The organism is Pantoea eucrina (assembly GCF_020079945.1).
GTDB classification, from domain to species: Bacteria; Pseudomonadota; Gammaproteobacteria; order Enterobacterales; family Enterobacteriaceae; genus Pantoea; species Pantoea eucrina.
This window is the reverse complement of sequence record NZ_CP083448.1, coordinates 1-922746: the sequence shown is the minus strand read 5'-3', so window position 1 is coordinate 922746 and position 922746 is coordinate 1. Positions and strand designations below refer to the sequence as shown.

806 protein-coding genes, 25 tRNA genes, 9 rRNA genes, 1 other RNA gene, 13 pseudogenes, 3 riboswitches and 2 other annotated features (1 of these 859 only partly in view) are annotated in these 922746 nt (G+C 56.6%); of the genes and pseudogenes, 322 read left to right on the top strand and 532 right to left on the bottom strand.

The features are described from left to right. On the top strand, nucleotides 1–368 hold the 3' portion of the coding sequence (locus tag LAC65_RS04265) for an iron-containing alcohol dehydrogenase (protein ID WP_039383104.1). The gene continues 778 nt to the left of window position 1, outside the view; 368 of the gene's 1146 nt are visible here — the last part of the coding sequence; its start codon lies beyond the left edge, outside the window; its stop codon occupies nucleotides 366–368. 19 nt (nucleotides 369–387) lie between these two features. Here LAC65_RS04265 and LAC65_RS04260 read toward each other — a convergent pair whose 3' ends face one another. The 3 genes from LAC65_RS04260 to LAC65_RS04250 all read right to left on the bottom strand — a co-directional run bounded on the left by LAC65_RS04260 (nucleotide 388) and on the right by LAC65_RS04250 (nucleotide 2554). Continuing rightward, the gene (locus LAC65_RS04260; protein WP_039383102.1) at nucleotides 388–1212 is read right to left on the bottom strand and encodes a Cof-type HAD-IIB family hydrolase; all 825 of its coding nucleotides are present in this window, start codon (nucleotides 1210–1212) and stop codon (nucleotides 388–390) included. 103 nt (nucleotides 1213–1315) lie between these two features. Continuing rightward, the gene (locus LAC65_RS04255; RefSeq protein WP_039383099.1) at nucleotides 1316–1735 is read right to left on the bottom strand and encodes an RcnB family protein; all 420 of its coding nucleotides are present in this window, start codon (nucleotides 1733–1735) and stop codon (nucleotides 1316–1318) included. 588 nt (nucleotides 1736–2323) lie between these two features. Beyond that, nucleotides 2324–2554, bottom strand: coding sequence for a DUF1272 domain-containing protein (locus tag LAC65_RS04250; RefSeq protein WP_039383097.1), 231 nt, complete (start codon nucleotides 2552–2554; stop codon nucleotides 2324–2326). A 131-nt stretch (nucleotides 2555–2685) separates the two neighbouring features. Here LAC65_RS04250 and LAC65_RS04245 point away from each other — a divergent pair, with 131 nt between their 5' ends. Then, a complete protein-coding gene (locus LAC65_RS04245) occupies nucleotides 2686–3789 on the top strand; it encodes an AI-2E family transporter (protein ID WP_039383094.1) in 1104 nt (367 codons plus the stop codon). 299 nt (nucleotides 3790–4088) lie between these two features. Here the strand turns inward: LAC65_RS04245 and LAC65_RS18275 are convergent. The 7 genes and pseudogenes from LAC65_RS18275 to LAC65_RS04205 form a co-directional block, all read right to left on the bottom strand. Next, nucleotides 4089–4584, bottom strand: a pseudogene (locus LAC65_RS18275) (VENN motif pre-toxin domain-containing protein); the annotation flags it as partial. 27 nt (nucleotides 4585–4611) lie between these two features. Beyond that, entirely contained in the window at nucleotides 4612–5022 is a 411-nt protein-coding gene (locus LAC65_RS04240) for a hypothetical protein (protein WP_144380274.1), read from the bottom strand. A 10-nt stretch (nucleotides 5023–5032) separates the two neighbouring features. Further along, entirely contained in the window at nucleotides 5033–5992 is a 960-nt protein-coding gene (locus tag LAC65_RS04235) for a VENN motif pre-toxin domain-containing protein (RefSeq protein ID WP_052246476.1), read from the bottom strand. A gap of 598 nt (nucleotides 5993–6590) precedes the next feature. After that, nucleotides 6591–6833, bottom strand: coding sequence for a hypothetical protein (locus LAC65_RS04230; RefSeq protein ID WP_082032649.1), 243 nt, complete (start codon nucleotides 6831–6833; stop codon nucleotides 6591–6593). Beyond that, a pseudogene (locus LAC65_RS04220) lies at nucleotides 6833–7693 on the bottom strand (VENN motif pre-toxin domain-containing protein); the annotation flags it as partial. The pseudogene LAC65_RS04220 and the gene LAC65_RS04230, both read right to left, overlap by 1 nt. Before the next feature lie 290 nt (nucleotides 7694–7983). Beyond that, nucleotides 7984–9365: pseudogene (locus tag LAC65_RS04215) on the bottom strand (VENN motif pre-toxin domain-containing protein); the annotation flags it as partial. 803 nt (nucleotides 9366–10168) lie between these two features. Further along, nucleotides 10169–10399: a hypothetical protein gene (locus tag LAC65_RS04205; RefSeq protein WP_039383088.1), complete on the bottom strand. Its 231-nt coding sequence runs from the start codon at nucleotides 10397–10399 to the stop codon at nucleotides 10169–10171. A gap of 142 nt (nucleotides 10400–10541) precedes the next feature. On the opposite strand from LAC65_RS04205, the gene LAC65_RS04200 reads away from it, so the two are divergent. Further along, nucleotides 10542–11239 (top strand): IS1 family transposase gene (locus tag LAC65_RS04200; RefSeq protein WP_223429336.1). Its coding sequence is split into 2 segments (ribosomal slippage): nucleotides 10542–10791 and nucleotides 10791–11239, totalling 699 coding nucleotides; the frame shifts between segments, so codons are not numbered across the junction. Nucleotides 11240–11784: 545 nt separating this feature from the next. Here LAC65_RS04200 and LAC65_RS18270 read toward each other — a convergent pair. Further along, nucleotides 11785–12228 (bottom strand): annotated as a pseudogene (locus LAC65_RS18270) (VENN motif pre-toxin domain-containing protein); the annotation flags it as partial. Between the two features lie 293 nt (nucleotides 12229–12521). Here LAC65_RS18270 and LAC65_RS18230 point away from each other — a divergent pair. Beyond that, nucleotides 12522–12611, top strand: a complete 90-nt coding sequence (locus LAC65_RS18230) for a SymE family type I addiction module toxin (RefSeq protein WP_314429234.1) — start codon at nucleotides 12522–12524, stop codon at nucleotides 12609–12611. Nucleotides 12612–12660: 49 nt separating this feature from the next. Here the strand turns inward: LAC65_RS18230 and LAC65_RS04185 are convergent, their stop codons facing one another. The 6 genes from LAC65_RS04185 to LAC65_RS04155 form a co-directional block, all read right to left on the bottom strand. Further along, a complete protein-coding gene (locus LAC65_RS04185) occupies nucleotides 12661–12975 on the bottom strand; it encodes a hypothetical protein (protein ID WP_039383083.1) in 315 nt (104 codons plus the stop codon). Further along, on the bottom strand, nucleotides 12972–21533 hold the full coding sequence (locus tag LAC65_RS04180) for a two-partner secretion domain-containing protein (RefSeq protein ID WP_224144836.1): 8562 nt from the start codon (nucleotides 21531–21533) through the stop codon (nucleotides 12972–12974). Before LAC65_RS04180 ends, LAC65_RS04185 begins: the two co-directional genes overlap by 4 nt. 12 nt (nucleotides 21534–21545) lie before the next feature. Then, entirely contained in the window at nucleotides 21546–22073 is a 528-nt protein-coding gene (locus LAC65_RS04175; protein ID WP_203025514.1) for a toxin-activating lysine-acyltransferase, read from the bottom strand. A gap of 2 nt (nucleotides 22074–22075) precedes the next feature. Beyond that, nucleotides 22076–23767: a ShlB/FhaC/HecB family hemolysin secretion/activation protein gene (locus LAC65_RS04170; protein WP_082032648.1), complete on the bottom strand. Its 1692-nt coding sequence runs from the start codon at nucleotides 23765–23767 to the stop codon at nucleotides 22076–22078. Nucleotides 23768–24319: 552 nt separating this feature from the next. Continuing rightward, nucleotides 24320–24396: transfer RNA gene (locus LAC65_RS04160), tRNA-Arg, on the bottom strand. Between the two features lie 95 nt (nucleotides 24397–24491). Beyond that, a complete protein-coding gene (locus LAC65_RS04155; RefSeq protein ID WP_039383074.1) occupies nucleotides 24492–24995 on the bottom strand; it encodes a DUF1198 family protein in 504 nt (167 codons plus the stop codon). Between the two features lie 175 nt (nucleotides 24996–25170). Between LAC65_RS04155 and folD the strand changes: the two genes are divergently transcribed. Then, nucleotides 25171–26037, top strand: coding sequence for a bifunctional methylenetetrahydrofolate dehydrogenase/methenyltetrahydrofolate cyclohydrolase FolD (folD, locus tag LAC65_RS04150; protein ID WP_039383072.1), 867 nt, complete (start codon nucleotides 25171–25173; stop codon nucleotides 26035–26037). Continuing rightward, nucleotides 26037–26249 (top strand): ribosome-associated protein YbcJ, encoded by a 213-nt coding sequence (gene ybcJ / locus LAC65_RS04145; protein WP_039383070.1) that lies wholly within the window; start codon nucleotides 26037–26039, stop codon nucleotides 26247–26249. The genes folD and ybcJ overlap by 1 nt, the downstream gene beginning before the upstream one ends. Nucleotides 26250–26282: 33 nt before the next feature. Here ybcJ and cysS read toward each other — a convergent pair whose 3' ends face one another. Continuing rightward, complete coding sequence (gene cysS / locus LAC65_RS04140) at nucleotides 26283–27668, bottom strand: cysteine--tRNA ligase (protein ID WP_039383068.1); 1386 nt, start codon at nucleotides 27666–27668, stop codon at nucleotides 26283–26285. 215 nt (nucleotides 27669–27883) lie between these two features. Between cysS and ppiB the strand changes: the two genes are divergently transcribed. The 4 genes from ppiB (at nucleotide 27884) to purK (ending at nucleotide 30796) form a co-directional block, all read left to right on the top strand. Next, nucleotides 27884–28378: a peptidylprolyl isomerase B gene (ppiB, locus tag LAC65_RS04135; protein ID WP_039383066.1), complete on the top strand. Its 495-nt coding sequence runs from the start codon at nucleotides 27884–27886 to the stop codon at nucleotides 28376–28378. Continuing rightward, nucleotides 28378–29094, top strand: a complete 717-nt coding sequence (locus tag LAC65_RS04130) for a UDP-2,3-diacylglucosamine diphosphatase (RefSeq protein ID WP_039383063.1) — start codon at nucleotides 28378–28380, stop codon at nucleotides 29092–29094. Before ppiB ends, LAC65_RS04130 begins: the two co-directional genes overlap by 1 nt. A 131-nt stretch (nucleotides 29095–29225) precedes the next feature. After that, the gene (purE, locus tag LAC65_RS04125; protein ID WP_039383061.1) at nucleotides 29226–29735 is read left to right on the top strand and encodes a 5-(carboxyamino)imidazole ribonucleotide mutase; all 510 of its coding nucleotides are present in this window, start codon (nucleotides 29226–29228) and stop codon (nucleotides 29733–29735) included. After that, on the top strand, nucleotides 29732–30796 hold the full coding sequence (gene purK, locus LAC65_RS04120; RefSeq protein WP_039383059.1) for a 5-(carboxyamino)imidazole ribonucleotide synthase: 1065 nt from the start codon (nucleotides 29732–29734) through the stop codon (nucleotides 30794–30796). Before purE ends, purK begins: the two co-directional genes overlap by 4 nt. A 36-nt stretch (nucleotides 30797–30832) precedes the next feature. On the opposite strand, the gene ybbP is transcribed toward purK, so the two are convergent. Further along, on the bottom strand, nucleotides 30833–33250 hold the full coding sequence (ybbP, locus tag LAC65_RS04115) for a putative ABC transporter permease subunit YbbP (RefSeq protein WP_039383056.1): 2418 nt from the start codon (nucleotides 33248–33250) through the stop codon (nucleotides 30833–30835). Then, nucleotides 33247–33933 carry a putative ABC transporter ATP-binding protein YbbA gene (ybbA, locus tag LAC65_RS04110; protein WP_039383054.1) on the bottom strand — a complete coding sequence of 229 codons (687 nt, stop codon included), beginning with the start codon at nucleotides 33931–33933 and terminating at the stop codon, nucleotides 33247–33249. Before ybbA ends, ybbP begins: the two co-directional genes overlap by 4 nt. On the opposite strand from ybbA, the gene tesA reads away from it, so the two are divergent. The 5 genes from tesA (at nucleotide 33901) to LAC65_RS04085 (ending at nucleotide 37697) form a co-directional block, all read left to right on the top strand. Continuing rightward, a complete protein-coding gene (gene tesA / locus LAC65_RS04105) occupies nucleotides 33901–34533 on the top strand; it encodes a multifunctional acyl-CoA thioesterase I/protease I/lysophospholipase L1 (RefSeq protein WP_139803627.1) in 633 nt (210 codons plus the stop codon). The two genes, ybbA and tesA, sit on opposite strands and share 33 nt — an antisense overlap. 25 nt (nucleotides 34534–34558) lie before the next feature. Further along, on the top strand, nucleotides 34559–35332 hold the full coding sequence (locus LAC65_RS04100) for an SDR family oxidoreductase (RefSeq protein WP_039383050.1): 774 nt from the start codon (nucleotides 34559–34561) through the stop codon (nucleotides 35330–35332). A gap of 79 nt (nucleotides 35333–35411) precedes the next feature. Continuing rightward, a complete protein-coding gene (locus LAC65_RS04095; protein ID WP_039383047.1) occupies nucleotides 35412–36266 on the top strand; it encodes a co-chaperone YbbN in 855 nt (284 codons plus the stop codon). 58 nt (nucleotides 36267–36324) lie between these two features. Continuing rightward, nucleotides 36325–37239 carry an SPFH domain-containing protein gene (locus LAC65_RS04090; RefSeq protein ID WP_039383046.1) on the top strand — a complete coding sequence of 305 codons (915 nt, stop codon included), beginning with the start codon at nucleotides 36325–36327 and terminating at the stop codon, nucleotides 37237–37239. Further along, entirely contained in the window at nucleotides 37239–37697 is a 459-nt protein-coding gene (locus LAC65_RS04085) for an NfeD family protein (RefSeq protein WP_039383045.1), read from the top strand. The genes LAC65_RS04090 and LAC65_RS04085 overlap by 1 nt, the downstream gene beginning before the upstream one ends. Here LAC65_RS04085 and cueR read toward each other — a convergent pair. Continuing rightward, a complete protein-coding gene (gene cueR / locus LAC65_RS04080; protein WP_039383044.1) occupies nucleotides 37673–38089 on the bottom strand; it encodes a Cu(I)-responsive transcriptional regulator in 417 nt (138 codons plus the stop codon). The two genes, LAC65_RS04085 and cueR, sit on opposite strands and share 25 nt — an antisense overlap. Nucleotides 38090–38183: 94 nt before the next feature. On the opposite strand from cueR, the gene copA reads away from it, so the two are divergent. The 3 genes from copA to ybaK all read left to right on the top strand — a co-directional run bounded on the left by copA (nucleotide 38184) and on the right by ybaK (nucleotide 42259). Next, entirely contained in the window at nucleotides 38184–40691 is a 2508-nt protein-coding gene (copA, locus tag LAC65_RS04075) for a copper-exporting P-type ATPase CopA (RefSeq protein WP_039383042.1), read from the top strand. Between the two features lie 71 nt (nucleotides 40692–40762). Continuing rightward, complete coding sequence (locus LAC65_RS04070) at nucleotides 40763–41572, top strand: TraB/GumN family protein (protein WP_039383039.1); 810 nt, start codon at nucleotides 40763–40765, stop codon at nucleotides 41570–41572. A gap of 207 nt (nucleotides 41573–41779) precedes the next feature. Next, entirely contained in the window at nucleotides 41780–42259 is a 480-nt protein-coding gene (gene ybaK, locus LAC65_RS04065) for a Cys-tRNA(Pro)/Cys-tRNA(Cys) deacylase YbaK (protein WP_039383036.1), read from the top strand. Here ybaK and LAC65_RS04060 read toward each other — a convergent pair. Beyond that, nucleotides 42256–43128, bottom strand: a complete 873-nt coding sequence (locus tag LAC65_RS04060; protein WP_039383034.1) for a LysR family transcriptional regulator — start codon at nucleotides 43126–43128, stop codon at nucleotides 42256–42258. The two genes, ybaK and LAC65_RS04060, sit on opposite strands and share 4 nt — an antisense overlap. 90 nt (nucleotides 43129–43218) lie before the next feature. Between LAC65_RS04060 and LAC65_RS04055 the strand changes: the two genes are divergently transcribed. After that, nucleotides 43219–43650 (top strand): multidrug/biocide efflux PACE transporter, encoded by a 432-nt coding sequence (locus LAC65_RS04055; RefSeq protein ID WP_039383032.1) that lies wholly within the window; start codon nucleotides 43219–43221, stop codon nucleotides 43648–43650. Nucleotides 43651–43697: 47 nt separating this feature from the next. Here the strand turns inward: LAC65_RS04055 and ushA are convergent, their stop codons facing one another. Next, nucleotides 43698–45446 (bottom strand): bifunctional UDP-sugar hydrolase/5'-nucleotidase UshA, encoded by a 1749-nt coding sequence (gene ushA / locus LAC65_RS04050; RefSeq protein WP_411828834.1) that lies wholly within the window; start codon nucleotides 45444–45446, stop codon nucleotides 43698–43700. A gap of 354 nt (nucleotides 45447–45800) precedes the next feature. On the opposite strand from ushA, the gene ybaL reads away from it, so the two are divergent. Beyond that, the gene (ybaL, locus tag LAC65_RS04045) at nucleotides 45801–47489 is read left to right on the top strand and encodes a YbaL family putative K(+) efflux transporter (protein WP_039383029.1); all 1689 of its coding nucleotides are present in this window, start codon (nucleotides 45801–45803) and stop codon (nucleotides 47487–47489) included. 53 nt (nucleotides 47490–47542) lie between these two features. Here ybaL and LAC65_RS04040 read toward each other — a convergent pair whose 3' ends face one another. From LAC65_RS04040 to LAC65_RS04025, 4 genes are all read right to left on the bottom strand, one after another. Continuing rightward, nucleotides 47543–48844, bottom strand: a complete 1302-nt coding sequence (locus tag LAC65_RS04040) for an inosine/guanosine kinase (RefSeq protein WP_039383027.1) — start codon at nucleotides 48842–48844, stop codon at nucleotides 47543–47545. Between the two features lie 61 nt (nucleotides 48845–48905). Continuing rightward, nucleotides 48906–49865 (bottom strand): ferrochelatase, encoded by a 960-nt coding sequence (hemH, locus tag LAC65_RS04035; protein ID WP_039383026.1) that lies wholly within the window; start codon nucleotides 49863–49865, stop codon nucleotides 48906–48908. A gap of 114 nt (nucleotides 49866–49979) precedes the next feature. Continuing rightward, nucleotides 49980–50624: an adenylate kinase gene (gene adk, locus LAC65_RS04030; protein WP_039383025.1), complete on the bottom strand. Its 645-nt coding sequence runs from the start codon at nucleotides 50622–50624 to the stop codon at nucleotides 49980–49982. A 151-nt stretch (nucleotides 50625–50775) separates the two neighbouring features. Further along, nucleotides 50776–51597 carry a DUF6024 family protein gene (locus LAC65_RS04025; RefSeq protein ID WP_039383023.1) on the bottom strand — a complete coding sequence of 274 codons (822 nt, stop codon included), beginning with the start codon at nucleotides 51595–51597 and terminating at the stop codon, nucleotides 50776–50778. Between the two features lie 185 nt (nucleotides 51598–51782). Between LAC65_RS04025 and LAC65_RS04020 the strand changes: the two genes are divergently transcribed. Beyond that, nucleotides 51783–52652, top strand: a complete 870-nt coding sequence (locus LAC65_RS04020; RefSeq protein ID WP_039383021.1) for a LysR substrate-binding domain-containing protein — start codon at nucleotides 51783–51785, stop codon at nucleotides 52650–52652. Between the two features lie 65 nt (nucleotides 52653–52717). Here the strand turns inward: LAC65_RS04020 and htpG are convergent, their stop codons facing one another. The 6 genes from htpG to LAC65_RS03990 all read right to left on the bottom strand — a co-directional run bounded on the left by htpG (nucleotide 52718) and on the right by LAC65_RS03990 (nucleotide 58965). Then, on the bottom strand, nucleotides 52718–54592 hold the full coding sequence (htpG, locus tag LAC65_RS04015; RefSeq protein WP_039383020.1) for a molecular chaperone HtpG: 1875 nt from the start codon (nucleotides 54590–54592) through the stop codon (nucleotides 52718–52720). A 100-nt stretch (nucleotides 54593–54692) separates the two neighbouring features. Continuing rightward, nucleotides 54693–55298 (bottom strand): recombination mediator RecR, encoded by a 606-nt coding sequence (gene recR / locus LAC65_RS04010; RefSeq protein ID WP_039383019.1) that lies wholly within the window; start codon nucleotides 55296–55298, stop codon nucleotides 54693–54695. Then, nucleotides 55298–55627 (bottom strand): YbaB/EbfC family nucleoid-associated protein, encoded by a 330-nt coding sequence (locus LAC65_RS04005; RefSeq protein ID WP_031377860.1) that lies wholly within the window; start codon nucleotides 55625–55627, stop codon nucleotides 55298–55300. The genes recR and LAC65_RS04005 overlap by 1 nt, the downstream gene beginning before the upstream one ends. 50 nt (nucleotides 55628–55677) lie before the next feature. Continuing rightward, nucleotides 55678–57657, bottom strand: a complete 1980-nt coding sequence (gene dnaX, locus LAC65_RS04000; protein WP_203025511.1) for a DNA polymerase III subunit gamma/tau — start codon at nucleotides 57655–57657, stop codon at nucleotides 55678–55680. After that, nucleotides 56272–56333: a sequence feature (DnaX frameshifting element), on the bottom strand. It overlaps the preceding gene by 62 nt. A gap of 225 nt (nucleotides 57658–57882) precedes the next feature. Beyond that, a complete protein-coding gene (gene apt, locus LAC65_RS03995) occupies nucleotides 57883–58434 on the bottom strand; it encodes an adenine phosphoribosyltransferase (protein ID WP_039383017.1) in 552 nt (183 codons plus the stop codon). Nucleotides 58435–58587: 153 nt separating this feature from the next. Next, entirely contained in the window at nucleotides 58588–58965 is a 378-nt protein-coding gene (locus LAC65_RS03990; protein ID WP_039383014.1) for a DUF454 family protein, read from the bottom strand. A 52-nt stretch (nucleotides 58966–59017) separates the two neighbouring features. On the opposite strand from LAC65_RS03990, the gene priC reads away from it, so the two are divergent. From priC to rsmS, 3 genes are read left to right on the top strand one after another with little or no spacing between them, the layout of a single operon-like run. Further along, nucleotides 59018–59530 carry a primosomal replication protein PriC gene (gene priC / locus LAC65_RS03985; RefSeq protein WP_039383013.1) on the top strand — a complete coding sequence of 171 codons (513 nt, stop codon included), beginning with the start codon at nucleotides 59018–59020 and terminating at the stop codon, nucleotides 59528–59530. A 44-nt stretch (nucleotides 59531–59574) separates the two neighbouring features. Beyond that, nucleotides 59575–59820, top strand: coding sequence for a GlsB/YeaQ/YmgE family stress response membrane protein (locus LAC65_RS03980; RefSeq protein WP_039383012.1), 246 nt, complete (start codon nucleotides 59575–59577; stop codon nucleotides 59818–59820). 8 nt (nucleotides 59821–59828) lie between these two features. Then, nucleotides 59829–59984 (top strand): pleiotropic regulatory protein RsmS, encoded by a 156-nt coding sequence (gene rsmS, locus LAC65_RS03975; protein WP_071882909.1) that lies wholly within the window; start codon nucleotides 59829–59831, stop codon nucleotides 59982–59984. On the opposite strand, the gene acrR is transcribed toward rsmS, so the two are convergent. After that, nucleotides 59981–60616, bottom strand: a complete 636-nt coding sequence (gene acrR, locus LAC65_RS03970) for a multidrug efflux transporter transcriptional repressor AcrR (protein ID WP_224144835.1) — start codon at nucleotides 60614–60616, stop codon at nucleotides 59981–59983. The two genes, rsmS and acrR, sit on opposite strands and share 4 nt — an antisense overlap. A 143-nt stretch (nucleotides 60617–60759) precedes the next feature. On the opposite strand from acrR, the gene LAC65_RS03965 reads away from it, so the two are divergent. From LAC65_RS03965 to ykgO, 4 genes are all read left to right on the top strand, one after another. Next, the gene (locus tag LAC65_RS03965; protein WP_039383010.1) at nucleotides 60760–61956 is read left to right on the top strand and encodes an efflux RND transporter periplasmic adaptor subunit; all 1197 of its coding nucleotides are present in this window, start codon (nucleotides 60760–60762) and stop codon (nucleotides 61954–61956) included. A 16-nt stretch (nucleotides 61957–61972) separates the two neighbouring features. Beyond that, nucleotides 61973–65125 carry a multidrug efflux RND transporter permease subunit AcrB gene (locus tag LAC65_RS03960; protein ID WP_039383009.1) on the top strand — a complete coding sequence of 1051 codons (3153 nt, stop codon included), beginning with the start codon at nucleotides 61973–61975 and terminating at the stop codon, nucleotides 65123–65125. Nucleotides 65126–65248: 123 nt separating this feature from the next. After that, nucleotides 65249–65506: a type B 50S ribosomal protein L31 gene (locus LAC65_RS03955; protein WP_039383008.1), complete on the top strand. Its 258-nt coding sequence runs from the start codon at nucleotides 65249–65251 to the stop codon at nucleotides 65504–65506. 12 nt (nucleotides 65507–65518) lie between these two features. Then, nucleotides 65519–65659, top strand: a complete 141-nt coding sequence (ykgO, locus tag LAC65_RS03950; protein WP_071668939.1) for a type B 50S ribosomal protein L36 — start codon at nucleotides 65519–65521, stop codon at nucleotides 65657–65659. Between the two features lie 40 nt (nucleotides 65660–65699). Here ykgO and LAC65_RS03945 read toward each other — a convergent pair whose 3' ends face one another. Genes LAC65_RS03945 through LAC65_RS03935 form a run of 3 tightly spaced genes read right to left on the bottom strand, consistent with a single transcriptional unit; the run spans nucleotide 65700 to nucleotide 68077 of the window. Continuing rightward, a complete protein-coding gene (locus LAC65_RS03945; RefSeq protein WP_224144834.1) occupies nucleotides 65700–66578 on the bottom strand; it encodes a metal ABC transporter substrate-binding protein in 879 nt (292 codons plus the stop codon). A gap of 21 nt (nucleotides 66579–66599) precedes the next feature. Continuing rightward, on the bottom strand, nucleotides 66600–67439 hold the full coding sequence (locus tag LAC65_RS03940) for a metal ABC transporter permease (protein WP_039383006.1): 840 nt from the start codon (nucleotides 67437–67439) through the stop codon (nucleotides 66600–66602). Continuing rightward, entirely contained in the window at nucleotides 67436–68077 is a 642-nt protein-coding gene (locus LAC65_RS03935) for a metal ABC transporter ATP-binding protein (protein WP_039383005.1), read from the bottom strand. Before LAC65_RS03935 ends, LAC65_RS03940 begins: the two co-directional genes overlap by 4 nt. A 317-nt stretch (nucleotides 68078–68394) precedes the next feature. Between LAC65_RS03935 and LAC65_RS03930 the strand changes: the two genes are divergently transcribed. The 3 genes from LAC65_RS03930 (at nucleotide 68395) to LAC65_RS03920 (ending at nucleotide 69514) form a co-directional block, all read left to right on the top strand. Next, nucleotides 68395–68748 carry a hypothetical protein gene (locus LAC65_RS03930; RefSeq protein ID WP_039385744.1) on the top strand — a complete coding sequence of 118 codons (354 nt, stop codon included), beginning with the start codon at nucleotides 68395–68397 and terminating at the stop codon, nucleotides 68746–68748. A 145-nt stretch (nucleotides 68749–68893) separates the two neighbouring features. Beyond that, nucleotides 68894–69271, top strand: a complete 378-nt coding sequence (gene tomB, locus LAC65_RS03925; protein ID WP_039383003.1) for an Hha toxicity modulator TomB — start codon at nucleotides 68894–68896, stop codon at nucleotides 69269–69271. Nucleotides 69272–69295: 24 nt separating this feature from the next. Beyond that, the gene (locus tag LAC65_RS03920; protein WP_039383002.1) at nucleotides 69296–69514 is read left to right on the top strand and encodes an HHA domain-containing protein; all 219 of its coding nucleotides are present in this window, start codon (nucleotides 69296–69298) and stop codon (nucleotides 69512–69514) included. Between the two features lie 103 nt (nucleotides 69515–69617). Here the strand turns inward: LAC65_RS03920 and ffs are convergent. Further along, an RNA gene (ffs, locus tag LAC65_RS03915) (signal recognition particle sRNA small type) lies at nucleotides 69618–69714 on the bottom strand. A 157-nt stretch (nucleotides 69715–69871) separates the two neighbouring features. Between ffs and LAC65_RS03910 the strand changes: the two genes are divergently transcribed. After that, nucleotides 69872–70183 carry an MGMT family protein gene (locus tag LAC65_RS03910; protein ID WP_039383001.1) on the top strand — a complete coding sequence of 104 codons (312 nt, stop codon included), beginning with the start codon at nucleotides 69872–69874 and terminating at the stop codon, nucleotides 70181–70183. A 36-nt stretch (nucleotides 70184–70219) separates the two neighbouring features. Here LAC65_RS03910 and LAC65_RS03905 read toward each other — a convergent pair whose 3' ends face one another. Then, a complete protein-coding gene (locus LAC65_RS03905) occupies nucleotides 70220–70777 on the bottom strand; it encodes a YbaY family lipoprotein (RefSeq protein ID WP_224144833.1) in 558 nt (185 codons plus the stop codon). 203 nt (nucleotides 70778–70980) lie between these two features. On the opposite strand from LAC65_RS03905, the gene tesB reads away from it, so the two are divergent. After that, nucleotides 70981–71844, top strand: a complete 864-nt coding sequence (tesB, locus tag LAC65_RS03900) for an acyl-CoA thioesterase II (RefSeq protein ID WP_039382999.1) — start codon at nucleotides 70981–70983, stop codon at nucleotides 71842–71844. A 41-nt stretch (nucleotides 71845–71885) separates the two neighbouring features. On the opposite strand, the gene amtB is transcribed toward tesB, so the two are convergent. From amtB to LAC65_RS03875, 5 genes are all read right to left on the bottom strand, one after another. Next, entirely contained in the window at nucleotides 71886–73175 is a 1290-nt protein-coding gene (gene amtB, locus LAC65_RS03895; protein ID WP_039385741.1) for an ammonium transporter AmtB, read from the bottom strand. A gap of 32 nt (nucleotides 73176–73207) precedes the next feature. Then, complete coding sequence (gene glnK / locus LAC65_RS03890) at nucleotides 73208–73546, bottom strand: P-II family nitrogen regulator (RefSeq protein WP_003850469.1); 339 nt, start codon at nucleotides 73544–73546, stop codon at nucleotides 73208–73210. Nucleotides 73547–73778: 232 nt separating this feature from the next. After that, complete coding sequence (locus tag LAC65_RS03885; protein ID WP_039382998.1) at nucleotides 73779–75542, bottom strand: SmdB family multidrug efflux ABC transporter permease/ATP-binding protein; 1764 nt, start codon at nucleotides 75540–75542, stop codon at nucleotides 73779–73781. Next, entirely contained in the window at nucleotides 75535–77319 is a 1785-nt protein-coding gene (locus LAC65_RS03880; RefSeq protein WP_039382997.1) for a SmdA family multidrug ABC transporter permease/ATP-binding protein, read from the bottom strand. Before LAC65_RS03880 ends, LAC65_RS03885 begins: the two co-directional genes overlap by 8 nt. Before the next feature lie 22 nt (nucleotides 77320–77341). Further along, nucleotides 77342–77803, bottom strand: a complete 462-nt coding sequence (locus LAC65_RS03875) for an Lrp/AsnC family transcriptional regulator (RefSeq protein ID WP_039382996.1) — start codon at nucleotides 77801–77803, stop codon at nucleotides 77342–77344. 115 nt (nucleotides 77804–77918) lie between these two features. Here LAC65_RS03875 and LAC65_RS03870 point away from each other — a divergent pair, with 115 nt between their 5' ends. Continuing rightward, nucleotides 77919–78953: a PLP-dependent cysteine synthase family protein gene (locus tag LAC65_RS03870; protein ID WP_039382995.1), complete on the top strand. Its 1035-nt coding sequence runs from the start codon at nucleotides 77919–77921 to the stop codon at nucleotides 78951–78953. Between the two features lie 35 nt (nucleotides 78954–78988). On the opposite strand, the gene cof is transcribed toward LAC65_RS03870, so the two are convergent. Then, on the bottom strand, nucleotides 78989–79810 hold the full coding sequence (gene cof / locus LAC65_RS03865) for an HMP-PP phosphatase (protein ID WP_039382994.1): 822 nt from the start codon (nucleotides 79808–79810) through the stop codon (nucleotides 78989–78991). 92 nt (nucleotides 79811–79902) lie between these two features. On the opposite strand from cof, the gene LAC65_RS03860 reads away from it, so the two are divergent. Beyond that, nucleotides 79903–81612 carry an SgrR family transcriptional regulator gene (locus LAC65_RS03860; RefSeq protein ID WP_224144832.1) on the top strand — a complete coding sequence of 570 codons (1710 nt, stop codon included), beginning with the start codon at nucleotides 79903–79905 and terminating at the stop codon, nucleotides 81610–81612. Nucleotides 81613–81638: 26 nt separating this feature from the next. Continuing rightward, complete coding sequence (gene queC / locus LAC65_RS03855; protein ID WP_039382992.1) at nucleotides 81639–82334, top strand: 7-cyano-7-deazaguanine synthase QueC; 696 nt, start codon at nucleotides 81639–81641, stop codon at nucleotides 82332–82334. 42 nt (nucleotides 82335–82376) lie between these two features. Here queC and LAC65_RS03850 read toward each other — a convergent pair whose 3' ends face one another. From LAC65_RS03850 to bolA, 9 genes are all read right to left on the bottom strand, one after another. After that, nucleotides 82377–82781, bottom strand: a complete 405-nt coding sequence (locus LAC65_RS03850) for an acyl-CoA thioesterase (protein ID WP_039382991.1) — start codon at nucleotides 82779–82781, stop codon at nucleotides 82377–82379. A gap of 101 nt (nucleotides 82782–82882) precedes the next feature. Beyond that, on the bottom strand, nucleotides 82883–83209 hold the full coding sequence (locus LAC65_RS03845; protein ID WP_039382990.1) for a helix-hairpin-helix domain-containing protein: 327 nt from the start codon (nucleotides 83207–83209) through the stop codon (nucleotides 82883–82885). A gap of 139 nt (nucleotides 83210–83348) precedes the next feature. Beyond that, nucleotides 83349–85217, bottom strand: a complete 1869-nt coding sequence (gene ppiD, locus LAC65_RS03840; protein ID WP_039385739.1) for a peptidylprolyl isomerase — start codon at nucleotides 85215–85217, stop codon at nucleotides 83349–83351. A 236-nt stretch (nucleotides 85218–85453) separates the two neighbouring features. After that, complete coding sequence (gene hupB / locus LAC65_RS03835) at nucleotides 85454–85726, bottom strand: nucleoid-associated protein HU-beta (RefSeq protein ID WP_039382989.1); 273 nt, start codon at nucleotides 85724–85726, stop codon at nucleotides 85454–85456. A 211-nt stretch (nucleotides 85727–85937) separates the two neighbouring features. After that, nucleotides 85938–88292, bottom strand: a complete 2355-nt coding sequence (gene lon, locus LAC65_RS03830) for an endopeptidase La (RefSeq protein ID WP_039382988.1) — start codon at nucleotides 88290–88292, stop codon at nucleotides 85938–85940. A 189-nt stretch (nucleotides 88293–88481) separates the two neighbouring features. Continuing rightward, a complete protein-coding gene (clpX, locus tag LAC65_RS03825) occupies nucleotides 88482–89753 on the bottom strand; it encodes an ATP-dependent protease ATP-binding subunit ClpX (protein ID WP_039382987.1) in 1272 nt (423 codons plus the stop codon). Between the two features lie 129 nt (nucleotides 89754–89882). Then, nucleotides 89883–90506, bottom strand: a complete 624-nt coding sequence (clpP, locus tag LAC65_RS03820; RefSeq protein WP_010616837.1) for an ATP-dependent Clp endopeptidase proteolytic subunit ClpP — start codon at nucleotides 90504–90506, stop codon at nucleotides 89883–89885. 335 nt (nucleotides 90507–90841) lie between these two features. Continuing rightward, complete coding sequence (gene tig, locus LAC65_RS03815; RefSeq protein ID WP_039382986.1) at nucleotides 90842–92146, bottom strand: trigger factor; 1305 nt, start codon at nucleotides 92144–92146, stop codon at nucleotides 90842–90844. Nucleotides 92147–92447: 301 nt separating this feature from the next. After that, a complete protein-coding gene (gene bolA / locus LAC65_RS03810) occupies nucleotides 92448–92762 on the bottom strand; it encodes a transcriptional regulator BolA (protein WP_039382985.1) in 315 nt (104 codons plus the stop codon). Nucleotides 92763–93027: 265 nt separating this feature from the next. On the opposite strand from bolA, the gene LAC65_RS03805 reads away from it, so the two are divergent. The 8 genes from LAC65_RS03805 to LAC65_RS03770 all read left to right on the top strand — a co-directional run bounded on the left by LAC65_RS03805 (nucleotide 93028) and on the right by LAC65_RS03770 (nucleotide 101907). After that, complete coding sequence (locus LAC65_RS03805) at nucleotides 93028–93606, top strand: lipoprotein (RefSeq protein ID WP_039382984.1); 579 nt, start codon at nucleotides 93028–93030, stop codon at nucleotides 93604–93606. A 55-nt stretch (nucleotides 93607–93661) separates the two neighbouring features. Beyond that, the gene (gene ampG, locus LAC65_RS03800; RefSeq protein WP_039382983.1) at nucleotides 93662–95149 is read left to right on the top strand and encodes a muropeptide MFS transporter AmpG; all 1488 of its coding nucleotides are present in this window, start codon (nucleotides 93662–93664) and stop codon (nucleotides 95147–95149) included. A gap of 436 nt (nucleotides 95150–95585) precedes the next feature. Further along, nucleotides 95586–96509 carry a cytochrome o ubiquinol oxidase subunit II gene (cyoA, locus tag LAC65_RS03795; RefSeq protein WP_039382982.1) on the top strand — a complete coding sequence of 308 codons (924 nt, stop codon included), beginning with the start codon at nucleotides 95586–95588 and terminating at the stop codon, nucleotides 96507–96509. A 4-nt stretch (nucleotides 96510–96513) separates the two neighbouring features. After that, on the top strand, nucleotides 96514–98496 hold the full coding sequence (gene cyoB, locus LAC65_RS03790; RefSeq protein WP_039382981.1) for a cytochrome o ubiquinol oxidase subunit I: 1983 nt from the start codon (nucleotides 96514–96516) through the stop codon (nucleotides 98494–98496). Then, the gene (locus LAC65_RS03785; RefSeq protein ID WP_039382980.1) at nucleotides 98496–99110 is read left to right on the top strand and encodes a cytochrome o ubiquinol oxidase subunit III; all 615 of its coding nucleotides are present in this window, start codon (nucleotides 98496–98498) and stop codon (nucleotides 99108–99110) included. Before cyoB ends, LAC65_RS03785 begins: the two co-directional genes overlap by 1 nt. Next, on the top strand, nucleotides 99110–99439 hold the full coding sequence (locus LAC65_RS03780; protein ID WP_039382979.1) for a cytochrome o ubiquinol oxidase subunit IV: 330 nt from the start codon (nucleotides 99110–99112) through the stop codon (nucleotides 99437–99439). Before LAC65_RS03785 ends, LAC65_RS03780 begins: the two co-directional genes overlap by 1 nt. A 13-nt stretch (nucleotides 99440–99452) precedes the next feature. Continuing rightward, complete coding sequence (gene cyoE, locus LAC65_RS03775) at nucleotides 99453–100340, top strand: heme o synthase (protein ID WP_039382978.1); 888 nt, start codon at nucleotides 99453–99455, stop codon at nucleotides 100338–100340. Nucleotides 100341–100542: 202 nt separating this feature from the next. Further along, nucleotides 100543–101907 carry an MFS transporter gene (locus LAC65_RS03770; RefSeq protein WP_039382977.1) on the top strand — a complete coding sequence of 455 codons (1365 nt, stop codon included), beginning with the start codon at nucleotides 100543–100545 and terminating at the stop codon, nucleotides 101905–101907. A 98-nt stretch (nucleotides 101908–102005) separates the two neighbouring features. Here LAC65_RS03770 and LAC65_RS03765 read toward each other — a convergent pair whose 3' ends face one another. Beyond that, a complete protein-coding gene (locus LAC65_RS03765; RefSeq protein ID WP_039382976.1) occupies nucleotides 102006–102497 on the bottom strand; it encodes a YajQ family cyclic di-GMP-binding protein in 492 nt (163 codons plus the stop codon). A 124-nt stretch (nucleotides 102498–102621) separates the two neighbouring features. Between LAC65_RS03765 and panE the strand changes: the two genes are divergently transcribed. Together panE and yajL are read left to right on the top strand one after the other, a co-directional pair. Next, complete coding sequence (gene panE, locus LAC65_RS03760) at nucleotides 102622–103542, top strand: 2-dehydropantoate 2-reductase (protein WP_039382975.1); 921 nt, start codon at nucleotides 102622–102624, stop codon at nucleotides 103540–103542. Then, a complete protein-coding gene (yajL, locus tag LAC65_RS03755; protein WP_039382974.1) occupies nucleotides 103496–104107 on the top strand; it encodes a protein deglycase YajL in 612 nt (203 codons plus the stop codon). Before panE ends, yajL begins: the two co-directional genes overlap by 47 nt. 212 nt (nucleotides 104108–104319) lie before the next feature. Here the strand turns inward: yajL and thiI are convergent, their stop codons facing one another. Next, nucleotides 104320–105768: a tRNA uracil 4-sulfurtransferase ThiI gene (gene thiI, locus LAC65_RS03750; RefSeq protein ID WP_039382973.1), complete on the bottom strand. Its 1449-nt coding sequence runs from the start codon at nucleotides 105766–105768 to the stop codon at nucleotides 104320–104322. A 234-nt stretch (nucleotides 105769–106002) separates the two neighbouring features. Here thiI and xseB point away from each other — a divergent pair, with 234 nt between their 5' ends. The 4 genes from xseB to LAC65_RS03730 all read left to right on the top strand — a co-directional run bounded on the left by xseB (nucleotide 106003) and on the right by LAC65_RS03730 (nucleotide 110072). Further along, entirely contained in the window at nucleotides 106003–106245 is a 243-nt protein-coding gene (xseB, locus tag LAC65_RS03745) for an exodeoxyribonuclease VII small subunit (RefSeq protein WP_039382972.1), read from the top strand. Beyond that, on the top strand, nucleotides 106245–107144 hold the full coding sequence (gene ispA / locus LAC65_RS03740) for a (2E,6E)-farnesyl diphosphate synthase (RefSeq protein ID WP_039382971.1): 900 nt from the start codon (nucleotides 106245–106247) through the stop codon (nucleotides 107142–107144). The genes xseB and ispA overlap by 1 nt, the downstream gene beginning before the upstream one ends. Nucleotides 107145–107163: 19 nt before the next feature. Next, a complete protein-coding gene (gene dxs / locus LAC65_RS03735) occupies nucleotides 107164–109029 on the top strand; it encodes a 1-deoxy-D-xylulose-5-phosphate synthase (RefSeq protein ID WP_039382970.1) in 1866 nt (621 codons plus the stop codon). 68 nt (nucleotides 109030–109097) lie between these two features. After that, nucleotides 109098–110072 (top strand): aldo/keto reductase, encoded by a 975-nt coding sequence (locus LAC65_RS03730; protein WP_039382969.1) that lies wholly within the window; start codon nucleotides 109098–109100, stop codon nucleotides 110070–110072. 239 nt (nucleotides 110073–110311) lie between these two features. Here LAC65_RS03730 and pgpA read toward each other — a convergent pair whose 3' ends face one another. The 6 genes from pgpA to nrdR all read right to left on the bottom strand — a co-directional run bounded on the left by pgpA (nucleotide 110312) and on the right by nrdR (nucleotide 114373). Continuing rightward, nucleotides 110312–110803, bottom strand: coding sequence for a phosphatidylglycerophosphatase A (gene pgpA, locus LAC65_RS03725; RefSeq protein ID WP_039382968.1), 492 nt, complete (start codon nucleotides 110801–110803; stop codon nucleotides 110312–110314). Then, entirely contained in the window at nucleotides 110790–111767 is a 978-nt protein-coding gene (thiL, locus tag LAC65_RS03720; protein WP_039382967.1) for a thiamine-phosphate kinase, read from the bottom strand. The genes pgpA and thiL overlap by 14 nt, the downstream gene beginning before the upstream one ends. A 45-nt stretch (nucleotides 111768–111812) precedes the next feature. Beyond that, complete coding sequence (gene nusB, locus LAC65_RS03715) at nucleotides 111813–112232, bottom strand: transcription antitermination factor NusB (RefSeq protein ID WP_039382966.1); 420 nt, start codon at nucleotides 112230–112232, stop codon at nucleotides 111813–111815. Between the two features lie 19 nt (nucleotides 112233–112251). Further along, nucleotides 112252–112722 (bottom strand): 6,7-dimethyl-8-ribityllumazine synthase, encoded by a 471-nt coding sequence (ribH, locus tag LAC65_RS03710; RefSeq protein WP_039382965.1) that lies wholly within the window; start codon nucleotides 112720–112722, stop codon nucleotides 112252–112254. A gap of 94 nt (nucleotides 112723–112816) precedes the next feature. Continuing rightward, nucleotides 112817–113920: a bifunctional diaminohydroxyphosphoribosylaminopyrimidine deaminase/5-amino-6-(5-phosphoribosylamino)uracil reductase RibD gene (gene ribD, locus LAC65_RS03705; RefSeq protein ID WP_039382964.1), complete on the bottom strand. Its 1104-nt coding sequence runs from the start codon at nucleotides 113918–113920 to the stop codon at nucleotides 112817–112819. A 3-nt stretch (nucleotides 113921–113923) separates the two neighbouring features. Next, complete coding sequence (gene nrdR, locus LAC65_RS03700; protein WP_039382963.1) at nucleotides 113924–114373, bottom strand: transcriptional regulator NrdR; 450 nt, start codon at nucleotides 114371–114373, stop codon at nucleotides 113924–113926. Between the two features lie 172 nt (nucleotides 114374–114545). Here nrdR and lysM point away from each other — a divergent pair, with 172 nt between their 5' ends. Both lysM and LAC65_RS03690 read left to right on the top strand, forming a co-directional pair. Beyond that, nucleotides 114546–114983: a peptidoglycan-binding protein LysM gene (gene lysM / locus LAC65_RS03695; RefSeq protein WP_039382962.1), complete on the top strand. Its 438-nt coding sequence runs from the start codon at nucleotides 114546–114548 to the stop codon at nucleotides 114981–114983. A gap of 15 nt (nucleotides 114984–114998) precedes the next feature. Further along, on the top strand, nucleotides 114999–115550 hold the full coding sequence (locus LAC65_RS03690; protein ID WP_039382961.1) for a SadB/YajI family lipoprotein: 552 nt from the start codon (nucleotides 114999–115001) through the stop codon (nucleotides 115548–115550). 49 nt (nucleotides 115551–115599) lie between these two features. Here LAC65_RS03690 and secF read toward each other — a convergent pair whose 3' ends face one another. The 5 genes from secF to queA all read right to left on the bottom strand — a co-directional run bounded on the left by secF (nucleotide 115600) and on the right by queA (nucleotide 121085). Then, nucleotides 115600–116568 (bottom strand): protein translocase subunit SecF, encoded by a 969-nt coding sequence (gene secF / locus LAC65_RS03685; RefSeq protein ID WP_065649969.1) that lies wholly within the window; start codon nucleotides 116566–116568, stop codon nucleotides 115600–115602. 10 nt (nucleotides 116569–116578) lie between these two features. Continuing rightward, nucleotides 116579–118426, bottom strand: a complete 1848-nt coding sequence (secD, locus tag LAC65_RS03680; RefSeq protein ID WP_071668617.1) for a protein translocase subunit SecD — start codon at nucleotides 118424–118426, stop codon at nucleotides 116579–116581. Nucleotides 118427–118451: 25 nt separating this feature from the next. After that, a complete protein-coding gene (yajC, locus tag LAC65_RS03675; RefSeq protein WP_039382958.1) occupies nucleotides 118452–118784 on the bottom strand; it encodes a preprotein translocase subunit YajC in 333 nt (110 codons plus the stop codon). 25 nt (nucleotides 118785–118809) lie between these two features. Further along, nucleotides 118810–119934, bottom strand: a complete 1125-nt coding sequence (gene tgt, locus LAC65_RS03670; protein ID WP_039385736.1) for a tRNA guanosine(34) transglycosylase Tgt — start codon at nucleotides 119932–119934, stop codon at nucleotides 118810–118812. Between the two features lie 71 nt (nucleotides 119935–120005). Continuing rightward, a complete protein-coding gene (queA, locus tag LAC65_RS03665; protein WP_039382957.1) occupies nucleotides 120006–121085 on the bottom strand; it encodes a tRNA preQ1(34) S-adenosylmethionine ribosyltransferase-isomerase QueA in 1080 nt (359 codons plus the stop codon). Between the two features lie 102 nt (nucleotides 121086–121187). Here queA and LAC65_RS03660 point away from each other — a divergent pair, with 102 nt between their 5' ends. From LAC65_RS03660 to LAC65_RS03650, 3 genes are all read left to right on the top strand, one after another. Continuing rightward, entirely contained in the window at nucleotides 121188–121769 is a 582-nt protein-coding gene (locus LAC65_RS03660; RefSeq protein ID WP_039382956.1) for an ACP phosphodiesterase, read from the top strand. 162 nt (nucleotides 121770–121931) lie between these two features. Then, nucleotides 121932–122738, top strand: coding sequence for an inositol monophosphatase family protein (locus LAC65_RS03655; RefSeq protein WP_039382955.1), 807 nt, complete (start codon nucleotides 121932–121934; stop codon nucleotides 122736–122738). Continuing rightward, nucleotides 122735–123964 (top strand): histidine-type phosphatase, encoded by a 1230-nt coding sequence (locus LAC65_RS03650; protein ID WP_039382954.1) that lies wholly within the window; start codon nucleotides 122735–122737, stop codon nucleotides 123962–123964. Before LAC65_RS03655 ends, LAC65_RS03650 begins: the two co-directional genes overlap by 4 nt. 284 nt (nucleotides 123965–124248) lie before the next feature. Here the strand turns inward: LAC65_RS03650 and proY are convergent, their stop codons facing one another. From proY to phoB, 6 genes are all read right to left on the bottom strand, one after another. Beyond that, complete coding sequence (gene proY, locus LAC65_RS03645; RefSeq protein WP_039382953.1) at nucleotides 124249–125604, bottom strand: proline-specific permease ProY; 1356 nt, start codon at nucleotides 125602–125604, stop codon at nucleotides 124249–124251. A 69-nt stretch (nucleotides 125605–125673) separates the two neighbouring features. Then, a complete protein-coding gene (gene brnQ, locus LAC65_RS03640; RefSeq protein ID WP_039382952.1) occupies nucleotides 125674–126993 on the bottom strand; it encodes a branched-chain amino acid transport system II carrier protein in 1320 nt (439 codons plus the stop codon). 401 nt (nucleotides 126994–127394) lie between these two features. Further along, complete coding sequence (locus tag LAC65_RS03635; protein WP_039382951.1) at nucleotides 127395–128501, bottom strand: cobalamin-independent methionine synthase II family protein; 1107 nt, start codon at nucleotides 128499–128501, stop codon at nucleotides 127395–127397. Nucleotides 128502–128670: 169 nt separating this feature from the next. Beyond that, on the bottom strand, nucleotides 128671–129594 hold the full coding sequence (locus LAC65_RS03630; RefSeq protein WP_411828828.1) for a PstS family phosphate ABC transporter substrate-binding protein: 924 nt from the start codon (nucleotides 129592–129594) through the stop codon (nucleotides 128671–128673). A gap of 65 nt (nucleotides 129595–129659) precedes the next feature. Next, nucleotides 129660–130970, bottom strand: coding sequence for a phosphate regulon sensor histidine kinase PhoR (phoR, locus tag LAC65_RS03625; RefSeq protein ID WP_039382950.1), 1311 nt, complete (start codon nucleotides 130968–130970; stop codon nucleotides 129660–129662). A 15-nt stretch (nucleotides 130971–130985) separates the two neighbouring features. Beyond that, complete coding sequence (gene phoB, locus LAC65_RS03620) at nucleotides 130986–131675, bottom strand: phosphate response regulator transcription factor PhoB (RefSeq protein ID WP_039382949.1); 690 nt, start codon at nucleotides 131673–131675, stop codon at nucleotides 130986–130988. A 192-nt stretch (nucleotides 131676–131867) separates the two neighbouring features. Here phoB and sbcD point away from each other — a divergent pair, with 192 nt between their 5' ends. The 3 genes from sbcD to LAC65_RS03605 all read left to right on the top strand — a co-directional run bounded on the left by sbcD (nucleotide 131868) and on the right by LAC65_RS03605 (nucleotide 137252). Continuing rightward, complete coding sequence (gene sbcD / locus LAC65_RS03615) at nucleotides 131868–133085, top strand: exonuclease subunit SbcD (protein WP_039382948.1); 1218 nt, start codon at nucleotides 131868–131870, stop codon at nucleotides 133083–133085. Further along, on the top strand, nucleotides 133082–136759 hold the full coding sequence (locus tag LAC65_RS03610) for an AAA family ATPase (protein WP_039382947.1): 3678 nt from the start codon (nucleotides 133082–133084) through the stop codon (nucleotides 136757–136759). The genes sbcD and LAC65_RS03610 overlap by 4 nt, the downstream gene beginning before the upstream one ends. A gap of 103 nt (nucleotides 136760–136862) precedes the next feature. Next, entirely contained in the window at nucleotides 136863–137252 is a 390-nt protein-coding gene (locus tag LAC65_RS03605) for a cell envelope integrity TolA C-terminal domain-containing protein (RefSeq protein ID WP_082032647.1), read from the top strand. Here the strand turns inward: LAC65_RS03605 and mak are convergent. Next, the gene (gene mak, locus LAC65_RS03600; protein ID WP_039382946.1) at nucleotides 137247–138170 is read right to left on the bottom strand and encodes a fructokinase; all 924 of its coding nucleotides are present in this window, start codon (nucleotides 138168–138170) and stop codon (nucleotides 137247–137249) included. The two genes, LAC65_RS03605 and mak, sit on opposite strands and share 6 nt — an antisense overlap. A 147-nt stretch (nucleotides 138171–138317) precedes the next feature. Here mak and rdgC point away from each other — a divergent pair, with 147 nt between their 5' ends. Then, nucleotides 138318–139229, top strand: coding sequence for a recombination-associated protein RdgC (gene rdgC / locus LAC65_RS03595; protein ID WP_039382945.1), 912 nt, complete (start codon nucleotides 138318–138320; stop codon nucleotides 139227–139229). 56 nt (nucleotides 139230–139285) lie between these two features. Here the strand turns inward: rdgC and ppnP are convergent, their stop codons facing one another. The 3 genes from ppnP to aroL all read right to left on the bottom strand — a co-directional run bounded on the left by ppnP (nucleotide 139286) and on the right by aroL (nucleotide 140541). Further along, the gene (ppnP, locus tag LAC65_RS03590; RefSeq protein ID WP_039382944.1) at nucleotides 139286–139570 is read right to left on the bottom strand and encodes a pyrimidine/purine nucleoside phosphorylase; all 285 of its coding nucleotides are present in this window, start codon (nucleotides 139568–139570) and stop codon (nucleotides 139286–139288) included. A 143-nt stretch (nucleotides 139571–139713) separates the two neighbouring features. Continuing rightward, on the bottom strand, nucleotides 139714–139905 hold the full coding sequence (locus LAC65_RS03585; protein WP_039382943.1) for a YaiA family protein: 192 nt from the start codon (nucleotides 139903–139905) through the stop codon (nucleotides 139714–139716). Nucleotides 139906–140016: 111 nt separating this feature from the next. Then, nucleotides 140017–140541 carry a shikimate kinase AroL gene (aroL, locus tag LAC65_RS03580; RefSeq protein WP_039382942.1) on the bottom strand — a complete coding sequence of 175 codons (525 nt, stop codon included), beginning with the start codon at nucleotides 140539–140541 and terminating at the stop codon, nucleotides 140017–140019. Between the two features lie 283 nt (nucleotides 140542–140824). On the opposite strand from aroL, the gene LAC65_RS03575 reads away from it, so the two are divergent. After that, nucleotides 140825–141487 carry a DUF2076 domain-containing protein gene (locus LAC65_RS03575; RefSeq protein WP_039382941.1) on the top strand — a complete coding sequence of 221 codons (663 nt, stop codon included), beginning with the start codon at nucleotides 140825–140827 and terminating at the stop codon, nucleotides 141485–141487. Here the strand turns inward: LAC65_RS03575 and LAC65_RS03570 are convergent, their stop codons facing one another. Then, on the bottom strand, nucleotides 141488–141931 hold the full coding sequence (locus tag LAC65_RS03570) for a YaiI/YqxD family protein (RefSeq protein ID WP_039382940.1): 444 nt from the start codon (nucleotides 141929–141931) through the stop codon (nucleotides 141488–141490). 142 nt (nucleotides 141932–142073) lie between these two features. Between LAC65_RS03570 and proC the strand changes: the two genes are divergently transcribed. Further along, nucleotides 142074–142886, top strand: coding sequence for a pyrroline-5-carboxylate reductase (gene proC / locus LAC65_RS03565; protein WP_039382939.1), 813 nt, complete (start codon nucleotides 142074–142076; stop codon nucleotides 142884–142886). A 68-nt stretch (nucleotides 142887–142954) separates the two neighbouring features. Here the strand turns inward: proC and LAC65_RS03560 are convergent, their stop codons facing one another. The 3 genes from LAC65_RS03560 to iraP form a co-directional block, all read right to left on the bottom strand. Then, nucleotides 142955–144481, bottom strand: coding sequence for an FAD-dependent oxidoreductase (locus LAC65_RS03560; RefSeq protein WP_039382938.1), 1527 nt, complete (start codon nucleotides 144479–144481; stop codon nucleotides 142955–142957). Nucleotides 144482–144615: 134 nt separating this feature from the next. After that, on the bottom strand, nucleotides 144616–144924 hold the full coding sequence (locus tag LAC65_RS03555) for a PsiF family protein (protein WP_039382937.1): 309 nt from the start codon (nucleotides 144922–144924) through the stop codon (nucleotides 144616–144618). A gap of 79 nt (nucleotides 144925–145003) precedes the next feature. After that, a complete protein-coding gene (iraP, locus tag LAC65_RS03550; RefSeq protein WP_039382936.1) occupies nucleotides 145004–145258 on the bottom strand; it encodes an anti-adapter protein IraP in 255 nt (84 codons plus the stop codon). 254 nt (nucleotides 145259–145512) lie between these two features. Between iraP and LAC65_RS03545 the strand changes: the two genes are divergently transcribed. Together LAC65_RS03545 and LAC65_RS03540 are read left to right on the top strand one after the other, a co-directional pair. Continuing rightward, entirely contained in the window at nucleotides 145513–148605 is a 3093-nt protein-coding gene (locus LAC65_RS03545) for a beta-galactosidase (RefSeq protein WP_224144831.1), read from the top strand. Between the two features lie 152 nt (nucleotides 148606–148757). Further along, a complete protein-coding gene (locus tag LAC65_RS03540) occupies nucleotides 148758–149009 on the top strand; it encodes a biofilm development regulator YmgB/AriR family protein (RefSeq protein WP_039382934.1) in 252 nt (83 codons plus the stop codon). Between the two features lie 8 nt (nucleotides 149010–149017). Here LAC65_RS03540 and LAC65_RS03535 read toward each other — a convergent pair whose 3' ends face one another. Both LAC65_RS03535 and LAC65_RS03530 read right to left on the bottom strand, forming a co-directional pair. Then, a complete protein-coding gene (locus LAC65_RS03535; RefSeq protein ID WP_039385730.1) occupies nucleotides 149018–149332 on the bottom strand; it encodes a hypothetical protein in 315 nt (104 codons plus the stop codon). Between the two features lie 169 nt (nucleotides 149333–149501). After that, complete coding sequence (locus LAC65_RS03530; RefSeq protein WP_039382933.1) at nucleotides 149502–149801, bottom strand: I78 family peptidase inhibitor; 300 nt, start codon at nucleotides 149799–149801, stop codon at nucleotides 149502–149504. Nucleotides 149802–150233: 432 nt separating this feature from the next. Between LAC65_RS03530 and LAC65_RS03525 the strand changes: the two genes are divergently transcribed. Together LAC65_RS03525 and LAC65_RS03520 are read left to right on the top strand one after the other, a co-directional pair. Then, nucleotides 150234–150881, top strand: coding sequence for a CPBP family intramembrane glutamic endopeptidase (locus LAC65_RS03525; RefSeq protein WP_039382931.1), 648 nt, complete (start codon nucleotides 150234–150236; stop codon nucleotides 150879–150881). 91 nt (nucleotides 150882–150972) lie between these two features. Continuing rightward, nucleotides 150973–151995: a LacI family DNA-binding transcriptional regulator gene (locus tag LAC65_RS03520; RefSeq protein WP_039382930.1), complete on the top strand. Its 1023-nt coding sequence runs from the start codon at nucleotides 150973–150975 to the stop codon at nucleotides 151993–151995. Here LAC65_RS03520 and LAC65_RS03515 read toward each other — a convergent pair. From LAC65_RS03515 to LAC65_RS03495, 5 genes are all read right to left on the bottom strand, one after another. Then, nucleotides 151989–153428, bottom strand: a complete 1440-nt coding sequence (locus LAC65_RS03515) for a glycoside hydrolase family 1 protein (protein ID WP_039382929.1) — start codon at nucleotides 153426–153428, stop codon at nucleotides 151989–151991. The genes LAC65_RS03520 and LAC65_RS03515 overlap by 7 nt on opposite strands. A gap of 9 nt (nucleotides 153429–153437) precedes the next feature. Continuing rightward, entirely contained in the window at nucleotides 153438–153755 is a 318-nt protein-coding gene (locus LAC65_RS03510; RefSeq protein WP_039382928.1) for a PTS lactose/cellobiose transporter subunit IIA, read from the bottom strand. After that, nucleotides 153755–155071, bottom strand: a complete 1317-nt coding sequence (locus tag LAC65_RS03505; protein WP_039382927.1) for a PTS sugar transporter subunit IIC — start codon at nucleotides 155069–155071, stop codon at nucleotides 153755–153757. Before LAC65_RS03505 ends, LAC65_RS03510 begins: the two co-directional genes overlap by 1 nt. 88 nt (nucleotides 155072–155159) lie before the next feature. Next, nucleotides 155160–155468, bottom strand: coding sequence for a PTS sugar transporter subunit IIB (locus LAC65_RS03500; RefSeq protein ID WP_039382926.1), 309 nt, complete (start codon nucleotides 155466–155468; stop codon nucleotides 155160–155162). A 246-nt stretch (nucleotides 155469–155714) separates the two neighbouring features. Continuing rightward, nucleotides 155715–155897, bottom strand: a complete 183-nt coding sequence (locus LAC65_RS03495) for a hypothetical protein (protein WP_039382925.1) — start codon at nucleotides 155895–155897, stop codon at nucleotides 155715–155717. A gap of 213 nt (nucleotides 155898–156110) precedes the next feature. Between LAC65_RS03495 and LAC65_RS03490 the strand changes: the two genes are divergently transcribed. Continuing rightward, complete coding sequence (locus tag LAC65_RS03490) at nucleotides 156111–156281, top strand: hypothetical protein (protein ID WP_166713742.1); 171 nt, start codon at nucleotides 156111–156113, stop codon at nucleotides 156279–156281. Here the strand turns inward: LAC65_RS03490 and LAC65_RS18265 are convergent. Then, nucleotides 156244–156354: a hypothetical protein gene (locus tag LAC65_RS18265; RefSeq protein WP_411828847.1), complete on the bottom strand. Its 111-nt coding sequence runs from the start codon at nucleotides 156352–156354 to the stop codon at nucleotides 156244–156246. The two genes, LAC65_RS03490 and LAC65_RS18265, sit on opposite strands and share 38 nt — an antisense overlap. 38 nt (nucleotides 156355–156392) lie before the next feature. On the opposite strand from LAC65_RS18265, the gene LAC65_RS03485 reads away from it, so the two are divergent. Beyond that, nucleotides 156393–156632, top strand: a complete 240-nt coding sequence (locus LAC65_RS03485; protein WP_039382924.1) for a hypothetical protein — start codon at nucleotides 156393–156395, stop codon at nucleotides 156630–156632. A 64-nt stretch (nucleotides 156633–156696) separates the two neighbouring features. On the opposite strand, the gene LAC65_RS03480 is transcribed toward LAC65_RS03485, so the two are convergent. The 5 genes from LAC65_RS03480 to LAC65_RS03460 form a co-directional block, all read right to left on the bottom strand. Continuing rightward, complete coding sequence (locus LAC65_RS03480; protein ID WP_039382923.1) at nucleotides 156697–157125, bottom strand: OsmC family protein; 429 nt, start codon at nucleotides 157123–157125, stop codon at nucleotides 156697–156699. 60 nt (nucleotides 157126–157185) lie between these two features. Then, nucleotides 157186–158376 carry an FMN-dependent L-lactate dehydrogenase LldD gene (gene lldD / locus LAC65_RS03475; protein WP_039382922.1) on the bottom strand — a complete coding sequence of 397 codons (1191 nt, stop codon included), beginning with the start codon at nucleotides 158374–158376 and terminating at the stop codon, nucleotides 157186–157188. Next, a complete protein-coding gene (lldR, locus tag LAC65_RS03470) occupies nucleotides 158376–159140 on the bottom strand; it encodes a transcriptional regulator LldR (protein WP_223810701.1) in 765 nt (254 codons plus the stop codon). The genes lldD and lldR overlap by 1 nt, the downstream gene beginning before the upstream one ends. Further along, nucleotides 159137–160786, bottom strand: coding sequence for an L-lactate permease (gene lldP / locus LAC65_RS03465; protein WP_039382920.1), 1650 nt, complete (start codon nucleotides 160784–160786; stop codon nucleotides 159137–159139). The genes lldR and lldP overlap by 4 nt, the downstream gene beginning before the upstream one ends. A 217-nt stretch (nucleotides 160787–161003) precedes the next feature. Next, nucleotides 161004–162170, bottom strand: coding sequence for a cyanate transporter (locus LAC65_RS03460; protein ID WP_039382919.1), 1167 nt, complete (start codon nucleotides 162168–162170; stop codon nucleotides 161004–161006). A gap of 87 nt (nucleotides 162171–162257) precedes the next feature. On the opposite strand from LAC65_RS03460, the gene LAC65_RS03455 reads away from it, so the two are divergent. Together LAC65_RS03455 and LAC65_RS03450 are read left to right on the top strand one after the other, a co-directional pair. After that, nucleotides 162258–163118, top strand: coding sequence for a LysR family transcriptional regulator (locus LAC65_RS03455; RefSeq protein ID WP_039382918.1), 861 nt, complete (start codon nucleotides 162258–162260; stop codon nucleotides 163116–163118). Nucleotides 163119–163207: 89 nt separating this feature from the next. Beyond that, nucleotides 163208–164585: pseudogene (locus tag LAC65_RS03450) on the top strand (amidohydrolase). Nucleotides 164586–165426: 841 nt separating this feature from the next. Here the strand turns inward: LAC65_RS03450 and LAC65_RS03445 are convergent. After that, on the bottom strand, nucleotides 165427–165624 hold the full coding sequence (locus LAC65_RS03445; protein WP_039382914.1) for a hypothetical protein: 198 nt from the start codon (nucleotides 165622–165624) through the stop codon (nucleotides 165427–165429). Nucleotides 165625–165994: 370 nt separating this feature from the next. Here LAC65_RS03445 and dbpA point away from each other — a divergent pair, with 370 nt between their 5' ends. The 3 genes from dbpA (at nucleotide 165995) to LAC65_RS03430 (ending at nucleotide 170345) form a co-directional block, all read left to right on the top strand. Next, a complete protein-coding gene (gene dbpA, locus LAC65_RS03440; protein ID WP_039382913.1) occupies nucleotides 165995–167374 on the top strand; it encodes an ATP-dependent RNA helicase DbpA in 1380 nt (459 codons plus the stop codon). Nucleotides 167375–167515: 141 nt separating this feature from the next. Continuing rightward, the gene (locus tag LAC65_RS03435) at nucleotides 167516–168478 is read left to right on the top strand and encodes a chemotaxis protein (protein WP_039382912.1); all 963 of its coding nucleotides are present in this window, start codon (nucleotides 167516–167518) and stop codon (nucleotides 168476–168478) included. 310 nt (nucleotides 168479–168788) lie between these two features. Further along, nucleotides 168789–170345, top strand: coding sequence for a methyl-accepting chemotaxis protein (locus LAC65_RS03430; protein ID WP_039382910.1), 1557 nt, complete (start codon nucleotides 168789–168791; stop codon nucleotides 170343–170345). 41 nt (nucleotides 170346–170386) lie between these two features. On the opposite strand, the pseudogene LAC65_RS03425 reads toward LAC65_RS03430, so the two are convergent. From LAC65_RS03425 to LAC65_RS03410, 4 genes and pseudogenes are all read right to left on the bottom strand, one after another. Then, a pseudogene (locus LAC65_RS03425) lies at nucleotides 170387–171669 on the bottom strand (HAAAP family serine/threonine permease). A gap of 351 nt (nucleotides 171670–172020) precedes the next feature. Next, a complete protein-coding gene (locus tag LAC65_RS03420) occupies nucleotides 172021–173016 on the bottom strand; it encodes a glycosyltransferase family 2 protein (protein ID WP_039382907.1) in 996 nt (331 codons plus the stop codon). Continuing rightward, a complete protein-coding gene (locus LAC65_RS03415; protein WP_039382905.1) occupies nucleotides 173013–174320 on the bottom strand; it encodes a flippase in 1308 nt (435 codons plus the stop codon). The genes LAC65_RS03420 and LAC65_RS03415 overlap by 4 nt, the downstream gene beginning before the upstream one ends. Nucleotides 174321–174331: 11 nt before the next feature. After that, nucleotides 174332–175312 (bottom strand): glycosyltransferase family 2 protein, encoded by a 981-nt coding sequence (locus tag LAC65_RS03410; protein ID WP_039382903.1) that lies wholly within the window; start codon nucleotides 175310–175312, stop codon nucleotides 174332–174334. 900 nt (nucleotides 175313–176212) lie between these two features. Between LAC65_RS03410 and LAC65_RS03405 the strand changes: the two genes are divergently transcribed. Beyond that, a complete protein-coding gene (locus LAC65_RS03405; RefSeq protein ID WP_039382900.1) occupies nucleotides 176213–178111 on the top strand; it encodes a flagellin N-terminal helical domain-containing protein in 1899 nt (632 codons plus the stop codon). Between the two features lie 16 nt (nucleotides 178112–178127). On the opposite strand, the gene LAC65_RS03400 is transcribed toward LAC65_RS03405, so the two are convergent. Next, on the bottom strand, nucleotides 178128–178337 hold the full coding sequence (locus tag LAC65_RS03400) for a hypothetical protein (protein ID WP_039382899.1): 210 nt from the start codon (nucleotides 178335–178337) through the stop codon (nucleotides 178128–178130). A gap of 292 nt (nucleotides 178338–178629) precedes the next feature. On the opposite strand from LAC65_RS03400, the gene LAC65_RS03395 reads away from it, so the two are divergent. Further along, complete coding sequence (locus LAC65_RS03395; RefSeq protein ID WP_148810970.1) at nucleotides 178630–180003, top strand: tyrosine-type recombinase/integrase; 1374 nt, start codon at nucleotides 178630–178632, stop codon at nucleotides 180001–180003. 151 nt (nucleotides 180004–180154) lie between these two features. After that, a complete protein-coding gene (locus LAC65_RS03390) occupies nucleotides 180155–181123 on the top strand; it encodes an IS5-like element IS903B family transposase (RefSeq protein WP_000654812.1) in 969 nt (322 codons plus the stop codon). A gap of 41 nt (nucleotides 181124–181164) precedes the next feature. Here the strand turns inward: LAC65_RS03390 and LAC65_RS03385 are convergent, their stop codons facing one another. Continuing rightward, nucleotides 181165–181338: a hypothetical protein gene (locus LAC65_RS03385; RefSeq protein ID WP_224144830.1), complete on the bottom strand. Its 174-nt coding sequence runs from the start codon at nucleotides 181336–181338 to the stop codon at nucleotides 181165–181167. Between the two features lie 319 nt (nucleotides 181339–181657). Between LAC65_RS03385 and LAC65_RS03380 the strand changes: the two genes are divergently transcribed. From LAC65_RS03380 to LAC65_RS03350, 7 genes and pseudogenes are all read left to right on the top strand, one after another. Continuing rightward, a complete protein-coding gene (locus tag LAC65_RS03380) occupies nucleotides 181658–182347 on the top strand; it encodes a hypothetical protein (protein ID WP_224144829.1) in 690 nt (229 codons plus the stop codon). A 223-nt stretch (nucleotides 182348–182570) separates the two neighbouring features. Continuing rightward, a complete protein-coding gene (locus LAC65_RS03375) occupies nucleotides 182571–183017 on the top strand; it encodes an antirestriction protein (RefSeq protein ID WP_224144828.1) in 447 nt (148 codons plus the stop codon). 10 nt (nucleotides 183018–183027) lie between these two features. Further along, complete coding sequence (gene radC / locus LAC65_RS03370) at nucleotides 183028–183504, top strand: RadC family protein (protein ID WP_148810981.1); 477 nt, start codon at nucleotides 183028–183030, stop codon at nucleotides 183502–183504. Between the two features lie 13 nt (nucleotides 183505–183517). After that, nucleotides 183518–183844, top strand: a complete 327-nt coding sequence (locus LAC65_RS03365) for a type IV toxin-antitoxin system YeeU family antitoxin (RefSeq protein ID WP_148810982.1) — start codon at nucleotides 183518–183520, stop codon at nucleotides 183842–183844. A gap of 24 nt (nucleotides 183845–183868) precedes the next feature. Then, nucleotides 183869–184231, top strand: coding sequence for a TA system toxin CbtA family protein (locus LAC65_RS03360; RefSeq protein ID WP_148810983.1), 363 nt, complete (start codon nucleotides 183869–183871; stop codon nucleotides 184229–184231). A gap of 91 nt (nucleotides 184232–184322) precedes the next feature. Next, nucleotides 184323–184623: pseudogene (locus LAC65_RS03355) on the top strand (DUF4942 domain-containing protein); the annotation flags it as partial. 94 nt (nucleotides 184624–184717) lie between these two features. After that, on the top strand, nucleotides 184718–186247 hold the full coding sequence (locus tag LAC65_RS03350; protein WP_224144827.1) for an Eco57I restriction-modification methylase domain-containing protein: 1530 nt from the start codon (nucleotides 184718–184720) through the stop codon (nucleotides 186245–186247). 49 nt (nucleotides 186248–186296) lie between these two features. On the opposite strand, the gene LAC65_RS03345 is transcribed toward LAC65_RS03350, so the two are convergent. The 10 genes from LAC65_RS03345 to proB form a co-directional block, all read right to left on the bottom strand. Then, entirely contained in the window at nucleotides 186297–187298 is a 1002-nt protein-coding gene (locus tag LAC65_RS03345; protein WP_224144826.1) for a BsuBI/PstI family type II restriction endonuclease, read from the bottom strand. Nucleotides 187299–187559: 261 nt separating this feature from the next. Next, nucleotides 187560–187634 (bottom strand) — tRNA-Thr (locus LAC65_RS03340). Nucleotides 187635–187787: 153 nt separating this feature from the next. Beyond that, the gene (locus tag LAC65_RS03335; RefSeq protein ID WP_039382897.1) at nucleotides 187788–189533 is read right to left on the bottom strand and encodes an amylovoran biosynthesis protein AmsF; all 1746 of its coding nucleotides are present in this window, start codon (nucleotides 189531–189533) and stop codon (nucleotides 187788–187790) included. Nucleotides 189534–189738: 205 nt separating this feature from the next. Next, nucleotides 189739–190032, bottom strand: coding sequence for a hypothetical protein (locus LAC65_RS03330; RefSeq protein WP_039382893.1), 294 nt, complete (start codon nucleotides 190030–190032; stop codon nucleotides 189739–189741). Next, complete coding sequence (locus LAC65_RS03325; protein WP_175540454.1) at nucleotides 190029–190373, bottom strand: DUF7940 domain-containing protein; 345 nt, start codon at nucleotides 190371–190373, stop codon at nucleotides 190029–190031. Before LAC65_RS03325 ends, LAC65_RS03330 begins: the two co-directional genes overlap by 4 nt. 2 nt (nucleotides 190374–190375) lie before the next feature. Further along, the gene (locus LAC65_RS03320) at nucleotides 190376–190843 is read right to left on the bottom strand and encodes a glycoside hydrolase family protein (protein WP_039382888.1); all 468 of its coding nucleotides are present in this window, start codon (nucleotides 190841–190843) and stop codon (nucleotides 190376–190378) included. Between the two features lie 176 nt (nucleotides 190844–191019). Beyond that, nucleotides 191020–191298 (bottom strand): transcriptional antitermination N peptide, encoded by a 279-nt coding sequence (locus tag LAC65_RS03315; RefSeq protein ID WP_071668492.1) that lies wholly within the window; start codon nucleotides 191296–191298, stop codon nucleotides 191020–191022. 413 nt (nucleotides 191299–191711) lie between these two features. Beyond that, complete coding sequence (locus tag LAC65_RS03310; RefSeq protein WP_039382885.1) at nucleotides 191712–192443, bottom strand: LexA family transcriptional regulator; 732 nt, start codon at nucleotides 192441–192443, stop codon at nucleotides 191712–191714. Between the two features lie 352 nt (nucleotides 192444–192795). Further along, a complete protein-coding gene (gene proA / locus LAC65_RS03305) occupies nucleotides 192796–194049 on the bottom strand; it encodes a glutamate-5-semialdehyde dehydrogenase (protein ID WP_039382883.1) in 1254 nt (417 codons plus the stop codon). 10 nt (nucleotides 194050–194059) lie between these two features. Beyond that, complete coding sequence (proB, locus tag LAC65_RS03300) at nucleotides 194060–195163, bottom strand: glutamate 5-kinase (RefSeq protein WP_039382881.1); 1104 nt, start codon at nucleotides 195161–195163, stop codon at nucleotides 194060–194062. A 244-nt stretch (nucleotides 195164–195407) separates the two neighbouring features. Between proB and ompC the strand changes: the two genes are divergently transcribed. Next, on the top strand, nucleotides 195408–196502 hold the full coding sequence (ompC, locus tag LAC65_RS03295; RefSeq protein WP_039382879.1) for a porin OmpC: 1095 nt from the start codon (nucleotides 195408–195410) through the stop codon (nucleotides 196500–196502). 67 nt (nucleotides 196503–196569) lie between these two features. Here the strand turns inward: ompC and crl are convergent, their stop codons facing one another. From crl to gpt, 3 genes are all read right to left on the bottom strand, one after another. Continuing rightward, nucleotides 196570–196971, bottom strand: a complete 402-nt coding sequence (gene crl / locus LAC65_RS03290; RefSeq protein ID WP_039382877.1) for a sigma factor-binding protein Crl — start codon at nucleotides 196969–196971, stop codon at nucleotides 196570–196572. A gap of 109 nt (nucleotides 196972–197080) precedes the next feature. Then, nucleotides 197081–198328 (bottom strand): esterase FrsA, encoded by a 1248-nt coding sequence (gene frsA / locus LAC65_RS03285; protein ID WP_224144825.1) that lies wholly within the window; start codon nucleotides 198326–198328, stop codon nucleotides 197081–197083. A 121-nt stretch (nucleotides 198329–198449) separates the two neighbouring features. Next, nucleotides 198450–198908 (bottom strand): xanthine phosphoribosyltransferase, encoded by a 459-nt coding sequence (gene gpt / locus LAC65_RS03280; RefSeq protein WP_007887137.1) that lies wholly within the window; start codon nucleotides 198906–198908, stop codon nucleotides 198450–198452. A 253-nt stretch (nucleotides 198909–199161) separates the two neighbouring features. Here gpt and pepD point away from each other — a divergent pair, with 253 nt between their 5' ends. Beyond that, entirely contained in the window at nucleotides 199162–200622 is a 1461-nt protein-coding gene (gene pepD / locus LAC65_RS03275; protein ID WP_039382873.1) for a beta-Ala-His dipeptidase, read from the top strand. A 41-nt stretch (nucleotides 200623–200663) separates the two neighbouring features. Here pepD and dinB read toward each other — a convergent pair whose 3' ends face one another. Continuing rightward, on the bottom strand, nucleotides 200664–201719 hold the full coding sequence (gene dinB, locus LAC65_RS03270) for a DNA polymerase IV (protein ID WP_224144824.1): 1056 nt from the start codon (nucleotides 201717–201719) through the stop codon (nucleotides 200664–200666). 244 nt (nucleotides 201720–201963) lie between these two features. Here dinB and dpaA point away from each other — a divergent pair, with 244 nt between their 5' ends. Then, nucleotides 201964–202707, top strand: a complete 744-nt coding sequence (dpaA, locus tag LAC65_RS03265; RefSeq protein WP_039382866.1) for a peptidoglycan meso-diaminopimelic acid protein amidase — start codon at nucleotides 201964–201966, stop codon at nucleotides 202705–202707. Here the strand turns inward: dpaA and LAC65_RS03260 are convergent. Together LAC65_RS03260 and lpcA are read right to left on the bottom strand one after the other, a co-directional pair. Beyond that, nucleotides 202678–203445, bottom strand: a complete 768-nt coding sequence (locus LAC65_RS03260; protein WP_039382863.1) for a class II glutamine amidotransferase — start codon at nucleotides 203443–203445, stop codon at nucleotides 202678–202680. The two genes, dpaA and LAC65_RS03260, sit on opposite strands and share 30 nt — an antisense overlap. Before the next feature lie 48 nt (nucleotides 203446–203493). Further along, complete coding sequence (gene lpcA / locus LAC65_RS03255) at nucleotides 203494–204072, bottom strand: D-sedoheptulose 7-phosphate isomerase (protein WP_039382859.1); 579 nt, start codon at nucleotides 204070–204072, stop codon at nucleotides 203494–203496. Nucleotides 204073–204314: 242 nt separating this feature from the next. On the opposite strand from lpcA, the gene fadE reads away from it, so the two are divergent. Then, nucleotides 204315–206759: an acyl-CoA dehydrogenase FadE gene (fadE, locus tag LAC65_RS03250; protein ID WP_039382855.1), complete on the top strand. Its 2445-nt coding sequence runs from the start codon at nucleotides 204315–204317 to the stop codon at nucleotides 206757–206759. Between the two features lie 60 nt (nucleotides 206760–206819). Here the strand turns inward: fadE and LAC65_RS03245 are convergent, their stop codons facing one another. Then, complete coding sequence (locus LAC65_RS03245; RefSeq protein ID WP_052246470.1) at nucleotides 206820–207515, bottom strand: hypothetical protein; 696 nt, start codon at nucleotides 207513–207515, stop codon at nucleotides 206820–206822. A 127-nt stretch (nucleotides 207516–207642) separates the two neighbouring features. On the opposite strand from LAC65_RS03245, the gene LAC65_RS03240 reads away from it, so the two are divergent. From LAC65_RS03240 to LAC65_RS03230, 3 genes are all read left to right on the top strand, one after another. After that, a complete protein-coding gene (locus LAC65_RS03240) occupies nucleotides 207643–208803 on the top strand; it encodes a pyridoxal phosphate-dependent aminotransferase (protein WP_039382853.1) in 1161 nt (386 codons plus the stop codon). Further along, a complete protein-coding gene (locus LAC65_RS03235) occupies nucleotides 208791–209561 on the top strand; it encodes an amidohydrolase (RefSeq protein WP_144380266.1) in 771 nt (256 codons plus the stop codon). Before LAC65_RS03240 ends, LAC65_RS03235 begins: the two co-directional genes overlap by 13 nt. A gap of 276 nt (nucleotides 209562–209837) precedes the next feature. Then, entirely contained in the window at nucleotides 209838–210968 is a 1131-nt protein-coding gene (locus LAC65_RS03230) for a polysaccharide export protein (RefSeq protein WP_052246469.1), read from the top strand. A gap of 85 nt (nucleotides 210969–211053) precedes the next feature. On the opposite strand, the gene LAC65_RS03225 is transcribed toward LAC65_RS03230, so the two are convergent. The 4 genes from LAC65_RS03225 to LAC65_RS03210 all read right to left on the bottom strand — a co-directional run bounded on the left by LAC65_RS03225 (nucleotide 211054) and on the right by LAC65_RS03210 (nucleotide 216643). Continuing rightward, nucleotides 211054–212163, bottom strand: coding sequence for an SDR family oxidoreductase (locus LAC65_RS03225; protein ID WP_039382849.1), 1110 nt, complete (start codon nucleotides 212161–212163; stop codon nucleotides 211054–211056). A gap of 161 nt (nucleotides 212164–212324) precedes the next feature. After that, nucleotides 212325–212894, bottom strand: coding sequence for a GNAT family N-acetyltransferase (locus tag LAC65_RS03220; protein WP_039382847.1), 570 nt, complete (start codon nucleotides 212892–212894; stop codon nucleotides 212325–212327). 65 nt (nucleotides 212895–212959) lie between these two features. Next, nucleotides 212960–216052 carry a multidrug efflux RND transporter permease subunit gene (locus tag LAC65_RS03215; RefSeq protein ID WP_039382846.1) on the bottom strand — a complete coding sequence of 1031 codons (3093 nt, stop codon included), beginning with the start codon at nucleotides 216050–216052 and terminating at the stop codon, nucleotides 212960–212962. Nucleotides 216053–216214: 162 nt separating this feature from the next. Continuing rightward, complete coding sequence (locus tag LAC65_RS03210) at nucleotides 216215–216643, bottom strand: hypothetical protein (protein WP_052246468.1); 429 nt, start codon at nucleotides 216641–216643, stop codon at nucleotides 216215–216217. Between the two features lie 292 nt (nucleotides 216644–216935). Here LAC65_RS03210 and LAC65_RS03205 point away from each other — a divergent pair, with 292 nt between their 5' ends. Together LAC65_RS03205 and LAC65_RS03200 are read left to right on the top strand one after the other, a co-directional pair. Next, entirely contained in the window at nucleotides 216936–217640 is a 705-nt protein-coding gene (locus LAC65_RS03205; RefSeq protein ID WP_039382845.1) for a response regulator, read from the top strand. Further along, the gene (locus LAC65_RS03200) at nucleotides 217637–218707 is read left to right on the top strand and encodes an ATP-binding protein (RefSeq protein ID WP_071668483.1); all 1071 of its coding nucleotides are present in this window, start codon (nucleotides 217637–217639) and stop codon (nucleotides 218705–218707) included. Before LAC65_RS03205 ends, LAC65_RS03200 begins: the two co-directional genes overlap by 4 nt. Nucleotides 218708–218807: 100 nt before the next feature. Here LAC65_RS03200 and katG read toward each other — a convergent pair whose 3' ends face one another. From katG to hpxU, 10 genes are all read right to left on the bottom strand, one after another. Beyond that, nucleotides 218808–221009 (bottom strand): catalase/peroxidase HPI, encoded by a 2202-nt coding sequence (gene katG / locus LAC65_RS03195; RefSeq protein WP_039382843.1) that lies wholly within the window; start codon nucleotides 221007–221009, stop codon nucleotides 218808–218810. Nucleotides 221010–221154: 145 nt separating this feature from the next. Next, nucleotides 221155–221490: a hydroxyisourate hydrolase gene (uraH, locus tag LAC65_RS03190; protein WP_039382842.1), complete on the bottom strand. Its 336-nt coding sequence runs from the start codon at nucleotides 221488–221490 to the stop codon at nucleotides 221155–221157. Then, nucleotides 221487–221981, bottom strand: coding sequence for a 2-oxo-4-hydroxy-4-carboxy-5-ureidoimidazoline decarboxylase (uraD, locus tag LAC65_RS03185; RefSeq protein ID WP_039382840.1), 495 nt, complete (start codon nucleotides 221979–221981; stop codon nucleotides 221487–221489). Before uraD ends, uraH begins: the two co-directional genes overlap by 4 nt. A 10-nt stretch (nucleotides 221982–221991) precedes the next feature. Then, nucleotides 221992–223242 carry an allantoate amidohydrolase gene (hpxK, locus tag LAC65_RS03180; RefSeq protein ID WP_039382838.1) on the bottom strand — a complete coding sequence of 417 codons (1251 nt, stop codon included), beginning with the start codon at nucleotides 223240–223242 and terminating at the stop codon, nucleotides 221992–221994. Then, nucleotides 223239–224474 carry a pyridoxal-phosphate-dependent aminotransferase family protein gene (locus LAC65_RS03175; RefSeq protein ID WP_039382836.1) on the bottom strand — a complete coding sequence of 412 codons (1236 nt, stop codon included), beginning with the start codon at nucleotides 224472–224474 and terminating at the stop codon, nucleotides 223239–223241. Before LAC65_RS03175 ends, hpxK begins: the two co-directional genes overlap by 4 nt. Nucleotides 224475–224497: 23 nt before the next feature. Further along, complete coding sequence (locus tag LAC65_RS03170; RefSeq protein WP_039382834.1) at nucleotides 224498–225229, bottom strand: amino acid ABC transporter ATP-binding protein; 732 nt, start codon at nucleotides 225227–225229, stop codon at nucleotides 224498–224500. Beyond that, complete coding sequence (locus LAC65_RS03165; RefSeq protein ID WP_039382833.1) at nucleotides 225210–225866, bottom strand: amino acid ABC transporter permease; 657 nt, start codon at nucleotides 225864–225866, stop codon at nucleotides 225210–225212. Before LAC65_RS03165 ends, LAC65_RS03170 begins: the two co-directional genes overlap by 20 nt. Then, nucleotides 225863–226528 carry an amino acid ABC transporter permease gene (locus LAC65_RS03160; protein WP_039382832.1) on the bottom strand — a complete coding sequence of 222 codons (666 nt, stop codon included), beginning with the start codon at nucleotides 226526–226528 and terminating at the stop codon, nucleotides 225863–225865. The genes LAC65_RS03165 and LAC65_RS03160 overlap by 4 nt, the downstream gene beginning before the upstream one ends. Nucleotides 226529–226531: 3 nt before the next feature. Continuing rightward, nucleotides 226532–227317, bottom strand: a complete 786-nt coding sequence (locus LAC65_RS03155) for a transporter substrate-binding domain-containing protein (protein ID WP_039382831.1) — start codon at nucleotides 227315–227317, stop codon at nucleotides 226532–226534. 193 nt (nucleotides 227318–227510) lie between these two features. Next, nucleotides 227511–228350: a MurR/RpiR family transcriptional regulator HpxU gene (gene hpxU / locus LAC65_RS03150; RefSeq protein ID WP_039382830.1), complete on the bottom strand. Its 840-nt coding sequence runs from the start codon at nucleotides 228348–228350 to the stop codon at nucleotides 227511–227513. A 169-nt stretch (nucleotides 228351–228519) separates the two neighbouring features. Between hpxU and LAC65_RS03145 the strand changes: the two genes are divergently transcribed. From LAC65_RS03145 to hpxZ, 4 genes are read left to right on the top strand one after another with little or no spacing between them, the layout of a single operon-like run. Beyond that, nucleotides 228520–230106 (top strand): gamma-glutamyltransferase family protein, encoded by a 1587-nt coding sequence (locus LAC65_RS03145; protein ID WP_039385720.1) that lies wholly within the window; start codon nucleotides 228520–228522, stop codon nucleotides 230104–230106. 12 nt (nucleotides 230107–230118) lie between these two features. Beyond that, complete coding sequence (hpxX, locus tag LAC65_RS03140; protein ID WP_039382827.1) at nucleotides 230119–230310, top strand: oxalurate catabolism protein HpxX; 192 nt, start codon at nucleotides 230119–230121, stop codon at nucleotides 230308–230310. Continuing rightward, nucleotides 230301–231698: an AtzE family amidohydrolase gene (locus LAC65_RS03135; protein WP_039382825.1), complete on the top strand. Its 1398-nt coding sequence runs from the start codon at nucleotides 230301–230303 to the stop codon at nucleotides 231696–231698. Before hpxX ends, LAC65_RS03135 begins: the two co-directional genes overlap by 10 nt. A 2-nt stretch (nucleotides 231699–231700) precedes the next feature. Further along, a complete protein-coding gene (hpxZ, locus tag LAC65_RS03130) occupies nucleotides 231701–232087 on the top strand; it encodes an oxalurate catabolism protein HpxZ (RefSeq protein ID WP_039382822.1) in 387 nt (128 codons plus the stop codon). A gap of 36 nt (nucleotides 232088–232123) precedes the next feature. Here hpxZ and puuE read toward each other — a convergent pair whose 3' ends face one another. The 3 genes from puuE to LAC65_RS03115 are packed head-to-tail and all read right to left on the bottom strand — an operon-like array spanning nucleotide 232124 to nucleotide 234563. Then, the gene (gene puuE, locus LAC65_RS03125) at nucleotides 232124–233077 is read right to left on the bottom strand and encodes an allantoinase PuuE (protein WP_039382819.1); all 954 of its coding nucleotides are present in this window, start codon (nucleotides 233075–233077) and stop codon (nucleotides 232124–232126) included. A gap of 35 nt (nucleotides 233078–233112) precedes the next feature. Further along, nucleotides 233113–233844 (bottom strand): allantoin racemase, encoded by a 732-nt coding sequence (gene hpxA / locus LAC65_RS03120; protein WP_039382816.1) that lies wholly within the window; start codon nucleotides 233842–233844, stop codon nucleotides 233113–233115. Further along, a complete protein-coding gene (locus LAC65_RS03115) occupies nucleotides 233841–234563 on the bottom strand; it encodes a GntR family transcriptional regulator (protein WP_039382814.1) in 723 nt (240 codons plus the stop codon). Before LAC65_RS03115 ends, hpxA begins: the two co-directional genes overlap by 4 nt. A gap of 146 nt (nucleotides 234564–234709) precedes the next feature. On the opposite strand from LAC65_RS03115, the gene LAC65_RS03110 reads away from it, so the two are divergent. Then, nucleotides 234710–236203, top strand: coding sequence for an NCS1 family nucleobase:cation symporter-1 (locus tag LAC65_RS03110; protein WP_039382812.1), 1494 nt, complete (start codon nucleotides 234710–234712; stop codon nucleotides 236201–236203). Between the two features lie 63 nt (nucleotides 236204–236266). On the opposite strand, the gene LAC65_RS03105 is transcribed toward LAC65_RS03110, so the two are convergent. Together LAC65_RS03105 and dnaQ are read right to left on the bottom strand one after the other, a co-directional pair. Continuing rightward, nucleotides 236267–236343, bottom strand: a tRNA-Asp gene (locus LAC65_RS03105). Between the two features lie 133 nt (nucleotides 236344–236476). Next, nucleotides 236477–237208: a DNA polymerase III subunit epsilon gene (gene dnaQ, locus LAC65_RS03100; protein ID WP_039382808.1), complete on the bottom strand. Its 732-nt coding sequence runs from the start codon at nucleotides 237206–237208 to the stop codon at nucleotides 236477–236479. 53 nt (nucleotides 237209–237261) lie between these two features. Between dnaQ and rnhA the strand changes: the two genes are divergently transcribed. Further along, complete coding sequence (gene rnhA / locus LAC65_RS03095) at nucleotides 237262–237729, top strand: ribonuclease HI (RefSeq protein ID WP_039382805.1); 468 nt, start codon at nucleotides 237262–237264, stop codon at nucleotides 237727–237729. Here the strand turns inward: rnhA and LAC65_RS03090 are convergent. After that, nucleotides 237714–238448, bottom strand: coding sequence for a class I SAM-dependent methyltransferase (locus LAC65_RS03090; RefSeq protein WP_039382802.1), 735 nt, complete (start codon nucleotides 238446–238448; stop codon nucleotides 237714–237716). The genes rnhA and LAC65_RS03090 overlap by 16 nt on opposite strands. 39 nt (nucleotides 238449–238487) lie before the next feature. On the opposite strand from LAC65_RS03090, the gene gloB reads away from it, so the two are divergent. Beyond that, on the top strand, nucleotides 238488–239243 hold the full coding sequence (gene gloB / locus LAC65_RS03085; RefSeq protein WP_203025754.1) for a hydroxyacylglutathione hydrolase: 756 nt from the start codon (nucleotides 238488–238490) through the stop codon (nucleotides 239241–239243). Between the two features lie 71 nt (nucleotides 239244–239314). After that, a complete protein-coding gene (gene mltD / locus LAC65_RS03080) occupies nucleotides 239315–240694 on the top strand; it encodes a murein transglycosylase D (RefSeq protein WP_039382798.1) in 1380 nt (459 codons plus the stop codon). A 102-nt stretch (nucleotides 240695–240796) separates the two neighbouring features. On the opposite strand, the gene LAC65_RS03075 is transcribed toward mltD, so the two are convergent. The 8 genes from LAC65_RS03075 to gmhB form a co-directional block, all read right to left on the bottom strand. Further along, on the bottom strand, nucleotides 240797–241597 hold the full coding sequence (locus LAC65_RS03075; RefSeq protein WP_039382795.1) for an endonuclease/exonuclease/phosphatase family protein: 801 nt from the start codon (nucleotides 241595–241597) through the stop codon (nucleotides 240797–240799). A 180-nt stretch (nucleotides 241598–241777) separates the two neighbouring features. Further along, nucleotides 241778–241854, bottom strand: a tRNA-Asp gene (locus LAC65_RS03070). Between the two features lie 101 nt (nucleotides 241855–241955). After that, a 5S ribosomal RNA gene (gene rrf / locus LAC65_RS03065) occupies nucleotides 241956–242071 on the bottom strand. A gap of 64 nt (nucleotides 242072–242135) precedes the next feature. After that, a 23S ribosomal RNA gene (locus tag LAC65_RS03060) occupies nucleotides 242136–245041 on the bottom strand. A gap of 201 nt (nucleotides 245042–245242) precedes the next feature. After that, nucleotides 245243–245318, bottom strand: a tRNA-Ala gene (locus LAC65_RS03055). 107 nt (nucleotides 245319–245425) lie between these two features. Then, nucleotides 245426–245502 (bottom strand) — tRNA-Ile (locus LAC65_RS03050). A 74-nt stretch (nucleotides 245503–245576) separates the two neighbouring features. After that, nucleotides 245577–247119 (bottom strand): 16S ribosomal RNA (locus tag LAC65_RS03045). Together the 16S, 23S and 5S rRNA genes with 3 tRNA genes alongside form the textbook arrangement of a ribosomal RNA operon. Before the next feature lie 406 nt (nucleotides 247120–247525). Next, nucleotides 247526–248086, bottom strand: a complete 561-nt coding sequence (gmhB, locus tag LAC65_RS03040) for a D-glycero-beta-D-manno-heptose 1,7-bisphosphate 7-phosphatase (protein ID WP_039382792.1) — start codon at nucleotides 248084–248086, stop codon at nucleotides 247526–247528. A gap of 187 nt (nucleotides 248087–248273) precedes the next feature. On the opposite strand from gmhB, the gene metN reads away from it, so the two are divergent. The 6 genes from metN to proS all read left to right on the top strand — a co-directional run bounded on the left by metN (nucleotide 248274) and on the right by proS (nucleotide 253842). Further along, the gene (gene metN, locus LAC65_RS03035) at nucleotides 248274–249305 is read left to right on the top strand and encodes a methionine ABC transporter ATP-binding protein MetN (protein WP_039382790.1); all 1032 of its coding nucleotides are present in this window, start codon (nucleotides 248274–248276) and stop codon (nucleotides 249303–249305) included. Then, a complete protein-coding gene (locus LAC65_RS03030; RefSeq protein ID WP_039382787.1) occupies nucleotides 249298–249951 on the top strand; it encodes a methionine ABC transporter permease MetI in 654 nt (217 codons plus the stop codon). Before metN ends, LAC65_RS03030 begins: the two co-directional genes overlap by 8 nt. A gap of 37 nt (nucleotides 249952–249988) precedes the next feature. Beyond that, the gene (locus tag LAC65_RS03025; RefSeq protein ID WP_224144823.1) at nucleotides 249989–250804 is read left to right on the top strand and encodes a MetQ/NlpA family lipoprotein; all 816 of its coding nucleotides are present in this window, start codon (nucleotides 249989–249991) and stop codon (nucleotides 250802–250804) included. A gap of 127 nt (nucleotides 250805–250931) precedes the next feature. Continuing rightward, nucleotides 250932–251333 carry an Rcs stress response system protein RcsF gene (gene rcsF / locus LAC65_RS03020; RefSeq protein WP_039382781.1) on the top strand — a complete coding sequence of 134 codons (402 nt, stop codon included), beginning with the start codon at nucleotides 250932–250934 and terminating at the stop codon, nucleotides 251331–251333. Next, nucleotides 251330–252034 (top strand): tRNA (N6-threonylcarbamoyladenosine(37)-N6)-methyltransferase TrmO, encoded by a 705-nt coding sequence (gene tsaA, locus LAC65_RS03015; RefSeq protein WP_039382778.1) that lies wholly within the window; start codon nucleotides 251330–251332, stop codon nucleotides 252032–252034. The genes rcsF and tsaA overlap by 4 nt, the downstream gene beginning before the upstream one ends. A gap of 89 nt (nucleotides 252035–252123) precedes the next feature. Then, nucleotides 252124–253842, top strand: coding sequence for a proline--tRNA ligase (gene proS, locus LAC65_RS03010; protein ID WP_039382774.1), 1719 nt, complete (start codon nucleotides 252124–252126; stop codon nucleotides 253840–253842). Between the two features lie 29 nt (nucleotides 253843–253871). Here proS and arfB read toward each other — a convergent pair whose 3' ends face one another. Then, entirely contained in the window at nucleotides 253872–254282 is a 411-nt protein-coding gene (arfB, locus tag LAC65_RS03005; RefSeq protein ID WP_039382771.1) for an alternative ribosome rescue aminoacyl-tRNA hydrolase ArfB, read from the bottom strand. Between the two features lie 216 nt (nucleotides 254283–254498). Between arfB and LAC65_RS03000 the strand changes: the two genes are divergently transcribed. Together LAC65_RS03000 and rof are read left to right on the top strand one after the other, a co-directional pair. Next, on the top strand, nucleotides 254499–254699 hold the full coding sequence (locus LAC65_RS03000) for a YaeP family protein (protein WP_071669043.1): 201 nt from the start codon (nucleotides 254499–254501) through the stop codon (nucleotides 254697–254699). Continuing rightward, entirely contained in the window at nucleotides 254686–254949 is a 264-nt protein-coding gene (rof, locus tag LAC65_RS02995) for a Rho-binding antiterminator (RefSeq protein WP_039382769.1), read from the top strand. Before LAC65_RS03000 ends, rof begins: the two co-directional genes overlap by 14 nt. Nucleotides 254950–254984: 35 nt before the next feature. Here rof and LAC65_RS02990 read toward each other — a convergent pair whose 3' ends face one another. From LAC65_RS02990 to rpsB, 21 genes are all read right to left on the bottom strand, one after another. Continuing rightward, a complete protein-coding gene (locus LAC65_RS02990) occupies nucleotides 254985–255293 on the bottom strand; it encodes a c-type cytochrome (RefSeq protein ID WP_039382766.1) in 309 nt (102 codons plus the stop codon). Beyond that, nucleotides 255290–256606 carry a tRNA lysidine(34) synthetase TilS gene (gene tilS / locus LAC65_RS02985; protein WP_039382764.1) on the bottom strand — a complete coding sequence of 439 codons (1317 nt, stop codon included), beginning with the start codon at nucleotides 256604–256606 and terminating at the stop codon, nucleotides 255290–255292. The genes LAC65_RS02990 and tilS overlap by 4 nt, the downstream gene beginning before the upstream one ends. A gap of 54 nt (nucleotides 256607–256660) precedes the next feature. Next, nucleotides 256661–257050 carry a VOC family protein gene (locus LAC65_RS02980; RefSeq protein ID WP_039382762.1) on the bottom strand — a complete coding sequence of 130 codons (390 nt, stop codon included), beginning with the start codon at nucleotides 257048–257050 and terminating at the stop codon, nucleotides 256661–256663. Between the two features lie 76 nt (nucleotides 257051–257126). After that, on the bottom strand, nucleotides 257127–259277 hold the full coding sequence (locus tag LAC65_RS02975) for a lysine decarboxylase LdcC (RefSeq protein ID WP_039382758.1): 2151 nt from the start codon (nucleotides 259275–259277) through the stop codon (nucleotides 257127–257129). A 243-nt stretch (nucleotides 259278–259520) separates the two neighbouring features. After that, entirely contained in the window at nucleotides 259521–260480 is a 960-nt protein-coding gene (accA, locus tag LAC65_RS02970; protein ID WP_039382756.1) for an acetyl-CoA carboxylase carboxyl transferase subunit alpha, read from the bottom strand. 12 nt (nucleotides 260481–260492) lie between these two features. Then, a complete protein-coding gene (dnaE, locus tag LAC65_RS02965; protein ID WP_039382753.1) occupies nucleotides 260493–263975 on the bottom strand; it encodes a DNA polymerase III subunit alpha in 3483 nt (1160 codons plus the stop codon). Between the two features lie 29 nt (nucleotides 263976–264004). After that, the gene (gene rnhB / locus LAC65_RS02960) at nucleotides 264005–264634 is read right to left on the bottom strand and encodes a ribonuclease HII (protein ID WP_039382751.1); all 630 of its coding nucleotides are present in this window, start codon (nucleotides 264632–264634) and stop codon (nucleotides 264005–264007) included. Continuing rightward, nucleotides 264627–265775, bottom strand: a complete 1149-nt coding sequence (gene lpxB / locus LAC65_RS02955; RefSeq protein WP_039382748.1) for a lipid-A-disaccharide synthase — start codon at nucleotides 265773–265775, stop codon at nucleotides 264627–264629. Before lpxB ends, rnhB begins: the two co-directional genes overlap by 8 nt. 3 nt (nucleotides 265776–265778) lie before the next feature. Then, nucleotides 265779–266567: an acyl-ACP--UDP-N-acetylglucosamine O-acyltransferase gene (gene lpxA / locus LAC65_RS02950; RefSeq protein WP_039382744.1), complete on the bottom strand. Its 789-nt coding sequence runs from the start codon at nucleotides 266565–266567 to the stop codon at nucleotides 265779–265781. Between the two features lie 3 nt (nucleotides 266568–266570). Beyond that, nucleotides 266571–267026 carry a 3-hydroxyacyl-ACP dehydratase FabZ gene (gene fabZ, locus LAC65_RS02945; protein WP_007893924.1) on the bottom strand — a complete coding sequence of 152 codons (456 nt, stop codon included), beginning with the start codon at nucleotides 267024–267026 and terminating at the stop codon, nucleotides 266571–266573. A gap of 189 nt (nucleotides 267027–267215) precedes the next feature. After that, nucleotides 267216–268241, bottom strand: coding sequence for a UDP-3-O-(3-hydroxymyristoyl)glucosamine N-acyltransferase (lpxD, locus tag LAC65_RS02940; RefSeq protein ID WP_039382740.1), 1026 nt, complete (start codon nucleotides 268239–268241; stop codon nucleotides 267216–267218). Nucleotides 268242–268244: 3 nt separating this feature from the next. Further along, nucleotides 268245–268742, bottom strand: coding sequence for a molecular chaperone Skp (gene skp / locus LAC65_RS02935; RefSeq protein ID WP_039382739.1), 498 nt, complete (start codon nucleotides 268740–268742; stop codon nucleotides 268245–268247). A 111-nt stretch (nucleotides 268743–268853) separates the two neighbouring features. Continuing rightward, on the bottom strand, nucleotides 268854–271265 hold the full coding sequence (gene bamA, locus LAC65_RS02930; RefSeq protein WP_039382738.1) for an outer membrane protein assembly factor BamA: 2412 nt from the start codon (nucleotides 271263–271265) through the stop codon (nucleotides 268854–268856). 51 nt (nucleotides 271266–271316) lie between these two features. Then, a complete protein-coding gene (gene rseP / locus LAC65_RS02925) occupies nucleotides 271317–272666 on the bottom strand; it encodes a sigma E protease regulator RseP (RefSeq protein WP_039382736.1) in 1350 nt (449 codons plus the stop codon). An 11-nt stretch (nucleotides 272667–272677) separates the two neighbouring features. Continuing rightward, nucleotides 272678–273535: a phosphatidate cytidylyltransferase gene (cdsA, locus tag LAC65_RS02920; protein WP_039382735.1), complete on the bottom strand. Its 858-nt coding sequence runs from the start codon at nucleotides 273533–273535 to the stop codon at nucleotides 272678–272680. An 18-nt stretch (nucleotides 273536–273553) separates the two neighbouring features. Next, nucleotides 273554–274306, bottom strand: a complete 753-nt coding sequence (ispU, locus tag LAC65_RS02915) for a (2E,6E)-farnesyl-diphosphate-specific ditrans,polycis-undecaprenyl-diphosphate synthase (RefSeq protein ID WP_039382733.1) — start codon at nucleotides 274304–274306, stop codon at nucleotides 273554–273556. Between the two features lie 161 nt (nucleotides 274307–274467). Continuing rightward, complete coding sequence (ispC, locus tag LAC65_RS02910; RefSeq protein WP_175540480.1) at nucleotides 274468–275670, bottom strand: 1-deoxy-D-xylulose-5-phosphate reductoisomerase; 1203 nt, start codon at nucleotides 275668–275670, stop codon at nucleotides 274468–274470. Nucleotides 275671–275835: 165 nt separating this feature from the next. Then, nucleotides 275836–276393 (bottom strand): ribosome recycling factor, encoded by a 558-nt coding sequence (gene frr, locus LAC65_RS02905; RefSeq protein ID WP_039385717.1) that lies wholly within the window; start codon nucleotides 276391–276393, stop codon nucleotides 275836–275838. A gap of 189 nt (nucleotides 276394–276582) precedes the next feature. Further along, nucleotides 276583–277308, bottom strand: a complete 726-nt coding sequence (gene pyrH, locus LAC65_RS02900) for a UMP kinase (RefSeq protein ID WP_039382729.1) — start codon at nucleotides 277306–277308, stop codon at nucleotides 276583–276585. A 153-nt stretch (nucleotides 277309–277461) separates the two neighbouring features. Further along, entirely contained in the window at nucleotides 277462–278313 is an 852-nt protein-coding gene (gene tsf, locus LAC65_RS02895; protein WP_039382726.1) for a translation elongation factor Ts, read from the bottom strand. Nucleotides 278314–278497: 184 nt separating this feature from the next. Next, nucleotides 278498–279223: a 30S ribosomal protein S2 gene (rpsB, locus tag LAC65_RS02890; RefSeq protein ID WP_039382724.1), complete on the bottom strand. Its 726-nt coding sequence runs from the start codon at nucleotides 279221–279223 to the stop codon at nucleotides 278498–278500. 320 nt (nucleotides 279224–279543) lie between these two features. On the opposite strand from rpsB, the gene map reads away from it, so the two are divergent. The 4 genes from map to LAC65_RS02870 all read left to right on the top strand — a co-directional run bounded on the left by map (nucleotide 279544) and on the right by LAC65_RS02870 (nucleotide 284629). Further along, the gene (gene map / locus LAC65_RS02885) at nucleotides 279544–280335 is read left to right on the top strand and encodes a type I methionyl aminopeptidase (protein WP_039382722.1); all 792 of its coding nucleotides are present in this window, start codon (nucleotides 279544–279546) and stop codon (nucleotides 280333–280335) included. A gap of 65 nt (nucleotides 280336–280400) precedes the next feature. After that, nucleotides 280401–283058 carry a bifunctional uridylyltransferase/uridylyl-removing protein GlnD gene (gene glnD, locus LAC65_RS02880; RefSeq protein ID WP_039382720.1) on the top strand — a complete coding sequence of 886 codons (2658 nt, stop codon included), beginning with the start codon at nucleotides 280401–280403 and terminating at the stop codon, nucleotides 283056–283058. A gap of 74 nt (nucleotides 283059–283132) precedes the next feature. Beyond that, on the top strand, nucleotides 283133–283957 hold the full coding sequence (gene dapD, locus LAC65_RS02875; protein ID WP_039382717.1) for a 2,3,4,5-tetrahydropyridine-2,6-dicarboxylate N-succinyltransferase: 825 nt from the start codon (nucleotides 283133–283135) through the stop codon (nucleotides 283955–283957). A gap of 279 nt (nucleotides 283958–284236) precedes the next feature. Continuing rightward, nucleotides 284237–284629: a DUF3461 family protein gene (locus LAC65_RS02870; RefSeq protein WP_039382714.1), complete on the top strand. Its 393-nt coding sequence runs from the start codon at nucleotides 284237–284239 to the stop codon at nucleotides 284627–284629. A gap of 42 nt (nucleotides 284630–284671) precedes the next feature. On the opposite strand, the gene LAC65_RS02865 is transcribed toward LAC65_RS02870, so the two are convergent. The 3 genes from LAC65_RS02865 to dgt all read right to left on the bottom strand — a co-directional run bounded on the left by LAC65_RS02865 (nucleotide 284672) and on the right by dgt (nucleotide 289058). Continuing rightward, on the bottom strand, nucleotides 284672–285829 hold the full coding sequence (locus LAC65_RS02865; RefSeq protein ID WP_071669051.1) for a CdaR family transcriptional regulator: 1158 nt from the start codon (nucleotides 285827–285829) through the stop codon (nucleotides 284672–284674). Between the two features lie 160 nt (nucleotides 285830–285989). Then, nucleotides 285990–287429 carry a serine endoprotease DegP gene (gene degP / locus LAC65_RS02860; protein ID WP_039382707.1) on the bottom strand — a complete coding sequence of 480 codons (1440 nt, stop codon included), beginning with the start codon at nucleotides 287427–287429 and terminating at the stop codon, nucleotides 285990–285992. 135 nt (nucleotides 287430–287564) lie between these two features. Next, nucleotides 287565–289058: a dGTPase gene (gene dgt, locus LAC65_RS02855; protein ID WP_039382705.1), complete on the bottom strand. Its 1494-nt coding sequence runs from the start codon at nucleotides 289056–289058 to the stop codon at nucleotides 287565–287567. A gap of 96 nt (nucleotides 289059–289154) precedes the next feature. Here dgt and mtnN point away from each other — a divergent pair, with 96 nt between their 5' ends. From mtnN to LAC65_RS02840, 3 genes are all read left to right on the top strand, one after another. Beyond that, nucleotides 289155–289853, top strand: coding sequence for a 5'-methylthioadenosine/S-adenosylhomocysteine nucleosidase (gene mtnN / locus LAC65_RS02850; RefSeq protein ID WP_039382702.1), 699 nt, complete (start codon nucleotides 289155–289157; stop codon nucleotides 289851–289853). Beyond that, nucleotides 289846–290640, top strand: a complete 795-nt coding sequence (btuF, locus tag LAC65_RS02845; protein WP_039382699.1) for a vitamin B12 ABC transporter substrate-binding protein BtuF — start codon at nucleotides 289846–289848, stop codon at nucleotides 290638–290640. Before mtnN ends, btuF begins: the two co-directional genes overlap by 8 nt. A 118-nt stretch (nucleotides 290641–290758) precedes the next feature. Beyond that, the gene (locus LAC65_RS02840; protein WP_039382696.1) at nucleotides 290759–291010 is read left to right on the top strand and encodes a hypothetical protein; all 252 of its coding nucleotides are present in this window, start codon (nucleotides 290759–290761) and stop codon (nucleotides 291008–291010) included. 32 nt (nucleotides 291011–291042) lie between these two features. Here LAC65_RS02840 and erpA read toward each other — a convergent pair whose 3' ends face one another. After that, entirely contained in the window at nucleotides 291043–291390 is a 348-nt protein-coding gene (erpA, locus tag LAC65_RS02835) for an iron-sulfur cluster insertion protein ErpA (protein ID WP_039382693.1), read from the bottom strand. Between the two features lie 231 nt (nucleotides 291391–291621). Between erpA and hemL the strand changes: the two genes are divergently transcribed. Beyond that, nucleotides 291622–292902 carry a glutamate-1-semialdehyde 2,1-aminomutase gene (hemL, locus tag LAC65_RS02830; RefSeq protein WP_224144822.1) on the top strand — a complete coding sequence of 427 codons (1281 nt, stop codon included), beginning with the start codon at nucleotides 291622–291624 and terminating at the stop codon, nucleotides 292900–292902. Between the two features lie 81 nt (nucleotides 292903–292983). Here the strand turns inward: hemL and fhuB are convergent, their stop codons facing one another. The 6 genes from fhuB to hrpB all read right to left on the bottom strand — a co-directional run bounded on the left by fhuB (nucleotide 292984) and on the right by hrpB (nucleotide 304210). Then, a complete protein-coding gene (fhuB, locus tag LAC65_RS02825; RefSeq protein WP_039382686.1) occupies nucleotides 292984–294960 on the bottom strand; it encodes a Fe(3+)-hydroxamate ABC transporter permease FhuB in 1977 nt (658 codons plus the stop codon). Further along, entirely contained in the window at nucleotides 294960–295838 is an 879-nt protein-coding gene (gene fhuD, locus LAC65_RS02820) for a Fe(3+)-hydroxamate ABC transporter substrate-binding protein FhuD (RefSeq protein WP_071669056.1), read from the bottom strand. The genes fhuB and fhuD overlap by 1 nt, the downstream gene beginning before the upstream one ends. 9 nt (nucleotides 295839–295847) lie before the next feature. Continuing rightward, entirely contained in the window at nucleotides 295848–296642 is a 795-nt protein-coding gene (gene fhuC, locus LAC65_RS02815) for a Fe3+-hydroxamate ABC transporter ATP-binding protein FhuC (RefSeq protein WP_039382680.1), read from the bottom strand. Nucleotides 296643–296685: 43 nt separating this feature from the next. After that, entirely contained in the window at nucleotides 296686–298881 is a 2196-nt protein-coding gene (gene fhuA, locus LAC65_RS02810; protein ID WP_039382677.1) for a ferrichrome porin FhuA, read from the bottom strand. 210 nt (nucleotides 298882–299091) lie between these two features. Next, nucleotides 299092–301635 carry a bifunctional glycosyl transferase/transpeptidase gene (gene mrcB, locus LAC65_RS02805; RefSeq protein ID WP_039382675.1) on the bottom strand — a complete coding sequence of 848 codons (2544 nt, stop codon included), beginning with the start codon at nucleotides 301633–301635 and terminating at the stop codon, nucleotides 299092–299094. Between the two features lie 97 nt (nucleotides 301636–301732). Continuing rightward, nucleotides 301733–304210, bottom strand: coding sequence for an ATP-dependent helicase HrpB (gene hrpB / locus LAC65_RS02800; RefSeq protein ID WP_039382673.1), 2478 nt, complete (start codon nucleotides 304208–304210; stop codon nucleotides 301733–301735). 36 nt (nucleotides 304211–304246) lie between these two features. Here hrpB and thpR point away from each other — a divergent pair, with 36 nt between their 5' ends. The 9 genes from thpR (at nucleotide 304247) to panD (ending at nucleotide 311318) form a co-directional block, all read left to right on the top strand. After that, a complete protein-coding gene (thpR, locus tag LAC65_RS02795; RefSeq protein ID WP_039382671.1) occupies nucleotides 304247–304777 on the top strand; it encodes an RNA 2',3'-cyclic phosphodiesterase in 531 nt (176 codons plus the stop codon). Nucleotides 304778–304786: 9 nt separating this feature from the next. After that, entirely contained in the window at nucleotides 304787–305506 is a 720-nt protein-coding gene (gene sfsA, locus LAC65_RS02790; protein WP_039382667.1) for a DNA/RNA nuclease SfsA, read from the top strand. A gap of 240 nt (nucleotides 305507–305746) precedes the next feature. Beyond that, complete coding sequence (gene dksA / locus LAC65_RS02785) at nucleotides 305747–306202, top strand: RNA polymerase-binding protein DksA (protein WP_039382663.1); 456 nt, start codon at nucleotides 305747–305749, stop codon at nucleotides 306200–306202. 85 nt (nucleotides 306203–306287) lie between these two features. Continuing rightward, the gene (gluQRS, locus tag LAC65_RS02780) at nucleotides 306288–307211 is read left to right on the top strand and encodes a tRNA glutamyl-Q(34) synthetase GluQRS (protein ID WP_039382659.1); all 924 of its coding nucleotides are present in this window, start codon (nucleotides 306288–306290) and stop codon (nucleotides 307209–307211) included. A 40-nt stretch (nucleotides 307212–307251) separates the two neighbouring features. Beyond that, the gene (gene pcnB / locus LAC65_RS02775; RefSeq protein ID WP_211279566.1) at nucleotides 307252–308673 is read left to right on the top strand and encodes a polynucleotide adenylyltransferase PcnB; all 1422 of its coding nucleotides are present in this window, start codon (nucleotides 307252–307254) and stop codon (nucleotides 308671–308673) included. Next, a complete protein-coding gene (folK, locus tag LAC65_RS02770) occupies nucleotides 308670–309155 on the top strand; it encodes a 2-amino-4-hydroxy-6-hydroxymethyldihydropteridine diphosphokinase (protein WP_039382657.1) in 486 nt (161 codons plus the stop codon). Before pcnB ends, folK begins: the two co-directional genes overlap by 4 nt. Before the next feature lie 81 nt (nucleotides 309156–309236). Continuing rightward, the gene (panB, locus tag LAC65_RS02765) at nucleotides 309237–310031 is read left to right on the top strand and encodes a 3-methyl-2-oxobutanoate hydroxymethyltransferase (protein WP_039382654.1); all 795 of its coding nucleotides are present in this window, start codon (nucleotides 309237–309239) and stop codon (nucleotides 310029–310031) included. A 15-nt stretch (nucleotides 310032–310046) separates the two neighbouring features. Further along, complete coding sequence (gene panC, locus LAC65_RS02760) at nucleotides 310047–310901, top strand: pantoate--beta-alanine ligase (protein WP_039382651.1); 855 nt, start codon at nucleotides 310047–310049, stop codon at nucleotides 310899–310901. Between the two features lie 36 nt (nucleotides 310902–310937). Next, entirely contained in the window at nucleotides 310938–311318 is a 381-nt protein-coding gene (gene panD, locus LAC65_RS02755) for an aspartate 1-decarboxylase (RefSeq protein ID WP_039382649.1), read from the top strand. An 83-nt stretch (nucleotides 311319–311401) separates the two neighbouring features. Here the strand turns inward: panD and LAC65_RS02750 are convergent, their stop codons facing one another. From LAC65_RS02750 to hpt, 3 genes are all read right to left on the bottom strand, one after another. Then, nucleotides 311402–312172 (bottom strand): ABC transporter permease, encoded by a 771-nt coding sequence (locus tag LAC65_RS02750; protein WP_039382646.1) that lies wholly within the window; start codon nucleotides 312170–312172, stop codon nucleotides 311402–311404. Further along, a complete protein-coding gene (locus LAC65_RS02745; protein WP_039382642.1) occupies nucleotides 312169–313095 on the bottom strand; it encodes an ABC transporter ATP-binding protein in 927 nt (308 codons plus the stop codon). The genes LAC65_RS02750 and LAC65_RS02745 overlap by 4 nt, the downstream gene beginning before the upstream one ends. A gap of 235 nt (nucleotides 313096–313330) precedes the next feature. After that, complete coding sequence (hpt, locus tag LAC65_RS02740) at nucleotides 313331–313867, bottom strand: hypoxanthine phosphoribosyltransferase (protein ID WP_039382640.1); 537 nt, start codon at nucleotides 313865–313867, stop codon at nucleotides 313331–313333. Nucleotides 313868–314034: 167 nt separating this feature from the next. Here hpt and LAC65_RS02735 point away from each other — a divergent pair, with 167 nt between their 5' ends. Continuing rightward, nucleotides 314035–315327, top strand: a complete 1293-nt coding sequence (locus tag LAC65_RS02735) for a cystathionine gamma-synthase family protein (RefSeq protein WP_039382638.1) — start codon at nucleotides 314035–314037, stop codon at nucleotides 315325–315327. Between the two features lie 43 nt (nucleotides 315328–315370). Here the strand turns inward: LAC65_RS02735 and cueO are convergent, their stop codons facing one another. Next, nucleotides 315371–316969, bottom strand: coding sequence for a multicopper oxidase CueO (gene cueO / locus LAC65_RS02730; protein WP_039382636.1), 1599 nt, complete (start codon nucleotides 316967–316969; stop codon nucleotides 315371–315373). Between the two features lie 166 nt (nucleotides 316970–317135). On the opposite strand from cueO, the gene LAC65_RS02725 reads away from it, so the two are divergent. Beyond that, nucleotides 317136–317483, top strand: a complete 348-nt coding sequence (locus tag LAC65_RS02725) for a YacC family pilotin-like protein (protein WP_039382635.1) — start codon at nucleotides 317136–317138, stop codon at nucleotides 317481–317483. A gap of 24 nt (nucleotides 317484–317507) precedes the next feature. Here LAC65_RS02725 and yacL read toward each other — a convergent pair whose 3' ends face one another. The 6 genes from yacL to pdhR form a co-directional block, all read right to left on the bottom strand. Further along, nucleotides 317508–317870, bottom strand: coding sequence for a protein YacL (gene yacL / locus LAC65_RS02720; RefSeq protein ID WP_039382633.1), 363 nt, complete (start codon nucleotides 317868–317870; stop codon nucleotides 317508–317510). Nucleotides 317871–318039: 169 nt separating this feature from the next. Further along, nucleotides 318040–320637 carry a bifunctional aconitate hydratase 2/2-methylisocitrate dehydratase gene (gene acnB, locus LAC65_RS02715; RefSeq protein ID WP_104085531.1) on the bottom strand — a complete coding sequence of 866 codons (2598 nt, stop codon included), beginning with the start codon at nucleotides 320635–320637 and terminating at the stop codon, nucleotides 318040–318042. 335 nt (nucleotides 320638–320972) lie between these two features. Beyond that, nucleotides 320973–322397, bottom strand: coding sequence for a dihydrolipoyl dehydrogenase (gene lpdA / locus LAC65_RS02710; protein ID WP_039385712.1), 1425 nt, complete (start codon nucleotides 322395–322397; stop codon nucleotides 320973–320975). Between the two features lie 173 nt (nucleotides 322398–322570). Beyond that, nucleotides 322571–324469 carry a pyruvate dehydrogenase complex dihydrolipoyllysine-residue acetyltransferase gene (gene aceF / locus LAC65_RS02705; protein ID WP_039382629.1) on the bottom strand — a complete coding sequence of 633 codons (1899 nt, stop codon included), beginning with the start codon at nucleotides 324467–324469 and terminating at the stop codon, nucleotides 322571–322573. Nucleotides 324470–324482: 13 nt separating this feature from the next. Next, nucleotides 324483–327158: a pyruvate dehydrogenase (acetyl-transferring), homodimeric type gene (aceE, locus tag LAC65_RS02700; RefSeq protein ID WP_039382627.1), complete on the bottom strand. Its 2676-nt coding sequence runs from the start codon at nucleotides 327156–327158 to the stop codon at nucleotides 324483–324485. A gap of 126 nt (nucleotides 327159–327284) precedes the next feature. Continuing rightward, the gene (gene pdhR / locus LAC65_RS02695; protein WP_039382625.1) at nucleotides 327285–328049 is read right to left on the bottom strand and encodes a pyruvate dehydrogenase complex transcriptional repressor PdhR; all 765 of its coding nucleotides are present in this window, start codon (nucleotides 328047–328049) and stop codon (nucleotides 327285–327287) included. A gap of 523 nt (nucleotides 328050–328572) precedes the next feature. On the opposite strand from pdhR, the gene aroP reads away from it, so the two are divergent. From aroP to LAC65_RS02680, 3 genes are all read left to right on the top strand, one after another. Beyond that, the gene (aroP, locus tag LAC65_RS02690; protein ID WP_039382624.1) at nucleotides 328573–329928 is read left to right on the top strand and encodes an aromatic amino acid transporter AroP; all 1356 of its coding nucleotides are present in this window, start codon (nucleotides 328573–328575) and stop codon (nucleotides 329926–329928) included. A 160-nt stretch (nucleotides 329929–330088) separates the two neighbouring features. Further along, nucleotides 330089–331495, top strand: a complete 1407-nt coding sequence (locus tag LAC65_RS02685; protein WP_039382621.1) for a glycoside-pentoside-hexuronide (GPH):cation symporter — start codon at nucleotides 330089–330091, stop codon at nucleotides 331493–331495. Continuing rightward, complete coding sequence (locus tag LAC65_RS02680) at nucleotides 331492–332445, top strand: glycoside hydrolase family 43 protein (protein WP_039382619.1); 954 nt, start codon at nucleotides 331492–331494, stop codon at nucleotides 332443–332445. Before LAC65_RS02685 ends, LAC65_RS02680 begins: the two co-directional genes overlap by 4 nt. Here the strand turns inward: LAC65_RS02680 and ampE are convergent. Together ampE and ampD are read right to left on the bottom strand one after the other, a co-directional pair. After that, nucleotides 332427–333272, bottom strand: a complete 846-nt coding sequence (gene ampE / locus LAC65_RS02675; RefSeq protein ID WP_039382616.1) for a beta-lactamase regulator AmpE — start codon at nucleotides 333270–333272, stop codon at nucleotides 332427–332429. The two genes, LAC65_RS02680 and ampE, sit on opposite strands and share 19 nt — an antisense overlap. Nucleotides 333273–333288: 16 nt before the next feature. Next, nucleotides 333289–333840, bottom strand: a complete 552-nt coding sequence (gene ampD, locus LAC65_RS02670) for a 1,6-anhydro-N-acetylmuramyl-L-alanine amidase AmpD (RefSeq protein WP_039382614.1) — start codon at nucleotides 333838–333840, stop codon at nucleotides 333289–333291. A 305-nt stretch (nucleotides 333841–334145) separates the two neighbouring features. Here ampD and ppdD point away from each other — a divergent pair, with 305 nt between their 5' ends. The 3 genes from ppdD to hofC are packed head-to-tail and all read left to right on the top strand — an operon-like array spanning nucleotide 334146 to nucleotide 337171. Next, nucleotides 334146–334595, top strand: coding sequence for a prepilin peptidase-dependent pilin (gene ppdD, locus LAC65_RS02665; RefSeq protein WP_039382612.1), 450 nt, complete (start codon nucleotides 334146–334148; stop codon nucleotides 334593–334595). Then, nucleotides 334588–335976 carry a type II secretion system protein GspE gene (gene gspE, locus LAC65_RS02660; RefSeq protein WP_039382610.1) on the top strand — a complete coding sequence of 463 codons (1389 nt, stop codon included), beginning with the start codon at nucleotides 334588–334590 and terminating at the stop codon, nucleotides 335974–335976. Before ppdD ends, gspE begins: the two co-directional genes overlap by 8 nt. Next, nucleotides 335969–337171, top strand: coding sequence for a protein transport protein HofC (gene hofC, locus LAC65_RS02655; RefSeq protein ID WP_039382608.1), 1203 nt, complete (start codon nucleotides 335969–335971; stop codon nucleotides 337169–337171). The genes gspE and hofC overlap by 8 nt, the downstream gene beginning before the upstream one ends. 29 nt (nucleotides 337172–337200) lie before the next feature. Here the strand turns inward: hofC and LAC65_RS02650 are convergent, their stop codons facing one another. Continuing rightward, the gene (locus tag LAC65_RS02650) at nucleotides 337201–338241 is read right to left on the bottom strand and encodes a GMP reductase (protein ID WP_039382606.1); all 1041 of its coding nucleotides are present in this window, start codon (nucleotides 338239–338241) and stop codon (nucleotides 337201–337203) included. A gap of 218 nt (nucleotides 338242–338459) precedes the next feature. Between LAC65_RS02650 and coaE the strand changes: the two genes are divergently transcribed. From coaE to yacG, 3 genes are read left to right on the top strand one after another with little or no spacing between them, the layout of a single operon-like run. Further along, complete coding sequence (gene coaE / locus LAC65_RS02645) at nucleotides 338460–339068, top strand: dephospho-CoA kinase (protein WP_039382604.1); 609 nt, start codon at nucleotides 338460–338462, stop codon at nucleotides 339066–339068. Between the two features lie 4 nt (nucleotides 339069–339072). Further along, nucleotides 339073–339816, top strand: a complete 744-nt coding sequence (zapD, locus tag LAC65_RS02640; protein WP_039382603.1) for a cell division protein ZapD — start codon at nucleotides 339073–339075, stop codon at nucleotides 339814–339816. Nucleotides 339817–339824: 8 nt separating this feature from the next. Beyond that, complete coding sequence (yacG, locus tag LAC65_RS02635) at nucleotides 339825–340022, top strand: DNA gyrase inhibitor YacG (protein ID WP_039382601.1); 198 nt, start codon at nucleotides 339825–339827, stop codon at nucleotides 340020–340022. A gap of 26 nt (nucleotides 340023–340048) precedes the next feature. Here yacG and mutT read toward each other — a convergent pair whose 3' ends face one another. The 22 genes from mutT to ilvI all read right to left on the bottom strand — a co-directional run bounded on the left by mutT (nucleotide 340049) and on the right by ilvI (nucleotide 365824). Next, nucleotides 340049–340444: an 8-oxo-dGTP diphosphatase MutT gene (gene mutT / locus LAC65_RS02630; RefSeq protein ID WP_039382599.1), complete on the bottom strand. Its 396-nt coding sequence runs from the start codon at nucleotides 340442–340444 to the stop codon at nucleotides 340049–340051. Between the two features lie 125 nt (nucleotides 340445–340569). After that, nucleotides 340570–343275, bottom strand: coding sequence for a preprotein translocase subunit SecA (gene secA / locus LAC65_RS02625; protein ID WP_071669073.1), 2706 nt, complete (start codon nucleotides 343273–343275; stop codon nucleotides 340570–340572). 71 nt (nucleotides 343276–343346) lie between these two features. Then, complete coding sequence (gene secM, locus LAC65_RS02620; RefSeq protein ID WP_039382596.1) at nucleotides 343347–343847, bottom strand: secA translation cis-regulator SecM; 501 nt, start codon at nucleotides 343845–343847, stop codon at nucleotides 343347–343349. A gap of 267 nt (nucleotides 343848–344114) precedes the next feature. After that, nucleotides 344115–345032 (bottom strand): UDP-3-O-acyl-N-acetylglucosamine deacetylase, encoded by a 918-nt coding sequence (lpxC, locus tag LAC65_RS02615; protein ID WP_039382593.1) that lies wholly within the window; start codon nucleotides 345030–345032, stop codon nucleotides 344115–344117. 100 nt (nucleotides 345033–345132) lie between these two features. Continuing rightward, the gene (gene ftsZ / locus LAC65_RS02610) at nucleotides 345133–346287 is read right to left on the bottom strand and encodes a cell division protein FtsZ (RefSeq protein ID WP_039382590.1); all 1155 of its coding nucleotides are present in this window, start codon (nucleotides 346285–346287) and stop codon (nucleotides 345133–345135) included. A 72-nt stretch (nucleotides 346288–346359) separates the two neighbouring features. Then, the gene (gene ftsA, locus LAC65_RS02605) at nucleotides 346360–347616 is read right to left on the bottom strand and encodes a cell division protein FtsA (RefSeq protein WP_039382588.1); all 1257 of its coding nucleotides are present in this window, start codon (nucleotides 347614–347616) and stop codon (nucleotides 346360–346362) included. After that, a complete protein-coding gene (ftsQ, locus tag LAC65_RS02600) occupies nucleotides 347616–348452 on the bottom strand; it encodes a cell division protein FtsQ (protein ID WP_071669074.1) in 837 nt (278 codons plus the stop codon). The genes ftsA and ftsQ overlap by 1 nt, the downstream gene beginning before the upstream one ends. 1 nt (nucleotide 348453) lies before the next feature. Next, on the bottom strand, nucleotides 348454–349374 hold the full coding sequence (locus LAC65_RS02595; protein ID WP_039382584.1) for a D-alanine--D-alanine ligase: 921 nt from the start codon (nucleotides 349372–349374) through the stop codon (nucleotides 348454–348456). Further along, nucleotides 349367–350842, bottom strand: coding sequence for a UDP-N-acetylmuramate--L-alanine ligase (gene murC / locus LAC65_RS02590; RefSeq protein ID WP_039382582.1), 1476 nt, complete (start codon nucleotides 350840–350842; stop codon nucleotides 349367–349369). The genes LAC65_RS02595 and murC overlap by 8 nt, the downstream gene beginning before the upstream one ends. 70 nt (nucleotides 350843–350912) lie before the next feature. Beyond that, nucleotides 350913–351971 carry an undecaprenyldiphospho-muramoylpentapeptide beta-N-acetylglucosaminyltransferase gene (murG, locus tag LAC65_RS02585; RefSeq protein ID WP_039382580.1) on the bottom strand — a complete coding sequence of 353 codons (1059 nt, stop codon included), beginning with the start codon at nucleotides 351969–351971 and terminating at the stop codon, nucleotides 350913–350915. After that, a complete protein-coding gene (gene ftsW / locus LAC65_RS02580) occupies nucleotides 351968–353182 on the bottom strand; it encodes a cell division protein FtsW (protein ID WP_039382578.1) in 1215 nt (404 codons plus the stop codon). Before ftsW ends, murG begins: the two co-directional genes overlap by 4 nt. After that, nucleotides 353182–354498 (bottom strand): UDP-N-acetylmuramoyl-L-alanine--D-glutamate ligase, encoded by a 1317-nt coding sequence (murD, locus tag LAC65_RS02575; protein ID WP_039382576.1) that lies wholly within the window; start codon nucleotides 354496–354498, stop codon nucleotides 353182–353184. The genes ftsW and murD overlap by 1 nt, the downstream gene beginning before the upstream one ends. Before the next feature lie 2 nt (nucleotides 354499–354500). Next, nucleotides 354501–355583, bottom strand: a complete 1083-nt coding sequence (gene mraY, locus LAC65_RS02570; protein WP_039382574.1) for a phospho-N-acetylmuramoyl-pentapeptide-transferase — start codon at nucleotides 355581–355583, stop codon at nucleotides 354501–354503. Next, a complete protein-coding gene (gene murF / locus LAC65_RS02565; protein ID WP_039382572.1) occupies nucleotides 355577–356938 on the bottom strand; it encodes a UDP-N-acetylmuramoyl-tripeptide--D-alanyl-D-alanine ligase in 1362 nt (453 codons plus the stop codon). Before murF ends, mraY begins: the two co-directional genes overlap by 7 nt. Beyond that, entirely contained in the window at nucleotides 356935–358422 is a 1488-nt protein-coding gene (murE, locus tag LAC65_RS02560) for a UDP-N-acetylmuramoyl-L-alanyl-D-glutamate--2,6-diaminopimelate ligase (RefSeq protein WP_039382570.1), read from the bottom strand. The genes murF and murE overlap by 4 nt, the downstream gene beginning before the upstream one ends. Then, nucleotides 358409–360175 carry a peptidoglycan glycosyltransferase FtsI gene (locus LAC65_RS02555; RefSeq protein ID WP_039382568.1) on the bottom strand — a complete coding sequence of 589 codons (1767 nt, stop codon included), beginning with the start codon at nucleotides 360173–360175 and terminating at the stop codon, nucleotides 358409–358411. Before LAC65_RS02555 ends, murE begins: the two co-directional genes overlap by 14 nt. 16 nt (nucleotides 360176–360191) lie before the next feature. Beyond that, a complete protein-coding gene (gene ftsL, locus LAC65_RS02550; RefSeq protein WP_039382567.1) occupies nucleotides 360192–360512 on the bottom strand; it encodes a cell division protein FtsL in 321 nt (106 codons plus the stop codon). Beyond that, a complete protein-coding gene (gene rsmH / locus LAC65_RS02545) occupies nucleotides 360509–361450 on the bottom strand; it encodes a 16S rRNA (cytosine(1402)-N(4))-methyltransferase RsmH (protein ID WP_039382565.1) in 942 nt (313 codons plus the stop codon). The genes ftsL and rsmH overlap by 4 nt, the downstream gene beginning before the upstream one ends. Before the next feature lie 2 nt (nucleotides 361451–361452). Next, nucleotides 361453–361911: a division/cell wall cluster transcriptional repressor MraZ gene (gene mraZ, locus LAC65_RS02540; RefSeq protein ID WP_039382563.1), complete on the bottom strand. Its 459-nt coding sequence runs from the start codon at nucleotides 361909–361911 to the stop codon at nucleotides 361453–361455. Between the two features lie 486 nt (nucleotides 361912–362397). After that, a complete protein-coding gene (cra, locus tag LAC65_RS02535; RefSeq protein WP_039382560.1) occupies nucleotides 362398–363408 on the bottom strand; it encodes a catabolite repressor/activator in 1011 nt (336 codons plus the stop codon). 197 nt (nucleotides 363409–363605) lie between these two features. Beyond that, the gene (gene ilvN / locus LAC65_RS02530; RefSeq protein ID WP_039382558.1) at nucleotides 363606–364097 is read right to left on the bottom strand and encodes an acetolactate synthase small subunit; all 492 of its coding nucleotides are present in this window, start codon (nucleotides 364095–364097) and stop codon (nucleotides 363606–363608) included. A gap of 2 nt (nucleotides 364098–364099) precedes the next feature. Further along, nucleotides 364100–365824, bottom strand: a complete 1725-nt coding sequence (gene ilvI, locus LAC65_RS02525; RefSeq protein ID WP_039382556.1) for an acetolactate synthase 3 large subunit — start codon at nucleotides 365822–365824, stop codon at nucleotides 364100–364102. Nucleotides 365825–366557: 733 nt separating this feature from the next. On the opposite strand from ilvI, the gene leuL reads away from it, so the two are divergent. From leuL to leuD, 5 genes are all read left to right on the top strand, one after another. Further along, nucleotides 366558–366641, top strand: a complete 84-nt coding sequence (gene leuL / locus LAC65_RS18255) for a leu operon leader peptide (protein ID WP_108569992.1) — start codon at nucleotides 366558–366560, stop codon at nucleotides 366639–366641. A gap of 92 nt (nucleotides 366642–366733) precedes the next feature. Further along, nucleotides 366734–368296 (top strand): 2-isopropylmalate synthase, encoded by a 1563-nt coding sequence (leuA, locus tag LAC65_RS02515; protein WP_039382552.1) that lies wholly within the window; start codon nucleotides 366734–366736, stop codon nucleotides 368294–368296. Between the two features lie 2 nt (nucleotides 368297–368298). After that, the gene (gene leuB, locus LAC65_RS02510) at nucleotides 368299–369390 is read left to right on the top strand and encodes a 3-isopropylmalate dehydrogenase (protein ID WP_039382550.1); all 1092 of its coding nucleotides are present in this window, start codon (nucleotides 368299–368301) and stop codon (nucleotides 369388–369390) included. A gap of 2 nt (nucleotides 369391–369392) precedes the next feature. Next, entirely contained in the window at nucleotides 369393–370799 is a 1407-nt protein-coding gene (leuC, locus tag LAC65_RS02505; RefSeq protein ID WP_039382549.1) for a 3-isopropylmalate dehydratase large subunit, read from the top strand. A 3-nt stretch (nucleotides 370800–370802) separates the two neighbouring features. Then, the gene (leuD, locus tag LAC65_RS02500; RefSeq protein WP_039382547.1) at nucleotides 370803–371408 is read left to right on the top strand and encodes a 3-isopropylmalate dehydratase small subunit; all 606 of its coding nucleotides are present in this window, start codon (nucleotides 370803–370805) and stop codon (nucleotides 371406–371408) included. 35 nt (nucleotides 371409–371443) lie between these two features. On the opposite strand, the gene LAC65_RS02495 is transcribed toward leuD, so the two are convergent. Next, the gene (locus LAC65_RS02495; protein WP_039382545.1) at nucleotides 371444–372649 is read right to left on the bottom strand and encodes an MFS transporter; all 1206 of its coding nucleotides are present in this window, start codon (nucleotides 372647–372649) and stop codon (nucleotides 371444–371446) included. A gap of 256 nt (nucleotides 372650–372905) precedes the next feature. Here LAC65_RS02495 and sgrR point away from each other — a divergent pair, with 256 nt between their 5' ends. The 4 genes from sgrR (at nucleotide 372906) to thiQ (ending at nucleotide 378002) form a co-directional block, all read left to right on the top strand. Next, nucleotides 372906–374567: an HTH-type transcriptional regulator SgrR gene (gene sgrR / locus LAC65_RS02490; protein WP_039382543.1), complete on the top strand. Its 1662-nt coding sequence runs from the start codon at nucleotides 372906–372908 to the stop codon at nucleotides 374565–374567. 35 nt (nucleotides 374568–374602) lie between these two features. Further along, a riboswitch (TPP riboswitch) is annotated at nucleotides 374603–374698 on the top strand. A gap of 46 nt (nucleotides 374699–374744) precedes the next feature. After that, the gene (gene thiB, locus LAC65_RS02485) at nucleotides 374745–375731 is read left to right on the top strand and encodes a thiamine ABC transporter substrate binding subunit (RefSeq protein WP_039382540.1); all 987 of its coding nucleotides are present in this window, start codon (nucleotides 374745–374747) and stop codon (nucleotides 375729–375731) included. Further along, nucleotides 375707–377317, top strand: a complete 1611-nt coding sequence (gene thiP, locus LAC65_RS02480) for a thiamine/thiamine pyrophosphate ABC transporter permease ThiP (protein ID WP_071882925.1) — start codon at nucleotides 375707–375709, stop codon at nucleotides 377315–377317. Before thiB ends, thiP begins: the two co-directional genes overlap by 25 nt. Continuing rightward, nucleotides 377301–378002, top strand: coding sequence for a thiamine ABC transporter ATP-binding protein ThiQ (thiQ, locus tag LAC65_RS02475; protein ID WP_039382537.1), 702 nt, complete (start codon nucleotides 377301–377303; stop codon nucleotides 378000–378002). The genes thiP and thiQ overlap by 17 nt, the downstream gene beginning before the upstream one ends. Here the strand turns inward: thiQ and LAC65_RS02470 are convergent. Further along, complete coding sequence (locus tag LAC65_RS02470) at nucleotides 377999–378760, bottom strand: DedA family protein (RefSeq protein ID WP_039382534.1); 762 nt, start codon at nucleotides 378758–378760, stop codon at nucleotides 377999–378001. The two genes, thiQ and LAC65_RS02470, sit on opposite strands and share 4 nt — an antisense overlap. Nucleotides 378761–378903: 143 nt before the next feature. On the opposite strand from LAC65_RS02470, the gene polB reads away from it, so the two are divergent. From polB to rluA, 3 genes are all read left to right on the top strand, one after another. Continuing rightward, nucleotides 378904–381264: a DNA polymerase II gene (polB, locus tag LAC65_RS02465; protein WP_039382532.1), complete on the top strand. Its 2361-nt coding sequence runs from the start codon at nucleotides 378904–378906 to the stop codon at nucleotides 381262–381264. A 149-nt stretch (nucleotides 381265–381413) separates the two neighbouring features. Beyond that, nucleotides 381414–384320, top strand: a complete 2907-nt coding sequence (gene rapA / locus LAC65_RS02460) for an RNA polymerase-associated protein RapA (RefSeq protein WP_039382530.1) — start codon at nucleotides 381414–381416, stop codon at nucleotides 384318–384320. A gap of 15 nt (nucleotides 384321–384335) precedes the next feature. Then, nucleotides 384336–384995, top strand: coding sequence for a bifunctional tRNA pseudouridine(32) synthase/23S rRNA pseudouridine(746) synthase RluA (rluA, locus tag LAC65_RS02455; protein ID WP_039382528.1), 660 nt, complete (start codon nucleotides 384336–384338; stop codon nucleotides 384993–384995). Nucleotides 384996–385043: 48 nt separating this feature from the next. Here the strand turns inward: rluA and djlA are convergent, their stop codons facing one another. Further along, nucleotides 385044–385853 carry a co-chaperone DjlA gene (gene djlA, locus LAC65_RS02450; protein WP_039382525.1) on the bottom strand — a complete coding sequence of 270 codons (810 nt, stop codon included), beginning with the start codon at nucleotides 385851–385853 and terminating at the stop codon, nucleotides 385044–385046. A 182-nt stretch (nucleotides 385854–386035) separates the two neighbouring features. Between djlA and lptD the strand changes: the two genes are divergently transcribed. The 6 genes from lptD to apaH are packed head-to-tail and all read left to right on the top strand — an operon-like array spanning nucleotide 386036 to nucleotide 392867. Next, nucleotides 386036–388420, top strand: a complete 2385-nt coding sequence (gene lptD, locus LAC65_RS02445; RefSeq protein ID WP_052246515.1) for an LPS assembly protein LptD — start codon at nucleotides 386036–386038, stop codon at nucleotides 388418–388420. 54 nt (nucleotides 388421–388474) lie between these two features. Then, nucleotides 388475–389764: a peptidylprolyl isomerase SurA gene (gene surA, locus LAC65_RS02440; protein ID WP_039382522.1), complete on the top strand. Its 1290-nt coding sequence runs from the start codon at nucleotides 388475–388477 to the stop codon at nucleotides 389762–389764. Beyond that, nucleotides 389754–390749: a 4-hydroxythreonine-4-phosphate dehydrogenase PdxA gene (pdxA, locus tag LAC65_RS02435; RefSeq protein WP_039382520.1), complete on the top strand. Its 996-nt coding sequence runs from the start codon at nucleotides 389754–389756 to the stop codon at nucleotides 390747–390749. Before surA ends, pdxA begins: the two co-directional genes overlap by 11 nt. Then, the gene (gene rsmA, locus LAC65_RS02430; RefSeq protein ID WP_039382519.1) at nucleotides 390742–391566 is read left to right on the top strand and encodes a 16S rRNA (adenine(1518)-N(6)/adenine(1519)-N(6))-dimethyltransferase RsmA; all 825 of its coding nucleotides are present in this window, start codon (nucleotides 390742–390744) and stop codon (nucleotides 391564–391566) included. Before pdxA ends, rsmA begins: the two co-directional genes overlap by 8 nt. Before the next feature lie 4 nt (nucleotides 391567–391570). Then, a complete protein-coding gene (apaG, locus tag LAC65_RS02425) occupies nucleotides 391571–391948 on the top strand; it encodes a Co2+/Mg2+ efflux protein ApaG (protein ID WP_039382517.1) in 378 nt (125 codons plus the stop codon). Nucleotides 391949–391997: 49 nt separating this feature from the next. After that, entirely contained in the window at nucleotides 391998–392867 is an 870-nt protein-coding gene (apaH, locus tag LAC65_RS02420) for a bis(5'-nucleosyl)-tetraphosphatase (symmetrical) ApaH (RefSeq protein ID WP_203025565.1), read from the top strand. Nucleotides 392868–392936: 69 nt separating this feature from the next. Here the strand turns inward: apaH and folA are convergent, their stop codons facing one another. The 10 genes from folA to ribF all read right to left on the bottom strand — a co-directional run bounded on the left by folA (nucleotide 392937) and on the right by ribF (nucleotide 406709). Continuing rightward, nucleotides 392937–393419, bottom strand: coding sequence for a type 3 dihydrofolate reductase (gene folA / locus LAC65_RS02415; RefSeq protein ID WP_039382513.1), 483 nt, complete (start codon nucleotides 393417–393419; stop codon nucleotides 392937–392939). A gap of 270 nt (nucleotides 393420–393689) precedes the next feature. Beyond that, nucleotides 393690–394832, bottom strand: coding sequence for a porin (locus tag LAC65_RS02410; protein ID WP_039382510.1), 1143 nt, complete (start codon nucleotides 394830–394832; stop codon nucleotides 393690–393692). A 226-nt stretch (nucleotides 394833–395058) separates the two neighbouring features. Beyond that, nucleotides 395059–398286 (bottom strand): carbamoyl-phosphate synthase large subunit, encoded by a 3228-nt coding sequence (carB, locus tag LAC65_RS02405; RefSeq protein WP_039382507.1) that lies wholly within the window; start codon nucleotides 398284–398286, stop codon nucleotides 395059–395061. 13 nt (nucleotides 398287–398299) lie between these two features. After that, entirely contained in the window at nucleotides 398300–399448 is a 1149-nt protein-coding gene (gene carA, locus LAC65_RS02400) for a glutamine-hydrolyzing carbamoyl-phosphate synthase small subunit (RefSeq protein WP_039382504.1), read from the bottom strand. A 466-nt stretch (nucleotides 399449–399914) separates the two neighbouring features. Further along, on the bottom strand, nucleotides 399915–400730 hold the full coding sequence (gene dapB / locus LAC65_RS02395) for a 4-hydroxy-tetrahydrodipicolinate reductase (protein WP_039382502.1): 816 nt from the start codon (nucleotides 400728–400730) through the stop codon (nucleotides 399915–399917). A 222-nt stretch (nucleotides 400731–400952) separates the two neighbouring features. Further along, complete coding sequence (ispH, locus tag LAC65_RS02390) at nucleotides 400953–401906, bottom strand: 4-hydroxy-3-methylbut-2-enyl diphosphate reductase (protein WP_039382499.1); 954 nt, start codon at nucleotides 401904–401906, stop codon at nucleotides 400953–400955. Next, nucleotides 401887–402357, bottom strand: coding sequence for an FKBP-type peptidyl-prolyl cis-trans isomerase (fkpB, locus tag LAC65_RS02385; protein WP_039382497.1), 471 nt, complete (start codon nucleotides 402355–402357; stop codon nucleotides 401887–401889). The genes ispH and fkpB overlap by 20 nt, the downstream gene beginning before the upstream one ends. Nucleotides 402358–402426: 69 nt before the next feature. Beyond that, complete coding sequence (gene lspA / locus LAC65_RS02380; protein ID WP_039382492.1) at nucleotides 402427–402924, bottom strand: signal peptidase II; 498 nt, start codon at nucleotides 402922–402924, stop codon at nucleotides 402427–402429. Continuing rightward, entirely contained in the window at nucleotides 402924–405743 is a 2820-nt protein-coding gene (ileS, locus tag LAC65_RS02375) for an isoleucine--tRNA ligase (RefSeq protein ID WP_039382490.1), read from the bottom strand. Before ileS ends, lspA begins: the two co-directional genes overlap by 1 nt. 27 nt (nucleotides 405744–405770) lie before the next feature. Next, a complete protein-coding gene (gene ribF, locus LAC65_RS02370) occupies nucleotides 405771–406709 on the bottom strand; it encodes a bifunctional riboflavin kinase/FAD synthetase (protein WP_039382487.1) in 939 nt (312 codons plus the stop codon). A 319-nt stretch (nucleotides 406710–407028) separates the two neighbouring features. Here ribF and rpsT point away from each other — a divergent pair, with 319 nt between their 5' ends. Beyond that, nucleotides 407029–407292, top strand: coding sequence for a 30S ribosomal protein S20 (gene rpsT, locus LAC65_RS02365; RefSeq protein ID WP_039382484.1), 264 nt, complete (start codon nucleotides 407029–407031; stop codon nucleotides 407290–407292). Between the two features lie 116 nt (nucleotides 407293–407408). On the opposite strand, the gene nhaA is transcribed toward rpsT, so the two are convergent. The 3 genes from nhaA to dnaK all read right to left on the bottom strand — a co-directional run bounded on the left by nhaA (nucleotide 407409) and on the right by dnaK (nucleotide 411890). After that, nucleotides 407409–408587 (bottom strand): Na+/H+ antiporter NhaA, encoded by a 1179-nt coding sequence (gene nhaA / locus LAC65_RS02360; protein ID WP_039382481.1) that lies wholly within the window; start codon nucleotides 408585–408587, stop codon nucleotides 407409–407411. 150 nt (nucleotides 408588–408737) lie between these two features. Then, on the bottom strand, nucleotides 408738–409877 hold the full coding sequence (gene dnaJ / locus LAC65_RS02355) for a molecular chaperone DnaJ (protein WP_071669092.1): 1140 nt from the start codon (nucleotides 409875–409877) through the stop codon (nucleotides 408738–408740). 102 nt (nucleotides 409878–409979) lie between these two features. Next, a complete protein-coding gene (gene dnaK, locus LAC65_RS02350; RefSeq protein ID WP_039382477.1) occupies nucleotides 409980–411890 on the bottom strand; it encodes a molecular chaperone DnaK in 1911 nt (636 codons plus the stop codon). 50 nt (nucleotides 411891–411940) lie between these two features. On the opposite strand from dnaK, the gene LAC65_RS02345 reads away from it, so the two are divergent. After that, complete coding sequence (locus tag LAC65_RS02345; protein WP_139239684.1) at nucleotides 411941–412162, top strand: hypothetical protein; 222 nt, start codon at nucleotides 411941–411943, stop codon at nucleotides 412160–412162. Here LAC65_RS02345 and LAC65_RS02340 read toward each other — a convergent pair. The 3 genes from LAC65_RS02340 to tal form a co-directional block, all read right to left on the bottom strand. Beyond that, on the bottom strand, nucleotides 412154–413455 hold the full coding sequence (locus tag LAC65_RS02340) for an MFS transporter (RefSeq protein WP_039382476.1): 1302 nt from the start codon (nucleotides 413453–413455) through the stop codon (nucleotides 412154–412156). The genes LAC65_RS02345 and LAC65_RS02340 overlap by 9 nt on opposite strands. A gap of 105 nt (nucleotides 413456–413560) precedes the next feature. Further along, the gene (gene mog, locus LAC65_RS02335; RefSeq protein ID WP_039382474.1) at nucleotides 413561–414148 is read right to left on the bottom strand and encodes a molybdopterin adenylyltransferase; all 588 of its coding nucleotides are present in this window, start codon (nucleotides 414146–414148) and stop codon (nucleotides 413561–413563) included. Nucleotides 414149–414271: 123 nt separating this feature from the next. After that, nucleotides 414272–415225: a transaldolase gene (gene tal, locus LAC65_RS02330; RefSeq protein ID WP_039382472.1), complete on the bottom strand. Its 954-nt coding sequence runs from the start codon at nucleotides 415223–415225 to the stop codon at nucleotides 414272–414274. A 214-nt stretch (nucleotides 415226–415439) separates the two neighbouring features. Here tal and yaaA point away from each other — a divergent pair, with 214 nt between their 5' ends. Beyond that, complete coding sequence (gene yaaA / locus LAC65_RS02325; protein ID WP_039382468.1) at nucleotides 415440–416216, top strand: peroxide stress protein YaaA; 777 nt, start codon at nucleotides 415440–415442, stop codon at nucleotides 416214–416216. A 243-nt stretch (nucleotides 416217–416459) separates the two neighbouring features. On the opposite strand, the gene thrC is transcribed toward yaaA, so the two are convergent. The 5 genes from thrC to LAC65_RS02300 all read right to left on the bottom strand — a co-directional run bounded on the left by thrC (nucleotide 416460) and on the right by LAC65_RS02300 (nucleotide 422187). Then, nucleotides 416460–417743: a threonine synthase gene (gene thrC / locus LAC65_RS02320; RefSeq protein ID WP_039382467.1), complete on the bottom strand. Its 1284-nt coding sequence runs from the start codon at nucleotides 417741–417743 to the stop codon at nucleotides 416460–416462. 3 nt (nucleotides 417744–417746) lie between these two features. After that, on the bottom strand, nucleotides 417747–418676 hold the full coding sequence (thrB, locus tag LAC65_RS02315; protein WP_039385707.1) for a homoserine kinase: 930 nt from the start codon (nucleotides 418674–418676) through the stop codon (nucleotides 417747–417749). A 2-nt stretch (nucleotides 418677–418678) separates the two neighbouring features. Beyond that, nucleotides 418679–421141, bottom strand: coding sequence for a bifunctional aspartate kinase/homoserine dehydrogenase I (gene thrA, locus LAC65_RS02310; protein ID WP_039382465.1), 2463 nt, complete (start codon nucleotides 421139–421141; stop codon nucleotides 418679–418681). Between the two features lie 26 nt (nucleotides 421142–421167). Beyond that, nucleotides 421168–421290, bottom strand: a sequence feature (Thr leader region). After that, nucleotides 421226–421297: a thr operon leader peptide gene (gene thrL, locus LAC65_RS18250; RefSeq protein WP_071669149.1), complete on the bottom strand. Its 72-nt coding sequence runs from the start codon at nucleotides 421295–421297 to the stop codon at nucleotides 421226–421228. (Overlaps the previous feature by 65 nt.) A 185-nt stretch (nucleotides 421298–421482) precedes the next feature. Next, nucleotides 421483–422187: a tRNA/rRNA methyltransferase gene (locus tag LAC65_RS02300; protein WP_039382463.1), complete on the bottom strand. Its 705-nt coding sequence runs from the start codon at nucleotides 422185–422187 to the stop codon at nucleotides 421483–421485. Between the two features lie 599 nt (nucleotides 422188–422786). Between LAC65_RS02300 and arcA the strand changes: the two genes are divergently transcribed. Beyond that, a complete protein-coding gene (gene arcA / locus LAC65_RS02295) occupies nucleotides 422787–423503 on the top strand; it encodes a two-component system response regulator ArcA (protein ID WP_039382461.1) in 717 nt (238 codons plus the stop codon). A 46-nt stretch (nucleotides 423504–423549) separates the two neighbouring features. Here the strand turns inward: arcA and creA are convergent, their stop codons facing one another. Then, nucleotides 423550–424023, bottom strand: coding sequence for a protein CreA (gene creA / locus LAC65_RS02290; RefSeq protein ID WP_039382459.1), 474 nt, complete (start codon nucleotides 424021–424023; stop codon nucleotides 423550–423552). A 194-nt stretch (nucleotides 424024–424217) separates the two neighbouring features. On the opposite strand from creA, the gene robA reads away from it, so the two are divergent. After that, nucleotides 424218–425099 (top strand): MDR efflux pump AcrAB transcriptional activator RobA, encoded by an 882-nt coding sequence (gene robA, locus LAC65_RS02285; protein WP_039382458.1) that lies wholly within the window; start codon nucleotides 424218–424220, stop codon nucleotides 425097–425099. A 311-nt stretch (nucleotides 425100–425410) separates the two neighbouring features. Here robA and gpmB read toward each other — a convergent pair whose 3' ends face one another. Then, on the bottom strand, nucleotides 425411–426064 hold the full coding sequence (gpmB, locus tag LAC65_RS02280) for a 2,3-diphosphoglycerate-dependent phosphoglycerate mutase GpmB (protein ID WP_039382453.1): 654 nt from the start codon (nucleotides 426062–426064) through the stop codon (nucleotides 425411–425413). A 51-nt stretch (nucleotides 426065–426115) separates the two neighbouring features. On the opposite strand from gpmB, the gene yjjX reads away from it, so the two are divergent. Beyond that, nucleotides 426116–426634: an inosine/xanthosine triphosphatase gene (gene yjjX / locus LAC65_RS02275; protein WP_039382451.1), complete on the top strand. Its 519-nt coding sequence runs from the start codon at nucleotides 426116–426118 to the stop codon at nucleotides 426632–426634. Here yjjX and trpR read toward each other — a convergent pair. Together trpR and sltY are read right to left on the bottom strand one after the other, a co-directional pair. Further along, complete coding sequence (gene trpR / locus LAC65_RS02270; protein WP_039382449.1) at nucleotides 426609–426932, bottom strand: trp operon repressor; 324 nt, start codon at nucleotides 426930–426932, stop codon at nucleotides 426609–426611. The genes yjjX and trpR overlap by 26 nt on opposite strands. A 43-nt stretch (nucleotides 426933–426975) precedes the next feature. Further along, nucleotides 426976–428895: a murein transglycosylase gene (gene sltY, locus LAC65_RS02265; RefSeq protein ID WP_039382447.1), complete on the bottom strand. Its 1920-nt coding sequence runs from the start codon at nucleotides 428893–428895 to the stop codon at nucleotides 426976–426978. A 297-nt stretch (nucleotides 428896–429192) separates the two neighbouring features. Here sltY and deoR point away from each other — a divergent pair, with 297 nt between their 5' ends. Together deoR and ettA are read left to right on the top strand one after the other, a co-directional pair. Continuing rightward, nucleotides 429193–429957, top strand: a complete 765-nt coding sequence (gene deoR / locus LAC65_RS02260) for a DNA-binding transcriptional repressor DeoR (RefSeq protein WP_039382445.1) — start codon at nucleotides 429193–429195, stop codon at nucleotides 429955–429957. Between the two features lie 153 nt (nucleotides 429958–430110). Continuing rightward, entirely contained in the window at nucleotides 430111–431778 is a 1668-nt protein-coding gene (gene ettA, locus LAC65_RS02255; RefSeq protein ID WP_071669101.1) for an energy-dependent translational throttle protein EttA, read from the top strand. A 52-nt stretch (nucleotides 431779–431830) separates the two neighbouring features. Here the strand turns inward: ettA and nadR are convergent, their stop codons facing one another. From nadR to serB, 3 genes are all read right to left on the bottom strand, one after another. Beyond that, nucleotides 431831–433057 (bottom strand): multifunctional transcriptional regulator/nicotinamide-nucleotide adenylyltransferase/ribosylnicotinamide kinase NadR, encoded by a 1227-nt coding sequence (gene nadR / locus LAC65_RS02250; RefSeq protein ID WP_039382440.1) that lies wholly within the window; start codon nucleotides 433055–433057, stop codon nucleotides 431831–431833. 106 nt (nucleotides 433058–433163) lie between these two features. Next, nucleotides 433164–434546: a DNA repair protein RadA gene (radA, locus tag LAC65_RS02245; protein WP_039382437.1), complete on the bottom strand. Its 1383-nt coding sequence runs from the start codon at nucleotides 434544–434546 to the stop codon at nucleotides 433164–433166. A 13-nt stretch (nucleotides 434547–434559) separates the two neighbouring features. Next, complete coding sequence (gene serB, locus LAC65_RS02240; protein WP_039382434.1) at nucleotides 434560–435537, bottom strand: phosphoserine phosphatase; 978 nt, start codon at nucleotides 435535–435537, stop codon at nucleotides 434560–434562. Between the two features lie 107 nt (nucleotides 435538–435644). Here serB and LAC65_RS02235 point away from each other — a divergent pair, with 107 nt between their 5' ends. Continuing rightward, on the top strand, nucleotides 435645–436316 hold the full coding sequence (locus LAC65_RS02235; protein ID WP_039385704.1) for a YtjB family periplasmic protein: 672 nt from the start codon (nucleotides 435645–435647) through the stop codon (nucleotides 436314–436316). Nucleotides 436317–436404: 88 nt separating this feature from the next. Here LAC65_RS02235 and yjjG read toward each other — a convergent pair whose 3' ends face one another. From yjjG to LAC65_RS02220, 3 genes are read right to left on the bottom strand one after another with little or no spacing between them, the layout of a single operon-like run. After that, nucleotides 436405–437085: a pyrimidine 5'-nucleotidase gene (yjjG, locus tag LAC65_RS02230; protein ID WP_039382431.1), complete on the bottom strand. Its 681-nt coding sequence runs from the start codon at nucleotides 437083–437085 to the stop codon at nucleotides 436405–436407. 19 nt (nucleotides 437086–437104) lie between these two features. After that, nucleotides 437105–437545 carry a ribosomal protein S18-alanine N-acetyltransferase gene (gene rimI, locus LAC65_RS02225; protein WP_039382428.1) on the bottom strand — a complete coding sequence of 147 codons (441 nt, stop codon included), beginning with the start codon at nucleotides 437543–437545 and terminating at the stop codon, nucleotides 437105–437107. Continuing rightward, a complete protein-coding gene (locus LAC65_RS02220; protein ID WP_039382425.1) occupies nucleotides 437517–437927 on the bottom strand; it encodes a DNA polymerase III subunit psi in 411 nt (136 codons plus the stop codon). The genes rimI and LAC65_RS02220 overlap by 29 nt, the downstream gene beginning before the upstream one ends. A gap of 106 nt (nucleotides 437928–438033) precedes the next feature. On the opposite strand from LAC65_RS02220, the gene rsmC reads away from it, so the two are divergent. From rsmC to LAC65_RS02200, 4 genes are all read left to right on the top strand, one after another. Beyond that, nucleotides 438034–439065, top strand: a complete 1032-nt coding sequence (rsmC, locus tag LAC65_RS02215) for a 16S rRNA (guanine(1207)-N(2))-methyltransferase RsmC (RefSeq protein WP_039382423.1) — start codon at nucleotides 438034–438036, stop codon at nucleotides 439063–439065. 133 nt (nucleotides 439066–439198) lie between these two features. Further along, a tRNA-Leu gene (locus tag LAC65_RS02210) sits at nucleotides 439199–439285 on the top strand. Nucleotides 439286–439316: 31 nt separating this feature from the next. After that, nucleotides 439317–439403, top strand: a tRNA-Leu gene (locus LAC65_RS02205). A gap of 27 nt (nucleotides 439404–439430) precedes the next feature. Then, nucleotides 439431–439517: transfer RNA gene (locus LAC65_RS02200), tRNA-Leu, on the top strand. 90 nt (nucleotides 439518–439607) lie between these two features. On the opposite strand, the gene LAC65_RS02195 is transcribed toward LAC65_RS02200, so the two are convergent. Then, nucleotides 439608–439892 carry a DUF1435 domain-containing protein gene (locus tag LAC65_RS02195; protein ID WP_039385702.1) on the bottom strand — a complete coding sequence of 95 codons (285 nt, stop codon included), beginning with the start codon at nucleotides 439890–439892 and terminating at the stop codon, nucleotides 439608–439610. 216 nt (nucleotides 439893–440108) lie between these two features. On the opposite strand from LAC65_RS02195, the gene LAC65_RS02190 reads away from it, so the two are divergent. The 3 genes from LAC65_RS02190 to LAC65_RS02180 all read left to right on the top strand — a co-directional run bounded on the left by LAC65_RS02190 (nucleotide 440109) and on the right by LAC65_RS02180 (nucleotide 442661). Next, nucleotides 440109–441203, top strand: a complete 1095-nt coding sequence (locus LAC65_RS02190) for a GGDEF domain-containing protein (protein WP_039382421.1) — start codon at nucleotides 440109–440111, stop codon at nucleotides 441201–441203. A gap of 107 nt (nucleotides 441204–441310) precedes the next feature. Then, entirely contained in the window at nucleotides 441311–442105 is a 795-nt protein-coding gene (fhuF, locus tag LAC65_RS02185; protein ID WP_039382419.1) for a siderophore-iron reductase FhuF, read from the top strand. Between the two features lie 91 nt (nucleotides 442106–442196). After that, on the top strand, nucleotides 442197–442661 hold the full coding sequence (locus LAC65_RS02180; protein ID WP_039382417.1) for a YbaK/EbsC family protein: 465 nt from the start codon (nucleotides 442197–442199) through the stop codon (nucleotides 442659–442661). A 35-nt stretch (nucleotides 442662–442696) separates the two neighbouring features. Here the strand turns inward: LAC65_RS02180 and LAC65_RS02175 are convergent, their stop codons facing one another. The 4 genes from LAC65_RS02175 to LAC65_RS02160 all read right to left on the bottom strand — a co-directional run bounded on the left by LAC65_RS02175 (nucleotide 442697) and on the right by LAC65_RS02160 (nucleotide 447642). Beyond that, nucleotides 442697–443686: a nucleoside hydrolase gene (locus LAC65_RS02175; RefSeq protein WP_039382415.1), complete on the bottom strand. Its 990-nt coding sequence runs from the start codon at nucleotides 443684–443686 to the stop codon at nucleotides 442697–442699. Between the two features lie 21 nt (nucleotides 443687–443707). After that, a complete protein-coding gene (locus tag LAC65_RS02170) occupies nucleotides 443708–444721 on the bottom strand; it encodes a LacI family DNA-binding transcriptional regulator (RefSeq protein WP_039385699.1) in 1014 nt (337 codons plus the stop codon). A gap of 76 nt (nucleotides 444722–444797) precedes the next feature. Further along, the gene (locus LAC65_RS02165) at nucleotides 444798–446186 is read right to left on the bottom strand and encodes an MFS transporter (RefSeq protein WP_039382413.1); all 1389 of its coding nucleotides are present in this window, start codon (nucleotides 446184–446186) and stop codon (nucleotides 444798–444800) included. A 505-nt stretch (nucleotides 446187–446691) separates the two neighbouring features. Then, nucleotides 446692–447642: a beta-propeller fold lactonase family protein gene (locus LAC65_RS02160; protein WP_039382410.1), complete on the bottom strand. Its 951-nt coding sequence runs from the start codon at nucleotides 447640–447642 to the stop codon at nucleotides 446692–446694. A gap of 415 nt (nucleotides 447643–448057) precedes the next feature. Between LAC65_RS02160 and LAC65_RS02155 the strand changes: the two genes are divergently transcribed. Then, complete coding sequence (locus LAC65_RS02155) at nucleotides 448058–449077, top strand: glycosyltransferase family 32 protein (RefSeq protein ID WP_039382407.1); 1020 nt, start codon at nucleotides 448058–448060, stop codon at nucleotides 449075–449077. Here LAC65_RS02155 and LAC65_RS02150 read toward each other — a convergent pair. After that, nucleotides 449051–449962 (bottom strand): LysR family transcriptional regulator, encoded by a 912-nt coding sequence (locus LAC65_RS02150; protein ID WP_104085563.1) that lies wholly within the window; start codon nucleotides 449960–449962, stop codon nucleotides 449051–449053. The genes LAC65_RS02155 and LAC65_RS02150 overlap by 27 nt on opposite strands. A gap of 127 nt (nucleotides 449963–450089) precedes the next feature. Between LAC65_RS02150 and LAC65_RS02145 the strand changes: the two genes are divergently transcribed. Both LAC65_RS02145 and opgB read left to right on the top strand, forming a co-directional pair. After that, the gene (locus tag LAC65_RS02145; RefSeq protein WP_039382404.1) at nucleotides 450090–450479 is read left to right on the top strand and encodes a tautomerase family protein; all 390 of its coding nucleotides are present in this window, start codon (nucleotides 450090–450092) and stop codon (nucleotides 450477–450479) included. Between the two features lie 192 nt (nucleotides 450480–450671). Then, entirely contained in the window at nucleotides 450672–452960 is a 2289-nt protein-coding gene (gene opgB / locus LAC65_RS02140) for a phosphatidylglycerol--membrane-oligosaccharide glycerophosphotransferase (protein WP_039382402.1), read from the top strand. A gap of 138 nt (nucleotides 452961–453098) precedes the next feature. Here the strand turns inward: opgB and LAC65_RS02135 are convergent, their stop codons facing one another. Further along, nucleotides 453099–453596 carry an RcnB family protein gene (locus tag LAC65_RS02135; protein WP_039382400.1) on the bottom strand — a complete coding sequence of 166 codons (498 nt, stop codon included), beginning with the start codon at nucleotides 453594–453596 and terminating at the stop codon, nucleotides 453099–453101. A gap of 226 nt (nucleotides 453597–453822) precedes the next feature. Between LAC65_RS02135 and LAC65_RS02130 the strand changes: the two genes are divergently transcribed. Continuing rightward, the gene (locus LAC65_RS02130) at nucleotides 453823–454503 is read left to right on the top strand and encodes a YecA/YgfB family protein (RefSeq protein ID WP_039382398.1); all 681 of its coding nucleotides are present in this window, start codon (nucleotides 453823–453825) and stop codon (nucleotides 454501–454503) included. Nucleotides 454504–454819: 316 nt separating this feature from the next. On the opposite strand, the gene LAC65_RS02125 is transcribed toward LAC65_RS02130, so the two are convergent. The 3 genes and pseudogenes from LAC65_RS02125 to LAC65_RS02115 all read right to left on the bottom strand — a co-directional run. Continuing rightward, nucleotides 454820–455866 carry a DUF1176 domain-containing protein gene (locus LAC65_RS02125; protein WP_039382395.1) on the bottom strand — a complete coding sequence of 349 codons (1047 nt, stop codon included), beginning with the start codon at nucleotides 455864–455866 and terminating at the stop codon, nucleotides 454820–454822. 110 nt (nucleotides 455867–455976) lie between these two features. Then, entirely contained in the window at nucleotides 455977–456354 is a 378-nt protein-coding gene (locus tag LAC65_RS02120) for a DUF1090 domain-containing protein (RefSeq protein WP_039382393.1), read from the bottom strand. 418 nt (nucleotides 456355–456772) lie between these two features. Then, a pseudogene (locus LAC65_RS02115) lies at nucleotides 456773–456967 on the bottom strand (integrase core domain-containing protein); the annotation flags it as partial. Between the two features lie 55 nt (nucleotides 456968–457022). Between LAC65_RS02115 and LAC65_RS02110 the strand changes: the two are divergent. Next, a protein-coding gene (locus LAC65_RS02110; protein ID WP_223429336.1) for an IS1 family transposase occupies nucleotides 457023–457720 on the top strand; the annotation gives its coding sequence in 2 pieces (ribosomal slippage) (nucleotides 457023–457272 and nucleotides 457272–457720; 699 coding nt in all). A gap of 74 nt (nucleotides 457721–457794) precedes the next feature. Continuing rightward, entirely contained in the window at nucleotides 457795–458760 is a 966-nt protein-coding gene (locus tag LAC65_RS02105) for a hypothetical protein (protein WP_224144821.1), read from the top strand. 208 nt (nucleotides 458761–458968) lie between these two features. Here LAC65_RS02105 and LAC65_RS02100 read toward each other — a convergent pair whose 3' ends face one another. The 5 genes from LAC65_RS02100 to LAC65_RS02080 all read right to left on the bottom strand — a co-directional run bounded on the left by LAC65_RS02100 (nucleotide 458969) and on the right by LAC65_RS02080 (nucleotide 468995). Then, complete coding sequence (locus LAC65_RS02100; RefSeq protein WP_224144820.1) at nucleotides 458969–460219, bottom strand: GIY-YIG nuclease family protein; 1251 nt, start codon at nucleotides 460217–460219, stop codon at nucleotides 458969–458971. Between the two features lies 1 nt (nucleotide 460220). Next, nucleotides 460221–462233: a DEAD/DEAH box helicase gene (locus LAC65_RS02095; RefSeq protein ID WP_224144819.1), complete on the bottom strand. Its 2013-nt coding sequence runs from the start codon at nucleotides 462231–462233 to the stop codon at nucleotides 460221–460223. A gap of 53 nt (nucleotides 462234–462286) precedes the next feature. Beyond that, the gene (locus tag LAC65_RS02090) at nucleotides 462287–464959 is read right to left on the bottom strand and encodes a DNA methyltransferase (protein WP_224144818.1); all 2673 of its coding nucleotides are present in this window, start codon (nucleotides 464957–464959) and stop codon (nucleotides 462287–462289) included. 195 nt (nucleotides 464960–465154) lie between these two features. After that, complete coding sequence (locus LAC65_RS02085; protein ID WP_224144817.1) at nucleotides 465155–467092, bottom strand: ATP-binding protein; 1938 nt, start codon at nucleotides 467090–467092, stop codon at nucleotides 465155–465157. Further along, nucleotides 467085–468995, bottom strand: coding sequence for a DUF262 domain-containing protein (locus tag LAC65_RS02080; RefSeq protein ID WP_039385695.1), 1911 nt, complete (start codon nucleotides 468993–468995; stop codon nucleotides 467085–467087). Before LAC65_RS02080 ends, LAC65_RS02085 begins: the two co-directional genes overlap by 8 nt. 310 nt (nucleotides 468996–469305) lie before the next feature. Between LAC65_RS02080 and LAC65_RS02075 the strand changes: the two genes are divergently transcribed. Next, nucleotides 469306–470510, top strand: a protein-coding gene (locus tag LAC65_RS02075; RefSeq protein ID WP_144380260.1) for an IS3 family transposase whose coding sequence is annotated in 2 segments (ribosomal slippage) — nucleotides 469306–469624 and nucleotides 469624–470510 — 1206 coding nt in all. Because the reading frame shifts where the segments join, the coding sequence is not laid out codon by codon here. Between the two features lie 28 nt (nucleotides 470511–470538). Here LAC65_RS02075 and LAC65_RS02070 read toward each other — a convergent pair. Further along, nucleotides 470539–471746: pseudogene (locus tag LAC65_RS02070) on the bottom strand (tyrosine-type recombinase/integrase). Between the two features lie 359 nt (nucleotides 471747–472105). On the opposite strand from LAC65_RS02070, the gene LAC65_RS02065 reads away from it, so the two are divergent. Both LAC65_RS02065 and LAC65_RS02060 read left to right on the top strand, forming a co-directional pair. Beyond that, a complete protein-coding gene (locus LAC65_RS02065) occupies nucleotides 472106–473338 on the top strand; it encodes a site-specific integrase (protein ID WP_224144816.1) in 1233 nt (410 codons plus the stop codon). A gap of 242 nt (nucleotides 473339–473580) precedes the next feature. Next, complete coding sequence (locus LAC65_RS02060) at nucleotides 473581–474504, top strand: STM4504/CBY_0614 family protein (RefSeq protein ID WP_224144815.1); 924 nt, start codon at nucleotides 473581–473583, stop codon at nucleotides 474502–474504. 221 nt (nucleotides 474505–474725) lie between these two features. Here the strand turns inward: LAC65_RS02060 and LAC65_RS02055 are convergent, their stop codons facing one another. The 6 genes from LAC65_RS02055 to intI1 form a co-directional block, all read right to left on the bottom strand. Continuing rightward, nucleotides 474726–476948, bottom strand: coding sequence for a tape measure protein (locus LAC65_RS02055; protein ID WP_224144814.1), 2223 nt, complete (start codon nucleotides 476946–476948; stop codon nucleotides 474726–474728). Nucleotides 476949–477022: 74 nt separating this feature from the next. Further along, complete coding sequence (locus LAC65_RS02050; protein WP_224144813.1) at nucleotides 477023–477814, bottom strand: hypothetical protein; 792 nt, start codon at nucleotides 477812–477814, stop codon at nucleotides 477023–477025. After that, nucleotides 477814–478107 carry a hypothetical protein gene (locus LAC65_RS02045; RefSeq protein WP_224144812.1) on the bottom strand — a complete coding sequence of 98 codons (294 nt, stop codon included), beginning with the start codon at nucleotides 478105–478107 and terminating at the stop codon, nucleotides 477814–477816. Before LAC65_RS02045 ends, LAC65_RS02050 begins: the two co-directional genes overlap by 1 nt. After that, nucleotides 478107–478454, bottom strand: coding sequence for a hypothetical protein (locus tag LAC65_RS02040; RefSeq protein ID WP_224144811.1), 348 nt, complete (start codon nucleotides 478452–478454; stop codon nucleotides 478107–478109). Before LAC65_RS02040 ends, LAC65_RS02045 begins: the two co-directional genes overlap by 1 nt. 876 nt (nucleotides 478455–479330) lie before the next feature. Then, the gene (locus LAC65_RS02035) at nucleotides 479331–479894 is read right to left on the bottom strand and encodes a recombinase family protein (protein WP_224144810.1); all 564 of its coding nucleotides are present in this window, start codon (nucleotides 479892–479894) and stop codon (nucleotides 479331–479333) included. A gap of 307 nt (nucleotides 479895–480201) precedes the next feature. Next, nucleotides 480202–481215, bottom strand: a complete 1014-nt coding sequence (gene intI1, locus LAC65_RS02030; RefSeq protein WP_000845048.1) for a class 1 integron integrase IntI1 — start codon at nucleotides 481213–481215, stop codon at nucleotides 480202–480204. Nucleotides 481216–481360: 145 nt separating this feature from the next. Here intI1 and aadA1 point away from each other — a divergent pair, with 145 nt between their 5' ends. The 4 genes and pseudogenes from aadA1 to LAC65_RS02010 all read left to right on the top strand — a co-directional run. Then, nucleotides 481361–482152, top strand: a complete 792-nt coding sequence (gene aadA1 / locus LAC65_RS02025; RefSeq protein WP_001206316.1) for an ANT(3'')-Ia family aminoglycoside nucleotidyltransferase AadA1 — start codon at nucleotides 481361–481363, stop codon at nucleotides 482150–482152. Between the two features lie 163 nt (nucleotides 482153–482315). Further along, nucleotides 482316–482663 carry a quaternary ammonium compound efflux SMR transporter QacE delta 1 gene (locus LAC65_RS02020; RefSeq protein WP_000679427.1) on the top strand — a complete coding sequence of 116 codons (348 nt, stop codon included), beginning with the start codon at nucleotides 482316–482318 and terminating at the stop codon, nucleotides 482661–482663. After that, on the top strand, nucleotides 482657–483496 hold the full coding sequence (gene sul1, locus LAC65_RS02015) for a sulfonamide-resistant dihydropteroate synthase Sul1 (RefSeq protein WP_000259031.1): 840 nt from the start codon (nucleotides 482657–482659) through the stop codon (nucleotides 483494–483496). Before LAC65_RS02020 ends, sul1 begins: the two co-directional genes overlap by 7 nt. 127 nt (nucleotides 483497–483623) lie before the next feature. Further along, nucleotides 483624–483860, top strand: a pseudogene (locus tag LAC65_RS02010) (GNAT family N-acetyltransferase); the annotation flags it as partial. A 117-nt stretch (nucleotides 483861–483977) separates the two neighbouring features. Here the strand turns inward: LAC65_RS02010 and merR are convergent. After that, nucleotides 483978–484412 (bottom strand): Hg(II)-responsive transcriptional regulator, encoded by a 435-nt coding sequence (gene merR / locus LAC65_RS02005; RefSeq protein ID WP_000429838.1) that lies wholly within the window; start codon nucleotides 484410–484412, stop codon nucleotides 483978–483980. Between the two features lie 71 nt (nucleotides 484413–484483). On the opposite strand from merR, the gene merT reads away from it, so the two are divergent. The 6 genes from merT to merE are packed head-to-tail and all read left to right on the top strand — an operon-like array spanning nucleotide 484484 to nucleotide 487631. Beyond that, on the top strand, nucleotides 484484–484834 hold the full coding sequence (gene merT, locus LAC65_RS02000) for a mercuric ion transporter MerT (RefSeq protein ID WP_032454987.1): 351 nt from the start codon (nucleotides 484484–484486) through the stop codon (nucleotides 484832–484834). Nucleotides 484835–484849: 15 nt separating this feature from the next. Then, a complete protein-coding gene (gene merP / locus LAC65_RS01995) occupies nucleotides 484850–485125 on the top strand; it encodes a mercury resistance system periplasmic binding protein MerP (protein WP_000735441.1) in 276 nt (91 codons plus the stop codon). 2 nt (nucleotides 485126–485127) lie between these two features. Continuing rightward, nucleotides 485128–485373 carry a mercury resistance system transport protein MerF gene (gene merF, locus LAC65_RS01990; RefSeq protein WP_000654684.1) on the top strand — a complete coding sequence of 82 codons (246 nt, stop codon included), beginning with the start codon at nucleotides 485128–485130 and terminating at the stop codon, nucleotides 485371–485373. Further along, nucleotides 485370–487016: a mercury(II) reductase gene (gene merA, locus LAC65_RS01985; RefSeq protein WP_000136268.1), complete on the top strand. Its 1647-nt coding sequence runs from the start codon at nucleotides 485370–485372 to the stop codon at nucleotides 487014–487016. The genes merF and merA overlap by 4 nt, the downstream gene beginning before the upstream one ends. 16 nt (nucleotides 487017–487032) lie before the next feature. Then, nucleotides 487033–487398: a mercury resistance co-regulator MerD gene (merD, locus tag LAC65_RS01980; RefSeq protein WP_003465059.1), complete on the top strand. Its 366-nt coding sequence runs from the start codon at nucleotides 487033–487035 to the stop codon at nucleotides 487396–487398. Then, nucleotides 487395–487631 carry a broad-spectrum mercury transporter MerE gene (gene merE, locus LAC65_RS01975; protein ID WP_001087809.1) on the top strand — a complete coding sequence of 79 codons (237 nt, stop codon included), beginning with the start codon at nucleotides 487395–487397 and terminating at the stop codon, nucleotides 487629–487631. The genes merD and merE overlap by 4 nt, the downstream gene beginning before the upstream one ends. 52 nt (nucleotides 487632–487683) lie before the next feature. Here merE and LAC65_RS01970 read toward each other — a convergent pair whose 3' ends face one another. The 6 genes from LAC65_RS01970 to LAC65_RS01945 form a co-directional block, all read right to left on the bottom strand. Then, nucleotides 487684–488298 carry a recombinase family protein gene (locus tag LAC65_RS01970; RefSeq protein WP_000904941.1) on the bottom strand — a complete coding sequence of 205 codons (615 nt, stop codon included), beginning with the start codon at nucleotides 488296–488298 and terminating at the stop codon, nucleotides 487684–487686. Nucleotides 488299–488358: 60 nt separating this feature from the next. Beyond that, on the bottom strand, nucleotides 488359–489576 hold the full coding sequence (locus tag LAC65_RS01965; protein WP_000801210.1) for a TniQ family protein: 1218 nt from the start codon (nucleotides 489574–489576) through the stop codon (nucleotides 488359–488361). After that, complete coding sequence (locus LAC65_RS01960) at nucleotides 489573–490481, bottom strand: TniB family NTP-binding protein (RefSeq protein ID WP_000393453.1); 909 nt, start codon at nucleotides 490479–490481, stop codon at nucleotides 489573–489575. The genes LAC65_RS01965 and LAC65_RS01960 overlap by 4 nt, the downstream gene beginning before the upstream one ends. 2 nt (nucleotides 490482–490483) lie before the next feature. Next, complete coding sequence (locus LAC65_RS01955; RefSeq protein ID WP_010791757.1) at nucleotides 490484–492166, bottom strand: Mu transposase C-terminal domain-containing protein; 1683 nt, start codon at nucleotides 492164–492166, stop codon at nucleotides 490484–490486. Nucleotides 492167–492344: 178 nt separating this feature from the next. Then, a complete protein-coding gene (locus LAC65_RS01950; protein ID WP_224144809.1) occupies nucleotides 492345–492701 on the bottom strand; it encodes a hypothetical protein in 357 nt (118 codons plus the stop codon). Nucleotides 492702–493839: 1138 nt separating this feature from the next. Next, the gene (locus tag LAC65_RS01945) at nucleotides 493840–494664 is read right to left on the bottom strand and encodes a hypothetical protein (RefSeq protein ID WP_224144808.1); all 825 of its coding nucleotides are present in this window, start codon (nucleotides 494662–494664) and stop codon (nucleotides 493840–493842) included. Between the two features lie 715 nt (nucleotides 494665–495379). On the opposite strand from LAC65_RS01945, the gene LAC65_RS01940 reads away from it, so the two are divergent. Continuing rightward, nucleotides 495380–496294 carry a hypothetical protein gene (locus tag LAC65_RS01940; RefSeq protein ID WP_224144807.1) on the top strand — a complete coding sequence of 305 codons (915 nt, stop codon included), beginning with the start codon at nucleotides 495380–495382 and terminating at the stop codon, nucleotides 496292–496294. A 506-nt stretch (nucleotides 496295–496800) separates the two neighbouring features. Here the strand turns inward: LAC65_RS01940 and LAC65_RS01935 are convergent. After that, nucleotides 496801–496885 (bottom strand) — tRNA-Leu (locus LAC65_RS01935). Nucleotides 496886–497115: 230 nt separating this feature from the next. Between LAC65_RS01935 and LAC65_RS01930 the strand changes: the two genes are divergently transcribed. The 3 genes from LAC65_RS01930 to LAC65_RS01920 all read left to right on the top strand — a co-directional run bounded on the left by LAC65_RS01930 (nucleotide 497116) and on the right by LAC65_RS01920 (nucleotide 499158). Further along, a complete protein-coding gene (locus tag LAC65_RS01930; RefSeq protein WP_411828835.1) occupies nucleotides 497116–497640 on the top strand; it encodes a YjjA family protein in 525 nt (174 codons plus the stop codon). A gap of 149 nt (nucleotides 497641–497789) precedes the next feature. Then, nucleotides 497790–498425, top strand: coding sequence for a hypothetical protein (locus LAC65_RS01925; RefSeq protein ID WP_039382357.1), 636 nt, complete (start codon nucleotides 497790–497792; stop codon nucleotides 498423–498425). Nucleotides 498426–498480: 55 nt separating this feature from the next. Then, the gene (locus LAC65_RS01920) at nucleotides 498481–499158 is read left to right on the top strand and encodes a MarC family NAAT transporter (RefSeq protein WP_039385688.1); all 678 of its coding nucleotides are present in this window, start codon (nucleotides 498481–498483) and stop codon (nucleotides 499156–499158) included. Between the two features lie 731 nt (nucleotides 499159–499889). Here the strand turns inward: LAC65_RS01920 and LAC65_RS01915 are convergent. Genes LAC65_RS01915 through LAC65_RS01905 form a run of 3 tightly spaced genes read right to left on the bottom strand, consistent with a single transcriptional unit; the run spans nucleotide 499890 to nucleotide 503673 of the window. After that, nucleotides 499890–501134, bottom strand: coding sequence for a c-type cytochrome (locus LAC65_RS01915; protein ID WP_224144806.1), 1245 nt, complete (start codon nucleotides 501132–501134; stop codon nucleotides 499890–499892). A 4-nt stretch (nucleotides 501135–501138) separates the two neighbouring features. Continuing rightward, on the bottom strand, nucleotides 501139–502908 hold the full coding sequence (locus LAC65_RS01910) for a GMC family oxidoreductase (RefSeq protein ID WP_039382349.1): 1770 nt from the start codon (nucleotides 502906–502908) through the stop codon (nucleotides 501139–501141). Nucleotides 502909–502941: 33 nt separating this feature from the next. Next, nucleotides 502942–503673: a gluconate 2-dehydrogenase subunit 3 family protein gene (locus tag LAC65_RS01905; RefSeq protein WP_039382348.1), complete on the bottom strand. Its 732-nt coding sequence runs from the start codon at nucleotides 503671–503673 to the stop codon at nucleotides 502942–502944. 534 nt (nucleotides 503674–504207) lie between these two features. Here LAC65_RS01905 and LAC65_RS01900 point away from each other — a divergent pair. The 3 genes from LAC65_RS01900 (at nucleotide 504208) to LAC65_RS01890 (ending at nucleotide 508704) form a co-directional block, all read left to right on the top strand. After that, nucleotides 504208–505779: an ABC transporter substrate-binding protein gene (locus LAC65_RS01900; protein ID WP_039382342.1), complete on the top strand. Its 1572-nt coding sequence runs from the start codon at nucleotides 504208–504210 to the stop codon at nucleotides 505777–505779. A gap of 121 nt (nucleotides 505780–505900) precedes the next feature. Next, nucleotides 505901–507403, top strand: coding sequence for a helicase HerA-like C-terminal domain-containing protein (locus tag LAC65_RS01895; protein WP_039382339.1), 1503 nt, complete (start codon nucleotides 505901–505903; stop codon nucleotides 507401–507403). Between the two features lie 23 nt (nucleotides 507404–507426). After that, nucleotides 507427–508704 (top strand): DUF445 domain-containing protein, encoded by a 1278-nt coding sequence (locus LAC65_RS01890; protein WP_039382337.1) that lies wholly within the window; start codon nucleotides 507427–507429, stop codon nucleotides 508702–508704. A gap of 126 nt (nucleotides 508705–508830) precedes the next feature. On the opposite strand, the gene lptG is transcribed toward LAC65_RS01890, so the two are convergent. Then, nucleotides 508831–509907, bottom strand: a complete 1077-nt coding sequence (gene lptG, locus LAC65_RS01885; protein WP_039382335.1) for an LPS export ABC transporter permease LptG — start codon at nucleotides 509905–509907, stop codon at nucleotides 508831–508833. Beyond that, complete coding sequence (gene lptF / locus LAC65_RS01880) at nucleotides 509907–511007, bottom strand: LPS export ABC transporter permease LptF (RefSeq protein ID WP_039382331.1); 1101 nt, start codon at nucleotides 511005–511007, stop codon at nucleotides 509907–509909. Before lptF ends, lptG begins: the two co-directional genes overlap by 1 nt. A 265-nt stretch (nucleotides 511008–511272) precedes the next feature. Here lptF and pepA point away from each other — a divergent pair, with 265 nt between their 5' ends. The 4 genes from pepA to LAC65_RS01860 all read left to right on the top strand — a co-directional run bounded on the left by pepA (nucleotide 511273) and on the right by LAC65_RS01860 (nucleotide 517032). After that, the gene (gene pepA / locus LAC65_RS01875; RefSeq protein WP_039382329.1) at nucleotides 511273–512784 is read left to right on the top strand and encodes a leucyl aminopeptidase; all 1512 of its coding nucleotides are present in this window, start codon (nucleotides 511273–511275) and stop codon (nucleotides 512782–512784) included. Nucleotides 512785–513138: 354 nt separating this feature from the next. Further along, nucleotides 513139–513597 carry a DNA polymerase III subunit chi gene (locus LAC65_RS01870; RefSeq protein ID WP_039382327.1) on the top strand — a complete coding sequence of 153 codons (459 nt, stop codon included), beginning with the start codon at nucleotides 513139–513141 and terminating at the stop codon, nucleotides 513595–513597. A 5-nt stretch (nucleotides 513598–513602) separates the two neighbouring features. Beyond that, nucleotides 513603–516458, top strand: coding sequence for a valine--tRNA ligase (locus tag LAC65_RS01865; RefSeq protein ID WP_039382324.1), 2856 nt, complete (start codon nucleotides 513603–513605; stop codon nucleotides 516456–516458). Nucleotides 516459–516525: 67 nt separating this feature from the next. Next, on the top strand, nucleotides 516526–517032 hold the full coding sequence (locus tag LAC65_RS01860) for a GNAT family N-acetyltransferase (protein ID WP_039382322.1): 507 nt from the start codon (nucleotides 516526–516528) through the stop codon (nucleotides 517030–517032). A gap of 10 nt (nucleotides 517033–517042) precedes the next feature. On the opposite strand, the gene miaE is transcribed toward LAC65_RS01860, so the two are convergent. Then, nucleotides 517043–517804 (bottom strand): tRNA isopentenyl-2-thiomethyl-A-37 hydroxylase MiaE, encoded by a 762-nt coding sequence (gene miaE / locus LAC65_RS01855; RefSeq protein WP_039382319.1) that lies wholly within the window; start codon nucleotides 517802–517804, stop codon nucleotides 517043–517045. A 55-nt stretch (nucleotides 517805–517859) separates the two neighbouring features. Continuing rightward, nucleotides 517860–518285, bottom strand: a complete 426-nt coding sequence (gene rraB, locus LAC65_RS01850) for a ribonuclease E inhibitor RraB (protein WP_039382316.1) — start codon at nucleotides 518283–518285, stop codon at nucleotides 517860–517862. Nucleotides 518286–518448: 163 nt separating this feature from the next. Here rraB and argF point away from each other — a divergent pair, with 163 nt between their 5' ends. The 7 genes from argF (at nucleotide 518449) to LAC65_RS01815 (ending at nucleotide 524950) form a co-directional block, all read left to right on the top strand. Next, on the top strand, nucleotides 518449–519456 hold the full coding sequence (gene argF, locus LAC65_RS01845; RefSeq protein WP_039382314.1) for an ornithine carbamoyltransferase: 1008 nt from the start codon (nucleotides 518449–518451) through the stop codon (nucleotides 519454–519456). 229 nt (nucleotides 519457–519685) lie between these two features. Further along, on the top strand, nucleotides 519686–520621 hold the full coding sequence (gene pyrB / locus LAC65_RS01840; protein ID WP_039382311.1) for an aspartate carbamoyltransferase: 936 nt from the start codon (nucleotides 519686–519688) through the stop codon (nucleotides 520619–520621). Nucleotides 520622–520634: 13 nt separating this feature from the next. After that, on the top strand, nucleotides 520635–521099 hold the full coding sequence (gene pyrI, locus LAC65_RS01835; protein ID WP_039382309.1) for an aspartate carbamoyltransferase regulatory subunit: 465 nt from the start codon (nucleotides 520635–520637) through the stop codon (nucleotides 521097–521099). An 80-nt stretch (nucleotides 521100–521179) separates the two neighbouring features. Beyond that, nucleotides 521180–521566, top strand: coding sequence for a 2-iminobutanoate/2-iminopropanoate deaminase (gene ridA, locus LAC65_RS01830; RefSeq protein WP_039382308.1), 387 nt, complete (start codon nucleotides 521180–521182; stop codon nucleotides 521564–521566). A 142-nt stretch (nucleotides 521567–521708) separates the two neighbouring features. Further along, complete coding sequence (gene nrdD / locus LAC65_RS01825) at nucleotides 521709–523847, top strand: anaerobic ribonucleoside-triphosphate reductase (RefSeq protein ID WP_039382305.1); 2139 nt, start codon at nucleotides 521709–521711, stop codon at nucleotides 523845–523847. Then, the gene (gene nrdG / locus LAC65_RS01820) at nucleotides 523844–524362 is read left to right on the top strand and encodes an anaerobic ribonucleoside-triphosphate reductase-activating protein (RefSeq protein WP_052246465.1); all 519 of its coding nucleotides are present in this window, start codon (nucleotides 523844–523846) and stop codon (nucleotides 524360–524362) included. The genes nrdD and nrdG overlap by 4 nt, the downstream gene beginning before the upstream one ends. Nucleotides 524363–524428: 66 nt before the next feature. Continuing rightward, nucleotides 524429–524950 (top strand): type 1 glutamine amidotransferase domain-containing protein, encoded by a 522-nt coding sequence (locus LAC65_RS01815; RefSeq protein ID WP_039382303.1) that lies wholly within the window; start codon nucleotides 524429–524431, stop codon nucleotides 524948–524950. A 117-nt stretch (nucleotides 524951–525067) separates the two neighbouring features. Here LAC65_RS01815 and LAC65_RS01810 read toward each other — a convergent pair whose 3' ends face one another. Further along, nucleotides 525068–525490 (bottom strand): YhbP family protein, encoded by a 423-nt coding sequence (locus tag LAC65_RS01810; RefSeq protein WP_039382301.1) that lies wholly within the window; start codon nucleotides 525488–525490, stop codon nucleotides 525068–525070. A 74-nt stretch (nucleotides 525491–525564) separates the two neighbouring features. Between LAC65_RS01810 and LAC65_RS01805 the strand changes: the two genes are divergently transcribed. Continuing rightward, a complete protein-coding gene (locus LAC65_RS01805; RefSeq protein ID WP_039382299.1) occupies nucleotides 525565–525852 on the top strand; it encodes a GIY-YIG nuclease family protein in 288 nt (95 codons plus the stop codon). On the opposite strand, the gene LAC65_RS01800 is transcribed toward LAC65_RS01805, so the two are convergent. Further along, the gene (locus LAC65_RS01800) at nucleotides 525836–526342 is read right to left on the bottom strand and encodes a GNAT family N-acetyltransferase (RefSeq protein WP_039382296.1); all 507 of its coding nucleotides are present in this window, start codon (nucleotides 526340–526342) and stop codon (nucleotides 525836–525838) included. The two genes, LAC65_RS01805 and LAC65_RS01800, sit on opposite strands and share 17 nt — an antisense overlap. A gap of 55 nt (nucleotides 526343–526397) precedes the next feature. Continuing rightward, nucleotides 526398–526623, bottom strand: a pseudogene (locus LAC65_RS18245) (ubiquinone anaerobic biosynthesis accessory factor UbiT); the annotation flags it as partial. Between the two features lie 338 nt (nucleotides 526624–526961). Between LAC65_RS18245 and LAC65_RS01795 the strand changes: the two are divergent. Further along, nucleotides 526962–527972 (top strand): luciferase-like monooxygenase, encoded by a 1011-nt coding sequence (locus tag LAC65_RS01795; RefSeq protein WP_039382294.1) that lies wholly within the window; start codon nucleotides 526962–526964, stop codon nucleotides 527970–527972. Nucleotides 527973–528041: 69 nt separating this feature from the next. On the opposite strand, the gene LAC65_RS01790 is transcribed toward LAC65_RS01795, so the two are convergent. From LAC65_RS01790 to rlmE, 17 genes are all read right to left on the bottom strand, one after another. Further along, nucleotides 528042–529943 (bottom strand): DEAD/DEAH family ATP-dependent RNA helicase, encoded by a 1902-nt coding sequence (locus LAC65_RS01790; RefSeq protein WP_039382292.1) that lies wholly within the window; start codon nucleotides 529941–529943, stop codon nucleotides 528042–528044. A gap of 16 nt (nucleotides 529944–529959) precedes the next feature. Further along, complete coding sequence (gene yrbN / locus LAC65_RS18240) at nucleotides 529960–530010, bottom strand: protein YrbN (protein ID WP_223300471.1); 51 nt, start codon at nucleotides 530008–530010, stop codon at nucleotides 529960–529962. A gap of 111 nt (nucleotides 530011–530121) precedes the next feature. Continuing rightward, nucleotides 530122–531006 (bottom strand): lipoprotein NlpI, encoded by an 885-nt coding sequence (gene nlpI / locus LAC65_RS01780; protein WP_224144805.1) that lies wholly within the window; start codon nucleotides 531004–531006, stop codon nucleotides 530122–530124. Nucleotides 531007–531191: 185 nt separating this feature from the next. Further along, nucleotides 531192–533324 (bottom strand): polyribonucleotide nucleotidyltransferase, encoded by a 2133-nt coding sequence (pnp, locus tag LAC65_RS01775; protein WP_039382288.1) that lies wholly within the window; start codon nucleotides 533322–533324, stop codon nucleotides 531192–531194. 307 nt (nucleotides 533325–533631) lie between these two features. Further along, on the bottom strand, nucleotides 533632–533901 hold the full coding sequence (gene rpsO, locus LAC65_RS01770; RefSeq protein ID WP_010615981.1) for a 30S ribosomal protein S15: 270 nt from the start codon (nucleotides 533899–533901) through the stop codon (nucleotides 533632–533634). Between the two features lie 134 nt (nucleotides 533902–534035). Beyond that, the gene (gene truB / locus LAC65_RS01765; protein WP_039382285.1) at nucleotides 534036–534980 is read right to left on the bottom strand and encodes a tRNA pseudouridine(55) synthase TruB; all 945 of its coding nucleotides are present in this window, start codon (nucleotides 534978–534980) and stop codon (nucleotides 534036–534038) included. Next, nucleotides 534980–535387 carry a 30S ribosome-binding factor RbfA gene (gene rbfA, locus LAC65_RS01760; protein ID WP_039382283.1) on the bottom strand — a complete coding sequence of 136 codons (408 nt, stop codon included), beginning with the start codon at nucleotides 535385–535387 and terminating at the stop codon, nucleotides 534980–534982. The genes truB and rbfA overlap by 1 nt, the downstream gene beginning before the upstream one ends. 66 nt (nucleotides 535388–535453) lie before the next feature. Then, nucleotides 535454–538150, bottom strand: a complete 2697-nt coding sequence (gene infB, locus LAC65_RS01755) for a translation initiation factor IF-2 (protein WP_039382280.1) — start codon at nucleotides 538148–538150, stop codon at nucleotides 535454–535456. Nucleotides 538151–538167: 17 nt separating this feature from the next. Beyond that, complete coding sequence (gene nusA / locus LAC65_RS01750) at nucleotides 538168–539655, bottom strand: transcription termination factor NusA (RefSeq protein WP_039382278.1); 1488 nt, start codon at nucleotides 539653–539655, stop codon at nucleotides 538168–538170. 24 nt (nucleotides 539656–539679) lie between these two features. Then, complete coding sequence (gene rimP, locus LAC65_RS01745) at nucleotides 539680–540132, bottom strand: ribosome maturation factor RimP (RefSeq protein WP_039382276.1); 453 nt, start codon at nucleotides 540130–540132, stop codon at nucleotides 539680–539682. Nucleotides 540133–540345: 213 nt separating this feature from the next. Next, nucleotides 540346–540422, bottom strand: a tRNA-Met gene (locus tag LAC65_RS01740). Between the two features lie 59 nt (nucleotides 540423–540481). Next, a tRNA-Leu gene (locus tag LAC65_RS01735) sits at nucleotides 540482–540568 on the bottom strand. Nucleotides 540569–540621: 53 nt separating this feature from the next. Continuing rightward, nucleotides 540622–540957: a preprotein translocase subunit SecG gene (gene secG, locus LAC65_RS01730; RefSeq protein ID WP_039382274.1), complete on the bottom strand. Its 336-nt coding sequence runs from the start codon at nucleotides 540955–540957 to the stop codon at nucleotides 540622–540624. 216 nt (nucleotides 540958–541173) lie between these two features. Continuing rightward, nucleotides 541174–542508 carry a phosphoglucosamine mutase gene (gene glmM / locus LAC65_RS01725; protein ID WP_039382272.1) on the bottom strand — a complete coding sequence of 445 codons (1335 nt, stop codon included), beginning with the start codon at nucleotides 542506–542508 and terminating at the stop codon, nucleotides 541174–541176. Nucleotides 542509–542513: 5 nt separating this feature from the next. After that, complete coding sequence (folP, locus tag LAC65_RS01720) at nucleotides 542514–543347, bottom strand: dihydropteroate synthase (protein WP_039382270.1); 834 nt, start codon at nucleotides 543345–543347, stop codon at nucleotides 542514–542516. Nucleotides 543348–543429: 82 nt separating this feature from the next. After that, nucleotides 543430–545358: an ATP-dependent zinc metalloprotease FtsH gene (gene ftsH / locus LAC65_RS01715; RefSeq protein ID WP_039382268.1), complete on the bottom strand. Its 1929-nt coding sequence runs from the start codon at nucleotides 545356–545358 to the stop codon at nucleotides 543430–543432. Between the two features lie 173 nt (nucleotides 545359–545531). Further along, nucleotides 545532–546161 (bottom strand): 23S rRNA (uridine(2552)-2'-O)-methyltransferase RlmE, encoded by a 630-nt coding sequence (gene rlmE, locus LAC65_RS01710; RefSeq protein WP_039382266.1) that lies wholly within the window; start codon nucleotides 546159–546161, stop codon nucleotides 545532–545534. A 126-nt stretch (nucleotides 546162–546287) separates the two neighbouring features. Between rlmE and yhbY the strand changes: the two genes are divergently transcribed. Further along, nucleotides 546288–546581 (top strand): ribosome assembly RNA-binding protein YhbY, encoded by a 294-nt coding sequence (gene yhbY / locus LAC65_RS01705; RefSeq protein ID WP_039382264.1) that lies wholly within the window; start codon nucleotides 546288–546290, stop codon nucleotides 546579–546581. 121 nt (nucleotides 546582–546702) lie between these two features. Here yhbY and greA read toward each other — a convergent pair whose 3' ends face one another. After that, complete coding sequence (gene greA, locus LAC65_RS01700) at nucleotides 546703–547179, bottom strand: transcription elongation factor GreA (RefSeq protein ID WP_039382260.1); 477 nt, start codon at nucleotides 547177–547179, stop codon at nucleotides 546703–546705. A gap of 246 nt (nucleotides 547180–547425) precedes the next feature. On the opposite strand from greA, the gene dacB reads away from it, so the two are divergent. From dacB to pmrB, 3 genes are read left to right on the top strand one after another with little or no spacing between them, the layout of a single operon-like run. Beyond that, nucleotides 547426–548859 carry a serine-type D-Ala-D-Ala carboxypeptidase gene (dacB, locus tag LAC65_RS01695; RefSeq protein ID WP_039382258.1) on the top strand — a complete coding sequence of 478 codons (1434 nt, stop codon included), beginning with the start codon at nucleotides 547426–547428 and terminating at the stop codon, nucleotides 548857–548859. Further along, nucleotides 548859–549521 carry a two-component system response regulator PmrA gene (gene pmrA / locus LAC65_RS01690; protein ID WP_039382256.1) on the top strand — a complete coding sequence of 221 codons (663 nt, stop codon included), beginning with the start codon at nucleotides 548859–548861 and terminating at the stop codon, nucleotides 549519–549521. Before dacB ends, pmrA begins: the two co-directional genes overlap by 1 nt. Next, the gene (gene pmrB / locus LAC65_RS01685; protein ID WP_039382254.1) at nucleotides 549518–550579 is read left to right on the top strand and encodes a two-component system sensor histidine kinase PmrB; all 1062 of its coding nucleotides are present in this window, start codon (nucleotides 549518–549520) and stop codon (nucleotides 550577–550579) included. The genes pmrA and pmrB overlap by 4 nt, the downstream gene beginning before the upstream one ends. 45 nt (nucleotides 550580–550624) lie before the next feature. Here pmrB and cgtA read toward each other — a convergent pair whose 3' ends face one another. The 3 genes from cgtA to rplU all read right to left on the bottom strand — a co-directional run bounded on the left by cgtA (nucleotide 550625) and on the right by rplU (nucleotide 552633). Further along, the gene (gene cgtA, locus LAC65_RS01680; RefSeq protein WP_039382251.1) at nucleotides 550625–551800 is read right to left on the bottom strand and encodes an Obg family GTPase CgtA; all 1176 of its coding nucleotides are present in this window, start codon (nucleotides 551798–551800) and stop codon (nucleotides 550625–550627) included. A gap of 248 nt (nucleotides 551801–552048) precedes the next feature. After that, the gene (gene rpmA / locus LAC65_RS01675) at nucleotides 552049–552306 is read right to left on the bottom strand and encodes a 50S ribosomal protein L27 (protein WP_039382249.1); all 258 of its coding nucleotides are present in this window, start codon (nucleotides 552304–552306) and stop codon (nucleotides 552049–552051) included. A 15-nt stretch (nucleotides 552307–552321) separates the two neighbouring features. Beyond that, a complete protein-coding gene (gene rplU, locus LAC65_RS01670) occupies nucleotides 552322–552633 on the bottom strand; it encodes a 50S ribosomal protein L21 (protein ID WP_039382246.1) in 312 nt (103 codons plus the stop codon). A gap of 254 nt (nucleotides 552634–552887) precedes the next feature. Here rplU and ispB point away from each other — a divergent pair, with 254 nt between their 5' ends. Both ispB and LAC65_RS01660 read left to right on the top strand, forming a co-directional pair. Then, nucleotides 552888–553859, top strand: a complete 972-nt coding sequence (gene ispB, locus LAC65_RS01665; protein ID WP_039382243.1) for an octaprenyl diphosphate synthase — start codon at nucleotides 552888–552890, stop codon at nucleotides 553857–553859. Nucleotides 553860–554085: 226 nt separating this feature from the next. After that, a pseudogene (locus tag LAC65_RS01660) lies at nucleotides 554086–554346 on the top strand (helix-turn-helix domain-containing protein); the annotation flags it as partial. Between the two features lie 87 nt (nucleotides 554347–554433). Here the strand turns inward: LAC65_RS01660 and murA are convergent. From murA to mlaF, 7 genes are all read right to left on the bottom strand, one after another. Next, nucleotides 554434–555693: a UDP-N-acetylglucosamine 1-carboxyvinyltransferase gene (murA, locus tag LAC65_RS01655; RefSeq protein WP_039382238.1), complete on the bottom strand. Its 1260-nt coding sequence runs from the start codon at nucleotides 555691–555693 to the stop codon at nucleotides 554434–554436. A 46-nt stretch (nucleotides 555694–555739) separates the two neighbouring features. Beyond that, nucleotides 555740–555997, bottom strand: a complete 258-nt coding sequence (gene ibaG / locus LAC65_RS01650) for a BolA family iron metabolism protein IbaG (protein WP_039382236.1) — start codon at nucleotides 555995–555997, stop codon at nucleotides 555740–555742. Between the two features lie 114 nt (nucleotides 555998–556111). Then, nucleotides 556112–556417: a lipid asymmetry maintenance protein MlaB gene (gene mlaB / locus LAC65_RS01645; RefSeq protein ID WP_039382234.1), complete on the bottom strand. Its 306-nt coding sequence runs from the start codon at nucleotides 556415–556417 to the stop codon at nucleotides 556112–556114. Then, on the bottom strand, nucleotides 556417–557055 hold the full coding sequence (mlaC, locus tag LAC65_RS01640; RefSeq protein ID WP_039382232.1) for a phospholipid-binding protein MlaC: 639 nt from the start codon (nucleotides 557053–557055) through the stop codon (nucleotides 556417–556419). The genes mlaB and mlaC overlap by 1 nt, the downstream gene beginning before the upstream one ends. Nucleotides 557056–557074: 19 nt before the next feature. Next, nucleotides 557075–557608 carry an outer membrane lipid asymmetry maintenance protein MlaD gene (gene mlaD, locus LAC65_RS01635; RefSeq protein WP_039382230.1) on the bottom strand — a complete coding sequence of 178 codons (534 nt, stop codon included), beginning with the start codon at nucleotides 557606–557608 and terminating at the stop codon, nucleotides 557075–557077. 4 nt (nucleotides 557609–557612) lie between these two features. After that, nucleotides 557613–558395 (bottom strand): lipid asymmetry maintenance ABC transporter permease subunit MlaE, encoded by a 783-nt coding sequence (mlaE, locus tag LAC65_RS01630; protein WP_039382227.1) that lies wholly within the window; start codon nucleotides 558393–558395, stop codon nucleotides 557613–557615. Nucleotides 558396–558399: 4 nt separating this feature from the next. Continuing rightward, nucleotides 558400–559215 carry a phospholipid ABC transporter ATP-binding protein MlaF gene (mlaF, locus tag LAC65_RS01625; protein WP_039382224.1) on the bottom strand — a complete coding sequence of 272 codons (816 nt, stop codon included), beginning with the start codon at nucleotides 559213–559215 and terminating at the stop codon, nucleotides 558400–558402. Nucleotides 559216–559441: 226 nt separating this feature from the next. Between mlaF and LAC65_RS01620 the strand changes: the two genes are divergently transcribed. From LAC65_RS01620 to npr, 11 genes are all read left to right on the top strand, one after another. Beyond that, entirely contained in the window at nucleotides 559442–560425 is a 984-nt protein-coding gene (locus LAC65_RS01620) for a calcium/sodium antiporter (RefSeq protein ID WP_039382222.1), read from the top strand. 12 nt (nucleotides 560426–560437) lie between these two features. After that, complete coding sequence (gene kdsD, locus LAC65_RS01615) at nucleotides 560438–561418, top strand: arabinose-5-phosphate isomerase KdsD (RefSeq protein WP_039382218.1); 981 nt, start codon at nucleotides 560438–560440, stop codon at nucleotides 561416–561418. A 13-nt stretch (nucleotides 561419–561431) separates the two neighbouring features. Further along, entirely contained in the window at nucleotides 561432–561998 is a 567-nt protein-coding gene (kdsC, locus tag LAC65_RS01610) for a 3-deoxy-manno-octulosonate-8-phosphatase KdsC (protein ID WP_039382215.1), read from the top strand. After that, the gene (gene lptC, locus LAC65_RS01605) at nucleotides 561995–562567 is read left to right on the top strand and encodes an LPS export ABC transporter periplasmic protein LptC (RefSeq protein WP_065650292.1); all 573 of its coding nucleotides are present in this window, start codon (nucleotides 561995–561997) and stop codon (nucleotides 562565–562567) included. The genes kdsC and lptC overlap by 4 nt, the downstream gene beginning before the upstream one ends. After that, nucleotides 562542–563096, top strand: a complete 555-nt coding sequence (gene lptA, locus LAC65_RS01600) for a lipopolysaccharide ABC transporter substrate-binding protein LptA (RefSeq protein WP_039382207.1) — start codon at nucleotides 562542–562544, stop codon at nucleotides 563094–563096. The genes lptC and lptA overlap by 26 nt, the downstream gene beginning before the upstream one ends. A 3-nt stretch (nucleotides 563097–563099) precedes the next feature. Then, nucleotides 563100–563825 carry an LPS export ABC transporter ATP-binding protein gene (gene lptB, locus LAC65_RS01595; RefSeq protein WP_039382204.1) on the top strand — a complete coding sequence of 242 codons (726 nt, stop codon included), beginning with the start codon at nucleotides 563100–563102 and terminating at the stop codon, nucleotides 563823–563825. A 48-nt stretch (nucleotides 563826–563873) separates the two neighbouring features. Beyond that, complete coding sequence (gene rpoN, locus LAC65_RS01590) at nucleotides 563874–565307, top strand: RNA polymerase factor sigma-54 (RefSeq protein ID WP_039382200.1); 1434 nt, start codon at nucleotides 563874–563876, stop codon at nucleotides 565305–565307. 21 nt (nucleotides 565308–565328) lie between these two features. Then, complete coding sequence (gene hpf / locus LAC65_RS01585; protein ID WP_039382198.1) at nucleotides 565329–565616, top strand: ribosome hibernation promoting factor; 288 nt, start codon at nucleotides 565329–565331, stop codon at nucleotides 565614–565616. 137 nt (nucleotides 565617–565753) lie between these two features. Further along, entirely contained in the window at nucleotides 565754–566236 is a 483-nt protein-coding gene (gene ptsN / locus LAC65_RS01580) for a PTS IIA-like nitrogen regulatory protein PtsN (RefSeq protein ID WP_039382195.1), read from the top strand. A 53-nt stretch (nucleotides 566237–566289) separates the two neighbouring features. After that, nucleotides 566290–567144: an RNase adapter RapZ gene (rapZ, locus tag LAC65_RS01575; protein WP_039382191.1), complete on the top strand. Its 855-nt coding sequence runs from the start codon at nucleotides 566290–566292 to the stop codon at nucleotides 567142–567144. Continuing rightward, the gene (gene npr, locus LAC65_RS01570) at nucleotides 567141–567413 is read left to right on the top strand and encodes a PTS phosphocarrier protein NPr (RefSeq protein WP_039382188.1); all 273 of its coding nucleotides are present in this window, start codon (nucleotides 567141–567143) and stop codon (nucleotides 567411–567413) included. Before rapZ ends, npr begins: the two co-directional genes overlap by 4 nt. A gap of 5 nt (nucleotides 567414–567418) precedes the next feature. Here the strand turns inward: npr and mtgA are convergent, their stop codons facing one another. Further along, nucleotides 567419–568096 carry a monofunctional biosynthetic peptidoglycan transglycosylase gene (mtgA, locus tag LAC65_RS01565; protein ID WP_370513617.1) on the bottom strand — a complete coding sequence of 226 codons (678 nt, stop codon included), beginning with the start codon at nucleotides 568094–568096 and terminating at the stop codon, nucleotides 567419–567421. Between the two features lie 929 nt (nucleotides 568097–569025). After that, nucleotides 569026–571368 carry an aerobic respiration two-component sensor histidine kinase ArcB gene (gene arcB / locus LAC65_RS01560; protein WP_039382181.1) on the bottom strand — a complete coding sequence of 781 codons (2343 nt, stop codon included), beginning with the start codon at nucleotides 571366–571368 and terminating at the stop codon, nucleotides 569026–569028. 887 nt (nucleotides 571369–572255) lie between these two features. Between arcB and LAC65_RS01555 the strand changes: the two genes are divergently transcribed. After that, nucleotides 572256–577787 (top strand): glutamate synthase-related protein, encoded by a 5532-nt coding sequence (locus LAC65_RS01555; RefSeq protein ID WP_039382177.1) that lies wholly within the window; start codon nucleotides 572256–572258, stop codon nucleotides 577785–577787. Between the two features lie 64 nt (nucleotides 577788–577851). Beyond that, complete coding sequence (locus tag LAC65_RS01550) at nucleotides 577852–579606, top strand: sulfite reductase subunit alpha (RefSeq protein WP_039382173.1); 1755 nt, start codon at nucleotides 577852–577854, stop codon at nucleotides 579604–579606. Nucleotides 579607–579658: 52 nt separating this feature from the next. Here LAC65_RS01550 and sspB read toward each other — a convergent pair whose 3' ends face one another. From sspB to zapE, 5 genes are all read right to left on the bottom strand, one after another. Then, nucleotides 579659–580144, bottom strand: a complete 486-nt coding sequence (gene sspB, locus LAC65_RS01545) for a ClpXP protease specificity-enhancing factor (RefSeq protein WP_039382169.1) — start codon at nucleotides 580142–580144, stop codon at nucleotides 579659–579661. A gap of 2 nt (nucleotides 580145–580146) precedes the next feature. After that, nucleotides 580147–580788: a stringent starvation protein SspA gene (sspA, locus tag LAC65_RS01540; protein ID WP_039382163.1), complete on the bottom strand. Its 642-nt coding sequence runs from the start codon at nucleotides 580786–580788 to the stop codon at nucleotides 580147–580149. A 327-nt stretch (nucleotides 580789–581115) separates the two neighbouring features. Beyond that, a complete protein-coding gene (rpsI, locus tag LAC65_RS01535) occupies nucleotides 581116–581508 on the bottom strand; it encodes a 30S ribosomal protein S9 (RefSeq protein ID WP_039382160.1) in 393 nt (130 codons plus the stop codon). Between the two features lie 15 nt (nucleotides 581509–581523). Further along, on the bottom strand, nucleotides 581524–581952 hold the full coding sequence (gene rplM / locus LAC65_RS01530; RefSeq protein ID WP_039382157.1) for a 50S ribosomal protein L13: 429 nt from the start codon (nucleotides 581950–581952) through the stop codon (nucleotides 581524–581526). Nucleotides 581953–582190: 238 nt separating this feature from the next. Then, the gene (gene zapE / locus LAC65_RS01525; protein WP_039382155.1) at nucleotides 582191–583318 is read right to left on the bottom strand and encodes a cell division protein ZapE; all 1128 of its coding nucleotides are present in this window, start codon (nucleotides 583316–583318) and stop codon (nucleotides 582191–582193) included. Nucleotides 583319–583507: 189 nt separating this feature from the next. Here zapE and zapG point away from each other — a divergent pair, with 189 nt between their 5' ends. From zapG to degS, 3 genes are all read left to right on the top strand, one after another. Continuing rightward, nucleotides 583508–583918, top strand: a complete 411-nt coding sequence (gene zapG / locus LAC65_RS01520) for a Z-ring associated protein ZapG (RefSeq protein ID WP_039382152.1) — start codon at nucleotides 583508–583510, stop codon at nucleotides 583916–583918. Nucleotides 583919–584027: 109 nt separating this feature from the next. After that, nucleotides 584028–585398, top strand: coding sequence for a serine endoprotease DegQ (gene degQ, locus LAC65_RS01515; protein ID WP_039382149.1), 1371 nt, complete (start codon nucleotides 584028–584030; stop codon nucleotides 585396–585398). Between the two features lie 86 nt (nucleotides 585399–585484). Continuing rightward, the gene (gene degS / locus LAC65_RS01510; protein ID WP_039382147.1) at nucleotides 585485–586564 is read left to right on the top strand and encodes an outer membrane-stress sensor serine endopeptidase DegS; all 1080 of its coding nucleotides are present in this window, start codon (nucleotides 585485–585487) and stop codon (nucleotides 586562–586564) included. A 39-nt stretch (nucleotides 586565–586603) separates the two neighbouring features. Here the strand turns inward: degS and epmA are convergent, their stop codons facing one another. From epmA to efp, 3 genes are all read right to left on the bottom strand, one after another. Beyond that, nucleotides 586604–587581, bottom strand: coding sequence for an elongation factor P--(R)-beta-lysine ligase (gene epmA / locus LAC65_RS01505; RefSeq protein ID WP_039382145.1), 978 nt, complete (start codon nucleotides 587579–587581; stop codon nucleotides 586604–586606). A gap of 136 nt (nucleotides 587582–587717) precedes the next feature. Beyond that, nucleotides 587718–587852 (bottom strand): entericidin A/B family lipoprotein, encoded by a 135-nt coding sequence (locus LAC65_RS01500; protein WP_039382142.1) that lies wholly within the window; start codon nucleotides 587850–587852, stop codon nucleotides 587718–587720. A gap of 163 nt (nucleotides 587853–588015) precedes the next feature. Further along, nucleotides 588016–588582 carry an elongation factor P gene (efp, locus tag LAC65_RS01495; protein ID WP_039382139.1) on the bottom strand — a complete coding sequence of 189 codons (567 nt, stop codon included), beginning with the start codon at nucleotides 588580–588582 and terminating at the stop codon, nucleotides 588016–588018. Nucleotides 588583–588622: 40 nt separating this feature from the next. Between efp and epmB the strand changes: the two genes are divergently transcribed. Continuing rightward, nucleotides 588623–589651 (top strand): EF-P beta-lysylation protein EpmB, encoded by a 1029-nt coding sequence (epmB, locus tag LAC65_RS01490; RefSeq protein ID WP_039382136.1) that lies wholly within the window; start codon nucleotides 588623–588625, stop codon nucleotides 589649–589651. Between the two features lie 178 nt (nucleotides 589652–589829). Here epmB and LAC65_RS01485 read toward each other — a convergent pair whose 3' ends face one another. The 4 genes from LAC65_RS01485 to LAC65_RS01470 all read right to left on the bottom strand — a co-directional run bounded on the left by LAC65_RS01485 (nucleotide 589830) and on the right by LAC65_RS01470 (nucleotide 593012). Then, entirely contained in the window at nucleotides 589830–590177 is a 348-nt protein-coding gene (locus tag LAC65_RS01485; RefSeq protein WP_039385686.1) for a DUF4156 domain-containing protein, read from the bottom strand. Between the two features lie 198 nt (nucleotides 590178–590375). Next, entirely contained in the window at nucleotides 590376–592025 is a 1650-nt protein-coding gene (gene groL / locus LAC65_RS01480; RefSeq protein WP_039382134.1) for a chaperonin GroEL, read from the bottom strand. Between the two features lie 46 nt (nucleotides 592026–592071). Further along, on the bottom strand, nucleotides 592072–592365 hold the full coding sequence (locus tag LAC65_RS01475; protein ID WP_039382130.1) for a co-chaperone GroES: 294 nt from the start codon (nucleotides 592363–592365) through the stop codon (nucleotides 592072–592074). A gap of 194 nt (nucleotides 592366–592559) precedes the next feature. Further along, nucleotides 592560–593012 carry an FxsA family protein gene (locus tag LAC65_RS01470; protein ID WP_039382127.1) on the bottom strand — a complete coding sequence of 151 codons (453 nt, stop codon included), beginning with the start codon at nucleotides 593010–593012 and terminating at the stop codon, nucleotides 592560–592562. Nucleotides 593013–593388: 376 nt separating this feature from the next. Between LAC65_RS01470 and aspA the strand changes: the two genes are divergently transcribed. The 6 genes from aspA (at nucleotide 593389) to LAC65_RS01440 (ending at nucleotide 599964) form a co-directional block, all read left to right on the top strand. After that, complete coding sequence (gene aspA / locus LAC65_RS01465; RefSeq protein WP_039382126.1) at nucleotides 593389–594825, top strand: aspartate ammonia-lyase; 1437 nt, start codon at nucleotides 593389–593391, stop codon at nucleotides 594823–594825. Nucleotides 594826–594940: 115 nt separating this feature from the next. Beyond that, entirely contained in the window at nucleotides 594941–596242 is a 1302-nt protein-coding gene (locus tag LAC65_RS01460) for an anaerobic C4-dicarboxylate transporter (protein WP_039382125.1), read from the top strand. An 82-nt stretch (nucleotides 596243–596324) separates the two neighbouring features. After that, nucleotides 596325–598010, top strand: a complete 1686-nt coding sequence (locus tag LAC65_RS01455; protein WP_039382122.1) for a protein-disulfide reductase DsbD — start codon at nucleotides 596325–596327, stop codon at nucleotides 598008–598010. A gap of 64 nt (nucleotides 598011–598074) precedes the next feature. After that, nucleotides 598075–598653: a division control transcriptional repressor DicD gene (dicD, locus tag LAC65_RS01450; RefSeq protein ID WP_039382120.1), complete on the top strand. Its 579-nt coding sequence runs from the start codon at nucleotides 598075–598077 to the stop codon at nucleotides 598651–598653. 106 nt (nucleotides 598654–598759) lie between these two features. After that, a tRNA-Phe gene (locus LAC65_RS01445) sits at nucleotides 598760–598835 on the top strand. Between the two features lie 244 nt (nucleotides 598836–599079). Continuing rightward, complete coding sequence (locus LAC65_RS01440; protein WP_039382117.1) at nucleotides 599080–599964, top strand: sugar phosphate isomerase/epimerase family protein; 885 nt, start codon at nucleotides 599080–599082, stop codon at nucleotides 599962–599964. Nucleotides 599965–600018: 54 nt separating this feature from the next. On the opposite strand, the gene LAC65_RS01435 is transcribed toward LAC65_RS01440, so the two are convergent. Next, nucleotides 600019–600189: a hypothetical protein gene (locus LAC65_RS01435; protein ID WP_158249869.1), complete on the bottom strand. Its 171-nt coding sequence runs from the start codon at nucleotides 600187–600189 to the stop codon at nucleotides 600019–600021. 4 nt (nucleotides 600190–600193) lie between these two features. Between LAC65_RS01435 and LAC65_RS01430 the strand changes: the two genes are divergently transcribed. From LAC65_RS01430 to LAC65_RS01420, 3 genes are all read left to right on the top strand, one after another. Next, nucleotides 600194–601213 carry a LacI family DNA-binding transcriptional regulator gene (locus LAC65_RS01430; RefSeq protein WP_039382113.1) on the top strand — a complete coding sequence of 340 codons (1020 nt, stop codon included), beginning with the start codon at nucleotides 600194–600196 and terminating at the stop codon, nucleotides 601211–601213. Between the two features lie 101 nt (nucleotides 601214–601314). Then, nucleotides 601315–602196: a glutathione-dependent disulfide-bond oxidoreductase gene (gene yghU / locus LAC65_RS01425; RefSeq protein ID WP_039382110.1), complete on the top strand. Its 882-nt coding sequence runs from the start codon at nucleotides 601315–601317 to the stop codon at nucleotides 602194–602196. Further along, entirely contained in the window at nucleotides 602196–602486 is a 291-nt protein-coding gene (locus tag LAC65_RS01420) for a DUF1330 domain-containing protein (RefSeq protein WP_039382107.1), read from the top strand. Before yghU ends, LAC65_RS01420 begins: the two co-directional genes overlap by 1 nt. A 76-nt stretch (nucleotides 602487–602562) precedes the next feature. Here the strand turns inward: LAC65_RS01420 and LAC65_RS01415 are convergent, their stop codons facing one another. Continuing rightward, nucleotides 602563–603804 carry an MFS transporter gene (locus LAC65_RS01415; RefSeq protein WP_039382105.1) on the bottom strand — a complete coding sequence of 414 codons (1242 nt, stop codon included), beginning with the start codon at nucleotides 603802–603804 and terminating at the stop codon, nucleotides 602563–602565. A gap of 418 nt (nucleotides 603805–604222) precedes the next feature. Between LAC65_RS01415 and LAC65_RS01410 the strand changes: the two genes are divergently transcribed. Together LAC65_RS01410 and LAC65_RS01405 are read left to right on the top strand one after the other, a co-directional pair. After that, nucleotides 604223–604816 carry a hypothetical protein gene (locus tag LAC65_RS01410; RefSeq protein ID WP_039382101.1) on the top strand — a complete coding sequence of 198 codons (594 nt, stop codon included), beginning with the start codon at nucleotides 604223–604225 and terminating at the stop codon, nucleotides 604814–604816. 289 nt (nucleotides 604817–605105) lie between these two features. Then, nucleotides 605106–607484: a glucose/quinate/shikimate family membrane-bound PQQ-dependent dehydrogenase gene (locus tag LAC65_RS01405; RefSeq protein WP_039385685.1), complete on the top strand. Its 2379-nt coding sequence runs from the start codon at nucleotides 605106–605108 to the stop codon at nucleotides 607482–607484. Nucleotides 607485–607532: 48 nt separating this feature from the next. Here the strand turns inward: LAC65_RS01405 and LAC65_RS01400 are convergent, their stop codons facing one another. The 3 genes from LAC65_RS01400 to LAC65_RS01390 all read right to left on the bottom strand — a co-directional run bounded on the left by LAC65_RS01400 (nucleotide 607533) and on the right by LAC65_RS01390 (nucleotide 610206). After that, nucleotides 607533–608753, bottom strand: a complete 1221-nt coding sequence (locus LAC65_RS01400) for an MFS transporter (RefSeq protein ID WP_039382099.1) — start codon at nucleotides 608751–608753, stop codon at nucleotides 607533–607535. 108 nt (nucleotides 608754–608861) lie between these two features. Then, on the bottom strand, nucleotides 608862–609752 hold the full coding sequence (locus tag LAC65_RS01395; RefSeq protein WP_039382098.1) for a LysR family transcriptional regulator: 891 nt from the start codon (nucleotides 609750–609752) through the stop codon (nucleotides 608862–608864). Between the two features lie 85 nt (nucleotides 609753–609837). After that, entirely contained in the window at nucleotides 609838–610206 is a 369-nt protein-coding gene (locus LAC65_RS01390; protein ID WP_039382095.1) for a helix-turn-helix domain-containing protein, read from the bottom strand. A gap of 177 nt (nucleotides 610207–610383) precedes the next feature. Between LAC65_RS01390 and LAC65_RS01385 the strand changes: the two genes are divergently transcribed. Beyond that, nucleotides 610384–611043 (top strand): response regulator, encoded by a 660-nt coding sequence (locus tag LAC65_RS01385; RefSeq protein ID WP_039382093.1) that lies wholly within the window; start codon nucleotides 610384–610386, stop codon nucleotides 611041–611043. Beyond that, complete coding sequence (locus LAC65_RS01380; protein ID WP_039382088.1) at nucleotides 611040–612398, top strand: sensor histidine kinase; 1359 nt, start codon at nucleotides 611040–611042, stop codon at nucleotides 612396–612398. The genes LAC65_RS01385 and LAC65_RS01380 overlap by 4 nt, the downstream gene beginning before the upstream one ends. Nucleotides 612399–612665: 267 nt before the next feature. On the opposite strand, the gene LAC65_RS01375 is transcribed toward LAC65_RS01380, so the two are convergent. Then, entirely contained in the window at nucleotides 612666–612947 is a 282-nt protein-coding gene (locus LAC65_RS01375) for a hypothetical protein (protein WP_039382087.1), read from the bottom strand. Between the two features lie 704 nt (nucleotides 612948–613651). Here LAC65_RS01375 and LAC65_RS01370 point away from each other — a divergent pair. After that, nucleotides 613652–614515, top strand: coding sequence for a nucleoside-specific channel-forming protein Tsx (locus tag LAC65_RS01370; RefSeq protein ID WP_039382084.1), 864 nt, complete (start codon nucleotides 613652–613654; stop codon nucleotides 614513–614515). 54 nt (nucleotides 614516–614569) lie between these two features. Here the strand turns inward: LAC65_RS01370 and yjdN are convergent, their stop codons facing one another. The 4 genes from yjdN to LAC65_RS01350 form a co-directional block, all read right to left on the bottom strand. Then, a complete protein-coding gene (yjdN, locus tag LAC65_RS01365; RefSeq protein ID WP_039382083.1) occupies nucleotides 614570–615007 on the bottom strand; it encodes a VOC family metalloprotein YjdN in 438 nt (145 codons plus the stop codon). Between the two features lie 162 nt (nucleotides 615008–615169). Beyond that, nucleotides 615170–616486: a c-type cytochrome gene (locus LAC65_RS01360; RefSeq protein WP_039382082.1), complete on the bottom strand. Its 1317-nt coding sequence runs from the start codon at nucleotides 616484–616486 to the stop codon at nucleotides 615170–615172. Nucleotides 616487–616497: 11 nt separating this feature from the next. Then, nucleotides 616498–618282 (bottom strand): GMC family oxidoreductase, encoded by a 1785-nt coding sequence (locus tag LAC65_RS01355; protein WP_071668433.1) that lies wholly within the window; start codon nucleotides 618280–618282, stop codon nucleotides 616498–616500. A 2-nt stretch (nucleotides 618283–618284) separates the two neighbouring features. Further along, nucleotides 618285–619016, bottom strand: a complete 732-nt coding sequence (locus LAC65_RS01350) for a gluconate 2-dehydrogenase subunit 3 family protein (protein WP_071668434.1) — start codon at nucleotides 619014–619016, stop codon at nucleotides 618285–618287. Between the two features lie 296 nt (nucleotides 619017–619312). Here LAC65_RS01350 and sbmA point away from each other — a divergent pair, with 296 nt between their 5' ends. Next, on the top strand, nucleotides 619313–620563 hold the full coding sequence (gene sbmA, locus LAC65_RS01345) for a peptide antibiotic transporter SbmA (RefSeq protein WP_039382072.1): 1251 nt from the start codon (nucleotides 619313–619315) through the stop codon (nucleotides 620561–620563). A 75-nt stretch (nucleotides 620564–620638) separates the two neighbouring features. Here the strand turns inward: sbmA and LAC65_RS01340 are convergent, their stop codons facing one another. Together LAC65_RS01340 and LAC65_RS01335 are read right to left on the bottom strand one after the other, a co-directional pair. Further along, nucleotides 620639–622279, bottom strand: coding sequence for a dihydroxyacetone kinase subunit DhaK (locus LAC65_RS01340; protein ID WP_039382069.1), 1641 nt, complete (start codon nucleotides 622277–622279; stop codon nucleotides 620639–620641). 131 nt (nucleotides 622280–622410) lie between these two features. Then, nucleotides 622411–623598, bottom strand: a complete 1188-nt coding sequence (locus LAC65_RS01335; protein WP_224144804.1) for an MFS transporter — start codon at nucleotides 623596–623598, stop codon at nucleotides 622411–622413. A gap of 105 nt (nucleotides 623599–623703) precedes the next feature. On the opposite strand from LAC65_RS01335, the gene LAC65_RS01330 reads away from it, so the two are divergent. Then, complete coding sequence (locus LAC65_RS01330; protein ID WP_039382062.1) at nucleotides 623704–624660, top strand: AraC family transcriptional regulator; 957 nt, start codon at nucleotides 623704–623706, stop codon at nucleotides 624658–624660. Nucleotides 624661–624663: 3 nt separating this feature from the next. Here the strand turns inward: LAC65_RS01330 and LAC65_RS01325 are convergent, their stop codons facing one another. From LAC65_RS01325 to gltP, 4 genes are all read right to left on the bottom strand, one after another. Then, on the bottom strand, nucleotides 624664–626208 hold the full coding sequence (locus LAC65_RS01325; protein WP_039382060.1) for a methyl-accepting chemotaxis protein: 1545 nt from the start codon (nucleotides 626206–626208) through the stop codon (nucleotides 624664–624666). A gap of 247 nt (nucleotides 626209–626455) precedes the next feature. Then, nucleotides 626456–627889, bottom strand: a complete 1434-nt coding sequence (murP, locus tag LAC65_RS01320; RefSeq protein WP_203025530.1) for a PTS N-acetylmuramic acid transporter subunit IIBC — start codon at nucleotides 627887–627889, stop codon at nucleotides 626456–626458. Continuing rightward, nucleotides 627889–628800 carry an N-acetylmuramic acid 6-phosphate etherase gene (murQ, locus tag LAC65_RS01315; protein WP_039382055.1) on the bottom strand — a complete coding sequence of 304 codons (912 nt, stop codon included), beginning with the start codon at nucleotides 628798–628800 and terminating at the stop codon, nucleotides 627889–627891. Before murQ ends, murP begins: the two co-directional genes overlap by 1 nt. 151 nt (nucleotides 628801–628951) lie before the next feature. Then, nucleotides 628952–630253 (bottom strand): glutamate/aspartate:proton symporter GltP, encoded by a 1302-nt coding sequence (gene gltP, locus LAC65_RS01310; RefSeq protein ID WP_039382052.1) that lies wholly within the window; start codon nucleotides 630251–630253, stop codon nucleotides 628952–628954. A gap of 579 nt (nucleotides 630254–630832) precedes the next feature. On the opposite strand from gltP, the gene acs reads away from it, so the two are divergent. The 3 genes from acs to LAC65_RS01295 all read left to right on the top strand — a co-directional run bounded on the left by acs (nucleotide 630833) and on the right by LAC65_RS01295 (nucleotide 634940). Then, nucleotides 630833–632788, top strand: coding sequence for an acetate--CoA ligase (acs, locus tag LAC65_RS01305; protein WP_071668441.1), 1956 nt, complete (start codon nucleotides 630833–630835; stop codon nucleotides 632786–632788). 173 nt (nucleotides 632789–632961) lie between these two features. Beyond that, nucleotides 632962–633291 carry a DUF485 domain-containing protein gene (locus LAC65_RS01300; protein WP_039382048.1) on the top strand — a complete coding sequence of 110 codons (330 nt, stop codon included), beginning with the start codon at nucleotides 632962–632964 and terminating at the stop codon, nucleotides 633289–633291. Further along, on the top strand, nucleotides 633288–634940 hold the full coding sequence (locus tag LAC65_RS01295; RefSeq protein ID WP_094111308.1) for a cation acetate symporter: 1653 nt from the start codon (nucleotides 633288–633290) through the stop codon (nucleotides 634938–634940). The genes LAC65_RS01300 and LAC65_RS01295 overlap by 4 nt, the downstream gene beginning before the upstream one ends. 486 nt (nucleotides 634941–635426) lie before the next feature. Here the strand turns inward: LAC65_RS01295 and LAC65_RS01290 are convergent, their stop codons facing one another. From LAC65_RS01290 to LAC65_RS01280, 3 genes are all read right to left on the bottom strand, one after another. Beyond that, nucleotides 635427–635972, bottom strand: a complete 546-nt coding sequence (locus LAC65_RS01290) for a YfaZ family outer membrane protein (protein ID WP_039382044.1) — start codon at nucleotides 635970–635972, stop codon at nucleotides 635427–635429. 130 nt (nucleotides 635973–636102) lie between these two features. Next, complete coding sequence (locus tag LAC65_RS01285) at nucleotides 636103–636798, bottom strand: LrgB family protein (RefSeq protein WP_039382041.1); 696 nt, start codon at nucleotides 636796–636798, stop codon at nucleotides 636103–636105. After that, complete coding sequence (locus LAC65_RS01280) at nucleotides 636791–637213, bottom strand: CidA/LrgA family protein (protein WP_039382038.1); 423 nt, start codon at nucleotides 637211–637213, stop codon at nucleotides 636791–636793. Before LAC65_RS01280 ends, LAC65_RS01285 begins: the two co-directional genes overlap by 8 nt. Nucleotides 637214–637315: 102 nt before the next feature. On the opposite strand from LAC65_RS01280, the gene LAC65_RS01275 reads away from it, so the two are divergent. After that, nucleotides 637316–638218 carry a LysR family transcriptional regulator gene (locus tag LAC65_RS01275; protein ID WP_039382036.1) on the top strand — a complete coding sequence of 301 codons (903 nt, stop codon included), beginning with the start codon at nucleotides 637316–637318 and terminating at the stop codon, nucleotides 638216–638218. 23 nt (nucleotides 638219–638241) lie between these two features. Here the strand turns inward: LAC65_RS01275 and LAC65_RS01270 are convergent, their stop codons facing one another. The 4 genes from LAC65_RS01270 to soxR form a co-directional block, all read right to left on the bottom strand. Next, entirely contained in the window at nucleotides 638242–639891 is a 1650-nt protein-coding gene (locus LAC65_RS01270; RefSeq protein ID WP_039382034.1) for a Na+/H+ antiporter, read from the bottom strand. Nucleotides 639892–640032: 141 nt separating this feature from the next. Continuing rightward, nucleotides 640033–641382: an NCS2 family permease gene (locus tag LAC65_RS01265; RefSeq protein WP_039382031.1), complete on the bottom strand. Its 1350-nt coding sequence runs from the start codon at nucleotides 641380–641382 to the stop codon at nucleotides 640033–640035. 283 nt (nucleotides 641383–641665) lie between these two features. Continuing rightward, nucleotides 641666–642331 carry a glutathione S-transferase family protein gene (locus LAC65_RS01260; protein ID WP_039385684.1) on the bottom strand — a complete coding sequence of 222 codons (666 nt, stop codon included), beginning with the start codon at nucleotides 642329–642331 and terminating at the stop codon, nucleotides 641666–641668. A 43-nt stretch (nucleotides 642332–642374) separates the two neighbouring features. After that, the gene (soxR, locus tag LAC65_RS01255; RefSeq protein WP_039382028.1) at nucleotides 642375–642854 is read right to left on the bottom strand and encodes a redox-sensitive transcriptional activator SoxR; all 480 of its coding nucleotides are present in this window, start codon (nucleotides 642852–642854) and stop codon (nucleotides 642375–642377) included. Between the two features lie 96 nt (nucleotides 642855–642950). On the opposite strand from soxR, the gene soxS reads away from it, so the two are divergent. Both soxS and LAC65_RS01245 read left to right on the top strand, forming a co-directional pair. Beyond that, nucleotides 642951–643379 (top strand): superoxide response transcriptional regulator SoxS, encoded by a 429-nt coding sequence (soxS, locus tag LAC65_RS01250; RefSeq protein WP_039382026.1) that lies wholly within the window; start codon nucleotides 642951–642953, stop codon nucleotides 643377–643379. 217 nt (nucleotides 643380–643596) lie between these two features. Then, the gene (locus tag LAC65_RS01245) at nucleotides 643597–643878 is read left to right on the top strand and encodes a YjcB family protein (protein ID WP_039382023.1); all 282 of its coding nucleotides are present in this window, start codon (nucleotides 643597–643599) and stop codon (nucleotides 643876–643878) included. A gap of 52 nt (nucleotides 643879–643930) precedes the next feature. Here LAC65_RS01245 and LAC65_RS01240 read toward each other — a convergent pair whose 3' ends face one another. Together LAC65_RS01240 and LAC65_RS01235 are read right to left on the bottom strand one after the other, a co-directional pair. Next, a complete protein-coding gene (locus LAC65_RS01240; protein ID WP_039382021.1) occupies nucleotides 643931–644881 on the bottom strand; it encodes an ATP-grasp fold amidoligase family protein in 951 nt (316 codons plus the stop codon). A gap of 8 nt (nucleotides 644882–644889) precedes the next feature. Then, nucleotides 644890–646146, bottom strand: coding sequence for an MATE family efflux transporter (locus LAC65_RS01235; protein WP_039382019.1), 1257 nt, complete (start codon nucleotides 646144–646146; stop codon nucleotides 644890–644892). A gap of 527 nt (nucleotides 646147–646673) precedes the next feature. Here LAC65_RS01235 and LAC65_RS01230 point away from each other — a divergent pair. Next, nucleotides 646674–647069 carry a transposase gene (locus LAC65_RS01230; RefSeq protein WP_039382017.1) on the top strand — a complete coding sequence of 132 codons (396 nt, stop codon included), beginning with the start codon at nucleotides 646674–646676 and terminating at the stop codon, nucleotides 647067–647069. A 1089-nt stretch (nucleotides 647070–648158) separates the two neighbouring features. Here LAC65_RS01230 and LAC65_RS01225 read toward each other — a convergent pair. The 3 genes from LAC65_RS01225 to LAC65_RS01215 all read right to left on the bottom strand — a co-directional run bounded on the left by LAC65_RS01225 (nucleotide 648159) and on the right by LAC65_RS01215 (nucleotide 651040). Next, the gene (locus LAC65_RS01225) at nucleotides 648159–648866 is read right to left on the bottom strand and encodes a hypothetical protein (protein ID WP_224144803.1); all 708 of its coding nucleotides are present in this window, start codon (nucleotides 648864–648866) and stop codon (nucleotides 648159–648161) included. 182 nt (nucleotides 648867–649048) lie between these two features. Next, complete coding sequence (locus tag LAC65_RS01220) at nucleotides 649049–650164, bottom strand: type IV toxin-antitoxin system AbiEi family antitoxin (protein ID WP_039382012.1); 1116 nt, start codon at nucleotides 650162–650164, stop codon at nucleotides 649049–649051. A gap of 315 nt (nucleotides 650165–650479) precedes the next feature. Continuing rightward, nucleotides 650480–651040, bottom strand: a complete 561-nt coding sequence (locus tag LAC65_RS01215; protein WP_039382009.1) for a single-stranded DNA-binding protein — start codon at nucleotides 651038–651040, stop codon at nucleotides 650480–650482. 226 nt (nucleotides 651041–651266) lie between these two features. Between LAC65_RS01215 and uvrA the strand changes: the two genes are divergently transcribed. Next, nucleotides 651267–654095: an excinuclease ABC subunit UvrA gene (gene uvrA, locus LAC65_RS01210; RefSeq protein WP_039382007.1), complete on the top strand. Its 2829-nt coding sequence runs from the start codon at nucleotides 651267–651269 to the stop codon at nucleotides 654093–654095. 258 nt (nucleotides 654096–654353) lie between these two features. Continuing rightward, a complete protein-coding gene (locus LAC65_RS01205) occupies nucleotides 654354–655418 on the top strand; it encodes an NAD(P)-dependent alcohol dehydrogenase (RefSeq protein WP_039382002.1) in 1065 nt (354 codons plus the stop codon). Nucleotides 655419–655422: 4 nt separating this feature from the next. Here the strand turns inward: LAC65_RS01205 and LAC65_RS01200 are convergent, their stop codons facing one another. The 6 genes from LAC65_RS01200 to dnaB form a co-directional block, all read right to left on the bottom strand. Then, complete coding sequence (locus LAC65_RS01200) at nucleotides 655423–655773, bottom strand: MmcQ/YjbR family DNA-binding protein (RefSeq protein ID WP_039381999.1); 351 nt, start codon at nucleotides 655771–655773, stop codon at nucleotides 655423–655425. Nucleotides 655774–655776: 3 nt separating this feature from the next. Continuing rightward, the gene (locus LAC65_RS01195; protein ID WP_039381997.1) at nucleotides 655777–656193 is read right to left on the bottom strand and encodes a secondary thiamine-phosphate synthase enzyme YjbQ; all 417 of its coding nucleotides are present in this window, start codon (nucleotides 656191–656193) and stop codon (nucleotides 655777–655779) included. A 150-nt stretch (nucleotides 656194–656343) separates the two neighbouring features. Next, nucleotides 656344–657537, bottom strand: a complete 1194-nt coding sequence (locus tag LAC65_RS01190) for an amino acid aminotransferase (RefSeq protein ID WP_203025531.1) — start codon at nucleotides 657535–657537, stop codon at nucleotides 656344–656346. Between the two features lie 47 nt (nucleotides 657538–657584). After that, on the bottom strand, nucleotides 657585–658199 hold the full coding sequence (locus LAC65_RS01185; RefSeq protein ID WP_039381991.1) for a YitT family protein: 615 nt from the start codon (nucleotides 658197–658199) through the stop codon (nucleotides 657585–657587). Between the two features lie 228 nt (nucleotides 658200–658427). Then, the gene (locus LAC65_RS01180) at nucleotides 658428–658919 is read right to left on the bottom strand and encodes an Lrp/AsnC family transcriptional regulator (protein WP_224144802.1); all 492 of its coding nucleotides are present in this window, start codon (nucleotides 658917–658919) and stop codon (nucleotides 658428–658430) included. Between the two features lie 128 nt (nucleotides 658920–659047). Further along, complete coding sequence (dnaB, locus tag LAC65_RS01175) at nucleotides 659048–660454, bottom strand: replicative DNA helicase (RefSeq protein WP_039381986.1); 1407 nt, start codon at nucleotides 660452–660454, stop codon at nucleotides 659048–659050. A 73-nt stretch (nucleotides 660455–660527) separates the two neighbouring features. On the opposite strand from dnaB, the gene LAC65_RS01170 reads away from it, so the two are divergent. Further along, nucleotides 660528–661511, top strand: a complete 984-nt coding sequence (locus LAC65_RS01170; protein ID WP_039381983.1) for a quinone oxidoreductase — start codon at nucleotides 660528–660530, stop codon at nucleotides 661509–661511. A 180-nt stretch (nucleotides 661512–661691) separates the two neighbouring features. Here the strand turns inward: LAC65_RS01170 and pspG are convergent, their stop codons facing one another. The 3 genes from pspG to LAC65_RS01155 all read right to left on the bottom strand — a co-directional run bounded on the left by pspG (nucleotide 661692) and on the right by LAC65_RS01155 (nucleotide 664484). Next, nucleotides 661692–661922 carry an envelope stress response protein PspG gene (pspG, locus tag LAC65_RS01165; protein ID WP_052246514.1) on the bottom strand — a complete coding sequence of 77 codons (231 nt, stop codon included), beginning with the start codon at nucleotides 661920–661922 and terminating at the stop codon, nucleotides 661692–661694. Between the two features lie 213 nt (nucleotides 661923–662135). Beyond that, nucleotides 662136–663131, bottom strand: a complete 996-nt coding sequence (gene dusA, locus LAC65_RS01160) for a tRNA dihydrouridine(20/20a) synthase DusA (protein WP_071668450.1) — start codon at nucleotides 663129–663131, stop codon at nucleotides 662136–662138. Between the two features lie 90 nt (nucleotides 663132–663221). After that, complete coding sequence (locus LAC65_RS01155; protein WP_166714333.1) at nucleotides 663222–664484, bottom strand: conjugal transfer protein TraF; 1263 nt, start codon at nucleotides 664482–664484, stop codon at nucleotides 663222–663224. Nucleotides 664485–664872: 388 nt separating this feature from the next. On the opposite strand from LAC65_RS01155, the gene zur reads away from it, so the two are divergent. Beyond that, a complete protein-coding gene (zur, locus tag LAC65_RS01150; protein WP_039381974.1) occupies nucleotides 664873–665394 on the top strand; it encodes a zinc uptake transcriptional repressor Zur in 522 nt (173 codons plus the stop codon). 50 nt (nucleotides 665395–665444) lie between these two features. Here zur and LAC65_RS01145 read toward each other — a convergent pair whose 3' ends face one another. From LAC65_RS01145 to LAC65_RS01130, 4 genes are all read right to left on the bottom strand, one after another. Then, nucleotides 665445–665657, bottom strand: coding sequence for a CsbD family protein (locus LAC65_RS01145; RefSeq protein WP_039381972.1), 213 nt, complete (start codon nucleotides 665655–665657; stop codon nucleotides 665445–665447). Nucleotides 665658–665802: 145 nt separating this feature from the next. After that, entirely contained in the window at nucleotides 665803–667125 is a 1323-nt protein-coding gene (dinF, locus tag LAC65_RS01140; RefSeq protein WP_039381969.1) for an MATE family efflux transporter DinF, read from the bottom strand. 129 nt (nucleotides 667126–667254) lie between these two features. Then, nucleotides 667255–667869, bottom strand: coding sequence for a transcriptional repressor LexA (gene lexA, locus LAC65_RS01135; protein WP_039381966.1), 615 nt, complete (start codon nucleotides 667867–667869; stop codon nucleotides 667255–667257). A gap of 105 nt (nucleotides 667870–667974) precedes the next feature. Continuing rightward, nucleotides 667975–668343, bottom strand: coding sequence for a diacylglycerol kinase (locus LAC65_RS01130; protein ID WP_039381963.1), 369 nt, complete (start codon nucleotides 668341–668343; stop codon nucleotides 667975–667977). 127 nt (nucleotides 668344–668470) lie between these two features. Here LAC65_RS01130 and plsB point away from each other — a divergent pair, with 127 nt between their 5' ends. Then, the gene (gene plsB / locus LAC65_RS01125; RefSeq protein ID WP_039381961.1) at nucleotides 668471–670894 is read left to right on the top strand and encodes a glycerol-3-phosphate 1-O-acyltransferase PlsB; all 2424 of its coding nucleotides are present in this window, start codon (nucleotides 668471–668473) and stop codon (nucleotides 670892–670894) included. 35 nt (nucleotides 670895–670929) lie between these two features. On the opposite strand, the gene ubiA is transcribed toward plsB, so the two are convergent. The 3 genes from ubiA to psiE form a co-directional block, all read right to left on the bottom strand. Beyond that, nucleotides 670930–671823: a 4-hydroxybenzoate octaprenyltransferase gene (gene ubiA / locus LAC65_RS01120; protein ID WP_211049635.1), complete on the bottom strand. Its 894-nt coding sequence runs from the start codon at nucleotides 671821–671823 to the stop codon at nucleotides 670930–670932. After that, nucleotides 671820–672335 carry a chorismate lyase gene (ubiC, locus tag LAC65_RS01115; RefSeq protein ID WP_039381957.1) on the bottom strand — a complete coding sequence of 172 codons (516 nt, stop codon included), beginning with the start codon at nucleotides 672333–672335 and terminating at the stop codon, nucleotides 671820–671822. The genes ubiA and ubiC overlap by 4 nt, the downstream gene beginning before the upstream one ends. Before the next feature lie 88 nt (nucleotides 672336–672423). After that, nucleotides 672424–672834 carry a phosphate-starvation-inducible protein PsiE gene (gene psiE / locus LAC65_RS01110; RefSeq protein WP_039381954.1) on the bottom strand — a complete coding sequence of 137 codons (411 nt, stop codon included), beginning with the start codon at nucleotides 672832–672834 and terminating at the stop codon, nucleotides 672424–672426. A gap of 285 nt (nucleotides 672835–673119) precedes the next feature. On the opposite strand from psiE, the gene LAC65_RS01105 reads away from it, so the two are divergent. Beyond that, nucleotides 673120–674745 (top strand): Na/Pi cotransporter family protein, encoded by a 1626-nt coding sequence (locus LAC65_RS01105; protein WP_039381952.1) that lies wholly within the window; start codon nucleotides 673120–673122, stop codon nucleotides 674743–674745. 835 nt (nucleotides 674746–675580) lie between these two features. Here the strand turns inward: LAC65_RS01105 and gntU are convergent. The 4 genes from gntU to ggt form a co-directional block, all read right to left on the bottom strand. Further along, nucleotides 675581–676921: a gluconate transporter gene (gntU, locus tag LAC65_RS01100; protein WP_039381950.1), complete on the bottom strand. Its 1341-nt coding sequence runs from the start codon at nucleotides 676919–676921 to the stop codon at nucleotides 675581–675583. Further along, complete coding sequence (gene gntK, locus LAC65_RS01095; RefSeq protein ID WP_039381948.1) at nucleotides 676921–677460, bottom strand: gluconokinase; 540 nt, start codon at nucleotides 677458–677460, stop codon at nucleotides 676921–676923. The genes gntU and gntK overlap by 1 nt, the downstream gene beginning before the upstream one ends. Before the next feature lie 141 nt (nucleotides 677461–677601). After that, entirely contained in the window at nucleotides 677602–678597 is a 996-nt protein-coding gene (gene gntR, locus LAC65_RS01090) for a gluconate operon transcriptional repressor GntR (protein ID WP_039381945.1), read from the bottom strand. 160 nt (nucleotides 678598–678757) lie between these two features. After that, nucleotides 678758–680509 (bottom strand): gamma-glutamyltransferase, encoded by a 1752-nt coding sequence (gene ggt, locus LAC65_RS01085; protein WP_039381943.1) that lies wholly within the window; start codon nucleotides 680507–680509, stop codon nucleotides 678758–678760. 201 nt (nucleotides 680510–680710) lie between these two features. Here ggt and LAC65_RS01080 point away from each other — a divergent pair, with 201 nt between their 5' ends. Beyond that, nucleotides 680711–681007, top strand: a complete 297-nt coding sequence (locus tag LAC65_RS01080) for a DUF2756 domain-containing protein (protein WP_039381941.1) — start codon at nucleotides 680711–680713, stop codon at nucleotides 681005–681007. Here the strand turns inward: LAC65_RS01080 and ugpQ are convergent. The 10 genes from ugpQ to LAC65_RS01030 all read right to left on the bottom strand — a co-directional run bounded on the left by ugpQ (nucleotide 681004) and on the right by LAC65_RS01030 (nucleotide 691099). Continuing rightward, a complete protein-coding gene (gene ugpQ / locus LAC65_RS01075; protein WP_039381939.1) occupies nucleotides 681004–681747 on the bottom strand; it encodes a glycerophosphodiester phosphodiesterase in 744 nt (247 codons plus the stop codon). The genes LAC65_RS01080 and ugpQ overlap by 4 nt on opposite strands. Next, a complete protein-coding gene (locus tag LAC65_RS01070; RefSeq protein WP_039381936.1) occupies nucleotides 681744–682817 on the bottom strand; it encodes a sn-glycerol-3-phosphate import ATP-binding protein UgpC in 1074 nt (357 codons plus the stop codon). Before LAC65_RS01070 ends, ugpQ begins: the two co-directional genes overlap by 4 nt. Continuing rightward, a complete protein-coding gene (gene ugpE / locus LAC65_RS01065) occupies nucleotides 682818–683660 on the bottom strand; it encodes a sn-glycerol-3-phosphate ABC transporter permease UgpE (RefSeq protein WP_039381934.1) in 843 nt (280 codons plus the stop codon). Further along, entirely contained in the window at nucleotides 683657–684547 is an 891-nt protein-coding gene (gene ugpA, locus LAC65_RS01060) for a sn-glycerol-3-phosphate ABC transporter permease UgpA (protein WP_039381930.1), read from the bottom strand. The genes ugpE and ugpA overlap by 4 nt, the downstream gene beginning before the upstream one ends. A 55-nt stretch (nucleotides 684548–684602) precedes the next feature. Next, nucleotides 684603–685919 carry a sn-glycerol-3-phosphate ABC transporter substrate-binding protein UgpB gene (gene ugpB, locus LAC65_RS01055; protein WP_039381928.1) on the bottom strand — a complete coding sequence of 439 codons (1317 nt, stop codon included), beginning with the start codon at nucleotides 685917–685919 and terminating at the stop codon, nucleotides 684603–684605. Between the two features lie 223 nt (nucleotides 685920–686142). Then, the gene (livF, locus tag LAC65_RS01050; RefSeq protein ID WP_039381926.1) at nucleotides 686143–686856 is read right to left on the bottom strand and encodes a high-affinity branched-chain amino acid ABC transporter ATP-binding protein LivF; all 714 of its coding nucleotides are present in this window, start codon (nucleotides 686854–686856) and stop codon (nucleotides 686143–686145) included. Nucleotide 686857: 1 nt separating this feature from the next. After that, nucleotides 686858–687625 carry a high-affinity branched-chain amino acid ABC transporter ATP-binding protein LivG gene (gene livG / locus LAC65_RS01045; protein WP_039381923.1) on the bottom strand — a complete coding sequence of 256 codons (768 nt, stop codon included), beginning with the start codon at nucleotides 687623–687625 and terminating at the stop codon, nucleotides 686858–686860. After that, entirely contained in the window at nucleotides 687622–688893 is a 1272-nt protein-coding gene (locus LAC65_RS01040; RefSeq protein ID WP_039381921.1) for a high-affinity branched-chain amino acid ABC transporter permease LivM, read from the bottom strand. The genes livG and LAC65_RS01040 overlap by 4 nt, the downstream gene beginning before the upstream one ends. Next, nucleotides 688890–689816: a high-affinity branched-chain amino acid ABC transporter permease LivH gene (gene livH, locus LAC65_RS01035; protein WP_039381919.1), complete on the bottom strand. Its 927-nt coding sequence runs from the start codon at nucleotides 689814–689816 to the stop codon at nucleotides 688890–688892. The genes LAC65_RS01040 and livH overlap by 4 nt, the downstream gene beginning before the upstream one ends. A gap of 155 nt (nucleotides 689817–689971) precedes the next feature. Next, nucleotides 689972–691099, bottom strand: coding sequence for a branched-chain amino acid ABC transporter substrate-binding protein (locus LAC65_RS01030; protein WP_071668459.1), 1128 nt, complete (start codon nucleotides 691097–691099; stop codon nucleotides 689972–689974). 401 nt (nucleotides 691100–691500) lie between these two features. Here LAC65_RS01030 and panM point away from each other — a divergent pair, with 401 nt between their 5' ends. Then, on the top strand, nucleotides 691501–691896 hold the full coding sequence (panM, locus tag LAC65_RS01025; protein WP_039381914.1) for an aspartate 1-decarboxylase autocleavage activator PanM: 396 nt from the start codon (nucleotides 691501–691503) through the stop codon (nucleotides 691894–691896). A 71-nt stretch (nucleotides 691897–691967) separates the two neighbouring features. Here panM and rpoH read toward each other — a convergent pair whose 3' ends face one another. From rpoH to ftsY, 4 genes are all read right to left on the bottom strand, one after another. Next, nucleotides 691968–692825, bottom strand: coding sequence for an RNA polymerase sigma factor RpoH (rpoH, locus tag LAC65_RS01020; protein ID WP_039381911.1), 858 nt, complete (start codon nucleotides 692823–692825; stop codon nucleotides 691968–691970). Between the two features lie 240 nt (nucleotides 692826–693065). Continuing rightward, nucleotides 693066–694061, bottom strand: a complete 996-nt coding sequence (gene ftsX, locus LAC65_RS01015; RefSeq protein ID WP_039381910.1) for a permease-like cell division protein FtsX — start codon at nucleotides 694059–694061, stop codon at nucleotides 693066–693068. Next, nucleotides 694051–694719, bottom strand: coding sequence for a cell division ATP-binding protein FtsE (gene ftsE, locus LAC65_RS01010; protein ID WP_039385683.1), 669 nt, complete (start codon nucleotides 694717–694719; stop codon nucleotides 694051–694053). Before ftsE ends, ftsX begins: the two co-directional genes overlap by 11 nt. A gap of 5 nt (nucleotides 694720–694724) precedes the next feature. Further along, nucleotides 694725–696275 carry a signal recognition particle-docking protein FtsY gene (gene ftsY / locus LAC65_RS01005; RefSeq protein ID WP_039381907.1) on the bottom strand — a complete coding sequence of 517 codons (1551 nt, stop codon included), beginning with the start codon at nucleotides 696273–696275 and terminating at the stop codon, nucleotides 694725–694727. A gap of 228 nt (nucleotides 696276–696503) precedes the next feature. Between ftsY and rsmD the strand changes: the two genes are divergently transcribed. Together rsmD and LAC65_RS00995 are read left to right on the top strand one after the other, a co-directional pair. Next, nucleotides 696504–697103: a 16S rRNA (guanine(966)-N(2))-methyltransferase gene (gene rsmD, locus LAC65_RS01000; protein WP_039381905.1), complete on the top strand. Its 600-nt coding sequence runs from the start codon at nucleotides 696504–696506 to the stop codon at nucleotides 697101–697103. Further along, nucleotides 697093–697362 (top strand): DUF1145 family protein, encoded by a 270-nt coding sequence (locus LAC65_RS00995; protein WP_039331733.1) that lies wholly within the window; start codon nucleotides 697093–697095, stop codon nucleotides 697360–697362. The genes rsmD and LAC65_RS00995 overlap by 11 nt, the downstream gene beginning before the upstream one ends. A 39-nt stretch (nucleotides 697363–697401) precedes the next feature. Here the strand turns inward: LAC65_RS00995 and LAC65_RS00990 are convergent, their stop codons facing one another. Beyond that, nucleotides 697402–697758 carry a DUF2500 domain-containing protein gene (locus tag LAC65_RS00990; protein WP_039381903.1) on the bottom strand — a complete coding sequence of 119 codons (357 nt, stop codon included), beginning with the start codon at nucleotides 697756–697758 and terminating at the stop codon, nucleotides 697402–697404. A gap of 159 nt (nucleotides 697759–697917) precedes the next feature. Between LAC65_RS00990 and LAC65_RS00985 the strand changes: the two genes are divergently transcribed. Both LAC65_RS00985 and LAC65_RS00980 read left to right on the top strand, forming a co-directional pair. Next, nucleotides 697918–698547 carry a lysoplasmalogenase gene (locus LAC65_RS00985; RefSeq protein ID WP_039381901.1) on the top strand — a complete coding sequence of 210 codons (630 nt, stop codon included), beginning with the start codon at nucleotides 697918–697920 and terminating at the stop codon, nucleotides 698545–698547. 92 nt (nucleotides 698548–698639) lie between these two features. Beyond that, a complete protein-coding gene (locus LAC65_RS00980; protein ID WP_039381898.1) occupies nucleotides 698640–700922 on the top strand; it encodes a zinc/cadmium/mercury/lead-transporting ATPase in 2283 nt (760 codons plus the stop codon). On the opposite strand, the gene tusA is transcribed toward LAC65_RS00980, so the two are convergent. Next, complete coding sequence (tusA, locus tag LAC65_RS00975; protein WP_039381895.1) at nucleotides 700900–701151, bottom strand: sulfurtransferase TusA; 252 nt, start codon at nucleotides 701149–701151, stop codon at nucleotides 700900–700902. The two genes, LAC65_RS00980 and tusA, sit on opposite strands and share 23 nt — an antisense overlap. A gap of 249 nt (nucleotides 701152–701400) precedes the next feature. Here tusA and LAC65_RS00970 point away from each other — a divergent pair, with 249 nt between their 5' ends. Then, nucleotides 701401–702066 (top strand): 7-cyano-7-deazaguanine/7-aminomethyl-7-deazaguanine transporter, encoded by a 666-nt coding sequence (locus LAC65_RS00970; protein WP_224144801.1) that lies wholly within the window; start codon nucleotides 701401–701403, stop codon nucleotides 702064–702066. Nucleotides 702067–702179: 113 nt separating this feature from the next. Continuing rightward, complete coding sequence (locus LAC65_RS00965; protein WP_039381890.1) at nucleotides 702180–702734, top strand: DcrB family lipoprotein; 555 nt, start codon at nucleotides 702180–702182, stop codon at nucleotides 702732–702734. Nucleotides 702735–702804: 70 nt separating this feature from the next. On the opposite strand, the gene glgP is transcribed toward LAC65_RS00965, so the two are convergent. The 6 genes from glgP to asd all read right to left on the bottom strand — a co-directional run bounded on the left by glgP (nucleotide 702805) and on the right by asd (nucleotide 713706). Beyond that, nucleotides 702805–705252, bottom strand: coding sequence for a glycogen phosphorylase (gene glgP, locus LAC65_RS00960; RefSeq protein WP_039381888.1), 2448 nt, complete (start codon nucleotides 705250–705252; stop codon nucleotides 702805–702807). A 22-nt stretch (nucleotides 705253–705274) separates the two neighbouring features. After that, complete coding sequence (gene glgA / locus LAC65_RS00955) at nucleotides 705275–706708, bottom strand: glycogen synthase GlgA (RefSeq protein ID WP_039381887.1); 1434 nt, start codon at nucleotides 706706–706708, stop codon at nucleotides 705275–705277. Nucleotides 706709–706773: 65 nt separating this feature from the next. Further along, on the bottom strand, nucleotides 706774–708066 hold the full coding sequence (gene glgC / locus LAC65_RS00950) for a glucose-1-phosphate adenylyltransferase (protein WP_039381886.1): 1293 nt from the start codon (nucleotides 708064–708066) through the stop codon (nucleotides 706774–706776). 10 nt (nucleotides 708067–708076) lie between these two features. Further along, nucleotides 708077–710056 (bottom strand): glycogen debranching protein GlgX, encoded by a 1980-nt coding sequence (gene glgX / locus LAC65_RS00945; protein ID WP_039381885.1) that lies wholly within the window; start codon nucleotides 710054–710056, stop codon nucleotides 708077–708079. Continuing rightward, a complete protein-coding gene (gene glgB / locus LAC65_RS00940; protein WP_039381884.1) occupies nucleotides 710056–712242 on the bottom strand; it encodes a 1,4-alpha-glucan branching enzyme in 2187 nt (728 codons plus the stop codon). Before glgB ends, glgX begins: the two co-directional genes overlap by 1 nt. A 354-nt stretch (nucleotides 712243–712596) precedes the next feature. Next, on the bottom strand, nucleotides 712597–713706 hold the full coding sequence (asd, locus tag LAC65_RS00935; RefSeq protein ID WP_039381882.1) for an aspartate-semialdehyde dehydrogenase: 1110 nt from the start codon (nucleotides 713704–713706) through the stop codon (nucleotides 712597–712599). 220 nt (nucleotides 713707–713926) lie between these two features. Between asd and LAC65_RS00930 the strand changes: the two genes are divergently transcribed. Beyond that, nucleotides 713927–714520: a YhgN family NAAT transporter gene (locus LAC65_RS00930; RefSeq protein WP_039381881.1), complete on the top strand. Its 594-nt coding sequence runs from the start codon at nucleotides 713927–713929 to the stop codon at nucleotides 714518–714520. Between the two features lie 46 nt (nucleotides 714521–714566). Here LAC65_RS00930 and panS read toward each other — a convergent pair whose 3' ends face one another. Together panS and lysC are read right to left on the bottom strand one after the other, a co-directional pair. Continuing rightward, nucleotides 714567–715487: a ketopantoate/pantoate/pantothenate transporter PanS gene (panS, locus tag LAC65_RS00925; protein ID WP_039381880.1), complete on the bottom strand. Its 921-nt coding sequence runs from the start codon at nucleotides 715485–715487 to the stop codon at nucleotides 714567–714569. Nucleotides 715488–715783: 296 nt separating this feature from the next. Continuing rightward, nucleotides 715784–717139, bottom strand: a complete 1356-nt coding sequence (lysC, locus tag LAC65_RS00920; protein ID WP_039381879.1) for a lysine-sensitive aspartokinase 3 — start codon at nucleotides 717137–717139, stop codon at nucleotides 715784–715786. Nucleotides 717140–717251: 112 nt separating this feature from the next. Then, a riboswitch (Lysine riboswitch) is annotated at nucleotides 717252–717446 on the bottom strand. Between the two features lie 453 nt (nucleotides 717447–717899). Here lysC and pgi point away from each other — a divergent pair. The 6 genes from pgi to iclR all read left to right on the top strand — a co-directional run bounded on the left by pgi (nucleotide 717900) and on the right by iclR (nucleotide 724880). Further along, nucleotides 717900–719546 (top strand): glucose-6-phosphate isomerase, encoded by a 1647-nt coding sequence (gene pgi / locus LAC65_RS00915; RefSeq protein ID WP_039381878.1) that lies wholly within the window; start codon nucleotides 717900–717902, stop codon nucleotides 719544–719546. 506 nt (nucleotides 719547–720052) lie between these two features. Continuing rightward, on the top strand, nucleotides 720053–720307 hold the full coding sequence (gene yjbE, locus LAC65_RS00910; protein WP_039381876.1) for an exopolysaccharide production protein YjbE: 255 nt from the start codon (nucleotides 720053–720055) through the stop codon (nucleotides 720305–720307). A 75-nt stretch (nucleotides 720308–720382) separates the two neighbouring features. Beyond that, nucleotides 720383–721030 (top strand): YjbF family lipoprotein, encoded by a 648-nt coding sequence (locus LAC65_RS00905; protein ID WP_039381874.1) that lies wholly within the window; start codon nucleotides 720383–720385, stop codon nucleotides 721028–721030. Further along, complete coding sequence (locus tag LAC65_RS00900; RefSeq protein WP_039381872.1) at nucleotides 721027–721764, top strand: capsule biosynthesis GfcC family protein; 738 nt, start codon at nucleotides 721027–721029, stop codon at nucleotides 721762–721764. The genes LAC65_RS00905 and LAC65_RS00900 overlap by 4 nt, the downstream gene beginning before the upstream one ends. Next, on the top strand, nucleotides 721764–723854 hold the full coding sequence (locus LAC65_RS00895; RefSeq protein WP_039381870.1) for a YjbH domain-containing protein: 2091 nt from the start codon (nucleotides 721764–721766) through the stop codon (nucleotides 723852–723854). The genes LAC65_RS00900 and LAC65_RS00895 overlap by 1 nt, the downstream gene beginning before the upstream one ends. 192 nt (nucleotides 723855–724046) lie before the next feature. Further along, entirely contained in the window at nucleotides 724047–724880 is an 834-nt protein-coding gene (iclR, locus tag LAC65_RS00890; protein WP_039381868.1) for a glyoxylate bypass operon transcriptional repressor IclR, read from the top strand. Here the strand turns inward: iclR and aceK are convergent. The 9 genes from aceK to LAC65_RS00845 all read right to left on the bottom strand — a co-directional run bounded on the left by aceK (nucleotide 724877) and on the right by LAC65_RS00845 (nucleotide 736293). After that, nucleotides 724877–726613, bottom strand: a complete 1737-nt coding sequence (gene aceK / locus LAC65_RS00885; protein WP_039381865.1) for a bifunctional isocitrate dehydrogenase kinase/phosphatase — start codon at nucleotides 726611–726613, stop codon at nucleotides 724877–724879. The genes iclR and aceK overlap by 4 nt on opposite strands. A 67-nt stretch (nucleotides 726614–726680) precedes the next feature. Continuing rightward, entirely contained in the window at nucleotides 726681–727982 is a 1302-nt protein-coding gene (gene aceA, locus LAC65_RS00880; RefSeq protein WP_039381861.1) for an isocitrate lyase, read from the bottom strand. Between the two features lie 17 nt (nucleotides 727983–727999). Next, the gene (gene aceB, locus LAC65_RS00875; RefSeq protein WP_039381859.1) at nucleotides 728000–729598 is read right to left on the bottom strand and encodes a malate synthase A; all 1599 of its coding nucleotides are present in this window, start codon (nucleotides 729596–729598) and stop codon (nucleotides 728000–728002) included. A 260-nt stretch (nucleotides 729599–729858) separates the two neighbouring features. After that, nucleotides 729859–730788, bottom strand: a complete 930-nt coding sequence (metA, locus tag LAC65_RS00870) for a homoserine O-acetyltransferase MetA (RefSeq protein WP_039381857.1) — start codon at nucleotides 730786–730788, stop codon at nucleotides 729859–729861. Between the two features lie 319 nt (nucleotides 730789–731107). Next, nucleotides 731108–731223 (bottom strand): 5S ribosomal RNA (gene rrf / locus LAC65_RS00865). Between the two features lie 63 nt (nucleotides 731224–731286). Next, nucleotides 731287–734192: ribosomal RNA gene (locus LAC65_RS00860) — 23S ribosomal RNA — on the bottom strand. A 194-nt stretch (nucleotides 734193–734386) separates the two neighbouring features. Continuing rightward, a tRNA-Ala gene (locus LAC65_RS00855) sits at nucleotides 734387–734462 on the bottom strand. Between the two features lie 139 nt (nucleotides 734463–734601). After that, nucleotides 734602–734678: transfer RNA gene (locus LAC65_RS00850), tRNA-Ile, on the bottom strand. Between the two features lie 72 nt (nucleotides 734679–734750). Then, a 16S ribosomal RNA gene (locus LAC65_RS00845) occupies nucleotides 734751–736293 on the bottom strand. Between the two features lie 627 nt (nucleotides 736294–736920). On the opposite strand from LAC65_RS00845, the gene purH reads away from it, so the two are divergent. Both purH and purD read left to right on the top strand, forming a co-directional pair. Further along, nucleotides 736921–738510: a bifunctional phosphoribosylaminoimidazolecarboxamide formyltransferase/IMP cyclohydrolase gene (gene purH, locus LAC65_RS00840; protein WP_039381855.1), complete on the top strand. Its 1590-nt coding sequence runs from the start codon at nucleotides 736921–736923 to the stop codon at nucleotides 738508–738510. Nucleotides 738511–738527: 17 nt separating this feature from the next. Then, nucleotides 738528–739805, top strand: a complete 1278-nt coding sequence (purD, locus tag LAC65_RS00835; protein WP_039381853.1) for a phosphoribosylamine--glycine ligase — start codon at nucleotides 738528–738530, stop codon at nucleotides 739803–739805. Between the two features lie 34 nt (nucleotides 739806–739839). Here purD and LAC65_RS00830 read toward each other — a convergent pair whose 3' ends face one another. The 6 genes from LAC65_RS00830 to nudC all read right to left on the bottom strand — a co-directional run bounded on the left by LAC65_RS00830 (nucleotide 739840) and on the right by nudC (nucleotide 744242). Then, on the bottom strand, nucleotides 739840–740508 hold the full coding sequence (locus tag LAC65_RS00830; protein WP_039381851.1) for a DUF1481 domain-containing protein: 669 nt from the start codon (nucleotides 740506–740508) through the stop codon (nucleotides 739840–739842). A 68-nt stretch (nucleotides 740509–740576) separates the two neighbouring features. Beyond that, entirely contained in the window at nucleotides 740577–740849 is a 273-nt protein-coding gene (gene hupA, locus LAC65_RS00825; RefSeq protein WP_006121511.1) for a nucleoid-associated protein HU-alpha, read from the bottom strand. 188 nt (nucleotides 740850–741037) lie between these two features. After that, a complete protein-coding gene (locus LAC65_RS00820) occupies nucleotides 741038–741628 on the bottom strand; it encodes a YjaG family protein (RefSeq protein ID WP_039381849.1) in 591 nt (196 codons plus the stop codon). Between the two features lie 62 nt (nucleotides 741629–741690). After that, the gene (nfi, locus tag LAC65_RS00815) at nucleotides 741691–742359 is read right to left on the bottom strand and encodes a deoxyribonuclease V (protein ID WP_039381847.1); all 669 of its coding nucleotides are present in this window, start codon (nucleotides 742357–742359) and stop codon (nucleotides 741691–741693) included. Between the two features lie 2 nt (nucleotides 742360–742361). Further along, entirely contained in the window at nucleotides 742362–743429 is a 1068-nt protein-coding gene (gene hemE / locus LAC65_RS00810) for a uroporphyrinogen decarboxylase (RefSeq protein WP_039381845.1), read from the bottom strand. A 39-nt stretch (nucleotides 743430–743468) separates the two neighbouring features. After that, a complete protein-coding gene (gene nudC, locus LAC65_RS00805; RefSeq protein ID WP_039381843.1) occupies nucleotides 743469–744242 on the bottom strand; it encodes an NAD(+) diphosphatase in 774 nt (257 codons plus the stop codon). Nucleotides 744243–744328: 86 nt separating this feature from the next. Between nudC and LAC65_RS00800 the strand changes: the two genes are divergently transcribed. From LAC65_RS00800 to thiE, 3 genes are all read left to right on the top strand, one after another. Continuing rightward, complete coding sequence (locus LAC65_RS00800; RefSeq protein ID WP_039381841.1) at nucleotides 744329–744835, top strand: Rsd/AlgQ family anti-sigma factor; 507 nt, start codon at nucleotides 744329–744331, stop codon at nucleotides 744833–744835. A 78-nt stretch (nucleotides 744836–744913) separates the two neighbouring features. Continuing rightward, a riboswitch (TPP riboswitch) is annotated at nucleotides 744914–745014 on the top strand. Nucleotides 745015–745105: 91 nt separating this feature from the next. Further along, complete coding sequence (thiC, locus tag LAC65_RS00795) at nucleotides 745106–747040, top strand: phosphomethylpyrimidine synthase ThiC (protein ID WP_039381840.1); 1935 nt, start codon at nucleotides 745106–745108, stop codon at nucleotides 747038–747040. Further along, nucleotides 747037–747681, top strand: a complete 645-nt coding sequence (gene thiE, locus LAC65_RS00790) for a thiamine phosphate synthase (protein WP_039381839.1) — start codon at nucleotides 747037–747039, stop codon at nucleotides 747679–747681. The genes thiC and thiE overlap by 4 nt, the downstream gene beginning before the upstream one ends. Before the next feature lie 162 nt (nucleotides 747682–747843). Here thiE and LAC65_RS00785 read toward each other — a convergent pair whose 3' ends face one another. Beyond that, nucleotides 747844–749301: an aminotransferase-like domain-containing protein gene (locus LAC65_RS00785; protein ID WP_039381838.1), complete on the bottom strand. Its 1458-nt coding sequence runs from the start codon at nucleotides 749299–749301 to the stop codon at nucleotides 747844–747846. A gap of 176 nt (nucleotides 749302–749477) precedes the next feature. Between LAC65_RS00785 and LAC65_RS00780 the strand changes: the two genes are divergently transcribed. Continuing rightward, complete coding sequence (locus LAC65_RS00780) at nucleotides 749478–749666, top strand: DUF1127 domain-containing protein (protein WP_039381837.1); 189 nt, start codon at nucleotides 749478–749480, stop codon at nucleotides 749664–749666. A gap of 60 nt (nucleotides 749667–749726) precedes the next feature. Here the strand turns inward: LAC65_RS00780 and rpoC are convergent, their stop codons facing one another. The 13 genes from rpoC to LAC65_RS00715 all read right to left on the bottom strand — a co-directional run bounded on the left by rpoC (nucleotide 749727) and on the right by LAC65_RS00715 (nucleotide 763908). Further along, the gene (gene rpoC, locus LAC65_RS00775; RefSeq protein ID WP_039381836.1) at nucleotides 749727–753950 is read right to left on the bottom strand and encodes a DNA-directed RNA polymerase subunit beta'; all 4224 of its coding nucleotides are present in this window, start codon (nucleotides 753948–753950) and stop codon (nucleotides 749727–749729) included. Nucleotides 753951–754028: 78 nt separating this feature from the next. Next, nucleotides 754029–758057: a DNA-directed RNA polymerase subunit beta gene (gene rpoB, locus LAC65_RS00770; protein ID WP_039381834.1), complete on the bottom strand. Its 4029-nt coding sequence runs from the start codon at nucleotides 758055–758057 to the stop codon at nucleotides 754029–754031. A 326-nt stretch (nucleotides 758058–758383) separates the two neighbouring features. After that, nucleotides 758384–758746 carry a 50S ribosomal protein L7/L12 gene (gene rplL, locus LAC65_RS00765; protein WP_009092660.1) on the bottom strand — a complete coding sequence of 121 codons (363 nt, stop codon included), beginning with the start codon at nucleotides 758744–758746 and terminating at the stop codon, nucleotides 758384–758386. 66 nt (nucleotides 758747–758812) lie between these two features. Then, on the bottom strand, nucleotides 758813–759310 hold the full coding sequence (rplJ, locus tag LAC65_RS00760; RefSeq protein ID WP_039381830.1) for a 50S ribosomal protein L10: 498 nt from the start codon (nucleotides 759308–759310) through the stop codon (nucleotides 758813–758815). A gap of 350 nt (nucleotides 759311–759660) precedes the next feature. Continuing rightward, nucleotides 759661–760365: a 50S ribosomal protein L1 gene (gene rplA, locus LAC65_RS00755; RefSeq protein ID WP_039381829.1), complete on the bottom strand. Its 705-nt coding sequence runs from the start codon at nucleotides 760363–760365 to the stop codon at nucleotides 759661–759663. A gap of 3 nt (nucleotides 760366–760368) precedes the next feature. Continuing rightward, on the bottom strand, nucleotides 760369–760797 hold the full coding sequence (rplK, locus tag LAC65_RS00750) for a 50S ribosomal protein L11 (RefSeq protein ID WP_013507401.1): 429 nt from the start codon (nucleotides 760795–760797) through the stop codon (nucleotides 760369–760371). Between the two features lie 146 nt (nucleotides 760798–760943). Beyond that, a complete protein-coding gene (gene nusG, locus LAC65_RS00745) occupies nucleotides 760944–761489 on the bottom strand; it encodes a transcription termination/antitermination protein NusG (protein WP_039381825.1) in 546 nt (181 codons plus the stop codon). A gap of 1 nt (nucleotide 761490) precedes the next feature. Next, complete coding sequence (secE, locus tag LAC65_RS00740) at nucleotides 761491–761874, bottom strand: preprotein translocase subunit SecE (protein WP_039381824.1); 384 nt, start codon at nucleotides 761872–761874, stop codon at nucleotides 761491–761493. Between the two features lie 230 nt (nucleotides 761875–762104). Next, on the bottom strand, nucleotides 762105–763289 hold the full coding sequence (tuf, locus tag LAC65_RS00735; protein WP_039380832.1) for an elongation factor Tu: 1185 nt from the start codon (nucleotides 763287–763289) through the stop codon (nucleotides 762105–762107). A 106-nt stretch (nucleotides 763290–763395) separates the two neighbouring features. Further along, nucleotides 763396–763471: transfer RNA gene (locus LAC65_RS00730), tRNA-Thr, on the bottom strand. Between the two features lie 5 nt (nucleotides 763472–763476). Further along, nucleotides 763477–763551 (bottom strand) — tRNA-Gly (locus LAC65_RS00725). Between the two features lie 189 nt (nucleotides 763552–763740). Beyond that, nucleotides 763741–763825: transfer RNA gene (locus tag LAC65_RS00720), tRNA-Tyr, on the bottom strand. A gap of 7 nt (nucleotides 763826–763832) precedes the next feature. Further along, a tRNA-Thr gene (locus tag LAC65_RS00715) sits at nucleotides 763833–763908 on the bottom strand. 451 nt (nucleotides 763909–764359) lie between these two features. On the opposite strand from LAC65_RS00715, the gene coaA reads away from it, so the two are divergent. Continuing rightward, nucleotides 764360–765310 carry a type I pantothenate kinase gene (coaA, locus tag LAC65_RS00710; RefSeq protein WP_039385682.1) on the top strand — a complete coding sequence of 317 codons (951 nt, stop codon included), beginning with the start codon at nucleotides 764360–764362 and terminating at the stop codon, nucleotides 765308–765310. A 44-nt stretch (nucleotides 765311–765354) separates the two neighbouring features. Here the strand turns inward: coaA and birA are convergent, their stop codons facing one another. From birA to pepQ, 10 genes are all read right to left on the bottom strand, one after another. Then, nucleotides 765355–766320: a bifunctional biotin--[acetyl-CoA-carboxylase] ligase/biotin operon repressor BirA gene (gene birA, locus LAC65_RS00705; RefSeq protein WP_224144800.1), complete on the bottom strand. Its 966-nt coding sequence runs from the start codon at nucleotides 766318–766320 to the stop codon at nucleotides 765355–765357. Next, nucleotides 766317–767354, bottom strand: coding sequence for a UDP-N-acetylmuramate dehydrogenase (gene murB, locus LAC65_RS00700; protein WP_039381822.1), 1038 nt, complete (start codon nucleotides 767352–767354; stop codon nucleotides 766317–766319). Before murB ends, birA begins: the two co-directional genes overlap by 4 nt. Before the next feature lie 150 nt (nucleotides 767355–767504). Continuing rightward, nucleotides 767505–767620 (bottom strand): 5S ribosomal RNA (gene rrf / locus LAC65_RS00695). Between the two features lie 64 nt (nucleotides 767621–767684). After that, nucleotides 767685–770590, bottom strand: a 23S ribosomal RNA gene (locus LAC65_RS00690). Between the two features lie 212 nt (nucleotides 770591–770802). Further along, nucleotides 770803–770878: transfer RNA gene (locus tag LAC65_RS00685), tRNA-Glu, on the bottom strand. An 84-nt stretch (nucleotides 770879–770962) separates the two neighbouring features. Next, nucleotides 770963–772505, bottom strand: a 16S ribosomal RNA gene (locus LAC65_RS00680). A gap of 410 nt (nucleotides 772506–772915) precedes the next feature. Then, complete coding sequence (hemG, locus tag LAC65_RS00675; RefSeq protein ID WP_039381821.1) at nucleotides 772916–773452, bottom strand: menaquinone-dependent protoporphyrinogen IX dehydrogenase; 537 nt, start codon at nucleotides 773450–773452, stop codon at nucleotides 772916–772918. An 18-nt stretch (nucleotides 773453–773470) separates the two neighbouring features. Further along, nucleotides 773471–774922, bottom strand: coding sequence for a Trk system potassium transporter TrkH (trkH, locus tag LAC65_RS00670; protein ID WP_039381820.1), 1452 nt, complete (start codon nucleotides 774920–774922; stop codon nucleotides 773471–773473). Nucleotides 774923–774939: 17 nt separating this feature from the next. Next, a complete protein-coding gene (locus LAC65_RS00665) occupies nucleotides 774940–775557 on the bottom strand; it encodes an IMPACT family protein (RefSeq protein ID WP_039381819.1) in 618 nt (205 codons plus the stop codon). Then, complete coding sequence (pepQ, locus tag LAC65_RS00660; RefSeq protein ID WP_039381818.1) at nucleotides 775557–776888, bottom strand: Xaa-Pro dipeptidase; 1332 nt, start codon at nucleotides 776886–776888, stop codon at nucleotides 775557–775559. Before pepQ ends, LAC65_RS00665 begins: the two co-directional genes overlap by 1 nt. A gap of 186 nt (nucleotides 776889–777074) precedes the next feature. Between pepQ and fadB the strand changes: the two genes are divergently transcribed. After that, nucleotides 777075–779258, top strand: coding sequence for a fatty acid oxidation complex subunit alpha FadB (gene fadB / locus LAC65_RS00655; RefSeq protein WP_203025573.1), 2184 nt, complete (start codon nucleotides 777075–777077; stop codon nucleotides 779256–779258). A 9-nt stretch (nucleotides 779259–779267) separates the two neighbouring features. Further along, a complete protein-coding gene (fadA, locus tag LAC65_RS00650) occupies nucleotides 779268–780431 on the top strand; it encodes an acetyl-CoA C-acyltransferase FadA (protein ID WP_039381816.1) in 1164 nt (387 codons plus the stop codon). Between the two features lie 63 nt (nucleotides 780432–780494). Here fadA and fre read toward each other — a convergent pair whose 3' ends face one another. Together fre and ubiD are read right to left on the bottom strand one after the other, a co-directional pair. Continuing rightward, the gene (gene fre, locus LAC65_RS00645; RefSeq protein WP_039381815.1) at nucleotides 780495–781196 is read right to left on the bottom strand and encodes an NAD(P)H-flavin reductase; all 702 of its coding nucleotides are present in this window, start codon (nucleotides 781194–781196) and stop codon (nucleotides 780495–780497) included. Between the two features lie 31 nt (nucleotides 781197–781227). After that, the gene (gene ubiD / locus LAC65_RS00640) at nucleotides 781228–782712 is read right to left on the bottom strand and encodes a 4-hydroxy-3-polyprenylbenzoate decarboxylase (protein WP_039381814.1); all 1485 of its coding nucleotides are present in this window, start codon (nucleotides 782710–782712) and stop codon (nucleotides 781228–781230) included. Between the two features lie 236 nt (nucleotides 782713–782948). Between ubiD and rfaH the strand changes: the two genes are divergently transcribed. Beyond that, complete coding sequence (gene rfaH / locus LAC65_RS00635) at nucleotides 782949–783437, top strand: transcription/translation regulatory transformer protein RfaH (RefSeq protein WP_039381813.1); 489 nt, start codon at nucleotides 782949–782951, stop codon at nucleotides 783435–783437. Here the strand turns inward: rfaH and tatD are convergent. The 10 genes from tatD to udp form a co-directional block, all read right to left on the bottom strand. Next, nucleotides 783434–784216 (bottom strand): 3'-5' ssDNA/RNA exonuclease TatD, encoded by a 783-nt coding sequence (gene tatD / locus LAC65_RS00630; RefSeq protein ID WP_039381811.1) that lies wholly within the window; start codon nucleotides 784214–784216, stop codon nucleotides 783434–783436. The genes rfaH and tatD overlap by 4 nt on opposite strands. A gap of 90 nt (nucleotides 784217–784306) precedes the next feature. Beyond that, the gene (tatC, locus tag LAC65_RS00625) at nucleotides 784307–785053 is read right to left on the bottom strand and encodes a Sec-independent protein translocase subunit TatC (protein WP_039381808.1); all 747 of its coding nucleotides are present in this window, start codon (nucleotides 785051–785053) and stop codon (nucleotides 784307–784309) included. A gap of 2 nt (nucleotides 785054–785055) precedes the next feature. Then, a complete protein-coding gene (gene tatB / locus LAC65_RS00620; protein ID WP_039381806.1) occupies nucleotides 785056–785565 on the bottom strand; it encodes a Sec-independent protein translocase protein TatB in 510 nt (169 codons plus the stop codon). A 9-nt stretch (nucleotides 785566–785574) separates the two neighbouring features. Beyond that, the gene (gene tatA, locus LAC65_RS00615) at nucleotides 785575–785820 is read right to left on the bottom strand and encodes a twin-arginine translocase TatA/TatE family subunit (protein ID WP_039381803.1); all 246 of its coding nucleotides are present in this window, start codon (nucleotides 785818–785820) and stop codon (nucleotides 785575–785577) included. Nucleotides 785821–785924: 104 nt separating this feature from the next. Then, nucleotides 785925–787562, bottom strand: coding sequence for a ubiquinone biosynthesis regulatory protein kinase UbiB (ubiB, locus tag LAC65_RS00610; RefSeq protein WP_039381801.1), 1638 nt, complete (start codon nucleotides 787560–787562; stop codon nucleotides 785925–785927). After that, nucleotides 787559–788164 carry a ubiquinone biosynthesis protein UbiJ gene (ubiJ, locus tag LAC65_RS00605; protein ID WP_039381799.1) on the bottom strand — a complete coding sequence of 202 codons (606 nt, stop codon included), beginning with the start codon at nucleotides 788162–788164 and terminating at the stop codon, nucleotides 787559–787561. The genes ubiB and ubiJ overlap by 4 nt, the downstream gene beginning before the upstream one ends. Before the next feature lie 6 nt (nucleotides 788165–788170). After that, nucleotides 788171–788929, bottom strand: a complete 759-nt coding sequence (ubiE, locus tag LAC65_RS00600; RefSeq protein WP_039381797.1) for a bifunctional demethylmenaquinone methyltransferase/2-methoxy-6-polyprenyl-1,4-benzoquinol methylase UbiE — start codon at nucleotides 788927–788929, stop codon at nucleotides 788171–788173. Nucleotides 788930–789003: 74 nt separating this feature from the next. Next, nucleotides 789004–790491 carry a DNA recombination protein RmuC gene (gene rmuC, locus LAC65_RS00595; RefSeq protein WP_039381795.1) on the bottom strand — a complete coding sequence of 496 codons (1488 nt, stop codon included), beginning with the start codon at nucleotides 790489–790491 and terminating at the stop codon, nucleotides 789004–789006. 91 nt (nucleotides 790492–790582) lie between these two features. Next, nucleotides 790583–791854, bottom strand: a complete 1272-nt coding sequence (locus tag LAC65_RS00590; protein ID WP_039381793.1) for a tetratricopeptide repeat protein — start codon at nucleotides 791852–791854, stop codon at nucleotides 790583–790585. A gap of 99 nt (nucleotides 791855–791953) precedes the next feature. Then, entirely contained in the window at nucleotides 791954–792715 is a 762-nt protein-coding gene (gene udp, locus LAC65_RS00585) for a uridine phosphorylase (protein WP_039381790.1), read from the bottom strand. 300 nt (nucleotides 792716–793015) lie between these two features. Here udp and LAC65_RS00580 point away from each other — a divergent pair, with 300 nt between their 5' ends. The 3 genes from LAC65_RS00580 (at nucleotide 793016) to LAC65_RS00570 (ending at nucleotide 795545) form a co-directional block, all read left to right on the top strand. Continuing rightward, nucleotides 793016–793852 (top strand): dienelactone hydrolase family protein, encoded by an 837-nt coding sequence (locus tag LAC65_RS00580; RefSeq protein WP_039381787.1) that lies wholly within the window; start codon nucleotides 793016–793018, stop codon nucleotides 793850–793852. A gap of 181 nt (nucleotides 793853–794033) precedes the next feature. Beyond that, on the top strand, nucleotides 794034–794969 hold the full coding sequence (gene metR / locus LAC65_RS00575; RefSeq protein WP_039381784.1) for an HTH-type transcriptional regulator MetR: 936 nt from the start codon (nucleotides 794034–794036) through the stop codon (nucleotides 794967–794969). A 93-nt stretch (nucleotides 794970–795062) separates the two neighbouring features. Beyond that, nucleotides 795063–795545, top strand: coding sequence for a YehS family protein (locus LAC65_RS00570; protein WP_039381782.1), 483 nt, complete (start codon nucleotides 795063–795065; stop codon nucleotides 795543–795545). Between the two features lie 38 nt (nucleotides 795546–795583). Here the strand turns inward: LAC65_RS00570 and LAC65_RS00565 are convergent, their stop codons facing one another. Beyond that, nucleotides 795584–796444 (bottom strand): carboxylate/amino acid/amine transporter, encoded by an 861-nt coding sequence (locus tag LAC65_RS00565; RefSeq protein ID WP_039385681.1) that lies wholly within the window; start codon nucleotides 796442–796444, stop codon nucleotides 795584–795586. 402 nt (nucleotides 796445–796846) lie between these two features. On the opposite strand from LAC65_RS00565, the gene glpT reads away from it, so the two are divergent. Then, on the top strand, nucleotides 796847–798187 hold the full coding sequence (glpT, locus tag LAC65_RS00560) for a glycerol-3-phosphate transporter (RefSeq protein ID WP_039381779.1): 1341 nt from the start codon (nucleotides 796847–796849) through the stop codon (nucleotides 798185–798187). Nucleotides 798188–798220: 33 nt separating this feature from the next. Here glpT and yigL read toward each other — a convergent pair whose 3' ends face one another. Continuing rightward, nucleotides 798221–799021: a sugar/pyridoxal phosphate phosphatase YigL gene (gene yigL / locus LAC65_RS00555; RefSeq protein WP_039381776.1), complete on the bottom strand. Its 801-nt coding sequence runs from the start codon at nucleotides 799019–799021 to the stop codon at nucleotides 798221–798223. Between the two features lie 32 nt (nucleotides 799022–799053). After that, nucleotides 799054–800049: a lysophospholipase L2 gene (gene pldB / locus LAC65_RS00550; RefSeq protein ID WP_039381774.1), complete on the bottom strand. Its 996-nt coding sequence runs from the start codon at nucleotides 800047–800049 to the stop codon at nucleotides 799054–799056. A 104-nt stretch (nucleotides 800050–800153) separates the two neighbouring features. On the opposite strand from pldB, the gene rhtB reads away from it, so the two are divergent. Further along, nucleotides 800154–800777, top strand: coding sequence for a homoserine/homoserine lactone efflux protein (gene rhtB / locus LAC65_RS00545; protein ID WP_039381773.1), 624 nt, complete (start codon nucleotides 800154–800156; stop codon nucleotides 800775–800777). A 62-nt stretch (nucleotides 800778–800839) separates the two neighbouring features. Here the strand turns inward: rhtB and rhtC are convergent, their stop codons facing one another. The 3 genes from rhtC to pldA are packed head-to-tail and all read right to left on the bottom strand — an operon-like array spanning nucleotide 800840 to nucleotide 804200. Beyond that, complete coding sequence (gene rhtC, locus LAC65_RS00540) at nucleotides 800840–801463, bottom strand: threonine export protein RhtC (RefSeq protein ID WP_039381772.1); 624 nt, start codon at nucleotides 801461–801463, stop codon at nucleotides 800840–800842. A 12-nt stretch (nucleotides 801464–801475) separates the two neighbouring features. Beyond that, nucleotides 801476–803302: an ATP-dependent DNA helicase RecQ gene (recQ, locus tag LAC65_RS00535; protein ID WP_039381770.1), complete on the bottom strand. Its 1827-nt coding sequence runs from the start codon at nucleotides 803300–803302 to the stop codon at nucleotides 801476–801478. Between the two features lie 19 nt (nucleotides 803303–803321). After that, the gene (pldA, locus tag LAC65_RS00530; RefSeq protein WP_224144799.1) at nucleotides 803322–804200 is read right to left on the bottom strand and encodes a phospholipase A; all 879 of its coding nucleotides are present in this window, start codon (nucleotides 804198–804200) and stop codon (nucleotides 803322–803324) included. 166 nt (nucleotides 804201–804366) lie between these two features. Here pldA and LAC65_RS00525 point away from each other — a divergent pair, with 166 nt between their 5' ends. Together LAC65_RS00525 and rarD are read left to right on the top strand one after the other, a co-directional pair. Further along, complete coding sequence (locus tag LAC65_RS00525) at nucleotides 804367–804837, top strand: thioesterase family protein (RefSeq protein WP_039381765.1); 471 nt, start codon at nucleotides 804367–804369, stop codon at nucleotides 804835–804837. A gap of 41 nt (nucleotides 804838–804878) precedes the next feature. Further along, nucleotides 804879–805778: an EamA family transporter RarD gene (gene rarD, locus LAC65_RS00520; protein WP_039381763.1), complete on the top strand. Its 900-nt coding sequence runs from the start codon at nucleotides 804879–804881 to the stop codon at nucleotides 805776–805778. Here rarD and LAC65_RS00515 read toward each other — a convergent pair. The 10 genes from LAC65_RS00515 to LAC65_RS00475 form a co-directional block, all read right to left on the bottom strand. Next, entirely contained in the window at nucleotides 805749–806801 is a 1053-nt protein-coding gene (locus LAC65_RS00515; protein ID WP_039381762.1) for an AbrB family transcriptional regulator, read from the bottom strand. The genes rarD and LAC65_RS00515 overlap by 30 nt on opposite strands. 213 nt (nucleotides 806802–807014) lie before the next feature. Further along, complete coding sequence (gene corA / locus LAC65_RS00510) at nucleotides 807015–807968, bottom strand: magnesium/cobalt transporter CorA (protein ID WP_039381760.1); 954 nt, start codon at nucleotides 807966–807968, stop codon at nucleotides 807015–807017. A gap of 186 nt (nucleotides 807969–808154) precedes the next feature. Next, nucleotides 808155–808208: a YsgD/CorL family protein gene (gene ysgD, locus LAC65_RS18235; protein ID WP_349919670.1), complete on the bottom strand. Its 54-nt coding sequence runs from the start codon at nucleotides 808206–808208 to the stop codon at nucleotides 808155–808157. A gap of 75 nt (nucleotides 808209–808283) precedes the next feature. Next, nucleotides 808284–810446 carry a DNA helicase II gene (gene uvrD / locus LAC65_RS00505; RefSeq protein WP_039385680.1) on the bottom strand — a complete coding sequence of 721 codons (2163 nt, stop codon included), beginning with the start codon at nucleotides 810444–810446 and terminating at the stop codon, nucleotides 808284–808286. 166 nt (nucleotides 810447–810612) lie between these two features. Then, nucleotides 810613–811329 (bottom strand): 5-amino-6-(5-phospho-D-ribitylamino)uracil phosphatase YigB, encoded by a 717-nt coding sequence (gene yigB / locus LAC65_RS00500; RefSeq protein ID WP_039381757.1) that lies wholly within the window; start codon nucleotides 811327–811329, stop codon nucleotides 810613–810615. Next, a complete protein-coding gene (gene xerC, locus LAC65_RS00495; RefSeq protein WP_224144798.1) occupies nucleotides 811326–812228 on the bottom strand; it encodes a tyrosine recombinase XerC in 903 nt (300 codons plus the stop codon). The genes yigB and xerC overlap by 4 nt, the downstream gene beginning before the upstream one ends. Then, a complete protein-coding gene (locus tag LAC65_RS00490; RefSeq protein ID WP_039381751.1) occupies nucleotides 812225–812929 on the bottom strand; it encodes a DUF484 domain-containing protein in 705 nt (234 codons plus the stop codon). The genes xerC and LAC65_RS00490 overlap by 4 nt, the downstream gene beginning before the upstream one ends. After that, nucleotides 812926–813750, bottom strand: a complete 825-nt coding sequence (dapF, locus tag LAC65_RS00485) for a diaminopimelate epimerase (RefSeq protein ID WP_039385679.1) — start codon at nucleotides 813748–813750, stop codon at nucleotides 812926–812928. Before dapF ends, LAC65_RS00490 begins: the two co-directional genes overlap by 4 nt. Before the next feature lie 29 nt (nucleotides 813751–813779). After that, nucleotides 813780–813983 carry an LPS translocon maturation chaperone LptM gene (gene lptM / locus LAC65_RS00480; protein WP_039381747.1) on the bottom strand — a complete coding sequence of 68 codons (204 nt, stop codon included), beginning with the start codon at nucleotides 813981–813983 and terminating at the stop codon, nucleotides 813780–813782. A 112-nt stretch (nucleotides 813984–814095) separates the two neighbouring features. After that, entirely contained in the window at nucleotides 814096–816654 is a 2559-nt protein-coding gene (locus tag LAC65_RS00475) for a class I adenylate cyclase (protein ID WP_224144797.1), read from the bottom strand. Between the two features lie 308 nt (nucleotides 816655–816962). On the opposite strand from LAC65_RS00475, the gene hemC reads away from it, so the two are divergent. Genes hemC through hemY form a run of 4 tightly spaced genes read left to right on the top strand, consistent with a single transcriptional unit; the run spans nucleotide 816963 to nucleotide 820994 of the window. Next, nucleotides 816963–817904, top strand: coding sequence for a hydroxymethylbilane synthase (gene hemC, locus LAC65_RS00470; protein WP_039385678.1), 942 nt, complete (start codon nucleotides 816963–816965; stop codon nucleotides 817902–817904). Continuing rightward, nucleotides 817901–818641 (top strand): uroporphyrinogen-III synthase, encoded by a 741-nt coding sequence (hemD, locus tag LAC65_RS00465; RefSeq protein WP_039381741.1) that lies wholly within the window; start codon nucleotides 817901–817903, stop codon nucleotides 818639–818641. The genes hemC and hemD overlap by 4 nt, the downstream gene beginning before the upstream one ends. 23 nt (nucleotides 818642–818664) lie before the next feature. Then, nucleotides 818665–819795 carry a uroporphyrinogen-III C-methyltransferase gene (gene hemX / locus LAC65_RS00460; RefSeq protein ID WP_039381739.1) on the top strand — a complete coding sequence of 377 codons (1131 nt, stop codon included), beginning with the start codon at nucleotides 818665–818667 and terminating at the stop codon, nucleotides 819793–819795. Between the two features lie 2 nt (nucleotides 819796–819797). Continuing rightward, entirely contained in the window at nucleotides 819798–820994 is a 1197-nt protein-coding gene (hemY, locus tag LAC65_RS00455; RefSeq protein WP_039381735.1) for a protoheme IX biogenesis protein HemY, read from the top strand. A gap of 650 nt (nucleotides 820995–821644) precedes the next feature. Here hemY and LAC65_RS00450 read toward each other — a convergent pair. The 18 genes from LAC65_RS00450 to trxA all read right to left on the bottom strand — a co-directional run bounded on the left by LAC65_RS00450 (nucleotide 821645) and on the right by trxA (nucleotide 837230). After that, nucleotides 821645–821721: transfer RNA gene (locus tag LAC65_RS00450), tRNA-Pro, on the bottom strand. 37 nt (nucleotides 821722–821758) lie between these two features. Then, nucleotides 821759–821845, bottom strand: a tRNA-Leu gene (locus tag LAC65_RS00445). Nucleotides 821846–821861: 16 nt separating this feature from the next. Next, nucleotides 821862–821937 (bottom strand) — tRNA-His (locus LAC65_RS00440). A 90-nt stretch (nucleotides 821938–822027) separates the two neighbouring features. Beyond that, nucleotides 822028–822104: transfer RNA gene (locus tag LAC65_RS00435), tRNA-Arg, on the bottom strand. Nucleotides 822105–822262: 158 nt separating this feature from the next. Continuing rightward, entirely contained in the window at nucleotides 822263–823006 is a 744-nt protein-coding gene (gene wecG, locus LAC65_RS00430) for a lipopolysaccharide N-acetylmannosaminouronosyltransferase (protein WP_200889502.1), read from the bottom strand. A gap of 19 nt (nucleotides 823007–823025) precedes the next feature. Next, nucleotides 823026–824369, bottom strand: coding sequence for an ECA oligosaccharide polymerase (gene wzyE / locus LAC65_RS00425; RefSeq protein ID WP_039381732.1), 1344 nt, complete (start codon nucleotides 824367–824369; stop codon nucleotides 823026–823028). Then, nucleotides 824366–825436, bottom strand: coding sequence for a TDP-N-acetylfucosamine:lipid II N-acetylfucosaminyltransferase (gene wecF, locus LAC65_RS00420; RefSeq protein WP_039381728.1), 1071 nt, complete (start codon nucleotides 825434–825436; stop codon nucleotides 824366–824368). The genes wzyE and wecF overlap by 4 nt, the downstream gene beginning before the upstream one ends. After that, nucleotides 825433–826686, bottom strand: coding sequence for a lipid III flippase WzxE (gene wzxE / locus LAC65_RS00415; RefSeq protein ID WP_039381724.1), 1254 nt, complete (start codon nucleotides 826684–826686; stop codon nucleotides 825433–825435). Before wzxE ends, wecF begins: the two co-directional genes overlap by 4 nt. Further along, a complete protein-coding gene (gene rffA, locus LAC65_RS00410) occupies nucleotides 826686–827816 on the bottom strand; it encodes a dTDP-4-amino-4,6-dideoxygalactose transaminase (protein ID WP_039381722.1) in 1131 nt (376 codons plus the stop codon). Before rffA ends, wzxE begins: the two co-directional genes overlap by 1 nt. After that, nucleotides 827813–828511, bottom strand: coding sequence for a dTDP-4-amino-4,6-dideoxy-D-galactose acyltransferase (gene rffC, locus LAC65_RS00405; RefSeq protein WP_039381720.1), 699 nt, complete (start codon nucleotides 828509–828511; stop codon nucleotides 827813–827815). The genes rffA and rffC overlap by 4 nt, the downstream gene beginning before the upstream one ends. Then, a complete protein-coding gene (gene rfbA, locus LAC65_RS00400) occupies nucleotides 828489–829370 on the bottom strand; it encodes a glucose-1-phosphate thymidylyltransferase RfbA (protein WP_039381718.1) in 882 nt (293 codons plus the stop codon). The genes rffC and rfbA overlap by 23 nt, the downstream gene beginning before the upstream one ends. A gap of 22 nt (nucleotides 829371–829392) precedes the next feature. Further along, complete coding sequence (rfbB, locus tag LAC65_RS00395; protein WP_039381715.1) at nucleotides 829393–830469, bottom strand: dTDP-glucose 4,6-dehydratase; 1077 nt, start codon at nucleotides 830467–830469, stop codon at nucleotides 829393–829395. Continuing rightward, nucleotides 830466–831725, bottom strand: a complete 1260-nt coding sequence (gene wecC / locus LAC65_RS00390; protein WP_039381713.1) for a UDP-N-acetyl-D-mannosamine dehydrogenase — start codon at nucleotides 831723–831725, stop codon at nucleotides 830466–830468. The genes rfbB and wecC overlap by 4 nt, the downstream gene beginning before the upstream one ends. 2 nt (nucleotides 831726–831727) lie before the next feature. Further along, entirely contained in the window at nucleotides 831728–832852 is a 1125-nt protein-coding gene (gene wecB / locus LAC65_RS00385; protein WP_039385676.1) for a non-hydrolyzing UDP-N-acetylglucosamine 2-epimerase, read from the bottom strand. 10 nt (nucleotides 832853–832862) lie between these two features. Next, nucleotides 832863–833909: an ECA polysaccharide chain length modulation protein gene (gene wzzE, locus LAC65_RS00380; protein ID WP_039381710.1), complete on the bottom strand. Its 1047-nt coding sequence runs from the start codon at nucleotides 833907–833909 to the stop codon at nucleotides 832863–832865. A gap of 33 nt (nucleotides 833910–833942) precedes the next feature. Continuing rightward, entirely contained in the window at nucleotides 833943–835019 is a 1077-nt protein-coding gene (gene wecA, locus LAC65_RS00375) for a UDP-N-acetylglucosamine--undecaprenyl-phosphate N-acetylglucosaminephosphotransferase (RefSeq protein ID WP_071668220.1), read from the bottom strand. Nucleotides 835020–835293: 274 nt separating this feature from the next. Next, entirely contained in the window at nucleotides 835294–836553 is a 1260-nt protein-coding gene (gene rho / locus LAC65_RS00370; protein WP_039381703.1) for a transcription termination factor Rho, read from the bottom strand. 344 nt (nucleotides 836554–836897) lie between these two features. After that, nucleotides 836898–837230: a thioredoxin TrxA gene (trxA, locus tag LAC65_RS00365; protein ID WP_039381699.1), complete on the bottom strand. Its 333-nt coding sequence runs from the start codon at nucleotides 837228–837230 to the stop codon at nucleotides 836898–836900. A 116-nt stretch (nucleotides 837231–837346) separates the two neighbouring features. Here trxA and rhlB point away from each other — a divergent pair, with 116 nt between their 5' ends. Continuing rightward, nucleotides 837347–838642 carry an ATP-dependent RNA helicase RhlB gene (rhlB, locus tag LAC65_RS00360; RefSeq protein WP_039381696.1) on the top strand — a complete coding sequence of 432 codons (1296 nt, stop codon included), beginning with the start codon at nucleotides 837347–837349 and terminating at the stop codon, nucleotides 838640–838642. Between the two features lie 6 nt (nucleotides 838643–838648). Continuing rightward, complete coding sequence (ppx, locus tag LAC65_RS00355) at nucleotides 838649–840133, top strand: exopolyphosphatase (RefSeq protein ID WP_039381693.1); 1485 nt, start codon at nucleotides 838649–838651, stop codon at nucleotides 840131–840133. A gap of 17 nt (nucleotides 840134–840150) precedes the next feature. On the opposite strand, the gene rep is transcribed toward ppx, so the two are convergent. Then, nucleotides 840151–842169 (bottom strand): DNA helicase Rep, encoded by a 2019-nt coding sequence (gene rep / locus LAC65_RS00350; RefSeq protein ID WP_039385675.1) that lies wholly within the window; start codon nucleotides 842167–842169, stop codon nucleotides 840151–840153. Nucleotides 842170–842320: 151 nt separating this feature from the next. Here rep and ppiC point away from each other — a divergent pair, with 151 nt between their 5' ends. Continuing rightward, nucleotides 842321–842602, top strand: a complete 282-nt coding sequence (ppiC, locus tag LAC65_RS00345; protein WP_039381691.1) for a peptidylprolyl isomerase PpiC — start codon at nucleotides 842321–842323, stop codon at nucleotides 842600–842602. On the opposite strand, the gene LAC65_RS00340 is transcribed toward ppiC, so the two are convergent. Together LAC65_RS00340 and pdeH are read right to left on the bottom strand one after the other, a co-directional pair. After that, the gene (locus LAC65_RS00340; protein WP_039381687.1) at nucleotides 842603–844663 is read right to left on the bottom strand and encodes an AsmA family protein; all 2061 of its coding nucleotides are present in this window, start codon (nucleotides 844661–844663) and stop codon (nucleotides 842603–842605) included. A 59-nt stretch (nucleotides 844664–844722) separates the two neighbouring features. Beyond that, a complete protein-coding gene (pdeH, locus tag LAC65_RS00335) occupies nucleotides 844723–845493 on the bottom strand; it encodes a cyclic-guanylate-specific phosphodiesterase (RefSeq protein ID WP_039381683.1) in 771 nt (256 codons plus the stop codon). Nucleotides 845494–846068: 575 nt separating this feature from the next. Here pdeH and LAC65_RS00330 point away from each other — a divergent pair. Continuing rightward, entirely contained in the window at nucleotides 846069–846941 is an 873-nt protein-coding gene (locus LAC65_RS00330) for an alpha/beta hydrolase (RefSeq protein WP_039381681.1), read from the top strand. A gap of 41 nt (nucleotides 846942–846982) precedes the next feature. Here LAC65_RS00330 and LAC65_RS00325 read toward each other — a convergent pair whose 3' ends face one another. The 20 genes and pseudogenes from LAC65_RS00325 to LAC65_RS00230 all read right to left on the bottom strand — a co-directional run bounded on the left by LAC65_RS00325 (nucleotide 846983) and on the right by LAC65_RS00230 (nucleotide 874688). Next, the gene (locus LAC65_RS00325; protein WP_039381678.1) at nucleotides 846983–848473 is read right to left on the bottom strand and encodes a M16 family metallopeptidase; all 1491 of its coding nucleotides are present in this window, start codon (nucleotides 848471–848473) and stop codon (nucleotides 846983–846985) included. 245 nt (nucleotides 848474–848718) lie between these two features. Further along, complete coding sequence (locus LAC65_RS00320; protein WP_039385674.1) at nucleotides 848719–849999, bottom strand: dicarboxylate/amino acid:cation symporter; 1281 nt, start codon at nucleotides 849997–849999, stop codon at nucleotides 848719–848721. A 233-nt stretch (nucleotides 850000–850232) separates the two neighbouring features. Beyond that, nucleotides 850233–852242 carry a biofilm formation regulator HmsP gene (gene hmsP / locus LAC65_RS00315; protein WP_200889506.1) on the bottom strand — a complete coding sequence of 670 codons (2010 nt, stop codon included), beginning with the start codon at nucleotides 852240–852242 and terminating at the stop codon, nucleotides 850233–850235. Nucleotides 852243–852447: 205 nt separating this feature from the next. Beyond that, nucleotides 852448–853452, bottom strand: coding sequence for a family 8 glycosyl hydrolase (locus LAC65_RS00310; protein WP_039381672.1), 1005 nt, complete (start codon nucleotides 853450–853452; stop codon nucleotides 852448–852450). Between the two features lie 9 nt (nucleotides 853453–853461). Continuing rightward, nucleotides 853462–853908, bottom strand: a complete 447-nt coding sequence (gene bcsD, locus LAC65_RS00305) for a cellulose biosynthesis protein BcsD (RefSeq protein ID WP_039381668.1) — start codon at nucleotides 853906–853908, stop codon at nucleotides 853462–853464. Then, complete coding sequence (locus LAC65_RS00300; protein WP_039381665.1) at nucleotides 853908–857708, bottom strand: cellulose biosynthesis protein BcsC; 3801 nt, start codon at nucleotides 857706–857708, stop codon at nucleotides 853908–853910. Before LAC65_RS00300 ends, bcsD begins: the two co-directional genes overlap by 1 nt. An 11-nt stretch (nucleotides 857709–857719) precedes the next feature. After that, nucleotides 857720–860176, bottom strand: a pseudogene (gene bcsB, locus LAC65_RS00295) (cellulose biosynthesis cyclic di-GMP-binding regulatory protein BcsB). After that, nucleotides 860173–862278 carry a UDP-forming cellulose synthase catalytic subunit gene (gene bcsA / locus LAC65_RS00290; RefSeq protein ID WP_052246463.1) on the bottom strand — a complete coding sequence of 702 codons (2106 nt, stop codon included), beginning with the start codon at nucleotides 862276–862278 and terminating at the stop codon, nucleotides 860173–860175. Before bcsA ends, bcsB begins: the two are co-directional and overlap by 4 nt. A gap of 66 nt (nucleotides 862279–862344) precedes the next feature. Continuing rightward, a protein-coding gene (locus tag LAC65_RS00285) for an IS1 family transposase (protein WP_223429336.1) occupies nucleotides 862345–863042 on the bottom strand; the annotation gives its coding sequence in 2 pieces (ribosomal slippage) (nucleotides 862345–862793 and nucleotides 862793–863042; 699 coding nt in all). A 66-nt stretch (nucleotides 863043–863108) separates the two neighbouring features. Next, entirely contained in the window at nucleotides 863109–863909 is an 801-nt protein-coding gene (bcsQ, locus tag LAC65_RS00280; RefSeq protein WP_071668229.1) for a cellulose biosynthesis protein BcsQ, read from the bottom strand. Further along, entirely contained in the window at nucleotides 863900–864514 is a 615-nt protein-coding gene (gene bcsO / locus LAC65_RS00275) for a cellulose biosynthesis protein BcsO (RefSeq protein ID WP_039381657.1), read from the bottom strand. Before bcsO ends, bcsQ begins: the two co-directional genes overlap by 10 nt. Before the next feature lie 474 nt (nucleotides 864515–864988). Continuing rightward, nucleotides 864989–865999, bottom strand: a complete 1011-nt coding sequence (gene dppF, locus LAC65_RS00270; protein WP_039381655.1) for a dipeptide ABC transporter ATP-binding subunit DppF — start codon at nucleotides 865997–865999, stop codon at nucleotides 864989–864991. Further along, nucleotides 865989–866975: a dipeptide ABC transporter ATP-binding protein gene (gene dppD, locus LAC65_RS00265; protein WP_039381653.1), complete on the bottom strand. Its 987-nt coding sequence runs from the start codon at nucleotides 866973–866975 to the stop codon at nucleotides 865989–865991. The genes dppF and dppD overlap by 11 nt, the downstream gene beginning before the upstream one ends. 12 nt (nucleotides 866976–866987) lie before the next feature. Then, nucleotides 866988–867890 carry a dipeptide ABC transporter permease DppC gene (gene dppC / locus LAC65_RS00260; RefSeq protein WP_039381650.1) on the bottom strand — a complete coding sequence of 301 codons (903 nt, stop codon included), beginning with the start codon at nucleotides 867888–867890 and terminating at the stop codon, nucleotides 866988–866990. Nucleotides 867891–867899: 9 nt separating this feature from the next. Then, nucleotides 867900–868919 carry a dipeptide ABC transporter permease DppB gene (dppB, locus tag LAC65_RS00255; RefSeq protein WP_039381648.1) on the bottom strand — a complete coding sequence of 340 codons (1020 nt, stop codon included), beginning with the start codon at nucleotides 868917–868919 and terminating at the stop codon, nucleotides 867900–867902. Between the two features lie 200 nt (nucleotides 868920–869119). After that, entirely contained in the window at nucleotides 869120–870730 is a 1611-nt protein-coding gene (dppA, locus tag LAC65_RS00250; RefSeq protein WP_039381644.1) for a dipeptide ABC transporter periplasmic-binding protein DppA, read from the bottom strand. Between the two features lie 840 nt (nucleotides 870731–871570). Continuing rightward, a tRNA-Pro gene (locus LAC65_RS00245) sits at nucleotides 871571–871647 on the bottom strand. Nucleotides 871648–871769: 122 nt separating this feature from the next. Continuing rightward, on the bottom strand, nucleotides 871770–873461 hold the full coding sequence (gene eptB / locus LAC65_RS00240) for a kdo(2)-lipid A phosphoethanolamine 7''-transferase (RefSeq protein ID WP_039381642.1): 1692 nt from the start codon (nucleotides 873459–873461) through the stop codon (nucleotides 871770–871772). A 260-nt stretch (nucleotides 873462–873721) separates the two neighbouring features. Next, nucleotides 873722–874150 (bottom strand): organic hydroperoxide resistance protein, encoded by a 429-nt coding sequence (locus tag LAC65_RS00235; protein ID WP_039381640.1) that lies wholly within the window; start codon nucleotides 874148–874150, stop codon nucleotides 873722–873724. A 73-nt stretch (nucleotides 874151–874223) separates the two neighbouring features. Beyond that, complete coding sequence (locus tag LAC65_RS00230) at nucleotides 874224–874688, bottom strand: MarR family winged helix-turn-helix transcriptional regulator (protein WP_039381637.1); 465 nt, start codon at nucleotides 874686–874688, stop codon at nucleotides 874224–874226. A gap of 60 nt (nucleotides 874689–874748) precedes the next feature. On the opposite strand from LAC65_RS00230, the gene LAC65_RS00225 reads away from it, so the two are divergent. Further along, on the top strand, nucleotides 874749–875342 hold the full coding sequence (locus LAC65_RS00225; protein WP_039381635.1) for an HD domain-containing protein: 594 nt from the start codon (nucleotides 874749–874751) through the stop codon (nucleotides 875340–875342). 41 nt (nucleotides 875343–875383) lie between these two features. Here LAC65_RS00225 and LAC65_RS00220 read toward each other — a convergent pair whose 3' ends face one another. Beyond that, a complete protein-coding gene (locus tag LAC65_RS00220) occupies nucleotides 875384–875680 on the bottom strand; it encodes an HTH-type transcriptional regulator (protein WP_039381633.1) in 297 nt (98 codons plus the stop codon). 698 nt (nucleotides 875681–876378) lie between these two features. On the opposite strand from LAC65_RS00220, the gene LAC65_RS00215 reads away from it, so the two are divergent. The 5 genes from LAC65_RS00215 to LAC65_RS00195 all read left to right on the top strand — a co-directional run bounded on the left by LAC65_RS00215 (nucleotide 876379) and on the right by LAC65_RS00195 (nucleotide 881764). Continuing rightward, complete coding sequence (locus tag LAC65_RS00215; RefSeq protein WP_039381631.1) at nucleotides 876379–877095, top strand: DUF3053 domain-containing protein; 717 nt, start codon at nucleotides 876379–876381, stop codon at nucleotides 877093–877095. Nucleotides 877096–877526: 431 nt separating this feature from the next. Beyond that, on the top strand, nucleotides 877527–879461 hold the full coding sequence (locus LAC65_RS00210; RefSeq protein ID WP_039381628.1) for a PTS mannitol transporter subunit IICBA: 1935 nt from the start codon (nucleotides 877527–877529) through the stop codon (nucleotides 879459–879461). Between the two features lie 93 nt (nucleotides 879462–879554). Beyond that, a complete protein-coding gene (mtlD, locus tag LAC65_RS00205) occupies nucleotides 879555–880703 on the top strand; it encodes a mannitol-1-phosphate 5-dehydrogenase (RefSeq protein WP_039381626.1) in 1149 nt (382 codons plus the stop codon). A 63-nt stretch (nucleotides 880704–880766) separates the two neighbouring features. Then, nucleotides 880767–881312 (top strand): mannitol operon repressor MtlR, encoded by a 546-nt coding sequence (mtlR, locus tag LAC65_RS00200; protein ID WP_175540444.1) that lies wholly within the window; start codon nucleotides 880767–880769, stop codon nucleotides 881310–881312. Nucleotides 881313–881401: 89 nt separating this feature from the next. Then, nucleotides 881402–881764, top strand: a complete 363-nt coding sequence (locus tag LAC65_RS00195) for a YibL family ribosome-associated protein (protein WP_039381624.1) — start codon at nucleotides 881402–881404, stop codon at nucleotides 881762–881764. Nucleotides 881765–881770: 6 nt separating this feature from the next. Here the strand turns inward: LAC65_RS00195 and LAC65_RS00190 are convergent, their stop codons facing one another. The 3 genes from LAC65_RS00190 to fdhD form a co-directional block, all read right to left on the bottom strand. Continuing rightward, a complete protein-coding gene (locus LAC65_RS00190) occupies nucleotides 881771–882733 on the bottom strand; it encodes a VirK/YbjX family protein (RefSeq protein ID WP_039381622.1) in 963 nt (320 codons plus the stop codon). Nucleotides 882734–882917: 184 nt separating this feature from the next. Beyond that, a complete protein-coding gene (gene sodA / locus LAC65_RS00185; RefSeq protein WP_039381619.1) occupies nucleotides 882918–883535 on the bottom strand; it encodes a superoxide dismutase [Mn] in 618 nt (205 codons plus the stop codon). 149 nt (nucleotides 883536–883684) lie between these two features. Further along, nucleotides 883685–884476, bottom strand: coding sequence for a formate dehydrogenase accessory sulfurtransferase FdhD (gene fdhD, locus LAC65_RS00180; protein WP_039381616.1), 792 nt, complete (start codon nucleotides 884474–884476; stop codon nucleotides 883685–883687). Between the two features lie 332 nt (nucleotides 884477–884808). On the opposite strand from fdhD, the gene fdhE reads away from it, so the two are divergent. Together fdhE and LAC65_RS00170 are read left to right on the top strand one after the other, a co-directional pair. Then, nucleotides 884809–885735, top strand: a complete 927-nt coding sequence (gene fdhE / locus LAC65_RS00175) for a formate dehydrogenase accessory protein FdhE (RefSeq protein ID WP_039381614.1) — start codon at nucleotides 884809–884811, stop codon at nucleotides 885733–885735. A gap of 48 nt (nucleotides 885736–885783) precedes the next feature. Further along, a complete protein-coding gene (locus tag LAC65_RS00170; protein WP_039381611.1) occupies nucleotides 885784–886395 on the top strand; it encodes a glutathione S-transferase in 612 nt (203 codons plus the stop codon). Nucleotides 886396–886452: 57 nt separating this feature from the next. Here the strand turns inward: LAC65_RS00170 and glyS are convergent, their stop codons facing one another. Together glyS and glyQ are read right to left on the bottom strand one after the other, a co-directional pair. Further along, entirely contained in the window at nucleotides 886453–888522 is a 2070-nt protein-coding gene (gene glyS, locus LAC65_RS00165) for a glycine--tRNA ligase subunit beta (RefSeq protein ID WP_039381608.1), read from the bottom strand. 9 nt (nucleotides 888523–888531) lie between these two features. Next, entirely contained in the window at nucleotides 888532–889443 is a 912-nt protein-coding gene (glyQ, locus tag LAC65_RS00160) for a glycine--tRNA ligase subunit alpha (RefSeq protein WP_039381606.1), read from the bottom strand. 203 nt (nucleotides 889444–889646) lie between these two features. Here glyQ and LAC65_RS00155 point away from each other — a divergent pair, with 203 nt between their 5' ends. Beyond that, entirely contained in the window at nucleotides 889647–890642 is a 996-nt protein-coding gene (locus LAC65_RS00155; RefSeq protein WP_039381604.1) for an acyltransferase, read from the top strand. Between the two features lie 43 nt (nucleotides 890643–890685). Here LAC65_RS00155 and LAC65_RS00150 read toward each other — a convergent pair whose 3' ends face one another. After that, the gene (locus tag LAC65_RS00150) at nucleotides 890686–891429 is read right to left on the bottom strand and encodes an alpha/beta hydrolase (protein ID WP_338045677.1); all 744 of its coding nucleotides are present in this window, start codon (nucleotides 891427–891429) and stop codon (nucleotides 890686–890688) included. 463 nt (nucleotides 891430–891892) lie between these two features. Between LAC65_RS00150 and LAC65_RS00145 the strand changes: the two genes are divergently transcribed. After that, complete coding sequence (locus LAC65_RS00145; RefSeq protein ID WP_224144796.1) at nucleotides 891893–892996, top strand: EpsG family protein; 1104 nt, start codon at nucleotides 891893–891895, stop codon at nucleotides 892994–892996. Nucleotides 892997–893238: 242 nt separating this feature from the next. After that, complete coding sequence (locus LAC65_RS00140; protein ID WP_039381595.1) at nucleotides 893239–894276, top strand: acyltransferase family protein; 1038 nt, start codon at nucleotides 893239–893241, stop codon at nucleotides 894274–894276. 65 nt (nucleotides 894277–894341) lie between these two features. Here LAC65_RS00140 and LAC65_RS00135 read toward each other — a convergent pair whose 3' ends face one another. The 4 genes from LAC65_RS00135 to LAC65_RS00120 form a co-directional block, all read right to left on the bottom strand. Then, complete coding sequence (locus LAC65_RS00135) at nucleotides 894342–895475, bottom strand: ROK family transcriptional regulator (RefSeq protein WP_039381593.1); 1134 nt, start codon at nucleotides 895473–895475, stop codon at nucleotides 894342–894344. Between the two features lie 93 nt (nucleotides 895476–895568). Beyond that, entirely contained in the window at nucleotides 895569–896309 is a 741-nt protein-coding gene (dnaC, locus tag LAC65_RS00130; protein WP_071668239.1) for a replicative helicase loader DnaC, read from the bottom strand. Beyond that, nucleotides 896309–896845, bottom strand: coding sequence for a primosomal protein DnaT (gene dnaT, locus LAC65_RS00125; protein WP_039381566.1), 537 nt, complete (start codon nucleotides 896843–896845; stop codon nucleotides 896309–896311). The genes dnaC and dnaT overlap by 1 nt, the downstream gene beginning before the upstream one ends. A gap of 100 nt (nucleotides 896846–896945) precedes the next feature. Further along, nucleotides 896946–897608, bottom strand: a complete 663-nt coding sequence (locus LAC65_RS00120) for a hypothetical protein (protein ID WP_039381563.1) — start codon at nucleotides 897606–897608, stop codon at nucleotides 896946–896948. 128 nt (nucleotides 897609–897736) lie between these two features. On the opposite strand from LAC65_RS00120, the gene LAC65_RS00115 reads away from it, so the two are divergent. The 10 genes from LAC65_RS00115 to LAC65_RS00070 all read left to right on the top strand — a co-directional run bounded on the left by LAC65_RS00115 (nucleotide 897737) and on the right by LAC65_RS00070 (nucleotide 907870). Further along, complete coding sequence (locus tag LAC65_RS00115; RefSeq protein WP_039381560.1) at nucleotides 897737–898297, top strand: DNA-3-methyladenine glycosylase I; 561 nt, start codon at nucleotides 897737–897739, stop codon at nucleotides 898295–898297. 108 nt (nucleotides 898298–898405) lie between these two features. After that, nucleotides 898406–899068, top strand: a complete 663-nt coding sequence (locus LAC65_RS00110; protein WP_039381558.1) for an OmpA family lipoprotein — start codon at nucleotides 898406–898408, stop codon at nucleotides 899066–899068. A 154-nt stretch (nucleotides 899069–899222) separates the two neighbouring features. Beyond that, complete coding sequence (locus tag LAC65_RS00105; protein WP_039381555.1) at nucleotides 899223–900218, top strand: LacI family DNA-binding transcriptional regulator; 996 nt, start codon at nucleotides 899223–899225, stop codon at nucleotides 900216–900218. A gap of 61 nt (nucleotides 900219–900279) precedes the next feature. Then, nucleotides 900280–901305 (top strand): LacI family DNA-binding transcriptional regulator, encoded by a 1026-nt coding sequence (locus tag LAC65_RS00100; protein ID WP_039381552.1) that lies wholly within the window; start codon nucleotides 900280–900282, stop codon nucleotides 901303–901305. Nucleotides 901306–901432: 127 nt separating this feature from the next. After that, the gene (locus tag LAC65_RS00095; RefSeq protein ID WP_039381548.1) at nucleotides 901433–902179 is read left to right on the top strand and encodes a sugar phosphate isomerase/epimerase family protein; all 747 of its coding nucleotides are present in this window, start codon (nucleotides 901433–901435) and stop codon (nucleotides 902177–902179) included. A 10-nt stretch (nucleotides 902180–902189) separates the two neighbouring features. Beyond that, nucleotides 902190–903137 carry a sugar kinase gene (locus LAC65_RS00090; protein WP_071668244.1) on the top strand — a complete coding sequence of 316 codons (948 nt, stop codon included), beginning with the start codon at nucleotides 902190–902192 and terminating at the stop codon, nucleotides 903135–903137. 93 nt (nucleotides 903138–903230) lie between these two features. Further along, the gene (locus tag LAC65_RS00085; protein WP_039381542.1) at nucleotides 903231–904511 is read left to right on the top strand and encodes an MFS transporter; all 1281 of its coding nucleotides are present in this window, start codon (nucleotides 903231–903233) and stop codon (nucleotides 904509–904511) included. Between the two features lie 67 nt (nucleotides 904512–904578). Continuing rightward, nucleotides 904579–905553, top strand: a complete 975-nt coding sequence (ghrB, locus tag LAC65_RS00080) for a glyoxylate/hydroxypyruvate reductase GhrB (RefSeq protein WP_039381539.1) — start codon at nucleotides 904579–904581, stop codon at nucleotides 905551–905553. Nucleotides 905554–905637: 84 nt separating this feature from the next. Then, the gene (locus LAC65_RS00075; protein WP_039381536.1) at nucleotides 905638–906924 is read left to right on the top strand and encodes a valine--pyruvate transaminase; all 1287 of its coding nucleotides are present in this window, start codon (nucleotides 905638–905640) and stop codon (nucleotides 906922–906924) included. A 40-nt stretch (nucleotides 906925–906964) separates the two neighbouring features. Continuing rightward, nucleotides 906965–907870, top strand: a complete 906-nt coding sequence (locus tag LAC65_RS00070; RefSeq protein WP_039381533.1) for an EamA family transporter — start codon at nucleotides 906965–906967, stop codon at nucleotides 907868–907870. Nucleotides 907871–907926: 56 nt separating this feature from the next. On the opposite strand, the gene ibpA is transcribed toward LAC65_RS00070, so the two are convergent. Next, complete coding sequence (ibpA, locus tag LAC65_RS00065; protein ID WP_039381531.1) at nucleotides 907927–908343, bottom strand: small heat shock chaperone IbpA; 417 nt, start codon at nucleotides 908341–908343, stop codon at nucleotides 907927–907929. 287 nt (nucleotides 908344–908630) lie between these two features. Here ibpA and LAC65_RS00060 point away from each other — a divergent pair, with 287 nt between their 5' ends. Then, on the top strand, nucleotides 908631–908987 hold the full coding sequence (locus LAC65_RS00060) for a YceK/YidQ family lipoprotein (RefSeq protein WP_223811800.1): 357 nt from the start codon (nucleotides 908631–908633) through the stop codon (nucleotides 908985–908987). Here LAC65_RS00060 and LAC65_RS00055 read toward each other — a convergent pair. The 11 genes from LAC65_RS00055 to dnaA all read right to left on the bottom strand — a co-directional run bounded on the left by LAC65_RS00055 (nucleotide 908956) and on the right by dnaA (nucleotide 922746). Beyond that, complete coding sequence (locus LAC65_RS00055) at nucleotides 908956–910227, bottom strand: YidR family protein (RefSeq protein ID WP_039381525.1); 1272 nt, start codon at nucleotides 910225–910227, stop codon at nucleotides 908956–908958. The genes LAC65_RS00060 and LAC65_RS00055 overlap by 32 nt on opposite strands. Nucleotides 910228–910328: 101 nt before the next feature. After that, entirely contained in the window at nucleotides 910329–911621 is a 1293-nt protein-coding gene (locus tag LAC65_RS00050; RefSeq protein ID WP_039381522.1) for an MFS transporter, read from the bottom strand. A gap of 243 nt (nucleotides 911622–911864) precedes the next feature. Further along, nucleotides 911865–913013, bottom strand: a complete 1149-nt coding sequence (gene dgoD, locus LAC65_RS00045) for a galactonate dehydratase (protein WP_039381519.1) — start codon at nucleotides 913011–913013, stop codon at nucleotides 911865–911867. Further along, nucleotides 913010–913627, bottom strand: a complete 618-nt coding sequence (locus LAC65_RS00040; protein WP_039381515.1) for a 2-dehydro-3-deoxy-6-phosphogalactonate aldolase — start codon at nucleotides 913625–913627, stop codon at nucleotides 913010–913012. The genes dgoD and LAC65_RS00040 overlap by 4 nt, the downstream gene beginning before the upstream one ends. Next, the gene (locus LAC65_RS00035; RefSeq protein ID WP_039381512.1) at nucleotides 913611–914489 is read right to left on the bottom strand and encodes a 2-dehydro-3-deoxygalactonokinase; all 879 of its coding nucleotides are present in this window, start codon (nucleotides 914487–914489) and stop codon (nucleotides 913611–913613) included. The genes LAC65_RS00040 and LAC65_RS00035 overlap by 17 nt, the downstream gene beginning before the upstream one ends. Beyond that, on the bottom strand, nucleotides 914486–915184 hold the full coding sequence (locus LAC65_RS00030) for a FadR/GntR family transcriptional regulator (RefSeq protein ID WP_039381509.1): 699 nt from the start codon (nucleotides 915182–915184) through the stop codon (nucleotides 914486–914488). The genes LAC65_RS00035 and LAC65_RS00030 overlap by 4 nt, the downstream gene beginning before the upstream one ends. 361 nt (nucleotides 915185–915545) lie before the next feature. Beyond that, nucleotides 915546–916355: a sugar-phosphatase gene (gene yidA / locus LAC65_RS00025; RefSeq protein WP_039381505.1), complete on the bottom strand. Its 810-nt coding sequence runs from the start codon at nucleotides 916353–916355 to the stop codon at nucleotides 915546–915548. A 194-nt stretch (nucleotides 916356–916549) separates the two neighbouring features. Beyond that, the gene (gene gyrB, locus LAC65_RS00020) at nucleotides 916550–918958 is read right to left on the bottom strand and encodes a DNA topoisomerase (ATP-hydrolyzing) subunit B (protein WP_039381501.1); all 2409 of its coding nucleotides are present in this window, start codon (nucleotides 918956–918958) and stop codon (nucleotides 916550–916552) included. 17 nt (nucleotides 918959–918975) lie between these two features. Next, nucleotides 918976–920064 carry a DNA replication/repair protein RecF gene (gene recF / locus LAC65_RS00015; RefSeq protein WP_039381497.1) on the bottom strand — a complete coding sequence of 363 codons (1089 nt, stop codon included), beginning with the start codon at nucleotides 920062–920064 and terminating at the stop codon, nucleotides 918976–918978. Nucleotides 920065–920236: 172 nt separating this feature from the next. Then, nucleotides 920237–921337 (bottom strand): DNA polymerase III subunit beta, encoded by a 1101-nt coding sequence (dnaN, locus tag LAC65_RS00010; protein ID WP_039381494.1) that lies wholly within the window; start codon nucleotides 921335–921337, stop codon nucleotides 920237–920239. A 5-nt stretch (nucleotides 921338–921342) separates the two neighbouring features. After that, complete coding sequence (gene dnaA, locus LAC65_RS00005; protein ID WP_039381492.1) at nucleotides 921343–922746, bottom strand: chromosomal replication initiator protein DnaA; 1404 nt, start codon at nucleotides 922744–922746, stop codon at nucleotides 921343–921345.

Here is a 922746-nt window from a genome sequence, read left to right as displayed (position 1 = left end):
GCCTGGGCGTGATCCATGGCATCGCAGGCGAGTTGGGGGCGATCAAAGCGATTCACCATGGTGAAGCCTGCGGCCGCCTGCTGTTTCCGTTTCTGGATCAGCTGGCAGAAAGCGACCACCCTGAACAGCAGCGCCTGATGAGCATGTTTGCGGCGCAGCTGATGCCCGGCGCCTCCGCGCCTGCCCCGCTGGCGCTGAAAGCCTGGCTGCAGCAGCACGCTATTGTGCCGTTCTGGCAGGAGGGACCTGCGCTCTCTGCCACAGAGGTGGACTGGATTGTCGCACGCGCCAACAGTAAAAATAGCTGGGTAACCTATAACAGCGCGCAGATGACCGACATGCTTGTTCAGGCGTGGCGCGTTCTCTGATCCTGCCGGCGCGCTCTGCTCAGGCGAACGGGCCCTCACCGGCCAGCATCTGCTCGATGACCTGCAGCACGCCAGCATGATTATTATCCGCGGTGACATAGCGCGCCGCGGCTTTCACCCGCGCCGGCGCGTTCTGCATCGCAAAGCTAAATCCCGACTGCGCCAGCATTTCCAGATCGTTGCCACCATCGCCGAATGCCAGGACTTCGCTGCTCTCAATCCCCCAGCGCTGCTGCAGCAGAAGCAGTCCGTTGGCCTTGTGGAGGCCAGGCACAATCAAATCCACTGAGCCGTGGCCGCTGGAGGTGGCCGCAGCCGATCCCTGGTGCAGTCGCTCAATGTCTGCCATTAAAACCGGCACATAGTCATCAGAGAGGTTCAGGGCAAATTTAAACAATCGATCGTCGGCAATCTCATCCAGCGTCTCAATGGGCCGCAGGCGGTGGCAATAATGCCGCATCTTCTGCAGCCACTGCGCGTCCGCACCGGTAAAGTAGTAGGCGCTGTTGCGACCACAGATAAGAAAGCGCAGGCCGGGATAGTTACCCTGCTGCAGCGTATCCAGCACGGCGTGCACCGCCTCACGGCTGAACGCGCCGCAGAAAAGCTCTTCTTCACTGTCGAGGATCCACGCACCGTTCTCCGCAACAAACGCGATCTCATGGGCCATTTCCGGAAAAAAGGATTTCAGCTGGTAATACTGATTGCCGCTGGCGACGACAAACCGGATACCGCGCTGTTTCATCATTTGGTAGCAGGCCATGAACCGCGACCGGTCATACTGCTTACGGTCATCCAGAAAGGTGCCATCCATATCCACTGCTACCATTTTTACTGCGGCCATCATCACTCCTTAGCACATGCGTATTAGCGGTAGCTCACAGAATAGCCTGGCAAAGGGGGAAAGCAGAAGCGGAGCGGGAGGCGTGGTTCCTCCCGGCAAGAGATTAATCGAAGGCGCCGTTGAGTAATATGGCGGTGATGATGCCGGTTGCAGCCGCTACCAGCACATAATTACCGTCGATAAAGGCCCAGTGCTCACCGCGCGGCGGTGCGGTGAGGCCGCGATCGCGCCAGTTATCCACGCGGTATCCGGCACCGCGATAGGCGGGTGGCATCGGCTGGCCGCGCCGGAACTCATGCCCCTGCCAGGCAAAGCGGTCAGCGTGATGATGCCCTTCCGGCCCGCCCCGCTCGCCGCGACGCTCATCACCCGGTCCACGGCGATCGGCTTCCCGCCCGGATGCGTGCTGGCTTTCATGTGTATTCCAGCGGGGACCGCCAGGATCTTCTGCCTGACTCAGCGCAGAAAATAGCGTGCTGCATGCAATAAGGGTAATAGCGATCTGCGTTTTAATTTTTTTCATCATGGTCTCCATCACAGCAGCAATAAGTGCGCTGCCGGCAGAGACTATTAACCAGTCACGCAGCAAATAATAGTTCTTTCATTCTTAAAAACCTCATTATTACAGTAAATTACACTGCCTTAGCGCTTTCTTAACGAAGATGTCCGGCCGGATACAAATAAGTACCGCAGAGAAAAAAACATAAAAAAACCCGACCGCAGGGATCGGGTAAATAAAAATGTTTCATTATTCAGAAACAGGGAAACCCTGCAAATCAGAGGGTAAAACTGAAGCACACAACGCCACATCACCAGCATTGCGCGCGCAGAATAACACTTCACCGCTAAAACAATAAATAAAATTAATCGGATTTAGGAATATTACTTAACGCTGCCAGGCAGATTAACGCTGCTTATAAATAAGGTCAGTGCTCTGACCTCACGCCAGTGACGGAATTAAAATCTTATAAAAAACATAAAATTAAAATAATTACCTTTTGGGGCTGGCAACAGGAAAATAACTGCCCTTTCTGATCTCTGGTTTCACTGCGGATAACATTATAAGTAGCACAATTAATTATCTGCTGGTCACTCATTGCGCGCGCCGGAATTACGGCTGCCGGATGTGCCGCAGCAGAGAAGCCGGATGCCGCGCCAGCGCTGCGGCAGGTCGTATCGGGCGACGGACCAGTTCGCCGCTGCAGTTCGGACAGCGCTGCAGCAGAACATGCTCAGCGCAGGTTGCGCAGAATGTGCATTCAAATGAGCAGATACGTGCCTCCGCGCTTTCCGGCGGTAAATCGGTATCGCACCACTCACAGTTAGGTCGCAGTTCAAGCATAGGATGCTCCGGTTTAGCGCAGGCTCAGGACAGATTTTTATCCGTTACTGCATTCAATCATGTGAAACAGATTACATTCTGCGCCAGCCGTTCTATAGTTCTTTCGCTACGTTTATTTGCGAGGCTATGGAATGCGTGTTAAAGGCTTAAATATCGGTTTCTTTATTCTTATCCTGGCGATTGTCACCATCGCCTTTTTTGATGTGCTGTCACCTTATTTCTCTGCCATTCTCTGGGCGGCTATCCTGGCGGTGATTTTTGCCCCGCTGAAGGTGCTGCTGCGGCGTAAAATGGGCGACCGTAACGGGCTTGCCTCTTTTGTCACGCTGATGATTATCTGTCTGATTGTATTTACGCCGCTGGCGATCATCACCTCATCGCTGGTGGTGGAGATCAATACCGTTTACGTCAAGCTGCAGAATAATTCAGCGCAGTTTCCGACAGTGTTTGCTGAGCTGCTGCAGCATCTGCCGGGCTGGGCGCAGCGCTATCTGGCCGACCACGATCTCAACAACTCTGCCCAGATTCAGCAAAAGCTCTCTGAGTTCGCGCTGAAAGGTGGTCAGTATATGGCGGGCAGCGTGCTGCTGATTGGTAAAGGCACGTTTACCTTTACCGTGAGCTTTGGCGTGATGCTCTATTTACTGTTCTTCCTGCTGAAAGATGGTGCCTGGCTGGTGGGGCTAATCCTCGAAGCGCTGCCGCTCTCCACCTATGTGAAGCATCATCTGCTGATGAAGTTTGCTGCGGTGTCGCGCGCGACGGTGAAAGGAACCGTGGTAGTGGCAATTGTTCAGGGTGTACTGGGCGGCTTTGCTTTCTGGATCACTGACATCGACGGCAGCCTGCTGTGGGGTGCGCTGATGGCGTTTCTGTCGCTTATCCCGGCGGTCGGATCCGCCATCGTCTGGGTACCGGCAGCGATCTTTTTCTTTGCCACCGGCGCGCTGTGGAAAGGCCTCTTCCTGGTCGGCTTCTTTGTGGTGATTGTCGGCCTGGTAGATAACATTCTGCGCCCGCTGCTGGTGGGCAAAGACACCAAGATGCCGGACTATATGATCCTGATCGCCACGCTGGGCGGCATGGAAATCTACGGCATCAACGGCTTTGTGATTGGCCCGCTGATTGCCGCTCTGTTCATCGCCTGCTGGAATCTCCTCTCCGGTCGCGATAACCGCGATAACGCCGAAGAGATTGATGAAGAGTTTATTGAAGAGGGCAAAACGCACGAGTAGCGCTATGCGCTGAGCTGACTAAAACACCGCCTGCGGGCGGTGTTTTTATGACGGCGGCTGCGAACAAAGTAAATCTTATAACAGATCCAGACTCTGGCCCGATTTCTGCTGGCGCAAACTGCCGGATAAGCCAGTACCAGGGCTGATACTCTTTCAGATGTTGAAGGCTGTTCAGCCGCCGCGTTCCCCACTGCCTTCACTGCCACACTCTTCAGCCCAGACCCACCAGCCAGAGATGCAACGATAGCCTTTTCCGGCCAGCGCGGCCGGTTCCGTCTCGCCCGCTATCTACCCGCGAGACCCGCCGCGTAAGCCGTCACCGCCCCCACCACCGCGTGCGCCATCAGGTTCGCCTGCACGTTTACCGAACCGTCCGCGTTCAGCGTCTGTTTATGAATAACCTCTGCCAGGTACGGTGCCGCCGCGCCCGTTACCGCCTGCGCCAGGCTGCCCCCCCGCCAGGCCCTGTACCGCCGCCGTCGCCGCCTGAATGCCCTGCTGAAGGGCGCTGCCCGTGCCGAAAGGCGCCGCGGCGGTTTTATAAGCCTGCTCCGCTATCTCCCCGGCGGAGGGGGTCAGGTTGCCCTTGCCGGCCAGCGCTGCCTTCGCGGCCTGAAGCGCGGCCGGGTCCCTCTTCGCCCTCTCGCCCGCTATCTGCCCCTCCGTGCGCGTGATGTCCGCCGCCTGGTTGCCGATTTCACCTATGAGCTGCGCCGCCTGCAGCCGGTTCTGCTCCCTCTCTTTATCGAATATCGGCGACAGCGTCTGGTTCGCGTGCGCGGCGTCGCGGCTCAGCCCATCCGGGCAGGGATAAGATAAATTTCAGCAGCTTAGCTTATATGTATAAAACTTTATTAATTCGTCCGCATCTCTTTCCATAATGCCAATATAATGTTTATAAGATCTTATTAATTCTAAATAACCACAAATAGCATTAATGCCAAACGCTTCGTGCAAATCAGTATAACCCTCTACTCTTTCTGTCATGACAACTCCCCAACCTACTGGCAATGTATCATCTAACATATTGAAAATATTTGAAGGTACCCATAAGGGCTTGCTATTTTCAGGACAAATCAATAAGTCAGTACGTGTCGGATAAAACATCATTCCGTAAACTTTATACTCCACACCAATTTCTAATGGAGTAAATTGCGTTTCGTCAGTTTCTCCCATAACTCTTGCATTTTGAGGTAAATCTTTTCCTGACGTCGAGTTGCATAAAACTAACATTTATTGCTACCTATTTAAATTTAAAGTCATCTACTTGGCCCGTTTTCGTATTACGGACATAATGGATTTCTATTCCATTTATATTTTGTGCCATTTTGACCCAACCTTCTTCACGAGGCCATCGTTTATCAGTCATTGGTATGGGTAATTGACGGCCAGTTTCAGGATTTGACAGTGCTTGTTCAATAGCTAATTTTTCTTGCAAGGAATTAGCTTCCGTCCTGCCGGTCGAGCCTCTTCCTAGTTGTGTTTCTGACGAATAAGCCAGATCGTCTCTATTTTGCTCAGGGAGCGGCGTTACTGTACTGCTTCCTTCCGTATCTGGCTCACCTTCAGTATTACCGGTACTTCTTGCTCCCTGCTCATGTGATTGATCCGGTGTAACAAGTGACGTTCTTCTAGTTTCATCTGCAGCCGGATTCACCAGCTTTCCTCCGATCAAATCGTCATTTACCGGTAAGGTTTCGATTTTGCTACCTGCTCCATTTGTATGCTGCTGGCTCTGCGCCGATACTATTGCCATTAGTAGGCAGCCAGGGTTTGCAAGACAGGCCGCGTCCAGCCCCTCTTTGACTTTCTTCGTCAGTGCCAGCGCCGCCTGCTCCCTGGCTCCGCCTTTACCCGCTTCGGCCATCGCCGCTGAGTTGAGCGTTTCCTGTGCCAGCATCTGCTGCAACATGCCCGCGCTGAACATATTGTTACTGATTTCATTCTGGCCAGCCTGGGCGCCTGCGACCGCATCAGCTGTTGAATTACCGGTAAGGCCGCCAGCCAGCCCTGCTGCAACCGTGCCCAGCGCGACCAGCGTCTGCTTCTGCTCCTCATTCAGCTGACTGACAGGCACATCACCATACAGTGCCTTTTTGATGGCTTCACCCACCGATGCCGTGGTGGCTGCGCCCGCCGCACCGGACAGCGCTGAGTTGCCCTGTGCCGCAGCTATGACACCAGCCATAGCCGCATGTGCCATGATGCGGCTCGCCTCATCCGGCGCGGTCTGTTTAATAACCTCTGTCAGGTACGGTGCCGCCGCGCCCGTTACCGCCTGCGCCAGGCTGCCCCCCCGCCAGGCCCTGCACCGCAGCCGTCGCCGCCTGTATACCCTGCTGAAGGGCGCTGCCCGTGCCGAAAGGCGCTGCGGCGGTTTTATAAGCCTGCTCCGCTATCTCCCCGGCGGCGGGGGTCAGGTTGCCCTTGCCGGCCAGCGCTGCCTTCGCGGCCTGAAGGAGTAAGCCGCCGGTAAAAAGACCCCGGAGCATAGTGGACAGGATGTTTAACTAAATACTGCTTCAAAAATTTTTCAATTTTCTTTTCTGTTAAATTTTTTCAAAAAAATCAACAATATTTTTCATCATCTACTCCCAAGTATAAACCCTTACTACATTTTATCCATTTAATGGATTTTTTATCTTCACCAATTATTAATAAAATGGGGCTATTGGATACAGTTTTTTCAATGCCGAGGTTAAAATCATCAATAAATCGCTGACTAAAATCATCATCCCCTAAGTATCCCCATATAATTGCATCAATAACAGAAAGCCTCTCTACACTATCTGACAAATTTATTAATAGAGAATCTTTTTATGTATTGAGATTGGTTCAATCATAACTAATTTTATAGACAATAAGAAAACGCTTTGTGGTAACACAGCCAGTTTAAGTGGGCTTCCCTGGCTATTCCCAACCCGCCAATAGAAAAGAGGGTATTTTTCATAGTCAATAGATTTTATATCAATAGGGATGCAACCATTAATAGTAATGGCTACATCTTCCACCTCATTAATTACGCCACCAACGGTCAGTTTCATTATTTATACAACGCATGTTTTAAAACCGGATAAGGTTCTGTTGGTCGTTGGCTGAATACTAGCTCCCAGCGCACAACTTGCATTTTTTCGTTAAATTCTAATCCTTGCGAAGTTGCATCTTTAACAGCACCCTGAAGGCTGGTCAGTATAGCTCGACTTCCTTCGGTTGTGCTATGAGATAATCCATTTGGTGTTAAATATTCACCCATGTGTATAGTTGCATTTGGATTCACCCTAACAATTTATCCATTAACACTTAATTAAAAAAATTTTTGAATGGTTTAATCAGGTATTGCAGGTTGAGTTGATTTAATTGAATCGAAAACAATTCCTGTCTTAATTATATCAGCGCCAGCTTTTGCCGCCGCTGATTCAGCCTTACCCGCGATCCCGGCAACAACCTTCTCTGTCAGTACCGCGCCGTTTTTAGCAACTCCTGCAGCGCCAGCCAGCAGCCCGGCGATATCCGAAACCAGCTTACCGCCTTCAATGCCCGCATTAAATGAACCGCTTGCTCCAACTTTCTGATACTCCATTTCCATCTGGTCAATGCGATCAATATAGGACTGCTTCACCGCATCTGATACGTTACCGAGTACACCTCCACTATTAATTAGCGATTTTAGGGCATCATAGGTTTCCTGCGGATTGCTGGCCGTTTTCACGATGCTATCTATTGTATCGTATAGCCATGCCGGAACCCCGGCCATCATTCCTGCCGCAAAGCTGATATCCTGGCCCAAGTCTATCGCCGTCCATTTCGCCTGCATCTGAGCTTTACAGGCAATAGTCTTACATTCTGCCAGCTCTTCTTTTTTCTGCACCTTCTGGGTATCGCTCAGATAGTTATTCTCAACAACAACACTTTCCTGTGCCAATGAATTGACACTGGGATTTGCCGGATTATTCAGAGTCGGGGTGCGGTGTTTTCTGGTTTTTACGTTCGTCTATTTTGGCAAATATCCAAGAGCCTAATCCAGATGCAACGCCAGCTATAGTGCTGGTAACTAAAACATGTTTAATATCTGATGATCCGATATTTACCTTATGGCTAATGATTAATTTCACAGTTAACAAAGCTAGAGAAAAAAATATTAGGCAACAGAGAGTCATGTATCCAATACTCAAAAATAGTAAACTCAGAGTAACTTTATTTTTTCTTCTCATTCACTTCATCCTTGACGATATTACTGATAAATTCTCCACCGACAGAACCAACAATTTCCCCTGCGAAACCTGAATGTTGCCCCAAAACAGGGCTGAATACAGGTGGCGCAATTAGGCCAACTGTTGTACCAAACGCCCATCCCGCACCCGTACCAGTTAAAGCACCCTTATCAGGGCCATCAGTGAACATTGTTCCTCCTTGTGCAATTCCTAAGTTAGTCCACACCCCACGGCCCGGAGCCAGCGCTCCCGTGATTCCTGCTGATATACTTCCTTTATAATCCCAGGTCTTGTTCTCATTCCCCGGCTGACTCATATCGAACCACTGGTAAGTACCGTTGGCGATTTCCGCGATTACTGCACCGCCCACAGCTTTTCCCACCGATGCAGCCGGCCCTAAATAAGCAGCTCCTGCAATCAATACGCCATCTTTATACCTATTCACGATAACTTTGGTGATATTCGCCCCTTCAGGTAAATCACCCTGTGCCAGCTTATTTAATCCGGCCTGCTTCTGTTCTGGCGTCAGATTGTTAGCCTGGGCGTACTGGTCCCATGATGCCACCGCCTGCCCGTAATTCATCATTCCATTTGGCAGGCTTAATGCATTATTCTCAGCCGCATTCCTCCCCGCCTGCACGCCCGCCACCGCGCCCGCCGTGCTGTCGCCCGCTACCCCGCCCGCCAGACCCGCCGCCAGCGTCCCCAGCGCGCTGATGGTCTGGCGCTGCGCCTCCGTCAGGTCGCTGCGGTCAGTGCCCGGATACATCTGCTGTCCGATGTACTCGCCCATCGCCGCCCCCGACGCCCCCGACAGCGCGCTGTTTCCCGCCGCGTAAGCGGTCACCGCACCCACTACCGCGTGCGCCATCAGGTTCGCCTGCACGTTCACCGAACCGTCTGCGTTCAGCGTCTGGTTATGAATAACCTCTGCCAGGTACGGTGCCGCCGCGCCCGTTACCGCCTGCGCCAGGCTGCCCCCCGCCAGGCCCTGCACCGCCGCCGTCGCCGCCTGAATGCCCTGCTGCAGGGCGCTGCCCGTGCCGAAAGGCGCCGCGCGGTTTTATAAGCCTGCTCCGCTATCTCCCCGACGGCGGGGGTCAGGTTGCCGATTTCCCCTATCAGCTGCGCCGCCTGCAGCCGGTTCTGCTCCCTCTCTTTATCGAATACCGGCGACAGCGTCTGGTTCGCGTGCGCGGCGTCGCGGCTCAGCCCGCTCACCGCCGCCTTCGTCAGCGAACTGTCGCTGCCGCTGTGGTTCGCCCCCGTCAGCAGCCCGTTCGCCATGTTCCCCGCAAACTGGCCGCCGATGCTGCCCCCGGTGCTCACGCCCGCGCTCTGATGCTCCACCTTGTAGTCCGCCCGGATAAGCCAGGGACCCGCACGCCCACAACCGCCGCGCATTATTACAGAGTCGGATACCGGCCCAATAGAGGCCAGCCGAACCCGCTGCCGCAGCTCATTATTAAAGGCAGCTGACTGGAAGCGCTGGGATTTATGACCGGCCAGAAGATTAAAGTATTAACCGGGCCGGGACAGCTGATCATCCAACTGGCGACTGAAGGATAACTGACTGATAACACATAAATCCCAGCCGGTTGGCTGAGATTTAAGATTATTTTTCCTTATTTGAATATTGCTTTGAGCTTGAAATAGAAGATTCGAATAATTCTAATGACCCCTGAGGCTCAATACCTGCATTAGGCCTATTTCCTAATTGCCCAGCCGTATGTTTAGGATTAGATTTATAAACCAACCTATTTGAAGCAACTCAACAACGCTTCCCGATGTACAGTCTGGCGACGAAAACCTTTTTTCCCTGTGCTTTCCGTCAGTTAGAAGCAGTTTTTGCTGAAGCGTTTTCAGGACTCCAACTTTTTTCCCGACGCGCTTTTCCGGCCCGGAGCACGCTACCGCCCCATCCTGGCATTACGCCTGCTCCCGTGCATTTTAACAGTGCTTTACGCGCTGTCATTACTGCTTGTACATCGCGACGGGAGACGGGTCACAGCCTGTCTGTGGCCTGGTGAACCGTCTGCCGGACATGGGCTGGCGCGGCCCGCCAGAGCCGGAACGGCACCCTGTGATCCGGCTGGCGAATAAAGGGTGACTGGCTGATTTATAAAGTAAAAATCCGGCACTAAGGCCGTGATTCAATTATATCCATATTATCGCTTGGGCATTTTTTTAGCAAAATAAGGAATAAGATAAATGCCTACACCACCTACTAATCCTCCTGCCACACCAGATTTAAGACTAACCTTTAATATATCAATGAAAGGTATGTTAAAGCTTCTTATTTCAAGAAAATAGAATAAAGCTCGACTAATAAAAACCCCAACGGTGACGATTAATACGACAAACAATATAGTAGTAATTAACCTCAGAAGGTTACGCATTATTTCGCTCCTTCTTTTGAAGAACTAACAGCTTTAGGCCCGCCCTGACCAATACCTTCCGTTGAACCAGAGGAGATAATATTCCCTGGTGATGCTGCCAACTTACTGATTTAGTGTATGATGGTGTTTTTGAGGTGCTCCCGTGGCTTCTGTTTCTATCAGCTGTCCCTCCTGTTCAGCTACTGACGGGGTGGTGCGTAACGGCAAAAGCACTGCCGGACATCAGCGCTATCTCTGCTCTCACTGCCGTAAAACATGGCAACTGCAGTTCACTTACACCGCTTCTCAACCCGGTACGCACCAGAAAATCATTGATATGGCCATGAATGGTGTTGGATGCCGGGCAACCGCCCGCATTATGGGCGTTGGCCTCAACACGATTTTACGTCACTTAAAAAACTCAGGCCGCAGTCGGTAACCTCGCGCATACAGCCGGGCAGTGATGTGATTGTCTGCGCTGAAATGGACGAACAGTGGGGCTACGTCGGTGCTAAATCACGTCAGCGCTGGCTGTTTTACGCGTATGACAGGATACGGAGGACGGTTGTGGCGCACGTCTTCGGTGAACGCACTCTGGCCACACTGGAGCGTCTTCTGAGCCTGCTGTCGGCCTTTGAGGTCGTGGTATGGATGACGGATGGCTGGCCGCTGTATGAATCCCGCCTGAAGGGAAAGCTGCACGTAATCAGCAAGCGTTACACTCAGCGAATTGAGCGGCATAACCTGAATCTGAGACAACATCTGGCAAGGCTGGGACGGAAGTCACTGTCGTTCTCAAAATCGGTGGAGCTGCATGACAAGGTCATCGGGCATTATCTGAACATAAAACACTATCAGTAAGTTGGAGTCATTACCATATTCCCTATCACAGCAGGGCGCGGATCTAAAAGAATTGGTTTACTCACCCCCATTCCCATATCAACCCACTCCCAGTTTTTCCAGTTAGGATTGTTCACTTTGTCAAGAGGTCCTTTTATTGCCTGGCCTAAACCATATCCTATGCCCGCAGAGCCACCACTTATAATTGCCCCAGATAAAGGATCATCACCTTTAATATAGTTTGAGGTTGCGCCCCCCGCTGCATTCCAGCCGACTGTTCCTAACAGTCCGGTATTCGATGTGGCCGCACCAACCCAACTAGCTATCAGTGCATCGGTATAATTTACTTCACCATTTACCACATATTGAATAATAGTATTAGCGCCACCACCGATTACCGCTGTAATTTGTGCTCCTTTTGGCAGCACACCTAATCCGACTGTTCCGGCCAGTTCTGCGGAGACAATTGCATTACCCTTCGCTATATCACCAGCCAGTTTCGCTTTATCTTCTGTCGTCGCATCCGGTGTTTTACCCAGCCAGAACCCAAGATCAGAACCAGCCATTGCGCCCAGCGCATTATTCTCAACCGCATTCCTCCCCGCCTGCGCGCCCGCCACTACGCCCGCCGTGCTGTCGCCCGCTACTCCGCCCGCGAGGCCCGCCGCCAGCGTCCCCAGCGCGCTGATGGTCTGGCGCTGCGTCTCCGTCAGGTCGCTGCGGTCAGTGCCCGGATACATCTGCTGTGCGATGTACTCGCCCATCGCCGCCCCCGACAGCGCGCTGTTTCCCGCCGCGTAAGCGGTCACCGCACCCACCACCGCGTGCGCCATCAGGTTCGCCTGCACGTTCACCGAACCGTCCGCGTTCAGCGTCTGGTTATGAATAACCTCTGCCAGGTACGGTGCCGCCGCGCCCGTTACCGCCTGCGCCAGGCTGCCCCCCGCCAGGCCCTGCACCGCAGCCGTCGCCGCCTGTATACCCTGCTGAAGGGCGCTGCCCGTGCCGAAAGGCGCCGCGGATCGCTGCCAGATAGTCAATAGCCGACTGCGCCTTCGCAAAACACGGATGCTGCCTGCACGCCCAGCTGGGCGGCTAAAAGAGGATTTTGAGCAGGGGATGAAGGTGCGCTAATACCGATAATCCGCTGACCACAACCAACACAAGGAGTTGATTATGGCTGGCACACATCATAAGTCAGATAACGAAAAATATACCAATAAATCAATATTTTATACCGTTATATATCCGCATTTACCTTAAGCACCGCTCTTCACCAGCGATCACCATTCGCGGCCACTGGATGGCAGAGCTGGGGTTCAATACCGGGCAGAAGATCGAGGTGATCACCGAACCGGGACAGCTGATCATCTGGCTGCCGGTTGAAGGGTAACTAACTGATAAAAAATTAATCCTGGCGCGGTGATTGGAATTTTTAATAGCTAATTGAACTCGGGATCTATTTGACCTTCTGTTTTGAGGATCTCAAGGAAGCGGTTGTAGGCAACATCATCCCGTTCTAATATATCATCTAGTAATTTCTCTTTAATTAAAGACCAATGATATATTCCATTTATTTTATTTGAAAAATATTCAAGCGTACCATTTAATGATGAATCGATTATCTCAACATTTTTTGAATCATAAGCAAGTAATCCTCCATAATTCTTAGGCAGCCCTAAAAATAAAGTGTCCTTCCCAAGCCAATAAATAGCAAATATATCCACCACAGTCCCATCAAATTCTTTGATCTTCATTTAACCTGCCCTTTTATATTATTAATCACATCTCTCGGATTGGAGCTAACTCTTTGAGGAGTGTCAATTTTTACATCATAAGCTTTACCAGTATTTGAGTTGTACTGATAATGAATAGTGATACTTTTTCCTTCAGAATTTTTTTGGGTTACTTGCATTTTCTGAAACCCTGCCGATGAAAGGAATCTTGGATCATTATTCATTCCTGGCAATACTTGTCCACTTTTCGGATTTTCCTTAACTTGATTCCACAAAAGCTGCTCATTCAGATCTCTTGGTGCTGTAAACTGTTTACCTGGCTTGGCAGTCGATATTTTCTCCGCAGCACTGACCAGGATCTTGTTATCAATAACCTTCGCAGTTTTTCCGACAAGTGACAGCACTTTTTCTGCCGGAAGTGATGTCAGTATCGCCAGCGCATAATCTTTGGCATCTTTCGCTGACAGAACTGCCATTACCGTATCTGAGCCAAGATTATTGCTCAGTATCGCTTTAATGATATCTGCACTTTCCGGCAGATCACCTTTCACCATCTGCGCCAGACCGGCCTGTACCTGCTCAGGCGGCAGCTTATTTTCCTGCGCATACTTCACATAGGAAGTAACGGACTGACCATAATCCGCCATGCCTTTACCAAAATCACTGGCACTCAGCGCATTATTCTCAACCGCATTCCTCCCCGCCTGCGCGCCCGCCACCGCGCCCGCCGTGCTGTCGCCCGCTACCCCGCCCGCCAGACCCGCCGCCAGCGTCCCCAGCGCGCTGATGGTCTGGCGCTGCGCCTCCGTCAGGTCGCTGCGGTCAGTGCCCGGATACATCTGCTGTCCGATGTACTCGCCCATCGCCGCCCCCGACGCCCCCGACAGCGCGCTGTTTCCCGCCGCGTAAGCGGTCACCGCACCCACCACCGCGTGCGCCATCAGGTTCGCCTGCACGTTCACCGAACCGTCTGCGTTCAGCGTCTGGTTATGAATAACCTCTGCCAGGTACGGTGCCGCCGCGCCCGTTACCGCCTGCGCCAGGCTGCCCCCCGCCAGGCCCTGCACCGCCGCCGTCGCCGCCTGTATACCCTGCTGAAGGGCGCTGCCCGTGCCGAAAGGCGCCGCGGCGGTTTTATAAGCCTGCTCCGCTATCTCCCCGGCTGCGGGGGTCAGGTTGCCCTTGCCGGCCAGCGCTGCCTTCGCGGCCTGAAGCGCGGCCGGGTCCCTCTTCGCCCTCTCGCCCGCTATCTGCCCCTCCGCGCGCGCGATGTCCGCCGCCTGGTTGCCGATTTCCCCTATCAGCTGCGCCGCCTGCAGCCGGTTCTGCTCCCTCTCTTTATCGAATATCGGCGACAGCGTCTGGTTCGCGTGCGCGGCGTCGCGGCTCAGCCCGCTCACGTCCTGCGACTGCTTATCTCCGTCGCGGATAACCAGCGCGCCCCCGCTCACCGCCGCATTCGTCAGCGAGCTGCCGCTGCCGCTGTGGTTCGCCCCCGTCAGCAGCCCGTTCGCCATGTTCCCCGCAAACTGGCCGCCGATGCTGCCCCCGGTGCTCACGCCCGCGCTCTGATGCTCCACCTTATAGTCCGCCCGGTTTTCGATGTCGCGCCAGCCCAGCGTGCCCGTCTCCAGACGGTTTTTATCCGCCGTCGCCGTCGAGCCGATAACCGCGCCGTTCAGCTGCGTGTGCCCTCCAGCCGTCACGTCAAAGCCGCCTTTCCCCGCGAACAGGCCGGTCTGCTCCTCCACGCTCTGCCAGGTGCTGTGCATCTTATCCCGGCTCAGGTTCACGTTCGCCGAGCCGGTCATCGACCCGAAGGTGAAGCTGCCCCCGGCGCTGGCGCTCTGCTGCTTCGAGTCGTAGCGGTCGCTGTCCTGCTCGCTCGTCAGCGTCAGGTTGCGCGCCACGTCCGCCCTGATTTTTTCGCCGCTCACCTGCGCGCCCTGAAGCGTGGTGTCGCGCCCGCTTACCAGCGTCACCTCACGGCCCGCGCTCACCTGCGTTTCCGTGTGGGTGACGCCGCTGCCCTGCTCGCTGCCTTTTGCCTTATTTGCGCTGGCGGAGACGCTGATGCCCCAGCCGCCCTGACCCGCGCCGATGCCGATGCCCGCCGTGCCGCCGTGGCTCTCGTTTTTACCCTCCAGCGACGAGGTGTTCGCGGCCGACAGCAGGTTGAGGTCCCGGTTCGCCGACAGCAGCAGGTCTCTGCCCGCCTGCAGCTGGCTGCCCTGCACCGTCAGGTCACCACCGTGCCCTTTCACGCCGCTGCCGCGCGCCACCACGCTCAGATTATCGCCCGCCGTCAGGCTGCTGCCCTGTGCGGTGCGCTGCTCGCTGCGCTGTGTGGAAGTGGAAGACTGGCTACCGTAAGAGAGGCTGACGCCGATGGCGTTGTTGTTCTCCGGGCTGTCGCCCTGCGCCTCTGCCAGCCGGCCGGCCTGCACCGCCTGCACGCCGCTGAGCGCCGCTTTAGTACCCTGCAGCGCCGCCAGCCGTCCGCTGTCGGCAGACTTCGCCTCCTGCACCGTCTGCGCCGCCGTGTTCAGCGCGCTGCCTGCCGTGCCGGAAAGCGCCAGCGTCAGGCCCGAGGTTTTCTGCTCCACCCGGTGCGTCTGGCTGCTCTGGTTTTCCGCTGCGGTGATGCTCACCTCGCGGCCGTCCAGCGTCAGGTTTTTGCCCGCGATAAGATCGGAGCCGTTGATATCCAGCCGGTTGCCCGCCGTCAGCGACACGCTGCCGTTCACGCTGCCCACGGTGCTGCCCTGGCTGGTCGTCTCCTGCGCGGTGTCGGTGGTTTTCAGGCTCTGTTTGCCGTAACTGAAGCCGATACCGCCGGTGCCGGAAAACCCGCTCTTTTTCTCCTGCGCCAGATGCTGTTCACTGTTGCGTTCAGTCGCTCCGGTAACGCTGAGATCGTGGCCCGCCTGCAGAGAGAGATCGCCGGTACTCGCTATCTGGCTGCCCTGTACGCGCAGATCGTTGCCCGCCGCCACGAAAATAGTGTCGCCATTCAGCGAACTCCCCTGCGCCGTCTGACGCGAAATCTGGTCGCGTGTGGTTGTCGTGCTCTTCGACAGCCAGCCGCTGCTGCCCGTCGTCTTTTGCCGCTCGTCCAGATCCCGCGTGTTCTCGCCGTTTGTCAGTGTGACGTCATGTCCGGCGGTCAGCGCCAGCGCAACATCTGCCGACAGGGTGGCCGCGCGGGCATGAAAATCGTTGCCTGCCAGCAGCGAGAGGTCGCCCTTGCTGACGACTTCGCTGCCGATCTCCTGCGTATTGCCCTGCTTCAGGCTGTTATCGCTATCCCAGACAAGCGCGTCCCGATTCGCCGTACTGACAGTATTGAGCGTCAGATCGCGTCCGGCCTTAATCACCGTCTGGCTATTTTCGCCGCTGTTAACCACCTGCGCCGCCGTGAGAGTGATATCACGTCCGGCCTGCAGTATCAGCCGGCCGTCGTCGCCCTGCACGTACATGCCTGCCACGCTATCCACCGTGGTCCGGTCGAACTGGTTTTCACCGTTCCGGCTGCTCACGCTGCGGGTTGTGCTGACGGTATTGATATCCCGTCCGGCGCGGGCGAGCAGCGAGTCGGTTGCCCCGATCACGCCGCCGATGTTATTGATATCTGCGCGGGCGAGAAAATCGACACTGGCGCCTTTGATCGTCCCCGCCATGTTGGTGATATTACCGGCGCTCAGCTTCACCACTTCGCGCCCGGCCAGCGTACCGCTGTTAAACAGGCCACCGCCCAGGTTCAGGTTGAGGTTGCGGCCCGCAATCAGCGCACCGCTGCCATCGACATCGCCTGGCTGAATGCGCGCATACACCTGCGGTACCAGCACCGTCTGGCTGGAGCCATTCGGCAGTCTGACCTGCGCATTAACCAGCCAGACAATATCTTTTGTCAGCAGTCCCATCTGCTCAGGCGTCAGCGCCACGCCTGGCGTCAGGTGATAGCGCTGACTAAAGGCGATAGCGTTGTTCATCAGCGCCTTGTACTGATCTTCGTCGTTGGTAAAGCCGCCCAGGTAGCGCTGCCCTGTCAGATTCATGACCTGTTCCCGGATCAGCCGCTGCTCGTAATAGCCGTCACCCAGGCGCTTCAGTACGTTATCGCTGTTCTGCGTCAGGGCGTCCTGCATATAGTCGCTGCTCAGCCACTGCTTCTCCTGAGTAAAGCGCGGATCGGTCTCTACCAGATATTTACCGCCGGGAGAGGGATTGGTTCTGAACAGGCTGTTGTCCGGCAGGCGCGTATCGGGCCCGACGATGCGGATCACGCTTGCGTTCTCCCCCTGGCTGCCGGGCACATCAAAATGCTGGCCGGGTTTGAGCAGCGCGGCAATGTCAGGCATGCTGCCTGTGATATGGGCATTCACGCCGCCCGCACGCCCCGTCGTGGCGTCGGTTCCCTCTGTGCTCTGTGGGACGAGCGAAAGGGGGTTGCCGTTCAGTTCACCGTGATCGACCAGCTCTCCTGGCTTCAGGGCAATGGTCTCAATCACGTCCGGCGGCGTGTAATCCGATGTGCTGTCGCCCTGCTCGTCGCCACCTTTATGACGGATGCGCTTGTAGTGAGTCACCTTACCGACGTCAGTCGTGATTCGCTGGCCCGCCACCTCGACATTATTGAGGTCTTGCGCGTTTATCGTCAGCGTATTGCCCGCGATGATCTGACTCTTATCATTCAGCAACCGGTCAGCGTTTATCGTCAAATCACCGCCCGCGATAATCTTCGCCGGATCGCTTTCGGCGATCTGCGTCTCCTGCACCGTACGCGTGTAGTCATACTGGTAGAAGTTATCGTTATTGCTGCCGGTGTTGCCTGGCGTGTTGAGATTAAGCAGTGAGTCGGCCGAGTTGCGGTCAACAAAGACGCCCGGCTCGCCGGCTTTCCAGCGGACGGTATCGCCCGAGTGCTGATACCCGGTAATCGCCTCCGAAGACACGGTTACCAGCACGGTGCTGAAACGATCGTTGACGTTATTGATTTCACCGGCAGCCATCTGCATGTTGCCCGCTGACTCGATGGTGGAGCTGTGATTACTGAGGGTGCCCGCTCTGCCGGTTGCCAGGCCGTCAGCATTCAGCTCACCGCCCAGCGCCATATCGCCGGCACTGTAGATCAGGCCGTGGTCACGATTGTTCAGCGTCTGCACGCCGATATCCACCCGCTCACGTCCCGCCAGCGTGGCGGCAGTGCCGTTTTCCGCCAGGTTGTTGAAAATATTAGCCTGTACGCCAACGCTGTCGCCATAGATCCGGCCACTGCCGATATTGGTCAGCACCGACGCCTTCAGCAGCGTCTGTTTGCCGTCGATCAGCCCATAGTTGGTCAGCTGTCCGCTAAGCGTCAGCCAGTTCTGTCCGGCATTGATTTCGCCGGTGGCAGCGTTCAGCAGGTGGGGGGCGCGCAGATCGAGCTTGCCGCCCGCCAGCAGTTTACCGCTGTTGTCAACATCGCCTGCGGTTGTGAAGTTGAAATTGCCGTTGGCAATCATCTCGCCACGGTTGTTCAGGCTCTGCTGGCTGACCAGCGTGATGTCACCCAGGGAGAGGATCTGTCCGTCACCCGCCAGGCGATCGGCACGGATCGTTAGCGATCGGCCCGCTTTAAGGACGCCCTCCCGATTTTCCAGCGTCAGACTATTGCTCTGAGGCTGCGCCACTCTGAAGCTGCGCAGGCGACTCTCCGGCGTCAGGTCATTGCTCTGCAGCAGCAGATCTTCTCCGGCCGAAATCGCACCCTGCCGGTTATCGACCGAGCCACGGCTGCTGATGGTCAGTTGCCGATCGGCCAGTAACATGCCGCGCTGATTGAACACATCGTCGCTGTTAATCCGCAGGCTGGCCGCTTCAATCCCCTGCTGATCACCCTGAGTATCCTGATTGTTCAGCTGCAATGCGTTCAGCACGGCGTTCGCGCCGCTGCGAATCAGGCCGCCCGCATTGTCTATTATGCTCTGCGCACTCACCAGCAGATCGCCAATGCTCTGGATCTCTCCGCCACGGTTATCCAGACGCGCCATTTCCAGCGAAGCCGCCAGCTCGCTGACGATGCGCCCGCCGCTGCGGTTATCCACTTCGCCACTCTGCAGCGTAAGATCGCCTTTCGCGCCCACGGTTCCGGCCTGATTGTCGATCGCGCCGCTGTGCAGATGAAGATCGCTAGGGCTGTAGAGGGTGCCGCTCTGGTTATCGATCGCCTGGCCGTGGCTGTCGATAAGCACGCTACCGCCCTGCAGCAGACCTGCCCGGTTGTTGAACGCAGAGTGCGTGTCGAGGCTGAGCTGCTCCTGTGCCACCAGCGTGCCAGCGGCATTATTCAGGCTGCCAGCCGCCAGTTGCAACGCTTTTCCGCTCAGCGTCAGACCCTGCGTATTGTTTATCTGTCCGGCGCGGATAAGCATGTCGCCCTGGCTGATCACGCCGCCTTTTTCGCCGCTGTTCTGATTAAGCAGCGTCTCTGCGCCGATATCAAGCTGCGCACCGCTCTGGATAAGGCCGCCGTCACGATTATCGAGCGTATCGCCGCGCAGCGTCAGCGCCTGCTGCGCCGCCAGCTGGCCGTTACGGTTATCCAGTAAGCGGGCATCTACATGCCCGGTGTCGCTACTGACTATCCTGCCCTGACCGTTCTGCAGCGCATCCGCCGTGACGCGCAGCGTCTTACCCGCCCTCACAACGCCCTGCTGATTAGCCAGCTGTGCGCCTCGCAGACTGAGATCGCCTTCACTCGCGATAAAGCCCTGCCGGTTCGCCAGGCTGTCCGCGTTGATATCGATCTGCCGGGCCGAGGTGGTGCCGCTATCAAGATCGACATCGCCACCGCACAGGGTGAGCTGACCATTTGAGCGCAGCGATCCCTTACTGCCGCGCAGATTACCGGTGGTGATCGACAGTGTGCCGCGGCCTGTATGGGTGATGTCACCCGACTGGTTATCGATCGCAGCCGCATTGAGCGTCAGGTTGTCACTGTTAGTCGCGATACGGCCGCCCTGATTATTCAGGCTGCCCGCGAAACTAAGCGTGAGATCGTCACGCCCGGTTTGCAGGATCTGACCCTGCTGGCTGGAGAGATCGCGCGCCTGCAGGTTGAGCTTGCTGGCTGTCAGCGTGGCGCCATCGTTGTTCAGCATTTTTCCGGTGCGCGCGGTGAGCTGCTGCTGCGCGGTCAGGGTGCCGCTGCGCGTCGCGATATCGCCCTCGCGGGCGTCGAGCGTCAGGTTTTTCCCCTCGGTACGGCTGCCGCTGAGGTCAATAGTCTGCCCGCGTGCGCTCAGGCTGCCGCCGGCCAGGTTTTTCCCCTGCGCGCGAAGCTGGCCCGTTGTCGTCAGGGTCAGATTGCCCGATTCACCAGGCCTGCCGTCATCCTGCACACCTGCCGCGAGAACGCCTGAAGCCGTGCTGTTGAGGCTGCCAGCCTGCAGCGTAACGTCATTGCGTGCCACAACAGAGCCGCGGTTCTGCACATCTGCCGCACTGGTTACCGACGCTTTTCCGCCAGAAAAGATCGTACCGCTGTTGCTGACCCCTTGCCGCGCGGCGAGCTGCAGATCGCTACGGCTCTGAATAGCGCCGCTGTTCTCAATGCGGCCATCAGCGGTGATAACCACCGAACCCGCCTGCGCGCCAATATTGCCCGCATTGCGAACGCCGACGCCCCTCTCCGTGCCGACCAGACGGATTTTTCCGGCATACATGCCGCCCAGGCTGGAGACATCAAGCGCCATCCGGGGTTCTGTAGCGGGCTCGTCGCTCTGCTTCGTGACCTGCTGGTGTGCGGCATCCACCTTGTTTCGTCCGGTGGTGACGCGAAGATCCCTGGCCCAGACGCTGGCATTGACCTTCACCGATCGGGCAATAATGTCGGTATAGTCCTGGCGTGAGCTGTCCATCCCCGCCCCTTCGACCACCACTTCACCGCGTTCAACGTTAAAGCCCGTCAGGTTGCCATTGTTGAGCTGCGCCTGTCCGGTGGTCAGGGTGCCGCGACTGGCATTGATAAATCCGCAGCCGTTGCAGGTGATCCCGGACGGGTTGGCGATAACGACCTGGGCTTTCTGACCCGCGACTTCAACAAAGCCGTTGAGGCGGCTGGGATTGCGTGAGTTAACCTCATTCAGGATCACTTTGGCTTCGCCCCGGGCCAGCCAGGGATTGCCGCTTACCATACCGCCGAGTTCGGTCTGAACGTTTTTGTGGGAGTTGTTGAGGATCGCTCCCCGCTTTCCGACATCAAACTGACTATACGTATTGCGGGAAACACCGCCTGCGGAGGGCGTCTGGATATTGATCTGCGGCGTACCGCTGGCGCTGTTTATTATCGTGGGCCGCTGGCCGCCAGGCGCCTGTGCATCTGCCACAATGGCGGCGCTGGCAGGCTGTATCACGCCCATCGCCAGCCAGAGACTAAAACATAATGCGCCGACTCGGCCAGTGAGGCTGCTAAGCGTGTGGCTGAGACCTGACGCGCGTGCGCTGCCGGCCCGGCCTGATTTAGCAATATCCGGCACCACCATCAGCATGCCGCGGACTGTGTTAAAAATCACGCGGTAGCGATTTTTGTTCATCTAATATCCTTATCAGATTTGCGGTAACGCGGCGGCGAGCGGATGCTGCTGGCGCAACGTTTTTGCCGCTTTATGGGTCACGCGGCTGCCATGAAAGTTGAATACGCGCCTGCCGCGCTGCTCACCGCGGTGATCTAATGCCCGCCAGCAGGCATGAGGAAAGAGATCGCGCCGGATCAGGCGACTCATCGCTACGGTATGGCCAAATGGCGCGATCCAGTCGCAGCACCACATGCGTGTGCCACTGTTCCACGCGTCAGGCGGAAAATGGATAGCGGGCCGTGTAAGATAAAGCGCTTCGGCTTCTTCGTTCAGCCAGGCCCAGCTGAAGAAAAAAACCGGCGTACCGGCTTCAGCCACCAGCACATATTGTCGCTGTTTGATGATCGGCAGCAGCAGCGTCGGCAGGGCGTGCAGCGGCGCATCACGATGCAGCGGCGAGTGCATCCAGAGCCACACCGCCGATCCCAGTATTTCCGCTTCACTCTCTTCACCGCCCAGAATCAGAGGTGATTTAACCTCATACTTGCCTGCGCGCATTCTCAGTAGCTCCAGTTGAGGTTGAAGCCGAGCGTGACGCTGCTGGTGCGTAAACCGTCAGGCTTCGACAGCGGCGTCCCGATAAACAGGTCATAACCGGTATTCCAGGCCTGACCGCGCAGCCCCGCCACCCCGCCCGCCAGATGCTGGCCGGTCAGCAGCTCACTGCCCGCGCCGCCCACCTCGCCATAGTCCGCGCCCAGGTAGAACTCCTGTGCAGGCAGCGGCGTACTCCAGGCGATGTCATTGCGGACGAACCAGCCGCGGCTCGCGTTCAGCGTGCGTTCGCCGTCGAAACCGCGCACAGTCCAGCGGTTACCTATCGAAAACTGCTCCTGCGGCGTGAGCGGCGTATTACTCATCTGACGCAGGTATTGCGCACCGTAGCGAAAATGCTGGCTGCCGATGCTGAACGGCAGGCTGAACTGCGCATTGAGCTGAACGATTTTGCTCAGCGCCGTCGCCTCGCTGAAATACTCCTCGGGTGCGGGCTGGGCACCGAACCAGCACGTGCCGCGCTGATAGCTGATGCCCGCATCCAGCGTCGCCTGGCGGATATAGTGGCGGTGTTGCAGACCGATACGCCACGCCGCCGTCTGGCGATGCTGCACCTGAACTTCGGTGTCGTTGATATAGTTGCGGGTTTCGCGCGTCAGGACGTCATAGGTCAGCGAGGTTTTTTGCGAGCCGCTGCGATGCAGTACCCGGCTAAGCTGTAAATCGAGGCTCTGACTTTTTCCGCTATAGCGGTAGTCCTGATGGGTTCCGGCGACCGTCTGGTGATAGTCATAGTCGCTGGCCGTTGCGGAGAACATCCAGTATCCAAACGGCACCGAGTAGTGGCCGATGACGTTTTTGCTGCCTTTACCGCCTTTGCCCTGCAGATCGTGCGTGGCCGACAGATAAAAAAGATCGCTCAGCGCAAAAGGGTTATCGAGCGACAGCGTGACGCCACCCAGATAGCGTCCGGTGCTGCGCGTACCGGAATCATCCAGCGAGAGACCGAGGCGCCACATCTTTTTCTGCTGCCAGCGTACCTCTATATCGCTCTCGCCCGGCTGTTCACCGGGCACGACCGACATATCGGCTACCACGGTCGGCAGCCGTTGCAGGTTTTCCAGCCCCTGTTCGATATCACGCAAATCCAGCAGATTACCGTCGCGGGCAGGAAATGCGCTGTAGAGCCACAGATAACGATCGCTACCCGGCGTCAGTCTGGCCTCCCGCACGTAACCGGGCAGGATCACCAGCCGTAGCGTGCCGCTGTTAAGGTCCTGCGAAGGTGCCAGCACCCGCGTAGTAACATAGCCATGATCAACCAGCCGGTTTTGCAGCGTACTCATCAGCAGATTAATGCCGCGCCCGCCCAGGCACTTTCCCTGCGCCTGGCTGGCAATAGCGTTAAGCGGCAGCCAGTGCGGCAGCGCCTGCTGCCCTTCAAGCACGATACGCGTGAGAGGAAAGCAGGGTTTTTCTGCAGGAAAAGAGAGGCGGCCAAAACCAGAAGCGGGCGGTGAAAGTCGCACATCAGGCGCTTTCGGCTCTATCTGCTGCTCCAGCGCCCGCTGGCGCTGTTGCTGCTGCCGGACCTGTTCACCTGCATCAGGCAAGGGCTCCGCAGTGGCCTCGCTGGTTATAAAAGCAGCAACCAGAAAAGAGAAACAGAGCGTAATTGATGTATCAGATGAAACCATCAGACAATCCTTGTCACGTAAACTAAACGCAAATCTTATTAATTAATATAAAAATTGCCGCATATTATTCACGAAAATGACCTGATAACAACGTCAGCATGGTTTTTTTTAAGCCAGATAATTCAGACTGATTAATCATTCTGCTAATTTTTCCGGGATGTATGTTATGCAGCAGCGAGAGAAGAGAGAGGCGAAAAAAAGGGCCATTATTTACTGAAAGGCCGGACTGCTGGCAAAAGCGCATCCGTCTGCTGACTCAGGATAGGGGCGGAAAATGCCGGATAGCGGCTATCAGGCCCGGTTTGCCTGTTGCAAAAAGGCAGCTGATATCGGATATGAGAATGGCCGGGCGGCGTGGCTGGTTTTTAAGCTCAGGAGTGATGCATGCAGACGGGAGCGCATAGAAAGGGTGCAGCGAAATGCTCACCTGGCGCCTGATTACCTTACCGGGCACATGCGCAAAATTGACTTACTTTTAGGAGTCAGCGACACAAATATGACACAAGGAGAAATCAGGTTAGTTTGAAGCTGGCGTAACTGCTTGATTTGACTTGGCGCGCCCTACAGGATTCGAACCTGTGACCTACGGCTTAGAAGGCCGGTGCTCTATCCAGCTGAGCTAAGGGCGCTGAGGAGTTGGGTCGGATTATACGTCGGGAAGCGGGTACGTCAACGTTTTTGCCGTTTCTGTGCAGCGGAGTGCTGCGGGAATAACCAATTTGCATCAATGGCGTTTGCGCCATTCGCTGAGCGACACGAGATTACTGGTGCCGGTGGATTCCCCTTCCAGCTCAATCCCTTGTGGCGTAAAGCGCGCATTATATTGCTCACGCCGCGCGTGCAGCTCCTGGCTGTCCGGCTCCAGCTGGCGCAGAAAGCCCAGCGCGAGCAGCAGCTGCTGGCGGCTGATGAGTGCCGGGAAACCGGCGCGGCTGAGGATCGCATGCCAGCGCTGGCTGTTCTCCTCGCTGCCGTCAACAATCAGTACCTGCCAGATCAGCAGTACCGCTGCGCCATTGTGCAGATGCGTTTCGTTATCGCGGCTGAGGTAGTCGGTAAACTCTTTCGCCGCCTCTTTCCCCATCATCGAGAGCATTGACTCCACCTGTACCGGCGGCAGCTGCAGCCGCTTGCTGAGCCGCTGGGCAGCGTGACGTGAGGCGGCGGTGATCAGCTGAAATCCAGCCACAAACACCACTGCCAGAGTGGCAAGCATTATCCAGATCATTACATCGTTCCCAGAGTGTCCTGCAGATATCATACCCATGCAGGCTGGCACGCGTCACCACGAAAAAAGCCTGAAAGCGCGCAGGCTGCTGAAACTGTGACTGACAGCTGCCCGCGCTTCTGCCAGAATAGGCACCATCCCCGATTTAACTCTCTACAGATGGATTTCCTCTCTGATGGCAGCAAAAATTATTGACGGTAAAACGATTGCGCAGCAGGTGCGTAGCGAAGTTGCGGAAAAAGTGCAGCAGCGCCTGGCGGCGGGCAAACGTGCGCCGGGTCTGGCCGTGATCCTGGTGGGCGAAAATCCCGCTTCGCAGATCTACGTCACGCATAAACGTCGCGCCTGCGAAGAGGTGGGCTTTGTCTCCCGTGCTTATAACCTGCCCGACTCCACCGGCGAAAGCGAGCTGCTGACGCTGATTGATGAGCTGAACAGTGACCCGGCGATTGACGGCATTCTGGTGCAGCTGCCGCTGCCGGCCGGTATCGACAACGTCAAGGTGCTGGAGCGCATCACGCCGGATAAAGATGTGGATGGTTTCCATCCCTATAACGTGGGTCGCCTCTGCCAGCGTGCGCCGAAACTGCGTCCCTGCACGCCGCGCGGTATTATCACGCTGCTGGAGCGTTATAACATCGATACCTATGGCCTGAACGCCGTAGTGGTCGGCGCGTCTAACATCGTTGGCCGCCCGATGAGCATGGAGCTGCTGCTGGCAGGCTGTACCACGACGGTTACTCACCGCTTCACCCGCGATCTGCGCCATCACGTGGAGCACGCCGATCTGCTGGTCGTGGCCGTGGGCAAGCCCGGTTTTATTCCGGGTGACTGGATCAAACCAGGCGCGGTGGTGATTGACGTCGGCATCAACCGGCTGGAGAGCGGTAAAGTGGTGGGCGACGTTGATTTTGCCGCTGCCGCTGAGCGCGCCTCTTACATTACGCCAGTCCCGGGCGGGGTCGGGCCGATGACGGTAGCCACTTTAATTGAAAACACGCTGCTGGCGTGCGAAGCGTATCACGACGTGGAGGAAGCATAATGGCGAGTTTCTCACTGGGTAAACATCAGCACGTTGATCTGTGCGATCTGCTGAAGCTGGAAGGCTGGGTAGAGAGCGGCGCGCAGGCCAAAGCGGTGATTGATGAAGGTGAAGTGCGCGTGAACGGGGCGATTGAAACGCGCAAGCGCTGTAAAATCGTCGCCGGACAGACGGTAGAGTTTGCCGGCCAGCGCATAACGGTGGTCGCATAGCAAAAAGGGCGAACCCGGGTTCGCCCTTTTTTCTTATTTACGTCGCCAGGTGGTGCCCTGCGGACCATCTTCCAGCACAATGCCGAGTACGTTGAGCCGGTCACGTGCCACATCCGCCTGCGCCCAGTCTTTCGCCTGACGCGCGTCGTTGCGCATTTTGATCAGCTGCTCAATCTCTGCTACTTCGTCATTATTCGTCTGCGCGCCGCTCTGCAGAAACAGCTCCGGATCCTGCTGCAGGATCCCCAGTACGTTCGCCAGCTCGCGCAATCTGGCCGCCAGCCCGTCAGCCGCCGCTTTATCTTCACTCTTCAGACGGTTCACGTCGCGCGCCATATCAAACAGCACCGAGTAGGCTTCAGGCGTGTTGAAGTCGTCATCCATCGCCGCGCGGAAACGCGCTTCAAAGGCCTCACCACCGGCAGGCTCTGCGCCGGTATCGGTATGCCGTAACGCGGTATACAGACGCTCCAGCGCCGCACGCGCCTGATTGAGGTTATCTTCACCGTAGTTAAGCTGGCTGCGATAGTGCCCCGACATCAGGAAATAGCGTACGGTTTCGGCATCATAGTGCTGCAGCACATCGCGCACGGTGAAGAAGTTACCGAGGGATTTTGACATCTTCTCACGGTCAACCATCACCATCCCGGAGTGCATCCAGTAATTGACATAGGGACCGTCGTGCGCGCAGGTGGACTGCGCCACTTCATTTTCGTGATGCGGAAACATCAGGTCAGAGCCGCCGCCGTGAATATCAAAGTGGCTGCCAAGCTGCTTGCAGTTCATGGCGGAGCACTCGATGTGCCAGCCCGGACGACCGTTGCCCCACGGCGATTCCCATGACGGCTCATCGGCTTTGGACATCTTCCACAGCACAAAATCCATCGGGTTACGTTTTACCTCTGCCACTTCCACGCGGGCGCCCGCCTGCAGCTGCTCCAGATCCTGACGCGACAGCGCGCCATAACCGGTATCGCTCAGCACATCAAACATTACATCGCCGTTCTCCGCCACGTAGGCGTGACCGCGTTCAATCAGCCGCTCCACCAGCTCAATAATTTCCGCGATATGGCGCGTGGCACGTGGTTCCAGGCCCGGCGGCAGGATGCCCAGTGCGGCAAAATCCTGGTGCATCTCCGCAATCATGCGGTTGGTCAGCGTCTCAATGGTTTCGCCATTTTCGTTAGCGCGGCGAATAATTTTGTCATCGATATCAGTGATATTACGCACATACTTCAGCTGATAGCCACTATAGCGCAGGTAGCGCGCCACTACGTCAAATGCCACAAACGTACGCCCGTGGCCGATATGACAGAGGTCGTAAACCGTAATACCACACACATACATGCCGATTTCACCAGCATGAATAGGTTTAAATTCCTCTTTCTGTCGACTCAGGGTGTTATAGATCTTTAGCATTGAACGATTCCGTTTTTATCGTGTGCGGGAGACGCCTTCTTTGGTAGCCTGATATTGTGCCGTATTTTTCTGACTTGTGCATCGCTGAGATACCAGATGCTGTCGCCCTGCTGACGCGTTCCGGGAAATTATGTTATAAGAGGCGTCGACAAAATGCCCGTCCGCACGCGAACGCGGCAACTGATACTGAATACAACCTCCACAGGACGAATATAATGGTCACTTTCCAGACGAACCATGGCGATATCGTAATCAAAACCTTTGATGATAAAGCGCCGGCCACCGTACAGAACTTCCTGGACTACTGCCGTGAAGGTTTTTATGACAACACTATTTTCCACCGTGTCATCAATGGCTTTATGGTTCAGGGCGGCGGTTTTGAACCGGGCATGAAGCAGAAAGCCACCAAAGCTGAAATCCGCAACGAAGCGAACAACGGCCTGAAAAACACCAAAGGCACGCTGGCGATGGCGCGCACTCAGGCTCCGCACTCGGCAACCGCACAGTTCTTCATCAACGTTGCTGACAATGACTTCCTGAACTTCCGCGACGAAAGCCTGCAGGGCTGGGGTTACTGCGTGTTTGCTGAAGTGGTTGAAGGGATGGATGTTGTCGAAAAAATCAAAGCGGTGAAAACCGGCCGCAGCGGTATGCATCAGGACGTGCCAACCGAAGACGTTGTCATCCAGAAAGTGACCGTCAGCGAGTAATGTCGCGCACGCTGTTTATCGCAGATCTCCATCTGTGTCAGGAAGAACCGGCAATTACTGCCGGTTTTCTGCATTTTTTGCAGGGTGAAGCGCAGCAGTGCGAGGCGCTTTACATCCTGGGCGATCTGTTTGAAGCCTGGATTGGCGATGACGATCCCAATCCGCTGCATCAGCAGATCGCCACCGCCCTGCGCGCCCTGCCGGTGCCGGTGTATTTTATTCACGGCAATCGCGATTTTCTGCTGGGCAAACGCTTTGCCCGCGCCAGCGGCATGACGCTATTGCCCGAGGAGCAGGTGCTGGAGCTGTATGGTCAGCGCGTGCTGATTATGCACGGCGACACGCTCTGCACGGACGATGCTGGCTATCAGCGCTTTCGCGCAAAGGTACACCAGCGCTGGCTGCAGCGGCTGTTTCTGGCGCTGCCACTGCGTCTGCGGTTGCGCATTGCGGTCAGAATGCGCGCCGGCAGCCAGCAGGCAAACCAGCATAAATCGCTGGCCATTATGGATGTGAATCCGCAGGCGGTGGCGGCAGCCATGCAGCGCCAGCAGGCCCCGCTGCTGATCCACGGCCATACGCACCGGCCGGAAATCCACACGCTCTCTCTGAATGGTCTTCCCGCGCAGCGCGCCGTTCTTGGGGCATGGCACAACGCAGGCTCGATGATTCAGCTGGACGCCAGCGGCGTAAAACTGATCGCATTCCCCTTCTGATTTCGCGGGTGCAATTGCCCGTTTTCTGGCCGCGCAACCGTTTTCCTTGCTGCTATCTCATGCTATCCTCTGTGCCCTTCTTACCTGCCTCACCGGCCAGGTTCGTTTGTCTATTCACAGGAGTTGACCGCATGTCATCCACTGCCGCCCCGGCCCGTATCGCTATCGTCATGGGTTCCAGAAGTGACTGGGCTACCATGCAGTTCGCCGAGGAAATTCTCAACAGCCTGGACGTTCCCTTTCACGTGGAGGTGGTTTCTGCCCACCGCACCCCGGACAAGCTGTTCAGTTTTGCTGAAGGTGCCGCTGCGCATGGCTACCAGGTGATTATTGCGGGCGCCGGCGGTGCTGCGCATCTGCCCGGCATGATCGCAGCAAAAACGCTGGTGCCGGTGCTGGGCGTACCGGTGCAGAGCGCCGCGCTGAGCGGTGTTGACAGCCTCTACTCGATTGTACAGATGCCGCGCGGCATTCCGGTGGGTACGCTGGCCATTGGCAAAGCGGGCGCAGCCAACGCGGCGCTGCTGGCCGCGCAGATCCTGGCCACCCACGATGCGGCACTGGCATCGCGTCTCACCGCGTGGCGCCAGGCGCAGACCGATGAGGTGCTGGAGAATCCGGATCCGCGGGGTGAGGCATGAAGCCGGTATGCGTACTGGGTAACGGTCAGCTGGGCCGTATGCTGCGCCAGGCGGCTGAGCCGCTGGGCATTGCGGTCTATCCGGTGGGACTGGATGCGGAGCCCGCCTCGCTGCCCATTGCAGAGAGCGTGATCACCGCCGAGATTGAACGCTGGCCGGAAACCGCCCTGACGCGCGAGCTCGCCCGCCACCCCGCCTTTGTGAACCGCGATATCTTCCCGCGCCTTGCCGACCGTTTGACGCAGAAGCAGCTGCTGGATGAGCTTGGTCTGGCTACCGCACCGTGGCAGCTGCTGGCCGCACCTGATGAGTGGCCGGCAGTGTTTGAGAAGCTGGGCGAACTGGCGATTGTCAAACGCCGCACCGGCGGTTATGACGGTCGCGGCCAGTGGCGGCTGCGGGCGGATGAAACAGAGACGTTACCCGCTGAGTGCTATGGCGAGTGCATTGTTGAACAGGGCATCAATTTCAGCGGTGAGGTTTCGCTGGTAGGCGCGCGCGGTCAGGATGGCAGCATGGTGTTCTACCCGCTGACACACAACCTGCACGAAGAGGGCATTCTGCGCACCAGCGTGGCGTTCCCGCAGGCGGATAGTGCACAGCAGCAGCAGGCGGAAACCATGCTGCGCGCCATTATGCAGGCGCTGGATTACGTGGGCGTCATGGCGATGGAGTGCTTTATCACGCCGCAGGGACTGCTGATCAATGAGCTGGCACCGCGCGTGCACAACAGCGGTCACTGGACGCAGAATGGCGCGTCCATCAGCCAGTTTGAGCTGCATCTGCGCGCCATTCTTGGCCTGCCGCTGCCGCAGCCGGCGGTATTCGCACCCTCGGTGATGGTGAATCTGATCGGCAGCGACGTAAACCACGCCTGGCTGGCGCAGCCGCTGGTGCATCTGCACTGGTATGGCAAAGAGGTCCGGCCTGGCCGCAAGGTGGGACACCTGAATCTCACTGACAGTGAGCCATCACGTCTTGCCACTGCCCTGCACGCGCTGCAGCCGCTGCTGCCGCCGGAATACGCCTCGGGCCTCGCCTGGGCGCAGGCGAAGCTCTGAGTTGCTGACGGGATCCCTCAGACAGAGGGATCCTGATTACGCCGCTTCAAAGCGCCGGAACAGCGCTTTGCCCTTCAGCAGTCGCACGCCCAGCCAGCCGCCGCACAGCGACAGCAGAAGCGCTCCGCACAGCGGTAGCGCAAACCACAGCGTCCAGTCGGGCTGCCAGGGAAAATCGAAAATTTTACGCTGCAGTGCCCACAGCGCGGCCTCTGCACCCAGCGCAGCCGCTATTCCGGAAACCACGCCGAGCAGAGCAAACTCACACCACAGCGTGCCGCGCAGCAGACGTTTGCTCGCGCCCAGCGTGCGATACACCACCAGCTCCTGACGACGCTGGCGCATGCCGATCTGGATCTGCGCCAGCAGCAGCAGGACACCGCACAGCGTCACCAGCACCACCATGATTTCCAGCGCCTGACTCACCTGCGCCAGCACCTGGCCAATCTGTTTCATGATGCTGCCAATATCGAGCAGGCTCAGCGTCGGGAACGTCCGGTTCAGCTGCGCCAGCAGCGCCGGATTATTCGCCATGCGGAAGCTGGTCAGCCATGTCTGCGGCTGCTGCTCCAGCGCGCCGGGCGGGAAGATAAAAAAGAAGTTAGGCCGCAGGCTCTCCCAGTCCACCTTACGCAGACTGCTGATGCGCGCGCTGAACGTCTGCGTATCGCCGCTAAAGGTCAGCTCATCCCCTGGCTTAACGCCCAGCCGCTGCGCCAGTTCGGCTTCAATCGAAACCTCCCCTGGCCGCGGGGGCCAGCTGCCGGCAAGCAGCGGGTTGTGATCCGGCCGCTGCGCCTGCCAGGTCAGATTGAGCTCGCGGTTCAGCGCATTATCCTGACGCGGATCGGCCGCTTTGCCGTTCAGCTCAACCAGACGCGCGCGCACGACGGGATAAAAGGTTTCCGGTTTGATCTGATGCTGCTGCAAAAAGTCACGCACCTGTGGCACCTGCGCCTGCGTAATATTCAGCAGAAAATAGTTTGGTGCATCCGGCGGCAGCTGCTGCTGCCAGCGATCGAGCAGATCGCCGCGCATAACCAGCAGCAGCGCCAGCAGCATAAAAGAGAGCGAGAACGCGGCCAGCTGGCTCAGCGTCATTGCCGGCTGTCGCAGCAGACGGTTAATGGCCAGCCGCAGCGCCAGGTTACGCACGACCAGCCGGCGCAGCAGCAGCAGCGTACCCCAGCCCAGCACGGCGAGCAGCAGCGCCAGCAGTACGACGCCGGTGAGCAGCGCCCAGAGCATTTTGCTGCCCCCCAGCAGCAGCGCCAGCAGCAGCACCACCACCAGCGCCATCGCCGGCAGATAGACGCGCAGCGGCCAGACGCGCGCCACCGCATCGCGCCGCAGTACGCGCAGCGGCTGGGTCGCCATCAGCAGACGATAAGGACGCAGCCCCACCAGCAGGGAGATAACAAACAGGGTGCCCAGCGCCCAGAGCCATGGCCAGAGGCTGGCGGCAGGCAGCGATGCGGGCAGCACCGGCTTCAGCAGGGTAAGCAGCAGCAGTTCGATCCCCTGCCCCAGCGCGCTGCCGGTCACGCCCGCTAACAGCAGCACCGCCAGCCACTGGCCGATAATCAGCCGCTGCAGCGCACGTCGCGTGGCCCCCAGCGTTTTCAGCACCGCCACCAGATCGTAACGGCTGCGGCAGTAGTGGCTCATCGCTACCGCCACGGCCGCGATGGCCAGCAGCAGCGTCAGTAATGCCGACAGCAGCAGAAACTGCTGCGCGCGCTGCATGGAACGGCCCAGCGCATCCTCTGAGTTTTCGGTGCTTATCCAGCGTTCGCCCCCTTTAAGGCGCGGCTCGATCCAGCGATCGTAGCGCGCCAGCGGTGCGGCGTCGCCGGAAAACTTATAGCGCCAGCTCAGGCGGCTGCCGGGCTGAACGGCGCCGGTTTTTTCAACGTCCGCCAGGTTCATTAACAGACGAGGCGCCGTCTGGAAGGGATTGAATCCGCTGTCCGGCTCCTGGATCACCGTACCGGCAATGCGCAGCGTGGCGTCGCCGACCTCTATCGGATCGCCGACGCGCAGATCCAGCAGCGCCAGCAGACGCGCGGCGACCAGCACGCTGCCTGCCGCCGGACGCAGGCCCGGTGGCTCGGTCTGCAATGTACCAAACATCGGATAGGCGTCATCCACCGCTTTAACATCTGCCAGCTGCGGCGTCTCCCGCGCAAAGGTCATAGTGGTGAAGCTGAGTTGACGGCTGATCGCTAATCCCTCCTCACGCGCCTGCGTCAGCCAGGCTTCCGGCACCGGCCGGCTGCTGCGCAGCGTACGATCGCCCGCCATAAAGTCGCGGCTCTGCTGGCTGAGTCCTTTCTCCATGCGATCGCTGATGGAACCCAAAGCCAGCACGCAGGCCACCGCCAGCGTCAGCGCCAGCCAGACAATCAGCAGCGAAGGCGAGCGCCATTCGCGCCAGAACCAGCGCCAGATCATGCCTCCTCCCACAGCTTGCCGTCACGCAGCCGCAGCCGCCGATCGCAGCGCGCGGCCAGCTGCTCATCATGGGTCACCAGGATCAGCGTTGTGGCGTAATCACGGTTGAGCGAGAACAGCAGATCGGCAATGCGCTCCCCGGTCTGACGATCGAGATTACCGGTGGGCTCATCCGCAAACAGCAGGCCGGGACGCCCGCTAAATGCGCGCGCCAGTGCCACCCGCTGCTGTTCGCCTCCTGAAAGCTGTGCAGGAAGATGATGCAGGCGCGCTTTCAGGCCAAGCTGCGCCAGCAGCTCGCTGGCCTGTGCCCGGCTGTCGCGATCGCTCTCGCCGCGCAGCAGCGCCGGCAGCTGCACGTTCTCCAGCGCATTTAGCGTGGGCACCAGCATAAATGACTGAAACACAAAACCGACTTCGCGTGCGCGCAGCGCCGCGCGCTGCTCTTCGTTCATGCGGTGCAGCGGCTGACCCAGCAGATGAACCTCGCCGCTGCTGCCATCATCCAGCCCGGCGAGGATCCCCAGCAGCGTCGACTTCCCCGATCCCGATTCGCCAATCAGCGCGAGCGTTTCGGCTGGTTTGACAACCAGCTCAACTCCGGTAAGGATTGAGAGCTGATGCTCACCCTGACCGACGGACTTAGTAAGATGATGAACCGCAACAATGTTTTCCGCTGGCATTATCCTTTCCTGTGTGTGGTGCTGCTGCTGGTATCGCGCATCGCTGCAGCCGATACGCTGATGGTATTAGGTGACAGCCTGAGCGCCGGCTACCGGATGTCTGCCAGCGCCGCCTGGCCTGCCCTGCTCAGCACGCGCTGGCAGCAGCAGCCCAACGTCGTCAACGCCAGCATCAGCGGTGATACCGCCGGACAGGGTCTGGCACGGCTGCCTGCACTATTAAAACAGCATCAGCCGCGCTGGGTGTTAATCGAACTGGGCGGTAATGATGGTTTACGCGGTTTTCCGCCGCAGGCTATCGCGCAGGATCTGCGTGCGATTATCCTTGCGGTGAAAGCCGCTGACGCGCAGCCGCTGCTGATGCAGATCCGGCTGCCTGCTAATTATGGACGACGATACACGGAAGCGTTCAGCGCCATCTATCCGCGCCTGGCGGAAGAGTACAGCCTGCCGCTGGTGCCCTTTTTTATGGAGCAGGTCTATCTGAAGCCGGAGTGGATGCAGCAGGATGGTATTCACCCCAATCCGGATGCGCAGCCGTTTATTGCCGGCATTATGGCTGACGCGCTGGCTCCGCTAGTTAAGCATGACTCGCGCTGAGTCGTGCTATTTCACAGGTAAAGAAATGCAAAAATCGGTTTTGATCACCGGCTGCTCCAGCGGTATCGGGCTGGCAGCCGCCAGCGATTTGCAGGCGCGCGGCTATCACGTACTTGCCGCCTGCCGCCGCGCCGAGGATGTCGCGCGGATGACCGCACTGGGATATACCGGCATCCCGCTCGATCTTGACGATGCCGCGAGTGTGGATGCCGCCGCCGATCGGGTGCTGGCGCTTACCGGACATTGCCTGCACGGGCTATTTAATAACGGCGGATTTGGTCAGTATGGGCCGCTGAGCAGCATCAGCCGCCAGCAGCTTGAAAAGCAGTTCTCCACCAACCTCTTTGGCACTCATCAGCTGACGATGCGGCTGCTGCCGGCGTTGCAGAACAGCGGCGACGGCCGCATTATCAATACCAGCTCGGTGCTGGGACTAATCTCCACCCCGGGGCGTGGCGCCTATGCCGCCAGCAAATGGGCGCTGGAGGCGTGGAGCGATGCGCTGCGTATGGAAGTGCGCGCCAGCGGCGTGCGCGTCAGCCTGATAGAGCCGGGACCGATTGCCACGCGTTTCACTGATAACGTGCAGCAGGGTGAACAGGAGAAGCCGGTGCAGAATCCCGGTATCGCGGCACGCTTTACCCTGCCGCCGGAGGCGATTCTGCCCAAACTGCGCCATGCGCTGGAGAGCCGTCACCCGCGGCTGCGCTATCCGGTTACGCTGGTGGCCTGGGGCATGAGTTTTCTGAAACGACTGCTGCCGGGCTGGATGCTGGATCGCATTTTGCGCAGCAACTGAGCGGTAACATCAGCCAGCGCTTGAAGCGGGACACTTTATCCCCATATTCTCTTTACACTTTCTGCCAGGAGCGTTTTTCATGTCACACGCTTTGATCACCAACATCAATGAGTCCAATTTGCAGCAGACGCTGGAGCAATCCATGCAGCTGCCGGTTCTGTTCTATTTCTGGTCTGAACGCAGCCAGCACTGCCTGCAGCTTACCCCGGTGCTGGAGCGTCTGGCACAGGAGTATGCCGGCCAGTTCCTGCTGGCAAAACTCGACTGCGACAACGAGCCAGTGGTGGCATCACAGTTCGGTCTGCGCTCGCTGCCCACGGTCTATCTGTTCCAGAACGGGCAGCCGGTAGATGGTTTTCAGGGCCCGCAGCCGGAAGAGGCGATCCGCGCGCTGCTGGAAAAAGTTCTGCCGCGCGAAGAGGAGCTGAAAGCGCAGCAGGCTATGGAGCTGATGCAGCAGAACAAGCCGCTGGAGGCGCTGCCGCTGCTGAAAGATGCCTGGCAGCTGAGCAATAAAAACAGTGAGATTGGCTTTCTGCTGGCAGAAGTGCTGATCGCCCTGAACCGCAGTGATGAAGCGGAAGCGGTGCTGGATGTGGTGCCGCTGCAGGATCAGGATACACGCTATCAGAGCCTGGTCTCACAGATCGACCTGCTGAAGCAGGCGGCGGATACGCCTGAAATCCAGCTGCTGCAGGAGCAGCTGAACGCCGAGCCGCAGAACGCGACCCTGGCTGCTAAACTTGCGTTACAGCTGCACCAGGTTGGGCGTAATGAAGAGGCGCTGGAGCTGCTGCTGGGCTTTCTGAAAAGCGATCTCGCCGCCGGTGACGGTGAAGTGCGCAAAATGTTCCAGGAGATCCTGGCCGCGCTTGGCACCGGCGACGCCCTCGCCTCGCGCTATCGCCGCCAGCTCTATTCGCTGCTCTACTGACGGGTACGCAGACGGGCCGAAGCGACTCGGCCCGGTAATCTGACAGCCAGGAGGTTATATGCTGACCGCTATTCCTGTTCTCATCGTACTGGTGCTGGTGATTGTATGGGCCGGTATCAAGATTGTTCCGCAGGGCTATCAATGGACGGTAGAGCGCTTCGGACGCTACACCCGTACGCTCTCGCCGGGGCTTAACCTGGTGGTGCCGTTTATGGATCGCGTGGGTCGCCGCATCAATATGATGGAGCAGGTGCTCGATATCCCCTCACAGGAGATCATCTCCAAAGACAACGCCAACGTCACCATTGATGCCGTCTGCTTTATCCAGGTCGTTGACCCGGCGCGTGCCGCCTATGAGGTCAGCAATCTGGAGCTGGCGATAATCAACCTCACGATGACGAACATTCGCACGGTCCTCGGCGGCATGGAGCTGGATGAGATGCTGTCGCAGCGTGACAACATCAACACCCGCCTGCTGCATATCGTTGATGAAGCGACCAACCCCTGGGGCGTCAAAATTACCCGCATTGAGATCCGCGATGTGCGGCCACCGCAGGAGCTGATCGCTGCCATGAATGCGCAGATGAAAGCTGAGCGCACCAAACGCGCAGATATTCTGGCTGCTGAAGGCGTGCGTCAGGCCGCCATATTGCGTGCTGAAGGCGACAAGCAGTCACAGATTCTGAAAGCAGAAGGCGAGCGCACCTCTGCTTTTTTACAGGCTGAGGCGCGTGAGCGGCAGGCAGAAGCAGAAGCGAACGCCACGCGCATGGTGTCTGACGCTATCGCTGCCGGTGATATCCAGGCCATCAACTACTTTGTCGCGCAGAAATATACTGATGCGCTGCAGAAAATTGGCGAAGCCGGCAACAGTAAAGTGGTGATGATGCCGCTCGATGCCAGCAGCCTGATCGGCTCGGTAGCGGGTATCAGTGAACTGCTGAAAGAGCGTCACCCGGAGCGGAGACCGTGATGCTGATGGAGCTGATTGCCCATCCGCACTGGTTCTGGCTGACGCTGGGCGGGCTGCTGCTGGCAGCCGAAATGCTGGGCACCAGTGGTTATCTGCTCTGGTGCGGTATGGCGGCACTACTGGTTGGCGTGGCCGAGTGGCTGTGGCCTTTCTCATGGGCCGATCAGGGGCTGCTGTTTGCCGCGCTGACGCTGCTGAGCGCGCTGGGCTGGTATGGCTGGATGCGCCATCAGGCTGTAAAGCAGCAACCCAACACGCTGAACCAGCGCGGTAAAGCGCTGATTGGCCGGCAGCTGACGCTGGAGACGCCGCTTAAAAGTGGTATCGGTCATGTACAGATTGGTGACAGCAGCTGGCGCGTACAGGCAACAGACGATCTGCCCGCGGGCACGCGGGTGACGGTCACGGCGGTTGAAGGGATTACGCTGCTGATTCAGCCGCGTTTACCGCCAGAGTGACCGCAGCAGCCCGCCAGCTGATTCATTATCGGGCACTCGGCGCCCTCGTCGCCGGGACACGCCTCTGCCAGTGACAGCAGGCGCGCCCGCATGGCGTGCAGCTCCTCAATATGCGCTGCAATTTCTTCAGCCTTCTGCAGCGTGCGCGCTTTGACATCTGCGCTGTGCCGCGCAGGATCGTTGAACAACGCCACCAGCTCGCGGCACTCATCCAGCGTAAAGCCAACCTGGCGCGCCTGACGCAGCAGATGCAGCTCTTCCAGATGGCGTTCGTCATAGTACCGGTAGCCATTTCCGCTACGCCGCGGCGGCGTCACAATCCCTTTCTCTTCATAAAAACGGATCGCTTTACTGGTCAGCCCGGTTTTTCTGGCGACGTCGCTGATATTCATGCCGGCTCCTTGACCTTCCCCCGAATGGAAGGTTTACGCTTATAACTACTGTAACCGGTGCTGCCGGTCAACTCTGTTCACTAAGGAGACTATCATGTCGGATAGACAAACGCTGGCGCTGGAGGGGCTTTCCTGCGGCCACTGTGTCAAACGGGTCAAAGCGGCGCTGGAACAGCGCAGCGACGTGGAGCTGGCGGAGGTCACGCAGCAGGAGGCACGCGTGACCGGGACGGCCAGCGCCAGCGATCTGATCGCAACCGTAGAGCAGGCTGGTTACCACGCCACGCTGCAGCCTGAGGCAACATTCCCAAAGTCTGATCCGTTGACAGCTCAGGAGCCGCCGCCGGAGGCGCTGACAACGGCCTCCCAGCCGGCAGAAGCGGCGCTGCCGGTACAGCATCTGCTGATTGATGGCATGAGCTGCGCCAGCTGCGTCAGCCGGGTAGAGAACGCGCTGCGCGCGGTATCCGGCGTCACGGAAGCACGCGTTAACCTCGGTGAACGCAGCGCGCTGGTGCTGGGTGAGGTTAACGCACCGGCGCTGATTGCCGCTGTAGACAAGGCAGGCTACAGCGCTGAAGTGATTGAAGATGAACAGCGCCGGCGTGAGCGTCAGCAGGCGAACGCGCGGCAGGCGATGCGCCGCTTCAGCTGGCAGTCGGCACTGGCGCTGGGGCTTGGCGTTCCGATGATGTTCTGGGGCATGGCGGGCGATCACATGATGCTGACGCCGGCGAATCAAACGCTGTGGCGTACGCTGGGCGTTGCCACGCTGCTGGTAATGATCATTGCCGGCGGCCACTTTTATCGCAGCGCCTGGCGCAGCCTGCGATTAGCCACCGCTACCATGGATACGCTGGTGGCGCTCGGCACCGGCGCTGCCTGGCTCTATTCGATGAGCGTGGCGCTGTGGCCGGAATTTTTTCCGGTGCAGGCACGCCATCTCTACTTTGAGGCCAGCGTTATGATCATCGGGCTGATTAATCTCGGGCACGCGCTGGAGCAGCGTGCCCGTCAGCGCGCCTCGCGCGCGCTGGAGCGGCTGCTGGATCTGACGCCGGCTCAGGCGTGCGTGGTCACCGAACAGGGCGAGCAGCAGCTGCCGCTGAGCGCCGTCACCGCCGGTATGACTCTGAAGCTGGTCACCGGCGATCGGGTGCCGGTGGACGGCGATGTCACGCAGGGTGAAGCCTGGTGCGATGAAGCGATGCTGACCGGCGAAGCCGTGCCGCAGGAAAAAGTACCGGGCAGCAAAGTCTATGCCGGCACGGTGGTGCAGGATGGCACGCTGCGCTTTATCGCCAGCGCTACCGGCAGCCACACCACGCTGGCACGGATTATTAATCTGGTGCGTCAGGCGCAAAGCAGCAAGCCGGAGATTGGCCGCCTCGCCGATCGCATCTCTGCCGTTTTCGTACCGGTTGTGGTAGCGATTGCGCTGCTGAGCGGCCTCACCTGGTATCTGATTGGGCCACAGCCGCAGCTCGCCTATGCGCTGGTGATCATCACTACCGTCCTGATCATCGCCTGTCCCTGTGCGCTGGGGCTGGCCACGCCGATGTCGATCATCGCCGGCACCGGCCGTGCGGCAGAGCTGGGTATCCTGGTGCGCGATGCCGACGCGCTGCAGCACGCCAGCGAAACTGACACGCTGGTGTTTGATAAAACCGGTACGCTGACGCAGGGATCGCCGCAGATCGGCGAGATTTGCTGCTATGCTGACCGGGATCAACAGCAGATCCTGCAGGCCGCAGCGGAGCTGGAGCAGGGATCCACGCATCCGCTTGCCAGCGCGATCCTCGCTGCCGCGCCGCAGCCGCCGGCAGCAGAGATCACCCGCTTCCGGACGCTGCGCGGCAGGGGCGTGAGCGCGCAGGTGGCAGGTCAGACCCTGCTGCTGGGCAACACGGCCCTGCTTGATGAGCAGCAGATTAACTATGACGCCGCCCGGGCAGATATCGAACGCATCGCGGCAAGCGGTGCTACGCCAGTGCTGCTGGCCGACGCGCACCAGCTGCTGGGCCTGATTGCGCTGCGCGATAATCTGCGGCCGGAGAGTAAAGCGGCACTGCAGCGGCTGCATCAGGCTGGCTACCGGCTGGTGATGCTGACGGGCGATCATCAGGCCACAGCCCGCGCTATCGCTGCTGAAGCGGGAATTGATGAAGTGATCGCCGGCGTGCTGCCAGAGGGTAAAGCAGAAGCCATAAGCCGCCTGCAGCAGCAGGGGCGCCGGGTGATGATGATAGGAGATGGCATCAACGATGCGCCAGCGTTAGCGCAGGCGGATACCGGTATTGCGATGGCCAGCGGCAGCGATGTCGCGGTCGAAACGGCGCCGCTTACGCTGATGCGTAACGACCTGCATGGGGTAGCGGATGCCCTGGCGATTTCGCAGGCCACGCTGCGCAATATGCGCCAGAATCTGCTGGGCGCATTTGTGTATAACAGCCTGGGTATTCCGATTGCGGCGGGCGTGCTCTATCCCTTTACCGGCCTGCTGCTGAGCCCGATTGTCGCGGGGGCAGCAATGGCCCTCTCTTCCATCACCGTCGTCAGCAATGCAAACCGCCTGCTGCGTTTCACTCCGCCCGACCGGTAATAGCAGCCAGCGCGCTGTTTTTAGCCGAAATAAATCGTTAGCATGACGGTTTAACCGTAACAGGAGCGGACATGAACAGCCCTATCTGGCAACGTCTCTGGCAGCGGATCGCCGCGCTTTTTCCGTCTGCCTACCGCTGGCCGGCAATGGATATGCGTCTGGGCGACCGGCTGCTGCATCTGACCGGCAGTATCCATATGGGCACACGCAACATGCAGCCTCTGCCAGCCGGCCTGCTGCGTCAGCTGCAGAAAGCGGATGCGCTGATTGTTGAAGCGGACATCACGCGCGGCGGCTCTCCTTTTGCGGATACCGCAGATTTGCCGCCGCTGCACACCCGGCTGGAGAGCGCCACGCTGACGCGGCTGCAGGCGCTCTGTAAGGATCTGGGGCTGGAGAGTGACCTCTTTGATACCCTGCCCTGCTGGCAGATAGCGCTGATGCTGCAGGCGCACCAGGCGCAGCGGCTCGGACTGCGTCCGGAGTATGGTATCGATTATCAGCTGCTGCAGGCCGCAAAGGCAGCGGGCAAGCCGATCATTGAGCTGGAAGGGCCGGAGACGCAGATCGCGCTGCTGAAATCCCTGCCGCAGGAGGGTCGGGCGCTGCTGGTGGATACGCTTGAGCACTGGCATACCAATGCGCGGCTGCTGCAGACGATGATCAGCTGGTGGCTTGAAGCGCCGCCCGCGCAGCAGCCGGTAGCGCTGCCCGCGACCTTTGGCAGTGAGCTGAGCGACACGCTGATGCGTAACCGCAATCAGCAATGGCGCGAACAGCTGCTGGCGCTGCCATCGGGTCGCTATCTGGTGGCCGTCGGCGCGCTGCATCTCTATGGCGATGATAATCTGCCCGGCCTGCTGAAACAGAAGCAGCCGTAACGCGACACCTGCGCTGCTCAGGAGTGGCCGAAGGATAAGACAAAAAAAGAAGGCCGATATCACTATCGACCTGTCAAAGAGGAATTTGTTTATGATTTTGGTTATCGCCAGGGTGAGTGGCGCGGGACAATTCTCGCGCAAAGTTCAGATTTTCGCCACTGTTATTAGCGCAATCTTTGAGAAGAATTTTTGTCGTAAGGATTAATGATGACCCCTGCAGTCAAACTTCTGGAAAAAAACGGCGTGGCGTTTACGCTGCACCCCTATGAGCATGACAGCCATGAAACGCATTTTGGCGATGAAGCGGTGCGCAAGCTCAACCTTGATGCGCGCCAGGTCTTTAAAACGCTGCTGGTCGCGCTGAACGGCGATGCGAAAGCGCTGGCGGTGGCGGTTACGCCGGTTGCATCCCAGCTCGACCTGAAAAAAGTGGCGAAAGCGCTGGGCGCCAGGCGAGCAGAAATGGCCGATCCGCAGCTGGCGCAGCGCGTTACCGGCTACCTGCTGGGCGGCATCAGTCCGCTGGGTCAGAAAAAGCGCCTGCCAACGGTGATCGATCGGCAGGCCGCAGAGTTTGCCACCATATTTATCTCTGGCGGTAAACGCGGCCTCGACATTGAACTGGCTGCAGAGGATCTGGCGCGGCTGCTGAATGCCACACTGGCCGACGTGGCACGCTGCGATTAATCGGGCTGCTGCGCGCAAAGCTGATCGATCATCCAGCGCCCGGCCGGGCCGGGCGGATTACGTCGCGACCAGACCACATCTACCGCAATATGCTGCGGCCAGCCGGGAACGCATAGCTCTTTCAGGACCTGATGACCAAACTGATCCACCAGCCAGCGCGGCAGTACGCTCCAGCCAAACCCCTGCTCCGCCATCTCCAGCAGCAGCAGATACGTCGGCGCTGACCAGGTTCGTCCGGCGGCTGGCAGTGGTCCGCGCGTCTGTACCCAGGTGTTCAGCCGCAGCTGCCGCAGCTCGCTGAGCTGCGCCTCACTCACCTGAGCCAGCTGCGACAGCGCGTGATCCTGGTGCAGAAAGATCGCCATCTGCGCCTCCACCTGCAGCCGGGCTACCGCCAGATCGGGCGGCAGCGCAGGCTGAGTGCGGACCACGCCCAGGTGCACCCGCCCCGCCTGCAGCAGATCCAGTACATCCTCATCCTCTGCAATCATGCATTCAAAGTCGATATCGGGGTAGCGGGCATCAAACCGCGTCAGCAGATGTTCATGATGATCGGCCTGCCAGAAATCGGAAATGGCCAGACTCAGGCGCGGCTCCACACCCTGCGACAGGCGCAGCGCCAGTTCATCCAGCCGCTGACTGGCGGCCAGGATCTGCTGCACCTGAGCCAGCGCGCGTTCACCCTGCGGTGTCAGCACCGGCTGGCGGCCGCGACGGTCAAACAGCGCAAAGCCTAGATCGATTTCAAGGTTAGCGATGGCAGCACTGATGGTGGACTGGCTTTTTGCCAGCGCGCGGGCAGCAGCAGAGAAAGAGCCGCTCGCAACAGTCTGGACAAATGCCTCAAGGGATTCCGGAGAGTATTTCATGGTTTACCATCGTTTTTTTCGATAGACACTCATTTTATCTCAGATGCATGCAGTGCGAAAATGCGCGTTATTACGTAACCGGAGGTATTTATGCGTACCCGTTCGCTGAAAGAACGCATTCTGCACGCCGTGGGCTTTGAGGGCCTGGCTATTGTGACTATCGCGCCGCTGGCAGCATGGATTATGGACAAGCCGCTGTTCCAGATGGGCACGCTGGCGATTGCCCTTTCTACCGTCGCGATGCTGTGGAACATGATCTATAACACCCTGTTCGATCGCATCTGGCCGCCGCATCAGAAGCGCGGGCTGGGGCTGCGTGCCCTGCATGCGCTCTGTTTTGAAGGGGGATTTATCCTGATTGGCCTGCCGATCGCCGCCGGCATGTTGCATATTTCGCTGCTTAACGCCTTTTTAGTGGAGGTGGGATTCTTTCTGTTTTTCCTGCCCTACACCATGGTTTACAACTGGGTCTGGGATAAGCTGCGCCTGCGCTGGTTTGCGCAGCCATCCTGCCGCGCCTGATGCCGGGCGCGCGCTGCCTCCGGCCGGAAGCAGCGCGCCGGTTACGCTTAATCCTGCGCCGCGCGCGGCCAGATCCATGCCAGGAACATACGCGGATAGCTGCGCTTGCGCTGCTTTTCCAGCGCCTTGTCACGCTCGCGTACCTGCTCGTCGGTCAGATGCACGACGGCTGGCGGCACAAAATCAGCGATTTTTAGCGGTGAATGCTGAGTAATATAGTCGCGCAGCACGTCAGCATCGCGCAGACCGCTGTTGCGGTAGCCCGCGCGCGCCGTCAGCGGCGGATAGCCGTCGCCGCCGCTGGCGTTAAAGCTGTTAGTGGCGAGGCGATAGGTCTTCTTCTTCTCCAGCGGCTTCCCGTTGATTTTGACATCACTGACTGATTTACCATCGGCCACCAGGCTGACGCCGGCTAACTGAGCAAAGCCGCCGGAGTTAGTTTTGATATTCGCCACGCGGGCAAGATAGTCCTGCAGTTCCTCACCGCTCAGCGTGACCGACACCACCTGATTGCCAAACGGCTGCACCTGCAGCAGATCGCGCAGGCGCAGCTCGCCTGCCGAAAGCGATGTGCGGATGCCGCCGCCGCTGATCACCGCCACATCCGCTTTGGTCGCGGCCATCTGCGCTCGCAGGATCAGCTGCGCCAGATTGGTCTGCTCAAAGCGGACTTTATTGCGCTCGCCGACAAACAGCCCGTCACTGCGGCCAACGGCGACATCCAGCTGTTTACCGGCGCGCAGCTGGAAAGGGGTCAGCAGCTTCATCATCGCGGTATTGGGTACAATCGGCTCCTGATAAGGCAGCCAGGTTTCGCTGCCATCCTGGTTGGTGACTTTATGCTTCAGGTTAACCGGGATGAGCTGATAATTTTCCAGCGTCAGCTCACCGTTGCGAAAGGTAAAATCGCCGCGACCCACATATTTGCCCCACTCTTTAGCCTGCATGATCCAGACGCCATTCTGCCGATCGGGCTGGCAGGGCTGGCCTGGCTGATAATCCGGCACGCTGCGGTTAGCCTGCGCCATACAGACGGCATCGTGCGAGTGACCGCCCACGATAACACTCAGGGTGCCGGGCGGCAGGCTGCGCGCCAGCTCAACGTCGCCCGGTGCGTTACTGCCGTGCTGACCGTCGTCATAATGTCCCATATGCGTCAGCGCGATGATCACATCAGGCTTTTCCGTGGCGCGCAGCTCCGCTACCGCTTTCAGCGTCTCTTTGACCGGATCGCGGATCTCAAGCTCTGCGACATTTTCCGGGTTGGTAATACGCAGCGTATCCGTAGTGGTCAGCCCGATAACCGCTATTTTCAGGCCCATACGGTTAAATATGGCCCAGGGCGAAAACAGCCGCCGATCGCTGCCTTTTTGATAGATATTCGCCGCGAGAAAGGGAAAACGCGCCCACTTTTTCTGCTGTTCCAGCACGCTCAGAGGCTTGTCAAATTCGTGGTTTCCCAGCGCCATAGCGTCATAACCCACCAGATTCATGCCGCGAATGTCAGGCTCTGCGTTCAGCACATCTGACTCCGGCACGCCGGTATTGATATCCCCGGCGGAGAGGATGAGCGCACCCCCTCCGCGCGCCTGGACATCATAACGCTGCTGGTCCATCAGGCTCTTTTGTGCTGCCAGCCCATACTCACCCTGCGCGTTACTCCAGAAATGGCCATGATGATCGTTGGTATGCAGGATGCTGAAGCGATAGCTGCGATCGATTTGCCACGCCTGCGCCAGCATCGGCACCAGCAAAACCAGCAGCGCCAGCCAGCGCTTTTTCGGGGTAAGTAACAACACAACGCTCTCCTTGTTCGTTTTTTTCCACTGCATCGTGGACCTGACAGATTTCTGCCCTCTGTGTCGCACAGTTCCCTGCTTAACTCAAGCTGAAAGGCAGTACCCGCTGCTATTTTCATCTGCTCTCGCCGGCTGGGCCCGTCGGGGGATGCTGCGCTTTTTAACGCTGCTGTAATGCATTATCACTACCTGCACGCCAGGATAACTGCTGAAAATAGCGCTTCGGCACGTTTTTTATCGCATTTTTTCAGTTTATTCAGCTTTCATCCCGCAAATGTCTAAACGCTGCAGCAGGATTTGCATTACACTTGATTGTTACAAGCGGACACATTTGCACACAAGGAGACAGGCATGCATCACACCACACCGTTGATCACCACTATTGTCGGGGGCCTGGTCCTCGCGTTTCTCCTTGGCATGCTGGCCAATCGCCTGCGCATCTCTCCGCTGGTGGGCTATCTGGTTGCCGGCGTGGTTGCGGGCCCTTTTACGCCAGGCTTTGTTGCGGATACGAATCTGGCACCTGAACTGGCAGAGCTGGGCGTCATTCTGCTGATGTTTGGCGTCGGACTGCACTTCTCACTGAAAGATCTGATGGCGGTAAAGTCGATCGCCATTCCCGGCGCCGTGGCGCAAATCGCGGTGGCGACGCTGCTGGGAATGGGGCTCTCCTGGACCATGGGCTGGTCATGGATGACTGGCCTGGTGTTTGGCCTGTGCCTCTCTACGGCCAGTACCGTAGTGCTGCTGCGGGCGCTGGAGGAGCGACAGCTGATTGACAGCCAGCGCGGCCAGATTGCGATCGGCTGGCTGATTGTGGAAGACCTGGTGATGGTGCTGACGCTGGTGCTGCTGCCTGCCATCGCCGGCATGCTGGAACAGGGTAACGCCAGTCCGACCCTGCTGGCATGGGATCTGCTGCTGACCATCGGTAAAGTGGCCGCCTTTATGGTGCTGATGATGGTGGTAGGCCGCCGCGTTATCCCGTGGATCCTGGCAAAAAGCGCGGCTACCGGCTCGCGTGAACTCTTTACTCTATCGGTGCTGGCGCTGGCGCTCGGTATCGCCTTTGGTGCCGTAGAGTTCTTTGATGTCTCCTTTGCCCTTGGCGCCTTCTTCGCCGGCATGGTGCTGAACGAATCTGAGCTGAGCCACCGCGCGGCGCGCGACACGCTCCCACTGCGCGACGCCTTTGCCGTACTGTTCTTTGTATCGGTCGGCATGCTGTTTAACCCGATGATCCTGATTGAACAGCCGCTGGCGGTACTGGGCGCGCTCGCCATCGTGGTGCTGGGTAAATCAATCGCCGCCTGGGCGCTGGTCACTCTGCTGGGGCACTCACGCCGTACCGCCCTGACCATTTCGGTCAGTCTGGCGCAGATTGGTGAGTTTGCCTTTATTCTCGCCGGCCTCGGCATTTCACTCGATCTGCTCAGCGAAGAGGGGCGCAACCTGGTGCTGGCGGCGGCTATTCTCTCCATTATGCTGAATCCTATCCTCTTCTCGCTGCTGGAGCGCTATCTGGATAAAACTGAAACCGCTGAGGAGCAGACGCTGGAAGAGGCGATGGCGGAAGAGAAACAGATCCCGGTAGATATCTGTAATCACGCGGTGATTGTGGGTTATGGACGCGTCGGCAGCCTGCTGGGGCAGCAGCTGCTGGAAGCAGATATCCCGCTGGTGGTGGTGGAAAACTCCCGCCCGCGCGTTGAAGCGCTGCGTGAACAGGGTATCAGAGCGGTGCTGGGCAATGCAGCACGCGCAGAGACCATGGAGCTGGCACGGCTTGACTGCGCCCGCTGGCTGCTGCTGACCATTCCGAATGGCTATGAAGCGGGTGAAGTGGTGGTGGCCGCACGTGAGAAGCGCAAGGATATTGAGATTATCGCCCGTGCGCACTATGACGACGAAGTCGCCTATATTATGGATCGCGGCGCTAATCAGGTCGTGATGGGCGAGCGTGAAATTGCCAGCAGCATGCTCAATGTGCTGAAAAAGGAGATCGCCGTTGAGCCGATCTCCCGCGAATGCCCGATTTGATCGGGGATCGCTGACTGCAGGGGCGCACTGATGCGCCCCTTTTTACTGCGCGCTTATCTGTCCCAGTAAGACTCTTCCAGGCTATCTTCCCGCTCCGGCAGGCCGCGCGTCAGGCGCGGTGAATGCTGGTTCAGCACCTGATAACTCACGCGGTTAGCATATTTGCACACCTGCGCCAGCGAGGAGTAGGTCAGATATTCACGTGCATGTTTGCTGGAGTTGGGGACTTTGAGGCGATGGAAGTTGTTCGCCGTGATATCGTGCAGCAGCGCTGCCAGCGCCCCGTCCCCTGCCCCGTTGGTATTCATGATCTTTTCCGGTCCGCCCATGTAAGGCGCGATATGCGAGAAGATGCGCAGCGGCTGCTGACAATCCTGCTGGCGCATCGCCCGGCTGAACTCATACTGGTTGAATTCCGCAATCGCGCCCGGCAGCAGCGGGTGATTCGTTTTGCGCTTAAATTCATCTTCAGTGAAGCCCGCCATGTAGAGCCCGGTCGGACCGGCGGTGCAGAGCACCAGATCGACCCACTCCAGCGCCATATCAGCTGCCAGCAGCGGATCCTGTTCACCGGTCAGCGCAAACGCTTCTTCTTCGTTCATCGCGACAATAGAGACGTGATCGCGCAGGAAATCACGCCAGAACTGCGGGTTATCCTGAATGACATATTTTGTACCCAGCGTTAACACCACCGGCACATTATGCTTTTTCGCATACGCAATGGCGCGCAGCGTGGCGTCCGGCATCGGTTCACCAGGCTGGCAGCGTACCAGATAGGAGGTCAGCACCAGCGCTGACGCCCCGGCAATCACCTCTTCCGGGATACTCTCCGCCTGCAGCCGGTTCATCAGCCCCGGACTGATCGCGAAGGTCCGTTCACCGTGCTCGCCAATCAGGGTAAAGCAGCGGCCAATCGCGCCGTCCACGCCCTGCAGGAAGTTCAGATCCATACGGCTGGAGGTGTTGCAGAGATAGCGATAGGCGTAGCCGCCAATCTGGATGTTATTGCACATGACGCCCAGCAGCACGGAACGATCGTCAGCCAGCACCGAGTAGTTGTGCAACGTGTTGCCAATGGTGCCGCCGGCAAACTGGTGGCTGATCAGCTGCTCGCGCATCAACTCGTTATAGAGCGCTTCCGCCGTCGCGTCGTCAATCACCAGCGAATGCCCGGCACTCAGGCCGTAGCGCTGCAGGAACGCGTCATCAACTTTGGCTTCGATATCCACCAGCGTCTGGTCGATACCCACCACCCAGCTGCCCTCCTCCTGCTCCTGCTGAATAGCCTGCAGCAGCGGATCGCGCGCGTTGACGGGAAAATAGTGTTTGGATTTACGTTTGCCGGGAAATTTCATGAAAAGCAGTCATCAGGGAAAATCAGGCAGAGAAGCATATCATACTCTCTGCCTGATGCGCTTAGCGGCGCGCGTTGACCAGCTGTACCATCATCTCAATGTGCTCGTCATCGGCGTTAAGCGCGGGAATATATTCAAATTTTTCGCCGCCTGCATGCAGGAAAATTTCGCAGTTTTCACCGCTGATCTCCTCCAGCGTTTCCAGACAGTCCGCCGCAAAGCCGGGGCTCATGACCTGCACATGCTTAATGCCTTTGGCCGGCAGACTTTTCATGGTCTCATCGGTGTAGGGCATCAGCCACGGCTCACGCCCAAAGCGCGACTGGAAGGTCATCATGATTTTTTCAGGGGCGATATTCAGCGCCGCCGCCAGTGCGGCGGTGGTATCTTTACAGCGCTGCGGATAATCATCGCCTTCATTGGCGAAACGCTGCGGAATGCCGTGGTAAGAGAGCACCAGCAGATCCGGCTCGCCGTGGCGGGCAAATGAGCGCTCAACGGAGGCTTTCAGCGCGGCAATGTAAGCCGGATGCTCAGCATAGTCGCGAATAAAGGAGACCTGCGGCAGCGAGCGCAGCGGTTTAAAGCTGCTGGCCAGGCCATCCCACACGGCGGCAACGGTAGAGCAGGAGAACTGCGGATAGAGCGGCAGCACAATCAGGTGCGTGACGCCCTGATCCAGCAGGCGATGTACCGCTCCGTCCAGGCTCGGCTGACCATAGCTCATGCCCAGCTCGACCGGCATGTCCACGCGCTGCGCCAGCGCGGCACGCTGCCGCTTGCTGAATACCATCAGCGGCGATCCCTCTTCCATCCAGACGGAGGCGTAGAGTTTCGACACGCGCGGCGAACGAAACGGCAGAATAATAAAATTAAGGATGGGCCACCATAGCCAGCGCGGCGTATCAACCACGCGCGGATCGCCGAGGAACTGCTTCAGATAGCGTTTCACCGCCGGGGTGGTAGGTGCTTCAGGTGTGCCTAAGTTAACCAGCAGAACACCGGGCTTATCTTGCCTCATTCTGTTTCCTTGATATCGCAACGAAGAGTGGTGAATCGGGGGAAATTGTAGCGGAAATCACGGGCGGGAAAAGCAATTGCTGTAAAAGGGCCAGGCATCCGGCCCTTTTGGTACTTAGCCGAGGATACGGCGCAGTTCTTCACTGACGTCAGCCACCGGGCGGGTGCCGTCAATTTTGTGATAGGCGGTGTTACCCGCTTCCGCTTCTTTGCTGTAGTAAGCAATCAGGGGCGCTGTCAGCTCATGATACTCAACCAGACGCTTACGCACGGTCTCTTCCTGATCGTCTTTGCGCGTGGTCAGCTCTTCACCGGTCACATCATCTTTACCTTCCACTTTTGGTGGCTTGTTTTTGATGTGGTATACGCGGCCAGAAGGCGCATGCACGCGACGGCCCACAATGCGATCGACGATCAGCTCGTCCGGCACGGCAAATTCCAGCACGTAATCGACTTTGATGCCCGCTTCTTTCATGGCGTCAGCCTGCGGGATGGTGCGTGGGAAGCCATCGAGCAGGAAGCCGTTTTTGCAGTCTTCCTGCGCGATACGCTCTTTAACCAGCGCAATCACCAGTTCATCAGTCACCAGTTTACCGGCATCCATGATGGCTTTCGCCTGCTGGCCCAGTTCGGTGCCTGCTTTTACTGCGGCGCGCAGCATGTCACCGGTAGAGATCTGCGGAATACCGTAGTTCTCCATAATATACTGAGCCTGAGTGCCTTTACCTGCGCCCGGTGCCCCGAGCAGAATAATACGCATTGCGTAATTCCCCTTGCGAATCGCATTGATCAATCTATGAAGGCCAAGAACATACCATTATGACCCGCCAGCCACAAGGCAACGGGCACGCTATCACTGGCCCGCCTACTGTGACCTGCTTTGGGATGAAGCGCCAGCTGAGGGATTGATTTTAGGAATTCAGGCTGCGCAGCAACAACGCTTTCAGCTGCTTTTTCAGCGTCGCGGTGACGTTTGTATGTTTGCTGCCGCTGCCGCGCAGGCTGGCCGGGATCAGCAAACGCCCGGGCAGCCGCCAGATCTCCGGCGGCAGGGTAACATTATGCAGCGCCGGCGGCAGATCAATCAGGGCAAACGGCAAACCGGGCTGCTGCAGTGAGGCGAGCGGTAGCGGCGTTTCGAGCGCAAACCGGTCAACCATGGCGATATTAAACGGCTTCCACTCAGCGCTCTCCATCATCGTCAGCGCCTGCTGCGGCGCGCTTCCCAGCGCCAGCCCCTGCTCTATCAGCCGCAGTTCGCTGCGCACCAGCGTGCTGAATTTTGTCGTGCGCAGCGCAATCAGTACCAGATCGTCGCTCAACGCTGCATGGTGGTTCAGATGTGCGACAAACAGATGGGAGCCGGCAATCAGCGTCTTGTGCAGTGCGCTGGCAAATGACCCGGAAGCGTCGGTCACGCCCTGACTCTGGCAGGCGTCGAGCGAGCGCACCCGCCCTTCCGCCACATCCACATGCTCTATCAGGGCGATATTTCCCGCCATCATCGGGACGGCGGGCAGTACGCTCAGCTCGCTGACCGGATGGTGCGAGGCGTAGCGTGTCTGATTACGCGCCTGCTCCTGGCGCAAAAAAAGCTGAGAAAGCACCACCCGAGCAATATGCAGCGTGGGCGCAAAGAAGAGATCGTAATTTTCCAGCCGGTAGTAGCGGGATAGCTGGCTGCGCAGCCGGTCGCATATCGCCGCCCTGGCAGAGGCGTATTGTGAGGCCATCGCGTAACGTTTCCCTGTATTAGCTGCGAAGTGGTGCTTTTCGGCAGATAAAACGCGTGGCTGATACATAGCCAGCCCGTCCCGTCAACCTGCCAGAATCTGGAGCAAAGGTTAGGGCAATGCGGCTGGACATTAAAATGATATAAACTGACAATCCCTGTTAGGTTTTTACACAAGGGACGAGTATGACCGCGCTTCCGTCACTACGGGCGCTGCGCTATTTTCATCAGGCAGCGCTGCACAGCAGTTTCAGTACGGCAGCGGAAACCCTGCATGTCACCCACAGCGCCGTCAGCCATCAGGTGCGCCAGCTGGAGAGCTGGATGGGCAAACCGCTGTTTGTACGCACTAACGGACGCGTCAAACTCACCTCGCATGGCGAACGCCTGCTGGTCAGCTGTCAGAAAGCGTTCAGCGAACTCGCCACCAGCTGCGAAAGCATACGTACCGGTATGCGGCATCACCTCTCTGTTTCCTGTGCGCCCAGCTTTCTCTCTCAGTGGCTGATCCCGCGTATCAGCAGTTTCTATCAGCGCTACCCGGATATCGACGTGCAGTTTCAGTCACTGGTTGAGATCGATCAGCTGCGCAGTGAACACACCGATGTGCTGATCCTGAGTTATGAGCAGCAGCCCGATGATGATATTGAAGCCACGCTTATCAGCGATGACGCGATTGGGCCGCTCTGTGCGCCCCACTACGCCGAACGCCTGCAGAGCGCGCGCGATCTGCAAACGCTGCCGCTGCTGCATGCGGATACCCGGCTGCACGCCTGGGCTGAGTGGGCAAAAAACAGCGGCGCACGCGGTGATTTCTGGCGTGGCAAACACTTTGATAATCTGATGCTGGCTATTCAGGCCGCCAGAAGCGGTCTGGGGATCATTATGGCCCCGCGACTGCTGGTGCAGCAGGAGCTGGAAGCGGGCGCGCTGATTGCGCCGCTGGGCTTTGTGCGCATCGATCGCGCGACCTGGATGATGGCCAAACGCTCGCGCGAGCAGAATGCAGAGATCCGTCTGTTTCGCGCATGGCTCAGAGAGCAGGCGCAGTGCTGACGCCATAAAAAAGGGCGCCATTAATGGCGCCCTTAGCTGTTTTATTCGCTTCGCGCTGTGCGGCGTTACGCCGTCAGCAGCTGGTTCATGCGGCGGATAAACTGGTTAGGATCGTCCAGCGTACCGCGCTCAGCCAGCAGCGCCTGATCCAGCAGCAGTTCAACCCATTCGGCAAAGCGCGCCTCATCCTGGGTATCCGCTACGCGTTTCACCAGGCCATGCTCCGGATTGATCTCAAAGATATATTTCACTTCCGGAACATCCTGACCGGCGGCGGCAAACAGCTTCGCCATCTGGGTGGTCATTTCGTTAGCATCAGTGGTGACGATAGCAGGCGTATCGGTCAGACGATGCGTCAGTCGCACCTCTTTAACGCGCTCGCCCAGCAGCGTTTTCACGCGCTCAACAAACGGCTCCAGCGCTTTTTCCGCTTCTTTCTGCTCTTCGGTCTCTTCATCCGCCAGCTTGCTCAGCGACTCATCAGCTTTGCTTACTGACTGGAACGTTTTACCTTCGAACTCGGTGAGATAACTCATCATCCACTCATCGATACGATCGGAGAGCAGCAGTACCTCAATGCCTTTTTTGCGGAACAGCTCCAGATGCGGGCTGCTTTTCGCCGCGGCATAGCTGTCCGCCGTGATGTAGTAGATCTTCTCCTGACCTTCAACCATGCGGCTCAGGTAGTCATCCAGCGATACGCTCTGCTCGCTGCCTTCGCTCTGCGTGGTGGCAAAACGCAGCAGTTTAGCAATCGCCTGCTGATTGGCGTTATCTTCTGCCGGTCCCTCTTTCAGTACCAGACCAAACTCTTTCCAGAACTGCTGATACTTCTCTGCATCATCTTTTGCCAGTTTTTCCAGCATCTGCAGGCTGCGCTTAGTCAGCGCGGCGCGCAGGCTCTGGGTGACACGGCTGTCCTGCAGAATTTCACGTGAGACGTTAAGCGGCAGATCGTTAGAGTCAATCAGACCGCGCACAAAGCGCAGGTAGTTCGGCATGAATTGCTCAGCGTCATCCATAATAAACACGCGCTGTACATAAAGCTTGAGGCCATGCTTGCTGTCGCGGTTCCACATATCGAACGGAGCACGCTGCGGGATGTAGAGCAGGCTGGTGTACTCCTGCTTGCCTTCCACGCGATTATGGCTCCAGATAGCCGGATCGCTGAAGTCATGTGCAATGTGCTTGTAGAACTCGTTGTACTCGTCGTCGCTGATCTCCGCTTTATTACGCGTCCACAGCGCCTGGGCTTTGTTGACCTTCTCCCAGGTTACGGTGTCGTTCTCTTCATCTTTGGTTTCGATCTCTACCGGCAGTGCGATGTGATCGGAATATTTGCTGATGACGTTACGCACGCGCCAGGCGTCAAGGAAATCATCTTCCCCTGCGCGGAAATGCAGCGTGATCTCGGTACCGCGATCGGCTTTTTCGATTTCTGCCAGGGTATATTCGCCCTCGCCTTCTGACTCCCAGAACACGCCCTCGCTGGCCTGTGCGCCGGCAGCGCGGGTGCGCACGGTCACTTTGTCAGCAACGATAAAGGCGGAGTAGAAACCCACACCAAACTGGCCAATCAGCTGGCTGTCTTTCGCCTGGTCAGAGCCCATAGACTCCAGGAACGCTTTGGTGCCTGATTTAGCGATAGTACCGAGGTTTTCAATTACCTCATCGCGACGCATACCGATACCGTTGTCGCTCAGCGTCAGCGTCCGTTTCTCCTTGTCGACCGAGATACGCACGCGCAGCTCGCCGTCGCCTTCATAGAGATCCGGAGTGGAAAGCGCGCGGAAGCGCAGCTTATCAGCGGCATCAGAGGCGTTGGAGATCAGTTCACGCAGGAAAATCTCTTTGTTTGAATAGAGGGAATGGATCATCAGGTGCAGAAGTTGTTTTACCTCTGACTGGAAGCCACGCGTCTCTTGTCCTTTCATGGTCATTGCTACCTCAACAGAATCGGGGTTGATCGAACGTTGAGGAAGAGATGGGGATGGCGGGAAAATTTTCAAGCCGGTTTCAGTGAATGAAACCGGCGAGTGCTTAGAATTTAATCTTATGACGCCCGGCAAGAGAGTGCGACAGCGTGGTGCCATCAACCATCTCCAGCTCACCACCTACCGGCACACCGTGTGCAATACGGCTGGCGTCAACGCCATACTGACCGCACAGCTCAGCGATATAGTTGGCGGTCGCTTCACCCTCTACCGTGGGGTTGGTCGCCAGGATCACCTCCTGCAGCGTCTCATGTTCCAGACGCTGCTCCAGGCGATCGAGCCCGATATCCTGCGGACCAATCCCATCCAGCGGCGACAGATGTCCCATCAGCACAAAGTAGCGTCCGCCAAACTGGCCGGTCTGCTCAATGGCGTGAATATCTGCCGGGCTTTCCACCACGCAAATCTGCCCGTTCTGCTGCCGACGGGCGTTAGCGCAGATGGTGCAGATCTCCTGTTCGGTGAAGGTGCGGCAATCGGCACAGTGGCCGATTTCCGACATCGCGCGCGTCAGCGCCTGAGCCAGACGCATGCCACCGCTGCGATCGCGTTGCAACAGGTGAAACGCCATGCGCTGCGCTGACTTCGGGCCTACACCCGGCAGACAGCGCAGTGACTCCATTAAGGTTTCAAGCAGTGGACTGGTCTGCATCAGAACGGCATCTTGAAGCCAGGCGGCAGCTGCATACCGGAAGAGACAGAAGCCATCTTCTCTTTCTGCGTCTCATCGATGCGACGCGCCGCATCGTTAAAGGCTGCAGCAATCAAATCTTCCAGCATATCTTTGTCATCTTCCAGCAGGCTGGGATCGACTTCCACGCGACGGCAGTTGTGCGCGCCGTTGATGGTTACTTTAACCAGACCCGCACCCGATTCGCCCGTAACTTCCAGCGCGGCGATCTCTTCCTGAACCTTGGCCATTTTATCCTGCATCTGCTGGGCCTGTTTCATCAGGTTGCCCAATCCGCCTTTACCAAACATAGTTTTCTCTCTCTGCTGGGGCTGCGCGCAACCTCTGCGCGACAGCGTGATCATACGGGTCGGATACTCTCTTCATCCAGATCGGCATCAAAGAACTGCTGCAGCATCTGAATGTGGGTATCACTTGCGAGCGACTGGCGCGCCTGCGCCAGCTTCTCTTCATAGATGGCCTGTCGCCACTCCAGCGGCGTCAGCACCGCCGGATTATCATCTTCCACGATGGTCAGTTCAACTTCCTGACCCGCCGCCTGGCTTAGCGCAGCCTGAATGGCCTGCCGGGCTGTCGCAGAATTGAGGTGTCGCTGGCTGCTGCGCAGATGCAGCGTCACGCTCTGTTCATGCTGCTCTTTCCACGCGTTGAGCGCCACCTGCTGCACCAGCTTTGGCAGCGTCAGCCGGGCAATTTCAGCGGTCCATGCATCACGCAGCTGTGCTTCCTCGGCCAGCCGCGCAGCCAGCTCCGGCGTTTTCTCATGCTCCAGCGCTGAACGCAAGGCTTTTGGCGTTGCGACCGGCTCCGCTTTCTCCTCACTCTGCTGCTGTGCTTTCCAGCGGTACGCCTCCGGTTTTACCGGCGCGCTTGCGGTTTCGGGTGCGCGCTGCTGAACGCGCTCCGTCACCGTAGCCAGACGCTCCAGCGCCTGATTTGCCGGCCGCGCGGGACGCGCTGCCGGCTCACTCTTTTTTACTTTACCTGCCCCCTGACGCAGCAGTTGCGTACGCGCCTGCAGCAGCTGACTGGTGGTGTCCGGCAGATTGCCGGCAGGCGGAGCCTGCGGTTCTGCCGGAGCCGGCGCAGCGGGCGGCGCCATCTGCGGTTGCGTAGCCGGTGCCATCTGCGGTTGTGTAGCCGCAGCGGGCTGCTCAGCCGGGGCGGCGGCAGGTACCTGCGGTGCCGCCTGCGGTGCCAGCGACGGACGCGCCACCGGTTCAGCAAGTGTAGCCTGTGGATGGAAAGCCAGCGCGCGCAGCAGCGTCATTTCCACACCCAGGCGCCGATCGGGCGCCAGCGGCAGATCTTTGCGTCCCATCAGCAGCGTCTGATAGTAGAGCTGCACGTCAGCGGGCGGCAGAGTACGCGCCAGCTCACGCAGGCGCTGCGCTTCACTAAACTCTTCATCATTGAGAGAGCCAGGCAGCAGCTGCACCATTGCGATGCGATGCAGCAGCCGCAGCATCTCAACCAGCAGCGCTTCCCACTCTACTCCGCGCGAAGCGGCCTGGTTCAGGCGCGCCATTACCCGTTCGCCGCTGCCCTCCACCAGCGCTTCAATCAGCGCCAGCGGCTGTTCATCATCCAGCGTGCCGAGCATCTGCGCGACGGTATCGCGCGTGACGCTGCCCTGCCCGCTGGCGATCGCCTGATCGGTCAGGCTCAGCGCATCACGCATACTGCCGTCGGCAGCACGCGCCAGCAGATGCAGTGCACGTGGCTCCGCGGCAATCTGCTCCTGCTCCAGCACATAGCTCAGCTGCTGCTGAATCTGTTCAACGTCCAGCGCTTTCAGGTGGAACTGCAGGCAGCGCGACAGGATAGTGATCGGCAGCTTCTGCGGATCGGTGGTGGCCAGCAAAAACTTAACGTGGGACGGCGGCTCTTCCAGCGTTTTCAGCAGGGCATTAAAGCTGTGGCGCGACAGCATATGTACTTCATCAATCAGATAGACCTTGAAGCGACCGCGCGCTGGCGCGTACTGCACGTTATCCAGCAGATCGCGCGTATCTTCCACTTTGGTACGGGAAGCCGCATCGATCTCGATTAAGTCAACAAAGCGGCCCTGCTCAATTTCCCGGCAGTTGTCGCACTTGCCACAGGGCGTAGCGGTAATACCGGTTTCGCAGTTCAACCCTTTCGCCAGCAGGCGGGCAATAGAAGTTTTCCCTACGCCGCGGGTGCCGGAGAAAAGATAGGCATGATGAATACGTCCCAGTGATAACCCGTTGGCGAGCGCAGTCAGCACATGTTCCTGACCCACTACGTCTGCGAAGGCCTGGGGACGCCATTTTCGCGCAAGTACCTGATAGCTCATGTGGATGTGGTCACTGGATTGTATTGAGTTGGCACAGCAGCGCGGCAATCAGCCGGCAGCCACCGTCAGAAAAAGGGAAAAAATGCAGCTTCGCAAACCCTGTGTATTTGGGCAGTAGTTTACCAGCCACAGCGAAATATGCCTATACCCGTCTCGGGCAGGCGCAGGCAGAGTAACCTATGGGATAAGCACTGCGCTCCGCAAAACGGCAGAGCGCAGCAGGCCTTAGTGGCCGGGGAAGCTGACGAGGCTGTAGCAGTTAACGCCCAGCGCGGTCAGGCGCGCTTCGCCGCTAAGATCGAACAGATTAATGACAAAAGCGGCATCGTTGACTTCGCCACCCGCGCGGCGGATCAGTTTTACCGTCGCCTCAATGGTGCCGCCGGTTGCCAGCAGATCGTCGATGACCAGCACGATATCGCCGGGTTTAATCGCGTCTTTGTGCAGCTCCAGCGCATCCGTACCGTACTCCAGCTCATAGCGCTCCTGCCAGGTTTCACGCGGCAGCTTGCCCGGTTTACGCACCGGTATAAAGCCTACGCCCAGCCCCAGCGCTACGGGTGCACCAAACAGGAAGCCGCGCGCTTCTGTACCCACCACTTTGGTGATGCCTTTGTCACGATAACGCTCAACCAGAATGGAAATCGCCGCCGCATAGGCCTGCGGATCTTCCATAAGGCTGGTCACGTCGCGGAACAGAATGCCCGGCTTCGGATAGTCGTGAATACTTTTGATGCTGTTTTTGATCAGTTCAAGCTGCTGCGCAGTTGCGGTCATAAAGGTTACGCCTGGAAAAATATCTAAAACGCGCAGCTTCAACAGCGCCAATACCCGGAGACCGGGTTAAGCGAAGTCGTTTCACAGAGGGAAGCCACGCACGAAGATGCCCAAATCTAAGCAAACAGCGGCCTAAATGCAACCCTGACGCGGTTAATGTTGCGTTGTCTCTTCTGCTACTACCGGGATACGCCACATAAAGAGCAGCAGTATCGCTAATAACACCAGCAGCAGCAGACGCAGCCAGAACAGCTTTACCAGCCAGAGCGAGAACGCAAAGGTGATGATAATCAGCACTATTGCCCGCCCCTTAGCGCCTGGCGGCATGGCACGATGACGCTGCCAGTGACGCAGATAGCGGCCAAAAGGCGAGCGCCACAGCAGCCAGTGGTGAAAGCGCGGCGATGAACGGGCAAAACACCAGGCGGCCAGCAACACAAATGGCGTTGTCGGGAGTAAAGGTAATACAATGCCCAGCGTGCCCAGCACTATCGCCAGCCAGCCAAGGCTCAACAGTAGAAAACGCTGCATGCCAGATGCCTGAATACTGAATATGCTCTTACGTTAACATGGAACCGAAGTGATGCCTCTCCTTTCCGCGCCTGAGCGGCTGCAAAAAATCGTTGAAACGCTGCGCCAGCGCATAGCACAGCAGCCGGACGGCGTCTGCAGAGTGCCGCGCTTTGATGCCGCACTGTTTCATACTAAAGGCACCCGCCTGAGCGACTATCTGCAGGAGCTGGAGCGAAATCTGCACCATCTGCAGCAAAAACAGCACAGCGCCGTGCAGCAGCAGTGGCTGGCGCAGCGGGTGCTGGATCAGCTGGCGGCACTTCAGCGCGAATGCGAAAGCCAGCAGCTGCGGCCGTGGCGGGAGCAGCCGCGGCGGGATACCCGCCAGCAGAAGCGTGTTGAGTATCAGGGGTATGAGACGCGGCTACTCGCCATGCTGCGCCAGCGCGAGGCGCATCTTGCGCAGGCAGAAACGCTGAGCGTGCAGCAGCAGCTGATGCGGGAAGTGGAGCAGCTGCAGGCGCGATTAAGCCGCTGTCGCGCTGCGCTTTATCAGCTCGATCTGCCCGCCGCGCAGCCGTAGCGCTGCACTTCTATACTCAACGCATAAGGCAGAAGGAGGAACCGGTGACGCTGATTATCTGGATAGTAACGGGCCTGGCCGCTGGCTGGCTCAGGCGCCTGCTGCTGCCCGGCAGGCCCGGCGGGATGATCCCCGGGCTGGTACTGGCCGCAATTGGCGCGCTGATTGGCGGCTATATTGCCACCTACTTTATGAATGGCGAAATCGGCACGCTGCATATCGCCGGCGTAGCTGCCGCTTTGGCGGGCGCAGTGCTGATGCTGCTGGTTGCAATAAAACTACGAATTTAGGAGAGAGTATGTCGCTTGAGAGCGCACCGGATGAGATTAAGCTGGCGGTCGATTTGATTCAGCTGCTGGAGGAGAACCAGGTGCCGCCCGCGACGGCGCTGGCCGCGCTGGCGATCGTCCGGCGCGACTATGAACAGAAGCTGGCCGCCGCGCATGCAGATTAACGCCCGCTCAGGGTCGGGCTCAGCCGCAGCATATCGAGAAACGCATCAACGATCTGCGGCGCTTCCGCGGCCAGGTCAAAACTGTGCGGATTAAACAGCCAGCTCTCCATCATGCCATTGATATAGCCACGCATCAGCAGTGCCGCCTGACGGGTATTCAGCGCACCGGGCAGCTGTCCCGCTTCAATGCAGCTGCGCAGCACGGTTTCAATGCGGTCATAACACGCCTGCAGTAAGCCCTGCTGCATCGCAACCAGCGTTGACATTTCGCCCACAAACTCACATTTATGGAAGATAATCTCCATAAGTGCGCGTCTTTGCGCATCCTTTGCCGTGGCGTCAAGGATATAGATCAGCATCGAACGCATTACAGAAAGTGGATCGTCCGGATATTTTGTCTGATACTCAAGTTCCACATCGTCCAGCCCGGCGTTGCAGCGCAGCCAGATTTCCTGTAACAGATCGGCTTTATTTTTAAAGTGCCAGTAAATGGCACCGCGCGTGACGCCAGCCGCTGCGGCGATATCAGCCAGCGACGTGGCGGCCACACCCTGTTCAGAAAAGTGTGCTAATGCGGCATCAAGAATTTGATTACGCGTTTCAAGTGCTTGCGCTTTGGTTTTTCGTGCCATAGGGAGCTGTTTTTACAAACTGGCAAGTTTACATACATTTGTGAATGTATGTACCATAGCATGACCCGTGTTTTAACGCAGCAATGGGTTTATCGGTTTGTGATCCATTGATCATTTGATATCGGACACTAGAGGTTTTATTTATGAATAAAAACAGAGGGTTAGTGCCTCTGGCGGCCGCCGTGATGCTTTCAGGCAGCTTTTTGTTAACAGGATGTGATGATGATAAATCTCAGCAAGCCGGCCAGCAGCAGCAACAGCCGCCGGAAGTCGGGGTGGTCACATTAAAAGCTGAACCCCTGAAGGTCACGACTGAACTGCCCGGTCGCACTTCCGCGTTTCGCGTAGCAGAAGTCCGCCCTCAGGTGTCGGGTATCATTCTGAAGCGTAATTTTGTTGAAGGCAGTGATATTAAAGCGGGCCAGTCGCTTTATCAGATCGATCCTGCCACCTATCAGGCAGCTTACGACAGTGCTAAAGGGGATTTAGCGCAGGCGCAGGCTAATGCCCGCGTAGCGCAGCTCACCATCAAACGTTATAAGCCACTGCTCGGCACCAAATATATCAGTCAGCAGGATTATGACAACGCAGCGGCCACTGCGGCTCAGACTGCGGCTGCCGTACAGGCTGCCCAGGCTAACGTTGAAACTGCCCGTATCAACCTCGCCTACACCAAAGTCACGTCGCCTATCAGCGGCCGTATCGGCAAATCCTCTGTGACGGAAGGTGCCCTGGTCTCCAATGGTCAGACTAACGCGCTCGCGACCGTGCAGCAGCTGGATCCTATGTATGTCGATGTAACGCAGTCCAGTGACGATTTTCTGCGCCTGCGCGCCGAGCTCGAAGCGGGCCAGCTGAAACAGACCGATGGTAAAGCTAACGTCACGCTGCTGATGCAGGATGGTAGCCCTTACAAGCAGTCGGGAACACTGGAATTTTCCGATGTCACCGTCGATGAAACCACCGGTTCGATTACGCTGCGCGCTATCTTCCCGAACCCGGATAACCGTCTGCTGCCGGGTATGTTTGTGCGCGCGCGTCTGGATGAAGGCGTGAACCCAACCGCGCTGCTGGTGCCGCAAACCGGCGTGACCCGTACGCCAACCGGTGATGCCAGCGCGATGGTTGTTGGCGCAGATAACAAAGTAGAAGTACGTAAGATCACTGCAAATCAGGCGTTTGGTGACAAATGGCTGGTTACCGATGGTCTGAAAGAGGGCGACCGCGTGATTACCGTCGGTATTCAGCGCGCGAAAGCGGGTGCGCAGGTTACGCCAAAAGAGGTCTCAGATGATGCTAAAGCAGCCCAGGAATCTCAGTCTGCTAAATCATCGTCATAACAGGAGCCGTTGATACATGGCTAAGTTCTTTATCGATCGCCCCATTTTTGCATGGGTGCTTGCCATCATCATTATGATGGCGGGTGCGCTGTCGATCATCAGCCTGCCGATTGAGCAATATCCCAATGTTGCGCCACCGGCGGTTGAGATCCAGGCATCTTATCCGGGTGCGGATGCAAAAACGCTGCAGGATTCTGTTACGCAGGTTATTGAACAGAATATGAACGGCATCGACGGGCTGATGTATATGTCCTCGAGCAGTGACTCATCCGGTACGCTGACGCTGACGCTGACCTTCCAGTCCGGTACCGACGCGGATATCGCGCAGGTACAGGTGCAGAACAAGCTGCAGCTGGCGATGCCGCTGCTGCCGCAGGAAGTACAGCAACAGGGGATTCAGGTTAAAAAATCCTCCAGCAGCTTCCTGATGGTAGCCGGTTTTGTCAGTGACGATGGCAGCATGACGCAGAACGACATTGCGGACTATGTCGCCTCTAATATCAAAGATCCTATCAGCCGTACCACAGGCGTAGGTGATACCCAGGTGTTTGGTGCACAGTATGCGATGCGTATCTGGCTCGATCCGCACAAGCTGAACAACTATCAGCTGACGCCGGTTGACGTCATCAGCGCGCTGCAGACGCAGAATACCCAGGTCGCTGCCGGTCAGCTGGGCGGTACACCGCCGGTGCCGGGCCAGCAGCTTAACGCCTCGATTATTGCTCAGACCCGCCTGACCTCAACCGATGAGTTTGGCAACATCATGCTCAAGGTGAACCAGGATGGTTCGCAGGTGCGTCTGCGCGACGTGGCAAAAATTGAACTGGGTGGTGAAAACTACGAAGTTATTGCCCGTTACAACGGCAAGCCCGCATCCGGTATCGGTATCAAGCTGGCGACCGGGGCTAACGCACTGGATACCGCAGAAGCGGTTAAAGCAGAGCTGGGTAAACTGGAGCCGTTCTTCCCGTCAGGCATGAAGACCGTCTACCCGTATGACACGACCCCGTTTGTAAAAATCTCCATTTTCGAAGTGGTTAAAACCCTGTTTGAAGCGATTGTGCTGGTGTTCCTGGTTATGTATCTGTTCCTGCAGAACTTCCGCGCCACGCTGATCCCCACCATCGCCGTACCGGTGGTGCTGCTGGGTACCTTCGCTATCATCAATGGTTTTGGCTACTCCATTAACACGCTTACGATGTTTGGTATGGTGCTCGCCATCGGCCTGCTGGTTGATGACGCCATCGTGGTCGTCGAGAACGTTGAGCGCGTTATGGCAGAAGAGGGACTGCCGCCGAAAGAGGCGACCAAACGCTCCATGGAGCAGATTCAGGGCGCGCTGGTCGGTATTGCGCTGGTGCTCTCTGCGGTATTTATTCCCATGGCGTTCTTTGGCGGTTCGACCGGGGTTATCTACCGTCAGTTCTCGATCACCATCGTTTCAGCGATGGCGCTGTCGGTGCTGGTCGCGCTGATCCTCACCCCTGCCCTCTGTGCCACCATGCTCAAACCGATTAAAAAAGGTGAGCATGGTAAAACCACCGGCTTCTTTGGCTGGTTCAACCGCATGTTCGACAAAAGCACCAATCACTATGTCGACAGCGTCAGCCATATTATCCGCAGTACCGGCCGCTATCTGGTGATCTATCTGGTCATTGTTCTTGGCATGGCGTGGCTGTTCCTGAAGCTGCCGACCTCCTTCCTGCCGGAAGAAGATCAGGGGCTGTTACTGGCGCAGGCGCAGCTGCCAGCCGGTGCAACTCAGGAGCGTACTCAGAAAGTGCTGGATCAGGTAACGGACTACTTCCTGACCAAAGAGAAAGATAGCGTCAATTCCGTGTTCACCGTTAACGGCTTTGGCTTTGCCGGCCGTGGTCAGAACACCGGTATCGCGTTTGTCAGCCTGAAGCCGTGGGATGAGCGTGGCAGCGCCGATCTGAAAGTACCGGCTATCGCCGGACGCGCCATGGGCGCACTGGGTCAGATTAAAGATGCCATGGTCTTCCCGTTCAACCTGCCGGCCATTATCGAACTGGGTAACGCCACCGGTTTTGACTTCCAGCTGATTGATCAGGGCAACCTGGGCCATGAAAAGCTGACCGAAGCGCGAAATCAGCTGTTTGGCATGATCGCCCAGCATTCAGATACGCTGGTTGGCGTACGTCCGAACGGCCTGGAAGATACGCCGCAGTACAAACTGATTATCGATCAGGAAAAAGCGCAGGCGCTGGGGGTATCGCTCTCTGATATCAACACTACTCTGGGCGCCGCCTGGGGTGGATCCTACGTCAACGACTTTATCGATCGCGGTCGCGTGAAGAAAGTATACGTTATGGGTAAAGCGGATGCGCGCATGCTGCCGGATGACATTGGCAAATGGTATGTGCGTAACAGCGCCGGCAATATGGTGCCCTTCTCTGCCTTCTCCTCGGCGAAATGGCAGTATGGCTCACCACGACTGGAGCGTTACAACGGTCTGCCTTCCATGGAGATCCTCGGTCAGGCTGCGCCGGGCAAGAGCTCGGGTGACGCGATGGATATGATGGAGGAGCTGGCGTCGAAACTGCCAACCGGTATTGGCTACGACTGGACCGGCATGTCCTATCAGGAACGTCTGTCAGGTAACCAGGCCCCGGCGCTCTACGCGATCTCGCTGATTGTCGTCTTCCTCTGCCTGGCGGCACTCTATGAGAGCTGGTCTATTCCGTTCTCGGTGATGCTGGTCGTGCCGCTCGGCGTGATTGGCGCGCTGATCTTCACTACCCTGCGCGGGCTCAGTAACGACGTCTACTTTGTAGTCGGACTGCTGACCACGATTGGTCTTTCCGCTAAGAACGCCATTCTGATCGTCGAATTTGCGAAAGATTTGATGGATAAAGAGGGCAAAGGCCTGGTGGAAGCGACGCTGGAAGCGGTGCGTATGCGTCTGCGCCCGATTCTGATGACCTCACTGGCGTTTATCCTCGGTGTACTGCCGCTGGCGATCAGCAGCGGTGCCGGTTCCGGCGCTCAGAACGCAGTAGGTACCGGCGTAATGGGTGGAATGGTCACCGCTACCGCGCTGGCAATCTTCTTTGTACCGGTCTTCTTCGTCGTGGTGCGTCGCCGCTTCAGTAAGCATAAAGCGGACCTTGAAGGCAGCCATCCGGCTGAACACGCGAAACACTGATTGACTCCTTAATGAAAAAGGCCGCAGATGCGGCCTTTTTTTATGGTGCCTGATGACGGTTGCAATCGCGCCATAACGGGCGCATAATATTGTTATATTATAACATTACATAGGAATCGTCATATGAAGCCTGATATCCACCCGCACTATCGTCCGGTTCTGTTCCATGACACTACCGCTGATGAGTATTTTAAAGTGGGATCAACCATTAAAACTGAACGCACCATCGAGTTTGAAGGCGAGGTTCTGCCCTACGTGACGCTGGATGTCTCCTCCAAATCGCACGTTTATTATACCGGCAAACAAAAAGAGTTCGCCAAAGAGGGCAGCGCGGCGCGCTTCAACAAGCGCTTTGGCAGCTTCCTGACGCGCACCAAATAAAGGAGCAGTACGATGCAGGTCGTGAGTTCACTTCGGTCGGCTAAAACCCGCCACCGGGATTGCAAAGTGGTACGACGTAAAGGCCGTATTTATGTGATTTGCAAATCCAATCCACGTTTCAAAGCGGTTCAGGGAAGAAAGAAAAAGCGTTAATGCGTTGTGAGAGTTTGGCCGGGATGCTCCCCGGCCTTTTTTATTGCATGCTTTTCAGCATTGCTTCCGCGTTATGCCGAAATGCTGCCGTATAGGTCGCAGCCGGACCGCCAGCAGCGGAGAGCGCCTCCGGATAGAGTTCGCCGCCGGGCTGCGCCCCCGATTCACTGGCTATCTGTTTAACCAGGCGCGGGTCGGTCTGATTTTCAATAAAGTAGCGGTGAATATGCTCACGCCTGAGCTGCTTAATAATCTGCGCAACGTCGCTGGCGCTGGCTTCTGCTTCCGTGGAAAAGCCGACCGGTGCCAGGAAGGTAACGCCATAACGCTGTCCGAAGTAGCCAAAGGCGTCGTGGCTGGTCAGCACTTTGCGCGCGCTGCGCGGCACGGCGTCAAATGCAGATTTAGCCCAGCTGTCGAGCTGCTGCAGCTGCTGAATGTAGCGCTCGCCGCTGCGCCGGATGTCGGCGGCGTCCTGCGGATCGGCTTTTATCAACGCCTGCATTACGTTACGCGCATAAATTTCACCGTTCTGCAGATTGTTCCAGGCGTGCGGATCGGTAACGGTACTGCCCCCCTCTTCCATGGTACGCGTGCTGATGCTGCTCGATGCCACCACCACATCGCCGCGATAGCCTGAAGCCGTTATCAGCCGATCCATCCACCCTTCCAGACCGAGACCGCTGACAAACACCACGCTGGCCTGCGCCAGCGCCTGGCTATCCTGTGGCGAAGGCTCAAAGGTATGCGGATCGCCATCCGGCCCGACCAGCGAGGTGACACGCACATGATCGCCGCCAACCTGTTTTACGATATCGGCCAGCACGGTAAAACTGGCTACCGTGTTGATAGTACCGGCCTGCGTAAACGGGCTGACCAGCATCGCGCTGGTTATCAGGCTCAGTGCAATAAACTTCATTTGTATCCCCTTATCAGTATATTAACGACGACGCAGCACGCCGCCGCATGGCCCTGTCAGAACAGAGAGCAGAAACAGCCCGGCGGCACTCAGCACCACGGCTGGTCCGGCAGGCAGTGAGTAGTACCAGGAGAGCATCAGCCCGCTTAGCGCAGCAGCGATTGCCAGCAGCATAGCGATAAACAGCAATGGGGTGAGCCGACGGCTCCAGAAGCGGGCGCTGGTAGCGGGCAGCATCATCAGCCCGACGGACATCAGCGTTCCCAGAATCTGAAAGCCAGCAACCAGGTTCAGTACGACCAGCAGCAGAAAAAGCCCCTGTACCAGCGGTGCGCTCCAGCGGTTCTGCACCCGCAAAAAGTCGGGATCGAAGGCGTCAATGACCAGCGGGCGGAAAATCAGCGCCAGCGTCAGCAGCGTGAACGCGGCGATAGCGGCAACCAGAACCAGCGCACGAGTGTCGACTGCCAGCAGTGAACCAAACAGCACGTGCAGCAGATCCACACTGGAGCCGCGCAGCGAAACCAGCGTGACCCCCAGCGCCAGCGAGCCAAGATAAAATCCGGAAAAGCTGGCATCCTCTTTTAACGGGGTGTAACGACTGACGGCACCGGAGAGCAGCGCCACCACCAGCCCCGCCAGCAGTCCGCCTGCGCCCATTGCCACCAGCGACAGACCTGAGAGCAGGTAGCCAACCGCTGCACCCGGCAAGATCGCATGCGATAGCGCATCGCCTATCAGGCTCATCCGGCGCAGTGACAGAAATACGCCCAGCGGAGTGGCGCTCAGCGCCAGCGCAACACAGGCCACCAGCGCGCGACGCATAAAGCCAAATTCGATAAAAGGCTGCAGCAGCGTCATGACGTCACCTGCACTCTCTCTGGCGAGTGGTCCAGCGACAATTCTGCGCTGAAGTAGCGGCTGACCAGCGGCCTGTCGTGCAGGACCACCAGCAGCGTCGTGCCCTGCTGCTGCTGCTGCCGGAGCAGCGCCATCAGCAGAGTAGTGGTGGATGCATCGATAGCGCTGAAAGGTTCATCCAGCAGCCAGACCCGGCTCTGCTGCATCAGAAGCCGGGCAAAAAGGACCCGCTGCAGCTGGCCGCCAGAGAGCGTGGCAGGCTGCGCATCAGCAAACGCCCGCATCTGTACGGCGTCCAGCGCGGCGTCGATCTCTCTGCGCAGCGCCCGGTTAATGCCGCCAAACCAGCCGCAGCGCGGCCAGCAGCCGGTGGCAACCAGTTCATACACCGTAAGCGGAAAACGCGTCTCCAGTTCGCTACGCTGTGGCAGCCAGCCAATAGCGCTGGCGGGCACGCCGATCGGGCAGGAGCCGGAGACCGGTGCAATTACGCCAGCCAGCGTTTTCAGCAGGGTTGACTTGCCGCTGCCGTTTGCGCCGGTCAGCGCGGTCATACTGCCGGCAGCCAGTTTTCCGTCGGGGATCGCGGTTATCGCCTGCCCGCGATAGCCAACCTGGAGCTGATTAAAGTGGATCATGCCGTGGTGCCCCAGAAGACGCAGAGCATTAGCAGAGTAATAAGTATCATGACAACCATCAGACGACTGCCGACGGAAAGTAACAGACCGCTGCTGCGCATCGCGTCCACCATTATGTTATAACATAACAATATGCTACTGGATTTAGCGGTGACGCGCGTGCAGAGAAGTGTTTCAAAAATTGATCGTCCGTGCACCGGGCAGATCGCCAGTGGCATCACCCATCGCAATAATCGCTGGTAGCGTTAATCGCCTGCTTGCATTACAACCAGCAAGACTCAATGATAGCGGTACGATCTTTTTTTACGGAATACGCTATGCAGGCTATTATTAATGTGGACGTTGCGGCAGATGAACATGACTGTGACAAACTTCGCAGCGTCATCCAGGGGAATATTCTTAAAATAGCTGAAGCGCTGGCCGGAGAGTTAGACTGGTATTCGCAAAGTGCTCAATTAGTTCCTGAAAGTTTTCAGGTGCTATCTATTAAAACCATTAATCCAGATAGTTTTAAAATGCTTTATGAATTTTCCTGGGATTTATTTAATCCCTGCCTCGATTTGAACGAAACCTTTACCCGACATGAAGAAGTTATGTTCCACATAAAGCCCGGTGCGCTGGTGTTTGATGTGATTGACAATACGCGCCTCTCCCCTGCTGATGAATTGTAATATTTGGTAATTGAGGTGAGCAAAACTAATGATTGTGGATTACATTTAATAGGTCGCTGAATTATTTTTATTCGTGATCGCTCCCTGGTAGCTCTTTTAAATCTCGCAGCGTTGCGGCTCCTGTGCTCGCTATGGAGGGAAAAAGATGGACGAATACTCACCGAAACGGCATGATATTGCCCAGCTTAAATTCTTATGTGAAAACCTGTATGACGAGAGTATGGCTACCCTGAGTGAAAATCATCGCGACTGGGTTAACGACCCTGCCTCCTCTGCTAATTTACAGCTCAACGATTTTATTGAGCATATCGCCTCTTTCACAATGAATTACAAAATTAAGCATACCGAAGACGAGTCGCTGATTTCTCAAATCGATGAATATCTTGATGATACCTTTATGCTTTTTAGCAGTTACAGTATCAATGCAAAGGATCTTCAGCGCTGGCAGCGATCCGCTAAACGCTTATTTAATATTTTCGCCGAAGAGTGTGCTTATCTTCAGCAACCGAGCCATTCCTTTTAGCATCAGAGTGAGAAGATTTTTTTCATGAGCAATCAAACCCTGACCAAGACCGACTATTTGATGCGTCTGCGTCGTTGTCGTTCAATTGATACCCTTGAACGGGTCATCGAAAAAAATAAGTATGAATTACCGGATAGCGAACTGGCAGTATTCTATTCAGCAGCAGATCATCGCCTTGCTGAACTGACCATGAACAAGCTTTACGATAAAGTGCCAGGCTCTGTGTGGAAATATGTTCGCTGATAAAGCGTGCAGTGCTGTTGAGTGACTGAAGCGGAATAAGGCAAGGGAGTGCCGTAAAATCCTGGAGAGGCGCGGCTATTTGCTGGCCCGAAATGGGTGGAGGCCCTGCCAGCTACATCCCGGCACACGCGTCGCCTGCTGCGGCTGCTTCCTTCCGGACCTGACCGAGTTCACAAGTTAGCGTTGCGGGAGAACCAACAGGGCCTCCATTGAGTGCTCTCTTTTCGGAGAGCGGGGGCATTATCAGCGAACGCCTGTGCAATTGCAAGGGTGAGCCAGACAACCGTTGTTTTCTTGAACAGGCGTACTCTGTCAGCTACCCTGCTTCTGGTTTCCCTCTGTTTCTTACTCCCGATAATGAATGATTCTCTGAATTTTGCCGCACGCGTGTGGCACATTGTGGCCGCAATACCGCGCGGTCAGGTAACCACCTACGGTGATATCGCCTTACTCGCCGGTTCACCGCGCGCTGCGCGTCAGGTCGGCGGTGTACTGCGTCGCCTGCCGCCGGAAAGCACGCTGCCCTGGCATCGCGTTGTTAACCGTTACGGACAGATTTCCCTGCAGGGTGACGATCTGCTGCGTCAGCGCGATGCGCTGGAGGCTGAAGGCGTCGTTGTCAGTGAGGAAGGCGGGATTGATATGGCACGCTATCGCTGGGAAATTTAATCAGCAGGCCCGCAACGGGCCTGCTGATGCTGCAGATTACAGGCTGGTCGGCGCCGGTACTGAAGCCGATGGCGTTACCTGAGTAGGCGACGTCGACGGAACCGTGGTAGCGGCACCCGGCTGCGTCGGCATTGCGCGATTGGCAACCGGCACCAGCAGCAGTTCAGCTTTGGTGCCGCCCTGATTGATCACTGGCTTTACCGTGTCCGTAACAAACGCCAGTTTGCCATCCATAGTGATGGCTGCGCTCAGCAGAATGCGCGCGTCTGGCTTAATGTCTGCCGGATTAAAGGGCAGAATAAACTGGAACGGTGACTGTTTGCCTTCGGTACGCACGGCACGCTGTGCCAGCACTTTAGAAGGCGCGTCCGCCAGCGACGCATCTGCCAGCGTAACGGTCAGTACTGCATCCGGCGGCAGCGCGATGCGCTGGCGGATATAAACAGAACCGCTTACGTTAGGCTGCTTGATAGCCGGCTGCTGGCTGGCAACCGCCGAGCCAAGCGTAGGCGTCGGAACCGGTTTGCTGTGGTCAGCACACCCTGTAATCGCCGCCGCCAGTGTCATACCGCTAATAACCTGCCAAAGTTTCATCGATGTCGTCTCCTTATGAACACTATGATTGTCGGCGGTTAATTTTTTAGCTGGCATTTCAACCGCCGATTGCTCTTAATTCTGGCACAGAAATCCGCATTGCGCCTGGCGCGTCGCCCGTCATCAGAAATCAGCGCAAATCCGTTGCGCAAACTGGTCGGATCTTTCACACTTGCGCCATATCTGCTGATGAGGACATGATTATGAGCCAGGCGCTGACTAACCTGCTTACGCTATTAAATCTGGAAAAACTGGAAGAAGGCCTGTTCCGCGGGCAGAGTGAAGATCTCGGTCTGCGTCAGGTGTTTGGCGGTCAGGTGGTGGGCCAGGCGCTCTATGCTGCTAAACAGACGGTGCCGGAAGATCGCATTATTCATTCATTTCATAGCTATTTTCTGCGTCCCGGCGACAGCCATAAAGCGATTATTTACGATGTTGAAACGCTGCGCGACGGTAAAAGCTTCAGCGCGCGCCGCGTCAGCGCAGTCCAGAATGGTCAGCCTATTTTCTATATGACCGCCTCATTTCAGGCGCCTGAAACCGGGTTTGAGCATCAGAACAGCATGCCCCCGGTACCGGGTCCGGATGAACTGCCCTCTGAACGCGATCTGGCGCAAAAACTCGCCGCGCATCTGCCGCTGAAGCTCAAAGAGAAGTTTCTCGCTGAGCGACCGCTGGATATCCGCCCGGTTCAGATCCACAACCCGCTTAAGGGCCACGTGGCTGAGCCGGTGCGCCAGGTCTGGGTGCGCGCCAATGGCCAGATGCCTGCCGATCGTCGCATCCATCAATATGTGCTGGGCTACGCCTCCGACCTTAACTTTTTGCCGGTGGCGCTGCAGCCGCACGGCAAAGGGTTCCTGGAAGCGGATATGCAGGTGGCCACGATCGATCACTCGATGTGGTTTCACCGCCCGTTCGATCTCTCAGAATGGCTGCTTTACAGCGTGGTGAGCACGTCTGCCTCTGGCGCACGCGGCTTTGTACGCGGCGAGTTCTATACGCAGGAGGGTACGCTGGTGGCGACCACGGTACAGGAAGGTGTTATGCGTCAGCGCGACGCATAAAAAAAGGGGCGACCTGGTCGCCCCTTTTCTTCATTTTTAGCTTACTGGTTATATGCGTTTTCGCCGTGGCTGTTTACATCCAGACCTTCACGCTCCTGCTCTTCCGGTACGCGCAGGCCGACAATCACATCCGCCAGCTTGAAGCCGATAAAGGCCACCACGCCGGACCAGACTACGGTAACGATACAGCTGAATATCTGGACCCAGACCTGATGCCCCATAGTGACGCCTTCCGCATAGCCAACGCCACCCAGTGAGCTGGAGGCGAAGACGCCGGTCAGGATGCAGCCGAGGATGCCGCACACGCCGTGCACGCCAAACACATCGCAGGGATCATCGACGCGCAGCCATCTTTTCAGCGTCGTAACGCCCCAGATGCCCGCGAGTCCGCCCGCCAGACCGATGATCAGTGCGCCGCCAACGCCCACGTAGCCACAGGCTGGCGTAATGGCGACCAGGCCGGCGATAAAGCCGGAGCAGGCACCCAGCAGCGAAGGCTTACCGCGCAGCGCCCACTCACCAAAGACCCAGGAGAGCACCGCACCGGCGGTAGCGACAACGGTGTTCACAAACGCCAGCGCAGCAATTTCGTTCGCCGATGACGCTGAACCGGCGTTAAAGCCAAACCAGCCGACGTAGAGAATGGCCGTACCGAGAAACACCATCGGCAGGTTATGCGGTTTAAACGCCTCTTTGCCAAAACCGGCACGCTTTCCGACCAGATACGCGCCCACCAGCCCCGCGACAGCGGCGTTGATATGCACCACGGTGCCGCCGGCAAAGTCCAGCGCGCCATCCTGTGCCAGATAACCGCCGCCCCACACCATATGCGCAATCGGCAGATAGGAGAGCGTCAGCCAGACGCCGACGAAAATCAGCACCGCTGAGAAGCGAATACGCTCAGCCAGCGCGCCCACGATCAATCCGACGGTAATACAGGCAAACGACGCCTGGAACGCGACGTGAATATATTGATAAAAGCTGCCCATGACGGCTTTCAGCTCGATGTTTTTCAGCGTCACCCACTGGAAGTTGCCGAAAAAGGCGTTGCCTTCGCTAAAGGCTAACGAGTAGCCATACACAACCCACAATACGCAGACCAGGGCAAAGGTTACGGCAACCTGTGTGAGCATGGACAAGACATTTTTACCGCGGATCAGGCCGCCATAAAACAGCGCGATGCCGGGAATTGTCATAAAAAGTACCAGCGCGGTACAAATCATCATAAAGGCGTTGTCCGCTTTATCTGCGACCGCAGGGGCAGCAGCCAGCGTCAGAGTGGGTAACAGCGCCAGGCTGGCAAGGCCCAGTTTCATCATCATTTTTTTCATTTTTTTCATCCCATCTCAAGTCAGAACCCGGATCAGAGCGCCGCTTCGTCAGTTTCACCGGTACGGATACGGATCACCCGCTGCAGCTCAGCAACGAAGATTTTGCCGTCGCCAATTTTGCCGGTGTAGGCCGCTTTACTGATGACATCAACCACTTCATCCAGCTGGTCATCTGCAATCGCGATATCGATTTTTACTTTTGGCAGGAAGTTAACGCTGTACTCGGCCCCGCGATAGAGTTCGGCATGTCCTTTCTGACGGCCGAACCCTTTAACTTCAGATACCGTCAGCCCCTGAATGCCAATGGAGGATAGTGCCTCACGGACATCCTCCAGCTTGAATGGTTTGATTACCACGGTAACCAGCTTCATACGTCCCCTCCGGATTAAACACAACTGCGCGATGTATACGCAGTGGTTAAAGCAAAGGGTGTGCCAGAAGTGCAAAACGCGGTTTAACGCGGCGGCGGTACAGGCTCAGCGCGGGGCGGCATTGCCGGAGAGAAAGAACGGTACGGGGGTCTGCACCTCTTTGGTGCTCAGGGCGTCAAAGAGGTGCAGAAGCGAGAAAAGAACGGGTCAGCATGAACAAAAAAGGTGCAACTCAGGCGGATGCGCCGGCCGCCAGCTGCTCGCCAGCCTGCTGCAGCTGATACATCTGCCAGTAGCGCCCCTGCTGCGCCAGTAGCTCTGTATGCGTACCGCGCTCGGCAATATGGCCGCGATGTAACACCAGGATTTGTTCCGCCTCCATAATTGTCGAGAGCCGGTGCGCAATGACCACCAGCGTGCTGTGCTGGCGCAAAGTGCGCAGCGCCTGCTGAATCGCCTGCTCGGTGCCGGAATCGATGTTCGCGGTAGCTTCATCGAGGATCAGGATCTGCGGCGGCGCGACCAGCACGCGAGCCAGCGCCAGCAGCTGTTTCTGCCCGACCGAAAGCGTATTGCCCTGCTCTCCCAGTCGCGTATGGATACCGTCCGGTAGCGCGCGGGCCAGCGTAGCGAGCTGCACGCTCTCCAGCGCCTGCCACACCCGCTCTTCAGGGATCGCCCGCCCCAGCTGTACGTTAGCCAGCAGCGTATCGGCCAGCACCACCGGATCCTGCTGCACCATGGCAATGCCGGTGCGCAGCGCATCGTGCGAGAGCGAAGAGACCGGACGCCCGTCCAGCACAATCGATCCGTGCTTTACCGGATAGTAACCCATCAGCAGGTTTGCCAGCGTGCTCTTGCCGCTGCCGGTATGCCCGACCAGCGCAACGAAGCCCCGTGACGGCACGGTAAAGGAGATATTGCTCAGCACGTCGCGATCGTCGCGATAGGCGAAACTGACGTCGTGCAGCGCAATTTCTCCGGAACGCAGCGGAGCACTTTCGCTGCCATACCCCTGCTGATGCGCATCAACCAGTTCAAAGATGCGCTCACCCGATACCACCGCCTGCTGCAGCATCGACTGCTGCGTCGTCAGTTCGATCAGCGGCTCATTCAGCCGGCCCAGGTAGGTGATAAAGGCATAAAGCACGCCGACTTCAAATGCGCCGGGTGAAGCAAAACTGAATAGCAGTAACAGGCCGCACAAAATCAGTGCAGAAAAGAGGCTAAGCAGCGGACGCAGCAGAAATCCGTCCAGCCGCAGCGTCTGCATGCGCGCCATATAATGGGCGCGACTCGCTTCGCTCATGCGGGCCCCAAAACGCGCCTGCTGCCGGAACTGCTGGATCACGCTCATGCCGTTGATCACTTCGTTAAAGCCGTTGTTGATATCCGCCAGATAACTGCGAACCCGGCGGGCAATCGGGGTACTGTAACGCTGATAAATCAGCATCACGGTCAGCACCAGCGGGAAAATAACCAGCGCCACCAGCGCCATACGCCAGTCGAGCGAAAACATGGCGACTAGCATCGCGCCAATCAGCGCGGCGCTGCGCAGCACGGTGGCGACTACGGTGACATAGAGATCTTTAATAACCTCGGTGTCATTGGTGACGCGCGAAATAATCTGCCCCACCGGCTGGGTGTCGAACGCGCTCAGCGGCTGGCGCAGCGCCGCGTTCATGACATCAACGCGCAGCTGCTGCACCACTCCGATTGCCGCACGGTTAAACAGCAGCGCCTGAAAATAGTGCAGCGCCGCCGCCATGAGCTGCAGCAGAATAAAACTCACCAGTAATCCCGCCACGATGCCCCACGGCATCTGATGTCTGGCGATCAGGCGATCGATAAAATAGCTGACCAGCACCGGGCCGGTCACCTCGGCCGCCGCCGCCAGCCAGAGCATACCGGTTGCCAGCCACAGCGAGCGGCGCCAGGGTTTTCCGTATGCCAGCAGCCGTTTCAGCGTCGGCCACAGCCGCTGCGACTTAGCCATGCTGCGCTCCTGTTGCGGTTTCATCTTTGTTTTCACTCTCATCATCCAGCGCCGCTTCCAGCTGCTGATAGCGGTACATATCGCGGTACCAGCCCGGCTGCGCCGCCAGCTGGTCATGATCGCCTCGCTGCGCAACGCGCCCCTGCTGCAGCACCAGAATTTCACTCGCTTCCGTTAATGCCGAGAGACGGTGCGCGCTGATAATCAGCGTACGGTTCTCTCCCCAGATGCGCAGGTTATGCAGGATGTCATGTTCAGTACGTCCATCTACCGCAGAGAGCGCATCATCCAGAATCAGGATCTCCGCCTCCAGCAGCAGCGCACGGGCAATCGCGATACGCTGCTTCTGTCCGCCCGAAAGCATGACCCCACGCTCTCCGACCTCTGTCTCATAGCCCTGCGGCAGGCGCAGAATATCCTCATGCACGCAGGCCATTCTTGCCGCCTGCTCAATCTGCTGCTGCGTGGCGTCGGGACGACCCAGCGCCAGATTGTTTGCCACGCTGTCAGAAAACAGAAACGGCGTCTGGCTCACTACCGCCAGGCGGCTGCGCCAGCTGTCCAGCTGCAGCTGCGCCAGCGGCAGATCGCCGTAGCGGATCTCTCCCCGATCGATATCGAAGTGGCGCTGGATGAGGCTGAGCAGCGTGCTTTTACCGCAGCCGGTCGGGCCACATAATCCCAGCATCTGCCCTGGCTGCAGCTTCGCATGGATATCCTGCAGTACGGCATTTTCTGTCCCCGGGTAGTGAAAGGCGTCAATGGCGAGCTGCAGCACAGCCGGCTCAGGCGGTAACGTCAGGGTGCCGTCAGCCACTGCCGGCGCTTCAGCCAGCAGCGCGCGAATACGGCTCCAGGCCGCACTGCCGCGCTCCACGATGTTGATCATCCACGCCAGCGCCAGCATCGGCCAGATCATCAGCCCCAGATACATCACAAAGCTGGTGAGCTGACCCAGCGTCAGGATACCGTGCCATACCATCCAGCCGCCGCCTGCGATCGCCAGCAGGTTGGAGAAGCCAACGGCGACGTAAATAATGGGATCAAATCGCGCATCCACCCGCGCAACATGCAGATTTTTACGCCCGGTATCGCTGGCGATGTCAGCAAACTGCTGCGACTGGTGATCTTCCAGTCCAAATGCTTTGATCATACGGATGCTGGTCAGGCTCTCCTGCGTCTGATCGTTAAGGCTGGAGAACGCCGCCTGCGCAACTTTAAAACGCTGATGCAGCCGGGAACCATCCCGCTGGATCGCCAGCGCCATAAAGGGCATCGGGATCAGCGCCAGCAGCGTCAGCTGCCAGCTTATCTGCGTACTCATGACCGCCAGCACTACCAGCCCCATGACCAGGGAGTCCACCAGCGTCAGCACTCCCTCTCCCGCTGCAAACACAACGCGGTCGACATCATTCGTTGCGCGCGCGATGAGATCGCCGGTGCGATGGCGCAGATAGAACGCAGGATGCTGCCGGCTTAGCTGACGATAAAAGTCCTCGCGCAGCTCTACCGCCAGCTGATACGAGGCGCCAAACAGCAGCACGCGCCAGACATAGCGCAGCAGATAAACGATAACGGCGGTCAGCAACATAACGCCGATCCACATCATAATCTGCCCGGCAGAGAGCCGCTGCTGCGTGACGCCATCGACAATTACGCCGACCAGATGCGGCGGGATCAGCTGCAGTAAAGCGATGATAATAAGCAGGCAGACAGCACCGGCATAGCGGCGCCACTCACGCAGGAAATACCAACTAAGCTGGCTGAATAATCGCACAATCTCTCTCTTTATTTACGCTTCAGGGCACAACGGGCAGCGCGGTTGAATATTTAATCTCTTCCATCGCAAAGCTGGAGGTGACATCTATCAGGCCCGGCACGCCATTCACCAGCCGCTTATAAAACGCGTCGTAGCTCTTCATATCCGCAACCTGTATTCGCAGCAGATAGTCATACTCACCGGCCATACGGTAGAACGCCATGACTTCCGGCATTGGCTCAACCACGGCGACAAACTGTCTGAACCATTCGCTGCTGTGCTGCTGCGTTTTGATCAGCATAAACGCGGTCAGTGACAGACCGAGTTTTTCACCATCCAGCAGCGCTACGCGCGCCCGGATGATACCGTCATCTTCAAGTTTTTTCAGGCGCTTCCAGCAGGGCGTGGTGGTCAGATTGACCGCCTCTGCCAGCGCCTGCAGCGATAGCGTGCAATCCTTCTGCAAAAGGGCGAGCAGCTTACGGTCAACTTTATCTATCATCACGCCTCACCGGAGAATATTTTTCTCTGAAAAGCCGATTATACCCTGGTTTTAGCAACCTCTTTTTCCTGCCCGTGCCGTACACTGGCGGCAATGAAAACCGGAGAGAATCGCCATGCAAACCCCCTGGATCCGCCACGCCATTAATGAGATCAACGCTGATATCCAGCGCTCGGCTGACACACACCTGATCCGCTTTACGCTGGACGATTTCCCGGGCATCTTTTTCTATCTCAAAGATGAGAGCACGCACCCCAGCGGCAGCCTGAAACATCGCCTTGCGCGTTCGCTGTTTCTGTATGGACTGGCTAATGGCTGGATCGGTGAAAAAACCCCGATTATTGAAGCGTCATCCGGCAGTACTGCCGTATCGGAAGCCTACTTTGCCCGGCTGCTCGGCCTGCCGTTTATCGCGGTTATGCCGGTCAGTACCGCAAAGCGCAAAATTGAGATGATCCGTTTTTATGGCGGAGAGTGCCATTTTGTGGCTGATCCGTGCCAGCTCTACGCGGAGTCTGAGCGGCTGGCGCGTGAACTCAACGGCCACTTTATGGATCAGTTTACCTATGCCGAGCGCGCGACGGACTGGCGCGGCAATAATAATATTGCTGAAAGTATTTTCCGGCAGATGGCGCATGAGCCGTTTCCGGTGCCGCATACGCTGATCATGAGCGCCGGCACCGGCGGCACTTCCGCCACGCTGGGCCGCTATATTCGCTATCAGGGCTACTCCACCCGCCTGCTGGTTACTGACCCGCAGCATTCGGTATTTTTTGACTACTGGCACAGCCGGGACAGCAGTTTGCGCAATGCACGCGGCAGCCTGATTGAAGGAATCGGCCGCCCGCGCGTCGAACCCTCTTTTCTGCCCGACGTGATTGATGAGATGATCAAAGTCCCCGATGGCGCCACGCTGGCGGCTATGCTGCGGCTGGAACAGATCCTCGGGCGGCGCCCCGGCGCTTCAACCGGCACCAACTTCTGGGGCATGATGCAGGTGGCGAAACGCATGCGCGCCAGCGGTGAACGGGGCGCGCTGGTTACGCTGCTCTGCGACAGCGGCGAACGCTATCCTGACACCTATTACAACCCGGCGTGGGTTGCGGCGCAGATTGGCGATATTCAGCCCTGGCTGCAGGCGCTGCAATAAAAAAACCGGACATCCGGTCCGGCTCACGGCAAGACTCAGCCCTTGGGGGAGTAATCAAGGTGAGGCGTGGTCAGCCAGTGATTTAAATAGTGAGACACCGCCTGTGTCTCGCAATGGCCGATAACCGGCAAATGCGGCAGCGCGGCTTTAAGCTGATGCATCGCGTTGCCCATAACAAAGCCTTTACCTACCTGCTCCAGCATCTCGCGATCGTTCATCGCATCGCCAAAGGCCATACACTCCGCCAGCGGCAGATCAAGATGTTCGCACAGTCGCGCCAGCGCCGCGCCTTTATGGCAACCTGTCGGCAGAACCTCAAGACAGTCCCAGGCGGAAAAACAGATAGTGGCACGCGCGCCCAGCGCCTGCTGCAGCTCTTCCTGCAGCGCCAGCAGCATCTCGTGGGGTGCGATAAAACAGATTTTGGTGATGTTATTTCCTGACATCTGCTGCAGATCGCACAGCTGATAGCTAAACCCGCTCAGCGAGTGCGCCTCCAGCGCGCCAGGCAGCGGCTTATCAGTAAACCAGCCCTCGTCGGTAAACAGGTGAATGGCGGCTGGCGTTTCCCAGCGGGTTCGCATGACCTGCTCTGCGACGTCCGCCGGCAGATCGCAGCCATACAGCTGGTTGCTCTGCGGGTCGTGAATACGCGTGCCGTTCCCGGTTATCAGCCAGGCAGGCAGCGTGATCTGTGTACGGATCACCTGCATATCCAGCAGATGGCGGCCGGTGGCAAAAGCCAGAATCACATTGCGCTGCTGCAGCGCATGCAGGGTTTCCAGCGTCTCTTTACCTAACTGATGCGTGGGCAGCAGCAGCGTGCCGTCCATATCAAATGCTGCAAGACGAGCCATGCCTGTTCTCCTGTCGGGGGATGCTTTTACTATCGCCTGGTAATTACGGAACGAATAGTGAATACTTTTTGAAAACTGTTCCGGGTTTAACTATGCGTGAACTTCATCGTGTCAGCCAGTTTCAGCGGCTGTGGCACGCCAGCCAGGGAGAGACGCAGCGACTAAGCATTGCCATGCTGGCTCAGCGCTGTTTCTGCAGCGAACGTCATGCGCGTACTCTGCTGAAAAAATGGCAGCAGGCGGGCTGGATCCGCTGGAGCAGCCAGCCGGGGCGCGGTAAGCAGGGTGAACTGCAGTTTCTGATCGCACCGGAGACGCTGCGCCAGCAGCTGCTTAACCGCCAGCTGCTGGCGGGCGAACCGATCCAGATGCTGCAGACGCTTGATCTGCCGCCGGAACGCCTGCTGCAGCTGCTGCAGCCACTGATGGGCGGGCACTGGCAGGATCGTATGCCGGTGCTGCGCATTCCTTATTATCGTACCCTCGCGTTCCCGGCCCCCCTGCAGCCTCTCGGCCGCGCTGAGCAGCATCTGGCCCGGCAGATTTTCTCTGGCCTGACGCGCGTAGAAAACAACCGCGTCAGCGGCGATCTGGCGCACCACTGGCAGCACGACAGCAGCGGACTGAACTGGAGCTTCTGGCTGCGTCCGCAGCTCAGCTGGCATAACGGCGAGCCGCTGTATGCCGCGCAGCTGGCAGCGGTCCTGCAGCAGATTATCCGCAGCCCCGACGGCCGCGCGCTGCTTGCCAGCGTGGCGCAGATTGACGCGCCGCATCCGCTCACGCTGCGTATCCGGCTGCATCGGCCCGACTACTGGCTGCCGCAGCGGCTGGCTCATCAATTTTGTCTGCTGCCGCACCCCGACAGCCCGCAAACCGGCAGCGGTCCCTGGCAGCTGGTGCAGTTTACCACGACCCTGCTGCGGCTGGAGAGCTATGCGCGCTGGCATCTGCAGCGCGCGCTGATCCAGCGTATTGAATACTGGATCACGCCTGCCCTGTTTATGCCGGAACAGGGCAACAGCTGCCGGCGTCCGGTCCAGATTGCGATTGGCAATGCTGACGAACTGCAGCAGCTGCGGCCGGTAGACCGCAGTATCAGCCGCGGCTTCTGCTATCTGGCGACCCGCCCCTCGCTGCGTTTCAGTACGGCTCAGGCCCAAACGCTGATTGCGCTGATCCAGCGCAGCGATGTGATCCGCCAGCTGCCGCTGGCAGAAGGATTGATTACGCCGAGTCACTCGCTGCTGCCCGGCTGGCCGGTTCCGCAGACCGGGGCGGACCCCGTTGCCCTGCCCGCCCGACTGACCCTGCATTACCATCTGCCGGTTGAACTGCACGTGATGGCGGAGGCGCTGGTCACGCTGCTGGCTTCACACGGCTGTGAGCTGAGCTGCGTCTTTCATGAGGTAAAAAGCTGGGGCCACGCGCAGGATCTCACCGCAGCGGATATTATTATGGGCGACCGGCTGATCGGTGACGCGCCGCAGTTTACCCTGCTGAACTGGCTGGAGCAGGACAGATTGTGGCAGCCGCTGCGCGACAGCTTTCGTCAGTCGCTTCAGCAGATCGCCCGTGAGCCAGACGACAGCGTACGCTCGTCCGCCGTTCAGCAACTTTTCCATACGCTGATGAGCGAAGGTTATCTGCTGCCGCTGTTCAACTACCGTTATCAGGTACTGGCGCCAGCGGGCGTTGAACGTGTGCGGCTGACTTCACTGGGCTGGTTTGACTTTACCCGGGCGTGGATCCCGCCGCCAGCCGTCAGTCCTGTTCACTCCGGCGCTGACGCAGTACCATAAGAGACCACACCAGGAGAGATAAGTTAATGAAACGCGCCGTTGTCGTTTTTAGTGGTGGACAAGACTCCACCACCTGCCTGATTCAGGCTCTGCAGCACTATGATGAAGTTCACTGCGTCACCTTCGATTATGGCCAGCGCCACCGCGAAGAGATCGAAGTGGCGGCGGAGCTGGCACATAAACTGGGCGCGCGCGCGCATAAAGTACTGGATGTCACCCTGCTTAACGAACTGGCGATAAGCAGCCTGACGCGCGATAACATTCCGGTACCGGCCTATGAGGCTGATGCCAGCGGATTACCCAGCACCTTTGTCCCGGGCCGTAATATTCTGTTTCTGACGCTCGCTTCTGTCTACGCGTATCAGGTAGAAGCTGAAGCTGTTATTACCGGCGTCTGCGAGACCGACTTCTCCGGCTATCCCGACTGCCGCGATGAGTTTGTTAAAGCGTTAAATCACGCGGTCAGCCTTGGCATGGCTCGCGAGATACGTTTTGAGACGCCGCTGATGTGGCTGAATAAAGCAGAGACCTGGGCGCTTGCTGATTACTGGCAGCAGCTGCCGCTGGTGCGGACAGAGACGCTGACCTGCTATAACGGCATTAAAGGAGATGGCTGCGGAACCTGCGCCGCCTGTCATTTACGTGCCCGCGGGCTGGCGGAGTATCAGGACAATGCCGCCGCGATAATGACGGCAATGAAGCAAAAAAGCGGCCTGCGCTGAGTCAGCATGTCGCTGGCGTGGCGTCAGCAGTGACGCCACGGTTTAACGTCCGGCCATGAGAGTGGCCAGGCGTTCGCGCAGTTCTCCCTCCAGCGGCACCGCTTTTTGCGTCCGTAAATCGATACAGACAAACGTCAGCAGAGCGTCAGCCACCAGAGTGCGATCTTCTGCAAGCAGCACACGCTGTGCGATGATCCCGCTGCGACCGCTGAGCTGTGACACGTCACTTTCAATGACCAGACGGTCGCCCAGAACCGCAGGCCGGCGATAGTTGATGTTGATGTTTACTACCACGAACGCCAGTTTTTGCGCCATCAGCCAGTTAAAGGCGTCCGCTTCTTCCAGCCACTGCCAGCGCGCCTCCTCCAGAAATTCGAGATAGCGCGCATTATTAACGTGCTGATAGACATCCAGATGATAGCCGCGCACTTTGATTGTGGTTTGCATCAACGCTCCTGAACAGGCTGAAATTGCTAACTGGTTGGACCTGTTGAGCATAGCACAGCCTGTTGCCGGTCTTCACAGATTCTTCAGCGTCGCGAAGTGCTTCACAGTTTGAGCCGATCGCTGTTGCGTTCGACCAGCGCGTTGCCGATACCCGGCACCTCTTTGAGCTGATCCAGCGCGGTGAAGCGCCCATACTCTTCGCGATAGCTGACGATCGCCTGCGCTTTTTTCAATCCGATGCCATTCATGGCGCTCGCCAGCTGCTCCGCGGTAGCGTCGTTGATGCTGACCGCTCCGGCCGTCAGCGATGCGGGCGGCTTCGCCTGTGCTTCCGCGGGCTCTCCCGCCGCATGCGCAAGAGTGCTGCTGCAGAGTGCGCCGCCCAGCGCCAGTGTCAGACAAAATGCGTGAAAAGTAGATTTGTTCATGCTGTTTTTCTCCTTGTGTTTGACAGCATCAGCAGCGTGTCACAGCAGAGGATGTCCGGCAAAAGGCGAAGCGCAGAGATGGAAAAGGCCGCAGAAGCGGCCTTTGATTGTTGCAGAAAATTACCTTTTTTTGTGAGGCTTACTGGGCTTGTGCCGCTGCCCCATATTTGATCTTCGCCTCTTTGCGCAGGTTTTCAAGCAGCGCTTCAAATGCGATCTGCGCATTGTTCTGCGTCACGCCTTTGATCATCTCATCGACCTGGTTCTGCGGCAGGCTGCCGGCAGAGACTTTATCCAGCGCGACCAGTACGACGTTGCCCTGCATATCTTCGCTTACGCCCCAGGAAGGTTTATTCGCTGCCGGCTGCGGAAGTGAAAATGCGGTCTGGGCGACCGGATCCTGTGCGTTACGATCAACCACTTTGCTGCTGCTCAGCGTCAGTCCTGCCGCGCTCAGCGCCTCACTCTTGCCCGCTTTCAGATCGGCCAGCAGTTTATCTGCCTGCGCTTTAGCCTGCTGCGTCGCCTTATCGTGTTTGATGCGGTCGGTCACCTGTACCTTCACCTGGTCAAGCGGTTTTACCGCTTCCGGTTTGTGTTCGCTGATGCGCAGCACAAACGCGCGATCGCCATCCACGCTGATAATATCGGAATTGTTGCCCGGCGCGCCGTTCTGCCCAATTAAGCCGCCGCTGAAGACCGCCTGTTTAACCGCGTCAAAGTCGAGGTCGGCAGGCATATCATCACGGGTAAACCAGCCTGTTTCACTGACTTTAAGACCCGATGCCTGGGCTGCACCCGCCAGCGATTCATTGTCATTGCTGGCGGCTTCACTGACTTTCTGCTGCAGCTTATAGAAGGCGTCGAGCGCTTTCTCCTGCTTAACTTTATCTGCAATAACGTCATGCACCTGCGCCAGCGGCTTCACCTGCTCCGGCTGGATATCATCCAGACGTACCACCAGGAAACCGACTGAGGACTTGATCACGTCTGAAAGCTGGCCTTTCTGCGTCAGGCCGGCATTTTTCAGCTCATCCGGCGTGGTTGCAGGCTCCAGCCAGCCCATATCACCGCCTTTACGCGCGGAGATAGGATCGGCAGATTTGCTTTTCGCCAGGCTGGCAAAGTCCCCGCCCTGCTTCAGCGCATCCAGTACCGATCGGGCTTCCGCCTCAGTTTTGGTCTGAATGATGCTGTAACGGCTGCGCTGGGGCTGTGAATAGTCCGCTTTATGTTGATCGTACCAGCTCTGAATGTCCGCTTCGCTGACCGGCTGCTGCATCGCTGCTGCATCCATTTTGATGTAGCTGACGCGGAACTGCTCCGGGGCCATAAAGCTGTTCTGATGCTGCTGATAATACTGCGCGATCTCATCGTCATTAACCGTCTGCTTCGCTGCCAGCGCATCCACGTTAATCACCGCCTGACGAATTTCCCGCTGCTGCGAGACTAAATCGGTCAGCTTTGTGGTTTCATCTTTCAGCATAAAATCAGTGTTAGCGATGGCGTTGATCAGCTGCTGATTAAGCAACTGCTTGCGCAGCGCTTCTGCATATTGATCGGCTGAGAAGCCCATGCTGGTGATCAGACCGTTATATTTGGCATTATCAAATTTGCCGTTGGTCTGAAACGCTTTCTGGTTGAAAATGGCCTGCTTTACCTGCTCATCACTGATGCCGAGATGCAGCTCGCTGATGTACTGATCCAGCAGCGCCTGATCCACCAGCTGTGACAGCGCCTGCTGGCGCATCTGCTGGATATACCCATCATTGCTAGCCAGCTGCGAGAACTGATCGCCCAGCATCTGCTGCTGACGATTGCGCTCGCTGTTAAACGCCTGCTCCAGCTCAGCCCGGCTGATTTCGTGGCCGTTAACTTTCGCAGCGTAATCGCCATTGCCACCTATCAGGTAGTTGCCCACCCCGGTAAGCACAAAGGACAGGATAATCAATCCCAGAATAACCTTGAGCACGACATGATTCGACGCCGCGCGTAAATTGTCCATCATGGTATGACAACACTCCGCTGTAGTGTGAATGTAAAGCTCAGACACGATGCCATCATCGTGCAGCTGCAGTTCAGGCTGGCAGCTGGCAACCATGCGGAGACTGAAGCCACTGGCTTAAGCTGCGCATCAAATAAAAAAGGGCACATCAGTAATGATGTGCCCGTATGTTACATGAGAACGGCTTTTTCGTCCTCAATCCAGAGAAGAAAATGCTTCACTGGTTAATCCTGACTGGCTTAATTAACGGCGTCTTTCAGCGCCTTACCGGCGCGGAATCCCGGTACTTTGCCAGCCGGGATGGTGATCTCTTTACCGGTCTGCGGATTACGGCCGGCACGCTCAGCGCGCTCGCGCACAGAGAAAGTACCGAAACCCACCAGGGCTACTTCGTCGCCCTCTTTCAGTGCGCCAGAAACAGATTCGGTAAAGGCCTCCAGTACACGTCCGGCTGCTGCTTTTGAAATGTCCGCTTCTGCAGCGATTTTGTCGATCAACTGTGACTTATTCACTCTCTTCATCCCCTCTTTTATTATTCACTTTGCCCCGTCTCTTTACGCCGGAGCAAACGCGCAGCCAGTTATAACAAGCCTGTGGTGCTGAAACAACGGTATTCATCTTAATCGCCGATCCAGCAGCCCTCTAACTTAACAGGCAAAAAAAAGCTGGCAAGCCTGATTTGGCCTGCCAGCTTCGTTTTTTAGCCGCGTTTGCTGCTCAGCGCTATTTTGCCGTCACAACCTGCATACCGGATGGCGCATTTTCCAGGGCCAGATTCAGCACCTCTTCAATGCGTTTAACCGGATGAATGCTGAGATCGGCAATCACGTTTGCCGGGATCTCTTCCAGATCGCGCTTGTTTTCATCCGGGATTAGTACAGTTTTAATCCCGCCACGGTGTGCTGCCAGCAGTTTCTCTTTCAGACCACCGATAGGCAGTACCTGACCGCGCAGCGTGATCTCACCGGTCATCGCCACATCGGAACGGACCGGGTTACCGGTCAGACAGGAGACCAGCGCCGTACACATCGCAATACCGGCACTCGGACCATCCTTCGGCGTAGCCCCTTCCGGCACGTGCACGTGGATATCGCGCTTCTCGTAGAAGTCGCCGTTAATACCCAGTTTTTCTGCCCGGGCGCGAACCACGGTTAATGCAGCCTGAATCGACTCCTGCATAACCTCGCCGAGAGAACCGGTATAGGTCAGCTTGCCTTTACCTGGCACACATGCGGTTTCGATGGTCAGCAGATCGCCGCCCACTTCTGTCCACGCCAGGCCGGTCACCTGTCCTACGCGGTTTTCGCTGTCAGCGCGACCGTAATCAAAACGCTGTACGCCAAGGAAATCTTTCAGGTTGTCGCCATTAATTGTGATGCTCTTCTGAGTTTTATCCATCAGCAGCGCTTTGACCGCTTTACGGCATAACTTAGAGAGCTCACGTTCCAGGCTACGCACGCCTGCTTCACGCGTGTAATAGCGGATGATGCCGATGATTGCGCTATCGTCAACGCTGATCTCTTTCTCTTTCAGCGCATTGCGCTCAATCTGTTTTGGCAGCAGATGCTGCTTCGCAATATTGAGTTTTTCATCTTCGGTATAGCCCGACAGGCGGATCACTTCCATACGATCCAGCAGCGGTGCCGGAATATTCATAGAGTTGGAGGTCGCGACAAACATCACGTCAGACAGATCGTAGTCGACTTCCAGGTAGTGATCGTTAAACGCGATGTTCTGTTCCGGATCCAGCACTTCCAGCAGTGCCGAAGCGGGATCGCCGCGCATATCAGACGACATTTTATCAATCTCATCCAGCAGGAACAGCGGGTTTTTCACACCCACTTTCGCCATTTTCTGGATCAGTTTGCCCGGCATTGAACCGATATAGGTGCGACGATGTCCGCGAATTTCTGCTTCATCGCGCACGCCGCCCAGCGCCATACGCACATATTTACGTCCGGTCGCTTTCGCAATCGACTGTCCCAGAGAGGTTTTACCCACACCCGGCGGGCCAACCAGACAGAGGATTGGGCCTTTGATTTTGCTGACGCGACTCTGCACCGCAAGATACTCAAGGATGCGATCTTTGACGCGCTCAAGACCAAAGTGATCGGTATCAAGCGTCTCCTGCGCTTTGCGCAGATCTTTCTTCACCTTACTGCGCGCGTTCCATGGAACCTGCACCATCCAGTCGATATAGCCGCGTACCACCGTCGCTTCCGCCGACATCGGCGACATCATCTTCAGCTTCTGCAGCTCAGCTTCCGCTTTTTCACGCGCTTCAGCCGGCATTTTAGCCGCGTCGATTTTACGCTTCAGCGCTTCATACTCGTCTGGCGCATCATCCATCTCGCCCAGCTCTTTCTGAATCGCCTTCATCTGTTCGTTCAGATAATATTCGCGCTGGCTTTTTTCCATCTGCTTTTTGACGCGATTGCGAATACGTTTTTCAACCTGCAGCAGGTCGATTTCCGATTCCATCATCGCCATCAGATATTCCAGACGCTCGTTAACGTCGGACATCTCCAGCACGGACTGTTTATCCGCCAGCTTAAGAGGCATATGCGCCGCCACGGTATCGGCCAGGCGCGCCGCATCATCAATGCTGTTCAGCGACGTCAGCACTTCAGGCGGGATCTTTTTGTTCAGCTTGATATAGCCTTCAAACTGATTAATCGCGGTGCGCACCAGCACTTCCTGCTCGCGCTCTTCAATTTCTGGCGAAGTCAGATATTCAGCCTGAGCGACAAAGTGATCGCCATTGTCAGATAGCGTGGTAATGCGGGCACGCTGCAGGCCCTCCACCAGCACCTTAACTGTGCCATCAGGCAGCTTCAGCATCTGCAGTACGGACGCCACTGTCCCTACGGCAAAGAGATCGTTAATTCCAGGTTCATCCGTTGAAGCCTCTTTCTGGGCAACCAGCATGATCTTCTTGTCATGATCCATTGCTGCTTCCAGGCAACGAATCGATTTTTCCCGACCAACAAACAACGGAATTACCATGTGCGGATAAACCACCACGTCGCGCAGCGGCAACACAGGGATTTCAATGCGTTCAGAACGCTCAGGATTCATAGAGCTCTCTCTTAGTTTAATGTCCGCCAGGTGATGGGTACCGCGTAATACAGGCTGTATGCAGTTAAACCCACAGGATTATGAGTATATGGGGATGCTTATCCGACATTCAATGTCACAGCGGTGAGAAAAGTAAAAGGGGAATAAAATTCCCCTTTTTTAAGATAACAACGTGATTTGGCTGCTTATTTATTCGCCAGAAGCTTGTGCTTCATGCTTACCATAAATCAGCATTGGATCGGACTCGCCATCAATCACCGAATCATCGATAACCACTTTCTCGACATCTTCCATTGAAGGCAGGTCATACATGGTTTCCAGCAGCGCCGCCTCAACGATAGAACGCAGACCGCGCGCACCGGTTTTACGCGACATCGCCTTTTTAGCGATAGCCGTCAGCGCTTCGTCGCGGAACTCCAGCTCAACGCCTTCCAGGTTAAACAGCGCCTGATACTGCTTGGTGAGCGCATTTTTCGGCTCGCGCAGGATCTGAATCAGGGCTTCTTCGCTCAGCTCGTTCAGCGTAGCAACCACTGGCAGACGACCGATAAATTCCGGAATCAGACCAAATTTGATCAAATCTTCCGGTTCTACCTGTGACAGCAGTTCGCCTTCGCTGGCTTTTTGCGATTTGCCTTTTACTGTCGCGCCAAAGCCGATACCCGATCCGGTTTCTACACGCTGCGAAATCACCTTATCAAGGCCGGCAAATGCGCCGCCGCAGATAAACAGGATTTTCGATGTATCAACCTGCAGGAACTCCTGCTGCGGATGTTTGCGGCCACCCTGAGGCGGGACAGCGGCAACGGTGCCTTCGATCAGCTTCAGCAGGGCCTGCTGTACGCCTTCGCCTGACACATCACGCGTAATAGAAGGGTTATCAGACTTACGGGAGATTTTATCGATCTCATCGATGTAGACGATACCGCGCTGCGCCTTCTGCACATCATAGTCGCACTTCTGCAGCAGCTTCTGGATGATGTTTTCTACATCTTCGCCCACGTAGCCCGCTTCGGTCAGCGTAGTGGCGTCCGCCATGGTAAAAGGCACATCCAGCAGGCGCGCCAGCGTCTCTGCCAGCAGTGTCTTACCGCTACCGGTTGGGCCGATCAGCAGGATGTTACTTTTGCCCAGCTCAATACCGTTGCTGGTATCGCCATTGCGCAGACGTTTGTAGTGGTTGTAAACGGCAACCGCCAGCACTTTTTTCGCCTTTTCCTGACCAATAACATAGTCATCGAGATGGTGACGAATTTCATGTGGCGTTGGCAGAGCGCTACGCTCGCGATGGGGCGCAACCTCTTTGATCTCTTCACGAATGATGTCATTACATAAATCGACACATTCGTCGCAAATATAGACTGACGGCCCGGCAATCAGCTTACGGACTTCATGCTGGCTTTTGCCGCAGAAAGAGCAGTACAGCAACTTACCTGAACCGTCTTTGCGCTTATCTGTCATCAGCTAACCTCTTTTCGTTCTCAGACCTACTCTGGTGTACGGCACTGGCCGTACAACAACGGCCGGTATGCATGCAACTCATCTGCCTGCCCCCCGTTAACTATAGCGTAAGGGCCAGGCAGGTGCGTCTTATTGACGGTGTGTCAGTATAGAGTCAACCAGGCCATACTCTACCGCTTCGCTGGCAGAGAGGAAACGATCGCGTTCGGTATCGCGCTCAATCTGCTCCAGCGATTTGCCGGTATGCTCAGCCATCAGCTCATTCATGCGCTGTTTTACTTTCAGAATTTCACGCGCGTGAATTTCAATATCCGTTGCCTGTCCCTGATAGCCGCCCAGCGGCTGGTGAATCATCACGCGGGAGTTAGGCAGGCAGAAACGTTTACCTTTGGTTCCTGCCGTCAGCAAAAACGCGCCCATTGAGCACGCCTGGCCCATACAGATGGTGCTGACGTCCGGCTTAATGAATTTCATGGTGTCGTAGATCGACATACCAGCCGTAATCACGCCACCCGGTGAATTGATGTAGAGATAGATATCTTTTTCCGGATTCTCTGCTTCCAGAAACAGCATCTGCGCCACAATCAGGTTCGCCATGTGATCTTCAACCTGACCGGTCAGAAAGATAACGCGCTCTTTAAGCAGGCGGGAATAGATGTCGTAAGAACGCTCGCCGCGCGAGGTTTGTTCGACCACCATTGGCACCAGCGCATTAGTTGGTGCAGTAAATTCACGATCGCCACTGTATGACATTACCGTCTCCTGATAAATTTCATTGGCAACATTCTGTACCGATTCTACGTGAGACGCGCTGCGAAAACTATGCACAGCCGCCTCGTTCCGACATTTCAGGACGGTTAATCAGCCAGCCTCACGGTTCTCTCGCATTCTTCCTCTATCTGGGGATGCTGCCCGGTTGTTTCAAGCATAACAACCTTTTCTCTATTCGCTAACCTGGAAAAAGAGCATAACGGATAATTTGCCGCTTAATTAGTCAAATAGCGGTGCAGGAAGGGGGTTTTTATCATAAATATAAAAAAGCCCGCGACAGGAGGTCGCGGGCTGAGCACATTCCGTTAAGTGATTAATCAGGCCGCAGAGGTCTGGTTCATCAGCTCCTGGAAAGAGGTCGCTTTGTCGGTAACCTTGGCTTTCGCCAGCAGAGCCTCGACCGCCTGCTCTTCCAGCGCAACGTTGCGCATGTTGTTCATCAGCTCGCTGTTCTTGCTGTAGAACTCGATAACTTCCTGCGGATCTTCATACGCAGAAGCCATCTCTTCAATCAGCGTCTTAACGCGATCTTCATCCGCTTTCAGCTCGTTGATGCGGATCACTTCGCCCAGCAGCAGACCTACAACAACGCGACGTTTTGCCTGCTCTTCGAACAGCTCACGTGGCAGTTCCAGCGCCTGCTTCTCATTGCCACCAAAGCGCTGAGCAGCCTGACGACGCAGCACGTCGATTTCGCCATCAATCAGAGCGGCTGGCACGTCGATGTTGTTCGCTTCAACCAGACCATCCAGAACCTGAGACTTCACGCGGTTACGGATAGCGCCTTTGAGCTCGCGCTCCATGTTTTTACGCACTTCTGCACGCAGGCCATCAACTGAACCATCTTCTACGCCGAAACGTTTGATGAAATCAGCGGTCAGCTCTGGCAGTTCACGGGTTTCAACTTTCTTCAGAACGATATCAAACTTCGCATCTTTCCCTTTCAGGTTTTCTGCGTGGTAATCGTCCGGGAATTTAACGTCGATAGTAAAGGTGTCACCCGCTTTCTTACCGGTGATGCCTTCTTCAAAACCAGGGATCATACGACCCTGACCCATCGCCAGTACGAAGTCAGACGCTTTACCGCCTTCAAACTCTTCGCCATCAACAGAACCGTTGAAATCGATGGTAGCGCGATCTTCAGCGGTAGCCGCTGCGTCAGTCTCTTTCCAGGTAGCCTGCTGCTTCTGCAGGGTATCCAGCATCGCGTCAACGTCTGCATCGGTCACTTCAACAACCGGTTTTTCAACTTCGATTGCGTCCAGACCCTGTAATTCCACTTCCGGGTAGACTTCAAACTCAACCGCATAGGTAAAGTCTTCGCCTTCTTTATACTCACCCGGCACGTAGTCAGGCGCGCCTGCTGGATTGATTTTCTCTTTGATGATGGCGTCAACAAAGTTACGCGTCATCAGCTCGCCCAGCACATCCTGGCGAACAGAGGCGCCGTAGCGCTGATTGATGATATGCGATGGCACTTTACCTTTACGGAAACCATCGATACGGACTTTCTTAGCCACTTCAATCAGTTCTTTCTTAACTGCAGCGTCAATGCTGTCAGCTGGAATAGTAATCGAAATGCGGCGGCCCAGACCCTGGGTGGTTTCTACTGAAACTGTCATTTTGTTACCTCAAAAAATCACGTGCTCGGTCAACTTCAGACACCACACAATTAATGCGCCGTATCCAATAACCGGGACGGCCTCTGCGGGCAGAACCACATCCCTGTCACCAGAAGCGTCCCGAAGACATTCCGGAAAAATAGACGCCGCATTATAGCGGCATCGCCGGAATGAGTCGAGGCTGCAAACTCACCACTTTTTAACGACTTTGCTGCTTTTTTGCGCCGCAGATCGCGTTTAGCGTCTGAGAAACGAAAAAACGGCCCGCAGGCCGTTTCAGGAAAGGTTGAAGATGCCAGCATCAGGCAAGCGTACCGGCACCCCGGCAGTTAGGCGAAGCCAGGACAGTATCCTGCAGCCCGTGCCACTCTTTTTGCGTGTAGGTATGCAGCGCCAGCGCGTGTACGCTGCCTGCCAGTTCCGCAGACAGTTCGCCATAGATGGCGCGATGCCGCTGTAAAAAGCGCTGGCCGGTAAAGTGATCGCTGACAATCACCACTTTAAAGTGACTTTCAGAACCGGCAGGCACGTTATGACGATAGCTTTCATCATGCACTTCGAGGTGTGCAGGTGTGAAAGCGTTGCGCAGCTTTTCTTCTATTTGTTCGCGAATCATTGTTTACACCCTCTCCGGCGAGCGCTGTGCCCCATCTGTTTAAATATTAGTAGGTTTTGCATTACTGCCCGGTAAAAATCAGAAAATATTCCCGCTCTGCAGCGCATCATAACCGGCAATCCGGGCGGGTCAACCTGCGGGTTTTCCTCCGGGCTGAAAAAAGCCTTTACAATCAATTTCCCGGTGGCTGGGGCTTTTTTCACCTCGCTGCAATGCTATGATGACGCCGGATTTATCTCCCAACCTAACGCTAATGAGAATGAGTATGTTGAAAAAACTGTTATTCCCTCTGCTGGCTGCTTTTGTTTTAGCCGGCTGTGCCAGCAACAGTACAACCCTGAACATTCAGCCAAAGATCCAGCTGCCACAACAGGATCCGAGCCTGATGGGCGTTACCGTCAGCGTAAACGGTGCCGATCAGCGCAGCGATCAGGCGCTGGCAAAGGTTAACCGCGATGGACAGCTGGTTACGCTGACGCCATCACGCGACCTGCGTTTTCTGCTGCAGGAAGTGCTGGAGAAGCAGATGACCTCCCGCGGATATATGATTGGCCCGAACGGCGCAGTGGATCTGCAGATTGTGGTGAATGGCCTCTACGCTGACGTCACGCAGGGTAACGTGCGCTACAGCATCACCACGAAAGCGGATATCTCTATTATTGCCACGGCGAAAAATGGCAACAAGCAGGTGAAAAACTACCGTCAGACCTACAGCATTGAAGGCGCTTTCAATGCCACCAACGACAAGATCACCAACGCTGTGAATGCGACGCTGAGCGATGTGATCGCCGATATGGCGCAGGACACCAGCGTAAACAACTTCATTAAACAGAACGCACGCTAACCGCTCCGCTGTCATCTGCCCGGCCGTCTGTGCCGGGCACTACCTCAGGCTGGCTATGACCTCTCACTATCTGCGAATATTTACCCAACGTAACGCGGCGGTACTGCTGCTGCTTGGTTTTGCTTCCGGCTTGCCGCTGGCGCTGACCGCAGGCACGCTGCAGGCATGGATGACCGTAGAGAATGTCGACCTCAAAACCATTGGCTTCTTTTCGCTGGTAGGACAGGCTTACGTTTTCAAGTTTCTCTGGTCGCCGGTGATGGACCGCTATACGCCGCCGTTTCTGGGACGTCGCCGGGGCTGGCTACTGCTGACTCAGCTGGCGCTGATTGCCGGCATTGTCGCGCTCGGTTTTATGCATCCGGCTCAGGATTTAACGCTGCTGGCGGCCATCGCCGTGCTGGTCGCATTCTGTTCCGCCTCTCAGGATATCGTTTTTGATGCGTGGAAAACGGATATCCTGCCGCCGGAAGAGCGCGGCAGCGGCGCAGCGATTACGGTGCTGGGCTATCGCCTGGCGATGCTTATCTCCGGCGGGCTGGCACTCTGGCTTGCCGATCGCTATCTGGGCTGGCGCGCAACCTACTGGCTGATGGCGCTGCTAATGATCCCGGGGCTGATTGCCACGCTGCTGGCTCGCGAGCCCGCTGCGGCTAAACGCGAGCCGCATACGCTGCGCCAGGCCGTTACGTTTCCTCTGGCGGATTTTTTTCAGCGTAACAATGCCTGGCTGCTTATCACCCTGATCATCCTTTATAAGCTGGGAGATGCCTTCGCGGCGTCGCTGACAACAACCTTTCTTATCCGCGGCGTCGGCTTCAGCGCGGGCGATGTTGGCCTGGTGAATAAAACGCTGGGGCTGCTGGCGACGATTATCGGCGCACTCTATGGCGGCGTGCTGATGCAGCGTCTGAGCCTGTTTCGCGCTCTGATGCTGTTTGGCATTCTGCAGGCCGTATCGAACGCCGCTTACTGGCTGCTGGCGGTTACCCCGCCCCACCTCTGGAGCATGGCCAGCGCGGTGTTTATTGAAAATCTGTGTGGTGGCATGGGAACAGCAGCCTTTGTGGCGCTGCTGATGACCATGTGTAATAAAGCGTTCTCTGCCACCCAGTTCGCTCTGCTCTCAGCGCTGGCTGCTGTTGGCCGCGTTTATGTGGGTCCGGCCGCCGGCTGGCTGGTTGAGCTATGGGGCTGGTCAGCTTTCTATGCGTTTACCGTTGTGGCTGCGCTACCGGGACTGCTGCTGCTGTGGCTTAGCCGCACCACGCTTCTTCAGATGCAGCAGAGCGGCACGTTTATTCCGCGTACCAGCTGGCCTGTGGGCTATCGCTGGATTGTCCGCCTGTTCACCGCAGGCTGCACGTTACTGGGCTGCTGGCTGCTGACGCTGGCGCTAACAGCTGCAGGCGCAGAATCGCTGACTGCGCTGCTGACGCCACTGTTTGAGGCGGGCATCGGCATTGCCGTTCTGGCCGTTATGCTGGGCGTGGTACTCGACTGTCTGGCTCTGAGGAAAACCCACCGGCTCGCTGAGCGATAGCCAGACACTATTTGCAGGCGCTATTTATTTTGTTTAAAAATAGCACCTGCGAATTAGCGCAAATAGCATTTTTTTCATCGCGAAATAAAAACATTAATTTAACAACATCGGGCGATATTTAAATCCGGTGAGCAATCAGTTTGTGGGAAAATTATCGCTCAAATGATGCATAATTGTTAAATAAGTGAGCATTAAAAGTACGGTTTATGCTTTCCCTGTTTTTTCTGCGGTTTCTGTCATTGCTTTTTGTTATATTGCCGCCAACTGCTTGTCGCGGTTAATAATTTGTCACTCTGCGTAACATCTGTGACTCCCTTAGCAAAAGGTGTCAACACCCTTCTGACACATCCTTAAGCTGGTTTACACTGCATAAACCTTACCGTAAAATGCGCGCACACTTAAACGACAATAGAGCCCTTGTCATTGAGGTCGTTAAATGAGACTCATGAAATACAATAAATGTTTGGGGATTTTGTCATTAATCGCAGGCGCTGTATTACTCAGCGGCTGCGATAGTGCGTTGTTAAATCCCAAGGGACAGATTGCAATGGAGCAACGTTCACTGATTCTGACAGCCTTTGGCTTGATGATGATTGTCGTTATTCCGGCAGTCTTAATGGCTGTTGTGTTTGCCTGGAAATATCGGGCGACCAATACCGAAGCGAAGTACAGCCCTAACTGGTCACACTCTAACAAAGTGGAAGCCGTGGTCTGGACCATTCCGATCCTGATCATCATCTTCCTCGGCGTGCTGACCTGGAAATCAACGCATGCGCTGGAGCCGGCTAAACCGCTGGTCTCTGACGTTAAGCCTGTTGAGATCGATGTGGTTGCACTGGACTGGAAATGGCTGTTCATTTACCCGGAACAGGGTATTGCCACCGTTAACCAGATTGCCTTCCCGGCAAATACGCCAGTTAACTTCAAAATCACCTCTAACTCCGTGATGAACTCGTTCTTCATTCCTACGCTCGGCAGCCAGATCTACGCCATGGCGGGCATGCAGACCAAACTGCACCTGATCGCCAATGAGCCAGGAACGTTTGACGGTATCTCATCAAACTTCAGTGGTCGCGGTTTCTCTGGCATGAAGTTCAAGGCCATTGCAACTAAAGATGATGCGGAATTCCAGCAGTGGGTTGCCAAAGTTAAAGCGGCACCTAACACGCTGACCACCATGGATGAGTTTGAGAAACTGGCTTCGCCAAGTGAGAATCATCCGGTGGAATATTTCTCAACTGCGAATCCTGAACTCTTCAAGCAGATTATTGATAAGTTCAAGATGAGCCACGGGAAAATGGACATGTCACACGAAGGCATGGACATGAATCACGCCGCTGCTGCGGGAACCGGGGAATAATACGATGTTCGGAAAATTAACACTGGATGCAGTGCCGTACCATGAGCCTATTATCATGGTTACGGTCGCCGCTATCATCATTGGTGGTCTGGCGCTGGTTGCCGCCCTCACCTATTTTGGTAAGTGGAAGTATCTGTGGTCAGAATGGCTTACCTCCGTTGACCACAAAAAACTGGGTATCATGTATATCATCATGGCATTCGTCATGCTGCTGCGCGGCTTTGCCGATGCAGTAATGATGCGTACCCAACAGGTTATGGCTTCTGCCGGTGAGGCGGGCATTCTGCCTCCGCACCACTACGATCAGATCTTCACTGCTCACGGCGTGATTATGATCTTCTTCGTGGCAATGCCATTCGTTGTAGGTCTGATGAACATCGCGGTTCCGCTGCAAATCGGTGCCCGTGACGTTGCGTTCCCGTTCCTGAACAACCTGAGCTTCTGGTTTACCGCGGTCGGTGTGATCCTGGTGAACATCTCTCTGGGTGTGGGCGAGTTCGCACAGACTGGCTGGCTGGCTTATCCGCCGCTTTCTGGCGCGGAGTATAGTCCTGGCGTCGGGGTCGACTACTGGATCTGGAGTCTCCAGCTCTCAGGGATCGGGACCACGCTGACCGGTATCAACTTCTTCGTGACCATTCTGAAGATGCGTGCGCCGGGCATGGACCTGTTCAAAATGCCGGTCTTTACCTGGGCATCACTCTGCACTAACGTCCTGATCATCGCTGCGTTCCCGGTTCTGACCGTGACGCTGGCACTGTTGACGCTTGATCGTTACCTCGGCTTCCATTTCTTTACTAATGATATGGGCGGTAACATGATGATGTACGTCAACCTGATCTGGGTCTGGGGTCACCCGGAAGTGTACATCCTCGTTCTGCCGGTCTTTGGTGTCTTCTCTGAAGTTACCGCGACGTTCTCGAAAAAGCGTCTGTTTGGTTACACCTCACTGGTGTGGGCAACCATCGCCATTACCGTACTGTCGTTCATCGTCTGGCTGCACCACTTCTTCACCATGGGTGCGGGCGCTAACGTTAACGCCTTCTTCGGTATCATGACGATGATCATCGCGATTCCGACCGGGGTGAAAATCTTTAACTGGCTGTTCACCATGTATCAGGGTCGTATTGAGTTTAACTCAGCGATGCTGTGGACCATCGGCTTCCTGGTGACCTTCTCAGTCGGTGGTATGACCGGCGTACTGCTGGCCGTACCGGGCGCAGACTTTGTCCTGCACAACAGCCTGTTCCTGATTGCACACTTCCATAACGTTATCATCGGTGGTGTTGTCTTCGGTTGCATGGCCGGTGTGACTTACTGGTTTCCGAAAGCATTTGGCTTCACGCTGAACGAAACCTGGGGTAAACGCGCCTTCTGGTTCTGGATCATCGGCTTCTTTGTTGCCTTTATGCCGCTGTACGCACTGGGCTTCATGGGTATGACCCGTCGTCTGAGCCAGGATATCGATCCACAGTTCCACTCGCTGCTGGTTGTTGCAGCTGGCGGTGCGGCGCTGATTGCCTGCGGTATTCTGTGCCAGCTGGTTCAGTTCTGGGTATCGGTACGTGACCGCGATCAGAACCGCGATCTGACTGGTGACCCGTGGGGCGGTCGTACGCTGGAGTGGGCAACCTCTTCACCACCACCGTTCTACAACTTTGCTGTTATCCCTCATATCCACGAGCGTGATGCGTTCTGGGAAATGAAAGAGAAAGGCGAAGCGTACAAGCAGCCAGAAAAATATGAAGAAATTCATATGCCGAAAAACAGCGGCGCGGCCATTGTTATCGCTGCATTCGTAACAGTCTTCGGTTTCGCCATGATCTGGCATATCTGGTGGCTGGCGGGTCTCACTTTCCTGGGCACTATCGTGACCTGGATTGTGAAGAGCTTCGATGAGGACGTGGATTACTACGTTCCGGTTGCTGAAATCGAGCAGATCGAGAAGAAGCACTTTGATGACATCAGCAAAGCAGGTCTGAAATAATGTCGACTCAAACCGTAAAACACCACCACGACGCCCATGCGGAGCATGGGCATCACGATGCAGGAGCCAATAAAGTCTTTGGCTTCTGGATCTACCTGATGAGTGACTGCATTATCTTCGCAACGCTGTTTGCGACCTATGCAGTAATGGTCAACAACACTGCCGGTGGCCCGGCAGGTAAAGATATTTTCGAACTGCCGTTTGTGCTGGTTGAAACCGCGCTGCTGCTGCTGAGCTCCATTACTTATGGAATGGCAGTGATTGCGATGAACAACCAGAACAAAGGTTCGGTCATTGGCTGGCTGGCCCTGACCTTCCTGTTCGGTGCCGGATTTATCGGGATGGAAATCTATGAATTCCATCACCTGATTGCGGAAGGCTTCGGTCCAAACCGTAGTGGCTTCCTTTCTGGCTTCTTTACTCTGGTTGGTACGCACGGTCTGCACGTTACCTCTGGTCTGATCTGGATGGCGGTTCTGATGTTCCAGATCGCTAAACGTGGTCTGACTGAGAGCAACCGTACCCGTATCATGTGCCTGAGCCTGTTCTGGCACTTCCTGGATGTGGTGTGGATCTGCGTATTCACCGTTGTCTATCTGATGGGGGCCATGTAATGAGTCATTCTGTAAACGAACATGGTGCATCACACGGTAGCGTGAAGTCTTACATGATCGGCTTCATCCTCTCTATCATCCTGACGGCGATCCCGTTCTGGATGGTAATGGATGGCAGTGCCTCACACGGCACCATCCTGGGTGTGGTTCTGGTGTGTGCAGTGGTTCAGGTGCTGGTGCACCTGGTCTACTTCCTGCATCTGGACAGCAAATCAGAGGGTGGCTGGAACATGGTGGCCATTGTCTTCTCAGCAATCATCATTCTGATTGTTGTGATCGGTTCACTGTGGATTATGTGGAACCTCAACTACAACATGATGGCCCACTAAAGAGTCACGCGTAATGATTAAGCAATACCTGCAAGTAACAAAACCAGGAATTATTTTCGGAAATTTAATTTCTGTCATCGGTGGATTTCTGCTGGCCTCTAAAGGCAGCATCGATTATCCCCTGTTTCTCACCGCGCTGGCTGGCGTATCGCTGGTGGTCGCATCGGGTTGTGTATTCAACAATGTGATTGACCGCGATATCGACATCAAAATGGAGAGAACGCGGAACCGGGTTCTGGTCAAAGGCCTGATCTCGGCGAAAGTAAGCCTGGTTTATGCCACTGCGTTGGGTATTGCTGGCTTTGCGTTGCTGTATTTCGGCGCCAACCCGCTGGCCATGTGGCTGGCGGTCATGGGCTTCGTGGTCTATGTTGGCGTTTACAGCCTCTATATGAAGCGTCATTCGGTCTATGGAACGCTGATCGGCAGCCTCTCCGGTGCTGCGCCACCGGTAATTGGCTACTGCGCAGTCACCAATGAGTTTGATGCTGGCGCATTAATTTTACTGGCTATCTTTAGCCTGTGGCAGATGCCGCACTCCTACGCGATTGCCATCTTCCGCTTTAAAGATTACCAGGCCGCCAACATTCCGGTTCTGCCGGTGGTGAAAGGCATCTCTGTGGCGAAAAATCATATTACGCTCTACATTCTGGCGTTTATGATTGCCACGCTGATGCTCTCACTGGGTGGTTATGCGGGCTACAAATATCTGATCGTGGCTGCGGCGGTCAGCGTCTGGTGGCTGGGTATGGCACTCTCAGGTTACAAAACCTCAAACGATAAAGTCTGGGCGCGTAAACTGTTTGTGTTCTCTATCATCGCCATCACCGCGCTGAGCGTCATGATGTCAGTTGACTTCATGGCTCCCGCATCCAAAGACCTGCTCACTTACGTCTGGTAAGCGGGCACCGTCACTCTGAGAAAGGGCGCGATTTTCGCGCCCTTTCTTTTTGTTACCACTGCTTAAAAACAAATGTTTTACCCGCCCTCCCCTGCTCCCTAAAATGGGTGCTAAATGCCCGAAATAAATCGATTTGCAGCAACAGGGTGTTACTGGCTGCTGCAGCATGGTGCATGACAGGCAGACACTTACAGAGGTTGGAATGAACGACAATAAAATGACGCCGGTAGAGCTGCGCGCTACATGGGGTTTAGGTACCGTTTTTTCCCTGCGTATGCTCGGAATGTTTATGGTTCTGCCGGTACTTACTACTTACGGCATGGCGTTGCAGGGTGCCAGCGAAACCCTGATTGGTCTGGCAATTGGTATTTATGGTCTGGCACAGGCCATTTTTCAGATCCCCTTCGGGCTGCTTTCCGATCGTATCGGACGCAAGCCGCTGATTGTCGGCGGCCTGCTGCTGTTTGTCCTTGGCAGCGTGATCGCCGCCACGACAACCTCAATCTGGGGCATTATTCTTGGTCGCGCCTTACAAGGCTCCGGCGCTATTGCCGCCGCCGTAATGGCGCTGCTGTCCGATCTCACCCGTGAGCAGAACCGCACTAAAGCGATGGCGTTTATCGGTATCAGTTTTGGCGTGACCTTTGCGATTGCCATGGTGGCCGGACCCATTGTCACGCACGCGCTGGGGCTGCATGCGCTGTTCTGGATGATTGCGCTGCTGGCAACGCTGGGTATCGTTATCACGCTGCTGGTCGTGCCGAATGCGCGCGGTCACGTGCTTAACCGCGAGTCCGGGATGGTAAAAGGCAGCATTCGCGCCGTGCTGGCCAATCCCGGACTGCTGAAGCTTAATATCGGCATTCTCTGTCTGCACGTGCTGCTGATGTCGAGCTTTGTCGCCCTGCCCGGCCAGTTTGAACTGGCAGGCCTCCCGGCAGCTGAGCACTGGAAAATCTATCTGGTGACCATGCTGGTTGCCTTTGTCGCCGTAGTGCCGGTCATTATCTACGCCGAAGTAAAGCGCCGTATGAAGCGGGTTTTTGTCAGCTGCGTGGCGCTGATTATCATTGCGGAAATCGTTCTCTGGGGAGCAGAAGGCCACTTCTGGACGCTGGTGGCTGGCGTGCAGCTCTTTTTCCTCGCGTTTAACGTAATGGAGGCCATTCTGCCCTCGCTGATCAGCAAAGAGTCACCGGCTGGTTATAAGGGCACCGCCATGGGTATCTACTCCACCAGCCAGTTTCTTGGAGTGGCGATTGGCGGCAGCCTCGGCGGCTGGATTTTTGGTCATATTGATGCGCAGACGGTATTTCTCATCGGAGCGATTATCGCTGCGGCCTGGCTGTTTGTTGCGATGTCGATGCAGGAGCCGCCTTACGTCAGCAGCCTGCGGCTGGTACTGAGCGACGCCGTGCTGGCCGTGCCGAATCTGGAAAAACGTCTGAAAGCTCAGCCTGGCGTGGCATCCGTATTTATCGTGCCGGAAGAGAAAAGCGCGTATATCAAAATCGACAGCAAAGTCACGAGCCGCGTTGAGATAGAGGCGCTGCTCGCCAGCTGCTGAATCTGAAGCCCGACCATTGCGTCGGGCTTTTTTTTACAGCGATCTATCCGGCATGGTGCGCTGTCGATCTATCGCGGTACGGCGTGCGCCAGAGAGGATTAATCGCGGAAGTTTTTGAACTGGAACGGCTGGCCAAGGTTGCCACCGCGCACCAGCGCCATGGCGCCCTGCAGATCGTCGCGCGATTTGCCGGTCACGCGCAGTTCGTCGCCCTGAATCTGCGTCTGCACCTTAAGCTTGCTGTCTTTGATCAGCTTCACCAGCTTTTTGGCAACGTCGCTTTCAATGCCTTTTTTCAGTTTGGCTTCTACGCTCCAGCTTTTACCGCTGTGTTCAATCTCTTCCGGCACCTCAATCGCAGCGTTTTCAATACCGCGCTTCAGTAGCTTTTCACGCAGAATATCGACAATCTGCTTCACCTGAAAATCGGACTCGGTGGTGATTTTAATCGTCTCGTTCTTCTCATTCAGCTCAACGCTGGCGGTGACGTTACGAAAGTCGAAGCGGGTTGAGAGTTCACGGTTGGTATTTTCTACCGCGTTGCGGACTTCCTGCAGCTCGACTTCGGAAACGATATCGAAAGATGGCATCTTTTCTTCTCCTGATACTAAAGTGACATGCATAATACGCGTCTTGCTGCGCTAATAAAACACGCGGCAGCTCAAAGCTATACTGAGTATGTGATGTGAAAATACCCCGCCAGCAGGAGGCAGAATGAAAATTACCGTGCTGGGTTGCGGCGCGCTGGGGCAGGTCTGGCTGACTGCGCTGGCCCGTCAGGGTCACGACGTACAGGGCTGGCTGCGCGTGCCGCAGCCCTACTGTTCCGTTAACGTCACCGATCTGCAGGGCGAAGTGAGCAATCACACCTTTATCGCCAACGATCCGCTGTTTCTGGCGCGCAGCGACCTGTTGCTGGTTACCCTGAAAGCGCCACAGGTTTCGCCAGCGATTAAAAATCTTCAGAGCGTGCTGCGCGCGGACATGCCGGTTTTGCTGCTGCATAACGGTATGGGAACGCTGGAGGAGCTGCGCGATTTGACGCAGCCGCTGCTGCGCGGCATCACCACCCATGCGGCGATGCATGACGGGACAGTGATCCGCCACGTGGCGGCTGGCATCACGCATATCGGACCGGTCAGCCGTGACGCCGCGCCGTTGAGCCATCTCGCGGATCTGCTGCATCAGGCATTACCTGACGTTGCCTGGCATGATGATATTGCCTCCGCCTGTTGGCGCAAGCTGGCGGTGAACTGCGTTATCAATCCGCTAACGGTAGAGCATGAGTGCCTGAACGGCGCGCTGCGCGCCTGGCCGGAGCAGATCGATACGCTGTGCGACGAGCTGGCGCTGCTGCTGACGCGTGAAGGACAGCATATGGATGCAGAGACGCTACGCGCCATTATTTATGACGTTATCGACACGACTGCCGCCAATGTCTCTTCTATGCTGCAGGATATCCGTACGCAGCGACAAACTGAAATTGATTATATTACCGGCTATCTGCTGCGCCGCGCGCGCAGTCAGGGCATTACGCTGCCGGAGAATAGCCGCCTTTATGATCTGGTAAAACGTAAGGAGTCACAATATGAACGCCAGCCCATCCGTACTGGTATGCCTCGCTCATGGCAGTGAAGAGACCGAAGCGGTCACCACCATCGACGTGCTGGTGCGCGGCGGCATCACTGTCACCACCGCCAGCGCAGAGAGTGACGGCACACGGGAAATTATATGCTCGCGCGGCGTGCGCCTGCTGGCTGATGCCCCTCTGGCAGAAGTGGCAGATAACGATTTTGACGCCGTTGTTCTGCCCGGTGGTCTGAAAGGTGCGGAGACGTTCCGCGACAGCCCGCTGCTGGTGGAAACGGTGCGCCAGTTTCATCTGACAGGCAAAATTGTGGCGGCTATTTGCGCAGCGCCAGGCACGGTACTGGTGCCGCACGATCTTTTTCCGGTCGGGAATATGACCGGCTTTCCGGGCCTGAAAGAGACAATTCCGGATGCGAAATGGATGGAGCGCCGCGTGGTATGGGATCCGCGCGTCAATCTGCTCACCAGCCAGGGACCGGGTACAGCGTTTGATTTTGCATTAAAGCTGGTGGATCTGCTGCAGGATAAAGAGACCGCACGCGAAGTCGCCTCACAGCTGGTGCTGGCGGCAGGCATTTATAATTATCAGGAGTTCGACGAGCGCGAATAAAGTGCGCCTCTGCGAATTCCGTTGCGCGAAATTAATTCCGGTATCACCGTAGGGGGTGCATTAATGCGCCCCTGGGCCGAATCGGATGCCGCACATAAACCAGGGCGCCATTAATGGCGCCCCTACGAAGCCAGACGTAGGGGGCGTATTAATGCGCCCCAACAAATTCCGGTGATATCCCGGCGGATAATCCCGGTGGCGCCCCTGACGTGCTATGGGCGATAAACTTTAACGTTTGTAAAACCCTGCTCGTGCAGATAAAGCGCCTGCAGTTTGCTCATCACGCCACGATCGCAATAGAGCAGCCAGGTCCGGTTCTGATCCAAATCGCCAAACTGCGTGCTGAGCTTATAGAACGGCAGCGACTTCACTTCCACGCCGCTGAGATCCAGCGGGGAAGCGTCCTGCTCGTCAGCGGCACGGATATCGAGCACCACATCGTTAGTGCCAAAAGAGTCCACGGTCTCTACTTCCACCACTTCTTCTTCGGTCTGTTCAGCAATCTCGCGGATATCGAGATTAGTCGCTTCCTGCACCACGCGCTGAAGAATATCGAAGTTGAAATTCTGCTCTTCCGCTTCAATTTTGCCTTTCACCGCTTTAACCGTCGGGCTCTTTGAGATAACGCCGCAGTATTCCGGCATGGTGCGGGCGAAATCTTCCGTACCGATCTGCCGCGCCACGTTAATAATATGCTCTTTATCGTGTGAAATCAGCGGACGCAGGATCAGCGTATCGGATGCGTTATCGATCAGGCGCAGGTTGGTCAGCGTCTGGCTCGATACCTGACCCAGCGCTTCGCCGGTCACCAGCGCCTGTACACCGTAGCGCTCGGCAATCATTGACGCAGCGCGAACCATCATGCGCTTCAGCACCACGCCCATCTGCCCGTCATCAACGTTTTCCAGAATCTCGCCGACGACCGGCTCAAAATTGATGGCGACAAAGCGCACGCGGTGTGAGCGGCCAAAACGATTCCACAGATAGTGTGCTACCTGACGCACGCCAATCTCATGTGCCGCGCCGCCAAGGTTAAAGAAGCAGTAGTGCACGCGGCAGCCGCGTCGCATCAGCATGTAACTGGAGACACCGGAATCAAAGCCACCGGAGATCAGCGACATCACATCTTCCTGCGTGCCGATTGGAAAGCCGCCCAGCCCTTCAAAGCGACCGGTAATCAGCAGCAGACGATCGTCTTCAATCTCCAGATTAACTGTCTCATCCGGCTGCTTCAGCTGCACGCGCGCGCTGGCGATATGCTGATTCAGGCCGCCGCCTACATAGCGCTCCACATCCTGTGAACTGAAGCTGTGGGTGCCGCGACGTTTCACGCGCACGCTGAAGCTTTTATTTTCCAGGCGCTCACGGTTCAGCGCCAGCGTCTGCTCAAAGATATCGTGCATATCGGTGTAAGCACGATCTTCAACGGCGAGCACGTGGTGGATACCAGGAATACGCGTCAGCTCATCCACTATGGTTTCACGCAGCGCTTCGTTTTTGGCGCGCACTTCAATGTGATCCCAGTGACGCACCACCTTGATATCCTCATTCAGAGAACGCAGGGTATTGCGGATATTGCCGGTAAGAATTTTGATAAAGCGCAGCCGCACCGACTGACTTTTGATGGTGATTTCAGGGAAGAGCTTGATGATAAACTTCATGGCGACACAGCTTCGTTGGGCAAATAAGTGCTAAAATCATCAGCACTTAGCTGGTAAGATCATAATATTGCGGGGATCGCGAGAGCGTCCGCATCCGAGGCGCAAAAGTATACCACCTTTACTGCGTGACTGCTTCTGCTACCGCAATCACATTCAACATTTTGCTTATTATTCCCCGTCGGCTACCATGACCGATTGCATGAAGATGTCCCAAACTGTGAGTCGACACTGATTATGCCGAAAAAAGCCGAAGCGCCCGTGAGTTTTGAAACCGCCCTGCAGCAGCTGGAGCAGATTGTGAGCCGGCTGGAAAGCGGCGAGCTGCCGCTGGAAGAGGCGCTGAATGAGTTTGAGCGCGGTGTGCAGCTGGCGCGCAGCGGTCAGCAGACGCTGCAGCAGGCTGAACAGCGCGTACAGATCCTGCTGAGCGATGATAAAACGGCCGACCTTACCCCTTTTACGCCGGATAACGACTAATGGATTTTGTCCAGCTACAGCAAACCTATCATGAGCGCGTAAATCAGGCGCTGACACGTTTAATAGATCCACTGCCTTTTCAGAGTTCCCCGCTGGTGAATGCCATGCATTATGGGGCACTATTAGGAGGTAAGCGTCTGCGTCCTTTTCTGGTCTATGCCACTGGTGAAATGCTTAACGCCGACGCAGCCAGCCTTGATGCGCCTGCCGCCGCCACAGAGTGTATCCACGCCTATTCGCTGATCCATGACGATCTGCCGGCGATGGATGATGACGCACTGCGCCGCGGACAGCCTACCTGTCATATTCGTTATGGTGAAGATACGGCCATTCTGGCGGGCGATGCGCTGCAAACGCTGGCCTTCTCTATTCTGGCTGATGAACCGATGCCGGGCGTCAGCGCGGCAACGCGCGTGAGAATGATCTCTGAACTGGCGCAGGCCAGCGGCGTTGCCGGTATGTGCGGCGGCCAGGCGCTGGATTTAGCGGCCGAAGGCAGACAGATCGATCTGGCGCAGCTTGAGCAGATTCATCGCCATAAAACCGGCGCACTGATCCGTCTTGCCGTGCGTCTGGGTGCGCTGGCTGCAGGCGAGCCGGCTCGCCTGGCGCTGCCGCTGCTGGACACCTATGCTGATGCTATCGGCCTGGCGTTTCAGGTGCAGGATGACATTCTGGATGTCACCGGCGATACCGCCGTGCTGGGCAAAACCCAGGGCGCCGATCAGGCGCTGGGCAAAAGTACCTACCCTGCCCTGTTAGGGCTTGAGGGCGCGCGTACAAAAGCGCAGGCGCTCTATCAGGAAGCTTTGGGGGCGCTGGAGATCCTCGCCGGCCAGGGCTATGACACAAGCGTATTACAAGCGCTGGCAAGCTTCATAATTGAACGCGATAAATAACTTTCATAATGAGTCTCTGATGAGTTTTGATATTGCAAAATACCCGACACTGGCGTTAGCAGGCACGGTGCAGGAATTACGTTTACTGCCGAAAGAGAAACTTCCGGCCCTGTGCGACGAGCTGCGTCAGTATCTGCTGGATAGCGTCAGCCGCTCATCCGGCCACTTTGCGTCGGGTCTGGGCGTTGTCGAGCTGACCGTCGCATTGCATTACGTCTACAACACCCCGTTTGACCATCTGGTCTGGGACGTAGGTCATCAGGCTTATCCGCATAAAATTCTGACCGGACGCCGCGATCGCATCGGCACCATCCGGCAGAAAAACGGCCTGCACCCGTTTCCGTGGCGCGGTGAGAGCGAATATGACGTCCTGAGCGTCGGACACTCCTCCACCTCCATCAGCGCCGGTCTCGGCATGGCGGTCGCCGCCGAGCGGGAAGGTAAAGGTCGCCGCACCGCCTGTATCATTGGCGACGGCGCAATTACCGCCGGAATGGCGTTTGAGGCGATGAACCATGCCGGCGATATCAAGCCCGATATGCTGGTGATCCTCAACGACAATGAGATGTCGATCTCGGAGAACGTTGGCGCGCTGAATAATCGCCTGGCGCAGATCCTCTCCGGTAAAACCTATTCGCGCCTGCGCGAAGGCAGCAAGCGCGTGCTGGACGGTCTGCCGCCGATTAAAGAGCTGGTGAAGCGCACCGAAGAGCATCTGAAAGGCATGGTGGTGCCCGGCACGCTGTTCGAGGAGCTGGGCTTTAACTACATCGGTCCGGTTGACGGGCACGATGTACTGACGCTGGTCAGCACGCTGAAGAATATGCGCGATCTTAAAGGTCCGCAGTTCCTGCATATCATGACCAAAAAAGGCAAAGGCTATGCCCCTGCCGAGCAGGATCCTATCGCCTGGCATGCCGTACCGAAGTTTGACCCGGCCAGCGGTGCGCTGCCAAAAAGCGTGCCTGGTCTGCCGAGCTACTCGAAGATTTTTGGCGACTGGCTGAGCGAGATCGCCGCTGACGATCCGCGCATGATGGCGGTCACGCCGGCGATGCGTGAAGGCTCTGGCATGGTGAGTTATTCGCGCGCCTATCCGCAGCAATATTTTGACGTGGCGATTGCTGAACAGCACGCCGTGACCTTTGCTGCCGGCATGGCGATTGGCGGTTACAAGCCGGTCGTGGCGATTTACTCCACCTTCCTGCAGCGCGCTTACGATCAGGTGATCCACGATGTGGCGATTCAGCAGCTGCCGGTGCTGTTTGCTATCGACCGCGGCGGTATTGTCGGCGCGGATGGTCAGACGCATCAGGGCGCATTTGATATCGCCTATCTGCGCTGCGTGCCCGGCATGGTGATTATGACGCCAAGCGACGAGAATGAGTGTCGCCTGATGCTCTACACCGGCTATCACTATCAGGCGGGTCCGAGCGCGGTGCGCTATCCGCGCGGTACCGGTACCGGTGCCACGCTTGAGCCGCTTACCAGTCTGCCGCTGGGCAAAGGGGTGGTGAAGCGTCAGGGTGAAAAGCTGGCGATCCTCAATTTCGGCACGCTGCTGCCGGATGCGCAGGCCGCGGCTGAAGCACTGAACGTCACGCTGGTAGATATGCGCTTTGTGAAACCGCTGGATGAAACCCTGATTCGCGAGCTGGCGCAGAGCCATGATGCGCTGGTGACGCTGGAAGAAGGTGCCATCATGGGTGGCGCCGGCAGCGGCGTAAATGAGTTTGTGATGGCGAAACGCCTGGCCGTGCCGGTGCTCAACCTTGGCCTGCCAGATGAGTTTATTCCACAGGGTACTCAGGAAGAGGTGCGTCACGACTATCAACTGGATGCCGCCGGCATTCAGCAGCAGATCGCTGCCTGGCTCGCGCAATAACTCCCCTCTTCGCTCCTGCTGCTATGCTTACGGAATCCTTTTCCCACGCATAAGAGCAGGAGCTCTCAATGAAAACCGTTCGTTTAGGCCAGACCGATCTCCAGGTATCCCGACTCTGCTTAGGCTGCATGACTTATGGCGATCCGATGCGCGGCAACCACGCCTGGACGCTGCCGGAAGAGAGCAGCCGGCCGCTGATCAAACAGGCGCTGGACGCGGGGATCAACTTTTTTGATACCGCCAACAGCTATTCTGACGGCAGCAGCGAAGAGATCCTCGGACGCGCGCTGAAAGATTTCGCGCGGCGCGATGACGTGGTGGTCGCGACCAAAGTTTACTTCCCGCTCAGCAACCTGTCGCAGGGCCTGTCGCGGCAGAATATTCTGCAGTCGATCGATGACAGCCTGATGCGACTCGGCATGGATCATGTGGATCTGCTGCAGATCCACCGCTGGGACTATGCAACGCCCGTTGAAGAGACGCTGCAGGCGCTGGATGAGGTCGTGAAAGCGGGTAAGGCGCGTTATATCGGCGCCTCTTCCATGCACGCCTCTCAGTTTGCTCAGGCACTGCAGCTGCAGCAAGATCATGGCTGGGCGCGCTTTGTCAGCATGCAGGATCAATACAATCTGATCCAGCGCGAAGAGGAAAAGGAGATGCACCCGCTCTGTCAGCGTGAGGGCATCGCCGTGCTGCCGTGGAGCCCGCTGGCGCGCGGCAAACTGACGCGCCCCTGGGGGGAAACTACCGCACGCTCGGTCTCTGATAATGTGATGGAGAAGTTGTATACCGGTACAGAAGAGAACGACGCCGCGATTGCGGAGCGACTGGCCACCATTGCCGCGGAGAAAAAGGTGACGCGCGCGCAGGTCGCACTGGCATGGCTGCTGCATAAACCCGCCGTGACCGCCCCTATTATCGGCGCTTCACGTGAGCAGCAGTTTGCCGAATTGGTTAAAGCGGTTGACGTTGAATTGAGTGCGGAAGATATCGCCGAGCTGGAGATGGTCTATCAGCCGCATCCGGCTGTAGGGTATGAGTAAGCAATTGATATCCGCATAAACCAGGGCGGCATAAATGCCGCCCCTACAAAAACATGACGTAGGGGGCGCATTTATGCGCCCCTGGCCGAGCCATGTACCGCGGTTATACGTATCGATGCGCCTGAAACCAGGGCGGCATAAATGCCGCCCCTACAAAATATACGCAGGGGGCGCATTCATGCGCCCCTGGCCGAATCATATACCGCGGGTTATACGCATTAATGCGCCCCTGGCCGCCCTTACAGCAGCAGGCCGGCGCCGTATAATACGGCTGCGGAGACTACGCCGGCGATGATATCGTCGACCATAATGCCCATTCCGCCATGAACGTTCTTATCGAACCAGCGAATAGGCCACGGTTTCCAGATATCAAAAATCCGGAAGATGACAAAACCAGCCAGTACCCACCAGCCGTTAAGCACCGGGATCGCCATTAGCGTGATCCACATGCCGACAAACTCATCCCAGACGATGCTGCCGTGATCGTGTACGCCCATGTCACGCGCGGTGCGATGACAGAGATAGACGCCCACGCTGATACCCACCAGCACCACCAGCGAATAGAGCTGCAGCGGCAGAAACGTCATCAGCCACCAGAACGGGATCGCGGCCACCGAGCCTACGGTACCCGGCATAAAAGGGCTTAATCCGCTGCCAAAACCGGTTGCCAGCAGATGCCAGGGATTGCGCATCCGCAGGCGACTTTTCGCTACATCTTTATCGCGCGTCAAAATGGTCAAATCCTTTATGGTTAAAGCGGCGCGGCTTACCGTGCTCCAGCAGCGTCAGCCCTTCCGCTTCCGGGGCGATCTGTCCGATACAGGTATAAGGTGCGCCAAGCCGGCCCAGCGCCACATCCAGCGCGCCGCGGTTAACTTCAGGCACCGTGAAGCAGAGTTCATAATCTTCACCGCCGCTCAGCGCCCAGCGCAGCACCTGCTCCGGCGCAAAATGATCGCGCAGCGTAGCGGAGAGCGGCAGCGCGTCGAGATTCAGGCGTGCGCCAACCCGGCTGGCCGTCAGAATATGGCCAAGATCGGAAATCAGGCCATCAGAGATATCGATCGCCGAGGTAGCAAGGCTGCGCAGCGCCTGGCCCTGCAGCACGCGCGGCATCGGACGCAGATGACGCTTGATCAGCACCTCGTGCACCGCCGGATCGTCAAGACGATGATGATGCTGCAGCAGCGACAGTCCTGCCGCGCTGTCACCCAGCGTGCCGGTAACGTAGATCCAGTCACCTGGCTTTGCACCGGAGCGCTTCAGCGCGCGCCCGACAGGCACCAGCCCATGAATACCCAGCGTCAGGCTGAGCGGACCGCGCGTGGTGTCGCCGCCAATCAGCTGCATATCGTAGTAGTCGAGCAGCTCAAACAGGCTGTCGCTGAAGCCCGCCAGCCAGGTCTCATCGACCTCAGGCAGCGTCAGTGCCAGCGTCAGCCATGCCGGATCGGCGCCCATCGCAGCTAAATCGCTGAGGTTTACCGCCAGCGCTTTGTAGCCGAGATCGGCCGGATGGATATCGCGTAAGAAATGGACGCCCGCTACCAGCGTATCGGTGCTGATAGCGAGGGTCTGTTTGTCAGGAACGTTCAGTAACGCACAGTCATCACCAATGCCCTTCTCCACGTCGCGACGGGAGCTGGTTACACGGTTGAAATAGCGTGCGATCAGTTCAAATTCACCACAGGACATAAATCAGGTCTCAATGAAAAAAGGCCGGTCACCCGGCCTTCTGCACTACTTTCTGTTTGGTCGTATTTGCGGAGCGGCTTTATCCAGCACGCCGTTGACAAACTTATGGCTGTCTTCAGCGCCAAACACTTTTGCCAGCTCAATACCTTCGTTGATGGCGACTTTATAAGGCACATCCGCACGCTTGCTCAGCTCATAGAGCGAGAGGCGCAGGATCGCTTTTTCTACCTGACCCAGCTCTTCAAGCTGGCGCGACAGCCAGGGTTTCATCAGGCCATCCAGGTACGCGCTGTTGGTCGCCACACCGGCCAGCAGTTCGCGGAAATAGCTAATATCGACGTCTTTGACGTCTTGTTCCGCCAGAAACTGGTATTCCACATCGGCAATGTCGTTGTTGGACAACTGCCAGGAGTAGAGCGCCTGGACAGCGCACTCACGGGCGCGACGACGAGCAGCAGGTTTCACAAAATTCCCCTTACAAAAATCAGGCTTTAATGGCTTTCAATACGTTGATCATTTCAAGTGCGGTCAGCGCGGCTTCTGCGCCTTTGTTACCCGCTTTCGTGCCGGCGCGTTCAATCGCCTGCTCGATATTTTCGGTGGTCAGAACGCCGAAGGTGACCGGGATTTCGCAGCTCATTGCCACGTTAGCGATACCGGAGCTCGCTTCACCTGCCACATATTCGAAGTGGGCAGTGCCGCCACGGATCACCGTGCCCAGCGCAACAATCGCGTCGTGCTTACCGGTATTCGCCAGCGCGCGCGCGGCCAGCGGCAGCTCATAGGCGCCCGGCACCCAGACCACGGTAATGTTTTCAGCTTTAACCTGACCGATACGCTTCAGCGCATCTACCGCGCCATCCAGCAGACTGTCATTGATAAAGTTGTTAAAACGCGCAATCACGATGGCAATTTTAGCATCAGGCGTGGCAACAGCAGCTTCGATAACGTTCATACATATCCTTTGGGTGTGTGTTTTATAGCCCCCGCAGAAGGGGGCGGATTCTATCATACTCTTTAGCCGGGCGCTCAGGCTTTTCCGTGCATGCTTAACGCAGGGTCAGGGTAAGACGCAGATCGTCACCCACTTTGCGCACATCACGAAAATCGAGGCGCGGCGCGGCGCTCAACGCCTCCAGCCCGGGGAGCGTACAGAGCCCGCGTCCGGCGTCGCCAAGCAGTATCGGTGCGATATAAACAATCAGCTCATCCACCAGTCCGGCCTGAATCAGCGCGCCCGCCAGGCCCGCTCCCGCCTCGACCCAGACGCTGTTAATCTGACGCTGACCGAGCAGCATCATCATCGCGACCAGATCAAGCTGTTCGCCGCGCGGCGGCACCGCAATCTGCGTTACGCTCTCCGGCCACGCGGCGTCATCGGGAGCGGTACGCATCAGCCAGCTCTCACCCGGCTGATGAATCAGCCGGTGCTGCGGCGTCACGCGCTGCTGGCTGTCAACCACCACCCGCACCGGCTGCCGCAGAGTCTGCGTATCCAGCTGCTGGAGAACGCTGTCGCTGAGTTCATCTGCGCGTACCGTGAGTGACGGATCGTCGGCCAGCACGGTGGCACTGCTGGTAAGAATGGCGGAACTCTGCGCGCGGAACTGCTGCACATCCCGGCGGGCGGCCGCCGAGGTGATCCACTTGCTCTCACCGCTCGCCATCGCTGTGCGGCCATCCAGTGAAGCGCCAAGCTTGAGCTGTATCCAGGGAAACCCGGTGCGCATACGCTTGAGAAACCCGCGATTGAGCGCTTCCGCTTCCGCCATCATCAGCCCGTGACTGACTTCAATTCCCGCCTGCTGCAGGCGCCAGAGACCGCGCCCTGCGACCTGCGGGTTAGGATCCTGCATGGCGACCACCACGCGGCTGACGCCAGCAGCAATCAGCGCATCGCAGCAGGGTGGCGTCCGGCCATGATGGCTGCACGGCTCCAGCGTAACGTAGGCGGTTGCACCGCGCGCTTGCTCTCCGGCCATGCGCAGCGCATGCACTTCAGCATGCGGTTCACCCGCGCGCTGATGCCAGCCTTCGCCGACAATTGTGCCGTCACGCACGATCACGCAGCCGACGTTGGGGTTTGGCGTGGTGGTGAAACGACCGCGTCGCGCCAGTTCCAGCGCGCGCGCCATATAGCGAGCATCGGTCATGATTCAGTCCTGTAAGCGGGCGATCTCTTCGCCAAAGTCGCGGATATCTTCAAAGCTGCGGTAGACCGAGGCGAAGCGGATATAGGCGACCTTATCCAGTTTTTTTAGCTCTTCCATCACCAGATTGCCAATCAGCTTGCTGGCAATCTCACGTTCGCCGGTCGCACGCAGCTGGGTTTTAATGTGATTGACTGCGCTATCGACCGCATCAGCACTGACGGGGCGCTTCTCCAGCGCCTTCATCATGCCGCTGGTCAGCTTATCTTCGTTAAAAGGCTCACGCACGTCGTTGCTTTTTACCACGCGCGGCATCACCAGCTCCGCCATCTCAAACGTGGTAAAGCGCTCATGGCAGACCAGACACTGACGGCGGCGGCGCACCGAGGAACCTTCACTGACCAGGCGTGAGTCGATCACTTTGGTATCCACAGCGGAACAGAATGGGCAATGCATGACGTTTCCTGTCGCGAGATTTTGGGCCACATAGTGTAACGCGAACTCACATTTAACAAAACAGAGGCCGCCTGCGTGGCGGTTTTTTCAGCGCTCATAACCGCTTCTGCCAGCAAATGTCAAAAACGCACTACGCTTAAAGAGCCAATCCGGCACAATCACAGGAGGAACTATGGGTCTGTTTAACTTCGTCAAAGAAGCAGGAGAGAAACTGTGGGACAGCGTGACAGGCGGTGATGACTCCAGCAAAAAGCTGCAGGATCACATCAACAAGCTCGGCCTGCCAGACAGCGATAAAGTCAACGTCAATGTGCAGGGTGATACCGTAACCGTCAGCGGCGACGGCATCTCACAGGAGCTCAAAGAGAAGATTCTGGTGGCAGCCGGTAACGTTGCCGGCATCACTAAAGTGGATGATAAAGTCACCGTCAGCGACACCGCACGCGAAGCCAACCTCTACACAGTGAAAAAAGGCGACACCCTGAGCGCTATTTCCAAACAGGTCTACGGCGATCCGAATCAGTACAACAAAATCTTCGAAGCTAACAAGCCGATGCTGAGCCATCCGGACAAAATCTATCCGGGCCAGGTACTGCGTATTCCGGAATAAGGTGCGGGAGAGAGCATGAGACTCAGGAGCTTACCGGTTCCGGCGGTGCTGTCGCTGCTGCTGCTGAGCAGCTGCAGCACTCCGCCTCCTGCCCCGCAGGTCAGAGAGCTGCATCAGGAGGTGAGCCAGCTCAATCAGCAGATGCGTCATCTCACCCGCCGCGCCGGCGCGCTGGAGCAGCAGGGCCAGCTTAACAGCCGCTCCACTCAGGGCGCATGGCTGGTACCCGGTTCCGCGACGCCGGTTGATCTGGAGACGCAGCTGGGTACGCTGCGTCTCGCACTGCTGAACGTGAGTGCAGAAGCAAACGGCAGCCAGGCCAGCCTGGTTATCCGCTCTGCTGATGACAAGCCGGTACCCGCGCTGAGCGCGACCGTGGTGTGGGGTGAAATCGATCCCGCCAGTGGTCAGCCGCTGGCCGCCGACAGCCTGAGTCAGCGCATCAGCGTGCCCGCCAGCCTGATGCCGCGCAGCACGGTAACAGTGCCGCTGCACCTGAGTGGCCTGACACCGGATCGGCTCGGCTATGTGCGCGTACATGAGGTAACGGCAGACGCCGCGCCATAAAAAAAGGCCCTTCCGGAGAAGGGCCTTTTTGCATCGGTCAGCGCCGGGCTTACGGCAGAATAGAAGGCTGATCGGCGCCCTCTTTTTCCACTTTCTGCACCAGCATATGCTCACGCTTCATCCCCAGCTTCAGCGCCAGCGCTGAAGAGACGTAGATGGATGAGATCGTACCGATCGTCACACCAATCAGCATCGTGAGCGAGAAGCCTTTCAGCAGCGCGCCGCCAAAGATGAACAGGATCAGGATCATCGCCAGCGTGGTGATAGAAGTGATCAGGGTACGGCTCAGCGTCTGGGTCAGCGACACGTTGGTGATATCGTAAGAAGAACCGCGACGGATCTTACGGAAGTTCTCACGAATACGGTCAGAAACCACAATCTTATCGTTAAGCGAGTAACCAATCACCGACATCAGCGAGGCAACGATGGTCAGATCGATTTCAATGCTGAATAGCGCCAGCAGGCCGCAGGTGATGATAACGTCATGCGCCAGCGCCAGCACGGTGCCCAGCGCCAGACGCCATTCAAAGCGAAACCCGATGTAGATAAGAATAGCGATCAGCGCAGAGAGCAGCGCCATCGCCCCCGCCTGCGCCAGGTCGCTACCTACGCTTGGTCCGACAAACTCAATGCGTTTTACCGTCGCGTTCTGCTGCGTGGTCTGGTTGATAGAGGACAACACCTTGTTGCCCAGCTCCTGACCCGCATTGCCGGTCGCAGGTGGCATCCGCACCATCACGTCGCGGCTGCTGCCGAAGTTCTGCACCAGCGGCTCGTCAAAGCCCGCTTTTACCAGACCTTCGCGCAGCGCATCGAGATCTGCAGGTTTCTCCAGGTTAATCTCAATCACCGTACCGCCGGTGAAATCGAGTCCCCAGTTAAACCCGCGCACGCCGATAATGGCGATTGACGCCACGATCAGCAGACCCGAGATGATAAACGCCAGCGTATCCCAGCGCATAAAGTCTACGACCTTACGCCCGTGGTTCAGCTGTTCAATACTATATTCCTGTGCCACAACGCACTCCTCAGATAGACAGCTTGTTGATGCGTTTGCCGCCGTACACCAGGTTAACGATGGCACGGGTGCCGACGATAGCGGTAAACATCGAGGTTGCAATACCGATAGCGGTGGTGATTGCAAAGCCTTTGATGGAGCCGGTACCCACCGCATAAAGAATGATGACTTTAATCAGCGTGGTGACGTTGGCGTCGACGATACTGGAGAAGGCGCCTTTGTAGCCCTCATGAATCGCCTGCTGTACCGAGCGTCCGTTACGCAGCTCTTCTTTAATACGTTCGTTAATCAACACGTTGGCATCTACGGCAACCGCCAGCGTCAGCACGATACCGGCAATGCCCGGCATGGTGAGCGTGGCGCCTGGCAGCAGCGACATGATGCCGACAATCAGCACCAGGTTACACAGCAGCGCGCTGGTCGCAATCAGACCAAACTTTTTGTAGAACACCACCATAAAGATGATCGAAGCGATCAGACCCCACAGGCAGGCTTCCAGACCCTGGGTGATGTTCTGCTGACCCATAGTCGGGCCAATGGTACGCTCTTCGACAATCTGAATCGGCGCAATCAGCGCACCGGCACGCAGCAGCAGCGACAGCTGACGCGCTTCGTTCGGGTTGCTGATACCGGTGATGCGGAAGCTATTACCCAGCCGTGACTGAATGTTCGCCACGTTGATCACTTCTTCCTGCTTCGCCAGAATCGCTCTGCCGTTGGCATCTTTCTTGCCGCTGTCCTTGTACTCCACAAACAGGGTCGCCATCGGCTTGCCGATGTTGTCCTTGGTGAAATTCGACATGATGTTACCGCCCGCGCCATCCAGTGAAATATTCACCTGCGGCTGGTTGTACTCATCCATGCTGGACGTGGAATCGGTGATGTGATCGCCGGTAAGAATGACACGCTTATAGAGCACAACCGGCTGCCCTTCCCGCGTTTTCTTCACTTCTGAGTCACCCGGCACGCGTCCATTTGCCGCAGCACCCGGATCTACGCTGGTATTAACCAGACGGAACTCCAGCGTCGCGGTGGCACCAAGGATCTCTTTTGCCCGCGCGGTATCCTGGATACCCGGCAGCTCAACCACGATGCGGTCGGCACCCTGACGCTGCACCAGCGGCTCAGCAACGCCCAGCTGGTTAACACGGTTGCGCAGGATATTAATATTCTGCTGTACCGCATATTCCCGCGCTTCACTCAGGCGCGCATCGGTCATCACCGCGCGCATTGCATCGCTGCCCGCACTGGTGAATACCATATCGCGGTGGCGTGGCGTCAGGTAGCCGATCGCGTCATCGCGGCTTTTGGCGTCGCGGAAACGCACTTCCACACCGTAGTTAGCGAGTTTGCTGACGTTGGTATAAGGAATATTCTTTTCACGCAGATCGCTGCGCAGGCCGTCTGCATTCTGCTCCTGCAGCTTGCCCAGCGCGGTATCCATATCCACTTCCATCAGGAAGTGCACCCCGCCCCGCAGGTCCAGACCGAGTTTCATCGGTTCCGCTGCCAGCAGAGTGAGCCAGCGCGGCGTGGCCGGTGCGAGATTGAGGGCTACCACGAAATCGTCACCCAGCGCAGTTGTAAGCGCTTCGCGCGCGCGCAGCTGCACATCGGTGTTAGCGAAACGCGCCAGAATAGCGCCATTTTCCAGTGCGAGGGATTTGCTCTGAATGTTGTCTTGTTTGAGTACGTTCTGGATCTGATCCAACGTCTGCTCACTGGCGGCGCTTCCGCGCGCACCAGTGATCTGAACGGCCGGATCCTCACCATAAAGGTTAGGAAGCGCATACAGCAGGCCGATAAGAATAACGGCGACCAGCATGATGTACTTCCACAAAGGATAACGGTTTAACACGGCAGTTCCCTTCGGGAAGATAAAATTACAGCGCCTTCATCGACCCTTTCGGCAGGACGGCGGCCACGAAATCACGTTTAATCACTACTTCAGTGGTGTCGTTCAGGGCGATAGCGATATAACCGGTATCAGCAACTTTAGTGACACGACCCACCAGGCCGCCGTTGGTCAGCACTTCATCCCCTTTCGAGATGGAGTCCATCAGCTTTTTATGATCTTTGGCGCGCTTCTGCTGCGGACGCAGGATCATGAAGTAGAAAATCAGACCAAAAACCACCAGCATGATCACTAGAGAATACGGACTTCCCTGTGACGGAGCGCCCGCTGCTGCGACGGCGTCAGAAATGAAAAAGCTCATTTAATTTCCCTCATTGATAGAATAATCAGACGTTTAACGGTGGAACCGCTTTGCCCGTCCGTAGGTAGAACTCGCTAACAAAGTGCTCTAATTTACCCTCTTCGATAGCCTGGCGTAAACCCGCCATCAGACGCTGGTAATAGCGCAGATTGTGAATCGTATTCAGGCGTGCGCCCAGTATTTCGTTACAGCGATCAAGATGGTGCAAGTAGGCGCGACTGTAATTGCGACAGGTGTAACAATCACACTCCGCATCCAGCGGCGCGGTGTCATCTTTATACTTCGCGTTGCGGATTTTCACCACGCCGTCGGTAACAAACAGATGACCGTTGCGCGCGTTGCGGGTAGGCATGACGCAGTCAAACATATCGATACCGCGGCGTACGCCTTCCACCAGATCTTCTGGCTTTCCGACGCCCATCAGATAGCGCGGTTTATCCTGCGGAATTTGCGGACAGACATGTTCCAGAATACGGTGCATATCCTCTTTCGGCTCACCCACCGCGAGGCCGCCCACAGCGTACCCATCAAAGCCAATCTCTACCAGACCTTTGACGGAGACATCTCGTAAATCTTCGTAAACACCGCCCTGGATAATCCCGAACAGCGCATTTTTATTACCGAGTGAATCGAAGCGATCGCGGCTGCGTTGCGCCCAGCGCAGCGACATCTCCATCGAACGTTTTGCATAATCCCAGTCAGCCGGATATGGCGTGCACTCATCGAAAATCATCACGATATCGGAGCCGAGATCGTACTGGATCTCCATCGATTTTTCCGGATCGAGGAAGATCGGATCGCCGTTGATGGGGTTGCGGAAATGCACGCCCGCTTCGGTGATCTTACGGATATCACCCAGGCTGAATACCTGGAAGCCGCCCGAATCGGTCAGAATCGGTCCCTGCCAGTTCATAAAGTCATGCAGATCGCCGTGCAGCTTCATGATCTCCTGCCCCGGACGTAGCCAGAGATGGAAAGTGTTGCCCAGCAGGATCTGCGCACCGGTCTCTTTCACTTCTTCCGGCGTCATGCCTTTAACGGTGCCATACGTGCCCACCGGCATAAATGCCGGGGTTTCAACCACGCCGCGATCGAAAACCAGACGTCCGCGACGCGCGCGTCCGTCTGTTGTATCTAATTCAAATTTCACATTAACCTCATCAGAGAAACAGTCTGATTTACCCGACTGTAGCCGTGCCACCCGCAGGCAGCACCGGAACATTAAGGGTGTGTGCTTCCGACAGGTTCGTCAGGAGCGTGCGGATTACGGGTGATGTACATCGCATCCCCGTAGCTAAAGAAACGGTACTGTTCGGCCACCGCGCTCTGGTACGCCGCCATGGTGTTTTTATAGCCAGCAAACGCAGAAACCAGCATAATCAGCGTCGATTCCGGCAGATGGAAGTTGGTAATGAGCGCATCGATAATCTGGTAGCGATAGCCAGGATAGATAAAGATCTGCGTGTCATCAAAGAAAGGCGCCAGCGGCACATCCTGACTCGCCTGAGCGGCGCTCTCCAGCGAGCGCACCGACGTGGTCCCTACCGCGACAACTTTATTGCCGCGTGCTTTACAGGCCAGCACCGCGTCAACCACATCCTGCGGCACCTCTGCATATTCCGAGTGCATGATATGGTCATTGATATTTTCAACGCGCACCGGCTGGAAGGTACCGGCCCCGACGTGCAGCGTCACAAACGCCATCTCCACCCCTTTGGCTTTCAGCGCCTCCAGCAGCGGTTCATCAAAGTGCAGCCCGGCGGTTGGTGCTGCCACCGCGCCAGGACGGGCGCTGTATACCGTCTGGTAAAGCTCGCGATCGGCCTCTTCATCCGGGCGATCGATATAGGGCGGCAGCGGCATATGGCCTACGCTATTGAGAATATCGAGCACCGCGCGTTCATCGGTAAAGGCGATCTCAAACAGCGCATCGTGCCGCGCCACCATGGTCGCTTTTACGCTCTCATCGTCGCCCAGCAGCAGCTCAGTGCCCGGCTTTGGCGCCTTTGAGGCACGCACGTGCGCCAGCACCCGCTTATCATCCAGCATACGCTCTACCAGCATTTCAATCCGGCCGCCGCTGGCTTTACGTCCATAGACGCGCGCCGGGATCACCCGCGTATTATTGAACACCAGCAGATCGCCGGGATTAAGCTTCTCCAGCACATCGGTAAAGACACCGTGCGTCAGGGCGCCGCTCGGGCCATCAAGGGACAGCAGACGGCATCCGCTGCGCTGCGCCTGGGGATAGTGGGCAATCAGGGATTCGGGCAACTCAAAGCTAAAATCGGCGACACGCATGTATAACTTTTCCGGACTCAAAAACAGGCGGCATAGTTTAGCGGAAAAGTGGGAAATTCTGAACAACTGGCTGCAGAGACGCGATTCTGCCTATAATAGCGCATGAATTTTCTTGCTCACCTTCATCTTGCCACGCTGGCAGAAAGCTCGCTGCTGGGCAACCTGCTGGCCGACTTTGTGCGCGGCAACGTTCAGGCGCAGTGGCCGGCACCGGTTGCAGCGGGGATCGCCCTGCACCGCCGTATCGATGTGCTGACGGACAACCTGCCTGAAGTGCGTACCGCCCGGCAGTGGTTTCGTCCGGAAACGCGGCGCGTAGCCCCGATTACGCTTGATGTGATCTGGGATCATTTTCTTGCGCGCCACTGGCAGCAGTTCCAGCCCGATATCTCACTCGCCGCCTTTAGTGAGGCTGCGCAGCAGCATATTGTGCCGCAGCTGGCGGGAACGCCAGAAAGCTTTATTGAGCTCAACGCGGTGATGTGGCGCGAACGCTGGTTTGAACACTACGCCGAACCGGCGCGGCTGGAGCGGGTGCTGCGCGGCATGGCGTATCGCCGTCCCCGTCTTGCGGCGCTGCGCGACTCCTATCAGGATTTTGTTGATCACTATGACGCGCTGGAAGCGCTGTTTTTTGCTTTCTATCCGCGTCTGATGGCGGATGCTCGCGCACAGCGCCTCTGAATCCGTAATCCGCGCCAATACCTCCTCTCCCCTCTTGCCAGCCGCATATATCTGCGGCTTAATGAAGCCTTTCTTAACTTTACCAGACCCGGCCACACCACCATTCCGCCTGTTCAGGCACGTCTGGTTACTACACCAGCCAGAAAATGATAAGAGGGAAACATGTCATCAGCTACGTTAACTGAATTAGAGGCGCGCTATCAGTTTGCCTGCGAGGTCGCCAGAGCCGCTGGCAGTCGCGCCATGTCGTGGTATCAGCAGCGTAACCAGCTGGTTGCAGAATATAAGAAGGATTTACAGGATCTGGTCAGTGAGGCTGACCGCAACGTTGAGGAGTTAATCCGGCACCTTATCCTTGAACGCTTTCCTGAAGACGCGGTTATCGGTGAGGAGAGCGGCGGAGACGCCGGACAGGCACGCTTTATCTGGGTAGTTGACCCGATTGATGGCACCAGCAACTTTCTCAGCGGGCTGCACAACTGGTGCGTGGCGCTGGCGATTGTGTGTGAAGGCGAACCGGTTATTGGCGTGGTATGCGATCCCAATCATCAGGAGATCTTTCACGCCTGCCGGGGCAAAGGCGCATGGATGAACGAGCAGCGTATCCGGGCACACAGCGCCGGCCAGCTGAGCCAGGGGCTGTTTGGTCTGGGCTGCTCCACCAGTCAGCCTGCGGCTCCACTGCTCGACTTTATCAGCGCGCTGCTGCAGCAGGGCGGCATGTTTATCCGCAACGGTTCCGGGGCGCTGATGAGCGCGTGGGCGGCGGCCGGGCGGCTGACCGGCTATTACGAAGCGCGCATGCAGCCGTGGGACGGCCTGCCAGGCATCGTACTGATGCGGGAAGCGGGTGGAGAGACCAACCGTTATGAGCAGAATAATGGCCTGACGCAGGGCAATCCGGTGCTGCTGGCTAACGCCACGCTCTGGCCGCAGATCAATGCGCTGCTGGCGGAGCCGCTGACGTGAAATCGCTGCTGATATTGCTGCTGCTGCCGCTGCTCGCCACCGCAGCCGATCGCTGGCAGCTGGAAAAGGTGGTAGAGATCGGCCGGCACGGCGTACGTCCTCCGACGGCGGCTAACCGGGCAGAGATTGAAGCGGCCACGCAGCACCCCTGGCCGCGCTGGAGCACGGCGGATGGCGAGCTTACCGGTCACGGCTACAGCGCGGTGGTCAATAAAGGACGCTGGCAGGGTAACTACTACCGTCAGGCGGGCCTGCTCCACGCGGGCTGCCCTGACAGCCGGCAAATTTATGTGCGCGCCAGCCCGCTGCAGCGCACGCGGGCCACGGCACAGGCGCTGACTGACGGCGCGTTTCCCGGCTGCGGTGTGCCGATGCACGTTGTCGCCGATGGGGCGGATCCCCTGTTTCAGAGCGATAAATTTCCATTTGCCCGGACCGATCCTGCCCGCGAGCAGGCAGCGATTGCCGCACGGGCTGGCGACCTTGCTGCGCTGCAGCAGCGGCTGCAGCCGGCGATCCGGCAGCTAAATGCGGCGGTCTGTGACGGCGATTGCCGCTTTTTTTCACGCCCGTGGCAGCTGAAGCAGACCCGGAGCGGCCACAGCTATATCCAGGGATTAAGCGTCATGGCGAGCATGGTGGAAACGCTGCGTCTCGGCTGGAGTGAAAATCTGCCACCAGAGGCGCTGGCGCAGGGGCGCCTGAACAGCGCGCAGCAGATTACGGCGCTGCTGCCACTGCTCACCGCAAATTACGATCTGAGTAACGATGTCCCTTATCTGGCACAAAAGCGCGGCTCAATATTGCTCGATGCGGCGATCGCGGCGCTCGAAGATCGTCCCGGCTCGCCCGATACCCGCTGGCTGCTGCTGGTAGCCCACGATACCAATATCGCAATGGTGCGCACCCTGATGAATTTCAGCTGGCAGCTGCCGGGCTACGCGCGCGGTAATATCCCGCCGGGCAGCAGCCTGGTGTTTGAGCGCTGGCGCGATACGCGTGACAACAGCCGCCGGCTGCGCATTTACTTTCAGGCGCAGAGTCTGGATGCGCTGCGCCAGCTCGCGCCGGTGGATCGGCAGCACCCTTTACTGCAGGCAGAGTGGCATCAGCCAGACTGTCACGACAGCGCCATCGGCACGCTCTGTCCTTATCAATCGACGCTGGCTCAGCTCAGGCAGGGAGTTGACAGCAGCGCCCTCGCCCCCGTCACATGGGCTCCCTGAGTCAGTTGCACCTTTGTTCAGCCCGCCATGCGGGCTTATCAGTTTCCCGGCCGCCTCTTCGTTCTGCTGAAGCGTTTTTATGGCTGAATTGCGATAATTCTATATTTGTCCGCTGTGACATAACGCTATGAAATTTAGCGTATTCTGAGTGCGTCAATCATCCCTTAGTTTTGACCTATTTTTCCGTTTTGGTTCTATTTTTCGGCGACAGGATGCGCCGAATACTTTTTTTCCCATAAAAAAAGTCGCCACACAGGGCGACTCTTTTCTTTTTAGCCTGACGCTCAGCGTTTCTGCTTTTTCACCAGCGGCCACGCCAGCAGCAGCAGCACAATCCAGGCAAAGCCCACGTAGAGTGAAATTCGCGTATCAGGGAAATAGCCAATCAGCGCAATGATAAAGGCGAGAAACAGCACGCCTGCCCAGGTGGTGGCACTGCCGCCCGGTACGGCAAACTGCAGCTGCGCCGCCTGCGCCTTGCCAATTTTGCGCCGGAATGCGATCTGCGACAGCAGGATCATGATCCATACCCAGACCGTGGCAAAGGTCGCCAGCGAGGCGATCACCAGGAAGACTTTTTCCGGCATCAGGTAGTTCAGATAAACGGCGATAAGCATCGCAAACATCATCACCACCACCGTCACCCACGGGATGCCGCGCGAAGAGACTTTCTGGAACACTTTAGGCGCATGGCCCTGCTGCGCCATACCGTGCAGCATACGCCCCACGCCAAACACATCGCTGTTGATGGCAGATAGCGAAGCGGTCAGCACGACAAAGTTAAGAATTGACGCCGCCGCAGCGATACCCAGATGCTGGAACGTCAGCACAAAGGGGCTGCCCTCGGTACCGACCTGATTCCACGGGTAGATCGACATGATGACAAACAGCGTACCCACATAAAACACCAGGATACGCAGCGGCACCGAATTGATCGCGCGCGGAATCGATTTGGCGGGCTCATCCGCTTCACCGGCGGTAATACCGATGATTTCGATCCCGCCATAGGCAAACATCACCATCTGCAGCGAGAGCAGCATACCCACAATACCGTGGGCGAAGAAGCCGCCGTTGCTCCAGAGATTATGGATCCCGGTCGGCGTTCCGCCGTTGCCGATGCCCCAGAAAATCATGCCAAAGCCCGCCACAATCATGATGATAATGGTGGCGACCTTAAAGAAAGAGAACCAGAACTCTACTTCGCCAAACACCTTCACGCTCATCAGGTTGATGGCGCCGATAATCAGCACTACCGACAGCACCCAGATCCAGTGCGGTACATCCGGAAACCAGACGCCCATATAGATGCCAAATGCGGTGACATCCGCGATCGCCACAATCAGGATCTCAAAGCAGTAGGTCCAGCCGGTGATATAGCCCGCCAGCGGACCGAGATAATCCTGCGCATAGCGCGAAAAGGAGCTTGATTGCGGATTGTTAACCGACATCTCCCCCAGCGCACGCATGATGATATAGGCCACCGCGCCACCAATAATATAGGCCAGTAAAACGCTGGGCCCCGCCATCCTGATAGCATCCGCCGAGCCGTAAAACAGCCCGGTACCGATTGCCGATCCCAGCGCCATAAAGCGAATATGGCGCGTGCTCAGTCCGCGTTTGAGCGTGTTGGTTTCTTGCATAACAAACAGGTCCTGTGAAAATGAAAAAACCACGGGCAAGCCCGTGGTCGGAATGAACAGCCGTGTCGTTTACTGCCGGACGACTACCTGCTGTGGTCCTTTAACGCGATCCACGACGGCAGCAATCACCATCATTGCCAGCGAAGGCGGCAGCCAGGCGAGTCCCTGGTCGGCCAGCGGCAGATGCTGGCTGAACAGCGGCAGTATCTCTTTAAAGCTGGTGGTTTTGATTGCATCCACAATGCCAAACAGCAGGCTGACCAGCATGGTTGGCGCAATAATACGCGCGCTGCGGTTCCACCAGTTGAGGGTGAAGCTTAGCACTATCAGCACGATACAGGGCGGATAAATTGCTGTCAGCACCGGGATGGAGATCTGAATCAGATGGCTCAGCCCCAGATTTGATACCACCATCGAGAACAGGCCCAGGATAAACACCAGCGCTTTGTACGAGAGCGGCAGATACTGTGCAAAGAACTCAGCGCAGGCGCAGGTCAGGCCAACGGCCGTTACCATGCAGGCGATAAAGATCAGCGCCGCGAGGAAGAAGCTGCCCATGCTGCCAAACGTCTGCTGTACATAAGCGTGCAGAATAGCGGCGCCGTTGGCATTCTGGTCAACCAGGCCGGCGCTGCCGGAGCCAAGCTTGAACAGGCTCAGGTAGACCAGCGTCAGTCCGACACCGGCGATCAGGCCAGCCAGCATAGTGTAGCGCGTCAGCAGTTTCGCATCTTCAACGCCGCGCGAACGTGCCGCGTTCACAATCACGATACCAAACACCAGGGCGCCCAGCGTATCCATGGTGAGATAGCCATTTACAAAACCGGTAGAGAACGCCGCGCGCTGATAGTCTGCCGTCGCAGGCGCAATACCGCCCGCCGGCCAGACCAGCGCGGCAACGCCGAGTATGGTCAGCGCGACAATTTTCAGCGGCGCCAGCACGTGCCCGACGGTATCCAGCAGCTTGCCCGGATAGAGGGAGATCCCGATAACCAGCGCAAAGTAAATAAGGCTATAGATAAACAGCGGCAGCGGGCCGTCACCGGTCAGCGGAGCGATACCGACTTCAAACGAAACGGTCGCGGTACGCGGCGTCGCAAACAGCGGTCCCACGGCCAGATAGCAGACCGTCGCCAGCAGCAGACCCGCTGCTTTACCGATTGGCGAACTGAGCGCATCGATGCCGCCGCCAACGCGCGCCAGCGCGATCACGGTCATGACCGGCAGGCCGACCGCGGTCGCGAGGAAGCCGAGTGCGGCGACCCAGACGTGTTCACCAGACTGAATTCCCACCATCGGTGGAAAGATAATGTTGCCTGCGCCAACGAACAGGGCAAAGGTCATAAAGCCCAGCGCAAGGATGTCCCTCGAGGTTAAACGGTATGTCATAACTTCTGTCGTGCCTGTAGCTGATGTTGCGGTGGAAGTTGAGTTTGTGTTGTCCCCTGATTGCGCGATAACAATGGCTTAGCTGGATTACCCAGTGCGAAATGCGGGCCGAATCGAGACAGCGCAGGTGATTTAATCTGCTTTTCTTCTGTTCACAGAGGGATGAATCGACAACGGCGCAAATTAAAACGTTTATAGCGGAGAAAGACAATACAGGATCGGAAAACCAGAAGGATATCGCGCATAAGCGTACGCAGGCAGTGAATATGGGCGAAATAGCCGCTAAACACCCCAGATGATTTGTTTAAAATTCAGACAAAGCGAAAGTTGTTCTTGCATAAGTGCGGTTCAGGATGCACAAAAGGCGCGATTTACGCGCCTGTCTGCACAACTTTACACTCTCACCACACCTGTTTAGCGATATCCACCACCAGACGGATCTTCTGCCACTGCTCCGCTTCGCTCAGGCTATTACCCTCTTCGGTGGAAGCAAAGCCGCACTGCGGGCTGAGGCAGATCTGATCGAGGCTGACGTACTGCGCCGCTTCCTGCAGCCGCGCTTTAACCTGTTCAGGATCTTCCAGCGCGCCGGTTTTGGTCGTGATAAGGCCGAGTACCGCTTTCTGATGACCTGGCTTAATAAAGCGCAGCGGCTCAAATCCGCCGGAGCGTTCGTTGTCATACTCCAGGAAAAAGGCGTCGATATTCACGCCGCCAAACAGGATCTCCGCTACCGGCTCATAGCCGCCTTCTGATATCCAGGTCGAGCGAAAGTTACCGCGGCACACGTGCAGCCCGACGGTGAGATCGGCCGGTTTATCTGCCAGCGCCGCGTTCAGCACCTGGGCATAAGTGCGGGCCAGCGCCTGCGGATCGTCGCCGCGTGCGCGGATCTGCTCCTGCTGCTCCCCGGAGCAGAGATAGGCCCAGACGGTATCGTCCAGCTGCAGATAGCGGCAGCCGGCAGCATAAAACGCGGCAATGGCGTCTTTATAGGTCTGCGCCAGATCGGCAAAGTAGGCATCCAGATCGGGGTAAACCGTGGCGTCGATAACCTTGCGGCCGCCGCGGAAATGCAGCACGCTCGGGCTGGGAATCGTCATTTTAGCGACCGCGTCGCCGGCGATACTCTGCAGAAAGCGGAAGTGTTCCAGCATCGGATGCGCCGGATTAAACGAGACTTTACCGGTGACTTTTACACCGTGCGCTTTGGTCTGTACGCCGTTGAACTGGATCCCCTGCTCCGCTTCGAACAGCTCTACGCCATTCAGATCGCCAAAGAAATCGAAGTGCCACCACGCGCGACGGAACTCGCCGTCAGTGACAACCTGCAGGCCATTGGCACGCTGCTGCGCGACAACATCGCGAATAGCCTGGTCTTCCACTTCGCGCAGCTGCTCAGCGCTAATCTCACCACGGGCGTGCTGTTCGCGCGCCTGTTTGATCGCAGCGGGACGCAGAAAACTGCCGACGGTATCGGCGCGGAACGGGGCGTGCTGAGCGGGCATAGATTCTCCTTGCAGACCGGTAGTTGCGGTCAGGTATAATTTCTTCTGGTTATTTCAGCCATCTGGATGGCTATATGTCCAAAGAGTGCCACGCTTCCGCGCGCGGGGCAACGGAAGAATTTTCAGCAGACATGAAGAAAATTCATTTTCCTGAGCACGCGCTTGCTGCTTATTCAATGGCCGCCCGCGCAGCGGAGATTTGCGCATCGGAGAGAGGTAAATAGCCCGCTTCCGCCACCCGCCGCTGTCCCTGCGACGACAGTACCTGATGCAGAAATGCCGCCACCAGCGGCGGCAGCGGCTTGCCCGGTGGTTTGTTCACGTAAATATAGAGCGGCCGGAACCAGGGATAGCGGCCGCTGCGGATGGTATCGGCATCGGGCATGATGCTTTCGCCGGTCCGGGTGACAATCGGCACGATCTTCACACCGCTGAGATGAAAGCCAAAGCTGGCGTAGCCGATACTCTCTGGCGTGGTCGCAACCGCCTGCACCACGGCAGCCGAACCGGGAAACTCCGCCACGTCAGCGCGAAAATCGCCGCGGCAAAGCGCCTGCTGCTTGAAGAACCCCCAAGTGCCGGAGGCAGAGTTGCGGCCAAAGCGCTGGATGCGCCGCTGCGCCCACTTATCATCTATTACGCCCGTATCGCCCCAGCGCTGCGGAACCTGCGTGCCGCCGCACAGCCGGGTAACAGAATAGAGCGCATCAAGCTGCGGCTGGCTGATACGCTGCAGCGGATTAGCCTGGTTCACCACCACGACCAGCGCATCCATGGCGACCGGTACGGCGAGCGGCGGATAGCCGTAGCGGGCAATAAACAGCTGTCGCTCATCGTTCTGCATCGGCCGGCTCATCGCGCCCAACTGTGCGGCTCCCGCTGCCAGCGCCGTTGGCGCGGTCGAAGAGCCCGCCGCCTGTACCTGAACGTTGACGCCGGGCGCCTGCAGGCTGAAATCTTCCCCCCACAGCGTCATCAGATAGCCCAGCGTATCTGAGCCGGCGCTGCTGAGGTTGCCGGTCAGCATCGCTTTTTGCGCCTGCGCCAGCACAGAGAAGAGCAGCAGAAGTGTGAACAGCAGAGATTTCAGCATGGAGCCGCCGTCAGAGAGAAGAAGAGCGCTATTGTGGCAAGCCTGCGAAAACGGCGCAATGCAGATTACCCCGCCCGCTCCTGCGCGGCCTCTTCCACAATCAGACGCGACGGCAGCAGAAAGCGAAAGCAGGTCTCCTGATGCGGCCAGCTGCTGATCTCCAGCCGCGCACCGTGATGGCTCAGCGCATGCTTGACGATCGCCAGCCCCAGTCCGCTGCCCCCGGTGGCGCGCGACCGCGCTTTATCAACGCGGTAAAAGCGCTCCGTCAGGCGCGGCAGATGCTCTTCGCTGATGCCGGGACCGTTATCGCAGACTTTAAACTCCGCTCCCTGCCGCGTGCGCAGCCAGCTGATATGAATATGCGTGCCTTCCGGCGTGTGGTTAACCGCGTTATAGACCAGGTTCGAGATAGCGCTGCGCAACTGCTCGTCGTTACCCAGTACGCGCAGATGAGGATCGGTATGGAAGTGAACAACATGGCGCCCCTGGCTCAGCGTTTCCGCTTCGCGCTGCAGCAGATGCAGCATGGCCGGTACATCGACCCGCTCTTTGAGATCGAGCGCCGGGGCCGCCTCGATGCGCGACAGCGTCAGCAGCTGCCTGACCAGGCTGTCCATGCGCCGGGTCTGCTCCTGCATCGTGCCCAGCGCTTTGCTGCGCGTGCGCGCATTCATCGCCTCATCGTCCATCATCTCCAGATAGCCCTGCAGCACCGTGAGCGGCGTACGCAATTCATGACTGACGTTGGCAAAAAAGTTGCGGCGGGCACCCTCCAGCTGATGCATCTGGGTCACATCGCGCGCCACCATCAGCCACTGCCCCTCGCTGTAAGGCATCACGCGGAACTCCATGTGCCGCTGATTATTCAGCACCACCGTCAGCGGCCGGGCAAAGTCGCGCTGGCGGATATAGCGGGAGAATTCAGGATAGCGCAGCAGGTTGAGAATATTCTGGCCGTTATCCTCCGGCCAGCGCAGCCCCAGATGCTGCTGAGCGAGGCCGTTGCACCAGAAAATGGTGCCCTCTTCGGTGGTGAGCACCACGGCATCCGGCAGCGACTCCGCGCCGCTGCGAAAACGCCTGATCAGGTTTCCCAGCTCGCGGCGGCGACGGCGGTTACGCAACTGCATCTGGTAGAGGCCATAAAACAGCGGTTCCCAGCTGCCGCGCCCGGTGGGCGGCGTCATTGAGCGGTCGACCCACAGCCAGTGGGAGAGCCGCATCAGATTAGTAAAGTGCCAGGCCAGAACGCCTGAGACGGCTGCCAGCAGCCACCACGGCAGATAACCAAACAGCAGGCCGAACAGCAGCGCAGGCAGACAGGCCAGCGCCAGCTCGGTCAGTAATCGCTTCCAGGAGAGGCGTTCCAGCACGGTAGCAGGCTCCGTTTAGTAGCGGGCAGAGAAACGATACCCTGTTCCGCGTACGGTTTGCACCATACGATCGTGGCCGGAGATTTCCAGTGCTTTACGCAGGCGACGAATATGCACATCTACGGTGCGATCTTCGACATAGACGTTGGTGCCCCAGACGTGGTTCAGCAGCTGTTCGCGGCTGTAGACCCGCTCCGGATGCGTCATAAAGAAATGCAGCAGCTTATATTCGGTTGGCCCCATCTCCAGCGGCGTGGTCTCCGACATCACGCGGTGTGAGGAGGGATCGAGACTCAGCCCCTGCATCTCAATCACCTCTTCGACCGCCATCGGGGAGATGCGCCGCATGACGGCTTTGATACGCGCCATCAGCTCTTTCGGTGAGAACGGCTTGGTGATGTAATCATCTGCGCCCACTTCCAGTCCGCGCACGCGATCCTCTTCCTCACCGCGCGCGGTCAGCATCATGACCGGGATATCGCGCGTCATGGCTTCGCGCTTCAGATGCTTAATAAACTGGATGCCGCTGCCGCCGGGCAACATCCAGTCCAGCAGGATCAGATCGGGCCAGGGTTCAATCAGCCGGCTAATCGCGCTGTCATAATCTTCCGCTTCAATAGGCTGATAGTCGTTCTGTTCCAGCACAAAACATAACATTTCCCGGATGGGCGCTTCATCTTCCACAACCAAAATGCGCTTGGCCATTATTGCTCCTGCGAGTGTGACGGGATGTCACTAGGATATGCGGCGTCATTATGCGTCAGTTTTATGACACTTTTATGAAAAACCCGGCCGGTAAGCAAGAGATAAAAACCACCCTCGCACCGGCAAAAACGTCTTTTTTCCTTTGTGCCCGAAGCCGTTATACTGGCCGCCAGCTTTCAGGCAGGACACCCCATGCGCATTATTCATACCGCAGACTGGCACCTCGGTCAGTTTTTTTACAGCAAGAGTCGCGCCGCCGAACACCAGGCTTTTCTTGACTGGCTGCTCCGGCAAATTGCTGAGCATCAGGTTGATGCACTGATCGTGGCAGGCGATCTGTTTGATACCGGTTCGCCCCCCAGTTACGCCCGTGAAATGTTTAACCGGTTTGTGGTCGCGCTGCAGCCCAGCGGCTGTCAGCTGGTTGTGCTGGCGGGCAATCACGATTCAGTCGCCACGCTGAATGAGTCGCGCGAACTGCTGGCCTGCCTTAACACCCGGGTGATCACCAGCGCTACCCCCGGCAGTGAACAGCAGGTGCTGACGCTGACGCAGCGCGACGGATCGCCGGGCGCGCTGCTGTGCGCCATCCCCTATCTGCGCCCGCGCGATATTCTGCGCAGTCGGGCCGGTCAGTCCGGTCGCGACAAGCAGTTATCGCTGCTGCAGGCGATCGAGCAGCATTACCAGCACTGCTATAGCGCCGCCGTGGCAGAAAGAGAACGGCTGGATGAGCCGCTGCCAATCGTCGCCACCGGCCACCTCACTACCGTGGGCGTGACCAAAAGCGACGCGGTACGCGATATCTATATCGGCACGCTGGATGCGTTTCCGGCGCAGGCGTTTCCGCCCGCAGACTACATTGCACTCGGCCATATTCACCGTGCGCAGCGGATTGCCGGCACGGAACATATTCGCTACAGCGGCTCACCGATCCCGCTCAGTTTTGATGAGAGCGGACGTGATAAAAGCGTCTGGCTACTCGATTTTGGCCGCACGCTGGAGAGCGTAACCGCGCTGACCATACCCGCCTTTCAGCCGATGCAGATGCTAAAAGGTTCGATGGCAGAGATTGAGGCGCAGCTGGCACAGTTTGCCCGCTATGAGGGATCGCTGCCGGTATGGCTGGATATCGAGATCACCACGCAGGAGTACCTCACCGATCTGCAGCGGCGTATTGAACAGCTCACGGCCACGCTGCCGGTAGAGGTGCTGCTGGTGCGCCGCAGCCGCGCGCTGCGTCAGCGCAGCCTGGAACGGCTGACAAATGAGACGCTGAGCGAACTGAAAGTCGAAGAGGTTTTTGCCCGTCGCCTGGCACAGGAGTCAGAGCTGGACGCGCAGCAGAGTGACGGACTGACCCGCCTGTTTCGCAGCGCGCTGGCCGCCCTGGAGGATCCATCCGCATGAAAATTCTGACGCTACGTTTTAAAAATCTCAACGCGCTGCGCGGTGAATGGCTGATCGACTTCCGCCAGGAGCCGTTCGCCAGCAACGGTCTGTTTGCCATCACGGGCGCTACCGGCGCCGGCAAAACCACGCTGCTGGATGCGATCTGCCTGGCGCTCTATCACCAGACGCCGCGCCTTGGCGGGCTGTCGCAGAGTGAGAATCAGCTGATGACGCGCGACACCGCCGAGTGTCTGGCTGAAGTCGAGTTTGAAATCAAAGGTGAAGCCTGGCGCGCCTTCTGGAGCCAGAACCGGGCGCGCGGTCAGGCTGACGGCAAGCTGCAGGCGCCGCGCGTGGAGCTGGCGCGGGTCGCTGATAATCAGATCGTGGCGGATAAAGTCGGCGATAAGCTGAAAGCCATAGAGTCGCTCTCCGGGCTCGATTTTGCCCGCTTCACCCGCTCAATGATGCTGTCACAGGGTCAGTTTGCCGCGTTTCTCAACGCCCGGCCCGGCGAGCGTGCCGAACTGCTGGAGGAGCTGACCGGTACCGAAATTTATGGCGATATCTCCATCCATATCTTTGAACGCTGGCGCGCGGCGCGCGGCGCGCTTGAGACGCTGCGCGCCCGTGCCGGCGGCATCGCGCTGCTGGATGAGGCGCAGCGGGCGTCGCTCACACAGCAGCTGGAGACCTTAAGCGCGGAGGAGCGCGCGCTGAATGCACAGCTTACGCAGGCGCAGACGCAGCAGCAGTGGCTGGCGCAGGCACAGCAGCTGACGCAGGAGCAGCAGGACGCTGACGCGGCGCGCCAGGCAGCGGAGCAGGCGTGGCAGCAGGCGTCCGCAGAGCGCCAGCAGCTGGCGCGCGCCGAGCCGGCAGAGAAGCTGCGCGCCGGACTGCAGCTGCGTGAACAGCTGCAGCAGGACAGTGATGCACAGCAGCAGCTGGTCCGGCAGCTACAGGCGCAGCAGCAGCAGGCTGAAACCACGCTGCAGCAGGCGGAACGCGATTATCAGCAGGCGCTGCAGAAGCGCGATGAGGCGGTGGAAGCCGGACAGCAGCTCGAAACGCTGCTGACTGAGCAGGTGCTGCCGCTCGATCAGCAGATAGCGCGCACCGCGCAGCAGCTGAGTGAACAGCAGCAGCAGCTGACGCAGCAGCAGCAGGCGGTCGCCCGCAGCGAACAGGCGCTGCAGCAGCAGCAACAGGTGAGTGAACGCTTACAGCTACAGCTGGCTGAACAGCAGGCGTGGCGCACGCGCGAAGCGGCTACCGCCGGCTGGGGGCCGGAGCTGGCGCGCTGGCAGGCTGATATCGGACACCTTGAGGAGCGTGAACAGGCGGCGACGCAGCTTGCCGGACAGCAGCAGCGGCAGCAGCGGCAGCTGGCGCAGCTACAGCAGACGCTGGCAGCGCGTGAACAGGCGGCTAAGCCATTAGCGCAGGCGGAGACGGAGAGCCGCCAGCAGCGCGAACAGGCTGAGCAGGCGCTGACCTCTCTGGAAAATCAGCAGCGCAGCGCCGATCTGCGCAATGCTCTTGCGCGCTATCAGCAGCAGCGCGCCCCGCGTCAGCAGCTGACGCTGCTGGCCGCGCAGTGGCAATCGCTGCAACCGCAGCGCGTACAGCGGGCTGCCCGGCTGACGCAGCTGCAGCAGAGTTACCTGCAGGGTGAAGAGACACTGCAGAAACTGCGCGACAGCTGGAAGCGCGAGCATCAGGCGCTGCTCGATCTGCGTCACCTGTGCGAACTGGAACGGACCATTGCCCGGCTCTCTGATGAGCGCGCCAGACTACAGCCTGACGCCCCCTGCCCGCTGTGTGGTTCCTGTCAGCACCCGGCGGTAGCGGACTATCAGCAGCTCCGGCCGGATGAGAATCAGCAGCGGCTTACCGCGCTGGAGACGGCAGTGGCGCAGCTGAAAGAGGCGGGCACGGCACAGGGCGAACAGCAGAAACTCTCTCTGCAGCAGCAGCAGGCGCTGGAAGAGGAGCTGGCTGAACTGGATCGCCAGCTGGCCACCATCGATACCAGGTGGCAGGCGCTGTGCACCCCACTGGGGCTGCACTTTACGCCGGCGCAGCATGCAGAGTTCACTGCCTGGCAGCAGCAGCTGGAGGCGCAGGAGCTGACGGAGCAACAGCAGCTGCAGGCGCGTGAAGAGGCGGCGGCAGTGCTGCAGCAGGCTAAAGATGCCCATCAGCAGCAGCAGCAGCGGTGGCAGCAGCATCTGCAGGAGCAGCAGCTTGCACAGCAGCAGCGGGAGAGCGCACAGCAGCAGCTGGCCGATCTGGAGCAGCGTTTCAGAGATGAACAGCAGGCGCTGCAGCACGCTGCGGCGCGGCTGACGGAGCAGCTCGCGGCCCATCAGCTTCGCCTGCCGGAACCCGCCGGACGCGCCAGCTGGTTTGCCGCACAGCAGCAGCGCTGGCAGCGCTGGCAAGAGAGTGAGCAGTTACTGACTTCTCTGCAGCCGCAGATCGCCAGAGCGGGGAGCGAGCAGCATAGCCTGCAGCAGACGCTGCAGCGTGAACAGCAGCAGCAGGAGAGCCTGCAGCACGCTCTGACGCTGATGCAGCAGCAGCAGCAGGATCTGCAGCAGCAGCGCAGCCAGCTGTTTGGCACGCGCAGCGTAACGGAGGCGCGCCGGCAGCAGCACACGCTACTGCAGCAGCTGGAACAGGCGCTGGCAGGGGCGCTGCAGCAGTGGCAGCAGGCGCAAAGCGGACTGCACAGCCTGCAGGGTCAGCTGGCGCAGACGTACAGCCAGCAGGCCGCCCTGACGGAGCGCCTGCAGCAGGCGCAACAGCAGTTCAGCCAGGCGCTGCGGCAGAGCGAATTTGCTGATGAAGCAGCACTGCACGCGGCGCTGCTGCCGGAAGAGGTGCTGCTGCCGCTGCGCGCCCGTCTGCAGCAGCTGGAGCAGCAGCGTTTGCAGCAGATTGCTCTTTATGAACAGCTGGAGCAGCGGCTGGCGCAGCATCAGCAGCAGCGTCCCGCTGGCTTCAATGATGAACAGGCTGCCGCTCTCAGCCAGCAGCTGGAGACATTACGCCTGGCGCTGCGTGATAACGCGCGCCAGCAGGGAGAAGCGCAGCAGCAGCTGCAGAGTGATGCACACCTGCGTCAGCAGCAGCAGGCGCTGCTGGCAGAGATCGCCGCCGATGAAGCTGAGCTGGTGCAGCTGAGCCGCCTCAACGATCTGATCGGTTCAGCCAAAGGTGACAAGTTCCGCCGGTTTGCGCAGGGGTTAACGCTGGATCATCTGGTCTGGCTGGCGAATCGTCAGCTCGATCGCCTGCATGGTCGCTATCTGCTGCAGCGACGCCTCAGCGATGAGCTGGAGCTTGAGGTGGTGGATACCTGGCAGGCGGACGCAACCCGCGATACCCGGACGCTTTCGGGCGGTGAGAGTTTTCTGGTGAGTCTGGCGCTGGCGCTGGCGCTCTCCGATCTGGTCAGCCACAAAACCCGCATCGAATCTCTGTTCCTTGATGAAGGGTTTGGCACGCTGGATGCTGAGACGCTCGATGCCGCACTCGACGCGCTGGATGCGCTTAACGCCAGCGGGAAAACCATCGGCGTGATCAGCCACGTTGAGGCGATGAAAGAGCGTATCCCGGTTCAGATCCGGGTGCGGAAAATGAATGGTCTGGGATACAGCAAGCTGCAGCTGCCGGGGGAGTAACCTGCGACTGATTCTGGTTCTGCAGAGAGTCAGAGGAATGCCATAGCTTTCCGCCCGGCGCGCGGTAGACTCAGCGGCTGGCTCCCGTTTTTCAGGTTCTGTTATGAGAATAAACTTGATCGCCGCCGCAGCCGGTCTGCTGCTGGCAGCGCTGACGCTGACTGGCTGCGCCCGTCCGCCTGCCACGCCGCCAGCCGCCTTAAGCAACCTGTGCGAGCCGGACGTGGCACCGGAAAGCGCCTCCTGCCACTGGACGCGCAGCGTTCAGCATCAGCTTAACCAGCAGTTTCGCGATGCGGCGCACTACGCCGGACAGCAGTGCTGGCTGCGGCTGGAGTGGCAGGCCAGCGGGCGCTTTGCCGTTACCCAGACGCAGGGAGATGAGGCGCTGTGCCTGCGCGCCTGGCAGCTGGTTGGCCAGTCCGCCGCGCTACCGCCGCCGCCCGATCGCACCCAGCCAGCGTGGTTTGGCTTTGCACCGCGTAAGTCATAACGTCGCCTGTCCCTCCAGCGGCCAGAGCCACGCTGCGCCGCGAACGCCGCTGGAATCACCGTGCAGCGCTTTACGCACCGGCGTTTCACACTCGCGGCCAAACACCCAGGGTTGCATCAGGCCGGGCAGCGTCTGGTACAGACGGTCCACATTGCTCATTCCGCCGCCCAGCACAATTACGTCGGGATCGAGCAGATTCACCACCTGCGCCAGCGCTTTCGCCAGCCGCTGTTCGTAGCGGTTCATCGCCTGCTCCGCCAGCGGATCCTGCTGCGCAATCAGCTGCATAATCTCCGCACCGCTGAGCGCCTGCCCGCTTAATCGCTGGTAATCAGTAGCAAAACCGGTTCCGGAGACAAAGGTTTCAATACATCCCCGTAAGCCGCAGTAGCACGGCACCTCCTGCTGAAAGCGCTGCTCATCGGCATCCATCCACGGCAGCGGATTGTGCCCCCACTCGCCGGCGTTGCCATTGAGCCCGATACGCGACACGCCGTTCATGGCGATCCCCGCGCCGGATCCGGTGCCGATGATCACCGCAAACACCAGCGGCTGACCGGCGCCGGCGCCGTCGGTGGCTTCAGAGACCGCCAGACAGTTTGCATCATTGGCAATACGCACCTCCCGGCTCAGCGCCTGCGCCAGATCTTTATCCAGCGGCTGTCCGTTCAGCCAGGTGGAGTTGGCATTTTTAACCCGCTGCGCATAGGGCGAAATCGAGCCGGGAATACCGACCCCGACGCTGCCCCGCTCTCCGGTCTGCGCTTCGGCCAGACGAACCAGATCCGCCATCACGCCGACCGTAGCAGCGTAGTCGTTGCGCGGGGTATTCACGCGATGACGGAACAGCTGCGTGCCGTCATCCGATAAAGCAATAACCTCTGTCTTGGTGCCGCCTAAATCGATACCGATACGCACGGGTTATTCCTCATTATTCACATGGGGTGGAGATACAGTAGAGGGGCGATTCGGGAAAGGCAATGAAACCCGGCGCAGGTTTCGCTATCATGCGCGCTCCCTGTTTGAGACTTGTGCGCCCGATCGCACCCACGGTAAGGAATCCCGATGTTGTGGTTTAAAAATATGATGGTTTATCGTCTGAATCGTGACCTTCCGCTGTCCGCAGACGATCTGGAAAAACAGCTTGATGCATTTACGTTCTCACCGTGCGGAAGTCAGGATATGGCCCAGACCGGCTGGGTATCGCCGATGGGTAACCGCGGGGAAGCGCTGGCCCATGAGGTCAACGGACAGATAGTGATCTGCGCCCGTACCGAGCAGAAAATTCTGCCTTCACCGGTCGTGAAGCAGGCGCTGGATGCCAAAATTGAGAAGCTGGAGGCGGAACAGAGCCGCAAGCTGAAGAAAACCGAAAAAGATTCGCTGAAAGATGAAGTGCTGCACAGCCTGCTGCCACGTGCTTTCAGCCGTTTCAGTCAGACCTTTCTGTGGATCGATACGGTCAATAACCTGATCGCTGTTGACTGCGCCAGCGCCAAAAAAGCGGAAGATACGCTGGCGCTGCTGCGCAAAAGTCTCGGCTCGCTGCCGGTCGTGCCGCTGACCATGGAGAAGCCGATTGAGCTGACGCTGACGGAGTGGGTGCGCGGCGGCGACCTGCCCGCAGGCTACGCCCTGATGGATGAGGCGGAGCTGAAAGCGCTGCTGGAAGATGGCGGCGTGATCCGCTGCAAGAAGCAGGATCTGATCTCCGATGAGATCGCCAACCACATTGAAGCGGGCAAAGTGGTGACCAGACTGGCGCTCGACTGGCAGGAGCGAATTCAGTTTGTGATTGCTGATGATGGTTCAGTAAAGCGCCTGAAATTCAGCGATACGCTGCGTGAACAGAATGATGATATCGATCGCGAGGATTTCGCTCTGCGCTTTGACGCTGACTTTACGCTGATGACCGGCGAACTCGCTGCGCTGATAGCCAGCCTGACCGACGCACTCGGCGGCGAAGCACCACGCTAATCAGGCATAAAAAAAGCTGCAGCCTGAAGGTTGCAGCTCTGTCTCTCTTGCGCCGTTTACAGGTAGCGGCAGAGATAGGAGGTAGGCTCAGCTACCTGCAGATGAAACTCACTGTGGCCAGGGACATTAAATGTGCTGCCCGCCTCATACCACTTCCACTCCGCCTCACCTGGCAGCAGCACTTTCAGTGCGCCGCTCACCACCGTCATCTCTTCCGGCTGGCCGGTGCCAAAGGTGTACTCGCCTTCAGCCATAACGCCTACGCTGGCGCGGCCGATGGTCACGCTGTCGAACCCGATCGATTTCACTTTTCCGTCGAAATAATCACTGACATTGAGCATGCTTTTTCCTCGCAGCACATGAAGGTTATCAGCAGATTACAAGGGAAGCCCTCAGGGTGTCACGCAAATAAATCGCTGCTGGCGCAGCGGCAGGAAAATTCAGGAGAGTGCGGAGAATTCACTGGCGTCCCTGCCAGTGCGGCTTATTCTTTTTCCACATCTTCGTAGCGATCTTTCGCATCCTGCGCTTCCTGCTCAGATTCATGCTCGCTGATCAGGGAGTTCTCTTTAGGATGATCGGCACGCAGTTCATACCAGGTAACTTTTTTACCTTCGGGCCCTTTTTCGACGGCCACAACACGGGCTTCACGCGGATAGGGTGGTCTGGATGGCATCGTTTTCCCTCTCTTATCAGTGTTCCACACGGCAGTGGCGATCCGCTGCCTGTTACTGAGTATAGACCAGCATGCATTGATGCCAGTAAAGCGGGAGTTTTCTGATAAAAATCAGCTGGCGCGGGCCAGCGCGAGCGAACGTATTATCTGTTCTGCAACCTGCTCTGGCGGTTGCATGGCATCAACCTGATAGTGGGCCGCCTGCTGATAGAGCGGCGCGCGCAGGCGCAGGATCTCATCCATCTCCTCGGCAATTGGCTGGCCGGTAAGCGTGGGCCGCTGCGCGGTTTCAGGCTGCTGCTGCAGCCGGTTCGCCAGCGCTTCCGCCGGTGCGCTGAGCCAGATCACATGCCCCCGCTCGCGCATAAAGCGGCGGTTCACTTCAGCCAGCACCATCCCGCCGCCGGTGGCTATCACCGCTGCTGGCGTGGTGACGGCGCGCAGCGCCTCGGTTTCGCGCGCGCGGAAGCTCTCCCAGCCTTCACTGGCAACAATTTCAGCCACGCTGCGCTGCGCGGCCTGCTGCAGGTAGTGGTCGGTATCGCAGAAGGTGTAATTCAGCATGCGCGCCAGCACCTGGCCGATAGTGGTTTTGCCGCATCCGCGTGCGCCGATAAGATAGATGGGTAATGACATCCGGGCTTATTCTCCGCCGTGCTCTGCCGCGCCGGCAGGCGATCAGGTCAATAATGCGTCGCATAATATCCGGATTTTATTTCAGCAGCCAGTTTCGAAGCACAAAATACGCGCACTCTGGCGGCTGCTATAATTAGCTCACTGAATTTACAGCGAAAAACCATGCGCATTTTGTGCATTACCCGGGCGGTGTAAGCGGGCAACATTTGCTTACCACGTCAGTGATTTACTTTCGCGCCCCCTGCCCGCATATAGATAGCCTTAACGCCAACGGAGGTTCACCATGCAAAATCAGGAACAGCAACTCATTGAAAATCTCTTTAGCCGGTTAAAACAGGCCGGTGAGCAGAGTGGCCCGCGCGATGCGGGCGCGGAACAGCTTATCCGTCAGCATCTGCAGAACCAGCCCGACGCGCCCTACTACATGGCTCAGGCGATTCTGATTCAGGAAGCTGCGCTGAAAAAGCTGAATGCCCGCATCACCGAGCTGGAAAATAACCAGGCACAGCAGCAGGCTCCGCAGCAGAGCGGCGGCTTTCTTTCCGGTTTATTTGGCGGCGGTTCGCGTCAGCAGCAACCGCAGCAGCAGCAGCCTGGCTGGAACAGCCCGCCCCCGCAGTATGCGCAGCAGCCAGCCGCACCGGCCCGCGGCACGGGCTTTCTCGGCGGCGCGCTGCAGACGGCTGTGGGCGTGGCAGGTGGCGTGGTGATGGCGGATATGCTCACCAGCCTGTTTCATCACTCGCAGCCGGAAGAGATCGTGAATATTATCAACGAACCGGCGCTGCCGCAGGTGGATGAGAACCTGGATACGTTCAACGGCAACGACAGCAGCAATGCGTTTCTCAGTGACAACAGCAGCTGGAATGACAACAGCTTTGCCGACAACAGCGATCTGAATGATTTTGACAACGGCGGCTTTGATGATGATGACAGCTTTGTCTGATCAGCGCTGACGCAGCCACTTGTCGAGTTCGTTGGCAAACAGCTGGCGGTCACGCGGGCTCAGCGCCGCCGGGCCGCCGCTCTGAATGCCGCTGGCGCGCATCGTTTCCATAAAATCGCGCATGGTCAGGCGCTGCCGGATGGTATCAGGCGAGTAACGCTCGCCGCGCGGATTCAGCGCGGCAGCCCCTTTTTCCAGCACTTCCGCCGCCAGCGGAATGTCGCCGGTGATCACCAGCTCGCCGGGCTGCACGCGCTTCACAATTTCATTGTCCGCCACGTCAAAACCGGCCGCGACCTGCAGCGTCTTCAGAAAGGGTGAAGGCGGCACGCGCAGCGGCTGGTTAGCGACAAAGGTCACCGTCACTTTTGTCCGTTCGGCAGCGCGGTAAAGTACCTCTTTAATGACCACCGGACAGGCGTCAGCATCGACCCAGATTGACATAATGGTTTCCCTGTAATGAATAACAGGCGCGATCTTGCCGCGCTGGTCAGGAAAGGCAATCGATATTTTGCCGGCACTTGTTATTCACGAGCGCTGACGTAAGCTAACCCGCAGCGAAATCAATACGATTAAGGAGAGAGCGATGCTGGAGAAAAAAATCGGCTTTATCGGCTGCGGCAATATGGCCCGGGCGATTATCAGCGGCCTGGTCAACAGCGGGCTTATCGCCCCGGCCAATATTCTGGTATGGGACCGCAAAGCGGAAACCAACCAGCAGATGGCGCAGCAGTACGGGATCAGCGCGGCGGAGAGCGCAGAAGCACTGGCGCGCGAGGCGGATATCCTGTTTGGCGCGGTCAAACCTGATGTGATTCTGAAAGTGCTCAGCGATCTGGCGGGCGTGATGAAGAAGGATGCGCTGGTGGTCTCGATTGCCGCAGGCGTGACGCTGGATTCGCTGGCCGGCGTGCTGGGTCACGATCGCAAAATTGTGCGGGTGATGCCCAATACGCCAGCGCTGGTCAATGAGGGCATGACCTCGGTGACACCTAACGTGCTGGTGGAGCCGCAGGAAGTGGACGATATCGTCGCTATTTTTGAAAGTTTCGGTAAAGCCGCCGTGGTCAAAGAGTATCTGATCCACGCGGTTGTGGGCGTCAGCGGCTCTGCTCCGGCATATGTATTTATGTTTATTGAAGCGATGGCCGATGCTGCCGTGCTGGGCGGCATGCCGCGTGCGCAGGCGTATGAGTTTGCCGCGCAGGCGGTGAAAGGTGCTGCGCAGATGGTCATCGAGACGGGCACACATCCTGCTGAGCTAAAAGATCAGGTCTGCTCGCCCGGCGGCACGACGATTGAGGCGGTAAAAGCGCTGGAAGAGAATGGTTTTCGCGCGGCGGTGATGAACGCCATGCAGCGCTGCATGGCGAAGTCAGAGGCGCTGAGCAAAGCGTAATCGCAGCCCTCTTCTGCCGGCGATCCGGTCCTCTTTCCTGAACTGAGGACCGGAATTAAGCCGGGCAGTTACGCGGTGTACTGCTTATAGAGCGCCACGCCCTGCGCCAGCGTCAGCGGCTGCTGCATCTGTTCGATTAGCGCGGCGGTAAGCGTGTACAATCCGGCCGAGCAGACCGCTGCAATTCTCCCCTGCTGGCAGTAGAACGCAATAAACGTCTGGTCATCCAGCGAACCCAGCAGACGATATTCATCCCACTCTTCGGCATGCCCGAGATATTCGTAACGGGTGCCGTAGTGCGCCGTCCAGAAAAAAGGTACGCGGTCGTACTCAATCTGCTTATCCAGCATATTCAGCGCGGCAATGCGCCCCTGCTGGTGAGCCACGCGATAGTGCTCAATGCGCTGTTCGCCATCAGCGGTGGGATAGGTGGCGATATCGCCGGCGACCCAGACGCTATCCGTAACCCGCAGCTGGCGATCGGTCAGGAGGCTGCCATCCTCCTGCAGCGTTAAGTCATGCACAAACCCGGTTGCAGGTCTGACGCCGGTGCCGAGCAGCACCCGCCGCGCGGGCAGCGTTTTGCCTCCTTTCAGGCGTACCGCAGTGACTTCACGCTCTCCCTCCAGCGCCTCCGGCTCACCCTGCTCAAAGATAACGCCGTTGCTGCGGTGCAGCGCATAAAAATGCTCCGCTATCTCTTTGCCAAACTGTTTTACAAACGGCAGACGCTGGCGGGCAACCACGGTGACCTTGACGTCACGACTGCGCAGCGCTCCGGCAACTTCCATACCGATAAAACTGTTGCCGACAATCACCAGCTCCTGCGTTTCATCGACATCGTTCAGCAGCGCCTCAGCCTGATCGCGCGAACGCAGCAGGTGAACGCCGGCCAGATCCCGGCCGGGAATATCCGGCGCCTGCGGTACGCCGCCGGTCGCCACCAGCAGCCGGTCAAACCTCACCTGCTCTCCGCTTTTCAGCGTTAGCGTCTTTGCACGCGCCTGCAGCTGCACCACCTCATCCTGCAGCAGTTCGACCGGCCCCAGCACATCCTGCTCCAGCAGCGCAGGGACATCCTCAATAGCCATTTTGCCCGACGGCACAAACTTGCTGAGCGCGGTACGGTCATACGGGGCCGCGGCCTCCCGCTCGATACGAATAATCTGTCCGCTGAATCCCTCATCGCGCAGCGTCCAGATTGCCGCGGCGCCCGCCGCTCCGCTGCCGAGAATGACATAGACTGGCGCGCTATCTGCCGCAGCGGGTGCGGATGCCTCAGAAAGCGGCTGTTCACTGACCAGCACCTTGCCCTGCTCGATCCGCACCGGATAACGCGTCAGGTTGGCCAGCGCCAGCGGTTCACACATTTTGCCATCCTGCAGCTGAAATACCGCTTTGTGCCACGGGCAGATCAGTTTGCCGTCACAGACGGCCCCTTCCGCCAGCGGCGCGCCGGCGTGCGGGCATTTGGCCTGAAACGCCTGCACCTGATCGCCATCGCGGATCAAAATAATGTCGGTCTCGCCCACGCTGAACGGCACGGGCTGCTGCTGCGCCAGCGCGTTAAGCTCTGTGATAGATTGATAGCTCACACCTTGCTCCTTTATTATTTTCGGATGCGGGATGACAAACCCCTGCAAAGAGTAAGTGTGGCAAAGCGTGGGAAACTGGCAGGAAAAATAAAGCAAGCGGCAGCTAAGTCATTAATCAGATGCCGCTTTTATCATCAGGCGCTTTTTTTCAGGCAGGTGCTCATAAAGGTTTTGCGCGCATCGCCCGAGAGATCTTTTTCCCCGGCTGCACTGTTGCAGCTTTTCATTTTCAGCTGCTGCGGCGTCATATTGCCGAGCTTGCTCTCTTTTTTCAGGCAGTCGCTCATAAACGTTTTGCGCTCATCGCCTTTCAGATTTTGCGTGGCGGCGAGCTGATTACAGCGCGCCATCTTCTCCTGCTGCGGCGTTTTTTCTGCAGCGCCGGCGCTGCCGACGGTAAACAGCAGCGCAGCGCCAGTCAGAATCAGTAACGAATTTTTCATTGCCGGGATCTCCGTGTAGGGGGGCTTTATCAGTCTGGCACGAAAATCAGTAAAACAGCGGCAAATCGCTTACGCGCGCTTACTGGCGAGGGTATTTGAGTAATTTTTCGATGTAATTTCGCAGCAGCACCGCATCAGCGCTCTCAGCAACCGGCGCGGCGGGCGGCATCGCGTTTTTAATCGCGCTGGCGATTTGATGGTGCTGTTCCGCATCCAGCTGGCGCAGCATGGCAGTCAGTACTATCTCCAGCGCCTCGATCTGTACCACCAGCTCTTTGGACGCCTCTTCTTTCTCCGCCAGCCTGAGCAGGAGTTCTGCAACCAGATTTTTCATGCAATGAACTCGATAAGGAAAGGAGTGCTGACGTTAGCACTGAGCAGAAGAAAACAACAAGCGCTTTCCCTCACTTTTGTGAATAAATAAGCCTTAAAAAAGCGTAACAATTCAACATCTAATGGCGAAACGTTTTGCTGCTGCAGGCAGCCTGCTGCAGATCCTGCTTTTTTGTCACGGTTTCAGCAAAGACCGCTTTACAGCTGATGCTATTTCCATCAATGTGAGCGCATTACAATTTCAGAGATATCATCATGACTTCTGCGCTCTCCTTAGCGGCTATTCTGGCGCGTCGCGACTGGGAAAATCCGGTTATCACCAGCCTGCACCGTCTCGATACCCATCCGCCCTTTGCCAGCTGGCGCGATGAACAGGCCGCCCGCGAGGATCGCCCGTCGCCTTCCCTGCAGTCGCTGAACGGTGAGTGGCAGTTCAGCTATTTTACCCAGCCTGAAGCGGTGCCGGAGAGCTGGCTGCAGCAGGATCTGCCGGATGCTACGGCGCTTCCGGTACCGGCTAACTGGCAGCTGTACGGTTATGATGCGCCAGTTTATACCAATGTGCAGTACCCTATTGCGGTTAATCCGCCGTTTGTGCCGCAGGCCAACCCTACCGGATGCTATTCGCTCACATTTACCGTTGATGATCGGTGGCTACAGCGGGGCCAGACGCGCATTATTTTTGACGGTGTTAATTCGGCCTGCTTTGTGTGGTGTAACGGACACTGGCTTGGCTACTCTCAGGACAGCCGTTTGCCGGCGGAGTTTGACCTTAGCGCCGCGCTGCAGGCAGGCGAAAATCGCCTGGCCGTGATGGTGCTGCGCTGGTGTGACGGCAGCTATCTGGAAGATCAGGATATGTGGCGCATGAGCGGCATTTTCCGCGATGTGACGCTGCTGCATAAACCGGACGTCCGCTTCGCGGATATCCAGCTTGAAACCGTGCTCAGCCCGGAGTATTCGCAGGGTGACTTGCGCGTCAGCGTCAAGCTTGATGCCAGCCAGACCGCGCTGGCAGGCTGCCATATTCGCGTCTCTTTGTGGCTGGGCGATACCTGCATCGGCACGCAGGAGCAGGCGCCCGGCAGCGCCATTATTGATGAGCGCGGACGCTATCCGGAGCGGGCCACGCTGCGGCTGCCGGTGAGTCAGCCACGGCTCTGGAGCGCGGAGACGCCCCACCTTTACCGCGCGGTGGTCACACTGCTGGATGCGCAGCAGCAGGTACTGGAAGCGGAAGCGTATGATGTCGGGTTCCGGCGCGTCAGCATTGAGCAGGGCCAGCTCTGCCTGAATGGCCAGCCGCTGCTGATCCGCGGCGTTAACCGCCATGAACACCATCCGGAACGCGGTCAGGTAGTGGATGAGGCCAGCATGCGCCGCGATATCGTGCTGATGAAGCGGCATAACTTCAATGCGGTGCGCTGCGCCCACTATCCTAACCATCCGCTCTGGTATCGCCTGTGCGATCGCTATGGTCTCTATGTGGTGGATGAGGCAAATATTGAAACGCACGGTATGCAGCCGATGAACCGGCTCTCTGACGATCCGCGCTGGTTTGCCGCCTTCAGCGAGCGGGTTACGCGTATGGTACAGCGCGACCGCAACCACGCTTGCATTATTATCTGGTCGCTGGGCAATGAATCCGGACATGGCAGCACGCATGACGCCCTCTACCGCTGGGTTAAAAGCAGCGACACAACGCGTCCGGTGCAGTATGAGGGAGGCGGCGCAGACAGCAATGCAACCGATATTATCTGCCCGATGTATGCGCGGGTCGATCAGGATCAGCCCTTCCCGGCCGTGCCCAAGTGGTCGCTGAAAAAGTGGATTGGCCTGCCGGGTGAACAGCGCCCGCTGATCCTGTGTGAATATGCGCACGCAATGGGGAACAGCTTTGGCGGCTTTGCCAGATACTGGCAGGCGTTCCGTGAGTTTCCGCGTCTGCAGGGCGGCTTTGTCTGGGACTGGGCCGATCAGAGCCTGACGCGCTACGACAGCAGCGGTAATGCCTGGCAGGCGTACGGCGGCGATTTTGGCGACACCCCCAACGATCGTCAGTTCTGTATGAATGGCCTGGTCTATGCTGATCGATCGCCGCACCCCGCCCTGTTTGAGGCGCAGCGCGCGCAGCAGTTTTTCCGCTTTGACCACGACGCCACGCAGCCGGGCCGCATCACCGTTACCAGTGAATATCTGTTCCGGCACAGCGATAACGAGCAGCTGCGCTGGTGCATTGAGCAGGACGGCGTACCGGTTGCGACCGGCACGGTGCCGCTCGATATTGCGCCGCAGGGCAGTCAGCAGATTGAGATTGCGCTGCCGTCAGGCCTGCAGGGTGCCGCGTGGCTGAATGTTGCGGTGCATCAGCCGGACGCTACCGCCTGGTCCGACGCTGACGCCCGCGTGGCGTGGGATCAGTGGCAGCTGCCTGCCGCGCTGCCGCTGCGCCTGCCGGCGATTGGCGACAGTGCGCCGCAGCTGCTTATGCAGCCGGAGGAGATTGAAGTGGCGATCGCGCAGCAGCGCTGGCGCTTCTCGCGCCTCAGCGGTGAGCTGACCGCGTGGCTGGTGGGTGAGCAGCAGACCCTGCTGACGCCGCTGCAGCCCTGCTTTGTCCGCGCGCCGATTGACAACGATATCGGCACCAGTGAAGCAGCCAGCGTGGATCCCAACGCCTGGGTCGAGCGCTGGCGGCGCGCCGGCTACGAAGAGCTTGAACCGGTGCTGCTGGCGATGCAGGCCGACAGCCTGGCGCACGGGGTACAGATTGAAAGCTGGCATCAGTGGCGCGTGCAGGAGCAGGTCTGCTTTACCACGCACCAGCGCTACTTTATCAGCGCCCGCGGTGAGGTTACGCTTTCCCTGACGGTGGAGCAGGCCGCCGGATTACCGCCGCCGGCGCGTATCGGCTGGCGCTGCCAGCTGGCGCGCTCGCCGCAGCAGGTCAGCTGGCTGGGTCTGGGTCCTCACGAAAACTATCCGGATCGCCAGCTGGCAGCGCAGTTCTCCCGCTGGCAGCTGCCGCTTGCCGATCTCACCACCGACTATGTTTTCCCCGGTGAAAACGGCTTGCGCTGCGGTACCCGGCAGCTCGACAGCGGCAGCTGGCAAATCAGCGGTGATTTCGCCTTTTCACTCAGTCGCTACAGTCTTGAGCAGCTGCGCGATACGTCACATCGTCATCTGCTGCAACCGGAAACAGGCTGCTGGCTGCATCTTGATGGTTTTCATATGGGAGTTGGCGGCGATGACTCCTGGAGCCCGAGCGTCAGCCCGGAATTCCTGCTGACGCAGCAGCGCTGGCAGATGATGCTGACGCTGCATCAGGACGATCGGCAAATGTGAAAAAATATGACGAAACGTTGCTGACAAGCTTACGGCGCGCAACTATGTTTAAAAAATAACCAGACGCGCGGCCACATTTGCGGGCATGCCGTTCAGGTTCTGTTGCTGCCGCCTGCTGGCGGCACGCCGTGTTGTCTCTGCGGAGGTCAGCCATGAGAACCTATCCTGACAGCGCCAGTCGGGCGATTACCGACTACTTCAACACGCCTGCCTGGCACGTGCCGCATGAGAGCGATCTGCTGGCGGCTATTATGCGGGAACTGATGGCCGAGGGGCAGCCTGCGACCAGTAAAGCGGTTATTGCGCGGGTCATTGAAAAGCTGGAGTTTGAGGGCGATGAGCAGCGTCTGCAGAGCTACCGGACGCTGCTGGCACAATTACTGGGCAGCGAGCCGGGAGCCTGAGGGATGATTTATTTTGCGACCCGCAGCTGATCGGCTTCGCTGACGACGGCTTTACCGCTCTGACGATGGTAGAGGCAGAGTTCACGTCCGGTGCGGTTTTTCATGTGCTTTTGCGGATAGCGTCCCTGCAGCAGCAGCGCGTCATAACCGGTGCGGTCGTCAAACTGCACCGGCTTACCCACAATTTTCGCCTGCGCCAGCGTACTGGCCAGCAGGCACGCCTGACGGCTCTGCTGCTCATTTTCCTGCCAGGCAGCTTCGCCGGATGCATGCGCCAGCGGGGCCAGCAGCGTTAACAGCAGAAAGCCTGAAAATCTTTTCATCATTACCTCTTGTTGCAGTAGCGCGTTCGCCGGTTAAAAAAATTCCCGCCGCAGCGGGAAGAAACAAGACGAACAGTGCATGTCTGAGATGACGAGGCGATCTCTGTTTGTCAGAGTATCCTCGCCGCCGGGCATGACAACCCGATGACAGTCGCGTGTCCGTCTGATGTCAGCCGCAGTAGACGCGGGTGATATTGCCCTCTTTATCGCCCATGAAATTGAGCCGGTGCAGATTAAAGTCCATGGTGACGGCACCGTTCCAGGGGATCGCGCGTACCGGACCCGCAAATTTCTGGCTGCCGATTGCAGTCAGCGGCTGGCCGACAAAATGCTGATACTGCGATGCGCGGCACTGATCGGTTTCCGGATCCACGCTGGCCTCAGCCTGGGTACTGGTTTTGCCGGCAGACTGACAGGCGCTCAAGGCCATGGCAGCGGTTAGCAACAGGACTTTTCCACAATGCGTCACAACTCTCTCCTTCGAACAGATAACAATGTCGCCTCTGAGAGTAGCAAAGCGCGGCGCCTAAACGAACGCTAACGGCTGAAAAAATGCCCGTTTACACGCCGGAAACGGCTATTTTCTGCGACCAGTTTAGGATTAATCGCACTAAATGACTCACTTTTGCCCAGAAAAAAACTATCATTTCTAAGAATCATCTGAGGAGGCTTACTATGGAACTCATGATTTTTATCGGCTGCGCTATTCTGATGACGTTCGTGGCTGTTCGCGTTCGTTAACGCGCTGGCCGGTGACCGCCAGGCACGCCCGTCGGGTATCTGCCCGCCGTGCCTGGTTTTTATTGTAAAGCTCAGGTGGTACTGAAATCTGAGATCGCGCACCTCGACAGCACTCAGCGCCATTGCTACTATGCCATTCCCCCTGCCCGCTGAGTCGCCTATGGATACTCAATCCGACAAAGTCACCTTAACCCTGTTTTATGCGGGCTGCTTTGTTGTCTATTACCTCGTAACGATGCTGATCACGCTCTTTCCCAACTATAGTGCGTTGCGGAATGATGGCCTGCTGGTGCCGGTACTCTGCCTGTTTGAGTTCGCCGTGATCTATCCGCTCTACCGCTTTTATTGTCAGCGGCGCAGCGATATTCCGCTGGGTGCCCTGCGGCCTCTGCAGACGCTGCTGTTTATTGGTGCCCTGTTTCTGCTGATGGTGGCTCAGACGCAGTTTTTACAGCCGGAGGGCTGGCTGATTGAGCAGAGCCAGCAGGGGCGCAACTCAATGCTGATTTTGCTGCTGACGGCAGTACTGCTGGCGCCGGTATTTGAAGAAGTGCTGTTTCGCGGCTTCCTGCTGCAGGCGTTTCTGCTCTGGGCGCCCCGCAGCCGCTTCGCCTGCATGCTGCTGACGTCGCTGCTGTTTGCGGCGCTGCATACGCAATATGTGCACTGGGAAACGCTGGTAGCGCTGACGCTCTTTTCGCTGCTGCTCTGCTATGCGCGCCTGCGCAGTAATAACCTCGCCCTGCCCATTTTCCTGCATACGCTGAATAATCTGATTGCGATCCTGCCCGCCTGGTTCTTTGCCTGATCGGCTTCACTGTTTACCTGGGCACTCCTCTGCCGCCGCGCATTTTCAGTTACTATCACACTTACACGTGAAGGGATGATGGGACGGAAAAATGATTACAATGCTGGATGTGGCCCGGAAGGCTGGCGTCTCTAAAGCCACCGTATCGCGCGTACTGGCGGGTACGCGCTACGTCAGTAAAGCGACACAGCAGAAAGTATTTCAGGCGATCGAAGAGACCGGCTATCGTCCTAACCTGCTGGCACGCAGTCTGGCAACGCAGAAGTCACAGAATATTGGTCTGATTGTCACCCATTCCCTGTTCAATGGCCCCTATTTCAGCGAGCTGCTTTATCAGACCGCCACCCTGACCAATAACTACGGGCGCCAGCTGATTCTGGCGGACGGTAAAACCAGCGCCGACGATGAACGGGCGGCCATTGAATTTCTGCTCGATCTGCGCTGTGACGCGATCATTATCTATCCGCGCTTTCTGGATACGGCCGCGCTGGAAGCGCTGATTGAGCAGCACGCCATTCCGATTATGGTGGTAAACCGGCAGCTGACGCAGCATGCAGAACACTGCGTCTGGGCCACACATCAGCAGAATACCTTTGATGCCGTACGGTATCTGATCCAGCGCGGGCATCAGGATATCGCCTTTATTACTGGCCTGCCGGGCTCGCCCACCGCTGCCGCACGGCTGGCGGGCTATCAGCAGGCGCTGGCTGCCCATCAGCTACCCTTTGAGCCTGGCCGGGTCATCCAGGGCGCATGGACCTCGCTCAGCGGTCAGCTGGCCACACAGCAGCTGCTGGCGTCGCAGATCGCGTTCAGCGCGCTGATGGCGAGTAATGACGATATGGCGATGGGCGCGGCACTGGCGCTGCACGAGGCTGGAAAACGGCTGCCGCAGGATGTCTCTCTGGTGGGTTTCGATGACATTAATATGGCCGCCTTTTTTCTGCCGCCGCTGACCACGGTACATGTGCCGGTTGCTGAAATGATCCAGCACACGCTGGCGCAGCTGGTCGCCATGCTGGAAGGCAAGCCGGTTAGCGTGTTACCGCCCTTTAGCGGGCGGCTGATTGAACGCGCGTCGGTTGCTGACGGACCCGCGCGGCGCGATCAGTAGCTGACCGCGTCGTCGAGCGTAGCGCCGTTGCTGGCAATAAGCTGCTGATACCAGAAAAAGCTCTTTTTACGATAGCGCGCCAGATCTTTCAGGTCATGTTCATCGCGGTTTACATAGATAAAGCCGTAGCGTTTACCGATCCCCTGATGGGTACTGACCAGATCGATCGCTGACCACGGGCAGTAGCCAAACAGCACCACGCCATCCGCAATCGCCAGCCGCAGCTGCCGCAGATGATCGCGCAGATAGGCGATACGATAATCGTCGTGTACTTTGTTGCCCGCCTCCAGCGTATCAAAGGCGCCCAGGCCATTTTCTGTGACAATCAGCGGCAGCGCATAGCGCGCGTAGATCTCACGGGCGGTGATGCGAAAGCCGACCGGATCGATATACCAGCCAAACTGATTCTGCGACAGATGCGGATTATTGCAGCCGACATACACCGTGCTGTCGATACCCGCCATCTGCTGATCGGCTTTCTGCTTACTGTTGAGTTCACCGCGTGCCGCATCCGGCAGGTCAGCGCTGACGGTAGCGGAGGCGTAGTAGTTGAACGCGATAAAATCGGGTTTGCCCGCGGCAATGATCGCCATATCATCCGCCGCAATCTCCGGCAGCCAGCCACGCTGCTGTAAAAAGGCCCACACCACCGCGTTGTAACGTCCGTGCACCGCAAGATCAAGATAGAGCCAGTTACGAATGGCTGAAAAATTATCGGCGGCCAGCCCATCTTCCGGCCGTGAGCTGGCGGCGTAAACGCAGGAGATATTCGGCGCCGGACCGATTTTTGCGTCCGGCAGACGCTGATGACAGGCGATCATCGCCTGCGCCTGCGCCAGCATCATATGGTGATTCTGCTGATAGAGGCTGCGCTGCACATCTTCTGTGCCTTCTGCCAGCGTGCCGATGACCTCGCCCTTGAGGATCATCATGTTCTGCTCATTGATGGTCAGCCAGTATTTTACCTGTTTGCCATAGTGTTCAAAGCAGGTGACGGCAAAGCGCTCAAACGCTGCGACAGTGCGCCGGTTTGACCAGCCGCCCGCCTGCTGCAGCGCCCACGGCAGGTCAAAATGGTAGAGCGTGACCAGCGGTTCAATACCCTGCCGGCAGATTTCATCAATCAGCTGCTGGTAAAACGCCACGCCAGCCGGATTAAGCTCGCCGTCGCCGTCGGGATAAAGGCGACTCCAGGCAATCGAAAACCGGTAGGTTTTCAATCCCATTTCGGCCAGCAGCGCAATATCCTCTTTAAAGCGGTGGTAGTGATCGCTGCAGACAGTAAAGTCAGTGACGTTATCGCGGAAGCGCGCGTGGTCGATGACTGACGGCCCTTTGCCATCCGTATTCCATGCGCCTTCAACCTGATACGCCGACGTTGATGCGCCCCAGAGAAATCCATCCGGAAACGCACCGGGATTATGATGCTGCATAGCTGCTCCTTACTGTTGCGCCGCCAGTTCACGACGCAGCTGAATGATCTCTTCCGCCAGTTCGCGACAGAGCATGGCGTTCATCAGATGATCCTGGGCATGTACCATAATTAAATTGACCGGAATCTTGCCGCAGCCCTCATCAGCACCAATCAGTTCGGTCTGGATACGATGCGCCGCTTTCGCCGCCTGCGTGGCGGCCGTGAGCTGTGCGTCCGCTTCACTCCACGCCTGATTACGCGCCGCACGCAGCGCCTGCATGGCGCAGGAGCGCGCCTCTCCCGCCTGAATAATCAGCTCCATTACCGTGGTTTCATCAATTTCCATCATGACTCCTTAGCCAGTTGTGCCGCTGCGGCCTGCTCCTGCTCCTGTTGCAGCAGCTGGCGCTCATACATTTTGAAAAACGGGTAATAAATAAGCGTGGCAATCGCCACCAGCACGGCAATCAGCACGATCACGCGCCAGTCCCAGCCGGTTGACCAGGCGGCGCCAATCGGGGCGGGCGTGGTCCACGGTGCCAGTGAGACAACGTGATTAATCAGGTTAGTTTTGGTGGCGGTCCAGGCGATCACGGCGTTAACCAGCGGCGCAAGCAGAAACGGAATAAACAGGATGGGATTCATCACCACCGGTGAGCCAAATATCACCGGCTCGTTGATGTTAAACATGCTGGGCACAATACTCAGTTTGCCAATTGAACGCAGGTGCGCCGATCGGCTGCGCAGATAAAGCAGTACCAGCCCCATAGTGGAACCCGATCCGCCTATCACAATGAAAAACTGCCAGAAAGGTTCAATAAACACGTGCATCACCGGCTCACCGGCGTTCAGCGCCTGCTGATTCAGTCCGAGATTGGTCAGCCAGAACGCCTGCAGAATGCCCCCGACGATCACCGCACCATGAATGCCGGCAAACCACAGCATATGGCATAACAGCACCGCAATCAGCACCGCAGGCAGTGAATCAGATGCGGAGATGACCGGCGCGAAGATGGCCATAATCGCCTGTGGCAGCAGCATGCCAAACTGCGCCTGCACCCACAGGCTGAGCGGAAACAGCGTGAGAAAAATGGCAACAATCGGGATCAGCAGATCGAACGACTGGCGGATTTTCGGCGGAACCTGCTCGGGCAGCTTAAAGCCGATATGGTGTTTCTGCAGGAAATGCATCATTTCTGTGGCAAACAGCGCCACCAGAATCGCGGTGAAAATCCCTTCCCCGCCCAGCGAGCCTACCGGCAGTGTCTTATCACTCTGGGGAGCGGCCACCACCAGAAAAGCCATCAGCGACAGGCTCGCCGCCATAAAACCATTCATTTTGTAACTGGTGGCCAGGTTATAGGCGATAGCACTGGCGATGTAGAGCGCCATAATGCCCATCGTCATATTGTAGGGCATCATGATCTGCGCTTCGTGCGCCTGCACCATACCCAGCCACCACTGTGCGAAAGCCCATGAGCTGTCGGCAGAGAATGGCGGATGGGCAAACAGCAGCATAAACGAACCGACAATCAGAAACGGCATAGAAGCGATAAAGCCATCGCGGATCGCGATAACGTGACGCTGACTGGAGAGGCGTCCGGCGAACGGGCTGATACGATTTTCAATGACGCCAAATAAAGATTCACTGATGCTGCTCATGAGCAAGCTCCTTGCGACAGGCAACAAGAGAATTAACCTGCGCAGCAGCTGCGCAGGCGGAAGAATTATTTGAGTGCGGGCGTTATTTTCAGGCGTGAATCAGCTTTAATGAATCTGCTAATATTTTCTCGCCGTTCATCATGCCGTAATCCATGCTATTTATGACGGCGATAGGCTTATTAAGCTGCTGGGCTATCGGGGCGAAATCAGCCAGTTTATATTTAATTTGCGGACCAAGCAGGCAGCAATCAACACCCTGAATTTCTTCGTTAAACTCCTCTATTCCTACTGCTTTTATCTCCACATCAAGCCCCTGCTCTTTTGCCGCTTTTTCCATTTTCTGCACCACCATGCTGGTGGACATTCCGGCGGCACAGCACAGTAAAATCTTTGGCATGATCGTTTCCTTTGAATGATGTTTAATTAACGAATACACAGCCAGAAGATTTTCTGCAACCGGTTTCAGATCTGGATACAGAAAGTGTGAGAAATATCAAAACTCAATCCGGATAAATTAACTGGCAGAGAAATAGTGCAGGAGAGTGATTATACAGGCACAGGGGCATAATCGTATGAAACAGCCATCTGGCCGTCGCCGCAGCATCGGTTAGCTGCAGCAGAACGTGCCGGACGGCTGAGGCTGTCAGGAGATAGCAGAATCTTTATGTTTATCCGCTTCAAAGTGACTCTTGAACTGCTCATAAATGGAGATCATATTTGACGCATCGCCATGCAGAGGGCTTAATTTTCCGGCACGGACCAGCTCGATAACCAGCTGCAGTGCAGCCTGTTTTGGACTGCTGGCAGGATGGGCAATATCAGACATGCTTTTCTCACTCGTTTAAAAGGGGTCAGCTGCACAGTTTAGCCTGGATTATGCCGGGTTTGGATGCGCAGCGCGCTGCTGGCAGACCGTTCGGATAAAAAAGCCGCTCGGGGTGTTCATTGACCTGTGAGCCAATTGTCTATACTGGATCAAAAAAGGGAACACACAGCCACACATTCCGTACCAGCGCGAAGGTGTTAAAGGAGCCCGGTTATGCTGATTGGTTTTGTTCTATTAGTGAGTGCCTGCGGGCACGATGCCTGTGACGCGTTGCCGGTATCAGAGCGTATTTATCCGACAAAAACGGCCTGTGAAACCATGGCCAATCGCATCTATAAAGTCCGTCCTAACGTGGTCTTGCTGTGTGGCGAGGTTCATCGCTGAAATGAGGCCAGGATTTACTGCATTGCTCACATTTTAGCCGTTCGCCATTGCAAGCGCTGGCAATAAGGTTCAAAATATAAGCTGTTTTACACTATCATCGTTGTGAATCCCATGAAGAAATCGCGCCCCCGCCGTCCTGCCGGACGCTGGGTTTATTACATTTTGTATGATGGGATCCTCTGGCCCTGCCCGGTGCGCTGGGAGTGGGAAAATGGCTTCGATGGCTGGCTTCCCTTCTACTATTCACCCACGTTTGAGTTTGTGGCGGGCGATCCGCGCAAGGCGTATCGTATTGCGCGCAGTAGCCTGCGTAATGTACGCGAAGCGCTGCATGATGCAGAGTATGCCTGAGTGCAGAAACAACAATGCGCCCGCAGGCGCATTGTTAAAACATTGACCGTTGCGCGTAACGCAATCAGTTATTCAGCGTGTAATCCAGCGTGATTTCTGCATTCAGCAGCTGTGATACCGGGCAGCCTGCTTTCGCTTTCTGAATAATCTCATCAAAGGCATCTTTATCCACGCCCGGCAGCGACACGGTGCTGGTCAGTGCCACTTTAGTAATGGCAAAGCCTTCGCCTTTTTTGTCCAGCGAAACATCGGCGGTGGTGTCGATGCTCTCCGGCTTATGGCCGGCATTGCCCAGCATCAGCGACAGCGCCATGGAGAAACAGGCAGCGTGTGCGGCACCAATCAGCTCTTCCGGGTTGGTCCCTTTTTCGCCTTCAAAGCGCGTATTAAAACCATACGGCTGCTGATCCAGTACGCCACTCTCTGTGCTGACGGTACCTTTACCTTTGATGTCACCTTCCCAATGGGCCGATCCTTTCTTGTGAATGGTCATGTCATTCCTCCTGTTAGTGGACAGCACTGAGTATAGACAACCCGCTCTGTTTTGCCTGGCTCAGCGCACCGCACGCGGGCGCGCAGGCTGTAAACCCGCTTCTTTCAGCAGGGCGTTAGCCTGCACCAGCGAATCCTGGGTGATGTCCGCGATCGATTTTGCGCCGGTCAGCGTCATCGCGACCCGCATCTCTTTTTCAATCAGCGTGAGCAGATTCTCCACGCCGCGCTGCCCGTGCGTCGCCAGCGCATAGATAAAGGCGCGTCCCAGCAGCACGCTGTCGGCACCGAGCGCCAGCATGCGCACCACATCCAGACCGCTGCGAATGCCGCTGTCTGCCAGAATGGTGATATCGCCTTTAACCGCATCGGCGATGGCCGGCAGCGCACGCGCTGACGAGAGCACGCCATCGAGCTGCCGTCCGCCGTGGTTGGAGACCACGATGCCGTCAGCGCCAAAGCGCACCGCATCGCGCGCATCCTCCGCATCCAGGATGCCTTTAATCACCATCGGCCCCTCCCAGAAATCGCGGATCCACTCCAGATCCTGCCAGGAGATAGAGGGATCGAAGTTGTTAGCCAGCCAGCCAATGTAATCCTCCAGACCGGTGGGTTTGCCGAGATAAGCTGAAATGTTGCCCAGATCGTGAGGCCGGCCGTGCAGCCCGACGTCCCACGCCCACTGCGGGTGGGTTACTGCCTGCCAGTAGCGGCGCAGCGCGGCGTGCGGTCCGCTCATGCCGGAGTGCGCATCGCGATAGCGCGCCCCCGGCGTGGGCATATCGACCGTAAACACCAGCGTTGTACAGCCGGCTGCTTTGGCGCGCTCCAGGGCGTTACGCATAAATCCGCGATCGCGCAGCACATAGAGCTGAAACCACATCGGCCGGTTGATGGCTGGCGCCACCTCTTCGATAGGACAGAGCGAGACGGTAGAGAGCGTAAAGGGGATCCCCTTCTGTGCCGCCGCCCGCGCCGCCTGTACCTCTCCCCGGCGCGCATACATGCCGCACAGCCCCACCGGCGCCAGCGCCACCGGCATCGCCAGCGTCTCATTAAACAGCCGGGTTTCCAGACTCAGCGCGGACATATTTTTCAGCACCCGCTGACGCAGCGCGACGTCTGAAAGGTCAGCCACGTTGCGCCGCAGCGTATGCTCAGCATAGGCACCCCCATCCAGATAGTGAAACAGGAACGGAGGCAAAATGCGCTGCGCTGCGGCGCGATAGTCACTGGCAGCAGAGATAATCATCAGGTGTTCTCCTTACGGGTCGCTGCCGTTTCGCCCGGCAGGCGGGTGATGCGCGCCTGACGCGCTTCATCTTCATGCAGCGTTTTCATCGTGGTATGGACAAAGCCGAGGTGATCCATCGCCGCCTGACGCGCGGCAGCGGCGTCTCCTGCCATCACCGCATCAAACATTGCCTGATGCTGCTCATTGAGGCGGTTAAAAATCACCGGCTGGGTATACATGCGCTGACGGCTGTGCAGTACCGATGACTGCAGCAAATCGAAAAAGCCGCGCATGGTCTGCAGTAAGACCAGATTGTGTGAAGCCTCTGCGATGGCGAGATGAAAACGCAGATCGGCCTGCGCGGCGAGATCGGGATCGCCGCAGTCGTTCAGTCGCAGCAGCGCATCAAAGGCGTAGCGCAGTTTTTCTTTATCCGCTTCCGTTGCGCGCAGCGCGGCGTGCCAGGCGGTACTGGCCTCAATGGCGTGGCGCGCCTCCAGAATATCCCAGCGGTAGTCGGGATCGGCCGCCAGCAGCTGACGCATCGGCTCGACGATACGCTGTTCTGACCAGGGCTCCGGCGGCTGGCACAGCCAGGTGCCGCCGCCGCGTTTGCTGATCAGCACGCCGCTGTTAATCAGCTGCTGAATCGCCTCGCGCAGGGAGGAGCGCGAGACGCCCAGCAGCGCCGCCAGCTGGCGCTCGCCCGGCAGCCGCATGCCGGGCGTCAGCTGCTGCGCGCTGATCCAGGCGCTGAGACGTTCGCGCAGCGGCGCGCTCACGGGATCATCCACGTCAGCACGTAGGCCTGCAGCGTGGTGATCACCCCGACCATGCAGGTAAAAATCAGGCTGTGTTTCACGGTAAAGCGGAACAGATCGGACTCTTTCCCCACCAGCCCGACCGCCGCGCAGGCGATCGCAATCGACTGCGGCGATATCATCTTACCGGTCACGCCGCCGGTGGTATTAGCGGCTACCAGCAGGATATCAGAGACGCCAATCTGCTGCGCCGTGGTCGCCTGCAGCGCGGCAAACAGCGCGTTGGAGGAGGTGTCCGATCCGGTCAGAAACACGCCCAGCCAGCCGAGAAACGGTGAGAAAAAGGTAAACGCCTGCCCGGTGTGCGCCAGCGCCAGCGCCAGCGTAGCAGAGAGCCCGGAGTAGTTAGAGATAAAGGCAAACGCCAGCACCATGCCGATAGAGTAGATCGGCAGCGCCAGCTCTTTCAGCGTCTCTGCGAACGTCTGCAGCGCCGCGCGCGGTTTCATCCGCAGCCAGAGGATCGACAGCAGTGCCGCAACCAGAATCGCCGTGCCGGTGGCTGAAACCACATCGAATTTAAACAGTGCAGCGTACGGCGTGGCCTGACTCACCACCGGCGGCATCCGCGCCACCAGCTCATGCAGCAGCGGTACCGGCACGGTAAAGACCCAGTCATAGAGTGCGCCGCCTTTGGCAAACAGCGCCTTGAACGGCGGAATACTCCACAGCGTCACCGTCGCGGTAAGGAACAGAAACGGCATCCATGCGCGCACAATCTGCGCCAGCGTATAGCGCTGCGCTCCGGGCATGGCGTCAGCTGCATCGCGCTCTTCAAAACGGAAAATGCGTACCGGCTGCCAGCGACGTAAAAACAGCGTCAGACAGATCAATGAGGCGAGCGAGGAGATAATATCGGGCAGCTCCGGCCCGAGGAAGTTGGAGCTCAGGAACTGAGCAATGGCAAACGATCCTCCCGCCACGATCACCGCCGGCCAGGTCTCTTTCACCCCGCGCCAGCCATCCATGATCGCCATAATCCAGAACAGCACAATCAGCGTCAGAAACGGCAGCTGTCGCCCGGCCATCTGACCAATCTGAAAGCTGTCCAGCCCGGTGACCTGCCCGGCCACAATAATCGGAATCCCCATCGCGCCGAACGCTACCGGCGCCGTATTGACAATTAAACAGAGGCCCGCCGCATAGAGCGGTTTGAAGCCCAGCCCGACCAGCAGCGCAGCGGTAATGGCCACCGGCGCACCAAACCCTGCCGCCCCTTCCAGGAAGGCGCCAAAGGCAAAACCGACGATCAGCATCTGCAGGCGCTGATCCGGCGTGATCGACAGGATCGACGCGCGAATAATGTCGAACTGCCCGGTTTTAACCGAGATCTTATACACAAACACGGCGGCAATGATGATCCAGGCGATCGGCCACAGGCCATAGAAAAAACCATACACCGCCGACGCCAGCGCCTGCCCCACTGGCATGCCATACAGCAGCAGCGCCACCAGCAGCGCCAGCACAACGGTCGCCGTGCCCGCCTGGTAGCCTTTGAGCTTGAGTTTAATCAGCGCAAAAAAGAAAAAAACAATCGGTATCACTGCGACCAGGCTGGAAAGCCACAGATTATTAAGCGGATCATAATTTTGCTGCCATACCTGCATGCCATTATCTCCGGAGGAGTGAAACCGGCACGGTGCAGCAAAACATGCACCGTGCGACAGTGCCCGTGACGCGCTGAAAGTGGTCGGACCGCATTCAGGAAACCGGGCTTATGGCGTCAGATAGTTAATGCGTTGTTAACTGAAAGCAACGCATTGCGGGAGAATTTTGCAGCAGTGTGACCAGGCAAAAAGGTTTTAACGCTTTTGGTAGGACCAATCAGCGCGACACGTGAGTAAATGCGCCGGTATAGCTGTGCGGATGAAAGCGCAGGTTCAGCGCAATCAGGCCCAGCGTAATCATACCCTGCATCAGCCAGACGCTGGAGAAGCTGCCGCTGAACGCCTGCAGCTGGCCGGCGACAAACGGCATGCAGCCGGCAATGATAAACCCGGCGCCCTGCATAAATGCCACCAGGCGTGCGCCCGCCTGCGGGTGTGGCAGGTGATCAAGTGCCAGCACCATCGTCAGCGGAAACGCGGCACCCAGGCCAAACCCGGCCACTGCGGCCCAGCACCAGGGGGCGAACTGCGGCGCAACCAGCAGGCCAGCCATACCGGTCAGCTGACAGAGCAGGCTGAAAATCAGCGGCGGACGCCGGTCGGTGTGGCGGGCCAGCAGCGGCATCAGCAGCGCACCGATAACCTGACACAAAATCATTACGCCAAGCAGTGAACCGCCCGCCTGTTCACTCCAGCCGGCCTGCTGATACGCGTCCGGGAGCCACGCCACGCAGGTGGCGTAGCCGCCGTTTACCAGGCCAAAGCTCAGCGCCAGCGACCAGGCGCGCGGCGTGCGCCACAGCGGGGGCAGCGCCGGTGCCGGCTGCGTCGCCGTCGCCGGCAGCCTTATCCCCAGCCAGAGCAGCAGGGCCAGCAGCGCCGGTAAAGCCCAGCTGCTTAACGCCAGCGTCCAGCCCATTCTGGCGCTGATCCAGGGCGTCAGCGTCGCCGCCACCCCGCCGCCGCCCATCAGCGCCCCCGCCCACAGCCCGGTTACGGCAGCGCTGCGCTGTGCAAAACGCTGGCGGATCACACCCGGCATCGCCATCTGCACCACGCCAGCACCGAGGCCCGCAACCAGCGCGCTGGCGACCAGTCCGCTGCCGCTGCCGGTAGCTGCACGCGCCAGCAGCGCCAGCAGCAGCAGCAGTAATCCCGCCTGCAGCAGGCGCTGCAGCGCAATACGCTGTAAAAGCGATGCGCTCAGCAGCGCCACCGCGCCCATCATGATCATCGGCACCGCCGGCAGCAGCGACGCCGCCAGCGGTGACAGGCCGATCGCCTGGCGCAGCTGACCGAGCAGCGGGCTGACCGACGTCAGCAGCGGACGCATATTCAGTCCGGCCAGGATCAGGGCGGCCAGCGTCAGCGAATTTCTGTTCATAAACACTCTCAGTGTGAAAAGTTTGCCAGCATCGCAGCAGTAGTTACTATTGGGAAATAAAATAATGCCATAGCGAACAGTGGAAAAATGAATCGTCAGCCTATGTTCACGCCTCAGCAGCTGCTGAGCTTTGTTGCCGTCTGCGAAACCGCCAGCTTTACCCGAGCCGCCGGGCGGGTTCATCTTTCTCAGTCCACCGTCAGCCAGCAGGTGCGCCGGCTGGAGGAGATGCTCGGCAAAGCGCTGCTGGTACGCACGTCACATCAGGTTACGCTGACCGAAGAGGGTGAAAAGATGCTGGCCTACGCGCGCCGCATCATTACGCTTAACGGTGAAGCGTGGGATGTCATGGGCGATGCCTGGCGAGACGGCGTTCTGCGGCTTGGCGTACCGGAAGATTTTGCAGCGCCGACCGCCGGGCTGCTGGCGGATTTCAGCCGGGCACACCCGCAGCTGCGTCTTGATGTTATGAGCGGCATGTATGTTGATCTGCACCGTGCATGGCTACGTGAAGAGCTGGATATCATGCTCATCAAGCAGCCCGGCGGCGAGCGTCCCCTCGCCTCGCGCCCTGAGCCGCTGCTCTGGCTCGATAGCCAGGCTCATCCCTGCTTTACCCGCTCGCCGGTCCCGCTGGTGGTATTCCCGCAGCAGGGACTCTACCGGGAGGAGATGTGCCAGGCGCTGGACCAGCTGGCGCGCAGCTGGCGCATCAGCTACAGCAGTGCCAGCCTGGCGGCGCTCGCCAGCGCCAGCGAAGCCGGACTGGGCCTGACGCTGCTGCCCGCCAGCTGCCGTCTCCCCGGCCATCGCGTGCTGGGCCTCGCCGAGGGTCTGCCGCCGGTCACACATTTTGAGCTGGCGCTGTTCTGCCGTCTGCCGCAGGATGCGCTGCAGCAGACGCTGGCGCAGGCGCTGGCTGAGTTCTGCCATCTGCAGTGGCAGTGATTTTTCCACTGCCGGGCAGTGGCAAATATCGCAGCGGCGGCCCGGCAGATTTGTCAGATTAGGGTTTTCCCTGCGATCCGGAGCCTTTTATGTCCGTTACCTCTGCCAGCCGTCGTTCTTTTCTCAGCCAGGGCGTTCGCCTGACCGCCGCCGGAAGCCTGCTGGCTGCCGGTATGAGTCGCGCCGCGCCGTTACCCGCTCTTCCAGCCTGTCAGACTGCCCTACCCCCGCCTGACGCTGCTCACTATCAGCTCTGCAACGTGCGTCTTGAAGAGGCGTTTGAACGCGAAGGCGGCGAGGTGATCGCCACCCGCACCGCGTGCTACAACCTCACGATTAAAGAGGGGCTGTTTGTCGCGATTGAGCCAGCCAGCACGCCACGCAACGCTGCGCTGCCGCAGTGGGATGCACAGGGCGCGCTGCTGCTGCCTCGCACCCGTGATATGCATATCCACCTTGATAAGACGTTTTACGGCGGCCCGTGGCAGGCTCCGCGCCCGCGTCAGGGCAAAACCATTATGGATATGATCGCCCGGGAAGAGGTGCTGATCCCGCAGCTGCTCCCCACTTCACAGGCGCGTGCCGAAGCGCTGATTGCCCTGCTGCAGAGCAAAGGCACCACCGAAGCGCGCAGCCACTGCAACATCGATCCGGTCAGCGGCCTGCAGAGCCTGGCGCACCTGCAGCAGGCGCTGGCACAGCATCCCGATTTCCGCTGCGGAATTGTTGCCTTTCCGCAACACGGCCTGCTGCACTCAAAGGTTGATCGGCTGATGCGCGAGGCGATGCAGCCGGGCGTCACGCATGTGGGCGGCCTCGATCCGACCAGCGTTGATGGCGCAATGGAAGCGTCGCTTGATGCGATGTTTCAGATAGCGCTCGACTATCAGCGCGGCGTGGATATCCATCTGCACGAAATCAGCGCGGCGGGCGTAGCGGCTATTCAGTACATGATTGATACCGTTGCCCGTCATCCGCAGCTTAAAGGGCGCGTAACGCTGAGCCACGGCTTTGCACTGGCCACGCTGGAGGGAGGTGCGCTGGATCGGATGATTGCCGGCATGGCGGAGCAGCAGATTAGCCTGGCGTCCACCATTCCGATCGGCAGACTGACCATGCCGCTGCCGCAGCTGCAGGCGGCAGGCGGCAGGCGTCAACGTGATGGCCGGCACTGACAGCGTGATCGATCACTGGTCCCCTTTTGGCACCGGCAGCATGCTGGAAAAAGCCAATCTCTATGCTCAGCTTTACCGCGGCTCTGATGAGTATGGGCTAAGCCGCGCGCTGCATATCGCAACCGGAGGTATTCTGCCGCTCTCTAATCAGGGCGTGCGGCAGTGGCCTGCGCTGCAGGATGAAGCCAGCATGATGCTGGTGTCAGCCAGCTGCTCCGCTGAAGCCGTGGCGCGGATTGCGCCGGTGCAGGCCACCTTTCAGCGGGGCAAAGTGGTGTTTTTTGCCGGTTAAGCGCCGGTTCTGTTCGCTACGGGGCCCCGGGGCCGGTTCCGTTCGCCGTCAGCGGCGGCAGCAGCCTCCGCCCCGGCGCGGCGACCGGGCAGAGGACGCCTGGCCGCGCCCTCTGCACTCCCCGGCCCTGCGCCAGCCCCGTCCGCCGCTGCGCGGTTCCCTCGCTCACGCCCGCTTCCCCGGGACCGGCCGCCATTCGCTCCTGCTCACCGCGCCCTTTCGCCGACGTCCTGTCGGCTCATCCCGGAACCGTGCCCTCTCTCGGCGGACCCGGATGGCGCTTCCCGCCGCTGCTGGTTTTTTTCTCTTTCCTGGGGTTTTTTATGGCGGTTAGTTCTGTTGGTTTGCGCTTTTTTCTTTCTTACGTTTTTTATGGCTGAAGGTTTTGTGAAGAAACTTCAGCGCACACCAAACCAAATTTAAAAAAAGAAACGAAGAATTTGCAGGCGGGGAGGAGGGGCGCTATCCGCAGCGCCGGGCGCAGAGTGACGGCCAGGGCGAGCCGGCAGGACGCCGGCGAGAGCGCGGGTTGAGCAGGAGCGAATCCGCGCGGTCCGTTAAGGCCGGAGGGATAAGTCCGGGAATTCGCGAGGACGGCGCGGGGCGCGGATTGCTAAGGGGCGCGCCCACCCGCCCCTTAGCCCGTCCGCGTGCGGAAATGCCGCTGAAACTGCCAGAAGCCTGGCGGGCGGAACCCCTCCGGTGCCGCGCTCAGCCCTGCCCTGACGGGCGGAACCCTCTCAGTGCCCCGCGCTGCTAAACACCCAGCCCAAAAACAAAAAAGCCTCCGGCTGGAGGCTTTTGTCTTACTAACCGGCGACACCCGCCGCTGCATAGCGTTTTACGACAACATCTGAATGGCCAGCGCGTAGAGGCGCTGATGATCATCGTCACTGACTGGCTCTTCTTCCGCATAACAGGCGATCATTGAGCTGACTTTATCAGAGGATAAAGCTTCTCCATGAAGGTGCAGCGTTAATACGGCGCGGCCGACGATTTTCAGAATGTCTTCGCTATGTCCCTGGAGACTATGACTCAATGAAATTGACCTCTGAAGTAAATTCGTTCGCCAAATGGCGCGCTCAATATAGATCAGAACAACAAGGGTTTTTAATAAGAATTTCCTTATGCTGCGTAATATATAAGCCTGACCCGGGAGAAATTTATCTTAAATTGCCGCTGAAAAACGCACTAAAAGCGTTAATCTCCTTATTTGCTGAGTGATTTTTATACGCCAAAGGATCGTTACGGATAATAACTTATTAAAACTTTGCAACAATAAGCCCCCTGATGCGGGACAGGCTTTTGTTCTCTCTCCGGCCGTATGCATCAGGCGAATTACCGTTGCTGCCCGCGTGGCTTTCTGCCAGACTGGCCGCGTTATCTTCCCTCCTATCTGAGACATCTTTGTGACTGCTTTTTCAACCCTGACGCAACTGCCCGCCAGCCAGCTCGACAACCTGCGCGATATGGGCTTTGATGCGATGACGCCTATCCAGGCAGCGTCGCTTCCCGCCATACTTGCCGGCCGCGATGTGCGTGCGCAGGCGAAGACCGGCAGCGGCAAAACCGCTGCGTTCGGTATCGGCCTGCTTAATCGTATCGACAACAGCCAGTTTCATACCCAGGCGCTGGTGCTCTGCCCGACGCGTGAACTGGCTGAACAGGTCAGCAATGTGCTGCGTCAGCTGGCACGTTTTACGCGCAATATTAAAATTCTCACGCTGTGTGGCGGCCAGCCGATGAGCGCACAGCGCGATTCGCTGGTGCATGCCCCGCACATCGTCGTCGGCACGCCAGGCCGACTGCTGGATCACCTTAAGCGCGACAATCTCGATCTCAGCCAGCTGCAGACGCTGGTGCTCGACGAAGCCGACCGCATGCTGGAGATGGGTTTCCGCGACGATATGGAAGCGATTATTGGCTTCACGCCCGCGGCACGGCAGACGCTACTTTTCTCCGCCACCTGGCCTGACACCATTGCCAGCCTGAGCCAACGCTTTCAGCGCGACGCGCTGGCGGTTGCAACGGAAACCGAAGCGGAGCTGCCTGCGATTGAGCAGCAGTTTATCGAAGCGAGCGCAGGCGAGCGCGTTAACCTGCTGTGCGCCCTGCTGAGTCAGCACCAGCCCGCCTCCTGCGTGGTGTTCTGCAACACCAAACGCGAGTGCGATGATATTGCCGCTGCGCTGAACGATCGCGATATCAGCGCGCTGGCGCTGCATGGCGATCTGGAACAGCGCGATCGTGAGCGCGTGCTGATCCGCTTTGCTAACGGCAGCAGCCGCGTCCTGATTGCGACCGACGTAGCCGCACGCGGTCTGGATATCAAATCGCTGGCGCTGGTAGTCAACCTTGAGCTGGCGTGGGATCCGGAAGTGCACCTGCACCGCATTGGTCGCACCGGGCGAGCGGGTGAAAAAGGGCTCGCGGTGAGCTTTGTGGCACCTGACGGCATGGCTCGCGCCCATGCGCTGGAGGATTACCTGCAGCAGAAACTTAACTGGGTGGCGGCCGCTACCTTAAAAGGCAGAGCGGCACAGGCGCTTCCTGCGGCCATGATGACACTCTGTATTGATGGCGGACGCAAAGCAAAAATCCGTCCGGGTGATATCCTGGGCGCGCTGACAGGCGAAGCGGGCTTCAGCGCCGATCAGATCGGTAAAATTGACCTGACACCGTCGCACGCCTATGTCGCTATTGCGGCAGCGCAGGCGAAAAAAGCGCTGATCAGGCTCAAAGAGGGCAAAATCAAAGGGAAAAGCGTACGCGCGATTCTCCTGAAATAGTATGGCCATAGCGTGAGGGCGATCGCGCCCTTGCGCTAAATCTTCCCCTTCTCCCTTCATTTTTCGCGCGCCCTGCCGATAAGTTAATCATGGCACTTCCGCCCTCTCCCTGCTCCGCCCAGATTCTGTCCCGAGGCCATGATGGATAATTTTCAGAAAGAGATCGACGAACGCGCAAACCTGGCGCTGTCCAACAAATTTGAACTGCTGCTGTTTCGGCTGGGTTCCGATCGGCTGAAAGGCAAATCTGAGCTGTATGGCATCAACGTGTTCAAGCTGCGCGAAATTGTGCCGATGCCGGCGATTACGCGCGCGGCCGGTATGAACTCGCCGCTGCTGGGTATGGCCAGTATCCGGGGGCAGTTTATTCCGGTTATCGATCTGCCGGCCGTAACCGGCTGCAAGCCGGAAACCGGTCTGAATCTGCTGCTGGTTACTGAATATGCGCGCAGTACTCAGGCGTTCGCGGTGGAGTCGGTAGAGAATATTGTGCGTCTCGACTGGAGTCAGGTGCATACCGCAGAAGCGGGGATCAGCAGCCGCAATATCACCAGTATCGCCTGTCTTGACAGCGATGGCGAAAGCAACAATCTGGCGCTGGTACTCGACGTAGAGCAGATCCTCTATGACATTATTCCTTCGGTGCGCGGCGTTGAGCCTGACGCTAAGACCGCGAAAAACTTTAACCTGAAGCCGGGCGCAGTCGCTATCGTGGCGGAAGATTCTAAAGTGGCCCGCCAGCTGCTCGAACAGGGACTGAAAAGCATGGGTATTCCGGCCCTGATGCACAATACCGGCCTGGAAGCGTGGATAAAAATCAACGAAATGAAGAAAGAAGCGCAGGCCAGCGGCGAATCGATTCACGATAAAATCGCCCTGGTTCTGACCGATCTGGAGATGCCGGAGATGGATGGCTTCACGCTGACGCGTAATATCAAGCGTGATGACACACTGCGCCATATACCGGTCGTCATCCACTCTTCGCTTTCCGGCAGCGCCAATGAAGATCACGTGCGTAAAGTGGGCGCCGATGGTTATGTGGCAAAATTCGAGATCAATGAGCTCTCCAGTGCCATTTTCAGCGTGCTGGAAAAACAGCGCTAAATCCGCCCTGTTCCCCCTTCCATTTAAGGCGCGACTATCGCGCCTTTTTTATTGCGGCTATTCCTTCCGCCCTGAAACAGTACCGCTTATTTACCATCATTTAGTACTGCTAACCGATCTTCGCTACCGCGCGCAAAAATTAAAGTAAATATATTAGTTACCGATAACTGTTGCGCCTGCGCTGGCGTTTTCAGGGATAACCTGCGCAGACAGATTTCCATTTTTCTTTTAAAAACAGTCTTTCGCAGCAAATTAATCATTTGCTGACGCATCCTATTACTGTCTGATTTCTGGCAAACAGGGAGAACCAATGTTGAGCATCAAGAATATGAAAGTCGGGGTACGCCTGGGCATCGCCTTTAGCCTGGTAGTGGCCCTGTTAATGGTGGTGGGCGTTACGTCGTGGCTGAAAATCAGCAATATTAAAACCGGCATTACCTCCATTGTAGAAGATCGTTTTGTTAAGGTTCGCCTCGGCTTCGACGTGCGCGATGGCGTGAATGACCAGATAAAATATCTGCGCGGTATCGTGATTGATACCACCCGACCGGAAAATAACGTTAAACGCTTTGCTCAGCTTGCGGATGCGACGGCGCAGACCAACAGCGCGATGAAAAAAATTGAGGCCATTCAGGTTACGCCGGTAGGTAAAAAGAAAATTGCCGGATTACTTGCCGCCAGCAAACTGTTTGAACAGCAAAAAAATGATGTGCTGGCGCTGGTGCGGGACGGCAAGACAGATGAAGCCAGCAACTACGTGCTGAAGAAGATTACCCAGACGCAAAACACCTTTTTGCTCAGCGCGGCCGCTTTTGCCGACTCTCAGGCCAGCCAGCTGCATCAGGAGGGAGTAGGCATCATCAAAGATGGCACCACGGCGATTCAGGTTTCCGTTATTTTTACGGCTATCGCCATCGCGGCTGCCGTGCTGCTGGGCCTGCTGCTGACCCGTTCCATCGTGCGTCCGCTTAATGAAGCCGTCGCCGTCGCCAGCAAAGTTGCCGCCGGCGATCTCAGCTCGCGCATAACGGTCCGCAGTAAAGATGAAACCGGCGTGCTGATGCAGGCGCTGCAGACCATGAACGACAATCTGATGACCATCGTCTCTAACGTGCGCGCCGGCTCCGATACCATCGCCGTCGCCTCTAATCAGATCTCCAGCGGCAATATCGATCTCTCTTCGCGCACCGAGCAGCAGGCGAGCTCGCTGGAAGAGACCGCTTCCGCGATGGAGCAGATGACCGCGACCGTGAAGCACAACGCCGATAACGCGCGCGAAGCAAACTCGCTGGTCTCAAAAACCTCTGAGGTGGCTAAAGAGGGTGGCGTGGTGATGGAGCAGGTTATCGATAAAATGGAGGCGATTACTTACTCCTCGAAGAAGATTGTCGATATTATCAGCGTCATCGACTCTATCGCTTTCCAGACCAATATTCTGTCGCTTAACGCCGCCGTTGAGGCAGCGCGTGCCGGCGAACAGGGACGCGGCTTTGCCGTGGTGGCATCGGAAGTGCGTAACCTGGCCCAGCGCTCCGCCTCTGCCGCTAAAGAGATTAAAGTCCTGATTGAAGATTCCGTGACCAAAGTTGATGAAGGCAGCCGCCTGGTGACGCACGCCGGATCTACCATAAGTGAAGTCGTCAGCAGCGTGCAGAGCGTGGCTGAGATTATGAGCGAAATTACCATTGCCAGCAGCGAACAGAGCAGCGGCATTGGTGAGATTAATCAGGCTATTACGCAGATGGAAGCGGTGACGCAGCAGAATGCCTCGCTGGTGCAGGAAGCATCTGCCGCCTCGCAGGCGCTGCAGGAGCAGGCCGATCGGCTGGCGCAGTCGATGAGCGTGTTTAAAACCGCGCTGGCGTAATGCCCACGGCCGGGCCGCCGGTGACGGCGCCCCGGCTGCGGTCAGTTGAACAGCGACCAGGCGACAGAAGAGATCGCCAGCACTCCGATAATCACCACAAAGAGGTTGCTGATTTTCCCGCTGTACTGGCGCATTGCCGGCACTTTCTGAATCGCATACATCGGCATCAAAAACAGGATTGCCGCGATAACCGGCCCGCCCAGCGTTTCAATCATGCCAAGAATACTGGGGTTCAGCGTGGCCACCAGCCAGGTGGTCAGCAGCATAAACAGCGTGGTCAGCCGGTTCAGCTTCTGCGGCGCGATCGCTTTACCCCGGCTGCGCAGCGATTTGGTGACGATGCCGTTAAAGCCTTCGCGCGCCCCCAGGTAGTGACCCAGGAACGATTTCGTGATCGCCACCATCGCGACAATCGGACCCAGCCAGGCGATCATCGGCACCTGAAAATGGTTAGCCAGATAAGAAAGAATGGTAATGTTCTGCGCTTTGGCCGCCTGCAGATCGGCTGGCGACAGGCTCAGCACGCAGCTGAACACAAAAAACATCACCGTGACCACCATCATCAGATGCGCGCTGGCCAGTATGCGCGAGCAGCGTTTTTCCGCACCGGCGCCATATTCGTCGCGTTTTGCGACGGCAAAAGACGAGATAATCGGCGAATGGTTAAATGAAAAAACCATCACCGGAATGGCCAGCCACAGCGTCATCCACAGATTGCCGCTGCCCGTTGCCTCGCTAAACGACAGCGTCTGCAGCGCGGCACCGTGCCAGTGCGGAACCAGCCAGGCGGCCAGCAGCATCAGGACGGCAACAAACGGAAAGACCAGAATACTCATCGCCTTCACGATCATCTGCTCGCCAAAGCGCACGATAACCATCATCCCGCTGATCAGCAGCAGCGACAGCAGCGCGGCGGCGACACCAGGCCAAGCTGATGCACAATAAAACTGTCTACGGTATTGGTGATGGCCACGCTGTACATCAGCAGAATGGGATAGATAGCAAAAAAGTAGAGCAGCGTGATGATTTTACCCGCCCCGCTGCCGAAGTGCTCTTCCACCACGTCAGTGATATCTTCGCCCGGATTTTTACCCGAGAGGACGAAACGCGTCAGCGCGCGGTGCGCATAGAAGGTCATCGGGAACGCCAGTACGGCCATGATCAGCAGCGGCAGCAGCCCGCCCGCGCCGGCGTTAATCGGCAGAAACAGCACTCCGGCACCAATCGCCGTACCATACAGACCCAGCATCCACACCGTGTCACTCTTGCTCCAGCCCCTGGCCGCTCTGGCGGTTGCCAGCGTGCTGGTTTGTGAGTTGTTCATCACTCTCTCCAGATTCATCATTATTGCAGCCGGTCTCCGGCTCTCTGTTCACGGTCAGCCGCTGCGGGCTGCCGTTTAACCGCGCTCATGCTATACGTTTTTGTCACCGTGCGGGGGTCACAACGCAAGATACGCGTCACAAAAGCAGCAAAAATGCGCAGGCTGGTAAATTTATGCTTTAAAAATGCACAAAACCGGCGCGCAATCGATTGCCTGACGTTATTTGACCTGAGTCACAAAAATTGTGCAAGTGAAGGTAGTAACCGGTGAGTAAAAGCAGCGGTCTCTCCCGGCTGCTGCCCTCTTCTGCCAGAGACAGAGATCGGAGGGCAACGCCGGGAGGGTCAGGGATCAGAATGCGCGCATTCTGTATAACGCATAGAGGAAATAGTACGCTGTGAGTGAGTTCAGATTCATAATCATGTACTTCAGTTTTTCATTTTTATTCAGCAGCGTGAAAATACCTTTCGAGTATTTTCCGCGCTTTATCTGTTCTATTTCTGTTGCGATATCTGCCGGTGAAAAGGAAGCGTGATACATGGCAGTGACAATCTGCATATCCAGCGCCAGCACGCGCTTTGAGATCCCTTTCAGAAAGTGGTCCAGTTCGCTGGCCTGATATTTATCGACGATGGTGTCATACAGCGCGGTCAGCGACTGCTTACGCACCTTTAATTCACTGTACTGTACCTTCTGCTTGGAGAGCGAGCCGCTGGTATCCTCATAGTGATAGGCCGCGTTAGGCGTAATCAGGAAGTTGCTGATGCAGCTGAAATATTTCAGGTTAAACAGCAGATCTTCACTCATTGAGATCCCCTCAAGAAAACGCAGATTCAGGGATTCAATAATCTCCCGGCGGTAGCATTTATTATGCAGATAGCCGATGTTGTCGCTGATCTCCAGTTCGCCCAGCACATAAGGGATATCGTGCTGGCTGAAAAAGCCCGCCTGCGAAACCTTGCCAATGCGATCGTCATTCAGGTGACCAACCATCAGGTCTACGGTTTCAGCCGGCCAGGCGTTGAGATTCTGCTTAAAACTCATCAGGAAATTGTCATCAACCCAGTCGTCGGCGTCCAGGAAGAGCACGTAGTCGCCGCGCGCCTTTAACAGCCCGGTATTGCGCGCAGCGCTGACGCCGGCGTTGATCTGCTCCAGCACGGTTATCTGCGGATAACAGGCAAACTCAGACAGAATCTGCGCGCTGTTATCGCGGCTGCCGTCGTTAACCACCACCACTTCATAACTGCTGAACGTCTGGTTCAAAACGCTCAGCAGCGTGCGCCGGATGGTATTTTGTGAGTTATAAACGGGAATGATGATACTGAAGAGCGGATTGTTATTCATAATAAACTCTCTTTGCTGTCTGAGGTTTTGTAATTGCTAAATAACTGCCATAGCTTCCTGGGGTTGAAAAAAACCTGGTGGATCCGCGCCACGGGTTGCGCGGTGAAAAAATAATTAAGCAGGGAGAAGGAGACGAATTCGGTAATCACCACGCTCAGTGCAGCGCCGGTCAGGCCGTAATGCGGCACCAGCAGCAGTGAAGAGATCAGGCAGATAACCAGCACCGCGAAGGTCTTTTTGATCAGGAAGCGGTAGCCGTTATATTTCACAATGAAGCGGTCCATCACGCTGCTCAGCACACCGCACATCGCGCCCACGCTCAGCAACAGCGTCGGGGCTACCGCATCCAGATAGGCAGCGCCATAAAAATGGCCAATAAACCAGCCTGACAGCAGCCAGATCGCCACAATCACCAGCGCGGAGACGCCAATCACCAGCAGATGCAGCTGCTGCGCTTTAACGATCGCCCGCTCGCGGTTGCGCTCGGCAAAGAAAGCGGGATAAAACGACGCCAGCAGCGCGGCCGGTAAAAATACCCACGCCGTGGAGAGCGTCAGCGCCACAGAGAAAATGCCCGCCTCTTTTACGCCGAGGAAGTAAGAGACGCTTACCTGGTTGACGCGCGTATAGATGCCGACTGCAATGGCCGAGATAACCAGCGACATGCCTGATGCCACCATATAGCGCGAATATTGCTTCAGCTGACGCAGCGCTGGCAGCGGTTCATGGCGGTGCTGGCGCGTAAAGAGCGCGAGCTTAATGACAAAGGGAATAAGGGTGGCGAGCACAATCGGGATCGCCAGATAGTGCGGATCCAGCTCCAGCCAGGAGATAAGGAATCGCACCGAGAGGCTGATCGCCAGCCCGATAACGTTAGCGATCACATTGAGACGGGCATTGAGCATCGCCTCGTTGTAGATGTTAACCAGATCGAGCGCCGAGAAAAGGCAGGCCAGCGCAGCGGCACAGATAAAGACCACCGCATCCGGGCTCCACTCCGCTTTCATGATCAGCATGCCGCTGATTGCCAGGACGCTGTAGACGCCCAGCACCAGCAGGCCGGCAGCCATCATCAGACGAATACCCGAACGGTGATTCTGCGCAATGCGCTTCAGCAATATGACATCGCTGCCCATTACCGCGATGCTCTGCAAAAACTGAAAAATCAGCATTGAGAGTGAGATAATGCCGAAGGTGGTCGGGCCGACATATTTGGCGACGTAAGAGGTCACAAAAATCAGGCCAAACACGGCGATCAGCTTTTCAGCGATCATCCACATTGAGTTTCTGAGTTTCTCTTTCATTCCGGTTCCCCTTACGCTTTACGCGCCAGGCGGCGCAGCTGTGAAACGCCGCGCGGGCTGACAAAAAAGAGGGTGAAATAGAGGCTCCAGGGATTCAGCATCGGGCCGGACGAGAGATAAGCGCGGAAACTGCGGCGATACAGCGCGATATAATCTTCAATAAAGGCACCGCTGAATTCACGGCTGTTGAGCCCTTTGCTGATATAGGAAGAGGTGACCTTGAGCACAAGATGGTAGTAGTAGCGATGGTGCTGCCGGGTCATAAACGCCTTCATCCGGCCAAACGAACGCGCAAAGGAGAAGTGTTTTTCCCGCAGCGCCGAACGGGTGGCGGAGTTGTCCGACTTTACGTAGTGGTAGACCACGCGTTCGGTGACGATTACCTGCTGGTTCTGCAGCAGATAGAGGTAGTTCATCACAAACAGCAGATCTTCGAAGTTGAAGATCTCCTCGTTAAAGCGCAGCTGATGCTGCCGGATAACGTCCGCGCGAAATACCTTGTCGCAGATGCCGTGACGGGGATGGAAATAGAGCACGTCGTTGACCGCTGCCGCCGCGCTCATCTGCCGCGATGCGTCACGGTTGGCAGGCTGATCCAGCGGCTCACCGGCAGGCGTAAAATGCTGCGACTCGCCGATACACATGCCGATATTTTCCTGCATCAGCCCAGCCCAGGTGGCAAAGGCGTCGTGCGGCAAAAAATCATCAGCGTCTAAAAAACAGATAAATTTACCGCGTGCGCTGCGCAGCCCCTGATTACGTGCCGCAGAGACGCCCATATTGGACTGTTCAATGATGTGAAACTGCGGATGGTGCGCAAACCGCTCAAGAATGGCCTGCGACGTATCCGTTGAGCCATCATTGATAAAAATCGCTTCAAAGCGCATTTCCGTCTGCTGCAGCAGACTATTAATGCTTCTTTCCAGATAAGCAGCCGCGTTATACACCGGCACAATGACGCTCAGTAACACGTCGTTTACGGGATTTTGCATGAGACCTCAGAACTCGTTTTGTCAGTATTAATAAGGCGAACGCAGCGGCGTTAAACATTGCCGTTCAGATAACGCGCGTGCCTGATGGCATATTCCTGCGTCCGGCTTAACTGTATTCCGGATTTTTTTCGGAGTTTCCTCAGTAAGGAATTCCGCTAATTAAATAAATGAATACTCAATGTAATAATAAGAATTTCGCCAGCGCTGCACGCCAGAACTATTTATTATTCGTTTGTAAATGCATACCGCTGACGACGCGCAGCTGCCTGCGCTTCACCCTGCAATCCGGCTGGATGGCGGGCAAAGAGTGGCGGCTTTAGCGTTAGCTTCAGCTGGATATCATTCTTTATCAATAAGTTATCAGCGACTGACCTGCCGCACTCTGCGGCGCGACGTCGCGCAAATCGTTTTACCGACTTTTCAGCGGCCTTAACGTAACGTGTGGCAACATTAATGATATGTGCTGTGCGCCCTGCTCTTTTATTATTCCGCTGCGTCTGTTGCGCCGCGTGAGAAGCAGGAGGCGTTAATCCAGTATGGCTATCGCAGCCATACTGCAATGGGCTTCAGGCCCTTAAAATGCGATCTGTTTCAAAACTTTAAACGGCATTCTCTCCGCTGAACAAGCCAGGGTCAATGGGGAGGTCAGGAAAACAGAATTTACGCAGCGACCCTGCCGTTAATTAAAATGCAGATTGATTAGCTTTAATAAAGGAATATTACGCTGACTGATAAGATAAACGCGTAAAGGTCACCAGGATTAATATCAGTAAAAAAAGATCGCGATTCCGCTGTAAATCACAGCACCGCAGCGCTACAGCGACTTAGGTCAAATAATGGTTAAAATAAAATCACTTTCTGCCGATAACGCTATCAACAGAACAACCGGTGAGCCAGTAAATGATTTCCCTGCAAACCAACCTTTCTGCCCTCAACGCGGTGCAGAACACAAACAAAAGCCAGTCAGCGCTGGGAACAGCGATACGTAATCTCTCTTCCGGGATGCGTATCAATAGCGCAAGTGATGATGCGGCAGGCCAGGCGATAGCCAACCGGATGCAGAGTCAGCAGCGCGGTTTGCAGCAGGCGCAGCGCAACGCAGGCGATGGGCTGTCGCTGGTAAATACCACTGCCGGCGCTCTGGATGAGATCAATAACCGCGTTCAGCGGATCCGGCAGCTGGCGGTACAGGGACTGAACGGTACCCTTTCGCAGAGTGACGCCGACTCCATTCAGGGAGAGATCAACCTTAACCTGAAAGAGATCGACCGTCTGAACAGCACGGCTGCGTTTAATGGCATCAAAACGCTCGACGGCAGCGCCGGACAAATCGGTTTCCAGGTTGGTGCCAACGATCGTGAAAAGATTATGCTGGACCTTTCCGCGCCGGGCTTTAGCGTCGGCGCGCTGGGATTGAAAGATCTGGTGATTGGTGGCATCAGCGGCAAAGTGACGCCGGTTAACCGCGTGACCGGCCTTGCCACCAATATGAATTTCACCAATCCGGCTATTACTGTGACCTATACGCCTTCGTCAGGTGCGCCGCAGCTGATGCGCAGCAGCGCGGATAACCGGCAGTATGTGCAGAGCACCGGCGCTGACGGCAAGCCGGTATACTATCTGGCGGCGGTAAGCGCCCGCTGGGACACCGCTAACGCCGCCGGAACGGTGGCCATCAGCCGCGCCACATCCGCCCCGCTCTACAGCAGCGTAAACACCATAGCGGCGCGTGCTATTCCGGCCGTTAATTTTCAGCAATCGGATGGCACTGCGCTTGCCGCTACGCCCGCCGCGCATCTGACCGTTGATAACGGCAGCTATTATGTTGAGCAAGGCGGTCTCTATCACGCTGCCACGCTGGACTTTGGCAGCAGCGGAAATGTTATTGCGCAGGTCACCAGCGCCCCGACAAAAAGCAGCGCCGATTTTGCTACGCCACCGGCTGCTGTAACGCAAACGCCCGCTATCGATACCAGCAGCGCCACGCTCAGCTTTACGGATGCCAGCGGAAATAGCGTGAGTAATGCGCGGCTGCTGCAGAGCGGTTCACAGTACGTGATGGAAGTTGATAACGGCGGCGGTAATTATCAATATTTTAACGCAGCGGTGGCCGCACATACTGACGAGAACGGCAGCAGCTCGCTGGCTATCAGCGCGGTCAGCAGCAGCGCTATCAACAGTTTTAGCAGCGTAAATAGCGTAACCGGTACGGCTTACGTCACGCTGGACCCGGCAAACGTTGAGTTGCGCTATACCGACGTCTCAGGCCAGAGCGCCAGCGACGTGCTGCGACTGGACGCTGACGGCAACTACTATATGGATGCGCCGGATACCGGCATTGATAAAACAGCGACCTTTGTGACCCACGACAGCAGCGGCAGTATCATGCTGAAAACGCTGCAGGGCACCGGTGATATTCAGATCTATTTTCAGGCGGGCATCTCTTCAACCACTGATGCCTCAACCAATCTGACGACGATGCGTGTTTCAGAGATGGGCGATGAGATCCGCCTGAAGCACCCGGACGATCCGCTGGCAACGCTGGATCGCGCCCTGGCGCTGATTGACAGCCGGCGCAGCCAGCTGGGTGCGATTGCCAACCGGCTGGAGTCGGCGCAGCGGCTGCAGAGCCAGAGCACAACCGATTACGCAACAGCCCGCTCGCGTATTGAAGACGCTGACTATGCGCAGGAAGTGTCAGCGATGGCGCGTCAGCAAATTCTGCAGCAGGCCGGTAACTCCGTGCTGGCAAAGGCGCAGCAGGAACCGCAGCAGGTGCTTAAGCTGCTGCAGGGGTAAGGGGCAACCGCCCCTTTTACTCGTCAGCCGGGGCGATACTGATAATATCGAACTTCGCCACGCCATCTACGCCGGTGCCGGGAGTTTTCATCATCGCAAGATCCTGCAGCACCGCTTCATGCGCCTCTTCATCTGAAGGCTCATTTTCGCTCTCCAGTATCACCTCTTCGCGCTTTTTAACGTCGCCATCCTGATGTTCATAGGTCACTTTGTATCGGGTACTCATTGCGCATTCTCCTTTTCGGGGGGAACGCTAAGTCTGGTCAACGGATGAGAATACGTCCAGCTGGGGTCTGCCGGAGGCTGTGTTATGCAGATGCTGAAAGGGGAAGAAAAAATAATCTATAAGAGATGGAATTAACTGGTGCCGGAAACAGGAGTCGAACCTGCGACCTTCGCATTACGAATGCGACGTTATTATATTTTTACCCCTTTAAAAACCTACTCTTAAAACAAGTAATTAATTATAAAACATTAAGTTATGAAAAACACCTGTTGATAAAAATTGACAGGTGTTGATGTTTATTCCCCCATTTTACTTACACCAGCCGTTACATTATGGTGATGTAACCTTTCTCATTTGGAGCCCCAAAATGGCACTTCCAAGACAAAAACTCACCTTCGAGCGCATTCGAAAATTTGCTTTAACTGAAGGGAAAAACCAAGCATTTCTTTGGGATGCGGATGTAACAACTCTGGCATGCCGGGCAACTCGCGGAACAAAAGCTTTTGTGTTCCAAAGCGTATATGCGGGAAAAACTCTTCGCATGACCATTGGCAACATTAACGATTGGAGGATTGATGATGCCAGGGCCGAAGCCAGGCGGCTGCAAACATTAATCGATACTGGGATAGATCCGCGTATAGCTAAAGCAGAAAAAATTGCTGAAGCGGAATCACAGCAGGCTGAATCTCGTAAAACGAAGGTAACCTTCTCAAGCGCTTGGGAAGATTATCTTCAAGAATTGAGAACCGGAATCAGCGCCAAAACTAAACGTCCTTACTCTGCACGCTATATTGCCGATCACGTGAACTTGTCCAGCCGTGGAGGCGAAAGCAAAAAAAGAGGCAGGGGCCCAACCTCGGCTGGACCATTGGCTAGCTTACTCGACCTACCGTTATCGGAACTAACACCAGAGAACATTGCCGCATGGCTAAGTACAGAAAGACAAAATCGGCCTACTGTTACTGCTCATGCTTACCGTCTGTTGCGTGCATTTATCAAATGGGCTAATTACCAGAAGAAATATCAGGGAATAATCCATGGCGATCTTGCACAAGATCATAACGTGAGAAAAATGGTTCCAGTATCAGCGAGTAAAGCGGGAGATTGCTTACAAAAAGAACAGTTAAAAAATTGGTTTCAGGCTATACGTCAACTCAATAACACTGTTGCATCAGCTTACCTTCAGGTGCTTTTACTCACCGGAGCGCGACGCGAAGAAATTGCGTCACTTCGGTGGTCTGACGTCGATTTCAAATGGTCAAGTATGCGGATCAAAGACAAGATCGAAGGCGAACGTATCATACCTCTCACTCCTTATGTTTCCGACCTGTTAAGCACACTGATGCAAGCCCCAAATTCTGACGTAAATAAAGAGGATTGGGTTTTCAGGAGTAACAGCAAAAGCGGCAAAATTATTGAACCGCGTTCAGCACACAATCGAGCCTTAGCTAAGGCTGAATTACCACACATCAGCCTGCATGGATTACGCCGTAGTTTCGGAACTCTGGCCGAATGGGTAGAAGTGCCAACCGGCATTGTTGCGCAGATTATGGGCCATAAGCCTAGTGCTCTGGCAGAGAAACACTACCGCCGTCGCCCACTTGATTTGCTAAGGAAATGGCATGAAAAAATTGAGAGATGGATCTTAAAACAGGCTGGAATATGAAAATTGGGAGATGGTCAAGGGCTGTCATTGCTTGTTAACCGAACGAAAGTAAGAGTAGGTAGTTCAGGTCATTAGATCTGAAGTTGATCACTAATTTTTGGGATGAATCTCATTTTATGGGCTTTGTTGAATAAATCGAACTTTTGCTGAGTTGAAGGATCAGATCACGTATCTTCCCGACAACGCAGACCGTTCCGTGGCAAAGCAAAAGTTCAAAATCACCAACTGGCCCACCTACAATAAAGCCCTCATCAACCGTGGCTCCATAACTTTCTGGCTGGATGATGAAGCTATTCAGGCCTGGTATGAGTCAGCAACACCTTCTTCACGAGGCAGACCTCAGCGCTATTCTGACCTTGCCATCACTACTGTGCTGGTCATTAAACGCGTATTCAGGCTGACCCTGCGGGCTGCGCAGGGCTTTATTGATTCCATTTTTTCTCTGATGAACGTTCCGCTACGCTGCCCGGATTACAGCTGTGTCAGCAGGCGGGCAAAGTCGGTTAATGTCAGTTTCAAAACGCCCACCCGGGGTGAAATCGCACACCTGGTAATTGATTCCACCGGGCTGAAGGTCTTCGGTGAAGGCGAGTGGAAAGTCAAAAAGCATGGCCAGGAACGCCGCCGTATCTGGCGTAAGCTGCATCTCGCCGTTGACAGTAAAACACATGAAATCATCTGCGCTGACCTGTCGCTGAACAACGTTACGGACTCAGAGGCCTTCCCCGGGTTAATCCGGCAAACCCACCGGAAAATCAGGTCAGCCGCCGCCGATGGCGCTTACGATACCCGGCTATGTCACGATGAACTGCGGCGTAAGAAAATCAGCGCGCTTATCCCTCCCCGAAAAGGTGCGGGTTACTGGCCCGGTGAATATGCAGACCGTAACCGTGCAGTGGCTAATCAGCGAATGACCGGGAGTAATGCGCGGTGGAAATGGACAACAGATTACAACCGTCGCTCGATAGCGGAAACGGCGATGTACCGGGTAAAACAGCTGTTCGGGGGTTCACTGACGCTGCGTGACTACGATGGTCAGGTTGCGGAGGCTATGGCCCTGGTACGAGCGCTGAACAAAATGACGAAAGCAGGTATGCCTGAAAGCGTGCGTATTGCCTGAAAACACAACCCGCTACGGGGGAGACTTACCCGAAATCTGATTTATTCAACAAAGCCCTGCTGATGTTCAATCGCATACTCCACTCTTTTGACGGTTTCACTGATGTCGGTAACATTCGTGATATCAAAACTTTTCCGGTAAAAAATCAGGTCGTGCAGTTTCTCTCTGGTCAGAAATCCTGCATTAAACGACTCAATCTGTACTGTTCCTGACATCCGTTGTACCTCTCTTTCCTGGAATCTGTGAATTGCCCTGGGCACGCGCCTTATGGTCAAACGTTGCACTTTTTCAGGGGCAGTGTATGTCAGAAAAGAATATATCGATCTGTATAAACGATCAATAATAGAAAATTGATCGTTATTATCTATCAATAATAACTTTCGATATCCATGAATTGATCGTCTTAACCTATCAAAAAGTAAGGATATCCTGGCTTGTTTCGCGCCGTTTCCTGCTCCTTTGACAGATGGTGACTGATTAATAACTTATGCAGTGGTTCTCTCCTGACCGCTGCTGCCAATCCACAGGTGATTTATGAAAACCAGAACAATAATTGCTCTTTTTCTCTCCGCCGCCTCTGTTTCTGCGCAGGCAGGCAACTGGATGGTGAAAAATGGATGGTGCCAGACCATGACGGAAGACGGTCAGGCGCTGGTTATGCTGAAAAAAGACACTATTGGTATCTTCGGCCAGTTGCAGAGTTGCCCCAACGGCCAGCAGGAACTGATGGGAAGCCGTATCAGCATTAACGGGAATCTGATCCCCTCCTCACAAATGTGTAATCAACAAACGGGCTATAAAGCTGTTGAAATCGAAGGTGGGCAGGCTCCCGCCGCAGCCCGGAAAGCAATTGAATCAATTGCAGCTCAGGATATTTCCAGTGTGCAGGTCTTTGGTACACAAATGAAATTTACTCGTGGCGATATGCTCCAGGTTTGCCCGAAATATGTCAGCGCCCTTGCAGGCGTATCAGCAGAAGTCACCGGGAATAAGCCGCTGAAAGTAAACAAAGGTTCGGTAATGAAAGCGGCCAGACAGGCGTACACGAAAGAATATGACCATGAAACGGCAGACGCCGCTGATTTTGGCAGCTATGAAGTGAAGGGAAATACGGTGGTATATGAAGTCTACAATGCCGCTTACCGCACCTACGATAAAATCGTTGTTACTGTAGGATCTGATGGTAACGCCACCGGGGCAAAGGTGGAGTACATGGGGCAATAACCCCCTGGTATTGTTTCTGACTCAGGCATTAAGGCCGTGCCTCCATCGGGAAGCATGGCCTTTTTGCTTTTATGCCGTCTTACTCATTGCATCACCCACCACAACACTATCCGTAAACGCAGGCAGAGATGACTGTCTCACCGTGTTTTAACGACCTGATTTAACGACTCATCATCACGCCAGCCCTGACCGGCTGGCTTTTTTATTTTCGGAGTGATTAATCATGAATACTGCAATTACTGACGCCACCTTATCGTCAGACACTATTTTCGCCACGCCTGTCGCAGATGAACAGCGCCCCGGCTTCTGGCCTCAGCACTTTGGCACGATTCCACAGTGGATATTACTGGAACCGCGCATCTTCGCCTGGATGGACCGTTTATGTGCGGACTACAGCGGCGGAATCTGGAATTTTTACACGCTCAGCAATGGCGGCGCTTTTATGGTGCCGGACACTGTTCGCGATGCGCAATGGCAACTCTTTAACAGCATGAACGGAAATAACGCGCAAATGAGTGCAGAGGCCGCCGGAATTACCGTCTGTCTTATCGAGTACAGCCATCATGCCTGCCGTACCGGGTGCGATGCCATGACAGCGCACTTTTATCGTCTGCGTGAGTATGCTCTGCACCATCAGGAATGCTCCGCCATCATGCGCATTATCGACTGAGGATACAGGTATGACTTTCAACTTATCACTACCGCAGGAACTACCGCTGACAACCCGGCGAACTGTTCAGCGTGCTCTGTCGCTGCTTGAACACCATCTGCGCGAGCCTGGAGCGTCATTCACGTCCACAACGGTTGTCAGGGACTGGCTGCGCCTGAAAATGACCGGGCTGGAGCGCGAGGTGTTTTTAGTGCTGTACCTTAACCAGCAAAATCAGTTAATTACTCACGAAACCCTGTTTACCGGCACTATCAACAGTACGGAAGTGCATCCCCGCGAAGTGGTGAAATCAGCCCTTCGCCATAATGCAGCCGCCGTGCTTTTTGCCCACAACCATCCCTCCGGTGAAGCTGAGCCCAGCCAGGCCGACAGACAGATTACCGACAGACTGGTAAAGGCGCTGTCGCTGGTAGAAGTCCGGGTGCTGGATCACTGCATAGTCGGAGGCATGACAGTGGTTTCATTTGCCGAACGTGGCTGGTTATGAAGGAGGGCAAAAGATGCCATTGACTGATGTAATACAGTGGGGATTACAGCGAAATTTCACACCGAATTTTGGCGCAAGGCTGGTACAGGAAGGCAACCGACTGCACTACCTGGCTGACCGGGCCAGTATCACCGGTAAATTTGGTGACGCTGAATGTCTGAAGCTGGAAGAAGCATTCCCGCATTTTATCCGCCAGATGGAACTGATGCTGAGCACTGGCGAACTAAACCCTCGTCATTCCCACTGCGTCACTTTGTACCACAATGCTTTCACCTGTGAAGCAGATACTCTCGGCAGTTGCGGTTACGTCTACATCGTTATTTATCCCACTCAACGTTAAACCTTTTTCACTCGCGAGAAAAAAATGAAAATCTTACCTGCAACAACTCAGCGGGCGGCTAAGCCGTGCCCGTCTCCCGTGACGGTCTGGCAGATGCTGCTTACCCGTCTGCTGGAACAACATTATGGCCTTACCCTGAATGACACGCCGTTCAGCGATGAAACCGTTATTCAGGAACATATCAACGCCGGTATTACGCTGGCTGATGCAGTCAACTTTCTGGTGGATAAGTACGAACTGGTTCGTATCGATCGCAGAGGATTGAGTTGGCAGGAGCAATCCCCCTATCTTCGGGCTGTAGATATCCTGCGAGCTCGACAGGCAACTGGGTTGTTGCGAGGCGGCATAATTTTTCGACACGCTGAATCTTGCGTGCAGCTTTCCTGATTTACATTCCCGAACTTACTTCCTCTTTTATTCATTGCATAATGCGCCTGCCGCTTCCGGCAGGCGTGTTTGCTTTTTACGGACGAAATACATGCAAACAGAAGCTGAAGTCTTAACTGACCACAATGAGCTAATTTTTTCGACCAGTATTGAACGCATTGTTACTGGTCGTGAGACCGCGCTTAAGGAGAATGAAGCTCTGATCCTTCAACTTGACGAAGTCTCCCGACTGACTTCCATGATTGGCGGCAATACTGCGGATCACTGGGCGATGTGACAGGGCCATTCCTTTGACAGGTGGCTGAAGCGACCTGTGGACAAAGCGATGCCGGTTGAATTACGGAATGTTGATTCTGATGGATGCCAAAGCCCGCACTCATTGGGCTAAGCATTTCTGGGGATGTTACCAGCAAGATAAACGCTATACACATAATGGATAGCGTCTGAAAGAGATGATAAGCTGTACAATTATACAGTGAGGATAAAATGGCAAGAGATTCGGTTTTGGCGATGAAATTCAATGTACTTGATACACTTCTTGAGTCTGTTGATGCCCAGCGGGTAAAGGTAAATAGCCAATTAGATGAAGCCACTCGAGGTCAAAAAGGCCAATTTATGACGCCAGCTGCCGCTGCTCGAATTTTGGCCAGTAAGTTTTGCGATTTGAATGGTGAGCTAAGCATCCTCGATGCTGGTGCTGGTGTGGGTTCTTTAACCACGGCGTTGGTTGAAAGAGCTTTGAGAGAGTTTTCGCCAAATTCTATCCATGCTAATGCATGGGAACTTGAAAACGTGCTTGTTGAAGAATTAAAGGGTTCTTTGACATTATGTGAACAAGCTACCATTGAATCAGGTGTTACCTGGCATGCAAACCTTAATTGTGTTGATTTCATTAGTCATGCTGTAAGTTTAATACACAAAAAAAATAGCGGGCAAAAAATATCTCCATTTAATAAAGCTATTTTGAACCCTCCTTACTTAAAAATTTCTGCATCAAGTGAAGAGCGTAAGCTTTTGCGTAGTGTCGGCGTAGAAACTGGAAATTTATATTCATGCTTTGTAGCATTAGCTTTAATGCTCTTAGATGATAAGGGAGAATTAGTCGCGATTACCCCACGTAGTTTCTGTAATGGACCATATTTTAATGATTTTCGTAGAGCTCTACTTGATGGAAATAATTTAAATAAGCTACATGTATTTGAAAGCCGGACAAGCGCATTCAAAGGAGATAAAGTCCTTCAAGAAAACGTAATATTTCATATCATAAAAGGTGATATTCAAGGCTCAGTAGAGATTATATCAAGCACTTGTGCCAATGATCCAGACCCTATTATTCGCATGGCTAATTTTGATGAAGTAGTTAACCCCAATAACCCTGATCATTTTATTCACATTATTACAAGTGATGAGCAAGCTGATATCGCTAGCCGTATTGGAGGGATGCCCTGTTCACTGCAAGATCTTGGTATTGGGGTGAGTACAGGTAAAGTTGTAGATTTTAGAACAAAACCTAATCTTCGTCATAATCCAGGAGAACATACTGTTCCACTCATATACCCAATGCATTTCAATAATGGATTGATTGAATACCCTGTAGAAAGCAAAAAAAAGCCCAACGCCATCGTTCTAAATGAAGAAACAGAAAAATTGATGGTTCCGAACGGAACATACATTTTAATTAAGCGCTTGACTTCAAAAGAAGAAAAACGTCGCATCGTAGCTGGGTTATATACGGCAAATGTAGCAGATGTATCAGTCGTTGGATTTGAGAATAAAACAAACTACTTTCATGCAAATGGCCAACCTTTGGACATGGATTTTGCTAAAGGGCTATGGGCTTATTTGAATAGCCATATTGTTGACCAATATTTTCGCCAATTTAACGGTCACACCCAAGTTAATGCTACTGACTTATATACTCTTCGCTACCCAAGCCATGAGCAATTAGTTAGTATGGGAAAAAAAGTCCAACAGTTTGACCAAGATTTTTTTGATAAACTTGTTGCACAATTATAAATAATAGCGAAGAAAGTCGGGTGTTATTACTCGACTTTCTTAAGTCTGTTTATTGATGAATTTGGATATTTCTGGACGGATCTTCTAATATCCACATGTACGAGTTACCGGCAAGATTTTTCAAGGCTGATTGACGTTCCGCAGCTTTTTTCCATGTAGGGTAAGTCGTAGTAAAACCAATACTCTCTTTTCCGTTTCTTATAGCAAATGCCTGCAAGCTCCGCATTTTATGGATATCTACTTCGCCGTCACTTGTAACAGCTTCTATAACCCAAAGGCTATTGTTTTGACGATTCCATAACAACACATCAGGCATAGAGTCGTGAATAGTAATTGTAATACCTGCATCTGCTAGCACACTTTGCTGTTCTGGTGTAACACGGTCACCGTCGCCATCATCAACATAGATAACTTGATAGCCTGGCAGAAAACGGGTGGCGTATACCTCATGGCTTGCACGAATCAATTGGGAATGAGCGCTTACAATAGAATTAGCTGTAGCCTGAGCTTGGGCCGCTTGTAATGCAAGCCGCTCACGTTGTGTGTCAACTTGTGCCCAACCTAATGCAAGTTCCTGCCACTGCTCCTCAGGGGCCTGAAGAATAACCATAAAGTCAGTTGAAAGACGATAAGCTGAATTTGAGGATTTTGCTATTGGATGGCCTGGTTTAAACTCTCCATCAGCGGAATCAAGATACACCTTTTCAATTGCACCAATTTCCCAAAGTGGTTTCAGCCAGTAGTCACGTCCTTCACGATCTAGTTTAAGATTACCGCCGCGCTGAAGAATACCAACATGAGTACCTATATGCGCCACAGAAGCACCATCACAGAACCTGTAACCATTACGAGCCGCTTTCTTGTACCAGCTAGGCTCATCGCATAAAAGAGAGTACACAACATCAACCATGTTATCTGTACGTCTATCTATTATTGTCAAAACATCAGTTACTCGTTGTTTAGTTACTCCTTGATAGCTATCAGGAACAACGTTCCGCCCTTCTTTTTGAGCTTCTAAACGGCGAGAAATCGCATCATCCTCAATCCCCATGATATTTACTCCCTACAAAAACTAAAGAAGCCACATGTTACAGACTTGCTAAGCCGCGCATCTATCACAAAAAATCGTTTTGATATAACTGCTAATGAACATCTTCTCATCAACGAGAAAGATCGACAAGAACGGGCCAACCCGATACTCCAGATATGTGTTGTTGATTTATATTGAAGAAAATCACTTACACATACAGTTACAAGGAAAAAAGCAGGGAGGTAAAGACGAGAGGTTTATATCGTAACTTATTGATTTTTATGGTGCCGATAATAGGAGTCGAACCTACGACCTTCGCATTACGAAGCGCTGCTCTACCAACTGAGCTACACCGGCAATGGGGCGGGAACTACGGGGAGTAAAAATAGGAAATGTGACGCGCGGCGTCAAGATGCGGTGATTCAACCGCCCGCTTTTTCAGCAGCGCCGGCGCGTTTTCCACCACAAAAAAAAAGGCGAGGCCGGAGCCTCGCCAAAAAGGTGCTGGCCTTAATCGTAATAAGGCAGCTTACGATCAACACCGTTGATATTGACCAGCACAAAGCCCGAAGGGGCCGTTTTATTGGTGGGATTACCCGCTGCCGTCGCGACAGTGAGCACCCCTTTCTCATTGGCACCAATGCCAGCTACACCATTATGCAGTCCGAAGCGCGCCGCAGGCTTGAGTGTGCCCATTTTGGTGGTATCGGTTACGACTGAAAAGTCAGTCTGGAACAGCGAGCAGGAGCCTGACTCAAAACGCGTTGGCCCGGTGGTTTTCAGGTTAATCAGCGTATCACCGCTTTTGGCGCGCAGCTTAACCCACACCACCGCATAGGTGGTGCCGACCCGGTTGTAGCGGATATCCATCACCGCAGGCTGGCCCATATGCCAGGCGTCAGCCCAGACGGTATCCAGCCGCTGCAGGTTGATCCAGGTTTTACCGGTGCCGGCCATATTGACCGGCGACGCCGCCGTGCCGGTGGGCTGGGTCGCATCCGCTTTACCAATCAGCTCCATCACCCACTGCTGGTTCGCCACCGGGAAAAAGAGCTGTCCCAGGCGATACCAGTTATCGGTATCGGTGTTATTGGTGACTTTATGGCCGCTGTAGTAACCCGTGCGCAGGGAGCCGGTGATAATAGTGCCGTGGTTCTCCTCACGCCGGTAGCCATACTCAAACGTCGAGAGCCAGCGCGTGCCCGCCAGGTCGTTGGAGATAGTAGCACCCGACTGCAGGCCAATCTGGCGCATGATCACGCGGGCGTTATTGAGGTTAAACGGCGAGCCGCAATCCTCAATGTTCAGCGTATCGATGGTCCAGCCGCCGTCGGAGAGATCGCCAGGGTTACGCGTATGCTCAATCCAGACGTTACGCATAATGCCCTGCGTCACGCGCGGCATATAGAGCGTGGCGTCACCGTAACCGGTCTGGAAGTTACAGTTGCAGATCTCAATCGCGGTGGAGTGGTCCCACTTACCTTTTGGCGAGTTTGACCAGCCGATGTCGAATACGCGCCCGTAGGTCCACAGGGTGTAGATCTGGTCAAACTTACTGTCGAGGGTATCCAGCACTTTAATGACGGTCCCGCCGCTATTCTGCGCGCGGAAACAGTAGATATTTACCGTAGAGCCTTCGATGCAGGTGTTTTCGAAGAAGGGCTGCACGTTGGTACACAGCTCGGCTGTGATAGTGCCTTTGTTGGTATTGGTATCGGCGGACGCCTGACCATGCCAGGTGATCCCTTTGATCGCGGTGCGGCGCGCCTTCACTTTGAACACCGTATTGGCGCTCTTGTCGGAAATGATCGTGGTACGCGGCAGCGAACCCAGCTCCACATCATCCCCCTGCAGGCCAAAGAAGGCGACCTCAGTATCACTGATATCTATCGGGTTAATCAGGAATTTACCGCCCGGAAAGCGCACCGGCAGATCGCGGATATTGCCGCTGTAGCCCTGGGTCCACGCCAGCATGCGTTTGAAGGGTTCGGTGTCATTGGCGTAGCCATCTCCCTTCGCACCAAAGTGGTAGACGTTGAGGTCTGCCGGGTCGTTGATCACGCGCTTCCAGTAGAAGCCATTACCGACCGCCAGCGTACCGCCATCGTCAGCCGCCGTGGTCGTCCCGATAAAACCGGTAAAGTCACCGCCACCGCGAAAGTTTGAGTCCGCATTGTAGCGGCGCAAAAACGCAGAATCGCCGTTTTTAGCAGGTGCAGTGGTACGCAGTTCAGCAAATGAATTAACTTCGATCATGTCAGCCTCCTCGGCTTATACAGGGGTATTGGAATAGCGTCAGAAGGAGCGGCGTTAGCGTGCCGGCGTGCGGCAGTGCCGATCCCAGAGGTCGTTGTGATTGTTAATGGCACGCACGGTGCGAATATCCATGCGATCGGCGTCACTGCCGTGGGTATAAATGGGTGAAAACAGAGAGCAGGCGGAGTCGATAACGACCGGCGCCTCAGGGCTGGTGGTACTTCGATTGCTGCAGCTTGTCACGAGCGGCAGCATCATCAAGATTACTGTTGCTGATTTCCACACGTCGGGCCTCCTCACGCAGCTGCTGCTGCTGCTGGTTAACCGCTACCGCCTGCGCCGCTGTTTTTTCTGCGCGTTCGGTGTCTGCTTTAGCCTGCTGCTGCACTTTGCCGATCTTTTTACCGCCAGCGTAGCTGGCTACCAGCGCGGCGATGATGCCGAACAGCGCCGCCAGCCAGTGCCAGCTGCCCGCCAGCAGGGAAAGAAGAAAACTCATGATTTTTCCTCCAGCGCGCTGCGTTTTTCCGCCAGATTTTTCTGTCGCACAAACTGCGCCATAACGCCCATTGCCACCATAAAGGCACCAATTAACCCCAGGTAGTTGTGCGGCAGAACCTCTTTGACGTCCGGCGGCAGCGCGTTCCAGGCATCGAGCGCGGAAGCGGGAAAAGATTGCGCCCACGCGCTGAGCATGGAGCCGAGTGAAGCGAGCCACACTGACCAGGTTTTAAACAGCAGGCGCGCGTGTTTAACAAACTCCAGCGTGGTGAAGCGCTGCAGCAGGAGCAGTAGTATGATTGCCGCCAGTACCGCAATGATGAAGATCATCCACTTCATGTTCATAGCAGCCCCCGGTAGATGTCATAGGTGCCGCTGCGCATCGCTTCCGCATGCCGCCGGGCGCGTCCGGCGGTCTGCCGCGCCCAAAGGCTATCCAGCATGGCATTCGCTGCGGCGTCAAAGTCGCCCTGCGTGACCGAGGTGAGCATGCCGCGAAACAGCGCAAGCCCCTCCACGCCCATCTGATACGCCATGCTAATCAGCACGTCACTGCGGGCGTCGTTGCACTTCAGCAGCGCCTGGCGGATCAGTTCGCGCTGCTGCATCTCCTGCACTTTTTTCTCCACAATGCACTGCTTCCAGACGTCCCCGACGCGGCGCGGCACCTGAAAGATGTAGTTGCTCAGCGAGGCGCCCTTTGGTCCGATGCGGATGCCGCCCGCCACGGTGGGAAAGCCCTGCGTATCCAGATAGGGCGCTTCGCGATAACCCTCTTCAAAATTTAAAATGGCAATAATCTGGCTCATATCCGTTCCTTCTTTGAGGCGCAACGCGGAGTACGCTGCGCACAGGGTCAGCACACTTAAACGTCACTGATCGGTCAGCCATTCGCGCACGCCAGATTCAAGCGCAACGCTCAAGCGTGGTTAAACAGTGAGCAATGTAAAAACGTTCCGTTCAGAACTGGAAAAGCAGGAGAAACTTAACGGGTAGCGTAGAGATGAACGTGAGGTAAACAGCAGTTATCGAAACTGGCGCTTTCACTGTGCGAGCGTCCCGGCGCCAGTACGGCACGCTCTACTCTGGATCGAATCTCCCGCTGACAGATACGTTCAGCAGTGCGCAGCGTGACGTCATCGCATTCGAGCCCGAGTGCGTTGTCGATAGTACGGTTCAGACGTGCGAGTGGCTGGCGTCGTCGATGACGCCGGGTTCGTGCATTACCGGTAAACGCTGATTTGCCATATTGGATAATCGCCATAACTCCTCCTGTGAATGAGTTTTTGGCGATGGGGTGGCAAACGCGGCCTTCCGGCAGAGGCCGGTGCGTCCGGTGTGCCACTGGAATCACCCACAATCCGCTTTCCCGGTCGTTAAAAAACGGCCAGGAAAAAGCAGAGAGAAGTGAAGGCAGGAGACAACTGACAACGCTGCTGAGTGCGTATCCACCCCATCCCAAAATACACTGATTTTGAGTGGGTAGTTTCGCGCTTGTGCAGCGCCTCAATTGTTTAAGAGCGGGCCCATCCGGGGGCAACGATTTCGTCCATCTATGGTCAAATTATTAACATGTTCTAATACTTTGGCAAACACCAACAGTTAATTTTTTATTTACCAGCAGTTAAATTTATGATTTCAGCCGGGTTATTTTTTTCTGCCGATGCCGGCAACGGCTCAGCCCAGGATCTGATAATCACGTGCCTGGCTCATGATGACGCGGGCGATCACCTGCAGAGAATCGGCTTCATCCAGCGTCAGATACCAGGTCTCATAGCGCTTGTTATCTGAGATAACGGCCACTTTTTTATGCTGCAATTGCAGGCGTTTGAGATAGAGCTGATCGTCAAGCGTAAACAGATAAATTCCATCGCCATCAAAGTGATGCACGCTGATATCGACAAACAGCTGATCGCGCGGTGCGAAGGTGCCGGCCATTGAATCGCTGTTCAGCGCAATAAGCCGGATGCTTTCTGCCGGGCGGCCATTAAACAGCACGCGCGCCTCATCCAGACCATATTCTATCGCCTGAATGGTCTCTACCAGCTCATCGCGCGCGGCAATGCCCTGCGCGCTGCGCTGGCCGATATCCAGGCTCTCCACGCGGAACATATGCCCGGCGGAGAGCAGACGCTGCTGCGAAAGCCCGGCATCCGGTTTCTCCATACCAAACTGCAGCCACTCCACGCGCACGCCCAGCAGATCGCTTAGCGCTAACAGATTCCCGTCATCCGGAATCGACTGACCGTTGAACCATTTCCATACCCCCGGCGTTGAAATTTTGCATCCTCTTTGCTGCAACGCCTGTGCAACCTGTTTGTTTCGTCCATGTCCGACAATTCCCGCACTTTCGCATGCGGCAATCAGCCTGGCAGTAAAAGCGTGTTTTGTACTCTCTTTTTTAACCATCAGTTAATTGTCTGCCATCAGTAAAAGACTGAATGTTATTTTGGTTTTTGCTACCAGTTCATTTTATATTACCGCTAGTTTACTACCCACGCGATATTATCAATGAAGCTGGAGGATCATTATCCTCGCCCGTCTGCGCTAAACCAGCAATAAATGTGTGACAGCTTGTTCTGACTGAGGTTTTCAGGAATCTTCTGTTAAACCCGGACCAGCGCTTACACAAAAAAATGGGTGAAAAGCGGCTGACGCGCCACAGATGACAGATAAATTTCAGAAAGCTGTGATATTGAGTGGATCTAAAGCAAAAAAAATGGGTACCTGTACAGGTACCCATCTGAGGCGGGCAGGACGGCTAGCGGCGCAGCGTATCGTCGCCCCAGCCAATCCATTTGTAGGTGGTCAGCGCTTCCAGCCCCATCGGACCGCGCGCGTGCAGTTTTTGCGTACTGACTGCCACCTCAGCGCCCAGACCAAACTGGCCGCCGTCGGTGAAACGGGTACTGGCGTTGACGTAGACCGCAGAAGAGTCCACCTGCTGAACAAACGCATTCGCGTGCCGGATGCTGCGCGTCAGAATGCCGTCGGAGTGCTGGGTGCCATATTCACGAATGTGCGCAATCGCCTCATCCATGTCCGCTACCCGCTTCACGTTGAGATCGTTTGACAGCCACTCATCGCGATAGTGCGCCTCGCTCACTGCGACGACGCTGGCCGGCCCTGTCTGCAGCTGCGCCAGAATATTGGCATCGCCGTGCAGCGTAATATTTTCCTGCGCCATACGCTGCAGGAAAGCTGGCAGGAAACGATCGAGTTGATCCTGATGGATCAGCAGCGTCTCCAGCGAGTTGCAGGCGCTCGGCCGCTGTTTTTTGGCGTTAACGATGATCTCAAGCGCCGGCGCGATCTCCATCGTCTCATCAAGATAGAGATGGCAGACGCCGATACCACCGGTGATCACCGGGATAGTGGAGTGTTCACGGCACAGCTTATGCAGCCCTGCTCCGCCGCGCGGGATCAGCATATCGACATAGCGATCCAGCTTCAGCAGCTGACTGACCAGCTCGCGATCCGGATTTTCAATCGCCTGTATGGCCCCGGCTGGCAGGTTGTGCTTTACCAGCGCACGCTGAATGACTCTGACCGTGGCCGCATTGGTGCGCCATGTCTCTTTACCGCCGCGCAGGATGGCTGCGTTGCCGGTTTTCAGGCAGAGAGCCGCCACATCAACGGTGACGTTCGGACGCGCTTCGTAAATAACGCCCACTACGCCGAGCGGCACACGACGCCGTTCAATACGCAGGCCGCTGTCGAGCTGGCCCCCGTCAATAAGCTGTCCGACCGGATCGGCCAGCTGGCAGACCTGCCGCACATCATCGGCGATACTCTTCAGCCGCTGCGGCGTCAGCGTCAGGCGATCAAGCAGTGCCGCGCTCATGCCGCTCTGCCGCGCGTCGGCCAGATCCTGTTCATTCGCCGCCAGAATCTCTGCGTGATCCGCCTCCAGCCCTTCAGCCAGGGTGAGCAACACCTGATTTTTCTCTGCGGTGGAGAGCGCCGCCAGCGCGTACGATGCCGCCCGCGCCGCCTTACCCATTTCCTCTAACATTTTCTGCTCCTTAGCTGACAACCATGTCGTCGCGATGCACGGCAACCGGGCCATATTCATAACCGAGAATATCACCGATCTCCTGGCTGTGATGTCCGGCGATCATGCGCATCGCATCGCTGTTGTAACGCGTCACGCCGTGGGCGATATCGCGTCCCTGCAGGTTGCGGATCCGGATCACCTCACCGCGTGAGAAATTTCCCTGCACCTCGCGGATGCCTTTAGGCAGCAGCGAACTGCCGCGCTCCAGCACCGCCGCCAGGGCACCATCATCAATGGTGATTTCGCCGGCCGGCGGCGCGCCGAAGATCCAGCGCTTGCGGTTCTCCAGCGGCGACTGCTGCGCATGAAAGCGCGTGCCGACCGGTTTGCCGTTCAGCACATCGCTAATCACATCGGGACGGCTGCCGGCAGCGATAATCACATCGATGCCGGCGCGACAGGCGACATCCGCAGCCTGCAGTTTGGTTGCCATACCACCGGTGCCTAATCCTGACACGCTGCCGCCCGCCAGCGTCCGCAGCGCATCATCAATCTGGTGCACGTCGCTAATCAGCTGCGCCTCCGGATTCGTGCGCGGATCGGCGGTAAACAGCCCCTGCTGATCGGTCAGCAGCAGCAGTTTGTCCGCTCCGCCCAGCATTGCCGCCAGCGCCGAGAGGTTGTCGTTATCGCCAACTTTAATTTCCGCCGTAGCGACCGCATCGTTTTCGTTAATCACCGGAACGATGTGGTTATCCAGCAGCGCGCGCAGCATATCGCGCGCATAAAGAAAGCGTTCGCGATCTTCCATATCCGCGCGCGTCAGCAGCATCTGCCCGATATGGATGCCATAAATAGAGAACAGCTGCTCCCACAGCTGGATCAGACGGCTCTGCCCCACCGCAGCCAGCAGCTGCTTTGAGGCGATGGTCGGTGGCAGTTCGGGATAGCCAAGGTGTTCACGTCCGGCCGCAATCGCGCCGGAGGTGACAATAACAATGCGATGTCCCGCCGCGTGCATTTGTGCACACTGGCGAACCAGCTCCACCATGTGCGCCCGATTCAGCCGGCGCGAACCGCCGGTGAGAACGCTGGTACCCAATTTGACCACCAGGGTCTGACTGCCACTCATATTTTCCTGCCATCTGAGAAAAAATCCGCGAACGGACGTTTTATCAGGAGTCAGCAAGGAAGCCAACAGCCACGCCGGGAAAAGCGCGAATTTCCGCAGGCCAGTCAGCACAACTTAACCGCCTCGTTCACCCCGATTGCGCAAATCTGTCATAAAACCTTCATCAGCGATCGGTAAAACGTCCCGTGTTTTACAAACCTTTTCACGGGTACATACTTTTTTTACTCATCGGGATTGATAGCAAATGAAGAAAAGCACACTGGCACTGGTTGTTTCCGCACTGGCTTTGGCCACAACGGCACAAGCCGCAGAAATTTATAATAAAGACGGCAACAAACTGGATCTCTACGGTCGCGTAAAAGGGATGCATTATTTCAGTGACAATGCAGGCGCGGACGGTGATAAAACTTACGTGCGTCTCGGTTTTAAAGGTCAGACGCAGATCAACGATCTGATGACGGGTTACGGCCAGTGGGAATATCAGTTTCAGGGCAACCGCTCTGAAGGCAGTGACGCGAACAACGGCAACAAAACCCGTCTCGGCTTTGCCGGCCTGAAATTTGGCGACTACGGCTCAATCGATTATGGCCGTAACTACGGCGTGCTGTATGACGTGGAAGCCTGGACCGACGTCTTCCCTGAGTTCGGGGGTGACGGCACCGCGCGCACCGATAACTTTATGGCGGCGCGCACGTCAGGCGTGGCAACTTACCGCAACAGTAATTTCTTTGGTCTGGTGGATGGCCTGCGCTTCGCCCTGCAGTATCAGGGTAAAAACGACGCCGACAGCGCGAACAGCCGCGGCAGCGCAGCGGATACCAGCACCCAGAACGGCGACGGCTACGGCGCATCCCTGGGCTACACCATTGGCGATAGCGGCGTCAGCCTGATGTCAGCCATTACCTCATCCGATCGCACCAGCCAGCAGCAGCAGGCCGGCCTGCTCGGACGCGGCGACAAAGCGGAGTCCTGGGGAGCCGGTATTAAATATGATGCCAACGCCCTCTACCTGGCGTCCATCTACACCGAGACGCGCAACATGACGCCAATCGGCACGCGCGGCTTTGCCAACAAAGCGCAGAACATTGAAATGGTGGCGCAGTATCAGTTCGATTCCGGTCTGCGTCCGTCACTCGGCTATGTACAGACCAAAGGCAAGGATATTGAAGGCGTGGGTGATGAAGACCTGGTGAAATATGTTGATCTGGGCCTGACGTACTACTTCAATAAAAACATGTCGACCATGGTGGATTACAAAATCAATCAGCTGGATGACAACAACAAGCTGGGGCTGAACAATGACGATGTGGTGGCCGTTGCGCTGACCTATCAGTTCTGATTACCCGCTGCGGTATCGACACCCTGACAACGCAAGAGCCGGCGCATGACCGGCTCTTTTTTTTACGTTATGCGCTCAGCTTAACCGGCTCTTCTTTAAAACCAGCTGCGGGACGCAGATCGAGCTTCTGCTCGTGCAGCATCGCTTTCAGCCGCTCATGAAAGTTACGCAGGGTGCTCTCTACACGCTCGTTGTTCTCTTTACCTTTAATGGTTGTCACACTCCAGTCGCCCTCTTTATCAAACAGGCCGAAGTGATATTCGTAGGTAAAGTGATCGCTGTGCGCATCCAGCGTCATCCACCAGCCCCAGAACTCGCGGCTCTCCGGTGCAGGCTTTACGTTAACGCAGGCAGCCAGGCAGTCAAAAAAGAAACGCGTATCTTCGCATTTTCCTTCACGGATGTACGGCCCCAATTCGGTGAAGCGCTTAAGCAGGCGACTACGGGGGTGACCACTCGGTAACGTCATGCTAATTCTCTCCCTCAAATAAACCGTAAAAAAAGCAGCGCGCCGCGCAAAGGGCGCAGCGCGTAATATGCCGACATTAAGTTTTAGCAGAGGTTTTGTGTTTTGCCAGTTACCGCTGCAACTGTTTGCTGAGCCAGTCACAGATCTGATTCAGCGCTTTCTCAAAACTGTGAAATACCGGTGAAGCCGGGATAGCCAGCGTTTTGCCCTGCGCCGACGAACCGGCAATCAGGCGTGAGTCCTCCTCCGGGCTGAAAAGATCGTCCGGCCAGCAAGCGGCCAGCATCGGCACCGGGGTGCGGCGTCCCAGCAGCCCCTGTACCTTCAGCGAATAGCGATTCAGCTCAATGCGCAGGTTGCTGTCGGACGTTGACGCCATACCCAGCCGGCTCGCCAGCATATCCATATACATGTCCGGCAGCTGCTGCTGACGCGCCGCGTCAACAAACACGCCGTGTACCATCGCGCCCAGCGTGGCCACGGCACGGATACGCGGTACTTCAAGCCAGGCGAGTCGGGTCGCAATATTGGCACCAAAGCGGTAGCCAAACAGCGCCACGCGGGTGTGATCGATCCACGGCACGTTGCTGAGCTCGCGCAGAACCTGCTGATGCAGATGGCTGGTGTCCTGGTTTAGCGTCCATTTACTGCTATAGCCAACCGATGGCATATCCAGCGTCAGCATAGCGATACCGCGCGGGGCCAGGTAGTCATGAAACAGCCGATAGTGATCGCTCTGCAGCGAATCAAGCCCCCCGCACAGCATCACGGTGGGATAAGGTGCGCTGGCCTGCGCCGGCATATGCAGAAACCCGGTAACCGGGCTGCCGCCACTGACGGGAAACGTCAGCGATTTCAGCTCGCCCGGCAGCCGCCGGGTCGCCTCTTCATAGGCGCGATTAGCCAGCACCTGCGCCTGATCGGCCAGCTCATCGCCTTTAATATAGGGATAGGCCGCGAGGCTGTAGAGATTCGCCGCATGCAGCCACTGCTGGCCCGCTTCATCATGCTGCTCGCTCTGCATCGCCCGCTGCTGCCAGAGCGCCGCCTGCTTTGACCACTCAAAATTCCAGTTGCCGCCGCGATAGCCGATTACCGTATCCAGCAGCGCCTCATCGGTGTGTTCAAAGCGGCTGACGGCGATGCGCGCCAGGACTTCGCTGATCTCCTGCGGTGACAGGCCGCGCCATGTCCAGAGCAGCTTGTTAAGCATGCGATACCAGCCGCGCTGAGTATCCCCCTCCAGCGCGTTATGCACCTGTGCGGTAGCGTGATGCTGGCGGCGCACCAGGGAAGAGGTTTCGGGATGTTTAAAACGCGGCTTGAATAACTCTTCGCTAAGATTTTTTTCGGCCATCTGATGGTTTCTCCTGCGGCGGTCGCATAGATGGCTATGAGTTTACTGCACCCGCCCCGGCTGCGCGAGGCGCGAATAGCACAACGCCCGGCTTAACCGGGCGTTGTTTGCGTTGCATCAATCAGCTTTTGACGATTGGCGGAATATAGACCACGCCCATGTCCCACGGCTGTTCGATCCAGGTGTTCTGCGGGATATCCACAATGTAATCATCCACCAGCGCGCGGCCAGCAGGCTTGGCGAAGATGGTGCAGAAACGCGCTTTCGGATACATATCACGGATCGCCTGCGCAGTGCCGCCGGTGTCGACCAGATCGTCGATAACGATAAAGCCTTCACCGTCGCCTTCGGCGCGCTTCAGCACTTTCATTTCGCGCTGGTGATCGTGATCGTAACTGGAGATGCAAACGGTATCGACGTAGCGAATACCCAGCTCACGCGCCAGCAGCGATGCCGGAACCAGACCGCCGCGGCTTACCGCGATGATGCCTTTCCACTGTTCCACAGGAAGCAGGCGCTGGGCCAGTTTACGGGCATGAATCTGCAGCATGTCCCAGGTTACGACGTATTTTTCGCTCATAAAAGGAATCCCAACCACCAAAAGTGGCTTAAAAATATGCAAGGGGGAAAAGGTTGCGCGAGATTATAAGGATCTGACGCGTTAAAAACCAGCATCCGTCACACTGGTTGCAGGTTTTTAGCGCGCCTGATGACGCGCCTGCGAATAAAGGGTGATATTCTCTGGCTCATCACGTCAGATGAGCTGACGGCGATCTTAAACCGGAAACTGCGTGCGAGCGGCCTGTCCGCCACGCTGATACAGGAGACGCGTTGTGTCTGAATTGTCTCAACTCTCCCCGCAGCCGCTGTGGGATATCTTCGCCAAAATCTGCTCCATTCCCCACCCTTCTTATCATGAAGAGGCGCTGGCTGAATATGTGGTCAGCTGGGCCAAAGAGCAGAATTTCTGGGTCGAACGCGATCGGGTCGGTAATATTCTGATCCGCAAACCTGCCACGCCCGGCATGGAAAACCGCACGCCGGTTGCCCTGCAGGCGCACCTGGATATGGTGCCGCAAAAGAACAACGATACCGCCCACGATTTCACGAAAGATCCGATTCAGCCGTGGGTGGACGGCGAATGGGTGAAAGCGCGCGGCACCACGCTGGGTGCAGATAACGGTATCGGCATGGCGTCAGCGCTGGCGGTACTGGCTGACAACAGCCTGACGCACGGCCCGCTGGAAGTGCTGCTGACCATGACCGAAGAGTCGGGCATGGATGGCGCGTTTGGCCTGCAGCCGGACTGGCTGCAGGCAGAGATCCTGATCAACACCGACTCTGAAGAAGAGGGTGAGATCTACATGGGTTGCGCGGGCGGCATCGACTTTATTACCACGCTGCCGCTGAGTCGCGAAGCGGTGCCAGCCGGCTATGAAACGCTGAAGCTGACGCTTAAAGGTCTGAAAGGTGGTCATTCCGGTGCGGATATCCATCTTGGTCTCGGCAACGCGAACAAACTGCTGGCGCGTTTCCTGGCCGCCCATGCCCGCGAGCTGGATCTGCGTCTGATCGACTTTACCGGCGGCACGCTGCGTAACGCGATCCCGCGTGAAGCCTTTGCCACGCTGGCCGTTGAGAGCCACAAAGTGGACGCGCTGAAATCTGCGGCGATGCACTTCCAGGCGATACTGCTCAACGAGCTCGGCAGCAAAGAGAAGCATATTGTGCTGCAGACCGAGCCGCTGGCGCAGCAGGCTGAGGCGCTGAGCGCGGAGAGCCGCGATCGCTTTATCAACCTGCTCAACAGCACCCCTAACGGCGTGATCCGTAATTCAGACGTGGCGAAAGGCGTGGTTGAAACCTCGCTGAACGTGGGTGTGGTCAGCATGGATCAGGCTAACGCTGAAATCATCTGCCTGATCCGTTCGCTGATCGATACCGGCAGAGAGTGGGTGGTAGAGACGCTGACCTCGCTGGGCGCGCTGGCGGGCGCGCAGACTGCGCCAAAAGGCGGTTATCCGGGCTGGCAGCCTGACGCTGACTCACCGGTCATGGCGCTGACGCGCACCACCTACGAAGCGCTGTTTGGCAAAACGCCAAACATTCAGGTGATCCATGCCGGTCTGGAGTGTGGCCTGTTCAAGAAACCGTATCCGCATATGGATATGGTCTCTATTGGACCGACCATTACCGGCCCGCACTCGCCGGATGAGCAGGTGCATATTGAGAGCGTTGGCCTCTACTGGAAGCTGCTCACTGCGCTACTGAACGCGATTCCGGCAAAAGCGTAATCGATGCCGCTCCCCTGTCCGCTTGCCGGGCGGGGGAGATTTCAGAGTCCCAGCAGCAGCTGACGCTCCAGCTGCGGGTCCACCAGCGTAACGTGCAGTCCCACCAGCCTTACTCCGCGATCTGCCCGACGCGCCTCCCAGACCTGACGCGCCACCGCCACCATATCCTCTTTATTCAGCACCGCCCAGACGTGCTCCTGCGTGGTCTGCTGAAAATCGCTGAACTTAAATTTCACCCCCTGCCGGGCGATCTGCTTATCTGGCCGGATAGCCCCCAGACGGCGATCCAGCTCCGCATAGAGGTAGTCGATAATCGGCAGGCACTGCACCCAGTGGTGGATATCTTCCGGCAGCGTACGCTCTACCCCCAGCGACTTACGTTCACGTTCGACGATCACTTCGCGGTCATCGATGCCGTTGCTGCGTTCCCAGAGCGAGCGGCCAAACTTTCCGAACCGCTTCAGCAGCAGCGCCAGATCGGCGCGCTGCACGTCAGCACAGGTACGCAGCCCCATCTCTTCCAGCTTTTTGGTCGCCACTTTGCCCACGCCCGGGATCTTGCTGAGCGGCAGCTCATGCAGAAACGCCGGCACCGTCTGCGGGGTGATCACATACTGGCCGTCAGGCTTATTAAGGTCGGAGGCGATTTTCGCCAGAAATTTGATCGGTGCGATGCCAGCTGACGCGGTCAGTCCGGTTTCGCGCAGAATATCCGCGCGGATCGCCTGCGCCATCAGCGTCGCCGACCCCTGGCAGTGCAGACTGCTGGTGACATCCAGATAGGCTTCATCCAGCGAGAGCGGTTCAATCAGCGGCGTGTAGCGGAGAAAGATGTCGCGGATCTGTCGCGAGGCTTCTTTATAGGCGTCAAAGCGTCCCGGCAGCAGGCGCAGGTGCGGACAGAGACGCAGCGCGGTCGAGGTCGGCATGGCGCTGCGCACGCCATATTTGCGCGCCGGATAGTTAGCGGTACTGATCACTCCGCGCTGAACGCGGTTGCCGCCAATCGCGATAGGGATATCCCGCAACGACGGATCGTCACGCATCTCAACCGCTGCGTAAAAGCAGTCCATATCGACATGAATGATTTTGCGCATACCCCCTCCGGACACTGGCTAAGTATACAGTAGCGAAGGCGTTGAGCAATCGTCATCGGCACCGATGCCGCGCCTGAGCGCTTTTACTCCCCGATGCATCACAACTTTGCGCCATTTTGTTGCCCGCTATCTTGATTAAAAGCCAGACAATGTTAATGTTGCGCAGCGATAGCGGATATTTCCGATAATGCAACTGAGTGACGCTGCGCGTCTGAGTTTTTCTTCACTTCAAGGTACACACAGAATGGGCAGAATCGCACTGCTGTTCGCGATGATTCTTATGCCAGTCCTTAGCTGGGCAATCACACCTGAACCCGCACAGCCGCTGGCTCCGGTAAGCAAAGAGTTAAAAAAACAACTGCTGGGTACACCGGTGTTTATTCAGATTTTCAAAGAAGAGCGTACGCTGGAGCTCTATGGCAAAATCGGTAATGAATATCGCCTGCTGGACAGCTATCGCATCTGTAATTTTTCCGGCGGACTCGGTCCCAAGCGCCGCCAGGGCGACTTCAAAAGTCCGGAAGGTTTCTACAACGTCAAACTCAATCAGCTGAAACCTGACAGCCGCTTTTACCGCGCCATCAATACCGGTTTTCCTAACCAGTACGATCGCAGCAAGGGCTATAACGGCAACTATCTGATGATTCACGGCGACTGCGTTTCCGTGGGCTGCTACGCCATGACCAACGGCTCAATGGATGAGATTTTCAACTACGTTAATGCGGCCCTGCGTAACGGCCAGCAGGAGATGCAGCTGAATATTTATCCGTTCCGCATGACGGAAAGCAATCTTCAGCGTCATCGCTATTCGACCTACATCGATTTCTGGCGCGAACTGCAGCCGGGCTACGCCTATTTTGCTAAATATCACGTACCGCCCAGCGTTAACGTCACCGCAACGGGTCAGTATGCGGTGAACAACACGCCGGTACTTTCTGCACCGGACGCGGCGTCCAAATCATTCCTGGCGCTCACCCAGGCAAAATAGTGCCCACTCGCCTGGCGCTATCCGGTGCCAGGTTTCATTTCCGGTCAGCGGCTGCGTGGCGATAACCGTCACCACATCATGCGGCGTGGTCTGCTGCTGGAAATCGATCTCCACATCCTGATCCAGCAGGCGCGCTTTACCAAACGGCGCGCGCCGCGTGATCCAGTAGAGATTGGTGGAGCAGAACGCCATCAGATAGCGACCATCCGATAGCAGCATATTGAAAACGCCCTTTTCACGCAGCTCGCCGGCGATTTCAGCGATATAGCGGAACACGGCGGGCCAGTTACCTGGCGTGCGCGGATAGCGCGCCTGCAGCTGTGAGAGGATCCAGCAAAACGCCTTTTCACTGTCGGTCTCCCCCACCGGGCGGAAGTGGCCGCTGTCGAGCTGGCGATAGCCTTTAAGCTGTCCGTTGTGCGCGTAAGTCCAGTTGCGGCCCCACAGCTCGCGGGTAAACGGATGCGTATTCTCCAGCGAGACTTCGCCCCGGTTTGCCTGACGGATATGCGCGACCACCGAGTGCGATTTGATCGGATACTCCTGCACCAGGCGGGCAACCGGTGAATTTACGCTCGGCAGCGGATCTTTAAATGTGCGGCACCCTTTACCTTCATAAAAGGCGATACCCCAGCCATCTTTATGCGGTCCGGTACCGCCGCCGCGCTGCACCAGTCCGGTAAAACTGAAACAGATATCCGTAGGGACATTGGCGCTCATCCCAAGCAATTCGCACATAGCTTCCCCCCTTCTCACCCCTCCCGGCATGCAGGAAGGCAGCGTAAATTACTTAACCATCTCTTTTTCAATCAGCAGCATCAGGATATGGATCACTTTAATGTGGATCTCCTGAATGCGATCGGCATAGCCGAAATACGGAACCCGGATCTCAATATCCGCACTGCCCGCCATTTTGCCGCCATCTTTGCCGGTCAGGGTGATCACTTTCATTCCCTGCGCGCGCGCGGCCTCAATCGCTTTGATGATGTTAGCGGAGTTGCCGGAAGTGGAGAGCCCCAGCAGCACATCGCCTTCGCGCCCGACCGCTTCCACGTAGCGCGAAAACACATGGTCATAGCCGAAGTCGTTGCTGACGCAGGAGAGATGGCTGACATCAGAAATCGCAATCGCCGGGTAGCCAGGACGATTTTCGCGATAGCGGCCGGTCAGCTCCTCGGCAAAATGCATCGCGTCACAGTGCGATCCCCCGTTACCGCAGGAGAGCACTTTTCCGCCCGCTTTGAAACTGTCTGCCAGCAGCACCGCAGCGCGCTGAATAGCGTGGATGTTCGCGTCGTCACTCAAAAATCGGGTCAGGGTGTCGGCGGCTTCGTTGAGTTCCGAGCGAATGATGTCCTGATACATAAGAGATATCCTTTAGCGGAGAGGTTAACCCGGCAAGTTTAACGGAATGCCACAGGGGCGCAAAGCGCTGGCAGCAGTGAAAACGCGTCTGCCACAGCGTAGCCAGGCGATAAATGCGCCAGCCGCGATGATTTTGTGAGCCTGGTTGTAATTGTGATGTAAAGGAATTGCTTATTAAGAGCGGCTGCTCTAAACCTGTGACTAACAGGTCAGACCTCTTACTACTTACGGAGCGATTCACTATGCTGCTGGTTTCCATTGTGGCGACGCTACTGCTGGTTAGCGCCCTCTTTTATCATCAGATATCTCTGCGTCTGAGCAGCGCCATCCTGCTGCTCTGGACCGCTGCCATGGCCTTAACCGGCCTCTGGAGCGCCTGGCTGCTGCTGCCGCTGGCGCTGCTCCTGCTGCCGCTTAACCTGACGTCGCTGCGCCAGCGCCTGTTTTCAAAACCAGCCCTGCGGGGCTTTCGTAACGTCATGCCGCCGATGTCACGCACAGAGCAGGAAGCGATCGATGCCGGCACGACCTGGTGGGAAGGCGACCTGTTTCAGGGCAAGCCGGACTGGCAGAAGCTGCACAACTATCCGCGCCCGCACCTCACCGCTGAGGAGCAGGCGTTTCTGGATGGTCCGGTTGAGGAAGCGTGCCGTATGGCAAACGACTTCGCGATTACTCATGAGCTGGCCGATTTGCCGCCGGAGCTGTGGGCCTATCTGAAGCAGCACCGCTTTTTCGCCATGATCATCAAAAAAGAGTATGGCGGACTGGAGTTTTCCGCTTATGCGCAGGCGCGCGTGTTGCAGAAGCTGGCTGGCGTCTCCGGTATTCTGGCAATCACCGTCGGCGTACCGAACTCTCTGGGACCGGGCGAACTGCTGCAGCATTACGGTACTGAGGAGCAGAAAGATCACTATCTGCCCCGTCTGGCACGCGGCGATGAGATCCCCTGCTTTGCCCTGACCAGCCCGGAAGCGGGTTCTGATGCGGGCGCCATTCCTGATACCGGGGTGGTCTGCATGGGCGAGTGGCAGGGTCAGCAGGTGCTGGGCATGCGCCTGACCTGGAACAAACGCTATATTACGCTGGCACCGGTCGCCACCGTGCTGGGCCTGGCGTTTAAACTCTCCGATCCCGATGGTCTGCTGGGCGATAACCCGGAGCCGGGAATTACCTGTGCACTGATCCCGACCCATACGCCGGGCGTGGAGATTGGTAATCGCCACTTCCCGCTCAACGTGCCGTTCCAGAACGGCCCGACGCGCGGCAACAACATTTTCGTGCCGATTGACTATATCATCGGCGGCCCGGCGATGGCCGGTCAGGGCTGGCGCATGCTGGTCGAGTGCCTCTCGGTCGGGCGCGGCATCACCCTGCCCTCTAACTCCACCGGCAGTCTGAAAAGCGTGGCGCTGGCCACCGGCGCTTATGCGCACATCCGCCGTCAGTTCAAAGTGGCGATTGGTAAAATGGAAGGTATTGAAGAGCCGCTGGCGCGTATTGCCGGTAATGCTTACGTTATGGACGCGGCCGCCACGCTGATCACCACCGGCATTATGCAGGGTGAAAAGCCCGCCGTGCTCTCTGCGATTGTGAAGTATCACTGCACCCACCGCGGCCAGCGCGCCATTATTGACGCGATGGATATCGCGGGCGGCAAAGGCATTATGCTCGGAGATAACAACTTCCTCGCCCGCGCCTATCAGGGTGCGCCAATCGCCATTACGGTTGAGGGCGCTAATATCCTGACGCGCAGCATGATTATCTTCGGCCAGGGTGCCATTCGCTGCCATCCCTGGGTGCTTAAAGAGATGGACGCGGCGGCGAAGAACGATCTCTCCCGCTTTGACCACGCGCTGTTCAGCCATATCGGTCACGTCGGCAGCAGCGCGGTACGCAGCCTGTGGCTCGGCCTGACCAACGGCCGCACCAGCGCCGCGCCGACGCGTGACGCCACGCGCCACTACTATCAGCAGCTTAATCGTCTGAGCGCGAACCTGGCGCTGCTCTCCGATATTTCCATGGCGGTGCTCGGCGGCAGCCTGAAGCGGCGCGAGCGCATCTCTGCCCGCCTTGGCGATGTGCTGAGCCAGATGTATCTGGCCTCCGCCACGCTGAAACGCTATGACGAAGAAGGCCGCCATGAGGCCGATCTGCCGCTGGTGCACTGGGGCGTGCAGGATGCGCTGCATCAGGCAGAAGTGGCGATGGACGATCTGCTGCGTAACTTCCCGAACCGTCTGGCCGCCGGTGCGCTGCGCCTGGCTATCTTCGCCGGCGGCAAACGCTGCCTGCCGCCGTCAGACAAACTTGATCATAAACTGGCGAAGCTGCTGCAGCTGCCTTCTGCCACCCGCTCCCGCCTTGGCCGCGGTCAGTATCTGACGCCAGCTGAGCATAATCCGGCGGGCCAGCTGGAGCAGGCGCTGCAGGATGTGATGGCGGCAGAAGTGATCCACGATCGCCTCTGTCAGCAACAGAAAAAGCATCTCTCCTTTACCCGCCTTGATGCGCTGGCGCAGCGGGCGCTGAAAGAGGAGCTGATCGACGAGAGCGAAGCGCAGGTGCTGATCCGCGCAGAAGCAAGCCGGCTGAAAGCCATTAATGTGGATGAGTTCGTGCCGGAAGCCCTGGCCGCACCGAAGCCACAACCCCGGCCGCGGGCGCAGCCCAGCGAAGCGGCATAATCCCGACACCAGGTGCCAGACGCCTCCTTACGGAGGCGTTTTTTTTGCCTGCGCCAGCGCCTACGCGGCCTGGCGAATGCGAGCAACCAGCGCCTCTTCATCCGCAATATGGTCAGCGGCCAGCATCAGGGTGCGCCCCAGCGCCAGCGCGCTGTGCAGACAGGCGTTGCGCATCTCCTCATCATCAATACCGGAAAAATCACTCAGCGTGATAGCGCTGAGGCTGCGCCGGATCAGCGCTGCACCGCTGTAGCCGAGAGCGTCATGCCAGACCGACTGCAGCAGCAGCTGGTCACATCCGGGCCAGCTGAAGAGCGCTTCGCTGCCCACCCGGCGACGAAAGCTGGCGGAAAATCCGCGCCACAGCTGCTGAACCGCCTGCAGATGCTGCTCGCGCGCATCGGCGGCTTCGCGCAGCGGCAGCTGGCCGGGGGCAGCGCAGTAGTGGATCAGCAGATCGCTTAACGCCCCGCTGACGGCAAAACCGACAGGCGCAGCGCAGCCGTGCTCAGGCAGCTGCGTTTCAGGACGGGTAAGGAAACGCCAGCGCAATACACCGAGGATTTGCTGCAGCGCCTCATCCTGCTGCAGTTCGGCCGCCAGCGCCTGCAGCGTAACCGGCACCGTCGCGGGCTGCCAGTTGAACAGCTGTTCCGCCAGCCGGCGTGCCGCTCCGTCATTTATCCCGGTTGATGCCGCCAGCAAAGTCTGCGCCAGCGCCTCGCCGGCGGCGCTGTTGTCATGAGGTTGTGCCATTACCTGCTCCTGTAAAAGCTGCATTTAGCCATCTAAGCGTCTCGATTGCCAAAGAGTAGCATCCTGATTATAGTGTCAGCAATACAGGGTTTCTTATCACGCTGCTTACGCGCAAGGCCAGCTTACTATGACGCCATTTGATCTTATTCCCGACAGCAAGCTTCCCGCGACCGGCACCACGATCTTTACGCAGATGAGCGCGCTTGCCGCCAGGCACAGCGCCATTAACCTTTCTCAGGGATTTCCCGATTTCAGCGGCCCCGCCCTGCTGCAGGCGCGGCTGGCGCATCACGTCAGTCAGGGAGCTAATCAGTATGCGCCGATGATCGGCACGCCGGAACTGCGCGACGCCATCGCGGATAAAACCGCCGGGCTTTATGGCTACCGGCCCGACGCTGGCAGCGACATTACCGTGACCAGCGGGGCGACGGAAGCGCTCTACGCTGCCATTACCGCGCTGGTGCGCCCCGGCGACGAAGTGATCTGCTTTGACCCCAGCTACGACAGCTATGCGCCCGCGGTAACGCTGGCGGGCGGCGTGATGCAGCGCATCGCCCTGCAGCCGCCTGAGTTTCGCGTCCCCTGGCCTGCGTTTCGCGATCGGCTCAGCGCACGTACGCGGCTGGTGATCCTGAATACGCCGCACAATCCCTCCGCTACCGTCTGGCAGCAGAGCGATCTGGAGGCGCTGTGGCAGGCGATTGCGGATCGGGAGATTTATGTGCTGAGCGATGAAGTGTATGAGCATATCTGTTTCAGCACGGCAGGCCACGCCAGCGTGCTGGCGCATGCCGGACTGCACCAGCGCGCGGTCACCGTCTCCTCATTTGGCAAGACGTATCATATGACCGGCTGGAAAGTGGGCTACGCCATAGCGCCACCCGCTATCAGCGCCGAGCTGCGTAAGGTACATCAGTACCTGACCTTTTCCGTCAATACTCCGGCCCAGCTGGCGCTGGCGGATATGCTGCGTCAGCAGCCGGAACACTACCGGACGCTGCCTGAGTTTTACCGCGCGCGGCGCGATCGTCTGACGCAGGCGCTGGCAGCCAGTCGCTTTCAGGTATTACCCTGTGAAGGCACCTATTTTTTACTGCTGGACTACAGCGCGATCTCCGATCTCGATGACGTCAGCTTCTGCGAGTGGCTGACCAGAGAGGCGGGCGTCGCTGCTATCCCGCTGTCGGTGTTCTGCGCTGATCCTTTCCCGCACCGGCTGATCCGCCTGTGCTTTGCCAAACAAGAGGCGACGCTTGACGCCGCCGCGGAGCGCCTGTGCAAACTTTGAAGATGACCCTGCTGCAGCAGCCGCTGAGCTGGATGAACGGCGCCGCTAACCTGCGTCACTTTGATCGGCTGCTGGAAAAACTGAGCGGACGCGATGTGATTGTGCTGCCGGAGATGTTTACGACCGGCTTTGCCATGGAGGCGGCACAGGCTTCGCTGCCGCAGCAGGAGGTGGTGGCCTGGCTGCAGCATCACGCGCGGGCCACCCAGGCGCTGATCGGCGGCAGCGCGGCCATTCAGACAGAAGCGGGTGCGGTAAACCGGTTTCTGCTGGTGGAGCCAGACGGCACGCTGCATCAGTATGACAAACGCCATCTGTTTCGTATGGCGGAGGAGCATCAGCACTATCTGCCGGGCGAACGCCGGGAGCTGGTTTACTGGCGCGGCTGGCGCATTCTGCCGCAGATTTGCTACGACCTGCGCTTTCCGGTGTTTTCCCGCAACCGCAACGATTACGATCTGGCGCTCTATGTGGCCAACTGGCCGGCTCCACGCGCGCATCACTGGCAGGCGCTGCTGATGGCGCGCGCCATCGAAAATCAGGCGTATATCGCCGGCTGTAACCGGGTGGGCAGCGACGGCAATCATCATCGCTACCGCGGCGACAGCCAGATTATCTCACCGCAGGGGGAGATCCTCGCAGCCGCTGAACCGTTCACCCCGGCACGTCTGGATGCGGAGCTGTCGCTGGAGGCGCTGCAGGCGTACCGCGAGCGCTTTCCGGCGTGGCGCGATGCTGATACGTGGACGCTGGGCTGAGCGACTGCGGCTGACAACAGGCAATCAGCCGCTGATTTTTATTTATCGGATTTAGTTTATCCGGCGAAAAAGCAGCGTTAACAACGCTGCTTTTTCAGGCCTGCATTTTCCCTCCATAAATCCTGCATCAGTAATCCGCACTACTTCGGTATACCAGCTAGTTATCACCATCTGTATCGCCAGTCCGCTGCAGAGCGCTTTGCAGCGTGATAGCTGGCCGCTACTGATAATTTCTGAAAACCCTTGCTGTTGTGCACTTTTTTATGGACCGGATTAATGAAGAGTAAATTGCGACTATTTCGCCATTCAGCGCTCAGTGTTGCGTTAATACTTTGTGGCTGTACCGTGCAGCCAGGTCAGGACCTGCCGCTGGCCAATAAAACGCTGGTTAACGATAACCGCGAGCGCTCTGACATTAACGCGCTGGTCAGGGTCACTCTGTTAAGTCCGGTAATGCTGCAACAGCTTAATGAAGCCGGTCAGCAAAACCGTTCAAAACATATTTTCCGGCTGCCGGAAGACGATTATTCTTATCGCATCGGCGTAGGTGATGTACTGAGTATTACCGTCTGGGATCATCCGGAAATTACGTCTCCGGCGGGTCAGTATCGTGACTCAACGGAAACCGGCAGCACTGTCCGACCTAACGGCACCCTCTATTTTCCCTATACGGGCAGCATCTACGTTCTTAATAAAACCACAGAACAGGTCAGGACGGAGATAACTGCACGACTTCACCACTACATTGAATCCCCGCAGGTTGATGTGAAAATAGCCGCTTTTCGCTCCCGGAAAGCGTATGTGAGTGGTGAAGTCGTTCGCTCCGGCCAGCAGCCCATTACTCATATTCCTCTGACCGTGCTTGACGCCATCAATGCCGCAGGCGGCCTGACGAAAGAGGCGGACTGGGAAAATGTCACACTGACGCATGATGCCGTGCAGTATCCGATATCTCTTAAATTGCTGTTAGAGAAGGGCGACCTGACACAAAATGCGCTGTTGCATCATGGCGATATTCTTTACATTCCGCGTAATGATTCCCGCAAAATTTTTGTCATGGGTGAAACCGGCGCGCAAAAAACATTACTGATGGACAGAAGCGGCATGACGCTGACAGAGGCTATCAGCAGTGCGCGGGGAATAGATCAGACTACGGCTGACGCCACAGGCGTTTTTGTCATCAGGCAATTAAAGGCGCCAGCAGAAAAAAGACTGGCTGATATTTATCAAATCAACCTGAAAAATGCGGCAGCGATGGCACTGGCCAGTGATTTCAAACTACAGCCCTATGATATTGTCTATGTTACCGCAACGCCACTGACGCGCTGGAACCGGGTTGTCAGGCAGCTTATACCTACCATAACCGCGGTTAATAAGCTCAGCACTGCCGTTAAAAAGATACCCTGAAAAAGGGTTAACTTCAGGCGTAAATGTTCCCGAGCGGCATTCAGGGTAGTGCTTAAATATAGCACTACCCTATTAAGCATTCATGTTATTTGAAATCGACAGCCATCAATTCAGAAAGTGATTTTTCTTTTACTGAGTTATGGCAGACCGCAATATAATCGGTAAATCTTGGTGAGGCTGGCATGCCGAGCTTCAGGATTTTTTCATTATCAAAAGTCACGTTTAACTTTGAAAACTCGCCATACAGACTCATAGATTTCAGTACGATCCTTTCATTACAGTCGCCAAAAAGCGTTTTGAAATTATGCTTTTCCCGGGATAACTCTTTATAGCCGACTTTTTTATAATCGGCCGAGACGGGTCGGGAGCCTGAAGCCAGCGCCATAGCACGATCAATCTCTGCAAACGTTACGCTGCTCTCTCTACCGGAGGAGATATGATAAACCGGATGATCGAGTTCAGCTGCCTGAAGCAGCCTGACTATGGTTTTGGCGCAGTAATCTACCGGTATAACATCGATTTTGTCATCAAGGTTGCACATGAACTTGCCCAGTCTGAGCGCCATGCGAAACACCCAAAAAATGCTGGCGGAGGGAATACACCCATGCTCAGTATGCCCTACAACAATAGAGGGGCGTGCAATAATTAACGGGAATCCCGGCAGGTGCTCTTTTATCATCTGCTCTACCGTCGATTTGCTCCAGGTATACTCTACAATATGATCTTTTCTTTGCGTGGGCGCGATCGCTTCTGTCACATGGCTGTCAGGTTCAGGCGTACATGACATTGCTGTACCCACATGAATAAAGCGTTTTAATCCCTTTACTTTACTCATGCGGCTGGCAAGCTGAAACGTGCCCTCAACGTTTACTTTCCAGATTAACGGATTATTACCAAAGGAAGCGATAGCGGCACAGTTAATCACCTTTTCCACATCGTTCAGCCTGAGGTCTGCAATAAAAGTTTCCGGCTTTGATAAATCGCCTTCTATGATTTGTTGCGCTGAAATGGTATTTAGCTGAGCGGGGCTGATGCCAAACTTAGCTAAATTCTCCTTAACCCGTTCCAGGGCACTACTCTCTGCATCGCCTCGCGCAAGAAGAAGCAATCTCTCTGGGTTCTCATTTATCATTAACTCAGCAGCAATAGCACCACCCAAAAAGCCGGTAGCCCCTGTAACCAGTATTTTTTTCATCTCTTTTCTCTTTAATTATGACACAGCAGACATAAGCTGCCCTGGCGAATAGCGCTAAATAGCGCATTCACCCTTTGAATGGAATCTATTATTTGAATATATTGCATCATTTCTGATGACAGATATTAGTCTTTACTCTATAAAAAAAGTTCACTCTTTCACTAAGCATTATCGCCATTATTTTTATTTCGCTTCGCATCCCATTCTTTTTTTAGAATGGCATACACCAGCGTATCGTCATAACGCGCCTCACCATGTTCAGTGATGAAACTGACGAACTCTTTAAAGCACGCTTCCTGCCGCATATGTAAGCGAACGCAGAGATTGCGCGAAGGAACATTATAATCTTCCACCCAGGCATAAATCCGCCGGGCATATTTCTGCTTAAAAAGATAATCAAACAGTGCCGCCACCGATTCACGGGCATATCCCTGACCGTGAAATGCCGGAGAGAAATGCCAGCCCGCTGACCAGGTGTGCCTGTCAGGTTCATCATTCCCGTTCTCAGCAAAAAGATGGCCTATTAACTGATTGTTCTCTTGCAGGCATACGGCAAACTGACTTTTATCTGTCGATCGTTTTTCCGCTTCCAGATAAGCAGCCGCCAGCGACGCTACTCTTTCATCATAAAAGCAGGGAGTGGCCGGCTCATGAAGATAACTGAATAATGCTGTGCCATCGTCCCGACAAAAGCGACGAATAATCAGTCTTGAAGTGGTAATAATATTCATTATGCCTCGCGCTACCATGTGATAAAACGATTGATTACTGAAGCTTGTCTGCAGATACCACTGTGCTACTCCGCCCTTTTCTTAACAAAACGCATCACTATGGTAAAAAATACGGGTACAAAAAATATTGTCAGTAGCGTACCGCTGATCATACCGCCAAATACGCCTGTGCCGATGGCATGCTGTGTACTATCGCTTGCGCCACTGGCAAGCATGAGTGGAACAACGCCAAGCGTAAAGGCCAGGGAGGTCATTATAATCGGACGCAGGCGCTGTTTTGACGCAGTCAGAATCGCCACCGTCAGGGTCTCACCCTGTTGCCGTAAATGGCGGGCAAATTCTATAATCAGGATGGCATTTTTGGCCGAAAGCCCAATCAGGGTAATCAGTCCGACTTTAAAGAATACGTCATTCGTCATCTGTGCCATGGCAACCGCAATTACAGCCCCTATCAGCCCGAGCGGTACAACCAACATAACGGCCACTGGCACAGACCAGCTTTCATAGAGCGCTGCCAGCACCATAAATACCACCAACACGGAAAGCACAATCAGTAACGGAAGCTGTTTTGCAGACGCCTTTTCCTGCAGCGAACTGCCGGCCCACTCGCCAGCAAACCCCTCCGGTAAATGTTGCGCCAGCTGGTCAATGACCTGCATGGCGGTGCCGCTGGAGACGCCGGGCGCAGCGCTGCCGGTAATACGGATAGCGGGATAGCCCTGATAGCGATTCAGCTGTTGCGGCGCAACGCCCCAGCCGATCGACGCAAAGCTGGATAGTGCCACCATCTGGCCGCTGCGGTTTTTGACCCAGCTCTGCAGCAGCTGCTCAGGCTGCATGCGGTATGCTGCATCCGCCTGGACGATAACCTGCTGTACCCGCCCCTGGTTAACATAATCATTGACGTAACTGGACCCGGCGATAACGGAGAGAGTCTGGTTTATCTCGTCGAATGAAACGCCCAGCGCCTCTGCCTTTTCCCGGTCGATCTTCAGCGACAGGCTGGTGCCGTCCGGTAAACCGTCGATATACGCTTCTGCCAGCGCAGGATGATGGCCTGCACGCCGTATCAGTTCGTCGGTAGCCTGTTTCAGCGCTTTATAGCCCCGCCCTCCCCGATCCTGCACATAGTAGGTAAAGCCTGAAGAGGTTCCCAGATCGGCAATGGCAGGTGGCAGCAAACTCATCGTAACGCCATCCGCCACGCTTTCCATCTGCTGCTGGATATAACTCGCTTCAGCCTGCGCGCTGCTGCCGCCACGTTCCTTTGACGCTTTCAGCGTCGTAAACGCCATCGCCGTGTTAGGACCAGAGCCTGAAAAGCCAAAACCCAGGATCATGATGTTATTTTTAATGGCTGGCCGTTGCGCTATTTCATGCTCAAATTTTTCAACCACGTTAAGTGTCCTTTGCATCGTGGCGTCGGAAGGCAGCTGAAGAGACGACATGAAATAGCCCTGATCTTCTTCAGGCAAAAACGAGGATGGCAACGTAGCTAAACCGGCCAGCAGTGCCATACAGAGCGCCAGATAGATCAACATCATCCTGCCGGTTCGTTTGAGAAGTGCGCGGATGCCCGATTCATAGTGAACCGTAAGCGCATTGAAATGCCGGTTAAAGCGGGCTGAAAATGTCCGGTCGCTGCTTAAGCGACTATCGTGCGGCCTGAGCAGAGTAGCGCACAATGCGGGCGTCAGCGTCAGCGCAAGAAAGGCTGACAGCAGAATGGACACCGACATCGAAATGCAGAACTGACGATAGATGATTCCGGTTGATCCGCTGGCAAAGCCCATGGGAATGAAGACGGCAGTGAGTACCAGCGTAATGCCAATGATCGCTGGCGTGATCTCGCGCATCGCTTCCTGGGTCGCTTCACGGGGTGACAGCTTTTTTTCTGCCATCAGACGCTCGACGTTTTCTACTACCACAATGGCGTCATCAACAATAATGCCGATAGCCAGCACCATGCCAAACATTGTCAGAATATTGATGGAATATCCGCACAGCAGCATCACGGTTAACGTGCCCAGCAGCGCAACCGGTGCCACAATAGCCGGAATAAGCGTACAGCGAATTTTATGCAGAAAGAGCAGCATAACCAGAAATACCAGCACCATCGCTTCTGCAAAGGTCTCCACCACTTTGATAATGGAGAGTTTTACAAAGGGTGCGGTGTCAAAAGGCACGGTAAAGCTTATTCCCTCAGGCAGCGAGCCGGTGAGCGCCTTAAGCCGGTTATGAATGCCCGATGCAGTGCTGATGGCGTTAGCGCCGGGTGCCAGCTGAATCGCGGCAGCCGTGGCTGGCAAGCCATTATCGCGTATGCCGAATGCATAGCTCTGTAATCCGGATTCAACGCGCGCCACATCTGCAAGCCTGAGGCGTGCGCCGGTTGCATCGGACCGGATGGTAATATTACCAAACGCCTCCGCAGACGTAAGCTGGCCCCTTACCGTGATAGGCCAGGTTACCGCCTGCCCGTCGATGGCTGGCTCGTCGCCGGTTCTACCCGGCGAAACAATGACGTTTTGCTGACTGATTGCCGTAAGCACTTCCGTGACAGAAAGTTTATAATCGTGCAGCCGTACCGGATCCAGCCAGATGCGCAGCGCTTTTTCACTGCCAAACAGCTGAATTTTGCCGACCCCCGGTACCCGCCGCAGTTCGTCCGCAATATTGCGGGCAAAGTAATCACTTAAATCCGCTTCCTGAAACGCACCGTTTCGGGATTGCAGACCCACCATCATCAGAAAGCCGGCATTTGCCGCTTCAACATTAATCCCATTCTGGCGGACAGATTGCGGGAGCCGTGGCTCAATCGTTTTAAGCTGGTTTTGCAGATCCATCTGCGCCAGTTTGATATCAGTACCCGGTTTAAAGGTAACCGTAATGGAAGCCATGCCCGTCGTGTCACTGGATGACTCAAAGTAGAGCAGATGATCAACGCCTGCTATCTCGCGCTCTATTAGCGACACCACCGAGGTGTTCATGACCTCTGCGTTTGCGCCCGGATAGCTCACTGAAATGATCAGGCTGGGAGGCGCAACAGCAGGATATTGAGCAACCGGCAGATGCGGAATCGATAAAACGCCACTGAGAACGATAAACAGAGCAATAACCCAGGCGAAAACCGGGCGGTGAATAAAAAATAGCGGCATTATATTTATCTCATACTCAGCAACTGACTACAGCACGCTTCTGCCCGCAACAAACCTGTTGCGCAGTGACAACCAGACAGGGAGGCAGTTTAAAGCGCCATTGTTTAGGCTGTATGTGAGGTTTATGGATAGATTATGGAGCAAAAAACCTTAAAATAACGGCTAGTAAATAGCATTAATTATTCTCATCATCAGATAGAGCGGAGAGCCGCAGAAAAATAAAATCAAAAAACATTCATAATAAAATAGTAATTCATTTAATCCCGGATGCAGATTCAGCATGCTGGAGAAAAATGACACCAGCCACAGCATTATCATCAGCAGCCAGAATGCAATAATGAGTATCTCTTTTAATGCACCGGACCTCTTCTGCATCACCAGCAGTAAAGCGGCTGCCACAATAGAGAGATAGATCAATGGTGACGCCATAAGCGTATGCGATACCCGGTCGTCAGCGGCGTGCGCCAGTATAAGCCAGAGATAAAGTAGTCCCCATGAAACTGAGATAAAAGGTGCCAGCACACGTAATCTTTTGATAAAAACATCCTGAAGGCCATTCATCTCTTCTGTATCTCTGTTAGCGCCTGTCATCGGGTATCCTGTTCTCTTTTACGCTCAATTAATGAAAAACCAGAGAGGCATGCCTGTTTTTTTCATTATCTCATTACACTATGGAGTGTTTATCTGTGGTTTGTGGAGATAGCATTAAGATCCCCCGGCGCGTGCAGATAAGGCAGCGGCAAAGAAATAGGGTCAGCCTTATGAAACTTTTTTTAAACCAGCCTGTCCTGATGAGATATCAGTTACCTTTTTGAGCAAAAGATTATGCTGCCTGCTTCTGCCTACCGGCCAGCCAGCATTACCTGGCTCTTTCGGAGAATAAATGAATAGCGGCTTTTTAATTCTTGTTGCTGAAGATGATGATGAAATAGCAGATATATTAATGAGCTATTTGCAGCGAGCAGGCATGAGCAGCCTGCGGGCAGCCAATGGCGAGCAGGCCATCAGTCTGAGCCGGTTGAAAAAGCCCGACCTGATTTTGCTGGATATCAACCTTCCCCTGCTTGATGGCTGGAACGTCATGACCACGCTGCGTAAAGAGAGCAACGTGCCGGTTATTATGGTCACCGCTCTCGATCAGGATATCGATAAACTGATGGGGTTAAGGCTGGGGGCTGATGATTATGTCATCAAACCTTTCAACCCTTCCGAAGTCATTGCCCGGGTTGAGGCTGTCCTCAGACGAGCCGCGCGTAATGTGCCAGCTGAGGCAGCCAGGCCAATACGAACAGCTCATATCACTATTTATCCTGACGACTTTTATCTGGAAATTAAAGCCGGAGAGAGCGTCATAACGCCGGTACTCACCACAACCGAGTTTAAACTTTTGACCTATCTGGCAAAAAGTCCACGTAAAGTCTGTTCCCGTGAAGAGCTACTCAACGCCTGTCTGCCTGAGGGAGACACACTCGACAGAACGGTAGATAGCCATATGAGTAAACTGCGTAAAAAACTTGAGCATGCCGGTCTGATGGGTGTGCCGGAAAGTATCAGAGGGATGGGTTATCGTTTGGGAGAAAGTCAATGAGCCGGGAGCCTGTGCTCAGTCGCCAGATACTCACCTATATGCTGTCGCTGACTTTCATTATTGTTACTATATCAGTTGCAGGCTCATGGCTGTTTTATACCTTTATCACTGACTATATTCCTGGCGAAAATACAGCAGGTGCAGAAGAGTCTATGAACCTGTGGGACTGGATATGGGTTCTGGTTATGACGCTCTCCAGTCTGGTTATCTCTCTGTTTTTTACGGTGAAGCTCTCTGCGCGCATACTGACTCCGCTGAACACGATTGCTTCCAGCCTGAAAAAGATATCTGCCGGTGATTTAGGCGCCCGGGCGCTCTGCACAACCTCAATGCTGGGCGAGATCAACAGCCTGGTAAAAGATTTTAATGAAATGGCGGAGAAGCTGCAGACGCTCGATGAGCAGAGAAATCTGTGGAATGCGGCCATCGCACACGAACTCAGGACACCGGTTACTATATTACGCGGCCGTTTACAGGGGCTGGTGGAGGGCGTTTTTGGCCCCGACCCGCTTCTGTTTGAAAAGCTGCTCAGACAAACCGAAGGCTTAAACAGACTGATTGAAGATTTACGCGTGGTCAGCTCTGCAGGCGGAGCTGGCTACCTGCTGGATCCGCATGAAACCGATTTGCAGCAGCTGATTACACATGCCATTGACGTATTTACGCCGGAATTTGAAAACAAAGGCTTTACGGTTATCACTGAACTCACTCCACAGCTCTGCGTCTGTGATGCTTTGCGCATGACACAGTGCCTGACCGTGCTGTTTGATAATGCGCTGCACTACTCCACATCACGCACCCTGGTGATAAAAAATGGTATGACAGAGAGAGAGAATTACATTCTTGTTCAGGATGAAGGCCCTGGTATTCCACCTGAATTTCAGCCACTGCTGTTTCAGCCTTTTCAGCGCGGGATAAGTGCCAGAGAGGCGAATCCAAAAGGATGTGGTCTGGGGCTCTCTGTCGTCCGGGCTATTATGCAGGCACACGGCGGCAATGCCACTTGCGTGGTAACGTCACAGCAGCATTCCATTTTCCGGCTTGCCTGGCCAGTTGGGCATACCTGATCTGCGCTACAGGCTGTTTTTCGTCACATAAAAAACCGGAAGCGCGCGGCTTCCGGTTCTTTTTTTGCAGATTTGTCAGGCGCGATGCAGCGCAGGATAATTACGCCAGATCGAAACGGTCCAGGTTCATCACTTTCGTCCAGGCGGCCACAAAGTCATGGACAAATTTCTGCTTCGCATCGCTGCTGGCGTACACTTCCGCCAGCGCGCGCAGGATGGCGTTAGAGCCGAACACCAGATCGGCGCGCGTGGCGTGATATTTCACTGCACCGCTTTCACGATCGCGTCCTTCAAACAGCTCCGCGCGTTCATCAGTGGCGCGCCATGCGGTGCGCATATCGAGCAGATTGACAAAAAAGTCGTTGCTCAGCACGCCCGGGCGATCGGTAAACACGCCGTGCTGACTGCCGTCATAGTTGGTGCCGAGCACGCGCAGGCCGCCCAGCAGCGCCGTAAGCTCCGGCGCACTCAGCGTCAGCTGCTGCGCTTTATCCAGCAGCAGAGTCTCCGTTGAGGAACCGCTCTGCACGCGACGATAGTTACGGAAGCCATCGGCCAGCGGCTGAAGCACGTTAAACGACTCAATATCGGTCTGATCCTGACGCGCATCCACGCGGCCTGGCATAAACGGCACCTGTACCGCCACGCCAGCGGCGGCTGCCGCCTGCTCAATACCGACGCTGCCCGCCAGCACAAGGATATCCGCCAGTGAGAGCTTGCCGGACGCCTGCTGGATCTGCTGCAAGACCGGCAGCACATCGCTTACCACGCCGGCATTGACCGCCCAGCCGTTCTGCGGTGCCAGCGCCAGACGCGCGCCGTTGGCCCCTCCGCGCTTATCGCCGCCACGGAACGTTGAAGCGGATGCCCAGGCCACGGAGACCAGCTGGCTGACGCTCAGGCCCGACGCGGCGATCTGCGCTTTAGCCTGCGCAATATCATCAGCGCCAGGCTGATGCACCGGCTGCGGTAACGGATCCTGCCACAGCAGATCCTCTTTCGGTACTTCCGGGCCGAGGTAGCGCGCTTTGGGTCCCATATCGCGGTGAGTCAGCTTGAACCAGGCGCGGGCGAACGCTTCATTAAACGCCTGCGGATCGTTCAGGAAGCGGCGCGAGATCTTCTCAAACTCCGGATCGAAACGCAGCGTCAGATCGGTCACCAGCATGGTGGGCTTGCGCTTTTTCTCCGGATCAAACGGATCGGGGACGATCGCTTCTGCGTCCGCCGCTTCAAACTGAATTGCGCCCGCGGGGCTGTGCGTCTGCACCCACTCATATTTGAACAGGTTCTCAAAGAAGTAGTTGCTCCACTGGGTTGGCGTCTGCGTCCAGACCACTTCCAGACCAGAGGTGATGGCATCTGCGCCGGCGCCGCTGCCGTAGCTGTTGTGCCAGCCAAAGCCCTGCGCTTCAATCGGTGAGGCTTCAGGATCGACATCAAGGTGGCTGGCGGCCGCCGCCCCGTGCGTTTTACCCAGCGTATGCCCGCCTGCGATAAGCGCGACGATCTCTTCATCGTTCATGCCCATGTTGCCAAAGGTGGCGCGGATCGCCGGTGCTGCAGAACGCGGATCGCCGCTCGCTTCCGGGCCCTCAGGGTTCACATAGATCAGGCCCATTTCGGTGGCGCCCAGCGGGGCATTTGCGAGGCTCTCAGGATGACGGTGCGCCAGCCACTCTTTTTCATGGCCCCAGTCCACATCCATATCCGGCTCCCAGACATCCTCACGACCGGCACCAAAACCAAAGGTACGGAACCCGGCGTTCTCCAGGGAGACGTTACCCGCCAGAATGTAGAGATCGGCCCAGGAAATTTTCTGGCCATACTTCTGTTTTACCGGCCAGAGCAGGCGTCGTGCTTTATCAAGGCTGACGTTATCGGGCCAGGCGTTGAGCGGCGCAAAGCGCTGCTGTCCGCGTCCGGAGCCGCCGCGGCCATCAATGGTGCGGTAGGTACCGGCGCTGTGCCACGCCATACGAATAAACAGGCCAATGTAACTGCCCCAGTCGGCGGGCCACCAGGATTGTGAATCGGTCAGCAGCGCGCGGATATCCGCTTTTAGTGCCGCGTAGTCAAGCTGGCTGAACGCTTCGCGGTAGCTGAAATTTTCATCCAGCGGATTAGAGCGGCTGGAGTGCTGATTCAGCAGGTCGACCCGCAGCATATTAGGCCACCAGTCGCGGTTCGAGGTGCCGCTGCCGGCGCCGCGTGCAAGCACGCTCTTCTCTTCTGACGCTCCATGATGAAAAGGACATTTTCCGGACGCTGCAGCATTATCGTTATGTTCTGGCGTGCTCATTATTCGGCTCCATTGGCTTCACGTTTTGCGGTTAAGATAGCGGCACTCAGGAGCAGAATATATTTGGATGGACCGAAAGCTTTGATAGCTTTTGTCTTTCAAAAAGAGGTTTTGTGACAGGCTGCACAAAATGAAGCGCGGCCGTTCAGCTGCCGCGATAGGTGGACCAGGACCAGGGGGAGATCAGAAACGGCAGATGATAATGGCTGCCCGCCCGTCCGATAACAAAGTCTATCTGCGCGCTGACATAGAGCGCATCGCGCCCGCCAGCGGCAAAATAGTCGCCAATCTCTGCCGTCAGCCGGTAGTGCCCTGGCGCTAAGGGTTCCGGTGTCAAATCGCTGATACGCCCGTCACGATCGGTTTCTCCTTCACTGACCGGAAACCACCCTTCCGGGCTGTTCTGCTCCAGCGAGACGGCAACGCCTGCGGCCGGTGTGCCGAGCGCGGTATCGAGAATATGCGTGGTGATGGTGCTCATATGATGCTCTCCTTAAGCCGTAACAGGGTAATTTCCCGCAGCTGCGCCAGCGTCTCCTGCTGTTCGCACGCCTTATTATTGTTAAGCCTGCGCTGCAACTCTGCCAGCATCTGCTCCGCACTGCGTCCGCTGGCCCGGATCAGAAATACCCGGCCAAAGCGTGCTTCATAGGCCTGATTCCCTGCGCGCATCGCAAGCTGCAGGTCGCGGTCTGCCTGCTGCATCGCAGCCTGCTCCTGACGCGACAGCGTGGCCTCATGCGCCGTACCCTGGGCTGCTTCACCAATACGCGGATGGGCGCTGAGCGCCTGATCCAGCTCCGCCTGTTGCCAGCGCTGCGCCAGCTGCTGCGCCCGCTCTGCGAGCGCGCTCAGGGACGCATAGGGCCGTGCGGCCACCAGCGCCTGCTGCCAGGCAGGAATGGCGACGCAGTGCGCGATCGCCTGACGGGCGTCAGCCTCATCCGCCTGATTAAACTCATTCAGCTTCATGCCCGCTCCCTTATGCCTGCGCCAGCGCTGTTACCGCCTGCAGATACGCCTGCACGCCCAGCGCCACGTCGTCCATTTTTACCGATTCCGCCGGATGATGGCTGATACCGCGATGGTTACGCACAAACAGCATACCGACCGGCCAGCGCTCCGCCATGGCTATTGCATCATGGCCCGCCCCGCTCGGCAGTGCCAGCGTGCAGCCCTGAACGGTTTCAACCGCCGCGCCCAGCGCCTGCTGCAGCCGTTTATCGCACGGCGTCGCGGCAATGCGGTAATATTCGCTGGCGCTGAAGCTCACCCCGCGCCGCAGCGCAATCGCCTGCGCCTGCGTTAACAGCTGCGACAGGTGCCGCTCCAGCGGCTCATCCTGCGGGCCGCGAATATCCAGCGACAGCTGCACCTCTCCCGGAATGACATTCACTGCGCCAGGCTGACAGCTGAGCGTGCCGGTTGTCGCCACCAGCGGCGCCTGCGTCGCCTGTTCGATAAACAGCATCCACTCGGCGGCGGCGGCCAGCGCATCTTTACGCAGCAGCATCGGCACCGTGCCGGCGTGTCCCGCCTCGCCGCTAAAATGGCAGTTAAGGCGGCGCGCGCCGTTGATGGCGGTGACCACGCCCAGAGCTAAATCCGCCTCCTCCAGGCAGGGCCCCTGCTCGATATGCAGCTCCAGATAGGCGGCAATCTCGCTGACATGACGTGCTGCAAGACTTACCTGTGCGGCATCCAGCCCGGCATCCTGCATCGCGGCGGCGACCGTAATGCCGTTGCCGTCGGGATGAGTGATCCAGCTCTCCGGCCAGCTGCCGGTCAGGCCGCGGCTGCCCAGCAGCGTAATGCCGAAGCGGGTCCCCTCCTCATCCGCAAAACCCACTATCTCGACCGCCAGCGGCAGGCGCTGCCGGCGATCGTGCAGCCACTGCACGGTTTCAATTGCGCTCAGCACGCCCAGCATGCCGTCATAGCGTCCGGCGTTGCGCACGGTATCAAGATGGGAACCGAGCAGCAGCGCCGCTGCGCCCGGCTCGGCCGCCTCATAGCGGCCGCAGATATTGCCCACGGCATCCTGCCAGGTCCGCATGCCCGCCGCCTGCATCCACTCCGCCACGCAGGCGTTAGCGCGCAGGTGCTCCGGAGAGAGATAAACGCGCGTCAGGCTATCCTCCTCCTCGCTGATCTCCGCCAGCGCATCACAACGCGCCATAATGCGCGCGGCGGCCGACTGCGCCTCTTCAGCGCTCATCTGGCGTGCACTCATGCTTCGCTCCCGTAGCGATCCCAGGCGGCCTGCAGCGCCGCACCCTGCGGCGTACCAAAACCGCAGTGCTGCAGTACCGCTTCAAGCGCGCTCAGGGTCTGCATCACGCAATCTTTACGCGCGTTGTAGCCCATGGTGCCGATGCGCCACACTTTGCCGTGCAGCGGACCAAATGAGGTGCCGATCTCAATGCCAAAATCGTCCAGCATCAGTTTGCGCACCTGGTCACCGTTCACGCCCTGCGGAATGACAACGCCCAGCACGTTGTTCATCTTGTGCTGCAGATCGCCAAAGGTCTCCAGTCCCATGCCCTGGATGCCTTTCAGCAGCGCGTCACCATGCAGCTTGTGCCGGGCGATGCTGTTATCCAGCCCCTCCTGCAAAATGATGCGCGCGCATTCGCGGGCACCAAACAGCGCGCTGGTCGCTTCCGTATGGTGATTAAGCCGCTCCGGCCCCCAGTAATCCATGATCATGCCGAGATCGAAATAGTTGGAGTAGATCATCTCGTCATCACCATCCTGATGCGCCGCCGTGCGGATCCCCTCCTCCACGCATTTACGCTTGCGGATGATCTCCTCCATCTGCGGGCTCAGGGTAACGGGAGAGGTGCCGGAGGGACCGCCCAGGCATTTCTGCATGCCGGCAGAGACCGCATCCAGCCCCCAGGCATCAGTTTCCAGCGCGTTACCCGCCAGAGAGGCGGTGGCATCGGTATAGAACAGTACGCCATACCGGCGACAGATAACGCCCAGCTCCGCCAGCGGCTGCAGCATAGTGGTTGACGTGTCACCCTGCACCGTCAGCAGCAGGCGCGGCTTAACCCGTTTGATCGCATCCTCAATCTGATCCGGCGAGAACACTTCGCCCCAGGGCACTTCAATCGTATGCACTTCCGCCCGGCAGCGCCGCGCAATCTCGCACAGCAGATGGCCAAAACGGCCAAACACCGGTACCAGTACCCGATCGCCGGGACGGATAGCAGAAAGCAGAATCGCCTCGATGCCGGCGCGTGAGGTGCCGTCAATCAGCAGCGTCCAGCGGTTTTCGGTGCGAAAAATGCCGCGATAGAGCGCCATGACTTCATTCATGTAGTGCGTCATCGCCGGATCGTACTGCCCGAGCAGCTGGCTCGACATGGCGCGCAGCACGCGCGGGTCGGCGTTAATCGGCCCTGGCCCCATCAGCAGACGCTGCGGCGGATTGATCTGAGAAAACTGATGAATGTCCATAGTGAATTCCTTAATGGCCCCGCTCAGAGGCGTACGGTCGAGATAAACTGTTTCAGTTCGGCGGTCTGCGGCTGCGCAAACAGCGTTTTACTGCTGCCCTGCTCCCACACCCGCCCCTGATGCATAAATACCACCCGGTCGCCCACGTCGCGGGCAAAATTCATTTCATGTGTCACGAGGATCAGCGTCATCCCCTCCGCCGCCAGCTGCTCCAGCACCTTCAGCACCTCGCCCACCAGCTCCGGATCGAGCGCGGAGGTGATCTCATCGCAGAGCAGCACTTTTGGCTGCATCGCCAGCGCCCGGGCAATCGCCACACGCTGCTGCTGGCCACCGGAGAGGCTGGCCGGGTAGTAGTCCAGTCGCTCACCCAGCCCCACTTTTTCCAGCATTTTTGTTGCCAGCTGCCGGCACTCCGCCGCGCTTTTTTTCAGCACGCGGCGCGGTGCCAGCATCACATTCTCCAGCGCGGTCATGTGCGGAAAAAGATTGAAATTCTGGAACACCATACCGACCGAGCGGCTGATTTCACGCGCCTGAGATTCACGATGCGTAATGGTCATGCCGCCCAGCTTAATGCTGCCCTCCTGGTAGCCCTCCAGCCCGTTCATACAGCGCAGCAGCGTGCTTTTACCGGAGCCGCTGCGGCCGATAATCGAGATCACTTCGCCATTATCGATATCCAGATCAACCCCTTTCAGGACATGATTTTCGCCGTAGTATTTCTGAACCTGATTAATGGTGATGAGCGGCATGGAATTTTTTCTCCAGGTACTGGCTGTAGCGCGACAGCGGATAACACATCAGGAAGTAGCCAAGCGCCACGAGGCCAAACACCTTAAACGGCTGATACGTGACGTTGTTTAAAATAGTGCCGGCTTTCGTCAGCTCGATAAAACCGATGATTGAGGCCAGCGCGGTGCCTTTGATCACCTGCACCGCAAAGCCCACCGTCGGCGCAATGCCGATGCGGATCGCCTGCGGTGCCACGACGCGGCAGAGCGTCTGGCCGAAGTTCAGGCCGAGGCAGCGTGACGCCTCCCACTGACCTTTTGGCAGCGCGCGTATGCTGCCGTACCAGATATCGAGCAGAAAGGCGCTGGTATAAAAGGTCAGCGCCAGCGAGGCAGCGGTCCACGGCGCCACGTCCACGCCAAACAGCCCGACGCCAAAAAACGCGAGAAACAGCTGCATCAGCAGCGGCGTGCCCTGAAACAGCGCGGTATAGCCCTGAATCAGCCGCGTCAGCCACGTCTTTTTCAGCAGGCGCAGCAGCAGCAGCGGCAGCGTCACCAGCGTGCCGCCGGCGAAGGCCACCAGCGACAGCAGCAGCGTCCAGCGTGCGGCCAGCAGCAGATTGCGCAGAATGTCCCAGTCGGTAAAGGTTGTCATGCCGGCTCTACTCCAAACCATTTACGCCCCAGCGCCAGCAGCAGCTGACGCATTGCAACTGACAACGCCAGATAGAGCAGCGTGGTCACCAGGTAGACTTCAAAACTCAAAAATGTGCGGGACTGAATCAGATTGGCCGCAAAGGTCAGCTCCTCATAAGAGACCTGCGACACCACCGATGAGCCGAGCATAACGATGATGCACTGACTGACCAGGGCCGGATAGATGCGCTGTAGCGAAGGTGGCAGCACCACGCGCAGAAAGGTCTGCGCGCGGCTTAAACCCAGCACGCGCCCCGCTTCCCACTGTCCTTTCGGCGTGACCTGAATGCCGGCGCGGATAATCTCTGTGCTGTAAGCGCCGAGATTGATCAGCATCGCCAGCAGCGCAGCTTCTCCGGCGGTAAGTTTTACCCCCAGGTTGGGCAGGCCAAACACGATAAAAAACAGCTGTACGACAAACGGCGTATTGCGGATCAGCTCCACATAGACGCCCCAGAGGCGGCTGGCCCAGCCTGGCCTGCCGCTGCGCAGCGCTGCGCCGAGGATGCCGAGGCTGACGCCACCGAGCGTAGCCACCACCGTAAGCTGCACAGTGACCCATAGCCCGGCCAGCAGTTCCGGCCAGTAAGGCCAGAGTTCAGCGAAATTTAGCTGCGCCATGACTCAGGCACCGAGCGAAGCGGGCAGCGGCGCTTTCAGCCACTCTTCCGAGAGCTTATTCAGCGTACCGTCCTTTATACCCTGTTCGATCAGCGTATCGACCTCTGCTTTCAGCGCCGGCTCATTCTTCTTCAGACCGATAAAGCAGGGAGAATCTTTCAGCATAAACTGCGCCACCGGCGCTTTTGCCGCGTTCTGCCGGGTAATGGCCGCCACCACCAGATTACCGGTTGCCACATACTGCACCTGACCGGAGAGATAAGCCGAAAGCGTGGTGTTGTTATCTTCGTAACGCTTGACCTGCGCATCTTTCGGCGCGGCCGCGCTCAGCACCATATCCTCAACCGCGCCACGCGTAACGCCGATCGTTTTGCCGCTCAGTGCGGCGGCATCCTTCAGCGTCTCACCTTTCGGCCCGAACACGCCGAGGAAAAAGGGCGCATAGGCGCGGCTGAAGGCGATGACCTTTTCCCGCTCCGCATTTTTACCCATGCTGGAGATCACCAGATCGACTTTGTCCGTCTGCAGATAAGGTACGCGGTTGGCACTGGAGACCGGCACCAGCTGCAACTTCAGTTTCATCTGCTTTGCCAGATAGCGCGCCATGTCGATGTCATATCCCTGCGGCTGCAGATCGGTGCCCACTGATCCAAACGGCGGGAAATCCTGCGGCACTGCGATGCGGATCACGCCGCGCTTTTGAATATCCTGTAGCTGATCCGCCTGCGCGCTGCCTGCCTGAGCCAGTAAAAGCGCCGCACCCGCTACCGCCAGTAAAACCTTTTTCATTATGCACCCCGGTGTGTTGAACGTGAAACAAAAGATTCTTACAGGCAGTTACTGCAACTAATATGCCAATCAAAGCGACAGAAAAAAACCGGTAACAAACCGGCATAAAAGGGGTCAGCAGCAGGAAAAATCGGGTACTGGCGTACCCTGCTTCAGAGATTCAAAACGGTGCAACGCACCATTTCAGTGCCCGCTATCGGTGTTCCAGCTCATCCAGATGCTGATAGAGATCGGCTATCTGATGAATACGCTGCCGCCCCTGCGACAGGGTTTCATGCAGCAGCGCGTTTGCCAGTAAATTGACCAGGCTCATGGCTGAAGCGTAACTGTCGAAGGCAGACACGCTGTCAAGCGGTGCACAAAGCTGCCAGCGTGCCACGCCCTGAATCCCCTGCGCCTGCGGCTCCGAGAGCGCCAGCAGCGGGATATCACGCTGCTGCAGCTGCTGCATCAGCGGACGCAGCAGGCGCGGACGTCGCCGGAACGCCATCACCACCACCATATCGTCCGGGGTAATATCCACCAGCTCTTCGCCCAGCGTCTGGCCCGGCTGCGGCAGCAGTACCACGTGGGCACGCGCCTGCAGCAGCTGCTGCCGCAGGTGCAGCGCGACCGGATACGCGTTGCGCATACCGATGATAAAGACGCGTTTTGCGCTGCCCAGCGCGGCGATAACGTCACTTAACTGCTGGCTGTCGATACGGTTGATCCACTGCGTGAGGTTTGCCATCTCCTGCTTATAGTGGCGCGCCAGCAGCGTGTTGCCCTGCACCGCATCGCGGTTGTCGGTGAGCGGCATTCCGCTCTGCCGCAGGGTGCGCAGCTCATCGCGCATATCTTTATATTTTTCATAGCCAAGGCGCCGGAACAGCCGGCTTACCGTTGCTTTGGAGACGCCGCTTAGCCGCGCCAGTTCAGCACTGTTGTAGCTGATCAGGTCATCAAAATGGTCAAACACAAAGTCAGCAATGCGCTGCTCCTGAGGCGACAGCTGCGCGTACTGGCTGCGCAGACGTTCATCGAGTTGTTTCATGCGTTGTCCTGTAACTTTCGTTTCACCCTGCTCTAGCATAAATCGATCCAGCACCCACCGACAGAAAAAGTGGAACAGCTCTTGCTTATGTTTACGTCAGGGAATGCCGCCGCAGCGGGTTTGGCAGCTGTGCCGGATGGAGATGAGCAGAAATCAGCCGGGAACAATTATGATTCAGAGCAACATGGCCCCGCAGGGCATGGTCGTCACCCCCCATCATCTGGCGAGTGAAAGCGCCCTTGCCGTACTGCGCGACGGCGGCAGCGCACTCGAAGCGATGGTCGCCGCCGCCGCAACCATTGCGGTGGTCTATCCGCATATGAACGGGCTGGGCGGCGACGGCTTCTGGCTGGTGGTGCCGCCTGAAGGGGAACCCGTTGCGATTGATGCCAGTGGCGCCGCCGGCTCGCTGGCGACAATGAGTTTTTATCAGGGCCGGCAGACGATCCCGCATCGCGGGCCGGAAGCGGCGCTGACCGTCGCCGGCACCGTCAGCGGCTGGCAGGAGGCGCTGACCCTGTCACAGGAGCTGGGCCATGCGCCGCTGCCGCCACACCGTCTGCTGCGCGATGCTATCCGTTACGCTGCCGACGGCATACCGGTTACCGCCTCGCAGGCGGCCGCTACCGCCGCAAAAGCGCCTGAGCTGCAGCATCAGCCCGGCTTTGCCGCCACGTTTATGCCGGACGGCGGACCGCCACAGCCGGGCAGCCGCTTTACCCAGCCTGCGCTGGCGGCCACGCTCAGCCAGCTGAGTGAAGAGGGGCTGGAGAGCTTTTACCGCGGCCGGCTGGCGCGGTCGCTGGCAGATGACATGCACGCGCTGGGGATGCCGGTCACGCTGAACGATCTGCAGCAGCATCGCGCCCGGCGCTGCACCCCGCTCCACCTAGCACACAGCGAAGGCGATATCTGGAACATGACGCCGCCGACGCAGGGGCTGGTGTCGCTGGCGATTCTGGGTATTACCGATCGTCTGGATATGGCGCAGGCTGATGAAGCTCAGACGCTGCACCGGATTGTGGAGGCGACCAAGCAGGCGTTCAGCCTGCGCGATCGGCATATCACCGATCCGCGCCATAGCGATACCGACGTGCAGGCGCTGCTCAGTGCCGATCATCTTGCCAGCCTTGCGACCAATATTGATGACCATCGCGCCGCGCCGTGGGGAACCGGACGCGGTCCGGGCGATACCGTCTGGATGGGCGCCATCGACAGCAGCGGGCTGGCGGTCTCTTTTATTCAGAGCATCTACCACGAATTTGGCAGCGGCGTGGTGCTGCCAGGCAGCGGCATCACCTGGCAGAATCGCGGCGCGGCGTTCAGCCTGCAGCCCGATCATCTGCTGGCGCTGCTGCCGGGCAAGCAGCCGTTTCACACGCTTAACCCTGCTGCCGCCCGCCTGAAAGATGGCCGGGTCATGGTGTATGGATCGATGGGCGGAGATGGTCAGCCGCAGACGCAGGCGGCCATTTTTACCCGTCACGTCATTCAGGGTATGCCGCTGCAGCAGGCGGTCAGTGCGCCACGCTGGCTGCTGGGGCGCACCTGGGGCGAGGCCTCTGACTCACTCAAACTGGAAGCGCGCGTGGCGCCGGAAACGGTGGGTCGGCTGCGTCTGCTGGGTCATCAGGTTGAGCTGCTCTCTGACTTCAGTGAAGTGGTAGGCCATGCGGGCGCCGTAGTGCGCCACACCAGCGGCATGCTGGAAGGCGCTTTCGATCCGCGCAGCAACGGCAGCGCAGCCGGTTTTTAACAGGAGAGACTCATGACCGAATCCGCAGAGTGGGCGAACTATGTCGCTCAGATGGAGCAGATCCTCGCACTGGATCTGGATGACGCACGTCGTGCTGAGCTGCAGCTGCAGCTCAGCCGGATTGCGGCTATAGCCGCGCCGCTGATGGCGCTGCCGCTGGACGATCGCCTGGAAGTGGCCGGGGTATTCCAGCCATGCGCCTGACATCATTATCGATCGCAGCGCTGCAGCGTGCGCTGCAGCAGGGTGAAATCGGGGCCGCTGAGATTGCCCGCCATACGCTGGCGGCGATTGAGCAGCATAACCCGGCGCTCAACGCCTGGACGGCGATCACCGGGCAGCGCATGCTGCGCGAGGCTGAAGAGCTTGACCGGCAGCGCCTGCGCGGTGAAACGCTGCCACCGCTGGCGGGTATTCCGTATGCGGTAAAAAATCTGTTTGATGTAGCCGGCCATACCACGCTGGCGGGTGCCAGCCTGTTTAGCACGCGGGCGGCGGCGCGTGCAGACGCCTGGGCGGTCAGCCGGATGCGTGAATCGGGCGCGCTACTCTCCGGTATGCTGAACATGGATGCCTACGCCTATGGCTTTACTACCGAAAACAGTCACTATGGCGCCACCTGCAACCCGCGCGATATCACGCGCATCGCCGGTGGATCATCCGGCGGCTCAGCCGCCGCGGTAGCGGCCGGACTGGTGCACTTTTCGCTCGGCAGCGATACCAACGGCTCGATTCGCGTACCGGCGTCGCTGTGCGGCATCTTCGGCCTTAAGCCCACCTTTGGCCGCCTGTCGCGCAGCGGTACGCAGCCGTTTGTCGCCAGCCTCGATCATATCGGCCCGTTTGCCCGCTCGGTTGAGGATCTCAGCCTGGTTTATGATGCGCTGCAGGGCCGCGACGCAGAGGATGCGTTTCAGCTGACGCGGCCGCCGGAGTTGGTCAGCGACCGCCTGCAGGCGGGCAGCGACGGGCTGCGCTGCGCGACGCTGGGCGGTTTTTTTACCACCTGGTGCAATGATGAGGCGCGCGCGGCGGTAGCGGTAGCGGCCAGCGCGCTCGGCGCGGCAGAAGAAGTGACGCTGCCCCAGGCCGAACTGGCGCGCGCGGCCGCGTTTATCATGACCGCGGCGGAAGGCGGCAATCACTATCTGCCCGCTCTGCGCACCCAGCCAGAACGCTTTGAGCCGAATTCACGCGAACGCCTGCTGGCCGGCGCGATGCTGCCCGCCGCGTGGTATGTGCAGGCCCAGCGTTTCCGGCGTCACTTCCAGCAACAGGTGCTGCCGCTGTTCGACCATTATGACGTGCTGATCGCCCCCGCCACGCCCTGTACCGCCACCACCATCGGCCAGGAAACCATTCACATCAACGGTCAGGATTTGCCGACACGCGCCAGCATGGGCATGCTGACGCAGCCGATTTCGTTCGCTGGCCTGCCGGTATGTAGCGTACCGCTGCTCACCGCCAGCGGCTTACCGATTGGCGTACAGCTGATTGCCGCGCCGTTTAACGAACAGCTGGCGCTGCGCGCCGCCTGGGCGCTGCAGCAGCAGGGCCTGACTTACGATCAACCTACTTTAATGGATATCTGATAATGACGACGGACAGGATAAACGATCCGGATACCGTTGCCGCCGTAAGCGCTGCATTTTATCGCTACGAGCAGGCGCTGGTGAGCAATGATGTCGCGGTGCTGGACGAACTGTTCTGGCACGACGCGCGTACCGTCCGGCTGGGTGCCGGAGAGAATCTGTACGGGATTGAGGAGATTCGCGCCTTTCGCGCGGCACGACCGTCAAAAGGGCTCGATCGCACGCTGCGCAATACGGTCATCACCACCTTTGGCGATGATTACGCAGTGTGCAGCACCGAATTTACCCGTGAAGGTACAGCGCGTATCGGGCGGCAGCAGCAGACGTGGGTACGGCTGCCGCAGGGGTGGCGCATTGTGGCCGCGCAGGTCAGCCTGATGAGTGAGTAAGCACCTCCGCCATTACCCCCTGCGGTGAGGGCGTCATCACGGCGCGGGATGTACCGTCATCCAGTGATCGGCAATCTGCTGGCGGGTGCAGATCCACACCTTTTCATGCTGCTGAATGTGATCAAGAAAAAGCTGCAGCGCGCGGAATTTTCCCGGCCGCCCCAGCAGGCGGCAGTGCATGCCGACCGACATCATTTTCGGGGCGCGCTCTCCTTCTTCATACAGCACATCAAAGGTATCACGCAGGTAGGTGAAGAAGTGTTCGGCGGTGTTGAAGCCCTGCGCCGTGGCGAAGCGCATGTCGTTGCACTCCAGCGTATAGGGGATGATCAGATGCGGTTTGACGGTGCCATCCTGACGTGTGACCTGGGTCCAGAACGGCAGATCGTCACCGTAATAGTCGCTGTCGTAGCTGAAGCCGCCCTGCTCTGCGACCAGCCGGCGAGTGTTCGGACTGTCCCGCCCGGTATACCAGCCCGTCGGCGCTTTGCCAAACAGTTCGGTCAGCACGTCGACCGCCTGCTGCATATGCTGCCGTTCGGTTTTCGCATCCATTCCCTGGTAGTGGATCCAGCGCCAGCCGTGGCTGACCACGTCATAATCCGCCGCTTTAATCGCGGCGACAATTTCCGGGTGCCGCGCCAGCGCCATCGCCACGCCAAACACCGTCAGCGGCAGACTACGCTTCTGAAACTCATGATGAATGCGCCAGAAACCGGCACGTGACCCATACTCATACAGGGAATCCATCGACATGTGGCGATCGGCGTAGCTGGCTGCGCCAATGATATCGGACAGAAACTGCTCCGAACCGGCATCGCCATGCAGCACGTTGTTTTCTGCGCCCTCTTCATAATTGAGTACGAACTGTACCGCCACCCGGGCGTTATCGGGCCACTGCGCATGCGGCGGCTGGCCACCATAGCCGATCAGATCGCGCGGATAATTTTTGTTGAAGCTGTACTCTTTCTTTTCAGATGCGTCATTCATTCAGTCAGTTCCTGTTGTCACACCTCAGCCAGACCTTAGTTTAGGTGCTGAAAGGCGCCGCTGAGGGGTTTTTGCAGCGGATAAGCGAGATCGCCATGCTTGCTGGTGCCCAGGCCAAGCGCCACCAGCGCCTCTATCATTTTTACCGCCGCGCTGACGCCATCGATCACCGGCATATCCAGTTCGCGGGTCAGATCCTGCGCCAGCGACGCCATGCCGCCGCAGCCCAGCACAATCGCGCCGCTGTTATCTTCACGTTTTGCCTGAATGCAGCGCGCCCGGACTTTCTCCTGCGCCACGCCGCTGCCATCCTCCAGCGCCAGTACCGGCAGATCGATGGCGTGCAGCGCCGCACAGTGGTGCGTAAAACCATACTGCTGCAGCAGATGGCGGGCGATCACCAGCGTACGCGGCAGCGTGGTGACGATGGTAAAGCGCGTCGCCACCAGCGTGGCGGTATGCATTGCCGCTTCGGCAATACCGATTACCGGGCCGCTGGCCAGCTCGCGCGCCGCCAGCAAGCCGGGATCGCCAAAGCAGGCGATCACATGGCCGCTGACGCCCTGCGCTTCGCCACGCTTAATCTGCTCCAGTACGCCGATCGCGGCTATCGCCTCATCAAAGTGTCCCTCTATGGAGGGTACGCCCTGCTGCGGACAGACCGCCAGAATGTCCGTGCCCGGTGCCGCCACGGCGCGCGCGGCCGCACCAATAGTTTCAGTCATTGCCAGGCTGGTATTGGGGTTGATCACCTGTATCAGGCTCATGATAGGGCTCCTTTATGACCGGCAAATAACCGGCTGAAATCGGGCAGCGTTTCACCGCTGCGCTCAAAGTGCAGGCTGGAGAGAATGTGGTCGAAGTGGTGCGTCAGCGCCTCAGTCAGCGCAGGCAGCGCCCGCTGGCGCAGCAGATCGACCAGCCTGTCGTGATGATCGCAGCGGCAGCCGTGCTGCCAGGGCGTGCCCCAGGCGGCAATCACCAGCGATGAGCGCTGGGTCAGGCGCGTGATGATATCGGTCAGCACCTGATTGCCGGATATCGCCTGCAGCTGGATATGAAACGCGGCTGAAAGACGAATGGCAGCCGCGCCGTCATTCTGCTGATGCGCCTGCTGCTCCTGCGTGATAATCGCCTCCAGCGCCGCGAGGTGTGGCGACTGCAGATGCGTCAGTACAGCGGGCAGGTTGGCGCACTCCAGCATGCTGCGCGTGGCAAAGATATCGCGTGATTCCGCCACATCGGGCGTGCTGACCTGTGCACCACGTCCGGGCGACAGCGTGATCATCTGCACCGCCGCGAGGCGCTGCAGCACTTTACGAATGCCGGTACGGCTGACGCCAAACACCTCTGCCAGCGCCTCTTCAGGCAGCTTGCTGCCCGGCGGAAGCTGGTGCTCAACGATGGCACTAAGCAATGCCTGAAAGATCGCTTCATCTTTTTCAAACGTCACAGCGCGCGGCTTCACTGCGGATTCATGATTCATTACCTGCTCCGGAAAATAGCTGACTGCCAGATATCGTATACACTCCTTTCATTTTTTGTATACAACAAATCACTTCTGGCCTGGATCCTGCAATAGCTCTTTAAACGGTGAATATTTTCCCCATCATGGTGAGAGGAGCAGGTTTCATGCCAATTCATACTGAAGTGACGCCAGCGCAGGCTGATGCCCGCGCGGCCTATAGTCCACGCCTGTGTAATGAGGATCTGGCTCCGACGCGCCAGCAGAACTGGACGTGGTACAACATCTTTTCTTTCTGGATGTCCGATGTGCATAGCATGGGCGGGTATGTGGTTGCCGCCAGCTTTTTTACGCTGGGGCTGGCAAGCTGGCAGGTATTGCTGTGTCTGCTGGCCGGGATCGGTATCGTGCAGCTCTGTGCGAATCTGGTGGCAAAACCCAGCCAGATGGCGGGCGTGCCCTATGCGGTGATCTGCCGCCAGGCATTTGGCGTATTCGGCGCCAATATTCCGGCCGTGATCCGCGGACTGATCGCGTTTGCCTGGTACGGTATTCAGACCTATCTGGCGGCGAATGCCCTGATGCTGGTTCTGCTGAAGTTCTTCCCGGCGCTTAATAGCATGACGCAAAGCAGCTGGCTGGGGCTGTCGCTGCTCGGCTGGTGCTGCTTTGGCATCATGTGGCTGCTGCAGGCGATGGTGTTCTGGCACGGCATGAACGCCATTAAGCGCTTTATCGACGTGGCGGGTCCGGCAGTCTATGTCGTGATGGTCGCGCTGGCGGGCTGGATTGTATACAAAACTGGTCTGGCGGGTATCTCTTTTACGCTGGCCAGCAAATCACTGAGTGCCGGCGAACAGACCTGGCAGATGATCACTGCAACCGCCCTGGTCGTCTCCTACTTTTCCGGTCCTCTGCTTAATTTCGGCGACTTTTCGCGTTACGGCAAAAACATGAGTGAAGTTCGCCGCGGCAACCGCTGGGGATTACCGTTTAACTTCCTGCTGTTCTCCGTGGTTACGGTAGTGATTGTCTCCGGCACCCAGTCGCTGTTTGGCAGAATGATCACCGATCCGATTGAGACGGTAAGTATGGTAGGCAACGACCTGGCCGTCGCTATCGGCCTGCTGACCATGATCACCGCCACCATTGGTATCAATATCGTGGCGAATTTTGTGTCACCCGCCTTCGATTTCTCTAACTGCTCCCCGCAGAAGATCAGTTTCCGCACCGGTGGCATGATCGCCGCGGTGGGTTCCGTGCTGCTGACGCCGTGGAATCTGTTTCAGTCACCTGAACTGATCCACTATACGCTGGATGTGCTGGGCTCGTTTGTGGGCCCGCTGTTCGGTATCCTGATTGCGGATTTTTATCTGATTAAAGGCGGCAGCGTAAGCGTTGATGACCTGTTTAACGCCACGCCGCAGGGACGTTACTGGTACCGCAACGGCTTTAATCCCAAAGCGATCGCGGCGCTGCTGCCGGCGGTCGGGATCTGCCTGACGATAAGTTTTATTCCGGCGCTGCATGCGGTAGCTAACTTCAGCTGGTTTATCGGTGTGGCGCTGGGGGCAGGCTGCTATCGCTGGCTGGCGCGGGCAGAACGGGTCGTACCGGTCTCGTATCGTCCGGAAGCGACGCTGCAAAAAGAGGGTGTATAGTGCTGGCTGAATAGCAGACAGCAAAAAGCCGATTCATTTCTGAATCGGCTTTTTTAAATAGATTGGCGGAACGGACGGGGCTCGAACCCGCGACCCCCTGCGTGACAGGCAGGTATTCTAACCAACTGAACTACCGCTCCGCGCTTTGTTCCCCGTCGGGAACGAGGCGCATATTAATGGCAGCCCCCTTTCCCGTCAACGCTTTTTATATCAAAATGACACGCCTGCCGCTTTTTTCAGCTTCCTGCTGTTTTTAGCAGCAAAATCAGTGCATCAGGCGCGCCACAGACAGCTGCCACCTTTTTTATTAACCAGATCGAGGCGGCTTTCGTGCGCCATCACCTCTTCATCACTGGCATTAATCACGCGCAGGCCTGAACCGGGGCGGCTGATACGCTGGATATGCTCACCTTCGGCCTGATTGCGCTGGTCGCCCTCCATTGAAAACGCCAGCGACGTCTGGCCACCGGTCATGGTCAGGAAGACCTCTGCCAGAATCTCGGCATCCAGCAGTGCGCCATGCAGCGTACGCTTGCTGTTGTCGATTTCATAACGATTGCACAACGCATCCAGGCTGTTGCGCTTGCCGGGAAACATTTTACGCGCCATCGCCAGGCTATCGGTGATTTTGCAAAAGCTTTCGGTTTTGCCGATATCACGCTGCAGCATGCCAAACTCATAGTCCATAAAGCCGATATCAAACGAGGCGTTATGGATAACCAGCTCGGCTCCGCGAATATAGTCGAGAAACTCATCAGCTATCTGCGCAAAGGTTGGCTTATCGGCCAGAAACTCATCGGCGATGCCGTGAACACCGAACGCTTCCGGATCCACCAGCCGATCGGGCCTGAGATACATATGAAAGTTATTGCCGGTCAGGCGACGGTTGATGACTTCAACCGCACCGATCTCAATGATGCGATGCCCCTCATAATGAACCCCGATCATGTTCATGCCGGTGGTTTCAGTATCGAGGACAATCTGGCGGTTATTTGCAGTGATCATAGGGCTCGTTTTGTGTCAGACTTGGCGTTTTTTCAGAGGGAAGTCTACCAGAGATGCGCAAACAGGTAGAAATTTTCACCGACGGTTCCTGCCTTGGTAATCCGGGACCGGGCGGCTATGGGGCTATTGTACGCTATCGCGAGCATGAAAAGTTATTCAGCGCGGGCTATCGCCTGACCACCAACAACCGTATGGAGCTGATGGCGGCCATTGTCGCATTAGAGGCGCTGACGCAGCCGTGTGACGTGGTCATCAGCACAGACAGCCAGTATGTCCGCCAGGGCATTACCAGCTGGATCCACAACTGGAAAAAGCGCGGCTGGAAAACCGCTGATAAAAAAGCGGTCAAGAATACCGACCTCTGGCAGCGTCTGGATACGGCGCTCAGCACCCATACCATTAAATGGGAGTGGGTGAAGGGGCATGCCGGCCATCCGGAGAATGAGCGCTGTGACGAACTGGCGCGCAGCGCTGCCGGTAATCCGTCACTGGAAGACATTGGCTATCAGGTTGCATCCTGATCCTGCGTCTCGCGAAACTGACGCGTAGCGTTTACTACCGGACGCAGCTGCGCACTGCTGCGCGCCGTTTTCATTTTAGCTGGCGTAAGCGGGAACGTGCGCTTGCGCGCCACCACGATGTTCAGACACCCCAGGGCGGGCAGATGCGCACTGATCATCCTGCCGCCCTGTCGATGCCACGGCACCACCTGAAAACGCGTGCGGTACACCACTTCATAATTCAGCAGGCTCAGCCAGTCCAGTAGACGCACCTGGCTGAACATTCTGCTGCTCCAGGGCGCTCGCCGGCTCAGACCCGGAATCGCTTTGCTAATCCCCAGCAGGCTGAAAGGATTGAAGCCGCTGATAATCAGCCAGCCATCATCAATCAGCACTCTGTCTACTTCGCGTAACACGCGGTGCGGATCCTGCTCCCATGCCAGCGTGTGCGCCAGCAGGCAGGCATCGATTGATTTAGACTCAAACGGCAGCTGAGCAACGCTGGCAAGCACCTGCAGTGCGTCGCCCTCACTGCCAACATTGACCTGATGAGATATGGCACACTGGCTGGTATTGATTTCTGCGCTCAGGCTGCCAATTTTTAGCATGTGGAAGCCATAAAGCCTCGCCAGCCAGGGCTGTAACTGCTGGGTTAACGCGTCGCGAAAGTATTCTCCCCAGGGCATATCATTCCAGGTGCGCGGCGCGGTCAGGATCTGGCGTGTTTTCGCTGGCTTCATGCTCTACCATCTTCCTTTAAGACAACCAGAGAGGTGTTTATGAATCTTACCAGTATTCCCGCATTAACGGATAACTACATCTGGACACTGACCAACGACGCCGGCAGCTGCCTGATTGTTGATCCCGGTGAAGCCCGGCCGCTGATTGAAAAAATTGAAGCAAACCGCTGGAGGCCGGTGGCTGTTCTGCTGACGCATCATCATCAGGACCATACCGGTGGCGTCGCTGAATTGCTACAGCGCTATCCTCAGCTTGAGGTATATGGCCCTCAGGAAACGGCGGCTAAAGGTGCGCAGCATATTGTTCATGAGGGTGAAACCGTTACGCTGCTCGGCCTGCCTTTTCAGGTCATCACCACGCCGGGTCACACTTTAGGACATATCTCATATTACAGTGAACCTTATCTTTTCTGCGGCGACACAATGTTCTCAGGCGGCTGCGGACGACTTTTTGAAGGGACAGCAGAACAAATGTTTCATTCCTTTCAGAAACTTAATCAACTTCCCGCCGATACGCTTGTCTGCTGCGCACATGAATATACTTTATCTAATATGAACTTTGCTGCTGCAATTTTACCCCATGATCCGAAAATTCTGGCCAGATATCAGGAAATTAAGGATTTACGGGCAGAAAATCGTACTACTTTACCGACAAAACTGGCGCTGGAACGTGAGATAAATTTATTTTTACGCACACAAGATGCTGATTTACAAAAAGCTTTAGCAATTAATGTGGAATCTGCCCCGTTATGGCAGACTTTTGCTGAATTGCGTAATAAGAAAGACCAATTTTAATTTTTTGGGTTGTGTTGTGCCGGTACGTCACGTATAGTTGCTCGTCTTTTAAGCGAACTACTGACACACACATGAAGGCTAAAGCGATATTATTACTCGCCTCAGTCTTGCTGGTCGGATGTCAGGCATCACGGAATGACGCCAATATCCCCGCTCAGCATGCACAGAGCCTGTCTTCGGCTGGTCAAGGTGAAAATGGAAAGTACGGAAATCGTTTGTTGTCGCCGCGCTGGCAAGATGATGGAACCAGCCTCGCAGAAGACACCGATCTCTGGAATCTCATTAGTGACGAGTTGAAGATGGGGATCCCGGAAAATGCCCGGATCCGCGAACAGAAAACAAAGTTTTTAAAAAATAAGAGCTATCTCCACGATGTAACATTACGGGCAGAGCCGTACATGTACTGGATTGTCGAGCAGATACAGAAACGTAAAATGCCGATGGAACTGGTACTGCTACCCATAGTGGAGAGCGCTTTTGACCCTCACGCAACCTCTTCCGCCAATGCCGCAGGCATCTGGCAGATCGTTGCGCAAACGGGCAAAAATTATGGTCTGAAACAGAACCGCTGGTATGACGGACGCCGTGATGTGGTGGCCTCAACCAAAGTAGCACTGGATATGATGCAGCGTTTGAATCGCATGTTTGATGGCGACTGGCTACTGACCGTAGCAGCCTATAACAGCGGCGAAGGACGCGTGTTGAAAGCGATGAAGCAGAACAAGGCACGGGGTAAGCCGACTGACTTCTGGCATTTATCACTGCCGCGCGAAACAACTATCTATGTCCCGAAAATGCTGGCTTTAAGCGAACTGCTCAAGAACAACAAGCGTTACGGCATCAAACTGCCAGCCCCTAATGAAAGCCGCGCGCTGGCGCGAGTGGAAGTGGGACAGCAGATGCAGTTAACTCAGGCTGCAGAAATGGCGGGTATGTCGCTCAGTAAACTGAAGACATTTAACGCTGGCTATAAAAATGGCACGACTGCGCCAAACGGACCGCACTATATTATGGTGCCTAAGTCCAACGTGGCACAGCTGCGCAACTCTCTGGCCTCCGGAGATATTGCCTCCGTGCAGCCTGTGGAACTGGCTAAAGCCAGCGCAGCCGGTAACAGCTACAAAGTACGTAAAGGCGACACGCTATCCGGTATCGCCAGTAAGCTGGGTGTCAGCATGAGCTCGCTAAAACAGCAGAACAATCTGCGCAGTGCGGCAGTACGTATCGGTCAGACCCTGACGGTTAGCGGTACGACAGCAGCATCGCAGTTGGCAGATAACGGCAACAGCATCACCTACCGCGTTCGTAAGGGTGATTCTTTTGCCAGTATTGCAAAACGTCATGGTGTTAACACGCAGGACGTAATGCGCTGGAACAGCGACGCGAAGGATATACAGCCGGGTGATAAGCTCACTCTGTTTGTTAAGAATAGCGCAACGCCAGATACCTGATGTACTGAAAAGGCTGACATTTGTCAGCCTTTTTTCTTTATCGGCATAGCATCATCTATAGCAGTACCGGCCAGAGCGTCTCGTCGTTACAGGAGGGTGCGTTTAGCGCGCGACAGTGACGGGGGTAAACTCTACCAGCAGCGGATTATGATCGGAGGCTCGGGTGACCAGCACCGCTGCTTCACTCACCTTCATATCCCGGTAAAAGACAAAGTCGAGCGGCCGGCCAAACGCTTTACGCCGGTGGTCGTCTGTAAACGCCACTTCACGCAGAGACATAGCGCGGGCAAAGCGATAAAGCGCGTTCATCCGCTGACGACTCCATGCATTAAAGTCCCCTGCCATTATCACCGGGCCACGGTGATGCCGGATTTGCTCTCCTATAGGCCCCAGCTGCTTACTGTATACGTCCACACCCAGACTGAAATTGACCGCATGGATATTCACTACCATCAGCATATCGCCGGTTGGCAGAGGGTACGCGGTGACCAGCGCGGATTTTGCCAGCCGCAGCAGCGGCTCGCGCTCGCGCAACGGGCAGCAGTAGACCGGATGCGCGGATGCGAGCGTCATCACCCCTGACGGGTGCTGAGGCAGCACAAAAGCGGGCACCTGATCGGCTGCGAGATAATTACTGGTAGCAAACTGGATCAGTTCAGGCGTGGTTTGCGCCTCCTGCAGGAGGACAAGATGGGCATCACGACCAAACCCCTGCAATACCGACATCCAGTCAGCGCGCTGCTGCTTGAAAATGTTCCATACCAGCACCCGCAGGGTGGGATCGGCCGGCAGCGGCTCCCCTGGCGGCAGACCCTGACCAAGATGCAGCATGGCGCCCGGCGGAAAAATTCGTTCCGCTGGCTGGCCTGCTATATAGCGCATTGCATAGGTTTTCTTTCGCACTTTACCGCCTGGCTGATAACAACAAAGAGTTCACACTGACTGTTATAGGGATTTTAGCGCGGGGTTTCAATTCGTGGTATCGAATGTCGGAATTCACCTCACGACAAGGGGGTATAATGCCGGAAGGAAAAGAGAATATGAAAAAGCCCTGACTTTAACAGTCAGGGCTTCTCAATATAGTGGCGGAACGGACGGGGCTCGAACCCGCGACCCCCTGCGTGACAGGCAGGTATTCTAACCAACTGAACTACCGCTCCACCGATTCTTTACTGCCCTCAGGACCGCGCCTGAAGCCAGGTGTTTCGCCCTCTCCGCGTCACCGGGAGGTCACGACCAGAAGCTCTGGTCTTAATTGGATGCCTGGCAGTTCCCTACTCTCGCATGGGGAGACCCCACACTACCATCGGCGCTACGGCGTTTCACTTCTGAGTTCGGCATGGGGTCAGGTGGGACCGCCGCGCTGTGGCCGCCAGGCAAATTCTGTTAATCCGGTAAAACAAGCTGAAAATCAGGTCCCGCAAAACGCCTCTGGCGTTGTAAGGTTAAGCCTCACGGGTCATTAGTACCGGTTAGCTCAACGCATCGCTGCGCTTACACACCCGGCCTATCAACGTCGTCGTCTTCAACGTCCCTTCAGGGCTCTCAGGGAGCCAGGGAGAACTCATCTCGGGGCAAGTTTCGTGCTTAGATGCTTTCAGCACTTATCTTTTCCGCACTTAGCTACCGGGCAGTGCCACTGGCGTGACAACCCGAACACCAGCGGTGCGTTCACTCCGGTCCTCTCGTACTAGGAGCAACCCCCCTCAATTCTCCAGCGCCCACGGCAGATAGGGACCGAACTGTCTCACGACGTTCTAAACCCAGCTCGCGTACCACTTTAAACGGCGAACAGCCGTACCCTTGGGACCTACTTCAGCCCCAGGATGTGATGAGCCGACATCGAGGTGCCAAACACCGCCGTCGATATGAACTCTTGGGCGGTATCAGCCTGTTATCCCCGGAGTACCTTTTATCCGTTGAGCGATGGCCCTTCCATTCAGAACCACCGGATCACTATGACCTGCTTTCGCACCTGCTCGAGCCGTCACTCTCGCAGTCAAGCTGGCTTATGCCATTGCACTAACCTCCTGATGTCCGACCAGGATTAGCCAACCTTCGTGCTCCTCCGTTACGCTTTGGGAGGAGACCGCCCCAGTCAAACTACCCACCAGACACTGTCCGCAGCCCGGATAACGGGCCCACGTTAGAACATCAAACGTTAAAGGGTGGTATTTCAAGGATGGCTCCACGCGGACTGGCGTCCGCGCTTCAAAGCCTCCCACCTATCCTACACATCAAGGCTCAATGTTCAGTGTCAAGCTGTAGTAAAGGTTCACGGGGTCTTTCCGTCTTGCCGCGGGTACACTGCATCTTCACAGCGATTTCAATTTCACTGAGTCTCGGGTGGAGACAGCCTGGCCATCATTACGCCATTCGTGCAGGTCGGAACTTACCCGACAAGGAATTTCGCTACCTTAGGACCGTTATAGTTACGGCCGCCGTTTACCGGGGCTTCGATCAAGAGCTTCTCCTTGCGGATAACCCCATCAATTAACCTTCCGGCACCGGGCAGGCGTCACACCGTATACGTCCACTTTCGTGTTTGCACAGTGCTGTGTTTTTAATAAACAGTTGCAGCCAGCTGGTATCTTCGACTGGCCTCGGCTCGGGGAGCAAGTCCCTCCACCTACGCGCCAGCGTGCCTTCTCCCGAAGTTACGGCACCATTTTGCCTAGTTCCTTCACCCGAGTTCTCTCAAGCGCCTTGGTATTCTCTACCTGACCACCTGTGTCGGTTTGGGGTACGATTTCGTGTTGCCTGGAGCTTAGAGGCTTTTCCTGGAAGCAGGGCATCAGTTACTTCGGCTCCGTAGAGCCTCGTCGTCACGCCTCAGTGTTAAAGAAGACCGGATTTGCCTGGTCTTCACACCTGCACGCTTAAACCGGGACAACCGTCGCCCGGATAACCTAGCCTTCTCCGTCCCCCCTTCGCAGCAACACCAAGTGCAGGAATATTAACCTGCTTCCCATCGACTACGCCTTTCGGCCTCGCCTTAGGGGTCGACTCACCCTGCCCCGATTAACGTTGGACAGGAACCCTTGGTCTTCCGGCGAGCGGGCTTTTCACCCGCTTTATCGTTACTTATGTCAGCATTCGCACTTCTGATACCTCCAGCAGCCCTCACAGGCCACCTTCTGCGGCTTACAGAACGCTCCCCTACCCAGCGACGCAAGCGTCGCTGCCGCAGCTTCGGTGCATGGTTTAGCCCCGTTACATCTTCCGCGCAGGCCGACTCGACCAGTGAGCTATTACGCTTTCTTTAAATGATGGCTGCTTCTAAGCCAACATCCTGGCTGTCTGTGCCTTCCCACATCGTTTCCCACTTAACCATGACTTTGGGACCTTAGCTGGCGGTCTGGGTTGTTTCCCTCTTCACGACGGACGTTAGCACCCGCCGTGTGTCTCCCGTGATAACATTCTCCGGTATTCGCAGTTTGCATCGGGTTGGTAAGCCGGGATGGCCCCCTAGCCGAAACAGTGCTCTACCCCCGGAGATGAGTTCACGAGGCGCTACCTAAATAGCTTTCGGGGAGAACCAGCTATCTCCCGGTTTGATTGGCCTTTCACCCCCAGCCACAGGTCATCCGCTAATTTTTCAACATTAGTCGGTTCGGTCCTCCAGTTAGTGTTACCCAACCTTCAACCTGCCCATGGCTAGATCACCGGGTTTCGGGTCTATACCCTGCAACTTAGCGCCCGGTTAAGACTCGGTTTCCCTACGGCTCCCCTATGCGGTTAACCTTGCTACAGAATATAAGTCGCTGACCCATTATACAAAAGGTACGCAGTCACCCCCATAAAGAAGGCTCCCACTGCTTGTACGTACACGGTTTCAGGTTCTGTTTCACTCCCCTCGCCGGGGTTCTTTTCGCCTTTCCCTCACGGTACTGGTTCACTATCGGTCAGTCAGGAGTATTTAGCCTTGGAGGATGGTCCCCCCATATTCAGACAGGATACCACGTGTCCCGCCCTACTCTTCGAGCTCACAGCAAGTGCGTTTTCGTGTACGGGGCTGTCACCCGGTATCGCGCGCCTTTCCAGACGCTTCCACTAACGCACAAGCTGATTCAGGCTCTGGGCTGCTCCCCGTTCGCTCGCCGCTACTGGGGGAATCTCGGTTGATTTCTTTTCCTCGGGGTACTTAGATGTTTCAGTTCCCCCGGTTCGCCTCGCAGCACTATGTATTCATGCTGCGATGATGCACTGAGTGCACCGGGTTTCCCCATTCGGACATCGCCGGCTGTAGCGGTTCATATCACCTTGCCGGCGCTTTTCGCAGATTAGCACGTCCTTCATCGCCTCTGACTGCCAGGGCATCCACCGTGTACGCTTGGTCGCTTAACCTCACAACCCACAGGCGTTTTGAACGCTGTGAATCGCGATAATCTTGAGACCCGGCCGCATCGCGCATCGTTCTTATTACGGAGAACGAATACGACGCGGTCGTTTCAAATTTTCAGCTTGTTCCGGATTGTTAAAGAGCAATAACTTCGCAATGCACTCGAAAATGCATTCAGAAGTTGAGTATCAACGTGGGGACGTTGATGGTGGAGCTAAGCGGGATCGAACCGCTGACCTCCTGCGTGCAAGGCAGGCGCTCTCCCAGCTGAGCTATAGCCCCAATGATTCGCAAAACCCTTTACCCAATTCTTTCGAGTTCAAGGCGTGACGACGCGAAGCATAGTGAACTATGCGAGCCGTTGTCATAACGCAGAAATCGGGAGAATTTGGTAGGCCTGAGTGGACTTGAACCACCGACCTCACCCTTATCAGGGGTGCGCTCTAACCACCTGAGCTACAAGCCTGGAGAGAGTTTTACTGCTTCTTTAAATTTCATCAGACAATCTGTGTGAGCACTTCGCGGGAAGGTATCTTCAGGTAAGGAGGTGATCCAACCGCAGGTTCCCCTACGGTTACCTTGTTACGACTTCACCCCAGTCATGAATCACAAAGTGGTAAGCGCCCTCCCGAAGGTTAAGCTACCTACTTCTTTTGCAACCCACTCCCATGGTGTGACGGGCGGTGTGTACAAGGCCCGGGAACGTATTCACCGTAGCATTCTGATCTACGATTACTAGCGATTCCGACTTCACGGAGTCGAGTTGCAGACTCCGATCCGGACTACGACGCACTTTATGAGGTCCGCTTGCTCTCGCGAGGTCGCTTCTCTTTGTATGCGCCATTGTAGCACGTGTGTAGCCCTGGCCGTAAGGGCCATGATGACTTGACGTCATCCCCACCTTCCTCCGGTTTATCACCGGCAGTCTCCTTTGAGTTCCCGGCATCACCCGCTGGCAACAAAGGATAAGGGTTGCGCTCGTTGCGGGACTTAACCCAACATTTCACAACACGAGCTGACGACAGCCATGCAGCACCTGTCTCAGAGTTCCCGAAGGCACCAAAGCATCTCTGCTAAGTTCTCTGGATGTCAAGGCCAGGTAAGGTTCTTCGCGTTGCATCGAATTAAACCACATGCTCCACCGCTTGTGCGGGCCCCCGTCAATTCATTTGAGTTTTAACCTTGCGGCCGTACTCCCCAGGCGGTCGACTTAACGCGTTAGCTCCGGAAGCCACTCCTCAGGGGAACAGCCTCCAAGTCGACATCGTTTACGGCGTGGACTACCAGGGTATCTAATCCTGTTTGCTCCCCACGCTTTCGCACCTGAGCGTCAGTCTTCGTCCAGGGGGCCGCCTTCGCCACCGGTATTCCTCCAGATCTCTACGCATTTCACCGCTACACCTGGAATTCTACCCCCCTCTACGAGACTCAAGCCTGCCAGTTTCAAATGCAGTTCCCAGGTTAAGCCCGGGGATTTCACATCTGACTTAACAGACCGCCTGCGTGCGCTTTACGCCCAGTAATTCCGATTAACGCTTGCACCCTCCGTATTACCGCGGCTGCTGGCACGGAGTTAGCCGGTGCTTCTTCTGCGGGTAACGTCAATCGGCGAGGTTATTAACCTCACCGCCTTCCTCCCCGCTGAAAGTACTTTACAACCCGAAGGCCTTCTTCATACACGCGGCATGGCTGCATCAGGCTTGCGCCCATTGTGCAATATTCCCCACTGCTGCCTCCCGTAGGAGTCTGGACCGTGTCTCAGTTCCAGTGTGGCTGGTCATCCTCTCAGACCAGCTAGGGATCGTCGCCTAGGTGAGCCGTTACCCCACCTACTAGCTAATCCCATCTGGGCACATCCGGTGGCGTGAGGTCCGAAGATCCCCCACTTTGGTCCGAAGACGTTATGCGGTATTAGCTACCGTTTCCAGTAGTTATCCCCCTCCACCGGGCAGTTTCCCAGACATTACTCACCCGTCCGCCACTCGTCACCCGGAGAGCAAGCTCCCCTGTGCTACCGTCCGACTTGCATGTGTTAGGCCTGCCGCCAGCGTTCAATCTGAGCCATGATCAAACTCTTCAATTTAAGTTTGATTTGCTTAAACAAGTTAAGCGGTGCTCTGTGAATTAAACTTCGTAATGAATTACGTGTTCACTCAGCAAAGACTTGATATTTTTTAAAGCCCGTAGGCTTGTGATATCAATCCTGCGAGTGCCCACACAGATTGTCTGATAAATTGTTAAAGAGCGGTGCAGCCAGCGCCTCAGGCGTCTGCTGCGAGGTGGCGTATATTACGCTTTCCTCCTCCGGAGTCAACCACTTTTTTCAGCGTTTTCTCCGGCGGGGTGAATCACTTCACGCCCTGCTGAGCCCGTCTGCGTTGCCGCTTTGCCGTCTCAGTGGTGGCGCATTATAGGGAGTTATCGCCGGGTGACAAGCACTAATTTCAACTTTTTTATCACCCGGTTAATGTTTGCGCAAAACCGGTTATTTATGCCTGTTTAATGCGCGCCGGCAGCTCTGCCAGGCTATTTAACACCCAGTCCGCGGCTGCTTCGCCTTCAGCGGTAACCGTTTTACCGCTGCGTACCAGTACGCGGGTGCCGACGCCAGCGGCCTGGCCTGCCAGCATATCTTCCAGCTTATCCCCTACCATATAAGAAGCGGCCATATCGATATTCAGCTCCTGCTGCGCAGACAGCAGCATTCCGGGCTGAGGTTTACGGCAGTCGCATTTTTGACGGTAAGCAGGCACAGTGGCATCCGGCAGGTGAGGACAATAGTAGATGCCGTCCAGGTCGATATCGCGATCGGCCAGTGACCAGTCCATCCATTCCGTCAGCTGCATAAAGGTATCTTCCGTAAACATCCCGCGGGCAATACCAGACTGGTTAGTCACCAGCACCAGCGCGTAGCCCATCTTTTTCAGCGCCTGCAGCGCTTCAATGGTGCCTTCTATAAACTGAAAATTGTCGATCTCATGAACATAACCGTGATCAACATTTAATGTGCCATCACGATCGAGAAAAATAGCCGGGACTGGGTTCGCCACGAAAATACTCCTGCTGCAATTAATAGTGCTAAGTATTGCATGATTGGGCATAGCGAGAGAATGCCAGATTGCATTACGTCGATTGATTTAGACGTCTGGATGCCTTACCATCCATTCAGCTTTCGTCCAGCTTTGCTGATCGAATATTGATACACCACGGACAACGTCAGACGACAATAATTAACTAATGATTAAACTCGAAAATATCACCAAAGTGTTCCAGCAGGGTTCACGCACAATACAGGCGCTTTCCGGCGTCAGCCTGCATGTGCCGGCGGGACAGATTTATGGCGTCATCGGTTCGTCAGGCGCGGGCAAGAGTACGCTGATCCGCTGCGTCAACCTGCTGGAGCGCCCTACATCCGGTCGTGTGCTGGTCGACGGGCAGGATCTCACCGCACTCTCTTCCGGTCAGCTGACGCTGGCACGTCGCCAGATCGGCATGATTTTTCAGCACTTCAACCTGATGAACTCGCGTACGGTGGCCGGCAATGTGGCGCTGCCGCTGGAGCTGGGTAATCTGTCACGCGATCAGATCAAAGCGCGCGTCAGCGAGCTGCTGGAGCTGGTTGGCCTGAATGACAAGCATGACAGCTGGCCGGCTAACCTCTCTGGCGGGCAAAAACAGCGTGTGGCTATTGCGCGTGCGCTGGCCAGCAATCCCAAAGTACTGCTGTGCGACGAAGCCACCAGCGCGCTCGATCCGGCGACCACCCGTTCCATACTGGAGCTGCTGAAAGACATTAACCGCCGCCTCGGTATTACTATTTTGCTTATCACCCATGAGATGGATGTGGTTAAGCGCATCTGCGATCAGGTTGCTGTGATCAGTAACGGCGAGCTGATTGAAAAAGATAGCGTCAGTGAAGTCTTTTCTCATCCAAAAACGCCGCTGGCGCAGCAGTTTATTCAGTCGACGCTGCATCTGGATATTCCGGAAGATTATCAGGAGCGCATGCGCGCGCAGCCTGCCGCGCAGACTGTGCCCCTGCTGCGCCTGGAGTTTACCGGAAAATCTGTTGATGCACCGCTGCTGTCAGAAGCTGCCCGCCGCTTTAATGTGAATAACAACATTATCAGTGCGCAGATGGATTATGCAGGCGGAGTCAAGTTCGGCATCATGCTGGCAGAAATGGATGGCAGTGAAACAGATACGCAGGCCGCAATAAGCTGGCTGAAAGAACATCATGTGAAAGTAGAGGTATTAGGTTATGTCTGAAGCGATGCTGTGGTTACTGACGCGCGGCGTCTGGGAAACGCTGATGATGACCTTTGTCTCTGGCTTTTTCGGGTTTGTTATTGGCCTGCCGGTCGGCGTACTGCTGTATGTCACACGCCCCGGTCAGATCCTGGCGAACAGCGCGCTTTACCGCGTGCTCTCTGCTATCGTCAATATCTTCCGATCAATCCCGTTCATTATATTGCTGGTATGGATGATTCCGTTTACCCGCGCGATTGTCGGCACCTCTATCGGCCTGCAGGCGGCTATTGTCCCGCTGACCGTTGGCGCCGCGCCGTTTATTGCCCGCATGGTTGAAAACGCCCTGCTGGAGCTGCCAACCGGCCTGATCGAAGCCTCCCGTGCGATGGGTGCCACGCCGCTGCAGATTGTTCGCAAAGTGTTGCTGCCGGAAGCGATGCCAGGCCTGGTTAACGCGGCCACCATTACGCTCATTACGCTGGTTGGCTATTCTGCTATGGGCGGTGCCGTAGGTGCGGGTGGTCTGGGCCAGATTGGCTATCAGTATGGCTACATCGGGTATAACGCTACCGTAATGAATACTGTACTGGTGCTGCTGGTCGTGCTGGTATATCTCATTCAGTTCTGCGGCGATCGCATTGTTCGCGCGGTGTCGCATAAATAAGCCAATAACATCAATACTTCTCTATTAAGGAAAGGATATGTCTTTCACATTTAAAAAGATTGCCGCAGCAGGTGCTCTGATTGGTGCTATTGCTCTGGCCGGATGCGATCAGCAGGCAAAAAATCCCAACCATATCAAAGTGGGCGTGATTGTCGGTGCTGAACAGCAGGTCGCTGAAACTGCCGTTAAAGTGGCTAAAGATAAATATAATCTCGACGTCGAGCTGGTGACATTTAACGATTACGTGTTACCTAATGAAGCGCTGAGCAAAGGGGATATTGACGTTAACGCTTTCCAGCATAAGCCCTATCTTGATCAGCAGATCAAAGATCGTGGCTACAAGCTGGTACCGGTTGGCAACACCTTTGTTTACCCGATTGCCGGCTACTCTAAAAAGATTAAGTCGCTGACCGAACTGCAGGATGGCGCGCAGATCGCTATTCCTAACGATCCGACTAACCTGGGCCGCTCCCTGCTGCTGCTGCAGAAAGCGGGACTGATTAAGCTGAAAGAGGGTGTTGGCCTGCTGCCAACGTCTCTGGATATTGTGGAAAATCCGAAGAACCTGAAGATTGTTGAACTGGAAGCGCCACAGCTGCCACGCTCGCTTGACGATCAGCAGATTGCACTCGCAGTTATCAACACAACGTATGCCAGCCAGATTGGTCTGACCCCGGCAAAAGATGGCATCTTTGTGGAAGATAAAGATTCCCCATACGTTAACCTGCTGGTGAGCCGTGAAGATAATAAAGACGCTGAGAACGTGAAGAAGTTTGTTGAAGCGTATCAGTCAGACGAAGTGGCTGAGTCTGCGAACAAAATCTTTAACGGTGGCGCGGTTAAAGGCTGGTAATTTCGTTTCTTTTCTCTCCTGGGGGCGGCGCTGGCCGCCCTTTCTATTTCTGCATGTGGCTGCTGACTTGTTATTTGCGGGCGTCCTTGTTTCAATAACGCCACTTTTATTACAGGAGGATGTTGCCATGCGTTTTTTACCGCTCTGCCTGTTGGCGTTGATGCTGACCGGGTGCGTTCGTGAATATCACCCGATAAGCAGCGCTCCGGCTCGTCCGCAGCAGTCATCCGCTCAGCCACAGCGCAAGCCGGCCCCGCGCCCGGCTCCGGTGAAAATCTATACCGACGCAACCGATCTGGTCAGCAATCCTTTCCGCGATCTGGGCGAAGTGTCTGGCGAAGATTGCCAGAGCAGCACGCAGGATTCGCCTCCCAATATCAATACCGCGCGTAAACGTCTGCAGATCAAAGCAGCGGGTATGAAAGCCAACGCCGTGCTGCTGCACAAATGTGAAATTGTGACCAGTACGCCAGGCTGCTACCGCCAGGCGATCTGCCAGGGCTCAGCGCTGAAAGTCTCCGGTCAATGAGTGAGTTTGCCGTTGCGCAGATTGGCGTGATCCGCTCCCCGTGGAAAGAGAAGTTTGCCGTGCCGCGCCAGCCGGGACTGGTTCAGGATGGCGACGGTGAACTGCATCTGCAGGCCCCGTACAATCAGCCGGAAGCCGTACGCGGTCTGGAGGCGTTCAGCCACATCTGGATCCTGTTTATGTTTCATCAGACCATGGCCGGCGGCTGGCGCCCCACTGTGCGCCCGCCACGCCTCGGCGGTAACGCGCGTATGGGCGTGTTTGCGACGCGATCAACGTTTCGTCCTAACCCGGTAGGCATGTCACTGGTTGAGCTGAAAGGGATCCGCTGTGAAAAATCGCAGGTTATTCTGCAGCTCGGCAGCCTTGATCTGATCGATGGCACACCGGTCATTGATATCAAGCCCTACCTGCCGTTTGCCGAAGCGCTGCCCGACGCGCGCGCCGGGTATGCTCAGGCTGCACCTGAAGCGAGCATGCCAGTGCGTTTTTCAGCCGCTGCTCAGCAGCAGATTCAGCAGCAGGCGCATATTCCTCAGCTGCAGCGTTTTATTAGCGAGGTTCTGGCCCAGGATCCGCGTCCCGCCTATCGCAAAGGTGAGTCGCTGGATCGTGAATATGCCGCCTGGCTGCTCGATTTCAACGTGCGCTGGCGCATAGATGAAGCGGGTACTGAGGTCATTGCCGTGGATCCACGCTAAAACAGGCTTTTGAGCGCTGTTTCTCGCTGGTACACTAACGGCCAGTAACGATCTGCTCTTCTTCTTCCATATAACTGGAATCATAATTAATGCGTACTACTCAATATCTGCTCTCCACGCTTAAGGAGACGCCTTCCGATGCAGAAGTGATCAGCCATCAGCTGATGCTGCGTGCCGGAATGATCCGCAAACTGGCCTCCGGACTCTATACCTGGCTGCCGACCGGGGTTCGCGTGCTGCGAAAAGTTGAAAACATCGTGCGTGAAGAGATGAACAACGCCGGCGCAATTGAAATCTCTATGCCGGTGGTTCAGCCGGCCGACCTGTGGGAAGAGAGCGGGCGCTGGGAACAGTATGGCCCGGAGCTGCTGCGCATTAAAGATCGTCACGAACGTCCGTTTGTGCTCGGTCCGACGCATGAAGAGGTCATTACCGATCTGATTCGCAACGAGCTGAGCTCTTATAAACAGCTGCCGCTTAATCTGTATCAGATTCAGACCAAATTCCGTGATGAAGTGCGCCCGCGGTTTGGCGTGATGCGTTCCCGTGAGTTCATCATGAAAGACGCCTACTCCTTCCATACTTCGCAGGCGTCGCTGCAGGAAACCTACAATGCGATGTATCGCGCCTACAGTCAGAGCTTTACCCGCATGGGTCTCGATTTCCGCGCGGTGCAGGCTGACACCGGCTCTATCGGCGGCAGCGGTTCACATGAATTTCAGGTGCTGGCGCAGAGCGGAGAAGATGATGTCATCTTCTCCAGCGAGTCAGAGTACGCCGCAAACATTGAGAAAGCTGAAGCGCTGGCTCCGGCTGGTGAGCGTCCGGCGGCGACACAGCCGATGACACAGTTTGCTACGCCACATGCCAAAACCATCGCGGAGCTGGTTGAGCAGCATCAGATCCCGGTTGAGAAAACGGTTAAGACGCTGATTGTGAAGGCGAGTGAAGAGAGCGGCCATCAGCTGGTTGCTCTGCTGGTGCGTGGCGATCATGAGCTTAACGAGATCAAAGCTGAACATCTCGATATCGTCGCTTCGCCGCTGGAAATGGGCAATGAAGAGGCGATCCGTGCCGTAACGGGTGCAGGCTTTGGCTCTATCGGTCCGGTCGGTCTGACCATTCCGGTGATTGCAGACCGTACCGTGGCAAAAATGAGTGACTTCTCCGCCGGTGCCAACATCGACGGTCAGCACTTTGCCGGCATTAACTGGGGCCGCGATCTGCCGGAAGCGCGGGTTGAAGATATCCGCAATGTGGTCGAGGGCGATCCAAGCCCGGATGGTAAAGGCGTACTGCAGATCAAGCGCGGTATCGAGGTGGGTCACATTTTCCAGCTCGGCACCAAATACTCCGATGCGATGAAAGCAGCCGTACAGGGCGAAGATGGCCGCAACCAGATTATGACCATGGGCTGCTACGGTATCGGTATTACCCGCGTGGTGGCTGCCGCAATTGAGCAGAACCATGACGAACGCGGCATTATCTGGCCTGCGGCGCTGGCACCGTTTGAAGTCGCAATTCTGCCAATGAATATGCATAAATCTTTCCGGGTTCAGCAGCTGGCAGAATCGCTCTACAGCGAACTGCGCGCCAGAGGCATCGACGTTATCCTCGACGATCGTAAAGAGCGTCCGGGCGTGATGTTTGCTGATATGGAGCTGATTGGCGTGCCGCACACCATCGTGATTGGCGATCGCAATCTCGACAACGAAGAGATTGAGTACAAATCCCGCTCCGCAAGCGAGAAGCAGATGATCAGCCAGCATGAGATCGTCAGCTTCCTGGCCAGCGCGCTGAATAAGTAATGGCAAACGCCTCCTGCGGGAGGCGTTTTTTATCGCACTTTGCCGCGCATCGCTTTTACGCTGCTGCGCCGCGATTTCCCCTCCAGCCGCCGTTCTTTTGACGCGCGCGTTGGCCGCGTCGCGCGACGCGCTTTCTCCACCGTGGTTAACTCGCGGATCAGATTGATCAGGCGCTGCAGCGCGGCCTCACGATTCATCTCCTGACTGCGATACTCCTGCGCTTTAATAATAACCACGCCTTCTGCCGTAATCAGGTGATGACTGGCAGCGAGCAGCCGCGTTTTATAAAACTCCGGCAGCGAAGATGCGCGGACATCAAACCGCAGATGAATAGCCGTCGAGGTTTTATTCACGTGCTGCCCCCCTGCCCCCTGAGCGCGGATAGCCGTCAGCTCTATTTCACTCTCCGGGATCTCAACCGTGCGCGACAGCATAATCATCTGTCACCTGCCGGTTCATACGGCGTTCTGTACTGAATTTTCCTGTTCATCAACTTAACCTTTTGTGCGCCAGCCAGCGTCCGGCAGGCCGTGCCAGCCGCTGTTCTGCTGCTTTTCTTTCTCTGTTTCCCCGCTTGCCCTGGCTGATTTCCGGGAAACCCCTGTGTTATAGTCGCCAGGCAACCAGGGTATTTATGCTCTGCTGAGGAGGTGCATGTGCAAACGTATTGTGAGTTAGTTCGCCAGAAATATGCTGAAATCGGCAGCGGTGAGCCGGGATATGTGCCCGACGCGCTGATGTGCGCGCTGAATGCACTCAATGATATCGCCGCTCATTCCGCGCTAAACTCTTCTGTCAGGGATCAGGCAGCCTCGGCTGCTGCAAACTTATTGGTGAGCGACTATGTTGACAAATGAAGCTTATAAACCCATCAATTGCGATGACTACGACAACCTGGAACTCGCCTGCACCCGACACTGGATGCTGTCACTGCAGCTGAAAAATGGCGACCAGCTGAAGGCGAAAGCGCGGGATATGGTTTCGCGCAAAAACGTCGAATATCTTGCGGTTGACCTCTCCGGGGAAACCCGCGAGCTGCGCCTCGATCACATTGCCAGCTTCAGCCATCCTGAACTCGGCACCGTGGTGGTCAGCGAAGACGAGTAGTCTCGCAGCGGGCGGACCCTCTCCGCCCGCGTTCCTTACGGCTTAAGCCCGCTATAGTAAGCTGCTAAATCCTCAATATCGCTATCGCTTAGTCCCGCCACAAACGCTTTCATCACCTCAGCCTGACCGCCACTGCGCTCACCTTTCTGATAGGCGTGCAACGCATGCGCCAGATAAGGCGCCTGCTGCCCGGCCAGATGAGGATAGAGGGGTATCGCGCTTTTGCCCTCTGCACCGTGACACGCCATACAGCGGGCTGCTTTTTCTGCGCCCGCGGCCGCATCGCCTTCTGCCCATAGCGGCAGCGATACAAAACATAGCACAGCCGTCAGCCAGTGCCTCATGATACCTTCTCCCTGTCAGGCTGATGCCAGATCGCCTGCCAGCCCCGATCGCTGCAGGCAGCGCCTTCATGGGTAACAAACAGGCCCGGCGCGCAAATCAGCGTATGGTTATAGTAGATCAGTGGAATACGCTCCCGCTGCCAGGGCGGGATCGCCAGCTCCTGCCACAGTTTTTTCATTTCGCGTCCGCCCGCCCGTCCCAGCAGATGATAGTAGCCGCGCGCCTGAAAGCGAACGTGAGCCGTTTCATCCGCCGCAGGCAGACGCAGCTCCGCGCGTGAGAAGTCAGCCAGCAGCTGACCCACTCCGCCGGGCAGTACCAGCGGTTGGGTAAGCTGCGGCCAGCAGCATGCCTGGTCACGCAGCGACGGCTGCGGCGGTAACCAGTAGAGCGCATTGCGATAGCGGCGCAGCGTAAAATTTCCCAGCTGCAGCGCCGGCTGTGCATCACTCCGGCTCGCGATAACCTCAGTACTGATGCGCTGCAGCGCTGCACGTGACGGCATCGCCCCGCCCTGCCCGGCGATCCAGCGGCGCAGCAGCGCGTTACGCCGCGCTTCGCTCATGCTCTGCAACGGCGGAAAATGCAGTGCGCCCTGTGGCGTAAGCAGCTGGCTCAGCTCCTGCTGCAGCAGCTCATCCAGCAGCTGCTCCTGTTCTGCGCAGAGCGCGGCGCTGCGGGCGCTGGCAGCGCTGAAGTGCGGCCAGCGCTGATGCAGCAGCGGCATAATCTGCTGACGCAAAAAGTTGCGGTCGTAGCGGCTGTCGTCATTGCTCTCATCCTCAATCCAGCTGAGCTGGTGCTCAGCCGCCCACTGCTCCAGCTGCTCACGGCTAAGGCTGAGCAGCGGACGCAGATGTTCATGCCCCTGCACTGTGCGCCGCGGCGGCATTGCCGCCAGCCCCGCCGGGCCGCTGCCGCGCTTTAGCGCCAGCAGCAGCGTTTCGCACTGATCGTCCAGATGCTGCGCGGTGAGCAGCTGTTCATCCGGCTGCAGCCGGGCGAAGAGCGCCTGATAGCGCTCTCTGCGCGCCGACGCCTCCACGCCTCCTGCCCTGGCATCAACCGTTACCGGCAATACGTCGCAGGCGATATGCCAGCGCTGGCACTGCTGCCGGCAGTGTGCGGCCCACCGGTCGGCGTGCGGACTCAGGCCGTGATGCACGTGCAGCGCCCGCACGCTCAGCTGCGAATGCTGCTGCTGCCAGCAGACCAGCTGATGCAGCAGCACGGTGGAGTCGAGCCCGCCGCTGAATGCCACCACGTAGCGACCGGCGGGATCCAGCAGCGCAGCAAGGTGGGAAAAAGACATAGTGCCGTTCCATCTGATGATGCCGCCTGATTGCGGCATTCTGCGGCGGCTATTTTACGCCTGATAAAGCTCCAGCGGCAAACCATCCGGATCGGTAAAAAAGGTGCAGGCTTTACCGGTCAGCGCATCGATACGCACCGGTTCGCAGATCACGCCTTTTTCTGCCAGCGCCGCAACCGACTGCGCCACATCCTCTACGCAAAATGCCAGATGGCGCAGGCCGCAGGCTTCAGGTGCGGTTACGCGCGGCGGCGGGGAGGGAAATGAGAACAGCTCAATGGTATAGACGCCGTGCAGGCCGAGGTCGCCTTTCCATGAATCCCGCTCAGCGCGGTAGTACTCACCCAGCAGGGAGAAGCCCAGCACATCGCAGTAGAACGCTTTGCTGCGCGGATAGTCAGTGGCAATAATCGCAATGTGGTGAATCTGTTTGATCTGTAGCATAGCGGCTCCGAAAAAAAATCTGAGCCGCCAAGCCTACGTGCCGGACGTCAGCGTGACCAGAGGCATTTATCCGAAGTCAGGGCTGCGGCGCGTCGCGCAGTACCCGAACCAGATAGCGCCCATCCTCTGTCAGCGTGGTGCCGTGAATATCGGTTTCAAAGCCAGGGTAGTGGCGCCCGATGGTGCAGAGCATCAGCAGAAAGTCGAGCACGGCCCGGCTCTGTTCTGTGATCATCTCACCGGGCATTACCAGCGGCACGCCTGGCGGATAGGGCAAGATCATATTGGCGGAGGTACGCCCTACCAGCTCGCGGATATCCACGGTTTCAACCTCACCTTTGACCTGATGCTGGAACGCCTGATGCGGCGTCATTTTCATTTCAGGCAGGACATCAAAGGCTTTCAGCATCAGCCGCGGCAGATCGTGCTGCAGGATCAGCTGGTGGATCCCCTGCGCCAGCGTCTGGATCCGCATATTGCGATAGAAATCGGGATCCTCCGCATAGAGATCCGGCAGCATATTTTTCACGCGCAGATTAAGATCGTAGGCGCGTTTAAACTCGGTCAGACCGCGCAGCAGGCTCATGGCGCGGGTTTTATCGATCCCGATACTGAACAGAAACAGCAGGTTATAAGGCCCGGTTTTCTCTACCACCACGCCGCGCTGATCGAGAAATTTCGCCACCAGCGCCGCCGGGATCCCCTCTTCCGCCATCGCGCCCAGCTCGCTCATGCCGGGCGTCAGGATCGTAACTTTAATGGGATCGAGATACATATGATCGCGATCGGCCTGCTGAAAGCCGTGCCACGCCTCTTCTCCCGGCTGGATCGGCCAGCACTCTGCCTCATCCACCTGCTCTGGCTGCCAGATATCAAAAAACCAGCCATCAGACTCTTCACGCAGCCGCTGGATCTCGCGCCGGAAGTGCAGCGCGCGCTCAACCGAACGGTTAATTAGCCGCTTACCCGGATTGCCGCGCAGCATCGCCGCAGCGGTTTCAATCGATGACACAATGCCGTAGCTCGGCGAGGTAGTGGTGTGCATCATATAGGCTTCGTTAAACGTATCGTGGTCGTAGTCGCCTTTGATATGAATCAGTGAAGCCTGGGAAAACGCGGCCAGCAGCTTATGGGTGGATTGCGTTTCATAGATCACCTTGCCCGGGATCCGTTCACCGCTCATGCCGCTTTTTCCGCTGTAGATGGGATGAAAATTGGTATAAGGCACCCAGGCGGAATCGAAGTGGATCGACGGCACATCCAGCGTCTGCTTGATATATTCCGTGTTGTAGAGCAATCCGTCGTACGTTGAATTGGTGATCACCGCATGGACCGGCCAGCTGGCGCGCGGCGTGCTATCCACTTTGCTCTGAATAGCCTCCCGGGTAAATTCACGCTGCGGAATACCGCCCAGAATGCCCAGCGCATTACGCGTTGGCTTGAGCCAGACGGGCACGATGTCGCTCATCATCAGCAGATGGGTCAGCGATTTGTGACAGTTGCGGTCAATCAGTACCGTACTGCCTGCCGGGGCGGCATACATACCGACAATTTTGTTTGAGGTTGAGGTGCCGTTGGTCACCATATAGCTCTGCTCTGCCCCAAAGGTACGGGCAATATACTCTTCGGCGTCGAGATGCGGGCCGGTATGGTCGAGCAGCGAACCCAGTTCGGTGACGGAGATAGAGACATCGGCTTTCAGCGTGTTGGCACCGAAAAAGTCATAAAACAGGCTGCCGACCGGGCTTTTCTGAAAGGCGGTACCGCCCATATGGCCTGGCGTACAGAAGGTGTATTTACCCTCTTTAACATAGGTAAACAGCGCTTTGGTCAGCGGGGGTAAAATTTTATCGATGTACTCATCGGTATACTGGCGGATATGCAGCGCGATATCGTCTGCGGTGCTGAGCGCATATTCAAAAAACTGCAGCGCCATGCGCATTTCATTAACGCTGACGTCCATCTGCGAATGGGTGTTGATAAAGGCGTAGAGCGGCAGCGACTCATTGAGCTGGTTGATGTCGCTGCAGAGCGCCATGCTGTACTCATCCCAGTCAAATACGACGCCGCATACGCGCGGGTTGTGCTCAATCAGCTTCAGCAGGTCGCTGGCATTGCTGGGATAAACGGTGTGAAAGCCCTGCAGTTTCAGCGCGGCATCCAGTTCGCGAATTGGTTCATCTTTGTAGAACGCGCCGTGCGGTCCCATGATCGCAATAATATTCAATGCTCACCTCCTGTGGTCTTGTGGCACAGAGTAAGGATAGCGAAAAGTGGCCGGAGAATGTTCCGGAATAGCGCCGTTGCAGGCCTGATGTTTTCAGCGATGCATTTCGGTCGCCATAAATGGCGCCCTTGGGGGATCGCTGCCGCCATAAATGGCGGTCCTGCAGGGAACTCAGGCCCGATCGTGGAAAACAGGCATAAAAAAAAGCGGACCGGAGTCCGCTTTTTTGCTGCAGGGCTTACCTTACGCGTAACCGTAGTTCATCAGGCGCTGATAGCGGCGATCGAGCAGCTCTTCCGTGCTCAGCCCGTCGAGATCGGCCAGATCGGCCAGCAGCTGCTGTTTCAGAGAAGCGGCCATATCAACCGGACGACGATGCGCGCCACCCAGCGGCTCAGGAATGATTGAGTCGATCAGCTTCAGCTCCTGCAGACGCCCGGCGGTGATGCCCATCGCTTCTGCCGCCAGCGGCGCTTTATCTGCGCTTTTCCACAGAATTGACGCACAGCCTTCCGGTGAAATCACCGAGTAGGTGCTGTACTGCAGCATGTTCACTTTGTCGCCCACGCCAATCGCCAGCGCGCCACCAGAGCCGCCCTCGCCAATCACGGTGCAGATCACCGGAATTTTCAGACCAGACATCTCACGCAGGTTACGGGCAATCGCTTCAGACTGACCGCGCTCTTCGGCGCCCACGCCCGGATAAGCACCCGGCGTGTCGATAAAGGTGATAAGTGGCATCTTAAAACGCTCTGCCATCTCCATCAGACGCAGCGCTTTACGATAGCCTTCTGGTGCAGGCATACCGAAGTTACGGCGAATTTTCTCTTTGGTTTCACGCCCTTTCTGATGACCAATGATCATCACCGGACGGCCATCCAGACGTGCGATACCACCCACAATCGCTTTGTCGTCAGCATAGGCGCGATCGCCTGCCAGCTCGTCAAAGTCGTCAAATGCGTTGCGCACGTAGTCCAGCGTATAGGGACGCAGCGGATGACGCGCCAGCTGCGCGACCTGCCATGCACCTAAATCGGAGAAGATTTTACGGGTCAGTTCAACGCTTTTCTCGCGAAGGCGCTGAATCTCTTCATCCAGATTAATATCGTGTTTCTCATCTGAACGGCCAATCGATTTAAGCGAATCGATCTTCGCTTCGAGTTCGGCGATCGGCTGTTCAAAATCCAGGTAATTAAGACTCATAATGTTCCTGTTTTAGTCAAACTCCAGTTCCACCTGCTCCGATCCTACTAACGACCGCAGGTCGTTAAGTAAACGATCGCTGGGCGAAATACGCCACGCTGCACCAAAGCGAAGCTTCGCCCGCGCATCTGCTCTCTGATAATAGAGATGTACCGGAATGGTCCCGGAACGATGAGGCTCCAGAGACTGGCGGAGACGGTTTAAAAGCTGGTCATCAATTTGCCTGTCCGTCAGCGAGATAGCAAGTCCGCGCGCATATTTTTCCCGCGCTTCATCGATATCCATCACTTCCCTGGCGGTCATTTTAAGCCCGCCGCTGAAGTCATCAAAGCTGACCTGTCCGCTGACGATCAGGATACGGTCTTTCTCCAGCAGCTGCTGGTACTTATCTAACGCATCGGTAAATAGCATGACTTCCAGACGACCGGAGCGATCGTCCAGAGTACAAATACCAATTCGGTTGCCGCGCTTGGTCACCATCACGCGGGCAGCAATCACCAGCCCCGCAGCGATGGTGACCTTGCCACGTTCAGTAGGATGCATATCTTTCAGCCGCATCCCGCCGACGTAGCGCTCAATCTCTTTCAGATACTGATTAATCGGATGCCCGGTAAGATAGAGCCCCAGCGTTTCACGTTCGCCATCCAGCTGCACCTGCTCTGGCCACGGCGTAATTGACGCATACGATTTTTCGACCTGCTCCGGCTCTTCAGCCAGCACGCCAAACATATCTGCCTGCCCCGTCGCCTCTGCTTTAGCATGCTGGTCAGCGGCTTTCAGGGCATCGCTCAGGGCGCTCATCAGCGCCGCGCGATGGGGTCCGAGCCGGTCAAACGCGCCGGACATGATCAGCTTCTCTATCACCCGGCGGTTAATTTTGCGCGTATCGGTACGCGCGCAGAGATCGAACAGCTCTTTAAAATAGCCGCCCTGATTACGCGCTTCGAGAATCGCTTCAATCGGGCCTTCACCGACGCCTTTGATCGCGCCGATGCCGTAGACAATTTCACCGTCGTCGTTAACGTGGAACGGATAGAGGCCGGCATTGATATCCGGCGGCAGCACTTTCAGGCCCATGCGCCAGCACTCATCCACCAGCCCGACCACTTTCTCGGTGTTATCCATATCGGCGGTCATGACCGCAGCCATAAACTCAGCCGGATAGTGTGCTTTCAGCCACAGCGTCTGATAGGAGACCAGCGCATAGGCTGCAGAGTGCGATTTGTTAAAACCATAGCCGGCGAACTTCTCTACCAGGTCGAAGATTTTCATCGACAGTTCGCCGTTGATACCCATGCTTTCAGCGCCCTCTTTGAACACTGAACGCTGCTTCGCCATCTCTTCCGGTTTCTTTTTACCCATCGCACGACGCAGCATATCAGCGCCGCCCAGCGTATAACCCGCCAGCACCTGTGCGATCTGCATCACCTGCTCCTGATAGAGAATGATGCCGTAGGTAGGCTCCAGTACCGGCTTCAGACTCTCATGCTGCCACTGGATGTCAGGATAGGAGAGTTCTTCGCGGCCATGCTTACGGTCGATAAAGTTATCCACCATGCCGGACTGCAGCGGGCCGGGACGAAACAGCGCCACCAGGGCGATCATATCTTCAAAGCAGTCAGGCTTCAGTCGCTTGATCAGATCTTTCATGCCGCGCGATTCAAGCTGGAACACCGCGGTGGTCTCTGAGCGCTGCAGCATATCGAAGCTTTTTTTATCATCAAGCGGAATAGCCGCAATGTCGATCGGCGGCAGCCCCTGCTTTTCACGGCGCGGGTTGATCATCTTCAGCGCCCAGTCGATGATGGTCAGCGTACGCAGGCCGAGGAAGTCAAACTTCACCAGTCCGGCATACTCCACATCATTTTTATCAAACTGGGTGACGGGGAACTGGCCGTTTTCATCGCAGTAAAGCGGGGCAAAATCGGTGATTTTGGTCGGCGCAATGACCACGCCGCCAGCGTGCTTGCCGGCGTTTCGCGTGACGCCTTCCAGCTTGCGCGCCATGTCGATCAGCGCCCTGACCTCTTCATCGGCGTCATAGATCTCAGGCAGCTGCGGTTCAGCCTGAAACGCTTTTTCCAGCGTCATGCCCGGATCGGGCGGCACCAGCTTGGAGATGCGATCGACAAAGCCATAAGGATGGCCCAGCACGCGCCCTACATCGCGGATCACCGCTTTCGCCGCCATGGTGCCGAAGGTGATAATCTGCGAAACCGCTTCACGGCCATACATCTCGGCAACGTGATCGATCACCTGATCGCGCTTCTCCATGCAGAAGTCGACGTCAAAGTCGGGCATGGAGACACGTTCCGGATTCAGGAAGCGTTCAAACAGCAGGTCAAATTCCAGCGGATCGAGGTCGGTAATCTTCAGCGCATAGGCCACCAGTGAACCGGCACCGGAACCGCGTCCGGGTCCGACCGGGATCCCGTTATCTTTTGACCACTGGATAAACTCCATCACGATCAGGAAGTAGCCCGGGAACCCCATCTGGTTGATAACGTTGAGCTCAATCTCCAGACGCTCATCGTAGGCCGGGCGCTTCTGCGCACGCAGCTCTTCATCCGGAAAGAGAAACGCCAGGCGCTCTTCAAGCCCCTCGCGTGATTTCACCACCAGAAACTCTTCGGTGGTCATCTCGCCGGTCGGGAACTGCGGCAGAAAATATTCGCCGAGGCGGACGGTGACGTTACAGCGCTTAGCAATCTCTACGCTGTTTTCCAGCGCTTCCGGGATGTCCGAAAACAGCTCGCACATCTCCTCTTCGCTGCGCATATATTGCTGAGGACTGTAGTGGCGCGGACGTTTCGGATCGTCCAGCGTATAACCGTCGTGGATCGCCACGCGGATCTCATGCGCATCGAAGTCCTCTTCATTGATGAAGCAGACTTCATTGGTTGCCACTACCGGTATCCCTTCCGCTATCGCCAGCTCAACAGCGGCATGCAGATAGCTCTCCTCATCGGCGCGTCCGGTGCGGAGCAGCTCAAGGTAGTAACGGTCGGGAAAGTGCTGCTGATAAAAGCTCAGACACTGCGCCACCAGCGCGTTATTGCCGCGCAGCAGGCTGCGTCCGACATCGCCGCGTCGTCCGCCCGACAGGACAATCAGCCCTTCGCCCAGCTCAATCAGCCAGTCGCGATCGAGGATAGGCCCGGCAATGCCGTAGCCGCGCTGATAGGCGCGCGAAATCAGCAGTGTCAGATTCTGATAGCCGGTGTTATTCGCCGCGAGCAGCGTAAGCTGCGTAAGCTCATCGCCCATCAGCTCGCTGGCGACCTGGAAATCAGCGCCGATAATCGGCTTAACGCCGGCACCGTGGGCGCTGCCATAGAAGCGCACCAGGCCGCAGAGGTTGGTGTAATCCGTAATCGCTATTGCCGGCATCCCCAGCGCCGCGGCTTTTTTCACCAGCGGACCGGTCTTCGCCAGGCCATCGACCATGGAGTAGTCGCTGTGCACGCGCAGATGTATAAAACGAGGTTCAGCCATATCGGTTTCCGGTTAAAACAGCGTCAGGCTTAATAAAGCGGCGCGGGTTGTACTGAGGCGTGCAGTTCGGCATCCAGCAGCGTGTTGCGCACCGGCGCAAAACTGCGACGATGATGCGGCGTGGCACCAAACTGTTTGAGCTTCGCTATATGAAGCGCGGTGGGGTAACCTTTATGCTGCGCAAAGCCATACTGCGGAAAGAGACGATCGAGTTCAGCCATTTCGCGATCGCGCGTCACTTTGGCAATAATGGATGCAGCGCTGATTTCCTGCACCAGACTGTCGCCTTTGATCACCGCCTGCGCAGGCATCGCCAGCGCCGGACAGCGATTGCCATCGATCAGCACAAAATCGGGCGTAAGGTGCAGCCCTGCCACCGCGCGCTGCATCGCCAGCAGCGTGGCATGCAGAATATTGAGCTGGTCGATCTCTTCTGGCTCAGCCCTGCCGAGGCTCCACGCCAGCGCCTTTTCGGTAATTTCATCATACAGCGCCAGACGGCGCTTTTCCGACAGCTTTTTTGAGTCTGCCAGACCAGCAATCGGGTTAGCAGGATCGAGGATCACCGCCGCCGTTACTACGGCCCCTACCAGCGGGCCGCGTCCGACTTCGTCCACGCCCGCAATACGTTGCGCATCAGGATAGATAAATTCAGCCATGAGCAATCTCCAGTACCGCATCCGCCGCCTGCTCATCGGCATTCCAGCGGATCTGCTGATGCAGTTGAGTAAAGGTTTCCAGCAGCGCGTCGCGTTCGGCACCCGCATGCAGCAGCGGCTCCAGCGCGGCGGCCAGCGTCTGCGGCTGGCACTCATCCTGCAGCAGCTCTTTAACCAGCTCCCGTCCCGCCAGCAGATTAGGCAGCGAGACGTAAGGCGTTTTGACCAGGCGCTTCGCCAGCCAGAAGGTAACGGGTTTCATACGATACCCCACGACCATCGGGCACTTTGCCAGCATACACTCCAGCGCCGCCGTGCCGGATGCCAGAATAGCCGCATCGCTGGCGATCATCGCCTGACGCCCTTTGCCATCCAGCAGGTGCATAGGCAGCTCAGGCGCAATCTCCGCTTTAATCTGTTCAAACTGCGCCCGCCGCTTTGCGTTAACCAGCGGAACCACGATTTCCAGCGCCGGGTAGCGCTGACGCAGCAGCTGCGCCGCGCGCAGAAAATCGGCGCTCAGCATTTCAACTTCTGCGCCACGACTGCCTGGCAGTAAACCCAGACAGATCGCGTCGTCTGCAATACCCAGCTCGCGACGCGCGGCCTGCTTATCAGGCTGCAGCGGCATCGCATCAGCCATGGTGTGACCGATAAAACGACACGGCACGTTAAAGCGATCGTAAAACGCTTTCTCGAACGGCAGAAACGCCAGCACCATATCGGTATTGCGGCCAATCTTAAAGACGCGCTTCTGACGCCATGCCCAGACGGAAGGGCTGACGTAGTGCACGGTACGAATACCGGCGCGCTTCAGGTTGCCTTCCAGGGTGATATTAAAATCTGGCGCATCGATACCCACAAATACGTCAGGGCGGAGCGCGGTGAAGCGCTGCGTCAGGTCTTTGCGGATGGTCAGCAGGCGTCGCAGGCGGCCCAGCACTTCGACAATGCCCATGACCGCCAGCTCTTCCATTTCGTACCAGACTTCGCAGCCTTCTGCCTGCATCAGCGGACCCGCTACGCCAACAAAGCGTGCATCAGGATGACGCGCTTTCAGCGCGCGGATCAGACCGGCACCAAGAATATCGCCGGAGGTTTCTCCGGCGACCAGGGCAATCGTTAAGGGACGCACTGACATGAATTAACGGATCAATCCACGGGTTGAACGGGCGAAGAAATCAAAGAACGGCTGGACTTCGCTGTGCTGCTGCGCCAGCGCCTCGATTTCAGGCTTTACCTCATCCAGCGTTTTACCACTGCGGTAGAGCAGCTTGTAAGCGTTGCGAATAGCATGCAGCGCCTCTTTGCTGAAGCCGCGACGCTTGAGACCTTCAATATTGACGCCAAACGGCGTGGCGTGGTTACCCTGCGCAATAATGTATGGCGGAATATCCTGCGCCACGCCGGAACAACCGCCAACCATAACGTGAGCGCCGATAGTGCACCACTGGTGCACGGCCGTCACGCCGCCGATGATCGCAAAATCATCCACGGTAACGTGGCCGCCCAGCGTCACGTTATTTGCCAGAATGCAGCGGCTGCCGATCACGCAGTCGTGTGCAATGTGCGCATTCACCATCAGCAGGTTGTCGCTGCCAACTTTAGTCAGTCCGCCACCCTGCGTGGTGCCGCGATGAATGGTCACGCTTTCGCGGATCCGGTTGCGATCGCCGATTTCGGTGCGGGTAGGCTCACCCGCATATTTCAGATCCTGGTTTACCTCACCAATAGAGACAAACTGATAGATCTGGTTTTCTTCGCCGATGCGCGTATGGCCATTAACCACAACGTGTGATTTCAATACCGTACCTGCGCCAATTTCCACGTCAGCGCCCACAATACAGAAGGGACCGATATGAACATTTGCACCCAGTACAGCACCCTCTTCAACGATGGCGGTCGGATGGATGGTGGCGGTTGAATCAATCACTAATTATGCCTCCCGGCTACGGGCACACATCATGGTCGCTTCACAGACAATTTTACCATCCACTGTAGCAACGCCTTTAAAACGTGTCAGACCACGACGGGTTTTTTCGAAGGTGACTTCCATGATCATCTGGTCACCTGGTACTACCGGGCGCTTGAAGCGGGCTTCATCGATACCGGCAAAATAATAGAGCTCGCCAGGTTCCAGTTTGCCAACGCTTTTAAACGCCAGAATACCGGTCGCCTGCGCCATCGCTTCTAAAATCAGAACGCCTGGGAAAATCGGTTTACCAGGGAAGTGCCCCTGGAAAAACGGTTCATTAACAGAAACGTTCTTTACCGCACGCAGATATTTGTGCTCTTCAAAATCCAGCACGCGATCCACTAGCAAAAACGGATAGCGGTGCGGCAGCAGTTCTAAAATCTCTTCGATTTTCAGAGTATGCGTTTCAGTAGTCAAAATACTCTTCCTGTCCTAAAAAATCTGATGGCAACAATAACACGGCCTGCACCGATCAAAATGATCTTTCGCAGGCCGCAAATCAGTTCGGTGGCGTTCGCTTCTCTGCGCTACCTGCCGTCCTTTACCACACTGAAGGGCAAAAGCAGGCAGGCGGCATTATTATGAAAGCGGGTCGCGCGGATGTGCTTAGCTGTTTTTATCAACTTTGCGTTCGATGGCTTTCAGACGTTTGCTTATGTCATCGATATTCATCACCAGCGCTGCCGTTTTACGCCAGGCTTTGTTCGGTTGCAGTGGGATCCCTGAGGAGTAAACCCCCGGCTCTGTAATGGGACGCATTACCATGCCCATACCGGTTACGGTTACTTTATCGCAGATCTCCATATGGCCGTTAATGACGCTGGCGCCGCCAATCATACAGTAACGTCCAATCTTCAGGCTACCGGCCATGATCACACCTCCCGCAACGGCTGTATTGTCACCAATTACAACGTTGTGGGCAATCTGACACTGGTTGTCTATGATAACACCATTGCCGATCAGAGTGTTATCCAGCGCACCGCGATCGATAGTGGTGCAGGCACCAATCTCTGTCCGGTCACCGATGATGACCGTGCCGAGCTGAGGGATTTTCACCCAGTTGCCGCGATCGTTAGCATACCCGAAACCATCTGCACCGATGACAGTGCCTGACTGAATCAGACAATCCTGACCAATCTGAATCTCATGATAAATCGTCACGTTGGCCCAGAGGCGCGTGCCGCTGCCAATCCGGCTCTTTTTGCCGACAAAGCAGCCTGCACCAATCACGACGTTGTCACCCAGCTCAACGCCAGACTCAATCACCGCGTTCGCCCCTACCGACACATTTTGTCCCAGCGAGGCGGAAGGATCGATCACCGCGCTGGGCGCGATATTCTGCGCGGGCTGCGGCGTGGTGTCCAGCAGTTGTGCCATGCGGGCATAGGTAAGATAGGGATTTTTCACTACCAGGGCGGCAGTATTGCACCATTCCAGATCCGCTTCCGTCAGCACCACGGCTGACGCCTGAACGCTGGCGAGCTGCTCGCGGTAGCGGCTGTTGGCAAGAAAAGTGATTTGACCAGGGGTGGCGGATTGCATAGAAGCAATGCCGGAGATGACGATATCGCCATCTCCGTGCAATTCTGCATCCAACTGCTGGGCTAAATCAGCCAGTCGAATTGATGACATCGATTATTTAACCTGTTTCAGCACGTCAGCAGTAATGTCTTTCGCATTAGCAGCATAGGCTACGGCGTTAGCATCAATCACGACATCATAACCATCGCTGTCTGCCACTTTCTTCACGGCATCCTGGATACGGCTCAGCAGTTTGTTACGCTCTTCCATCTGGCGACGACGGTTATCCTGTTCGAAAGCCTGGGCTTTGCTGGAGAAGGCTTCGCGCTGGGACATGATGTCTTTTTCCATGCGGCTGCGCTCGCTCGCCTTCATGGTAGAAGCATCACGCTGCAGTCTCTGCATTTTGGTCTGCAGATCGCGTTCCTGGCCCTGCAGCTCAGTTGCGCGGCCTTTGAACTCATTTTCAAGCTGTTTAGCAACGGTCGCACGTTGCGGTAACTGCTGGAAAATGCTGGACACGTTTACCACTGCAATTTTGTCAGCAGCCTGAACGCCAGCGGAAACCGCTAAAGCAAGACCCAGACCTGCGGCACACAACAACTTTTTCACTATAAACTCCTTACCATCAACGTTTGTGTCTGCGACACAGTGTTTGGCTCGCTTAGCGCTTTGCTGCGCTAAGCTATGCCGTACTTCGCTTCCGCTTCCCTGCTCAGAACATTACCAGGTTTTACCAATGTTAAACTGGAACTGCTCTGCTTTGTCTCCCTCGACTTTCTTCACCGGCTGGGCATAGGAGAAGACCAGCGGGCCCAGTGGCGACATCCACTGCAGCGCCAGGCCTGCAGAGACGCGAATGTTGTTAGGATCGCTGTAGTCCGGAATATCCGCAGCGCGGGTGGCTGCCGTATTCTGCCAGTTGGTATCCCAGACGGTACCGGCGTCCACAAACAGTGAAGTGCGCACAGAGTTAGCGTACTTCTCGCTCAGGAACGGCGTTGGCGTGATCAGCTCGAGGCTGGCAATCGCCATTGCGTTACCGCCTACTGCATCATCTGACTTACAGATCCCGTTTGGATCGGTCAGATTACACGATGAGGAGCGATCGTTGAGGTAAGCGGCTTTCGGACCAATCGTATTGGAACGGAAACCACGTACCGTGCTGGAGCCGCCGGCGTAGAAGTTCTCATAGAACGGCATCTCTTTATCCCCGATGCCGTCTCCATAGCCCACACGACCACGCCCCAGGACTACCCAGGTGCCGTCACGGTTCAGCGGCACATACTGCTGCGTATCCAGCGTCGCTTTATAGAACGCGTTGTCTGAACCTGGAATCGTCACCTTACCGTTCAGGTTGGTGCGGTTACCGCGCGTCGGGAAGAAGCCGCGATCCAGCGTATTGTAGGTCCAGCCATAGTTAAAGGTAAAATCATCCGCAGAGAAATCGCCTTTATTATTGAGTCCCTGTGGACGCCCGACCGAGTCGAGGTAACGCCACATTGCTACCTGCGGCCGCATGTTCGACAGATCGTTATGCACATAGCCTAAGCCAACGCGCAGGGTGTTGTTCTCATTAACCGGGAAGCCGAGCGTGCCATCAACACCGTAACTCTTGTTGGTGTAGTCTGACAGATCGGCATCGTCCGCTTTAAAGTCGTTATAGAACAGGCGACCGCCCAGACTCACGCCGTCAACCGTAAAGTAGGGATCGGTCAGTGAGAATTCAGCATAGGTCTGATAATCATTTTTGGTACCGCTGATACTAACGGTATTACCGGTACCGAGCCAGTTATCCTGGGTAACACCCACCTGGAAGCTGACGCCGCTTTCTGTTCCGTAGCCCACGCCAAAGTTAAAGGTACCGGTGTTGCGCTCTTTAACTTTGTAGACCACATCCACCTGATCCGGCACGCCTGGTACGCGCTGCGTATCCACATCAACCGTTTCAAAGTAACCGGTGCGGTTCAGACGCTCTTTACCCTGATCAACCAGATCGCTGCCCAGCCATGCGCCTTCCATCTGACGCATCTCACGGCGCAGTACAGCATCTTTTGAGGTGTCGTTCCCTTCAAAACGGACTTTACGCACGTAATAGCGATTACCGGCATCAACGTTAATATGCAGCTTAACGGTTTTGTCAGCGTCGCTGATTTCCGGCTGCGTCACGACGCGCGGATAGGCATAGCCATAGCGGCCCAGCAGCTTTTTGATATCATCTTCCATCTGCGTCACTTTGGTGCCGTTGTAAAGCTCACCATTCGGGATTTTGGTCAGATGTTCAATTTCTGCTGAGTGGCCTGCCATGCTGCCGTTCACAATCACGCCGGCGATTTTATACTGGTCGCCTTCGTTGATGTTGACGGTGATGTAGATGCCTTTTTTATCCGGCGTCAGGCTGACCTGAGTCGAGTCGATATTAAAGCGCGCATAACCGCGATCCAGATAGAAACTGCGCAGCGTCTCAAGGTCGCCGGCCAGCTTCTGCTTCTGATATTTGCGATCGCCAACCACGTTCCACCACGGCACTTCATCACGCAGCTGGAAGCGGGAGATCAGTTCATCAGAGCTGAACGCTTTGTTACCCACGATGTTGATCTGCTGAATTTTGGCAGAGACACCTTCCTGGAAAACAAATTTCAGATCCACGCGGTTACGCGGCAGCGGTGTGGCAATCGCTTTTACGCTGGCGGTGTATTTGCCGACGCTGTAGTAGAAATCTTCCAGTCCCTTCTCGATTGAAGAGAGCGTGGTGCGATCCAGCGCTTCGCCGACGCGAACGCCTGACGCTTCGAGGTTCTGCTTCAGCTGATCCTCTTTCACCGCCTTGTTACCGGAGAATGTGATGCTGGCAATAGTCGGACGCTCTTTAACCTGAACAATCAGGGTCGTTCCGTCACGTAAAACCTGCACATCTTCAAAATTGCCGGTGGCAAACAGTGAGCGAATGGTGTTTCTGATATCATCATCATTCACCGTATCACCGACGCGTACCGGCATGCTGAGCAGAGCCGCGCCGACGGCGACTCGCTGGAGACCTTCGAAATGAATGTCGTTCACCACGAAATCGTCTGCACCGTAAACGGTGGCGCTGCTAAACAGCAGCGACGCTATGAGCAACTTTTTCATCGCCATCGTTGTTATGCGTTTTCCTAACACATCCCGCACCTGTCTGCGTTCCAGACGTTACAGGCGAGAGAAATCATTGAAAAGTGCAAGCCCCATTAACAGCACCAGCAGAATTGAGCCGATGCGATAACTGAAGTCCTGAACTCGCTCGGACACCGGTCCTCCTTTGATCTTTTCGATCGCCAGAAAAAGCAGATGCCCACCATCTAAAACCGGTAACGGAAACAGGTTGATGATGCCCAGATTGACGCTTATCAGCGCCAGGAACATCAGATAATAAATCACCCCGTACTCCGCTGATAAACCGGCACCCTGCGCAATCGAAATCGGGCCGCTCAGGTTATTCAGCTTTACATCACCTGTAATCAGCTTACCCAGCATCGACACCGTAAGCTTCATCAGCTGCCAGGTTTTGACGCCTGCCTCACCGATAGCGGCCACCGGCCCATACTGTTTCACCGTTTTATATGCGTCAGGCAGCGGCTGCACGCGCGGAATAACGCCGGCGAATCCCTCTTCAGGCTTGCCCGGCTTCGCGGCTGGCGTCAGCGTCAGAGAGTGCCGGGCGCCATTTCGCTCAACCTCAAGCGCCATCGGTTTACCCGGATTATCCCGTACCTGCCCGGCAAATGCCTGCCACTGCGTTAACGGCTGACCATCGACTTTAACGATCCTGTCGCCCGCTTGCAAACCGGCAGCGCTGGCGGGTGAATCCGCCTGTATTTCTGCCAGCGTGGTTTCAATCTGTGGCCCGCGTGGACGAATGCCGAGCGCTACCACCGGATCCTGCTTGTCTGGCTCAAACTGCCAGTCACGCAGGTCGACCCGCTTCTGCTGGGTTGCGCTTTCGCCAAACTGAGAAACGGTCAGCGTGGTACTCTCATCGCCGATTTTCCCAATCAGGGCCATGCGCACAGCATCCCAGTCAGGCGTTTCGATACCGTCAACTGCGTTAAGTTCCATGCCTGACTGAATTTGCGCTTCCGCTGCGACGGAGCCGCTCACAATTTCGCCAACCACCGGCCGTACGCCGGGCACGCCATGCATAAAGACCAGCCAGTAAGCGAAGATAGCGAAGAGGAAATTGGCAACCGGCCCCGCGGCGATGACGGCAGCACGCTGCAGCACGGTTTTGTTGTTAAACGCCTCGTGACGGCGCTCAGCGGAAACGCTCTCTACGCGCTCATCCAGCATTTTGACATAGCCGCCGAGCGGGATCAGCGCAATAACATACTCTGTCCCCTGCCGGTCAGTCCGTCGCCAGAGCGCCTTACCGAAACCGATAGAAAAGCGTTCGACATAGATGCCGCACCGGCGTGCCACCCAGAAGTGGCCAAACTCATGCACGGTGATCAGCACGCCCAGCGCGACGATGAAAGCAGCAAAACTCCAGAGAATGCTTAACATAGTTGCTGCTCCTAGAGGGTATGAAACACCAGCAGCAGCAGGCAGGCAAATACCGGCACGGCCGCTGTGAGGCTATCGATACGATCGAGGATACCACCGTGGCCGGGGATAAGATTTCCGCTGTCTTTAATGCCCGCTTCACGCTTAAACATACTTTCAGTGAGATCGCCCAGTACTGAGGCGAGCGTGGCAACAACGGCACACGCAATCAGCGTGCCCGGCGCCACCGTCAGCGGAGCCAGCAGCGCAAACAGCCAGGCGATGATAGCGGAGGAGAGCAGCCCGCCAAAAAAGCCTTCCCAGGTTTTACCCGGCGAGACTTTAGGCGCCAGCTTGTGTTTGCCGAACAGCCGACCAAACATATAGGCACCCGAGTCCGCGCCCCATACCAGCAGCATAACGAACAGGAGCCACCAGGCGCCGGCGAAGTGATCAATGTCGTAGTGATACTGGCGCAGCGCGATCATGCCACAGAAAAACGGGACGATAGTCAGCACGCCAAACAGCAGACGAAGCGGACGCGAGCCGCGCCAGAGTGCGGCAGAGGCGGGATAGAACAGCACCAGAAAGAGAGCAACGACCCACCAGCCAAGTGCGGCCCAGAGCGAGCTTTCCAGCTGAGGCTGATGCGCATCGTGAGAATAGGACGGTAAGGTAAACAGCATCGCTGCCAGCAGCAGGCCACAGAGCAGCGCCAGCCAGACGCGCTGCTGACGGGTAGCCATACCGGCCAGCTGCCCCCACTCCCAGGCGGCGAGCATGCAGATAGCAATCGTGGTAATCGCGAAACCAGACAGCGGTAACCAGAATAGCGCAGCGATCACCAGCGGAATCAAAATAAACGCGGTGATCAGACGAGACTTCAGCAAAGGTTACCCCCAGGTAGCTCAGGCGCCGCCTGGTGCAGCGCCGCCATAGCGTCGCTCCCGCAGAGAGAATGCATTCAGTGCACCTTCAAAAACATGTTCATCAAAATCAGGCCAAAGAACATCGGTAAACCAGAACTCAGCATAGGCTATCTGCCACAGCAGGAAGTTGCTGATTCGATGCTCTCCCCCGGTCCTTATCACTAAATCCACCGGCGCCAGCTCCTGCATACAGAGGTAGGGAGCAAGGCTTTCTTCGGTTATCTGGTCAGGACGCAGTAGCCCTTCCTGAACCTGTTCGGCCAGTTTCCTGGCACCCTGGATAATATCCCAACGGCCGCCATAGTTGGCAGCAATGTTGAGGGTCAGTCCATTATTTTGTTGAGTCAGTTCCTCGGCGCGGCGAATGCGTTCCTGAATACGACCAGAAAAACGGCTGATATCACCAATAATGCACAGACGTACATTATGTTTATGCAGGCTCTTTACTTCACTGTCGAGAGCCCAGATAAATAATTCCATTAACGCCGTCACTTCCTGCGGCGGTCGGCTCCAGTTTTCACTGCTGAACGCATAGAGCGTTAACGCTTCCAGCTTGTGGCTGACCGCAAAGCTGACGGCACGGCGAACCGATTTTACCCCGGCTTTGTGGCCTGAAATACGCAGTTTGCCCTGATTTTTTGCCCAGCGACCATTACCATCCATAATGATGGCCACGTGACGTGGTGTGCAGTACGACCCGTCATCGATTGTATTGTGATTGTTGGACGACATAACGCGTAATAATTCCTTTCATCAGAAATGCTGTGTTTTCTGAATACATTGCGCCTGCGGCAAAGGCCGGCCCGTAAGCCGGATGACATCGAAACAATGTCGTGCCGTAAAACGCGAGCGACTATACCATTTTCAGCCAGAGCGAACAAATAGCGGGGCTATCAGCCAGCCAGAGTGACGCGTGACAGCAGTGCCTTTGCATGCTGCCGCGCCAGTCGATCGATTTCCAGCACCTCATCAATACTGGCTGGCTCCGGCGAGCTGAGCGTAGCCAGTACTTCGCTGTTGAGGGCGGCAATATCGGTAAAGCGAATCTGATGCTGCAAAAACGCTGCTACCGCGATTTCATTTGCTGCATTCAGCGTCGTCGTGGCCGCCTGCCCTGCAGTACACGCATCGATTGCCAGCTTCAGGCAGGGATAGCGTACGTAATCGGGTTCAGCAAACGTCAGCGCTTTCATTCGGGTGAAATCAAGCGGCGTGACGCCAGCGGCGATACGTGCAGGCCATGCCATGCTGTGAGCAATCGGTGTGCGCATATCAGGCGATCCCAGCTGCGCCAGCACGCTGCCGTCACAATAACGCACCATAGAGTGGATCACCGACTGCGGGTGCAGGATGACCTCCATTTGCGCGTCAGTGGCGTTGAACAACCAGCGGGCTTCAATGTATTCAAGACCTTTATTCATCATAGTGGCCGAATCAACGGAGATTTTGCGCCCCATTGACCAGTTCGGATGCGCACAGGCCTGATCCGGCGACATAGCAGCCAGATCTGCCAGTGGCGTGTCACGAAAAGGACCACCCGATCCCGTGAGGAGAATCGAGTCGATCCCGTTCTCCCGCAGATCAGCGTACCCCAACTGATGCTGTATGGAAGCGGGCAAACTCTGAAAAATGGCATTATGCTCGCTATCGACCGGCAGCAGCTGCGCCTGATGCTGACGCACAGCCTCCATAAACAAGCGGCCGCACGTGACAAGTGACTCCTTGTTAGCCAGCAGCACGGTTTTTCCGGCACGAATCGCTGCCAGCGTTGGCTGCAGGCCCGAGGCGCCGACAATCGCCGCCATCACCTGATCAACCTCATCCAGCGCCGCCAGATCGCAGGCTGCCTGAACGCCGGAGAGCACTTCGGTATCGACGTTGAGTGCTCTCAGTCGCTCACGCAGGTCGGCAGCGGCGGTCTCATCAGACATCGCCGCATAGCGCGGCCGGAACTGCTGGCACTGCTCAGCCATCAGCGCAGCATTCTGCCCTGCGACCAGCGCCGTAACCTGATAGAGATCGGGATTCGCGGCGACAACCGCCAGCGTACTGGTGCCAATTGAGCCGGTGGATCCCAGAAGAGTTAATTGCTTCATCATGCTATCCCTGTGAAGTCATCATAGGTGCCCGCAACGGCGCCAGGCACAATGTAAAACGCCGCCAGAGTGCATTCGGTACGAATACGGCTCTGAACGGCGTTTTATATCTGTTACAGGCAGGCGCTTACCTGCCTCCAGCAGATACAGATCGGGCTGACAGACTCAGAAGTCCATCAGCTCCTTCTCTTTTTCTGCCAGCGCAGCATCAACATGCTTGATGTGAAGGTCGGTCATTTTCTGGATATCATCCTGTGAACGACGTTCGTCATCTTCGCTGATCTCTTTATCTTTCAGCAGCGCTTTGATCTTATCGTTGGCATCACGGCGAACGTTACGCACGGAAACACGCCCCTGCTCTGCTTCGCCACGAACGATTTTGATCAGATCTTTACGGCGCTCTTCTGTCAGCGCTGGCAGCGGAACACGGATGTCGGTGCCGGCTGAACTTGGATTCAGGCCGAGGTCGGACGTCATGATCGCTTTCTCAACGGCCGGACCCAGAGAGCGATCGAACACGTTGATTTTCAGCGTACGGGAATCTTCTACCGTTACGCTGGCGAGCTGACGCAGTGGCGTAGGTGTACCGTAGTATTCCACCACAATGCCGTCGAGCAGTGAAGGTGAAGCACGACCGGTACGCACTTTGCTGATGGTGCTTTTGAATGCTTCCACGCACTTGTCCATGCGTGTTTCGGCATCTTTTTTAATATCGTTAATCACGTTAAAACCCTTGGATTCGGTTTGACCTGGCCATTTCCGCACGCGTCGGAACTGGTATCGATAAACATCGATCATCCTGCTACCTGCTGCTTACGTACAAGCCGCCTGCAACATCGATTATGTCAGGTAGTGGCGCAGCGTCAGGCACTGCGCTATCAGAATATACCTTATTTTACCTTGCGTCGGATATTAATGCGTAATCAGGGTGCCTTCTTTTTCACCCATTACCACGCGACGCAGTGCGCCAGGCTTATTCATGTTGAAGACGCGAATCGGCAGTGCGTGGTCACGCGCCAGCGTAAAGGCGGCCAGATCCATAACTTTCAGCTCTTTTTCCAGCACTTCAGCGTAGCTGAGCTGATCGTACAGCGTCGCGTCCGGATTTTTCACCGGATCGGCTGAGTAGACGCCATCTACTTTGGTCGCCTTCAACACGACGTCCGCTTCAATCTCAATGCCGCGCAGGCAGGCAGCAGAATCGGTAGTAAAGAACGGGTTGCCGGTACCGGCAGAGAAGATCACCACGCGGTTATTACGCAGCAGGCTGATCGCTTCAGCCCAGCTGTAGTTGTCACAGACGCCGTTAAGCGGGATGGCAGACATCAGGCGTGCGTTCACATAGGCGCGGTGCAGCGCATCACGCATTGCCAGGCCGTTCATGACGGTCGCCAGCATACCCATGTGGTCGCCTACTACGCGGTTCATGCCCGCCTGAGCGAGGCCTGCGCCACGGAACAGGTTACCGCCACCAATCACCACACCTACCTGGATGCCCAGCTCAACCAGCTCTTTCACCTCTTGCGCCATGCGGTCAAGCACGCTCGCGTCGATACCAAAACCTTCGGCACCCTGCAGGGCCTCGCCGCTCAGTTTCAGTAGGATACGTTGGTATACAGGTTTTGCGTTGGTCGCCATGGTCAATTCTTCCTGGAGGATAAGATGAATGAGAAGTTAAATCTGGTGGATCATCCGCTTAGCGCGTCAAAAAAGCTATTGGGATGAGACTGAAAATCACTGCGCCAAAACGCAGACAAAAAAGAACCGCCTCGCGGCGGTTCCGGTCACTCATTAAGACTGTTTGGACATCGCAGCCACTTCAGCTGCAAAGTCGGTTTCAACTTTCTCAATGCCTTCGCCCACTTCAAAGCGGATGAAGTTGATGACATCTGCGCCTTTCTCTTTCAGCGCCTGACCCACAGTTTTGCTTGGGTCGATAACGAAAGCCTGACCAGTCAGAGAGACTTCGCCGGTGAATTTCTTCATACGGCCTTCAACCATCTTCTCTGCGATCTCTTTTGGCTTGCCAGACTGCATCGCGATATCCAGCTGTACCTGGTACTCTTTCTCAACCACGTCAGCAGAAACATCTTCTGGCTTAACGAACTCTGGCTTGCTTGCCGCAACGTGCATTGCGATCTGCTTGCTCAGCTCTTCATCAGCAGCGGTGGTAGAAACCAGAACGCCGATACGCGCGCCGTGCTGGTAGCTGTTCAGCTGAGCGCCTTCCAGTACTGCTACGCGACGGATGTTGATGTTCTCACCGATTTTAGCAACCAGTGCAACACGCTCTTCTTCGAACTGTGCTTTCAGCGCTTCAACGTCGGTGATTTTGCCGGCAGTAGCTGCATCCAGAACTTTGTCAGCAAACGCCTGGAAACCGCCATCTTTAGCAACGAAGTCAGTCTGGCAGTTAACTTCCAGAATCACACCGTAACCATCAACGATTTTGGTTTTGATCACGCCGTCAGCTGCAACGTTACCTGCTTTTTTCGCAGCTTTGATTGCGCCAGACTTACGCATGTTTTCAATTGCCAGCTCGATGTCGCCGTTCGCTTCGGTCAGCGCTTTTTTGCAGTCCATCATGCCTGCGCCAGTACGCTCACGCAGTTCTTTTACCAATGCAGCGGTAATTTCAGCCATTCCAGAATCCTCGGTTCGTTTCCGGGTGCGTGCGCACGCGCAGAAACCTGTTGCGGAAAATTTACTCTGCCCCGCCAGCCCGTAACAGGGAGCGCGACAGACGGAGATAAATAAAAGGGGCCTGTGCGGCCCCTTATACAGATAACATCTGATGTCTAAGGGCTCTCAGAAAGAGCAATCCTTATTAAGCGTTTTCTAAAGACGCGTCTTCAGCCTGCTCAGCTAGGTCCTGTGAACGGCCTTCGCGCACGGTAGTGGCAACAGCAGTCAGGTACAGGCTTACAGCACGGATCGCATCGTCGTTACCAGGGATAACGAAATCAACGCCATCTGGATCAGAGTTGGTATCAACGATAGCAAATACCGGGATACCCAGGTTGTTTGCTTCTTTGATTGCGATGTGTTCGTGGTCAGCATCAACAACAAACAGCGCATCTGGCAGACCGCCCATGTCTTTGATACCCCCCAGGCTGTTTTCCAGCTTGGCCAGCTCACGAGCACGCATCAGTGCTTCTTTCTTGGTCAGTTTGTCGAACGTGCCGTCCTGAGACTGAGTTTCCAGATCTTTCAGACGTTTGATTGACTGACGAACGGTTTTCCAGTTAGTCAGCATACCACCTAACCAGCGGTGGTTAACGAAGAACTGGTCGCAGCTCAGAGCTGACTCTTTTACCGCTTCAGCAGCAGCGCGCTTGGTACCAACGATCAGGATTTTACCTTTGCGAGAAGAGATCTTCTGCAGCTCAGCCAGAGCGTCGTTGAACATTGGTACAGTTTTCTCAAGGTTGATGATGTGAACCTTGTTACGTGCACCAAAAATGAATGGCTTCATTTTTGGGTTCCAGTAACGGGTCTGGTGACCGAAGTGAACACCAGCCTTGAGCATGTCGCGCATGGAAACAGTTGCCATGATTACCTCTAAAGTATGTTTGGGGTTGGGCCTCCATGTATCCCATACGACCGACCTCTTTCAAGGCACCCCGGCGTATGTGTCGATACATGTGTGTTTTAGTACACATAATGAGATTTATGCGCTTCCTGCCGTCTCGCTTTCGTAAGACAGCAGAGAATCGTCGGCGCGCTTTATACCATAACAGGTATAAATACGCCAGCGGTTGTTAGCGCAAAACGTGTGCGGCAATCCCGATTTGGCAGCCCATTTGCTGCCTGCTAACATGACTGCCACAGAACTCATTATTGTCGAAAATTTCGGCGATTGCGGAAAAATTCATGGCTATCTCAATTAAAACTCCTGACGAAATCGAAAAAATGCGCGTGGCGGGCCGCCTGGCCGCTGAAGTGCTGGAAATGATCGCCCCTCACGTTGTGCCGGGTGTGACCACCGGTGAGCTTGATCGCCTCTGCCACGAGCACATCACACAGCAGCAGCAGGCGGTTTCTGCCTGCCTTGGCTATCACGGCTTCCCTAAATCGGTCTGCATCTCGGTAAACGAGGTGGTGTGCCACGGTATTCCCAGCGACGATCGCGTCCTGAAAGAGGGTGATATCGTGAACGTTGATGTCACCGTCATTAAAGATGAGTATCACGGTGATACCTCAAAAATGTTTATCGTCGGCAAACCCACTATCCTCGGCGAGCGCCTCTGCCGCGTGACGCAGGAGAGCCTCTATATCGCTCTGCGTCTCGTTAAGCCAGGCATTCGCCTGCGTGAGCTGGGACGCGCGATCCAGCAATACGTTGAGGCGCAGGATTTCTCCGTGGTGCGTGAGTATTGCGGTCACGGTATTGGCAAAGGCTTCCATGAAGAGCCGCAGGTGCTGCACTATGACGCCGACGACAGCGGTGTGGTGCTGCAGGCCGGCATGACGTTTACCGTGGAGCCGATGGTTAACGCAGGCGATTACCGCATCCGCACCATGAAGGATGGCTGGACGGTGAAAACCAAAGATCGCAGCTTGTCCGCGCAGTATGAGCATACTATTGTGGTGACAGAAACTGGCTGTGAGATTCTGACGCTGCGTGAGGATGACACTATTCCGGCGCGGCTGGAAAACGTCTGATCCTCTCTCTGCTACCCACTGAGCCGGCTTAATGCCGGCTTTTTAATGCGCGAAGGGGCATGTTGATGAGCGGTAACGTGACCGAGGCAGTATACAAAATTCTCACCGATTCACCCGCCGGCTGGGCTGACGACGCGCTAACGCGTGAACAGCTGAAAGCCGCGCTGGAGCAGTTTCAGCACGCGCTGAGCCTCGCCTTTGATGCCGGCAGCGACGTGGAGTCGCTGATCGACACGCGCACGCTGTTTATCGATCGTCTGCTGCGACGGCTGTGGCGTTTCTTCGGTTTTGATACGCTAAGTGATATGGCGCTGGTCGCGGTGGGCGGCTATGGCCGTGGCGAGCTGCATCCGCTGTCGGACATCGACATTCTGATCCTCAGCCGTCAGCCCCTTGATGAGGCCGCCGCGCAGCGCACCTCTGAACTGATCACGCTTATGTGGGATCTGCGGCTTGAGGTGGGACACAGCGTGCGCACGCTTGAGGAGTGCCTGCTGGAGGGCTTATCCGATCTCACCGTGGCAACCAACCTGATTGAGTCGCGCATGCTGACCGGCGACGTTGCGCTGTTTCTTGAGCTGCAGAAGAATATCTTCAGCGAAGGCTTCTGGCCCTCATCGCGCTTTTTTGCTGCCAAAATTGAAGAGCAGCAGGAGCGCCATCAGCGTTACCACGGCACCAGTTACAATCTCGAACCCGATATCAAAAGCAGTCCGGGCGGCCTGCGCGATATCCATACCCTGCAGTGGGTAGCGCGTCGCCATTTTGGTGCCACCACCATGGATGAGATGATGGGCTTTGGGTTCCTGACCGAAGCGGAGCGCAATGAGATCGACGAGTGTCAGGAGTTTCTCTGGCGCATCCGCTTCGCCCTGCATCTGACGCTGCCACGCTACGACAACCGCCTGCTTTTTGATCGGCAACTGACCGTCGCGCATCGCCTCAGCTACTCCGGCGAAGGCAACGAGCCGGTTGAGCGCATGATGAAAGATTTCTACCGCGTAACGCGCCGCATTAGCGAGCTGAACCAGATGCTGCTGCAGCTGTTTGATGAAGCGATCCTCGCCCTGCCAGCGACCGAAAAGCCGCGTGCGCTGGATGATGATTTTCAGCTACGCGGCGACCTGATTGACCTGCGCGACCCGGATCTGTTTCAGCGCGAGCCGCAGGCCATTCTGCGCATGTTTTATGTCATGGTACGCAACGCCTCAATTACCGGGATCTACTCCACTACCCTGCGCCAGCTGCGTCATGCGCGCCGCCATCTGCGGCAGCCGCTGTGCCAGATTGCTGAGGCGCGCCGCACTTTTATGGCGATTCTGCGTCATCCCGGCGCGGTAAAACGCGCGCTGCTGCCGATGCATCGCCATAGCGTACTCTCCGCCTATACGCCGCTCTGGGGCAACGTGGTCGGCCAGATGCAGTTTGATCTGTTTCACGCCTACACGGTGGATGAGCACACCATTCGCGTGTTGCAGAAGCTGGAGAGCTTCGCCGATGAGAGCACGCGGCCAAAGCATCCGCTGTGTGTGGAACTCTGGCCGCGCCTGCCCCAGCCGGAGCTGCTGCTGATGGCAGCGCTGCTCCATGATATTGCCAAAGGCCGCAACGGCGATCACTCAATACTGGGCGCGCAGGATGCGCTGGAGTTTGCTGAGCTGCACAACCTCAACTCCCGGGAGACCCAGCTGGTGGCCTGGCTGGTGCGTCATCATCTGCTGATGTCGGTCACCGCCCAGCGTCGCGATATTCAGGACCCTACGGTGATCCAGCAGTTCGCCGAGATAATGCAGAATGAGAATCGCCTGCGCTATCTGGTCTGCCTCACCGTCTCCGATATCTGCGCCACCAATGAGAGCCTGTGGAACAGCTGGAAGCAGAGCCTGCTGCGCGAGCTGTTTTTTGCTACCGAGAAGCAGCTGCGACGCGGCATGGAAAATAGCCCGGATCTGCGCGAGCGGGTGCGCCACCATCGTCTGCAGGCGCTGGCGCTGCTGCGCATGGAGAACCTCAATGAAGAGCGGCTGCACCATATCTGGAGCCGCTGCCGCGCCGACTATTTTCTGCGCCATACGCCTAATCAGCTGGCGTGGCACGCCCGTCATCTGATTGACCACGACCTCAGCCAGCCGCTGGTGCTGGTCAGCCCGCAGGCGACGCGCGGCGGCACGGAGATTTTTATCTGGAGCCCGGATCGCCCCTATCTGTTTGCCGCCGTAGCGGGTGAACTCGACCGCCGTAATCTCAGCGTGCACGACGCGCAAATCTTTACCAGCCGTGACGGCATGGCAATGGATACCTTTATCGTCCTCGAACCCGATGGCAGTCCGCTTTCACCCGATCGCCACCCGCTGATTATTCAGGCATTACAGCAGGCCATTACGCAGCAGGAGTGGGTGCCGCCGCGTACCCGTCGCCAGTCCGCGCGCCTGAAACATTTCAGCGTGGACACTGACGTGAAATTTTTGCCGACCCACACCGACCGGCGCAGCTATCTGGAGCTGATCGCGCTCGATCAGCCAGGACTGCTTGCCCGGGTAGGTGAAGTCTTTGCCGATCTCGGCGTGTCGCTGCACGGTGCGCGCATCAGCACCATCGGCGAACGGGTTGAGGATCTCTTTATCCTCGCCAATAGCGAACGGCGCGCGCTGAATGCAGAAATGCGCGATGTGTTACAACAACGGTTGACAGAGGCCCTTAATCCAAACGATAAAGTGTCCTGAATCACACTGCACAGATAAATTGAATCCTGTCCGGACACGTCCGGGCATCCGTATGACAGACTCAGGAAATAGCTATGCAACAGTTACAGAGCGTTATTGAATCCGCCTTTGAGCGCCGTGCTGACATCACGCCCGCCAGCGTCGACAGTGCCACCCGTGAAGCGATCAATCAGGTGATTGGTCTGCTGGACAGCGGCGAACTGCGCGTCTCTGAAAAAATCGATGGCGAATGGGTAACGCATCAGTGGCTGAAAAAAGCGGTGCTGCTGTCGTTTCGCATCAATGACAATCAGGTTATGGAAGGGGCTGAAACCCGCTTTTATGACAAGGTGCCGATGAAATTTGCCGGCTGGGACGATGCGCGCTTTAAAGCGGCAGGTTTCCGCGTGGTGCCACCAGCAGCCGTACGCCAGGGCGCTTTTATTGCGCGTAACACCGTGCTGATGCCTTCCTACGTCAACATCGGGGCTTTTGTCGATGAAGGTACCATGGTTGATACCTGGGCCACCGTGGGCTCCTGTGCGCAGATTGGCAAAAACGTGCATCTCTCCGGCGGCGTGGGCATTGGCGGCGTACTGGAGCCGTTGCAAGCTAATCCAACCATCATCGAAGATAACTGCTTTATCGGCGCACGTTCCGAAATCGTTGAGGGCGTGATTGTCGAGGAGGGTTCGGTGATCTCAATGGGCGTTTATATCGGCCAGAGCACCAAAATTTACGATCGCGAAACCGGTGAAGTTCACTACGGCCGCGTCCCGGCTGGTTCAGTAGTGGTCTCAGGTAATCTGCCGTCGAAAGATGGCAGCTACAGCCTCTACTGCGCGGTAATCGTGAAAAAAGTTGACGCTAAGACGCTGAGCAAAACGGGTATCAACGAACTGCTGCGTACTATCGATTAACTTCTCTGAGCGCTTTTCTTACTCATGACGGCACTGGCAACGGTGCCGTCATTTTTTCTTTACACCCCGCCTGATACAACTTGTTTTGCGCCGCAAATTAACTGGTGCGTTTACTTTTCAAACAGTCCATAATCCGCGCCAGTTAACTCCGGACGCGCACTGTCTGACCCGGTTTTTCGTCTAAAGTTTATAAGTATGCCGTAAGCGTTCCGGATCCGACCTGGAACGATTGATGACATGTCTGCGCGCTCACTCACTCTCAGAGGAAATTTAAACGCCATGTATGACAATCTGAAAAGCTTAGGTATCAGCAATCCTGAAGACATCGATCGTTACAGTCTGCGTCAGGAAGCGAACAACGACATCCTGAAAATCTATTTCCGCAAAGATAAAGGCGAATTTTTTGCCAAGAGCGTGAAATTCAAATATCCGCGCCAGCGCAAAACCGTGGTGGCCGAACATAACGGTCAGGGCTTCCGTGAAATTCAGGAGATCAGCCCCAACCTGCGTTACGTTATCGATGAGCTGGATCAGATTTGCCAGCGCGATCGGGTTGAGGTGGATCTGAAGCGCAAGATCCTCGACGATCTGCGCCATCTGGAGAGCGTGGTCTCTAATAAGATCGCTGAGATTGAAGCCGATCTCGATCAGCTGACCCGTAACAGCCGCTGATCCGTTTACACATCGCACTCAGGCCAGCGCTGCTGGCCTTTTTTACGCCCGTTCATCCAGCTGCAGCGCCACATACAGCAGCAGCCGGTCGTCGAAATTGCCGAGATCCAGTCCGGTCAGTTCTGAAATCCGGTTCAGACGATACTCCAGCGTATTACGATGAATAAACAGCGCGCGTGCCGTGGCGCCAGGCTGCACGTTATGGCTGAACCAGGCGAGCAGCGTACGCCGTAATAAACCGTTGGTATCGATGCTTCTGAGTTTTTCCAGCGGACGCGCCAGCTCGCTGGCCTGCCAGCCGCCACGCAGGCTGTCGAGCAGTACCGGCAGCACCAGATCCTGATAAAAAAAACTGCGCTGCTCCGGCATACGCTGCTTGCCCACTGACATAGTGGTGCGGGCAGTACGCCACGAGCGCGCAATGCCGCCCGGTCCGGGGAAATAATTGCCCAGCGCAATCCGCATACGCACCTGACCGCTCTCTTTCATACGCTGCAGCAGCTGGTCAACGCGCCGGCGGTGATCGTCGTGATCGTAACGGCCGTGAGCGTTCAGCGCGGGTTTCAGCACCACCATCTCCGTCAGCGATACGATGGCAATGAGGTTATCGCGATCCGGCGTGGTCAGCAGCGTCTGCAGCTGCTGCAGCTCTGACATTGCGCTGTCTACGCCCAGCTGGCCGCTATCCACTTCCACTACCGCCACCACACGCGGCTGGTTAAGATCGATGCCCAGCCGCTGCGCCCATTCGTTCAGCGTCGGCGAGAGTGTGTCGCTGCGGATCAGGTTAAGCACCAGCTCTTCGCGCAGGCGGCTATCCTGCGCCAGCAGATGCAGCAGCCGCGCCTGTTCCAGCATCATCTCCGCCGTCATACAGACCAGTTCGCCGTAATGCCGCAGGGCAGCAGGTTCTCCGGTCAGCCCGATGACTCCCACGATGCTGCCTTCAATGCGCAGCGGCAGATTGACGCCAGGCCGCACGCCGTGCAGATGCTTTGCTACCGCTTCATCAATATCCACCACCCTGCCCTGCGACAGTACCAGCAGCGCGCCCTCGTGCAGCTCGCCGATACGTTCACGATCGCCGCTGCCGATAATGCGCCCGCGCGCATCCATCACGTTGACGTTGCTGTCGATAATTTTCATGGTGCGCGCAACGATATCCTGCGCCAGACGCGCATCAAGATGAGAGGTTGCCATGGATCACTTCCTGAGCAAGGGGCAAACCGACAGAATACGCATCCTGCTGACGGCTGACATTGTGCAATTGCACATAGTGGCGGAGAGATTGCGGAAAATGTTACCGGGCGCACAAAAGAAAAAAGGCGAGCCGCAGCCCGCCCGGTTTATGCAGGGAGAATTACTGCATCAGCAGATAAAGCGACGCGTCACCGCGCAGAATGTTGAGCGCCAGTACCGGCGGTTTCGTGTCGAGAATTTTACGCAGTTCACCCAGGTTATCGATCGCCTGCTGGTTAACCCCGAGGATGATGTCACCTTTCTTCAGGCCGATACGCGCGGCCGCGCTGCCTGCTTTCACGCTGTCAACGCGCACCCCTTTGTGGCCATTGCTCTCCACGTTGCTGAGATCGGCGCCTTCAATACCGGTGTAAATGGTCGCCGACTGCACTTTATCTTTGGTGCTCTGCTGCAGCTCTACCGTCACGCTCTGGGATTTACCCTCGCGCAGCAGACCCAGCTGAAGTTTGGTGCCCGTCGGCAGCGAGCCCACTTCAGCACGCAGGGCAGCAAAGCTGCTCAGCGGCTTGCCATTCAGTGAAACCACGACGTCGCCGGCTTTCACGCCCGCTTTTGCCGCCGCAGAACCAGGCAGAACCTGGCTGACAAAGGCGCCGCGCTGGGCATCAACCTTCATCGCTTTCGCCAGCTCTGAGTTCAGCTCGGTGCCGAGGATCCCCAGCTCACCGCGTTTAACCTGGCCAAACTCCACCATCTGCGCCGTCAGGTTTTTCACCATCGAGCTGGGAATAGCAAAGCCGATGCCGATGTTACCGCCATCCGGTGCCAGAATAGCCGTGTTAATCCCGATCAGCTCGCCGTTCAGATTGACCAGCGCACCGCCCGAGTTGCCGCGGTTGATGGCGGCGTCAGTCTGGATAAAGTTCTCGTAATTCTCCACATTCAGGCCGCTGCGGCCCAGCGCAGAGACGATGCCGGAGGTCACGGTTTCACCCAGCCCGTAAGGGTTGCCGATCGCAACGGTATAGTCACCTACCCGCAGCGTATCGGAATCGGCCATTTTAATCGCCGTGAGGTTTTTCGCATCCTGCAGCTGGATCAGGGCAATATCAGACTGCGGATCTTTACCGATGATTTTGGCCTCATAGCGGCGGCCGTCGCTGAGCTGAACCTGAATTTTTGTGGCGTTGTCCACTACGTGGTTGTTGGTAACCACATAGCCTTTCTCTGCGTTAATAATGACGCCGGAACCGAGTGCGCGGAACGGCTGTTTTTGTGCATTGCCCGGTGCGCCATCATCTGCGCCACCGCCACCCTGACAGAGCGGCGATCCCTGAAAAGGCGATCCATCCTGACAGAAAGGCGAATTATCGCCAAAGAACTGCTGAAACTGCTGCGGCATGCGCGGCGTTTTTACCGCAGTGCTGCCTTCAACGTTGATGCTCACCACGGAAGGCATCACTTTTTCCAGCATGGGTGCCAGACTGGGCAGCTGCTGGCTGGAGGAGGACGCCGTTTCAGCGGCAAATACTGCAGCAGGCGCGCACGCCATACTCAGACTCAGTGCCAGCGCACTCAGCATCAATCTGTTTTTTTTCATTCGTTTTTTCTCTCTGAAAGTTGCAGCCTGACCATTGCTGTGGCCGTCATAACGGAGATAAATTTTATACGCAAAAAAGGCGATAAAGTTTTGCCTAAAGGTAAATATTTATGCGTCGTCTTTACAAAACTGGCCCTATTCTACCGCCATCATCCGGCGATATTCGTCCCACGCATAATTATCCGTCATGCCGCTGATATAATCCTGAATAAGGCGGAAGCGATAATAGCGCTCCCATAACAGCCGCTGATATTTATGCTCAACGACGCGCGCGCGCATCTGCTGCTGGTACGCCTTACGATGTTTACCGGAGAGCTTATGGAACAGGCGCGTCTCAATAGGATGGCCCGCCAGATAATCATCATTCATTAAGGTGGTAAATTGCTCATAATTGAGCTGCATCAGCGACTGATAGATCTCCAGCAGGCCTTTAATTACCCGGTAGCCCTGCAGCTCCAGCTGCTCTACTTCAGGATGATTAAATACCTGCTGACGCGCCACGGTTTTAAACAGCTTCAGCAGCCGCCCTTCATCACCATCATCTTCCAGCAGGGCGTGATTAAAATTGCCGGAGAAAATGGCCGGCAGGTTATCGACAAAGCGCCGCACCGCATGGCCTACCAGCAGATTCTGCACGTTTACGCGCAGCGACATAAAAAACTGATCGCTGATGCTGCGCCGTTTTTTCTGATTCGCCTCTTTCCAGGCCTCACCAATGGTGCGGCTAAATGCATCACCGGGAATCAGCGGCCCCCAGGCTTTAACCAGCGCGTGATAGAGCGTATCCACGGTAAATATCGCTTTTTCAACGGCATCATCCAGGTCGGCAATACAGTATGAAATATCATCCGCCGCCTCCATTATCCAGGTCAGCGGATAGCGATGATGTTCCGCCAGATCGGTGGCGACGCGCAGCTCCGCAATATATTCCCGTTCAGAGAGATAAAAGCCGGGTTTTTTCATCAGGACGCTGAATTCAGCCGGCTTCTCACCCTGCCACCAGGCGGGGGCAGTATATTTCAGAATGCAGGCGACCTGGGCATAGCTAAGGTTAAGCTGCAGCAGCGTATGGACCAGCCGAATCGCCTGTGCATTCCCCTCAAAATTGCACAGATCCTGACGAATCATTGCATTCAGTTCGTTAAAGTCAGCCTGCTGTTCGTCGCTGGCCACGCCGGCGACCAGCGGATCCACCAGCTCTGCCGGCAGATTATCTTCGAACCAGTCATTAATCGCCGCTTCGCCAAAATGTCCAAACGGCGGGTTGCCGACGTCATGCAGCAGACAGGCCATCTCGACCAGCGTCTCTGTAGCCCCTTCAAAACCGTCCAGGCCATACTGCTCCAGCCCGCCGCCCTGGGTTTTCAGGGTATGGAGAATCTCCTTGGTAATGTAGCGGCCGGTCTGCTGGACCTCCAGCGAATGAGTCAGTCGCGAGCGTACGGCTGCGTTGCGCTCCAGCGGGAATACCTGGGTTTTTTGCTGCAGCCGGCGGATAGCGGCGGAGTTAATGATCCGGCCCCGATCGCTCTCAAAATGGCGGGTGATCGCGTATTCGCCTTCCGGCGCTTTACGGCTGGTATAAGGGCGCGTGAAACCGATCTTCTTCCTGAAATTAATCGCCACCATAGCGGGCCCTCTTTTTGGTGAATTCATCGCTCTGAAGCCATGATAGACTATGCCTCAGTTTCCTCTTAAACATCTATAAACACAGCGAGATTCTTTATGAAAGCAGGCATTATTGGCGCGATGGAGCAGGAAGTTACCCTGCTGCGTGACAAAATTGAAAACCGTCAGACGCTGAAGCTGGCCGGATGTGAAATCTATACCGGTACCCTGAATGGCGTTGAGGTTGCCCTGCTGAAATCAGGAATCGGGAAAACGGCCGCCGCGCTGGGCACCACCCTGCTGCTGCAGCTCTGCAAACCCGATCTGGTGATCAACACCGGCTCTGCGGGTGGCCTTGCGCCGACGCTGCAGGTCGGGGATATCGTGGTATCTGATGAAGTACGCTATCACGACGCCGACGTCACCGCTTTTGGCTATGTGCCGGGTCAGATGGCAGGTTGCCCGGAAGCGTTTGTGGCCGACAGCCAGCTGGTGACGGCCGCTGAGCAGACAATTAGCGAGCTGCAGCTGAACGCCGTGCGCGGCCTGGTGGTCAGCGGCGACGCGTTTATCAACGGTGCAGAGCCGCTGGCACGCATCCGCTCACAGTTTCCGCAGGCGATTGCCGTAGAAATGGAAGCCACCGCCATTGGTCATGTTTGTCACCAGTTTAACGTGCCGTTTGTCGTGGTACGCGCCATCTCTGACGTCGCCGATAAAACCTCCCACCTGAGTTTTGATGAGTTTCTCAGCGTGGCGGCCAGACAATCCTCTCTGATGACAGAGCGCCTGCTTGCCCGTCTGACGCATGGCTAAGTGGCTGCTCGCCGGGCTGCTGCTGCTCTGCAACGGCCTGGTGTTAGCGGCTCCGCGCGTCATTACCCTCGCCCCGCATCTTACAGAGATGGCCTTTGCCGCCGGTATCACACCGGTGGCGGTCAGCGCCTGGTCCGACTATCCACCCGCTGCCCAGACGCTGCCGCAGGTAGCGAACTGGCAGGGCATCGGCGTTGAGCAGGTGCTGCAACTGAAACCAGACGTAGTACTGGCGTGGCGTGGCGGTAACCCGGCTCGTCAGATTGAACAGCTGCAGCACGCTGGCGTCAGGGTGGTATGGATCGATCCGCAAAGCCTGGATGAGATGATGGATAGCGTGCAGTCGCTGGCGCGCTGGAGCCCGCGGCCTGAGCAGGCTGTTTCAGCCGCGCAGGCGCTGCGGGCGCAGGAAGCCGCATTGCGCCAGCGCTACCGGCACGCGACTCCGGTGGCGCTGTTTCTGCAGTTCGGGCAGCAGCCGCTGTTTACCGCTTCGCGTAATACGCTGCAAAATGAGATCGTCACGCTGTGCGGCGGGCAGAATATTTTTGCCGACAGCCGGGTTAGCTGGCCGCAGGTCAGCCGGGAGCAGGTGCTGATACGGCAGCCGCAAGCGATTGTCATCAGCGGCGATACCGCACAGGCCGCCAGCATCACCCGGTTCTGGCGCTCACAGCTCAGCGTACCGGTGATTGCCATTAACCCCGACTGGCTGAGCCGCCCCGGTCCGCGCCTGCTGCTGGCCGCGCAGCAGCTCTGCGCTGCGCTGCATCCGCTAAAAAAATAAGCGCCCGCGCATAAAGTTCAGCCCGCATATGTCGACAATGAAGAGAGCAGGCACGGCAGCCACGTAAGCTACGTGCCCTTTTAGCGCAACGCGCTTTTGACTACACCAGGAATTAATCATGACCCGAGCTGTACTGCTGGCCATTATGCTGGCGGGCGCGGCGTCCGCCATGGCGGCTGGCACCAGCGGCTCGATTGCGGTGTCGCTGACTATCGTGTCACGCTGCACTGTCTCATCCGCCAGTGCACCGGGGCTGCCCGCCGCTGACTGCGCGGGCGGTAGCGGCGCTCAGCCGCGTATTTCCCGGCAGACGCTCACGGGCGATGCGCGCCGGCACGACACAACACAATTAGTCACTATTGAGTGGTAGAACTGGCTGCCGGAACGGCAGCCAGACTGGCATCAGATACTGAAAGAGGAACCACAGCCGCAGGTGGTTTTAGCATTGGGGTTGGTAACAATAAAGCGCGAACCTTCCAGACCTTCGGTGTAGTCCACCGATCCGCCCACCAGATACTGCAGGCTCATTGGATCCACTACCAGCGATACGCCCTGCTTTTCGATGGTCATATCGCCATCGTTCATCTGGTCATCAAAGGTAAAACCATACTGGAAGCCGCTGCAACCGCCGCCGGTGATATAGACGCGCAGTTTCAGCGCCGGATTCTCTTCATCCGCAATCAGATTTTTTACTTTATTGGCTGCTGCATCGGTAAACTGCAAAGGCAGCGCTGCTACGTCATCACTCATGTTTTACTCCGCGTAAACGTCCAGGTCAGAAAACAACCTTAATCACGCTATTATCTGCCAGCCGCCCGGTGCAATCAAGTAGCACCCTTGACACTGTGTGCCCCTGAAATGAACTACAGTTTAAACCCTGCGTGCGCGAGGCCCCTGCTGCGCGCTGCGCGGCGGTTCACCGTCGCGGCATCTTCCCGTAGAATGACGGGATGAATTTTTCCAGACAGCCGGAGCCAAACCATGAGTAAGTCAGAAAATCTATACACCGAAGCACAACGTCTGATCCCGGGCGGCGTGAACTCCCCGGTGCGCGCGTTTACCGGTGTCGGCGGCGTACCTCTGTTTATTGAACGCGCCGATGGCGCCTTTTTGTATGACGCAGATGGTAAAGCCTATATCGACTATGTCGGCTCCTGGGGCCCGATGGTACTGGGCCACAATAACGCGACCATCCGCAACGCGGTCATTGAGGCTGCCGCGCGCGGCCTGAGCTTTGGTGCGCCGACTGAGATGGAAGTGAAAATGGCGGAGCTGGTGTGCGAGCTGATGCCGGGTATGGATATGGTGCGCATGGTGAACTCCGGTACGGAAGCGACCATGAGCGCCATCCGCCTGGCGCGCGGCTTTACCCATCGCGATAAAATTATCAAGTTTGAGGGCTGCTACCATGGTCATGCCGACTGCCTGCTGGTCAAAGCGGGTTCCGGTGCACTCACGCTGGGTCAGCCGAACTCCCCAGGCGTGCCGGCTGACTTTGCCCGCCATACGCTGACCTGCACCTATAACGATCTCGCCTCTGTCCGCACGGCGTTTGAAGAGTATCCGGACGATATCGCCTGTATCATCGTGGAACCGGTTGTCGGCAACATGAACTGTATCCCGCCGCAGCCTGACTTCCTGCCAGGCCTGCGCGCGCTGTGCGACGAGTTTGGTGCCCTGCTGATTATTGATGAGGTGATGACCGGTTTCCGCGTGGCGCTGGGCGGCGCGCAGACCTACTACAACGTGATGCCTGACCTTACCTGCCTCGGTAAAATCATCGGCGGCGGCATGCCGGTCGGCGCATTTGGTGGCCGTCGCGACGTGATGGAAGCGCTGGCACCTACAGGTCCGGTCTACCAGGCGGGCACGCTGTCGGGTAACCCGATTGCGATGGCAGCCGGTTTTGCCTGCCTGACGCAGATTGCTCAGCCAGGCACGCACGCCACGCTGACCGCGCTAACCACGCAGCTGGCTGAGGGCCTGCTGGCTGCCGCGCAGGCGGAAAATATCCCGCTGGTGGTAAACCACGTGGGCGGCATGTTTGGTCTGTTCTTCACCGATGCTGAAAGCGTGACCTGCTATGCAGATGTCACTCGCTGTGACACAGAGCGTTTTAAGCGCTTCTTCCATCTGATGCTGAGCGAGGGGATCTACCTGGCCCCCTCCGCCTACGAGGCGGGCTTTATGTCGCTGGCGCACACGCCGGAAGATATTGAGCGTACCGTTGCCGCAGCGCGTCGCTGCTTTGCCCAGCTGTAACGCCGGACTGCTCTGAGGAGCGACCCGCCCTGCCCTGGCAGGCCATAACAAAAAGGTGCGCCACGGCGCACCTTTTTTCTGTCACGCGCGGCGCAGCAGCCAGATGAAATAGGGGGCGCCAAAGAAGGTTGCCATCAGCCCTGCCGGGATCTGATCCGGAAACGCCAGCATCCGGCCGCACCAGTCAGCCACCAGCATCAGCCCGGCGCCGGTTACGCCAGCCATCATCATCTGCGGCAGCGCGCGCCGGAAGCCGAGCATACGCACAATATGCGGTGCCATCAGCCCGATAAAGCTCAGCGGTCCGACCGTCAGCGTCGCGGCGGCGGTCAGCGCGGCGGCCAGCAGCAGCAGCAGCAATCGTGAGGCAGTCAGTGACATCCCCGCGGAGCGGGCGGTGGCGCTGCCAAGCGGCAGCAGCGTCAGCCAGCGGCTTGCCAGAGGCGCCAAAGCGACCAGTATCAGCGCGATGACCGCACTCTGCAGCGCCTGCGACAGCGTGATGCTATAGGTGGAGCCGGAGATCCAGCTCAGTAGCCCCTCCATGCGCGGATCGCCGCTCGCCAGCAGTAGCATCAGCAGCGTGGCAAACGCGCTGTTCAGCGCCATCCCCGCCAGCAACATACGCTGCGGCGAAAAGCCCCCCCGGCTGGCAACCAGCATAATGACGCCGAGCGTTAACGCGCCTCCGGCTATCCCTGCCGGCAGCAGCCACGCCAGCGCATCGCCCGGCACAAAAAACAGCATCAGCACCACGCCGCACGCCGCCCCGGAACTGATACCCAGCACTTCCGGGCTGGCCATCGGGTTGCCGGTCAGACGCTGGATCAGCGTACCCGCCACGCCCAGCATCATTCCCACCGCCAGCGCCGCCAGCACGCGCGGTGCGCGCCACGGCAGCAGCTGCTGCAGCATGTCACCGCTTACCCATGCCCAGCCCGTAGCGTTACGGCCAAAACTGATACCCGCAACGGTCAGCAGCAGCAGCACCGCCAGCCCCGTCAGCACCCAGCGCAGCACACGCTGACGCTCGGCCGGCACCCGATCCCCGGCGTTCATCTCCGGCGGCTGAGAGCCGGCACGCAGCCGCGGCAGCAGCCACAGCAGCAGCAGCACCCCGGTCAGCGCCGTCGCCGTGCCGGTCGAAATCTCACGCCAGTACACCGTGAGCAACTGCACCGACTGATCGGCCAGCCACAGCAGCAGTGCACCAATCAGCGGAGCCAGCAGAATGCGGCTGAGCAGCCGCCGCGCACCCAGCATTTTTGCCAGCAGCGGCGCAAATAGCCCAATAAAACCGATAATGCCGGCAATGTTCACCAGCTGCGCGCTGAGCAGAATTGCCAGCGCCAGCGCGGCAACGCGCGCGATGGAAAGCGACAGGCCAAGATTTTTTGCCACGCCATCATCCAGTCCCATCAGCGTCAGCGGACGCAGCAGCGCCAGCGTCAGCACAAACGCCAGCAGCAGCCGGGGCCAGAGCAGCGCCACGTTGTGCCCGTCGAGCTGATTAAGCGCCCCGGTGCTCCAGAGGAACATATTCTGCAGCTGATCGTGATTAAAGATGGCAAAGACCTGATTGACCGCGCCGGCATACAGGCTCAGAACCAGTCCGGCGAGGATCAGCGTCACCGGTGAAAGCCGTCTGCCCCACGCCACGCCAAACACCAGCACGCCGACCAGCAGCGCACCACCTGTCGCCGCAAACTGCTGCGTAAGCTCACCACCCGGCAGCTGCCACAGCGTGGCAACGGTAATGCCCAGCTGAGCGCCGGAGGAGATACCCAGCGTGGCAGGCTCTGCCAGCGGATTACGCAGCACCTGCTGAAACAGCAGGCCCGCCAGTCCCAGTCCGGCGCCGAGCAGCAGCGCCAGTGCCAGACGCGGCAGCAGACTGTAGTGAAAGACCATCTGGCGAATCGCATCGATATCGGGCGTCAAAAACGCCTGCGGCCACTGCGCCAGCGGCAGCGCGTGCTGCAGGTTGATAAAGGTCAGCAGCAGAGCGATAGCAAATATCGCACTCAGCAGCGCGGCGGGAAAAAGAGAGATACGCATTAACGGGACTCCAGCGCGCTTTCCAGCACGCGTACAAATCGCAGGGCTGCCAGCGTGGCACCGTAATACCATACGGCCGGCACGCGCCGGAAGCGGCCAGCACGCACAAACGGCAGCGCCTGCCACAGCGCGGTGCGGGTCACCTGCTGCATATCGCGCTGATTATCGTGGTCAAAGCAGAGCACCTCAACGTTGCCCACTTCAGCCAGCCGCTCCAGGCCGATGACCGCGCTGCCCCAGTAGCTGGTTTCACCCTGCCAGGCACTGGTAAGACCGAGCCGCTGCATGACATCCAGAAACAGGCTGTTCTGCCCGAAAACAATGGCGTGCCGGCTGTCGAGCAGCGACATCAGCAGGATTGGTCGTCCGGCCCATCCCTGCAGGCGCACCCGTGCCGCCGCCAGCTGCTGTCCGGTCTCCTGCAGATGCTGCTCCGCCTGCGCCTCGCGTCCAATGTGCGCGCCCAGCTGCCGCAGCGAGTGTTGCGCGGCGCTGAACGGCTTGCCGTCGCCGCTGTGAAGCGAAAAACCCAGCGTCGGGGCGATATGCTGCAGCGTTTCTGCTGACGGACCAAAGCCGCTGTAGTACAGGATCAGCGAGGGATCCAGCTGCGTCATCAGCTCCAGATTAGGTTCACCACGCAGGCCAAGATCGACGGTGCTGGCGGGCAGCGGCGGCTCGCCAACCCAGATATTGTAGTTGTGTACATCCGCCACGCCGAGCGGTGCCACGCCCAGCGCCATCAGCAGTTCAGCTGAGAGCCACTCCAGCGCCAGAATGCGTGAATTGTCCGGCACGGCAGCACGCAGCGGCGCGCACTGCATAAGCGGCGAGAGCGCCAGCGCCGTCAGCAGACGACGACGGGTCAGTGAGATCATCCCTGCTCCTCAGCGAACAAAACTGACGGGCGCGCCGCCCTGCGGGTGCGGCAGTATGCCCATCGGAATACCGTAGATCGTGCCCAGCACGTCAGCCTGCATGATCGCCGCCGGTTCCCCTTCGGCGATAACCTCGCCCTGACGCAGCGCCACCAGCCTGTCGCAGTAGCGCGCCGCCATGTTGATATCGTGCAGCACGGCAATCACGGTGAGTCCGCGCTCGCGGCTCAGCCGCTGGATCAGCGCCAGCACCTCAACCTGATGCGCAATATCCAGCGCCGACGTCGGCTCATCCAGCAGCAGGCAGCGGCTATTTTGCGCCACCAGCATCGCCAGCCAGGCGCGCTGACGCTCGCCGCCGGAGAGGCTATCCACCAGACGGCCGGCAAAGGGTTTCAGCCCCACCAGCGCAATCGCCTCCTCAACCCGGTTGCGATCTTCCGCGCCGTAACGTCCCAGCGCACCGTGCCACGGATAGCGCCCCATCGCCGTCAGTTCGCGCACCGTCATGCCTTCTGCCGCAGGCAGCTGCTGAGGCAGATAGGCCACCTGACGTGCAAACGCTTTGCTGTTCCAGTGCGCCACCGGTTCGCCGTTCAGCAGCACTTCTCCTGCCGTCGCAGCATGATGGCGCCCCAGCATTTTCAGCAGGGTCGATTTTCCCGAGCCGTTATGGCCAATCAGTGCGGTCACTTTTCCCGGTGTAAACGTAAGCGACAGCGGATGCAGCAGCGTGCGCCCCGGCACGTGAAAGCTGGCACTATCCAGCGCAAAAGTGGTTTCGGCGTAGTGCGAATGCAGCATGGTACTCCCTGGCTAACGGGCGCAGCGCGCCCGGATATCAGTCTCAGAAACGGAAGGTAGCGGTACCCACGATACGGCGCTCAGCGCCCCAGTAGCAGGCGTAGTCGCGGTAGCAGCTGGCGACGTAGTCACGATTGAACAGATTGTTGACGTTGACGCCCACAGTCGAACCCGGCAGGCCGAAGCGACCCAGGTCGTACTTCAGCGCGGCGTCTACCGTGGTGTAAGCGGCGACATCGAAGTTCTGGTTCGCGTTGCTACCGCTGGCATACAATCCTTTGCTTTCACCGACGTAACGCACACCGGCACCGATAGTTACGCCCGATAGCGCCGTGTCATGGAAGGTGTAGTCGCCCCACAGCGATGCCATGTGCTTCGGCACCTGCACCGGCGTGCGGCCTTTCAGCAAGTTATCTTCGGTGTATTCCGCATCGGTATAAGAGTAAGCCGCCGTCAGGTTGATGCTGGCGTTCACCGCGGCTTTCGCTTCCAGCTCCACGCCGCGTGAACGGATTTCGCCGCTCTGCACGCTAAACTGCGGATTATCAGGATCGGCCGTCAGGTTTTTGGTTTTGGTGAGCTGATACACAGCGGCCGTCATAACAATCGGACGATCTTTCGGCACATATTTTACGCCTGCCTCATACTGCTTAGCGCGTGAAGGATCGAACGCCTGACCGTTCCCTGTCGCACCAGCATTCGGGATGAACGCTTCGCTATAGCTGAAGTAAGGTGCAATACCATTATCGAATACGTAGTTAACCCCGCCGCGCCAGGTAAATGCCTGATCATTCTGACGGTCTACGGAATTTTCCACCCGATCGGTAACGGAGTTCATCGCGTAATCGTAGCGGCCACCGAGTGTTAACACCCAGCGGTTCCATTCCATTTGATCCTGCGCATACAGGCCAGTCTGGCGCTGCTGATTTAAATGCTGATAAGGATTGGTATAAGGGGTATAGCTGTCATCACCATATTGCGGATTGAATGGGCTAAGACCACTGGCGACACCAAACTGACCATCAATGTCGTTACGGGTGCGCTGGAAATCAACGCCCAGCAGCAAGGTATGAGCTAAATCACCGGTAGCAAAGTTAGCCTGGGCCTGCGTATCAACCGCGAACTGGTTGAGTTTCTCTTTCGAGAATGCCGCATTACGGGTAATACGTTGATTATCAGGGTTATAACCGAAGCCATAAATGCTGCGGTAATCCGTACGCAGTTCGGCATAGCGCAGGTTCTGCCGCACCGTCCAGGTATCGCTGAAGCTATGCTCAACGCTGTACCCGACCATTTTGGTGTTGCGCGAAATCTTGTTGCTCTCTTCGCCTTCATCAAAATGGGTCGGCAGTTTGTAACTGCTGCCGTCCGGGCGGGTGATGCCCACCACCGTGCCTTCGCGCGGCAGCCAGCCGTAATAGCCGGTTTCCGGTTCATTCTGGAAGTAAGTCAGCAGGTCAAAACGCGTATTTTCGTCCGGACGCCAGCTGAATGAAGGCGCAATGGTGTAGCGCTTCTCTTTGTTCATCGCCTGCTGCGCATCAGCGCTGCGCGCGAGGCCGGTCAGACGATAGCTGTAGACGCCTGCGTCATCGAGCGCGCCGCCGAAATCGAAGCCGGTTGAGAACAGATTGTCATTGCCCATCTGGAACTGCACTTCATGCAGCGTCTCCTGCGTGGGGCGCTTGCTGACCAGCGCCACTACGCCGCCCGGATTACTTTTTCCATAGAGCACCGATACCGGGCCGCGCAGCAGCTCCGCACGCTCCAGGAACCAGGGATCGAGGGCGAATTCTGAGTAGTTGTCGCCCTGCAGTTTCAGGCCATCCAGATACTGATTGGTGTTGGTTTCGCTGAAGCCGCGAATTGAGAGTGCATCAATCACGTCCGAACTGCCGCGGTTACCGGTCAGTACGCCAGGGGTATAGTTGAATGCCCCTTTAACGCTGGTGACGGCATGCATCGCCATCTCTTCCTGCGTCACCACCGAAACCGACTGCGGGTTTTTTTCAATCGGCGTATCGGTTTTGGTGCCGGTGGCGCTCTGCTTCGCCGCAATGGTCGGGGCCGGGCCCCAGGCGCTCTCCTGTGCCACCGTGCCGGTATCGGCAGCGGTGACAACAACAGTCTCTTCTGCCAGCGCCTGCGCGCTCAGCGTACCCAGTGTTAACGCAATAAATAAAGCCAGCGGGCGACGAGGCGTCAGCTCCGGCCGGAAAAAAGTAGTTCGCGCACTCATGAAGGAGTCTCTCAACAGATGAACAATGCGGGCGAATGAAAACGATAATGATTATCAGACGCAAAGATTCTAGGCGAAGCTGCGCGCGATCTGCAAGATGTAATCTGCGCGATTGCCGCAATTACTGCCTGATTGCAGCATCGATTGATCGCGGATAAAAAACCGGAGGCAAAAAAAAGGGCGCCGGAGCGCCCTGTATGAAGGGATGACTTATTTACTGTCAAACATATCTTTGATCCAGCCCGCCACGCCGTCAGAATCCTTTTGCTCATTCTGCGACTGTTGCTGCTGTTGCTGTTGCTGCTCAGGCTGCTGCTGCTGTTGCTGCTGGAACACCTGCTGCTGCTCCATCTGCTGCTGGCAGAGTGCGGCCGGATCCAGCGTCCAGACCGGCAGTGAACGCCAGGTACTGCTGCCAGATCCGCAGACGAAATTACCCGCAGAATCAACGTTCATCTGCGTGATATCCTCCGGCGGCGTCAGGACCAGCGGCATCGGCGCCTGATTATCGAGATAGCGACGGTAAATCTGCATCGCACCGCTGGAGCCATAGAGTTTCGACGTCTGGTTGTTATCACGTCCGACCCAGGTAATCGCCACTTCTTTACCGTCAACACCGGCAAACCAGCTGTCGATCAGATCGTTGGTGGTCCCGGTTTTGCCCGCCAGGTGCGCTTTCGGATAGCGTGCGCCCAGAGCATGGGCGGTACCGCGTTCCGCCACCTGCTGCATGGTATAGAGCGTCAGATAGGCCGCCTGAGCAGGCTCCACGCGCTGCGCCTGCGGAAAGCTCTGGAACAGAACCGAGCTATCTTCAGCGATGACCGAACGCACCGCCGACAGGTCAGCACGGTTGCCGCCGCTGGCGATCGACTGGAACGCCTGCGCCACTTCCACCGGCGTCAGGTTCAGCGCGCCCAGCAGCATCGCCGGCACCGGATGTAGCTGATCTTTCGACACGCCCAGTTTATTCCAGGTATCCACTACCGCATCCAGCCCCAGCGTCATGCCCAGATTAACCGTTGGCACGTTCATGGAGTTAGTCAGCGCATCCACCAGCATCACCTTGCCGCTGAAGCGACGATCGTCGTTCATTGGCTTCCAGACGCTGCCGTTGGGCTGCTTCAGCGCAATCGGTTCATCCGCGATCCAGCTGTTCAGCCGGTAGCTGTTGGGCTGACTCAGCGCGGTCAGATAGGTAGCCGGTTTCGCCAGCGAGCCGATAGAGCGGCGCGCCTGCAGCGCGCGGTTATAGCCGGCAAACTGCGGATCGGAACCGCCAACCATAGCACGCACTTCACCGCTGAAGCGGTCTACCACCACCATGGCGGTTTCCAGATCTTTCAGCCCGCGCTGTTTCTTCAGCGTGGGGATCCCCTCTTCTACCGCCTTTTCAGCCGCGTCCTGTGAAACCGGATCGAGCGTGGTGAAAATTTTCACGCCCGAGAGATCTTTTACCTTGTCGCCCAGCTTCGCCTGCAGCTCATTACGCACCATCTGCATAAAGGCGGGCTGCGGGGTGATCACGCCGCCTTTTGGCTGTACGCCCAGCGGACGCGCCGAGAGCATGTCATACAGCTCCTGGTCAATCACCTGCTGCTGCTGCAGCAGACGCAGCACCAGATTACGTCGCTCCAGCGCCAGCTTTGGATTCCGCCACGGGTTGTAGAGCGAGGCGCCTTTTACCATTCCGACCAGCATCGCCTGCTGATCGAGGCTGAGCTCATCAACCGGACGCCCGAAATAGTAGAGGCTGGCCAGCGGGAAGCCGCGGATCTGATCGTTACCGGCCTGACCGAGATAGACCTCATTGAGGTAGAGCTCAAGGATGCGATCTTTGCTGTAACGCGCATCCATGATCACCGCCATATAGGCTTCACGCGCTTTACGCCATAGTGAGCGCTCATTGGTCAGGAACAGGTTTTTAACCAGCTGCTGCGTCAGCGTACTGCCGCCCTGTACCGCTTTTCCGGCGGTGATGTTGGCCAGAAATGCACGGCCGATCGAGTAAGGGCTGATCCCGTCATGCTCATAGAAGTGACGATCTTCGGTCGCGATCAGCGTATCGACCAGCAGATCCGGGAAGCCGGCACGCGGCACAAACAGACGCTGTTCGCCGTTAGGCGACTGCAGCATGGTGATCAGGCGCGGATCGAGACGGAAGAAACCGAAGTCGCGCCCGGTATCGAGATTTTTAATACCGGAGAGCTCATCGTTGCTGAAGGTCAGACGCGCGTTGATCTGTCCCTCTTTGCTGTCAGGAAAATCAAACGGCCGGCGCAGCAGATCGATGGTATTGCCCTTGACGCTGAACTCGCCCGGACGCGTAATGCGCGACACTTCGCGATACTGCGTACCTTCCAGCAGCGCAATCATCTCTTTCTTATCATAGGCCATGCCAGGCTCAAGGCTGACCATGCGCCCGTAGACGGCGGCAGGCAGCTGCCAGACTTTACCATCAATACGGCTGCGGATCTCAGAGTCGAGATAGACGCCCCAGGCCGCCATCACAACAACAACAACGAGGAAGAGCTTAATGAGCCAGCCTAACCAGCGGCGCTTGCCGCGCTGCGGGCCTTTACCCCTTCCTTTACTTTTCGGTGGCACCGGAGCGCTCTCCTCATAATCTTCATCAATATCAGTTTGCCCGATGTGGCCATCAGGCTCTTTGCGGTGCCCGCGCCGCGCGGTAGTGCGCGGCGGCTTTGGCGCTTTTCCTTTGCGCCCAATAGGTTCGCGATCGTTCCCAGACATACTCTCTTCTCTCCAGGCATAGCGGTAGCTGCGGCCGTTACTCTAACTGCTTTCTCCCGCGGCGCATGGCAGAACCCTCTGAATTCGATCCACAGGGTTACGGGGAAAACTTTTTGGTGCGCCTTGTTGGCAGGGCGCTGGCCGGATCGTCCGGCCATGGATGTTTGGGGTAGCGCCCTTTCATCTCTTTCTGCACCTCGGGGTACGCGCCGCGCCAGAACGCCGCCAGATCGCGGGTGATCTGCAGCGGACGATGCGCCGGTGACAGCAGCTCCAGCACCAGCGGCACGCGGCCCTCAGCGATAGCCGGATTCTGCGCCTCGCCAAACATCTCCTGCAGGCGAACGGCCAGCGCGGGCGGATTCTCTGCGTGATAGCGGATGGGCAGGCGGCTTCCGGTCGGCACAGTGTAGTGAGTTGGCAGCGCACTATCCAGCCGCTGACGTTGCGACCATGTCAGCAAATGTAATAATGCCCGGCTGAGGTTAATGCCCTGCAGCCCTTTCAGATCGCGCACGCCCGTCATCTCAGGCAGTAACCAGCTTTCCAGTGTATCAAGCAATGCCGTATCGTCCAGCGGCGGCCACCCCTCTTCCGGCAACCACTGCGTCGCGCACTGCAGGCGCAGGCGCAGCTGCTCCGCTTCCGGCGTCCAGCCCAGCACCGACAATCCCTTTTCGCGTATCCAGCGCAGCATGGCAGGATGCAGAATCTCAGCGTCTGGCCGCGCCTGAGGCTGCGCGCTGAGCACCAGCTCGCCCAGCAGTTCGCGTTTCCAGGCGCGCAGCGTGCCTCTCTCCTCATCCCATTCCACGTCAACCCGGCGGGTAATGAGCTGCGGCAGCGCTGCCCGCAGCGCCGTCAGGTCCACCGGCAGCGCCAGCAGCATGCGTGCGTCCGCCGCGCCCGCCCCCTGCAGCAGCGCGGGCGCAATCAGGGCGGGATAGCGACTAAGGCCGTGATCCTCATCCAGCATGGCGCCGAGACCGTTTGCCAACTGGTAGCGTGCGCTCTCGCCGCGCCGCTGCGCAATGCGGTCGGCAAAACCCGCCGCCAGCAGCAGCGGAATGCGATCGGCATCCACCCGTCCACCGCTGGCGTGCAGACGCTGCTGCCACTGCCGCGCCCGCCGCTGCCACTGCGGCTGGGGATGGTTCAGCGCGTCACGCAAATCGACGCTGCCGCCGCGCGGCGGATCTTCGAGAGTGGCCACCAGCAGCGCCGCGCTGGCAATGGCATCGCTCTCCTCCCCCGCCGCGCAGAGTATGGCCGCAAGACGCGGATCGCTGCCGAGCCGCGCCATTTTCCGGCCGGTGGCGTTAAGCCGTCCGGCGCTGTCCAGCGCGCCCAGCTGGTGCAGCAGCGCGTCCGCCGCCTGCAGGTTGCGGGCCGGCGGCAGGTCAAGCCACTGCAGCTGCGCTGCCGTGCTACAGCCCCACTGCAGCAGCTCCAGCCGCAGACCGGCGAGATCGCTGCTTAAGATCTCTGCATCACTCTGCGCCGGCGCGCGCAGCGCCTGCTCCTGTGCCAGCAGATGCAGGCAGATACCCGGCTCAAGCCGGCCGGCGCGCCCGGCGCGCTGCGTCATGGATGCCTGACTGATACGCTGCGTTTGCAGCCGGGTGACGCCGCTGCGGGCATCAAACTGCGCGACCCGCTCCAGCGCGCTATCGACCACCAGACGGATCCCCTCGATGGTCAGGCTGCTCTCCGCAATGTTCGTAGCGAGCACGACCTTCCGGCGGCCGGCGGCGGCCGGCAGAATGGCGCGCCGCTGCGCCTCCAGCGGCAGCGCACCGTAGAGCGGAGCCAGATCGATATCGTCCCCCACCCGTGCGCTCAGCTCCCGCCTGACACGCTCAATCTCCGCCACGCCCGGCAGAAACAGCAGCAGCGAGCCGTGCTCCTCGCGCAGCAGCTGGGCGACCTCGCGCGCCACCGCCTCCTCAAAACGCGTCTGCGGATTGAGGGTGGCATAGCGGCGCGCCACCGGATAGCTGCGTCCGGCCGATACAATGGCAGGCGCAGCGGGCAGCAGCGCCTGCAGACGCTGATTATCCAGCGTGGCGGACATCAGCAGCAGCTTCAGGTCATCGCGCAGCCCCTGCTGCACATCCAGTAGCAGCGCCAGCGCCAGATCGGCCTGCAGGCTGCGCTCATGAAACTCATCAAGGATCACCAGCGCTACGTCCTCCAGCATGGGATCGCGCTGCAGCATGCGCGTCAGGATCCCCTCGGTGACCACTTCGAGTCGGGTATGCGCACCGACGCAGCTCTCACCGCGCAGCCGGTAACCCACGGTGTCGCCCGGCTGCTCGCCAAGCTGCTCCGCCAGCCGCTGGGCCACATTGCGCGCCGCCAGACGACGCGGTTCCAGCATAATAATACGCCCCGGCAGCGACGCCTGCTGCAGCAGCTGCAGCGGCAGCCAGGTCGATTTTCCTGCGCCGGTAGGGGCCGCCAGCAGCACCTGGGGCGAACGCTCCAGCGCCGTCAGCAGCGCAGGCAATACCTCGCTGACCGGTAATTCACTCACGCTCTTCTCCTGCTCTGCCTGTGCTAATATGGCGCGCATTGTACACCACCCGGCGCAGATTACCGGAGCACGCTTATGACCACGCAACGCCTGTTTTTTGCTCTTGAACTGCCTGCTCCGCTTCAGCAGCAGCTGGTGCAGTGGCGGGCGGATAATTTTGCCGCTGAGGCCGGTACGCCGGTTGCAGCGGCCAACCTGCATCTGACGCTGGCGTTTCTGGGTGAGGTGAACCGCGAGACGCAGGAGAGCCTGCAACAGCTCGCCGCGCGTATTACCCAGCCCGCTTTTACGCTTGACCTGGATGATGCCGGACACTGGCCACGCCCCGGCGTAGTATGGCTCGGCTGCCGCCGCGCGCCGCGCGGACTGCTGCAGTTGGCGTCGCTGCTGCGCGCTCAGGCGGCACGACACGGCTGCGCGCAGAGCGCACAGCCTTTTCATCCGCACGTTACCCTGCTGCGCCACGCCACACAGCGCATTGTGCTGCCGCCGCGCGGGTTTCACTGGCAGATGGAAGCGACCCGGTTTGCGCTCTGTTCATCGCTCTTTTCCCGCGGCCGTACGCGCTACAAAACCGTGGCGCGCTGGCCGCTCACTTCAGCCTGAGGATCCACCATGCAGTTTACTCTGCCGCTTAAGCCGGCTCGTCTGGTGGCGCGCTACAAGCGCTTTCTGGCTGACATCGTGACGCCTGAGGGCGACCTGCTGACCATCCACTGCGCCAACACCGGCGCCATGACCGGCTGCGCCACGCCCGGCGACACGGTGTGGTACTCCACGTCAGCCAGCACGACGCGCAAATATCCGCACAGCTGGGAGCTGACAGAGACGCAGTCGGGCCACTGGATCTGCGTTAATACGCTGCGCGCTAACCAGCTGGTGCAGGAGGCGCTGCAGCAGCAGCATATTCCGGAATTATCCGGTTACACCCACTGCCGCAGCGAAGTGAAATATGGCACGGAAAAAAGCCGAATTGATTTCCTTCTGCAGGCAGAGGGCAGATCAAACTGCTATATTGAAGTCAAATCCGTCACCCTTTTACAGAATGGTAAAGGCTACTTTCCGGATGCGGTGACGGTCCGCGGACAGAAGCATCTGCGCGAACTCAGTGCAATCGCGGCAGAAGGTCATCGGGCCGTTTTGTTGTTTGCTGTTCTGCACACGGGGATTGAGGACGTTTCCCCGGCGCGCCATATCGACGCGCACTACGCAGAACTACTGGTACAGGCACAGCGCCGTGGCGTAGAAGTGTTTGCGTATCAGGCCACGCTTTCTCCTGAGCAGATGCAGCTCTCCCGACCGCTGCCGGTGGCAGCCTGCGCTGAGCTGTCATAATAGTGGCGATAAACTGTGTCAGGATGGAGCCGGAGGCGCGCTAAATACGCTTTTACTCACAGGCTTGTCAAGGTGTGTTCAGGAATAATTGCCAACCTTGATTGCTTCTGCTATTTATAGCGGCCTGTTTTTTTCCCTGATGGGAATCGATAAACCCAGAGCAGACAGGCCAGCCGTGCAGCAATCCTGCCGGGCAGTCTGAATCGCAACGGGTAGTGCGTGTTATCCAGGAGAAACAACATGCAAGAAGGGCAAAACCGTAAAACATCGTCCCTGAGTATCCTCGCCATCGCAGGTGTGGAGCCGTATCAGGAGAAACCGGGCGAAGAGTATATGAACGACGCCCAGTTAGGCCACTTCCGTAAGATTCTGGAAGCCTGGCGCAACCAACTCAGGGATGAAGTAGACCGTACTGTGTCACACATGCAGGACGAAGCTGCTAACTTCCCCGATCCGGTTGACCGAGCAGCGCAGGAAGAGGAGTTCAGCCTGGAACTGCGTAACCGCGATCGCGAGCGTAAGCTGATTAAGAAGATCGAGAAGACGCTGAAAAAAGTGGAAGATGACGACTTCGGCTACTGTGAATCCTGCGGTGTTGAAATCGGTATCCGCCGTCTGGAAGCGCGTCCGACTGCCGATCTTTGCATTGACTGCAAAACGCTGGCTGAGATCCGCGAGAAGCAGATGGCTGGCTGATGTCCATCCGCCTGTTCTCACCGCACAGCAGGGAAAATCAATCTTTCCCCGCCGTGCGGTGTATCTTCCAGTGACACCCTCTGCTATGTCCTCCTGTATTGGTCGCTTCGCCCCTTCGCCCTCCGGCGATCTTCATTTTGGTTCCCTGATTGCTGCACTCGGCAGTTATCTCAGCGCGCGTGCGCAGCAGGGCCGCTGGCTGGTGCGTATTGAAGATATCGATCCGCCACGTGAAGTACCGGGTGCTGCCACGCGCATTCTGCAGCAGCTGGAGCATTACGGGCTGGAGTGGGATGGTGAAGTGATGTGGCAGTCACAGCGGCATGATGCGTATCGGGCGGCGCTGGCCTGGTTGCGCACGCATCGCCAGAGCTATTTCTGCACCTGCAGTCGCCGGCGTATTCAGCAGCTGGGTGGGTATTACGATGGTTACTGTCGCGATCGCCGGCTCCCGCCGGATAACGCGGCGCTGCGCCTGCGCCAGCACGCGCCGGTCCGGCATTTTACCGATCGGCTGCGCGGGGAGCTGCTGGCGGATCCTCAGCTGGCGGAAGAGGATTTTATTATCCATCGCCGGGACGGGCTGTTCGCCTATAACCTGGCGGTGGTGGTCGACGATCATGACCAGGGCGTTACCGAAATTGTGCGCGGCGCGGATTTAATCGCCCCGACGGTGCGTCAGATCGCGCTCTATCAGCAGTTTGGCTGGACGCCGCCGGCATACCTGCATCTGCCGCTGGCGATCGCCGCTGACGGCAATAAACTCTCCAAGCAGAATCACGCCCCTGCCCTGCCCGCTGGCGATCCGCGTCCGCTGCTGGTGCAGGCGCTGCGCTTTCTCGGACAGCCGGCAGAAGAAGGCTGGCAGGATAGCCCGCTGGCGTTGCTGCTGAGCCAGGCCATTACGCGCTGGGCGCCGGCGCAGATCCCGTTACATGACGCGCTAAAGCCGGATGAAATGACAACGCCATTCCTAAATGGTTCGCAACAGGCTATGATTAGCCGCTGATTTTATTACCACCCATTTTTTGTCACTGTCGAGGTGTCCCATTTTTACCCGAGTCGCTAATTTTTGCCGGAGAGTCCTCAAGCGTGACGAGGAGGTGCCTGAAGAGGTGGAAGCTGAAAACCAGATGACCATCATTCCCCGGGAAAACCATAACATCTCACGCAAAGATATCAGCGAAAACGCCCTTAAGGTGCTCTATCGCCTGAATAAAGCAGGCTTTGAAGCTTACCTGGTCGGCGGCGGCGTACGCGACCTGCTACTGGGCAAAAAGCCGAAAGATTTCGACGTGACGACCAATGCCACGCCTGAGCAGATGCGCAAACTGTTCCGCAACTGCCGTCTGGTTGGCCGCCGTTTCCGTCTGGCGCACGTGATGTTTGGGCCGGAAGTGATCGAGGTGGCGACTTTCCGCGGCCACCATCAGGAAGAGAGCGAAGACGATCGCAACAGCTCGCAGCGCGGCCAGAACGGCATGCTGCTGCGCGACAATATTTTTGGCAGCATCGAAGATGATGCGCAGCGCCGCGATCTCACCATCAACAGCCTCTACTACAGCGTGGCAGACTTCACGGTCCGCGACTATGTGGGTGGCCTGCAGGATCTGCAGGAGGGCGTGGTACGCCTGATTGGCGATCCGGAGACGCGCTACCGTGAAGATCCGGTACGCATGCTGCGCGTGGTGCGCTTTGCCGCCAAACTCAATATGCAGATTGCGCCGGAAACCGCCGAGCCGATCCCGCGCCTGGCGACGCTGCTGAATGACGTTCCGCCCGCCCGCCTGTTTGAAGAGGCGCTGAAGCTGCTGCAGGCTGGCTATGGCTACCGCACCTGGCAGATGCTGTGTGAATATCAGCTCTTCCAGCCGCTGTTCCCGACCCTGGCGCGCCACTTTACCGAGCAAGGCGACAGCATGATGGAACGCATGCTGGCGCAGGTGCTGAAAAACACCGATACCCGGCTGCACAACGATTTGCGTGTCAATCCGGCGTTTCTGTTTGCCGCAATGTTCTGGTATCCGCAGCTGGAATCCGCTGAGCGTATCGCTCAGGAGAGCGGCCTGACCTACTATGACGCGTTTGCACTCTCCATGAATGATACGCTGGACGAGGCGTGCCGCGCGCTGGCGATCCCGAAACGCATTACCACCCTGGTCCGCGATATCTGGCAGCTGCAGCTGCGTATGTCGCGTCGCCACGGCAAACGCGCATGGAAGCTGATGGAGCATCCGAAATTCCGCGCCGCTTACGACCTGCTGGCGCTGCGTGCTGAAGTAGAAAAGAATCCGGAACTGCAGCGTCTCAGCCAGTGGTGGGGTGAATTCCAGGCCGCCGTTCCGGTCCAGCAGAAAACCATGCTGAACACGCTGGGGGACGATCCGCAGCCGCGCCGTAAACCGCGCCGTCCGCGCCGCCGCTCCACCGGTCCGCGTCGCGAACAGGGCAGCAGCAGCAACGCATCATGAATCGCGTCTATCTCGCCCTGGGCAGTAATCTTGCCGATCCGCTGCATCAGATTGATGCAGCGCTTGCGGCGCTCGATACGCTGCCGGAGACCTCCCGCGTGGCGACCTCATCGTTCTATCGCACGCCGCCCTATGGTCCGGCGGATCAGCCCGACTACCTGAACGCGGTAGTGGCGCTTGATACAGCGCTGCTGCCCGAGACGCTGCTGGATCACACCCAGCATATTGAGCTGGAACATGGCCGCGTGCGCAAAGCTGAGCGCTGGGGGCCGCGTACGCTCGATATCGATATCATGCTGTTTGGCAATCAGGTGATCCATACGCCGCGTTTAACCGTACCGCACTATGATATGCACAACCGGGCATTTATGCTGCTGCCGCTGCTGGAGATTGCGCCGGGTCTGCGCCTGCCCGATGGCCGTCCGCTGAGCGGCGTGCTCGCCACGCTGGACTGCAGCGAAATCACCCTCTGGTCCGTCTGACACGCGATAATTTCCTGCCGGTCATATCCCCCCTGCAAGCAATCCAGTACACTGCGCGCATCAGAAACGCCGGAGATTGCGATGAAACCAACCACTATCTCTCATCTGCGCCAGCTGAAAGCCAGCGGGCGCCGCTTTGCCACTCTTACCGCTTATGATTTCAGCTTTGCCCGCCTGTTTGCCGATGAAGGCATTCAGGTGATGCTGATTGGCGATTCGCTGGGTATGACGGTGCAGGGGCATGATTCCACGCTGCCGGTGACGGTGGCTGATATCGCCTATCATACCGCCGCCGTGCGCCGTGGCGCGCCGCAGGCACTGATCATGGCTGACCTGCCCTTTATGAGCTATGCCACTCCGGAGCAGACTTTCGCCTCTGCCGCGCAGCTGATGCGCGCCGGTGCCAACATGGTCAAACTGGAAGGGGGTGCGTGGCTGGCGGAGAGTGTACGCATGCTGACCGAGCGCGCCGTACCGGTCTGTGGCCATCTGGGCCTGACGCCGCAGTCGGTAAATATTTTTGGCGGCTACAAAGTGCAGGGCCGTGATGAGGCGGACGCTGAACGCCTGCTGGCAGACGCCCTGGCGCTGGAAGCCGCTGGCGCACAGCTGATGGTACTGGAGTGCGTGCCGGTCGCGCTGGCGGGGCGCATCACCCAGGCGCTGACCATTCCGGTGATCGGCATCGGCGCAGGTAACGTCACCGATGGCCAGATTCTGGTGATGCATGACGCCTTTGGCATCACCGGTGGCCACATTCCAAAATTTGCCAAAAATTTCCTCGCCGAAACCGGCGACATTCGCGCGGCAATTCGCCAGTATATTGCCGACGTTGAGGCTGGCACCTATCCTGCCGCCGAACACAGCTTCTTCTGAATCCGGAGATTTATCGTGTTGATCATTGAAACGCTGCCGATGCTACGCCGCGAGATCCGTCGCTGGCGCCAGGCGGGCAAACGTATCGCCCTGGTGCCCACAATGGGCAATCTGCATGATGGCCACCTGACGCTGGTTGATGAAGCGCGCCAGCGGGCTGATGTGGTTGTGGTCTCGGTGTTTGTTAATCCGATGCAGTTTGACCGCGCGGATGACCTTGCACGCTATCCGCGCACGCTGCAGGACGATTGCGAAAAGCTTAACCGTCACGGTGTGGATCTGGTATTTGCACCAGCACCGCAGGCGATCTATCCGCAGGGTACAGAGAACCAGACGTTTGTTGAGGTGCCGGTGCTCTCCGCACTGCTGGAGGGTGCCAGCCGGCCGGGCCACTTCCGTGGGGTCGCTACGATCGTCAGCAAACTGTTCAACCTGGTGCAGCCTGACGTCGCCTGTTTTGGCGAAAAGGACTTTCAGCAGCTGGCGATCATACGCAAACTGGTTGCGGATATGGGCTTTGATATCGACATCGTTGGCGTGCCCACCGTGCGGGCGAAAGATGGGCTGGCGCTGAGTTCGCGCAATGGCTATCTTACTGCCGATGAACGCAGGCTGGCACCGGGTCTGAGCCAGGTCATGCAGAGTATGGCGGAGCGCCTCAGCAACGGCGAACGCCACATTGATGAGATTATTGAACAGGCGAATGCCGCGCTGCAGGAAAAGGGGTTTCGTCCTGACGGGCTGGCGATCTGCGATGCCAGCACGCTGCAGCCGCTGACGGTGGAGAGCCAGCGCGCGGTGATCCTGATGGCCGCCTGGCTGGGCAACGCGCGTCTGATTGATAATCAGCAAGTGGATCTGATGGCGTAAGCCGTCGTTTAAACAGCACCTTAAGGGTATACCGCGATGATTCGTACTGTTCTGCAGGGCAAACTGCACCGCGTCAAAGTCACGCAGGCCGATCTGCACTATGAAGGCTCCTGCGCGATCGATCAGGATTTCCTGGATGCTGCCGGCATTCTGCAATATGAAGCGATCGATATTTACAACGTGACCAACGGCCAGCGTTTTTCCACCTACGCCATCGCCGCCGAGCGGGGATCAAAAATTATCTCCGTAAACGGTGCTGCCGCGCGCTGCGCCTGTGCCGGAGACATCATGATTATCTGCTCTTACGTGCAGGTAGAGGATGAAGTGGCGCGCAGCTGGCAGCCAAAGGTGGCCTATTTTGAGGGCGATAATGAGATGAAACGTCTTGCCCGGGCGCTGCCGGTTCAGGTTGCGTAGCGTTCAGCCATATTACGCTGAGCTGCCGGAAACATCAGGGGCGCCTTTCCGGCGCCCCTGTTTATTATCCCGCTCAATAACATTCAGGTGCGTAAGCCGCGACCGCGCTGGATCAGCGTATACACCAGCACATAAAACACCACGATAAACGCTAACAGCACCGACAGCGTAAACACCAGCGGCACATCGTTAATGCCGAGGAAGCCGTACCGGAAGCCGCTGATCATATACACCACCGGATTCAGCTTCGAGACTGCCTGCCAGAACGGCGGCAGCAGCGCCAGCGAATAGAAGACGCCGCCCAGATAAGTCAGCGGCGTCAGCACAAAGGTCGGGATCAGGCTGATATCATCAAACGTGCGGGCGAACACCGCGTTCAGCAGACCCGCCAGCGAAAAGAGCACCGCGGTCAGCAGCAGAGTGATGGCAACCATTGGCCAGGAAAAAACGTGGAACGGCACAAAGAAGAGCGAGACCGCCGTCACTAGGATCCCCACGCAGACGCCACGCGCCACGCCGCCGCCGACATAGCCGGCAATGATGATGTGGGTCGGCACCGGTGCCACCAGCAGCTCTTCAATATTGCGCTGAAATTTTGCGCTGAAAAAAGAGGAGGCGACGTTAGCATAGGCGTTGGTGATCACCGACATCATAATCAGGCCCGGCACGATAAACTGCATATAGCTGAAGCCGTGCATGTCGCCAATGCGTGAACCAATCAGGTTACCGAAAATAATAAAGTAGAGCGTCATGGTGATCACCGGCGGGACCAGCGTCTGGATCCAGATGCGGGCAAACCGGTTAATCTCTTTGCTCCAGATACTCTTTAACGCGACCCAATAAAGATGCGTCATGCTCTGCCTCCTGCTTTACCCTGTGTCAGTCCCACAAACAGCTCTTCCAGCCGGTTTGCTTTGTTACGCATGCTCAGCACCTGTACGCCCTGCGCGCTCAGCTGACTGAATACGCTGTTAAGCCCCTGCTCACGCATCACTTCCACTTCCAGCGTCGAGGTATCCACCAGGCGATACTGAAAGCCCTCCAGCTGCGGCAGCGCGCTGCGCGGGGCGAGATCGAGAATAAAGGTTTCCGATTTCAGTTTAGAGAGCAGGCCCTTCATGGAGGTATTCTCCACCAGTTCGCCGCTCTGAATAATGCCGATATTGCGACACAGCATCTCTGCCTCTTCCAGATAGTGCGTGGTGAGGATAATCGTGGTGCCTTTCGCATTCAGCTCTTTCAGAAACACCCACATTGAGCGGCGCAGCTCAATATCCACGCCGGCCGTCGGCTCATCCAGAATCAGCAGCTTGGGCTCATGCATCAGCGCACGCGCAATCATGAGGCGGCGCTTCATACCGCCTGAAAGCATGCGGGCGCGCTCATTGCGTTTGCCCCACAGATCGAGCTGGTTAAGATACTTCTCCGCACGTTTGTTCGCCTCTGCCCGCTCCACGCCGTAATAGCCTGCCTGGTTTACGACGATCTGCATCACGGTTTCAAACGGGTTAAAGTTGAACTCCTGTGGCACCAGCCCGAGCTGGCGCTTGGCATTGACCACATCTTTTTGCAGGTCGTAACCAAATACCCGAACGCTGCCGCCAGATTTATTAACCAGCGAGCTGATAATCCCAATGGTGGTCGATTTACCGGCCCCGTTTGGTCCCAGCAGAGCGTAAAAGTCGCCCGCCTCTACGTTCAGATCGAGACCTTTCAGCGCCTGTACGCCGCCGGGATAGGTCTTGGTCAGCCCGGAAAGTTCCAGTGCATAAGTCATTGCGAGTCCATATCCTGTTGTTGTGACATCAAAGCCTGATGAAAATGATAGTGCGCCCGCGCCAGACGTGCGGCGAATTCAGCAGAATTTGTGTTGAAATCAGACGTGGTGCGCCTGCGGGGAGCGCATGACGCGCTGTATCGTGCAGAAAAGTGCATCAGGCCCGCAAGTCAGTCACTTACGGGCGGCTGATTCTATCCCGGAACGGCCAAAATGACCCAGGTAGATTGTGCGGTTATGCGTCCAGCATGGTGACTTTGCCGATATAGGGCAGATGACGATAGCGCTGCGCGTAGTCAATGCCAAAGCCCACGACAAACTCATCGGGAATGGTAAAGCCCACATATTCGACCGGCACCTCAACTTCACGACGCTCGGGTTTATCCAGCAGCGTGCAGATGGCCAGCGATTTTGGCTCACGCAGGCGCAGGATCTCACGCACTTTGCTCAGCGTGTTGCCGGAGTCGATGATATCTTCCACGATCAGCACATCTTTACCGCGAATATCTTCATCGAGATCTTTCAGGATTTTGACGTCGCGTGACGACGACATGCCGCTGCCGTAGCTGGAGGCGGTCATAAAGTCGACCTCATGCGGGACGTCAATTTCCCGGCACAGATCGGCCATAAACATAAAGGAGCCGCGCAGCAGACCAACCAGCACCATCTCGCTGCCGCTGTCGCGGTAGGCTTCACTGATCTGTTTGCCCAGCTCGGCAATACGGGTTGCAATCTCCTCCCGGGAGATCATCACATCAACGGTGTGTTTCATTGCGTTCGCCTGGTTAAGGTTTTCAGAAAGCTCCGCAGTCTATCACAATGCGCCTGATGGCTAACGGCGCACACAAAACGCAAACGATTACGTAGCAAAATTTTCCGCGATGGCATTAACTCTATAGCAGGGTTTACGCGCTTTATCCTGATTCAGCCGGAGCTGCTATGGCAAACTCATCCAGCAATAAAGAACCTTCCGATCGGCGCATGCTGCATCCGGAAACGCAGATGCTTAATTACGGTTACGATCCGCGGCTGTCAGAAGGCGCGGTAAAACCGCCGGTGTTTCTTACCTCAACCTTTGTTTTCAACAGTGCCGAAGAGGGCAAAGATTTTTTTGATTATGTATCGGGTCGCCGTCAGCCGCCTGCTGGCCAGAGTGGCGGACTGGTCTATTCACGCTTTAACCATCCCAACAGCGAAATCGTTGAAGATCGCCTGGCTATCTATGAGGGCGCTGAGAGCGCGGTGCTCTTCTCTTCCGGTATGTCAGCCATTGCCACTACGCTGCTTGCGTTTGCGCGGCCGGGCGAGGTGATCCTGCATTCACAGCCGCTGTATGGCGGCACAGAAACTCTGCTGAGCAAGACGCTGCACGATCTGGAAATTAAAGCCGTAGGGTTCAGCGAGGGTACGGATGAAGATAAGGTTTATGAGGCGGCGAAGCTGGCGTGGCAGCGTGGCCGGGTCGCCCTGATCCTGATCGAGACGCCGGCCAACCCCACCAACAGCCTGGTGGATATCCGGCTTATTGCGCAGGTGGCGGATGTCATTGCACAGCAGCAGGGTTCGCGTCCGGTTATCGCCTGCGATAATACGCTGCTGGGGCCGCTGTTTCAGCATCCGCTGCAGCATGGCGCAGATATCTCGCTCTATTCGCTGACCAAATATGTGGGCGGCCACTCCGACCTTATCGCCGGCGCCGCGCTGGGCAGCCGGACGCTGATGAAATCTGTGCGCGCGCTGCGCAGCGCGATCGGCACGCAGCTCGACCCGCACTCAAGCTGGATGATTGGCCGTTCGCTGGAGACGCTGGCGCTGCGCATGGAGAAAGCCGCCGCAAATGCGGAACGGGTCGCCGCCTTCCTGCGCGACCGGCCTCAGGTCGCGGCGCTGTTCTGGCTGCCCTATCTTGACGCACAGAGTGCGGCCGGAGAAACGTACCGGCGTCAGTGCAGCGGCGCCGGCTCGACCTTCTCCTTTGATATTCAGGGCGATGAACCTGCGGCTTTCCGCTTTCTCAACGCGCTGACGCTGTTTAAGCTGGCGGTAAGCCTGGGCGGCACCGAGTCGCTCGCCAGCCATCCGGCCAGCACCACCCACTCTGGCGTGCCGCTGGCGGTACGTCAGCGCATTGGCATCAGCGACGCGACGGTGCGCCTGTCGATCGGGATTGAGCATCCGGACGACCTGATTGCGGATATCAGCCAGGCGCTGGAGGCGGCAGACGGCGGCTGACGCCGAGCGGCTCAGATGCCGCCCTTGCGGTCGTCTGGCCCCGCTACGCGACCGTGAAGCCGAGCATCATGCCGGTATCTTCGTGCTCCAGCAGATGGCAGTGTGCCATATAGGCATGCTCCGCGCTGGCAGCATAGTCGAACCTTACTAAGACTTCACTGCGCCAGCCGTTGACGTTAACCATATCTTTCCAGCCGGCACGATGCGCGGTGGGCGGCTTGCCGTTTTCTGACAGGATACGGAACTGTGCACCGTGAATATGGAACGGATGCAGCATCGCATCGCCCTCGCCTGAAATCGTCCACTTCTCGGTTTTACCCAGCGGCACGGCAAACATCGGCTTCTGCATGTTAAACGCTTCACCGTTGATCTTATTGCCGTGGTGAAAATCGTATGCGGCAGCGTCGTGCGCACCGTGATCCATCGGCATCGCGCCATGTTCGCTCTGTTCCATTGGCATGGCATCGTGTCCGCTGTGCGTCTCTGCCGCGCCGTGGTCTGCCGCGCCCCCCATCGCCTGATGGCCATAACGATCCATCAGCGCCTGCATCCCCTGCTTATCCAGCTGCGGATCCATCATCAGCTGCAGCCAGCGGTTCTGTACGCCGTCACTGGCAGGCAGCGGCGGCAGATCCACCAGGGTGTCCGGCAGCGTCCCGCTCGCCATAATGCGCAGCGGCAGGATCTGCACCAGCGGCAGTGGCCGATCAAACGGCGGCAGCGTCATCCCCATCTGCGTCACCGGCAGCGTGACGATATCAAAAGGCTGCCCGTCAGAGGTATCGATCAGCACCTCAAAGCGCTCGCCCGGCAGCAGTGACAGCGACGTCACCTGTACCGGTTCAGCGAGCAGTCCGCCATCGCTGCCCACCACATAGACTGGTCGTTTATCGCTGGTGGCGATCTCCAGCGAGCGGGCGTTACAGCCGTTAAGCAGCCGCAGCCGCAGCCAGCCGCGCGGCACGGCGTGCTGCGGATACTGCACGCCGTTGGTCAGCATCATATCGCCAAACCAGCCTACCGCCGCGCGCATCACATCCAGCTGATAATCGATATGCGTGCCGGCGCTGTTAAGCTGTTTATCCTGGAAAATCAGCGGTACGTCATCGGCTCCCCACTGCATCGGCAGACGCAGCTTGCCGGACGCTTCATCCTCCAGCAGCACCAGCCCGGCTAATCCCTGCGCCACCTGATGACCGGTTTTGCCGTGCAGATGCGGATGAAACCAGCAGGTCGCCGCCGGCTGATCGGGGGTAAAGCTCACCTGCCGCGTGGCACCGGGCGCGATAATCGCCTGCGGGCCTCCATCCACGTCACCCGGAATCGCCAGGCCGTGCCAGTGTACGGTGGTCGCTTCCGGCAGCCGGTTATGAATATTGACCGTGACGCGCTTCTCGCGCTGCAGGCGCAGAACCGGCCCGAGCAGGCTGCCGTTATAGCCCCATGTCGGCACCGCTTTACCCTGCCACTGCGTGCTGCCCGTCATGGCGGTAAGGCTGTAGTGACCGCGCGCATCTGGCTCAAGCAGCGCAGGGATCGGCAGCAGCGGCCGCGTAGCCGCCATCAGTGAGCGGCTCCATAGCGGCAGTGCGCCTGCCGCGCTGAGCGCCGCGGTCAGTTTGAGAAAAGTGCGACGTTGCATACGCATATCCTTGTGATAATGAGGCACCCAGCCTAAACCCTGCCCCTGCGGGAGGGTCAAGTGCCGGGCAGCAAAATAGTAGCCTGCCCGTCGCCGGGGTAAAAGAAGCGGAATCCGGACGGTAACTGTGCTAACGTCAATGGATTGTCCTTTGCTGAGAACCATTATGACAAAAAGCATTAAGATCCTGCTGCTGGCGGGACTCTTTGGCTTCTCCACCAGCAGTTTTGCGCTGAGCGAGTCTGAAGCGGAAGATCTGGCTGACCTGACGGCGGTCTTTGTCTATCTGAAAAACGACTGCGGCTACCAGGCGCTGCCGGATGCACAAATCCGCAAAGCGCTGGTGTTTTTTGCCCAGCAGAACCGCTGGGATTTGAGCAACTACAGCAGCTACAACATGAAAGCGCTGGGCGAAGAGAGCTATAAAGATCTGAGTGGCATTGCAATCAATAACGATAAGAAGTGCAAATCGCTGGCGCGTGATTCACTGAGCCTGCTGGCCTACGTTAAGTAACGGTGCGGCATAGGGCTGTGCGGGTTATCTGCCCGCTATAAACTGCCGGTAAGCCGCGATCACCGCCAGAAAGTCATCCACGCCGCAGAATGAGAGACTCTCTTCATCGTAGTAGGCCATGCCCTCTTCCAGCCCCTCATCCTCAAGTGCCAGCTGGTTAGCGCGGATCATCACCTCTTCTTCATCCAGCCACAGCGTGTACTCATGTCCGATACGCTGCCACTGCTGATGGGTGCCTTTTACCGCACGCGCCGCCGCTTCCACTTCATCCAGCAGCCCGGCGTTGTCGCGGACCTCTTCGTTAAACCAGTGGCCTACCGCTTCGTGATCCATCGACATGCGCACCCTGACCTGGCCGGTGATATCGCGTAAAAATTCATACTCCATTGGGTTACCTCATACCAGTAGCGCGCCGGACTGCACGTTTATGTGCATTCTGAGCGCAGCGCGCGTAATAAAGTGGGATCGCGCTCGCATTATGCCGGGAGTGCCGCCGGTAAAAAAGGCATAAAAAAGGGGGATGATTTGCATCATCCCCCCCGATTTACCCGTCGCGTTATACGGCGGTCTGGAAAATCACGCTGTCCGCTTTCTCGGTATATTGACCCAGCTGGTCAAAGTTGAGATAGCGATAGGTGTCGTCGGCCGTTTTATCCACCTGCACCATAAACTGCTGATACTCGTCCGGCGTTGGCAGTTTGCCAAGCAGCGAAGCGACGGCAGCCAGCTCGGCTGATGCCAGGAAGACGTTGGCGCCGTTACCCAGACGGTTCGGGAAGTTACGGGTCGACGTGGAGACCACCGTCGCACCGTCCTGCACGCGTGCCTGGTTACCCATGCAGAGCGAACAGCCCGGGATCTCAATACGCGCACCGCTTTTACCAAAGACGCTGTAGTAGCCCTCTTCGGTAAGCTGCGCCGCATCCATCTTGGTTGGCGGAGCCACCCAGAGACGCGTCGGCAGCTGGCCCTTATGCGCGTCCAGCAGCTTACCGGCCGCGCGGAAGTGACCGATATTGGTCATGCAGGAGCCGATAAACACTTCGTCAATCTTCTCGCCCTGCACGTCAGAGAGCCAGCGCGCATCATCCGGATCGTTTGGTGCACACAGAATCGGCTCTTTGATATCCGCCAGATCGATCTCGATCACCGCAGCGTATTCTGCATCTGCATCGCCTTCCAGCAGCTGCGGATCGGCCAGCCATTTCTCCATGCCCTCAACGCGGCGCTCCAGCGTACGGCGATCGCCGTAGCCTTCCGAGATCATCCACTTCAGCAGGACGATGTTGGAGTTCAGGTACTCGATGATCGGCGCTTTATCCAGCTTGATGGTACAACCGGCAGCAGAACGCTCAGCGGAGGCATCAGACAGCTCAAAAGCCTGCTCAACTTTCAGATCCGGCAGACCTTCGATCTCCAGAATACGGCCGGAGAAGATGTTTTTCTTGCCCTTCTTCTCTACCGTCAGCAGGCCCTGCTTAATCGCGTACAGCGGGATAGCGTGTACCAGATCGCGCAGCGTAATGCCCGGCTGCATGGTGCCCTTAAAGCGCACCAGCACCGATTCCGGCATATCGAGCGGCATCACGCCAGTCGCAGCGGCAAACGCCACCAGGCCGGAACCCGCCGGGAAAGAGATGCCAATCGGGAAGCGGGTGTGTGAGTCACCGCCGGTGCCAACGGTATCCGGCAGCAGCATACGGTTCAGCCAGCTGTGAATAATACCATCGCCCGGACGCAGCGAGACGCCACCGCGGTTCATGATGAAATCCGGCAGCGTATGGTGCGTGGTCACATCAACCGGCTTCGGATAGGCCGCGGTGTGGCAGAAGGATTGCATCACCAGATCGGCGGAGAAGCCGAGGCACGCCAGGTCTTTCAGCTCATCGCGCGTCATCGGACCGGTGGTATCCTGTGAACCCACAGAGGTCATCTTCGGCTCGCAGTACGCGCCCGGACGAATACCCTCAACGCCACAGGCGCGGCCCACCATCTTCTGCGCCAGCGAGTAGCCGCGCGTGCTGGTGGCGATATCTTTCGCCTGCACAAAGACGTCGCTTGCCGGCAGGCCGAGTGACTCGCGTGCTTTCGTCGTCAGGCCGCGACCGATAATCAGCGGAATACGGCCGCCGGCGCGGACTTCATCCAGCAGCACATCGGTTTTCAGTTCAAAGGTTGCCAGCAGTTCATTGGTTTCGTGACTGCGGACTTCGCCTTTATACGGGTAAACGTCAATCACATCGCCCATGTTCAGGCGCTCAACATCCAGTTCGATCGGCAACGCGCCGGCATCTTCCATGGTGTTGAAGAAAATCGGGGCAATTTTACCGCCGAGGCACAGACCGCCGCCCTTTTTGTTCGGCACGTACGGGATATCTTCACCCATAAACCACAGCACCGAGTTGGTGGCGGATTTACGTGATGAGCCGGTACCGACGACGTCGCCGACATACGTCAGCGGGAAGCCTTTCTGCTGCAGCGCCTGAATCTGTTTGATCGGGCCAATGTTGCCCGCCTCGTCTGGCTCAATACCATCACGCGGGTTTTTCAGCATCGCCAGCGCATGCAGTGGAATATCCGGGCGCGACCACGCATCCGGCGCCGGAGAGAGGTCGTCGGTGTTGGTTTCGCCGGTCACTTTGAACACGGTGGTGGTGATTTTTTCAGCCAGCTTAGGACGCTTCAGGAACCACTCGGCATCAGCCCAGGATTGCAGGATTTTTTTTGCGTGGGCGTTACCCGCTTTGGCTTTCTCTTCCACATCGTAGAAGTTGTCGAACATCAGCAGCGTATGGGACAGCGCTTCAGCGGCAATCGGTGCCAGCGCTTCGTCGTCGAGTGCTTCAATCAGCGCGTGGATGTTATAGCCACCCTGCATGGTGCCCAGCAGTTCAACAGCTTTCTCGCGCGTAACCAGAGGAGAGTGGGCTTCGCCCGTTGCGACAGCAGCCAGGAAACCGGCTTTAACATAGGCGGCTTCATCAACGCCTGGCGGGACGCGGTTAACCAGCAGGTCAACCAGAAATTCTTCTTCACCCGCAGGCGGGCTTTTCAGCAGTTCAACCAGCGCGGCCATCTGGGAAGCATCTAACGGCTTAGGTACGATTCCCTGGGCAGCACGCTCGGCAACGTGCTTACGGTATTCTTCTAGCACGACGTTCTCCTCGCTCTCATTGTATAGCTTTCCGGTACACCTTGATGCTGTTAAACAGTAGGGTGAGGTGCCCGGTTCTGCGTCGGCCAGCATAGCAGGATTTCGCCTGATTGTTAATCTGTTTACAAAAAAGCAACATCCAGCCAATTTCCGGCATAACTGTCCGGGTATTCCCCTGCAGACGGAAAAAAAAGCGGCAGATATGCGGCAGGCGGTTTTCAGATCATAACTTTCAGCGTGGCAGAAAATGATCTGGCTAACCTTTAGTTATGCCTGCGGCTGTAACAGCAAAAAAAAACGGCCCCCGCAGGAGCCGTTGATCGCAGAAGTGAAACTTATTTCTTCTTCGCTTTCGCGTTTGGCAGATCGGTGATGCTGCCCTCAAAGATTTCAGCGGCAAGGCCAACTGATTCATGCAGCGTCGGGTGCGCATGGATGGTGAGCGCGATATCTTCGGCATCACAACCCATTTCGATCGCCAGACCGATTTCACCCAGCAGCTCGCCGCCGTTGGTGCCGACTACAGCACCGCCGATAACGCGATGCGTCTCTTTGTCAAAGATCAGCTTGGTCATGCCGTCAGCGCAGTCAGAAGCGATAGCACGGCCTGAGGCCGCCCATGGGAAGGTGGAGACTTCGTAGCTGATGCCCTTCTCTTTGGCTTCTTTCTCAGTCAGACCTACCCATGCAACTTCCGGCTCGGTGTAGGCGATGGATGGGATCACTTTCGGATCGAAGTAGTGCTTCAGACCAGAGATGACCTCAGCGGCAACGTGGCCTTCGTGCACGCCTTTGTGCGCCAGCATAGGCTGACCCACGATATCACCGATAGCGTAGATGTGCGGCACATTGGTACGCATCTGCTTATCGACACGGATAAAGCCGCGCTCGTCCACTTCCACGCCCGCTTTACCGGCGTCGAGGCCTTTACCGTTTGGCACGCGGCCAATGGCGACCAGCACCGCGTCATAGCGCTGCGCCTCAGCAGGCGCTTTTTTACCTTCCATCGACACATAGATACCGTCATCTTTCGCGTCAACCGCGGTGACTTTGGTTTCCAGCATCAGATTGAATTTCTTACTGATACGCTTGGTAAAGACTTTAACCACGTCTTTATCCGCTGCCGGGATCACCTGGTCAAACATCTCAACCACGTCAATCTCTGAACCCAGCGCATGGTAAACTGTCGCCATCTCCAGACCGATGATGCCGCCGCCCATGACCAGCAGACGCTTCGGCACTTCACGCAGCTCCAGCGCTGACGTAGAGTCCCAGACGCGCGGATCGTGATGCGGGATAAACGGCAGCTCGATAGGGCGTGAGCCTGCGGCGATGATTGCGTTATCGAAGTTGATGGTGGTTGCGCCACCCTCACCTTCAACCACCAGGGTGTTGGCACCGGTGAATTTACCCAGACCGTTTACGACTTTGACCTTACGGCCTTTCGCCATTCCGGCCAGACCGCCGGTCAGCTGGTTGATCACCTTCTCTTTCCAGGTGCGGATCTTGTTAATGTCTGTCTGCGGCTGACCAAACACGATGCCGTGCTCTTCCAGCGCTTTCGCTTCTTCAATCACTTTCGCGACGTGCAGCAGCGCTTTTGACGGGATACAGCCTACGTTCAGACAAACACCACCGAGGGTGTTGTAGCGCTCAACCAGAACGGTCTCCAGACCTAAGTCAGCGCAACGGAAGGCTGCAGAGTAACCTGCAGGACCTGCCCCAAGTACCACGACTTGAGTTTTAATCTCTGTACTCATCATGACCTCTTGTTAGATTGCCGGCGGTCAGAGCGACCTTTCCCAGGCTCATGCTACCCTGTCGCCACCGGGACATTTCACCGCGAGAGTTTACAGAATTGTTAATAAACTGCCAACCGCGGTAACAACTGAATGCTTACAACAAGGCCGGCATTTGCCGGCCTTGATTAACTTCACATCACCAGACGGCGAATATCAGACAGCATATTGTTGATGATGGTGATGAAACGCGCACCATCAGCACCGTCGATCACGCGGTGGTCAAACGAGAGCGAGATCGGCATCATCAGACGCGGTGCAAACTCTTTACCGTTCCAGACCGGCTCCATGGCCGATTTGGAGACGCCAAGGATCGCCACTTCCGGCGCGTTGACGATAGGCGCGAAGTGCGTCGTGCCAAGGCCGCCAAGGCTGGAGATGGTGAAACAGCCGCCCTGCATATCGCTGGCGGTCAGTTTGCCATCGCGCGCTTTCTTCGAGGTTGCCATCAGCTCACGCGAGAGTTCAGTGATGCCTTTCTTATTAACATCCTTGAACACCGGAACCACCAGACCATTTGGCGTATCAACCGCCACGCCGATGTTGATGTATTTCTTCAGCGTCAGTTTCTGACCATCTTCAGACAGCGAGCTGTTGAAACGCGGCATCTGCTCCAGGGCCGCCGCAACCGCTTTCATGATGAACACCACCGGGGTGAACTTCACATCCAGCTTGCGTTTCTCGGCTTCCGCGTTCTGCTGCTTGCGGAACGCTTCCAGATCGGTGATATCGGTTTTATCGAAGTGCGTAACGTGCGGGATCATGACCCAGTTACGGCTCAGGTTAGCACCAGAGATTTTCTGGATACGGCCCAGCTCCACTTCTTCCACTTCACCAAACTTGCTGAAGTCTACCTTCGGCCATGGCAGCATGCCTGGCAGACCGCCGCCTGCAGCAGCAGCTGGCGCAGCCTCAGCGCGTTTCACCGCCTCTTTCACGTAAGTCTGCACATCCTCTTTCAGGATGCGGCCCTTACGCCCGGTGCCTTTCACCTTCGCCAGGTTAACGCCAAACTCGCGCGCCAGACGACGGATCACCGGCGTGGCGTGCACATAGGCGTCATTCTCAGCGAACTCACTTTTCGCTTCCGCTTTAGCCGGCGCAGGTGCTGCAGCGGGTTTAGCCTCCGCTTTCGCCGGCGCGGCGACCGCTTCCGGTTTGGCTGCCGGTGCTGGCGATGGTGCGCCGCCTTCCACTTCAAAGATCATGATCAGTGAGCCGGTACTGACTTTGTCACCGGTGGCCACTTTCAGCTCTTTTACCGTACCGGCAAACGGCGCCGGCACTTCCATAGAGGCTTTATCGCCTTCAACCACAATCAGCGACTGCTCAGCGGTGACTTTATCGCCCGCTTTCACCAGTACCTCGGTCACTTCAACTTCATCACCGCCGATATCCGGTACGTTTACCTCTTTCGCGCCTGCAGCTGCAGCCGGGGCGGAGGTCGCCTCTTCTTTCATCTGCGGTTTCGCGTCGGCAGCCGGTGCGTCGCCTTCTGCGTCAAAGATCATAATCAGTGAACCGGTGTTCACTTTATCGCCGGTAGCGATTTTGATCTCTTTCACTACGCCAGCAAACGGCGCAGGCACTTCCATTGAAGCTTTGTCGCCTTCAACGGTGATCAGCGACTGCTCAGCTTCAACCTTGTCGCCCACTTTAACCAGGATCTCTGTGACTTCGACTTCATCACCACCGATATCCGGTACGTTAACCTCTTTGCTGGCGGTTGCCGTTGCAGCAGCAGGAGCCGGCGCGGCTTCTGCTTTTTTCTCTTCGGCAGCCGGTGCAGCTTCTGCCGCACTTTCAGCGTCAAACACCATAATCAGCGAGCCGGTATTCACTTTGTCACCGACGGCGATTTTGATCTCTTTAACCACGCCCGCCTGCGGCGAAGGCACTTCCATCGAGGCTTTATCGCCTTCCACAGAGATCAGCGACTGCTCAGCTTCAACGCTGTCGCCCACCTTCACCAAAATTTCGGTGACTTCAACTTCGTCTGACCCGATATCCGGTACGTTAATTTCGATAGCCATTACTCTTTACCTCTTAAGCCAGACGCGGGTTAACTTTATCAGCGTCGATATCGAATTTAGCGATAGCGTCCGCTACCACCTGCTTCTCGATTTCACCGCGTTTAGCCAGCTCACCCAGCGCAGCCACTACCACATATGACGCATCCACTTCGAAGTGATGACGCAGATTTTCACGGCTGTCAGAACGACCGAAGCCATCGGTACCCAGCACGCGGTAGTCGCTGGCTGGCACGTAGCTGCGGACCTGTTCTGCGAACAGCTTCATGTAGTCGGTTGACGCTACGGCCGGCGCATCGTTCATCACCTGAGCGATGTAAGGCACGCGTGGCGTTTCAGTCGGATGCAGCATGTTCCAGCGTTCGCAATCCTGACCATCTCGCGCCAGCTCGGTGAACGAGGTTACGCTGTAGACATCAGAGCCGATACCGTACTCTTTCGCCAGAATCTGTGCCGCTTCGCGCACGTGGCGCAGAATAGAGCCTGAGCCCAGCAGCTGCACTTTGCCTTTCTTGCCTTCGACTTCTTCCAGCTTGTAGATACCCTTACGGATACCCTCTTCCGCACCCTGCGGCATCGCCGGCATATGGTAGTTTTCGTTCAGCGTGGTGATGTAGTAATAGATGTTTTCCTGCGCTTCACCATACATACGCACCAGGCCATCCTGCATGATCACCGCCACTTCATACGCGTAGGAAGGATCGTAGGAGATGCAGTTAGGGATGGTCAGCGACTGAATATGGCTGTGGCCATCTTCATGCTGCAGACCTTCGCCGTTCAGCGTCGTACGGCCCGACGTACCGCCAACCAGGAAGCCACGCGCCTGCTGATCGCCCGCCAGCCACATCAGATCGCCAATGCGCTGGAAGCCAAACATGGAGTAGTAGATGTAGAACGGGATCATCGGCAGGTTGTTGGTGCTGTAAGAGGTCGCCGCTGCCAGCCAGGATGAACCTGCGCCCAGCTCGTTGATCCCTTCCTGCAGAATCTGGCCTTTCTCATCTTCTTTATAGTAAGCAACCTGCTCGCGGTCCTGCGGCGTATACTGCTGGCCGTTCGGGCTGTAGATACCGATCTGACGGAACAGGCCTTCCATACCAAAAGTACGTGCTTCATCCGCGAGGATTGGCACCAGACGATCTTTGATCGACTTGTTCTTCAGCATCACGTTCAGCGCGCGCACGAAAGCGATCGTGGTAGAGATCTCTTTGCTCTGCTCTTCCAGCAGAGGTTTGAACTCTTCCAGCGTCGGCATTTCCAGCTTCTCAGTGAACTCCGCCTGACGGGTTGGCAGATAGCCACCCAGCTTCTCACGCTGGCCGTGCAGGTAGTTGTACTCTTCTGAGCCTTTTTCAAAGGTGACGTAAGGCAGCTCTTCGATTTTCTCATCAGCCACTGGCACATTGAAGCGATCGCGGATGTAGCGTACGCCATCCATGTTCATCTTCTTGACCTGGTGGGCGATATTTTTGCCTTCCGCGGTATCACCCATACCATAACCTTTAATGGTATGAGCCAGAATCAGCGTTGGCTGACCTTTGGTCTCCTGCGCCTTTTTCAGGGCAGCATAGATTTTCTTCGGATCGTGGCCGCCGCGGTTCAGTGCGAAAATCTCTTCGTCGGACCAGTCTTTCACCAGCGCAGCGGTCTCCGGGTATTTACCGAAGAAGTGCTCGCGCACATAGGCGCCGTCGCGTGATTTAAAGGTCTGATAGTCGCCGTCAACGGTTTCGTTCATCAGCTGAATCAGTTTGCCGCTGGTGTCTTTCTTCAGCAGCTCATCCCAGCGTCCGCCCCAGATCACTTTGATCACGTTCCAGCCAGCACCGGCAAAAATGCCTTCCAGCTCGTTGATGATCTTACCGTTACCGGTGACCGGGCCATCCAGACGCTGCAGGTTACAGTTGATGATGAAGACCAGGTTGTCCAGCTTCTCACGGGTCGCAATGGTGATAGCACCTTTGGATTCCGGTTCATCCATCTCGCCATCGCCAAGGAAAGCGTACACCGTCTGACCAGACGTATCTTTCAGGCCGCGATGCTCCAGGTACTTCAGGAACTTCGCCTGATAGATAGCGTTCAGCGGACCCAGACCCATTGAAACGGTCGGGAACTGCCAGAAGTCCGGCATCAGTTTTGGATGCGGATAGGATGACAGGCCGTTGCCGTGCACTTCCTGACGGAAGTTATTCATCTGCTCTTCAGTCAGACGTCCTTCAAGGAACGCACGTGAGTAGATGCCTGGAGAAATGTGACCCTGGAAGTAGACCAGATCGCCGCCATCTTTTTCGCTGCGTGCGCGGAAGAAGTGGTTGAAGCACACTTCATAGATTGTGGCAGAGCTCTGGAAAGAAGAGAGGTGTCCCCCCAGCTCCAGATCTTTCTTCGACGCACGCAGAACTGAAACAATGGCGTTCCAGCGAATTGCGGAACGGATACGACGTTCGAGAGAGGTGTTGCCCGGATAGTCCGGCTCATCTTCTGTCGCAATGGTGTTGATATAGTTGCTGATCGCAGCAGCAGCACCGCCACCGCCAGCTACTTTTACACCACCTTTGCGGGCAGCGCTCAGGACCTGATCAATCAGATACTGCGCACGCTCAACACCTTCTTCACGGATGACCGATTCGATCGCCTGTAGCCAGTCACGAGTTTCGATCGGATCCACGTCATTCTGTAAACGTTCTGACATGGGGGGTATTCCTTATCTGTGTCTAATACGTTGAATTATCAGGAGCCTGTCTGCTTGTGTTGTGCTTCAGGTTCACAGCACAAGAAGACAGGCCCGTCGTTTATGTCGCACGTTCGTTGCCGTACGTTATTCCTTGCGTTGCTGTAAACGACGCAGGGAGCGTTCACGACGGCTCTGCTCCCGACTTCTGTCCAGCAAGATTTCCTCTATAAACGCCAGATGACGATGCGAGGCTTCGCGGGCCTGTTCCGGCTCGCGCGCCACAATCGCCGCAAAAATACTGGCGCGATGCTCGCTCACTTTCGCCAGCATTTCGCGGCGAGCGTAGAGCAATTCGAAATTCTGACGTACGTTTTGTTCCAGCATCGGGCTCATGGAGCGCAGCAGGTGCAGCAGCACCACATTATGCGCCGCTTCCGTGACCGCAATCTGATACTTCATGACGGCGTCCGCTTCGGCGTCGAGATCGCCGCTCTCCTGCGCCTGCTGAATCTGAAGATGGCAGTCGCGAATACGCTGCAGATCTTCATCGGTACCGCGTAGCGCTGCGTAGTAGGCAGCCACGCCTTCCAGCGCATGACGGGTTTCCAGCAGATCGAACTGAGATTCCGGATGCTGGGCCAGCAGCCCGACCAGGGGGTCGCTTAAGCTCTGCCAGAGGTTCTGCTGCACAAATGTGCCGCCACCCTGGCGACGCAGCAGTAAACCTTTGGCTTCCAGACTCTGAATCGCTTCGCGTAGCGATGGACGTGAGACATCAAACTGTTTGGCCAGTTCGCGCTCGGGGAGCAGTTTCTCACCCGGCTGAAGGGTCCCTTCCATAATCAGGGATTCCAGCTGCTGCTCTATCGCATCGGAGAGCTTGGGCTGGCGAATTTTACTATAAGCCATCTTCCCTTCTTATAAGCCAAACGTCTGGAGTAAATTGGTAATACCAATTGAAAAATGGTGCCCGTAAAGTAACAAAGTATTCACCTTGTGTCTATATGGCCACTCTCCTACTTCCAGCCCGATATAGCCCTGAACCCAGGCATCACGCCTTAAGCCGCCGTAGTAACAGGAAAAAGAAACAACTGCGCGAAGTTGTTAACAGATTTCACTTTTACCAAACCTTACACTGCAAAAGCGGTCGTTTCTCTTATACGCCATAAGCGAAAGCTATTCGTGTTTAAGCATTATTCATGGCAGAAATAGCGCAAGGGAAACCACAGAGTAAATCGCTGCTTTTTCCATCACTCCTTAGCACAAAAAGCAAAAGCAGGTGCAAAGTCGCGCGCTTATCACTATTCTGGTCGCCTGAATAGCGTCTCGCTACAGAGAGCCAGTCTGAATTCGTAAAGAAAAGATTACACGCAGTATCACAGCCTTAAGTGCGGGCACTGCAGGCGCACAATAACAATACAAAGAGGTTTGTATGGAACAACAGCATGGCGAAGCGCTGCATCGCGGCCTGAAGAATCGCCATATCCAGCTGATCGCGCTGGGCGGTGCCGTCGGCACCGGCCTGTTTCTGGGTAGCGCATCGGTTATTAAATCTGCCGGCCCGGCCGTGATTCTGGGTTATGCCATTGCCGGATTTATCGCCTTTTTAATTATGCGCCAGCTGGGCGAAATGGTGGTTGAGGAGCCGGTTGCCGGCAGCTTCAGCCATTTTGCCTACAAATACTGGGGCAATTTTGCCGGCTTCGCCTCTGGCTGGAACTACTGGGTGCTCTATGTGCTGGTTGCAATGGCCGAACTCAGCGCCGTCGGCAAATATATTCAGTTCTGGTATCCCGATTTTCCTGCCTGGGCCAGCGCCGCTATTTTCTTTGTCGTCATCAATGCCATTAACCTGACCAACGTCAAAGTGTTTGGTGAGATGGAGTTCTGGTTCGCCATTATCAAAGTCGTGGCCGTTATCGGCATGATCCTGTTTGGCGGCTGGCTGCTGTTCAGCGGCAACGCCGGTCCGCAGGCATCCGTCAGCAACCTGTGGGCTCAGGGCGGCTTTCTGCCGCACGGCATGACCGGTCTGGTTATGATGATGGCGATTATTATGTTCTCCTTTGGCGGCCTGGAGCTGGTAGGCATTACCGCTGCAGAAGCGGACAACCCGGAAGAGAGCATTCCTAAAGCCACTAATCAGGTGCTGTGGCGCATTCTGATTTTTTACATTGGCTCACTGGCAGTGCTGCTGTCGCTGCTGCCCTGGACGCGCGTCACCGCTGACACCAGTCCGTTTGTCCTGATCTTCCATGAGCTGGGTGATGCGCTGGTCGCGAATGCGCTGAACGTCGTGATCCTGACGGCGGCGCTCTCGGTCTATAACAGCTGTGTTTACTGCAACAGTCGTATGCTGTTCGGCCTGGCCCAGCAGGGCAATGCGCCAAAAGCGCTGCTCAGGGTTGATCGTCGTGGCGTACCGGTTGCCACCATTATGGTCTCAGCGGTCGCTACCGCGCTGTGCGTGTTGATTAACTATCTTATGCCGGGAGAAGCCTTTGGCATCCTGATGTCTCTGGTGGTGTCGGCCCTGGTTATCAACTGGGCGATGATTAGCCTGGCACATATGAAATTCCGCCGTAAGAAAGATCAGCAGGGTGTCACTACGCGCTTCCGCGCGGTGCTCTACCCGGCCGGTAACTGGCTCTGCCTGCTGTTTATGGCCGCCGTGCTGGTGATCATGGCGATGACGCCTGGAATGGCGATCTCGGTATGGCTGATTCCGGTCTGGCTGGTTATTCTGGCGGTGGGTTACGCCATTAAAAACAAAACGCAGAAAGCCTGATAGTCCCGCGTGCCCGGTTCATCTGACCGGGCACCTCTGCCGATCGTCCTCACACTTTTTTCCCTGCACCCGTTTTGTCCATCTACGCGACTCATTGTTGATCACCCCTGCCTGCCGTTTGCGCTGATACTTTTCGCTCCACTTGTCGCAGGAGACGACGATGAAAAGTGCTGCACTCTCATTCAGAGAAAAACTGGGATATGGCATGGGCGATGCCGGCTGTAACATGATTGGTGGCGCGATCATGCTGTTTCTGAACTACTTTTACACCGATGTTTTTGGCCTGGCACCGGCGCTGGTCGGCGTACTGCTGCTTTCAGTACGCGTGCTGGATGCGGTAACAGACCCCATCATGGGCGCGATAGCGGATCGTACCCAGAGCCGATGGGGCCGCTTCCGTCCCTGGCTGCTCTGGGTCTCAGTGCCATATGTTCTGTTCAGCGTACTGATGTTTACCACGCCGGACTGGAGCTATGAAAACAAAGTTATCTGGGCCTTTGTCACCTATTTCCTGATGTCGCTGACCTATACCGCCATCAATATTCCCTACTGTTCACTGGGCGGCGTTATCACCAGCGATCCGGGCGAGCGCGTTTCCTGTCAGTCTTATCGCTTCGTGATGGTGGGTGTCGCCACGCTGATCCTCTCACTCTCACTGCTGCCTATGGCGGAGTGGTTTGGCGGTGACAACAAGGCGCGCGGCTATCAGCTGGCGATGAGCGTGCTGGCGCTGATTGGCCTGGCGATGTTTCTGTTCTGTTTTGCTAACGTCCGCGAACGAATCCGGCCTGCGGTGCCGACGCATGACGATCTGAAGAAAGACCTGCGCGATATCTGGAAAAACGATCAGTGGGTGCGCATTCTGCTGCTGACCTTCTGCAACGTCTGTCCCGGCTTTATCCGCATGGCGGCCACCATGTATTACGTGACCTGGGTCATGGGCCAGTCGACGCATTTTGCCACGCTGTTTATCAGCCTTGGCGTGATCGGCATGATGGGTGGCAGCACGCTGGCAAAATATCTCACCGACCGCTGGTGCAAGCTGAAGGTCTTTTTCTGGACCAATATCGCCCTGGCGCTCTTCTCCTGCGGGTTTTACTGGATCGATCCACACGCTACCGTCACGGTGGTGGTGGCCTATTTCCTGCTGAATATTCTGCATCAGATCCCCTCGCCGCTGCACTGGTCGCTGATGGCCGATGTGGATGACTATGGCGAGTGGAAAACCGGCAAGCGTATTACCGGTATGAGCTTTTCCGGCAATCTCTTTTTTCTCAAGGTCGGGCTGGCGGTTGCTGGTGCCATGGTCGGCTTTTTGCTGTCGGTTTACGGCTATGACGCGGGTGCAAAACAGCAGTCCGCCAGCGCCGTCAACGGCATTATGCTGCTCTTTACCGTAATACCCGGTGTCGGCTACCTGATCACCGCAGGCGTAGTGCGCCTGATGAAAGTGGATCGCAAGCTGATGCGCACGATTCAAGATGACCTGGCGCTGCGCCGCGCTAACTTTCGCGATTTGTCCGCTCCATCCCCGGCCGCAACCACTCAACCCGGAGAGATCAAATGACCTGGCCTAACCCTTTTATTACGCAGCGCGCCGATCCCTTTATTCTGCGGCACGGCGCTGGCTACTACTTTATCGCCTCAGTACCGGAATACGATCGGCTGGAGCTGCGCCACGCCAGCACGCTTGCGGGACTGCGTGAGGCACCCGCCGTTACCGTCTGGCGCAAGCCGGATCAGGGTGAATACAGTGAGCTGATCTGGGCGCCCGAGCTGCACCACATTAATGGTCAGTGGGTCATCTACTTTGCGGCAGCGCCGAGCCGGGAAATTAAAGAGGGGCTGTTTCAGCATCGCATGTATGCGCTGGTCTGCGATGATGCCGATCCGCTGACCGGCTACTGGCAGCCCTGTCGCCGGGTCGAAACGCAGTTCGATAGCTTTGCGCTGGACGCCACCCATTTCGTCCATCAGGGTAAAAATTGGTATCTCTGGGCACAAAAAGATCCCGCTATTCCCGGTAATTCCAATCTTTATCTGGCCGAGCTGCTTAACCCCTGGACGCTTAAAGGCACGCCGGTGATGCTGAGCCGGCCTGAATATGAGTGGGAGTGTGCCGGCTTCAGCGTTAACGAAGGTCCGGCGGCGATCCGTCACGGCAACCGGCTGTTTGTGACCTACTCCGCCAGCGCGACCGATGAAAACTACTGTCTGGGTATGCTGAGTATTGACGTGCAGGCCGATCCGCGCGATCGCATCGCCTGGCAGAAGTCAGCGCGGCCGGTGTTTACCACCAGCTGGGAAAATCAGCAGTACGGGCCGGGACACAACAGTTTTACGACGGATGAAGCGGGACGCGACGTGCTGGTTTATCACGCCCGCAACTACACGGAAATTGAGGGCGATCCGCTGTGGGATCCCAATCGCCATACGCGCCTGAAATATTTCAGCTGGCGCGAGGATGGCACGCCCGATTTTGGCGTGCCTCCGGCGGATCACACCAGCGTGCCGTAGATAGTCAGGAGCGCCACCACCACCACCAGCACCAGCGAAGTGCGTTTTGCCAGCGCCACCGCCACGCGTGGGGTGGCGACTTTATCCGTGTGCGGATCGCGCGCCAGCGAGAACTGCGCCAGGCTGGTCAGCACCTGATACTGAGCGCGATGGAGGTCGCTCAGAGAAGCAAACCAGGCGGGCAGCGCGCGCTCGCCGTGACCCAGCAGCGCATAAGCGACGCCCGCCAGCCGTACCGGGATCCAGTCCAGCACGTGCAGCAGCGCATCAACACCTGAGGCAGCGCGTGCCTGATCTGATGCGTGTCGTGCCAGCCAGCTCTGCCAGGCGCGCAGAAAAGCGTACCCCACCAGCAGCACCGGCCCTCCGACCACGAACCAGAACAGCGGAGCGAGATAGAAACGGAAGTTGATCCAGATAAGCGCATTCTGCAGCTCGCGCAGGAACTCACGCTCGCTGCAGTTTGCCGGCACGCCATGAATGAGCGTCAGCTCTGCAGCCATCGCCTGGTGCGCCGCCTCATCATCACGGCTGGCAGCCTGCAGATAGTTATGATAATGCTGTCGCGCAGAACCGGCGCCGATACAGAGCAGTCCGGTCACAATCCAGAACAGCAGCTGCAGCAGCCCGAACAGCAGGCCATGCAGACTCCAGACCACCAGCCACACCAGCAGCATGGCTGCTGCGGTCATCAGAAGCGTCCGCGGCAGCGAAAAGCGCTGCCGGCCACGGAACAGCGGCTCCAGCCGGTGATCCAGCTGCCAGTGTTCGCCCATTTTAAACAGGCGTTCCCATCCCAGAACAAGTAACAAACTAAACAACGTCATAATGGCTCCTGCAGTGTCAGGTATTCTCCTGAGTAGTACCCTGTTTATAGCGTGACCAGTCAAACGCCGGGCCCGGATCGGTTTTACGCCCGGGTGCAATATCGCTATGGCCGGTAATACGATCGGCGGCCAGCGGATAGTGCTGCTGCAGCAGCGCGGTGACCTGCTGCAGCATGGCGTACTGGGCGTCGGTGTAAGGCAGCGTGTCGGTGCCTTCCAGCTCAATACCAATAGAAAAGTCGTTGCAGTTTTCCCGCCCGCTGAAAGCCGAAACGCCCGCGTGCCAGGCGCGCTCGTTTAGTGAGACGTACTGTACCAGCTCACCGTCGCGGCGGATCAGGCAGTGCGCTGCCACGCGCAGCTGCGCGATATCAGCAAAATAGGGGTGTGCATCGGCAGGCAGCGAGCCGGTAAACAGACGATCGATCCACGGCCCGCCAAATTCGCCCGGCGGCAAACTGATGTTGTGGATCACCAGCAGCGACGGCGCTTCATTGTCGGGGCGTGCATTAAAGTGGGGCGAGGGCACCTTACGGGCGCTGCTGATCCAGCCCTGTTCCAGTTTCATCTCTCTCATCCTTAGCAAAATCAGGCCGAGAATATCACGATTCAGAGCAGGGTTTAGCGTCTTCGTGCGATAGCGCGCTTTCTCATCCTCCGGTCATTGCCGCTGCCGCTGCAAAAACAGGCCAGCGTCATAACGCTTCCGGTGGCCCTGTTCTGCCCGGCGTTGTGAGCCCACCCGGTACTGCAACTGTCGTTTGCTGCAACCGCTAAAAATGGCTGCGCGGCACGCTCCGTTTTTCAGGCGATACGCTTTCATCACCCGCGGGTGCTGCTTATCGTAGCGCTGCAGAACAAAGGAGCCCTGCTATGGAAAGACAACGCGGTTTTACCCTGATTGAACTGATGATCGTCATCGGCATCGTCGCTATTCTCAGCGCAATTGGCCTGCCTGCTTATCAAAATTACCTGCAGCGCGCAGCGCTGACTGACATGCTGCAAACCATGTTGCCCTATAAAACGGCGGTGGAACTCTGCGCCATTGAGCGCGGCGGTCCGGCACAGTGTCAGGCTGGTGAACACGGCATTCCGGCGGCCAGAGGCTCGCGCTATGTCGCCTCGCTCACCGTTACCGGTGGCGTGATTGCGCTTACCGGCCAGGAGAACCTCAGCGGGCTGAGCGTGGAGATGCAGCCCGTCTGGAACACGGCTGAAGGCATGCTTAACTGGCAGCGCAGCTGTACCAGCAGCAGCAGCAGCCTGCGCGATAACTGTCTGAACCAGTTCCGGTTTGCAGATAAGGATGAGACCAATGGCTGAGCATGATCCGACACTGCTGGCGCTGTGCGCCCGCTATCAGGCGCGGCTGCTGCAGCATGATGACACCCGGCTGCGCGTAGCCGTTACCGACTCTCCCCACCCGCAGCTGCTGGAGGCGCTGCAGTTCGCCTGCCAGCGTCAGGTAGAGATTGAGTGCTGGCCGGCTGCCCGCATGGAGCAGGCGCTGCACCCGTCACTATCCGATGAGCGGCTGCCTGAGCAGCGCAGCGCAGCCTCAGCAACCGAGGCGGTAAACCAGATTTTGCATCAGGCCGTGCACCGACGCGCTTCAGATGTGCATATTGAGCCTCAGTCGCAGGGATTGCGTATCCGGCTGCGCATCGACGGCGTGCTACATAATCTGCCGCGCTTGCCGGAGGTGCAGCCGGCAGCCGTGCTGGCGCGGCTGAAGGTGCTCGCCGGGCTTGATATTGCAGAGCGGCGTCTGCCGCAGGATGGGCAGTTTACCCAGGAGATAAACGGCAGCGATGCCGCCTTTCGCCTCGCCACGCTGCCGGTCAGCCACGGCGAAAAAGCCGTTGTACGCTTGCTGCAGGGTGAAAGCAGTGCGATTGCGCTGGATAAACTCGGTATGCCGCTGGCCCAGCTGCGTCTGCTGAAACAGGCTCTGATTAAACCGCAGGGATTGATTCTGGTGACCGGCCCGACCGGCAGCGGCAAAACCTTTACGCTCTACAGCAGCCTCAGCGCACTGAACGTGCCGGAAAAAAATATCTGCAGCGTTGAAGACCCGATAGAGATCCCGCTGACCGGCATCAATCAGACTCAGGTGCGCCCCCGCAGCGGTCTCGACTTTAATCGCGTACTGCGTGCCCTGCTGCGTCAGGATCCGGATGTGATCATGGTCGGTGAAATCCGCGACAGTGAAACGGCCAGTATTGCGGTAAAAGCGGCACAAACCGGCCACCTGGTTCTCTCCACGCTGCATACAAACTCTACCGCTGAAACGCTGACGCGCCTCAGACAGATGGAGATCCCGGGCTATCTGCTGGGGCCAGCGCTGCAGCTGGTGATTGCACAGCGTCTGGTTCGTCGTCTCTGCCTGCACTGTCGCCAGCCAGCACAGGCTATCGCTCATCTGCCTGCCACGCTCTGGCCCGGCACCCTGCAGACCTGGCGAGCGCCGGGCTGTGACCACTGTTTTTCCGGCTACTATGGGCGCCTTGCGCTGTTTGAAATCCTGCCGGTTAACAGCAGGCTGCAGAACGCCATCTCTTCAGAGATGCCGCTGGAACATGTGCTGACTCTCGCCAGCGAGCAGGGAATGAAAACCCTGCTCAGCGCCGGTCTTGAAGCGGTGAGCCGCGGGGAGACATCGTTTGAAGAGATGCAGCGCGTGGTAGGGCTGGACAATGGCTAAACTCTATCACTACCGCTGGCAGGCGCTGGACACCATGGGCGAGCTGCAGGCAGGAGAGTCGCTGCTGCGCGATCGGGCCGCGCTGCTGAATCAGCTCGCCGATCGCGGCATGCTGATCGTGAGCTGGCAACGCGGCCGCTGCTGGCGCAGACGCGACTGGAAATGGCAGCAAAAAATTGAGCTGATGCACCAGCTGGCTACGCTGCTAAAAGCGGGGTTACCGCTGGCTGAAAGCCTGATGCTGCTGGCGCAGGGGCATCCGCATGCCGGCTGGCGCGTAGTGCTCGCGGGTCTGCAGCAGCAGGTGCTGGCCGGAGAGGCATTTTCGCAGGCGCTGCGCACGTGGCCCGATCTCTTTCCGCCCCTCTTTTCTGCGCTGATGCAGGTCGGCGAAACCACCGGACAGCTCGACAGCTGCTGCCTGCGGCTGGCGCAGCAGCAGGCAAAGCAGCGCCTGCTGCTGCGCCAGAAGGTTGGCAAAGCGCTGCGCTATCCGCTCTTTATCCTGCTGGTGGCGCTGGCGGTCAGTGCCGGTATGCTATTGTTTGTGCTGCCGGAGTTTACTGCCGTCTATGCCAGCTTTGATGCACCACTGCCCGCCTTTACCGCAGGCGTTGTCGCGCTGTCAGAAGGCATGCGGCAGACCGCGCTGCCGCTGCTGCTGATCGCTGCCGGCTGTGCCATCGCAGCGCGCCAGATTGTACGCCGCTCCGCGCGCTGGCAGCGGTGCCTGCAGCATTTTATCCTGCGCCTGCCGCTGATCGCCCCGCTCTGGCGCGGTGCGCAGCTCAGCCAGATTTATGCCATTTTGCAGCTGACGCAGCAGGCAGGGCTTACGCTGCTGCACAGCCTGCAGACAGTGGAGATGACGCTGACGGCGCGTCTGTGGCGCGAAGCGATAGTACAGCTGCAGGCGCATATTGCTGCCGGTGCCCCGCTGCACCAGGCCCTGCAGCAGCATACGCTGTTTACGCCGCTCTGTGCCCAGCTGACAGGGGCCGGCGAAGAGGCTGGCGCGCTTGATATTATGCTGTCCCGGCTGGCAGAGTGGCATGAAACGGAAACCTCAAACCGGGCGGAGGCGCTGGCTGCTGCGCTTGAACCGGCGATGATGCTGGTGATCGGAGCGATCGTAGGCACGCTGGTTATCGCCATGTATCTGCCGGTATTTGGTCTGGGAGAGGTAATACGTTAACGGGCGCCTGCTGCGCCCGTCCGGAAGGTTTATCGGTTAAAAACGCGATTCTCCTGCTCTGCCACGCGAATAAACGTTGTACGCTTGGTCAGCTCTTTCAGACGTTCGGCGCCAACATAGGTACAGGCTGAACGCAGGCCGCCCAGAATATCTTTGACGGTCTCGGCAACCGGTCCGCGCAGCGGCAGCCGTACGGTCTTGCCCTCCGCCGCACGGTATTGCGCTACGCCGCCCACGTGGCGTTTCATCGCCGATTCAGAGCTCATGCCATAAAACAGCATAAACTGCTCGCCCTGCTCTTCCACAAGCGTGCCTTCACACTCATCGTGTGCCGCCAGCATACCGCCTAGCATGACGAAATCCGCGCCGCCGCCAAACGCTTTGGCAATATCGCCCGGCACGGAACAGCCGCCGTCGCTGACAATCTGTCCGCCCAGACCGTGCGCGGCATCGGCGCACTCAATCACTGCCGACAGCTGCGGATAACCGACGCCGGTTTTGACGCGCGTTGTGCAGACCGATCCCGGGCCGATACCTACTTTGACAATATCCGCACCTGACAGGATCAGCTCTTCCACCATCTCTCCCGTCACGACGTTACCGGCGCAGATGGTCTTATCCGGAAAGCGTTCACGCGCACGCTGCAGAAACGCAACAAAGTGCTCTGAGTAGCCGTTCGCCACGTCGATACAGATAAACTGAAGCTGCGGCGAGAGAGCAAAGATCGCATTCAGTTTAGTGAAATCCGCTTCTGAGGTCCCGGTTGATACCATCACGTAATTCAGCACGGAAGCGGGCACGCGCTGGATAAACGCCTGCCATGCATCAATACTATAGTGTTTATGAACTGCAGTAAGCACCTCAAAACCAGCCAGCGCTTCTGCCATGGTGAACGTGCCAACGGTATCCATATTTGCCGCGATAACCGGCACCCCGCACCACTTCAGAGCGGAGTGCTTAAAGGTAAAGGTACGTGCCAGTTCAACATCAGAACGGCTTTTGAGCGTTGAGCGTTTCGGGCGGATTAACACATCTTTAAAGCCCAGTTTGATATCTTCTTCAATACGCATAGCAGAGGGTCCTGGTTAGTGAAAACGAACCGCAGTTCGGGTAGCGCTCACGGCTCCAGTGTCGTTATCATACGCGCCATAACGGCGGTGGCAAGGGTGCGAATTTCACTTTACTTACGCTACAATCCGGTAAATTTAGCCGATCGCTAAGTATGTGATCGTCTTCTCACTTTTGTGACACTGCCGCCCTCTGATGCGCTGCATACCGGGAGAAAAATATGCTGTTTACCGTTGCGCTTACCGGCGGCATTGGTAGTGGTAAAAGCACCGTCGCTAACGCCTTTGCCGCTCTGGGCGTGGAGATCATTGATGCTGATGTGATCGCCCGCGAGGTGGTAGAGCCGGGCACGCCAGCGCTACAGGCGATTGTAAAACGCCATGGCGAATCCATTCTGACGGCAGAAGGCACGCTCTATCGCGCTCGTCTGCGGGAGATTATTTTCCAGCAGCCGCAGGAGAAAAACTGGCTTAATCAGCTGCTGCATCCGCTGATTAATGCCCGTACTCAACAGCTCAGGGCGCAGGCGTCATCCTCTTATGTTCTATGGGTGGTTCCCCTGCTGATTGAAAACAACCTGCAGCGCCAGGCCGATCGCGTGCTGGTGGTCGATGTAGATGAAGCGGTTCAGCTGCAGCGTACGCGTCAGCGCGACGGCGTGTCGCTGAGCCAGGCACAACGTATTCTTGCTGCGCAGGTGAGCCGCGAACAGCGCCTCGCCTGCGCCGATGATATTATTGATAATAGCGGCACACCCGAACAGGTGCTGCCGCGGGTTGCTGAACTTCACCAGCGTTATTTGCGCCTGGCAGCAACCGGACGGGATTAAGATAATGAGTACAGTTGTTCTGTTTGAGCATCCGCTGAATGAGAAGATGCGCACCTGGCTGCGCGTCGAGTTTTTACTCAATCAGCTGCATGAAACGGTACCGGTGAATCATTCCGTTGCCGCACTGGGCGTGTTTCGCATTCTTGCCGACCTGCTGGATATTTTTGAGCGCGGCGATATGCGGACCGAGCTGCTTAAAGAGCTGGAGCGTCAGCAGCAGAAACTGCGCGCCTGGCTGGATGTGCCCGGTGTTGATGAGCAGACGGTAAGCCAGCTCAGCAACCGCCTTAAACAGCTCTCCGCTGAGCTGCTGAGCGCACCGCGTATGGGCCAGCATCTGCGTGACGATCGGCTGATATCGCTGGTACGTCAGCGTCTCAGCATTCCCGGCGGCTGCTGCAGTTTTGATTTACCTGGCCTGCACATCTGGCTGCACCAGGAGCAGACGCTGCGCGATACGCAGGTAGCTGGCTGGCTGGCATCGCTTGAGCCGCTGCGTAACAGCCTGATGATGATCCTCGATCTTATCCGCCAGTCTGGCGTATTTCGTCATCAGACCAGCCTGAATGGATTTTATCAGGACAATGCTGAAGGAGCAGACCTGCTGCGGCTGCGGCTGACGCTGGAAGATGCGCTCTATCCGCAGATTTCAGGTCATAAAAGCCGTTACGCTATTCGTTTTTTGCCGCTGGATAGTGAACAGGGCGCGGTGCCTGCCCGCCTGAATTTTGAACTGGCCTGCTGTTAGAGGATATTATGCCGGAAGAGATGATTACCGTACCCTGCCCGAACTGCGGCAGAGATGTGATGTGGGATGAACTGAGCCCGTGGCGTCCGTTCTGCAGCAAACGCTGTCAGCTGATTGATCTTGGCGAATGGGCCGCAGAGGAAAAACGCATTCCCAGCAGTGGCGACCAGACCGACAGCGATGAGTGGAGTGAAGAGCAGCAATAAAACAGCAGGGGCATCGCGCCCCTGTTTCAGAGTTCGTCCGCCACCAGACGGGCAATCAGCGCATGGTTTGCAGCCGGAAACTCCTCTGCAATAAGATCGCGCTGCGCTACCCAGCGCTGCGGCTGCCCCTCGCGTCCCCATGGCTCACCCTGCCACGCTTCCACCAGAAAGAAATGCAGCGTGACGCGCAGGTCATCATAGGCGTGGTCAGCCTGGCCGATTGCGGTCGCACGGGTCACCTCAATACCGGTTTCCTCCATAAGCTCACGCTTCAGCGCCTGCTCCGCACTTTCATTCTGTTCAATTTTTCCGCCGGGGAACTCCCATTTGTTTGCCATATAAGAGCTGGCTGCGCGCTGCGCAAGGAAAATCTGGCGGCTGGCATTACGGATAATGCCGACTGCGACCTGCAGGTGCTTCATAGAGTTGATCCCGCTTTATTATCAAAGTGCGCAAAGTGTAAAACAGCGCGGCGCGGATGTTAATAACCCGTCCTGAACGGCGTCATAACCGTAAAAAAAAGGAGCCCGCAGGCTCCTTTTCAGGGTCAGGCCAGACGGCCGTGACACTGCTTATACTTTTTGCCCGAGCCACACGGGCAGGGATCGTTACGCCCGGTTTTACGTTCACCACCCTGGGCGGCAAGCGCCTCGGCGGCGGCGGTTTCATCATCCACGTGACTCAGCTGCTGCTGCTGTGCCAGACGTTCAGCTTCTTCGCGACGCTGCTGCTCCATCGCTTCAACTTCTTCCGGCATCCGCACCTGAACCTTGCTCAGCGTGCTGATCACTTCATACTTCAGTGACTCCAGCATTGCCGCAAACATGGCAAAGGATTCGCGCTTATATTCCTGCTTGGGATCTTTCTGGGCATAGCCGCGCAGATGGATCCCCTGACGCAGATAGTCCATCGCCGCCAGATGCTCTTTCCACAGTGAATCCAGCGTCTGCAGCATCACGCCTTTTTCGAAGTTGCGCATCATTTCGGTGCCGACAACCTCTTCTTTCGCCGCATAGCTTTCGCGCGCGCGGGTCATGATCCGTTCACGCAGCGTCTCTTCATGCAGATCCGGCTCTTTATCCAGCCACTCAGCAACCGGCAGATCGAGATCAAAATCGGTGCGCAGACGCTCTTCCAGGCCCGGCACGTCCCACATCTCTTCCAGCGACTGCGGCGGAATATAGGTGTCGATCGTCGCCTTAAACACATCCTCACGAATGCTGTTGATGGTGTCAGACACATCAGAGACATCCAGCAGTTCATTACGCTGGCTGTAGATAGCACGACGCTGGTCGTTTGCGACGTCATCATACTCCAGCAGCTGCTTACGAATATCGAAGTTGCGGCTCTCAACCTTGCGCTGCGCGTTTGCGATCGCTTTGGTCACCCACGGATGCTCAATCGCCTCACCTGGCTTCATGCCGAGTTTGCGCATCATGTTCGAAACGCGATCGGAGGCGAAGATACGCATCAGTGCATCTTCCATAGAGAGGTAGAAGCGAGAAGAGCCGGCATCGCCCTGACGACCGGCACGGCCGCGCAACTGGTTATCGATACGACGTGATTCATGACGCTCAGTACCGATGATATGCAGACCGCCTGAGGCCAGTACGGCATCGTGACGCAGTTTCCACGCCTCTTTAATCGCCTGCACCTGCTCTTCAGACGGCGCTTCCAGCGCGGCCACTTCAGCCTGCCAGCTGCCACCCAGCACGATGTCGGTACCACGACCCGCCATGTTGGTCGCGATAGTCACCGCTCCCGGCTGGCCTGCCTGCGCCACAATATCGGCTTCGCTGGCGTGGAATTTGGCGTTCAGCACGCTGTGTTTAATACCGGCGCGCGTCAGTTCATTAGAGACCACTTCTGATTTCTCAATCGAAATAGTCCCCACCAGCACCGGCTGGCCTTTTGCCGTACAGGTACGAATATCTTCAATGATGGCATCGATCTTCTCTTTCTCGGTCATGTAGACCAGATCGGCCATGTCTTTACGCACCATCGGACGGTTAGTTGGCACCACGATAGTGTCGAGCTTGTAAATCGAGCTGAATTCAAACGCTTCGGTGTCCGCCGTACCGGTCATACCGGCCAGCTTCTCATACAGACGGAAGTAGTTCTGGAAGGTGATGGACGCCAGCGTCTGGTTCTCATTCTGGATATCCGCTCCCTCTTTGGCTTCAATAGCCTGATGCAGACCATCAGACCAGCGGCGCCCCTGCATGGTACGGCCGGTGTGCTCATCAACAATGATGACCTCACCCTCTTTAACGATATAGTCGACGTCCCGCGTGAAGAGCGCGTGCGCCCGCAGCGCAGCGGTGACGTGATGCATCAGCATAATATTGGTTGGCGAGTAGAGCGACTCGCCCTCTTCCATAATGCCCTGGCTGACCAGCAGCTCTTCAACCTTGACCAGGCCGCGTTCAGTCATGTGCGCCTGACGCGCTTTCTCATCGACCCAGAAGTCGCCTTCTCCCTGGAAGTTGTCAGAATCTTCTTTTTCCTGACGAACCAGGTGCGGGATGATTTTATTAACTTTGATATAGAGATCGGAGCTATCTTCCGCCGGACCAGAGATGATCAGCGGCGTACGCGCCTCATCAATCAGAATGGAGTCGACTTCATCCACCAGCGCATAGTGCAGCTTACGCTGAACGCGCTCTTCCGGGCTGAATGCCATGTTGTCGCGCAGGTAGTCAAAGCCATATTCGTTATTGGTGCCGTAGGTGATATCAGCCGCGTAAGCTTCACGCTTGGCAACCGCAGGCATGCCTGGCAGGTTGATACCGATACTCAGGCCCAGAAACTCAAACAGCGCGCGGTTGTTCTCTGCATCACGTTGTGCCAGATAGTCGTTGACGGTAACTACGTGCACGCCTTTGCCGCTCAGCGCGTTCAGGTAAGCGGGCAGCGTGGCGGTCAGCGTTTTACCTTCACCGGTACGCATCTCCGCAATGCACCGCTCATTCAGCACCATACCGCCAATCAGCTGCACATCGAAGTGGCGCATGCCAAATACGCGCTTACTCGCTTCGCGTACGGTGGCGAACGCTTCCGGGATCAGGCTCTCCAGCGCTTCGCCCTTTTCCAGACGCGCGCGGAATTCATTGGTTTTTGCTTTCAGTTCATCATCTGACAGTTTGACGAACTCAGGTTCCATCTTATTGATGACATCTACAGCTTTGCGCATGCGGCGCAGCGTACGATCGTTGCTGCTGCCAAACACTTTCGTTAACAGTTTGATTAACATGTTCAATTTTTCTCTTATCAGCCGGGATATCGCGGCCGGTTAACTCTTAAAAAGGGGAAAAGGGGGCGTAATCAGGCAACGAAAGGTCCGGCGCGGATACCATCGCTGGTAGCCTGCCAGTCAGCAACGGCATGAGCTATCGGAGAGTGATAGCAGGCGTACGGCAGTGTCAGATGCGCGGGCTGCGGCTGCACAGGCGATGTCAGCAGCGCCTGCAGCGAATCAATCAGCGCCAGCTTCTGTACGGCAAGCGGCAGCGCGATTTCAGCTTCAGCTTCGGTGGCCGGTGACAGACTGAATGAGAGGTGGCGGATCACCGTGCGGATAGCGTGCTGATGCCAGTAATCGACATTAGCGCCAGGCCGGCGGGCGCTCTCCTGCAGCCGGATCAGGTGATCAAAGTGAACCACATTGCCGGTGAACAGGCTGCTGACCGGGGAGTCGCTGGCGGAAGGCTCGGCGTTTTGCGCGCAGGCAGGCAGGCCCAGACTGGCCGCCACCATCCCCAGCAGGAGATGTGGCCAGAAATAGCGCCTGCCTAATTGTCGCCAGCGTGAAAAGAGTCCGATCACAATCCGTCCGCAACGTTAATAACACATCCATGCGGCTGACATGCTGTCAGCCCGCTTATATGAGCGCCAGATAATAGCACTTATGTACGGCTTCCACAGCAGAGATCGGGCGGCTTACGGCGGATTTCACGCTTTTCGTACAGCATTTCACCAGACAGGCGGGCATTTTGCGGGCGGGCTTCCACGCCATCAGAGAGGCGAAAAAAAACGGCGGATACCGCTGACCGGAGAGAGTGTCAGGGTATCCGCCGTTCTTATGACCGGCTGTTAAGCCAGGACTAAATTAGGTGCTTTAAACGCCAGCGGCAGCTCAGCTTCATCTTCGAAGGTGGCCCACTCCCAGGCTTCCTGTTTCGCCAGGACAGCCTGCAGCAGCTTGTTGTTTAACGCATGGCCTGATTTAAACGCCGAAAAGGCACCAATCACGTTGTGACCACACATAAACAAATCGCCGATAGCATCCAGCATTTTGTGTCGTACAAACTCATCTTCAAAGCGCAGGCCATCTTCATTCAGCACGCGGAAATCATCAAGGCCAATCGCACAATCTAAACTACCGCCCAGGCACAGGCCTTTAGACTGCAGATATTCAATTTCACGCATAAAGCCAAAGGTGCGCGCACGGCTGATCTGGCGGACAAATGCCTCAGCCGAGAAGTTGAGCTGGTAACGCTGCGAGCTTGAATCGATAGCCGGATGTTTGAAATCGATAGTGAAATCGAGCGAGAAACCGTTATACGGTTTGATCTCAGCCCACTTATCACCATCTTCTACCCGTACCGCCTGCTTAACGCGTACAAATTTTTTCGCGCTGTTAAGCTCTTCCACACCTGCATCCATCAGCAGGTAGACGAAAGGTGCTGCGCTGCCATCCATAATTGGAATTTCTGGTGCATCGACTTCCACAATAATGTTATCGATACCCAGACCCGCCAGCGCGGCGTTCAGGTGTTCTACCGTTGAAATACGTACGCCTTCATCGTTCACCAGGCAGGTACTCAGCATGGTGTCGCGCACGTATTTTGCATCAGCCGGGAAATCAACCGGTGGATTCAAGTCGGTGCGACGATAGATGACCCCGGTGTTAGCCGACGCAGGGCGTAAAGTCAGCGTGACTTTTTTGCCGGTATGTAAACCGACGCCAGTCGCCTGAACAATACGTTTTAGTGTCCTTTGTTTGATCATCGCATTATCTCGCAATATTACCATCCGACCGCCAGTATAAATTACCGGCGGGCGAAGACTTTAGCACAAAGAGCGGGAAATCCCAATTATCAGCTTATTCTTAATCTGCCTGTTTACGCAGGAACGCTGGAATATCAAGATAGTCAGGCTCTTTACCGGAAGCGGCCGGCTGTTCGTTAACAACTTTCGCAGCAGGTTTCTGCTCCTGCGGCAGCGGCGCCATGCCGTGCTGCTGATAGCGGTGATCCATAACCGGTTGCGAAGCAGGTTTATTGGTCACCAGAGTGATTTCCGGACGCTTATCCATACCGATGCCGGTGGCCACGACGGTGACACGCAGCTCATCATTCATCTCTGGATCCAGTGAGGTACCGATAACCACGGTCGCATTGTCAGAAGCGAATGCGCGGATAGTATTACCGACGGTTTCAAACTCATCCAGACGCAGATCGAAGCCGGCAGTGATGTTGACCAGCACGCCACGTGCGCCAGAGAGGTCGATATCTTCCAGCAGCGGACTGGAAATTGCCATTTCAGCAGCTTCTTCAGCACGATCTTCACCGCACGCCACGCCAGAGCCCATCATGGCATAACCCATTTCTGACATCACGGTACGCACGTCTGCAAAGTCGACGTTCATCAGACCCGGACGGGTAATCAGTTCAGCAATACCCTGAACCGCACCTTTCAGTACATCGTTTGCTGCGCCAAAAGCGTCCAGCAGCGAGATACCGCGGCCCAGCACTTTGAGCAGTTTGTCATTCGGGATGGTGATCAGGGAGTCAACGTGCTTGGAGAGCTCAGCAATACCCTGCTCAGCAAACGCCATACGTTTTTTGCCTTCAAAGTTGAACGGCTTGGTCACGACAGCAACGGTCAGAATCCCGAGATCTTTAGCCACTTCAGCGACAACAGGCGCAGCACCGGTACCGGTACCGCCGCCCATACCGGCTGCGATAAACACCATGTCTGCCCCATCCAGCGCAGAACGCAGTGCTTCGCGATCTTCTTCCGCTGAGGTACGACCGACTTCCGGGTTAGCCCCTGCGCCAAGACCTTTGGTGATATTGGTCCCGATCTGGATCGTCTGGCCGACCGCTGTTTTACGTAACGCCTGAGCGTCCGTGTTTACAGCAAAGAATTCCACACCTTCGATACGCTCGCGCACCATGTGCTCTACGGCGTTGCCACCGCCACCGCCGACGCCGATGACTTTAATCACCGCGTCATTGGTTAATTCCATAGGTTCAAACATGATTTCTCTCCGTTATGTGCCTGTTCGCCTGGAGATCATAAACATTGCCAGCATGATCTCCTTTTATCAAAATTAAAACTCTTTCTTCAGCCAGCTGTTGATTCGTTTAAACCAATTGCCAACTGAAGCACGTTTTTCTGTTTCTGCGTCACCGTTCAGGTGTGACTCTTTACCATAGTGCAGCAGGCCCACCGCCGTGGAGTAGTAAGACTCCTGAGCGTAGTCGGTCAGGCCCGTAATATTCAGCGGCTGGCCGATACGCACCTGCGTATGAAACACGCGTTGTGCGCAGGCTGCCAGACCTTCAATTTGCGCCGCGCCGCCGGTTAATACAATACCGGCAGCAAGATGATGCTTCACACCCTGCTGGCGCAGCTGCTCCTGCAGTTGCAGAATCTCGTCGTTCACCAGATTCAGCAGCTCGGTGTAGCGCGGCTCAATGACTTCAGCCAGCGTCTGACGCTGCAGACTGCGCGGCGGACGTCCGCCTACGCTTGGCACTTCTACATTCTCATCTTTGCCGACAATCGATCCCAGCGCGCAGCCGTGGCGTACTTTGATCGCCTCAGCGTCAGTAGGCGGTGTACCAAATGCATAGGCGATATCGCTGGTCACAACGTTCCCGGCATAGGGGATCACCTTGGTATGACGCAGCGCGCCGCCGGTATACACCGCGATATCCATTGTACCGCCACCGATGTCGACAACACAGACGCCCAGCTCACGTTCATCTTCTGTCAGGACAGAAAAGCTGGAAGCCAGTCCGGCAAAAATCAATTGGTCAACTTTAAGTCCGCAACGTTCAACTGCTTTTACGATATTTTTCGCCATATCGTTGTGACAGGTGATTAAATGTACTTTGGCCTGCATACGGACGCCGGATAAGCCCACCGGATTCTTGATGCCTTCCTGGTAGTCAATGGCATACTCCTGCGGAATGACATGCAGAATGCGATGCTCATCACGTACGCGCACTGATTTAGCCGTATGGACAACGTTTTCCACATCATCCTGAGTCACTTCCTCTTCGGAAATCGGAACCATCCCGATTTCGTTCTGACAGCTGATGTGTTTGCCCGATAAAGCAAGGTAGACCGACGAAATCTGGCAATCCGCCATCAGTTCCGCCTGATCGATGGCGCGCTGTACGCACTTCACCACCGATTCCAGATCGTTTACCCCGCCTTTGTCCATACCCCGCGACGGGCAGCTGCCCACCCCGATAATATTGACCATACCATCAGGCAGAATTTCTCCAACCAGGGCGGCAACCTTCGCGGTGCCAATTTCAAGTCCTACTACCAGTTTTCTGTCCGTTGCCTTGATCATTATGGTTTAGCCTGTGCCTGGTTCTGTTGCTGATTACTGTCCTGTGGCTCAATCGGTGCCGGAACCCAGCCTACTGCGGCGCCAGAGTCATAGCGTAGATCAACATAATCAACACGCTTGCTTTCATTCTGGCCCTGCAGCTGCAGCTCCGGATAGAGCTCAATAAAACGGTTCAGACGCTTCATGGTATCGCTCCGTCCCAGTTCGATGCGGATATCGTCCCCGGTGACCAGCTGCCATGAGCGACGCGCCGTCATCGACGCGACCTTCAGGGTAAACTTGCTGGCCTGGAGCACATCCCGCAGGGAGTGATAACCCGCCAGCACCTCTTTTTCACTGCCTTCCGGTCCATAGAGCATCGGCAGATTCTCTTTGCCGACATGACTGGCCGGAACGCTGAAGGAGACGCCATCGGCATCTACCATGTGCGAGTCGTTCCAGCGTGCAACCGGAACATACTCCACCAGATTTATCTTCAGCTCATCAGGCCACTGCTTGCGCACGCTGACCTGTTTAATCCAGGGTAATCGTTCAATCTGTTGCTGAATGATATCCACATTCTGCGACATAAAGGTCCCCGGGGCGCCCAGTGACAGAATCGCCTGGCGAATATCATCATGCGTGGTGTAGTGGGTTTGCCCCGTTACGACCAGCTTTGATAGCGGCAGACGTGAAGCGTCATTCATCCACTTCAGGACCACCAGGCCACCGGCTATCATGGTGCCCAGCACCAGCAGCAGAAACACAATGCCAAACAGCCGTGCGCCGTTGCTGCGCCCGGTGCGGGCTCGCTCCTGAGGTTCGCGGTTGCGTACGCGTAGCGCTGCCTGAGACATATCAGTCAGCCAGCGCCAGGATACGCGTTACCAGCTGCGGAAAGCTGTAACCCGCCTGCCGTGCCGCCATCGGAACCAGACTATGGCTGGTCATGCCCGGCGACGTATTGACCTCCAGCAGCTGAAAACGGCCTTCGCTATCGGTCATGACATCCACGCGTCCCCAGCCACTGCAGCCCAGCGACTGCCAGGCAGCCAGCACCAGCTTTTGCAGTTCAGCTTCTTTTTCTGCACTCAGACCGCTGGGACAGAAGTACTGAGTATCGTCAGAAATGTATTTTGCTTCATAGTCATAGAAAGCGCTGGCTGTTTTAATTTTAATGGATGGCAGGATTTCTTCCCCGACAATTGCCACGGTATACTCATCACCGCTTAAAAAAGCTTCAATCAGTACATCGTTGTCGTGGCGAAACGCTTCATCCAGTGCCGCTGGCAGATCGTCAGCGCGCTCAACCCGGCTGATGCCTACGCTGGAGCCTTCACAGCTCGGCTTAACAAACAGCGGTAAACTCAGCGCGTCAATAGCGGTAGCGGTCTGCGCATCGATTCCCTGCTGATACTGCTCCCGGGTCAGCCAGATAAACTTGCCTGACGGCAGTCCCCTGCCCTGCCACAGTAGCTTGCTGCGCAATTTATCCATGGTGATAGCAGAGGCCATCACGCCGCTGCCCGTGTAGGGTAGCTGCATAAAGTCCAGCACGCCCTGCAGCGTACCATCCTCACCACCGCGCCCGTGCAGCGCAATAAAGACTTTGTTAAACCCCTGCTCTTTGAGCGTCAGCACCGATACATCACGAGTATCCACACCGTGCGCATCAACGCCCATTTCCTGCAGGCCAGCCAGCACTGCGCTGCCTGAATTCAGTGACACCTCGCGCTCTGCTGAGGTGCCGCCCATTAATACGGCGACTTTATCAGCCATGACGCGCCTCCTGGTTCGGTGCAGCCTGCAGCTGGCTTTCAGCCAGCCGGCGCGCGATTTTGCCGATGTTGCCTGCGCCCTGCACAATCACTAAATCGTCACCTGACAGCAGGGGAGCCAGCGCATCCGGCAGGGCGTCATGCTCAGTCACCAGAATCGGATCGACTTTGCCGCGACTGCGAATTGCCCGGCAGAGCGAACGGCTGTCGGCACCTGGAATCGGTGCCTCTCCGGCCGGATAGACCTCCAGCATCAGCAGTACATCCACCTGGGAGAGCACGCTGGCGAAATCGTCAAACAGATCGCGGGTGCGGGTATAGCGATGCGGCTGGAACACCATCATCAGCTTTTTATCCGGCCAGCCGGCGCGCGCTGCCTTGATCGTGACATCCACTTCGGTCGGATGATGACCATAGTCGTCAACCAGCATCGCGCTGCCCGGCTTGCCGTTTACGGCAGCAGTATCAAACTCACCCAGCACGTCAAAGCGGCGACCAGTGCCCTGGAAACTCTCCAGCGCCGCGAGAATGGCCGCATCCTCAATGCCTTCCTCACTGGCGACCGCTACGGCTGCCGCCGCGTTAAGGGCGTTATGGCGGCCTGGTGCATTCAGAGTAACCTGCAGCAGCGGTTTATCATGCCGGCGCAGGGTAAAATGCCCCTGCGCACCGCGCTGCTCATAGTTCTCTACCCGTACGTCCGCATCGTCGCTAAAGCCGTAGGTGGTAATCTGGCGACCCACGCGCGGGATCAGGTCGCGGATCACGACATCATCCACACAGAGCACCGCGCGACCGTAGAACGGCAGATTGTGCAGGAAATTGATAAAGGTCTGTTTCAGGTTCTCAAAATCGCCCTGATAGGTATCCATGTGATCCGCTTCGATGTTGGTCACAATGGCGACCATCGGCTGCAGATGCAGGAAAGAGGCGTCGCTCTCATCCGCCTCAGCAATCAGGTAGCGGCTGGTACCCAGCCGCGCATGCGTGCCTGCTGCTTTTACCAGGCCGCCGTTCACAAAGGTCGGATCCAGGCCACCTTCCGCGTAGATACTGGTGACCATGGCGGTGGTGGTGGTTTTACCGTGCGTACCGGCAATGGCGATGCCGTGGCGGAAACGCATCAGCTCGGCCAGCATCTCTGCGCGGCGGATCACCGGAATACGCTGCTCGCGCGCCGCCACCAGCTCGGGATTATCCTGCGCCACCGCGGTTGACACCACGACCACGCTCGCGTCGGTGACGTTCTCCGGACGATGGTTAAAATAGATAGTCGCCCCCAGCGAAGCAAGATGCTGGGTCACCGCGTTGGGCGCCAGATCGGATCCGCTGATGTGATATCCTTCATTCGCCAACACTTCGGCAATACCGCCCATGCCGGCACCGCCGATGCCAACAAAGTGGATGTGCCGGACGCGTCGCATCTCGGGCACAATTGAACGCAGTTTTGCCAGTTGTTGTGTATTCATCGCTCTCTGTTACCTGTTTTCCTGTTCGCACCCGCATACGGATGCAGGCCTATTCATCAGGCCCGAAAATTTACTTTGCAGCGCGCGCCACTTCACGGGCAACGCGTTCGGTGGCATCCGGGATCGCAACCTGACGGGCCTGTTCAGCCATGGTCAGCAGCGTCGCGCGGTCCCACTGGCGCAGCGTCTCCGCCACCCCTTCCGCAGTAAACTGCGGCTGCTCAAAAATTCTGGCCGCGCCCGCGTTTTCCAGCGGCAGCGCATTCCAGTATTGCTGGCGATCTTTATGCTGAAACGGCACGAAAATAGCCGGCAGACCTGCCGCAGCAATTTCGCTCACCGTCAGCGCACCTGAGCGACATACCACTACGTCCGCCCAGGCGTAGGCAGCGGCCATATCGTCAATAAATTCTGTGACCTTATGCTGCGGCTGACCTGCAGCCTGGTACGCCTGCTGCACTATCGCCTGGCCGCCTCTGCCGGTCTGATGCCAGAGGGTAATGGCGTCGCCCAGTTCGGCGGCGACCTGAGGCAGCGTCTGGTTCAGGATCCGGGCGCCCTGACTGCCGCCAACGACCAGCACCCGCAGCGGACCGCTGCGATCGCGCAGGCGTTCAGCCGGCGACGGCAGCGCCAGCACATCGGTGCGCACCGGGTTGCCGACAATATCGGCTGCAGGGAACGCCCCGGGAAACGCCTGCATCACTTTGGTGGCAATTTTTGCCAGCCACTTATTGGTGAGTCCGGCGATACCGTTCTGTTCGTGGAGCACGACCGGGATACCGCAGCTCCATGCCGCCAGACCACCCGGCCCGGAGACATAGCCGCCCATGCCCAGTACCACGTCGGGCTGCCACTGCTTCATGATGCGGCGCGCCTGACGCCAGGCGTTGAAAATACGTACCGGAGCCAGCAGCAGCGCTTTGATCCCTTTGCCGCGCAGTCCGCTGATGCGGATGAAGTCGATCTCAATACCGTGTTTCGGCACCAGATCCGCTTCCATCCGGTCGGCAGTTCCCAGCCAGCGTACCTGCCAGCCCTGCTCCATCAGGTGATGTGCCACCGCCAGACCGGGAAACACATGTCCGCCGGTTCCGCCAGCCATGACCATCAGCCGTTTGCTACTCATCGGGCACCTCGGGTAAACGCCTGCGCTTTCGCCAGGCGCGTTTCATAATCGATACGCAGTAAAAATACGATGGCGGTCGACATAATAATCAGACTCGATCCCCCGTAGCTGATCAGCGGCAACGTCAGGCCTTTTGTCGGCAGCATACCGGCTGCCGCGCCGACGTTAACCAGTGCCTGGAAGCTAAACCAGACGCCAATTGAGCAGGCGAGAAAGCCGGAAAAACGCTGGTCCAGCTCAAGGGCGCGACGGCCAATCGACATCGCGCGAAAAGCGACGAAGAATACCATTAACAGGGCTAAAACCACACCGACATAACCGAGCTCCTCACCGATTATCGAGAAGATAAAATCGGTATGCGCCTCCGGGAGATACTCCAGCTTTTGCACTGAGTTACCCAGCCCCTGTCCCCAGAATTCACCGCGGCCAAACGCCATCAGCGACTGCGTCAGCTGATAGCCGCTGCCAAACGGATCTTCCCACGGATTCCAGAACGAGGTCACGCGGCGCATACGATAAGGTTCGGCGATAATCAGCAGCACCACGGCAAAGATACCGGAGCCGATGATCGCAAGGAATTGCCACAGTTTGGCACCCGCGAGAAACAGCATCGCCAGCGTGGTCACAAACAGTACGACCACCGTCCCGAGGTCCGGCTGCGCCAGCAGCAGTACGGCGAGGATCACCATAACGCCCATCGGCTTACAGAATCCCCAGAAGTTATTACGCACCTCTTCCACTTTGCGCACCAGATAGCTGGCGAGATAGCAGAATAGCGAGAGCTTTGAGAGTTCCGCTGGCTGGATACGCAGCGGCCCCAGCGCAATCCAGCGCGATGCTCCGTTTACCGAGCTGCCCACGACCAGCACAATCAGCAGCATCAGCACGGACGCCACCAGCATGGCGTTGCTGTAGCGCTGCCAGAAATCCATCGGAATACGCAGGGTGACCAGCGCCATACCGAGTGCCAGCAGGATATAAAACGCGTCGCGCTTGGCAAAGTAGAAGGGATCGTCGTTCAGACGCTGTCCTACCGGCATGGAGGCGGACGTCACCATCACAAACCCGATAATAGCCAGACCAAACGTCAGCCATAAGAGCGTGCGATCGTAAAGCACCACCGGTGCGTCATCGCCATCGCGTGCGCCCATAACCCAGTCGCGCAGACGCACGGACAGGAAACTGGCAATGGCGGTTCCGGGTATACGCATCAGCCGGACTCCTTCGCCAGTTGCGCGAAGAGATCGCCGCGCTGCTCAAAATTACGAAACTGATCGAGACTGGCACAGGCGGGAGAAAGCAGCACCATGTCACCAGACTGAGCCGCCGCCGCAATCTGTGCGACCGCCTGCTGTAGCGTTTCGGTAAGTGTCGCTACCTCTGGCCGCAACGCGGCCAGCGCGTCGCCATCACGACCGTAACAGAACAGGCGGATATTATCGCCCTGCAGATAGCGCGCCAGCGGCGAGAAATCCGCGCCTTTGCCGTCGCCGCCGAGTAGCAGCCAGAGCGTACCCGCCACCTGCAGTCCCTGCAGCGCCGCTTCGGTACTGCCAACGTTGGTGGCTTTAGAGTCGTTGATCCAGCGCACTCCGCGCGCCTCATGCACTAACTGGAAGCGGTGCGGCAGACCGCTATAGGTCGTCAGCGCTTTCAGGCTCGACGCGCGCGGGATAGCCACGGCATCTGCCAGCGCCAGCGCAGCCAGCGCGTTGGTGTAGTTGTGCTGCCCCACCAGCTTCATCTCAGCGGTGTTCAGGATTTTTTCACCGTGCGCGCGAAGCCAGGTACTGCCCTGCTGCCGGGTCAGATGATAATCGCCCAGGTCGACACCAAAGCTGATACAGCGCCGATCGGCGCCGCGCACCGGCATAGTCATGCCATCATCGGCATTAACGACACACATCGCCGCGTTTTCATAAATACGTAACTTGGCGGCGCGATACTGCTGCATGCCCAGCGGATAGCGATCCATATGATCTTCCGTCACATTAAGGATCGTGGCAGCCGCTGCTTTCAGACTGTGTGTTGTTTCCAGCTGAAAGCTGGAGAGCTCCAGCACATAGAGCTGCGCGGGCGATTTCAGCAGCGTCAGCGCCGGCAAACCGATGTTGCCGCCCACGCCCACTGCCCAGCCTGCTGCGCGGGCCATTTCGCCCACCAGCGTAGTGACCGTGCTTTTACCGTTGGAGCCGGTAATGGCCACAACCGGCGCCTGCGCTTCGCGACAGAAAAGCTCAATATCCCCCACGATCTCAATACCGGCGTTCGCTGCGTCGCTCAGCGCCGGGTGCGCCAGCGCAATGCCGGGGCTGGCGACAATCAGATCGGCGGCCAGCAGCCAGTCGCTGTTGATACTACCGGTATGACACGCTACCTGCTCCGGCAGCTTATCCAGGCCTGGCGGTGAGAGACGGGTATCCATGACGCGTGGCGTAACGCCCTGCCCCAGGAAGAAATCGACACAGGAGAGGCCGGTAATACCCAGCCCGATAATGACAACGTTTCTGCCCCGATAGTCAGCCATGATTAACGCACCTTCAGCGTAGCCAGGCCAATCAGCACCAGCATCAGCGAAATAATCCAGAAGCGCACGATAACGCGCGGTTCCGGCCAGCCCTTGAGTTCATAATGGTGATGAATAGGCGCCATGCGGAAAATACGCTGGCCGCGCAGTTTAAAGGAGCCGACCTGCAGGATCACCGACAGCGTTTCAACCACAAACACGCCACCCATAATCACCAGCAGAAACTCCTGACGCAGCAGCACTGCCAGCGTGCCCAGCGCGCCGCCCAGCGCCAGTGACCCGACGTCACCCATGAAAACCTGTGCCGGATAGGTGTTAAACCACAGGAACCCGAGACCGGCCCCGACAATCGCGGTGCAGACAATGACCAGTTCACCCGCGTGACGCAGATAGGGGATATGCAGATATTCAGCAAACTTTACGTTGCCGGTTGCCCAGGCGACCAGCGCAAAACCGGCAGCGACAAACACCGTTGGCATAATTGCCAGGCCATCGAGACCATCGGTAAGGTTCACGGCGTTGCCGGTGCCCACAATGACAAAGTAGGCCAGCACCACATAAAACAGACCCAGCTGCGGCATCACATCTTTAAAGAAGGGCACCACCAGCTGCGTGGCAGGCGTATCTTTGCCAGCCACAAACAGCGCAAATGCCACGCCAAGTGAGATCACCGACATCCAGAAATATTTCCAGCGCGCGATAAGCCCTTTGGTATCTTTGCGCACCACTTTACGGTAATCGTCAACAAAGCCAATGGCGCCAAAGCCGAGCAGTACCACCAGTACACACCAGACATAGGGATTGGAAGGGTAAGCCCACATCAGTACGGAGATGGTGATTGATGTCAGGATCATGATGCCGCCCATGGTCGGCGTGCCGCGTTTGCTAAAGTGCGACTCCGGGCCATCATTACGTACCACCTGGCCAATCTGCAGCTTCTGCAGCCAGGCGATCAGGCGCGGTCCCATCCATAATGAGATAAACAGAGCGGTCAGCAGGCTGACAATGGCGCGAAACGTCAGATAGGAAAAGACGTTAAAACCGGAATAAAATGCGACCAGATGTTCGGCCAGCCAGACTAGCATGTTCCTTTCTCCTTCAGTCCCTGTACTACCTGCTCCATGGCGGCACTACGTGAACCTTTAACTAAAATAGTGATCTCAGGATGCTGCGCGAGCAGCGCCTGCAGATGGGCGATCAGCGCGGCTTTGCTGGCAAAATGCTGGCCTCTGCCGCTGCTGTCGCTGATAAAGTGGCTGAGCTGACCGGTGCTGAGCACGGCATCCACGCCGGCAGCCTGTGCTGCGGCGCCCACCTGACGGTGGCACGCTTCCGCTTCCTCGCCCAGCTCGCCCATATCGCCTACCACCATAACGCGGAAGCCGGGCATCTCACCCAGCACCTGCGCGGCGGCCGTCATCGAACCCACGTTTGCGTTATAACTGTCATCCAGCAGCAACTGTGTCGCCGAGAGACGCACCGGGAAGAGGCGTCCCGGCACCGGCTGCAGCATTTTCAGGCCAGACTGGATGGCGGTCAGCGGTGCGTCGACCGACAGGGCCAGTGCTGCGGCGGCCAGCGCGTTGGCAATATTATGGCGGCCCGGCAGCGGCAGTTCGATAGCGATATCTCCGCGCGGCGTGTGCAGCGTAAAGCAGGTCACGTCAGGCCGCAGTACGATATCGCTGGCGCGAAACTCCGCATCAGTCAGCGGCTGCGGCGAAAAGTGCCACAGCGTTCTGCCGGCAAAATAGGGCTGCCAGTTAGCGAGATCGTGACTGTCGGCGTTTACAATCGCCGTGCCGTGCAGCGGTAAACCGGCAAAGATTTCGCCTTTGGCTTTCGCCACGCCTGCCAGTGATCCAAAACCTTCGAGATGCGCCGCTGCAAGATTGTTGACCAGCGCGGTCTCCGGCTGTACCAGCGCCGTGGTGTAGGCTATTTCGCCCTGGTGATTAGCACCAAGCTCAATCACCGCGTACTGATGTGCCGCGGTCAGACGCAGCAGCGTCATCGGCACGCCGTAGTCGTTATTCAGGTTACCGGCGGTGTAGAGCGTTTCGCCACACTGGCGTAAAATTGCCGCCGTCATCTCTTTCACTGAGGTTTTACCCGATGAGCCGGTCAGCGCCACGACGCGCGCGGTCGACTGCTGACGTACCCAGGCACCAAGCTGGCCGAACGCAATGCGCGTATCAGCCACCACCACCTGCGGCAGCGCAACCGGTAACTGCCGGCTCACCAGCAGCGCCTGCGCCCCGCTGTTCATCGCCTGCTCAGCAAAGTCGTGCGCGTCAAAACGCTCACCCACCAGCGCCACAAACAGGCAGCCTGCGGTGACTTTACGGGTATCGGTCGTGACTTCATGCAGGGTCGCATCGCTGCCGTGCAGCGTACCGCCGCTGATGTCAGCCAGCGTTTGCAGCGTAATCGGGATCATGCCATTACTCCCAGCAGTCGGGCGACGGTGTCGCGGTCCGAGTAATCGAGACGACGATTGCCGATAATCTGATAATCTTCATGTCCCTTGCCGGCGACCAGCACGATATCTTCAGCTTTTGCCTGCATCACGGCGCTGGTCACCGCCTGCGCCCGGCCAGGCACGACGCGTGCGCGACCCGGATCGAGCAGTCCGGTCAGAATATCGTCCACAATCGCGGCGGGATCTTCGCTGCGCGGATTGTCATCGGTGATCACCACCACGTCAGCAAACTGTTCAGCAATCGCCCCCATCAGCGGACGTTTGCCTTTGTCGCGGTCGCCGCCGCAGCCGAATACGCACCAGAGCTGGCCCTTACAGTGAAGGCGCGCCGCTTCCAGCGCTTTCTCCAGCGCATCCGGGGTGTGCGCGTAATCCACCACAACGGTGGCTTTGCCCGCTGCACTGAAGACTTCCATGCGTCCGCATACCGGCTGCAGGTCTGCAGCGGTTGCCACTAAACTCTCCAGCGGATAGTCCATCGTCAGCAGCGTAGCCAGCGCCAGCAGCAGATTGCTGACGTTAAAGGCGCCCATCAGGCGGCTGTCAAAAGAGCCATCTCCCCAGCTGGAGCTGAAGCGCACGCGTGCGCCACCGTCGTGATACGCGACTTCAGTGGCATGGAGCCAGCGCCCGTGCCAGCCGGATGGCAGGTTGTTTGCCATGGTTACCGCGACCGCATCGGGCAGCTGCTGCAGCCAGCGATAGCCGGTCTCATCATCAGCGTTGATGATTGCGTCACCGATCTGATGTTCAGAAAAGAGCAGCCACTTGGCTGACTCATAGCTTTGCATGTCACCGTGGTAGTCGAGATGGTCGCGGCTCAGATTGGTAAATACCGCCGCCGCAAACGGCAATGCCGCCACGCGGTGCTGTACCAGGCCATGCGACGAGACCTCCATCGCTGCCAGGGTGGCGCCCTGCCCCACTAAGTCGTGCAGGATATGCTGAACCTCAACGGCCGAGCCGGTGGTGTTCTCTGCTGGCAGCAGCTGGCCATACAGGCCGTTACCCACGGTACCCATCACCGCGCCCGTCTCACCCAGCAGGTTAGCCCACTGTGCAATCAGCTGGGTGGTGGTGGTCTTGCCATTCGTCCCGGTAACGCCAGCCAGCTTCAGCTTGCTGCCCGGCTGCTGATAAAAGCGTCCCGCCAGCGCGGAGAGGCGCTGCGGCAGCTGCGCCAGATAGATCACCGGCACGCCGTGCAGTTCACGGATATCGCCGTCACTGGCCTCGCCTTCCGCTTCTGCAATCACGGCGGCAACGCCCTGCGCAATGGCCTGCGGGATAAAGCGCCGGCCATCAGCATGATGGCCCGCTACGGCGATAAACAGATCGCCGGCCGCCGCCGCGCGGCTGTCCAGCGTCATGTCACGAAGGGGACGCGCCGGCGCGCCGGCCACCCAGGGGGCCAGTAAATCGCGCAGGTTACGATCTGTCACTTGATGCCTCACTTCTGTTCTTCACTAATTCGTTTTTATCCACGACAGGCAGTGCGTCCGGCTCAATATTCATGGTGCGCAATACGCCGCCCATGATGGCGCCAAACACCGGCGCAGAGACTGCACCGCCATAATATTTACCGGCCTGCGGATCGTTAATCACCACGACCAGCGCAAAACGCGGCTGGCTGGCTGGTGCCACACCGGCGGTGTAGGCGATATACTTATTGACGTAGCGGCCATCGGGACCGACCTTTTTCGCGGTGCCGGTTTTAATCGCAATGCGATATCCTTTGATAGCGGCTTTTACCCCACCGCCGCCAGGCAGTGCCACGCTCTCCATCATATGCATTACCGTTCTGACCAGGTTCTCCGGAAAGACGCGCTCACCTGCAACCGGCGGATCCACTTTGGTAATGGAGAGAGGACGATTGATACCGTAGCTGCCAATCGTTGCGTAGACTCGCGCTAACTGTAACGGCGTTACCATTAGCCCGTAGCCGAAAGAGAAGGTGGCCCTCTCTATGTCAGACCACCGTTGTTTTTGAGGGTATAAGCCACTGCTTTCCCCGACCAGCCCCAAATTGGTCGGTTTACCCAGTCCAAAGCGCGCGTAAGTATCTACCAGCGCTGAGGAGGGCATCGCTAACGCCAGACGTGAAACCCCGACGTTACTCGACTTCTGTAAGACCCCGGTCAGGGTCAGTTCGTTATAGCGCGCCACATCTTTGATCTCATGACCGTTTACGCGGTATGGCACGGTGTTCAGTACGCTGTTCTCTTTCACCACCCCACGCTGCAGCGCAGTCATCACCACCATGGGCTTCACCGTTGAGCCCGGCTCAAAAATGTCGGTGATGGCGCGGTTACGCATGACATCTTTTGGCGTATTGCTGAGGTTATTCGGGTTGTAGGCGGGGCTGTTTGCCATTGCCAGGACTTCACCCGTGCTGACATCAACCAGCACCGCCGTGCCCGACTCTGCTTTGTTAAAGGCGACTGCATTGTTGAGTTCGCGATAGACCAGCGCCTGCAGCCGCTCATCAATACTCAGCGTCAGATTGTGTGCAGCACGGCTGTCGACCGACGAGATATCTTCAATGACGCGCCCGAAGCGATCTTTACGCACCGTACGCTCGCCTGGCGCGCCCGTCAGCCATTTGTCGAAGCTTTTCTCAATCCCTTCGATGCCCTGTCCGTCAATGTTGGTGAAACCAATCAGATGCGCGGTGACCTGACCGGCCGGATAGTAGCGGCGCGACTCCTGGCGCAGATAAATACCCGGCAGCTTCAGTTTTTTCACATAGTCGCCAATGGCCGGATTAACCTGACGCGCCAGATAGATAAAGCGTCCTTTGGGGTTGGCGTTGATGCGCGCGGCCAGCTGATCCAGCGGGATCGACAGCGCATCTGAGAGCGCTTTCCAGCGGCTATCAAGGGTGACGCCGCCGTGACCAATCAGCTCTTTGGGATCGGCCCAGATAGCATTAACCGGTACGCTGACCGCCAGCGGACGCCCGGCGCGGTCGCTGATCATGCCGCGTGCCGTCGGCACCTCCTGCACGCGCAACGAGCGCAGATCGCCCTCTTTAACCAGCCGATCGGGCTTGATCACCTGCAGCCAGGCGACGCGCGACAGCAGCCCGCCCAGCGCGAGTAAAATACAGCCGCACAGCAAAGCAAAACGCCAGCTTACAAAGCTGGCCTTATCTTCCTGTTTTTTTAACTTCAGCGTTTTGCCTGCGCCGCTCATTGAGGTCTGCGATTCCTTATTTCTGCACCACAATATTTTCCTGAGAAGGATCAACGTGCCGCAGCTGCAGCTTATCGGTTGCGATCCGCTCTACCCGGCTGTGATCGCCAAGCGCGTTCTCTTCCAGAATCAGGTTGCGCCATTCGATATCCAGCGCATCGCGCTCCAGCACCAGCTGTTCACGCTGCGCCGTTAGCAGGCGCGTTTTGTGCGTTGTGGTCACGACCAGTACCGAAGAGACCAGTACGGCAATCAGCAACAACACCGGGATCTTGCCAAAGCGCAGCAGGTCTCCGCCGATGACGCCGGGGAGACTGTGCCGCTCATTGCCAATCATGGCGCGGTCCTTTCAGCAATACGCAGCACCGAGCTGCGCGCGCGCGGGTTTTCCCGCACCTCTGCTTCGCCCGGAATGAGCTTGCCCAGCGTTTTCAGCTCGCGTCCGCCCAGCGCTTTCAGCTGGCTTTCCGTCATCGGAATTCCCGCCGGAACCTGCGGACCACGGCTTTGATCGCGCATAAAACGCTTCACCAGGCGATCTTCAAGAGAGTGGAAGCTGATGATGGATAAACGGCCACCCGGAGCCAGAACAGAAAGCGCGCCTTTGAGTGCGGTATCAATCTCTTCCAGCTCACTGTTGATCCAGATACGAATAGCCTGAAAGCTGCGCGTCGCCGGGTGCTTAAATTTATCTTTTACCGGCGTCGCGGCGGCAATGACTTCAGCCAGCTCTTTTGTGCGCGTCATCGGCTGCTCCCGATTGCGCTCTGTAATGGCGCGTGCAATGCGCTTCGCGAAACGCTCTTCGCCGTATGTTTTCAGCACAAAGGCGATATCAGCTTCTTCTGCCTGCAGCAGCCATTCAGCGGCAGAGTGACCCCGCGTGGGATCCATGCGCATGTCCAGCGGCCCGTCGCGCATAAACGAAAAGCCGCGCTCGGCGTCGTCCAGCTGCGGTGAGGAGACGCCCAGATCCAGCAGGACGCCACTGATTTTCCCGGTCAGCCCGCGCGCGTCGACATAGTCTGCCAGCGCTGAGAAAGGACCGTGCACAATAGAAAAGCGCGGATCGTTAATCTCAGCGGCGGCCGCAATTGCCTGCGGATCGCGATCGATGGCCAGCAGCTGTCCATTTTCGCCAAGCTGCGAAAGGATCAGGCGTGAGTGGCCACCGCGACCAAAGGTGCCGTCAATGTAAATGCCGTCTTCCCTGATATTAAGGCCGTTTACCGCCTCATCCAGCAGCACCGTGGTATGTTTAAAATTTTCCTGCATAGCTATAGCGATAAGTCCTGCAACCGCTCAGATAGAGGTTCCTGAGCTGAATGTTCTGCGTCAATATCATCCCTGACTTGTTGATACCAGGTCTGTTCATCCCACAATTCAAACTTGTTGAACTGCCCAACCAGCATCACTTCTTTTTTCAGTCCCGCATGCTGCCTTAAGGTATTTGCCAGCAGCAGCCGGCCTGCACTATCCATCTGGCATTCGCTGGCATGTCCGAGCAGCAGACGCTGTACGCGTCGCTCTGCCGGATTCATACTGGATAAGCGAGCCAGTTTTTTCTCAATAATTTCCCATTCGGGCAGGGTATAAAGCAGCAGGCAGGGCTGATGCAGGTCGATAGTAGAGACCATCTGACCCTGAGACTCTGCGAGCAGCAATTCGCGATAGCGCACCGGAACCGCTAACCGCCCTTTACTGTCGAGATTGACTAACGTTGCCCCGCGGAACATGCCAGCCTGACTCCTCAGCTACCGTTTTCACCACTTTATCCCACTTTTTACCACGAAACGAGTTTACGGAGCCGATGAAAACATTGTCAAGCCGCAACGGCAGGTGAATATCACTCTTTACATCCCGGAAAAATAAGCGGAAAGCGAAATAAAAAAGCGTGCGGAATGGCAAAGCAAAATTAAACCGATGAATAACAGTATAAAAATATCTGCTTACTTCAGACATGATTAAATTTGATTCAGATTTGGCTTAAGTACAGCAGCGCAGGGTTATGCGACAGCGGCGGCATTTTAGGGGATTTCTGAACGGAAGCCCAGCGCAAGCGCCTGCTGGCAGGGATTAAAAATGACTAACTTTTATCCAGCAGGATTAAATTGCTCGCTGTTTTGTGAAAATTAATGGCTGTTATTTACGCTTTTTTACGTCAGATAATTAATTGCCCGCCAGATAGTGAATAAATGGCGGGCATCATCGCGTCCGCTAACTCATTTTGTCAGGCGGCTTAACTGGCCACGATGAAATAAGTTACGGCGAATGCGCGTTAATCCGGGTTTGGGTTTGCGCGGCTCATCAAGAGACGCCAGCACCAGTTCCAGAACCCGCTCTGCAACGTCGCGATGACGCTGTCCCACCGCCAGTACCGGACAATCAAGGAAATCGAGTAATTCGTGATCGCCAAACGTGGCGATCGCCAGATCTTTTGGCAGCCGCCCTTCTCGTTTCAGCGTGACATCCATTACGCCCTGCAGCAGACCAAATGATGTGGTAAAAAGCGCATCAGGCATGGGATTTTCGTCCAGATAACGCTCAAACAGGGCAGCGGCGGCCGCGCGATCAAAACTGTTGCAGTAGAGGTAACTGACTGAACGCTCATCATCCTGCCAGGCTTCGCGGAAGCCCATTTCACGCAGAAAACTCACGGAAAGCTCCGGTAGCGCGCCCATAAACAGTACGTTTTTCACCGGGAGCTGACGCAATTCAGCCGCCAGCGCGCGCGCATCATCCTGATCGGCACCGACAACGCTGGTAAAGTGCTCACGATCCAGCGCGCGATCCAGCGCGACAATCGGCAGCGGATCGTTTATCCAGCGCTGGTAGAACGGGTGCTCCGGCGGCAGCGAAGTGGAGACGATGATTGCATCGACCTGACGCTGCAGCAGATGCTCGATACAGCGCATCTCGTTATCAGGCTGATCTTCTGAACAGGCGATAAGCAGCTGATAGCCGCGCTGGCGCGCCTGACGCTCCAGATAATTAGCAATACGCGTATAGCTGGTGTTTTCGAGATCGGGGATCACCAGTCCGATAGAGCGCGTGCGCCCTGCACGCAGGCCGGCAGCGACCGCATTGGGGTGGTAGTTATACTCGCGTACCACCGCCATCACTTTCTCAACCGTTTTGTCGCTGACACGATACTGCCGCGCTTTACCATTGATCACATAGCTGGCGGTGGTACGCGAGACGCCGGCCAGACGCGCAATTTCATCCAGTTTCACGATAACACCTTCATGTCGATAAGCCAGAGCTGGCGGAGATATCCGCAACGTAGCTGTGGATAAAATCTTTGTTACATCTAACCGCAGAAAACCGGCCTGAGCAACCGCTTTTCATCAGCAAACAAAGCTGGCGCATAAAATAAAAAAACCCGGCATTACGCCGGGTTAGAGTAAAGTGCAGTGATAACAGAGCGGGATTAACGCATGATGCGCTCGCCGCGTGATACGCCAACGATACCTGAACGTGCCACCTCAACAATCTCTGCTACTTCGCGTACGCTGTTGAGAAACGCATCCAGCTTGTCGCTGGTGCCTGCCAGCTGAACCGTGTAAAGCGTCGGTGTGACATCAACAATCTGTCCGCGAAAAATCTCCGCGCTGCGTTTCACTTCTTCACGGCCATAGCCGCTGGCCTGAATTTTGACCAGCATGATCTCACGCTCAACGTAAGCGCCCTGCCCCAGTTCAGTGACGCGCAGTACATCCACCAGCTTATGCAGCTGCTTCTCAATCTGCTCAATCACTTTTTCATCGCCCACGGTCTGAATGGTCATGCGCGACAGAGTAGGATCGTCGGTGGGCGCAACGGTCAGGCTCTCAATGTTATAACCGCGCTGGGAGAAAAGTCCGACCACGCGGGATAACGCGCCCGACTCATTCTCCAGCAGCACCGATAGAATACGACGCATAATTAAGTCCTCTCCGTCTTGCTCAACCACATTTCATCCATTGAGCCGCCCCGAATCTGCATCGGATAGACGTGCTCGCTGCCATCAACGGTGACATCCACAAACACCAGTCGCCCTTTTGCCAGCGTATCCAGCGCCAGCTGCAGCTTCTCTTCCAGCTCGGCCGGATGCTGGATAGCGATGCCGACATGGCCATACGCCTCAGCCAGGCGGACAAAATCGGGCAGCGACTCCATATAGGATTGTGAATGGCGTCCGGAATAGATCATATCCTGCCACTGTTTCACCATGCCGAGGAAACGGTTGTTCAGATTGAGCACCAGCACAGGCAGATCGTACTGCAGCGCTGTCGATAGCTCCTGAATGTTCATCTGGATGCTGCCATCGCCGGTGACACAGATTACCGTCTCTTCCGGCAGCGCCATCTTCACGCCCAGCGCAGCCGGCAGGCCAAAGCCCATGGTGCCAAGGCCACCGGAGTTGATCCAGCGACGCGGCTTGTCAAACGGGTAATAGAGTGCAGCAAACATCTGGTGCTGTCCGACATCAGAGGTCACGTAAGCCTCGCCGCCCGTCAGACGCGCGATTGTCTCTATCACCGCCTGCGGTTTGATCTTATCGCTGCTGCGATCGAACTCCAGACACTTACGGCTGCGCCAGGTTTCAATGTTCTGCCACCAGTCGCGCAGGCTGTCGTGCTGCTGCTGCGTGTCGCTCTGCGCCAGCAGCTCCAGCATCTGCACCAGCGTCTGTTTTGCATCGCCAACGATCGGAATATCTGCGCTGACCGTCTTTGAAATAGACGTCGGATCAACATCAATGTGCATGATGGTGGCATTCGGGCAATATTTTGCCAGATTGTTGGTGGTGCGATCGTCAAAGCGGACGCCGATGCCGAAGATCAAATCGGCGTTGTGCATCGTCATGTTGGCTTCATACGTGCCGTGCATGCCCAGCATGCCGACGCACTGACGGTGCGTGCCAGGAAACGCACCCAGCCCCATCAGCGAGGTGGTTACCGGGATGTTAAGCTGCTCAGCCAGCTGGCGCAGTTCCGCTTCGCATCCTGACGTGATCGCCCCGCCACCGGCATAGATTACCGGTTTATGCGCAGCCAGCAGCGTCTGCAGTGCGCGCTTGATCTGACCTTTATGGCCCTGCAGGGTCGGATTATAAGAGCGCATGCTGACGCTTTCCGGCCAGGCATACGGCAGCTTGTTCGCCGGATTAAGGATATCTTTAGGCAGATCGATCACGACCGGGCCAGGGCGTCCGCTGGCCGCCAGCCAGAACGCTTTTTTCAGTACAGTGGGGATCTCTTCCGTGCTTTTTACCAGAAAGCTGTGTTTGACCACCGGCCGGGAGATACCGACCATGTCACACTCCTGAAACGCATCATAGCCAATCAGCGATGAGGGCACCTGGCCTGACAGGATGACCAGCGGAATCGAATCCATATAGGCGGTTGCGATACCGGTGATGGCATTCGTCGCCCCCGGTCCAGACGTCACCAGCACCACGCCAACTTCGCCGGTTGCCCGTGCCAGACCATCTGCCATATGCACTGCGCCCTGTTCGTGACGCACCAGTACATGGTCAATTCCACCGACCGTCTGCAGCGCATCATAGATATCGAGCACTGCTCCGCCCGGATAACCGAATACCTGTTTTACGCCCTGATCGATCAACGAACGGACGACCATTTCGGCTCCTGACAACATCTCCATTTTCTGCCTCCAGGCGTCAGAAACAGCCGCGACGGGCAGCGCTGTCCAGCGCACGGTGTCGCATCTGTTCCCTTATCGCCAATTAAGATCAAAATCTTATGTTTATGCTCAGAAGAAGGAATTCATTTCCGCCTTCCAGATATCGGGAATCTACCTGAATGAATTCTTTTGAGAGTAGGACGATTACCATAACCGCAGAGCCTGCGGGCTGCAAACTGCCAGGGCCTGCGACATGCGTTCTCTGACACGCAAGCCTCTGACGTGTCGGGTCAGGGTGCGATGAATAAACTAATCGGCAGGCATAAATTCAGAGGAATATGCTGGTCTGAAGATTATTTTCAGCGAGTTGTAAGAAATATATTTTTGTTATCGCCTGTTGCATCAGCCCACAATGTTTTTAACTTCTTTCTTTGCCGTGTGATTAACGTCAAAAATTGCCAGAGGCATTATATTATTCTGCCTTGCAGCCTGAGATTTGTATTTTCATCTGCCGTATATATTAAAATAGATCAATAAAATCATAAAGTTAATCAATATAATCGATTTACGATAGCGTACATTACATCTGCCCCTGCGATGCAGCACGCTATTTTTTTCGCGATCCTCCACAGGCGTCAATATTTCCAGCAGATCGCGCTTTTGGCGTAAGAAAAATAGCCGCTGGTTCAGGGTTGACATCACATCGCCAATCCAGTACCAATATGTACAGCACACATTTTATGGGGTCTGATTCATGTTTCGTTCTTTCCGCCTACTCGGTCTACTACTAAACGCATCCAGTTTGCGCGGTAGACTCGTGGGCGAAATCAACAACTGATTCCAACCCGCTGAAAGTTAAAAACCCGCGCCACTGCGCGGGTTTTTTTATGCTCGTTGCACCGGCGAAGTTAATGCAAAAGGAAGATAACCATGAGCCAGCAAGTTATTATTTTCGATACCACTCTGCGCGACGGCGAACAGGCGTTACAGGCCAGCCTGAGTGTTAAAGAAAAATTGCAGATCGCCCTGGCGCTGGAAAGAATGGGCGTGGACGTAATGGAAGTGGGTTTCCCGGTCTCTTCACCCGGTGACTTTGAATCGGTACAGACCATTGCCCGTACGATTAAAAACAGCCGCGTCTGCGGGCTGGCGCGCTGTGTCGAGAAAGATATTGATGCCGCTTACGAATCACTGCGCGTCGCCGATGCGTTCCGTATTCACACCTTTATCGCTACCTCACCGATGCATATTGCAACCAAGCTGCGCAGCACGCTGCCGGAAGTGATTGAGCGCGCGGTGCACATGGTAAAACGCGCACGTAACTACACCGATGATGTGGAGTTCTCCTGTGAAGATGGCGGGCGCACGCCGATTGACGATCTCTGCCGCATGGTTGAAGCCGCCATCAGCGCCGGTGCTACCACCATTAATATTCCCGATACCGTTGGCTATACCCTGCCTGGCGAATACGCCAATATTATCGGGCAGCTGGTTAACCGCGTGCCTAACATCGACAAAGCGATTCTGTCAGTGCACACCCATGATGATTTAGGGATGGCAACCGGCAACGCTATTGCTGCGGTACTGGCGGGCGCGCGTCAGGTTGAAGGCACGCTGAATGGTCTGGGCGAGCGCGCCGGTAACTGCGCGCTGGAAGAGGTGATCATGGCGATCAAAACCCGCCAGCAGATCATGAACGTTCACACCGCTATCAACCACCAGGAGATCTACCGCACCAGCCAGATTGTCAGCCAGATCTGCAACATGCCAATTCCGGCGAACAAAGCGGTGGTCGGCTCAAATGCGTTTGCGCACTCCTCCGGCATTCATCAGGATGGCGTGCTGAAAAACCGTGAAAACTACGAAATTCTGACGCCTGAATCGATCGGCCTGCACAAAATTCAGCTGAACCTCACCTCCCGCTCCGGACGCGCGGCGGTAAAACATCGTATGGAAGAGATGGGCTATAAAGAGGCTGACTACAACCTCGACGCGCTGTATGACGCCTTCCTGAAGCTGGCCGATAAGAAAGGTCAGGTGTTTGACTACGATCTGGAAGCGCTCGCCTTTATCAACAAACAGCATGAAGAGCCGGAATTTTTCCAGCTCAACGAATTCAACGTGCAGACCGGCTCCAGCGTCACGGCAACCGCTTCAGTCCAGCTCGGCTATGGTGAAGAGACCAAAGCGGATGCGGCCACCGGCAACGGTCCGGTTGACGCGGTCTATCAGGCGATCAACCGCATTACCGGCTTTGACGCCGAGCTGGTGAACTACAAGCTGACGGCGAAAGGTCACGGCGAAAATGCCCTGGGCCAGGTGGATATCGTAGTGAACTACAACGGACGCAAGTTCCACGGCGTAGGTCTCGCTACCGATATCGTTGAATCCTCTGCCAAAGCGATGATCAACGCACTAAACAACATCTGGCGAGCCCGACAGGTCGAAAAAGAACTGCAGCGTAAATTTAAAGAACAGAAGGAAACGGTGTAACTATGACTCACTCATATCATATTGCGGTCATGCCTGGCGACGGAATCGGCCCGGAAGTGATGGCGCAGGCGATGAAAGTGCTCGACGCGGTTCGCACCCGCTTTGGCATGCGTATCACCACCAGCGAATATGATGTTGGCGGTATCGCCATCGATCGTCACGGTGAACCACTGCCGCCTGCGACCGTAGCCGGGGCTGAGCAGGCAGACGCGATTCTGTTTGGCTCCGTTGGCGGCCCGAAGTGGGAGCATCTGCCGCCGGCTGGCCAGCCGGAGCGCGGGGCGCTGCTGCCGCTGCGCAAGCATTTCAGACTGTTCAGCAATCTGCGCCCTGCCGCGCTCTATAAAGGTCTTGAAGCATTTTGCCCGCTGCGCAGCGATATCGCGGCGCGCGGTTTTGATATTCTCTGCGTACGTGAGCTCACCGGCGGCATCTACTTTGGCCAGCCAAAAGGACGCGAAGGCAGCGGTGCACACGAGCGGGCGTTTGATACCGAGGTTTACCACCGCTTTGAGATTGAGCGCATTGCACGTAACGCCTTTGAAGCCGCACGCAAGCGCCGGGGTCATGTCACCTCCATCGACAAAGCTAACGTGCTGCAGAGTTCGGTGATGTGGCGCGAAATCGTGAATGAAGTGGCAAAAGCGTATCCTGACGTGCAGCTGGCGCATATGTATATCGACAATGCCACCATGCAGCTGATCAAAGATCCGTCGCAGTTTGATGTCCTGCTCTGCTCCAACCTGTTTGGCGACATTCTCTCTGATGAGTGCGCCATGATCACCGGGTCGATGGGCATGCTGCCGTCAGCCAGCCTGAACGAAGAGGGTTTTGGCCTGTTTGAACCCGCTGGCGGCTCTGCGCCGGATATCGCCGGACAAAATATCGCTAACCCGATTGCCCAGATCCTGTCGCTGTCGATGCTGCTGCGCTTCAGCCTGAACGCCGCCGACGCGGCGAATGCTATCGAACAGGCGGTCAGCCAGGCGCTGGAAGCGGGCCATCGCACCCGCGATCTGGCGGGCGACGGCCCTGCTGTCAGTACGGATGAAATGGGTAGCCTCATCGCGGGCTTCATTGCCGGAGAAAAATAAAAATGAAAAGCTTATACCAGAAGTTATTTGACGCACATGTCGTTCACGAAGCGCCCGATGAAACGCCGCTGCTCTATATTGACCGTCACCTGATCCACGAAGTGACCTCCCCGCAGGCGTTCGACGGCCTGCGCGCGCACGGCCGTAAAGTGCGTCAGCCGGAAAAAACCTTTGCCACCATGGATCACAACGTTTCAACCCAGACGAAAGATATCAATGCGTCGGGTGAAATGGCGCGGATTCAGATGCAGGAACTGATGAAGAACTGCGATGAGTTCGGCATTCAGCTCTACGACCTGAACCATCCCTTCCAGGGCATCGTACACGTGATCGGGCCGGAACAGGGCATGACCCTGCCAGGTATGACCATCGTCTGCGGCGACTCACATACCGCCACGCACGGCGCCTTTGGTTCACTGGCGTTTGGTATCGGCACTTCGGAAGTTGAGCATGTGTTTGCCACTCAGACGCTGAAGCAGGGTCGGGCGAAAACCATGAAAATCAATGTGTCGGGCGCCGCTGCGCCGGGCATTACGGCGAAAGATATCGTGCTGGCGATCATCGGTAAAACCGGCAGCGCCGGCGGCACTGGCTATGTGGTGGAGTTCTGCGGCCCGGCGATTGAAGCGCTGAGCATGGAAGGCCGCATGACGCTGTGCAATATGGCGATTGAGATGGGCGCGAAAGCGGGTCTGGTGGCGCCGGATGACACCACGTTCGCCTACCTGAAAGATAAGCAGTTTGCGCCGAAAGGCGACGACTGGGAGCAGGCCGTGGCCTACTGGCGCACGCTGAAGTCAGATCCGGACGCAGCGTTTGACAGCGTGGTGACGCTGAACGCCGCCGATATTGCCCCGCAGGTCACCTGGGGCACCAATCCGGGTCAGGTGATGGCGGTGGATCAGGCGATACCCGATCCCGCCTCGTTTGCCGATCCGGTTGAGCGCGCCTCCGCTGAAAAAGCGCTGGCTTACATGAACCTGCAACCGGGCGTGAAGCTGACCGACGTGGCTATCGATAAAGTCTTTATTGGCTCCTGCACTAACTCACGCATTGAGGATCTGCGCGCTGCCGCGGCGGTTGCCAAAGGGCGTAAAGTGGCACCCGGCGTGGTCGCGATGGTCGTGCCGGGTTCCGGTCCGGTTAAAGCGCAGGCGGAAGCGGAAGGTCTGGATAAAATCTTTCTTGAGGCGGGCTTTGAGTGGCGTCTGCCGGGCTGCTCTATGTGCCTCGCCATGAACAACGATCGCCTGAATCCGGGCGAGCGCTGCGCCTCGACCAGCAACCGCAACTTTGAAGGCCGTCAGGGCCGTGGCGGCCGTACGCACCTGGTCAGCCCGGCGATGGCTGCCGCCGCAGCGGTCTCCGGCCGTTTTGCCGATATTCGTGAACTGACTCAGGGAGCTTAAGCGATGGCGACTAAATTTACGCAGCACACCGGTATTGTCGCGCCACTGGATGCGGCCAACGTGGATACCGATGCCATTATTCCAAAGCAGTTTCTGCAGAAGGTCACCCGCACCGGCTTCGGTGCCCACCTGTTTCACGACTGGCGTTTTGACGATGATGCCGGCACACAGCCTACCGCCAGCTTTGTGCTTAACAAGCCTGAGTTTGCCGGTGCCAGCATTCTGCTGGCGCGCGAGAACTTCGGCTGCGGCTCCTCCCGTGAGCACGCCCCCTGGGCGCTGACCGACTTCGGTTTCCATGTCGTCATTGCGCCAAGCTTTGCCGATATCTTTTACGGCAACAGCTTTAACAATCAGCTGCTGCCGGTGCGACTGAGCGAAGAGGATGTTGACGCACTGTTCCGGCTGGTTGACGCCAGTCCGGACATGCGCTTTACGGTGGATCTGGAAGCACAGACGGTCACGGCAGGCGATAAGATCTATACGTTTGAGATCGACAGCTTCCGCCGCCACTGTATGATTAACGGTCTGGACAGTATCGGCCTGACGCTGCAGCATGAAGAGTCGATCGCGCGCTACGAGCAGCAGCAGCCCGCTTTCCTGCGATAATGATTAAACGCCGCTGCGTCAGGTAGCGGCACGCTTTACGCGCCGGCGATCTCCGTCGCCGGCTTCACATCGCGCACGCGCGCGACCAGCAGCAGCGCCAGCACGGACATGCCCAGCGCCACCTGATAAACCGATTCATGCCCGAAGCGCTCGCTCAGGATCCCCTGCAGCAGCCCGGCCACGATCAGCCCGGTGGAGATGGAGGTGGTAAACAGCGTTGTTGCCGCGCCCGCCCGGCCGGGCATCAGATCCTGAAACCAGAGCATGCCAATACCGGCGATAATGCCGATAAAAGCGGCGTTAAACAGCTGCAGCAGCATCAGCGCAGTTTTTGAGGTAAACAGCACCAGCCCGAGATAAAAGAGAATTGCTGCCACGCCCGCCACCAGCATCAGCGCACGCTTGCCGACGCGCTTCGCGTAAAAGCCCGCCAGCAGCATAATCGGGATCTCCAGGCCGGCGGCCGTTCCCATCAGCAGGCCCGCCAGCTTTTCCGGCAGCCCCAGCGTGTTGCTCATGTAGAGCGGCATATCAATAAAGTACATGGTGTTGCACGCCCACATGATTACTGAGGCGATAAACAGCAGCATCACCTGCGCATCTTTCCACGGGCTGACCTGCAGCAGCAGCTGCTCCGGCGTCGCCACCACGCGCGGTACCGACGGCAGGCCGCGCCAGATCAGCAACATACTCAGTAAAAACATGCCCGCCACCACGGCAAACAGCGTGACGAAACCGAAATTGAGCGCCAGCGCAAATGAGAGCGGCGGACCGATGACCCACGCCAGCGACAGCTGCGCCCGCATCACCGAACTGAACATCACCACTTCACGCGCTGATGCGTCCGCGTACTCCCGCGCCAGCGCAAATATCTGCGGCATTGAGACGCTGGCCAGCGCGGAGAGCAGCACGCCCAGGCTTATCAGCGTGGCGTAGTGACGGTTAAACGCAAACAGCAGCGCGTTCAGAATGGCCATCAGGCAGCAAAAGAGGATCAGGTGGCGCCGGTCGCCGCGCGTGTCGGAGCGCTTTGCTACCAGCATACTGATCACAATGCCGCCGAGTGCGTTAATGGTGAAAAAGAGCCCGACCCAGAAGGGGCGTACCTGCACCTCGCGGGTCAGAAACAGGCTGAGGGTCGGTGCCTGCAGCGCACCCGCAACGCCCGCCATAAAAGTGACAACCATAAAAGCGAGATAGACCGGATCGGGGCGGCGCTGCCGCGTTAACAGCGACTTCATGCAGAAATCCCTTTGGAAAAAACAGAAAAGAGTAGCGAAAGAGCGTAGACGATTTCACACCGCTATGAAAAAAGCCAGCAGAGAAAAATCTGCTGGCGGTGTAATTGCACCCTACTCAGAAAAATGTGCCACACGGGCGACACAGCTGGTTGAGCGCCACCCGGATCGGGTGCCTCCCGCTCTTCCATTGAGTGGCAGTATGCCTCTATTATAGGGCAATAAATACTGAGCGAAATCGCCACGGAGTTCCCCTTTTATGTCTTCGGCCCGTCTGCAGCAGCAATTTATTCGTCTCTGGCAGCAGTGTGAAGGTCAGGATCGGGCGACAACGCTTGATGCACTGGCCAGCAGTCTGCACTGTTCGCGGCGCCATATGCGCAACCTGCTTCAGGCGATGCAGCGTGAAGGCTGGCTGACCTGGCAGGCTGAGGCGGGACGCGGAAAGCGTTCGCAGCTGCGCTTCCGCTGTACCGGTCTGGCGCTGCAGCAGCAGCGTGCAGAAGCGCTGCTGGAGCAGGACGGTATTGACCAGCTGGTTCAGCTGGTTGGCGACAAAGCGCAGGTGCGGCAGATGATTGCCGCCCACCTGGGCCGCAGCGTGCGTCAGGGAAAACATATTCTGCGCGTGCTTTACTACCGTCCGCTGCAGAACCTGCTGCCCGCCTCGCCGCTGCGCCGCTCGGAAACGCATCTGGCCCGCCAGATCTTCAGCGGCCTGACGCGCATAAATGAGGAAAACGGGGAAATTGAACCCGATATTGCTCATCACTGGCAGCAACTCTCCGCGCAGCAGTGGCGCTTTTATCTGCGTCCGGCCATCCGCTTTCATCACGGGCGCGAGCTGGAGATGGCAGATATTCTTGATTCGCTGCAGCGCAGCGCCGCTCTGCCGCTGTTTGCGCATATCTCGCAGCTGCACTCGCCGGCGCCCTGGACGCTGGATATCACTCTGACCCAGCCTGACAGCTGGCTGCCATGGCTGCTGGGCAGCGTCAGCGCCATGATCCTGCCGCGCGAATGGCCGTCCCTGCCCGACTTTGCCCGTCAGCCTGCCGGCTGCGGCCCTTACAGCGTGGTACGCAATCAGCAGACGCAGCTGAAAATTGCCGCGTTTGATGACTACTTTGGTTACCGGGCGCTGATTGACGAAGTCTCAATCTGGGTGCTGCCGGAAGTCAGTGACGAGCTGGTCTACTCTGGCGTAAAACTGCAGGGCAGCGAGGCGGATGAGATAGCGGAAGAGAGCCGTCTGGAGGAGGGCTGCTACTTCCTGCTGTTTGACCAGCGCTCCGCCTGGGGACGCCATGCCCGGTTCCGCCGCTGGGTCAGCGATCTGCTTAATCCGATTACCCTGCTGCATCATGCCGATCCCGGCTATCAGCGTTACTGGTTTCCTGCCTGGGGCCTGCTGCCGCGCTGGCACCATCGCCGCGATCTGCGGGCGGCGGACAAGCCGGAAGGTCTGACCCGGCTGACGTTAAGCTGGTACAGCGACCACGTCGAGCATGAAGGCATCGCCAGCGCGCTGCGTCCCCTGCTGGCGCAGCAGGGGGTGGAACTGATCACCCGGGTGGTGAGCTACGAAGCGTGGTTTGCCGGCGCCGGAGAGAGCGATATCTGGCTCGGCAGCGTTAACTTCACCCTGCCGCTGGAGTATGCGCTGTTTGCGCAGCTCTATGAGCTGCCGCTGATGCAGCACTGCATTCCGCTGGCGTGGCATGAGGATGCTGCGCGCTGGCGTGAGAAACGCCTGCCGCTGGCTGAGTGGGCGCGCCAGCTGGTAGATCAGGACTGGCTGCATCCGCTGTTTCACCACTGGCTGCTGCTGGAAGGCCAGCGCAGCATGCGCGGCGTACGGCTGAATACGCTGGGCTGGTTCGATTTTAAATCTGCCTGGTTTGCGCCGCCGGCGTTATGACGCTTTCACGCCGTGGCGGAAATGTCTACACTAAGCCGTTCTCAACGGGGTGTCTGCGTCGTCAGGCTGAGAGAAACCCGTCGAACCTGATCCGGTTAATACCGGCGTAGGGATTTGAGATGTGCCAGCCTCAGATCCTTTGCGACTCACTCATATCCTCTCCTTAAGGAGCGCAAAGTGTTAAAGAACGTTCTGCCTGTCCTGCTGCTGTTGTCCGCACCGGTATTCGCCGCCAGACCGCTACTGACCGTCTATACCTATGATTCGTTCGCTGCTGAATGGGGCCCTGGGCCGGCGGTAAAGAAAGCGTTTGAAGCGGAGTGCGGCTGCGAGCTGCGCTACGTGGCGCTGGAGGATGGCGTCTCGCTGCTCAACCGTCTGCGCATGGAAGGGAAAAACAGTAAAGCGGACGTTGTGCTGGGACTGGATAACAACCTCCTGCAGGCGGCGGAGAAAACCGGCCTGTTTGCTAAAAGTCAGGTCGATACCGCGGCGCTGCAGCTGCCTGAGCGCTGGCAGAACGACACCTTTGTTCCTTTCGATTACGGCTACTTCGCCTTTGTGTATGACAAAAACCGCCTGAAGAATCCGCCCGCAAGCCTGCAGGAGCTGGTTGAAAGCCCGGAGAAATGGCGCGTTATCTATGAAGATCCGCGTACCAGTACGCCAGGCCTCGGCCTGCTGCTCTGGATGCAAAAAGTGTTTGGCGATCGCAGCGACGCGGCGTGGCAGAAGCTGGCGGCGAAAACCGTTACCGTCACTAAAGGATGGAGTGAAGCGTACGGCCTGTTTCTCAAGGGCGAAGGCGATCTGGTGCTGAGCTATACCACGTCGCCCGCTTACCACATTATTGAAGAGAAGAAAGAGAACTACGCTGCTGCCACCTTCAGTGAGGGGCACTACCTGCAGGTCGAAGTCGCCGCCCGGCTGGCCGGCAGTAAACAGCCAGCGCTGGCACAGCGTTTTATGCAGTTTATCGTCAGCCCCGCTTTCCAGCAGACGATCCCCACCGGCAACTGGATGTACCCGGTGATCAAAAGCGATTTGCCGGCTGGCTATCGGGCGCTGAACGTGCCGCAAAAAGCGCTGCAGTTTTCACCGGCAGAAGTGGCTGACCAGCGCGCCGCGTGGATCAGCGCCTGGCAGCGGGCTGTCAGCCGCTGATGCCCGGCTGGCTGATACCCGGCGCGCTGAGCGCGCTGCTGCTGTGCGCCGTGGCGCTGCTCGCTCTGGGGGCGCTGCTGACGGCGGCCCCGCTGCCGGACATGCGCAGCCTGCTCAGTGACAGCTATCTGCACCACGTGCTGGCGTTCTCATTTGAGCAGGCGCTGCTCTCGGCACTCTGCTCCGTGCTGCCGGCCGTGCTGCTGGCGCGCGCGCTCTATCGCCGCTGCTTTCCTGGCCGCGCGCTGCTGCTGCGTTTATGTGCGATGACGCTGGTGCTGCCGGTGCTGGTGGCGGTATTTGGCCTGCTGAGCGTCTACGGCCGCAGCGGCTGGCTGGCACAGCTCTGCACGCTGCTGGGTATTCCCTACCACTTCTCTCCCTATGGCCTGCAGGGTATTTTGCTGGCGCACGTCTTTTTTAACCTGCCGCTGGCCACGCGCATGCTGCTGCAGGCGCTGGAGAGCATTCCGCCGGAGCAGCGTCAGCTGGCGGCTCAGCTTGGGCTGCGCGGCTGGAATCTGTTCCGGCTGCTGGAGTGGCCCTGGCTGCGTCGCCAGATCCTGCCGACCGCGGCGCTGATCTTTATGCTCTGCTTTGCCAGCTTCGCCACGGTGCTGGCGCTGGGCGGCGGGCCACAAGCGACCACGCTGGAGCTGGCGATCTACCAGGCGCTGAGCTTTGATTACGATCCCGGCCGCGCCGCGCTGCTGGCACTGCTGCAGCTCAGCTGTTGTCTGCTGCTGGTGCTGCTCAGTCAGCGCTTCAGTAAAGCGATCCCTGCCGGCAGTCAGACGCTGCAGGGCTGGCGCGATCCGCAGGATAGCGGGTTTGCACGCGTCAGCGACACGCTGCTGATTGCTCTCGCGCTGCTGCTGCTGCTGCCTCCGCTGGCAGCGGTGGTGGTCGATGGCGTGCGCGGCGGTGTGGCCGGCGCACTGCAGCAGCCGGCGCTCTGGCAGGCCACGCTGACCTCGCTGCGCATCGCCCTTGGCGCGGGCGCACTCTGTGTGATCCTGACAATGATGCTGCTGTGGAGCAGCCGCGAGCTGCGTCAGCGCCAGCATCGGGCGAGCGCACAGGCGCTGGAGCTGAGCGGCATGCTGATTCTGGCGATGCCGGGCATCGTGCTGGCCAGCGGCTTTTTCCTGCTGTTTACCGCTACCTCCGGGCTGCCGGCGCGTGCCGACGGGCTGGTGATCTTTACCAATGCGCTGATCGCCATTCCCTACGCCATGAAAGTGCTGGAAAACCCGATGCGCGATATCGCCGCACGCTATGCGCCGCTCTGCGCCTCGCTCGGTCTCTCCGGCCTCAATCGCCTGAAGCTGATTGAGCTGCGGCTGCTGAAGCGTCCGCTGGCGCAGGCGCTCGCCTTTGCCTGCGTACTCTCGATTGGCGACTTTGGCGCAGTGGCGCTATTTGGCAACGCCGATTTCCGCACCCTGCCCTGGTATCTTTATCAGCAGATCGGCGCCTATCGCGGTGCCGACGGTGCCGCGACCGCCCTGCTGCTGCTGCTGCTCTGCCTGTTACTTTTTACTCTGATGGAAAAACTGCCGGGACGCCATGCTGACACTCACTGATCTTACTTACCTTTATCAGCATCTGCCGATGCGTTTCAGCTTCAGCGCTCAGGCGGGTGAACGGCTGGCGATACTTGGCCCGAGCGGCGCCGGTAAAAGCACGCTGCTGAGCCTGATCGGCGGCTTTCTGCCGGTCAGCCACGGCACGCTGCTGATTAATGGCCGCGATCACACCCGCAGCGTACCGGCGTTGCGTCCGGTCTCGATGCTGTTTCAGGAGAACAATCTCTTTCCGCACCTTTCGGTACAGCAGAATCTGGCCCTGGGTCTGCATCCGGGCCTGAAGCTCACGCGCGACCAGCAGCAGCAGCTGAGGGAGATTGCACACCAGACCGGACTGCATGATTTACTGACGCGCTTGCCTGGCGAGCTCTCCGGCGGCCAGCGGCAGCGGGTGGCGCTGGCGCGCTGCCTGCTGCGCAACCAGCCGGTACTGCTGCTGGATGAGCCTTTTTCGGCGCTCGACCCGGCGCTGCGCCGCGAAATGCTGCAGCTGGTGCGTACGGTGTGTGACGCACGCAATATCACGCTGCTGATGGTGTCGCACAGTCTGGAGGATGCGCAGCAGATTGCCGCACGCAGTCTGGTGATTGCTGATGGCCGGATCGAGTGGGATGGTGAGACGGCGGCGCTGCTTCGGGGTGAGAGCAGCAGCGCCGCGCGCCTGGGTATTACGCCAGCTTAAGCGAAGAAGACTTTCCAGAGCAGCTGCAGGAAAACAGGCATCATCGGATGAAACAGCAGCGCGATAAACGCGGCGCTGCCCGCTACGGCCATCAGCGGCGCCAGCCAGCGCAGGCGCGCTTTCGGCAGGTAGCGGGTTGCCCAGTCGCGTGTTTTGTCACTGCGCCACCAGCGCCAGAGCAGCCATCCGCCCAGCCAGAGCAGAATCGTTACCAGCAGCAGCAGCCATTTAAAGCTGTCGCCCTGCGCCTGCGGCACATCAATGGCCACACCGGCGAGGATCCCCGGCAGCAGATAGGCGGGCGGCCACAAAATACAGCCGATGATATTGGGCGGCAGAAACTTCCGCACCGGCAGCTCAAGCATGCCTGCCGCCAGCGGGATCAGCGGGCGTGTCGGGCCGACAAAGCGCCCCACCAGCACGGTAAACATGCTGTGCTGATGCAGCGCATGCTCGGTCTTATCCAGCAGGCTTTGATACTTTTTCAGATACTTCCAGCGGTGCAGCGGCCCCTGAAACTTCCAGCCGATACCGTAGGAGATCCAGTCGCCCAGCAGGCAGCCAATCAGCCCCGCCGCCCACGCCGGATAGAGGCCAATCTGACCGCTGCCCACCAGCGCCCCCAGGCTGGCCATCAGCACGGTGCCCGGCAGCAGCAGACCCACAAACGCCAGTGATTCAAGAAAGGTCACCAGAGCGACGGCGAACAGCGCGTACTCCAGCGATTGCGTAAACAGGTGTTGAATCCAGGCTTCCATAGCTATCCTCTGCGGAATATGAAGGCTGGATTGTCCTGAGCCTGCGTCAGGGCGTCAAGCTTTTCCCGCTGCGCTGCAGAGAGTTGCCGACACTGTATAAACATCCATGGTATACTGCGCATAATTTCTACTCCGGAGTCACCGTGACAGAACCGCGCGCAGGCTATCTGCTGACCCGTCACTGGCGGGATACCCCTTCAGGCAGCGAGATCACGCTGTGGCTGGCAACCGATGCCGGGCCGCAGCGGCTGGTGCTGCCCGCGCAGGAGTCAGTGGCGTTTATTCCGGAAGCGTTCCGCCGTCAGACCGAAGCGCTCATCCGCGACGAAGCCCATACCCGTCTGCAGTCGCTGACGCTGAAGGATTTCCATTATCGTCCGGTGTTTGGCCTCTATTGCCGCAGCCATCGTCAGCTACAGCAGCTGGAGAAACGTCTGCGTGAGAACGGCATCAGCGTTTATGAAGCTGATATCCGGCCACCCGAGCGCTATCTGATGGAGCGCTTTATTACCGCCCCGGTCTGGTTCAGCGGCGAGCCGCGCGGTGAGACTCTGATCAACGCCCGCCTGAAGCCGCATCCCGACTACCGGCCGCCTCTCCGCTGGGTGTCGCTGGATATTGAAACCACCGAACGCGGCGAGCTTTACTGTATCGGGCTGGAAGGCTGCGGTCAGCGTCAGGTGTATATGCTGGGCCCGCCCAACGGCGACGCCAGCGCGCTCAGCTTTGAGCTGATTTACGTTGAGAGCCGCCAGCAGCTGCTGGAGCAGCTTAACGCCTGGTTCGCGCGGCACGATCCCGATGTGGTCATTGGCTGGAACGTGGTGCAGTTCGACCTGCGGGTGCTGCAAAAGCATGCCGATCGCTACGGCATTCCGCTGCGCCTCGGCCGTCAGCAGCAGCCGCTGGAGTGGCGTGAACACGGCTTTAAGCCGGGCATCTTTACCGCCCAGCTCGCCGGCCGCGTCGTGATTGACGGCATTGAAGCGCTGAAGTCTGCCTACTGGGATTTTCCCTCTTTCAGTCTGGAATCCGTTGCGCGCGAGCTGCTGGGTGAAGGTAAAGCGATCAATAATCCGTGGCAGCGCATGGAGGAGATCAACTGGCGCTTTGCCCATGATAAACCCGCGCTCGCGACCTATAACCTGAAAGATTGCGAGCTGGTGACGCGCATTTTTCACCATACCGCCATCATGCCCTTTTTACTGGAGCGGGCCAGCGTTAACGGCCTGGCGCTGGATCGGCACGGCGGCTCGGTTGCGGCGTTCAGTCATCTCTATATTCCGCGTATGCATCGTGCGGGGTATGTAGCGCCCAATCAGGGCGACGTGGCGCCGGAGGCGAGTCCCGGCGGCTATGTGATGGACTCCCGTCCCGGCCTCTACGACTCCGTGCTGGTGCTGGATTACAAAAGCCTCTATCCCTCAATCATCCGTACTTTTCTGATTGATCCCGTCGGGCTGGTTGAGGGCCTGGCCCATCCGTCTGACGCAGATTCTGTGCCTGGCTTTCGCGAAGCGCGCTTCTCGCGCCACCTTCACTGTCTGCCTGACATCGTGGCGCAGATCTGGCAGGGGCGTGAAGCCGCAAAGCGCGACGGCAACGCCCCGCTCTCCCAGGCGCTGAAAATCATCATGAACGCCTTTTACGGCGTGCTGGGCACCAGCGCCTGTCGCTTCTTTGATTCACGCCTCGCCTCCTCCATCACGCTGCGCGGCCACGCCATTATGCAGCAGACGCGGGCGCTGATTGAGGCGGAAGGGTTTACGGTGATCTACGGTGACACCGACTCCACGTTTGTCTGGCTGCAGGGCAAATATAGCGAGGAGCAGGCAGCGGCCACCGGCCAGCGGCTGACGACGCTGATCAACCGCTGGTGGCAGCAGCATCTGCAGCAGACGTTCGGCCTGACAAGCGCGCTGGAACTGGAGTATGAGACGCACTTCAGCCGTTTTCTGATGCCCACCATTCGCAACGCCGAACAGGGCAGCAAAAAGCGCTATGCCGGGCTGACCGGCAGCGGCGCGCAGCAGCGGCTGGTGTTTAAAGGGCTGGAGTCGGTACGTACTGACTGGACGCCGCTGGCGCAGCAGTTTCAGCAGCAGCTCTATGGCCGTATTTTCCGCGGGGAGCCCTGGCAGGATTATATCCGTGAAACTGTCGCACAGCTGATGGCCGGCCAGCTTGACGATCTGCTGGTGTATAAAAAACGCCTGCGGCGACCGCTGCATGAGTATGAGCGCAACGTTCCGCCGCACGTGCGCGCGGCGCGTCTTGCCGATGAACATAACCGCAGGCTGCAGCGTCCGCTGCAGTACCAGAAAGGCGGTTCCATTCGCTATGTGATGGCGACCGCCGGGCCGGAGCCGCTGGAGGTGCGTACCACGCCACTCGACTACGATCACTACGTCAGCAAACAGCTGCAGCCGATAGCGGATGGCATTCTGCCGTTTGTCGGCGACGACTTTGCTACACTGATTACCGGGCAGCTGGGGCTTTTTTGACAGGTGACGAATGCCCTGCCATCCAGTACCATAGCGCCCTTCCTGTATTTCAGCATGCACAACCTGACCAGACATCTGTCTGGCGCTTTGTTATTGCCTGAGAGCAGGCGAACGTCTTTAAGTCATTCAGAGAATCGAGCAAAAAATATATGGTATTTACACTGGGTCAACGCTGGATAAGTGATACGGAAAGTGAACTGGGACTGGGTACGGTCGTGGCGCTGGATACGCGCATGGTCACGCTGATGTTTCCCGCAACCGGCGAGAACCGCCTCTATGCCCGTCATGATTCTCCGGTCACCCGCGTGATTTTCAATCCGGGTGATACCGTTACCAGCCATGAAGGCTGGCAGATGCTGGTTGATGAAGTGCGGCACGAAAATGAGCTGGTGACCTACATCGGTACCCGCGCTGATACTGAAGAGAGCAACGTGGTGCTGCGCGAAGTGATGCTGGACAGCAAGCTGGTCTTCAGCAAGCCGCAGGATCGCCTGTTCGCCGGTCAGCTCGATCGCATGGATCGCTTCGCCCTGCGCTTCCGCGCGCGCAAATACCAGAGCGAGCAGTATCGCCTTGCCGTCAGCGGCCTGCGCGGCATGCGCACCAACCTTATCCCGCACCAGCTGCATATCGCGCACGATGTGGGCCGCCGTCACGCGCCGCGCGTGCTGCTGGCAGATGAAGTCGGCCTGGGTAAAACCATTGAAGCGGGCATGATCATCCAGCAGCAGCTGCTGGCGGGGCGCGCCGATCGCGTGCTGATCGTGGTGCCGGAAACGCTGCAGCATCAGTGGCTGGTAGAGATGCTGCGCCGCTTTAACCTGCGCTTTGCTCTGTTTGATGACGATCGTTATACCGAAGCGCAGCACGACAGCGACAATCCGTTTGAAACAGAACAGCTGATTATCTGCTCGCTCGACTTTGTGCGCCGCAATAAACAGCGTCTGGAACTGCTGGCGGATGCGGAGTGGGATCTGCTGGTCGTGGATGAGGCGCACCACCTGGCGTGGAGTGAAGCGGCACCCAGCCGCGAATATCAGGTAATTGAACAGCTGGCGGAGAACACGCCGGGCGTACTGCTGCTTACCGCCACGCCGGAACAGCTGGGGCTGGAGAGCCACTTTGCCCGTCTGCGCCTGCTCGATCCCGATCGCTTTCACGATTTCAGCCAGTTTGTCGCCGAGCAGCAGCACTATCGTCCGGTGGCCGATGCCGTCAGTTCACTGCTGGCGGATCAGGCGATCAGTAAAGATGAGATGAACCTGATCAATGAGCTGATTGGCGAGCAGGATATCGAACCGCTGCTGCAGGTTGCTAACAGCGACCGCGACGGTAAAGAGGATGCGCGCAAAGAGCTGGTCTCAATGCTGATGGACCGCCACGGCACCAGCCGCGTTCTGTTCCGTAACACCCGTAACGGCGTGAAGGGCTTTCCAAAGCGCGAGCTGCAGCAGATCCGTCTGCCGCTGCCGGCGCAGTACCAGACAGCGATCAAAGTCTCCGGCATTATGGCGGCCCGCAAGTCGCCGGAAGAGCGCGCCCGGGACATGCTCTATCCGGAGCAGATCTATCAGGAGTTTGAAGGCGACAGCGGCACGTGGTGGAACTTTGATCCGCGCGTTGAGTGGCTGATGGGCTATCTCACCAGCAACCGCAAAGAGAAAGTGCTGGTGATTTGCGCCAAAGCGGCCACTGCGCTGCAGCTGGAGCAGGTGCTGCGCGAGCGTGAAGGTATTCGCGCGGCGGTGTTCCATGAAGGTCTCTCCATTATTGAGCGCGATCGCGCCGCGGCGTTCTTCGCCTCGCAGGAAGAGGGCGCGCAGGTGCTGATCTGCTCGGAGATCGGCTCTGAGGGCCGTAACTTCCAGTTCGCCAGCCGGCTGGTGATGTTCGATCTGCCGTTTAACCCCGATCTGCTGGAGCAGCGTATCGGACGCCTCGATCGTATCGGTCAGCTGCACGATATCCAGATTATGGTGCCCTGGCTGGAGAAAACCGCGCAGGCGGTGCTGCTGCGCTGGTATCACGAAGGGCTGGACGCGTTTGAGCACACCTGCCCTACCGGCCGCGCTATTTATGACGCTGAATATAACCAGCTGATTGAGTTCCTGGCGGCACCGGAAAACCCGCAGGGTCTCGATGAGTTCATCCTGAAAAGCCGTAAGCAGCATGATGCGCTGAAAGCGCAGCTGGAGCAGGGCCGCGACCGACTGCTGGAGCTTAACTCCAACGGCGGCGAAGCGGCGCTGGCGCTGGCTGATGCCATTGCAGCTCAGGATAATGATACCGAGCTGGTAAACTTTGCGCTCAACCTGTTCGACATTGTCGGCATCAATCAGGAGGATCGCAGCGACAACCTGATTGTTCTGACCCCTTCCGATCACATGCTGGTGCCCGATTTTCCCGGTCTGCCGGAAGATGGCTGTACGATTACCTTTAACCGTAATCAGGCGCTGTCGCGCGAAGATACGCAGTTCATTACCTGGGAGCATCCGCTGATCCGCAATGGTCTGGATCTTATCCTCTCCGGCGATACCGGCAGCTGCGCCCTGTCGCTGCTGAAGAACAAGGCGCTTCCGGTCGGTACGCTGCTGGTTGAGATGATCTATGTGGTTGAGGCGCAGGCGCCGAAACAGCTGCAGCTTACCCGCTTCCTGCCACCGACGCCGGTGCGCATGCTGATGGATCGCGCAGGTAATAATCTGGCGGGCAAAGTGGAGTTTGAGAGCTTTAACCGTCAGCTTAACGCAGTTAACCGCCATACCGGCAGCAAACTGGTCAACGCTGTCCAGCAGGATGTGCATGCCATTCTGACGCAGGCGGAGCAGGCCGTGGTGCCGGAAGCGCAGGCGCTGATTGCCGCGGCGAAAGCGGAGGCGGATGAAAAGCTGAGCGCAGAGCTGTCGCGACTCGAAGCACTGCGCGCCGTCAATCCCAACATCCGTGACGATGAGGTTGAGGCGCTGGAGAGCAATCGTGCGCAGGTGCTGGCCAGCCTGAGCGAGGCGGGCTGGCGTCTTGATGCGCTGCGCCTGATCGTCGTAACGCACCAGTAAGCAGGCGAGACTGACATGCTGATGGAACCCTACAATCCGCCGTCCGAACCCTGGCTGCATATTCTGTATCAGGACGCGCACATTATGGTGGTCAACAAACCGAGCGGATTGCTCTCGGTGCCGGGCCGGCTGGAGGAGCACAGGGATAGCGTGATGACGCGCATCCAGCGTGATTTTCCGCAGGCGGAATCGGTGCACCGGCTCGATATGGCGACCAGCGGCGTGATTGTGGTGGCGCTGAATAAGGCGGCAGAGCGCGAGCTGAAGCGTCAGTTTCGCGAGCGTGAGCCGTCAAAGCACTACGTGGCGCGCGTCTGGGGCCATCCGGCAGCGGAAAAGGGCCTGATCGATCTGCCACTGATTTGCGACTGGCCGAACCGGCCAAAGCAGATGGTGAGTCACGAACTGGGAAAACCGGCTCAGACGGAGTATGAAGTGCTGGAGTATGCCGCCGATAACAGCGCGCGCGTGCTGCTGAAGCCCATTACCGGTCGTTCACACCAGCTGCGCGTGCATCTGCTGGCGCTGGGACATCCGATCCTCGGCGATCGTTTCTATGCGCATGAGGCGGCGCTGGCGATGGCAGCGCGTCTGCAGCTGCATGCGGAGTCGCTGACCATTACCCATCCGGTATTTGGCAGCAGCATGACATTTCGGCAGCCAGCGGAGTTCTGACCTGCGTCACCCCGCCCTCTTTCCGGTAAAAAGGGCGGGATGGCCGGGCTATTTAAACCCTTTCTCTTTGCGGATCAGGTCGTATGCGGCCTGAATCTCCTGCGCTTTCTGTTTCGCCATCTCCATCATTTCCGGCGGCAGACCTTTCGCCACCAGCTTATCGGGATGATGTTCACTCATCAGCTTGCGATAGGCGCGTTTAATGGTGGTGTTATCATCACTGCTTTTCACGCCCAGTACGCTGCAGGCGTCTTCCAGCGTGGGTCCGCGCTTCGTCTGCTGCCAGCCGCCGCCTGAGGCACCCGCACCGCCAAACTGCTGTCCGCCTTCCATCATGCGCAGAAACTGATCGAACTGCTGGCGTGAAATCCCCAGCTCTTCGGCAATCACATACAGCACCTGCCGCTCGTTCGGATGCAGCGAACCATCCGCAAATGCCGCCTGAATCTGAATTTCCAGAAACATCCGAATCAGATCGAAACGGCCAAAACAGGCGCTGCGCAGCTCACGCAGTTTGTTACGCAGCGGATAATCGCTCTGTTTCCCTTCACGAAAGGCGCGCTGCGCGGCAGTGCGGGCCTCTCCGTGCAGCTGCATACGATCCATAAACAGCGACGCAATCTGAATATCCGCTTCGGTGACGCGCCCTTTCGATTTGGTCAGATGCCCCATGATCTGAAACGTCGTGCTGAAAAACAGCGTCTGCCGCGACTGATTATTGGCAAAGTATCCCTGCCCTTTTACGCTGCGCACTTTATCAATCAGATGACCAATGATCAGACCCAGGACAATGCCCCAGAACCCCGCGCCTGACATCACGCCAAGCGCAAGACCAATAACTTTTCCCCAGTAGCGCATAAACTCCTCAATTCGCCATGCTTGTGGCTGAAAATTGCATTATCATACCTGTCATTTATCTCCGCGCCTAACGGCAACGCAGACAGAAAAGGATTAACGCTGGCACTACGCCGGGCGGTAAGTTAGTCTCTGTCCGGATTGTCGGCATGATGCCAGTGTCCATGGAATTATCGAAACCGCGTATGAAAAAACGTATACCTACCCTGCTGGCAACCATGATTGGTGCCGCACTTTATAGTCAGCACGCGCTGGCCGACGATTTGATGTCGCAGTGTATGCTGGGCGTGCCAAGCTACAACCGCCCGGTTATCAATGGTGACGCTAACTCCCTGCCGGTAACTATCAATTCCGATTCGGCAAAAGGCAATTATCCGGACGATGCAGTATTCACCGGTAATGTCGATGTGCAGCAGGGTAACAGCCGTCTGCGCGCTGACGAAATGCAGCTGCATCAGCGTCAGCAGGAGGGCCAGACCGCGCCGGTACGCACCGTGGATGCACTGGGCAATGTGCACTATGACGATAATCAGGTCATCCTGAAAGGTCCGAAAGCCTGGTCCAATCTGAACACCAAAGACACTAACGTCTGGAACGGCAACTACCAGATGGTGGGTCGCCAGGGACGCGGTGATGCCGACCAGATGAAGCTGCGTGGCAATAACCGGTATACCATTCTCGAAAATGGCACCTTTACCTCCTGTCTGCCGGGCTCTAACAGCTGGAGCGTGGTGGGATCAGAGGTGATCCAGGATCGTCAGGAAGAGGTGGCGGAGATCTGGAACGCGCGCTTCAAACTCGGCAATGTGCCGGTGTTTTATAGCCCTTATCTGCAGCTGCCGATCGGCGATCGTCGTCGCTCCGGTTTCCTGATCCCGAATGCGAAATATGGCAGTAATAACGGCTTCGAGTTTATGCTGCCGTACTACTGGAATATTGCGCCGCAGGCGGATGCCACGCTGACGCCGCACTATATGAGCAAGCGCGGTACGCAGCTGCAAACGGAGTTCCGTTACCTTACGGTGTTTGGCGCCGGCCTGATGGAGCTGGATTACCTGCCGTCCGATAAGCAGTATGAAAAAGATCGCGCGGCGCGCTCTTCTATTGAAGACGATCAGGACTCTAAACGCTGGCTCTTCTTCTGGCGCCATTCAGGCGTTTACGATCAGCACTGGCGCTTTGCGGCGGATTATACCAAGGTCAGCGATCCCTACTATTTCAACGATATCGACTCGAAATATTACAGCTCGACCAATAACTATGCGACGCAGAAATTCAGCATCGGCTACGCGGATACCAACTGGGATGCGACGCTGTCGACCAAAGATTTCCAGGTCTTCGGCAATACCAGCTCTGCCAACGTCTACCGTGCTGCGCCGCAGCTTGACGTTAACGCCTACCAGAATGATATCGGTCCGTTTGATGGCCGCGTCTACGCCCAGGCGGTGAAGTTTACCAACGTCAGCAACCGGATGCCGGAAGCGACGCGTCTGCATATTGAGCCGACGCTGAATCTGCCGCTCTCCAACGGCTGGGCCAGTCTCGATACCGAAGCAAAACTGCTGGCGACGCACTATCAGCAGGACAATATCGAAAGCTATAACACCCGCTTTAATCCTGACGCCACAAACAACAACAGCGGACGGCTGAAAGATTCCGTAAACCGTACGCTGCCGCAGTTCAAAGTGGATGGCCGTCTGGTATTTGACCGGGATATGGACTGGTCGCAGGGCTATACCCAGACGCTGGAGCCGCGCGTTCAGTATCTCTATATTCCGTATCGCGATCAGAGCAACATCTATCCTTACGACTCTACGCTGCTGCAGACCGACTATACCGGCCTGTTCCGCGATCGCACCTATAGCGGTCTCGATCGCATCGCCTCCTCAAATGAAGTGGCAAGCGGCGTAACAACACGCATTTATGACAACGATCTGGTTGAACGTTTTAACGTTTCTGTAGGTCAAATCTACTCGTTTACTCCGTCGCGTACCGGCGTAAACCAGACGAATAAAGAAGATGATACCGGCAGCCTGGTATGGGCTGGCGACACGTACTGGAAAATCAGCGATCGCTGGAACGTCCGTGGCGGACTGCAGTATGACACCCGTCTCGACAACGTTTCACAGGGTAATACGGTACTGGAGTATCGCCGTGATGCCGATCGCATGCTGCAGCTGAGCTATCGCTACAGCAGCCCGGAATATGTCGCGCAGGCGCGTAACAACGCCAGCCTGATCAACAATCCGATTTATAAAAATGGCATTTCGCAGGTCGGTGCAACCGGCAGCGTACCGATTGCCGATGCCTGGTCGCTGGTGGGGGCATACTATTATGATACCCGCAACAGCCGTCCGGCAGAGCAGCTGGTAGGCGTGCAGTACAGCTCCTGCTGCTACGCTATTCGTCTGGGTTACGAGCGCAAGATTAACGGCTGGGAAAACAACGACAGTAAATATGACAACCAAATCTCATTCAACATTGAGCTGCGTGGCCTGAGTTCCAACTACGGCTTAGGCACTAATGAAATGCTGCGTCAGGGCATTATTCCCTATCAGCGCGCATTCTGATGTTGTGATGTTTGACAGGCGATCCCGCAGTGCGGAAACAATAATGGATAAAGTATGAAGAACTGGAGAATGCTGATTCTGGGTGCGGCGATGTCGGCCGGCACCGCTTTCGCAGCCCCACAGGTAGTTGATAAAGTCGCCGCCGTCGTGAACAACGGCGTGGTGCTGGAAAGTGACGTCGATAACATGATGCGCACGGTAAAATCCCAGGCGCAGCAGGCGGGTCAGCAGTTGCCTGAAGACCGTACGTTGCGTCATCAGATCCTTGAGCGTCAGGTCATGGATAACATTATTCTGCAGATGGGCGAAAAAGCGGGCCTGCAGATTAGCGATCAGCAGCTGGATCAGGCGATCCAGAACATCGCTGCGCAGAACCGTATGAGCGTCGATCAGCTGCGCAGTCGCCTCGCCTACGACGGCATGAACTACAACGACTACCGTGCGCAGATCCGCAAAGAGATGCTGATATCTGAAGTGCGTAACAATGAAGTGCGCCGTCGCGTCACCATTCTGCCGCAGGAAGTTGATACGCTGGCGACGCAAATTGGTTCACAGAACTCGCAGGGCACCGAGCTAAATATCAGTCAGATTCTGCTGCCGCTGCCGGAAAATCCTACGCAGCAGCAGGTTGACGATCAGGAAGCGCTGGCACGTCAGCTGGTGGGCGAGATCAAAGGCGGTGCCGATTTCGGTAAGCTGGCGGTGACCTACTCAGCCGATCCTCAGGCGCTGAAAGGCGGCAACATGGGCTGGGGTAAAATTGAAGAGCTGCCGACGCTGTTCTCACAGGCGCTGAGCAGCGCGAAAAAAGGCGATGTGGTCGGTCCGATTCGTTCCGGCGTGGGCTTCCATATCCTCAAAGTCAACGATCTGCGCGGTGAGAGCAAGAATATCTCGGTCACTGAGGTACACGCCCGCCATATTCTGCTGAAGCCATCACCGATCCTGAGCGACGATCAGGCGCGTGAAAAAATTACGCAGCTGGCCGCTGACATCAAAAGCGGAAAAACTACCTTTGCCGCTGCTGCCAAACAGTTCTCTGACGATCCGGGTTCAGCTAACCAGGGCGGCGATCTTGGCTGGGCGTCACCCGACATCTACGATCCCGCTTTCCGCGACGCGCTGCTGAAGCTGCAGAAAGGTCAGGTCAGCGCACCGGTGCACTCTTCGTTTGGCTGGCATCTGATTCAGCTGCTGGATACGCGCCAGGTGGATAAAACCGATGCGGCGCAGAAAGAGCGCGCCTATCGCCTGCTGTTCAACCGTAAGTTTGCAGAAGAAGCGCAGACCTGGATGCAGGAGCAGCGCGCCAGCGCCTACGTGAAGATCCTTGATGGCAACTGATAGCTATCGCGTTGCGATCACGCCCGGCGAACCCGCCGGGATTGGTCCCGATCTTACGGTGCAGCTGGCACAGCGCAACTGGCCGGTTGAACTGGTCGTCTGTGCTGACGGCGAAGTGCTGCGGCAGCGTGCCGCGCAGCTTGGCCTGCCGCTAACCCTGCAGCCGTGGCAGCCTGACCGCGCCCCGCAGCCGCAGCAGGCAGGTACCCTGACGCTGCTGCAGATTGATACGGCACAGCCGGTGGTGCCAGGTCAGCTCTGCGTGGCTAACGGTGCGTACGTCCTTGAGACGCTGGCGCGCGCCTGTGACGGTGCGCTTCAGGGCGAGTTTGCGGCGCTGATCACCGGACCGGTACATAAAGGCGTTATCAACGACGCCGGCATTCCGTTTACCGGCCATACCGAATTTTTTGCCGATCGCGCCGGTGGCGACCGCGTGGTTATGATGCTGGCAACCGAGTCGCTGCGCGTAGCGCTGGCAACTACCCACCTGCCGCTGAAAGATGTCTCTGCCGCCATCACGCGCGAGAGCCTTCATGAGGTCATCACCATTCTGCATCAGGATTTGCAGCAGAAATTTGGCCTGGCGCAGCCGCATATCTTTGTCTGCGGTCTTAATCCGCACGCTGGCGAAGGCGGGCATATGGGGCGTGAAGAGATTGACACTATTACGCCAGCGCTGGATGCGCTGCGTCAGCAGGGCATCCGTCTGACGGGGCCACTGCCGGCCGATACGCTGTTTCAGCCTAAGTATCTGCAACATGCCGATGCGGTGCTGGCGATGTATCATGACCAGGGATTGCCGGTCCTTAAATATCAGGGTTTTGGCCGGGCGGTGAATATCACCCTGGGCCTGCCTTTTATCCGAACCTCTGTCGATCACGGTACCGCGCTGGAACTGGCCGGTCTTGGACAGGCAGAGCCGGGCAGCTTTATCACGGCGCTTAATCTCGCCATCACTATGATCAAGAGCAGTAATGAATAATCGCGTCCATCAGGGGCATTACGCCCGTAAACGTTTCGGGCAGAACTTCCTGAACGATCAGTACATTATCGATAGCATCGTCTCTGCTATTCATCCGCAAAAGCAGGAGGCGCTGGTCGAGATCGGTCCCGGTCTCGGTGCCCTGACCGAGCCGGTAGGCGAACGCCTGGACGCGCTGACCGTCGTTGAGCTGGATCGCGATCTGGCGGCTCGCCTGCAGACGCATCCGTTCCTTGGTCCCAAGCTGACCATTTATCAGCAGGATGCGATGACCTTTGATTTTGCTGCGCTGGCGCAGGAGAAAGGTCAGCCGCTGCGCGTGTTCGGCAACCTGCCCTACAACATCTCCACGCCGCTGATGTTTCATCTTTTCAGCTATACTGGTTCGATCAAAGATATGCACTTCATGCTGCAGAAAGAGGTGGTTAACCGTCTGGTTGCCGGCCCGGGCAGTAAAGCATATGGTCGTCTCAGCGTGATGGCGCAATATTACTGCCAGGTGATCCCGGTCCTTGAAGTGCCGCCGCAGTCGTTTACGCCGCCACCTAAAGTGGATTCTGCCGTGGTGCGACTGGTGCCTTATGCACAGCCGCCTTACCCGGTCAGTGATGTTAAGATCCTGAGCCGCATTACCACCGAGGCTTTTGGTCAGCGTCGTAAAACGTTGCGTAACAGCCTGGGTCATCTGGTTGCGGCGGGTGCGCTGGAAGAGTTAAATATTGATACCTCACTGCGTGCTGAAAACGTCAGCGTTGCGCAGTATTGTCAGCTGGCAAACTGGCTGGGTAATCATCAGGCAAAAACAGCGGAGAACTAAGTGCATGAGTGATATGGCGCGCGTCTGTGTTCAGGTACTGAGTCAGTATGTGGAATCGCAATCCTCACCGGACGAGGATCGCTACGTGTTTGCCTATACCATCACTATCCGCAATCCCGGGCGCACGCGCGTTCAGCTGCGCAGCCGCTACTGGCTGATCACCAACGGCAACGGCCGCGAAACGGAAGTTCAGGGCGATGGCGTAGTGGGCGAGCAGCCGTTTATCGAACCGGGTGGCGAATACCAGTATACCAGCGGTGCGATTCTGGAAACGCCGATGGGCACCATGCAGGGCCACTACGTTATGATCGATGAAGAGGGCAGCGCCTTTAACGTCGATATTCCGGTGTTTCGCCTCGCCGTGCAAACCCACATTCACTGATCCCCCCCGCCCGGCTCGTCCGGGCGGCGCGTTTTACCGGACTGATATCATGAGTACATATCTGATTGGCGATATCCACGGCTGTTACGATGAGCTGCGCGCGCTGCTGGCGCAGGTAAGCTTTGATCCGCAGCAGGATGAACTCTGGCTGACCGGCGACCTTGTGGCGCGCGGTCCCGGTTCACTTGATGTGCTGCGCTACGTAAAATCACTGGGTGACAGCGTACGCATGGTGCTGGGTAATCATGACCTGCACCTGCTGGCGGTTTTCGCCGGGATCAGCCGTAATAAACCGAAAGATCGCCTGACGCCGCTGCTGGAGGCGGACGATGCTGATGTGCTGATCAACTGGCTGCGGCGCCAGCCGCTGCTGCAGGTTGATGAAGAGAAAAAGCTCGTCATGGCGCATGCCGGCATTACCCCGCAGTGGGATCTCGCGACGGCAAAAGCATGCGCGCGTGAAGTAGAAGCGGTGCTCTCCAGCGACAGCTATCCGTTGTTTCTGGATGCGATGTATGGCGATATGCCCAACAACTGGACGCCGGAACTGAGTGGCCTGGCGCGCCTGCGATTCAGTACGAATGCCCTGACGCGCATGCGTTTCTGCTTCCCCAACGGCCAGCTGGATATGATCTGCAAAGAGGCGCCCGACTCCGCCCCACCGCCGCTGCGGCCCTGGTTCAACGTGCCGGGTAAAATGGGCAGTGACTACACGCAGATTTTCGGCCACTGGGCCTCCCTTGAAGGCAAAGGCACTCCCGATCACGTTATTGGTCTGGATACCGGCTGCTGCTGGGGCGGCACGCTGACGCTGCTGCACTGGGAAACACAGCAATGCTATGTACAGCGCTCCCGGCGTGAAGCCGCACTGGCCGCTGAAGGCGCCGCCGCGACTCCTCCGCTAAACAACACGCCATAAAAAAAGCCCCGCGATGTCAGCGGGGCTTTTGCGCAGGGCGCGCATTTATGCACGCCAGGCAGGGATCAATTAACGACGCCGATCCAGGATCTCAAAGCAGTAGCTGTGCGAATTTTGCGCATCCGCATCGTGGAACTCGCTGAACGTCGACTGCCACTCATCTGGCTCGTAATCAGGGAATTGCGTATCCCCTTCCACTTCAGCATCAATATGCGTCAGGTAAAGACGATCGGCGCGGGGCAGCATCTGCTCATAGATACGCCCGCCGCCAATCACCATAATCTCTTCTGCGTCACCGGCTGCCTCAATTGCCGCTTCCGGTGAAGTGACCCAGGTCACCCCCTCGTGCGTACCGGGCTGGCTGCTGACCACAATATTGAGCCGGCCTGGCAGCGGACGGCCAATCGATTCAAAGGTCAGACGCCCCATGATCACCGGTTTATTCAGCGTAGTACGTTTGAACCAGGCGAGATCGGCGGGTAAGTGCCACGGCATGGCGTTTTCCATACCAATAATGCGATCCGCAGCCAGTGCTGCGATCAGACTAATCATGATTTAAAACCTGCTGGAAAAAATTGGCGCAATGATACGTAAAGGCGAAAGTTTCGTCGATAGGCCAGCCGTGCTATTTGCGTAAAGCTCTTTTTGCCGCCAGATTCAGGCTGCCGGGCAGAGCTTTACACCGACTTTACTGCGATTAACGGAGAGGGCCGCCATAATCGCCTGCGCAGCTGGCACAAATCAGCGGCATTAGCGGCAGGTTTTCAGAAAGAGTGTAAAGAAAAGCGCACTGAGCGGCTCCACGCGGAGCCGCTGCAGTCATCAGAAGTCGTAACGCAGACGGACCAGGTTCACGTTGCCCAGCGCCTTGCTGGTATCGGAGGTGATGACATATTCATAATCAACGCGGAAGCCGTAGTCGAGCTGCGCACTGATGCCCACGCCATTATCGATACGCTTATAGTGGCGTCCGTTGACGAACTCCAGGCGATCGCCCATCACGTAAGGCTGCAGGGTTTTCACCGCATACTGGCCTACAGCAAATTTATAACCGGCAAAATATTCGATGCCCCAGGCGTCATCCGCAAAGTAGTTTGTTGCGCTTTTCAGGCGGGTTGGCGCAAAGTTCTGATACCAGCCGGCGCCTGCCGCCAGCGTCCAGCTATCTGGCGTCCAGCTGACCGAGGTGCCCCAGATATTCTGATCGTAGCGCTCGCTGTCGCCATTGCCCGGATTGCGTACGGTGGCACGGGTATAATTCCACGCGGTTCCCCACGCCAGTTCATCGCTGATGTGATAGTTGACACCCAGCGATCCGCCGCCGTTGCGCTTGTAGCGCAGGCCGTTACCCGGCAGATATTCGGTATCCTCAAAGAGATAAGAGGCGTACAGATCGGCGGCGCCGGCACGGGTTTTATACTTCAGCATTTTGCGCGAGCGATAGCTGCCGTCGTAATCGCCGTTGATCCCGACGCCGGAACCCTGGGCCAGCATATCGTAATCCCAGATATCGGTTTTTGCGCCAACCACATCGTAATAGACGCTGTTTTGCTGACCAAAATAGAGTTCGCCGAGGCTGGCACTTTTAAAACCGGTATAGAGCTGACGACGTGAGGTATCGCGTGCGCCGCTGGCATAGTGATGGTCCCAGCCCCACCACGCCGGGAAGTTAACGCCCAGCTCATAGTAGCCTACCCAGCTCAGATCTTCTGCGATCGCGTAGTCTGCGCCAAAGCGAAAGCGCGAGCCACCATCGTAGCCGTTACGCTTATAGGATGTGTCACTTACGCCATTCTGATGCATAAACTGCGGGCGAATGCTGCCGCCCACTTTAAAGCCAAGGCGATCGAACGCATTGTTCGCCTGAGGATCCTGCTTCAGCAGAGTAATTTCAGCCTGGCTGGCGAGCGGCGCAGCCATAAGTAACGCAGCCACTGCGCTAAGAGTCAAAGCACGCATGTTCATTTTATATTTTCCGGTGAAGGTAAAGGCTCTATGGTTGAGCGCGCCAGATAGTAAGGTGCCCTCACCGGATCGCGAGTTATAAATTTGTGCGAAAAATCTTAAAAAGTTATTTAGCAGCACCAATAGCTAAAAGTTAAGCCAAATCAGCAGGTTTGCTATAGCTACTCTGTTTCAGGCAAAAAAAAACGGCCCCATACGGGGCCGCTGTCTCTTACGGACGCTGCGCTTATTTGCCTTTCAGCTGCGCATGCATCTCCTGTACTGAAGTCACTTTCTCAGTGGGATCCGCATTCAGGGCCATCGCAGTCGCGAAGCCGCCGTTCAGCGTGGTGTCATAATGCACTTTATACTGCAGCGCGCTGCGGCGAATCAGCTTAGAGTCTTCAATCGCCTGACGTCCCGCCGTGGTGTTAACAATATAGGTGTATTCACCGTTCTTCAGGCGATCCTGAATATGCGGGCGTCCCTCATGCACCTTATTGACCAGGCGTGGATTGATACCGGCTTCACCCAGCACCACCGCCGTACCGTGGGTAGCGTCCAGCTCAAAGCCAAACTTCTGCAGCTTCGCCGCCAGATCGACGATGCGCTTTTTATCGCCTTCACGCACCGAGAGCAGCGCACGACCGCTTTTCTTCATGTTGCTCTGCGCGCCCAGCATCGCTTTACCGAAGGCTTCAGCAAAGGTACGGCCGACGCCCATCACCTCACCGGTGGAGCGCATTTCCGGTCCCAGAATCGGATCGACGCCCGGGAATTTATTGAACGGCAGCACCACCTCTTTCACCGAGTAGTAAGGCGGAATGACCTCTTCCGTCACGCCCTGCTCCAGCAGGGTTTTGCCCGCCATGACGCGAGCCGCCACTTTGGCCAGCGGTACGCCGGTAGCCTTGGAGACAAATGGAACGGTACGTGCCGCACGCGGATTCACCTCAATCAGGTAAACCTCGTTATCTTTGACCGCAAACTGCACGTTCATCAGACCGCGTACGTTAAGTTCAAACGCCAGCTTCTCAACCTGCTGACGCATCACGTTCTGGATCTCGCTGCTCAGCGTATAGGCTGGCAGGGAACAGGCTGAGTCGCCGGAGTGAACACCCGCCTGCTCAATATGTTCCATGATGCCGCCAATCAGCACCCGCTCGCCGTCGCAGATGGCATCCACATCGACTTCCACCGCATCATCAAGGAAGCGATCCAGCAGCACCGGCGCATCGTTAGAGACGGATACTGCGGTCTGGAAATAGCGCTTAAGATCCACTTCGTCATAGACGATTTCCATCGCACGGCCGCCCAGTACATAGGAAGGACGTACCACCAGCGGATAACCGATACCGGCAGCTTTCTCTACCGCCTGCTCCAGCGTGGCAACCGTGGCGTTAGCCGGCTGTTTCAGTTTCAGACGATCCACCGCCTGCTGGAAACGCTCGCGGTCTTCAGCGCGGTCAATGGCGTCCGGGCTGGTACCGATAACCGGTACACCGGCCGCTTCCAGCGCACGCGCCAGTTTCAGCGGCGTCTGGCCACCATACTGCACGATAACGCCTTTTGGCTGCTCAATTCGTACAATCTCCAGCACATCTTCCAGCGTAACCGGCTCAAAGTAGAGGCGATCGGAGGTGTCATAATCGGTTGAGACCGTTTCCGGGTTGCAGTTAACCATGATGGTTTCATAACCATCTTCACGCAGCGCCAGCGATGCGTGGACGCAGCAGTAGTCAAACTCAATACCCTGCCCGATACGGTTTGGTCCGCCGCCCAGCACCATGATTTTGTCACGATCCTGATTCGGGTTCGCTTCGCACTCCTCCTCATAGGTGGAATACATGTAGGCGGTATCGGTCGAGAACTCAGCGGCACAGGTATCCACCCGCTTATAGACCGGATGCAGATTGTACTGCTGACGCAGCTTACGGATTTCGCTTTCTGCCACACCCGCCAGCGCTGCCAGACGCGCATCAGCAAAACCTTTACGCTTCAGCGCGCGCAGGAAGCCGGCATCCAGCGCGTTAACGCCTTCACGTGCAACCTGCTCTTCCAGACGCACCAGCTCTTCAATCTGTACCAGGAACCAGCGATCGATGTTGGTGAGATTAAATACGCCATCCACCGACATACCGGCACGAAACGCGTCAGCAACATACCAGATGCGGTCCGAACCAGCGTCTTTCAGCTCGCGGCGGATACGGGTCAGCGCGTCGGCGTCATCCAGATCCACTTTTGGATCGAAGCCGTTAGCGCCGACTTCAAGGCCGCGCAGCGCTTTCTGCATCGACTCCTGGAAGGTACGGCCAATCGCCATCACTTCACCCACTGATTTCATCTGTGTAGTGAGGCGATCGTTGGCACCCGCAAATTTCTCAAAGTTAAAGCGCGGGATCTTAGTCACGACATAGTCGATTGAGGGTTCAAACGACGCCGGCGTGCGACCGCCAGTGATATCGTTCATCAGCTCATCGAGCGTAAAGCCCACCGCCAGCTTAGCCGCGACTTTAGCAATCGGGAACCCGGTGGCTTTGGACGCCAGCGCGGAGGAGCGCGATACGCGCGGGTTCATTTCGATTACGATCAGACGACCATCTTTCGGATTTACGGAGAACTGAACGTTAGAGCCGCCGGTTTCCACACCAATCTCACGCAGCACCGCCAGCGAGGCGTTACGCATGATTTGGTACTCTTTGTCCGTCAGCGTCTGCGCCGGTGCCACAGTGATGGAGTCGCCGGTGTGAATGCCCATGGCGTCGAAGTTTTCAATTGAACAGACGATGATGCAGTTATCATTTTTATCGCGCACTACCTCCATCTCATACTCTTTCCAGCCAATCAGCGATTCATCAATCAGCAGCTCGTTGGTCGGAGAGAGGTCGAGGCCGCGCTCACAGATCTCTTCAAACTCTTCGCGGTTGTAAGCGATACCGCCGCCGGTGCCGCCCATGGTAAAGGAGGGACGAATAATGCACGGGAAACCGACCTCCTCCGCGACCTTCAGCGCCTCTTCCATCGTGTGGGCGATACCCGAACGGGCGGTATCAAGACCGATGCTTTTCATCGCCACGTCAAAGCGACGGCGATCTTCAGCTTTATCGATAGCGTCAGCCGTGGCGCCAATCATGGTCACGCCAAACTCTTCCAGCACGCCCTGGCGCTCCAGCTCCAGCGCACAGTTCAGCGCGGTCTGCCCGCCCATGGTAGGCAGTACTGCATCCGGGCGCTCTTTTTCGATGATTTTGCGCACCACTTCCCAGTGGATTGGCTCAATATAGGTCGCGTCAGCCATTTCCGGGTCGGTCATGATGGTCGCCGGATTGGAGTTAACCAGAATGACGCGATAGCCCTCTTCACGCAGCGCTTTACACGCCTGCGCGCCCGAGTAGTCAAATTCACACGCCTGACCGATAACGATCGGGCCAGCGCCAAGGATCAGGATAGATTTTATGTCAGTACGTTTTGGCATCGGAGGCTCCTGATTACTTCGCGTTTGAACGGTAGGCTTCAATCAGTTCGATAAAGTGATCGAACAGCGGCGCCGCATCGTGCGGGCCAGGACTCGCTTCCGGATGTCCCTGGAAGCTGAAAGCGGGTTTATCGGTACGATGAATACCCTGCACGGTCTGGTCAAACAGCGACACATGCGTCACACGCAGATTGGCCGGTATCTGGCTCTCATCGACGGCGAAACCGTGGTTCTGTGCGGTGATCATCACAGTATTATTATCGAGATCTTTTACCGGATGGTTGCCGCCGTGGTGACCCAGCTTCATTTTGACGGTTTTTGCACCGCTGGCCAGCGCCAGCAGCTGATGCCCCAGGCAGATACCAAATACCGGAATTTCTGTCTCCAGAAACGCCTGAATCGCGCGGATAGCGTAGTCACACGGCTCCGGATCGCCCGGGCCATTGGAGAGGAAGATGCCGTCCGGATTGAGTGCCAGCACCTCTTCTGCTGGCGTCTGCGCCGGCACCACCGTCAGGCGGCAGCCGCGATCCACCAGCATACGCAGAATATTGCGCTTGGCGCCGTAGTCATAGGCGACCACGTGATACGGCAGTGCGTCAGCTGACTGCTGCTCAGGCAGGCCATCCTGCAGCGTCCAGCTCCCCTGCTGCCACGTGTAAGTCTCCGTGGTAGCCACTTCTTTCGCCAGATCCATACCTTTCAGCCCCGGGAACGCCTGCGCTTTCTGCAGCGCCAGCGCGGCATCCGGCGCGTCACCCGCAATGATGCAGCCGTTCAGCGCGCCCTTTTCACGCAGCAGACGCGTCAGCTTACGCGTATCGATATCAGCGATGCCGACAATATTATTGCGCTGTAGCCAGGCAGAAAGGCTCTCTTCACTGCGGAAGTTGCTGGTAATCAGTGGCAGGTCGCGGATCACCAGGCCCTGAGCGTGAATCTGGTTTGATTCATCATCTGCGATATTGACGCCAACGTTGCCGATGTGGGGATAAGTAAGAGTAACAATCTGGCGGGAATAGGAGGGATCAGTAAGGATTTCTTGATAACCGGTCATTGACGTGTTGAAAACGACCTCACCCACTGCCGAACCCGTAGCCCCGATGGCCCGACCGTGGAATTGGGTTCCGTCTTCCAGAACCAAGAGCGCTGACTTAATCAAAACATCCTCCAGGGAATAAACAGTCACAATATATGCATATTAATTCATAATACTGGCCTGAATCAATGTAAAAACCGCCTGACTGCTCGATTTTTGGCAAATTGCGCGCATTCTAATGATCACCTCTGCTGATGTCTACCCGGAAAGGCTATTTTTTTATGTTTTTCGGAGGCTATAACTAAAATATAGTGCAAACAGGGCAAAAGCAGCATCTTAATAGGGTAATTAATCGGTTGCCTGACAACAATAACCGCCGAATAAGCGGAGCTACGCAAAATATTTGACCAAATGGTCAAATTTAATCTTAGCAGCTGAGAAAAAGATGAGTTAACTTGCAAATAAACCCATTACGAAGATATTTTATGGCGAAGAGGTTATTTTGACAAAAATAAAGGGCAATAAAAATATTGCCCTGCCAATCAATGGACTAGCGACTGAAAAACCACATCACGATGGCTCACAACAATCAATTTTTTGCTAAATTAAGCACATCACGCATGTCATAAAGACCATTTTTTCGCAACTCAACCCAGACTGCAGCCCGGACGGCACCTTTTGCAAAGGTCATCCGGCTTGAGGCCTTGTGGCTAATCTCTATCCGTTCGCCGATATCAGCAAACAGAGCAGTATGCTCACCAATGATGTCGCCGGCGCGCACCGTGGCAAAACCGATAGTGTGCGGTTTGCGCTCACCGGTATGGCCTTCACGCGCGTAAACCGCATGATCCTCCAGCTTCCACTCCATGGCGTCCGCAATGGCTTCACCCATTGCCAGCGCGGTTCCTGAGGGCGCATCAACTTTATGGCGATGGTGCGCCTCAACGATCTCAATATCCGCATACTCCCCCATCACTGAGGCCGCCTGCTGCAGCAGATTCAGCATCAGGTTGACGCCAACGCTGAAGTTGGCAGCAAACACGATGCCGATCTCCTCTGCCGCTGCACGAATTGCGGCTTTTCCGGCGTCATCAAAACCGGTTGTGCCAATCACCATCGCCTTTTGATGCTGGCGGCAAAAGGCCAAATACTCCAGCGTGCCTTCCGGACGCGTGAAGTCGATTAGCACATCGAAATCGTCCACCACCTTTAGCAAATCATCGGTGACGGTGACGCCGGTTTTACCGATGCCCGCCAGCTCACCCGCGTCTGTACCCAGCAGTGAAGAGCCGCTGCGCGCCAGCGCAGCGCCCACCGCCACGCCTTCCGCCTGATGCGCGGCCTGAATCAGATTTCGTCCCATGCGGCCCGGCGCACCAACAATAGCTAAGCGGATATCACTCATATTTATTCATTCCTGATACAAAACTATGCATGCAAAGCGTAAACAGGTTAACCATCAGCTAACCGTCACGCCACAATAAAAAAGGGATATAAGAATTTCAGGACAGCGATAAAACATTATCAGTAAAAGCAATCCCGGCGGCTGGTTGTGGCGAGGCATACAGCCGTACATAAAGAAAAGGCCGAACAATGTCGGCCTGATACGGTAGCAAATGTTAAACGCTTATTGCACGTTGCGCACGTCAACGCGCAGCTCTTTCGGCACTTCGAATACGATATTTTCTTCGCGGCCGATCAGCTCAATGGCTGCTTCACCACCGAGTTCGCGCAGGCGCTGGATCACCTGCTGTACCAGAATATCGGGCGCAGAAGCACCTGCCGTCACGCCAATACACTCTACGCCGGTTACCCACTCTTCCTGAATATCGTCCGCGGAGTCGATAAGCTTCGCCAGCTTGCCTGCGCGCTGCGCCAGCTCAGCCAGCCGGTTAGAGTTAGAGGAGTTTTTTGAGCCGACCACCAGCACCACTTCAGCATCCTGCGCCAGCACGCGCACCGCTTCCTGCCGGTTAGTGGTGGCATAGCAGATGTCATCTTTGCGCGGGCCGATAATGGCCGGGAAGCGCTGACGTAAGGCGTCAATGACGTCAGAGGTGTCATCAACTGACAAGGTAGTCTGCGTCATAAAACAGAGGTTGTTCTCATCTTTGACGGTCAGCTTAAACACATCTTCCGGTGATTCCACCAGATACATGCCGCCATTGGGGTTGCTGTATTGCCCCATGGTGCCTTCCACTTCAGGATGACCGGCGTGACCAATCAGGATCGCCTCAACCCCTTTACGGCTGGCACGTGCCACTTCCATATGGACTTTCGTTACCAGCGGACAGGTGGCATCAAACAGCATGGTCAGATCGCGCGCTTTTGCTTCAGCGCGTACCGCCTGCGACACACCGTGCGCTGAGAAGATCAGAATGGCGCCATCCGGCACTTCACCGATCTCTTCGATAAAGATCGCGCCACGCTCGCGCAGGCTGCTCACTACATAACGGTTGTGCACCACTTCGTGACGCACGTAGATTGGCGCGCCATACATCTCCAGCGCCCGCTCAACGATGCTGATAGCGCGATCCACTCCGGCGCAGAAACCGCGCGGGTTAGCTAACAGGATTTGCATTGTTATCCTCCAGCACCGGATCGATCTCCAGTACTTCGATATCAAACCGGACAGGCTGCCCCGCCAGCGGATGATTAAAATCCACGGTGATTGAGTCACCGGAAATTTCACGGATCACCCCGGGCATCTCGCTGCCGCCCATGCCGCTGAACAGCATAATCGCGCCGATTTCCGGCTCGCCCGCGTCGATAAAGTCGCGACGCGAAAAGTACTGGATCAGATCCGGGCTGCTGGCGCCAAACGCATCTTCCGGCACCAGGGTAAAGGCGAGCTGATCGCCCGCTTTGCGCCCCAGCAGCTCGCGCTCCAGCGCCGCCGACAGGCTGCCGTCACCCAGACGGAACAGCGCAGGCTTGCCGTTAGCACGGGTGGATTCGGCAGTAGAGCCATCCTCCAGCTTGAGCGTGAAATGCACCAGCAGCGCGCTATCGGGCTGAACTGTCTCTGTCATCGGTTACCCTTACTCTCTTTTTCATCATGCCTGCGCCTGCAGCCGTGACCGGCGTGCAGGCAGCAGACGTCAGGATGTTGCTTTTTTGCCGCTGGGGCTGAAGAACCCCTCAAGCACCACCAGCGCCGCGCCGATGCAGATGCCGCAGTCAGCGATATTGAACGTGGCGAAGTGCCAGTTACCGACATAAAAGTCGATAAAGTCGACGACAAAACCGTGCCAGGCGCGATCGAACAGGTTGCCAAGCGCCCCGCCAACAATCAGCGCATACGCAATATTGCTGAGCCTGTTGCTGGCGCGGTTGCGATACATCATCACCAGCAGCGCGACCACAATGGCAATGGCAATACCGGCAAAGAACCAGCGCTGCCAGCCACCTTTGTCTGCCAGGAAACTGAACGCGGCGCCATAGTTATGGGCATAGAACAGGTTCAGAAACGGCATCAGCGGCTGCGTTTCATGCAGCATCATATTGTTCATGACCCACAGCTTGCTGGCCATATCGATGCCAATAACGACCAGCACCAGCCAGCTCCAGCGCAGTCCGGTAGAACTGAGTTTAGTCATCAGGCAAATTTCCGTACTTCACCGTCACCGGCTACGTTTGAGTAACAGCGTCCGCACACGTCGGCGTGCTCCGGATTCTGGCCTATGTCGGTAGTATAGTGCCAGCAGCGCGGGCACTTCTCGCCTTCTGCTTTATGCAGAACGATTTTCAGCCCTTTCAGCAGGTCGCTCTGCTGCGCCTCATCGCTCGCCGTTGCGTAATCGGCTACCGTCGCGCCGGAGGTCAGCAGCACAAAACGCAGCTCGTCGCCAAGCGCCTGCAGCTTCGCGCCCAGCTCCGGTTCCGCATAGAGCGTGACCGTCGCTTCCAGCGCGCCACCGATGCGCTTGTCGCTGCGCGCCTGCTCGATCGCTTTGTTGACTTCGCCGCGGACTTTCAGCAGATCGGCCCAGAACGCATCGTTCATCGGCTCATCCGCCGCAAGACCGAACAGATTGTCATACCACTCTTCAGTGAAGACATACTGCGCGCGTTCGCCCGGCAGGTGACCCCAGATCTCATCAGCGGTAAAGGACATGATAGGCGCCATCCAGCGCACCAGCGCCTCCACAATGTGCCACAGCGCGGTCTGGCAGCTGCGACGCGCCAGGCTGTCGCCCTTCGCGGTGTACTGGCGATCTTTAATCACATCCAGGTAGAACGACCCCATCTCAATGGAGCAGAAGTGCATCAGACGCTGCACCACTTCATGGAAGTCGTAGTTTTCATAGGAGGCAACGATATCCTGCTGTGCAGCCAGCGCACGTCCTACCGCCCAGCGATCGACCACCACCATCTCTTCTGGCGTAACGCAGTCAGTGGCCGGATTAAAGCCCGCCAGGTTAGCCAGCAGGAAGCGTGCGGTGTTACGTATACGGCGATAGCTGTCGGCTGCGCGTTTCAGGATCTCATCCGATACCGCCATTTCGCCGGAGTAGTCGGTAGAGGCGACCCACAGACGCAGAATGTCCGCGCCAAGCTTATCCATCACATCCTGCGGCGCTACCGTGTTGCCGATCGACTTCGACATCTTGCGACCCTGACCATCCACGGTAAACCCGTGCGTCAGAACCTGACGATAAGGCGCTTTGCCTTTCATCGCCGTAGAGATCATCAGCGAGGACATAAACCAGCCGCGATGCTGATCGGAGCCTTCCAGATACATATCCGGCGCGTGTCCCTCAAACTCCGGACGCGCATCGACTACCGAGAAGCTGGTTGATCCCGAGTCAAACCATACATCCAGCGTATCCGGCACTTTCACGTACAGATCGGCGTCGTCACCCATCAGTTCGCGCGGATCGAGATCCCACCACGCCTGAATGCCATCCTGCTCCACGCGCTGCGCAACTTTCTCCATCAGCTCAAGCGTGTCAGGGTGCAGCTGCTCACTTTCTTTATGCACAAACAGCGCCATGGGCACGCCCCAGGTACGCTGACGCGAGATGCACCAGTCAGGACGGTTGGCAACCATCGCTTCGATACGCGCCTGACCCCAGTCCGGGATCCACTGTACGCCTTTAATCTCTTTCAGCGACTGCGCACGCAGTCCCTGCTGATCCATGCTGATAAACCACTGCGGCGTCGCCCGGAAGATGATCGGCGTTTTGTGACGCCAGCAGTGTGGATAGCTGTGCAGCAGTTTCTCCACGTGGAGCAGCGCGCCCTTCTCTTTCAGCAGTTCAACAATCATGTCGTTGGCTTTGAAGACATTTACGCCATCAAGCGACGGATAAGTGCCCGGCAGATAGGTACCATCTGGCGCCACCGGGTTAGCGGTCTCGATGCCATATTTCTGACCAATTACGTAGTCATCCGGACCGTGTCCGGGCGCGGTATGCACCGCACCGGTCCCCGCTTCCAGCGTAACGTGCTCACCCAGCACCACTTTCGACTGAACCTGCGTCAGGAACGGATGCTGAAACAGCTGCAGCTCCAGCGCTGCCCCCTGGCATTCACCCAGCACCTGCCACTCGCTGATGCCGGCGCGCTTCATCACGCTCTCCACCAGATCTTTAGCGAGGATCAGGCTGCGGCCCTCAATCTGGACCAGCTGGTACTCAAATTCAGGATGCAGGGAGATCGCGCGGTTGGCGGGCATGGTCCACGGCGTGGTGGTCCAGATCACCAGTGAAACCGGCCCCTCTGAGGCGCTGACGCCAAAGGCTGACCGCACCGCGTCGGCATCCAGCGCGTTGAACATCACGTCGATAGACGGCGAGGTTTTGTCGTAATACTCAACTTCCGCTTCCGCCAGCGCTGAACGGCAATCCATACACCAGTGCACCGGCTTCGCGCCTTTATGCAAATGGCCGTTACCGATGATTTTGCCCAGTGCACGGATGATGTTGGCTTCGGTCGTGAAGTTCATGGTCAGATAGGGACGATCCCAGTCGCCCAGCACGCCAAGGCGGATAAAATCTTTTTTCTGCCCTTCTACCTGCTCAGCGGCATAGCTGCGGCAGGCGGCACGAAACTCTGCCGCGCTGACTTTCTCGCCCGGCTTGCCAATCATCTGCTCAACTTTGTGCTCGATCGGTAAGCCGTGACAGTCCCAGCCCGGAACATAGGGTGAGTCGTACCCTGCCATGCCTTTCGACTTGACAATAATGTCTTTCAGAATCTTGTTAACAGAGTGACCAATATGAATATTGCCGTTTGCGTACGGAGGGCCATCATGCAGGATGAAGGTTTTTTTCCCTTTTTTGGCGGCGCGGATGATGCCGTAGAGATTGTCATCGTACCAGCGCTGCAGCATGCCCGGTTCGCGTTTGGCCAGATCGCCACGCATCGGGAACCCCGTTTCCGGCAAATTCAGGGTAGATTTATAGTCACTCATCAGATTCTCGATTCCGTCTGTCGGTCATTAAACCGGTGTTTGTAGCCCAAAGAATTGGCGGGCTGTCACCACATCTTTTGCAATTTGTTCTTTCAGCGCATCCAGCGAGGAAAAGCGCTGTTCGTCGCGGATCTTCTGTTTCAGCACCACCTCAATATGGCGGCCATAGAGATCCATATGTGTGTCGAGCAGATGAACTTCAAGCTGCTGACGTAAACCTTTTACCGTCGGGCGGGTACCGATGTTGGCGACGCCTGGCACCGGCTCTGCGGTCAGACCCAGCACTTCCACGGCAAACACGCCCTTAACCGGCGTGACCGCGCGACGCAGCGGCAGATTAGCGGTCGGAAAACCTATGGTACGGCCCAGTGCATCACCGTGCACCACGCGGCCTGAAATGCTGAAGGGATGGCCAAGCAGCTGCTGCGCCTGCGCAAAATCATCCTGCGCCAGCGCCTGACGGACAGCCGTACTGCTGATGCGCTTACCGCTGTCGCAGAAGGTCTGGGTGCTGATGACCTCAAAGCCATACTCTGCACCCGCTTTCTGTAATAACAGGAAATCCCCTTCGCGACCAGCGCCGAAGCGGAAATCATCGCCTACCGCCAGAAAACGCACGTCGAGTTTTTCCACCAGCAGCTCGCTGATAAAACGCTGAGCCGGATAGGCTGCAAACTGACGATCAAACCGGATACAGAGCACGGCGTCGACGCCAGCGCGCTGCAGCCAGCGCAGTTTTTCACGCAGCCGCGTCAGACGGGCCGGTGCTTTTTCACCCGCAAACAGCTCCAGCGGCTGCGGTTCAAACAGCATCACCACCACCGGCAGATTGCGCTTACGGCCCTCTGCAATCAGCTGCGCCATCAGCGCCTGATGACCGCGATGCACACCATCGAAATTACCAATGGTCAGAACGCAGCCGCGATGCTGCTGTTTCAGATTATAAATACCGCGGATTAACTTCATGGCTGACTCAAACCGGTGGAAATCGGCGGATTATACCCTTGAATAGCGCTGAGGTTAACCCGTATACACGCCTTTCCTGCGCTGAAGCGCCCTCTGGCCCACCGTCGGGCAACAAATCACCATACCTGCTGAAGAAATTGTTGCGAAATACTGTATTCAGAGCGGGGTTGCTGGTAGAATCTTGCGCCATCAATTACGTAAGCGGGTGTCGTGGTTAAAACGACGCTTATTTGCACAAATCCATTGACAAAAGAAGGCGCAAAAGGCATAGTCCTCGGCCTTTGATTTGTCCATATAGAACACATTTGGGAGTTGGACCTTGGCTAATATCAAATCAGCTAAGAAACGCGCCGTAACATCTGAGAAACGTCGCAAGCATAACGCGAGCAACCGTTCTATGATGCGTACTTTCATCAAGAAAGTATACGCGGCTATCGCAACCGGCGACAAAGCTGCTGCGCAGAACGCATTCAACGAAATGCAACCAATCGTGGACCGTCAGGCTGCTAAAGGTCTGATCCACAAAAACAAAGCTGCACGCCATAAAGCAAACCTGGTGGCTCAGATCAACAAACTGGCTTAATCGCCTGTCTGTTTATCGCTTTGTAGAAAGAACCGGCTTATAGCCGGTTTTTTTATGCCTGTCGTTTGCCGGCAGCGTAAAAAGGAGGCTGACGCCTCCTCTCCGGTTAACGCAGCTTAACGCAGCTTAACGCGCAATAGCGTATAGCCAATCACCGCTGACAGCAGCGAGCCGCTGAGAATACCCAGTTTTGAGAAGGTCACCAGCTCTTCGTGAGCGGCATCAAACGCCAGCGAACTGATAAAGATAGACATGGTAAAGCCGATACCGCACAGCACGCCAATGGCCATGATATCGCGTATCGTGGTTCCGCCCGGCAGCGCTGCCAGACGCAGCTTCACGGCCAGCCAGCAGAACAGCGTAATACCCAGCGGTTTACCAATCAGTAACCCGAGGATAATCCCCAGCGGCTCTGGTGAGAACACATCACCAAAGGTGATACCACTCAGTGAAATCCCGGCGTTAGCAAACGCGAACAGCGGCAGAATCAGCCAGTTCACCCACGGCATCAGACCGTGCGCCAGATGCTCTGCCGGTGAATGCCCCTCTTTCTCCTCCAGCGGTACAAAGAAGCCGACCACCACGCCCGCCAGCGTAGCGTGCACGCCCGACTTCAGCACCGCGGTCCAGAGCACAATCCCGACCAGCATATAGACGGCGATGTTACGCACGCCACAGCGGTTAAGCAGGGCCAGCACCACGATGGCGGCAGCCGCCACGCTGAGCGACAGCACGGAGAGATCGCTGGTATAGAAGAGAGCGATAATCACAATGGCGCCGAGGTCGTCAATGATGGCCAGCGCCATCAGGAACACTTTCAGCGCTACGGGAACACGACTGCCGAGCAGCGCCAGCACGCCCAGGGCGAATGCGATATCGGTCGCGGTCGGGATCGCCCAGCCGTTGCGGGCGATTTCGTTATCATGGTTGAAGATCAGGAAAATCAGCGCCGGGGCGACCATGCCGCCGAGGGCAGCGATAACCGGAAAAATGGCGCGATCGCGACTGGCCAGCTCGCCGCTGATTAACTCGCGTTTTACTTCCAGACCGATCAGCAGAAAGAACAGCGCCATCAGCGCATCGTTGATCCACAGCAGCAGGTTCTTGCTGATATCGAGTGCGCCAAAGCGGATCTGTACCGGCTCTGCCAGGAAGCTCTGGTAGCCAGCGGCCGTTTCCGCGCTGTTCGCCAGCACCATGGCTGCGACCGCAGCGAGAATTAATACCATGCCGTTGCTGGCATCGCTTTCTATAAAGCTTTTCAGCAACGTTTTGATTGAGCGGGGCTGCTTCATTACTCCTCCTGAGCAAAAACAATTTGTTAAGGAGTGTAACCGCGTTAACCCTGTGATAAAAGCCGCTTGCCGCGTCTTTACGCCAGTTTAAAATCAATAAAAAAGCGGAGAGTTACCTCTCCGCTTTTAGTGTGTTGCCCGGACGCTGGATCAGCGCGTCAGATCATCAAAGAACTTCTTCACGCCGTCAAAGAAGCTTTTTGAACGCGGGCTGTTCTTTTCACCGCTCGGACCACCGAAGCTCTCTTCCAGCTCACGCAGCAGCGCTTTCTGCTTATCGTTCAGGCTGACCGGGGTTTCCACCACCACCCGGCACAGCAGGTCGCCAACGGCGCCGCCGCGCACTGATTTCACGCCTTTACCGCGCATGCGGAACAGCTTGCCGGTCTGGGTCTCCGCAGGCACCTTCAGCTTCACGCGGCCATCCAGCGTCGGCACTTCAATCTCGCCGCCCAGCGCCGCCATCGCAAAGTTGATCGGCACTTCGCAGTAGAGGTTATTCTCTTCACGCTCAAAGATTGGGTGCTTTTTCACCGAGACCTGAACGTAGAGATCGCCTGCCGGTGCGCCATGCTCGCCCGCTTCCCCTTCGCCACTCAGACGAATACGGTCGCCGGTGTCTACCCCCGCCGGAATTTTTACCGACAGCGTTTTCTGACGCTCTACGCGTCCATGACCATGACAGGCATTGCACGGATCCTTGATGACCGAACCGCGACCGTGACAGGTCGGACACGCCTGCTGTACGGTGAAGAAACCCTGACGCATCTGTACCTGGCCTGCACCGTGGCAGGTCGGACAGGTCTGTGGCTGCGTGCCCGCTTTGGCGCCGCTGCCGTGACAGACGTCGCACTCTTCCAGTACCGGGATGCGGATCTCTTTGGTCACGCCGCGTACCGCTTCTTCCAGCGTCAGCTCCATGTTGTAGCGTAAATCGGCACCGCGTGATGCACGCTGACGGCGACCGCCGCCAAAGATATCGCCAAATACGTCGCCAAAGATATCGCTGAAGTCTGCGCCGCCGCCGCCGAAGCCGCCACCAAAGCCGCCGCCACCGCCGCCCTGTTCAAAGGCCGCGTGACCATACTGGTCATAGGCCGCACGCTTCTGAGCATCCGTCAGAATTTCGTACGCTTCCTTCACTTCTTTAAATTTTGCTTCGGCTTCTTTGTCGCCCGGATTACGGTCCGGGTGATATTTCATCGCCAGGCGCTTATAAGCCTTTTTGATTTCACGCTCATCAGCCGATTTTGAGACGCCTAAGATCTCGTAAAAATCACTCTTTGCCATTTTGTTCTGCCCTTAACATAGTTGCACGGGCGTGGAGAAACTCCTACGCCCGTGCTGGTTTCAACGGCTGTCAGGCCAGCCGTCGCGCCCGGTCAGGGGCAATTATTTTTTATCTTTAACTTCTTCGAACTCAGCGTCGACCACGTCATCCTGCTGCTGCGCTGACGCGTCGCCGGCGTCCGCTGCGCCTGCCTGACCCTGCTGCTGTGCCATCTCCATCAGTTTGCCGGAGACTTCCATCAGCGCCTGCATTTTCGCTTCGATAGCCGCTTTGTCTTCGCCTTTCAGCGCGGTATTCAGCTCAGTCAGTGCAGCTTCGATAGGTGCTTTGTCTTCTGCAGAGAGCTTATCGCCCGCTTCATCCAGCTGCTTGCGGGTGCTGTGCGCAATCTGGTCACCCTGGTTGCGCGTCTGTACCAGCTCTTCAAACTTGCGGTCAGATTCAGCGTTCGCTTCCGCGTCACGCACCATTTTTTCGATCTCATCTTCGTTCAGACCAGAAGAGGCTTTAATGGTGATTTTCTGCTCTTTACCGCTGTTTTTATCTTTCGCTGACACATGCAGAATACCATCAGCATCGATGTCAAAGGTGACTTCGATCTGCGGCATACCGCGTGGTGCAGGCTGAATGCCGTCGAGATTAAACTGACCCAGCGATTTGTTATCGCCAGAACGCTTACGCTCACCCTGCAGCACGTGAATGGTCACGGCAGACTGGTTATCTTCAGCAGTAGAGAACACCTGACTGTGTTTGGTCGGGATAGTGGTGTTCTTGCTGATCAGCGCGGTCATTACGCCGCCCATGGTTTCAATACCCAGCGACAGCGGCGTTACGTCCAGCAGCAGAACGTCTTTCACATCACCTGCCAGTACGCCACCCTGAACAGCAGCACCGACCGCTACGGCTTCATCCGGGTTAACATCTTTACGCGGCTCTTTGCCGAAGAACTCGGTCACTTTCGCCTGCACCATTGGCATACGAGTCTGACCACCTACCAGGATGACATCGTTGATGTCAGAGACTGACAGGCCAGCATCCTGCAGCGCAACTTTCAGCGGCTCAATTGAACGGGTTACCAGGTCTTCTACCAGAGATTCCAGTTTCGCACGCGTCACTTTGATGTTCAGGTGCTTAGGACCGGTTGCATCTGCCGTGATATATGGCAGGTTAACGTCGGTCTGCTGCGCAGAAGAGAGTTCAATTTTTGCTTTCTCAGCGGCTTCTTTCAGACGCTGCATCGCCAGCGGATCGTTATGCAGATCGATACCCTGGTCTTTCTTAAACTCGGCTACCAGATAGTTGATCAGGCGGCTATCGAAGTCTTCACCACCCAGGTGGGTATCACCGTTGGTTGCCAGCACTTCAAAGGTTTTTTCGCCATCAACGTCGTCGATCTCAATGATTGAGATATCGAAAGTACCACCACCCAGGTCATAAACCGCGATAGTACGGTTGCCCTGACCTTTGTCCAGACCGTAAGCCAGCGCTGCTGCGGTTGGTTCGTTGATGATACGCTTAACGTCCAGGCCCGCGATACGGCCCGCATCTTTGGTCGCCTGACGCTGTGCGTCATTGAAGTAAGCCGGTACGGTAATAACCGCTTCAGTCACCGCTTCACCGAGGAAATCTTCCGCGGTTTTCTTCATTTTCTTCAGCACTTCAGCAGAGATCTGCGGCGGTGCCATTTTCTGGCCCTTCACGTCCAGCCATGCGTCACCGTTGTCAGAACCGGTGATTTTGTACGGCATGATTTTGATATCACGCTGTACTTCTTCGTCCTGGAAACGACGACCAATCAAACGCTTGATAGCGAACAGGGTGTTCTGCGGGTTGGTCACTGCCTGACGTTTAGCCGGCTGACCTACCAGCGTTTCGCCGTCTGCGGTATACGCAATGATTGACGGCGTGGTGCGATCGCCTTCAGCGTTTTCCAGCACGCGTGCCTTGCCGCCGTCCATGATCGCCACACAAGAGTTGGTTGTACCCAGGTCAATACCAATAATCTTACCCATCTAAACGTCTCCCACGTAAATTCTTTGTCAAATTGGGTTGTGATGCAGAGATGTGGTCGTTACCGCCACTTTCAACTGCGACTGCAGGCTTTTTTGCTGCCTCACAACGCCCGATGACAAGTAAATGGGGCCGCTTCGATGCGCATCAAGGGTTAAAAGCAAAAAATATTTCGATTCTTTTAGCCGGACGGGATAAATGGCGGGAAAATGTACAACTTCAGCAGCAGTACGGCGGAGCAGTGCTGCCCGCCGTACCGGGCTCATCAGGATAAAGAGCGCGAGGAGTGCCCCGCTGGCTGACGTGCGTCACGCCACAGCCAGCAGCCGACAGCGGCACCGATCGCCGCCAGCGCCAGCACATACCAGGCCGGTGCCACAGGTGTCAGCTGCATCATCAGCGTTACGCTGACGGGCGTCAGGCCGCCGAAAATCGCGTAAGCAACATTGTATGAGAAAGAGATGCCGGTAAAGCGTACCGCTGGCGGAAAGGCGCGCACCATGACAAACGGCACTACGCCTACCACACCGACGCTCAGTCCCGCCACGCCGTACCAGAAAAACAGCATCTGCGGCGCGCTGCCGGTGTTTTGGAAAAAGTGCCAGCTGCAGAAAGCCAGCAGCAGCGATCCCGCTATCAGCGTACGCGCCGCACCCGCGCGATCTCCGATCCAGCCTGCCAGCACGCATCCGACCAGCAGCATTACGGTCGCCAGGCTGTTGGCCTGCAGGCTCAGCGCAGCAGGCACGCCCTGTTTCTGCATCAGTGCGGGCGCCATTAAAATCACCACTACAATGCAGGCGGAGAGCAGCCAGGTCAGCAGCATTGAGATCGCAATACTGCGCTTGTGGTGCAGCAAAATAGCCTGCAGCGGCAGCCGTTCAGACAGCGTTTTCCGCTGCTGCATCTGCTGAAATACCGGCGTTTCATGCAGCCAGCGACGCAGGTACATCGCCAGCAGTCCAAACAGGCCGCCGAGAAAGAACGGCAGCCGCCAGCCGTAATCGCGCATTGCCGCTGGCGAAATCGTGCTGTTAAGCAGCGTCGCTACCAGTGAACCCAGCAGGATACCGGCAGTGAGGCCTGCGGTCAGGGTGCCGCAGGCAAAGCCGGTACGCTTTTCCGGAACGTGCTCAGCAACAAATACCCAGGCGCCCGGCACTTCACCGCCAATTGCCGCCCCCTGCAGCATCCGCAATAGCAGCATTAGCAGCGGTGCAGCGATACCTATGCTTGCATAGGTGGGCAGTGCGCCCATCGCCAGGGTCGGCAGCGCCATCAGCAGAATACTCAGGCTGAACATCTTTTTCCGGCCGACTTTGTCACCAAAGTGCGCCATAACAATGCCGCCCAGCGGTCGCGCCAGATAGCCGGCAGCAAAAATACCAAACGTCTGCACCTGACGCAGCCAGTCAGGCATATCGGGCGGGAAAAAGAGCTCGCCAATGACGGCAGCAAAGAAGATAAAAATAATGAAGTCGTAGAATTCCAGCGCCCCGCCAAGGGCAGCCAGCGACAGGGTTTTATAGTCCTGCCGGTTAAGTCGATGCGAGGTGAGCGAGTCCATAACGGTGCGGTATCCAGAGCCGGGAAAGGTAGAGCAGACGTTACTATACCGGCAAACCCGCACCACACCAGCAAGGCTGAATTTTATGCCTGAAAAGCCTTATATTCAGAGGTTTGTCTCACGCCGTGCGCTTTTCGGACGAAATGCTGCTACCACTGCCGCATGCGTCTCGATATAGGGTCCTTCCAGCAGCTGCAGGCAGTAAGGCACGGCGGCAAAAATTCCGGGTACCCTTACGCTGCCATCCTCCGCTTTTACCCCTTCCAGCGTCTCTTTAATCGATTTCGGCTGGCCGGGCAGATTCAGGATCAGCGACTGTTTGCGGATAACCCCTGCCTGACGTGACAAAATGGCAGTGGGTACAAACTGCAGGCTGATCTGACGCATCTGCTCACCAAAGCCAGGCATTTCACGATCCGCTACCGCCAGCGTCGCATCCGGCGTCACGTCGCGTCGTGCCGGCCCGGTGCCGCCTGTGGTCAGCACCAGATGGCAGAAACGTTCATCTACCAGCTCGCAGATCGCCTGTTCAATCATCGGCTGTTCATCCGGCACCAGGCGCGTCTCCAGCTCAAAGGGTGTTGCCAGTGCAGCATTGAGCCAGCTCTCCAGTGCCGGAATGCCCTGATCCTGATAAATGCCGTTTGCTGCGCGATCGGAAACGGAAATTAATCCAATGCGTAAAGTATCCATAAGAGTATCGCTGTGGTTAGCCGCGTGGCGGCAAAGAAAGAGAGATGCAGAAAGGATAATACAAAGCGCAGAGCAGAGAAATGCGTAATGCCGCGGCGGCAAGGCACCGCCACGGCGTCATGCTTACAGCAGTTCGGTCAGCATCTTTTCAAGTTTGCCCTGATCAACGGCAAAGTTGCGGATGCCTTCCGCCAGCTTAGTCACCGCCATAGGATCCTGGTTATGCTGCCACAGGAACTCCGCTTCGGTCATTTTCGCCGGACGCTCGCTGATCTCGCCGCTGTAGCTCAGCTTGCGCTCAACGCTGCCTTCGCTCTCAGCCAGCTCTTTCAGCAGGCCCGGAGAGATGGTCAGACGGTCGCAGCCCGCCAGCTCAATGATTTCGCCCACGTTACGGAAGCTGGCGCCCATCACCACGGTCTCATAGCCGTGCTGTTTGTAGTAGCTGTAGATTTCAGAAACGGACACCACGCCCGGATCTTCATGCGGCGCATACTCTTTTTTATCAGTGTTCTGTTTGTACCAGTCGAGAATACGGCCTACGAATGGGGAGATCAGGAAAACGCCCGCTTCTGCACAGGCGCGTGCCTGCGCGAAGGAGAACAGCAGCGTGAGGTTACAGTTAATACCCTCTTTTTCCAGCTGTTCCGCTGCACGGATGCCCTGCCAGGTTGAAGCGAGTTTGATCAGAATACGATCGTTGCTGATGCCCGCGTCGTTGTAGAGTTTAATCAGGCTGCGCGCTTTCGCGATGCTCGCTTCGGTATCGTAGGAGAGGCGTGCATCAACTTCTGTGGAAATGCGGCCCGGGATCAGTTTCAGGATCTCCAGCCCGATGTTGACAGCCAGTTTGTCAGAGACCAGCGCCAGCTGCTCTTCCTTATCGCTGCTCTGCTGACGCGCCCAGCCGATCGCTTCGTCAATCAGCTTGCGGTATTCAGGGATTTGAGCAGCGTTGAGGATCAGGGAAGGGTTTGTCGTGGCATCCTGCGGCTGATAGAGCTTCATCGCTGCAATATCACCGGTGTCGGCGACCACGGTAGTCAGCTGACGCAGGGAAGTAAGTTTATCCGTCATGGTTCTCTTTTCTCTTTGGTTGACTGTCAGGGTATAAAAGGCTGAATCGATAATATCACGCGCAATCAGCGGCGCAACATCGTGGCGTGCCCTTTACGATAGCGCTGGCAAATAGGAGCGATTTGCCGATTAATGCCGCTTTTTTGATACACTCCGCGCAATGCATTTTCCGTTAATGTCCTGATATTTAAGCAGGCGCACAAGGAGACCCGGTATGCTGATGGTGATTTCACCGGCTAAAACGCTGGATTATGAGAGCCCGCTTGCCACCCCCCGCTTTACCCAGCCTGAGCTGCTGGAAAAATCGCAGCAGCTGATTGACGTTGCGCGCGCCCTCTCCCCGGCTGATATCGCTTCGCTGATGCGTATCAGCGACAAGCTGGCGCACCTGAACGCTGAGCGCTTTAACCAGTGGCAGCCGCCCTTTTCGCCGGAAAATGCGCGTCCGGCTATCCTGGCATTTAAAGGGGATGTTTATGCCGGCCTGCAGGCTGAACGCTTTAGCGAGGCAGATTTTGATTTTGCCCAGCAGCACCTGCGTATGCTCTCCGGTCTGTATGGCCTGCTGCGCCCGCTGGATCTGATGCAGCCCTACCGGCTGGAGATGGGTATCCGACTGGCAAACCCGGCTGGCCGCGATCTCTATAGTTTCTGGGGCGATATGCTCACGGAAGCGCTGAATCAGGCGCTACAGGCGCAGGGTGACCAGGTGCTGATTAACCTGGCGTCAGATGAATATTTCCGGGCAGTAAAGCCGGCAAAACTGAATGCCCGGCTGATTAAGCCGGTGTTTCTGGATGAAAAGAACGGTCACTATAAGGTCATCAGTTTTTATGCCAAAAAAGCGCGCGGTCTGATGAGCCGTTTTGTGATTGAGCATCGCCTGACACAGCCAGATCAGCTGAAGCAGTTTGATGCAGATGGATACCGTTTTGATGCGGCCGCCAGCCAGGGAAATGAGCTGGTGTTTAAGCGTCAGGAACAGCGATAAATCAGTTTATGCCGGGGCGTCATCGCGTTTCGTATGCGCATCAATCCGGGCGCCATTAATGACGCCCCTACGGGACCATCCGATATCCGTAGGGGGCGCATTTATGCGCCCCTGGCATCATCGCGTTTCGCACGCGCATCAACCCGGGCGCCATGAATGGCGCCCCTACAGGGGATGGGATATCCGTAGGGGGCGCATTTATGCGCCCCTGGCCGCCATGGACTACGCCCCGATCTGTTACTGTTACTGCAGCAGGAATTTGCGCAGTGCGACAAACTCTGCCGGCATCTGATGTGACAGCAGCGGCAGATCGGCGCGATCGGCCAGCGCCTGCGGCAGCGTAAGCGTCTGCCCCAGAATCTCTTCTACGCTCTCGCGGAATTTCGCCGGATGCGCTGTACCGAGGAACAATCCATACTCACCTTCCTGCAGCTGATCGCGCAGCAGACGATAAGCGATGGCCGCATGCGGTTCTGAGAGATAACCCAGATCGGCCAGCTCGCGCATCGTGGCCTGCGTCGTCTCATCAGAGACCGCACCGTAAGCGAGATCGGTCAGACGCCAGGTTTTACGGCGGAACAGCTCTTCCACGCGCGGCCAGTTATTCGGCTGGCTGACATCCATCGCGTTTGACAGGGTAGCCACAGTGGCATTCGGCTGCCAGGCACCATTGCCGAGAAAGCGCGGTACGGTGTCATTGGCGTTGGTTGCGGCAATAAACCGTTTGATTGGCAGACCGAGCGATTTTGCCAGCAGGCCGGCCGTGAGATCGCCAAAGTTACCGCTGGGTACGGAAACCACCAGCTGATTACGCTGCTCCTGCGGAAGCTGTGCGACCGCCTCAAAGTAGTAGCAGATCTGCGCCAGCAGGCGGCTGATATTGATAGAGTTAGCGGAGTTAAGGCCAATCGCTTTTTTCAGCTCCTCATCATCAAACGCCTGCTTAACCAGCGACTGACAGGTATCGAAATCGCCATCAATCGCGATAGTTTCAATATTGCCACCCAGCGTGCAGAACAGTTTTTCCTGCAGGGCGCTGATTTTGCCCTGCGGATAGAGGATCACTACACGCACATTGTCCATACCGTAGAAAGCGTGCGCCACGGCAGCCCCGGTATCACCCGAGGTGGCAGTCAGAATAGTGATCTGCTCATCTGCGCCGGAGACATAGGAGAGCATCTGCGCCATAAAGCGGCCGCCGAAATCTTTGAATGCCAGCGTCGGGCCGTGGAACAGCTCCAGACAGGCGATATCTTCGCTGACTTTCGCCACCGGTGCCGGGAAGGTAAAGGCCGTTTTGACCCGCTCAGCCAGCTGATGCGGGGTAACTTCATCCCCGATATAAGCAGACAGGATTTTGCTGCTGCGGCTGACAAAGTCCATCTCCAGCATCGCATCGATATCGGTCAGTTCAAATTCCGGCAGCTCCAGTGGAAAGAACAGCCCCTGCTGCGAGCCCAGCCCCTGTTTGACTGCCTGCGAGAAGCTGACCTGCTCGTTGTGATCCTTAAGATTATAGAGTTTCATACGTTATCCCAGTTTACGTGCGCCAGCCGTATCAAGACGGCAGATATGGACGAAGCCTTCTTCATTCTGCAGATAGTGCTGGCTCAGCCAGTCTGCCATCCGCTGCGCCGTTGCCATCTCATTGCAAACAGCGAAAAGCGTCGGACCGGAGCCCGAAATGCCGCAGGCCAGCGCGCCGATATCGGCTGCCGCCTGCCGTGCCGCGGCGAAGCCCGGCAGCAGTTTGGTGCGGTACGGTTCGGCCACCACATCCTGCATTAACTTAGCCGCCAGCTGCGGCTGCCGGGTATGGCAGGCGTGAATAAAGCCCGCCAGCAGGCGGCCATGTTTAATCACATCCTGCTTGCGATATTGCGCCGGCAGAATCGCCCGCGCTTCCGCGGTAGAAACTTTAATGCCGGGATACGCCATAACCCACAGCCACTCATCAAAGCACGGCACCTGCTGGCTGATAATCCCCTGCTCTTCAATCATTAATTGTACGCCGCCGAGGAAGCAGGGAGCCACATTGTCATAATGTACGCTGCCAGAGATACGCCCTTCCAGCTCGCCCATCAGCGCCAGCAGTGCGGTATCGCTGAGCGGCTTGCCGCAGAATTCGTTCATCGCCATTAAGCCTGCCACGACGGAACAGGCGCTGGAGCCGAGGCCGGAGCCGATCGGCATATTTTTCTCCAGCGTCATCGCCACCGGCACTTCTTTGCCAATCGCCTGACAGAAACGCTCCCAGCATTGATAAACGATATTTTCTTTGGGATCGTCAGGCAGCTTGCTGACAAAACGACCGCGATTCTCAAGGCTGAAACGATCGGCCGCTTCAACTGCCACACAGTCGCCCAGCAGCGATCCATCCACCGGCGACACCGCGGCTCCCAGAACGTCAAAGCCAACGCTGACGTTGCCGATGGAGGCCGGTGCATAAATTTTTACCATCATTAAACTCCTAACTTCCACGACAGCGTACGCAGCAAATCAGCAAACACGCCCGCTGCGGTAACATCATTCCCTGCACCATACCCGCGCAGTACCAGCGGAATCGGCTGATAGTAGCGGCTATAGAACGCCAGCGCATTTTCACCGTTTTTCACTTTGCACAGCGGATCGTTGCCATCTACCGCCTCAATTTTAACGCTGCAGTGACCATCTTCTGCAATCGCTCCGACAAAACGCAATACTTTGCCTTCATCGCGCGCCTGAGCGACGCGTGCTGCAAAGGCATTATCCAGCTCCGGCAGACGCGCCATAAACTGATCCGCATCCGTCAGTTCAGTCAGGCTGGCAGGCAGAAGCGGCTCGATGGTGATATCGCTCAGCTCCAGCTGGTGCCCTGCTTCGCGCGCCAGAATCAGCAGCTTGCGCGCCACATCCATTCCTGACAGGTCGTCACGCGGATCGGGTTCAGTAAAGCCCATCCCGCGCGCCAGCGTAGTTGCCTGAGAGAGCGACATCCCCTCATCCAGCTTGCCGAAGATAAAAGAGAGCGAGCCAGAGAGAATGCCGGAAAACTTAATCAGTTCATCGCCCGCGTTCAGCAGATTCTGCAAGTTTTCAATTACTGGCAGACCGGCACCGACGTTGGTGTCATAAAGAAACTTGCGGCGCGACTTTGCAGCGGCAGCCCGCATCTGCTGGTAGTAGTTCCACGAGGAGGTGTTCGCCTTTTTATTCGGCGTCACGACATGGAAACCTTCGGCAAGGAAGTCTGCATACTGGTCGGCCACCGCCTGGCTGGAGGTACAGTCGACGATCACCGGATTGAGCAGGTGATACTCTTTTACCAGCCGAATCAGACGTCCGAGGTTAAACGGCTCGCGCGCCTCACTCAGCGCCCCTTTCCAGTCTTTAAGGTCGATGCCGTGGACGTTGGTCAGCAGCGCGCGCGAATTTGCGATTCCGCAGACGCGCAGATCGATATGTTTGCCTTTCAGCCAGGCCTGCTGGCGATGCAGCTGATCCAGCAGCGCACCGCCGACGCCGCCGACGCCGACCACGAACACTTCAATCACCTGATCGGTAGCAAACAGCATCTGATGCACAACGCGCACGCCGGTAGTCACATCGTCATTGCTTACCACGACAGAGATTGAGCGTTCGGAAGAGCCCTGGGCGATCGCCACGATATTAATATTGGCGCGTGCCAGTGCCGAAAAGAATTTTGCGGAGATGCCGCGCAGCGTACGCATGCCATCGCCTACCACCGAAATCACCGCCAGCTGCTCCAGCACATCCAGCGGATCGAGCAGGCCCTCTTTCAGCTCAAGATGAAACTCCTCTTCCAGCACGCGCCGCGCGCGCGCCTGCTCGCTCTGGGGTACGCAGAAGCTGATACTGTATTCGGAGGAGGATTGGGTTATCAGCACTACGGAGATGCCGGTGCGGGACATCGCAGCAAACACGCGCGCGGCCATGCCCACCATGCCTTTCATTCCGGGGCCGGAGACGTTGAACATCGCCATGTTGTTTAGGTGGGTGATGCCTTTGACCGGATTTTCGTCATCGCTGCCCTCGCCGCCAATCAGCGTACCGGGCGCCTGCGGATTAGCGGTGTTTTTAATCAGGCAGGGGATCTGAAACTGTGCGATCGGCGCAATGGTACGCGGGTGCAGAACTTTGGCGCCAAAGTAGGAGAGCTCCATCGCCTCCTGATAGGACATCGACTTCAGCAGGCGTGCATCGGGCACCTGACGCGGATCGCAGGTATAGACGCCATCGACATCGGTCCAGATTTCGCAGCAGTCAGCGCGCAGGCAGGCGGCCAGTACGGCAGCAGAGTAGTCGGAACCGTTGCGCCCCAGTACGACCAGCTCGCCTTTTTCGTTACCGGCGGTGAAGCCAGCCATCAGGATCATATGATCGGCCGGGATCTGACTGGCGGCAATGCGCCGGCTGGATTCAGGGATATCCACTGTGGACTCCAGATAGTGTCCCACGGCCAGCAGCTTCTCAACCGGATCGATCACGGTCACCTGATAACCACGCGCCTGCAGCAGCGCCTCCATAATGGCAATCGACAGCTTTTCACCCCGGCAGATGATAGCAGCATTGACCGCGTCCGGGCACTGCCCCAGCAGGCTGATACCGTGCAGCACCTGCTTAAGCTGAGCAAACTCCAGCGCAACAAAGGTATTGATGCGCTCAGCGTCAAACCCCGGCTGGGCGGCCGCAAGCCCCTGCAGGAGATCGGCAAAAATGCGCTCGGCGTCGCTGATATTCGGCAGGGGATCCTGGCCGCTGATGGTTTTTTCAATCATCGCCACCAGGTGATTAGTAATTTTTGCGGGTGCAGAGAGCACGGTGGCAACCTGTCCCTGCTGCGCATTGCTTTCCAGAATGTCCGCTACGCGCAGAAAACGCTCTGCGTTTGCTACTGAGGTTCCGCCGAATTTCAGCACTCGCATGGTTAAAGCTCTCCTGAATTTTTGCCGAAAAAAAAGCCCGCACTGTTGAGGTGCGGGCTTCTTTTTTATTTTTTCCTGTATGCGTCAGCCCGCACCGTTACCTGTGGTAATGGTGGTGGTAATAATTGTTGTGGTGTTCAGGCTGTCGTTACGCATTAAGATTTTTCTGTCTGTCTTTGTCTTGTCCGTCTGCCTTCCAGAAGTAAAGCAAAGCGCACGTTAAGTCAACGAATTTGTCTTTTGCCGCTGAACCTGCAGCCGGGCAGTGCTGCGCTGGATCGGGTGAATGGTGTTGCGATCGTTCAGCCCCGAGGCGAGATGCCCGATCAGCAACTATCTGTTCAGGATTTTGCCGAGTAATGCTCTGCCAGCTTTTTTTCCACATCGTGCAGCAGCCGGTGCAGCATTGCGCTGTCGCGCTGCTCCAGCAGACCGATGCGTTGATCGATCCAGTCCACCATCTTGGTGTCATCGCTCACCTCAAGCGTCGTGAGCAGCTGCTGAAAACGCTGACGCAGCGCCTGCAGCTGCAGCGCATTGGCCGTTTCTGCCGGGGTGACGGTGACCTGATTAAGCGAGGCGAGCTGATAGCAGTAGACCATTACCGCCTGTCCCAGATTGAGTGAGGGATAATCCGCCGCCATAGGAATACCGGTCAGCAGATCGACCTGGTCCAGCTCCTCGTTCGTCAGCCCGCTATCTTCGCGACCAAATACCAGCGCAATGCGCGGCAGCCACTGTCGCTTTTCCTGCAGAATAGTTTCTACCTGCACAGGCGTGGCATAGTAGCGAAACTTCGCCCGGCTGCGCGCCGTGGTGGCGACAGAAAAATCGACATCGGCCAGCGCGTCACTGAGCGTGGCGTATGTCTGAACACGATCGAGGATTTCACCGGCACCGTGCGCAACGCGCCGCGCCGCCGGGTCCTGCCACGCATCGCTGGCGACAATGCGCAGCTCAGTAAAGCCCATGGTTTTCATCGCGCGGGCAGCGGCACCAATATTTTCCGGACGGGCGGGTGAAACTAAAATCAGGGGAAAAGACATAATTTTTCCAGTAGCAAATTAACACTCTGCGCTATGGTGGCATGCAGCGAAAAAAATACCAATTGTTATGCAGTGATAAAGCCGAATGTTAATAATGTTAAACTGCCGGAATAAATTGTGCTGATAACATTTATCGTAATCAGGCAGATATTATGCGCTTATAAAACATAAATCCTGTTAATTCATAATACTACGCCAGCTATTTATGCAGTTTGCATAGGTTTAAAACCGCGGGCTAAATGTAGCGAAAATGCTGCTTTTTGTGAGCTAAGCTGGCAATACAGGAGAAGTTTTTCATAAAAGTGTTAACGTGCTACACTTGCTTTTGATATAAGTCAACGAAGCGTTGTTTTTATGCTTATCGGTTGTTGCTGGTGCTGTTAGGTTGCTGTTAATGCGGTTAGGATAAACGCTATTCCGATCCCAACGGGGCGCACAGATATTCATTCTGACCGGCTGAGCTGACACTGAAGTTGACCTGATGGATGGTATATTCCGAAGATTATTTCGTACTCCGGCTGCGCACACGCCCTTATTCTGTCGCGGCAACGGCAGTACGCCCTGTTTTCGATTTGTTGGCAAATTTTAGGTAGCAAAACATGCAGACCCCGCACATTCTTATCGTTGAAGACGAACTGGTCACGCGTAACACGCTAAAAAGTATTTTTGAGGCGGAAGGTTACGTGGTCTATGAAGCCACTGACGGTGCTGAAATGCATCAGGTTTTAACAGACAATGACGTAAACCTGGTGATTATGGATATCAACCTCCCAGGGAAAAATGGATTGCTGCTGGCGCGCGAGCTGCGTGAACAGGCAAACGTTGCGCTGATGTTTCTGACCGGTCGCGATAATGAAGTGGATAAGATCCTCGGCCTGGAAATTGGTGCTGATGACTACATCACCAAACCTTTTAATCCGCGTGAGCTGACCATTCGCGCGCGTAATCTGCTGTCGCGCACCATGAACCTGGCGATGCCGGGTGAAGAGCGCCGTCAGGTAGAGAGCTACCGCTTTAACGGCTGGGAGCTGGATATCAACAGCCGTTCCCTGATCAGTCCAAACGGTGAGCAGTATAAGCTACCGCGCAGCGAGTTCCGCGCGATGCTGCACTTCTGCGAAAATCCGGGCAAAATCCAGACGCGCGCCGATCTGCTTAAGAAGATGACCGGTCGCGAGCTTAAGCCGCATGACCGTACCGTGGACGTCACGATTCGCCGTATTCGTAAACATTTCGAGTCAACGCCCGATACGCCGGAAATCATCGCCACCATCCATGGTGAAGGCTATCGCTTCTGCGGTGAGCTGCAGGATTAAGTTAAACAATAAAAAAACGCCCGTTCGGGCGTTTTTTTTGGCTGCTTTAGTGCCACGGCATAATGGGCACTGCGCTTAGCGCGTTTTTCGGCGATCCATCCACAACCTTATCTGAGTAGCTCAGATAGACCAGCGCATTGCGTTTCTGATCGAAAAAGCGCACCACCTGCAGCTTCTTAAACACCAGCGATGTCCGCTTGCGAAACACGACTTCTCCCTGCGCCTTGCCTTGTGCGATTTTCTCGCTAAGCTCTACAGGCCCTACCTGCTGGCAGGAGATAGCCGCATCCGATGTATCTTCAGCCAGCCCCAGGCCCCCTTTGATACCGCCGGTTTTAGCCCGGCTGATATAGCAGGTGACATTTTTCACGTCCGGATCGTCGAACGCCTCGACCACGATCTTATGATCGGGGCCGAAAATTTTGAATACGGTGTCAACAGAGCCGATCTCCTCCGCCAGCGCGACGGGAGTGAGCATAAAAGTTGCCAGCGTGACTATAAGAGCGCGATTTATTGTCATTGGGTTACCATTGCAAAGGAAAGAGATGTGGCGATAATGTACCGTCACCAGATCAAAGTACCAAACCTGAACGGGTTATCACCCGCATTGATATAGCACAGTTGATCAACACACAAGCGCCGCGCGTTTGTGCATTTAGTGCTATTATTCGACGACTTCATCGTTGCGCCACCAGAGAGTTATGAGGATGTTTTATGGACCAAGCCGGTATCATTCGCGATTTGCTTGTCTGGCTGGAGAGCCATCTGGATCAGCCGCTTTCACTTGATAACGTTGCACTGAAAGCGGGTTACTCCAAATGGCACCTGCAACGGATGTTTAAAGAGGTCACCGGACACGCCATCGGGGCCTATATCCGTGCGCGTCGGCTCTCCAAAGCCGCCGTGGCGCTGCGTCTGACCAGCCGCCCTATCCTCGATATCGCTCTGCAGTATCGCTTCGATTCACAGCAGACATTCACGCGCGCGTTTAAGAAACAGTTTAATCAGACGCCCGCCTGGTATCGCCGCTCGTCCGAGTGGAACTCTTACGGTATCCGCCCGCCCATTCGTCTGGATAACCAGCCCGTGCCGGAAGCACAATTTGTCACGCTGCCGGAGACGATTCTGGTGGGCCAGACGCAGAGTTATACCTGCGCGCTGGAGCAGATCTCCCGCTACCGTGATGAGATGCGCGTGCATTTCTGGAAACAGTTCCTGCTGGAAACCGATACCGTGCCGCCGGTGCTTTATGGTCTGCATCAGGTGCGCGCCAGCCATGAGAAAGATGATGAGCAGGAGATCCTCTATACCACTGCCGTGCCGGCCGATCAGCAGGCGCTGAATATGCAGTCAAACCAGCGCGTGACGCTGGAAGCGGGCGACTACGTGCAGTTCAGCTATGAGGGTCCGCGCGTCGCGCTGCAGGAGTTTATCCTGATGCTCTACGGCACCTGCATGCCGCTGCTGGGGCTGATCCGTCGTCAGGGGCAGGATATTGAGCGATTCTATACCCACGGCGGCAAAAAGCGCAGCGAACCGCCTGCCGATATTCGCTGCGAATACCTGATCCCGATCCGCCCGCAGCCCGTTAATTAATCGCCAAAGAACCTCGTCGGGCGCATTAACCCGGACGCCATTAATGGCGCCCCTACATTTTCCGTAGGGGGCGCATTAATGCGCCCCTGGCCGCGGTAAAAAACGTCATCACGTTCCGTACGCCCATTAATTCGGGCGCCATTAATGACGTCATCACGTCCCGCGCGCGCATTAACCCGGGCGCCATTAATGACGTCATCACGTTCCGCACGCGCATTAATCCGGGCGCCATTAATGACGTCATCACGTTCCGCGCGCGCATTAACCTGGGCGTCATTAACGACGCCCCTACATTTCCCGTAGGGGGCGCATTAATGCGCCCCTGGCAGCTCATCCAGTGCCGGGGCATCCAGATGCGAGACGTCGCCGGCGGTCTCTACAATCCAGCCAGACGCCAGCCAGGCACTCTGCTGATGATCCACGCGTGAAATCGAGCAGTTACGCAGGCGCAGGCGTCGTTCCGCATGCGCCGGTAAACCCAGAATGGTGCTCACCAGGGCACCCAGCGCCATACCGTGGCTGACCAGCAATGGCCGGCTGCCGGCTGGCAGATCGAGGCAGGCGTTCAGCGCATCATGCATGCGCGCCGCCAGCTCGCTCATCGACTCGCCGCCGGGAATGCGCCCCGCTTCGGTGCCATCCACCAGCGCCTTGCGCCAGCGCTCCTCTTCCGCCGTCAGGCCATCAAGCGGACGCTGCTCCAGACAGCCCATATTCAGCTCGCGCAAACGTGCATCCAGCGTAACCGGGCAGCCGCAGGCGTCAGCGATAATCTCTGCCGTACGCCGGGTGCGGCCTAAATCGCTGGCAATGACGTGCGTAATGCCCAGCGTTTTCACCCGCTCACCGACCTGACGCGCCTGCTGTTCACCTTTATCCGTCAGAGCACTGTCGGACTGCCCCTGAATGCGTCGGGCCGCATTCCAAACCGTTTCACCGTGACGAACAAGATAGACCTGTAACATGCGTAATTTCCGTTATACTGCGACAAATTTGCCTTGAGGGTTCAATCAATTATGTACCATGTTGTCGCAGCCACCACCAATCCGGCAAAAATTCATGCGGTTGCGCTGGCGTTCAGCGACGTATTCGGTGAGGGATCCTGCCATATTCGCGGGGTAGCGGTCGAGAGCGGCGTGGCGGCGCAGCCGCTTAGCGATACAGAAACGCGCAGCGGCGCACGTCAGCGCGTGATTAATGCCCGTGCGGCCGCGCCGGAGGCGGATTTCTGGGTGGCTATTGAAGCGGGCATCGAAGGCGACTGCGCGTTTGCATGGATGGTAGTGGAAAATGCACAGCAGCGCGGTGAATCACGCTCTGCCAGCTTTACGCTGCCGCCGGTTGTGCTGGCAGGATTAGCAGCCGGGCGCGAGCTGGGCGATGAGATGGCGCGCCTGACCGGGGTCGACAATATCAAACACAAGGGCGGCGCGATCGGCGCTTTTACGCAGGGCCTGCTGACCCGCTCCAGCGTCTATCATCAGGCGCTGATCCTCGCACTCTGCCCGTTTACTCATCCGCTTTATCAGCAGTAATCAGCCGCGATTCCAGCCAGCGTCTGAGTTCGGGTGGCGCCTCTTTCAGGCTGTTAGAGCCGCGCGTTATCGTCGCAATGCCCACGCCCAGCTCGTTTTTCAGTTCGCGCTGGCTGATATCGCCGTTGATTAACGCTTCGATAATGCGCAGCCGCGTGCCGAACGATTCACGTTCATCGGGCGTCATCATCAGCTGCAGCATCGGCAGCGCCACGTTATCGGCAAACGCATGCTGCATCAGGTCGATAAAACGCAGCCAGTGATCGTCAGCGGGCTGCTCAGAAAGGGATGAAGGCATAGTGGCTTCCGTACTCATTAACGAGTACGGAAGCATAGCACACTCAGTAACGCTGATTCCACTCGCTGTCGCTGAGAATCTTGTCAGGTTTCCCCATGAAGTAACGATAGTAGGCGTCATACGCCAGCACGTTCTTCACGTAGCCCCGCGTTTCAGAGAACGGAATCGTTTCAATAAAGGCCACGGCGTCCAGTTTGCCTCCGCTGTTATTACGCCAGCTGCGCACCCGCCCCGGCCCGGCGTTATAAGCGGCGGAGGAGAAAATGCGGTTCTGCCCGAACTGCTGATAGACATACTCCAGATACTGCGTGCCAATCTGGATATTGGTTTGCGGATCAAGCAGCTGGCTGCTGTTTACATAGCCGGGAATATTGTACATTTTCACGGTATGCGCGGCCGTGGCTGGCATCACCTGCATCAATCCGCTGGCCCCGACCGGGGAGCGCGCTTTCGGGTTCCAGGCGCTCTCCTGGCGCGAGATGGCCATGGCGTAGCTCGGATCGATCGCCTTATCACCGGTGTATTGCTGATACAGATTGCGCCACGCCAGCGGGAAACGCTCTTTCAGGCTATCCCACATTTTTGCGCTAATCGTGGCCTGCACGCTCAGATCCCACCAGTCCTGCTGGTTCGCGTAGTGCGCCAGCATCTGCTGCTGCGTGCGGGTTTTACTGACGATCAGGTTTGCCCACTCGCTGCGCGCCAGGTTATCCATGCCCCAGTACATCAGCTCGCGTACGCGCGCCATCTCCGGTCCCTGCACGATGCTGTTGTCCGCGGCCGGCGCGTCATCAATCTTCAGCGGATAGTCGGTGCCAAGGCGCTGCGCCGCCACCATCGGATAGAAGCCGCGCTGCTGCATCAGCTTACGCAGAATCTCATCGGCTTCATCTTTGCGCCCCTGCGCTATCAGCAAATCCGCCTGCCAGTACTGCCACTCATCTTTTTCTTTCGCTTCCGGCGGCAGGCGCGCAATCCAGGTGTTGAGGCCACGGCGATCGCTTTCGCTCAGCGCAAGGCGCACGCGACGTTCGATAAGCGCGGTGGATTCACTGTTCATCACCACGGCATCGCGCCAGCGCGCCTGCTCTGAGGTCAGGTCAGCCCCCATCATGCGCCATACCACCGCCTCTTTCAGATCCTGCTCTTCTGCCTGACTCATCTTCTGCGCGTTAACCAGCTGCGGGATCATCATGCGCGCGTTATCCATATCTTCGCGCGCCACGCGCGCAAAGGCGTAGCTGGTGGCCATACGGGTAAAGTCGGTCGGCCCCAGAGTGGCGGCAAACGTCGTTACGGTCTGCGGATTCTGCTGCAGGGCCAGCAGTGCGCTGGCGGTGGTCTGGTAATCCGCCGGCAGCATTTTTGCCAGATAGTTTACCAGGCTGTCGTTACCCGCTTTCATCGCCAGGCGGATACGCTCCAGAATGGTGATCGGCGAGAGCTGGCCTGATGCCTGCCAGACTGAGAAGAGCCGGTCGCAGTCAGCGGGCAGTGCCGAGCCGCGCAGCCAGATACTTTTCGCACCGGTAAACGCCGTCTGCTGCTGGCCGGTGGCCCATTTAGCGTAGTACCAGTTGCAGCGCGCCTGCACCGGCTTCGGCTCATCCGGACTGAAGCTTAAAATCCCCTGCCAGTCCTGCCGGTGCGCCAGCACGTTCACAAATCGCGTCTGCAGCGATTTGGCTGGCGGCAGCGTCGGATACTGCTGAATAAAGTTTTTGATCGCCAGCCCCGCTTCCTGATCGAGATCCTGCGCCAGCAGGCGATACTGCAGATAGGGATAGAGCGGATAATCCTGCAGCGTCGGCATCAGCTGCTCAACCTGGTCCATCTGTTTGTTATCCCAGGCCTGCTTGATCTGCGCATAGCGCTGTCGTTGCTGATCCAGCGAGTCGGCCCATACGCTGCCTGCCGTGCTGACCAGACACATCCCTATCATCCAGTTACGCCACTTCTCCACTCCGCTCTCCTCTCTGCTTCGGTCCAGCGTATGCCGGACTCCCTTCATGCTAACCAGGGCTTTCGTCTCTCGCCACGTTCTTAACAAAATTTACCTGACGAACAGGCTCCTGCCCCCTGACCCGCCTGTGCACCTGCAACGCAGTTTACGCCACGGCGCCTTTAAGGCTACTATTGACCACCCGCTGCTGACGCCGCCGCAACCGCCTGAAACCTGTCAGGATTGTCGCGCTCAGAGGCTCAATGGCAAACCGCATCCGCTGCTCTGCGGCAGAACACCACTTTTACCGAGATGCTTATGGAAACCCGGCGCGACGAACGACTCAATAAGCTGGCCCAGGCCCTGAAACGCACCGATAAGCTGCATCTGAAAGAGGCGGCGCAGCTGCTGGGCGTCTCTGAAATGACCATCCGCCGCGATCTCAGCGAATCGGCCTCGCAGGTGGTGCTGCTCGGCGGCTATGTGGTCAGCGATCCGAAAAACCATGCCGGGCACTACTTTGTTTCCGATCAGCACGGGCACAACGCCGCGCGTAAACGGCGTCTGGCGCAGGCCGCCGCCGCGCTGATTCGTGAAAATGATACGGTGTTTTTTGACTGCGGAACCACGCTGCCCTACGTCATCGACGCGATTCCGGACACCCTCGCCTTCACGGCAGTCTGCTGCGCGATGAACACCTTTCTGGCACTGAAAGAGAAGCCCGCCTGCAGCGTGATCCTCAGCGGCGGCGAGTTTCACGCTGACAACGCGCTGTTTACGCCAGTCGGCAATCACTCCATTCTTGATGATCTCTGCCCGGCGCTGGCGTTTATCTCAGCAGCGGGAGTGGATCTGCAGCAGGGCGCAACCTGTTACAACCTGAATGAGCTGGCGATGAAGCACCACGCCATGCTGCGCGCGCGTGAACGGGTACTGGTGGCAGACAGCAGCAAATATGGCAAGGTGCTGCCCGCCCGTATCAGCGCGCTGCACCGTTTCGAGCGGCTGGTCAGTGACAGCACCCCTGACGCCGCGCTCAGTGCGTGGCTGGCAGAGCAGGCGATTACGCTGCATCTGCCCTGATCGCCGTCAGCGCGTACAATTACGCAGCAGTGCGCCTGACATCACGCCTGTCACGCAAGTTTCACCGCGGCGCGGCTGTGATTAGCCCGTGAAAACCGCTAAACTTCACCATCTGACGTTCCACTATTTACAGACCAAGAGGCTCATCACAACGTGGCTCAATTCGTCTATAGCATGCATCGCGTCGGCAAAGTGGTACCGCCGAAGCGTCACATTCTGAAGAATATCTCTCTCAGCTTCTTCCCGGGCGCCAAAATCGGCGTACTCGGTCTGAACGGCGCGGGTAAATCGACCCTGCTGCGCATCATGGCCGGTATCGATAAAGATATCGAAGGGGAAGCGCGCCCGCAGCCGGGCATTAAAGTGGGTTATCTGCCGCAGGAGCCGCAGCTCAATCCGGAACACACCGTGCGTGAATCCGTTGAAGAAGCGGTGGCGGAAGTCGCTGGCGCTCTGAAACGTCTTGATGAAGTCTACGCGCTGTACGCCGATCCCGATGCGGACTTCGACAAGCTGGCCGCCGAACAGGGCCGTCTGGAAGAGGTGATTCAGGCGCACGATGGCCACAATCTGGAAACCCAGCTCAACCGCGCCGCTGACGCGATGCGTCTGCCGGAGTGGGATGCCAAAATCGGCAACCTGTCGGGTGGTGAGCGCCGTCGCGTCGCGCTGTGCCGCCTGCTGCTGGAAAAGCCGGACATGCTGCTGCTTGATGAACCGACCAACCACCTGGACGCGGAATCTGTCGCCTGGCTGGAACGCTTCCTGCACGACTTCGAAGGCACCGTGGTCGCGATTACCCACGACCGTTACTTCCTCGATAACGTTGCGGGCTGGATCCTGGAGCTGGACCGCGGTGAAGGTATCCCGTGGGAAGGCAACTACTCCTCCTGGCTGGAGCAGAAAGATCAGCGTCTGGCGCAGGAAGCGTCGCAGGAAGCTGCACGCCGCAAATCCATTGAAAAAGAGCTGGAGTGGGTGCGTCAGGGTGCGAAAGGCCGTCAGTCTAAGGGCAAGGCGCGTCTGGCTCGCTTTGAAGAGCTGAACAACAGCGACTATCAGAAGCGTAATGAAACCAACGAACTCTTTATTCCGCCAGGCGCACGCCTCGGCGATAAAGTGCTGGAAGTGAAAAACCTCAGCAAATCGTATGGCGATCGCGTCCTGATTGACGATCTGTCGTTCTCGCTGCCAAAAGGGGCAATTGTCGGGATTATCGGGCCGAACGGCGCGGGTAAATCGACGCTGTTCCGCATGATGTCTGGTCAGGAGCAGCCCGATTCCGGCAGCATCGATCTGGGCGAAACCGTGAAGCTGGCGTCGGTCGATCAGTTCCGCGATGCGATGGATAACTCTAAAACGGTATGGGAAGAGGTCTCTGGCGGCCAGGATATTATGCGTATCGGTACCACCGAGATGCCAAGCCGTGCCTACGTCGGACGCTTTAACTTCAAAGGCACCGATCAGGGTAAACGCGTAGGCGAACTCTCCGGTGGTGAGCGCGGACGTCTGCACCTGGCGAAACTGCTTCAGGTAGGCGGCAACCTGCTGCTGCTGGATGAACCAACCAACGACCTCGACATCGAAACCCTGCGCGCGCTGGAGAATGCCCTGCTGGAGTTCCCGGGCTGCGCGATGGTGATCTCGCATGACCGCTGGTTCCTCGACCGTATTGCCACCCATATCATCGATTATCAGGATGAGGGCAAGGTTGAGTTCTTTGAAGGTAACTTTACCGAATACGAAGAGTATAAGAAACGCACTCTCGGCGCAGATGCGCTGGAGCCGAAGCGTATCAAATACAAGCGTATGGCGAAGTAACCTGCTGATAAAAAAGGCGCCTTCGGGCGCCTTTTTTTATTGTGCTCAGGCGTTAATTGCCCAGCCGCTCTTTGACCAGCTCCACACAGCGCAGGAAGCGCGCATCGTAGTTGTCCTCCTGCACGTGTACAAACTCAACGTTATTTTCCCGCAGCATGGTCACCAGAATAGACTGAAACTCGCGCCGGTCTACCGAGCTGCCGAGGCTGCGGAGGCCATCTGCCACCCAGGGCACGTTGTTCTCCAGCAGGATCACCAGGTCAAAGCGGTACTCATCGATCAGCGCCTGCACAAAAGGATGTTCGCGTCCTTCATACTTCAGGCAGAACGCCTGAGTGGTAATAAAGTCGGTATCGATAAAGGCGACTTTATTCGCGTACTTGACGGCAAAATCGATGTATTGCGCCTGACCGAGCGCGATTTTATCGTAGTCAGAATACTGCAGCGCCATCTCGTCGCCGCCGAGGTGAGAGAAGACGTAGTCGCGGCCATACTCCCAGGCGCTGGTGGTATTAAAGATATTCGCCAGCTTGTTGACCAGCGTGGATTTGCCGCTCGACTCGCCACCCAGCACCGCGACGGTGCGCACAAAGAAAGGCTTCACTTCGGTCGGAATATATTCCCAGTAGCGAAACGGATCCTGACGGATCTGGCTGCCGCTGATGCTCATAAACGATCGATGCGGATCGATCACCCGCGCCGGGATCCCCAGATATTGCTGATACATCGGCGCATCCGGTTCTTCGCTGGTATAAACGCAGTCGGGCATAATCCCCTGCTCTGCCAGAAACGCGCTGACGCCTGCGCTCCAGAGATCCCAGCCGTGCGGATAGGGTTCGATTCCCTCTTCGTTGAATGAGTGAATACGAATGTTTTTCTGGTATTTGAATGTCTGCAGCAGCCAGCGCAGACGATCGCTGATGGTGGGCTGCTGCGACATGGCGCTGTTCTCAAACAGTGCGCGATCGCGCGGCTCGTCGTGGCCCATAATAATATGCAGCTCATCCACCTGACTGCAGGCGCGCTGGATCAGGTAGATATGGCCGGTGTGCAGCGGATAGAACTTGCCAAATACCACGCCCACGGTTTTCTCACGCCGCGGAAACTCCAGCCCGAGAAAGTGATGCAGCGCCGCCAGTTTCTGCGCACCAGGGCTTTTTATTTTCGCGTTAAGCAGCTGACTCAGGTAGCCTTTGGTCATTCCGCTGGCGTCAGCCACCTGCTGCAGCGTATGGCCCTGCTGCCGAATCGCGGTCTTCAGATAGTCAAATGATGACACTCAGTGCCTCCTGCGGACAATAAACGGCGGTGCGGCCTTTAAGGCGGGGCGCATTAATGCGCCCCCTGCATATCGCGGCGGCGGCATTTATGCCGCCCTGGCGAAATTACAGCTCATCCAGAATGGCCAGCGCATCTGCCAGCTTCTTCGCGCTGTAAACCTTCATGCCATCAATGGTTTTCTTCGGCGCGTTGCCGGCCGGCACGATGGCGCGCTTAAAGCCGTGCTTGGCTGCTTCAGAGATACGCTCCTGGCCACTCGGTACCGGCCGGATCTCACCTGCCAGCCCGACTTCACCAAAGATCACCACATCCTGCGGCAGAGGGCGATCGCGCAGGCTGGAGACCATCGCCAGCAGCAGCGCCAGATCGGCACTGGTTTCCGTGACTTTTACGCCGCCTACCACGTTAACAAACACATCCTGATCCGCCATTTGCAGGCCGCCATGACGATGCAGTACCGCCAGTAAAATCGCCAGACGGTTCTGCTCCAGCCCTACCGCTACGCGGCGCGGATTGCCCATCATCGAGTGATCCACCAGCGCCTGGATCTCAACCAGCAGCGGCCGGGTACCTTCCCACACCACCATCACCGAACTGCCTGAAGTGATCTCATCGCCGCGCGACAGGAAAATAGCTGAAGGGTTGCTGACCTCACGCATTCCCTGCTCCGTCATGGCGAATACGCCCAGCTCATTCACCGCACCAAAACGGTTTTTATGGCTGCGCAGCGTGCGAAAGCGCGAGTCGGCATCGCCATCCAGCAGCACCGAGCAGTCGATACAGTGCTCCAGCACTTTCGGACCTGCCAGCGAGCCATCTTTGGTGACGTGGCCGACCATGATAATCGCCACGCCGCGCGTCTTGGCAAAACGCGTCAGATAGGCGGCGGTCTCCCGCACCTGCGCCACGCTGCCGGGAGAAGACTGAATATCCGCCATGTGCATCACCTGGATGGAGTCGATAACCATCAGCTTCGGCTCTTCCTGCTCGGCAATCAGGCAGATCTGCTCAATACTGGTTTCCGACAGCATATTCAGGTTGTCCGTGGGCAGTCCCAGCCGGTGCGCGCGCATCGCCACCTGCTGCAGCGACTCCTCGCCGGTGACATAGAGCGTCTTCATGCTCTCCGCCAGCTTGCACATAACCTGCAGCAGCAGCGTCGATTTACCGGCACCGGGGCTGCCGCCAATCAGGATAGCGCTGCCCGGTACCACGCCGCCGCCCAGGACGCGGTCAAACTCTTTAAAGGTGGTGGTGAAGCGCGGCAGCGCCTCAAGGCTAATCTCCGAGAGCTTCTGCACCCGGCTGCTGCCGGCGTTACCTGCATAGCCGCTCAGGCGCTCATTGCGCGCAGCGGCAGGCGAGGCAGCAATACGCACCTCGGTGATGGTGTTCCAGGCGTGGCAGGCGCTGCATTGCCCCTGCCAGCGCGGATAGTCTGCGCCGCATTCGTTACACACGAAGGCGCGTTTTGCCGCTTTGGCCAAATCAGTTCCTCAGTTAACGCTCTTCATGAATCAGGCTGCCGGTCAGGATGCAGAACACCCCCATCAGGTCAGCGTGACGGATAGTGACTTCCGTCTGCTCATTCACTTTAGGTTTAGCATGATAGGCAATACCCAGTGCTGCACGCTTAATCATCGGCAGATCGTTGGCGCCATCGCCGACCGCTACCGTCTGCTGCGGCGCGATATCAAAACGCTGTGCCAGCTGATGCAGGGTATCCGCTTTATATTGCGCATCGACAATCTGTCCGATCACCTCGCCGGTGAGTTTACCGTCGCGCATCTCCAGCTCATTGGCGACGGCCGCCGCGAGATGCAGGGTCTGACGCAGATGGTCCGCATAAAAGGTAAAACCGCCAGACGCAATCGCAACCTGCCAGCCGAGCGCCTGCAGCTTATGCACCAGCGTGGTCAGGCCCGGCATCAGCGGCAGAGTGTCGCGCACCTGTTTAAGGATAGCGGCATCGGCGCCAGCCAGCTGCGCTACGCGCTCACGCAGGCTGGCTTTGAAGTCGAGTTCACCGCGCATCGCCCGTTCGGTGACCTCAGCCACCTGCTCACCGCAGCCCGCCAGTCTGGCGATCTCATCAATGCATTCGATCTGGATCGCCGTGGAGTCCATATCCATCACCAGCAGCCCCGGCGTTTTCAGATGCGGGATTTTGCCCAGCGGCGCCACGTCAAACCCGGCGTCATGTGCCAGCCGGGTGGCACGCGGCGTCAGCGAACCTGCCAGCCGGATCACCTGATATTCGTCAACGTTCCATGCGCTGACAATCACCATGGCGGCCCCCAGCTGATGCTGATAATCGGTCAGCTGCTGTTTATCGAGTCCGCGCCCATACAGCAGCCAGCCCGTGCGGCCGGCACGGTAGTCCAGCGGCATAACTTCATCACCGCTCAGGGAGAGGGGTAAACCCGGCCAGAGTGAGACATCGGCGGGCAGATCGCACCAGGTAAGACGATTTGGCATTACAGCTCCTGTAGGGACAACAAAACCACGCAAGAGGCTACCTTGTCTGCGCGGGTTCTGGCAACATAATTGCCAGCCTTTCTGCTGCTATGTCACATGGGTTTCTGATGGTTAAAACTGCACTGAAATTTCGCCTGCATCGCACGGTGATTGTTCTTATCTCTCTGGCGTTGCTGGTGGTGCTGATGCAGGGCGCCTCATGGTTCAGCCTGGGTCATCAGATGGCGCGTTCTGAACAGGTTGAAGAGCTGGCCCATACCCTTACCCGCCAGGTGGCGTTCAGCCTGAAGCCCCTGATGGATAACAGCGATGATAACCGCACGCAGATTGCCGCCATTCTCGATCAGATGACGGATAACAGCCGCATCCTTGATGCCTCCGTCTATGCTGACGATGGCAGCCTGGTGGCACACAGCGGTGAAACCATTAACGTACGCGACCGTCTGGCGCTGGATGGCAAACGTGCCGGCAGCTACTTCAATCATCAGATTGTGCAGCCGCTGGAAGGCAAAGAGGGGCCACAGGGTTTCCTGCGCGTGACGCTGGACACGCACGTTCTGGTTACCGAATCACGTCAGGTAGATAACACCACCAATATTCTGCGCCTGATGATGCTGCTGGCGCTGGCGATTGGCATCATTCTGACCCGTACTCTGCTGCGCGATCGCCGCACCCGCTGGCAGCAGTCGCCCTTCCTGCTTACCGCCAGCCGCGCGGTGAAAGAAGATAAAGAGGAAGAGCCGGCAGAAACACCCGACGCGCAGGAAAAGACGCGCTAAGCGCCAGCCTGAGCCGCGGGCTATTCAGAAAGATACAAAAAAACCAGGCCGCTGCTTCTGCCTGGTTTTCGGTTTTTAACGGCGCGCTTTAAGCGGTAAGAATAGCCTGAAGCTGAGCGAGGTTTTTCACCTGAAAATCAGGGGTAATATCCGCAGGCAACGGGCGCGTGCCGTGATCGATCCAGCAGGTTTTAAGACCCGCATTCATTCCCCCGAGAATATCAGACTCGGGCGTATCGCCAACCATCAGTACGCGCTGTGGTGCCGGATTGCCGAGCAGCTCCAGCGTATGGGCAAAGATTTTTGCGTCCGGCTTGGGAACACCAACCTGCTCTGAAATCACCAGCGCATCGAACATATCGTGAAAGCCCGTGCGCTCCAGCCGCGCCTGCTGCAGGGCCGTAAAGCCGTTGGTGACGATCGCCATTTTGACGCGGCCTTTAAGGCTCTGCAGCAGTTCAGGCGCGCCTTCCAGCGGCAGGCAGATCTCCGCCATCGCATTAAGGAAATCGCTGTTCAGGATATCCGGCTCTACGCTGAGCTTCTCTCCCCAGAGCGTAAAGCGCTGCGTCTGCAGCTGTGCGGCGGTGATGGTGCCGTTCTGGTAATCCACCCATAAAGGCTTATTGATCGCCTGATAATCGGCGTAATCGCGATCGCTGAACTGCACGTCGTAGCGGGTAAACATGCGCTGCAGTCCGGCAAAGGCATCGAAATGAAACAGTGTTTCGTCAGCATCAAACAGGATGCAGTCCCAGTCGTTTAACATGGTGCTCCTTAATCAGCGGTCAAAGTGTCAGCGCCATAATGATGGCGTCTTCCCGTCCGCCTGCGGTGGGGTAGTAATTGGGGCGCACGCTGACCTGGTGAAAATCGAGCTGCTCATACAGGGCAATCGCCGCGCGATTTGAGGCGCGCACCTCCAGCCAGAGGGTCAGCACATCGCGCTGCTCCAGTTCGCCGATCAGCGTCTGCAATAGCTGACGCGCATAGCCGCGGCGCTGAAAGTCGGGATCAACGGCGATGTTAAACAGCGACGCCTCATCCAGCACAACCTGCGTAATGGCAAAGCCGGCAAGGCGTCCGTCACTGTGCAGCCCGAAGTTGAGAAAGCGTTCCCCCTGATTGCTGGCGAAGGTCTGTTCACTCCAGGGAAAAGCGTGCGCCCGGCGTTCAATGGCGAGCTGCTGCGGCCGATCGTCAGCCGTGATGAGCGAGATAGTGGTCATGGTTACACATCTGTTGCCACAGCGCGCGCCTGGCTGCGCCGCTGCTAATCAGTTCATTAAGGACGGCGCTGGTGAATACCACACCGTTAAAGGTGTGCCCGCTCTCCACGCCCAGCAGCCAGCCGGGACAGGCTACCTGCTCTGGCAGCATCGGCAGCTGCTCCGGCGTCAGCGTCATCACCTGTGCGGGCAGAATATCCAGCGCCCGCAGCACGTCCCGTATCAGAGGCTCATCCAGTGCCGGCGGGTGTTCCGCTACCAGCAGCAGGCGCGTATCGGGTGCCAGCCTGACGGCGATCTCCCCTTGCAGCACGCGCGGACGCCGCAGCTGATACTGCGTAATCCCCATCTGCTGCAGAAGCCAGTCGCGTCTTGTACTCATGCTGTTTTCCGCTATGCCGTAAGTAATGCGCGCTATGCTAGCAAACCCGTCGAACATGCGCCAACAAAGCACTATAATCCCCGCTCTGATTTAACAGGAGCGTTCCATGTCTGCTTTTACCCCGGCCAGTGAAGTTATTCTGCGCCACAGTGATGAATTTACCACCCGCCACGTGCTGCTTGCGGGTGATCTGCAGGATGACCTGCCCGCCCAGCTGGAAACCGCGCTCAGCCGCGTTCATACCCAGCAGTATCATCACTGGCAGAACCTGAGCCATCGGCTGGGCGATCGCGCCGTATACAGCCTCGTGGCCAGCGCGGCCGATGTGACAGACTGCACCACTCTGATTTACTTCTGGCCCAAAAATAAGCCGGAAGCGCAGTTCCAGCTGCAAAATCTGCTCGCGTTACTCCCTGTCGGCAGCGATATCTTTGTCGTGGGCGAAAACCGCAGCGGCGTACGCAGCGCCGAAGGCATGCTGGAGCAGTGGGTGACGCTGGAGAAAATTGACAGCGCGCGTCGTTGCGGCCTCTATCATGGCCAGCTGACGCAGCAGCCTGAGTTTGACGCCAGCCGGTTCGGCAATACTTACCAGCTGGATGAGATGACCATCCATACGCTGCCGGGCGTATTCAGCCGCGATGGTCTGGATATTGGCAGCGATCTGCTGCTGTCGACCCTGACGCCGCACACCAAAGGAAAAGTGCTGGATCTCGGATGCGGCAGCGGTGTCTTAGCCACCGCGCTGGCACAGCACTCTCCGAAGGTGCGGCTGTGGCTGTGTGATGTGCACGCTGCTGCCATTGAAGCGAGCAAAGCCACGCTGGCGGCAAACGGGCTGGAAGGCGAGGTGTTTGCCAGCAACGTCTTTAGCGACGTTACCGGACGTTTCGATCTGATCATCTCTAATCCGCCGTTCCATGACGGCATGCAGACCAGCCTTGATGCGGCCAACAGCCTTATCCGCGGCGCGGTGAAGCATCTGAACAGCGGCGGCGAACTGCGTATTGTGGCGAATGCTTTCCTGCCTTATCCGCAGATACTGGATGAAACCTTCGGCAGCCACGAAGTGCTGGCGCAGACCGGCCGCTTTAAGGTTTACCGTGCGGTTTATGGTCGTGGCGCGCGCGGACGCTAAGCGCCTGATGCGGCGATAAAGCGTTGCTTTTTCCAGCAGTCGGTTTATCGCCGTAAAATATCTGTTGACGCATTGCGTAAAACCTCTAGAATGCGCCTCCGTGGTTAGCAATACTGTAAAGTGTTGCCGGTATGCGAAGGTGGCGGAATTGGTAGACGCGCTAGCTTCAGGTGTTAGTGTCCTAACGGACGTGAGGGTTCAAGTCCCTCTCTTCGCACCAATAATCACAGAGTTTATATCGCGTGCACTGCGCGAAGGTGGCGGAATTGGTAGACGCGCTAGCTTCAGGTGTTAGTGTTCTTACGGACGTGAGGGTTCAAGTCCCTCTCTTCGCACCATGCGGTGATATAAACAGACAACACGATGCGAAGGTGGCGGAATTGGTAGACGCGCTAGCTTCAGGTGTTAGTGTTCTTACGGACGTGAGGGTTCAAGTCCCTCTCTTCGCACCACTGTTGTCACCTCTCTCCCGGCAGTTAATTCCCTGAATGTTACTCTCCTGCTTATCACGCGCTGCGTGATGTTGCTGTTTCTGCACGTTGCTAACCCAGATGAAAATTCACTGACGCTGCCGTGATGCCGCCCGCCAGCGCGACACAGGATGGCAGCAATATATAGTGGCGCAGCCGCTGGTGAAACAGCATAACCAGCGTCAGCAGAAGCATAACAATCATGATCGCCCGCCACTGCGCATAGCCCGGTTCCCATAACGCAAACAGCGGCATAGCGGTACAGGGCAGCAGAATACCCCAGCCACTATTCAGGCGCTTACCCATTGTCCAGCTCACACCCCACAAGCCGCAGGCAGCCAGCATTGCTGCGATCATCATTACGCCCCTTAATGATAAGAATTACCATTATCATATGACAACCATTCTCATTCTGCAGCGAATTTTTCACCGCATGACAGAAATACTGGAAAATGCTAAATTGCCGCCGATAACACACCTGATAACAACATGAAACGTGCTGACTATCCGCATAGCAGAATTAACGCTGCCGGGTAGCGCTTTGATATTTCAGGGCTGTCACGGGTAATAATAATGAAATTAAACGCTTACGATGAACTGAAACAGAGCAAATATCGGCTTTCGCTGATGCTGTTTTTGTTTCTTAATATCGCCGTTTCACTTTTTTGCCTGCTGCCCTGCCTGAACGTTCAGATACCGATATTTACCCTACCCGCAGTGCTGGTCGCGGGTTTCAGCACCACGCTGCTGCTGCTTTGTCTGATAATGCCCGGCCTGCGCTTTCCCGTATTAACGCCGGTCGCGCTGCTGCTCGGGCTGCTGTGGGCGTGGCATATTAATCAGAAATATCATCCGATTTCAGCGTTTGATAGCAGCTATTTAATTATCAGCTTACTTAGCGTCTTTTTTATCAGCGCTATCGCACTGAGCGACTATTTAACGGCATTCTGCCTGCATATGCTGCCGCCGGTGCTGACCGTGCTGCTGCTGGATAACGGACAGCACCTGACCACTATTCTGTTTACTATTACGCTGCCACTGATTGGATTTTCCCTGCTGCATTTGATGCGCCGGCGTTTTGACCATTTTACCCGGCAGCTGATTGGCCAGCTGTATGAAGAGAAGCAGAGCTTCAGCGCGCTCAGCATGCTCGATCCGCTGACCGGCCTCTATAACCGGCGCGGGCTGCAGAACCGGCTGGAAACCATTCTCGAGAACCATGCCGGCAGCCACTTTATCCTGCTGCTGGATATCGATCACTTTAAAGCCTATAACGACAATTACGGACATGCGATGGGCGACCAGGCGCTGAAGCGCGTATCGGCCGCGATCCGTGACGCCGTCCGCTCACGCGATGTGGTCACCCGCTATGGTGGCGAAGAGTTTCTGGTACTGCTGACCAATGTCAACGCGTCAATCGCCATGAAGCTCGCCGAGCGCATCCGGCAGTCGGTGCTGGAACTGGAGATCCCCCATCGTTCTGATACCGCGGTATCGACTCACGTCACCGTCAGCGCCGGCATCGCGCCGATGGCTGCGCACGATTTTGAGCGGGCCGTCGCCAACGCTGACCGTGCGCTCTATGTCGCCAAAAACCGCGGGCGCAATACCATTCTGGCCTGGGAGGCGCTGCCGGCACGCCGGCAGGCGATTAGCGAGCCGCACTAAAGTGATAAATACAACGCTATAGCAATCTTATGCTGCTGCTATCTTGCTCACTCAATCAGGAACGATTATCATTTATTTTTCGTTTCCCGTTATCATTCAGGATTGGCATGGCTACGATTACGCGTCAGGCGCACCGCTTCAGTGAGCAGTCCCCGATCTTCATGCAGCGCGATCGCACGCTGGTACGCGCGCTGCAGGAGCTGATCCATGAGCAGTGCAGCGACCGTCAGGCGTATGTCAGACTGGGAGAAACCGCACCGGAAGGCGTTTTGACGCTGGCTGAATGGTCGGCACCGGAGCACTTTCAGTCTCTGACGCAGCGCTACGGTGACTATCTTTATCGCAGCCATCCTGATACGCCGCGGGAGGCGAAGCCGCTGCAGTCACTCTGGGCGCAGTGGTACTTCGGCCTGCTGGTGCCCACGCTGATGATGGCGCTGCTGCATGAGCCGCGTGCCCTCAACTGCTCACCTGAATATATCCGCGCTGAGTTTCACGAAAATGGCCATCCCGCCACCTTCTGGCTGGATGTGCAGGAGGATGAGCCCGCGCGATTTCTCTCTGCCCCGCAGCGTATGGCGCGCCTGATCCAGACCTGCCTGCAGCCCGCCGTGGAAGGCATGACGCAGCACGGCGACATCAATGCGCGCCTTATCTGGAACAACATGGGATACCTGATCTACTGGTTTCTGGGTGAACTCCGCGCGCAGCTGCCCGCCGCGCTGATCGACCAGCTGGAAGAGATGCTGTTTTTCACGCCGTCGCTGCCGGACGGCAGCGATAACCCGCTTTACCGCACCATGATTATGCGCCACGGGACAATGGAGCGGCGCAGCTGCTGTCAGCGCTATCGTATTCCTGACGTCGAGCGCTGCGGTAACTGTACACTGAAAGCGCAATAAGCACGCGCGCGCCGTAAATTCTCCTTTTCTCTCGTTTACACTTTTTTCGCCTTGTGGCAGCGTTCAGGTTCAGTTTTTACCGGAGAACACCATGAGCCTGGAGTCGGTACAGCAGTTCTTTGCTGAGCATGCGCCGGATATTGAAATTATTGAAACGCCTGAAAGCACGGCCACCGTGGCGCTGGCGGCACGCGTTCACGGCGTCTCACCGGGGCAGATTGCCAAAACGCTGTCGCTGAAAGTGAAAGAGCAGGTGGTGCTGATTGTTACCCGCGGCGACGCGCGTCTGGATAACCGCAAACTGAAAGCCGCCCTGGGCGCCAAAGCGCGCATGCTGAGCGTGGATGAGGTGGTGAACTGGACCGGCCATCCGGTCGGCGGCGTCTCTCCTTTTGGTCTGGAAAACCCGCTGACCGTGTACTGCGATATCTCCCTGCGCAGCTTTGATGAGGTGCTGCCTGCCGCGGGTTCAGTGCGCAGCGCGGTACGCATCTCACCGCAGAGAATGGCGGAGCTGACCCATGCCGCCTGGATCGACGTCTGTGAAGCGCTTTGAGGGCACGGATCTTATCGCGCCGTCGCTGTCACGTTTCAGAGCCGGGGCGGCAGACGGGTAAAAGCCTGTTCAAGCATATCCAGCAGCAGCGCATTATCAACGTGCTGAAGGACATGGACCAGTGCCCCGGTTTCTGGCGGGATCCCCACATCAAGTCGCAGCGGTGGACGGTAACGCCAGCTCTTGCCGCGCGTTGCACCGGGACGCAGCTCGATATCCACGTAATAATCGGCGCCTTCCGCCACGCGCTGGTTCAGCAGCCAGGCGACCACCAGCGCATCATGGATCCAGCAGCCTGGCAGCCGCCGGGTCCGCATTGAGTAGTCGATCCAGGGGCCCAGCGTCTCGCGGATAAACTGCGTCAGCGGATGCGATTGCGCCGTGATGCGCGCGAGATCGTCGCGGGTCAGCAGCGTCTGCGTGGTGGCGTCCATCGGCACCAGGGTGATGGTGGCACCGCTGTGCAGTACCTGATGCGCCGCCTCCGGATCGAGACCAAAATTGGTATCTTTGATGTAGTCATCAAGCGCAAAGACGCCGCCCATGATCACAATCTCCGCTACCGATTCAGCCATCTGTGGATAACGCTGCAGCGCCTGCGCCACGTTTGTCAGCGGCCCGATAGCGACCAGCGTAAACTCTCCCGGGTTATCGCAGATCAGCTGGCCCATCACGCCGGCAGCGTCATGGCCGTCCGCCGCCATCACCGCTGGCTGACGCACGCCCTGCCACAGCGCGGCCAGCGCCGGATCGGCCAGATTATCCAGACGCGCCCGCCAGGGCAGCGGATCTTCGCGCAGCGCCTGCAGCGCCCCCTGCACCACCGGAATATTCAGCCCGAGACGTTTCAGCAAATCTTTTGCCACGCGCGCGCCCGTCGCGCTGGGCGTGTTACCGGTGACCGTGGTAATCAGTTCCGGCGACAGCGCGGGTGATGCCAGCGCCAGCGCAATCGCCAGTCCGTCATCAGTATTTGCACCTGCGATGCCATTCCCCGGATCGCAATCAATAATCACTCTTTTCATAATGTTTTATCGTTATTGTATTTAAGGCTGCAGGCAGCCACAGGACTCGCCGGTTTCGATGTAGTGCGGCAGCTCGGCCATCACCCCCTCCTCCGGCTGGTTTTTCAGCATAGCAATAGCGCGCTGCGCCAGCTCAGACAGCGGCTGTCGCACCGTGGTCAGCGAAGGCACATGAAACACGGCCTGCGTGGTACCGTTGAAACAGACCAGCGCCACATCCTGCGGCACGCGGATCCCCTGCTCGGCAAACGCGCGAATACAGCCAATGGCCTGGCCTTCGTTACTGGCAAACAGCGCACGCGGTACGCGACCGCTGGCGATCATGCGCTGCGCCGCGTCGTAGCCGCCCTGCCGCGAGTAATCCGCCGGGAAAATCAGGCTTTCATCCACGGGCAGCCCCCGCTCCTGCATCGCATCACGCCAGCCCTGAATACGATCCCGGGCGTTAAACATCGCCGGCGGGCCGCTGATCATGCCCACCTGCTGATAACCGTGACTCAGCAGATGCCGGGTGACATCACAGGCCGCCAGCCGCTCGTTCATGCTCAGCACGCTGACGCCGGGGCGCGGGGTAATGCGATCCAGCATCAGCAGCGGCGTTCCGCTCGCCTGCACCACGTCAATATAGGGATGACGATCGACGCTGTTATAAAACAGTCCGTCGATCTGACGGTTAAGCATGCCCTGAATCAGCTCCAGCTCACGCTGACGATCGTCACCGGCATCACCCAGCAGCATGATATGGCCGTGGTTAAGCGACTCCTGCAGCAGGACATGCGCCATGGAAGCAACAAACGGGTTCGCAATGTTCGGCACAATCAGACCAAAAGTTTTGGTGGTGCCGGAGGCCAGCGCGCGCGCTACGGCGTTAGGCCGGTAGCCCGTCTGCTTAATGGCAGCCAGCACCCGCTGACGGGTCGCTTCCGCCACCGGGCGCGGCCCGTTGTTGATCACATAGCTGACCACGGCTACCGAGGTGCCTGCGACGCGGGCGACATCGGTACGGGTAACATTTCCGCCGGGAGATTTTGCCAAATTAGCCTCAATATAAATGCCGCTGGCCGGATTCACCGGCCAGCGTTATGTCAATGGTACTGCCTGCAGCTGCGCGTCAGATGGCATCCTCCGGCAGATTAAGGTCGCGACCGCGCGTTTCCGGTGCGACAAACGTCGTCAGAAATCCGATAGTGGCCATCGCGCTAAAGTAAACGGCGATTGGCCACCAGTGGCCGGTCCATGAGAGCAGCGCTGCCGCGACCAGCGGCGCAGTGCCGCCAGAAAGAATCGCCCCCAGCTCTTTTGCCACTGCCATTTTGGTATAGCGATGCTTCACGCCAAACATCTCGACGCCCCAGGCCGCCTGTACACCAAATATCCCCAGCGAAGCGAGCGCCATTCCTGTAACGATGACAGCAATAATAATTGTCGGATCGCGGCTATCCATCAGGCTGAAGGCGGGCCACGCATAGATCATCAGCAGCAGGCAGAAACCACGATAGGTAATGCGGCGACCAAAACGATCGGAGAGCCAGCCCGCAAACGGAATAATCAGGAAGCCCAGCAGCGAGGCGATAAACACCGCCGTGGTCGGTACCGACTTATCCAGCATCAGCACTTTTGCGACATAGCCGACGATAAAGCCCTGAGCCAGATAAGAGGGGCCATTCTCACCAATGCGCAGGCCCACCATGGTCCAGAACGCCCGCGTACGCTGCCAGACGCTGCGGCTGTCAGTTTCAATGTGCGCCCGGGAGAGCGTCTCGCTGCGCTGCGCCTGCAGTTCAGCCTGCTGACGCTCAAACACCGGCGTTTCGCGCAGATGGCGGCGGATCCACAGCGCCACTACGGCGATCAGGACGCTGCTCAGAAAAGGAATACGCCAGCCCCAGGCCAGCAGACTCTCTTTATCCATCTGGATCACCGCCAGCCAGACCAGAGAGGCGATCAGCGTGCCGCTGTTTGAGCCCAGTGCGATCACGGAAGAGACCAGGCCGCGTCGTTCAACCGGGGCATATTCGCCCAGCATAACGGTGCCGCCAGAGAGCTCCGCCCCCGCTCCCAGCCCCTGCGTAAAACGCAGCAGTACCAGACAGGCAGGTGCCCAGAGTCCGATTGTTGCATAAGACGGGATCAGGCCAATCAGCGTGGTTGAGGCGCCCATCAGGATAATCGTACTGATCATCACGACTTTGCGCCCTTTGCGATCGCCAATCCAGCCAAACAGCAGCGCGCCTATCGGGCGGGCGATAAAGCCGACTGACCAGGTGGCAAAGCTCGAGAGCAGCGCCATAGCGGGTGTCGCTTCCGGAAAAAAGATGTCGCCAAAGATGATACCTGCCGCCAGGCCATACAGCGCAAAGTCGGCATACTCCATTGCCGTACCGAGCCAGCAGGAGAAGGTTGCGCGCCAGAAATCTTTGCGGCCAGCGGGAGTTTGCAGCCGTTCATCAGCTGCGGTGAGGTGGGGTGAGTGCTGTACAGTGGGATGATGTTCCGTCATAACCCTTTCTCTTAGTGAAGTGAAAACAGTAAACGCCCTTCCATGGGTCTGTTCCCTTGCTTAAGCAAGCAGAACGTCCCGGTGACGACGTTCGACAGGCAAATCCTGAAAGATCAGTAAGGAATTCCCTGGTGTTGGAATTCATCTCTCTGCTGCGTTTCGCCGGTGTTTAATTCACCGATCGTATTAGCACAGCAAATGTAACATGGTCATTTCAGGGCCGTAGCCGCGTCTGGCACCGTGAGTTATCACTGGGGAGACAGTCTATCTACGCGCGTAGATAAATCAAGCGGCAAAATGAAAATTAGTTAGATTATTTTGACTATCCTCCGTGACTGATACCAAAAAAACACGAGAATTCAGGTAATTGCATGCGTTTTAATTAAGCAAAAGCCGTATTAAAACGCAGCAACGGGTATCAGTAACTTATCAATAGCTGCACCGTGCCTGCTGACGCGCCGCCTTTATGCCACCTGCAGATGACAATGAAATGACAGCGGCTGCCTCAGCTCAGCGTAAAATAACTTAACGCCTCACAGCCTGTGCCCGCCTGCGGTGTGGCTATCACCTTTCGCTGCGCCAGATCGATAACGCTTAACGACCCATCGCCTTCATTCGCGATAAGCAGCGTGCGGTTATCCTCACTGAAACAGCCATCCCTTGGCCGGCACCCTACGCGCAGAGTACCTGAGGGATTAAGCAGATCGTCAAACAGCGTAATCAGTGATTCATCATGCCCAATCGCAACCAGCCGTTCGCCACTGGCACTGAACCGCACAACCTGGCAGGGCTGCTGGTGGCCGGCCAGCGTAATACGCTGCCGGACCCGGTGGCTCTGCCGATCGATCACATAAAGCAGCGGTGCGTCGGCGGCGCTGGCGACCAGATAAGGATGTCTGGGCGAGGCAGCAATACCGGCTATCGGACCAGGCAGCAGAATGTTATCAATGACGCGGCCTTCTGCCTCACATAAATCGATTACTGTGATGCTGGCGTCCTCTTCATTTTCCGTAAACAGCTTGCGTCCGCTGGGGGAGAGCGTCAGCCGGTGGGCGTTATGCGAAGGCAGCGGTATGGTTTTCTCTACGCGATCGGTGTGCGGATCGATGACCGCAACCGCCGCGCTGTTTTCACAGCAGAGATAGACTTTACCGTCGCGCCCCAGCTGTCCGCTGTGTGGCGACTGCAGTGGCGTAAGGTCGATAAAGCCGCTGATCCGGCGCTGACGCAGATCGATAACAGCGACTTTATGCCCGGGATAAGGGTTAGCGCCGTGTACGCCGCCGCCATAGAGCGGGACATAGGCTTTTTCCAGTGCGGGCAGCATCAGCAGCTCGTGCGGGCGCGGCGGAAACGCATTCAGCTCCTGCTCAACGGCAAAGCTTTCCGGATGCAGAAACAGCACCCGGTTCCCCTGTTTATCAACGGCTATCAGACCGCGGGCAGATGACTGCATAATCACTCCTTAAACAGAATGCCTGACTAAAGCGTAGCTAAGCTGTATGACGAAGGTAAATTTCGCGCTGATACCAGACTAAAATCCAGCAGGGATAAACGTTCACTTCTCACTGCAATTTTCACATTCCTGCACTTCAGGCTGCACGCAGAGAACGATCTTAGGATTAATCCTGGCGGGGAAAATTAAACTGTGAAATTCGTCACGCTGTTATTTTGTTAAACTTTTATTGATAACGGCTGCTTCATTTTCCGCTTTATCTGAAAGAGAAAAAAAGTATTAGCGCAATCGCGAAGAATGTTTTATTAAGCTCATTGTAATACTTTTACACACAGCCCCCGTAAGGAAACATAAGAGCGCCTAAGGCGCCAGCATCAGGGACTCCTTGCCCATAATCACAATAATCAGGTGCATCATGTCAAAAAAACGTCTTCAGCCGGCGCGCGCGCTCTGGCACAACTGGAAAAGAATAGCGTTTACCGGTCAGTCATTACTGCAGAAAAAACAGCATAATGCGCTCTGCGCGCCGGAGTATGATCCCAGCGAAGAGGACAATATCGTGTTACTTTCTGGTGAGAAGACGTTGCCAGATATCCCGAAAAAAGTATGGCTGTACTGGGATACAGAATATTTACCAAAATCGTTACAGGCGAATATTGCTAAAATACGCCGCGATAATCCTGACCACAGCGTTCACCTGTTAAATAAATATTCTGTAAAAGAAGTCCTGCCCGATTTTATATTTACCTCAGCGCAATTAACGGCGCAGCAGAAAAGCGAAGTGATCAGGCTTGAGCTGTTATTACGCTACGGCGGCATCGCTATCGACTGCGCTGCGCTGCTGTTTGAAGATCTGAGCTGGGTACACAGCGCCCATCAGGAACGCCCGATGGATGTGATCGGCTATTATTGCGAACGCTCAACGCTGAATTATCTCGCGCCTGTTATTGAGAACTGGTTTCTTGCTGCTGCGCCAAATAATCCTTTTATTCGCGAATGGCAGAAGCAGTATGCGCCCATCAAGCATCAGGGTGAGCAGAGCTTCTTTAACGAAATGCGCAAGCGTGATGACTTTTCGCTGCTGACGCAGAGAATCGCTGAACCGGCACAGCAGCCGGGTGCGCTGGCGCAGCAGGCGGCCATGCGTGAATATCGCCGCGTTAATCTCTTTCTGCGTAAATGCGAAGCCAGCGCCTTTTACTATCAGCGCCTGAACAACTGGAAAAGCGACGCCTTTACGCATGCCATTCTGTTTCATCAGCGCCCGCATACGCCGCCGCCGGTTATTAAGCTGGATGGTCACGCACAGCTGCATCTCGACTTTAACCTGCGTCTGGGAAACTACAACCGCAGCAGCCTGCTGGGCGCAATGATGCAGCCTGCTGCACCGCTCAGCGTGGCGCTGCACTCACCCGTTAACAAAGCGAGCGCGTAGCCAGTGAATGAAGGTCGTCACCGCACGCGGCACCTGTGCCGCGTAAGGGCGCACCACCCAGAGGCGGTCGGCAAAGGCGTCGACAGCCTGCCACGATGAGAGCACCGGCTGCAGCGCGCCGCTTTCCAGCGCTGCGCGGGCGCTGAAATCGGGCAGCATGGCAATGCCTGCTCCCTGCAGCGCGGCGTCCCGAATCGACTCGCTGTTATTGGTGGCGAAATTTCCCTGAATTTTTACCGTCAGCGTTTCGCCGCCCTGATGCGACTGAAAGCGCCACTGCGGCGCATCAGGACCGCGCGGATACCACAGGCAGTTATGCTGAAGCAGCGCCTCCGGCGTCTGCGGCACGCCGTGCTGTGCCAGATATGCGGGGGAAGCCACCAGCAGCGCGCGCGTGGCGCATAGAGGCAGCGCGACGTGCGTTTCCGGCAGCGACTGACTGTGGCGGATAGCGAGATCAAACCCTTCCCCGCCGAGTGACACCAGGCGGTCAGTCACATCCAGCTGCAGGCGCACCTGCGGATATTCGCGCAGAAAATCGCCGATAATCGGCACCAGCTGCTGCCGGGCAAACGCCACCGGCGCGCTGATGCGTACCTGCCCGCGTACCGGCCCCGCCTCATCGCGCACGCGATAAACGCTTTCCGCTATCCGGGTAAAGGGCTCACGCAGCTCGCCAGCCAGCTGCTCACCGGCTGACGTCAGCCGCACGCTGCGCGTGGTGCGCTGAACCAGAGCAACCCCGGTCAGCGCTTCCAGCTCTTTAATTTTCTGACTCACTGCCGCTTTACTGACATCCAGCCGCTCAGCGGCGCGGGTAAAACTGCCCTGCTCCGCCAGTACCGTCAGCCAGTAAAGATGTGTCCAGAGCGCTTCGGTTTTCATCGACTTACCCGCCATTGTTCAAAATAGTGAACAATCATTTTATCGCAGTCGCTTTTTCTTTGCGCGCGCAGCGGGCAGCATAGCCTCACTTATGCGACTTTTACGCCACTACTGCGAGGGTTTACCAATGCCATTACTCACTTTCGATCTGATTCAGGGCCGCTCCGAGGCTGAAGTTCGAACGTTACTGGATGCCGCCCATCGCGCCGTCCTGACTGCGTTCGGCGTGCCTGAGCGCGACCGCTATCAGATTGTTCATGAAAACAAAGCTTATCAGATGGTTTTCCAGGATACCGGACTGGGCTTTTCGCGCACGGATAATCTGGTGATGGTGCGGGTCTACACCAGCCCGCGCAGTGAGGCGCAAAAAAGCTGTTTTATGGCAGAACTGGCGCGCGAGCTGCGTGAAAGCTGTGGCGTGCAGGGCCACGATCTGATGATAAGTTTTATCATCAACAGCAAAGGTGACTGGAGCTTTGCACACGGTGAAGCGCAGTATCTTACCGGTGCGTTATAAGCCACAGTCTGCCCGATACGCTACCGCCGCCGCGCTTATCATCCCGCCTGGCGGCACGATTCCGAATGTACCGCACAAATCCCGCCGGACAGGTTGCAGCCCGGTGACAGCCAATATAGATTGACGCAAACCCCCTGAAGAGGGCGCGCGGCCGCTGGCGCTGCGCTATTCATTTATCGTGAGGATTTGCCGTTGGCATTGCTTTCAATCGTGCTGTTTCTGACCGCCATCATCATTTACGCCTGTAAAGCCGGACGCAATACCTTCTGGTTCAGCCTGATGCTGCTGCTGCTGACGCTGTTTATTGTGCTGAATGCGACGCTGTTCGCCAGCAACTATTTTACCGGTGACGGCATCAACGATGCGGTGATCTACACGCTGACCAACAGCCTGACCGGCGCCGGCATCAGTAAATATGTGGTGCCCGCTATCGGGCTGATTATGGTGCTGTTTCTGCTGTTCTGCTTTCTTTCATGGATTTTGCGCCGCCATAAACGTCCGCATCATCTCGGCTGGAGCCTGCTGGCGATCGCCTGTGCCGCCGGCTCGGTGCAGACCACGCCGGCGTTTCGTCAGGTTAAAGAGCTGATTGCGTCGCACGCGCACGCGGGCGACTCCGATTTCGCCGCCTGGTACATCACGCCGCAGAACCGTATTGAACAGCCGGGGCTCAACCTGGTCTATATCTACGGCGAAAGTCTGGAACGCACCTATTTAAATCAGCAGGCTTTTCCCGACCTGGCGCCAGAGCTGAGCCGTGAACAGGCGCAGAGTCTGGATTTCAGCAATACCGCGCAGCTTCCGGGCACTGACTATACCATTGCCGGCATGGTCGCCTCACAGTGCGGTATCCCGCTGTTTGCGCCCTTTGACGGCAACGCCTCAGCCGCGCTCTCCAGCTTCTATCCGCAGAGTCTCTGCCTCGGCGATATTCTCAAAAACAGCGGCTATGAAAACTGGTTTATTCAGGGCGCCGATCTGCGCTTTGCCGGCAAAGATACCTTTCTGCTTTCGCACGGCTTTGCCGCAGCGAATCTCTATGGCGCACAGGAGCTGAAAAGCCGCGTGGCCGATCCCGACTACCGCAACAACTGGGGCTTTTACGACGACACCGTGCTGGACGAGGTGTTTGAGAAGTATGCTGAACTGTCGCAGCAGAACAAACGCTTTGCCCTGTTTACCCTGACGGTGGATACCCATCATCCTGATGGCTTTATCTCCCGCAGCTGCCAGCATAAAAGCTATCAGTATGAGGGCAAAATGAACCAGTCATTCAGCGCCGTCGCCTGTTCACAGGAGCACGTGGCGCGGCTGATTGAGCGTATTAAAGCTTCGCCGTGGTTTAAAAACACCGTCATCGTCGTCAGCTCCGATCATCTGGCGATGAACAATACCGCCCACCCCTATCTGACGAAGCTGCCGCGCCGCGATCTCTTTATGGTCATTCGCGGCGATCGGCCGCAGGCGGAGGTGCGCGATGCGCCACGCAGCACGCTGGATAACGGCGCCACGGTGCTTGAGATCCTCGGCGGTGACAAGGCGCTGGGACTTGGCCGCAGTTCACTCTCTACGCCGTCGCTCTCCACGCAGTTTGACGACATGGCGAAAAAGGTCAGCAGCTGGAAAGCTGATATTGTGCAGCTGTGGAATTTTCCGGCCAGCATGAAAGAGTTCACCATCGACCAGCAGAAGAATACCTTTACCTTCTCCGGCGCCACGTTCCGCCTGCCGATCCTGTTCCGGCTGGGCAATAAGCAGGTTGAACCGCTGCCGGAGGGAGAGTATGCCGCGCCGCTGCGCTATCAGCTGGCCGATTTTGCCGCGAACGACAAATTTGTCTGGGCCGACCGCTGCTTCAAAATGGCGCGACTCTGGAAGCCGGAGCTGGCGCTCTCCACCGATCTCTGCCTGGCGATGGGCCAGATGGGTGGCCAGCCCAGCGTGGTGCGTATCGATCAGCCGCTCTGGCACGGCAAAACGCACTTTCCGCCGCTGCGCGTCAGCCCGGAAACCTGGCGGCTCAACCAGCAGCAGATCCGCATTGAGGATAATGACATTCGCTACGATGCCGACAGCTTTGTGCTGAACGTGCCGGGCGCTCCGCACAGCATCCGGCGCTTTAGCGGCATCTCGCGCCCGGAGAGCTGGGGGCGCTGGTCCAATGCCAATCTGGCTCCGGAGGTGAATATTGAGTATGCCGAACCGCTGCCGTCGCGGTTCGATCTGGTGATCACCGCACGCGCGTTTGGTGCCAATGCGCAGCAGCCGATTCCGGTACGCGCAGGCAGCGAGGAGCACACTCTGCGGCTGGACGATAGCTTCTCCACCACCACGCTGCACTTCAGCCATCACGACGGCAGCCATAATCTGGTGATTGTGCCACCGGCACCGCAGCTGTCGAATCAGGACAATATTGTCGGTCAGGCGCCGCGTAAGCTCGGCATTGGCATGGCGGAGATCCGCATCGTGCCGCGCCCCTGAGCGCGGACTCAGTCGCGCGGCGGCGGCTACCGGTCAGGCAGTGCAGTACCCGTCGGCTGGCCAAATTCATCAACGGCCGGGGCCATCTTTCCTGCCTCTGAAATAAAACAGGCGGACCCGGTGGCCCGCCTGCTGGCGTTATCCTTTAAAGAAGATGTCGCCCGATTTGCCCATCACGATTTTGCCGCTGTCATCAGCGATCTGAATATAGTTGGCGTTGATGTACGCCCAGTGTGCACCAGCCTGCGGAGCGGGCAGATGACGCGCCTGCCAGTCAGTGATGGTGTACTCTTTTTTACGATACTCTTCCGGTACCACATCGCCAACCTTGTGCTCTTTGTAGTCGATAATGATGGTATGCAGATTGTAGTTGTTGGCGGCGGAAGGCTGCTCGCCGGTGCCGTTGTTAGACGGGCGAACCGGCGCGTCGTCGCCTGATGCCACCGGTGCCTGATCGGCTGGCGCATCGGCGTCTGGCACCGGCGCGGCGTCAGGTGCCTGCACATCCGGCTGCTGTACCTGAGGCGGCATCGGCACGCTATTGGTCTGCTCATCCGCTGCCAGTGCGGCTGGCGTCAGGCTGAGCGCGCCCAGAAACAGGCCGGCAGATAAAAGGGTTAGGTGTGTCCTGCGCATTGGTGATTCCCACTCTGATGAATAGTCTGATGTCCATTTACTGACAAGCGCACCGGGCCAATGGTTCCCGCTGCCGTACGGCGCTCGTCGCGTCATGCCACAGCATACCTCAGCCTGGCCCGATTCAGGCGCGCTAAAATTGCAAATAATCGTGATAATGCCGCTATAATCGCGCCATGAGATGCGGGCCCGGCCCGTACAGAATATTACGTGCAGGAGAGAACTGATGAATCAGGGGCCGTTAACGGAAAAAGAGCTGAACTGGCTGGATGAGATGCTGGAGAAGTATGGCAATACGCACTCCGTGGTGGATACGGCCGAGCTGGATGGGATGCTGACCGCCCTGCTCTCCGGCCCGAATGATATTGAACCCAGCGAGTGGCTGGTGGCGATGTGGGGCGGCCAGAAGCATATCCCTGAATGGGCTAACGAGCGCGAGATGGATCGCTTTATGACGCTGACCTTCCAGCACCTCAATGATATTGCTGAGCGTCTGGCTGAGTTTCCGGAGCAGTTTGAGCCGCTGTTTGGCCTGCAGGAGATGGAGGGCCAGGAGTTTACCGTGGTCGAAGACTGGTGCTATGGCTATATGCGCGGCGTCGCGCTGGACACCGACTGGTCATTGCTGCCTGAAGCGCTGCAGCCGCAGCTGCAGGCGATTGCCCTGCACGGCAGCGAAGAGCAGCGTGAAGCGCGCGAGGCGCTCGATCCGGACGCATTTGAAGCGAGCATGGAGGCGATCCGCCCGGCGGCGCTGGAACTGCACGAATACTGGCAGGCCGAGCGCATGGCGCAGCCCGATCCCGAGCCACAGCTGCCGTTCTTTGCCGGTGACAAAACCGGACGCAACGATCCCTGCCCGTGCGGCAGCGGCAAAAAATATAAGCAGTGCTGCCTGAATAAATAACCTGCGTTGGGGCCGCATAATATCGCGCCTAATCCACCCCGGGCCGCATAAATGCGGCCCCTACAAATATCGCACCTGACCCCGCGTCGCATTAATGCGCTCTCTACAACAATATCCGTAGGGGCGCCATTTATGGCGCCCTGGCCACACCGCGCACCTGACCCCGGGCCGCATAAACACGCCCCTGGGAATATCGCGCTCAATCCACCCCGGGCCGCATTAATGCGGCCCCTACGGATATCACGCCCAATTTATCCCGGATTGCATTAATGCGACCCCTACAATAATGTCCGCCCTGGCCCCATGCGTTCTGCAGTCAGGGGGCGGGTCTGACGTCGCTGACCAGCACCGGCAGCTGCCAGGCACCGCCGGCGCGGATGGCGCGGCACATGCCGGTGGTGGCGTCGCTGCTCTGAACAAAACTGCGGCCATCCCAGACCCATGCGGCGGTACTCCAGCAGTCACCAATGCCGCGGCCTTTCTGCGCTTCGCTGATCGTCCCGGCGTGATAATCGGAACCGGAGTCGGTGATCAGCTGCGGTGAACCCTGCAGCGCGCGATCCATCAGCCAGTAGCCATACCCTTCGTTATAGGCGCCGCGCCAGCAGAGGGCGGCGATCAGTACGTGGTCCGCATCCACAGCGGTCAGCGTCGGCGGCTCTGCGCCCTCTTCCGGCTGATCGTCCGCCGGTGCGAGATTATCGCAGCTGTCATCATCCGTCAGCGTAGCGATAAGCGCCGGCTTGATCCGCGCCAGCTCCTGCGGCGTCAGCGGACGCGGCTTTGCCTCAACGGTTCTGGCCTGGATAATCACCGGCAGCGGCACCGCAGGCGGCACGCTGCTTTCCGGCTTGCTGCCTTTACGCACCAGCGCACCCGGCGTGCCGATGCGCCCCTGCGCCTCATCCATTTTCAGCAGCACGGCAAAGGCACCGTTTGCAGAGAGATCAAACGGCTCGGCACCACCACGGAACTCCACGCTGCCGCTGCCTTTAATGGCAGTGATAATCGACCGGGTCTGCGCATCGGTCAGCGTCCACTCATCGTTATCAGCCTTTGCCAGTTCACCCAGCGGGCGATCGTCGATCCAGAGCGTCAGCGTATCGACCTGCTTTGAGTCATCATCGCCGGTATCCGCCAGCACTACCCGGCCATGCGTCGCCGTATCCGGCCCGCCCGCCCGCGTCAGCAGCACCGATCCCCCCGCGCCTTCTTCCGCGCTATAGCCCGCCGCGCGACAGGTCAGCGTGTTATCGCACGCCAGTTCCCACTCTTTGTGAGCAAACGAGACGCCTTCTTCAGCTATCGCCGAAGCCATCAGGGCGCTGAGCAGCGGGAGCGCCAGCAGCAACCGTATCTTCATGCCATGTTTTCCATCAGAATAAAGCAGCAGTGTGAGGATTTTTTGCAGGCAGGAGAAGTGAATTTTTGCAGCGGCAGAGGCGTACAGATGTCGCCTCTGCCGCTCAGCGCTTAGCGGGTCAGTTCCGCCTGCGCGTCAGCCAGCTCTTCACGCGCCTCAGTGAGTTTGCGCTGCTGTTTTTCAATCTTATCGCGGCGGCCGCTGGCCTGCGCTTTCTGCAAATCCGCTTCGCGCTCAGCCACTTTCTGCTGCTTCTCCGCCACTTTCTCCTGACGCTCCTGCAGCAGGCCCGCATCGGTACAGTGCTGCTGATTTTCACGCAGTGCTTTCTCCAGCCCGTTTATACGCGCCTTATTGCCATACTCGCGCGCCATCTCCAGCTCCTGCTGGATCGACTGCTGTTTCTGCTGACAGCCGCCGGCAGCCTGCGCGGCGGTGGCAGAGAGCGCTGCTGCCAGGGTAATCAATGCAATCGCTGTTCTTTTCATGGTTTCATCCTGAAAGTAGAGTAAAACGCCCATTATACGGCGGGTTCTTAACAGATTCTTAAAAGCGCAACGCGGCAAGGAAAAAAAGCGGCTTGTTTTGATCGGGATCAGGTTTGTTACCAGAATGGGGCTGCTATAAGAGTCCTTTACTGTATTGCGCACATCCTCAAATTTTTATTCGCAACAAATATTCTTATTGTTTATTAAGAAATGTTAACCTCTTTTATTGAAAATGTAAATTCACCTAGATATATAAAAATTCCTTTATATAACAGGACATTAAGAAACCTGTGAAATAGTCCAGACTATTGCCCCTGTAACAATAAAAATATCAGATATCAGTTATTTTTTAATATCACATGGTGCAGTTAAAGGTATTATAATTTCAGTGACCTGCCCCCAGTATTAGATACAACCATCAGTTAGTAATGTCGGTTTGTTTACCTTCACATTTTCCATTCCGCCATCGTGCTGCAAACTCTGATGGCGTCTGATAATTCAGTGCTGAATGTGGACGACACTCGTTATAATCCTGCCGCCAGTCATTAATGACTTTCCTGGCGTGAATGATATTGCTGAACCAGTGCTCATTCAGACATTCATCGCGAAATCGGGTGATGCTGCCAACTTACTGATTTAGTGTATGATGGTGTTTTTGAGGTGCTCCCGTGGCTTCTGTTTCTATCAGCTGTCCCTCCTGTTCAGCTACTGACGGGGTGGTGCGTAACGGCAAAAGCACTGCCGGACATCAGCGCTATCTCTGCTCTCACTGCCGTAAAACATGGCAACTGCAGTTCACTTACACCGCTTCTCAACCCGGTACGCACCAGAAAATCATTGATATGGCCATGAATGGTGTTGGATGCCGGGCAACCGCCCGCATTATGGGCGTTGGCCTCAACACGATTTTACGTCACTTAAAAAACTCAGGCCGCAGTCGGTAACCTCGCGCATACAGCCGGGCAGTGATGTGATTGTCTGCGCTGAAATGGACGAACAGTGGGGCTACGTCGGTGCTAAATCACGTCAGCGCTGGCTGTTTTACGCGTATGACAGGATACGGAGGACGGTTGTGGCGCACGTCTTCGGTGAACGCACTCTGGCCACACTGGAGCGTCTTCTGAGCCTGCTGTCGGCCTTTGAGGTCGTGGTATGGATGACGGATGGCTGGCCGCTGTATGAATCCCGCCTGAAGGGAAAGCTGCACGTAATCAGCAAGCGTTACACTCAGCGAATTGAGCGGCATAACCTGAATCTGAGACAACATCTGGCAAGGCTGGGACGGAAGTCACTGTCGTTCTCAAAATCGGTGGAGCTGCATGACAAGGTCATCGGGCATTATCTGAACATAAAACACTATCAGTAAGTTGGAGTCATTACCTTAAAAACAGTCATTTCATAAAGATAAAGTGATTTTACTAAAAACATCATGGAGGAGAAATGTCAAAGACCAAAGTACTTTTTGCTTATTGCCATGAGTTAGAAAGATGTGTATCGATTGATGAAGCAAGAACAGAATTTTTTTCAAGAAAGCCGAACGACAGACAACGATTCACTTTCTCCTGCAGCGATCACAACTGCAGCGTCACCATTAGTGGCGTTAACTATCATGTCAAAGCGGAAGACGGGAAAAAATTCAAGGTTGCACATTTTCGTTCTCCACATCCCCACCATCAGGGATGTGAATGGATGCAATTTACTGAGGAAACGGATCAGGTCCGTCAGCCTGATGAGACAGAGGCTGATTACAACGAAAGAAAAGCTTGGCAGAAGCTAAATGATTTTATCAATTGCTTCGATCCTTGTACTGATGATGAAGATCCTGAGCAAAAGAAATCAGGACAGCTTCCAGCACGTTCACAGGTAAACAATCCCGACAAAGGCGATGATTTGTCTAGCGATCGAGCTCTCAAGTGGAGCCGTTATACACGAACTAACCAGCTACAGCGGCTGGTAGACACTTGGCAAGAAGCCAAGGAAACTCTTACATACGACGAGTTCAGGGCATTAAGGCTAAGAGTCAAAAGCTATGGGAAGGTTTATTTCTGTGAATATATAACGCATATTCAGAAAGGGCTAACAAACCAATACGCAGGCGTCATTTTCGGCGGTGGCTCTTTAGTTAAACGCTATGGCCGTGGTTTTCTCATTCACTTCTTCGATAAACATGACGATAAACCCATTCGTCTATATATCGACAAGAACCTTATGGATAAAGGGCGGTTCGGCCATTATGTTGAAGAAATTTTGGCAACAGAGAATGTGAGATATTTTCGTATCTTTTTGTTAAACCCAGATGTCTCTGAAAGAAAAGATCGCGCTGGCAAACCCGTTATCAACCTTGAAATATCAAGCCTGCGACAATTGGCGATTTACTACGAGCTTAACTATTCAAAAGAGAGTTAACCTCAATTAACTTATGCAGAGGATCAATTTTATTATTTCAGGCTTGAGATGGTTAGGTTTATCTGCAGCAGAATGCGTTCAGACCTTCATAAACAGTAGCGCAGTGATACTCTGCAATTTATGAAGATCTGTTCAGGATAATCATTTACATCTAAAATAGCTGCAATGACTATTTTTGATATAAATATTAATTACACAATCATAATTATCAACGTTTCGCTACAATCTTGCCTGTTGTGTTATCCAAACGATATTGCGAAATAGTACCATCCACAATATATTGGATTACAGCCTGAACTGTAGTCAGAGGAACATTAAACCATTCTTTCGGTGTATAAACCTGTCCAGTATGACTTTTGAGTGTAATATTAAGGCGACGCGTTGCTAGAAAGCCATGTACTAAGGCTTCAAGTTTTTGTGCATTTAAATTGAAACATTGGCTGGTAGCTACAATTCTGACAGGGGCCTCAAGAAAAGTACGGTCTTTTTCAGCATTTTTGATTCGCTGTTCTACAGTCGTTTCAGTAAAGCCAATTTTGTATAAATTTTGTTTATAAGGTATGAGCGCTGGATCTTTACTCTTAGTTGCAAGTATATAAACTAAACCAGACAGAACTGAAACATCTGAAGGTATTAGTTTCTGACCATTGAGTTGCACTTTACGCCCTTCTTTGTCCCTCACTAAGCCATGAGTTAAGGACTGATAGAGCATATTCATTTCAGTGCCATTTTCAAATATCAGGTGTAAACGCGCATTATAAGTACTGTACTCACGCAGTCGCTCACCAGCACTATGTACGTAACCAATCACGCCGTTAAGAACAAAAAAGTCGCCTTCGCTAATTTTCAACTTGTGCGTAAAACGTTCCAGGGAAAAAATGCCATTTTTTAAACCACCCCGTAGTTGAAAAAAAAGAGGCTCAAACCGCTGGAAATCGGGGCAAGGCTGCCGCTGAGCAATTTCATCGGGTTGCTCTTTTCTATCAACCGAAACATGCGTAATACTGAAAATATCAGGCTCATCGAAATTTAATAGTTCGTCATCGTCATCTGCAAATACGTCTTCCAATGAGGTAACAAGTTCTGATTTATTGATATAAGCGGGTGATTCAGACTCTGCGGCCAAGTTGGTATGTATATAGTCCGAACTATTTGATTCAAGTAAGTTATAGAAATCTCTAGATCTTAGCTGTAAACACAGATCCGGATTCTCTTTAATACTCTTTAAGCGCCTTGCAAGGCGCTTTTCATCAAGAGATACCGTATTTCCTTCAGTTGGAAGCCGACCATACTGTTCGTAATACGCTACGATTTCTGAAAATTTATGACCATACAGATTAACTAAGCCAGATTTAGGTTTTAGCGGTTGCACGTCAAGCAGGTCGAATTCATCGTCCTCTGAAATGATGCTATCCAATGTCGATTTACCTGACAGGTGATTAGTCGATAAACGGATCATATTACTGTCCCTGTTTTGCCATCTGTTGCTGTTTCATCTTACGTATAAACGCTAACGCTTCCGCATACCTTACTTCGATCGGGTCACTTGAGTTCAATGATGGCTCTTGTCCATGCTCTTTTTTGAATTGTTTAATCTTAGGCCAAAGGATTACAGCTTCCTCTTCTGAGACTTGAGATTTACTGGCACTCACAGCCTCCTGAATGGTCTTAAGCATAGAAGCCGTAACTGATTTAGAGAGGATCTCATAAGCGCCATGAAATGGATTAATAGAATCAATCAGGTCTATATCAAGATTGTCGATGCAAAGGAACTTCTCGCCCATTTTAAGAAACTGTTTTCCAACAATACTCGAATTAGATTCAATCCCAGACTTATCTCCCATATCTATTACAGCATCAGCTGGCAGGTCTTCACCATCGAACAATCCACCTTGCTGAGTAATTAGCATGCTTTGTAGGATACCCTGCCTTATTTGTTCTTGTTCTTCTTCAGTCAAGTCAGGGTAAAGAGTTTGAATCACTGCGGGTAATGCCACCTGAGTGATAGTCTCAGGAGCAGTAGTTTCACTGATTGCTTCTTTTACCGTTTGTTCGTTAGCCATTAACGTGGCCATAATTTCATTCTTGTCACCATTAAGAATGTCGAGCACCTTTTGAGATACAGGTGTGCTTGATGAATCGTCAACTAATAAGGTATTCGGTGGCAGTAGTTTTCCATCCCATTGCGAACGAGGTTTGAACTGGATACTGGGGGCAAGAATCTGTTCCATTAATAACGAGGTCGTAATAGCTTTAAGCATGTTGTTGACCGATGATTTCACATCATCATCCTGCGCATCTGGCTGGGCAATTAAGTTGGTGAACTGCGCATGTTTTTTGCCAATACAATCACGCGTAGCACGGCCAATAATTTGTACAATTTCTGTTAACGAACTGCGGTAACCAATGGTCAAAACATGTTCGCAGAACGGCCAATCAAAACCTTCTTTAGCCATGCCCAACGCGATGATAATATCTATGTCATCGGCAGCTTTTATATTACGCAGGTAGGCTTGGATTTTTGGCCTTTCAATGGGATTATCATCGACCAGATTAGCCAATTTCAGCAAACGTCCATCTTTAGCCTCAATATGGTATACACCTGTAACTGTGTCACGTTTTAGCACGTTTCCCAAAACATCCAGAATAGCATCTACTTCTCCATGCTTGTCCTTAGTGGATTCACCAGAGTTAACATTTGGGATATGAATTATAGTTTTCTTACTGGCATCTAAAACTGAGGGTAAAGCGTCGATATAAGGCCCTTGGTAAAAGTGATAGCCAATGCCTAAGGATTTCAAGTATTGGTAGCCGTTTAGCTGCTCATAGTAGGTATATGTGACCTTTGTGAACAATGCTTCATCTTCGGCCAACAAAATAGGTACCGTATCGCCCCGGAAGTAGGAGCCAGTCATCGCGATAATGTGAGCACTTGATTTTTTCATTAAATCATCAATGAGGCTACCCAAGCGGTTATCACCGTCAGCTGATACATGGTGGAACTCATCAATAGCGACAAGAAAATTATTAAAATCAGTCACGGCTAATTTTTCAAAAGCAAAACGCAAGGTTGCATGAGTACACACAAGAATCTTGTCATCACTGCTCATAAAGCGCCGGAAAGCTTTGACCTTGCCTGACTCACCGCCATCTACACATAGATTATTTTCCGGTTTAACAACCCAGTCAGCAAAAAAACCATGCTCACTGAGCTTGGTATCTTGAAATGAACCCCCGATCGATTTTTCCGGAACCGCGACTATCACCTTGCTCAAATTTTGATGTTCCAGCTTATCCAGGCCAAGAAACATAAGTGCACGCGATTTTCCGCACGCCGGTGGTGCTTTGATCAGAAGATACTGATTACCACGCTCAGCAAAAGCTCTAGCCTGCATTTCACGCATACCCATTGAGTTAAGGTTAGAACTTTGACCCGTTTGACTATACTCTACATGTAGAAGGTTCTTCATCATTAGTCCTTAAATTTCATTGGTACCGTTATCTGCTATTAGTTCATAAAACAGTATCAGTTTTGAACCACTGCTTCATAGCGTGCTAGCAAGCAACTTAATCGGTCGGCAGCATCATTAAAGGGGCGCTCCCGGTAAAGCCTATCAACTGCTTTATCAAGTGTCTGATGTGCTATTAATAACTCAGGAGGCATCTTATCAGGATCATAAAGTTGAGCTAGGGTATAGCCTGGAAATTCTTCACGAGTCAGAATAACCTCTTCGGCTAGTTTTTCAATTTCTTTACTTTGGGCATCAGTGACCTCAGGCCAGGGGAAAGGATTATAAACAATTGAAGCCGAATATCGATAATCGCTTTTTAAACGACCAGCGACTAATCTCATCCAATCGTTGTGTAAAAGTGAAGATAAAACACCAAATTCGTATAAACTCCCATTTGGAATAATTAAATTAAGGTTAGTAGATATTGTATCTGTATTGAATAGACCTAGAGGAACATATGTTCGACGTTCAGAACTTACACTAGGCACCAGTATGTAACTATTCGGGTTATTTGTTTCTCTGAATAAGTGCGATTTATTAGCGAGTTTTTGCGTCCCAGGATCAGGACTCTTTCTACGCATATCAGCAACCAATTGAACCCTTTTATATACATGTGGCATGGAATGTAGCTCATCCAACGATATTCCATCCAACCATAGACACCATCTCTCTTTGCCATTTAAAAACTCAGTTGCACCAATGACCTTCTTAATCCATGGTAATGCACGAGGTTCTACCTTTAGAAGCTCTTTATGTTCCTCTGGTGTTAATAGAAGATGACCTCCATCTGTAGGCTGATTCCCTTTTATCATTGACTTAACATTATGACATATTGGCGCATGAGAAGAATTTACAACTATATTCCCACCTTTAGTTAAATATGGACTTATGTTGTCAACTTGCTCGCAATGCCAAGTCTCATTGACTCTTTGAAATAACTTACTTTTCTTTGCTCGAGAAGACAAACCTATAATTATTACATGAACTGCTGCTTTATCACGCGCATTATTTGCCCAAGCAAAAGTTGGATAAGCTAAGTGTATATGCAGACCAAGAGCAAAAACTGACGGCCAGAGAATTGAAACTTGATCTCCCTGACACAGTGAGTTTGTTGCCACTAATGCCAGTTCAGCTCGAGAATTTTGAATATATCTAGCCCCCTTCCAGAACCAACATGCTACAAAATCAAGAGAGCCTAGTGATTTAAAATTACTAAAAACTTCCTGCATATCTTCTCGTTGCTCTTTAGAACGGCCTAGAGTACCAAGAAAGGGGGGATTACCAATTACATATACTTCGTCCTCAATTCCTTTTGGACAAATAAGATTCCAATCAACTTGCAAACTGTTACCACTATAGATATTACCACTATCACGCAAGGGTAATGCAGGTAGAGCAAAGCCAAACGCTTGTTCCCACTGGCTATTTAATTGATGTTCGGCCAGCCAGAGGGATAACCTTGCTATTTCGCAAGCGAAGTCGTCAATTTCAATACCATAAAACTGTGAAAGATGTAGCCCACTCATCGAAAAACCTTGTGGTTCCAGCTCTTTCAGGGCATCAATGACTTTCATCTCTAATTTTCGTAGTTCTTTGTAAGATACGATTAGAAAGTTTCCGGACCCGCAGGCAGGATCAAATATCTTTATTTCAGAAAGACGAACTAGTAGAGCCTTTAAACCTTTCGGGCTACGCAATTGTTTGTTCAGCTCAGTTTCCAAAGGCTCCAGGAAAAGCGGCTTTATCACCTTTATTATGTTGCTGTACGAGGTATAGTGCTGCCCCAAACGACTACGTTGCTCGACGTCTATCACCGCCTGGAACATACTTCCGAAAATATCAGGGTTTATTTCACTCCAGTCCATTGTGCCACATTCAAGCAGCATCTTACGGCCTTTCTTGCCTAGTTCTGGAATAGGCTCATCAGAGGAAAAAAGCCCTCCATTTACATAAGGAAAGGCCGCTAAATGAGTAGGTATCTTTTGTCGTTGCTGGCTTGCTGGAGCCGCGTTAAGGACGGTGAATAATTGATATAGGAAGGCATCGAGATCGCTACCATCTTCCTCGGTGTAACTCTTAATCGCAGAGGTGAACTGAGCTGGTTCAAATATACCTGTATCTTCGGCGAACAGACAGAATAGCAAACGTGTCAGGAAGACGTTAAGAGCATGAATATCTTCTGGTTTACTGAGATCATTGTGGACACGAATGAGATCAAACAGCTTGCCCATCTTCTCTGCAGCTTTAACATCTGCGGGGTTCTCACTACTTATAATTGCCTTTTCTAAACCAGCTAAAGGTAAGAAAAAGCCATAGTTGCTATAAAGTTCATCTAGTTCAATATCGAGTCTCTCTTTACTACATGTATCCCACGCTATAAATCTTACATAATCAGTAATTAGTACAAAACGTATCTTATTTTTCGCTATGAGTGGATCAACGATACGTAACTCAAAAGCCTCATCAAGGTCTTCTTTGTCATTAACACTTTGAAAATAGAATTTATTTTTCAAACCAACATGACCAGTTTCCTTGGCAACATTACGACTACTGCCTTGTCGAACCTGTGTGATCGTTGCTTTAGGGAAGTCAAAGGCTGCCATAAAACTATAAATGAACTCATCCCGATCTAGTTCGCGGGTAAGTTGCTCGAGTTGTTCAAATATTTTTGCCTGATTGACGGCCATCAGTAATCCTTTAGGGTATGTCAGCTTTTTAGTAACAATTGTAATAGGTTAAAAAATCCAGAAGGTCTAAACCTTGATAATGCTCAACCTTGTAAGGCTGCATATTAACCTCAGCGACATCAACCCTCAGCAATGAACAGGCTCCATCGTGCAGATATAATTTGTCCACTGAGGTCAAATAAATTCTTTTCATGCTTATTTAAATTTCAAGCCTGACTGAACGGGTTGGCATAATACCCGATTGATAAGGTCATCTGTAGATGTGCTTTCGTACCTGTCTGACAAAACATGGCGTAGTTTCATCAATCGAGCATTAGCTGTTCCAACCAAAGAACCAAACGTAGTGGCGCGAACTCTCCCATACGGAGTGCGTTCTCCATCACCAACAACTTTCTCACGGGCAACACCAGCCGCTACCTTTTGCCCAACGACCCAAGCGTTAATAAATGGCGTTCCTGTTATCAAACCTGATGCTGCAATGTCCTGTACATATCCATCAGCTTGATTCACCTCTTTTCTTGTGAGCTCAAATCCGCCTTTCTTCAGTTCAATCACCAAAACCTGTTGCATTTGAACTAGAGACACATCTACTGGATCAAATGACTCGATGCCAGTCATTTGCCACGTTGTTTTTTGTGGCAAAACAACAATATCAGGACGATTGCGCTCGTTTATAAATTGAGCACTAGGGCTTTTGAAGAGCTCGCGTGCTACGGATTGTAATGTCATATTCGAGCAATACTCTTGCGATTCGAATTCAGGACCAAACAACCAACGAGAACGCAAAATCAACGGATGTAGGGTGTGTAACTCATCCGTTTCAGGATCATCTGCCAAACGCTGAATTGTTTCTACCACGCTGAGTCGACTGTCAATTTCATCAAGGACCCGCAAGGCATCCTTGACTGTCCATTCAGCCAGTAACCGATCTAAACCCTCTATATCGTCGTGCTGCAAAGTAGCAAGCTTTTCCAGTAATGCGGCTCCACTCTTGGTCTTTTCAAGATGAATAAGCGCCTTAACTGCTGTGGCAAGAAATTCAGGGGAGACAGTTGGATGTTCTTGGGCAACCGCTGTAGTGAATTCAGCTACTCCCAAGCGGGCCCCCTGACCCAAGGTTGCTAACTCTGAGCGGTTTTGCATCAGAGCGTCTTCTGATGTAACTTCAATAAATTCTACAGCAAGCCTCTGTGCAATCTCACGAATGTGCTCAGCTGTAGCCTGATATAATTCATTTACGGCATCAGTGGCACGAAAAGCGGTCCAGTCTCGTTCAACATCAGATTCAAAACCTTCTGTGTCAACGATCACCTTGTAACGTCGGGCAAAGCGAGTGCGTCCATCGAAATTAGCTATCTGTCCAACCGCCCATGACGGGGTTCCAACTAATCTATGTTGTACCCAAAATGCGATTCCTTGGTGCAAAGAAGAATGATTCAGACGAGTTGAGTCGATGACAACAACTTTGGCATAATGTCCAGCACTGAGGTACAGGGTTTCTTCACTTATTCGCCCATCAATCTCAGTAAAGGGACGTAACTTGCCATTAACACGCACCTCGAATTCAGGATCGTGGATGAATCGGGCGGATAATACAGTGAGTATTTCATCGGCATCTGGCAGTTTACGTGTTACCTGTACCTGCAATCGTGTACCGGAACCTATATGCTTCTCCTCAGTCTCACTACGACACACGAAAGGACTAGAACCAGCTCCGGTACCAACAACGAAGGTTGCCAAAATGCCATCGCGCCAGGTTTTCACTTCGTATTCGTCAGCAAAACAAAGCAAGCCATGGCGACCAATGCCATTGCGACCGTAAGCCTTTCGCGGGCGGGCAGTTCGTCCGGTAGGGAACTCTACATTGAAACCTTGATACTTCTCGCGGGTGTAGCGCAAAGTCATCCAGCGCTTTTTAAATTGCTCCGGGGTCATACCATGACCATCGTCTGTCACAGTCAATACTCCACCTATTTCGGTAGGTAGAACCAAGTCTACTCGTGACGCTCCGGCATCCCAGGCGTTAGCAACTAACTCTGTTAAAGCGACCTGTGGAACATGTGCTACCTGCCCAAGTTCCCGTAGCAGGTAATCGTCCTCAAAAAGCGAGTTCTGTAGTGGTTGCTCAGACATGGGCGGCCTCACATAAACGATTCGGTGACCAAATTAATTCAACTAATCCCGCAATCAGTTTCCGACGTACCTGTTGTTCCGCTTTATCGAATACCTCAGCGAATTTGAAAGACAACTCATATTGGGTAGTAAACTGCTGAAACTGTGGCTGATGTTCGTAAACACTGGAGTCCAAACTTGCGGCAAAGAAGTTCTGTTTGGCATAGTGCACCCGCTTCAGGGGAAACGGTTTGTCCTGCAGGCTCCGGTTAACATCTGCTGGTAGGAGTAAAAGTGACGCAACATGATTGCGCCAATCTTGAAATTCCTGCTCAGTACTGAACTGATCTTTCACGATTTCGTAATCATCAGCCCAGATATGTTCGATGTCGAATGGGTTCTTAAGAGTACGGTCCACCAATCGATCAAATGTCTCAGTACGCCCTGCACCGATCTCAGTTGCTTCTGTCAGTCGTGCTAGCAAATGGTAGATATAACGGCGACTGAATTGATTGAGCCCTAAACCATCAATACCCGTTCGTCCTTTTACTGTGTAGCCGGAGAACGTAACATCATCATCTGCCAGTTTCTTCTGGAGGATAGCTACCAACTCTGGTAGCGGTTTACGCCTGATATCCCGGCACAATAACCACATAGCGTAAGACACACTAGAGTATCCAACCCGGACATAATTCACTACTCGACGCATCAACCAGATGTCCAAATAAGTAGCTGTGACCGCCAGTTTCCGGTCCACAGTCTCGTCATCGTCAGTTTCTATCAACGATGCCAGGAGCACCGTATTCTGCCAAGTAAAATCATTGTGAGCGTTATAGTAGACCGCTCGTAGCTTCGGAGTGTAATGCTTGCTGCTGTTTAGGATACGCCGGTACGCTTTGGCAAAAAATGGAAAGCTTACAGCCATCATGTTCTGATTTTCCTGAGCTTTACCCAAACCCAGGCGAGAGTTGTTTTCTCGCACCCAGCGGTGAAAGACTGAACCGATCAACTCCCAATCTTTATCAACCGATCCCGCCTTACGTTCACGGATACTTTCTGCGTACTGTGCCCGTAACCACGCCTTAATACAGTTGGCATCTCGCTCCGGTTCGTGCTCCCCTCCCCAGGAGATCAATTCCAGGACTTGCTGTTTCCAGATTTGATTGGCCTGTAGCCGCGCATCCTGTTCTTCAATCGGAGCCAATAAATATGCCTTCAACATATCTACCGGACTAAGCGGCTTACCCCGATCATTCATCGTTTCAAAAATGGCGTAAGCATAACTGTCGTTATCAGTGGCAATCTCTATCAAACCTACCCGTGTCAACAACCAGTAGATGAAATGCGGCAATGCATTTCCTATCTCTGCCATCAAGTCGTTTGCTTCAATATCACTATAACGGGCGTACATGGTTTGTATGGATTCATCCTTACCATCCGGATTGAACGCTTCCCCCTTGAATAGGGCATTGATAACAGGAAGTCGCTCAGAGATGTCGAGGTTGAACTTGGGGTTACCGAGGTTGTCGCTGAAAATAAGTGGGGCTAAGGTTTGGGCTACCGGCAGCCTCTGTTCCTCGGCAGATCGGTACAGGCAAATCAGCAACAATGTCAAAGAGGTAACTCGCTGCTGGCCATCGATCAAGTAATTTTTGTTATTGCGTTTGCTGACAATGATTGAGCCAAGAAAATACTCCCCATAGTTACTAATAGCGCTGGTTTCATCACCCTGCTTGTAGTAGTTAAAGAATTTTCCCTGAAGATCAGACAGCAGCTCGTCAATGTTCTCCTTCTCCCACTTGTACTCACGCTGATACTCATCGATAGAAAAGGATTGGCTTTGCAGCAACTGCTGTACGTTACGGTAGTGGGGGGTGATTGTGCTCATATCAGACGAAACCGTACTAATGATTAATAGTTGTATTATGCCCTGCTCGCGGAGCAGTGTCTTTGACCCTTGTTCAAAATCAGTGCGTTGCAAAATCTGCAGTGGCACAGCGGAGTCAATAAATTGCAAACACCAAAATTAGCAAAAAAATAAGGCATGCCTGAGGCGCGCCTTATAGAAATCCTTTTAATCAGCCCTTATTCAACTTAGCAGTATCAAACGGACTAACCGCCTTCTCCCGATTGGCATCCAGATTAGATTAGCCCCTTAGATCACCAGACACTTCGCCTCTCTTAAAATAAGAGGTAGTCTTGGAACTATGTTTAATACCAGTCAGAATAATAAGATGGTTGAAGTGTTATCAGGACCTGAGCGGCGTCGGCGTCGTACTCCGCAGGAAAAAATTGCCATTATTCAGCAGACTATGGAACCGGGCATGACCGTGTCTCACGTCGCGCGACTGCACGGTATCAATGCTAATCAGATCTTCAAGTGGCGCAGGCAGTATGAAGACGGTTCACTGACCGCCGTGACCTCAGGCGGAGAAGTCGTTCCCGCTTCCGAACTTGCTGCTGCCAATAAGCAAATCCGCGAACTTCAGCGCCTTCTGGGCAAAAAAACGATGGAAGCTGAAATACTCAAAGAGGCCGTGGAGTTCGGCCGGACAAAAAAATGGATTGCGCATGCGCCCTTGTTGCCAGAGGACGACGAATAAGCGACGTCAGCCGCAGTATTGGAGTGTCGCGTGCGCAACTGAGTCTCAGGGTCCGCCGTTCGCCTGACTGGCAGGATCGCAGGCTGCATGCCAGTTTTGACGATACTGCGGTGTTATCCCGTATACATACTATGGTCGCCGAACTGCCCACATATGGTTATCGCCGGGTGTGGGCGCTGTTGCGGCGACAGTCAGAGCGTGACGCGCTTCCTGTTGTTAACGCAAAACGCGTGTACCGGATTATGCGTACTCATCACCTTCTGCTGGAGCGCAAACCTGCTGCTCCTCAGCGTAAGCGTGCACATAAAGGGCGCGTATCGGTCACTGAGAGCAACCGGCGCTGGTGTTCAGATGGCTTCGAGTTCCGTTGCGACAATGGTGAAAAGCTGCGGGTAACCTTCGCACAGGACTGCTGCGATCGGGAGATCATCGACTGGGCAGCGAGCACCGGTGGCTATGACAAAGAAACGGTGCAGGACGTCATGTTAGGCGCGGTAGAAAAACGCTTCGGCCAGCATCTGCCGTCAGAACCGGTGGAATGGCTGACAGATAACGGTTCAGCCTACAGAGCGCATGAAACGCGGGCGTTCGCCCGGATGCTGGGACTTGAGCCCTGCACGACCGCAGTTCGCAGCCCGGAAAGCAATGGCATAGCGGAAAGCTTCGTGAAGACGATAAAGCGGGATTACATCAGTGTAATGCCAAAACCGGACAGCCAGGCAGCGGTGATGAACCTGGCGGTGGCGTTCAGTCATTACAACGAACATCACCCGCACAGCGCGCTGGGATATCGCTCGCCACGGGAATATATACGCAGAAAGTTATCACAACCGTAAGAGAGAAAAGACGTCTGGATATATAGGGTCAAATCCACAGATAATCAGCCCACCACTGCAGCATCAACCTTCGCTCCCCAAGATGTTCCGCCTTATGAATATATGCCGCACGCACAGAGTTACGCTCCTGATGACTCATCTGCCGCTCCCCTGCATCCCTCAACCACAGCCCTGATTCAATCAGCGAGCTACAAGCCATCGTCCTGAAACCATGACCACATACTTCTACCGTCGTGTCATACCCCATTACGCGCAGCGCCTTATTCACCGTGTTCTCACTCATTGGCTTGCGCGGATTGTGGTCACCAATAAAAATAAGTTCATGGTCTCCACTGAATTTCCGTATTTGCTTCAAGATACCCAATGCCTGACGAGAAAGCGGCACCAGGTGAGGCGTACGCATCTTAGAACCACGGTGAGAATGTTTTACACCTTCGATCGGTTCACGCTCAGAGGGAATGGTCCACATTGAGGTTTCAAAATCGATCTCCGACCAGCGGGCAAAGCGCAATTCGCTGGAACGGATAAAAATTAATAGCGTCAACTTTACCACCAGGCGCGTTAACGGTCGGCCGGTATAGCTATCGATACGCTGGAGCAGCTCAGGTGTACGTTTTAACTCCAGCGCCGGACGGTGTTGCCGATTGCCAGATGCGACTGCCCCAGCCATTTCCTGCGCCGAGTTGTAATCAATTAATCCGCTCTGCACTGCGTAACGCATTATCGCAGTAGTACGTTGTTGAAGCCGGGATGCAACTTCAAGACGCCCCGACTGTTCGACAACCTTGACAGGTTCTAACAGGTCACGAGTTTTTAGTTCAGCAATGTTGTATTTGCCGATAGCCGGAAAGAGGTTATCTTCCAGACTTTTCAGTACGCGACGGCTATGCTCTTCCGACCATTTTTTATTCGTGGCATGCCAGTCTCTGGCAACCACTTCAAACGTTATTGCCTCTTGCTCCTGCTCTACCTTAACGGCTTTCTTATTCTCACTGGGATCGACACCATTAGCTAACAGCTTACGGGCTTCATCCCTGCGCGCCCTGGCATCCGCCAGCGAAACCTCATGGTATTTCCCCAGCGCAGCATCTTCTCCTTACCGCCAAATCGATAACGCAGCCGCCAGTATTTGGAACCATTAGGGTGAACAAGCAAAACCATGCCTTCACCGTCAGTCAGTTTATAGGCTTTTGCTTCAGGCTTAGCCGAACGAACCTTCACATCACTCAGAGCCATGATGAGTATCCTTTCAAGGGTTCTGTGTGGGTACAAACATTATCGAACCGGGATATACCCGCAGATGTACTCGCATCAGTAAGTTGATGTAGATTGAATCAGGTTGACTTAGGTTGAGTGAAAAAGCGAGGAAAGCCTTGCGGATACTGGATTTCAGGCACAAAAAAAGACGTCCGTTGACGTCTATTGATGTTCCGATGGTGCCGAAGGCCGGACTCGAACCGGCACGTATTTCTACAAACTATTTGAAGTCTTCTGCGTAGATAACTCGCAGATTTCAAAGATTAATTTAGTTTGAAGAGTAACGGCATATCCCAAATGCACATGAAAATGCCTGTACAAATTAACACGGGGATTTTATGCAGATCAAGAAAGATTCTTACCTTGTGACCGATCTATCCGGCGTCTGGGTAGTCAGGATCGCTATACCTCCTTACATGAAGCATTTCTTCGATGGAAAGAGCTACTTCATTCGTTCAACTGGTACGGGAGATATCAGGAAAGCGAGAGCGTTTAGAGACAGCGTGGCTACAGAGTTTAACGTGCTACGTGAACAGCTCAGGCCTAAAGAATCAGGTTCACGTGTCGAGCAGATTTTGACTGAACTTCGCCAGATTGGTGTGATTGCTAACAATGCCCCTCCAACAATACCTCAAATCCCATCACAGGTAACGAGTTGCCCTTCTCTCCTGAAGATGCGCGATCAATACCTTCTCCAGTTCAGCGAGAAGCGGAAGCTGACTACCCTGTCTAAAACAAATAAAGCTGTAGAGGTCTTCTTATTCCATCTTGGTAAAAGTGATATTCAGCTCAGTGAGATAAACCGTACATCTGTCACATGCTGGCTTGATAAGCTAAAACAAGAGAAGGCACTACAGACGATACAGAACTACATCAGCTCCCTTGCTCAAATCTGGGATCTGGCCCGTAATCGTTATCACGATGCACCACAGGATAACCCTTGGCGTGGTCATGGACTGGAAGCGAAAAGCAGTAAGGTTAGCTATGAGGTTTTTGCACATACTGAGATAGCGAAGGTATTCGCTGCAATGAATGGTGACGCAGAGATGCAAGCTGTAACGCTGATAGGTATGTACAGCGGTATGCGTCTCAATGAAATCTGTTCCCTGAAAACGAACAACATTAAAACTGTCGAAGGTGTATTGTGTTTTGAAATTATGGAAGGTAAGACGAAATCAGCGAGACGATTAGTTCCTGTTCATAGCGCTCTTAAGACACTCGTTGAATCATTGCTTCAGACACATTCTAACGGCTTCTTATTCTACAGGGCATCCATTATTGAGCGTGCAGATGGTAAGCGATCTACGTGGCATACACAGCGTTTTACGAGGGCTAAACGAAGCGTTTTAGGAGAACAAGGAAGCGAGAAGAAGGTGTTTCACAGCTTGCGTCATGAATTTGCTCAACAGCTTGACCGAGCGCAAGTACCGGAGGATAGGATAGCCCTGCTTATGGGGCATGAACGAGGCAAAACAGAGAGTTTCAAAACTTATAGTAAATCAGGTTCTCCAGTCGAATTAGCAAGTTATGTAGAAAATATCACTTACCCATTGTTAGAAGCAGAAGAATGAAAAGATTACTGATAATGATTTTTCTGCCAATAATTTTGTGTAATGCTGTTGAGGCTGCATAGCTCAAAGTGAAATTTCGGGATGATAACAACTATTTGATTTTTGTGTATAATAGTTACGGTCACAAAGTGTACGTTAATAAAGGATTTTCTGGTCATTGCAGTTTCAGCGTATCAAATGGCAAGTTTTAAGTTGTTCAGAAAATATACAAGTGTAATTCGTATCATTCAATGGAGATGAACATGACACGTTATAAACTTTACTCTGAAAGGCAAAAAGCTCTTAGAACAGATGTTTCTGATGTGTATCAGTATACTGAATTTCCCGATAAATTAAGATATCAAATACTCACAATTCTTGACGATATTTTAGAGGGCGGAGGCAGGTTAGATTACAGCTCAACAAAATCAGATTTTTACTTTCCTTTGTATAAAACTCTTTGTCGCGAATACGGCGAGCAACCTGTTATTCGGCTTGAATTAATGGCCAAGAGGTATTTGGAAGATATAATTGAAAATGAAAAGGATTCCGAAAAATTTTTGGATGTCATAGATCTTATGTTATCCAAAATAAACTCAGATATTCGAAAAAATAGTAAAGCGTATGGCTATACACCTACCCAAATAGATGAATATATTGAAGAATTAAATCACCGATTTATGCAGGCAGGGGTAGGCTTTCAGTTTGAAAATGGCGAAATCATCAAATTTGAATCGCAGTTGATGCATACGGAAGCCACCAAACCAATACTCCAAATTTTAGGTAGCAATCCAAATTATAAAGGCGTAAATGATGAGTTTTTATCAGCTCATGAACATTATAGAAATCGAAGGTATAAAGAGTGCCTTAACGATTGCCTAAAATCTTTTGAGAGCCTAATGAAAGCAATTCATACTAAACATGAATGGCCTTTTGAAAAAAGTGCAGCAGCGACCAAGTTGATTGAGGGGTGTTACGAAAACAAACTAATCCCAGAGTACATGAAAAATGGCTTCACAGGGTTGAGAACACTTCTTAGTAGTAGTATTCCCACTATTAGGAATAAAGAAAGCGGACACGGTCAAGGACATGAAGTAAAAATAATACCTGAGCATTTGGCAAGTTATTCAATACATATGACGGCATCTACTTTGCTATTTCTTGCAAAGTGTGAAGAGCAGTTATGATAAAAGAGTCCCCAATAGCTATCTATCACAGCCAGCGGGGATCTTATTATCAACATGATGTAGCAACCATTTCTGCTCATGAAGTAAGAGCGTAAATCTTCAGGACTGAAAAGATGCTGATGCGGCCTGCTTGTCACATCCTCCAGTAAATCTACTTTCGCCATTCCCTGAAGACGCAGTGTTACTCATGAGCAAACCTACCGGGCAGGGCAAGGGTGATATCACTTCCTCATAAGTGAAGATGGACTGAACCCTGCATTCTGACCAGCACCCTGCCATCCACCAGCAAGCCCCTGAGCAGACATCATCTGGGTCTCGTACTGCTGCTGTACAGTGTCGAGCGCAACACGTTGGATAGTCCCATCTGGAAGCGCAACATTCATTTGCCCATTTGAAACGATCTCGATTTTCAGCGGTGCAAACTGGACGGGTGCCTGTGGGAGAAATGCTGCACGGTTCTGAAGAAGATCAGGTGACAGTAATGGGAAACCGTTACTTGGTACAGGTGCAGACTTGATCCGGTCATACATGCTATCAATCCACGTCCAACCTTTGTCTACCCAAGAGTCCTTGATCGCGTTGCCGCCGTGTGTTGTTTCCGTACCAGTTGCCCCACCCCATCCAAATTTCTCATGGGCGAATTTCTGGAACTCTGGAATCCATTTGTCAAAAATCAGGTTACCAATTTCAACGCCAATGTATGCAGCCGCAGCGATACCAAACGCTTTGCCAGCCGCACCGCCAATCACACCAGATGAAGCAGTAGTAGAAGCAGTAGAAGAAGCAGTACGCCCTATACCGAGCATACGCCCCCCAAGTTTCAGACCACCGAGAGCCAGCGCAGCCGTAGCGGTCACAATGAGCCAGTCAAAGAAGGTGTTGAACTGGTCTTTTACAATGTCGAGAGCTTTCTGTGTAGACGGTGACAGTGTGCTGTAGAACTTGTCCCACTTTTCTTCGAACAGTGTCAGATAACCGTCCACGTTCATTCCGACATTATCGAGTGTCTTGGTGATATCGTTAAGACGATCAAGGAACCAGCCAATTGCCTGACCGCCACGCTCAAACAGCCCACCAGAGTTATTAAATGTGCTGGCGAGTGAATCGAACAACGTGGTTAGGTGGGACTGGTAGCCTCTGAATGTTTTATCCATCGCATAACGTTCAGCGTTGAACATACGTCCTCTGGCTGCAAGGATATTGTCACGCGCTCGTTTTTCTTCCTCTGGTGTCGGAACCATTGCATCCATCAGAAGCTTGGCAACGTCACGTCCTGACAGTTTTTTGAGTTCTTCACGTACTTTTGAAGAATCTACACCGAGTTGCTGAGCCACTTTATTCACTAACGCTGGAGATCGCTGGATAACCTGGTTCCAATCCTGCATGTTTAGTTTCGGGCTTGCAGCGATCTGTTGTAGCGCTCGGTTCAAACCAAACTGGTCATCTGCTGACATACCGGAGTTATGCGCAAATACCGATTCGTTAGCGTAGAACTGTGCCAGACGTTCATCTGACAGGAAGGATTTAGGCATAGTGGCACGCAACGACGCAAGCTGCTGTCTGACAGTCACAGTATCCAGACCATAGTGTTCAGAGATATCGCCAGCATCCAGAGTCGCTTTCATAGCACCCTGTTCCGAACCATATGAACTGAGCATCATATTATGCGCTTGCTGACGTTTAGCGCCTTCTTCCAGAGATTCTTGAAGGAACTGCATACCTTTATGTAATGCCATAAAAGCTCCCACAAGCGGTAACGCTGCGCCAGACAGGCCACCTAATGCAGAACCAAGACTGTTTGATTCCATCGCTGCAAGACGTGCTGAGGCTCGTTGCATAGAGGCTGCACGGATCTGTTGAGATACCTCAAAATTTAGTCTGCGCAGATTCGAGTAGAACGATCTCAAGTCTCCACTCGCAACGTGCTGCATCTGGAGCATTTGCAGTCTTGAGTTGTAGCGTTGCGCTGCTACTGGGTCACGTAGTTGGAGATTACCGTACAGGGCAGATGTTCGGGCACGTTCAGCGAGAGATTCGATTCGTTGGCGTGGTGTTAAGCGAGACTGACCAGATCGGGGCAGAGGGGGATTAGCTGCGCCTCTGATACGATATGCGTCACGGATTGCTCTACCTACTTCCCTCGCTGCTGCCTGCCCTTCCCTTTGATAGCGGGTGAAAAGTCCAGTGTCAGCGCCTCTGATACGAAACGAGTCACTAAGAGATTTGTTAATGTTACGCCCCGCCTGAGCAGCGCGCTTTTCAATAGCCCTGAAGGTAGGCTCCATGAGCTTTGCGCGGTTTTTAGAGAAGACTTGGTCGAGATTCTTTTCAATACGTTTTGCTACAGGCAGGATTTGCTTTTCGAGGCGTTGTAATCCTCTTAGCACAGTTTCCTGTAGGGACATTTCAATTACGAAACTGTCGACTGTGATTTGGTTAGCCATTGGTTATGCCTTAGGTAAAAGAAAAGCCCTGGCGATAACCAGAGCTTTAGGTAGGGGGCTTAATTGTGTGGGGGTTACTTCTTCGCAGCACGTTTAACCGCATCAGAGATGAGCTGTTCAAAGGTCGGAATTGCATCAAGAGCTGCACGCGCTTTCTGCTTCGCTTCAGTGAGCTTTACGGCTGCTGCTTTACGGCAAGTGATAAGACGTTGTAGATCTGCATCATAAATTGCTTTCGAGTAATCCAGAGCCTCTGCGCTGTGTGCGTATGACATGAGACTTTCAACTGCGATAGGGATGAAGACCAAGCGAGATGAAGTTGGCGTACTGACAGGTGCGTCTCCAACCATGAGTGTGTAACCACCAGAGGAGCGCCTTTCAACCAGCTTGTAACCATCAATATGGAGGTGACCCGTTTTCAGCATCTCATTAAAATGTGTGTCGGATGAACAGAACAATGTTTTGACATCAGGATGCTTTAGGTCGAATGCAAAACGAGCTTGGAGGTCAGATCTGAAACGCGTTTGATCGTCTTCGAATTCGGTCACAGCATCACAAGCTGCCTCGTGTTCAGATGCGAGTTTTTTGATGATTGGCGTGTAATGGCGCTCAATTGCGATCCGCTTCTCAGACGGAAATAAATCATCATAGTCAGCCTGTTTACTTGCCACGATATCATCTGACTGTGATTGTGCAGCAGCTTTGAGATTCTCAGCTTCACGTTGAAAGCTTTCAATCAACGTACCGTCACTGTCGAGCATTGTCGGCTGGGAAATCTTGATATGAGTCGCGCCGTTGAGGGTAACCATTCGGGTATTGTAATCGTCGGATGGTGCAATGTGCTGGCGAGGTTGGTCGATGTTCATTAGTGAAATTCCATGTTTACAGGGATTTGTACATAAGACTGTGAACGCAGACGATCAATAAGCTGATCCAACTGGTCACGAGTTGTTTGGTAGAGGTCGTTAGCGGCAGCGGCAGCTTCTACGGGGGAAAATTGCATCAGGAGGAAAGCGTCAAAAAATCCGTTAACGAGCAAATGAGGCTCGGTATAGACACATCTGAAGATCTGACCTGTCGATACATTGTCGAGGTCAATCACGAAGCCACGGCTGAGGTCAGATTCATCACGCCATTTGATAATGTGGTCATCATTCATTAAGCACCCACTTCTTTAGAAATATGTTCAACACGCTGTTCAAGCTTATGGAGTTCAGCGAATAGTTCCGGGTGGTCTTTCATAACCTTCGCAGTAACGATGTTCTGCAACAGCTTAACCACTTCAGCACCAAACATTTCAGGGTGTGTTTTGAGCATCTGCTTAGCGAGTTGTTGATAATGGGCAATGTTCTTACGGGTCACACTTAGATTTCGCTTGACCGTAATCAACTCTGTTTCAAGTTCTGAAAGTCGGTCTGTTTGCTGGGTATGCTGGTCGATTGTTTTAACGCTGGGGGATTCTTGCTGTGATTCCATCAGCTTAAGGAGTTCGCTTACTTCAAGCATTGCGTTGTCTCCACATGGAATCAGCGCGGCATAGAAGCACGACGAGAATTGTTGTAAGGATTGCAGGGATCATTATTAGGTCTCTCATTAAAAAATGCCCTTCCCCGATCATCAGGGAAGAGCTAATCAGGATCGGATAGTGAAATGACAAGACAATATCCGCAAAAACCACTGGAGACCGCTTACCCTGCAAGGAAGGATTAGTGGCTTTGCACCTGCAATCTGAAACCGATGGAGAGGGTCGGAGAAATCTACAGGATTTTGAAGGGGGGAAGTTTTTGCGGATATCACTGGAGGATTGTGGGCAGCGTCTGATGGATAACCCCATCTAAAGAAACAACCATCTTTTTCTGTCCACTTATTAATAGTAACTTTTTGTAACAATATTGTCAATAGATAACGCTTGATTTTCAGTTTTATTTATGCTTAGCGGAGAGAGATTGAAAGGCGGTCAGGTGAGACATGGTCACCAGTGCTATTGGTGTAATGGAAACCCTTCTCTACCGGGAGTCTGCGCAAAAGGTGTGCGGTTGCTTTAGCCTGCTTATGAGCACGTTGGCGCTGAATCTCACGCTGACGATCTTCTGCTGACAATCTGCGGTTGTACTCAATTTCTGATCGGGAAATTCTGATGGACATTATTGGGTGACCTTTTTTAGTTTTTTAAAAACAGAGGGGGTGTTTTGTTACGGGGTATGGGGAAGTGTCTGGGAAAATATCTGGAGCGTGTGTGCACAGGTGCTTAGGGGTGGAGAGCTTGGCGTTACCTTTCTATCGCAGAGGGACCCTGAAATATCTGTACAGATGCGCTGTGAGAGCGTCTGAGAAGCGTTCTGTACAGCGTGAGCCTCTACAGACCCGCTGTGGATTAACCTGTCACGATATCGCCTGTTGCTTGAGACGGTAGAATGTTGCCTTGCTGATGTTCAGTCGGGACATGATGTCTTTTGGTGACATGCCAGCCTTAACCAACTGTTCAACCTGCTCTCCAGTGGCTTTGATTGGCCTGCCACAATGGACACCTTCTGACTGAGCACGCTTAATGCCTGCTGTTCTGCGTTCTGCAATAAGATCTTTTTCCAGTGATGCGAGTCCAGCCATCATGGTCAGCATGGCTTTCCCGACCGGAGTAGACAGGTCAAAACCCTCTCTCAAACTAACAATCTTAACGCCCTTAGCCTGTAGAAGTTCAACTGTGGACAGTACGTCGATTGTGTTGCGTCCAAGACGGTCAATTGCGACACAGATAAGCGTGTCCCCTTCACGAACATAGTTCAGGAGGTCACTGAACCCCTGACGCTCAGAAGCTTTTATGCCACCCGATACAGCGGAATCACTGAACCACTTGGTTACCTGATAGCCAGCTTCAGAGATTTGCTGTTGCTGGTTTGCGATGGTCTGTTCGTTGGTTGATACACGAGCGTACCCGATTACTGACATGTGATAGATCCTTGTCTCAAAAGTTAGTCTCATAAATATACATGTATCAAAAGGCCATAACAACCTTTTGAGACAAGAAAAGAGAACTTTTGAGACAGGTTTTTATGTCGTTTTCAGAAGACGGCTGCACTGAACGTCAGAAGCCGACTGCACTATAGCAGCGGAGGGGTTGGATCCATCAGGCAACGACGGGCTGCTGCCGGCCATCAGCGGACGCAGGGAGGACTTTCCGCAACCGGCCGTTCGATGCGGCACCGATGGCCTTCGCGCAGGGGTAGTGAATCCGCCAGGATTGACTTGCGCTGCCCTACCTCTCACTAGTGAGGGGCGGCAGCGCATCAAGCGGTGAGCGCACTCCGGCACCGCCAACTTTCAGCACATGCGTGTAAATCATCGTCGTAGAGACGTCGGAATGGCCGAGCAGATCCTGCACGGTTCGAATGTCGTAACCGCTGCGGAGCAAGGCCGTCGCGAACGAGTGGCGGAGGGTGTGCGGTGTGGCGGGCTTCGTGATGCCTGCTTGTTCTACGGCACGTTTGAAGGCGCGCTGAAAGGTCTGGTCATACATGTGATGGCGACGCACGACACCGCTCCGTGGATCGGTCGAATGCGTGTGCTGCGCAAAAACCCAGAACCACGGCCAGGAATGCCCGGCGCGCGGATACTTCCGCTCAAGGGCGTCGGGAAGCGCAACGCCGCTGCGGCCCTCGGCCTGGTCCTTCAGCCACCATGCCCGTGCACGCGACAGCTGCTCGCGCAGGCTGGGTGCCAAGCTCTCGGGTAACATCAAGGCCCGATCCTTGGAGCCCTTGCCCTCCCGCACGATGATCGTGCCGTGATCGAAATCCAGATCCTTGACCCGCAGTTGCAAACCCTCACTGATCCGCATGCCCGTTCCATACAGAAGCTGGGCGAACAAACGATGCTCGCCTTCCAGAAAACCGAGGATGCGAACCACTTCATCCGGGGTCAGCACCACCGGCAAGCGCCGCGACGGCCGAGGTCTTCCGATCTCCTGAAGCCAGGGCAGATCCGTGCACAGCACCTTGCCGTAGAAGAACAGCAAGGCCGCCAATGCCTGACGATGCGTGGAGACCGAAACCTTGCGCTCGTTCGCCAGCCAGGACAGAAATGCCTCGACTTCGCTGCTGCCCAAGGTTGCCGGGTGACGCACACCGTGGAAACGGATGAAGGCACGAACCCAGTGGACATAAGCCTGTTCGGTTCGTAAACTGTAATGCAAGTAGCGTATGCGCTCACGCAACTGGTCCAGAACCTTGACCGAACGCAGCGGTGGTAACGGCGCAGTGGCGGTTTTCATGGCTTGTTATGACTGTTTTTTTGTACAGTCTATGCCTCGGGCATCCAAGCAGCAAGCGCGTTACGCCGTGGGTCGATGTTTGATGTTATGGAGCAGCAACGATGTTACGCAGCAGGGCAGTCGCCCTAAAACAAAGTTAAACATCATGAGGGAAGCGGTGATCGCCGAAGTATCGACTCAACTATCAGAGGTAGTTGGCGTCATCGAGCGCCATCTCGAACCGACGTTGCTGGCCGTACATTTGTACGGCTCCGCAGTGGATGGCGGCCTGAAGCCACACAGTGATATTGATTTGCTGGTTACGGTGACCGTAAGGCTTGATGAAACAACGCGGCGAGCTTTGATCAACGACCTTTTGGAAACTTCGGCTTCCCCTGGAGAGAGCGAGATTCTCCGCGCTGTAGAAGTCACCATTGTTGTGCACGACGACATCATTCCGTGGCGTTATCCAGCTAAGCGCGAACTGCAATTTGGAGAATGGCAGCGCAATGACATTCTTGCAGGCATCTTCGAGCCAGCCACGATCGACATTGATCTGGCTATCTTGCTGACAAAAGCAAGAGAACATAGCGTTGCCTTGGTAGGTCCAGCGGCGGAGGAACTCTTTGATCCGGTTCCTGAACAGGATCTATTTGAGGCGCTAAATGAAACCTTAACGCTATGGAACTCGCCGCCCGACTGGGCTGGCGATGAGCGAAATGTAGTGCTTACGTTGTCCCGCATTTGGTACAGCGCAGTAACCGGCAAAATCGCGCCGAAGGATGTCGCTGCCGACTGGGCAATGGAGCGCCTGCCGGCCCAGTATCAGCCCGTCATACTTGAAGCTAGACAGGCTTATCTTGGACAAGAAGAAGATCGCTTGGCCTCCCGCGCAGATCAGTTGGAAGAATTTGTTCACTACGTGAAAGGCGAGATCACCAAGGTAGTCGGCAAATAATGTCTAACAATTCGTTCAAGCCGACGCCGCTTCGCGGCGCGGCTTAACTCAAGCGTTAGATGCACTAAGCACATAATTGCTCACAGCCAAACTATCAGGTCAAGTCTGCTTTTATTATTTTTAAGCGTGCATAATAAGCCCTACACAAATTGGGAGATATATCATGAAAGGCTGGCTTTTTCTTGTTATCGCAATAGTTGGCGAAGTAATCGCAACATCCGCATTAAAATCTAGCGAGGGCTTTACTAAGCTTGCCCCTTCCGCCGTTGTCATAATCGGTTATGGCATCGCATTTTATTTTCTTTCTCTGGTTCTGAAATCCATCCCTGTCGGTGTTGCTTATGCAGTCTGGTCGGGACTCGGCGTCGTCATAATTACAGCCATTGCCTGGTTGCTTCATGGGCAAAAGCTTGATGCGTGGGGCTTTGTAGGTATGGGGCTCATAATTGCTGCCTTTTTGCTCGCCCGATCCCCATCGTGGAAGTCGCTGCGGAGGCCGACGCCATGGTGACGGTGTTCGGCATTCTGAATCTCACCGAGGACTCCTTCTTCGATGAGAGCCGGCGGCTAGACCCCGCCGGCGCTGTCACCGCGGCGATCGAAATGCTGCGAGTCGGATCAGACGTCGTGGATGTCGGACCGGCCGCCAGCCATCCGGACGCGAGGCCTGTATCGCCGGCCGATGAGATCAGACGTATTGCGCCGCTCTTAGACGCCCTGTCCGATCAGATGCACCGTGTTTCAATCGACAGCTTCCAACCGGAAACCCAGCGCTATGCGCTCAAGCGCGGCGTGGGCTACCTGAACGATATCCAAGGATTTCCTGACCCTGCGCTCTATCCCGATATTGCTGAGGCGGACTGCAGGCTGGTGGTTATGCACTCAGCGCAGCGGGATGGCATCGCCACCCGCACCGGTCACCTTCGACCCGAAGACGCGCTCGACGAGATTGTGCGGTTCTTCGAGGCGCGGGTTTCCGCCTTGCGACGGAGCGGGGTCGCTGCCGACCGGCTCATCCTCGATCCGGGGATGGGATTTTTCTTGAGCCCCGCACCGGAAACATCGCTGCACGTGCTGTCGAACCTTCAAAAGCTGAAGTCGGCGTTGGGGCTTCCGCTATTGGTCTCGGTGTCGCGGAAATCCTTCTTGGGCGCCACCGTTGGCCTTCCTGTAAAGGATCTGGGTCCAGCGAGCCTTGCGGCGGAACTTCACGCGATCGGCAATGGCGCTGACTACGTCCGCACCCACGCGCCTGGAGATCTGCGAAGCGCAATCACCTTCTCGGAAACCCTCGCGAAATTTCGCAGTCGCGACGCCAGAGACCGAGGGTTAGATCATGCCTAGCATTCACCTTCCGGCCGCCCGCTAGCGGACCCTGGTCAGGTTCCGCGAAGGTGGGCGCAGACATGCTGGGCTCGTCAGGATCAAACTGCACTATGAGGCGGCGGTTCATACCGCGCCAGGGGAGCGAATGGACAGCGAGGAGCCTCCGAACGTTCGGGTCGCCTGCTCGGGTGATATCGACGAGGTTGTGCGGCTGATGCACGACGCTGCGGCGTGGATGTCCGCCAAGGGAACGCCCGCCTGGGACGTCGCGCGGATCGACCGGACATTCGCGGAGACCTTCGTCCTGAGATCCGAGCTCCTAGTCGCGAGTTGCAGCGACGGCATCGTCGGCTGTTGCACCTTGTCGGCCGAGGATCCCGATGTCACTTTCAGAAGGCGACAGCACGAAATATCAAAAGTCGACCGCACGGTCTTTTCTGACGTTGGAGTCGCCTCAGAAAACGGAAAATAAAGCACGCTAAGGCGTAGTTCCCTCGGGCTACACCGCGTCCGCACTGCGCGGTTCTTTCTTCCCTTGCAGTGACGCAATCAGCGGGCAGGAAACGTTCCCCTTCCGCGCATGGCAGGCGCACACCAAATCAGACAGCACGGCCTCCATGCGCGCCAGGTCAGCCATCCTCTCGCGCACGTCCTTGAGCTTGTGCTCGGCCAGGCTGCTGGCTTCCTCGCAATGGGTGCCATCCTCCAGCCGCAGCAGCTCGGCGATCTCATCCAGGCTGAAGCCCAACCGCTGGGCTGATTTCACGAAGCGCACCCGCGTTACATCCGTCTCGCCATAGCGGCGAATGCTGCCGTAAGGCTTGTCCGGTTCCGGGAGCAAGCCCTTGCGCTGATAGAACCGGATGGTCTCCACATTGACCCCGGCCGTCCTGGCGAAAACGCCAATGGTCAGGTTCTCCAAATTGTTTTCCATATCGCTTGACTCCGTACATAACTACGGAAGTAAGCTTAAGCTATCCAATTCAGATTCGAAAGGACAAACGTATGTCTGAACCTCAAAACGGGTGCGGCGCGCTCTTCACTGGCGGGCTGGCCGCCATCCTCGCCTCGGCTTGCTGCCTCGGGCCGCTGGTTCTGATCGCCTTGGGGTTCAGCGGCGCTTGGATCGGCAACTTGACGGTGTTGGAACCCTATCGCCCCATCTTTATCGGCGTGGCGCTGGTGGCGTTGTTCTTCGCCTGGCGGCGCATCTACCGGCCGTCAGCCGCCTGCAAACCGGGTGAGGTTTGCGCGATTCCCCAAGTGCGAGCTACTTACAAGCTCATTTTCTGGGGCGTGGCCGTGCTGGTTTTGGTCGCGCTCGGATTTCCCTACGTCGTGCCATTTTTCTATTGATCACAGGAGTTCACCATGAAAAAGCTGCTTTCCGCCCTTGCCCTCGCTGCCGTTGTTGCCCCCGTGTGGGCCGCCACCCAGACCGTTACGCTGTCCGTACCGGGCATGACCTGCTCGGCCTGTCCGATCACTGTCAAGAAGGCGATTTCCAAGGTCGATGGCGTCAGTAAAGTTGACGTGACCTTCGAGACGCGCGAAGCGGTGGTCACCTTCGATGATGCCAAGACCAGCGTGCAGAAACTGACCAAGGCTACCGAGGATGCGGGCTACCCATCATCAGTCAAGAACTGATCATGAAAGACCCGAAGACACTGCTGCGGGTCAGCATCATTGGCACAACCCTCGTGGCGCTGTGTTGCTTCACCCCTGTTCTGGTCATTTTGCTCGGTGTGGTCGGCTTGTCCGCGCTGACCGGCTATCTGGACTATGTGCTGCTGCCTGCGCTGGCGATTTTCATCGGCTTGACCATCTACGCCATCCAACGAAAACGCCAAGCCGATGCCTGCTGCACCCCGAAATTCAATGGAGTAAAAAAATGACCGAAATCACCGTGAATGGCATGACCTGCACATCCTGCGCCACCCATGTCAAAGATGCTTTGGAAAAGATTCCCGGCGTGAATGCCGCTGTGGTGTCCTATCCAGAAAGCCGCGCGCAAGTCATGGCAGACACCGCCGTGAGCCACAACCAACTGCTGGCCGCCATCGCCGCATTGGGTTATCAAGGCTCGATCCGGGTTGGTGATTTCAAAGATGAACCAAAAATCCGTGATGCACTTGAGGGCGCCGGTTTGCATATCGCCATCATTGGCAGCGGCGGGGCCGCGATGGCGGCGGCGCTGAAGGCCGTCGAGCAAGGCGCGACGGTCACGCTGATCGAACGCGGCACCATCGGCGGCACCTGCGTCAATATCGGCTGTGTGCCGTCCAAGATCATGATCCGCGCTGCCCATATTGCCCATCTGCGCCGGGAAAGTCCGTTCGACGGCGGTATTGCGGCAACTGTGCCTGCGATTGACCGCAGCAAACTGCTGGCCCAGCAGCAGGCCCGTGTCGATGAACTGCGGCACGCCAAATACGAAGGCATCCTGGACGGCAATCCAGCCATCACCGTTTTGCACGGTGAAGCGCGTTTCAAGGACGACCAGAGCCTGGTCGTCCGTTTGAACGAGGGTGGCGAGCGCGAGGTAACGTTCGACCGCTGCCTGGTCGCCACCGGTGCCAGTCCGGCCGTGCCGCCGATTCCGGGCCTGAAAGAGTCACCCTACTGGACTTCCACCGAAGCGCTTGTCAGCGACACCATTCCCGCACGCCTGGCCGTGATCGGTTCGTCGGTGGTGGCGTTGGAACTGGCGCAAGCCTTTGCCCGGCTCGGCAGCCAGGTCACGATCCTGGCACGCAGCACCTTGTTCTTCCGGGAAGACCCGGCCATCGGCGAGGCCGTGACAGCCGCTTTCCGCGCCGAGGGCATCGAGGTGCTGGAGCACACGCAAGCCAGCCAGGTCGCCCATGTGAACGGCGAATTCGTGCTGACCACCGGACACGGTGAATTGCGCGCTGACAAGTTGCTGGTTGCCACCGGTCGGGCACCGAATACGCGCAGCCTCGCGCTGGACGCGGCGGGGGTCACTGTCAATGCGCAAGGGGCCATCGTTATCGACCAAGGCATGCGCACGAGCAACCCGAACATCTACGCGGCCGGCGACTGCACCGACCAGCCGCAGTTCGTCTACGTGGCAGCGGCCGCCGGCACCCGTGCCGCGATCAACATGACCGGCGGCGACGCAGCCCTCAATCTGACCGCGATGCCGGCAGTGGTGTTCACCGACCCGCAAGTCGCCACCGTGGGCTACAGCGAGGCGGAAGCGCACCACGATGGCATCGAGACCGACAGTCGCACGCTGACACTCGACAACGTTCCGCGAGCGCTTGCCAACTTCGACACACGCGGCTTCATCAAGCTGGTCATCGAGGAAGGTAGCGGACGGCTCATCGGCGTGCAGGCGGTGGCCCCGGAAGCGGGCGAACTGATCCAGACGGCGGTGCTCGCCATCCGCAACCGCATGACGGTGCAGGAACTGGCCGACCAGTTGTTCCCCTACCTGACAATGGTCGAGGGGTTGAAGCTTGCGGCGCAGACCTTCAACAAGGACGTGAAGCAGCTTTCCTGCTGCGCTGGATAAAAAAAGGAGGTTTTCAATGAGCGCCTACACCGTGTCCCGGCTGGCCCTTGATGCCGGGGTGAGCGTGCATATCGTGCGCGACTACCTGCTGCGCGGATTGCTGCGTCCGGTGGCGTGCACCCCGGGCGGCTATGGCCTGTTCGATGATGCCGCCTTGCAACGGCTGTGCTTCGTGCGGGCGGCCTTCGAGGCGGGCATCGGCCTGGACGCGCTGGCGCGGCTGTGCCGGGCGCTGGATGCTGCGGACGGCGATGAAGCGGCCGCGCAGCTTGCCGTTCTGCGCCAGTTCGTCGAGCGTCGGCGCGAAGCGTTGGCCGATCTGGAGGTGCAGTTGGCCACCATGCCGACCGAGCCGGCACAGCACGCGGAGAGTCTGCCATGAACAGCCCCGAGCGCTTGCCGTCCGAGACGCACAAACCGATCACCGGCTACCTGTGGGGCGCGCTGGCCGTGCTCACCTGTCCCTGCCATTTGCCGATTCTCGCCATTGTGCTGGCCGGCACGACGGCCGGCGCGTTCATCGGAGAGTACTGGGGTATCGCAGCCCTCACGCTGACCGGTTTGTTCGTCCTGTCTGTGACACGACTGCTGCGGGCCTTCAAAGATCGATCATGAGCGCTTCCCATTGAGACAAACCACGCTGTCGCTACGTTGCCTCATGCCGGCATCAAATTCGGCTGAGTAGCTTCTCGCCATCTGGACGTAGCTCACCCTTGGGTGAAACATGCCGATACAGGGTCTGCCGCGTGACGCCAAGTTCCTGGCACAGGTCGCCGACCTTGGTCTCTGGCTGACCCATTGCCGCCATCGCCAGCCGCAGCTTGGCGGCGGTCATCTTGAACGGCCGGCCGCCTTTCCGCCCGCGCGCGCGGGCCGAGGCTAGGCCGGCAATCGTGCGCTCCGCGATCAACTCGCGCTCGAACTCGGCCAGGGCGGCGAAGATGCCAAAGACCAGCTTGCCGGCGGCGGTCGTGGTGTCGATGGCCGCGCCGTGCCCGGTTAATACCTTCAAGCCGATGCCGCGCCCAGTCAGGTCGTGCACGGTGTTGATGAGATGTCGCAGGTCGCGTCCGAGCCGATCCAGTTTCCACACGACCAGTGTGTCGCCAGTTCGCAACGCCTTCAGGCAGCTCGTCAAGCCGGGCCGATCCTCGCGCATGCCGGATGCCTGGTCCTCGTAAAGATGTACTGGATCGACCCCGGCGGCAATCAGCGCGTCGCGCTGCAAATCGGTAGCCTGGGAGCCGTCCGCCTTCGATACCCGCATGTAGCCTATCAGCATGTCGTACCTGTCACATATACGTTCGATTATGTGACAGTGTGCACCGGAAAGTTCTGGTCGTCAAAATTTGTCACTTAACCCGTCATTCTGTCTAAGACATGCAAAGGGTCCATCAGGCACGTAATGTGACAGGAATTCCGGGGGGATGCCTTCCTTTGCGAAGGTGGCGCGCAACTGTTCCAGGGAAGCGGGGTCGCGCCGACCATAGGAAGCCAACGCGAACAGCGAGCGTGCCGTCTCGGGGTCGTGCCGCGCTTCAATGATGGCCTCATCGATGGCCTGGACTGCCCGTTGCCAGTGATCGACGGGTTCGGGCTTCGGCGTTTTCGCCGACAGGCCACTGGTGAAACCGGTTTGGGGTTCGGACCAGAACAGCTTTGCATGCTCGCCCGGCGGGCTTATATCCCTCATCTCAATCAAGCTGATTGCCGTTGCCGCCGCCTCCAGCATCTGCAACCGTACTGCCGGGTTCAGGGTTTCATACGGTCGCCACAGACTTTGCCCAGCACGCAGCGGATGCCCGCAGCCTTCCCAGACTTGGCGGAGATACCCCGCGCAGGTTCCGCACGTCGAAAGCGGGGTGTTCAGCTCATCGAGCAGCGTGCGTAGTAGCCGAAACCACAATCCAGCGTGGATGCGTCGGCGCGGCAGCTCCACATGGCCGGTCGTCAGTGCCTGCCAGGTGCGCCGGTCCATCACCGCAATCGCGTCGCTGGCGGTGCGCGGCGCAGTGTCGGCGTTCTCCCAGCCGAGAAACCGCCCAGGCACGCCCCAATAGGATTCCAGCCAGCAGCCATGCAGCGGGCAGCTCAGCATCAGGGGCAGCTTCCATGCAAGCAGTACGGCTTGGTTTGCCGGGTCGTTCAGACAGAGCGGGCAGGCGCGATGTATCGGCTGGCTGGGCAGCCAGGCACGCCAGCTCGTGATGGATCGCGTCCTACGGCGGAGTTTCGGCAGCAGCACCGAGAGCTGGAACGCATAGGTTTCCAATGCGTCTGGAATCTGATCATCAAGGCTGTCCAGTAGCCAAGGCACCCAGCCGGCGAAACTCATGCAACGCAGCCGGTCCGGCTCGATGCCGCTCCGCTGGGAGAGCATCGCCAGCAGCGCCAGTGGTGGCGCGGTGTCCAGGTCATCAACCTGGCCGTGACCAAGATCGTGCTCCAGCAGCTCGGACACCTCCATGTGATAGCAAAGGGCCACGCGGTTGAGCCACGAAGACAAGGCTTCGCCTTCCCTGGGAGCCGGATGCAGTGGCCAGTGTGGCGCTGGCTTCACATCAGTTCCCGCTCGAATTGCCGCCGCCGCTCGCTGGGACCGGTGTAATCGGCCATGCTGAGCGTGCGATGGTTGATCGCTTCCTCACCGCTCTCCACGGCAGCGACGGCCGCCGCCATCAACAGGTGCGCCAGCTCGCCGATGGTGCCCTCGCTGCGCGTGAGCAGGTAGCGGGCCATATCCAGCGTGGCAATCGACGAGGGTCGCCGCAGCGGGAGCGAAGCCGCGAAGCTGGCCAGCAGTGAGCAGCAATCGTCGTTGGCCTCCCACACCGGCAGCATCATCGGCTCGAAGCGGTTTTCCAACTGGTCGTCCGAGCGGATCGCCAAGTAGGCATCGCGTGTGCCGACCCCGACCAGCGGGATGCGCAGCTCGTTGCCGAGGAAACGCAGCAGGTTGAGGAATTCCCGGCGGTTGACGCTGTTGCCGGCCAGGACGTTGTGCAATTCGTCGATCACCAGCATGCGCACGCCGACCTTGCGTAGCAGTGCCAGCGCCAATTGCTCCATTTCCGGCAGCCGTGGGCGCGGGCGCAATGGCGCGCCCATCGCGGCAAGTAGCGCGACGTAGAAGCGGATTACCGACGGTTCGGATGGCATCTGCACGACCAGTACCGGAATGTGCTCCTGGTCGGCGTCGGAGCTGGCCGGGTGGGTGCGGCGGAATTTCTCGACGATCATCGACTTGCCGTTGTTGGTTGGACCGACCAACAGCAGGTTGGGCATGCGTTGTTTGTTCGGCCACGCATACAGGGCTTCCAGCCGATTCAGCGCCTCGACTGCTCGCGGATAGCCGATCCAGCGGTCAGCGCGAAGGCGATGGATGCGTTCGTCCGCCGGAAGACGGGCCAAGCCCTGGGCCACCGGCATCAGGTGGGACAAGTCGATGATGGGATATTCTTCCACGGCTACCACTCCTCAATCTGGTCGAACGGTTTGGCAGGTGGCTGGTTGTCTGCCTGCGGGTCAGCCATGTCCGCGTCCGGTGGTGGCGTGGTTTTGAAAAGAACTGCCGTTGCCTTGAGATGCTGGCGTCGATCCGCGTCGCGCCGCGCCTTGCGCGTAGCTTTCTGCGCGGTGGACACGATTTCGCGCATCTGGCCGATCATGCGAAACAGCGCCGACTCATCCACCTGTTCGCGCCCTTGCTGCCGCAATTTCGCCAGCGCCTGTCGTTGTTCCCAGAGGGTGACAGCCGGGTGCGACAAGGTGCGGTATGGAATTTCCAGATAGTGCTGCCCCTCCGGCTCCAGCACCCAAATGCGGCTGATGTCGCGCGGGTCGCGCCGGATCAGGAACGCAGGCAAGCGGTCGCGCCGAGCTATCCACGGCTTGAGCGCATCGGCGTAGTAATGGATGTGGTCGATGACGAAGCCGGTGCGGGTCAGCGTGCGGCGGATGATGGGCAGAAAATCGACCAGAAAAGCCGTGGTGCGAGTGATGACGGTTGGCACGCCGGTCCGCGCGATAGCTTCGGCCCAGCGCGCTGCCGGCGGCTGGAGCAGGCCGTTGTGCACGGAGCCGTGGTAGGTGCCGACCGCCAATGTGAGCCAGCGCTCCAGCTCACGCAGCGTCAGGGCGGCCTTGTTTTCGGAATCGTAGTCGCCGCGCTGGTCAGGGTTGGAGAAGGTCGTCCCTGGCAATTCGTCGTGGATCATCTGCATCGCCGTGCCGATGATCCGTTCCACGATGCCGCCGTAGTGCGGCTGCCCGAGCGGGCGATAGTCAAGCCGGATGCCATGCTGCTCGCAGCCTCGGCGTAGCGCTTCGCTCTTGAACTCGGCCGCGTTGTCCAGGTAGAGCAGCCTGGGCTTGCCGCTCATCGGCCACTCCATTTCTATGTTCAGACCCTCCAGCCAGGGACGCTTGTCGCAGGCGACATGCACAAGGCACAGGCCGACCGAAACAGATGACGGCGCTTCCAGCGTGACGACCATGCCGAGCACGCAGCGGGTAAACACGTCGATGGCGATGGTCAGATACGGACGGCCAATCGGTTGCCGGTCGCGCTCGTCCACCACGATCAGGTCGATGACCGTGTGATCAATCTGCACTTGTTCCAGTGGCGCGGTCACGGCGGGAGGCTCACCACCGACACCTTGCAGGCTGCGGGACGCATCCTGACCTTCCCGGCGGCGAGTGGCCTTGAGCGGATCGAGGCCGGCGATCCGCAGAGCCACGGTGTTGCGCGCCGGCGCCCGCAGCTTTTGCGCTTTGCAAGCCTGCGCGACCTCGCGGTGGAACGCTGCCAGGCTACGCTTCTGCTTGGTCAGGAAGCGCTTTTGCAGCAACTCGCGGATGATGCGCTCAACTGATTCCGGCAAGCGTCCCTTGCCTTTTCCGCCGCCGGATCGGCTGCGAGCCAGGTCCGTCACAAGCCCAGCACCTTGCCGGGCACGGCGGATTAGGACATACACCTGCCGCCTGGACAGGCCAAGCGCGTGAGCAGCGGCATCGGCGGCTTCATGCCCGACCACATCAAGCGCTGCCAGCGGCCCGATGATTTCCGCCCGTTGCCGGGCCTGCGCCCAAGCCGCATCGGGCAGGGTGGCCACGCCTTGCTCGGCAATCAATGATGTGTCTGACGCCATGCTCACACCTCGCTTTGGTGCACACGAGTATTGAGCATAGTCGAGATTGGTGCAGATGACTTCTGATATTGCGTTGTCAGGAGTCGCCTGCACATCTGGCGTTACGCCCCGTCAATTGGTGCAGTCGTCTTCTGAAAATGACATTTTAGTTGTCTTGAAAGGGGTGGTTTTGAGACTTTTAAGCGACTGCTTTTGGGACGACTGAGTGACGCTGGAATGTCGCCACTGATGCTGGTGGATTAGCACTGGTCACATTGGGTGTTGTAACGTCTGCCTTAGTAGGAAGTCCAGCCTGAGCAGCGAGTACACGTTTGGATTGAGAACGACGCTGGTTGTTATCTGATGCGAGGAGTTTTTGCGCAACGTCAATTTGAGTCTTGAGGTCAATTGCGCTGGTGGTCTTATCGTCGACACCGTATCTACGAAGGGTCACAGCGTCTTTGTGCAGAATTGCTTCAAGGAAGCTGTAAGCGGCTGATGAAGTCTGCTCGGTCACAGTATCAGTATTTGGTGGTGTGTTAGTTGTTGTGGTCATTCATGAATATACCTTTTGGTTTTTTGAGAATGGATAGCTGGGAGGTAATAGCGAGACGAAATGAGAAGAAATCTGTCAGATAACGCTTAGATAAATCATTACAGATCAATAAGTTAACTAATAAGTAATCTGGTGAAGGTCTTTGCTGATAGCCTTCTCAGTCGTCTTTGCTGGTGACAGCATTACTAAACTTTAGAAGAAACACTGTAAGAGCACTGGTTGGCAAAACATCATAAAGAATATGGAAAAAAAATTGCGGAGACATTGATCAGTTACCAAGGGATTGTTTGCGATGACGTACTAAGCAGAGGTTTACATAGCTTGGGGAAATAGAGAGCTTATCAGCGATCTGCTTATGGGTCAGTTTCTGAGAGCGGAGACTAATAACCTGGTCAGGAATGTTTCGCTGGTGTGTTGCGACTGGTAGTCCAGCAAGTTTACGGATAAGAATTTGTTCATGTTGATTAAGACCAGCTTCGTTAGCCGCTTTTGATGGGGTCTGTCCAGAGTGGATTAGTGCTAAGAAGTATTGAACCTCTGGAGTTGGGGAGAGATTGTACATTGGGGAGATACCTTGTGTAGAAGGGGTAATGATTGGCAGAATCTCAAAGGGGTCATCATGTGAGTTTTTTTATCACATGGGGCAGATTTGCCACTTGGAGATGGTGAGTTGTGAGTAATGACGGGTTTGTCATAAGTCTTTTTATCGTGCGGCAAATTTACCGGACGGGAATGGTTAGTAGTGGCAGATTTGCCACAAGTCTATCTGTGTAAATGAACTGCTTCAAAAGTTAACTGGCATCGTTGAGAATGTCCACGAGTCGCGCCATTGAGCGTGTAAACAGCGTGGTCACCATTTCATGTCACTCCCTTGTTTCATGTGATGTAACGAGCCTGGGGCGAGGCGCAGCGATAGCGGAGGAAGGTAAACGGTATGGATATGAACAGACTACTATCACACTTAAAGATCTTTTCGCCTCTCACGTAGGCTCATTGTCGGTCGCCAGCTCCCTCCCCCACGGATAAGAAAACTGTTCATTTCATATGATGCGTGAGCAAGGCGACTCCCCTACAGGAAAGCCGAAAGGGTGAAGAACAATCTGATCAGAGAGACTCTACTACATACTTACTTATATTTTTACGAGTAGGTAAACATCTCACCCGTGGTCACATCAACATAACAACATAGGTCAGGTAACCACTTGAGGTTCTCATAGTTATCAGGGTATACATCAACACGCACATACTGTGTCTGGTCACTAACGGAACCACCACCACGAAGACGAATATCTACACCCCATTGAACCTTATCTCCTGACATACACGCTTCAACCTGACTTTGAGTAAGACCAGCCTGAACAAGCAACTCTCGTTTCTGCTCAGATGTCTGTACAGGTTGCTGGTGAGTACGATAACTTTCAGCATCTTCAACAATGTCAAAAGAACCGTCATCAATTGCATCTTCTACTACATACCGCGTTATATTTTTAACTTCAAGATGATGCTCAAACGCTGAGATAACGTTACGACAAGCTGAAGCCAGTTGTTGAGCATATTTATCAGAGATGTGCTCAGACTTTGGGCGGTTACTATTAACCATCATGAAGACATTCTCTGTTGAGATTACGTCCAGAGACTTGAGCAGGTTAAACACAACGTACTTGTTGTGGTCACTACCAGATGTATTTTGCCGAATAGCACCCATGAAAATATCCTCAACATGAGAAAGCATGTTGCTGTACTGATGAATGTGATTGAAGTCAGAACGGAAGGTATTGGGTGTTTCTTTAGGCTGACGTGGCTTACGTGGTTTACCCGTCTTGGTGATGGTCACAGGTTTGGTAACAGCAACAGGTGCTTCACCTTGAATCTCTCTGAGAACCTCTTCAACTGCATTCTGAATATCTTGCTCAGTGGGAACCTTAAAGCCTTTCGGAAGACGCTTGTTTAAATTGACATACATTAATACCTCATGGTACGTGTGGAAGAAAACAATATACAGACCACTCCACAGAAGCACCTTACCAGGAGGTACGCTTCCACACGTTTTGACAGTGCTAATGTAGGGTGGTCTGTATATAGTTTAACGCAGATGAGATGGTGATAAGTAGTTGTGGGGTAATCATCGAACATACTTAATATTAACATTTTTGCAACATTTGTCAACTAATTTGTTATAGTTCTAAGCGTCTAATGTAATCCCCTGAATTCAAATAAATTTGTGCATTGATCTTACCAAGCTATCGACTGTTGTTGCCAGTTCAAAGAATGAGACTTTAAGGTTCGATATAATTTGATTTAAGTAGCAACCATGCTTATCCGCGATAAAAAATGATAAAGGTCGTAGGCATTGGGTACCTGTGGCATTCCTGATAAAATAACGACTCAAGATTTCCATCATTTTTTAAGGAAAATTTTCTATTCAAACTAATGCTTGCGCTGAGAAAAATGCTGGCTAATATACTCATTATGTAGCCAGAATACCTTAAAAGACGCTACATTTAGTACCTTGAGTATAAATCGGGAGCACATCTGCGCCCCGTTTCTCTGGGCATAACCAATATAACCTCACTGAATCGAACCTCAGTCACCTTACTCTATATTTCAACAATGTGATTGCTGCCTGGCTTGGTTGATTGGTTATGTAAACTGTTGAAAGTAGTCAAAAGGAACGTTCAATGCTTATTCAGAAAAAGCGTATTCGAAATATTGATAAATACATAACCAACTTCGATGACCGAGAAATCTACATTGCTCACCCACTACCAGACATCAAGAAAACTGACTCGATAGGTTTCTCAAGCAACAGAGACTTAGGTGAAGAAGTTCTACCCAAAGTTGTGGGGCCGATCACGAGATTTAATTCAGTTGGTAAATCTGCTCCCGATAAAAACTCACCTAAAGAAACAGCCTACCGGCAAATATCTTGGACACGACAGCAATGGGTCGGAGGTGGTAACACTCAGGAAGTGACAGATACTCGAGAAATCGCCTACAAGCGATACAAAAGAATCATCACTCCACCTCCAAGCATAGAGCTTAAGATTGTAGAAAATCTTGAAGGAGAGAAGTTGTTGATCTCACCTAAATTAATGTTGTCAGATAACAACAAAGAGTTGGTCACACACTGCGTAAACCTTTTTTTGGAAATTTTTGGATTCTGCGAAACTGTTGACGATCAATTCAACACAATTATCAAAGGTAAGTCTATAAAGCTCAATTGGAATCTGCTACCGAAAGGTCAATATCCTTGGGACAAGATTGGAACACAAATTATTACAGCCATAAATATTCGAAGCAAGTCTAACGCAGCCGTTGTTGAGGGCAGGCTCGAATTAATCAATAGCAGAAAACCTGATTTCGTAGCTGTTGGCAATGCGGGATTTCAAGGCTACGTTGTATTTGGTTTTACTAAAAGCAATGTTTTCGTTTTGGAAAGTTCTCAATGTAACAATGCTACGTATGTTTTCGATAGTAACTGGACGCACCTATCACAACTCAGCAAAGCTGAGATATTGGATGCGAACCTGCATAAAGGAAGAGTGATTCACAAAAACTCATGGCAAGCAGAGATAGTTAAATTTCTGCCATAGACTTTTAAAGGCGCGGGAGAGTGCTCGCGCTTTTTCTTTTCTCAACCATTTCAAAGACAATAGAAGCCATAAAGCCCCGCTGGTGGTACTACCAACAATCGGAGCGTAGCGACTTCATCATATGTCCAGAGTGATCACACCTTATCAGGATAACCGTGTACCCTTGCGGGAGCGTGGCTGAGACGCTGGCAGAGCCTGCATATCGTGTGCAGGTACGTTTACCACCATAGACCTGTTTGGGGCTATAAAAACGCCACACATCGGGCTTAAATGCGTATGTTCAAACTGTTTTGGGAGAGTTTTGAGACGTGGGCTGCGTCATAGCTTTCAAGTTGAAAACTGTACGTGTTTGAAGCTTGGAACTACACGCCACTGTGAGTTAGAATCCCAAATAGCCACTACTAACCACAGAGGCATTTTCGTGTATTAGGGTTCAGTACAGTTTCAGGTGACAGAAAGGTAGTAAAGATAGATTAACCTTCTGTTTTTATTGAAATTATTCTTACTGGTGCCGAAGGCCGGACTCGAACCGGCACGTATTTCTACGGTTGATTTTGAATCAACTGCGTCTACCGATTTCGCCACTCCGGCATGGATAAGGATACGGAAAACGCTGGCGATTATACCGTTACCCGTGGGGTGTGCAACCGCTATTGAGCAGCGCGTGCGCTGAGCGTTGAAAAAAACAGCGTCGTTATCTCCCCGAAAACCAGAACACTCTCAATCTGTATGGCCCTGCCCGCTTCTCCGGAACTTTCTGAGATCTTCCTCCTCATATCCTGCATTATCGGCGTCTGAAAGACGGAACCATGAGGTTATACATGAGTAAATCAATGCAACGCGGCGTTTGGGCATGGGGTATGGCGGCAGCACTGGTCGCGGGCAGCGCGTCGGCGGCGAGCTGGCAGGATCAGCTGAGCAGCGCCGCGTCTCAGCTCTCGCAGCAGCAAAACAGCAATACCAACACCAGCAGCAGCAATGGCGCGCAGAGCGGCGGGCTGTCGCTCTCCACGCTGACCGGCCTGCTGAACGGCGGCGATAAAGCGGTGAGCGCCAGCAATATGACCAATGCGGCGGGCGTGATGGAGTACTGCGTGCAGCATAACGTGGTGGATAACAACGTGAAGTCGGTGAAAGAGCAGGTGCTGAGCAAACTCGGCCTGAGCACGCCGGCGGCGCAGGCGCAGAAAACCGATTATCAGCAGGGTATCGCGGGCCTGCTCAACACCGGTAACGGCCAGCAGCTTAACCTGCAGAGCCTGAGTAACTCGCCAATGGGTGAGAAGCTTAAAACCAAAGCCTGTGATGTGGTGCTGAAGCAGGGCAAAAAATATATCGGCATGTAATTAGCGCCGGGTGCCGGGCCACTGTCCCGGCCTCATCATGCTGATGAATGCGATTTTTTATGGCCAGATGCGCACGCTGCTGGCCTCCCCATGTTTTTCTGTGCGCCCTGACGCTATAGTGAGATTTTGTAGCAAACAGGACAGCGCGCATGAAAGGCATCAACATAGCGATTTACTTCGACCCCGATCTGATTCGACTCTGCGTACATCAGCAGGATGACAGCTACCTCAACCAGACCTTTCAGTATGACGACAGCGTCATTGAAGAGATCTATCAGTGGCTGGAACAGTACACGCCAAATCGCACCCATATCTGCCTGATTGAGCACGACACCGCTGATATCCTCGCCGATGAGCTGACCGATAACGGCTATCACGTCCATCAGGTGAGCCAGCATGACCTGCTGAACTGGTTCGCCAGCGAGCCGCCGGCGACGCCGGATGGATCGCCGGTGCGCGCCCTGCTGCGCTATCTGGAGAGCGAACGCCCGGCAGAGTATGAGTCGCGCACGCCGCAGATCGAAGCGCTGATGGAGTTGCTGGATGAGCTCGACGCGCTGGAAGGCGTGGATGAGGTTGAGGATGAAGATAGCCTGCCGGATAACGTGCTGCGCCTGATGAAGCAGAAAAAAATCAGCGCTGACGATGCCGCGCAGCGCCTGCTGCCGGACGTTAATGAGCGCATCCGCGAACACCTCATCAGCTACCCCGAACTGATGACCCCTGAGCTGCTGGAAGATTTTTTCCCCGAGATGATCGAAGCGCTCGACACACCAAAGCACTGAGTAATACATCCTGTCACAGGGCTGCGCACGCGGCCCTGTCCTGCGGAGATGCATGATGCTGGAACTCTTCAAAGCGATAGGCCTCGGGCTGGTGGTGATCCTGCCGCTGGCCAACCCTCTGACGACCGTGGCGCTGTTTTTAGGGCTGGCGGGCGAGATGAATTTTCAGGAGCGTAACCGTCAGGCGCTGCAGGCGTCGGTCTATGTGTTTCTGATCATGATGGTCGCCTGGTATGCCGGTAACGCGGTGCTGCACACCTTTGGTATCTCGATTCCCGGCCTGCGCATGGCGGGCGGGCTGATCGTCGCCTTTATCGGCTTTCGCATGCTGTTTCCGGCCAAACCGGTCGGTCATTCAGTAGAAGCGCGCCATAAAAAAGATGAGCAGGATGCCAGCGACGATCCGCGCGAGACGGTCAATATCGCCTTTGTGCCGCTGGCGATGCCCAGCACCGCCGGTCCGGGCACTATTGCGATGATCATCAGCTCAGCCTCAACGGTGAAGGCCGGCGTCGATTTCCCCGCCTGGGTGGTGATGGTCGCTCCGGTGCTGACCTTTCTGGTGGTCGCCGTGATTTTATGGATTTCACTGCGCAGCTCCGGCGCGATTATGAAGCTGGTAGGCAAAGGCGGCATCGAAGCGATTTCACGCCTGATGGGTTTTCTGCTGGTCTGTATGGGCGTGCAGTTTGTGATTAACGGCGTGCTGGAAGTGGTACGCACGTTTCATTGAATCCGGGTGGCGTTGAATATCGTATAAATCCCGTAGGGGGCGCATTTATGCGCCCCTGGTTGAATCCGGGCGTTATCAAATCCCGTGCGGGCATCGGCCAGGGCGCCATGAATGGCGTTATCAAATTCCGTGCGGGTGTCGGCCAGGGCGCCATTAATGGCGCCCCTACGGGGGGCGAATCCGGGCGTTATTGAATGTTGTACGAATACCGTAGGGGGCGCATTTATGCGCCCCTGGTTAAATCCGGGCGTTATCGAATTTGTGCGGGCATTGGCCAGGGCGCCATTAATGGCGTCATTGAATTCGGTGCGGGCATTGGCCAGGGCGCCATGAATGGCGCCCCTACGGGGAGCGAATCCGCGCGTTATTGAAAGTCGTACGAATATCGTAGGGGGGCGCATTTATGTGCCCCTGGTTAAATCCGGGCGTTATCGAATTTGTGCGGGCATTGGCCAGGGCGCCATTAATGGCGTCATTGAATTCCGTGCGGGTATCGGCCAGGGCGCCATGAATGGCGCCCCTACGGGGGGCGAATCCGGGCGTTATTGAATGTCGTACGAATACCGTAGGGGGCGCATTTATGCGCCCCTGGTTAAATCAGGGCGTTATTGAATTTGTGCGGGTATCGGCCAGGGCGCCATAAATGGCGCCCCTACGGGGGCGAATCCGCGCGTTATTGAACGTCGTACGAATCCCGCAGGGGGCGCATGAATGCGCCCCCCGTATAGCGGTTAATGCAGGGTTTTGCGGACGTCGGCGACCTGATCTTTGGTCACGGCCGGGGCGCGGTTGCTCCAGCCCTGGCGAACGAAGGTGGCGAGCTGTGCGACCTCTTCGTCGCTCAGACGCTGGCCGAAGCCCGGCATCGCCAGCGTCGACGGCGCTTTAGCCGTTGAAGGCTGCTGCGCGCCGACGAGGATCGTGTGGATCAGCCCCGTCGGATCGCCTGCGTTCACGATCGTGGCCTGATCCAGCTCGGGGAAGATCCCCGGCGCACCCTTGCCGGTTACGAAGTGGCAGGTGCCGCAGTTGTCGAGATAGAGACGCTCGCCTTCGCTCAGGTTCTTCGCTGCCGTCAGCTTCGCTTCGGTCTGCTGCTGCGCCTGCACGTTGTAGGCCTGCAGCGGCGGGTTACCGCCGAGGAACTTCAGGTAAGCAGCAATCGCTTTCAGATCGGCTTCGGTCATATGGGAGCTGGAGTGCTCAATCACCGACTTCATCTCACCGCCCACGGCAGCTTTATCGTTCCGCCCGGTCTGCAGGTAATCGATCACCTCCTGCTCGCTCCAGTGCGGCATGCCGCGCAGCGACGGTACATCCCAGTTATTCAGGCTGCCGCCGGCGAGGAAGGTTTTGTCGCTGCTGTCGAGCGATTTCTCATTCATGCCCAGACCGCGCGGCGTATGGCAGCTGCCGCAGTGGCCGAGACTCTCGACGATATAGGCACCGCGATTCACTTCCGCAGAGGCGCCGCCAATCGGCTGAAACGGCTTGTCGGAGGTAAACGCCCAGTTCCAGAAGCGCATACCCCAGCGCTGGCTGAACGGAAAGCTGAGCTTCGTCTCCTGCGGCTGCTCGCTGCTCGGCTTGACGCCCTTCATAAAGTAGACCCAGAGTGCGTGCATATCCGCATCGCTGATCTTCGCATAGTCCGGGTACGGCATAGCCGGATAAAGGCGTGAACCATCCGGCAGCACCCCTTTACGTACCGCGTCAGAGAACTGCTGTTCGCTGTAGTTACCGATACCGTGCGCTTTGTCCGGCGTGATGTTAGTGGAGTAGATCGTACCCAGGTTCGACTCAATCGCCAGCCCGCCCGCGTAGGCTGCTTTGCCCGCGACGCTGTGGCACGCCATGCAGTCACCCAGCCGCGACAGATACTCACCCTGCTTAATCAGGGCCGCTTCATCTTCCGCCTGCGCCTGCAGCGCCACGCCGCTCAGCGCCAGCGCTGCCAGTAATGTTAGTTTTTTCATCTGCTTATGCCTGTACCAGTGGGCCGGGGTTCTTCAGATACTGCTCTTTGATCGCCTGCGCCGCCATCAGGGTGATCGCGCCGATAGTATCGGTCGGGTTCGCCTGGAAGTTTTGCGGGAAGGCGTTGCCACCCGGCACAAAGACGTTATGCACGTCCCAGCTCTGCAGGTATTTGTTCAGCGCCGAGGTTTTCGGGTTATCGCCCATCACCGCACCGCCCACGTTGTGGGTTGAGACATATTTGGTGAGGTCAAAATCGGCGCCCATCGGCAGGAAGCTCATACTCATGCTGTCCGGGTTCAGCTCTTTGGCAATATCGCCCACGATGCCCTTCAGATGCTGCTGCAGCTTCAGCTCATTCTCTTTCCAGTTAAAGGTCATACGCAGCAGCGGGTTACCGCGATGATCGGTGTAGTGCGGATCGAGATCGAGATAGATATCGCGATAGGACTGGCAGGTGGTGGTGATGCTGATCTTCATCGAATGGTTGTACCACTGCTCCAGACCCTCTTTGTAGCCCATACCCCAGGCGGGCGTGCCTTTCGGCAGCGCAGCAGCCATCGGCGTGCCGGTCGCCTGCGAGCTGTGGATCTTGGCGCCGCCGAGGAAGCCGAGCCCCGGGCCGTCGAAATTGCCTGGCGAGATGTCATTGAACATCTGGCCGGTCGCGCCGGCTGTGGCGTAAGAGTTAAAGTTCTTATCTTTAAAGAACAGCGTGGCGCCGCCGTTGGAGAGAAACGCATAGTTGCGCCCTACCACACCCTCTTCAGTGATCGGGTTATACGGCTTGCCGATACCGGAGAGTAGCATCAGACGCACGTTGTAGAGCTGGAAGCTGGAGAGCACCACAATTTTGGCTGGCTGGAATACCTCGTTGCCGTCGGCATCGTAGTAGATCACGCCTTTGGCAGTTTTGCCATCATCGTGCAGCACGACTTTAGCCACTTCAGCGTTCACTTCGTAGGAGAAGTTCGGCAGACGCTTCAGCGCATCCATCACCGCCGTCTGCGGTGACGCTTTGGAGTAGTTCAGGCACGGATATTTTGAGCAGTAGCCGCAGTAGTTGCACGGTGCAATCTGGTTGCCGTAGGGGTTTTTCCACGCGCGCGACACGCAGGCTGAAGGGTTCGGGAACGGATGATAGCCGAGCTTCTTCGCCGCTTCTTTAAACATCACGTTGTTGAGCGTGTCGTCCAGCGCCGGCAGCGGGTAAGGCTCTGAGCGCGGCCCTTCAAACGGATCGCCGCCTTCGAGGATCTGACCACGCAGGTTGCCGGTGGTGCCGGACTGCCCGCAGATCAGCTCAAATTTATAGAAGTAAGGCTCAATCTCTTCCCAGCTGAACGGGAAGTCCATCACGCGCATATCATCCTGCAGAATGCCTGGCTTATACGCCTGATCAACATAGGTTTTCAGTTTGATATCGGTCGGGGTCGGGCGGATCAATACTGCTGTCCAGTGCATGCCTGCGCCGCCCACGCCGGTGCCGGGTGCAAAGGCACCCCATTTGCGGGTAGGCAGCGCGGTCTGATCCATATTGTAACGCACCGTCACCGCTACCTCTTTTGGTGTGGCGAAGACTTTATTACGCACGTTGTAAGCGTATTCATCGGCCGGCTTCGGGTAGGCGAAGTCGGGATAGTCGCGCTCGCCGCCGCGCTCCAGCGCGCGCACCTCAAGTCCGGCCAGCGCCAGCTCAATACTCATCAGCGAGCCGGCCCAGCCGAGGCCGCACACAACGACATCGACTTCTTTTTTTGTAATCTGTGCCATGTTAGTTCTGTCTCATATACCAAATAGGGAAATTCAGGCGCGCTGGCCCAGCAGGCTGACCGGTCCGAGCGGATACGGCACGTTGTGCTGCTTCACCCATTCGGTAAAGCTGGCGCGGGCACCCGGGAAGCCGATAGCGATCCACGCCTTCATGCCTTTATTACCGCCATACATCGGGTCGGCAAGATAACCATGTTTGGTATCAGCCAGTAGCTGGCTGAAGAACTGTGAGGCTTTCAGCGCCGGCTCGCCCAGCGCCGCAAAATCGAGGCCATCATTCTTGTTGATACGGGTCAGCACGGCATCTTTCTCTTCCGTGCTCAGCTCGTGAAAGGCTTTCTGATAGGTTGTCTGCGTCCACTGCTCTACCAGTTTGATGGCGGTGCGGTACATCTGCTGCGGCGTAAACGGGATCTGATAACCCATGGTCGCCGGGGCGTGCACATCAAACGGCCCCTGCAGATAGATTTCTGCACCGAACTCCGGCGTGTGCAGCTGCTGGTCGATAAAAACCGGCACGTTGGTTTCCAGCGCGCCGGGCGCCTTGCCGCTGCCGCCAGCCGGGATCAGACGGTCGGTTGCTGCCAGGATAAACTGCCATTCACTGGCGCTGAAAAAGATCGGTTTATAATCGGCGAGTTCCGGCGCAGCCATTTCTGCCGCCTGCGCGGCGGTAACGCCTTTTAATAAAAGGTCGCTGACCGGCAAAGCCAGCAGCGCCCCGAGTAAAAATTTACGTCTGGTGGTGGGTTTTTCTAACAGCATGGCGCGACAATTCTCACTAGCTAAGAAAGATAATTTATATTTTTGTTAATGACGTTATAAATCGGCAAACAGGCGGGCAATCTTATGGATACAAATATTTCAGGATGTAAAAATTAAATTTAAAATGTGTTTAAGTGAAGGATAGTGATTTTTTCACCGTATCATGCGCGTGCAACAGTGCCACTTATTAACTGAAATTGTGGTTTAAACCCGCCAAAAGCAGGGGTTTTTAGCGCTTTATCTTGATATAACGCTAAAAGCGCTGCAGGAAAGAAATAATCGCCCGGCGCAACTGTTGAAAATAAATCACGCTTACGCTGTAGCAACAATTAGCGTAAATATTCAGCTTCATTAATGCTCAGCCAGATTTTTATCCCTCTGCGTTTTATTTGCCCATTTGGTGCATAGAAAACCAGCAAAATAATTAATACTCGGTATTAATCTTATATTCTGACAAAGCTCAGAACAAACCGGCATTTTGACTCTGCCCGCCGCGCGTTAAATTCAGCGTCTCTCCCTCTGAGGATAATAATAATGCGCTTACTGATTTTACTGGCAGCGGTCTGGAGTACTGCCTTTACCCTGCATGCCGCCACGCCAGAGGATACGCTGGTAGTGGCGGTACCGCTGGATGGCATCATCAGCTTTGACCCGGCGGAGAGTTTTGAGACGGTCAGCAACAGCGTGCAACGCAATCTCTATCAGACCCTGACCGAGCCGGACCGCAACGCGCCGCAGCAGCTTGCGCCGCTGCTGGCCAGCGAATGGCAGCCTGGCAGTACGCCGCACAGCCTGCGGTTTACCCTGCGGCCCGACGCGCGCTTTGCCAGCGGTAACGCGGTAACGGCGCAGGATGTGGTGTTCTCTCTGACGCGGGCGGTACAGCTCAACAAAGCGCCGGCGTTTATTCTGGCAGAGTTTGGCTGGACCGCTGCCAACATCGCCAGCCAGTTTCAGGTGCTGAGCGACACACAGCTGGAGATGCGCTGGCCGGCCGCAATCGGACAGGATCTGGCGCTGCGCCTGCTCACCGCGCCGGTGGCGTCGATTGTTGACAGCAAAACGGTACAGCAGCATGCGGTCAATGGTGACAGCGGCAACGGCTGGCTGCACACCCACTCCGCCGGCAGCGGCGCTTTTACGCTGCAGCAGTATGTGCCGCAGCAGGCGGTGGTGCTGAGCGCCAGCCCGCAGGCCAGCCCGGCACCGCAGCTGCGGCGCGTGCTGCTTAAAGGGGTAACGGATGCCGGCGCGCGCCGCCTGCTGATCCAGCAGGGCGATGTCGATGTCGCCTATCAGCTCGGCCCCGATCAGATCGACGCGCTGAAACAGGATAAGCACCTGCGTATTGAAGCATTTCCTTCCAGCCTGATTTACTACCTGGCGTTCAATGCACACAACGCCGCGCAGCCGGCACTGGCTAACCCGGCGCTGTGGCGCGCCGCGCGCTGGCTGGTGGATTATCAGGCTATCTCACAGCAGCTGCTGAAAGGACAATACCGTATCCATCAGAGTTTCCTGCCGCAGGGATTTGACGGCGCACTGGAGGAGACGCCGTTTCACTATGACGTCGCAAAAGCCAAAGCCATTCTGGCGGAGGGCGGCATTCAGCCCGGCACGCGCATTGCGCTGACGGTCATCAACCAGCCACCCTATATTGATGTAGCGCAGGCGCTGCAGGCGAGTTTTGCTAAAGCAGATATCGAGATCGATCTGCAGCCGGTGGCGGAGTCGGCGCTGTGGAGTAAAATGCGCGGCCGCGACTTCCAGTCCATCTTTATCTACTGGGGGGCGGATTATGTTGATCCTAATACCAACGCCAGCGCCTTTGCCTGGAACGTACCGGGCGGGGCTAAAACGCTGGCGTGGCGGGTGGGCTGGGATATTCCGCAGCTTAGCGCGCAGACGCGGGCGGCGGCGGGTGAAAGCGATGCGGTAAAACGCAGGGCGCTCTATACCGCCCTGCAGCAGCGCGTACAGCAGGACTCCCCGTTTGTGGTCACGCTGCAGGGTGCGCAGCAGGTAGCGATCCGGCAAAACGTGACCCACGTCCAGCAGGGTATTGGCGTCAGCCTGCTCTTCTTCGATACGGTCCGTAAAGGGTAACGCCGCTTCTGCCCTCCGGCATATCCGAAGGGCTTCCTCTTTTCTGCGCAATCAGTTGCGCTACCGCAGGCTGCGCTTGCTATCCTTGGTGTCATAACGCATTGCTGAAGAGCGAGAGATTATGACCACCCCACTGCTGATTGCTCAAACCCACGATATCCGGCTGTCGCTGCTCCCGGCGATGGCCAATCGCCACGGGCTGATCGCGGGCGCCACCGGTACCGGCAAAACCGTTACGCTGCAGAAGCTGGCAGAATCCTTTTCACAGGCCGGCGTGCCGGTATTTATGGCTGACGTCAAAGGCGATTTAAGCGGCATTGCCACTCCCGGCAGCGCCTCTGAGAAGCTGCAGGCGCGGCTGTCACGGATTGGCGTCAGCGACTGGCAGCCGCATGACAACCCGGTGATGCTGTGGGATATCTTCGGTCAGCAGGGCCACCCGGTACGTGCCACCGTCACCGATCTGGGCCCCCTGCTGCTGGCGCGGCTGCTGGGGCTGAATGAGGTGCAGTCGGGCGTATTGCAGATTATTTTCCGCATTGCAGACGATCAGGGGCTGCTGCTGCTCGATTTCAAAGATCTGCGCGCAATGACGCAGTATATCGGCGACAACGCCAAAGCGTTTCAGACGCAGTATGGCAACATCAGCAGCGCATCAGTGGGTGCGATTCAGCGCGGCCTGCTGGCGCTGGAGCAGCAGGGAGCGGAGCATTTTTTTGGTGAGCCGATGCTCGATATCCGCGACTGGATGCGCTGCGATGAGCAGGGCCGCGGCTATATCAATATTCTCGCAGCAGAACGGCTCTATCAGATGCCTAAACTCTACGCCACCAGCCTGCTGTGGCTGCTGGCGGAACTTTATGAGCAGCTGCCGGAAGCGGGCGACCTGGATAAGCCGAAAATGGTCTTCTTCTTTGATGAGGCACATCTGCTGTTCAGTGATGCACCGCCCGTATTGCTGGAAAAGATCGAGCAGGTCATCCGCCTGATCCGCTCCAAAGGCGTGGGCGTCTGGTTCGTCACGCAGAACCCGTCAGATATTCCGGACAAGGTATTAGGCCAGCTTGGCAATCGCGTGCAGCACGCCCTGCGCGCCTTCACGCCGCGCGATCAGAAAGCGGTAAAAAGTGCCGCTGAGACCCTGCGCGCTAACCCGGCGTTTGATGCCGTGGCGGCGCTTCAGGCGCTCGGCACCGGTGAGGCGCTGATCTCTTTCCTCGATGAGAAAGGCAGTCCATCCATCGTGGAACGCGCTATGGTGATCGCCCCCGGCTCACGCATGGGGCCGCTGACGCAGGATGAGCGCAACGACCTGATCAACCATTCGCCGCTTTATGGCAAATATGATGAGGAGGTCGATCGCGAGTCGGCGTTTGAGCGCCTGCAGCAGGGTGTTGCCGCCGCACCGCAGCAGTCAGCGGCGCCGGACGTTAAAGGCGCCGACGTGAAGGTAGACAGCGGCATTCTTGGCGGTCTGAAAGATATTCTGTTTGGCACCACCGGACCGCGCGGCGGTAAACGCGACGGCGTGGTTCAGAGCGTGGCCCGCAGCGCAGCGCGCCAGGTCACCAGCCAGATCGTGCGCGGCATGCTGGGCAGCCTGCTCGGCGGGCGCCGCCGTTAAGGACTCTCTGCTAAGATGGGATAATGGATAAATATCAACAACTGAAGCGCAGCAAACAGCTGGCGCTGGCGCTGCTGCTGGCGGCAGCGGCAACCTTTATCGTTACGCTGTTTCTGCCACCCAATTTCTGGGTACTGGGCGTTAAAGCGATCGCGGAAGCGGCTATGGTCGGTGCACTGGCCGACTGGTTTGCGGTGGTGGCGCTGTTTCGCCGCGTGCCGCTGCCGCTGATTGCGCGCCATACGGCGATTATTCCGCGTAACAAAGATCGCATCGGCGAAAACCTCGGTCGCTTTGTACAGGAGAAGTTTCTCGATACCGATTCGCTGCTGGCGCTGATCCGCCGCAACAATCCGGCACAGCTGCTGGCGCAGTGGCTGAACGCGCCGGGCAACGCCGATCGCGTAGGGCGTCATCTGCTGCAGGTCATGCGCGGTTTTCTCGATCTCACTGACGATGCCCGCATTCAGCAGTTTATGCGGCGCGCCGTGCATCGCGCGCTGGATAAGGTCGATCTGACCCAGTCCAGTGCGATGATCCTCGACAGCCTGACCAAAAATAACCGTCATCAGGCGCTGCTGGATGCGGCGATTGAACAGCTGCTGCAGCTGCTGCATAAGCCCGGCACGCGTGAGTTTATCGCCCTGCAGATTGTGCGCTGGCTGAAGCGTGAGCATCCGGTTAAAGCTAAAGTGCTGCCGACCGAGTGGCTGGGTGAACACAGCGCCACGCTGGTCGCTAACGCGGTGGACTCCATTCTCGACGAAGTGGCGCGCGATCAGGGGCATGAGCTGCGTCTCGGCTTTAATCGCGCGGTGCAGCGGCTGATTGACCGGCTGAAAAGCGATCCGGAGATGGCAGCGCGCGCGGAGTCAGTGAAGCAGTGGCTGAAAGAGGATGAGTCGCTGAATCGCTATATCGGTGAGCTGTGGCAGGATCTGCGCGCCTGGCTGAAGCGCGATCTCAGCAGCGACGATTCCCGCGTACAGGAGCGGGTACGGCTGGCGGCGCTGTGGCTGGGAGAGACCCTGCTGGCCGATGAGGCGTTACGCAGTTCGATGAATCAGCATCTGGAGGATGCGGCGCGCAGCGTGGCCCCGGAGTTTGCTGCTTTTCTGACGCGTCATATCAGCGATACGGTAAAAAGCTGGGACGCACGCGATATGTCACAGCAGATTGAGCTGAATATTGGCCGCGATCTGCAGTTTATCCGCATCAACGGCACGCTGGTCGGCGGCACCATCGGCCTGCTGCTCTATCTGCTGTCCCAGTTGCCCGCGCTTCTGCAGACGCTGCCCTGACCCGCCGAGGCTGAGCCAGGGCGCCATCATTAACCGAGGGCGCCATAAATGGCGCCCCTACGTTATCGTGCAGGGGCCTCATTAATGAGGCCCTGGCGCATTCATGCGCCCCTGGATCTCTCCCGCTTAACGTCGTTTCAGCAACAGATAGAGACTGATAGCGAAGAAAGCGCCGCTGGGCAGGATTGCCCCTAATATTGGCGGCAGGCCATAGACCAGGCTCAGCGGACCAAAAATCTGATCCAGCACGTAGAACAGGAAGCCGAAGCTGATACCCGTCACCACGCGCACGCCCATCGATACGCTGCGCAGCGGTCCGAAGATAAAGGAGAGCGCCATCAGCATCATGACCGCTACCGAAAGCGGCTGGAAGATTTTACCCCACATATTGAGCTGATAACGGCCCGACTCCTGCCCGCTCTGCTTCAGATATTTACTGTAGTTATACAGTCCGCTGATAGAGAGCGCGTCCGGATCCAGCGCCACCACGCCCAGCTTGTCTGGCGTCAGGTTGGTTTTCCACTCGCCGTTCAGGCTCTGCGAACCGGTGATCTGTTTTGGATCGGTGAGGTCTGACTCATCCACCTGCGCCAGCTCCCACCGCTTACGCGCCTGATCCCAGGTCGCGGTGGCCGCATAGCGCACGCTCTGCAGACGGCGGGCGTCGTTAAAGCGGTAGATGCTGACCCCATCAATCTCGTTATCGCCCTTAATGCGTTCGATATAGATAAAGTCGTTGCCATCCTTCGCCCAGAGGCCGTTCTGCGTGGAGACCAGCGACCCGCCGTAAAGCTGCTGCGCGCGGAAATTACGCGCCATCTGCTCGCCCTGCGGCGCCACAAACTCGCCGACGGCCATGGTCAGCAGCACCAGCGGGATCGCGGTTTTCATGACGGACAGCGCTACCTGCAGGCGGGTAAAGCCGGACGCCTGCATCACCACCAGCTCGCTGCGCTGAGCCAGCGTGCCGAGGCCAAGCAGCGCGCCAAGCAGCGCCGCCATCGGGAAGAAGATCTCAATATCTTTCGGCACGCTCAGCAGGGTGTAGTAGCCCGCATCCAGTGCGGAATACGCGCCCTGCCCGGTTTTGCGCAGCTGATCGACAAATTTGATAATGCCCGACAGCGACACCAGCATGAACAGCGTCATCATGATGGTGTTAAAAATGGTTTTACCGATATAACGGTCAAGAACCTTAAACATCACACCGACCCTCCGCGGCTGAAACGCGCCCGCAGACGACGCATCGGCACGGTATCCCAGGCGTTAAGCGCCACCGCCAGTGCCAGATACGCGACGTTAACGGTCCACATCCAGATAGCCGGATCGAAGCGCCCTTTGGCCGCATTGGAACGCAGCGAACTCTGCAGCAGGAAGAAGATCAGATAGAGCAGCATCGCAGGCAGCATCGACAATACGCGGCCCTGACGTGGATTGACCACGCTAAGCGGCACCACCATCAGCGCCATAATCAGCACCGAGAAAACCAGCGTCAGACGCCAGTGCAGCTCAGCCTGGAACTGCGGCGTTTTGGTGTTGATCAGCGTAAGCAGATCGGCCTGATCGGCATCGTTAGGATCGAGCGTCGCTTCTTTATAGCCGACTACCGCCTGATAGTTCACAAAGTCAGTGATGCGGAAATCACGCAGCAGCGCGGTACCTTCAAAGCGAGTGCCTCTATCCAGCGTCACCACCTGCGAGCCATCCTTGCGCTGCTCCATATGGCCGCTGTCCGCCAGCACCACCGACGGACGCGCGTTGCCTTTAGGCCGCAGCTGCGCGAGGAACACGTTGCCAAAGGTGTTGCCTTTCACATCCTCGACAAACAGCACGGTATTGCCGTCGCTGGAGGTCTGGAACTGGCCTGCGGCCAGCGCAGCAGCGCCCGGGTTCGCTTTGGCATTCTGCGTAACCTCATCCTGATAACGCGATGACCAGGGACCGAGCCAGATAACGTTGACTGCCGCCACCAGCGAGGTCATCAGCATCAGGATCATTGCCGCTTTAACCAGTAACCCTTTACCCAGGCCGCAGGCGTGCATCACCGTAATTTCACTTTCGGTGTATAGCCGGCCCAGCGTCATTAAAATCGCCAGAAACAGACTTAAGGGTAAAATAAGTTGCGCCATTTCAGGCACACCGAGTCCTAACAAGGTCAGAACCAGATTTGTGGGGATTTCGCCATCCACCGCCGCCCCTAAGATCCTGACTAACTTCTGACAAAAGAAGATTAGCAGCAGGATAAACAGGATAGCCAGCTGGCTTTTGAGCGTTTCCCGAACCAGATATCTAATAATGATCACGCTTAGTACGCCTGTGAAAACTTGTCTTTTTGCAGGAAAATCGCTAGTTTCAACGCTTATCAGCCATTTTTCTTCATCAATGGCCGTATTGGTCGCTAAAATGGTCTGTTAATGCGTCAGGGTGGTGAAAAAACATCATATTGTCACCCCACTCATTATGACCAGCGGCGTTAAATTGTCATGGCGTCGCGCCAAATAATGGGTGACGAACGCGCTACATTCTAACGACAGCTACGGCCGTTGTCTTTAAGATTCAGGAGAGTGCATGGAGTTCAGTGTAAAAAGCGGCAGCCCGGAAAAACAGCGGAGCGCCTGCATTGTTGTAGGCGTTTTTGAGCCGCGCCGTTTATCGCCCATTGCCGAACAGCTGGATAAAATCAGCGACGGCTATATCAGTGCGCTGCTGCGCCGCGGCGAACTGGAGGGCAAAGTCGGCCAGACGCTGCTGCTGCACCATGTGCCGAATATTCTCTCTGAACGTATTCTGCTGATTGGCTGCGGCAAAGAGCGCGAGCTGGACGAGCGTCAGTATAAGCAGGTGATCCAGAAGACCATTAACACGCTGAATGACACCGGCTCCATGGAAGCGGTCTGCTTCCTGACCGAACTGCATGTTAAAGGCCGCAACACCTACTGGAAAGTGCGCCAGGCTATCGAAACTTCGAAAGAGGCGCTCTACAACTTTGATCAGCTGAAAAGCAATAAAGTTGAGCCGCGTCGTCCGCTGCGCAAGCTGGTGTTCAACGTCCCGACGCGTCGCGAACTCACCAGCGGTGAGCGCGCTATTCAGCATGGCCTTGCCGTAGCAGCCGGCGTGAAAGCGGCAAAAGATCTCAGCAACATGCCGCCAAATATCTGTAATGCGGCCTATCTCGCTTCGCAGGCACGCCAGCTGGCGGACGCTTACAGCAAAAACGTTACGACCCGTGTTATCGGCGAACAGCAGATGAAAGAGCTGGGCATGAATGCCTATCTTGCGGTCGGCGCCGGTTCGCACAATGAGTCGCTGATGTCGGTTATTGAGTACAAAGGTAACAGCGATCCGGACGCGCGTCCCATCGTGCTGGTGGGTAAAGGGCTGACCTTTGACGCCGGCGGCATTTCCATCAAGCCTGCTGAAGGCATGGATGAGATGAAATATGATATGTGCGGCGCGGCCTCGGTCTATGGCGTAATGCGCATGGTGGCGGAACTCAATCTGCCGCTGAACGTCGTGGGCGTGCTGGTGGGCTGTGAAAATATGCCGGATGGCCGCGCAATGCGCCCGGGCGATGTTCTGACCACGATGTCAGGCCAGACGGTGGAAGTGCTGAATACCGATGCTGAAGGTCGTCTGGTGCTGTGCGACGCCCTCACCTACGTTGAACGTTTTGAGCCTGAAGTGGTGATTGACGTGGCGACCCTGACCGGTGCCTGCGTAATTGCGCTGGGTCATCACGTCAGCGGCCTGCTTTCGAATCACAATCCGCTGGCGCATGAGCTGATCAGCGCTTCTGAACAGTCAGGCGACCGCGCGTGGCGGCTGCCGATGGCCGATGAGTATCAGGAGCAGCTGGAGTCGAACTTTGCCGATATGGCGAATATCGGCGGACGTCCGGGCGGTGCGATTACGGCCGCCTGCTTCCTGGCGCGTTTTGCACGCAAATATAACTGGGCGCACCTCGATATCGCCGGCACCGCATGGCGCTCCGGTAAAGCCAAAGGCGCTACCGGTCGTCCGGTACCGATGCTCTCTCAGTTCCTGCTGAACCGTGCGGGTCTGAACGGCGACGATTAATCGGTATTGCGCGTCCTGTGGCGGCATTTCCCCCGTAGGGGCGCCATTCATGGCGCCCGGTTTGATGCGTGTGCGGAACGTGATGACGCCATTCATGGCGCCCGGGTCGATGCGCGTACGGGACGCGATGGCGTTCAATACGGTGCGGTTATTGGCCAGGGGCGCATAAATGCGCCCCCTGTGGCGGCATTTCCCATTTAGGGGAGCCATTAATGGCGCCCGGGTTGACGCGCGTACGGGACGTGATGACGCCATCAACAACATTCCTGCTGCTGATATCGGCCTTAATGTTGGACGCACGCCGCGCGCTGACGCACAATGCTCTCTGTTGTTACTGATGGAATTTAGCCCGCCATGAAAAACGCCACCTTCTATGTTTTAGAGTCAGAAAGCGCCAGTGATGGCCTTAGCGCTATTGAAGCGCTGGTGTGCGATCTGGCTGCTACCCGCTGGCGTGAAGGCAAACGTATCCTGATCGCCTGTGAAAGCGAAGCGCAGGCGAACCGGCTGGATGAGGCGCTGTGGCAGCGCCCGGCTAACGCCTTTGTGCCACATAATCTGGCGGGTGAAGGCCCGCGTTACGGTGCGCCGGTAGAGCTTGCCTGGCCGCAGCGCCGCAGCAGTGCGCCGCGCGATTTGCTGATCAGCCTGCTGCCGGCATTCGCAGATTTTGCCACCGCTTTCCATGAAGTGATAGACTTCGTACCGTATGAAGAATCCCTGAAACAACCGGCGCGCGATCGCTATAAAGCCTATCGTAGCGTTGGTTTCCAACTGAAAACGGCGCCACCACCCCCGCCGCAAACGACATAGCAGAAATGGACAAGACATATAACCCGCAAGATATCGAGCAGCCGCTCTACGAGCACTGGGAACAGCAGGGCTACTTTAAACCGAATGGCGACACCAGCCAGGAAAGCTTTTGCATCATGATCCCGCCGCCGAACGTTACCGGCAGCTTGCATATGGGTCACGCCTTCCAGCAGACCATTATGGATACCATGATCCGCTACCAGCGCATGCAGGGTAAAAATACCCTGTGGCAGGCGGGCACTGACCATGCCGGTATTGCGACGCAGATGGTTGTAGAGCGTAAGATCGCCGCCGAAGAGGGGAAAACGCGCCAGGATTATGGTCGTGACGCCTTTATCGATAAAATCTGGGAGTGGAAAGCGGAATCAGGCGGCACTATTACCCGCCAGATGCGCCGCCTCGGCAACTCCGTGGACTGGGAGCGCGAGCGCTTCACCATGGATGACGGCCTCTCAAATGCGGTGAAAGAAGTTTTTGTGCGCCTTTATAAAGAGAACCTGATCTACCGTGGCAAACGCCTGGTAAACTGGGACCCTAAACTGCGCACCGCTATCTCCGATCTGGAAGTAGAAAACCGCGAAAGCAAAGGCTCGATGTGGCATATCCGCTATCCGCTGGCGGATGGCGCGACCACGGCAGACGGCAAAGATTATCTGGTTGTCGCCACCACCCGTCCGGAAACCCTGCTGGGCGATACCGGCGTTGCCGTCAATCCGGAAGATCCACGCTATAAAGATCTGATCGGCAAAGAGCTGATCCTGCCGCTGGTAGATCGTCGCATTCCGATCGTGGGTGATGAGCACGCCGATATGGAAAAAGGCACCGGCTGCGTGAAGATCACCCCGGCGCACGATTTCAACGACTATGAAGTGGGTCGTCGTCACAAGCTGCCGATGATCAACATTCTGACCTTTGACGGCGATATCCGCAGCCGTGCCGAGGTGTTTGACACCAACGGTGAAGCGAGCACCGCCTGCTCCGATGAAATCCCGGCGGCGTTTCAGGGTATGGAGCGCTTTGCCGCGCGTAAAGCGATTGTCGCTGCCGTGGATGAAGCGGGCCTGCTGGATGAGATCAAGCCACACGACCTGACGGTGCCGTACGGCGATCGCGGCGGCGTGGTGATTGAGCCGATGCTGACCGATCAGTGGTACGTGCGTACTGCCCCGCTGGCGAAAGTTGCGGTAGAAGCGGTAGAGAACGGCGACATCCAGTTTGTACCGAAGCAGTATGAAAATATGTACTTCTCCTGGATGCGCGATATTCAGGACTGGTGTATTTCACGCCAGCTCTGGTGGGGGCATCGCATTCCGGCGTGGTATGACAACGACGGCAACGTCTATGTCGGCCGCACCGAAGAAGAAGTGCGTCAGGAAAATAATCTGGCTGCAGACGTGGCGCTGCGTCAGGATGATGACGTGCTGGATACCTGGTTCTCCTCCGGCCTGTGGACCTTCTCTACTCTTGGCTGGCCAGAGAACACCGAAGCGCTGCGCACCTTCCACCCCACCAGCGTGCTGGTGAGCGGCTTCGACATTATCTTCTTCTGGATCGCGCGCATGATCATGCTGACCATGCACTTTATCAAAGATGAAAACGGCAAGCCGCAGGTGCCGTTTAAGACCGTCTATATGACCGGTCTGATCCGCGATGAAGAGGGACAGAAGATGTCGAAGTCGAAAGGCAACGTCATCGATCCGCTCGATATGGTTGATGGGATTTCGCTGGAAGCGCTGCTGGAGAAACGTACCGGCAACATGATGCAGCCGCAGCTGGCGGAAAAAATCCGCAAGCGCACCGAGAAGCAGTTCCCGGACGGCATCGTGCCATCAGGCACTGACGCCCTGCGCTTTACGCTGGCCGCGCTGGCCTCAACCGGACGCGATATCAACTGGGATATGAAGCGTCTTGAAGGCTATCGCAACTTCTGTAATAAGCTGTGGAACGCCAGCCGCTTTGTGCTGATGAATACCGAAGATCAGGATTGCGGTCAGCAGGGTGGCGAACTGAAGCTGTCGCTGGCGGATCGCTGGATCCTGAGCGAGTTTAACCGCACGGTGAAAGCGTACCGTGAGGCGCTGGACAGCTATCGCTTCGATATCGCGGCCAATATTCTCTATGACTTCACCTGGAATCAGTTCTGCGACTGGTATCTGGAGCTGACCAAGCCGGTGATGAACAGCGGCAGCGAAGCGGAGCTGCGCGGCACGCGCAACACGCTGGTAACGGTGCTGGAAGCCCTGCTGCGTCTGGCACACCCGATTATTCCGTTTATTACGGAAACTATCTGGCAGCGCGTAAAAGTGCTGAAAAACATCGATCATGACACCATTATGCTGCAGCCGTTCCCGCAGTATGACGCGGCGAATGAGGATGCCGCAGCGCAGGCAGACATTGAGTGGATGAAACAGGCGATTGTCGCGGTACGTAATATCCGTGCTGAGATGAACATCGCGCCGAGCAAGCCGCTGGATGTGCTGCTGCGCGACTGTTCCGCTGACGCACAGCGTCGCGTGGAAGAGAACCGCAACTTCCTCTCCCGCCTGGCGCGTCTCGCGAGCCTGACGATCCTGCCGGCGGGCGACAAAGGCCCGGTCTCTGTGACCAAGATCGTCGAGGGCGCAGAGCTGCTGATCCCGATGGCCGATCTGGTCAACAAAGAGGCGGAGCTGGAGCGTCTGGCAAAAGAGCTGCTGAAGCTGGATGTTGAGATTGAGAAGATCCAGACCAAGCTGGCGAACGAAGGCTTTGTGTCGCGCGCCCCGGAAGCGGTGGTCGCGAAAGAGCGCGAGCGCGTGGCGGAGATGGAGCAGTCAAAAGCAAAACTGATTGAACAGCAGGGCGTGATTGCGGCATTGTAAGCGCTTAAGACCTGTTCGTTAACCGAAGCCGGGCTCTGCCCGGCTTTTTTATTACCGGAATTCTGCCATGAGCACCCTCACCTCACTGAATCTGCAGGTCCGCCCGATCTGCGCCGCGGACAACCAGCCGATTGCACAGGTGATCCGCACGGTGTCAGCCGAGTTTGGCCTGACCGCGGATAAAGGCTATACCGTCGCCGATCCCCAGCTTGATAGCCTGTTTGAACTCTACAGTACCCCAGGGAGCGCCTACTGGATTGTGGAGCTGGAAGGCAGCGTCGTGGGCGGCGGCGGCATTGCGCCGCTGGCGTGCAGCGCGCCCGATATCTGCGAACTCCAGAAGATGTATTTTCTGCCGCAGGTGCGCGGGCTCGGCCTGGCGCGTGAACTGGCGCTGCGCGCGCTGGCGTTTGCCCAGGCGCAGGGGTTCCGCCGCTGCTATCTGGAGACCACCGCCAGCCTGACGCGGGCGATTGCGCTTTATGAAGCGCTGGGATTTACGCACATTGACCGCGCCATGGGCTGTACCGGTCACGTCGATTGCGAAGTGCGGATGCTTAAAACGCTGGCGTAGAAGCCCGCACTCAGAACGCGGGCACGCCGCTGTGAAAGCGCAGCTCCGTATCCGGCTCGCCGATCAGGCGCGCTTCCGCTGCGCCGATCGCCTGCACGCGCGGTGTAATATCGCGCGGTGAGATCTGCGCTGCCAGCGCAAGGTAGTCCTGATAGTGACGCGCTTCTGAACGCAGCAGCGAGATATAGAACTTCTCCAGCTGCGCATCCAGATGCGGTGCCAGGCTGGCAAACCGTTCGCAGGAGCGCGCTTCAATATAGGCGCCGCAAATCAGCTTATCCACCAGCGTATCGGGCTCATGGGTGGTGACCTCCCGCAGCAGCCCTTTTGCATAGCGGCTGGCGGTGATTTTGCGGTAAATCAGACCGCGCGCCTGCATGATCTCCCATACCTGATAAAAGTGGTGCAGCTCCTCTTTGATCAGCAGCACCATCTTCTCCACCATCTCATCCGCCCACGGCAGTTCGTTGCGCACGATAACGCTTTTGGTCAGATTTTTATGCGCATTGATGAAGTCGCTGCTGTGCGCTTCGCCAAAGACAAACGCCTCATAAGGTTCGAGCCACGCCAGAATCGCCTCACCGCTCGGTTTATCTGCCACATATTTACGGATCAGCCATACGGCGGTCTGTGCCGCTTTCAGCTCACATACCATGTGATCGGTCAGCAGCAGCGTAAGATTTTCCGGTTTGCGCGCCTCTGCGATCCACGCCTCAGGCGTGCGACAGTGCAGGAACTGGTGGATGGGTGCTAATAGCGGGGCGTAATTCATCGGTGGTCTTTACAGGCAGGTAAGTGAAACGGGCGACAGGCGCCGCCCGGTACAATCAGTGACGGACGCCGTTATCCTCGCCGTCGTCGTCCATCTCTTCATCTTCGTCTTCGTCATCTTCCGCGTTGGGATCTTCGAAGTAGGTACCCCAGCCGTCATAATCGACGTTGTATTTGCCCACCAGGTTCACCAGCTGCTCAACCTGCGCATCGATCAGTTCAGGTTTCAGGGCAGATTCGCTGAGGATATCCACACACATTACCGTGGTGCCATCTTCCAGCTCCAGCTCTTCCGGCTCGGTGACTTCATAGCCCAGCTTAAACGCATCAACTGCCGCTTTTTCCAGCGAGTCGAAGTTGTTGCAGGAGAGATGATGTTCAATGGTGTAGAGCGCGTCCGGATCGCTTCCGTCATCCAGCAGCTCTTCGATGATCAGACGCGTCTCTTCGCGCTGTTCTTCCAGCAATGCTTCGTATGCCATGTGTGAGTCCTCAAAATGGTGGCAGTGAATGCAATTATTTTCCCATACTGCCTCGCGCGCCACTACACAAAACAGAAAGTTTATTTGCGCCGGGGTTGAAAATGAATATTCATACCATTAAATTGAATTTTAATTCATTATTAAGCAGCTTACGGAGCAAAGCATGAGCCAGTTATATTCGAAACATTTCCTGCGGTTGCTGGATTTTACTCCGGCAGAGATCGCCAGCCTGCTGTCGCTGGCCGCTGAATTAAAGCAGGCCAAAAAAAGCGGCAGTGAACCGCGCTACCTTACCGGCAAAAATATTGCGCTCATCTTCGAAAAAGACTCGACCCGTACCCGATGCTCTTTCGAAGTTGCCGCTTACGATCAGGGTGCAAACGTGACCTATCTCGGGCCGGGCGGCAGTCAGATTGGGCATAAAGAGTCGATGAAAGACACCGCCCGGGTGCTGGGACGCTTCTATGACGGTATTCAGTATCGCGGCTATGGTCAGGCGCTGGTGGAAACTTTGGCTGAACACGCCGGTGTACCAGTGTGGAACGGTCTGACCGATGAGTTTCATCCTACGCAGCTGCTGGCCGATCTGCTCACGATGCAGGAGCAGCTGCCGGGTAAAGCGCTGAGCGACATGACGCTGGTGTATGTGGGCGACGCGCGCAATAACATGGGCAACAGCATGCTGGAGGCCGCCGCGCTGACGGGGCTCGATTTGCGTCTGGTAGCGCCTGAAGCGTGCTGGCCGGAGAGCGGGCTGGTAGAGACGTGCCGGGCAGCGGCGGCGCAAACCGGCGGCAAAATTACGCTGACGGAGAATATCGCCGAAGGCGTGCAGGGTGCAGACTTTATCTATACTGACGTCTGGGTCTCTATGGGCGAGGCGAAATCGGTGTGGGAAGAGCGTATCGCTCTGCTGCGCCCCTATCAGGTTAACAGCGCGATGCTGGCGCTGACCGGTAATCCGCAGGTGAAGTTTCTGCACTGCCTGCCCGCTTTTCACGATGACAAAACCACGCTGGGCCAGCAGCTGGCGGCGCAGTACGGACTGGAAGCCGGAATGGAAGTCAGCGAAGAGGTATTTGAGTCGGCGCACAGCGTGGTATTCGATCAGGCGGAAAACCGCATGCACACCATTAAAGCAGTGATGGTGGCCACGCTGGCTCAGCGCTGATTAACGCCAGGCAAACGTTTACTTAGCGCTTGCTGCCCGCCCGCGAATGCGTATAATGCGCCACAATTTGCCGGAGGAAATATGCCACAGTGCCAGCCACATTTTGCCGCTCCCGTCCGCCTGAACGCAGGCGGCACCGCTGTTTCTTTCCGCTATTCACCGATCGTTATAAAGCCCCTGTAAAGGGGCTTTTTTTTGTCCGCTATCCGGCAGCACTGAGGAGAAAGCTATGGCTAACCCGCTATATCGCAAACACATCATTTCCATCAACGATCTTAATCGCGATGAACTGGAGCTGGTGCTGCATACCGCTGCCCGGCTTAAGGCGCAGCCGCAGCCTGAGCTGCTGAAGCATAATGTGATTGCCAGCTGTTTTTTCGAAGCCTCTACCCGGACCCGCCTCTCGTTTGAGACGGCGATGCATCGCCTGGGGGCATCGGTGGTCGGGTTCGCCGACGGCGGTAACACCTCGCTGGGCAAGAAAGGCGAAACGCTGGCCGACACCATTTCCGTCATCGGCACCTACGTTGACGCTATCGTGATGCGCCATCCGCAGGAGGGTGCGGCGCGTCTGGCCACGGAATTTTCCGGCGGCGTACCGATCCTCAACGCCGGCGATGGTGCGAATCAGCATCCGACGCAAACCCTGCTCGATCTCTTTACCATCCGTGAAACGCAGGGGCGGCTTGATAACCTCAGCGTCGCGATGGTCGGCGATCTGAAATATGGCCGTACCGTGCACTCGCTTACGCAGGCGCTGGCAAAATTCACCGGCAACCGTTTTTACTTTATCGCCCCGTCAGCACTCGCCATGCCCGCCTATATTACCGATATGCTGGATGAACAGAACATTGTCTGGACGCGGCACGACAGCATTGAAGAGGTGCTGCCTGAACTCGACATTCTTTATATGACACGGGTGCAGAAAGAGCGTCTCGATCCGTCAGAGTACGCCAATGTTAAGGCACAGTTCATTCTGCGCGCCGCCGATCTGCACGGCGCGCGCGGCAATATGAAGGTGCTGCATCCGCTGCCGCGCGTGGATGAGATCGCCACCGACGTCGACAGCACGCCCCATGCCTGGTATTTCCAGCAGGCGGGGAACGGCATTTTTGCCCGCCAGGCGCTTCTGGCGCTGGTACTGAATAGCGAACTGACAGACTAAGGAGCCGACGATCATGACCCAGGATAATAAACTGCAGGTAGAAGCGATTAAACGCGGCACGGTAATCGATCATATTCCGGCCCAGACGGGATTTACGTTGCTGTCGCTGTTCCGCCTGACGGAAACCGAGCAGCGTATTACCATCGGCCTTAACCTTCCTTCCGGCGAGATGGGACGTAAGGATCTGATCAAAATCGAGAACACTTTTCTTACTGAAGATCAGATCAATCAGCTGGCGTTTTATGCGCCGCACGCTACGGTAAACCGTATCGAAGAGTATGAGGTGGTGGCCAAAATTACCCCAACGCTGCCGGCGCGCATTGAGCAGGTGCTGACCTGCCCGAACAGCAACTGTATCAGCCGCAGCGAGCCGGTTTTCTCCAGCTTTGCGGTAAAGCAGCGTGAAGATGATATCCACCTGCAGTGTAAATATTGCGAGAAGTCGTTTGCCCGCCATGTGGTGCTGGGTCACTGGTAATCATCTGACCGCTCCCTATAATGGGAACCCTTGCTTACGCGGCGAGCGCCCCGCTGGCCGCGCACTTCTGAGGAGAAACGATGTCTCGCGAAATCAGTACGGAACAGGCTCCCGCCGCTATCGGTCCCTATGTGCAGGGCGTAGATCTCGGCAGCATGATTATCACCTCCGGACAGATCCCGGTCGATCCGGCAACCGGCGCGGTCGCCGATGATGTGGCAGCCCAGGCGCGCCAGTCGCTGGAGAATGTCAAAGCGATTGTTGAAGCAGCCGGTCTGCAGGTTGGCGACATTGTCAAAACCACGGTCTTTGTCAAAGACCTCAACGACTTTGCCACGGTTAACGCCACTTACGAGGCGTTTTTTACTGAGCATCAGGCCAGCTTCCCGGCGCGCTCCTGTGTCGAGGTCGCCCGCCTGCCTAAAGATGTCAAAATTGAGATTGAAGCGATCGCCGTACGTCGCTGATCCCCTGCCCCTCTCCCGGCCGGGAGGGGGGACTCACCACTTCCTTGCGGCATATCAAGCCATACGCAATTAATCCCGCCCCGGACACAACATATAGTCATTACACTACCTGAAATATCTATATATAGCTCAGGAGTGGTGAATGGTGACGACGGTTATAAAACGCGACGGCTGCAGAGTCCCCTTTGATATACAGCGTATTGAACAGGCCATTGCGGCGGCGGCAGAGGCAGTGGCGCAGTGCGATCCTGCCTGGTGCCGGGCGCTGGCTGAGCAGATTGGTCAACAGCTGGCCGCGCGCGCGGAAGTCGATATCCATGAGATCCAGCTGGCGGCTGAAGAGGCGCTGATGCATGCCGGTAAACCGGCGGTGGCGCGCGCGTGGATTGAGTATCGCCACGACCGGGACCGGGCGCGCGAGCAGCGCAGCCGGCTGCATCACGCCATCAGGGGGCTGGTGGAGCAGACCGACACCGCGCTGCTGCATGAGAATGCGAACAAAGACAGTAATGTCATCCCGACCCAGCGCGACCTGCTGGCGGGCATCGTGGCAAAACATTATGCGCAGCGGCATCTGCTGCCGCGCGCGGTGGCCGAGGCGCACGATCGCGGCGAGATCCACTATCACGATCTCGATTACGCCCCCTTTTTCCCGATGTTCAACTGCATGCTGGTCGACCTGCGCGGCATGCTGACCCGGGGCTTCAAAATGGGCAATGCGGAGATCGAGCCGCCGAAATCGATCGCCACCGCCACCGCCGTTACCGCGCAGATCATCGCGCAGGTCGCCAGCCATATTTATGGCGGCACGACGCTTAACCGCATTGATGAAGTGCTGGCGCCGTTTGTGGAATTAAGCATGGCGAAGCATCGGCAGGTCGCGGCGGCGTGGCAGATCGCCCGCGCGGAGGAGTATGCCCGGGAACGCACTGAAAAAGAGTGCTATGACGCGTTTCAGTCGCTGGAATATGAAGTCAATACGCTGCACACCGCCAACGGCCAGACCCCGTTTGTGACCTTTGGCTTCGGGCTTGGCACCTGCGAAGCAGCACGCATGATCCAGCGGGCGATTCTGCACAACCGTATCGCCGGGCTGGGTAAAAACCATAAAACGGCGGTATTTCCCAAGCTGGTTTTTGCCATCCGCGAGGGGATTAACCGTCGACCGGGCGACATTAATTATGATATCAAACAGCTGGCGCTGCGCTGCGCCGCTAAACGCATGTATCCCGACATCCTCAATTATGACCAGGTTGTGGCGGTGACCGGCTCATTTAAAACGCCGATGGGCTGCCGCAGCTTTCTCGACCGCTATGACGTGCAGGGAGAGCCGGTTCATGACGGGCGCTGCAACCTCGGCGTGGTGACGATCAATCTGCCGCGCATTGCGCTGGAGGCGCAGGGCAATGATGACCGCTTCTGGCAACTGCTCGATAAGCGACTGGTGCTGACAAAGCAGGCCCTGATGACGCGTATCGCGCGTCTTGAACGCACCAAAGCGCGCGTGGCGCCGATTCTTTACATGGAGGGAGCGTGCGGCATACGGCTGCAGGCTGATGAAGAGATTGGCGTTCTGTTCCGCAACGGACGCGCGTCGGTTTCGCTTGGCTTTATTGGTCTGCATGAGACGCTGAATGCGCTGAGCGGTAATGCGCAGCACCCTTACGATTCGCCCGCGCTGCAGGCAAAAGGCGTGGCGATTGTTTCCCGCCTGCGCGCGGCGGCCAGCGCGTGGAAAGCGGAGAGCGGCTACGGCTTTAGCCTCTACAGCACGCCGAGTGAAAACCTGTGCGATCGCTTCTGTCGCCTCGATGCAGCGGAATTTGGTGTGGTTCCGGGCGTGACCGATAAAGGCTACTACACCAACAGCTTCCACCTTGATGTAGAGAAGAAGGTGAATCCGTACGATAAAATCGATTTTGAAGCGCCCTATCCGGCCATCAGCAGCGGCGGCTTTATCTGTTACGGCGAATATCCCAGCCTGCAGCACAACCTGAAAGCGCTGGAAGATGTCTGGGACTACAGCTATCACCGCGTGCCCTACTACGGCACCAATACGCCGATCGATGAGTGCTACGCCTGCGGCTTCAGCGGCGAGTTCAGCTGCACCAGCAAAGGCTTTACCTGTCCCGCCTGTGGCAATCGCGACCCTGCCCGGGTCTCCGTCACGCGCCGCGTCTGCGGCTATCTTGGCAGCCCGGACGCCCGCCCCTTCAATGCCGGTAAACAGCAGGAGGTGCAGCGACGCGTGAAGCACATGAGTGGCGGCCTGCCGAAATGATGCGTATTCATGGCTATTATGACATTGACGTGGTGAACGGGCCGGGCACGCGCTGCACGCTGTTTGTCGCGGGCTGCGAGCATCGGTGCCGGGGCTGCTATAACCCGCGCACCTGGCGCACCGACACGGGCACACCCTTTACGCTGCAGATGGAAGAACAGCTGATTGCCGATCTCAACGATACCCGCGTGCCGCGTCAGGGCTTATCGCTCAGCGGGGGCGATCCGCTGCATCCGCACAACGTACCGCATATTCGCCGGCTGGTGCGGCGCGTGCGGCGCGACTGCCCCGGTAAAGATATCTGGCTCTGGACCGGCTATGAGCTGGCTGAGCTTTCTGCCGCTCAGCGGGTGATACTCGACGCTATCGATGTGCTTATTGATGGCCGCTTTGTTGAGGCTGAAAAGGATGCACGGCTGCAGTGGCGCGGCAGTCGTAATCAAAAGATCTGGTGGTTGCGCCAGCCGCCGCCTGCGGAAGACATTGCGCCGCCGGGCTTGCGTTTCAGTGATTAGCGTCCAGACTTGTCAGGTCACTCATGCAACGAACCCTGGGTTCGTTAACCACATGGAGAAGAGAAGATGGGCAAGAAAATAGCGGTTCTGATCACCGATGATTTTGAGGATTCTGAATTTACCTCACCAGCGGATGCTTACACCCAGGCGGGCCATGAAGTGGTCACCATTGAGATGCAGGCAGGAAAAACGGTGAAAGGTAAACAGGGCAAAGCAGAAGTGAAGATTGATAAAGATATCGATCACGTCAGTGCAGCAGAATTTGATGCACTGCTGCTGCCGGGCGGCCACTCCCCCGACGCGCTGCGCGGTGACGATCGCTTTGTCAATTTCACCAAAGAGTTTGTTGCCAGCGGCAAACCGATTTTCGCTATTTGTCACGGTCCACAGCTGCTGATCAGCGCCAACGGCGTGCGCGGCCGCAAGATGACCTGTGTGAAAGCGATTGCGATCGATTTGCGTAACGCGGGTGCCGATTTTTACGACAAAGAAGTGGTCGTGGATGATGACAAGCTGGTCACCAGCCGCACCCCGGAAGATCTGCCGGCATTTAACCGCGAATCGCTGCGCATCCTGAGCGCATCATAATATCCCGGCCGCCTGTAGTATCCAGGGCGGCATGATATATCTGACCCAGGGCGGCATGAATGCCGCCCCTGTGATTGCACGATCTGTAGGGGGCGCATTCATGCGCCCCTGGTGTATTTATGATGCGATACGCTGCCAGCTGATTTTCTTGCCAAAACCCAGTGTGTTATCCGTCATCTTCAGCTCATCTATCGTGAGCTGCCACAGAGGCGCGGTGACTTTTTTTGCGACCGGAAAACGGCGCTGATAGGCGCTTAACGCCTGCGCATCCTCGCTTAGCCGGATATGTCCGCGATACTGGACGCCTTTAAGCATCTGAACACTTTTCGGCTGGCCATTAATGGTGCCTGCGACCTGCGGGTTATGCAGCATCATGGCACCGTGACGCGTGGCGGTGTCGCTCATCAGCCAGAATGCCATCTGTGCTTCATCAAACAGATAGTAGCAATTAGCGCACCACAGCTCTTCCGATGCGCTGGCGCAAAGCGAAAGCACATGCTGTTTCTTCAGGTAGCGCAGTAAATGAGACAGATCGGACAAAGGTCGCTCCCTGCACATAGCCGTGAACGCGGCGGCACGTTACACTGCTGGTGCTTTGTTTTGAGGTCTGAGAAATGGAACAGAACTGGCAGCTTTATATGCTGCAAACCGCTGCCGGGATGATCTATACCGGAATTACCACCGATGTGGCGCGCCGGCTGCTGCAGCATCAGCAGGGACGCGGCGCCCGCTCGCTGCGCGGTAAAGGGCCGCTTACGCTGATGTTTCACTGCCCTGCCGGTGACCGCGCTGCGGCTTCACGACTGGAGTATCAGGTCAAACAACTCGCCCGTACCCACAAACTGCTGCTGATAGCGCAACAGCCGGCGTGTCTGACCACCTGGTTTACTCAGCGTGGTTAAAAGGCGCAGCAAATACCACTAACCCTTCTGCGCCGCTGAACGCATCGTCTGCCAGCTTGTAAATCTGGAATGTCGCCTCGCTGTCGGGCCAGCGGCAGTGCAGCCCATGATGGGCCGCCGACTCAAAGCCCAGCGGCTGGTAAAATGCGGGATCGCCCAGCACCACCACCGCGCTGTAGCTGAATTCATTCAGTGAATCGAGCCCCTCATAAACCAGCTGCTTTGCCAGGCCCTGCCCGCGTACCGAACTGTCAACGGCCAGTGGAGCCAGCGCCACCCAGTTACGATCTTCACCCTGCAGCGTTACCGGACTGAAAGCAGCATAGCCCAGCACCTGACCCTCATCATCGGTTGCCACCACGCCCAGCGTGAGCAATCCATCTTCGCGCAGCTGCTGTACCCGTTCAGCTTCAGCTGGGGTCGCAAAACTGCGTTTTAACAGGCTGTCGATGCCGGCAGCATCAACGCCAATCTCAGTACGAATTAACATGGCATCCCCGTGCGTGACGCATAAGCCTGCGCCTTCTGTTCCCTTCTGCCTTAGCCTGAGCAGCTACCAGCAGCAAGTCGTTGGCTTCGCCGCGAAACCCGGCATCTGTTTCGGCATCGCGTGAAACGGTCAGACGCCTCCTGCAGCGTGGCGATGCGGCAAAACTGACTCGCAGCAATCCGATCGCCCAGGCCGCGCCCTTGCAGAAAGTCTAACTCACCTTCAGCAAAAACATGACGAAATTGCGCGTTTAAGAGTTGTTGCAAAAGAGTTTTTTCCATCTCCGTACCCGCTTTGCCCGCAATATACGCCTATTCAGCAGGCTTTTTCCCCTAACCGGCGGCGTACGGTTACGAACGGTGTGGCTCTGCGTATTTATAACAGGTTATCAATTATGCCATCTCTGTCGCGCAGTCCTCCCTGCTGAGATCAACAAGCCTGCTATTACGCGTCAGGAAAATAGCGCAGCGGCAGGGGTATACCTTCCGGAAAAATGGTTAATAAAGGCACAATCCGGCTACATCCCTGCCCTTAATAGCAGTTTTAATATGGGTAATGTTGCGTAATACTTATGGCAGCAGGCTGTTCAACGCCTGCGCCATCATTTGCTGGAGTACTCATGTCTGAGAAAAAACCTGTTCGCCTGTCCGTGCTGGATCTGGCTCCTATTCCGCAAGGCGCGTCTGCGCGCGACGCCTTTCACCATTCACTGGCGCTGGCGCGTCAGGCGGAAGCGCTGGGTTTCCACCGCTACTGGCTCGCTGAGCATCACAACATGACCGGTATTGCCAGCGCGGCGACCTCGGTGCTGATCGGGTATCTCGCGGCAAATACCGAAACCCTGCGGCTTGGATCCGGCGGGATTATGCTGCCTAACCATGCGCCGCTGGTGATTGCCGAGCAGTTCGGTACCCTGGAGTCGCTCTACCCTGGTCGCATCGATCTCGGGCTGGGCCGTGCACCGGGTTCCGATCAGCGCACGATGATGGCGCTGCGCCGTCATCTCTCCAGCGCCCAGGCCGACAGCTTCCCGGAAGATGTCGCTGAGCTGCTGCGCTGGTTTGATGCTGAAGAAGGCGAGCATCATCCGGTACAGCCAGTGCCGGGCCTCGGCCTGAAAATTCCGGTGTGGCTGCTCGGCTCAAGCCTTTACAGCGCTCAGCTGGCGGCGAAGCTCGGGCTGCCGTTTGCCTTTGCCTCGCACTTCGCCCCGGATCTGCTGCTGCAGGCGCTGCATCTGTACCGTGAGAAGTTCCAGCCTTCGGCACGCCTGGCTAAGCCATACGCTATGGTCTGTGTGAATATTGTGGCGGCAGAGAGTGAGCGCGACGCGCGCTTCCTGTTTACCTCCATGCAGCAGCAGTTTATCAACCTGCGCCGCGGCAAGCCGGGCCCGCTGCCTGCGCCGGTGGAAAATATGGATAGTCTCTGGTCGCCGTCAGAGCAGTATGGCGTGCAGCAGGCGCTGAGCATGTCGATTGTGGGCGATAGCGAAAAGGTGCGTCACGGTCTGGCAGCGTTGCAGCGCGAAACGCAGGCGGATGAGATCATGGTCAACGGTCAGATCTTCGATCCCAAAGCGCGGCTGCGCTCATTTGCGCTGGCGATGGAAGCTGCCGGCACGCTGTAGCAGGTTGAGTAAAAGAGATAAAAAAGGGACGCCGCATGGCGTCCCTTTTTATTGCTTAACGTTTAGCGATTATGCATCACGACGACGTGAGGTGCCTTCGTCGCGACGTGGGCCACGGCCCGCTTCGCGGCTAAAGCGTCCGCCTTCGCGGCCACCTTCACGACGCTCGGAGAAGCGACGCGGTGCGCCTTCACCACGTGGTGCACTGTCGCCACGCGGTGCGCTGCTGCGACGCTCGCCACCGAAGTCACGACCGCCACTGCGGCGCTCAGTACGCTCGTGCGGCTGTGCATCACCCAGCAGCTGCATATTCATCGGCTTGTTCAGAATACGCGTGCGCGTGAAGTGCTGCAGAACTTCACCCGGCATGCCTTTTGGCAGTTCGATGGTGGAGTGCGTGCCAAACAGCTTGATGTTACCAATGTAGCGGCTGCTGATATCGCCTTCGTTAGCGATAGCACCCACAATGTGGCGAACTTCAACGCCGTCATCGCGACCCACTTCAATGCGGTAAAGCTGCATGTCGCCAACGTCACGACGCTCACGACGTGGACGATCGCCATCACGGCTCTCACCACGGCTGTCGCGGTCACGACGCGGACGGTCAGCGCGGTCATCACGATCGCGGAACTCACGACGCTGCGGACGCGGCGCGTCAGCCGGTACGATCAGTGGACGTTCACCCTGAGCCATTTTCAGCAGGGCAGCCGCCAGCGTTTCGATATCTAGCTCTTCTTCCGGCTGCATTTTGCTCAGCAGCGCGCGATACTGATCCAGATCGCTGCTTTCCAGCTGCTGCTGTACTTTTGCTGCAAATTTGGCCAGACGACGCTCACCCAGCAGCTCTGCGTTTGGCAGTTCTACTTCCGGAATAGTCAGCTTCATGGTGCGTTCAATGTTACGCAGCAGACGACGCTCGCGGTTCTCAACGAACAGCAGCGCACGGCCAGCGCGGCCCGCACGACCGGTACGGCCGATACGGTGAACATAAGACTCCGCATCCATCGGGATATCGTAGTTAACAACCAGGCTGATACGCTCAACGTCCAGACCGCGCGCCGCAACGTCGGTTGCAATCAGGATATCAAGACGGCCATCTTTCAGGCGCTCCAGCGTCTGCTCACGCAGTGCCTGGTTCATGTCGCCGTTCAGCGCGGCACTGTTGTAGCCGCTGCGCTCTAAGGCTTCAGCCACTTCCAGCGTTGCGTTTTTGGTACGCACGAAAATGATGGCTGCATCAAAGTCTTCTGCTTCCAGGAAACGCACCAGCGCTTCAGTTTTACGGCCGTAAGCGGTCCAGTAAGACTGTGAAATATCCGGACGCGTGGTCACGCTTGACTGGATACGCACTTCCTGTGGATCTTTCATGAAGCGTTTGGTAATACGACGAATCGCTTCTGGCATAGTTGCAGAGAACAGTGCGGTCTGATGACCTTCCGGGATCTGCGCCATGATGGTTTCAACGTCTTCGATGAAGCCCATACGCAGCATTTCATCAGCTTCGTCCAGAACCAGACCACGCAGGTTAGAGAGGTCCAGAGTACCACGCTTCAGGTGGTCCAGCAGGCGGCCCGGGGTACCCACAACGATCTGTGGTCCCTGACGCAGGGCGCGCAGCTGTACGTCATAACGCTGGCCGCCATACAGGGCCACGACGTTGACGTTACGCATATGTTTAGAGAATTCTGTCATCGCTTCAGCCACCTGCACCGCCAGTTCGCGGGTCGGTGCCAGCACCAGAATCTGTGGTGCGCGGACAGAAGGATCAACGTTGTTTAACAGCGGCAGTGAGAACGCCGCGGTTTTACCACTACCGGTCTGCGCCATACCCAGAACATCGCGGCCCGCCAGCAGGTGAGGAATACACTCAGCCTGGATTGGGGAAGGCTTAACGTAGCCCATACCGTTCAGAGATTCGAGGATGTCGGCGTTCAGGCCCAGATCAGCAAAAGTGGTTTGAATATCAGTCATGTAGTACACGTGCCTCTTAGATTGCGGCGGCCAGTCTACATAACTCGTCGTGAAAATTTTCAGTCATTTTCATCAAAAAGTGTGAACCGGCTCAAATTAGAAGTTTTGACGAACAGAAAAGCCCTCACCTCTGGAGATGATGACTTTACAGGTACAACAGGCAATAAAAGTTCGTCAGCTATTGCTGGTCAGATTCTGATAAATCGTCTTGTGTCTGGCCGAGTTGCGCCAGTTCCAACAATGCGTATCGGTGTTCAACAAAGTTGTTAACGTTGTTAGACACCGCCAGTTTGAACAACGCTTTCGCGTCGTCCTTCTCCCCCAGACTTAGGTAGTACTTACCTAAATAGAAGTTGGTTTCACTGAGATGTTCAGCGAGCGAGGTGTTATCCGTTGCGTCCGCCTTGAGACGTTCCATCAATGTTTTTTCACTGATGTCGCCCAGGTAGAACTCGACAATATTCCATCTCCATTGGTCCTTAGCCGCTTTGTCATAACGCTGTTTCAGCGCTACTTTAGCCTGGTCTTTGTCTATCTCGCTTTCAGTGAGATAGAGCCAGAGGCTGCGGAACGGATCGTTAGGATCGTCTTGATAAAACGCCAGCAGATCATCTTGCGCTAACCTGTATCGACCACCGTAGTAGAGAGCGATACCGCGGTTTAAATGCGCATAATTGTAAGTTGGATCAAGCTCAAGTACAGAATCAAACGCTTCGTAGGCGGCATCAAAGTTGCCAGCCTGCGTTAAGTATATACCAAGATAGTTAAACACTTCTGGCATATCTGGTCTTATAGACAGCGCTTGCGAGAAATCGTTCCGCGCCAGTGCCCTCAGACCCAAACTATCATACAACACTCCGCGCTCATATAACAGCTGTGCGCGTTCATCGTCGGTCAGGGCCCGACTGGCAAGAATTTGTTCCATTCGCGCCAGAATGACCTCTTGCTGCAGTGTGGGCTGCAAAGGTACTGCCAGAACTTCGTTCTTACGCCAATTGGAGTTGCTGCATCCTGCCAGCGAAATAGCTGTCGCAACAATACACCAGCGCAAAAAAGGCTTCATTTCCCACTCCCGATACAAACATTGGGATAACCATCCTGTCATCCGCCTGCTATGCACAAGGGTTCCCGCCCTCGCGATGATACCCTGGCGGTGTCAACTTATCGGCACAGCGACCGTGAATTGACGATACCAGAGTATACAAACACCCCTTTCTGCCGGGCAGAAAGGGGCTAATCAGGACACGCTTATTCAGCGTCAGAAGCGTCCACAGCAGCAGCGGCTTCTGCCGGCTTCTGCTCAGTTGCCTCTTTGATGCTCAGACGTACGCGGCCCTGACGGTCAACTTCCATCACCTTAACCGGTACTTCCTGACCCATCTGCAGGTAGTCGGTCACTTTCTCTACGCGCTTGTCGGCAATCTGAGAAATATGAACCAGACCTTCTTTACCGCCACCGATAGCCACGAACGCACCGAAATCAACGATACGGGTAACTTTACCGGAGTAGATGCGGCCCACTTCAATCTCAGCGGTGATCTCTTCGATACGACGAATCGCTTCTTTCGCTTTCTGACCGTCGGTCGCAGCGATTTTTACGGTGCCGTCATCTTCGATTTCAATGGTAGTACCGGTCTCTTCGGTCAGCGCACGGATTACCGAGCCGCCTTTACCAATCACATCTTTGATCTTGTCAGAGCTGATCTTAATGGTGTAAATACGCGGTGCGAATTCAGAGATCTCCTGACGCGGCGTGCTGATAGCCTGCTCCATGACGCTCAGGATATGCAGACGCGCACCCTTAGCCTGGTTCAGCGCAACCTGCATGATTTCGCGGGTGATGCCTTCGATTTTGATGTCCATCTGCAGCGCGGTAATACCTTCACGGCTACCCGCTACTTTGAAGTCCATATCGCCAAGGTGATCTTCATCGCCCAGGATGTCAGACAGCACGACAAACTTCTCATCTTCCTTCACCAGACCCATAGCAATACCGGCAACGGCTGCTTTGATCGGTACGCCTGCGTCCATCAGTGCCAGTGAAGCACCGCAAACGGAAGCCATAGAAGAAGAACCGTTTGATTCAGTGATTTCTGATACAACGCGTACGGTGTACGGGAACTCTTCCTGCTTAGGCATAACTGCCAGTACGCCACGCTTCGCCAGACGACCGTGACCAATTTCACGACGCTTTGGTGAGCCAACCATGCCGGTTTCGCCCACTGAGTATGGAGGGAAGTTGTAGTGGAACAGGAAGCTGTCGGTACGCTCGCCCATCAGCTCATCCAGGTTCTGCGCATCGCGTGCGGTGCCCAGCGTAGCAGCAACCAGCGCCTGCGTTTCACCACGGGTGAACAGCGCAGAGCCGTGCGTACGCGGCAGTACGCCGGTACGAACGTCCAGACCGCGGATCATATCTTTTTCGCGACCATCGATACGCGGTTCGCCGCTCAGGATGCGGGTACGAACCACATTCTTCTCGAGGCTATGCACGATATCGCCGATTTCTGCATCATCCAGCGCAGCATCTTCAGCCAGCAGGGCAGCGATCGTCTCATCTTTGATCACGCCAACCTGTGCGTAACGCTCCTGCTTATCGGTGATGCGGTAAGCATCAGCGATGCGCGCTTCCGCCAGCGCGGCAACACGTGCAATCAGTGCATCGTTAGTCGCTTCTGGCTTCCAGTCCCAGCGCGGTTTGCCCGCTTCGGCAACCAGCGCGTTGATGTTTTCGATAACAACCTGCTGCTGGTCGTGGCCAAATACCACGGCGCCGAGCATCTGCTCTTCAGTCAGGATATCGGCTTCCGATTCAACCATCAGTACCGCGTTCTGGGTACCGGCAACCACCAGGTCCAGACGTGACTGTTTGATCTCATCTGCGGTCGGGTTCAGGACATACTGGTCGTTGATGTAACCAACGCGAGCAGAACCGATTGGACCGTTGAACGGAATACCTGACAGTGACAGCGCAGCAGAGGCACCAATCATTGCCACGATGTCCGGGTTAACCTGAGGGTTAACAGAAACGACAGTAGCGATAACCTGCACTTCGTTAACGAAGCCTTCCGGGAACAGCGGACGCACCGGGCGGTCAATCAGACGCGCAATCAGGGTTTCGCCTTCGCTTGGACGGCCTTCGCGACGGAAGAAGCTGCCCGGGATACGACCAGCAGCATAGGTACGCTCCTGATAGTTAACGGTCAGCGGGAAAAAGTCCTGGCCTGGTTTCGCTTTCTTCTGGCCAACAACGGTTACAAATACCGCTGTGTCATCCATGCTTACCATAACAGCCGCGGTAGCCTGACGTGCCATCATGCCGGTTTCCAGCGTGACGGTATGCTGACCATATTGGAATTTGCGTACGATCGGATTCAGCAAAATTAACATCCTTAAATTCAGGGCAGAGCCATTGCGGCTCGCCAGTGATAACCGATCTTTGTCGCATCCTCGCGACTAATGACAACCCTCAACCGCCCCTGCGGCAAAGCCTCTCATTAGCCGCGCGAACCTCTGCAAACAAAGATCACACTCAGCAACAATACATGAGTTTGGTCTGGATTGCTGCGGATTGCTCGAAAAAAGGGGCCTTAAAGGCCCCCTTTTCGCGAAACTCGCACAAATCTGATCGTCAGATGCGTTTTTTTGCATAGTGCATGCGCTACATCCCTGATCAGATTCTTCAGACTTAGCGACGCAGACCCAGGCTCTCGATCAGGCTGGTGTAGCGAGCAACGTCTTTACGCTTCAGATAGTCCAGCAGCTTACGACGCTGGGATACCATGCGCAGCAGACCGCGACGGCTGTGGTGGTCTTTCTTGTGCTCAGAGAAGTGACCCTGCAGGTGGTTAATCTGAGCAGTCAGCAGAGCAACCTGAACTTCAGTTGAACCGCTGTCGTTAGCGCCACGACCATATTTAGCAACGATCTCTGCTTTAGCTTCTACGCTTAGAGACATAATAAACTCCAGTAAAAAAATGAATGTATGGGTGCCGATCTCTAATTCAGCAGCCCGCTTTTAAAGCCGCGCTATTCTACTCTGCGCCCGCAGGCAACGCAAATGCGCTGTTGCAGCAAAGATGAGCAGCACGGTCAGCCAGGAAACTCCACCACCAGCCGGCGTGGCGCTACCCGTCCATCGGCGGCGATTTCAGCCATACCGATGAATTTTTGTGCCTCACCTTCCGTGACCCTTACCAGACCTGCTGCCGGCGTATCCGCAGCCTGGACCGGCATACCCTGCTTAAAGCTGGCGGCAACCGTAACGGGCAGATTGACCACCGGAAAATCTTCCGCCGGGCTGTCCATTGGCAGCAGCAGCGCATCGAGCGCGCTGTAGTCAGGCGTTTCAGCCGCGGTGGCTTCTGCTGCCACCGCCTGCAGCTGCTCCAGCGTCATCATTCGTGCAATCGGGTAGCGTGCGACCTGCAGACGACGCAGCATAATGACATGCGCGCCACAGCCCAGCTTCTCACCCAGATCGTCGATGATAGTACGAATATAGGTGCCTTTGGAGACGTGGATCTCCAGCTCCAGCTCATCACCTTCATGGCGAATAAACTGCAGCTCAAATACGGTGATGGGTCGGGCTTCACGCGGCACGGTAACGCCTTCGCGCGCATACTCATAGAGCTTGCGACCCTGATATTTCAGCGCCGAGAACATAGTCGGCACCTGCATCGTATCACCGCGAAAACTCTCCAGCGCCGCATCCAGCTCAGGCTGGCTGAAGGTCACCGGGCGGGTTTCCACAATGTTGCCATCTGCGTCTGAAGTATCGGTACGTTCGCCCAGCCGGGCGATAACGCGATAACGCTTATCAGAGTCGAGCAGATACTGCGAAAACTTGGTGGCCTCGCCCAGACAAACCGGCAGCATACCGGTGGCAAGGGGATCCAGCGCACCGGTATGACCCGCTTTGTTAGCATTAAACAGGCGCTTAACTTTTTGCAGCACATCATTGGACGACGCGCCCTGATGCTTATCCAGCAGGAAGACACCGTGTACGTCGCGGCCGCGACGACGAGGACGACTCATCAGTCCTCCTTGTCATCTTCCGCCGGGGTTTCACCGCGCCGTTCTGCATCGTTTCTGATCACGTTAGAGACCAGATTTGACATGCGCATCCCTTCAATCAGTGAGTTGTCATAGAAGAAGGTCAGCTCCGGCACAATGCGCAGACGCATCGCTTTGCCCAGCAGAATGCGGATGTAGCCTGACGCCTCTTTCAGCGCTTTCAGACCATTTTTTACCGCTTCTTCATCCTGATCGTTCAGGAAAGTCACAAATACTTTGGCATAGGCCAGATCGCGCGACACTTCAACGCCAGAGACCGTCACCATCATACCCAGACGCGGATCTTTGATTTCACGCTGCAGAATAATCGCGATCTCTTTTTGCAGCTCCTGAGAAACCCGCTGCGGGCGACCAAATTCTTTCGCCATAATGATATCTCCCAAATAATTCGGGAGGCCAGTGGCCTCCCAAATTGCAGTACATCGATAAGTGAATTATGCGATGGTGCGTTTAATTTCAATGATTTCGAACACTTCGATCATATCGCCAACGCGAACGTCGTTGTAGTTCTTCACACCGATACCACACTCCATGCCGTTACGCACTTCGTTGACGTCATCTTTGAAGCGACGCAGGGATTCCAGCTCGCCTTCATAGATAACCACGTTGTCGCGCAGGACACGAATTGGGTTGTGACGCTTGATGTTGCCTTCGGTAACCATACAGCCCGCGATCGCGCCAAATTTCGGTGATTTAAACACATCACGTACTTCGGCCAGACCGATGATCTGCTGTTTGAATTCCGGCGCCAGCATACCGCTCATCGCAGCTTTTACTTCGTCAATCAGATTATAGATGACGGAGTAGTAACGCAGGTCGACGTTTTCAGCATCAATCACGCGACGCGCAGAAGCGTCAGCACGGACGTTAAAGCCGAGGATGATCGCATTGGAAGCGGCCGCCAGCGTAGCGTCGGTTTCGGTGATACCGCCCACGCCAGAACCGATAATCTTCACCTTCACTTCGTCGGTGGAGAGTTTCAGCAGCGAATCGGAGATCGCTTCTACCGAGCCCTGTACGTCAGACTTCAGAACGATGTTCAGCTCTGAGACTTCGCCTTCAGTCATGTTCGCAAACATGTTTTCCAGCTTCGACTTCTGCTGACGCGCCAGTTTCACTTCGCGGAATTTACCCTGACGATAGAGAGCAACTTCACGCGCTTTCTTCTCGTCACGGACCACAGTCGCTTCATCACCCGCTGCCGGTACGCCAGAGAGACCCAGGATCTCAACCGGAATCGATGGGCCTGCTTCCTGTACTTCGCGTCCCAGTTCGTCACGCATCGCACGTACGCGGCCATACTCGAAGCCACACAGTACGATATCGCCTTTGTTCAGCGTACCTTCACGTACCAGCACGGTAGCGACCGGACCACGACCTTTATCCAGGAAGGATTCGATAACCACACCGCTTGCCATACCTTCACGAATAGCGGTCAGCTCAAGCACTTCCGCCTGCAGCAGAATGGCGTTCAGCAGATCGTCGATACCGGTACCCGCTTTCGCAGAAACGTTGACGAACATGTTTTCGCCGCCCCACTCTTCCGGAATGATGCCGTACTGAGTCAGCTCGTTCTTCACGCGGTCCGGATCGGCTTCTGGTTTGTCGCACTTGTTCACTGCAACCACAACCGGTACGCCGGCCGCTTTTGCGTGTTGAATCGCTTCGACGGTCTGTGGCATCACGCCATCATCCGCAGCAACGACCAGGATAACGATATCCGTTGCCTGCGCACCGCGAGCACGCATTGCGGTAAACGCGGCGTGTCCCGGGGTATCCAGGAAGGTGACCATGCCGTTTTCGGTTTCAACGTGATAGGCACCGATGTGCTGGGTAATACCACCCGCTTCGCCAGAGGCGACTTTGGTTGAGCGGATGTAATCCAGCAGGGAGGTTTTACCGTGGTCAACGTGACCCATGATGGTCACGACCGGCGCACGGCTCTCCTGCACTGCATCAGTATCACGATCGTCCATTACCGCTTCTTCCAGCTCGTTCTCGCGGCGCAGGATCACTTTATGACCCATCTCTTCCGCGACCAGCTGTGCAGTTTCCTGGTCGATAACCTGGTTGATAGTCGCCATCGCGCCCATCTTCATCATCGCTTTGATGACCAGTGAACCTTTCACTGCCATCTTGTTCGCCAGTTCAGCTACGGTGATGGTTTCGCCGATAATCACGTCGCGGTTAACGGCCTGCGCTGGCTTGTTAAAGCCCTGCTGCAGTGCGCTAGGTTTGCGATGCTTACCGCCTTTACCACCGCGAACCTGCGCACGCGCTTCTTCACGATCGGTTTTAGCTTCGGAGTGCTTGTTGCCTTTTTTGGCAGGACGCGTGGCTTTAGCCGTGGTGCGTGCACGTGCACGACCCGCTTCAACCTGACGATCGTTTTCGTCTTCTGCCTGACGGGCATGAGTTGAAGTTGTGACGTGATAGTCACCTTTATCTTCTTCCTCAGGTTTGTCCCACTCAGCGCCTTTCTCTTCTGCCAGGCGGCGTGCTTCTTCCGCTACGCGGCGTGCGCTCTCTTCGAGCTTACGACGGGCTTCTTCTTCAGCTTTACGCTTCAGTTCAGCCGCTTCAGCTTCGCGACGGGCTTTATCAGACTGCGCAGCCTTGGTCACTTCATCGGTAGGTTGGTTTGTCACTTTATCTTTTTCCGCTGCTTCACGCTTAGCCTTGTCAGCGGCTTCGCGCCTGGCTTTATCTTCGGCTTCACGTTGCGCTTTTAATTCAGCCTCGCGACGGGCTTGTTCTTCCGCCTCGCGACGCGCCTGCTCTTCCGCTACGCGCTGTGCCTCAGCTTCCGCTTCTGCCTGAGCCTGCTGCTCAGCCTCTGCATCACCCTTCACATATGTGCGCTTTTTGCGAACTTCAATTTGCACCGATTTACTTTTACCCCCGGTGCCCGGAATATTCAAGGTGCTGCGCGTTTTGCGCTGCAACGTCAGTTTACCTGAACTGGTTTGACCGTGCTCACGGTTCAGGTGGGACAGTAAGGTCTCTTTCTCTTGCTGGGACACCGCGTCGTTTTCAGACTTAGGGATCCCCGCATCAGCAAATTGCTGTACCAGGCGATCGACCGGAGTCTGAATTTCGGCGGCCAGCGATTTTACGGTTACATCTGTCATGCTGTTCCTTCCTGTTATTACGCGTCATCGCCGAACCAGCAGATATTACGTGCAGCCATAATCAGCGCACCGGCCTTCTCATCATCCAGCCCTTCAATATCTGTCAGATCGTCAACACCTTGCTCAGCGAGATCTTCCAGCGTGCAAACGCCTTTTGACGCCAGGCGATAGGCCAGCGCACGATCCAGGCCTTCAAGATTCAGCAAGTCCTCAGCGGGCTCCTGATTACCAAGGCTTTCTTCTTTCGCTAATGCCAGGGTGGTTAACGCATTTTTGGCTCGTTCACGCAGGGCTTCAATGGTCTCTTCGTCGAGGCCGTCAATTTCCAGCAGCTCGTTCATTGGCACATAGGCCAGTTCTTCCAGCGAAGAGAAGCCCTCTTCCACCAGTATGGTGGCGAACTCTTCGTCGATGTCGAGATGTTTCGTGAACATATCGATTGCTGCGTGGGCTTCAGCCTGATGCTTAGCCTGCAGATCGTCGACGGTCATCACGTTCAGCTCCCAGCCGCTCAGCTGGGAAGCCAGACGCACGTTTTGGCCATTACGGCCGATCGCCTGAGCCAGATTACCGGCCTCAACAGCGATATCCATGGTGTGATTATCTTCATCCACCACGATTGACGCCACATCGGCAGGCGCCATGGCGTTAATTACAAACTGTGCCGGATTATCATCCCACAGCACGATATCGATACGCTCGCCGCCCAGTTCACTGGAAACAGCCTGCACGCGTGCGCCGCGCATACCGACGCAGGCACCTACCGGATCGATACGTTTATCGTTGGTTTTTACCGCAATTTTAGCGCGTGAACCCGGATCGCGGGCAGCCGCTTTAATTTCGATAACTTCTTCACCAATTTCCGGCACCTCAATGCGGAACAGTTCGATCAGCATTTCAGGTTTGGAACGGGTAACAAACAGCTGAGCACCACGCGCTTCAGGACGCACGGCATACAGCACGCCGCGAATACGGTCGCCCGGACGGAAGTTCTCACGTGGCAGCATATCTTCACGTACGATCACCGCCTCGGCGTTGCTGCCCAGGTCCAGCGTGATGTTGTCGCGATTCACTTTCTTCACCTGACCGGTGATGATGTCGCCTTGCTGCTCGCGGAACTGGTCCACAACCATTGCGCGCTCAGCTTCACGTACTTTCTGAACGATAACCTGCTTCGCAGTCTGTGTAGTGATACGGTCAAAGGTGACAGATTCAATCTGATCTTCAACGTAATCGCCCAGATTGAGCGCTTCATCTTCGAAGCGAGCCGCGTCCAGCGTGATTTCACGCGTAGGCTGAGTAACTTCATCAACGATTACCCAACGACGGAACGTGTCGAAATCGCCGCTGCGACGATCGATACTGACGCGCACGTCGATTTCCTGCTCATACTTCTTTTTGGTCGCAGTGGCCAAAGCGCTCTCCAGCGCTTCGAAGATTTTCTCACGCGGCAGAGCTTTTTCATTAGAAACGGCTTCTACTACAGCTAAGATTTCTTTATTCATCCTGGTTAGCCTCAATCCGGACTTTTAAAAGTGGGGGACCAGGTTCGCTTTCTGAATATTGCTCAGTGCGAACACTTCATCGTTACCCTCGACGGTCACAGTGATCATCTCGCCTTCCACCGACTTGATGATGCCCTGCCATTTGCGACGGTTCTGTACCGCCATCCGCAGGACCAGGCTGACTTCCTCACCCGCAAAGCGCGCATAGTGTTCTGCAGTGAAAAGTGGACGATCGAGACCCGGCGAGGAAACTTCAAGGTTGTAAGCCACCGTAATTGGATCTTCCACATCCATCACAGCGCTCACCTGGTGGCTAACATCGGCGCAATCATCAACATTGATACCCTCTTCGCTATCAATATAGATGCGCAAGGTTGATGTGCGACCACGAACGAATTCAATACCGACCAGTTCGTAGCCAAGCGCTTCTACCGGAGCAGAGATCAACTCTGTCAATTTTTGCTCTAATGTGGACAAGCCCACCCCCAAGACATAAAAAAAGGGCCTAAAGCCCAGTGTTACGATTTCCTGATAACAAAAAACCCCGAAAAATCGGGGCTTTTTATGACTGGACCCTGTATGCCGCAGTGCGGCTTCGGCGCACAATCCAGAAGAATTTTTTTCAAAAACTCACTGATAGTGCGTCCGTCGATGCATACAGTATATTTGAAAAAGAACTCTAAGGGAAAGTGGTTGCGGGGGCCGGATTTGAACCGACGACCTTCGGGTTATGAGCCCGACGAGCTACCAGGCTGCTCCACCCCGCGTCCGAAAACGTGGCGAATATTACGCCGATCTTGCGAAAATAGCAAGTTTTACTGAGAATTGGTACCGAGGACGGGACTTGAACCCGTAAGCCCTTTCGAGCACTACCACCTCAAGGTAGCGTGTCTACCAATTTCACCACCTCGGTACTGCACTGACTGCGACGATAGTATAGTCGCTTAAGCGTTGACGATTTACTGCTTACTGCGGGATATCATTGCCCGGGGTTGCCGGTTTAGCTGGCTGAGTCTGCTGTTCAGACTGAGCTGGCGCAGTGAGGTTTTCCCACTCGCTTCCTTTGGAAGTCTTATTGCTGTTCAGGTTACCCAGAATCAGACTGATAATGAAGAACAGCGAAGCCAGTATCGCGGTCATACGTGTCATAAAGTTACCTGACCCGTTTGAACCAAACAGCGTACCGGAAGCGCCTGCACCGAATGAGGCTCCCATATCAGCGCCTTTGCCTTGCTGCAGCATGATCAGACCAACCAGGCCAATCGCCACAATAAGGAAAACAACTAACAGAGCTTCGTACATAATCAACCTGTTTCCTTGCGCGTAACCGCACAGTTAAAGCTTCAACCAATACAGACGGGTAGTCTCGTCATTACCCATCAGAAGCGGGTGTGAATACTAACCAAAGGCGCCTGGCTCTGCAAGTGCAATTTTAGCCATAAAATTCAATTGCAGAAAAAAGCGCCAGCATGATGATTTACCAGGCGAAAAGGCATCCCGCCTACCGCCTGGCCGGGTTTAAACTGCTTTTACCGCTGCGGCAATATTATGCGCCAGCGCGGTTACCTGCGCTTCATCTTCGCCTTCCACCATCACGCGGATCAGCGGCTCCGTGCCTGATTTACGCAGCAGTACCCGCCCGCGCCCTGCCAGCGCCTGCTCTGCTTCGGCAGCCGCAGCTTTCACTCTTTCACTCTCCAGCGGATCGTGGCTGCCGGTAAAGCGCACGTTAACCAGGATTTGCGGCAGCATTTTCATACCGCTGCACAGATCGTGCAGACTCATGTGGTTGCGCACTATGGCAGTAAGCACTTGCAAACTGGCTACAATTCCGTCGCCGGTACTGATTTTATCCAGCAGAATAACGTGCCCGGAGTTCTCAGCCCCCATGCGCCAGCCTTTCTCCTGCATTTTTTCCAGTACGTAGCGGTCGCCCACTTTGGCACGGGTGAACGGAATGCCCAGCTGTTTCAGGGCCAGCTCCAGCCCCATATTACTCATCAGCGTCCCGACCACGCCGCCGCGCAGCTGTCCCTGACGCAGCGCTTCGCGCGCAATGATATAGAGAATCTGGTCGCCATCCACTTTCTGTCCCAGATGATCCACCATCATGATGCGATCGCCATCTCCGTCATAGGCGAGACCAAGGTTAGCCTGCTCTTCCAGGACGCGCTGCTGCAGCTGACGCAGGTCAGTCGCTCCGCACTCCTTGTTGATGTTCATGCCGTCCGGCTGCACGCCAATCGCGATGACCTGCGCACCCAGCTCACGCAGCACGTTAGGGGCGATGTGATAGGTGGCACCATTCGCGCAATCGACCACAATTTTCAGACCGTTGAGACTCAGCTCGCCGGGGAAAGTGCCTTTACAGAATTCAATATAGCGACCGGCGGCATCCACGATACGGCTGGCACGCCCCAGTTCAGCAGATTCCACGCAGGTCAGCGGTTTTTCCAGCTCGCGCTCAATCGCTTCTTCCACATCATCCGGCAGCTTGGTGCCTTCGGCTGAGAAAAATTTAATGCCGTTATCATCAAACGGATTGTGAGAGGCGGAGATCACGATCCCCGCTTCCGCACGAAACGTTCGCGTCAGGTAGGCGATTGCCGGGGTTGGCATCGGTCCGGTAAAAGCTGCCGAGAGGCCTGCTGCTGCCAGCCCCGCTTCGAGCGCCGACTCCAGCATATAGCCAGAAATGCGCGTGTCTTTGCCAATCAGTACTTTTCTTGAACCTGAACGCGCCAGCACTTTGCCTGCGGCAAAACCCAGCTTCAGTACAAAATCGGGCGTAATCGGCGCTTCGCCTACTTTGCCGCGGATGCCATCTGTACCAAAATATTTACGCTCACTCATGCCTGTTATCCTTTTGCTCTCTGGGTCGCTTCCACGATGCGCATCGCTTCAACTGTCTCTTTCACATCATGCACGCGAATAATCTGGGCGCCCTGCATCGCAGCAATGACTGCGCAGCTCAGGCTGCCGGTAAGACGCTGTGCCGGGCCGACATTAAGCAGCTGACCAATCATCGATTTACGCGACATTCCCACCAGCAGCGGTAAGCCGTAATGATGAAAATGGCTCAGGTGGGCCAGCAGCTCATAGTTATGGCTGAGATTCTTACCGAAACCAAAGCCCGGGTCGAGCAGCAGTTGCGCTTTTTTGATGCCCGCCGCCTCACAGCGCGCAATTTGCGCAGCGAAGTAAGCGTCCACTTCGCTGATCACATTGTTATACGTGGGTGTCTGCTGCATGGTGCGGGGTTCACCCTGCATATGCATCAGACAAACCGGTAAACCGCTCTCTGCCGCCGCATCGAGCGCGCCAGGCTCTGAAAGCGAGCGAATATCATTGATGATGTGAGCACCCGCTCTCGCTGCTTCACGGATGACGTCAGGCTTTGAGGTATCTACTGAGATCCAGACTTCAAACCGCTGTGCAATGGCCTCCACGACCGGGATAACCCGCTCCAGCTCCTCCTCAACGCTGACCTCGTCCGCTCCGGGCCGGGTCGACTCGCCGCCGACATCGATGATTGTCGCGCCGGCATTTACCATCTCATTGGTATGCGTCAGTGCGTTTACCAGAGAGTTATGCGCGCCGCCGTCAGAAAAGGAGTCGGGCGTTACGTTCAGAATACCCATTACATGGGGGAAGGAGAGATCGAGAAAGGAATCACGCGCGTGGAGTTTCATGGCAGGTATGGTCCTGAAGTGGTCAAACGTTAAATGTAAAAAACCCCGGACTGGCCGGGGTTTTTGCTGAGGTGATGGCCTCTTATTTATTGAACTGCTCAGACATGGTATTACCCGGATTCGGCGTACGCGGTTCATCAACCGGACGTGGCGCCTTTGGCGTACCGTTGCTGTCAGAGTTGTTGCTGCCGGGATCTTCCCAGCCAGCTGGCGGTCGCACATCGCGGCGCGCCATCAGGTCATCAATCTGCGGAGCATCAATGGTTTCATACTTCATCAGCGCATCTTTCATCGCATGAAGAATATCCATGTTCTCGCCCAGAATACGACGTGCACGCTGATAGTTGCTGTCGATCAGGTGTTTAACTTCCTGATCGATGATGCGCGCAGTCTCATCTGACATATGCTTGGCTTTCGCTACGGAACGGCCAAGGAACACTTCACCCTCTTCTTCCGCATAGAGCAGCGGGCCAAGCTTCTCTGAGAAGCCCCACTGCGTCACCATGTTACGAGCCAGATTGGTCGCCACTTTGATGTCGTTAGATGCACCGGTAGAGACATGTTCTGCGCCGTAGATGATCTCTTCAGCCAGACGACCGCCATAGAGCGTGGAGATCTGACTTTCCAGCTTCTGACGGCTGGCGCTGATAGCATCACCTTCCGGCAGGAAGAACGTCACGCCCAGCGCACGACCGCGCGGAATGATCGTAACTTTATGTACCGGATCGTGTTCTGGCACCAGACGGCCGATAATCGCATGCCCGGCTTCATGGTAAGCGGTTGACTCTTTCTGCGCTTCCGTCATCACCATGGAGCGGCGTTCTGCACCCATCATGATTTTGTCTTTGGCTTTTTCGAACTCGACCATCGACACTACGCGCTTGTTGCCACGAGCGGCAAAGAGTGCGGCTTCGTTGACCAGGTTTGCCAGGTCAGCTCCCGAGAAGCCCGGTGTACCGCGTGCGATAATAGCAGCATCGATGTCGGTTGCCAGCGGCACACGGCGCATATGCACTTTCAGGATCTGTTCACGACCGCGCACGTCCGGCAGGCCAACGACAACCTGACGGTCAAAACGGCCCGGACGCAGCAGCGCAGGGTCGAGTACATCCGGACGGTTGGTTGCGGCGATAACAATAATGCCTTCATTGCCTTCAAAACCATCCATCTCAACCAGCATCTGGTTCAGCGTCTGCTCACGCTCATCGTGACCACCGCCTAAACCGGCACCACGCTGACGTCCTACCGCATCGATCTCATCGATAAAGATGATGCACGGCGCAGCTTTTTTCGCCTGTTCGAACATGTCACGCACGCGGGATGCGCCCACGCCGACAAACATTTCTACGAAATCGGAACCGGAAATAGTGAAGAAAGGCACTTTCGCTTCGCCGGCGATAGCTTTAGCCAGCAGCGTTTTACCTGTACCCGGCGGGCCCACCATCAGGACGCCTTTCGGGATTTTACCGCCCAGCTTCTGGAAACGGCTTGGTTCACGCAGATACTCTACCAGCTCACCTACCTCTTCTTTCGCTTCATCACAGCCAGCGACGTCGGCAAAGGTGGTCTTAATCTGGTCTTCCGTCAGCATGCGGGCTTTGCTTTTGCCGAAGGACATCGCGCCCTTACCGCCGCCGCCCTGCATCTGACGCATAAAGAAGATCCATACGCCAATCAGCAGCAACATCGGGAACCAGGAAATGAAGATAGAAGCCAGCAGGCTTGGCTCTTCAGGCGGTTCACCCACTACTTTGACGTTTTTGGTCAGCAGGTTATCGAGTAACTTGGGATCGTTGACAGGAATGTAGGTGGTATATTTATTACTGTCTTTTTTGGTTACGTTAATTTCACGCCCGTTAATACGTGCCTCGCGGACCTGATCCTGGTTCACTTCCGACAGGAAGGTTGAATAATCAACCCTACGGCCATTCGACTCGCTGGGCCCAAAGCTCTGGAATACTGACATCAGCACGACCGCGATGACTAACCAGAGAATCAGGTTTTTCGCCATGTCACTCAAGGGATTAACCTCATATTACAACGGTGTTAACAGACAGCGTAGGGTACTATATATCCTTCATACCTGGAATCGCAGCATGGATGAATTTGCTGGTTTACCCTGAAACTCAGAATCAGGCCGGGATAAACGCACTATTCAGCTTGCTTTGACGCCGGTATTCGGGCCTACAGTTTGCGCCCTGTCGCCACAATATACACTTCACGTGAACGTAACCGCGAAGCGTCTGGCTTACGAATTTTCACTTTCGTAAATAGGGAGCGAATTTCCCGGAGGTATTCATCGAAGCCATCTCCCTGAAACACTTTCACAACAAAACTGCCGCCGGGAGCCAGTACATCCCGACACATTTCCAGCGCCAGTTCAACTAAATACATTGAACGAGGAATATCCACAGCTGGCGTACCGCTCATGTTGGGTGCCATATCTGACATCACCACCTGAACTTTCTGGTCCCCTACCCGCTCAAGCAGCGCTTTCAGCACGGCCTCGTCACGGAAGTCACCCTGCATAAAATCCACGCCGACAATCGGATCCATCGGCAGCAGGTCGCAGGCAATCACCCGCCCGCTATTGCCAATCTGCTGTACCACATATTGTGACCAGCCGCCGGGTGCCGCGCCTAAGTCCACCACGGTCATACCGGGTTTAAACAGCTTGTCACCCTGCTGAATTTCATCAAGTTTAAACCAGGCGCGCGAACGCAGCCCTTTTTTCTGTGCCTGAAGCACATATTTATCGCTAAAGTGTTCCTGAAGCCAGCGACTGGAACTGGCCGAACGCTTTTTACCCGTCATAATTTTTCCAGTTAAATCGTCATCGTAGCGATAAATCAGCGCGCAATGGGTAGCGATGATTTGGCGATATACCCGAGATGGCGGTAGAATGACCCGTTTTCAATCCCTGAGTAAGCAAAAAATACGATGAATCTGAGTACCAAACAAAAACAGCACCTGAAAGGCCTGGCCCACCCACTGAAGCCGGTGGTCATGCTGGGCGGCAACGGCCTTACTGAAGGCGTGCTCGCCGAAATCGAACAGGCGCTTGACCATCACGAACTGATTAAGGTGAAAATTGCCTCAGAAGATCGCGAAACCAAGCAGCTGATCGTCGAGGCCATTGTGCGTGAAACCAAGGCCAGCAATGTGCAGGTTATCGGCAATGTGCTGGTGCTGTACCGCCCGGCGAAAGAGCGCAAAATCACGCTGCCTCGTTAAGCTCTATACTAAGCGCGGCGCAGCGGGCAGAGAAAGTGCCACGCTCACGCATGCGATAAAAGGCCGCCATGCGGCCTTTTTCCTTTCTTTACATTCTGCCCGGCATAACAGCAGCGGGTGCTTACAGATATTCAACCTTCAGCACTTCATACTCCACGTCACCGCCTGGCGTTTTCACAATGGCTACGTCATCGGCCTCTTTGCCCACCAGACCACGCGCCATTGGCGAGTTAACTGAGATCAGATTTTGTTTAAAATCTGCTTCATCGTCACCCACAATGCGGTAAGTAAACTCTTCGTCGGTATCTACATTCAGCACAGTTACCGTGGCACCGAAAATGACGCGACCGGTTTTTGGCATAGATGTGATGTCGATCACCTGCGCATTAGAAAGTTTAGCTTCAATCTCCTGAATACGCCCTTCGCAAAACCCCTGCTCTTCACGCGCAGCATGGTACTCGGCGTTCTCTTTCAGGTCGCCATGCTCACGAGCTTCAGCGATGGAGGCGATGATGCGCGGACGCTTTACGGTTTTCAGTTCGTTCAGCTCTTCACGCAGCTTCTCAGCGCCTTGTAACGTCATCGGAATCTGATTCATTTTGGCTCCTCGTCTCTATCCTGGTTAACGGTGTCATCCTGACTGGTGACAGCAGAATAATCGCTTCTGCGGCACACGGCCCCTTTTCAAAAGCAAAAGAACCCTGACCCGGAAAGCTTTCCGGGTCAGGGATCGGTTTTGCATTTTGATACGTATTTTACCCCAGAGTTCCCTGTGGGTCATCGTTTACTTTGCCCTGCCAGGGGACGTAGTATTGACGCCCCATCCGTCAGTTACCGCGAGATTATGCGATTTTCACGACTTGTTACCGGATTAACCTGCGCGGTAATGCTGCAGGCACAAGCGGCCCCCGTTGAAGAATACATGCAGTATTTACCTGACGGCGCGAACCTGGCGCTGATGGTACAGAAAGTGGGCGCATCAACCCCTATTATTGACTACCACGGAAAACAGATGGCTTTACCGGCCAGCACCATGAAAGTGATCACGGCGCTGGCGGCACTTCTGGAGCTGGGACCCGACTTCCGCTTTCAGACCACGCTTGAGACACGCGGTGCTATTACCGACGGCACGCTGAACGGCGATCTGGTGGCCCGCTTTGGCGGCGATCCTACGCTGAGCAGGCAGAATCTGCGCAATATGGTCGCCGCGCTGAAGCAGCAGGGTATCACGCACATCAAAGGCAACCTGGTGATTGATACCTCCGTATTTGCCAGCCACGATATGGCTCCCGGCTGGCCATGGAACGATCTGACCCAGTGCTTCAGCGCACCACCTGGCGCGGCGATTGTCGACAAAAACTGTTTCTCGGTTTCGCTTTACAGTGGCAAAACCGCTGGTGAAACCGCCTTTGTGCGTATTGCGTCTTACTATCCGGCCCATATGTTCAGCCAGGTCCGGACGCTTGCCCCTAACAGCGGCGAAGGTCAGTACTGCGAGCTGGATGTGGTGCCTGGTGAGCTTAACCGCTATACGCTGACAGGCTGTATGCGCCAGCGGGCAGAACCGCTGCCGCTCGCCTTTGCGGTTCAGGATGATGCCGCCTGGTCAGGTGAAATCCTGAAAGGGATGCTGCGTGCGGCTGATATTGATTATAGCGGTCATCTGGTACGCCAGACGCAGGTTACGTCGCCGGGTACCGTGCTCGCCTCGACCCAATCCGCGCCGCTGCATACGCTACTGCGCATGATGCTGAAAAAGTCGGACAACATGATTGCGGACACCGTGTTCCGCACCATCGGCCATCACTACTTTAACGTGCCGGGTACGTTTCGTGCCGCCTCTGACGCCGTGCGTCGTATTCTGCGCGAAAAAGCGGGTATTGATATGGGCAACAGCATTCAGGTTGATGGTTCCGGCCTGTCGCGTCACGATTTGATCTCGCCAGAGACAATGATGCAGGTGCTGCAGTACATTGCTAAAAACGACGCCACGCTCGACTATATCTCTATGCTGCCACTGGCCGGCTACGACGGCACGCTGCAGTACCGTGGCGGGCTCCATGAAGCGGGCCTCGATGGCAAAGTCTCAGCAAAAACCGGTTCTCTGCAGGGCGTCTATAATCTGGCAGGGTTTATTACCACGTCCAGCGGTGCGCGCGTTGCCTTTGTGCAGTTTCTGTCAGGCTATGCCGTGCCCCCGGAAAATCAGAAAACGCGGCGTATTCCGCTGGTTCGCTTTGAAAGCCGCCTCTACACGGACATTAACAAGAACAACTAATGAAATTGTTGATTGTTGAAGATGATGCGCTGCTGCAATCGGGCCTGGCACAGGCGCTGGGCGCTAAGGGTTATGCAACAGATTGCGCCAGCAGCGCCGCAGAGAGTAATGCGCTATTGCGCAGCGGTCAGTATACGCTGATCGTGCTGGATCTTGGCCTGCCGGATCGCGACGGCGCTTCGCTGCTGCGCCAGTGGCGGCGCGAGGGCGTTGCGATCCCGGTGCTGATCCTTACGGCGCGTGATGCGCTGGAGGATCGCGTGGAGGGCCTGGATGCCGGCGCGGATGATTATCTGATCAAGCCTTTTGCACTGGCAGAACTGCAGGCGCGGGTTCGGGCGCTGATCCGCCGCTATCAGGGTCACAGCGATAACCAGCTGCAACAGGGCGATCTGACGCTCAATCTCAGCACGCAGCAGGTGCTGCTCGAGAATCAGTCGGTGGATATTACGCCCAAAGAATTTGCGCTGCTGACGCGCCTGCTGATGCGCATCGGACAAAATGTGCATCGTGAAACGCTGCAGCAGGATCTCTATAGCTGGAACGACGATCCCGGATCGAACACGCTGGAAGTACATATACATAACCTGCGCCGCAAGCTGGGAAAAGATCGGATTAAAACGGTTCGCGGTGTGGGTTACCGGCTGGAACTGCGCGAATGAACAGTATGCGGCAGCGCTTACTGATCATGCTGGCGCTGATCCTGCTTATCTGTCAGGTCATGAGCGTGATCTGGCTCTGGCACGAGAGCCGGGAGCAGATCAGCTTTCTTGTCAATGAGACGCTTTCGGCTCAGGCGCGCAATCAGCGGGTTGAGAATGAGATCCGCGAAGCGATCGCTTCGCTGCTACTGCCCTCACTGGTGATGGTATGCCTGACGCTGCTGCTCTCGTTCTGGGCGATTAACTGGATTATTCGCCCGCTTAAGCTGCTGCAGGATAGCCTGGCGCATCGTTCCGCCGACAACCTCACTCCCCTGCCGGTGTATGCGGATATGGATGAAATTGTTGCCGTCACCGGCGCGATAAATCAGCTGTTTTCCCGTCTGGACCACACGCTGCAGCAGGAGCGGCTTTTTACTGCCGATGCTGCCCATGAACTGCGTACGCCCCTCGCCGGGCTGCGGCTGCATCTGGAACTGCTGCAGCAGCAGCAGGTGCCGCAGAGTGAAATGCTGATTAGCCGTATCGATCAGCTGATGCACACCGTAGAGCAGCTGCTCATGCTGTCACGTGCCGGCCAGGCGCTGGCGGGCGGACACTATCAGCAGCTGTGGTGGCTGCAGGATATCATGCAGCCGCTGAAACCAGAGATGGACGAGCTGCTGCTACAGCGTCAGCAGCGGCTGCGCTGGCCAGAGGGGAGTGATATCCCGCAGCAGGGCGAAGCGGTGCTGTTGCGCCTGATGCTGCGCAATTTGCTGGAGAACGCCTCGCGCTATAGCCCGGAAAACAGCGAGGTGCAGGTTAAGCTATACCGGGATGCGCAGCAGGTAACGGCAGAAGTATGGGATGAAGGGCCGGGTATTGATGCCGGAGCCGCAGAGGAGTTAACCCAGGCCTTTCGCCGTCGCGATCAGCGCTACGGCGGCAGCGGACTGGGTCTGAATATTGTGCTGCGTATTGTACAAATGCACCGCGGTACGCTGACGCTGGAAAACCGTGAAGACCGCAGCGGACTGATTGCCCGCTGTACGCTGCCGTATCAGCTCAACGGCTAGCTCTGCAGATAAAAAAAGCGGCCCGAAGGCCGCTTTTAGCTGCGATTAACGCTGATAGATAATTTCGACGCCTTCGTCGTCTTCATCATCCCAGTCGTCATCCCAGTCATCATCTTCTTCCACTTCCTGAGCGGTCTCCAGCGCTTCACGATGGTAATCATCCCACATGAACGCGACCTTCTCAGGCTGCTTCTCTTCCAGTTCTGCTTCTTTAGGATTAGCAATGATAAAGCTCATCACATCCCAGCAGAGTTCATTCACGCCGGTACGGCTGGCGGCAGAGATAAGATAATATTTGTCATCCCAGCCGAGCGCCTCTGCAATCGCTTTAGCGCGGCTTTCAGCTTCTTCCTGACTCAGCAGGTCAGTTTTGTTAAACACCAGCCAGCGCGGCTTCTGATAGAGCTTCTCGCTATATTTTTCCAGCTCGCCAAGAATGATGCGGGCGTTTTCAACCGGATCGGTTTCGTCGATAGGCGCAATGTCGATCAGGTGCAGCAGGACGCGACAGCGCTCAAGATGCTTCAGGAAGCGAATGCCCAGCCCGGCGCCTTCCGCTGCGCCTTCAATCAGCCCCGGGATATCGGCCACGACAAAGCTTTTTTCGCTGTCCATGCGCACAACGCCCAGGCTGGGAACCAGCGTGGTAAACGGATAGTCCGCCACTTTTGGCTTCGCTGCAGAGACGGCGCGAATAAAGGTCGATTTACCCGCATTCGGCAGACCCAGCATGCCGACATCGGCCAGCAGCATCAGCTCCAGCTGCAGATCGCGTTTCTCGCCTGGCGTACCCATGGTTTTCTGGCGCGGGGTGCGGTTAACCGAGGATTTAAAACGCGTGTTACCAAGACCGTGCCAGCCGCCTTTCGCTACCATCAGCTTCTGCTCATGGCGCGTCATATCGCCCAGCGTTTCACCGGTGCCCTGATCGATTATGCGCGTACCGACCGGCACTTTGATGGTGACATCTTTACCACGTTTGCCGGTGCAGTCGCGGCTCTGACCATTCTGACCGCGCTCAGCGCGGAACGCTTTTTCAAAGCGATAATCGATCAGGGTATTGAGGTTTTCATCTGCCAGCAGATAGACGTCACCGCCATCACCGCCGTCACCGCCGTCCGGGCCGCCTTTAGGAATATATTTCTCGCGGCGGAAGCTAACGCAACCGTTGCCGCCATCGCCTGCGACCACAAGGATCGTCGCTTCATCAACAAACTTCATTCTATTTCTCCGTCACACTGTCGTCTGTCGCTGCAGAGAGCGGCAGACGGGTCCGCCAGGGTCTTCTGTGCTGACCGGCGGCGGATAATGCAAATCTGGTAATATGAGATGTACAGAAAGTGTACAACAAACCGCGCAGCTCAGTTAGCGGGGATTCGATAACCGGCGGCAGAATGTAAAAAGCCCCGCAAAGCTGCGGGGCCTTTCCTTCGTGTGTTCAGACGATTATCGTCTGCAGCACGACAACCTTACTCAGCAACGATGCTGATATATTTGCGGTTGTTCGGGCCTTTCACTTCGAATTTAACTTTGCCGTCTGTGGTAGCAAACAGGGTGTGGTCACGACCACAGCCTACATTGGTACCGGCGTGGAACTTGGTGCCACGCTGACGAACGATGATGCTACCTGCCAGAACAGATTCACCACCGAAACGCTTAACACCCAGACGTTTTGCGTTGGAGTCGCGACCGTTACGGGTCGAACCACCAGCCTTCTTATGTGCCATTTGTCAGATCTCCTCTTACGCGCTGATCGTCGTGATTTTCACATCAGTGAACCACTGACGGTGACCAGCTTGCTTACGGTAGTGTTTACGACGACGAAACTTAACAATCTTGATTTTTTCGCCGCGACCGTGAGCAACAACTTCTGCCTTGATCATTCCGCCTGAAACCAGTGGCGCGCCGATTTTCACGTCTTCGCCATTTGCAATCATCAGAACCTGGTCGAACTCAATGGTTTCGCCGGTTGCGATGTCCAGCTTTTCCAGGCGAACGGTCTGACCTTCGCTTACTCGGTGTTGTTTACCACCACTTTGGAAAACCGCGTACATATAAAACTCCGCTTCTGCGCTTGCCTTTCTGTGTAATCAGGCGGCGCGATAATATTCACAATAGGGCGCGAATTCTACGCAAATATCCAGCAGAAAACAAGCGCACTTTGCACTCTCCTGCAGAAAAAAAGCGCAGAGTGAATGCAACCGTTTCTCATCCTGAATTTTCAAGTACAATCAGTAACAGATTACCTGAACTCACGCTGGGTAAAAGCGCCTACCATGCAAAAAACGAGTCAAAGCTGAACAGACGAATGAACCTAGAACAAATTAACGAACTAACCGCGCAGGACATGGCGGCCGTCAACCAGACCATCCTCGACCAGCTGAATTCAGATGTCTCACTGATCAACCAGTTGGGCTACTACATTGTCAGCGGCGGAGGTAAACGCATTCGTCCGATGATTGCCGTGCTTTCAGCGCGTGCGCTCAACTATCAGGGTTCGCTGCATGTTACGAACGCAGCACTGATTGAATTTATCCACACGGCAACGCTGCTGCATGATGATGTGGTGGATGAGTCTGACATGCGTCGCGGCAAAGCGACTGCGAATGCGGCGTTTGGTAATGCCGCCAGCGTGCTGGTAGGTGATTTTATCTATACGCGCGCTTTTCAGATGATGACCAGCCTCGGATCCTTAAAGATCCTCGCGCTGATGTCAGAAGCGGTGAATGTGATCGCAGAAGGCGAAGTGCTGCAGCTGATGAACTGTAACGATCCTGACATCACTGAAGAGAGCTACATGCGCGTGATCTACAGTAAAACGGCGCGTCTGTTTGAGGCTGCTTCTCAGGCCTCAGCGATTCTGGCAGAGGCTTCGCCTGCTCAGGAGAAAGCGCTGCAGGATTATGGTCGCTACCTTGGCACCGCTTTCCAGTTAATTGACGATTTGCTCGACTACAGCGCAGATGGCGAGACGCTGGGTAAAAATACCGGTGACGATCTCAGCGAAGGGAAACCGACGCTGCCCCTGCTGCATGCCATGCATCATGGCACCCCCGAGCAGGCCGCTATGATCCGCAGCGCGATTGAGGAAGGCAACGGACGCCATTTGCTGGAGCCGGTGCTGGCCGCTATGCAGCAGACGGGTTCACTGGAATGGACGCGCAAACGCGCTGAAGAAGAAGCGGATAAAGCGATTGCTGCGCTACAGCTGCTGCCTGAGAGTCCGTGGCGTACTGCGCTTGAAGCGCTGGCGCATATGTCAGTGCAGCGCGACTTTTAATCCCGGACGGAGCCGCCCGGCTCCGTTTTTTATTTTCCCGCCGTTTCCTGCGCCGTTTGCATAAGTTTGCACGCTTTTTGCGAATACCCGCCAGATTTTGCTACCTGGGTGTAACAATTACTGGAAATTAATGGAACCTTTTTGCTATATAGAGCCGTTAATTTCCAGTTTTACCCTTCACTGCCACAGCAGCGATTACGCATTACATGGATATGGAGAACAAGTTATGCAGACAAGGAAAGAGGATTGGCATCCTGCAGATATTATCGCAGCGCTACGCAAACGTGGTACTTCACTGGCGGCTCTGTCACGTGCGTCAGGACTTTGCTCCTCAACGCTCGCCAATGCGCTGTCACGCCCCTGGCCCAAAGGCGAGTGGCTTATCGCTATGGCGCTTGAGGTACATCCGGCAGAAATCTGGCCAAGCCGCTATTACGATCCTGACACCCTGCTTCTGCTGGATCGCAAAAAGCGGATCCGATCGCCCGATAGTCTGAAAAAGATCCCGGAAAAAAAAATAAAAAAAAACCAGCCACGCTGCTGTGACTGGTTCTGGTCCATCATACTGACTGGCTTATTCGCCGCTGATACGCTCAATGTTCGCGCCCATCGCTTTGAGCTTATCTTCGATATGCTCATAGCCGCGATCGATGTGGTAAATCCGGTCAACAACCGTAGTGCCTTCAGCAATACAGCCTGCCAGTACCAGACTCGCCGAAGCACGTAAATCGGTCGCCATAACCTGTGCACCCGAGAGCGTTTCCACACCGTGACAAATCGCCGTGTTGCTCTCGATTTCCGCATGCGCACCCATACGGATCAGTTCCGGGATGTGCATAAAGCGGTTTTCAAAGATGGTTTCTGTGATCACGCCCGTGCCTTCCGCCAGCAGATTCAGCAGAGTGAACTGCGCCTGCATATCGGTTGGAAAACCCGGATGCGGTGCAGTGCGGATATTCACCGCTTTTGGCCGCTTGCCGTGCATATCAAGACTAATCCAGTCATCACCGGTTTCAATCTCTGCACCCGCGTCGCGCAGTTTAGCCAGTACCGCATCCAGCGTATCCGGCTGTGCATTGCGGCAGATGACTTTGCCGCGCGAGATAGCCGCAGCCACAAGGAAGGTGCCGGTTTCGATACGATCCGGCAGCACGCGATAGACACCGCCACCCAGACGTTCCACACCTTCAATCGTAATTTTGTCCGTGCCTGCGCCAGAAATTTTTGCACCCAGCGTATTGAGGAAGTTTGCCGTATCAACAATCTCCGGCTCGCGCGCCGCGTTCTCGATTACCGTGGTGCCGGTTGCCAGCGTTGCCGCACTCATAATGGTTACGGTAGCGCCGACGCTGACTTTATCCATGACGATGTGCGCGCCTTTCAGGCGGCCATTGACTGAGGCTTTAACATAGCCCTCTTCCAGCTTAATTTCCGCGCCGAGCTGTTCCAGACCAGTGATATGCAGATCGACCGGACGGGCACCAATCGCGCAGCCGCCCGGCAGTGATACCTGACCCTGACCAAATCGTGCCACCAGCGGCCCGAGCGCCCAGATAGAAGCACGCATCGTTTTAACCAGATCGTAAGGAGCGCTGAAGACGTTAACTTCGCGCGCATCAACATGCACCGAACCGTTACGCTCTGTGCGTGCACCCAGCAGGCTCAGCAGCTTCATGGTGGTATCAATATCACGCAGCTGCGGGACATTCTGAATTTCTACCGGCTCTTCTGCCAGCAGCGCGGCAAACAGAATCGGCAGCGCTGCATTTTTTGCGCCGGAAATGGTCACTTCACCACTTAAGCGGGTGGGGCCTTGCACACGAAATTTGTCCATTAACACGGCTCTCAATTATCTATCAACAAAACAACCAGACTGGTACTCAGAATCCGTTAAGTTTACGGTCGCGAGCCCACTCGGCGGGAGTATAAGTCTTGATGGAAACCGCATGAATGCGATTATCCGCAATGTATTCCATCAGCGGCGCATAAACAGCCTGCTGTTTTTTTACCCGGCTCAGTTCGCCAAACATTTCGCCCACGGCGATCACCTGGAAATGGCTGCCGTCGTTGCTCATCACGTGGACTTCATCTAATGACAGCGCCTGCATCAGGACTGCCTGAACTTCACTATTTTCCATGGTTTATAACTTCACTTGATAATAATAAGGCGGATATCTTAGAGGAAAGCGGCTGAGTCTTAAATATGCAAAAGCCCCTGAACGCATCAGGGGCCTAGTTTTTCAGCCGTCAGATCAGACGCTTTTCTCCGCAGAAACAATAATCTGCTGAAGATTATAAAGCGTAATAAGAGAATGGAGTTTATCTGTCACACCCGTGAACAGCGGCGTACTTCCCTGCGCGCGTACCATCTCGCGCAGATGCACCAGCAGCGCCAGCCCGGCCGAATCGACCCGCTCCAGAGCCGCCACATCAATGACGTTTATATTCTGCATAACCGTTTCACGCTGCTGCCATAGTGTCAGCAGCGTATCCCGGTCAAGCTTGCCGCTCAGTACCAGCGTATCAGTACTGCGCTGCCAGCGTAACGATTCACTCATTATTGCTGTTTATCCAGTGTAATAGGTTGTGCCGCATAGGTTTTCAGCTGTGCAGTCAGGCCATCAATGCCTTTAGTGCGCAGCAGATCGCTCCACTCATTCTGCTTGGTGGTGATCATACTGATCCCTTCGGCAATCATATCGTAAGCCTGCCATTTTCCGCTCTGGCTGTTTTTACGCCACTGAAAATCGAGACGCACCGGCGGACGGCCGTTAGGATCAACAATGGTGACGCGAATAGCCACAATATTGGCATCGCCCAGCGGTTTTTCCGGCTGAATCTGGTAAGTCTGACCGTGATACAGCGCCAGCGCCTGCCCGTAAGCCTGGGCCAGGTAGTCACCGAATGCGGCAAAGTAGGCGTCGCGCTGTGCCGGCGTCGCTTCACGATAGTAACGGCCTAAAACCAGCGCGCCGGCATATTTAATCTGCACATAGGGCAGCAGCTCCTGGCGCACAATATCGCGCAGATAGTTGGGATCCTGCTTGATTTTCGGCTGTTCATTTTTCAGCCGGGTAAAAGTTTTGGCTGCGGCTTCATTCATCAGCTTATACGGGTTGCTCTGATCCGTATCCGCTGCTGTGGCGGCCAGGGGAGCGATTGCCAGCAGGGCAACCATCAGAAAACGTTTCAACATCGTGTTTTACCTCTCTGGATTATTCCGTTGTGGCAGGCGCAGGTGCACGCTCGCCATCCTGTGACTGATTCTCTTTGCTGCCGTCGCCGCTTTTGTAAAGGAACTGACCAATCAAATCCTCAAGCACCAGAGCAGATTTGGTGTCGCGCAACGTTCCGCCATCTTTCAGCATAGCTGAACCGAGATCCGGATCGTCAAAGCCCAGATTCAGCGCCAGAAACTGTTCGCCCAGCAAACCCTGCGTACGAATAGCCAGAGAACTGGTATCCGGGATTTTGTCGACATACTGTTCGCTGATATCCATGGTCACGCGCGGCGACAGGCTTTTCTCATCCAGTGAAATATCCGTTACGCGGCCAATGACGACGCCGCCAATTTTCACAGGTGAACTGATTTTCAGGCCGCCAATATTGTCAAAGGTAGCGTAGAGCTTCCACGTGGGCTCGGTGCCCAACGATTTGAGATCGGCCACGCGCAGACTGAGAAACAGCAGCGCCACCAGCGCCGCCAGCATAAATACCCCTACCCAAATTTCATTTTTCTTGCTTTGCATTGCATCAGTTCCCAAACATCAGTGCGGTCAGCACAAAATCAAGCCCAAGCACCGCCAGTGAAGCGTGTACGACGGTACGCGTTGTTGCCCGGCTGATACCTTCCGACGTCGGAATCGCATCGTAGCCGTTAAACAGCGCAATCCAGGTTACCGTAATGGCAAAAACTGCGCTCTTGATCAGGCAGTTAAGGACATCATTATGAAAATCTACCGCGCTTTGCATCGCGGACCAGAAAAAGCCGGGATCGATACCTTTCCAGCCAACGCCAACCAGTGCACCACCGGCAATACCGACGGCCGTAAAAATCAGCGTTAACAGCGGCATACTGATAAAACCCGCCCAGAAGCGTGGCGAGACCACGCGGCGCAGCGGATCCACCGCCATCATCTCCATACTGGAGAGCTGCTCTGTGGCTTTCATCAGACCAATCTCTGCCGTCAGCGCCGAGCCGGCTCGTCCGGCAAACAGCAGCGCCGTGACAACCGGCCCCAGCTCACGCAGCAGCGACAGCGCCACCAGCATGCCAAGGCTGGTCTCCGCGCTGTAGGTGGTCAGCACCAGATATCCCTGCAGTCCCAGCACCATGCCGATAAACAGACCAGAAACCACAATAATCAGCAGCGAGAGTACGCCAACGCTATAAAGCTGCCTGATCAACAATGGAGCATGGCGGCGAAAAGCGGGTTTTCCCACCAGCGCATGAAACAGCATCAGACCGGCGCGACCAAAGGTCGCACAGCTGTTTATTCCCCGACGCCCGAACGACGCCAGTGCCTGTAACACCATGAGTTTACTCTCTCCCTGTCCGGGTCAAATCACTAAGATAGTCGCCGGCGGCGAAACGAAACGGCACCGGACCATCAGCATGCCCATCAATAAACTGGCGTACGCGCGGATCGGCGTTCTCCTTCAGCTGCCGGGTGCTGCCTTCAGCAATGATTTTTTGCCCGGCAACAATATAGGCGTGATCGGCGATGCTCAGGACTTCAGGCACATCATGCGATACCACAATACAGGTCACGCCCAGCGAGTGGTTCAGCTCATCAATCAGCTTGACCAGCACGCCCATAGTTATTGGATCCTGCCCCACAAACGGCTCATCAAACATAATGAGTTCCGGTTCCAGCGCAATGGCACGTGCCAGCGCAGCACGTCGCGCCATCCCGCCGGAGAGCTCTGCCGGCATAAGTTTTGCCGCGCCGCGCAGTCCGACCGCTTCAAGCTTCATCATCACCGTGCTGTGCAGCAGTTCCGGCGGCAGCTGAGTGTGCTCGCGCAGTGGCCAGGCGACGTTTTCATAGACGTTAAGATCGGTAAAGAGCGCGCCTGACTGAAACAGCATGCTCATTTTCTTACGGGCTTCATAGAGCTTGCGCCGTGACAGGCTGGGAATATTCTGGCCCTGAAACCAGATTTCGCCGTGGTCAGGCTGCAGCTGACCGCCAATCAGGCGTAACAGCGTTGTTTTTCCGATGCCGGAAGGTCCCATAATCGCGGTCACTTTGCCCGCCGGAACCGTAAGTGAAATATCATCGAATATCGTGCGATCGCCACGGGTGAAACTCACACCGCGCACCTCGACCAGATTCGTTTGCTGCTGAGTCATTATTACCTCGTTAAGCGGGTCGGGCGTACTAAATGGGGTGGATGGTAGCCTGGTAAACCGCAATTCACGATAGTTTTACAGAAACTTACCGGTTCAGTGTGGCGAAAACGGTCATTAAATTTACTTTTGTCGCTCAGAGAGTCAAAATCAGCGGCTGACTCTCCCCGCATCTCAGGTTTTTTTGCCGGCCAGGGTCCGCCGGCACCGTATCCATCAAGGATTTTTCATGTTTGTAGCTACCGCCCTGTTGTTTATCGGATTGCTGTTACTGGTTTACGGGGCCGATCGACTGGTCTTCAGCGCCGCCATTCTGTGCCGCTCATTCGGTATTCCGCCGCTGATTATCGGCATGACGGTAGTCAGTATCGGCACATCGCTACCGGAGCTGATTATTTCGTTTTCAGCTGCGCAACATGGACAGATGGATTTGGCCGTAGGCACCGCGCTGGGCTCAAACATTACGAATATCCTGTTAATTCTGGGTGGCGCCGCGCTGCTTCATCCTTTAACCGTACACTCCAATTTGATTCGGCGCGAACTTCCGCTGCTGCTGCTGGTCTCTTTGCTGAGCGGCATTATGCTGTTTGATAATTACCTGAGCCGGCTGGATGGTGTGGCGCTGTTGCTGATGGCGCTGTTCTATCTGCTGATCGTGATCCGCATTGCCCGCCGCGCCGGACATGACAACAGCGATACACTCACCCGGGAACAGCTGGCAGAACTGCCGCGCGATGAAGCGGGTAACACGGTAGCCTTTCTCTGGCTGGCGGTCGCGCTGATTATATTGCCGATGTCGACCCGTATGGTCATCGACAATGCCACCGTCTTTGCTGATTACTTTGGCGTAAGCGAGCTGGTGATGGGGCTGACGCTTATCGCGGTAGGGACCAGCCTGCCGGAGCTGGCCACGGTTGTCGCGGGTGCGCTGAAAGGTGAAGATGATATGGCGATTGGTAATCTGATCGGCGCCAATATTTTCAACCTGGCGATTGTTCTTGGCCTGCCCGCGCTGTTTCATCCGGGCGAGGTCAATCCGCTCGCGTTTAGCCGTGATTACTGGGTCATGCTCGGCGTCAGCGTAGTGTTTGCCCTGTTTTGTCTGCTGCGTAAGCGGCGCGTCGGCCGGATAGCCGGCGCGCTGTTACTGAGCGGATTTCTTCTCTGGGTGCTATGGCTGTGGCTCAGCCCCACCCTTCTTACTGGCTATTAAGGATGCACTGATATGTCACAGCAGCATGCAGAGTTTGATTTTCAGCAGGCGGGTAAAAAGGTTCTGCGCATCGAACGTGAAGGACTTGAACAGCTTGATCAGTATATCAATGACGACTTCAGCCGCGCCTGCCAGCTGCTTTATGCCTGCCAGGGAAAAGTCGTGGTGATGGGCATGGGCAAGTCAGGACATATCGGTAAGAAAATGGCCGCGACCTTTGCCAGCACCGGCACCGCCTCCTTTTTTGTGCATCCGGGTGAGGCGAGCCATGGCGACCTCGGCATGGTGAGCGCCAGCGATGTGGTTATCGCCATCTCGAACAGCGGCGAGTCGGCAGAGATCCTGGCGCTGATCCCGGTGCTGAAGCGACAGAAAGTGCAGCTGATCTGTATGACCAGCCGCCCGGAGAGCGCCATGGGCCGCGCGGCAGATGTTCACCTGTGTGTGAAAGTGCCGCAGGAAGCGTGCCCGCTGGGACTGGCGCCAACGTCCAGCACCACGGCAACGCTGGTGATGGGCGATGCGCTGGCGGTGGCGCTGCTTGAGGCGCGCGGTTTTACGCCAGAGGATTTTGCGCTGTCGCATCCTGGCGGCGCGCTGGGTCGTAAACTGCTGCTGCACGTCAGCGACATTATGCACAGCGGCGATGAAATTCCGCACGTCACGCGCGAGGCGTCGCTGCGTGATGCCCTGCTGGAGATCACGCGCAAAAACCTCGGTCTCACAGTGATCGTCGATGACTTAATGAAAATTGAAGGGATTTTTACCGATGGCGATCTGCGCCGTATTTTTGATATGGGCGTCGATTTTCAGTCAGCGCGTATTCAGGACGTCATGACGCGTGGCGGCATCCGCGTCCGGCCAAATATGCTGGCGGTAGAGGCCTTAAATCTGATGCAAAATAAAAATATCACTGCCGTCCTGGTAGCCGATGAAGATCGGCTGCTGGGCGTCGTCCACATGCATGACATGCTGCGCGCTGGCGTAGTCTGAACAGGAAATGTAAATGAACGCTGAAAATGCGCTGGTTGCCACCTGCTATGGTCCGGTATCAGCTGAAGTCATGGCACGGGCAGCGCAAATCCGCCTGCTGATTTGTGATGTCGATGGCGTCATGTCAGACGGCCTGATCTATATGGGAAACAGCGGTGAAGAGCTGAAGGCGTTTAATGTGCGGGATGGCTACGGCATACGTTGCCTGCTGACCTCCGGCATCGAAGTCGCTATTATAACCGGCCGTCGCGCTAAGCTGCTGGAAGATCGCTGTGAAACGCTGGGCATTACTCATCTTTACCAGGGACAATCAGATAAGCTTTTGGCGTGGCGCGAACTTCTGGATAAACTGTCACTGGACAGCACGCAGGTTGCCTATATTGGCGACGATCTGATCGACTGGCCGGTCATGGCGCAGGCGGGTCTGAGTGTTGCCGTAGCGGATGCACATCCGGTCTTGCTGCCGCGTGCAGACTATGTCACACGCATCGGCGGCGGACGCGGTGCGGTACGCGAAATATGCGACCTGATATTACTGGCGCAGAATAAATTTGAGGATGCCAGAGGGCAATCAGTATGAGTAAAAGCAGGCGTTGGATAACGCTGATTCTGGCTCTGGTCGCGCTGATATTGATCGGCTGGAACCTGACGAATCAGGATGAGAGTGCCACGCCGTTGGCTTCAAACGATCAGGAGCCAACCTACACCAGCGCGAACTCTAATACCGTGGTATACAACCCAACGGGTGCACTGGCCTACAAGCTTGTCTCCGATAAAGTGACCTATTTTTCAGCTGATGAAGTCAGCTGGTTTGATCGTCCCGTTATGACAACCTTTGATGAAAACAAAGTGCCAACCTGGTCAGTACGGGCGGACAAAGCAAAGCTAACGAAAGATCGTATGCTTTATCTGTATGGCCACGTTGAAGTGCATACGCTGACGCAGGATTCTCAGCTGGAACGCATTATCACTGATAACGCGCAGGTCAATCTGGTGACCCAGGATGTCATGTCTGACGACCAGGTGACGCTATTTGGCCGCAGTTTTAACTCCACGGGCATGAAGATGCGCGGCAATTTGCGGACAAAAAACGCCGAACTGCTTGAAAAGGTCAAAACCTCTTATGAAATTCAAAATGAACAAAAATAGCGTTAACGCGCTGCTGCTGGGATCGCTGCTGATTGGCAGCCTGCCCGCGCTGGCTGTCACCGGCGACTCAGAAAAACCGGTTAATATCGACTCCGTTAATCAGGCGCTGGATCTGCAGGGCAACGTGGCGACCTTTACCGGCAATGTTATTGTCACGCAGGGCACGATTAAAATTACAGCGGATAAAGTCGTGGTAACCCGTCCCGGCGGCGACAGCAACAAAACTATTGTTGATGCCTATGGCAATCCGGCTACGTTTTATCAGATGCAGGACAACGGCAAGCCGGTTAAAGGCCATGCCGCTAAGCTGCACTATGAGCTGGCCAACGATTTTGTCGAGCTGACCGGTAATGCTTTCATTGAACAGCAGGACAGCAACATCAAAGGCGATCGCATCACCTATCTGGTGAAAGAGCAGAAAATGCAGGCCTATAGTCAGGGTCAAAGCAAACGCGTCACCACGGTGCTGGTTCCTTCACAGCTGCAGGATAAAAACGGTTCCGCTGCGAGCCCTAAAAAGAGTAACTGACCGATGGCAACTTTAGTCGCTGAAAATCTGGCCAAAGCGTATAAAGGCCGCCGCGTAGTGGAAGATGTCAGCCTGCAGGTTAAATCGGGCGAGATTGTCGGACTGCTGGGTCCTAACGGCGCCGGTAAGACCACGACATTTTATATGGTGGTCGGCATTGTCCCGCGCGATGCGGGCCGCATTATTATCGATGATGAGGATATCAGTATCCTGCCCCTGCACGCCCGTGCGCGTCGTGGTATCGGATACCTGCCGCAGGAAGCCTCTATTTTCCGGCGGCTGAGCGTGTATGACAATCTGATGGGCGTGCTGCAGATCCGCGACGATCTGACCGAAGAGCAGCGCCAGGATCGCGCCAATGAGCTGATGGAAGAGTTCCATATTGAGCATCTGCGCAACAGCCTGGGCCAGGCGCTCTCCGGGGGAGAACGTCGCCGCGTTGAAATTGCACGCGCGCTGGCAGCGAATCCAAAGTTCATTCTGCTGGATGAGCCGTTCGCCGGGGTTGACCCCATCTCCGTTATCGATATCAAAAAGATCATCGAACATTTGCGCGACAGCGGCCTCGGTGTCCTGATCACCGACCATAACGTGCGTGAAACGCTGGCCGTCTGCGAACGCGCCTATATTGTCAGCCAGGGCAATCTGATTGCACACGGCACGCCGGATGAAATTCTGGCAGATGAGCAGGTTAAGCGGGTTTATTTGGGCGAAGAGTTCAGACTCTGATAAGGTGTCGATTAACCCGATATTCGCTTAGGACATTCAAGCCGGATTATGAAGCAAGGTTTGCAACTCAGGTTCAGCCAACAGCTGGCGATGACCCCCCAGCTGCAACAGGCCATTCGCCTGCTGCAGCTCTCTACGCTTGAACTCCAGCAGGAGCTCCAGCTGGCGCTGGAGAGCAATCCGCTGCTTGAGCAGACCGATATTCATGATGAAGTGGACGCACGCGAAACGCAGGAAAGCGATACGTTAGATACCCGTGAGGCGCTGGAACAGAAAGAGATGCCTGACGAGCTGCCGCTGGATGCGTCGTGGGATGAAATTTATACTGCCGGCACCCCTTCCGGCACCGGAACAGATTATCAGGATGATGAACTGCCGGTGTATCAGGGAGAAACCACGCAGTCGCTGCAGGATTACCTGATGTGGCAGGTGGAGCTGACCCCGTTTACCGATACCGATCGCGCTATTGCGACATCGATTGTTGATGCGATCGACACGACCGGTTATCTCACCGTGACGCTGCAGGAAATTTGCGACAGTATCGGCGACGATGAGCTGACGCTGGATGAGGTAGAGGCGGTTCTCAAGCGCGTCCAGCGGTTTGATCCGGTTGGCGTAGGCGCGCGCGATCTGCGCGACTGTCTGCTGGTTCAGCTATCGCAATATGCGGCTGACGCTCCTATGCTAAAAGAGGCGCGCCTGATTGTCAGTGAACATCTCGATCTGCTGGCTAATCACGACTTCCGCAGCCTGATGCGGGTGACCCGCCTGAAAGAAGAGGTGCTGAAAGAGGCGATGCTGTTGATACAGTCGCTCGATCCGCGCCCCGGACAATCGATTAATACGGGTGAACCGGAATACGTTATTCCGGATGTGCTGGTGCGCAAAGCGGGCGCACGCTGGATAGTGGAACTGAACGCTGAAAGCCTGCCGCGTCTGCGGATCAACCAGCACTATGCCGCCATGGGCGGTTCAGCGCGCAGCGATAGCGACAGCCAGTTTATTCGCAATAATCTGCAGGAAGCGCGCTGGCTCATTAAAAGCTTGGAGAGTCGTAATGACACTCTGCTCAAGGTTACCCGCTGTATCGTTGCGCAGCAGCAGGCGTTTTTTGAGCAGGGCGAAGAGTATATGCGTCCGATGGTGCTGGCAGATATCGCGCAACAGGTCGATATGCACGAGTCCACCATCTCACGCGTGACCACGCAAAAATATCTGCACAGTCCGCGTGGTATTTTTGAGCTGAAATATTTTTTCTCCAGCCATGTCAGCACGGAAGGCGGCGGCGAAGCCTCGTCTACGGCCATTCGTGCGCTGGTAAAAAAACTGGTCGCGGCAGAAAATCCCGCAAAGCCCTTGAGCGACAGCAAACTGACCGCCATGTTATCTGAACAGGGTATTATGGTAGCGCGACGTACGGTTGCGAAGTATCGCGAGTCTTTATCTATACCGCCATCAAACCAGCGTAAACAGCTGGTCTGACCGAACTCAGAAGGAAGACCTATGCAGCTAAACCTTACCGGACTCAATGTCGAAATCACTGACCCGCTGCGCGAATTTGTGAACAGCAAATTTGGCAAACTTGAACACTATTACGATCGCATCAATCAGGTTTATATTGTTCTGAAAGTGGAGAAAGTGACTCAGATTGCAGAGGCAACTCTGCACGTTAACGGCGGTGAGCTGCACGCCACAGCGGAAGCGGAAGATATGTACGCGGCCATTGACGGGCTGGTTGATAAGCTGGCACGTCAGCTGACCAAACATAAAGACAAACTGAAAAAACACTAACCTTCACGTTTGCAGAGCGCTGACCCGTTCAGCGCTCAGGGAAAAATGGGGCGGAAGAGCGCCCCGTTTTATCATCTGCGCAAGCGCCAGCAGGGCTTTTCGCTCTGTGGCTATGTGAACTCGCAAGTGAAACCACGATGAACAACGATCTGACACTGGAATTGAGCTCGGTTCTGACGCCTGACTGCACCCGCAGCGGCGTACACTGCCAGAGTAAAAAACGCGCGCTGGAGATTATCAGCGAACTGGCGGCTAAGCAGCTCAATCTGCCGCACCAGACGCTTTTCGAAGCGATTCTGACCCGCGAGCGTATGGGCAGTACCGGCATTGGCAACGGCATTGCTATTCCGCATGGCAAACTGGAAGAGGATACGCTGCGGGCAGTGGGGGTGTTTATCAGCCTCGATCAGCCTATTGCTTTTGACGCCGTGGATAATCAGCCGGTCGATCTGCTGTTCGCTCTGCTGGTGCCTGCCGATCAGTGTAAGACGCACCTTCATACCCTGTCGCTGGTCGCAAAACGCCTGGCAGATAAGACGGTCTGCCGTCGCCTGCGTGCGGCCCAGAGTGATCAAGAGCTCTACGCCATTATCACAGAAGCTCAGGAAGCGCATTCGTAATCAGTACATAGCGTTACCGGTCTGCGGGCCGGATAAAACAGGGGAGAATAGTGATGGTGCTGATGATCGTCAGTGGTCGATCAGGCTCAGGTAAATCAGTTGCGCTGCGTGCCCTGGAGGATATGGGCTTTTACTGTGTCGACAATCTGCCGGTAGTCCTGCTGCCTGAGCTGGCGAATACGCTGACAGAGCGGAATATTTCGGCGGCGGTAAGTATTGATGTACGCAACATGCCGGAGTCGCAGGAAGTCTTTGAGCTGGCGTTAAATAATCTGCCTGACTCTTTCTCTCCTCAGCTGCTGTTTCTGGATGCCGATCGCAATACGCTGATCCGGCGCTACAGCGACACCCGTCGCCTGCATCCGCTCTCCAGCAAAAACCTGTCGCTGGAAAGCGCCATTGATGAAGAGAACGATCTGCTGGAGCCGCTGCGCTCGCGTGCCGATCTGATTATTGATACCTCAGAGATGTCAGTGCATGAGCTGGCTGAGATGCTGCGCACCCGCCTGCTGGGCAAGCGCGAACGCGAACTCACGATGGTGTTTGAGTCGTTCGGTTTCAAACACGGTATCCCGATCGATGCCGACTACGTGTTTGACGTGCGCTTTTTGCCTAACCCGCACTGGGATCCCAAGCTGCGTCCGATGACGGGCCTCGATCGACCGGTGGCGGCGTTCCTGGATCGGCATACAGAAGTACATAATTTTATCTACCAGACGCGCAGCTATCTTGAGCTATGGCTGCCGATGCTGGAAACCAACAACCGCAGCTACCTTACTGTGGCGATCGGCTGTACCGGTGGCAAACATCGTTCCGTGTATATCGCCGAGCAGCTGGCTGACTATTTCCGTTCGCGCGGTAAAAACGTGCAGTCGCGTCATCGCACACTGGAAAAGCGTAAATCATGACCGTAAAGCAAACTGTCGAAATCCGTAACAAGCTGGGTATGCATGCGCGCCCGGCGATGAAGCTGTTTGAGCTGGTGCAGAGCTTTGACGCGGATGTTCTGCTGCGCAATGAAGCGGGCACCGAGGCTGAGGCGAGCAGCGTTATTGCGCTGCTGATGCTGGATTCAGCAAAAGGCGGTCATATTGAAATTGAAGCCAGCGGACCGCAGGAAACTGCGGCGCTGGCCGCCGTTATTGAGCTGTTTGAATCAGGCTTTGACGAAGAGTAAAGGTTTTAGTGTAGCCGGTAGCGATTCAGGAAACCCTCCCCTCCCAGCTGGCGCATCTGACGCATGATCCACTGCTGACGCTGGCGAACATAACCTGAAGGCGCATCCGCGCGAAAACGGATCGGATTAGGCAATACTGCAGCCAGCAGGGCAGCCTCTGCGATAGTCAGGCGGCTGGCGGGCTTATGGAAATAGTGCTGCGCTGCGGCTTCAGCGCCAAAAATACCGGGACCGAACTCAGCGATATTAAGATAGACCGTCAGAATACGACGTTTACTCCAGACGGTTTCAATGCCAACCGTCATCCCCGCCTCCAGCCCTTTACGTAGCCAGCTACGTCCGTCCCACAAAAAGAGATTTTTCGCGGTCTGCTGAGAAAGCGTTGACGCGCCACGCATCCGCTCGCCGCTGCTGTTGTCGAGCACCTGCTGAATAGCGCCAACGTCAAAACCCCAGTGCTCAGGGAATTTCTGATCTTCGGCGGCAATCACGGCCAGCGCCATCCACGGGGAGATGTTATCCATGCTGACCCACTCTGAATGTGCGACATAACTGATATCTCCGTGCAGCCAGGCGCCTGCCTGACGTTCCGCCATAACTGCGGAAAAAGGCACGGGTAAAAAAGCGAAAACGGCAATTCCTCCGATCCAGAGTACTGCCCATGCCAGCAGACATTTAACCATCAGCGACCTGAAAAGGCTGAACCCTTTCCCTCTGTATTTTTTCATTACCTCTTCCTGTATCCCTTCCCTGTATTAATTAATCACTCTGGTCATGATTGCGTCCAGTGCTCATTGTTATACCTGCCTGCATGCTGCCAGCCGGTTTCCGGAGCTGAAAAAGCGTTCAGGCCAGCCGCGGCTCTTCTGCTGATACCCTGAAACATCAAAGGCTTCCATCTTTAAGGAATCGGTTCCATGCATAAAAATCGCGCAAAGCAAACTTCAGACCGCCGTTAATCTGTACTAATAGTCATGTTAATAAGACTTTCATATAGCTTAACATTTGCAAAGAATAGCTTAGCGTTTCCTGACTATCGTCTGCTATGAGATCGGTTTCAGACACATATTATGCTGCCAGAAAGCCAAATCCCCCGGTAATTGTCCGTAAATCAAATTTTACACTCTGACCGGCCTGTTTTTCAGAACGACCGATCTGGAAGTTTAACCGCCTGCTTTCCAAAACGTTTCGGATAAATGTGATGCAATACGGCTATTTTTATTACAAAACAATAGCATAAAGACTATTTTCCTGATAACAATCCGTCCCCGGATAGCTATCCGGGCTTTCGCCGCTTCCCTCAATCCTGATGGCGAAAAATCAGCCAAAACCGGTTGATATTGATTAAATAACAAACAAATCAGCGGGGAAATTGATTCCCCGCTTGACAGTGTTGTCAAATTAATGTTTTCTGTAGCGGAACGTTGTTCAACATCACACAATTTAATGAATCTTGTCGCGCAGGCTGGCAAATTTGCTAAGGTGATTTTGTAACGTTAACCAATACCTGACTGCTGCTTTTTACTTCAATTAACCATAACAGCAGCAGTCACTTTTTCCCTGGTGTTGGCGCAGTATTCGCGCACCCCGGTTTCGACCGGGGTCATTTTTTTTAGCGCTTCTGATTTTCCCGCCCGGCAACCCATTCACGCAGTACGGCAACATCCTGTCGCCACTCCTGCTTCAGTTCATCGATCCACTCCTGCACATTGTCCCACCAGGCCGGCAGTTCCGGTGACTGGATCTGTTTTGCCAGCTGCTGCAGATGCAGCAAGCCTACCGATCCCGCGGCACCTTTAATTTTGTGCCCCTCTTCGGCAATGCCTTTTTGATCGCGCGCCATCATATTGGAATCAAGCACATCAAGATAACCAGGCATCATCTGTTCAAACATTGTCAGGCTCTGTGTAATCAGGCCAGGCCCGACCAGCTCGATATACTGCTCCAGCATCGCCACATCCAGCAGCATGCGCGACTGCGTATCCGCGACAGGCATATCTGTCTCTTCTTCCTCGCCCTGATAATCCCAGAATTTTTTGATCACTGCCGTCAGCGCCGGTACCGCCAGCGGTTTACTGAGTACTTCATCCATTCCGGCATCGAGATACTCTTTTTTATCTTTAAGTACGTTGGCCGTCAGCGCGACCAGCGGCGGCAGCTGCACGCCCTTATGCTGCTGATGGATAGCGCGCGCAACGTCCAGTCCGGTCATATCCGGCAGCTGAATATCCAGCAGCACCAGGTCAAACTCCTGCGGATCAAACAGGCTTAGCGCGTCATGGCCATTCATGGCGACCTCAACGCTGCATCCGAGCTTTTCCAGCACCGAGCGGGCGACAATCACATTCAGTTCAATATCTTCCACCAGCAGTACGTGCAGCGCCGGCAGCGGCAGGCTGTCATCCAGGCCGGTATCTTCCACTTCGTCAGCCACGCGCGGCGCGTTAATCTCAACCACAAAGCAGGAGCCTTTACCCGGCGCGCTGCTGACGGTGATATCTCCGCCCATCGCCTGCGCCAGGCGGCGCGATACCGCCAGCCCGATACCGGTACCGGTCGCGGGTTTGCCGCCGTGCTGATCTTTAACCTGATAATACATGGCAAAGATTTTGTCCTGCTCCTCCTGCGGAATACCCATTCCTGAATCCTGCACTTCAAAGCGCAGCGTTTCATTCGCGCTGTACGCGACCCGCACGACAATCTCTCCCTCGCGGGTGAATTTCACGGCGTTTCCAATCAGGTTCCACAGGATCTGCCGTAAGCGCGTGCCGTCAGCCAGAATTTTATGCGGCAGCGGCAGCGCGGGCTGCATAACAAACTTCAGATCTTTCGGCTGGGCCAGCAGGCCGGATAAGTTTTCGAGATCGGCAAGGAAACCGGTGAAATCAAGCGGCTGGTTATCCAGCTGAACTTTGCGCCGCTCGATTTTATCCACTTCGATCACATCGTTAAAGATATTGCCCAGCGTAATGGCTGAGACGTGAATCGTTTTCAGGTACTTCAGCTGCTCCTGGCTGAGCTCGGTATCCAGCAGAATACGGCTCAGACCCACGATGCCGTTCAGCGGCGTGCGCAGCTCGTGGCTGATCGTTGAAATAAAGGTGGTTTTCTCCCGGCTGGCGTTCTCCAGCGCATCCTGATAGCGCTTACGCTCCGTGATATCGCGTCCGAATCCCATCAGGCCGCTGCGCTTGCCCACCCGATCGTAATAGGGTACTTTACGGATTTCAAAACAGGCTTTGCGCCCGTCCGGATACTGCAGCCACTGCTCATAGGTGAGCGATACGTTATGGCGAAACACCTTTTCGTCTGTTTCCAGTACCTTGGTCGCTGCCTCATCATCATAAATATCGCGCGGCGTCAGTCCGATCAGCTGTTTTTCACTTAGGCCGGTCAGCAGCTCCATGGCGCGGTTGCAGCCGGAGAACTGTTTGTCGATATTACGGTAGAAGACCAGATCGGGCGATGCATCCAGAAATGAGCGCAGGAAAGAGGATTGCTGCTCCAGCTCAATCTGCGCCTGCTCGCGGCGCGCCATCTCTTCACGCAGCTTATCCATCACCTGTTTACGCGCCTCTTCTGCGCTGATGCGATCGCTGATCTCCTGATTCAGCTGCGTGATGGTCTGTTTCATCTGCTGATTAAGCTCGAGATCGCGCGTGCGCATCTCTTCCAGCTTATCAACCAGCTTCGTTAGCCGCTGACGCGACTCCTCCAGCTGATCGACCACGACTGACAGGAAATAGACCGCCCAGGGCGTAATCAGCAGACCAAAGAAGACCGAGCGCACCACGTCGATACTTTCCACGTGCCCGCGCAGTACCATAGTGACCGCCATCTGGACAATCATCGCCAGCACCACCAGCGCCGACGCCAGCAGCAGTGAAAAGCGCACCAGACCGAGTTTGACCATCAGGTCGACATAATATTGAGCTAACAGACGAATTTGTTTCATGGCAGATCCCCTGAACGAATGGCGCCATCATAACGTAATTAGCCTGCGTCTGCCCGGGCTGACCGGGATATTGCGCCCACCTGACGCCCCATCATAGTGCATCCGCGCCCGGCTTGAACGTTATCTGGCGCGCGCTGAGTAAAGCACTTGACTAATTTGCACAGGTGAATAATCTGAAAGGCCGTCTGCGCGCAGCTAAGCGTCAGACCTTATTGCTCTCTTTCGCCTGTGGCAGCTGATTTCTCAGCATACTGCCACCCCTCCTTATTGCATACTGATTCACATTTAACGAAATTTTACTCAGTTACCTTCTGATTAGTTTTGCTTATACAGACCTATATTTAATTCAAAACAGACGCCATAAGAAAAACAGATACATGACATGCCGGTCTGCACAGCTACGATATTTTATGCTGCTATAAGCAGCACTGCCAGCAGGGTAAAGTAATATCGCCGCCTGCAGATAGTGAGACGGCTCACACTTAGCAGGGGTTTAAATCGGCGCTTATTGACATAAATTTACTGTTAAAAAACATAAAATTCATAAGGTTAACCTCTTTTTTCTGCAGATATAGGGCTCAGCGCTCTCTATTTGACCTCTGTGCGCTTTCCCGATAAGTTGAAATTCCGCTGGATGCTTTCCAGTCGGGACTGTGTCTCGACATATCTATGCAGCAAGAAGACTCCCTCTGGATGCAAGTTATCTCCCGTTAGAGACCGGATTGAAGAGCAACTCATCAAGGACGTTATACCCGGATCCTGAGAGTCATTGCTCGGTGTGGCGACGCCCGCGTACAGCGCGGAAAAAACCAGTGAAACAGCACGCGTCAGCGCTCTGTGCCTGAAACAGAACAGGCAATGTCTAAAGCAGTTTAAGGAGACTCTCAATGTCCACGCAAAAACCTCATTCCTATGGTTTGTACGACCCGGCCGCAGGCAGCGATAGCTGTGGTGTAGGTTTTATTACCCGCAAGGACGGCGAGCAGACACATGACATTCTGCAGATGGCGCACAGCGCACTCTGCACCGTGCCGCATCGCGGCGGGATGTCCGCAGAGGGTGTCGGTGATGGTGCCGGCGTTAACGTCGATCTCTCGCTTAACTTTTTCCGTAAATTAACCGGCCAGGCGCTGGAAGCTGGCCAGTTTGGCGTAGGCAACTTTTTTGTCCCGAAAGATGCCGCGCTGCGGGCTAATGCCGAACGTCTGGTTGAAGAGACGCTGGCCGCATGGAATTTCCCGGTGCTGCTGAAGCGCGATATGCCGCTGGATAATAGCGTAACCCGCCCTGCCGCCGTGGCGTTTCAGCTGCCGATTGTGCAGTGGGTGTTTGCCGCTCCGCCTGCGCTGACGAATCAGACTGACTTCGAACGTCAGATCTACCGGGCGCTGCTGGATATCGAAGCGCGCGCGTTCACCGAAAGTGAGTTTGGCGGCCTCTATCCGCTCTCACTCTCTTCCCGCACGCAGGTGTTTAAAGCGCGTCTGAACTCGAATGAAGTGATCCCTTACTTTAAAGACCTCACCGACAGCGATCACCAGGTGCGCGGACTCTTTTTCCATACCCGCTTCTCGACCAATACCGATCCCCATACCACTATGGCACAGCCGTTCCGCCTGATGGCGCATAACGGCGAGCTGAATACCGATCGTAAAAACCGCATTGCTGAAGCGGCGCTGATGCTGGCGCGCGGTAAAAAAATTGTCCGCCCTAAAGGCCAGTCTGACAGCTCGCGTCTTGACCAGAGCATCCACAGCCGCCTGATGGAAGACGATCTCGACCTGATCACCGCCGTGGTCTCCATGATGCCCCCGGCGTGGGAGAACGACAGTTCACTCTCCGCTGACGTGCGTGCGATGCTGGAGTACTTTTCGCTGTATGAAGAGAAAAATGATGGTCCGGCCGCGCTGATTTTCGGCAACGGCGAGGTCATCGGTGCCCGTCTGGATCGCCTGGGCCTGCGTCCGCTGCGTTCAGTGGAAACTGCCGACTATATCGGTGCCATGTCAGAAGCGGGCCAGATTGCCTTTCCGCCAGAAAGCGTACTGCGTCGCGGCCGCATCGAAGCGGGCGGTATGCTCTATTACGATCACAAAGAGAAGCGCGCCTATACCACGACCGAAGCGCTGGAAAAACTGGCGGCCGCAAAAGATTATCGTGCCCTGCTGCAGGCGGCGCGCGTCGAGCTGCATGAGCTGCCGGAAATTCCGGCCGAGAAGCTTGGCTCTCCGCTGCGCTATCGCGGCGATCTCAAAACCTACCAGCGTTTTGTCGCCTACTACTACAACCAGGAAAGCTTCAAGTTCATGATGGATCCGATGCTGCAGACCGGTGCGGAGAAGATCTCCGCAATGGGTTACGGCAACGCCATCAACGGCCTTTCCGATCATGAAGGCGGCATGGCGCACTACTTTTCGCAGCGCTTTGCGCAGGTGACCAACCCGCCGCTCGACTCTATCCGTGAAGCTGACGGCATGACGCTGCGCGTGGCGCTGGGCGCAAAACCCCATCTTGGCCGTAGCAAAGGGCAGCAGATTATTGTTCCCAGTCCGATCCTGACCCACCTTGATATGCTGCGCCTGCGCGAGCAGAACGTGGCACCTTACGCGCGCTTTGAAATGCTCTATGAGCCGGTGACCGGCAAAGATATCGTCAGCCGCGCCGCTAATGCCAGCGCGCTGGAAAAAGCGATAGATAATCTGGCTCAGCAGGTGGTGGATTTCGCCCGTACGCAGGGCGGCATTGCCGTGATCACCGATCGTCACGTATCAACCACGCATGCCGCCATGCCGATGCTGCTGGTGATCTCCGCCATTAACCAGCGTCTGGTGCAGGAAGGGCTGCGTCTGGATGTCTCTCTGGTGGTTGAGAGCGGTCAGAGCATCTCGTCGCACCATATCGCTGCCACGCTCGGCTTCGGTGCTTCCGCCGTCTATCCGCTGGGCGTACAGATGCGCGCAGAAGAGAAATTTGGTGAAGGCGAAGAGGGTAATAAGGCGTTCAGGCGCTATGCCAAAGCCGCTGAGAAAGCGCTGATGAAGACCATGGGTAAAGTGGGCCTCTGCACCGTCGAGAGCTACAGCTGCGGTGAGTTTTTTGAGCCTAATTTTCTCGATACTGAAGATCCGGTGCTGAAAAAATATTTTCCGAATATCAAAACCCCGGTGGGTGGCGCAGGCTTCCCGGCGATCGCCCAGATGGCAGTAGACTGGCATCAAAGCGCGCTGAAAATCCAGGGTGAAGCGGAAGTGCCGCTGCTTGGCCTGTTCAAAGAGCGTGCGGAAGGTGCCGGTCACTCCTACGGCACCATCGCCGTGCGAACCTTTATCGATATGACTGAACAGCCGATCCGCTTTGCCGATAAGGCGCGCGAAGAGGATAACTTTATCCGTCTGATGACGCTCGCCAGGCTGGAAAACGCGTTTGGTATTAAAGCGGACGCATTCAAAGAGAGCAGCTTTGAACGGATCCCGAATGCGGTCATCGATACCTTTGCCATTACGCCGGATTACCGTCAGTTCTCCAGCCTGATGCATGCCGAGCGCAAACGCCGTCCGGCAGCGCTGCGTGACATTCTTGCCCTGCCCTGCGATCTGACCCACGTTGACAGTGAAGCGGAGTTTGGCCGCAAGCTGGGCCGCTATTCGCTGGTGAACAATGGTTTCGCCATCCGTGGCCTGCAGTGTCAGACGGTGGCGGGCAGCCTGAACCAGTTTGAACTGCGCCTGATCGACGCGATTGCCGGTCTGAAACCGGAGCAGGAGCGTCTGGCGGCGCTGGCACGTGCGCTCAGCACCCGCTTCCGGGATGACATTGAGAGCAGCAGCGTGGAAGAGAGCGTGCTGCGCATTACCGCCTATGGTAAGGCCGCAGAGTACCTGGCAAAAATATTCACGGCGCAGCCTTCGCTGCCGCTGGAGGAGATTCAGCCGGCACACGAAATCACCCGCACCTTCGCTTCCGGTGCAATGAGCCACGGAGCGCTGGTTGCGCCTGCGCATGAAGCCGTCGCGCACGGCACCAATATGGTGGGCGGCATGAGTAACTGCGGTGAAGGCGGCGAGCACTATTCGCGTCACGGCACCATCCGCGCCTCGCGCATTAAACAGCTGGCTTCAGGACGTTTTGGTGTCTGGGCGGCCTACCTGGCCGATCCGATGCTGGAAGAGCTGGAGATCAAAATTGGTCAGGGTGCAAAACCTGGCGAAGGCGGTCAGCTGCCGGCGCCTAAAGTCACGGTAGAGATTGCTGCCGCACGCGGCGGCACGCCGGGTGTGGAGCTGGTGTCGCCTCCGCCTCACCATGACACCTACTCCATTGAGGATCTGGCACAGCTGATCCACGACTGCAAAGCCGCGCGCGTGCGCGTTATTGTCAAACTGGTCTCTTCAGAAGGTATCGGCACCATTGCGGTGGGCGTAGCCAAAGCCGGCGCCGACGTCATTAACGTGGCGGGCAACACCGGCGGAACCGGTGCGGCATCGGTAACCAGCCTGAAATATACCGGCCGCGTGGCAGAAATCGGTATTGCTGAAGTTCATCAGGCGCTGTGCGCCAATGGCCTGCGTGACAAAGTACAGCTCCGCTGCTCCGGCGCGCAGCAGACCGGCAGCGACGTGATTAAATCCGCGCTGCTGGGCGGCGATAGCTTTGAGTTTGGTACCACGGCACTGATGATGCTGAAGTGCGTGATGGCGAAAAACTGCAACGTGAAGTGCCCGGCGGGCTTAACCACCAATGCCGAAGCCTTTGATGGCGATCCGCGTCAGCTGGCGCAGTACTTCATCAACGTGGCGCAGGAAGTGCGCGAGTTTCTCGCCCGCCTCGGCCTGCGCTCGCTGCGTGAGGCGCGCGGCCGGGCCGATCTGCTGCACCTGATGGATCATCCGCTGGAAGTGGGCAAACTCGATCTGCGCGCCATGCTGACGGTAGTACCGGAACAGAAAATCGCGCATCCGGTCTATCTGGAAAAAGATTTTACGCTCGACGACGGCTGGGTAACGGAAGTGACGGCGCAGCTGGTTGAGCAGGCGGGCCGTGAGGTTACTCTGGGCAACGGCGTGACGCTGAATAACCGCAATAAAAGCGTTGGCGGACAGCTGGCTATCGATATCGAGCGCCTGCTGAACCATACGCTACCGGCTGAGCAGCGCCTCCTGCTGCCGGCGGTGCTGAAGGACGATCGCGGGCGCCACTACCTGGCGCCACGTACGGTGCAAATCCATACCCAGGGCGCAGCCGGACAATCATTCGGGGCGTTCTGTAACGACGGCATGCTGATGCAGCACTACGGCACCTGTAACGATGGCGTAGGCAAAGGTCAGTGCGGCGGTGAGCTGGTGGTGATGTCACCAGGCGGCGGCGCACAGGATAGCGATGGCAACGTGCTGATCGGCAACTTTGCGCTGTTTGGTGCCACCGGCGGCCGGCTGTTTGTGCAGGGCCAGGCGGGCGATCGCTTCGCGGTACGTAACTCCGGCGCCACCGCCGTGGTGGAAGGCGTGGGCGATTTCTGCTGTGAATATATGACCAACGGCGCCATCCTTAACCTCGGCACCTTTGGCAAAGGCTTTGGCAACGGCATGAGTGGCGGCTTCGCTTATCAGTATGACCCGTACGGCAACCTTGCCGGCCATGCGGCGGGAGACTCCGTACTCTTTGGTTCCATTGCGGATGATAACGAGATGGCGCGCGTGCATAAGCAGGCGGTACTGACCATGCTGAACTGGCATCTGGAAGCGACCCGCTCGCCACGCGCCGCCTGGCTGCTGGCGAACTGGGAGAGCGAATGTCAGCACTTTGTGTATGTTATGCCGCGTTCGCTGCTGCTCTACCAGGATGGTGGTGAGATCCTGAAAGCAAAATCGCGCAAAGATCTGCTGGAAGAGCTTTCAACCTCGCTGGCTGCGCACCAGGTAGCCAAATTTAAAGCGGCGTGGCGCAGCGGCAAAACCATTGCTGACGGGGCCGTACCCGCCTACGGTGCGACTGATACGCAGGAGATGTTTATCCTGCTTAACAACTACACCGTGCTGAGCTTTGCGCAGCAGCTGGCGCTGGGCAAGCTGCCGAAAGGCACCGCAGTGGAAGATCCGGCGGTTGAAAAAGCGGTACGCAATCTGCTGATGACCGAGGATTTTGCGCTGGTCAGTAAGCTGCAGCGGCACGCCCGCGCGGCAATTGAGAGCTACAGCGATGATGAGCTGGCAAGCCTGATCGCGGCAAAACGCATGGCTGATTACAAAGCGGCATTAACGCAGCGTAATATCCGCTCTATGGATAGCCTGGCGACCTATGGCTGGATCATCTATCAGGATGCGCGCCATCGCGAGGTGCTGGGCCACCTGCCGGACTTTGAAGAGCTGTTTGCGCGTGCGGCGCTGCCGGAAATTGCCGCTGCGGTCGGAAAACTGTCCTGATCGCGTCAGCCCGGCATTTGAGCCTTAAGAGTGAACATTACTAACAGGATTGAGTACCCGTATCATGAAGATTCCTTACATTCCTGAAGACGCACCGTTTAACGGTGAGCAGAAATACTGGCTGGCGGGTTTTCTCGCCGGTCTCCACTCGCGCCTGTTAGTGCTGGAAGATAAGCAGACGGCGCCTGCCGCTGGCGCCAGCGCAACTACGCAGCTGCACATTCTGTACGGCTCCCAGACCGGCAATGCCGAAGCGCTGGCCCAGACCGCGGCTAAAGCGGCTCGTGCCAAAGGTCTGGTCCCGGTGGTGCAGGCGCTGGGTGAGGTCGATCTCGAAGTCTTCACCACCATGCGTCATGTGCTGATTGTGACCTCAACCTATGGTGAAGGTGAGATGCCTGACAACGCGCAGCTGTTCTGGCAGGCGATTTCAGCCAGCACCGCACCGCGCCTGGAGCAGATGCACTTTGCCGTGCTGGCAATTGGCGATACCGGCTACGACGGTTTCTGCCAGGCGGGTAAATTCATCGATATGCGTCTTGAACAGCTGGGTGCGCGCCGCGTGGTGGATCGCATCGACTGCGATATCGATTTTGAAGAGCCATCCGATGCCTGGATTGGCAGCGCGATGCCGCAGTTTGCCGCCAGCGCCGGCAGCAGCGGCACCGTGCTGGAGAGCGCACCGGAAGCGCCGGTGATCCCCGGCAGCAATAAGCAGAATCCTTATGCGGCTGCGCTGACCACCAATAAACGCCTCTCCGGCGAACAGTCGGCCAAAGATATCCGCCACTTTGAATTTGATCTCAGCGGTAGCGGTCTGAAATATGAAGCGGGCGATGCGCTGGGGATTATTCCGGTCAACGACGCCGCGCTGGTCACGCTGCTGCTGACTGAGCTGAAAGCGGACTATGAAACACCGGTACCGGGCTTCGATCGCAATCTGGGCGATCTGCTGACCTATCAGTTTGAGATCGCCGAGCCGTCACGCAAGCTCATTGAGTGGATTGGCCAGCACACCGCCAACCAGGAGCTGCTGCATGTGCTGCAGCACGACGATAAAGATACGCTGGCCAACTGGCTGTGGGGCAAAGACAGCCTCGATCTGCTGCAGCTGGAGCTGAAGCGCAGCCTGTCGGTGCCGGAATTTGTGGCGATGCTGCGGCCGCTACAGCACCGCGCTTACTCCATCTCCTCCAGCGCCAAAGCGCATCCCAATCAGGTGCACCTGACCATCGCCTCTGTGCGCTATCACAGCGGCGGACGCGAGCGTAAAGGCGTCTGTTCCACTTATCTGGCAGAGCGCGTACGCCGTGGCGAGAAGCCGGCTATTTTTATTTCGCCTAATAAAGCGTTCCGCGTACCGGCTGATGGCAATGCACCGCTGATCATGGTCGGACCGGGTACCGGTATTGCGCCGTTTCGCGCATTTCTGCAGGAGCGCCAGGCAACGGAAGCAAAAGGCAAAAACTGGCTCTTTTTCGGCGATCAGCATCAGGAACATGACTATATCTACAGTGATGAGCTGCACGGCTGGCAGCAGAGCGGTCTGCTGACGCACCTCGATCTCGCCTTCTCGCGCGATCAGGAAGAGAAAATTTATGTTCAGAACCGGATGCTGGAGAAAGGCGCTGAGCTCTACGCCTGGCTGCAGGAAGGCGCATACTTTTACGTCTGCGGTGATGCATCGCGCATGGCGAAAGATGTCGACGCCGCGCTGTATGAAGTGGTACGTCAGGCTGGCGGTCTGTCCGGTGAACGTGCCGCAGCGTATATCGACCAGCTGAAGAAAGAAAAACGCTATCTGCGCGACGTCTACTGAGTGACAGCATAAAAAAACGGGCCATCAGGCCCGTTTTTTCTGCGCGAAAAGATTACTTAACAACGCGCAGTGAAGGACGTCCGCCGCGCGGCGGTGGCTCGTCATCAGGAGAATGATCCTCATCCTGAGCATCATCCGGACGATCGCCATCGATAACGGACATGACCGTCTCTTCCTGACCCGCTTCCTGATCGTCCATCGCCTGATCGTAGACCGGCTCCGGTTCGAACATGGTGCCCGCACCATTTTCACGCGCGTAGATTGCCATTACAGCAGCCATCGGCACAGAAACCTGACGCGGCACGCCGCCAAAGCGCGCGTTGAAGCGCACTTCGTCATTGGAGAGATCGAGATTGCCTACCGCACGCGGCGCAATATTCAGCACGATCTGTCCGTCGCGCGCATACTCCAGCGGGACCTGTACGCCAGGCAAATTGATATCCACCACCAGATGCGGCGTCAGCTGATTATCCAGCAGCCAGTCGTAAAATGCCCGCAGCAGATAGGGGCGACGCGCGGTGAGTTGCGACATTTCCATACTTAGCCCCGAGCCTGCAGGCGCATTTCCCGCTCAGCTTCCGTCAGTGAGGCGAGGAAGGAGTCGCGTTCAAATACGCGTGTCATATAACCTTTCAGCTCTTTCGAGCCGGCACCGCTCAGATCAACGCCCATCTGCGGCAGACGCCACAGCAGCGGCGCCAGGTAGCAATCCACCAGGCTGAACTCTTCGCTCATAAAGAACGGCGTGCGCGCAAACAGCGGCGCAATCGCCAGCAGCTCTTCACGCAGCTGTTTGCGCGCGGCATCTGCCTCAGCGCCGCTGGTGGTTTCGATGGTACGCAGCAGGCTATACCAGTCCTGCTCGATGCGGTGCATCATCAGGCGGCTTTCACCACGCGCAACCGGGTAAACCGGCATCAGCGGAGGATGCGGGAAACGCTCATCCAGGTACTCCATGATGATGCGTGATTCATACAGCGTCAGTTCACGGTCAACCAGCGTAGGTACGGTGCGATACGGGTTGAGGTCAATCAGATCCTGCGGCAGATTATCTGGTTCAACCTGCTCGATCTCCACGCTGACGCCCTTTTCAGCCAGTACGATACGTACCTGATGGCTGAAAATGTCAGTCGGACCAGAAAACAGCGTCATTACCGAACGTTTGTTGGCAGCGACAGCCATGAAAACCTCCAAGTTTGTTCACAAAAATATACTGCGAATAGCCAACCACACGGCGACTCACCCGATCATCAGACTCGCACACTGCCGGGCAGCGCTGATATCCGGCTCATGTCCGGAGCGGAGCGTCAGTTCAGGCCGCGGCTCGCGGGCGCAAAGTGTCAGTGAGTTTACCAGATTTTAAGCAGCTTGTGGGGCGGGGTTGCGCATTTGCGGGCAAATAGCCGGGAAAGCTCGCGTTTTTACACTGCTTTACCGGGATAACAGCCAATAAAAAACCCGCCGAAGCGGGTTTTTTGAGCCAATTGACACTGCCGAAGCAGTAAGCAATTAACGCTTGGAGAACTGAGGACGACGACGTGCTTTACGCAGGCCGACTTTCTTACGTTCAACCTGACGAGCATCACGGGTAACAAAGCCCGCTTTGCGCAGTTCTGCACGCAGAGATTCGTCGTATTCCATCAGAGCGCGGGTGATACCGTGACGGATCGCACCAGCCTGACCAGAAATACCACCACCTTTAACGGTGATGTACAGATCCAGTTTACCAACCATATCAACCAGCTCCAGCGGCTGACGCACGACCATGCGTGCAGTCTCGCGACCGAAGTACTGCTCCAGAGAGCGCTGGTTAATTACGATGTTACCGCTACCCGGCTTGATAAAGACGCGAGCGGCAGAGCTTTTGCGGCGACCAGTGCCGTAGTTTTGAGTTTCAGCCATTGCCTATAATCCCGATTAAATGTCAAGAACTTGCGGTTGCTGCGCCGCGTGGTTGTGCTCGTTGCCTGCGTAAACTTTCAGTTTACGGTACATAGCACGACCCAGTGGGCCTTTTGGCAGCATGCCTTTAACCGCGATTTCAATCACACGCTCAGGACGGCGGGCAATCATCTCTTCGAAGGTCGCCTGCTTGATACCACCGATGTGACCAGTGTGGTGATAGTAAATCTTGTCGGTACGCTTGTTGCCGGTTACAGCAACTTTGTCCGCGTTCAGAACGATGATGTAATCACCGGTGTCAACGTGCGGAGTATATTCCGCTTTGTGCTTACCACGCAGACGGCGCGCCAGTTCAGTCGCCAGGCGACCCAAGGTTTTGCCAGTTGCGTCAACAACATACCAGTCACGCTGTACGGTTTCTGGTTTAGCTGTAAAAGTTTTCATTGAAAAGCTTACCCAAATAAAAGTTACACGTTGGTGAAATCCCAAACGCTAAGTTAACGATTGAGGCTCACGCGACCATTTCGCCCAGCAAGCCCACCCCCTCAGGTAGAGTTACCGGATCACACAGCTTTCCGGGAAAAGAAATGCTGTGCTGTAACGTGGGGTCGCAAGATTATAGAGAAGTCAGATTTAAAAATCGAACCTTTTTGCGACAAAATTCACGATTTCTGGCCGGGCGTCACGGCAGATGCGGCAGCCGGAGATACTCCTCGCTCTGCATCTCCTGCAGGCGTGACAGGCAGCGCTGATACTCGAACTTCAGCCGGGTTCCCTGATAAATTTCAAACAGCGAGGTTTCCGCTGCCACCACCAGTTTGACGTGGCGTTCGTAAAATTCATCCACCAGCGCCAGAAAGCGGCGCGCCTGATCTTCAGTTTTATAAATCATCACCGGCACATCAAACAGCAGCACGCTATGGAAACGCCGCGATAGCTCAATGTAGTCGTGCTGGCTGCGCCCCGCCCCGCACAGCGTCAGGAAATCAATGGCGAGCACGCCTTCATGTACTCCACGGGTGGGCATCTCCCGGTGATTGATCTCCAGCACCGGCGCATCATCGGGCGCTCCGCCCGCCAGCGCACGAAACATGCGCGTCATCTCCGCCTGTGTGGCGTCATTAAGCGGATGGTTCCACAGATGTGCTGACGTCAGCGTACGCAGGCGATAGTCGATGCCGGCATCCACGTTCATCACCTCACAGTGCTGTTTAATCTGCTCAATAGCGGGCAGGAAGCGCGCGCGCTGCAGACCGTTGCGGTAGAGATCGTCCGGCGGAATATTGGAGGTGGCGACCAGGGCGATACCGCGTGCGAACAGTGCCTCCATCAGCGTACCCAGCAGCATGGCATCGGTAATGTCGGAGACAAAAAACTCATCAAAGCAGAGGATATCGGTCTCTGCTTTAAAACGGTCAGCCACAATCTGCAGCGGATCGCTTTGTCCCTGCAGCTGCGTCAGCTCTTCATGTACCCGCAGCATAAAACGATGAAAGTGCAGCCGCAGTTTGCGATCGCCAGGAATTGACTGAAAAAACAGGTCCATGACCCAGGTTTTTCCCCGGCCGACGCCGCCCCACATATAGAGACCGCGTACCGGTGCTTCCGGCGCTGGCTTCTCTTTACCGACCAGCCGGGAGAGGCGCCCCAGCAGGCCGCGACCGCTGTTTTCACGCGGCTGCTGACGGGCAATCAGCCCTTGCTGGATAGCGTCTAAGCGGGTTATAGCTTCACGTTGTACGTCGTCCGGGCGGAACTCGCCCTGCGACAGCGCCTGCTCATAGCGCGCAAGCGGAGATGAGGTTTGCATGGTTCTCTCAGAATCCCTGAAAAGTCCGATTCACGTGTCGGTTGCTGAAAATTAGGCCGCTCTACACTAAGCGATACAGTCCGATAGTTCCACTTCCTGCAGATTAACGGGTATAGTGACTTATAGTGAAGCTGAAGTTGAAGTTGAAGCAATGCCCTACGAAGCAACGGAAATTACACGGGAGTTATTATGACCTGGGAATACGGGCTGATTGGTTTAGTGATTGGCATTATTGTCGGCGCAGTCGCTATGCGTTTTGGCAACAAAAAATTGCGCGAACAGCGCAGCATGCAGTATGAACTGGAAAAATCAAAAGCGGAGCTGGCAGATTATCGCGAAGAGCTCACCAACCATTTTGCCCAGAGCGCAGAGCTGCTGGACAATATGGCGCGCGATTACCGCCAGCTTTATCAGCACATGGCAAAAGGATCCAACGATCTGCTGCCTAATCTGCCGGGTGAAAAAAATCCGTTCGCCTATCAGCTGACGGAAGCGGAAGCGGATAACGATCAGGTGCCGGTGCAGATCCCGCGCGACTACTCTGAAGGCGCTTCCGGGTTACTGCGCGGCAGCGATCGCGCTACCCCGCCCCGCAGTTAATCTTTTCAGGGCACCGCCTCATGCGGTGCCCTTTTTGTTTCGAACACTTGCAGTAAACGATTGTCACACTTTCTGTACTCCCCTATTCGCAGCGAGAGCCTGATAACCCATGAAAAAACAAACAAAACTATTAAGCGCACTGGCGCTGAGTATCAGCATGAGCCTGGCCGCAACGTCAGGCGCGATGGCCGCGCTTCCGGCACAGATTCAGGGGCAGGCGCTGCCAAGCCTGGCACCGATGCTGGAGAAAGTGCTGCCGGCGGTGGTCAGCGTACACGTTGAGGGCAGCGACAGTGGTCAGCAGGCGCAGGAGATCCCGGAACCGCTGAAGCGTTTTTTCGGCCAGGCGCCCGGTCAGTCACAGCCCCAGCCGTTTGAAGGCCTGGGTTCAGGCGTCATTATTGATGCGGCAAAAGGCTACATTCTGACGAACAACCACGTCGTAAACGGTGCGGACAAAATCAGCGTCCAGCTCAGCGACGGCAACGAATATGATGCCAAACTGATTGGCCACGACGAGCAGACAGATATCGCTCTGATTCAGGTTGAAGGGGCTAAGAACCTGACGCAGGTGAAAATCGCCGATTCTGATGCGCTGAAAGTCGGCGACTTTGCGGTAGCCATCGGTAACCCGTTTGGTCTGGGTCAGACGGCCACCTCCGGGATCATCTCGGCACTCGGCCGCAGCGGTCTTAATCTTGAAGGACTGGAGAACTTTATTCAGACGGATGCGGCGATTAACCGCGGTAACTCCGGCGGCGCGCTGGTCAACCTGAACGGTGAGCTTATCGGTATTAATACCGCGATTCTGGCATCAAGCGGCGGCAATATTGGTATCGGCTTTGCCATCCCCAGTGATATGGCGATTAACCTGGCGCAGCAGCTGATTCAGTTCGGCGAAGTGAAGCGCGGTCAGCTGGGTATCAAAGGCACCGAAATGACGGCGGATATTGCGAAAGCGTTCAACGTTGACGCGCAGCGCGGCGCATTTGTCTCTGAAGTGTTGCCAAAATCGGCCGCGGAGAAAGCGGGGATAAAATCGGGCGATATCATCACCTCTATCAACGATAAGCCGATCGCCAGCTTCGCCGAGCTGCGCGTTAAAGTAGGCACCACGCCGCCAGGCCAGCAGGTGAAAATCGGTCTGCTGCGCGACGGTAAGCCGGTCAGCGTGACCGTTACGCTGGAGCAGAGCGCGCAGAGCACCGCCAGCGCGCAGCTGATGTCTCCTGCTTTGCAGGGCGCGCAGCTGAGCGACGGCACCACCAAAACAGGCGATAAAGGCATTAAAGTCGACGCCATCGAAAAAGGCACGCCGGCTGAGCAGGTCGGTCTGCAGAAAGATGATGTGATTGTGGGCGTAAACCGTACCCGGGTGCAGAGCCTTGCCGAGATGCGTAAAGTGCTGGAGGGCAAACCGCCGGTGCTGGCGCTGAATGTGGTACGCGGCGACGAGAGTATCTACCTGCTGCTGAGATAATCCCCCCGACAGGCGGACAAGCAGGTGTGTGTCCGCCTTTCTCATGTTATTCTGCCCTGCGATCTCACCTGGCTTGAAATAACACCATGTTTCTTAAACTTTTGCGTGCAGTGGTGATGGGCCTGATCGTAGCAGGCTTGCTGCTTGTTGCGATCCCGGCGCTGCGGATGGGCAGCGACGTCACTTTTGATCATGAAAGCAGCGCTGACGAAACCCCTTTCAGTTTTAATCCGGGGGTGCGCCGCGCCGTGCCCGCCGTAGTCAATGTCTACAACCGCAGCGCCCACGGTAACAATAATCGCGGTATCACCACGCTCGGCTCGGGTGTGATCATGAACGCGAAAGGGTACATCCTTACCAACAAACACGTTATCAATAACGCCGATCAGATCATCGTGGCGCTGCAGGATGGCCGCTTTTTTGAAGCGACCCTGGTGGGCTCCGACGCCATGACCGATTTAGCCGTGCTCAAAATCAGCGCCTCAGGCCTGCCGGTTATCCCCATTAACCCTGCGCGGCTGGCGCACATTGGTGACGTCGTGATGGCGATTGGTAACCCTTATAACCTTGGGCAGACGGTCACACAGGGCATTATCAGCGCGACCGGGCGCGTCGGCCTGAGCTCTTCCGGCCGGCAAAATTTTCTCCAGACCGATGCCTCAATTAATCAGGGCAATTCAGGCGGCGCGCTGATCAATTCGCTGGGCGAGCTGATGGGTATCAACACGCTGACCTTTGATAAAAGCAACGACGGAGAAACACCGGAAGGCATCGGCTTCGCTATTCCTACCGCGCTGGCGGCCAAAATCATGGATAAGCTGATCCGCGACGGGCGGGTGATCCGCGGCTATATCGGCATTACCGGACGTGAACTGCCGCCGCTGCACGGCCAGGGCAGCAATCTCGATCGCGTACAGGGTATTATTGTTAACAGCGTCGCGCCGGGCGGTCCGGCCGATAGCGCCGGGATCCAGGCCAACGATGTGCTGCTGCAGGTTAATGGCAAGCCTGCGCTCTCCGCGCAGGAGACGATGGATCAGGTGGCGGAGATCCGCCCCGGTTCAGTGATTGATGTGCAGGTGCTGCGCAATGAGCAAAAAATGACGCTGCCGGTTACGATCCAGGAGTTTCCGGAAGCTGCCGCCCCCGTCACCACCGCCCAGTAAGCCGCGGCGCCAGCCGGCGCCGCGCTTAACCTGACGTTCTCAGCTTCTGTCGACCGGAAACGCGATCACATCGCTCAGCGCGCTGGCTTTCAGCGCCAGCATAATCAGGCGATCCACGCCCAGCGCCACGCCGGAACAGGCTGGCATACCATGCGCCAGCGCATCCAGCAGATAGTGGTCAATCGGATGCTGCGGCAGCCCGCGCGCCGCACGACGACGGTTATCCTGTTCAAAACGCTGACGCTGCTCACGGCTGTCGGTCAGCTCGCGAAAACCGTTCGCCAGCTCAACCCCTTTGTAATAGACCTCGAAGCGTTCAGCAACGCGATGATCTTCCGTGCTGATCTCCGCCAGCGCAGCCTGACTTGCCGGGAAGTGATAGACAAAGCAGGGTTTGTCGTTGCCAATTTTCGGCTCTACGCCCAGCATAAACAGCAGCTGCAGCAGCGTATCGCGATCCTCTTCACGCTGCGCCAGCTCCCCCTCGCCGAGCTTTGTCGCGGCTTCGCGCAGCTGCGTTTTATCCGCAGAGAGCGGATCAATCTCCAGATGACGGATAAACGCCTGCTGATAGGAAAGGGATTCTGCAGTGTCGCACTCCAGCACCTGCTGCAGCAGATCGTCCACCTCGTTCATCAGGCGATACATATCGTAGTGCGGGCGGTACCACTCCAGCATGGTGAATTCAGGATTGTGATGACGCCCCGCCTCTTCATTACGGAAGCAGCGACCCATCTGGTAGATCGGCCCGCTGCCAGCGGCCAGCAGCCGTTTCATATGGTATTCCGGGCTGGTCATCAGCCAGAGATCGCGGCCTTCGCTGGCGCCGGGTCCGACAAAACGCGTCTGAAACGGCACCAGATGGATATCGGTAATGGTGGCCTGGCTCATCGCCGGGGTATCCACTTCCAGCACGCCGCGATCGGCAAAGAAACGCCTGATTTCCGCCAGAATCGCGGCGCGTTTCAACAAATTGGCAATGGGTGCGCTCGGCTGCCAGCTTGCCGTTTCGCTCATGGTGATGACTCCTCATACAAATAAGGGGTGGAAGTCTACCCGGAACAGAAGCAGCAAACAACGAGGCGTAGCGGAAGAGAAGCTGGCAGATCAGAGGAAAAGAAGAGCGGTGCGAAAGCTTTCGCACCGGCAGATTTTACTGGGTGCTGCGCTGAATTGCCTGACCACCCGCTTCGACATCCTCACCGACGCCGCGCGTGGTGTTACAGCCGCTCAGTACCGAAGAGAGCACCAGCACAGAGAAAATTGCGACAATACTTTTCTTAAACATAGCCATATCCTTGTTGGTTGCAGTAAAAGTACAGCTTTTAAAGCATAGTCTGCTTCTGCAACCCTGGTAGCTGCGCCCCGGAAAAATTCACGCCGCCATCGCGTTTCGCGGCCATAAAAAAAGGCGCATCACCGATGCGCCTGATTGAGTACTGATGTCGTGCTTATTTTACGCGGGAAACGTATTCACCCGAGCGGGTGTCAACTTTCACCACTTCGCCAATCTGAACGAAGAGTGGCACTTTGATCACTGCGCCGGTAGACAGGGTCGCTGGCTTGCCGCCGGTTCCGGCGGTATCGCCTTTCAGGCCCGGATCGGTTTCGGTGATTTCTGCTTCGATGAAGTTTGGCGGCTGAACGGCAATCGGTTTATCGTTCCACAGGGTTACGATACACTCTGCGTTGTCCTGCAGCCACTTGGTCACGTCATCCAGTACTTTGGCTTCAACCTGGTACTGTTCAAACGACTCAGGGTGCATGAAGTAGAAGAAGTCACCGTCGTTGTAAGAGTACTGCAGCGTCATATCACGAACGTCTGCGCCTTCGGCAGAGTCGGTAGATTTGAAGGTCTTCTCAACGCGAGAACCGGTCAGCAGACGACGCATTTTAACGCGTGCGAAAGCCTGGCCTTTACCCGGTTTTACGAATTCACTGGATTCGATGGCATACGGTTCGCCTTCGAACATGATTTTAAGACCGGAACGAAAATCGTTGCTAAGATAAGTCGCCATAAAGGCCCTCTGTAGATATTAACTGGTAATAGCCAAAAAAATGGCACACATTGTAACCCTAAATTCCCCTGTCAGAGAAGATTGGTTGCAGCAACTTGCTGATGTTGTCACCGATCCTGCTGAATTACTGCAACTTTTAGGCCTCGAACATCATCAGGAATTAGCTGCCGGCCACGCTGCACGCCAGCTTTTTGCCCTGCGCGTGCCGCGCGCCTTCATTCAGCGCATGCGTCACGGCGATGCCGGTGACCCTCTGCTGCTGCAGGTGCTGACCAGCCGCCAGGAGTTTACCGATGCGCCGGGCTACACTACCGATCCGCTCGATGAGCAGAGCAGCGTGGTGCCGGGCCTGCTGCACAAGTATAAAAACCGCGCGCTGCTGCTGGTCAAAGGGGGCTGTGCGGTAAACTGCCGCTACTGTTTCCGCCGTCACTTTCCTTATCAGGATAATCAGGGCAACAAGCGTAACTGGCAGGCGGCGATCGACTACATTGCCGCGCACCCGGAGCTGGATGAGATTATCTTTTCCGGCGGCGATCCGCTGATGGCTAAAGATCATGAGCTGGCCTGGCTGATTGCGGCGCTGGAGCAGATCCCGCATCTGAAGCGCCTGCGTATTCACAGCCGGCTGCCAGTGGTGATCCCGGCGCGCATTACGGAAACGCTGTGCCAGCTGCTGGCTGACACCCGCCTGCAGGTGCTGCTGGTAAGCCATATCAATCATGCGCAGGAGATTGATGAGGCGCTGCGCGCGCGTCTGCAGCTGCTGAAGCGATCGGGCGTGACGCTGCTGAATCAGAGCGTGCTGCTGCGCGGCGTTAATGATAATGCGGATGCGCTGGCTGAGCTAAGTAATGCGCTGTTTGATGCCGGCATTCTGCCCTACTATCTCCACGTGCTCGACAAAGTTCAGGGCGCTGCCCACTTCTTTGTTTCAGACGCCGAAGCGCGCGCGCTGATGCGTCAGCTGCTCAGCCGGGTCTCCGGCTATATGGTTCCCAGACTGGCGCGTGAGATTGGCGGTGAGCCGAGCAAAACCCCGCTGGACCTTCAGCTGCGTCAGGAGTAACGCTCGCTCTCCGGTGCGCATGAATGCGCACCCTGCAAGCAGACGTGCCGCAACTGATGCGCACCCGGCGTGCTTATGTAGGGTCGCCATTAATGGCGACCACAGCGGCTCGTAACCCCCACATTCCGCTGCAAATAAAAAAAGCCGCTCTCGCGGCTTTTTTATTGCTGCTCTGCTATTACGGACACTTGTAAACCTGGCCGGTCATTTTGCTGTCGAGCGGCGCGAACGCAGAAAGCAGATTCTGCGTCGGGCTGGTGGCACCATAAATAACGTTGCCGCCCATTTCAGCCGCCCGGTTGCGCAGATCGTTGGCAGCACCGCGCAGCGCGCTATTTTCGCCGCCCGCCCCGCTCAGCCAGTTGCTCTGTGAGCCGGTGACGTTGCCCAGAAGCTGACATTGACTTGCTGGCTGCTCATCGACAAACGTGACGCGTTCGCCAGCGGCGCTCAGCTGATTTGAGCTGCTGCAACCCGCCAGCAGCATGATGCCCGCTGCCAGTCCGGGCAAGAGGTTAATCCGCATTGTAATCCCCATTTTATTATCATCAGTGTCGGGCGGCAGCGTAGCAGAAAAGCGCACTTTTTTTCTGAACATTCATTGCCCTGAACCCACAAAGCCGAAAGATCGCGTCCCTACTTATACCCTGTTCGCCAGCAAAAGAAAAACCCCCGACCGTTTCCGGTCGGGGGTTTCGCAGATAGCTTACGCTGTCGGGGACAATTACATCATGCCGCCCATACCGCCCATGCCACCCATACCGCCTGCGCCCGCGCCTAAATCAGGTGCGTCGCCTTTAGGCAGATCGGTAACCATGCACTCGGTAGTGATCATCAGACCAGCTACAGAGGCCGCGTACTGCAGCGCAGAACGGGTTACTTTGGTCGGGTCCAGGATACCGAAGTCGATCATGTTGCCGTACTCTTCGGTCTGCGCGTTGTAACCGTAGTTACCGTCGCCCGCTTTCACGTTGTTTGCCACAACGGAAGGCTCTTCACCGGCGTTGGAAACGATCTGACGCAGCGGAGCTTCCATTGCGCGCAGCGCAACTTTGATACCGACGTTTTGATCTTCGTTCTGACCACGCAGATCGGTCAGCTGAGCCGCAACGCGAACCAGCGCGACACCGCCGCCCGCTACCACGCCTTCTTCTACCGCAGCACGGGTAGCGTGCAGGGCATCTTCAACGCGGGCTTTCTTCTCTTTCATTTCCACTTCAGTAGCGGCGCCTACTTTCAGTACGGCTACGCCGCCTGCCAGTTTCGCTACGCGCTCCTGCAGCTTCTCTTTATCGTAATCGGAGGTCGCTTCTTCGATCTGCTGACGGATCTGCGATACGCGGCCAGAGATAGCGCCCTGATCGCCCACACCATCGATGATGGTGGTGGTATCTTTGTTGATCACGACACGCTTGGCCTGACCCAGATCTTCCAGCGTGGATTTCTCCAGCTCCATACCGATCTCTTCAGAGATCACGGTACCGCCGGTCAGGATAGCGATATCCTGCAGCATCGCTTTACGACGGTCGCCAAAGCCTGGCGCTTTAACCGCAGCCACTTTCACGATACCGCGCATGGTGTTCACCACCAGCGTTGCCAGTGCTTCACCTTCCACATCTTCCGCGATGATCAGCAGTGGTTTGCCCGCTTTCGCAACGGCTTCCAGTACTGGCAGCATTTCACGAATGTTGGAGATTTTCTTGTCAGCCAGCAGAATGAACGGGCTTTCCAGCTCAACTGCGCCGGTTTCTGGCTTGTTGATGAAGTAAGGAGAGAGGTAGCCGCGATCGAACTGCATACCTTCCACTACGTCCAGCTCGTCCTGCAGACCGGTGCCTTCTTCAACGGTGATAACGCCTTCTTTACCCACTTTTTCCATCGCCTGGGCGATCAGGGTACCAACGCTCTCATCGGAGTTAGCAGAAATAGTACCTACCTGCGCGATTGCGCGGGTGTCCTGGCAAGGTACAGACAGCGCTTTCAGCTGCTCAACAGCAGCGACAACGGCTTTATCGATACCGCGCTTCAGATCCATCGGGTTCATGCCGGCCGCAACGGCTTTCAGGCCTTCGTTAACGATAGACTGTGCCAGTACGGTTGCGGTGGTGGTGCCGTCGCCTGCTGCATCGTTTGCTTTAGACGCGACTTCTTTCACCATCTGCGCACCCATGTTCTCGAACTTATCTTCCAGCTCGATTTCACGCGCAACAGAAACACCATCTTTAGTGATGGTCGGTGCACCAAAAGATTTATCCAGAACCACGTTACGGCCTTTCGGGCCCAGGGTAACTTTTACTGCATCTGCCAGTACGTTCACGCCACGCAGCATTTTTACGCGTGCGTCATTACCGAATTTTACGTCTTTAGCTGCCATTTCAAATTTCCCTTAAATTCGTTTCGTTCAGTGAATTACGCGTAAATTACGCTTCGACAATCGCCAGGATGTCGCTTTCAGAGATGATCAGAACTTCTTCGTTGTCGATTTTCTCGGTTTTTGCACCGTAGCCTTCGCTGAAAATCACCAGATCACCCACTTTCACGTCCAGCGGCTTGATCTCGCCGTTGTCCAGGATGCGGCCATTGCCAACAGCCAGAACTTCACCACGGGTTGATTTGCCAGCTGCAGAGCCGGTCAGAACGATACCGCCTGCTGATTTAGCTTCAACTTCTTTACGCTTGACGATAACGCGATCGTGCAACGGACGAATTTTCATTTGGTAGCTCTCCTTTGAGAAGTCCAATCATTCATTTTTGGGTTGAACGCCGGGCTTGAGGGTTCCGGCCTCGTGCAGGAAGAGATAGGGGCAGACAAGAGAGTTTCAAGGGGAAAAAAATAAAAAAATTTTTGTTTGTGCTACAAACGCTTAAAAAGAATACAAATAAGGCGGCTTGCGCCGCCTCGCTTACCTCAGCGATCTTTATCGTGACCGATGCGATCCTGATCTTTACGCTCAAATTCACCATCCATTGTTACGCCGCTGTCGGGTCCCTGCCCCGGACCGCGCCAGACGCGCAGATGCGGCATCAGCCTCAGCGTCAGGAGCTTTTGCACTGGCGGCAGCAGCAGCAGCAGGCCGAGAAAATCGGTAAAGAAGCCGGGCAGCAGCAGCAGCACACCGGCGATGATCAGCGAGACGCTTTTAATCATCTCCGCTGCCGGGCTTTCGTTACGCGCAAGCTTCTCCTGCATCAGCATAAAGTTTTTCATGCCCTGATTTTTCACCAGCGACACACCGATACAGGAGGTAAAAATTACCAGCAGCATCGTCAGCAGCACGCCCAGCGCATGTGCCACCTGGATAAACAGCGTGATCTCAATCCACGCCAGGACAAAAAAGAGTAAAAACGGTAACCAGCGCACTGGTGTCTCCTGTGAGTTGGGCCGCCTCGCGACAGGCCAGGCGGCAGAAACAGAGCGATCGTAACGATCATAGGTGGTGAGATGGGCACCCGCGCGGTGGATTTCAACCGCACCGGCCAAATAATTCCTTTTGACATAAAAGTGAGAGATACATCACATATCGTTATTACCACTTGCCGGGCAAATGTCCGTAAAGTGATCTGTGTACGAGCATTTCTGCCGTGACAGAATATGATCGTGCCCGCCAGTCCGAAGATGGATAAAATGTCGGCACTGGTATTCCACGACAATATAATTGCTTCACCTGCGTGTTATTCGCTCTCCATCCATGCCGGATGCGTGGCGGTATCAGAGCAGCAATAATAAGAAGGTAATCATGGCGAACAACATTCGTATCGAAGAAGACCTGTTAGGCATGCGCGAAGTGCCGGCGGATGCTTACTACGGTGTTCATACTCTGCGTGCGATTGAAAATTTCTATATCAGTAGCAGCAAAATCAGCGACATTCCTGAATTTGTCCGCGGCATGGTGATGGTTAAAAAAGCAGCCGCGCTGGCTAACAAAGAGCTGCAGACGATCCCGCGCAACATTGCGAATACCATTATTCAGGCCTGCGATGAGGTGCTGAACAACGGCAAATGCATGGATCAGTTCCCGGTAGATGTTTACCAGGGCGGCGCCGGCACCTCGGTGAACATGAATACCAACGAAGTGCTGGCAAACATCGGCCTGGAGCTGATGGGTCACCAGAAAGGTGAGTATCAGTATCTCAACCCCAACGACCACGTTAACAAATGCCAGTCAACCAATGATGCCTACCCGACCGGCTTCCGGATTGCGGTTTACGCCTCTATTCTCAAGCTGCTGGATGCGATTGCCCAGCTGAGCGAAGGCTTCCAGCGCAAAGCCGTGGAGTTTGAAAACATTCTGAAGATGGGCCGCACCCAGCTGCAGGATGCGGTGCCGATGTCGCTGGGCCAGGAGTTCCACGCGTTTAACGTGCTGCTGAATGAAGAGACCCGCAATATTCTGCGCACCGCCGAGCTGTTGCTGGAAGTGAACCTTGGCGCAACCGCAATCGGTACGCGCCTTAATACGCCGGATGGCTATCAGCAGCTGGCCGTGCAGCGCCTGGCAGAAGTCAGTAATCTGCCGGTGGTGCCGGCGGAAGATCTGATTGAAGCAACGTCCGACTGCGGCGCCTACGTGATGGTGCATTCAGCGCTGAAGCGTCTGGCGGTGAAGCTGTCAAAAATCTGCAACGACCTGCGTCTGCTCTCTTCCGGTCCGCGCGCCGGCCTGAACGAAATCAACCTGCCGGAACTGCAGGCGGGCTCCTCGATCATGCCAGCCAAAGTCAATCCGGTGGTGCCGGAAGTGGTGAATCAGGTCTGTTTTAAGGTTATCGGCAACGATACCACGGTGACCATGGCGTCTGAGGCGGGTCAGCTGCAGCTTAACGTAATGGAACCGGTGATTGGCCAGGCGCTGTTTGAATCCGTCAGCATCCTGACCAACGCCTGCTATAACCTGCTGGAAAAATGCGTTAACGGCATTACGGCGAACAAAGCAGTCTGCGAAGCGTACGTATTCAACTCTATCGGTATTGTCACCTATCTCAACCCCTACATCGGCCATCACAACGGCGATATCGTGGGTAAAGTCTGTGCTGAAACCGGCAAAAGCGTACGTGAAGTGGTGCTGGAACGCGGCCTGCTGACCGAAGCGGAGCTGGATGATATCTTCTCCGTCCAGAACCTGATGCATCCGACCTATAAAGCGAAACGCTATACCGACGAAAACGAACAGTAATCTGTTTCCGATCACGTCGTCCCGGGCACGCCTGTATACAATACGGCGTGCTTTTTTTATATGTGGCGACTACAACATTCAGGGGGCACGTTCTGCAGCCTGAGGAGAGAAACGGATGATAGCAGTGGAACTGGCAGTGGTATTCATGGCGATCTGGCTCGGTGCCCGTCTGGGCGGTATCGGAATCGGCTTTGCCGGCGGTCTGGGAGTGCTGATATTGACGCTGGTATGCGGCATGAAGCCCGGCGCAATCCCGTTTGATGTGATCGAAATTATTATGGCCGTTATCGCCGCGATTGCTGCCATGCAGGTCGCAGGCGGTATGGATTACCTGGTCGGGCTGGCGGAAAAGCTGCTGCGCCGCCATCCGCGCTACGTGACTTTTCTGGCGCCGCTGGTGACCTATCTGATGACGCTGCTGGCCGGCACCGGCCACACCGCTTTTTCCACGCTGCCGGTTATCGCTGAAGTTGCTAAAGAGCAGGGCGTCAGGCCATCGCGTCCGCTCTCTATCGCGGTGGTGGCCTCCCAGATTGCGATCACCGCCTCTCCGCTCTCTGCGGCAGTGGTATTTTTTGCCTCCATACTGGAACCCCGCGGCGTCAGCTATCTGGCGCTGCTGGGCGTGGCGCTGCCCTCAACGATGGCGGCAATCTTCTGCGCGGCAGTGATCACCAACTTTCTGGGTACAGAGCTGAAGGATGATGCAATCTATCAGGCGCGACTTGCCAGAGGCGACGTGACGCTGCGCGGTGAGAAAGTGTATACCACCCGACCCGGCGCGCGCCGCGCCGTATTGCTGTTTCTGACCGGCATTGTGGCAGTGGTGCTCTATGCCACCGCCATCAGCGACAGCGTGGGCCTGATCGCCAGCCTGGTGCTGCCGCGTAACGAAGCGATCGTCGTGTTTATGCTCACGGTCGCTACGCTGATCTGTCTGACCTGCCGCGTGGACAGCAGTGAGATCCTCAGTGCCAGCACGTTTAAATCGGGCATGAGCGCCTGCATCTGCGTCATGGGCGTGGCGTGGCTGGGCGATACCTTTGTCAAAGCGCACCTGAGCGAGATCCAGACTCTGGCGGGCGACATGCTGCAGCGCTATCCCTGGATGCTGGCGCTGGTGCTGTTTTTTGCCGCCACCTTGCTTTATTCGCAGGCGGCAACCACCAAAGCATTGATGCCGGCAGCACTGATGCTCGGCGTCTCGCCGCTGGCGGCAGTGGCCTCGTTTGCGGCGGTATCAGCGCTCTTTGTCCTGCCTACCTATCCGACGCTGCTGGCCGCGGTGGAAATGGATGACACCGGTTCGACGCGAATCGGCAAGTTTGTCTTTAACCACTCCTTTATTATTCCGGGCATACTGGCCATCGCCTTTTCCGTGGCGTTTGGCTTTCTGTTTGGCAGTCTGATCCTCTGACGCCGTTACATTATGAAATCCTGTGCCGAAGCGGTCGTGCTATGCTCACCGCTTCTGCACTACCGGAGTTGATTAATCTTTTATGGCTGCACCTCTTTCCCGCCTGCTGACGCTCTGCCTGACGCTGCTGCTTTGCCTGTCGGCTCAGGCCGATCTCTTTGCGCCGAAATCCACCAGCCGCTTTGTGCCGGTCGATCAGGCCTTTCAGTTTGATTTTTCTCAGCGGGGCTCAACGCTGACGCTGAACTGGCAGGTCAGGCCCGGCTACTATCTCTATCGTCAGCAGATGAAGATTACGGCTCAGCACGCGCAGCTGGCCCCGCTGACGCTGCCGGCTGGCGAAGCGCATGAAGATGAATTTTATGGCAAAAGCGAGATCTATCGTCAGGCGGTGACGCTGCCGGTGACGCTGCAGCGGGCGGATGCGGGCGCCACGCTGACGGTGACGTATCAGGGCTGCGCCGCGGCCGGATTCTGCTACCCGCCGGAGAGCCGTACCGTTCCGCTGAGCGCCGTCAGCAGCGGCAGCGCGCCGGTTACGGCGCAGCCTGCCGCCACGCCGCTGCCCTTCTCGCCGCTCTGGGCACTGCTGATCGGTATCGGCGTCGCCTTTACCCCCTGTGTCCTGCCGATGTACCCGCTGATTTCCGGCATTATCCTCGGCGGCGCACGCCGCTACAGCGTCGGCCGGCTGCTGGCGCTGGCGCTGGTCTATGTGCAGGGCATGGCGCTGACCTACACGCTTTTGGGCGTTGTGGTCGCGGCGGCCGGGCTGCGCTTTCAGGCGGCGCTGCAGCATCCATACGTCCTGGCGGGTCTGTCGCTGCTGTTTATTCTGCTGGCGCTGTCGATGTTTGGCCTGTTTTCGCTGCAGCTGCCCGCCAGCCTGCAGACGCGTCTTGCGCTCTGGAGCAATCAGCAGCGCGGCGGCTCGCTGCCTGGCGTATTTGTCATGGGCGCGCTGGCCGGGCTTATCTGCTCCCCCTGCACCACGGCGCCGCTCAGCGCGATCCTGCTATATATCGCACAGAGCGGAAACCTGTGGGCCGGCGCCGGCACGCTGTGGCTCTACGCCGTGGGAATGGGGCTGCCGCTGATCGCCGTCACGCTTTTTGGCCATCGGCTACTGCCCAAAAGCGGCCCGTGGATGCAGACGGTAAAAGAGGCATTCGGGTTTGTTATCCTGGCGCTGCCGGTATTTCTGCTGGAGCGTATCCTCGGCGACACCTGGGGTTTGCGGCTCTGGAGCCTGCTGGGCGTAGCGTTTTTCAGCTGGACATTTATTCACAGCATCAACGCGCGCGGCAGGTGGCGCGTCGTGCCGCTGGTGATGTTAGGGGCAGCGCTGATTATGGCGCGGCCGCTGCAGGAATGGGCGTTTGGCGCTACGGCAAGCCAGAGCGTGGCACACCTGCCCTTTAAGCGCATCAGCAGCAGCGCGGAGCTTGAGCAGGCGCTGCAGCAGGCACCGGGGCGCATCACCATGCTCGATCTCTATGCCGACTGGTGTGTCGCCTGCAAAGAGTTTGAAAAATATACCTTCAGCAATCCGGCAGTCGCCAGCGCGCTTGCTGACGTGCAGCTGCTGCAGGCGGATGTCACCGCAAACAGCGCGCAGGACAATGCCCTGCTGAAGCAGCTGCAGGTGGCGGGATTACCGACCATTCTGTTTTTTGACGCGCAGGGTCGCGAGATCCCCGATTCGCGTATCAGCGGCTTTCTGCGTGCGGCAGCGTTTCGCGCGCATTTGCAGAATCTGCCGCGTTAAACGACACTGGTTCAGCCACTGCCCGCTCATCGACGAGCGGGCCGATATTCCAGAGGAGAGTCATGTGCAACGCGAACAAATTCTGGAGCATGCGCTGAATGTGCTCGAACAACACGGCCTGGCGGCCACCCTGTCGCTGCCACAGCTGGCAGGTGAAACCGGCCTCAGCACCGGACAGCTGACCCGCTACTGGCCCGACTGCGATGCGCTGCTCTATGATGCACTGCGCTATCACGGTCAGCAGATCGACAGCTGGCGGCGTCAGGTACAGCTGGATGAGCGGCTCACTCCGGCGCAAAAGCTGATGGCGCGCTATGACGTGCTGGCAGAGTATGTCAGCAAAGGCCGGTTTCCCGGCTGCCTGTTTATTGCTGCCTGCAGCTTCTATCCGCAGCCTGACCAGCCGGTGCACCAGCTGGCGGAGCAGCAGAAGCGACACTCATGGCAGTTTACCCATGAGATCCTGGTTGAGCTGGCGCTGGATAATCCCGCGATGGTGGCCGATCAGATGGAGCTGATCCTCGAGGGCTGCCTGAGCAAACTGCTGGTGAAACGCAACGTACAGGATGTGGCGACCGCCCGGCGCCTGGCGGAAGATGTATTCAGTATTGCGCTCTGTCGTCAGAACGGCGCACTCGCCTGAAAACGGGCTGACATGCCTGAAAAGCAGGCAGTCAGTCACGGATAGCGCGCTTTTTTGCTAAAACCCGTTGACGATCTGCGGCCATTAAGGTTTAATGCGCCCCGTTGCCCGAATAGCTCAGTCGGTAGAGCAGCGGATTGAAAATCCGCGTGTCCCTGGTTCGATTCCGGGTTCGGGCACCACAATTCAGAAAACCCGGCCTTATGGCCGGGTTTTTGCTTTTCTGCTTTATTCATTCCGCTTTGCCTGCTGCTCCTGTAGCCGGTGCCGTCCTGATGGTTTTACATCAGCAAAATCGTAGAACGCGCCGACTTCCCTTCCTATAGTGGCTGATAAACACATTCTCCGTCTGCTTGGCGTTTCTGCATCAGCTTCCGCCTGTCCGGAACAACGCTGGCAGCGGAATAGCGCAGGAGAAGCGACAGCATGAAAATTGCTTTTGACGTGGATGTTATCCGGGATCTCGGCATTACCCGGATGGTGCATCAGGTGGCAGAATGGGGCTATAAATATATTGAGCAATCACCCCATCCGCAGATCAATCCCTTTTATAAACACCCCAAAGCCAGCCGCGAAATCCTGCGTGAATATAAAAATGCGCTGAACGCCACCGGCACCGAAATCTCTTCCTTCATCACGGTTTATCGCTGGTCGGGACCCGACGAGCTGCGGCGTCAGGCGGCGGTAAAAAACTGGAAGCGCATGATTGAGATTGCGGTTGAGATGGGCGTGCAGGTTATCAATACCGAACTCTCCGGCAACCCTAATGAGCCAGAAATCTGCGAAGAGATGTTCTACCGCTCTATGGAGGAGCTGCTGCCGATCGTTGAGCGGGAAGGGATCCGCATTGAAATCCAGGCGCACCCGTGGGATTTCTGCGAAGAGAACAATGAAACAGCGGATATCGTGAAGTCGTTTCGCAGCGATAACGTGAAGTATATCTATAGTGCGCCCCACACCTTCTATTATGACAAAGGCAAAGGGGATGTGAAAAACATGCTGCACTACGCTGGCGACGATCTGTCGCATATGCTGATCGCCGATACCATGAACCACACCAAACACTGCCGCTACATTGTGAATCCGCCCGGCGTGGACGCAACCATCCATCAGCACGTCGCGGTGGGAGAAGGCGAAGTCAACTTCGATGCGCTGTTTGAAGCGCTGCGCGAGATGGATTTTGCCCGGCGCAGCTTCAAAGTCGGCGGTGAGTCGATTATCTCAGCGGCGCTATTCGGCTATCCGGAGAAGATGCGCTATCAGGCGGTAGAGACGCGCGAACTGATTGAGCGCGAACTGCTGAACCTCTGATTGCCGCATCGGGTAGTATTCTCCCCCTGGGCCCTGCAGGGGGAAACGCACCGCTTACATCGCGCCAGGCATCACCGCGCCCTTCTGCAGCGGCACTATTATCATCGCCATATCAACAGCAAAGCTGCGGATCTCCTCCTTTAGCTCACACTTCAGAATGCCCTGTCTTGTCAAAATATCCCGTTCTGGCAGGCTGTCAGAACGCAGTTTTTTGATGGAATTCACTCGAATGAAAGCAACCACGCTGGCCGGACTGGCTAAGCGCGCAGGCGTTGGCGTCGCAACCGTGGATCGGGTCCTGAACGATCGCGGGGGCGTCTCGCCCGCAATGACGCGAAAAGTGCTGCAGGCGGCCCGGGAGGCGGGCTTAAAACGTATTCTCCCGGAGGAGCATCGTCACAGCTGGCAGATTGAGGTCATCCTGAGCGGCAACGGCTCATTCTTCTTTCAGCAGCTGGCGCAGGAGTTTGCCCGTCTGGCAGATGCGCTGGGCTACCGGCGCGTCCGGCTGCATCGCACGCTTATCCCGGAAGATGCGCCGGAGAAACTGGCGGCCCATATCGATGCCGGCAGTAAAAGAATGGACGGGCTGATTGTTTTTGCCCACGCCAGCCCGCTGATTTATCAGGCGCTGGCCAGCTGCCAGGCGCGGGGCGTGCCGGTCATCACGCTGGTGAGCGATCTGCCTGACGCGCCGCGGCTCTGCCATGTCGGTATCGATCAATACAAAGCGGGACGCACGGCGGGCCTGATGCTCGGCAGCATGGCGGCCAGTACAGGGGATGTGGTGCTGATCAGCGGTCGCGCTGACTACCTCGCGCACCAGCAGCGTATTGAAGGTTTTCAGCAGGTGCTGGCTGAGCGCTTTCCGCAGCTGCGACTGCGTGAGATCCTCGCCGGCCAGGACGATCGCGAACGCATCAGCCGGCTGCTGGAAAAAACGCTGGCGGGATCGCGCCAGATCGCCGGACTCTATAACACCGGCATGGGCAATACCCAGATTTATGAAGCGCTGGCGCGCCACCGGCTGTGCGGCAGCACGGTTTATGTGACGCATGAACTTTATGCAACTACGCGCCAGCTGCTGCAGCAGCGCATCCTGACCCTGACCCTCGATCAGAACACGCAGCGCCACGCTGAACTCGCTCTGACCCTGCTGCTGCGGCATCTGGAAGAGCGCGAGCAGCCTGATACTTACGCGCCGGGCAAAGTCGACTTTATGCTCTATACCCAGGAGAACTGTACCTGATCCCGCAAACCCGCTCACCGCCAGCGCGGTTAAATCGGCGCGGAATTGCGCTGCTACACTCAGTGGCAGCGCAACGCTCACGACCATAAGGTGAAATGACGATGTCAGATAATCAGTATCAGCCCGCAAAAGTCTGGACCTGGGAACCGGAAGCCAAAGGCAACGGCGCCAGCACGAACCGCCCTGCCGCTGGCGCCACGCATGAGCATGCGCTGCCGGTCGGGAAGCATCCGCTGCAGCTCTACTCGCTCGGTACGCCAAATGGTCAGAAGGTCACTATTCTGCTGGAGGAGCTGCTGGCGGTGGGCGTAAAAGAGGCGGAGTATGACGCCTGGCTCATCCGCATTGGTGAAGGCGATCAGTTCTCCAGCGGTTTTGTTGATGTGAACCCTAACTCTAAAATTCCGGCGCTGAGCGACCACTCCGTGACGCCACCGCAGCGGGTGTTTGAATCAGGTAATATCCTGCTCTATCTGGCGGAGAAGTTTGGCTACTTTATTCCGGAAGATGTGGCGGGCCGCACTGAAACCCTGAACTGGCTCTTCTGGCTGCAGGGTTCTGCACCCTATCTTGGCGGCGGCTTTGGCCACTTCTACCACTATGCACCGGAGAAAATTGAATACGCCATCAACCGCTTTACGCTGGAAGCGAAGCGTCAGCTGGATGTGCTGGATCGCCAGCTGGCGGATCACCGCTTCCTCGCAGGTAACGCCTATACCATTGCGGATATCGCGACCTGGCCCTGGTATGGCAACCTGGTGCTGAATGGCCTGTATGGTGCAGCAGAGTTTCTGGATGTGCAGGCTTACACCAACGTGGTGCGCTGGGCGAAAGAGATCGCGGAGCGTCCGGCGGTAGTACGCGGACGTAAAGTTAATCGCGCCTTTGGCGCTGAGCCGCAGGATCAGCTGCTGGAGCGGCATGACGCCAGCGATTTTGAACACAACACCGAAGATAAACGTCAGGCACGGGGAGAGAAGTAATGACCGCTTACATGGTAATGATTAAGGATGAGACGCTGGACAAAGATGAGCTGGCAACCTACTCACAGAAAGCGGGCGACGCGCGTGGCGATCATCAGATCACGCCGCTGGCTTTTTATGGCGAGCAGGAAGTGCTGGAAGGCCGGGATGCCGAAGGCGTTGTCGTTCTGGCATTTGCCGATATGGACGCCGCGCGCGCCTGGTATCACAGTCCGGCTTATCAGGAAGCGAAAGCGCACCGCGTGAAAGGCGCTAACTACCGCGTTATCCTGGTCAACGGGGTCGCATAACGCGCCGACGCCAAGCAGACCGGCTGCCGGTCTGCTGATGTGCCCGGCGGCGTGATGCTGCGCCGGGCACCCTCATCTACACGCCGCTTTCATTCTCCAGCTTTTGCCGTTTGCGCAGATGCGGGAAAAGCGTCATCCAGACGGCGACCACTATCAGCGTACCTATTCCGCCCAGCGCGGCCGCCGGTACCGCCCCCAGCCATGCGGCCAGCAGGCCTGATTCAAATTCCCCCAGCTGGTTGGACGTATTGATAAAAATAGCGTTCACGGCGTTGACGCGGCCACGCATATCATCCGGCGTATCGAGCTGCACCAGCGCACCACGAATTACCATACTGACCATATCAAATCCACCCAGCGCAGCCAGCGCCAGCAGCGACAGCCAGAGCTGAGTGGAGAGCGCAAACAGCAGCGTCGCCAGACCAAAACCGGCAACCGAGCCAAACATAATCATACCGACGTGCTTCTCCAGCTTATTACGGCTGAGCCAGACGCCCACCACAAGCGCACCGACTGATGGTGCGCCGCGCAGCATGCCCAGCCCCCACGGCCCGGTATGCAGAATATCCTGCGCAAAAATCGGCAGCAGCGCCGTGGCCCCGCCCAGCAGCACGGCAAACAGGTCAAGCGAGATCACGCCCAGCACATCTTTGCGCTCGCGGATAAAACGCACGCCAGCGAACATATTGGTCAGATTCATCGGCATGCGCGACTGCGGCGGCCGCGCATAGCGCAGACGGCTAATCAGTACAATAGAGAAGAGATAGAACAGCGCGGAAACGCCATACACCACTTCAGGCCCGGCGACATAAAGCAGGCCGCCCAGCGTCGGGCCGACGATCACCGCCGCCTGACCGCCTACTGAACTGGCAGCCATCGCACGGGCCAGAACCGGCGGCGGCACCAGCGCCGGCAGCATAGAGGTGATAGCCGGCCACTCCAGCGCCTTTGCCACTGAGATCAGAAACACCAGTCCCCAGATCTCAACGCTTCCTGCCCAGTGCAGCAGCGTCAGCGCCACCAGCCCAAGCAGCGCTGCCCACTCAATCAGTTGTCCCACCAGAACAATGCGACGACGGTCGTGCTGATCGGCCAGATGACCAGCCGGCAGCGCCAGCAGTACCGAGGGTAAAAACTGCATTAAGCCGATCATACCCAGCGCCAGCGCACTGTGTGTCAGGGCATAGATTTGCCAGCTGACCGCCACTGAAAACATCTGAAAGCCGAATGACGAGCAGGTGCGCGCCAGCCAGAAAGCCACAAACGGTCGATGCCGCAGCAGAGAGTCTTCTGCAGCAGAGCTTTTTATACCTGTCATGCGATCCCATCCTGAAATGATTAACTGATTAGCGTCATTGCACTAATCTGGTCAGAAGCCAGGCAGTGACTTCTGTTATCGTTTTGTCTCTCTGAGCGTGCGTGATATCACTCTGGCAGGCAATGGCAGGTTGTGCGCTTTTGAAACAAAAACTTAACTGCCTGGCAGATAAACATTGGTCTCTATATATCAGGAGGGTTATTGTTATTGATTGAATACCGGTATTGATTTATTGATTACTGAATTAACAGCTTAATTATCCCTTTTAACGCCAGGAATATCTCTGTATCAGAGACAGGTAAAAAAAGGTGATTTAACACTCTCTTTCGATCTATATTAACCGCCGGTAAATTTCAGTCATAACACGCATTTATAATAAAACATATCTTTCCGGTTAATAATTTTTTTGCAGAGATACATGAAAAACAGTACTTATAATCCTTATGTTACTGAGCGTATTCATCGCTTTGACAACACGCTGTGCGGCGTGTGTTATTCAGCACCCTTTATGCATTGCGAGCAGGACGCTGATACATTACTTAATGGACATAACATAATTGCTTTGCATAATCAGTTGCCTGATACCCCTGAACTAATAATTATTCCGCTGGCGGGAAATAGCCTGATGGAATTTTTACGTGCCCCGGAAAATTATCCGATGCTGCAGGCTGCCCACGTCCGTCTGGCAATTGATTATGCAGGGCTGCTACAGGGTGGTGCCCCTCTGCTTGCCGTTGCGCACCACTTCTCATTCTGGCTGTGCGATCTCGCGCCGCCGGGAACAGAGTGGAAAAAGATCGTGGCGTTTCCATTTAGCGGTGTGGTTTTATCCGAGGATTTTTTTAACGATAATTACCTCAAGTTCAGCTTTCCGTTTTTAATTGAGTCTCTGAGAGAAAGAGAAGCAGACGTTATATTACGCACCGCACAGCTGACGCTGAATAGCGAACATTACCAGCGCCTGCAGTTAAGCGGCTGGCAGCAGCAGCGCACACCCGGCACGCTTTTTTAGGGTAACCGTTTACACAATCTGCTACTTCGCGGCGCAGCCACCTGATTTGATCGGAATTAACGCCGCTATTCCGCCATAAAATGTCGTGTGATTTGGTCCGACAGAGTTAAAACCGCTAAAAAAAGCAAACTCGTTAACGTTTTTAAGATAAAATTTAACGCAAAGGGATCATCTGGCGTCACGGAAGAACGCTGCGTGAACATTTCTGCTCACTTCGTACTCTATGTCGGGAAACAGCCTGAAGCGTTGTTTCCTTTGTTTTTCTATGGCAAAGAAAGAGGTCAATATTATGGGGAAAGCTTCCTCATCTTTTGGCGTAATCCGCCTGCTCACGGTGCTGTTCGCACTGCTGACGGGCGCGTTTATGCTGGTTGGTGGCATTTGGTTAGCCACCATTGGAGGTTCCTGGTACTACGTTATTGGCGGTGTGATGATGCTGATCACCGCTGTTCTGCTCTGGCGTCGCAGCAGCGCCGCGCTGCTGCTGTATGCGCTGCTGCTGCTTGGCACGCTGATCTGGGGCGTATGGGAAGTCGGCTTTGACTTCTGGGCGCTGGCACCGCGCACCGATGTACTGGTGATTTTCGGTATCTGGCTGATCCTGCCTTTCGTCTATCGCACGTTCAATCCTGCCGGCAGAGGCGCGATGCTGGTGGCGCTGATTGCCAGCGTACTGGTTCTGGCGTGGGCTGTTTTCCACGATCCGCAGGAGCTGAACGGCGAGCTGCCCGCTGCAGCGACCACCCCGCAGACTCAGCCTATCAGCAATATTGCTGATGCTGACTGGCCGGCGTACGCGCGCGATCAGCAGGGTACCCGCTTTTCTCCGCTGAAGCAGATCAATGCCAGCAACGTCAAAGAGCTGCAGGTTGCCTGGCAGTTCCAGACCGGCGATCTGAAAAATGCTAACGATCCGGGTGAAATCACTGATGAAGTGACGCCGATTAAAATCCGCGACACGCTCTATCTCTGCTCACCGCATCAGATCCTGTTTGCGCTGGATGCTACAACCGGTAAGCAGAAGTGGAAGTTTGATCCGGCTCTGAAGCAGAATCCGACCTTCCAGCACATCACCTGCCGCGGCGTTTCCTATCATGAAACCCCTGCAGCAGCGGATAGCGCGGCAACTCAGCCGGCACTCTGCGCACGTCGCATCTATCTGCCGGTCAATGATGGTCGTCTGTTTGCTCTGGATGCGGAAACCGGCGAACGCTGCCCGGCATTTGGTAACAACGGTGAGCTGGATCTGCAGCACAAGCAGCCGGTTACCACCCCTGGTCAGTATGAACCGACCTCACCACCGATTATCACCGATACCACTATCGTGATCGCCGGTGCCGTAACCGATAACTACTCTACCCGTGAGCCATCGGGTGTGATCCGCGGCTTTGACGTCAACACCGGCAAACTGCTGTGGGCATTCGATCCGGGCGCGAAAGATCCTAACGCGATTCCGGAAGATGAGCACACCTACACCCTGAATTCACCGAACTCATGGGCACCGGCGGTTTACGATCCGAAACTGGATATCGTTTATCTGCCAATGGGCGTCTCTACCCCGGATATCTGGGGCGGCAACCGTACGCCTGAGCAGGAGCGTTATGCGAACAGCGTTCTGGCGCTAAATGCCACCACCGGTAAGCTGGTCTGGTCTTATCAGACCGTGCATCACGACCTGTGGGATATGGACCTGCCTTCTCAGCCGACGCTGGCTGATATCACCGACAAAGATGGCAACACCGTTCCGGTGATCTACGCGCCGGCGAAAACCGGTAACATCTTTGTACTGGATCGCCGCAACGGCAAGCTGGTTGTACCGGCACCGGAAACCCCGGTTCCGCAGGGCGCAGCGAAAGGTGACCACGTATCACCGACGCAGCCTTACTCTGAGCTGACCTACCGTCCTAAGCAGAATCTGACTGACAAGGATATGTGGGGCGCGACGATGTTCGACCAGCTGGTGTGCCGCGTGATCTTCAAGCGCCTGCGCTATGACGGTCCGTTCACGCCGCCGTCTGAACAAGGTACGCTGGTCTTCCCGGGTAACCTCGGTATGTTTGAATGGGGTGGTATCGCCGTTGATCCACATCGTCAGATTGCCATCGCTAACCCAATGGCGCTGCCGTTTGTCTCGAAGCTGATCCCACGCGGACCGGGCAACCCGGCTGAGCCACCGAAAGGTGCGGAAGGCGGCTCCGGTACTGAAACCGGCGTACAGCCGCAGTATGGCGTGCCGTTTGGCGTTGAGCTGAATCCCTTCCTGTCACCTTTCGGCCTGCCGTGCAAACAGCCAGCCTGGGGTTACATTTCAGCGGTGGATCTGAAAACCAACGAAACCGTATGGAAAAAACGCATTGGTACCGTGCGCGACAGCGCGCCTCTGCCGCTGCCGTTTAAGATGGGTATGCCTATGCTGGGCGGCCCAATCACCACGGCGGGACACGTTGCCTTTATCGGCGCAACGGCAGATAACTACCTGCGTGCGTTTGATACCAACACCGGTGAAATGCTGTGGCAGGCGCGTCTGCCAGCCGGTGGTCAGGCAACGCCGATGACCTATGAAGCGAACGGCAAGCAGTACGTTGTCATCGCGGCTGGCGGTCACGGTTCGTTTGGCACCAAACTGGGCGACTACGTGGTTGCCTATGCGCTGCCTGACGCGAAATAACCTTTCGTAACAGCAGAATAAATCAGGCGGGCCGGTGGCCCGCCTTTTTTATGCGCTCTGTCTCTCCTGCACCACGCCGCGTACCAGTAAAGCACACAGCGCCATCATCAGCGCGGTGAGCAGAAACACCGGCTGCATGCCAAACGCTCCGCTCACGATCCCGCCGCAGAGCGGTCCGGTCACCTGCCCGGCATACTGTGCCGAGGTCGCATAGCCCAGCATTTTTCCCGTCTGCTGCTGCGGGACGTGGTGGCGTATCAGCGCGGTAATGCAGGGCAGCAGTCCGCCCAGCGCCACGCCCATCAGAAAACGCAGGCCGGTAAGCTGCCATACGTGGCTGATAAACGCCTGCGGGATCAGCAGCAGCGCGCTGGCCGCGAGCCCGGCAAGCAATACTCGCCCGTGCCCGATGCGGTCCGCCAGCCGCCCGGCCAGCGGCGCAGCAAGAATACTTCCCAGCGCCGCCGCCGCCATCACAATCCCGGCGTTGACGGTTATCGCGTGCTCGCCCTGCACAAACTGCGCAATATAGAGCGTGATAATAGGTTCCACTGACATCGTGGCAAACATCATCAGCATGGCCGTGAGCCACATCAGTCGCACCACCCGAAGATTCGCCGGCGGCTCATCAGCGGCCTGCCCTGCCGTGGCTGCGCCTTTGGGCTGCCGCGGTGCCTCTTTCAGCAGACACGCCGTGCCGAGAAACGCGAGGAAGATCGCCGCGCCCGTCAGCCAGAAGGTGTGACGGATGCCAATCAGCGGCGGCAATATTCCGCCCAGCAGCGGCCCCGCGACGTTGCCCGCCATAATGCCTGCTGAGAGGATACCCAGCGCCCAGCCGGTGTGGGCTTTTGGCGTCTGCGCAGCGACCAAAATCGTGGATCCGGAAGCGTATCCCCCCAGCAGCCCGGCCAGCAGGCGCAGCGCCACCAGCTGCCAGGGTGCGGTGGCCATACCAATCAGCGACATGGCTATCGCCATGCCGAGGCTGGCGCGGATCAGCATCAGTTTGCGTCCGTAGCGATCTGCCAGCCGGCCCCACAGCGGCGCCGTCAGCGCGGCGCTCAGAAACGTGGCCGCATAGGCGGCACCCGACCAGCGGGCGATCGCCGCCGGCTCCTCAACCCCAAGCTGCTGAACATAGATCGGCAGAAACGGCAGCAGCAGCGTCATGGCGACGATAGTGGTAAATGACCCCAGAGTGCAGACCAGCAGGTTGCACTTCCAGTGTTGCTGTTCAGCTGTTAATGATACTGAAGCGTGTGACATACCCTCTCCCGGCGGTTGTTTTTATCAGGCTACCTGCGCGGAGAGAGAGAAAACAGAGGGTGCCGGAGAGTTACCTGCCAGCCTGCCACTGTTGCCAGCGAGCAACAGTCAGGGCACCTGCAGTGCGGTGATCAGCGCATCGCAAAGCTGTGTAACCGGAGAGGAGGGCTGCGGCTGCTCTTTCAGCAGCAGGTAGCTGTGAAAGCGGTCCATTTGCCAGTCGCTCAGCACCGGCTGGATATCGCCGCGCGCCAGCGCCTCACGCGTCATATAGGAGGGCAGATAGGCAATGCCGCCGCCGGCCAGCGCCGCGTTAAGCAACGCCATGCTGTTGTTGGCGCGGAAGCGGCTGCGCACCTCCAGCGCCAGCCGCTGCTTATCACGCCGGAACGGCAGAGCGGCGGTATGGGCCGGCCCGTGGAACAGCAGCAGGTTGTGGCGCGTCAGGGTACGGGGATGATCAATCAGCGGATGCGCGGCAAGGTAGCCGGGCGTAGCGTAAAGGCCCCAGTCGATGATACTGAGTTCGCGCCAGGCGCCTCCCTGCGGCGCGCGGTTGCGGACCACAATGGCGACATCGGCATCGGGGTGAGGGTCTTCGCTGGTGGTGAGATCCAGATCCACATGCAGATGAATATGCCGGCGAATAAAGGCGTCCACCACCGGCGCCACGCACTGGCAGCCAAAGGTTACCGGAGCCTGCAGGCGAAGATTGCCGGCCGGCAGCTGGTGCAGCTGCTGCACAAACGCATCCGCCTGATGCAGCTCATCCAGCATGCGCAGGCAGAATGGGTAGTACGCCTGCCCGTGGCCGGTCAGCGCAACATGACGTGTGGTACGCTGCAGCAGTTTGATCCCCAGCCGCACCTCCAGCCGGGCAATTTCACGGCTGACATAGGATTTGGAGACGCCGAGAATACGCGCGGCTTCGCTGAAACTTTGTTGCTCCGCCACGTGCGCAAACAGCAGCATGGCTGTCAGATTATCACCAGGGTTCATGGGTCCGGCTGTCAGAGAAACATGACCCGCAGCTTAAAAGGTATTGCGCCGTTCTGCACCCGATTTTCTTTCCGCTGCTGGCCGGTCATACGGCGACGGCAAAAGGCAGCAGCAGCCGCTCCGGCTCAACGCGACGCTGACGACGCAGCTGGCCTGGCGTAATGCGAAAATAATTTTTAAAGGTGCGGGTGTAGGCCTGCTGCGTATCAAAACCGTAGTTCATGGCGACCTGTAAAATGGCGTCGTCGCTGTTAAGCAGCGTTAATGCCGATTCAGTCAGACGGCGCTGGCGGATATACTCAGCCAGTGAAAAACCGGTGTGCTGACGAAACAGACGCTGCAGATGCCAGCGTGAATAGCCCGATCGACGCGCCACCTCATCCAGATGCAGATCGTGACCTAAGTTATCTTCAATCCACTCCAGTAAACTACGGATAAACTCTCGCTGATTCATCGCACCCTCCGGCTTAACAGACTGTTCCTGAAGAGCCACTGTAGCGCAGGAGATTTATCCCTTAATTAGCGAAGAATTAGCGCAGAATTAGCAAAGCGCGCAGCGGTAAAATTCAGCGGTGATAATTTTTCGCTAAGAATGCAGCGTTACACTGCCCCACACTGATAAGGAGACTCCATGCGCGTGCTGCTGGTAGAAGATGATGAGATGATTGGTGCCAACCTGCAGCAGGCCCTGGAAGCCGCAGGCTGGTCGGTGGACTGGGTGCGCGACGGCCGGTTTGCCTCGCACGCCTGGTCGGAAAGCAATTACACCTGCGTGCTGCTCGATCTTGGCCTGCCGCGTGAGGATGGTATCGACGTATTGCGGCGTGCCCGCGCCCGCGGTGATATGACGCCGGTGCTGGTGCTGACCGCCAGGGACAGCGTTGCCCAGCGCATTCAGGGGCTGGATAGCGGCGCGGATGATTATCTGCTCAAGCCCTTTGATCTGCAGGAGGTGCTGGCACGTATGCGCGCTATCACCCGACGCCGCCACGGTGCCGCCGACTCACTGCTCGGCAGCGGCGACGTGCAGCTGGATATGATGACGCGGGAAGTGCTCTATAAGGGCCAGCGTGAACAGCTTACCGCTCGCGAATATGCACTGCTCTATGCGCTGCTGGAGCGGCCCGGCGCGATCCTTTCACGCGAACAGCTGGAGAATCGCATCTATGGCTGGGGCGAAGAGGTCACCAGCAACGCCGTTGATGTGCTGATCCACGGCATGCGGCGTAAACTGGGCAACGAAGCGATTCGCAACGTGCGCGGCCTTGGCTGGCGGGTACCGGCACAATGAAAAATTTTACGTTTCTGCGCTCCCTGCGCAATAAGCTGCTGATGAGCCTGGTGCTGCTGCATCTGGCGATGATTGGTAGCGTGACCTGGTACTTTTTCCACTGCTACGGCGACATGATGGGCTCAATGAAGGACGATCAGCTCGCAAAAGTGGCCGACGTCTGGTCAGCCAGTCAGACCATGCCCGCGCTGATCCCGACGATCCTCGATCAGGACCGGCTCAAAAGCGCTTACATCGTCCAGCTGTGGGATACGCATAATCAGCTGCGTGCCAGCTCGTGGCCGGCGCTGAAAGCCCCGCTGCAGGCGGTGCACGGCTGGTCCGATTTACGCCTTGGCGACTGCGGTGACGATTGTGAATGGCGCGTCTATACCCGCCCTGGCGAAGCGGGCAGTGAAATCGGCACGGTTCAGGTGCTGCACAATATCGGCTATATGAAAAGCCTGATGGTAAAACGCGTGCTCTCGGCGGTGATCCCGCTGATCCTGATGATGCCGCTGTCGCTGCTGCTGATCTGGCTGATCGTACGCGCCATTACGCGCAATCTGCTGGTGGCATCCCGGCAGATCGCGGCGCAGGAGAGCCTGCACCCGCATACGGTATCGCCGGATGGCCTGCCTGACGAAGTGCTGCCGCTGGTCGCCGCCTATAATGCGCTGCTGGATAAACTGCGCGCCGCCTGGTCCGCCCAGCGGCAGTTTCTGGAGGATGCCGCGCATGAGCTGCGCACGCCGGTCACCGCCGTTACGCTGCAGCTGGAGAATCTGCGCCAGCATATTCAGCCCGGCGAGGCGCGCCGTCAGTTTGATCAGCTGGAAGCGGGCGTCAGCCGCACCCGTCATCTGGTGACGCAGCTGCTGGATGTGTCACGTCAGGAGGATCGGTCCGCGGTGCCGGTCGCGGAAACGATCGAACTCGACGATCTGCTGAAAGAGAGTATTGAGCAGCTGATGGTGGTTGCCGATAAGCGCGGCATCGATATCGGCTATAGCGGCAGCACGCGTTACCGGCTGCAGGCCAGCCGCTCTGAGCTGCGCACTCTGTTTGATAACGTCATCGGCAACGCAATGCTGCATACGCCAGAAGGAAGCCTGGTCGATGTGCTGCTGCACCGCACAGGCGATCGTACGGTGGTCGATATCGTCGATAACGGTTCCGGTATGCCGGAATCGTTTCTTGAGCGGGCGTTTGACCGCTTTACCCGTTCACCGGACGTGCAGGCGCAGGGCAGCGGTCTCGGCCTGTCGATTGTGCGCAGCGTGGCGCAGAAGCATCAGATGCAGGTGGCGCTCTCTAACTGTCTTACCCCTCAGGGCGAGCGCTGCGGACTGCGGGTGCGGGTGACGTTGCCATAGGGGCTGGCGCTGAGCCGCGCGGGGCTGATTGCGGCAGCGCGCGGCACCGGAGGGGTTCCGCCCGCCAGCGCAGGGGTGCGCTAAGCAGTGCGCGGCACTGAGGGGGTTCCGCCCGCCAGGCTTCTGGCAGTTTCAGCGGCATCTCCGCACGCGGACGGGCTAAGGGGCGGGTGGGCGCGCCCCTTAGCAATCCGCGCCCCGCGCCGTCCTCGCGAATTCCCGGGCTTATCCCTCCGGCCTTAACGGACCGCGCGGATTCGCTCCTGCTCAGCCCGCGCTCTCGCCGGCGTCCTGCCGGCTCGCCCTGGCCGTCGCTCTGCGCCCGGCGCTGCGGATGGCGCCCTCTACCATCGCCTGTAAACCCTTCATTTCTTTTTTAATTTGGTCTGGTGTGCGCTGAAGCTTCTTCACAAAACCTTCAGCCATAAAAAATTTAAGAAAGAAAAAAAGCGCAAACCACCAGAGCCCACCGCCATAAAAAATCCCAGGAAAGAGAAAAAAATTAGCAGCGGCGGGAAGCGCCTTACTCCCCGCCTGTAAACCCTTCATTTTGTTTTTTTAAAAGTGTTGCGGTGTGGTCTGAAGCTTTTCACGAAACCTTCAGCCATAAAAACCGTAAGAAAGAGAAAAAAATCAGCAGCGGCGGGAAGCGCCATCCGGGTCCGCCGAGGGAGGGCACGGTTCCGGGATGAGCCGACAGGACGTCGGCGAAAGGGCGCGGTGAGCAGGAGCGAATGGCGGCCGGTCCCCGGGAAGCGGGCGTGAGCGAGGGAACCGCGCAGCGGCGGACGGGGCTGGCGCAGGGCCGGGGAGTGCAGAGGGCGCGGCCTGGCGTCCTCTGCCCGGTCGCCGTGCCGGGGCACAGGCTACTGCCGCCGCTGACGGCGAACGGAACCGCCTCCGTGGCGAACGGAACCGGCGCTTAACCCGGAACCGGTGCCCGTAGCAAACGGAACCGGCGTCCATGCCCCACTCCCAATCGTACCTCTTCGCGACCACGTAAACGGTTGCGGAGTTCCGTTCGCTGCAGATAGAATATGTGACAATTGTCACAAAATAACTGAATCCTATTGCAACACTTTTTGACAAATGTGATGAAAATCTATTTTCTAACGCTCTGTTACAGGCACATTACGCGGGCCTGAAGGCTGGCAGTCAGCACGCGTTATCGCCGCATACTGCTCAATACCCGGGAACGTACTCATTCGATCGTGGCATCTCTGCGGCGATCCTCAGCAAGTGGTCAAACAATAATGAAATTTAAATCGTTGATAGCAGGTGCATTACTGATTGGTAGCGGAATGGGCGCAGCGCAGGCAGAGAGCGACCCGCAATATCTGTCTGACTGGTGGCATCAGAGCGTAAACGTGGTGGGCAGCACCCATACCCGTTTCGGGCCGCAGTTTAATAACGACGTCTACCTGGAATATGAAGCCTTTACCAAACAGGAGTGGTTCGATTTTTACGGCTACATCGATTTGCCAAACTTCTTCGGTGCGGGCAACAGCAACGCCAATGGCATCTTCGATCACGGCACACCGCTGTTTATGGAAATTGAGCCGCGTCTGTCGCTCGACAAGCTGGCGGGCACCAGCCTGGCATTCGGTCCGTTTAAAGAGTGGTTCTTTGCCAACAACTATATCTACGATATGGGCCGCAACAGCGACAACCGGCAGAACACCTGGTATATGGGTCTCGGTACCGATATCGACACCCACAGCGATGTCGGCCTCTCGCTTAACGTTTACGCCAAATATCAGTGGGAAAACTACGGTGCGGCCAACGAGAACAGCTGGGATGGTTACCGCTTCAAGGTAAAATACTTTGTGCCAATTACCGACCTGTGGGGCGGCAAGCTGAGCTATATCGGCTTCACCAACTTTGACTGGGGCTCCGATCTGCGCGATAAATCTGACCGCTCGCGCACCAGTAACTCTGTTGCCTCAAGTCATATTTTATCACTGAACTACGACCACTGGCACGTCTCTGCCGTTGCGCGTTATTTCCATAACGGCGGTCAGTGGGCGGATGGTCAGGAGCTGAATTTCGGCAATGGTCCGTTTGAAGTGAAATCAACCGGCTGGGGTTACTATCTGGTGGCAGGTTACAACTTCTAAGCATGGCAGTTTTGCCCCGCCGGATGCAGCACCGGAGGGGCAAAAACAGAGGCGTTAATCCTGCGACTTCACGACGTTGATACGCCACGGAATGTTGAACTTATCGATAAACATGCCGAAGCCGTCTGACCAGAATGTCTTCTGCCATTCGGTCGTGATTTTGCCGCCAGCAGAGAGTTTATCAAACCACTCTTTGCCCTCTTTCTCGTCAGTGGTTGCCAGGCTTACCGCATAACCCGCGTGCTCAGAGGCCGGTGGCTTGCTGGTATCGCCGTCGCTCAGCATCAGCTCGCCCTGACCAATCTGCAGATGTGCATGCATGATTTTTTCCGGTGGCAGCGGCGGTGCGGATTTATCGCCCACCTGCTCTCCCTGCTCCGGATTATCGCCGAAGGTCATTTTTTGCAGCACTTTGCCGCCGGTGGCCTGCAGGTAAAATTCGATGGCTTCTTCACAGCGACCATACAGAAACAAATAAGGACTTACTTGCATCGTTCCCTCCGCTTATCAGTTAGTGAGCTTTTGCACTCACCACTAAGTGTAGACGATCGCGTTCAGCCCCCGCCCGCGCTGGCTTTGGCTGATCCGTCGCTGTTTTTCGCCCATAAAAAATCCGGGCACCAGGCCCGGATAATTAATGCTCCGCAGGCGCGCTTACTTCTCTAATGCGTGGATATCCGCGCTGCCCTGATAAGGCTGTACCGTTTTATCCTTACGCTGCTTCGCCACGTCGCCAGCCGTTACGCGGGTGGTAACGCCGTTGCCCCAGCTGCTGCGAATAAAGTTCACCACATCCGCAACCTGCTGGTCGCTGAGACGCCAGCCAAATGCCGGCATGGTGATGGCCGTCGGCGCGCCTTTCACGCCTGGGAGCGTACCGCCCACCAGCACAATGTGGATCAGCGAAGCCGGATCGTCAGCCATCACGACCGGGTTGCCGCGCAGCGCCGGATAGAAGCGCTGATAGCCTGAACCGTCAGTTTTATGGCAGGCAGCACAGCTGTCTACGTAGACTGACGCGCCCGGCTGGCTGTCATCGCCGTGCCACAGCGCTTTCGCTACCGTATCATCCGGGGTAAATACCGCCTGCTGCGGATCTTTGGCGCCCAGCGACTTCAGATACTTCGCAATCGCGCTGATATCCTCATCGCTGAGATGCTGCAGGCTGTGTTCCACCACCTCGGTCATACCGCCAAACGCCGCGGTGTGATCGTTACGGCCAAAGCGCAGGAACTGCTTCAGCTCCTCTTCGCTCCAGCGGCCCAGCCCGTCACGGTTGTCACCGCGCAGATTGCTGGCGGTCCAGCCATCAATCGGTGCGTTGCTGCCGGCAAGGTAGTCGCTGCCGTCACCGTTGTTCAGCGCTTTCTCCTGCATCGTAATGCTGCGCGGCGTATGGCACGCTCCGCAGTGTCCGAGCCCTTCAACCAGATAGCGTCCGCGCGCCAGCGCCGGATCTTCCTGTGCGGCGGGCTGGAACGCTTTCACGTCCGGTGCAAAGATGCCGCGCCAGATCGCCAGCGGCCAGCGCATGGAGAGCGGCCAGGGAATGTCGCTCTCTTTGTTCGCCTGGCTGACCGGCGCCACGCCGTGCATAAAATAAGCGTAAAGCGCTTTCATATCCTCGTCGCTGACAACCGCGTAGGAGGGATAAGGCATCGCCGGATAGAGCGTATCGCCATTTTTCGCTACGCCATGACGCACTGCTTTCTGAAAGTCGTCATAGCTGTAGTCACCAATGCCGGTCGCTTTATCAGGTGTGATATTGGTGGAGTAGATGGTGCCAATCGGCGTCGCCATTGCCAGTCCGCCGGCAAACGGCTTGCCGCCGGCCGCGCTATGGCAGGCCACGCAGTCCCCGGCGCGCGCCAGATATTCACCGCGTTTGATCAGTGATTCGGCGGCCACATCGTCAGCCAGCGCGCTGAACGTCAGGGTGCCCAGCATCAGGGCCAAAACTGATTTCATCATCGTCATGTTCCTTATGCCTGTACCAGCGGACCCGGGTTTTTCAGATACTGTTCGCGGATCGCTTTCGCTGACCAGTAGCTCAGTGCAGCGACCATACCGGTCGGGTTATAGCCCAGCCCCTGCGGGAAAGCTGACGCCCCCGGCACAAAGACGTTGGGCACATCCCAGCTCTGCAGATAGCGGTTGACCGCGCTGGTCTGCGGATCTTCACCCATGATCGCACCGCCGCTCATATGTGTGGTCTGATAGGAGGTCGTATCAAAATGGGTTCCCGGCGCTTTGGCGGAGCCGATAATGGTTTTCGGGTTCATCGCCTCGGTGATCTTGCGCATCTTGCCAATCATAAACTGCGCCATTTTGATGTCGTTATCCTGCCAGTCAAAGGTCATACGCAGCAGCGGCTGGCCGTACGCATCTTTATAGTTGGGATCGAGATCGAGATAGTTAGCGCGATAGGACTGGTGCGCACCGTGCGCATCCATGGAAACATGGTGCGTATAGGTATCGGCTACCGCCGCTTTCCACTGGCTGCCCCAGCCTGGCGTACCGGCTGGCACCGGCACGCCGGAGATAGGCTTGGTGCCGGCCTGGTTAACCCAGAAAGGAGACCCGCCAACAAAACCGTGCGGCCCGTGATCAAAGTTGTCCGCGTTAAAATCATCTACCGCCACACCCGCCCCGCCTGCGCCGATAAACGGGTTGGTGGTGGTGTTTTTATCAAACAGCGCTTTCAGCGTGGAGAGATTCTGATAGGCGAAGTTGCGCCCCACCACGCCCTCATTAGTGATCGGATTATAAGGTTTGCCGATCCCGGAGAGCAGCATCAGATGAACATTGTGGAACTGGAAGGCGGAGAGGATCACCAGATCGGCCGGCTGCACCACTTCACGTCCCTGACCATCAAGGTAGGTTACGCCGGTAGCGCGCTTTTTATCATCGGTCAGATTGACGCGCAGAACGTATGAATTGTTGCGCAGCTCAAACTTCGGCTCCTGACGCAGTGCCGGCAGGATATTGACGTTAGGCGACGCTTTGGAATACATGTAGCAGGCGTAGCCACTGCAGAAGCCGCAGAAGTTGCACGGCCCCATCTGTGCACCGTAGGTATTAGTATAGGGTCCGGAGGTGTTCGCTGACGGCATATCATAAGGGTGATAGCCAACCGACTCCGCCGCCTGCGCAAACAGCTGCGCAGAGTAAGTACGCTTCTGTGCCGGCAGCGGAAAGTCGCTGGAGCGATCCGGCGCAAACGGGTTGCCGCCGTGTGCGTTATTGACCACTTTGCCCTTGATTGACCAGGCGCTGCCGGAGGTGCCAAACACCTTTTCGGCTTTGTCGAAGAACGGTTCCAGCTCATCGTAGCTGACGCCAAAATCCTGAATGGTCATGCCTTCCGGAATAAAGCTTTTACCGTAGCGCTGCTCATAGTGGCTGCGCAGATTCAGCTCAACCGGATCGACGCGGAAATGCACGCCGGACCAGTGCAGGCCCGCACCGCCGGTGCCGGTGCCGGGCAGAAAAGCGGCCAGCTGGCGATAAGGTACCGCGGTCTGCGACGCATCGTGACGGATAGTCACGGTGCTTTTAGAGAGGTCCTGAAACAGCTTTTTGCGAACGTTGTAGGTCAGTTCATCAATCGACTGCGGATAAGAGCCGTCCGGATAGGTGTCGCGATGCGGACCGCGCTCCAGCGCAACGACGTTAAGACCCGCTTCGGTCAGCTCTTTTGCCATAATGGCGCCCGCCCAGCCAAAGCCCACAATCACTGCATCAACTTGTTTTAATTCGTTTGCCACGCTTACGCCCTCGCTCCGCGAATGTCGACTGACGGGAACGGATAACGTTCACCGCGCTCTACCCAATCCATAAAGTCGGCGCGGGCGCCCGGGAAGCCAATCAGCTTCCAGCCCACCATGCCCTGGTTGCCGCCATGAATCGGGTCGCAGAAAAAGCCTTCGCGGGTATTCTGCAGCAGGTAAGAGAAAAAGGTTTTTGCCGGCAGCTGGGCAAACTCAGCCTTACCGGTTTCGAAGGCGCTCAGCAGCGCATCCTGCTGTTCGCCGCTCAGGCTGGCGAACACCTTGCCATGCTGTTTCTGACTCCAGGCATTGGCGTCGGCAATGCCTAAGCGATAAATCTGCTGCGGCACCAGCGGCAGCTGGTAGCCCAGCTCTTTCGGCATATCCGGGTGAAAAGGTCCCTGCATATACCAGTTGCTGCCGGTGGCGTAGGGCGTATTCATCTGACGATCGATAAATTCCGGTACGCCTGCTTCCAGCGCGCCTGGTCCGCGCTCGTCGCTGGGGATCAGCCGCGCCACGGCGGCGGTGATGAAGGCAAACTCTTCGGCGGTAAACCAGCCTGGCTGATAGTCGCGTGCCGGCTGCGCTGGCGCTGCTGCATCGCTGGCGGCGGCGGCAGGCGCGACCAGCACGCCCATGGCGGTTGAACCGACCGCCATAGCGGGTGCGAGGGTGATCGTCCTCAGCAGGAAATCACGACGTGAATGACCCTTTTTTTGTTCTGACATGACATTGCCTCAGTACCGCATATAATGCGGCATGGAAGGTTAAGTAGTTGCGTTGTAATGGTTTTTATTCTTGACTTAAGGGATACAGCACGTTTGTTACCGGTAACAAGATGACAATTGTAACACCGAAACGGTAACGAATTTAGTTTTCCGAAACAATTACGCACAAAATACTTAACATTTTCCCGCGCTGGTTTACATTCCGGCGACGGAATTGTCATGCCCGGAAACAACCCACTACAGACAGATAAACAGAAATAGCGGTATAAACGTGTCTACACCACAGCGGAGTGCTTATGTTTAAATCCTTTTTTCCGCGGCCCGGCGCATTTTTCAGCTCGGCAGCGATTTGGAGCGTGCTTGTTATTTTTGCCTGGTTTGGCTTTTTCAGCGACCTGCCGGCGCGCTGGCCCGCACTGCAGGCCGCGATGCAGCAGCCGCTGCCTACCAATGCCAGCCGGTTTATTCACGCCAGCCAACTCTGGTTTTACGGCTACTACTGGTCTGCGGTTGCGCTGTTTGCCCTGGCGTGGATGATAATCGATCGCCATCCGTGGCAGCGCTGGTCGGTCTGGGGCACGGCGCTCATCATCTTTGTCACCTGGTTCAACGTTCAGGTCAACGTGGCGGTCAACGCCTGGTATGAGCCGTTTTACGATCTGATCCAGAAAGCGCTGACCAAAGCGGGTGCCGTACAGATAACCCAGTTTTATAGCGAAATCAGCGACTTTCTCGGTATAGCGCTTATCGCCGTGACGATTCTGGTCGCCAACGTCTTTTTCATCAGCCACTGGATTTTCCGCTGGCGTACCGCGATGAACAGCTACTACATGCACAACTGGCAGCGTCTGCGGCATGTGGAGGGGGCGGCACAGCGTGTGCAGGAAGATACGATGCGTTTCTCCACCACGCTGGAGGACTGGGGCGTCAGCTTTATTAAGGCGATCATGACGCTGGTAGCGTTCCTGCCGGTGCTGCTGGCGCTGTCGAAACATGTGAAAGATATACCGATTCTCGGTTCGATACCCTATGGCCTGGTGATCGCCGCTATTCTCTGGTCGGTGTTCGGCACCGCGCTGCTGGCGCTGGTCGGCATTAAGCTGCCGGGACTGGAGTTCCGCAATCAGCGGGTGGAAGCGGCCTACCGTAAAGAGCTGGTCTATGGCGAAGACGATCCGTCGCGCGCGTCACCGCCCACGGTGCAGGCGCTGTTCAGCCGGGTGCGCTACAACTATTTCCGGCTCTACTTCCACTACCTCTATTTCAACGTCACGCGTTTTCTCTATCTGCAGGTAGATAATGTCTTTGGCGTGTTTCTGCTGTTTCCGGCGATCGTGGCCGGTGCGCTGACGCTGGGCCTGATGAATCAGATCCTCAACGTGTTTGACCAGGTACGCTCCTCCTTCCAGTATCTGATCACCTCCTGGTCGACGCTGGTCGAGCTGATGTCTATCTACAAGCGTCTGCGCAGCTTTGAGCAGATCCTGCAGGATATCCCGCATCAGGAGATGCTGCGCGAGGCGGCGAAAGAGCCAGCCGGCGAGTAACGGCATCCTGCGCCCGCCTTCTGCATGGCCGGGAAGGCGGGCGCAGCCTGGTGCGGTGTCACCCTGGCAGGCAACTCACCCTGCCATCACCTGAAACACTTTCTCTACCGCATACGCACCGGGATCTTTTACCCCATCCAGACTCTGCTGGTTGAGATAGGCTGAGCGTCCCGCTTTCGCACTGTTCATCTGCGCCGTAGCCTCTGCGCCCTGCGCCGCCGCCTGCGCGGCCGCCGTCAGCGATTCGCCCGCCACCAGTTTTTCCAGCGCTGGCTGTAGCGCATCAATCAGCGTGCGGTCGCCCGGCTGCGCGCCGCCATAGTGCTTCATGCGCTCCAGCCCCTGCATCAGCGCCTCCGGCAGTGAGCTGCCCTCTTCCAGATGCTGTCCGGCGGAGGTAAACAGAATCGACATCAGTACGCCGCTGGAGCCGCCCATCGCCCCTGCCAGCTGCTCGCCAATCAGCGCGATCAGCGTCGGCAGCTCGTTCAGCGGCAGCTGCTTCTCCTGCAGCGCGCGCTGAATACGCTTTGCACCCGCAGCAAACGTGGAGCCGGTATCACCATCGCCGACCTTTGCGTCCAGCGCATTCAGTTCACTCTCCAGATCGATGAGCGTCTGCGTAACGCGCGTGATCCAGCCCGCCACCTCATCATTTTCAGAGGGATCGAAGTCGAGCGCGCTGCTGACTTTCTCTGCCGTCTGCAGATTGATGGGCGCAAACTCATAGGGCGCAACCCAGCCCTGCACCTGAACCGGTGCCTGCAGCGCCAGCAGGAACGGCTCTTCCAGCGCCAGCACGGAGAGTGAAAAGCCTTTCATATCCAGCGCGCTGACCAGCGTAGCGGGACCGATAAGATGGGTAATACACGCGGCCAGCGGCGTGCGCAGGACTTCACGCGTCAGCAGCGCCAGCTCCAGCTGCGAAAAACCGCCTAAATTGTTGATAAGCAATAGCGCCAGCTTACCGTCCGGCAGCGCCTGCGCCAGTTTATCCGTCATCAGAGCGGTGATTTTTCCGCTGTCCTGCGTATCCAGCGTAATGACCCCCGGCTCGCCGTGGATCCCCATACCGAGTTCACTGTGGCCTGGCGCCACGCGCGCTTCGCGCTTCTCACCCGGAAGATGGCAGGTCGCAAACGCCAGACCAATAGAGAAAACAGACTCAATCGCCCGCTGCGCCAGCGCCTTCACCTCCTGCAGTGAATGCCCGTGCTCAGCCGCGTAGCCCGCAATCTTATGCACCAGTGCGGTGCCGGCGAGACCGCGCGGCTGCGGGTTTTCAGGCAGCGCAATATCATCCTCGACCATGACCAGTTCTACGTGATAGCCCAGGTTTTTGGCTTTCTCAGCCGCCAGACCAAAATTAAGGCGATCGCCGGTATAGTTTTTAACGATCAGCAGACAGCCCGCGTCACCGGTCACGTTGATAATGGCGTTAAGCACCGCCTCCACGCTGGGCGATGCGAAAATATCACCGCAGACGGCCGCAGTCAGCATCCCTTTGCCGACGAACCCGGCGTGCGCCGGCTCATGGCCCGATCCGCCACCTGAGATCAGCGCCACCCGGCTTTTATCCCAGTCTGAACGCACCACAACGCGGATATCATCGCCCAAATCGAGACGACGCAGGTTACGCCACGGCGTGCTGAGTAAAATACCTTCGATGGCTTCGTTAATCAGATCGTTCTTTTCATGCATAAAAAACTGGCTCATCGCTTTTTTCCCCCTGGTGTAGTTGTCACTAAAGGTAGCGCATCTGTGCAGAAAACCGTCAAAGCAACGCGCGGAAATGCAAAGGGCGGCACACGCCGCCCCTGAATCAGAAAAAGCCCTGCCGCTGCACCTTAGCCATGCTGCCTGACGCGCGTATAGATGGTTACCGCCGCCAGCAGCATCATGACGCCGCTTGCCATAAAGACGCCGCCCGCGCCCTGCAGGTCAAACATCCAGCCGCCGGCCGCCGCGCCCGCCGTGATCGCCAGCTGAATGGTCGCCACCAGCAGTCCGCCGCCCGACTCTGCATCATCAGGCACGGCACGCGAAATCCATGCTGACCAGCCGGTGGGCATGGAGCCAAATGCCAGTCCCCATAGCGCCACGCCGGCTCCCACCAGCCACGGCAGCTGCGCCATTGCGGAGAGTACCACCGCCGTCACGCTCATCAGCAGCGCCATGCCGGTCAGCGTCAGCGAGACGCTGCGCGTAACCAGCACGCCCGCCAGCGAGGTGCCAAAGAAGTTAGCTATTCCAAACGCCAGCAGCGCGAGCGACAGCTGGTTAACGTTAAGCTGCGCGCTGCCCTCCAGATAAGGTCGCAGGTAGGTAAAGAAAGCAAAATGTCCGGTAAACATCAGGATCACCGCCAGCATGCCCCAGCGCATGACGCCCTGGCGCAGCAGATCAAGCACGCCGCCGCTTTGCGTCCGGTTTTCCGGCGGCATTGCCGGCAGCGTGAAGAACTGCCACAGCAGCGCCAGCACGCCCAGCAGCCCCGTCATCAGAAAAATGTTGCGCCAGCCAATCACATCGCCGAGATAGCTGCCAAGCGGTGCCGCAATAATTGTCGCCAGCGAGATGCCGCTAAAGACAATCGATAGCGCGCGCGGCACCTGCTCCGCCGGCACCAGTCGCATGGTAATGGCGGTTGACAGCGTCCAGAAGCCGCCAATCGCCATACCCAGCAGCACACGTGCCAGCAGGATCATCGGCAGACTGTTCGCCAGCGCCACCAGCAGCGCCGAGGCGATAAGCAGCAGGGTAAATGCCAGCATCACCAGACGACGATCAAACCGCCGCGTAAGCGTGCCGATCACCAGACTGGTGAGCAGCGCAACCAGCGCGGTTACCGTCACCGTCTGCCCCGCCTGACCTTCGCTGACCTGCAGCGACGCGGCTATCGGCGTCAGCAGGCTAACCGGCAGGAATTCAGCGGTGATCAGGCCAAACACGCCAAATGCCATGGCAAGTACCGCGCCCCACGCGGGTTTTTCTGCCACCGCGCGGGCAGCTGTCAGTTCAGTTTCCAGACTCATTTGCGATCCCCATCACAAAAAAATAGTTTCGCTAAGGATAGAGCGCTGCGGTAAGACGATCTATGATACAGAAAGTTTATTAGTTGATAATTCGTCTGGATTGCGATGAACCGTTATAAAGATTTAACCAGCGAGCTGCTGATGGGCATGCGCCTGTACGGCGTAAAATATCAGCGTATTGCGCTGCATGCGCCTTTTGGCCTGCAGTATGACGACGCGCCTGGCCGGGCGCAGCTGCATTTTGTCGGGCGCGGTACGCTGCTGCTGCGCGCCGCTTCCGGTACGATCTATCCGCTGCAGGCGGGCGATGCGTTACTGATCCCGCACGGAAAAGCGCATGCGCTGATCTCAGATGAGACGGCGCACTGTGAACCGATCACCACGTTTAACAGTAAGCCCATCTGCCCCAGCGTCTGCGCGATCAACGATGCGGCAGATGCCGATCTCTGTCCGGCGGATAGCGATGTGATCCTGTTCAGCGCCTGCATGGCGTTTGAACTGGGCGGTATGCAGCCGCTGGTACACACCATGCCGGATGTCATGCTGGTCAGCACCCTGCTGGGACAGTATCCGGAAATCCAGCCGATTCTGGATGCGATGGAGCGGGAAACCCGCCAGCGCAAAGCGGGCTTCGCCGGTATTCTGTCGCGGCTGGCGGATGTGGTGGCCGCGCAGATCGTGCGCGGCTGGGTAGAGAACGGCTGCGGCGCCGGCAGCGGTCTGGTCCAGGCGCTGCGCGATCCGCGCCTGAGCCTGGCGATGGCGGCGATGCACCGTGCGCCGGGAGAAAACTGGACGGTGGAGCGGCTGGCGCGTGCGTCAGGCAGCTCGCGATCGGTGTTTGCTGCCCGCTTTCAGAACGCCACCGGCATGACGCCGCTGCGCTATCTTACCGAACTGCGTATGCGGCTGGCGAAAGAGCGTATCGTTGATCAGGGCGAGGCGGTAGAGAGCGTTGCGTTTGAGCTTGGCTATGGGTCGCTGGCTGCGTTCAGCCGGGCCTTTAAACGGATAACGGGCACGTCACCCGGCGCGCTGCGCGCCGGGCGGGAAGTGGCGTAAGCGTTAGCGGAAGACGCTAATCGCCTCAACCAGGCGGTTCGCCTGATGCGCCATGCGGGTTGAGGCTTCTGCGCCTTCAGCCACGCGCGCGGCATTTTGATGGGTGATATCATCCAGATCTTCTACCGCCGTGCTGACCTCGCTCAGCGCCGTGGCCTGTTCAGCGGTAGCTGCGCTGATCTGCGCAATCAGCGTCGTCACGTTCTGCACCTGGCTGACAATATCCTGCATGGTGCGACCCGCGGCTGCCGCATAGTCGTTGCCTGACGCTACGCGGCTGGCGCTGGTCTCCACCAGCGTTTTAATTTCGCTGGCGGCTTTTGCGCTGCGCTGCGCGAGATTGCGCACTTCACCTGCGACCACGGCAAACCCTTTACCCTGCTCACCGGCCCGCGCCGCCTCTACCGCCGCATTGAGCGCGAGGATATTGGTCTGAAAGGCGATGCTGTCGATCACGCTGGTGATGCTGGCGATGCGCTTCGCGCTGTCGGCAATATCGCCCATCATGCCTGCCATCTCCTGCATCACCTCGCCACCTTTGATAGCAGCGTGGCTGGTGGTGCCCGACAGCGCATTGACCTCGCTGGCGGTTTCCGTGTTGCTCTTCACGGTGGCCGTCATCTCATTCATGGTGGCGGCCGTCTGCTGCACGTTAGCGGCTGCCTGTTCAGTCCGGCGGGAGAGCTCACTGTTGCTGCTTGCCATCGCATCACTGGCGCTGAGGACGTTGATCGCCTGGCCGCTGACGTCATCCACCAGCCAGCGGAACATCAGCCCCAGCTGGCCAATGGCGCGCAGCGTCATGCCGATTTCATCCACGCGGTCGGGCTGATCGACTTTATGGCTATTACCGGTCGCTACGCTCAGCGCCTGCTGGCACATCCGCTCAATGGGACGTGAAATTTGCTGCTCCAGCCAGAGGTTCGCCAGCAGCAGGCAGAGCGCCGTCGCAATGCTGAAGCCGCCGAGTGCCAGCGCCGTCAGGCCTGCCCCCCAGGCGCTGCCCGCGATCAGCGGCAGCAGCAGCGCCAGCGCTGAACGAATGCGCCAGCGCAGCGGCAGCGTTTTCAGCAGTGAGGTGGCGCGGCGCCAGCCGCTGCCGATAATCAATCCTTTATAGAAGCAGCGACCTTTGCTGCGCCCTTCGCGAAAATCGCGGTACAGGGTTTCAGCCTGCTGCACTTCCGCTGCTGAAGGTTTGGTCCGCACCGACATATAGCCGCGTACGCATCCTTCGCGTACCACCGGCACCGCATTGGCCCGCACCCAGTAGTGATCGCCATTCTTACGCCGGTTTTTCACCAGCGCGCTCCAGGGCTGCCCCTGCTTCAGGGTATGCCACATATCGGCAAACGCTTCGGGCGGCATATCCGGATGGCGTACCATGTTGTGGGGCTGACCGTTTACCTCTTCCGGCGTAAAGCCGCTGACCTCAATAAAAGCGTCGTTGGCGTAGGTGATATGGCTGCTGAGATCGGTAGTCGACATCAGCGTCGCATCGTCATTGAAAACGAATTCACGCTGTGTGACGGGCTGGTTGTTGCGCATACAGAGATCCCTGGTCAATTCAGGCTGATAAACATTATTCCGGATCTATCGGCTGATTAGCGGAACGACTTAAGCGCTGATGATTTATTTCTTGCTGCTAAAAAAGAGCTATTTAGATAAACCATTGTATTTAAACGTTAAAAAGAATAGCTGAAAACCGGATTGTGCGTTGCGGCTCACACCATTATTTAGCCAGAATGGAGGAAACGGTAAATATTTACGGGCGCAGCAGCGCCCGCAGCGGGCATTAACCCAAATCGATATTTTTCATGCCCCACCACCAGGTGAAGAGAAACCCGCCCGTCCAGGCGACCAGCAGACCGGCAAGATAGACCGCCATACCGACAAAAATGCCCTGTGCTGACGTCATCAGCGGCAGCGTCACCAGGCCGGAGGGGCCCAACACCGTATTCATCCCCACTGGCAGGCCGAGCCAGGCGACCAGACCGATAAAGAAACCGCCCAGTGCCCCTCCGCAGCAGGCGGTAATAAAGGGCTTGAGGCGCGGTAGCGTGACCCCGTAAATCAGCGGTTCCCCGACGCCCAGCAGCCCCGGCACAATTGCTCCTTTGATCTGGCTGCGCAGCAGCGACGCTTTTCCGGCTTTGCACCACAGCGCCAGCGAGGCACCGACCTGCCCCGCTCCCGCCATAGCCAGTATGGGAAACAGCGAATTAAATCCCTGCGTCTCCATCAGCGCGAAATAGACCGGAATAAAGCCCTGATGGATACCGAACATCACCGCAATTAAAAACAGCCCGGCCAGAATGGCACAGCCAAACGGATTGTTATTGAGGTGAATAAACAGCCACGACATTCCTTTAAACAGCTCCCCCCCCACCGGCATAATGAGCAGAAACGTCACGGCGCCGGTAATCAGCAGCGTCAGCAGCGAGGTGAGGATCATATCCAGGTTATCGGGAATGATTTTACGCAGCTGCTTCTCTGTCCAGGCACCAAATATCGCGGCCAGCAGCACGCCGATAATGTTGCCGCGCGGATCGATCGTCAGCCCGAAAAAGTTCTCCATCCCGCTGTAGTACCCGACGGTGGCTTCCGGGCTGTAGCCAAGCACAAACAGCGAGGCGATAATCGCGCCGTTGACGCCGGTGCCGCCAAACGCTTTCTGCGCGTTATAGCCAATCAGAATGCTGAGAAAGGTAAACAGTCCTTTGCCAAACACTTTCATGTAGGCCACGGTCGCCAGCAGCCACGGGGCGTGCTCACCCGGCTGATTAAGGTGAAACAGCTGCTCGGTCAGGGTGGCAAAACCGAGCAGCAGGCCAGCTCCGATAAATCCCGGAATAAGCGGCGTAAAGATGGTGGCAAAGCAGGCGAGAAAGCGGTGCAGCGCACTGCTCTGTTTCGCTTTTAACTGCTGCTTTTGCGCCCGGGCGATCGCCTGCAGATCCTGCGCCGGCGCGCCGTCATTGAGCAATAGCTGCATCTTTTCCGCCGCGGTTTGCGCCTTGCCCGGCCCCAGAACAATCTGCAGCTGGGCGTCGCTGACAATCACGCCCAGTACGCCCGGCAGCTGTTTCAGCTGCGGGCTATCCGCCAGCGCAGCATTCACCAGCGTCAGGCGCAGGCGGGTCATGCAATTGCCGCACATCGCTACGTTACCCGGCCCGCCCACGGCCCGCAGAATATCGCGCAGCAGCGTTTCAGTGATTGCGGCCATCAGCGTACTCCTGAGTCACGTAATGCGGCGCGGATAAACCCGCGGTTCTGATCCAGCAGCGCGCGCGCCTCTTCCGCCGTCAGGCCCGCCAGCACCATGACGATAGCGGTTTTGCAGTGGCCGCCGCACGCCGTCAGCGCCTGCTGAGCCGTGGCGTCGTCGCATTCGGTGGCCTGCTTAACGATGTTTATCTGGCGCTGAACCAGTTTCTGATTGGTAGCTTCCACGTCCACCATCAGGTTGCCATACACCTTGCCGCTGCGGATCATCGCGCCAGTGCTCAGCATATTCAGCACCAGTTTCTGTGCCGTGCCCGCCTTCATGCGCGACGAGCCGGTGACGACCTCCGGCCCCACAACCGGCGTCAGCGCGACATCAGCCGCCTGCGCCATCGCGCTGTCGGGATTGCAGGTCAGCGCGGCGGTAAACGCGCCCTGTTCGCGTGCGTAAGCGAGCGCGCCCAGCACATAGGGGGTGCGGCCGCTGGCTGCAATGCCGACCAGCACGTCCCGGGGGCTGAAACCGATATCCGCCAGATCCTGTGCGCCCTGTCCGGCGTTATCTTCCGCGTTCTCAACCGCCTGCAGGATCGCCGTATGCCCGCCGGCAATCAGCCCCACCACCTGACCGCGCGGCGTACCAAAAGTAGGCGGGCACTCACTGGCATCCAGGATACCGAGCCGGCCAGAGGTACCGGCGCCGCAGTAAATCAGTCGCCCGCCCTGGCTAAAGGCGTGCGCAATCGCCTCTGTGACCTGTGCGATCTGCGGCACAATCGCCTCTACCGCCAGCGCCACTTTTTTATCTTCGTCATTAATGACGCGCAGCATCGCTTCCGTGCTGAGCTCGTCAATATTCTGGCTGGCCGGATTGCGGCTCTCAGTGATCATTTTGTTGAGATCAAGGGTCATACTACGCTCCTGCGAATGAATAATTTATTCTGAAAAATTTATACCACAAAGAATTGTTAATTCATGTGCAGCGGCGCAGAATTTTTTGTTTTCATGGTTACAGGCATAAAAAAACCCGCCAGCGGCGGGTTTTATTCTGCTCAGAAACAACTCAGGTGGCGTTTTGCGTACGCAGCTGCAGCTCGTAGGCGGCAGCCTGCTTAGCGTCAAACTGATTTTCCCAGCGCGCAATGACCAGCACAGCAAGCGCATTTCCCACCACGTTCAGCGCCGTACGTGCCATATCCATGATGCGGTCAACGCCTGCGATGAACGCCAGCCCTTCAAGCGGGATCCCCACGCTGCCCAGCGTCGCCAGCAGCACCACGAAGGAGACGCCCGGTACACCGGCGATCCCTTTAGACGTTACCATCAGCGTCAGCACCAGGATGATCTCATCGGTCAGCGACAGATCAATGCCGTAAAGCTGGGCGATAAAGATGGCGGCAATGCTCTGGTAGAGCGTAGAGCCATCAAGGTTGAAGGAGTAGCCGGTAGGCACCACAAAGCTGGTGATCGCTTTCGGCGCACCATACGCCTCCATCTTCTGCATAATGCGCGGCAGCACCGTCTCAGAACTGGAGGTAGAGTAGGCCAGAATCAGCTCATCTTTCAGAATACGCATCAGGGTCGTGATACGCAGCTTGCAGAAGCGCGCGACCGCACCGAGCACGACAAAGGCGAAAAACAGGATGGCGGCATAAACCAGCAGCACCAGTTTCGCCAGCGGATAGAGCGATGCAAAACCGAAGTTCGCAATGGTCACCGCAATCAGTGCAAATACGCCCACCGGCGCATAACGCATGATCATGTGGGTCACTTTGAACATGGTTTCTGATACCGAGCGGAACAGGCCGACCAGCGGATCGCGATGTTCCGACGGCAGCGCCGACAGGCCCAGGCCAAACAGCACTGAGAAGAAAATAATCGGCAACATATCGCCTTTGACCAGCGAGGCGAAGATGTTCTGCGGGATCAGCGACAGAATGGTGCTGACCAGGCCATGAGGAGCGCCCTGAACCGCTTCGGTGGTAGCTTCATATTTAGAGATGTCCACCGTTGCCAGCGTTGACATATCAATGCCGCTGCCGGGTTGGAATACGTTAGCCAGCGTTATGCCGACCACAATGGCAATGGTGGTGATCACTTCAAAATAGATAATGGTTTTCACCCCGATACGCCCGAGTTTTTTCGCGTCCCCGACGCCGGCAATGCCAACAATCAGCGAGGAAATAACAATCGGCACCACAATCATCTTGATCAGATGAATGAAGATATCACCGGCAGGAGTAAGAATATTGGTGATTAACCATTCACGATCGTCTGGCTGATTATGCAGCACGGTTCCTGCGATAATGCCGAGGATCAGGGCAATCAGGATCTGCCAGGCGAGGGTGAGTTTAAAACCTTTCATAACGCGTTATTTCCTCAGTTAAAACCCCTTTGCTCTGCTGCGAAGGTGCAGAAGATGGTACACACAGGGAAGTGAGCAAAAGCCCGATAAAATAGAAGGTTATAATGGGCTGTATTCCGCTTTGTTCTGCTGGCGGTTTGCACCAGCGCAAGGATACAGCCTGAGTTGATACCTGCTGAACAGCGGCCAGATAAGTACCATTTTCACTACGGTAAATGCAACCCCCGGCGCAATAGCTTAAATCGTGCGCAGCTCAGTAGCATAAAATGCTGCTGTTATCCTGTGGCTATAACCCGCTGTTATGAAAAGCGTTAATTCGATAATTTTCCGCATAGCTATTCAGATTTGACGATTTTATCGCCCGGCGCGTTTGCTCAATATTTAATCACAAAACCCTCTGTTGCCTGCTGCCAGCCGCTTTCAGCACGTCGCTTTTTTACCGCAAAAAGCGCCGTTTTCGCGCCCTTTACCGCATGCTGGCAGGCCGTGATCCAGACTGCAAAACCGAAACAAAGCCCCTGCCCCCTCTTCAATTAACCTTTGATTGACATATGATTAACATCTTCAAGGAGGTCAGCCATGAGCCAAATTCACAAGCATCCTGTACCCGCTGCCATTGCAGCGAATGCCCTGATTAATGCCGATGAGTATGCGGCGCGCTATCAGCAGTCCGTGGACGATCCTGACGCCTTCTGGGGTGAGCAGGGAAAGATTCTCGACTGGATCACGCCTTACAGCACGGTGAAAAATACCTCGTTTGCGCCGGGCAATATCTCTATTCGCTGGTATGAAGATGGCACGCTGAATCTTGCGGCTAACTGCCTGGATCGCCATCTGGCGACGCGGGGCGATCGCCCGGCCATTATCTGGGAAGGGGATGACGCCAGTGAAAGTAAAACGCTGACTTTCCGGGAGCTGCACGCTGACGTCTGCCGCATGGCAAATGTATTAACGCAGCTTGAGATTAAAAAAGGCGACGTGGTGGCCATTTATATGCCGATGGTGCCGGAGGCCGCTGTCGCCATGCTGGCCTGCGCGCGTATTGGTGCCGTGCATTCAGTGATTTTTGGCGGCTTTTCGCCGGAAGCCGTGGCGGGACGCGTGGTCGACAGCAACGCGAAGCTGGTGATCACGGCGGATGAGGGTATCCGCGCCGGACGTGCCATTCCGCTGAAAAAGAATGTTGATGACGCGCTGGCAAATCCGCTGGTGACCAGCGTGAAGCAGGTAATCGTATTTAAGCGCACCGGAAAAACCACGGAGTGGCATGAGGGACGAGATCTCTGGTGGCACGATCTGGTCAGCCAGGCCAGCGCAGAGCACGAAGCGGTGGCGGTTGAAGCGGAACACCCGCTGTTTATTCTGTACACCTCCGGTTCGACCGGCAAGCCAAAAGGCGTATTGCATACCACCGGCGGCTATCTGGTCTATGCGGCCAGCACCTTTAAATATGTCTTTGATTACCATGACGACGACGTTTACTGGTGCACCGCAGACGTCGGCTGGATCACCGGTCACAGCTATCTGCTCTACGGGCCGCTGGCCTGTGGCGCAACCACGCTGATGTTTGAAGGGGTGCCCAACTGGCCGAAGCCGAGCCGGATGGCGGAAGTCGTCGACAAGCATAACGTTACCCTGCTCTACACGGCGCCCACCGCGATTCGCGCGCTGATGGCGGAAGGCGATCGGGCGATTGAAGGCACCCGACGCAGCAGCCTGCGCATCATGGGCTCCGTGGGTGAACCGATCAATCCGGAAGCCTGGGAGTGGTATTACAAAAAGATTGGCGACAGCCGCTGTCCCATCGTCGATACCTGGTGGCAGACTGAAACCGGCGGCTTTATGATCACGCCGCTGCCGGGCGCAACCGAGCTGAAAGCGGGCTCGGCCACCAAACCGTTCTTTGGCGTACAGCCGGCGCTGGTGGACAACGAAGGCAATCAGCTTGAGGGCGCAACCGAAGGTAACCTGGTTATTAATGACTCCTGGCCTGGTCAGGCGCGCACGCTGTTTGGCGATCATGAACGCTTTGAACAGACCTACTTCTCCACGTTTAAGCATCGCTACTTCAGCGGTGACGGCGCGCGGCGCGATGAAGATGGCTACTACTGGATCACCGGACGCGTGGATGATGTCCTGAACGTTTCCGGACATCGTCTGGGCACGGCAGAGATTGAGTCCGCGCTGGTTTCACATCCGAAAATTGCTGAAGCGGCCGTGGTCGGTATTCCGCACAGCATTAAAGGGCAGGCCATTTACGCCTATATCACCCTGAATCAGGGCGAAGAGCCGTCAGCGGAGCTGTATACGGAAGTGCGCAACTGGGTACGCAAAGAGATCGGCCCTATCGCCACGCCGGACGTGCTGCACTGGACCGACTCGCTGCCGAAAACCCGCTCCGGTAAAATTATGCGGCGTATTCTGCGCAAAATTGCAGCGGGCGATACCAGCAACTTTGGCGATACCTCTACGCTGGCCGATCCAGGTGTAGTAGAGAAATTACTGGAGGAGAAGCAGTCGATCGCCATGCCGTAATCGTTGCCCTTATCAGCGGAGAGCATCAGCCTGTCCCCGGCAGGCTTCTCTCCGTTAGTTCACCTTACGCCGTATGCTGTTCACCATCGCACAACCCTGATAACCAGAATATTCAATCCGTTAAATCACATTAATGTGAGATTTCCGTCTGCTTTGCCTCTGGAGAAACTGTGATGAATGACACCCTGAATCAACAGGAAGCCGTCTGGCAACAAATAGAAAATAACCCCCGTTTTCAGGAGCTGGTCCATAAGCGCCAGGCTTTTGCGCTGCTGCTGAGCATTATTATGCTGGTCCTGTATGTCGGGTTTATCCTGCTGATCGCGTTTGCGCCCGGCTGGCTCGGCACGCCGCTGCATGCCGGTACCAATGTGACGCGCGGTATTCCGATTGGCGTGGGCCTGATTGTGGTCTCTTTTCTGCTTACCGGCGTCTATGTCTGGCGCGCAAATGGCGAGTTTGATCGCCTGACTAAACAGATCGTCAGCGAGGTAAAATCATGAAGCGCGCGCTCCCGATTCTGCTGGCGCTGGCGCCAGCGGGCGTACTGGCGGCCGATGCGCTGACCGGCGACGTCCAGCAGCAGGCGACCAACTATGAAGCGATAATCATGTTTGTGGTGTTTGTCGCGTTCACGCTGGGTATTACCTGGTGGGCATCAAAGCGCACCCGCTCACGCAGCGACTACTACACCGCAGGCGGCAATATTACCGGCTTCCAGAATGGCCTGGCGATGGCGGGCGATTTTATGTCCGCCGCCTCATTTCTTGGTATTTCGGCGCTGGTCTATACCTCGGGCTATGACGGGCTGATCTATTCGCTCGGCTTTCTGGTCGGCTGGCCGATGATCCTGTTTCTGATCGCTGAGCGGCTGCGCAATCTCGGACGCTATACCTTTGCCGATGTGGCCTCCTACCGGCTGCAGCAGAAACCGATCCGCACTCTCTCTGCCTGCGGTTCGCTGGTGGTGGTTGCGCTCTATCTGATTGCGCAGATGGTAGGGGCCGGCAAGCTTATCCAGCTGCTGTTCGGCCTTGATTATCATATCGCCGTGGTACTGGTTGGCATTCTGATGGTGCTCTATGTTCTGTTCGGCGGCATGCTCGCGACTACCTGGGTGCAGATCATTAAAGCGGTGCTGCTGCTGTTTGGTGCCAGCTTCATGGCGATTATGGTAATGAAAGCCACCGGTTTCAGCTTCAACACGCTGTTTACTGAGGCGATGGCGGTTCATCCCAAAGGCGCGGCGATTATGCAGCCCGGCGGGCTGGTGAAAGATCCTATCTCCGCCCTGTCGCTGGGGCTGGGGCTGATGTTTGGCACAGCGGGACTGCCACACATTCTGATGCGCTTCTTTACCGTGGCTGATGCGCGCGAAGCGCGTAAAAGCGTGTTCTGGGCCACCGGATTTATGGGTTACTTCTATTTCCTGACCTTTATTATCGGCTTTGGGGCGATTCTGCTGGTGGGCGCAAACCCGCTGTTTAAAGACGCCAGCGGCGCCCTGATTGGCGGCACCAATATGGCAGCGGTGCATCTATCGAATGCGGTAGGCGGCAGCCTGTTCCTCGGCTTTATCTCGGCGGTGGCCTTCGCCACGATTCTGGCCGTGGTGGCCGGGCTGACGCTGGCGGGCGCGTCGGCAGTGTCGCACGATCTCTACGCCAGCGTGATCCGCAAAGGTCAGGCAACGGAGCGTGAAGAGCTGCGCGTCTCTAAAATTACCGTGCTGGTGCTGGGTGTGGTTGCCATTGCGCTGGGGATCCTGTTTGAGAAGCAGAACATCGCCTTTATGGTCGGTCTGGCCTTCTCTATTGCAGCCAGCTGCAATTTCCCGATTATTTTGCTCTCCATGTACTGGTCGAAGCTCACCACACGCGGCGCGATGGTGGGCGGCTGGCTGGGACTGCTGACGGCGGTGGTGCTGATGATTCTGGGCCCTACCGTCTGGGTTCAGGTGCTGGGTCACGCTACCCCGGTCTATCCTTACGAGTACCCGGCGCTGTTCTCCATGCTGGTCGCTTTTGTCTGCACCTGGTTCTTTTCCATCACCGATCACTCCGCTCAGGGTGCACAGGAGCGTGCACGGTTCCGCGGACAGTTTATTCGTTCGCAAACCGGTATCGGTATTTCACAGGGGAAATCGCACTGATCGCAGCCGCACCGGGTTCGACACGGTCGCCATAAATGGCGTCATCGGATCCGGTGCGGACATCGACACGGGCGTCATGAATGACGTCATTTGATTCGGTGCGGGAATTGACACGGGCGTCATGAATGACGTCATCGAATCCGGTGCGGGCATCGAAACGGGCGTCATGAATGACGCCCCTACGGGGGGTATACGTAGGGGGCCCCCTGGTTTATTACGCGCACGGTATCAACCGCCATCAATCGCGTCATTCAGTCACGTGCGGACATCGGCCAGGGCGTCATGAATGACGTCATTTGATCCGGTGCGGCGATTAACACGGGCGTCATGAATGACGTCATTTGATCCGGTGCGGCGATTAACACGGGCGTCATGAATGACGTCATCGAATCCGGTGCGGGCATCGAAACGGGCGTCATGAATGACGCCCCTACGGGGGGGATACGTAGGGGGCGCATTTATGCGCCCCTGGTTTGCAGCGGCAGATCAGAAGCGGAGTGAGGCACCTACGTATGGGCCATCTACCAGCACGTTATCTTTGCGGCTGCCTTTGTTGTTCAGCTCAATATACTGGTAGCCCACGCGCAGATTCAGCAGTGAAACTGGCGTAAAGCTCAGGCCGCCTGACGCTTCCTGATAGCTGTCCAGGCGATCGGAAAACGCCTCTGGCGCATAGTAATATTCACCATACAGGCCCCACATGCTGTTGAAGCTGTACTGTGCACCTGCACCCACGGCGATGGTGAAGCCATCACGGCCATCTTCCGGATGCGTAAACAGCGCTTTTGCCGTCGGCGCTACGCGCAGATCGCCAACATCGATGTTATAGCCCAGACCTGCACCGTAGGTGCTGCCGTCATGGTCGCTGCGCAGCCAGTTACCTTTCAGAAACAGGCCCGGAGAGGTGGTACCGAGGCCAAGGTTCAGGTTGGTGCTGTGCTCACCCACGTCAACACTGCCCTCAATCGCCTGTACGCTACCGCTCAGCAGTGCAAGGCCCAAAACGCTTCCGGTAACAAGTTGCTTGATCATGCTAATCCACTCCATGAAGTAAAAAATAAGTCGGCGCAAAGAGTAGTTAGCATAGTCGTCAGACACAACTTTTATTGGAAACCTTTACGTAAAATTAAATTACAGCGGGAACGATTTATCGATAAATGTGTCATGCGTGCCACAGCAGATGGCTCAGAAGCGGTGCCAGCAGAACCGTGACGACGCCCGAAAGCATCATCACCAGGCTGGATACCACGCCCTCCTGCTGACCTATCTGATAGGCGCGCGCCGTTCCGGCACCGTGAGAGGCAGCACCCAGCCCGGCGCCTTTCGCCACTCCCTGTGTTATCGCGATGCGCAGAAAAAGAATATCCCCTGCCGCCATGCCAAATACGCCGGTAATCACCACAAACAGCGCGACCAGATCGGGCTGTCCGCCCATCGGACCGGCGGCGGCCAGCGCAAATGGCGTGGTGATTGAACGCACAGCCAGACTACGCTGAATACTCTCCGGCAGTGCCAGTAACCGCGCCAGCCAGACTGAGCTGCAGACGGCAACCGTGGTAGCGCACAGGACCCCTGCACTCAGCGACAGCCAGTGACGCCGGATGAGCGCCATGTTTTCATAGACCGGCACGGCAAACGCCAGCGTGGCGGGTCCCAGCAGCCAGAGTAGCCAGTGACTCTCCGCAATATAGTTTTGCCAGCTGACATGCGTGATAAGCAGCAGCCCGACCAGTACCAGCGGCGTCAGCACCAGCGGCATCAGCATCAGCCGCCGCCAGCGCCGGTAGAGACGCTTGTTGAGGTAATAGACCAGCAGGGTAAGTACCAGACAGAACAGACTGATGATGGCGTTACTCATGGATATCCTGCCTGCGTGCTGCACGCGCCATTTCAAACCGGTAGAGACGATCAACCACCAGCGATGTGACCGCCAGCACCAGCAGCGTGCTGATCGCAATTACGATAAAAATACGCCATCCCTCACTGCGCAGCAGATCGCTGTAATTGACTACCGCCACCACGGCCGGAATAAAAAACAGCAGCATTTCAGCCAGCAGCCAGTTTGCCCCGGCACGGACCCAGCCCAGCGGCAATACGCGCAAAACAATTAATAACAGCAGCACAACCATGCCGAGTACATTTGCCGGTAGCGGCAGGTGCAGCCAGCGCACCAGAAGGTCGCAGACGCTGAATAGCCCGATATAAAGCAGCAGCTGCAGCGGCAATATCAGATGTTGTAACAGACGGGGGCGCGGATTAATGGCGGCAGCCATGGCGATCTCCGGTAAGGAATGTGAGAAACGCAGTATAAATCTGCCGCTAACCGTGAAAGAAATGAATTAAAATCATCCGGACTATGCCATTAAGGAATGATTATGGATATACGCGCCCTGCGTTACTTTGTCGCCGTGATTCAGCAGCAGAGCTTTACCCGTGCAGCAGAGCAGCTCTATGTTACGCAGCCCACCATCAGCAAAATGGTGCGCCAGCTGGAAGAGGAGCTGGGGTGCGCGCTGCTGCGGCGGGAGGGACGCCGTCTGCATCTCACCGACAGCGGTCAGGCGGTCTACCAGCGCGGTCTCGCGATCCTGCAGGAGTTTCATCAACTGGAGGCGCAGATTGGTGATATCAATCAGCTGAAAACCGGTGAGCTGCGCCTGGGGATTCCGCCAATGGTGGGTATGCAGATTGCCGGCTCAATTTCGGCTTTTCAGCGCCGCTATCCGGGCGTGCAGCTGCATATTGCAGAATCAGGCGGCCTGACCGCACAGCAGGCGGTGCTGAGCGGCGCGCTGGATATTGCGCTTACCGCCCTGCCGGTTGAGCCAGATTTACCGCTTAACACGCTGGAGCTGATGCGCCATCCGCTCTGCGTGCTGGTATCGCGCAGCGCGGCCTGGCACGCCCGCCCGCATCTGACGCTGGCAGAACTGGCGCAGCATCCGCTGCTGATCCTGAATGAAGAGTTTGCCCTTAACCGGCAGCTGATGCAGGCGTTTCAGCGTGAAGGCGTAACGCCTCAGATTGCGCTGCGCAGCGGTCAGTGGGATTTTCTGGCTGCGATGGTGCAGGCGGGGATGGGCGTAGCCGTACTGCCGGAACCTATCTGTCAGCGGCTGGATCCGCAGTCGCTGGCGTGGCTGCCGCTGGCATCTGCGCTGGAGTGGCGTATCGGATTGATCTGGCGTGAAGGCAGCTATCTGTCGCGCAGTGCGGAAGCCTGGATCAGCTGCTGTCGTACACACTGGCCGGATGATGCGCCGCGTCTGCAGGTGTGAGACGCGGCGGCATTCAAAGGAGGTTACTCCTCTTTCTCAATCAGTAGCGCTTCCAGCAGATCGAGATCGCGCAGCAGGCGCTGCATGGTTTCATTGGAAATCTGCTGCGTTGCGCGCAGGTGATACACTTCCGCACGCTCGGCGCGCAGCGCGGTCAGACGGAACCGACGCTCCAGGTTCTCAGCAAACAGCGCCTGATCCACGTCATCCTTGCCATCCACGCGGCGGCGCAGGTTGCCAATCACCCGCAGGCTGACCTCTTTAAGCAGCTCCGGATCGATATTCTCTTCGGTATCACTCTCCAGCCGCTGCTCCATCTTATGCAGGCTTTCAATCGCCACACCCGCCATAGCGGCTCGCGCATGCTGCAGTTCATGACGATGACCAGCTTTATCATGGCTGTCGATACCGCGCAGCAGAAGAGGCAACAGGATAACGCCAACAAACAGAGAAAAGAGGATCACGCCGGTGGCGATGAATACCAGTTCATAACGCGCCGGGAAGGGCTCGCCATTGCTGAGAAACAGCGGAATAGAGAGCACGCCCGCCAGCGTAATCGCACCGCGTACGCCCGCAAAAGAGGCAATCAGCAGCTCGCGCAGCGAGTAGTTTGAGAATTCCAGCGGTTTTTTCTTCAGCAGGCGCATGCTGGCACGCTTCATGATCCAGAGCCAGCCAAAACGCACAATCATCAGCGCCGCATACACCAGCGCGACATCGGTAAACAGCATCCACAGCTCGACGTTGGGATCGGCATTCGCCTGCTCAACGGACGTCGCAAGGATATCCGGCAGCTGCAGGCCAAGCATCAGGAACACCATGCCGTTGAACACAAACTCCAGCATCTGCCAGACGCTGTTTGCGCGCAGGCGCATCGCCAGCGGCGCCTGACGAATAATGCCGGAGCGCGTGATGGTCATCCCGGCCGCGACGGCGGCAAGAATACCGGAGACGCCAAGATGTTCAGCAATCAGGTAGGAGGCAAACGGCAGCAGCAGCAGCAGTACGGTCTGCGTCGCCGGATCGTCTCCGCTCCAGCGGCTCAGCAGGCGCAGCGAGCGGCCATAGAGCCAGCACACGGCCACGCCCGCAATCAGTCCGCCAATGGCAACTTTGAGAAATTCCACGCTGGCGCCGCCCCAGGTAAAGACCATGGTGCCCATCGCCACGGCGACCGCGAACTTCAGCGATACCAGGCCAGAGGCGTCGTTCATCAGCGCCTCACCCTGCACAATCGACATGATTTTCTTTGGGATGCGTCCTTCGCCAACGATACCTGACAGCGCCACGGCGTCGGTCGGTGACAGCACAGCCGCCAGCGCAAAAGCCGGGATCAGCGGAATACCCGGCACCAGCCAGTAGATCAGGTAGCCGATACCGACCACGGTGATCAGCACCAGTACCAGCGCCAGCCCGAGGATCTCGCGACCGTGGCTCAGAAACTCATTGATAGGCGTCTTCCAGCCGTCAGCAAACAGCAGCGGCGGGATAAACAGCACCAGAAAGAGTTCCGGATCGAAATCGACATGCAGGCCGAACGTCGGCCAGGCAAGTAAGGCACCCGCTGCGATTTGCACCAGCGGCAGCGGAATTTGAAACGGCAGGATTCTTGCCGCGACGCCGGAGAGTGACACCACCAGCGTCATAATGAGAATAGTAAAAAAGATTTCCATGCTTTCCTTAGGCGAATCGATATGGTTAAAAGCGAGGGTCGTTACGCTAAAAAGTGTAAAACAAAACGCCGCGCATGGGGGGACCCGATGTGCGGCGCTGGCAAAGTCAGGGGATTATCTGGAAATTACTGGAACCTGTGGTCAGATAGCCCAGCCTGCCGCATAAAAGGTGACCAGTGCGACAGCGATCGCTACCGTCCCCACGTTGAGTCTGCGCCACTCCCCGGCAAACAGACGGCCAATCACCAGCGAGGCGAAGCCCAGCATAATGCCGGTCACGATGTTACAGGTCAGCACAATAAACACCGCGGTCAGCAGGCCTGACATGGCATCAACAAAATCACTGAAGTCAATTTTTGCCACATTGCTCAGCATCAGTAGTCCGACATACATCAGCGCCGGCGCGGTCGCATAGGCCGGCACCAGACCGGCAAGCGGCGACATAAACAGCATCAGCAGAAACAGTACGCCCACGACGATAGCGGTTAATCCGGTTTTGCCGCCCGCTGCCGTACCGGCGGCTGATTCAATATAGACCGCTGCCGGAGACGCACCGACCAGGCCGGCAAACAGGCTGCTGAGGGAGTCGCTGGTCAGCGCCCGGCCGCCATTGAGGATCTGCCCTTCTTTATCCAGCAGATTGGCCTGCCCGGCAACCGCACGAATGGTGCCGGTCGCATCGAATACCGCCGTCATGACCAGCGCCAGGACGCTGGGCAGTACGGCTGGCTGCAGCGCGCCTGCGATGTCCAGACTGAACATCGCTGACTGACCGCTGGCATCCTTCAGGCTTGGCATCGCAAACAGCCCCTGCCAGGTCACCGCCGGATCAAACACAAGCCCGATCAGTGAGATAGCCAGTATAGTCAGCAGGATGCCGCCGGGTACGCGGCGTTTTTCCAGGCCAAAGATTGCCGCCAGACCCACCAGCGACATGATGACCGGAAACGCGGTGAAATCGCCCAGCGCCACCGGCAAGCCTGCGGCCGGGTTTTTTACCACCAGGCCAATACCGTCTGCTGCAATCAGCAGTAAAAACAGGCCGATACCAACCCCGGTACCGTGCGCCACGCCCATCGGCAGATTGCGTAAGATCCAGGCGCGGATACCGGTTACCGAGATAAACGTAAACAGTAATCCCATCAGGAATACGGCGCCCAGCGCGACCGGTACGCTGATGTGCTGCCCAAGGACCAGGCTGAATGCAGTGAAGGCGGTCAGCGAGATAGCACAGCCGATAGCCAGCGGCAGATTGGCCCAGAGTCCCATCAGCAGGGAGCCAAACCCGGCGACCAGGCAGGTGGCAACAAATACCGCCGTAGGGGAAAAGCCCGCTTTACCAAGCATGCCCGGTACCACAATAACCGAGTAGACCATGGCCAGGAAGGTGGTAAGCCCCGCCAGCACTTCCTGCCGCACGTTGCTGCCGCGTGCTGAAATGTGGAACCAGGCGTCCAGTTTTCCACTGGCCGGGCGTGAGTCGCCAGACATAATTATTCCTCTGCATATTTTAGGTGTAAGTCGCCGCACAGCTGCCGCTTACGCATCACCCTGGTGGGGATTTCTCAAAGAGAAAAGAGGCGCAAACGATTACGCAGCTATGTACTTCCCGTCAAAGAGGGGGAGATAAAATGGCAGGCGATTATCTGGCGTTTGGGGTGACGTTTTCAACTGTTAATCGTCACCGGACTGGAGAAAGCACGCCTGCGGTGACGGCGGACCAATTCGGGGCGCATTAATGCGCCCCCTACGATTACCGGATTCCGGGCCGGCGTCAGTCGCTGAATTTAATCGGGCCGCCCTGCTTCAGCGCCCGCTGCCAGGCGGCGCGCTGCTGCATCTCTTCCAGCCAGCGGGTGGTGGCAGGCAGATCGTGCAGGCCGCCGCGCATCTGAAGCGCCAGCAGCGGAAAACTCATCTGAACATCAGCAATGCTGAAACGCGAACCGGCAAAAAACGCATGCTGACTTAAATGCTGTTCAATCACGCGGGTATGCAACGCCAGCTGCTTATTCAGCCAGGCTTTCTCCATTCCTTTACGCATGGCGCCACCGATCGGGCGCAGCAGCCAGGGAACCGGTTTTTTGCTTAGCTGCGCAAAAACCAGCTTGATGATCAGCAGCGGCATCAGCGATCCCTCGGCATAATGCAGCCAGTAGCGTCCCTGAATCTGTTCATCTTCATTGCTCAGCGTCAGCTGCTGCTCGCTGTCATACTTCAGCTGCAGATACTCCAGAATGGCGCCGGATTCAGCAATAACGCGGTTGCCATCGGTTATTACCGGTGATTTCCCCAGCGGATGCACCTTTTTCAGCTCATCGGGTGCCAGCATCGTATTTTCCCGCTGATAACGTTTGATCTGATACGGCACCGCCAGCTCTTCCAGCAGCCATAACACACGATGCGAACGGGAGTTTTCCAGATGATGAACGGTGATCATGTACAGCTCCTTGCTGATAAAGGTATCGCACCAGTATAGCGGATTAACGCCCCTGCTCATCCTGCTCCGGGTCAAGCAGCACGGCGCCTGAACCCTGCTGCGCCAGCCGGTCGCCGGGGTTGCGTAACGGACAGTCGCGCATCGACAAACAGCCACAGCCAATACATCCGTCCAGATCGTTCCGCAGCCGCGTCAGCGTCTCAATGCGTTTATCCAGCTCCTCACGCCAGTGCTGCGTCAGTGCATCCCACTCCTGCGTCGACATCCGTTTATTCGCCGGGACATGCATCAGGCTCTCACTCACCGTCGCCAGCGGAATACCGATACGCTGCGCAATTTTAATAATCGCTACGCGGCGCAGTACGTCACGGCTGTAGCGTCGCTGATTACCATTATTACGGGTGCTGGAGATCAATCCTTTGGTTTCATAAAAGTGCAGTGCCGAGACCGCTACGCCGCTACGTTTTGCCACTTCTCCTGGCGTCAGCACCGGCTTTGGATAGTTACGCTCTTTTTTTACCATCAGCCTTTACCTCAAGTTAACTTGAGGAACTATACTCGCTCACCATCAAAAGTACGAATTTCTCACCGGGTAATACCCCTTCAGAAGGATGAGGCTATGATGCAACAGGAAATCATTCATTCACTGACTAACTGGATCGATCAGAATCTGGATAAAGCACTGTCGATTGATGATGTGGCAGCAAAATCGGGTTACTCAAAATGGCACCTGCAGCGTATGTTCCGTACCGTGACGAAACAGACGCTGGGTGGCTATATTCGTGAACGGCGTCTGACGATGGCGGCAGAAGCGCTGCTGCAGACGCAGCGACCGGTTTTTGATATCGCTATGCAGTATGGTTACGATTCGCAGCAAACCTTTTCGCGCGTGTTCCGCCGGCAGTTTTCGCAGACGCCTACGGCGTATCGTCACGCCATGCGTCGTCAGGCGATTGCGCAACGGCCTCGCCTGCTTAGCTTTGACTGCAGCGACAATATGAACAGCTTCGCCCAGCGCACCACCGGTGAATGCTGCCCTGTCCGGTAATCAGCGCGCCTGCTTCAGGCGCTCTCTTCCAGCTTTAGCCGCGCGTCCCAGCCCGCCTTCGCGGGTACAAAATTTGTTCAAAAATTCAAATCCGCTGATATAATGTGATCCAAATCACACTCAATCCGACGTGAGAGCGTTTCCTGACGCGCTCTTTGCCGTCAGTGATGTCCGGTTAATGTCAGGGATATCACTGATTCGAAGAGGTTTTGCGTTAATGGCTACGTTAACAACCAGTTTACTGGTAATGCGCTGGGGTATTCTGAGCGCCGTTCTGATGTTTCTCGCCAGCTCAATGAAAATAAAACTGCGGCAAAAGAGCCATCCGATTATGGCGCTGCTGTGTGGCGGTCTGGGCGTGGGGATGTCGTGCTGGTTTGTGACCGGACTGCTGGGTATTACGCTGAGCATGGAGAACGTGCACAACTTTATGCAGATTGGCAAACAGGCTTTTATCGATGTGATGAGTCAGGCGCCGACTGAGTGGCCAATTCCCTGAATAGTATGCATAAAAAACCCCGCGCTGCGGGGTTCTTTATATTGCTGTGCGATCAAATTTTCTTCAACACGGCGGGAATACCGACTTCCGCAACCGAAACGCCCGGTCTCTTCGTACCGCGACGATCCTGAATCCACATATCACCCATCATCTGGTCCAGCCCGCGGTCCAGACCCGTTACCAGTCCGGCACCCGGCGTGAAGGTCAGCTCACCAAAGTAGATCTCTTCACCGTGGATATACCAGTCAACGCGGACATAGTCGAAATCGCTGGCCAGCGTCTTGCTCAGCGCCAGCGCCTTCTGCAGCTGCGGCAGAATAGGCTCAACATCCAGACCGGTATCGCGGATCTTATGATACGCCTCGTTCAGATTGTTGACGTAAAAGTTCATCGACAACAGCGGGTTGCAGCGGTTGTAGATCACCTGCAGCACATATTCAAAACTGCCATCGCGCTTATTGAACATGTGAAATTTGTAGTCAATCGGCGCACTTTTGCCATCGCCAATGTACTGCTCTACCAGAATCCGCGGCTTGATGTAGCGATAGTGGATCTCACGCGCTTCATTAGCGAAGTCCGTTTTCAGCCAGCGATGACAGTCGCTGATGATCTGCTGCTTCTTCAGCGCATCCGGCTCTTCCAGCAGGATCTCAACCATGTTGGAACCATGGTTAGGCTTGATCACAGTATTCTTCCACTGCGACAGGGTGTGAAGCGAATGCGGATCGCTGGTCTCGTAAACCAGCGGGATCAGATACTCACTGCCTACCTTCTCAGCAATGTATTCGCGTACTGAATACTTGTCCGACAGGCGACCATAGATTTGATAGTCGCCATACACAAATTTGCGATACAGCACCTTCTCGTTAAACACCTTTGGCTCGCGCAGATTAGGCAGCTTACGGAATTTACGGAAGTAGTAGATGCGATCCTGCGTAGCCCAGGGCATCTTCTTGATAAAATACTGAACGCTTCTTCTGAGTTCTTCTTTCAACCTGAGCATATCTGACCTCATTTGTAGGTTTTGTAGTTGAGTGAGGAAACCTGAATTTTTTGAATGACGCCGTTTTTAAAGAAGTAATTCATTACGGTAAGGGAGAGCAGCTCAGTGATGAAGACGCTCCAGGCGGCACCCATAATGCCGTACCCCTGGATCAGCCACCATGAGAGCGGCAGGCTGATAACCATCAGGCAGAGGATCTTCTTCAGCAGATAGTTAAACCCGCCCTCTTTGACCATGTAGCGGTAAGCTACGGTCCCCATTGCCGAAAAGCAGGTTGCTAACGACAGTAACGTAACGAGACTTCCCGATTGTGTGTACTCGTGACCATATAACGCGATGATAATCTTCTCGCCAAACATGGCGATCACCGCCAATAACAGCAATGAAACTCCCATGACATAGCCGTTCAGCCGCGCGGTGAGTTTGATTGCGGCTGCTCCACGCTCACGGAAAATTTCCGAAAAGCAGGAAGTGATGATGGCAACCGGGATAAAAATCCAGGAAGCCGAAATGGTGTTAGCCGCGGCGAACAGGCCCAGATCGCGGGCGGAAGCGATACCGGCCAGAAACATCTGCGCCGCTTTTACCTGCACGGAGATAAAAATGCTGGAGATAGCGAGCGGCAGACCGGCATACATCAGGTAGCGCAGATAGGTAGTGCGTTTCTGCTGCGGCGGCGCAATGTCCTGATGCTCACGGTAAAAATTGATGCGCTTGATGAGATAAGGCACCAGCGTTACCGCCACGATGGATACGGTCAGCCACAGCGGATTGAGATGCAGCCACGCGATGGTAAAGCTCAGCGCGAAGCCAAGCAGCAGTCCCACTGAGTTAGCCAGCGTATTGAGCCGCGACGCGAGACGCGCATTGTTGTAGACGCTAAAAGTGTCCTGCGTTACAAATACCGAGGAGATAAATGAGGCCAGTGCAAATGCGAGAAAATTCTCCTGCATGTTGTACCAGACCCAAATCAAGACCGGAATGGAGGTCAGCAGCAGCAGCGCGAGGCGCATGGTGCGCGCCACGGCCATCAGACGCAGACCTTTAGGCGCACTTTTGCTTATGCGCTTAAACAGGATGGTTTCGGTACCGAAAATCGCCACGGTCTGCACCATGGAGAATAGCGAAGCTGAAAATGCCATCTGGCCAAATATGGTCGGGCCAAACGATTTTGCCACATAGGAGGTGACAAAGATGACGCCGAACACCGAGACGACTTTTTCAGACATCATCCAGACGGCATTAGACATTACGCTCAATTTCATTGACTGGTCCTTAGTATTACTTACAGCAACTGCCTTGCGGTAAAACGTCCTTGAAATGAATTAACAAGCGCTCAGTGGGCCTGACAAAAATTAATAACTTCAAACCAGGCTGGTCCGAAAAATGAGACTCGCGTCAGGATTTAGAAGAGAAATTCAGGAAAATTCTGATTAAATCTGGTGCGAATTTCAGCGGATGTAAACGATTTCAACCCGAATTCGAGACAAAAGTTTACTGGCACGCCCTCTCTTTTTTGCAAGAAAGCTGTACCGAATATCCAATGTTTGTCGTATTTTTCTGCATTTGGGATGGAATGAATCTATATCAAAAAGCCAATGCCAGGAAGATGTTCATTGGCATTCATAATAAAATAAGATTTATCCCATGATGATATTTATTCTAAATATCTTAATTTATCCCTCGCAATTCAAATCGCGCACTTTAATACTGCATTAATACCGTTTTTGCAGTACCAGATATTAATACAGTAATTCTCATCCACTAATTGATAAGAAAGGTAAGAGCATTTATGAGAAAGTCACGATATAGCGAAGAGCAAATCACAAATGCCATTAAAGCTTCTGAAACAGGAGTAAAAGTCAGGGAGATTTGTGAAGAGCTCGGCATTTCAGAGGCTACCTTCTACAGCTGGAAGAAGAAATTTTCAGGCCTTTCTTCTGAAGAAGGAAGAAAGATCAAAGAGTTAGAGGACAAACTACAGAACCTTACCCGCGAACTGCAAACGCTGAGTTCCGATAAAGAGATGCTGCAGAGCGTGCTCAAAAACTTCTTTACCACCAATGAAAAGCGTCAGGCAGTCAACTTTTTGCAGACAACCTTTGATATTGGAACCCGCCGCAGCTGTCGTTTGCTCGACATCAGCCGCAGCGTTTACCACTATCCGTCAGGATCAGAAAATCGCTAATAGTTGTAAGGCCGCTGTTATTTGACTAAATGCTGAGATTTGTTCTTACCAGAAGAGATGAAGATCATTTAATCCGGCGTTCACAATATAACAATTCGCACCTCTTTTTCCTGATGAGTAATGGCAGGAAAATGCTTCTTTTTTTGCGGTAAAATTGATTCACACCAGCAAAAGTCTTGTAGTTTAAGCCATTTAGACGTTGCCCAATCTCATTGCGGTGAGATTGGCGCTTCGTTTATTGCATTAATGCCGCTGTTGCTGGCCTTAAATCACAGTTGTTTTTAGTTAGCACAACTGAACATCTCCTCCGGCTGCACCACTTTTCCCCTCTCATTTATCCTGGCCCTGACGGTTGCGCTTAAAAATCGGCGCGTCGCGTGGGATAAACAATTTATGATTTAATTTATCCAGGAATTTTCCCGCCCAAAAACGTAATGAGCTTTAAACTATGTAAGATAAAAAGCGATATGATCGATAAATAACATTCGGTTATTTGTCGCTGGTTTTAATATTTTTATGCGGAATGTGACCGGGATCATTCTTAACCGCAGCGCTCTCGCTTGATACCTGAATGGTTTTTCTTACCATTAAACAGGGCCATTCTCTGATTAAAACCGGGGGCAGCAGAGCGGTTCCAGCCAATTTTTATTCTCATTTCGTCTCATCAATATGCAACTGCTGCTCTGTTTTGCATAAAAAACAGACGTCCTGACACATTTATCATCGGGGTAAGCACGCCATAGCAGCCGGGCGTTATGTCAAAAGGTGATTAAAAGACAACCTGTCTGCCTGCTCAGGAGCATATAGCGGCGAATGTTCAGGCGGTAAGACGGGCAAAACAGGCAAAAACGGGTGGGCTAAATTCTTAAAAACGCCGGTATAACGCTACAAATCAACGCCGGTTGGACATCGCTGGCCGTGGTCACAGAATGAGGAGGCATGAACGCCAGCAACCTCAGCAAAAGCTGTTAGCGACATAATACGCAGAGCAAAACCGGCACGCCTCTGGCTGTAAAAAGCGCGTCACTGCTGGCGAGCTATATCGCAGCGTAAACCTGCCGGGCTGACGCTACGGCACTTCTGTTTTCGTCAGGCTGTCCGTTGCCTCTCAATCTCAGTCAGTAACTTCTGGACTAACCCTGCAGCAAAACGCTGTCGGCTAACAAGCTCATCTTCGTCTTCATCGTTCCCGCTATGGAAACGTGCATAGGCAACAGCTCCCACCTTCTCATAGCCTTCACCATGCTCGTCATCCCCAAAACGTCTGCCAAGCGCTGCCAGCCCGTCCGTCAAAGCCTCCGGGTGCTGCTTTGAACGAATACGCTGAACGAATAGAGCTGCGACTTCCTCTACCGAACCGGAATATCTGATCACGTGGATTAGGTCAGCAGCATCCTTCCTCTCCTGCCGTTGATCTAAAGCCAGCGCTTTCAGAATCACAAATGCTGGCACGTCTGCAAATCGCACTGTATCTACTGATATACCATCACCATCCAGAAGCTGTGCAGAAACGGTCTTCTCCTGATACCAGTCGTGGACGATTCTGGCATGCTTAATTGTTAGCGCCGAAACTCTTTCCCCATCGACGCTGATGGTCCGGCCTGGCTCCTCGTTACCCGCATCCCGGAGAAGCTCAACGACTACTTCGATGTTGTCATTGACCCTGCGACGCCAGCGCCAGGATGCAGGCTGCCCATCTTCAATCCATCGGGTAAAGCCGCGTGCTTTTAGCTGCTGCGCAAGGCTAGCGTACTCGTTGCCGGCTGCCAGTATTTCTAGGTTTAATACAACATCCACGTCTGAGGTTCCTGCATGTACAGGAATGTCAGGCGGAGTCGCTGGTGTAAGGTAACGGGGGACCAAACCACCGACAAGTCTCAGAGTTTCTCTCAAATTTCCAAAGGCGCTTAACAGTGTAAGCAGCGTCCTCTCGCATGCCAGTGTGACATTTTGATCGTATCCAGCCGCTGTACGAGGTTTCAATTCCGTTGCCATAAAGACTCCAATCGTTCTCTGATATGTTGCGCCAGTTCCTTGTTACGGCCCCGACCATCTAATAAGTCCAGATACAGAATGTAAGGACTGGCGAAAAAGGCAGGCTGATCCGAGCGCATATATCGATAAAGCAAGCTCGCAGGTTCGCGCTCGATGAGCGTAACGTTTGCCCCTTTACTCACTGGCTTCAGGCCTAATCTATCAGCCATCTTATCCGCATAGCCCCTGGGCACAATGATTTCTGCTCCCTCAGTAATGGTCAGCAGTGGAGCATAAACATTCGCTGCAGCAGCACCCGTAAATGCCCACGGATAATCCACTTTCTGACGGTCTATCTCTTCCGCCAGGTGAGCCAGCAGATGCTCGGGCGTTTCGACAAAGGTGTACCACTTTGACCTTTTTTCTTTACGCCCCTGCCACTGCTCAGACCAGGCGTCTAAAAGCTTATCAGGGTGAGTGAGCATTCTGCGCTTGCCCGGTCCTCTACCAGTAGACTCCACCCATTCACGCAGCGTCAGCTCCTGCAGGACGAGAGAGCAGGTGTATGGAGATGTTTCGGCTTTTTCGGCCAGTTCTGCACCGGTTAACCACTTATGACTATTCATCAGAAGCGCATGTATTACACTTTCCCGAGCCTCAGTGAAAAGCTCAATGCCATGAGTGTTCTTTTTGGTACGGTGGGAAGGCTTTTCGATGTTAATGAGCCAGCCTTCATGCTTCAGATAAAGGCTGCCCCCCAGCTCGAATGAGGCGATATTTTGATTCCTGAGCTCCTGTTTAGCCCCGGGACTCAACTCACCTGCAGCAAGCAGTCCAATCGCTTCGTGACAATCACTGGTTTCATCTATGCCTCTGCGAAGCTGGTAGACAGCATTTCTCAGGTCTCTTGGGTAGACCTTTTTTTTGACGTCGACGAATACCTGCAGGGTTTTACCAGGAGTCTTGATCACAATCTTGCCATCAAGTTCAACTCCAGCTTCGGGAAGCTCGTGTGAGGCATTCAGTATAGAAGCTTCGGAGCCGAAGGCTTCAGCAATAGCTTCCCTCAGTGCATCCAGCATCTGTTGTTCGAATTCTGAATAATGTGGGTAATGGCTCATGACATTCGTTTCCAGCCCGTTATTAGCTGTGCAAAAATAAAGCTAGCTTAGCTAATATTAGTCATAATTGCATCATTAGCTGCGCAGCTAATAATTATTCTAAGGCTAATATAGCTCTTTCCTGCTTTACATCAGCTGACGCGTCCATACAGATAAAATATGCCACTCTTTTTTCTCCTGGCTGTCATGCAGGATCTTTGGATCAAAAAACGGATATGAATTGATATTTGATGAGTGCCGAAAGTACAAAATAAAAAGCCCCTATATTAACAGGGGCTTGCGCATATATTTTAAAAGGTGACTTATCAGTCAGCTTCAGAACGGGATATCGTCGTCGAAATCCATTGGCGGTTCGTTGTTCGCCGGTGCGCTCTGCTGCTGTGGACGCTGCTGCGCGCCGCCGCTGAACTGATTGCCGCCCTGAGACTGCTGCTGCTGCGGCTGCTGTGGCTGACCCCAGCCGTTGTTATTTCCGCCGCCGCTCTGGCCGCCCATCGGTGCGCCACCTGCATTCGCACCGCCCTGCTGACGTCCGCCCAGCATCTGCATGGTGCCGCCTACGTTGACAACAACCTCGGTGGTATATTTTTCCTGACCGCTCTGATCCTGCCACTTGCGTGTACGCAGCTGACCTTCAATATAGACCTGTGAGCCTTTACGCAGATATTCGCCGGCAACTTCAGCCAGTTTGCCAAACAGCACAACGCGGTGCCATTCGGTGTTCTCTTTGTTTTCACCGGTCTGCTTGTCACGCCAGCTTTCAGACGTGGCCAGCGTGAAGTTGGCTACAGCGCCACCGTTTGGCATGAAACGCACTTCCGGATCCTGACCCAGATTCCCGACAAGAATCACTTTGTTTACGCCACGACTGGCCATGTTGCTCTCTCCCGATGAGTTGATGCTATAAGTCTAAACGACAAAGTTTAACACGTCCTGATCTATGATGGATACTTTGGAGCGTGCTTCCAGTTTTGCGTCTCTAGTGTACCAAAGGATAAAACTACTGGATATTTATTCAGGTTATTTTTTGTGCCATAATGATGCGTTTCTATCCGTTATGCTTTGCTGGCATAGCGGGTGTAGTTCAATCCGGGAAAGGTGAATGGATAAGATCGAAGTCCGCGGTGCTCGCACCCACAATCTGAAAAATATTAACCTGATCATTCCACGCGATAAGCTGATCGTTGTCACCGGTCTCTCAGGTTCCGGGAAGTCATCGCTGGCGTTTGATACGCTCTATGCCGAAGGTCAGCGGCGCTATGTAGAGTCCCTCTCTGCTTACGCGCGCCAGTTTCTCTCGCTGATGGAGAAGCCGGATGTCGATCACATCGAAGGCCTGTCGCCCGCCATTTCCATTGAGCAGAAATCGACTTCGCATAACCCGCGCTCGACGGTGGGTACTATTACTGAAATCCACGACTACCTGCGCCTGCTGTTTGCCCGCGTGGGTGAGCCGCGCTGTCCCGATCACGACGTCGCGCTTGCGGCGCAGACCGTAAGCCAGATGGTGGATCAGGTGCTGGCGCAGGAAGAGGGTCGCCGCCTGATGCTGCTGGCACCGGTGGTGAAAGATCGCAAAGGTGAGCACACCAAAACGCTGGAAAACCTGGCGGCGCAGGGTTACATCCGTGCCCGCATCGATGGTGAAGTGTGCGATCTCTCCGATCCGCCGAAACTTGAGCTGCAGAAAAAGCACACTATTGAAGTCGTCATCGATCGTTTTCGCGTGCGCGACGATCTCGCGACACGTCTGGCGGAGTCGTTTGAAACCACGCTTGAACTCAGCGGCGGCACCGCGATCGTGGCGGACATGGACGATCCTGACAGCGAAGAGATGCTCTTCTCCGCCAACTTCGCCTGCCCGATCTGCGGCTACAGCATGCGTGAGCTGGAACCGCGCCTGTTTTCGTTCAACAACCCGGCCGGCGCCTGTCCGACCTGTGACGGCCTTGGCGTGCAGCAATACTTCGATTCCGATCGCGTGGTGCAGAACCCTGAGCTGTCGCTGGCGGGCGGTGCGATTCGCGGCTGGGATCGCCGCAACTTCTACTATTTCCAGATGCTGCGCTCGCTCGCTGAGCATCTCGATTTTGACGTAGAGGCGCCGTTCAGCAGCCTGAGCGACAAAGCGCGTCAGGTGATCCTGTATGGCTCGGGCAAAGAGAATATTGAATTCAAATATATCAACGATCGCGGTGATACTTCCGTGCGGCGTCATCCGTTTGAAGGGGTGCTGCATAATATGGAGCGCCGTTATAAAGAGACGGAGTCCAATGCGGTGCGCGAAGAGCTGGCGAAGTTTATCAGCAACCGCGCCTGCACCAGCTGTCACGGTACCCGCCTGCGCCGCGAAGCGCGCCACGTATTTGTTGAAGATACCAATCTGCCTACCATCTCTGAAATGAGTATTGGTCATGCGATGGAGTTTTTCACCAACCTTAAATTGAGCGGCCAGCGCGCAAAAATTGCTGAGAAAGTCCTGAAAGAGATCGGCGATAGGCTGAGTTTCCTGGTCAACGTCGGTCTGAACTATCTCTCCATGTCACGTTCGGCTGAAACGCTCTCCGGCGGCGAGGCGCAGCGTATTCGTCTGGCCAGCCAGATTGGCGCGGGCCTGGTTGGCGTCATGTACGTTCTTGATGAGCCCTCTATCGGGTTACACCAGCGCGATAACGAACGCCTGCTCTCGACCCTGATCCACCTGCGCGATCTCGGCAATACCGTGATTGTGGTAGAGCATGACGAAGACGCGATCAGAGCGGCTGACCATATCATTGATATCGGTCCGGGCGCGGGCGTGCACGGCGGACAGATAGTGGCTGAAGGTGATGTACACGCCATTATGGCGCATGAAGAGTCGCTGACCGGCCAGTTCCTGAGCGGCAAGCGCGAAATCGCAGTGCCGGCCGAGCGGGTGAAAGGCGATCCGGCTAAAGTGCTGAAGCTCACCGGCGCGCGCGGCAATAACCTGAAGGATGTGACGCTGACGCTGCCGGTTGGCCTGTTTACCTGCATCACCGGCGTCTCCGGCTCCGGGAAATCAACGCTTATCAACGATACGCTTTTCCCGATCGCGCAGCAGCAGCTTAACGGTGCAACCAGCGGTGAAGCGGCACCTTATCGTGAGATCGCCGGCCTTGAACACTTCGATAAAGTGATCGACATCGATCAAAGCCCGATCGGGCGTACGCCACGATCTAACCCGGCGACCTATACCGGCATTTTTACGCCGGTGCGTGAACTCTTTGCCGGTGTGCCGGAGTCGCGCTCGCGCGGCTACAATCCGGGCCGCTTCAGCTTTAACGTGCGCGGCGGACGCTGTGAAGCGTGCCAGGGCGATGGCGTGATCAAAGTGGAAATGCACTTCCTGCCCGACATCTATGTGCCGTGCGATCAGTGTAAAGGCAAGCGCTATAACCGCGAAACGCTGGAGATCAAGTACAAAGGCAAAAGCATTCACGAAGTGCTGGAGATGACGATTGAAGAAGCGCGCGACTTCTTTGAAGCGGTCCCGGCGCTGGCACGCAAGCTGCAGACGCTGATGGATGTCGGCCTCTCCTATATCCGTCTCGGCCAGTCCGCCACCACGCTCTCCGGTGGTGAGGCGCAGCGCGTCAAGCTGGCGCGTGAGCTGTCGAAGCGCGGTACCGGACAGACGCTCTATATTCTGGATGAGCCGACCACCGGCCTGCACTTTGCCGATATTGCGCAGCTGCTGGAAGTCCTGCATCAGCTGCGTAATCAGGGCAATACCATTGTGGTGATTGAGCATAATCTGGATGTGATTAAAACCGCAGACTGGATCGTGGATCTGGGTCCCGAAGGCGGCAGCGGCGGCGGTGAGATCCTGGTCGCCGGTACGCCGGAAACCGTGGCAGAGTGTGAAAAGTCACATACCGCACGCTTCCTGAAACCGATGCTGAAGAAGTAAGCCTTTTCTGTCTGCGCCTTTACCATTATCAGGCCGCCCTCCGGGGCGGCTTTTTATTTGCCGGTTATTCAGACGTGCCTGATTACGCAACAAAATGCAGAAACAGGCAAGAATCAGACAACTTCAGGCATGGTCGCATCCAGGCGAGCTGACTACGCTTATAGCGGTCTGCTTGCAACGCTGCCTCAGCGTTGCGGCCTTTCGAACTCCGTAAGGCGTTTGCATACCCTACTCACGACACATCCGACTGGAGACATCATGAATATTACCCATGCCTGGGCTGCACAGGACGCCAAATCAAAACTCGCCCCGTTCGACTACAAACCGCGCGAACTGCGTGAGCATGATGTGGAGATTGAAGTGCTCTATTGCGGCGTCTGCCACTCCGATCTACACCAGGCGCGCAACGAATGGAACAACACAATTTTTCCGGTCGTACCGGGCCATGAAATTGTCGGTCGCGTAACCGCCGTGGGCGCGCACAGCCATAAATATCAGCCCGGTGACCTGGTGGGCGTTGGCTGTATGGTTGACTCCTGCCGCAGCTGTCCGAGCTGTCAGGAAGGGCTGGAGCAGTATTGCGAAGAGGGCATGACAGGCACCTACAACGGCCAGGATCGCGAAACCGGCGCGGTCACCTACGGTGGCTACTCCACCAGCATGGTGGTCAACGAAGATTTTGTGCTGCGCGTGCCGGAAAACCTCGACCTGGCAGGCGTTGCGCCGCTGCTGTGCGCGGGGATCACCACCTATTCGCCGCTGCGCCACTGGAATGTCGGGCCGGGCAAAAAAGTGGGTATCGTAGGCCTCGGCGGCCTGGGCCATATGGGGGTGAAAATTGCCCATGCGATGGGCGCGCAGGTCGTGCTGTTTACGACATCGCCATCAAAAGTCGAAGATGGCAAACGTCTTGGCGCTGATGAAGTGGTGATATCTAAAGATGCCGATCAGATGGCGGCCCACGCTAACAGTTTCGATTTTATTCTGAACACGGTAGCCGCACAGCACGATCTCAACCCGTTTATCACCCTGCTGAAGCGTGATGGCAATATGACGCTGGTCGGTGTGCCCGAGCACGATCATCCGGCACCTCAGGTGGTTAACCTGATTTTCAAACGCCGCAGTGTCTCTGGCTCGCTGATCGGCGGCATCGCTGAAACGCAGGAGATGCTCGATTTCTGTGGCAAGCACGGCATCACCTCAGACATTGAACTGATTGCCATGGATCAAATTAATGAGGCGTATGAGCGCATGCTGAAAAGCGATGTAAAATATCGCTTTGTCATCGATATCAATACCCTGCGCGATACGCCTGCGGCGTAACGGCTCAGGCGTTGTGCTGGCTGGCGCCCGCCGCGTGCGTGGCGTCGGCCTGCTGGTAAGAGGCGTCAACCAGATAGTAAATCTGCGAATCCTTCAGCGATCCATCCAGCCACAGCGTGCTCCAGCAGGATTTATTCAGGTATTCGCTGGGAAAGACGTCGCTGTGCTCTTCACGCAACAGTTCAGCCAGTGCGGGAGAGGTTTTCAGCGTCACCGCCGGCCGCCCTGCTTTCTCATAAAGCATGGCAAACAGCACACCGTGGCTCTTAATCTGCGTTGCATCCCACGCCTCTTTAATGTCCTGTTCTGCGGCGGGTTTGCTCATGCAGTAGGTCAATAGCTCAGAAATCGTCATTGGTTATTCCCCTTGTAAAGTCGCGACGATGCGTCTGGCACCGCCCTGTATGCGATGTTCGCCCAGCCAGATGCCCTGCCAGGTCCCCAGCATCAGCCGCCCGCGACTGACCGGCAGCAGCAGTGAAACGCCCAGCAGTGACGACTTGATATGGGCAGGCATATCGTCTGCGCCTTCATAATCGTGCTGCCACCCTGCGTTTTCAGGCACCTGGCGTAAGAAATGCTGCTCCATGTCGCTGCGCACGGTGGGATCGCAGTTTTCATTCAGCGTCAGCGACGCGGAGGTATGCTGTAACAGCAGATGCAGCTGGCCGATGCGCACGCCATTGAGGCCGTTAAGCTGGCTTAAGATCTCATTGGTAATGAGGTGAAACCCGCGCGCTTTTGCGCTCAGGGTGAGGGTCTGTTGCTGCCACATAGCAAAGTCCTAAAAAAACAGGTCTCTTAAGTGTGCAGCATGTTGGCGAAAGGTAAACCCTGCCGCAGGAAAAAGCATCAGCCTGCCTGGCAGACGCAAAAAAAAACCATCCGCATTAAAACGGATGGTTCGTGGTGTCGCGTCCGGCGGTTACATAACGGCAGCAAACGCCTCTGCAACGCGTTTAACGTTACTGCGGTTCAGACCAGCAACGCACATACGCCCGCTGGCGATAAGATAGATCCCGAACTCATCGCGCAGGCGATCAACCTGCTGTGCGCTGAGACCGGTGTAGCTGAACATACCGCGCTGCTTCAGCAGATAGTCGACATTTTTACCCGGCAGAATTGCCTGCAGCTCGCTGACCAGCGCCTGGCGCATCTCCGCAATACGCAGGCGCATCGCTTCAACTTCTGCCAGCCACATGTTCAGTAATGCGGCATCATTCAGCACGCAGGAGACTACCTGCGCACCAAAATTTGGCGGACTGGAGTAGTTGCGGCGCACGGTGGCTTTCAGCTGACCCAGCACCCGTCCCGCTTCTTCAGCGCTGTCGCAGACCACAGAGAGCCCGCCCACGCGCTCGCCATAGAGCGAGAAGATCTTGGAAAATGAGTTGCTCACCAGCGCCGGCAGACCCGCGGCTGCGATAGCGCGAATGGCGTAAGCATCCTCTTCCATTCCTGCACCAAAGCCCTGATAGGCGATATCGAGGAACGGGATCAGCTCCTGCGCTTTCAGCACGGCGGTGGTCTCATCCCACTGGGCGTCAGTGAGATCGGCGCCGGTCGGGTTATGGCAGCAGGGATGCAGCAGCACAATGGCATGCTTCGACAGCGATTTCAGGCAGCGGATAAATGCGTCAAACTTAACGCCGTTGGTCTCAGCATCGTACCAGGGGTAGGTGTTTACCGCGAAGCCCGCGCCGTTAAAAATCGCTACGTGATTTTCCCAGGTCGGATCGCTGACCCAGACCTCTGAGTGCGGAAAATAGCGCTTCAGGAAATCAGCCCCCACTTTCAGCGCACCGGAACCACCCAGCGTCTGAATAGACGCGATGCGTCCCGCTTTCAGCACCGGGTGTTCGTGACCAAACAGCAGCGGCGCAATGGCGTTGCGGTAAGGGCCTAAACCTTCCATCGGCAGATAGAGTGATGCCTGATGCGGCTGCGCCTGCAGACGCTCTTCAGCTGCCGCAACGGCCTGCAGCTGCGGAACGATCCCTGCTTCGTTGTAGAACAGGCCGATACTGAGATTGACTTTATGCGCGCGCGGATCTTGTTTGTAGGTTTCCATCAGCGACAGAATCGGATCGCCGGCGTAGGCATCAACGTTTTGAAACACGGTGCAGATCTCCATAAAAATGCATGAGTAAGCGTAAGACGGCGCTTTTATACCTGATAGCGGCCAGGACGATGGTTCAGCGCAATGATAAGGTTGAGGATCGCCGCGCCCGCAACAGAGGCCAGCAGCATCGGTAGCGGTACGACAAACAGCGAGGCGCATACCACACAGGTATCAACCATCATCTGTAGCTTCCCGGCACGCAGACCAGTGCGATCCTGCAGCCAGAGCGCCAGAATATTGATACCACCCAGGCTGGCTTTGTGACGAAACAACACTATAAACCCGATCCCCATGACCACGTTACCGAACAGTGTCGCATAAAAAGGATTTAATGCCGAAAAGTGGATAAACAGCGGATGCAGCTGTGTGAACAGGGAAACCAGCGCCACGGCACCAAAGGTTTTGCAGGTAAATTCCCACCCCATGCGGCGTATCGCCAGCCAGTAAAACGGCAGATTGATGGCAAAAAAGGCGGCGCCGAAAGAGGAGGATGAAAGGTAGCTGATTAAAAACGCGATACCGGCCGTTCCGCCGGTCAGCGCGCCCGCCTGCTTCAGCAGCATGACGCCAAATGAGACCATCAGCGTTCCCAGCACGATAGCCAGCGCATCTTCGATACGGGAGTGAGGAGCCGCCACTGGCTGAGCGATGTTGTCCATCAAGAGTTCTCTGTGCAAATAAAAGCGATATAGCTGCAAAAAACGCACCACTCCGGCCTCGCTGCTGCTTAGCCGGAGGGTACCAGCGAATATCCCATTGATATCTAAGGCGCTTTATTGCACAGTTTTATGCATGAATCAGAATAAAACCGTTGATTCATGCACAAATTCGGTCTTAATCGCGAGAAATAAGCAGAGAGAGGGAGTCTGATGCACTTTTATGGCGCATTATGCACCTTTATGGCGCACTTTGTGCGCAGGCTTCATCATCAGGCCATTCTCTTTCAGCCGGTTGAGTACCACCGCCGTTTTAACGTGCGACACGCTCTGATGGCCCGCCACCAGCTGGCTGATCAGCGCGCTCAGCGAGGCGAGATCGGCCACCGCCACTTTCAGCAGATAGTCAGCGTCTCCGGTGGTTTTAAACGCGTCAACAATGGCGGGTTCCGCTTCCACCATCTGCAAAAAATTATCTTCGTAATCAGGCGTATGGTTTTTCAGCCGCACTTCAATCAGTCCGACCATGCCGAGACCCACCGCATCAGGCGACAGCCGGGCATGATAGCCAAGGATTAAATTCGCCTGTTCAAGGTTGATGCGGCGGCGTGAGCATTGTGATGCGGATAACCCCACCAGATCGCTCAGTTCCTGATTGGTAAGACGGCCGTTAGATTGTAATAGCGTCAATATATTAAGATCGTAATCATCTACCTGCGTCATTCTGATCCCACAGCGTTGTCACATTCGCTTTGGCACAGATAACCTGATAGCGGGTCGCCTTGTCCAACACTATTTTCTGATGACGTGAGATGCATGCACAAAACGTGCATGCACTGGCAGGCAAAGGCTTATTCGTCGTCGTATTGCGGGCCGGCGTAGTTGTCAAAGCGCGACCACTGGCCGTTGAAGGTAAGACGCACGGTACCGATCGGCCCGTTACGCTGCTTGCCGATGATGATCTCAGCGATGCCTTTCAGATCGCTGTTTTCGTGATAAACCTCATCGCGGTAGATAAACATGATCAGGTCAGCATCCTGCTCGATCGATCCTGATTCACGCAGATCGGAGTTAACCGGACGTTTGTCGGCGCGCTGCTCCAGTGAACGGTTTAGCTGCGACAGCGCCACGACCGGCACATTCAGCTCTTTGGCCAGCGCTTTCAATGAACGCGAAATTTCGGCGATCTCCAGCGTACGGTTCTCGGAGTGCGACGGCACGCGCATCAGCTGCAGATAGTCGATCATGATCATGCTCAGACCGCCATTTTCGCGGAACACGCGGCGGGCACGCGAGCGTACTTCGGTTGGCGTCAGGCCGGAAGAGTCATCAATAAAGATGTTTTTCTTCTCCAGCAGAATACCCATCGTGGCGGAGATGCGCGCCCAGTCCTCATCTTCCAGCTGGCCGGTACGAATACGCGTCTGGTCCACGCGCGACAGAGATGCCAGCATACGCATCATCAGCTGCTCGCTGGGCATCTCCAGACTGAAGATCAGCACCGGTTTCTCATTGAGCATCGCGGCGTTTTCGCACAGGTTCATGGCGAACGTGGTTTTACCCATTGAGGGACGCGCCGCCACGATAATCAGATCGGACCCCTGCAGGCCAGCCGTTTTTTTGTTCAGATCCTGATAGCCGGTATCTACGCCGGTTACGCCATCGTGCGGCGTTGAGACCAGCGCTTCAATACGGGACACGGTGGCTTCAAGGATCTGCTCAATGTTCTGCGGGCCGTCATCTTTATTCGCGCGCTGCTCGGCGATTTTAAAGACGTTGGATTCGGCAAAGTCGAGCAGATCTTCACTGCTCCGCCCCTGCGGATCGTAACCGGCGTCGGCAATCTGATTGGCAACCGCGATCATCTCACGCACTACCGCACGTTCGCGCACGATATCTGCATAGGCGCCGATGTTAGCCGCACTTGGCGTATTTTTCGCGAGTTCGGCCAGATAGGCAAAGCCGCCCGCCATCTCCAGCTCGCCGCGCGTTTCCAGCGACTCTGACAGCGTGATCAGGTCGATAGGCTGGCCCAGCTCCAGCAGCCGCTGCATCTCAGCAAAAATCATGCGGTGTGAGCGGTTAAAAAAATCGTCTGCGACAACGCGCTCAGAGACGTTGTCCCAGCGCTCGTTGTCCAGCATCAACCCACCCAGCACCGACTGCTCCGCTTCTATGGAGTGCGGCGGCATTTTTACGCCTTCCAGCTGCCGATCGCGGGGTTCGTTCGATTTGTTGGTGGGTTTGTTTCCTGCCATAGTGAATGCATTACCGATCGTGAAAGGGACGCGCAAGTATACCGCCCCCGGATGAACATTCACAGGAGTCAGCATGGCAAAGCGTATTCAGTTCAGTCAGCACGGTGGCCCGGAGGTTTTGCAGTGGGCAGATTTTGATCCTGCCGATCCGGCTGAGCATGAGGTGCAGGTAGAAAACCGGGCGATAGGCATCAACTATATCGACACCTATGTGCGCAGCGGGCTCTACCCGGTTTCAGCCTTTCCTTCCGGACTCGGTACCGAAGCGGCAGGCGTGGTCAGCAAAGTGGGCGCAGCGGTCACGCGTTTTCAGCCTGGCGATCGGGTGGTTTACTGTCAGGCCGCTCTGGGCGCTTACAGTGAACTTCACAACGTTGCGGAAGAGCGGCTGGCGCTGCTGCCGGAGAGTATCTCTTTTGAAACGGCGGCTGCCTCATTTCTTAAAGGGCTGACGGTCCAGTATCTGCTGCGACAAACCTGGAAAGTCAAAGCGGATGAGACGTTTCTGTTTCATGCTGCCGCAGGCGGTGTGGGTCTGATTGCCTGCCAGTGGGCCAAAGCGCTGGGTGCACATCTTATCGGCACGGTGGGTTCTGCCGAAAAAGCGCAGATTGCCAAAGCGGCTGGCGCATGGGCCACCATCAACTATCGCGAAGAGGATATTGCACAGCGCGTCAGCGAACTGACGCAGGGGAAAAAAGTGGCCGTGGTGTACGACTCTGTCGGTAAGGATACCTGGGAACCATCGCTCGACTCTCTGCAGCGCCACGGGCTGCTGGTCAGCTTTGGCAACGCCTCCGGCCCGGTAACCGGCGTGGATTTAGGAATTCTTAATAAGAAAGGCTCTCTGTTTGTCACCCGCCCGTCGCTGTTTGGCTATATCACAAACCGTGAGGAGCTGGAGCAGGCGAGCAGTGAACTCTTTTCCCTGATAGCCAGCCGCGCCATTCAGGTAAACGTACCGGAGCAGCAGAAGTTCCCGCTGCGCGATGCCATGCGCGCGCATCAGATACTGGAGAGTCGTGCGACCCAGGGCTCCAGCCTGCTGCTGCCCTGATGCAGGCAAAAAAAGAGGGCTTCCTGAAGGAAGCCCCTGATTCTTTTTTTAGTTCGCGCTGGTGTAGGGACAGCGGTACTGAATCTGTATACGTATAGTGGCAGAAAACATAAGTAAAAAATATGTTTACGTTTTATTTAGCGCCAGCGGAATTCAGCGCTGTGATCTGAGCCGCATTTTTTACCAGCCGCGTCGCTCCATCCTGCTGATTTTTCTCCTGAGCCGGTTCAGTCTGGTGCTGCTACCCGGTGTGGTAACGCTGCGCCAGACCCAGACGGCGACCACGGCCAGCAGCAGCCAGGGTAACAGTTTTATAACAAAGGCAAACAGGCCGGTTAAAAACATCAGCGCGGTGGCAACGGCTAAAGCCGCAATCACCCCCAGCAGGGAAACGCCGGTCAGCAACAGCATTAAAAAGAACCCAAGCACAAATACAATTTCCACGTCTATTCTCCTCTGTCAGGACTCTGCTGACAGATACAATTTTCGTGCCAGATCGGTTAATTTATAAGATATTGATTGAAAAGTATTTATTCAGGGCACTGCGGTAGAAGTGGTGAAAAAAACCAGGTTTCAGGCAAAATAAAACCGCACCTTTCTGCTGCGGTTTTCAGAGCGCGCGGATTACGCTTCCTGGGGGATGCGATCGGCCACCAGCGCCAGCGCGGCTTCCAGCACCCGCACATCAGCACCCGGTTTATGGGCATTTTCGCTCAGATACCGTCGCCACTGACGGGCACCCGGAATACCCTGAAACAGCCCCAGCATATGCCGGGTGACGTGCCCCAGATAAGTGCCCTGCGTCAGTTCCGCTTCGATATAGGGATACATTGAACGCACAACGGCGACCAGATCCACTGCCGGCGTTGTGCGGCCAAAAAGCTCGCGGTCAACCTGCGCCAGCACGGAAGGATTTTGATACGCTTCGCGGCCCATCATCACGCCATCCAGATGCATCAGGTGCGTCTTGGCCTCTTCCAGCGTTTTTACCCCGCCGTTGATCGCCATGGTCAGCGCCGGAAAATCACGTTTTAGCTGATAAACGCGCGGATAGTCCAGCGGCGGGATCTCCCGGTTCTCTTTGGGGCTCAGGCCTGACAGCCAGGCTTTGCGAGCGTGAATGATAAAGGTGTCGCAGCCGCCCCGCTCTGCCACGGTGCCGGTAAAGTCGCGCAGAAACGCGTAGCTGTCCTGCTCATCAATACCGATGCGGGTTTTTACCGTGACCGGAATAGAAACCACATCGCGCATCGCTTTAATGCAGTCAGCCACCAGGTTCGCATCCGCCATCAGGCAGGCACCAAAACGACCGTTCTGTACGCGGTCGGAAGGACAGCCCACGTTAAGGTTGATCTGATCGTAACCGCGCGCTTCAGCCAGTCGGGCACACTGCGCCAGCGCCGCCGGATCGCTGCCGCCCAGCTGCAGCGCAACCGGATGCTCCTCTTCGCTATAGGCAAGGTAATCGCCTTTGCCATGAATAATCGCGCCGGTCGTCACCATTTCGGTATAGAGCAGCGTATCGCCGGTCAGCTTGCGATGAAAATAGCGGCAGTGACGATCGGTCCAGTCGAGCATCGGCGCGATAGAGAAGCGTTGCGAAGAGAAGTTATCAGTCATGAAGCGCAGTAGATCCGGAGTTAAATGATGAGAAACTGCGCAATGATACCACAGCCGTCACGGACGACACAGCCGCCCGTGACAGACCCGTCAGAAGTTAAAGCCGAGCTGTACCATCGCACCCCAGGTACGATCTTTACCGGCGGAGCCCGCGAGATCCAGATGCACCGCATTATTAAACGGCGACAGCCCGAGGCCGGCGGTAACCACGTTAACGTCATTTGATTTCAGATCGGCGCGATAGCCTGCCCGCAGTGCCAGCCAGTCGAGCACGCGATATTCCGCGCCTGCGCCCGCATACTGGCTGCTCTCCTGCGACTTAAAGCGTTTGGTTTCCGTCAGGTCCACATCGCCGGTCAGGGTAACCGGCCCGCGCTCCCATGCCAGTCCGGTTGTCACCAGCGGACGGATTTGATAGGTATCGCGATAGCCATTGACGACTTTGGTTTCCAGATCGCGTGAGATCAGGTTCTGCCCGGTCAGACCAAACGTCCAGTTTTCAGCAAACGCGGTTGCGAGACCGGCATCAACGTTAAAGCCGGTGTCTGAACTGCGATAGCGTCCGTTTTTAAGATCGTTTTTATCGTAGTTATAGACGCTGGCGCTGTAGTTATAGAGCCAGGTCTTCTGCAGCTTGGGCGTAATACCGAGCGAGACCGGATGACCGGCAACCGTGAACTCATGCGCCATGGCGATACCATAATCGGTGACCAGCGCTGCCAGTCCGTTCGCGCTGGAGCGCAGGTTATCCTGATCGCCCGGCTGCGGAAACGCCCCGTTTGCCAGACTATCCAGATAATCGATATCGCTCTGAGCCACATTGGCCCGGATATGGGCGGTGCCATAGGCTTTGGTAATAAAAGCAAACGGCAGCGTCGCATTGGGAACGGTGACGGCCAGCGCAACGCCAGCGGTGGCATCCGCTTTGTTACCTTTAAGCCCGCGCAGCTGATCGGCCATATCACCGGCTGCGGCACGCAGTTGCGGTACCGCATTGATGGCGGCAAACGGATCCGAGATGAGATTCGCGTTGATGTTATCAATCACGTCGCGATAGCGATCAACCGTATCGGTGATGTCATCAATGCGATCGACCAGCTTGTCTTTATCCGTCACCTGTAACCCGGCAGAGGGAAAAATAATGCCGGCGTTCTCTTCCGGCTGCGCGCGTGTCATCAGCGCGGGGTTAGCCAGCACGGCAGAGCTCCAGTGCGACGATGCGACACCGGTTCCGCCCATCGCATCATTGCGCGCATCATACCAGGTTCCCGCGGCCAGCGCTGAAGAGGAAACCAGCAGCGCGTTTAAACCAGCAAAATAAGCCACCCGGGCCAGCGTAAAGCGTGTTGTCATCATGAGGCTGCTATCACCTTAAAAAATTATTGAGTGTCGCGTAGGCGAAATAATGGTGTTAACCGCTATTCTGAATGGCGGCTAACGCTTCATTGCTGTGAACTGAAAGGGATAAGCACTGCTGTTCGCAGAATTGGACACGATTGCGTCACACTGCGCTTTTTTTAGCCACTCAGGCGAATTATTGCTCTTATAAGGCCAGTGATAACTTTAGCCTGCCTGAACCATATCGGGAATCTGGTCACTTGCAAAGCAAAAATAGCGCGCTAAACACGCTTAAAATTGCCGGATAAGTGTGATCGACAGCACGCTTCGGCCAGGGCAGGCAAAAACAGCATGGGCGGATGGAGTGTGATAAAATAACATCACCTGTTAGCCGGAGAACATTATGTCAACTCTTACCCCAGCGCAGCTGCTGACCCAGGTCGAGGCGCTCTGTCTCGATCGCGGCGTGCGTCTTACGCCACAGCGTGCCGAAGTACTGCGCCTGATGGCTGAGCAGAAAGGTTCTGTCAGCGCCTACGATCTGCTGGATCAGCTGCGTATGAGTGAGCCTCAGGCGAAGCCGCCCACGATTTACCGCGCCCTCGACTTTTTGCTGGAGCAGGGATTTATCCACCGCGTGGAGTCCAACAACAGCTATGTGGTCTGCCATCATTTCAATGAGCCGGCCCACAGCTCTGTCATGCTGGTTTGCGACAGCTGTGCCGCAGTGAGTGAACAGCAGGCGCACGGCGTGGAAAAAATCATTGCGGGACTGGCTGACCAGGCAAACTTCAGCCTGCGCCATACGGTAATTGAAGCGCACGGCCTGTGCGAAAACTGTGCGGAAATTGCCGCCTGTACACAGCACGCCGGCTGCGCGCACGATCATGAAGCGATGAGTAAAAAACGCGGCAAAAAGGGCTGAGCACACGCCTGAAGGCATGCGGGCGGGTTATGCTCTGAAGCGGGGTGGCACTAGCTGTGTGGATCGTTGTGCCGGCTTTCCCATTCGTTTACTTCGCGCTCCGCTTCTGCTCTGGCATAGCCGTAACGCTCCTGAATTTTGCCGATCAGCTGCTCGCGTCTGCCTTCGATCACGCTCAGGTCATCATCGGTCAGCTTGCCCCACTGCTCTTTGCATTTTCCTTTAAACTGTTTCCGGCTGCCACTCGCTTCATCTCTGTTCATTGCATCTCTCCCCGGTTTGCTGAGCCAGACGGTATGCCACCACAGCGCGGGCTGAACCGCCGTATAACCCGCGTGCTGTCACGTTAAGGTTAACCGCTGCAGCACAAACTGCCAGTTTTGTGGGCTACCGCCTGACCGGCTGCTATCACACGCTGAACCAGCTGTCGCGCTGCCAGTGATGACGCCAGATCAGCCCGAGCGTAATGCCTCTCAGCGCGAGAAATACGGTAATAGCCAGCCATAAACCATGATTCCCGAGCCACGGCAGCGTCAGCAGCGTCAGCGCATAGCCCAGCGCCGCCAGCAGCATGCTGTTGCGCATATCCCGGCCGCGCGTGGCTCCGATAAACATCCCATCCAGCAGATAGCACCAGACGCCAGCCAGCGGCAGGATCACCTGCCAGATCAGATAGCGGTCAGCCGCCTCACGCAGCGACTCAATCGAGGTCAGCAGCGCGATAATTGCCGGACCGCAGAGGGCGTAAATCACAGCGAACAGCAGCGCCACAATGCCCGCCTGCCGGCAGGCGGCATACCAGATCAGCCGCAGCCGGCTGCGATCGCCTGCGCCGGTCGCCTCACCGGAGCAGGCTTCCACCGCATACGCAAAACCATCCAGCGCATAGGCAGTAAAAGTCAGGAACATCAGCAATACCGCATTGACGGCGACCACGTCAGCGCCGAGTCGCGCGCCCAGTAGCGTCAGCGAGGCGAAGCAGAGCTGCAGCAGCAGCGAACGCAGCATGATGTCGCGGTTAAGCCGGAACAGGCGCGCGGCGTCGCCGCGCCAGCTGGCTTTAAGCAGCGAAAATGATATGCCGCGCAGCGCCAGCACCCGCGCCACCATCCATAGCCCCACGGCCAGCGTCACATAGTCCGCGACGGCGGTGGCCGCTGCGGCACCCGCCACGCCCCAGTGCCACTGCAGAACAAACAGCAGATCGAGCAGGATATTCACGACGTTGCCGGTAATAAGCAGCACCATCGGCGCGCGCGCATACTGTACGCCGAGCAGCCAGCCGAGGATCACCAGATTTGCCAGCGTGGCAGGCGCGCTGAGCCAGCGGATAGCGATAAAGGTTTGTGCCTGCTGCTGCACCGCCTCGCTGCCGCCCATCAGCGCGGCTGCCAGCTCGCTGACCGGCGTTCGTAGCGCAATGAACAGCACGCCTGCCGTCAGCGCAATCAGCATCGGCTGGATCAGCGCCCGCGCCAGCGCTGGCTTATCGCGGGCGCCGAACGCCTGCGCCGTCAGGCCAGTGGTGCTCATCCGCAAAAAGAGCAGCAGCATAAAGACAAAGCTGGTGGCCGTTGCACCCACGGCTACGCCGCCGAGGTAAACCGGGCTGTCGAGGTGGCCAATGATAGCCGTATCCACAATGCCCAGCAGCGGTACGCTGATGTTAGAGAGGATCATGGGCAGCGCCAGGCGCCAGAGCGTGCGATCAGAAGAGGTAAACAGCGGCATCAGCCAGTCCTGTTATTGCGGGCAACGCGCCTCATGCAGCTGCACGGCGCCACGGTTGGAAGCAGAGGGGTAATATAGCAGACCGCGGCCTGTGCAGGCACAGACCGCAGCGGGGGGACTAACCAGGTATTACAGCCATTCACCGGTACGGACAATACCGACAGCCAGACCTTCAACGGTCAGAGACTGCTGGCGCGTATCCACTTCGATAGGCTGAAAATCGCTGTTTTCCGGCAGCAGATGCACGATAGCACCCTGCTTTTTCCAGCGTTTTACGGTGACCTCGTCGTCAATGCGCGCCACCACGACCTGGCCATTACGCACATCCTGGGTTTTATGCACGGCAAGCAGATCGCCATCCATAATCCCGATATCTTTCATCGACATGCCGCTAACGCGCAGCAGAAAATCCGCGCTCGGCTTGAACAGGTTAGCATCGACCTGATAGTGGGTCTCGATGTGCTCCTGAGCCAGCAGCGGCTCGCCGGCAGCGACACGCCCGATTAACGGCAGTCCACCGCTTGTCTCTTCTTCCATCAGCAAGCGAATGCCGCGCGAGGCGCCAGAGACAATCTCAATGACCCCTTTACGCGCCAGCGCTTTCAGGTGCTCTTCAGCTGCATTGGGTGAGCGGAAGCCCAGCTGTGAAGCGATTTCAGCACGCGTTGGCGGCATGCCGGTTGTATTAATATGGTCGCGAATCAGGTCATAGACCTGCTGCTGCCTGCTGGTTAACGCTTTCATCCCGCCCCCTGGTTGTTTATACAGTCGCTGTGAGTATATACAGGTATTGGCGAAATGAAAACCGCAGCTGCGGCAAAAATCAGCGATATATCGGTACGGGCGGCCTTAATATGCGTGCGGCCAGAGCAGCGTTATCCAGACAAACAGCGCGAGAAGGATCGTCAGCAGTACGGCGGCAGAACCCATATCCTTAGCGCGGCCCGCCAGCGGATGACGCTCCTGGCCGATTCGGTCGACCACCGCCTCAATCGCGCTGTTGAGGATCTCCACCACCACCACCAGTATCACCGAACCAATTAGCAGCACGCGCGTCACTGCGTCCACATCCAGCCAGCAGGCGACAACTACCGCAATCACCGCTGCAACGGCTTCCTGACGAAAGGCCGCTTCATGTTGCCAGGCTGCGCGTATTCCCTGCCAGGAGTAGCCCGCCGCTTTGATGATACGCAGCAGGCCGGTAACGTTATTTGCCATGAATAGGGAACCCTTGAGTAATTTTGGCGTCAATGAGTGCGCAGCGTGCGATGGCACAGCCACAGATCTCCGCTGCACTTTCTGGTATGCTTGCCGCGCTTTGCTAACAAGAGGCTTCAAGTTGTCTATGTCAGGTTGGCGTAAACTCTATTACAAATTATTGAATTTACCACTCTCTATTTTGGTAAAAAGTAAGGTCATACCGACCGATCCGGTTTCGGAGCACGGTATCGATCCCACTCGTCCCGTGATGTATGTTTTGCCTTATGATTCAAAGGCGGATCTGCTTACATTACGCAACCAGTGTCTGCGGCTTGATCTGCCCGATCCGCTCGCGCCGCTGGAGATTGACGGCACGCTGCTGCCGCGCCATGTGTTTATTCATGATGGCCCGCGTGTCTTTCCTTACTATGTGGCGAACCCGGAGTCAGTGAAACTGTTTCACGACTATCTGGATCTGCATCGTAATAACCCGCAGCTGGATGTCCAGATGCTGCCGGTGGCGGTGATGTTTGGCCGTGCGCCGGGTCGTGAAATTCAGGGCGAGCCTACGCCGCATCTGCGCGTACTGAATGGCGTACAGAAGTTTTTCGCCATTCTCTGGCACGGTCGCGACAGCTTTGTCCGCTTCTCTTCCACCGTCTCGCTGCGCCAGATGGCGACCGAACACGGCACGGATAAGTCGATTGCGCAGAAGCTGGCGCGCGTGGCGCGTATTCACTTTGCCCGCCAGCGTCTCGCCGCGGTGGGACCAAGCCTGCCCGCCCGTCAGGATCTGTTCAACAAGCTGCTGCAGTCGAAGGCGATTGAAAAAGCGGTTGAAGATGAAGCGCGCAGCAAAAAGATTTCGCATGAAAAAGCGCAGCAAAACGCCGTTGAGATGATGGAAGAGATCGCGGCAGACTTCTCATATGAGGCGATCCGCGTTACCGACCGCATCATGGGCTGGCTCTGGAGCCGCCTCTATCAGGGCATTAGCGTCAACGGCGGCGAGCGCGTGCGTCAGCTGGCGCAGGATGGTCATGAAATAGTCTATGTGCCCTGCCACCGCAGCCATATGGATTATCTGCTGCTCTCCTACGTGCTTTATCATCAGGGGCTGGTGCCGCCGCACATCGCTGCCGGTATCAATCTTAACTTCTGGCCAGCCGGGCCCATTTTCCGCCGGCTGGGGGCCTTCTTTATTCGCCGTACCTTTAAGGGCAATAAACTCTACTCCACCGTATTCCGCGAATATCTGGGCGAGCTGTTCAGCCGCGGCTACTCGGTTGAGTACTTTGTTGAGGGCGGACGCTCGCGCACCGGTCGCCTGCTCGATCCCAAAACCGGCACGCTTTCAATGACGCTGCAGGCGCTGCTGCGCGGCGGCAGCCGTCCGATTACGTTTGTACCGATCTACATCGGCTATGAGCACGTAATGGAAGTGGGTACTTACGCCAAAGAGCTGCGCGGCGCAGCGAAAGAGAAAGAGGGCTTTGTGCAGATGGTGCGCGGCCTGCGTAAGCTGCGCAATCTCGGTCAGGGCTACGTTAACTTTGGCGAACCGCTGCCGCTGGTTAACTACCTGAACAAGCATATTCCCGAGTGGCGCGAGGCGATCGACCCGATCGATCCGCAGCGCCCCGCGTGGATGACGCCAGCGGTAAACGATATCGCTGCCCGCCTGATGGTGCGCATTAACGAAGCGGGTGCGGCCAACGCCATGAATCTGTGTGTGACCGCGCTGCTTGCGTCCCGTCAGCGCTCGCTGACGCGTGAGCAGCTGACGGAGCAGCTGGAGTGCTACACCCAGCTGCTGCGCAACGTGCCCTATTCACCGGAAGCGACGGTGCCCGATCTGAGCGCCGAAGCGCTGCTGGATCACGCGATGGGCATGAATAAGTTTGAAACCGAGCAGGACAGCATCGGCGATATCATTATTCTGCCGCGCGAGCAGGCCGTGCTGATGACCTACTACCGGAATAACATTCAGCACATGCTGGTGATGCCGTCGCTGATTGCCGCGATTGTGCAGCAGCACCGCGAAATCAGCGAAGCAGAGCTTCTGCGTCAGGTAAGCCTGGTCTACCCGATGCTGAAAAGTGAACTGTTCCTGCGCTGGGAAAGTGCCGAACTGCCGGCGCTGCTTAGCGCGCTGTGCGCGGAGATGGCGCGACAGGGGCTGGTAACGCAGCTGGATGGGCAGATTAAGCTGAGCGCCGCGCGCTATCGCACGCTGCAGCTGCTGGCAGCCGGTATTCGCGAAACGCTGCAGCGCTTTGCGATCACTTTCGCCATTCTCAGTGCCAAACCGACGATCAACCGCGGCACGCTGGAGAAAGAGAGCCGCACGCTGGCGCAGCGTCTGTCAGTGCTGCACGGTATCAATGCGCCGGAGTTCTTTGATAAGGCGGTATTTACCACGCTGGTGCTGACGCTGCGCGATGAGCGCTATATCAGCGACTCAGGTGATGCCGATGCGGAGCGCACGCACGCGATGTGGCAGATGCTGGCGGAGCTGGTCACCAGCGATGTGCGTCTGACAATTGAGAGTGCAGTCGCACACGAGTAAGGCAAGGCAGGGACGCAGGATGCGTCCCTGCCGGTTCAGAACAGCGCCAGAAACGGCTGCGTATTCAGCAGCACGCCAGCAAACAGCACCAGTCCCACATAGTTATTGTTCAGAAAGGCCTGAAAGCAGGCGTCGCGTTCGCGGCGGGCGATCAGGCTCTGCTGATAGACAAACAGCGCGCCGGCAGCCAGCAGTGACCAGTAGAATGCCCCGTTCAGATTCAGCATACTTCCCACCAGCGCCATCAGCCCCAGCGTGGCCAGCTGCAGCAGGCCAATAATCAGCTTGTCAAAACGACCAAACAGAATCGCCGTAGATTTAACGCCTATCTTCAAATCGTCATCGCGATCCACCATGGCGTACTGGGTATCGTAGGCCACCGTCCAGCAGATGTTAGCGAAGAACACCAGCCAGCAGACTAAAGGTAAGGACTCACTTACTGCAGCCCACCCCATCGGGATCGCCCAGCCAAAGGCTGCGCCGAGCACCACCTGCGGCAGATGGGTATAGCGTTTCATAAAGGGGTAGACCCAAGCCAGCGCCAGCCCGCCGAAAGAGAGCAGGATGGTCATGCGATTCATGGTCAGCACCAGCATAAACGCCAGCAGGCCCAGCGCAGCAAACAGCAGCTTTGCCTCTTTTTCTGAAACCGCCCCGCTCGCCAGCGGCCGGCCGGCGGTGCGTTTGACGTGACCATCCACTTTGCGATCGGCGTAATCATTGATGACGCAGCCGGCAGCGCGCATAACGATGACGCCAAGCACAAACACAATCAGCACCGGCAGCGGCGGCACCGCCATGCCAGCCAGCCACAGCGCCCAGAGCGTAGGCCACATCAACAGCAGCGTGCCGATAGGTTTGTCGATGCGCATCAGGCGGCTGTAAGCCTGCCATTTGCTTACGGATAATGATTTTTGCACGGGTCTCATCCTTGCTGCAGCGCGCGGTAAAGCGGCGATGCCGGTAAAAAAAGTTCAGTTAACAGAAGGGGCTTATCCGACAGGCGCAGGCGCGAACGCCGTCCCCACAGATCGCCGGCCTGGCCGGGATGAATAAAATCGCGGCTCAGCGCTGAAGAGGCAAAAAGATAGCGCCCCAGCGGGCGTGTGCCAAGTTGCTGCAGCATCTGCTCCGGTCCCTGCAGCGTACTCTCGGGCACTACGGTGCGGCCCAGCAGCCACGGCTCGCCGTCGCCGCACAGCACGATTTCGCGCAGCCAGAAGCGCGTATCGTTCGGCAGAAAAGCCGCTTCTGCTGCGACCTCCGCCGCGCTGACAAAGCCTTCACGGATGGGTTGAACGGTAACCTGCCGGCAGTGCTGCTCAAAACGGCGCGTCATGGAATCTTCTTCCATCAGCCAGTCGGTCAGCGGTGCGGGCAGCAGCGAGGAGGCGGGTAACCACTGCAAGGCATATAACTGGCGCAGCGCATCGTGCGACATCAGGCGATCTCCGGCAAAAAAGTTGCCTTAGTTTACCGCAGAGCGCGGCCGCTGGCACGGCCGCGAGCGCCGGAGATGATAAGGGACGTTATTCGCGCTTCAGCCGGTTGCTGTTTGCCAGCCACAGCGTGACCACCAGAATCAGGATCGCAGCGGAATAGCAGAGCGTGTCGAACGGGTTTTTGTGGTCAACGATAATCAGCCGGATAATGGCGGTGATCCCGATATAAACAAAGTAGCGCAGCGGAAAGTGATAGCCCGACTGAAAATATTTCACAATCAGCGCGATAAATTCAAAGTAGAGAAAGTAGATCACAATGCCTTCAATCAGCAGATAGGATGACGCCTGTTCACCGGTGCTGAACAGCACGTTAGCCAGATGAATCGTCTCCTTGCCGAGAAACACCACCAGGATCACGGCCAGGATTAACAGGCCGAGGTTAAGTACCCACTGCAGCACCGTCGCGATGAGCTGACCGGCGGCTGATTTATCTGTCATTGCTGCGTCCTTAATGCGCAAATGAGAAGAGCGCTATCATGCTGCAATGTGATCTGAATCACAATATGACGTTAAGGTGGCGGTTCTCCGTCAGGGGCAGCGTAAACGCCGTGGATATCTCATCGCAGTGAACCGGATTCAGCTACAGTTAACAGGTCGACGCCGCTTCAGGTTATTTATATCTAACGAAAAATTCATGCGGTGCGCTACCGGTCTTCCCCCGCTGCCGTGTTTGCCAGGCAGGCAGCTGGCTGCTTTTTGCCTGGCATACAGGAGCCTGCGACCGTGCTAACTCTGCTTAATCTGCTTTCTGCTGTCGCACTGCTGGTCTGGGGCACCCACATTGTGCGTACCGGCATCATGCGCGTGTACGGCGCCGATCTGCGCCGGGTACTGAGCCGCAGCGTGGAAAAAAAACCGATGGCTTTTCTGGCCGGCATTGGCGTTACCGCTCTGGTACAGAGCAGCAACGCCACTACGCTGCTGGTCACCTCGTTTGTGGCGCAAAACCTGGTCAGCCTGACACCTGCCCTGGTGGTGGTACTGGGGGCTGACGTCGGCACGGCCATTATGGCGCGCGTGCTGACCTTCGATCTCTCCTGGCTCTCCCCGCTGTTTATCTTTTTTGGCGTGGTCTTTTTTCTCAGCCGCAAACAGACGCGCGTCGGACAGATGGGCCGTGCTGCCATTGGTCTCGGGCTGATCCTGCTGGCGCTGCAGCTGATTGTCACCGCAGCACGTCCGATAACGCAGGCTTCGGGCGTGCAGGTGCTCTTCTCCACCCTGACCGGCGATACGCTGCTGGACGCCCTGATTGGCGCCGTTTTTGCCATCATCAGCTACTCGAGCCTGGCGGCGGTGCTGATCACCGCGACCCTGACGGCCGCCGGGGTGATCTCATTTAAGGTGGCGCTCTGTCTGGTCATTGGTGCCAACCTCGGCAGCGGCCTGCTGGCGATGATCAACGCCAGCGGTTCTAATGCGGCTGGCAAGCGGGTGGCGCTCGGCAGCCTGCTGTTCAAGCTTATCGGCAGCATTGCGGTACTGCCGTTTGTTGATTTTATTGCTGAGCTGCTGGATCGGCTGCCGGTGAATGATGAAGAGCTGGTGATCTTTTTCCACGTTTTCTACAACCTGGCACGCTGCCTGATCATGGTGCCGTTTGCGGCACCGATGGCGCGACTCTGCCAGCGTATGATTTCTGACGATGCAGAGCATCAGGCGCATCTCAAGCCCAGACATCTGGATAAAAGCGCGCTGGATACGCCTGCGCTGGCGCTGGTCAATGCCGCGCGTGAGACCCTGCGCATGGGCGACGTGCTGGAGCAGATGCTGGAGTCGTTCAGCCGCGTAGTCCGGGGCGAACTGCGTGAATCGCACCGGGTGCGGCAGCTGGATGATGATGTTGACGTGCTCTATACCGCGATCAAACTCTATCTGGCCCGCATGCCGCGCGAAGATCTGGCAGAGGAGGATGCGCGGCGCTGGGCTGAAATTATTGAGATGGCGCTGAATCTTGAACAGGCGGGTGACATCATTGAGCGCATGAGCGGTGACGTTGCGGATAAATCGTTGCAGGCGCGGCGGGCCTTTTCGGCAGAAGGGCTGGAAGAGCTGAATACACTGCAGGAGCAGGTGCTGAATAACCTGCGCCTGAGCCTCTCGGTATTTCTGTCGCATGATATCACCAGCGCGAAACGTCTGCGGCGGGCCAAACATCGCTTCCGTATTCTGATCCGCCGTTTCTCTCACTCGCACGTGGAGCGGCTGCATCTGAATAATGTGCAGAGCATTGAGACCAGTTCGCTGCATCTGGGGCTGCTGGGAGATATGAAGCGCCTTAATTCGCTGTTCTGCGCGGTGGCTTACACCGTTCTCGACCAGCCAGATGATGAGCGGGAAGTAGATTAAGGTAAGCACGCAGAGGCGCATTTATACGCCCCTGGTTTAGGGTGTGCACGGTATCAACCGCCATAAGCCGCGTCGTTGGATCCGGTGTGGACATCGGCCAGGGCGTCATTAATGACGCCCCTACGAGGGCGATGTAGGGGGCGCATTTATGCGCCCCTGGTTTAATGCGTGCACCGTATCAACCGCCATAAACCGCGTTATCGGATCCGGTGCGGGCATCGACACGGTCGCCATGAATGACGTCATTGGCTCCAATGCGGAAATCGACACGGGCGTCATTAATGACGCCCCTACGAGGGCGATGTAGGGGGCGCATTTATGCGCCCCTGGTTTAATGCGTGCACCGTATCAACCGCCATAAACCGCGTTATTGGCTCCAATGCGGAAATCGACACGGGCGTCATTAATGACGCCCCTACGAGGGCGATGTAGGGGGCGCATTTATGCGCCCCTGGTTTAATGCGTGCAACGTATCAACCGCCATAAACCACGTTATCGGATCCGGTGCGGGCATCGACACGGTCGCCATGAATGACGACCCTGCGAGCACGATGTAGGGGGCGCATTTATGCGCCCCTGGTTTAATGCGTGCACCGTATCAACCGCTATAAACCGCGTCATCGGATCGGGTGCGAAAATCGACACGGTCGTCATGAATGACGCCCCTACGAGATTGATGCAGGGGGCGCATTTATGCGCCCCCGGGTTAATGCGTGCACCGTATCAACCGCTATAAACCGCGTCATCGGATCGGGTGCGGAAATCGACACGGGCGTCATTAATGACGCCCCTACGAGGGCGATGTAGGGGGCGCATTTATGCGCCCCTGGGTTAGTTACGATAACAAACTAAACGCAATCATGCCGACGATGGCGCCAGTGGTGCCGAGAATGGTCTCCATCAGCGTCCAGGTCTTTAGCGTCTCGCCCTCGGTGGCACCGGTAAAGCGGCCAAACAGCCAGAAGCCGGCATCGTTGACGTGGCTGATAATAATTGAGCCACCGCCAATACAGATTGAGAGCGCCGCGAGCTGCGCGCCGCTGTAGTGCAGCGGTTCGATCACCGGCATCACCAGCCCTACGGTGGTCAGACAGGCCACGGTTGCAGAGCCCTGAATAACCCGGATAGCGCCCGCCAGAATAAAGCAGGCCAGCGCAATCGGCATACCGGCGCCGGTCAGCGCATGACCCAGCACCGGCCCCACGCCAGAGTCAACCAGCACCTGCTTAAAGACGCCGCCGGCACCGATGACCAGCAGAATAATGCCGGCGGGCTGCAGCGCGCTGCCGCACACCTGCATCACCTTCTCTTTATCCATACCCTGCCGGTACGCCAAACCATAGATCGCCACCAGCAGCGCCAGCAGAATCGCGGTAAACGGATGGCCAATAAATTCCAGCCATTCGTAGAGCCGGGTATCCGGCGTGGTAAAGCGCGCACCGATGGTTTTCAGCCCGACCAGCAGCAGCGGAAACAGGATCAGAGAGAGGCTAAAACCAAATGAGGGCAGCCTGCCCTCGTCTACATCCGGCTGATGATCTTCCGGCGGCGCGCTGAAGCTGACGTGACGGGCGATCAAACTGCCAAACAGCGGCCCGGCGATCAGCATCCCCGGAATGGCTGCGCAGAGTCCCAGCAGGATCATCCAGCCGAAATCAGCGTGCATCTGTGCCGCCAGCAGCATCGGCGCAGGTCCCGGCAGCAGAAACGCCGCCGCCGCCGCTACGCCGGCAAACAGCGGGATCACCAGCTTCACCAGGTTGTCATGCGTGCGGCGCGCCACCGCAAAGGCGATGCTGATCAGCAGCACTACCGCGACTTCAAAAAACAGCGGCAGCGCGCAGATCAGCCCGGCGATCCCCATCGCATAGTGCGCCCGGCTCTCGCCAAAGGTTTTCAGCATCCGGATAGCGATCTGATCCACCGCACCGGTTTCATGCAGGATTTTGCCGAACATTGCGCCAAGCGCCACGACGATGGCAAGAAAGCCCAGCGTGCCGCCCATGCCTTTCTGCATCGTATCGGCGATCTGATCGAGTGGCATACCGGAGAAAAGTCCGGCGCCAATAGACACTAACATCAGGGCGACAAAGGCGTGCATCCGCGCTTTCATCACCAGAAACAGCAGCAGCAGGACAGAGCCTGCTGCGGTTAACACCAGCGTTGCGGTACTCATTACTCGCCCTTGTTGATTGCATCCCTGATGGTCGCAACCGTAGCTGCAACAACGTCATCCAGCGAGTGATTGATATCCACCATCAGGACATCAGCCTCATCTGTGCCAGGTTCCTGTAGCGTGGCAAACTGCGTTACCAGCATCTGCGGCTTGAAGAAGTGACCCTTACGGGCTTTAAGGCGGGTTTCAATGGTTTCGAAATCGCCTTTCAGATAGATAAATTTCAGGTTGTGATTGCCCTGGCGCAAAATATCACGATAAGACTTTTTCAGCGCCGAGCAGACGATAATCGACACCGCCTGAGTACGCTGCATGGCAAAAGCCGCGTCGTTCAGCGCCTGCAGCCACGGCTGGCGATCGTTGTCATCCAGCGGATGGCCTTCCGCCATTTTCATGATGTTGCTGCGTGGATGAAGGAAATCTCCATCCAGAAAAGCAGTATTCAGTTCGTGTGATACCCGATTAGCAACGACAGACTTTCCGCTGCCGGATACACCCATCAGGATAAAAACGTGATGTGATGAAGATGGCGTGATCATAGTTTTGCGCTCCGGCAGCTTATTCTGCCAATGTTACCGATAACAAATCTGTCATTCATTGTCGGAGTGCGCCCCGATACTGACAACCCTCGTCTGCCGGAAAAGCGTAAAAGTGTGAAGTGGCTCATACAATCGCCAAAATCAGATGCTGTCACCTTCAGCAATCTCAAAGCCGATATCGAGCGGGCCGCTAAATGAACGATCGCCACCAATGCGCGCCAGCAGCATGGCAGCCGCCTCGCTCCCCATCCGTTCGCGCGGTGTCAGCACGGTTGCCAGCCGCGGCGTCACGACCTGCGTAATATCGTGACCATGAAAGCCCGCGATCGCCATCTGCTCCGGCACGCGCAGCCCCTGACGCTGGCATTCAAACATGGCGCCTACGGCCAGGTCATCGTTAGTACAGAACAGACTGTCGGTTGCCGGATAGCGCTTTTGCGCCTCGCACAGCAGCTGCGCGCCGGCGCTGAAGGAAGAGGCGTCTTCCATCATCACGCTGTGCGGCGTCAGCCCCGCCTCGCGCATTGCCTGTTCATATCCCTGCTGCTTCTGCAGCGTACGTTCATCGAGCCGCGCCCCCAGGTAGACCGTATGGCGATGCCCTTTCTTCAGGATAGCCTGCGTCATCTGTCGCGCCGCTTCGACATTATCAAATCCCACCGCCATATCCAGACACGGCGTGACGCTGTCCATGATCTCAATGACCGGGATCCCGGCTACCTCCAGCATGCGCAGCGTACCGGTGGTATGGGTGCGTTCGGTTAAGATCACGCCGTCAATATTCCAGCCCAGCAGCGAGCGCAGCTGCCGCTCCTCTTTTTCCGGATTGTAGCCAAAGTGCGCGACCAGCGTCTGATATCCCGCCTCATCGGTCACGGTTTCAATTCCGCGCAGCACGTCAGCAAAGACCTGGTTGGTCAGGGAGGGCAGCAGCACGCCAATGGCGCGGCTGGTGGCGTTTGAGAGCATATCGGGTGCACGATTAGGGATATAGCCCAGCTCATCCAGCGCGACGGCAATTTTGTCACGCAGCGCGGCGGAGACCCGCTCCGGGTCGCGCAGATAGCGACTGACGGTCATTTTGGTGATGCCGACGCGATCGGCGACGTCCTGTAATACCGGTCTTTTCTTCTTCATCGTATGCACCTGAGGCCAAAGATAGGCTGAGTTTATCACTATTTTTACCGCTTCCGTGTCTGGTGCCCGCCCGCATGCCGGATGGGTCGATCGGCGATAAAAAAAGCCAGCACGCAGGCTGGCTAAACAATACCGGAAGCAGTATCGGACTTACCGGCGATTAATAACCGGCGCTGAGATCGTCAACCGAACGCGGATCGGAGGCGCCGTAGCGCATGCCATCAGGACCGATCATGATGCTCTGCGTGCTGCCCATTGCCGGCAGCACCTTCACGTGCTGGCCTTTCGCTTCCAGCAGGCGCAGTGTATCGGGACTGAAGCCTTTCTCCACGCGCAGCTGATCGGGCAGCCACTGATGATGAAAACGCGGCGCGTTAGTCGCTTCCGCCACGTTCATCCCGAAATCGATGCTGTTAACCACCATCTGCAGCACGGTCGTGATGATCCGGCTGCCGCCCGGACTGCCGGTGACCAGCCAGGTTTTCCCCTCTTTGGCCACAATCGTCGGTGACATGGAGGAGAGTGGACGCTTCGCTGGCTGAATGGCATTCGCCTCGCCGCCGACCAGACCGTAAACGTTTGGCGTGCCGGGCTTAGCGGAGAAATCATCCATTTCGTTGTTCATCAGGATGCCGCTGCTGCCCGCCACAATCCCGCTGCCAAAGTAGGTGTTCAGGGTATAGGTCACTGCCACAGCGTTGCCCGCTTTATCCACCACCGAGAAGTGGGTGGTCTGATTGCTCTCATACGGTGCCAGCTTACCCGGTTTGATCTCTGACGAGGGGCGCGCTTTGCTGACATCGATCTGCTGCGCCAGGGTTCTGGCATAGGCTTTGCTGGTCAGCGCCTGCTGCGGCACGTTGACGAAATCGGGATCGCCAAGATACTCTGAGCGATCGGCGTAAGCGTACTTCTCCGCTTCTGCCATGACCTGCATGGCGTCTGCGCTGCCAAAGCCCCACTTCGTCAGATCGAAGTTCTCCAGAATATTCAGGATCTGCACAATGTGGATCCCGCCCGATGAGGGTGGCGGCATGGAGAACACTTCATAGCCGCGGTAGGTGCCGCTGACCGGTTTACGCTCCACGGCACGGTAAGCGGCGAGATCCGCTTTGCCAATCAGCCCGCCGTGCTGTGCCATTTCGCCCGCGATCTCATCAGCAATGCGGCCGGTATAGAACGCCCCGGCTCCCTGCTGCGCAATCAGCTGCAGGCTGCGCGCCAGGTTCTTCTGCACCAGCCGATCGCCTTTCTGGTAAGGTTTACCATCCGCTTTGTAAAAAATTGCCCGGCTGGTTGCGTGATTGATCAGGTTCTCTTTGCCATAGGTGGCGAGATCGTCCGCCAGCGCATCGTTTACGATAATGCCGTCACGTGCCAGCTTTATAGCCGGGGCCAGCAGCGTGCGCAGCGGCAGCGTGCCATACTTCTTTGCCGCCAGCGCAAATCCCGCGACCGTACCCGGCGTGCCCGAAGCCAGATGAGAAGTAAGTGATAACTTACTATCCGCATTACCCTGCTTATCAAGGAACATATCGCGCGAGGCGCGCGCCGGTGCCATTTCACGAAAGTCGATAGCAGCAGTACGCCCGGACGCCGTGCGCAGCAGCATAAAGCCGCCGCCACCGAGATTACCCGCCTGCGGATGGGTAACGGCCAGCGCAAAGCCCACGGCGATCGCCGCATCCACCGCATTGCCGCCCTGTCTCAGAATATCCACGCCCACCTGCGTTGCCATCGCATCCACCGAGGCGACCATGCCGTGCTGCGCCTTCACCGGATGAAAGGTGTCGCTGTCCACGCCATAGGAGATCGGCGGCGCGCTTGCGGGCGCCGCAGCAGCCCCCTGCACCACGGTAAAACTCATTAACATCGCCCAGCTCAACTGGCGCAACCTGCCTGCTGTCCTCATCCTGCTACCATCCTTTTCAGTTGTTTACATTTGTTATTTATCGATGCAAGTGTTTGCTAAAGCAGTAAAAACATAACACTTAACGCAAATTGCACGCACGCCCGATTTCAGGCTTTGTGATACCGCATAAACTTATGATCAAGAGGCAGGCGGCCTGCGGGCCGCCTGTTTACACATCAGGTCAGACGATCGGAGGGAATAATGAAAACATGGCTTATTGCGCTGGCAGCCCTGCTGCCGCTGAGCGGTATGGCAAATACGCTGAATAACAATAATGTGAATCAGCCCGGCTATAACCCAAGCCAGCAGCGTATGCAGACTCAGATGCAGACCCAGCAGCAGCAGCAGCAGCGCCTGCTGCACCAGGATCAGCAGCGGCAGACGCAAAATATGCAGCGGCAGCTGCAGGAAAAACGCGACAGCACGCGGCAGCAGGTACTGCAGTCGCAGCCGGGTCAGAATACGCAGCAGAACGGCACCATGCCGAATAACAACTAACTGAAATCGGGACCGATAATGTCGATGCGATCGGTGCAGATGGCATCCACGCCCCAGCTCAGCAGCTCGCGGGCACGCGCGGGCTGGTTAACCGTATAGGCCAGGATACGCAACCCGGCTGCCTTTAGCAGTGCGGTGCGCTCCGCGTCGAGCAGCCGGTAATTCAGGTGAATCGACACGCACTCCAGCTGGCTGGTCAGTTCCCGCCATGCGTCATCCCACTCATCCAGCAGCAGACCGCGCGGCAGCTCTGGCGCGGCCTGCTGCGCCGCTGCCAGCGCTTCAGGTGAGAATGAGGAGAGCAGCGGAGGTGTCTGCCCCTGCCAGAGCTGACGGGCGGCGAGCGCCACGGCAGCGCCCGTCTCCGCGTCGGTGCCGGTGGTGGGTTTGATTTCGATGTTCGCCATCATCCGATGCTGACGACAGCGCGCCGCCACGTCCGTCAGCAGCGCCAGCGGCTCGCCCGTATATGCCCCGCTGAACCAGTCGCCGGCATCGAGCTGTGCCAGCTGCGCCCACGTCTGTTCGCCCGCCACGCCCCAGCCGCTGCTGGTGCGATCAAGCGTGTCATCGTGCAGCAGAAAGATCTGTTTATCCTGCGAGAGTTTGGCATCAAACTCAATCATGGTATGGCCGTAACGCGCGCCGGTATCAATCGCCGCCAGCGTGTTTTCCGGGGCGAGTTTACCGCCGCCGCGATGGGCCACAATTTTCGGGTAGGGCCAGTTGTTGTTACTCATTCCAGACGTTTTCCATGAACAGCATCGAAGAAGTGTAACGCATCCGGCGGCAGATGCAGCCACAGCGTGCTGCCCGCCTGCGGACGTTCGCTGTGCGGCAGCCGTACCACCAGCCGCGCCTGACCAAGATGGCCGTGTGCCAGGTTATCCGCGCCGAGGATCTCCAGCGTATCGACCACCAGCGGCACGCCGCCTGCTTCACGCGAAGAGAGATGAATATGCTCAGGACGGATGCCGAGCGTCAGCGGCCTGTTAGCCCACTGCGGCCGTCTCTCGCCCAGCGGCAGGCTGTTCAGCGCATCCAGCGTAAAGTGCAGGCCATCGCGGCTGATCTCTCCTGGCAGCAGGTTCATCGCCGGGGAGCCGATAAAGGCGGCAACAAACTGGCTGGCCGGACGCTCATAAACCTCTACCGGCGTGCCAACCTGCTCCACAATCCCTTTGTTCATCACCATCACCCGCTCCGCCAGCGTCATCGCCTCAACCTGATCGTGCGTGACGTAAAGGCTGGTGGTTTTCAGACGGCGGTGCAGCTGCTGCAGTTCAAGACGCATCTGCACGCGCAGGCGCGCATCAAGGTTGGAGAGGGGTTCATCGAACAGGAAGACAGCCGGTTCACGCACGATAGCGCGTCCCATCGCCACACGCTGCCGCTGCCCGCCCGAGAGTTCACGCGGTCGCCGGTTCAGCAGGTGGTCAAGCTCCAGACTACGCGCGGTCTCCAGCACGCGCTGGGCGATCTGCGCTTTGCCCATGCCGCGGATTTTCAGGCCATAGCCCATGTTTTCGCCTACCGTCATATGCGGGTAGAGCGCGTAGTTCTGAAACACCATCGCAATGCCGCGATCTTTCGGCTCCATCTCCGTGACCCGCTGCTCAGCAATAAAAATGTCGCCGGAGCTGACGCGCTCGAGTCCGGCCACCATGCGCAGCAGCGTCGACTTGCCGCAGCCGGAGGGCCCCACCATCACCATAAACTCGCCCTCGTTGATGGTGATGGTCAGCGGCTGGATCACCGCATTTTTGCCGTCATACGATTTCGTCACGCTCTGTAAGGTTACGCCTGCCATCTATTTCTCATTCTCCACCAGGCCACGCACAAACGCGCGCTGCATTACAAGAACCACCACAACCGGTGGGATCAGGGTTAATAACATCGCCGCCATCACTTCATTCCACTGCGTCGGGCCGCCGCTGGTGTTGATCATGCTTTTTACCCCCGCCACGGCGGTGCTCAGACTGGCATCATTGATAATCAGCAGCGGCCAGAGATACTGATTCCAGCCGTAGATAAAGGTGATCACAAACAGCGCGGCAAGATTGGTTTTTGACAGCGGCAGAACAATGTCCCAAAAGAAGCGCATCGGCCCGGCACCGTCAATGCGCGCGGCTTCAATCAGCTCGTCCGGCAGCGACAGGAAGAACTGGCGGAACAGAAAGGTGGCCGTTGCCGACGCCATCAGCGGCAGCGTCAGCCCGCTGTAGCTGTCGAGCAGATTAAGGGTGGCGATCACCTCAACCGTCGGGAAGATACGCACTTCAACCGGCAGCATCAGCGTAATGAAAATCAGCCAGAAAAAGAGCGTGCGCAGCGGAAAGCGAAACCAGACCAGCGCAAAAGCTGAGAGCATAGAGACGCTGATTTTGCCGATCGTAATCGCCAGCGCCATGATAAAGCTGTTCAGCAACATCATGCCAAACGCGGCGCTGCCGTTAACGCCCTGCGTCCAGATACGCGAAACGTTCTCCCACAGATGCGTGCCGGGCACCAGCGTCATCGGGACCTGATAAACCGCGGTGTTATCCAGCGTGGCGGCGACAAAGGCGACATAGAGCGGAAACAGAATGGTCAGCACGCCCAGAATCAGCAGCGTGTGGCTGAAAATATCCAGCCCGCGTCGGTTCTCAATCATTGATATTGCACCTTACGCTCAACAAAGCGGAACTGCAGAATAGTGAGGCCAATCACCAGCAGCATCAGCACGACTGACTGCGCGGCAGATGAGGAGAGATCGAGACCGGTAAATCCTTCCCGATAAATTTTGTAGATAAGCGTGGTGGTGGACTGTACCGGCCCGCCACCGGTGGCGGCATCAATGACCGGGAAGGTATCAAAGAAGGCGTAGACCAGGTTGACCACCAGCAGAAAGAAGCTCACCGGCGTAATCAGCGGCAGAGAAAGATGAAAAAAGCGCCGTACCGGCCCGGCCCCGTCGATAGCGGCCGCCTCAGTCAGCGACTTCGGAATCGACTGCAGCGCCGCGAAGAAAAACAGAAAGTTGTAGCTCATCTGCTGCCAGATAGAGGCGAGCACGATCAGAAACATCGCCTGACCGCTGTTCTGCGCATAGTTCCAGTTATAGCCCATCTGATTAAGCAGATGGCTAAGCAGCCCAAGCCCTGGATTAAAGAGGAACATCCACAGCACTGCGGCGACCACCGGTGCCACCGCGTACGGCAGCAGCAGCAGGGTCTGATAGAGCTTCTGCAGACGCACAACATAGTCAACCAGCGCGGCCAGCAGGAGCGAGAACAGCATCCCCAGCACCGTGACCAGCAGGCTGAACACTATCGTGGTCCAGAAGGAGTCGAGATAGTAGGGATCGCTGAACAGACGGCTGAAGTTCTCCAGCCCGACAAAGGTGCTGGAGATGCCAAACGGATCGATGCTCTGCAGCGAATACCAGAGTGCTTCTCCGGCAGGCCAGAGAAAGAAGATGGCGGTGATAATCAGCTGCGGTGCCATCAGCAAATAGGGCAGCAGCCGGGCACGAAAGACCGGACGAGACGATGAGGGCATAGCGAACTCACGCTGAAAGCGGGAGCGACCCAGCGCCGCTCCCGGTGGATCGGATTTATTTCACCTGCTGTTCAAAGCGACGCAGCAGTGCATTACCGCGCTTAACCGCGTTATCCAGTGCTGCCTGCGGCGTCTGCTTGCCGGTCCAGACGCCTTCCAGCTCTTCATCTACCACCGTGCGGATTTGCGGCATATTGCCGAGACGCATCCCTTTGGTGTATGGCAGCGGATCTTTGTTGAGCATCTGCCGGGTAGCGATATCCGCGCCCGGGTTCTTCTCATAGAAACCCTGCTTTCTGGTCAGCTCGTAGGCGGCGGTAGTGATCGGCAGGTAGCCGGTTTTCTGATGCCATTCGGCGGCAATCTCCGGCTGCGCGAGGAACTTCATAAACTCCGCCGCCCCTTTATAGGTGGCCGCATCTTTGCCTTTCATCACCCACAGGCTGGCGCCACCGATGATGGCGTTCTGCGGTGCTTCAGGCACGGTCTCGTCATACGGCATCATGCCTACGCCGAAGTTAAATTTGGCGTAGTGCTTGATATCCGCCAGCGAGCCGGAAGAGGCGGTCGTGATCCCGCAGTCGCCGTTATAAAACTTGGCGGTCGGCTCATCCTTGCGTCCAAAGTAGGTAAAATCACCTTTTTTGTTCATCTCTTCGAGCATCTGGATATGCCGCACCTGCACCGGCTTGTTGAACTCCAGCACCGCATCCGTGCCGTCGAAGCCGTTGTTTTTACTGGCTACCGGCAGCGCATGCCACGCGCTGAAGTTTTCAATCTGGATCCAGCCCTGCCAGCCGCTGGCATAGCCGCAGCTCATGCCGGCTTTACGCAGCGCAGCGGCGTCTTTTGCCAGCTCCTGCCAGGTTTTCGGCGGCTGCTCCGGATCCAGCCCCGCTTTTTTAAAGGCATCTTTGTTGTAGTAGAGCACCGGCGTTGAGCTGTTAAACGGCTGAGAGATCAGCTGACCGCTGCTGTCGCTGTAGTAACCCGCCACGGCTGGCACAAACTGCTTCGCATCCATCTGCACGCCAGCCTGGCTGAACACGTCGTGCACCGGCACAATCGCTTTCGAGGCCATCATGGTTGCCGTACCGACTTCATAGACCTGCAGCAGCGCAGGCGCTTTACCGGTGCGTACCGCTGCGATCCCCGCCGCCAGGCTCTGCTCGTAGTTACCTTTGTAAGTGGGCACAATTTTGTAATCGGGATGCGCCTGGTTAAAACGCTGTGCCAGAAAGTCAACTTCTTTGCCTAACTCCCCTTCCATTGAGTGCCAGAAAGGGATTTCGGTCGCAGCCAGCGCGTTACCGCTGAGCGCCAGACCAAGCAACACACTCATCAGACGGGGACGAAGCGTTAAAGCGGTCATAAAGTTTTCCTGTGCTGTTAGGTACGCGCAATATCACGCATTTTTTGTTCGCGGAGTAACATGACACGGGAAGATGATAGAAAAATAACCGAAATATGACAGAGATATGACACACAGAAACGCGCCAGCCGGGCGGTAAAACGTGAACGTTGTGCACATTTTTCAGCAAAAAAGCGGCAGGCAGGAAAAAGGCGGCCCGGCAGGATACCGGGCCGCAGGCCGATCAGGCACCGAGATAGGCGCTGCGCACCGCTTCGTTAGAGAGCAGCGCCTCACCGCTGTCCTCCAGCACCACGTGACCGTTCTCCAGCACGTAACCGCGATCGGCAAGCTTCAGCGCCTGATTGGCGTTTTGCTCAACCAGAAAGATGGTCATCCCCTCTTTACGCAGCTGCTCAATAGTGTCAAAAATCTGCTGGATGATGATAGGCGCCAGCCCGAGCGAGGGTTCATCCAGCAGCAGCAGACGCGGCTGGCTCATCAGCGCACGACCAATCGCCAGCATCTGCTGTTCACCGCCGGACATGGTACCGGCACGCTGCACTTTGCGTTCTGCCAGCCGGGGAAAGAGCTGGTAAACCCGCTCAATACGCGTCTGATACTCATGCCGGCTGGCAAAGAAACCGCCCATCGCCAGATTCTCCTCCACCGTCATGCGGGAAAACACCCGACGCCCTTCCGGCACGATCGCGATCGCCTCCCGCATGATTTTTGCCGTCTGCCAGTCGGTAATGTTTTTTCCGTCAAACACAATGGTGCCGCTGGTGGCGCGTGGCTCGCCGCACAGCGTACCCAGCAGCGTGGTTTTACCGGCGCCGTTGGCACCAATCAGCGTGACGATCTCCCCCTGACTGATATGCAGATTAATATTGTGCAGCGCCTGGATCGGACCGTAGTGGGCGCTTACACCCTGCAGCGTTAACATCGGGTTTGCCATCTTACGCCTCACCTAAATAAGCCCGGATCACGTCCGGGTTGTTGCGGATCTGTTCCGGTGTACCGTTCGCCAGCGGCGTTCCCTGATTGACCACGTAGATGCGGTCGGAAATGCCCATCACCAGCTTCATATCGTGTTCAATCAGCAGTACTGATACCTTGTGCTCGCTGCGCAGCTCGGCGATCAGCGCATCCAGCTCATGCGTTTCACGCGGGTTAAGGCCCGCGGCCGGTTCGTCCAGCATCAGGATCTCCGGGCGCGTGACCATGCAGCGGGCAATTTCCAGCCGGCGCTGCTGGCCGTAAGCCAGATTACCCGCCTGGCGGTTTGCCAGCTCCAGCAGGCCGATACGCTCCAGCCAGATGGCTGCGCGATCGAGCGCCTCGCTCTCACCGCGGCGAAACGCCGGTGTTTTTAACAGGCCGGAAAAGACGCCGCTTTTCAGATGCTGATGCTGCGCCACCAGCAGATTTTCAATCACCGTCATCTCACGGAACAGCCGCACGTGCTGAAACGTGCGCACAATGCCCATGCGCGCGATTTTCTGTCCCGGCAGGCCCTGCAGCGGCCGATCGCGCAATTTAATGGTGCCGCCGGTCGGCTTATAGAAGCCGGTCAGGCAGTTAAACACGGTGGTTTTACCGGCACCGTTGGGTCCGATAAGCGAAACAATTTCCTGCGGATGCAGCGCCAGTGCCACATTGTTGACGGCCAGCAGGCCGCCAAAACGCATCATCAGGCCTTCAACGGCTAATAAAGGCTGACTCATGCCTGCTCTCCCTGTTTGCTCTTTTTCAGTTTCAGATGCGGACGCTTCATCGGTAGCAACCCCTGCGGACGCCAGATCATCATCAGCACCATCAGGCCGCCCAGCACCAGCATGCTGTACTCATTAAGATCGCGCATCAGTTCACGCGATACCACCAGCAGGATCGCCGCGAGGATCACCGCCAGCTGAGACCCCATCCCGCCCAGTACCACGATAGCCAGCACAAAAGCGGATTCAACAAACGTAAACGACTCCGGGCTGACAAAGCCCTGGCGCGCTGCAAACAGCGTCCCGGCAAAACCGGCAAATACGGCGCTGATGGTAAAGGCGGTCAGCTTGATGCGCGTCGGGCTCAGCCCCAGCGAGCGGCAGGCGATCTCATCTTCGCGCAGCGCTTCCCATGCGCGCCCCAGCGGCATACGCAGCAGGCGATTGATCACAAATAGCGTCAGTACCACCAGCAGCAGCGCGACCAGATAGAGGAAAATCACGCGGTGATTGGGGTTGTAGGCAAGCCCGGTCAGCTCGTGGAACGTCGTCCAGCCCCCTTCGCTGACGCGGCGGCCAAACTCAATGCCAAACAGGCCGGGTTTGGGGATTTGCGCGATACCGTTCGGCCCGCCGGTAATCGACGTACTGTTCAGCAGCAGAATACGCACGATTTCACCGAAACCGAGCGTGACAATCGCCAGATAGTCGCCGCGCAGGCGCAGCACCGGAAATCCCAGCATCAGGCCAAAGGCGCCCGCCACGATGCCCGCCAGCGGCAGGCTCTCCCAGAAGCCAAAACCGTAGTAGTGGTTCAGCAGCGCAAAGGTATAGGCGCCAATGGCATAAAAACCGCCGTAGCCCAGCACCAGCAGTCCGGAGAGGCCAACCACCACGTTAAGCCCCAGTCCCAGCATGACGTAGATCAGCGTCAGCGTAGCAATGTCGATGCTGCCGCGTGAGGCAAACAGCGGCCACGCAACGGCAGCGACGATCAGCAGCGCCATCAGCAGTTTCTGCTTCGCGGTAGATCCATCAAACGCCGGCAGCACAAAGGCTTTACCGCTGCGGTGAAACCGGCCTGAAAACAGCGGACGCAGCAGCTGAAAGATAAAGACCACCGCGCAGCCAGCGAAGATCCAGTTCCAGCGAACCTCGCCCGCGCTGACCACAATCAGCCGGGTGCCATCCAGGTCGAGACGCATGCCCATAAAGAAGCTGGCCAGTACCAGCAGCATTGCCGCGGAAAGCACGGCGTTAAGCAGCCCGAGACGCTTCATACTTTCTCTACCTCCGGGCGGCCCAGGATACCGGTTGGCATCACCAGCAATACCACGATCAGCAGCGCAAAGGAGACCACATCTTTATATTCCGTCGAGAGGTAAGCTGACGTCAGCGCTTCCGCAATGCCGAGTACCAGTCCGCCAATCATGGCGCCCGGAATACTGCCGATACCGCCCAGCACCGCTGCAGTAAATGCTTTCATGCCGGCCATAAAGCCGATAAACGGGTTGATTGAGCCGTAGAACTGCCCCAGCAGCACGCCAGCAACCGCTGCCATAGCCGCACCAATCACAAAGGTCAGCGAAATGACGCGGTCGGTATTGATGCCCAGCAGGCTGGCCATTTTCAGATCTTCTGCGCAGGCGCGGCAGGCGCGGCCCATACGCGAATAGCGGATAAACAGCGTCAGCGCCAGCATTGCCAGAAACGTCACTACCCAGATCACCAGCTGCATGGTCGTGAGCGTGGCGGCGAAGCCGTTGCTTTCACCCAATGTCCACTGGCCGGTGATCAGACTGGGCAGCGCCAGATCGCGCGAGCCCTGGGTCAGGCTGACGTAGTTTTGCAGGAAAATAGACATCCCGATGGCGGAGATAAGCGCAATCAGCCGCTTGGAAGCGCGCACCGGCTTATAGGCAACGCGTTCAATACTCCAGCCGTAAGCGCTGGAGATGATCACTGCCATGATAAAACCGGCGGCGATCATCAGCCACGAGGTATCAATGCCCATCATCATCAGGGCGGCAATGACAATAAAAGAGACATAGCTGCCGATCATGTAAACCTCGCCGTGGGCGAAGTTGATCATGCCGATAATGCCATACACCATGGTGTAGCCAATCGCGATCAGCGCATAGGTGCTCCCGAGGGTGACCCCGTTGAACATCTGCTGAATAAAATAGAGAAACTGCTCGGACATAATGAGGACCTGCAAGTGGATCAGAGATTCCCTCTCTGGGGTAAGAAAGGGTCAGGGCAGCAAACCGCTCGCGGCGCGTCTGCCAGCTCCCTGCCCCCGCCCGCGCACGGGAGGGGGAGATAGTTACGCTATGCGGTAGAACCGGTTAACAGCGCTTATTTCACTGCGGTTGATGAGCCATCTTTGTGCCATTTAAACACGCCGAACTCGAACCCTTTCAGATCGCCTTTCTGATCCCAGCTCAGGTTGCCCATCACGGTTGGCACCGGTGCGCCCTCTTTCAGGTTTTTTGCAATCGCATCGGGCTCATCGCTTTTGCTGCGCTCAATGCCCGCCACCAGCGACTGGATTGCGGCATAGGTGGTCCAGACAAACGGGCCGGTCGGATCTTTGCGGTTTGAAGCGCTGTTGCCCTTAATGGCATCAACGATCGCTTTGTTCTCCGGCAGCTGGTCATAACGCTTTGGCAGCGTGACGTACAGCCCTTCTGACGCATCGCCAGCAATATTGGAGAGTGAGGCGTTACCCACGCCCTCTGGTCCCATAAAGCCCGCTTTCAGGCCGGCAGTTTTTGCCTGGCGCAGGATCTGCCCCAGCTCCGGGTAGTAGCCGCCGTAGTAAACAAAATCGACGTTCTCTTTCTTCAGGCGGGCAATCAGCGTGGAGAAATCTTTATCGCCGGCGGTGATGCCCTCAAACAGCACCACGTTGCCACCTTTGGCCTTCAGGGTTTTCTGCACGGACTCCGCCAGACCCTGGCCGTACTGCTGCTTGTCATGCACAACGGCAATACGCTTCGGCTTGATCTGCTCCAGAATATAGGTCGCTGCCGTCGGCCCCTGATCGGAATCCAGACCGGTAGTGCGCATAACGTCAGCATAGCCACGCGCCGTCAGTTCAGGGGCGGTGGCGGCCGGCGTGATCATCAGAATGCCTTCATCGTTATAGATGTCAGACGCAGGCTGCGTAGAAGAGGAGCAGAGATGGCCGATAACATATTTAATGCCGTCGTTAACCACTTTGTTCGCCACCGCAACCGCCTGTTTCGGGTCGCACGCGTCGTCATACTCCACGCCAACCAGCTTGTCGCCGTTTACGCCGCCTTTGGCATTAATATCTTTGATCGCCTGCGCTGCACCCGTGAACTGCATATCACCATATTGCGCGACCGGGCCGGTTGCTGCACCCACGATAGCGATTTTAATATCGGCAGCCAGCGCGGCATGGCTCATTGCCAGTGCAACGCAGCCCGCCAGTAACGCGCGTCCTTTACTCATCTTCATGCGTACTTCCCCATCTGTTATGTCGTGTCTGTTGTGATTGGTTTTATTTCAGCCAGTGAAAGAGGAAACTGATTCAGATAGAAGGAGTTAGCGTTCTTATCTGGCTTTTTTTGTTAAAACAGCTTTATTTTCAGGTTATTAAACAGGAATTTTCTGCTGTAAATCAACTGACATATTCAGTAATGAGCGGCCTGAACAGCATAATACTCTGGAGGTTATGGCCGTAATTTGTGCACCAGGGTAGCGCGTTATGCTGGCTTATTCGGCAATCGTTGCGGGCTTACTCCACAATCCTGGCAAAGTGTCTGCCATTTGACCTGTTTTTATCGCAAAAAAGTGACAGCGCTCTGACTGTATAAATTCGCTACACTATGCCCTTTCTGCCAGTACAGGTACGGGTTATGAAACTCACTATTCAGCGTATCGTTTCACTTACGCCGCAGGATCGCATCGATCTCGCTAAAATCTGGCCACAGCAGGATATTGCGCAGCTGGAAAAGACATTGAGTGATACGCAGCGGCTCTATGCCGCGCGGTTTAACGATCGGCTGCTGGGCGCGCTGCAGCTGGAAATCCGCGGTACCCACGGCAAAATCACGCACTTTGAAGTCCGTGAGGCTACGCGCCGGCGCGGCGTCGGGCGTTACTTACTGGAGGAGACTCTGGCGCAGAATGGTTCGCAGGATCACTGGTGGATTGCGGATGATGGCTATGCTGACCAGGGGATCCGGGCGGCGTTTATGCAGGCGTGTGGCTTCCGCGCGCAGGCAGATGGCTGGGTAAAAGTGGCAGAGTAGCGTTACGCGGCCGGATGGCGGACATAAAAAAGGGCAACCCTGAGGTTGCCCTTATTACCGTCTGCGAACTGTCAGGCTTCAATCGCCATGCGCAGCTTTTTCATCGCATTCTTTTCCAGCTGACGCACGCGCTCTGCTGAAACGCCATAGCGGTCGGCCAGCTCCTGCAGCGTGGTTTTATTGTCATCATCCAGCCAGCGGGCACGGATGATATGCTGACTGCGTTCATCCAGGCTGAGCATCGCATCACTCAGCTTATCCGCTGCGTGGGCGTCCCAGTTATCCTCTTCGATACCGTCAGCGAAGTCTGATGTTTTATCCTGCAGGTAGAGTACGGGAGCCATTGGCTTGCCGTCGCCCGCCTCATCGTCAGAGGACATATCAAAGGTCATGTCCTGTGCCGCCATACGCGACTCCATCTCCAGCACATCTTTCGTGCTGACGCCGAGTTCACGCGCCACCATGTCAACTTCATCCTGATTAAACCAGCCCAGACGCTGCTTGGTTTTACGCAGGTTAAAGAACAGCTTACGCTGCGCTTTGGTAGTAGCGACTTTGACAATGCGCCAGTTGCGCAGCACGTACTCGTGGATCTCTGCTTTGATCCAGTGCACTGCAAATGAGACCAGGCGCACGCCCACTTCCGGATTAAAACGGCGCACCGCTTTCATCAGGCCGATGTTGCCTTCCTGAATCAGATCCGCCTGTGGCAAACCATAACCTGCATAGTTACGTGCGATGTGAACAACAAAGCGCAGGTGTGACAGGATCAGCGTTTTCGCTGCATCCAGATCGCCCTGGTAATGCAGCCGCTCAGCCAGTGCTTTTTCCTCTTCTGCCGTCAATACCGGCCAGTTGTTGGCAGCCCGAACGTAAGATTCCAGGTTGCCCAGAGGAGCAATCGCTAAAGTTTGCATTTCTTTGGTCATTCAAACCCTCACAAATTCAATGGAGTTGCTGCGCGTGTCCTTACGCAGACGCTACAGTATGTCAACGTCAGGCGAAAACCAACAGCAATCTGTGCTAATTAGACGCCAGGGTTATCCACAAGTTCAATTATAGCAGTGAATATTTTACACACAGGTGACAGCGGGGAAAATCGGAGCATTCCTCTGCGCCTGCATCGCTGGCGGCAGAGGAAGAGTATATCAAAAAATCGTTGCCATGGGTTACTGCGGCGTAAATCGGCGTAAATGTTGTACAGTGGCAAGCCAGGCAGCAATCCAGCCAATAATGGCGGCAATCAGCAGCAGCAGCAGGCCTTCGTCCCACGCAAAACCTTCAAGCGTAAAGGCGGTGCCAAACACCGACGCGACCTGCGCCACCACCGACTGCAGTCGCAGCACCAGCACTTCAGACAGCACCAGCGACAGCAGCGCACCGGCAAAACCGAGCAGCGCACCGCCATAGAGGAACGGCCGCAGGATAAAGCCATCCGTTGCGCCAATCAGCTTCTGGACGTTGATGGTGTCACGCCGGGCAAAGATGCTGAGCCGGACGCTGTTACCAATCACCAGGAACACTGCCACAATCATCAGCAGACCGATCATAGAGGCCACCTGCCCGACCAGACCGGTCAGCGCCGCCAGACGGGCAAACCAGCTGTCATCCATCCGTACTTCATCCACGCCCTGCACTTTTGCCACCCGATCGCGCAGGCTTGCCATAGTGTCTGAGTTCTGGAAATTAAGCTTCGGCGTGATGATGGCCACCGCCGGCAGCGGATTTTGCTCCAGCAGATCCATCGCGCCGCCAAAACCAGACCAGTTGCGAAACTCACTCTGCGCCTCGTCGCGCGTCAGGTAGTTCACACTGTCGACGCCTTCCAGCTGCTTAAGCTGTGCGGTGACGTTTTCTGCCGCACTGTCGTCCAGCGTCTTGTCGAGATAGACCGTCAGCTGCGGCGCCGGATACCACTGGGTGGCCGCCTGGCTGACGTTTTTCCACACCATGTAACAGACGCTGGGCAGCGTCAGTGAAATCGCGATAACCATAACGGTAAGCAGCGTTGCCAGCGGCTGGCGCCACATATCAGACAGGGTACCGCGCAGGGCGTAGCGCCACTGCTCCTGCCAGCCACCTTTCAGCGCTTTGCGCTTTGACGGGGTTTTAGGCTGCTTTGCCGGTCTGGCCGCCGCCGGGCGCTTGTTGCGTTTATTGACCATCGTGGCCTCCGTGCAGACGTCCCTGATTCAGCGTCATCACGCGGTAGTTACGCCGCGCGATCAGCCCCAGATCGTGGGTTGCCATCAGTACCGTTACCCCAACCCGGTTGAACTCTTCAAACAGGCGCAGGATATCTTCTGACAGCGCATTATCGAGGTTACCGGTGGGTTCATCTGCCAGCAGTACGGCGGGTTTATTAACCACCGCGCGCGCAATACCCACGCGCTGCTGTTCACCGCCGGAGAGCTGAATCGGGTAACTTTTCGCTTTGTCGAGCAGGCCGACTTTATCCAGGGCCGCTGAAACACGACGGCGGATATCTTCGCCGCTGGCGCCGGAAATAATCAGCGGGATAGCCACATTGTCATAGACAGAGCGATCCATCAGCAGATGGTGATCCTGGAAAATCATGCCAATCTGGCGCCGCAGAAACGGCACTTCGCTGTGACGCAGGCGAGAGATATCGTACCCGCTGAACCAGATCTGCCCGGCGCTCGGACGCTCAATGCCGCAAATCAGCTTCAGCAGGGTACTTTTACCCGCGCCGGAGTGTCCGGTCAGGAAGGACATTTCGCCGGGACGCAGATGAAAATCAACGCCCTGCAGCGCCTGGCGCCCTCCCAGATAAGCCTTACTGACTTCTTCAAAGCGAATCATGCCAATCATTCCTCTCGGGCAAACAGTGCCTCAATAAAGTCTTCGGCCTTAAATGGCCGTAAATCTTCGATGCCTTCTCCGACACCGATATAGCGAATAGGAATGCCGAACTGATCGGCAATGGAGAAGATAACGCCCCCCTTCGCCGTGCCGTCCAGCTTGGTCAGGGCGATACCGGTCAGCCCTACCGCTTCATTAAACAGTTTTGCCTGACTCACCGCATTCTGTCCGGTGCTGGCATCTAACGTCAGCATCACTTCATGCGGCGCATCCTCATCCAGCTTCTTCATCACGCGGGTGATTTTTTTCAGCTCTTCCATCAGGTGCGATTTGTTCTGCAGGCGACCAGCGGTATCCGCAATTAACACATCCACATTGCGCGACTTCGCCGCCTGAATAGCATCGAAAATCACCGAGGCGGAATCCGCACCGGTATGCTGTGCCACAACCGGAATATGATTGCGCTCTCCCCACACCTGCAGCTGCTCGACCGCAGCGGCACGGAAGGTATCGCCGGCAGCCAGCATCACCGATTTGCCTTCCGCCTGATACTGGCGCGCCAGTTTACCGATAGTGGTGGTTTTGCCGACGCCGTTTACGCCGACCATCAGGATCACAAACGGCGTTTTGCCACTGACATCCAGCGGCGCATCGACTTTATCGAGAATGCCGGCCATTTCCGCCTTCAGCAGACCATAGAGCGCTTCAGCATCGCGCAGCTGTTTGCGGCTCGCCTGCTGAGTCAGGCTGGTGATAATCCGGCGAGTAGTTTCCACGCCCACATCCGCAATCAGCAGCTGCTCTTCCAGCTCGTCAAACAGGTCGTCATCAATCTTTTTACCGCGAAACAGGCTGATAAAACCTGAGCCAAGGTTGGTGCGCGTTTTAACCAGGCTGCGCTTGAGGCGCGCAAAAAAGCCCTCTTTAGTCGGACGCTCCTGCTCCTGCGCCACAATAGGCGCGGCCGCCAGCGGAAGATCGCTTACGGTGTCTGCAGAGTCTGCAGCGGCGTCTTCAGCGTAGGTTTCCGCCAGCGCCAGTGCCTCCAGCTCTTCATCGCTGAGCGGCGCATCCTCATCTGCCAGAGGTTCCGCTTCCGCCAGCTGGCTTTCATCGCCGGGCAGAACCGGCTCCGGCGCGACGGCGGCTGTCAGCGGTGGCTCCCCGGCAGTGGCAGCCGGTATCTCTTCCGGCAGCGGCGCCAGTTCAGGTTCTTCTTGCGGCAGGGTCTCTTCAGCAACCGGCAGCGGCGCCAGTTCAGACTCCTCTTCCGGCAGGATCTCCTCCGGCTGCGCGGTGATGATGGCCTCTTCAGGTGGCAGCGCATGCCGGGCTGCCTGATCTGCTGCCGCCTGCTCTTTCGCCAGTTGCTCCGTCAGCGCAACGGTTTCTGCTGCCTGCGCTTCGGCACGCTCTGACGCACTCTCTTCAGCGGCAGCGGGCTGAGCCTCCTCTGCAGGCTGCTCTTTTACCTGCTCTTCAGCCGGGGCGGGTGCCTGCTCTTCCTTGCCAAATCCCAGCCAGGAAAAAAAGCCGCGTTTTTTCTCTTTTGCCATTGTGTAACTACACTCCTCGATGGCTTATTCCCGGTAGCACGCTGTCCCCAGGGGATATAAATTCAGTTTTTTAGCTTTCTGCGGCGTAAAATCAGCGAATTACGCACGCTTGTATCGTTCAATAGTCTAACACTTTCCGGCCACCGCACCACAGCACCCTTTTTTACGTTTCTTCTGCCTGTCGCGCCCGTTAAACTACGCAACAAATTATGACGAGTTGTGAGCAAAATGAGTAAATCACCCCGCAGCGGCGGCGGCGCTGGCCAGATCCGCATCATTGGCGGCCAGTGGCGCGGCCGTAAACTTCCGGTGCCGGATAGCGCAGGCCTGCGCCCCACGACCGATCGCGTACGCGAAACCCTGTTTAACTGGCTGGCGCCCGATCTTCCGCAGGCGCGCTGCCTCGACTGCTTCGCCGGCAGCGGCGCGCTGGGTCTCGAAGCGCTGTCGCGCTATGCGGGTTCAGTCACGCTGCTGGAGCTGGAGCGCAGCGTAGCGCAGCAGCTGTCGCGCAATGTCGACACGCTGCGCGCCACGCAGGCGACGGTGGTGCAGACCAGCGCGCTGCAGTGGCTGGCGCAGCCTGGCGAAGCTTTTGATATCGTATTTGTCGATCCACCCTTTCGCAAAGGGCTGCTGGCGGAGACGCTGGCGCTGCTGGAGCGCAATCAGTGGCTGAGCGCAGACGCGCTGATTTACGTGGAAAGTGAAGTGGAACAGGGGGCGCCTGACGTGCCCGCCAGCTGGCAGCTTTACCGGGAGAAGATCGCCGGTCAGGTCGCCTATCGACTCTATCAACGCCAACAGGAGGCGCATGATGTGGCTTAATCTGGGACGGTTACTGATGATTTGCGTCTGGGCTTTTCTGCTGCTTAATCTGGTGCACCCTTTCCCCACACCGCTGCGCTATTTTGTGCATGTCGCCCTGTTTTTCATGGTGATTATGCATGGACTGCAGCTGGTGCTGCTGCGCGCCACCCAGCCTAAAGAGGCGCCGAAGCTGAGCGGCGCCACGCAGGCTAAGATTTTCTTTTTCGGGGTATTTGAGCTGCTCGCCTGGCAGAAAAAGCACTATCCGAAGATGTGATCCGGCGCTAACCGGGGTACCTTTGCCAGCGCTCCGGTTTCAGCGCGCGGGGGTAAAGCTGACAAAACGGCTGCCCTGCATCTTCAGCTCGCCTTTTACGCCCTTATCCATCTGGTGATAATCGCTGGCGCTGACCGCGGTTTTAATGTCGCTCGCCCCGTTCAGCGGATGAAACCAGGCTTCATATTTCATCTCTTCACCGGCAATCTCTTCGCGCTGACGCGAACGACGATTCGGTGCCGGATATTCACGCTTGGTTTTTACCTGCACGGTCAGCGATCGTACCGGGGAGGCGTCGTTAACCGCAGCTTCCCGCCGCTGCTTGATAAACTGCCGGGTCGCCAGAATGGCGATAATCGCCAGGACGATAAAAAAGATTAGCGGTGGTTTGCTCATGTTTTTGCTCGCACTTCACTTCATTTGATCATTAAAAAAGAAGCTAAAGCATACAACCAGAGTTGCCCGATTGTCACATTTGCCAGCGGTAACTTAAACTCAAAGAGAGTCTGGGATATTTCAACAGTGTGGACATCTGGTCTACAAAAGGGAGAAAAAATGCTTTGGTCTTTCCTTGCAGTACTTTTTTCCGGCTGGCTTTATGTGGATGCCTCCTATCGCGGTCCGCAGTGGCAACGCTGGCTGTTTAAACCTGTTACCCTGCTGCTGCTGGTTGCCTGGGCCTGGCAGGCACCGGCCGTGAACACCACTGACTATCTGATCCTTGCCGGACTGATTGCCACGCTGGCAGGCGATGCGCTGATGCTGCTGCCCCGACAGCAAATGCTTTATGCGCTGGGCGCGTTTTTCCTTTCGCATCTGCTCTACACCATCAGTTTTACCGCCCATATGACCATGAGCTTCTACTGGCCTATTCCGCTGACGTTTCTGATTATCGGCGTTGCGGTCATTGCGCTGCTCTGGACGCGGCTGGAGGAGCTGCGCTGGCCCATCTGTACCCTGATTGGCATGACGCTGGTGATGAACTGGATGGCGGCTGAAAACTACTTTTTCCGTCCGACCGACTACAGTTTCTCGCTGCTGATTGGTGCGGGCCTGCTGCTGCTGGCCAATATTATCTGGTTTATTTCACATTATCGCCGCCGCTTCAGCGCTGACAGCGCCATTGTCGCCGCCTGCTATTTTGCCGGTCATTTTATGATCGTGCGTTCACTCTGGCTCTCCTGATAATCCGGCCATTCCGGGCTTGACTCTGGAGCTGACTCCAGAGTGTAGCCTTCAGTAACGGGCAGCTGCCCGTTACTGATACCGGAGGCTCCATGCATCAACAGATTTCCCCCTGCGGCTGTGACCGGCCGGGCAGCAAACTGCGGCCACACGCTGCCGTGCGCCCCCTGCCCGCGGCCCGCTTCACCCGTCTGACCACGCCCGTCACAACCGGCACCGCCTGCTGTGCCGGAAGCGCGGCGCCAGCTGACGCGGATGAACACAGAGGCTCTGCTAACGGGCAGCCTGCACTGCGCTGGCGAATTACCGGGATGGACTGCCCGGGCTGCGCGCGCACTATCGAAACCGCCGTACAAAAGCTGCCGCAGGTCACGCAGGCGCGCGTGATTTTTGCCAGTGAAAAGCTGGAAGTCTGCGCTCCCGCTGCCATGCAGGCCGCTATAGAACAGGCGGTAAAACAGGCGGGCTTCAGGCTGCACGCCGCTGATGCCCCCGCTCCCCCGCCGGCGACTTCATGCTGGCGCGATCGCGCCGCGCTGCTGCTGCTGGCACTGCTGATGCTGACGAGCTGGCTGATAAGTCAGCAGTCACCGATCTGGGGCGATCGCCTGTTTGTTGCGACCGCGCTGGCCGGTCTCCTGCCGGTCGCGCACAGCGCCTGGCAGCGGATCCGCAGCGGCTCGCCTTTCTCAATCGAAACGCTGATGACGGCGGCTGCAGCCGGCGCGCTGGTAACGGGCGCTCATGCCGAAGCTGCGATGGTGCTGCTGCTGTTTTTAATCGGTGAGCGGCTTGAGGCCTGGGCCGCAGCGCAGGCGCGACGCGGTGTGACCGCTCTGATGGCGCTGCGTCCGGAGCGTGCGACACGGCTGCAGGGCGCGCAGCGCGTTGCGGTCCCGCTGGCGGCGCTGCAGCCGGGCGACATTATTGAAGTTGCCGCCGGCGGCCGCCTGCCGGTTGATGGCGAGCTGCTGCAGTTCAGCGCCAGCTTTGATGAAAGCGCATTAACCGGTGAGTCCCTGCCGGTGAGCCATCAGCCCGGCGATCGGCTGATGGCGGGCGCCACCAGCGTTGATCGGCTGGTGCAGATAAAAGTGACCTCTCTGCCGGGAGAGAGCGCTATCGATCGTATCCTGCAGCTCATCGATGAAGCGGAGAGCCATCGCGCACCGGCAGAACGCTTTATCGATCGCTTTAGCCGCATCTATACGCCGGCCATTATGCTGCTGGCGCTACTGGTGATGGTGGTCCCGCCGCTCTCTGGCCTGGGAGAGTGGCAGCCGTGGATCTATAAAGGGCTGACGCTGCTGCTGATTGGCTGCCCCTGCGCGCTGGTGATCTCAACGCCGGCGGCGGTGACTTCAGCGCTGGCCTCTGCCGCGCGTCAGGGCGTGCTGCTTAAAGGTGGCGCCGCGCTGGAGCAGCTGAGCCGCGTGCAGGTTATCGCCTTCGACAAAACCGGCACGCTGACCCTGGGTAAACCGCAGGTTACGGCGATCCACGCTTTTGGTCAGACTGACGAAGCGGCGCTGCTGCGCCTCGCGGCGGCGGCAGAGCGCGGGTCCGGGCATCCGCTGGCGCAGGCAATTGTCGCAGAAGCCGCGAAACGGCAGCTGATTCTGCCGGATGCGCAACAGCAGCAGGCGCTGGCGGGCAGCGGCATTCGCGCGAGCATCGACGGCGTCCCTTATCAGCTGCTGACACCGCGTGCCGCGCCGGGATTGAGCGAGCAGCAGCGGCAGCGTGTGATGGAGTACGAGCGCGAGGGCAACACGGTGGTGATCCTGCTGCAGGCAGATCGGCCGCTGGGGCTGCTGGCGCTGCAGGATCGGCTGCGTGAAGAGGCTGCGGCGGCTATCGATCAGCTCAGAGCCGCGGGGATCGCCAGCGTCATGCTGACCGGTGATAACCCGCGTGCGGCCGCCGCCATAGCGGCAGAACTTAATATTGAATATCGGGCGGGTTTGCTGCCGGCAGACAAAGTCAGTGCTGTACGCGCGCTGAGCCAGCAGCAGCCGCTGGCGATGGTAGGTGACGGCATTAATGATGCGCCAGCGATGAAAGCGGCGGCTATCGGGATTGCTATGGGCAGCGGCACCGACGTGGCGCTGGAAACGGCCGACGCTGCGCTGACGCAGAACCGCCTGACCCTTCTGCCGCAGACCGTCGCGCTGGCGCGACGCGCCCGCGCCATCGTACTGCAGAATATTACGCTGGCGCTGGGGCTGAAGGCGCTGTTTCTGCTCACGACGCTGCTCGGCTTAACCGGCTTGTGGCTGGCAGTGCTGGCCGATTCGGGCGCTACGGCGCTGGTGACCGCAAACGCTCTGCGTCTGCTGCGCCAGCCCCCCGTCAGGCCTCCGCGCCTTTCCTGATCAGATACTGGTACGGCAGCGCTTCGGTCTGCTGTGCCAGTAAATCGTGATCCATAAAGCGGCAGAAGCCGGGGATATCGCGCGTAGTCGCCGGATCGTCGGCAATAATCAGCAGCGTTTCACCCGCCTGCATCGTGCGTACCGTCTTGCGTACCATCATCACGGGTTCAGGGCAGCGCAGGCCCAGCGCGTCCAGCGTATGGTCGGGTGCGGAGAAAGGATCGCTCATGATTCTCTTATCGGTCAGTAAACAGGGATGCTCATTCTAGCTCGCCATTTCCGCAGCGCAAGGCGACAACGATTGCGTTAAAATTAACCGTTGCATAAATTGCGCAACGGGTTAAGATGCCGTCCGATTTTTCAATACCGTTGCTTAGTCCCCAAAATCGTTAGTCTTTTAGCACGCGCAGCCAGCGCAGCAAAAATGCGAACGATGAAGGGATGGGTTCCCTCACCCCATTGTTAAAAAAGGCTCAATATGATCGCTTTTTCTGCGCGTCAGCGCATGCACGCCCTTTTCTGGCTGTCGCTGTTTCATCTGCTGGTGATCACCTCCAGCAATTATCTGGTTCAGCTGCCGGTCGCTATTTTCGGTTTTCATACCACCTGGGGTGCGTTCAGCTTTCCCTTTATTTTTCTCGCAACCGACCTGACCGTGCGTATTTTTGGCGCCCCGCTCGCGCGACGCATTATTCTCGCGGTGATGATCCCGGCGCTATTTATCTCGTACGCTATCTCCTGCCTCTTTTATCAGGGGGCATGGCAGGGCTGGGCGTCGCTGCAGCAGGTCAATCTGTTTGTCGCCCGTATCGCCTGCGCCAGCTTTATGGCCTATGCGCTGGGTCAAATCCTTGACGTTCACGCCTTTAACCGTCTGCGCCAGCTGCCGCAGTGGTGGATAGCGCCAGCCTGCGCCATGTTTCTCGGCAACGTCAGCGATACGCTGGCCTTTTTCTTTATCGCTTTTTATAAGAGCCAGGATCCCTTCATGGCAGCGCACTGGGTCGAGATTGCCCTGGTGGATTACAGCTTCAAAGTGCTGATCTGCCTGATCTTCTTCCTGCCCGCCTACGGCCTGCTGCTGAATGCCGCCCTGAAGCGCATGGCGGAACGGCATCAGGCCCGCCAGATCAATTTCGGCTAATGTGCCATAGACGAAATGGCGCGGTGCGCTAAGATTTCCTGACACATCGGCGGTTGCTTTTGACCGCCGATTCCGTTTGTATAAGCCAGACTGGAATTGTAAAAGGGAACAGAATGCGCAACGTAGTGAAGTATGCAGGTATCGGCCTGCTGGTGCTGGGCCTGGCGGCGTGCGATCAGAAAAAAGAGGATGCTGCTGACAACAGCGGTACCAGCGTCAGCCAGTCCGCTCAGACGGTGAATCTGATGGAAGGGAAACTGAGCTTTACGCTGCCTGCGGGCATGTCTGATAAGAGCGGTAAACTCGGCTCTGAATCCACCAATATGCACGTCTACGCTAATGAAACCGGCCAGCGCGCCATTATCGTGATTGCCGGCGACCCGACCAGTGACTCACTTGAGACGCTCTCAAAACGTCTGGAGCAGCAGCAGCGCAATCGCGATCCGCAGCTGCAGGTGGTGTCGAATAAAGCGGTAACGCTGAAAGACCAGCCGGCACAGCAGCTGGATACGGTGATTTCCGCTAACAACCAGACATCGTGGTCAACGGTGGTGCTGGCAAAAGTCGATAATCAGCTGCTGACGCTGCAGATCACCCTGCCGGCAGAGAATCAGCAGCAGGCGCAGAGCGATGCAGACAGCATTGTGAAGAGCATTACGCTGAAGTAAGCCGTTACCCGATGCGCATTAATGCGCATCGGGCCATATTTTGCAGGGTCGCCATTCATGGCGACCTTTTTTATAACCGCACCGGCGAAATATGCCAGATCTCATCCGCATACTCCTGAATGGTGCGATCTGACGAGAAGTAGCCCATACCGGCAATATTCAGCGCTGCACGCCGCTGCCACTCATCCGGCTGCCGGTAAAGCTTATCCACTTTATCCTGCGTATCCACATAGCTGCGGTAATCCGCCAGCAGCTGATAATGGTCGCCAAAGTTAACCAGCGCATCAAACAGGTTACGGTAACGTCCCGGCTCCTGCGGGCTGAAGACGCCGGTGGCAATCTGCGTCAGCACCTGATGCAGTTCAGCATCTTCCTCAAAGTATTTGCGCGGGTTGTAGCCCTCTTTGCGCAGCTGCTCAACCTGTGGAGTGGTGTTGCCGAAGATAAAGATGTTCTCTGCGCCCACGTGCTCGCGCATCTCCACGTTTGCGCCATCCAGCGTGCCGATGGTCAGCGCGCCGTTTAGCGCAAACTTCATGTTACTGGTGCCGGAGGCCTCAGTACCCGCCGTGGAGATCTGCTCGGAAAGATCGGCCGCCGGAATGATGATCTGCGCGAGGCTGACGCCGTAGTTAGGAATAAACACCACTTTCAGCTTGTTCTTTACCTGCGGATCGTTGTTGATCACGTCAGCCACATCGTTGATCAGATGGATAATGTGTTTTGCCACGTAGTAGGCCGAGGCGGCTTTACCGGCAAAAATATTTACGCGCGGCACCCAGCTGGCATCGGGATCGGCTTTGATCCGGTTATAGCGGGTGATCACATGCAGCACGTTAAGCAGCTGCCGTTTGTACTCGTGAATACGCTTGATCTGTACATCGAACAGCGCGTGCGGATTGAGCACGATATCCATATTTTTGGCGACCCATGCCGCCAGCCGCTGCTTGTTGGCAAATTTGGCATCGGCAACCTGGCGAATAAACGCCGGGTAGTCGATATGCGGCTGCAGCTCGCTGAGCTGTGACAGATCGGTGCGCCAGGTGCGGCCAATGGTTTCATCCAGCACGCCGGAGAGCGCCGGATTCGCCAGCGCCAGCCAGCGACGCGGCGTCACGCCGTTGGTCTTGTTGCAGAAACGTCCCGGAAAGAGCCGGGCAAAGTCGGCAAACAGCGACTGCACCATCAAATTGGAGTGCAGCTCAGAGACGCCGTTTACTTTGTGACTCACCACCACCGCCAGCCACGCCATACGGATGCGGCGGCCATCATTCTCATCAATAATCGAGATGCGCGACATCAGATCCCAGTCGTCGGGATAGTGCTCCTGAATCGTCTTCAGGAAGTAATCGTTGATCTCGAAAATAATACTCAGGTGACGCGGCAAAATTTTGCCGATCATATCTACCGGCCAGGTCTCCAGCGCCTCGCTCATCAGCGTATGGTTGGTATAGGAGAAGATCTGACAGGTGACTTCAAACGCGTCATCCCAGCTGAATTTATACTCATCAATCAGCAGCCGCATCAGCTCCGGGATCGCCAGAACCGGATGCGTGTCGTTCAAATGGATAGCGACTTTGTCAGCAAGGTTGTCCCAGGTTTCATGCATTTTCCAGTGGCGATGCAGAATATCCTGCACCGTAGAGGAGACAAGAAAGTACTCCTGACGCAGCCGCAGCTCGCGTCCTGAGTAGGTTGAATCATCCGGATAGAGAACCCGCGAAACGTTCTCGGAATGATTTTTGTCCTCGACGGCCGCAAAGTAGTCGCCCTGGTTAAACTTGCCGAGATTGATCTCATTGCTCGCCTGCGCCCCCCACAGCCGCAGGGTATTGGTGGCATCGGTGTCAAAACCGGGAATGATTTGATCGTACGCCATCGCGACAATCTCTTCCGTTTCAATCCAGCGAACGCGCGCGCCCTCATGCTGCAGACGACCGCCGAAACGCACTTTATAGCGGGTATTATGGCGCTGAAATTCCCACGGATTGCCATACTCCAGCCAGTAGTCCGGCGACTCACGCTGCTGGCCGTCGACAATGTTCTGCCGGAACATACCGTAGTCATAGCGGATGCCGTAACCGCGTCCCGGCAGGCCTAACGTTGCCAGCGAATCTAAAAAGCAGGCGGCCAGACGACCAAGGCCGCCGTTGCCGAGTCCGGGATCGTTCTCCTCTTCCATCAGTTCGCTGAGATTGAGTCCCATCTCATCCAGCGCCTGATTGAGATCGTCATAAATGCCCATCGCCAGCAGCGCATTGCCCAGCGTGCGGCCCATCAGGAACTCCATCGACAGGTAGTAAACCTGACGCACATCCTGCGACAGCTGCGCACGGCTGGAACGCAGCCAGCGCTCCACCATACGGTCGCGCACCGCGAGCAGCGAGGCGTTCAGCCACTCGTGCTTATTCGCGATTGAAGGATCTTTGCCAATCGTAAACATCAGCTTATAGGCGATTGAGTGCTTCAGCGCTTCAACCGTCAGCGTGGGTGAGGCGTAGGTGAAAGGTGCATTCATATCCGGACTCCCAATCTCTCAATTACAGCATACGTTGATAAAGATCGCGGTAGGCCTGCGCAGCCACCTGCCAGCTGAAATCCATCGCCATGGCCTGGCGCTGAACATAGCGCCACAGTGAAGGCCGTGACCAGAGTACAAAGGCGCGACGAATAGCCCGCAGCAGTGACCAGGCATTGCTGTCTTCAAAACTGAAGCCGCTGGCAACACCATCCGCCAGGTTCTCCAGAGAGCTATCCTGTACGGTATCGGCCAGGCCACCGGTACGACGCACCAGCGGCAGCGTGCCATATTTCAGGCCATAGAGCTGCGTCAGCCCGCAGGGTTCAAAGCGGCTGGGAACCATAATCACATCGGCACCGCCAACAATGCGGTGTGAGAACGCTTCGTGATAGCCAATCTGCACGCCTACGCTGCCGGGGTGTTCCGCCGCGGCCGCAAGGAAACCCTGCTGCAGTTCGGCGTCGCCCTGACCCAGCAGCACCAGCTGCCCGCCCTGCGCCAGCAGACCCGGCAGCGCTTCCAGCACCAGATCGAGCCCTTTCTGTTTTGTCAGCCGGCTGATGACGCAGAAAATCGGCACTTTATCGTCGACCTTCAGTCCCATGGCGATCTGCAGCTGACGTTTGTTTTCCGCTTTGCTTTCCAGGGTTTCGCGGTCATAACGGGCGGTCAGCAGCAGGTCATGAGCCGGATCCCAGATGCCCGGATCCACACCGTTGAGAATACCGCTCAGACGACCTTCACGCAGACGCTGCTCCAGCAGCGCTTCCATGCCATAACCAAACTCCGGTCGGGTGATCTCCAGCGCGTAGGTCGGACTGACCGCCGTGATGTGATCGGCAAAGAACAGACCAGCCTTGAGGTAAGAGATCTGGCCGTAAAACTCCAGGCCATGCATGCCAAAATATTCGCGCGGGATCTGAATCTCATCCAGATGCCGGGCGTTAAACAGCCCCTGATAGGCAAGGTTATGTACGGTAAAGACCGTTTTAGCCGGATTGCCGCGCGCGGCGATATAGGCGCAGGTCAGACCGGCATGCCAGTCATGCGCGTGCACAATCTGCGGACGCCACAGGCCATCTACTCCGCTGGCCAGCTCGGCACCCATCCAGCCCAGCAGTGCGAAACGCAGATAGTTGTCTACGTATGCGAACTGCGACGTGTCGTGGTAGGGGCTGCCGGGACGGTCATACAGTCCTGGCGCATCAATCAGATAAATACCGACACCGTTGTACTGCCCGAACAGCAGGCGCACGGGCCCGGCAAAAGTTTGCAGCTCCGCCACCACGTCAGTATCAGGAATTCCTTTACGCAGATCCGGAAACGCCGGGATCAGTACCCGCGTATCCGTACCATCGGCTATTTGCGCCTGCGGTAATGCGCCGACGACATCAGCCAGCCCGCCCGTTTTCAGCAGCGGAAAAAGCTCTGAACAGACATGTAAAACCTGCATCCTGAACCCCTATTATGTTATCGCGCGCGTTCCACGCGGCGGTTTTTTTGTATGCTTGTCGCCACTCACTGACCCGCGGTGGCCAGCCTGCCCAGCATGGCGCGCGTCACCAGTACGATGCCCTCTTCCGATCGGTAAAAACGCCGGCTGTCTTCATCCGGATTCTCTCCAATCACCATGCCCTCCGGGATTGCGCAGGCACGGTCAATTACACAGCGGCGAAGCCGGCACGAACGGCCTACCACAACATCCGGTAGCAGCACCGCTGAATCAATATTGCAAAATGAGTTTACGCGCACGCGCGGAAACAGCACTGAATTCACGACTACGGAGCCGGAAATAATACAGCCGCCCGATACCAGCGAGTTCATGGTCATGCCATGACTGCCGGAGCGATCCTGCACAAATTTAGCCGGCGGCAGTGGCTCCATATGGGTCCGGATGGGCCATTCATGGTCATACATATCCAGCTCTGGCGTCACGGATGCCAGATCAAGATTCGCACGCCAGTAGGCCTCCAGCGTACCTACATCACGCCAGTAGGGTTCTGCATTCTCATCGTTCTGCACGCAGGAGAGCGTGAATGAATGTGCATACGCCTCACCGCTCGCCACAATTTTTGGCAGCAGATCTTTGCCAAAGTCGTGGCTGGAGTTCTCTACCAGCAAATCTTCTTCCAGTAACTGATAAAGATAGTCGGCATTGAAAACATAGATACCCATACTTGCCAGCGCCTTATCTGCGTCGCCAGGCATAGCGGGAGGAGTCGCGGGTTTTTCAACAAAATCGACCACGTTGTTGTCAGCATCTACCGCCATCACGCCAAAGGCGGTCGCTTCCGCCAGCGGAACCGGCAGACAGGCGATAGTGCACTTCGCCCCGCGTTCAGCGTGGTCGAGCAGCATACGCGAGTAGTCCATTTTGTAGATGTGATCGCCTGCAAGGATCACGATGTACTGCGCGTTATAACGCCGGATAATATCGAGGTTCTGCGTCACCGCATCGGCGGTGCCGCGATACCAGTACTCCGTCGCGGCGCGCTGCTGAGCGGGCAGCAAATCGACAAACTCATTCATCTCCTCGTTAAACAGTGACCAGCCGCGCTGAATATGCTGCGTCAGCGTATGCGACTGATACTGGGTAATGACGCCGATGCGCCGGATGCCTGAGTTAATGCAGTTGGAAAGGGCAAAGTCGATGATACGAAACTTGCCGCCAAAGTGAACGGCAGGCTTCGCGCGTTTTGCGGTCAGATCTTTCAGACGCGTGCCGCGTCCGCCAGCAAGGATCAGGGCAACTGTCTGGGTAGGGAGCTGGCGCGCCAGCATCAGAGGATCGTTTCTGTCTAACTTCACCATGTCTGACTCCTTATGATTGCTTTAGGAACACACACACGCCGCGTGCGGGCCCGTGCCAGACAGTTGTCAAAATGGGATTATCTTCCCCGGCGAAAGGAGGTATGGCATGCCATTCTCCGTCTGGTAAGGCTAGGTCACTGATTGCATCTGTTGCATTTATTGTTATCAGCCAGCGATCCGACAGCAGGATTTGCATCTGATGCGCACCCCGCTCCCACTCTTCTGGTTCCAGTGGTTTGCCGCTGGCATTGAACCACTGCACCTGACCATCACCTTCCTGCCACCAGCAGTCTGCCGTCAGCGCCGGAATGCGCTGGCGCAGCTGGATCAGCGCCGCAGTAAAGTCGACCAGTCCTTCATCATCCTGCTGCCAGTTGAGCCACGTCAGCAGGTTATTCTGACAGTAGGCGTTGTTGTTGCCATACTGGCTCTGGCCGCGCTCATCGCCCGCCAGCAGCATCGGCGTGCCCTGTGCCAGCAGCAGCGTGGTCAGCAGCGCATGCGCGCTGTGCCGCCGCCGCTGCAGGACATCCGGATTCGCTTTCAGCCCTTCATGCCCGTGGTTATGACTGAAGTTGTCACTGCTGCCGTCGCGGTTATCCTCGCCGTTAGCCTGATTATGTTTATGGTTATAGCTCACCAGGTCGCGCAGCGTGAAGCCATCATGCGCGGTAATAAAATTAATGCTGGCGTGCGGCCGGCGCCCTGCCTGCTGAAACAGATCGGCTGAGGCGGCAAACCGACGCGCCAGCTCGCCGTTGTTCAGTTCGCCATGCAGCCAGTAGCGGCGTGCGGCGTCGCGAAAATGGTCGTTCCATTCGGCAAAGCCTGGCGGAAACCGGCCCACCTGATAGCCGTTTTCGCCGATATCCCACGGCTCAGCAATCAGCTTGACCTGCGACAGAACCGGACAGGCGCGAATCGCCGCCAGCAGCGGTGCTTCAGCGCAAAAGTCCGGCGTACGCCCCAGCACGCTGGCGAGATCAAAGCGAAAGCCATCAACGTGACAGTGCTGTACCCAGTATCGCAGCGCTTCCAGCGCCCACGCCACCACCTGCGGATCGCTGAGATTTAGCGTGTTGCCGCAGCCGGTCCAGTTCTGGTAATTCCCCTGCTCATCAAGCCAGTAGTAGCTGGCGTTATCCACCCCGCGCAGCGACAGCGTCGGGCCAATCTCTTCCAGCTCTGCGGAGTGGTTAAAGACCACGTCCAGGATCACTTCAATACCTGCTGCGTGCAGCGTTTTCACCGCCTGCTGAAACTCCTGCAGCGCTGTGACGCCCGCTTCCCCTGACGCATAATCCGGGTGTACCGCCCAGAGCGCGTAGGGGTTGTAGCCCCAGTAGTTTTGCAGCCCTGTCCGCTGCAGTCGCGGCTCGCTGGCAAACGCCGCCACCGGCAGCAGCTCCAGCGCGGTAATGCCGAGGTCGCGCAGGTACTTCACCATAGCAGGGTGGCCGAGCGCCGCATACGTCCCGCGCAGCGTTTCAGGAATTTCCGGATGCAGCTGCGTCAGACCGCGCACGTGCGCTTCGTAAATGACCGTTTTGCCCCAGGGCGTACGCGGTGGCCGATCGTCTTCCCAGTCAAAGTCTTCAGCGATAACCAGCGATTTGGGCATGCAGCCGGCGCTGTCCTGACTGTCAGGCTGCGCGATGCCGCCATACAGCGCGGCGTCATCCGCAACGCTGCCGGTAACGGCTTTGGCGCAGGGGTCCACCAGCAGTTTAGCCGGATTAAAACGGTGTCCCCGCTGCGGATCCCACGGACCATAAACGCGATAGCCGTAGCGCTGACCCGGCTTCAGCCCGGCAATATAGCCGTGCCAGATATCGCCGCTGCGGGCGGGCAGCGTCAGACGCTGCTCCTCTCCTTCACAGCTGAACAGGCAGAGCTCCACCTTCTCTGCGTGACGCGAGAAGAGCGTGAAGTTGACGCCGCGTCCATCATAGCGGGCCCCGTGCGGCGCAGGCTGGCCCGCTTCGATCATCAGTCCGCCTCCCGCACCAGCCAGATGGTCGACAGCGGTGGCAGGGTCAGACTCAGCGACTGCGCGCGGCCGTGGCTGGCAATCTCGTCGGTGCGGGCGATGCTGTGGTTACGCACGTCGCTGCCGTGATAGTCGTGCTGATCGGTATTCAGCACTTCGCGCCAGCTGCCCGCCTGATTGACGCCAAAACGGTAATCCTGGCGCGTGACCGGCGTAAAGTTGCTGGCAACAATGATCTCATTGCCTTCGCGGTCGCGGCGTACAAAGACAAACACCGAGTTATCGTGGTCATCCACTACCAGCCACTCAAAGCCCTGCGGATCAAAGTCGAGCTGATAAAGTGGCGCATAGTGGCGATAGGTGTGGTTGAGATCGCGTACCAGACGCTGCACGCCGTGATGCCAGTTGTCATCGCCTTCCAGCAGGTGCCAGTCGAGGCTGACGTCATGGTTCCACTCGCGCCCCTGAGCAAACTCATTGCCCATAAACTGCAGCTTTTTACCCGGAAACGCCCACATCCAGCCGTAGTAGGCGCGCAGGTTAGCGAACTTCTGCCAGGCGTCACCCGGCATGCGATCGAGAATAGAGCGCTTGCCGTGCACCACTTCGTCATGGGAGAGCGGCAGCACGAAGTTTTCGCTGTAGTTGTAGGCCATGCCAAATGTCATCAGATTGTGATGATAGCGGCGATGTACCGGGTCGAGCTTCATGTAGTCGAGGGTGTCGTGCATCCAGCCCAGGTTCCACTTAAACCAGAAGCCCAGCCCTTCATTTTCGCTCGGGCGCGTGACGCCAGGGAAGTCGGTTGACTCTTCCGCCACGGTGATGCTGCCAGGTACCGCCGTGCCCAGCGTCTGGTTGGTATGACGCAGAAATGCAATCGCTTCCAGATTTTCGCGCCCGCCCAGATGATTCGGGATCCACTCGCCCGCTTTACGGCTGTAGTCGCGGTAGATCATTGAAGCCACCGCATCCACGCGCAGGCCGTCAATGCCAAACCGCTCCAGCCAGTAAAGCGCGTTACCGGAGAGATAGTTGCTGACTTCACGCCGGCCAAAGTTATAGATCAGCGTATTCCAGTCCTGATGATACCCTTCGCGCGGATCGCTGTGCTCATAGAGTTCAGTGCCGTCAAATTTCGCCAGACCGAAGTCGTCGTCAGGAAAATGGCCCGGTACCCAGTCCAGCAGTACGTTGATACCCGCCTCATGTGCCGCTGCAATAAACTGACGGAACTCATCGCGCGTGCCGAAGCGCCGCGTCGGCGCATACATGCCCAGCGGCTGATAACCCCAGCTGCCGTCAAACGGATGCTCATTAATCGGCAGCAGCTCGATATGGGTAAAGCCCATCTCTTTGACATAGGGGATAAGCTGCTCAGCCAGCTCTTTGTAGCTCAGCCAGAAGTTGTTATCGGTGTGGCGTCGCCATGAGCCGAGGTGCACCTCATAAATAGAGATAGGCTGATCAAAACCGTTCGCCGCTTTGCGCGCTGGCTGCATCTCAACCTTCGGCGGCAGGCCGCAGATCATCGATGCCGTCTGCGGGCGCATCTGCGCTTCAAACGCAAACGGGTCAGCTTTGATACGCATCTGCCCGTGTAAATCGACAACCTCATATTTATAGAGCTGTCCGTTTACCGCACCCGGCACAAACAGCTCCCAGATACCGAGTTCGCGCCGGAAGCGCATCGGATGACGGCGGCCGTCCCAGAAGTTGAAGTCGCCCACCACAGAGACGCGCCGGGCATTCGGCGCCCATACGGCAAAGCGGATGCCGCTGACGCCATCAATGGTCGCGCCGTGCGCACCCAGGGTTTCATACGGACGCTGGTGCGTACCTTCAGCCAGCAGCCAGGCGTCCATATCGGCCAGCAGCGGGCCAAAACGGTAGGCGTCATCAATCAGATTCTGCTGACCATGCCAGTTCACCGCCAGCTGATAGCGAAACATGTTCTTGCGGCGCGGAATCACTCCGCTGAAAAAGCCGCGTGAATCCAGACACTTCAGCTGACCACATTTGCGGCCGGTTTTGGTTTCAATCACCCAGACTTCAGACGCATCCGGCAGCAGCGCGCGGACTTCAAGGCCCTGAACGGTCTGGTGCATTCCCAGGACAGAAAAGGGGTCGGCGTAATCCCCGGCAAAAAGCGCATTGATCGCATCGCGATCGGGAAACTCTGACATGACTTTCTTCCTATGATTTTGTGCAGGCGACCGCAGGGGCAACTGTGCCGCTGTAAGTGCGCTGCTTTTCATTGAGTCATACGTACGCTGGCAAGAGAGGCCACCCTCCATGGGAAAATTCGTTGCCAGGTACCACTACTAATTCGCTTAAAAGTACAACCTGTTAACAATCGGTACTTCTCAGTTAAATCATAGCTTGGGGTTGGCAGAAGCCAGGGAGGAACGTGAAAAATTGTTATCGGAAAAACAAAAAAGGGAAGCCGATCACTCGCTGGCGGCAATTTGCCTTAGGTTTTGCCCGTCAGCTGATTAAAAAAAAGCAGGGAAACCCCGGCCTGTCTGATGTCGCTGCGCTTAGTCGATAAGCAGACGCAGCATGCGACGCAGCGGTTCTGCGGCACCCCACAGCAGCTGATCGCCAACGGTGAAAGCGGAAAGATACTCCGGTCCCATATTAAGTTTGCGCAGGCGGCCAACCGGCGTGGTCAGACGACCAGTAACCGCGGCGGGCGTCAGCTCGCGCATCGTGATCTCGCGATCGTTTGGCACCACTTTTACCCATTCGTTATGCGCTGCAAGCAGCTGCTCAATCTCTGCCAGCGGCAGATCTTTTTTCAGCTTCAGCGTAAACGCCTGGCTGTGGCAGCGCAGCGCACCGACGCGCACGCAGAGGCCGTCAACCGGAATGATGTTGCCGGTGTTGAGAATCTTGTTGGTCTCCGCCTGCCCTTTCCACTCTTCGCGACTCTGCCCGTTATCCAGCTGTTTATCTATCCACGGGATCAGGCTGCCCGCCAGCGGAACGCCAAAGTTGTCGACAGGCAGCGTGCCGGAACGGGTAAAATCAGTCACGCTGCGCTCAATCTCCAGAATAGCGGAAGCGGGATTCTGCAGCGCCGGAGCGACATGATCATGCAGCATACCCATCTGCGTCAGCAGTTCGCGCATATGACGCGCGCCGCCGCCGGACGCCGCCTGGTAAGTCGCCACCGAGGCCCACTCTACCAGATCGTTTGCAAACAGGCCGCCCAGCGACATCAGCATCAGGCTGACGGTGCAGTTGCCACCGACAAAGGTTTTGATGCCGTTGTTCAGGCCGTCGCGAATAACCTGATGGTTGACCGGATCGAGAATAATGATGGCGTCATCTTTCATGCGCAGCGTAGAAGCTGCATCAATCCAGTAGCCCTGCCAGCCGCTCTCGCGCAGCTTTGGATAGACTTCACTGGTATAGTCGCCGCCCTGGCAGGTAATAATGATGTCGAGCGCTTTCAGCGCGTCAATATCAAACGCATCCTGCAGCGCGCCGGTTGACTTACCGCCAAACGCGGGCGCAGCCTGACCCAGCTGTGACGTAGAGAAGAACACCGGATTGATCACGTCAAAATCGCGTTCTTCGCTCATTCGTGACATCAGCACAGAGCCGACCATGCCACGCCAACCAATAAAACCTACATTCTTCATTTTCTGTCCGTCTCAGGAGCTCGGGCCGAGGCCTGTATAGTGCATGTATCAGACCCGGCGCTAACGATGCGCGAGCCTGCGTAATATTCAGGTTTACCTGCGACCTTCAACTCTACAAAATACTGCACTTCTGGCAAGTGAATTAATTCGATTACACCTGTTTTTTCAGCAACAGAGCTAATAATAGTGAACACCAACAGAAAGGAGTGGTTTACCGCCCATGACTGAAATGATATCTGCGACCGTACTGCTGCTGCTGATCATGGATCCTCTCGGCAATCTGCCTATTTTTATGTCGGTGCTGAAACATCTGGAACCCAGACGCCGTCGCGTGGTGCTGATGCGTGAAATGCTGATTGCGCTCGGTCTGATGCTGCTGTTTCTGTTTGCCGGTGAACGCATTCTGATGTTCCTGAATCTGCGCACCGAAACGGTCTCTATTTCCGGCGGCATTATTCTGTTCCTGATCGCGATTCGCATGATTTTTCCCTCCGGCGACACCGGCAGCAGCGGCCTGCCGGCTGGCGAGGAGCCGTTTCTCGTGCCGCTGGCCATCCCGCTGGTCGCCGGCCCCTCACTGCTGGCCACGCTGATGCTGCTGTCGCACCAGTACCCGCATCAGATGAGCCATCTGGTCGGCGCGCTGCTGATCGCCTGGGGAGCTACGGTTATCATTCTGCTGCTGTCGGGGCTGTTTCTGCGCCTGCTGGGCGACAAAGGCGTTAACGCGCTGGAGCGGCTGATGGGACTGATCCTGATTATGCTGGCGACGCAGATGTTTCTGGATGGGATCCGGGCGTATCTGAAGTTATAACCGCATGCTATGGCTGCGGGCGACTGGCATCGCCCGCATCAACCATTCAGGATTTTTTCTTTATGGGTTTGCCAGACCAGTAGCCTGCCAGCAGTGAGCCGGAGAGGTTGTGCCAGACCGAGAAGAGTGCACCCGGCAGGGCAGCAAGCGGTGAGAAATAGAGTTTGCCGAGCGTAGCCGCCAGCCCCGAATTCTGCATCCCCACCTCCAGCGCCAGCGTGCGGCAGGTCGACTCATCAAAGCCAAACAGCTTGCCGCCCCAGTAGCCGCCGAGCAGACCAATGGCGTTATGCAGGATCACCGCCAGAATAACCATCAGGCCCACCGATCCGATAAAGCTCTGGCTACCCGCCACCACCGCGCTGATAATCAGCAAAATGCAGAGCATGGAAAACGCCGGCAGCCAGGGTTCAACGCGGCGCACCACGCTGTTCATGGTGTGATGAATAATCAGCCCGAGTGAAATCGGGATCACCACAATTTTCACGATGCTCAGCAGCATCCCCACCACGTCGACCTGAATATGCGTATCAACGTAAAAACGGGTCAGCAGCGGAGTAGCAAAGACGCCCACCAGCGCAGAGACGGAAGAGATAGTTACCGAAAGCGCTACATCGCCCTTCGCCAGATAAATCATTACGTTTGACGCGGTTCCGCTGGCGACGCTGCCGACCAGAATCATGCCGGCTGCCAGATCGGGCGGCATCTGAAACAGCTTTGCCAGCGCCCATGCGGCCAGCGGCATCACCAGATAGTGCAGAAAGGTGCCGGCAATCACCGGAGCCGGACGCACCAGCACGCGTTTAAAATCGTCAATATTTAGCGTAACGCCCATGCCAAACATGATCAGCATCAGCAGATAAGAGACCCACGGACCGATACCGGTAAAGGTGGATGGCGAGTAATAGGCGGCGACTGAGAGCAGTACAGCCCAGAGTGGGAACAGGCGGGTGAGACTGGCGAGCATGAAACACTTCCTTTTTCAGAGACCTTTGTCCGCTACAAAAGCGAGCCGGAGAGGTTTTAGATGATTTACCACAGGTGAAAGATCGCACGGGGAACGACCGCTGCAATCGGAAGGGATCATAACATTTCGTTATCGCCGCCGACGGTGCCGGCGGCAATTGCCTATCAGCTGCTGCGTATTGCGCCCTGAAGCGGGAAATAACACTGCGCTTTGCGGCAAACGCCAGCAGATATGGCGGGGTTAGCCGGAAAAAAAGCCGGACAGCGTCCGGCTAATCAGCATCATAAAGAGAGGTATCAGGCACCAAACAGATTGTGATGCAGCGCGCGCACCACTGCTTCCGCATCTGGCGTCGGCACCAGGAAACAGAGGTTGTAGCTGCTGGCACCGTAGCAAATCATGCGCAGATTAAACGGCTCCAGCGCACCAAAGACCTCTTTGCCCACGCCGCAGGCTTTCGACAGGTTGTTACCGATAATAGCGACCAGCGCCAGATTCTCTTCAACTTCCACGCGGCACAGCGAAGAGAGCTCGGTAAGCAGCGCCTGCGTCAGCAGGCTATCCACGCTGCTGGTGGAGCCGGTGTTATCCAGCGTCAGCGCCACGCTGACTTCAGAGGTGGTGACCAGATCCACAGAAACATTATGGCGCGCCAGAATCGCAAACACCTCAGCCAGAAAACCGTGCGCGTGCAGCATGTTCAGGCTGTGCAGCGTCAGCAGCGTCTGCTTGCGACGCAGTGCCAGCGCGCGGAAAAGCGGCGGATTACGCGTTTCATTGCAGACGCGCGTGCCGCCGGCGGCCGGATCTTTACTGGAGCCAACAAACACCGGGATATCGCTGCGTACCGCCGGCAGCAGCGTGGCGGGATGGAGCACTTTCGCGCCAAAAATTGCCATTTCTGCCGCCTCTTCGAAGGTGATCTCTTCGATACGGCGCGCAGCCGGCACCACGCGCGGATCGGTAGTATAGATACCTGCCACGTCGGTCCAGATATCGATGCGCTCAGCCTGCAGAGCCTCGCCCAGCAGCGCAGCAGTATAATCGCTGCCGCCGCGGCCCAGCGTGGTGGTGCGCCCTTTGCTCTCGCTGCCGATGAAGCCCTGGGTAACCACCAGCGCTTCGGCAATGCGCGGCTGCAGCTGCGCCGCTGCCAGCGTCTGCAGCTCAGCCACCTGCGGCTCGGCCCGGCCAAAACGATCGCTGGTGCGCATCACTTTGCGAACGTCAAACCACTCGGCATTGACACCGCGCTCGCGCAGGATCTCGACAAACAGCAGCGTTGACATCAGTTCGCCGTGGCTGACCAGCTCATCGGTAAGAGCCAGAGAATTGGCCAGTGCCGTGGTATCTGACAGCATGGTGATGTTTTCCAGCACGCGGTCAATTTCTTCACGGATCACATCCGGCGCAGCAAGGCGATCGATAATGGCGTACTGGATACGGCGAATTTCATCCAGCATCTGGGTACGCTCTGCCTGATCCTGGCCCTCGGCCAGCGCGACCAGCAGATTCGTCACGCCAGCAGACGCAGAGAGAACGACCAGACGGGTCTGGGCATCGGACAGCACAACGTCTGCGCTGCGGTTCATGGCATCGAAATCGGCAACGCTGGTGCCACCAAATTTTGCCACAATCAACGGTTGAGACATGTAACAAACCTCGTGTCAGGTTATCTTCCGCCGGGAATTCGGTTCAGAAGACAGGGATAACAGCCTTGGCACAAGAGAAGAGCGGAATTGGACAGACAAGATCAGGAGATGAGTCACCAAAAGCACTTCACCTTGCGAAACGTCCGACTGCGGACGCTTCTGGTGACAACCCAGAGGATTCAGCCCCTGCAGCCGACAGCACAACACTCCGCGTGTTATGCCATCTCGGCGTCGCACCCCCTGATGTGTTTTCGCCGGATACGGATCCTCAAACACACTGCCTGGGCGACGCGCCTCTTCTGGCTTGCACCCGGAGGTGCAAGTCGCGGGCATAAATTATCGACAAATTGTGCTGCTGTCCAGCCTTGTGGCACCCGGAGAAATGATTTTTTAACGCGTGCAGCCCCGCTGTAAATACGCGCCGCGCCCGATGCGGGATCCCTGATACAAAAGCGCCCGCTTACGCGGCTTTTTACTGACGCGCCGCAGAATTTATCTTTTCCGCATGCGGCATACTGGCGCCTGGATTTCACTGAAACCGTGCGGCCAGGGTCACAAAATTTTCCTTTCGCCTGCAACTATGGTCATACTGAAATGCGTTTGCGCGATGCCTGTTCGACTGTACCCGACGCGGTTATGCCCCTGATAAACAGGCGCACACCGGGGTATCAGCAGCGCGCCGTAAGAGAAACTAAGCATGCCGGGCCAGCGGAACGCGCCCGGATGAAATGACGGTTCTTATATCAACAAGAGTGTTGCCATGAAAAATATCAATCCGACACAAACCGCAGCGTGGCAAGCGCTGCAGCAGCATTTTGAACAGATGAAATCAGTGCAGATCGCCGATCTTTTTCAGCAGGATGCCGATCGTTTTGCGAAATTCTCCGCTACGTTCGATGACCAGATGCTGGTGGATTTCTCAAAAAACCGTATCACTGAGGAAACCCTCACAAAATTACAGGCGCTGGCTAAAGAGACTGACCTGGCGGGCGCCATTAAATCGATGTTCTCCGGCGAGAAGATCAACCGTACGGAAGAGCGCGCCGTGCTGCACGTGGCGCTGCGCAACCGCAGCAATACGCCGATTCTGGTTGATGGCAAAGATGTGATGCCGGAAGTCAACGCCGTGCTGGACAAGATGAAAGGCTTCTCTGAGCGTATCATCAGCGGCGAATGGAAGGGATACACCGGTAAGCCCATTACCGATGTGGTCAACATCGGCATTGGCGGCTCCGATCTCGGTCCGTTTATGGTGACTGAGGCGCTGCGCCCTTATAAAAACCATCTGAATATGCACTTTGTCTCCAACGTTGACGGCACGCATATTGCTGAGACGCTGAAAGATCTGAACCCGGAAACCACGCTGTTCCTGGTGGCCTCAAAAACCTTCACCACGCAGGAAACCATGACCAATGCGCACAGCGCACGCGACTGGTTCCTGAAAACGGCGGGCGATCAGCAGCACGTGGCAAAACATTTTGCCGCGCTCTCTACTAACGGCAAAGCGGTCAGCGAGTTTGGTATTGATACCAGCAACATGTTTGAGTTCTGGGACTGGGTTGGCGGGCGCTACTCGCTCTGGTCGGCCATCGGCCTCTCTATTATTCTCTCCATCGGATTTGACAACTTCACGCAGCTGCTCAGCGGCGCACACGCGATGGATCAGCATTTTGCCACCGCTCCGGCGGAGCAGAACCTGCCGGTGCTGCTGGCGCTGATCGGTATCTGGTACAACAACTTTTTTGGTGCCGAAACCGAAGCGATCCTGCCTTACGACCAGTATATGCATCGCTTTGCTGCCTATTTCCAGCAGGGCAACATGGAATCGAACGGCAAGTATGTCGATCGTGAAGGCAATCCGGTCGACTATCAGACCGGCCCGATTATCTGGGGCGAGCCTGGCACCAATGGTCAGCATGCGTTTTATCAGCTGATCCATCAGGGAACCAAGCTGGTGCCGTGCGACTTTATTGCACCGGCCATTACCCATAACGCGCTGGCCGATCACCACCAGAAGCTGCTGTCGAACTTTTTTGCTCAGACCGAGGCGCTGGCATTTGGTAAGTCACGCGATACGGTAGAGAAAGAGTTTACCGATGCCGGTAAATCGGCGGAGTCAGTGGCGCACGTTGTGCCGTTTAAAGTGTTTGAAGGTAACCGTCCGACTAACTCCATTCTGCTGCGCGAAATTACCCCTTACAGCCTGGGTGCGCTGATTGCGCTGTATGAACATAAGATTTTCACGCAGGGTGCCATTCTGAATATTTACACGTTCGATCAGTGGGGCGTGGAACTGGGCAAACAGCTGGCAAATCGTATTTTGCCTGAGCTGGAAAATGACGCAAATATTGCCAGTCACGACAGCTCGACCAATGGATTGATCAATCGCTACAAATCCTGGCGTTAATTTGCATCAGGATCATCAGGGCGGCCGCTGGCCGCCTTTTTTATTCCGCTTATTTGCCGGTTTTAATACGGCCATTCATTGCTGATGCAATATCCCTTCGGCTGGCTACAGAAAATCTGATGTTGCGCTAAGCCTCTGCAAAAATCACAGATTTTACCGGATCTGATTGTGTGCAACAGGCGCTCAGCCCCCCTGAATCCACGCGGATTTAAATTTACAACCCATCAGGAAAATCCGATAATTCCTATTCCGTGCCAAATTTTACTAAAAAAGTGTAAAATCCTGCCGTATATAATGTCGTCATATTTACGCTTCAGGCAGTAGCAAACGGGCCACGGAAAAAAGCTATTCACGCCGGTTTTTTCTGACTGCAATACCACAGCAGCCGGATACGGGCGCGCTTTTTAGCCTGCTACAGGCTGATATTTTATTGCTCTGACGTAAACGCGCCTGAAACCAGGATAGCTCCTTCATTCATTTTTTTTCTAAATGCAGGAAACGCTGTTATGAAAAAACTCGTGGCTGCCGGTGCAGCCTTGTTATATCTCGCGGTCGCTTCTGCCGCCCACGCCGTACCGGAAGAGACCGGCGCAGCAGCCGGCGCACAGGCGGGCGCGATCTCCTCTGGCGCATCGACCGCGGTGGGGATTGGCGCGCTCGGCGCGCTGGTAGGTCTCGGCCTTGCCGCTGCTGGCGGCGGCGGCGGCGGTGATGGCGCAAATACCGGTACAACAACAACCACAACGGGCACGACCCGCTGATAATACGCTTTGACTCCTGACCACACCGCCGTGTGGTTATTTTTTGCTTTTGTTTTTTAGACAGGGATACACACAGTGCGCCAACTCTCTTTGCTGCTGCTTTGTCTGTTGCTGCAGGCCTGCACACAGACGCAAAAAGGTCTTGAGCAGACCGTCATGCTTGCCGTCAATGGTCCCGACGACGTCACGGTCAGTGCCGAACAGATTCAGAAACTCCCTTACGCCAGTATGTACGCCCGCATCGACAATGGCGCACGTATCTTTGTGGTACTCGGCTACCTTGAAGCGGGTCAGCAAAAGTGGGTGACTCAGGACAAAGCCATGCTGGTGATGCAGCATGGCCGCCTGGTGAAAACGCTGGGACTGCGCGACAACCTGCAGGCGGTCAGCAACCTCGCCGGGGATCCGCTGGCTGATGCGCTGCATCTGCAGAACGGTGCCAGCTGGACACGCGTCGTGCAGTGGCGTGAACAGGATCGGGTACGCGCCGCAACGGCGGTCTCGCAGTTTGAGCGCGGCACCGATGAAGTGCTGACGCTGGCGGGAGAAGCGATACCGTGCCGCGTCTGGCAGGAAAATGTGTCGATGGCGAGCCTGAACCGCACCTGGCAGAACACGTTCTGGATCGACAACCGCGACGGCACGGTGCTGCAGACGCAGCAGATGCTTGCCGCTGACCAGTTTCCTGTTGTAACCACCCTTCTGAAGCCGGCTAAATCATGAAAAAAATAATAACTCTGCTGGCTGCACTGGCTCTGCCTGCGGCAGGCAACGCGCTGGCCGCAGGCCAGATTACCGTGCACGCTGCGACAGGCGATAGCAGCATGCAGATTGATGACGTTCAGCGTCTGAGCCAGCTGCTGACGCATCCCGGCCTCAATACCTGGTGGCCCGGCACCGTCATAGCAGAGCGCGGTGCTACCGCTGCCGTACAGCAACAGCGCCACCAGCTGCTGACCGATCTGCGTGCCTGGCAGGGCAGCAGCGATGCCGCACTCGGCGCAACCATCGGTGCAGTGATCCGGCAGCTCAACGCGCTGCCGGTTACCGGCCGGCAGTTTACCTCGCTGGATATCGACTGGCTGCGGCTGCATCCGGAAGCGGATCGTGCGCTGCAGGGCAGTTATGACCTCTATACCCTGCCGGAACCGCACCAGGTACTGATTATGGGCGCCCTCGCCCGGCCTGGCGCAGAGAGCTGGCAGCCCGGACGCAGCGTACGCGACTATCTCGCCGCACACGAACGCCTGACCGGCGGCGATCGCAGCGTGGCCACCGTTATTGCGCCATCTGGCGAGGTCCGTCAGGTTCCGGTCGCCTACTGGAATCAGCGTCATGCTGAAGTTGAACCCGGCAGCATTATCTGGCTCGGCTTTACCTCATGGAGCCTGCCGTGGGGCCAGGCAGATTTAAATACGCGTCTGATTTCTGTTCTGACTCACCGGATCCCGCAATAATGAAAAAACAACTACTGCTCAGCCTGCTGGCTGCATCTGTCTCTGCCGCCTGCCAGGTGCAGGCTGAAACCTGGCCGCAGCCGGTGGGTCCTTCACAATCCGATTTTGGCGGCGTCGGCCTGCTGCAGACGCCTACCGCCCGCATGGCGAAAGAGGGTGAATTCAGCCTTAACGCGCGGGATAACGATCAGTATCGCTACTACTCCGCCTCGCTTCAGCTTCTGTCGTGGCTGGAAACCACCGTACGCTATACCGATGTGCGGACCCGTCGCTACAGCGGCGTGGAAGATTTCAGCGGCAACCAGAGTTATAAAGATAAAGCGTTCGATCTGAAACTGCGCCTCTGGCAGGAGAGCTACTGGCTGCCGGAGGTGGCGGTGGGTTCACGCGACCTCGGCGGCACCGGGCTGTTTGACAGCGAATATCTGGTGGCGTCTAAAGCCTGGGGGCCATTCGATTTTACGCTGGGCCTTGGCTGGGGCTATCTCGGCAACAGCGGCACCGTGAAAAACTCGTTTTGCTCTTACAGCGACAGCTATTGCAGCCGCACCGGTGGCGGCACGGCTGGTTCAGTCAATGGCTCACAGCTGTTTCATGGCCCTGCTGCCCTGTTTGGCGGCGTGGAGTATCAGACGCCGTGGCAGCCGCTGCGCCTTAAGCTGGAGTATGAGGGCAACGATTATCAGGATGACTTTGCCGGACGGCTGGAGCAGCGCAGCAAAGTCAACGCCGGTGCGATTTATCGCCTTACTGACTGGGCAGATATCAATGCCAGCTATGAGCGCGGCAACACCTTTATGTTTGGCGTAACCATTCGCACCAACTTCAACGATCTGCGCCAGACGCATATCGATACGCCGAAGCCTGCTTACGACCCGCATCCGCAGGGCGATCTGCTGGATTCTGCCGTGGTCGCCAGCCAGCTTAGCGCACTGAAGTATGACGCCGGATTCAATGGCCCGCGCATTCAGACCAAAGGCGCTACCCTTTACGTCAGCGGTGAGCAGATCAAATATCGCGATACGCGCGAAGGCGTTGATCGCGCCAATCGTATTATGATGAATCACCTGCCAGCCGGCATTGACACAATTGCCGTCACGGAGTCGCGCTTTAATATGCCGCAGGTGACGACGCGCACGCAGGTTGCCAGCCTGCATAATACGCTCAGCGGCTATCCGCTGGGGCATGAGCAGCCGCTGCAGCAGTCGCGCGTTAATCCGGTCGATCCGGGCGCAACCGAGCAGGGCCTGTTTATGCGTAAAGATCGCCTGAACTACAGCCTGTCACCGGTGCTCAACCAGTCAGTTGGCGGGCCGGAAAGCTTCTATATGTATCAGGTTGGCGCGATGGCAAACGCGGATTACTGGCTGACCGATCACCTGCTGGTGAGCGGCAGCCTGTTTGGCAATATCGTGAACAACTATGACCGCTTCAATTATAACGGCGCGCCCTCTGACTCCACGCTGCCGCGCGTGCGTACCCATATCCGCGACTATGTGAAAAACAATGTCTACGTAAACGATCTGCAGGCCAACTATATGCATTACCTCGGTAATAACCTGTATGGTCAGGTTTATGGCGGCTATCTGGAGACCATGTATGGCGGCGCCGGTGCTGAAGTGCTCTACCGCCCGGTAGACAGCAACTGGGCGGTGGGCGTTGATGCCAACTATGTCAAACAACGCGACTGGGACAACATGATGCAGTTCCGCGACTACAAAGCGCCAACCGGTCATCTGACCGCCTACTGGCGCCCGTGGTTTATGCAGGATGTGCTGGTGAAAGCGAGCGTGGGGCAATACCTGGCGAAGGATAAAGGCGCCACGCTGGATATCTCCAAACGCTACGACAGCGGCGTCACCGTGGGCTTCTACGCCACCAAAACCAACGTTTCATCTGAAGCGTATGGCGAAGGCGACTTTACCAAAGGCTTCTATATTTCGGTTCCGATGGATCTGTTTACCGTCACGCCAACGCGCGGCCGTGCACAGGTGAACTGGGTGCCGCTGACGCGTGATGGTGGCCAGATGCTGAGTCGTAAATATCAGCTCTACGATCTGACCGCCGATCGCGACGCGCGGTTTAATTAAGATCGGGCGCGGGGTAACACCCGCGCACTCTATCTGTGCTGATGCTCTCCACCCCTCTTTCCCCTGGCATCAGTCAGACTCCGCACGCTTTCTTTCCTCATTGCTCACAGATCCGACCAGCACAACTGCATTTGCCTCCATAATGGTTAAAACGAAAATGGTTTCCACGTACAACGCTGAAATGGAGCAACTATGGCTACCCCGGTACCGGCTAAACGCGGAAAAAAACCTCGCGTTACCTCCCCTGCGGCTACGCCGCCGGCTGGCGGTCAGGTTCAGTCGCTGACGCGCGGCCTGCGTCTGCTGGAGCTAATTGCCGACGCGCACGGCAGCGTGGCGCTGACCGAGCTGGCGCAGCAGGCGGGCCTGCCAAATTCAACCACGCATCGTCTGCTCTCCACGATGCAGCAGCAGGGCTTTGTGCATCAGGTGGGCGATCTGGGCTACTGGACGATTGGCGCCCACGCCTTTGTGGTGGGCAGCAGTTTTCTGCAGAGCCGCAATCTGCTGGCCATTGTGCATCCGGTGTTACGGCGACTGATGGAGGAAGCTGGCGAGACGGTGAATCTGGCGGTGCTGGACCTGAGTGATTATCAGGCGGTGATTGTTGATCAGGTGCAGTGCACGCAGCTGATGCGTATGTCAGCCCCGATTGGCGGCAAGCTGCCGATGCACGCTTCCGGCGCCGGGAAAGCTTTTCTGGCCCATCTGAATGACGATCAGGTAACTGCACTGCTGCATCAGAAAGGCCTGCACGGCTATACGCCTAAAACGCTGATGTCGCCGCATACGCTGAAAGAGAATCTGGCGCTGATCCGCAAAATGGGCTTCTCGCATGATGATGAGGAGCATGCGCTGGGGCTGCGCTGCGTAGCGGCACCTATTTATGACGAGCACGGCGACGCGTTTGCCGCGATCTCTATTTCAGGCCCGCTGGCCCGTATGACGGACGATCGTATTACCGAGCTGGGTGCGCTGGTGATCCGCGCCGCCCGAACGGTTACGCAGGCGTACGCCGGGCGTTAAACTGCTACCGTGGCGTAGCGCACGCTGAAGCGCCGGGCGTTACGCCACGCCATCGCCTCTTCAACATGGCCATTGCGGATCTGCGCCTGCAGCGATCGCCACCAGCCGGGGTCAAACAGCTGCGGATGCAGCGTCTGCAGCAGCCTGCCGGTCGCGGGTTCGCTGCAGAGCGCGTAACGGAACGTCTCCGGAAATATGTCATCGGGCCCGACGCTGTACCAGGGCTCTGCCTGCAGCTCCTGCTCTTCATAACGCGCGGGCGGAACGTCACGGAATATCAGCTCAGTCATCAGGCGGATTTCATCGTAGTCATAAAACACCACGCGCCCGTGGCGCGTCATACCGAAATTTTTAAACAGCATATCGCCGGGAAAAATGTTAGCCGCCGCCAGCTGACAGATGGCATTGCCATACTCCTCCAGCGCATGCCGACGCTGCGCCTCGCTGGCGTGCTGCAGCCAGAGGTTGAGCGGCTCCATGCGACGCTCCAGCCAGAGATGACGAATGATAACGTTCTCATCGCGCAGCGTGATCTTTTCCGGTATATCGCGCATGAACTCCGCCATCAGCGCGTCCGGGATCCGCGCGCGCGGCAGGGCAAAATAGCGAAACTCCTGCGTATCCGCCATGCGTCCGACGCGATCGTGCTCTTTGACCAGCCGGTAGCAGTCGTGCACCTGCGCTTCCGTTACCTCCTTTTGCGGCGCGAAACGGTCTTTAATGACCTTGAATACCCGATCGTAGCCCGGCAGAGTAAACACCAGCATCACCATGCCGCGCACGCCAGGCGCAGGCGCAAATGCGTCATCATGGTGTGCCAGATAGTGCAGATATTCGCGGTAGCTCTCGGTTTTACCGTGTTTCTGGCAGCCAATGGCGATATAGCGCTCGGCGAGGGTTTTGCCTGGCAGCAGCGGCTGCAGCCACGCCACCAGCGCCGCAGGCACCGGGGCGTAAACCATGAAGCTGGCGCGGGCGAAGCCAAATACGATGCTCGCCTCATCGCGATCCGTCAGGCAGGTATCGATCCACAGCTGCCCATCGCTGTCGCGCTGGATCGGCAGCAGACAGGGCAGGATCTCACCGCTGCGGAACTGCAACCGCGCGACAATCCACGCGGTTTTGTTACGATAGAAAAGTTCGCTGGCGACCTCCAGCACGGCACCGGCCAGCTGCGCCGCGCTGAACTGCTCCTTCAGATGCCGCTCAATCCAGCGGATATCGCGTGCCCGATCCTGCCACGTCAGCCGCAGGGGAAGATCGGACAGCAGCTGCCGCAGCGCACTCTGCCAGTCCGGCCGGGGAGCATAGCGACGCGACAGTGGACGCTGCGCTTCCGGTTGTTGCAAACCCGGCTGCGAGGAGTGAATAAACAGCCGCTCTGGAAACAGATGGCTGTGCCCCTGCAGCCGGCAGTAAACGGAGTTAAAAAAGCTCTCTGCAATTTCATGGCGCGGATAGCCCGGCAGCAGCGTCTCATAGTGCGCCTTTACCCGCAGCCAGAAGGCGGTATCCCACTCCGCCTGCCCGTTCAGCACGCGCAACTGACTGACTACCAGGGTGACATGATGATCATACAGATGTATGCGCTCCTTCATGGCGCGCTGCGCCGCCGGCCAGTCCGCCTGCTCAAACCGCTGCTGCGCACCGGCGGTGATATCGAGAAAACGACCGTACTGCGCGTCAAAGCCCTGCAGAATGGTATGGGCAATAAGGGATTCTCCGGGTGACATCAGTTATCTCCGGTACGCGGTGGCCACGAGCCGCTGCACAGCAGCGGCGCCTCTCTTGCCGATCCGATCAGAACTGCGCGGTTTCCGTTGAGCCGGTCAGGGCCGTCACAGAAGATGCGCCGCCCTGAATCACCGTGGTGATGCGATCAAAGTAACCGGTGCCCACTTCCTGCTGATGCGATGAAAAGGTGTAGCCTTTGTCGCGCGCCGCAAATTCCGGCTGCTGCACTTTTTCAACGTAGTGGCGCATCCCCTCGCCCTGCGCGTACGCGTGCGCCAGGTCAAACATGCTGAACCACATGCTGTGGATCCCGGCCAGCGTAATAAACTGAAAGCGATAGCCCATGTCGCTCAGCGCCTGCTGAAAGCGTGCGATGGTGCGATCGTCGAGGTTTTTCTTCCAGTTAAATGAGGGTGAGCAGTTATAAGCCAGCAGTTTGCCGGGATAGCGCGCGTGTATCGCGTCAGCAAAGCGCTGCGCCAGCGCCAGATCGGGCGTGGAGGTTTCACACCATAAAACATCGGCATAGGGCGCATAGGCAAGACCGCGGCTGATCGCCTGCTCGATCCCGGCACGGGTGCGATAAAACCCCTCCGGCGTACGTTCACCGGTGATAAACGCGCTGTCGTTCGGATCGCAGTCAGAAGTAATTAAGTCAGCGGCATCCGCATCGGTGCGCGCAATCAGCACGGTTGGCACATTCATGACATCAGCCGCAAGGCGTGCAGCTACCAGTTTCTGAATCGCGTCCTGCGTTGGCACCAGCACCTTACCGCCCATATGGCCGCATTTTTTTACCGCCGCCAGCTGATCTTCAAAATGCACGGCGCCAGCCCCGGCCACAATCATCGATTTCATCAGCTCAAAAGCGTTCAGTACGCCGCCAAAGCCCGCCTCCGCATCGGCCACTATCGGCAGAAAATAGTCGACATACGCGTCATCTTCCGGCGACAGGCCGCTGGCCCACTGGATCTGATCGGCGCGCTGAAAGCTCTGGTTAATCCGCTGCACCACCTCCGGTACAGAGTTAACCGGATAGAGCGACTGATCGGGGTACATCTGACCGGCGAGGTTTGCATCCGCCGCCACCTGCCAGCCCGAGAGATAGATCGCTTCGATACCGGCTTTCGCCTGCTGCACTGCCTGCCCCCCGGTTAACGCACCAAGGCTATTGATATAACCTTTAGTCGCGCCGCCGTTCAGCAGCGACCAGAGCCTGACGGCGCCCCGTTCTGCCAGCGTGCAGGCGGGCGTTACCGAGCCGCGCAGGCTGATGACCTCTTCTGCCCGATAGGGACGCGTGATACCGTTCCAGCGCGCATCCTGCCAGCTCATTTCCAGTTGTGTGATCTGTTGTGTCCGATTCATAGCACTCTCTCCGGGGGTCAGGCCAGCAGGCGGTAGCCTGGCAGCGTCAGAAATGGAACCAGCTCTTTATCCGTGGTGATTTGCGCCATCAGCGCGGCCGCATCTTCAAAACGTCCCTGCTGAAAACGTATATCGCCGTAGCGCTGGCGCAGTGCGGCCAGCTCTTCGTCAAGAAACTGCTCAAACAGGGCAGCAGTGACCAGCTGGCCATCACTCAGGATCTGTTTGTGACGGATCCACTGCCAGATAGAGGCGCGGGCGATTTCAGCCGTTGCCGCATCTTCCATCAGTCCCTCAATCGGCACGCAGCCGTTACCGCTAATCCACGCTTCCAGATACTGCAGCGCAACGCGGATGTTTGCGCGCATGCCCGCTTCGGTACGTAAACCGCGGCAGGGACGCAGCAGCCGCTCAGCCGTTACCGGCGAATCGGTATTACGCGTCACGTGCAGCTGATTGGCGCGATCGCCCAGCTGGCGATCAAACACCTTCATGGCAATATCTGCCAGACCAGGATGCGCAACCCATGTCCCGTCATGGCCGTTACCCGCTTCGCGCGCTTTATCTTCCTCAACTTTCTCTTTTACCCACGCATTGCGCGTCTCTTCCTGCGCCGGGATGAGTGCAGACATGCCGCCCATTGCCAGTACGCCGCGCCGGTGGCAGGTTTTAATCAGCAGCCGGGAGTACGTATCCAGAAATGGCTGATCCATGGTGATCTGCTGTCGATCGGGCAGAATGCGATCGCCGTGCTGCCCCAGCGTTTTGATGTAGCTGAAGATGTAATCCCAGCGGCCGCAGTTAAGCGCTACGGCGTGGTCGCGCAGCTCCCACAGGATTTCATCCATCTGAAACACCGCGGGCAGCGTTTCAATCAGTACCGTGGCTTTGATCGTGCCACGCGGCAGATCAAAACGATCTTCGCTGAAGCGGAAGATCTCACGCCACCACGCTACCTCACTGGCGTGCTCGGTTTTAGGCAGATAAAACCACGGTGCATGCCCTTTTTCCTGCAGCGCCCGCACGTTATGGAATACAAAGAGAGCAAAATCAAACAGGCCAGCCGGAATCGCTTTGTCGCGCCACTCCACATGCTTTTCAGCCAGATGTAATCCGCGCACCCGGCACATCAGCAGTGCAGGATCGGAGCGCAGCTGGTAGATCCGGCCATCATCGCGGGTAAACCGCAGCGTACCGGCGACCGCTTCACGCAGCACCTGCTGCCCTTCAATCAGCTTGCTCCAGCACGGAGCCAGCGAATCCTCGAAATCCGCCATAAAAACCTTAACGTTGGCGTTCAGCGCGTTAATGGTCATTTTGCGATCGGGTGGCCCGGTAATTTCGACCCGGCGATCGCACAGCAGCTCAGGCAGCGGGCGCACCTGCCATTCATTTTCACGAATGGAAGTGGTTTCCGCATTAAAGTCAGGCAGCGCTCCGCGATCGTAGTCCCGCTGGCGCTGCTGCCGCGCTTTAAGCAGTCGATCGCGTTCCGGGGCAAAGCGCACGACCAGCGCCTGCAGAAAATCGATAGCCGCCGGCGTCAGCAGTTGCTGCTCCGCGTCTGAGAAGGGCTGAGTGAAGGTCAGCGTAGAGTGAATAATCGTGTCTGTCATGCTGGCTCTCTCCTGAAGCGATCCTGGTTTACTGCCGGGATCAGAATACTGGATGTTTTGTAACCGACAGGATCAGAGCATATGCATTTTAATTTTTATTTCAAAAACTATTTCCATTTTATGAAAAGATAAGCATTAACTATCTGTATATACTGTTATTTAAAGTATCAAAATAAAGGCAATGGTTTCTGCTTTGGAAAAGACATAAAAAAACCGCGATGGCCTGAGGGCGATCGCGGTGGAGAGAAGCTAAAAAGAGATCAGTCGAGAGTCGGATTCATATGGCGCAGATCAAACGGCGTGATCTGGTAAACATAGTAGTTCAGCCAGTTAGAGAACAGCAGGTTGCCGTGGCTGCGCCAGGTCGCACGTGGCGGCAGGGCCGGATTGTTCTGCGGGAAATAGTTAAACGGCACTTCCGGCTGCAGACCCGCATCATTATCCCGGTGAAATTCACCTGCAAGGGTCAGCGCGTCATATTCCGGGTGCCCGGTTACAAAGGCCAGCCGCTTGTCCCGGCTCGCCATCAGATAGGCGCCGGTTGCCTCAGATTCAGCAAACAGTTCGAGATCGGTGTAGTCGCGTATAAGCTGGCTGGGAAAATCTGCATAGCGCGAATGCGGCGCCAGAAAATTGTCATCAAAGCCGCGCGTCAGCAAAGCGTGCGGATGCAGGATCTGATGTTCATAGACGCCTGACAGTTTGTTTTGCCGCGTCTGCTTGGGAATACCATACAGAATGTTCAGCGCAGCCTGTACCGCCCAGCAGACAAACAGCGTAGAGGTGACATGCTCGTTTGCCCAGTGCAGCACGCGCTGGATCTGCGGCCAGTAGGCGACGTCGTTAAAGTCAACCAGACCCAGCGGCGCACCTGTCACAATCAGGCCATCGAAGTTATCGTGCTGTATCTCTTCGAAATTGCAGTAAAAGTTATTCAGATGTTCGCTGGGGGTATTGCGCGATTCGCGGCTGTCTATCCGCAATAGCTGCACATCAATTTGCAGCGGTGAGTTAGAGAGCAGACGTAAAAACTGATTTTCAGTCTCGATCTTTTTTGGCATCAGGTTAAGGATCAGTACTTTTAACGGGCGGATCTCCTGAACACGGGCGCGCGATGAGGTCATCACAAACACATTTTCATCACGTAAGAAATTCACTGCCGGTAATTCGTCGGGCACCCTGATTGGCATAACCTGCTCACCTCTTGCTGATAACCATATAAACGTTTAGACATCCAGATGCCCGAGATTAGCCTGGCATACGCGGAATGTCGAGACTTCATGCTATTTATGAAAATGTTTCAGCTTAATGTGGCATAACCGACAGCGACAGAGAAGAAAGGAAATTGCGCCGGCACTAAAAGCGAGACGGTAAGATCTTTTTTGAGGTAAAAAAAGTACCCATAGCATGCTGATGCTTCAGCAATACCCGTGAGCGAACATAAAAGTTATTTTCTGCAGACGTAAAAAAGCCCTGAACGCGTGTTCAGGGCTCTCTTACTTGATGGATGCCTGGCAGTTCCCTACTCTCGCATGGGGAGGCCCCACACTACCATCGGCGCTACGGCGTTTCACTTCTGAGTTCGGCATGGGGTCAGGTGGGACCGCCGCGCTGTGGCCGCCAGGCAAATTCTGTTATCCGGCAAAACAAGCTGAAAATCGGGTCTCTCAAAACGCCTCTGGCGTTGTAAGGTTAAGCCTCACGGGTCATTAGTACCGGTTAGCTCAACGCATCGCTGCGCTTACACACCCGGCCTATCAACGTCGTCGTCTTCAACGTCCCTTCAGGGCTCTCAGGGAGCCAGGGAGAACTCATCTCGGGGCAAGTTTCGTGCTTAGATGCTTTCAGCACTTATCTTTTCCGCACTTAGCTACCGGGCAGTGCCACTGGCGTGACAACCCGAACACCAGCGGTGCGTTCACTCCGGTCCTCTCGTACTAGGAGCAACCCCCCTCAATTCTCCAGCGCCCACGGCAGATAGGGACCGAACTGTCTCACGACGTTCTAAACCCAGCTCGCGTACCACTTTAAACGGCGAACAGCCGTACCCTTGGGACCTACTTCAGCCCCAGGATGTGATGAGCCGACATCGAGGTGCCAAACACCGCCGTCGATATGAACTCTTGGGCGGTATCAGCCTGTTATCCCCGGAGTACCTTTTATCCGTTGAGCGATGGCCCTTCCATTCAGAACCACCGGATCACTATGACCTGCTTTCGCACCTGCTCGAGCCGTCACTCTCGCAGTCAAGCTGGCTTATGCCATTGCACTAACCTCCTGATGTCCGACCAGGATTAGCCAACCTTCGTGCTCCTCCGTTACGCTTTGGGAGGAGACCGCCCCAGTCAAACTACCCACCAGACACTGTCCGCAGCCCGGATAACGGGCCCACGTTAGAACATCAAACGTTAAAGGGTGGTATTTCAAGGATGGCTCCACGCGGACTGGCGTCCGCGCTTCAAAGCCTCCCACCTATCCTACACATCAAGGCTCAATGTTCAGTGTCAAGCTGTAGTAAAGGTTCACGGGGTCTTTCCGTCTTGCCGCGGGTACACTGCATCTTCACAGCGATTTCAATTTCACTGAGTCTCGGGTGGAGACAGCCTGGCCATCATTACGCCATTCGTGCAGGTCGGAACTTACCCGACAAGGAATTTCGCTACCTTAGGACCGTTATAGTTACGGCCGCCGTTTACCGGGGCTTCGATCAAGAGCTTCTCCTTGCGGATAACCCCATCAATTAACCTTCCGGCACCGGGCAGGCGTCACACCGTATACGTCCACTTTCGTGTTTGCACAGTGCTGTGTTTTTAATAAACAGTTGCAGCCAGCTGGTATCTTCGACTGGCCTCGGCTCGGGGAGCAAGTCCCTCCACCTACGCGCCAGCGTGCCTTCTCCCGAAGTTACGGCACCATTTTGCCTAGTTCCTTCACCCGAGTTCTCTCAAGCGCCTTGGTATTCTCTACCTGACCACCTGTGTCGGTTTGGGGTACGATTTCGTGTTGCCTGGAGCTTAGAGGCTTTTCCTGGAAGCAGGGCATCAGTTACTTCGGCTCCGTAGAGCCTCGTCGTCACGCCTCAGTGTTAAAGAAGACCGGATTTGCCTGGTCTTCACACCTGCACGCTTAAACCGGGACAACCGTCGCCCGGATAACCTAGCCTTCTCCGTCCCCCCTTCGCAGCAACACCAAGTGCAGGAATATTAACCTGCTTCCCATCGACTACGCCTTTCGGCCTCGCCTTAGGGGTCGACTCACCCTGCCCCGATTAACGTTGGACAGGAACCCTTGGTCTTCCGGCGAGCGGGCTTTTCACCCGCTTTATCGTTACTTATGTCAGCATTCGCACTTCTGATACCTCCAGCAGCCCTCACAGGCCACCTTCTGCGGCTTACAGAACGCTCCCCTACCCAGCGACGCAAGCGTCGCTGCCGCAGCTTCGGTGCATGGTTTAGCCCCGTTACATCTTCCGCGCAGGCCGACTCGACCAGTGAGCTATTACGCTTTCTTTAAATGATGGCTGCTTCTAAGCCAACATCCTGGCTGTCTGTGCCTTCCCACATCGTTTCCCACTTAACCATGACTTTGGGACCTTAGCTGGCGGTCTGGGTTGTTTCCCTCTTCACGACGGACGTTAGCACCCGCCGTGTGTCTCCCGTGATAACATTCTCCGGTATTCGCAGTTTGCATCGGGTTGGTAAGCCGGGATGGCCCCCTAGCCGAAACAGTGCTCTACCCCCGGAGATGAGTTCACGAGGCGCTACCTAAATAGCTTTCGGGGAGAACCAGCTATCTCCCGGTTTGATTGGCCTTTCACCCCCAGCCACAGGTCATCCGCTAATTTTTCAACATTAGTCGGTTCGGTCCTCCAGTTAGTGTTACCCAACCTTCAACCTGCCCATGGCTAGATCACCGGGTTTCGGGTCTATACCCTGCAACTTAGCGCCCGGTTAAGACTCGGTTTCCCTACGGCTCCCCTATGCGGTTAACCTTGCTACAGAATATAAGTCGCTGACCCATTATACAAAAGGTACGCAGTCACCCCCATAAAGAAGGCTCCCACTGCTTGTACGTACACGGTTTCAGGTTCTGTTTCACTCCCCTCGCCGGGGTTCTTTTCGCCTTTCCCTCACGGTACTGGTTCACTATCGGTCAGTCAGGAGTATTTAGCCTTGGAGGATGGTCCCCCCATATTCAGACAGGATACCACGTGTCCCGCCCTACTCTTCGAGCTCACAGCCTGTGCGTTTTCGTGTACGGGGCTGTCACCCGGTATCGCGCGCCTTTCCAGACGCTTCCACTAACGCACAAGCTGATTCAGGCTCTGGGCTGCTCCCCGTTCGCTCGCCGCTACTGGGGGAATCTCGGTTGATTTCTTTTCCTCGGGGTACTTAGATGTTTCAGTTCCCCCGGTTCGCCTCGCAGCACTATGTATTCATGCTGCGATGATGCACTGGGTGCACCGGGTTTCCCCATTCGGACATCGCCGGCTGTAGCGGTTCATATCACCTTGCCGGCGCTTTTCGCAGATTAGCACGTCCTTCATCGCCTCTGACTGCCAGGGCATCCACCGTGTACGCTTGGTCGCTTAACCTCACAACCCACAGGCGTTTTGAACGCTCGTGAATCGCGATAATTTTGAGACCCGGCCGCATCGCGCATCGTTCTTATTACGGAGAACGAATACGACGCGGTCGTTTCAAATTTTCAGCTTGTTCCGGATTGTTAAAGAGCAAAACTTCGCAATGCGCCCTGAGGTGCATTCTGAAGTATTTTTCAGGACTGTAATGGTGGAGCTAAGCGGGATCGAACCGCTGACCTCCTGCGTGCAAGGCAGGCGCTCTCCCAGCTGAGCTATAGCCCCATACAGTCACTGCAGAGACCATCTACTACCACTCAACTTCTCTCCAGGGAGAAACGTTGATTTGGCTCAGGCAAGGCATGTTTCCGCGAAGCATAGTGAACTATGCGAGCCGGAGACATAACGCAGCATGAGACAAATCTGGTAGGCCTGAGTGGACTTGAACCACCGACCTCACCCTTATCAGGGGTGCGCTCTAACCACCTGAGCTACAAGCCTGTAGAGGTTTTTCTGCTCGTTACTTTCTATCAGACAATCTGTGTGAGCACTTCGCGGGAAGGTATCTTCAGGTAAGGAGGTGATCCAACCGCAGGTTCCCCTACGGTTACCTTGTTACGACTTCACCCCAGTCATGAATCACAAAGTGGTAAGCGCCCTCCCGAAGGTTAAGCTACCTACTTCTTTTGCAACCCACTCCCATGGTGTGACGGGCGGTGTGTACAAGGCCCGGGAACGTATTCACCGTAGCATTCTGATCTACGATTACTAGCGATTCCGACTTCACGGAGTCGAGTTGCAGACTCCGATCCGGACTACGACGCACTTTATGAGGTCCGCTTGCTCTCGCGAGGTCGCTTCTCTTTGTATGCGCCATTGTAGCACGTGTGTAGCCCTGGCCGTAAGGGCCATGATGACTTGACGTCATCCCCACCTTCCTCCGGTTTATCACCGGCAGTCTCCTTTGAGTTCCCGGCACGACCCGCTGGCAACAAAGGATAAGGGTTGCGCTCGTTGCGGGACTTAACCCAACATTTCACAACACGAGCTGACGACAGCCATGCAGCACCTGTCTCAGAGTTCCCGAAGGCACCGAAGCATCTCTGCTAAGTTCTCTGGATGTCAAGGCCAGGTAAGGTTCTTCGCGTTGCATCGAATTAAACCACATGCTCCACCGCTTGTGCGGGCCCCCGTCAATTCATTTGAGTTTTAACCTTGCGGCCGTACTCCCCAGGCGGTCGACTTAACGCGTTAGCTCCGGAAGCCACTCCTCAGGGGAACAGCCTCCAAGTCGACATCGTTTACGGCGTGGACTACCAGGGTATCTAATCCTGTTTGCTCCCCACGCTTTCGCACCTGAGCGTCAGTCTTCGTCCAGGGGGCCGCCTTCGCCACCGGTATTCCTCCAGATCTCTACGCATTTCACCGCTACACCTGGAATTCTACCCCCCTCTACGAGACTCAAGCCTGCCAGTTTCAAATGCAGTTCCCAGGTTAAGCCCGGGGATTTCACATCTGACTTAACAGACCGCCTGCGTGCGCTTTACGCCCAGTAATTCCGATTAACGCTTGCACCCTCCGTATTACCGCGGCTGCTGGCACGGAGTTAGCCGGTGCTTCTTCTGCGGGTAACGTCAATCGGCGAGGTTATTAACCTCACCGCCTTCCTCCCCGCTGAAAGTACTTTACAACCCGAAGGCCTTCTTCATACACGCGGCATGGCTGCATCAGGCTTGCGCCCATTGTGCAATATTCCCCACTGCTGCCTCCCGTAGGAGTCTGGACCGTGTCTCAGTTCCAGTGTGGCTGGTCATCCTCTCAGACCAGCTAGGGATCGTCGCCTAGGTGAGCCGTTACCCCACCTACTAGCTAATCCCATCTGGGCACATCCGGTGGCGTGAGGTCCGAAGATCCCCCACTTTGGTCCGAAGACGTTATGCGGTATTAGCTACCGTTTCCAGTAGTTATCCCCCTCCACCGGGCAGTTTCCCAGACATTACTCACCCGTCCGCCACTCGTCACCCGGAGAGCAAGCTCCCCTGTGCTACCGTCCGACTTGCATGTGTTAGGCCTGCCGCCAGCGTTCAATCTGAGCCATGATCAAACTCTTCAATTTAAAGTTTGATTTGCTTAAACAAGTTAAGCGGTGCTCTGTGAATTAAACTTCGTAATGAATTACGTGTTCACTCAGCAAAGACTTGATATTTTTTAAAGCCCGTAGGCTTGTGATATCAATCCTGCGAGTGCCCACACAGATTGTCTGATAAATTGTTAAAGAGCGGTGCAGCCAGCGCCTTAAGCGTCTGCTGCGAGGTGGCGTATATTACGCTTTCCTCCTCCGGAGTCAACCACTTTTTTCAGCGTTTTCTCCGGCGGAAGTTCTTACCGAATCTTCCTGTCGACGCCGTTTCCGTAAGCCGGTGTGCCGTGTCGATGGAGGCGCATTATAGGGAGTTCTTCCGGGCTGACAAGCGTTAAATTCACGAAAAATGACTGTTCGCTGCATTCCCCAGCAAAAGGGGGCTTTATACCCTGTTACACACAAAGTTATCCACAAAACAGCAGCCAGACAAATTTAAGCGAGCATCGCGCAAACGTTTTCGCTACAATGCCCGGCGACGACAGGGATGCCCCTTTTGGGGCGTTACATGAGGCAAACGCGCTATCTTCTCTGATAAGGTGCGCTTTCGGCCTGATGTAACGCTCTTATTTACGCGAAACAAAGCCAAGGGATAAAACCACCATGCAACAACGTCGTCCTGTACGCCGCGCTCTGCTCAGTGTCTCTGATAAAGCCGGTATCCTCGAATTTGCTCATGCTCTCTCACAACGGGGCGTCGAGCTGCTCTCCACAGGTGGCACTGCACGTTTGCTGGCAGATGCAGGCCTGCCCGTCATCGAAGTGTCTGACTACACCGGTTTCCCGGAAATGATGGATGGACGCGTTAAAACTCTGCATCCTAAAGTACATGGCGGCATCCTTGGTCGTCGCGGTACCGATGACGCGATTATGGCAGAGCACGCTATCAACCCGATTGATATGGTGGTGGTGAACCTCTATCCCTTTGCGCAGACCGTAGCAAAGCCTGGCTGCTCGCTGGAAGATGCAGTCGAAAATATCGATATCGGCGGGCCAACTATGGTGCGCTCAGCGGCAAAGAATCATAAAGACGTCGCCATAGTGGTTAAGAGCAGCGACTACACCAGCATCATTGCAGAGATGGATGCCAGTGAGAATGCGCTGACGCTGGAGACGCGCTTCAATCTGGCGATCAAAGCGTTCGAACATACCGCTGCCTATGACAGCATGATCGCAAACTACTTCGGCACGCTGGTGCCTGCCTATCATGGCGAAACGCAGGCGCCCGCCGGTCGCTTCCCGCGCACGCTTAACCTCAACTTCATTAAGAAGCAGGATATGCGCTATGGCGAGAACAGCCATCAGGATGCCGCCTTCTATATAGAAGAAGAGATCGCGGAAGCGTCGGTAGCCACGTCACAGCAGCTGCAGGGTAAAGCGCTCTCCTATAACAATATTGCAGATACCGATGCCGCACTGGAGTGCGTAAAAGCGTTTGATGAACCTGCCTGTGTCATCGTCAAACACGCTAACCCATGTGGCGTAGCGGCGGGGGCATCTATCCTTGATGCTTACGAACGCGCTTATCAGACTGACCCGACCTCTGCTTTTGGCGGCATTATCGCGTTTAACCGCGAGCTGGATGAGGCGACTGCACAGGCAATTATCAGCCGTCAGTTTGTTGAAGTGATTATTGCCCCTTCTGCCAGTGACGCAGCGCTGCAGGTGACGGCAGCAAAACAGAACGTGCGCGTGCTGATCTGCGGTCAATGGCAGCAGCCGGTTGCCAGCCTGGACTTCAAACGGGTCAATGGCGGTCTGCTGGTACAGGATCGCGACCTCGGGATGATCACCGCCGACCAGCTTCGCGTGGTCACGCAGCGTCAGCCAACTGAGCAGGAGCTGCGTGATGCGCTGTTCTGCTGGAAAGTCGCCAAGTTTGTTAAATCCAATGCCATTGTTTACGCCCGCGACAACATGACCATCGGTATAGGCGCCGGTCAGATGAGCCGCGTTTATTCGGCCAAAATTGCCGGTATTAAGGCGAGCGATGAGGGGCTGGAGGTCACAGGCTCAGCAATGGCGTCTGACGCTTTCTTCCCGTTCCGTGATGGTATCGATGCTGCTGCCGCTGCCGGCGTCAGCTGTGTCATCCAGCCCGGTGGTTCTATCCGCGATGAAGAGGTGATTGCTGCTGCAGATGAACACGGCATTGCGATGATCTTTACCGATATGCGCCATTTCCGCCATTAACAGCTGGAGCAGCAATAATGAAAATTTTAGTAATTGGTAATGGCGGACGCGAGCACGCGCTGGCGTGGAAAGCGTCACAGTCACCGCTGGCTGAAACCGTGTTTGTTGCACCGGGTAACGCAGGCACCGCGCTGGAGCCGGCCCTGCAGAATGTGGCCATCAGCGCTACCGATATCCCTGCCCTGCTCGCGTTTGCGCAGCAGGAGCAGATCGACCTGACGATTGTTGGTCCGGAAGCACCGCTGGTAATTGGCGTGGTCGATGCCTTCCGCGCTGCCGGGCTGAAGATCTTTGGTCCGACGCAGGCGGCCGCACAGCTGGAAGGCTCTAAAGCGTTCACCAAGGATTTTCTGGCACGTCAGCAGATCCCGACCGCTGAGTATCAGAACTTTACCGAGACAGAGCCAGCGCTGGCTTACCTGCGCCAGAAAGGCGCCCCCATTGTTATCAAAGCCGATGGCCTGGCTGCAGGTAAAGGCGTAATTGTCGCGATGACGCTGGCCGAAGCGGAAGCGGCAGTTCAGGATATGCTGGCGGGTAATGCGTTTGGCGATGCCGGCCATCGTATCGTGATTGAAGAGTTTCTTGACGGCGAAGAAGCCAGCTTTATTGTCATGGTGGATGGCGACCACGTGCTGCCGATGGCTACCAGCCAGGATCATAAACGCGCTGGCGATGGCGACACCGGACCCAACACTGGCGGCATGGGAGCCTATTCACCGGCTCCGGTGGTGACTGATGAGATCCACCAGCGCGTGATGGATCAGATCATCTGGCCAACCGTGAACGGTATGAAAGCGGAAGGCAATACCTATACCGGTTTCCTGTATGCCGGACTGATGATCGACAAAGCGGGTCAGCCAAAGGTCATTGAATTTAACTGCCGCTTTGGCGATCCGGAGACCCAGCCCATTATGCTGCGGCTGAACTCCGATCTGGTGGCTCTCTGCCTGGCAGCGGTCGATGGCGCCCTGGATACGCAGAGCTCAGAGTGGGATCCGCGCCCTGCACTGGGTGTCGTGCTGGCTGCAGGCGGCTATCCGGGCAGCTATCGTACCGGCGATCAGATCCACGGTCTGCCGCTTGAAGCCGTGCCGGAAGGTAAAGTGTTCCATGCCGGCACCACGCTGCAGGACGATCGGGTTGTCACCAGCGGCGGACGCGTGCTGTGCGTGACCGCACTGGGTGAAGATGTCGCCGCCGCGCAACGCAACGCCTACGCGCTGGCAGAGACTATCTCCTGGGACGGCTGCTTCTGCCGTCGCGACATCGGCTATCGCGCCATCAATCGCTGATATCGACGGGGCACCCTGCTGTGCCCCGTCTTCTTTAGCCGCTCAGATCGCTCTCTGTCGGCTGCCAGCTGCACTCATCCTCTGCGGTAACGCGCAATATCTGGATCCCCTCCGGCGCTTCGAGCCATGACACCATCAGCGGCTGAGACCCCTGCTGCTGCTGCGTCAGGCGCCTCAGCGTTTCACTGTCGAACGCGACATTTTGCAGGTTACCCGCACAGTCGCGTACCCGATTGCCGCCCAGCCAGTGTCCCTGCTGCAGTAATACCCGGCCGCTCAGCAGCGCATTGCTCTGGGCCAGCATACGCTGTGCGTCAAAGCGATAGAGCGCGACGGCATCATCACTCAGCGCTTCACGCCGTCCTGCCAGCTGCCGCTGCATAAAATTCAGGTTGCCCTGGTGATCAAAACGCAGCGTGACGTCATCGGGCTGCTCGCCGGTAAGATGGCGTTCCACGCTCAGCAGCGTCTCGTGTTGCCAGATATAGTCTGTTGTTTCGCGCACGGGCGTGCTGAAAGGGTTATAAACGGTACGCAGGTGGATCAGATCGTGGTCGCTGTTTTTACGCCAGATACGAACCGCGCCGCGATCGGCCAGGTAGCCGCTGGCGGTAAATGCCGGGAGATCAGGCGTGGCGCTGCAGCCGGAAAGCAGGACAGCACAGAGCAGGATACGGATGCGCCGGAAAAGCGTATTCGACATAGCAGGCTCCGGTAACAAAAAGGGGCGAAATCGCCCCTCTTCTAAAGCTAAACCGCAAGGCGGAAAACTTACTTAACTGCGTCTTTCAGTGCTTTACCAGAAACGAAAGCTGGTACGTTTGCTGCAGCGATTTTGATCTCTTTGCCAGTCTGTGGGTTACGACCGGTACGCTCAGCGCGGTGGTTCACTTTAAAAGTACCAAAACCAACCAGTTGTACAGCATCACCTTCTTTCAGAGACTCAGTGATCGCAGCTAGGGTAGATTCCAGCGCAGCTTTAGCCTGGGTTTTAGACAGGTCCGCTTTTTCTGCGATCACATCAATCAGTTGAGTCTTGTTCATAAGTTATCCTTAAAGTGTATTTATCGCTTGCTAAGCAACGAGTGCGAGGGAAAAGCCATATTCTGGCACTCTTCAGCCTGCACGCACCGATAGCCACAATTTTCAGCCCCCCAAATGTAGACCAGACAGGGGGCTAATGTGAAGCCTCCAGGCGCGCTAATTCAGGCCTGGAGTCACGTTTTATCGCCTTACTGCTGAAAATTTATACCGATGTTACTGATTCCGGCTTCGCGCAGGTCAGAACGCAGTCCTTTGATCAGCTCAAGGTCGCGCTCTTCGCACTCAGCGAGCAGGCGAAAAATCTCCCACTGCATATCCCATTCATCAATCACCGCCTGGTTTTCACGCAGCTCTTCGTCGCTCATTTCGCGTCCTGCCTGCGTCATTTCCAGAATAGCCACGGTGGTGATAGATGTACGACTCACCTCAATCGCGTGCTCCAGCGTTTCACCGCTCAGCATCGCGTGCAGCACTTCGCTCAGTGCTACGCAGGCATCGATGGCCGGATGAACACCGTAAACATCGAAATCATCGCCAGCCGGGATCGCCTCTTCCAGTTTCTCCAGCTGACTGTCGAAATTGATTTTGGCATCTTTCACCGTCAGGCTTTCCCATACCAGATCAAGAATACGGCGATAGAGCTGAGGATCGGCAAATCCGGTCTGTTCGCAGAAGGCCCAGTAATTAGGGAACATCCGCTCGCATAAACAGGCCATGAAGGTCATATGCTGCCAGCTTTCCAGCTTCGCCAGACGCAAATGCACGGGGTTCTGTAACATCAAACTTACTCTCAATAGATTAGCTGGCGGCAGTGTACCGCAAAAGGCGCAGACAAACAGCGTCAGCGCGCATTTTGCCACTTCACAAATGCAGGCCGCCCTGAGGCGACCGCATCTGCCCAGCGCGTAGGCTCCGGCAAACGGTAGCCGCCCATGCAGGCTTCAACCCAGTGCAGCGCGCTGTCCAGGCTGACACGGTGTCCGGTAGAGATAAACAGCGGGTTACAGCGCGCTTTGCTGCGCCACACCCAGGCAAGCTGCTCACCTTTATCCATCAGCGGCTGCCGGCTACCGGGTGCGGCGTCCAGATCGGCAAAGCGTCCACACAGCCGCTTTTTGGCTACGCCGATAGTGGGAATATCCACCATTGAGCCAAAATGTGCCGCCACGCCGAGGCGCCGGGGATGCGAGATGCCGTGCCCGTCCACAAACAGCAGGTCGGGCTGTTGCGTCAGCTGCTGCCAGGCCGCCTGCAGCGCAGGCATCTCCCGAAACGAGAGAAAGCCCGGAATATAGGGCATGGTGGTAGGAATGCGCGCAATGCGATGCTCCACCAGCGTAAGTGAGGGATATTCCAGAATGACGATCGCGGCGCGCGTCACCTCGCCTCCCTGCTCAAATCCGACATCAGCGCCGCCGATAAAGCGCGGCGGCAGAACGTCGAAATCGTCCTGCCGCACAACGTTAGCAGCCAGCGCCAGCTGTTCCTGACGTAATGCGGCTAAATCCATGCTTATTCCTGATGATATTGTCGCGAAAGACGATGCACCGCTTCAACGAACACACCTGCATGTTCCGGCGGCACATCCTGATGGATACCGTGCCCGAGGTTAAATACGTGTCCTTCACCCTGGCCAAATCCGGCAAGAATGCTGGCCACCTCCTCTTCAATACGGGCAGGCGGCGCATAAAGCATAGACGGGTCCATGTTACCCTGCAGCGCAACCTGATGACCCACGCGGCGACGCGCTTCGGCCATATCCATGGTCCAGTCAAGCCCCAGCGCATCACAGCCGGTGGCAGCCATCGCCTCCAGCCACTGTCCGCCGCCTTTGGTAAAGAGCGTGACCGGGACGCGACGGCCTTCGTTCTCACGCACCAGACCGTCCACAATTTTATGCATGTAATTCAGCGAAAAATCGCGGTAGTCGCGTCCGGTCAGCACGCCACCCCAGGTATCGAAGATCATGACCGACTGCGCACCCGCTTTGATCTGCGCATTAAGGTAGAGGATCACGCTGTCTGCCAGCTTATCCAGCAGCGTGTGCAGCGTGTGCGGTTCGGCATACATCATCTTTTTGATTTTGGTAAATGCCTTGCTGCTGCCGCCCTCAACCATATAGGTGGCCAGCGTCCACGGGCTGCCGGAAAAGCCAATCAGCGGGACGGCCCCCCTGAGATTGCGGCGGATGGTCCGTACCGCATTCATCACATAACCCAGCTCCTGCTCCGGATCGGGCACCGGCAGGTTATCAACATCGGCACGACAGGTAATCGGACGGGAGAAGCGCGGACCTTCGCCGGTTTCAAAATAGAGTCCCAGCCCCATTGCATCCGGGATGGTTAAAATATCGCTGAAGAGGATCGCTGCATCCAGCGGATAGCGGCGCAGCGGCTGCAGCGTCACTTCACACGCCAGCTCAGCATTTTTACACAGCGACATAAAATCACCGGCTTCAGCGCGCGTGGCTTTGTATTCCGGTAAATAGCGTCCGGCCTGACGCATCATCCAGACCGGGGTAACATCTACAGGCTGGCGCAGCAGGGCGCGCAGATAACGGTCGTTCTTCAGTTCACTCATAATGGGCTCTCTCATGCTAAGGGCGTCAGTGTAGCATTTTCATGCCACGCTGGCGCGACACAGCGCCACGGTGTCCTCAATCAGGCGCCGGGCCACGGTGCCTGGCGGCGGCAGCTGGGGCAGCGCATCAAAGCGATACCAGCCCGCATCCAGCAGCTCTTTTCCATCGTGCTGCAGCTCGCCATCCTCATACTCAGCCATAAATGCCGTCATCAGCGAATGGGGAAATGGCCACGGCTGCGAGGTCACGTAGCGCACGTTTTTTACCCGTACGTTACTCTCCTCCATGACCTCACGCGCCACTGCCTGCTCCAGCGTTTCGCCTACTTCAACGAAGCCGGCCAGCACCGTATAGATGCTGTTGCGATGGCGGGCGTGATTGGCCAGCAGGATCTCGTCGCCGCGGCGAATCGCCACAATGATGCAGGGCGCAATCTGCGGATAGTAACGTTCGCGGCAGTGGGTACAGAGGCAGGCAAACTCACGCGGGCTGATGCGCATTTCATGGCCGCAGTAGCCGCACCAGCGGTGGGAACGGTAAAATTCAGCCAGCTGCACCCCCCGGCCGGCGAGCTGAAACAGTCCGGTATCCTGATCGATAACCTGCCGGACCGAGCCCATATTTTCCGGACGCGACGCCTGGATCAGCCAGACGTTTTCGCCCAGCCACTCACCGATAAGTATGCCGTGCTGGCCTGCAAGACCAAAATCTGCCGCTAAGCCGTGCGGCAGCTCACCCTGCGGCAACCAAAGTTTCTGTTCAGAGCTGACAATCCACCAGCCAGCGTCTACGCTTGAGATCTCACGTTGCATCTTATTCGTTGTCCTTAGCGTCGCACGGCACGCTGAAAGTCTGATGTTAAGTGTAATGAACAACTATAACTCACCGGGAGCCTCATATGCTTACCCAGTTAGATAATCTGACCAGGCGTGTCGGTGGCGGTAATGAATTAGTCGACACGTGGTTACGTGCGCGTCGAAATCTGCTTGTCACTTACTATGAATTGATTGGCATCAAGCCGAATAAAGAAGCGCTGGCGGCACTGAACGAGCAGGCACTGGATGATTTCTGCCATACGCTGGTGGACTATCTCTCAACCGGCCACTTCAGTATGTATGAGCGCATTATCAAAGATCTGCAGGGCGACAGTCCGCTGGTTGCTGCTGCGCATCTCTATCCGGCGCTTGAAAGCAATACCGATCGCATCATGCAGCTCTATGACAGCCATCTGCAGCAGGCGATCACGGATGAAAACTGCGTTGAATTCCAGCAGGCGCTTTCTGAAGTAGGCGAAACGCTGGCGTCGCGCTTCTCGCTAGAAGATAAACTGATTCAGATGGCGTGGGATAACCAGCTGGTTTCTCCGCCGGTAGCAAACGACAGCGTTATCGCGCGTCCGGCCTGATCCTGCTGCAGTTGTAAAATCCTTGTTATTCCGTAAAAGCCCACTTATGCTGACCGGGCTTTTATTGTTTTAAACAGAAACACCTTGTCGGAGTGCCCCCCGGGGCTGAGACCGTTAATTCGGGATCCGCGGAACCTGATCAGGTTAGTACCTGCGAAGGGAACAAGAGTAGCTATTATCAGCGCGCGATTGGATTTTACCTGTCTGCAGGCGCTGTTACTCCTTCCGGACTCCGGACAAGCAACTTCCACTGACTTCAGGAATTTTGCTATGTCTGCTGCTAAACCTTCTCGTCGTGAACAGCGCGCGCAAGCGCAGGATTTTATCAACTCGCTGCAGGGCACTGCCTTTCCCAACTCACAGCGTATCTGGATCGCCGGCAGCCGCGCCGACATTCGCGTGCCGATGCGTGAAATCCAGCTCAGCCCCACCCATACCGGCGGCACCAAAGCGGACCCGCAGTACGAAATCAATGAGCCGGTTCCGGTCTATGACACCGCTGGCGCCTATGGCGATCCGCAGGCCACTATCGATGTGCATCAGGGACTGGCAAAGCTGCGCGCCGCGTGGATAGACGAGCGTGATGACAGTGAACCGGTTACGCAGCGCAGTTCCGCTTATACACAGCAGCGTCTGGCCGATGAGGGACTGGACCACCTGCGCTTTGAATCGCTACCTTCTCCGCGCCGGGCAAAACCTGGCCGCTGCGTCACGCAGCTGTACTACGCCCGTCAGGGCATAGTGACGCCGGAGATGGAGTTTATTGCGATACGTGAAAATATGGGGCGCGAACGCATTCGTAGCGAAGTTCTGCTGCAGCAGCATCCGGGCGAAGCCTTTGGCGCGCACCTGCCGGCGAATATCACCGCAGAATTTGTGCGCGATGAAGTCGCCAGCGGGCGCGCCATTATTCCGTCAAATATCAACCACCCCGAATCGGAACCGATGATTATTGGCCGTAATTTTCTGGTGAAAATCAACGCCAATATCGGCAACTCTGCGGTCAGCTCCTCGATTGAAGAGGAGGTGGAAAAGCTGGTGTGGTCCACGCGCTGGGGTGCCGATACCGTGATGGACCTCTCCACCGGCCGCTACATTCATGAAACGCGCGAGTGGATCCTGCGCAACAGCCCGGTTCCCATTGGCACCGTCCCGATCTATCAGGCCCTGGAAAAGGTGAATGGCATCGCTGAAAACCTTAACTGGGAAATTTTCCGCGATACCCTGCTGGAGCAGGCGGAGCAAGGCGTCGACTACTTCACTATTCATGCCGGCGTGCTGCTGCGCTATGTGCCGATGACGGCCAGACGTCTGACCGGTATCGTGTCGCGCGGCGGCTCAATCATGGCGAAATGGTGTCTGTCACATCATCAGGAGAGTTTTCTCTATCAGCATTTCCGCGATATCTGTGAAATCTGCGCCGCTTATGACGTGGCCCTCTCGCTGGGCGATGGCCTGCGCCCGGGATCGATTCAGGATGCCAACGATGAGGCGCAGTTTGCAGAACTCAGAACGTTAGGCGAGCTGACCAAAATCGCCTGGGAGTATGACGTGCAGGTGATGATTGAAGGTCCGGGCCATATCCCGATGCAGATGATCCGGCGCAACATGACCGAGCAGCTCGACCACTGCCATGAAGCGCCCTTTTATACGCTTGGCCCGCTGACCACCGATATCGCACCGGGCTATGACCACTTCACCTCCGGTATTGGCGCGGCGATGATTGGCTGGTTTGGCTGCGCCATGCTCTGCTATGTAACGCCTAAAGAGCACCTCGGGCTGCCCAATAAAGAGGATGTCAAGCAGGGGCTTATTACCTACAAGATCGCCGCGCACGCCGCCGATCTGGCCAAAGGGCATCCGGGGGCGCAGATCCGCGATAACGCTATGTCCAAAGCGCGCTTTGAATTCCGCTGGGAAGATCAGTTTAACCTCGCGCTGGATCCGCATACTGCCCGCGCCTACCACGATGAGACGCTGCCGCAGGAATCGGGCAAAGTCGCGCACTTCTGTTCTATGTGCGGGCCGAAGTTCTGCTCAATGAAAATTACCCAGGAAGTGCGGGAGTTTGCGGCGCGCCAGCAGGCTGAGGCACAGCCGGTTGAAGTGGCTGAAGCGGGAATGGCAGAGATGTCTGAGACATTCCGCCGCCGCGGAGGTGAACTCTATCATCCTGCTGATGCGATCGGTAAGGAGAAAGCATGACAACCGCGTTTGCTGCTACTGCCCCGCAGCTGGGACTCTATCCGGTGGTTGACAGCGTCAGCTGGATCGAACGCCTGCTGGCCGCCGGGGTACGCACGATCCAGCTGCGCATCAAAGATCTGCCGGATCGGGATGCAGAAGACGCGGTGCGTGAAGCGATTGCGCTGGGCCGGCATTATCACGCACGGCTGTTCATTAATGATTACTGGCGTCTGGCCATTGCGCATCAGGCATATGGCGTACACCTGGGTCAGGAGGATCTGGAGGTAGCGGATCTGCAGGCGATTCAGCAGGCGGGCCTGCGGCTGGGCATCTCAACGCATGATGACGCAGAGCGGGAGCGCGCGGTGGCACTGCGCCCCTCCTATATCGCACTGGGGCACATCTTCCCCACGCAAACCAAGCAGATGCCGTCTGCGCCGCAGGGAGTGGTCCGGCTGCAGCAACACCTGCCGCATTTGCAGGGTATTCCTGCGGTCGCTATCGGCGGCATTTCACTGGCGCGCGTGCCTGAGGTGCTGGCGACCGGTGTCGGCAGCGTGGCAGTTGTCAGCGCCATCACGCAGGCGGCTGACTGGCGTGCGGCCACCGCTGACCTGCTGCGGCTGGTGGGAAGCGGAACGCCGATCGCGCAGGCCTGAAAATTGATGTAACCCGCGCAGAAATGGCGCAAGCCGGCACGCAGGGATAGTCAGCAGGCCTCGTCTGCGCGTCTGAAACCGTTACAGTACGTCTTGCCCGCTGTGGTTTGCAGCGGGCCAGGGCTGGTTCCCCTTCTCTCCCTCCAGCCCTGCCTTTCCGGTTTACTCCGCCAGCAGCTGCTCCGCCTGATGCCTGTCGCTGCTGCACGCCTGCATGGCGCGCTCCACCGCCGTTCCCAGCCGCGCCAGCGCCTGCTCCGTCTGTTCATTCATGGGCAAGCCGTAATTGAGTCGCAGACAGTTCCGGTATTTACCCGCAGCGGAAAACAGAGAACCCACGGCGACCTGCAGGCAGGCCTCGCGCAGCTCGGCATTAAGCCGCACCGCATCAAACGCCTCCGGCAGCTCAATCCACATCAGAAACCCACCCTGCGGGCGCGATACGCAGATGCCGCAGGGAAAGTAGTGCCGCACCCAGCAGCTGAATGTTTCATAGTTGCGCTGATACACCTGGCGCATACGGCGCAGATGCGGGAGATAGTGGCCCTGGCGAATAAACTCCGCCACGGTGTGCTGCGGCAGCGTGGCCGTGGATCCGGTGCCGATATATTTCATATGCAGCACCCTGTCGCGATAGCGGCCCGGTGCCACCCAGCCCACCCGCAGCCCCGGTGCCAGCGTTTTTGAAAATGAGCTGCAGAGCAGTACGCGGCCATCCATGTCGAGCGATTTGAGCGTGACAGGACGCGGGTAGTCCCATGCCAGCTCGCCATAAACATCATCCTCTATGATGGCGGCATCAACCCGCTGCGCCAGCGCCAGCAGCGCCCGCTTGCGCGCTTCCGGCATAATAAAACCCAGCGGATTATTGCAGTTTGGCACCACCACTACGGCTTTGATTGGCCACTGCTCAAACGCCAGCTCCAGCGCCTCAAGACTGATCCCGGTGACTGAGTCGGTCGGGATTTCAATCACCCTGATCCCCAGTCCGCGCAATGTCTGCATCGTGCCATGAAACGCGGGCGACTCTACCGCAATGATGTCACCCGGCGCACAGACGGCGCGAATTGAAACCGACAGCGCCTCATGGCAGCCGGTGGTGATCACAATATCCTCTGCCGTCAGCTGACAACCGCTGTCGATGGTCAGGCGCGCCACCTGCTCGCGCAGGGCGCTGACGCCGAGCAGACTGTCATAGTTGAGCAGTTCAGTCTGCTGTTTCTGCGCCAGCCGGCTCATGATTTTCCACAGCGGTTTCAGCGTGGGCTGCGTCAGATCGGGCATGCCGCTGCCCAGCTGCATCACGTCACCGCTGGTGCGACTGCTGAGGAGTTCCAGCACGGAATCCCACTGCGTAACCTCTACCGGCCGCTGTACCGGGCGCGTCAGCGCAGGCACAGGCGGGGTCGCTTTATGCGTGGCAACAAAATAGCCGGATCGCGGCTGCGGTACGATCAGCTGCTTCTCTTCCAGCAGGTGATATGCCTGCTGCACGGTGCTGATACTGACTCCATGCTCGCTACTCAGAGTGCGTACTGAAGGCAGGCGTTCACCGCTGCGATAAAGCCCCTGCTCAATCCGATCGGAGAGCAGGCAGGCCAGATGCTTATAGCGCGTCATTGTATGCTCCTGGTAACAAATCCATCTAAAAAACCAGTACAGATAAGCGCTACTTTTAGCATTCAGAGAGGACAAAACGCAATCTGTATGGTTAACAAACCCTGTATTTGGGTCTGTATGGTTTTGACGGGAAAACGGACAATGCTGCTCAGATACCCCTGTTAAGGAGCGAGAGAATGGAATTTGATCAGAATCGTGCTGCAAAACCTTTCAGCGTAACGCTGCCAGACATGATCCGTGCGGCGCTGCGGATGCTAAAGCAGTGGCGTGCCCGACGCGCGACGCGTCAGATACTGGCTCAGCTCAGCGACAATCAGCTGCGCGATATTGGCCTGACGCGCCACGATGTAAAGTGTAAGCGCTGAGCATCAGGCAAAAAAAAACCCTGCCGGAGCAGGGTTTTTTATCATCGGTGCAGCAGACGATTACTCGTCGTTGTTGCCACCCAGACCAGCGTTCAGCAGCTCAGCCAGGCTTGCAGAGGCTTCATCCGCAGTCACCTGCGGTGCAACCGGCGCTTCACCCGCCTGACGGCGACGCATACGATCCTGATGGTAAGCATAACCGGTACCAGCCGGGATCAGACGACCCACAATAACGTTCTCTTTCAGGCCGCGCAGTTCATCGCGCTTGCCTGCTACTGCGGCTTCGGTCAGGACACGCGTGGTCTCCTGGAACGAGGCTGCAGAGATGAACGACTCGGTTGCCAGAGACGCTTTGGTAATACCCAGCAGATCGCGCGCATAGGTTGCGCCGATTTTGCCAGCGGTCTCCAGATCGCGGTTGGAGATCTTGATGCGGGAGACTTCTGCCTGCTCGCCTTCAAGGAACTCCGAGCTACCTGCGCTCATGATGGTCGCTTTACGCAGCATCTGACGTACGATGACTTCGATGTGCTTATCGTTAATCTTAACGCCCTGCAGGCGGTAAACTTCCTGCACTTCGTTAGTGATATAACGCGTTACCGCATGAACGCCACGCAGACGCAGGATGTCGTGTGGTGATTCCGGGCCGTCAGATACGACGTCACCGCGTTCCACGCGCTCACCTTCAAATACGTTAAGCTGACGCCACTTTGGAATCATCTCTTCGTACGGATCGCTGCCATCAACCGGTGTGATCACCAGACGACGCTTGCCTTTGGTCTCTTTACCGAAGGAGATGATACCGCTGATCTCCGCCAGAATAGCTGGCTCTTTCGGACGACGCGCTTCGAACAGATCCGCAACGCGCGGCAGACCACCGGTAATGTCCTTGGTACCGCCAGATTCCTGCGGAACACGCGCCAGGGTATCACCCGAACTGATCTTCACGCCATCTTCCAGCTGCACAATCGCTTTACCTGGCAGGAAGTACTGAGCCGGCATGTCGGTGCCCGGGATCAGAACGTCGTTGCCGTTGGCATCAACAATTTTCAGCGCCGGACGCAGGTCTTTACCGCCAGCAGTACGCTCTGCGGAATCCAGTACCACCAGCGATGACAGACCGGTAAGGTCGTCAGTCTGACGGGTAATGGTCTGACCGTCGATCATGTCGGTGAAGCGGATGAAACCACCCACTTCGGTGATTACCGGCATGGTGTGCGGATCCCAGTTTGCTACGGTTTCGCCTGCAGCAACCTGCTCACCATCACCTTTCGCCATCACCGCACCGTAAGGCACTTTATAGCTCTCTTTGGTACGACCGAACTCGTCGATCATCTTCAGCTCAACGTTACGTGAAACGATAACCAGCTTCCCGGAGGAGTTGGTTACTGACTTCGCGTTGGTCAGCTTGATAGTACCTTTGTTCTTCACCTGAATGCTGGATTCAGCAGCCGCACGCGATGCCGCACCACCGATGTGGAACGTACGCATTGTCAGCTGAGTACCCGGCTCACCGATGGACTGTGCTGCGATAACGCCGATGGCCTCACCTTTGTTGATGATGTGACCACGAGCCAGATCGCGACCGTAGCAGTGTGCACACACACCGAAGTCGGTTTCACAGCTTACTACTGAACGCACTTTGATAACGTCAACGGAGTTCTCTTCCACCACGTCACACCAGTGCTCATCGATCAGCGTATTACGCGGGATCAGGATGTCAGCAGTGCCTGGCTTCAGAACGTCTTCAGCCGTTACACGACCCAGTACGCGCTCACGCAGCGGCTCTTTAACGTCGCCACCTTCGATAACCGGCGTCATCATGATGCCTTCGAACGTGCCACAGTCATCTTCGGTAACAACCAGATCCTGCGCCACGTCAACCAGACGACGGGTCAGATAACCGGAGTTTGCCGTTTTCAGTGCGGTATCGGCCAGACCTTTACGCGCACCGTGCGTTGAGATGAAGTACTGCAGTACGTTCAGGCCTTCACGGAAGTTTGCCGTGATAGGCGTCTCGATGATGGAGCCATCTGGCTTCGCCATCAGACCACGCATACCTGCCAGCTGACGAATCTGTGCTGCAGAACCACGCGCACCGGAGTCGGCCATCATGTAGATGCTGTTGAACGAGACCTGCTGCTCTTCTTCGCCGTTACGGTTGATAACGGTTTCCGTCTGCAGGTTATCCATCATCGCTTTAGAGACGCGTTCGTTGGCAGCGGCCCAGATATCGATGACTTTGTTATAACGTTCACCCGCCGTAACCAGACCAGACTGGAACTGCTCCTGAATTTCAGCCACTTCAGCTTCAGCTTCAGCGATGATTTCCGCTTTCTTCGCCGGAATAACCATATCGTCGATACCGACTGATGCACCTGAACGGGCTGCATAGGCGAAACCGGTGTACATGGTCTGGTCAGCAAAGATAACGGTCGGCTTCAGGCCCAGAATGCGGTAACAGGTGTTCAGCATTTTGGAGATCGCTTTCTTACCCAGCGCCTGGTTGACGATGGAGTAAGGCAGACCTTTCGGTACGATCATCCACAGAATCGCACGGCCAATGGTCGTGTCGATCAGGCTGGTTTTCGCAACGAGCTCTTCCTGTTCGTTTTTCGCATATTCTGTAATACGCACTTTAACGCGGGCGTGCAGCTCAGCCAGGCCAGCGCGGTAAACACGCTCAGCTTCTTTCGGGCCGGTCAGCACCATGCCTTCGCCTTTGGCGTTTACTTTGTCGCGGGTCATATAGTACAGACCCAGAACAACGTCCTGTGAAGGAACGATGATTGGCTCACCGTTCGCTGGCGACAGAATGTTGTTGGTCGACATCATCAGCGCACGCGCTTCCAGCTGAGCTTCCAGCGTCAGCGGTACGTGTACCGCCATCTGGTCACCATCGAAGTCGGCGTTATAGGCCGCACAGACCAGCGGGTGCAGCTGGATCGCTTTACCTTCGATCAGAACCGGTTCAAACGCCTGGATACCGAGACGGTGCAGCGTTGGCGCACGGTTCAGCAGCACCGGGTGTTCGCGGATAACTTCGTCCAGGATATCCCAGACAACCGCTTCTTCACGCTCAACCATTTTCTTGGCAGCTTTGATGGTGGTAGCAAGACCACGCAGCTCCAGCTTGCCGTAGATGAACGGTTTGAACAGCTCCAGTGCCATTTTCTTCGGCAGACCGCACTGATGCAGACGCAGGTATGGACCCACGGTGATAACCGAACGACCGGAGTAGTCAACGCGTTTACCCAGCAGGTTCTGACGGAAACGACCCTGCTTACCTTTGATCATGTCAGCCAGCGATTTCAGCGGACGCTTGTTAGAGCCGGTGATGGCACGACCGCGACGGCCGTTATCCAGCAGGGCATCTACCGCTTCCTGCAGCATACGCTTTTCGTTACGCACGATGATATCTGGCGCAGCCAAATCCAGCAGACGCTTCAGACGGTTATTACGGTTGATCACGCGACGATAGAGATCGTTCAGATCTGACGTAGCGAAACGACCACCATCCAGCGGTACCAGCGGACGCAGATCTGGCGGCAGAACCGGCAGAACGGTCAGGATCATCCACTCTGGCTTGTTGCCAGACTGCACGAACGCTTCCAGCAGCTTGATACGCTTGGTCAGCTTTTTACGCTTGGTCTCAGAGTTAGTCTCGTTCAGCTCTTCGCGCAGCTGCTCACACTCCTGCTCCAGATCCATATTTTTCAGCAGTGCCTGGATCGCTTCCGCACCCATCTTCGCGTCAAATTCGTCACCGAACTCTTCCAGCGCGTCAAGATACTGCTCTTCCGTCAGGATCTGACGTTTTTCCAGGTTGGTCATGCCGCCTTCGATAACCACGTAGGATTCGAAGTAGAGGACACGCTCAATGTCACGCAGTGGCATATCCAGCAGCAGGCCGATGCGGGACGGCAGCGACTTCAGGAACCAGATGTGTGCAGTAGGTGAAGCCAGCTCGATGTGACCCATACGCTCACGGCGTACTTTGGTCTGCGTCACTTCAACGCCGCACTTCTCGCAGATAACACCGCGATGCTTCAGGCGCTTGTACTTACCGCACAGGCACTCGTAGTCTTTAACCGGTCCGAAGATACGGGCACAGAAAAGACCGTCACGCTCTGGCTTGAAGGTACGGTAGTTAATGGTTTCCGGCTTTTTAACTTCACCAAAAGACCAGGAACGGATCATGTCTGGCGAAGCCAGAGCAATTTTGATCGCATCAAACTCTTCGGTTTTAGTTTGCGCTTTCAGAAACTTAAGTAAGTCTTTCACGGATTAGCTCCCGTCGGAGTGGAACTCTCAGGGACGCGCACCCGGAGTGCGCGTCCCATAACCAGTACTTGCGAGTGCTTACTCGTCTTCCAGCTCGATGTTGATACCCAGCGAGCGGATCTCTTTCAACAGTACGTTGAAGGATTCCGGCATGCCCGGTTCCATCTGATGGTTGCCATCGACGATGTTTTTATACATCTTCGTACGGCCGTTGACGTCATCAGACTTAACGGTAAGCATTTCCTGCAGGGTATACGCGGCACCATATGCTTCCAGTGCCCACACTTCCATCTCACCGAAGCGCTGACCACCGAACTGCGCCTTACCACCCAGCGGCTGCTGAGTAACGAGGCTGTAGGAGCCGGTCGAACGGGCGTGCATCTTGTCATCAACCAGGTGGTTCAGTTTCAGCATGTACATGTAACCTACGGTTACCTGACGCTCAAACTGCTCACCGGTACGGCCATCAAACAGCGTGATCTGACCAGAAGAAGGCAGGCCGCCGAGCTGCAGCAGCTCTTTGATCTCGCTCTCTTTCGCACCGTCGAACACTGGCGTGGCGATTGGCATACCTTTTTTCAGGTTCTCTGCCAGACGCAGCACTTCATCGTCCGAGAAGGTGTTCAGATCAACTTTCTGACGCACGTCGGTGCCCAGATCGTAAGCACGCTGGATAAACTCACGCAATTTGGCGACTTCTTCCTGCTTCTTCAGCATCGCATTGATCTTCTCACCAATGCCTTTCGCCGCCATACCCAGGTGGGTTTCCAGAATCTGACCGATGTTCATACGCGATGGTACGCCCAGCGGGTTCAGTACGATGTCAACCGGCGTGCCGTTTTCGTCATAAGGCATATCTTCGATCGGGTTGATCTTAGAGATAACACCTTTGTTACCGTGACGGCCTGCCATTTTGTCACCAGGCTGGATCTGACGTTTAACGGCCAGATAAACCTTAACGATCTTCAGCACGCCTGGTGCCAGATCGTCGCCCTGGGTGATTTTGCGACGCTTCGCTTCGAGTTTCTTCTCAAACTCGTGCTTCAGCTCATCATACTGTCCGGCCAGCTGCTCGAGAGTGTTCTGCTTCTCTTCGTCAGTCAGGCCCAGCTCCAGCCAGCGCTCGCGCGGCAGCTTGTCCAGCTTGTCCGCTTCAACGCCGCCCGCGATCAGCACAGCCTGGATACGGCTGAACAGACCCGCTTCAAGGATCTGCAGTTCTTCAGACAGGTCTTTCTTCGCCTGCTTCAGCTGCATCTCTTCGATTTCCAGCGCGCGCTTATCTTTTTCCACGCCATCGCGGGTAAAGACCTGCACATCGATAACGGTACCAGAGACGCCATTCGGTACGCGCAGCGACGAGTCTTTCACGTCGGACGCTTTTTCACCAAAGATAGCGCGCAGCAGTTTCTCTTCTGGCGTCAGCTGGGTTTCACCTTTAGGCGTTACCTTACCGACCAGAATGTCACCACCGGTTACTTCTGCACCGATATAGACGATACCGGATTCATCCAGCTTGGAGAGCGCAGCTTCGCCGACGTTCGGGATGTCAGCGGTGATCTCTTCCGGCCCCAGTTTGGTGTCACGGGACACGCAAGCCAGTTCCTGAATGTGGATCGTGGTGAAACGGTCTTCCTGAACCACACGCTCTGAGACGAGGATGGAGTCTTCGAAGTTGTAACCGTTCCATGGCATGAACGCCACGCGCATGTTCTGACCCAGCGCCAGCTCACCCAGATCGGTGGATGGACCATCTGCCAGCACGTCACCGCGCTCGATTGGCTCACCCAGAGAGACACACGGCATCTGGTTGATACAGGTGTTCTGGTTTGAACGGGTGTACTTGGTCAGGTTGTAGATGTCGATACCGGCTTCGCCTGCGTACATCTCTTCTTCGTTAACTTTGATAACGATACGGGATGCATCTACATACTGTACGGTACCACCACGTTTCGCGACGGCAGTTACACCGGAGTCAACCGCTACTGCACGTTCCATACCGGTACCTACCAGCGGCTTATCAGCGCGCAGAGTCGGGACCGCCTGACGTTGCATGTTCGCACCCATCAGGGCGCGGTTAGCATCATCGTGTTCCAGGAACGGGATCAGTGACGCACCGACAGAAACCACCTGCTGGGTGGAAACGTCCATGTAGTCAACCTGATCGCGGCTGAACAGGCTCGATTCACCTTTGCTACGGCAGGTGACGAGATCGTCAACAAAGCTACCATCATCAGCAAGGTTGGTGTTCGCCTGAGCGATAACGTAGTTACCCTCTTCAATCGCAGAGAGGTAATGAATTTCGTCACTCACTTTGCCATCAACAACGCGACGGTATGGTGTCTCAAGGAAACCATATTCGTTGGTCTGCGCGTAGACAGAGAGTGAGTTGATCAGGCCGATGTTCGGGCCTTCCGGCGTTTCGATTGGACATACGCGACCGTAGTGAGTCGGGTGTACGTCACGCACTTCAAAGCCAGCACGCTCACGGGTCAGACCGCCTGGGCCCAGAGCAGAAATACGACGCTTATGCGTAATTTCAGACAGCGGGTTGTTCTGGTCCATAAACTGAGACAGCTGGCTGGAACCAAAGAACTCTTTTACTGCGGCTGAAATCGGCTTGGCGTTAATCATGTCCTGCGGCATCAGCGTATCAAGATCGCCCAGTGACAGACGCTCTTTCACTGCACGCTCAACGCGAACCAGACCTACGCGGAACTGGTTCTCAGCCATCTCACCGACAGAACGGATACGACGGTTACCAAGGTGATCGATGTCATCCACTTCACCGATACCGTTACGGATACCGATCAGCTTCTTCATCACCTCGATGATATCTTCTTTGCTCAGGATACCTGAACCTTCGATCTCATCACGCAGCAGAGAACGGTTGAACTTCATGCGGCCGACCGCAGAGAGATCGTAACGATCTTCAGAGAAGAACAGGTTCTCGAACAGGTTTTCCGCTGCTTCACGCGTTGGCGGCTCGCCCGGACGCATCATGCGGTAGATCTCAACCAGCGCGCTCAGGCGATCGTTGGTTGGGTCAACACGCAGGGTCTCGGAGATATAAGGGCCGTGATCCAGATCGTTGGTGAACAGGGTTTCGATGCGCTTGTGGCCCGACTGGCTCAGTTTTGCCAGCAGATCCAGTGACAGTTCCATGTTAGCCGGAACAATCAGCTCACCGGTGTTCAGATCGATGTAGTCTTTAGCAACGACTTTACCGGCGATATATTCAACCGGGACTTCGATATGCTGAACGCTATCTTTTTCCAGCTGGCGAATATGACGCGCAGTGATGCGACGACCTTTCTCAACGTAGACCGTGCCGTTGGCTTCGATATCGAAGGAAGCCGTTTCGCCACGCAGGCGCTCAGGCACCAGTTCCATCTGCAGCTTGTTGTCGCGGATTTCAAAGACCACTTTTTCGAAGAACAGATCGAGGATCTGCTCAGTGGTGTATTCCAGCGCGCGCAGGATGATACTGGCCGGCAGCTTACGACGACGGTCAATACGGACGAACAGGTTATCTTTTGGATCGAACTCGAAGTCGAGCCATGAACCACGGTAAGGGATGATACGTGCGTTATAAAGCACTTTACCGGAAGAGTGCGTTTTACCCTTATCGCTGTCAAAGAACACGCCAGGACTACGATGCAGCTGAGAAACGATAACACGCTCAGTACCATTGATAACAAAGGTACCGTTGTCAGTCATGAGTGGAATTTCACCCATGTAGACTTCTTGTTCTTTGATGTCTTTAACGGTGCCTTCCGGCGCTTCGCGCTCGTAGATCACCAGACGCAGTTTCACGCGCAGCGGTGCCGAATAGGTCACGCCACGGATCTGACATTCAGTTACGTCAAAGACCGGCTCACCCAGGCGATAGCTGACATACTGCAATTCAGAGTTGCCGCTGTAGCTCGCGATTGGGAACACGGAACGGAAGGCTGCTTCCAGACCGTATTGGCCTTCTGGATCTTGCTCGATGAACTTCTGAAACGAGTCAAGCTGGATAGAAAGGAGATAGGGAACATCCAGAACTTGTGGACGTTTACCAAAATCCTTACGAATACGTTTTTTCTCGGTATAGGAGTAAACCATAGGGTTCCTCAGCTAGCTGACAAGTCGACCCACGCTGTCCGTCCTGACGGGACAGTTATGCAACACTATTTTTGTTTTTCATGCGATGCGTGGCACCCCATGCAATACATCTTTCTATCACTCTTAAATCATTTCATCGCTATTGTGCCGGCAGGGAACCTTCACAGGAGAGCGGTATATTAAGGCGTCGATAGAAAAAGATATTGAAGAGAAACAATGGATAAACAGTGCGAAACGCCATCGTTCCCCTGTAGCGCAAAAAGGCTGGTGACCAAAAAGTCACCAGCCATCAGCCCGATTACTCAGACTGCAACCCTAAGGTTGTCTTACTTAACTTCAACTTCAGCGCCAGCTTCTTTCAGAGCAGCTTCAAGTGCAGCTGCGTCATCTTTGCTGATGCCTTCTTTGATCACGCCAGTCGCTTCAACCAGATCTTTGGCTTCTTTCAGGCCCAGACCAGTTGCAGTACGTACTGCTTTGATTACTGCTACTTTGTTCGCGCCAACTGCTTTCAGCACAACGTCGAACTCAGTTTTCTCTTCAACAGCTTCAGCCGGGCCAGCAGCTACAGCTACAGCAGCAGCAGCAGAAACGCCGAATTTTTCTTCCATAGCAGAAACCAGCTCAACTACTTCCATTACGGACATAGCTGCAACGGCTTCCAGGATTTGATCTTTAGTGATAGACATGTCGATTGTTCCTAAAATTCACAAAAAGTTTATACGTAAGCAGGTACGAAGGAAAAGAAAGAGGCCTTAAGCCGCTTCTTTTGCATCGCGTACAGCAGCCAGAGTGCGAACCAGTTTGCCAGCAGCGGCTTCTTTCATGGTCGACATCAGACGTGCCAGTGCTTCTTCGTAAGTCGGCAGAGTTGCCAGACGGTCAATATTGGCCGCCGTGATCAGCTCACCTTCAAAGGCTGCAGCTTTGACCTCAAATTTTGCATTCGCTTTCGCGAACTCTTTGAACAGACGAGCAGCAGCGCCCGGGTGTTCCATAGAGTATGCAATCAGGGTCGGACCAACAAACGTGTCTTTCAGGCACTCGAAAGGAGTACCTTCAACGACGCGGCGCAGCAGGGTGTTGCGAACAACACGCATGTAAACGCCAGCTTCACGACCTGCTTTACGCAGTTCAGTCATTTTATCAACGGTAACGCCACGGGAATCCGCAACAACCGCTGAAAGCGCGCCTTTGGCTACTTCGCTAACTTCAGCAACAATCGCTTGTTTGCCTTGAAGATTTAATGCCATTAGCTTTGCTCCTGGATTTGACCGGGAAAAATTTCCCGGAACTCACTTCACCTGACTGCCCGAAAGCAGCAGGCGCTATTACACGGTGAGCAGAATCCAGTGAAGAAATAAATCTTTTTGGTTCTGTCACCGTCTACGCAGGATATTAAGCAGAGTTTCCGAAGAAAGTTCCGCTCCTGCGGTCTTGGACGGAGGCCAGGATTAGGCCTGGCTCCAACCTTAGCCACTGTATTTTAATGCGTTACCGCATTAAGCCGCAGCGGCTATGAATTTGGGTTCTGAGAACAGTGTTCATTCAGAACAACGGGCGTAAGATTCTAGATGAATTTTTCGCCCGTTTCAAGCAGCAATTAGTTTGCTACTGCGTTCAGACCAGCCTGGTCAACGGCAACGCCGGCGCCCATGGTGGTAGAGATGCTGACTTTCTTGATGTACACGCCTTTAGCCTGAGCAGGTTTTGCTTTTTTCAGCGCGACCAGCAGAGATTCCAGGTTTTCTTTCAGTTTGTCAGTATCGAAGTCCACTTTACCGATGGTAGTGTGGATGATGCCGTTTTTGTCGTTACGATAACGAACCTGACCCGCTTTAGCGTTCTTAACCGCTTCAGCAACGTTTGGCGTTACAGTACCAACTTTCGGGTTTGGCATCAGACCACGTGGGCCCAGAACCTGGCCCAGCTGGCCAACAACGCGCATTGCATCCGGAGATGCGATAACGACGTCAAAGTTCATTTCGCCTTTTTTGATCTGATCGGCCAGATCTTCCATACCTACCAGCTCAGCGCCAGCTGCTTTAGCAGCTTCAGCGTTTGCGCCCTGGGTAAAGACAGCAACACGTACTGAACGACCAGTACCGTGTGGCAGAACGGTTGCACCGCGTACGTTCTGATCAGATTTACGTGCATCGATGCCGAGGTTAACAGCAACGTCTACGCTTTCTGTGAATTTGGCAGTAGCCAGTTCTTTCAGCAGAGCAACAGCTTCGTTGATGTCGTACTGTTTAGTTGCATCAACTTTGTCACGGATCACGCGCATGCGCTTGGTCAGCTTAGCCATTTCTTAATCCTCCACTACCAGGCCCATGGAACGAGCAGTACCTTCGATAGAGCGAGTCATCGCTTCTACGTCAGCACCAGTCATGTCCGCAGCTTTGGTTTCTGCGATTTCACGTACCTGAGCACGAGTTACTTTACCGACTTTGTCTTTGTTCGGCTTACCAGAACCAGACTTGATGCCCGCTGCTTTTTTCAGCAGTACGGCAGCCGGAGGCGTTTTGGTAACGAAGGTGAAAGAACGGTCGCTATATACAGTGATAACAACTGGAGTAGGCAGGCCTTTCTCCAGAGATTCTGTTTTGGCGTTAAACGCTTTACAGAATTCCATGATGTTAACACCCTGCTGACCCAGAGCCGGACCAACCGGTGGGCTCGGGTTAGCCATACCAGCTGCAACCTGCAGCTTAACGTAGGCTTGTACTTTCTTGGCCATGATAATTCCTCTATTGGGTATAGCGCCTGAAAACAGGCTCCCCGTGGTAACGATTTACCCGCCGTTGCCAGCGTGTAAAAACAAAAGGCGCGAAATTATAGGTAAATTTCGCGCCTTCTGCAAGAGTCAAAAAGTGAACAAAAGGGTTAACCTTTCTCCACCTGAGCAAAATCAAGCTCAACCGGTGTTGCACGACCAAAGATAGAAACCGACACTTTCAGGCGGCTCTTCTCATAGTCAACTTCTTCGACCACGCCGTTGAAGTCAGCAAACGGACCGTCGTTGACGCGTACCATCTCGCCTGGCTCAAACAGCGTTTTCGGACGCGGCTTATCACCTACCTGCTGCAGGCGGTTCATAATCGCATCAACTTCTTTGTCACTGATTGGTGCAGGACGGTCAGATGTACCGCCAATGAAGCCCATTACACGCGGTACACTGCGCACCAGGTGCCAGCTGGCGTCATTCATCACCATCTGTACCAGGACGTAGCCAGGGAAGAATTTGCGCTCGCTTTTGCGACGCTGACCGCCACGGATTTCAACGACTTCTTCAGTCGGCACCATGACGTCACCAAACAGTTCTTCCATGTTGTGCAGTTTGATATGCTCTTGCAGCGATTTCGCTACGCGGGCTTCAAAACCGGAGAACGCCTGAACGACGTACCAGCGTTTTTTTGGAGCTTCAGACATCTCAGAACCTCAGGCCAGTAATAAACGATACCAGACGGACCAGAATACCATCCAGCCCCCACAAAATCAGTGACATCACGGCCGTAACCGCGGCAACGATTAGCGTGGTATGTAAGGTTTCCTGACGGGTTGGCCAGATAACCTTGCGCATTTCGGTTCTTGCTTCACGAGCAAAAGCCACGGTTGCTTTACCTTTGATAGTCAGTAAAGCGATGCCACCCGCAGCAGCGATCAGCACTACTACAGCCAGCGCACGTAAGGGCAGCGTAATATCGCGATAGAGATAGTTACCCACAATGGCAACCAGCAGTAACGCAATCACAGCTACCCACTTTATCGCTTCCAGGCCGCGCCCGCTCCCTTGAGCTTCGGTATTCGCACTCATAAACCAACCTGCCACAATAATTCAGAAACTATTCTGCCCCGCGTATAGGCGAGGCATCCAAACCGAATGAGCTGTTGGGCATAACTCGGTCTCCAGCGCTGTAAAACAGAGCCTGTCTCAGCAATGATTATGATTGAAAATCACTGATGAGCCAGGTTCTAAGTGACAGCGTGCAAAAAGGGCATCAAATGATGCCCTTTTCATGCGCATTGCGTCAAATACTATCGCAATTAAGCGATAACAGAAGCAACAACGCCCGCGCCAACGGTACGGCCGCCTTCGCGGATTGCGAAGCGCAGACCCTGGTCCATCGCGATTGGGTGGATCAGGGTAACAACCATCTTGATGTTGTCGCCCGGCATGACCATCTCAACGCCTTCTGGCAGCTCAACTGAACCGGTCACGTCAGTGGTACGGAAGTAGAACTGTGGACGGTAGCCTTTGAAGAACGGAGTATGACGGCCGCCTTCGTCTTTAGACAGAACGTAAACTTCTGACTCGAACTTGGTGTGTGGCTTGATTGAGCCCGGCTTCGCCAGAACCTGTCCACGCTGAATGTCTTCGCGCTTGATACCGCGCAGCAGAACACCACAGTTCTCGCCCGCCTGACCCTGGTCCAGCAGCTTGCGGAACATCTCAACACCGGTACAGGTTGATTTCGCGGTATCTTTGATGCCCACGATTTCAACTTCGTCACCGACTTTAACGATGCCGCGCTCAACACGACCGGTAACAACGGTACCGCGGCCTGAGATTGAGAACACGTCTTCGATTGGCAGCAGGAACGGCAGGTCGATAGCACGAACCGGATCCGGGATGTAGCTGTCCAGGTAGCCCGCCAGCTCGATGATTTTGCCTTCCCACTCTGCGTCGCCTTCCAGCGCTTTCAGCGCTGAACCACGTACGATTGGCGTATCGTCGCCCGGGAAGTCGTACTGTGACAGCAGGTCACGTACTTCCATCTCAACCAGCTCCAGCAGCTCTTCATCATCAACCATGTCGCACTTGTTCAGGAACACGATGATGTAAGGAACGCCAACCTGACGACCCAGCAGGATGTGCTCACGGGTCTGTGGCATCGGGCCATCAGTCGCAGCAACAACCAGGATCGCGCCGTCCATCTGCGCAGCACCGGTGATCATGTTTTTCACGTAGTCGGCGTGTCCCGGGCAGTCAACGTGTGCATAGTGACGGCTTGCGGTTTCGTACTCTACGTGAGCGGTGTTGATGGTGATACCACGCGCTTTTTCTTCAGGGGTGCTGTCGATCTGGTCGAATGCACGCGCCTGGCCGCCGTTGGTTTTAGCCAGAACGGTGGTGATTGCTGCAGTCAGGGTGGTTTTACCGTGGTCAACGTGACCGATGGTGCCCACGTTTACGTGCAGTTTGTTACGCTGAAATTGCTCTTTAGCCATCGCTTGTCCCTCTAAGACACGAATATATCAAAGATATCGTCACATTAACCAGGCAGTGCCCGATGTTAGTTTTACAGAGAGAGAATCAGGAGAGAGATAAAGGAAGTGGTGCTGATACCCAGAGTCGAACTGGGGACCTCACCCTTACCAAGGGTGCGCTCTACCAACTGAGCCATATCAGCACATCTGGAGCGGGCAGCGGGAATCGAACCCGCATCATCAGCTTGGAAGGCTGAGGTAATAGCCATTATACGATGCCCGCATCCTGGAACTCGGCTACCTGTTCTTTCTGTAGCTTTTGAATAATAAAAGAAGACCTTTTACTATTCGAGCCAGTCAGAGTTTCCGACTGACCCTGACCACACAGATGTGCAATCTGAATCCGGAGGTGAGAGATTTGAACTCACCCATCAGGTAAACTCTTACCTGATGCCCAACCAGGAGGCTGAGATGGTGGTGGGAGAAGGATTCGAACCTTCGAAGTCTGTGACGGCAGATTTACAGTCTGCTCCCTTTGGCCGCTCGGGAATCCCACCTACTTGATGGTGCCGGCTACCGGAATCGAACTGGTGACCTACTGATTACAAGTCAGTTGCTCTACCAACTGAGCTAAGCCGGCATCAAGTGACGCGCATTCTAGGAAGACCGGCTCCGAGATGCAACAAGAAAATCATCATTTTTATTCTTTTGCTTACTATTTGTGCAAAAGCTCTCAACAGCAGGCATTACTGCCGCTTCTTCACTCATATCTGGTACAAATGTTCACCACCGCGTTCAGCGGCTACGCTCTGTTTTCTCTTTGACTGAACTGCCCGGGGTTAAACTATTTACTGGTTTTTTTAGCGGCTGATAGAAAAACACAGCTTTTTTCATTCCATCAGGTGAAAAAAATGTGGCGTGTTCTGCGAAAGCGCTCGCACGATCATCATTTTGCTTCTGTTTAAAGTGACACTGGTGTTAACCTCCTGCCCACTGTTTCCGTTAATTTATCTTCTATGACGCGCAATCGCGTTCAGGACGCTTCATGATGAGGCAGGGATGAACCACACTTTGCGGTCAGATATATGCTTATGAGTAGAAAAACAACGCCACTGACCACCCCTTATCTGCAATTCGACAGACAGCAGTGGGCTGCGCTGCGTGACTCAGTGCCTATGACACTGGATGAGCGTGAAGTTGAGCGCCTGCGCGGTATCAATGAAGATCTCTCTCTTGATGAGGTTGCTGAGATCTATCTTCCTCTATCACGTCTGCTGAACTTCTACATCAGTTCTAATTTGCGACGTCAGGCCGTACTGGAACAGTTTCTCGGCACCAACGGGCAAAAGATCCCTTATATCATCAGCATTGCCGGCAGCGTTGCCGTCGGAAAAAGCACGACTGCGCGCGTGCTGCAGGCGCTGCTGAGCCGCTGGCCGGAACATCGCAAAGTAGAATTGATCACCACTGATGGTTTCCTGCATCCGAATGCCGTGCTGAAAGAGCGCGGTCTGATGAAGAAGAAAGGGTTTCCGCAGTCCTACGATATGCATCGCCTGGTAAAGTTTGTTTCCGATCTCAAGTCGGGCGCCAGCCAGGTCACGGCACCGGTCTACTCGCATCTGATTTATGATGTCATCCCTGACGGCGATAAAGTGGTTGAGCAGCCTGATATCCTGATTCTGGAAGGGCTTAACGTGCTGCAGAGCGGTATGGACTACCCGCACGATCCGCATCACGTATTTGTTTCTGACTTTGTGGATTTCTCAATCTATGTGGATGCTCCGGAAACCTTACTGGAACGCTGGTACATCAACCGCTTCCTGAAATTCCGTGAAGGTGCTTTCAGCGATCCCGATTCCTACTTTCATCACTATTCGCAGCTGCCGAAAGAGGATGCCGTTAACATTGCGCGCGGGCTGTGGCAGGAAATCAACGGTCTTAACCTGAAAGAAAATATTCTGCCAACGCGTGAGCGCGCCAGCCTGATTATGACCAAAGAGGCTAACCACGCCGTTCAGAGCGTAAGGCTGAGGAAGTAACAGCAAAAAGCCCTGCGTGCAGGGCTTTTATCATAGTGCTGTGGCTAGCCGTTATCTGGCCTGAGTGAGATCTCCCCGCCAACCCAGGATTTAATCACTCCCTCCTGTTCCAGCAGCAGGCCACCCTGCTTATCTATCCCGCGCGCAATACCGTAAACTTCGCGCTCACCAATCAGTAATTTAACCGGACGATTGATAAAATTATCCAGCTTTTCCCAGCGCTGAATAAAGGGAGCCAGACCGTCGCGCTCAAAAAGCGGTAACGCCGCACGCAGACTGTTGATGATACTGGCTGCCAGCTGGTTGCGATCGATAGTCACGCCCGCTTCCTGCAGGTTGATCCAGCCCTGATTGATTTCTGAAGTGCCTTCACCCCGCATTCCCAGGTTGATGCCTGCACCCATAACAATCTGCGCCGCATCGCCGGTTTTACCGGTGAGTTCAACCAGGATGCCAGCAAGTTTACGATCGTTAAGATAGAGATCGTTTGGCCACTTCACACGGACATTTTCAGCGCCAAGGAACTGAATCACTTCAGCCATGACAATCCCTATGACCAGGCTCAGGCCCATCGCAGCAGCAGGCCCCTGCTCCAGACGCCAGTACATCGACAGATAGAGGTTGGCTCCAAAAGGCGAAAACCATTTACGTCCGCGGCGTCCACGTCCTGCCTGCTGGTACTCCGCAACGCAGGCAAAACCTGACTCAAGCTGATCCATGCGATCAAGCAGATACTGGTTGGTTGAGTCTATAACCGGAATAACGGCGATACCCGGGGTCTCCAGATGAGTATGGATAAGCGCTTCATCCAGCAGCTGCAGAGGCGCAGCCAGGCTGTAGCCTTTTCCTGTCACAGTAAAGACATCCAGACCCCAGCTTTTCAGAGTCTGTATGTGCTTATTAACTGCAGCACGGCTCATGCCCAGCGCTTCACCCAGATGTTCACCTGAGTGGAATTCACCGTCAGCCAGCAACGCAGCCAGCTTGAGAGGGACGCTTTGATCTTTCATGCAATAACCTCAACTGCATTACGCTCGCCATTGGCGCCGATAAAACGCACTTCAGGTTCCAGCCAGACATTGAACTTCTTACCCACGTGCTGCCGCACCGTATGTGCCAGTGTAATAATCTCCTGCGGCGTGGCGCGATCCTGATTGATCAGAACCAGCGCCTGCTGGCGATGTACGGCGGCGCCGCCTACGCTGAAGCCCTTAAGCTGACACTGGTCGATTAACCAGCCTGCCGCCAGTTTTACCTCGCCATCAGGCTGAGGATAGTGTGGTATCGCAGGCCACTGCGCGAGCAGCTCTGTCAGCTGCTCAGCTGAAACAAGCGGGTTTTTAAAGAAGCTGCCCACATTTCCGGTAACGCGCGGATCGGGCAGTTTGCTTTGACGCATCTGACATACAGCATGGCAGACATCCCAGGCGGTAGTCGTCGCCGGGTTAAGTTTTGCCAGATCGCCATAACTCAGTACCGGTTTCCACGCTTTCATCAGGCGCAGTCCGATCGCGATGATGACGTAATCATCTTTGAGCGCGTGTTTAAATATGCTATCGCGATAGCCAAAGCCGCACTCTTCACGATAGAGCCTTTTAGTGGCTGATGTAGGCAGATGCAGTACATCGACATAGTGACAGACATCTTTAAACTCTACGCCATAGGCACCGATATTCTGGATCGGAGCGGAGCCTGACATACCGGGAATGAGCGCCAGGTTTTCCAAGCCAGGGATCCCTTTTTTCAGGGTATATTCCACTAACTCATGCCAGTTTTCACCGGCGCCAGCGTGCACATGCCAGGCTTCTTCATGCTCTTCAGGCTGAATACCTTTGATGGCATTAACGACGACGGTGCCGTTGAAATCCTCGAGGAACAGAACATTGCTTCCTTCACCGAGGATAATAAAGGGTTGATTGCGCTGCTGGCTGGAGTGCCACGCTGCGGTAATGGCTTCTGCGCTATCAGCGATAATCAGCGATTGTGCGTCGATCTCAAGACCGAGCGTATTACATGCTTTAAGGGAGGTACCTGGGCTGGACATTTCACGGCCTTTACTGAGTAATCTGGCCGTAGTTTACCCGATTGACTAACCAGGAGTGGGTGTTTTGATGGTTTTAGTGAGGAAATTTTGCTTTTCTGCAGACGTAAAAAAGCCCTGAACGCGTGTTCAGGGCTCTCTTACTTGATGGATGCCTGGCAGTTCCCTACTCTCGCATGGGGAGGCCCCACACTACCATCGGCGCTACGGCGTTTCACTTCTGAGTTCGGCATGGGGTCAGGTGGGACCGCCGCGCTGTGGCCGCCAGGCAAATTCTGTTAATCCGGCAAAACAAGCTGAAAATCGGGTCTCTCAAAACGCCTCTGGCGTTGTAAGGTTAAGCCTCACGGGTCATTAGTACCGGTTAGCTCAACGCATCGCTGCGCTTACACACCCGGCCTATCAACGTCGTCGTCTTCAACGTCCCTTCAGGGCTCTCAGGGAGCCAGGGAGAACTCATCTCGGGGCAAGTTTCGTGCTTAGATGCTTTCAGCACTTATCTTTTCCGCACTTAGCTACCGGGCAGTGCCACTGGCGTGACAACCCGAACACCAGCGGTGCGTTCACTCCGGTCCTCTCGTACTAGGAGCAACCCCCCTCAATTCTCCAGCGCCCACGGCAGATAGGGACCGAACTGTCTCACGACGTTCTAAACCCAGCTCGCGTACCACTTTAAACGGCGAACAGCCGTACCCTTGGGACCTACTTCAGCCCCAGGATGTGATGAGCCGACATCGAGGTGCCAAACACCGCCGTCGATATGAACTCTTGGGCGGTATCAGCCTGTTATCCCCGGAGTACCTTTTATCCGTTGAGCGATGGCCCTTCCATTCAGAACCACCGGATCACTATGACCTGCTTTCGCACCTGCTCGAGCCGTCACTCTCGCAGTCAAGCTGGCTTATGCCATTGCACTAACCTCCTGATGTCCGACCAGGATTAGCCAACCTTCGTGCTCCTCCGTTACGCTTTGGGAGGAGACCGCCCCAGTCAAACTACCCACCAGACACTGTCCGCAGCCCGGATAACGGGCCCACGTTAGAACATCAAACGTTAAAGGGTGGTATTTCAAGGATGGCTCCACGCGGACTGGCGTCCGCGCTTCAAAGCCTCCCACCTATCCTACACATCAAGGCTCAATGTTCAGTGTCAAGCTGTAGTAAAGGTTCACGGGGTCTTTCCGTCTTGCCGCGGGTACACTGCATCTTCACAGCGATTTCAATTTCACTGAGTCTCGGGTGGAGACAGCCTGGCCATCATTACGCCATTCGTGCAGGTCGGAACTTACCCGACAAGGAATTTCGCTACCTTAGGACCGTTATAGTTACGGCCGCCGTTTACCGGGGCTTCGATCAAGAGCTTCTCCTTGCGGATAACCCCATCAATTAACCTTCCGGCACCGGGCAGGCGTCACACCGTATACGTCCACTTTCGTGTTTGCACAGTGCTGTGTTTTTAATAAACAGTTGCAGCCAGCTGGTATCTTCGACTGGCCTCGGCTCGGGGAGCAAGTCCCTCCACCTACGCGCCAGCGTGCCTTCTCCCGAAGTTACGGCACCATTTTGCCTAGTTCCTTCACCCGAGTTCTCTCAAGCGCCTTGGTATTCTCTACCTGACCACCTGTGTCGGTTTGGGGTACGATTTCGTGTTGCCTGGAGCTTAGAGGCTTTTCCTGGAAGCAGGGCATCAGTTACTTCGGCTCCGTAGAGCCTCGTCGTCACGCCTCAGTGTTAAAGAAGACCGGATTTGCCTGGTCCTCACACCTGCACGCTTAAACCGGGACAACCGTCGCCCGGATAACCTAGCCTTCTCCGTCCCCCCTTCGCAGCAACACCAAGTGCAGGAATATTAACCTGCTTCCCATCGACTACGCCTTTCGGCCTCGCCTTAGGGGTCGACTCACCCTGCCCCGATTAACGTTGGACAGGAACCCTTGGTCTTCCGGCGAGCGGGCTTTTCACCCGCTTTATCGTTACTTATGTCAGCATTCGCACTTCTGATACCTCCAGCATGCCTCACAGCACGCCTTCTGCGGCTTACAGAACGCTCCCCTACCCAGCGACGCAAGCGTCGCTGCCGCAGCTTCGGTGCATGGTTTAGCCCCGTTACATCTTCCGCGCAGGCCGACTCGACCAGTGAGCTATTACGCTTTCTTTAAATGATGGCTGCTTCTAAGCCAACATCCTGGCTGTCTGTGCCTTCCCACATCGTTTCCCACTTAACCATGACTTTGGGACCTTAGCTGGCGGTCTGGGTTGTTTCCCTCTTCACGACGGACGTTAGCACCCGCCGTGTGTCTCCCGTGATAACATTCTCCGGTATTCGCAGTTTGCATCGGGTTGGTAAGCCGGGATGGCCCCCTAGCCGAAACAGTGCTCTACCCCCGGAGATGAGTTCACGAGGCGCTACCTAAATAGCTTTCGGGGAGAACCAGCTATCTCCCGGTTTGATTGGCCTTTCACCCCCAGCCACAGGTCATCCGCTAATTTTTCAACATTAGTCGGTTCGGTCCTCCAGTTAGTGTTACCCAACCTTCAACCTGCCCATGGCTAGATCACCGGGTTTCGGGTCTATACCCTGCAACTTAGCGCCCAATTAAGACTCGGTTTCCCTACGGCTCCCCTATGCGGTTAACCTTGCTACAGAATATAAGTCGCTGACCCATTATACAAAAGGTACGCAGTCACCCCCATAAAGAAGGCTCCCACTGCTTGTACGTACACGGTTTCAGGTTCTGTTTCACTCCCCTCGCCGGGGTTCTTTTCGCCTTTCCCTCACGGTACTGGTTCACTATCGGTCAGTCAGGAGTATTTAGCCTTGGAGGATGGTCCCCCCATATTCAGACAGGATACCACGTGTCCCGCCCTACTCTTCGAGCTCACAGCAAGTGCGTTTTCGTGTACGGGGCTGTCACCCGGTATCGCGCGCCTTTCCAGACGCTTCCACTAACGCACAAGCTGATTCAGGCTCTGGGCTGCTCCCCGTTCGCTCGCCGCTACTGGGGGAATCTCGGTTGATTTCTTTTCCTCGGGGTACTTAGATGTTTCAGTTCCCCCGGTTCGCTTCGCAGCACTATGTATTCATGCTGCGATGATGCACTGGGTGCACCGGGTTTCCCCATTCGGACATCGCCGGCTGTAGCGGTTCATATCACCTTGCCGGCGCTTTTCGCAGATTAGCACGTCCTTCATCGCCTCTGACTGCCAGGGCATCCACCGTGTACGCTTGGTCGCTTAACCTCACAACCCACAGGCGTTTTGAACGCTGTGAATCGCGATAATCTTGAGACCCGGCCGCATCATGCCTCGTTCTTATTACGGAGAACGAATACGACGCGGTCGTTTCAAATTTTCAGCTTGTTCCGGATTGTTAAAGAGCAAATACTTCGCAATATGCTTAACAGCATATTCTGAAGTATTAATGGCAATGTCTTTCACTCATTACCAGCAAATGGCGTCCCCTAGGGGATTCGAACCCCTGTTACCGCCGTGAAAGGGCGGTGTCCTAGGCCTCTAGACGAAGGGGACACTAAGTCTCATTCGTAAGACGCTTTGCTCGTTACTTTCTATCAGACAATCTGTGTGAGCACTTCGCGGGAAGGTATCTTCAGGTAAGGAGGTGATCCAACCGCAGGTTCCCCTACGGTTACCTTGTTACGACTTCACCCCAGTCATGAATCACAAAGTGGTAAGCGCCCTCCCGAAGGTTAAGCTACCTACTTCTTTTGCAACCCACTCCCATGGTGTGACGGGCGGTGTGTACAAGGCCCGGGAACGTATTCACCGTAGCATTCTGATCTACGATTACTAGCGATTCCGACTTCACGGAGTCGAGTTGCAGACTCCGATCCGGACTACGACGCACTTTATGAGGTCCGCTTGCTCTCGCGAGGTCGCTTCTCTTTGTATGCGCCATTGTAGCACGTGTGTAGCCCTGGCCGTAAGGGCCATGATGACTTGACGTCATCCCCACCTTCCTCCGGTTTATCACCGGCAGTCTCCTTTGAGTTCCCGGCACGACCCGCTGGCAACAAAGGATAAGGGTTGCGCTCGTTGCGGGACTTAACCCAACATTTCACAACACGAGCTGACGACAGCCATGCAGCACCTGTCTCAGAGTTCCCGAAGGCACCGAAGCATCTCTGCTAAGTTCTCTGGATGTCAAGGCCAGGTAAGGTTCTTCGCGTTGCATCGAATTAAACCACATGCTCCACCGCTTGTGCGGGCCCCCGTCAATTCATTTGAGTTTTAACCTTGCGGCCGTACTCCCCAGGCGGTCGACTTAACGCGTTAGCTCCGGAAGCCACTCCTCAGGGGAACAGCCTCCAAGTCGACATCGTTTACGGCGTGGACTACCAGGGTATCTAATCCTGTTTGCTCCCCACGCTTTCGCACCTGAGCGTCAGTCTTCGTCCAGGGGGCCGCCTTCGCCACCGGTATTCCTCCAGATCTCTACGCATTTCACCGCTACACCTGGAATTCTACCCCCCTCTACGAGACTCAAGCCTGCCAGTTTCAAATGCAGTTCCCAGGTTAAGCCCGGGGATTTCACATCTGACTTAACAGACCGCCTGCGTGCGCTTTACGCCCAGTAATTCCGATTAACGCTTGCACCCTCCGTATTACCGCGGCTGCTGGCACGGAGTTAGCCGGTGCTTCTTCTGCGGGTAACGTCAATCGGCGAGGTTATTAACCTCACCGCCTTCCTCCCCGCTGAAAGTACTTTACAACCCGAAGGCCTTCTTCATACACGCGGCATGGCTGCATCAGGCTTGCGCCCATTGTGCAATATTCCCCACTGCTGCCTCCCGTAGGAGTCTGGACCGTGTCTCAGTTCCAGTGTGGCTGGTCATCCTCTCAGACCAGCTAGGGATCGTCGCCTAGGTGAGCCGTTACCCCACCTACTAGCTAATCCCATCTGGGCACATCCGGTGGCGTGAGGTCCGAAGATCCCCCACTTTGGTCCGAAGACGTTATGCGGTATTAGCTACCGTTTCCAGTAGTTATCCCCCTCCACCGGGCAGTTTCCCAGACATTACTCACCCGTCCGCCACTCGTCACCCGGAGAGCAAGCTCCCCTGTGCTACCGTCCGACTTGCATGTGTTAGGCCTGCCGCCAGCGTTCAATCTGAGCCATGATCAAACTCTTCAATTTAAAGTTTGATTTGCTTAAACAAGTTAAGCGGTGCTCTGTGAATTAAACTTCGTAATGAATTACGTGTTCACTCAGCAAAGACTTGATATTTTTTAAAGCCCGTAGGCTTGTGATATCAATCCTGCGAGTGCCCACACAGATTGTCTGATAAATTGTTAAAGAGCGGTGCAGCCAGCGCCTTAAGCGTCTGCTGCGAGGTGGCGTATATTACGCTTTCCTCCTCCGGAGTCAACCACTTTTTTCAGCGTTTTCTCCGGCGGAAGTTCTTACCGAATCTTCCTGTCGACGCCGTTTCCGTAAGCCGGTGTGCCGTGTCGATGGAGGCGCATTATAGGGAGTTCTTCCGGGCTGACAAGCGTTAAATACAAAAAAAGAATCGTTCGCGCTATTTTTCGCCACAACGCTCTATTTCACAACGATTTGCCTGGTAACTGCGCAAATTCATACGCAAATCTGCTCACTGCAGACCAGTCGGTGTACTCGACTTCTTTAGAGGTATCGGTTTCACCACCGGTCATGCGCATAATTAACTGAATCATTACCCGATCAAACCAGCGATAGCGCGGATAACGTAACGCGCCGGCAAACACAGCGCAGCAGTCGGGCTGCCACGGTGACTGCTCAAGAAATTTGCGGGTATAGGCATTGGTTTGCGGGGAACGCTTGTCAGCTTTGCGCGCCGTCAGATTCACGCTAAAAAATCCGCTTACCCGCTGCTGCAGCGACTGCCGGTGCTGCGTGACAAACGTCATCAGCGCCGTATCAAAATGACCATAGCGAATCGAGGCGCCTATCAGTACGCGATCGTACTGCGACCAGTCAATCTGTCTCGTCTCTGCAAGATCCTGCACATCACATAACTGCTGCGGTACCAGAGTCTGAGCAATACGCGCTGCAATTTCGCGGGTTTGTCCGTCGCGGGTGGAATAAAGTATTAATGCTTTCATTACAGGTTCCTGTTTCTCTTATTCACGCCAGAAAGTCGGCGTGAACAGCACCAGCAGCGTAAAGACCTCAAGACGCCCGAACAGCATCGTCAGGATCAATATCCATTTCGCCACATCATTCATGGTTGTGAAGTTGTCTGCGACTACACCCAGCCCCGGCCCAAGGTTGTTCAGCGTTGCCGCAACGGCAGCAAACGCGGAGAAGTCATCAACGCCGGTCGCGATAATGGCCAGCATGCTGAGCAGAAACACCAGCGCATAGGCGGAGAAGAAACCCCATACCGCTTCCAGAATACGCTCCGGCAGCGCCCGGTTGCCAAGCTTAATGGTGTAGACCGCATTGGGGTGCACCAGACGTTTTAGCTCACGTGAACCCTGCTTGAACAATAGCAGAATACGAATAACCTTCAGGCCGCCCCCGGTTGAGCCTGCCATACCACCGATAAATGCTGAGCAGAGCAGCAGCACCGGCAGGAACAGCGGCCAGCGTGCAATGCTATCTGTGGTGAAGCCCGCCGTTGTTGCCCATGACACCACCTGGAAAAAAGCCTGATTCAGCGTTTGCCAGCCGCTGTCATAAACATTATGCAGCCAGAGCACCAGCGTGCAGATCACCACCAGCGTAAACTGCACGCCAATAAACATCCGGAATTCAGGATCGCGCCAGTAAACTTTCAGGTTACGCCCGCTCAGCAGTGAAAAGTGCAAACCGTAGTTACAGCCGGAAATCAGCAGAAAAATCGCAACAATCGTATTGATTGTCGGACTGTTAAAATAGCCGATGCTGGCGTCGTGCGTGGAGAAACCGCCAATAGCGATGGTAGAAAAGCTGTGCCCGATAGCGTCAAACATCGGCATGCCGGCCAGCCACAGGGCCAGCGCGCAGGCGATGGTCAGCACAACATAAATCAGCCACAGCGTTTTTGCTGTCTCTGCAATACGCGGCCGCATCTTATTGTCCTTCAGCGGCCCGGGCATTTCGGCGCGATAAAGCTGCATGCCACCAACGCCCAGAATCGGCAGTATGGCAACGGCCAGCACGATAATCCCCATACCGCCCAGCCACTGCAGCATCTGCCGGTAAAACAGAATCGCTTTCGGCAGGGAGTCGAGCCCCACCAGCGTCGTTGCACCCGTCGTCGTCAGGCCGGAAAAGGATTCGAAAAAGGCATCGGTCGCGGAGAGGTGAGGCTGCTCGGCAAAGATAAACGGCATTGCACCGACGCTGCCCAGTACCGTCCAGAACAGCACCACAATCAGAAAGCCTTCGCGCGGTTTAAGTTCGGTCTTCTGTTTACGGTTGGGCCACCAGAGCAGCGAACCAATGACAATCGCCATCAGGAACGTCTGACTGAAGGCGCGGCCGGCACCGTCGCGATAAATCAGCGCCACTAAACCCGGTACAATCATGGTTACCGAGAATAAAATAACCAGCAGACCCACAATGCGGGTAATGGCGCGGAAGTGCATTCAGCCGTGTCCTTTGTTCAGTTATCCAGCGGGAGCAGCGCTAGCGCACCCCGGCTGTAGTCAGAGAGGTTTTGCTTAAAGGCCGCTATCTGCGCATGAGGCAGCGCAATGCGCAGCGTGATGCAATCTTCATAGCGGCTCTCTTCAGTAACGCCGTCAAAACGCTGCAGCAGGCGTTCTATATCGCTCATCTGTGCATAATCACAGCGCAGCATAAAAGATTGCATCGGCATTTTGCGCTGACGCGGCAGCTGTTTCAGTCCCTGCTGCACCCCGCCGCCGTAAGCTTTGACCAGCCCGCCGGTCCCCAGCATGATGCCGCCATAATAGCGTACGACTACGGCAGTGATCTCACCAAGGCCGCTCCCCATCAGCTGCGCCAGCATCGGCTTACCTGCCGTGCCGGAGGGTTCGCCATCGTCGGAGAAGCCCAGCTGCTGTGAATCGTCCGGAGCACCGGCAACCCAGGCCCAGCAGTGATGCCGCGCAGCGGGATGCTCGCTTTTGACCCGCTGCACAAACGCCCGCGCCGCTTCAGCACCCGGCGTATGCGCCAGCAGAGTGATAAAGCGGCTTTTTTTGATCGTCTCTTCGCTGCTGCTTATCGCCTCAGCCGGAATATCATAAGCGTCCATCAGGCCAGGTGCAGGTCGCGCGTCATGTTCTCAATGCGATTAGGGTGGATCACCACATTATCTTCAATGCGAATTCCGCCATACGGCTTCAGCGCATCAATCGCCTGCCAGTCAAAGTGCTGGGTGTACCTACCCCCGCGTAGCGGCGCCAGCAGCGAATCGATAATATAGAAGCCCGGCTCAATGGTCAGTACCATGCCGGGCTCCAGCACCCGGGTGCAGCGCAGATAAGGGTATTGCGCCGGCGCAGCCAGATGCGTGCCGCGATCGTCCTGCATAAAACCGGCCACATCATGTACCTGCAGCCCGAGGGGATGACCCAGGCCGTGCGGCATGAAAGGTCCGGTGAGATTCTCTGCCACCAGCGCCTCTTCCGTCAGGCCTTTTACCAGACCAAATTTCAGCAACAAACGCGCAATGCGCTGATGCATCTGCAGATGATAATCGGTATAGCGCACGCCCGCTTTCAGCGTAGCGATCAGCGCCAGCTCCTCTTTATTCATTGCCTCCACCAGCTCGGCATAGCGCGTTTTACTTTGCGCCGCATAGCTGCGGGTTAAATCTGCTGCATATCCTGCATACTCAGCGCCGGCGTCAATCAGGAAGCTGTGACGTTTGGCTGGCGGCTGGTGATCGAGCCGGGTGTAGTGCAGCACGGCTGCATGTTCGTTCAGCGCCACAATATTGCCATACGGCACATCCGTATCCCGGTGCCCGGTAGCGGTAAGATAGGCGAGGTTAATATCGAACTCGCTCATGCCGGAGAAAAACGCCTCTTTAGCCGCGCGATGGCCAGCAACCGCCAGCTTCTGCGCCTGACGCAGGCAGGCGAGCTCATAATCCGTTTTGATACTGCGATGATAATGCAGGAAATCGATGACCGCCTGCGGGTTGATCTGCGCGCTGCTGAAGCCCAGCTGCGCAGCACGTTCCGGTACCGGGCCAATGTAGGCGACGTTTTCACGCGATGCTGGCAGCAGCTGTGCAATCTCATCTGCATTTTTCAGCCCGATGACATCAACATCTCCGGTCCAGAAGCTCTCCGGCAGCGGCTCGACGTTATGCCAGTAGTCGACGGGTGAATAGAACCACAGTTTAGGTTTATTGCTGCCGTCGACCCACAGCCAGCAGTTCGGCACCTGCGTGACCGGCACCCAGGCTTTGAACTGCGGATTCACTTTAAACGGATAGGTGTGATCATCCAGAAAAACGGTCTGTAGCTCGCCGGAGTGGATCAGCAGCGCATCCAGTTTGCCGCGCGCCAGAATCTGTTGCGCCCGCTGCTGCAGCGTTTTGATATGCGCCTGATACAGTGTTTTCAGTGAATCCATGAACGAGTCTCCGATGTCGCGAAAGTGGCCGCAGTGTAGCATAGCCGCGCCGCTATTGGCGCGCCAGCCAGCCTGTGATCGCGGTATCAAATAAGCACACTGCCGTTTGCAAAAGAGGGGCAGGCCGCTCACACTCCTGTTCATCTGGTATGACCAGATCACTTTTCGCGGTTTCAGGAGACGGATATGCTCTACCAAGGCGATACCCTTTCATTACACTGGCTCGAAGACGGCGTTGCCGAGCTGGTTTTCGATGCTCCCGGCTCGGTCAATAAACTTGATATTAAAACCGTCGCCAGCCTGGGAGAGGCGCTGAATGTATTGCAGCAGCAGCCCGGTCTGCGCGGTCTGCTGTTAAGCTCCGCCAAACCCGCTTTTATCGTCGGCGCGGATATCACCGAGTTTCTTTCGCTGTTTGATGCCCCTGAAGAGAAACTGAGCGCGTGGCTGACCTTTGCTAACAGCATTTTTAACCGGCTGGAAGATCTGCCGGTGCCGACCATTGCCGCCATTGATGGCTATGCGCTGGGGGGTGGCTGCGAGTGTGTGCTGGCAACCGATCTGCGCGTCGCGACGCCGGAGACGCGTATTGGCCTGCCGGAAACCCGGCTCGGCATCATGCCAGGCTTTGGCGGTAGCGTGCGTTTGCCGCGCCTGCTGGGAGCCGACTGCGCGCTGGAGATCATTGCCGCCGGCAAAGATGTGGATGGATTAAGCGCGCTGAAGCTGGGTCTGGTCGATGCCGTGGTCAGCCGCGACAAACTGCGCAGCGCCGCGCTCACTATGCTGCACGACGCCATTACCCAGCAGAGCTGGCAGGCACGCCGGGCGCCGAAGCTGGCGCCGCTGAAGCTGAGTCCGGTTGAAGCCGCGATGAGCTTTACGCTGGCGAAAAGCATGGTGCTGCAGACGGCAGGTAAACACTACCCTGCCCCGCTGACAGCGGTGAAAACAATTGAAGCTGCCGCCGGGCTGACGCGCGATGATGCGCTTAAGCTTGAAACGGCTGCGTTTGTGCCGCTGGCACAGAGCGATGTTGCCCGCGCGCTGGTCGGCATTTTCCTTAACGATCAATATGTCAAAAGCCTGGCGAAAAAACATAGCGCCCGCGCAGAGCTGCCGCAGCAGGCCGCCGTGCTGGGTGCCGGCATCATGGGGGGCGGGATTGCCTGGCAGTCAGCGTGGAAAGGCGTACCCGTTATCCTGAAAGATATCAGTGAAAAAGCGCTGACGCTGGGTATGAATGAAGCCAGCAAGCTGCTGAATAAGCAGCTGGCGCGCGGCAAAATTGATGGTGCGAAACTTGCTGCCGTGCTGACAACTATCCAGCCGGTGCTGGAGTATAGCGGTTTCCGCCGCGCTGATGTGGTGGTAGAAGCGGTAGTGGAGAATCCGGCGGTCAAAGCGAAAGTGCTCGCTGAGACCGAACAGCAGCTGCGGGACGATGCCATTCTCGCCTCCAACACCTCAACCATCCCGATTAGCGAACTGGCGAAAGCGCTGCAGCGTCCGCAAAATTTCTGCGGTATGCACTTTTTCAATCCGGTACCGCGCATGCCGCTGGTGGAAGTGATCCGCGGCGAACAGACCTCAGAAGCGACCATCAGTAAGGTGGTGGCGTGGGCCAGCAAAATGGGAAAAACAGCGGTCGTGGTTAACGATTGTCCCGGTTTCTTTGTTAACCGGGTACTGTTCCCCTATTTTGCGGCTTTCAGCCTGCTGCTGCGCGACGGCGCTGATTATCGCCAGATTGATAAAGCCATGGAGCAGCAGTTTGGCTGGCCAATGGGGCCGGCGTGGCTGCTGGATGTGGTCGGTATCGATACCGCCCATCATGCGCAGCAGGTCATGGCGCAGGGCTTTCCGGCGCGCATGCAGAAAAACTATCGGGATGCCATCGATGTCCTGTTTGATGCGGGCCGGTTTGGGCAGAAAAACGGCCTCGGCTTCTACCGCTGGGAACAGGATAAAAAAGGCAAACCGCAGAAGATACACGATCCGGACGCCGATACGCTGCTGAGCAGCGTCAGTGAACCAGCACGCGCATTCAGCAATGAAGAGATTATCAACCGTATGATGCTGCCGATGCTGCATGAAGTGGTGCGCTGTCTGGAAGAGAAGATTATCGCCTCACCGGCAGAAGCAGATATGGCGCTGGTCTATGGCCTCGGCTTCCCGCCATTCCGCGGCGGCGCTTTCCGCTATCTTGATACGCTCGGTAACAGCAATGTGGTCGACCAGGCCAGACGCTACGCACATCTCGGCGCGCTTTATACGCTGCCGGAGGCGCTGGTGCAGCGTGCGCACGCGCATCAGAGCTGGTACCCCGCCGTTCAACCTATTGATGAAGCGTCGCTGCAGCGCGCCTGAGGAACAGAGATGGAAAATGTCGTCATTATTGATGCCGCACGCACGCCCATGGGCCGCTCTAAAGGCGGCGCCTTTCGTCAGGTGCGGGCGGAAGATCTCTCAGCACATCTGATGCGGGAGCTGCTGAGCCGCAACCCGGCGATCGACCCCGCCTCGCTGGATGATATCATCTGGGGCTGCGTGCAGCAGACGCTGGAGCAGGGATTTAATATTGCGCGCAACGCGGCGCTGCTGGCGGAAATTCCGCACCGCGTGCCCGCCAGCACGGTGAATCGCCTCTGCGGTTCATCTATGCAGGCGCTGCATGATGCTGCCCGGGCCATTATGACCGGCGATGCGCAGATCTGTCTGATTGGCGGCGTTGAGCATATGGGCCATGTCCCGATGAGCCACGGCGTTGATTTCCATCCCGGCCTGAGCCGGACAGTAGCAAAAGCCGCCGGCATGATGGGCCTGACAGCGGAAATGCTGGCGCGCATGCACCATATCAGCCGCGAACAGCAGGATGCGTTTGCTTTCCGCTCGCATCAGCGTGCATGGGCGGCGACGCAGCGCGGCGATTTTGCCCGCGAAATTATTCCCACCTGGGGGCACGACTCCGATGGCGTGCTGAAGCGCTATGAGAGTGATGAGGTCATCCGTCCGGAGACCAGCCTGGAGGGTCTGGCCGCGCTGCGGCCGGCGTTTGATCCGGTGAGCGGCACGGTGACCGCCGGCAGTTCATCCGCGCTTTCTGACGGCGCTGCCGCCATGCTGATCATGAGTGAAAGCCGCGCCCGTGAACTGGGCATCACCCCGCGTGCGCGTATCCGCAGTATGGCGGTAACCGGCTGCGATCCTTCAATTATGGGATACGGCCCGGTTCCCGCCAGCAAAATGGCGCTGAAGCGTGCCGGACTCAGCGCAGCGGATATCGGACTGTTTGAACTTAATGAGGCTTTTGCTGCGCAAACCCTGCCCTGCATCAAAGATTTAGGGCTTATGGCGCAGATGGATGAGAAAGTAAACCTGAATGGCGGGGCGATTGCGCTGGGGCATCCGCTGGGCTGTTCCGGCGCGCGCATCAGCACCACCCTGCTCAACCAGATGACACAGCATGACGTGCAGTTTGGCCTGGCAACCATGTGTATCGGCCTGGGTCAGGGCATCGCCACCGTATTTGAACGTATCTAAAACAGAGACCTGTGAATCGCACGTGTTCCCGCCCTTCCGGGCGGGCTTTTTTACGGCTGCGCCTCAGATAAACGCAAAGGCATCGCCATACATCTGCGCTTCCAGCGCGCCGCGCTCGCTGCAGAAACGCTCACGGGCAATTTTTGCCATCTCAAAGCGTCCGGCGATATAGATGTCATGGCCGCTCAGATCGGCATGATCCTGCATAACGGCGGTCAGTACCGTCCCGCTGCGCCCCTGCCAGCCATCTGCAGGCTGCTCAACCACTGGAATCACCTTGAGATTCGGGTGTTTTACCGCCAGCGCTTCCAGCTCATCCATATCGTAGAGGTGCTGCAGTTCACGTCCGCCCCAGTAAATGGCGATATCACGATCGGGCTGCTGCGCCAGCGCGGTCAGCAGCAGTGAACGCGCGTAGGAAAAGCCGGTGCCGCCGGCGATCAGAATCACCGGGCGCTCGCTCTCTTCCCGCAGCCACGCATCACCATGCGGCATATCAATCGTTACCTGGCGGTCGCTTCTGATGCGATCCATCACGGCCATAGCGTAAAGATTGAGATCGGATGCGCCAATGTGCAGCTCAATAATCTCTTTCTCCATTGGCGTTGAGGCAATGGAGAAAGGACGCTTGTCGCGCTCATCCATTACCACCATCAGATACTGACCGGCGCGAAAGCTAAATTCCGCTTCCGGGATCAGGCGCACGCGATATACGGTGTCGGTAATCGCCTCAACCGAAGTCACTTTGCAGCTTAACGTCGTCATAATTGCCCTTTCTTATGGTTCTCTGCTGCCGTCAGCGCTGCGGCGGTTCGGCAAAGATTGCTAACTCATCCCAGATTGCGTCAATACGCGCGGTGACCGCCGGATCTTTGACGATCGGCGTGCCCCACTCGCGCTGCGTTTCACCCGGCCATTTATTAGTAGCATCCAGCCCCATTTTGGAGCCCAGCCCCGAAACCGGTGAAGCAAAGTCGAGGTAATCGATCGGCGTATTCTCTACCAGTACGGTATCGCGCGCCGGGTCCATGCGGGTGGTAATCGCCCAAATCACATCATTCCAGTCGCGCGCGTTTACGTCGTCGTCACACACAATAACAAATTTGGTGTACATAAACTGACGCAGAAATGACCAGACGCCAAACATCACCCGCTTGGCATGTCCTGCGTACTGTTTTTTAATCGTCACTACCGCCAGGCGGTAGGAGCAGCCTTCAGGCGGCAGATAAAAATCGACAATTTCCGGAAACTGTTTGATTAAGATTGGCACCAGCACTTCATTCAGTGCCACCCCCAGTACCGCAGGCTCATCGGGTGGACGACCGGTATAGGTGGAATGATAGATCGGTTTACGCCGCTGCGTAACGTGCGTAACGGTAAAGACCGGAAAGCTGTCTACTTCATTATAGTAACCGGTATGGTCGCCATAGGGACCTTCCGGCGCCATGTCGCCCGGTTCAATGTAGCCTTCCAGCACAATTTCCGCGCTGGCGGGCACTTCCAGATCGCAGGAGACGCATTTTACCACTTCGGTTTTATTGCCGCGCAGCAGGCCGGCGAAGGCGTACTCCGAGAGCGTATCCGGCACCGGCGTGACCGCGCCCAGTATGGTGGCGGGATCGGCACCCAGCGCCACCGCGACCGGAAAGCGTTCGCCGGGGTGGGCTTTGCACCACTCCTGAAAATCGAGCGCGCCGCCGCGGTGCGACAGCCAGCGCATAATCAGCCGGTTTTTGCCGATAACCTGCTGGCGGTAGATCCCCAGGTTCTGCCGCTCTTTATGCGGTCCGCGCGAAACGGTCAGCCCCCAGGTAATCAGCGGTGCCGCATCGCCAGGCCAGCACTTCATCACCGGAATACGCGACAAATCAACCTCATCGCCGCTGAAGATCTCTTCCTGACAGGGAGCATTGCGCAGACGCTTTGTTGGCATATTCAGCACCTGCTTAAACTGCGGCATTTTGTCAAAGAGATCGCGGAAGCCTTTGGGCGGCTCCGGCTCCTTCAGAAATGCCAGCAGTTTACCGACGTCGCGCAGCGCGCTGACCTCCTCCTGCCCCATACCCATCGCCACGCGCTTTGGCGTGCCAAACAGGTTACACAGCACCGGCATGTCATACCCTTTGGGGTTTTCAAACAGCAGCGCCGGGCCGCCGGCACGCAGCGTGCGGTCGGCGATTTCGGTCATCTCCAGTTCAGGATCAATCTCCTGAGTGATGCGCTTGAGCTCGCCACGCTGTTCCAGCAGCGAAAGAAAATCTCGTAAGTCCTGGTATTTCATGTGGCTTCAGTTTTCCGGCCAGAGTGAATCGGGAAATCGTGCAGATCCGTAATGGTCTGGCAGTCTGATACAGATGCGCCCTGGTCGTCAATTCTCTTGCCGCAAAGCGCACAGATAACGCACTAATCAGAAAATTCGCAGAGAATTTCTCTGGCCGGCACGGTATACGCCAGCCGATGCGCTATAACTCTGACTGCAGGTTTGTTATTCTTGGCATCCATTATTTGGGGGCAGTTATGGAATCCTGGTACTTACTCTATTGCAAACGCGGACAGCTGCTGCGCGCTAAGGAACATCTTGAGCGTCAGGCAGTAACATGCCTCAGTCCAACGATCGCGATGGAGAAGCTGGTGCGCGGTAAACGCACCACTGTCAGTGAGCCGCTGTTCCCTAACTATCTGTTTATCGAATTCGATCCGGAAGCGATTCATACCACCACCATCAGCAGCACGCGCGGCGTCAGCCATTTTGTGCGCTTCGGCGCTATGCCCGCCACGGTGCCCTATGAAGTGATTGAAGCACTGCAGACCGATACACCACAGATTGTTCTGGATCCTGAAACGCCGCAGTCGGGCGATGAAGTGCTTATCACCGACGGCACGTTTGAAGGGCTGCGGGCGATTTTTGCCGAGCCCGACGGAGAAACCCGTTCGATCCTGTTGCTGAACCTGCTGAATAAGCAGGTGATGCGCAGTGTGGATAACAAACTGTTTCGTAAGGTTTAAGCCAGCCTGAACAGCTGACGCGCGTTTGCGTCGGCCTGCGCACTCAGCGCCTCCGCCGTCTCTCCGCGCCAGCCCGCCACCTGCTGTACCAGATGAGGCAGAAAACAGGGTTCATTGCGCCGCGAGGCCGGACGGGGCCGCATATCGCGCGGCAGTAAATAAGGCGCGTCCGTCTCCAGCAGTAAACGCTCCGCCGGGATCAGCGGCAGCATCTCACGCAGCGCCATTCCGCGGCGTTCATCACACACCCAGCCGGTAATGCCCACGGAGAGGCCCAGCGCCAGACAGGCTTCCAGCTCCGCACGCGTGCCGGTAAAGCAGTGTACCACCGCTCCCGTCAGCTTCGGCAGCCACGGCTCCAGCACCGCAACAAAGCGATCGTGCGCTTCGCGGCAGTGTAAGAACACCGGCAGCTGCAGCTCTGCAGCCAGCGCCAGCTGGGCATCGAATGCATACTCCTGCTGCTGATGCGCAGCCAGATTGCGGTTGAAGTCGAGCCCGCACTCCCCTATGGCAACCACCTGTTCGCTCTCTGCCAGGCGGCGCAGCGTGCTGGCTGTTTCTGCGGACCACTCACTGGCGTGATGCGGATGGACGCCGGCCGTAGACCAGCAGTAGCCGGGATGCTGTGCTGCCAGCTGTCGTGCCTGCTGGCTCTCCAGCGCGTTAGTGCCGGTAAGCAGCATGCCGGTGACACCTGCTTCGCGCGCGCGCTTAACCACCTGAGCGCGATCTTTTGCGAATTGCGTGCTGGTCAGGTTTACACCGATATCAAACATCTCTTTCCCCAAATAAAAACCGCCCGGCAGGCGGGCGGTTTGTAAAATGCTTTCACCCCGCGCGCAACGGGGCGTCCTGCGTAAACGCGATCAGGAGTCTTCCTCTGCCGCTTTACGCCCTTTACCCACATAGTAGCGGGAAAAGAATACGCCGACTTCAAACAGGCAGTACATCGGAATAGCGAGCAAAGTTTGGGAAAAAACGTCTGGCGGTGTGAGCAGCATCCCAACAACGAAAGCGCCGACCAGAATATAAGGCCGTTTTTTCCGCAAATCGTCTGGCGTGGTGATCCCGGTCCAGCAGAGCAGCACGATGGCTATCGGCACTTCAAACGCAACGCCAAATGCCATAAACAGCGTCATGACAAAGTCGAGATAGTTCGTAATGTCGGTCGCAATGGTGACGCCCTGCGGCGCGGTCTTGGCAAAAAAGCCAAACGCCAGCGGAAAGACAATAAAGTAGGCAAAAGCCACACCCACGTAGAACAGCAGCGTACTGGAGAAAAGCAGCGGCATAACCAGCCGGCGTTCATGCCGGTAGAGCGCTGGCGCGATAAATGCCCATACCTGATAGAGGATCACCGGAACCGCCAGAAACACCGAGACAATAAGGGTCAGCTTGATCGGCGTAAAAAATGGCGAGGCAACATCTGTGGCAATCATACTGGCGCCGGCCGGCATCTGGCTGATCAGCGGTGCGGCGACCGCGTGATAGATATCGTTAGCGAAATAGATCAGGCAGAGAAAAATCGCAAACACGGCAATGATGCAGTTCAGCAGACGCTTACGCAGCTCGATCAGATGGCTGATGAGCGGCTGGGTATCTTCAACAGCCATGGTTATCGTTCATCTTTTGCAGAGAGGGGAGTGGGTGAGTGCGCCGCATCAGCCCGATCGCTGACGGTTTCTGCGGCGGCAGGTGCCTGCGCCGGAGCGCTGGCGTGATGCTCCGCCTGCGCCGGCGTGACGGCAGCAGCCGGCGGCACATCAGGTTTAACCGCGGCAGGCTGATGAATCGTATTCGCTTCATCCTCCGCTTTTTCGATATCAATACTCTGCTGAACAGAGCGCTTCATGGAGTCAGCGGTTTTACGCAGCTCTTCCATTGACTGCTTCAGCTCCGGAGAGAGCGTTCCCTTTCCCGCCTCTTCCACTTTCTTCAGGCTGTCCTGCAACTCCTGCAGCTTTAGCTCCTGCGCCAGCTCGTGCTGCACATTAGCCGCCAGCGAGCGAATTGCCCGGATCCAGCCCACTACCGTTTTTACCGCCACCGGCAGACGTTGCGGCCCGAGTACAATCAGGCCGATCACGAACACCAGAACCAGTTCACTAAAGCCAATATCGAACACAGTTACACCTTACTTATCCCGCGGCTGATCTTTATTCACCGGGTCATGCTGTTTATCTGCCAGCGTTTTGGCATTGAAGTCAGCATCCTGCTCTTTAGGCAGATCTTTTTTCTCATCTTCATCACTCATCGCTTTTTTAAAGCCGCGAATGGATGAGCCAAGATCTGAACCGAGGTTGCGCAGTTTATTGGTGCCGAACAGAAGTACAACGATGACGGCAATGATTAACAATTGCCAGATACTGATACCGCCCATGAGATATGCCTCTGAAATACTTAACAAAACGAAAAACTGTAATGTGGCGGGCCGGGAAACCGGCTCCGGCCTGCGACATTACGCGATTTGCACCAGGCAAACAATTAGTTTGTCTTGCGCCAGCCCACCAGCCAGGTCACGATGCCCGCTGCCATTAACAGCGCCGGGAAGAAATCCCAGTCAGGCCGGCTCAGAAGTACTGCCGTCCCGCTTAACAGCAGCGTAGCCCCCACGCCAAACAGATAGCGCGACTGGTGATGCCGGGTACGCTGCGCGTTCAGTTCATTAACCAGTTTATCAACGCTGTGCTGCAATAACTTATGCTGGCGCATGCTGTCGTAAAACAGTTCCGGCAGTTCTGGCAGTTTTTCTGCCCAGAAAGGCGCTTTCTCTTTAACCTTACGTACCAGCGCCGGAAGACCGATCTGATCTTTGATCCACTCTTCCAGGAACGGCTTCGCGGTTTTCCATAAATCGAGCTGCGGGTAGAGCTGTCGTCCAATCCCTTCAATATAGAGTAGCGTTTTTTGCAGTAGCACCAGCTGCGGCTGCACTTCCATATTAAAGCGGCGCGCCGTGTTGAACAGGTTCAGCAGCACGTGACCAAATGAGATCTCCGCCAGCGGCTTCTCAAAAATCGGTTCACAGACGGTGCGGATAGCAAACTCAAAATCTTCAACGTTAGTATCGGGCGGCACCCAGCCGGAATCCACGTGGAGTTCCGCTACCTTGCGGTAGTCGCGGTTAAAAAAGGCAATAAAGTTTTCGGCCAGATAGCGCTTATCTTCTTTGTTAAGCGATCCCACAATCCCGCAGTCGATACCGATATATTGCGGATCTTCCGGACGATCGTAACTGACAAAAATGTTGCCCGGATGCATATCGGCGTGAAAGAAGCTGTCGCGAAATACCTGGGTAAAGAAAACCTGCACGCCGCGTTCAGCCAGCAGCTTCATATTGACGCCGTGCTGCTCCAGCGTGGCGACATCGGAGATCGGGATCCCGTAAATCCGCTCCATCACCAGCATGGTTTCGCTGCAGTAATCGGAGTAGACCTCCGGTACGTAGAGCATGCGGCTCTGATCAAAATTACGGCGCAGCTGAATCGCATTGGCCGCTTCCCGCAGCAGATTGAGTTCATCAATCAGCGTTTTTTCGTAATCGCGGACCACTTCCATCGGACGCAGGCGGCGACCATCCGGCAACAGGCGCGGCACCCAGCGTGCCAGCCGGTAGATCAGCTTCATATCCGCTTTGATTACCGGCAGGATATCAGGGCGGATCACTTTGATGACCACTTTGCGGCCGTTAGATTTCAGCGTCGCGGTGTGGACCTGAGCAATAGAGGCAGAGGCGAGCGGTTTGATATCGAAATCGTCAAACCAGGTCTCAACCGGACCGCCAATCGAGCGCTCAATCTGCGCTTTTGCTTTTACGCCGTCAAACGGCGCGACGCGGTCCTGCAGGATTGCCAGCTCGTCGGCAATTTTAGGCGGAAACAGATCGCGACGGGTTGAGAGCATCTGACCAAACTTGATCCAGACCGGGCCAAGCTGCTCCATTGCCAGACGCAGGCGCAGGCCCATCTCCGCTTCTTTATGCCGGTTGGGGATCCAGAATACGCAGCGGCGCCACAGCCGCAGCGGCAGCGTGATGCGCATGTGCGGTATGAGTTCATCCAGCCCGTAGGTCAGAAAAATTTTAACGATAAAATATAAGCGCCGAAGTTCTCCGAGCGTCATTTCGCCTCCCGCTGTGCCAGACGCGCCTCAAAGGCGTTTAGTGAACGCTCCATCGCTTCAACCTCTTCTGCAAACCATGCCAGCTCCAGCGCACCCGGCGCCAGCCGCCACTCTTCGGTTACCACCTGGCTGAGATAGTCCTGACGGCGCGTTACCTGCTGCTGCGCAAAAGCCAGCGCCCGCCTGCCGGCCTGACTGATACCCTGTGCCGCAATATCACCGGTCCAGGGTGCCAGATACTCTGCCGGATCGAGTTCAGCCAGATCCATTAATGCGGAGAACTGCTGTACCACCTGCAGATCGCCCTCAACGTTCAGCTCGCCGCTGCGGATCAGGCCGGTGAGCTGCTGGCGATCGCGCAGTTTAGGCAACGTACTCAGGCGCAGGCTGACGCTGCAGTCGCTGCTGTCCTGCCAGTCGCCCAGCACGTCCAGTCGCGTTTCGCTGAAGACCAGCACAAGGGGAAAATCGAGCTCCTGCAGCCGCAGCAGCAGCACCTTACCTGCCAGGCGCTGCCGGGCGGCTTTCAGGCTACGATCGCGATAAAGTACACGATTCAGCGCGGTTTCAAGCGCGCCGGTAATAAGAGGGGTTAGCGTCATGGTCACTCAGAACTTAAAGCCACGATGCAGCGCGACAATGCCGCCAGTCATGTTGTGATACGTGCTGTTTTCAAAACCGGCGTCGTTCATCATCGCTTTCAGGGTCTCCTGATCGGGATGCATACGAATAGATTCAGCCAGATAGCGATAGCTCTCTGCGTCATTCGCCACCAGCTGCCCGATACGCGGCAGAATATGGAATGAATAGGCGTCATACGCCTTGCTCAGCGGATCCAGCACCGGCTTAGAAAACTCCAGCACCAGCAGACGACCGCCCGGCTTCAGCACGCGAAACATTGAAGCCAGCGCTTTCTCTTTTTCCGTGACGTTGCGCAGGCCAAACGAGATGGTGATGCAGTCAAAATAGTTATCCGGGAACGGCAGAGCTTCCGCATTCGCCTGCACATAGCTGACGTTGCCGGTGACCCCAAGATTACGCAGCTTTTCACGGCCCATTTTCAGCATCGAGCTGTTAATATCCGCCAGAACCACCTGCCCGGTTTCACCCACCAGACGGGAAAATTTCGCCGTGAGATCGCCCGTGCCGCCTGCCAGGTCGAGCACGCGCTGACCGCGACGCACGCCGCTGCTGTCAATGGTAAAACGCTTCCATACGCGATGGACGCCGAACGACATCAAATCGTTCATCAGGTCATATTTTGCCGCAACGGAATGAAACACGTCCGCGACTTTATCGGCCTTTTCACTTTTTGCTACGGTCTGGAAGCCAAAGTGAGTAGTTTCCTGCTGTGATTCATCTGCCATCGGTTTTACCTGTTCCACAAATAATTCTCTCCGAAGTGTATCAGAGTCGCGCGATCCGAGCACGTTGCCGCCGGTTATTCATTGATACGGCGCACTTCCGCTGCCGTTTCCGCATCATCCTCTGCCCAGCGCTCATCCGCTTCATCCGGCAGCGCCCGCTGCACCAGCTGCGGATTAATGGGCCGCTTAACTTCGACTCCCAGCGACTTAAACGCCTCGCTCTGGGCGATAAGATTGCCGCGCCCTTCTGCCAGCTTTTTCATCGCCTGCTGATAGCTCTGCTGCGCCTTGTCCAGATTATGTCCGATGCCGCTCATATCATCGACAAACAGCCGCATTTTGTCATAGAGCCGTGCGGCGCGATCGGCAATCCGCTGGGCGTTGCGGCTCTGATGCTCATAGCGCCACAGATTATTGATAGTACGCAGCGCCACCAGCAGCGTAGTCGGACTGACCAGCATGATATTCTGCTGCAGCGCCTCGCTAATCAGCTCAGGCTGCCGATCGATAGCCAGCAAAAACGCCGGCTCCACCGGTATAAACATCAGCACATAATCCAGCGAGCGTAAACCGGGTAATTGTTGATAATCTTTTCGCCCCAGCAGACGAATATGACCGCGCATCGCCGCAACATGGTCCTGAATAGCCAGCTCCCGTGCGGCATCATCCTCAGCGTTAAAGTAGCGCTCATACGCGACCAGCGTCATCTTGGCATCCACCACCACATCTTTGCCCTGCGGCAGCCGGACAATCACGTCGGGCTGCATGCGCCCCTGCTCCAGCGCGATGTTCACCTGGGTTTCATACTCATACCCCTCACGCAGGCCGGACGCTTCCAGTACCCGACTGAGCACCACTTCGCCCCAGTTACCCTGAATCTTGTTGTCGCCTTTCAGCGCTTTGGTCAGGTTTAACGCCTCCTGCGCCATTTGTGCATTGAGCTGCTGCAGCTGGCGGATCTCATACGTTAACGTATGACGCTCACGCGCCTCCTGACCAAAACTCTCATTGACCTGACGGCGAAAGCCATCCAGCTGATCGCGCAGCGGCGCAATCAGGCTGTTAAGACTCTGACGATTTTGCTCATCAACACGGCGACCGCTGTTTTCAAAAATGCGGTTCGCAAGATTCTCAAACTGGGCGCTCAGACGCTGCTCGCTGCTGGTCAGCAGCCGCTGCTTCTCTTCAGCGGCAAAGCGCGTCTCCTCCAGCCGGATAGTCACCTCGCGCAGCTCCGCTTCCTGTGCGCTGTTGACCTCCAGCTGATTACGCAGCTCGCGGCTGAGCTGTTCACTTTCAGCACGCCAGTAATCCAGCTGCTGCAGGCGCTCCTGCGCCCCGCTCAGGGTGCCATGCAGCTGCCGCAGCTCCTGTTCACGCTGCCGGAGCTGCAGCTGCAGCTGTTCCTGCTCGCGCTGCTGACGCTGCTGCGCCGCTTCCAGCAGGCGATGCTCCGCGGTCAGGCTGGCATGCTGCTGACCGGCACGCAGCTGCGCCAGCAGCCAGCCGATACCCAGACCGGCCAGTGCCAGTACAAGCGTAATAATAAGTTGCTGATCCATGATCCCCCCGCCCCTCGCGATGCTCAGGGGAAAGGTAAAGTTGGCCTGGAGGAATGTCTACTGAAATCTCTGACCGCCAGCCCGCAGGACCTCAGCAGGCTCTGACCGTGAGTTCGCCCGCTTTCCAGGCGTCGATCAGAAAAAACGGCATCGGCAGCACCCATTCACTCTCATTCACCACGCGCGCCGGATAACACCAGCTCTGGCCGCCGCAGGCGAGTTCAACCTGCTGCGTACCGTTGCAGGGGGCAGTAGCCTTACCGGTCATGCTGGCATAGCCGGCGTTACTGCCGACATGAAAATGTTCCGTTTGCCAGCGAACGGGGGCGTGAGCAGGCCACGGCTGCGCCTGATGAAAATGAAAAAGATCATCATGACTGAGCAGGCTGGCACGAACGGTGGGCCACAGTGCCACTTTGAGGAAATATTGATCGGTAAAGCGCTGACTGCCAGTGTAGCGCGCCATAAAGTCGCGCATCTGCTGCGCAAGATTGCGGACGACGCCGTGACAGCCGCCCCACATTCCGGCCAGCAGCAGTTCGGTATGGGTAAAGTAGTCACGCATATGATGAAACCAGAACGGCGAGTCGAGCCAGGCCTGCACGGCCGCAGCTTCGCGCTCTGACAGCAGCGAGTCGGCGTCGCGAATGATAAAGCGCCTGACCATGGGGTCATCCATCACCAGAAAACGCCAGAGCGTAGGCTGAATCTCATTTTCGTGTGACATATCAACCAGCTGTGCGCCAGCGTGCTGCAGGCGCTGCCAGACATGCTGCGGCACGCTTTTATCCAGATAGACGCGACACTGCCATGCCGGATAGAGCTCGCGCGCGACCTCAACGTTTTTAATCAGCGTTTCGCAGTATCGCGGCTGATTGCCATACAGGCTGAACGCAATACTGTTTTCCGCCGGGTTGTGCGGGTTAAACGCCGGCGGCGCATCAGCCGGAAACGGGTGCTTTTGTCCGGCAGAAAAGCGGGCATCAGAGTGCATCAGCGAAGCCAGACCGTAGCGTGCCACCTCATCCGGCTTATCCAGCCAGCCGCAGACCTCGGTCAGGCCATCCAGCCAGGTTTCCGAAGCCTGTGCACGCTGTGCGTCAGGCGCCTGGCAGATTTTCTGATAGATTTTGTACGATTTTTTATAGTCGCCGGTGCGCATCAGCGTCAGTGCATAGTCGCTGAGCACCTGCATATGGTTCGGCATTACCCGCAATACCGCTTCACAGCACTGACGCGCCTGCGCGTAGTCGCCGTCGGCCATCGCCTGGCGAAACTGCGCGGCGGCGTGTTCAACGCGCGCCTGCGCAGCAGCGGGATGATTGACAGCGGCGGAACGGGGAGCGGAGAAGGTTTTGCGCATAAAAGGGATCCCAGAGTTCGCTGAATAGGTGCGCATCCTGATTCGTCAGCGGCTGAGTTCCCTGTAAGGCGGGTCCCGCATCCATTGCCAACTGGCGCACTACAGTAAGCGACGCGCGGCTTCCACCACAATTTTCACAGCGTCGCTCTCGGTCTGCTTCATGGTTGCCGCGTCCGGGATCTCTTTTTGCGTACGGTTCACAATGACGCCCGCCACCATGCCGGCACGCAGTCCCTGACTGGCGCACATGGTTAACAGTGTAGCGGATTCCATCTCATAGTTAAGTACGCCCATCGCCTGCCACTCCTGCATGGAGCCCTGGAAGCGATTGACCACGCGACCTGAGAAGGTGTCATAACGCTCCTGCCCCGGATAGAAGGTGTCAGAAGAGGCAGTGATGCCGATATGGGTACGCGCGCCGCACTCTTCTGCCGCCGCGACCAGCGCCGTGGTACAGGCAAAATCGGCCACGGCCGGAAATTCCATCGGAGCAAAGTGCAGGCTGGCGCCATCCAGGCGTACTGAGGCGGTCGTCACCAGCACGTCACCGACGTTAATGTGCGGCTGAATGGCACCGGTGGTGCCGACGCGCAGGAAGGTACGGACGCCGAGCTGTGCCAGCTCCTCTACCGCAATCGAGGTTGAAGGACCACCGATACCGGTTGAGCAGACCACTACCGGCTTGCCGTCGATCTCCGCCAGCCAGGTGGTAAATTCACGATGCGACGCCAGATGCTGCGGATTCTCCATCAGCGCAGCGATTTTTTTCACCCGCTCCGGGTCGCCCGGGACGATCGCCAGCGTAGCGCCTTTCAGATCAGCTTTAGTGATACCAAGGTGGAAAACGTCAGACTGGGTCATATCAGACTCCTGCTAATTAAGTAGTGTGACGCGCACTCTACGTGAGGCTGCGCGACAAATATGTGATATCTCTCACTTCAAATAATGAAAGTTACATTACCAACCGCACTATTTGTGATTTTTGTCACAATATAACGCGCCGTTTCACACATTTATCCGGCACGGTGCTGCGTAAGCTTCAGCGGCAATGTTAATACAGAAGCCGCATCTGAGAATCTGTTCCTTTTATCCTGTAACCATCCGGCCATCATGACCAGGCTATAGTTACCTGATTGCGCACCTGCCAGCACGGAGAGAACCATGAAAACCACAGAAAATATGGCACAAGAATCGACCCCGGGTGGCTTCGCCCCAGCGGCGCAGCCCGCCGCCAGCAGCACAATCATTACCCAAAGCGATGCGATTCATTGTGGCGAGACCTCTATTCCCAGCCAGGGTGAAAATCTGCCCGCCTGGTACGCACGACCTGAATCATTCAGCGGTACGCTGCCGGTGGTACTGGTGGTTCAGGAGATTTTCGGCGTACATGAGCATATCCGCGATCTGTGTCGCCGTCTGGCACTGGAGGGCTACCTCGCAGTGGCGCCGGAACTCTATTTCCGCGAAGGCGATCCGCAGGAGTATCACGATATCCCGACGCTGCTCAGCGAGCTGGTGAGCAAAGTGCCCGACAGCCAGGTGCTTGCCGATCTCGATCATGCGGCAAACTGGGCTGCACGGCACGGTGGTGATATTCGTCGTCTGGCGATTACCGGCTTCTGCTGGGGCGGGCGTATCAGCTGGCTGTTTGCCGCACACAATCCTCAGGTGCGTGCCGCAGCCGCCTGGTATGGCCGCCTGGAAGGGGAAAAAACGTTAAAGCAGCAGAAGCATCCGATTGATGTCGCCGTCGATCTGAACGCGCCGGTGCTCGGCCTGTATGGCGGGCAGGATGAGGGTATTCCGCTGGAGAGCATCGATAAAATGCGTCAGGCGCTGCATGCCGCCAATGCCACAGCGGAAATTGTGGTCTATCCGGATGCCGGTCATGCCTTTAACGCCGATTATCGTCCGGGCTACCATGCGGAGTCGGCCCGGGATGGCTGGCAGCGTATGCTGGCGTGGTTTAAACAGTATGGGGTAGCCCCGACCGCATAACATAATCCGGGGCGCTGTGGCGCCCTTTTTTGTGCACGTTCTGCTTTTAACGCCCGCGTATGCTGCTTTCAGCGCGCAGCAGCTCACCTCATTTAGCCATCCAGATGTTTACACCGCCACAATCTGCGGGTAGTGTATAGCTTACCGCGTCATCCGTTTTGTCCCGCTGTGAAGGATTCTCATGATCGAACTCAAACACCTGCGAACGCTGCAGGCGTTACACAACACCGGCTCGCTCGCCGCCGCTGCGGCGCAGCTGCACCAGACGCAGTCTGCGTTATCGCATCAGTTCAGCGATCTGGAGCAGCGCCTTGGCTTCCGGCTGTTTGTGCGTAAAAGCCAGCCGCTGCGCTTTACGCCGCAGGGTGAGATTTTACTGCAGCTGGCAGAGCAGGTACTGCCGCAGATCCAGCAGGCGCTGCAGGCATGTCATGAGCCGCAGCAGCAGGCCACGCTGCGCATCGCTATTGAATGCCACAGCTGTATTCAGTGGCTGACGCCTGCGCTGAATAACTTTCGCAAGAGCTGGCCGCAGGTGGTGATGGATTTTAAATCCGGCGTCACTTTTGATCCGCAGCCGGCGCTGCAGCAGGGCGAGCTTGATGTGGTACTGACCTCGGATATTCTGCCGCGCAGCGGGCTGTTTTATACGCCGATGTTTGATTTTGAGATGCGGCTGGTGCTGGCACCCGATCATCCGCTGGCGCAGCGCACGCATATTACGCCGCAGGATTTCGCTGATGAAGTTCTGATGATCTACCCGGTACAGCGCCAGCGGCTGGATGTCTGGCGTCACTTTCTGCAGCCCGCCGGCGTCAGCCCGGCGCTGAAAAGCGTGGACAATACGCTGCTGCTGATTCAGATGGTTTCGGCGCAGATGGGGATCGCCGCTTTGCCACACTGGGTGGTTGAGAACTTTGAAAAGCAGGGGCTGGTCGTCACCAAAACGCTGGGCGACGGTCTCTGGAGCCGGCTCTACGCCGCTGTACGCGAAGGCGAACAGCGTCAGCCGGTACTGGAAGCCTTTGTGCGTTTTGCCCGTCAGCACGCCTGCGATCACCTGCCGTTTGTGCGCGACGCCTCGCAGCCCGGCGCGGTATTACCCGGCGCATCCTGATAGTCCGGTGCGGCGTGCGCGCTCCGCGCTGTTATCCCCGCCCCGCCTGCACTATAATGCGCCGCCTTTACTGCATACCCGGAGAGTTTCACCATGACCAATAACGATGTTCTGCGCAGCGTGCGCTATATGCTTGATCTGAGCGATAGCAAAGTGGTGGAGATTTTTGCCCTTGCGAGAAGCGATGTGCCGCTGGAGGATGTGCAGGCCTGGCTGAAAAAAGAGGATGACGCCGCGTTTCGCAAACTGCCTGATGTACTGATGGGCTATTTCCTCAACGGCCTGATCTACTACCGGCGCGGTAAAAGCGACGATGCGCCGGCGCCCTCTGTTGAACGTCGCATGAGCAATAACATCTTTCTGAAGAAACTGCGTATCGCGTTTGCGCTGAAAACCACCGATATTCCCGACATCCTGCTCAAAGCCAACTTCAAGGTTTCACAGGGCGAAATCGGCGCTATCTTCCGCAATCCGGATCACAAGAACTATCGCGAATGTGGCGATCAAATTCTGCGTAATTTCCTGAAAGGGTTAACGCTTATCCAGCGTCCGGGAACGCCGGCGAAGAAAAGCTGATCGCACGGCGCAGCCTGCAGGCTGCGCCCGCCACGTGCTCAGGCGTGACGCCTGCCGATCACCCAGCGTTTATGCACATAGAGTGAAGCGAAGATCACCGCAGCGCCCGCAATAAAGCTCGGCCAGTGCGGCTTCTCCTGCCAGATCGCCAGATTCACCAGCAGTCCCGCCGGAACGTGCATATTGTTCATAATGCCCAGCGTGCCGGCATCCACCTGCGTGGCGCCATAGTTCCACATAAAATAGCCCAGCCCGGATGCGGCCACACCCAGCCATATCAGCACGCTCCACTGCAGCGTAGTCGTGGGCAGCTTCTGCGGATTGCCCCACAGCGACCAGGCCAGGGCGGCAATCAGCACCGCTCCGAGATAGAACCAGGAGAACGCCGTATGCTGCGGCATAGGCCGCGTCTCCTGCAGCCGTTTGTATCCCACCATGCCGACAGCAAAGCAGAGATTCGCCGCCTGCACCAGCAGCAGACCCAGCCAGAAATGATCGCTGACTTTGTCATAGCGAATAATGGCTGCCCCCGCTACCGCCAGCAGCGCGCTGAAGGCGTAGCCAATGCGCAGCGGACGCCGGCTCAGCAGGTCGTAAATCAGCGTGATATAGAGCGGCGTCATCACCGTAAACAGCAGGAACTCAGATACGCTCAGGTAGAGATAGGCTTCAAAACTGAGCAGATACATAATGCCGAGCTGCAGCATTCCCACCAGCATATAAAGCAGCAGCGTTGATGCCCGGTAGCCGCGCCAGCGCAAAAACGGCAGAAAAACCAGCGCGGCCAGACCTAGGCGCATCAGCACGGAAAACCAGCTATCAACCTGGCCGGCCAGATATTCGCCGATCAGACTGAAAGAAAAAGCCCACAATACAGTGGTGATAATAAGTAACAGCACGGCACACCATTCCCCGATAAACAGACGCGCTAGTGTAATCAAACCCGCCTGCGCCAGCTGAATAATCTGGTTTACAACTGAATACATTTTACTCACTCGTAGCTTGCAGCTATCGATACGTGCTGGTCAGCTGTTACCTCCTGACACAAACTCTGGTCAGAATGCGCATCAACACTGGCTTAAAACCTGGCAAAATGCGCGAAATCCAACATTTGCTGGTTTTTTTCGCTCCTGATTGTCATAAAACTGTAACATATGTGTCACACGTCACAGTAACGCGCAGCAACCATCTCTATTCTTTGCGCGATATGGAAACGCCAGGTTTCCTTTGCGCTTATGCGTATTTCTGCCCCAACCTGCTGGGAAATTCATAACTATTCTGCGCCCCGGAGGGCCACACTCATGCTGAGTATTTTCAAACCTGCACCGCATCGGCCTCAGGTCGCTGACGATCGTGTTGATCCGCTGTATCGCCGGCTGCGCTGGCAGATCTTCCTCGGGATCTTCTTTGGCTATGCGGCTTACTATCTGGTACGCAAAAACTTCGCGCTGGCGATGCCCTATCTGGTTGAACAGGGCTTCTCGCGCGGTGATTTAGGGTTTGCCCTCTCCGGCATCTCTATTGCGTACGGCTTTTCCAAATTCATCATGGGTTCTGTTTCCGATCGCTCAAACCCGCGCGTTTTTCTGCCGGCGGGCCTGATTCTTGCCGCCTCGGTCATGCTGTTTATGGGCTTCGTACCCTGGGCGACCTCCAGCATTATGGTGATGTTTGTGCTGCTGTTCCTGTGTGGCTGGTTCCAGGGAATGGGCTGGCCGCCGTGTGGCCGCACCATGGTGCACTGGTGGTCACAGAAAGAGCGCGGCGGCATCGTTTCGGTGTGGAACTGCGCACATAACGTCGGAGGCGGTATCCCGCCGCTGCTGTTCCTGCTCGGTATGGCGTGGTTTAACGACTGGAAAGCGGCGCTCTATATGCCCGCGTTTGGCGCCATTCTGATCGCGCTGTTTGCCTTTGCCATGATGCGCGATACGCCGCAGTCGTGCGGCCTGCCGCCGATTGAAGCGTGGAAAAACGACTATCCGCCTGATTACAGCGAGAACCATGAACAGGAGCTGACCGCAAAGCAGATCTTTATGCAGTACATTCTACCCAATAAGCTGCTGTGGTATATCGCGCTGGCAAACGTCTTTGTCTATCTGCTGCGCTACGGCATCCTCGACTGGTCGCCGACCTATCTGAAAGAGGTGAAACACTTTACGCTGGATAAATCCTCCTGGGCCTACTTCCTGTATGAGTATGCGGGCATTCCCGGTACGCTGCTGTGCGGCTGGATGTCAGACAAAGTGTTCAGAGGCAATCGTGGCGCGACCGGGGTGTTCTTTATGACGCTGGTGACAATCGCTACCGTGATCTACTGGCTTAACCCGCCGGGCAATCCGGGCATCGATATGCTCTGTATGATTGTGATTGGCTTTCTGATCTACGGCCCGGTGATGCTGATTGGCCTGCACGCGCTGGAACTGGCACCGAAGAAAGCCGCCGGCACCGCAGCGGGCTTTACCGGCCTGTTCGGTTATCTGGGTGGCTCAGTGGCAGCCAGCGCTATCGTTGGTTATACCGTTGATTTCTTCGGCTGGGATGGCGGGTTTATGGTGATGATCGCCGGCTCGGTGCTGGCAGTGGTGCTGCTGCTGCTGACCATGATCAACGAACATAAGCATAAGAAACAGCTGGGATAAGCGAGACGGGCCGGGAGAGACCGGCCCGTTTTTTTACTCCAGAAAGAGTTTACGCAGCGTGTGCGGCACCGCATCGTCCGCATTGCTGCCAATGATCTCCAGCGACGGCAGCGTATCCTTCAGGCGCTGCTGACCGTTGTGCATAATGCACCCTTTACCGGCCATACTCAGCATCTCAACATCATTCATGCCATCGCCGAATGCGATGCACGCTTTCAGCGAATGCCCCAGCTGTTTTGCCACAGCCTCCAGCGCGTGCCCCTTCGACACGCCGCCCGCCATCACTTCCAGACAGGTTGGCAGCGAGAAACTGACGTTAACGCGATCGCCCCAGCGCGCTTCAATCGCCTGCTCCAGCGGCAGCAGACTGGCCGGATCGCTGCAGGTGAAGAAGACTTTGCTGATGCCATCGGTGGGCAATATTCCCGGCTCATAGAGCTGATACATAAACTCCGACTCCTGAAAATAGTCCTGCTCATCGGGATGGTGACGGTTCATAAACCACTCATCATCGCGATAAACATGGGTCAGAATGTTTTCATCCTGATATTTCAGGGCGTAAAGCTCGCTGGCGATATCGCCGTCAAGATTGTGGCTGAAAATCAGCTCGCCTGAGGCGTTATGCACGCGCGCGCCGTTGGAGGTGATCATATACGCCGGAATACCGAGCTTATCGCGCATCTGTCCCACGTCGATATGGTGGCGGCCGGTGGCAAAAACAAAATGGATATCACGCGCCACCAGTGCCTGCAGCGTGGTACGGGCAAACGGCGTCAGACGATGTTGCGGCGAGAGCAGCGTGCCATCCAGATCGGATGCAACGATGTGAAACATGGAAACCTCGGGTTGTAATAACGGAAATAACGTCAGCTGAGATGACGGGCAAAAAAATCCACGGTGGCATTGAGCGCTTCGGCGCGCATTGCATCTGATTCAAACAGAATTTCATGTCGCGCGCCTTCAATGACGCGCGGTGCGTTACCTTCGCAGGGATGCCCGGCTGCCGCCAGCGCCTGGCAGAAGAGATCCTGTGAACGGTTGTCCACCACATCATCTTCACTCGCCTGCAGCAGCAGCAGCGGCGTGGTGATGTTTGCCGCCTGACGCATGATATTGCGTCCGGCCTGAACGCCTTCACGTACCCAGTGATAGGTCGGACCGCCGACGCGAATAGCCGGATCGTCAGCATAAAAGCGCAGATTGCGTCGATAGCGCTCGCGGCTGTGCGTCAGGCGGTTAATGCCAAACGGATGCGCGCGCCAGCGCCCGGTGCCAAGGGCGTATCCGTCGCGCAGCGCCGGCCGCTTCTCTGCCCAGTCAAGAATACGGTGCGCCAGAAAGGGCGGCAGCGGCAGCACAATGCCAAACATAGGTGCGCACAGCACCGCCGCATGAAATGCCCGCGGCTGCCGGGCCAGAAACAGCGCAACAATCGCACCCCCCATTGAGTGAGCCAGTACATAGCGCTGCTGATAATGCTGGCTGACAATCTCTTTCAGGTAGAGCGTCTCCAGATCGTCAACATAGTCGCTGAACTCCACCACGTGGCCGCGGTGCGAATCTGCCAGCAGCCGCTCAGAGCGCCCCTGCCCGCGATGGTCAATAATCACCACATCGTAGCCACAGTGAAACAGGTCGTATGCCAGCTCCGGGTATTTGATATAGCTTTCAATACGCCCCGGCACAATCAGGATCACGCGCGTGTGGTGTGGCGCAGTAAAACGTACATAGCGGAGAGTAAGATTGCCCGTGCCGGTGAACTCACACTCTTCCCGCTGCCGCCAGAAGTCGAGCAGCGGACCGGTAGCAAACGCCGCAAAAGCGCGTTCACGCCTGAGCCAGCTCTCTCTGTGATGCTGCATCTGCCCCTCCCGGAGAGTTCAATTCGCCCTGCTGGTATGCCATAGCGCAGCGCAATTTTCTGGCGTATTGTGTCATACTTCGCTCGCTTCAGGGAATGTCATGTATGACTACAGAATGGTGGTTAACCTACCTGCTTACCACAACCATCCTCAGCCTTTCGCCAGGCTCGGGCGCTATTAATACCATGAGCACCGGTATCAGCCACGGCTATCGCGGTGCGGCCGTATCGATCACCGGCTTACAGCTCGGGCTGGCAGTGCATATTGTGCTGGTGGGGGCCGGACTCGGCGCGCTATTTTCACAGTCGCTGCTGGCGTTTGAGATCCTGAAATGGGCCGGCGCTGCCTATCTGATCTGGCTGGGTATTCAGCAGTGGCGCGCCGCTGGCAGCCTCGATCTGAACGCCGTTGCCAAAGCGATGCCGCGCCGGCACCTGTTTCAGCGCGCGCTGCTGGTTAACCTGACCAACCCTAAAAGCATCGTGTTTCTTGCCGCGCTGTTTCCGCAATTTATTCTGCCCCATCAGCCGCAGCTGATGCAGTATCTGATCCTCGGCGTGACCACGATCGTGATCGATATTATTGTAATGATTGGCTACGCCACGCTGGCGACGCGCATTGCGGGCTGGATCAAAGGTCCGAGACAGATGAAGCTGCTGAACCGCATTTTTGGCGGATTGTTTATGGCGGTCGGCGCGCTGTTAGCCAGCGCGCGCAAAATAGCGTAATAAACGGCCGGGTGTGCAGTCAGCCACACCCGGCGCAGCGTCGCCGTTTCAGGCGACCGGGCCTAGCGCGAAATAATCAGGTGAATGCCAAAACCAGCAAACAGCACGCCCGCCATGCCATCCACCCACTTTGCCATGCGCTGATACTTCTCGCGCATCCACGGCAGGGCAAAGATAGCGGCCACCAGCGCAAACCATGCAAAGGTTTCTGCAATAATCAGCAGGAATAGCCCCCAGCGCGTCGCGGCACCGACATCATTCCCGACAAACAGCGAAAAGACGCTGCCAAAATAGATAATGGCTTTGGGATTGGACAGGTTTGTCAGCAGCCCTTTCAGAAAACTCATGCCGCGCTTTGGCAGCTCTACTACGGGTGCATCACTCTGCGGCTGCTTATGGCGCTGACATGCCGAGCGCAGCAGCTGCCAGCCCATCCACAGCAGATAGAGTCCGCCACCCACCATGATAATTTCATGCAGCCACGCCATTTTGGCCAGCAGCAGGTGCAGCCCCATCAGCGCTACGCCCGCCCAGATAACAATTCCCAGCGTAATGCCCAGCACGCCCATCATCGCCTCTTTGCGCGAGCGGCTGGCCGCAGTTTGCGACACAAAAAAGAAGTCCGGGCCGGGGCTCATCAGCGCAACCAGGTGCACCAGCGCGACGGTAGCAAACAATATCAGCATGCGTTTAGTCCTTTATTCGTCATTATCAAGATGTTCCCGGATCATCAGCAGGAACGGCTTACCAAAGCGCTCCAGCTTGCGATGCCCTACGCCGTTTACGCTCAGCATATCTGACGCGCTGACCGGCAACTGTTCCGCCATTTCAATCAGCGTGGCGTCATTAAACACCACGTAAGGCGGAATATTCTCTTCATCTGCTATCGCCTTGCGCAGCTTACGCAGCTTGGCAAACAGCTTGCGATCGTAGTTGCCGCCGTACACTTTTGGCGCACTGCTGCGGCTTTTCGCCGTTACGGTGCGCGGTACCGCAAGCATTAGCGGTATTTCAGCGCGCAGTACCGGGCGCGCAGCCTCGGTGAGCTGCAGCGCAGAGTGCATGGCGATATTTTGTGTCACCATACCGAGGTGAATGAGCTGACGCAGTACGCTGATCCAGTGCTCCAGGCTCTGCTCGCGTCCCAGGCCATAGATCGGCAGTTTGTCGTGGCCGTTATCGCGAATACGCTGGCTGGCTGAGCCGCGCAATACTTCCACAATGTAGCTCATGCCAAAACGCTGGCCGGTACGGTAAATGCACGACAGCGCTTTCTGCCCGTCGACCAGCCCGTCATAGCGGCGGGGAGGATCGAGGCAGATATCACAGTTGCCGCAGGGCTGCTGACGTCCTTCGCCAAAGTAGTTCAGCAGTACCAGACGCCGGCAGGTTTGCGCTTCCGCAAACGCGCCCATCGCATTGAGCTTGTGACGCTCGATATCCTGCAGCGGCCCCGGGACTTTCTCCTCCAGGCATTTGCGCAGCCAGACCATATCCGCCGGATCGTAAAGCATCATCGCCTCAGCAGGCAGGCCGTCACGTCCGGCGCGACCGGTCTCCTGATAGTAAGATTCGATGTTGCGCGGGATATCAAAATGCACCACAAAGCGTACGTTGGGTTTGTTGATCCCCATGCCAAACGCCACGGTAGCGACCACAATCTGCAGATCGTCGCGCTGAAACGCCTCCTGCACATGCGCACGCTGTGCGCTGTCGATGCCGGCGTGATAGGCGCCCACGCTCAGACCACGGCTCTGCAGACGCGCGGCGGTATCTTCCACTTTTGCCCGGCTGTTGCAGTAGATAATGCCGCTTTTGCCACGCTGCTCCTGCACATAGCGCAGCAGCTGATCGGTGGGCTTGAACTTCTCCACCAGGGTATAGCGAATGTTAGGACGATCAAAGCTGCTGACCTGAATCAGCGGATCGCGCATCTGCAGCAAATGAACAATGTCGTTACGCGTGGTTTCATCGGCCGTGGCGGTCAGCGCCATCACCGGCAGCTGCGGAAAGCGCTGCCTCAGCTGCCCGAGTGCGCCATACTCCGGCCGGAAGTCATGCCCCCACTGCGAAATACAGTGCGCTTCATCGACGGCCAGCATCACCGGATTCCAGTGCTGCAGCCCCTCGAGGAAGTTGTCCATCATCAGACGTTCCGGAGCGATGTAGAGCAGTTTGAGCTTTCCGGTACGGCAATCGGCAAAAACCTGCTGCTGCTGTTCGCGCGTCTGCGTCGAGTTAAGACACGCCGCCGCCACGCCGTTGGCCAGCAGCTGATCAACCTGATCTTTCATCAGTGAAATCAGCGGGGAGACCACCAGTGTCAGCCCGTCCTGCACCAGCGCCGGGATCTGATAACAGATCGATTTGCCGCCGCCGGTCGGCATGACGACCAGACAGTCGCGCCCCGAGAGCGCTGACTCGATAATGGATTGCTGACCCGGACGAAACTGCTGATAGCCGAAGGTGTCATGTAACACCTGCTGCGCCAGCGTTTCCTGATTGTGCACTGCCGAAATTGCCACGGTAATCCTGTTTTACTGATTAGAACAGATCGTTAAGCGTTACGCCCACGCCTAAACGGGTCTGACGGTGGTTATAGTCGATAAGCGATTCGCCATAGCCGCTGAACAGCTGCGTATAAAAGCGAACGTGTTCAGTGAGAGGATAGCTCCAGGCGAAGGTTGCGCCGCCGTAGCCGCTGTTCCAGTTATAGTTGCCTTCCACGCTGAAAATGCTGTCGCCCATCATATAGCCGAGCTTCGCGCCGTAATAACCCATGTATTTGGTAATGTCCGGGTTATCGTCATTGCTGGCGCTTTCCGGCAGACGATACCAGGGCTTGATCTCCGCAAGGAAGTTGCCGTTTTCTGCCATCAGGCGGGCGTAAAGGCGGTTCCAGCTGCGGGAAGTGGGATCGCTGCGGCCATTGGACTGATGATTAACGCCCAGCTCCACATCGCGCAGCGTCCAGCCTGCCAGTGAGTAGTCCGTTGCCCAGCCCAGAAACAGCTGTGGCTCATAGTTCGTTTCGCGGAAGGGTGACGACGCGCCGCGATTCGACAGCTGCCACCATGAACGCTGAGTATACGAGGCGGCCAGTACTGAGTTATCACCTAAAATGCCGCGCCACAGCGGAAACGCCAGGCTGAGCTGGAATTTTACTTCATCTTTTTTCGCTTTGTCTGCCCAGTTGTAAGAGGAAATCGCCTCTTTATTCATGTCGCTGGTGTAGGTGTAAAGCAGGTAGTTGTTTTCATAGGGGTAAAGCACAAACGGATTGTCATGCTTTTCCAGCAGATTTGCGATCACGCTCCCCTTCACCGCAGGTGCGTCGTGAATATTTTTAATCGTGGCTTCATCTGCCTGCGCCAGTGCAGGAACGGTTAATGCCGCGGCCAGCATGACGTATTGCTTACGCATAGTGTTCTCCAGTGCGCTGCGTGGGAAGGTTTTCAGGGCGGTGGTACAAAAAGCAGGCCATTCTACACGCAAAGCGGGGCGTTGATCAGCGCCGATTTCTGAAACTGGAAAGCAGCGCGGGAGCAGCATAATATACACAACTTCTTAACATCTTAAGGCCGTAACTATGTCATCTCCGATGCTGACTCAGCAGGACGCGCGCCAGCTGATTGGTGAAATTTTTGTTTATCATATGCCGTTTAATCAGGCGCTGGGCCTGGAACTGGAACACCTTGATGCTGATACGGTCCGGCTGGCATTTGCCAATAAAACCATGCTGGTAGGCAACGCCGCACAGCAAATCCTGCATGGCGGCGTGATTGCCTCAGTACTGGATGTTACCGCCGGGCTGGTTTGCGTCAGCCATGCGCTGACGCGGCAGGAGAGCATCAGCGAAGAGGAGCTGCGGCAGCGGCTGGCGCGAATGGGCACTATCGATCTGCGGGTTGATTATCTGCGCCCGGGCCGCGGCGAGCGTTTTATCGCTACCGGCACTCTGCTGCGTGCCGGTAATAAAGTCGCCGTGGCGCGCGTTGAACTGCATAATGAGCAGCACGATTATATCGCTACGGCCACCGCCACCTACCTGATTGGTTAACCCACGCAGCGCAACCGGTGCGCCGCCTTATGGACAATACAATGGACAGCCAGCAAACGCGGGAGGGCATTTTTTATGCGCTCGGCGCTTATTTTATCTGGGGCGTTGCTCCGGCCTACTTCAAACTGGTCAGGGCAGTGCCGCCCGCCGAAATCATGACCCATCGGGTGATCTGGTCCGTGCTGTTTATGCTGATCCTGATCACGCTGAGCCGCAGCTGGAAGCAGGTGCGCCAGGTGGCCGCTCAGCCGAAAAAAGTTCTGCTGCTGGCGCTGACCGCCGTCACCGTCGGCGGCAACTGGCTGCTGTTTATCTGGGCGGTCAATAATCAGCATATGCTGGAGGCGAGCCTCGGCTACTTTATCAATCCGCTGATTAATGTGGTGTTGGGTATGCTGTTTCTGCGTGAGCGCTTTCGCCGTCTGCAGTGGCTGGCGGTTGTGCTGGCGGCGGCGGGCGTACTGGTGCAGCTGTGGCAGTTTGGCTCGCTGCCGGTAATTGCGCTGGGGCTGGCGCTGAGCTTTGCGCTGTATGGTCTGGTGCGGAAAAAGATCCAGGTTGATGCACAAAGCGGCATGCTGATCGAGACGCTGTGGCTGTTCCCGCTGGCGGCGATCTATCTGTTTGGTATTGCCGACAGCGCGACCAGTCATCTCAGCGCCAATCCGCTCAGCCTCAATCTGATGCTGGTGGCCGCCGGCGTGCTGACCACCATTCCGCTGATGCTGTTTGCCGCAGCCTGCGCGCGTCTGCGCCTCTCAACCGTGGGCTTTTTCCAGTATCTTGGCCCGACGCTGATGTTTCTGCTGGCGGTACTGTTTTATGGCGAGCGCCTCACCCCCGATAAGCTGGTCACCTTTGGCTTTATCTGGCTGGCGCTGGCGGTGTTTATTTTTGACGCCGTACTCTTCTCAGCCCGCACGCGGATGCGCAAAGCGTGAGATAAAGCGCGCCAGTGCCGGGCCGGTGAGCAGAATGGTAAACAGACGCAGCGTCTGCAGCGCCATAACAAACGCCATATCGACCCGGCTGCCGGCGGCGATAATAGCGACGGTATCCAGCCCGCCCGGGCTGGTAGCCAGATAGGCGGTCATCAGGTCAATATGCAATACCCGCGTCAGCATCCATGCCAGCGCCGCACACAGCACCATCAGCCCGAGGATTGAGGCGAGCATCTGCGGCAGCGTCCGCAGCGCCAGCAGGAAAATCGGGCGCGTAAAGCGCAGTCCGACGCTCCAGCCAATCAGCGCATAGGCCAGCGCCAGCAGCCACTCCGGCACCTGCAACGTCGCGATTTCGCTCCCCTGCAGCGTGGCCCCAGTCAGCGCCGGCAGCAGCAGCGCACCGGAGGGGATCCGCAGGCGCTGCCCGAGCCAGGCACCGGCGATCATCACCACCAGCGTCAGCAAAAAACCGTGGCCGAGCGCCGGAAACCAGATTAGTCCGGTCGCACCGCCGCTGGTATCCAGACCAATACGCGCCACTACCGCCGCCGCCGTGGCGACGAACAGCACGCGCAGATACTGCATAAACGCGACCAGCCGCACGTCAGCCCCGAAATCCCCCGCCATCGCCACCATCGCCGAGGCGCCGCCGGGCGACGATCCCCAGGCACCGGTAGGCCCCGGCAGGTTACTGAAGCGCACCAGCAGAAAACCTGAGAGACCGCTGGCGGCCAGCGTAAGGATCAATACCGCCAGCACCACCGGCCAGTCGTTTAATAAGGGGGTCAGTATGGCGGGCGACAGGCTCTGAGCGATCATGCAGCCCAGCACCGCCTGCGCCAGAATAAACAGCCGCTTATCGATGCGCAGCGTTGCGCCGCTGAGTCCCATTACGGTTCCGGTAATCATCGGGCCAAGCAGCAGCGCAGCAGGCAGGTGAAGCAGCTGGAGAGCAACGCCCAGCGTCAAAGATGCAACCACCAGCAGCATCCATTGTAAGCGGAGAGAGTAGTGTGACATGAGCAAAATCAGACAAAGATAAGAGTTCAACAGGTTACGCAGGTTGCGCCCCCGGAGCCAGCGCAAATCGTTTTTTAATCAGCAGGCGGGGGCGATGTTTGACCAGGGCGCCATGAATGGCGCCCCTACAGAAATGTAGGGGGCGCATTTATGCGCCCCTGGCGTCAGACGGGTGCGGTGTTCAACCAGGGCGCCATGAATGGCACCCCACGATCACAGCCAGTTTTTGCGTTTGAAATAGAGATAAGGTGCCAGGCCTGCCAGCATCATCAGGCAGATTGCGCCAGGATAGCCGAAGCTCCATTTTAGCTCAGGCATAAACTCAAAGTTCATACCATAGCTGGAAGCCACCAGCGTTGGCGGCAGGAACACCACCGAGACCACCGAGAAGATCTTGATAATGCGGTTCTGTTCGATATTGATAAAGCCCATCGCCGCCTGCATCAGAAAGTTGACCTTCTGGAACAGGGATTCATTGTGCGGCAGCAGCGATTCAATATCGCGCAGGATCTCACGTGCCTGCTCCAGCTGGTTACCTGGCAGGCGCGCCTTACGCACAAGGAAATTGAGCGCACGCTGCGTATCCATCAGGCAGAGACGGACTTTCCAGCCGATATCTTCCAGCTCGGCGAGACGCGACAGCGCCTCGTCATACTCTTCACCCTGCTGGCCTTCCATAATCACGCGGCTCAACTTCTCCAGCGCGCTATAGATATTTTCAATCTCATCCGCCAGCTGCTCAATTTTGGTCTCGAACAGATCCAGCAGCAGCTCGTAAGCGTTGCCGTCGGTCAGCTGCTGATTGCGGGCGCGCATGCGGTAAAGGCGAAAGGCTGGCAGCTCGCGCTCGCGCAGCGTATAGAGGCGATCTTCGCGGATTGTAAAGGCCACGGTGGAGTTGCCGGCGTGATCTTCAGCATCCTCAAAGAAAAAGAACGAGTGGATATGCAGGCCATCTTCATCTTCAAAGAAGCGCGCCGAGGCTTCAATATCTTCCAGCTCCGGACGCGTTGCCAGGCTCTGTCCCAGCTCTGACTGCACGCGCTCGCGCTCGCTGTCATCCGGCTCGATGAGATCGACCCATACCGACGTGTTGAGTTTATCGTTGTTGTCTTCCAGCTCGATGCGCGTCAGGCGATCGCGCTCGAGTTTAAATGCGCTCAGCATAGCAATACTCCCCATTGCAGACCAAATGGGACAGGGCGGTGCCCGTCACGTCCGAAACGTAACGGACACGGCAAAGCCTTAACGCGGAAACTTTCGCTTCAGGGTGTGATCAGTGCTGACTCATGCGACGGATAAGCAAAGGAGGTCGCGGATAACCTTTAAGGCTACCTGCGTAAAGAGGTAGCCTTAGATATTCCTGCTAAACAGGATGTTGAGCCAGCATCGACTGGGCGCGTCCAAGGCATTGTCCTCTCATGATAATAGTGCGCGCATGTTACGCTGAGACGAAAAAGTCGTCAAGGTAGCGCAGCCGCGCTACATCGCCTCCAGCCGCGCATACGCGGCGACCAGCCACTTAATGCCCTGCCCCTGGAAAGCGACCTGCAGGCGACTGTGCTCGCCGCTGCCTTCCAGATTAATAATGGTGCCTTCGCCAAACTTCGCGTGGCGCACCCGCTGACCCAGGGTAAAGCCGCTGTCGCTTTTGCTGGTGGGCGTGCCCATGCGCTGATGGCTGACCGGACGGCTGACGCTGGCGCGCAGGCGCACTTCCTCCACGCACTCTTCCGGCAGTTCGCCAATAAAGCGCGACGGGCGATGATAGACTTCCTTGCCGTAAAGCCGCCGCGTCTCGGCGTAGGTGAGCGTCAGCTTGACCATCGCCCGGGTGACACCAACATAGGCCAGCCGCCGCTCCTCCTCCAGACGCCCGCCCTCATCCAGCGACATCTGGCTCGGGAACATGCCCTCTTCCATGCCGACAATAAAGACCTGAGTAAACTCCAGCCCTTTTGCCGAGTGCAGCGTCATCAGCTGTACGGCATCCTGCCATTTATCCGCCTGACCTTCGCCCGCCTCCAGCGCGGCGTGCGATAAAAACGCCTGCAGCGGCATCAAATCTTCATCTTCATCCTGATAGCTGAACTGGCGGGTGGCCGTGACCAGCTCCTCTAAGTTCTCGATACGCGCCTGGCCTTTTTCGCCTTTTTCCTGCTCATACATCAGCCACAGACCGGAATCTTTAATCACGCGATCGGTCTGCACATGCAGCGGCATCTCTGCGGTTTCATGCGCCAGCGCATCAACCAGTTCGCAGAAGCGCTGCAGTGCCGACGCCGCCCGGCCCGCCAGGGCCCGGTTCTGCAGCAGTTCCCGCGTAGCCTGCCACAGCGTCAGCTGTTTTTCGCGCGCCGTCTGCCGTACCACATCCAGCGTTCTGTCGCCCACGCCGCGCGTCGGCGTATTGACCACGCGTTCAAACGCGGCGTCGTCGTTGCGGTTGGCGATCAGGCGCAGATAGGCGAGCGCATCTTTGATCTCCTGGCGTTCAAAGAAGCGCATACCGCCATAAATACGGTAGGGCATGCTGGCCTGCAGCAGCGCCTCTTCCAGCACGCGCGACTGGGCGTTACTGCGATAGAGAATCGCGCAATCCTGCAGCGCATTGCCGTTCTCATGCCAGGTTTTAATGCGGTTAACCACAAAGCGCGCTTCATCCAGCTCGTTAAACGCGCAGTAGATTGAAATCTTTTCGCCGTCGCTGCCGTCGGTCCAGAGCTCTTTTCCGAGCCGCCCGCTGTTGTTGGCGATCAGGGCATTGGCAGATTTCAGGATATGGTTGGTGGAGCGGTAGTTCTGCTCCAGGCGGATAGTTTCCGCCCCGGGAAAGTCCTGCAGGAAGCGCTGGATATTTTCAACCTGCGCGCCGCGCCAGCCGTAGATGGACTGATCGTCATCGCCGACAATAATTACCCGGCTGCTGTCGCCCGCCAGCATGCGGATCCACGCATACTGAATGTTGTTGGTGTCCTGAAACTCATCGACCAGAATATTGCTAAAGCGCTCGCGATAATGATTCAGGATCTGAGGCTTATGCAGCCACAGCTCATGCGCGCGCAGCAGCAGCTCGGCAAAATCGACCAGGCCGGCGCGATCGCACGCCTCCTGATAGGCCTGATAAATACGCAGCCACGTCTGCTCAACCGGATTGTTGTAGCTTTCGATATGTTTTGGCCGCAGACCCTCATCTTTCTTGCCGTTGATGTACCACATGCCCTGCCGCGCCGGCCACTGCTTATCATCCAGATTCATTGACTTAATCAGACGCTTCAGCAGCCGCAGCTGATCTTCGCTGTCGAGGATCTGAAAATCCTGCGGCAGTCCGGCGTCCAGGTGGTGCGCCCGCAGCAGGCGATGCGCCAGGCCATGGAATGTACCAATCCACATGCCACCCTGCCCGCTGCCAATCAGCTGATCGATACGATGACGCATCTCAGCCGCCGCTTTATTGGTGAAGGTGACCGCCATGATGGAGTATGGCGAGCAGTTCTCTACCGACAGCAGCCAGGCGATGCGGTGCACCAGCACACGGGTTTTGCCGCTGCCTGCTCCGGCCAGCACCAGCAGATTGCTGCGCGGTGCGGCAACCGCCTCACGCTGTTTGTCATTCAAGCCGTCGAGCAGATCAGAAACGTCCATAAGCACCGTTTTAAACAATAGAGATGCGTACCCTGAGTTATACGTGCTGCAGCGATGCTGCGGGTGTCTGAATATCCGCGCGCTTAATCAGGCAAGCGGTCAGAGTGCACACGCACAGCCAGTCACGCTGTGCGCCAAAGGATACGACTGGATAAATTTACAGCCATTATAGCAGTGAGGTCAGGGATGCCAACCGATGAATTTCAACGTGCGGCAGCAGGCGGGCGTCATGGATTTGCATCAGATTGCCGCTGTTCAGATTAATCCAGCACGCCTGCAGGCCAGCGCGCAGCGCGCCTGCAACATCGGTAGTCAGGTCATCGCCAACGTGCAGGATCGCCTCCGACGCAATAGCAAGCCGCTCCGCCGCAAGATGATACATATCCTGCCACGGCTTGGCGCGACCGTGCGGACCGGCGCGCAGCGTAAACTGAAAGTAGTGCTGAATGCCGAGCTTTTCCGGATCGGCATTGCCGTTAGTGATGGCCACCAGCGGCACGCGCTCGCCGAGCCAGCGCAGCGTCTGGTGCGTCTCTTCCGGCATCACAACCTGACTGCGCCAGTGGTGAAAGGTGCGCATAACCTCGCCTGCGCCCGCGGCAGCGTCGGCGGCCGGCAGGCCAATATTCAGCAACGCCAGTTCCACCGAACGGCGGCGCCACTCTGAGACGTCGTGATAAATATCGGGCTCGCGTGCCAGCAGCTCATCACGCAGCTGCTGATAATCGGCCGGCGTGAACTCACGCAGCGCCGGGTGAAACGCCTGCAGCGCCGCATGCGTCTCCTGCGCGGTCTTGCGGATCACCGGGCGGTTGTCATACAGCGTATCATCCAGATCGAAGGTCAGCGCCTTAACCGGATGCAGGGAGCGGTAAAACTTCATTGTGATTTTCCTCGTTTGGCACGCGGATGCGCGGCATCGTAGACCGAGGCCAGATGCTGGAAATCGAGATGGGTGTAGATCTGTGTGGTCGAGAGATTGGCATGCCCGAGCAGCTCCTGCACCGCACGCAAGTCGCCGCTTGACTCCAGCAGGTGGGTGGCAAAAGAGTGGCGCAGCTTATGCGGATGAATATGGCTGGCCACGCCCTGCTTGATGCCCCACTCAGCAAACCGCTTCTGCACGTTGCGCGCGGAAATCCGGCTGCCGCGCGAAGAGACAAACAGCGCATCATCCTGCGGAGCAAAACTGTCGCGCAGCGCCAGCCAGTGCTGCAGCCAGGTCACCGCCGTTGCGCCAACCGGCACGCGCCGCTCTTTACTGCCTTTGCCCAGCACCTGGACTTCACCCGACTCCGCATCAAGATCGCGGCAGTTGATCCCGACCAGCTCGCTGAGACGCAGGCCGCCGCCATACATGGTTTCAAGCATCGCGCGATCGCGCACCGCCAGCGGGTCATTAAGGTCAATCTCCAGCAGCTGCGTGACTTCATCCACGTCCATATTCTTTGGCAGATGGCGGGCGTTACGCGGCGTGGCGATACCTTTCGCCGGATTTGCGCTCAGCATGCCCTGGCTCACCTGCCAGTCGAGAAAGCTGCGCAGGGCAGACATACGCAGCGCCAGACTGCTCGCCTGAAGGCCATCGCGCCGGCTGCGCGCCGCCAGGCTGCGTACCTGCGCCGGCTCCAGCTTCGACCATTCGGTTAACTGCATGCTCTCCGCGAGAGCCACAAGCGCCAGCAGCTGACGACGATAGTTTTTCTGCGTCAGCGGACTGAGCTGGCGTTCTACCTGCAGATAGCGCAGAAAGGCGTCGACGGCGGGCAGCAGCGTACTCATACGCGCTCGATCCAGCGCGCCAGCAGCGTCGGCAGCATCTGAGCCAGGTGCTGCAGTAAGAGTGTCCCCATGCCGGCCTGATAGTGCTGATTATCGCGGCTGCTGAAGATGACGACGCCCGCCTCACCCCGCTCGCCCAGCAGCGACATCGCAACCGAGCCAACGGCTTTTGCCTGCGGCAGCAGCAGCAGCAGCTCCGGTCCGTTCAGGCTGCCAAGATAGTGCTGCTGCTGACCAAAACGCTGAATACGCAGCGGCTCAAACGCCTGTCGCGCCAGACCCAGCTGGATAAAATCAGAGGGCGCGCCGAGGCGCCATTGATCGCTGAACAGCCGCACATTGGCGCCCGCCAGACCCAGCTCACGCGCCCAGCGCTGCAGGCGGTTCAGCATCTCCTGCAGGCTGTCAGCGGCGGCGAGATGTCCCTGCAGCGCCAGCAGGCGATCGAACAGCTGATGATTAGCGTTGGCCTGCTCCATCAGCAGCGTGATCTCCTCTTCCAGCTGACGGATGTGGTTGCGCTGGCGCGCCATATGCCACTCTACCAGCGAGACGCTGCCGCGCACCGCGTGCGGCACCGCCATCTGTTCAACCTGACGTGCGTTGCGGATAAAAAAATCGGGGTTCTGCTGCAGATAAGCGCTGACGGCGCGATCGTCGAGCTGTACCGCGCTGTCAGTCTGCTCTTCCGGGTATTTCATAAATGGATAAATCCGTCATAAACGTGGGTGGCGGGTCCGGTCATATATAGCGGCTGTCCGGCCCCCTTCCAGGCGATATGCAGCGTCCCGCCCGGCAGATCGACACGCACTTTTTCTGCCAGCAGCCCCTGCTGAATACCACAGGCTACTGCTGCACAGGCGCCGCTGCCGCACGCCTGAGTTTCGCCGGCTCCGCGCTCATAAACGCGCAGGCGTACGTGCTCACGGCTGACCACTTCCATAAAGCCGACGTTAACGCGCTCCGGGAAGCGCTCGTGACTCTCCAGCGCCGGCCCCAGCGTCTCAACGGCTGCAGTGATCACGCTCTCCACCTGAATCACACAGTGCGGATTACCCATTGAGACTGCACCAAACATCACGGTCTGCTCGGCGACGCGCTGCAGATAGAGATTTTCCGCCTTGTTAGCGCGCAGCGGCACACGCTGCGGATCAAAGTCAGGCTCGCCCATATTGACCCGTACCAGCTCGTCGCTGGTCACGCTCAGCACCATACGTCCGGTTTGGGTGCTGACGCGAATGTCACTTTTGTTGGTCAGCCCTTTGAGGCGCACAAAGCGGGCGAAACAGCGCGCGCCGTTGCCACACTGCGCCACTTCACTGCCGTCAGCGTTAAATATGCGATAGTGAAAGTCGAGATCCGGATCGTAGGGTGGTTCTACGATCAGCAGCTGATCAAAGCCGATCCCCAGATGCCGATCCGCCAGGCGGCGAATCAATTCCGGCGAAAAAAAGACGTTTTGTGTCACTGCATCCACGACCATAAAGTCGTTGCCGAGACCGTGCATTTTCGAGAACTGCATTTTCTGCTCCGCCGGATAACTCATTAAATTTAGTTTGACTGTACGCCTGATGAGCTGCCGGTGACCAGGCCCCCGGTATCCGCCTGCTGAGCGGCCTGCTGCTGCTGTTCTGTCGGCTTGTCGTTCTGCTGCGGCTTATCCGCGGGCGGGAAGTATAACGGGCCTTTCAGGCCGCAGCCTGCCAGGCTGACCAGCATCAGCGCCATGCCCAACTGGCTTATGACTCGTCTCATTTTATCTGCTCGTATTGTCCAATTCTCAGCTGCTTATCATCGCAGCTGATGGTGTAAAAGCAACAGGAAATATCGGACAGCGTGGCCGTGCAGGCTGGCTGAAAACCAGCGATCAGTGCACCTGATAACGCGGCATAAAATCAGCGTTGTCGTTATGCGGCGGGGTCGGACAGAGCTGCGTCAGGGTCTGACTGCGAAACGGAATCACCTGAAAACGGTCGCCGGTGTTCACGATTTGATAAAACTGCGGCAGATTGAAATTGATAAAGCTTGAGCCGTAGGTAAAGCGATCGTGTGATGAAGAGTAGAAGCGGCTGACGTCGCGCACCAGCTCCTCTTTACTGCCTTCGCAGTGGTGGTAAATCTCCACACGATTGCTCTCATCGAGAATATAAATGTTGAATCCGCGATCGTCGCTGGTGTCTTCAAAGAAGAACTGAATAATGCCTTCGCTGGCGTAGCCGTTTACCACCGGCGGCAGCGGAGTCTGATTCGACTCCACCTTGATCGATAATCCATGCAGCTTGTTGTTGGAAATTGCGCCGTAGAACTCCACCGCGTTCTCCAGCTTCTGCACTGAGACGCTCATGCGTTCAAAGAAGAGTCCCCAGGTCTGTCCCGCAACGCGAATCGCTTTGAAGCGGCCTGGCTCCTGCCGCGTACTCGACAGGCGCAGCTCAATGCACTCTGATACCAGCTGCTGTACCCGCGTGCGGATCAGGCCACGCAGATGCTGACTGTAGCAAAATACCTCAACCGTATCGGGCGGCGCCGCATCCTGATGCATCTTGCCCAGAATGGTTTTCAGCGCGTCAATCATCGCCTGTTCACCGCTGAAATGCAGGGTGCGTACTTCATTCCACGAGTTGCGGTAGAGCAGATCGACGCTGCCAATCAGGCACTGCTGCTGCTGACCAAAGCTGAAGACATCCAGCTTGCGGAAATCAAAGTGCACCACCTGGTTGCGGAATGCCGCGGTGGGATCGTGCTCAAGATTCACAATGATCGCCAGATGGCGGATTTCGCACGGGCTGTAAAGCGCTTTTGGCGTAGGCGCCGGCAGGCGCAGCGGAAAGTGACCGGAGACGTCGCTGACCAGCTCCTGCAGACGCGCCAGGTCGCACAGCTCGTTACCTTTAATGTGCAGACGCGTTTTCTGCGTCAGTAATCCGTTGAACCATGCCCACGCCACCAGCTTGTTCAGATAGCGGTTATATTCCAGCGGCTGATGGCTGATAATCGAACTCATATCCGGCGACTGATTATAGAGATACCAGCCTGGCCGGTTCGCGCGCCCGGCGGGCACGTGGATAAAGGTCAGATTCTCTTCTGACAGATCGGGGGATATTTGCGGGTTCACCAGCGTGACTTTACCCGGCAGCGCTTCAAAAGCGGCATACAGTTTACGCGTCAGCACGCCGATATCCTGCGGGCTGGCACTGACGCTTAAATTGTTCCGGCGCGCAAAGCGAATCAGATTACGATAGCTCTGCATCATCGCATCCAGCAGCTCATTATGCGCCTCGCGCACGCGCTCGATTTTCCACTCCGCCCGATTATCCAGAACGGCGAGTTTCTCTTCGTCCCAGCCCCAGGCTTGTACCAGTTGTAGCAGGATTTCGCGCCGCCAGCCGTTGCGGGCGTGCTGATCGTCCCCGGAAAGCTTCTCGCACACTTTCAGATAGAAACAGCGCCGCACCAGGTCGAGGCGGGCGTGATCTTCCACACTGGTCAGATAGCGCGTGACCCGCTCCAGCATCATGCAGTAGGGATCCAGCCCGAAGCTCACGATCTCGCCTTCATGCAGGCGCTGTCTGATATCCATCGCCAGCAGCTGCGTATTCGGATACTCCCAGCTGTACGCTTCCAGCAGCAGCGTTTTCAGCACTGCTTTATAGGGGGAGTCGATACTTTTATAGAGCTGCCACAGGCTGGCGCCAAAATACTCTTCTGCCGACAGCGTACCCAGCCCGCCTAAATCGAGCCATTCGTTCGGGGTCAGTACACCCTGTGAATAGAGCGACATGACGTAGTCGTCATAGTGATGCTCTTCCTCATTCGGCACCATATTCCACAGAACACGCTTACCCGCCATGCGCACTGCCGTACGGTAGAACTCATCGAGCAGCAAAATATGCTGTGTCGATCCGCAATCCTCACCGCCGAGGCTGCCGCTCTCGTTATGGCGAAAACGGTTTTCATCGATAAGGAAAAAGCTGACTTCCACACCCATTGACACACACCACTTCTGTAACAGCGTACACTTACGCTGCAGGGCCAGACGCTCTTCGTTATCAAGCCAGGAGTGGTGGCACACCCAGATATCCAGATCGGATGCGCTGTTCTGCCCGACCGACGAGGTGCTGCCCATTGAGTAGATAGCGGTAATTGGCCGTTCGCCCCCGGCCGCTGGCGTCAGGTCTGCCGCCGGTTTGCCGGTAACGGTATGCAGCAGCTGCTGTTGCTGTTCATCAGGCGTGAAGAAGCAGACGCCGTGTGGAACGTTACCTTCGAGGTAACCCGGCATCAGAGGATGATGATAGTGCAATAATGTTGGCAGCAGACTGTAGACGTGCTGGAAAGCAGGCCCCATGGCAGCCAGCGCGCGATCTACGCGCAGCTGGTTAATCGCATCCAGTCTCTGTTTAAGTGTCTCAATGTAGAGGTACAAGACGTTTCGCCTGATTGTCCCAGTGTTAAGCACCCTGCTTCCAGCGTTTGCCATTTTAATAATGAGGTATGCAGGCAAATTATTGCTGGAAACGTGATCAATCTAACACCAGAAGGATTGACCGTAAAGAAAGTTGCGCTACATGACAGTTTAGCATCTGCCGCAGAGCAACCCGCTTTTTTTGCGCCACGCCTGCTGAGGTGTGGCGAGCCACACATGAATAGTGCGGCCTTTTCAATCCGTTGAAACTGACAGCATTCCCCTATCGATGATAGGATAATCGATGAACGATCAAAATGGTTAACGGTATGTTAAACAAAATTTTCAGAATTGCTACCCGTCAAAGTCCTCTCGCACTCTGGCAGGCACAATATGTTCAGCAGCGCCTGATGGCAGCCCATCCGGGCCTGCAGGTAGAGCTGGTGCCGATGGTGACCAAAGGTGATGTTATTCTCGATACCCCGCTGGCAAAAGTGGGCGGCAAGGGTTTGTTCGTAAAAGAACTGGAACAGGCCATGCTGGAGAATCGCGCCGATCTGGCGGTGCATTCCATGAAAGATGTGCCGGTTAACTTTCCGGAAGGCCTGGGTCTGGTAACTATCTGCGAACGTGAAGATCCACGCGACGCCTTTGTCTCTAATCACTATAACGCTATCGATGAGCTGCCTCAGGGTGCAGTAGTCGGCACCTCCAGCCTGCGCCGTCAGTGTCAGCTGAGCGCACGCCGGCCCGACCTGGTTATCCGTTCGCTGCGCGGCAATGTTGGCACCCGTCTCGGCAAGCTCGATGCGGGTGAATATGATGCCATTATTCTGGCCGCTGCCGGTCTGAAACGCCTTGGGCTGGAAGATCGCATTCGTCAGGCACTGCCTGCAGAGCTTTCACTGCCCGCCGTGGGACAGGGTGCCGTAGGCATTGAGTGCCGGCTTGATGACAGCGCATTAATTACGCTGCTGCAGGCGCTGAACCACAGTGAGACAGCCGTATGCGTGCGCGCTGAGCGCGCCATGAATACCCGGCTTGAGGGTGGATGTCAGGTGCCGATCGGCAGTTTTGCCGTACTGGAAGATGATCAGCTCTGGCTGCGCGGTCTGGTCGGTGCGCCCGACGGCAGCCAGATGGTAACCGGTGAACGCCGTGGCCCGCGTGAGCAGGCGGAGCAGATGGGCATTTCGCTGGCTGAAGAGCTGCTGAATAAGGGCGCGCGCGAAATTCTGCATGAGGTCTATCAGGGGCAGCCGCCGGTATGACTATTCTCGTGACCCGTCCGGAACCGGCTGCCAGCGAGCTGGTTGCGCGCCTGCGCAGCCTGGGCAAGCTGGCGTGGGCGTTCCCGCTGATTGAATTTACGCCGGGTCGCGATTTAGCACAGTTACCGCAACAGCTGACGGCGTTGCGGCCGGGCGATTTGGTTTTTCTGCTATCACAGCAGGTGGTGCATTTTGCACAACCGGCGCTGCAGCACAGCCAGACAGTCTGGCCCGCGGTCGCTGATTACTATGCGATTGGCCGCTCAACCGCGCTGGCGCTGCATACCGTCACAAATCTCAAAGTAGACTATCCTCATGCGCGGGAGACCAGCGAAGAGCTGGTTCGCCTGCAGCGCCTGCAGCAGGTCAGCGGCAAGCGCGCGCTGATCCTGCGCGGCACTCCCGGTCGGGAATTATTAGCTGAAACTCTCATCGAACGTGGCGCAGAAGTGCAATACTGTGAGTGCTATCAGCGCAATGAGAAGCACTACGACGGCGCTATTGAGGGTCGGCGCTGGCGCGACCGCGGGATTACCACGCTGGTGGTGACCAGCGGTGAAATGTTAAAACAACTCCATGCACTGTTTCCGCCAATCGATCGGCGGGAGTGGTTACTGCACTGTCGACTGGTGGTCGTCAGTGAACGTTTGGCTACCCAGGCCGCTGAAGCGGGCTGGCAGGAGATAGACGTAGCCGATGGTGCCGATAACGACGCGCTGCTGCGTGCGTTACGCTGAACTTAACAATGGGATGAGCCACAATGACGGAACACAAAGCTTCCTCCGCCATGGTTGAAGAAACTACCCCAGCGGACACTTCCCCGACGCCAGAAAACCAGCCGCCACGCGAAAAACAGCGCGATGGCCGGGTATTAAGCGCCGTGGCAATTGTGATTGCGCTGGCGATTGGCGCAGGCCTTTACCTCAACGGGAAACACCAGGCCGATGTACAGGCTCAGACTAACCAGCAGCTCAGCGAGCAGCTCAGCGCGCTGCAGCAGCAGCTTGGCAGCGACAAACGCCAGCTGACGCAGCAGCTGACTGACGCGGGCACTGCCCTGCAGGAAGCGCGCACGAAGCAGGATAACAGCGCAAAAGAGCTGGAAACGCTGCGCGAAAAAGTCGCCACTATCTCCGGTAATGACACCCGCACCTGGCTGCTGGCGCAGGCTGACTATCTGGTAAAACTGGCGGGCCGCAAACTCTGGAGCGATCAGGATGTCACCACGGCCGCTGCTCTGCTGAAAAGTGCCGATACCAGTCTGGCTGAGATGAACGATCCCAGCATGACCAACGTTCGTCGGGCGCTGACGCAGGATATCAGCTCACTTTCGGCCGTCAGCCAGGTCGACTACGACGGCATCATCCTCAAGCTGAATCAGCTCTCTAACGGCGTAGACAATCTGCGCCTGGCGGACAACGACAACGACGATGCGCCAATGGATAGCGACGGCGGCGAACTCTCCGGCTCGCTGCACGAATGGCGGCAGAATCTGGTGAAGAGCTGGCATAATTTTATGGATGATTTCATTACCATCCGCCGCCGTGATAATACCGCTCAGCCGCTTCTGGCGCCTAATCAGGACGTCTATCTGCGTGAGAATATCCGCTCCCGTCTGCTGGTGGCTGCGCAGGCGGTACCGCGTCATCAGGAGGAGATTTATAAACAGTCGCTGGATGCGGTATCGAGCTGGGTACGCGCCTGGTATGACACCAACGATGCGGCGACCCGGGCGTTTCTTGCACAGCTGGACGAACTGAGCCAGCAAACCATCTCAATGGATGTGCCGGATTCGCTGGAAAGTCAGCCGCTGCTGGAAAAACTGATGCAAACGCGCGTGCGCAATCTGCTGGCGCAGCCATCGGTTGCGGCTGAACAACAGGGAGGCTGACCATGCTAAAAGTACTGGTACTTTTCCTGCTGTTGCTGGCTGGCGTCGTGCTGGGCCCGATGGTAGCCGGGCATCAGGGTTATGTGCTGATCCAGACTGATGACTGGAATATTGAGACCAGCGTGACCGGGCTGGGGATCATCCTGGTCCTGAGCCTGCTGGTGATTCTGCTGGCAGAGTGGATCCTGCGTCGTCTGTTCCGCACCGGCGTCCGTACGCGCGGCTGGTTCACCGGCCGCAAACGTCGCAGCGCGCAGCGTCATACGCAGCATGCGCTGATGAAGCTGGCTGAAGGTGACTATCAGCAGGCAGAGAAGCTGCTGGCGAAGAATGCCGATCACGCCGATCAGCCGGTAGCAAACTATCTGCTTGCGGCTGAAGCGGCACAGCAGCGCGGCGATGAAACCCGTGCTAATCAGCATCTGGAACGCGCTTCTGAACTGGCAGAGAACAATACTATCCCGGTGGAGATCACCCGGGTCCGGCTGCAGCTGGCGCGCAACGAAGATCATGCGGCGCGTCACGGTGTTGACCGTCTGCTGGAAGTTGCGCCGCGCCATCCGGAAGTGCTGCGTCTGGCGGAGCAGGCCTATATTCGTACCGGTGCCTGGGGTGCCCTGCTGGATATTCTGCCGGCGATGCAAAAGGCCAAAATTAACGATGATGCGCAGCGTCATGCGCTGCAGCAGCAGGCGTGGCTGGGGCTGATGAACCAGGCGATGGCCGATCAGGGTAGCGAGGGCCTGAAGCGCTGGTGGCAGAGTCAGAGCCGCAAAACGCGGCAGGAGACTGCGCTGCAGGTCGCCATGAGTGAGCATCTGATCGAGTGCAACGATCCCGACACGGCTCAGGATATCGTGCTGGACGGTCTGAAAAAGCAGTATGACGATCGGCTGGTGCTGCTGATGCCGCGCATTAAAAGCGGCAATCCTGATGCGCTGGAGAAAGCGCTGCGTCAGCAGATCAAACAGCATGGGGCAACGCCACTGCTGCACAGCACGCTGGGGCAGCTGCTGATGCGCCACGGCGAGTGGCAACAGGCGGCCGATGCGTTTGAGCAGGCGCTGGCGCAGCGTCCTGATGCGTTTGATTATGCCTGGCTGGCGGATGTCTACGATCGCCTGCAGCGTCCGGAGGATGCGGCCAGCATGCGCCGCGAGGGCCTGCTGCTGACGCTGAAGAACAATCCGGCAACCTGATTTATGCTTGTTGTTTGTCTGCCGGGCTTGTCCCGGCTTTTTTTTGCCTGAACCGTGTCATCCCCGCCGTAAGCAGATAAAAAAACACCTGCCAGAAGCAGGTGTAAGATCAGGTCGTAAGACAACTGATGGTATCCGACTCAACGTAATGTCCGTCTAACTACAGTAGCGCACAGCGTTACTGCCAGGCTGGACAACGGATACCGTAAGGGGCTCTGCATCATTCCCAGGTTTATGTCGCCTGAGCGGACATAAGAGGTGGAATGAGCATCTACGACAGGAAGTATTGCACAAGATGTGCCAGATTGGCATTTTTCTTAAAAAGCTTTTCTGGTTCAGAGAGTTAACGCTGCTGTTCTCTTATCTGAAAAGCGACATGCCGCAGGCAGTATGCGATTGCGGTCATTTCCGTCGCAAAACAGCGACAAATAGATCTCTTATGGAATAAATTCAATTTATTCAAAGCGTTATTTGTCGCAAAAATACGACAAAAACTGTAGCGGTCGCATTGCGGGTTTAAACCAGGGCGCCATTAATGGCGCCCCTACGGTTTGGTGGGGGCCGCGCATCGTATCGCAGATTTTTTTGCAGGGGTCGCAGATTACACGCAAACGAAAAAAGCCTGCTTTTTCAAGCAGGCTTTTCGAATATGGTCGGCGAGAGAGGATTCGAACCTCCGACCCACTGGTCCCAAACCAGTTGCGCTACCAAGCTGCGCTACTCGCCGATTTTTTACTTCTTTACTTCTTTACTAAAATTCTGCCTGGTGCGAAGAGAGGGACTTGAACCCTCACGTCCGTAAGAACACTAACACCTGAAGCTAGCGCGTCTACCAATTCCGCCACCTTCGCATGTCCCAGCAAAATCTGGGGTGGCTAATGGGACTCGAACCCACGACAACTGGAATCACAATCCAGGGCTCTACCAACTGAGCTATAGCCACCATAATTCTGGTGCGTAAGCTGTTACGCTTACTATTCACTGCATAACGCGGTTAAAACCAACCACCGAAGCTCTTGCGCCCAAAAGAAAATGGCGCGCCCGACAGGATTCGAACCTGAGACCTCTGCCTCCGGAGGGCAGCGCTCTATCCAGCTGAGCTACGGGCGCGTAGCGCCGTTGCGGATGGGCATACTACGTATTTGGCTTCACCCTGTCCAGTGCTTTTTAAAGAAAAAAACGCGTTTGGTTATGCTTTGTGCATTCCGTCGATAAATAGCGCAATTTCACGCTTATAAGCTAAAAAATTGCTGGATTAATCAGCAGCCTCAGAGATCGCCCCTCCAGTGATAGCGCAAATATTTCAGCAGCTTTAACTGCCGGCGCCAGCGTGAAGGCTGCCGGATCAGCCGATAGAGCCACTCCAGCCCCAGACGCTGCCAGAGACCCGGTGCACGGGTAACGTTGCCGGTAAAAACATCATAGGTGCCGCCTACTCCCATATAGAGTGCGTCGGGCCAGTGCTGGCGGCAGTCACGCATCAGAAGCTCCTGACGTGGTGAACCCTGCGCTACGGTAACGATTTTTGCGCCGCTCGCAGCGATACGTGCAAACAGCGCCTCGCGGTCAGCCGGGGCAAAATAGCCGTTCTGGCTGCCGACAATATTTACGTTCCACTGACGCTGCAGTTTGTCGCAGGTCTCCTGCAGTACCTGCTCGCGGCCGCCAATTAAAAATACCGGAATCCCGGTGCGTCCGGCGCGCTCCATCAGCGCCTCCCACAGATCGGCACCGGCAATGCGGCTGACCTGCAGCCGCGGATACTTTTTGCGCAGCGAGCGGACAATACTGATGCCATCCGGATATTTAAACTCAGCTTCGCTAATCAGAGCGCGCAGCTGCGCATCTTCTTCCAGCGTCAGCATCTTTTCAGCATTGATGGCAATCAGCGTACCGCGGCGGGGCGTGTTATCAGGCAGCAGAAAGCTGACAAAGCTCTCCATATCGTTAAACGCGTGCAGATCAACGCCGCGTATCGCGTAATGCGGCTCAGTGGTCGTCATGGTTTTCATCTTCCGTTTTGCCCGATGATCAGGAGGAACCGCGCAGCGCCTGAACACGACGCGGACGAATAAGCCCTGCGCGCGCCAGCAGCCAGCTGAGCAGCTTTGCCAGGCCTGTACAGGCGGCAAAAATGATGCAGAAAAACACCACGCGCGAGCCGAATGCGTCCAGCCCCTCGCGAGCGAGAACGATCATGTTAAACACCGCACCGAAGCAGAAACTCTGCAGCACCGCGCCGCTATAGCGGTTGTCGCTGTCACGTCCCTGCGTATAAAGCGCGTCAAAGCCTTTCATCAGGAGGCCCACCGCTACCGCACCCAGCGGAATAAACAGCACGCCACCCATGATCAGCAGCGAACCGATCAGCGTCGGCGAAATGGCCAGGCCGGAGTGGTTATTCAGCACTTCCCAGGTAAAGTAGTTAGCGCTGTTCAGGATCGCAGAGGGACGATCGGGCCACAGCCAGCCCGGAATAAAGACATAAAAGTCGCGCCAGAGCGGCGCCAGCCCCTGAAAATCGATTTTGTCATAGTTCTGCAGCAGCAGCGCCAGGTTCTCCCACGGCGAGAACGTATCCCGAGTCAGGTAGAGAAACGTATAAAAGGCCTCTGCCCCGGCCACATCCAGGTTGTAGCGCCGCAGCGCCAGCCAGAACATACCGCAGATCGCCATCGCGCCTGCCCCTGCCAGCATCCAGAGCGTGATCCAGCCGCGCGTAATACCAATAAACAGAAACAGCGCAAAGGCGATGATGATGTTCGCGCGCGTACCGCCCACCAGCGCATAGGTCAGCAAGCCAAACGCCACTGTTACCAGCAGAAACAGCAGCCACTGCCGCTGTGTCGGATGCAGAAAATAGCGGATCAGCATCGCCGGAATAAAGAAATAGAAGAAGCGCTTGAGCGCCACGCCAGAAACCTCACTCGAGAAAATCTGGTTATAGGCCGAGAGCCGGAACAGCAGCAGCCCGTTGTGCATGAAAAACACGGTCACCGTGCCAATCGCCACCAGCGCCAGCAGCAGGCAGGTGAGATGCGTCTCCACCCGATCCATTACCAGCCACGGCTTGCGCGGCGCGGCGCTGGCCGGTCGCAGCCGGACTTTATAACTGACGTAGTAAATAGCGTAGAAGCTGGTGGCTGCCAGCAGCGCCTGCAGCAGAAAGGCGGGCGGTACCACGGCCACATCAAAGCGGAATACCAGTACGCTGGTCAGCGGAAAACCAAAGTAGAAGGTCAGCAGAAACAGCAGCGTAAAGAAGAGATGAAAGTTAAAGCGCACGCGCCTGAACTCACGCCAGGTCAGCGTCAGGATAAAGCCCAGCGAGCAGAGATAAACCACCAGCAGACCACTAAACTGCAGCAGACTCATGATGCACTTCCTTCACTCAGGCTGAGCGCATGGCGCCAGCCGGCAAGATAGCCCGGCGCAAAAAAAGCGATGGCCGGTTTGTCGCACGCCGTCAGCTGGCGCTGCGCTTCCGCGATGCGGCTGGCATCAAGTTCGTCACAGCTGAACAGCACCGGGATGCCCTGCTCGCTGAGATCGCGCCAGAACGGATTTTTACGGTTCAGCACAAAGGGAATGTTAGCCTGAATCAGCAAACAGAGCGTGCCAATCCCCTGCTGCCGCTCAAACATAAAATAGCCAAGCTGGCAGCGTCTGAGCAACTGCAGGTAGGCTGGAAAATCGAGCCTGTCGCGGATCAGCGTAACCTGCCCGGCCGGAAACAGACGCTGCGCCGCCGCATCGATCTCATCAATATAGGCATAGTTGTTGGCCGGGTAGCCGAGCGGAACCAGCACGCTGACCTGCTCGCCAAACTGCCGGCGTATCGCCTGCAATCCTTCAATGTGCCGGTTGCTGCGGTCGCCGGAGTTGCCCAGCAGGATCGTCAGCGCACTGTCCGATGCTGTGGCTGCCGGCAGCGCAATATCAGGCATGCGCGTCGGAAAATAGAGCAGTGACGCCGGCACCTGCGGATGCCGCTGCTGATAAAAAAAGAGATCGCCGCGCGTAGCAAACACCTGTGCCATACGCCCCTGCGCGATGCGGCGCAGCAGATAGAACAGACGATATTTCAGCCCGGCACCCTCTTCATACAGGTCAGCTCCCCAGACATGCCAGAACGCCTGATGGCGGCGGATCTTTCCGCTGAGCAGCGCCAGCCAGATACGCGGGTTAAACTGTCCGTGAAAGAAAAAGCGCCGGGAGCGATCGGCGGCGCGCGCTATTACCGCCTGCGCCAGCGCGGCTTTAGTAGCGAAAGTTTCGATCTGCAGCTGGCTACAGGCGGGCAGCGAGCCAGGCGCAGCAACCACCATAAAGCGGCGCGGCGCGGCGGCAGGCAATTCAGTGCCTATCACGTCATTAAAGAAACGCAGCACCGTCTGATTGTGATGCGGGATATCAGATCCCAGCACATGAAATAACGTCATTTTGTCCGGCAATAAATCAGGAAAGCGCCACAGCAAAGGGCAAAATAGAGTATATAGGTCGCCATATACGCCTGCGCTGCGCCAGTCGCGCCGTGAAGCGGGATCAGCCAGCGCGAAAACAGCGTCAGCAAAGCAAACTGGCTGATCTCGGTGAGAATATAGAAGCGCAGCGACGCTTTGGCGATCACCAGATATCCGAAAACATAGGCGCCGACTTTAAAGAGATCGCCACATAACTGCCAGATAAAAAGATCGCGCATGCCGCTAAACTGCGGGGAAAACAGCAGCCAGATCGCCATGTCGCGCAGCAGCCAGACCGCGAAACTGGCGGCCGCTACCGCCGGCAGTACAAACCGCAGCGCGCGGCCTATCTCCCGTGCAATCTGCGGCTTATGCTCCAGGCGTGCCAGCGTCGGCAGCAGCCAGACGCTGAAAGTAGCGGTAATAAACTGCAGATAGGCGTCAGAGATCGTCGTCACGCCCTGCCATAATCCCACCTGCGCCCAGCCCTGCTGTTCCGCCAGCAGATTACGCATCATTACCCACGCAACCGGCAGCGTGATCGACGTTATCAGCGCCATCAGCGTATATTTTGCCAGGTTGCGTGCCAGTTCCGGCTGCCATACTGGCCTGAGCCAGCGCAGCGGCAGCACCGCACGATGGCGCCGCAGCATAATCAGCGCCGGTATCACCAGCAGCGCCGGGACCAGCGCCAGTCCCGCCAGCGCCCCCTGATAACCGCCCAGCCACCAGCAAATAATATAACCGGCCACCCCTGTCAGGCTGCCGGTTATCAGCGCCAGCGCATTGCCGCGCGCATCGCGAAAGCCTTTCAGCAGCGCCAGTGCCAGATTCGCCCAGGCGATGCCAAACTGCAGAAACGCCACGATGCGCACCACGCTCTGGTAGTGCTCGTGCCCAAACAGCATCCGGCTGACCGGTGCCGCCCCCAGCAGCAGACCCGCGGCCAGCAGCGCCGAAAAGCCCAGCACCATCGCAGAGGCCGTACCGGTCAGCGCCCGCAGCTGCGCAGGTTCATGCTGCAGCTGCGCCACGCTGGCGGTCACGCCATTAAAAATGCCTGCGCCAGCCAGTACGCCGAGCACGGTAATCAGCTGCCGGAAGTTGCCCGCCTGCCCGACGCCTTCCGGACCGAAACTCAGCGCCAGCAGCTTTATCACCAGCAGGCCAGCCGCAATTTTTACCAGCGTGGAGGTCGCGGTCCAGACCGATGCTTTTGCCAGCGACATCAGGCAAAGTAGCTCAGCAGAGAGCTAATCACGGTACGCTGATTGTTATCTGACAGGTTATAGAACAGCGGCAGGCGCAGCAGGCGCTCGCTGTCGCGTGTGGTGACGCGATCTTCACCGTGGAAGCGGCCAAATCGCTCACCGGCAGGCGACGTATGCAGCGGAATGTAGTGAAACACCGTGAGGATCGCCGCTTCTTTCATCCAGCGTATCAGCGCTTCGCGATCGTCACTATCGCGCAGTTTCAGATAGAACATATGCGCATTATGACGGCAGCTATCCGGCACTGCCGGCAGCGCGATCCGCCCCTGAGCCGCCAGCGGCTGCAGCGCGTCGTAGTAGCGCTGCCACAGTCGCAGTCGCTGCTGGTTAATAGTCTGCGCCGCTTCTAGCTGCGCCCAGAGATAGGCTGCCTGCAGATCGGCCATCAGGTAGCTTGAGCCGATATCGCGCCAGGTATATTTATCCACCTGACCACGGAAAAACTGACTGCGGTTGGTGCCTTTTTCCCGGATAATTTCAGCACGCTCGGTGAGCGCTGCATCATTTATCAGCGTCGCACCGCCTTCACCTCCGGCGGTGTAATTTTTCGTTTCGTGAAAGCTAAAGCAGCCGATGTGCCCGATGGTGCCAAGCGCGCGGCCTTTATACTGTGACATGACGCCCTGTGCAGCATCTTCAATGACATAAAGCTGATGCTTTGCGGCCAGCGCCATAATGGTGTCCATTTCACACGCCACGCCCGCATAGTGTACCGGTACGATAGCGCGCGTTTTCGGCGTGATCGCAGCCTCAATCAGTGTCTCATCAATGTTCATCGTATCCGGGCGCACGTCAACAAAGACAATGGTGGCGCCGCGCAGCACAAACGCGTTTGCGGTGGAGACAAAGGTATAGCTCGGCATGATCACTTCATCACCGGGCTCGATGTTGATCAGCAGCGCGGCCATCTCCAGCGAGGCGGTGCAGGAGGGCGTCAGCAGCACTTTTTTACTGCCAAAATGCTGCTCCATCCACTGCTGGCAGCGGCGGGTAAAGCCGCCGTCACCGCACAGCTTGCCGCTGGCCATCGCCGACTGCATATAGTCTGTTTCAGTGCCCACCACAGGGGGCGCGTTAAAAGGGATCATGATGCTTTCCTGTAAAACCAGTAGGCGGTGCTTTCCAGCCGGGCACCGCAGCGTAAATAGAGGCGCATCGCTGCAAGATTGCTGAGCTGCGTGGCAACTCGCAGCTGCGCCAGCTGGCGCACCCGGCCCCAGTCAGCCGCAGCCAGCAGCAGACGCTGGCCAATACCCTGCGACCGGGCATCAGGCAGCACCGCCAGCAGTCCGATACGCACATCGCCGTTCACTTCACGCAGGGAGACAAAGCCCTGCAGGCTGCCCTGTTCATCGCAGGCGATCAGACACTGGTGATCGAAGGTGCCGCGCACCGCGTTTTCAATCCACTGCGCATAAAACCGGCCGCTGTCGGCCGCGTCAAACCACGGGGCACGAAACCGGCTCTGGCTGAAGGCTTCTGCAGCGGCGGCACGCAACGCCGGGATTTGCGCCTCACGCGCAATTCGTACGCCAGGCTGACGCGCCGTCTGCGTCAGCGGTAACGTCAGATCGGCTTCTCCCTCAACCAGCTGAAAGCCGTGCTGGCAGACCGCATCAATCGCCGCGGTCTGCTCTGCCGGCACTTTTATCTGCAGCAGGCCTGTCGCCTGCTGCAGCGCCTGCGGCAACGTTAGTTCACCCTGCAGCGTCAGGCGCGCCGTGGGCTGATGAAAGAAGTCACTCTCCCACTCAAGGGGATCAATACTGACGCGGACGGGCATGTAAAATATCCAGCAGATACTGGCCGTAGCCGGTTTTGGTTAACGCCTCGCCTGCCGCCTGTAGCTGAGCATCGCTCAGCCAGCCGTTGCGCCAGGCAATCTCTTCCAGGCAGGCTATCTTGAATCCCTGCCGCTTTTCTACCGTCTGCACAAAGACGCTGGCTTCAACCAGGCTGTCATGCGTACCGGTATCCAGCCAGGCGAACCCGCGACCCAGCAGCTCAACAGAGAGTGAGCCAGCCTCCAGGTACATCTGGTTAATCGCCGTAATCTCCAGCTCACCGCGCGCCGAGGGCTGGACGCGCTTTGCAAACTCCACCACGCGGCGATCGTAAAAATAGAGTCCGGTCACCGCCCAGCGCGATTTTGGCTGCGCCGGCTTCTCTTCGATTGAAAGCGCATTAAACGCCTCATCAAATTCCACCACGCCGAACCGCTCGGGATCCATCACCTGGTAAGCGAAGAGCGTCGCGCCTTCCGTTCGGGCAGCCACTTTTTTCAGCTTCGGACTAAAACCCTGACCAAAGTAGAGATTGTCGCCCAGCACCAGACAGCAGTGGTCGTCACCAATAAACGATTCACCAATAATAAACGCCTGCGCCAGTCCATCGGGGCTTGGCTGTTCAGCATAGGAGAGCCGGACACCAAACTCACTGCCATCCCCCAGCAGACGCTCAAAGTGCGCCCGGTCTTCAGGCGTGGTAATGATCAACACATCGCGGATGCCTGCCAGCATCAGGACAGAAAGGGGATAATAGATCATCGGCTTGTCATACACCGGCAGCAGCTGCTTGGAAATTGCGCGGGTAATCGGATGCAGGCGCGTTCCTGAACCACCCGCCAGAATAATACCTTTCATCATTGCTCCTTCTGGCTCTGCTTCAGCGCGATGCGGTTAAGCCGAGGCGTTCAGCGCGATAGCTGCCGTTGAGAATAGCCTGCCACCACTGCGGGTTGGCCAGATACCACTCCACCGTTTTACGTATGCCGCTCTCAAAGGTTTCCTGTGGCGTCCAGCCCAGCTCGCGGGCAATTTTGCTGGCATCGATGGCGTAACGCAGATCGTGTCCGGGACGGTCGCTAACAAAGGCGATCAGCTCGCGGTAGCTGTTAATCGCCGCAGGACGCTGCCCGGCGGCAAGCTCATCGAGCAGATCGCACAGGGCGTGCACTACCTCAAGATTACGTCGCTCATTATGCCCGCCAATATTGTAGGTCTCTCCTGCTGTGCCGTGACTGACAACGGTATAGAGCGCGCGCGCATGATCTTCCACATAGAGCCAGTCGCGGATCTGGCTGCCGTTGCCGTAGACCGGCAGCGCCTTGCCCGCCAGCGCATTGATGATAGTCAGCGGGACCAGCTTCTCCGGAAAATGGCACGGGCCATAATTATTGGAGCAGTTGGTGACGATTACCGGCAGTCCGTACGTTCGCATCCAGGCACGCATCAGATGATCGCTGCTGGCTTTTGATGCGGAGTAGGGGCTGCTCGGCGCATAAGGCGTGGTTTCGGTGAAAAAATCATCCGTACCGTGCAGATCGCCAAAGACTTCGTCTGTGGAAATATGGTGCAGCAGGAAGCCAGCTTTGCGCGTGCTCTCCATCGCCTGCCAGTAGTGGCGTACCGCTTCCAGCAGATGATAAGTGCCGACAATATTGGTTTCGATAAAGGCAAATGGCCCATCAATCGAGCGGTCGACGTGGCTTTCTGCTGCCAGATGCATTACGCAGTCGGGCTGATACTGCGCCAGCACCCGATCAAGCTCCGGCCGGTTACAGATATCAACCTGTTCAAAGGCAAAACGCGGATGCTGCTGCACGCCCGCCAGCGACGCCAGATTGCCGGCGTAGCTTAGCTTATCCACCACCACGACCTGATGCTCCGTGCTTTCAATCAGAAAGCGCACCAGCGCTGAGCCTATAAATCCCGCGCCGCCGGTGATCAGAAAGCGTTTCATCGCCATACCCCTTTGGTATCGACAATCCACGGCTGGGCAATCTGCGCAGCGTCAATGGCCCGGAACTGTGCATGATCAACCAGCATCACCAGAATGTCAGCCTGCTGTAGCGCCTGCTCCACGGATACCAGCGAGGCGTCCTGCCCCAGCCGGTCAGGAATCGACGTAACGTGCGGCTCGACAACCCAGGTCTCTCCGCTGTGCCACGCCGCAATGCGCTGCGCGACCGCCATTGCCGGGCTCTCACGCAGATCGTCGATATCGGGCTTAAACGCCAGCCCGAAACAGGCAATAGCGATCTCGCTGGCGCGCTTATCGCTCTGCGTCGCGCACTCCGCCAGCGCCTGTTTTGCCTGCTCCAGTACCCAGCCAGGTTTGGCATCATTCACTTCACGCGCGGTGCGAATCAGCCGCGCCTGCTGCGGGTTCTGCGCCACAATAAACCACGGGTCGACGGCAATACAGTGTCCGCCCACGCCCGGTCCGGGCTGCAGAATATTGACGCGCGGATGCCGGTTCGCCAGCGCAATCAGCTCCCAGACGTTGATCTTCTGATCGGCGCAGATCAGCGACAGCTCATTAGCAAAAGCGATATTGACATCGCGGAAGCTGTTTTCCGTCAGCTTGCACATCTCCGCCGTACGCGCGTTGGTTTCAACGCAGGCTCCGCGCAGGAAAATACGGTACAGCTCGCTGGCACGCGCCGAACAGGCGGGCGTCATGCCGCCAATCACGCGATCGTTCTCCAGCAGTTCGGTCATCACCTTGCCGGGCAGCACCCGCTCCGGACAGTAGGCGATAAAGATATCGCTCTCGCCCTCATGCTGAGGAAAACGCAGATCGGGACGCGCCTCGGCCAGCCATTCCGCCATCTGCTCTGTGGCGCCGACCGGCGAAGTCGACTCCAGAATCACCAGATCGCCTGTTTTCAGTACCGGTGCCAGCGACAGCGCGGCCGCGCGGACAAAGCTCAGGTCTGGCTGATGATCGTTCATAAAGGGCGTGGGGACAGCGATCAGAAACGCATCTGCCGGTTCTGCCGTCGTGGTGGCGCGCAGCAGCCCCTGCTGCACCGCCTGCCGGACCACCTCGCCGAGATCGGGCTCCACGATGTGGATTTCCCCCCGGTTAATGGTTTCAACGGCGCGCAGATTGACATCCACGCCCACGACCTGCTTTCCCCTTGAAGCGAAAACGGCTGCCGTTGGCAGCCCGATGTAACCCAGTCCGATCACGGAAATGGTATTAAAAGACATAATTAAACTCTGTTGTTGTTCAGCGCCTGCAGAATGCGTGCGCAGGCGTGGCCGTCGCCATAAGGGTTGTGTGCCCGGCTCATACTCTGCCACGCCTCTTCGTCCTGCAGCAGCAGGGTGACTTCAGCGACAATGGTATCGACATCGGTGCCAACCAGTTTTACCGTCCCTGCCGCGACCGCTTCCGGCCGCTCCGTGGTATCGCGCATCACCAGCACCGGTTTTCCCAGCGACGGCGCCTCTTCCTGAATTCCGCCGGAATCGGTGAGGATCAGCCAGGCACGGTTCATCAACCAGACAAACGGCAGATACTCCTGCGGTTCGATCAGAATAATATTGTCGATACCGCTAAGTATCCGGTTAACCGGCTCGCTGACGTTGGGATTGAGATGCACCGGATAGACGATCTGCGCCTGCGGATGAAGGCGCGCAATCTGCGCCAGCGCACTGCAGATACGCTCAAAGCCCTTACCAAAACTTTCGCGCCGGTGACCGGTAACCAGGATCAGCTTTTTGTCCGATTCCAGAAACGGATAGTGCGCCGCCAGGCGGGCATTGAGATCGGCGTTGGTCAGCACGCGATCGCGCACCCACAGCAGCGCGTCGATTACCGTATTGCCGGTGACAAAGATACGCGCATCAGGCAGGTTTTCCCGCAGCAGGTTCTGCCGCGATGTGGTGGTCGGCGTGAAGTGATAGCTTGCCAGATGGCCTGTGAGCGTGCGGTTAGCCTCCTCCGGCCAGGGCGACATCAGATTACCGGTGCGTAAACCAGCCTCGACGTGTCCCACCGGGATCTGCTGATAAAAGGCCGCCAGGCTGGCAGCCAGCGTGGTGGTGGTATCACCGTGCACCAGCACCACATCAGGTTTAAAATCGGCTAAAACGGTTTTCATGCCCTGCAGAATACGGCAGGTAATCTCGGTCAGCCCCTGCTCCGGGCGCATGATATTTAAATCGTAATCGGGCTGCAGCTGAAACAGATGCAGCACCTGATCGAGCATTTCACGGTGCTGTGCGGTGACGCACAGGCGGGATTCAAACGCAGCATCCTGCGCCAGTGCCTGCACCAGCGGCGCCATTTTGATGGCTTCAGGACGGGTGCCAAATACAGTCAGTACTTTCACGCTGATTCTCTTATTGGCGAATAGCTGATAACGCGCGCGGCCGGCGCACCAGCGCCACACCCGCTCCGACCAGCGCCCCGATCGCTCCCCACATCACCATCATAAACAGACGGCGCGGGCTGTCGCGTGAAACGGGCTCTTCCGGCGTGCGCAGGTAGCGGTAAGTCTGGAACTGTTTATCAAGGCGTGGGCCAGCCTGTAACGTGCTCAGCATCGCCCTGTTTTGATCATAGCTCAAATCGTAGGCGGGGCCGCTGGCCTGCAGCATATCGAGCTGCGCCTGTAGCCGCTGCTGGCCCAGTAAAAAGCGATCGCTCTCTGGCAGGCTCTCACCTGCAGCAGGCGCACGGTTATCGGTAATACCCTGCTGACTGGCGAGCTTCAGCGCCTGCTCAATGCGCTGACGCTGGCGATCGTACACCGCCTGCGCCACCGCCTGCTGCCGGTCAACCTGCGACTGCAGCTGCACGTTACGCGCCTGCCATGCGCCTTTCAGCTCTTCATTCAGATGGCGTGCCGCACGCTCGCTGGCGTAAGCAATATACTGACGCAGAAGATTGTTAGCATCACCGGCGGTTTCTGCCACCAGCCGCACCGTATCAAGCGTGTTGTGCGCGCTATCTGCCGGCATAAACTGGATGTTGGTGATCATATCGTCCAGCAAGGCCGCATCATTATGCGCATTACCACTTTTACGGCTTTTAAAATAGTCGGTCTGCTGCCAGAAATCGCGCCGCGTATCCCATGAAGCGAGCTGCATGGTGAACTCCTGATAGACCTCATCCATTACGGTAGGGGCCGGATTATTCAGGCTCAGCGCATTGCTGTGGATATCGAGGTTGTTCAGAAACTGCTGCTGTACATAGTAGTCGCCCAGCATGTTAACCGTAGGCCGGTCGGTGACTGCCGTGGTGCTCCACGCCTGCTTCATCAGCATTGAAGCGAGCCAGGCCAGCAGGGCAAACAGAACAGCGCAGCCCGCTATCCAGCGTTTACCGCGCCACAGCGTGCAGCCCAGGCCGCGAATATCCAGTTCGTTCTCCACAACAGAGTTCATAACAGCGGTGTCCTTATCTGATGCTTATCCAGGTCATGTTTTATTGATATGCGCTTGATTCCATCTGCGCTTGAGACGGCGAATCATTCGTGCCATACGCCACGCGTGTTTAATGCAGTAGCCATAGAGCAGAAATGCTACCAGGAAGAGCACCAGCATGACCCACTCAGGTATGAACGCCAGATATTCGCCGAGCACGCCGATGCCTGCCAGCAGCGCCGCCGCCAGCGTGATCAGTAAAAAAGCCTGACGTGACGAGAAACCGGCACGCATGATGAGATGGTGAATATGTTGCCTGTCGGCTGAGAATGGACTCATGCCCTTGCGCAGCCGGCGATACATGATAGCCACCATATCCATCAGCGGGATGGCGATCAGCCACAGCGCTGTTACCGGCGTAATAGGATGGCTCAGGCCCTGTGTCGTTTCCAGCAGGATCCAGATAATGGTGAAACCGATCATGGTGCTGCCGGCATCACCCATAAACACTTTATAGCGTTTGCCCAGAAAACCGAGGTTCAGCAAAATATAGGGAATAGTGGCGGCGATCATGGCAAAACACCACATTGCCAGGCTGGTCATGCCGTCAAAATAGAGAATGATCCCCATTGCACCGAACGTTACGCAGGAGAGTCCGCCCAGCAGACCATCGATACCGTCGACCATGTTAAACGCATTAATTGCCGCCCAGACGGCGAACAGCGTTAATACGTAGCCAAAGGGACCGACGACAATCTCCACCGGACCCACAATAAAACCGAGACTCAGCAAATAGAGCTTGGCGCCATACATCATGACAACGGCGATAATCGCCTGCATACAGGCGCGAAACTTTACGCTGATATCAAAGCGATCGTCGAGTGCGCCGACCAGCACCAGCACGCCGGCACAGAAGAGATAGAGCAGGCCGTTCGGCATATAGGACTGCGTAATAAGGAAAGCGAAGCAAACGCCAGCGTAAACGGAAATACCGCCAACGAGAGGGATAACGCCCTGATGCTTTTTCCTTGCATTAGGCTTATCAACTAATCCGATTTTTTTTGCGACCTTACGGGCCATAAAAAGGAATGCCAGAGAGAAGAGAAAAGTTAAACCCAGCTCTGCACCCATAGTGAGTAAATTCACATTAACGCTCTCAGCTAAAATCGTGGACAACAATAAGCAAAATCCCGGTTATTGCTGTATATCCCTGTCTGACCAGGCCGCAGCGCGCGCGGTTGCTGAAAAAATCGCCGCCTTTCTGCTTGCGTCATTCTAAAACTTTTCTGACTCGCCTAATCCTAATGCGCACAAATAAAAAACGCCACGATAAGCCGTGGCGTTTAACAGAAATAATGCCGATTTATTACCTGCGTAACAATATCATTGTTTCGCTTTTAACCGCTTATGAACGCTTCATCATGTCGAAGAATTCATCGTTGGTTTTGGTCATCGCCAGCTTGTTGATGAGGAACTCCATCGCGTCAATCTCGCCCATCGGGTGAATAATTTTGCGCAGGATCCACATCTTCTGCAGCTCTTCCTGAGAGGTGAGCAGCTCTTCTTTACGGGTACCGGAACGGTTGTAGTCAATTGCCGGGAAGACGCGTTTTTCCGCAATCTTACGCGACAGGTGCAGTTCCATGTTACCTGTACCTTTAAACTCTTCGTAAATGACTTCATCCATTTTCGAACCGGTATCAACCAGCGCTGTGGCGATGATAGTCAGGCTACCGCCCTCTTCCACGTTACGTGCTGCACCGAAGAAACGCTTCGGACGATGCAGGGCGTTGGCATCAACACCACCGGTCAGGACTTTACCTGAGGCAGGAACCACGGTGTTATACGCACGCGCCAGACGGGTGATTGAGTCGAGCAGGATGATGACATCTTTTTTATGCTCGACCAGGCGCTTGGCCTTTTCGATGACCATTTCAGCAACCTGCACGTGGCGGGATGCAGGCTCATCGAAGGTAGAGGCGATAACTTCACCTTTAACCAGACGCTGCATCTCGGTCACTTCTTCCGGGCGCTCATCAATCAGCAGCACCATCAGGACGCAATCCGGATGATTATACGCAATGCTCTGCGCAATGTTCTGCAGCAGCATGGTTTTACCCGCTTTTGGCGGTGCCACAATCAGGCCACGCTGGCCGCGGCCAATTGGCGACGCCAGATCCAGCACGCGAGCGGTTAAGTCTTCAGTTGAGCCATTACCCCGCTCCATACGCAGACGACTGTTAGCGTGCAGCGGCGTGAGGTTTTCGAACAGAATCTTACTGCGGGCGTTTTCCGGCTTGTCGTAGTTAACTTCGTTAACTTTCAGCAGGGCAAAATAGCGCTCACCCTCTTTTGGCGGACGGATTTTACCGGAAATGGTGTCGCCGGTACGCAGGTTAAAACGACGAATCTGGCTGGGGGAAACATAGATATCGTCAGGACCGGCGAGGTAGGAGCTGTCTCCGGAACGGAGGAATCCAAATCCGTCCTGCAATATCTCCAGCACGCCATCACCAAAGATGTCTTCGCCGCTCTTCGCATGTTGTTTGAGGATGGCGAAAATAATGTCCTGTTTGCGCATGCGCGCCAGGTTTTCCAGCCCCATATTTTCGCCGAGAGTAATCAGCTCAGAAACCGGCGTATTCTTTAATTCGGTAAGATTCATAGTGATGGGTTCTTAAACTCGGGGTAATTCTCGAAATGATTGTCGTGAATGGTATGGCAAAAATTCCATGCCTGTTAATGGCTCTTTTTCAACACTGCTCGGCGGGTATCGTCTGATAGAGCGATAGGAAGCGAGAGACGGTCGAAAGATGATGCCGGGTATGCTAGCCGTCAGATTGCCAAACCACAAAAACGTTCAACTCGAGCGGGGTCTGACAAGAGAAATCTTTAGATGCAAACTACAAAGGTAAGTGCGTAATGCAGTATCGTCAAATTAGCACGCCTGACCAGCGGCGTCCAGCAGTGGCGAAAAAATTCACCACTGCGGAACAGAGCGCGTTGCGCTTACGCCAGATTGGCGTTCAGGAACTCTTTCAGCTGGCCTTTAGACAGCGCACCCACTTTAGTTGCCGCCACTTCGCCGTTTTTAAACAGCAGCAGGGTCGGAATACCACGGATGCCATATTTTGGCGCGGTACCTGGGTTCTCATCAATGTTCAGCTTGGCGATGGTAAGCTTACCGTCGTACTCTTCAGCAACTTCATCGAGGATCGGGGCGATCATTTTGCAAGGACCACACCATTCAGCCCAGAAGTCAACCAGGGTAACACCCTCGGCTTTCAGCACGTCAGTATCGAAACTGTCATCGGTGAGGTGAACGATTTTATCGCTGCTCATGTTTAACTCCAAAGATTATGCCTGGCGAATTGGCGTAAAATATACCAACGTTGGTTAACTTTATTTCATCGGATACGCTTTCGTAAAGCGATAGTAAGCTGATATTCTACCACACTATGAGCAAAACACACTTAACCGAACAGAAGTTTTCCGACTTCGCCCTGCACCCTCAGGTCGTGGAAGCCCTTGATAGCAAAGGCTTTCAGCACTGCACGCCTATCCAGGCGCTCGCACTGCCTTTTGCGCTTTCAGGGCGTGATGTTGCGGGTCAGGCGCAAACCGGTACCGGCAAAACGATGGCGTTTCTGACGTCAACGTTTCATTATCTTCTTTCTCACCCTGCTGCTGAAGGGCGCCAGGTTAATCAGCCACGTGCGCTGATCATGGCCCCTACGCGCGAGCTGGCCGTACAGATTCACGCCGATGCGGAGCCGCTGGCTAAAGCGACCGGCCTGAAAATGGGTCTGGCTTACGGCGGCGACGGCTATGACAAGCAGCTTAAAGTGCTCGCTGACGGTGTCGACATCCTGGTGGGCACTACCGGACGTCTGATTGATTACGCAAAACAGAACCATGTGAATCTGGGCGCTATTCAGGTTGTGGTGCTGGACGAAGCCGATCGCATGTTCGATCTCGGCTTTATTAAAGATATTCGCTGGCTATTCCGCCGCATGCCGCCTGCCACGCAGCGTCTGAGCATGCTGTTTTCCGCAACGCTCTCTTACCGCGTCCGGGAACTGGCGTTTGAGCATATGAACAACGCGGAATATGTCGAAGTGGAACCGGAACAGAAAACCGGCCACCGCATCAAAGAAGAGCTCTTCTATCCATCCAATGAAGAGAAGATGCGTCTGCTGCAGACGCTGATCGAAGAAGAGTGGCCCGATCGCGCCATCATCTTTGCTAACACCAAGTATCGCTGTGAAGATATCTGGGGCCATCTGGCCGCCGACGGTCATCGCGTCGGTCTGCTGACCGGTGATGTCCCGCAGAAAAAGCGCCTGCGCATTCTCGATGATTTCACCAAAGGCGACGTGGATATTCTGGTAGCAACGGATGTTGCGGCGCGCGGTCTGCATATTCCGGCCGTAACGCACGTCTTTAACTACGATCTGCCGGACGATCGCGAAGATTACGTTCACCGTATTGGTCGTACCGGCCGTGCCGGCGCCAGCGGACACTCTATCAGCCTCGCGTGTGAAGAGTATGCGCTGAATCTGCCCGCGATTGAGGAGTATATCGGTCACGGCATTCCGGTCAGCAAATACAACAGCGATGCGCTGCTCAGCGATCTGCCACCGGCAAAACGTCTGCAGCGCAACCGCACCGGCAACGGTCAGCGTCGCGGCGGCAATAACAGTAATCGCCGGAGCAGCGCGCCCCGTAACCATAACCGTAAACGCCCAGGTTAATCCCACATGCTAAGCGCATCATCACTCTATGCAGCGATCGACCTCGGGTCTAACAGCTTTCATATGCTGGTGGTGCGTGAAGTTTCCGGCACTATTCAGACCGTGGCGCGCATCAAGCGCAAAGTCCGGCTGGCAGCAGGACTTAATGCTGACAGCGAACTCTCTGCTGAGGCGATGCAGCGCGGCTGGCAGTGCCTGAAGCTGTTTTCGGAACAGCTGCAGGATATCCCGCCAGAGCAGATCCGCGTGGTGGCGACCGCCACGCTGCGCATCGCACGCAACGCGCCAGACTTTCTGACCACCGCTGAAGCGATCCTGGGCTGTCCGGTCAATGTTATCAGCGGTGAGGAAGAAGCGCGCCTGATCTATCAGGGCGTGGCCCATACGACCGGCGGCTCCGACCAGCGTCTGGTAGTCGATATTGGCGGCGGCAGCACCGAACTGGTTACCGGTGAAGGTTCGCACGCAACCACGCTGTTCAGCCTTTCAATGGGCTGCGTCACCTGGCTGGAGCGTTTTTTCAGCAATCGCCATCTGACGCAGGACAATTTTGACCGGGCAGAACAGGCGGCGCGCGACATGCTGCAACCCGTGGTAGCGGCGCTGCGTGAGAAAGGATGGCAGGTCTGCGTCGGTGCATCCGGTACGGTTCAGGCTCTGCAGGAGATCATGGTGGCGCAGGGGATGGATGAGCGTATCACCCTGAGTAAACTGCAGCAGCTGAAGCAGCGCGCTATTCAGTGCGGCAAGCTGGAAGAGCTGGAAATTGAAGGGCTGACGCTGGAGCGTGCGCTGGTCTTTCCCAGCGGTTTGTCGATTCTCATCGCCATTTTCAACGAACTGAATATTGATAGCATGACGCTGGCAGGCGGCGCGCTGCGCGAAGGTCTGGTGTATGGCATGCTCCATCTGCCGGTCAATCGCGATATCCGCAGCCGTACGCTGCATAATGTGCAGCGCCGTTTTTCTATCGATGTGGAACAGGCTGACCGGGTGCAGCAGCTGGCTGAACGTTTTTTTCGTCAGGTCAGCCAGAGCTGGAAGCTTGACCAGCGCTGTCGCGATCTGCTGTTAAGCGCCTGTGCCGTACACGAAATTGGCCTGAGCGTCGATTTTCGTCAGGCTCCCCGGCACGCCGCCTATCTGATCCGCCATCTCGATCTGCCTGGCTTTACGCCCGCGCAGAAAAAAGTGCTCGCCTGTTTGCTGCAGAACCAGAGCGGCAGTATCGATCTGGCTCTGCTGGCGCAGCAAAATGCCGTGCCGCCGCGTACGGCAGAACGTCTGAGCCGCCTGCTGCGCCTGGCGATTATCTTCTCCACGCGTCGCCGTGACGATACGCTTCCGGCGGTACGCTTACTGGCAGAAGAGGATACGCTGCACCTTACGCTGCCGGCGGGCTGGCTGGAGGCGCATCCGCTGCGCGCCGAGCTGCTGGAGCAGGAGAGCCACTTTCAGTCCTACGTTCACTGGCTCCTGACCTTCTCCTGATGACGTGACGGCTGCCACTACTTTTTTGCATTCGCCAGCATTGCCCGCAACCCGGCCACCCGGGTTTGCCCGGTTTTAACGCGCTCTTCTGCGCTTACCACTTTTTTCTCACGCTCCCACTCGACGTCATCCTGCGGCAGTTCCAGCAAAAAACGGCTGGGTTCAGGACGAATCAGCTCACCATACTGGCGACGCTCCCGGCAGAGCGTAAAGGTCAGCTCTTTCTGTGCGCGCGTAATGCCTACATAGGCGAGACGCCGCTCCTCTTCGATGTTGTTCTCATCAATGCTGCTCTGATGCGGCAACAGACCTTCTTCCATGCCGACCAGGTAGACATAGGGAAATTCCAGCCCTTTTGATGCGTGCAGCGTCATCAACTGAACCTGGTCGAGATCTTCATCACTCTCTCCCCGCTCCATCATATCGCGCAGGGTAAAGCGCGTGACAACCTGTGCCAGCGTCATGGGCTCATTCAGCTCATCACCTTCAAGCATTTCCGTCATCCACTGGAACAGCGTATTGACGTTTTTCATCCGCATCTCTGCGGCTTTCGGACTGCCGGAGGTCTCAAACAGCCAGCTCTGATAGTCGATACCGCGGATCAGATCGCGCACCGCGCTAATCGGCTCCCGTTCAGTCAGCTGCACAATCTCATTCAGCCAGTGGGTAAAACGCTGCAGATGCTCCAGACCGCGCCCGCTTAGCGTCTGAGCCAGCCCCATGTCAAAACTGGCATTAAACAGGCTCTTATTACGCAGCGTGGCCCACTCACCCAGCTTCTGCAGCGTGGCCGGGCCGATTTCGCGACGCGGCGTATTTACGATGCGCAGAAACGCGCTGTCGTCATCCTGATTAGTCAGCACGCGCAGATAGGCCAGCAGATCCTTGATCTCCGGGCGTGAAAAGAACGAAGTGCCGCCGGAAATACGGTAGGGAATGCGGTTCTGCATCAGCAGCTTTTCAAACACGCGCGACTGATGATTGCCGCGATAGAGAATGGCGTAATCTTTATACTGGGTGCGGTTGATAAAGTGATGTGCGATCAGCTCGCCGGTTACGCGCTCCGCTTCGTGGTCTTCATTATTCGCGCTCAGCACCTTCAGCGATTCGCCTGACCCCAGTTCAGAAAAGAGACGCTTTTCAAACACGTGCGGGTTATTGGCGATCAATATATTAGCCGCTTTGAGAATACGCTGCGTGGAGCGATAGTTCTGCTCCAGCTTCACGACCTCCAGCGCCGGAAAGTCCTCTTTCAGCAGCACCAGGTTTTGCGGACGCGCCCCGCGCCAGGAGTAGATAGACTGGTCGTCATCGCCCACCACGGTAAATCGCGCGCGCGCGCCGACCAGCAGTTTTACCAGCTCATACTGGCTGGTGTTGGTATCCTGATACTCATCCACCAGCAGATAGCGAATACGCTGCTGCCAGCGTTCGCGTACCGCCTCATTACGCTGCAGCAGCAGCGTGGGCAGCAGGATGAGATCGTCAAAATCGAGCACGTTGCACGATTTGAGATGCCGATCATAGAGCTGATAGCAGTGCGCAAATATCTGGTCACGCTGGGATTTTGCTATTGCTGCCGCACCCTGCGGATCGATCAGATCATTTTTCCAGTTAGAGATCGTGGCAATCAGCTGCTGCAGCTGTGTTTTATCCTCTTCCAGCCACTGGCTGGTCAGCTCTTTCAGCAGCGCCAGCTGATCCTGGTCGTCAAACAGCGAAAAGCTCGATTTCATCCCCAGCGCGGCATATTCACGCTTGATAATCTCCAGCCCCAGCGTATGAAAGGTTGAAATCATCAGGCCGCGCGCCTCTTTGCGTCCCAGCGTTTGCGCCACGCGCTCTTTCATTTCGCGCGACGCCTTATTGGTAAACGTCACCGCAGCAATGTGGCGCGCCTGATAGCCGCATTCGCGGATCAGGTGAGCGATTTTATTGGTAATGACGCGGGTTTTACCGGACCCCGCCCCCGCCAGCACCAGGCAGGGGCCGGTGACAAATTCGACAGCACGTTGTTGGCCGGGGTTTAAACGCATAAAAAACATCACTCGATTGAATCAGACAGGAAGAATTACATCGCGTCGCAGGGTGCGTACCTGAACGCAAAGGTCGCCATCAATGGCGCCCCTGCAACTGACGCGCACTACGCTATAATGCGCCGCACATTATACATAACAGGAGAGCACCATGGCGAAAACCGCAGCAGCTTTACATATCCTTGTGAAAGAGGAAGCACAGGCGAAAGCCCTGCTGGCGCAGCTAGAGAAAGGAGGCAACTTTCAGCAGCTGGCAAAAAAACATTCAACCTGCCCGTCCGGACGCAACGGCGGTGATTTGGGCGAGTTTCGTCAGGGACAGATGGTGCCGGCTTTTGATAAAGCGGTTTTTACCTGCCCGCTGCTGAAGCCTTACGGACCGGTAAAAACCGCGTTTGGTTACCACATCATTAAGGTGCTATGGCGCAGTTAATCACTTCTGGCTCTTCATCTGCTGCAGCACATTGCTGCACTGATTAGCGTCGGTGTCGCTGGGTGAAATCAGCGCCAGCAGCGCGGCAGCCGGTGCCACAACCGCCCCCAGCGCTACGGCCGCCGCACCGCGTGCAATAAGCGGCCCGGTTTTAACCCCGGCATCCGGATTTTTAAAGGTTCCGCGCACGTAGAGCGGAGAACGCAGCGTAATAATGCGAATGCCTTTGCTCTCAGGATTTACCGACAGATCGAGTCGCTCGCTGGCAAAGTTAACGTTGCCGGTGACGTTGATTACCGCATTTTCGGTATCAAACACGAACAGGCGCGGCGTTGCGACGCCCTGGCGCAGCGTAAGATCGGTGGCGGCACAGTTGATGCGCACTTCATCATCACCAAACAGTTTACCCACCACGTAGTTTCCGACGTTAAGCCCGGCAATTTCCATCAGGCTGCGGCTGATGAGGCCATCGTTCATCAGCAGGCGCAGCTGACCGTTGCTGCTGCCCAGCAGTGCGGCAACCGAATTGCCGGTACCGCTTAGCGTTGCGTCTCCGTTGAGCTGGCCCAGGCTGCGCTGCATGGCGGTTACATCAGGGAACAGCTGGCGCAGCTGCAGTTTGCGCGCGTGCAGATCGGCGCGGCCGCGCATCGGTGAACGGCTGCCCTCAAGCCGGATAGTGGTATTGATATTGCCGCCGGCCATGCCGAAGCGCAGCGGATCAAGCAACAGATCGCCTTTTTCCAGCGTCAGATGCGTATAGAGGTCGCTGAGCGGCAGCTTGCTGCTGTGCTCAATGCGCTTGCCGCTAAACTTCACGTCGGCATCCATCGCATCCCAGCTTTTGGTTTCAAACTTATCGTAAGGCAGCACGCGATCGGCAGGCTGCGTGGCGGCTTCACCACGCTGCGCCTTCGCCCGCGCCGTTTTCTCACTCCCTTTACCGGAATCAACGCCAATCAGCGGGCCGAGATCGGCCATGCGCAGCTGACGGGAAGTGAGTTCGCCGCTCAGCTTCGGCCGGGGTTTGCCCTGACGATAGGTGAGCGATCCATGGATATCACTGTCACCGATATGGCCATTAAACTTTTCATAGCGGAACAGCGCGCCTTTGGCGTCATTAAAGCGGGCAGTCAGATGACCGTCAGTTTCATAAGGGGGGGTATCAGGCAGCAGCACGCCGGTTAAGCCATAGAGATTGGCCAGCGTATCGCCGGAAAATCGCAGGCGCACATCCAGCCCGCCCAGGTTCAGCGGATCCTGCAGCGTGCCTTCCAGCCTTACCCGCGTGGTGCCGTTACGCAGATCGGCCTGCAGCGGAAATGGCGTGGTTTTGCTGCGCAGTGAAAGCATGCCGCCAATTCTGCCGTCGCCGGAAAGCGGCTGCTGGTTATAGGTGCCTTTCGCCTGCCAGCCAAAAACAAAATCGCCAGCGCCTTTCTGCTTATCATCGCCGCCGGTAACCTGAGCATAAGGCACGGGTTTACCGAGTGAGTTGATATTCACCGTTACATCCGCTTTGTTGATCGCATCGCGGTAGCGCAGCTGCCCCTGATCAAACAGAATATTATCCATGCGGAATGACCAGGCTGAGGGAGCCGCGTCAGCCTCGCTGTTTTCGCTACTGGCGAGCGTAAATGTCCAGTTATTCTTCTTGCTGGCGAGCTGTATCAGACGCGCGTCGGGCTGCTGCAGCTTGATCCAGGGCAGGTAGATCTCTTTGTGCAGCAGCGCCAGGGGGGCCAGCGTCGCATCAACGCGCTGCAGGTGTACCATCGTCACGTCAGGAATGTCGGGCGGATTGCCCAGCATGATATCTTCAGCGTGTACCTGCGGCCAGGGGATCCAGCTGCGCCAGCCCGGCTCAGCGCGGTTACGCGCCCAGTGTACGCCAAGGTCGCCGCGTATCGCGAAAGGACGGTTCAGCTCTGCTGACACTTTCTGATTAATGGTTGGTTTCAGGCGGTTCCAGTCAAAGGTGGCAATCACCACAACCAGTACCACGATCAGTAACAGCAGAATGCCCGCCACCCAGCTGGCAGCTTTTCCCATGCGAGTCATGCTTTTTCCTCCTTGTTCTCACGTCTCATTAAAGATAGTCGAGACGCGGCGCAACAACATCAGAGAAGCATCAACGGCAGCGATCCCAGCTCACTAAAAGGAAGCGGACGGGAAAAAAAGTATCCCTGAGCTGCAATAGCGGGTGAGGATTGTACCTGGCGCCACTCCTCTTCGGTTTCCACGCCCTCAACTATTACGCCATTGCAGTAGCGATTAATAAGCGTCAGCAGCGTTGAGAAAAGGACTCGCCCCTCTTCTGACGCGCGCAGCAGCATAAAGAGTTCACGCGATAATTTGATGTAGTCATAGCGCAGTTCGGTCAGCGCGGAAAAATTTGCCATGCCGGAGCCAAAATCATCCAGCCATAGCGGCCCCAGCTCCGGCATCTGCGCCACCATCTCCTCCTGCGGCAGCGCATGATGCTCAGTGAGTTCAAAGCGCACCCATGGCAGCTGGCCAATCAGCCGTCGCAGGGCCGAATGCTGCTGTATCGCCAGCAGCGTCGGCCCGTCAATATTGACCGATGCCACCAGCTGATGGCGGATAAAAAAGCGGGACCACGTCAACAGCAGAGTAAGTTGTTCATGCACCACATCCAGCCGCTGCTCTGTCGATAGCGCAGCAAAGTAGCTTTCCGGTGAAAGACGCTTTTCCGGCATAGCCGCGTGCGTAACGGCGGTCAGCAGCTCAATCGCCAGCAGGCGGCCAGATATCTGATAAATAGGCTGAAAATTATAAGTACGCTGGCACTGCTGCCGGAAAAATGCGATATCCGGTTGCGCATGTTTGAGAGAAACAGGCAGCCGGTGTCCGGAATTCTTCATCACCATGGTTTTTTCCTGGTCGGTGGTGAGTGCCTGCAGAAAGCAACCCGGCGGCAAGTATCGGCTGGTCCCTGGATAACTTTATCGCTTTGTGCAGCCATATAGGGCGTCGAGTCTAACAGCGCGCCTTTGCCTTAATCGCAGAAACAGAGGATGCTTTGTCTGCTAAATCGTCGCCGGAGGGCGATTTAAAGACTTAAGGCAAACTGACGCGCCAGAAAACCGGCCGCCGGAAGGGTTCGGAAAAAGGCGCAGCCGGAGGGATTTCTCCGCTGAAATTTCCCGTGACTGGTTTGACTTACTACTCTGTTTTATCCTGTTCATTGCGCTTAGTACGCCTCTTCCATCTTTCGCACTTTATCTGAAGTGTGCACTTATTATCTTCGCTAAACATAACTGTTTAAATTCAGTCTCTTGAAAGAGAATTCCCGCCTGCCAGGTATAGTCTGATTCTCGCTGGTTATCGTTTTTTCGGCTGGACGACAACGCAAAAGAAGACCATCTTTTAATCAATAACAGCAGGACACTGTTCCTTCGGCCGCAGAAAAACAACGACTATACGCCCTGCTCAGGACAGATTTATGCACACAGAAATTATCAATATCTGGCCATCCGGTGATGCGCCAGGCGCCAGTGACTCCCGCGCTCAGCCGCAGATTGTTGACCTGGCTAAAGAGTATGAGCCTTACGATCGCGCAGCCACCGGCGTGCGCTGCCCGGAAATGGCTATCTGGTATCCGGAAACCTCCAACGGGATCACCCTGCTGGTGGCACCGGGCGGCGGTTATCAGCGGGTGCTAATCGATCGTGAAGGCAGCGCGCTGGCCACGTTTTTTACCTCGATGGGCTATACGCTGGCCGTAATGACATATCGCCTGCCCTATGACGGGCATCATGAAGGCGCGGATGCACCGCTGGCCGATGCCCAGCGGGCGGTCCGCGTGCTGCGCGAACGGGCGCAGCAGGGCAAAAACGGTAAGTACATTGTGATGATGGGCTTTTCCGCAGGCGGCCACGTTGCGGCCTCGCTGGGAACGCGGTTTAACGAGAAGCTCTATCCGGTCCAGGATCGTATCGATGCGCTCTCACCGCGCCCCGACGCTATGGTGCTGATCTACCCGATTATCAGTATGCGTGACGGCCTGGCACACGAAAGTTCACGCACGCGCCTGCTGGGCGCCTGGCCGGATCAGAAAAGTATCGATGCCTATTCGCTGGAGACGCGCGTGCACGCGCAAACACCGCCAGCCCTGCTGATCCATGCGGCTGACGATGAAGCGGTTTCCGTTAACCACAGCATGCTGTTCTTCAGCGCGCTGCGTGAACATAAAATTCCGGCCGAGATCCATTTTTATCAGAAAGGCGGGCACGGTTTCGGTATCCGCGGCGTAGCCGATCTGCCACTGGCAAGCTGGCCGATGCTGGTCACCGAATGGCTGCGGGCGAAAACCTGACGTTGTTACGCCCTGCGCGGAATTCATCACAGGGGGCGCATTTATGCGCCCCGATCGGTGCTGTTTTCTGCTTTACTGCTTTCGTCCGGGGCCGGGGCGGCGGGCGCATCAGGCACTGCCATCACCTTGTTCCAGCTCTCCTGCAACATCTTCACATTGGTCTCTGCTTCGCCCTGTGGCTGGATCAGTACCATAGTCAGCTCCTGCGTCAGCTGCTGGCGCAGTTCCTGGTTGAGCTGCTCACGCGTTAACTCACTCAGGAAAGACTGGCGCAGTTTCTGATACTGCTCGGGAGCAATATCCACTACCGCATTCTGCTGCGAGCGCAGGCGCTGCCCCATCAGAATGTCAGTATCCGTACGGGCGTAGGTGGTAAACAGCTTATTCAGCTCCAGCAGCTTCTGCGCCATAAGCGCATCAAATTCATCCTGCGGCAGCCCTTTATCGCGAACCACGGCCAGCGCTTTAGCGATCTGATTCATGTTTTGCGGCAGTGACGCGTTGGGACTCTCCATATTGATGGAGCACTGCGCGCGCTGATAAAGCACGCGGCAGTCAAAGCCGACCTGCACATTTTGCGCTTTATTATCTGCCAACGCGCGCTGCACGTGCCAGAACAGCGCTTCCCGCGCCAGATCGCTCTGCCAGTAACGTTGCAGATACTGCGATTCGCGAATCGGTTGCCACGACGTATCCCATACCAGCGACAGCCGATCCTGTGCCAGAGAGCCATCAACCAGATTGACCGGCTGATGCGGCAGCGGCGACAGCGTGGGCAGTGGTGCCGGCGTATCGCGTTTTCCTTTCAGCGTTGCGAAAGTCTTGCCAATCTGCTCCATGATAGTGCGGCTGTCGACATTACCAACCACATAGAGCGTCATATTATCTGGCGTATACCATTGCTCATAAAAACTGTTCAGCTGCGCGGGATCGACCGGCGCGCGCGGTGGCTCACCGGGGTCGTGCGCCAGCATGGTTGAGCCTTTCAGGCGGTAGCGCCACCAGACATCCTGCGTGTCAGATGGCCAGGTGGCGATGGGATCGGTCGCGCTTAATGCCGTCGCGACCACCTGCTCATTAATGCTCATCTTACCCGCGGTCGCCGCCAGCCAGTTTAACGCTTCTTTAAGCAGTTCTGGCCGGTTGTTGGGCAGACTGAGGTTGTACTGAGTGTAGTCGTATGACGAGATCGCTGGCGGCAGCGGACGCTGCGGATCCATCGCCTGCTGCCACAGTGCACGCTGCTGATTGGTATCCAGCGCGGTGTTATGCACCATCGCCAGGCGCGGTAACAGATGACTGAAGCCGGTCTGCTGAGCGCTCTCCGCCAGCGAGCCGGTATTAACCACCAGGCGAAGCTCAATGCGATCGCTGGGACGTTGTGGTGTGGTCAGCAGCTGCCAACTGAACCCGTTGTCCAGTTTGCCCTCCTGCCAGGCGGGATCGGGCTGAAGTGTTTCGGCGTGCGCGCCGAAACCGGTTGCTGCAAGCAGCAAGCCGCCAACCAAAAGCCGAATTCTGGTGCCCTGCATGTGAACCCCTAATCAAACAGATAAACGCTTGTTAGCACGGACTGACTGGCCACCGGGAAAGCGGCCCGCGCGGCGTATTGCCGCCGCGTTTATTTAATGACAGTTCCTTTGACCACAGGATGGCCAGGAAGTCGCGCAACAAGGAAAAAAATCGGGAAAAAAATCAACGGGGTTTATTATGCAAATGCCCGCTGTCAGGGCAAGTGACAGCGGGCATTTAATCGGAAATTAACGCAAATTGCGGATTATGCGCCGGTATGAGAGACGTGATTGACCTTTTTCGCTGAAGAAAGCGTCTCTTTCATCTGGTTTTCATCCAGCTGACCCACCCACTTAGCCACCACCACCGTGGCTACGCCGTTACCGACCAGATTAGTCAGCGCACGCGCTTCGGACATAAAGCGGTCGATGCCCAGAATCAATGCCAGGCCCGCGACCGGCAGATGCCCTACCGCAGAGAGCGTCGCGGCGAGAACAATAAAGCCGCTTCCGGTAACGCCCGCCGCGCCTTTCGAGGAGAGCAGCAGAACCACCAGCAGGGTGATCTGATGGAAGATATCCATATGAGCGTTGGTCGCCTGCGCAATAAACACGGCGGCCATGGTCAGATAGATTGAGGTACCATCCAGATTAAACGAGTAGCCCGTTGGAATAACCAGCCCCACCACCGATTTTTTGCAGCCGAGGCGCTCCATCTTATCCAGCATGCGCGGCAGCGCTGATTCAGACGATGACGTACCCAGCACAATCAGCAGCTCTTCTTTTATATAACCGATAAATTTGAAGATGTTAAAGCCAGCCCAGCGCGCAATTGCGCCCAGCACGATCACGACAAACAGGATACAGGTAATATAGAAACAGATGATCAGCTGGCCAAGCTGCACCAGCGAGCCGACACCATACTTACCGATGGTGAAGGCCATGGCACCAAACGCCCCGATAGGTGCCAGGCGCATAATCATGTTGATCACGCCAAAGATCACTTTTGAGAAGCTTTCGATAACGTTGAACATCACGGTACCGGCGCTGCCGAGGCGATGCAGTGCGAAACCAAACAGAATAGCGAACAGCAGCACCTGCAGAATGTTGCCGCTGGCAAAGGCACCAATGACGCTGCCCGGGATGATATCAAGCAGGAACGCGATCACACCCTGCTGCTCTGCCTGCTGTGCATAAACGGCTACCGCTTTCGCATCCAGGGTGGCGGGATCCACGTTCATTCCTGCGCCAGGCTGAACCACGTTCACTACCACCAGTCCGATGATCAGCGCGATAGTACTGACGATTTCAAAATAGAGCAGCGCTACGGCGCCAGTGCGTCCGACGGCTTTCATGCTCTCCATGCCGGCGATACCGGTCACCACCGTACAGAAGATTACGGGGGCGATGATCATCTTGATCAGCTTTACAAAACCATCACCAAGCGGCTTCATCTGCGCGCCTAATTCGGGATAGTAATGGCCTAACAGAACGCCGATGCCGATGGCAACCAGCACCTGAAAGTAGAGGCTTTTAAACAGTTTCATAACAGGTGTCCAGGTAGAGACGGCATTCACCGCCTGTGTCAGGGAGAAACGCATGCGGCAAGCCGCCTGAGAGCGTAAAACCTTACCGATAAACTGAAAATAACACCCTGTTAACAGGATGAGTATCCCCTGACATTCCTTACAAAAGTTACAAAACTCTAACTATGAACTGAAACGCTTCAGCTGGCGCTGTGGCGCGGTTTCTGCAGAACAATCAATTGATAAGGTCACTATCACGTGCGTGAACAGCGCTGCAGCCAGCCCTGTTCAAAGGTGGTAAGCGGCAGGGCTTCGGCATACAGATAGCCCTGACCAATAGTAATGCCACGCGCCAGCAGCCAGTCGCGCTGCTCCGCCGTTTCCACCCCTTCAGCCACAACGTCAGCATCCACAATCTTTGCCACGGCGGCCACAATGCGCACCATAGTGTCATCGTCCGGCAGCGCGGCGACAAAGCTGCGGTCCATCTTCAGCTTATTAACCGGTAACGCTTTAAACTGATGCAGATAATTGAGATTGCAGTAGCCCATACCAAAATCGTCCAGCGCAACGGCAACTCCGGTCTGCTGCAGCGCGAGCAGCAGCGCCATCGCCTGTTCGGCATCACCTATTCCGGCGGTTTCGGTGACTTCCAGCACTAAAGAACCCGGCCGGATGCAATGCCGTTCCAGCAGGCTCTGCAGATGCGTCACCATGCCGCTGTCGCGCAGCTGGACGGCCGAAATATTTACGCTCAGCGGCAGCGTAATCCCCCGTCGCTGCCAGCCGGCCAGAATGCGGCACGCCTCTTCAAATACCCAGCGACCGATGGCGGAAATCACGCCGATCTCTTCCGCGCTGGCGATGAACTCTTCCGGCAGCCCGAAGCTGCCATCCGCCATCCGCATACGCAGCAGCGCTTCAGCCCCCGTCAGCTCACCGGTTGCCATGTTAAGCTGGGGCTGCAGATAAAGCGCAAACTCACCCTCCTGCAGCCCCTGCAGAATGTCATGCTCCTGCGTCAGCCGCTTCTGCGCCCGTTCGGTCAGGACCGGATCAAAAAACAGGATCTGATTTTTCCCCTGATGCCGCGCTGACATCATGGCTGACGTCGCCCGATCCAGCTGCTCGCGGGCAGAGCAGAGGCTCTCGTCAGAGAGCGACAGCCCGATACTGGCATTGGGTCGCAGCTGCAGCTGATACAGATTGACCGGCTGATTGATACGCAGCATCAGGTTGCGCGCCAGACGCATCGCGCGGAAGGGGTTGTGCGCCCGCTTCAGCAGCAGCGCAAAATCGCTGGGCCCCGTCTGCGCCAGCAGCGTGTGGTCATCAATCGTACTGCGGATTTTCTCTACCAGCGTCAGCATCAGCGCATCACGCTGCTCATCGCTCAGCACGCCGTTGGCTTCCTGCAGCGTTTCGATACGGATAACCATGACGCTCCAGGGCTGCTGCCGGTGACGCTGCTGCAGATGCTGGTCGAGCAGTGCCAGGAACAGCGTGCGGTTAGGCAGATCCGTCACGGCAAAATGGGTGGTCAGCCGGCTCATCTCATCGTGAACGGACTCCAGCACCTGCTGATTGCGGTTATAGCTGCGGATCAGCATGCCTATCTCATCATCGCGGTGATTGCCGGGCAGCGTAAGCTTATGTGTCAGGATGGCTTGCGGCGGCAGCTCCTGCAGCTCGCGTGAAATATCGCGCAGCGGGTGCACAACCAGACGGTTAATACACCAGCTAATAGCGACTGAGAGGATCAGCGCCATCAGCAGCCAGGTGGTGATCATGGTTGAGAGCGTACTGAGCAGAAACTGGTAAACGCGCGAGGAGTCCGCCTGAAGCACCAGATAGGCGATGGGCTTTGGCATGCCGCCCCGCTCTATCGCATACAGCGGCAGCGTGATCTGCACCGGCAGTTCAAACAGCCGGGCGACCAGACGCGGAACCGGCTTTTCCGGTGCAAAATCGGCGTGCAGCGCCTGAAACGCATTGGGCAGCACCACATCGGCCCGCGACAGGATACCGGCGGGTTTCAGTGTATTAAGAATATGCTCCGCCTGAGGGATGTCCGCTTTCAGCACCGCCTCTGAGAGCGGCTGGCGTACCGTGTGCGCCACATTCTCCATCTGCTGGGCGTAATCAACCCTGCGCTGCTGCACAAAATGAAAAAGCTGGATAACGATAAAAATCGTGATCGTCACCAGCACAACCGCAGACACGGCTGCCATTTGCTTGATGGTTAACGAGCGACTGACGCGCAACAAAATTTCTCCCGGCCGCAATGCCGCCATAATTCGCAGTGATAGTAGCCTGAATGCGCAGCAAGTATATCCCAGGTCTCAGACGTTGTACGCCGCGATAAGGGTGAAAATCATCGGTCGGAAGGAAGAGAGGCGCGTTTTCAGCGTTTTACCCGTTGCCGGGAGCGTAGAAAGCGAGCGCGCACCGCGCGCTCGCAGGAGAGCATTAACCTTTTTCCTGCCAGGCAAGCCACACTAATAGCTGCAGGCTGGCAGAGAAGTAATTCTGTTCCGGCTGAATGCGGTCGCTGAGATGACCGGTCTGGTTCAGCGTCAAATCGCGTACCGCTGTCAGGCCGCCTTCCATATTATAAGGCGCCGGGCTGTTAGCCAGTACGTCGAACCAGGCCGGCGTAGTCTGACGCGGATAGCCCTGCCAGACGTGCTGAAAAGGCACCAGCCGCAGGCTCTGCGGATCGTACCACCAGATATTCAGCGGCACGCGAATCGCATCATAACTGAACCGATTAGAGTACCCCACCGCCGGTGCGACAGAGCCATCCGCGTTCAGCGCGACCCAGTCCAGTGGCAGCGCGGTTTTACCAAACTGCATCTCACCCAGCAGCGTCATGCCATCGTCAATGAGCGTATTCCAGACGCGCAGATGGCTCTGCTGAGCAAACGCCTGCCAGGCAGCAAACAGAAAATAGGAGGGGTTCAGCACGACGTAGCTCGACTTATTAAAGCCGTTTGCGCCAGGCAGCATAACTTTGTGTCCGGCGTAATCGATCACGTTCAGCTTAATAATTGCCCGCTGAATGCGATCGGAATCCTGCTGATAATCTCCTCCCCACTTTTGGGCCGCGCGCTGCAGCGCCCAGGCAATGAGCACATTACCGTCGCTGGCGTCGTTTTTGTCTGCCACCGGATCGGCCGCATCAGGCACATAGCGCCAGTAGAACAGGTCATTTTGCGGATTATGCAGATGCGCACGCGTCCACTGCCACAGCAGATCAAAGGTAGCGCGATCGTTATTCGCTACCGCCAGCAGCATGCCATAGCCCTGACCCTCTGTATGGCTGACGCCTTTGTTGCCGGTATCGATAATCCGGCCGTCGCTGTTCAGAAAGCGGCTTTTATAACTGCTCCAGCCGTCTGCCATCGCCTGCGCGCTAAAAAATATCATCATTAAACAGAGCATCCACCGACGCCCGTGCCGCATTACATTCATTACCGCTTCCTATTGATATCGATACAGCAGCGTTGAGCCATTGTCGTTTTCCAGCGTCAGCGGTACTGCGGCGCTGCCGCCCTGACCGCGCAGCCACTGCGCATACAGCCCGCCCAGCACGGCCCCCATTGCCAGCCGCCAGCGTTCAGCCGGCAGCGTGTCGTGACCGGCCGGCAGCGCATGATGCTCAATCTGAATCGCATTTTCTGCCGGATGAATCTGCACAAAGCCCCAGTTGAAGCGGGCCAGCTGCAGATTCATCTCCCGTTCCAGATCCTGCACGGTACGTGAAGCCGGCAGCGGATAGCGCATCGCCAGCGTCTCCCCGGTGCTGGCCAGAAAAGCCGTGGCTTCATCACCGCCGTTCTCCAGCACGCTCTCTGTCATCACGCAGACCAGGTCAAACCAGCCAGGCTGATGCGACCAGGTCACGCGTGCGGTGGGTTGCTCGCTCATCAGTTATCTCCAAACATATAGCGGAAGTAGAGGTTGGCAGTGCTTTCGTTGTAGTCGCCAAAGGTGTCATACCCCAGCTGCCCGCCAATCGTGACATCTTTATTAATTTTATAATCCGCACCGGCGTGCAGGTTGTAACCTATGCCGTTTTTACTTTCACCGCTGTAGTAAGCACTTCTGACAAAGCCGCGATCGGCCAGACTCTGCAGCTGCGACTGCAGCGCAGCATCGTCCGGGAAGTAGGCGCTCTTATCCTGGCTGTAAGACTGATACCCTACCGATCCCCCGACGTTGACTTTCAGATCGTCAAACTGACGGCTGAAATCCACCGGGAATGAAACGGATGCATAGTTCTGCGGGCTGAAATAGCCGCCCTGGCCATAACTGAAATAGCTGAGGTTTTTGGAGAAATCCATCCAGGAGAGGTTCATTCCCACCTTCAGCTCGCGATCGTCGTAGTGGAAAGGCCGTACATAAACGCCAGCGGTTGCCTGAACGCTCTGGTTACTCGCCACATTTTCGCCAATGTAGCTATAAGCGCCGCCGCCGGCATAAAGTCCGGCATCGCCGTTGTCATAGCTCAGCAGGGCATTCGCGCCATTTTTCGTTACGCGTCCCCAGCGTTTGCCGCTGGTTTTATCTTCTGCTCCCACATACGAAAGCAGGCTGTCGGTCATGGCACGGCGTTCACCGGTCAGGATCAGCGTCAGGAAATCAGTCAGCTTCGGTGACCACTGGATCCCGCCCACCAGCGTGCTGAGATCCTGGCCCAGCGGCGTGCTGCCGAGATCGATTTTATAGCTGTCGCCCTTCAGCGCCATGTTCAGCTCAACGCCGGAAGCGGACTGCGAATCGGTGGCTGAAGCGGGAACGTCCGTGATTTTCGCATCCCCGGCTGCCACGACATTGCCCTGCACCAGCGCATTGCTGCCAAAGCGGCGCCATGCATCTCCGCCAGCGCTGCCCGCGGTCAGTGAAACCGGCGTAACGGTAAAATCAAACCGCGACTCGCCAAACGGCACCGTGGAAAAGGTCAGCGGCGCTTTCGCTTCGGTCAGCTTACTCAAGCCTGACTCGCCATCGCGTCCGCGCACCTGCATCTGTCCCTGTACCCAGGTCCCGGTTTTCTCCTGCAGCGCGTCCATCATCGTGTCAATCTGATGCAGCGTCTGGTTCTGCTGCAGCACAGGCGTATTGGCTGCCAGCGCAGTGTCTGCTGTGCGGCTTACTGTTGGTGCGTTCTGCCACGGCATGACCGCGCCATAGCTGGAAGAGGAACGGCCAACCGGCGAGGTGCTGCGGTTAATAAAGGGATTGTCTGCCAGCGCCAGTCCGCCAACCACAGGTACGCTGCCGCTTTGCGCGCCCTGCAGACCAATCATTTTACCGCGTGCGGTACGCAGATAACGCATCGCTTCGCCGTGCTCGCCGTTGGCTTCCGCTACGCGCGCCAGCAGCAGCAGCCGCTCCGGCGTCTCTTCATTGCGCAGTCCGCGCGTCAGCGTATTCGCCCTGCTGATATCATTCTCTGCCAGCGCCACGTTAATGGCCCCGGTGCGCGCATCCTGTTGCGGCGTATCCTGCGTGATCAGATAGTCATAGACCACGCCCGCCTCTTTGTTCATTTTGCCGGACTGATAGAGACGCGCCATGGCAAACATCAGATCGCGGTTTTGCGGATCCTGCTGCAGCGCACCCACCAGTTTGTCATAGGCCGCCGCATACTGTTTCTGCTCACGCAGGCGATCTACTTCATTGATCAGATAGCCGTTGCGCACATCAGCCAGCTGCGCTGGCGTACTGCGCGCCTGCAGTTCAGGCGAGCTGAGAAAACGCTGCGCTTCACCGCTCAACCCGGCCTGGTTGAGCACCGTGACCTGCGTGGCATAGTCCCCGGCGTTACCCTGCACGCCGCGCTGCATGTTGCTGCGTACCACCGCCACGGCGCTGGTGAGATCGCCCGCTTTCGCCAGTTTCTCCGCCAGATTGCCGGCGTCAACCGGATTAGCCGGCGGGGCAGCAGCCAGCGCGCGCAGCGTATTCGCCGCCGCCGCATCCGAGCCCTGTGCCAGATACTGATCGGCCGTTGCCATTTGCAGATTAAAGTTAACGCGCTGCGCCAGTTCACGCATTGCGCCGGTTTTACTGCGATCGGGAATACGTGCCAGCAGCTGGCTCGCCTGCTGCCACGCGCCGCTTTCGCTGGCGTTGAGCGCACCGGCATAGAGTTCGCTGCTGGTCGCGCCATTGCGCATCACCGGCTGCATCACATTGGCTGCCATCAGCGTATTGCCCTGCGCGCGGTAGAGCCGCGCCAGATCCAGACGCAGCCAGCCATCGGTGGGATAGCGCTGTACGCCGCTGGTCAGCGTGGCGATCGCGGCGGCGCTGTTGCCTGCGGCCTGCTCGCGTTTCGCCTGTGCCCGGATGGGATCGCTGTTATTACCGCGTGGCGCCACGCTCTGCCGCACGCTGTCGGGCAGTGAGGCGAGCAGGCTGTTAGCTTCAGCGCTGCGGTTCTGCTGGCGCAGCACATAGAACAGTCCCTCTTTGGCGCTGCGGTTATCCGCATCGCTTTGCAGGATCGCACGGTAGGTCTGCTCCGCCTGCTGCAACTGATTGGTGCGGCGCTGCACATCGGCACGGAACAGTTTTGCCGCCACGCCTTTTTCGCCTTCAGCCTGGGTCAGCGGCTCGCTCAGCGCCAGCGCCTGCGCACTGTCGCCGCTTTTCAGCGCCTGCTGAGCGGCGGCAAGCTGCGCGTAAAAGCGGGCATCCGCCGCCTGCTTCTGCCGCGCATCGCTCTGATCGCCACCCAGCTGTGCCGCCCGGTTCAGGTAGTCTGCGGCTTCAGCGTAGTGCCCGGCGCGCTGCGCAACATAGCCCATGCCCGCCAGCGCATCCGCATCCTGCGGGTTCGCCTGCAGCACTTTTTCAAAGCTGGACTGCGCACCGCTGACATCGCCGCTGTTCAGGGCCGTAAAGCCGGCGCCCTTTTCCGCGCCGCCCACGTTTTTACGGTAGTAATCCACTACCGCGTTATCCTGAGGATGACGCTGCTGCCAGGTCTGATAGAGCGCAGCGTCCTGAGCCTGCGGTGCCAGCCAGAGCAGCGCCTGACGCAGCGAGCGGTCAGCCTCTTTATTGCCGTCAGCCATACCGGCCAGCAGCTCAATCCCCTGGCGACGGGTCGGCTCCTGATAGGTCATCGCCTTGCCCAGCGCCAGCTGCGCACCGGTATCCTGCGGATGATCGGCGGCAAACTGCCGCAGCGCTTCAACCGCCTGCGGCAGCAGCGTGCGATCGCCGGCCATGGTCAGATAATATTCAGCGGCGACGCTCGGCGGTGGCTCGTTACCGCTGAAGGTGTTGCGCCACGTCTGCAGCGCTGCGGCGATGTTGCCGCTGCGTGCCTGCTGACGCGCCAGCGATAGCTGCGCCTGCGGAATACTCTGCAGCTGACGGGCGTTATCCAGTTCGGCCAGATGCGCATCGTTGGGCGAAACGGCACTCAGCCGCGCACGCCACTGCGCTGCCTCGGCGGTACTTCCGGTCTGCTGGGAGTAGAGCGCCAGCAGATAGAGCGCCTGGGTATTATTCGGCTCCGCCTGCAGGATTTTCTGCAGCGACGCCTTTGCCAGATCGTCATGCGCTTTCTGATGCCAGTAGGCAGCCTGGTCAAACAGCGCCTGCAGCGCAGGATTGTTGCTCTCTGCCGCCAGCAGCGGCTGAGAGAGCGTCAGCGCCCCGCCCAGCAGCAGGGCGTGGCGGATGCCGGCACTCAGTATATTTTTATGCATTCTTTTTATCCTTACTTCCTGCCGGACTGACTGTCTGCTTTGGGGTTAAGACGCCGCCATGCGTGACGCTTCAGCATGAGCCAGGCGCTGCTGCCGATCAGCACGGCAACCAGCAGCGCGGCCAGCGCCATCAGCACCGAGTGCTGGTTGGCGTACCACACCACCATCATGTACCACGGCATTTCACCGCTCGGAAACTGCGGACCAACCCGGAAGCTGCGGATCCCATTTTCATCGGTAATGATGGCGGTATCGCCGCGAATACCGGCGTTGATACGCGCTGAATTGAGATCGTCATGCAGGCGCAGCAGCTGCTGATCGCTGGTTGCCACCGTCATGACCACCAGCCGGTCAGCGCTCCACGGCGAGCGATAGCTGACAAATCCGCGCCACGCCTCATTTGAGGAAAAGTAGCGATCGGCATCCAGCTCCTGGCGATACCAGTCGCCGGTCAGCCAGCCGTGCAGTTTTTCCATCAGGCCAGGCTCGTTAACGCTCAGCGTATTGCCGCTGGTCTGCTACGGCGTGCCGTGCAGCATCTGCTGCGTAAAGGCGCTGTGCTGCATGGTGCTCACCGCCAGCACATCATTCTGCTGCAGCCGGCTCAGATTGGTGCCGCCTTCAGGCAGGCCAAACAGTACCTGATTTTGTACCAGCGCCACCCCGGTTGCGTTACCCGCGCGCGCCGCCATATCGAGTAGCGTGGCGATCTCCGCATCACCCGGTTTTTCCGGCAGCAGCAGCGTGGTCTGCGAAAAATCCGCCAGGCGCGTGAACGGGAACGCGGCCCCGACAAAGTAAGAGAGGTTCGGCAGCATGGTGAAGTGACGGGTGTGGCTCAGATCGATCCACGAATCCTCTTCGATGCGGCTTTTGATATTGTTGTTAAGCAGTACGCCGCACGGCGCATCCGCTTTTGGCTTGATATTAAAGTAGAGCGCCAGCTGGTTATCGCCGTAAATCAGATATGGCTCCAGCTTCAGGGTGTAGTGCTCCTGACGCGCGTCGCCGCCCAGGCGGTGCCAGGCGCTCTCCAGCAGGCCGACTTTGTTAACCGTCAGGTTACGCAGGAAAGTCCCGTTGAGGGCGACATTCAGGAACGAATTGTTTTCGTCGATCCAGCTTTCAGTGGGAAAACGGTAGTTCAGGTTGACCGGAATCGTATCGCCATCCCATAAAAACAGATCGGGCGCCGCGCGGAAGTTTACGCGCAGCGCATCATGCCAGATACCGGTCGTGGTCAGGCTCTGATCTTTGCGCAGCAGTTCACTCAGGCGTACCGGGCGTGAGGTGTTGATCCAGCGCGGGGCATCGTAAGGCTTACGCTGGGCCAGCGGCTGCGGCTGCACAGCAAGCTGGCTGGCATCGGTAGTCAGCGGTTTGGTTGTCAGACGATTCGCCGCCTGACGCAGCTGTGCGTCATCGCTGCCCACAATCAGCAGCAGTTTATAGACCGGATTATCCGGGTTATCGATCACCTGCAGCAGCGGGCCATTGCTGGCCGGCAGCGTCACGATGCCGATTTTGTCGCCCGGATGCCCGACCAGAATACCGTTGCGCTCTGGCAGCGCGCCGCGACTCACCGGAAAGCGAATGCCGCGGTAGTCAGACTGAATACCCATCCACGACGCCACCAGCGCGGCAGCGCTCACCGCATCCGGCGTCACGCTGCTGGCAAAACCAAAGGTGACGCTGGCCGGCGTCATACGCTGCGCATCGATAAACGGGCGCGGGAAGTTACGCAGGCTGGTGCCGATATTCAGCTGCTGGCCCTCCAGGCTCAGCGTGGTTTGCGGCAGAATCGTTACCTGATACTGCTGTGCGCTCTCTTTTTCACACAGCAGCTTATCCGCATCGTTGATTTTAAAGCTGAGGTTGTTATCTGACACTACCATGGCAGCCGGAATATCCAGCTGATAGTCGCTGACGTCGCTGTCGCTGGAGCCGAGCGGCAGCGTGCCGAGCGGCTGTCCGTTCAGCATCAGCTGCAGCGACGTATTGCGCGCGGCCAGCGCTGATGAGACGCGCAGCGACAGGTTGAGCCGTGCGTTGGTAACCACCTCATCACCGGGCAGGGTAAAGACAATGCCCGACTGCAGCTGTCCTCCGGTCAGGGTGATGCCCTGTTTCTGGCCCATCTGCGCCACAGAAATCGTACTGCTTACCGGCTGGTTGAGGACAGTGCTTCCGGTATCAGCCGCAGGCAACAGAATTGCCGGCGCCTCAGCCTCAGCCGGCGTGGCGGCACTGCTTTCCGGCGCGTCACTACCGCTTTCCGGTGCATAAGGGGCGGCACCGGCCGCCTGCTGCAGCTGCGCGTCAGCCGTGCTGTCGAGCCCTTCCGGCGGCGGCACGGCTGACAGCGCACTGCTGTCCTGCGTAACCGCAGGCTCTTCAGCCTGAACCGATGTCAGCAGCAGTGCGGTCGCCAGCGAACTGGCGAGCAGCGTTTGCGTTAATTTCTTCATGCTGCGCTGTCCTCTTTGGCCGCAGGCTGGTCATCACGCTTGTGCTTCTCGCGGCGATCTTTCCAGGTCAGCCAGAACAGCTCAAAAACGGTACGAATAATAGTGCCGATCGACACCAGCGGATTATCCTGCTTATACTCCGGCTGGATCCACGCATCCGCTCGCGCCAGCACGACGCGCACCAGCTCGCGGCGACGCGCCAGCGGCATCGCGCCAAAGCGCAGACGGATTGTCTCTGCATCGCCGGAAATTTTACTGACCGGGATAGTGATAGTGCCGGACTTCAGCAGCAGATCGATCTCTTCAATCTCATCCATTTCATGCCGGTTGTCAGGCGCATCCAGCTGCGCACCGCCCATCGAGAGATCGCTGGTGCGGGTACGCGACGAAATTCCGCTGGCGTAGTGGATCACAGCCGGGATCTGCACCTCAATACGAATGGTTTTACGCACCTGCTTGGTTTCGCGCGCCACGGCGATGGCCGCCATCAGAATAATCAGACTGAAAATAGCCCAGCCAACGTTGAGCGCGATAACCCAGGGATCGACCCCGAAATAGTCATGCGCCGTCGCGCGGACCACGCCGGCGACAATACCGATGGAGAGCAGCGTCGCGACAATGACGTGTGGCCGTACGATATGGAAATCAAAGAAGCCCTGATCGAGCAGACCGCCTTTATCCGTTACGTTGAACTTGCCATGTTTCGGCGACAGTAGCGTCAGCAGGGTCGGGATGACCAGATGGAAGCACATCACCGTTTCGTAAATCTCTCCCCAGAAGGTATAGCGGAAGCGGCCATTCATACGGGAGTTAACGTAGAGCGACATCACCAGATGCGGCAGCACATAGGCGAAGATCAGCGACGCCGAAGAGTGGATGATATTCAGGTTAAACAGCAGATAAGCCAGCGGCGCGGTAAGAAACGCCACGCGCGGCAGGCCAAACTGAAAGTGCAGCATGGCGTTGAGGTAGCAGAGGCGCTGCTGCCACTTCAGACCACGGCCAAACAGCGGATTATCCACGCGGAAAATCTGCGTCATGCCGCGCGCCCAGCGGGTACGCTGAATAACGTGCAGGCCGAGGCGTTCCGTTGCCAGACCGGCCGCCAGCGGGATCGCCAGAAACGCTGAGCCCCAGCCGCGACGCTGCATTTTCAGCGCGGTGTGCGCGTCTTCCGTCACGGTCTCAACGGCAAAGCCGCCAATCTCTTCCAGCGCGCTGCGCCGGATAACGGCACAGGAGCCACAGAAAAAGGTCGCATTCCAGTTGTCATTGCCCTGCTGTACCGGACCATAAAACAGCGATCCCTCGTTAGGAATAGAGCGGGCGGCACGCAGGTTGCGCTCGAACGGATCGGGAGAGTAGAAATAGTGCGGCGTCTGCAGCAGGGCCAGCTTCGGATCTTTCAGGAAGGGGCCGACCGTTGCCTGCAGGAACGCGCGCGTGGCGACGTGATCGCAGTCGAATACGCAGATCAGCTCGCCTTTGGTAATGGTCATCGCGTGATTAAGATTGCCCGCTTTGGCGTGCCGGTTGTCATCACGCGTGATATAGCCCACGCCCACGTCAGCGGCGAATACCGCAAACTCGCTGCGCTTGCCGTCATCCAGCAGATAGACTTTGATTTTATCGCGCGGGTAATCGATACACTGCGCCGCCAGCACGGTATCGCGCACCACATCCAGACTTTCGTTATAGGTCGGTACGTATACATCCACCGTGGGCCACAGACGGGTATCATCCGGCAGCGGTTCAATCGTACGCTTTAAAGGCCAGGTGGTCTGCAGGAACCCGAGAATTAAGATCAGCCAGACGTAAAGTTCAGCCAGATATAAGCCAATGCCGAGAATAGCTTCGATCTCGGAATTAAACTTCAGCGTTTCGGTAGTGCGCCACCAGATATATCGGGTCGACATCAGCGCGGAAAGAATAACCATTACCACGGTTATTTTACGGCTTTTGCTGAAGCCCAGTAAAAACATCATACCGATGCTGATTAAACCAAAAATATATTGTTTCTGGCTGTCCATAGGCGTGATGATGATTACCGCCGCCACCGGCGCGAGCACCAGCAGCAGCAGGTAAAACCCGAGTTTACTCATGAGTCACCCTGAAAAAGCGTTATAAATTATCTGAGCCGGGCCTGAGCCCGGGGTAATGACTCCAACTTACTGATAGTGTTTTATGTTCAGATAATGCCCGATGACCTTGTCATGCAGCTCCACCGATTTTGAGAACGACAGTGACTTCCGTCCCAGCCTTGCCAGATGTTGTCTCAGATTCAGGTTATGCCGCTCAATTCGCTGAGTGTAACGCTTGCTGATTACGTGCAGCTTTCCCTTCAGGCGGGATTCATACAGCGGCCAGCCATCCGTCATCCATACCACGACCTCAAAGGCCGACAGCAGGCTCAGAAGACGCTCCAGTGTGGCCAGAGTGCGTTCACCGAAGACGTGCGCCACAACCGTCCTCCGTATCCTGTCATACGCGTAAAACAGCCAGCGCTGACGTGATTTAGCACCGACGTAGCCCCACTGTTCGTCCATTTCAGCGCAGACAATCACATCACTGCCCGGCTGTATGCGCGAGGTTACCGACTGCGGCCTGAGTTTTTTAAGTGACGTAAAATCGTGTTGAGGCCAACGCCCATAATGCGGGCGGTTGCCCGGCATCCAACACCATTCATGGCCATATCAATGATTTTCTGGTGCGTACCGGGTTGAGAAGCGGTGTAAGTGAACTGCAGTTGCCATGTTTTACGGCAGTGAGAGCAGAGATAGCGCTGATGTCCGGCAGTGCTTTTGCCGTTACGCACCACCCCGTCAGTAGCTGAACAGGAGGGACAGCTGATAGAAACAGAAGCCACGGGAGCACCTCAAAAACACCATCATACACTAAATCAGTAAGTTGGCAGCATCACCGAGCCCGGCTATTAATACTGGCTGCGGATCGGCGCCTGAACTTCACCGTTGCCGACCTGAATACTGAGCAAATTAGCCACGCGCTTTGCCACCAGTTCAATATCGAAGGCGGCCGCAGACGCGGGGCTGAAATCGTACACTGACTGCTGTGATGCATTCGCTTCCGCCACGCTTTCATCGCGGTGGACAACGCCAAGCAGGCTATCGCCCAGACGCTGCTGCATAAATGATGTGACTTCACGGCTGATATTGCGGCGATTGTCGCTTTGGTTCAGCACAAAATAGTGGCCATGTTTATTATTCAGCGGCTGACCAATCATGCGGTTATTTTCAATTTGCGGCAGCAGAGAGACGGATGCCGTATCCGCAAGCATGACTACTAAATGCATATCGGCAAGTTGCTGCATCGCTTTAAGCGCCGGCCCCGGACCGGGAGGAAAATCGGCCACAATTACCAGGCCGGGATAATTCAGCACGGTATCGAGACCGCGCCGCAAAAAATGGGTGTCGCTGGCAAGCTTGTGCTCAAAGCGTTCACGCTGCTCCTCTGTGACGTCGCCGTAGGGCAGCACAAAAATATTGCCGCCGGTGGTCAGAATCGACTGGCTCCAGTCAGCCTGCTCTTCAGAGCGCGCAACAAAGCCGCGGCCATCCTGCAGCGGGACGCCAAAATGCAGACGCAGCGCATTCTGCACATCAAAATCGATTGCCAGCACCTTGCTGCCGGCGCGCGCCAGACTCCATGCAAGGTTGGCCGCCATGGTGGTCTTCCCTACTCCCCCTTTTGGCGAGCACACACAAACTAACGGCATAACGCAATCTTCTCCAGTAGCGGTTTGAGGAGTGTTTCTTTAGACAATGCAGCGGGTTCAGCCGGACGCGAGCGAAACAGCGTGCTGAAGCGGGCAGAGGCGGGCGGAGCAACAGGCGCTGCTGCGGCCGGCACCGCGCTGGCAGGCGGCTGCGGGGCCGCGGGGCGGGTCACGACCGGCTCAGAAAGCGGAGGCGGAAACAGTGAGCCGGCGCGCTGCCGCTCCACAAGCGCCGCCGCGGGCATCGCTGCCGGCGCGCGCTTCGGCGGCGGCGGCGGAAATAGCGCACTGCTGCCCGGCGCGGCCTCGCGGACCGGCGCGGTGGCCGCCAGGCTGCTGAGCAGCGAGGCGCCCTCCTCTGCCGGAGCACGCGGAGCGGCAGGTATGGCTGGCGCGGCAAATGCCTCAGGGCCGGCCGGCTGTGGCTGCGGCAGATCGATACGCTGCCCCTGGCCCAGCTCCGGCGCATCATCTGTGCTCAGCTGGCGCAGAATGGCCCACTGATGATGATCGGCGCTCTGCGCCTGACCCGACATATCTTTGAAATCGATATCAAGCGTCTGCGTTTTTTCTTTGAAACGCTGCAGATCGTCATAATTCTTCATGATCAGTGCCTGTGAAAGCAGAGGGCATTTTTTGGCGAATATAGCACACACATTAAAAGACGGTGAGAAAATTCTGATTATTAAAACCGCATATCTGATAAAGCTGCTTTATCTGTGTTTATAAAAAACCGGATGCTTTACCGGCGGGAGATGCGCGGCGAAAAGAGACTAATGCATTGCCGTTAACCGAAACGAAAATGCCGCCGAAAAGAAATTAAATATTTGTAAAATAAGGATATTTATGATTTTGGCGTTGCGTAACCCCAGCGGTTAAGCCGGCAACGCCTGCGCGGTGATTTAAGAATTTGTCTTAGCGCGCTGCGCGGGGAGCCCTGTCGCTGACGGTCAGATAACGTAATGTGATAGATTTCCGGTCCTGTGCCCGGTTAACCTGATAAAGGTTAGCATTGCTGAACTGTTTTCGCTAAAAAAAAGAAAGGCTCCCGCGGGAGCCTTTTTTATCAGTGGCGTTAATCAGGGTGTTTCCAGCGGCTGGTTTTCATCCTGATCGACGGCAAAGCAGGCAACCTGCTGATCGCCATAGCGTTTGAGTTTTGGCTGCAGCTGCACGCAGGTGCCAAAACGGCGCCGGCAGCGCGCGTTGAACGCACAGCCCGGCGGCGGATTGAGCGGGCTGGGCAGCTCACCGGTCAGTTTGATACGCTCGCGCCGCTCATCCGGATTAAGACGCGGCGTGGCGGAAAGCAGCGCCTGCGTATAAGGATGGCGCGGATTGCTGAAGATCGCCTCTTTACTGCCTTTCTCCACGCAGCGCCCGAGGTACATCACCATAACTTCATCGGCGATGTGCTCGACCACTGAGAGGTCGTGCGAAATAAAGACGTAGGAGAGGCCCAGGTCCTGCTGCAGATCCATCATCAGGTTCAGCACCTGCGCGCGTACCGAAACATCGAGCGCTGAAACCGGCTCATCCGCGATCAGGACATCCGGATCCAGCATCAATCCGCGCGCAATGGCAATACGCTGACGCTGACCGCCGGAGAACATGTGCGGGTAGCGATCGTAATGTTCGGTCTTGAGACCCACTTTCGCCATCATCTCCAGCGTTTTTTCGCGCCGCTCCGCTTTGCTCAGCGCGGTGTTGATAATCAGCGGCTCCTCAAGGATCTGGCTGATTTTTTTACGCGGGTTGAGCGAGCCATAGGGGTTCTGAAAGATGATCTGAATTTTCTGCCGGCGCAGTTTTTGCGCCTGCGGATCGTGCTTCAGCAAATCCTGTCCGTGCCAGTAAAGCTCGCCTTCGGTCGGGGTTTCGATCATGGTCAGCAGACGGCCAAGCGTGGATTTTCCGCAGCCCGACTCACCGACTACCGCCAGCGTTTTACCCCGTTCGAGGTTGAAGGAGACGCCATCCAGCGCCTTCACCAGGCGCTCCTGACCAAACAGGCCTTTCTTCACCGGGTAGTGTTTTTTCAGGTCAATCGCCTGCAGCAGATAATCCTGCTTCGTGTTATCAGGACTCATAGGTCGGTCTCCCGGCATCATCCAGTGGGAAGTGGCATTTAGACTGGCGGCCCGGAATGTCGCGCAGCGCAGGTTCTTCGGTACGGCAGCGATCGGTCACATAGGGGCAGCGCGGATTCAGCAGGCAGCCAGAGGGCCGGTCATATTTGCCCGGCACCACGCCCGGCAGCGATGCCAGCCGCGCCTTGTCTGCCGCAAACTCCGGCAGCGCCCGCAGCAGCGCCTGCGTATAGGGATGACGCGGCGCCCTGAAGATATCCACGGCTTTGCCGCTCTCCACCACCTGACCGGCATACATCACAATAATGTGCTGCGCCGCTTCGGCAACCAGCGCCAGATCGTGGGTGATGAGGATCAGCGCCATGTTCTCCTGCTTCTGCAGCGCCAGCAGCAGTTCGATGATCTGCGCCTGAATGGTGACATCCAGCGCCGTGGTTGGCTCATCGGCAATCAGCAGCTTAGGCTTGCAGGCAATCGCCATGGCGATCATCACGCGCTGGCTCATGCCGCCCGACAGCTGGTGCGGATAGACATCAAGCCGCGAAGCCGGATCGGGAATACCCACCTGCTCCAGCAGATCGATAGCGCGCTGGCGGCGGGTGCGTTTACTGCCGCCCTGGTGCACCTTGAGCGCTTCCATAATCTGGAAACCCACGGTATAGCAGGGATTGAGGCTGGTCATCGGATCCTGAAAAATCATCGCCACTTCTGCGCCAACCAGCTGCCGGCGCTCTTTTTCAGAAATCTTCTGCAAATCGCGCTGGTTAAACTCCAGCTTCTCAGCCATGACGCGGCCAGGAAAATCGATCAGACCCATAATCGCCAGCGAACTGACTGATTTACCGGAGCCCGACTCACCGACAATCCCTACGACCTGGCCCTGCTCTACCTGATAACTGATGCGGTCAACCGCACGGAACGGTGTTTTTTCGTCGCCGAAATGCACCGATAACTTCTCTACATTTAATAACGCCATCTCGGTGCCTCTTTACTGCTTGAGTTTCGGGTCGAGTGCATCACGCAAACCATCGCCCATGAGGTTGAATGCCAGAACCGTCAGCAGGATGACCACTCCGGGGAAGGTCACTACCCACCAGGCACTTTGCGCATACTGCAGAACGTCAGAGAGCATGGTGCCCCACTCCGGCGTCGGCGGCTGCGCCCCCATTCCGAGAAAGCCCAGCGCCGCCATGTCGAGAATGGCGTTGGAGAAACCGAGCGATGCCTGCACAATCAGCGGAGCCAGGCAGTTTGGCAGAATATTGATGAACATCTGACGCAGCGTTCCCGCACCTGCCACGCCGGAAGCGGTGACATAATCGCGGTTAACCTCAACCAGCACCGCCGCGCGCGTCAGGCGGATATAATGCGGCAGCGCCACAAACGTCAGCGCCAGCGAAGCGTTGACGATGGAGGGGCCAAAGATGGCTACCAGCACCAGCGCCAGCAGCAGGCTGGGCAGCGCCAGCATGATATCGACCAGACGCATAATAGTGGCATCCACCACGCCACCGAGGTAGCCCGCCATCAGGCCAAAAATCACGCCAAAAATCAGTGACAGTACCACGACCAGGCAGCCTACCAGCAGCGACAGGCGCGCCCCGAACATCAGGCGTGACAAAATATCGCGGCCCACATCATCGGTGCCGAGGATATAACTCCAGCTGCCGCCCTCCTGCCATACCGGCGGATGCAGCAGCGCATCGCGGAACTGCTCTGCCGGACCGTGCGGTGCCAGAAAATCGGCAAAAATTGCAATCAGCAGCATCAGCGTGATGTAGACCAGGCCGATGACTGCGCCCTTATTACGTTTAAAATAGTGCCAGAATTCCTGAAACGGGGTCATCGGCTTTGGTGCGGCAGTTACGCGCGCGGGTTCAACAGCAGACATAGCTCCCCCTTATTTCTTATGTCGGATGCGCGGGTTAACCACGCCATACAGCAGATCAACCAGCAGGTTGACCAGAATGATCAGGATGGCAACCAGCAGCACGCCGCCCTGCACTACCGGATAGTCGCGGCGCTGCAGCGCTTCAATCAGCCAGCGGCCCAGACCCGGCCATGAGAAGATAGTCTCGGTCAGAATCGCACCGGCCAGCAGCGTACCGACCTGCAGACCGATAACGGTAACCACCGGCAGCATCGCATTACGCAGCGCATGCACGACAATAACCCGCATGCGCGTCAGCCCTTTGGCGCGGGCGGTGCGGATATAATCCTCGCCCAGCACCTCCAGCATGGAGGAGCGCGTCATACGCACAATCACCGCCAGCGGAATGGTGCCCAGCACAATCGCCGGCAGGATCATATGCATGACCGCATCTTTGAAGTCGCCCTCTTCCCCCCACAGGAGCGTATCGATCAGCATAAAGCCGGTCAGGGGATGGCTGTCGTCAAGGAAGATGGTATCGCTGACCCGGCCAGAGACCGGCGTCAGGTTGAGCTGCACCGATACCAGCATAATCAGCATGATCCCCCACCAGAAGATCGGCATGGAGTAGCCGGTCAGGGAGATCCCCACGGCGGTATGATCGAAAACCGATCCGCGCTTTACGGCGGCCAGTACGCCCACCGGAATACCCACGGCGATAGCAAACAGCATGGCACAGATGCCCAGCTCCAGCGTCGCCTGGAAGCGCGGGACAAACTCATCCCACACCGGAATGCGGCTCTTCAGAGAGATACCGAGATCGCCGTGCAGCACCCCGTTGATATAGGTGATGTACTGCTTCCACATCGGCTGGTCGAGGCCAAACTGCGCCATCAGCTGTGCGTGACGCTCCGGGGAGATACCGCGTTCGCCCGCCATGATCAGCACCGGGTCGCCGGGGATCAGATGAACAAACGCAAAGGTCAGTAGGGTAATACCGATAAACGTCGGGATGACAAGGCCCAGACGTCGGAGTATGAATTGCAGCATAAGCCGGATTCTCAGTCATTCTCCCGCAGCGGAAAGTCGTCGCGGGACTACATTGCTCATAACGCGCGGTCGGCAAAGCCGGACGCGATGCAGGCAGCGCTTCAGTAAAAGTATTTGCCGGAAAAAAGTACGGGACACGGATGGCGAAGAGCGCATCCGAGGGCCAGCAGGCTGGCCCTCACCGTGATAATCCGAAAGGGTTATTCCTGAATATCGACGTTTTCGAAGTGATGCTTACCTAACGGATCAACCACATAGCCGCTCACTTTCTTGCTGACAGGCTCATAGACGGTCGAGTGTGCAATGATCAGTGCCGGAGCCTGATCGTGCATAACAACCTGCGCCTGCTTGTAGAGCGCAATACGTTTATTGTGATCGGCTTCCGCACGGGCCGGCTGGATCAGATCTTCAAACGGCTTGTAGCACCAGCGGGAGTAGTTGGAGCCATCTTTTGCCGCTGCACAGCTGAACAGGGTGGCAAAGAAGTTATCCGGATCGCCATTGTCGCCGGTCCAGCCCATCATCACCGTCTGGTGTTCACCTGCTTTGGCGCGCTTGAGATATTCGCCCCACTCATAGGTAACAATTTTGGCTTTTACGCCAATTTTCGCCCAGTCCGCCTGAACCATCTCCGCCATGCGGCGCGCGTTCGGGTTGTATGGACGCTGCACCGGCATTGCCCAGAGATCGATAGAGAAGCCATCCGCCATGCCTGCTTCTTTCAGCAGCGCTTTGGCTTTTTCCGGATCGTAGGCGTAATCTTTGATCTCGTCGTTATAGCCCCACATGGTTGGCGGGATCAGGTTTTTCGCTGCCTGCCCTGCTCCCTGATAGACCGCATCGATGATCGCCTGCTTGTTGACCGCCATGGTCAGTGCCTGACGCACTTTGGCGTTATCCAGCGGCTTTTTCTCTGTGTTAAATGAGAGATAACCCACGTTCAGGCCAGGCTGCTCCATCAGATTGATTTTGCTGTCTTTCTTCATGCTGGCGATGTCAGCCGGGTTTGGATAAGGCATCACCTGGCACTCGCCCTTCTGCAGCTTGGCGTAGCGCACTGACGCATCTGGCGTAATAGAGAAGACCAGACGATCGATTTTTGGTTTAGTGCCCCAGAAGTCCGGGTTCGCTTTGTAGAGAATGCGTGAATCTTTCTGATACTGCTGCAGTACAAACGGGCCGGTGCCGACCGGATTCAGGTCGAGTTTTTCCGGCGTGCCTGCTTTCAGCATGTTATCCGCATACTCTTTAGAAAGAATAGAGGCGAAGTCCATACCGAGGTCAGCGAGGAAAGGCGCTTCAGGACGGGTCAGGGTAAAACGCACGGTGTGATCGTCAACTTTTTCAATTTTGCCGATCAGCTTCGGCATATCCATGCCTTCAAAATATTCGTAGCTGCCGCCAGAGACGCCGTGGAATTTATTGTTTTTATCGAGCTGGCGCTCAAATGAAAACACCACGTCATCGGCGTTAAATTCACGCGTTGGTTTGAAATCTTTCGTGCTCTGCCACTTCACGCCCTGGCGCAGGTGGAAAGTGTAGGTTTTGCCATCTTCGCTGACATCCCACTTTTCAGCCAGGCCTGGCTGCAGTTCAGTGGTGCCGGTTTTAAACTCAACCAGACGGTTATAAATCGGGACCGAGCTGGCGTCATAGGTGGTGCCAGAGGTAAAGAGCTGCGGGTTGAAACCTTCCGGCGAGCCTTCTGAACAGTAGACAAGGGTCTTCGCCTGAACACCGGCAGCGACGGTCATCGCAATCAGGCTGAGACCGGCCTTCAGCATCCTGGATTTAGCCCGGGAGTTCATCATGTTTTGCTCCATTGTGATGTGATGTTGTGTGCATCGCCCGTCCTCTGATTTTTTTATGCGGTACGGGCAGGTCTGACAGCGACCAGAATGTGAGCGGTTATTGTTATTGCCCTGGCGGGATACACCAGCCAGATGCGTCCGTCTCTACATCTTACTGAAGCATCAATTTGTCAACAGTTGCAACGAACGTCAATACAACGTGGGGTTATTTACACAGAGTGTGAGTAAGTGCAAGCAACGATAAAAAAGAGCACTGGAGAGAGAAACCGATATATAAGGCGGTGAAAAAGCGTTCGATACCGCTGGATTATCTGGCGCTTGCGTCAAATAACAGTGATTATCACCGCTAAAAAACATTTTAAAATTGTCGATAAACGTCGAATATCTGAACGATTCCCCGTGCGTTATGACGTTCGGGTAGCGAAATATGCTGGCGTAATGGCATAAGAAATCAGCAAAAAGCAAAAGCCGGTCATAAGCAGAATGTGTCGCGAATTAAGAGAGGTGCTTTGATGCAGCAAGTGATGAAGAGCGGTGTTGAGGAATAATAAGGTTTATCCCGGTGATGATTAATGGAACGCGTAAATTGATGACTTTGCTTGATCGCTGCCGGGATGTGAGTCTGGTTCAGGGAAGGCCAGTAAATCCTCAGTCATCACCGAAGCCGGATAAAGGATGAAATGCGGGGCCGTGGAGTAAAGCGTCACACGCCATGAATGGCGTGTGACGGGCGATCAGGGACGGACCTCGTCTTTACGAAGCGGTCGCGCATTTCACCCTGAGAGTGCAAATACGACAGACAAAAAAACCTGCTTTTTGCAAAGCAGGTTTCTTAAATGATGGTCGGCGAGAGAGGATTCGAACCTCCGACCCACTGGTCCCAAACCAGTTGCGCTACCAAGCTGCGCTACTCGCCGATGGGGGCGAATATTACTGCTGCGCCTTTACAGCGTCAATCCCTTTTCCCTTTAAAGCTGCCTGATTGCCTGAAAAGCAGGCAACCCGCGCCGGGAAGGCGATCTCAGCGCGGGCATACCGGTCAGAGATTGCTCGGTGCTTTAGCGGCCGGAGCCTGACACCAGTTGTTTGCCGGATTGATACCGCCATTGGGTGAGGTGTAGCCCAGACAGCCCAGTATGGTATCAAACAGCTCAACGTGACGATGCGTTTTACCGACACGCTGCTGCGCCTGCAGTCGCTCAAAGTTGCTGCGGTTCACCGGATCGTCCAGATATTTATCGGACGCCCAGACCATCATCGGCACGCGGAACTGCTCAGGCGGCGCCATCTCACGTGGGGTGCCGTGCAGGTGCATATTTTCGCTGATCGACTCGCCGTGGTCCGCCGCATAGAACACCAGCGCTTTTTTATCACGCAGCTGATCCAGTACGCTGTCGAGCATCGAGTCCACATACAAAACAGAGTTGTCATAAGCGTTGATCAACTGCGCCTTGCTGCAGGTGTCATCCACGCCCATGCACTCAGGCTGATAACGCGCGAAGCTGCGGGGATAGCGCTGCGAGTAAAGATAGTGTGAGCCTTTGGTATGCAGCACCACCAGATGTTTGCCTTTCGGGAAACGCTGCAGGGAAGCCTGCAGTTCCGGCACCAGCAGCATGTCGTCTACCGCTTTACCCTGATTACGCTTTTCAGAGCCGATCTGCTCGCGGAAAGAGAAGTTATTCACATCGGCATTGTCATAGAACCAGACCTCGCTCTGCATGGCGAACAGCTCAGAGGTAAAACCCAGCTCTTTCATGACGGCAAATACGTTCTGCTCTTTCAGAGTACGACCCGGATTATCCATGGTGCCGCCTTCGCGAACAAACATGCAGCGCAGCGAGAGCTTGGTTGCGGTGTCGCAGGACTCACCGCGGAACGCCACCAGGTTTTTCTCTTTGGAGAGCTTTGGCGTGGTATCGCGATCGTAGCCCAGCATCCCCATATGATCCCAGCGCGTGGTTTCACCGATAACAAACACGACGTAAGTGTCATCAATGCCTGCCGGTGCCACATAGGTAAAGTTTTTCGCCGGATCGAACAGCGCTTCGCTGTCCAGCTTTTCATCCACTTTAGTCCAGGTAAACAGCCCCAGAGCAGCAATCCAGTTAGAAGGCAGATAAGAGTGTGCCACTACCCCGCCATAGCTGGGCAGATCGATATTCGTGATCTCTTCCTGCGTTTTCTGCAGTTTGTCAAAATAGCGGATCGGCAACCATACCAGCGCCACGCTCAGCAGCATAATGGCTACCGGTTTCAGGCGCTGTCCCGGTGTTTTTAGCTGCTCAATCAGCGTCATACGCAGCCGGTTGCGCCAGATCAGCAGCAGCGGCAGCGCGCTGACCAGCACCATCCAGACAATAAAATGCAGGCCGATCACTTCTTTAGAGAGATCGATGTCGGTTGTCATAACCGAAGCCACAATGCCGTAGCCAATCACGACATTAAAGAAGGTCATGTAATATGCCGCGGCCACGGAAATCACTACCAGCAGACTGGCCAGCACGCGGTAAGCCCATTTTCCACCCAGCGAGAGCAGGCGCATCAGGAAAAAGGTAAGTAAAACAGCGGCCGTGACTTCAGCAACAGCAGAAAGCCAGTCGGACGGGGTTGATTTGGTTAAGAAGCCGTCAAAGCGGCGGTAAAAAATTGGCAGGTTTAGCAGGATGCCAAGATAAAGTGCGAGCAGCAGAGAAAGCTTCTGCTGAGTTAAACTTTTGATATAATTCATTTAAATTTTCTGTTCCCGACCCGGTGTCGATTTATCACCGTTCCTGTGACTCTGTTCAGACAGCAAGGTTCGCTTTGAGAATGGAAAAGCGTGACGTATCGAGCAGGATCGGGACGAATCTGAACCGAAAATAACTGCGATGCCGTGTTAAGCGCAGCAGTAGAACATTTAACCAATGGTAAGACCAGATTTTTTTGTGCGGGCTAAAAGCGGGTGAATAAAAAAGGCTCCCGCAGGAGCCCGGTTAACCGCGTGCGTGCTTAATTAATGATATTCAGCGTCACGTCGATATTGCCGCGGGTGGCATTAGAGTAAGGGCACACGATGTGTGCAGCATCGACCAGCTTTTGGGCTTCTGCAGCATCCATCTCCGGCAGGTGGATATTCAGCGTAGCTTCAATACCAAAACCGGTCGGAATCGGGCCGATGCCAACTTCACCTTCAATCCACGCCTCTTTTGGCATCGCGATTTTGTCGCGACCGGCAACAAATTTCATGGCGCCGAGGAAACAGGCTGAATAGCCCGCCGCAAACAGCTGCTCCGGATTAGTCGCCTCGCCACCGGCTCCGCCCATCTCTTTTGGCACGCCCAGCTTAACGTCCAGGACGTTGTCAGAAGAGGTTGCACGTCCGTCACGGCCACCGGTTGCTTTTGCTTTAGCTGTATAAACCACTTTGTCTAAAGACATACTTTATCTCCGTTCGCTATATAATAACGCGCTACTTATCCGCGCCGATGTAAATGCTTTTTTATCCGCGCAGTCAGCCTGCGCGGTTCAGATTGGTGCGCAGCATATCAAGCTGCTCTTTCAGCGCTGCCATCGTCCCGGTGTCACAGGCCGTCGCACACTGCACCGCTTCCGGAATCGCAGCGGCGCGCGCCTGTAGCTCGCGCCCCTCATCGGTCAGCGTCACCACGACCTGCCGTTCATCCTGGCGTGAACGCTGCCGGCGCACCAGCCCGGCTGTTTCCAGCCGCTTAAGCAGCGGCGTCAGCGTCGCGGAGTCAAGAAACAGCTGTTCGCCAATCTCTGACACCGTGACATCATCCTGCACCCAGAGCACCAGCATCACCAGGTATTGCGGATAGGTGATATTGAGTGCCGCCAGCTGCTGACGATAGACCTTATGCATGGCCAGATTCGCCGAGTAGAGCGCGAAACAGAGATGCTGATCAACCTGGGGTGGCGGCCGCTTCACTTTTTTGCCATCTTGATTACTGTTCATGCAAATTAATATAGATAGCGCGCTAGATAATTGCAAGCTACTTTTCACGGGAGAGTGAAGATGCAGGATTCACTGGAGGAGCAGGCGCGTCGTTTTGCTACTGAACTTCATGCAGCTACAGGCCAGCGACGTAAATACACCGATGAGCCCTATATCGTTCACCCGCAGGCAGTGGCTGAACTGGTGCGCAGCGTAACCGATGATGAAGAGATGCTGGCAGCTGCCTGGCTGCACGATACGGTAGAAGACACATCCAGCACGCTACAGGATATTGAACAGCAGTTTGGCCAGCGCGTAGCCGGCCTGGTCGCGATGCTGACTGATAGCGCCCAGCCGCAGGCCAGAAACCGCGCGGCGCGCAAACTGGCACACTTCCGGCATACGGCGGACGCCTCACCCGAAGCGCAGACGATCAAGCTGGCAGATATTATCGATAATACCCGCGCGATAGTGCAGTTTGACCCGGATTTTGCGCGCGTTTATCTGATTGAGAAGCAGGTGCAGATTCAGCTACTGCTGCAGGGCGATAAACAGCTCTGGCAGCAGGCGCATCAGAATATCAAACAGGGATTGCAGCAACTGTCGCAGCCCCCCTATAACGTTCCGGAAAGCTGGTTCGCCCGTCAGACGGCTAAATTTGAAGCGCTGAAATAAAAAACCCGCCGTGCAGGCGGGTTCGGAGAACCGATAATTGGTTACTCAAGCAGCTGCCGTCCCAGATAGGGATTCGCCTGCAGCAGCTTCATCAATTTGCGTGCCGTAGCGGAGGGGCGCGTGCGCTGCGCTTCCCAGCTTTTTACTGATGAGACGCTCACCCCCATCACGCGGGCGAACTCATCCACCTGCATGCCGGTCATCTCACGTAAACGCTGTGGCTCGGGAACTGACACCGTGTTGAGTGCAATATCTGATACGGAAGGCTTAGCATCACGTGTCAAAACAATTTGCTCAAGACTGCTGAGTAATTCAACCATTGGATCTTTTAATTCCATAGAGAACTCCTTAAAACTCACTATGAAGCACGTGAAAGTAGAGAGGTAAGCATCAAATGATGCTGAAACCAGGCTTTATCAGGCTGCATCCCGCAGCGGTTTGGACGTTAGATTTATAAAACCGTTACGGGACACAGCCTGCTGGGCACTGCGAACATGTCAGCGCAATGCAACAATTGCCGGGTTTCTTAGTATGGGTCAGAATCCAGGAATTGCTGTCTGTTTTTTGATTATTTTTTCATCTTGCTTATGGCTAAAACCTGCAGTAACGCTTAAGTGCCTGTCAGGTAAAAAGTTGCTGTCTGTCACACTCTGCCCCCTGTCCTGAATGAAGCAAAAATAGCGCCAGATCCGCATTTCGCATCCTGCGGACGTTTCGCACCGCCGCTGCGGCATTTTTGTTCGCATTGTGCTCAATAATAGAGCAGAGATGCACCAGTCTGATGCATATTAAAGGAAAGGTTATGAGTTATGCCGCCTCTGCTGCGTGCACTCCTTCGCCTGCTAGCTGGTCAGGGGCTGAAATGGGGCAGCGGTCTGCCACATCGTTGACTATTGCTGTGCCACACGGGCGCGCTGACCGGAGAGCATCACACTGCACGCCTTCGGTCATTGTGCACGCCAGGCCATTGCACTATTCTTTAGGACCATTCTCAGCGATTCACATATTGCCATTTTGTCACGACAGGAGTTGAAACATGGCGTCAGGAACTTCCCGCATCTGGATGCGTACCGGCATGCTGCTCGCCAGCGCGCTGGTCATATTGCAACTCACCGCCTGCGGTGACAAAGAGGGCGATCAGCGTAAGGCGTTTAACGATTTTCTGCAAAATACCGTGATGCGCAGCGGTGAACATCTGCCGGCACTGAGTGAAAACCAGAAGCAGACCTTCGGTAACTACGCCAGTGACTATGCCATTCTGTATGGCTTTTCTCAGCAGGTGAGTCAGGCCACGGAACAGGGTATGCGTCCGGTCGTGGATGAGCTGGCAGCGATTCGCGTTCCGCAGGATTATCTGACCCGCCGCGATACCCTGCGTCAGGTGAGCGGCAATCTCAGCGTTCTGACGCAGCAGATCCAGAGCGCGAAAATGCAGGCTGACAGCAGCAAGGCGACGCTTAAACAGCCCGACGACCTGAAAAAGTCGTATGACGCAGCCTATGCAAAAGTGGTTACACAGCCGGCAGGCACGCTGATCCCGCTGCTGCCTAAGCTGCAGGCGCTGAGCCAGAGCGCTGTACAGACCGGAGACTATCTGCAATCGCAGGGAACACGCGTCACTTTTAATGATGGTGGCGTACAGTTCCCGACGCAGGATCAGGCGACCCGGTACAATGTGCTGATGAGTGAGCTGTCTGCAAATGCGCAGGCGCTGACGCAGGCGCAAAATGCAGTACAGGGTTCCTGGCAATAACGCCGGTTACGGGCAGTATTACCACTGCCCGGTTCTCGCTGCGCTTCGCTTTATAACGGCCTGTCGCTTTACCTACCCGCCTGTGATCTGGCGCAATTATGACCAGAAATTCTTTGTGACGCTAATCACACTTCTGCAATAAACCCGCACTACCAAAGAGTGAGGCTTATCACATAAAACCCGCTTTTTTGCTGAATTTTTCGGCGTCGCTGCTTTTTTATCCTGTCTTTGTGTGACAAGAGTCACATTACCCCCCCCTGTTCACCCCGCTTTTGCGTGATATGGATCACACTAATTCCGGACGCTACGCACGCTCCTGAACAAGTGCTAGAGTCCGCCTGCATACAGTAATGCCACGGCCCCCGCCGTAATGTCTCAACAAAAACAAATGCGCGCTCTTATTGCAGCGCGTCTCAATAAGGGGTGGGTTTATGTCCTCATCAGTCAAGGTCAGAGTGCAGAGCTTTGGTCGCTTTCTGAGTAATATGGTGATGCCTAACATCGGTGCGTTTATCGCATGGGGTATCATCACCGCGCTGTTTATTCCAACCGGATGGATCCCGAACGAAACGCTGGCGAAACTCGTCGGTCCGATGATTACCTATCTGCTGCCGCTGCTGATTGGCTTCACCGGCGGCCGTCTGGTCGGCGGCGATCGCGGTGGCGTGGTCGGCGCCATTACAACAATGGGCGTCATTGTCGGTGCCGATATGCCGATGTTCCTCGGCGCGATGCTTGCCGGACCGCTGGGCGGCTGGGCAATCCGCGCGTTTGACCGGGCCGTTGACGGCAAGATCAAAAGCGGTTTCGAGATGCTGGTGAATAACTTCTCCGCCGGCATCATCGGTATGCTGCTGGCGCTGCTGGCGTTCCTGGCTATTGGTCCGCTGGTGCAGGGGCTGTCGCACATTCTCGCCGCCGGGGTTAACCTGATGGTGCAGAACAACCTGCTGCCGCTGACCTCTATTTTTGTTGAGCCGGCGAAAATCCTGTTCCTTAACAACGCCATCAACCACGGCATTTTCTCGCCGCTGGGTATTCAGCAGGCGAGCGAAGCGGGTAAATCGATCTTCTTCCTGATCGAAGCTAACCCGGGCCCGGGGATGGGCGTGCTGGTCGCTTATATGATCTTTGGTCGCGGCAGCGCCAAACAGTCAGCGGGCGGTGCCGCTATTATCCACTTCCTCGGCGGCATCCATGAGATTTACTTCCCGTATGTGCTGATGGCGCCGCGCCTGCTGCTGGCGGTGATCCTGGGCGGTATGACCGGCGTATTTACGCTGACGCTGCTGAATGGCGGCCTGGTCTCTCCGGCGTCACCGGGTTCTATCCTGGCCGTGCTGGCGATGACGCCAAAAGGCGCCTATTTTGCTAACGTTGCCGCTATCGTAGCCGCTTTTGCCGTCTCTTTTGTTGTCTCTTCTATCCTGCTGAAAACCAGCAAAGTGAAAGAAGACGAAGATATTGAAGCGGCGACCCAGCGTATGCGCGACATGAAAGCGCAGTCTAAAGGCCAGCCGGCGGCAGGCGCGCCGGTAGTAGCTGACGCTCACAGCGTAGACGTGAGCCACGTGCGTAAAATCATCGTTGCCTGTGACGCCGGTATGGGTTCCAGCGCCATGGGTGCCGGCGTGCTGCGCAAAAAAGTGCAGGATGCGGGCCTCACGAATGTGTCGGTGACGAACAGCGCTATTAATGCGCTGCCGGGTGACGTTGACCTGGTGATCACACACCGCGATCTTACGGAACGGGCGATGCGTCAGGCACCGCAGGCGCAGCATATCTCGCTGAATAATTTCCTTGATAGCGCGCTCTACACCAACCTGACCGAGCGACTGGTCACGGTAAACCGCAGCGTGGCGCATCGCGAAACGGTGCAGTCAACGCTGGCAGACAGCTTTGATAACGAGAATACGCACCTGTTTAAGCTCGGGACGGATAACGTATTCCTCGATCTGAGCGCCAGCAACAAAGAACAGGCGATCCGCTTTGCCGGTGAGCAGCTGGTAAAAGGTGGCTATGTCCAGCCAGAGTACGTTGAGGCGATGCTGGCCCGTGAAAAGCTGACGCCAACCTATCTGGGTGAGTCGATTGCGGTTCCGCACGGAACGGTAGAAGCGAAAGATCGCGTGCTGAAAACAGGCGTGGTGTTCTGTCAGTATCCGGCAGGCGTACAGTTTGGCGATGAGCCGGATGAGGTGGCGCGCCTGGTGATCGGGATTGCGGCCCGCAACAATGAGCACATTCAGGTGATCACCAGCCTGACCAACGCGCTGGATGATGATAGCGTGATTGAACGACTGGCGCAGACCCGCAGCGTGCAGGAAGTGCTGGATCTGCTCTCAGGCAGCAGCGTCAAAGCGTAATCAGTCAGCAGTTTTTTCCCCGGGGCGGGCAGGCCCGCCCTGTGTCCGGGGCGGAAATGCCCGCCCTTTCGCTATTTGAGATGGGTCAATTTTATGAAAGCGTTACATTTTGGAGCAGGCAATATTGGTCGCGGATTTATCGGCAAGCTGCTGGCCGATGCCGGCATCGAGCTGGTCTTTGCTGACGTCAATCAGGTTGTGCTGGATGCCCTTAACGCCCGTCACACTTATCCGGTTCATGTTGTTGGCGAACAGGCAAAAACGGAGACGGTCACCGGCGTCAGCGCCGTTAACAGCACCAGCGATGACATCATTGCGCTGATCGCTGAAGTCGATCTGGTCACGACTGCCGTCGGACCGCAGATCCTCGAACGTATTGCCGGCAGCGTGGCGCAGGGTCTGATCGCCCGTCACGATCGGGGTAATACGGCACCGCTTAACATCATCGCCTGCGAAAATATGGTGCGCGGCACCAGTCAGCTGAAGCAGCATGTGCTGAAGGCGCTGCCGGCGCAGCATCACGCCTGGGCAGAAGCGCACGTCGGCTTTGTCGATTCCGCCGTGGATCGTATTGTCCCGCCTTCTGAAGCGGGCAGCAGCGATCCGCTGGAAGTGACCGTTGAGACCTTCAGCGAATGGATTGTTGATAAAACGCAGTTTAAAGGGGCGCTGCCGGCGATCCCTGGCATGGAACTGACCGACAATCTGATGGCGTTTGTTGAACGCAAGCTCTTTACCCTTAATACCGGCCACGCTATTACCGCTTATCTGGGCAAACTGGCGGGTCATGTAACCATTCGCGATGCGATCCTGGATAGCCGCATTCGCGCCGTGGTTGAGGGGGCCATGCAGGAGAGCGGCGCCGTTCTGATCAGGCGCTACGATTTTGATGCAGAGAAACATGCGGCTTACATCAGCAAAATCCTTACCCGCTTTGAGAACCCTTACCTGAAAGATGACGTCGAGCGCGTAGGCCGCCAGCCGCTGCGCAAGCTGAGCGCAGGCGATCGCCTGATTAAACCGCTGCTCGGCACGCTGGAGTACCAGCTGCCGCACGATAATCTGGTGCAGGGGATCGCAGCCGCGATGCACTACCGCAGCGATGCCGATCCGCAGGCGCAGGAGCTGGCCACGCTGATCGCGGAACAGGGCGTTGCAGAGACGCTGGTAAAAATTTCCGGCCTGGAGCCGGAGAGTCAGGCAGTAGAGGCTGTGGTGAGCGCTTACAGCGCTATGGCATAATGCGCGCCCCCGGGTGAGCAAACCGGGCGCAACAGGGTTGCGCCCGCAGACGGTAGCTGAACGATGCAGGCAATGATGGAAGAGAAGCAGGCTTTTGAAAACCAGGTGCTTGAGCGCCTGAACGCCGGTCGTTCGGTGAGAAGCTTTCTGATTGCTGCGGTTGAACTGCTGGCAGAAGCGGTTAATCTGCTGGTGCTGCAGGTTTTTCGCAAAGATGATTATGCGGTAAGGTACGCCGTCGAACCACTGCTGCTGGGAGACGGGCCGCTGGGCGAGCTGTCGGTACGTCTTAAGCTTGTTTACGGACTGGGCGTGATTACGCGGCAGGAGTATGAGGATTGCGAACTACTGCTGACGCTGCGCGAAGAGCTGAACCACGACGCCAGCGACTATCGCTTTACCGATGACGAGGTGCTGGGGCCGTTCAGTGAACTGCACTGTGTGGTCGCCTGGCCGCCGCAGCCCGACTTCACCCGCGATGATGAGGCGCTGCGCATTATGCAGCAGCAGCGTTATCTGCAGATGGTGCGATCCACCATGGTGCTCTCTTTGACCGAACTGATTTCCCGAATTTCGCACAAGCAGGCATTCAAAAAGCCCGCTGTCTGACCTCAGGCAGCGGTACATCGAACAGTCATACTGCCCGCCCGGCCTAAATTAATGTATCCTTTCCCTGTTTTCCTTAATGAGTTTTTCCAATGAAAGAACAAGTCAAAGCCGAGATCAAACGCCTCAGCGATCAGCTGGACGCACTGAACCGCAAAGAACCCCAGCTGCTGGAAGCGGGTGACGCTGAAAAGCTGGGTGCGCTGCTGAAAGAGAAAGAGACGCTGGTGCAGGAGATTAAACGTCTGCGCGGCGTACGTGATGAAAAGCTGAGCAAAGAGGCGCAGCAGCTGCAGCAGCTGCCGTTCAGCCGTGAAATCACGAAAAAAGAGCAGGCCAACATGGGTGCGCTGAAGAAAAGCGTGCGCGGCCTGGTTGTGGTGCATCCGATGACCGCGCTGGGACGAGAAATGGGTCTGAAAGTCATGACCGGCTACGCAAAACAGCCGTTCTAAGGCTGTTCAGGCTGCACGGTCTGCGCGGTGAGCGCAGCCGGCGGCCTGCTGAACCTGCTCTTTCAGGCTGTCGAGCAGCGTGTAGCGCCGGCGATATTCGGCGCGCTTTTTACTGGCTATCTCCTCCAGCGCTTTGCGCTCCATCTGCAGCGGCAGCGTAAAGCAGCCGTCGGCCCGCTCCTCGCCGCCCAGCGACAGCCAGAACTCACTGTAGCTGGCAAAAAACTTATCCCCTTTACTGTGTCGATAGCGCAGGCTGCGAAACACATGCGTGGTGTCGCCGACGGCGGCTATCGCTTCTGCTCCACACGCCTCCGCCAGCAGAAACAGTGCTTCCATCAGCACGCGCTTGGGAAACAGACCGTGCGCCGCTTTGGTCGCTTCGCGGATCGCCTCCGACGGAATATGCTTGCGCGGCCCCTGCAGTCCGCCAATAAACAGCGTACACCGCTGCGGCCCGCCAATCAGCGAGAATGAGAGGGAGGCCAGCAGCATACTTTGATAGTGCAACGTCAGCGTCAGCTCACCTTCGCGATCGTAATAGCCGGAGCTGCAGGCAATCGTAAACTGCTCTTCATTTTTGCCGCTGAGCTGTGCAACAGGCGTCCCGGCCGGATTCAGCATCAGCTGACGCAGGGCGGGATTATCAAGCTGTGCAACATGCTGGTAGTGCTGCACGATAGCGCGTGCGCGCTGCGCCACGCTAAACCGCGAACAGAGATAGGGACGATGCGGTTTAGCGGGCAGCAGACCCTGGCTGGCCATCAGCTGTGGCAAAAAGGGCAGCTGCGCCAGCTGCTGCAGATAGGTCAGCGTGGTAAACGGATAGAGCGCCGTTCGCAACGCAAACTTGGTACGAAAGCGGCCGCTGTGCCAGAGATTATCAGGTCGAAGTTTGCCGCTGATCAGCGGAAAAAACAGCGCTGGAGAAGAGAGATCGCCCGATTTAGTGTGGGTAATTGTTGTCATAAGGAGCTTAACGTCTCGAAAAAACCTGCTGCAATGTTAAGCACAGCCGCTTCAACGATTCGTTAATGACCCCACCCCGCCGGCACTAAACGGTTTGCTGTTTAGCCGGGGTTTAGATTGCCGTGACGCAGATAAAAAAAACCGGCGACATCGCACCGGTTTTTTACGCAGAAATAAGCGCTGATTATTTTGCTGAAGCAAAACGCGCTGCTGCTTCGTCCCAGTTCACTACGTTCCAGAACGCTTTGATGTAGTCAGGGCGCTTGTTCTGATACTTCAGATAGTAAGCGTGCTCCCACACATCCAGACCAATGATTGGGAAGCCAGACGCACCGGCGATCGCGTCACCCATCAGCGGGTTATCCTGGTTAGCGGTTGAAACCACAGCCAGTTTGTCGCCTTTTTTCACCAGCCACGCCCAGCCAGAGCCAAAACGGGTAGCTGCTGCTTTTTCAAACTCTTCCTGGAATTTCTCAACGCTACCGAAATCTTTTTCGATCGCCGCTTTCAGGTCGCCCTGCAGCGTGGTGCCGGTTTTCAGGCCTTTCCAGAACAGGCTATGGTTAGCGTGGCCGCCAGCGTTGTTACGCAGCGGGCCTTTTTTGTCTGCTGGCAGCTGATCCAGTTTGGTAATCAGCTCATCAACCGGCAGATCGGCGAATTCGGTACCTTCCAGCGCTGCGTTAGCGTTGTTTACGTAGGTCTGGTGGTGTTTGGTGTGATGGATTTCCATCGTCTGCTTGTCGAAGTGCGGTTCCAGTGCGTCGTAGGCGTACGGCAGGGATGGCAGTGAATAACTCATGTTCTTCCTCTCCATTTAATGTTTTGCAGCATCACCTTACCAGTGTGCCGCGTAAGCAGTGGGATCATTATAGTTAAAATCATGATCCATAAAAGGGTTATCAATGCCGTAGAAATGATAAGGATTTGCGGTTCAGCGGCCTGAACCGGCTAGCGCAGCCGCTGCGGGTGGGTATAGATCGTTGCCCGCCCTGGCTTACTGAAGCCTACCAGCGTCAGATTACTGCGCTGCGCAACCTCTACCGCCAGCTGGGTGGCGGCCGAGACCGCAAACAGGATCTCCACGCCGCACATGGCGGACTTCTGCACCATCTCATAGCTGGCGCGGCTGGAAACCAGTACTGCGCCCTGCTGCCATCCCTGCTGACTGCGCAGCCCCAGCAGCTTATCCAGCGCAACGTGCCGCCCGACATCTTCACAGCCGCCCGGCAGCAATCCCTCGGGTGAGAGCCATGCCGCCGCGTGCGTACAGCCGGTAAGATTGCCCACCGGCTGATAGTCACGCAGCCGCGCCAGCCCGCTGTCCAGCTGAGCCAGGTCAAACGTCTGGGTAAAAGGCAGCGGCTTCAGCGGCTTACCAATCTGATCCAGCTGCTCAACGCCGCAGACGCCGCAGCCGGTTCGCCCCGCCATCGCCCGGCGCTGCGCTTTTAACGCCATAAACCGGCGGCTGGCGAGCTCAATCTGTACTTCAATGCCGTTGCAGCCCGGCACCACATCGATGCCATAGATCTCAGCCGGTTGTTCAATAATCCCTTCTGAAAGCGAGAAACCCAGCGCAAACGCCTCAAGGTTGTCAGGCGTCGCCATCATGACCACATGCGAGATGCCGTTATAGACCAGCGCTACCGGCACCTCCTGTGCCAGCCAGTCAGTTTCGGCCGTTTCCGGTGTCCGGCGCTGCCACACTTCAGCCTGGCTTACGCCAGCGATCGTTTTCACAGGTTGCTCGCCTGCCTGCTGTTTTGCTGTCACGTTATCTGTCTCTTATTGCACTCATCAAAAGCGGCGGGCCTCACGGCCTGTACGCTATACCGGCTGCCGGTTCAGATGCTGAGCATGAACGTCGGCCAAAAATTTTTCTTCAACTTATGTGCTGGCACTCTGGCTGCGCGGCCCGCGGCGGTCACAGAATCGTCCCTCCCTCCGGCTGCCGTCACCGGCAGTTAATCGTCCGTCAGCCAGCCGCCTGAGCGTCAGGCTGCTATCATCAGCGTAGTCGTGCTGCTTTCATTGTTGGCAGCGTTATCGCCAGAAAATAGAGGTGTTCCCTGATGAGTATTCGCATTATTCCGCAGAATCAGCCGGAAACACGCGAACCGCAGACCGCGGAACAGATCCCGCCGCTGCTGTTTCCCCGGCTGAAAAATCTCTATAGCCGTCGCGCTGCACGCCTGCGCCATCTGGCGGCAAAAAATCCGCTGGGTGACTATCTGCGCTTTGCTGCAGTGATCGCTCAGGCGCAGGAGATTGTGCTGTATGACCATCCGCTGCGGCTCGATCTGCGTCCGCGCCTTGCAGAAAGCGCGCAGCGCAATGAGCCGCCGCTTGATGTTCGCCACTATCCGCGCGATCGTCACTGGCAGCAGCTGCTGCACTCACTGATTGCAGAACTCAAACCGGAGATGAGTGGCCAGGCGCTGGCGGTGCTGGAGAACCTGGAAAAATCGTCCGCCAGCGAGCTGGAGACGCTTGCCGGCGCGCTGCTGGCCGGGGAATTTAGCCGGGTCAGCAGCGATAAGTCGCCTTTTGTCTGGGCTGCGCTGTCGCTGTACTGGGCGCAGATGGCCGCTATGATACCCGGCAAGGTGCGGACGGAACAGGGCGATCACCGGCAGTTCTGCCCGGTCTGCGGCAGCGTTCCGGTTACCGGCCTGGTGCATATGGATGTGGCGCAGGAGGGATTACGCTATCTGCACTGCAACCTGTGCGAAAGTGAGTGGCACGTCGCCAGTGACCGATGCTGCAACTGTGAGCAGACGCGCGATCTGCACCTCTGGTCGCTCGATAATCACCAGGCTGCCGTTCATGCAGAGAGCTGCGGCGACTGCGGCACCTATATGAAACTGCTCTGCCAGGAGCGGGATCCGGCGGTAGAGCCTGTTGCCGACGACCTGGCGTCGCTGGTGCTGGATGCGCGCATGGAGCAGGAAGGGTTTGCCCGCAGTAGCCTGAATCCATTTATGTTTCCCGGCGAATAGCTGGCCCGGGCGTTACCGCTACGTACCGCGTTTTATACGGAGGCTTTGATGAAACTGATAGGCAGTTATACCAGCCCGTTCGTGCGCAAAATTTCAGTTATTCTGCTGGAAAAGGGCATCGTGTTTGAGTTTATAAACCATACACCCTGGGCGGAAGATAGCCAGGTGCCCCACTATAATCCGCTGGGAAAAGTACCGGCTCTGATCGACGAGCGCGGATTAACCTGGTACGACTCTTCTGTCATTGCTCAGGTTATTGAGCTGCGTGATGAAGCACCCGGCCTGCTGCCTGATGATGCGCTGCACGCGCTGCAGGTACGCCAGCTGGCAAAGCTGGCTGATGGTATTAACGACGCGGCGGTGACCATTGTGCGGGAACAGATGCGGCCTGACGCGCAGCAGTCTGAAGAGGTGCTGCTGCGCAACCGCGAAAAAATCCAGCGCGGTCTGGATGCGCTGGAGGCGGCCGCGGCGAAAGCGGAGTTGATCAACACCGGCACACTGAATCTGGCGGATATTGCGACCGGCTGCATGATTGGCTATCTGAATTTCCGTCGCGTGCTGCCGAACTGGTGTGTAAACCGCCCGGCGCTGGTCAAACTGGCGGAAACCCTGTTTCAGCGCGAGAGCTTCGCGCGTACCGTGCCGCCGGCAGGTTAGACGGCAATAAAAAAGGGACGATTGCTCGTCCCTTTCGCTACCGCATCCTGCTGCCGTTTACTGCAGCAGGGAAATATCTGCCACCTGCAGGAACAGCTGACGCAGCTGTGCCAGCAGCGTCAGACGATTCACGCGCACGGCATCATCTTCTGCGTTAACCATAACGTTGTCGAAGAAGTTATCTACCGCTTCACGCAGCTGTGCCAGCTCCACCAGCGCATCCTGATAGCGGCCTTCAGTAAACCAGGGCTGCAGCTTGTCGCTCAGCGCGGTGACGAAAGTCGCCAGCTGGATCTCCGCGTTCTCTTTCAGCAGCGATGCCTGCACGCTGTCGTTCAGCGGATCGCTGGCTTTTGCCAGAATGTTCGACACGCGCTTGTTGGCCGCTGCCAGCGCTGAGGCTGCCTCCAGCGTGCGGAAATGCGATACCGCTTTCATGCGCGCATCGAAATCTGCCGGACGGGTAGGACGACGCGCCAGTACCGCCTGAATGGTATCAACGCTGTGACCCTCTTCCTGATACCAGGTACGGAAGCGACCCAGCATGAAGTCGATCACCTCATCAACCACTTTCGCATTGCTCAGCTTGCTGCCGTAGAGGCGCACGGCCTCTTCGGTCAGACTCTGCAGATCGAGCGGCAGATTCTTCTCGACGATAATACGCAGTACGCCCAGCGCGGCGCGGCGCAGTGCAAAGGGATCTTTGTCGCCTTTCGGATGCTGACCGATACCAAAAATGCCCGCCAGCGTATCCATTTTATCTGCAATCGCGACGGCACAGGCCACCGGGTTAGAAGGCAGCGCATCGCCAGCAAAGCGCGGCTGATACTGCTCATTGAGCGCTACCGCCACATCTTCCGCTTCCCCGTCATGACGGGCGTAGTGCATACCCATGACGCCCTGGGTGTCGGTAAATTCAAACACCATGTTGGTCATCAGGTCGCACTTGGAGAGCAGGCCGGCGCGGGTCGCGTGATTGACATCTGCACCAATCTGCGCGGCGATCCAGCCTGCCAGCGCCTGAATGCGGTCGGTCTTATCACGCAGCGTGCCCAGCTCTTTCTGGAACAGCACCGTCTCCAGACGCGGCAGATTATCTTCCAGACGCTTTTTACGATCGCTGTTAAAGAAGAACTCCGCATCCGCCAGACGGGGACGCACAACTTTTTCATTACCGGCCACGATCTGCTGCGGATCGCCTGACTCGATGTTGGTAACGAAGATGAAGTTCGGCAGCAGTTTTCCTTCCGGGCTGTAGACCGGGAAATATTTCTGATCGCCTTTCATGGTATAGACCAGCGCTTCCGCCGGTACTGCCAGGAACTTCTCTTCAAACGTTGCGGTCAGCACCACCGGCCACTCCACCAGCGAAGCAACCTCTTCCAGCAGGCTGTCGCTGAGATCGGCGACGCCGCCCAGCTGCTGTGCAGCCGCTTCCGCATCCGCCTTGATTTTTGCTTTACGCTCAGCGTAATCAGCCATTACCTTACCGCGCGCCAGCAGCTGCTGCGGATAGTGATCGGCGTGCTCCAGCGTAAACTCCGGCTCGCCCATAAAGCGGTGGCCGCGAATGGTGCGCGCTGACTGTACGCCCAGGATAGTGGCCGGGATCAGCTCCTCTCCCAGCAGCAGCGTCACGGTATGCACCGGGCGCACGAACTGGACATCGCTGGCGCCCCAGCGCATCAGTTTTGGAATCGGCAGCTTGCTCAGTGCGGTAGTGACCATTGCCGGCAGCAGCGCGCTGGCCTGCTCGCCCTTCACCGCGGCGCGATGCACCAGCCATTCGCCTTTATCGGTGCTCAGGCGCTCAGCCTGATCGACCGTGATGCCGTTGCCGCGTGCCCAGCCTTCAGCTGCTTTCGTCGGATTACCCGCTGCGTCAAACGCAGCCGCGACGGCGGGGCCGCGCTTCTCAATCTCGCGATCGGGCTGCGCCGCCGCCAGCGCTGCGACTTTCAGCGCCAGACGGCGCGGAGCAGCAAACCAGCTGACTTCGCCGTGCGTCAGGCCAGCGCTGTCCAGCTCGGCAGTAAAGTGTGCAGCAAAAGCTTCCGCCAGGCTGCGCAGGGCTTTCGGAGGCAACTCTTCGGTGCCAATTTCCACCAGGAAAGTTTTATCGGTCATGGCTGCCTCTTACTTATTACGGTTGCACATCGGGAAACCCAGCGCCTCGCGTGACGCATAGTAGGCTTCCGCCACGGCTTTCGTCAGGGTGCGAATACGCAGAATATAGCGCTGGCGTTCGGTAACGGAGATCGCCTTGCGCGCGTCGAGCAGGTTAAAGCTGTGGGCCGCTTTCAGAATGCGTTCATAGGCTGGCAGCGGCAGCGGCTTCTCCAGCGCCAGCAGCTGCTGCGCCTCTTTCTCATACTGCTCAAAACAGCTGAACAGGAAACCGACGTCGGCATATTCGAAGTTATAGGTCGACTGCTCTACTTCGTTCTGATGAAACACATCGCCGTAGGTGGTTTTGCCAAATGCACCGTCGCTCCAGGTCAGATCGTAGACGCTGTCCACGCCCTGGATATACATCGCCAGACGCTCCAGGCCATAGGTGATCTCACCCGTGACCGGCTTGCACTCAAGGCCGCCAACCTGCTGGAAGTAGGTGAACTGCGTCACTTCCATACCGTTGAGCCACACTTCCCAGCCGAGGCCCCAGGCGCCCAGCGTCGGGTTTTCCCAGTTATCTTCTACGAAACGAATATCGTGGATAGTGGGATCGATACCCAGCTCTTTCAGCGAGCCGAGGTAGAGCTCCTGAAGATTGTCCGGGTTAGGCTTGATCACCACCTGGAACTGATAGTAGTGCTGCAGACGATTGGGGTTTTCACCATAGCGTCCGTCGGTCGGACGACGTGAAGGCTGCACGTAGGCGCTGGCCATCGGCTCCGGGCCAATAGCGCGCAGGCAGGTCATCGGGTGTGAGGTGCCGGCGCCCACTTCCATGTCCAGCGGCTGGACAATGGTGCAGCCCTGGCGCGCCCAGTAATCCTGCAAGGTCAGGATCAGGCCCTGAAAGGTCTTGGTATCAAACTTTTGCATGTTGAATTCGCACGGGATACGGGTGAATTAAAAAGAGTTCGACAGTATACCCTTTGACCGGGCAATGTGCAGCCGGAAATCCTGAGGCTGTGCGGGTCGCGCGCGCTTTTACCGCACAGAGGGCTCTGAATTACGGCGGCAGATGTTGTTGAGTGGCGGCACAGCGGCTACCCTTCCTCACACCATCTGTACGCGAGGATCCCATGCCGCAAAAAATTAGCTGGATCGACAACTTACGTGCGGTCGCCTGCCTGATGGTGATCGTGATCCATACCACGACCTGGTATATCACCGGACCGATGGCGGTCACCGGCATAACCTGGGATGTGGCCAACCTGATGAACGCCGCCTCCCGCGTCTGCGTGCCGCTGTTCTTTATGATCTCAGGCTACCTGTTTTTTGGCGAGCGCAGCGCGCAGGCGCGACATCTGATACGCATTGTGCTTTGCCTGCTGTTCTACAGCGCGGTCGCGCTGGCGTATATCACCTGGCTGACACCGATCAGCGAAGGTCGATCCATCATGAAGCTGCTGCAGAAACCGGTGTTTTATCATCTGTGGTTCTTCTTTGCGATTATCGGTATCTACCTGCTTTCGCCGCTGATACAGGTCAAAACGGTACAAAAACGCTATGTGGCGCTGCTGGTGGTGGTGCTGGCGGTGGTGGCAAACCCGAATACGGTCAGCCAGTCAGTGGGATCCTTTCGCTGGCTGCCGGTCAATCTCTATGTCAGTGGCGACAGCATCTACTACCTGTTGTACGCCCTGCTCGGACGCGCTATCGGCTGTATGGAGACGGGCGGCCGCCGGATCGGCTGGCTGGCGGGAGGCGTTTTTATCGCCTGCGTGCTGGGTATTGCACTCGGTACAAAGCAGCTGCTGCAAATCAACGGCGCCTTCAACGACACCTGGTATCTCTACTGCGGGCCGCTGGTCTTTATCGCGGCCATCAGCCTGCTGGTTCTGTTTAAAAACAGCCTGAACCAGCGGCCGCTGCCGCTGCTGGCGACCATTTCTCGCTATTCGCTGCCGGTATATGGTTTTCACGCGCTGTTTATTCACTATCTGCGTACTCACCACTATGACGATATGTCACGCCCCTGGCTCGATTTGCCGTGGGTGTTTGGCGTCACGCTGCTGGGCAGCCTGCTGCTGGCAAAGGTGCTGAAGCGCATCGATACGCGACAGCTGGTCAGCTGAAAGCGCTGACCGGCTCGCCAGAGTTCATCGCGCATTCTGGCTTTTACCGGTCAGTCAGCGTGCTCTGCCAGTCATGAAACAGCGTCAGCCAGTTTCTTACCGGCAGCTTTAGTTTTTGTCCGGTCCCGAAACCGTGCCCGCCCTGCTGGAACAGGTGCATTTCTGTTTTCACTTTATGCTCGCGCAGCGCGGCAAACATCAGCAGCGTATTCTGCGCTGAAGCCGTACCGTCATTCAGCGCGTGAACGAGAAACGTCGGCGGCGTACGATCGCTGACGCGCGCTTCCTGCGACTGCTGCAGAAGGGTCTGCGGGCTGATGTTTTTGCCGTACATGGCGGCGCGCGTGCCCGGATGTGTTACGCCATCCTTAAGCGACAGTACCGGATAGATAAGGGCAGTGAAGTCGGGACGGGCTGAGACGCTGTCCTGCGCATCCTGTGCCGGATAGTTATCAGCCTCCGGATCGTTACTGAGATTCGCGGCCAGATAAGCCCCTGCAGAAAAACCCATCACGCCAATACGATCGGCAGCAATATGGTATTGCGGGGCATTAGCCCGGATAAGCCGAAGTGCCCGCTGCGCATCCGCAAAGGCCGCCTGGCGATTCTGTGTGGTGCCGTCATGCGGCATACGATAAAGAAGAACGAAGGACGTATAACCCTGACGACTTAACAGCGTGGCGATATTAAGCCCCTCAAGATCTTTCATAATATAAGAAAATCCCCCACCCGGAATGATAAGCACGGCTGTGTGATTATTTTTTCCCGCAGGCGCTACATAAATCATTTCCGGCGAATTAACCTGCGTAACGGCACGATTATTATCAGCAGGATTTTTACTGAAATTAATAAATTTATTCTGTGTTATGTTTTCGCCCGGCCAGATAGGAATTTCCTTAGAGGCAAAGGCCAGCGGAAGATAAAGCAGTAAAAACGCGCTTATCAGGCGAAAAAGGATCATTCTTCTGGCTCCATATTATTAATAAAAACAGTTACAAACGCACTTTAGCCTCGGCCTTTTCTTTACCTCTGCGGATCGGCAACTCTCTGAAAAGGAAAAATATCAGCAGCAGAATTTGAAAATAGCAGAAAGCGGATGAATAATAATCCCGGCAGTAATCTGATAAAATACCGGGCCAGGAAAAATTAGACTTTTCTCATGTTTACCAAAACATAGCCCTATGTTATAAGTGCATTTTAAACTATAAGAATCTGTGACCATGGGAATTTACTGGATCATAAGTCTTAGCATGACTTTTGTCGCAATTGTCGAAATCATGTTAAGTAAAAATGAAAACACAGCACATATCAGGACGTGGCTTTATTTTATTGCTGTTGTAGTACTTTTTACTTTTGGCGGCATCCGTGGCCTGGGAACCGGCCTTGATGACTTCCAGTATCGCGACTTCTATGCACAGTTTCTCGATAAAATTATTATCGAGGGCTTCTGGCGCGCCGTGGTCGAGTTTCGCTATGAGCCTGCTATTTATGCGATTGCCGGTGCAACGCGCATTTTTACGGCCAATGCTGACATCTTTATCTTTGTTATCGCCTTCATCGCGGTATGCGTTAACGCGCACTACTTCCGCAAGCTGACGCCGCTGCCGCTGGTCGCGCTGGCCGTCTACTCGGCGCACCTGTTTATCAACAAAGATATGAACCAGATCCGCTTTGGTCTCTGCTCGGCGTTTCTGCTCGGCTTTGTCTGGCATATGTCGCGTCGCAGTAAATCGGGTATGGTGACCACATTTCTGCTGTCGTTTTTCTGCCACGCAACGGCCGTTGTCGCGCTGCTTATTCCGATGGCGATGATTATCCGCAAAAACAAATATGTGCCGATTGCGATCGTCGTTATCAGCCTGCCGCTGGCCTTTATGGGAAGCTCGGCACTGATCTCCGCGCTCTCCAGCCATCTGGGTTCACTGGGCGACAGGGCCATGGGCTATGCCGATGCAGAGTCGCGCCAGGAGCAGGGTATTCTTACGCTCTCTAACCTGAAGAACATTGGCTTTGTCTTTATCTTCAGCTACATGCTGCTGAGTGATAAAATCAGAAACGCCGACCCGGCAAAATTTAACACTTACTATATTCTGGCGATTACGTTTGCCATCGGCAGTGGCCTGCGTATGGCGCTGCAGGACTACGCCTCTGGCGGCCGCCTGGCAAACTACCTGCTGCAGGTTGAACCGGTGCTGATTTCACTCTGTATCTGGGAAACCAAAAAGCTGAGAAAGGTCATCGCCGTAGCGATAACCGTGCTGATGGTGCTCTACTATCTCTACTATAACACCATGGCCAGTAAGCAATCGATCGTCGGCTACGAGGTGTCGCGCAGCTTCCAGCTGTTCCGTTAATTGTTAAAAACGCTAACCAACTGGTTAGCGTTTTTTATTTATAACCTCTTTTTTCCACCATACCAGGGAAATTCTGAATATTACGCCGCGCTTATACATCGCTTGATTTTTCTATCGTTTAAAACTCTAATAGTTTACATCTGCCGCGGCAGAGCTTAACGCTTTTAATCAGAACACCATCCGATACAGGCGCTTTAATTATTATTACAGCGCGTTGTTATCCCATTAAAAAGAATGCTGATATGAACGAAAAAAATAATTTTGATATTGTCAGGCTTTCGCTCGCCTTTATCGTTTTGCTGGTACACTCAGCTGAAGTCACCAGAAATGCCGACATTCGTTTCCTTGCACATTATCTGAATAGCGATTTCGCTGTGAAAGGATTTTTTGCAATAAGCGGATTTCTTATTGCAAAAAGTTACTTAAGAAGCCGCTCGCTGAATTCTTATTTTATTAAGCGCGCCCAGCGCATCCTGCCCGCTTATATATTTGTTATCCTGATGTGTTTTACCATTGGCCTGTGTCTGACGACGTTGCCGCTAATGGATTTTCTGAAACATCGTGAAACTATTAAGTACCTGGTGGCAAACTTTACCTTTCTGAATTTTATTCAGGCTTCACTGCCGGGTGTGTTTACCGATAATCCAAACCAGCCGATGGATGGCTCACTCTGGACGATCAAAGCGGAACTGACGCTCTATGTGCTGTTACCGTTTATCGTTCCGCTGATGAAGCGTAATCCGCTGAAAGTCTGGGGCGCCATTTTCATCATCTCCTGCGCCTGGTTCTTCTATTTCACCTCTGTCTATAGCGGCCCCAAAGCCGATACGCTGGCGAAGCAGTTTGTCGCCCTCTCCTCGTACTTTTTCTTTGGCAGCCTGCTGGCGATACACAAGCCCGCTTTTGATCGGCTGAAGCTGATTACGCTGGTGTCGATGGCGGCATGGCTGCTGTGCAAACGCAGCGAGTATGCGTTTCTTATTGAGCCGGTCGCGTTCTCTTCAGTGGTGATTTTCTGCTGTACCAGCCTGTGTCGTGAGATAAAAATCAGCCAGTTTGGCGATCTTTCTTATGGCATGTACCTTTATCACTGGCCGATTATTCAGGTACTGCAGCACTTCGGCGTGTTCAGCGCCAACGCCTTTGCTGGCCTGCTGCTGACTATCGTCATCACTCTGGCGCTGGCGTGGACCTCATGGACCCTGCTGGAGAGCCGCTTCCTGAAACGGGCGCATCATACACCGCCTTCCATCGTACCACCGGCTGCTGCCCGCGACTGAATCAGCCAGCAGGCCACCTGCGGGTGGCCTGACCTGCGATGAGGTAAAAAGAAGGGTGCACGGCGTTAATAATCTGCCTGCTCATACTGCGCAATAACCGCCAGAGCCAGACCCTGGGCCGGCTCAAGGCGCTGTGCCAGAAAATGGAGCGTCGTATGCGCGTGGGTGAACGCCAGCGTACTGGCCTGCATCGTCTGCTGTACCGCCTCCCTGAAAACAGCTGAGCTGTTCCACGGCGCGTCAATAATGATACAGGCCGGGTTAACCAGCTGCATGACCTGACTCAGCGCAAAACCAAGATGCTCGCCCGCTTCGCTCATCAGCGGATTAAACAGTGAAGGTTCACTCTCACCCTGCTGCCAGCGCAGGCCCGGCTTGCGTTTGCTCAGCTGCTGCTGAATGGCGGGCTGACCGATCAGCGTCTCCAGGCACCCCCGGCGGCCGCAGCTGCAAAGCTGCCCCTCGCGCTGCATCCGCAGATGGCCGATTTCACCGGCGGTCCAGCTGCTGCCGGTAAACAGCGCGCCGCGATCGATCAGCGCGCCGCCCACGCCCTCCGCAATACGCAGATAAAAATGGCTCTGCGCCTTACTGAGCTGCAGCTGCTGTACAGAGAGCAGCGCGGCTGCCTTGACGTTGTTGAGCACCAGCAGCGGCAGGCTGACGCAGCGTTGCAGCGGTGCCAGCACCGCCACGTTCTCCCAGCCAAGCGGCGCAGAGAAGTGCACAAAGCCGCGCTGTGAATCGATAATGCCCGGCAGACCAACCGCAATCCCTGTCAGCTCCGGATGCGCGGCGCATAATGTCTGACACACTTCAGCCAGCTCCTGCAGCAGCCGCTCCGGGGCGGCCGTTTCGGTTCGCCACGTCTGTTCCGCAATAACCTGTGAGAAGTAGTCGCGTACCTGCCAGTGGATCGTCTGTCGCGCTACCATGATGCCAGCGCTTTTCAGTTTTTCCGGCCGCAGGGCGATCTCAATTTTGGGCCGTCCTGCCGCCGTCACGCTGACCGGCCCCAGCTCGCGCACCAGCCCCTGCGCCAGCAGGTCGTCGATAATCAGTGAAACCGTGTTTTTGCTCAGATCCAGCGCCCGGGCGATGTCCTGACGGGAGGTGATGCGGGCGGAGCGCAGCTGCGCCATGACCCGCTTCAGATTATTCAGTCGAAGTACCGCTGGTCCTTTACCGGCTGCTTTCATGGCGCCTTCACCTGAGGATGAGATACGGTTCAGTTTAGCAGCCCGGCATCACCCGGGCGCGCAGGCGGCCGCGCAGTTTACCCGTTTCAGCTATCAATATTCATCACCGCGCACGCGGCTGCGGTAGCTCTCCCAGTCGAAGCGTACCCACAGGCTGTTTCCCAGCCGCATCCGGTCCATTACGCGCTCGCCCAGCAGGCTGTTCATTCCTGCCGGGTCAAGATTAGAGAGCATGCCGGTAGGGCGTTTTGAAGAGGAGCGCCGATCGACAATCTGATTAATAATCACTTTTTCGTAGCGCGATTCACTCTGCATGCCGATCTCATCGATCACCAGCAGATCAACCTGCGTAAGATCCTGCAGCAGCCGCTCTTCCGTGATATCGCTGCCGCCGCTGAACGTACCCTTCATGCTGGACATCAAATCGGCCACCGTCACAATCAGGACGCTCCTGCCGCGAATGATCAGATCATTCCCGATCGCCGCCGCCAGATGATTCTTTCCGGTGCCGGGACGGCCGGTAAACACAAAGCTGGCAATACTGTTCTCAAATCCGGCCGCGTACTCGCGCGCCAGCGCCAGCGCTTTGCGCTGCCCGTCATTCTCTACGCGATAGTTGTCAAAAGAGCAGTTCATATGCAGTTCGCGAATACCGGAGCGGCCCATGATGCGCTGCATCTTCATGGCGCGGTTCTCACGCACTATCGCTTCTGAGCGCAGACGGCCCTGCTCCTGATTCCACGCCAGCAGCTCAGCGCCATTTTTGAATTTTGGCTGCACCTCTTTCGGCATGATTTTTTTCAGGCGATTGAAAAGATCGGTTGGCGTTTTCATTACTCACCTCGGAAACCATCGGGAATATCGTAATCAGTATTGTCGATACGCGTAATATCGCGCTTTGGCTGGCCCCCATTGCCGGCACGATGCATCTGCACGCTGCGCGCCAGCTTCTGCTGCCACTGCACATGATGAAACGGCCGCCCTTCTGCCTGCCAGTAAGCTACAAAGGTAGCCAGCTCAGCGGGCGTCACCGGCTCGCTGAGCGCCACGCCCCATATGGCGGCCTGACGCTGAAAGTCGCTGTCGGGCTGCCAGCCCTGATACATGGCAAACTTACCCGCCGGGATAGCCAGCGCGGCGCTATCCGGCTGAAAAAGAGTGTCATCCAGCGCGACATCGCTGGGCTGCCGGGCTGCCGCCTCCAGCGCCAGCAGCGCTGCCAGGCGCTGCGGCGTCAGCGCATAAAAAGCGGGCACGTTATCCTGCAGCACGGCCAGCGTACCGTTATCGGCCTGGTGCAGTGCGGCAAGCGGATCGCGGCAGAAGCTGTCCAGCCCGGCCAGCGTTGAAGATAAGATTTTTACGGACATGAAGAGACCTGACGTTGAGCATTTCGGGGCGCCAGATAACCCGGCGCCAGAGAGACAGTGTACCTGTTTTAGCACCGGGGATCGTCATAAAAGGCAGGAATCAGCGTGCAGCGCGGCTCAGCACAGGCGAGACGCTATCGCGGGGCAGAGACGCCTGCGCCGTATGTGTCTGCCACAGATAACGCAGCGATGCGATAAGGCAGAGAGTGTAACCAAAGAGTTCGCAGCCCTCTTCGGCCATATTCTTCACGACCCGGTTATACCCCTCCATCATCAGCTGCTGCCAGAGCTGATGCATACCGAATAGCCGGGAAAACACCAGTATGGCCAGTAAACCTGCGGCCATCATCTGCCAGCTGCGATGCTGCAGCAGCGCAGCGAGGCCAGGCAGGATCTGCGCCGGGGTACGCAGCGCCAGCGCCAGTGACGCGGCGGTGGTCGCGAGCGCAAACCAGAGCCAGGCACCGTGCCGGATAAGATCAAACAGATAATCGAGTTCGCGTATCAGCATGCAAGTGTAGAATCCACCCACCAGAATCAGCGCGCTGCGCTGCTCCGGTCGCTGCGACGCGGCGCGGAAGAACAGCGCAGCAAGCAGAGTCAGCATCACAGCCTGCGTGATTTCAGTAAACGACGTTTCGTGTAATGCGTTGTGCATCCAGGCGACGTCGATATATATCATCGCCATACAGAAAACCAGAAACGATCCACTGATGAGAAAGGCCGCCATCTCGCGGCTAATAAGAGTAATATGTTCACGCATTATAATGTAACCAAATGATAAAATAATTAGCGTGCTTAGTATATTTCACCCGACTTCTCGCGCTTCTCATTTGGTGCCGGTTTTCAGCCTTGCCGCTGAACGTTCGTAGCAGAAACAGGGAGCAGAGCATGCAGCGATGTGGCTGGGTAACCGCAGATCCTCTTTACGTGAGTTATCACGACCGTGAATGGGGAATTGAGCAGAGAGAGAGGCGCGCCCTGTTTGAGATGCTCTGCCTTGAAGGGCAGCAGGCGGGTCTCTCCTGGATCACCGTGCTGAAAAAGCGCGAAAATTACCGCCGGGCGTTTCATGATTTCGATCCGGCCACCGTCGCGCGAATGGACGAAGCGGATATCAGCCGTCTGATGCAGGAGAGCGGAGTGATCCGCCATCGCGGCAAGCTGGAAGCGATTGTGCAGAACGCACGCGCCCTGCTGGCGCTGGAAGCAGCAGGCGACGATTTTTCCCGCTTTATCTGGTCATTTGTGAACGATCGTCCCGTTTTGCACCATTATGCCGATTACCGGCAGGCACCGGTCACTTCTGAACCGGCGATGGCGCTCTCTAAGGCCCTGAAGCAGCGCGGCTTCAAATTTATCGGCCCGACAATATGCCACGCATTTATGCAGGCCTGCGGGCTGATTAACGATCATCAAACCACCTGTTTCCGCCATCCCGATAATCTTTAACGCAAAAATTTACATTTTCAGATTCGGCCTCACGAATTTCCCCATCTTTGAACGGCATAATAGTGGCCTTCCGGGAGTGTTACCCATAAGTATATTGAGGGACTGATGATGAAAAAGCGTGCTCTGACGCTGGCCTTGTTTGTAAGCGGCAGCCTTGCGCTGTCGGGTTGTACTACCAATCCTTATACCGGCGAATCGCAGGCGGGTAAGTCCGGAATTGGTGCAGGTCTGGGTGCCGTGGTCGGTGCCGGAGTAGGCGTGCTCTCCTCCTCTAAAAAAGATCGTAAAAAGGGCGCGCTGATTGGCGCGGCATCCGGTGCGGCGCTGGGCGGCGGCGTGGGGTATTACATGGATGTTCAGGAAGCGAAACTGCGCGACAAAATGCGCGGTACGGGCGTCAGCGTAACCCGTCAGGGCGACAACATTGTTCTGAATATGCCAAACAATGTCACCTTTGACTCCAGCAGCGCAACGCTGAAAACGGCCGGCGCCAACACCCTGAGCGGCGTGGCTATGGTGCTGAAAGAGTATCCAAAAACCGCCGTTAACGTTGTCGGCTATACCGACAGCACCGGTTCACGCGCGCTGAATATGCGTCTGTCGCAGCAGCGTGCCGAAAGCGTGGCCAGCGCACTGGTGCTTCAGGGCGTAGCGCAGAATCGCCTGCGCACGCAGGGCATGGGACCGGATAACCCGGTTGCCAGCAACAGCACTGAAGAGGGCAAAGCGCAGAACCGTCGCGTTGAGATCACCCTCAGTCCGCTGAACTAAACAGCCTGCCGGCCTGCACCCGCAGGCCGGTTTTCTGACCCTTTCCGGAAATAACTGGAAACCATTCCAGAAAACAGTATATACTGCCCCCGCTCTCTGAAGACTACACTGGCTTATACCAGCGTGACAAAAACTCAACCGGTCGGATACGCCCATGTCACTCAAAGCGATCGCTGCCGCCCTTGGCCTCTCTGTTACCACCGTCAGTCGCGCGCTGAACGGCTACGACGACGTGGCGGAATCAACCCGGCAACGCATTCAGGATGAAGCACGCCGTCGCGGTTATCGGCCAAACATTGCGGCACGCCGTCTGAAAACCGGCCGGGCAAACGCCGTCGGGCTGGTATTACCCGTCAGTACCGCCTCGCTTAACGACAGCTACTACAGTGAAATGCTGCTGACGCTGGATCGGTGCCTGGCGCGTCAGGATATCGACCTGCTGCTGCTGCCGGATAAACCGCGCGATCAGCAGCGCAATTTATTGCGCATGCTGCGCAGCGGCGTACTCGATGCGCTGATCGTTACCCATACCACTCCGCACGACGCCCGCCTGGAGCGCCTGCAGCAGAAAGGCTTTCGCTTCCTTACCCTCGGCCGCAGCAAGCTGCCGCAGCCCTACGCCTGGTTTGACTACGATAACTACGCGGGGGCGCAGCTGGCGGCGCGGCACGCTCTGCAGCAGGGGTTGACGCGGCTTGCCTGGCTCGGTACCGATGAGCCGGGCACCTATATCCTCGATCGCCGCCGCGGCTTTCTCGATACGCTGCGGGATGCCGCACAGCCTGCAGAATTTGTTGCGGCACTGCCGCCTACCCGCCGTGCCGGACTGCAGCAGACGCTCGCCTGGCTGCGTCACCCTGCGCCGCCGCAGGCCATTATTACCGACTGCAGCACGCTCGGCGAGGGTGCAGCCATTGCGCTCCAGCAGCAGCAGCGGCTCTCCGGTGCGCGTGCGATCGCGCTCTACGTCTATGACGGTCTGCCCCATGACTCGATTATCGACCATCCGGTTAATGTGATCCTGCAAATCTCTCAGCAGCGCATCGGCGAATGTGTGGCGGAGATGGTGCTGCAGCTGCTGGCAGACAGGCCGGTCACCGAGCTGCAGACACTCTGGCAGCCGGTTTTGCGCCTGGCCGCTGACGCCTGATGATGGCGCGCCGCGCGTGCTGTGATAGTCTTCGCCTGATTTAACTTTTCAGGAATATGCAATGAAAACCAGGCCGCCACGCGCCACAATCAGCGATGTTGCCCGCACGGCAAATACCGGTAAAACCAGTGTTTCCCGCTATCTGAACGGGGAAGAACATCTCCTTTCGCCCGATCTGAAAACCCGTATTGAGCAAGCGATTGACGCGCTGAATTATCGTCCCAGCCAGATGGCCCGCGGCCTGAAGCGTGGCCGTACGCGATTAATTGGCCTGATCATTGCAGATATCACCAATCCCTATTCCGTGGATGTGCTGAGCGGCATTGAAGCAGCCTGCCGCGCCCGCGGATTTACGCTGCTGATGTGTAACACCAACAATGAGGTCGATCTGGAGCAGCACTATCTGCAGCTGCTGAGCAGCTATCAGGTTGAGGGCATCGTGGTTAACGCGGTCGGTATGCATGAAGTGGTACTCAACCGGCTGCAGCAGTCAATGCTGCCAATGGTATTGATCGACCGTAAAATTCCTGAGTTCGCCTGCGATGTTGTCGGGCTGAATAACCAGGAAGCAGCCTGCAACGCCACGCGTCATCTGCTGGATAATGGCTATAACGCCCTGCTGTTTCTCAGCGAACCGCTGGGCAGCGTCAATACCCGCCGCGAACGCCTGCGCGCCTTTTTTGCCACCGCAGGTGCCGCGCCGGACGCCATCGCGGAGAATGCGGAAGTGCCGCTGCACCAGCCAGAACCTCTGGATCGGGCGCTGCTGGACTTTTATCAGCGGCATGCCGGCAGACGCGTTGCCGTGGTAGCTGCCAACGGTGCCCTGACGCTGCAGGTGGCACGGGCGCTCCAGCGCCTGGAGCTGGTCTGGGGTAAAGATATCGGCCTGCTGGGGTTTGATGAACTGGAATGGGCGGCGCTGGCCGGCGTCGGCATTACCACGCTGCGTCAGCCCACCTGGCAGATTGGCTATGCGGCGCTGGAGCAGGTGATCACCCGTATTGACGGCAGCGATGCACCGATACGGGATCAGGTGTTTTCCGGCGAGCTGATCGTGCGCGGGTCGAGCCAGCCGCTGCGCTGATACCGGAACCTGATGCTGACTTCGTGAGCAGGATCATAAATCCGCAGTCTGCGTCTTTCCTTTGGAACCGGTTCCATCTAACGTTTTCTCAACGATTGGGAGGCAGTTTGGTGCCCGGAGAGACGTGATGAGACCAGAAATTATTGTAGTGACCGCCGCCTACGGCGCGCATAAAATTGCCGAGCTTGGCGGGCAGAGCCGCCTGCTGCCGCTGATCAAAGCGGCCGGCGCTGACGGCGTTGAGATTCGCCGCGAGCTGTTCAGCGACATTGAGCTGCAGCAGCTGCCGGAGCTGGGCCAGACGGCGCGTGAGCAGTCGCTGCAGGTCAGCTACTCCGTTCCGGAATCGCTGTGGCTGGCAGATGGCGCACTCAATCCACGGCTGGCACAGTTTTTCCATGAAGCGGAGCAGCTCGGCGCGCAGCGGCTGAAACTCGCTATTGGCCACTTTGTTCAGCTGGCTGACCGGCAGCTGGTAGAGATTCTGGCGTCAACATCCGTGACGCTGGTGATTGAGAACGATCAGACCGCTGACAGTACGCTGGCGCCCATGCTGCGCTTTTTTCACCACGCCTGCGACGCCGCCCTGCCGCTGGATATGACGTTCGATATGGGGAACTGGCTCTGGACCGGCGAGGATGCGCTGCAGGCTGCTCATCAGCTCAGCCGCTACGTCAGCTATGTGCACGTTAAAGCGGCCGTTGCGCATCGCGACACGTTCCGGGCGATCGCCCTTGATGATGCGGATGAGAGCTGGCGCACGCTGCTGCACGCCCTGCCCGCAGATGCACCGCGCGGTATTGAGTTCCCGCTGGAAGGCGGCGATCTGCTGGCGGTAACCCGCCACTATGTTGACCTGCTGCGTGCCGCCTAAGGAGCCTGCCATGACACAACCTTCTCAACTTGATGTCGTCACCATTGGCGAAGCGATGGCGATGTTTATCGCGCAGCAAACCGGCGACCTTGCGGCAGCAGAGCGCTTTATCAAGCGTATTGCCGGCGCCGAACTGAACGTTGCCATCGGTCTGGCGCGTCTTGGCCTGCAGGTTGGCTGGGTCAGCCGCGTCGGGGATGACAGCTTCGGGCGCTTCACGCTGCAGCAGCTGGCAAAAGAGAGCGTTGATCACCGCTGTGTGACCACGGATGCCCGCTACCGTACCGGCTTTCAGCTGAAAGCGCGCGTCGACGACGGCTCCGATCCGGAAGTGGAATATTTCCGCAAAGGATCGGCGGCAAGCCACCTCTCGCCGGACGATTTTAATCCGGACTATTTTGGCAGCGCGCGCCATCTTCATCTGAGCGGCGTGGCCGCTGCGCTCTCTGATTCATCGCTGGCGCTGCTGCACTATGCGGCACAGACAATGCGGGCGCAGGGCAAAAGTATCTCTTTCGATCCCAATCTGCGTCCGGTGCTGTGGCGCAGCGAAGCAGAGATGCGCCAGCAGCTTAATGCGCTGGCAGAGTATGCCGACTGGGTGCTGCCGGGTGAAAAAGAGGGCTATATCCTGACCGGCTATCGCCAGCCGGAAGCGATTGCTGATTTCTACCTCGATAAGGGCGTCAAAGCGGTGGTGATTAAAACCGGCTGCGACGGTGCCTGGTATAAAACGGCACAGGGAGAAAAAGGCGTGGTCGCCCCGGTGCTGGTCGACAACGTGGTGGATACCGTGGGCGCAGGCGACGGCTTTGCCGTGGGCCTGATCAGCGCCCTGCTGGAAGATAAAACGCTGCCGCAGGCGATTCTGCGCGGCAATAAGATCGGATCGCTCGCTATTCAGGTAGCGGGAGACAGTGAAGGCTTACCCACCCGCGCGGCGCTGGGTGATTACTGAGTTACTGCGCCGGCACGATACTACTTACCCTACAACACTATTATTCTGAGGCGCATCCACGGAATGTGCCCGCCTCAACCAGAGGAGTCACGCATGAAATCGCAGACAATCGCGCCAAAACGCTGGTGGTATATCATGCCCATCGTGTTTATCACCTACAGTCTGGCGTATCTGGACCGGGCGAACTTCAGCTTCGCCTCTGCCGCAGGCATTAATGACGATCTCGGCATTACCAAAGGGATGTCATCGCTGCTGGGCGCGCTGTTTTTTCTCGGCTACTTCTTCTTTCAAATCCCCGGTGCTATCTATGCCGAGCGCCGCAGCGTAAAAAAACTGATTTTCTGGTGCCTGATCCTGTGGGGCGGCTGCGCTTCGCTGACCGGAATCGTCAGCAATATTCCGATGCTGGCAGCGATCCGCTTTATCCTCGGCGTGGTGGAAGCGGCCGTGATGCCCGCGATGCTGATCTACATCAGTAACTGGTTTACCAAGTCGGAGCGTTCGCGCGCCAATACCTTTCTGATCCTCGGCAACCCGGTCACCGTACTGTGGATGTCGGTGGTGTCCGGCTATCTGATTAACGCCTTTGGCTGGCGTGAGATGTTCATCATCGAAGGTTTTCCGGCGGTGATCTGGGCTATCGCCTGGTGGTTCCTGGTGCAGGATAAACCGGCGCAGGCAAAATGGATGAGCGATAAGGAAAAAGCCGCGCTGCAGGCGCAGCTGCAGAAAGAGCAGGAAAATATCAAAGCGGTGCGGAACTACAGCGAAGCGTTTCGCAATCGCAACGTCATCATCCTTTGCATGCAGTATTTTGCCTGGAGTATTGGCGTATACGGCTTTGTGCTGTGGCTGCCTTCCATTCTGCGTAACGGCACGCAGATGGGTATGGTGGAAGCGGGCTGGCTCTCAGCGGTGCCTTATCTGGTCGCTACTATCGCCATGGTGGTGGTGTCGTGGGCGTCTGATAAAACGCAGAACCGGAAACTGTTTGTCTGGCCGCTGCTGCTGATTGGCGCACTGGCGTTCCTTGGCTCTTATCTGGTAGGTCCGGGCAATTTCTGGCTCTCCTATGCGCTGCTGGTGATTGCCGGCGGAGCGATGTATGCCCCTTATGGTCCGTTCTTTGCCATCATTCCGGAAATGCTGCCGCGCAACGTTTCGGGTGGTGCCATGGCGCTGATTAACAGCATGGGTGCGCTGGGTTCCTTTATCGGTTCATGGATTGTCGGCTATCTTAATGGAGCAACCGGCAGCCCGGCCGCATCTTATATCTTCATGGGTTCAGCCCTGCTGGTTTCGGTCTGGCTGACGCTGATCGTCAAGCCTGCCGCAAACAAAACGCCGCCGATTCACGGGGCGAAGCACGCCTGAAAGCGTAAGAGATGACTTCTCCGGGCGGCACCTGTCGCCCGTCACCTATTTCTACAGGAAGCGATTCATGAAACCTGCTGTGATCCTCTACAAAAGCCTGCCTGACGATCTGCGCCGCCAGCTCGATACGCATTTTCACGTTACCGAAGTAAAAGATGTTTCACCGGAAACGGTGCGCCAGCATGCGGACGCGTTTGCGCAGGCAGAAGGTATTATCGGTTCCGGCGGCAAAGTCGATGACGCACTGCTGTCGCAGATGCCGGCGCTGCGCGCCTGCTCCACCGTCTCCGTCGGCTATGACAACTTTAACGTTGACGCGCTGAATCAGCGCAAGGTGCTGCTGATGCACACCCCGACGGTCCTGACCGAGACCGTAGCGGATACCATGATGGCGCTGGTACTGAGCACCGCACGCCGCGTAGCCGAGCTGGATAAATGGGTTAAAGAAGGCAACTGGAAAAAGAGCATCGGTCCGGATCTGTTTGGCACCGACGTTCACCACAAAACCATGGGGATTTTAGGCATGGGCCGTATTGGCCTGGCGCTGGCGCAGCGCGCCCATTTCGGTTTTGGTATGAATATTCTCTATAACGCCCGTCGTCAGCATGAAGAAGCGGAGAACCGCTTTCAGGCCCGCGCCTGCGATCTGGAGACGCTGCTGAAAGAAAGCGATTTTGTCTGCATCAGTCTGCCGCTCACCGAACAGACGCACCATATGATTGGTGCCGCGCAGCTGCAGCTGATGAAGCCCGGCGCAATTCTGATCAACGCGGGTCGCGGCCCGGTGGTGGATGAGCAGGCGCTGACGGCAGCGCTGAAAGCGGGCACCCTGCTGGCTGCCGGACTGGACGTTTTTGAGGTAGAACCCGTTCCCGCTGAGGCAGAGATCCTTACCCTGCCAAACGTGGTGGCGCTGCCGCATATTGGTTCAGCCACGCACGAGACGCGCTACGGCATGGCCCGTGATGCGGTTGAAAATCTGATTGCCGCGCTGACCGGTACACCGGATAAAAACTGCGTTAACCCGCAGGTTCTGCGCTGACAGGACCGCTTTAGCCATTGCGCCCGCCGCAGGCGGGCGTTATGGTGGTTTTCTCCATTCGCTTTCACAAAATTTTTACTTCCTATGTCCTTTTCTCAGTTCGGCGACAAATTTACGCAACCCACCGGTATCTCCCGTCTGATGGAAGATATGGGAGAGGGACTGCGCACACCCGGCACCATCATGCTGGGCGGCGGTAACCCGGCACAGATCCCGGCAATGAACGATTATTTTGACCAGCTGCTGCTGCAGATGCATAAAGATGGCACGCTGAGCGAGGCGCTGTGCAACTATGACGGGCCACGCGGAAAGGCGCAGCTGCTGGCATCGCTTGCCACCCTGCTGCGCGAGCAGTTTGGCTGGCCTGTCACGGCGCAAAATATTGCGCTGACCAACGGCAGCCAGAGCGCGTTTTTCTATCTGTTTAATCTGTTTGCCGGACACCGCGCCGACGGCAGTAAAAAGCGCGTGCTGTTTCCGCTGGCGCCGGAATATCTCGGTTACGCTGACGCCGGCCTCGAAGAGGGGCTGTTTGTTTCAGCGAAGCCCACCATCGAGCTGCTGCCAGAAGGGCAGTTTAAATATCATGTCGATTTCGACCATCTGCCGCTGCATGAGGATATCGGGCTGATTTGCGTTTCGCGCCCGACCAATCCGACCGGCAATGTGGTCACTGACGATGAGCTGTTGCAGCTGGATGCGCTGGCACAGCAGCATGGCGTGCCGCTGTTGATCGACAACGCCTACGGCGTGCCCTTCCCCGGTATCATTTTTAGCGAAGCGCGGCCGCTGTGGAATCCCAACACCATTCTCTGCATGAGCCTCTCCAAGCTCGGCCTGCCTGGCGCACGCTGCGGCATCATTATTGCCGATGAAAGCACCATCAGCGCGCTGGGTAATATGAACGGTATTATCAGCCTGGCGCCCGGCAGCATTGGCCCGGCGCTGGCAAACGAAATGATTGTACGCGGCGATCTGCTGCGCCTCTCTGATGAGGTTATCCGGCCATTTTATCAGGCTAAAGTGGCGGAAACGCTGGCGATCCTGCGTCGCTACCTGCCGGAAGATCGCTGTCTGATCCACAAGCCGGAGGGGGCAATTTTCCTCTGGCTCTGGTTTCGCGATCTGCCCATCACCACTGAAGTGCTCTATCAGCGTCTCAAAGCGCGCGGCGTGCTGATGGTGCCGGGCCACTTCTTCTTCCCGGGGCTGGAGCAGGCGTGGCCGCATACGCATCAGTGCATGCGCATGAACTACGTACCGGAAGCGGCAAAAATTGAGCAAGCAGTCCGGATCCTGGCGGAGGAGCTGGAGCGCGCGCTCCGCGAGGCCGAAAGCGTCACCTGCCCCGCAGACGGGAACCAGATTTAACCGCCCGAAACCGGCTACAGCCTGAGAACAGGAAGCCCTTATGTCCGTGAAAGATATGCTGTTAGCGCTGTGCGTCGTTGTGGCGTGGGGCGTCAATTTTGTGGTGATCAAACTCGGGCTGCAGGGCATGCCGCCTTTTCTGCTGGCGGGACTGCGTTTTGCCCTGGTGGCGTTTCCGGCCCTGCTGTTTGTAAAGCGTCCGGCTATTCCGCTGCGCTGGCTGGTCATCTATGGCATGACGATCAGCTTCGGGCAGTTTGCCTTCCTGTTTTTAGCCATCAAGCTTGGCATGCCCGCCGGGGTAGCGTCGCTGGTGCTGCAGGCGCAGGCGTTCTTCACGCTGCTGCTGGGCGCGCTGCTGCTGGCTGAGAAGCTGCGCTGGAATCATATTACCGGCATCGTGATTGCGACCCTGGGGATGTATCTGCTCGCCAGCGCCGGTATGGCGGGCCAGACGGCAGGCGGCATTACCCTGACAACCATGCTGCTGACGCTGGCGGCGGCGGCCTCCTGGGGGCTGGGCAATATCACCAATAAAATCATTCTGCGCAATCACCGCGTACCGGTGATGTCGCTGGTGGTGTGGAGCGCGCTGGTGCCGGTTATTCCCTTTTTCATCTGCTCCTGGTGGTTTGAAGGCAGCGCGCTCATCGTGCACAGCCTGCAGGGCATTTCACTGCAGACTATTCTGGCGCTGATCTATCTGGCTTTCATCGCCACTATCATCGGTTATGGCATCTGGGGCCGGCTGCTGAGCCGCTATGAAACCTGGCGCGTCGCGCCGCTGACGCTGCTGGTGCCGGTGGTGGGGATTATCAGCGCGGCCGTTGTGCTGGATGAAGCGCTGACCGCGCAGGAGCTGCTGGGCGCAGCGGTGATCGTTGCCGGTCTGCTGATCAATGTCTTTGGCGGCCTGCTGAGCCAGCGGCTGCTCTCCCGCGCCTGAATCTGATCAAAAAAAAACGCCGCATTGCTGCGGCGCTTAAGGCTTATGTGATGGCCTTATTTCAGAATTTCAATCCGGCGCGGTTTCGCCTCTTCAGGAACGATGCGCTCCAGATCGATGCTCAGCAGACCGAGTTCGAGACGCGCATCGCGCACCACGATGTGATCGGCCAGCTGGAATTTACGCTCAAAATTGCGCTCGGCGATGCCCTGATAAAGATATTTGCGCTCCGGCTGCTCTTCAGGGTGCGCGCCGCGTACCACCAGCATATTGTCGTGGGCGGTGATATCCAGCTCATTCTGGGCAAAGCCTGCTACCGCAATCGTAATGCGGTAGTGGTTTTCATCCACCAGTTCGACATTGTAAGGAGGGTAGCCTCCGTTCGCCTGGTTCTGATTGGTTTCCAGCAGATTAAACAGACGATCGAAACCGATGGAAGAACGATAAAGTGGAGAGAGATCAAAGTTACGCATAATAAGACTCCTGATAATCAGCAAGTTTTGGCAACCTTCCACTATGGACAGGTTGTCCGGCCTGGCACTGTCCCATGCGGCAACAGTCATACGGCCGTAATGTGAAAATGGGTATGGTAGCGATCTTTTCAAGGGCCACCGGCGTGATTTTTTTGCAGCAAAACCGGTGAGATGACATACACTCAGGAAACCCTGCACCTGCACTGAAAACAGAGCCAGAGAGCGCTGATAACGTCAGGTGACATATTGCTGCCAGGGATGCAGCCATGACTGAAGGGATGATGACAATGAAGATGATAAAACGTTTTCCGCTGACCGGCCTGCTGGTGTGCTGTGTGATAACCACCTCCGGCTGCTCCAGCATGATGTCGCACTCCGGCGGCAGTCAGGGTTACTATCCTGGCACCCGCGCCAGTGCCAAAATGCTGACTGATGATGACACGGGCTGGGTGCTGAAGCCGCTGGCGCTGATCGATCTGCCCTTCTCTGCCGTGCTGGATACGCTGCTGCTGCCGTGGGACTACTTCCACGCCGGTGAGGACAAACGCAGCTCCTCACCGCGCGAACGCGTGCTGCAAAGTGAAAGAGAGGCCAATACCCAGGCGAGCCTCGCTACGGCTGCTGCGATGCCGGCGTCGCACTGACGCAGAACAGCTGGCGCCAGCCCTCCACTTCACGCATATAGGCGATCTGTTTTCCGTCCGGCGACCAGACCACTGCGTCGCCGCTCAGCGCGGCGGCAGTGACCGGCGTCAGTGGCGTACAGCGACCGTCTGCCATTTCGCAGCGCATTACGCGGTCGGCACAGATAAAGGCGACGGCATCACCCTGCGGATGCCAGCTGAACGCAGACTGGATACTGCTGCTGAGCCGGGTGATCTGCCGCGGCTCACCGCCGTTGGGCGACACGCTCCAGAGCTGAATAATGTCCTGCTCATCGGCCAGCAGAAAGGCAATCGCGCTGCCGTCTGGCGCCGCGCGCAGCCAGTGACGCGGCTGCAGCGCCAGACCCCGGGTATGCGTCAGCCGCTGCTGCTGCACCCCTGCCGGCGGTGCCGGCATCCGGGTATCGCTGCCCTCCAGCGGCGAGCTGCCGGGACGGGCGTAATCAGCCAGCGCGTCCGGTAAATCCACGATAAACACCTCCGGCACCTTCTGCCCGCTGGCGCTGCGCGTGTCGCCGATAAAGGCGATAGCCCAGCGCTGCCAGCTGCCGTCAGCTTTCTGATAGCCGCGATCGCCAATCCAGCACTCTTCATAAGCGCGATCGATTGCATCGCTGCCGGGCTGCGGGTCGCGCTGCGTCTGGCTGATCAGCACGCAGTAGTGGCTGCCATCATACTCACGCGGATGTTTTTCAGCCGGACAGACCGGATGCAGCGGCACGGCCACGCCGACGTTGCGCAGATCCTCGCGGCTGTCGCGCTCATGCATCACATGATCGTTGTAAGTAAAGCTGAGGCGGGTGCCGTCCGGGCTAAAGACATGCACATGCGATCCGCCGCGCAGCGCGCCCGGCGTATAGGGCGCGGTAATATCGCAGGCGTCCAGCGTCTCCGCATGGCCATTCTGCACGATCACGCCACGGCGATGGTGAAAATCGTAATGCCAGTGCGCATCAGGATGTTCCGGGCCATGAATAAAGACGTAGCGCGGCGGCAGGTCGGGGCTTACGGTCACCACCCCAACGTGAGCCCCGTCGCGCGCCTGATAGAGAAGCTCAACGGCGCCCGTAAAGACGTTAACCCGCTCAATGGTCAGGCCGGTAAAAGAGGCGCCGGAGGGGCGCACATCAAACGCCAGCCACTGGCTGTCGGCGGTCCAGACGTTGATATTGGTCAGCTGGTGATGACGCTGCGCAAAGGTAAGCTGTTTTTCTGACATGGGACGCTCTGACAAATAACCGATGCTGATACGGTACGCGATTCCCTGCCGGGGTGCAGCAGTTTTGCGGGGATGCGCGCTTCCATGCGCGCCTCGTCGGATCAGCCAACGCGTTTCACGTCGCCGACCAGCAGAATGTAGGAGAGTGCGCCCACCAGCGCCACGGCGGAGATATACACCAGAGCCGGAGCAAAGCCATAATCCTGCGCCAGATAACCGACCACCAGCGGAACCGTAATACCGCCAAGTCCGCCGATAAAGTTGAACATGCCGCCGGTCAGACCAATCAGACGAACCGGTGCCAGCGATGATACCAGTGACCAGGTGATTGAGGCGAAACCGTTACCGAAGAACGCCAGCGCCATCAGCACCATAATCCACACGGGATCATTGGTGTAGTTAGCACCCATGATGCAGGTAGAGATCAGCAGACCGCAGATGATCGGCGTTTTGCGTGCGAAGCCGATTGAGCGTCCGCTGCGCACCAGCCTGTCGGCCACGATACCAGACAGGATCACGCCGAAAAAGGCGGCCAGAAACGGTACGGTTGTCATGAAACCGGCGGTTAATGCGGCAATATGCTTTTCCTGGGTCAGGTAGTTAGGGAACCATGTCAGGAAGAACCACAGCGTTGAGGTCACCGCAAACTGACCAAGGTACACGCCGCACAGTTTACGGTGGAACACCAGTTTCCAGTCGGCAGCTGTAAGCCGGGTGCGTGCTTTTTTCTCTGACGGCGCATCACCGTCAACCATTGCGCCACCTTCGCGAATATAGTCCAGCTCGGCCTGATTGATCCCTTTGCTGTGTCTGGGTGCCCGGTACACTTTGATCCACACCAGCGACCAGACGATGCCAATTCCGCCGGTAATGATAAACACCCAGTGCCAGCTGAGCAGCTCTTGGATCCAGATCAGCAGCGGCGTCAGGAATGCCAGTCCGACAAACTGTCCGGAGGTGTAGAAGCCAACGGCAGACGCACGCTCCTGCTCCGGAAACCAGCTGGTTACCAGGCGATTATTTGTCGGGAATGCCGGCGCCTCAAATACACCGGTAACCGCACGTAAGCTAATCAGCGATAATAAGCCCGTGGCAAATCCCTGAAATAATGTCGCCACCGACCAGCCGAGGATGGCAATAAAATAGGTCAGCCGCGAACCCACGCGATCGAGAAACCAGCCTCCCGGGATCTGGCAGAGCGTATATAGCCAGGCAAAGGCGGAAAAAATATAGCCCATTTCCGCTTTGGTAATGCCAAACTCCTCCTGAATATGGGCTGAGGCTACCGCTAAATTAGCGCGGTCCACATAACAAATAACCACGGTAATAAAGATCATTAACAGCGTAATATAACGCCGCCGCGTTGGTCTGGCCTGAACAGCAGAGAGATCCATGGTGTTTCTCCGTCATGATGTTGTTCGCAGGGCGCAGCAAGGCGCACCGCAAACAATGCAGGGTAAGATAGTCAGATGTAATCCGCCGTAGCGGTAAATATGCCGTGCCGTCAGTAAGGCTGAGGGGTAGCCTGAGCCTTATTTATCCGGCATTTTTTTAAAATATTTATAAATTTTCAACAGCCTGAATAATCCGGCCTGACGCAGGGTGATTATTTTAGTCAGTCACCCGCAGAGCAGCGATCACCATTCAGCCACAGAGCCGTCCGGGAAGCGCCATAGCGGATTACGCCAGTCCGGCGCATTTTTACTGCGCTCAATCACCAGCTCTTCGTTAATTTCCACGCCAAGGCCTGGTTTATTCGACGGATAAAAGTGGCCATCATCCATTTTAAAATCGTCTTTATTAATAACGTAATCGAGCAGTTCGGCACCCTGATTGTAGTGAATACCCATGCTCTGCTCCTGGAATACCGCATTACGCGATACGAAGTCGACATGCAGACAGGCCGCGAGCGCAATCGGGCCCAGCGGACAGTGCGGCGCCAGCGCAACATCATACGACTCGGCCATGGCGGCAATTTTGTAGCATTCGGTGATACCGCCAGCGTGCGACAGATCGGGCTGGAGAATGGCCAGCCCGCCCGCTTCCAGCACGCGTTTGAACTCAAACCGCGAGAACATCCGCTCACCGGCAGCGATCGGCAGGTGAGTCTGTGCAGCCAGGCGCGGATAGTATTCCGCCTGCTCGGCCAGCACCGGCTCTTCAATGAACAGCGGACGATAGGGCTCCAGCTCTTTGATCAGCACTTTTGCCATCGGCGCGCTGACGCGGCCGTGGAAATCGAGGCCAAACTCAATCTCGCTGCCGAACGCTTCGCGGATTTGCGCCACGGTATTGACCGCCGCGTCGACTTTGCGCGAGTTATCGATAATGCCCATCTCTTCGCAGCCGTTGAGCTTGAAGGTATCAAACCCGATGGCGCGCAGTTTCTGAATGCCATCGATGACCTCCGCCGGCCGGTCGCCGCCTACCCAGCTATACGCTTTGATACTGTCGCGTACCAGACCGCCCAGCAGCTGATATACCGGTACGCCAAGCGCTTTGCCTTTGATATCCCACAGCGCCTGATCGATGCCGGCAATGGCACTCATCAGAATCGGACCACCGCGGTAAAAGCCGCCGCGGTACATCACCTGCCATAAGTCGTTGATGCGCGCCGGATCCTGCCCGACCAGATACTCTGACAGCTCATGCACCGCTGCTTCGACGCTGCGGGCGCGTCCTTCAATTACCGGTTCACCCCAGCCGGTGATGCCCTCGTCGGTTTCGATTTTCAGGAACATCCAGCGCGGCGGCAGACGATACGTCGTGAGTCGGGTAATTTTCATTGTACAGCGTCCTTGTAAGCAGCAATAAATGCGCGGGCCTTCTCTGCCGTGCGTGACAGCGGCTGGCCGGCGCGATAGAGATCGCTGCCCAGACCGGCGCCGATGCAGCCTGCAGCCATAAATTCATGCAGATTTTCGGGTGTAACGCCGCCAACGGCAAACACCGGGACTTCCGGCGGCAGGACCGCTTTCAGCGCTTTGATATAGCCGGGGCCAAAGGCTGAAGAGGGGAAAATTTTCAGCGCCTGCGCCCCCGCCTTTAAAGCGGTAAAGGCTTCTGAAGCGGTAGCACAGCCGGCTGCAACAATCATGCCCTGCGCGACCGCCTGACGAATCACGTCCGCATCCGTATTGGGCGTGACCACCAGCCTGCTGTTCAGCGTGGCCAGCCTGTCGACCTGTGCCGTTTCCAGCACCGTTCCTGCGCCAATCAGCGCGCTATCGCCAAACGTTGCCACCATCGCCCCGATGCTTTGCGCCCAGTCGGGCGAATTCAGCGGAATTTCGATGGCATCAAAGCCAGCCTCAATGAGCGCACCGACGTGCGCTTCAGCTTCATCCGGTGTTATGCCGCGCAGAATAGCAATCAGCGGCAGTTTAGTGGGCCAGGACATTCGCAATACTCCTCATTCCATGCTGGAATGCAACATCGCCTTCCAGCGTAACTGAATCCCGGTTAATAAACGTCAGCGCCTGCTGATAACGCTGCGCCAGCGTGTGGCCGCCAATAATGGCGATCGGCTGTGGTGACGCATCCATGCGCTGCGTCATCAGCGCCACTTCATGACCGATTAACAGGCCGGAAAGAAACTCACTGACATGACGGCGATCGCGGGCGCCCAGCACATGCGCCGCGCGCACTTCAAACAGGCGGGCAATAACAGACGCATCCTGACACCCTCTTTCCACCCCCTGCATAAATGCCGCCTGAGAGGTCTCCTGTTCGGGCAGACCGGCGCCAATCAGCGACTGCTGCAGCAGTAAATGGTGCAGCTCACCGGTCATGACCGTATGAAAGTCCAGCACCCGATCCTGTTCCAGCTGAACCCATTTGGCATGCGTGCCGGGCATTACACACAGCGCTACCGGCTGCAGCGTTAACGCACCCAGCAGCTGCGTCTCTTCACCGCGCATCACGTTGTAGTTATCATCACGTTCAACGCTTAGTCCCGGCACAATCCATGCTTTTTGCTCCACACGCGTCAGGTGAGCGTGCAGCGCATTCAGGCTGGCCGGACAGGGCAGATAGGGGACCGACAGCCAGCCGGCATTGCTGCCGACCATGCCGGCCATGATCACCGGCACCTCATCTACAGGCCAGCCAGCGGTGACGCTGGCAAAGACCTGCGCTGGCGTCTGCCCGCCGAGGCGCGTGATGCCGGCGGGGGAGCGGCGTTCATCAACGCAGACGCCCTGCTGATAATGCCAGGCGCGTAAATTCGTTGAGCCCCAGTCAATAGCGATATAGCTGGTCACAAAATCTCTCTCAGTCGGGCCGTGGAGCTGGCAATCATCGCTTTTGCTGCACGTTCCGCGGCGTCACTATCCTGATGACGAATAGCGTCGTACAGCGCTTTATGTTCAGCTAATGTGCGCGGCATATTGCCGGCGTCCGCCATGTACGTCTGCGCAAACACCGCTTTCTGGAGCTGGCTTATCGCGACGTTAAGCTGCTGCAGCACCGGATTATGTACCGAGCCCATCACCGCTTCGTGATAGCGAATATCCGCGTCGTTAAACGCTTCGCGATCGAGATGGTTTGCCACCATATCGTTATAGGCCTGTTCGATAGCGGCCAGATCGGTTGAGGTCGCCCGCTCGGCTGACCAGCGCGCAATCTGCGGCTCAACCAGCACGCGCACTTCGTTCATGGCGGCAATCAGGCGCGGATCCTGATCGTGCGCCAGCGCCCACTGCAATACATCACTATCGAGATAATTCCACTGATTGCGCGGGGTCACGAACGCACCGCGGTAACGCTTCATCTCCATCAGGCGCTTTGCGATCAGCGCACGATAAACCTCACGGATGATGTTGCGTGAGGTCCCGAATTGTTCGCACAGCTCTGCTTCTGCGGGCAGCGCCGCACCCGGCACATACTTACCGGCGACAATCTCTTCACCCAGCGTATGGATAATGCGCTCTGTTTTGCTCAGCTGTTGTTGTGTCATGGGAGTCCGGTATATGAAGGGCATCAGCCCGTCAGATTACTGCGTTCCTGGTTTGAAACCTAACGGCTGCCTGAGCCATTGCGGACGATTGTAGTACTACATATGTATCTCGTACTACAATTCAGATCACAAAACAGACAATCGATGCGGATTTTACCGATCGGCAGGCCCTGCCGGCTCGTCATGACGCGCACAGCGTCAGCGTTTAACCACGCCTGAAGCGCGCGGCTGGTCTGAGAAGGAGGTGATGCCGGTGCGGCAGGCCATACGACCTTCCACAACCGGCACAGAGATACCGCGGTGAGGGGGATTATCTGCGGGGCTCCCGCAGCGTGCCGGGAATCATATAAACGTGCTGGGGTTACAGCACCAGCTCTTCGATAGCGTGCGCAACGCCATCTTCCATATTGGTTTTAGTCACGAACTGAGCGATCTTTTTCACTGAGTCGATGGCATTACCCATCGCCACGCCGGTGCCGGCATACTCAATCATCGCCAGATCGTTCTCCTGATCGCCAATCGCCATCACTTCTGACTGCTGCAGGCCGAGTTTTTCCGCCAGCATCTTCACGCCATAGCCTTTGTTCACCAGCGGGTTGAGGATCTCCAGAAAATAAGGCGCGCTTTTCAGGACGGTGTAGCTCTCCTGCATGCGCGCTGGCAGCCTGGCAATCGCTTTATCCAGCAGCGCCGGCTTATCGATCATCATAATTTTCGGGAAGCGCGTCGCCGGATCCATCTCTTCAACCGCACGATAGCGCACCGGAATGCCGGTCAGGCTGGCTTCATGGATGGTGTATTCGCTGATGTCTTTATTGGGGGTATAGAGGGACGATTTGTCGAACGCCTGAAAATGCACGCCGAGTTCGCGCGCCAGCTGCTCAAGATAGAGGTAATCATCAAAGCTCAGCGTTTTCTCAGCCACCACGTCACCGCTATCGGCCTTATGCGCCAGCGCTCCGTTATTGCTGATGCAGTACTGACCCGGCTGGCGCAGATCCAGCTCCATCAGATAGCGCTCAACGCCGACAAACGGGCGGCCGGTCGCCAGCACAATCGACACGCCCTTGTCGCGCGCGCGCCCAATCGCTGTTTTTACCGCCGGAGTGATTTCGTGCTGCGGATTCAGCAGCGTGCCGTCCATATCGATCGCAATCAGTTTTATCGCCATAACGTCCTCGGTTAATTCAGGGTCTGACTTTCATGCTAGCGCGATTCAGCTCTCATTGACCAGTTTATCGGCGCGGCGGATCGCAGATGCGGTGGGCGGCAGGCTGAGCCTGGTGGTTGAGATGCCGGATGGTGCAGGAGAAAGGACTTTGCGGATATAAAAAACCCCTCCCGGGCGGGAGGGGTCAGAGCGTATCAGATATCGATGTTAGCGGCTTTCAGCGCGTTCTCTTCGATAAAGGCGCGACGCGGCTCCACCGCATCGCCCATCAGCGTGGTGAAGAGCTGATCGGCAGCAATCGCATCCCTGATGGTGACGCGCAGCATACGGCGGCTGTCCGGATCCATGGTGGTTTCCCACAGCTGCTCCGGGTTCATCTCGCCCAGCCCTTTATAGCGCTGAATGGAGAGACCGCGGCGTGACTCTTTCACCAGCCACTCAATCGCCTGCTCGAAGCTGGCAACCGGCTGACGACGTTCGCCACGCTCGATATAGGCGTCCTCTTCAATCAGGCCGCGCAGCTGCTCGCCCAGCGCACAGATTTTGCGATACTCCGGGCCACCGATAAACTCGCTATCCAGCGGGTAGTCGGTATCCACACCGTGGGTGCGCACACGCAGTACCGGCTCAGCCAGCTGCAGCTCACGGTTTTCGCGTACCTGTGCCACATAGGTGCTGCCGTGTGCTTCACGCTCGTTAAGATACGCCACCAGCGTCTCCAGCCAGCTGCTGACGGCGGCGGTATCATCCAGCCCTGCCAGCGTTGGATGGTAAACCAGCGCATTAAGCAGGGCTGCCGGGAAGCGACGCTCCATGCGTTTGATCATCTTCTGCGTACTGTTGTACTCCGCGACCAGGCTTTCCAGCGGCTCACCGCCCAGCGCCGGTGCGCTGGCGTTGGTGTGCAGCGTAGCGCCGTCCAGCGCGATGGCGATCTGATACTGATCCATCGCGTCGGTGTCTTTAATATACTGTTCCTGCTTGCCTTTTTTCACTTTAAACAGCGGCGGCTGCGCAATGTAAACGTGGCCGCGCTCAATGATTTCCGGCATCTGACGGTAGAAGAAGGTCAGCAGCAGCGTACGGATATGTGAGCCATCGACGTCCGCATCGGTCATGATAATGATGCTGTGATAGCGCAGCTTATCCGGGTTGTACTCATCGCGGCCGATACCGCAGCCCAGCGCGGTGATCAGCGTGGCGACTTCCTGCGAAGAGAGCATTTTATCGAAACGCGCTTTCTCTACGTTGAGGATTTTACCCTTCAGCGGCAGAATCGCCTGGTTTTTACGGTTACGCCCCTGCTTCGCCGATCCGCCTGCAGAGTCACCCTCCACCAGGTAGATTTCAGAGAGCGCCGGATCGCGCTCCTGACAGTCTGCCAGCTTGCCCGGCAGGCCGGCCAGATCCAGCGCGCCTTTGCGGCGGGTCATCTCACGCGCACGGCGTGCTGCTTCGCGCGCGCGCGCCGCATCGATGATTTTGCCTACCACAATTTTTGCATCCGCCGGGTTTTCCAGCAGGTATTCGCTCAGCAGCTCATTCATCTGCTGCTCTACCGCCGATTTTACTTCGGAGGAGACCAGCTTATCTTTGGTCTGCGAGGAGAACTTCGGATCCGGCACTTTCACGGAAACCACGGCAATCAGGCCTTCACGCGCATCGTCACCGGTGGCGCTGACTTTGGCTTTTTTGCTGTAGCCCTCTTTATCCATATAGGCATTGAGCGTGCGCGTCATCGCCGCACGGAAACCAGCGAGATGCGTCCCGCCGTCGCGCTGCGGAATGTTATTGGTAAAGCAGTAGATGTTTTCCTGGAAACCATCGTTCCACTGCAGCGCCACTTCCACACCGATGCCATCTTTCTCGGTAGAGAAATAGAATACGTTAGGGTGAATCGGGTTTTTGTTGCGGTTCAGATACTCCACAAACGCCCTGATGCCGCCTTCATAGTGGTAGTGATCGCTCTTGTCATCACGCTTATCCTGCAGGCGAATAGAGACGCCGGAGTTCAGGAACGACAGCTCACGCAGGCGTTTGGCAAGAATCTCATATTCAAAATCGGTGACGTTGGTAAAGGTCTCGTGGCTTGGCCAGAAGCGTACGCGCGTACCGGTCGTCTCGGTATCGCCGGTAACCGCCAGCGGCGCCTGCGGCACGCCGTGCACGTAGGTCTGCTGATGCACTTTGCCGTCGCGACGAATGGTCAGCTCCAGCTTCTGCGACAGGGCATTAACCACGGAAACGCCAACGCCGTGCAGGCCGCCCGACACTTTGTAAGAGTTGTCATCAAACTTACCGCCGGCGTGCAGAACGGTCATGATCACTTCCGCCGCCGAGACACCCTCTTCCGGGTGAATACCGGTTGGAATACCGCGCCCGTCATCCTGCACCGACACGGAGTTATCCGCGTGGATAGTGACCACGATGTCACTGCAGTGTCCGGCGAGCGCTTCGTCGATGGCGTTATCCACGACCTCGAATACCATGTGATGCAGACCGGTGCCGTCATCCGTATCGCCGATATACATACCCGGGCGTTTGCGTACCGCATCAAGCCCTTTCAGGACTTTGATACTTGAGGAGTCATAAGAATTCGACATCAACGTTTCTCGCTCATTTAATCTTCAGGTTGAACCGCTATTTTACCCTGTTCCACGCGGAACATCTTGCCCTTTTCGTCGCTCATATCGATTACATGCTCTGTGCCAATAGCACTGACAAACACCTGAGCCTGCGTGGCTTTCAGCCGCTCAGCCAGCAGTCGCCGGCGCGTGTCATCCAGCTCGGATGCGAAGTCATCAATCAGGTATAAACAGCGACGTCCGCTGCTGCGCGTCAGGTACTCACCCTGCGCTAAACGCAGGGCGCACATCAGCAGCTTCAGCTGTCCGCGTGAGAGTAAATCTTCTACCGGCGTCCCTTCAGCACGAATGCGGAAATCCGCTTTGTGCGGGCCGCCGGCGGTGTAGGTAAGCGCGCGATCGCGCTCAAAATTGCGCTCCAGCAGATCGCCATAGTCGCTCTCTTTATCCCAGCCGCGCTGGAAAGAGAATGACAGGGCAAACTCAGGCAAAAACTGGCTGCAGGTCGCGGTGATCTCACTGGCGATGGCCGCGCTGTACTCCGCGCGCCAGGCGCTGATCTGCGCGGCCAGCGGCACCAGCTCCTGATCCCACGGACGAATCTGGCTGTAGCGTGAGGCCTGACGCAGCGCCGCGTTACGCTGCTTCAGCAGGCGACGCAGGTTGCTCCAGGCGATAAAAAAACCGGGATAAGCATGAAAACAGCCCCAGTCGATATAGGCTCTGCGGTATTTGGGGCCGCCGTTGAGCAATGTAAACCCCTCAGGCGTAATCAGCTGCATCGGCAGCAGCTGCGCCAGCTCGGCCACTTTATGCCCGTCGCTGCCGTCAATCCGCACCTTGCTGTCGCCGGCGCGGTTTTTGGTCAGCCCCACCGCCAGCGCGCGTTCACCGCCGCCATCAATACGCCCGTGCAGGACAAACGCCTCCTGCTCGTGACGGATCACCCGCCCCGCCTGCAGGCTGCGAAACGCCCGTCCGTGACCCAGCGTATAAATCGCCTCCAGCACGCTGGTTTTACCGCTGCCGTTGGCGCCGACAAGAAAGTTAAAGCCGGGTGCGAGGTCCAGGTCAGCCTGCTCAATATTACGAAAATCTTTAATCAGAAGGCGGGTTAAAGCCATGAACGAATCCAGCCAGAAGGGAATAGCCTAACGTTAACAATGCGGGCCGTTGGCGGCGCAGGCAGTCTGGTCACGGCCAGCGCGCAGATCCTGGGAGCATACTGAAGTATGTGACCAGGGGCGAGCACTGCCCGGGACCAGAATGGCAAGTAAGCCAGGCCGATATTTTCTGCTACAAGCGCATCGGCATGACGACGTATGCCGCAGCTGGACTGGCTACGTCTTCAATCTGTACGCTGGAAACAGAGTCGGTAAGCAGCAGACGGACGTTCTCGCACTTCAGCGCATTCAGCACATCCAGTACGTAGCTGACGTTAAAGCCAATCTCCAGCTCGGTGCCGCTATAAGAGACATCCAGCATTTCTTCCGCCTCTTCCTGCTCCGGGTTGTTTGCCGTGATTTTCAGCTGATTTTCAGTGATGTAGATGCGTACGCCGCGGAATTTCTCATTGGACAAAATAGCCGCACGGGCAAACGCCTGCTTGAGCAGATCGCAGCCCGCCTCCAGCGCCTTGTCCGGATTTTTGGGCAGAACGCGCCGGTAGTCAGGAAAACGACCATCCACCAGCTTAGAGGTGAAGATGAAATCGCCTACGTGCGCCCGAATGTTGCTGCTGCCAATCTGCACGCGCAGCGGGTTCTCACCGCCGTCCAGCAGGCGGACCAGCTCAATGACCCCTTTACGCGGTACGATCACAGAATGGTTTGGCAGCGCCTGACCAATCGGCATGGCGCAGACCGCCAGACGGTGACCGTCGGTTGCAACGGTACGCAGCTCTTCACCTTCGGTCTCAAACAGCATACCGTTAAGGTAGTAACGTACATCCTGATGCGCCATTGAAAACTGCGTGGCTTCAATCAGCCGCTTCAGAGTGGCCTGCGGCAGCGTAAATTCAACCTCGCTTTGCCAGTCATCCAGGTTAGGAAAATCGCTGGCAGGCAGCGTTGACAGTGAAAAACGACTGCGCCCGGAACGTACCAGCATGCGATCGCCTTCCAGCGTAACGCTGATTTCAGCGCCTTCCGGCAGGCCACGGCAGATATCAAGGAATTTACGCGCCGGCACCGTGGTAGCGCCAGGCTCGTGGGCCTGATTCAGCGCCACGCGCGCTACCATTTCCATTTCCAGATCGGTTCCGGTCAGCAACAACGACCCTTCATTTACCTGCAGCAGCAAATTTCCGAGGATCGGCAGCGTCGGACGTCCGCCAAGCGGACCACTTACCTGTTGCAGGGGTTTCAGCAACTGCTCACGTTCAACAATAAATTTCATATGCGTCAGGAAGATAATGTTCGGATAAGGTTAGAGAAATCTTCTTTGATGTCGTGGCTCTCTTCACGCAGCTGCTCGATTTTTCGGCAGGCGTGCAGCACGGTGGTATGGTCCCGGCCACCAAACGCATCGCCAATTTCTGGCAGACTATGGTTGGTCAGCTCTTTTGCCATCGCCATCGCCATTTGACGCGGCCGCGCCACAGAGCGCGACCGGCGTTTCGACAGCAAATCCGCCACTTTGATTTTGTAATATTCCGCTACGGTTTTCTGAATGTTGTCGATAGTAACCAGCTTCTCCTGCAGCGCCAGCAAATCGCGCAGCGCTTCACGCACGAAATCGATGGTAATGGCGCGTCCGGTAAAGTTTGCATTCGCGATCACGCGGTTCAGCGCCCCTTCAAGCTCACGCACGTTGGAACGCAGACGTTTGGCAATGAAGAAAGCGACTTCACCCGGCAGGCGGATATCGTTCTCATCTGCTTTTTTCATCAGAATGGCCACGCGCGTTTCCAGTTCAGGCGGCTCAATGGCTACGGTCAGACCCCAGCCAAAGCGTGACTTGAGACGATCTTCCACGCCGTTAATCTCTTTAGGATAACGGTCAGAGGTGAGAATGATCTGCTGATTGCCTTCCAGCAGCGCGTTGAAGGTGTGAAAAAACTCCTCCTGCGAGCGCTCTTTATTGGCAAAGAACTGAATATCATCGATCAGCAGCGCGTCCACGGAACGGTAGTAGCGTTTGAACTCTTCAATCGCATTGTTCTGCAGCGCTTTTACCATGTCCTGCACAAACCGCTCTGAGTGCATGTAGACCACTTTGGCGTTGGGTTTACGGGCAATAATGCCATTACCGACCGCATGCAGCAGGTGCGTTTTACCCAGACCCGTGCCGCCATAAAGGAACAGCGGGTTGTAGGCACCACCAGGATTATCTGCCACCTGGCGTGCCGCCGCGCGCGCCAGCTGGTTTGATTTACCCTCAACAAAGTTGTCGAAGTTATGGCGGTTGTTCACGTTCGAGCGATAGGTCACGTCCGCAGGTGCCGGCACTGAATCCCAGCTCGGACGCAGCAGCTGTGCCGGTGCCGGACGGGTTTCCACCGGTGCCGGCGCGCTGACGGTGCTGGTCATAACCGGCTGTGCAGCAGCAACCTGCGCCACAGGACGCGTACCCACTTCAAATCGCAGCAACGGCACATTTGCGCCGCAGAATTCGTTCAGCAGCCCATTAATACTGTTGAGGTATTTATCCCGAACCCAGTCGAGTACAAACCGATTTGGTGCATACAAGGCCAGCGTATTGTCGTTTAATTCAGCCTGCAGTGGACGGATCCACATGCTGAATTCGGTGGCAGGTAATTCATCCTGCAAACGGGCAAGACACTGTTGCCAAAGCGTAAGTGACAC

What these genes read in the sequence shown, in the direction of transcription:
- LAC65_RS04260 (WP_039383102.1), bottom strand. Translation starts at nt 1,212, where the DNA reads ATGGCCGCAGTAAAAATGGTAGCAGTGGATATGGATGGCACCTTTCTG.
- LAC65_RS04255 (WP_039383099.1), bottom strand. Translation starts at nt 1,735, where the DNA reads ATGAAAAAAATTAAAACGCAGATCGCTATTACCCTTATTGCATGCAGC.
- LAC65_RS04250 (WP_039383097.1), bottom strand. Translation starts at nt 2,554, where the DNA reads ATGCTTGAACTGCGACCTAACTGTGAGTGGTGCGATACCGATTTACCG.
- LAC65_RS04245 (WP_039383094.1), top strand. Translation starts at nt 2,686, where the DNA reads ATGCGTGTTAAAGGCTTAAATATCGGTTTCTTTATTCTTATCCTGGCG.
- LAC65_RS04240 (WP_144380274.1), bottom strand. Translation starts at nt 5,022, where the DNA reads ATGTTAGTTTTATGCAACTCGACGTCAGGAAAAGATTTACCTCAAAAT.
- LAC65_RS04235 (WP_052246476.1), bottom strand. Translation starts at nt 5,992, where the DNA reads ATGGCACATGCGGCTATGGCTGGTGTCATAGCTGCGGCACAGGGCAAC.
- LAC65_RS04230 (WP_082032649.1), bottom strand. Translation starts at nt 6,833, where the DNA reads ATGAAACTGACCGTTGGTGGCGTAATTAATGAGGTGGAAGATGTAGCC.
- LAC65_RS04205 (WP_039383088.1), bottom strand. Translation starts at nt 10,399, where the DNA reads ATGCGTAACCTTCTGAGGTTAATTACTACTATATTGTTTGTCGTATTA.
- LAC65_RS18230 (WP_314429234.1), top strand. Translation starts at nt 12,522, where the DNA reads ATGGCAGAGCTGGGGTTCAATACCGGGCAGAAGATCGAGGTGATCACC.
- LAC65_RS04185 (WP_039383083.1), bottom strand. Translation starts at nt 12,975, where the DNA reads ATGAAGATCAAAGAATTTGATGGGACTGTGGTGGATATATTTGCTATT.
- LAC65_RS04180 (WP_224144836.1), bottom strand. Translation starts at nt 21,533, where the DNA reads ATGAACAAAAATCGCTACCGCGTGATTTTTAACACAGTCCGCGGCATG.
- LAC65_RS04175 (WP_203025514.1), bottom strand. Translation starts at nt 22,073, where the DNA reads ATGCGCGCAGGCAAGTATGAGGTTAAATCACCTCTGATTCTGGGCGGT.
- LAC65_RS04170 (WP_082032648.1), bottom strand. Translation starts at nt 23,767, where the DNA reads ATGGTTTCATCTGATACATCAATTACGCTCTGTTTCTCTTTTCTGGTT.
- LAC65_RS04155 (WP_039383074.1), bottom strand. Translation starts at nt 24,995, where the DNA reads ATGATCTGGATAATGCTTGCCACTCTGGCAGTGGTGTTTGTGGCTGGA.
- folD (WP_039383072.1), top strand. Translation starts at nt 25,171, where the DNA reads ATGGCAGCAAAAATTATTGACGGTAAAACGATTGCGCAGCAGGTGCGT.
- ybcJ (WP_039383070.1), top strand. Translation starts at nt 26,037, where the DNA reads ATGGCGAGTTTCTCACTGGGTAAACATCAGCACGTTGATCTGTGCGAT.
- cysS (WP_039383068.1), bottom strand. Translation starts at nt 27,668, where the DNA reads ATGCTAAAGATCTATAACACCCTGAGTCGACAGAAAGAGGAATTTAAA.
- ppiB (WP_039383066.1), top strand. Translation starts at nt 27,884, where the DNA reads ATGGTCACTTTCCAGACGAACCATGGCGATATCGTAATCAAAACCTTT.
- LAC65_RS04130 (WP_039383063.1), top strand. Translation starts at nt 28,378, where the DNA reads ATGTCGCGCACGCTGTTTATCGCAGATCTCCATCTGTGTCAGGAAGAA.
- purE (WP_039383061.1), top strand. Translation starts at nt 29,226, where the DNA reads ATGTCATCCACTGCCGCCCCGGCCCGTATCGCTATCGTCATGGGTTCC.
- purK (WP_039383059.1), top strand. Translation starts at nt 29,732, where the DNA reads ATGAAGCCGGTATGCGTACTGGGTAACGGTCAGCTGGGCCGTATGCTG.
- ybbP (WP_039383056.1), bottom strand. Translation starts at nt 33,250, where the DNA reads ATGATCTGGCGCTGGTTCTGGCGCGAATGGCGCTCGCCTTCGCTGCTG.
- tesA (WP_139803627.1), top strand. Translation starts at nt 33,901, where the DNA reads ATGATGAACCGCAACAATGTTTTCCGCTGGCATTATCCTTTCCTGTGT.
- ybbA (WP_039383054.1), bottom strand. Translation starts at nt 33,933, where the DNA reads ATGCCAGCGGAAAACATTGTTGCGGTTCATCATCTTACTAAGTCCGTC.
- LAC65_RS04100 (WP_039383050.1), top strand. Translation starts at nt 34,559, where the DNA reads ATGCAAAAATCGGTTTTGATCACCGGCTGCTCCAGCGGTATCGGGCTG.
- LAC65_RS04095 (WP_039383047.1), top strand. Translation starts at nt 35,412, where the DNA reads ATGTCACACGCTTTGATCACCAACATCAATGAGTCCAATTTGCAGCAG.
- LAC65_RS04090 (WP_039383046.1), top strand. Translation starts at nt 36,325, where the DNA reads ATGCTGACCGCTATTCCTGTTCTCATCGTACTGGTGCTGGTGATTGTA.
- LAC65_RS04085 (WP_039383045.1), top strand. Translation starts at nt 37,239, where the DNA reads ATGCTGATGGAGCTGATTGCCCATCCGCACTGGTTCTGGCTGACGCTG.
- cueR (WP_039383044.1), bottom strand. Translation starts at nt 38,089, where the DNA reads ATGAATATCAGCGACGTCGCCAGAAAAACCGGGCTGACCAGTAAAGCG.
- copA (WP_039383042.1), top strand. Translation starts at nt 38,184, where the DNA reads ATGTCGGATAGACAAACGCTGGCGCTGGAGGGGCTTTCCTGCGGCCAC.
- LAC65_RS04070 (WP_039383039.1), top strand. Translation starts at nt 40,763, where the DNA reads ATGAACAGCCCTATCTGGCAACGTCTCTGGCAGCGGATCGCCGCGCTT.
- ybaK (WP_039383036.1), top strand. Translation starts at nt 41,780, where the DNA reads ATGACCCCTGCAGTCAAACTTCTGGAAAAAAACGGCGTGGCGTTTACG.
- LAC65_RS04060 (WP_039383034.1), bottom strand. Translation starts at nt 43,128, where the DNA reads ATGAAATACTCTCCGGAATCCCTTGAGGCATTTGTCCAGACTGTTGCG.
- LAC65_RS04055 (WP_039383032.1), top strand. Translation starts at nt 43,219, where the DNA reads ATGCGTACCCGTTCGCTGAAAGAACGCATTCTGCACGCCGTGGGCTTT.
- ybaL (WP_039383029.1), top strand. Translation starts at nt 45,801, where the DNA reads ATGCATCACACCACACCGTTGATCACCACTATTGTCGGGGGCCTGGTC.
- LAC65_RS04040 (WP_039383027.1), bottom strand. Translation starts at nt 48,844, where the DNA reads ATGAAATTTCCCGGCAAACGTAAATCCAAACACTATTTTCCCGTCAAC.
- hemH (WP_039383026.1), bottom strand. Translation starts at nt 49,865, where the DNA reads ATGAGGCAAGATAAGCCCGGTGTTCTGCTGGTTAACTTAGGCACACCT.
- adk (WP_039383025.1), bottom strand. Translation starts at nt 50,624, where the DNA reads ATGCGTATTATTCTGCTCGGGGCACCGGGCGCAGGTAAAGGCACTCAG.
- LAC65_RS04025 (WP_039383023.1), bottom strand. Translation starts at nt 51,597, where the DNA reads ATGGCCTCACAATACGCCTCTGCCAGGGCGGCGATATGCGACCGGCTG.
- LAC65_RS04020 (WP_039383021.1), top strand. Translation starts at nt 51,783, where the DNA reads ATGACCGCGCTTCCGTCACTACGGGCGCTGCGCTATTTTCATCAGGCA.
- htpG (WP_039383020.1), bottom strand. Translation starts at nt 54,592, where the DNA reads ATGACCATGAAAGGACAAGAGACGCGTGGCTTCCAGTCAGAGGTAAAA.
- recR (WP_039383019.1), bottom strand. Translation starts at nt 55,298, where the DNA reads ATGCAGACCAGTCCACTGCTTGAAACCTTAATGGAGTCACTGCGCTGT.
- LAC65_RS04005 (WP_031377860.1), bottom strand. Translation starts at nt 55,627, where the DNA reads ATGTTTGGTAAAGGCGGATTGGGCAACCTGATGAAACAGGCCCAGCAG.
- dnaX (WP_203025511.1), bottom strand. Translation starts at nt 57,657, where the DNA reads ATGAGCTATCAGGTACTTGCGCGAAAATGGCGTCCCCAGGCCTTCGCA.
- apt (WP_039383017.1), bottom strand. Translation starts at nt 58,434, where the DNA reads ATGACCGCAACTGCGCAGCAGCTTGAACTGATCAAAAACAGCATCAAA.
- LAC65_RS03990 (WP_039383014.1), bottom strand. Translation starts at nt 58,965, where the DNA reads ATGCAGCGTTTTCTACTGTTGAGCCTTGGCTGGCTGGCGATAGTGCTG.
- priC (WP_039383013.1), top strand. Translation starts at nt 59,018, where the DNA reads ATGCCTCTCCTTTCCGCGCCTGAGCGGCTGCAAAAAATCGTTGAAACG.
- rsmS (WP_071882909.1), top strand. Translation starts at nt 59,829, where the DNA reads ATGTCGCTTGAGAGCGCACCGGATGAGATTAAGCTGGCGGTCGATTTG.
- acrR (WP_224144835.1), bottom strand. Translation starts at nt 60,616, where the DNA reads ATGGCACGAAAAACCAAAGCGCAAGCACTTGAAACGCGTAATCAAATT.
- LAC65_RS03965 (WP_039383010.1), top strand. Translation starts at nt 60,760, where the DNA reads ATGAATAAAAACAGAGGGTTAGTGCCTCTGGCGGCCGCCGTGATGCTT.
- LAC65_RS03960 (WP_039383009.1), top strand. Translation starts at nt 61,973, where the DNA reads ATGGCTAAGTTCTTTATCGATCGCCCCATTTTTGCATGGGTGCTTGCC.
- LAC65_RS03955 (WP_039383008.1), top strand. Translation starts at nt 65,249, where the DNA reads ATGAAGCCTGATATCCACCCGCACTATCGTCCGGTTCTGTTCCATGAC.
- ykgO (WP_071668939.1), top strand. Translation starts at nt 65,519, where the DNA reads ATGCAGGTCGTGAGTTCACTTCGGTCGGCTAAAACCCGCCACCGGGAT.
- LAC65_RS03945 (WP_224144834.1), bottom strand. Translation starts at nt 66,578, where the DNA reads ATGAAGTTTATTGCACTGAGCCTGATAACCAGCGCGATGCTGGTCAGC.
- LAC65_RS03940 (WP_039383006.1), bottom strand. Translation starts at nt 67,439, where the DNA reads ATGACGCTGCTGCAGCCTTTTATCGAATTTGGCTTTATGCGTCGCGCG.
- LAC65_RS03935 (WP_039383005.1), bottom strand. Translation starts at nt 68,077, where the DNA reads ATGATCCACTTTAATCAGCTCCAGGTTGGCTATCGCGGGCAGGCGATA.
- LAC65_RS03930 (WP_039385744.1), top strand. Translation starts at nt 68,395, where the DNA reads ATGCAGGCTATTATTAATGTGGACGTTGCGGCAGATGAACATGACTGT.
- tomB (WP_039383003.1), top strand. Translation starts at nt 68,894, where the DNA reads ATGGACGAATACTCACCGAAACGGCATGATATTGCCCAGCTTAAATTC.
- LAC65_RS03920 (WP_039383002.1), top strand. Translation starts at nt 69,296, where the DNA reads ATGAGCAATCAAACCCTGACCAAGACCGACTATTTGATGCGTCTGCGT.
- LAC65_RS03910 (WP_039383001.1), top strand. Translation starts at nt 69,872, where the DNA reads ATGAATGATTCTCTGAATTTTGCCGCACGCGTGTGGCACATTGTGGCC.
- LAC65_RS03905 (WP_224144833.1), bottom strand. Translation starts at nt 70,777, where the DNA reads ATGAAACTTTGGCAGGTTATTAGCGGTATGACACTGGCGGCGGCGATT.
- tesB (WP_039382999.1), top strand. Translation starts at nt 70,981, where the DNA reads ATGAGCCAGGCGCTGACTAACCTGCTTACGCTATTAAATCTGGAAAAA.
- amtB (WP_039385741.1), bottom strand. Translation starts at nt 73,175, where the DNA reads ATGAAAAAAATGATGATGAAACTGGGCCTTGCCAGCCTGGCGCTGTTA.
- glnK (WP_003850469.1), bottom strand. Translation starts at nt 73,546, where the DNA reads ATGAAGCTGGTTACCGTGGTAATCAAACCATTCAAGCTGGAGGATGTC.
- LAC65_RS03885 (WP_039382998.1), bottom strand. Translation starts at nt 75,542, where the DNA reads ATGGCTAAGTCGCAGCGGCTGTGGCCGACGCTGAAACGGCTGCTGGCA.
- LAC65_RS03875 (WP_039382996.1), bottom strand. Translation starts at nt 77,803, where the DNA reads ATGATAGATAAAGTTGACCGTAAGCTGCTCGCCCTTTTGCAGAAGGAT.
- LAC65_RS03870 (WP_039382995.1), top strand. Translation starts at nt 77,919, where the DNA reads ATGCAAACCCCCTGGATCCGCCACGCCATTAATGAGATCAACGCTGAT.
- cof (WP_039382994.1), bottom strand. Translation starts at nt 79,810, where the DNA reads ATGGCTCGTCTTGCAGCATTTGATATGGACGGCACGCTGCTGCTGCCC.
- LAC65_RS03860 (WP_224144832.1), top strand. Translation starts at nt 79,903, where the DNA reads ATGCGTGAACTTCATCGTGTCAGCCAGTTTCAGCGGCTGTGGCACGCC.
- queC (WP_039382992.1), top strand. Translation starts at nt 81,639, where the DNA reads ATGAAACGCGCCGTTGTCGTTTTTAGTGGTGGACAAGACTCCACCACC.
- LAC65_RS03850 (WP_039382991.1), bottom strand. Translation starts at nt 82,781, where the DNA reads ATGCAAACCACAATCAAAGTGCGCGGCTATCATCTGGATGTCTATCAG.
- LAC65_RS03845 (WP_039382990.1), bottom strand. Translation starts at nt 83,209, where the DNA reads ATGAACAAATCTACTTTTCACGCATTTTGTCTGACACTGGCGCTGGGC.
- ppiD (WP_039385739.1), bottom strand. Translation starts at nt 85,217, where the DNA reads ATGATGGACAATTTACGCGCGGCGTCGAATCATGTCGTGCTCAAGGTT.
- lon (WP_039382988.1), bottom strand. Translation starts at nt 88,292, where the DNA reads ATGAATCCTGAGCGTTCTGAACGCATTGAAATCCCTGTGTTGCCGCTG.
- clpX (WP_039382987.1), bottom strand. Translation starts at nt 89,753, where the DNA reads ATGACAGATAAGCGCAAAGACGGTTCAGGTAAGTTGCTGTACTGCTCT.
- clpP (WP_010616837.1), bottom strand. Translation starts at nt 90,506, where the DNA reads ATGTCATACAGTGGCGATCGTGAATTTACTGCACCAACTAATGCGCTG.
- tig (WP_039382986.1), bottom strand. Translation starts at nt 92,146, where the DNA reads ATGACAGTTTCAGTAGAAACCACCCAGGGTCTGGGCCGCCGCATTTCG.
- bolA (WP_039382985.1), bottom strand. Translation starts at nt 92,762, where the DNA reads ATGATTCGCGAACAAATAGAAGAAAAGCTGCGCAACGCTTTCACACCT.
- LAC65_RS03805 (WP_039382984.1), top strand. Translation starts at nt 93,028, where the DNA reads ATGTTGAAAAAACTGTTATTCCCTCTGCTGGCTGCTTTTGTTTTAGCC.
- ampG (WP_039382983.1), top strand. Translation starts at nt 93,662, where the DNA reads ATGACCTCTCACTATCTGCGAATATTTACCCAACGTAACGCGGCGGTA.
- cyoA (WP_039382982.1), top strand. Translation starts at nt 95,586, where the DNA reads ATGAGACTCATGAAATACAATAAATGTTTGGGGATTTTGTCATTAATC.
- cyoB (WP_039382981.1), top strand. Translation starts at nt 96,514, where the DNA reads ATGTTCGGAAAATTAACACTGGATGCAGTGCCGTACCATGAGCCTATT.
- LAC65_RS03785 (WP_039382980.1), top strand. Translation starts at nt 98,496, where the DNA reads ATGTCGACTCAAACCGTAAAACACCACCACGACGCCCATGCGGAGCAT.
- LAC65_RS03780 (WP_039382979.1), top strand. Translation starts at nt 99,110, where the DNA reads ATGAGTCATTCTGTAAACGAACATGGTGCATCACACGGTAGCGTGAAG.
- cyoE (WP_039382978.1), top strand. Translation starts at nt 99,453, where the DNA reads ATGATTAAGCAATACCTGCAAGTAACAAAACCAGGAATTATTTTCGGA.
- LAC65_RS03770 (WP_039382977.1), top strand. Translation starts at nt 100,543, where the DNA reads ATGAACGACAATAAAATGACGCCGGTAGAGCTGCGCGCTACATGGGGT.
- LAC65_RS03765 (WP_039382976.1), bottom strand. Translation starts at nt 102,497, where the DNA reads ATGCCATCTTTCGATATCGTTTCCGAAGTCGAGCTGCAGGAAGTCCGC.
- panE (WP_039382975.1), top strand. Translation starts at nt 102,622, where the DNA reads ATGAAAATTACCGTGCTGGGTTGCGGCGCGCTGGGGCAGGTCTGGCTG.
- yajL (WP_039382974.1), top strand. Translation starts at nt 103,496, where the DNA reads ATGAACGCCAGCCCATCCGTACTGGTATGCCTCGCTCATGGCAGTGAA.
- thiI (WP_039382973.1), bottom strand. Translation starts at nt 105,768, where the DNA reads ATGAAGTTTATCATCAAGCTCTTCCCTGAAATCACCATCAAAAGTCAG.
- xseB (WP_039382972.1), top strand. Translation starts at nt 106,003, where the DNA reads ATGCCGAAAAAAGCCGAAGCGCCCGTGAGTTTTGAAACCGCCCTGCAG.
- ispA (WP_039382971.1), top strand. Translation starts at nt 106,245, where the DNA reads ATGGATTTTGTCCAGCTACAGCAAACCTATCATGAGCGCGTAAATCAG.
- dxs (WP_039382970.1), top strand. Translation starts at nt 107,164, where the DNA reads ATGAGTTTTGATATTGCAAAATACCCGACACTGGCGTTAGCAGGCACG.
- LAC65_RS03730 (WP_039382969.1), top strand. Translation starts at nt 109,098, where the DNA reads ATGAAAACCGTTCGTTTAGGCCAGACCGATCTCCAGGTATCCCGACTC.
- thiL (WP_039382967.1), bottom strand. Translation starts at nt 111,767, where the DNA reads ATGTCCTGTGGTGAATTTGAACTGATCGCACGCTATTTCAACCGTGTA.
- ribH (WP_039382965.1), bottom strand. Translation starts at nt 112,722, where the DNA reads ATGAACGTTATCGAAGCTGCTGTTGCCACGCCTGATGCTAAAATTGCC.
- ribD (WP_039382964.1), bottom strand. Translation starts at nt 113,920, where the DNA reads ATGACCGATGCTCGCTATATGGCGCGCGCGCTGGAACTGGCGCGACGC.
- nrdR (WP_039382963.1), bottom strand. Translation starts at nt 114,373, where the DNA reads ATGCATTGCCCATTCTGTTCCGCTGTGGATACCAAAGTGATCGACTCA.
- lysM (WP_039382962.1), top strand. Translation starts at nt 114,546, where the DNA reads ATGGGTCTGTTTAACTTCGTCAAAGAAGCAGGAGAGAAACTGTGGGAC.
- LAC65_RS03690 (WP_039382961.1), top strand. Translation starts at nt 114,999, where the DNA reads ATGAGACTCAGGAGCTTACCGGTTCCGGCGGTGCTGTCGCTGCTGCTG.
- yajC (WP_039382958.1), bottom strand. Translation starts at nt 118,784, where the DNA reads ATGAGCTTTTTCATTTCTGACGCCGTCGCAGCAGCGGGCGCTCCGTCA.
- queA (WP_039382957.1), bottom strand. Translation starts at nt 121,085, where the DNA reads ATGCGTGTCGCCGATTTTAGCTTTGAGTTGCCCGAATCCCTGATTGCC.
- LAC65_RS03660 (WP_039382956.1), top strand. Translation starts at nt 121,188, where the DNA reads ATGAATTTTCTTGCTCACCTTCATCTTGCCACGCTGGCAGAAAGCTCG.
- LAC65_RS03655 (WP_039382955.1), top strand. Translation starts at nt 121,932, where the DNA reads ATGTCATCAGCTACGTTAACTGAATTAGAGGCGCGCTATCAGTTTGCC.
- proY (WP_039382953.1), bottom strand. Translation starts at nt 125,604, where the DNA reads ATGCAAGAAACCAACACGCTCAAACGCGGACTGAGCACGCGCCATATT.
- brnQ (WP_039382952.1), bottom strand. Translation starts at nt 126,993, where the DNA reads ATGACATACCGTTTAACCTCGAGGGACATCCTTGCGCTGGGCTTTATG.
- LAC65_RS03635 (WP_039382951.1), bottom strand. Translation starts at nt 128,501, where the DNA reads ATGCCCGCTCAGCACGCCCCGTTCCGCGCCGATACCGTCGGCAGTTTT.
- LAC65_RS03630 (WP_411828828.1), bottom strand. Translation starts at nt 129,594, where the DNA reads ATGCTGAAATCTCTGCTGTTCACACTTCTGCTGCTCTTCTCTGTGCTG.
- phoB (WP_039382949.1), bottom strand. Translation starts at nt 131,675, where the DNA reads ATGGCCAAGCGCATTTTGGTTGTGGAAGATGAAGCGCCCATCCGGGAA.
- sbcD (WP_039382948.1), top strand. Translation starts at nt 131,868, where the DNA reads ATGCGCATTATTCATACCGCAGACTGGCACCTCGGTCAGTTTTTTTAC.
- LAC65_RS03610 (WP_039382947.1), top strand. Translation starts at nt 133,082, where the DNA reads ATGAAAATTCTGACGCTACGTTTTAAAAATCTCAACGCGCTGCGCGGT.
- LAC65_RS03605 (WP_082032647.1), top strand. Translation starts at nt 136,863, where the DNA reads ATGAGAATAAACTTGATCGCCGCCGCAGCCGGTCTGCTGCTGGCAGCG.
- rdgC (WP_039382945.1), top strand. Translation starts at nt 138,318, where the DNA reads ATGTTGTGGTTTAAAAATATGATGGTTTATCGTCTGAATCGTGACCTT.
- ppnP (WP_039382944.1), bottom strand. Translation starts at nt 139,570, where the DNA reads ATGCTCAATGTCAGTGATTATTTCGACGGAAAAGTGAAATCGATCGGG.
- LAC65_RS03585 (WP_039382943.1), bottom strand. Translation starts at nt 139,905, where the DNA reads ATGCCATCCAGACCACCCTATCCGCGTGAAGCCCGTGTTGTGGCCGTC.
- aroL (WP_039382942.1), bottom strand. Translation starts at nt 140,541, where the DNA reads ATGTCATTACCCATCTATCTTATCGGCGCACGCGGATGCGGCAAAACC.
- LAC65_RS03575 (WP_039382941.1), top strand. Translation starts at nt 140,825, where the DNA reads ATGCAAAATCAGGAACAGCAACTCATTGAAAATCTCTTTAGCCGGTTA.
- LAC65_RS03570 (WP_039382940.1), bottom strand. Translation starts at nt 141,931, where the DNA reads ATGTCAATCTGGGTCGATGCTGACGCCTGTCCGGTGGTCATTAAAGAG.
- proC (WP_039382939.1), top strand. Translation starts at nt 142,074, where the DNA reads ATGCTGGAGAAAAAAATCGGCTTTATCGGCTGCGGCAATATGGCCCGG.
- LAC65_RS03555 (WP_039382937.1), bottom strand. Translation starts at nt 144,924, where the DNA reads ATGAAAAATTCGTTACTGATTCTGACTGGCGCTGCGCTGCTGTTTACC.
- iraP (WP_039382936.1), bottom strand. Translation starts at nt 145,258, where the DNA reads ATGAAAAATCTGGTTGCAGAACTCCTGCTCAGGCTGGCGGAGAAAGAA.
- LAC65_RS03545 (WP_224144831.1), top strand. Translation starts at nt 145,513, where the DNA reads ATGACTTCTGCGCTCTCCTTAGCGGCTATTCTGGCGCGTCGCGACTGG.
- LAC65_RS03540 (WP_039382934.1), top strand. Translation starts at nt 148,758, where the DNA reads ATGAGAACCTATCCTGACAGCGCCAGTCGGGCGATTACCGACTACTTC.
- LAC65_RS03535 (WP_039385730.1), bottom strand. Translation starts at nt 149,332, where the DNA reads ATGAAAAGATTTTCAGGCTTTCTGCTGTTAACGCTGCTGGCCCCGCTG.
- LAC65_RS03525 (WP_039382931.1), top strand. Translation starts at nt 150,234, where the DNA reads ATGGATACTCAATCCGACAAAGTCACCTTAACCCTGTTTTATGCGGGC.
- LAC65_RS03520 (WP_039382930.1), top strand. Translation starts at nt 150,973, where the DNA reads ATGATTACAATGCTGGATGTGGCCCGGAAGGCTGGCGTCTCTAAAGCC.
- LAC65_RS03515 (WP_039382929.1), bottom strand. Translation starts at nt 153,428, where the DNA reads ATGCAGCATCATAATCCCGGTGCGTTTCCGGATGGATTTCTCTGGGGC.
- LAC65_RS03510 (WP_039382928.1), bottom strand. Translation starts at nt 153,755, where the DNA reads ATGGAAATTGATGAAACCACGGTAATGGAGCTGATTATTCAGGCGGGA.
- LAC65_RS03505 (WP_039382927.1), bottom strand. Translation starts at nt 155,071, where the DNA reads ATGAGCAGCATCAGTGAATCTTTATTTGGCGTCATTGAAAATCGTATC.
- LAC65_RS03500 (WP_039382926.1), bottom strand. Translation starts at nt 155,468, where the DNA reads ATGCCAAAGATTTTACTGTGCTGTGCCGCCGGAATGTCCACCAGCATG.
- LAC65_RS03495 (WP_039382925.1), bottom strand. Translation starts at nt 155,897, where the DNA reads ATGTCTGATATTGCCCATCCTGCCAGCAGTCCAAAACAGGCTGCACTG.
- LAC65_RS03490 (WP_166713742.1), top strand. Translation starts at nt 156,111, where the DNA reads ATGCTGATTGGTTTTGTTCTATTAGTGAGTGCCTGCGGGCACGATGCC.
- LAC65_RS03485 (WP_039382924.1), top strand. Translation starts at nt 156,393, where the DNA reads ATGAAGAAATCGCGCCCCCGCCGTCCTGCCGGACGCTGGGTTTATTAC.
- LAC65_RS03480 (WP_039382923.1), bottom strand. Translation starts at nt 157,125, where the DNA reads ATGACCATTCACAAGAAAGGATCGGCCCATTGGGAAGGTGACATCAAA.
- lldD (WP_039382922.1), bottom strand. Translation starts at nt 158,376, where the DNA reads ATGATTATCTCTGCTGCCAGTGACTATCGCGCCGCAGCGCAGCGCATT.
- lldP (WP_039382920.1), bottom strand. Translation starts at nt 160,786, where the DNA reads ATGCAGGTATGGCAGCAAAATTATGATCCGCTTAATAATCTGTGGCTT.
- LAC65_RS03460 (WP_039382919.1), bottom strand. Translation starts at nt 162,170, where the DNA reads ATGAACAGAAATTCGCTGACGCTGGCCGCCCTGATCCTGGCCGGACTG.
- LAC65_RS03455 (WP_039382918.1), top strand. Translation starts at nt 162,258, where the DNA reads ATGAATCGTCAGCCTATGTTCACGCCTCAGCAGCTGCTGAGCTTTGTT.
- LAC65_RS03435 (WP_039382912.1), top strand. Translation starts at nt 167,516, where the DNA reads ATGGATAATTTTCAGAAAGAGATCGACGAACGCGCAAACCTGGCGCTG.
- LAC65_RS03430 (WP_039382910.1), top strand. Translation starts at nt 168,789, where the DNA reads ATGTTGAGCATCAAGAATATGAAAGTCGGGGTACGCCTGGGCATCGCC.
- LAC65_RS03420 (WP_039382907.1), bottom strand. Translation starts at nt 173,016, where the DNA reads ATGAATAACAATCCGCTCTTCAGTATCATCATTCCCGTTTATAACTCA.
- LAC65_RS03415 (WP_039382905.1), bottom strand. Translation starts at nt 174,320, where the DNA reads ATGAAAGAGAAACTCAGAAACTCAATGTGGATGATCGCTGAAAAGCTG.
- LAC65_RS03410 (WP_039382903.1), bottom strand. Translation starts at nt 175,312, where the DNA reads ATGCAAAATCCCGTAAACGACGTGTTACTGAGCGTCATTGTGCCGGTG.
- LAC65_RS03405 (WP_039382900.1), top strand. Translation starts at nt 176,213, where the DNA reads ATGATTTCCCTGCAAACCAACCTTTCTGCCCTCAACGCGGTGCAGAAC.
- LAC65_RS03400 (WP_039382899.1), bottom strand. Translation starts at nt 178,337, where the DNA reads ATGAGTACCCGATACAAAGTGACCTATGAACATCAGGATGGCGACGTT.
- LAC65_RS03395 (WP_148810970.1), top strand. Translation starts at nt 178,630, where the DNA reads ATGTTTATTCCCCCATTTTACTTACACCAGCCGTTACATTATGGTGAT.
- LAC65_RS03385 (WP_224144830.1), bottom strand. Translation starts at nt 181,338, where the DNA reads ATGTCAGGAACAGTACAGATTGAGTCGTTTAATGCAGGATTTCTGACC.
- LAC65_RS03380 (WP_224144829.1), top strand. Translation starts at nt 181,658, where the DNA reads ATGAAAACCAGAACAATAATTGCTCTTTTTCTCTCCGCCGCCTCTGTT.
- LAC65_RS03375 (WP_224144828.1), top strand. Translation starts at nt 182,571, where the DNA reads ATGAATACTGCAATTACTGACGCCACCTTATCGTCAGACACTATTTTC.
- radC (WP_148810981.1), top strand. Translation starts at nt 183,028, where the DNA reads ATGACTTTCAACTTATCACTACCGCAGGAACTACCGCTGACAACCCGG.
- LAC65_RS03365 (WP_148810982.1), top strand. Translation starts at nt 183,518, where the DNA reads ATGCCATTGACTGATGTAATACAGTGGGGATTACAGCGAAATTTCACA.
- LAC65_RS03360 (WP_148810983.1), top strand. Translation starts at nt 183,869, where the DNA reads ATGAAAATCTTACCTGCAACAACTCAGCGGGCGGCTAAGCCGTGCCCG.
- LAC65_RS03350 (WP_224144827.1), top strand. Translation starts at nt 184,718, where the DNA reads ATGGCAAGAGATTCGGTTTTGGCGATGAAATTCAATGTACTTGATACA.
- LAC65_RS03345 (WP_224144826.1), bottom strand. Translation starts at nt 187,298, where the DNA reads ATGGGGATTGAGGATGATGCGATTTCTCGCCGTTTAGAAGCTCAAAAA.
- LAC65_RS03335 (WP_039382897.1), bottom strand. Translation starts at nt 189,533, where the DNA reads ATGATCGAAGTTAATTCATTTGCTGAACTGCGTACCACTGCACCTGCT.
- LAC65_RS03330 (WP_039382893.1), bottom strand. Translation starts at nt 190,032, where the DNA reads ATGAGTTTTCTTCTTTCCCTGCTGGCGGGCAGCTGGCACTGGCTGGCG.
- LAC65_RS03325 (WP_175540454.1), bottom strand. Translation starts at nt 190,373, where the DNA reads ATGAAGTGGATGATCTTCATCATTGCGGTACTGGCGGCAATCATACTA.
- LAC65_RS03320 (WP_039382888.1), bottom strand. Translation starts at nt 190,843, where the DNA reads ATGAGCCAGATTATTGCCATTTTAAATTTTGAAGAGGGTTATCGCGAA.
- LAC65_RS03315 (WP_071668492.1), bottom strand. Translation starts at nt 191,298, where the DNA reads ATGGCGATTATCCAATATGGCAAATCAGCGTTTACCGGTAATGCACGA.
- LAC65_RS03310 (WP_039382885.1), bottom strand. Translation starts at nt 192,443, where the DNA reads ATGGTTAAAAAAGAGAGTACAAAACACGCTTTTACTGCCAGGCTGATT.
- proA (WP_039382883.1), bottom strand. Translation starts at nt 194,049, where the DNA reads ATGTTAGAGGAAATGGGTAAGGCGGCGCGGGCGGCATCGTACGCGCTG.
- proB (WP_039382881.1), bottom strand. Translation starts at nt 195,163, where the DNA reads ATGAGTGGCAGTCAGACCCTGGTGGTCAAATTGGGTACCAGCGTTCTC.
- ompC (WP_039382879.1), top strand. Translation starts at nt 195,408, where the DNA reads ATGAAGAAAAGCACACTGGCACTGGTTGTTTCCGCACTGGCTTTGGCC.
- crl (WP_039382877.1), bottom strand. Translation starts at nt 196,971, where the DNA reads ATGACGTTACCGAGTGGTCACCCCCGTAGTCGCCTGCTTAAGCGCTTC.
- frsA (WP_224144825.1), bottom strand. Translation starts at nt 198,328, where the DNA reads ATGGCCGAAAAAAATCTTAGCGAAGAGTTATTCAAGCCGCGTTTTAAA.
- gpt (WP_007887137.1), bottom strand. Translation starts at nt 198,908, where the DNA reads ATGAGCGAAAAATACGTCGTAACCTGGGACATGCTGCAGATTCATGCC.
- dinB (WP_224144824.1), bottom strand. Translation starts at nt 201,719, where the DNA reads ATGCGCAAAATCATTCATGTCGATATGGACTGCTTTTACGCAGCGGTT.
- dpaA (WP_039382866.1), top strand. Translation starts at nt 201,964, where the DNA reads ATGGGCAGAATCGCACTGCTGTTCGCGATGATTCTTATGCCAGTCCTT.
- LAC65_RS03260 (WP_039382863.1), bottom strand. Translation starts at nt 203,445, where the DNA reads ATGTGCGAATTGCTTGGGATGAGCGCCAATGTCCCTACGGATATCTGT.
- lpcA (WP_039382859.1), bottom strand. Translation starts at nt 204,072, where the DNA reads ATGTATCAGGACATCATTCGCTCGGAACTCAACGAAGCCGCCGACACC.
- fadE (WP_039382855.1), top strand. Translation starts at nt 204,315, where the DNA reads ATGCTGCTGGTTTCCATTGTGGCGACGCTACTGCTGGTTAGCGCCCTC.
- LAC65_RS03245 (WP_052246470.1), bottom strand. Translation starts at nt 207,515, where the DNA reads ATGGCACAACCTCATGACAACAGCGCCGCCGGCGAGGCGCTGGCGCAG.
- LAC65_RS03240 (WP_039382853.1), top strand. Translation starts at nt 207,643, where the DNA reads ATGACGCCATTTGATCTTATTCCCGACAGCAAGCTTCCCGCGACCGGC.
- LAC65_RS03230 (WP_052246469.1), top strand. Translation starts at nt 209,838, where the DNA reads ATGAAGAGTAAATTGCGACTATTTCGCCATTCAGCGCTCAGTGTTGCG.
- LAC65_RS03225 (WP_039382849.1), bottom strand. Translation starts at nt 212,163, where the DNA reads ATGAAAAAAATACTGGTTACAGGGGCTACCGGCTTTTTGGGTGGTGCT.
- LAC65_RS03220 (WP_039382847.1), bottom strand. Translation starts at nt 212,894, where the DNA reads ATGAATATTATTACCACTTCAAGACTGATTATTCGTCGCTTTTGTCGG.
- LAC65_RS03215 (WP_039382846.1), bottom strand. Translation starts at nt 216,052, where the DNA reads ATGCCGCTATTTTTTATTCACCGCCCGGTTTTCGCCTGGGTTATTGCT.
- LAC65_RS03210 (WP_052246468.1), bottom strand. Translation starts at nt 216,643, where the DNA reads ATGACAGGCGCTAACAGAGATACAGAAGAGATGAATGGCCTTCAGGAT.
- LAC65_RS03205 (WP_039382845.1), top strand. Translation starts at nt 216,936, where the DNA reads ATGAATAGCGGCTTTTTAATTCTTGTTGCTGAAGATGATGATGAAATA.
- LAC65_RS03200 (WP_071668483.1), top strand. Translation starts at nt 217,637, where the DNA reads ATGAGCCGGGAGCCTGTGCTCAGTCGCCAGATACTCACCTATATGCTG.
- katG (WP_039382843.1), bottom strand. Translation starts at nt 221,009, where the DNA reads ATGAGCACGCCAGAACATAACGATAATGCTGCAGCGTCCGGAAAATGT.
- uraH (WP_039382842.1), bottom strand. Translation starts at nt 221,490, where the DNA reads ATGAGCACCATCACCACGCATATTCTCGATACCGCGCTCGGCACACCG.
- uraD (WP_039382840.1), bottom strand. Translation starts at nt 221,981, where the DNA reads ATGAAGCTGAATGAGTTTAATCAGGCGGATGAGGCTGACGCCCGTCAG.
- hpxK (WP_039382838.1), bottom strand. Translation starts at nt 223,242, where the DNA reads ATGAGTGCACGCCAGATGAGCGCTGAAGAGGCGCAGTCGGCCGCCGCG.
- LAC65_RS03175 (WP_039382836.1), bottom strand. Translation starts at nt 224,474, where the DNA reads ATGGACATTCATCAGTTTTCTCAGATCAATCCGCCGCAGCGTCTGCTG.
- LAC65_RS03170 (WP_039382834.1), bottom strand. Translation starts at nt 225,229, where the DNA reads ATGCCGCTCATCACCATTAATCAGGTTCAGAAATACTACGGCGAAAAT.
- LAC65_RS03165 (WP_039382833.1), bottom strand. Translation starts at nt 225,866, where the DNA reads ATGACAACCTTTACCGACTGGGACATTCTGCGCAATCTGCTGCTGGCC.
- LAC65_RS03160 (WP_039382832.1), bottom strand. Translation starts at nt 226,528, where the DNA reads ATGGCGCAGCTAAATTTCGCTGAACTCTGGCCTTACTGGCCGGAACTG.
- LAC65_RS03155 (WP_039382831.1), bottom strand. Translation starts at nt 227,317, where the DNA reads ATGAAAAAGGTTTTACTGGCGGTAGCGGGTGCGGCGCTTTTACTGGCT.
- hpxU (WP_039382830.1), bottom strand. Translation starts at nt 228,350, where the DNA reads ATGAAACAACTCGATGAACGTCTGCGCAGCCAGTACGCGCAGCTGTCG.
- LAC65_RS03145 (WP_039385720.1), top strand. Translation starts at nt 228,520, where the DNA reads ATGATTCAGAGCAACATGGCCCCGCAGGGCATGGTCGTCACCCCCCAT.
- hpxX (WP_039382827.1), top strand. Translation starts at nt 230,119, where the DNA reads ATGACCGAATCCGCAGAGTGGGCGAACTATGTCGCTCAGATGGAGCAG.
- LAC65_RS03135 (WP_039382825.1), top strand. Translation starts at nt 230,301, where the DNA reads ATGCGCCTGACATCATTATCGATCGCAGCGCTGCAGCGTGCGCTGCAG.
- hpxZ (WP_039382822.1), top strand. Translation starts at nt 231,701, where the DNA reads ATGACGACGGACAGGATAAACGATCCGGATACCGTTGCCGCCGTAAGC.
- puuE (WP_039382819.1), bottom strand. Translation starts at nt 233,077, where the DNA reads ATGAATGACGCATCTGAAAAGAAAGAGTACAGCTTCAACAAAAATTAT.
- hpxA (WP_039382816.1), bottom strand. Translation starts at nt 233,844, where the DNA reads ATGAGCCTGATACAGGTGATCAACCCCAATACCAGCCTGGCAATGACT.
- LAC65_RS03115 (WP_039382814.1), bottom strand. Translation starts at nt 234,563, where the DNA reads ATGAATCATGAATCCGCAGTGAAGCCGCGCGCTGTGACGTTTGAAAAA.
- LAC65_RS03110 (WP_039382812.1), top strand. Translation starts at nt 234,710, where the DNA reads ATGCCAATTCATACTGAAGTGACGCCAGCGCAGGCTGATGCCCGCGCG.
- dnaQ (WP_039382808.1), bottom strand. Translation starts at nt 237,208, where the DNA reads ATGATCACTGCAAATAACCGCCAGATTGTCCTCGATACTGAAACCACC.
- rnhA (WP_039382805.1), top strand. Translation starts at nt 237,262, where the DNA reads ATGCGCAAACAGGTAGAAATTTTCACCGACGGTTCCTGCCTTGGTAAT.
- LAC65_RS03090 (WP_039382802.1), bottom strand. Translation starts at nt 238,448, where the DNA reads ATGAAGCCAGCGAAAACACGCCAGATCCTGACCGCGCCGCGCACCTGG.
- gloB (WP_203025754.1), top strand. Translation starts at nt 238,488, where the DNA reads ATGAATCTTACCAGTATTCCCGCATTAACGGATAACTACATCTGGACA.
- mltD (WP_039382798.1), top strand. Translation starts at nt 239,315, where the DNA reads ATGAAGGCTAAAGCGATATTATTACTCGCCTCAGTCTTGCTGGTCGGA.
- metN (WP_039382790.1), top strand. Translation starts at nt 248,274, where the DNA reads ATGATTAAACTCGAAAATATCACCAAAGTGTTCCAGCAGGGTTCACGC.
- LAC65_RS03030 (WP_039382787.1), top strand. Translation starts at nt 249,298, where the DNA reads ATGTCTGAAGCGATGCTGTGGTTACTGACGCGCGGCGTCTGGGAAACG.
- LAC65_RS03025 (WP_224144823.1), top strand. Translation starts at nt 249,989, where the DNA reads ATGTCTTTCACATTTAAAAAGATTGCCGCAGCAGGTGCTCTGATTGGT.
- rcsF (WP_039382781.1), top strand. Translation starts at nt 250,932, where the DNA reads ATGCGTTTTTTACCGCTCTGCCTGTTGGCGTTGATGCTGACCGGGTGC.
- tsaA (WP_039382778.1), top strand. Translation starts at nt 251,330, where the DNA reads ATGAGTGAGTTTGCCGTTGCGCAGATTGGCGTGATCCGCTCCCCGTGG.
- proS (WP_039382774.1), top strand. Translation starts at nt 252,124, where the DNA reads ATGCGTACTACTCAATATCTGCTCTCCACGCTTAAGGAGACGCCTTCC.
- arfB (WP_039382771.1), bottom strand. Translation starts at nt 254,282, where the DNA reads ATGATTATGCTGTCGCGCACGGTTGAGATCCCGGAGAGTGAAATAGAG.
- rof (WP_039382769.1), top strand. Translation starts at nt 254,686, where the DNA reads ATGTTGACAAATGAAGCTTATAAACCCATCAATTGCGATGACTACGAC.
- LAC65_RS02990 (WP_039382766.1), bottom strand. Translation starts at nt 255,293, where the DNA reads ATGAGGCACTGGCTGACGGCTGTGCTATGTTTTGTATCGCTGCCGCTA.
- tilS (WP_039382764.1), bottom strand. Translation starts at nt 256,606, where the DNA reads ATGTCTTTTTCCCACCTTGCTGCGCTGCTGGATCCCGCCGGTCGCTAC.
- LAC65_RS02980 (WP_039382762.1), bottom strand. Translation starts at nt 257,050, where the DNA reads ATGCTACAGATCAAACAGATTCACCACATTGCGATTATTGCCACTGAC.
- accA (WP_039382756.1), bottom strand. Translation starts at nt 260,480, where the DNA reads ATGAGTCTTAATTACCTGGATTTTGAACAGCCGATCGCCGAACTCGAA.
- dnaE (WP_039382753.1), bottom strand. Translation starts at nt 263,975, where the DNA reads ATGGCTGAACCTCGTTTTATACATCTGCGCGTGCACAGCGACTACTCC.
- rnhB (WP_039382751.1), bottom strand. Translation starts at nt 264,634, where the DNA reads ATGGCTGAATTTATCTATCCTGATGCGCAACGTATTGCGGGCGTGGAC.
- lpxB (WP_039382748.1), bottom strand. Translation starts at nt 265,775, where the DNA reads ATGTCAGTGCGTCCCTTAACGATTGCCCTGGTCGCCGGAGAAACCTCC.
- lpxD (WP_039382740.1), bottom strand. Translation starts at nt 268,241, where the DNA reads ATGTCATCAATTCGACTGGCTGATTTAGCCCAGCAGTTGGATGCAGAA.
- bamA (WP_039382738.1), bottom strand. Translation starts at nt 271,265, where the DNA reads ATGGCGATGAAAAAGTTGCTCATAGCGTCGCTGCTGTTTAGCAGCGCC.
- rseP (WP_039382736.1), bottom strand. Translation starts at nt 272,666, where the DNA reads ATGTTAAGCATTCTCTGGAGTTTTGCTGCTTTCATCGTCGCGCTGGGC.
- ispU (WP_039382733.1), bottom strand. Translation starts at nt 274,306, where the DNA reads ATGTCGTCCAACAATCACAATACAATCGATGACGGGTCGTACTGCACA.
- ispC (WP_175540480.1), bottom strand. Translation starts at nt 275,670, where the DNA reads ATGAAGCAATTAACTCTTCTGGGATCCACCGGCTCAATTGGCACCAGT.
- pyrH (WP_039382729.1), bottom strand. Translation starts at nt 277,308, where the DNA reads ATGGCGACCAACGCAAAACCTGTATACCAACGTATCCTACTGAAACTG.
- tsf (WP_039382726.1), bottom strand. Translation starts at nt 278,313, where the DNA reads ATGGCTGAAATTACCGCTGCATTGGTAAAAGAACTGCGTGAGCGTACT.
- rpsB (WP_039382724.1), bottom strand. Translation starts at nt 279,223, where the DNA reads ATGGCAACTGTTTCCATGCGCGACATGCTCAAGGCTGGTGTTCACTTC.
- map (WP_039382722.1), top strand. Translation starts at nt 279,544, where the DNA reads ATGGCTATCTCAATTAAAACTCCTGACGAAATCGAAAAAATGCGCGTG.
- glnD (WP_039382720.1), top strand. Translation starts at nt 280,401, where the DNA reads ATGAGCGGTAACGTGACCGAGGCAGTATACAAAATTCTCACCGATTCA.
- dapD (WP_039382717.1), top strand. Translation starts at nt 283,133, where the DNA reads ATGCAACAGTTACAGAGCGTTATTGAATCCGCCTTTGAGCGCCGTGCT.
- LAC65_RS02870 (WP_039382714.1), top strand. Translation starts at nt 284,237, where the DNA reads ATGTATGACAATCTGAAAAGCTTAGGTATCAGCAATCCTGAAGACATC.
- LAC65_RS02865 (WP_071669051.1), bottom strand. Translation starts at nt 285,829, where the DNA reads ATGGCAACCTCTCATCTTGATGCGCGTCTGGCGCAGGATATCGTTGCG.
- degP (WP_039382707.1), bottom strand. Translation starts at nt 287,429, where the DNA reads ATGAAAAAAAACAGATTGATGCTGAGTGCGCTGGCACTGAGTCTGAGT.
- dgt (WP_039382705.1), bottom strand. Translation starts at nt 289,058, where the DNA reads ATGGTGGCGATTAATTTCAGGAAGAAGATCGGTTTCACGCGCCCTTAT.
- mtnN (WP_039382702.1), top strand. Translation starts at nt 289,155, where the DNA reads ATGAAAGCAGGCATTATTGGCGCGATGGAGCAGGAAGTTACCCTGCTG.
- btuF (WP_039382699.1), top strand. Translation starts at nt 289,846, where the DNA reads ATGGCTAAGTGGCTGCTCGCCGGGCTGCTGCTGCTCTGCAACGGCCTG.
- LAC65_RS02840 (WP_039382696.1), top strand. Translation starts at nt 290,759, where the DNA reads ATGACCCGAGCTGTACTGCTGGCCATTATGCTGGCGGGCGCGGCGTCC.
- erpA (WP_039382693.1), bottom strand. Translation starts at nt 291,390, where the DNA reads ATGAGTGATGACGTAGCAGCGCTGCCTTTGCAGTTTACCGATGCAGCA.
- hemL (WP_224144822.1), top strand. Translation starts at nt 291,622, where the DNA reads ATGAGTAAGTCAGAAAATCTATACACCGAAGCACAACGTCTGATCCCG.
- fhuB (WP_039382686.1), bottom strand. Translation starts at nt 294,960, where the DNA reads ATGCGTATCTCTCTTTTTCCCGCCGCGCTGCTGAGTGCGATATTTGCT.
- fhuD (WP_071669056.1), bottom strand. Translation starts at nt 295,838, where the DNA reads ATGATCTCACTGACCCGTCGTCGTCTGCTGACGGCGCTGGCGCTCTCG.
- fhuC (WP_039382680.1), bottom strand. Translation starts at nt 296,642, where the DNA reads ATGCTGCATTCGCACTACGCCGAAACCACTTTTGCGCTGGATAGTGCC.
- fhuA (WP_039382677.1), bottom strand. Translation starts at nt 298,881, where the DNA reads ATGAGTGCGCGAACTACTTTTTTCCGGCCGGAGCTGACGCCTCGTCGC.
- mrcB (WP_039382675.1), bottom strand. Translation starts at nt 301,635, where the DNA reads ATGTCTGGGAACGATCGCGAACCTATTGGGCGCAAAGGAAAAGCGCCA.
- hrpB (WP_039382673.1), bottom strand. Translation starts at nt 304,210, where the DNA reads ATGCGCGCCATATTAGCACAGGCAGAGCAGGAGAAGAGCGTGAGTGAA.
- thpR (WP_039382671.1), top strand. Translation starts at nt 304,247, where the DNA reads ATGACCACGCAACGCCTGTTTTTTGCTCTTGAACTGCCTGCTCCGCTT.
- sfsA (WP_039382667.1), top strand. Translation starts at nt 304,787, where the DNA reads ATGCAGTTTACTCTGCCGCTTAAGCCGGCTCGTCTGGTGGCGCGCTAC.
- dksA (WP_039382663.1), top strand. Translation starts at nt 305,747, where the DNA reads ATGCAAGAAGGGCAAAACCGTAAAACATCGTCCCTGAGTATCCTCGCC.
- gluQRS (WP_039382659.1), top strand. Translation starts at nt 306,288, where the DNA reads ATGTCCTCCTGTATTGGTCGCTTCGCCCCTTCGCCCTCCGGCGATCTT.
- folK (WP_039382657.1), top strand. Translation starts at nt 308,670, where the DNA reads ATGAATCGCGTCTATCTCGCCCTGGGCAGTAATCTTGCCGATCCGCTG.
- panB (WP_039382654.1), top strand. Translation starts at nt 309,237, where the DNA reads ATGAAACCAACCACTATCTCTCATCTGCGCCAGCTGAAAGCCAGCGGG.
- panD (WP_039382649.1), top strand. Translation starts at nt 310,938, where the DNA reads ATGATTCGTACTGTTCTGCAGGGCAAACTGCACCGCGTCAAAGTCACG.
- LAC65_RS02750 (WP_039382646.1), bottom strand. Translation starts at nt 312,172, where the DNA reads ATGACGCATCTTTATTGGGTCGCGTTAAAGAGTATCTGGAGCAAAGAG.
- LAC65_RS02745 (WP_039382642.1), bottom strand. Translation starts at nt 313,095, where the DNA reads ATGACTTATGCACTGGAACTTTCCGGGCTGACCAAGACCTATCCCGGC.
- hpt (WP_039382640.1), bottom strand. Translation starts at nt 313,867, where the DNA reads ATGAAACACACCGTTGATGTGATGATCTCCCGGGAGGAGATTGCAACC.
- LAC65_RS02735 (WP_039382638.1), top strand. Translation starts at nt 314,035, where the DNA reads ATGGCAAACTCATCCAGCAATAAAGAACCTTCCGATCGGCGCATGCTG.
- cueO (WP_039382636.1), bottom strand. Translation starts at nt 316,969, where the DNA reads ATGCAACGTCGCACTTTTCTCAAACTGACCGCGGCGCTCAGCGCGGCA.
- LAC65_RS02725 (WP_039382635.1), top strand. Translation starts at nt 317,136, where the DNA reads ATGACAAAAAGCATTAAGATCCTGCTGCTGGCGGGACTCTTTGGCTTC.
- yacL (WP_039382633.1), bottom strand. Translation starts at nt 317,870, where the DNA reads ATGGAGTATGAATTTTTACGCGATATCACCGGCCAGGTCAGGGTGCGC.
- lpdA (WP_039385712.1), bottom strand. Translation starts at nt 322,397, where the DNA reads ATGAGTACAGAGATTAAAACTCAAGTCGTGGTACTTGGGGCAGGTCCT.
- aceF (WP_039382629.1), bottom strand. Translation starts at nt 324,469, where the DNA reads ATGGCTATCGAAATTAACGTACCGGATATCGGGTCAGACGAAGTTGAA.
- aceE (WP_039382627.1), bottom strand. Translation starts at nt 327,158, where the DNA reads ATGTCAGAACGTTTACAGAATGACGTGGATCCGATCGAAACTCGTGAC.
- pdhR (WP_039382625.1), bottom strand. Translation starts at nt 328,049, where the DNA reads ATGGCTTATAGTAAAATTCGCCAGCCCAAGCTCTCCGATGCGATAGAG.
- aroP (WP_039382624.1), top strand. Translation starts at nt 328,573, where the DNA reads ATGGAACAACAGCATGGCGAAGCGCTGCATCGCGGCCTGAAGAATCGC.
- LAC65_RS02685 (WP_039382621.1), top strand. Translation starts at nt 330,089, where the DNA reads ATGAAAAGTGCTGCACTCTCATTCAGAGAAAAACTGGGATATGGCATG.
- LAC65_RS02680 (WP_039382619.1), top strand. Translation starts at nt 331,492, where the DNA reads ATGACCTGGCCTAACCCTTTTATTACGCAGCGCGCCGATCCCTTTATT.
- ampE (WP_039382616.1), bottom strand. Translation starts at nt 333,272, where the DNA reads ATGACGTTGTTTAGTTTGTTACTTGTTCTGGGATGGGAACGCCTGTTT.
- ampD (WP_039382614.1), bottom strand. Translation starts at nt 333,840, where the DNA reads ATGAAACTGGAACAGGGCTGGATCAGCAGCGCCCGTAAGGTGCCCTCG.
- ppdD (WP_039382612.1), top strand. Translation starts at nt 334,146, where the DNA reads ATGGAAAGACAACGCGGTTTTACCCTGATTGAACTGATGATCGTCATC.
- gspE (WP_039382610.1), top strand. Translation starts at nt 334,588, where the DNA reads ATGGCTGAGCATGATCCGACACTGCTGGCGCTGTGCGCCCGCTATCAG.
- hofC (WP_039382608.1), top strand. Translation starts at nt 335,969, where the DNA reads ATGGCTAAACTCTATCACTACCGCTGGCAGGCGCTGGACACCATGGGC.
- LAC65_RS02650 (WP_039382606.1), bottom strand. Translation starts at nt 338,241, where the DNA reads ATGCGTATTGAAGAAGATATCAAACTGGGCTTTAAAGATGTGTTAATC.
- coaE (WP_039382604.1), top strand. Translation starts at nt 338,460, where the DNA reads ATGCTGTTTACCGTTGCGCTTACCGGCGGCATTGGTAGTGGTAAAAGC.
- zapD (WP_039382603.1), top strand. Translation starts at nt 339,073, where the DNA reads ATGAGTACAGTTGTTCTGTTTGAGCATCCGCTGAATGAGAAGATGCGC.
- yacG (WP_039382601.1), top strand. Translation starts at nt 339,825, where the DNA reads ATGCCGGAAGAGATGATTACCGTACCCTGCCCGAACTGCGGCAGAGAT.
- mutT (WP_039382599.1), bottom strand. Translation starts at nt 340,444, where the DNA reads ATGAAGCACCTGCAGGTCGCAGTCGGCATTATCCGTAATGCCAGCCGC.
- secA (WP_071669073.1), bottom strand. Translation starts at nt 343,275, where the DNA reads ATGTTAATCAAACTGTTAACGAAAGTGTTTGGCAGCAGCAACGATCGT.
- lpxC (WP_039382593.1), bottom strand. Translation starts at nt 345,032, where the DNA reads ATGATCAAACAAAGGACACTAAAACGTATTGTTCAGGCGACTGGCGTC.
- ftsZ (WP_039382590.1), bottom strand. Translation starts at nt 346,287, where the DNA reads ATGTTTGAACCTATGGAATTAACCAATGACGCGGTGATTAAAGTCATC.
- ftsA (WP_039382588.1), bottom strand. Translation starts at nt 347,616, where the DNA reads ATGATCAAGGCAACGGACAGAAAACTGGTAGTAGGACTTGAAATTGGC.
- ftsQ (WP_071669074.1), bottom strand. Translation starts at nt 348,452, where the DNA reads ATGTCTCAGGCAGCGCTACGCGTACGCAACCGCGAACCTCAGGAGCGA.
- LAC65_RS02595 (WP_039382584.1), bottom strand. Translation starts at nt 349,374, where the DNA reads ATGGCTGATAAAGTCGCCGTATTAATGGGCGGCACCTCAGCAGAGCGC.
- murC (WP_039382582.1), bottom strand. Translation starts at nt 350,842, where the DNA reads ATGAATACACAACAACTGGCAAAACTGCGTTCAATTGTGCCCGAGATG.
- murG (WP_039382580.1), bottom strand. Translation starts at nt 351,971, where the DNA reads ATGAGTAGCAAACGGCTGATGGTCATGGCTGGCGGAACCGGCGGACAT.
- ftsW (WP_039382578.1), bottom strand. Translation starts at nt 353,182, where the DNA reads ATGCGTATACCCGGAACCGCCATTGCCAGTTTCCTGTCCGTGCGTCTG.
- murD (WP_039382576.1), bottom strand. Translation starts at nt 354,498, where the DNA reads ATGGCTGACTATCGGGGCAGAAACGTTGTCATTATCGGGCTGGGTATT.
- mraY (WP_039382574.1), bottom strand. Translation starts at nt 355,583, where the DNA reads ATGCTAGTCTGGCTGGCCGAACATCTGGTCGCATTTTATTCCGGTTTT.
- murF (WP_039382572.1), bottom strand. Translation starts at nt 356,938, where the DNA reads ATGATCCCGATTACGCTGCAAACGCTGGCTGACATCAGCGGCGGTACG.
- LAC65_RS02555 (WP_039382568.1), bottom strand. Translation starts at nt 360,175, where the DNA reads ATGAGCGGCGCAGGCAAAACGCTGAAGTTAAAAAAACAGGAAGATAAG.
- ftsL (WP_039382567.1), bottom strand. Translation starts at nt 360,512, where the DNA reads ATGATTGGCAATGAGCGGCACAGTCTCCCCGGCGTCATCGGCGGAGAC.
- rsmH (WP_039382565.1), bottom strand. Translation starts at nt 361,450, where the DNA reads ATGCAGGAAAATTTTAAACATACCACGGTGCTGCTGGATGAGGCGGTA.
- mraZ (WP_039382563.1), bottom strand. Translation starts at nt 361,911, where the DNA reads ATGTTCCGCGGGGCAACGTTAGTCAATCTCGACAGTAAAGGGCGGTTA.
- ilvN (WP_039382558.1), bottom strand. Translation starts at nt 364,097, where the DNA reads ATGCGTCGTATTCTATCGGTGCTGCTGGAGAATGAGTCGGGCGCGTTA.
- ilvI (WP_039382556.1), bottom strand. Translation starts at nt 365,824, where the DNA reads ATGGAGATGTTGTCAGGAGCCGAAATGGTCGTCCGTTCGTTGATCGAT.
- leuL (WP_108569992.1), top strand. Translation starts at nt 366,558, where the DNA reads ATGTTTCGTTCTTTCCGCCTACTCGGTCTACTACTAAACGCATCCAGT.
- leuA (WP_039382552.1), top strand. Translation starts at nt 366,734, where the DNA reads ATGAGCCAGCAAGTTATTATTTTCGATACCACTCTGCGCGACGGCGAA.
- leuB (WP_039382550.1), top strand. Translation starts at nt 368,299, where the DNA reads ATGACTCACTCATATCATATTGCGGTCATGCCTGGCGACGGAATCGGC.
- leuC (WP_039382549.1), top strand. Translation starts at nt 369,393, where the DNA reads ATGAAAAGCTTATACCAGAAGTTATTTGACGCACATGTCGTTCACGAA.
- leuD (WP_039382547.1), top strand. Translation starts at nt 370,803, where the DNA reads ATGGCGACTAAATTTACGCAGCACACCGGTATTGTCGCGCCACTGGAT.
- LAC65_RS02495 (WP_039382545.1), bottom strand. Translation starts at nt 372,649, where the DNA reads ATGAAGTCGCTGTTAACGCGGCAGCGCCGCCCCGATCCGGTCTATCTC.
- sgrR (WP_039382543.1), top strand. Translation starts at nt 372,906, where the DNA reads ATGTCTTCGGCCCGTCTGCAGCAGCAATTTATTCGTCTCTGGCAGCAG.
- thiQ (WP_039382537.1), top strand. Translation starts at nt 377,301, where the DNA reads ATGCTGACACTCACTGATCTTACTTACCTTTATCAGCATCTGCCGATG.
- LAC65_RS02470 (WP_039382534.1), bottom strand. Translation starts at nt 378,760, where the DNA reads ATGGAAGCCTGGATTCAACACCTGTTTACGCAATCGCTGGAGTACGCG.
- rapA (WP_039382530.1), top strand. Translation starts at nt 381,414, where the DNA reads ATGGTATTTACACTGGGTCAACGCTGGATAAGTGATACGGAAAGTGAA.
- rluA (WP_039382528.1), top strand. Translation starts at nt 384,336, where the DNA reads ATGCTGATGGAACCCTACAATCCGCCGTCCGAACCCTGGCTGCATATT.
- djlA (WP_039382525.1), bottom strand. Translation starts at nt 385,853, where the DNA reads ATGCGCTACTGGGGAAAAGTTATTGGTCTTGCGCTTGGCGTGATGTCA.
- lptD (WP_052246515.1), top strand. Translation starts at nt 386,036, where the DNA reads ATGAAAAAACGTATACCTACCCTGCTGGCAACCATGATTGGTGCCGCA.
- surA (WP_039382522.1), top strand. Translation starts at nt 388,475, where the DNA reads ATGAAGAACTGGAGAATGCTGATTCTGGGTGCGGCGATGTCGGCCGGC.
- pdxA (WP_039382520.1), top strand. Translation starts at nt 389,754, where the DNA reads ATGGCAACTGATAGCTATCGCGTTGCGATCACGCCCGGCGAACCCGCC.
- rsmA (WP_039382519.1), top strand. Translation starts at nt 390,742, where the DNA reads ATGAATAATCGCGTCCATCAGGGGCATTACGCCCGTAAACGTTTCGGG.
- apaG (WP_039382517.1), top strand. Translation starts at nt 391,571, where the DNA reads ATGAGTGATATGGCGCGCGTCTGTGTTCAGGTACTGAGTCAGTATGTG.
- apaH (WP_203025565.1), top strand. Translation starts at nt 391,998, where the DNA reads ATGAGTACATATCTGATTGGCGATATCCACGGCTGTTACGATGAGCTG.
- folA (WP_039382513.1), bottom strand. Translation starts at nt 393,419, where the DNA reads ATGATTAGTCTGATCGCAGCACTGGCTGCGGATCGCATTATTGGTATG.
- LAC65_RS02410 (WP_039382510.1), bottom strand. Translation starts at nt 394,832, where the DNA reads ATGAACATGCGTGCTTTGACTCTTAGCGCAGTGGCTGCGTTACTTATG.
- carB (WP_039382507.1), bottom strand. Translation starts at nt 398,286, where the DNA reads ATGCCAAAACGTACTGACATAAAATCTATCCTGATCCTTGGCGCTGGC.
- dapB (WP_039382502.1), bottom strand. Translation starts at nt 400,730, where the DNA reads ATGAGTGATATCCGCTTAGCTATTGTTGGTGCGCCGGGCCGCATGGGA.
- ispH (WP_039382499.1), bottom strand. Translation starts at nt 401,906, where the DNA reads ATGCAAATCCTGTTAGCTAACCCGCGCGGTTTCTGCGCCGGAGTGGAT.
- fkpB (WP_039382497.1), bottom strand. Translation starts at nt 402,357, where the DNA reads ATGACAGAGACAGTTCAGCCCGATAGCGCGCTGCTGGTGCATTTCACG.
- lspA (WP_039382492.1), bottom strand. Translation starts at nt 402,924, where the DNA reads ATGACTAAACTCAGTTCTACCGGACTGCGCTGGAGCTGGCTGGTGCTG.
- ileS (WP_039382490.1), bottom strand. Translation starts at nt 405,743, where the DNA reads ATGAGTGACTATAAATCTACCCTGAATTTGCCGGAAACGGGGTTCCCG.
- ribF (WP_039382487.1), bottom strand. Translation starts at nt 406,709, where the DNA reads ATGAAGTTAATCCGCGGTATTTATAATCTGAAACAGCAGCATCGCGGC.
- nhaA (WP_039382481.1), bottom strand. Translation starts at nt 408,587, where the DNA reads ATGAAGCAGCCCCGCTCAATCAAAACGTTGCTGAAAAGCTTTATAGAA.
- dnaJ (WP_071669092.1), bottom strand. Translation starts at nt 409,877, where the DNA reads ATGGCAAAGAGTGATTTTTACGAGATCTTAGGCGTCTCAAAATCGGCT.
- dnaK (WP_039382477.1), bottom strand. Translation starts at nt 411,890, where the DNA reads ATGGGTAAGATTATTGGTATTGACCTGGGTACAACCAACTCTTGTGTG.
- LAC65_RS02345 (WP_139239684.1), top strand. Translation starts at nt 411,941, where the DNA reads ATGTGGTCGTTACCGCCACTTTCAACTGCGACTGCAGGCTTTTTTGCT.
- LAC65_RS02340 (WP_039382476.1), bottom strand. Translation starts at nt 413,455, where the DNA reads ATGGACTCGCTCACCTCGCATCGACTTAACCGGCAGGACTATAAAACC.
- mog (WP_039382474.1), bottom strand. Translation starts at nt 414,148, where the DNA reads ATGGATACTTTACGCATTGGATTAATTTCCGTTTCCGATCGCGCAGCA.
- tal (WP_039382472.1), bottom strand. Translation starts at nt 415,225, where the DNA reads ATGACGGATAAACTTACTTCCCTGCGTCAGCTGACTACCGTGGTCGCC.
- yaaA (WP_039382468.1), top strand. Translation starts at nt 415,440, where the DNA reads ATGCTGATGGTGATTTCACCGGCTAAAACGCTGGATTATGAGAGCCCG.
- thrC (WP_039382467.1), bottom strand. Translation starts at nt 417,743, where the DNA reads ATGAAACTCTATAATCTTAAGGATCACAACGAGCAGGTCAGCTTCTCG.
- thrB (WP_039385707.1), bottom strand. Translation starts at nt 418,676, where the DNA reads ATGGTAAAAATTTATGCACCGGCCTCCATCGGCAACGTCAGCGTTGGC.
- thrA (WP_039382465.1), bottom strand. Translation starts at nt 421,141, where the DNA reads ATGCGAGTGCTGAAATTCGGCGGAACCTCAGTAGCAAACGCAGAGCGT.
- LAC65_RS02300 (WP_039382463.1), bottom strand. Translation starts at nt 422,187, where the DNA reads ATGTCTTTTCCCCTGATTTTAGTTTCACCCGCCCGTCCGGAAAATATT.
- arcA (WP_039382461.1), top strand. Translation starts at nt 422,787, where the DNA reads ATGCAGACCCCGCACATTCTTATCGTTGAAGACGAACTGGTCACGCGT.
- creA (WP_039382459.1), bottom strand. Translation starts at nt 424,023, where the DNA reads ATGACAATAAATCGCGCTCTTATAGTCACGCTGGCAACTTTTATGCTC.
- robA (WP_039382458.1), top strand. Translation starts at nt 424,218, where the DNA reads ATGGACCAAGCCGGTATCATTCGCGATTTGCTTGTCTGGCTGGAGAGC.
- gpmB (WP_039382453.1), bottom strand. Translation starts at nt 426,064, where the DNA reads ATGTTACAGGTCTATCTTGTTCGTCACGGTGAAACGGTTTGGAATGCG.
- yjjX (WP_039382451.1), top strand. Translation starts at nt 426,116, where the DNA reads ATGTACCATGTTGTCGCAGCCACCACCAATCCGGCAAAAATTCATGCG.
- trpR (WP_039382449.1), bottom strand. Translation starts at nt 426,932, where the DNA reads ATGCCTTCATCCCTTTCTGAGCAGCCCGCTGACGATCACTGGCTGCGT.
- deoR (WP_039382445.1), top strand. Translation starts at nt 429,193, where the DNA reads ATGGAAACCCGGCGCGACGAACGACTCAATAAGCTGGCCCAGGCCCTG.
- serB (WP_039382434.1), bottom strand. Translation starts at nt 435,537, where the DNA reads ATGCCAAATCGTCTTACCTGGTGCGATCTGCCCGCCGATGTCTCACTC.
- LAC65_RS02235 (WP_039385704.1), top strand. Translation starts at nt 435,645, where the DNA reads ATGGTTAAAACTGCACTGAAATTTCGCCTGCATCGCACGGTGATTGTT.
- yjjG (WP_039382431.1), bottom strand. Translation starts at nt 437,085, where the DNA reads ATGTTAAACGACTGGGACTGCATCCTGTTTGATGCTGACGAAACACTG.
- rimI (WP_039382428.1), bottom strand. Translation starts at nt 437,545, where the DNA reads ATGACCACTATCTCGCTCATCACGGCTGACGATCGGCCGCAGCAGCTC.
- LAC65_RS02220 (WP_039382425.1), bottom strand. Translation starts at nt 437,927, where the DNA reads ATGAGTACAAGACGCGACTGGCTTCTGCAGCAGATGGGGATTACGCAG.
- rsmC (WP_039382423.1), top strand. Translation starts at nt 438,034, where the DNA reads ATGTCTGCTTTTACCCCGGCCAGTGAAGTTATTCTGCGCCACAGTGAT.
- LAC65_RS02195 (WP_039385702.1), bottom strand. Translation starts at nt 439,892, where the DNA reads ATGATCGCAGCAATGCTGGCTGCCTGCGGCTTGTGGGGTGTGAGCTGG.
- LAC65_RS02190 (WP_039382421.1), top strand. Translation starts at nt 440,109, where the DNA reads ATGAAATTAAACGCTTACGATGAACTGAAACAGAGCAAATATCGGCTT.
- fhuF (WP_039382419.1), top strand. Translation starts at nt 441,311, where the DNA reads ATGGCTACGATTACGCGTCAGGCGCACCGCTTCAGTGAGCAGTCCCCG.
- LAC65_RS02180 (WP_039382417.1), top strand. Translation starts at nt 442,197, where the DNA reads ATGAGCCTGGAGTCGGTACAGCAGTTCTTTGCTGAGCATGCGCCGGAT.
- LAC65_RS02175 (WP_039382415.1), bottom strand. Translation starts at nt 443,686, where the DNA reads ATGAAAAGAGTGATTATTGATTGCGATCCGGGGAATGGCATCGCAGGT.
- LAC65_RS02165 (WP_039382413.1), bottom strand. Translation starts at nt 446,186, where the DNA reads ATGACGGAACATCATCCCACTGTACAGCACTCACCCCACCTCACCGCA.
- LAC65_RS02160 (WP_039382410.1), bottom strand. Translation starts at nt 447,642, where the DNA reads ATGCAGTCATCTGCCCGCGGTCTGATAGCCGTTGATAAACAGGGGAAC.
- LAC65_RS02155 (WP_039382407.1), top strand. Translation starts at nt 448,058, where the DNA reads ATGTCAAAAAAACGTCTTCAGCCGGCGCGCGCGCTCTGGCACAACTGG.
- LAC65_RS02150 (WP_104085563.1), bottom strand. Translation starts at nt 449,962, where the DNA reads ATGAAAACCGAAGCGCTCTGGACACATCTTTACTGGCTGACGGTACTG.
- LAC65_RS02145 (WP_039382404.1), top strand. Translation starts at nt 450,090, where the DNA reads ATGCCATTACTCACTTTCGATCTGATTCAGGGCCGCTCCGAGGCTGAA.
- LAC65_RS02135 (WP_039382400.1), bottom strand. Translation starts at nt 453,596, where the DNA reads ATGCGCAGGACACACCTAACCCTTTTATCTGCCGGCCTGTTTCTGGGC.
- LAC65_RS02130 (WP_039382398.1), top strand. Translation starts at nt 453,823, where the DNA reads ATGAATCAGGGGCCGTTAACGGAAAAAGAGCTGAACTGGCTGGATGAG.
- LAC65_RS02125 (WP_039382395.1), bottom strand. Translation starts at nt 455,866, where the DNA reads ATGAAGATACGGTTGCTGCTGGCGCTCCCGCTGCTCAGCGCCCTGATG.
- LAC65_RS02120 (WP_039382393.1), bottom strand. Translation starts at nt 456,354, where the DNA reads ATGAAAAGAACAGCGATTGCATTGATTACCCTGGCAGCAGCGCTCTCT.
- LAC65_RS02105 (WP_224144821.1), top strand. Translation starts at nt 457,795, where the DNA reads ATGTCAAAGACCAAAGTACTTTTTGCTTATTGCCATGAGTTAGAAAGA.
- LAC65_RS02100 (WP_224144820.1), bottom strand. Translation starts at nt 460,219, where the DNA reads ATGATCCGTTTATCGACTAATCACCTGTCAGGTAAATCGACATTGGAT.
- LAC65_RS02095 (WP_224144819.1), bottom strand. Translation starts at nt 462,233, where the DNA reads ATGATGAAGAACCTTCTACATGTAGAGTATAGTCAAACGGGTCAAAGT.
- LAC65_RS02090 (WP_224144818.1), bottom strand. Translation starts at nt 464,959, where the DNA reads ATGGCCGTCAATCAGGCAAAAATATTTGAACAACTCGAGCAACTTACC.
- LAC65_RS02085 (WP_224144817.1), bottom strand. Translation starts at nt 467,092, where the DNA reads ATGTCTGAGCAACCACTACAGAACTCGCTTTTTGAGGACGATTACCTG.
- LAC65_RS02065 (WP_224144816.1), top strand. Translation starts at nt 472,106, where the DNA reads ATGCAGATCAAGAAAGATTCTTACCTTGTGACCGATCTATCCGGCGTC.
- LAC65_RS02060 (WP_224144815.1), top strand. Translation starts at nt 473,581, where the DNA reads ATGACACGTTATAAACTTTACTCTGAAAGGCAAAAAGCTCTTAGAACA.
- LAC65_RS02055 (WP_224144814.1), bottom strand. Translation starts at nt 476,948, where the DNA reads ATGGCTAACCAAATCACAGTCGACAGTTTCGTAATTGAAATGTCCCTA.
- LAC65_RS02050 (WP_224144813.1), bottom strand. Translation starts at nt 477,814, where the DNA reads ATGAACATCGACCAACCTCGCCAGCACATTGCACCATCCGACGATTAC.
- LAC65_RS02045 (WP_224144812.1), bottom strand. Translation starts at nt 478,107, where the DNA reads ATGAATGATGACCACATTATCAAATGGCGTGATGAATCTGACCTCAGC.
- LAC65_RS02040 (WP_224144811.1), bottom strand. Translation starts at nt 478,454, where the DNA reads ATGCTTGAAGTAAGCGAACTCCTTAAGCTGATGGAATCACAGCAAGAA.
- LAC65_RS02035 (WP_224144810.1), bottom strand. Translation starts at nt 479,894, where the DNA reads ATGTCAGTAATCGGGTACGCTCGTGTATCAACCAACGAACAGACCATC.
- intI1 (WP_000845048.1), bottom strand. Translation starts at nt 481,215, where the DNA reads ATGAAAACCGCCACTGCGCCGTTACCACCGCTGCGTTCGGTCAAGGTT.
- aadA1 (WP_001206316.1), top strand. Translation starts at nt 481,361, where the DNA reads ATGAGGGAAGCGGTGATCGCCGAAGTATCGACTCAACTATCAGAGGTA.
- LAC65_RS02020 (WP_000679427.1), top strand. Translation starts at nt 482,316, where the DNA reads ATGAAAGGCTGGCTTTTTCTTGTTATCGCAATAGTTGGCGAAGTAATC.
- sul1 (WP_000259031.1), top strand. Translation starts at nt 482,657, where the DNA reads ATGGTGACGGTGTTCGGCATTCTGAATCTCACCGAGGACTCCTTCTTC.
- merR (WP_000429838.1), bottom strand. Translation starts at nt 484,412, where the DNA reads ATGGAAAACAATTTGGAGAACCTGACCATTGGCGTTTTCGCCAGGACG.
- merT (WP_032454987.1), top strand. Translation starts at nt 484,484, where the DNA reads ATGTCTGAACCTCAAAACGGGTGCGGCGCGCTCTTCACTGGCGGGCTG.
- merP (WP_000735441.1), top strand. Translation starts at nt 484,850, where the DNA reads ATGAAAAAGCTGCTTTCCGCCCTTGCCCTCGCTGCCGTTGTTGCCCCC.
- merF (WP_000654684.1), top strand. Translation starts at nt 485,128, where the DNA reads ATGAAAGACCCGAAGACACTGCTGCGGGTCAGCATCATTGGCACAACC.
- merA (WP_000136268.1), top strand. Translation starts at nt 485,370, where the DNA reads ATGACCGAAATCACCGTGAATGGCATGACCTGCACATCCTGCGCCACC.
- merD (WP_003465059.1), top strand. Translation starts at nt 487,033, where the DNA reads ATGAGCGCCTACACCGTGTCCCGGCTGGCCCTTGATGCCGGGGTGAGC.
- merE (WP_001087809.1), top strand. Translation starts at nt 487,395, where the DNA reads ATGAACAGCCCCGAGCGCTTGCCGTCCGAGACGCACAAACCGATCACC.
- LAC65_RS01970 (WP_000904941.1), bottom strand. Translation starts at nt 488,298, where the DNA reads ATGCTGATAGGCTACATGCGGGTATCGAAGGCGGACGGCTCCCAGGCT.
- LAC65_RS01955 (WP_010791757.1), bottom strand. Translation starts at nt 492,166, where the DNA reads ATGGCGTCAGACACATCATTGATTGCCGAGCAAGGCGTGGCCACCCTG.
- LAC65_RS01950 (WP_224144809.1), bottom strand. Translation starts at nt 492,701, where the DNA reads ATGACCACAACAACTAACACACCACCAAATACTGATACTGTGACCGAG.
- LAC65_RS01945 (WP_224144808.1), bottom strand. Translation starts at nt 494,664, where the DNA reads ATGTATGTCAATTTAAACAAGCGTCTTCCGAAAGGCTTTAAGGTTCCC.
- LAC65_RS01940 (WP_224144807.1), top strand. Translation starts at nt 495,380, where the DNA reads ATGCTTATTCAGAAAAAGCGTATTCGAAATATTGATAAATACATAACC.
- LAC65_RS01930 (WP_411828835.1), top strand. Translation starts at nt 497,116, where the DNA reads ATGAGTAAATCAATGCAACGCGGCGTTTGGGCATGGGGTATGGCGGCA.
- LAC65_RS01925 (WP_039382357.1), top strand. Translation starts at nt 497,790, where the DNA reads ATGAAAGGCATCAACATAGCGATTTACTTCGACCCCGATCTGATTCGA.
- LAC65_RS01920 (WP_039385688.1), top strand. Translation starts at nt 498,481, where the DNA reads ATGCTGGAACTCTTCAAAGCGATAGGCCTCGGGCTGGTGGTGATCCTG.
- LAC65_RS01915 (WP_224144806.1), bottom strand. Translation starts at nt 501,134, where the DNA reads ATGAAAAAACTAACATTACTGGCAGCGCTGGCGCTGAGCGGCGTGGCG.
- LAC65_RS01910 (WP_039382349.1), bottom strand. Translation starts at nt 502,908, where the DNA reads ATGGCACAGATTACAAAAAAAGAAGTCGATGTCGTTGTGTGCGGCCTC.
- LAC65_RS01905 (WP_039382348.1), bottom strand. Translation starts at nt 503,673, where the DNA reads ATGCTGTTAGAAAAACCCACCACCAGACGTAAATTTTTACTCGGGGCG.
- LAC65_RS01900 (WP_039382342.1), top strand. Translation starts at nt 504,208, where the DNA reads ATGCGCTTACTGATTTTACTGGCAGCGGTCTGGAGTACTGCCTTTACC.
- LAC65_RS01895 (WP_039382339.1), top strand. Translation starts at nt 505,901, where the DNA reads ATGACCACCCCACTGCTGATTGCTCAAACCCACGATATCCGGCTGTCG.
- LAC65_RS01890 (WP_039382337.1), top strand. Translation starts at nt 507,427, where the DNA reads ATGGATAAATATCAACAACTGAAGCGCAGCAAACAGCTGGCGCTGGCG.
- lptG (WP_039382335.1), bottom strand. Translation starts at nt 509,907, where the DNA reads ATGTTTAAGGTTCTTGACCGTTATATCGGTAAAACCATTTTTAACACC.
- pepA (WP_039382329.1), top strand. Translation starts at nt 511,273, where the DNA reads ATGGAGTTCAGTGTAAAAAGCGGCAGCCCGGAAAAACAGCGGAGCGCC.
- LAC65_RS01870 (WP_039382327.1), top strand. Translation starts at nt 513,139, where the DNA reads ATGAAAAACGCCACCTTCTATGTTTTAGAGTCAGAAAGCGCCAGTGAT.
- LAC65_RS01865 (WP_039382324.1), top strand. Translation starts at nt 513,603, where the DNA reads ATGGACAAGACATATAACCCGCAAGATATCGAGCAGCCGCTCTACGAG.
- LAC65_RS01860 (WP_039382322.1), top strand. Translation starts at nt 516,526, where the DNA reads ATGAGCACCCTCACCTCACTGAATCTGCAGGTCCGCCCGATCTGCGCC.
- miaE (WP_039382319.1), bottom strand. Translation starts at nt 517,804, where the DNA reads ATGAATTACGCCCCGCTATTAGCACCCATCCACCAGTTCCTGCACTGT.
- rraB (WP_039382316.1), bottom strand. Translation starts at nt 518,285, where the DNA reads ATGGCATACGAAGCATTGCTGGAAGAACAGCGCGAAGAGACGCGTCTG.
- argF (WP_039382314.1), top strand. Translation starts at nt 518,449, where the DNA reads ATGAGCCAGTTATATTCGAAACATTTCCTGCGGTTGCTGGATTTTACT.
- pyrB (WP_039382311.1), top strand. Translation starts at nt 519,686, where the DNA reads ATGGCTAACCCGCTATATCGCAAACACATCATTTCCATCAACGATCTT.
- pyrI (WP_039382309.1), top strand. Translation starts at nt 520,635, where the DNA reads ATGACCCAGGATAATAAACTGCAGGTAGAAGCGATTAAACGCGGCACG.
- ridA (WP_039382308.1), top strand. Translation starts at nt 521,180, where the DNA reads ATGTCTCGCGAAATCAGTACGGAACAGGCTCCCGCCGCTATCGGTCCC.
- nrdD (WP_039382305.1), top strand. Translation starts at nt 521,709, where the DNA reads ATGGTGACGACGGTTATAAAACGCGACGGCTGCAGAGTCCCCTTTGAT.
- nrdG (WP_052246465.1), top strand. Translation starts at nt 523,844, where the DNA reads ATGATGCGTATTCATGGCTATTATGACATTGACGTGGTGAACGGGCCG.
- LAC65_RS01815 (WP_039382303.1), top strand. Translation starts at nt 524,429, where the DNA reads ATGGGCAAGAAAATAGCGGTTCTGATCACCGATGATTTTGAGGATTCT.
- LAC65_RS01805 (WP_039382299.1), top strand. Translation starts at nt 525,565, where the DNA reads ATGGAACAGAACTGGCAGCTTTATATGCTGCAAACCGCTGCCGGGATG.
- LAC65_RS01800 (WP_039382296.1), bottom strand. Translation starts at nt 526,342, where the DNA reads ATGTTAATTCGTACTGAGATTGGCGTTGATGCTGCCGGCATCGACAGC.
- LAC65_RS01795 (WP_039382294.1), top strand. Translation starts at nt 526,962, where the DNA reads ATGTCTGAGAAAAAACCTGTTCGCCTGTCCGTGCTGGATCTGGCTCCT.
- LAC65_RS01790 (WP_039382292.1), bottom strand. Translation starts at nt 529,943, where the DNA reads ATGACTGATATTCAAACCACTTTTGCTGATCTGGGCCTGAACGCCGAC.
- nlpI (WP_224144805.1), bottom strand. Translation starts at nt 531,006, where the DNA reads ATGAAGCCTTTTTTGCGCTGGTGTATTGTTGCGACAGCTATTTCGCTG.
- rpsO (WP_010615981.1), bottom strand. Translation starts at nt 533,901, where the DNA reads ATGTCTCTAAGCGTAGAAGCTAAAGCAGAGATCGTTGCTAAATATGGT.
- truB (WP_039382285.1), bottom strand. Translation starts at nt 534,980, where the DNA reads ATGAGTCGTCCTCGTCGTCGCGGCCGCGACGTACACGGTGTCTTCCTG.
- rbfA (WP_039382283.1), bottom strand. Translation starts at nt 535,387, where the DNA reads ATGGCGAAAGAATTTGGTCGCCCGCAGCGGGTTTCTCAGGAGCTGCAA.
- infB (WP_039382280.1), bottom strand. Translation starts at nt 538,150, where the DNA reads ATGACAGATGTAACCGTAAAATCGCTGGCCGCCGAAATTCAGACTCCG.
- nusA (WP_039382278.1), bottom strand. Translation starts at nt 539,655, where the DNA reads ATGAATAAAGAAATCTTAGCTGTAGTAGAAGCCGTTTCTAATGAAAAA.
- secG (WP_039382274.1), bottom strand. Translation starts at nt 540,957, where the DNA reads ATGTACGAAGCTCTGTTAGTTGTTTTCCTTATTGTGGCGATTGGCCTG.
- glmM (WP_039382272.1), bottom strand. Translation starts at nt 542,508, where the DNA reads ATGAGTGAGCGTAAATATTTTGGTACAGATGGCATCCGCGGCAAAGTA.
- folP (WP_039382270.1), bottom strand. Translation starts at nt 543,347, where the DNA reads ATGAAACTCCACGCGCGTGATTCCTTTCTCGATCTCTCCTTCCCCCAT.
- ftsH (WP_039382268.1), bottom strand. Translation starts at nt 545,358, where the DNA reads ATGGCGAAAAACCTGATTCTCTGGTTAGTCATCGCGGTCGTGCTGATG.
- rlmE (WP_039382266.1), bottom strand. Translation starts at nt 546,161, where the DNA reads ATGACGGGTAAAAAGCGTTCGGCCAGTTCCAGTCGCTGGCTTCAGGAA.
- yhbY (WP_039382264.1), top strand. Translation starts at nt 546,288, where the DNA reads ATGAATCTGAGTACCAAACAAAAACAGCACCTGAAAGGCCTGGCCCAC.
- greA (WP_039382260.1), bottom strand. Translation starts at nt 547,179, where the DNA reads ATGAATCAGATTCCGATGACGTTACAAGGCGCTGAGAAGCTGCGTGAA.
- dacB (WP_039382258.1), top strand. Translation starts at nt 547,426, where the DNA reads ATGCGATTTTCACGACTTGTTACCGGATTAACCTGCGCGGTAATGCTG.
- pmrA (WP_039382256.1), top strand. Translation starts at nt 548,859, where the DNA reads ATGAAATTGTTGATTGTTGAAGATGATGCGCTGCTGCAATCGGGCCTG.
- pmrB (WP_039382254.1), top strand. Translation starts at nt 549,518, where the DNA reads ATGAACAGTATGCGGCAGCGCTTACTGATCATGCTGGCGCTGATCCTG.
- cgtA (WP_039382251.1), bottom strand. Translation starts at nt 551,800, where the DNA reads ATGAAGTTTGTTGATGAAGCGACGATCCTTGTGGTCGCAGGCGATGGC.
- rpmA (WP_039382249.1), bottom strand. Translation starts at nt 552,306, where the DNA reads ATGGCACATAAGAAGGCTGGTGGTTCGACCCGTAACGGTCGCGACTCC.
- rplU (WP_039382246.1), bottom strand. Translation starts at nt 552,633, where the DNA reads ATGTACGCGGTTTTCCAAAGTGGTGGTAAACAACACCGAGTAAGCGAA.
- ispB (WP_039382243.1), top strand. Translation starts at nt 552,888, where the DNA reads ATGAACCTAGAACAAATTAACGAACTAACCGCGCAGGACATGGCGGCC.
- murA (WP_039382238.1), bottom strand. Translation starts at nt 555,693, where the DNA reads ATGGACAAATTTCGTGTGCAAGGCCCCACCCGCTTAAGTGGTGAAGTG.
- ibaG (WP_039382236.1), bottom strand. Translation starts at nt 555,997, where the DNA reads ATGGAAAATAGTGAAGTTCAGGCAGTCCTGATGCAGGCGCTGTCATTA.
- mlaB (WP_039382234.1), bottom strand. Translation starts at nt 556,417, where the DNA reads ATGAGTGAATCGTTACGCTGGCAGCGCAGTACTGATACGCTGGTACTG.
- mlaC (WP_039382232.1), bottom strand. Translation starts at nt 557,055, where the DNA reads ATGTTGAAACGTTTTCTGATGGTTGCCCTGCTGGCAATCGCTCCCCTG.
- mlaD (WP_039382230.1), bottom strand. Translation starts at nt 557,608, where the DNA reads ATGCAAAGCAAGAAAAATGAAATTTGGGTAGGGGTATTTATGCTGGCG.
- mlaE (WP_039382227.1), bottom strand. Translation starts at nt 558,395, where the DNA reads ATGGTGTTACAGGCACTGGCGTCGTTCGGGCGTCGGGGAATAAACAGC.
- mlaF (WP_039382224.1), bottom strand. Translation starts at nt 559,215, where the DNA reads ATGACTCAGCAGCAAACGAATCTGGTCGAGGTGCGCGGTGTGAGTTTC.
- LAC65_RS01620 (WP_039382222.1), top strand. Translation starts at nt 559,442, where the DNA reads ATGTTTGTAGCTACCGCCCTGTTGTTTATCGGATTGCTGTTACTGGTT.
- kdsD (WP_039382218.1), top strand. Translation starts at nt 560,438, where the DNA reads ATGTCACAGCAGCATGCAGAGTTTGATTTTCAGCAGGCGGGTAAAAAG.
- kdsC (WP_039382215.1), top strand. Translation starts at nt 561,432, where the DNA reads ATGAACGCTGAAAATGCGCTGGTTGCCACCTGCTATGGTCCGGTATCA.
- lptC (WP_065650292.1), top strand. Translation starts at nt 561,995, where the DNA reads ATGAGTAAAAGCAGGCGTTGGATAACGCTGATTCTGGCTCTGGTCGCG.
- lptA (WP_039382207.1), top strand. Translation starts at nt 562,542, where the DNA reads ATGAAATTCAAAATGAACAAAAATAGCGTTAACGCGCTGCTGCTGGGA.
- lptB (WP_039382204.1), top strand. Translation starts at nt 563,100, where the DNA reads ATGGCAACTTTAGTCGCTGAAAATCTGGCCAAAGCGTATAAAGGCCGC.
- rpoN (WP_039382200.1), top strand. Translation starts at nt 563,874, where the DNA reads ATGAAGCAAGGTTTGCAACTCAGGTTCAGCCAACAGCTGGCGATGACC.
- hpf (WP_039382198.1), top strand. Translation starts at nt 565,329, where the DNA reads ATGCAGCTAAACCTTACCGGACTCAATGTCGAAATCACTGACCCGCTG.
- ptsN (WP_039382195.1), top strand. Translation starts at nt 565,754, where the DNA reads ATGAACAACGATCTGACACTGGAATTGAGCTCGGTTCTGACGCCTGAC.
- rapZ (WP_039382191.1), top strand. Translation starts at nt 566,290, where the DNA reads ATGGTGCTGATGATCGTCAGTGGTCGATCAGGCTCAGGTAAATCAGTT.
- npr (WP_039382188.1), top strand. Translation starts at nt 567,141, where the DNA reads ATGACCGTAAAGCAAACTGTCGAAATCCGTAACAAGCTGGGTATGCAT.
- mtgA (WP_370513617.1), bottom strand. Translation starts at nt 568,096, where the DNA reads ATGGTTAAATGTCTGCTGGCATGGGCAGTACTCTGGATCGGAGGAATT.
- arcB (WP_039382181.1), bottom strand. Translation starts at nt 571,368, where the DNA reads ATGAAACAAATTCGTCTGTTAGCTCAATATTATGTCGACCTGATGGTC.
- LAC65_RS01555 (WP_039382177.1), top strand. Translation starts at nt 572,256, where the DNA reads ATGTCCACGCAAAAACCTCATTCCTATGGTTTGTACGACCCGGCCGCA.
- LAC65_RS01550 (WP_039382173.1), top strand. Translation starts at nt 577,852, where the DNA reads ATGAAGATTCCTTACATTCCTGAAGACGCACCGTTTAACGGTGAGCAG.
- sspB (WP_039382169.1), bottom strand. Translation starts at nt 580,144, where the DNA reads ATGGAAATGTCGCAACTCACCGCGCGTCGCCCCTATCTGCTGCGGGCA.
- sspA (WP_039382163.1), bottom strand. Translation starts at nt 580,788, where the DNA reads ATGGCTGTCGCTGCCAACAAACGTTCGGTAATGACGCTGTTTTCTGGT.
- rpsI (WP_039382160.1), bottom strand. Translation starts at nt 581,508, where the DNA reads ATGGCTGAAACTCAAAACTACGGCACTGGTCGCCGCAAAAGCTCTGCC.
- rplM (WP_039382157.1), bottom strand. Translation starts at nt 581,952, where the DNA reads ATGAAAACTTTTACAGCTAAACCAGAAACCGTACAGCGTGACTGGTAT.
- zapE (WP_039382155.1), bottom strand. Translation starts at nt 583,318, where the DNA reads ATGCAAACCTCATCTCCGCTTGCGCGCTATGAGCAGGCGCTGTCGCAG.
- zapG (WP_039382152.1), top strand. Translation starts at nt 583,508, where the DNA reads ATGACCTGGGAATACGGGCTGATTGGTTTAGTGATTGGCATTATTGTC.
- degQ (WP_039382149.1), top strand. Translation starts at nt 584,028, where the DNA reads ATGAAAAAACAAACAAAACTATTAAGCGCACTGGCGCTGAGTATCAGC.
- degS (WP_039382147.1), top strand. Translation starts at nt 585,485, where the DNA reads ATGTTTCTTAAACTTTTGCGTGCAGTGGTGATGGGCCTGATCGTAGCA.
- epmA (WP_039382145.1), bottom strand. Translation starts at nt 587,581, where the DNA reads ATGAGCGAAACGGCAAGCTGGCAGCCGAGCGCACCCATTGCCAATTTG.
- LAC65_RS01500 (WP_039382142.1), bottom strand. Translation starts at nt 587,852, where the DNA reads ATGTTTAAGAAAAGTATTGTCGCAATTTTCTCTGTGCTGGTGCTCTCT.
- efp (WP_039382139.1), bottom strand. Translation starts at nt 588,582, where the DNA reads ATGGCGACTTATCTTAGCAACGATTTTCGTTCCGGTCTTAAAATCATG.
- epmB (WP_039382136.1), top strand. Translation starts at nt 588,623, where the DNA reads ATGGCACACATTGTAACCCTAAATTCCCCTGTCAGAGAAGATTGGTTG.
- LAC65_RS01485 (WP_039385686.1), bottom strand. Translation starts at nt 590,177, where the DNA reads ATGCGGATTAACCTCTTGCCCGGACTGGCAGCGGGCATCATGCTGCTG.
- groL (WP_039382134.1), bottom strand. Translation starts at nt 592,025, where the DNA reads ATGGCAGCTAAAGACGTAAAATTCGGTAATGACGCACGCGTAAAAATG.
- LAC65_RS01475 (WP_039382130.1), bottom strand. Translation starts at nt 592,365, where the DNA reads ATGAAAATTCGTCCGTTGCACGATCGCGTTATCGTCAAGCGTAAAGAA.
- aspA (WP_039382126.1), top strand. Translation starts at nt 593,389, where the DNA reads ATGGCGAACAACATTCGTATCGAAGAAGACCTGTTAGGCATGCGCGAA.
- LAC65_RS01460 (WP_039382125.1), top strand. Translation starts at nt 594,941, where the DNA reads ATGATAGCAGTGGAACTGGCAGTGGTATTCATGGCGATCTGGCTCGGT.
- LAC65_RS01455 (WP_039382122.1), top strand. Translation starts at nt 596,325, where the DNA reads ATGGCTGCACCTCTTTCCCGCCTGCTGACGCTCTGCCTGACGCTGCTG.
- LAC65_RS01440 (WP_039382117.1), top strand. Translation starts at nt 599,080, where the DNA reads ATGAAAATTGCTTTTGACGTGGATGTTATCCGGGATCTCGGCATTACC.
- LAC65_RS01430 (WP_039382113.1), top strand. Translation starts at nt 600,194, where the DNA reads ATGAAAGCAACCACGCTGGCCGGACTGGCTAAGCGCGCAGGCGTTGGC.
- yghU (WP_039382110.1), top strand. Translation starts at nt 601,315, where the DNA reads ATGTCAGATAATCAGTATCAGCCCGCAAAAGTCTGGACCTGGGAACCG.
- LAC65_RS01420 (WP_039382107.1), top strand. Translation starts at nt 602,196, where the DNA reads ATGACCGCTTACATGGTAATGATTAAGGATGAGACGCTGGACAAAGAT.
- LAC65_RS01415 (WP_039382105.1), bottom strand. Translation starts at nt 603,804, where the DNA reads ATGACAGGTATAAAAAGCTCTGCTGCAGAAGACTCTCTGCTGCGGCAT.
- LAC65_RS01410 (WP_039382101.1), top strand. Translation starts at nt 604,223, where the DNA reads ATGAAAAACAGTACTTATAATCCTTATGTTACTGAGCGTATTCATCGC.
- LAC65_RS01405 (WP_039385685.1), top strand. Translation starts at nt 605,106, where the DNA reads ATGGGGAAAGCTTCCTCATCTTTTGGCGTAATCCGCCTGCTCACGGTG.
- LAC65_RS01400 (WP_039382099.1), bottom strand. Translation starts at nt 608,753, where the DNA reads ATGTCACACGCTTCAGTATCATTAACAGCTGAACAGCAACACTGGAAG.
- LAC65_RS01395 (WP_039382098.1), bottom strand. Translation starts at nt 609,752, where the DNA reads ATGAACCCTGGTGATAATCTGACAGCCATGCTGCTGTTTGCGCACGTG.
- LAC65_RS01390 (WP_039382095.1), bottom strand. Translation starts at nt 610,206, where the DNA reads ATGAATCAGCGAGAGTTTATCCGTAGTTTACTGGAGTGGATTGAAGAT.
- LAC65_RS01385 (WP_039382093.1), top strand. Translation starts at nt 610,384, where the DNA reads ATGCGCGTGCTGCTGGTAGAAGATGATGAGATGATTGGTGCCAACCTG.
- LAC65_RS01380 (WP_039382088.1), top strand. Translation starts at nt 611,040, where the DNA reads ATGAAAAATTTTACGTTTCTGCGCTCCCTGCGCAATAAGCTGCTGATG.
- LAC65_RS01375 (WP_039382087.1), bottom strand. Translation starts at nt 612,947, where the DNA reads ATGAAGGGTTTACAGGCGGGGAGTAAGGCGCTTCCCGCCGCTGCTAAT.
- LAC65_RS01370 (WP_039382084.1), top strand. Translation starts at nt 613,652, where the DNA reads ATGAAATTTAAATCGTTGATAGCAGGTGCATTACTGATTGGTAGCGGA.
- yjdN (WP_039382083.1), bottom strand. Translation starts at nt 615,007, where the DNA reads ATGCAAGTAAGTCCTTATTTGTTTCTGTATGGTCGCTGTGAAGAAGCC.
- LAC65_RS01360 (WP_039382082.1), bottom strand. Translation starts at nt 616,486, where the DNA reads ATGATGAAATCAGTTTTGGCCCTGATGCTGGGCACCCTGACGTTCAGC.
- LAC65_RS01350 (WP_071668434.1), bottom strand. Translation starts at nt 619,016, where the DNA reads ATGTCAGAACAAAAAAAGGGTCATTCACGTCGTGATTTCCTGCTGAGG.
- sbmA (WP_039382072.1), top strand. Translation starts at nt 619,313, where the DNA reads ATGTTTAAATCCTTTTTTCCGCGGCCCGGCGCATTTTTCAGCTCGGCA.
- LAC65_RS01340 (WP_039382069.1), bottom strand. Translation starts at nt 622,279, where the DNA reads ATGAGCCAGTTTTTTATGCATGAAAAGAACGATCTGATTAACGAAGCC.
- LAC65_RS01335 (WP_224144804.1), bottom strand. Translation starts at nt 623,598, where the DNA reads ATGAGTCTGGAAACTGAACTGACAGCTGCCCGCGCGGTGGCAGAAAAA.
- LAC65_RS01330 (WP_039382062.1), top strand. Translation starts at nt 623,704, where the DNA reads ATGAACCGTTATAAAGATTTAACCAGCGAGCTGCTGATGGGCATGCGC.
- LAC65_RS01325 (WP_039382060.1), bottom strand. Translation starts at nt 626,208, where the DNA reads ATGCGCAACAACCAGCCCGTCACACAGCGTGAATTCGTTTTCAATGAC.
- murP (WP_203025530.1), bottom strand. Translation starts at nt 627,889, where the DNA reads ATGGCCGCAATCACTGAAACGCTGCTGCGCGATATTCTGCGGGCCGTG.
- murQ (WP_039382055.1), bottom strand. Translation starts at nt 628,800, where the DNA reads ATGACCCTTGATCTCAACAAAATGATCACTGAGAGCCGCAATCCGGCC.
- gltP (WP_039382052.1), bottom strand. Translation starts at nt 630,253, where the DNA reads ATGAAAGGTTTTAAACTCACCCTCGCCTGGCAGATCCTGATTGCCCTG.
- acs (WP_071668441.1), top strand. Translation starts at nt 630,833, where the DNA reads ATGAGCCAAATTCACAAGCATCCTGTACCCGCTGCCATTGCAGCGAAT.
- LAC65_RS01300 (WP_039382048.1), top strand. Translation starts at nt 632,962, where the DNA reads ATGAATGACACCCTGAATCAACAGGAAGCCGTCTGGCAACAAATAGAA.
- LAC65_RS01295 (WP_094111308.1), top strand. Translation starts at nt 633,288, where the DNA reads ATGAAGCGCGCGCTCCCGATTCTGCTGGCGCTGGCGCCAGCGGGCGTA.
- LAC65_RS01290 (WP_039382044.1), bottom strand. Translation starts at nt 635,972, where the DNA reads ATGATCAAGCAACTTGTTACCGGAAGCGTTTTGGGCCTTGCACTGCTG.
- LAC65_RS01285 (WP_039382041.1), bottom strand. Translation starts at nt 636,798, where the DNA reads ATGAGTAACGCCATCATCAGTCTGTTCTGTCTGGTACTTACCCTGCTG.
- LAC65_RS01280 (WP_039382038.1), bottom strand. Translation starts at nt 637,213, where the DNA reads ATGGCTGCCGCCATTAATCCGCGCCCCCGTCTGTTACAACATCTGATA.
- LAC65_RS01275 (WP_039382036.1), top strand. Translation starts at nt 637,316, where the DNA reads ATGGATATACGCGCCCTGCGTTACTTTGTCGCCGTGATTCAGCAGCAG.
- LAC65_RS01270 (WP_039382034.1), bottom strand. Translation starts at nt 639,891, where the DNA reads ATGGAAATCTTTTTTACTATTCTCATTATGACGCTGGTGGTGTCACTC.
- LAC65_RS01265 (WP_039382031.1), bottom strand. Translation starts at nt 641,382, where the DNA reads ATGTCTGGCGACTCACGCCCGGCCAGTGGAAAACTGGACGCCTGGTTC.
- LAC65_RS01260 (WP_039385684.1), bottom strand. Translation starts at nt 642,331, where the DNA reads ATGATCACCGTTCATCATCTGGAAAACTCCCGTTCGCATCGTGTGTTA.
- soxR (WP_039382028.1), bottom strand. Translation starts at nt 642,854, where the DNA reads ATGGTAAAAAAAGAGCGTAACTATCCAAAGCCGGTGCTGACGCCAGGA.
- soxS (WP_039382026.1), top strand. Translation starts at nt 642,951, where the DNA reads ATGATGCAACAGGAAATCATTCATTCACTGACTAACTGGATCGATCAG.
- LAC65_RS01245 (WP_039382023.1), top strand. Translation starts at nt 643,597, where the DNA reads ATGGCTACGTTAACAACCAGTTTACTGGTAATGCGCTGGGGTATTCTG.
- LAC65_RS01240 (WP_039382021.1), bottom strand. Translation starts at nt 644,881, where the DNA reads ATGCTCAGGTTGAAAGAAGAACTCAGAAGAAGCGTTCAGTATTTTATC.
- LAC65_RS01235 (WP_039382019.1), bottom strand. Translation starts at nt 646,146, where the DNA reads ATGAAATTGAGCGTAATGTCTAATGCCGTCTGGATGATGTCTGAAAAA.
- LAC65_RS01230 (WP_039382017.1), top strand. Translation starts at nt 646,674, where the DNA reads ATGAGAAAGTCACGATATAGCGAAGAGCAAATCACAAATGCCATTAAA.
- LAC65_RS01220 (WP_039382012.1), bottom strand. Translation starts at nt 650,164, where the DNA reads ATGAGCCATTACCCACATTATTCAGAATTCGAACAACAGATGCTGGAT.
- LAC65_RS01215 (WP_039382009.1), bottom strand. Translation starts at nt 651,040, where the DNA reads ATGGCCAGTCGTGGCGTAAACAAAGTGATTCTTGTCGGGAATCTGGGT.
- uvrA (WP_039382007.1), top strand. Translation starts at nt 651,267, where the DNA reads ATGGATAAGATCGAAGTCCGCGGTGCTCGCACCCACAATCTGAAAAAT.
- LAC65_RS01205 (WP_039382002.1), top strand. Translation starts at nt 654,354, where the DNA reads ATGAATATTACCCATGCCTGGGCTGCACAGGACGCCAAATCAAAACTC.
- LAC65_RS01200 (WP_039381999.1), bottom strand. Translation starts at nt 655,773, where the DNA reads ATGACGATTTCTGAGCTATTGACCTACTGCATGAGCAAACCCGCCGCA.
- LAC65_RS01195 (WP_039381997.1), bottom strand. Translation starts at nt 656,193, where the DNA reads ATGTGGCAGCAACAGACCCTCACCCTGAGCGCAAAAGCGCGCGGGTTT.
- LAC65_RS01185 (WP_039381991.1), bottom strand. Translation starts at nt 658,199, where the DNA reads ATGGACAACATCGCTCAGCCAGTGGCGGCTCCTCACTCCCGTATCGAA.
- LAC65_RS01180 (WP_224144802.1), bottom strand. Translation starts at nt 658,919, where the DNA reads ATGACGCAGGTAGATGATTACGATCTTAATATATTGACGCTATTACAA.
- dnaB (WP_039381986.1), bottom strand. Translation starts at nt 660,454, where the DNA reads ATGGCAGGAAACAAACCCACCAACAAATCGAACGAACCCCGCGATCGG.
- LAC65_RS01170 (WP_039381983.1), top strand. Translation starts at nt 660,528, where the DNA reads ATGGCAAAGCGTATTCAGTTCAGTCAGCACGGTGGCCCGGAGGTTTTG.
- pspG (WP_052246514.1), bottom strand. Translation starts at nt 661,922, where the DNA reads ATGCTGTTGCTGACCGGCGTTTCCCTGCTGGGGGTGATTGCGGCTTTA.
- dusA (WP_071668450.1), bottom strand. Translation starts at nt 663,131, where the DNA reads ATGACTGATAACTTCTCTTCGCAACGCTTCTCTATCGCGCCGATGCTC.
- LAC65_RS01155 (WP_166714333.1), bottom strand. Translation starts at nt 664,484, where the DNA reads ATGACAACACGCTTTACGCTGGCCCGGGTGGCTTATTTTGCTGGTTTA.
- zur (WP_039381974.1), top strand. Translation starts at nt 664,873, where the DNA reads ATGTCAACTCTTACCCCAGCGCAGCTGCTGACCCAGGTCGAGGCGCTC.
- LAC65_RS01145 (WP_039381972.1), bottom strand. Translation starts at nt 665,657, where the DNA reads ATGAACAGAGATGAAGCGAGTGGCAGCCGGAAACAGTTTAAAGGAAAA.
- dinF (WP_039381969.1), bottom strand. Translation starts at nt 667,125, where the DNA reads ATGCCGCTGTTTACCTCTTCTGATCGCACGCTCTGGCGCCTGGCGCTG.
- lexA (WP_039381966.1), bottom strand. Translation starts at nt 667,869, where the DNA reads ATGAAAGCGTTAACCAGCAGGCAGCAGCAGGTCTATGACCTGATTCGC.
- LAC65_RS01130 (WP_039381963.1), bottom strand. Translation starts at nt 668,343, where the DNA reads ATGGCAAATAACGTTACCGGCCTGCTGCGTATCATCAAAGCGGCGGGC.
- plsB (WP_039381961.1), top strand. Translation starts at nt 668,471, where the DNA reads ATGTCAGGTTGGCGTAAACTCTATTACAAATTATTGAATTTACCACTC.
- ubiA (WP_211049635.1), bottom strand. Translation starts at nt 671,823, where the DNA reads ATGAGACCCGTGCAAAAATCATTATCCGTAAGCAAATGGCAGGCTTAC.
- ubiC (WP_039381957.1), bottom strand. Translation starts at nt 672,335, where the DNA reads ATGTCGCACGATGCGCTGCGCCAGTTATATGCCTTGCAGTGGTTACCC.
- psiE (WP_039381954.1), bottom strand. Translation starts at nt 672,834, where the DNA reads ATGACAGATAAATCAGCCGCCGGTCAGCTCATCGCGACGGTGCTGCAG.
- gntU (WP_039381950.1), bottom strand. Translation starts at nt 676,921, where the DNA reads ATGAGTACCGCAACGCTGGTGTTAACCGCAGCAGGCTCTGTCCTGCTG.
- gntK (WP_039381948.1), bottom strand. Translation starts at nt 677,460, where the DNA reads ATGATCACGCCATCTTCATCACATCACGTTTTTATCCTGATGGGTGTA.
- gntR (WP_039381945.1), bottom strand. Translation starts at nt 678,597, where the DNA reads ATGAAGAAGAAAAGACCGGTATTACAGGACGTCGCCGATCGCGTCGGC.
- ggt (WP_039381943.1), bottom strand. Translation starts at nt 680,509, where the DNA reads ATGAGGACAGCAGGCAGGTTGCGCCAGTTGAGCTGGGCGATGTTAATG.
- LAC65_RS01080 (WP_039381941.1), top strand. Translation starts at nt 680,711, where the DNA reads ATGAAAACATGGCTTATTGCGCTGGCAGCCCTGCTGCCGCTGAGCGGT.
- ugpQ (WP_039381939.1), bottom strand. Translation starts at nt 681,747, where the DNA reads ATGAGTAACAACAACTGGCCCTACCCGAAAATTGTGGCCCATCGCGGC.
- LAC65_RS01070 (WP_039381936.1), bottom strand. Translation starts at nt 682,817, where the DNA reads ATGGCAGGCGTAACCTTACAGAGCGTGACGAAATCGTATGACGGCAAA.
- ugpE (WP_039381934.1), bottom strand. Translation starts at nt 683,660, where the DNA reads ATGATTGAGAACCGACGCGGGCTGGATATTTTCAGCCACACGCTGCTG.
- ugpA (WP_039381930.1), bottom strand. Translation starts at nt 684,547, where the DNA reads ATGCCCTCATCGTCTCGTCCGGTCTTTCGTGCCCGGCTGCTGCCCTAT.
- ugpB (WP_039381928.1), bottom strand. Translation starts at nt 685,919, where the DNA reads ATGACCGCTTTAACGCTTCGTCCCCGTCTGATGAGTGTGTTGCTTGGT.
- livF (WP_039381926.1), bottom strand. Translation starts at nt 686,856, where the DNA reads ATGGCAAACCCGATGTTAACGCTGCAGGGTGTAAGCGCCCACTACGGT.
- livG (WP_039381923.1), bottom strand. Translation starts at nt 687,625, where the DNA reads ATGAGTCAGCCTTTATTAGCCGTTGAAGGCCTGATGATGCGTTTTGGC.
- LAC65_RS01040 (WP_039381921.1), bottom strand. Translation starts at nt 688,893, where the DNA reads ATGAAGCGTCTCGGGCTGCTTAACGCCGTGCTTTCCGCGGCAATGCTG.
- livH (WP_039381919.1), bottom strand. Translation starts at nt 689,816, where the DNA reads ATGTCCGAGCAGTTTCTCTATTTTATTCAGCAGATGTTCAACGGGGTC.
- LAC65_RS01030 (WP_071668459.1), bottom strand. Translation starts at nt 691,099, where the DNA reads ATGAAGATGAGTAAAGGACGCGCGTTACTGGCGGGCTGCGTTGCACTG.
- panM (WP_039381914.1), top strand. Translation starts at nt 691,501, where the DNA reads ATGAAACTCACTATTCAGCGTATCGTTTCACTTACGCCGCAGGATCGC.
- rpoH (WP_039381911.1), bottom strand. Translation starts at nt 692,825, where the DNA reads ATGACCAAAGAAATGCAAACTTTAGCGATTGCTCCTCTGGGCAACCTG.
- ftsX (WP_039381910.1), bottom strand. Translation starts at nt 694,061, where the DNA reads ATGGTCAATAAACGCAACAAGCGCCCGGCGGCGGCCAGACCGGCAAAG.
- ftsE (WP_039385683.1), bottom strand. Translation starts at nt 694,719, where the DNA reads ATGATTCGCTTTGAAGAAGTCAGTAAGGCTTATCTGGGAGGGCGCCAG.
- ftsY (WP_039381907.1), bottom strand. Translation starts at nt 696,275, where the DNA reads ATGGCAAAAGAGAAAAAACGCGGCTTTTTTTCCTGGCTGGGATTTGGC.
- rsmD (WP_039381905.1), top strand. Translation starts at nt 696,504, where the DNA reads ATGAGTAAATCACCCCGCAGCGGCGGCGGCGCTGGCCAGATCCGCATC.
- LAC65_RS00995 (WP_039331733.1), top strand. Translation starts at nt 697,093, where the DNA reads ATGTGGCTTAATCTGGGACGGTTACTGATGATTTGCGTCTGGGCTTTT.
- LAC65_RS00990 (WP_039381903.1), bottom strand. Translation starts at nt 697,758, where the DNA reads ATGAGCAAACCACCGCTAATCTTTTTTATCGTCCTGGCGATTATCGCC.
- LAC65_RS00985 (WP_039381901.1), top strand. Translation starts at nt 697,918, where the DNA reads ATGCTTTGGTCTTTCCTTGCAGTACTTTTTTCCGGCTGGCTTTATGTG.
- LAC65_RS00980 (WP_039381898.1), top strand. Translation starts at nt 698,640, where the DNA reads ATGCATCAACAGATTTCCCCCTGCGGCTGTGACCGGCCGGGCAGCAAA.
- tusA (WP_039381895.1), bottom strand. Translation starts at nt 701,151, where the DNA reads ATGAGCGATCCTTTCTCCGCACCCGACCATACGCTGGACGCGCTGGGC.
- LAC65_RS00970 (WP_224144801.1), top strand. Translation starts at nt 701,401, where the DNA reads ATGATCGCTTTTTCTGCGCGTCAGCGCATGCACGCCCTTTTCTGGCTG.
- LAC65_RS00965 (WP_039381890.1), top strand. Translation starts at nt 702,180, where the DNA reads ATGCGCAACGTAGTGAAGTATGCAGGTATCGGCCTGCTGGTGCTGGGC.
- glgP (WP_039381888.1), bottom strand. Translation starts at nt 705,252, where the DNA reads ATGAATGCACCTTTCACCTACGCCTCACCCACGCTGACGGTTGAAGCG.
- glgA (WP_039381887.1), bottom strand. Translation starts at nt 706,708, where the DNA reads ATGCAGGTTTTACATGTCTGTTCAGAGCTTTTTCCGCTGCTGAAAACG.
- glgC (WP_039381886.1), bottom strand. Translation starts at nt 708,066, where the DNA reads ATGGTGAAGTTAGACAGAAACGATCCTCTGATGCTGGCGCGCCAGCTC.
- glgX (WP_039381885.1), bottom strand. Translation starts at nt 710,056, where the DNA reads ATGATCGAAGCGGGCCAGCCTGCGCCGCACGGGGCCCGCTATGATGGA.
- glgB (WP_039381884.1), bottom strand. Translation starts at nt 712,242, where the DNA reads ATGTCAGAGTTTCCCGATCGCGATGCGATCAATGCGCTTTTTGCCGGG.
- asd (WP_039381882.1), bottom strand. Translation starts at nt 713,706, where the DNA reads ATGAAGAATGTAGGTTTTATTGGTTGGCGTGGCATGGTCGGCTCTGTG.
- LAC65_RS00930 (WP_039381881.1), top strand. Translation starts at nt 713,927, where the DNA reads ATGACTGAAATGATATCTGCGACCGTACTGCTGCTGCTGATCATGGAT.
- panS (WP_039381880.1), bottom strand. Translation starts at nt 715,487, where the DNA reads ATGCTCGCCAGTCTCACCCGCCTGTTCCCACTCTGGGCTGTACTGCTC.
- lysC (WP_039381879.1), bottom strand. Translation starts at nt 717,139, where the DNA reads ATGTCTCAACCGTTGATTGTGGCAAAATTTGGTGGCACCAGCGTTGCC.
- pgi (WP_039381878.1), top strand. Translation starts at nt 717,900, where the DNA reads ATGAAAAATATCAATCCGACACAAACCGCAGCGTGGCAAGCGCTGCAG.
- yjbE (WP_039381876.1), top strand. Translation starts at nt 720,053, where the DNA reads ATGAAAAAACTCGTGGCTGCCGGTGCAGCCTTGTTATATCTCGCGGTC.
- LAC65_RS00900 (WP_039381872.1), top strand. Translation starts at nt 721,027, where the DNA reads ATGAAAAAAATAATAACTCTGCTGGCTGCACTGGCTCTGCCTGCGGCA.
- LAC65_RS00895 (WP_039381870.1), top strand. Translation starts at nt 721,764, where the DNA reads ATGAAAAAACAACTACTGCTCAGCCTGCTGGCTGCATCTGTCTCTGCC.
- iclR (WP_039381868.1), top strand. Translation starts at nt 724,047, where the DNA reads ATGGCTACCCCGGTACCGGCTAAACGCGGAAAAAAACCTCGCGTTACC.
- aceK (WP_039381865.1), bottom strand. Translation starts at nt 726,613, where the DNA reads ATGTCACCCGGAGAATCCCTTATTGCCCATACCATTCTGCAGGGCTTT.
- aceA (WP_039381861.1), bottom strand. Translation starts at nt 727,982, where the DNA reads ATGAATCGGACACAACAGATCACACAACTGGAAATGAGCTGGCAGGAT.
- aceB (WP_039381859.1), bottom strand. Translation starts at nt 729,598, where the DNA reads ATGACAGACACGATTATTCACTCTACGCTGACCTTCACTCAGCCCTTC.
- metA (WP_039381857.1), bottom strand. Translation starts at nt 730,788, where the DNA reads ATGCCAATCAGGGTGCCCGACGAATTACCGGCAGTGAATTTCTTACGT.
- purH (WP_039381855.1), top strand. Translation starts at nt 736,921, where the DNA reads ATGCAACAACGTCGTCCTGTACGCCGCGCTCTGCTCAGTGTCTCTGAT.
- purD (WP_039381853.1), top strand. Translation starts at nt 738,528, where the DNA reads ATGAAAATTTTAGTAATTGGTAATGGCGGACGCGAGCACGCGCTGGCG.
- LAC65_RS00830 (WP_039381851.1), bottom strand. Translation starts at nt 740,508, where the DNA reads ATGTCGAATACGCTTTTCCGGCGCATCCGTATCCTGCTCTGTGCTGTC.
- hupA (WP_006121511.1), bottom strand. Translation starts at nt 740,849, where the DNA reads ATGAACAAGACTCAACTGATTGATGTGATCGCAGAAAAAGCGGACCTG.
- LAC65_RS00820 (WP_039381849.1), bottom strand. Translation starts at nt 741,628, where the DNA reads ATGTTACAGAACCCCGTGCATTTGCGTCTGGCGAAGCTGGAAAGCTGG.
- nfi (WP_039381847.1), bottom strand. Translation starts at nt 742,359, where the DNA reads ATGGATTTAGCCGCATTACGTCAGGAACAGCTGGCGCTGGCTGCTAAC.
- hemE (WP_039381845.1), bottom strand. Translation starts at nt 743,429, where the DNA reads ATGAGTGAACTGAAGAACGACCGTTATCTGCGCGCCCTGCTGCGCCAG.
- nudC (WP_039381843.1), bottom strand. Translation starts at nt 744,242, where the DNA reads ATGCAACGTGAGATCTCAAGCGTAGACGCTGGCTGGTGGATTGTCAGC.
- LAC65_RS00800 (WP_039381841.1), top strand. Translation starts at nt 744,329, where the DNA reads ATGCTTACCCAGTTAGATAATCTGACCAGGCGTGTCGGTGGCGGTAAT.
- thiC (WP_039381840.1), top strand. Translation starts at nt 745,106, where the DNA reads ATGTCTGCTGCTAAACCTTCTCGTCGTGAACAGCGCGCGCAAGCGCAG.
- thiE (WP_039381839.1), top strand. Translation starts at nt 747,037, where the DNA reads ATGACAACCGCGTTTGCTGCTACTGCCCCGCAGCTGGGACTCTATCCG.
- LAC65_RS00785 (WP_039381838.1), bottom strand. Translation starts at nt 749,301, where the DNA reads ATGACGCGCTATAAGCATCTGGCCTGCCTGCTCTCCGATCGGATTGAG.
- LAC65_RS00780 (WP_039381837.1), top strand. Translation starts at nt 749,478, where the DNA reads ATGGAATTTGATCAGAATCGTGCTGCAAAACCTTTCAGCGTAACGCTG.
- rpoB (WP_039381834.1), bottom strand. Translation starts at nt 758,057, where the DNA reads ATGGTTTACTCCTATACCGAGAAAAAACGTATTCGTAAGGATTTTGGT.
- rplL (WP_009092660.1), bottom strand. Translation starts at nt 758,746, where the DNA reads ATGTCTATCACTAAAGATCAAATCCTGGAAGCCGTTGCAGCTATGTCC.
- rplJ (WP_039381830.1), bottom strand. Translation starts at nt 759,310, where the DNA reads ATGGCATTAAATCTTCAAGGCAAACAAGCGATTGTTGCTGAAGTTAGC.
- rplA (WP_039381829.1), bottom strand. Translation starts at nt 760,365, where the DNA reads ATGGCTAAGCTGACCAAGCGCATGCGCGTGATCCGTGACAAAGTTGAT.
- rplK (WP_013507401.1), bottom strand. Translation starts at nt 760,797, where the DNA reads ATGGCCAAGAAAGTACAAGCCTACGTTAAGCTGCAGGTTGCAGCTGGT.
- nusG (WP_039381825.1), bottom strand. Translation starts at nt 761,489, where the DNA reads ATGTCTGAAGCTCCAAAAAAACGCTGGTACGTCGTTCAGGCGTTCTCC.
- secE (WP_039381824.1), bottom strand. Translation starts at nt 761,874, where the DNA reads ATGAGTGCGAATACCGAAGCTCAAGGGAGCGGGCGCGGCCTGGAAGCG.
- tuf (WP_039380832.1), bottom strand. Translation starts at nt 763,289, where the DNA reads ATGGCTAAAGAGCAATTTCAGCGTAACAAACTGCACGTAAACGTGGGC.
- coaA (WP_039385682.1), top strand. Translation starts at nt 764,360, where the DNA reads ATGAGTAGAAAAACAACGCCACTGACCACCCCTTATCTGCAATTCGAC.
- birA (WP_224144800.1), bottom strand. Translation starts at nt 766,320, where the DNA reads ATGAAAGATCAAAGCGTCCCTCTCAAGCTGGCTGCGTTGCTGGCTGAC.
- murB (WP_039381822.1), bottom strand. Translation starts at nt 767,354, where the DNA reads ATGTCCAGCCCAGGTACCTCCCTTAAAGCATGTAATACGCTCGGTCTT.
- hemG (WP_039381821.1), bottom strand. Translation starts at nt 773,452, where the DNA reads ATGAAAGCATTAATACTTTATTCCACCCGCGACGGACAAACCCGCGAA.
- trkH (WP_039381820.1), bottom strand. Translation starts at nt 774,922, where the DNA reads ATGCACTTCCGCGCCATTACCCGCATTGTGGGTCTGCTGGTTATTTTA.
- LAC65_RS00665 (WP_039381819.1), bottom strand. Translation starts at nt 775,557, where the DNA reads ATGGACGCTTATGATATTCCGGCTGAGGCGATAAGCAGCAGCGAAGAG.
- pepQ (WP_039381818.1), bottom strand. Translation starts at nt 776,888, where the DNA reads ATGGATTCACTGAAAACACTGTATCAGGCGCATATCAAAACGCTGCAG.
- fadB (WP_203025573.1), top strand. Translation starts at nt 777,075, where the DNA reads ATGCTCTACCAAGGCGATACCCTTTCATTACACTGGCTCGAAGACGGC.
- fadA (WP_039381816.1), top strand. Translation starts at nt 779,268, where the DNA reads ATGGAAAATGTCGTCATTATTGATGCCGCACGCACGCCCATGGGCCGC.
- fre (WP_039381815.1), bottom strand. Translation starts at nt 781,196, where the DNA reads ATGACGACGTTAAGCTGCAAAGTGACTTCGGTTGAGGCGATTACCGAC.
- ubiD (WP_039381814.1), bottom strand. Translation starts at nt 782,712, where the DNA reads ATGAAATACCAGGACTTACGAGATTTTCTTTCGCTGCTGGAACAGCGT.
- rfaH (WP_039381813.1), top strand. Translation starts at nt 782,949, where the DNA reads ATGGAATCCTGGTACTTACTCTATTGCAAACGCGGACAGCTGCTGCGC.
- tatD (WP_039381811.1), bottom strand. Translation starts at nt 784,216, where the DNA reads ATGTTTGATATCGGTGTAAACCTGACCAGCACGCAATTCGCAAAAGAT.
- tatC (WP_039381808.1), bottom strand. Translation starts at nt 785,053, where the DNA reads ATGGCTGTTGAAGATACCCAGCCGCTCATCAGCCATCTGATCGAGCTG.
- tatA (WP_039381803.1), bottom strand. Translation starts at nt 785,820, where the DNA reads ATGGGCGGTATCAGTATCTGGCAATTGTTAATCATTGCCGTCATCGTT.
- ubiB (WP_039381801.1), bottom strand. Translation starts at nt 787,562, where the DNA reads ATGACGCTCGGAGAACTTCGGCGCTTATATTTTATCGTTAAAATTTTT.
- ubiJ (WP_039381799.1), bottom strand. Translation starts at nt 788,164, where the DNA reads ATGACGCTAACCCCTCTTATTACCGGCGCGCTTGAAACCGCGCTGAAT.
- ubiE (WP_039381797.1), bottom strand. Translation starts at nt 788,929, where the DNA reads ATGGCAGATGAATCACAGCAGGAAACTACTCACTTTGGCTTCCAGACC.
- rmuC (WP_039381795.1), bottom strand. Translation starts at nt 790,491, where the DNA reads ATGGATCAGCAACTTATTATTACGCTTGTACTGGCACTGGCCGGTCTG.
- LAC65_RS00590 (WP_039381793.1), bottom strand. Translation starts at nt 791,854, where the DNA reads ATGCGCAAAACCTTCTCCGCTCCCCGTTCCGCCGCTGTCAATCATCCC.
- udp (WP_039381790.1), bottom strand. Translation starts at nt 792,715, where the DNA reads ATGACCCAGTCTGACGTTTTCCACCTTGGTATCACTAAAGCTGATCTG.
- LAC65_RS00580 (WP_039381787.1), top strand. Translation starts at nt 793,016, where the DNA reads ATGAAAACCACAGAAAATATGGCACAAGAATCGACCCCGGGTGGCTTC.
- metR (WP_039381784.1), top strand. Translation starts at nt 794,034, where the DNA reads ATGATCGAACTCAAACACCTGCGAACGCTGCAGGCGTTACACAACACC.
- LAC65_RS00570 (WP_039381782.1), top strand. Translation starts at nt 795,063, where the DNA reads ATGACCAATAACGATGTTCTGCGCAGCGTGCGCTATATGCTTGATCTG.
- glpT (WP_039381779.1), top strand. Translation starts at nt 796,847, where the DNA reads ATGCTGAGTATTTTCAAACCTGCACCGCATCGGCCTCAGGTCGCTGAC.
- yigL (WP_039381776.1), bottom strand. Translation starts at nt 799,021, where the DNA reads ATGTTTCACATCGTTGCATCCGATCTGGATGGCACGCTGCTCTCGCCG.
- pldB (WP_039381774.1), bottom strand. Translation starts at nt 800,049, where the DNA reads ATGCAGCATCACAGAGAGAGCTGGCTCAGGCGTGAACGCGCTTTTGCG.
- rhtB (WP_039381773.1), top strand. Translation starts at nt 800,154, where the DNA reads ATGACTACAGAATGGTGGTTAACCTACCTGCTTACCACAACCATCCTC.
- rhtC (WP_039381772.1), bottom strand. Translation starts at nt 801,463, where the DNA reads ATGCTGATATTGTTTGCTACCGTCGCGCTGGTGCACCTGGTTGCGCTG.
- pldA (WP_224144799.1), bottom strand. Translation starts at nt 804,200, where the DNA reads ATGCGTAAGCAATACGTCATGCTGGCCGCGGCATTAACCGTTCCTGCA.
- LAC65_RS00525 (WP_039381765.1), top strand. Translation starts at nt 804,367, where the DNA reads ATGTCATCTCCGATGCTGACTCAGCAGGACGCGCGCCAGCTGATTGGT.
- rarD (WP_039381763.1), top strand. Translation starts at nt 804,879, where the DNA reads ATGGACAGCCAGCAAACGCGGGAGGGCATTTTTTATGCGCTCGGCGCT.
- LAC65_RS00515 (WP_039381762.1), bottom strand. Translation starts at nt 806,801, where the DNA reads ATGTCACACTACTCTCTCCGCTTACAATGGATGCTGCTGGTGGTTGCA.
- corA (WP_039381760.1), bottom strand. Translation starts at nt 807,968, where the DNA reads ATGCTGAGCGCATTTAAACTCGAGCGCGATCGCCTGACGCGCATCGAG.
- uvrD (WP_039385680.1), bottom strand. Translation starts at nt 810,446, where the DNA reads ATGGACGTTTCTGATCTGCTCGACGGCTTGAATGACAAACAGCGTGAG.
- yigB (WP_039381757.1), bottom strand. Translation starts at nt 811,329, where the DNA reads ATGAAGTTTTACCGCTCCCTGCATCCGGTTAAGGCGCTGACCTTCGAT.
- xerC (WP_224144798.1), bottom strand. Translation starts at nt 812,228, where the DNA reads ATGAGTACGCTGCTGCCCGCCGTCGACGCCTTTCTGCGCTATCTGCAG.
- LAC65_RS00490 (WP_039381751.1), bottom strand. Translation starts at nt 812,929, where the DNA reads ATGAAATACCCGGAAGAGCAGACTGACAGCGCGGTACAGCTCGACGAT.
- dapF (WP_039385679.1), bottom strand. Translation starts at nt 813,750, where the DNA reads ATGCAGTTCTCGAAAATGCACGGTCTCGGCAACGACTTTATGGTCGTG.
- lptM (WP_039381747.1), bottom strand. Translation starts at nt 813,983, where the DNA reads ATGAGACGAGTCATAAGCCAGTTGGGCATGGCGCTGATGCTGGTCAGC.
- hemC (WP_039385678.1), top strand. Translation starts at nt 816,963, where the DNA reads ATGTTAAACAAAATTTTCAGAATTGCTACCCGTCAAAGTCCTCTCGCA.
- hemD (WP_039381741.1), top strand. Translation starts at nt 817,901, where the DNA reads ATGACTATTCTCGTGACCCGTCCGGAACCGGCTGCCAGCGAGCTGGTT.
- hemX (WP_039381739.1), top strand. Translation starts at nt 818,665, where the DNA reads ATGACGGAACACAAAGCTTCCTCCGCCATGGTTGAAGAAACTACCCCA.
- hemY (WP_039381735.1), top strand. Translation starts at nt 819,798, where the DNA reads ATGCTAAAAGTACTGGTACTTTTCCTGCTGTTGCTGGCTGGCGTCGTG.
- wecG (WP_200889502.1), bottom strand. Translation starts at nt 823,006, where the DNA reads ATGAAAACCATGACGACCACTGAGCCGCATTACGCGATACGCGGCGTT.
- wzyE (WP_039381732.1), bottom strand. Translation starts at nt 824,369, where the DNA reads ATGAGTCTGCTGCAGTTTAGTGGTCTGCTGGTGGTTTATCTCTGCTCG.
- wecF (WP_039381728.1), bottom strand. Translation starts at nt 825,436, where the DNA reads ATGACGTTATTTCATGTGCTGGGATCTGATATCCCGCATCACAATCAG.
- wzxE (WP_039381724.1), bottom strand. Translation starts at nt 826,686, where the DNA reads ATGTCGCTGGCAAAAGCATCGGTCTGGACCGCGACCTCCACGCTGGTA.
- rffA (WP_039381722.1), bottom strand. Translation starts at nt 827,816, where the DNA reads ATGATCCCTTTTAACGCGCCCCCTGTGGTGGGCACTGAAACAGACTAT.
- rffC (WP_039381720.1), bottom strand. Translation starts at nt 828,511, where the DNA reads ATGCCCGTCCGCGTCAGTATTGATCCCCTTGAGTGGGAGAGTGACTTC.
- rfbA (WP_039381718.1), bottom strand. Translation starts at nt 829,370, where the DNA reads ATGAAAGGTATTATTCTGGCGGGTGGTTCAGGAACGCGCCTGCATCCG.
- rfbB (WP_039381715.1), bottom strand. Translation starts at nt 830,469, where the DNA reads ATGAAACGCTTTCTGATCACCGGCGGCGCGGGATTTATAGGCTCAGCG.
- wecC (WP_039381713.1), bottom strand. Translation starts at nt 831,725, where the DNA reads ATGTCTTTTAATACCATTTCCGTGATCGGACTGGGTTACATCGGGCTG.
- wzzE (WP_039381710.1), bottom strand. Translation starts at nt 833,909, where the DNA reads ATGAACTCTGTTGTGGAGAACGAACTGGATATTCGCGGCCTGGGCTGC.
- wecA (WP_071668220.1), bottom strand. Translation starts at nt 835,019, where the DNA reads ATGGGTGCAGAGCTGGGTTTAACTTTTCTCTTCTCTCTGGCATTCCTT.
- rho (WP_039381703.1), bottom strand. Translation starts at nt 836,553, where the DNA reads ATGAATCTTACCGAATTAAAGAATACGCCGGTTTCTGAGCTGATTACT.
- trxA (WP_039381699.1), bottom strand. Translation starts at nt 837,230, where the DNA reads ATGAGCAGCGATAAAATCGTTCACCTCACCGATGACAGTTTCGATACT.
- rhlB (WP_039381696.1), top strand. Translation starts at nt 837,347, where the DNA reads ATGAGCAAAACACACTTAACCGAACAGAAGTTTTCCGACTTCGCCCTG.
- ppx (WP_039381693.1), top strand. Translation starts at nt 838,649, where the DNA reads ATGCTAAGCGCATCATCACTCTATGCAGCGATCGACCTCGGGTCTAAC.
- rep (WP_039385675.1), bottom strand. Translation starts at nt 842,169, where the DNA reads ATGCGTTTAAACCCCGGCCAACAACGTGCTGTCGAATTTGTCACCGGC.
- ppiC (WP_039381691.1), top strand. Translation starts at nt 842,321, where the DNA reads ATGGCGAAAACCGCAGCAGCTTTACATATCCTTGTGAAAGAGGAAGCA.
- LAC65_RS00340 (WP_039381687.1), bottom strand. Translation starts at nt 844,663, where the DNA reads ATGACTCGCATGGGAAAAGCTGCCAGCTGGGTGGCGGGCATTCTGCTG.
- pdeH (WP_039381683.1), bottom strand. Translation starts at nt 845,493, where the DNA reads ATGGTGATGAAGAATTCCGGACACCGGCTGCCTGTTTCTCTCAAACAT.
- LAC65_RS00330 (WP_039381681.1), top strand. Translation starts at nt 846,069, where the DNA reads ATGCACACAGAAATTATCAATATCTGGCCATCCGGTGATGCGCCAGGC.
- LAC65_RS00325 (WP_039381678.1), bottom strand. Translation starts at nt 848,473, where the DNA reads ATGCAGGGCACCAGAATTCGGCTTTTGGTTGGCGGCTTGCTGCTTGCA.
- LAC65_RS00320 (WP_039385674.1), bottom strand. Translation starts at nt 849,999, where the DNA reads ATGAAACTGTTTAAAAGCCTCTACTTTCAGGTGCTGGTTGCCATCGGC.
- LAC65_RS00310 (WP_039381672.1), bottom strand. Translation starts at nt 853,452, where the DNA reads ATGAATGTAATGCGGCACGGGCGTCGGTGGATGCTCTGTTTAATGATG.
- bcsD (WP_039381668.1), bottom strand. Translation starts at nt 853,908, where the DNA reads ATGAGCGAGCAACCCACCGCACGCGTGACCTGGTCGCATCAGCCTGGC.
- LAC65_RS00300 (WP_039381665.1), bottom strand. Translation starts at nt 857,708, where the DNA reads ATGCATAAAAATATACTGAGTGCCGGCATCCGCCACGCCCTGCTGCTG.
- bcsA (WP_052246463.1), bottom strand. Translation starts at nt 862,278, where the DNA reads ATGAGTAAACTCGGGTTTTACCTGCTGCTGCTGGTGCTCGCGCCGGTG.
- bcsQ (WP_071668229.1), bottom strand. Translation starts at nt 863,909, where the DNA reads ATGCCGTTAGTTTGTGTGTGCTCGCCAAAAGGGGGAGTAGGGAAGACC.
- bcsO (WP_039381657.1), bottom strand. Translation starts at nt 864,514, where the DNA reads ATGAAGAATTATGACGATCTGCAGCGTTTCAAAGAAAAAACGCAGACG.
- dppF (WP_039381655.1), bottom strand. Translation starts at nt 865,999, where the DNA reads ATGAGTCCTGATAACACGAAGCAGGATTATCTGCTGCAGGCGATTGAC.
- dppD (WP_039381653.1), bottom strand. Translation starts at nt 866,975, where the DNA reads ATGGCGTTATTAAATGTAGAGAAGTTATCGGTGCATTTCGGCGACGAA.
- dppC (WP_039381650.1), bottom strand. Translation starts at nt 867,890, where the DNA reads ATGTCTGCTGTTGAACCCGCGCGCGTAACTGCCGCACCAAAGCCGATG.
- dppB (WP_039381648.1), bottom strand. Translation starts at nt 868,919, where the DNA reads ATGCTGCAATTCATACTCCGACGTCTGGGCCTTGTCATCCCGACGTTT.
- dppA (WP_039381644.1), bottom strand. Translation starts at nt 870,730, where the DNA reads ATGATGAACTCCCGGGCTAAATCCAGGATGCTGAAGGCCGGTCTCAGC.
- eptB (WP_039381642.1), bottom strand. Translation starts at nt 873,461, where the DNA reads ATGAATTATATCAAAAGTTTAACTCAGCAGAAGCTTTCTCTGCTGCTC.
- LAC65_RS00235 (WP_039381640.1), bottom strand. Translation starts at nt 874,150, where the DNA reads ATGTCTTTAGACAAAGTGGTTTATACAGCTAAAGCAAAAGCAACCGGT.
- LAC65_RS00230 (WP_039381637.1), bottom strand. Translation starts at nt 874,688, where the DNA reads ATGAACAGTAATCAAGATGGCAAAAAAGTGAAGCGGCCGCCACCCCAG.
- LAC65_RS00225 (WP_039381635.1), top strand. Translation starts at nt 874,749, where the DNA reads ATGCAGGATTCACTGGAGGAGCAGGCGCGTCGTTTTGCTACTGAACTT.
- LAC65_RS00220 (WP_039381633.1), bottom strand. Translation starts at nt 875,680, where the DNA reads ATGGAATTAAAAGATCCAATGGTTGAATTACTCAGCAGTCTTGAGCAA.
- LAC65_RS00215 (WP_039381631.1), top strand. Translation starts at nt 876,379, where the DNA reads ATGGCGTCAGGAACTTCCCGCATCTGGATGCGTACCGGCATGCTGCTC.
- LAC65_RS00210 (WP_039381628.1), top strand. Translation starts at nt 877,527, where the DNA reads ATGTCCTCATCAGTCAAGGTCAGAGTGCAGAGCTTTGGTCGCTTTCTG.
- mtlD (WP_039381626.1), top strand. Translation starts at nt 879,555, where the DNA reads ATGAAAGCGTTACATTTTGGAGCAGGCAATATTGGTCGCGGATTTATC.
- mtlR (WP_175540444.1), top strand. Translation starts at nt 880,767, where the DNA reads ATGCAGGCAATGATGGAAGAGAAGCAGGCTTTTGAAAACCAGGTGCTT.
- LAC65_RS00195 (WP_039381624.1), top strand. Translation starts at nt 881,402, where the DNA reads ATGAAAGAACAAGTCAAAGCCGAGATCAAACGCCTCAGCGATCAGCTG.
- LAC65_RS00190 (WP_039381622.1), bottom strand. Translation starts at nt 882,733, where the DNA reads ATGACAACAATTACCCACACTAAATCGGGCGATCTCTCTTCTCCAGCG.
- sodA (WP_039381619.1), bottom strand. Translation starts at nt 883,535, where the DNA reads ATGAGTTATTCACTGCCATCCCTGCCGTACGCCTACGACGCACTGGAA.
- fdhE (WP_039381614.1), top strand. Translation starts at nt 884,809, where the DNA reads ATGAGTATTCGCATTATTCCGCAGAATCAGCCGGAAACACGCGAACCG.
- LAC65_RS00170 (WP_039381611.1), top strand. Translation starts at nt 885,784, where the DNA reads ATGAAACTGATAGGCAGTTATACCAGCCCGTTCGTGCGCAAAATTTCA.
- glyS (WP_039381608.1), bottom strand. Translation starts at nt 888,522, where the DNA reads ATGACCGATAAAACTTTCCTGGTGGAAATTGGCACCGAAGAGTTGCCT.
- glyQ (WP_039381606.1), bottom strand. Translation starts at nt 889,443, where the DNA reads ATGCAAAAGTTTGATACCAAGACCTTTCAGGGCCTGATCCTGACCTTG.
- LAC65_RS00155 (WP_039381604.1), top strand. Translation starts at nt 889,647, where the DNA reads ATGCCGCAAAAAATTAGCTGGATCGACAACTTACGTGCGGTCGCCTGC.
- LAC65_RS00150 (WP_338045677.1), bottom strand. Translation starts at nt 891,429, where the DNA reads ATGATTTATGTAGCGCCTGCGGGAAAAAATAATCACACAGCCGTGCTT.
- LAC65_RS00145 (WP_224144796.1), top strand. Translation starts at nt 891,893, where the DNA reads ATGACTTTTGTCGCAATTGTCGAAATCATGTTAAGTAAAAATGAAAAC.
- LAC65_RS00140 (WP_039381595.1), top strand. Translation starts at nt 893,239, where the DNA reads ATGAACGAAAAAAATAATTTTGATATTGTCAGGCTTTCGCTCGCCTTT.
- LAC65_RS00135 (WP_039381593.1), bottom strand. Translation starts at nt 895,475, where the DNA reads ATGAAAGCAGCCGGTAAAGGACCAGCGGTACTTCGACTGAATAATCTG.
- dnaC (WP_071668239.1), bottom strand. Translation starts at nt 896,309, where the DNA reads ATGAAAACGCCAACCGATCTTTTCAATCGCCTGAAAAAAATCATGCCG.
- dnaT (WP_039381566.1), bottom strand. Translation starts at nt 896,845, where the DNA reads ATGTCCGTAAAAATCTTATCTTCAACGCTGGCCGGGCTGGACAGCTTC.
- LAC65_RS00120 (WP_039381563.1), bottom strand. Translation starts at nt 897,608, where the DNA reads ATGCGTGAACATATTACTCTTATTAGCCGCGAGATGGCGGCCTTTCTC.
- LAC65_RS00115 (WP_039381560.1), top strand. Translation starts at nt 897,737, where the DNA reads ATGCAGCGATGTGGCTGGGTAACCGCAGATCCTCTTTACGTGAGTTAT.
- LAC65_RS00110 (WP_039381558.1), top strand. Translation starts at nt 898,406, where the DNA reads ATGAAAAAGCGTGCTCTGACGCTGGCCTTGTTTGTAAGCGGCAGCCTT.
- LAC65_RS00105 (WP_039381555.1), top strand. Translation starts at nt 899,223, where the DNA reads ATGTCACTCAAAGCGATCGCTGCCGCCCTTGGCCTCTCTGTTACCACC.
- LAC65_RS00100 (WP_039381552.1), top strand. Translation starts at nt 900,280, where the DNA reads ATGAAAACCAGGCCGCCACGCGCCACAATCAGCGATGTTGCCCGCACG.
- LAC65_RS00095 (WP_039381548.1), top strand. Translation starts at nt 901,433, where the DNA reads ATGAGACCAGAAATTATTGTAGTGACCGCCGCCTACGGCGCGCATAAA.
- LAC65_RS00090 (WP_071668244.1), top strand. Translation starts at nt 902,190, where the DNA reads ATGACACAACCTTCTCAACTTGATGTCGTCACCATTGGCGAAGCGATG.
- LAC65_RS00085 (WP_039381542.1), top strand. Translation starts at nt 903,231, where the DNA reads ATGAAATCGCAGACAATCGCGCCAAAACGCTGGTGGTATATCATGCCC.
- ghrB (WP_039381539.1), top strand. Translation starts at nt 904,579, where the DNA reads ATGAAACCTGCTGTGATCCTCTACAAAAGCCTGCCTGACGATCTGCGC.
- LAC65_RS00075 (WP_039381536.1), top strand. Translation starts at nt 905,638, where the DNA reads ATGTCCTTTTCTCAGTTCGGCGACAAATTTACGCAACCCACCGGTATC.
- LAC65_RS00070 (WP_039381533.1), top strand. Translation starts at nt 906,965, where the DNA reads ATGTCCGTGAAAGATATGCTGTTAGCGCTGTGCGTCGTTGTGGCGTGG.
- ibpA (WP_039381531.1), bottom strand. Translation starts at nt 908,343, where the DNA reads ATGCGTAACTTTGATCTCTCTCCACTTTATCGTTCTTCCATCGGTTTC.
- LAC65_RS00060 (WP_223811800.1), top strand. Translation starts at nt 908,631, where the DNA reads ATGAAGATGATAAAACGTTTTCCGCTGACCGGCCTGCTGGTGTGCTGT.
- LAC65_RS00055 (WP_039381525.1), bottom strand. Translation starts at nt 910,227, where the DNA reads ATGTCAGAAAAACAGCTTACCTTTGCGCAGCGTCATCACCAGCTGACC.
- LAC65_RS00050 (WP_039381522.1), bottom strand. Translation starts at nt 911,621, where the DNA reads ATGGATCTCTCTGCTGTTCAGGCCAGACCAACGCGGCGGCGTTATATT.
- dgoD (WP_039381519.1), bottom strand. Translation starts at nt 913,013, where the DNA reads ATGAAAATTACCCGACTCACGACGTATCGTCTGCCGCCGCGCTGGATG.
- LAC65_RS00040 (WP_039381515.1), bottom strand. Translation starts at nt 913,627, where the DNA reads ATGTCCTGGCCCACTAAACTGCCGCTGATTGCTATTCTGCGCGGCATA.
- LAC65_RS00030 (WP_039381509.1), bottom strand. Translation starts at nt 915,184, where the DNA reads ATGACACAACAACAGCTGAGCAAAACAGAGCGCATTATCCATACGCTG.
- yidA (WP_039381505.1), bottom strand. Translation starts at nt 916,355, where the DNA reads ATGGCGATAAAACTGATTGCGATCGATATGGACGGCACGCTGCTGAAT.
- gyrB (WP_039381501.1), bottom strand. Translation starts at nt 918,958, where the DNA reads ATGTCGAATTCTTATGACTCCTCAAGTATCAAAGTCCTGAAAGGGCTT.
- recF (WP_039381497.1), bottom strand. Translation starts at nt 920,064, where the DNA reads ATGGCTTTAACCCGCCTTCTGATTAAAGATTTTCGTAATATTGAGCAG.
- dnaN (WP_039381494.1), bottom strand. Translation starts at nt 921,337, where the DNA reads ATGAAATTTATTGTTGAACGTGAGCAGTTGCTGAAACCCCTGCAACAG.